We start from the raw sequence: 922,746 nt of genomic DNA on the forward strand, positions 1-922,746 counted from the left end.
TATTGGTTTGCTTGTTTCATTAAACATTCTAATAAGTAAAATTCATTTTTTGTCAGCTCCGTTTGTTGCCCCTGCCACTCAACAATGTGCTGGGACGGAAATAACAACAGTCCATTTACACCTAAACAATCACTCTCAGCAACAGAGGCATACTCACCATAGCCACGGCGGAGTGCACTTTTCACCTTAGCCATTACAATATCTAAATGGAATGGCTTCGTAATGTAATCATCTCCGCCATTCTCGATTGCCATTACTTGATCCATTTCCCCTGTTCTTGCAGAAACAAAAATAATCGGTGCATTCGATACAGTACGAATTTGACGACACCAATAAAAACCATCAAAATATGGTAAATTAATATCCAGTAATACGAGATGAGGATTTATTTTCACGAACTCATCTTTTATATGACGTAAATCACTTGCTCTAAATGATTGATAGCCATATCTTTCTAAATGCTCCTCTAATATTCCCGCTATTTTTTCATCGTCTTCTACAATTAATATTTTATACATGTTCGTTTTCTCCCCATAAAAAATTCTTCCAAAACCACTCCTTGTTCTATTATAAATTGAAAATTTAATTAGTGGGTATTTTTTCCTATATGAATCAGACATTTACAATAAAAAAAAGACTGCCATATTTCGGCAGTCTTAATCGATAAATTCAAATTGATATTCAAGAATTTTTACAATATCTCCGTCTACTGCACCACGTGCACGAAGGGCTTCATCAATACCCATTCCACGCATTTGACGAGCAAATCGGCGTACAGATTCATCACGTGAGAAGTCTGTCATTTTGAATGTTTTCTCAATATCATAACCAGAAATAACAAATGTGCCATCACTTTCGCGTGTAATTTCAAAATTAGATTCAGATTCAAATTTGTACATTACACTTGCTTCAGATTCTTCTACATCATCGTACATTGGGAATTCTGGTGTTGTTTCTAATAAGTTCGCTACTTCAAATAGTAAGTCACGAACACCTTGTTTCGTTACAGCTGAGATTGGGAAAATTTTCACTTCGTCTCCCAATTTTTCTTTAAATGCTTGTAAGTTTTCTTCTGCACCTGGCATATCCATTTTGTTTGCAACAACAACTTGTGGACGCTCAGTTAAACGCATATTGTATTCTTTTAGTTCACTATTGATTGTTACATAATCTTCATATGGCTCACGGCCTTCTAAACCAGACATATCGATAACGTGCACGATTACACGTGTACGCTCAATATGACGTAAGAATTGGTGTCCAAGTCCGACGCCGGCATGTGCGCCTTCAATTAGTCCAGGAAGGTCAGCCATAACGAAGCTGCGGCTATCACCAGTTTCAACAACACCAAGATTTGGAACGATTGTTGTAAAGTGATACTCTGCAATTTTCGGACGCGCTGATGATACAACAGATAATAATGTAGATTTACCTACACTTGGGAATCCAACAAGTCCAACATCTGCTAGCACTTTAAGTTCTAGCGTGACATCACGTTCTTGGCCTGGTTCCCCGTTCTCAGCGATTTCTGGCGCTGGGTTCGTCGGTGTTGCGAAACGTGAGTTACCACGGCCACCGCGGCCACCTTTTGCGATTACAGCTGTTTGTTCATGCGTTACTAAATCGGCAAGAATTTCACCTGTTTTTTCATCTTTTACTATTGTTCCCGGTGGAACCTTTACGATTAAATCTTCAGATTTACGACCGTGCTGACCTTTACTCATTCCATGCTGACCACGATCAGCTTTGAAATGACGTTGGTAGCGGAAGTCCATTAATGTACGTAAGCCTTCCTCAACAACAAAAACAACATCTGCACCTTTACCACCGTCGCCACCTGCTGGGCCACCTTTAGGTACATACTTCTCACGACGATACGCAACCATTCCGTTACCACCGTCGCCGCCTTTTACATATATCTTGACCTGATCTACAAACATTATTTCACCACACTTTTTTCGATTGGTTGTAATATAACTGAGACTTCTTCGTCTCGTACTGTATAAGAAATGGAATACCATTTATTGTTTTGGTTCGCAAGCCAATTCTGTAGTTCTTCTACACTCGTTAGCTTACCACGAAAATCAAAAAAGAAACGAGCATTCTCCGCGTCACATTCAATTGTGATACAAACATAATTTTCAACATATACGTCTAAACTATGCTGAAGCATTGAGAAAAATTGATTCGTCCATGTACATACATTCTCATCTAAGTGAGATAAGTTATGTAATTTCCCTAATACTTCGTACTCCAATAAGCACGGCTGCTGTTTCCAATTATATGTTAAAATCCACTCTGAAAATAAAGGCATTGATAGCCCTATCAGATTGGATTCTTGTCTCGCTTCTTGGACAAAACGATCGATGAGACTATGAATCTCTTCCACTTTTCCAAGGGAAAGGTTTCCTTTCACCATCTGCATACGATTGAGCCAATCATGTCTTGAATGACGCAACGCATCTATAATTGTCCATTTTTCATTCATTTAGATACCCCTTAATATAGAAAAACTCTAACCTGCACTCAGGTTAGAGTTTTCCGTGAGTTCTTATGCTTCTTGAGCAACAGGATATACGCTCACTTGTTTGCGGTCACGGCCAAGACGCTCAAAGCGTACTACGCCGTCAACTTTCGCGTATAAAGTGTCATCGCCACCACGACCAACGTTAACACCTGGATAAATTTTTGTACCGCGTTGACGGTAAAGAATTGAACCACCTGAAACCGTTTGACCATCTGCGCGTTTAGCACCAAGACGTTTTGACTGAGAGTCACGACCGTTCTTTGTACTACCTACACCTTTCTTAGATGCGAAAAACTGAAGATCTAATCTTAACATACGTTACACCTCCTGCACTTTTTCTATTAAACGGATATACTTTCCGTAATCAAGTTCGATCGTCTTAAGCGAAACAACCAATCCTTCTAAAAGTATCTGTGCTTTTTCTGCTGTATGAACGTCTAAATCATTAGGCAATTCATACGTTAAGAATCCACCATCACTTCCGAGTTCAATAGTTGCTTGCACATTACAAAGTTCTTCCACTGCATTTATAGATCCAAACACAACCGCTGTAGTTCCAGCACAGACAAGATCTTGTCCATGTGGCGCATAATTGGCATGTCCAGTCATTTTAAATGATTGGATACTTCCTAATTTCGTGCGACTTATCGTAATTTTAATCATGTTAACCTGAATTAAGCGTTGATAGCTTCAACAACTAGCTTAGTGTAAGGTTGACGATGACCTTGTTTCTTACGATTGTTCTTTTTCGCTTTGTATTTGAAAACGATGATTTTCTTAGCGCGACCTTGTTTTTCAACTTTCGCAGTAACTGTTGCACCTTCTACAACTGGGCTACCAACTTTAACGTTTTCGCCACCAACGAAAAGAACTTTGTCAAAAGTAACAGTTTCACCAGCTTCAACATCTAATTTTTCAATGTAGATTGCTTGACCAGCTTCAACTTTAATTTGTTTTCCACCTGTTTCGATAATTGCGTACATACTTGCACCTCCTCTTAATTACTAAGACTCGCCAAAAACGAGGTAGACATAAATGTCTTTAAGGAACCTGTCTTGTGCGGTTGTAGCATATAGCCGTTTAGGTGCTATAAACTATAACATAAAGATGTTATCATGAATCATAGACGGTTGTCAATAAATGTTCTGCTAACTATTTTTTCCGTTCTACAATTTCTTTTTTACTTCCAAAACGGATAATGGCATACTCTTCGATCATATCATCTTTGAAATAAATTTCAAATGGAATATTTTTTTGTAATTCTTTTTGCAAAAATTGTTTTTGCAGATTTTTAGGTGCAGCGATTAATACTGCCTCATCCTCTATATTGCCATATGTGATTAGCTCTCTCTCTAACTCATACGCAATTGTTTCATATGACATTACATACCCCGTCGCTTTGCAAGATACACACTCTTCTAGTAATACGTCGCGTAAAGAATGTTTCTTACGTTTACGTGTCATCTCCAAAATCCCTAACTCTGTAAAACCGAGCACTCTTGTATATGTGCGATCATTTTGCATAGCAGCCATGAGACATTCTCTTACCTTTTCTTTATCTTCTCTTCTTTTCATATTAATAAAATCAATTAATATCATACCACCGATATCACGCAGCCTTAATTGACGTGCAATCTCTTCAGCTGCCACTTCATTTGTACGAAGGACTGTATCTTGTAAATTCTGTTTTCCAGTAAACTTGCCCGTATTCACATCAATTACAGTCATCGTCTCCATTTGTTCCACAATTAAATACGCACCATTCGGGAGCCACACAATTTTTTGAAGTGCTTTTTCGATCTCACGCTCTATTCCAAAATGGTTAAACATTGAAGATTTTTCATTATAAAAAGATACTTTTTCTTTTCCAATCTTTTCTTCTAATTCTTTTACTATACTTCTTGTATCTACAACTACTTTTTCAATCGTTTCAATCGGATTCTCTTGGAATACACGATCTAAAAAGGTCGCCGGTCGATGAAGTAGTAACGGTGCCTTCCCTTGGCCCTCTTTTCTTTTTAGCTCTTCATATAACTGCTGTAACCTTTGCATTTCAGCTTGTATTTCTTCAATTTCTCCTTTTTCAGAAGCAGAGCGGAAAATATAACCTCCTGTCCCTTCTACCTCAATTTGGAGTAGCTGTTGCCTTCTTTTATTATTTTTTATTTTTCGAGAAACCGCACGCATTTCATCATATGGCATATAAACGACATATTTCCCGGTAAATTCTATGTTTGCTGTCAATTTCGGCCCTTTCGTATCAATTGCCTCTTTCACAACTTGTACGAGTACCGCTTGCCCTTCATGTATACGATAAGAAGATGGTACATCATCGTATGAAAGGTACGCATGTTTTTCTAAACCGATGTTTACAAAAGCTGCGTTCATTCCAGCCATCGTTCTTACGATACGTCCAACATAAATATGCCCAACAATCTCTTGTTCTTCATTTCGTTTCCATAAAAACTCAACAATTTTTTTCTTCTCTTCAATTGCAACGCGTTTTTCCGATCCTGCATAGTTCATATATAACGTTTTCAAAATTCTTTCCTCACTTTATAATCTTCTTTGCTTTTACAATAATAAAAGGTTAGTGCTATCGTCAACACTAACCGATTAATTCTTCAACAGATGAAGTTGTTCGTTTTTCAGTAAAATACGCATAGAGTAATTCATTTTCATCCAATGTGTAATGTTCTTTATATTTTCCATGGACGATAATAGAGTGCTTATACCCTCTACGAAATTTTGTGAATATCTTATATAAATGATCTTCTGATTGCACTTCAATAGGTGCAATCTTTTCAATTCCTCTTTTGTTCCCATAATAACGTTCTAATAAAAAACGCATAAAGGCATACCGCCTTTGTTTCCACTCTTGATATAACGACACCGCTAAAAATAGGAGTAGTACCCACATCATAATATTGTTACTATTCCAAAGTAACTGCCACACTAGTATTACACTAAAAAAAACACATGATAATTTCATCATCTTTTCATGTGCTTGTAAATAAGGAAAACGATATGATAATACGTTAAACAATACTTTTCCACCATCAAGCGGCCAAATAGGTAGTAAATTAAATGCTAAAATAATTATATTATTCCATATAAAGAAATAATATAAATCCGCACCCAACCAACCAGCTTCAAACACTATATAACCTACCACCATCATCCAAATATGTTGTATAGGCCCTGCAATTACAACAACAAGTTCCTCTTTCAATGACTTATTCCCATGTTCCTCAAGCTCAGCCACACCACCAAACGGTAAAAGTTGAATCTTTTTAATACGCCAATTGTAGTGTGCCGCTGCAAAGGCATGCCCAAGTTCATGGATAAGAACGATACAAAATAACAGTAGTAACTCTTTAAAACGTGCCGTAAAAATACCAATGACAATAATACCCCAAAACAACGGATGCACTGAAATCTTCGTTAAAACTTCTCTATATTTAATCAAATGAAATCACCTGAATTGGGTCAATAAATTTTTCATTCTTTTTTATCGCGAAATAAAACTTACCATTTTTATTATTTGCATCATTATTCACCGTTCCAATTTTTTGTTTCTTTGAAACGTAATCATATAATTTCACTGTCATGTCATTTAAATTCGCATACCACGATTCTGTTCCATCTGCATGCTGAATTTGAACCGTATTACCAAGTTCCTCTTTCTTACCTGCAAAAACAACTAGCCCTTCATTCACTGACTCAACAGTTGCATTTGTAGCTGTTTGAACAAATACACCTTGGCCATTTTTTTGAAACCCTTGCATCACCTTTCCAGAAGCAGGGATGGCATAATCTTTTTGCTGAATAGTTCCTTCTTTTTTCTCAGTAGGTGAATAAAATACGAGCGGTTTTCCAAACTGCTTTTCGTACCATTTCGCTACAGTAGCAAACTGAAATTCTTCTTTCATCACTTTTTCTGTAACAGCTTTAGCACCGTCGAAAGAAGAGGGTGCATTCTTATATAAAATAGCGACAGAAAGAACTAATATTGCTGATAACAAAACTTTGAAGAAAAATACTTCTTTTCGAAATAAAGGATGAATTTCCTTTTCTCCTCCTTCAATAAATACTGTTTCACTATCAAAATTACCTCCAGCAAAATACTGCTCTTCCTCCATCCTTTCTTGCTCTGCCTTCCTTTTCGCAATCCGTTTTTTAATTTCTTCTACACGACTATTCTTCATACTGTCTCCTTTCTTTCGTTAAGCTAATTTAAATAGAAACAGTTGTATACAGTTTGTACATATGTATGAGCTAAGAAAGGAAGATATTCGTGTGAAGAAAAAAGAAAGCACTTCGCATATGTGCGAAGTGCTTTTAACGGATTCCAAAGAAGTTTTTCATCTTTGTAAATACCGATACCTTTTCTTGTCCAAATGCTTGCAATGGTACATTCTCACCCAACAAGCGTCTTGCAATATTACGATAAGCTAACGCTGCTTTTCCGCTCGGTTGCAACGCTACAGGTTCACCTGTATTTGTAGCACGAATAACTTCATCATCATCCTCGACAACACCAAGAAGCTCGATTGACAATGTACGTACGATTTCATCAACATCTAACATATCCTGCTCATGAAGCATATGACTACGTACACGATTAATAACAAGTTTTGGTGGTTCAATATCCTCTTTTTCTAAAAGCCCGATAATACGATCCGCATCGCGCATTGAGGATACTTCTGGCGTCGTAACAACGATTGCTTTATCTGCACCAGCTACCGCATTTTTAAATCCCTGCTCAATCCCCGCAGGACAATCAATTAATATGTAATCATAATCTTGACGTAATACTTGTATTAATTCATCCATTTGTTCAGGTGTTACCGCTGATTTATCACTCGTTTGTGCTGCAGGTAATAAATAAAGATCATCAAAACGCTTATCTTTAATAAGCGCCTGAGGTAAACGGCAACGCCCTTCAACGACATCAACAAGATCAAATACAATACGATTTTCCAGCCCCATTACTACGTCTAAATTTCGAAGACCGATATCAGTGTCAATTAAGCACACTTTCTTTCCAGATAACGCCAGGGCCGTACCAATGTTCGCAGACGTTGTAGTTTTACCTACTCCGCCTTTTCCAGATGTAATTACTATTGCCTCTCCCACAGCTATACAATTCCCCTTTCTAACTTTGTTAAATTAGGTCTAAGATGAGTGAGAAGTTGCAGTCGATCGACAACAATGTGATTGTTCTCATTAATATACGCACATTCTGCCGCCTCCGCTCCGTCTTCTTTCTCTTCCGGAGCCCGCATTGCCAAATCACTAATTCGAAGTTGCATCGGGTTCATATCAGATGCAGCGATTACAGCATCCGAATCCCCATAATACCCAGCATGCGCAATTCCTCTTAATGATCCTACGACAAAAATATTCCCCCCAGCGATAACCGTTCCGCCTGGATTAACATCTCCAATTAACAATAAATTTCCTTTTACATGTAAAACTTGTCCAGAGCGAACAATTTTGGAAATAGGGACAATTTCTGTTTCTTCTTTCCAAGCTATTGCTTCTGCTTTAGTTATAACATCACTTTCAATTGAATCCACAACAAGATTCTTTTTATTACGAATTAACGTACGAATCTCTTCTTGTTGGACTTCTGTTAAATAACGATTTCCCACTTTCACATGCACTTCAATTAAAGAGCGCCCATCACCATCATAGTAATGTGTAGAAAGCTTTTCATCCAATTCCTCCAGCAATTCAGAGAATGAACAACAATCATCTAAATGAAGCGTTATTCCGTCTTTTGTCCCTTTTATTGTTACATTTTGTTGCTTTTTTTCTTCCACTAAAGTTCACCCCACCGATTCAATTCGACATAAAATTAGAAAATCCTTTTTTCTTTTTCTTCCATCGCTTTTGAAAGACGCACTAAATATCGTCTCAGTGGGAAACAAACTATCAATAAGAAAATTGCATTTAGCAATAAAGTAGACAGGAGACGATCTGTGAAAAAGACATACGCTGACATATGAGTACGTCCTAACAAAGTTAAAAATCCATACACATAATACTCTAGTGCTACAATGCTAGCTAGTACAATAGAAGCAACAATAAATAAATTCAATTGTAGTATCTTCATCACACTATAAACTAAATAAGCTAAAATCGGATATGCAAAAATATATATACCGACAAGTTCTGTGTATACGGTATCAAATAAGAAACCAAATAAGAGTCCGTAATAAATCCCTTGGACCGGACTATAGTACACAGTAATAAAACATAACGCAATTATAAAGAAATGAGGTGCTGCTATACTGTCTTTCCAAAAAACCTCTGTTGGAACAATAGTAGCAAACATATTTTCAAATAGAAAAACAAAAAGGAGCAAAAGAGGAAGAGCTGCTCTTTTTAAAATCTTCATCATCTCTTCTCCCCCTCCTATTCTAATGGCGCTGAAGGCGTTTCGCGTTTAGCAACCATAATATGCTCTACGTCATTCAAATCAGCGGCAGGTTTTACATAAGCTGTTTTTGTTAAGCCGTATGGATCTGGCTGAACATCAACGATTGTTCCAATTACAAGACCTTTCGGGAAAATATCACCAAGTCCAGATGTTACAACTAATTGATCTTTCGCTACCTGAGCATCAGAGCCAATCTTTGTGAAAAGAAGTAAGTGCTTTTCTTTGTCGTAACCTTCAATCAATCCAAAGATTTTCTCATCACCTTGTACGATAGCAGAAACACGATTTGTTCGGCTCATAGAGCTTAGCAACTCTACTGATGATGTAAACTGAGATACACTTTTCACTCGTCCAACTAAACCTTGTGAAGTTACTACAGCCATATCTTTTTTAATTCCTTGCTGTGCTCCTTTATCAATTCCAATTAAATCGTACCATTTATCTGGATTACGAGAAACAACAGTAGCAGGGATTTCAGTGTAACCACTATTTAACTTTGTTTTACCAGTTAACTCTTGTAACTTCTTTTTATCATCTTCTAATTGTTTTACTTGACTTGATAATTTTCCGTAATTATCTAATTTTGCTTTTAATTCTTTATTCTCTTCATACGTGCGCTTTACATCCTCTACATTTTCGAAGAATCCAGCTACGTATTTCGCTGGCTTTTGGAATACACGTTCTACAACACCGACAGTGTCTTTAACAAACTGCTCTGGCCATGTTAAACTGTTCCGTTCTTTCAATGAGATTCCAATCAATGCCACGAGAAGAATAATACTAACTAACAAAACAATTAATCTTTTGTTTAAGAAAAACTGTGGCACGTTCACACCCTCTTAATTTCATTGATTTTTATTTTGCAATATTATCGAGCAGCAGTTTTGAAAAGATCGATATTGTCTAATGCTTTACCCGTTCCAATTGCTACGCAATCTAATGGATCTTCTGCAACAAGAACTGGCATATTTGTTTCTTCACTAATAACTTTATCTAAGTTACGTAGTAATGCTCCGCCACCTGTTAATACGATACCACGGTCCATAATGTCTGCCGCTAATTCAGGTGGAGTTTTCTCTAACGTATTTTTAACAGATTCTACAATTGCATCTACTGTATCTTTTAATGCATCTGCAATTTCTTCCGGTTGAATTAGTACTGTTTTTGGTAAACCACTTACTAAATCACGACCGCGAATTTCCATAGGCTCGATACCTTCTGGCTCGCCTGCAGAACCGATTTCTAATTTTAATGCTTCAGCTGTTCTTTCACCAATCATTAAGTTATAGCTTTTCTTAATGTACTGAATGATTGAATCGTCCATATCATCACCAGCAACACGAACTGATTGACTTGTTACAATACCACCTAAAGAAATAATTGCAACTTCTGTTGTACCTCCACCGATATCAACAACCATACTACCAGTTGGTTCCCAAACCGGTAAGTTCGCACCAATTGCTGCTGCAAATGGTTCTTCGATTGGATAAGCATCACGAGCACCCGCTTGACGAGTCGCATCGATTACTGCACGTCTTTCTACAGCTGTAATACCAGACGGTACACATACCATTACGTAAGGTTTACGTGAGAAGAATCCATTTGATTTTTGAGCTTGTTGAATGTAATATTTCATCATTGTTGCTGTCGTTTCGTAATCAGCAATTACACCGTCTTTCATCGGGCGAAGTGCCACAACGTTTCCTGGTGTACGACCAATCATTTGTTTTGCATCGCTACCTACAGCAACGATTTGTTTCGTATCAGTTTGTAACGCTACTACTGAAGGTTCACGTAAAACTACACCTTTTCCTTTTACATATACAAGCGTGTTCGCAGTTCCTAAATCTATTCCAAGATCGCGAGTAAAGCCACCAAATCCAAACATATTATTTATCTTCCTTTCTTGTTTTCACGGACTCATTTTTTCTTACTTTATATTATAAAAACAGTACGTTTTTTATATCTTTATCCTTTTTGTAGATAAATTTCTACAAAAAACTCATAAATCACATTATAAAACAAAATAAGTAAAAAGCATAGTCTTAAATATGACCTTTTTCCTTTAAACTCACGAATTTATGGTCGCCTATTATAATATGGTCAAGCACTTCAATTCCGATAATCTTGCCGCATTCTACTAACCGTTTTGTTACTTCAATATCTTCTCGGCTCGGCGTGGGGTCTCCTGAAGGATGGTTATGAAGACATATGATAGAGGCTGCTGCACGACGGAACGCTTCTTTAAAAACTTCCCTTGGATGTACAATTGATGTGTTTAAACTGCCAATGAAAATCGTTTGCCTATGTATAACTTGATTCTTTGTGTTCAAATATAAACATACAAAATGCTCCTGTTGCAGGAAGCGCATTTCTTCCATCATATATCTCGCACAATCTTCTGGGCTTCGAATGCTGTATCTATTTTGATATTCTAAACGTACCATTCTTCTACCAAGTTCAAAAGCAGCTATAAGCTGGGCTGCCTTTGCCATCCCAACACCATGTATACTGACAAGCTCTTCTAACGTTGCATCTTTCAACATACGTAAACCATCAAAGTGATGTAAAATTTTATCTGATAACTTTAAAACTGTTTCTTCTTTAGAACCTGTTCTAAGTAACACAGCAAGAAGCTCCCGATTCGATAAGCTTCCCGCTCCTTCTAACAATAAACGCTCCCGTGGCTGTTCTTCTTTGACAACATCACGAATACCGTTCATTTCTCCACCCCTTTTATTTGTTCTCTCAAAGAAAATCCCATGCAATTTTACGCATGGGTTACATCAATATTAAATTGTTTTAATTCCCGAACAAGGCGTGAAATTGGTAACCCGACTACACTATAGTAGTCCCCTTGAATATGTTGAACAAAAATAGATCCTTTACCTTGAATTCCATAACTTCCTGCTTTATCAAGAGGTTCTTTTGATGCAACATATACGTCAATTTCCTCTTCTGTTAATTCCCAAAACGTAACTTCTGTACGCTCGTAAAAAGTGACTGTTTTGTCTTTTGCCATAATTGCAACACCAGTATACACTTCATGTGTTTTCCCTGATAATAATTGCAACATTTCTTTCGCCTCAGCCTCATTAGAAGGCTTTCCAAGAATACGCGACTCATATGTAACAATTGTGTCTGCACCTAACACAATGTGGTCACTATTCGTTTCTGCTACCGCAGATGCTTTTTGCAGGGAAAGGGACATAACGATATCCGAAGGTGATGAGTACGCACCAATCGTTTCTTCTACTTCACTTACAATGATTTCAAATGGTATATCCGCTAACTCAAGCAATTCCTTCCTGCGAGGTGATCCTGAAGCTAAAATAATTTTTCTCATATTTTCTCCTTCCTTTCTCACATGAAGCAGAACAATTTATATCAATCGTATCAAAGGAATAGTTTGTCCACAAATGAAAGAAATATTATTTTCTTTAAGCAAAATAATATTTCTTTACTAAAATACGATTATAGTCCTGCCATAGAGAAAGCACTTTGCTCTAAATTCAAAAGAAAAGAAAGAAGTACCTATACTTCTTCCTTCGTCATTTCATTATCCTATTATTTCACCTTTTGGGAAACAATTTTTTCATATGAAAGCATACCATCAATAATAACTTGATTTAATTTCGTCAAAGATTCCTTATCACCTTTTCCAGCCTTCACCGTTTGTACAGCTACTGACGTATACATATACAATTTCTTTGCTTCTTCCTGCTTCATACTTTTTCCTTCTTTTTCAATTGCTTTCCACTCTTTTTCAATCGCACCTATATCTTTTGCATTACTTTTTCCACTAGCTTGTACGCTGGAAGCATATTTTGCTAAATGAGTATATAATGGCTGTACTTTTGTTAAAAACGCCCCAACTTCTTTATCATCTTTAAGTAACGCTTTATCTGTTATATCCCAGTTCTTTTTCAATGCGGAGACATTATCATTTTTATACTGTGTCATTAATTGATTTATGCCCTGTTCATCGCTAGCAATACCAACAACTAATGCATACTTATCACCGATCGGTTTTAAAGCTGCAACGCCTCCATTGCCTTTCCACTCTTCAAGAGCGGCCTGTCCCTTTTCTTCGGAAGAATAAATCCCTCCTTGCACAAAAAATAATTTCATTGGATCTAATGACGTTCCTGTCTGTGCTTTTTGTTTTTCCTCTTTTGGTGCCGGTGTTTGTTCTGCCGTTCCACCCACCTTTGATTCTTCATTTCGCATCTGCTTCGAAGCTGTTACTTCGCTTCCCCCTGTCGCACCTTGTCCTTTAAGTAACTGCAGCATTCCCATCCCAAACGCCGTACCAATAACAATCGCAGTTGCAACGATTGCAATTAACGTATTGCTCCACTTCTTTCGTTTTTTTTCCTTAGAAACCAATTTCGCTTTTTGAAACGGAACAACGTTTTTCGGTCTCTCACTTTCTACTACCATCCATTCAAATTCATCTTTCTTCTTCTCCTCATACTTCGCTTCTGTTCCATTCACTTTCACTGAGATCGTTCGTGATTGCTTGTCCATACACTCACACCTCACCTCTTATCGTTGTCCGCATCATATCATATTCATTTCACAAAAAAACGAGATATTTGTCAGAGGAATTCGCCAAATAACCCTAATATATTTATCTTATATGTATGCATTTGACTTCATTTGTAGAACAAAAAAACTAGATAGCAAAGACTATCTAGTTTTTCTCGCGAATATATTTTCGAACTTCCGAAATAAAGTAAAGAGAACCTGTTATGATGAAAACATCATTTTCTCCAATCATTTCAACCTTCGTATCAATTGCCTCTTTCCAATTTTCAAAAACTAATTTTGACTCTTTCTTTGCATACGATGCAAGCTTGTCAGCAGAAATAGCACGATCAAAGGCGAATGTTGTAAAAATAATTTCATCAGCAATGGTTTCTAATTGATCTACCATATTATGCAATTGTTTATCACCTAGGGCAGTAAATAAAACTATTACATTTTTATCTTTGTAATGTGCTTCTACTGTTTTCACAAGACTTTCGATACCTTCTGGGTTATGGGCACCATCTATAATAATATCTGGATTGCTTTGCAGTTTTTCAAATCGCCCAATCCAATACGCTTCCTGTAATCCAGTTCTTATTTCTTCTTCCTCAATTAAAAATGATAAGTATGTTTTGACATACATGACTGCCATAAGTGCAAGTGCTGCGTTTCCTACTTGGTGAATACCTTTCATTGAGATTCGCACATCTTCAAAAGTGGCAAAAGGACAAGTGAAATCGAACTGCTCTCCATCTTCGCTAGACTGTTTATGTAACGCTGTAAAATGCTTGCCCATCTCGTATAAGTTTGCATGATTTTCCTTTGCAACTTTTTGAATGACTTGCAATGCTTCCTCATCTTGTACACCAGTAATAACCGGAACACCGGACTTAATAATCCCCGCCTTTTCATATGCAATTTCTCCTAGTGTGTTCCCTAAAATATGCATATGATCGTGGCCGATATTTGTAATAATCGTAAGAACAGGATGAATAACATTCGTAGAATCAAAGCGCCCTCCAAGCCCTGTTTCAAATAAAACAACATCACAGAAATTAACTTTACCAAAATAACAAATTGCCATAACAGTAATAATTTCAAACTCAGTCGCTTCCCCTAAATCCGTCTCATCTAGTTTTTCAACGACTTGCTTTACCATCTTTACAAGTTCAGTAATCTCTTCATCTGCAATTGGTGTCCCGTTCACACTAATACGTTCGTTAAATGTTTCAATATATGGAGAGGTAAATGTTCCTACCTTATATTTTGCATCTTCTAACATGTAGCGCATATATGTTAACGTTGAACCTTTTCCATTTGTGCCAGCAAGATGAACACATTTTATGTGACGCTCTGGATTTCCGAGCTCTTCTAGCATCCATCTCATTCTTTCTAATCCTGGTTTAATACCAAACTTCAATCGGCTATGAATCCACCCTATCGCTTCTTCGTATGTATGTATCACGTATGCTTTCCCCTTTCAAAAGACAACCTTCATACTCCTATTATACGCAAAGAAAAGAGACTCACCAATATAGTGAGCCTCTAAAAAATATTTTACTTTTCAAGATCTGCTAGACGTTGGCGAACTGCTTCACGTTTTTCTAGGTAGTCTTGCTCTTTCGCACGCTCTCCGTCAATAACTGCTGCAGGAGCTTTCGCTACGAAACCTTGGTTTGAAAGTTTCTTCTGTACACGTTCTACTTCTTTGTCGAACTTCTCAAATTCTTTCTCAAGACGTGCTCTCTCTTCATCAAGATTGATAAGATCAGCTAACGGTAAGAATAACTCTGCACCTGATACGATTGCAGTCATCGCTTTTTCTGGTGCTTGTAAATCCGTTTGAATTATTAATTCGCTTGGGTTACAGAAACGCTCAATGTAAGAGCTGTTTTTTGTAAGTTGAGCAAGTATAGCCTCATCTTTTGCTTTAATTTGCATTTGGACTTTTTTGCTCATTGGCGTATTAACTTCTGCACGGATGTTACGAACAGAGCGAATGATATCAACTAGAAGGTGCATTTCTGCCGCAGCTTCTGTATCTTGTAAATCTTCGCGAACTGTTGGCCATGCTGCTACTGTAATAGATTCGCCTTCATGCGGTAAATGTTGCCAAATTTTCTCTGTTACGAATGGCATGAATGGGTGTAATAGACGCATTGTTTGGTCTAATACGTAAGCTAAAATAGAACGAGTTGTTTTCTTAGCTGCTTCATCTTCACCGTATAGTGGAAGTTTCGCCATTTCAATGTACCAGTCACAGAAATCGTCCCAAATGAAGTTGTATAATGAACGACCAGCTTCACCGAACTCATATTTATCCATGTTACGCGTTACGCTTTCGATTGTTTCGTTTAAGCGAGTTAAAATCCACTTATCCGCAACTGATTTTTCACCAGTTAAATCGATTTCTTCATACTTCATATCATCCATGTTCATTAATACGAAACGTGATGCGTTCCAAATTTTATTAATGAAGTTCCAAGTAGACTCTACTTTTTCCATACTGAAACGTAAATCTTGACCTGGTGCGCTTCCTGTTGATAAGAAATAGCGCATTGCATCTGCACCATACTTCTCGATAACATCCATTGGATCAATACCGTTACCAAGAGATTTACTCATTTTACGTCCTTGCTCATCACGAACTAAACCGTGAATTAATACATCTTTAAATGGACGCTCACCAGTAAACTCTAAACCTTGGAAAATCATACGAGATACCCAGAAGAAGATGATGTCATAACCCGTTACTAATGCATCTGTTGAATAATAACGTTTAAAGTCTGCTGAATCTTCATCCGGCCAGCCAAGTGTTGAGAACGGCCATAACGCTGAACTGAACCATGTATCAAGTACGTCGTTATCTTGATTCCAGTTTTCAATATCTGCTGGTGCATCTGTACCTACGTATACTTCACCAGTTTCTTTATGATACCAAGCTGGAATACGGTGTCCCCACCATAATTGACGAGAAATACACCAGTCGTGAATGTTTTCCATCCAGCGTAAGTATGTGTTTTCAAAACGTTCTGGTACGAACGTTACTTTCTCTTCTTCTTTTTGTTGAAGCTCTACTGCCTTCTCAGCAAGTGGAGCCATTTTTACGAACCATTGTGTTGATAAGTAAGGCTCAACAACTGCACCACTACGCTCACTATGACCTACTGAATGCATATGAGGCTCAATTTCTACTAATACGCCCGCTTCTTGTAAGTCCTTCACTAACGCTTTACGGCATTCGAAACGATCCATACCGTTATACTTACCAGCTTTTTCGTTCATTGATCCATCTTCGTTCATTACTAAGATACGTGGTAAATCATGACGGTTACCTACTTCAAAGTCATTCGGGTCATGAGCTGGTGTAATTTTTACAACGCCTGTTCCGAAATCTTTTTCTACGTACTCATCAGCAATAATCGGAATCTCACGGCCTACGATTGGAAGTGTAACTGTTTTTCCGATTAAATGTTTGTAACGATCGTCTTCTGGATGAACTGCTACTGCTGTATCACCAAGCATCGTTTCTGGACGAGTAGTCGCAAGACGAATATGACCAGAACCATCTGTTAACGGATAGTTCATATGGTAGAATGCACCTTGAACTTCTTTATGAATTACTTCAATATCAGAAAGAGCTGTGCGTGTTGCTGGGTCCCAGTTGATAATATATTCACCGCGGTAAATTAAGCCTTTTTCGTATAATTGAACGAATACTTTATTAACCGCATCAGATAAACCTTCGTCTAATGTGAAACGTTCACGAGAATAGTCTAGTCCTAAACCAACTTTCCCCCATTGTTGACGAATGTGAGACGCGTATTCCTCTTTCCATTCCCAAGCTTTTTCAAGGAATTTCTCACGGCCAAGATCGTAACGTGAAATACCTTCTTCACGAAGTTTTCCTTCTACTTTCGCTTGTGTTGCGATACCCGCATGGTCCATTCCTGGAAGCCATAATACATCGTAACCTTGCATACGCTTCGTACGAGTTAAAATATCTTGAAGAGTTGTATCCCAAGCATGACCTAAGTGTAACTTACCAGTTACGTTCGGAGGTGGAATTACAATTGTGTATGGTTGTTTCTTCTCATCTCCTGTTGCTTCGAAATATTTGCCTTCAAGCCACCATTGATAAAGCCCTTCTTCAACGGACATATGATCATATTTAGTTGGTAAATTCTTTTCCGTGTTTGACATTATTTTCCCTCCTTAAAATAAAAAATGCCCCTCATCCAAAAAGGACGAGGGACATCGCGGTACCACCTTTATTTACAAACAAATTCAGGAATTTGCTTATACTCTTAATTTGATAACGGACAAATCCGTCTTTTCCTAATGAGAACTATTCCGTTCAGAAAAGATGCTCCAGGGCTACCTTCTAACATAACTATCTAGAGAATCTCCCAGCTAATGATTCTCCTCTCTGAAGACGTTTCTTGTTATACTCTTCCCCTTCAAGGCATTTATATGATTGTTAATTATTATATACAATAGTGTAAAAAACGAAACCCTATTCGTCAAGATAAATTTAATACTACGGCTTTTTGGGCAAAAAAAGAAGATAAGTAGCATCCTCTACTTATCTTCTTTATCCCGCTATTTGCGGGCAGTAAGACCCCCTCACTTTATCCGTTCCCTTGCTGGGCAGCTTGTAATTGCGAAAGGAAATATTCTATATTGCTAACGAGCCAATGCGATTGTTGCAAGCTCTTTACTCCGAGAAGTTCATTTTCCTCATTGCGACTCTCTCTTCTTTTCTTATAAGACTTGATTTGCCGAATAAATTGTGATGGATACGTCATATACGCAAACATGAGTAGTTGCTCTTCTTTCGTAAAAGGGAAATTTTTTTGGTACATTTGATACCATTCAAACCGATCACTTCGCGCAATTGGATACGTGTTTAAAGACCGAGAATAAAACCCTACTATATCTTGCACCGGTGTAGCAAACTTCGATTTTTCTAAACTAATAAAATAGCCATTCCGTTCATAATCAAATAAGAAATGATTAAGCGATACGTTACCATGTACAAAAGTAATACGTGTTTTTTCTTTTTCCTTCATCGCATCGTTCCACTCAGTTAATTGCTTCGTTGCAAACTCACGCGCCCTCATTACATGATGATAGTACGTACAATATTGCAATTCAAACGGAGACATATACCACTTCGCTTCAGATTCTACGAGAAACTCTTCTAACATCTCACCATCATTCTCCCAGCGATCGGATATATTTGTATAATGTTTTTCTAAATCTTCTTCTGTATACGTTTCTTCTTTCACCGTTTTTTGATGTAACGTCCCGAGAGTTTGAAACATTTTATGGTATTGATCATTATCCTCGCCGTTGCCTTCCGCACGTTCTAACCAAGGCATTAAATAATAATTATACGTACCATCATTTAAAATATAATTTCCATCCGTCGCATGGTATATAGGTACATAATTTGAAAAACCTTTCTCCTTCAAATATTGAATATGATGCAGAAAGTTATTCCGCTCTAACTTTCTGCCTTCTATTTTCTTGAGCGCATACGGACCTTGATTCGTGTAAATTTTCGTTACACTTCCGTGCTCTTCCATATGCTGCGTATCCAATCTATATTGCCTTACAATGGGTTCATAGCGATTTCGTAATTCCATATCCATACGAATAACCCTTTCTATTCAAAACATAGCCTTTAGAAAAATAAGTGAGTGAAAACACTCACTTATTTCGTTTTTGTTCTTGAAACAGGAATATAAATAATTTGTCCTGCCGTTAAATATATATCTTCTGTTTGATTAATACGGTATAAGTTTTGTACAGACGTTTCATAACGATCTGCAACAGATTCGATTGTATCTCCTTCTTGCACGAAATACATTCTTAACTTTGTAAATTCTTCTTCCGGTTCTTTCGTAAATATTTTCGTTAAATAAAGCGCATTTTCATCTCGCTGTGAGTAGGCTTCTTCTTCTTGCTCTTCTTGCTTTTTCTTTTTCTCTTTCTCTTTCTTGAAATCTTTTCGTCCGAACAATTCAAATTGCGGCGTTGTTTCTTTCTCCTCTTCACGCTCTACAAATTCATGTTCTTCTATTTCCTCTTCCTCTACTTCCTGCTCTTTTCTTTCTTCTAGTTGGAACGGTTCAAATGCGTAATCTTCCCACTCATCTGATTCCTTATAAGCTGGTTCTTCTACGTGCGGCGTTGGTCTAGTTTCATACTCTTGCGCTGAATCATCTTCTAACTCAGCATACGCCGTTTCTTCCTCTTCATCCTCAATTCTTTCTTCATCACATAAACCTGTAATAGATATATCCGCTAATAGTTGTAAGCAACCATTTTCCTTTAATTCATAATCAAATTCCTCGATAGATACATATAGTTCTTCAATTACTTTCACACGGTTTCTCGGAATTGATATTTCAAGCGGAAAGGAATGAACAAGTTCATTAACCCCATCTTCTCTTGTTTCTACATAATCAATTGACTTCGCTGGTGATAGATCTCTTAATGAATAAGCCGAATCATCTTGCCTTGCAACATACTCTCCCGTTAAATCTAATTGCCCTCTCACGATAACTTCATGATCAAGCTCTTCTATCTCAACGTCTGGATCTAACGAAATTGACAAAAGTTCTTCGACTTCCTGTCCTTTTTGGAACCAAACAGATTCTTTTAATGAAAAACGTAATGAATGATCTGTTGCCACTTCTTTTCCCCCTCCCAAACTATATGTCATTACAGATTTATGTATGGAAAGCTGACTTTATGAATAAAAAAAATCGCTCCCCTTATGGAGAGCGATTTTCTTTCAACAATTAAGCTTTTAATTTTGACATTGCAATTTCAGCCGCTGCAATCGTCGCTTCAATATCTGCATCACTATGTGCTGTCGATAAGAATAGACCTTCGAATTGAGATGGTGGCAAGAATACACCTTGTTCTACCATTTCACGATAGTAAGCCGCAAAGAATTCTAAGTTTGAAGATTTTGCTGCATCGTAATTAATAACTTGTTCATCTGTAAAGAAGATACCAATCATAGAACCCGCACGGTTAATATGATGCGGAATGCCATGTTTTTCAGCCGATTTACGTAAGCCAGCTTCTAACATTTCAGCTTTGCGCTCAAATTCTACATATGATTCTGGCGTTAACTGTACTAACGTTTCATAACCTGCTGCCATTGCAAGTGGGTTACCTGATAAAGTACCTGCTTGGTAAATCGGTCCGCTCGGTGCAACTTGGCGCATAATTTCTGCTTTACCACCGTATGCTCCTACTGGTAAGCCACCACCGATTACTTTACCTAAACAAGTTAAATCAGGTGTTACACCGTAATAACCTTGTCCACAATTATAAGCAACTCGGAATCCTGTCATGACTTCATCAAAAATAAGCAATGCACCATTTTGCTCTGTTACTTCACGAAGACCTTCTAAAAATCCTGGTTGCGGAGGAACAACACCCATATTTCCTGCTACTGGTTCTACAATTATACAAGCAATATCATCACCGAATTGTTCGAAAGCGTATTTCACACTATCTAAATCGTTATACGCTACGGTAATCGTATTTTTCGCTACACCTTCTGGCACACCAGGGCTATCTGGTAAACCTAGCGTCGCCACACCAGAACCCGCTTTAATTAATAACGAATCACCATGACCGTGGTAACAACCGATGAATTTCAAAATTTTGTTACGGCCTGTATAACCACGAGCTAAACGTAGCGCACTCATTGTCGCTTCTGTTCCAGAGTTAACCATACGTACAATCTCAATTGATGGTACGCGCTCAATAACAAGTTTCGCTAATTTATTCTCAATTTCCGTTGGGGCACCGAAGCTTGTTCCTCTTTCAGCAACAGACTTTAAAGCTTCAACAACACGATCGTTCGCATGACCATGAATTAAAGGACCCCATGATAATACGTAATCGATGTATTCATTCCCATCGATATCATATACTTTAGAGCCTTTTCCGCGCTCCATAAACAACGGATTCATACCGACAGACTTAAAGGCACGAACAGGGCTATTTACGCCACCAGGCATTAAACCTTGTGCCTCTTCAAACGCCGCAATCGACTTATCAAACTTTTTCATTATTTAGCGCCTCCTTCTTGTAACCAACTTGCTGCATCTTTTGCATGATACGTAATAATTAAATCTGCTCCTGCACGTTTCATGCTAATTAATTTTTCAAGTACAACTTCTTTTTCATTAATCCAACCATTTTGCGCTGCCGCTTTAATCATCGAATATTCACCACTTACGTTATAAGCAACAACTGGTAAATTAAAGTTATTTTTCACATCACGAACAATATCTAAGTAAGAAAGAGCTGGCTTTACAATTAAGAAATCCGCCCCTTCCATTACATCTGATTCTGCTTCACGGAATGCTTCCATACGGTTCGCTGGATCCATTTGATATGTTTTACGATCACCAAATTGCGGGGCACCGTGCGCCGCATCACGGAATGGCCCGTAAAATGCTGATGAATATTTCACAGCGTACGACATTACTGGTACGTGTCCAAAACCATTTTCATCTAATGCATGGCGAATTGCTGTTACGAATCCGTCCATCATGTTTGATGGCGCAATAATGTCCGCTCCTGCTTTCGCTTGGCTTACAGCTGTTTTCGCAAGAACTGCAAGAGACTCGTCATTTAAAATAATACCATCTTCAATTACACCGCAATGACCATGGCTTGTGAATTGACATAAACATGTATCTGCAACTACTACTAGCTCAGGGAATTCACCTTTAATTTGCTTAATTGCACGTTGCACAATTCCATGATCACAATATGCTGATGATCCAACTTCATCTTTTTCAGCAGGTAAACCAAATACAATAACAGAACGAATACCTAAATCAACAACCTCTTGCATTTCAGCTTGCAATAAATCTAAAGACATTTGATATACGCCTGGCATAGAAGGCACTTCATTACGAACATTTTCTCCTTCTAATACAAAAATAGGGTAAATAAAATCTTCCGTATGTAAAAACGTTTCACGCACAAGCGCACGCATATTACCGCTTTGTCTTAAGCGACGATGACGATTAAATTGTAAAGAGTTCATAGATTTCTATCCCCATTCTTTTATTTTATAGATTCACAAATGCATTGTAGTAATGCTTCTACAGTGTACTCTTCCGGCATAATAACATGTGGAAAATAAAGTCTCGCCTCTTTTTCCGTAATAGGCCCTATACAAGCAATTGTACATTTTTTTGTCCATTCTCTCCAGTTTGTACCCTCAAGTAAATGAACAAAACTAGTAACAGTTGAAGGGCTCGTAAATGTAATAATGTCTACTTCCCCTACTTCTAACGCTACTATAAGCTCTTGCCTTTTCTCTACATTCTCTTTCGTACCATATACGATTAGCTCATCTAGAGAAACACCAATTTTGCGAAGTGCAGCTGGAATTACATCTCTTGCTAAATTCCCTTTCGGAAATAAAATGCACTCGTTCCCGCTTAGTCTTTTTACAAATTCTTCTGCAAATACTTCTGCAACAAATGAAGTTGGAACGAAGTCCACTTGATAGCCCCGCTTTTCTAACTCTAACCTTGTTTTCACACCTACTGCAGCAATTTTAGTCTTTGCGGGTAACTTCTTTCTCAAACTATCTAGAAAAAAAGCTACCCCATTTTTACTCGTAAAAATAACCCAGTCATACGAATGCAGCTGCCCTGCTATATGTTGAATTTGCCTATGAGACATACCTTCCATACGCAAAAGCGGAATTTCCAATGGAATTCCGCTCTTTTCTTTCACCGCTACACTCATTTGTTTCGCTTGATGCTGGGCACGTGTAATTAATACCGTTTTGCCAGCGAAAGCGTTCATATTTATTGTTGCCCCTTATTTGCAGCAAGAATGAGTTCTTTGGCGCCTTGTTTAATTAAACGGTCCGCAGCCTCTAATCCTACTTCCTCTGGATTAGTTCCTACTACTGTCTCTTTCAATAAAACCGAACCGTCCATAGAACCGACAAGAGCTGTTAATTCGATTGCATCATTTTCTGTAAGAGTTGCATATCCAGCGATCGGAACTTGGCATCCACCTTCAAGTTTATGAAGAAATACTCGTTCTGCCGCCACTGTTCTTTCTGTTACTGCATCATTCATATGCGCTAACAACTGTAGTAAATCCTTATCATCCTCACGGCATTCAATCGCTAATGCACCTTGTCCTACAGCAGGTACACATAACGTCTCATCTAAATGTTCTGTAATAACTTCATTATCCCAGCCCATTCTTTGTAAGCCAGCTGTCGCTAAAATGATTGCATCGTAATCTTCTTCTTGTAATTTACGTAAACGTGTATCGATATTTCCTCGAATCCACTTCACTTGTAAATCTGGTCTCGCAGCTAATAATTGTGCACTGCGTCTTAAACTACTCGTACCTAAAATAGCGCCTTCTGCTAACTCTTTAAACGATGCTCCGCTTTTTGAGATAAAAGCATCACGAGGGTCAACACGCTTCGGTGTACAACCAATCATTAATCCTTCTGGAAGTACGGCCGGCATATCTTTCATACTATGTACAGCCATATCAATTTCTTTCGTAAGTAACGCATGTTCAATCTCTTTAACAAACAAGCCTTTTCCGCCTACTTTTGAAAGAGTAACATCTAAAATAACATCACCTTTTGTGACGATTTCTTTCACTTCAAATTCATATGGTAAACCTAGTGCTTTTAACTGATCAATAAACCAGTTTGTTTGCGTTAATGCTAATTTACTCTTTCGTGACCCTACAATAATTTTGCGCATAATTCTCTCTCCTCATTATAAATACCAAAAGTGGAAGTTGGATAAACTGCTTAATAGAAAAATATTGATTAGCATTACGAGAAATGCTCCGATGTTCCACTGCACGATTTTCTTCCCTTGCAACACATCTGCCACTCGTAAATATAGGCCAGCACAATATACAAATAGAACGACAAAAGACCCGATCACTTTCGTATCATACCAATGGAAATTGTCCAATTTCGTATATCCCCATATGCATCCTAATAAAATAGCTAGTAAGAAAAATGGAACAGAAAATAAATTTAATCCGTAAGACATCGATTCTAGCTTCGGTAAATTCCCTAACCTTCTTAATCTCGCATTCCATTTTTTCTTTTTTAATAGGCGATATTGCAATAAATACATAATAGAAAAAATGAACGATACAGTGAAAGTTGCATAAGAAATAATAGCCATACCGACATGTACATATACAAGTTCTGAAACTAATTGCTCTGCCAGTACTGGCGACATCTTTCCGAGCGGTGTAAAAATTGAAAAAGCGCTTACGCCAAATGCGACAACATTTGTAAAAAAGACTAGAAAGTCAATTCTCATAAATCGATTAATGACTAACGACATCGTAATCAATAGCCAAACATAAAAATAAATCCCTGATAATAAAGTTAATATAGGGTTCGTTTCTGAATCTGTAGCCCTGAGTAACATAAAGATAGACTGCAGAACCCATACAATCGAAAGTAACCAAAAAGCAAATCGGTTCGCCTTTCGGTTACTTTGGAAATAATCTATAAAATATAAACTAATGCTACAAGCATATAAAATAATTGCAATATGATAAATAATACTGTTATTTAAAAAACTCATCCGATCATCCTTCCAAATTATAAAGATGGAACGGATGGTGTCCATGCTCTTTTATGTTCTACTTCTTCCGCACAACTCTCTACGTCTTCCATTTCTAAGTCGAAAATCTTTGCAAATAACGCTAATTTTTCGTCTGCGCCCTCTTCAGCAGCTATTTCTTTCGCTACTAAAATTGGGTCTTTTAATAATTGATTAATAATACTTTTCGTATGCTTACTAATTACTTTTCTCTCACGATCACTAAGATTCGGTATTTTTCGTTCCAAACTTTCCATCGTTTCACTTTGGATAGCAAGTGCCTTATCACGAAGAGCTGCTATTAACGGAACAACACCAAGTGTACTTAACCACGTTTTAAATAAAACAATTTCCTCTTCAATCATAAATTGAATTTTCTCCGCTTCTTTCAAACGCTCAGCACGATTTGCTTCCACTACTCCTTGCAAATCATCAATGTCATATAAGAAAGAACCTTCTAGCTCATCAATCGCTGGATCAATATCACGCGGCACTGCAATATCCACCATAAATAGTGGACGACCAGAGCGCATTTTCTCTACCTTTGTCATCATCTCTTTCGTAATGACATACTCAGATGCACCAGTTGAACTAATTAGAATATCTGCTTCTAATAATGCACATTGTAATTCACTTAAAGGCTTTGCATGTCCCATATATTTCTCAGCCATTACTTCCGCTTTCGTAAACGTCCTATTCATGACTGTTACTTTTCGAGCACCGCTTCCATATAAGTTTTGCAGTGCCAGTTCACCCATTTTACCAGCACCAAGAATAAGCACATGACAATCTGTTAAATCACCAAATATTTTCTTTCCAAGCTCAACAGCAGCATAGCTAACAGACATCGCACTTTCACCAATCGTCGTTTCTGAGTGCGCACGTTTCGCTAACGTAACCACCTGCTTAAACAACTCATTAAAAATTGTGCCTGTCGCTTTTACTTGTTGCGCTTCTAAAAAGCTATCTTTTATTTGGCCTAAAATCTGTGTTTCTCCAACTACCATAGAATCTAAACCGCACGTCACGCGGAATAAATGATCTATTGCACCGTCTTGTTCAAAAATAGTTAAATATGGTGCGACTTCTTCTATTTCAAGCTGAAACCAATCAGCTAAAAACTTCTTAATATAATACCGTCCCGTGTGTAATTGATCGACAACAGCGTAAATCTCAGTGCGATTACAAGTTGATACAATGACATTCTCTAACACGCTCTTTTGATTTTGTAATGTAGTCATTGCTTGCTCTAGCTCTGCTGCCTGAAATGTGAGTTTCTCACGAAATTCTACAGGGGCTGTTCGATAATTTACACTAACAACAAGAATATGCACGCAGCATGTCCCCCTTCACCCGTTTTATCACTTTATCTACTATCATAATACAACTTTCCTCTTATGAATCTGACAATCGTGTGAACAACCGATTATTTTTTATTTATTCTCCGTATGTAATAAAGGAGATTCAGTAAAACTAATAAAAACTTTCTACTTTATAATGATTATAAATTAATAACTCTATTTGTACGTTACCAAAAAAAGCCCTCATAATCAAGTGATGGAAACTATTCCATATGAATTATAACATCATCTTTCCTATCTTCTTTCATCATGAAGGAAAATATGTATGATTGTTCCAAATTGTAGCACAAACTTTCTCAATACAATGTATTTGACATTGTATTTCTTTTTCGTTATATTGGTTTTACAAAATTAAATTGCGCACAACCTAATTAGAGAGGAGTTATGTATGACAGAGAATTCTTTACATCTAGATAACCAACTTTGTTTTTCTATTTACGCCTGTTCTAAAGAAGTTACCCGCTTTTATCGACCATATTTAGAAGAGATGGGTATTACGTATCCCCAGTACATTACTTTACTCGTACTATGGGAGCAAGATGGACTAACAGTAAAAGAAATTGGAGAACGTCTATTTTTAGATTCCGGTACGTTAACACCTATGTTAAAACGAATGGAATCATTAAAACTTGTAAAACGTGTTCGTTCCAAAGAAGATGAGCGCAAAGTTTGTATTAAATTAACAGAACAAGGTAAAGATTTAAAAGAAAAGGCTTGTTCATTGCCGACAACAATGGCAACAAATTTAGGAATTACAGAACAAGAATATCGTTCTTTATTAATTCAATTAAATAAACTAATTGAAACAATGAAAACAATAAATGATAGAAAAGGGGAATAAACATGGATAAATTATATACTGCTTCAGTAACTGCCACAGGTGGAAGAAACGGAAAAGTAGTTTCAAATGATGGCATATTAAATCTTGATGTAAAAATGCCGAAAGCACTAGGTGGTGCAGGCGGAGAGGCAACAAATCCAGAACAACTATTTGCTGCTGGTTATGCCGCTTGTTTTGATAGTGCATTACAACTTGTCATTCGTACAAAACGTGTGAAAGTAGAAAGCACAGAAGTAACTGCTCACGTTTCTATCGGAAAAGATACAGATGGTGGTTTCGGCCTATCTGCTGTACTTGATGTACATGTTGCTGGCGTCTCTCATGCCGAAGCACAAGAACTTGTAGAAGCCGCTCACGGTGTATGTCCTTATTCAAAAGCAACAAGAGGTAATATTGAGGTTACATTAAACGTAAGATAAAAAATTTAGTAAATAAAAAAACGCGCGACATTCGTCACGCGTTTTTTGTTTTTGTCATTCTATGAATTGCCTTCCACGCTTCTTCTTTTCCAAGTCCTGTTTCAGAAGAGAATAGAACGATTTCATCGCCAATTTCAACAGCAAGCGTTTCTTTTACAACTTTTAAATGCTTTTGCCATTTCCCTTTCGGAATTTTATCGGCTTTCGTCGCAATAATAATTGTTGGGATTTCATAATGCTTTAAGAAATCATACATCATCACGTCATCATTTGTTGGTTGGTGACGTAAATCAACTACTAATACAGCTGCGTCTAATTGCTCACGTGTTGTAAAGTAAGTCTCAATCATCTTGCCCCATGCTGCGCGCTCTGTTTTAGATACTTTCGCATATCCATAACCTGGAACGTCAACAAAATGCATCATCTCATTGATTAAGAAAAAGTTCAACGTTTGCGTTTTCCCTGGTTTAGAAGAAATACGTACTAACTTTTTACGATTTAAAATTTTATTAATAAAGGAAGACTTCCCGACATTTGAACGACCTGCTAATGCAATTTCTGGTAAATCACTGTCTGGATATTGTTCTGGTTTAACAGCACTAATTACAATATCTGCTTTTGTTACTTTCATTGTTTCACTCCTACTAATGCGTGCTCCAATACTTCATCTAAATGAGATGCAAGCACAAACGTAAGGTTTTCTTTTACGCTTTCTGGAATATCATCTAAATCTTTCTCGTTTTCTGCTGGCAAAATAATTTTTGTTAAGCCTGCGCGGTGAGCACTTAATGTTTTTTCTTTTAAACCACCAATTGGTAATACACGACCACGAAGTGTAATTTCACCTGTCATCCCCACTTCTTTACTTACAGGAATACCTGTTAGTGCAGAAATAAGTGCCGTTGCCATCGTAATACCTGCTGATGGTCCATCTTTTGGAACTGCTCCTTCTGGAACATGAATATGAATATCATTTTTCTCATGGAAATTCGGATCAATCTGAAGCTCTTCTGCACGAGAACGAATATAGCTAAACGCTGCTTGTGCGGATTCTTTCATAACATCCCCAAGTTTACCTGTTAAAATTAATTTCCCTTTACCTGGCGCTACAGACACTTCAATCGCAAGTGTATCACCGCCTGCTGCTGTATAGGCTAACCCTGTTGCCATACCAACTTGGTCTGTTTTTTCGGCTTGCCCATAACGGAATATGTGCTTACCAAGTAAATCAACAATGTTTTTCTCTGTTACTACAATACGCTTGCGTTCTGCTGTAACGATAATTTTTGCTGCTTTACGACAAACTTTTGCGATTTGACGCTCTAGTGTTCGAACACCAGCCTCACGTGTATAATAACGAATAATTTCAAGAAGTGCTTCATCACGTACTTGTAAATTACCTTTTCGTAAGCCATGCTCTTTTAATTGTTTCGGTAATAAATGTTCACGGGCAATGTGAACTTTTTCAAGTTCTGTATAGCCAGCAATCGAAATAATTTCCATACGGTCAAGCAGCGGACCTGGAACACTTGAAAGTGTATTCGCAGTTGCTACAAACATAACTTTCGATAGATCATACGGTTCTTCAATGTAATGATCACTGAAGTTATGGTTTTGTTCTGGGTCTAACACTTCAAGTAATGCCGCTGATGGATCTCCACGGAAGTCGTTAGACATTTTATCAATCTCATCTAATAAAAAGACTGGATTAACTGTTTTCGCCTTTTTCATACCTTGAATAATGCGTCCTGGCATCGCTCCAACGTACGTACGACGGTGACCACGGATTTCCGATTCATCACGTACACCACCAAGGGATACACGGACAAAATTACGATTTAATGATGTTGCAATCGAACGCGCTAACGAAGTTTTCCCGACCCCAGGAGGTCCTACTAAGCAAAGGATAGGTCCTTTTAATGAATTCGTTAATTTCTGTACAGCTAAATATTCGAGTACGCGCTCTTTCACTTTCTCAAGACCGTAATGATCTTTGTTCAAAATCTCTTCTGAATGAGCAAGATCAATCATATCTTCTGTCGCTTCAGTCCATGGAAGTGCTAATAACCAATCCATATAATTGCGAATAACACCGCTCTCCGCAGAACTTACTGGTAATTTTTCATAACGGTCTAATTCTTTCAGTGCAGCCTTCATTGTTTCTTCAGGCATTCCCGACTGTTCAATTTTCTCACGAAGTTCTTCAACTTCCCCGCCCTTACCTTCTTTATCACCAAGTTCAGTTTGAATCGCCTTCATTTGCTCACGTAAGAAATACTCTTTTTGCGTGCGCTCCATTGAACGTTTTACTTTTTGTCCAATTTTCTTTTCTAAACTAAGTAACTCTTGTTCATCTTGAATAATTGAAATAAGTGTATGTAATCGTTCCTTCACAGATACAATCTCTAAAATTTCTTGTTTCTGCTTCGTTTTAATCGGCAAGTGAGAAGCAATTAGATCAGCTAATCTTCCTGGCTCTTCTACATCAGCTACCGTTGCAAATGTTTCATTTGAAACTTTTTTCGAAACTTTAATATATTGTTCGAAATGCTCCAGTAATGTACGCATAAGAGCTTTCTCTTCTAGATCATCTTCCACTTCTTCAGTTACCGTTTTGATAGAAACCTGCACTACATTCTCTTCTTCGATAAACTCTACTACTTCAGCTCTATGTAAACCCTCTACAAGGACACGAAGCGTACCGTTCGGCAATTTTAACATTTGCTTCACTTTCGCCACTGTACCTACACTATATATGTCATCTTCTTTCGGATCATCGATATTCATTTCTTTTTGCATCGCTAAAAAGATGATATTTTCATCCATTGCCGCCTGCTCTAGTGCTTGTATCGATTTATCACGTCCTACATCAAGATGCAGAACCATCGTTGGATATACGAGAACGCCTCTTAATGGTAGGAGGGGTACGATTCTTTCATTCGTATTCATACTAGACATAGCACCTCCATAATAAATTAAACTCCTGTTCAACTATTTTATATTACAATACATCTAGATGCAATTGCAGAGATTTTCCACAATTGTAAATCCCTCATTTTTTCTCCCTTTTAAAAAGGAAAAAAGACTCCGCTTAAGCATACAAACTTAAACGAAGTCTGGCAAATTTTATTATCGTTCGTTCTCACATTGATTGTGCATCTGTTTCGTCTACAGTAGTATGTATATCAAGGTCTCGATGCATATTTTCCTGCATAAATGTTAGCTCAAATACCTCTTTTAACTTACGAACAGGAATGATTTCAATTCCTTTTATTGTATACAAAAACGGTTGCATGTTTTCAGCAGGAATGATGACTTTCTTAGCACCTGCTTTTTTCGCGGCTTTTATTTTTGCGTACACACCACCAATAGGTTTCACTTCCCCATGTATACTTATCTCACCGGTCATCGCTACTTCATTACTCACATACGTACGATGCACTGCTGAATATACACCTGTTGCCATAGCAATACCTGCCGAAGGCCCATCAATTGGGATACCACCTGGAAAATTAATATGTATATCGTACCCTTCTGGCAACACATCTAGAGAACGAAGTACTGTTAATACATTATCTACAGAACCTTTCGCCATACTTTTACGGCGAATGGATTTCGTTTGACTACCAATACTTTCCTCTTCTACAATTCCGGTAACATTTACCGATCCTTTATCTTTCGCCTTGATTGCTGTTACTTCAATTTCTAATAACGCGCCTGTATTTGGTCCGTATACAGCAAGTCCATTTACAAGACCGATTCTCGGAATAGGATAAATACGTTTTTCATATTTCGGTGTAAGTTGACTAGAGTGAACAACCCACTCTATATCTTCATCTTTAATGAAAGAACGTTCTTCATTTATTGCCATACCAGCAGAAATTTGTACAAGGTTAATCGCTTCTCGTCCATTTCTTGCATACATCCCGATCATTTCAATACCATTTTTACCCATTTGCATTTCCACTTTATCAGCTGCATTCTTCGCTACTTTTTGAATCTCTTCTGTATCTAACTCACGGAAAAACACTTCTAAACAGCGTGACCGAATAGCAGGAGGAATCTCCTCTGGCGAACGTGTCGTCGCCCCAACTAAGCGAAAATCGGCGGGCAAACCTTTTTGAAAAATATCATGTATATACGTTGGAATCATCGAATTTTCTTCACTATAGTACGCACTTTCCAAAAATACTTTCCGATCTTCTAACACCTTTAACATTTTGTTCATTTGAATTGGATGTAATTCACCAATCTCATCAATGAACAAAATACCACCATGCGCATCTGTTACAGCCCCTTTTTTCGGCTGTGGGATACCCGCTTGCCCCATTGCACCTGCCCCTTGATAAATCGGATCATGGACTGAACCAATTAATGGGTCTGCAATACCACGTTCATCAAATCTTGCTGTCGTCGCATCAAGTTCGATAAATGTTGCATTCGTACGAAATGGAGATTTCGGATTGCGTTTCGCTTCTTCCAATACAAGACGTGCTGCCGCTGTCTTCCCGACACCTGGCGGACCATATATAATTACATGTTGCGGATTCGGACCACAAAGAGCCGCTTTTAACGACCTAATTCCGTCCTCTTGCCCTACAATATCTAAAAAGGATGTAGGGCGTACCTTTTCCGCAAGCGGCTCTGTTAAAGAAATCTCACGCATTTTACGAAGCTGTTCTAATTCTTTTTTCGATTCTCGATCAATTGAAACTTTTTGTGTTCGCTGATTTCGAAGTAAATGCCAAAAATACAATCCGACAATTACACCAAAAACAAGTTGAACAAGTAAAAATATATTTGTCCAGCTCATAATTTATTTCCTCCCGCAATGTTTTATCATTTAGTATTTCCGCGGAGGAACATAGCTAAACATAAAGAAAAACAGCAATTATAAAAATTGCTGTTTCTTCTTCGCACTATGCAGATGTTTTTGTATCAAGTACAGTACCGTCTTGTAACACCAATTTCGGCGGTTCATTATCAGCTACTGTTTCTTTCGTCAGAATACACTTCTCGATATCTTTGCGAGATGGAAGTTCGAACATTACATCAAGCATTAAGCCTTCAATAATAGAACGAAGTCCACGAGCACCTGTTTTACGTTCAATTGCTTTTTTCGCAATCTCAACTAGTGCACCTTCTTCAAACTCTAACTCAACATCGTCAAGCTCCAATAATTTTTGGAATTGCTTAACAAGTGCATTTTTCGGTTTCGTTAAAATATCTACAAGAGCATCTTCATCAAGCGGCTCTAGGTTCGCAATAACTGGAAGACGACCGATAAACTCCGGAATTAAACCGAATCTTAAAAGATCCTCTGGTAAAACGTGAGATAAAACATGCTTCTCATTTACATCAGCATTTTTCTTCTCAGCACCAAATCCAATTACTTTCTCACCAAGGCGACGTTTAATAATTGGCTCAATGCCATCAAACGCTCCACCACAAATGAATAGGATGTTCGTTGTATCAATTTGAATAAACTCTTGATGCGGATGCTTACGACCACCTTGAGGTGGAACGCTCGCTACAGTACCTTCTAAAATTTTCAGAAGTGCCTGCTGTACACCTTCACCAGATACATCACGTGTAATTGATGGATTTTCGGACTTACGTGCCACTTTATCAATCTCATCAATATAAATGATTCCTTTTTCCGCTTTCTCTACATCATAATCAGCTGCTTGGATTAATTTTAGTAAGATGTTTTCTACATCTTCCCCTACATATCCAGCTTCTGTTAAAGATGTTGCGTCCGCGATCGCAAATGGAACATTTAAAATACGCGCTAATGTTTGTGCCAATAATGTTTTACCACTACCAGTTGGCCCAATAAGTGAAATATTACTCTTCGCTAATTCTACATCATCAATTTTACTGTTAGAATTAATGCGTTTGTAATGGTTATATACCGCTACCGCTAGTGCTTTTTTCGCGTTATCTTGTCCGATGACATACTCATCTAAGATTTCACGAATTTCTACCGGTTTCGGTACATCTTTGAATTCTACTTCTTCGTCCTTCGCAAGCTCCTCTTGTACAATTTCAGTACAAAGCTCGATACACTCGTCACAAATGTAAACACCTGGACCTGCAACTAACTTTCGAACTTGCGTTTGTGTTTTACCACAGAAAGAACATTTTAATTGACCTTTTTCATCATTAAATTTAAACATATTTTCACACCCCTTACAAAGTGCTAACCTCTTGCCTTCGTATGTACACGATAAATGTATCGTATGTAAATACATATTATGTCACTACGTGGCGAGAAATACAAATAATATGACTAGTTATGTACAAATAAAAAAATTTTAAAACTTTTGAAATATGTATATTCGACTTGTAAAGGAAGTTTTCCTTCTTCATCGAAAAGTTTTATAAATATATTTCTATATTTATAAAACAAGGCACGATTAAAATCGCGCCTTGTTATTTTATTATGCAGCGTTGTCTACTAAGAAGTCTACAGCTTTACGCACTTTAAGGTCTTCAGATAAAGCGTCTACGCTTCCAAGAGCTTGCTTGATAGCGTCTACTGGCATACCGTACATTTCAGCCATTTTTTCAACTTCTGCAGTTACTTCTTCTTCAGTAACTTCGATGTTTTCAGCTTCAATGATAGCTTCAAGAACAAGGTTGATTCTTACGCGTTTTTGAGCGTCTTCTTTCATTTGCTCTTTTAACTTGTCAGCGTCAGTACCTGTGAATTGGTAGTAAAGCTCAAGGTTCATACCTTGTTGGCTTAAACGTTGCTCGAATTCACGAACCATACGATCTAACTCAGTGTCGATCATAGCTTCTGGAATCTCGATTTCAGCGTTAGCAGCAGCTAATTCTACTACTTCGTCACGTACTTTGTGCTCAGCTTCGTGCTTTTTGCCTTCTTCTAAGTTTGTACGAAGTTTTGTTTTTAATTCATCAAGAGTTGCAACTTCTTCGTCAGCTTCTTTAGCGAACTCGTCGTTTAACTCAGGAAGTTCTTTTGTTTTGATTTCGTGAATTGTTACTTTGAATGTAGCTGGTTTACCAGCTAATTCAGCAGCGTGGTACTCTTCTGGGAATGAAACTTCAACTTCTTTAGAATCACCAGATTTAAGACCAATTACTTGCTCTTCGAAACCAGGGATGAAAGTACCAGAACCGATTGCAAGAGAATAGTTTTCGCCTTTTCCGCCTTCAAATGCTTCGCCATCAACGAAACCTTCGAAGTCGATTACAGCTGTATCACCGTTTTCAACAGTTCCTTCTTCTTTAACAACTAGTTCAGCTTGACGCTCTTGTAAAGATTTTAATTCGTTCTCTACATCTTCGTCAGTTACAGTTGTTTCAACTTTTTCTACTGCTAAACCTTTGTACTCACCTAATTTAACTTCAGGTTTCACTGTAACTTTTGCAGTGAAGATAAGGTTAGCATTTTTTTCGAACTTCTCGATGTTGATTTCAGGATGATCAACTGGGAAGATACCAGCTTCATCAATCGCTTCACCGTATGCTTTTGGTAAGATGATATCTATAGCATCTTGATATAAAGATTCGATACCAAAGCGTTGTTCGAATAACGGACGAGGCATTTTTCCTTTACGGAAACCTGGTACGTTGATTGTTTGTACTACTTTTTTGAACGCAGCGTCGATAGAGTTGTTTACTTCTTTAGCATCAACTTCGATTGTTAAAACGCCTACGTTACCTTCTAATTTTTCCCATTTTGTAGCCATTTATTCTTTCCCTCCAACTATAATAATGTATGCACATACCTCTATAGATTAAAATCTTCATTATCTCTTTTTTGAAATAACAAAAGTACAAATAATCCTCTAGCAAAAGCTTTCAGATATAATGTTCCAATCTACTAATTGTCTAAAAGACAACTACGGTATATTTTGTTCGAGAATAATATGAAACATATTAAGTAAGAGAATTACACTTCTCTTCTCTTACAAACAGGCAGATTTCTGCCTTTTGCAACCCTTACATTATAACATAGAATATGCTCGTTTCAAGAACCGAACGATTCTTTTTCATAATTATACGGGCAAATATCCTTCTCTTTCAACACGTAATAACCATTGATAGGCAATATGAAACTCTTCTAATTCAATATTATACGCTGTCATAAGCTCTTCTTCATCAATAGTCAATCCGAAACGCTTTCTTCCAATTCTCTCTAAAACAGCAGCCCAAATCTCCACTTTATCCATTAATAGAGCGAATGGGAAAACGCTAATTCGCAATTCTTTCCAATATGTAACCATCGCATCAAATATATCGGGATAATTTTGCTCTAATCGGCTTGATAATGTATGTATAATGTTATCGGATTGCTCCTCATTATGACCTGTAAATGCTGGAATCACCTTGATCGTATTTCCAAACTTTTCTACCTCTATCTCTTCTTCTATTTGATTTTCTATCATTTTATATAAAATAGAAGTTTTCAAATAAGGGTGCTGTTTTTCGTCTATTAAAAATTTCTTTAAAATAGGTAATGCAAGATCCAAGTCTTTTAACGAAAGTTGCTGAATCGCTCTTAGCTTTTGTCCAAAGTTTTCTCCAAACATTTCATTAGTAAACTCATCCAATTCAAAATTCGAATCGACTAGTGACGTATCTACTTCACTTAACATACCTTCTGCAAATAAAGCGAGCTGTGCTAATTTTTCCTTTTGCTCAGGCATTACATCTTTCGTTTGCAAAACCTTTTCAACGATTTCAATGACACCTTCATAATCATTTGTTTGAACTAAAATCGTCACATATGTTTCAAGAATATCACCAAATAATACAGCTCCTGTTTCAAGTAACTGTTCACATTTGTCTTTCGCTTCTTCCATATGTTTTAATTCTAACAAACAAATAACAGAAGCGAGTTCCGTTTGTTCCGTTTCTGCATTATACTGACGTAATATTTCAAAGCAGCGCAATGCATCTTCGAATTTCCGCTCTTTCAGTGCTAAAAAACCTTCATCAATATATCGCTCTGATAGTTGCGGAAACAATACGACCGTATTTTCTTTTTTATCCATACGTCCGCCTCTTTTTCTAGATTTTAATTATCTTTAAAGTAAATATATCAAATGAGTAATAAGAACACAACATCCCAAAACCCTTTGTTTGAAATATGGAAATATTTAATTTTTATATTTCAATATAAACAAATCCTTACTAAAAATTAAAAATGCGCAAATAAAAATCCTCAGCAATTAAAGCAGAGGATTCATCATTAATGGAAAGCTTTTATAATAGTGGGGTATATAACAAGGGTAATAATTTGGAGAACAATAATTGCCATAACAATCATGCTACAATAGAAGATTGGTTTACTTCGCTTCATTAAAAACATAATAATAAGCATCGTACAAGCAAACAAACTTAAGAAGAACAAACTCGTTGTCGAACTAAGTATACCACTCGGGACAAAGAACAATAACACTACACTACAAGTACCTATAATTCCAAATAACCATTCCATTCATTCACTCATTCCCTTTCCCTCTCATGGCAGTTTTTTTACTAAGCGATTAAATGTTTTACAACATCAACTACATACGTTAATTTCTCATACGCTACAAATCCAAAAGCAACTGTTAAACCTGTTACGATTAACCCTTTCATCAGTTCTTCCTCCTCGTTTTATCGTTGTTACCTTCATTATAGAGGATTAGCAATTTGTTACCATCGAACTTCCTTACAGTTACCTTACAGAATTGTAAGATTTCAAAATGGATAGAAAAAAACCTCATATTACTTGAGAGGTTTTCACGAAATTTCTCTATAATCACTTGCAAAATTAACTTTTTTCTCTTGATTATTTTTCGGAGGAGCCATTCTTAAATTAATAGATTTACTAAATGTTCGTTACTTTCCCTAACTTACCTTCAAATGTTTTCAATTATAAGAAAACACTTTATTGAAATCGTGTTAATATATTTTTGTACAATCAAGAATTTAAAAGGGGGATTATGTATGTTTAAAAAAATGGCTGCAGATGTATTAGGACTAAGTGATGTAGGGTCTGTCATTACACCGAAAGATTACGATAAAGTTGATGCTGATGATTACGTGATGCATGAAGACGGGGAGAAAATTTATTTTCTAATTAAATCCAAATCAGATGAATATTGTTTCACAAACAAAGGATTACTCCACTTAGATGGTACAAGCGCAACAAGTAAAAAACGTACACTACGCCGCTTTAGCTATAGTAAATATCCAATTAAAAACGTAGCACTTGAAACTGCGGGAACAATTGATTTAGATGTAGAAATTAAGTTTCAAATGGGAGATGAGCATTATTCAATTGATGTTCATAAAAAACATATTGAAGAATTAAAAGATTTATATAAAGCTTTACTTAAAATAGAAGAAATCTCATACGACAACGATATTACATTGCAGTATGCACATAAAAGTCTAGATATGGCATCTAACGCTTTCAGCCGTATTTCAAACGCACAAGTAAATTTAGCAGAACAATTTAAAGAAATGAACGAGATCGCCTTTAACTGGCTCGTTGATACGAAGAAACAATATAACGTGAAAGATTATGGTTTTGTATTTGAGAAGTTTATTAATAATTAATTTAAAACAAACAAAAAACCTTGTTATCAAAAGATAACAAGGTTTTTTTAGCGTCCCAGGAGAGGTTCGAACTCTCGGCCCGCCCATTTCCGCACTATTTTATATATTTTGATCGCAGTCTTAATATATCTTCTCCTTCACGAATGCCTGCCGATCCCTTCCTCACATTTTTTATGACAGTCCAATCTGGGTTAGTTTCATCACCGATGTTCTGTACTGTAAAGTTGCCATCACCATATTTCCGGTGACCTTCTGCCAATTTCTCCGTTAAATCATTCTCATTTGATCTCGCCATCTTTGCGCCATCTCCCTTTTTTATACAACCTTCTTAAACTGTCCAACCGATCACACGTCCAGTCAATTGGAGATTCTCGTTTTCCGCTTCTATTAATTGTAACACACTGTCGGAGATAAGTTCCGATAACGGCTGCTCAATCGTACTAGAATGGTAAAAAGTTTTATAACATTCTAAGTGAACAATTGGGATAATACAGATGTGGATTTAAGTTCCATCATAAGCCTATTGATTCTTTAAATTAAACAAGAGAAATAGGGCACATAAATGGCGCTCTTTTCTTAATGCACTTTAATCTGTTGTATATAATAATTATCATATGTTACTTTATATTTTTTACACTTCTTGCACATACATCAATTTTTAAACAAAAAACCTCGTTATCAAAAGATAACAAGGTTTTTTTAGCGTCCCAGGAGAGATTCGAACTCCCGACCGTACGCTTAGAAGGCGTATGCTCTATCCGGCTGAGCTACTGGGACATGGAGCGGGTGAAGAGAATCGAACTCTCGACCAGAGCTTGGAAGGCTCTTGTTTTACCACTAAACTACACCCGCATATGTTATTTTATTTTTCTTCGTTAGCGCTGTTGCCCTATCGACAATATTTATTATATGTATAACCATACATAAAGTCAACACCTTTTTTAAAAGAGGATAATTTTTCTTATCCTCTTTTAAAAACTGCTTGTTCAACTAGTTGTCCGTCTAATGTTTCAAAACGAACTTCCATTTGGTTTTCATCCATTTCTAATAAAGCAAATGTCTTTTCTACACGCTGACGTGGCAATAAAATACTGCCTGGATTAATAAATAAAACGCCGTCGATTAATTCCGCACCTAATACGTGAGAGTGTCCGAAGCATGCAACTTGCGCCCCTACCTCTTCTGCGTGGTACGCTAATGTTTGTAATGTCATTTTCACGTTATGACGATGTCCGTGCACAACGACGAAACGAATACCATCTACATCAGTTACAATCTCGTCTTGAAAGTTAGCATAATCACAGTTTCCTTTTACAACATGGAAACCTTGCAGCTCTTCGTGAGCAGGCGTTAGCTCTGAATCACCGCAATGAATCATGACATCTACTTTTCCTTCATATTTCTCTTTCAACTGCTGTAATTCCTTCACGGAGCTATGACTATCGCTTACGATTAAAGCTTTCATCAATCTCTCTCCCTTATTCTCCTAAAAACCATTCAGGGATTTTTTCTTCTAACTTACGAAGAGCACGTCCACGGTGGCTAATGGCATTTTTCTCATCTGAACTTAGTTCCGCCATCGCTTTTTTATATTCTTCTACATAAAAAATCGGATCATATCCAAAGCCGTTTTCCCCGCGGCGTTGCTCTAAAATATACCCTTCGCACGTCCCGTTTACAATGACAGGCTTTTTATCACCTTCAGGGAAAGCCACTGCTAATGCACAGTAGAAACGAGCTTTGCGCTTTTCAAACGCTACGTCATTTAATTCTTGTAACACTTTATCAATATTCGCTTGATCATCTTTCGGCTCTCCAGCAAAACGAGCTGAATACACGCCTGGTTTCCCATTTAAAGCATCTACAATAAGACCTGAATCATCCGCAATTACGATCGCATTCAGCTGTCTACTCAAACTATCCGCTTTTAAGATCGCATTTTCTTCAAATGTTTCACCAGTTTCTTCGACTTCTTCAATATGAGGAAAATCGTGTAATGATTTTACTTCTAAATCAAATCGCTCAAATAACTCAGCAAATTCACGTACTTTCCCCATATTTTTTGTCGCTACAACAACTTGTTTCATACTTTCCACCTCTACTCTATATGAGATACGATGTCACCTAACGCTTCTTTTTGCATGTCAATTAGTTGGAAGATACCTTGTTCCGCAGCATCAAGTAATTCATTTAACTGCGCTCTGCTAAACGTTGCCTCTTCTCCAGTTCCTTGCACTTCAACAAACTGACCTTTTCCAGTCATAATTACGTTCATATCAACGTCTGCTTTAGAATCTTCTACGTAGTTTAAATCTAAAACAACACCTTGCTCTTCAACAATTCCTACTGACGTTGCTGCTAAATAATCTTTTACTGGAATTTTAGATACTTTTTCTGCTTGTAATAACTTCTCAAACGCTAATACCATTGCTACATATGCACCTGTAATAGAAGCAGTTCTCGTTCCACCATCCGCTTGAATAACATCACAATCAATCCAAACTGTTCTTTCACCAAGTGCTTCTAGGTCAACTACCGCACGTAAAGCTCGTCCAATTAAGCGCTGGATTTCCATTGTACGTCCTGTTACTTTCCCTTTACTTGATTCCCTTATTGTACGTTGTTCTGTTGCACGTGGAATCATCGCATATTCAGCTGTTACCCAGCCCTTTCCTTCTCCACGCATAAACGGTGGGACACGCTCTTCAATTGTCGCTGAGCAAATTACCTTTGTATCCCCAACCTCAATTAATACTGATCCCTCTGGATTTTTTAAATAATTCGTATGAATATGTATATGGCGTAATTCTGTTTTCTCTCTACCATCTACTCGCATAAAAATAACCTCCTCATAACTACTTGTTAGTATAGCCAAATTTAAATGTATGATATGTATACAATAAAAGAAGAGGAACCCAAAAAGCAATTCCCCTTTCTTACTTAAGTATATCAAATTATTGAAGATTAAAAACTACCTGTATTCACGTTTTCTGGACGATCGACAGGTTTTATTAACTTTCCGCCCTTTTCATCTATAAGATTCGCTTTACCATTTACTTCAATAGAAACACTTTTCACGCCTTTCTTTTCTGTTAAAGATAAAACTAACGACTTCAATACGTAATTTGAAACCATATTTTTATCTGGGTTTATAAATATATTTTCATTAAAGTTTAATGTAAGATTTCCATCTTGTAACTTCGGATTCGTAATCAGCTTAACTCCTGGATTAAAATCATTCAGAAGCGATTGATGAATCGGTCCTTTTACAAGTTCATCTATAATTGCTGCGTAATCATTTTCTTTTCCTTCTACAACGCGGCGTGTTACTGGTACGTAGTATTGCTGCTTATTATTATTTTGTGCCATAAAATAAAGTGTAACCGGTTTTGTATTTGTTACATCCGCTACTTGTTCATCATCGAAGTTGATACCATTATCACGGCTCACCCCTTCACCAAGCGGTGTACCACCAACAGGCATCTTCGCCAATTTCTCACCATTTATTTGGAACTGCACTTGTTTTATTTCTTTAAATTGCGTCAACGTCCACGCTATTGACTCAACCATTTGACGCTCTTCTTCTTTTGCATAGTTTTTCATTTCTTTAGAGAAATCAATGACTGCCGTCCCATCTTTTTTCAAATTTAAGGTCATCGATGTATTCGCTGGAATGACTGCACGGAACCCATTCGGTAATAAATTCGTTACCGGTCCATCTTTCACAAGGTACTCTAACGTTTGCTGAATGACCTCATTCGCTTTCGGAGTAGGTATAGCTAACGTTTGCGGTACAACATAACCATTTTTATCAACAAGGTATAGTTCTCTATTTACCGTTTGTCCTTGCTTATCTTTCTTAGCTACTTCTTTCTTTCCACCCTCTGTATACGTAACTTGTTTTGGCGGATCAATTTGTTCCGTTGCTTTCTCCTGATTTATAAAGCCACACCCTGTTAGTAAAACAGCGCTCACAGTAGCACCAACAACCCATTTAAAAGTGGATTTAGGCATGCCATTCCCCCCTAAAATCTAAGTTTGTACTATTATGTATACGAGCTGTTTCATGTTTTAGAACTAGCTGTACTCCTTATAAAGTAAAACTTTAATCAGTGGAATAAACAAAAAACTCCTGATTTCTCAGGAGTTCACTTATATAGATTCTACTATTATTCTTTTTCTAAATGAATATGTTTCACATTTTCAATCGGTTGACCGAACCATTTTGATGCAATTTCTTTAAATAGGCCTATTTTTCCTGTCGTTAAGAAGAGATGATCACTTTGTTCCTCTCCCTCATTCAACATTTTACTATGGTATAAAATTGTACTTACTTCGCGCGCTGTTTCATCACCTGAACTAATTAGTTGTACTTTATCTCCCATTACTTTTTTAATAACAGGACCTAAAATTGGATAATGTGTACAACCTAAAATAAGTGTATCAATATCAGTATTTTTCAGCGGTTGCAACGTTTCTCGTACAACTTCATACGCCATTTCACTTTCAAAATTTCCACTCTCTACAAGCTCAACGAAAGGCGGACACGCTAAACTTTCTACCATAACACGGTTATTAATAGACTTTAACGCTTCTTCGTATGCACCACTTTTCACCGTTCCAATCGTTCCAATAATCCCAACATGATACGTGTTTGTCACTTTTAAAGCTGTACGTGATCCTGGGTGAATAACTCCTACCACTGGAATTGGTAATTGTTTCTGCATCTCTTCTAATACAACCGCAGTTGCTGTATTACACGCAATAACTAACATTTTGATATTTAAATCTAGTAAATGCTCCGTCATTTCCCACGTAAATTGACGCACTTCTTCTCGAGAACGTGGACCATAAGGGCAACGTGCCGTATCCCCTAAATATATAATACGTTCTTTCGGCAACTGACGAATTAATTCCTTCGCTACTGTTAAACCGCCAACTCCTGAATCGATAACACCGATTGCTCTATTCAACTTCATCACCCATTTTCTCATTCATCATCTTATTTTATCATTATATTTTACACACTTTAAGTTCGCTAACTTAAACTGCTTCTGTATGAAAATTTTCATTTGTACCTGTATAGACTAGGACCTTTTTTATTTTGCTCCTTTTTTTCATAATTTGCAAGATAGAAAAATAACCGACCTTCTATATGAAAGTCGGTTTCTTCTATATAAAATGCGTATTTATTGCTCCATCTTTTTTTGGAAAGAAGACATTCCTATTAATAAGAAGAAATGAGCAGAAATTAACATGACAATTAAAATAAAATTCAAACGATAACTATTTGTAGATTCCATAATTTTGCTCGCTACAGCTGGTCCAAATGCCATACCGAAAAAGTTAATTAAATTATATAGACCAAGACCGACTCCAACTTTAGCTGGATGTAATGTTTTCGGTATAAATGTGTTTACTGATACTTGAATGGCTGAATAACTCATAAATGTTAAAATAATCGCCACTAAAATAACAATTAAGCTCCCATTCGGAATAAGCCCTAAAATTAAAAAGCCAACGATCATAATGACAGACGCTACATAAATCATATTCACATTTCCAAACGAAGGGACAATTTTCCCAGTAATAAAACTAGATACAATCCCAAAGATTGATGCAACAAACAAAACAATTCCGATAACAAATGGAGACAATCCGTGTTCTCTGCCTAACAGCAATGGTAATAATAATAAACTAGCACATAGCGCCACATTCATTATAAATCCGACCGCTATTAAACGAAGAAATGGTTTATTTGTAAACAACTCAATATGAATAAATGGATACTCCGCGTTCTTCATACGAACTGTGAATAAAAATAAGAAAGCTACCGATAACACAAATAGCCAAATATTAATATTTACACCTAATAAAACAGTCGTAATGAACGCAAATAATAACACCGCTCCAATGTAATCAAAATGAAACGCTTCATCCGTATGCTGCGCTTCTTCTGGCATAAATTTTATAAGCAAGAAAATCCCAACTACTGAAATAACCATAAATAAAAATAAATATGGCCACCCTAATGTATTTGTAATAGCCCCGCCAACTAAAGGACCAATACCTATCGCTAATGCAATAGAAGAACTAATCATCGCTAACGCACCAGGCTTCTTATCAGGAACAACTAATTTTGCCACTGCAATCATACTAAGCGCAATAAATGCCGCGCCCCCACTCGCCTGCACTAATCTTGCAAGAATGGTAATCGCATAAGATTGATTCATAAATCCAATAATAGAACCCGCTACAAATATAATAATTGAAATAATTAATAGTTTTTTTACACTATAACGATCCGCCAGCTTCCCATATATCATCGAACCAATACCGACAACTAAGGAATACCCTACTACAACCCAACTTACTTTCGATTGACTAATGGATAAATCATTAGCAATATCTTCTAACGCTACATTAAATAAAACCGCATTCATCGGTCCTAATAAAACGATAAAACATAATGTGAAAACAAACCATTTTGAATGGTTGCTTATATCTTTCCCCATGTGTAACACCTCTCCTGATTGTAGTAACTGTAAATGAAGAATAAAGTTGTTTAGCTCCGCTATCACAACTAAACAACTTCATCAAATGTATAAATTTATCGCGCGACAAACTGAATTCGAAACGAAGCATGTATATTATTCGATATTCATGGAACTATCATAGTTTCAGCATTACAGTTTGTCAACGAAAAATATACAAAGTAAACTAATTTAGTATTTTTGGTTTACTTTGTTCAAAGGTTGTTATACACTAATTTCGAATCCGATATAAGGAGGACTGACATGGTTATTCAAATTTGCAATTTCTAACTTCATAAAATTAAGTAAATAAAGAACTTTTATATAGAAGAAACATTATAGGAGGATTATGATGAAGAAAAAAATGTTAGTTGTATTAACGAGCGTAGAAAAATATCCAAATTTAAATAGAGCGACTGGGCTTTGGCTTGGTGAAGCTGTCCATTTCGTTAAAAAAGTTGAAGAAGCTGGTTACGAAGTAGATTATGTCAGTCCACAAGGTGGTTATACACCGATTGATCCGCATAGTTTAGCAATGGCGGAGAGCATCGATTGGGAATGGTATCAAAAGAAAGAATTTATGAATCGTCTCGGTTCTACAATGAAACCGAGTGAAGTGAATCCAGCAGACTACGCTGCGATTTATTACGCAGGCGGTCACGGTGTAATTTGGGACTTCCCAGAAAATAAAGAACTTCAAATGATTAGCCGCAACATTTATGAAAATGGCGGAATCGTCTCCTCTGTTTGTCACGGAGCTGCTGGTTTATTTCATATCACACTAAATAACGGGGAACGCTTAATTAGTGGTAAAAAAGTAACAGGATTCTCAAATGAAGAAGAAAAACTAGTTGAATTGGATCAATTCGTTCCATTTTTAACAGAAGATGAACTCATTAAAAATGGAGGTCTTTACGAAAAAGCTGTGCATCCTTGGGAAGCTTACGCTGTAGAAGATAATCGTGTTATCACTGGTCAAAACCCAGCTTCAGGTGGTTCAGTAGCTGAATTAGTATTACAACACGCAAAAAAATAACATGTAATAAAAAAGCAGATTTTCCATTACTATAGGAAAATCTGCTTTTTCACGAAATCATTTGCAAAATAGCAATAACTTCTTTTTCAATTTTAGAATCATTAATTGCTTCTATATACTCTGGTTTAAAAAGTTGATACTTCTTCAATTCATAAAAATCCAGTATCGCTTTCTTTAACGTAATATCGTACTGAATACAAAAAGAATGATCTATAATACGTCTTAACATCACATCATCTTGCACCATAAATAATTGTGCGTTCATTTTATTAAAGTAGCCTTGTTCCATACCAGCTTCAAAAAACATTTGCAAATTATGATTACGATTTTGTTGTGCAGCAACTAACCGATCAGATAAGTGCGGATATGCCTCTTTCAAATCTTGTAAAAAGACATCAGAAATATATGTCACACATTTTAAAGAATGGATAAACGTCTTTTGGAAACGCTCTGCAAAAGACATACTTTCATCTTGATTATCCGCATCTCCTTCAAGAAGGTAGTTCATAAAATCTTCTACCACAGCTTCAATAATCTCATCTTTTGAAGAAAAACGTTTATATAAAGTAGCTTTACTAATATCCATATACTTCGCAATTTCATCTATTTTCAATTGGCTAAAACTCGTTTTTCTAATAACGGGCTTTATTTTATTAATATAAGTATTTGCACACGCAACTTTTCTCATTAAAAGAGCCTCCCCTTTTGTCCATACAAAATAGTATAGCAAATTCAAGATTAATTATAAATGAAGTCATTATACTCAATACATCTTTTTAGTTTAAGAGGCATTTATACTATAGAAAAAATGCCCGCTACCTTTATGAGTAACGAGCTCTTTTTCTATAATTTACTTACAGCTCTTCTTATAGCTTTCCCTATTCCCATACTAGACTGTGGATTTTGCCCTGTAATTAAACGCCCATCTACTACGACATGTGGCGTGAATTTTGGAGCAACATAAAACAAAGCCCCTTCTTCTTTCAATTTACTTTCTAATAAAAACGGCACTCGCTTTTCTAAATGTACAGCTTTTTCCTCATCATTCGTATAACCTGTTACACGCTTACCGGCAACAAAAAACGAGCCATCTTTATTTTTCACACCGACTAAAGAGCTTACGCCGTGACAAACAGCTGCTACAATCCTGTTATTGTTGTACATATTCTCAATCAAATTTGCAACATATGGATTACCTGGAAAATCTACAATCGCTCCGTGCCCACCGCCAAATAAAACCGCATCATAATCCGAAAACTGAACCGTTGAGATCGGCTTCGTATTTTGCAATAAAGAAGCAACATGCTTAAATTCACGAGGTATCCCGTTCGGAATAGAAACTCTATCAATAGGTACTCTACCACCCTTTATCGACACAATATCAACATCGAACTTAGCCTTTTTAAATACATTATAAGGAGCTGCGAGCTCTTCCAGCCACAAACCAGTCGGGTGTCCATTCATATCATGAGCGCTTGTTGAAACTAACAATATCCTTTTCAACATATCCCCTCCTTACTACCTATTTATGTATGGAGTGTTCTTATCATTCATATAGCAAGCGAAAAAAAAACGATAACAACAAGCTGACTTTTATACAAAAGGTCAGCTTGTTGCTATCATTTGAATTCTTTCGTACGAAGATGTTCACAACCTATAGCTTTTATCTCCAACGCCACGCAATCGTTGTATCCTCCATATGAATAGCAGGTATATCAATTCCTAAATATCGCTGATCATCCTCATCAAAAATAGACCAATTTTCTTCATATAACAATTCAGGATCTATGCTTTCAAAATCAAATCCACTATCTTCGTCTACCATCTCACGAAAATATTTTTGGAACGGTTTACTATTTTCATATAGACGAATTGTTCCATACATCCATGGCATGTCTCCGAAAACACCTTTAATTTCCCCTATCTCCATATCCTTAAAATACAACTTCATATTTGCACCTTCTTATTCATAAATGACAAAGATACCTAACCTGAATGCCTCATCATGTTCTAAAGTAGTTATTTTTAATGTTTCTTTCTTAAACATATCTTCCTTCTCAAAGTCTGAGATACCTTTTTAAGTTCAAAATATAAACAGAAAAATAGCCGACTCTTCATATAAAAGTCGGCTTTCTTTTTATAGTTCGAGCTCTCCCATGCGAAGAAGCTCAACAACTGCTTGTGAACGTCCTTTAACTCCTAGCTTTTGCATTGCGTTTGAGATGTGGTTGCGTACTGTTTTTTCACTGATAAAAAGTTCACCTGCAATTTCCTTCGTTGTTTTATCTTGAACCAGTAATTCAAATACTTCTCTCTCTCTCTTTGTGAGTAACGGTTTAGATTGATACGCTTTTTCCTTCAACTGGTATAACCCTCCTTGCTTAAGCCAGAGCCGTGTATGTGTAAGTTGGGTGTTTATTTAGTCAAGATATTGTATGAACGAAATGTGCGGGTGGTGAATGAAAATGGGCTTTATTTCACATGTTATTTTAGACTTTTATACAGTGCAGACACTCTTTGTATCCACTCACTTTTCAGTACGCCATATTTGTTCTAGTAATATACTGACAACTGTACCTACGAACAAACCATTTCCGAATATATATTGCATCACAGACGGCAGTGATTGGAGTGCTCCAGACGGTAAAAACATAACACCGCTTCCAAATAATACAGCAACTCCTAAAATCGTTACATTCCTTTCGCTCATTGGCACTTGTTTTATATTATGAAATCCAATTCCAATTAGCTGTACGAACGAAGCCATTAAAACCGCAGATGCGACAGCGGATGGCAACGATGCTAAGTAACGAATAATACTCGGAAACAGCGACATTACGACTAGTAACATACATGCTAGTAAGAACGATCGTATATATTTTTGTTTCGTTAAACGTATAAATCCTGCCGTTGCTGGTAACGGTACGACACCTACAGTTGAAAATACAGAAGAAATGATGTGCGAAATCCCTCCAACCCACGTACCATCCTTCAACTGTTTCTGTTCAATAGTCGCTTTTTGAATGGTAGCTTGATTGATCGCTATAATTGCTGCCACTGTATTAGAAACTAAAATACATACCATAACGAAACTTGATACAGCCATACCTGTATTCCATTTCGGAAGTCCCCAAGCAAATATTTGTGGAAGTTGCACAAAATGAGTTACTTGAGATGGAATCGTCACTTTTCCTGCAATGAGAAAAAGAACCCACCCACTAATTAATCCTATTAAAACTGCGTAACTTTTGACAAAACCTTTTCCAAAATTAGACAGTATAATAACGAACAAAAATATACTAAACGCGATTATCACTGTAAATCCATCAATTTGAGAAACAGTAGCAGTAATTCCTAGCATCCCTTTTAGAAATACACCACTTAATTGTAAACATAACAAAAGTAAAAACGTTCCTGTCACAAGCGGCGTGAATAAAAATAAAATACGTCCGATAAAACCAGTTACTCCTAATCCTATTAAAACAACACCGGAAATTATCATTCCTAATTCTAAAATTTGCAACGTACTATGTAATTGATCTTGCCCGGCCGTTGCATAAGCAAGTACGGTAAATACGCCAACCCAAGATCCAGCTGGCCCATCCGCAATTGGTAGTCTATGTCCAAGCCACCCTTGTAAAAAAGAAGATATACCAACTACAAAAAACGTACGCTGCATTAAATAAAATATTTCTTCCATCGTAAGATGAAATAATCCGCCAACGACAATGGGTAGTGCGATTGAATTCGCTAATAAAAATATAAACCATTGCAAAGTTCCCATAATATGATTTTGATTATGTTGATTGTCCAAATTTTTCATCCTTCCATACATTTCACACAGAAATACACGCTATACTATTACGTAGCTTTTCGAAACAACACTTTTTGTCCCTTCGATTTCTTCCCGTATCCAAATGTTGCAATATAAACTCCACAAACGATAAAAACAGCTCCAATTATTTGAATGGCTGTTACACTTTTATGCAATATAATATAACCTACCACCATCGTAACGAATGGTTCTAAATTTAAAAACACGGCTGCTGTTGATGCTTGCACTTTTCTCAATTGGTTATTCCAAACCAATGTGCAAATTCCATGCATAAGTATTGCCGTCACAATGAGAAGCGACCAACTCTCTATAGAGTATTTCAACGTTATGTGAGAAAAGGTAAGAGCAAGAAACGGTAGCATGATTAAAAAACCAAAAATTGAAGAAAAGAATGTAATAAAAAACATATCATCTCTGTTCCCCAATTTCCGAATTAAAACGATAGATAAAGAAAAAGATAGCATCGTTATAAAAATCCATATTAACCCTTCTGAAAAGAAGAATCTCTGCCCAACACCAATTACAAAAAACACTCCAAAAGTAGCAATCCCTCCTCCTATTACTAACTTAGCTGTTAACGGTTCGTTTAAAATAAATACTGCTAGAATAGAAGTCATAACAGGGGTAAGTGCTAATATTAGCGCAGCTGTTGTTGGATCTGCTGTTTGTAACCCTTCATAAAAAGACCATTGATTAATTGCGACACCTATGATCCCAATTAATAATACACTTTTCATTTCATTCTTTTCTATATATAAGTCTTTCTTACACATAATAGCGTACGCTAAAAAAAACAAATTAATAAATAGTAAGCGAAGTGTCGTTAACAACACCGGATGGAATGTATTTACTAAAATCGCACCAAATATAAAATTACTCCCCCAAACTACTACACATATAAACAGTAATATATATGTACGTGTCACCTATTCCCCTCCTTTTCTCGTAAAAAATAAGGATTCCTATTCTTTCATTAGGAACCCTTGAAAAAATATATATAAATTAGGGAGATACGTAAATTAAATCAATACTCCTTGAACATGTTGCAAGGAACCCGCTACTATTTTCCCATCTTTCATCACGGCTGGTCGCTTTGCTCGTCTAGCAATCGCTTCTGCTGAACAAGTAGCTTGTAAGAAGACGAAATCAGCTTTATCTCCTACTTTAGGCCAAACTTGATTTCCTTCTTGATCCAATGGCGTTTTTCCACCTGTAATATACGCTAAAGAAGAAGATAAAGACTTCTCATCAATCCAGCGATACTTTTCTGCTAAACGCCCTACTCTTTCAAAAATATCAGCATTTCCAAATGGTCCCCATGAATCAAACATACTATCGCAACCTAAAGAAACGGAAACGCCTTTTTCTGTAAGCAATGGTACTGGCGGCATATTTCTGTTAATTGGTACTGTCGTAATAATAGACATTCCTCTCTCAGCTAATAAGTCTGCCATATCTGCTCCTTCTTCTTTAGATACATCGCCTAGACTAAACGCATGACTGACCGCAACACGTCCGTCCCAATTAGCCTCCTCTGTAAGTTGAGCTAATTTTTTAATTGTATAAATACCTAAATGCCCTGCATCATGTAAATGCAAATCAACATCTGCATTTGCCTCTACAGCAATTTCCATCATATCAAAAAGTGATTTTTCAATATTATTATCTACAGTAGCTGGATCTACACCACCTACTAGAGTTGCGCCCATTTTCATGGCTTCTCTCATAAGAGAATGCGCTTCTGTACGAAGTAAACCGTGCTGCGGGAATGCTACGATTTCATATGTAAACGCACCTTTCATATTCTCTAAAGTTTGATGGACAGATTCTAAGTTTTTAAGACCGATATACGGATCAATATTTACATGCGTTCGTATATGAGTCGAACCAGCATTTAAAATGTTTCTTAGTAATAACTCTGCTCTCTCTCCAGTTGTTTGAGCTAAAATTGGTAACTCCTGCTGTTCTAACTCTAATCTCTCAATAATATTTTTTACTGGTGTGCACGCTTCCCATGGGCCACCAAGTTTTGTCTTATCAAGGTGAAAATGATTTTCCACAAACGATGGAAGAACAAGCAATTCTTTCGCATCTTTCGTTTCATATTCTGTTTGAAGCGGTACATCCGCAAGCACAATTTTTTCAATCTTTCCATCCTGTATGAGTAAATGATGCAAAGCTGTTTCTGTACCTGTAACTACTTCATTATTAAACTTGTAACCTGTTTCTAATCGTACATTCGTTAACCAATACACATTTTGCATTTCAATCATCCTCTCAAACAAGATTATTTATAGCCGATTTTTGCAAACTACCAGCAACAACATTTCCTTTATATAAAACAGCACAGCGCTCTGTTTGTCTTGCTACTACCTCGGCTGAACATGACGCTTCTGTAAAGACGATATTTGCTTCATCCCCAATTTTTGGCCATTGACGATTTCCTTGATCATCTAATATAGATTTTCCGCCCGTAATAAACTGAAGTGCTTTCCCTAAAGAGCGCTCGTCAATCCATCGAAATCTCTCCGCTAGACAATTTGCCTTTTGTAACATATCTCCTGTTCCAAATGGAGACCAATGATCAGTTATACTATCGTTTCCTAGTGAAACTTTTACACCTTTACGATTTAATAGCGGAACTGGAATTACATGTCTACTAATCGGAACTGTTGATGTTATATCAATGCCTAATGCCGCAAGTCGTTCAGCCATTTCCTCCGCTTCTTCTACAGATACATCTCCAAGTCCAAGAGCATGACTAATCGTAACTCTTCCTTGCCACCCTGCTTCTTCTGTTAATGCAGCTAATCTCTTCATTGTAAATGTTCCGAGTTGATCCGCGTCATGTAAATGAATATCAATGTCTGAATCAAACTCTACCGCAATATCCATAATTGTATTCAATGATTTTTCAATATTACCATCTACCGTAGCTGGGTCTACTCCACCTACTAAATGAGCTCCCATACGCATAGCATCTTTTACAAGCCCTACGGAATTACTTCTTAACAAACCGTGTTGCGGGAATGCTACGATTTTTGCTGATAACTTATCTTTATATGTTTCCAGTGCCGCAATCGTTGCTTCTAAATTCCCAAGACCAATTACAGGATCAATATTGCAATGTGTGCGAATATTTGTCGCTCCATTTTCAAGAAGTAATTGCAACATTTTCTCCGCTCTACTCTTTGCAGTTTCTAATTGCTTCGGAAGAATAGTTTGCTCCTCATGAATGCGAGTGAATATACTTTTTACTGGTGTACATGCTTTCCACGGTCCACCATAATACGTTTTATCAATATGAATATGCATTTCTTCAAATGCCGGTAATGCCAGTAAACCATTTGCATTTACTACTTCACCATCTTGTTCCGATACAATTCCAGGTAATATCTTCGTAATCTTTCCATCTTCAATAAACAAACTACAAATCTCTGTTTCTGTACTTGTAATTCGCGATTCCTCATATACGTACCCACATTCAAGTTTCACATTCGTTAACCAATATTGTGATTTTACACTCACTTTGTCAATCTCCCTTCGCAATATGATTTTTCTACTTTACAAATGAAACAAAAATAGATAAAAATTTCTATCAGTGTAAAATAATGTTTTGCACTGATAGAATTTCCTATTTTACTGTAGTTCTACACCTTCCAGTCGCAAATACCCAGATGGATCAATCCAAAATCCTTTTATATTTTTCGTAGTTGCGGCAATATGATTAATCCCTCGAATTGGTACTAATAAAGCATCTTTTAATTCAATTTCTTGTAACTGTTTATACAATTCTTTTCTCTTCGTCTCATCTTTTTCTTTTCTAGCCTCTTCTATTAATTTATCTACTGCCGGATTACTATAGAAAAATTGGTTACCAGTTGCTCCATGTGAACTAGAATGGAATAAATTATATTGATTGTAGTCACCATCACCTGTTGCGTTTCCCCAACCTCCAACAAACATCGCATGTTCTGATTTATTCGTTGCAGCTAAAAACGCACCATATTCCATAACTTTAATTTCTACATCAACGCCAATCCCTTTTAATTGAGATTGAATTACTTCCACTAACGCCATTCTAACTTTGCTGTCATTCGTCCAAATTGTTGTTTTAAATCCATTTGGATAACCAGCATCTGCTAATAATTTTTTCGCAGTATTAATGTCATACTTATATCCTTTTACGTCTTTCGTATAACCGAATACTTTAGGAGTCATTACGGAGTTTATTTCAGTCCCAACATTGTTATATACCCCTTTTAAAATCCCTTTCGTTTCAATCGCATGTGCAATCGCTTGACGAACGAGCGGGTTATCAAATGGCTTTTTCTGTACATTAAAGCCAATATATTCTACACCTAAACCTTCATTTTCAATTAACTCCATGGATGGTGAATTTTTCACACGCTCTACTTCAGTTACAGGTAAATTCTCTGCAATGTGAGCTTCACTAGTTTCAATCATTCCAATACGTGTTGCATCTTCTGGTACTACTTTGAATACAACTTCATCAACCTTTGATTTTTCGCCCCAATAATTTTTATTCTTTTCAAGTCGAATTTCTTCACCTGGTTTCCATGACTTAAAAGTATATGGACCTGTCCCAACTGGATGCTGCGCTAAGCCTTTCCCTTTTTCATCAATTGCTTTCGGACTTAAAATACTTCCTTCATTACTTGCGAAAATAGATAAAAGAGGTGAGTACGGGTATTTCAATACGAACTGTACTGTGTATTCATCAATTACTTTTATTTCTTGAATCATGGAATAAACAGTTGCTCGATTTGAACCTACTTTCGGGTCTAATACACGTTCAAAGTTTTTCTTTACTGCCTCAGCATTAAATGGTGCACCATCTTGGAATGTCACTCCTTGTTGCAACTTAAATTCCCAATTTAAATCATCAATTTGTTTCCATTCCTTTGCTAACATCGGCTTAAAGTCCATGTTTTTATCTCGTTGTACAAGATTTTCATACACTTTATGGTACACAACACTTGCGGAAGGGATGTTTGTAATAAAATGCGGATCTAAATTATCAGCATCTGACAGTCTAGCAATTGTTAAAACGCCGCCTTCTTTTGTCCCTTTGCTTCCTGACCCTTCATTTCCTGTCTTCGTGTTAGATGAACATCCCGCTAGAAAAACTGAAAGACATAAAATTGTGATAAAACAAATCACAAGTCCCCTTTTGAATCTCATCGCCCTTCCCCCTCCACTTTCTTTTATCTCTACATCCTAAAGTGAATCCTTAAACCTAGCTTTCTATCCCCCTACTTTCTAATAATAGATCATTCCACCACCCTCTCTTTTTTCAATTTCGTCTATGTATTTGTAATTATAAATAACTTTGCGGAAAAAGTTTTTAAACATCTTTACTTCTATTTGCATTTTCTTTACTAATTGAATTTTCTGAATTTTTTTGAAACATCTTTACTTCTATTTGCATTTTCTTTACTTATTGTTTTAAACTCGTTGACTCGCTTTAATTTTCTGATAATTTAATCATAAAGAAAGGGAGGTATGAAAAATGGAAGTTCGTCTTTCTAAAGAAGAAAATACTTCTTTACAAACGATTCAAACGAAGAACACATCGAAATGGATCATTAGCTATCGAAAACTGAAAAAAAATAAGATGGCATTTATCGGGGGTATTATCGTTCTTTTCTATATTTTAATAGCTATATTTGCCCCATTGTTAGCACCCTATAATCCATTTGATATTCAGTTAGTTAACAAATTACAACCACCATCTATGGAACATTGGATGGGAACAGATGATAAAGGTAGAGATATTTTAAGTCGCCTTTTACATGGGACACGCCTTTCATTACTTGTTGGATTTTCTTCTGTATTTATTGGGGCATTGTTCGGCATTATTCTTGGTATCATTTCTGGTTATTACGGTGGATGGTTTGACACAATTATTATGCGAATCATTGATATTATGCTAGCTTTCCCTGGCATTTTACTTGCTCTTGCCATTGTAGGCGCACTAGGACCAAGTCTTGTGAACGTAATTATCGCTATTGGCTTTTTCTCAATCCCTATGTTCGCTCGTATCGTTAGAGCTTCTACATTAACAGTAAAAAAATTAGAGTATATCGATGCTATAAGAGCACTAGGGGCAAATGATTTTACTATTATTATGAAACACATATTTCCTAACATCTTATCACCTATTATCGTCCAAGCTACTTTGCGCTTAGCTACAGCAATTTTATCTGCAGCTGGATTATCATTTTTAGGACTTGGAGCGCAACCCCCTTCACCTGAATGGGGTGCCATGTTAAGTAATGGGCGCGACTTTTTATTTACCGCACCACATATTGCAATGTTTCCCGGAATCGCAATGTCTACACTCGTAATCGGTTTAAACATGTTTGGTGACGGATTACGTGATGCACTAGATCCGAGACTTAAAAAATAGAAAGGGGCATTATACATGCTAATGTTTATATTTCGTAGAATACTACAATTAATTCCCGTTCTTTTCGGCGTTGTATTCGTTGTTTTCTTAATTATGCAAATGGTACCCGGTGACCCAGCTCTCCTTATCGCTGGTGAAGGAGCATCAAAAGAAACTGTCCAGCAAATACGTCACCAATTAGGATTGGACAAACCTTTTATCATGCAATATTTCTCTTATATCGGAAATATATTACAAGGCGATTTCGGGGTTTCAATTCGTTCTAACCGTCCAGTATTAGACGAAGTATTAATCCGCCTTCCAATCACTATTGAACTCGCCCTGTGTAGTATCGTCATTACAGTTGTAATTGGGATGATTGCTGGCATCATCTCTGCTACAAAGCAATATTCTTGGACAGATGTTTCTATTATGATTATCGCCTTATTAGGTGTCTCATTACCAAGCTTTTGGTTTGGACTTATGCTCATTTTCTACTTCTCTGTCCAAATTCAAATATTCCCCGTTTCTGGTTGGGGAACTTGGATGCACATGGTTTTACCAGCACTTACACTAGGTGCATCTGGCGCAGCAATTGTAGCACGTATGACTCGCTCAAGTATGCTTGATGTTATACGCCAAGATTATATACGAACAGCAAGAGCAAAAGGAGTAAAAGAAAGAGTCGTTATATATAAACATGCTTTGAGGAATGCATTAATTCCCGTTATTACTGTTGTTGGATTACAATTTGGTGCACTTTTAGGTGGTACAGTTTTAGTAGAATCAGTTTTTGCTATAAACGGACTTGGAAGATTGATTGTAGACGCCATCCGAATGAGAGACTTACCAATGTTACAAGGGGGCGTATTAATCGCCTCGGTCATCTTCGTTCTAGTCAATCTTATTGTTGATATTTTATACCGTCATTTCAATAAACGTATTGAGCTTAATTAAGGGGGTGCACAAACATGAATAAAAAGGAAGAGGTATTACAAGTTAAAGATTTAAAAACACATTTCTTTAAAGACGAAGGTGTAAGCAAAGCGGTTGATGGTTTAAATTTCTCTGTTTCTAAAGGAGAAACACTCGGTATCGTAGGTGAATCTGGTTGTGGGAAGAGTATCACTTCTCTATCCATTATGAGATTAATTGACCGAGAAAGTGGCAGTAAAATTGAAGGCAGCATTTTATTTAAAGGAAAAGATTTATTACAACAAAAAGAAGCTGAAATGCGCGCAATTCGTGGAAATCAAATCTCAATGATTTTCCAAGAACCAATGACATCTTTGAATCCAGTATATTCTGTTGGGGAACAGATCGCAGAAGCAATTCGTATCCATCAAAAATTAAATAAAAAGGAAGCTTGGAATAAAGCCGTAGATATGTTGAAACTAGTTGGAATTCCTTCTCCTGAAAAGCGTGCAAAACAAGAGCCACATGAACTAAGCGGAGGAATGCGACAACGCATTATGATTGCAATAGCACTTGCTTGCAATCCAGATTTACTCATTGCAGACGAACCAACAACTGCCCTTGATGTAACAATTCAAGCTCAAATATTATCACTTATGAAATCACTTCAAAAACAACTCGGTATGGGGATTATCATGATCACCCATGACTTAGGAGTCGTGTCCGAAACATGCGATAGAGTCGCCGTTATGTACGCAGGGAAAATCGTCGAATATGCAGATATCGAGCATATATTTACTAGCCCAAAACATCCTTATACAATCGGACTTCTTCAATCTCTTCCAAGACTCGATACAGACCAAGAAGAATTACAAACTATTCCTGGGTCCGTACCGAGTCCATATCATATGCCGAGTGGATGTCGCTTTGCTGATAGATGCACACATGCAAAAGAATTATGTCACAATACTCTTCCAGAACTTCAACTCACGCAAGATGGAAGCGAAGTTCGATGCTGGATGTTTACTGACCTTTGGGATAAATCATCTTCAGAAGAATTGGAGGTATTATAAAATGTCTACTGCTACGCAAGTAAATAAACGAGAGTTATTACAAGTACAAAACTTAAAACAATACTTTCCTATAAAAAAAGGGATTCTAGGACGTTCTATTAGCTATATTAAGGCGGTTGACGATATTAGCTTTACAATTTATGAAAAGGAAACTGTTAGTATTGTTGGTGAATCTGGTTGTGGAAAATCCACTACTGGGCGTGCAATATTGCGCCTTGATGAAGCAACAAGTGGAAAAATTATATTTCAAGATAAGGATTTACTAGAATTAAATAACTCAGCAATGCGAAAGGTTCGAAAAGATTTACAAGTTATTTTTCAAGATCCCTTCGCTTCTTTAAACCCTCGGCAAACTGTCGGGAGCATTTTAGAAGAAGCTATGGCCATTCAAAACGTATGTCCAAAAAGAGAAAGAAAAGCAAAGGTTATTGAGTTACTCGGGAAAGTTGGTCTTCCACCTGATGCAGTGAAGCGCTATCCACATGAATTTAGTGGTGGTCAACGGCAAAGAATCGGAATTGCGCGTGCTTTAGCTGTTAATCCAAAACTCATCATTTGTGACGAAGCTGTCTCCGCTTTAGATGTTTCAGTGCAAGCACAAGTTTTAAATTTATTAAAGCAGTTGCAACAACAGTATGGGTTAACATATTTATTCATCTCTCACGACTTAGCTGTCGTTCGACACATATCAGATCGCATCATTGTAATGTACCTTGGTACCATTGTGGAGATTGCCGATAAACATTCTCTTTTTAACAATCCGCAACACCCTTACACAAAAGCGCTTCTCTCAGCAATTCCTACCATCAGTGCAGGAACGAAAAAAGAGCGGATTGAACTTAAAGGAGACCTGCCCTCTCCTTTAAACCCGCCGACAGGCTGTCGTTTTCATACTCGTTGTCCGTATGCCATTGAAAAATGCGCTACGCAGCAACCAATTTTTCAATCTATAAGTGAAGATCATAAAGTAGCCTGTCATATCATTTGATCCGAGTCTGAATAATAGAAATATTTACAACACTTTAGTATAATAATAAAAAACAAGATTGAGGTATGTATGTTAACTTATGAAGCATTTGCTGTATTAATAACGATCCTTGTCTTAGCTCCAATTTTTGGAGCTATTATTTTATTATGTTTATTTATTTTTGAAAAACGAATCGACTTACTAGAAAGTGAAAAGAAAAAAATAGCACTAGAACGAGAGTTACAACAGTCTTTATATCATCAACTTACTCAACAAATTCAGCCTCATTTTTTATTCAATACATTAAATACAATTTTAAGCTTAGCTCGTCTACAGAGAACAGATGAAGTTGTCAAATCACTCGAGATCTTTTCTCTATTTTTAAAAGGAAAATATAAAACAACTGATTTATTAATTCCTATTTCTGAGGAACTAGCCTATACGAATTATTATATTGAGATTCAAAAAATGCGATTTCGATCGAGACTTTCAGTAAGCATTACTTCTTCTGAAGATTTACACCATGCTTATATTCCACCTTTCGTTATTCAAACGTTAGTTGAGAATTCCTTTAAACACGGGCTAGAAAAAAAAGCTGGTCAAGCAATTTTAAATATTCATCTATACAATACAAATAACCGAATTACCCTTCTAGTATCCGACAACGGTACTCAAAACGAACCATTTACTTCCCATACGGAAGAAAGCGGATATGGACTTGAAAATATAAAACAACGATTTCAGTTATTCTTTCAAGAACAAACTACGTTCTCTTTCCTCTCTACAAAAGAGAACGGCACGAAAGTAGAAATCACATGGCCTTTCATCACAGAAAAAAACACAGAGGAGGTAATACAAAAATGAACGTGCTATTAGTAGATGACGAACCGTTAGAACTGGAGCAATTAGAATTCCTCATCCACCGCCAATTCCCTAATTGGACACTGCATCTAGCTTTAGATGCGGATGAAGCTTTACGTATAAATGAAAAATTCTCGATTCATTTAGCACTTTTAGATATTCACCTTCCAGGTATATCAGGCCTACAACTAGGTGAAAAATTAAAAAGTAATAACTCTAACCTCGACATCATTATCGTAACCGCATATCAAAATTTCGATTATGCAAAACAATCTATTCGTCTAGGAGTTATTGACTACATAACAAAGCCAATTATAGAAAAAGAACTCATCGACATATTACAAAAGTACAAAGGAGATTCCAATACTCCTTCCTACTCACGTATTATTCAAGATACATTAGACATCATCCATGAAACTTTTCATGACAAACTACACTTAGCAGACATCGCAGCTAAAGTACATACAAATCCGACTTATTTAAGCCGACGGTTCCATGAAGAAGTAGGTATTTCATTTTCCGGATATATCATGCAATATCGGATTGAAATGTCACAGAAATATTTAACGGAACACCCACATTGGTGTATCTCTCAAATCTCTGAACGATCTGGTTTTAATAGTCAGCATTATTTCAGTACTGTTTTTCGTAAAATGACCGGAATGACTCCGAAAGAATATAGAGGCGAGGGATAAATTGTGACGAAAAACAACTCAGCTTTCACACCTTTACAATTAGGTATCGGAACTGGTACTGTTCTTTTATTATCTAAATGGGTCGCAAGTATATCGACACTCGCTTTACCTGAATCTATTATCAATTATGGGCTAATCGCTGGTATTCTTTATGCGATGATTGGCCCTTTCACTCTTATTTTATTGGGGATTTTAATAAAAAAAATACGTTCTACATTCCCTGAAGGAGAATCCATTCACGATTACTTATCTTATAAACTTTCTCACAAAGGATATATAATTGTATGCTCTTTCCTTGCTCTATTAAGTATAGAAAGTATGTTCATTCAAACGAAAGTTGCTAGTATTTTACTTAATGTTTTTTTCCATATTCCATATACATTGGGTTCTTTCCTTTTCATTACCCTTTGTACAATATTCGTAATGTTAAGTAACACTAAGCTATTTACTAAAATGGCTATTATGCAAACTGTATTAATGTTTTCTACCATGATTATTATTCCAATTTATTTTTTTGTGCAAGATGGCATTACCCATGTATACGATGGAATCCGCTTATATCACCCGTATTTGCTATTTTATGAAAATATAAACGGAATATATTTTCTTACTGCCGGCATTCTCATCGAAACAGGAAGAGTATTAATAAGTCCTGCATCTTGGGATAAAGCTTTCCGTATTCATCCTAAAAAAATCATTCCAACTTTTTTACTATCAGGATTTATATGGATTACCATCCCTTTGGCATTCGCTTCTCTAATTATGATAGTTATCTTTAGTGGGAGCTTAGATCATTTATACGATCTTCTAGCTCAACTTCCAAAAAAAATAGAATTTACCATTTTATTTTATCTACTCGTTATCGGCTCTTTAAGCGCAATAACTTCTAGTTTTATTTCTTGGATGCATGGATTTACTAAACTCATTCGAGATTTTATACCGATGATACGTACAAAAATAAATTTCAAATTATATACAGCTCATTTTATTTCTATAACTATCGGATTTTTAGCTTTTTTCATTACAATTACTACAAACTATACTATTTTAGAAATTATTTTTTTCTTTGGTATTCTTTATACATCTCTTATCATCACAATATTATTCGTTATTTTCAGCAAACAAAAAATTAGCATCATTATACCGCTCATCTCGATTATTGGTACCCTTATCGGTTATGTAACTTACTTCTTAATCAGTCCTTTAACGAGCATTTGGGTTAGTATAGCGGTTACTCTTTCACTAAGTATTTGTTATATGTTTTCACATTGGATACACCAACAATTCAACTATAAAATGAAACAATAATATGAGGCCCTTTTGGTAGTTTAAATTTTGCTACCTAAGGCCTTTTTATTTTTATCGCAAACTATTGTACTGCGCTATAAATTAGATTTATTGTTTATATGACCTCACATCTAATTTGTAATACACGGTTCATTTTATAAAAAAAATGTCATACAACCTCATAGTCTTCTCATAAATTTCCATATAGAATAGAAGTATATAGCTTGCTATAAAAAGGAGTGGATCGGAAGATGTCAAAAAGATTATGTAAATCCGAAACTGATAAAATGCTATTTGGTATATGCGGTGGTTTAGGGGAATATTTTGATATTAGCTCTACTCTCATTCGCATACTTTGGGTCATTGCTATTTTATGTTTTGGGACGGGGTTTTTAGTTTATTTTATTTGTTTATTACTTATGCCACGCTCTTACTAATAACATTCTTTCATATATTTGAGCATAGCGTATAAAAAATCCCCTATAGATTTTTCTATAGGGGATTTTTTCATGAAGAATATTTCATCGTTAAATGTAATACCGCTACTTCATCTTCTTCATTTCTATAACTATGTTTTTTATTCGCTTCAAATTGAATAGAGTCAAACTCATTTAATTCGTATACATCGCTTTCTACTTGAATCGATACACTCCCTTTCATTACTGTTACAAGCTCAATAGCACCTTCATGATGAGCTTCTGGTTCATATATACTATTCGATCTTAAACAAGCACGGTGCATTTCCATCCCCGTTTCTTTCGTATAACGGAACATCGTTTCTAAATGCCATGCTTGTCCTACATCTACTGCAAATCCTTCTCCGCAGCGCGCCACAGCTACAGGTTCTCCAACAACCATCAATCTGGATAAAGGAATCGATAACCCTTTCGTTATTTTCCAAATGACAGCTAACGTCGGATTCGTTTCGCCTCTTTCAATCTTTCCTAATGTTAATTTACTAACCCCTGTTTTTTGAGCTAATTCTTCTAAACTCAGTTTTTGTTCATTTCGAATTTGTCTTAACAACTGACCTACTTGCTGAATGACTTCTTTCGTTTGCATATCTTCATGTTCTTTCATCTATAAAACCACCTTAAAGTATAAAATAGTTTACTTTTATTGTTTTTAAGTATATCATACTATACATAATCATCAAATTCCGAAAGGAGTGCTATACTTCATGCGCGCAATTTTATTAGGCCTTTTATCATCAGCCTTTTTTTCCGCAACCTTTATTATTAATCGAGCGATGAATGTATCTGGAACGAGCTGGGCCTGGACAGCTTCCTTCCGTTTTTTATTTGCTCTCCCTATTTTATTCCTTATCGTTTTATTTCGCAAAAACTTAAGGGGTTTATGGGAAGAATTAAAGAAACATCCATTAGCGTGGATCGGATGGGGTTCCGTTGCTGGTATTGGTTTCTATTCTTTATTAAGTTTCGCAGCTGTCTTTTCTCCAGCTTGGCTCGTTGCCGGAACTTGGCAAGTTACTATATTAGCAGGTTTACTTTTATCACCATTATTCTTCGTTAAAATAGAAACGAAATCAGGCACAAAACTTGTACGCGGAAAAATTCCACTTCGTAGTTTATATGTCGCATTATTTATTTTACTTGGTGTAATTTGTATGCAAGCGACTGCAGCAGGTCATATAACAATGACTCAGTTCATTTCAGGTTTTTTACCTGTCGTAGTAGCAGCCTTCTTATATCCATTCGGCAACCGAAAAATGATGGAACTTGTTGGCGGACGTCTTGATACGTTCCAACGTGTATTAGGAATGGCAATAGGAAGTCTACCTATAACAATTTTACTTGGTATATACGGATTTTCTACTACTGGTATTCCAACATCCAGCCAAATGTTGCAAGGATTTTTATTAGCATTATGTTCTGGCGTAATTGCAACGATGACATTTTTCTTTGCTACCGACTTAGCCAAAGATAACCTCGCTCTACTTGGAGCTGTTGAAGCAACGCAAGCTGGAACGATGGTCTTTACAGTGCTTGGCGAAATTGTTTTCTTGAATGGTTCATTTCCTGGTGGTCTTTCCCTACTTGGAATGATTATTATTATGTTAGGAATGGTTGCTAATAGCGTGTTAAACCGTTCTGCTCCAGTCGTTAAGCAGAAAAAAACTGCATAAAAAAGAGTATAGTTCTCTAACAAAGAACTATACTCTTTTTTTTATTGTCCCCCTATTTCGCCTTATCAGAATAGTATTTCATTAGCTGTTTATACTAAAACCTATGTTATAATACGTTTCATGCGCAATATTAGGAGGTAAATTATGTTAAAAAAAGCAATCGCTGAATTTATTGGTACATTTGTACTTGTATTATTCGGAACTGGAGTAGCTGTCATTGGCGGCGGAATTGAAGGAATTGGAACATTAGGAATCGCTATGGCTTTCGGTCTATCTATTGTGGCTATGGCATATAGCATCGGAACAATTTCTGGATGTCACATTAACCCAGCAGTATCAGTAGCTATGTTCATCAACAAAAGAATGAACGCTATGGAACTTTGTTATTATGTATTAGCTCAAATTTTAGGTGGTTTATTAGGAACTGCAACGTTAGTAACGATTTTACGCTCTGCTAAAACACCTTTAGATAATTTAGGACAAAATGGTTTTGGAACTCTTGGTTTATCTGGAGCATTTCTAGTTGAATTTATTTTAACTTTCGTATTCATTTTAGTTATCGTTGCTGTAACAGGTAAAAAAGGAAGTTCTTCTCTAGCAGGATTAGTAATTGGTTTCACATTAGTTTTAGTTCACTTATTAGGTATTCCGTTAACTGGAACTTCTGTTAACCCAGCTCGTAGTATCGCACCAGCTTTATTCGCTGGCGGAGAAGCACTTTCTCAACTATGGGTATTCATCGTTGCACCAATTCTTGGTGGTATCGTAGCAGCTATTGTTGGTAAATTCATTTTAAATACTGAAAAATAGAATTTTCAATATTTCTGAATAAAAAAAGGCGAGCCCTCATTATGAGGTTGCTCGCTTTTTTACTCTTTCATTTTAGACTTTAAGTTTGTAACTAATTGATCTACCGTTACATTTGCAAGTACGTTTTCCATCGCTTCTTGCGCTTGCATTAAAATAATTTCTAATACTGATTGAATATTAGCTCCTACTGGACATTCAATGTTGGGATTTTCATGGAAGGAAAATAGTTGTCCTTCTTCTACAACTTCCACTGCTTTATATACATCAAGTAATGTAATTTCTTCTAAATCACGAGCAAGTGTCGTACCACCTTTACCAGCTTGTACATCAACAAGTCCTGCTCTCTTCAACATTCCTGTAATGCGACGAATCACAACTGGATTTGTATTCACACTACCAGCAATCCATTCAGAGGTACAGCGAGAGTTTCGATCTATCGCAAGTAACGTTAACATATGAACACCTACTGTAAAACGACTACTAATCCCCATCTGCACACCCTCCTTTGTATTCATTCTATTAAAAGACGACTCTTATTATTATATACTATTTTTAATTTATACATAAAGGAAAAGCATGATTTCAATAGGAAATCATGCTTTTCTCTCATTATTGACGCTTTATAAATTTCGCTAAATCTTTAAATTTCACTTTATCTGAGTAATTCATTACGCCGTTTACGTAAATGCGGCTTGCAAGCATATTGATGATAACGATAGTCACCAATAAAATTACTAACGTCACACCAATTTCTACAGCCCCAGCTTCACCAGCTACAAGTCTTGAAAATGTAACCATAGGTGTAAAGAATGGAATATATGAACTAACTACAGCTAATGTACTATTAGGATCAAATAGTGATTTAATACTAATGAAAAATGCTGCTATACCTAACATTGTAATTGGGAACGAAAGAGATTGCACATCCTCAATTTTTGATACAACAGCACCAACCGCTGCATATAACATTGCATATAGTAAGTAGCCCGTAACAAAATATACAACGAACATACTAATTACTACAGCATCCAACTTAGAAAAGTCTAGTGCAAGTCCCACTAAAGATGCATTTTCTAGGTCTACCCAACCTAATAAATATGGTACAAGAAAACCGAGGAAAGCAGTAATAAGTAATAGTAAAGCACTAGAAACAATTGCTAAAATTTTAGCATGTAGCATTGTTAATGGTTTTACTTTCGGAAGCATTAACTCCATAACACGAGACGACTTTTCAGATGCTATCGTCGTCCCAATTGTAGTTCCAAACACAATAATAAACATATATAAGGCAAACGAGAAAACATAGCCAATGCCAAAGGAAGATGCATGATCCTTTACTGCCTCTTGTCTTAACGGAATTTCCATCTGTAACTGCTTTGCTACTTCTGCAGATACATTATTCTTTTCAATCATTACCGCTGTATATTGTTCTTTTAAATAACTCGCCATAAGTGTAGCAGTTGATTGACTCGGAAAACCACTATACATATACGTCACTTCCGGAATACCATTCTTTTCTGTAATACGGAATAGACCGTCTAAATCACCATCTTCTACTTGCTTACGTAACTCATTAAACTTATCCTTATTTTCTACAGTTACTTTAGCAGACGGAAGTAACTTTGTTACATCACTTTCTTGCACTTTATAAGTATCGCTTTCCGTTACTACGGCAATTTTATCTTTTCCTTTATCGTTATCAGCAGTAAAATGATTAAATGCGAAAAGTCCAAACACAACTAAAAATAAAATCGCACTTGTAATTAATGATTTTTTAGATAAAAATGCTTCCCTAAAATAAAAAGAAAATACGTGAGAAAATTTACGCATCGTTATTTCGCCCTCTCTACAAAGATTTCGTTTAACGTCGGCTCTAACATTTTGAATTGTCGTAAGGTAACGCCTTGTTCTTGCAACTGTTGTAAAATCTTTAGAGCTTCTGCATCATCTTGTACTTGCACATAAAGAAGGCCTTGTTGTTTTTCATACGATACATGAATAGCTTCTAATCCCTTCGCATTCTCTTCTGTATCTTCAATCGTTAAGTTACGGAAACCGTACTCTTTTTTAATATCACTTAGCTGGCCTTTTACGACTGCTTCGCCTTTTTTCAAAATACATACATGTTGGCAAAAAGCCTCTACTTGTTCCATACGATGACTAGATAAAATAATTGTCTTTCCGTTCTGTACTTGTTCTTCAATAATGCTAGCTAACATCCCAGCATTAACTGGATCAAGTCCGCTAAATGGTTCATCTAAAATGAGAAGTTCAGGATTATGAAGAAGGGCAGCAATTAATTGGATTTTTTGCTGATTTCCTTTTGAAAGCTCTCCTGCCGTTTTAAATTTATATTCCGGTATCGCTAATCGCTCTAACCAGTGATCAATAGCAAGATCTACTTCTTTTTTCGACATTCCTTCTAATCTACCAAAATATCGCAACTGGTCTATTACTCTACTTTTTGTATATAAACCTCTTTCTTCTGGTAAATACCCAATCGTTACCCCACTAGTCCCAAATGATTTTCCATCCCATGTAATAGAGCCTTCATTAGGCGTTAATAACCCGAGAAGCATTTTGATTGTCGTTGTTTTCCCTGCACCATTTCGTCCAAGTAATCCTAGCACTTCACCTTTTGGTAACGAAATTTGCAAACCGTTAACTGCTTTTGATTCCCCAAATTGTTTCGTTAAGTTTTGAATTTGTAAACTCAAAGTATAAAGCCTCCCCTTTAATATCATTCATACTCTCTTTCAAAGACTATGTTTATTCAGGATAAAATATAGCACTACACTTCATCCTCTTAATATGTAACATCTCCTTAATCCATCATTTGTTCTATTTAGTTAAAATTGTAAATAACATCTTTCCATTTGTCAATTATAATTGTCATTCCGACAATAAAAGTTGTCAAAATGATTTCCATCATTTTTCTCATCTTTCTAATATAGGACATACTACTATATATACAAAAGACAATATGCAAATGTTCATAAAAAAATTTTTATATTTTAATATATAATATAAGATGATTTTCTAACATCAAGGAGGATACATATGAAGATGAAGAGGGGTATTACCACTTTATTATCTGTAGCGGTTCTATCTACATCGCTTGTAGCATGTTCAGGAACAACAGAGAAAACTGTGGCGAAAGAAGAGAAAGTAAAATTAACAGAACAGCAATTAATGGCTGATTTATGGTATCAAACAGCTGGTGAAACGAAAGCACTTTACTACCAAGGGTATAATATCGGTCAATTGAAGCTTGATGCAGCTCTTGCAAAAGGGACAGAAAAAAAACCTGCTATCGTACTTGATTTAGATGAAACTGTTTTAGACAACAGTCCTCATCAAGCAATGAGCGTAAAAACAGGAAAAGGCTATCCGTATAAATGGGATGATTGGATTAATAAGGCTGAAGCTGAAGCCCTTCCAGGCGCAATTGATTTCTTAAAATATACAGAGTCTAAAGGTGTAGATATTTACTACATCTCAAATCGTAAAACGAACCAACTAGATGCAACCATTAAAAATCTTGAGCGTGTAGGTGCTCCTCAAGCAACGAAAGAACATATATTACTACAAGATCCGAAAGAAAAAGGAAAAGAAAAGCGCCGTGAACTCGTTTCACAAACACATGATATTGTCTTATTCTTCGGTGATAACTTATCTGATTTCACTGGTTTTGATGGGAAATCTGTAAAAGATCGCAATCAAACAGTTGCAGATTCAAAAGCACAATTTGGTGAGAAATTTATTATTTTCCCTAATCCAATGTACGGTGATTGGGAAGGCGCTTTATATGATTATGATTTCAAAAAGTCAGATGCAGAAAAAGATAAAATCCGTCGCGACAACTTAAAATCATTTGATGCAAAATAAAGAGGATGGCATTCGCCATCCTCTTTATTTTACCTTCTCTGTTAAAGGCAAGATAAACACTTCCACACGCCTATTCTTTGCCTTTCCTTCTTGTGTATCGTTTGGAGCAATTGAACGGTATTCTCCGTAACCAATCGCACTAAATTTTTCTGGTTGTAATTCTTTATTTTGGAGTAATACTTGCATAAAATTAACTGCACGCTGCGTACTTAATTCCCAGTTCGATGCAAACTGCGCATTGGCAATAGGAACATTATCCGTATGACCAGATACTGTAATCTCACGAGGTGACGCTGAAACAAGTAAGCTAGACATCTCTTTTGCAATCCCTAGTGATTCTAACTTCACATCTGCTTTCCCCGAATCAAACAGTATATTCTCTAATATTGTCACCATTAATCCCTTTTCAGTTAATTTAGTTTGAAAAGAAGAGGATAATTGTTTTTCATTAATATATTGATCAATCTTTTTTTGTAATGCTTTCAATTCATCCATCTCTTTTTTTTCTTTCGCTCTAGCTTCTTCTTGTTTTTTTGCTTGTTCTGCCTCAAGGCTGCTTGCTGATAACTCTGTCTCTTCATTCGGCTTCTGATCACTCAAAAATTCTTTATTTCCTGTTCCACCTGCTAGTTCACTTCTAAACGCTACTGCCATCTGTTTGAACTTCGCAGCATCTATACTACTCATTGCGAATAAAACGATAAACAATGCAAATAACAACGTTAACATATCAGAATAAGGGATTAACCAAGTTTCATCGATATGTTCTTCGTGTTTTTTCTTTTTGCCTCTTCGATTTTTTTTACTCCGCATTTTTTTCTGCTCCTTTTTCTAGCTTTTTACGCTCAGTTGCAGAAAGTGCACCTAAAATGCGGTTCTTCATAATAAACGGATATGTACCCTCTTGTAGCATTAATAAACAATCAATAATTAAACGTTTTTTCTCTAATTCAGCTGCAGATTTTTGCTTTAATTTATTTGCAAATGGATGCCATAATACATAGCCTGAAAAAATACCAAAAATCGTTGCAATAAACGCACCCGAAATAGCATGACCTAACTTTTCAATATCAGTTAAATTGCCAAGTGCAGCTACAAGACCAATAACAGCACCTAAAACCCCTAATGTCGGTGCATACGTACCAGCTTGAGAAAAAATTGCTGCTCCTTTTGCATGCCTTTCTTCAATTGCTTCTAATTCAGCTTCTAAAATCTGCTCTAAATCTTCTGCGGATACGCCATCAATCACAAATTTCATACCACGCAAAAGAAATTCATCTTGAATTTTGTCTAATTGTTGCTCTAAAGACAAAATACCATATTTTCTACTCTCTGATGTCCAATGAACAAATAATTCTAGCAACTGTTCATAACTTAAATCCTTTTTATTTGAACCAAAAAGAACTTTAAATAATTTTGGAACCCTTTTTAGTTGATTCATCGGAAATGCTATACATACTGCAGCAAATGTACCGATAAAAATAATTAATGCTGCGGCAGGATTCAATAAGGAATTTACGTCAGCGCCCTTGACGACCATCCCTACTACTACCGCTACAAATCCTAAAATAAGTCCAATAATTGTTGCAAAATCCATTCCCATTCACTCCTAGTCTATACAAGAAGTTCTTTATTCTCGATAATCGCTACATCTTCTTATGTATATATATTACATAAAAAATTCATTTCATGAAAGATAAGAAATGAATTAAATGAAAAAATACTACAATTTCACACATTTTCTGACATTTTCTTTGCATTTCTATTACGTTACGACTCTTATATTTCTTTTTCAGTAAACTAGACTTATAATAAAAAACGATACATATTTTATTAAGAAAGGAATGTGATTACAAGGTATCATGAAAAAGATAATCATTATTTCTGCCACTACTATTGTAATCGGTATCACTTCTTTCGCTTACTTTAGTTCTAAATCACCACTACAAAATGAGGCGAAAGCTGTCGAAAGTCAACAGCATAGTAATCACCAAAAAGAAGAGATTCCTGCTTTTCCAAAAGCTGATCATACTGCAAAGAAGCTAGAGAATGATTTTTCCGTTGTAACAAATCCAGAGTCTAACCTTGTCTTAGTTAATAAACATCGAAAACTACCAGACGGATACATACCTGAAGACTTAACAAGACCAAACGTACCATTTACTAGTCCAAAAGATAAAGAAAAGACATTGCTGCGTAAAGATGCTGCAGATGCGCTTGAAAATATGTTTGAAGCAGCAAAGAAAGAAGGACTGGAACTTACAGCTGTATCTGGTTATCGTTCATACAAACGCCAGAAATCATTACATGATACATACGTTAGACGTCAAGGAAAAGCTGAAGCTGATTCAGTAAGTGCCATTCCTGGTACGAGTGAACATCAAACTGGTTTAGCAATGGATATTAGTTCAAAATCTGCTAAATTCCAATTAGAACCTATTTTTGGAGAGACAGCCGAAGGAAAATGGGTTGCAAAACATGCCCATGAATTTGGCTTTGTCATTCGTTATTTAGAAGATAAAACAGAAACCACAGAATATTCATATGAACCGTGGCATTTGCGCTACGTTGGTAATCCATACGCTACATACATATATAAACATCATTTAACATTAGAAGAAGCAATGAAAGACAAAAAATAAGAGAGCAAATTGCTCTCTTATTTTTATTTCAATCTATCATTATAGTAATTTTTTCTTCCACTCTTCAGGCCATGGTTCGCCTCTTCCCGTTTTTTTCGATGCTTGAACCATCATTCCACGACCGACTAAACAAACTTCTCCTTCTGCATTCTTCACCATGTAATGCAAATCTAAAGAAGAATTCCCAACCGATCCCGCTTTTACATATACCTTCAACTGTTCATCAAAATATATTTGCTTAATAAAATTGCATTGTAAATCTGCAACAACGATCATCGTTTCTGAAGATTCATGCGTCCATTCTTGCATAAATCCAAGTTCTTTAAACAATGCGATACGCGCTTCTTCAAAATAGGTGAAGGCAATGACATTATTTACATGCCCAAACATATCTACTTCACCAAAACGAACTTTTACAGGATTGTAAAATGAAAAACCACTTTCCCATTGCTCAAAATCTTCAATATAAGAAATCCTCTTCATTATTCTCTCTCCTTTTCGCTCTTAAAATAAACAGAATAAACAGAAAAATAAAGTTATAAATATTGCCTCTTCAACATGAAGAGGCAATATTTATTAATAGTTATTGTCGCTACCAAAGAAATCTTTGAACGATTGAATTGTTGTATCACGGTTTAATGCCGCAATTGAAGTTGTTAATGGAATACCCTTTGGACATGATTGCACACAGTTTTGAGAGTTACCACAGTTTGCAAGTCCTCCATCTCCCATAATTGCACGTAAGCGATCTGCTTTATGCATTTCACCCGTCGGATGTGAGTTGAATAAACGAGCTTGTGATAACGGTGCTGGTCCAATAAAGTCAGATTTACTATTTACGTTTGGACATGATTCTAAGCAAACACCACATGTCATACATTTTGAAAGCTCATAAGCCCATTGACGTTTCTTCTCAGGCATTCTTGGTCCTGGTCCTAAGTCATACGTACCATCAATTGGAATCCAAGCCTTAACGCGTTTTAGAGCGTTAAACATGCGACTACGGTCAACTTGTAAGTCACGTACAACCGGGAATGTCTTCATCGGCTTTAAGCGAATTGGTTGTTCTAACTGATCAATAAGAGCTGTACATGATTGACGTGGTTTTCCGTTAATCACCATCGAACATGCGCCACATACTTCCTCTAAACAGTTCATATCCCATGCAATCGGAGTCGTCTGGTTTCCTTTTGAATCAACAGGATTACGACGAATTTCCATCAGTGCCGAAATAATGTTCATATTTGGACGATATGGAATTTCAAACTCTTGGTCAAACTCTTGTGCATCTGGTCCATCTTGTCTCGTAATGATGAGGCGGATTGTTTTCTCAGACATGTTGCTTATCCCCCTTCTCTTCACCCTTAGAAGCTACATCATGTTTTGAGGAATAGTCACGTTTACGTGGTTTAATTAATGAAACATCCACTTCTTCGTAATGGAATGCTGGTGCATTTCCTTCTCCTTCAAATTTCGCCATCGTAGTTTTTAAGAAGTTTGCATCATCACGATTTGGGAATTCAGGTTTGTAATGCGCCCCGCGGCTTTCATTACGGTTATATGCGCCAATTGTAATAACACGTGCTAACTCAAACATATTTGCAAGTTGGCGTGTAAATGAAGCACCTTGGTTACTCCATCTCGCTGTATCGTTAATGTTAATGCGTTTGTAACGCGCCATTAACTCTTCAATTTTCGCATCAGTTTCTAGTAGCTTTTTATTTTCACGAACTACTGTAACGTTATCTGTCATCCATTCTCCAAGCTCTTTATGAAGAACATATGCATTTTCGTTACCATCAAGCGTTAAAATATTGTTAAATTTCTCTGTTTCGATTAATTCATTTTGCTCATATACAGTAGATGAAACAGCATCAGACGATTTAGAAAGACCTTTCATATACTCAATCGCGTTCGGTCCTGCTACCATACCACCGTAAATTGCTGATAATAGTGAGTTCGCACCAAGGCGGTTACCACCGTGCATAGAATAATCACACTCACCGGCTGCAAATAAACCTGGAATACTTGTCATCTGCTTATAATCAACCCATAGTCCGCCCATTGAATAGTGAACTGCTGGGAAGATTTTCATTGGTAGTTTACGAGGATCATCACCTGTAAACTTCTCATAGATTTCAATAATTCCACCAAGTTTAATATCTAGTTCTTTCGGATCTTTATGAGAAAGATCTAAGTACACCATGTTTTCACCGTTAATACCTAATTTTTGCTCTACGCAAACGTCAAAGATTTCACGCGTTGCAATATCACGAGGTACAAGGTTTCCGTAAGCCGGATATTTTTCTTCTAGGAAGTACCATGGTTTACCATCTTTATATGTCCAAACACGGCCACCTTCACCACGTGCAGATTCACTCATAAGACGTAATTTATCGTCTCCAGGAATTGCCGTTGGATGAATTTGAATGAACTCGCCGTTTGCATAATATGCACCTTGTTGATATACAGCAGAAGCTGCTGTACCTGTATTAATAATAGAGTTAGTTGATTTTCCAAAGATGATACCAGGGCCCCCTGTTGCCATAATCACGGCATCAGCTTGGAAACTTTTAATCTCCATTGTTTGTAAGTCTTGTGCAACGATTCCTCGGCACACACCTTCGTCATCAACAACAGCTCGTAAGAAATCCCAACCTTCATATTTCGTTACAAGTCCTGCTACTTCGTGACGACGTACTTGCTCATCTAATGCGTATAGTAATTGCTGTCCAGTTGTTGCACCAGCAAATGCTGTACGGTGATGTTGCGTTCCACCAAAACGACGGAAATCAAGAAGTCCTTCTTCCGTACGGTTGAACATAACACCCATACGGTCCATTAAATGAATGATACCAGGTGCTGCTTCACACATTGCTTTAACTGGCGGTTGGTTCGCTAAGAAGTCCCCACCATAAATTGTATCGTCAAAGTGGATCCATGGAGAATCCCCTTCACCTTTCGTATTTACGGCACCGTTAATTCCACCTTGGGCACATACAGAATGTGAACGTTTTACTGGTACTAAAGAAAATAGTTCAACATTTACTCCTGCTTCTGCCGCTTTAATCGTTGCCATTAAGCCGGCCAAGCCACCGCCGACTACTATAAGTTTCCCTTTCATGCTCTCCCACTCCTTACTGGTTTGCTAGCTGTGGATCGATGAACGCTAATAATGCACTCACACCTACATAAGATAGACCTAAGAAAATAGCTAATGTTACATAAGTAGAGATTCTTTGTGAACGTGGTGATACTGTAATTCCCCAGCTTATGCAGAATGTCCATAGTCCATTTGCAAAGTGGAAAATTGTTGAAACAACACCAACTAAGTAGAATGCAAACATAGCTGGATTGTTTAAAATATCTGCCATCATATCATAGTTTACCTCTTTACCTAACAATGCTTGAATACGAGTTTCCCAGACGTGCCAAGAAATGAAAATCAGTGTAACGATACCTGAAATTCTTTGGAAGACGAACATCCAGTTACGGAAATAACCGTAAGATACCGCATTGTTCTTAGCTGTAAATGCAATATATAAGCCATATATAGCATGGTACAGTATAGGTAAAAAGATGATGAAAATTTCTAGCGCATACCGGAATGGAAGGAGCTCCATAAAGCCTGCAGCTTTGTTAAAAGCCTCTGCTCCTCTTGTTGCAAAGTTGTTTACAATTAGATGTTGCGTCAAAAAGACACCAACCGGGATGACCCCCATTAATGAGTGCCACTTACGAAACGTATACTCGCGGCCTTTCATGTCCCCATTACCCCCTTGAATGTTTGACTGCTGTTTTCAGATTAATTTACAACAATAATGTTTTTTCACTATTGGCATAAGAAAAACTGAAAAAATTATTCGAAATATTTCAGCATAATTTGATAACAAGTTCATTTTACCCCTATTTTTGTCGAAGCGTCAAGAAAACGTATACATAATTTGCATATAATTTGCCAATTCTTTTTCCCTTCTTATATATTCAGATTTCCCCAAAGAAAAATCTGTTTTTATAAACGAGAAATGTTATATAATAATCCCTATAGAAAGAGGGGAATATTGTGAGTAAAAATACAATCGATACAACATCTTTAGAAGATGTTTCATTGAACGCCTTCGCTTATGAATTGCTACGTGAAGAATTACTACCTGATTTAATCGGTAACGATTTAGATGGTATTTTATACTGGTCTGGTAGAAACCTTGCAAGAAAATATCCACTAGAAACAATTGAAGAAGTCATTCAGTTCTTTGAAAAAGCTGGCTGGGGCACTTTAAGCATTATTGAACATAAGCGTCGTGAAATGCAGTTCCAACTTAAAGGCACACTCATCGCTGAACGTCAAAAACAAAACAGACATTCTTCTTATCAATTAGAAGCTGGATTCATCGCTGAACAAATTCAAAAGCAACGAAACGTCGTTGCAGAGTCCTATGAAGAAAAGAAAAAACGTTCCGACTCTATTACATTTCTTGTGAAATGGGATATAAAAGATCTCATTGAAGTGTAGCATTACCTACAGTCAACTAGACATATAAGTTTAGTTGACTTTTTTGTATTTTCATTCAGTTAGATTTATTTTAAATCTTCAGAAATTATACCAAAAAACAGAAGACGTTGTAAACTACAACGTCTTCTTATCTGTTAAATAAGTATAAATTGTTTCCGCGACATTTTTCGGCATACCCGCTTCGACAAATTCAGCTAAAGAAGCTTCTTTCATCTTCTTTAATGAACCAAAATGTTTTAACAATATCTTTTTTCGTTTATCACCGATTCCTGGAATATCATCCAGTGCTGATTGAATGACAGATTTCCCGTGTAATTGACGATGGAATGTAATCGCAAATCGATGCACTTCATCTTGAATGCGCTGCAATAAATAAAATTCTTGGCTATTTCGCTCAAGCATCACAGGTTCAGGTGGATCTCCAATAATTAAATGGGAGGTTTTATGTTTGTCATCTTTTACAAGCCCTGCCATCGGAATATATAAACCGAGTTCGTTTTCTAGAACATCACTTACAGCTGCCAGATGCCCTTTTCCACCATCAATAATGATTAAATCTGGTAAAGGCAAACTCTCTTTCAGTGCCCTTGTATAACGGCGTCTCACAACTTCTCTCATAGACTCATAATCATCTGGTCCTTGAACCGTTTTAATTTTATATTTCCTATATTCTTTCTTAGCTGGTTTCCCATCGATAAAAGCAATCATTGCAGAAACAGGATTTGTCCCTTGAATATTTGAGTTATCAAACGCCTCAATACGATAAGGTGTTTCAATCCCGAGCTGCTTCCCTAAATGATCTACCGCTTTAATCGTTCGCTCTTCATCACGTTCAATTAAGTAGAATTTCTCTTCAAGAGCAATCTTCGCATTTTTACTTGCTAATTCTACAAGATCTTTTTTCTTACCACGTTTCGGCTGTGTCGCTTCAACTTCTAAAAAGCGCTCTACTAACTCTGAGTCTATACTTCCTGGAACGACAATTTCCTTCGGCTTAAAATGACTGCTGTTCTCATAAAATTGACCGATAAACGTTAAAAATCCCTCTTCTGGTTCATCGTAGATTGGAAACATAGAAACATCACGTTCAATTAGCTTTCCTTTTCGAACGAAGAAAACTTGAACACACATCCAACCTTTATCAACTGCATACCCAAACACATCACGATCCACTAAGTCACTCATAATCATCTTTTGTTTTTCCATAATCGCATCGATATGAGCAATTTGATCACGTAACTCTTTTGCACGTTCAAATTCTAGTTTCTCTGAAGCTTCATACATCTTTGTTTCTAATTCTGAACGAACTTCTTTATGCCCACCATTTAAAAACTTAATAATTTCATCTACAATTTCTTTGTTTTGTTCTTCCGTCACTTCTTTCACACAAGGTGCTAAACATTGACCCATATGATAATATAAACAAACTTTATCGGGCATATTTGAGCACTTACGAAGCGGATACATACGATCTAGCAGTTTTTTCGTTTCATGAGCTGATTGTGCATTCGGATAAGGGCCAAAATACTTTCCCTTATCCTTTTTTACATTTCGCGTAATAAGTAATCGCGGCTGTTTCTCAGCTGTAATTTTAATAAAAGGATATGTTTTATCATCTTTTAATTGAATATTATATTTTGGATCATGTTTTTTTATTAAGTTTAACTCTAAAATGAGAGCCTCTAAATTTGAGGAGGTTACAATATATTCAAAATCTACAATTTCTCCTACAAGCCGCAGTGTTTTTCCATCATGCGAACCAGTAAAGTACGAGCGCACACGATTTTTAAGCACTTTTGCCTTTCCGACATATATAACCGTTCCTTGCTTATCTTTCATTAAATAACAACCAGGTTGATCTGGTAAAATAGCCAATTTTTCTTTTAAATGTTCGTGCACTCGTTACCCTCCATTTCTACATGCTTAGCATCTTTATTTTCACATGAAAACATACTATGCCAAAACACCCAACATACGTTCCTTTATTGTAACGGAAAGGTGTAAAAAAGGAAAATAAAAAAGGCTACCAAATGGTAGCCCTTTATTTTAGAAGTGTTTAGAAACTAATTCTACTAACGCTTCTTTCGGTTTGTAACCTAACGCTTGATCAACTACTTTACCGTCTTTTAATACGAAAAGAGCTGGAATGCTCATTACTTCGAATTGACGAGCAGTTTCTTGGTTTTCATCCACGTCTACTTTTACTACTTTTACTTTTTCGCCTAATTCTGCATCAATTTCCTCTAATACAGGAGCGATCATTTTACAAGGTCCACACCAAGGTGCCCAGAAATCTAATAATACAACACCTTCGCTAGTTTCAGCTGCGAAGCTTTGGTCATTTGCATTTACAATTGCCATTTTATTTCCTCCTTCAAGTATATTCTACCAAGAGTATATCATTAACTTATATACGTGGCGAATAATATGTATCGTTATGTATTGTAACAAAAAAGTGTTCCTTTATACTATATAAAAATACGGAGTAAATACTAAAAAGATGAGAGACAGGGGATCTCTCACCTTTTCTATATATAGGGGTACTTCACTTGGAACTCAAGGGTACTCAAATCATGAATGTACTTTTAACTTTTTAAACTCTTCTGTTAAAAGAGGTAAGACTTCAAATAGATCGCCAACAATACCATAGTCAGCTACTTTGAAGATACTTGCTTCTGGGTCTTTATTAATCGCAACGATTATTTTTGAGTTAGACATACCAGCTAAATGCTGAATCGCACCAGAAATACCGCATGCAATGTATAAGTCCGGCGTAACAACTTTACCAGTTTGACCAATTTGTAATGAGTAATCGCAATACTCAGCGTCACAAGCACCACGAGATGCTCCAACAGCGCCGCCTAATACGTCAGCTAACTCTTTTAATGGCTTGAATCCTTCTTCACTCTTCACACCGCGTCCACCAGCGATAATAACTTTCGCTTCAGAAAGGTCAACACCTTCTGCCGTCTTACGGACGACATCTTGAATAATTGTACGTAAATCTTTCACATCTACTGTAATAGAAGACACGTCACCACTGCGAGACTCATCTTTTTCAAGTGTCGCAATGTTATTTGGACGCACTGTCGCAAATAAGATACCGTCTGTTACAATCTTCTTCTCAAACGCTTTACCAGAGTAAATTGGACGAGTAAAGATAACATTTCCACCTTCAACTTCTAAAGCAGTTACGTCAGAAACTAGACCAGCTTCAAGCTTCGCTGCTAATTTTGGTGATAAATCTTTACCAAGTGCTGTATGTCCAAATACAATACCTTCTGGCTTTTCTTCAGCATATACAGCTGAAAATGCTTGTGCATAACCATCAGATGTATATGATTTTAATTTATCATTTTCAACTGTCACAACGCGATCTGCACCGTAATGAATCAATTCATTTGCAAAAGAGGCAACGCTGTCTCCAACTAGAAGACCTACTACTTCACCGCCTTCTGCAATTGTTTTTGCTGCTGCTACCGCTTCAAACGAAACGTTACGTAGCGATCCATCACGAACCTCACCCATTACTAATACTTTACGAGCCATAGATTTTCCCTCCTGCATATATAATTTCGTATTTTATTAGATTACTTTCGCTTCTGTATGGAGCAACGATACAAGTTCTTTTACTTGATCTTGCAGCTCGCCTTGTAACACTTTTCCTGCATCTTTCTTAGGAGGCAAATAGATTTCAATTGTTTTTGTCTTTGCTTCCACATCATCTTCTTCTAAATCTAAATCATCTAATTCTACTTCTTCTAGTGGCTTTTTCTTCGCTTTCATAATACCTGGAAGCGATGGATAACGAGGTTCATTTAAACCTTGTTGTGCTGTTACTAAAACTGGTAATGAAGTTTCAATCACTTCCGTATCACCTTCAACATCACGCTCAATCTTCACGCTTGTACCGTCAATTTCAAGTTTTGTAATTGTCGTTACGTACGGAATATTTAACGCTTCTGCTACGCGTGGACCAACTTGTCCAGATGCACCATCAATTGCAACGTTCCCGCCTAAAATTAAATCTGCATCTTTATCTTTTAAATATTCAGCAAGTACTTTTGCTGTCGTGAACTGGTCACCATTTTCCACATCATCTTCAATATTAATTAATACAGCTTTATCGCAGCCCATCGCTAATGCCGTACGAAGTTCTTTCTCACTATCTTCGCCACCGACTGTTACAACAGTAACTTCGCCACCTTGTGCGTCTCTTACTTGAATTGCTTCTTCAATCGCATATTCGTCGTAAGGGTTGATGATGAATTCCGCTTCGCCATCGTAAATTGCACCGTTTTTAATTACGATTTTTTCTTCTGTATCAAATGTTCGTTTCATGAGTACGTAGATGTTCATTCCATTTACCCCCTTGTTTTTCAGAAAGATTCTATCAATTTTAATTTTCTGTTAATTTATATTAAAAAAATAATTAAACTACCTGCCACTAAATGAAGGCTTACGTTTTTCTAAAAACGCTGCTACACCTTCTCTTCCATCTTCACCCGTAAATACTTCACCAAAGATTTGAGCTTCGCGTTGTACACCTTCATAATAATGAGACGATTTCGTCGTTTGCAATAACTCTAGTACAGCACGAGTCGTCGCTGGGCTTTTTCCAGCAATCTGTTTTGCAACTTTAAGCGTATCATCTAAAAATGTTTCTTCAGCAAAAACTCCGTTAACAAGTCCCCATTTTAATGCTTCTGCACCAGTAATCGGTGTACTTGTTAACATCATTTCACAAGCTTTCGCTTTCCCAACATAACGTGGTAATCGCTGTGTACCTGCAAATCCAGGAATTAATCCAAGTGTTAATTCAGGTAACCCAAGTTTTGCACTTTCAGTTGCAAAGCGCATGTGGCAAGACATAGCAAACTCAAGGCCGCCGCCAAGTGCCGCTCCATGAATTGCCGCGATAACTGGTTTTGAACATTTTTCAACACGCTCAAACGTAACTTGTCCAAGCTGCGCTAATTCTGTCGCTTGCTTCGCTTCAGTAACAGATGTAAATTCTTTAATATCTGCTCCCGCCGAGAAGAAGCGCCCTTCACCGTGAATAACAACAACACGAATGTTATCATCCTTCTCCACTTGATCAATTAATTCAGTAACGTCATGCATAACTTGTGAAGACATCGCGTTTGCCGGCGCATGATTTAACGTCGCCACCGCGATATGATCTTCAACTCTTACAGATAGGAATTTCAACATGATCCCTCCCATTATTGACGATAACCACAAGCTGCAATAAGTAGCCCATGTACCGTTTTTGAAAGTGCGACCAGATCATACTTATGATCGCTCATTACCCAATTGGTCACAACTTCATCTACTGTTCCAAAGATCATTTGTCTTGCCACGCGAACATTTAAATCCGCTTGGAATTCACCTTGCTTTATACCTGTCTCTAAAATCTCATCCATAACTTGTAAGTAGCCTTTTAATACTTCATTTATTTTCAGGCGTAAGTCTTGATTGGACTGTCTTAGCTCTAATTGCGTAACGATAGCAAGAGGATCATTTTGTGATAACAGCAAGAAGTGCGTTTCTACCAACATGAATAACTTCGATACAGCGCTTTCAATTCCTGCTGTTTTTTGACGAATTGTTTCGACAAAATCTCCCATCTTCTCTTGAAATAAGGATATTAATATATCTTCTTTATTTTTAAAATATAAATAAATCGTGCCATCAGCTACCCCAGCTTGCTTTGCTATTTTAGAAACTTGCGCTTGGTGGTACCCATTCTCCGCAATCACAATGACTGCCGCATCAATAATTTGATTGTATTTCGGTCTATTTTTTTTCACTTTACTGTCCCCTTCAAGAAGATGACTGAATGAATAGTCATTCATATTCTTATAATACTGACTATTTAGAAAAGTGTCAATCCTATTTTTTCAAAAAGAAAGGGCCTTAGCCCGTTTGCTCATCCTCATTTTTTCTTTTCTCTTCATCTATTAGGACACGGCGTAAAATTTTTCCAACTGTCGTTTTCGGTAATTCATCTCTAAACTCATATACTTTCGGCACTTTATAAGCCGCTAAATATTTACGCGCAAACTGGTTTAATTCTTCCTCAGAACACTCCGCACCTTCTTTTAACACAACAAATGCTTTAACCGTCTCTCCCCGGTACGGATCGGGAATTCCAATCGTCACTACTTCTTGCACTTTTTCATGCTCATATAATACTTCTTCTACTTCACGAGGATACACATTAAATCCACTCGCAACAATCATATCTTTCTTACGGTCTTTCACATAGAAAAATCCATCTTCATCCATGTAACCAACATCCCCTGTATGAAGCCATCCGTCTTGCAATACAGCTGCTGTTTCTTCTGGCTTATTCCAATACCCTTTCATAATTTGAGGACCCTTTACAACAATTTCACCAATTTCACCCGGAGGTAAAGCCTCTCCAGTTTCAAGTGACATAATGTTTGCCTCTGTATCTGGCCACGGCACACCTATACTTCCTGGCACGCGTTTTTCCCACAAAAAATTCCCATGTGTAACTGGCGACGACTCCGTTAATCCATAACCTTCTACCAATTTTCCACCTGTAACTCTCTCAAACTCTTCCTGTACTTCTACAGGAAGCGGGGCAGATCCACTAATACAAGCTTGAATAGAAGAAATATCATATTCTTTTAAGAGGGGACTATTTAATAGAGCAATATAAATGGTCGGTGCCCCTGGAAATAGTGTGACTTTATGTTTTTTTATCGCTTCAAAAACCATTTTCATATCAAACTTCGGAATCAGCACCATTTTATATCCTTGCATAATACTTAAATTCATTACAGCTGTCATCCCATACACATGAAAGAACGGAAGGACGCCAAGAATTACTTCTTCTCCTTCTTTACAATTATATAGCCAATGAGCTCCCATTAACGTGTTCGAAACAAGGTTTTTATGCGTCAACATAACGCCTTTCGGAAACCCAGTTGTTCCTCCTGTGTACTGTAAAAGAGCTAGATCATTTTCAGGATCACAAGGAACTTCAACATTAGCATTACTTTCTCGTTCTACTGATTTCCATAGATGAATTGTTTCGCTTTCCGACACATTCACAACAAGATTTGCCTGCTTTTTTTGTACAAATGGATAAAGTAAATTTTTAGGGAAGGGTAAAAAGTCCGCAATTCGAGTTACGATAATATGTTCAATTTTTGTAGCAGATTGAACATTCGTTACTCTCGGAAACACTAAATCGAGACAAAGAATTACTTTTGCTCCCGAGTCATGAAGCTGGTATTCTAATTCTCTTTCTGTATATAGTGGATTTGTTTGTACTACGATACCTCCCGCAAGTAATGTACCATAATAACCAATTACAGACTGCGGACAGTTCGGCAACATAATAGCAACTCGATCACCCTTTTCCACACCGAGCTTTTGAAGATAATTTGCAAACCTCTTCACCTTATCGTGGAAGTCTGAAAATGTAATATCCTTCCCTAAAAAGTGAAGCGCTTTCTTTTCTGGGTAACAGGAAGCCACCCGTTCCACATATCCATGAAGCGGCTGAATATCATAAGAAATCGTACTTGGAATTTCTTCTGGATAACTTTTCAACCATGGTTTTTCCACCTTCATTCCCCCTTCAAATACATAAAAATAAATGAATGTTCATTCATGATGGTTGTTTTCATTATATTATAGTCGCCATAACGTTACAATCATAATATTCTGACTTTTATATAACTATGCTTCACTCCATTAACTTCTTATTATATGTATAAACTCTCCTCATCTTAAAAGAATAAGAGAGTTATTATTTAGCTTAACCTTATTATCGTTAACACAGCTCCTGGTGTAGTTGTTGATAACGTTGCAACAGCTAACACACCAAATAGTTGCAAACTAATGGCACTTCCAGCCGCAAGAGTCGTAATAATTGTTGCACTAAATGATGTAGTTGCTAACGCAGGAGAATTGATCGTTCCAGCAAGAGGTGCACCATTAATTGTAATCCGCGAACTGACTAATAATGAAGTCGTTATATTAATCGTATATGAAATATAATAATTCCCAGCATTTGCAGCCGTAAATACTGTATTCCCCCCGGAAACCGTAATACCTGGACCAATATTTTGATTATTCGGAAGCGGGACATTCGTTCCACCAAGAAGTACCGATATCGCTGTTCCCGATGTATTATTTGCAAAAGCGTATGTTGCCGTTATACTTGTGCCAGTTGCCCCCGTGTCTCCTGTTGCTCCTGTTGCTCCTGTTGGACCCGTTATTCCCGTCGCTCCCGTTGGACCTGTTGCCCCTGTTATTCCTGTCGCTCCCGTCGCTCCCGTTGAACCTGTTATTCCCGTCGCTCCCGTCGGGCCTGTTGAACCTGTTATTCCCGTCGCTCCTGTTGCTCCTGTTACTCCCGTCGCTCCTGTTGGACCTGTTACTCCCGTTGGACCTGTTGGGCCTGTTACTCCCGTCGGGCCTGTTGAACCTGTTATTCCCGTCGCTCCTGTTACTCCTGTCGCTCCTGTTGGACCTGTTACTCCCGTTGGACCTGTTGGGCCTGTTACTCCCGTCGCCCCTGTTGGACCTGTTGCTCCCGTTATTCCCGTCGCCCCTGTCGGACCTGTTGCTCCCGTTATTCCCGTCGCCCCTGTTGGACCTGTTGCTCCCGTTATTCCCGTCGCCCCTGTTGGGCCTGTTGCTCCCGTTATTCCTGTTGCTCCCGTTGGACCTGTGTCACCTGTTGGACCCGTTGCTCCCGTCGGACCTGTTGGGCCAAGCTTAGGAACTGTCCCATCACAACTAAAACAGCATGAATCAACATGTACACCATTTTGATTATTACACCCACAATATCCATTTATATTATTGCTCCATGAAGACATGTTGATCACGTCCTTTACATTCAATCTTTTAAGTACAATCACCGAGTTAGAAAGCACCTATCTAAATAACAAAGAAATACTTTACCTAGTGGGGATAAACACAGATTTATTCCATACATTCTAGTAATTATTACATGTGATTCGCTCTCTTTTTGCTTGTACTTTCGCCTTCTTGCTCAAACGAAATTCTTTTTCTCCATTCTGCATATACATATAAATTTCAATCCAATTGGTTTATTCATCGGCGGACTACTTGCAGTTGGAATTGTACTTTTCTTTTCATGAAAATTAGGATTTAGCCCAACACCCCTTACTTTAATAGGAATCGGTATTTCAGCTCTCGGCTCAGCGATTATTCAACTCTTTATTGTTAACGCAAATTTGAACGTTGCTGTACTTGGATCAACTTATTTCTTATGGTTGATGAGGAAGAGTGGGAAGAAAGTTAGTTAAAAAGGAAACTGTCTTTTTTTCACGAATTTAACCTATGAACATAACTAGGAGGGATAAATATGTACCAAACAATTGAAGGCTTCTTGCAATCATGGACATACGAGGCTGAGTCTACTCAGAAAATGCTTGATTCATTAACCGATGCATCTTTATCACAAGAAATTGCACCTGAGCATTGGACGTTAGGCAGAGTTGCTTGGCATATCGTGACGGCAATTCCAGTTATAATATCTGGTACGGGACTTAAATTTGAAGGGGAAACGAAAGATTATCCTGTTCCAACTTCAGCTAAAACAATTGCTGATGAGTATCGTATAGTGAATGCAACTTTTGTTGAAGCACTTCAAAGCGAATGGACTGATAAAGATTTAGCAACTATGAATGACTTCTTTGGTCGTCCTATGCCGAATTCTATATTTTTAATGACACTTATTAATCATCAAAATCACCACCGCGGACAAATGACAGTTTTAATGCGACAAGCTGGCTTAACAGTTCCTGGCGTATATGGTCCTGCAAAAGAAGAATGGGCTGCCGCTGGAATGGAAGCTCCTAAAATGTAACAACAGAAAAAGACAAGGTGTTTACACATCTTGTCTTTTTCTGTAACTTGTTTCATGTGAAACTATTTTACTAACTTCTATTATTGGAGTTATCAGCGTATCTCTTTATTTCACAAGTTATGGTACCCCTTGGAGAAAACAAACAGCAATTACGGAAACAAAAGAATATATTACAAAATACTTTGATCTAGATGCGGAAGTCAAAAATACTTCTTACGATGCTAAAATGAATAGCTATGCAATCTCCTTTGAAACAAGTACCGACGGCGAGTTTACTATCGTAATATAAAAGTCCTAATAACTTTAATATTTCTCCAGGAGTGCAAAAGTATTTAAGCACACACTCTAAATTTACAAAGTAGTAACGAAGCATACATATACAAAAAAGAGTTGGTGTAACGCCAACTCTTTTTACTTATTCCTGTCATACTGTTATATCTTCCTTCTCTATATTTTTAATTCCGTAATATGCAATCGCTACTCCAATTGCCGCCAATGCTAGTTGAAGGGGAAGTAAAGTTGCTGTAGGAAACGCTGGGTTGCTATTCATTGCAATTGAGACAACGATAAGAGATGAAACAATTGTAGTTGGTACTGAACGTTTACGCATTCCGAAATATAATGGGATTAAACTCATTCCCGCAGTTGCAATGGCTAAAGGAACCAGTTTTATTCCTTCTTGCACCAATTGATCTACTGTGAATGAATGAGGAAGAATTGAAAAATAACTATCTATCCCAAAGAAAATTCCTACTACTAAAATGTTAGATACAATAACTGTTATAAATGTTACTATCGCTGTAATAGCCAACTTACTAGCCATCATCTTCTTTCGGTTAATAGGATAAGAAAACATGAGTAGTATTGTTTTATTTTTATATTCGCCAATTATTAACCTTGCAATTAATACACTACCAAAAATAATAAATGTTGCTCTTACTACTGCACTAGCCGTTAACAAAATCATCTGCGGATCTCTTATTTCTGGATCTCCTTCTATTTGTGCAACGAAACTAACAAAGATTAATAATGCCAGTATAATGATATTTGCAATAACTGCTCCCCTCACATACCATCCAAACTTAAACTTCTTCAATTCTAGTTTCATAAGATGTAGCATGATAGTCCTCCTTCCTCCTAAGACTTAATCAATATAAATGACTCCTGTTTCACTTAAAATCTTCGCTTCATTTTTTGCATCACCAATCGTTCCTACTTTTATTTTTTCTGTATTTTTATCTATCTTAAGTCCTTTTACATTCACCATTACGTCAGACGAATTACTTTTAGCCGTAAGTTTCAAAGAAGTCGGAACACCTTTATACCGTACGCCAATATCTCCTGATTTTGTTTCTACAAATAATGATTTTCCTTCTTTCATATCTTTCAGTAATACTTCCCCGGATGTTGAAGTGATGTTCATATTTTCGTTTTTTACATTTTTCACATAATTATCGCCAGCAGTAGAAGTTATATTTACTTCTTGTAATGAACTATCTTTTAACATCAAATCCCCACTTTCGGATATGAACTCACCCTTCTCTACCGATAGTCCTGTAATCATTCCATCTCCAGACTTGCCTTTTGTCACGATACTTTTTACTACTATATCGTTTATTTTCACATCACCCGATTTATTATTTACTACAATTTTGTCTATTTCTTCCCTCGGAATAGCTATACATATACTATTTTTCTTCCTAAACGTAAAACCATTAAAAAATTTGGTCACCTTTTGTTTTTGCTTAATCACAATTTTATTTTCGACATTTTCTATTTTGACGGGATCTATCTCTTTATCTACTTGTTGACCTTGAGCGGAAATTACTATTTTATTAGCGTCTGTACTTTTAAATTCAATATTCCAGTTTTCATTGTCTACTTCTATTTCTTTTATATTATTGATCTCAAAAGACTTTTCTTGCTTAAAATCTTTCACCTGAAATATCTTAAAACCAAAAACCACACTAGCAATTGTCAGAAATAAAATTGCAATTACTATTATTTTTTTCACTGTTCCTACCCCAGTTCGTCGTTGTTTTAAGCTTCCTTCACGCTACATCAATCTTGTCGATTTTACGATACGAAAGATAACTAATGAAAATTCCTAATAAACAGAGCACTATTGGGATAGCTATAAAATCAAACATACTTACTTGACCATTTCCAGGACCAACGTTACCATTAATCAGCATACCAATTATTACTGCTGAAGTAATCGTTGTCGGTGTCGATTTCTTTCTCATTCCAAAAAATAAAGGAATTAAACTTATACCAGATATCATAAATGCACTTATAATAGTAGTTGGAACGGTAGCTATTATTTCCCCCATCGTAACAGGCGTTTCAAGTATTCCTATTATTGGATTCATACAGAATATGAGCAAACTAATAATAAATGTTGCGATTATCGTGCTCACAAAGCAAAAACTAAAAACAATTGCTAATTTCGCTCTCATTAGTATTTTCCTTTGCAGTGGGTACATAAATAGTAGCTGTATTGTTTTGTTCTTGTATTCATCAATCACTAAACGTGATAAAATAACCGATGCAAAAATAATAAATGTAATTCTAATAAAAATATTTGCTAAAGACATGTATTCCATATAGTTAGAGAACATCAACTCATCCTCTACTTTAGATGCCCATGCCATAAGACTTACCGCAGCAAAAATTGCTATAATACCAATCGCTGCTCCTTTAAAATAACTAGATAATTGATGTTTCTTCCACTCGAGCTTCATTAATCTAAACATTCAAACCACGCCTCCATTCTTTATATAACTGTCTCTACACTACTAACATTCTAATTCCAGCAGTAACTACACTTAACATTCCTATCACTAGTAGAATTAACAACCATTTCCGCTCTGGTTTTCTATAATATAAAATCCCACTTATGAACATTACGACCAATCCACTTACTAGATTCACTAACAATCCATTAAGCATGAATGCCCTCTCCATCCATTACATTTAAGAAATATTCCTCTAAGGAACTATGTTTCTTATTAATACTTTCAATTTCCACATCGTTCATAATAAGTGCTTTTGAAATGGCTTGCTGAGACACTGCCGTATCATACACACGAATCATATTTCCGCTCATTATTTTATAATTTTTTATACCAAGTTTATCTTCTAAAATATAAGCTGCACGCTTCACATCAGGAACAGTAATTTCAATGTACTCTGTTTGTTTTCCGTTAATACTCTTCATTGAAACTTCTTTTATTAGCTTTCCATTTTGAATCATACCGATTGTATCTGCCATTAGTTCCATCTCGCCTAAAATATGACTAGAGACTAATAACGTAATACCATATTCTTTGCAGAGCATTTTAAATAAGTCTCGTAACTCTTTAATACCAATTGGATCTAAACCGTTTATGGGTTCGTCTAAAATGAGCAATTCTGGCTTTGTCACGATTGCCCTTGCAATACCAAGTCGTTGTTTCATTCCCAATGAAAAATCTTTTACTTTTTTATTATCTATCCCTTGCAGTTTCACTAAATGTAATGCATGGTCAATTGCGTTTTTATCGTAATAGCCCATATATTCACAATGTAATTCTAAATTTTCTTTCGCCGTTAATTTATCATAAAAGATTGGGTATTCAATAATTGTCCCCATTCTTTTTAATACTTCATAAGATGTGTCTGTTAACTTCTCACCTAAAATTTCAATCTCACCGCTCGTCGGTTTTATTAAATTTGTAATCATTTTCATAATCGTTGTTTTACCAGCACCATTCGGTCCTAAGAAACCGTATATCTCTCCTTTTTTCACATGCATGTTAACGCTAGAAATAACTTCTTTCCCTTTAAACACTTTCGTTAACTGATTCGTTTTTAATATATAGGTCATGTCACTTTCCCCTTTCGCACTACTTTATATTTTTATAATAGACAACGGAAATCTCTTTTTTCTTACCCGTTTCTTACAAATTCCTTACGCTGAAAAAAAAGCTTGTAGAATCTACTTCTCTACAAGCTAAAACTGCATCTTTTTTAATGCAACTGTAAAAATTGTTTTTTCATACGGCTTACTAGAAAGATGAATTTTTCCATCCATCGCTTCCACAAGCCTTTTCGTAATCGTTAACCCTAAACCGCTTCCTTGGTACAATCTATTTCTCGAATCTTCAAGTGTGTACATACGCTCAAACACTTTATCAATATGAGATTCATCAATCCCTTTTCCTTTATCCCATACGTCTATATACACATTCGTTTCATCATCTCTTAACGTCATACCCAGTATCTTTCCATCGTCTCCATATGCAATTGCATTTGATATTAAATTGTTCAATACCCTACCTAATACTTCTACATTTCCAAGTGCATATATATTTCTTTCTGGTATATCAATATGAACATGAAAACCTTTCGACGTCACTAAATCATAAAAAGATAAAATCTTCTCACGACAAACTTCATTCATATTCACTTTTGTCATCTCGATTGCTTTGTCACCAGATTCTAATTTTGCTAAGTCAAAAAACTTATGAATTAGTTCCATTACTTCTAGTGTTTTCACATGCACCTTTTCAAGTAATATTTGTTGTTCTTCTTTATTCATTGTTTTATCCTTATTTAACATTTCTGTATATCCAAGAATAACTGTTAGCGGTGTTTTCAAGTCATGTGAAATATTTGAAAGCATTTTTCTCATCGAAATTTCTACTTTCGCATGATCTGCACTCGTTTTCTGTTTTGCATCTAATAATTGATTAATTGCCACTAATAATTTTTGCAATTCTAGATTATCTGTCATAACGAGTAACTTCTCGCCTGTTTGTCCATTTACAATGCTCTCTAACTTTTCATATGTGTATCGTAAATTTTCACTACTATTTTTCCTCATTTTATATTGTATGTAAATGACGCATAACAATATAAAAATAATACCTAGTAACAAATTGACCATACTACATCACTTCCAACTTATAGCCGATGCCCCATAACGTTTTGATATATTCTGGATTAGATGGATCACTTTCGATTTTCTCACGCAATCTCCTCATATGAACATTAATAACGTTATCATCTCCATAATACTCTTCGTTCCAAACTAACGTATATATTTGCGCTTTTGTAAATACACGATTTTGATTCTTTACGAACAGTTTTAGAATCTCAAATTCTTTTAAAGTAAGTTTGAGAGGCTTCCCGTCTTTTTCCACAGTAAAATTAATGGGATCAATCGTTAAATCACCAATTTGAATCATCTTTTCTGTTGTTTCTGTAGCCGAATATTTCGTAGATCTCCGAATACCGGCTTTTACACGTGCAGCCAATTCAATCATAGAAAATGGCTTACAAATGTAATCATCTGCTCCAAGTCCTAATCCAACAGCTTTATCAACATCTGTATCTTTTGCCGACATCATTAAAATCGGAACAGCACTTTTTTCTCGAATAATTCGCACGACCTCTAAGCCATCTAGCTTTGGCATCATAATGTCGAGGATAACTAAATCAAAGGATGATTTAAAAAATGATTGCACCCCTTCTTCCCCGTCAGACGCGATTGTAACTTGAAAACCTTCCTTTATTAAATACTTTTCCACCATCTCTTGAATTGAAATATCATCTTCAACTAATAAAATATGATGTGACATATGTCTATCCCCTTTTTTACAAACATTAACATTTCAATTGTATCGTAACGAATGAATACTGGAAAGAATTATATGAATTTTCAAACCAACTTCCCTTCCTCCCCTAACAATGATATGATAAAATTCACTACGATTGTTCATAATTAACTTTATATAAAGGAGACTTATCATGTCAGAAAACAAAAAAGTAAGCTTAGCTGATTTAATGCGCGAACAACTTGCAAAGAAAAAGCAAGGAAATGGAAATGGGTCAAATAATACAAATCAAAGCCAAGAAACGAAAAAATTACAAAACCAACAAACGAAGAAAACAAACAACCAACGTAGACGTACAGGTGTATAAATGAACGGACAAAAACGTTCTAATATCGCACCCGGTCTTGAAGTTGATATTGTATTAAAACAAGATCAACGAACAGGCAAATTAACACGTGGAATTGTAAAAGATATTTTAACAAACTCCCCTTCCCATCCTCATGGCATTAAAGTGCGATTGCAGGACGGGCAAGTCGGTAGAGTACAAAATATCGTTCAATAAGAAAAGGAGCTCAAGTCAACTCGAGCTCCTTTTCTTTATTACCCTTTAATTTTCTCGATGAAAACTACTTTTAAATAGTCTCCTTCTTTGAATTGATCAATGGTACGAAAATCTTCTGGTAAAGAATGTTCTTCTAATATTTTATATTTGCCATTCATTTCTTTAAATGCTGTATCGATAAAGCCTTTAAACTTTTTCATATCGAATGCGCTACAATTTGTAGAAGCAACGATAATCCCGTTATTTTCTGTAATGGCAATTGTTTCTTTTAATAAATTTTTATAATCTTTTGCTGCACTAAATGTATATTTTTTTGAGCGTGCAAAGCTTGGAGGATCAAGTACAACCATATCAAATTTCATATTTTTCTTCGCTGCATATTTGAAGTAAAGAAATACATCTTCTACAATAATATCTTGCGCTTCATAATCAACTTCATTTACACTAAATTGCTCAATCGTTTTACTTAAACTACGATTTGCAAGGTCGACACTCGTCGTTTTACTCGCTCCGCCAAGCGCTGCAAATACAGAGAAAGCACCTGTATAAGAGAACATATTTAATACTGTTCTCCCCTTTGCATATGTATCACGTATTTGTTTTCGAACGTTACGCTGATCTAAAAATACACCAACCATCGCTCCGTCATTTAAATAAACAGCAAAGTTCACACCGTTCTCTTTTACGATAAGCGGGAACTCACCGCGCTCTCCTGCTACGAAATCATCGCCTTCAATGTATTTCCCTTTCGTATCAAAACGCTTTTTCTCATAAATACCTTTAAAGTTTGCTACTTTTTGAAGAGCTGCTATAATCTCATCTCTGAAAGTATAAATCCCTTCACTATACCAACTTACTACATAATAGCCGTCATAATAATCGATAATTAAGCCTCCAAGACCATCACCTTCACCATTTAGGGCACGGAATGCTGTCGTATCACTTGATTTGTAAAATTGCTTTCGTTTATGTAAGGCAGATTTTATTTTACTTTCAAAGAAAGATTGATTAATTTGTTCACTCTCTTTTCTCGTTAAAATCCAGCCGTATCCTTTATTTTGTTTTCCATAATAACCTTTTCCAATAAAATGGTTCTTCTCATCCACTACTTTAATGATTGTTCCTTCTTCCTGAACATCATTTAAATTTTGAATCGCATCTTTTAAAATAAGCGGATATCCACTTTTAATTTCTTTTATAAATTTCGGTTTTATTTTTACAGTTATTTCTGATCGCATATAATAACTTCCTTTCCATTTGCATGCTTTCTCTATAGGAAGCATTTAAAAAACGAGCCTGAAAAAACAGCCTCGTTTCACTATACCATATTATTGCTTTGCTAGTACAACTCGCTCATTCTCTCACTTAACCGCCACATATTTACTACATTTTAAAATGGAAATCTTACTGTCCAAAATAATAAAAAAACTTATTTATTTCACATTTACCATTGACAGTGATAATGATTTTCATTATCATTTAATGTATATGAGTTCTCGAAAATAAAGGCTACATTTATAGGAGGAATAAAACATGATTATTGTTACAAATACAGCTAAAATTACAAAGGGAAATGGACATAAATTAATTGAGCGTTTTAATAAAGTAGGTCAAGTCGAAACGATGCCAGGCTTTTTAGGATTAGAAGTTCTTTTAACGCAAAATACAGTTGATTATGATGAGGTAACAATTAGCACACGCTGGAATGCAAAAGAAGATTTCCAAGGTTGGACGAAGAGCTCAGCATTTAAAGACGCTCACTCACATCAAGGCGGGATGCCAGATTATATTCTTGATAATAAAATCACTTACTACAATGTTAAAGTTGTACGTATGCCAATGGCTGCAGCACAGTAAACATAGTTCTTTTTTAAAGTATAGAATAGGAGAAGCGTTACCACTTCTCCTATTCTATACTTTTTTATTTACTGTCTTTTTACTAGCTTCGCATGCACGACTAACCTTCCTGCTTCTGGATCGAGTGCATAGTCGCACGTCGAAAGTGTTACGATTTGATCACTTGCTGTCAATTTTGTATCCGTTTTGTACAGCGATTTTTCTTGAATTTTCTCCAAAAATGATGTGTATTCCGTATCGTTGCTAAAATCCGTTTCAATGTAATAAAAATCAGTTGTTGTTGTATACACCGAGAACACTTCAAGATCATATCCTTCAAATAATGTATCGTAATATAATTTACGATGAGACATGAAGAACTCTTCATCTAACATTTTCTTTAAACTTCCAAACATAGAACCATCTTTCATACGGTGACCATATAAAATAGTATTTCGATTTTGAGATTTCACATCATTACGATAGTCCATAAAAATGCTTCCTGCTCTCATATCTTCACCTTTATAATTACGAAATAAATAGTAATCATTGTCTTTCGCCTGAACGATTGGATAATTAATTTGTGTATCATCCATCGTAATCCATCCAACTATTTCTTGGTTAATTTGCTGCAGAGCTTTGAACTGTTTACGTACTTCCCCGTCTTGTGATTGCTCTTCCATCGGACTCTTTTCATAAATGTTTTGTGCTTCGGCCATTACTTTACGATTTTCATAGTAATCCATGAAAATATCACCTAATTCATATACTGAATAGAAAAAGGTACCTAAAAAAACAACTGTAAGTATTCGTTGAAAAAAAGAATTCTTCTTCCGTTCTTTTTTACTACTCAAATCATCACCTCAAAACGGATTGTTCGCATATTTAAATACCCATTGGGACCATATACAACCCTGTATCTTCATCTTGCTTTACAACGACATCTACACCGTATATCGTCTTTATCATACTTTCTGTCACAACATCATTCGGCTTACCTTTCGTAACAATTTCGCCGTCTTTCATAACGATAATATGATTACTATAGCGAATCGCCTGATTGATATCATGTAATACCATAACGATTGTCAATCCATGTACTTCATTTAACTCTTTTACTAGCTCTAATATTTCAAGTTGATAATAAATATCTAAATATGTTGTCGGTTCATCTAAAAAGAGCATTGGTGTTTTCTGAGCTAACGTCATGGCAATCCAAACACGTTGTCTTTCTCCACCAGATAAAGCGTGAATCTCTTTATCACGTTTACTTAGCAAATTCGTACATGCTAAAGCCCTTTCGATTGCTTCTCTATCTTCATCAGTTTGCGAGGAAAAAATATTTTTATGAGGCATACGACCATAACTTGTTAATTTCTCTACCGTCATGTCTGCCGGTGCTTCATTTTGTTGATGGACAACGGCTAACTTTCTAGCAAACTCTTTTGGTTTATATTGACTAATCGCCTTCCCGTCGAGTATTATCTCTCCGCTACGAGGATCGTGATTTCTTGACATCACGCCAAGTAATGTCGATTTCCCGCAACCGTTTGGACCAATAATTGTTGTAATTTTACCAATTTCTATTTCACTACTAACCGACTTTAATCGATCCGTTACATTATCATACGAAAAGGTTACATTTTTAATTTCCATGAACTTTATCACTCTTTCTAAGCAAGAATATTAAGAATGGGCCACCAATCACTGCCATAATCGTCGCTGCTGGAATTTCGTTAGGTGGCACAATTAACCTTCCAATCGTATCCGCCGTCAAAATTAATAACGCTCCTGCAAGAGCAGAAAATGGAATTAATACTTTATGATCCGAACCGACTAGTTGTCTTGAAATGTGCGGAACGAGTAATCCTACGAAAGCAATAACACCTGCAATCGCTGTTGATACTGCCGCTAAAAGTACTGCAATAGCAGAAATAATAAGACGAACTCTCGTCACGTGCAAACCTAAGTTTTTCGCAGTCTTATCTTGTAGCAATAATAAGTTACACCAAGCTCCTACAAACAGAGCAAGAATAAGACCAATTGTTCCATATGTAACCATTATTTCTACATCGCCCCACGTCTTCATCGTTATGTTAGAAGTCGTCGTTTGCTTAATACTCTTAATGAAGTATCCGCAAATCGTAATGAACGATTCATTTAATCCAGTGAACATTGCATTAATAGCTATACCAACTAAAATAATGCGAAGCGGACTTAACCCTGACTTCCATGAAAATGCATAAACGAGATAACATGCAAACGCACCACCTAAAAAGGCGAATACGGGTGTCCAGAAAAAGAATTGCGGGAATAACGTAATAATAACAAGTGTCATAAAACTTGCTCCAGAAGATATCCCAATTACCCCAGCATCAGCAAGTGGATTTTTCATAACAGCTTGAAAAAGCACACCTGAAACGGCCAGAGCTGCTCCAGTAAATAGTGCAATAATAATACGTGGGAAACGTAAATCTTTAATCACTTCAACATCTTCATTCCCCCCTGTAAATATCCCTTGCACAAGCTCAACAATACCTATTTCTAAACTCCCTTTCATCGCTGACAATGATGTCATAACAATAAGCAATGCAGTAACAATGAGGAAACTCCAAGTTTTTTTATTCATTCCACTCTTCCTTTATATTAAAATGCATCACGGATACATCATTTTTTTCAATTCATCTAACGCTTCAATTGCTGCTAAATTACCTGTCGTTCCAAATAAGCGCTCTTCTAAATCGTAAACACGGTTATTTTTAACTGCAGCGAAATGTTTCCAAATATCATTTGTTTTAAATTCTTTATCAAACATTTTCACAACTTCATCAGGCATACCATGAGCTGCTCGTAAAATAATATCTGGATCAGCTTTTTTTAAATACTCTGTATTAGAAGCTAAATACTCTACTTGTTCACCTTGCACAATATTTTTACCACCTAGTTGTTTCACTAAATCTCCAATATAAGAATGCTCTGTTGCTACTAAATAACTCCCTGGTACACCTAATAAAATAAGCACTGTCGGTTCTTTCTTTCCCTTTACTGCTTTTTTAATCTCTACAACCTTGTTATCTAACTTCGTTACAACTGCTTCAGCCTGCTTTTCACGTCCATATCGCTTACCTAAATCGCTAATGGAATTTTGCATATTTTTCAAGCTTGTTAAATCTAAAAAGTTTGCTTTCATGCCCACACCATCAAAAACTGGCTTTAATTCATATTCAAGTGTTGTCACGGATAAAACTTCTGACGGCTTTAACGATTTTACCTTTTCCATATCAGGACTCATCGGATTCCCGACTTCAGATAAACCTTTATATCTCTTTGGTAAATCTTTCGTACTTGTTGGAACACCAACTAAATCTACTTCTAACGCATCCATAATTTCAGTAACAGCAACTGTCGTTGCAACAATTCTCTCTTTACTCTCACTCTTTACCTGTTTTGCTGCTTCTTTTTTGGGCGCCGAGCATCCAGCTATACTCACTAATAGAATGATAGCCATTAGTACACTAGCAATTTTCTTCACTCTCAATCACCACTCCTTTCCAAACAATATGAAACAAGTCTTGATGCATGCGAACATGCATCAAGACTCCAAAAATTACAATCTTCCTGCTCTATATTTACGAACTAGTAAAGCAAGTGACCCAAGCAATAGCACCATGTATAAACCTAGTTGTGCTGTATCTGCCGTTTTTGAGTTTTTCTCTTTTTTCGAATCATTTTTTTGATCTTCTTTTTTCTTCTTATCATCTGCATTTCGGTTAAAATCAGGATTATCTACTTTTTTCACATTATCTACTTTCGGTGTAATCACCGGATTGTTCGGATCATTTTTCGGATCTTTTTTTGGATCCTCTTTAATCGTTCCTAACGCACCAATATTATTTGTATCAAATTGAATTTGGACATCGTAGAAATGATGGTAGTTCATTTCGTTGATATCAACTTTTACTTTTGCATTTAATTTTGCAAATAAATCACTTACTTCAAATTGCACTACTCTCGTATTTGCATTTTTATCTTCGCTTACTACTTTCGCATCAGCAAAAAGACTGTTATTTTCCGTTTGGAATTTTGTAATCCATGCACTATTTTTCAACGTCATCTCAATGTATTTTTTACCATCTTTAACGATTAATTTTGCTGGGTGTACAGTATAGTCATGCATCTTTGAAAGCTCATTTGTTTTATCTTTTAACACTTTAAATGGAATATCATATTGACCATCCACTAAATTTTTCGGATCAACTATTACTTTTGGTTGATTATTTCCGCCTTGGTTGTCGTTTCCACCTTGGTTGCCGTTTCCGCCTTGGTTGTCGTTTCCACCTTGGTTGCCGTTTCCGCCTTGGTTGCCGTTTCCGCCTTGGTTGTCGTTTCCGCCTTGGTTGTCGTTTCCGCCTTGGCTACCTAAAACTTTAATACTATCTTGATCAAATACAAATTGAACATCGTAGAAATGGTGATAATTCATCGCATCAATATCTACTTTTACTTTTGCGTTTAATTTTTTAGATAAATCATCTACTTCTAACTCTACTACTTTCGTATTTTGCTCTTTATTCTCACTTAACACTTTTGCGTTAACAAAAGAACTATTCTTTTCAAACTCAAACTTTGTAATCCATGCACTATTCGTTAATGTAAACGATACATACTTCTTACCATCCTTCACTTTTAGTACAGCTGGACTCTTTGTATATGTGTTCATCATTGAGATTTCTTCTGTTTTATCTTTTAGAACTTTAAAGCCAATGCTGTATTCACCATCTTTAAGGGCTTTTGGATCAATGGTTGTGTTGTTACCTTGGTTATTGTTTCCTCCTTGATTATCGTTTCCGCCTTGGTTATTGTTTCCTCCTTGGTTATTGTTTCCGCCTTGGTTATTGTTTCCACCTTGGTTATTGTTTCCGCCTTGGTTGTCATTTCCACCTTGGTTATCGTTTCCGCCTTGGTTATCATTTCCACCTTGGTTATCGTTTCCGCCTTGGTTATCTAACGGTTTAACGCTACCTTTATCAAATGCAAATTGAATGTCGTAGAAATGATGATAATTCATTGAATCGATATCTACTTGTACTTTTGCATTTAACTTTTTAGATAAATCGTCTACTTCCACTTCCACTACGCGTGTATCGGCTTTTTTATCTTCACTTAATACACTCGCATTAACAAACGAACCATTTTTCTCAAATTCAAACTTTGTAATCCATGCACTATTCGTTAATGTGAATGATACATATTTTTTACCATCTTTCACTTTTAACACGCCTGGACTCTTCGTATACGTGTTCATCATTGAAATTTCTTCTGTTTGATCTTTTAAAGCTTTGAAACTGATGCTGTATTCGCCGTCTTTCATTGTTTCAACATTCGGCTTCTCTACTTCTGGTTTCTCTACCTCTGGCTTTTTATCACCATCTGGTTGCTTTTCTTCGTTCTTAATTGGCTCAAGTTTATCTTGATTAAATTGAAGTTGTAATTCATGCGTTTGTTTATAATTTTGTGATGCCACTTCAATAAATACTTTTGCATTCAACTTTTTAGATAAACTGTCTACTTCAAATTCTACTACTCTTGTATTTTTCTCTTTATCTTCACTTACTACTTTCGCATCAACAAATGAACCATCTTTTTCTATTTGGAAATTTTTAATTGATGCGTTATCTGTTAATGTTACAGTCGCTTTTTTCTTACCGTTTTCTACTTTTAATACTACTGGACTTATTAGCTTGTCTTTCATTCTAGATTCTTCATCTGTCTTATCTTTTAATACTTTAAATGGAATGCTGTACTCTCCATCTTTAATTGTTTCAACTTCTGGTTTTTCTACTTCCGGCTTTTTATCTCCATCCGGTTGTTTCTCTTCGTTTTTAATTTGTTCAAGCTTATCTTGTCCAAATAAAAGTTGCACATCATGTGTTTGCTTATAGTTTCTTGATGCCATTTCGATAAATACTTTTGCATTTAGTTTTTTAGATAAATCGTTCACTTCAAACTCTACTACTCGTGTATCTTTTTCTTTATCTTCACTCACTACTTTCGCATCAACAAATGCACCATCTTTTTCCGTTTGGAAATTTTTAATTAATGAGCTACTTGTTAGTGTTACAATTGCCTTTTTCTTACCGTTTTCTACTGTTAATACTCCTGGATTTACCATGTAAGTATTCATCTTAGATTCTTCATCTGTCTTATCTTTTAACACTTTAAATGGAATACTATAATTCCCATCGTTAATTGTGTTAGAATTGGGTTGTTGATCTGGGTCAGGCTTTTGGTCGGGCTTCTGACTTGGATCCGGTTTTTCATTTGGATCTGGCTTATTTGCTGGATCCTCTTTTTCATTTGGTTTTTCTACATGAATCGGTGTAACACTATTTTGATCAAATGCAATACGCACATCATAGTCATGATGATAATTTAAAAAGTCTATGTCTACTTTTACTTTCGCATTTAATACTTTCTCTACATCGTCCACTTCAAATTCTACTACTCGTGTATCTTTTTCTTTATCTTCACTAATTACATTTGTCGCAACAAACTGGCCACTTTTTTCTGTTTCAAACTTCGTAATCCATGAACTATGTTCTAACGTAAAGGATACCTTCTTCTTCCCATCCTTCACTTTTAAAGTTCCTGGACTTACAGAGTATTGATTCATCATAGATTCTTCATCTGATGTATCCTTAAGAACTTTGAAACCGATTGAATATTCACCGTCAGCCAACTGGGTAGCTGCTTGAACTGCAAGTGGTTGTAATGTTGATACGAATGTAAATACCATTAAAAACATAGCAACAATAATTTTTACATACCTGTTCAATGGAACGACTCTCCCTTTTGAAAATTTTTTAATTATTTAATACTGTTCCCATCAAATACAAAACGAATATCATATGAAGCATTATAATTAATAATTGGGATATTAATTTTCACCTTGCCATTTAGTTTTTTTGACAAGTCAGCAACTTCAAATTCTACAACTCTAGTATTCTCTTTTGTATTTTCACTTAACACAGTAGCTTCTACGAATTGACCATTTTTTTCTACTTGTAAACTTTTAATAGAAGTACTATCTTTCACTTTGAATGAAACATATTGTTTTCCATCTTTAACTGTTAATGTTGCCGGACTTTCAAAATAACTATTCATTCTAGATGATTCATCTTTATCGCCTTTCCATACAGTAAAAGCAATATTATATTTTCCATCAGCCAATTTTGTAGCAGCCTTTGTATCTTGTAAACCTAGTGTTGCTATAAACGTAAATAAAACAGCAAATACGGCAATAATTATTTTAAATTGTTTAAACATATATTCATCACCCTTCAAAAGATTTATTTACTTAACTTCACTTTACGAATTAAGAAAACACCTGAAATAAGAATTAACACTGCAAATAATCCGATGCGTGCTTCATCGCCTGTTTTTGGGTTATCTGTTTTTTCAGCTTTACCACTTTCATTTGTTCCTTTGTTCGCCTCTTTATTTGTTTCTTTATTCTCTTCTTCTTTTACTTTTGTATCTGTTTTTGTCTGATCATTATTCTTTGTTGCAGCAGTTACCTTATTCTCTCCACCTACCGCTTTTACATTTGCATCAAACGCAAAGCGAATTGTGTAGTTATGGTCATAATTTACGTTAGGTACAACAACATGAATTTTTACAGCTGCTGGTTTAGATAGGTCGTCTATTTTAAACTCTACAGTTCTTTTATCTGCAGATTCATCTTTACTAACAACTTTTGCATCAACAAAGTTCCCGTTCTCTGGTGCTTTAAATTCTGTAATCCAAGCACTATGATTCATAGGAATTTGTACCCTCATCTCACCATTTTTCACAATTAACTTAGCTGGTTTTTCAAAATAATCATTTGCCATTGAAGCTGAATCATTTTCTGCTTTTTGTATGACATAGTTAATATCGTAAGTACCGTCAGCTACATTTGCCGAAGCTTGTCCAAATGGCACTACGAAAAAAGCTAGCATACATACGAATGTCATAATAAAAGCGGGTAATACCGAAAACTTTCTCATTTACCTTACTGCCTCCTTGTTTTCCTTTTTTGAAAATGATAATTATTCTCAATATATAAGAAAAAAATAATCTTTCTATCTCTATTTTATAACGAGTAACAATATGTAGTTAGAAATGTATTGATTATCATTCTCATTGATAGGTAAAAAAATAATCCCACCAATTTTTCCTATAAGAATAAACATAAAACTCTTTCATCATTTTATTGATTATCATTCTCAACGAAGTTCAAAAAAAATAAACCGCCTAATTCTATCGTTCTATCACCTCTTCTTACAAAAATGATATAGTCATAGAAAACCTCTTCCCTTCCAATATTTCCACAACTAAGTCAATCTTAGCCTACTGGTAATTTTTTTGTCAACTATATTACGTATAATTTTTTAAATATCCGAATTCTTCTATATATAATTTTTCTACAAAAAAAGAGGCTTTCTTTTAAAGAAAGCCTCTTCCCCTTATTTTTCTACAGCAATTTCTTGCTTTTGAAATAAAGAAACTACATATCCAATTGCAATTCCGATGATACCCGGAACTAGCCAACCAATCCCTACACTATATAATGGAATTTTATCTAAAATAGGAGCAAGAGCCGCTACTTGAAGATTTGCATTATGCAATCCATCAAAGAAGCTAATTGCAAATGCGCCTACAATACCACCTACATACATAGCTAATGGAAGACGAATATAGTTTTCAACAAGTGATAATACAATCAGTACGATACCAATTGGGTAAATTGCAATTAAAATTGGTAATGCTAATGCATTTAACTGAGTTAATCCAAGATTCGCTACCATAAATGCTAATACACAGAAAATGAAAATGACTTTTTGATAAGAAAGCTTTGGTAATAAGGAAGAAAAATATTCTCCACAAGCTGCAACAATACCTACAGAAGTTGTTAAACATGCCGCTGTAATTGCGATCCCTAATAATAGAGTTCCGTAACTACCAAATAAATGATTTACAACGTTTGTTAAAATAATTCCTCCGTTTGCTCCCATTCCAAGAGACACACTAGAAGCTCCCAGATAAGCAAGTGCTAAATAAACAAGTAGTAAACCGAGCGCTGCAATAAATCCTGCAAAGATTGTTACTTTTGCAATGCTATTCTTATTTGTAACGCCTTTTGCTTTTAAAGCATTAATAACAACATTTCCGAAAACAAGTGCTGCAAGTCCATCTAAAGTTAAATAGCCATCAATAAAACCTTTAAAGAGCGGAGCATTATACGCTTCTGTCGGTGCACCAAATTCTCCAATTGGTGTAATAATTGCTTTACCTACGATAATTGCTATAACAGCTAACAAAATCGGAGTTAATACTTTACCGATGCGGCCCACTAATTTCGATGGGTTTAAAGCTAAATAGAAAGTTACTGCAAAGAAAATGAATGTAAAGATAACAAGTGGATAAGATTGACCAGCTATCTCACTTGGTAAAAATGGTGCAACACTCATTTCATAAGCAACTGTTCCTGTACGCGGAACACTTACGAATACGCCTAAACATAAATAAATTGCAGTGATAAAAACAAGTGCGAATACAGGGTGTACACGTCCCGCTAGCTCATTAATATCTCCCTTTAGAGCTATAACAATTACCCCTAATAAAGGTAATCCAACACCTGTTACGATAAAGCCAAATAACGCGATCCATACATCTGTTCCAGCACCTTGTCCTAAAGCTGGCGGAAAAATCATATTACCTGCACCGAAAAATAGTGCAAACAACATTAAACTTATTGCAAACATCTCAGAAAACTTTAAAGATGATTTCATTTCTACTAACCTCCTAAATAATTTATTAACAAAATATTCTGAATTAAAATCCGTCATATGTCCTCTTTCAAGCATACTTCCCCGTAAAAGAACGCAAAAAACACCCGTCCCTAACAAAGGGACGAGTGTTGAAATCGTGGTTCCACCCTTATTCTAATAAAATGAATTTATAGCAAAATAAGCTCATTTTATAGCTCGTGTAAATTGATAACGGTTTTATCCGCCAAGAATTACAATGCATCATGCAGTTCACTCTTGAAGTTTAGAGGTGGTAAGTTTGTCTTTCCGTATTAGGAAGCTCACAGCCTAGGCTTCCCTCTCTGAGAATCGTCAAAAACAACTCATGTCCTCATCATTACTTTTATAAAATATCTTGTCGAAACTTGTTGTTTTTTATTATATGGGCTATTTTTTAAAAAATCAATAGTTTTATTTTTTCTGACAAAAAAATATAGGGAGAAAATTTTCCCTCCCTATAACTGCCCTATTAATATTTCTAATTCCTCAGATGTAACGCTCCGCCATTTTCCCACTTCTAGATTATCTAGCTCTATATTCATAATACGAGCTCGCTTTAGCTTTGTTACAGTAAACCCGAAAGCACGGCTCATTCTACGAATTTGTCTGTTCATTCCTTGCGTTAAAACGATGCGAAATGTAGATTGATCCACTCTCTTCACTTTACATGGTTTCGTCATTCCATCTTTAATCTTTACACCGCTGGACATTTCATTAATAAACCAATCTGTAAACGGCTTATCGACAGTAACAACATATTCTTTCTCGTGCTCATGATCACCATGTAAAATTTGATGGGCAATGGCGCCATCATTCGTTAATAAAATTAGTCCTTCCGACGCTTTATCTAATCGCCCAACAGGAAAGATACGCTCTGGGTAATTGATATAATCAATAATATTATCTTCAATATGATTGGCTGCTGTACAAGTAATACCGACTGGTTTATGAAAGGCGATATACACCTTTTCCTTCTCTTCTTTTGCAATAACCTGTCCATCAATCGTTACCACATCATCATCGCTCACGAATGCACCGTGCGTACATATTTCGCCGTTAATTGCAGCGCGTCCTGCTTTAATGAGACGGTCTGTTTCGCGTCTTGAGCAAGATTTTGCTTCGCTTATGTATTGGTTGATTTTCATAGCTTATTCCTTTTCCTATATATTAAAAGCGTCAATCTATGGCAATATCTCTCTGCCACGATTGACGCTCGTTTACTTCGCAAAAACAACTAAATAAATAACCCCAATCACCAAAAATATTCCACAACAAGCTAACAATACTTTTGCAAGTTTGTCCATAAACATATAATGGTTCCCCTTTGTTTCGTTGTTTGCTATTTTAATTCGACAACTGTTACGCCTAGGCCTCCCTCGCCCATGTCACCGTAGCGGTAGTTTTTCACGCCGCGATGTTTCTTCAAGTAATCTTGTACACCTTGGCGAAGCGCTCCTGTTCCTTTACCGTGAATAATTGATACGCGCGGATAGCTTGCAAGCTGTGCATCATCTAAATATTTTTCAACGCGCATCATTGCATCTTCATAACGTTCACCGCGAAGATCAAGCTCTAACGAAACGTGATAATCTCTACCCTTCACACTTGCAACTGCTTTTTTCTCAGTTTGCTTCGGTGTATTAATGTATTCCATATTGGATTCTTTCACTTTCATCTTCAGAATACCAATTTGTACGCTCCACTCTGTATCACTTACTTTTTCAAGCAATTGACCTTTTTGACCGAACGTTAACACTTTTACTTCATCACCTGCGCGTAATTGTTGTTTTGGCGCTGTGTTTTTCACGTTTACTTTTTGTTTCTTCACAAGCTCTGGCGCCGCACCTTCTAGACGGCTCTTTGCTTCAATAAGCTCATGGTCTTTCACGTTTATAAGCTGTGCTTTACGCAATTGACGAAGTTCTCGAATAATGCCTTCTGCTTCTTTCTTTGCAGCTTCGACTTTTTCTTCCCCTTCTTTTTGCGCTTTTAATAATTTTTCATCGCGCTCATCATTAAATTCAATAATTTGACGTTGTAATTCGCGATGCAGTTTTTCAGATTGCTTGCGAAGAGCTTCTGCTTCGTTCCAGTCACGCTCTGCATTCTTTTGACTTTCTTCTAACTTCGCAATCATATTTTCAATTTTGTTTGTATCTGTACTAATGTGGTTACGAGCTTGATCAATCACGCGATCAGATAATCCAAGGCGCTTCGAAATTTCAAAGGCATTACTACGTCCTGGTACACCGATTAATAATTTATACGTTGGGCTTAATGTATTCACGTCGAACTCAACGCTCGCATTAATAACTTTCTCACGGTTATATCCGTATGCTTTTAATTCTGGGTAATGCGTCGTAGCAACAACGCGAGCACCACGATTACATACTTCATCTAAAATTGAAATTGCTAATGCAGCCCCTTCTTGCGGGTCTGTTCCAGCACCTAATTCATCGAATAAAACTAAGCTTTCAAAATCAGCTTTTTCTAAAATATCAACAATGTTCACCATATGTGAGGAGAACGTACTTAAACTTTGTTCAATCGATTGCTCATCACCAATATCAGCAAAAATATTTTTGAATACACAAATCTCTGACTCATCCATTACTGGAATATGAAGACCAGACTGCGCCATTAATACACAAATACCAACTGTTTTCAGCGTAACTGTTTTACCACCTGTATTCGGTCCTGTAATAACAATTGTCGTGAAATCTTTCCCTAACATAATGTTATTTGGCACGATAATTTCTGAATCAATAAGTGGATGACGTGCTTGTCTTAAATCCATATAACGCTCGTTATTTACGATTGGTTTCGTTGCTTTTATACGCTTCGCATAAAAAGCTTTCGCAAAAATAAAGTCAAGATTCGCAACTACTTCTACATTAGATAAAACGATATCCGCTTCTACTGCCACTTCTTCTGTTAACATCAATAAGATGCGTTCTACTTCTTGTTTTTCCTTCACGCGTGCTTCTTGAAGTGCGTTATTTAATTCTACAATGACTTGCGGTTCAATAAATAACGTTTGTCCAGAAGCAGATTGATCGTGAACAATACCGCCATATACGCCGCGGTATTCTTGTTTTACCGGAATTACGTAACGTTCGTTACGAATCGTTACAATCGAGTCAGATAACATCTTTTGCGCGTTTGAAGAACGCGTCATGTTTTCTAACTTCTCACGAATACGGCTTTCCGCAGTACGAATTTGAGTACGAATACCACGCAGTTTATCACTTGCGCTATCGACTACTTCACCGCCATCACCGATACAATTTGTAATTTTCTTTTCTAAATCATATAAAGATACAATTTGAGCGACATGAGTTGCTAAAATCGGAAGCTCAACACCATTATCAACCATATCTTCAATGAAACGTTTCATATTTCGACTACCATACATCGTATTAGCGATATCAAGTAGTTCATTTGGGCTTAACATACTCCCAATCTTTGCACGCTTCACATTTGAGCGAATATCTGTAATACCACCTAATGGTGCACTACCTTTTAAACGAATGACTTTCGCCGCTTCATCCGTTGTATCTTGCATTTCTACAATTTCTTCAAAATCAGTGCTTGGCACTAAATGCTTCACTTTGTCACGGCCAAGTGAAGAGGCTGTATGTTCAAGTAATTGTTCTTTTATTTTATTGTATTCTAATACACGCAACGTTCTTTCTAACATGTTGCAGGTCCCCCTTGTGTTACTTATTACGTTTAATATAGTCTAATAAACGTTCAATATCCCACGTGTTAATCACGTTATCTTTTTGAATCCAACCTTTACGTGCTGCTGCTACACCTGTTTCCATATCTTCTAACATTTCAAGCGTATGAGCATCCGTATTAATCGCTACTTTTACACCAGCATCTTGTGCTTGTTTTAATAATTTCGCGCTTAAATCTAGACGGTTTGGATTCGCATTTAATTCTAAAACTGTATTTGTTTCTTTTGCGAGCTCGATTAATAAATCTGTATCCACATCATAGCCCTCGCGGCGTCCAAGAAGACGTCCTGTCGGATGAGCAATCATTGTGACATGCTTATTCTCCAGCGCAGCACGAAGACGTTTCATAATCGTTTCACGGTCTTGTGAGAAGCTAGAGTGAATCGCTCCAATTACATAATCTAATTCTGCTAATACTTCATCATCAAAATCAAGTGTTGCATCCGGTAAAATGTCCATTTCAATTCCGCGTAAAATTGTAATGTCTGGATATTTTTCGTTCATACGTTCAATTTCTTTTGCCTGTTCACGAAGGCGTTCTTTCGTTAAACCATTCGCTACTTTTAAGTATTGTGAATGGTCGGTAATTGCCATAAATTTATAACCACGAGCACGACATGCCTGTACCATTTCCTCAATCGAAAAGGCACCGTCACTCCACGTTGTATGCATATGTAAATCACCTTGTATATCAGAGAACTGAATTAAGTTCGGATACTCTTTAATTAATTCAATTTCTTTTCCATCTTCACGCACTTCTGGTGGGATGAATGGAAGACCGAAATGAGCGAAGAACTCCTCTTCTGTTTCAAATGTTCTCACTTCACCTGTTTCTAAGTTTTCTACACCGTATTCACTAATTTTCTCGCCTCTATCTTTCGCAATTTGGCGCATTTTTACGTTATGGTCTTTTGATCCTGTGAAATGGTGAAGGGTTGTAATAAATTCTTCTGGTTTTACTAAACGGAAATCGATTGAAATATCATATTCATATTGAAGACGAACAGAAACTTTTGTATCTCCACTTGCGATTACTTCAATCATATTATCAAATTGCAGTAAATGCTCACGTACTGCAGCTGGTTCTGTTGTTGCAATGATAAAATCTAAATCTTTCACTGTTTCACGAACACGACGCAAACTACCAGCACGAGAGAAACGAATTACTTCAGCAATATTCGACAATTTCTCCTCTATTTCCCCGGCAATAGGCAATACCATTGCGATTGGTAAACGCTCTGGACGAGATCCTACTTGATCGATTGCTTCTAATATTTTCTCTTCTGTCTTCTTACCGAAACCTGCTAAAGCTTGTACTTTATTTTCCTCGCAAACCGCTTTTAGCGATTCCATATCAACAACACCAAGTTCTTTATATAACTTAGCTACCTTTTTACCACCAAGGCCTGGTAATTTTAATAACGGTAATAAGCTACTTGGCACTTCTTTTTCAAGCTCTTGTAATACTTCAGATGTTCCCGATTCTATATATTCTTGAATAACTGCCGCTGTTCCTTTTCCAATGCCCGGAATCTTCGTAAAATCTTCAATCTCAGAAAGACTACGATCGTCACTTTCTAATGCTGCCGCCGCCTTACGAAATGCAGATATTTTAAATGGATTCGCGCCCTTTAGTTCCATAAAAAGCCCAATTGTCTCTAGTAATTTAATAACTTGTTTTTTATTTACTTTCATCATTATCCCGCCTTTCTTTCATAGAAAAAAACTCCTCTTTCCGAAAAAAGAGAAGTTATACTCTGCTACCTGTCTGCCATAGTTCCTTCACCTTTTCAGAAAGAATCGGTGTATCGTCTACAATTATTTTGCTAATTGATGATTTTTGTAATGGTGTTTGTATTTGTTCAATTGGAAGAATGTTTCCAACGATAATTAAAACAAACAAAATAATATATACTTCTAAAAATCCGAGGATTGCCCCCGCAAACGCATTGACTTGCTTTAAAACCGGTATTTCTGCAAACATATTTAACAAATTACCAAGTAATGAAAGTGCAATTTTTGTAATAATAAACAATATGATAAACGCAAGCGCTTGATAAAATACTGTTTCAATATTATTTGCATCAATCCATTCTGGAACAGATACGTTTTTATCAAATGGATACGGAATAAATTTCGCAAGTGCTGGCGCTAAATCTTTACAGTACCAGTATGCAACAAGGTATGCGATAATAAAGCTTGTTAACTTTACAAGTTGCAGAATAAACCCTCTGCGTAAGCCGAGGAAAAATCCCATAACAAGCAGTAAAATGATAATAATATCAATCATGTTATTCCATTCCTTTTTTTGTCATACTTTCTTTCAATTTCTCATGTTCTTCTTTTAATTTTATGTAATCGTGTATGACGTTTACTGCCGTCAATACCGCTAGTCTACTCGTGTCAAGCGAAGGATTCTTGGCATTGAGTTCGCGCATTTTATCATCCACAATCGCAGCTACCATGCGGATATGACTTGTACTTTCATCGCCAACAACTGAATATTGTTGACCATAGATTTCTACATTAATTCGACTTTTCTTTCCCTTTTGTTGTGACAACTCACCGGCCTCCAATCACGTACAGAATCCTAAAGTTTATCATACCATGAACCATCATATTATGGAAACAGAAAGAACAATCCGATATGATAAAAATAACAATATAAAAAAAGGAGCGACCATCTTGTCAAATTCTATCGTAATACAAACAAGTTCTACAGTAATTGAAGACATGAAACAACAATATAAACAGGCGCTTAGCCCAAAAACCCCACAAGGCGGGATCTTCATGGCAAAGGTGCCATCTTGCACGATTACAGCTTATAAATCTGGAAAAGTAATGTTCCAAGGAGGCCGTGCTGAAGCAGAAGCTTCTCGTTGGCAAACTGTCTCTCAAACACCGAAAACAGCTGTAAAAAAATCTGTCGATTCACACCGTTATGCCCCCCCTGCTTCCGTCGGTACAATGTCTATCGTAGGGTCAGATGAAGTTGGTACTGGTGATTTCTTCGGACCGATGACAGTAGTTGCTGTATATGTGGATGCGAAGCAAATCCCACTGTTAAAAGAACTTGGTGTAAAAGACTCTAAAAACTTAAATGACGATCAAATTTCTGCTATTGCGAAACAACTTCTACACGTTGTTCCTTACAGCTCTCTTGTCCTTCATAACGAAAAATATAACGAGCTATTTGATAAAGGAAACAACCAAGGTAAGTTAAAAGCTTTACTACATAATAAAGCTATTACAAACTTATTAGCTAAAATTGCACCTACAAAACCTGAAGGCGTCTTAATCGATCAATTCACACAACCTGATACATACTACAAATATTTAGCAAAGCAAAAGCAGGTACAGCGTGAAAATGTTTACTTCGCAACGAAAGGTGAAAGTGTCCATTTAGCAGTAGCCGCTGCTTCTATTTTAGCTCGTTACTCATTCGTAAAACAGTTTGATGAACTAAGCAAAAAAGCCGGTATGCCACTTCCAAAAGGTGCTGGTAAACAAGTTGATATTGCAGCTGCTAAATTAATTCAAAAGCTTGGTAAAGAACGCTTACCTGAGTTTGTAAAAATGCATTTCGCTAATAGGGAAAAGGCGCTTCGCTTATTAAAATAGTATCGACAAAAACAGGAGCCTACAAACTCCTGTTTTTTTGTTTCCCCTACTATTATCCTTATAATTTTGTTACAATTAAAATATACAGATTATTCTAACATAGGAGATAATTCCCATTGCTACTTCTACAAATGATTCTAAATATTTTACTAGGCGATCCACACGAAAGACAGTTCGAAATTAGAGAAAACATTCAGCTACTAAGTGAACAACGAGAGTTCAACGATTTAATAGAGCGTTATGACCGGTCTTTCTTATTAAATTTTCGGATTCGAAGATTTATCGGGAAACACGATGCCCGCTTGTTAATACATAATCCAGTAAAACTACAACACTTCTGTGAGGAACTTGAGTTTATGATTAGAGGAAAAAGATTGTTTACATAAGGAGGGAATTCATATGAACGCTTTAAAAGTTAAAAAGTTATTATATGTTTTCGTACACCTCGTGGGCCCGCTTTCTTACCTCACTATTTCTACCATTTAGGGAGCTTTTTTCACTACTAAATCCACATTTGAAAATATATCTGATAATCTTGGTGTGATGGCCATCTACTACGTGCTCATGAGCTTACTATGGTTTTTCTATTTAGACCGATTAGACAAAGATGTAGATAACATTACAAAAGAGATCAATAATAATAAGATATAATACATAAAAAAGGAGAGCCGCCAAGACTCTCCTTTTTTATGTTAGCTTCGTTTCTGCTTCTTATTTGATGAAGATACTTTATAAGAACCTGTTTCATGTGTCGTCGTTCCTTGTCCTTCTACTTCTGGAGAACCAAGGCTTGATCTTGAATGATCTTTTTTTACTTTTTTACTCATTTATATTCACCCCTTCGCGTTACTTTTTGCTACGAGGTAATAAACTATGCAAAATAAAAAGCGAGAGGAAACCCTCTCGCTTTTTCATATTTTAGAACTCAGAAGAACCTGGAGTTCTTGGGAATGGAATTACGTCACGGATGTTAGCCATGCCAGTAATGTACATTAGGAAGCGCTCGAAACCTAGACCGAATCCAGCGTGTTTTGTGCCGCCGTATTTTCTAAGTTCTAAGTACCACCAGTAGTCCTCTTCGTTCATGCCTAGTTCTTTAATTCTATCTACTAAAACGTCCATTCTTTCTTCACGTTGACTTCCGCCGATTAACTCGCCGATGCCAGGAACTAGAAGGTCAGTAGCAGCTACTGTTTTTCCATCTTCATTCATACGCATGTAGAATGCTTTAATGTCTTTCGGATAGTCTGTTACGAATACAGGGCGTTTGAAAATTTCTTCTGATAAGTATCTTTCGTGCTCTGTTTGTAAATCAATACCCCATTCTACTGGGTATTTGAAGTCAGCACCTGATTCTTGAAGTACTTTAATTGCTTCTGTATATGTGATACGACCGAAGTCAGAGTTAATCACATTGTTCATGCGCTCTAGAACTGTTTTATCAACGAAGCTGTTGAAGAATTCCATTTCTTCTGGCGCATGCTCTAGTACGTATTTCATTGCATATTTCAGCATATCTTCTGTAAGATCCATTACATCGCCTAATTCAGCGAATGCAATCTCAGGCTCAACCATCCAGAATTCAGCTGCATGACGAGTTGTGTTAGAGTTTTCTGCACGGAATGTAGGTCCGAATGTGTAAACGTCACGGAATGCTAATGCATAAGCTTCAGCGTTCAGCTGTCCACTTACTGTTAAGTTTGTTTCTTTGCCGAAGAAGTCTTTTGACTCATCAACTTGCCCGTCTTCACCTTTTGGTACGTTGTTTAAATCTTGCGTTGTTACGCGGAACATTTCGCCAGCACCTTCTGTATCACTACCAGTGATGATTGGTGTGTGAACATGTACGAATCCACGCTCTTGGAAGAACTGGTGAATCGCAAATGCTGCGACAGAACGTACACGGAACGTTGCAGAGAATGCATTTGTTCTTGGACGTAAGTGAGCGATTGTACGTAAGTATTCAAACGTGTGACGTTTCTTTTGAAGTGGGTAATCAGAATCTGATAGGCCCTCGATATCAATTTTTTCTGCTTTAATTTCAAATGGTTGCTTCGCTCCAGGCGTCGCGATTACTTTACCTTCTACTTTAACTGAAGAACTAAGTGGAAGTTTTGCAATTTCTTTGAAGTTTTCTAACTCTGTATCGAAAACGATTTGAACGCCTTTGAAGAAGCTACCGTCGTTTAATTCGATGAAACCAAATGCTTTTGAATCACGTAAGTTACGAATCCACCCTGATACTTGTACTGTTTGACCTGCGTATTTATCTGTATCTCTATACAGACTTTTTACTAATGTGTTTTCCATAGTGAAATTCTCCTTTGCACATATATTTAAATACAAAAAAACCTTTCATCCATAAAGGGACGAAAGGTTAAACTTCGCGGTACCACCCAATTTGTCATAAAGACCAACTTTAACTCGTATGTAATACATACTTCCCGGTTTGTAACAGGCCGAATTCCCGTCTAAGCCTACTCTTGAATACAAGATTCAATTTCGGTTAGCAACTCCAAGGTGTTCTTCACATATACCGCCTCATCAGGCTCTCACCGTCCCTGACTCGCTTTGGATTATAGTATATACTACTTTTCCTTATCATCGTCTTTCATTTTGTTAAACTAAAATTAATGTACTACATTCGAGAGAAAGATGCAAGATACCAAAAAATATATCAGCGATTTTTGTTATATATCGATTTTCCGACAATCGTGCCATAAAAAAAATTGCCGGACTTAATCCGGCAATTTCTCATTACTTACGTAACTCCGCACCAAATTTCTCTTCTACCGTTGTTAATACACGGTTATGTGCTTCTGTTACTTCTTCATCTGTTAACGTACGTTCTGCATCGAAGTAAGTCATAGAGAATGCAAGTGATTTCTTGCCTTCTTCCATTTTTTCACCTTCGTATAAGTCGAATAACGTTACGTCTTTCAGTAGTTCTCCGCCAGCTTCAGCAATGACTTGCTTCATTTCGCCAGCTTTTGTTTCTTTCGTTACAACAACAGCCATATCACGTGTCATAGATGGGAAACGTGGAATTGCTGCGTAGTAAGTTTCTTCAGCGTCTGCACCAAATACTTTTACAAGAGATAGTTCGAATACGAATGTATTTTTCACATCTAATTGTTTTTCTGCTTCAGGGTGCAATTGACCGATGAAACCAATTACTTCGCCATCTAATACGATGTCAGCTGTACGACCTGGGTGCATACCTTCACGTTTTGCTTGTGCATATGTGATTTGGTTTGAAACGCCAAGTACGTCAAATAAACCTTCTAGTACACCTTTCACAACAAAGAAGTCTACTACTTTCTTTTCACCTTGCCATGCATGGTGAAGAGCAAGACCTGTCATAACACCTGCAAGATGTTGTTCTTCTTTCGGAAGTTCGCCTGCTTCTGTCGGTAAGAAGATAGAACCTACTTCATATAAAGCAACACTATCGTTTTTACGTGCAACATTGTATGAAACTGCTTCTAACAATTGTGGCACTAAGCTTAAACGAAGTTGGCTACGCTCTTCACTCATTGGAAGTGCAAGATTTACAGGCGCCTTTTCGTTTGGCTCAACCATATATTGCTTCGCTTTATCAGCGCTCGTTAATGAATATGTGATTGCTTCATATAAACCAGCACCTTCTAAGAAGCGACGTACTTTACGACGTTTCGTTTGTGCTGATGTTAATTTACCACGAGTCATCGTTCCAGAAGGTAATGTAACTGGAATGTGGTCATAACCGTATAGGCGACCCACTTCTTCTACTAAGTCTTCTGAAATTGTAATATCAGGACGACGTGCTGGTACATTCACATGGAATGTTCCTTCTACTTCTGTGAATGGGAACTTCAAGTTTGTGAACATTGTACCCATTTCACTTGCAGAAATATTTGTACCTAATACACGGTTTACTTTTTCAGCAGTAACAGATACTGTACGCTCTTGTACTTGTAAGTTATCAGCTTCTACTACACCTTCAAGTGCTTCTCCGCCAGCGTATTTCGCCATTAAAGCAGCTGCGTGTTGAATTGCTTCAAATGTACGTGTTGGATCGATTCCTTTTTCAAAACGTGCACTTGATTCACTACGAAGACCTAAGTCTTTTGATGTACGGCGTACTGTTTGACCTGCAAAGTATGCAGATTCAATTAAAACGTTTACTGTCTCGTTTGTAACTTCAGAATCCGCTCCGCCCATTACACCAGCAACAGCTAAAGCTTTTGTGCCGTTTGTAATTACAAGATGGTGATCTTGTAACGTACGCTCTTGATCATCTAACGTTTCAATTTTTTCGCCTTCTTTTGCAAGACGAACAACGATTTCTTTTGAACCTAATTTATCGTAATCGAATGCATGTAACGGTTGACCGTATTCCATTAAAATGTAGTTTGTAATATCAACTACGTTGCTAATTGGACGAATGCCAGCTGCCATAAGGCGCGTTTGCATCCACATTGGTGATGGACCAATCTTTACGTTCTTTACCATTTTCGCAATATATAACGGATTTTCTTCTTTCGCTTCTACACTTACAGAAATGTAATCAGCAGTTTTTTCTGCTATTTCTTGTAAGTTGATAGCTGGAAGTTTTACTTCACGGCCGTAAATAGCAGCGACTTCATATGCAACACCTAGCATGTTTAAGCAATCTGCACGGTTTGGTGTTAAACCAAGCTCAAGTACTTCATCATGTAAGTTTAAAATTTCAAGTGCGTCTGCACCAACTTCAGCGTCACTCGGGAAGATGAAGATACCGTCTGCATATTCTTTTGAAACTAACTTCCCATCAATGCCAAGCTCTTGAAGCGCACAAACCATACCGTGAGAAGCTTCACCACGTAGTTTTGCCTTTTTAATTTTGAAGTTGCCAGGAAGTACAGCACCAACTTTTGCAACTGGTACTTTTAAACCTTTTGCAATGTTAGCAGCCCCACAAATAATTTGAACTGGCTCTTCTTCACCGATATCGATTAAGCATTTGTTTAATTTATCAGCTTCTGGGTGTTTTTCACATTCTAATACGTGACCAACTACAACACCTTTTACACCTTTATTTAATACTTCAACACCTTCTACTTCAATACCACTTTTCGTGATTTTGTCTGCTAGTTCTTGTGCTGTTACATCTTTAATATCTACATACTCTTGTAACCAACGATATGATACGAACATACTTATCCTCTCCTTCCCTTACGCTCGTTTGAATTGTTGTAAGAAACGTACATCATTTGTATAGAAATGACGAATGTCATCTACGCCGTATTTCAACATTGCGATACGCTCTGCGCCCATACCGAATGCGAAACCTTGATATTCTTTTGAATCATAACCAGCCATTTCAAGTACGTTCGGATGAACCATACCTGCGCCTAAAATTTCGATCCAGCCAGTTCCTTTACAAGTGCCGCAACCTTTGCCGTGACACATCATACAAGAAATATCCATCTCTACAGATGGCTCTGTGAATGGGAAGAAACTTGGACGAAGACGGATTTCACGATCTTCACCGAACATCTTTTTCACGAATACTTGCAGTGTACCTTTTAAGTCACTCATGCGAATGTTTTTATCAATTACAAGACCTTCAATTTGCATGAACTGGTGTGAATGCGTCGCATCATCGTCATCGCGGCGATACACTTTACCAGGACAAATAATTTTAATTGGGCCTTTTTCTTTATTATTTTCCATCGTACGTGCTTGCACAGAAGATGTATGTGTACGTAGTAACGTTTCTTCTGTAATGTAGAATGTATCTTGCATATCACGCGCTGGGTGATCTTTCGGTAAGTTTAATGCTTCGAAGTTGTAGTAGTCTTTTTCTACTTCTGTTCCTTCAGCTACTTCATAACCCATACCGATGAATACATCTTCAATTTGTTCAACAACAGCTGTTAACGGATGGTGACAACCTGTTTCAACAGGACGGCCTGGTAGTGTAACATCAATTGTTTCCGTAGCCAATTTCGCTTCAATTACTGCTTTTTCTAAGTTACCAATTTTGTCTTCTAAACGCGTTTGGATCGCTTCACGCACTTCATTTACTAATGCTCCCATACGTGGACGCTCTTCTGCTGATAATTTTCCCATGCCGCGTAATACTTCTGTAATTGGACCTTTTTTTCCTAAATACGCTACGCGTACGTCGTTTAAGCCCTTTAGCTCTTTCGCTTCTTCAATAAGCTCTAACGCTTTTTGCTTTAGCTCTTTTAAACGTGCTTCCATTTGGAACCCTCCTAATTTTAAAAATAAAAAAACCTCGCTCCCAAAAAGGGACGAGGTAAATTCGCGGTACCACCCTAAATTGACAGACCAGGTCTGCCCACTCATTAGTTATAACGATCAATTCTGACCGGAACGCCTTTACATATATATGGTCCTGGCGTCAACTCCAGAGGTGAATTCACTTCCGTCTACCATAAGAATGCTTTCAGTCTAAGGCATTCTCTCCCTATATGGCGATTTTGTAAGTTACTCTTCTCTATCAACGTTTTTCGTTATTTAACTTTTAATATAATATACTTCAACTTATTATAAGAAGTTTTTTATTTGTTCGCAACTGGGCTTTGCAAATAATACGTTAAAATCCCTGCTGCAACCGCAACATTTAATGATTCTGCCCCGCCGTAAATTGGAATATACAAGTTTTGATCACTTTTTGCAAGAATTTCTTCGCTTACGCCGCTTCCTTCATTTCCTACAATTAATGCAAAACTACCAGCTGGTGTTACTTCACCATACGGAACTCCATTTTCAAGAGCTGTTCCATATACAGGAACGTTTTGTTCTTTTAACTTGTCTACCCACTCTTCTAAGTTCCCTTTTACAACTGGTAAATGGAAAATAGAACCTTGTGTAGAGCGAAGCACTTTACTATTATATGCATCAACGCATCCTTCTCCAAGCACAACAGCATGAATACCAGCTGCATCCGCTGTACGAATAATTGTCCCTAAGTTGCCCGGGTCTTGAAGACCATCTAATAAAAGAAACTTTCCATCTGCAAGAGCTACTTCACTCTCGTGTTTCTCACAAACAGCAAATACCCCTTGCGTCGTTTCTGTTTCACGGAGTACTTTTACGATTGCTTCAGGTACGATATACATTTCCACATCATTAACTGTCCAATCTTTCGGAAGATCTGTCTGATCAGAAACGATAAGTTCTGTTACAACTCCTGCTTTTAAAGCTTCCTCCACTAAGTGGAATCCTTCTACAAAAAATAAACCTTTTTTATCGCGCTCTTTTTTCGTCTGCAGCTTTTTCCACTGCTTCACACGCGGATTTTGCACTGAATCAATGTTTTTCATAATATGTATTTCCCTCTCTTCTTGTCTTATCATTATAGCCTATTTTTCATACATATTTACATAAAAAAGAACAAAAACTAACGTCAGTTTCAATTCTGAAGAAGAGGTGAAGATAATGAGTTTTAATTTACGCGGTGCTGTATTAGCGAATGTATCTGGAAATTCACAAGATCAATTACAAGAAACGATTGTCGATGCAATTCAAAGCGGTGAAGAAAAAATGCTTCCAGGTCTTGGCGTTTTATTCGAAGTCATTTGGAAAAATGCTGATGAAAATGAAAAACACGAAATGTTAGGAACACTGGAGCAAGGTTTAAAAAAATAAACAATAAAAGGTCACCTTAGAAAAAAAAACTAAGGTGACCTTTTATGTCTATAAAATTTTTCTTCTCCTAAACATTTCTACTTTACTAACGCTATCCCGATGGAGTACAATGTTCAAAATACATTTAAACCGATCGATTTTCTTATAGACACCATTAGATATAAAGGAGTGAATGTTTTATGCAACGTATTACGCTTGAACAAGTTTTTAAACATCACATTACACAAAAATATGTAAACCGTTCTGGAATGGTCCACGCGATTGCTGTCGCTTACCATGCGTTTCACTTAGCGAAAAAGCATCATGCCTCAGTCGATGCTGCAACAAAAGCTGGTTTCCTTCATGATATCGGACATCACACATGGTACAGTGAGGGAGAATGGGACTATGACTTGTATAAAAAGAATGATATACATGCGATTAAAGGAGCAGAAAGAGCTCATAAATTGCTTATTAGATTAGGAGAACATCCTAAACTAGCAAAAGAAATTTCCATCGCGATTCTTCTTCATACAGATTCTTTCTTAGTACAGCAAGAAATTGAAAGAACATCTCTTCAAAATATTATTAAATGGGCAGACGAAGCAGATGAAGAACCGGGCGGAGCGCATCATTATAGAACGATTTCTTATGAAAAAGCACTTAAAGCTATTCAGCAGTTAGACCGATTGGTAGAACGTGAATTACAAATAGAGCAATCAAAATTGAATAACAAGGCAGAACATAGTTATCAATGAGAAAGAGGCATCACTATAGGGTGATACCTCTTTTATTATTTTATGGAAAATACACCTTTATATGTAATATTTAAATATTACAACTAAAAGTAAAATGCTTTATAATTAAATATACAAATATAAAGAGGTGATTTTACAAATGCAACCCGCTACACAACTTTCTAATGAACAGAAATACTCTATGTCATGGGGACAATTTATTAGCTCCGTTTTATTCGCTTTTTTCGGAACCGGACTTATTACTGTGTTCCTCGCAATGCCCTTAACAATTTATACAGCCGGTCTTACAGATAAAAAACAAATTGCCCTGTATGAATCTATTGCAAATACTGCAAGTATCGTATTACAACTAGCCGTGTTGTTATTCTTCATTTTTAAATTCGAACCCGCAAAAAAATTACTACTAAAATCTTTTAACTTCAAAGCACTTAAAGAATGGCGTACATACGTATACTTACTTCTTTTCTTCACTATAAACATTATACTCAATTACATCTTGTTAAATTATATGTTCCAAGACGCAACAAAGCAGCAATCTTCCGCTTTAAACCTAGACATTTTTAAGCAGTATCAAATATTATTACTTCTCGGCTTCGCAATACTCACACCAATTTTTGAAGAACTTATTTTCCGTGGCTTTATACTTCGCTTCTTCTCAGAGCGATTTCCATTTTGGATTGCAGCCATCATAACAAGTTTCTTCTTCGGTATCGCTCATACATACTCACTTGGAGTCATGGTAATTACTTTCTTCACGGGATTATTAATGGCTATTTTATGTAAAAAAACAAAATCCATTATTCCAGCTATTTTATTTCATATTATGAATAATATGTTGGCATTTTTGAGTTAAAAAGAGGTATCATCGCGATACCTTTTTCACTCTTTTATCACAACTTCAAACTCTTCCGTTTGCACAGAACATCAATGTAAAATCATTACTGTCTGTAAATATTAGCTTCAAAATATCATTTTTACTACACTGATGACTTTTTTGTATAAATATTCTATAATCTTTATATATAACTATAAAATAAGTAAGGATAGGTGATTCACTATTATACAAGCCACGCAACTAACTTACCCACAAAAACACCCTATGTCACTCTCACAATTTCTATTTTCACTCGTTTTTGCGATTTGGGGAACAGGATTTCTAGCCGATCTCTTTATAGGCCTTCCTACCGTTATTTATACAGAAGGTTTAACCGATCCAAAACAAATTGCTTTAACAAAATCACTTACTACTTTTGGGAGGCATTTATTTGTATTGTGCATTTTATTAATTTTAATTTATGCATATAAGCCATTAAGAAATTTAATTGTCCCAACACTAAACTTTACAGCATTAAAAAAAGTAAGCACATACATCTATATCATTCTTTTTTACGGACTATATATTGTTAATGACATATTTATAATTAGTAATCTTTTCCCTGATGCGGTAAAAGAGCAATCATCCACTTTAAACCTAGAAATGTTAAAACAATACAAACTAGTATTGCTACTAGGTACTGCTATATTTGTACCTATTTTTGAAGAACTTATATTCCGTGGTATTATTCTTCACTTCCTACAACAGCGCTTCCCTTTTTGGATTGCAGCACTTGGGTCTAGCTTTCTCTTCGGAATAGGTCATATGTACTCAACTGGTGTGATGTTTAGCATGTTCATACTAGGTTTATTTATGGCTATTTTATGTAAAAGAACAAATTCCATTATTCCAGCTATTTTATTACACATGCTGAATAATACCATTGCATTGTTATAAAACTTCCATCAGTAGTGGATTCTTTATCCTACACTGATTACTTCTTACTTAAAAATCAAATTTATTAGTGACACCCCAATTCCAGCTATGTTATTTCATATTCTGAATAATATGTTGGCATTTTTGAGCTAAAAAGAGGTATCATCACGATACCCCTCTTTACTCTTTTATCACAACTTCAAACTCTTCTTCCGTTAGCACTTTTCGATAATCCGTTTTCTTTTCTCCTTCTTCACCAGAAGTTAGGACAGGTGTCAGTATAATTTTCGTTACATTATCCTCTAGTTTTTCAAATTGCCAATAAAACATCATCCATACATTCCTCTTGTACATCTTGAAACGAAGCTAAATGCTTCTGAATAATACTTTTTATAAGTCCGTCGTACTGGTCGATAATAAAGTATAGTGCTTTTTCGTTCCTTTTCCGTATTTGCATTGCAACGTTCTCCTCTGTAATTTTCATATGCACCCTCCTCTCTAACGTTCTCTATATCTATTAATTCGTATCATTACTTCTCATTTCTATCAATTTATACATATTCATTAATAATATCCAAAATAAACCTCATGTAGTAAAATATAACTGATTACATAGAAGGAGACTATATATGTTGAGCTTACTTTGGGTTGTTTATATGCCACTCCTTGTGTTATGTGGATTTTTCGGTGGTATTTTCTTAATTATTACTAGTATGAAACATCGTAAATTATTTGTCGGTTTAATGGGGCTACTTAGCTTCTCCTTTGTCACACTACCTTTTGTTTTTTGGGGCATGGGAGTGGATAGCAATACAATCCTCCCTATTTCAACAACTTTATATTGGGTACTGTTTTCTTTAACTGGATTATTAGCAGGGGTAAGTGGAGTCCAAGCCAAAATTAAAAATATACGTAATATGGGACTCATTATTTTTATCGCTGGTATATTAGGGGTTATTTTCTGGTTACTCATGACTGTAGGTGATTCATACTATATATAATATTTTTTAGAAACACATAAATCGGAGGCAATACAAAAGTGTTCGGAATATTAACTTGGATGATTTTCGCTCTTACTTTGATGTTATACGAGCTCGTCGTCGGCATTTTTTTAATTATCACTGGAATTAAATGTCATAAACCACTTGCTATTATGGCTGGTTTGATTAGTATATCGCTTATCTTTGTTCCTATCATTTGTATAGGTTATGGAATAGATTTAGAGGGGGATGGTTCCAATTTGAGGAACTTTATATTAGTGTTTCTTCTCTTTAGCTGGACTATTGGCTATTATAAGCGGAAGACAAATATCAAGTATTCGTGCCTTGGGAATGGTTTTGTTTATAACAGGATTGTGCTCCGTAACTGGTTATCATTTTTTATATCTCACTCTTTAACAAGACAAAAAAGCAGGGAAATTAATTCCCTGCTTTTCTATTTGGTTTATTGCCTGACGGTAAGAAGAACGATAACACCCAAGCAATACCAGCTAATATTGTCGCAATTAAGAAGGCATCGTTAATACCGTTAATTGCAGATAACTTCGAAATTTGTCCAAATAATAGCTGCGTGCTCATCGCATCTCCTGCTTGAGCCGATCCAGCAATCGCTGCTAAACTTTGCCCCATGCCGTGTACTTTATCAACTAAAATTGGGTTTGACGTTGTTAACATATTTCCATAATCTGCTACGTGAGCAGTCGTTTGCTGCGTCATCAGTGTGATTAAAATCGCTGTTCCAATTGAACCAGCTACTTGTCTTGACGTGTTTTGCGTTGCTGTACCGTGAGAAATTAATTTCATCGGCAGTGCGTTCATACCTGCTGTCATAATTGGCATCATAATGAATGACATACCAATCGAACGTATAATATAATCCGTCATAATAACACTATACGGTGTATCCATCGATAACGTTGTGAATTCATATGTCGCAAACGTTGTAATGGCTAAACCGACAATTGCTAACGGACGAATACCATACTTATCAAATAGTTTACCTGCAATAGGTCCCATGATTCCCATAATTAATGATCCTGGAAGTAGTAATAAACCTGATTCTATCGGTGTGAAACCGCGAATGTTTTGCAAGTATACTGGAAGCAATAACATACCTCCGAATAATGCCATCGTAACAATTGCATTAATTACTAAAGTAAAAGTAAATACTGGGTATTTAAACACTTGTAAATCAAGCATTTTATTGTCCGTTGTTAGCTCTCTCCAAATAAATACCGCAATACCTACTACACCAATGATAAGTGAAATAACAACCTCTGCACTAGTCCAACTATTATTTCCCGCTTCACTAAATCCGTACAATAAGCTACCTAGTCCAATACTTGAACTAACAACACCGAATACATCTAACTTCGTTTTAGATACTGGCTGAGCTAGTGTAAAGAATTTTAAAGATAGGAATGTAATAATTAAACCGATAATAAACATCGCATAGAACATTAAGTTCCAGCTATAGTTTTCAATCACCCAGCCCGTTACAGTTGGTCCGATAGCTGGTGCTAAAATCATCGCTACACCTAGTAATCCCATCGCCGCTCCGCGCTTATGAGGCGGGAATAATGTCATGAAAATATTCATACCAACCGGCATTAAAATACCTGCACCCACCGCCTGAATAACGCGGCCCGTCATCATCATTGTAAAGTTTCCTGAAATAGCACAAATGATAGATCCTACCGTGAAGAATAACATTGCCGCTACGAATAATTTACGATACGTAAATCGTGAAACTAAAAAGGCACTAATCGGTACTAAAATACCATTTACAAGCATGAAACCTGTAATTAACCATTGTGCTGTTGAAGTTGATACGTTAAATTCATTCATTAACGGAGGCAATGCAACGTTAATAATTGTTTGGTTTAAAATAGAAACGAACATACCGAGAATTAATACAGCCACAACTGCTTTTACGTTCACATTCTCTGCAGGCGTAAACATTTGTTTTTTCGGCACTTCTTTTTCTTGTTTTACTTCTTCTTGCTTTCCTGTTTCTAACTCAACTACATTAGAAATTTCTGCTTCTTGCTTTCGTTCAATTTCTTTCTCTTCTGTTTCCACTTTACTTACTTCTATTTTATTTACGGCTGGGACTTGTTCTTCTCCCACGTTCGTTTTTTTCTTTCGTAAAAGACGATTTACAAGGAAGAAGACGATTATACAAAATAGTGCATATCCTGCAATTGCAATTGAGGACATCTCATCTCCCCCTTACTTATGAATACGAACTGACACATTCATTCCAGGAACAATATTTACTGATTTACTATGATCTAAAGAAATTTTAACTGGCACTACTTGTGTTACTTTCGTATAGTTCGCTGTTGCGTTGCTTGATGGTAACATAGAGAATGTGTTCGCTGTTGTTAATCCAACTTGCTCTACTTTTCCTGATAACGTTGTATCTGGGTATGCATCTACATACACATCTACATCTTGACCTTTTTGTACATCGTCAACATCTGTTTCTTCAATGTTTGCTGTTACCCATAAATTGTTCATATCAAATGCGTAAGCAATTGGGCTACCTGCTCCAACGAAAGCATTTGTTGTTGCATTTGATTGTACAACTGTTGCATTTTGTGGAATTGTTACATCTACTGTTTGTTCTCCATTTGCTGCCGCTACAGTAACAGCACCTAATTTATCATTTTCATTGTAATTCTTTCCTACTTCAGCTTTCCAGTCAGTTAATTTACCTGCTACTGGTGATGCAATCGGAATTACCTTTCCATCAATTTTTGCATTTTCTGTTTTTAAATAATTTTCCGCTTGATTGTAATAGTAATAACCGCCAATACCGCCGCCAACTAGTACAATTAATGTGATAATGTTGATAATCACCATTCTTCGAAACTGATTCATTGCATTCCTCTCCTTATATCGCATATAATTTTTTTCTAAACTATTTACGTCCTTATTGTTTAGACTGTTTAATTGTTAATTATATTAACTTTTAAACAAAAAAATCACACCATCTGCGGTGTAAATCGAAATTTATCTACCTGCGAGCGGTGCTGATTTCTGAAGGACTATCGTTTATAATTATAAATAATTATTTTGAATCTACAACCGACAATTTACGTATGAAATGTTGCTTAAACAACAATATAATACCTATATGTTGTTTAAGTATAGAAAATTAAACGAGGGGAAGTAAAAATGTCTATTAAAAATACAAATGATCCACGTGTAAAGCGGACGAGACAACTCATACAGGATGCTTTTGTCGCTTTAGTAGGCGAAAAAGGATTTGATGATGTAACTGTTCAACATATCGCAGAACGTGCTCCTGTAAATCGTGCTACGTTTTATAGCCATTACCATGATAAATATGACCTATTAGACAAAAGCATTGAAGAAATGTTAGAGAAGTTAACAGAAGTTATTAAACCAAAAAATAAAAATAAAGAAGAGTTTCAACTTACATTTGATTCACCAAATCCAACCTTTTTAGCTTTGTTCGAACATATCGCAGAAAATGTGAACTTCTATAACGTTATGCTTGGTGATAAAGCCGCTGGAAACTACTCTTATAAAATGATGAAAACAATACAAACACATTTAACATTAAGCTTGTCTATTTCACAGCCAGATGATAAAGATCTTATGGTTCCTCGTGATATTTTAATTAGTTATGTGACAGGAGCTCATATCGGGATGATTATGTCATGGTTAAAAAGAGGGATGATTTATACCCCACATTTTATGGCCATGCAATTAACTCGTTTAATTATTTTAGGAGCTCATACTGCTGCAGGATTAGAACGACCTTTTTAAAACATAAAAAAGCGAAGGAGAACCTCCTTCGCTTTTTCTATTAATTAAATGTAATGTTATGTACAGCCTCTTTATCAAGACGTTTAATAACTTCTACAATTAACATCACTGCATTTTCATAGTCATCACGGTGTAACATTGCCGCATGAGAATGAATGTAGCGCGTTGCAATCGTAATTGCCATAGACGGAATACCATTTACAGCAATATGAATTGCACCTGCATCCGTTCCTCCGCCCGCTACTGAATCATATTGATACGGAATTTCTAATTCGTCAGCAACATCAACTACAAAGTCACGTAAACCAGTATGACCAATAACAGACGCATCATATAAAATAATCTGTGGTCCATCGCCCATTTTACTTTGCGCTTCTTTTGCCGTTACACCTGGCGTATCTCCAGCGATACCAACGTCTACTGCGAACGCAATATCTGGTTTAATATAATTCGCAGATGTTTTCGCGCCACGAAGGCCAACTTCTTCTTGTACAGTCCCTACGCCGTATACAACGTTTGGATGCTTTTCATCTTTTAACTGTTTTAATACGTCAATTGCAATTGCACAACCAATTCGGTTATCCCATGCTTTTGCAAGTAACATTTTTTCATTCTTCATCACTTGGAATTCAAAGTAAGGTACAACTTGATCGCCTGGTCGTACGCCCCACTCCATTGCCTCTTCTTGGCTAGAAGCACCAATATCGATGAACATGTCTTTAATTTCAACTGGCTTTTTACGCGCTTCTGGAGGTAAGATGTGCGGTGGTTTTGAACCAATTACACCTGTTACATCTCCTTTACGCGTTACAATTGTCACGCGCTGCGCAAGCATAACTTGTGACCACCAGCCACCAACTGTTTGGAAACGAAGGAAACCTTTGTCATCAATTTGCGTGATCATAAAGCCAACTTCATCTAAATGACCTGCAACCATAATTTTCGGGCCGTTTTCTTCCCCTACTTTTTTCGCAACTAAGCTTCCTAAATTATCAGTAGAAAGTTCGTCCGCAAACGGCTCAATATATTTCTTCATTACTTCGCGTGGTTCACGCTCGTTACCCGCAATACCACGTGCATCCGTTAATTCTTTTAGCATTGTCAATGTCGCGTCTAATTTTGTCATTGCCAACACCCTCCTTTTTCTTCAGTCACTTCATTATACAAAATGAAATTGAAATATTCAAAAATTAAATTAGTATCCTTGTGTTTGACGCTGATGATTTACTTCATTTTTATCTAAATATGCCTTTTCAATCTCTTCTTGTTCAAACTCTAGCGCTTGTCCAAGTCGAAGGTAGCTTGTAAATAATTCAATATAGTTCGTAATAGATGGTTGATCTGTAAAACGAATTACTTTCGCATATGTGTCTAAGAAAATTTCTACTTGTGTTTTATTCGTTTGTGCACATTTATAGAATAGGAAGTTTTTATCAATACCTAAATCAATTCCGATTGATAAAATAAAATGCAAGCCATCTACGTATTCTTCTAATATTACTTCACGTTCTGATGCTGGTTTGTTGCTCCAATATTTAAAACAACGTGTTTCATTTGCAAGTTCTCCAATTTCTACAAGAAGAGCTAACATTTTTTCTTTTAACAACTTTTTCGGTTGTAAATCATGCTCTTTCACAATACGGTCATCTAATTCTTTTTGTAATTTAAATAGTTGTAGTAAGTCCATTCTATTGTCCTCCTCCAACATCGCATTTTACGCAACAATGTTGTTTCATCTCAAAGTTCATTATTATTTTTCGTTTCTTATTAATAAGTCAGCCATTTATCTCTTTACAAAATAGCTTGTCCTTAATTTACAAATACGTTTCAATCATCACTATTAGATTGTTCACTCCGATTGGTGATAGTTAATCATTATCCGGGGATTGTCCACTGATAAAAAATTTATTTTATCTGATGAAAGTTCCATATCATCTTTCCATTATAGCAGTGTCGTTTCAGGTAGGAAAGATACTCTTCTTTCCAAAGGGGGATAATTGAAAAAAGCCAGGAGAATTCTCCTGGCTTCATATATATATTCTTCTATATCGCTATAGCTTTTATATTGATTTTGTCATATCGATAACGACATACTTTTCTTTGAATACAAATAAAAAAACCTTAGAAGAAAAATCTTCTAAGGTTTCAACTAATTAATTAGTTAATGTTGTTTTTTGCAACTGTTGCTAATTCAGCGAAAGCTTTTTCGTCATGAACAGCTAAGTCAGCAAGCATCTTGCGGTTAACTTCGATGCCAGCATTTTTAAGACCGTGCATTAAACGGCTGTAAGAAAGACCATTCATACGAGCTGCTGCGTTGATACGTGTAATCCATAATTTACGGAAGTCACGTTTCTTTTGACGACGGTCACGGAATGCATACATTAGAGATTTCATAACCTGTTGGTTAGCAACCTTGAATAATGTACTCTTAGAACCGTAGTAACCTTTTGCTAATTTTATAACTTTTTTACGACGTTGACGAGTAACTGTACCACCTTTTACTCTTGGCATAATATTACCTCCTAATTGTTCTATATATCAGCCGAACTTATTTTAAGTTGTCAAGCATTTGACGAATGCGTTTGAAGTCACCAGCGCTTACTACACCAGCTTTACGTAGTTTACGTTTAGCTTTTGTAGATTTGTTAGCGAATAAATGGCTTGTGTAAGCGTGAGAACGTTTCAGTTTACCTGATCCAGTCTTTTTGAAACGCTTTGCAGAGCCGCGATGAGTTTTTTGTTTAGGCATAGGTATTTCCTCCTCTATCTATTACTTATCGTTTTTCGGTGCTAAAACTAAGAACATACTACGTCCTTCCATTTTAGGCTTAGATTCAATTGTACTAACTTCAGCACAAGCTTCTGAGAAGCGATCTAAAACACGTTGACCGATTTCTTTATGAGTAATGGCACGTCCTTTAAAGCGAATTGACGCTTTAACCTTGTCGCCTTTCTCTAAAAACTTGATAGCATTACGAAGTTTTGTGTTAAAGTCGTGTTCATCAATTGTTGGACTTAAACGAACTTCTTTCATGCTAATTACTTTTTGATTTTTGCGCTGTTCTTTTTCTTTCTTCTGTTGCTCAAAGCGGAATTTACCGTAGTCCATAATGCGGCATACTGGCGGTTTCGCATTTGGAGCAACTAATACTAAATCAAGATTAAGATTTGCAGCTAAGTCTAAAGCGTCATTACGAGACTTGATTCCAAGTTGATCGCCATTTGCACCAACTAAACGTACTTCACGTGCACGAATTTGCTCGTTAATCATCATATCCTTGCTAATAGTAAGCCACCTCCAAGGTTTTTTCAGAACATCTTTTGTAGTCATAGAACCCGACAAAAAAAGTGCGGGCATACGACACCCACACTTGTAAATTCTTAAGTAAGAAATACATTTACCTGTAAACTGCGAATGCGTCCATCAGGTGAGAAGCGGGTGCTTCTACTTGTTCCACAAAACAATATTCTATTATCCTTGATGAGTTTATCATAGGACATGACGTCTGTCAAGAAGACGCGATGTGTTTTACTAACAACAAGAAATATTGTAACAAACAACTAACATACTTGCAATACTTTTTTATGATAAGTATAGTTTGGTTATTTTTTCTAGTTTTTCTTTTTTATAATACATACGAAAGCCGCGGTATACCGCGGCTCTGTCTTATCGTTTTCCTTCTACTTTAATCATATCAACAAAAGCATCTAATGCAATTGTTTCTGATTTTTGTTCACCGTATTTACGTACGTTCACGCCGTTTTCAGTTACTTCATTGTCACCTACTACAAGCATGTACGGAATTTTTTGCATTTGTGCTTCACGGATTTTGTAACCAATTTTCTCTTCACGAGTATCTAATTCAACACGGATACCAGCACGACGTAATTCATCTTGTACTTTCTTCGCATAGTCTAAATGTACTTGCGGAGAAACTGGAATTACTTGCGCTTGAACTGGAGCTAACCAAGTTGGGAATGCACCTTTGTATTCTTCAATTAAGAAGGCTACGAAACGTTCCATAGTTGATACAACACCGCGGTGAATTACAACTGGACGATGTTGTTTACCGTCTTCACCAACGTAAGATAATTCAAAGCGTTCTGGAAGTAAGAAGTCTAATTGTACAGTTGAAAGTGTTTCGTCTTTTCCAAGAGCAGTACGAACTTGAACGTCAAGTTTTGGACCGTAGAATGCCGCTTCACCTTCAGCTTCATAGTAATCAAGACCCATTTCATCCATAGCTTCTTTTAACATACCTTGTGCTTTTTCCCACATCTCATCATCAGCATAGTACTTTTTAGTATCAGCTGGGTCACGATAAGATAGACGGAATGAATAGTTCTCTAAACCGAAATCTTTGTACACTTCTAGAGTTAAGTTTACAACACGTTTTAACTCTTCTTTAATTTGATCTGGGCGAACGAAAATGTGCGCATCGTTTAAAGTCATTCCGCGTACACGTTGTAATCCAGATAATGCACCTGACATTTCATAGCGGTGCATTGTTCCAAGTTCCGCAATACGGATTGGTAATTCACGGTAGCTGTGAATATCATTTTTATAAACCATCATGTGGTGAGGGCAGTTCATTGGACGAAGAACTAACTCTTCATTATCCATTTCCATTGATGGGAACATACCATCACGGTAGTGATTCCAGTGACCAGAAGTTTCATAAAGCTCTCTGCTTCCTAGTACTGGAGTGTATACGTGATCATAGCCTAAGCTTGCTTCTTTATCAACGATGTAACGCTCGATAATACGGCGGATTGTTGCACCTTTTGGTAACCAAAGTGGTAAACCTTGTCCTACTTTTTGGCTATTAGTAAATAGTTTTAATTCTTTACCTAATTTACGGTGATCGCGCTCTTTCGCTTCTTCAAGCATACGTAAGTGCTCATCTAATTCTGCTTTCTTAACGAATGCAGTACCGTAAATACGTTGTAGCATTTTATTATTGCTATCGCCGCGCCAGTAAGCACCCGCAACGCTTAATAATTTAAACACTTTAATTTTCCCTGTAGATGGAAGGTGAACACCACGGCAAAGGTCGAAGAATTCGCCTTGCTCATAGATTGAAATAACTGCATCCTCTGGAAGATCGTTAATTAAATCTAATTTTAACTCATCGCCGATTTCTTCAAAGCGACGAAGTGCTTCTGCACGTGGTACTTCATGACGAACGATTTCTAAGTTTTCGTTCACGATTTTTTGCATTTCTTTTTCGATTTTCTTGAAGTCTTCAACTGTAATTGCTTCTTCCATATCAATATCGTAGTAGAAGCCATTTTCAATTACTGGACCAATGCCAAGCTCAAGCTTAGCATCTTTATATAAACGTTTTAACGCTTGTGCTAATAGGTGGGCTGTTGAATGGCGTAAAATGTATAAGCCATCTTCAGAATCTAATGTAATAATAGAAACTGCACCATCTTCTTCGATTGGTGTAACAAGATCGATCATCTCATCGTTTAATTTTCCAGCCACAGCTTTTTTCTTTAAGCCTGGGCTAATAGAAGCTGCGATTTCTTCAGTTGTTACGCCTTTTGGAAACTCCTTCACAGCTCCATCAGGGAAAGTAATTTTAACTACATCTGCCATCACTGGTCACTCCTCTTTTTTTTCAAAATAAAAAACACTCATCCCGTAAAAAGGGACGAGTGTTGAATTCGTGGTTCCACCCTTGTTCCAATTAACATTATTGTTAATTGCTCAAGTTCAACATAACGGTGTTGTCCGTTAGCAATTACTAGAAAAAGCCGTTCACTGCTAAAGTTTAGAGGTGGTAAGTAATAATCCCGTACTAGGAAGCTCACACCCTAAGGCTTCCCTCTCTGAAAATCGTAGAAAACTACTCATGTCCTCATCATGACATTTCAATATATTTCATTTATGTAGGTAATTATATGCTCAAAAACTTAGAAAATCAAGGGCGTTACCTTTATTTTTTAAATTTTTCACATTGCGCTCAAACTCATGTAATCCATGTAATTGGACCCGTTCTTGAAATACATTTCGCAAAGTAATAATCATATTATGGTCTTGTTCTTTCGTATATAAATAAATTTTTTTCGGCGAAATAGAAAGAAGGGGTGCAATTACTTTCGTATCAATATATACATCCTTTTGCTTTAATAATTCCTCATCTATATATTGGACCAATTTCTCCTGTTTTAAACGTCTACCTTTATCATCATAGAAAATAAAGCTTTCATCAAAAATAAGATGCACACAGGACAAACGTGATTTTCGGCTACGCACTTGTTGCCTTAGCGTCTCAATAAACATTTGATATTCTTGTTCCAACTTATACTCATCAATCGACACTTCAGCAAGCTTAGCTACCATTTCCCTATATGTACGAAGGCGAAAACGAACATATGATGAAAACGAGAACGAAAGCGGATCACAAAGCCAGTTATTTAAAGAAGATTTAATATATGATTCAAATGCGTGACGTGTTAATTCTCGAGCAATCTCTTTTCTTCTTCCCTTTAAAATCTCTTGTGCCATATGCAATATTTGATGACACTCTTCCTCTTCTTCATAAAAAAACTTCTCTTTTAAGATTGTATAAATCCACTCATTTTGCTTTACATTCACAATGAAATATACCATTACCGGCAATAAAATCTTTTCAATATAATTCGATTCACATACTGGTATGTGAATCACCACTTTTTGTTCCTGTAAATACACACTCGTTTCCTTATATAACAGTTCCGCTCTTTTCAATAGTTGTCTATATACATGCATAGCATCATTTTTTTCTTCGAAGCAAATTTCAATCACTTTTGTCCCCCCTTTTATCCCTGCTCTAAAGGATTGTATCTATACGTTACAAATCCTATAAGAGTCCGTCCCGTGGAAGTTCACTCTTAGTAGAATTACATTTCCTATCGTTAGAAAATCCACTCGATATGGCTTGCTAATTTTATATATATTAAGGGAGGGAGAAAAAAATGATACAAGCTACAATGAATTTTCCATAAGAACTTTTCGTTTTACAATTCACCTAGTCTGAAAAATGTTCAAAACGAAAAAAGAGCAAGCTTTTCAGCTTACTCTTTACTTATGACGTCGGTTTTTCCCGCCAATCGGAATTGGCTTCGCTAAATATTTAATTCGTTCCATAATACGTGCTGCTTTCATTTGTTCTGCTTCACCACGCTGTGTATACGTTAAATGATGTTCCAATTCCTTGAAATCAAAGTTAGACGTAAAGAACGTCGGTAAGTTTTCTAACATACGGAATTGCAAAATTGCACCAAGCACATCGTCACGCACAAAGCTTGACATCGCTTCTGCTCCGATATCATCTAGCATTAAAACTTGTACGCGTTTCACCGCATCAATCTTTTCCCCAATCGAATTATCTTGAATCGAACTTTTAATTTCACGTAAAAATTCAGGGAAGTATACGAGCATCGAACTTATTTTCTTTTGAGCAAGTTCATTCGCCATTGCTCCTAACAAATATGTTTTCCCTACACCAAATTTACCGTACAAATATAAACCTTGTACTTTTTTACCAGGTTCATATGTACTTAAAAATTCATTAGCTGCACCAATTGCATCAATACGCGCATCTAAATCTGAAGGATCTAAGTTTTCCATCGTTGCCTGTAAAATGTCAGTTGGCATATATACACTTTGAACGAGTTTTTCATATTTCTTTCTCTCGTCATACGCTACTTTTCTAACGCAACGATCGTATTGAATATCAATCATCTTCCCTTGGATAACGAGCTTTGGCTCATATCCTTGCAGCATATTTTTACACGAACCTAGATCCGGACAATCTGCGCAACCTACACTTTGTCCAATATATTCGTATAACTTCACAAGGCTGCGCTCAATCATAGAAGTTGTTACTTCACCTTGATGTTCGTCTATAAATTCTTTCACACGCGGATGTGCCATTACTTCCGCCTTTAATACTTCATATCTATTTTTAAAATTTTTATTTTCCATTAACTTTGCAAATGAATTTTGAATATGCTCCATTTTCTCACCTCAAAGAGCGTTCATTCTCTTCTATTAATCACGCTTATATTTTTTTAACACTTCTTCTAGTCGTTTTCGTTCATCATCTAACGTACTCGCATCTTTTTTCTTACTTACATCTTTCTTCACTGTTTCTTTCTCTTGTTCTTTCGGCTCTTCTTTCAGCCAATCTGGTACCATTTCTTTTCGTATCGTTTTCTTCGACGTACGGCCTTTTTTCTTCGTCTCAGCCCATTCTTGATATTGACGATTTTCTTCTTTCGCTAACGCCATTGCTTCAGCTACTGTACCGACCTTTTTACGTGCCCAATGCCCAGCAATTTTCTCCACATACGTTTTCGCAAGCTTCATATCTGAGCGTAGCATAACGTAATAAATAAGTACATTCACAACACCTGGCGTTAATTTTTGATTGATCATTACATCTTCAACGATCTGCAAGTCAGCCTTTGTCGCCTCTGCACCACCAGAGATTTCTTTCAATAGTTGTTTTGGTGAGATTTCCTCTAACTGTTTGATTAACATCTCTTCTTGCGTAGAAGGCTCTTTCCCTTTCATCATACGTGCAGCGTGAGGCTGTACCCTTTCACTTAATACAGGTAACGCTTGACCGTTTTCGAACTGATACCAATCACGTGCTCCTTTTCTAAGCCTTTCGATATCAATTGTCTGCATCTCTGTCACCGTACCAAGAACGATATTTTGCATCGATAACACATCTACATCGTACACGTAAGCAAGTGTAATGACACATTCCCGCACTTGATCTGTAATCGCCTTTTTAGGGACAAGAGCGGACAAGCCATCTACAAATAAGGAGAAATCAAAGAAATCATTCCAAACTTTCGGAGCGTCTCCCTTCTCGTTACTTGGCATAACTGTCGTTTTTGGAATACGAAGATCTTCTTGCGCATGCTCAAGCTGTCCTGGATTAAACGAACCAAACACATCATTGAAAGAACGCGTAACATTCTCATAAGAAACAAAATCAAATTCTTCTTCTAAGAAATATTGCTTTACTTGATTATATTTTGTCCTACTCAATCGATTGTATAAAAAGATGCTTAACACAATATCATCAAAAAATTGCTTCGGAGATAAAGGTGGTTGCAATTCGTATATAAACATTCGAATATCTTTTTCTTTCTTAATATATACCTTCAAAAGCCCAATTGCCTCTAACTTTACTCGTTCCTCATATATTTCGGGAAGCTGCATTTGCATGGTCACCATAAGGGAATGATGTGTATTCTCTTTTCCAAACACACGATCTTGCTCTAACTCTCCCCATAGCGTCATGTACAAGCTAAAAGCTCTACTACCTACTAACGGCTGATACAACATCGTTAACACTTTTCGGTCGTAATTATGCAGTAACCCTTTCGCACTTACTTTATAACGATCAATTGGCAATAGCTCCATCCATGACTGTTTTTCCATTCTTGCTTTTCCTTTCTCTCATCCAATCTATCCTCTACTTCATTCGTTCTATCTTCATTATATAATTTCTTAGCGAAAAAGAGCTATTAGCTTTCGCTTCTAGCTCTCTTATCTCATTACTTACGGTATGTAAAGAGAATAAAATACAGCTTCTACTCTCTTTCTTTTTGCAGTATATCTTTTAATTCTTCAATAAATACATTTAAATCTTTAAATTGGCGATATACAGAAGCAAAACGCACGTAAGCAACATCATCAATATCACGCAGTTCTTCCATAACAATTTCACCAATCATATCACTTTTCACTTCTGATATACCTAAATTACGAAGTTCACGTTCCACACTTTGAGTTACTTCTTCCAATTGTCTTAAAGATACTGGTCTTTTTTCGCACGCTTTAATTAAGCCGCGCAAAATCTTTTCTTTATTAAACTCTTCTCGTGTGCCTTCTTTTTTTACAACGATAAGAGGTGACTCTTCTACTCTTTCAAATGTCGTAAAGCGACTTAAACAACTTTCACACTCTCTCCTTCTTCGAATAGAGCGCCCCTCGTCTACTGGACGCGAATCTAACACTCTTGTACCATTATGAGAACAGGATGGACAACGCAATATATTCACTCCTTTACACTATACTCTTTATTTTTTCTCTACTTACTTCATCTGACAATATATATACAATATTATATAACTCATTCTAACTCTCTTACCACTTTAAGTTTAAGCACATTATTTTATCATCTCGTTTTCAAAAATAAGATGGTAGATGTGGCGCTAACTTATTCATAAGAGCTCAATTTATTAACTAACGAGTACGTTATATTTTTCCTTTTTTATAAACTAAAAAAGAGGTGCATTATACACCTCTTTACATTTTAAATCAATTATGTTCTTTTTTAAAGAGCTTTTGTTTCTCTCTGCTTAATTTCGAAGCTACCAGTGCCTCGAGGAAGCTCGATGCTCTCACGCGTTTTCGCGTTTAAACCTTCTGCAATATATTCTGCAGCAACATTTGGATCAATACGATCCCCACAAGTATAAACATCAATACTTGCGTAACCGTGCTCCGGAAAGCTATGAATTGTTAAATGTGATTCCGAGATAATTACTACTCCACTTACACCTTGTGGTGCAAATTTATGGAAAGCAACCTCACGCACTTCAGCACCGGCTCTCAGTGCTGCATCCACAAATAATTGTTCAATATACGGCATGTCATTAAGCTTGTCGAAATCACAATCCCAAAGTTCAGCGATTACGTGACGACCCATCGTATCCATAGTATCCATTCTACAGTTCCCCCTTGTAAATTTATTCTAACTGTTCGAATTGAAAACTAATTTGCAATTTGGCTTGCTCCACTACCACGGGGGAAAGTTAGTCCAGAGAGGTCCTAACCCTTTAAGTAGTGACTACGTACCTCAGCTCTTAAGTTTACGAGTGTTAGTATACTTTGTTTATTTTCATTTTGCAACAACAGTTTTTTCGATTTTCTGTCATATTTTCCTCTTTACTTTTCCCTAAAAAAAATAAACGATTCACAAATACAGTAATCACAACGTTTCGTGGTATGTCCACTTTCAAAAATATACTTATATAATTTTTTTCCTTTTCAGAAAAAAATAAAAAAAAGAAGGCAAATATCCACTTGCCCTCTCCCTTATTCACTTAAATATGTTGCACATTTTTTTGTTTCGCTAATTCGTCAACAACTAACGTTACAAGATCTACAACACGACGAGAGTAGCCCCACTCGTTATCATACCAAGCAAGTACTTTCACTTTACGATCACCCATTACCATTGTAGATAAACCATCAATAATAGCTGAGTGTGTATTTGTATTAAAGTCAATAGATACTAAAGGCTCTTCGCTGAATTCTACAATGCCTTTTAACGCACCGTTTGCAACAGTTTTGAATGCTTCATTAATAGCTTCAACTGTCACATCACGCTTTACATCTACTACTAAGTCAACAAGAGACACGTTTGGCGTTGGTACACGAAGTGCCATACCATGAAGTTTTCCGTTTAAGTGCGGAAGAACTTTTGCAAGCGCTTTCGCGGCACCTGTCGTTGTCGGAATGATCGATTGTCCGCAAGCACGTGCTCTTCTTAAATCTTTATGTGGGTTATCAATATTTTTTTGGTCATTTGTATAAGCATGAACAGTTGTCATTAAACCGTTTTCAATTCCAAACTGCTCATCTAACACCTTAACAACAGGCGCTAAACAGTTTGTTGTGCAAGATGCATTTGAAATAACAGTATGTTTTGTAATATCTAATTGGTCTTCGTTCACACCAACTACAATTGTTACATCTTCATTCTTACCAGGCGCTGTTAAAATAACTTTTTTCGCTCCAGCTTCAACATGAAGAATTGCTTTTTCTTTTGAATTAAATTTACCAGTTGCTTCAATTACAACTTCAACACCTAGATCTGTCCAAGGCAATTCCTTTGGATCGCGGTTGTTTAAAAGGCGAATCATTTTCCCATCAACTAATAAGTGATCTTCAAATGCTTCTACTGTTCCGTCAAACTTGCCGTGAACTGTATCATATTTAATTAAATGTGCTAACGTTTCAGATGGATAGCTTGCATTGATTGCTACAATTTCGAATGCGCTTTCTTTTATTGCCTGACGAAATACCATTCTCCCAATACGTCCAAATCCATTAATTGCCACACGAGTCATAATATGTTATCCCCCTTGAATGCGTTATACTATTTATCTCCAATCCCAATAATAGTATAACACAAAAAGGGGATATGTCACTAAGCATTTTCATTAATTTCACAATTTTTTAGTCAATAATGTTCCAATTCTTTAAAATCACCTGCAATTGTGTTTTCGTTCCCATAATTGTGCCATCATTATTGATTACTTCATCTGCATTCTTCACTTTTTCTTCTAACGGCATTTGAGATTGAATACGAGCTGTTGCTTCTTCTTCTGAAAAATTATTTCGTTTCATTAAACGCTCTAATTGTATATGCGGCTTAACTGCTACAACTAAAACACGGTCAACGAGACTTGTTAATTTGCTTTCAAATAAGAGAGGAATATCTAACACAACCGCTTGCATACCTTCCTTTATGTACATTTCCTTTTGTTTATTCATTCCCTCACGCACTGCAGGATGAACAATTTTATTTAACTGCAATCGTTTTTCTTCATTATAGAAAACGACACTTCCTAATTTTGGACGATCCAGTTCTCCATCTTCTTGTAATACTTCCGTTCCAAACACTTCTACTATTTTGTTATATGCTGGTTTCCCTCGCTCTACAACTTCTCGCGCGATAATATCTGCATCAATAACTGGTATACTCAGTTCACGAAACATTTGAGACACTGTACTTTTTCCACTTGCAATGCCTCCCGTTAATCCAATTACTACTGTCATCATAATCCTCCTCACAATATAAAAGGCGCGAAACTAATGTTCCACGCCCATACTTACATTTTCCAAATTCCAATAATAATGAGTAATACCCCAGGCAGGAATGTAAATTTTTGTAACCATTTCATATTCGATAAAACCGTTCCAAGTTTCATTCCAATAAATAAAAACAAAGAACTCATAACCGCAACCAATATTGCCATCATAGCGGGCGCATACCCTAATAAAGATGCACCAATTCCAGCACCGAACGAATCTATAGAAAGAGCGATACCAAGAAGTAACGCTTCTCCTGCAGAAATGGTGCCTGATTTATCAAAATCTGCAACAGTCGGTTTCCGTAAAATTTGAATCACTAGCCCGAGCGAAGCAATTTCTAATTTCCAAACCTTCTCCTCTTGCTTTGGTTCTTCTTTTTTCTCACTTCGAAAAAATTGGTATAATACCCAAATTCCTATTCCAATAAGAACAAGCCCACCGATACGCGTTGCGATAACAGGTGAAAATATTTTCGCGATCATATGTCCAATTCCCATTGAAACAAGCATAACAGCCGCTGAACACATTCCGATAATTATAATTGATCTTAGTGGAATTCTTACGCTTCTTAAACCATATGTTAGCCCTACACTACAGCTATCTAAGCTTAATGTAAAAGCTAATAAAATAAGAGATAAATAAAGGTACATCGGTAAGCTCCTCCCTTATACATAGCCCTGCTGTATGTATATGACAAATGCCTATCCGATGTTATCTCTTTTCTATATTCTCGGCTGACAAATCGGGCAGTAATGCGTTCCTCTTCCGCCAACAACTGTTTTTTCTAATATCGTACCGCAAGTTACACACGGTTCTCCCTTTTTTCCATATACATTTAGAAGTTCTTGGAACGAACCAATTTGCCCTTGCGAGTTGATATACGTTCGAATTGTACTTCCGCCACGCTTCACTGCTTCGCCTAACGTTGTAACAGTCGCCTCATAAATTCGTTCAATTTCTTCTGCTGTTAAAGACGAAGCTTCTCGTTCCGGATGAATTTGAGAACGGAATAAAACTTCATCTACATATATATTTCCAAGCCCTACTAAAAGACGCTGGTCTAATAATACGACTTTTATTTTACGATTGGTCTTTTGCAATCTTTCTTGTAAATACTGCGGTGTCAATTCAGCATCAAACGGCTCCGGACCTAAGTCAGCAAGAGGCATTTGATTCAATTCTTCACCTTTCTTAAAGAGATGCATCGTACCAAACTTTCTCACATCTTTATAATGTAATTCAGTTCCATCTGTAAATAAGAAACGGACGTGCGTATGCTTATCAATTAGTTCACCCTCTTGATGCAGTAAAAACTTACCTTCCATACGTAAGTGTGAAACAATAACATAATTCGTTACATATAAAAGCAAAAACTTTCCTCTTCGCTTTATACTTTCAATCTTCTCGCCTCTTAGCATTTCTTTAAAAATTTCTGCATCATCCGGTCGTTTTACTATTTTCGGATAAGTAACAATGACATCTTCAATTGTTTTTCCTGTCACAAGATTTTCAAGTGTCCGTCTGACGTTTTCAACCTCTGGTAATTCAGGCATTTCATCACTTCCTTATTTTGCGTCGTACCAAGTTGGACCGTAAGAATAATCAACTTTCAGCGGAACTGCGAGTTCAATTGCATGCTCCATTACTTCTGGTACAAGCTTCTCTAATTTTTCAATTTCTTCTTGTGGTGCTTCAAATATCAATTCATCGTGTACTTGCAGAAGAAGACGAGCTTGTAATCCTTCTTCTTCTAAACGATCTGCCATAATAATCATCGCTTTTTTAATAATATCTGCTGCAGTACCTTGAATTGGTGTATTCATAGCTGTACGCTCAGCAAAGCTACGTAAATTGAAATTACGACTCGTAATTTCCGGAATATAACGGCGGCGATTTAATAATGTAGCCACATATCCTTTTTGTTTCGCATCTTTTACGATGTCACTCATGTAATCTTGTACACCAGGGAAGCTTTCTAAATACTTTTCAATAAATTCCGCTGCTGCTTTTCTTGTAATTCCTAAGTTTTGTGAAAGACCATAATCACTAATACCATACACAATTCCGAAGTTAACAGCTTTCGCTTGTCGTCTCATATTTGAAGTTACTTCATCTTTTTCAACGCCAAATACATCCATCGCTGTTTTCGTATGAATATCCATATCATGTTGGAACGCGTCAACTAGCCCTTTATCATTTGCAATATGAGCTAATACGCGAAGTTCAATTTGTGAATAATCTGCCGCGTACATAATCCATCCTTCTTCTGATGGAACAAATGCCTGACGAATCTTTCTTCCTTCTTCTAATCGAATCGGGATATTTTGCAAGTTCGGATCCGTTGAACTTAATCGACCTGTTTGCGTTAATACTTGATTGAAACGAGTATGGATTTTAGATGAATCTTCATGTACAACTTTTAATAAACCTTCAATATAAGTTGAATTTAGTTTCCCTAATTGACGATAATGTAAAATGTTTGGAATGATTTCATGACGATCCATAAGCTTTTCTAGTACATCAGCTGACGTAGAATAACCTGTTTTCGTCTTTTTAATAACTGGTAAGTTTAAGTTCTCAAACAGAATAACACCAAGCTGCTTCGGTGAATTAATATTAAATTCTGTTCCCGCAAGCTTATAAATTTCCTGTTCCATTTCCTTTAATCTACCTGCAAGTTCTTCTCCCATATTACGAAGACGCTCCGTATCAACTTTTACACCTTTTACTTCCATATCAGCTAATACACGCGCAAGTGGTAATTCTAACTCTGTAAACAGTTCATATTGCTCATTCTTTTGTAACTCTTCTACGAATGTTTGCTTTACATCATATAATACGTGCACTTTACGAGCTACATGCTCCGCTACTACTTCTAGCTCTGGAACAGCACGCTTCGCACCTTTTCCATAAACTTCTTCGTCGGATTTCACAGCATGTGTTTCTTTCATTTTTGCTACAGTACGGAAATCTTTATCCGTATCAGCCGGGTCAAGTAAATAAGCAGCGATTAATAGATCAAAGTCAATCCCTTGCATATCTATCCCGTTCCATTTAAGTGCAACGATTGCGCGCTTCGCATCAAATGTATGCTTTCTCATTTCTCCATCTGCAAGCCACTCTTTAAAAGCGTCTGACTTAAGAGCAATGTCTGTTTGAATAAAGTAACAGCCATTTTCATTTTGAATACCAAAACCTTGAATGTCCGCTCTATGATAGTTATCTTCTTGTACTTCAACGATAAGCGCACTATCTTGCTGAAGCATTTCTTCTGTAACTTCCTCCACAATGTCAAATGTAATATCATCTAATTCAGCTGGAGTCGTTTCTTCTGGCGTAACACCTAATTTATTTAAGAGGGATGTAAATCCTAAATTCTCGAACATCGGAATCACATCACTTGCTTCATACCCTTTATACTCCATATCATCCACATGCACTGTAATCGGTGCATCTGTAATAATAGTTGCAAGATCTTTACTCATAAGAGCTTGATCTTTATTTGCTTCTAGCTTTTCTTTTAATTTCTTCCCGCTTACTTGATCTATATTTTCATACACTGCCTCGACCGTTTCAAACTGTGTTAACAATTTAATCGCAGTTTTTTCACCAACTCCTGGTACACCTGGAATATTATCTGACTGGTCTCCCATTAAACCTTTCATATCGATAATTTGCTTTGGTGATAAGCTGTATTTCTCAAATAAAGCTTCTTTCGTATATTCATCCACTTCTGTAATCCCTTTGCGTGGAATACATACGAGTGTATTATCTGAAACAAGTTGCAGTAAGTCTTTATCTCCTGAAATAACTTTTACATGAAACCCTTGTTCACTCGCTTCTTTCGCTAACGTCCCCATAATGTCATCCGCTTCATAATTTTCTAATTCATAACGCGGTACGTTGAATGCATCAAGCATCTCACGAATAAACGGGAATTGCTCTGATAATTCAGGTGGAGTCTTTTGACGTCCTCCTTTATACTCACTATACGTTTTATGACGGAATGTCGTTTTACCCGCATCAAACGCTACTAACATATGCGTTGGTTTTTCTTCCTCTAATATTCTCATTAACATCATTGTAAAACCGTAAATTGCGTTCGTATGTATACCTTTGTCGTTATTTAAAAGCGGTAGTGCAAAGAAAGCACGATACGCGATATTATTACCATCTACTAATACGACCTTTTTTTCCAAACCAGAAACCTCCCCATACAAATTTGAAATGATTTTTTTCACAGAAAAAAACCGTTCCTTTCCTCTCTCTATATTAACATGACTAATAGAGAGAAGAAAAATAACGGCTATTTTCTATCATATATACAAACGTTTACTAACATAAAAGGGAAGTGACGAGAACAGCATAACTATTCTCGTCCAAAATTACTCCTTGGATGAAGGGGTTTTCATGTATTATATTAACAGACCTTTATTAATATTTAATTAAGCCATTGTTAATATATTGTAAACATCCTTCATCCTATTTTTCAGTTGCTGATTTTGGTAAAACAACTGTAAATGTTGTCCCTTCCCCAACTTCACTATCCACTGTAATCGTACCGTGATGTGCCTCAACTAAATGCTTTACAATCGATAATCCAAGGCCTGTACCACCAGTATTTCTACTTCTCGCTTTATCCACTCGGTAAAAGCGTTCAAAAATACGCGGAATTTCATCTTTACTAATACCAATCCCCGTATCTGATACTTTTATATAAGCATTATATTTATCTTCTGCTAATTCTACAGAAACAACGCCTCCAGCCGGCGTATATACGATTGCGTTATTCATTAAATTAATAAAGATTTGCTTTAAACGACTTGGATCTCCAATGACCGAGACTCCTTTTAGCGCATTTACTTGTAAAGAAATTTCTTTTTCTCCTGCTTTGTTATCAAGCACCATATGAATGTCTTCAAGAAGTCCCTTCATATCAACGGTCCCCATACTCAATTTAAATCCTTGTTGCTCAATCTTTGATAAATCTAATAAATCTTCAATTAACCCTTGCATGCGTTCACTTTCTTTTAAAATAATGTGCAAGAAATGTTCGCAGAATTTTTTATTATCCATCGCTCCATCCAAGAGCGTTTCTGAAAAACCTTTAATAGAAGTAATCGGTGTCTTTAGTTCATGAGAAACATTCGCTAAAAAGTCTTTTCTCATTTGTTCTAATTTCTTTAGCTCAGTAATGTCATGGAATACAAGGACAATCCCTTTCCATTCATGGTTCGTCCCGATAATCGGTGCTCCATATACTTCGAAATGCTTTCGCTCAATTCCAAGCGGCAGCAACATTTGTTTACGCACTTTCACTTCTGTCATAAAGATTTCTTCCACGAGCTCTATAATTTCTGTATGATGAAACGACTCATAATATAAACGATCTAAATATTCTTCATCTGTTACGTGGAAAGTCTCCTTATAAGAACGGTTTACAAGGTTTATATAACCGCGGCTATCAATTAAAATCATTCCGCTTCCCATATTTTCAATTAACGTATGCAGACGATCTTGTTGCATTTCTTGCTCAAGTGTCATCTCTTGTAAATTACGGGCTAAAATATTAATCGCTTTACTCAGCATTCCCGTTTCATCCGAATGACTTTCATAAGCGCGTGCTTTATAATTTCCCTTCGCTAATTCGATAGCAACTTTCGTAACGGATTCAATCGGCCTAATATATTGCCCTGTAATTTTCATACCTAAAAATACGACTACGAGACAAGCGATAACAAATCCGATAATTAATAATCCCCACGTTTTTTGATGAACAGATTTCAAAGGCTCAATTGTACTTTTTACCAAAATGTACCCTTGTTTTCCTGCTACATCTTGAACGAACACCGCATGGTAAAATTCATTATTCTGCTCTGTTTCTTTCGTAATGACTTTATTTCTTTGTTTCGTTGTTTCAGAAGTAAGTTCTTTAATTATCCCTTGGCTAAAAGCAGACTGTTCTCCTCCGCTATATTGAACTTTCTTTTTTTCATCTACAAATGCAATAGAAGCCTGTATTTTTTCTTCTAACTTTTCAAATACATATGGATTTTTTAAAACATCATCAAAACCCTGTTCTTCTGCTAATACCGCAACATACTCTGTCTCTTTTACCATTCTCTCTTTGGCATGATCTATATAGTAGTTTTCAAACACGGTTTCCAGTAATAAACCTAGTCCAACTAAAATAAAAACAATAAGAGAAACAAATGTAAAAAGAAGCCTGGAACGAAATTTATTCATCCCCTTTTGGCTCCTCTAATTTATATCCTAAACCACGTATCGTTTTAATGTACGTCGGTTTTTTCGTATTTTGTTCAATTTTATCGCGCAAATGGCTAATATGAACGTCAACAATTCGTGTATCACCAGCAAAATCATAGTTCCATACAGCACTTAATAATTGATCACGTGTCAACACGCGACTTTTATTTTTCGCAAGATAAACAAGTAGTTCAAATTCTTTTGGTGTTAATTCAAGCTTTCTTCCTTGGAAATAAGCCTCATAAAATTCCGGCAAAATTTTAAGTTCAGCAATTGTGATGCTCTCTTCATCTGACGCTTCTTTCACTTGTTCTTCTTGTTGTAATTTCGTGCGGCGCAGAATTGCCTTCACACGCGCAACAACTTCCCTTGGGCTAAATGGCTTCGTCATATAATCATCTGCCCCAAGTTCAAGACCTAGCACCTTATCAAATTCATCATCTTTTGCTGTTAACATTAAAATAGGCGTCATAACGCGCTGCAATCGTAATTCTTTACACACTTCCATACCATCCATTTTCGGAAGCATTAAATCTAATATAATTAAATCTGGGCGTTCTGTTGTCGCTTTTTGAAGCGCCATTTCTCCATCCATCGCTGTTATCACTTCAAACCCAGCTTGTTGTAAATTAAATTCAATTAAAGTTAAGATAAATTCCTCATCATCAACTACTAAAATACGATTGTTCATTCTTTTCCTCCAAGTTATAGACTTGAAACCTTCTTCATCCTAGTATTTTCCCCGTTATTCTCATCATACTAGAAAACAAGGTCCCTCTCAATATAATTGTCTATACATGGAGCTCATTTGTACTAACATTATTCCTAAAAACAATTCCACTCGGCTTAATTAACTTGTTGTTATCCATACTTTATACACTTCTATATCGTTATTAAACTCCACATTTGTATAAATATTAAATTCTCGATTTTGCGCTAACAAAAACGCAAGAGCATACGCTACTTTATAGTCTAGTGTTTCATATCCATCAAATACTCTTCCGTACATTTCATTCGCGACCCCATCTGCCCACACTTCAGCTTCTCTTATCGTTTCAAAAATAATGTCTTCTCTCTTCCACTTCACCTTAAAAACACCCCTTTCATTGACTTCAATTACCAATAAATATATTATTAATTTAAATATATAAATAAATATGATTCAGGAGGCTATTATGCGAGTATTACTACCTATTTTAACTTTAGTAGTAACATGTTTCCTTACTTTTAACGTACCAAGCTGGGATACGATTACAACAGGTTGTTCAGAATTTTCCGAAGGGTTTAAAGAAGGATTTTTCAACTAAAAATAGCGCTAGCCCCCTTATAGAAAGGTATGCTAGCGCTATTCATATTTTCATGTTTTAAAAATTATCTAATGCTTTTTCCATAATAGAAACCGATTTAAAAGGCGGTGTTACTGTTAAGGAACCTTTTACAACCGTTTCTCCTTTTTCATCATGAGCAGATACAAGCATATCAATTGTATGTTCCTCCTCAGAAACAGCCACAACTTCAAAGTGGATTTGTAACGTTTCATAATGGTGAACATGCTTCACGAACGTAAGGTCCTTCCTAGTAATATGACTGCCTGGACCTGGTAAATATTTCGTAACTGCCGTTGTAATCATTCCAGTTAGCATAATGCTTGGTACAATCGGCTTTTCATACGGAGTTTGGGATGCGTAATCATGCTGAATATATAATGGATTGGCATCATTCGTTAACCCTAAGTACAATAACAAATCTTTATCCTCAATTTTTTCAGTGATAGATAATTTCTCTCCTACTGTAATTTCATCCATTCTACGACCAATTTGAACTTTTTTCTTTAACATGTTACAACCCCCTCCGATTTTTTCACCTTATTATCCTACTAATAGCGATACCTTATCCGAAATTTACTATGATGAGGGCAATGTATAGTATATATCTATAGTTTCATTATAGGATACACCAAATGATAGCGTTTTCATATTATTTCAAAAAAACATTTGAATAAATAGTAGAAAAAGATTCGGGACCCCGAATCTTTTTCTACTTATATTTAATTATTAAACAAGAACCTTCATTACATTACGTACAGATTCTACAGAGCGATCTAACGCTTCTCTTTCATCTGTAAGAAGTTCTAACTCAATAATTTTTTCAATTCCGTTACCACCTAAAATTACTGGTACCCCTAAGTAAAGGTCGCTATAACCATATTCACCTTCAAGGTACGCAATAGCTGGTAATACACGGCGTTGATCTTTTAAGATTGCTTCTGTCATTTCAACTAAAGAAGCAGCTGGTGCGTAATATGCACTACCGTTTCCTAATAAGCCTACAATCTCGCCGCCACCTTTACGGGTACGTTCTACGATTGCTTCTAAACGCTCTTTCGGAATTAACGTTTCTAACGGAATGCCACCTGCATAAGAATAACGTACAAGAGGTACCATATCGTCACCGTGTCCACCAAGAACAAATCCTGTAATGTCTTTCACAGAAAGATTTAATTCCTGTGCAATAAATGTACGGAAACGAGCTGTATCTAATACGCCCGATTGACCGATAACACGTTCTTTCGGGAATCCTGCTTCTTTAAATACAGAATATGTCATTGCATCAACTGGATTTGTTAATACAACAATAATCGCATTTGGTGAATGTTTTGCAATGTCGCGCGTAATACTTTTCATAATTTTAGAGTTTGTTGCTACTAAGTCATCACGGCTCATACCAGGCTTACGCGCAATACCTGCTGTAATAACAACAACGTCAGAATCAGCAGTATCTGCGTAATCAGATGTTCCAATAATATTAGCATCAAAACCTTGTACTGGGCTCGCTTCTAACATATCTAACGCTTTCCCTTTTGTTGGATTTTCCAGTTGTGGAATGTCCACTAATACAACATCTGCAAGTTCTTTTTGTGCTAATAAGAATGCTGTTGTTGCTCCTGTAAATCCTGCACCGATGACTGAAACTTTCTTGCGTTTGATTGTCATAATTTACCCCCCGCTTTAATTATGCGTTTTTGATTATCGCTACATCCATGTTTTTAATAAGTTCATTAGCGAACTCAGAACATTTCACTTCTGTTGCACCTTCCATTAAGCGTGCGAAATCATAAGTTACTACTTTTGAAGCAATTGTTTTCTCAACTGAATCAGTTACTAATTTCGCAGCTTCGTTCCATCCTAAGTGCTCTAATAATAATACACCAGAAAGAAGAACTGAAGATGGGTTTACTTTATCTAAACCTGCATATTTTGGAGCTGTACCATGTGTAGCTTCAAAGATAGCATGTCCAGTTACATAGTTAATGTTTGCACCAGGTGCAATACCAATTCCACCTACTTGTGCAGCAAGTGCATCAGAGATGTAGTCTCCGTTTAAGTTCATTGTTGCAACAACATCGAACTCACGTGGACGAGTTAAAATTTGTTGTAAGAAGATGTCTGCAATAGAATCTTTTACGATGATTTTTCCAGCCACTTCAGCGTCTGCCATCGCTTTATTCGCTGCATCTTTACCATCTTTCTCAACGATACGGTCATATTCAGCCCAAGTAAATACTTTATCGCCGAATTCTTGTTCCGCTACTTCGTAACCCCAGTTTTTGAAAGCACCTTCTGTAAATTTCATAATGTTTCCTTTATGAACTAATGTAACAGAAGAACGTTTTTCATTAATTGCATATTGAATTGCAGCACGAACAAGACGCTTTGTCCCTTCTTCTGAGATTGGTTTAATACCAATACCAGAAGTTTCTGGGAAGCGGATTTTATTAACACCCATTGCTTCTTTTAAGAAAGCAAGAACTTTTTCTGCTTCTGGAGATCCTTGTGCATATTCAATTCCAGCATAAATGTCTTCTGTATTCTCACGGAAAATAACCATATCAGTATCTTCCGGACGTTTTACAGGTGAAGGAACACCATCAAAATAACGCACTGGACGTAGACATACATATAAATCTAATTCTTGACGAAGTGCTACGTTTAGAGAACGAATACCACCGCCAACTGGAGTTGTAAGTGGACCTTTAATCGCGATTAAATATTCACGGATTAAATTTAAAGTTTCTTCTGGTAACCACTCGCCTGTTTGGTTGAATGCTTTTTCCCCTGCAAGCACTTCTTTCCAAACGATTTTCTTCTCACCATCATAAGCTTTTTCAACTGCTGCTTCTAGTACACGAGATGCAGCTGCCCAAATATCAGGACCAATTCCATCTCCTTCGATAAATGGAATAATCGGATTGTTTGGTACATTCATAACACCATTAGTTACAGTAATTTTTTCACCTGTCGTCAATGTGATAACCCCCATGTTTGAAATTTCATATGTATGAAACTGAGGGAATAACCCCTCAGTTCAAACCGTTATTTAAATTAAAATATTCTAATCATTACGTCTTCCCTAAAAAATCAGACTTTTGAAAGCGTATTTTCACTATCAAAATAGTGTTTTTCGCTTATCGTTGTGCAATTGGAACGTACACTTGATGTGTTGGTCCATTATAATCAGCACGCGGACGGATTAAACGGTTGTTTTCATATTGTTCTAGAATATGAGCTAACCAGCCTGACATACGGCTAATTGCAAAAATAGGTGTAAATAAGTCATGGTCAATTCCTAAACAATGGTATACAGAAGCTGAATAGAAATCAACATTTGGTGGAAGACCTTTTTCTTTTGTTACAATGTCTTCAATTTTGATAGACATATTATACCATTTGTCTTCTCCTAAAAGCACGCATAATCTCTTAGACATTTCGCGTAAATGTTTTGCACGCGGATCACCCTGCTCATATACACGGTGGCCAAAGCCCATGATTTTCACTTTATTTTGAAGAGCATTATGAATATATGATTCTACATTTTCTTCTTCGCCAATTTCAGTTAGCATCTTCATTACATTTTCATTTGCCCCGCCGTGAAGAGGACCTTTTAACGCACCGATTGCTGCTGTAATACCAGAATATACATCTGAAAGTGTAGCTACACAAACACGTGCAGTAAATGTAGAAGCGTTTAACTCATGATCTGCGTGAAGTACAAGCGCCTTATCAAAAGCTTCAATTTCAACTTCATTTGGCTCGCGATCATTTAACATGTACAAGAAGTTTGCAGCTAATGATAAATCGTTTCTAGGCTCAACAACATCTAAACCTTTACGAATTCTTGCATAAGCAGCAACTAAAGTTCCCACTTGAGCCTGCAATTTAACCGCTTTCAAATAATTGGAGTTTTCATCCATAATTTCAGCGCTCTCATCGTATAATGATAGCATGGAAATTGCAGTTCGTAAAACAGACATCGGATGTGCGATTTTTAAATCTACTTGTTTCAAATATGTTAAAATCTCACCTGGAACTTTATAGTATTCCGATACAGTCTCTTTAAATTTCGCTAGTTCTTGTTCACTAGGAAGCTTGCGATGCCACAATAAGTACACTACTTCTTCAAATGTAGCATTCTCAGCTAAATCATCAATATTATACCCAACATAAGTTAATGTATCATCAATAATAGAGCTCACAGATGATGTTGTTGCTACTACCCCTTCTAAACCTCGAATAACAGTCATGACATTCTCTCCTTTTCCTGAAAATTCTCCCAACCTTGCTCCTTATATCTATTTGCTCCCCTTTTGAATTATGAACGCCCGTTCACTCTTTAGGCAAGCAAAATGCACGATCATGCAAATTTGTTGCGATGTTCCCCTCTTATTGTCCATTGTCTACATGGAAAGCATGAGCGTGAATGTCTCCCCGAATCCTCACGCTCAAAACAACAAGTTAGTGAGGAAAATTAATTCCGAAGAGTTTTATGATAAAAACAACATAAAACAATATCATTATAAAATTGTTTTATGTTGTTTTTATTTTATCTGGTGTAAAGTCTCTGCTGTTATGTAACTTTTCAAAGTTTCTAATCCTATTATAAACAATTATCTGACTTTTGTGAACAGAAAGAATTCAAAAATTTTATATTACTATAAAATTTCTTATTTAAACATCTGTATAATACTCATAACTGCATAGGCAATTCCAGCCCCAATTAATGGACCTACAGCAACTCCGTTAAATAAGGCAACCGCTATAATTGTCCCGAAAACGAGCGCAGTTGTAATATGAGGATCCGTCGTCAATAATTGTACGCCGCCTTTCGCTAACAAAGCAACCGCTACCCCTGAAGCTAAAGCAATCCATGCATAGTACGATTTCGCCGCTTCTCCAAGTTGTTTAAAACCTATTTCCCCCGTTGCAATCGGTACGAGTACTGCTATTGTAATAACCGTTACACCGAGGTTAATCCCTTTCGTTTGTAGATAAGGAAAGACTTTATCTCCTAGGAACGTAAATTTCAATAAAAATAACACACCAATGGCTACAGTAAGCGATTGGTTTTTAGCAACAAGTCCTATAATAAGTAGTATGAATAAAAATAACGTTGACTGACTAATCATGTTTGCACTTCCTTTCTGAAAATAATGAACTCATTTCCAAACAAAAATACCTTTAAACCTATCGTTATACATGCTATATCGATGTATATTCAACAATAACCACTTCATTTTTTATGTATTTTAAAATGACAAACTGAGACTTTCATCATCAAAATTTTAAGCATGTATACAATTTTGAAAACGATTGTCTCTCCTTTCTTTTCTAATGAGAAACAGGTAAAATAAAAAGAAGAGAAAATGAAGTTTTTACCATATAGTAGAAGCATCAACACCAAGCTTTTACAGTCACTCATGTACTGAAAAAGCAGGGAAAATCCATCATTCCACTATAACATAAAGTGAAACTTTAATCAGTGGCGGCACACTCGTTATAAGTTGAACGAATTAGGATAATCCAAATTGGAATGGGAGGTATACATCTTTGAACCGAAACTTACTATATATGATATTGCGACTCATATTTGTCATTGTAGCAACGGTAGCCGGGTTCTATGCATTACTATATATGTCAGGACTTATCTACCCTTTTATTATCGCTTTCGCATTTGCTTATTTGATTAATCCCGTCGTCAATTTCCTTAATCAAAAACTACAATTCCCTCGCGCACTAGCAGTACTCATTAGCTTAATTCTCGTATTCGGAGCTATCGTCGGGCTCGTTACATATCTTGTAACGGAAGCAATATCTGCCACAACATACTTACTACAACTTGTTACAGTAAAGTTTCCGGATATCGTTGCATTCGCACAACAATTTGCACTTAATCATATTATGCCTCTCTATGATGATTTAATTTCTAAATTTAATCATCTTGGGGAACCACAGCGCTATACGATTACACAAAACATTCAAAACTTAGGAACCGAAGCAACGACACAAATGAAAGAACTTTTAACTGCTATTATAAGCGGATTAACAAATTTCATTAGTGCATTACCAACAACTTTAACTGTCCTTGTATTCGTTTTATTAGCCACTTTCTTCATTAGTTACGATTGGCACCGTCTTGCTCAGAAAGTAAGAAAATTTTTGCCGAATCGTGTTCATGGCTATGGAAAAACTATTTTTGTCGATTTAAGAAAAGCTTTATTTGGTTTTGTTAAAGCGCAACTTACACTCGTATCTATGACAACTGTTATTGTACTAATCGGACTGTTAATATTACGCGTACCATACGCCATTACTATCGCGATTATTACAGGGGTTGTAGATTTACTCCCGTACCTAGGAACAGGCGCCGTCTTCGTTCCTTGGGTTATATACGTATTTTTCACTGGCGACACTACTTTCGCCATCGGTCTTCTCATCTTATACATCGTCGTGATTGTCCAAAGACAAATTATGGAGCCTAAAGTACTTTCATCTAATATCGGCCTCGATCCATTAGCAACACTGATCGCTCTATTTGTCGGCTTTAAGCTTTTTGGCTTTTTAGGATTAATCATCGGTCCAGTCATCTTAGTACTACTTAATACATTGCACAAAGCTCGTGTATTCCATGATTTGTGGAAATATATTAAAGGATCACCTTCAAAATAATAGTTTCTAACTCATATACAACAAAAAACTTACATGTAATCAGTGGGAATTTCCCACTGATTATTCCTTATACTTATTTTCACACTCATTACATACAACAAGAGAATCCCCTAGAAAAAGGATAATACTCTTGTTTTTTTTGCATAGAAAACGCATATTCCGAGGTGTTTTTACATATTTATTCTACTATTTTTATAATTATTACTTACATTTATTACTTTTTATGTAAATGAATAAATATACAAAATGGTATAAAATAAGACTTAAACTAACAATTTTCCTGTTCGTATCTAACTTTTCCATACCAATTGATTCTTTTTATATGCAAAAACCAGCTTGAGTTCACATGAATTTCCCTACAACATACTCGGTAAGAACTACCTACATATCCAATCGAAAAATACATAGCAAATATAATAAGGCAAAACTACGATCAGTAAGGATTTTGCCCACCACCGATTATTAACTTTCACCAACCGGACTTATATGAGCAGTCTGATTTCCACGTAACTCCTTCGCATTCACCAAATTGTAAGGCATGATACAACAAAACTTTAATTAACAGAACTTCATCCATCTCCCATCCTTTTGCGGGCAAAAAAAATAGTGCTTAGATTGCTATAATCTAAGCACTATTTCTGCACAATAATAGTAGAACTCTTTCTAAACTTCCATTCCATCCACTTCATAACAAATGGCTTCAACAAAGCCCTCGTCATAGGGATAACGAAGATCAAACCTATTATATCCGTTACGTATCCAGGAAGTACCAAAAGAATACCTCCTACAAAGATAAAAATACCATCCAGTACCGCTCCTCCTGGCATTTCTCCTCTATTCAACTTAGATTGAATCTCTCTAAGTACTTTAAATCCTTGTCTTTTCGCCAAATAGACACCTACAACACCCGTAAATATAATCATGGCGAACGTAGACCATAAACCTATTACATGACTCGATCCAATTAAGACTGTAATCTCAATCGCCGGTATTAAAATAAACAAGAATAGTAACCATTTCATAGTTCCACACTCCTCTCACGCATCACTTTAAACGAACCCAGAGCCCCCATATACACTACACAGAAACTAAACACCTTTCCCTATTGAAGCTCGTAACAAACGGCTTCTAAACGCAATTCCAGGCGTTTCAAGCTGACTCCACCTCGTTTTTGTGTAAAAAAAAGAGAAGGACTCCGATCCTTCTCTTCGTATTACTTATAGCACTTCCGCATGTCCATTATAAACAATTCCGCGTGCTGCATCAACTGTTACTTCTTGGCCATTTTTTAAAGTTGCTGTTACGCCGTTTACACCAACGATAACAGGAATACCGATTGATACACCTACAACAGCCGCGTGGCTTGTTAGACCGCCTTCTTCTACAACTAGAGCAGCAGCTTTTTCGATTGCAGGAATCATATCTTTATCAGTGCTTGTTGTAACAAGGATATCACCTTTGTTTACGTTCGCTACAGCTTCAGCAGCTGTTTTCGCTACAACTACTTTACCTTTTGCAGCTTTACGACCGATTCCTTGTCCTTTCGCAACTTCTTCACCAACAACATGGATTTTCATTAAGTTTGTTGTACCAGTTTCAGCAACTGGAACACCAGCAGTGATTACTACAGTGTCTCCAAGTCCAATTAGACCTGCATCCATACCTGTTTGAATTGCAGTATCTAACATTTCGTCAGTAGACGCTGCACGTTTTCCAGCCATAAATGCTTGTACACCCCAAACAAGTGCAAGACGACGTCCTACTTGCTCGTCAGATGTTACAGCTACGATTGGAGATTTCGGACGGTATTTAGAGATCATTTTCGCAGTATGTCCACTTTCTGTTGGAGCTACGATTGCAGCTACATCAAGAGCAAGCGCTGTATGCGCAACAGATTGGCTAATTGCATCTGTAATTGTTGGAGTGAACTCTTTAATACGTTTTTTGAACATATCTTCATATTGTAATGATTTTTCAACACGTACTGCAATGTTAGCCATCATTGTTACTGATTCTACTGGGTATTGACCAGCAGCTGTTTCACCTGAAAGCATGATTGCATCTGTACCATCGAAGATTGCGTTAGCTACGTCACTTGCTTCCGCACGAGTTGGACGTGGGTTACGTTGCATAGAATCTAACATTTGTGTTGCAGTAATAACTGGTTTACCTAACACGTTACATTTTTTGATTAGACGTTTTTGCACTAATGGTACTTCTTCTGGTGGAATTTCTACACCCATATCACCACGAGCTACCATTAAACCGTCAGAAACTTCTAAGATTGAATCGATGTTATCGATACCCTCTTGGTTTTCGATTTTTGGTACGATTTGGATGTATTGAGCGTTATGCCCTTCTAATAATTCACGGATTTCTAATACGTCAGATGCTTTACGTACGAATGAAGCTGCGATGAAATCAACTTTTTGCTCGATACCGAAAACGATATCTTTTACGTCTTTTTCAGTGATACCAGGAAGCTTAATGCTTACGTTTGGTACGTTAACACCTTTTTTATTTTTTACAGTTCCGCTGTTTAAAACTTTTGTACGGATGTTTCCGTCAGCTTTTTCGATTACTTCTAGTTCAATAAGACCGTCATCGATTAGAATACGAGAACCTGGGTCTACATCGTCATAAAGACCAGCATAAGATACAGAGAACTTCTCTGCAGTACCTAATACTTGCTCAGTAGAAAGAACTACTTCCGCACCTGTTACAAGCTCAGCTTGTCCGTCTACGAAGTCGTGAGTACGGATTTCTGGACCTTTTGTATCAAGTAAAATACCAACTGTTTTACCAGTTTTCTTTGAAGCTTCACGAATGTTTTTAATACGAGCGCCGTGCTCTTCATGGCTACCATGAGAGAAGTTTAAACGAGCAACGTTCATACCCGCTTCGATTAATTGTTCTAATTTCTCAATACTTTCACTAGCAGGACCTATAGTACATACAATTTTAGTTTTACGCATATTGCACCTCCGAAAATTATGAAACCGTTCCCAAATATCCGACATTAAGCCGATTAGATGGATAATTCTTTAGATAATTGATACATATCTTTATCGATTGTATGCTTTTGAGCTAACGCTTCGATAATATCATGATCAACAAGTTTATTATCTTGAATACCTACACAACGTCCACCTCTACCAGCAATTAACAATTCAACTGCTCTTGCGCCAAGACGACTTGCTAATACACGGTCTTGTGCACTTGGTGATCCACCACGTTGTACGTGACCTAATACAGTTACACGAGTATCAAAGTTTGTTGCTTCTTCAATGTGCTTACCGATGTCAATTGCACTTCCAACACCTTCAGCCACAATGATAATACTGTGTTTTTTACCACGTTCACTACCGCGCTTCAGACGAGCAATAACATCTTCCATGTCATACTCTTCTTCTGGAATTAAGATTGTTTCGGCACCATCAGCTAAACCAGCCCATAATGCGATATCTCCAGCATGACGTCCCATTACTTCGATAACATATGTACGTTCATGAGATGTAGCTGTGTCACGAATTTTATCAATTGCATCAATAACAGTATTTAAAGCTGTATCGAAACCAATTGTGAAGTCTGTTCCAGGAATATCATTGTCAATTGTACCTGGTACACCAACACATGGGAATCCTTGTTCAGTTAATTTTTTAGCACCTTGGTAAGAGCCATCTCCACCAATAACAACAAGTCCTTCGATACCGTGTTTCTTTAATTGCTCGATACCTTTTAGTCGTACTTCTGGATCTTTAAACTCAGGACATCTTGCTGTATATAATTTCGTACCACCACGGTGGATAATATCGCCAACAGAACCAAGTTCTAATTTTTCAATATGACCAGAAATTAAACCAGCGTATCCATGGTAAATACCATATACTTCAATATCATGGAAAATCGCTTTACGAACAACTGCACGAATGGCAGCATTCATACCAGGTGAATCTCCACCACTTGTTAATACACCAATACGTTTCATTTGTACTCACCTCATAAAGATTATTTGCCTTATAATAAAATAACACGAAAAAATATAAAAACACAATGGAGAAGATGTGTCTTTTCATAATAAAAACGTGCATTCGCGAAGAGGAACGCACGCTTTTATTATTTTATCCCAATGGAAGCGTTTGAAAACGAAACTTGCCCAATTTTCATATATTTTTCATAACGTTTTTCGATTAATTCATCTTTCGAAATTCCGCTCAATTGTTCAAAAGTTTTCTTAAGCATTAAATCTATATTTTCTGATTGTTTTAAAATATTACGATGCGCTCCACCTTTTGCCTCTGGAATAATTTCGTCAATTACACCTAATTCCTTCAAATCTAATGCTGTAATTTTCATCGCTTCTGCAGCTTCTTTTGCTTTACCAGCGTCTTTCCAAAGAATTGCCGCCGCACCCTCTGGTGTAATAACAGAATACGTGGAATTTTCCAGCATATGAATGTAATCTCCTACTCCAAGACCTAACGCACCACCACTACCACCTTCACCGATAACAATACAAATAACAGGGACAGTTAAACCCGCCATTTCAAATAAATTACGGGCAATCGCCTCACTTTGTCCACGTTCTTCAGCTGCTTTACCAGGATAAGCTCCCTTCGTATCGATGAAACAAATAATAGGACGATTAAACTTTTCCGCTTGTTTCATTAGACGCAGTGCTTTTCGATATCCTTCTGGATGAGGCATCCCAAAATTACGACGAATATTTTCTTTCGTATCTTTTCCGCGTTGGTGCCCAATTACAGTTACAGGCATCCCTTTATATTTCGCAATGCCGCCGACAATCGCTGCATCGTCGCCAAATAGGCGATCTCCATGACATTCAAAAAAATTAGTAAATAAGTGCTCAATATAATCGAGCGTTGTCGGTCGTTCTGCATGACGAGCAATTTGAACACGGTCCCATACTTTCATATTGCCGTATATATCTTCCTCTAATTTTTCTAGCTTGTCTTCCAAAATACGAATCTCCTCACTGAAGTCCATCTGGCTGTTTTTCGTATAGTCTTTCAGTTCACGAATCTTATTTCTTAGCTCAACAACCGGTTTCTCAAATTCTAGCTCTGCCATACAGCCATTTCCCCTCCTTGATGAACTTCTAAAATCTTACGGAGCGATTCTCTCATATCATCACGATGCACAACCGCATCTAATTGACCATGGTCTAGTAAGAATTCTGCCGTTTGGAAATCTTCCGGTAGTTTCTCACGCACAGTTTGTTCAATTACACGTCTACCGGCAAATCCGATAAGCGCACCTGGTTCTGCAAGATTATAATCACCAAGTGAAGCGAAACTCGCTGAAACCCCGCCCGTCGTTGGGTGAGTCATAACAGAAATAAATAACCCTCCTGCATTACTATGCTTTTTCAAAGCTACGCTTGTTTTTGCCATTTGCATTAAACTTAATATCCCTTCTTGCATACGGGCACCACCCGACGCAGTAAAGATAATAAATGGAACTTGTAAGTCGTATGCTTTTTCAACTGCACGGGCAATTTTCTCTCCTACAACAGAGCCCATGCTACCCATTCGAAAACGAGAATCCATTACTGCAACAACAACAAGCATGTCATCAATTGTTCCTTCACCAGTTACAACCGCTTCGTTCAATTCAGTCTTCTTACGATCGCTCTCTAGTTTCTCTTCGTATCCTGGAAACTCGAGTGGATTTAATGAAACCATTTCTTTGTCATACTCACGGAATGACCCTTCATCCAATATACTATCAAGACGTTCCCATGCATTCATAGGATGATGATATCCACAATTCACACATACTTTTAAATTTTTTAGAAGCTCTTTCGTATACATGATTTTTTTACAATTCGGACATTTCGTCATAACGCCATCCGGTACATCTTTTCGTACTTGTTCTGAAGGTATTGCAGCGTACTTTTTCTTTTTCACGAATAAATCTCTTAGCACAATTTGACCCCCTTCATTGAGAGCTAAGGTTAGCGCAAGAAGAAAATTGGGCTAACACCAAAGTTTGATGTTAGCCTTATCTTCTCAATCTGTCTAATAACCTCACTCTTTACGTTTAACTTTAACCGCTACGCGATAGAATGTTTGTCATAACGTGTCATGGTCATTTCGACAAATTTTATACATTACGAGTGAAACTGTATATTCTCTACTAATTCATCGTAAATTTTTAGTGCATCATTTTCTTGTTTTTCTTCCAAAGTAGCATAAAGCTTTCTATACATATCGATAGAATCTCCTGAAACTTCACAAGAAAGAGTTGATACGTAATCATTTACGATCATCCAAATGCGATATAGTAAATAATTATCGACTTGTTCAATGAGTGTTTTAAAGAACGTTTGATGAAGCATCGGAATTGAGTTTTCATTTTCTTCAAGCACTTGATTTAATTTTCTTAGCACTTTAGAAAACGTTTCTTTCGGTAAATTACATACAATTCGAATCATATCTTTCTCAAGCAATCGTTTTGTTTGTAATAAATCACGAATTGTTTTCTCATCTTGCAGCAAGAACGGCGCAATCAATTGTACAAGACCGTTATCGTAAAAGTTTCGAATAAACGTACCTTCACCACGTCTCGTTTCAATCAATCCTACCAGTTCTAAAGCACGCAATGCTTCTCTTACAGAGGAACGCCCTACGTTTAAACGTGAACTTAACTCACGCTCAGACGGCAAACGATCCCCCGCCACCAATCCATCTTCTTCCATAATGGAACGGATTTTTTTTACAATTTCGAGATATACTTTTGTATTTGATGATGTCAATGGAAATTCCTCGCTTATTCTTTACCAATCAGCGCTAATTGTTTTGTTTTCTCAGCAATCTCATTTGGGTCTACTTGACGGCGAGCTACTCCTGTCTCCATTGCAGCTTTCGCAACGTAAGATGCCACTTGAGGCGCTACACGCGCGTCAAACGGTGCCGGAATGATATAATCTGCATTCAACTCATCTTCTGCTACAAGCTCAGCAATAGCCTGTACAGCTGCCATCTTCATTTCTTCGTTAATTTGTGTCGCATGTACGTCAAGTGCACCACGGAAAATACCAGGGAACGCTAGTACATTATTTACTTGGTTCGCGAAGTCAGAACGACCCGTTCCAACAACAGCTGCGCCCGCTGCTTTTGCCAATTCTGGCATAATTTCTGGAACTGGATTCGCCATTGCAAAAATAATTGCATCGTCATTCATTGTACGAACCATCTCTTCTGTTAATGCACCTTCTGCAGATACACCAATGAATACGTCCGCACCTTGTACAACATCAGCTAAAGAACCTTCAATACGATTCTTATTTGTATATTTTGCAACTTCATCCTTCACCGGATTCATACCTGTAGGACGACCATCATAGATTGCGCCTTTACGGTCACACATAATAATGTCGCGTACACCATAGCGATATAAAAGTTTAATAATTGCAATACCTGCTGCACCTGCGCCATTTGCGACAACTTTAATGTCAGACATTTTCTTTCCAACTAATTTTAGCGCGTTCACAAGGCCTGCTACTGTTACGATAGCTGTTCCGTGTTGATCATCATGGAAGATAGGAATATTTGTTTCTTTTTTCAAACGTTCTTCAATAATGAAGCAGTTTGGTGCTGCGATATCCTCTAAGTTAACGCCGCCAAAAGTTGGCTCCATTAATTTTACAGTTTCAACAATTTTATCTACATCGTTTGTATTTAAGGCAATTGGGAATGCATCTACACCAGCAAAGCTCTTGAATAATACAGCTTTACCTTCCATTACTGGAAGAGATGCTTCAGGTCCAATGTTACCAAGACCAAGTACAGCCGTGCCATCTGTCACAACTGCTACCATATTTCCCTTCATCGTATATTCATATACCTTACTTTTATCGTCATAAATTTCTTTACAAGGTTCTGCAACCCCTGGAGAATATGCAAGACTTAAATCTTTTGCATTTTCTACTTTTACTTTTGATACAGTTTCTAATTTTCCTTGATGCACTTTATGCATGTGAAGTGCTTCTTCACGAAGTGTTGACAAACTATCCACTCTCCTCAAATTATTCTAGCTGATATCAATTTCTCCAAGTGGTCTGACCACGAACACTACTACTATAATAATCGAAGTGTAGGGAAATTGTCCATTATATTTTCACAACCACATTTTCTTCCCCGACAATTTCACGAAGTGCTCCTAAACATTCTTCACTTGGATGAATCGATAAACTTCGAGATAATTGTACCATTTTATGTTCCTTTTCATAATAAATTAGTACTTTCGCAAAACCTGAATAGTCAAACAATATTTTAGTAACCTGATTTAAAAGCTTTTTCTCATACTGAGACGGCAATTTCACGTAAACAGATGCGTTTTTCTTTTCTTCATACACATCCATTTCTTCTAACGGATATAGTCCATTTACAATCCATTGTAACTTATGATTTCTTAGCTCAATCATGCCGTCAACTAAAATAATTGCTCCTTCTTGTAACTTATCTGAGAAATGTATATACGTTTCAGGGAAAAGAACTGCTTCCATTTCATCATTTTGATCACAAAATGTAATAAACGCCATCTTTTGTAACTTTTTCGTACGAATCACTCTCACGCTTGTTATATACACGATAGCCCTTTGTACTTTTTTCTTATGTCGCATTGCCTGAGCGAGAGATGGAATTTCTAATTCTTTCGCTAACTTTACATACTGCGCTGTCGGATAGCTTGATAAATAAAAGCCTAATGCTTCCTTTTCTTTATTTAACTGTTCAATAAAAGAGAGCTCTTCTCCTTGTACGTATTTTGATTTCGGAACAGCATCTCCTAAATCACGCGCAAGATTTGCGTACTCTAAAGCTCCTTTAAGGCTTTTCCATAAATTTGTTCTCGAAACACCAAAATCGTCAAAACACCCCGACCAGACGAACGCCTCTAAATTTCGCTCTGTTACAAACTTTGATGGCATGCGAAGACAAAATTCAAATAAATCTTCAAACATTTTTTTCTCTCGTTCTTCAAGTAATGCTGTCACTGTAGCCATTCCGATGTTTCGAATGGAAAGTAAGCTGTAACGTATCGCATTGCCTTCTATTTGGAAATTGTAACCACTTCTCTGAAGAGACGGCGGCAAAACATGAAAACCTTTTCGCTTCGTTTCTCGTATATACTGTACAATCTTATCTTCATTTCCAATTGCACTTGATAATAATGCTGTCATAAATTCCAGCGTATAATTCGCTTTTAAGTAAGCAAGCTGGTACCCAATCATACTGTAAGCTACAGCGTGACTTCGGTTAAAACCGTAATTCGCAAATCTTACAATTAAATCGTAAATTTTCTCTGCAGATGTCTCATCATAACCATTTTGTAAACAACCTTGTACAAAATGCTTACGTTCTTGATCTAAAATATCACGATTTTTTTTACTCACTGCACGGCGTAATAAATCTGCTTCTCCGAGCGAGAATCCTGCTAATTTCGACGCAATTTGCATAATTTGTTCTTGGTATACAATTACACCGTACGTTCTTTCTAAAATTGGCTTTAAGTCCGGATGTAAATATTCAATTTTTCTTTTTCCATGCTTTGATTCAATAAAGGTCGGAATTTGTTCCATTGGTCCTGGTCTATATAACGAGTTAACAGCGACAATATCTTCAAATTCATTCGGTTTTAACCCACGAAGTACATTTCGCATACCACCTGATTCAAGCTGGAATACACCTGTCGTATCCCCTCTACCTAACAATTGGAACGTCTTTTCATCTTGAAGTGGTAAATTTCTTAAATCAATTTGTGTCCCCGTCTTTTTCACGATAAACTTTATAATATTTTCAAGTAACGTTAAATTACGTAATCCTAAAAAGTCCATCTTTAACAAACCAAGTTCTTCTAATGCATCAGCTGGATATTGCGTAACATACACATCGTTATGCCCTTCTTGAATTGCAACACTTCCTGTTAACGGCTCTTGGCTCATAATAACGCCAGCTGCATGAATAGACGTATGACGTGGTAAGCCTTCTACACGTTTTGCAATTTCAAACACACGCTCATGTAACAGATTCCCTTGTATGAACTCACGGAGTGATTGCGATTCCTCATATGCATCCTTTAACGTTATACCGAGCTTTGATGGGATAAGTTTTGAGAATATGTCAATATCTCGCGGCGGAACCCCCATTACACGCGCAATATCTCTAATTGCCGCTTTCGCCGCAAGCGTCCCAAACGTTACAATTTGTGCAACACGAAGCTGACCATATTTATCTTTCGCATATCGAATCATCTCATCACGTCTTATATCTGGAAAATCGATATCAATATCTGGAAGCGTCACACGTTCAGGGTTTAAAAATCTTTCAAATAATAAATCGTATTCAATCGGATCAATATCCGTAATTTCTAATACGTAAGAAACGAGTGAACCAGCTGCCGATCCACGTCCTGGTCCTGTTAAAATATGATTTTCATGCGCATACTTCATAAAATCCCATACGATGAGGAAATAATCACTAAACCCCATACTAGAAATAACGTTTAATTCATGATTCAAACGCTTTATATGTACTTCTTTTGGCGTACCATATCGTTTCTGCAACCCTTCTTCACAAACACGGCGTAAATACATATCATTCGTCTCGTTAGCTGGAACAGGAAATTTCGGTAATTGATTTATATGAAACGGTATTTCTACTCTGCAACGTTCTGCAATTTCTACTGTATTGTAAATCGCCTCTTCTACGTGAGAAAATAGTGCTTCCATTTCATCTGATGATTTTAAATAATATTGATCTGTTTTCAGCCTCGGCCTATCTGGATCCGTCATTTTCGATCCACTTTCAACAGATAATAAGCACTCATGAACAAGTGCGTCACTTTGATTGATGTAGCGTACATCGTTTGTTGCAACAACTGGAACATTTATCCTACTCATAAATGCAGGTAATTTCTCTTGCAGCAACAGCTCATCTTGAATCGCATGATGCTGCAAACTCATATAAAAATTGCCGAACATGCTTTGATACATGCGAGCTACGTCTTCAGCTTCACTCTCTTTGTCTTCTAATAATAATTGTTCAATTTCCCCATCTTTACCTGGTGAAATAGCAATTAATCCTTTCGCATAATGGGCAAGCCACTTTTTCGGAATACCTTCTTTTGACTTCGTCATAATGCTACTAGAAATCTTTAATAAATTTTGATAGCCTATTTCATTTTCAGCAAGTAAAACAAGCGGATAAGATTTTTCGTCTTCTTCACTAAAAATAGAAGCTGTTAAGCCGATAATAGGCTGTATACCATGTTTCTTACATGCTTTATAAAACGGAATAACGCCATACATAACATTTTCATCCGTAATAGCGAGTGATGAAAAACCAAGTTCTTTCGCCCTGACTACAAGCTCATCAATTTTACAAGCACTTTTTAATAAACTAAAAACGGTTTGACATTGTAAATGCACAAACTTCACTGTTGTACCCTCTCTTTACCAATTTGACTACTTTTATTATAGGTGATGAGGAAAGCGGAAATCAAAACATACTTCTTATACTTTGTCCATATATATGAAGAAGAAAGGGGAATGACGATGGATGTAAGAGAACACACTTTTTTCTCTCTGCTTATTATTAGTTATTTTATTGCCTTTGGGGTTATACTCGGTGGTTCATTAATTGGAGGCTTTGGTGCATTTCTTATCGGAAAACCAACTCTAACCTACATTAATCAATTCGCCCAAAATTTAAGAATTTGGGCACTCGTTGCAGCAATTGGCGGAACATTTGATACTTTTTATAGCTTTGAAAGAAGTTTCTTTGGCGGAGATATGAAAGATATTGTAAAACAAATTCTCCTTATTTTTTTCGCAACGGGTGGTATGCAAACAGGTCTTACTATTATTAAATGGCTAACGCAGGAACATGTATGAGAGTACCAAGTGCCAATACAGCAAAAAAATGGTATTTAGTTTTAGCTGGTGCTGCTGTTGGAGGCGTGTTGAGCTGGTTTGTTTTTTTGTACATATACGGTGTTTTTCAAGAAGAACAAGCTAGTAAAATAGCAGAGCAACGAGAAATTATAGAAAAACAAGAAGCAAAGCTCCACGTCCTTCTCGAAGATCAAGAAAAATTGAATACAGAAAATAAAAGACTCTTAACTATTCAAGAGATTAAAATAAAAATAATCAATCGAGAAAAATACGATTTAGACAATCTTACACTCGAAAATATGACCACTTCTATCCATAATGACCTCCAGCATCTTTTAACGAAAAACATACAAAGTATCGCAAAAAATAAAGACCTACTCAAAAAAGCAATCGAAAATAAAACATATAAACATTACGATCGTCTATATCGTTTTAAAGTCGACACCATATCTTTCGATACCGTGCTTGAAATTAGCATTGCTATAGAGAAAGAAAAATAAAGAAGGAGGGCTTTAGCGCCACTCCTTCTTTTCGTTCTAACATATACTCTCTTATTTACAAATCTCACGTAAATCAGCAAACAGACGATCCGCTTCTTCCCAAGAAGATGCTTTTGCACCAGAAGCCATCGGATGCCCTCCGCCATTATATTGCATTGCTAATTTATTTATCACTGGTCCTTTTGAGCGAAGACGAACACGAATCACATCGTCTTCCTCTAAAAATAGAACCCACGACTTTAATCCATCAATATTACCAAGTGCTCCAACAACGCCAGATGCCTCAGAAGGAAGTACATCAAACTTTTCTAATACTTCTTTCGTTAATTTAATGTAAGCTGCTCCTTCTTCTACCATCGTAAAGTTTTGTAAAATATAGCCGTTTAAACGAGCAATCTTTTCTTTCGTCTTATACATTTCATTGTATAAATCTGTGAACTTCACATCCATATCAACAAGCTCACTCACGTAACGAAGTGTTTTCGCTGTTGTATTCGGGAATAAGAAACGACCTGTATCCCCAACAATACCCGCTAAAATAAGACGAGCTGCTTCTTTCGTTATCTGTAATCCTTTATCTTTTCCATAACTGTAAAACTCATAAATCATTTCACTTGTAGAACTTGCTGTCGTATCTACCCACGTAATATCTCCGTACGGATCTTCATTCGGATGATGATCAATTTTAATTAACATCTTCCCTTTTGCATAGCGTTGATCGTCAACACGTTCTTGGTTCGCAGTATCACATACGATAACAAGTGCATTTTCATATACACTATCTTCAATATCATCCATTACTCGTAAATATTCTAGTGACGGTTCATTGTACCCAACCGTATAAATATTTTTCTCTGGAAACGATTCTTGTAGAATTGTACCAAGACCGCCCTGTGAACCTAATGCATCTGGATCTGGACGCACATGACGATGAATAATAATTGTATCAAACTCTTTAATTGCTCCTAAAACTTGCTCATGCATATGTATAATCTCCTTTTTATTCAACTTCCTCACTTTAACGTGCAGCAAAAGCCCAATTGGTGCGGGCTAATCATTAGCGCAGAAACATCCTCACACTAATTAAAGTTTCACTTTATCCTCCATTATAACGGAAAGTATTTCATACATGCGAACAATTGCTTTATAATAAAAATTAGAAAGTTTAGACATTTCTTTTTTCTCCACTATTATTTTTCAAAAAGCGATGGGAGTGTGCATTATGCCAGTATTAGTCTTCTGTATTATCGTCTCATTTATGTTGTACCTCTTCTACAAAACAAAATACTTTCGTACAAACCGCCCAATGGAGAAAGGTTGGCTCTCAGGAAAATCCGCAATGGCACTTGGTTCATTCGTCTTATTCTTTGGGATAAACCAATTCTTTTTAGAACTTTCAACCGCTCGAATTATCGTTGGTGTTTTATTTGTTCTATTTGGTAGTGCAAGTGTATTTAATGGATTTCGCCAATATAAACATTTCTTACCATTAGCAGTTGAAGAAGCTGAATCTGTCTGAAGCAACATAAAAAAGCATCAATATTGTGATGCTTTTTTACGTCCCTTAACTTTTAAAATCATATATGCAACAAAAGCAGAAGGTATATTAAAGGGGTTGCCTTGTACGTGAAAATGTAATTGTTCTTCTTCAAAAGACATTTTTTCATATAGTTCTCGCTGAGATAATCCTGTTCGTTTCTTTTTTTCATGTAAACCTTGTAAGTATAAATATTGAAACGGTATCATCACAAGAAAGTAAAATAGTGCGATCCCACCAAAGAAGAGCACTTCTGATGACATATTGCATACCACCTTCCTGAAATCCATTTTATTACAATTCAATTATAACATAGTATAAACTCTAATTAAATTAATATTCTGTTTTTTAACTGTATAATTACCTCTCCACATATATATCCTGCTACTCCTTTGCTTTCCCCCTAAAACCCTCCCTCATCTTTAGCAACAGCTTCAAAATCCAATAAAACAAAATAAAGTTAAAGAAAAAGCCTAATGGATTAAACCAACATTCCCATCCACCATAATAAACAAACGTTTCAGCTGGTACACCAAAGTAAAGAAAATCCGGCTCATTTTCTCCTGATATGGGAATAAAGGCACCTATACTAGTAAGAGTCAAACTTACAAAATACAACCTCTTTTTAAGACCATTCATTCTTCTATGCGTTAACACATGAATAATGATGAAACATACGACCACTAAAAAGAAAAGTATTCCGCCCATTCGCTTCCTCCTTATCGCTATTCCATTTCCATATCTTCAAATTTTTTAGTATTTTTATTATACATATGAAATGATACGCTATTTATTTTTTGTTTCTATCCTTTTAACAAAAAAAATAGAACAAACCAAAGCGGTCTGCTCCATCTTTTTATTTATCGATCAACTGCACCATAAGTAATGCTTTCCCGACAACATTACCTTCATGATGCACCTCTACATCAACCTTACCAAACTTACGTCCAATTTCTAACACTTTCGGATGAACCGATACAACATTGTCAATTTGAACTGGTTTTACGAAATAAATTGTTAAGTTCTCAACAATTAAATCACTCTTCTTTTGCGCACGAATAACGCGATTCGTTGCTTCCGTCACAATTGTTGTGAATACACCGTAAGATAACGTTCCGATTGAATTCGTCATTTGCGGCGTCACTGAAAATTGATATAAATGTTCATTTTTCGCTTCTTTCGGCGTCATAAATTGATTCGTTACAATATCATCGATTGTTTCGCCGACTTGTGGTTGACGCTGAATCATTTGCAGCGCCTGAAGTACATCTTGACGACTAATAATTCCTTGCAGTTTATTTCCTTCATCAACAACTGGAAGTAACTCAATACCTTCCCACACCATCATACGTGCTGCAGCTGCGACAGACATTTTACCGTTTACCGTAATCGGATGCTTTGTCATCACTTTATCAATTGGTGTTTCTTTCACGACACCAATCATATCTTTTGAAGTTACGATACCTAACACCTTTTTATTTTCATCAATAATTGGATATCTTCCGTGCATCGTCTCTTCGTTATACGCATGCCATTGTTGCACTGTATCACCTGGTTTTAAATATAATGTCTCTTCAATGGGTGTTAAAATATCTTCAACGAGTACAATTTCTTTCTTAATAAGCTGATCGTAAATTGCACGGTTAATTAACGTCGCAACTGTAAATGTATCGTAACTACTTGAAATAATCGGCAATTTTAATTCATCTGCTAATTTCTTCACATAATCTTCCGTATCAAATCCGCCCGTAATTAATACCGCAGCTCCGGCTTCTAACGCTAATTGATGTGCGTTCGTACGGTTACCAATAATAAGTAAGTTTCCAGCTTCTGTATAGCGCATCATCGCTTCTAATTTCATTGCCCCGATTACGAATTTATTTAACGTTTTATGTAGTCCTTCTCTGCCCCCAAGTACTTGACCATCGACAATGTTAACGACTTCTGCATATGTCAGTTTTTCAATATTCTCTTTCTTCTTTTGTTCAATTCGAATTGTTCCGACACGTTCAATCGTACTAACATATCCTTTATTTTCTGCATCTTTAATTGCACGGTAAGCTGTCCCTTCACTTACACTCAAATCTTTCGCAATTTGCCTTACAGAAATTTTATGCCCTACTGGTAGGCCATTAATATGTTCTAAAATTTGGTTATGCTTGGTAGCCAAATGGTTTCACCATACTTTCTTTTCCCTAAATTCTTCATGTGTTGTATTTTCAGTATACTATATTTTCAAAACTGTTACACTCTCTCTTTATATATCTGTACTATTTTTTTTATAACAAAATACACCTTACATTACACCACTTCTTCTATTACAACAATGTAATGGTATTGTCATCCCGTTCGATAGTTTGTCCAGCCGCTTCAATATACAATTAAGACAAGAAATGAAACAAAGGAGCGGATACATGATGAAAAAATTATTAGAAGTTGTAGGTGCTGTATTTTTAGCTTTCGTAGACGGAAAAAAAGTTGCAATGGAATTGAATGAAACACCTGAACAGCCACTTCCAAAAAGAAAAGAATCACCAAAACAAGTACAAACTTTAAAAGCTGTCCTACACACGTAAAAAAACCTTCACTTGTCTTTTCAAATGAAGGGTTTCTTTTCTATAGTGTAATACTTTCTCCAGCTTCTAGTACTTTCCCTGTACAATTTTGTAGCTTTTCTACAAATTGATATGGATCTTGTTCAATTACTGGAAACGTATTGTAATGCATCGGTACAACAGTTTTCGCCTGAGTCCATTTTGCTGCTAAAACAGCATCTTCTGGTCCCATTGTGAAATTATCACCAATTGGTAAAAACGCTATATCAATGTTATTCAGTTCCCCTATTAATTTCATATCAGAGAATAGAGCGGTATCTCCTGCATGGTACACAGTTTTCTCTTCTGCTGTAAATAAAATACCTGCTGGCATACCTGTATATGTAATCGTCTTATTTTCTTCATCAATATAACTAGAACCGTGGAATGCTTGTGTAAACTTCACTTTTCCGAAGTCAAATTCATGCGAACCACCAATATGCATCGGATGTGTATTTACACCTTGCCAACTTAAAAATGTCGCTAGTTCAAATGGTGCCACAACAACTGCGTTATTTTTCTTCGCAAGCTCTACTGTATCTCCAACATGATCACCATGTCCATGTGATAAAAGAATCGCATCTACTTTGACATCTTCGGCCTTTAAATCTGTTGTCGGATTTCCAGTTAAAAATGGGTCAATTAAAATCACTTTTCCATTCGTTTCAATTTTTACAACTGAATGCCCATGATAAGATACTTTCATTATTACATTCCTCCCCTATTCACATTCTCACTTTTTATTCTACATGATTTTTCAATTCCCTGTCTTTTCTAACATCTATTTACTTGTCATAACGCTTTCCTCCGATGTAAAGTTATATTTGTAATTAAATATCTCGGGGGTGCCAATCGATGAATGCTAGATTAGAAAATTTAATGCAATGGCTAAAAGAAAAAAACGTAGAAGCTGCGTTCTTAACTTCTACACCTAACGTCTTCTACATGACAAACTTCCACTGTGAACCACATGAAAGACTTCTTGGTATGTTTGTATTCCAAGAAAAAGAGCCTATTTTAATTTGCCCTAAAATGGAAGAAGGTCAAGCGCGTAACGCTGGCTGGGCACATGAAATTATCGGATTTACTGATACTGACAGACCATGGGATATGATTGCAAAAGCAATTAAAGACCGTGGCATCAATGCAAATGCAGTTGCAATTGAAAAAGAACATTTAAATGTAGAACGTTACGAAGAATTAACAAAATTATTCCCAAATGCAGCGTTCAAATCAGCTGAGGAGAAAGTTCGTGAACTTCGTTTAATTAAAGATGAAAAAGAACTTTCTATTTTACGCGAAGCAGCTAAAATGGCGGACTACGCTGTTGAAGTTGGTGTAAATGCAATTAAAGAAGATCGTAGTGAGCTAGAAGTATTAGCAATTATTGAACACGAATTAAAAACAAAAGGCATACATAAAATGTCATTTGATACGATGGTATTAGCAGGTGCAAACTCTGCTCTTCCACATGGTATTCCAGGTGCAAACAAAATGAAACGCGGCGATTTCGTACTATTTGATTTAGGCGTAATCATTGAAGGTTATTGCTCTGACATTACACGTACAGTAGCATTCGGTGAAATTTCTGAAGAACAAACTCGCATTTATAACACTGTACTTGCTGGACAACTACAAGCAGTTGAAGCTTGTAAACCAGGTGTTACACTTGCTGCAATCGACAACGCTGCTCGTTCTGTTATCGCGGATGCAGGTTACGGCGACTTCTTCCCACACCGCCTTGGTCACGGACTTGGAATTAGCGTACACGAATATCCAGATGTAAAAGAAGGTAACGAGTCTCCATTAAGAGAAGGTATGGTCTTCACAATCGAACCAGGTATTTACGTACCAAACGTAGGTGGCGTTCGTATTGAAGATGATATTTACATCACAAAAGACGGATCAGAAATTTTAACGAAATTCCCGAAAGAATTACAATTTGTAAAATAATAAAAAGGCAGCGTGATTGCTGCCTTTTTCTATTTCTCTATTTTCGCCTTAAAACCATCTTCTCTTCATACTTATCATCCCATTTAATCACAACCTCTATCGGTTCATCTTTAGATAGAGGCGCACAACTTACACAAGAAGACTTTATTTCAATCCTTGCTCCTTTATGAACTTCTGAAGTTTGCGTCATTGTACGAAAGGTTTCATTAATAGCAATCTCTAAATTTTTAAATTCTGTATTTCCATCTCCGCCCTTATACTGAAACGTAAACATTCCATCTTCACTGTCATCCTTAATATATCCTTTATATTGTCCCGTCCAACTTTTACTCTCGCTAGCAAAAGTAACATACGAAATCGAACAGCTTCCTAAAAAGAAAATACTAATAAAAAAGAATAACGCTCTCTTCATAATGCCCCTCCATTCACAAGCACTTATTTATTGTCTATTTCTTCCTCTTATTATACTATTAAAATACAGAATTTTCTAAAACGGGAGGTTTATATGTTACAACAACAGTTAGAAGAAATTCGTAATAATAATTACATACTGGATAACACACTTAACATTGATTCTTTAAGTTCCAATATGCTTGAGCAAATCGGTGTTACTGATAGCTATTTAAGAGACAAACTTATTTACTCTACTTTTTATCATCTCATCAAAAAGGACTACATTTCACACACACAATTACAGAAACTATTATTAGAAAGCATTAGTGAAAAATATTTATTGTATAAAATTCATTCAGATGACGAAAATGCTGTATTTACCCGTGCATTTACGACATTATTACTTGCGCTCATTATTGATGCTGATACAAAATATAATTTCTTATCACAGAATGATATTTTAACTGTAAAAGATCAATTGATTCTATATATGAACAATGAACATGATTTCCGTGGATATGTGCAAGACCACGGCTGGGCACATAGTATCGCTCATGCTTCCGATACATTTGAGGCGCTTGTTCATAGTCCTAAACTGGAAACCTTACATCACGAAGAAATATTACAAACTTTATTAAACAAAGTTTGTGTTCATTCTATTTACTACAAATACGAAGAAGATGAGCGTCTCGTTTATCCTATTGTCGCAATGCTGCAAAATGGTCTAAAGGAAGAAGTACTCATATTAGCCCTTCGTGATTTAGCAGCTCAATTACAAGTTCAAAAATCAACGCTACATATTGAATCATACGAATTTCTATACGGAAATATAAAATCTTTCTTACGTAGCTTATTTTTCAGATTACGTACAATGTCTATATGTAAAGAAACTGAATACGAAATTGAAAAATTACTACAAGGACTTCGCCAATATTACTAAAAAAAGAAGGCCACTTAAAAAGTGCCTTCTTCTATTTCACTAATATTTAATTGAAATTTCACGATCCAAACTGAGAAAAGGTGGACAAGAATCGCAAACGCCATACATGCTCCGCTTAAAAAAGTTAGTATAGGATGCGAATACACGTGCCCTAATCCATAGGATATCGCCACGAAAAACATTGTTATGTAAATATAAATTGCTCCATGTATTTGCCTCATATGAACCTCCTTTTCCCATATTATAACATAAATTTTCTGATTATTCACATTAATCTCTTGTAATCAATATTTCTCAACTGTTACACCTCTAACAGCAGCCTTAATATATGGTGCTCCTTGTAAACTTTGTAAATCCTCTGTTTTACCTGTTACGACTACACCGTATATTGGTAGGTCTTTTGGTTTCGTATTTTTTATTTCTTTATAATATTGTTCAAAATAATCACTTGGTATACCTTCACTATTTTTTGCTAAATACTTCATTTGGTATAGAAACTCTTTTGAGTTTATTGTTACATCATTTTTCACATCTTCTTTTACTTTTGCATAGCTCCCTTCAAACCCAAAAACATTTTTAGCCATTTCTGCATTTAATATTGCGCCATTTTTAGGATCTTTTAGTCCTACATAAGAATTACTTTTCTTTTCATTATATGTATCTACCCAAAACCAAACTGGCTGTACACTTTTGGGAAGCATCTCAGTAATTTGTTCAACTGTATACGATTTATCAAAAGATACGGCTACTTCTGCAACTTTATTTTGCAAATCCCCAATATTTTTCAGGTCATCCACATAATTTTTATAAGTAACGAAAGGTAAATAAAACCTCATTTCTCTTTGCATTGTTTGTACATTATAGTTTGGTATCGCAACAGCCTCTTCACCCCTTTTTTCCTCATCTAAACTAACAAGCTCACCATTGTAGTGCTTCATACTATAATCCCATATGCCAGATTCATATATATCATTTACCCATTTTACTGGTTGGCCAGCTATATTTTTATACGAGTTATATATTACCGTACTCCCTGTAACACCGAGACTTAAATACATACTTCCACTGAAACGAATATTAGGGCCTTGAACCCTATGTAGTGCATTCATTTCTCTTTCCATTTTTCTAAACGTTTGCTGAGAAAAATACGCTGCTCCCAAAAACAAACTTACTATAACAATAATGGACGCACAAATAGAAATAAGCCAATTTCTCCAAAGTTGCTTCCGCTTCGCTCTCTTCATCAAAACTTTCATCTGCTTATCATCCATATTCAAATCAAAGTCCTTCCGACTCATCGTTTCTCCTCCTATATAATTTTTTAAATTGATTTCTTGCACGGTACAAACTTGTTTTCACTGTTTCTTCTTTCATACTTAATAAAATGGCAATTTCCTTATAAGATAGTTCATATTCATATTTCAACAGTAAAATATGACGATAATCCTCCGTCATCGTCTCCAATATTTCTTGTACCTCACATTGTAGTTCACTTGTTAAAAGTACTTCATCTAACGACTTTTGACCAATAAGAACGACAGATTCAATCGCAATGGGATTTAGTCTTTTTTCTTTTCGATGTAAATCTCGGTGCTGATTGATCGCAACTCTAAAGAGCCACGGCGCTAAATGTTCCAACGGTATTTCCTCCATAAGCAATAAAGCTTTATATAACGTATCTTGCACAATATCTTCCGCTTCTTTTCTATCTGCCCCAATCTTAATTAAATATCTAAACACAGCTTTTGACTTCTCTATTAATAATGTTTCAAACGTATCATGGCTCATTCTGCTCTCCTTTCTATATACTCAACGTTTGAGAGCATAAAATGTATACAGCTTTTCTATAATTTTTTTCAAAATAAAAAGCACACCTATTTTGATGCGCTTCTCTCCAACATACTATTCTATTATTTCATCGCTTCCTTCACAACATCTTGAATCATAACGACTTCTGGTTTCATATCAACAGACGGTGCTTCTTCATCAATACATTCATACCAAAACGCTAAGTGCTTTTTATCAATTTCATGATGAGAATTTTCGACAAGAGCCCCGCCTTCTCCTTGCACAGAATACCAATATAAGTACTCTTCTCCATCTCTTATTTCCCGGAAAATTGTCTCAACGTACATCTTCTCGTCGTTTAGTGTCAAAAGTACTTCTCTCATATTGTCATTAAGAAGCTGCATCCATTCATCTACTCGATAACTTTTACCTTGTTTCACTTTAAATCTCGTTAACTCCACATTCATTTTTATTCCCCCGTTTTCTTACGTACAAACAATCTATATTCTATTGGATTATAAAAACTTAATTTACTGGCTAATTTTTGCGAAGGAATATTGTCTACATAACAATCCCAGCACGGTGTTATACCATTTTGCATGCAATGTTCAATGAACCGCGTTGCAACAGCTTGGGCTAAGCCTTTCTCTTGATACGCTTTATGCGTCGCAATATCAATTTCAGCAAATCCATTCCCGTTAAATATCGAAACACATTCAGCTACAATCATCCCATCTTGTTCTATACAAAATCCGAAACCACCGTTCAAAAATCGTTCTTTCGATCCCCAATATTCTTTATAATACTTCTCTGTAAATTCACTGCTTCGTTCTATATCACTTTTATCAATACGCTTTACTCCATATGTATTTTTGTTTGCATCTTGTTTTCTCTCTTCAAAGATTTCTCTTTGGAATTTCATTCGTGGCATATTCCAAAGTACATTACTAAAGTACTCTTCAATCATCATTTCCCACTCTTCACTCGAAGTGAACAGTGTAAATCGTTTCTCTGTTTTTTCAATAGCCATTTTTAAATATGCAAATAAATATTCGTTATAATTGTGATCATCCGTATCACCAAATAAATAATAGATACCGTTAGCCGTACGAATTAATCCTGCTGTTAACTTCTCGTTTACAAAAATCTCACCATCTATCATTTGATCACATACCGCATAAGCAAACGTCGTCGTTCTTGTAAGACTTTCTAAAATCGGAAGGATTTTGCTATACTCATCTACAGATAATTTTTTCATAATTGCTCCACTTTAATCGTATCAGCTTCTATATTTTCAAAACAAAGATTTACTGTTCTCTTTAATGCTCTCGTTCTATGAATCGTGCATGCTGGAATTAAAATCGAATCATTCGGCTTTAAAAGCGCTGTTTCTCCATCTTCAAAATCGATAAGTAATTCTCCTTCTAATACAATGAATAATTCATCGGAATTAGAGTGATAGTGCCAATCGTATTCACCAGTAAATACAGCGATTCGTAGGCAATGACTATTTACATTTGAAACGACGAAATTTTTATGTTGATCTTGAATGCCCTTCGTTAATTCTAATAAATTCACAGTCTCCATATTTCGTCCCACCCTTTCATTAGTCGTTCTTCTGAAAAACTAGCTTAGTCTCCACCACCTCCGCAATCTCCTCCACCATCACTTGAGCTACTACAATCGTTGCTACTGTAGTCACCGAATCCACTTGATGAGCTTGAAGCATATGAAGATCTTTTACTCATTTTTCTTTGCTTATCGTTCTTACTTTCATGACTAGGCCACACTTTATTAAATAATATAAAGAATAAGACTAGCTCTATTGCGACAAGGATATATCCAAAAACATTCTCAATAATATTGGGGGTTATCCCAAAACTGTAAAACACCCTTGCTGAATAAAGACACAAAATTACATACAGGGCCATACAAATATATCGAAATGTTTTTTCTATCATAAGGACTACTTTTTTTGAAAGAGGTATGTTCTGTTCCTGTTTTCTCTTCATATACTTTTATCTCTTAACTTGCTTTTTCTTCCTCTTTTTGCTCCCCATTGAATCTCCTCTTCCGACTTCTTTTTTCATTTAATTCCAAATTATCACAAAAAATAACATTTTAACAAGCTATATTTCACGTAAAGTTTTGTTTACTTTTTGTAAAGTTTCATTTACTTATTGCCTAAAAATGGATATTATAACTGTAACAAATTCACAAAAAGGAGACTTTGTATATTTGATTAAAAATAAGGTGAAACAATTCCGCGTCGTTAGAGACATCACCCAAGAACAATTAGCTTCCTCTGTTCAAATCACTAGACAATCCCTCATCGCTATCGAGAAGAATAAATACAACCCAAGTTTAGAATTAGCATTGAAATTATGTGAGTTTTTCAACTGTAAAGTAGAAGATTTATTTCAATTAGATAAAACTGGGGAGGAAAAAGAATGAAAAATACTTTTAATCAAGAGTTCATTTCGCATCTTACCATTTTATTGTTAGGTTCAACTTTTCTTTATTTCAATAGTAATGATGAAGAGAAGATGAGTTCTGTCCTTCTATTCACTGGCGTATACATACTCTTAGCCTTAATACTATTCGTAGTGAAACGAATATTCTTTAAGAAAAAGAAGCACAATTCCGAGAAATATCCATTACCTGAGATGGATGAAAGAATCGAGAAGAAGAGTTTAAAACTTATGGCTCAAATTTTCGGCCTCTCTCATTTAATCGGTTCTGCGATACTATTTATTTTATATATCACTGACAAAAATTCGATGATACGAGTTGAGTATGCCTTGTATTACTTGTTCGGCATTCTTTTCTTTACAATGATGTTCGGATTGAGAATTGTAAGGAAACTAGACAATTAGCCTAAATAAAAACCCCCTCCTTACAAAAGGAGGGGGTTTACATGTATCTCTATTATGATAAAGCAGGAGCTTTTTCAAGAAGCTCTTTCGCATCAGCGTATTGTAAGCCGTGAGCTTCTGCAACTGCTTCAAATGTTACATAGCCATCTAATGTGTTAATACCTTTTAGTAATGCAGTGTTGCCTAAGCAAGCATCTTTGTAGCCTTTGTTCGCAATTTGTACTGCATATGGTACTGTTACGTTTGTTAATGCAAGAGTTGATGTACGTGGAACTGCTCCTGGCATATTAGCAACTGCATAATGAACAACGCCATGTTTTTCGTAAGTTGGGTTGTCGTGAGTTGTAATACGGTCAGTTGTTTCGAAAATACCACCTTGGTCAATCGCGATATCTACAACGACAGAACCTGGTTCCATTGATTGAATCATTTCTTCTGTTACAAGTTTTGGCGCTTTTGCACCTGGAATTAATACTGCTCCAATAACAAGGTCAGATTCTTTTACAGCTTCTGCAATGTTGTATGGATTAGACATTAACGTTTTTACTTGGTTACCGAAAATGTCATCTAGTTGACGAAGACGTTCTGCGCTTAAGTCGATGATTGTTACATCTGCACCTAAACCTACTGCAATCTTCGCTGCGTTTGTACCAGCTTGACCACCACCGATAATTGTTACTTTTCCGCGTTTTACCCCTGGAACGCCTGCAAGTAAAATACCTTTACCACCTTTGTTTTTCTCAAGGAATTGTGCACCGATTTGTGCAGACATACGACCAGCTACTTCACTCATAGGTGCAAGTAATGGTAAAGAACGATTGTCTAATTGTACTGTTTCGTATGCAATTGATACAACTTTGTTATCAATTAATGCTTTCGTTAATTCTGGTTCTGGAGCTAAGTGTAAGTATGTGAATAAAATTAAACCTTCACGGAAATAGCCGTATTCACTTGCAACTGGCTCTTTTACCTTCATAACCATATCTTGATTCCATGCTTCTTCAGCAGTTTCAACAAGTTTCGCACCAGCTTGTACGTATTCTTCATCTGTAAAGCCTGATCCTATACCTGATCCTTTTTGAACAAAAACTTCATGACCATTTTGTACTAAATGTACAGCTCCCGCTGGCGTCATCGCCACGCGGTTTTCATTGTTTTTAATTTCTGTTGGAATACCGATACGCATTATTAGTTCCCCCTTGAGTTATGAAATGACCCCTGAATCATTTTTTAAAGCGCTTTCTACGCTCTTATATTTTAACATAATATCTCAATATTTGACAAAAAATAATACAAGTTTTCCGATAGATTTAATCTTAAATTAAAGGACAGTATTATCCGCACCTCTCAGCATACAGGATAAACTGTCCAATTATTCGAAACTTCACTTTATTTCACTATCGATGTCTATGAATAACATCTACTGCACCAGTTACTTCAATAATTGTACCGGTAATCATATCGGAATCGTCTTCACATAAAAACGAAATCGTTCTTGCGATATCTTCACCTGTTCCAGATCTACCAATTGGTGTGTTATGTTCTTTCAATTGACGTGCTTCTTGAATTGTCGCTTCTTTCATTTCACCAATAATATCACCAGGACATACCATATTTGCAGTAATACCATATTCTGCTTCTTCGTAAGCAACTGTTTTCGTTAATGAAACAAGTCCTACTTTCGCTGCTGCAAATGCTGAACGATAAATCCATCCCGGTGCGCTATCTGCCCCTTGGAATCCGTAATTAATAATACGGCCAAATTTCTGTTTTCTCATAACCGGAACGACAAGTTTCAACAAACGAAACACCGCTGTTAAATTACCCTGAATCATTTCATTCCATTCGTCTTCTTCATAATCGACTAACTTTTTTCGTTCAAATACATATGGACCAGCATTATTAATTAAAAAGTCAATTTTGCCAAAACGGCTTATCGCTTCTTCTACCATTTTATGTAAATCTTCCTTTTTCGTGACATCCGCTTGCACGAATTGTAGACGCTCTTCCATATTTTTATATGTTTCTTTCATCGTTTCCATAGCCGCCATATCGCTATGGTATGTTACTGTTACTGAATATCCTTTAGCCAATAACTTTTCTGTTACTTGCTTTCCTAAACCTTTCGTACCGGCTGTAATGAGCGCGTGTCTCACAAACATGCCTCCTTTTAAATTGCTATACTTCATATGTAACAAGTTCTCGCCCCAATTACAACTAAAATGAATTAAAGCAAAGTTTTCAAAATTCTGTAACGTTTTCAACAAGCACATTACCAAAATTTGTTTTATAATAAAGTTGTAAACGGTAATAAAAATGATTGGGAGGAATTTACTATGAATAATACATATACAAATATTTTAATCGCGGTGGACGGTTCTAAAGAAGCAGAAAGAGCTTTTAAAAAAGCAATTCAAGTCGCAAAACGCAACAATGCAACATTAACAATTGCTCATATCGTTGATGTAAAAGCATACTCAGCAGTAGAAGCTTATAGCCGGGCAATTGCTGAACGTGCAAATCTATTTGCAGAAGACTTATTAGAAGACTACAAAAAAACTGCGCTTGAAGCTGGCCTTGAAAAAATTGAAACTGTATTAGAATTTGGTAATCCTAAATCTAAAATTTCAAAAGAAATCGCTCCAAACCATAAAGTAGATTTAATTATGTGTGGTGCAACTGGTTTAAATGCTGTTGAGCGTTTCCTAATTGGTAGCGTCTCTGAACATATTATTCGCTATGCGAAATGCGATGTCCTTGTTGTTCGTGGTGATGAAGAGCAAGGTGAGCTTTAATTCATAAATAAAACATCAAGTCCACATGGGCTTGGTGTTTTTTCATTTCACATACTTCACTATAAACACAAAACAAACCACTACAACAATGACGATCGCCAACACATATGGCGGTAAGAACTTCAAAGACCATAATGCTATCATGATCGTCGCAACCGTTAAGTACGTTTGCTTTGCATCTTCTGTCATTTTTTTACGAAGCAAGAACACATACAAATAACCGATTGGCGGCGTAATAAAGCAAAGAACATATATGATTTTAGATTTTAAATACCATTTTTGTTCTCCGAGTTTCTTTATGTCTTCTTCTATTCTCTCATGCTCTCGTTCTCTCGCTTCTTCTACAAGTGGATCTTCCTCTTCTCCTCGCTTTTCTTTCATATAAGGAAGAAAATGCACAAAAAAATAGTATGCAAATACGAACGCTCCAAATTCAATATTTAATCTTTCTAACGGAATATGTTCACTAAAAAAAACAGCAGTAAGTACTAAAGAAAAACAATACGTCGTCATCCAAAAAGAACGTTTTCTCTTTTTTCGTTCCATTTCTTTTTTATCTTGTACATGTTTTCTTTTCGAAAGCCATATCGAAATACAGCAATCTACTACAAATAGAATAAAAATAAATATCCCAACGTGTACTGTTTCTACATCCTCAAATGAAAAGATATTTGGAAATGCAACATGTAATACAATTAGCGTGTACAAAATTATCCCTATAAAATAAATACGTCTCATTTTCCATTCCTTTCTTATTTCCTAACTTTAGGTTAACATACATTTTTTAGAAATAGACGGACAAAATATATATGTTTAAAAAAGGAGGATGCTACATGAATGATTCTGAACGTATTATTTTAGATGTGAATGGGAAAGAACTCGAAATGCTGGATATGATTCGTACTCATTTTAAAGAGAAACATGGCGTGGAACTAAGTAATGGTGCATTGCTGCGAGATTTGATGGATATTGAGTATATTCGAATTACGGAAGATCGACATAAGTATGATTAAAAGAAAACGACTGCAGGCGAATGCCGTCAGTCGTTTTCTTTATTTAAGTTCTTGATGCTTTCCGCCCATACCACCTGGCTCATTGCTATCTTGGTGTACAGTTAGTTTATTTGTTTTAGCATCTTTCAAAACTCTATATGTATATGATTCATTTGGTTCATCTTTAAATTGTACATTCATACCGTATGAACCGATTTTGCTATAAAATGCCGGTTTTATGTATGAAATATCACTTTCTTTATATCCTTTCTCTTGCAAATGCCACATCGTTGCGATAATCGCTTCTTCTCTCTTCTCTTTTTCACCAACAAGCATATATTTGTCCAAAAGAAATACTTTAACATTTGCAATTAAGCTAATTAATAGTAACACGATAAATACTATTTTTTTCATAGATTTCCCCTAAATTGTTATTTTTCACTATATTGTAACTTAAATACTAGTAAAAAATAAAGTACGCCAGACTTTAACAGACTGGCGTACTTTCCAACTCAATTCCTAATAACTTCTTTAATGAACCCCTTCGCCTTCTCCAAAGCCTTTTCAATTTGCTCAAATCCAGTCCCGCCAGCACTGTTACGACGCTTTACAGCTGCATATGGTGAAAGAACTTCATACAAATCTTCTTCAAATAATGAGCTCATTTCTTTATAAGTTGCAAGTGGTACATCTAGTAAATAAATTCCTTTTTGTGTGCAGTGTAGCACTAGCTTCCCAACAATTTCATGAGCTTGACGGAATGGTAGTCCTTTGCTTGCCAAGTAGTCAGCAATTTCTGTTGCGTTTGAGAAATCTTGCGTTACAGCTTGCCCCATCTTTTCTTTGTTGACAGTCATCGTCTCTAGCATGCCTGCCATAATATGAAGGCATCCTTCTACTGTTTTTACTGTATCAAACATTCCTTCTTTATCTTCTTGCAAGTCTTTATTGTAAGCGAGCGGTAATCCTTTCATGACTGTAAGTAAACTAAATAAATTACCGTACACTCTGCCTGTTTTACCGCGGATTAGTTCCGCCATATCTGGATTTTTCTTTTGCGGCATAATGCTGCTTCCCGTTGCGTATTGATCGCTCATTTCAATAAATTGAAACTCTTGGCTACTCCATAAAATAAGTTCTTCGCAGAAGCGTGATAAGTGCATCATGAGCATAGATGAGTTACTTAGGAACTCCAGTATGAAATCACGATCGCTTACTGCATCTAAACTATTTTCATAGATTCCATTAAATCCAAGAAGCTCCGCACTATATTCTCGGTCAATCGGGAATGTTGTCCCAGCTAATGCTCCTGCTCCTAATGGTGAAATGTTAATGCGCTTTAATGAATCTTCATAACGATTCACATCACGCTCTAACATCCAAAAGTAAGCGAGAATATGATGCGCAAATGAAATTGGCTGGGCACGCTGCAAATGCGTATAGCCAGGCATAATGGTTTCAATATTATTTTCTGCTTGATGAACAAGAACCGTTTGCAATTGTTTTGTAGCTTTAATAATATGTTCTACTTTTTCTTTTAAATATAAATGCATATCAGTCGCTACTTGATCATTACGGCTTCGGCCTGTATGAAGTTTCCCTCCTACTTCGCCAATTTGTTCAATTAACATTTTTTCAATGTTTAAGTGAATATCTTCTGCTTCTACTGAGAATTGAAGCTTATTCTCTTTTGCTTCTTTTAATAAATACTGAAGACCTACCTTTATTTTCTCTGCTTCCTCTTTCGTAACGATGCCTTGCTTTGCTAGCATCGTTACGTGTGCAATACTTCCCTTTATATCTTGATTTACTAATTGTTGATCGAAGGAGATGGATGCTCCAAACTCTTCAACCCATGCTTCCGCTTCTTCTGTAAAACGTCCGCCCCAAAGTTTGCTCACGCTTCCACCTTCTTTTGATTCACTTGGCTGTATACTTTCGTCGGTAAACCGAATAATGAAATGAATCCAACTGCTGCATCATGATTAAATTCGTCCTGAGCAGTATATGTTGCTAATTTTTCGTCATATAAAGAGTACTCAGATTTACGTCCTTCTACAATCGCATGGCCTTTAAATAATTTCACACGCACTGTACCTGTTACATTCTTTTGCGTTTCTTGTAAGAAAGCATGAAGCGCTTGTTTTAAAGGAGAGAACCATAAACCGTTATAAATAAGTTCTGTTATTTTCTGCTCAATCACCGGTTTAAAATGTGCTACTTCTTTTACGTGCGTTAAATCTTCCAGCTCTTTATGTGCTGTGATTAACGTCATTGCCGCTGGACATTCGTATACTTCACGCGATTTAATACCAACAAGACGATTTTCTACGTGATCGATACGTCCAACGCCATGTTTTCCAGCAAGTGCATTTAACGTTTTAATTAATTCTGAAAGTGAATATGCAGTGCCATTTAAAGTCGTCGGTACCCCTGCTTCAAATCCGATTTCTACAAAATCTGGTTTATTCGGTGTATCTTCTAATGCCAATGTCATCTCATATGCATCTTCTGGCGGCGCTGCCCATGGATCTTCTAGAATTCCACATTCGTTGCTGCGTCCCCATAAGTTTTGATCGATTGAAAATGGGCTATCTAAATTAATAGGAATTGGAACATCGTTTTCTTTTGCATATGCAATTTCTTCTTCACGTGACCATTTCCATTCACGTACAGGTGCAATCACTTCTAAGTAAGGATTTAATGCTTGAATAGAAACTTCAAAACGAACTTGATCATTCCCTTTCCCTGTACATCCATGTGCAACTGCAGTCGCCCCTTCTTGTTCTGCAATTTCTACTAATTTCTTAGCGATAAGTGGACGAGATAATGCAGAAACAAGAGGGTATTTCCCTTCATATAACGTGTGTGCTTGCATAGCCATCAATGCATATTCATTTGCAAATTCCTCTTGAACATCAATCATATATGATTTAATTGCACCTACTGAAAGTGCCTTTTCTTTTACGAATGCTAAGTCTTTGCCTTCCCCTAAGTCTAAACAAAGCGCGATAATATCATAATTCTTCTCTTGTAACCATTTAATTGCAACGGAAGTATCAAGACCTCCGGAATATGCTAATACCACTTTTTTCTTCTCCATTTTGCATCCCCCTAAAGAATAAATATTCATTTTCTTTTATAATAATACACACTTTAACACCTTTCACAAAATGTATCAAGAGTCATTTTTAAATTTTTTCAAACAATTTCGTCGAACTTCTTTCTGTTTTTTTGTACAATATAAGCAGGAAAACGGGGGTGAACTTATGGAAAAGTATTTCTTATACGATGATCATCTAGGAATTGAAATTCCGCATTTACAAGAAGACTGGGAAGATATCCCCGAAAAAATGCAACATGCGATTTTATTAAAATGGGAACAAATTCGTGGGAGAATCCCTGATCGTATAAAAGAACTGGAACAAGATATAAATGCAAAACAGCATCATTTAAATAACGAAGAAGACTTCGAAATTTCTTGCAGACTGAATTCAGAAATTGCCGATCTCGCTTCCATCATTAATGACCTTTGGCTTTGGTATCGACTCACTCAAAATGTATCTGAGGGAAAAGCACACCAATGAAAAAAGCATGCCCCTCAATTACTTTGGGTCATGCTTTTTTGTCGTAACACGATTTACAATATATTTCTTGTGCTGTTTTCGCCAAACACACATCAAACGGGCCGACTAACATACTTCTTTCTTTCGGCAACTTTACAAAAGCGACAAGTTCTTCTTCATACTGAATCTTTTTCTGACATGAAACGCATGTTAATTCTTTTCTTTTGAACATGTCTTTTAGCATATTTTCACCCTCTCCCTTTCATCTATCTATATTAATATACTCTCATAACAGTTAAGACTTGTAAAAAAATGACACATTCCGAATTGAATCATTCATATACTATGTACAAAAGGAGGTCTAAAGCTTATGCGCGCTTTCATTATTATCGCATTAACTTTTTTAAGTGTGATTAGTTGGGATACGTTTTTTAAAGATAAAAGTGATGAAAAGGATACAACTGAATAAAACCATTTTTTCTTACTTATTGGACAAACCGTTAAAAACTGTCCAATTCTGCAAAATAACTTAGACTTTTCTACAAAAATATTTAAACATAACAATTTTTGTAGATTCCCTCCGTTTATTGTCGGTTTCCATCCGCATACATTTTTTGAAAGTATGATATAATAATATAAATCTTGAAGGAAGGGATTTTGATATCATGATCGCTCGAAGGAGCATGTGGCATCGTATTGACGAATCATACACGTAGCGTATTTTTCAGCTTAGATACTTTAGTCTAGCGAAAAAAATACGAGAGTGGGGAAATTATGATTGCCCGAAGGATAATTTGGCAAAAAAAAGACTCTTCTTACACATAGCGTTTTGTTTAGGACTTAATTGTTACTAGCTAAACAAAACAAAGAAGAGCAGGATTGCTAAATGAAGAATCCTACTCCACGTTTTGTTTAGTCGTTTTAAGACTTAAACTAAAACGAAGGTAGGGAGAATTGATGGACGAGAGGATTATTCGTTATTTCTTCAGCGACATATAGCGTAGTTAGTTTTTTCGTAAACTAACTGAAAGCTACATGTGAGCTCGTAGTTAGTTTACAACACAACAAGGACTACTAACTACGGAAAGAAGGAATAACGATGAGGAACATCCAAAGTCGACAAATTATTAAAGAAGTTTTTATGGTTTTAATCGGTTCATTTATTTTAGCAGCAGCGCTATATCACATTCACTTCCAAAACCACTTAACAGAAGGTGGCTTTGTAGGTATTGCACTATTCATCCAAAATTTTTATGATATTTCACCATCTATTTCAACTGTAATCATGGATATCCCAATTATTTTACTATGTGCTTCATTTTTAGGTAAAAAAATGGTTGGCTATTCATTCCTAGGTTCGATTTCATTCGGAGTATTTTATTCTCTTATGGAAAATTATTCTCCATTTACGGTCGATTTATCAAATAATTTATTTATAGCTGCAGTAGTTGGCGGTGCGTTAGCTGGTATTGGACTCGGTTTTATATTGCGATTTGGCGGTGCAACCGGCGGAGACGATATTTTAACAATTGTATTAAGTAAACGAACTCGTTTTACAATTGGGCAAATTTTCTTCGTCTTTGACGCGATTGTTCTTGCGCTTTCATTATATTATTTAAATTGGACAGAAATTGCTTTTACTATTCTTTCGATTGCCGTACAGGCAAAAACATTGGATTTAATTTATTATCCAAAAGCAGAGAAGAAAGCAGAAAAGCAACCAGTATCTATTCCAATGTCCAAAAAGCATGCAACAAATTAAAAAAAGCGAAAGGCTTCGGCCTCTCGCTTTTTTTACGCTCTTTTTTCCTTCTCGACTATGTGGCGCACTTGATAAAATCTATTTGCAAATTCAGTAACGCTTCTTGTTAAACGATAGTTCACTGTAGACCCGATTGCCATTCCAATGACCGGAATACCTTGGAATAATTTACGACGAAGAGCATAAATCGAAAATGTTTTCAAAATTTGTTTTAACAAAACTTCAGTAGAAGCTGGCTGTAATACCGCTTCATCCCCTTCATAGAAGAATGAATCTTCTTGCTCTAGCTCTTGCAGTAAATTGTACCATGCGTATTGCTGAAGCCTTCCTGGTAGTAATGACGCATGAAACACCTTTAGTGCAAGCATCATTTCATAAGGCTTGTTCACATCATGTCCAAATGATGTGGCAATAAGTTGGACTGCCTTCACATTTAACGCAATCATAACCGGAAAATCAGCTGTTAATAATAATAAACCTCCAGCACCCGTTGCTCCGCCTTGTACGAATGAATATAAGCGATGTCGTGCTGTTTGTTGCTCTGCTATGTATGTTAACTGATCAATAGATAACGCTTTTAAATCTTCTAGTTGTTCAATCGATTCATCAAATAATCTCGACGTTCCTAAAATACGATTACGTGCATCTAACTGTGATTGTGAGCTTTGAATCAATGCATGCAAATGAAAGAGCCATCCATCTGCTTTCGTAAAGAAATCTTTTCGTTTTTTCTCCGGCAATTTCGCAATTGTAGTATGTACCCATTTATCAAACATTTTTTGAAAATCAGTCGCTTCTTGCTCAACTAATTGCGATTCCCATTCTTTTATATTGTCTAAAATGGCTTGTTCTCGCTTCGATCGCATCGTAACAACCACCTCGTTCGATTTTTTTCTATTGTAACATATTTCTGCTTATTCTTTGCAAATATGCTTGTCTATCTTTATTCACATACCATTTTTTAATGACATAAAATATTAGCAAAAAGGATGAGATAAATCACATGAATCTATCCAATATAAAAAAAGAATATAATGCAGTATTCAGCTTAGGACAAAACTGTTGGCCTGCTTGGGCGTTATATCAATTCGAATTATCACCCTTTTTTGGCGTTATCGATTTTATGCTAAGTCCTTCATTAGAAAAAGTGAATGTATTATTACAAAATCGATTTGACCGTTTTCTACAGTTCGAAAACTTATCTTTCATCTCATTTTGGGATGATGGTGCGAAATTAAGACTCCGTGACACCCTATATGAAATCGACTCCTGCCACGACTTTAAAACAGATGTAAACACACCAACTTCTTGGCCTTCTTATACAGAAATTAAGTTAAACTATGAGCATCGAATTAATCGTTTTCTAACTACAATCGAAACGGTAGAATCCACATTGTTTATTCGAACGGGAGGAACATACGAAGAAGCACGTTCCTTGGAACAAATTTTATCTCAAATAGTTAAACATACATTCTCTGTCCTATTACTACTTCCTGCAGATGTACCAACTGTTGTCCAAGAAGATTGGGGATTACAAAATATTTGCGTTATAAAATGTCCTATTATGGATGTATACCAATACAATGAAGCATTTTGGAATGACTTATTTGATGGGATTACGATTAGACCGTAGGCTTAAATACACGATACTTTTTATTACACACTGCCTTATAATCATCCTTATACAAAAGAAATAAGGAGTGATTATATATGCATCCACGTGCAAAAGCTTTTGGCATTGCTATACATCACGATCGCCTTCTCGTACAAGAATATCATACAGGTGATGAAACATATTACCGACCTCTTGGCGGTTCAATTGAACTTGGTGAAAATTCAGCACATACCGTTATTCGTGAATTTCAAGAAGAGCTTCATACAGAAGTAGAAATCACTAATTATTTAGGTTGCTTAGAAAACATCTTTCACCTTGATGGAGAAATTGGTCATGAAATCATTCAGCTATATTCTTTACGCTTATTAGACATGTCACTATATGAAATAGAAATACTGAATATACAAGATGAGCAAACAGCATCATATGCGAAATGGATTCCCATGACAGCATTCATTCAAAAAGAGAAAGCACTATATCCAGATGGAATCTTGAAATATATCCAACAAAAAAAAGACGAAACCCTATAGGATCTCGTCTTTTTTTCATATAGTATATTAACCAATATCTCCAAGACGTAGTACGTCACGAGCGATCATAACTTCTTCGTCAGTTGGAATTACGATAATTTTTACTGGAGAGTGTGGGAAGCTGATGAATGCTTCTTCACCAAATACATTATTACGTTTTACGTCAAAGTATACGCCCATGTACTCAAGGCCTTCTAATACGCGCTCACGAATAATTGCACTGTTTTCACCTACACCAGCTGTGAAGATGATTGCGTCTACACCTTTCATACGAGCAGTGTAAGAACCGATGTATTTGTGGATACGGCTTACGAATACATCAAGTGCTACTTTCGCACGGTGGTCGCCTTCTTCTTCTTTCGCAATGATGTCACGTAGGTCACTAGAGTAACCAGTAAGACCTAACATACCACTCTTCTTGTTTAATACGTTAACTACTTCTTCTACTGTTTGGCCTGTTTTTTCCATGATGTATGGAATTAACGCAGGGTCAAGGTTACCAGAACGTGTACCCATTGTTACACCAGCAAGTGGAGTGAAGCCCATAGAAGTATCGATAGATTTACCGCCTTCTACTGCTGCGATACTTGCACCATTACCTAAGTGACAAGAAAGTAAGCTTAAGCTTTCAAGTGGACGACCTAATAATTCAGCCGCACGCTCAGTTACGTATTTATGAGAAGTTCCGTGGAAACCGTATTTACGGATGCCAAATTTCTCATAGTACTCATATGGTAAGCTGTATAGGAATGCAGATTCCGGCATTGTTTGGTGGAATGCTGTATCGAATACTGCTACTGCTGGTACGTTTGGTAATACTTCTTGGAATGATTTAATACCAACAAGGTTTGCTGGGTTATGAAGTGGTGCTAAATCGCTTAATTCTTCGATATCAGCTAACACTTCATCAGTAATTAAAACAGAATCAGCAAATTTTTCGCCGCCGTGTACAACACGGTGACCGATACCGCCAATCTCATCAAGAGATTTTACGATTCCGTTTTCAGTTAATTTCTTAAGAAGCATGTTAACTGCTACTGCATGATCTGGGATGTTTGTAATTTCTTTTTGTTTTTCGCCATTTACAGTAATTGAGAAGACACTATCTTCTAAACCGATACGTTCTACTAAACCTTTTGTTAATACTGTTTCACTTGGCATTTCAAATAATTGGAACTTTAAGGAAGAGCTTCCTGCGTTAATCGCGATGATTTTTGACATCTAGTCTTTCGCCCCTTTTTCTCTTGGTAGTTGTGTGGATATGTCCACAAACCGCTCGATTTTATCTAATTAAATTCACTCATTATGAAAACGTTTCATCATTAGCAAATTTTATACTCACGATTTTAATTTAAACATCGTCCGACATATATTTCAAGTGAAAAAATTGTAACACCAAGAAAAAATATATATTACAGATTTCAAAAAAATTCAGTTTAATCTAGTATATATTTAAAAATATGACATATCATATAAAACTGTACTACATGAATCACTAACCCTGTTACATATACCTTGCCTTATTTGTGGGTTGCAAACCAAGTATTTAATTGATCCATAATGTTCTCCATCGCCTTCATGTTGGAGAATTTAGGTAACTCCACTAATAACGCCTGTTTTGGCATTGTTACACTAGGACCTTTCTTTTGGAGAACAAATATACTTTTTGCATTTTTCTCGTTTTTAAACATGGAAACAGGTAGCTGTAATAACCCTTGAATAAAACATGTTTCTTTAATAAATGCATGTAATTTTGGTGCTTGATCACTTTCAAAAATGAAGTTTGGTACTAGGAAGAATAAGTACCCGCCTTCTTTCGTATGTTTCACACTTTGTTCAATAAATAGGTGATGGGCATACGACATTCCTTCATCTGCTTTTAACTTATATTCACTTGCACCGATTTCATTTGGATAGTAACCAATCGGTAAGTCTGAAACGACTGCATCAACCGGATCGATATAAAGTGGCGCTAGTCCATCTTGATGGAAGAATTCGATTGCATGCTTTTGTAAATTCGCATTTACTAAAGCAAGTTTAATTAACACTTCATCCACTTCTACACCAAATCCACTCATTGCTAGTCCTTCTTTGGCGCTATTGAACACTGTAGTCATTAAGTTACCTGTTCCAATTGCAGGATCTAACACAGTAATTTCGCTTTGACCTTGCATAAATTTATGGAATAAGTAGCTCATGAACATGCCAACTGCATCAGGCGTCATTTCGTGATTCGCTTGTACGCCTTCTTTCATTCCTTTTAAAATGGCTAACTGAAATGCTTTACGAATTTCTTCACCTTTATATGTTTCTTCATTAAACGTACTATATTCACGATTCAGCCTTTCAATTGCTGATTCGGATAATTCCTCTTGTAAAATCGCTCCTTCAAACAAGTTATCACCTGTTTCTACAAGCGCCTCTAAATATGTTACATCTAATTCTTTACGTAAAACTACCGCAGAAGAATCAAAAATAGAAAATAATGTTTCTACTGTCTGACCCACGTATATTCCTCCTTCTCTCTTTTACACATAACTTATATCATACCACAAAGTGTTTTTTTCCAAAAAGAAAAAGCGACCTCCTGCAAAGAGCTCCCCTTTCAGTTATATATGATATAACGTTTTTCTCATATATTGGTACCATTACGCAGCAATACATGAGAAAAAACGACCTCTTTACAAGAGGTCATTTCTTTCACATTATTTTGCCGCTTTAGCTGCTTCTAATGCTGCTTCATAGTTTGGATGGCTTGTACCTTCGCTTACGTATTCTGCGTAAACTACTTTGTCGTTGCTATCTACTACGAATACTGCACGAGCAAGTAAACGAAGCTCTTTCATTACTAAGCCGTAAGCTTCACCGAATGAAAGGTCACGGTGGTCAGAAAGTGTTACAACATTTTCTAAACCGTTTGCTGCACACCAGCGTTTTTGAGCGAATGGTAAGTCAGCGCTAATTGTTAATACTTTCGCGTTTTCAATACCTGCTGCATCTTGGTTAAAACGACGTGTTTGTGCATCACACACACCTGTGTCGATTGAAGGTACAACACTAATTAATTTTACTTCGCCTTTGTATGTTTCTAAACTTACTGGAGATAAGTCATTTGCTAATACTTGGAATTTTGGCGCTTGATCGCCAACTTTAACTTCTGTTCCAACTAAAGTCATTGGGTTACCTTTAAAAGTTACGTTTGCCACTTGAAAATCCTCCCTTATTTAAACAAAATATGTACAATGTAAATGATAGTTTGTCCCTATCGATAATGCAAATAAAATCGCTTTATTTACAAAAAAATTAAAGAAGCTAATCCATTGATTAGCTTCTTATTTGTTAAATTTGAAATTCAGGATCGTCTTCTTTTCGTTTATCCATCATTTCCTTCACTTTATCAACAGCTTGTGGCGCTAATTCAATTATTTTATCGATGACGTGTGTTTGCTTATCTAAATGCAACACTTTTACACCTTCTCCATTTATAACAAGAAACGCTACAGGATTAATAGAAACTCCTCCACCACTTCCCCCGCCAAATGGATGACGGCCTGAATGTTCTACTTTACCAAATTCACTTCCACCAGCAGCAAATCCGAAACTAACTTTCGAAACAGTAAGAATTACACTTCCATCTGCCGCTTTAATTGGGTCACCAACAATTGTATTTACATCAGTCATTTGTTTTAAATGCTGCATTGCAGTTGTCATTAAACCTTGAATTGGATGGTCCATTCTATATCCCCCCTATGCTTGAACAGATTTTTCTGTCGTACCAGATCTTTGTCTTCTCATAAACACGAGTAATTTCACCGCTGTTTTTATAGTACGGAATATACGAAAAGATGCTGTTAACTCACATCTTGATGCAAATCCTTTCCCTTGAAAAACAGGAGTAATTTCAAACTCTGGTACGTCGATAATATGCATATATTGTCCTACAACTCCAGCAGCCATTCCTTTTGTCCCCCATGCATATCCAGTGACAATTCCAGTACTAGCTGCGTCGCCTGCTCCAATTTGCGTATGCCATTTCCAACCATTGATTTTCACTCGTTTGAGAAAATCTTTAACAATAGTATGAACTTCTTGAAGCTTTTTTATCAGTTCCCCAATGCTATCAAGTTGTGCCATAATTTTATTATCTAGTCCGCCGTCCTCTTCAGCTTTTTCGATTTTTTGTCCTGTTTTCTTCTGCTGTTTTTCAATTCTTTCCAACACATCAAATGTATATCGAATCATCCATATTTTCACTTGAAGCAAACATTGCTTTTCCATTTCTGAATATAAAAATGTCACTTTAAGCTTTATTTTCGACAATAGTATAAACAAAATAAAAAGGAGAAGAATTATTATTCCAATCACGAGCCACTTCATACGTATCATCCTTTCACTCCGTACCCATTATCGACAAGTTTATTCATCATTAAACAGAATTCTTTAAGATTGAATATAAAAATTTTTCTAAAAATAAAAAGGTATTTTGACATTTTATATCGAAATATATTATTTGAACATATCTTCAAGAACATATTTGGATGATATGTAGCACGAAGAACAGAAAATTTAACTGCAGTGGAGGGATACATAATGGCAGATCGTCGCAATTTATTTTTCTTTTATGGTGATGACAAAGCAACGCTCGTTGAAACAATGAAACCAATCTATCGTATTTTAGAAGAGAATGGATTTACCATATTAGATCATCCAAAAAATGCAAACGCTATCGTCAGTGTTGGAGATGATGCAACTTTCTTACAAGCCGTTCGTAAAACTGGTTTTAGAGAAGATTGTTTATACGCAGGGATTTCTACGAAAGATGAAATTTCGTTCTACTGCGATTTCCACCTTGATCACATTGATACAGCCCTTCAAGAAATCACAAAAAATGAAATTGAAGTGCGAAAATATCCAACAATTCAGGTAGATGTAGATCACGGTACATCTTTCTATTGTTTAAATGAGTTCTCATTACGTTCTAGCATTATTAAAACATTCGTAGTAGATGTTCACGTTGATGATCTATATTTCGAAACATTTAGAGGGGACGGTTTAGTTGTTTCTACCCCAACAGGAAGTACAGCTTACAATAAATCATTGCACGGTGCAGTTGTTGATCCGCTCATCCCTTGCTTCCAAGTAAGCGAACTAGCATCTTTAAATAACAACACATACCGTACACTTGGTTCACCGTTCATTTTAAATCACGAACGTACATTAACTTTAAAACTAAGACCAGACGGTAACGATTATCCTGTTATCGGTATGGATAATGAAGCGCTCAGCATTAAACAAGTGGAAAAAGCTGTTGTACGCTTAAGCGATAAACAAATTAAAACAGTTAAACTAAAAAACAATTCTTTCTGGGAAAAAGTACAGAGAACGTTTTTATAACATTAAAATAACCGCCGAATTATGGAATCCCATAATTCGGCGGTTATTTATTTCTCTCGCTACCAGCCCCGGCCACTGTTCTTGTCATTTTTTGTCGGTAAGTCGATATATTTTCACGCGTCTTTCCTATACACAATCTTCCCATCAATTACGGTCATTTCTGCTTGCACTTCTTTTATTTCTTCTGCCTCTATTTCAAATATGTTTCGATCTACTATCGTAAAGTCTGCCTCATATCCTTTTGCAATTTTTCCTCGCTTCGCTTCTTTTCCAATTGCATAGGCACTTCCTGTTGTAAATAAAGAGATAGCTTCATATACCGTTAATCTTTCCTCTGGCATATAACATACGCCGTCAATAAAACTTCTGCGTGTAACAGCGCTATATATACCTAAAAATGGATTCACTTGTTCAATTGGTGCGTCAGATCCACCGTTGCAGTGTAATCCCGCTTCCAGTAACGTCTTCCAAGCGTAAGCATAACGAAGACGTTGCTCGCCTAATTTTTCAATGACTGATGGGAAATCCGATGAAACAAAGACCGGTTGTATATCAATAATGGCTTGCAAGTTTTTCATTCTCTCAATTAACTCTTCACGAGCAAGCTGGCAATGAATAATGCGATCACGCAATCCTTCTGCGGGTGGATATAATTCAAGTGCATCAATGACATACTGGAGCGACAAGTCACCGATTGTATGAATCGCAACTGGCATATGTAAACCCCGTGCTTTTTTCACTAACTCCGCAAGTTCTTCACGTGAGAAGATTGCAACTCCATTTGTTTCCTTCGCATCTTCATACGGTTCACTTAATAAAGCTGTTCTTCCGCCAAAAGAGCCATCAGAAAAAATTTTCATCGCCCCAAATTCAATATAATGCTCATTTTCATATTCTTTTCGTTCATGTGCTACTTCATGGTGAACGAGTAAATGTGCTTTAAATGACATTTCTTTTATAACATGAGAGAACGCATTGTGCGTTTTTCTAAAACCACCGTAATAATTTAAATCTTCCGTATGCCCGCCAACAAGTCCATATTGCCAACAATCTTTAATTGCTGTTTGCAGGGCTCTTTTTAAATAAGCCTCATCAATTTCTGGCTGCACATGTTTAATTAATTCTTGTCCTTGTTCATATAAAAGGCCTGTTAACATATTTGATGAATCCCGGCCGATCTTCCCGCCTTTCGGGTCTTGCGTCATTTCTGTTATGTTCGCTTCTTGCAGTATGTATGAATTCACCCATGTGACGTGGCGACAAACGCGCTTTAATAAAATCGGATGTTCTTTAGAGATTTCATCTAGATCATGTACGTGAACTTGTTTTGTATCTGTAAAATTATTTTCATTCCAGCCTTCTCCAATAATCCAAGAACCTTTTGGCACTTCTTCTACTCGCTTCTGAACGAGAGTAAGCACTTCACTATAAGATGTACAATTTGATAGATCTAATCGAAGTAATCTCTCCCCATGACCAATAAGATGCATATGACTATCAACGAGACCTGGAACCATCGTTTTGCCTTCTAAATCATGCAACTTCTCCGTAGAATATCGATCTTCTAACTCTCGTTTCTCCCCTATATCAATAATCCTGCCATTTTCAACGTAAACAGCGTCCACTTTTTCTTTTTCTTCTCTCATCGTGTAAATGGTGCCGCCATACCAAATTTCTCCCATATACTCATCCCCTTTTTCCTTTAGTCTACGAAATTAGAGCGTATAAAAAAAGCACCATTTCGATTAAAAATGGTGCTTTTCCAAAAATTAATTTTGTTCAGTAGGATTCGTTGTAATTTGCCATTCAATGCTAAATTTATCTTTTAGTTGTCCGTATGCTGGGCTCCAGAACGTTTCTTGAAGTGGCATAATAACTTCTCCACCCTCTTGTAACTTTTCGAATACTTCTTTTGCTTTTTCTGCATTACTAATTTGAATTGCAATTGTTACTTGAGATCCGATTGCATGCCCTTGACCTGGGAATGTATCAGAAATCATAAGGTCCGTATTACCAACTTTTAAAGTAGCATGTAAAACGCGCTCTTTTGCTTCAGCTGGAATCGGATATTCTGGATTTTCAGGCATGTCACCAAAAGTTTGCATGACTTCTACTTTTGCATCTAACGCTTCTTTATAAAACTGTACAGCCTCTTGCCCACTACCATCTAAAACTAAGTACGGATTAATACCTAAAATCATACGGACACCTCTTTTTTAAGTTTATAAAATCGAACTTATGTTCGTTTTTATATTATCATTGTTTGCCATTTCATTCAACTATTTCCTTCACTGTTTTCAAAATTATTTTGACGGAATCTCCATCTCTTGTTTTCTAAGTTCAATACGGCGAATTTTTCCGGAAATTGTTTTTGGTAGTTCATCTACAAATTCAATTTTGCGAGGGTATTTATATGGTGCAGTGAGTTCTTTGACGTGTTGTTGGAGTACTGGGATTAATGTTTCTTCGTTCTTGTCTATATTCTCTCTTAATACGATAAATGCCTTCACGACACTTCCGCGAATTTCATCAGGGCTTGCGACAACCGCACACTCTCTTACATAAGGATGTTTTACGAGCGCATCTTCTACTTCAAACGGCCCAATTGTATAACCAGAGCTAATAATAATATCATCACCGCGCCCTTCAAACCAGAAATAGCCTTCTTCATCTTTCTTCGCTTTATCACCGGTAATATAATAATCACCGCGGAATTGCATCGCTGTGCGCTCATCGTCTTTATAATATTGTTTAAAGAGGGCTGGTGTTTCAAAGTGAACTGCAATATCACCAACTTCTCCTACCTTTACCGGAATACCTTCCTCATCTACAATATCAACGTGGTTGCCTGGCGTTGGTTTTCCCATTGATCCTGGTCTAATATCCATTCCTTTCATTACACCAACAAGTAATGTGTTTTCCGTTTGCCCATAGCCGTCTCTTACTGTAATATTAAAGTGTTTTTGGAACGTTTCAATGACTTCTCTATTTAACGGCTCACCTGCGGATACAGCGCTATGTAACGCTTCTAAATTGTACTCACTTAAGTCTTCTACTTTTGCCATTAATCTATACTCAGTCGGCGTACAACAAAGCACATTCACCCTATTATCACCTAATAAGTTTAAATACGTTTTTGGTTCAAACTTACCGTGGTATACAAATCCTGTTGCACCTGAACCGAGAGTTGCTACAAACGGGCTCCAAATCCACTTTTGCCAACCTGGACTAGCCGTCGCCCATACAACATCATTCTCTTCAATCCCGAGCCAATTTGGAGCGCTCGTACGTAAATGAGCGTATGCCCATGCATGTGTATGAACAACACCTTTTGGATTTCCTGTCGTCCCTGACGTGTAAGATAAAAAGACCATATCTTCTTTATCTGTCTTCGCCATTTCTAACAGGTCACTTTCTGTTTCTAACGCTGTTTTTAAATTAATCCATCCATCTACTGACTGCTCGCTCAGAACGAATTTTTGAAGAGATTCCATCGCTTCTATATCATCAAACTGCCCAATGTACGGCTCATAACTTACGATTGCTTTTACTTCCCCGTGCCCAATGCGATATTCGATATCCTTCTTGCGTAACATTTCCGAACTCGGAATTACGACAAATCCTGCTTTAATCGCAGCGATATACGTCATGTACGCTTCAATTAAACGTGGCATCATAATAAGGAGCTTGTCCCCTTTTTGCAGACCACTCTTTATAAAAGCGTTTCCAATTTTATTCGCGCCTTTCATTAACTCAGCGTATGTAACTTCTCGTCTATTCCCTTTATCATCTTGCCAAATTAAAGCGAGCTTCTCTTTATCACTTGTATATTTCTCTATTTCAGAAACTAAATTATAAGACGCTGGCGCCAACAATTCTTCTCTCTTCATACAATATCCTCCTCCATTTCTATGCCTCCCTTATATAATAAAGAATTTTCAGTCAATTTTGAACCCTCTTCTTTTGACAAATTTTTTATATCTATGTCGAAATGAATGTATAGCGGTGCAAACAACAAAAAGAAAGAGCGGGAGAGCCCGCTCTTTCTAAGCCATCATATATGGGATTATTTTTGGAAACCGCCTAATTGTTGCTCAGCTAGTGAAACTAGACGTTTAGTGATTTCACCACCAACAGAACCGTTAGCGCGAGCTGTTGCATCTGCTCCAAGTTGAACACCAAACTCTTGAGCGATTTCGTATTTCATTTGGTCTAATGCTGATTCAGCACCAGGAACCGCTAATTTATTTGTGCTACGTGACATGTTATATCACCTCCTTGTGAGTATAGAGTGTGATAAATAACATGACTTCATACACGTTTTAGATATGGTAATTTATGGTTTTAGAAAAGTTCTTCGAATTTTTCTTCTTCCGCCACTACTTCTACCGTTTGTAATACCATTGTTTCTTTGTTCGCTACAGCTTCATCGATTAATGGTGTGAAATCGTATTTCGCTTCAAAACGATTCGCTTTTTCACGCTTCGGCTTCGTCGCTGGGCTTGCTGGTGTGAATACTGTACAGCAATCTTCGTACGGACGAATTGAAATCTCATATGTGCCAATTTCTTCAGCAATTTTAATAATTTCTAATTTATCCATCGTAATAAGTGGACGAATAACCGGATAGTTTGTTACTTCGTTAATTGTATGCATACTATCTAACGTTTGGCTTGCTACTTGTCCAAGACTTTCACCAGTCGTGATTGCAAGTGCATTACGCTCCTCTGCGATACGCTCTGTAATACGCATCATCATACGGCGCATAACTGTCATTGAATAGCTAGATGGAATTTCTTTATTAATCGTTTTTTGCACTTCTGTAAATGGAACAAGGTGAAGCGTTACGCGTTTACAGTACTTCGTTAACTCTTGTGCTAAATCGATTACTTTTTGTTTTGCACGCTCGCTTGTGAAAGGTGGGCTATGGAAATGAACTGCTTCCACAGACACGCCGCGTTTCATCGTTAAGTACGTTGCTACTGGGCTATCGATACCACCAGAAAGAAGTACCATTACTTTTCCGCCAACGCCAACTGGTAAACCACCAGCTCCCATATGCTCACCACACATAATATAGCTGTAACCACTGCGAATTTCTATACGTACATTCACATCTGGATTATGAACATCTACTGTGATATCCTCTGTATTTTCTAAAATGTGCCCACCGATTTCTGGAAGTAACTCCATCGTCTTCATTGGGAATCGCTTATCAGAACGGTGCACTGTAATTTTAAATGTTTTCACATCGCCTTTTACTTGTAAGAAAGCTGCTAATGCACCTTTTTTAATATCTTCTAATTCTGATGGTACTTTCATCGCTAAGTTAAACTTATGAATACCGAATACATCTTTCAATCTTTCAGAAATTGCTTCATGGTCTTCGCCATTTAATTGAATGTACATACGGTCATGCGTTGCATCGATTTTAATATTTGGGAACTTTTTCAGTTTAAACTTTACGTTATCTTTTAATGTGCTTACAAATTTAGAGCGGTTCTTACCTTTAGTCGTCATCTCTCCATAACGAACTAAAATATATTCATATGTCATCATATTCCTTTACCTCATCACTTCATGTAATTTTGGCATCGTCTCTTTCACAATACCTTCAAATTGTTTTACTTCTTCCATCGTGTTTTCTGGTGCCAAACTAATGCGAATAGCACTTGCAGCAGCGGCATGGGGTACTCCCATTGACACTAACACTCTGCTCACTTCATTTGCTTTTGAAGAACAAGCAGACTTCGTCGATACATATACACCGTGCTCTTCTAAAGCATGAACGACTACTTCTGGTTTTAAACCAACAAATGATACATTTAAAATGTGCGGTGCTGCATATGCAAGCGACGTATTGATCGTTACATCTTCCATCTCTTTAAAGAAACGGACAAGCTCTGTTTGTAAATTGTGCAAATGAGCTATCTTTTCTTTCACTTGTTCCATTGTCATGCGAAGTGCTTTCACCATCGCTACAATGCCAGGTAAGTTTTCTGTACCAGAGCGATATTTAAACTCTTGTTGACCACCTGATAAAATTGGATCTAACCTTACGCCATCACGTACATAAAGAAGACCCGTCCCTTTTACACTGTGGAATTTATGTCCAGATATTGAGCAAAGATCAATATGAGAAGCATATAAATCAAGCGGTACTTTTCCTATCCCTTGTACATGGTCCACATGGAATCTTATTTTCGGATAGTTCGATAATAACGTTCCAATTTCAGCAACAGGCTGAATTGCTCCAGTCTCGTTGTTCACGTGAATAATTGACACAAGAATCGTATCTTCACGAAGTGCTCGTTTTACATCCTCTACCGATACAACACCATGCTCATTAACCGGTAAATATGTTACATCAAAACCGAGATCTTCTAATTGTTTATATGCTTCAAACACAGACGCGTGTTCAATATTTGTTGTAATGATATGTTTACCGCGCGAACGATTCCTCATCGCTATTCCTTTAATCGCAAGGTTATTCCCTTCCGTTCCACCTGATGTGAAAATAATCTCAGAAGGTTTAACGTGAAGAAGCTGCGCTGCAATCGTTCTTGATTGTGTTAATAGACGCTCTGCCTCTCCCCCAAGCGAATGAATAGAAGAAGGGTTTCCAAAATATTTTCCAGCAACCGTTACGTACGATTGAAGAGCTTCTGGATATGGCTTCGTCGTCGCACTATTATCAAAATAGATCATCGTTCTTCCCCTTTCAGCGCTATCACATCATATAATCATATCACAAATACGTGTAATTACGCTAAGACTACTCAAAGGTTCCATTTTATCCCGATTGTGAAGACCGATAATTAGCGAGGATGACCCTACTGACTACAGTTTCACTATATTTTAAAACGAATAACCTTACTGTATTCCGCTATTCATTATAGCAACATCGTCCCCAAAATTACACAAAAAAACAAACCCTTATGAAAGGGTTTGTTCATTGTCTACATATTCAGCTATTTTTTGAACAACGCCAGGTTCAAGTTGCTCTAGTATAGAAGCCGCTTGTTCTAAAGCTGCATCGTATTGATATTCACGGAATAATTTCTCCGCATAATTTAAGCTCTCTGCAAGGTTCTCATCATGACTGCGGTAACGATTACCGTATTGAATTAATTTTTCAACTAAATACGCTTGTCCAATTAACTCTTCTGTCATTTCAGCTACACCATTAACAGTTGTGTACGCTTCTTCTAAACTGCTATTTACAGCGTTCATATTTAACGGTTTCACTTCTAACTGTTCATATACAGCTTGCATTGCCATTTGTCCTCTTTGTAAATCTTCCATAATGCTTTCTGGAAGACCTGGCAAATTCGATTTTTGCATAAAACGTTTCGTTTCAAAAATAATATTTCGCATTTCTTGTAACTTCTCACGCGCTTCAAATTCCTCTTTACGCATCGTTTGCAGCATTTCTTTATATTCTGCATGAAGTACTTTTAACGTTTCACATTGCTCATAAACCTCTTCTAGTTCCTCACGAATAATAGAAAAGGCAATATCTTGTTCCGCAACGCGTAATTGCAGCATTTCAAAACGTTTCGTTAAAATGTGCATTTGCTTTTCAATTACTTTTTGAGACTCAATGTCCTTATCTTGTAACTGATAACTTTGTTTCACAAGTTGTGTTTCTGCTTTTGTTTCAATCGTTTCAATGCGAATTTCTTCTAAGTCTTCATAAACAGAAAGTGTTTTTTGCTCCACATAATGTCTCGCATGCACTTCTTGTTCCAGTTGATCATAGAAGCCATCTAAACGCGTTTTTAAGTCTTCTACTTTTTCAGCCGCTTCCGTTATATGAAGCTCCTGTATATTCATTAAACATGTGTGTAGTTGTGTCGTCATATCGCGAACTTCTTTAGGGACTTCCAAATACTCTAATACATAACCTTGTCTTACCATATCATTATGTCCGTGTAATAAATCTTCCAACTGAACTGGTAACGTCGCTTGACACTCTACCAGTAAATCTGGAATTTGGTGAATAATGATTTCTAAGTTTGCTAAACCTTCTTCTAAACTAATAACAATTTCTCTCGCTTTTAAATAGTCGCCATTATCTGTTGCCTCTTCAAAGCTTTTAAACTTATTAGATTCAGCGTCTAGCATCTCTTCGATTTTCTGCTCTGCTGCTCCATACATATGCCTATGAGCAAGAACACTCTTCTTCATACTACGATATGTATCACGTAACCCTTCAATTTCCGAGCTATTTTTTTCATGGCTTTCTAACAATTGCTGTAATTCATTTAAAATGTCTGTAATACGATTATCAGCGTCATCTAAACCACTTATGGATTCATTCATCGCATGCTTTGCTTTTCGGAAGGAGAATTGCGAGGCGAATTTTCGCGCTTGCGCTAAATCTTTGTCTGCTTTCGGAAGGGTTGTTGATACAATCTCATCCCATTCTTCACGCCATTTACCAAACAGTTCTTCTGTTTGACCTGTCATATTTAAGTCTTTCACCCGTTTTAGTTCATCTGCCACAGGCTTATCTTTTATCTCTTGTTTCCACTGCTCCAGTGCTTCAATATCTTTATATGAACGATTTCTTATCACAAGCTCTATCATGAGCAGCACTAGAATAGAGCTTACTACAATGATAACGATCGTCAGGATAGAATCCATGCAAAAAAGCCTCCTAGTTATATCTCTTTTTTTGTCCGTTCCGTTTATGAAATGGAAGGCATTATGTATAAAAAGGGAATCCCCCTATATTTAACAACTAACAATGTACTAATCATACCATGTAATGGCTTGTTTTTGACCTAGTTTTTTTTAAAATTTCATGTTTCTTTCAATGCAATTGTAATCTTTCTCAATCTTCTGTTTGGATTATCTCTCATCATCAAATGATTGTAATAACAGGTTCTCTTTCATATGAGATACGAAATAAATTTTTCGCACAAGTGGTGGTTCAATAGAAATCGCATGCACATTTCCTTGCTTTACCGCTTGCTCTACTGCCATTTCTGGAAGTAACGTAATACCCAGTCCAGCTCCGACCATCGCAAGCATCGGTTCTGCATAAGAAGTTTCAAATGCAATGATTGGTTTCGCACCTATCCCTTGAAACATATTCGTAATCATTTTCCTTACATCACAAATTTCTGGATATACGATTAACTTTTCATTTTGCAAATCTTCCATTCGGATTACTATTTTCTCTTTATAAAGATGATCCCTTGAAACTACACAAACAATTTTTTCTTCTCGCATTTCTTTTATACACGTAGCGTCTTCTACTACTGAATCGACGAACATCGCTTCAATCTTCCGTTCTTTAAAAAGTCCCATTAGTACTTTCGTATGCTCAATTTTCCATTCTACTTCGAATCCATCACCTATCACATCTTTATATCTTGATATATAACGTGCTGCCAAACTTGGCAATATGCCTATAGAAATTTTACGCTTCTCTTGAAAATTCTTCATTTCGGCTTTCACTTCATATATGTGTTCCAAAACCGGTAACATCCTTGTTATAAATAACTCTCCAGCCTCTGTTAATTCCACTCCTTGCGCGGAACGCTTGAGTAAAGTAACCTCTAAATCCGCTTCTAACCTTTGAATTTGCTTACTAAGCGCCGGTTGAGAAATATGTAAAAGCTTACTCGCCTTTGATAAACTTCGCGTATTCTTCACTTCAATAAACGATCGTACTGCTTCCAAATCCATCGTACACACCTCTAACAAAAAGTTATAACTGTCATAAAAAATCGATATTTCCTTCTATAAAAAATTACTCTTTATACTTATTTCATCAACTTACTATAACGAAATGAAAAGGGGAAAGATACTCTTGGACAAAAAACAAATGCTACTCGGATCCCTCCTATGCTTACTTGCCGTAACTGCTTGGGGATTTATGTTTCCTGTCATGGCAAATGCCCTGCAGTTTATCGATCCGTTCTTCTTCACAACTATCCGATACGGATCAGCAGCTATTATTTTTCTTATTTTGCTATTCATTACTGAAGGAAAAACTTCACTCCACTTAGAAAAAAGAACACTTTCGCTATTCTTTTACGGAACAGTCGGTTTCGCTGGATATGGTTTTCTCATTTTTTACGGCCAACAACTTGCCGGACCTTCTGGAGCGATCCATGCTGCGATGATTCAGTCTCTTATGCCGCTCATCGCTTTATTATTGCAGTGGATAACAAAAAACAAACGCCCACAAAACTACACATTCCTTTGTATGTTCGTTGCATTGCTCGGTGTTATGCTTGTCATTTCAAAAGGAAATATTCACTTATTATTTGGAGCTGCCAGTCACCTCTCAACAAATATACTTATGCTATGTGGCGTTACTTGCTGGGTCATTTACACGAATGGCGGTGCTCGTTTTCAATCTTGGTCACCACTCAGGTATACGACGTTAACTTGTTTATTCGGCTCAGTTTCACTCATCGTTATCGTCACATTCTTCACTTACACAAACATCGTTACTATGCCGTCAATTCGTACCATTATGAGCGTTCGTTTTGAACTCTTGTATATGTCGATTATTGCAGGTGTTATCGCTGTATTTTGCTGGAACACAGGAAATCGCTATATTTCATCTATTAACGGCATATTATTTATGAATTTAGTTCCTGTACTTGCACTTATCGGTTCCATCTTTCGAGGTTATACAGTCGACAAAATTGAAATTGCCGGAGCCTCATTAACAATTATCGCGCTATTATGCAACAATGTATGGCAAAGGAAAGAAAGCACAAAAATCCCCACCTCAGTTCGTTAGGTGGGGATTTTTCACATATGAACAGCTCTTGGCAATTCATAGTACATATTCGTTATACATAATGTTTGCTCCATCCATTGTTCAATTTCTTTCGTGTACATTTCTATGAAAAATGTCTCAGACGGAAAAGAATGCAGCACTTCTGATATATATTGTGGATATAAAAACGGCATATTCATCATGCCTTTTAATTGCGTCATAAACATTGTAAAAGATACCTTTTTAAACTCTTGCTTCATTTGTCCCTGTCTAATCATTTGCTCTATATAATATCTTTCTTTAGAAAAGTAAATGGTCATCACTTCGCGAATTAATGTCGTATCAAGTGAAAGCTCTCGGTAGAAGAAACGTGTCAGTTCCCTATTTTCAAATTGATATCGTAAAATCCCGCGCACCATGTGCACCATCACATCTTTAGCCGACAAATATTCTCTTTGTTCAAAGGACGTTTCAATCACATGAATATATCCTTCTAAAAAGTCAGTAATAAGCTGTTCTAATAGGCCTTGCTTTCCAGCAAAATAATATGAAATATTCGCTACATTCACATCCGCTCGCTTTGCAATGTCTCGCACCGACGTTCCATCATAACCTTTCGTGTTAAACAACGATATTGCCGCATCAATTACTTTTTGTTTCGTCTGTTTCATGCGCTCACTTCCTCTCACTGAACAGCTATAGTTTAAATTTCTTGACTTTTAAGACAAATTCCTTTAATTTTCTATCGACAAAGTCATGTGAAATACATCGTATTTTGCTAATATTTTACACATCTCGATAAAAAGGGAGTTGTTTCCATGTTTACAAAAGAAAGTTATGCAGGTTCTCGTGAAGAGCAATACGAGACAGTAATTAAACAACTGGATGCATTATTAACTGGCGAACCGAACGTAGTCGCAAACTTATCAAATGCGTCCGCATTATTAAATCAATTTTTAGATCGTGTAAATTGGGTTGGCTTTTATGTAACAGAAGGAAATCAGCTTGTTCTTGGACCTTTCCAAGGAATGCCTGCTTGCGTGCGCATTCCATTTGGACGAGGCGTTTGCGGCGTTGCAGCTGAAACAAAAACAACGCAGCTTGTAGCAGACGTTCACCAATTCCCAGGACATATCGCTTGCGATAGTGCTTCTAATTCAGAAATCGTTGTACCGATTGTGAAAGAAGAAACTGTTATTGGTGTACTTGATATTGATAGCCCTGAAAAAAATCGTTTTGATGAAGTAGATCAGCGCTATTTAGAAAAGTTTGTGGAAACACTCCTAAAACATATTTAAAAAAGAAAAGAGCGAGTTATCGATTGCGTACATCCCGTACGAAACCGATAGCTCACTCTTTTTTATTGGTTACTAACAGTAGATATCTTCTTTAGTGCCTCCTCTAAATCAGAAACGATATCCTCCCATGATTCTAAACCGACAGATAAACGTATTAAATTATCGTAAATGCCCATTTCTTGTCTTAGCTCAGCTGGAATCGCAGCGTGCGTCATCGTTGCCGGATGCTGAATTAACGTTTCTGTATCCCCTAAACTTACCGCAATTGTAATAAAGTGAAGATCATTGATAAACGCTTGCGTCTCTTCTTTTCCGCCTTTTACTGAAAAAGAAATCACACCGCCACCTCGTTTCATTTGGCGAGATGCTAACTCCCCTTCTGGATACCAAACACCTTCTACCGCATCATGATTTTTCAGAAACGATACAATTTTTTCGGCATTATCACAATGGCGGTCCATTCTTACCGCTAATGTCTTTAATCCGCGTAATAATAACCATGCATCAAACGGCGCCATAATACCGCCGATATCTTTTCGCATCGGGCGAATTTTTTCAGCTAACGCTTTCGTTTTACAAATCGTTACACCCGCCACAACATCACCATGACCGCCAATATATTTTGTCGCACTATGAACGACCGCGTCACAACCAAGCTCAAGCGGTCTTTGTAAATAAGGTGAACAAAACGTATTATCAACAACGACAAGTAAGCCATTTCGCTTCGCAACCCGAATAACTTGTTTTAAATCGATTAATTTCATCGTTGGATTAATCGGTGTTTCAACGAAAATAACCTTTGTATTTGGACGGATTTTATTTTCGACATCATCCTCTGTCTCCATATCACAAAACGAATGCGTAATCATAAATTTCTCTTCTAACACTTCTAAAAAACCGTACGTGCACCCGTATAATCCATTTGAACAAATAATATGATCTCCAGCTTTTAGAAAGCCAATTAACGTTGCTGAAATAGCTGCCATTCCTGATCCGAAAGCAAGAGCTTCTTCTCCTCCTTCTAACACCGCCATACGTTCTTCAAATAATTTTACAGTTGGATTTCCAAGTCTTGAGTAAATATAAGACGGATCTACTCCCGCAAAACTCGCCTCTCCTTGCTGCGCAGTCTCAAATGTAAATGTAGACGTTTGAAATAACGGTGGTGTTAAACTTCCTTTATGTTCCTCTGATGTATACCCGTGATGAATTAACGCTGTCTCCATATGCTTCTTTTTCATAAAAACATCCCCTTTATGTTTTTATTGCCGCATATTCACCAGTAAAAACTGATGAACGTTTTTACTACATTTTATGTAAGCGTTTTATTTGTGTTTCTATCTCTTCTTTTATATTGTTTTAAATTCCTTCTTATATTAATTTCCAAAATTTATATGCATAAAACAAAAACGTACTCGCTTGACGAAACTCTGGGTAAAAGATATAATAGCGTTTGTGTAAAATAAAAAGGCAGCCTTGTAATGTGAGTTTATCGTTTGTATTTTGTTCCTCTACGGAGGTGTATCTCGTAACTCCCTGCTGCTGGAGCGAAGGTACATGAAAACAAAATGCCCGTAAATATCGATTACGTCTGTTTTTATTTTACGTAAATAAAAACATTTTTAAAGGAGGAGTCAACTATGGCTCGTTATACAGGTCCAGCTTGGAAACTGTCTCGTCGTCTTGGAATCTCTCTAAGCGGCACAGGAAAAGAATTAGAAAAACGCCCTTACGCACCAGGTCCTCACGGTCCTAACCAACGTAAGAAACTTTCAGAATACGGTTTACAATTACAAGAGAAACAAAAACTTCGTCACATGTACGGCATGACTGAGCGTCAATTCCGTCGCACATTTGACCAAGCAGGTAAAATGCCTGGTAAGCACGGCGAAAACTTCATGATCCTTCTTGAAGCTCGTCTTGACAACTTAGTTTACCGTATGGGCTTAGCTCGCACTCGTCGTGCAGCTCGCCAATTAGTAAACCACGGTCACATCACGGTTGATGGATCTCGCGTAGATATCCCATCTTACCGCGTTAAACCTGGTCAAACTATCAGCGTTCGCGAAAAATCTAACAGCCTTGTTGTTGTTAAAGAAGCGATCGAAGTTAACAACTTCGTACCAGAATACTTAACTTTCGATGCTGATAAATTAGAAGCTACTTACACTCGTCACGCTGAGCGTTCTGAGTTAGCAGCTGAAATCAACGAAGCATTAATCGTAGAGTTCTACTCTCGTTAATCTCGGTACTCTGCAAAGAGTATTATTAAAAGCCTTAGGAACCTTGTTTATCAAGGGGCCTGGGCTTTTTTTATTTTATAAAACACATATAATTAGGCCAAAAATAAAAAAAGCTGGTGTGTGTATAGAAATGGGTAAGTACAAAAAACAGATAAGAAAAGAAGCTACTTGTTTTGAAAGAAAAATTCACCGTGATCCCTCTTCATTTAAAAAACCTCAAAAAAATAAAAATGCTATTAGAAGAATTAGTACAAGATGAAGTAATATTCATGGTAGGACATTATGTCGTTACACGAATTAGAACAGATAAACCCCTTTCACGTTCCCTAACAATGGTTCAGGATCATTTAAAAAAATCGAGAAACAAAATACTGAATCACAAGGATAGAAATTACCTCTCTGAAAAAAAAGCCAATCCTCTGGATTGGCTTTTTTCGTTTATATATAAAATAAAATTATTTATTTTCCTCTTTCTGAACATATACATAAGCATCTTTCTGCTCTTTATGTACATCCACCTTCGAATTCTCTGCAAGCTGACCCGCATTTAGCAAAGAAAAAATAATGAGCGCTTCTAGTGACATTTCGTTTTACCACTCCTTTCTAGTTGTTATACATTTATCATACCGCTTACATGTGATTTCCGTATGAACTCGAAAAGGAGATTACAACAAAATGGTTACAGGAATATGAATGCACGCTATAATAGCCATTAAATAGGAGGTTGTTTCATTTTGACAATAAATCAAATGGTTCAATTGGGTAGTGCATGTATGTTGTTTATTACTTCCGCACTTATTAATTGGTATCAGGGGAGTAATTTGATAGATGATCCCGATGAATGGAAATATAGCGCTAAGTTTACGAATTACTTTAAAGGCACCGTTTCAAATTACCAAGATATTTATCAACTCGATTTCTTTATATATGCAGCAAAATTTTATCCGGCGGCATTTATCGTTATGCTAATTAGCTTACTTTATATGCTCATATTAATTCTTTATATTCTATTTAAAAGAAAAGATCCGGCAATCTAAATTCATACATAAAAACCCCGAATCATAAACTTTTCAGCCTACAATCCGGGGTACTATTTGTTTTATATTCGTTTCTGATTAGTAACGAATTAAGAAATATTTCTTTTTACCGCGGCGAATGATTGTGAATTTACCTTCGATGCGGTCGTTTTCTGTTACAACGTAGTCTAATGCTTGTGTACGTTCACCGTTTACGTAGATTGCGCCGTTCGTTACATCTTCACGTGCTTGACGTTTTGATGGAGAGATTTTGCTTTCTACAAGTAAGTCGATTAATACTGTATCTTCTGCAGTACGTTCTACAGATGGTACGTCTTTGAATCCTTGCTCGATTTCGCTTGCAGTTAGTTCTGCTACAGAACCGCTGAATAATGCAGCTGAAATTTTAATCGCTTGCTCTAATGCTTCTTCACCGTGAACAAGTTTTGTCATTTCAGAACCTAATGCTTTTTGTGCTGCACGTTTTTCTGGTGCTTCAGCTACTTGCTTTTCAAGCTCAAGAATTTCTTCATGAGATAAGAATGTGAAGTATTTTAAGTATTTAACAACGTCGCGGTCATCTGTGTTGATCCAGAATTGGTAGAACTCGTAAGGAGTTGTTTTTTCTGGGTCTAACCAAATTGCGCCGCCTTCTGTTTTACCAAACTTCGTACCGTCAGATTTTGTAACTAGTGGAATTGTTAAACCGAATGCTTTCGCATCTTCTTCTGATTTACGGATTAATTCAAGACCAGCTGTAATGTTACCCCATTGGTCACTACCACCGATTTGCAAGCGACAATTATGGTTTTGGTATAAGTTTAAGAAGTCGTATGATTGTAAAATCATATAACTAAACTCAGTGAATGAAATACCAGTATCTAAACGAGATGCTACTGTATCTTTTGCTAACATATAGTTTAAACCGAAGTTTTTACCGATATCGCGTAAGAATGAAATGACATCTAAGTTACCAAGCCAGTCATAGTTGTTAGCCATTGTTGCTGGGTTGTCCACGTTTTCGAACTCTAAGAAGTTTGAAAGTTGGTTTTTAATGCTTTCTGTGTAGTAAGCAACTGTATCTTTCGTATTTAATGTACGTTCTGCTTTTTTACCACTTGGGTCACCGATCATACCAGTACCACCGCCAACAAGTGCGATTGGTTGGTGACCAGCTAATTGGAAACGACGTAACATTAATACTGGTAACATATGACCGATGTGTAAGCTATCCGCTGTCGGATCGAAACCACAGTATAATTTAACGCTTTCTTTTTCTAATAATTGCTCAAGTCCCTCAGCGTCTGTTTGCTGATTAATTAGACCGCGAAATTCAAGATCTTGTAAAATACCCATATCCTACATACTCTCCTTTAAGTTCATTACTGGCGTGAAGGTTGAAAACATAAAAAAATCGCCCCTTTAAATAAGGGACGATTTTGATTATCGCGTTACCACCCTAGTTGCAGGCAAAAAAAAGCCTACCACCTTATTTACATAACGGCTTAGCACCGTCTTTTCCCTTTTGAATACAATTCAATCGAAAAAAGATGCTCTAGGGGCGTAATTCGCGATCATCTATGTGCTGATTTTCACCGGCCATCAGCTCTCTAAAACAGGGAAATGATCACTACTTCTCCCTTTCCACGCTCAATTATTCATATACTTTTCTTTATACCATCATTTATATAGGCGTGTCAAATAAGGGCCGGATTTCTCTTCTTGCCAATCCTTTACAACGCCATAAAGAGTATCGTAATAAGAGAAAAAATTGGAACTCCAACTAATAACGATACATGAAACACAACAGATAAATCATTCCCAATCGTAGCCTCCACAGGGTCTTTCACTGGAGAACCAAGAAATCCGATTAATCGATCGAAGCGACTTACCGTTTTTGGAAAATCTGGTATTCCTACATGGTCACTATCTAAATGCTGCTGTAATTTATGTTCATTCTTAAAGGGATTTTCGCTCAATTTCATCCACCTCCAGCAATTGTTTTAATTTCTTTATTCCGTTATGAAGTCTCGACTTTACTGTTCCAATCGGAATGTTTAATATCTCTGCAATCTCTTTTTGCTGCATATCATGATAATAAGAAAGGATTAGGACCGCCCTTTGCTCTTCGGGAACTTTCAAAATTGCTTCTCTTACTGTAAGCCGATCTTCGTGAGAAAATTCTTTTTCCTGAATCGGCACTAAAAATGGCAAAAGCGTACGCCACTTTTTTCTTCTATTTAATTTATTAATCATAAGACGATAACCAATTTGAAATAAATACGTTTTTATTTTACCTTTTTCAAGTTCATACATATGTTTCTTACGCTCTAGCGTCAAAAACGTATCTTGCACAAGGTCGATACTCAATTGTTCATCTCGGTTAAATCGATACAAAAATGTGTATAGCGCTGGTTTGATTAAAACATATAGTTTTTCTCCCGCCTGCTTATCTCCATTTTTGTACGCAAGCATGAGCTCTTCCTCAATCCCAATCTGCGCCATGATTTTTGATCTCCTTTATTCCTTTTAACGTTAACGAAATACGGGAAATTAAATAGCAACTAGCAACAATAATCCATACTTGCGATTGATTCGTAAAAAATTGAACATACGGGTTTTGAATTGTCTGCCCGGTTGAAACTAAAATATTTAATACTTGCACACATATGCATGCATACACTGCAAGACAAGCCGAAATCGTATCAAATACATTCCAGCGAAAATACACTTTTGTTTTTGTAAAATCAATTTTATATCCATTTTTCCGTACTATATGTTTTCTATCAAATGGAATAATGATTGAAAACATAACAATCATCATGACCCCAGCTGTAATCATTGATACTTTAAATCCGATTGGCATCGGTAATAGCAACCCACAAGAAAATACGACTATAATTCCAATTAAAGCAAAAGTAAGAAGTAATTTATTAGACATAAAAAAGCCTCCCTCATCTATTCTTTCATAAATGTATACAGACGAGGAAGGCACTTCGTTCAAATATTATTTTATTTTTTTAATAATCTTCGCAGGACTTCCGCCAACTACTACATTGTCCGGTACATCTTTCGTTACAACAGCACCAGATGCGATCACCGCATTATCTCCAATTGTGACACCTGGATTAATAATCGCTCTTCCACCAATCCATACGTTATCGCCAATTGTAACTGGTTTTCCATATTCTGATCCGCTTATGCGCTCTACTGGATCAAGCGGGTGCGTTGCGGTATAAATGTGAACACCTGGAGCTAACATGCAATTCACTCCGATTGTTACCGGGCATACGTCTAAAATCGTACAATCAAAGTTCGCGTAAAAATTTTCGCCAACGTGAATGTTATAGCCGTAATCACATCTAAAAGAAGATTCAAGATGAATGTTATCTCCTGTCGTTCCAAATAGTTCTTTTACGATTTCGCTACGCTCTTTTAATTGTACTTCTGGCGTATCATTTAATTTTCTCGTTAATATACGAGCCTGCTCCCTCTCTTGTACTAAAACTGGATCAGCTGGTATGTACATTTCCCCTTGTATCATCTTTTCTTTTTCTGTTTTCATCATACTACCCCCTTCAACTTATATATATAAGTTTATAATAACATAAAAAAAAGGTCTGAACGTTATTTCGTTCAGACCTTCCTCTCTTAATCTTCCATCGTTGATAAGTCACCTGTTGGTAAGTTTAACTCCCACGCTTTTAATACGCGGCGCATAATTTTACCACTTCTCGTTTTCGGTAATTTATCTCTAAATTCAATTTGTCTTGGCGCTGCATGAGCTGCTAGGCCTTTCTTTACAAATTGACGAATCTCTTCTTTTAATTCATCAGATGGTTCGTATCCTGCTCGAAGCGCGATAAATGCTTTAATAATTTCTCCGCGCACTGGATCAGGAATACCAATTACACCAGCCTCTGCAACAGCAGCATGCTCGATTAATTTGCTTTCTACTTCAAACGGACCAACTCGCTCACCTGACGTCATAATTACATCATCAATACGCCCTTGGAACCAGAAGTACCCATCTTCATCCATATAAGCAGAGTCACCTGATACGTACCAATCTCCCGGCATAAAGTAAGATTCATACTTTTGCTGGTTATTCCAGATTCCACGCATCATCGCTGGCCAACCTTTACCAATTGCTAAGTTACCCATTGTGTATGGAGGAACTTCATTTCCTTCATTATCAACAATCGCTGCTTTCACACCTGGAATTGGTTTACCCATTGAACCTGGACGGATTTCCATACAAGGGTAGTTACAAATAACTTGTCCACCTGTTTCTGTCATCCACCACGTATCATGAATACGAAGTCCAAATGCGTTCATACCCCAGCGAATTACTTCTGGATTTAACGGTTCACCAACGCTTAATACGTGACGAACTTGTGATAAATCATATTTTTTAATTGCATCTTGTCCAGCTCCCATTAACATACGGAACGCTGTTGGCGCACTGTACCAAACTGTTACACCGTAATCTTGCAGTGCTTCATACCAAGCATCTGGACTAAAACGGCCACCTAAAACAACATTTGATGCCCCAACTAACCACGGTGCGAAAATACCGTAAGCTGTTCCAGTTACCCAGCCTGGGTCAGCTGTACACCAATATACATCGTCTTCTTTTAAATCTAATACCCATTTCGCCGTTTGATGGTGCTGCACCATTGCATTTTGCGCATGAAGCACACCTTTTGGCTTACCAGTAGAACCAGACGTGTAATGTAGAATTAAACCGTCTTCACGGCCTAACCATTCAATATGTAATTCTTTTGAAGCTTGTTCAAATAAAGGATTGAACGCTACCGTTTTACCGCCTTCTTCTACATTATCTCCAACAAGGAAGACTGTTTTTAAAGCAGGTAAATCATTTAATGGTACGCGCTCTAACAATTCAGGCGTTGTAATTAACACCTTCGCTCCACTATCTTCTAAACGATCGCGAACTGCGCCTTCCATAAATGCTTCAAATAGTGGACCAACGATTGCCCCTAATTTCACTGCACCAAGAAGGGCAAAATATAATTCTGGAGAACGCGGCATAAAAATAAAAACGCGATCGCCTTTTTCTACATCGCCGTAATTTTTCAGGACATTTCCTGCTTTATTAGAAAAATCCTTCATTTCCTTAAATGTATACTTCTCTTTTCGCGATCCATCTTGATAATAAAGGGCTACTTTATTTTTACGATCGGATTTCGCATGCTTATCAATTGCCTCATACGCCATATTTACTCGGCCTGTTTCATTCCAAGTAAAGTTTTTATTAACCTCTTCCCAGTTAAAATTCGCGTATGCCTCATCATAATTCGGCAAATTATTTTCTCCTTTAATGACAGGAAGCGTTTCTACTTTCATACTTTACATCCCCCTCCTATGTATTCTATTATCTATTATAATGATATTATTTAAAATTTTCAGTATATTTGTTGATTTTTAGACAAATTTTTAATGACAAATTTCGATTCACATCGCATATATTATAAAGTACGATATTAATAGATTCACAAACCCTCAAGGTGGTGAGCAATACTTTGATTCATAAAAAAATATATAATGCTAGAAACTTAAAAACAGCGAAAGGCACTTTAATTATTGAAGGTCCTGTCTCTACACATAACTTAGAAATGTATGAATTTCATCCAGATTTAGTTGCGTTTCGTCCTGCCGAGCAGCAATATAAAGCAATTGTCGAAATTTCTAAATTACCAGAAGCTCGTCTCATTATTGCTAGACATGACCAAACGATTGTTGGATATGTTACATACTTATATCCTGATCCACTCGAACGATGGTCAGAAGGAAAGATAGCAAACTTAATTGAACTAGGGGCGATTGAAGTTGTCCCCGCCTTCCGCGGTTGCGCTGTCGGAAAGAACTTATTAGAAGTTTCCATGATGGACGATCATATGGAAGATTACATTATATTGACGACTGAATATTATTGGCACTGGGATTTAAAACAAACAGGCTTAAATGTTTGGGAGTACCGAAAAGTAATGGAAAAAATGATGAATGCTGGTGGCTTACAATGGATGGCTACAGATGATCCTGAAATTTGTTCGCATCCTGCTAACTGTTTAATGGTCCGCATCGGTAAACGCGTTGATACGGATTCTATTCAAGCATTTGATCGTCTACGTTTTCACAATCGTTTTATGTATTAATAAAGGGGGCAACTGGAATGATTGTAGAAGAAATTATGAATCAAGATGTGGTGACACTACATCCAAACGATACAATCGAAACAGCAATCCGAACGATACGCACGAAAGGCATTCGGCACATTCCAATTGTCGATCAAAATAATCATGTCGTGGGCATTATTTCTGATCGGGATGTAAGAGATGCAAGTCCGTCTATTTTAGATGAACAAGTTTCACTCGATATGCTGAAGCAACCACTTGAACTTATTATGAAACATCCTGTTATGACTTGCCATCCTCTCGATTTCGTTGAGGAAATTGCTACTTTATTTTTTGAAAATAAAATTGGCTGTCTTCCTGTTACAAAGGCAGGAAAGTTAGTTGGAATCATTTCTGAATCTACTGTACTGCACACGTTAGTGAAATTAACAGGAGCACATCAACCGAGTTCACAAATTGAAATTCAAGTAAAAAACGAACCTGGCATTCTTGGAAAAGTCGTTGCCATTTTTAGTGAGTTACAAATCAATATCGTGAGCGTTCTCGTCTACCCAGCAAAAGATGAGAATGATAAAGTACTCGTTTTCCGCATTCAAACGATGAATCCGCTAAAAGTGATTGATGCACTTGAAGCAGAAGGCTACCGCGTATTATGGCCGAATATTATGGGGATGCAAGCATGAGTAGCGCGTTTATTTATTCGGATGACTTTCGGGGCTATTCATTTAGCCCTGATCATCCTTTTAACCAACTGCGCGTCACACTCACGTATGATTTATTACAAAAGGGCGGTTTTATCTCTCCCTCCCAAATCATCTCACCACGAATGGCTACAGATGAAGAGATCGCCTACGTTCATACAGAGGAATACATAAATGCGGTAAAACGTGCTGGAGAAGGTAAGTTAGAAAAATCAATTGCGATGACATATGGACTCGGAACAGAAGATACACCGATGTTTCCAAATATGCACGAAGCAAGCGCATTACTCGTTGGCGGTACGTTAACTGCTGTCGATGCTGTTCTTTCCGGAAAAGTAAAACACGCGCTTAATTTAGGCGGCGGCTTACATCACGGCTTTCGCGGCAAGGCATCTGGATTTTGCATTTATAACGATAGTTCCATCGCAATGAAATATATTCAGAAGAAATATGGTTTACGTGTTTTATATATTGATACAGATGCTCATCACGGTGATGGTGTACAGTGGTCTTTTTACGATGATCCTAACGTATGCACCATTTCATTACATGAAACTGGGCGCTATTTATTCCCTGGAACTGGCGCTGTAAATGAACGCGGACAAGGTAATGGCTATAGTTATTCTTTTAACGTTCCACTCGATGCTTTTACAGAAGACGAATCGTTTTTAAATTCATATCGAACTGTCGTAAAAGAAGTTGCCTCATATTTTAAACCGGATATTATTTTAACGCAAAACGGCGCTGACGCACATTATTACGACCCACTTACACATCTTTGCGCAACGATGAATATTTACCGTGAAATACCGAAGCTCGCTCGCGAAATCGCTAATGAATATTGCGAAGGTCGCTGGATCGCTGTCGGCGGCGGTGGCTATGACCACTGGCGCGTCGTCCCAAGAGCTTGGGCACTCATTTGGCTCGAAATGAACAATATCCAAAACATCTCAGGTTATCTCCCTCCAGAATGGATTGACGCTTGGAAAGGACAAGCCGAAACAGAACTTCCCCTCACATGGGAAGATCCAGACAACATGTATAAACCGATCCCCCGTAAACCAGAAATTGAAGAAAAGAACGCATTAACTGTAACGAAATCCCTTGAAATTATTCGGAATAATATGACAAAATCTTTGTACTAAACGAAAAGGAGGCTCGTTTTTGAATAGCCTCCTTTTATTTATTGTCGACTTTTGTCGGTAAGTCGATATATTTCAGTTACTAATGGACTGGCCCAACTCGTATAAGAAAAGGTCGTGATATTATGTGGACACAACAAATAATCAACACGAAACGTGGCACATTTGAAATCTTTACAAAAGGAAATGGCGAACCGCTTTGCATTACACATCACTATTCACAATTTAATGAAACTGGTGATTACTTTGCGGATGTTTTCACTGCTACGCATCGTGTATTCCTCATTAATTTACGAGACGCTGGTAACTCTGTAAAAGCCCAGTCAGAAAACGAATTAAGTATGATTGAAACAGTTCACGACTTAGAAGCAATACGAGAAGCATTGCACCTTCCAATATGGCATTTCGCCGGTCATTCAACAGGTGGTATGCTTGGACTTTTATATGCGATTACATATCCAACTTCCTTGCAATCATTAGTCGTGGCCGGAGCTGCAGCAAGTAACTATACCGAAACACCATTTTGTATTTATCACCGAGAACATCCACAGTTTCATTATATGCAAAAGCTCATCGAAAACTTAAAAAACCCTTACCTTACTAATGAAGAACGAATGGAACTCTCTACTAAGAGGACAAAATTATCTTTGTATAAACCTGAAAACTACAACTCTTATTTTTGTAAACCAATCAAAAAAACAATGTCTTCTAGCCGTATGAATGCTTTCGCCAATGAATATCCTTCATTTGATTTAAGAGAGCATTTACCTTCCATCCAAACAAAGACCCTCATTATATGCGGAAGACATGATGTACAGTGCCCGATCCAGTATTCTATTGAGATGCATGATGGCATACGTAATGCTATTTTTGTGCCGTTTGAGGACAGTAACCATTATCCTTTTTTAGAACAAGCCAGTCGGTTTATTTCTATTACTCAAGAATTTTTTGGGATTAAAAAGAAAATTAAGGACTCACAAAGGCAATAAGTCTAGGAAGAGAGAACAAGTTTATTAGTGCTGTTTTGCTAAAGGAGGAAAATAGGGTGAAAGAAAAATTATTAAGAGTTGGAACGACTTATATTCCAGTTACCAACGTAGAGCTTTCTTTAAACTGGTATGTAAACAAATTGGGAGCAGAGTTGAACTTTAAAGACGAAGACAAAGCTATTATTAACTTTGCAAATCAAAGCTTTTTTCTAGTTAAATCCCAAGATAATCAAACCTTAAATTTTTTTGATTTTCACGGTGAAGAACGCTTTTCTATAACATTCGAAGTTAACGGATTACATGTACTAGAATCAATTCATAGTGAATTTATTGAAAAGGAAATTCTAGTTGGAGAGATTGAAAACAGAGGGCATGCTGGGAAGAATTTTGTTTTTTATGATTTAGATGGTAATAAATTTGATGTTTGGAGTGAATTAAGTCCTATTTTCAAAGAAAAATACCTAATATAGAGTGATTTTTTACAATCAGACGTAAGTATTAAATAACATAGAAAGATACGAGGCTTATTCCATTAAAGCCTCGTTAATGAATATATTAACCTTCAAAAGAAATATTTCACACTAGAAACAACAAGAAGAACAAAAAAATCATTAAGCCTACATCAATGAATATCGACTTTTTATCTCCTTCTTTTATACTCATCATAAAATTAGAAATTATTTTAATTCCAAAAAAGACCATCATAAATACCCCACCGAAGTGATCATTCGTAGAATCTTCATCATAAAACATTTGTATTGCACCGATAATTAATAAGATAAGTACGATATTCGTTCCAATCTTTAAAGCCTTGTTTAATTTATTATCTTTTGATGTATCTCCCAAAATGTAGCACGCCCTCTCATGCTCTCCTATGTTTTATCTCTCTTTATATTTTAACATGAATTACCTATTTTTTCCTTTTTTGTTCGAATAACATAAAAAAACCTACCAATTACTTGGCAGGTACATTACACGTTAAAGCGATAACCAGCGCCCCACACTGTTTCAATATATTGCGGGTGAGCAGGATCTCTTTCAATTTTTTCACGTAGCTTTCTAATGTGAACAACGACAGTGGCTAAATCGCCAGCAGAGTCTAATCCCCAAATGCGTTCAAATAACTGTTCTTTATTTAATACTTGGTTTGGATGTGTTACAAAGAATGTTAATAAATCAAATTCCTTCGTTGTAAACGCAATTTCTTCATTGTTTATAAAAACTTTTCTCGCCCGTTGATCAATAGAAATTCCGTGAATATATAACGTATCGCGTTGCTTACTTACATTCCCTGATAATCTTTCATAACGAGAAATATGTGCTTTTACTCTTGCTACTAGCTCACTCGGGCTAAACGGTTTCGTTATATAATCATCCGCTCCTAATCCGAGTCCGCGAATTTTATCTATATCTTCCTTCTTTGCTGAAACAAGTAAAACCGGAATATCTTTTATAGCTCGAATTTGCTTACAAATTTCAAATCCATTCATTTTTGGAAGCATAATATCTAAAATAATTAAATCGTAGTCTTCCTGCAAAGCCATTTGTAAACCTGTTTCTCCTGAATGTTCCACATCAACTTGAAAATCATTAATTTCTAAATAATCTCGCTGTAATTCTGCAATGCTTACTTCATCTTCTATTAGTAAAATTCTTTTCAATTTACTCACCACATTTCTCTACTTTTTCCAATGAGAAGAAAATGCTTGTGCCTTTCCCAAGCTCGCTTTCCACCCAAATTTTCCCGCCATGTTCTTCAACAATTTGTTTTGCTATCGCTAAGCCAAGTCCACTTCCACCTGTGCTAGAATTTCGCGATTGCTCTGCACGATAAAAACGTTCAAAAATGTAGGGAAGTGTATCCGATTCGATACCTGATCCGTTGTCCATTACTTTCACAATCACCTTATTGTCATCAATCGATACTGTTACAGTAATTTTCTTCTCTTCTTTATCCATGTATTTCACACTATTATGAATTAAATTTGATATCACTCTATTTATCTTTTCGCAATCAGCCGTTACATATAGTGGTGATGAGTGTAATTGTAAGTTAACTTCTATACCTTCTTTACTTAAATCCATCTGCATCTCTTCTATTAATTCTTGCATAAACATATTTAATTCAACCGTTTCAAACTGAAAGGGAACTCGATTCAAATCGAGCTTTGAGAATAAAAATAATTCATCAATGAGTGTATCCATATGTCTTGCTTTCGTATGAATAGTCGTTAAGTACTTATCCATTTTTTCTGGCGTATTTGCTACTCCGTCTTTTATTCCTTCTACATATCCGATAATAGATGTAATCGGTGTTTTTAAATCGTGAGAGATGTTTGAAATGAGCTCTTTTCGATTTTCTTCATACTGCGTTTGCATCTCTATCGATTCTTTTAATTTCTTTCTCATTTCCTCAAACCCTTGATTCAATTTCCCTATTTCATCGTGCGATGTAACTGGTATTTGAAAATCTAAATTTCCTTCTTTAATTTTCTCCGTCGCATCTTTCAATACGAAGATTGGTTTTATCACACTTCTTGAGACGAGGTAACTTAATAATCCAATAAGTAAGATAGCTAATAGTAAAAGCGATACAAACAAAATCGGAAATAACTTTTGTGTAAGATCTACAAATGAACTTTGCTTCTTTAATACAAATATACTCCCCTCTTCTTCCTGAGGAAAATAAAAATCAAATTTTACATATCGATAAAATGTATCGCCTAGTTCCGTTGTACCACGACTATTAATATTTGCTGATTCAAATTTCGGAAGGGCTTCTTTTAAAGATACATTTTCAAATATTTTTGTAGCATAAGAAATGGTTTCTCCCTTTCTTACAACTATTTTCACACCTTCTTTTTCAAGTGTTGAAACGAACGATTCATCTAATAGTTGAGATTGATTTTTCTTTGCCGCTAATTTCAATTCAATATACGTATTCTCTTCTTCTGGCGTAAGCGGCTTTTGAATATAGGAACTTTTATAGAAATTTTTCACTGATTCCAAGTCTCCTGTTATGGAAAAAACAATTAAAAATCCCGCGACTAATATGAGCGTAATGGAAACGAGAATAACAGCAATATAAGAGAATAAAAATCTTGTTTTAATAGACATATGTTACATCCTCACTTTACCCCGCATTAACGGGCAGTAAGATCCCCACCTCAAAATTCAGAGAAAGCAAAGAAGTTAAGTAGGGGATCAACTGCCCATAAAAGCCCGATTGGTTCAACTAATAATCAGTGGGGGATGAACAAAACCCCCACTGATTAAAGTTTCACTTTATCAAACCTTATTACTCATAAGCATAAAAATATATGTTCAAATACTCAAGCGATTTTATAGTAATTTTAGCGTCAGTTTATAAAAATTTAATGTTCTTATTTTACAGTTGAAATGAGGAGGTTGAAATTCCATGTTCAAAAAAACAGTAAGCATGATCTGTTGCGTAATTTTTTTGCAAGGTTGCTCGCAAGAACAAGAAGTTAAAAAGGAGATGACAAACATGGAGACAGCGCTACTAACAGCTACTGAAAAACAAGAAACGAATACTGTTATATCGTTACTCAAAAAAGGGGCTGACATAAATATAACGGACAGTAAAGGACGTACCCCTCTTATGATTGCTACATACAAAAATGATGTAAAAACCGCCAAAGCGCTTATTGAAGCAGGTGCTGACGTAAATATCCAAGATGATATGAAAAACAATCCCTTTCTATACGCCGGTGCAGAAGGTTACTTGGATATTTTAAAACTAACAATTGATGCCGGCGCAGATCCCTCGCTTACAAATCGTTACGGTGGAACAGCTCTTATCCCCGCCTCAGAACATGGCTATATTGATGTTATTAAAGAACTCCTTACGCGAACAACTATTGATGTTAACCATGTAAATAATCTCGGGTGGACCGCTTTAATGGAAGCCATCGTACTAAGTAATGGAAACGAAACACAACAACAAGTCATTCAGGTTCTTATTGAACACGGTGCAGATGTAAATATTCCAGACAACGATGGTGTTACCCCGTTAGAGCATGCTCGCGCTCATAACTTTGAAGAGATAGAGAAGATTTTGTTAGAGGGACGTAAGTAAAAAGCTATTTTTTGCCTTCCTCTCCCACCCTATGCTACATTTAACCCGTTACATCAATATTAATAGGGTGGGAATAAACATGAGCAAACCTAAAATTGGGATGATTGGACTTGGAAGTATCGCACAAAAAGCCTATCTTCCAACACTTACAAAAGAAACAGATTGGAATTTTGTAGGGGCGTTTACACCTAATGCGGAGAAAAGAAAACAAGTTTGCCAGCAATACCGCATTCAAGACTTTCATTCTATTGAAACGTTAGCTTCGGAATGCGATGCAATCTTCGTCCATAGTTCAACTGCTACACATTATGAAATCGTTTCTGAACTTCTGAAAAAAGGAATCGACGTTTATGTTGATAAGCCGCTAGCAGCTACAGTGGAACAAGCTGAGAAACTAGTCGAGTTGAGCGAAAAGTATAACCGAAAGTTAATGGTCGGATTTAATCGCCGATTCGTTCCTATGTATGTTGCTGCAAAAGAGCAAGCTCATGATATTTCATGGATTCGAATTGAAAAGCACCGCACAAATAAAGTGGGACCATATACGTACGACTTTACTATGTTAGATGATTACTTACATATTGTAGATACTGCTCGTTGGTTAGCTAATGATGGTCTTAACGTCGTTCATAATATGATGCAAATAAATGAAAAGAATGAACTTCTTTACGGATATCATACATATACAACACCAAGTGGACTGTTACTTTCTACCGCAATGCATCGCCATGCCGGTACAAACTTAGAACAAATTGAACTTGTAACGACAGGGAAAATCATTCGTGTAAAAAATATGAACACATTTGAAGTTGAGCAGGAAAATTCAGTTTCTCAAATTGGTTCACCATCATGGGATACGACGTTAAAACAGCGCGGTTTTGAAGATGCTGTTCATCATTTTATTGAATGTGTACACGGAGATACAAAGCCTGTTGTAGATGGATTAGAAGGATTAAAAACGCAGCAACTGCTGCAATCGCTACTGGAGAATGTAAACAAAAATTAAAACGGATACATTTTTCAGAATTTACTTTCATTCCCATTTCCCCTTTATTTCTCTCGTAAATTTCTATAGAATATGTTGATAGGAATTATAAATTTCATAATGAATCGTGGAAAGGATGGGATTAACACATGTGGAACGAGTTTAAAAAATTCGCATTCAAAGGGAATGTAATCGATTTAGCTGTCGGGGTTGTAATCGGGGCTGCATTCGGTAAAATCGTTAGTTCTTTAGTAAAAGATATTATCACACCATTACTTGGTATGGTATTAGGTGGCGTTAACTTTACAGATTTACATTTTGGATATGGTAAATCCGCTGTTATGTATGGTAACTTCATCCAAACTATTTTTGATTTCTTAATTATTGCAGCTTCTATCTTTATGTTCGTTAAAGTGTTCAACAAACTAACATCTAAAAGAGAAGAAGAAAAGACAGAAGAAATTCCAGAACCAACAAAAGAAGAAGAACTTCTTAGCGAAATTCGCGACTTATTAAAACAACAAAATTCTTCTAAAGATAGAGCATAAATGAACGGATAAAAAGGCATGCCCCTCGGGACATGCCTTTTCTATATGCTATAACGTTTCCGAATTCATATGAATAAATAAAATAATACCTGCAACCATAAGTACCATAATACTACCTGCAAATAGTGTAATACCCATAAACATTAAACTTGTACTCATGTCCACTGATACACTTTCAATAAAAATAGAAATTACATACGTGATAAGGGCAATTCCTGCAAGAATACTTCCTGGAACAAATCGCTTTAAGCCATTTTGTTTTAACGTCATATATGCAAAAATAGCAGTCATACAAAGCGTAATTATCCAAAGAACGATCATCTCTTCTCCCCCCTCACAAGCCTTTTCTTTCTATTATACATGACATTGCCCTATAATAGTTAAATTTGCACTTATGTGACATATAACAAGGAATCATACCATTTTGTAGCGAAGTCACCAATAAACCATGTACTCGGGAGGATTTCAATTGGAAGATGATATTGTAGGATACTTTAAACAAGTAGAGCGATATGATTATATTACAATTGACTTAGACAAAATTTTTTTTTACATGGAAGTTGTAAAAATAGAAACAAATGTGACTTTGCTAAAAATATCACTTAACTTAGAAAAAGATAAAACGATTGTAGATGGAAAAGCAAGGCACTATGATTCTTCTAGGTTAGAGCATTTCATACAAAATTTTAAACACACTGCACAAACATGCCTTGAACATAATTTACGAAGTCCTGAAGAACTTTTTGCATTTTGGAAAGGAAATTGACTATCAGAAAAAATGGATATTTTTCATATAAATTAATATAATTACGATATACAAATATTCTTTATAAGGGAGTATTCATAATGATTTGGATTTCACTAATCGTATTAGCCTATTTCATCATTCTCGTCACAATACAGTATAACTATATTAAGATGCTCAAGACAAAACAGAAAAAAATGAACAGGTCACAAACCAAACTATACGACAACATGTCTTATGAAGAATCCCAAATACACTATCATTATCAAAGTAACGTATTTACAATACCTGCTTCGCTTGTCGCAAGTATTATTTATAAGGTGAAACATGCAGCATAATATGTACGCTGTAAAATTATTGTTTGAATCTGTTCATTCTGGTGAGCCTGATCCTACGAAAATTGATGAGCATTATGAAGAGAATCACGATACACTTTTTGAAGAAAGTATTATTCTTGTTAAGGCAAACAGTATAGAGGGAGCTCACGAATTAGGTAAAAAAATCGCTATACAATCTAAAGATACATACAATAATATGTACGATGAGCAAGTGACATGGACGTTTCGAAAAGTGTTGCATGTGTTTGAATTAGACGATACACCATTTGAAACTGGAAAAGAACTATACGCAAGGTTTTTACACGTTAAAAAAAATGAAACGGTAGATACAGTAGTTAAAACATACTATCCTGAATACGAATAAAAGCTCACAGCAATCGCTGTGAGCTTTTTTATACTTACTTCGTTGAATCTCTAAATTGGATGCGGTGAGGTAAGATAACAGTGTGATCTTCCACTTTTTCTTTGTTCATATACTTTGTTAATAGACGCATTGCTACTGCACCGATATCATACATCGGTTGTACAACTGTTGAAAGTTGCGGACGAACCATTAATGCAAGGCGTGTATTATCGAAACCAAGTACTTCTACATCAGTTGGTACGTTTAATCCAGCGTCTTGTGCTGCATGGATTACACCTAGTGCCATTTCGTCAGAAGATACGAAGATTGCTGTTGGCTTTTCATCACTGCTCCAAAGCTTTTCGAATGCTTCGATACCTGAATCATATGTGTAATCTCCATCGATTATAAGATTTTCATCATATGAAATACCTGCTTCTTCTAAAGCTTTTTTATAACCTTGTAACTTCTTCGCGCTTCCCGCTTTATTAATGAAAGGACCAGAGACGAAGCCGATACGCGTATGTCCTTGCTCAATAAAGTGCTTCATTGCGTCGTAAGCTGCTTGTGTATAATCAATATTTACTGATGGCGTTTCATTTTGCTCATCAAATGACGCTGCTAATACGATTGGTACTGGCGACTTTTTGAATTCTTCAATGTGAATGTCTGTAATATCTTCACCCATGAAAACAATTCCGTCCACTTGTTTTCCAAGCATCGTATTTAATAAATGGAACTCTTTCTCTTTGTTTTGGTCAGAGTTACTTAAAATGATGTTATATTTGTACATTGTTGCGATATCTTCAATTCCACGAGCAAGTTCTGCATAAAACGTATTTGAGATATCAGGAATAATAACACCTACTGTAGTTGTCTTCTTACTTGCTAGTCCACGTGCTACCGCATTTGGGCGGTACCCTAAACGATCAATTGCTTCTAATACTTTCTTTCTTGTTGTAGGCTTTACATTTGGATTACCGTTCACAACGCGTGATACGGTAGCCATTGAAACGTTTGCTTCACGCGCTACATCATAAATTGTTACGTTCATCTCATCGCACACTCCTTCTATTTTTGTTATCTATTTTTATGTATCGGTTACTTGAATGAAAAAAAGACATCAACTCTATTTGCAGATGCCACCAATCGTCCCGAGTTCTTCCTTTTACTAATGATACGATAAAAACGCAGGCTCATACAATATTTTCCCGCAAAGTTTCGAAAAAATTCGCTTCTTTTCTCGTATTTTCGTATTTTTTATGAAAAAAAGGGCATTTTTTGTAAAAAAATAGATATCTCATAAGTAGAAACCCTATTTTAAACAGTACGATAGTAAATGAAATTTATATCGGCGATTTTTCGAATATATCGATCGCAACTCGAAATATATGAGCGATTTTCCAAATATATCGACCACAACTCCAATTATATCAGCGATTTTTTAAATATATCGACTTACCGACAGAAAACGACAATGGTAGTCATTTGATGCGCTGGATTTGGAGGTGCACGGCGCCCTGTAGAATACGTTACATCGGCCAAGACAGGTAAATGTGTTGCTTTCTTTAAAATCAGCGCAGCGGATATAGGACGCGTATTACGCGGAGCTCCTTCCCATCGTACCTTTTCACTTACAATAAAAAAAGACAGTGTAAACACTGTCTTTTTTTACAAGAAGGAAACAAACGGTTTTTCGCTGTTTTTCTCTTTTATAATAATTGCCTCGATTTTACTCTCGGACTTGATCTGCAATTGAACTTTCGCATCTTTAGGTAATTTTTCTAGCATACTTTGAGCAGCCATTTGAGTAAGAGCCATTAATTCTGTTTTACCATTGTATTTAATAACGATATTCATATTTAATGTATCCATCTGGTTTTTCTTGTAAGAAACTTTAGCATTGACTGGGATATAATCTGCTGGAGAAAACTTTTTGATTGAATCCGCAAAGTCAGTTATTTTTGTATTATCTTCTCCATGTGCTTTTGTAAATTCATCAGAAGGATATGAAAACGCTTGTTCATCAATCGTGCTCCAATTTCCAAGGTTCGTATCATTCTTTTGAACAGTAGCACTAGCAATATACGTACCATTTTTTAAAGAACTTGTACTTTCTTGCTTAAAGATAGCAAACGTAATTGGAGATTTATTATACTTGTCATTTTTATTAATAACTTCAATAAGTTGCTTGGCAACTTCAGTACCTTTAGACATTGCTTCTTCATTCGATACACTTGAAGACATCGCTAGCCCAATCACCACACCAGATAAACTTAATTCATTTGAATTCTGCTTCCCGAAATAGTCTTGTTCTATAATATTTGTCAAAACGGGTGCTTTTACTTTTGCGACTAGTTCATCAACTAACTTCTCAGGAATATATTGATTTAATTGTAGTACATGATTTTCTGTATCAAATTGCTCTTTTGCAATATTCATTAAACCATTTTCATACTCTGCTAAATCTAATTTAGAATTTGTTGTTATATTAGCTGTATTTATAACCTTTTGTTCTTTTAAAGGAATTACAGTTCTATAATAATCTTTAGAAACAGCAGTTCTCGGAATCATGCTTTTTTCTTTCGTATCCTTCTGTATAACTTCATCCTTCTTACTAATCGTATTATTACTACAAGCTCCCAGTAATAAACTTACGACCGCGAAGGATAATGCCATTTTCTTCATTACTTAAAACCTACTTTCAACAATCTAGTTATTTAATTTGAACTATTAACAGTGTACCATTAAATATATTTCAACAAAAACAAAAAAAAGAAGCAAGCACCTTTCGCTTGCTTCTTTTTACTTAATATTCTCTTCTAAAGCGTCTTTTTTAATGTTCCAATGAGACGTATTCCATACTACCATCCCATCTTTTATGTATAACACTTGCGGAGATTCATGTTTAATGCTGTACTGTTCTGCAACACGATTCGAAACATCTCGCGCATCTTGTACGTATAAGTAATACGCTGGTACTGCTCTTTCTTCATTACAATACGCTTGAAATTCTGTATATGCACCGTGACTGATCGGGCATGTCGTACTATGTTTAAAAAGAACATACGGCTCGTTTTTTTCTACTAATACTTCAAGCTCTTCAATTGCTTCAATTTTTGTCATATTCATCACGATTCACCTCTCATGCGAAGTCTAGAGCGCTTCTCTTTCTTTTCAGCTTTTTTCTCAAGTCTTTCTAATTTACGCTCTTCTTTTTCAACCTTTTTCTCTTGTCTTGTCGAACGATAATGATTGTATACTTCAATTGCTGCGCTACTCCACTGTACAACTTGCGCTACTTTATCTGCATTGTTTTCAATTTCGTCCGTAACAGAATCTGATACATTACGAAGTTTCGTATTTAAAGAATGGATTGTCGTTCCAATTCCATCTACACCCGATACTACTTTATTTAATGATTGTGACTTCTGTTGAATGTCATCAGCTAACGCATTTGTTTTATGTAATAATTGCTCCGTCTCTACGCTAATCCCTTGCATTTGCTTTTCTAAACCTTCTAACGTGCTTGCAACGTTTTCTAACGTCTTTTGAACCGATAACAACGTTCTGCATACATACACTACTAATACAGCGAAAGCAACCGCGATAATAGCCGCACTTACATATAAAAGAACTTGCATTTCATCACTTCCTTTATCTTTTTCATACTTTCCCCTATTATACAATCATTTTCCGTTTCGTTCTAATCCCTATCTTTTCATTAGAATTTTCATACTTATTCGTTAACTTTAACATAAATGATTCAACAAATTCCACTAAGTAGGTTACAATAGGAGAGGATACATAATTAGTAGGGAGGCTTTACATATGAAAGATCCACGCATTGAAAAGTTAGCATACAATTTAATTAACTACTCTATTCGCTTACAAAAAGGCGAAAAAGTATTAATTGAAAACTTTGGCTTACAAAAAGAACTTGTAACTGCACTTGTAAAAGAAGCATATGCAGCTGGTGGTTTCCCATTCGTTTCTTTAAAAGATCATCAAGTAGATCGCTCTTTATTAATGGGTGCTACTGAAGAACATTTTGAACAAATCGCTGCATATGAAGCAAGCGTAATGAAAGATATGGACGCTTATATCGGTCTTCGCTCTGGCGATAATATTAACGAACAAGCTGACGTGCCAAGTGAAAGAATGCAAATTCACGGTCAAACAGTTGGTAAGAAAGTTCATAGAGACATCCGCGTTCCGAAAACGCGCTGGGTTGTTCTTCGCTACCCAAATGCTTCTATGGCGCAGCTTGCTAAAATGAGCACAGAAGCTTTCGAAGACTTCTACTTCGAAGTTTGTAACTTAGACTACGGTAAAATGGATAAGGCGATGGATAGCCTTGTTACATTAATGAATAAAACAGATAAAGTTCGCCTAACTGGTCCTGGAACTGACTTAACATTCTCTATTAAAGACATTCCAGCTATTAAATGCTCTGGTCATTTAAACATTCCAGACGGTGAAGTATACTCTGCACCAGTTCGCGATTCTGTTAACGGTACAGTTTCTTATAACACACCATCTCCTTACAACGGTTATACATTTGAAAATGTACAACTTAAATTTGAGAACGGTCAAATCGTTGAAGCAACTGCAAACGATACAGAGCGCATTAACAAAATCTTCGATACAGACGAAGGCGCACGCTACGTTGGTGAGTTCGCAATTGGCGTAAACCCATACATCTTACATCCAATGGGAGACATCCTATTCGATGAAAAAATCGATGGCAGCTTCCACTTTACACCTGGACAAGCTTACGAAGATGCATGGAACGGCAACAACTCGAACATTCACTGGGATTTAGTATGCATCCAGCGCCCTGAATACGGCGGCGGCGAAATTTACTTCGACGACGTACTAATCCGTAAAGACGGACGCTTCGTTGTATCCGAACTAGAAGCTTTAAACCCAGAGAGCTTAAAATAATGAAAAACGCTCGGAATTTTCTCCGAGCGTCTTTTTATTAATATTGTAATAAATCTTTCGCCACATCTTCTGGCACTTTAAAACTCATTTTCTTATTTTTCATTTCAACTTCGACATAAGGGACATCTTTATATACTGTCATAGTACCAATTTCATGTAACTCTTTTTTATCATTACTCGACTCCGATAATTTTTTTGTATCCTCTTGGTACATTTTAAATGTTTTCCCTTGCGGAGTATCCATAGGAGCCGATTCCATTTCCCACTTATCCATTTTCATGACTTCAAACAGCTTTTCAATTTCTTTCTTATCAGTAATTACTTTTTTATCACTTGAATCCGTAAGTGATTCAATCTCAACCTTTTGTGCCTTTTCTAAGTTCATATCAGCCTTTTCCTTCTTCGCACTACACCCTATTACAAGAAAGGATACTGTTAGCAAAAATATAAACAACATACAGATTTTTTTCATTTCTATATCCCTCCTGTACTATATAGAACTACTTTTCTCGCTTTTTGTTTGCTGAGAATGAAAATAATATAAAAGCGCCACTGCGATAGTACCTATTAATATTGGTACATATAAAGGCAGGTTCCATTTCATATTTACCCTAGTGCAGATAGCAAACACCAGCAAAATTTCCAAGCAAAACAAAGGTTATATATTTCATTTCTTACCTGCCATTTCTATTTTCACATGTGGATTTTCTTTCTCTATAAGCGCCAAGAATTCATCCATATCTTGCGGCATCGCAATTATATGTACTTTATATGCATTCGTCGTAATTTCAAGCGATTTCCCAACTTGACGAATTATTCTTACCTCTTTCAATACAATATCGTCATTTAAAACACCGTACTTTAATACGCCATTTTCTACTTTATGTTTTTTAATAAATACTTCCCAAACGAGTGGTACATTTACAATGAAGCATAAACCCATCCCAATCAACACTGACGTCCAATGCGCTTTATTAGTGAAAAGCATGACAATTGGATATATACACATAAAAGCTAACGTAAGACAAACGAAAATGACTACTGACTTACTTCTTTGAATTGGAAAGTTCATACCTACACCCCCGTAATCCAAATTATACCACTATTTCCATTTTGATTCATAGAAAAAGGTCATTTCTACATGACCTTTTACACAATGTACCTATAAAATTTCTTATCTACCTGTAACACTGGAAAGTTTTTCGGCAACTCGTCTATACTCACACTTTGAAAACCATTCTTTTCATAAAAACGATGTGCCGCTAAAAATTTCACTGTTGTTCCTAAGTAAATATCTTTCAATTTTTTATCCTCAGCCCATGTAATTGCTGTTTGAAGCAACATATGTGATGCGCCCCATTCTTTTCCACGAAACTCTTTTTGTACGAACATTTTTCTTAGCGCTACTTGATGATTCTCAATATCTAATAAAGCTACTGTTCCAACTAATTTACCATCATAAATTGCTACCCAAAAGTTTCCGTGATCCTTTTGATAGAATGTTTCTATTTCAAGTAAATCAGGTTGCTTTTCTTTCGTAATGGGAACGTTATACTCTTTTTGCTGAATATGAACGATAAGATCTACTACTTCCTCTTGAAACGTACTTTCATATGGAACAATACGAATCTTCTCGTTCATCGAATTTCTTTCCACTCTGAAGCTAATAAACTATATACAGCGATATCATGGAAATGATCATATAACCATTCTTCATCTCGTAAAATACCATCTAACTTAAACCCTAAACGCTCTGGAATAGCGCGACTTTTTACATTTTCAACACCGCATCGGATTTCCATTTTATTTAATTTTAAATTCTCAAATGCATATTGAAGCACAGCCTTCACGCTACGCGTCATAACGCCTTTTCCTCCAGCATCTTCTGCAAGGTAATACCCAAGACTCGCAGCTTTCTTCCCCCAGCTCACTGGATGAATACCTACCATCCCAACGAGCTTTCCTTTGTAACGTATACCACTTTCAAAACCGTCTCCCTCTGCAAATTTCTTTAACCACATCGGAAAAATCTCATCATAAGCATCAGCAGATTTCGTCCCATCTACCCAAGGGAGCCATTTTCGTAAATGATTACGGTTTTGATCTAATAATTGATATAATTCCTCTTTATGATGTTTTTCAAATAATTGTAGTTCGATATCGTCGTCTACTCGGAGTGTGAACATGTTTTTTAGTCCCCTTTTAGTTTTCTTATTATTCTAACACTTACGGATGTAAATTGTTAAATATTCACACTTTCTTTTGATTTTCTTTGTATAAAACCAGAAGAATACAATACTCCCGTAATAACTAATATCATTCCTACAGATTGTGCAGGTGTTATATTGACTCCTTCAATAAAAGAAATAAGCATTGTAACAACAGGCACTAGATTAAAAAATAAAGATGTCCTTGCTGCCCCAATTTGAGCAATTCCATTATTCCACCATAAGTAACCAAGCACACTCATTCCAATTGCCATAAAGAGAATCGCTCCCCAAGCTAACAAAGGAATTTCCAAAATTGGTACTATACTTTTTTGTGTAGAAGATATGATAATAAAGGCAAGTGCACCAATAATCATTGTATATGTCGTCGTTTGTATTGGATTACCAGTTTTAATAAACCTTCTGCCTAGTACACCGTATAATGCCCAGCAAATATTCCCTAATAAAATATAAAAATCCCCTTTTGAAAATGATAAATGTTGTAGTATTGTAAACGAACCTTGTGTAAGTACAAAAACAACGCCAATTAGTGCAAGTAACATTCCAATACCTTGGCGCTTCACCATTTTCTCTCGTAAAATGACACTTGCTAACAGCGTCGTAACGAGAGGATTTGTCGCCATAATAAGTGCACCATTAATAGCTTCTGTATATTTCATTCCTAAAAAGAAAAAGAAGTTAAAGCCGAATACACCAACAATACCTAGCAAAAGGTAATAGGTCCTATTCTGCATCCATACTTCCAAATCAAAATCTTTTCGTATTTTTAACAAACATAACATCACAAATGCAGCAATCCCAAAACGCCATGCTGCTATATGAATTGCTTCGAAATACTGCACCACATATTTCGAAGCATTAAATGTCCCACCAGTAAATATCGCAAAACCTAATAACTGCGTATATACTTTATTTTTCATCGCCGGCCTCCAAGACTTTTTCTTCTAGAAAACCGTAATAAATTTCTAACTTCTCCTCCGTTAACTGAACAACTTTTTGCAATTGTTCCTGCTGTTCTTTTAATCGCTCCAAGTGAGTTGTTAAAATGGAAATTCTCTTTTTTACTTTCGCTGGTACTTCCTCTTTCTTCTGCCTAATTTCCTCTATAATGCACCCATCACTTGCAAACTCAGCCATCTCTTCTAATGACATCCCAGTTTGTTTTAATGAATATAAAAATTTTAATAAACGTACATCGCCTTCTGTATATTGACGAATACCGCTATTTCGCGTTGGTGGTGGTAATAAACCTAATTTCTCATAGTAGCGCAAAGTGTGAATGCCCATCCCTGTTAATTCTGCTACTTCACCGATTTTATACATGTTCTCTCCCCCCTTGTTTTTACATCTTCATCTTACAACCTAGAGTTAGCTCTAGGTCAATACGGAAATAAAAATTGAGCACAACAAAAAAGACGCACAGCCACAGCTATGCGTCTTTTTTCTTACTTCTCTGCAACTTGAACTTCTTTTACGTAAGCTGCTTCGAATTTTTGGATGTCGCCTGCGCCCATGAAAATTAGAACGCCGTTTTTATGTTTCTTTAATACATCCGTTGTTGTATCTGTAATTAGTTCTGCACCGTCAATACGCTTTTGCAGATCTTCGATTGTTAATTCACCTTTGTTTTCGCGCGCTGATCCGAAAATATCACATAAGTATACTTGGTCAGCTTTGCTTAAGCTTTCAGCGAACTCATCTAAGAACTTTTCTGTACGTGAGAATGTATGCGGCTGGAATACAGCGACAACTTCACGCTCTGGATGTTTTTGACGAGCTGCTTCAATCGTTGCATTAATTTCTGTCGGATGGTGTGCGTAGTCATCGATAATAACTTGCTCTCCCATTGGCTTTTCATTAAAGCGACGTTTTACGCCTTCAAAAGTTGTTAACTGATGCTTAACTGCTTCTACATCAACGTTTTCATAATGGCAAAGCGCGATTACTGCTAATGCATTTAATACGCTGTGGTTGCCGTATCCTGTAATTTTGAACGTGTCATAGTACGTATTACGAACGAATACATCGAAAATAGTACCATCTGTTCTCTTTTGAATGTTACGTGCTTGGAAATCATTATCTTCTCCAAATCCATAGAAAATAACAGGTACTTTCGCTTGAATTTTTTGAAGTTCTTCATCATCTCCACATGCAATAATGCCTTTTTTCACTTGCAATGCCATCTCTTGGAATGCATTGAATACATCATTGATATCTGAGAAATAATCTGGATGATCAAAATCAATATTTGTCATAATCGCATAGTCTGGATTGTAAGACAAGAAATGACGACGATACTCACAAGCTTCAAATACAAAATACTTACTATTTTCTACCCCATGCCCTGTTCCATCTCCAATAAGGTAAGATGTAGGGTGTGCACCTTGCATTACATGGGCTAACAAACCAGTTGTTGATGTTTTTCCATGTGCACCAGTTACAGCAACACTTGTGTATTGGTTCATAAGGTCACCTAAGAAGTGATGGTAACGATGTACCGGGATGTTTAATTCTTTTGCTGCTACGATTTCTTCATGCGTATCAGGAAATGCATTTCCTGCAATAATCACTTGTCCTTCTTTTACATTATTTTTATCAAAAGGAAGGATCGAGATATTGCGCTTTTCCAACGCTGTTTGTGTAAAGAAACGCTTTTCATAATCAGACCCTTGAACAGTATGCTTCATGTCATGAAGAATTTGAGCTAATGAACTCATTCCTGTTCCTTTAATTCCTACAAAATGGTAAACTGTCATCTTAAAGAACCTCCAACATTTCGAACTAATACAACGGCCTATCTATAAGACAGTATATGAATCTTTTCTTATTTTGGTAATCATCATACATTTTTGATGTAGTGAAGTTATTCTTCCCTTCACCTATCAGGATAAACTCGTACGTACTTCTTTTTTATGTCCATAACAAATTCATTATAGCAAAAAAGAAGCCGCTATACTATGATAACAGAAAAACTGATAGGGTCAATCACCTATCAGTTTTTCTCTCTTTTACATATCTTCTCTTTTTTCTAATTGAACACTCTCTAAACGTGGGTTTGGACGATATTTACGACCAGCTTTCGCTTCTGGTTTTCCATTTAATTCTACGTTATCACCAGTAAAGCCAATATTCATTTTTAATAAGCTACTTCCTACTCCGTATATATCAACAGGTACGTTTTGAGCTTCAAATTCACGAATACGCTTCTCATCAAATCCACCAGTTACAACGATGTCTACATGCTGGAATCCTTCTTCATCAAGTGCTTTACGAAGTGCGAATACAAGCGATGGGTTTACACCACGTGGATCGAATGTTCCAAGTACTTCTGGGTGGCGAATGAAGTATTGATCAATCATCGTGCGCGACGTGTCTACACGTACACCTTTTAATGTTAATCCAAATTCACGCGCTACGCGAAGTGCATCTGTAATAACATCATTGTTGTAATCAATTAATACAACTAATTCATCTTCTGGGAATTTCTTATGATATGCTTTTGCCGCTTCCACAACATCACCATTAAACATTTGAATTAATGCGTGAGGCATTGTCCCCATACCACTTCTGCCCCACCATTCATTCATCGCATGCGTCGCTTGTGCGCTCATACCTCCGATGTATGCTGCATAACCGTCACCAGCTTGTTGCGTATAATGATCGTCACGATCTCCCATGAAAATAACTGGTTTTTCTTTATCTACACTACGTGCAGCTTGGACAACGTTATATACGTTTGTCGCAACTGATGTACGACGAGCTAAAATCCCATCAATGACACCTTCTAAAAATCCGAAATTTTCATAAGGACCATGAATTGTTAACACTGTTTCAAACGGACTAATATTATCGCCATCTTTTAAAGAGTTAATTTCAAGTTCCTCAGGATTTTTGGCGAATGTTTGTAGCAATGCAATCACTTCATCTGTTCCGCAAAGAACTGCATTTTCCTTTTGGAAAAATTGCATCGTCACAACACTTTTCGGGCGAAATTCTTCAATGATTTCTCTAGTCTTTAAAAAGTAAACGGCAGAGAACCAACCTTCTCCAACACGTTCGTCAAATTTAAATGTTCTATTTGTTAGTCTATTTATTTCACCTTTTAATTTTAATTCAATTTCTTTCATGTCGCTTTACTCCCTACTTTACTATCCAACATTTTCTATTAGTATACAGCAAAACCGTTTACTATACATTTGTTTCCTGCATAGCAGCGAATTCATCCTCAGAAATAAGGACATCTCTCGGTTTCGTTCCCCTTCCTTCAGAAATAATCCCTTGCGATTCCATCTCTTCAATGAGACGTGCCGCGCGATTATAACCGATGCGGAATTTTCGCTGTACAGAAGATGTGGACGCTCCCCCTTGTTCTACAACAAATTGACATGCATCAAAGAACAATTCGTCTTCCGACTCAGCTTGTTCTGTTTTCGCTAATAAATCCTCTTGCTTAAATAAGTAATTCGGCTTCATTTGCTTTCTCACATGATCAACTGTTTTCTCAATCTCATCATCCGATACATATACACCTTGTACACGAACTGGTTTAGACGTACCGTTCCCTAAAAATAGCATATCGCCACGGCCAAGTAATTTCTCCGCGCCCCCAATATCAATAATCGTACGCGAATCAACTTGAGATGATACAGTAAACGCAATACGCGTTGGAATATTTGACTTAATTAAACCCGTAATAACATCTACAGACGGACGCTGCGTTGCTACTAATAAATGAATACCACAAGCACGTGCTTTTTGCGCAATACGACAAATCGCTTCCTCAACATCACCAGGTGCTACCATCATTAAGTCGGCTAACTCGTCAATGACAATAACGATATAAGGTAATGTCTCTCCTGGAATTTCTCGCCCACTTACAATCGTATTATAACGAGTTAAATCACGAGCACCAGCATGCGCAAACAATTCATAACGACGCTCCATTTCTTCAACCGCCCACTTTAATGCAGCTGTCGCTGCTTTTACATCCGTAATAACAGGTGCTACAAGATGTGGAACAGAATTGTATGGTGCAAGCTCAACCATCTTCGGATCGATTAACATTAACTTCACTTCATGCGGTTTCGCTTTATATAAAATACTCGTTAAAATTGCGTTAATGCACACACTTTTACCAGAACCCGTTGCACCCGCAATAAGTCCATGTGGCATTTTTCGAATATCCGTTACAATTGGATCGCCTGAAATATCAAGTCCTAGCGCAACTGTAAGCGGTGATTCGCTCTTTGTAAACACAGGACTTCGTAAAATTTCACGAAGGAATACTGGCTTACTTTCTTTATTTGGAACTTCGATTCCAATCGCACTCTTCCCTGGAATCGGTGCTTCAATACGAATATCTTTCGCTGCTAAACTCAGTTTAATATCATCACTTAAGTTTGTAATTTTATTTACTTTCACACCTGGGTCTGGCTGTACTTCAAAACGAGTTACTGCTGGACCTTGCGATACGTTAATAACATGTGCACCAACGTGGAAATTATTAAATGTTGTATTTAATAATTCTTTCTGTTCATCCAACCATTCCGTATTATCTAACGCTGCCTGCTGCGGAATTGACAATAGTGTTAATGGCGGAATTGCATATGTCGGTGGTGTTTGCAATACATTTCGCATATCGTTCTCTCTTTGATTTACAACATATGCTTTCTCTTGTACTTCCGTACTTGAAGTTGGCTTTTGTACTTGCTCTACCACTACTTGCTGCACTGGTTTCTCTTCCACTTGTGGGTCCACTGCCACTTGTTGCATTGGTGTTTCTTCCACTTGTGGTTCTACCACTACTTGCTGCATTGGTCTCTCTTCCACTTGTGGGTCCACCACTACTTGCTGTATTGGTTTCTCTTCTACTCGTGATTCCACCACTACTTGCTGCATTGGTTTCTCTTCCACTTGTGGGTCCACTGCCACTTGTTGTATTGGTGCTTCTTCTACTTGTTGTACAGGCTTATTCTCTACTCGTTCGCTCATAGAAGGTTGCATTGCATTTACTCTAGCCGCATGTCTTTCCATTAATCGCGTTCTGTCTTGTTTCAACATAACAACATTAAATGGTACATGACGCTTCTTCTCACGTTTTGGTTCTTCTTTTTGGACAACTGGTTGCTCTTCTGCGACCGGTGCTTCTTCTACAACTTGTTGTTCTGCAACTGGCGCTTCTTCTACAACTCGTTGTTCTTCTGCAACTGGCGTTTCTTCTACAACTCGTTGCTCTTCTGCAACTGGTGCTTCTTCTACAACTCGTTGCTCTTCTGCAATTAAAACATTTGCAAAGCTTTGAACATCTTTTTTCATTTGTTCATCAGCCTCAGTAACATGTATGAATTCATTCTTTTGTTCAATTTGTTCATTTAACAACATTTCTTGCTGCGTTTCCTCAAGTGCTACAAGTTCCGCTTCTTCTAGCTCTTCTGTTTCCACAATTACTTCCACTTCTTCTCGAGCTTCTGTTTCTGCAATTACTTCCGCTTCCTCTAGCTCTTCTGTTTCCACAATTACTTCCACTTCTTCTAGCTCTTCTGTTTCCGCAATTACTTCCACTTCTTCTAGCTCTTCTGTTTCCCCAACTACTTCCGCTTCTTCTAGCTCTTCTGTTTCCCCAACTACTTCCACTTCTTCTAGCTCTTCTGTTTCTGTAATTACTTCCACTTCTTCTCGAGCTTCTGTTTCTGCAACTACTTCCACTTCTTCTAGCTCTTCTGTTTCCGCAACTACTTCCACTTCTTCTAGCTCTTCTGTTTCCCCAACTACTTCCGCTTCCTCTAGCTCTTCTGTTTCCGCAACTACTTCCACTTCTTCTAGCTCTTCTGTTTCCGCAACTACTTCCACTTCTTCTCGAGCTTCTGTTTCTGCAACTACTTCCACTTCTTCTAGCTCTTCTGTTTCCGCAACTACTTCCACTTCTCGAGCTTCTGTTTCTGCAATTACTTCCACTTCTTCTGACTCTTCTGTTTCCGCAATTACTTCCACTTCTTCTAGCTCTTCTGTTTCCGCAATTACTTCCACTTCTTCTAGCTCTTCTGTTTCCGCAATTACTTCCGCTTCTTCTAGCTCTTCTGTTTCCCCAACTACTTCCACTTCTTCTAGCTCTTCTGTTTCTGTAATTACTTCCACTTCTTCTGGTATATCCACGATGATTGTTTCTTCAAGTTTTTCTTCTGCTTTGACAATCACTGATTCTTCTAAAGCTTGCTTTCCTACTTCAATAGTAGGTTGTTCTATTTCTGTATTACGTTTAGTTTCTTCTGATAATATTGTATCCTCGTGCTCTACTTTAGAATCTACTAATTCTGTTTGTAGAATGTTTTTGGCCACTACATCACTTTCTTGCTTGGAGTCTTCCCTACGCTCAGCAATTGTTTGATGAAGTAATTCAGCCGCTGGAACTGCCTGCTGTGCACTAATTTCTTGAACCACTTCTTTTTCTTCTACTATAGGCTCTTGGCGTTCAATTTCATAACCGTTTTTCTCTAGCCATTGATCGACAACTGACTTTTCTTCCTTTTTATTTTGTTGATCTCGCTGATCAACACCTTCATGACTGGAAGAATTCGTTGCTTGTCCTTCTGAGAAATCAGATAATGTATATCCTTTTTTCTCTAACCATGCATCAACGACTGATTTGCCCTCTACAGATATTTCAAGATCTTCTCTTTCCTTTTTTTCCTCCTGCTTTTCTACCTTTTTCTCTACAGAAGGACGATTATATCCGTAAATTGGCGAGATCATTTCTGTTGGACGAAATGGTCTACGGTTACTTTCTTGCGAAGGTGCAGATGCTTTCTTTACGACAGGCTCTCTCTCCGGTTCATATTTTACTTCCGGCTCTTCATATGTAGAAACTACCTTTTCCACATACTGTCGTCTACTTCTTTCCACTTTGACCCCTCTTTGAGTAGGCTGATTTTCATATGTTACAACTTGAACAGGTTGTTCTTCAAAATGCCCTGTTGCTATAACATCCTCTTCATCGAACCCATTATCCGGTACTAATGGAAAACGGCATTTACCTGCATTCCGACTTGCCATTTGTGCTTCTCTTGCTTCAGTGTAGTGGTTTACACGAGGGATCTTCGGCTGACTTTCGATTTGCTTTGGTACTTCTTTATTTATCGCTGTTTGTTCTTCCTCTTTGTTAAACAGCTTTTTCATCCAATCTAACATGCTTACCACTCTTTCTACTAAATAGTAACATCCTTTATTGTATCAGCATTCGGCAAAAAGTGCAGGTAAAATTAAGCATGTCATATTTATCCATAATATTCTAATTTACGAGTGTTTTCATATGGAAAAACGCAGCCTTACATGTCAGACTGCGTTTAAGCTTTGCTCTTCCGATATTCCTCTACACTATCCGTTACACTTTGCAATAAAGAATTTACATACTGTGGGTCAGATAATTTTTTATCTTCTTCAGGATTTGACATAAACCCGAGTTCTAACAATACGCCAGGAACTTTTGCCCAATTAAATCCAGAAAGATCCTCCCTGAATTTAATTCCATTTACTTTCACTTGCTGATTCTCTCTCATTTTATTTACAATCGTTTGAGAGATTTGAAGACTTTCAGCATAAATCTCTTTCGTGTACGGACTTCCTTCTGCCGGCGTTAATACAGCAAATCCACTTTGATTCGGATTTTCAGAACCATCTGCATGAAGACGTAAAAACAAATTCGCCTTATGGTCATTCGCAAATGTCGCGCGTTCTTTATTACTTATATCCACATTTTGTGACGTTCTCGTCATTAATACTTGTATTCCCTTTGCTTCTAGCTTTTCTTTTAATACGAAAGCCATTTCTAATACGAGAACAGCCTCTCTTTTTTTCGTCACAACACCAGTTGTACCATCTGTCACTTTATATTTTTGCGTCGTTGCTCCTGGCCCAATCGGCTCTAAATTTAAATCTGCTTTTTGTTGATGCCCTGGATCAATAACAACAAGAAACTTTCCTTGTTTTTCATTACTCTCTACTTTTTGTTCATTATTTTTCAGCGGTTGCTCTGTTGGCTGCACTGGCGTAGTTTCCTCTTTCTTTTCCTCGGCCGGCATTTCCTCCTGCTTATGCTCCACTTGCTCATTCGTTTGAACTGCTTGCGGTTCTTCTTTCTTTTCTTGTTCTTCTTGCTGCTTTTCTACCGGTGCGTCTTCCCTGTTATCTTTGTTTGTTTCTTGCATAGAAGATGTTACTTCTTTTTTCGGCTCTTCTTGCGAACAGCCTCCCATATATATTCCAATGAATGCAATCATGCTCATTATTTTTATATACTTCATCTTTTTCTCCCATCACTTTGCACCGGTCTCAAAGTTTTTCTTATAATTGTTTTATAATCTCATCCATATTTCCAATATGAACGGGTTGCCACGTTTCTGTACCACGCTCTGCAGTATAAACTAGATAAGTATCATCAGCCACACTTACGAAAACCGGATCCCCCATATCTGTTTCATATCCGATAGCAATCCATTCCTCTTTCCATTTTCCATGTTCTTCACTTATTAATGAATTTTTATGTTTATCATATCGGTAACCGATTTGTCCTTTTTCTAATTCATTTTCACTAAACAAATAGATTTCATAAGAACCTAATTCGATATCTTGCTGTTTTGAAGTTTCAATTCGTTTCAGAAGTTCTGCGATTTTTAGTTGTTGTTTCATACGTCTATCCCCTTCTATTTTTCTAAATTTTAACTAGATTGTCTATAAAATACAATATAGATTTTATGAAAAAAGGTGACATCCTCATAATATTAACGATTTTTCAAATTTATCTATCGTAACTCTAAATATATTAACGGTTCGACATAGAATATCGATTTACAAAAAATAAAAAGAGAGACCATCCAAAAGGACAACCTCTCTTTTCTTAACATCAATTAAAATTTAAATTCTTGTCCAACTTCAAAGCTATCTTCTAATACAAGAATACCTTTTTCTTGTGGAGCATCTGGAAGCTCTAATTCACGCGCAGAGCAAATCATTCCAGAAGACGGAACACCGCGAAGTTCAGCTGGTTTAATTAGCATACCGCTTGGCATTACAGCGCCAATTTTTGCAACGACAACTTTTTGTCCTGCATCAACGTTCGGTGCACCACATACGATTTGTAATGTTTCTGTACCGATTTCTACTTTACAAATGTTTAACTTATCAGCATTTGGATGTTTCTCTTTTTCAGCTACATAGCCTACAACAAATTTTGGAGAAAGATCTGCTTCTACCGTTTCTTCAAAGCCGTTCTTCGCTAAAATTCCGTTGATTTTTTCTACAAATTCTTTCGTTAATGTTAGGTTACCTGTTTCTTTTACCTCTAAGTAAGAAGACGCATTAAAGATGTTGAATCCTGCTGTTACATTGCTTTCACGATCGTATACGCGTGCAACATCTCCTTTGCGATCAAAAGTACGGTTCTCTAAAGTAATATCTTGTAAGGCAACAATTAGAGTGTCACCAATTCCTTCAAGGTTGTAAAAAACGTTCACTTCGTTCATCCTTTCTCTTTTCCATCTGTCTTCTTCCGATTCTTCGCTAAAATAAAGATTGGTTCAAAGTCCCCATCTTCATATACGAATGAAAGTGATGTAATCGGAACATGCCCTTCGGCAAAAAATTTCATTGTCATTTGTGCAATAATATCATAACCGATTTCGTTGACGATATCAGCAATAATTAATACATCTTGGTGAGGAACAGCAACAACCATGTCACCAGAAATCTTTTCACGCATCGATTGTAGTAACGATTCGTTTAAAATACGCGTCGCATCATACCCATCATTTGTGTTTAAAAAGTAGAATGTATTCCCTGCTACTGTTTCTTGTTTAAATTCATAACCTAATGAGCGAGCGTTGAATAATGCCATTTCACGCACTTGTTGCTCTGTAAGTTCTAATTTCTGTAATAAACGCTCATCAATAAGTCGATACGTTTTATTCGAATCTAATGCGTAGTAAATACGTGTTTCCGCCGTATGATCCGTCATAATAAACGGATTTCCTTCTTCTGCTTGTTTCGGGAAAGAAGTAGAGCGAATAACAGGTAAAATTTTCGCTGCACTATTTTCTTCTTTATGCATCGCAATTAACGCTTCTTGTACGTAATAGGCAACCTCTTCAATTGCTTTTTCTTTATTCACTTCCCATTTTGCCACAACTCCTGGAAGCGATACGTTAATACCCTTTTTCGAGTCTTTTTGTTCTATACGTAGAACTTCTTTCTCGCTATCATACTGAAAGTCCCATTCTGGGCGAGATAATTTCTTCATTAACTCGTCTTTCATCTTTTTACTTGTCATCTTCATCTCTTTTTCCTCCCTTCCAAAAAAATAACCTCCCCCGCGAAGGTAGAGGTTGTTTTACAATTCAATTGGCAAATTGCCTTATTTTAAACCTTCAATAAACTCTTCGATTTGTTCTTGTGTTTTACGATCTTTGTTTACATAGCGACCTGTTTCTTCACCCTTATTGTACGCTACAAAGCTCGGAATGCCAAATACGTCTATTTTTACGCATAGATCAATAAACTCATCACGATCTACATAGTAAAATGAGAAATCACTATATTTTTCTTCTACTTCTGGCATAAATGGATCTACAAAACGGCAGTCTGGGCACCATTCTGCTGAGAACATAAAGACTACATTCTCTTCATTTTTCAATTGTTGGAATTGCTCCATACTTTCTAATGATTTCATCTATATTTCCTCCTCTAACGAGTGCTTTTTTTCATGTTATAATCTTTCTTTTATACTACCATACATCGCGTATGGTGCAAGGTTTATGCTTGCTTTTCATCATACTTATATTGCCCAACAAGTAACTTAACAACGTGTACAAATAATTCCGTGCGGTCGACATAATCATCTGTAAAGATACCGATCGCACCTTCGTGACTACGAATATCTTTTCTCTGTACAAACTCTTCCATCACTTCACTTAACTCCTTGCCCTCTTCAAGAGGTGCTAAAAAATCATCTGGTAACTTAATACGTGCACCGCCTGCAACGAATATTTTACCGGTACTTGTTGCTAGTGCGCCCCAGTTACACATAAATAAACCGTGCTCCGTTTTCATTACGCCGCCTTCTAATCCAATACCAATTTGAGCTTCTCCTTCTTGTAGCGCTCGCTTCGCTCTATTAACCGCTCCTTGCATCGTCTCTTCATCTGTAAACGGCTGGTTTGCTACTCCTGAAGGAACAGAAAGAGATGTAATTGTAGCATCTTTCCAAACCTTCTCCACAGCACCAACTTTCGTTTTATTCTTCGATCCAACTACTACTTCCATTTCTTTCACCTCTATATACATTCATCATCTTACCTTAATCAAATTACTCTTTATACATGGGAGCACGGCCACCACTCATCGATAGGGTATCTCTCCCACCTAAAAAAAGAAAGGCTCTTCAGCCCTTCTTCTCTACGCGTTATTCTTAATTGTCTCTAACGTCGTTTTATCCGTTGCTCTTACAAGCTTCGTAATAAGTTCTTTTGCTGCCGCATAATCATCAACATGTAAAATAGAAGCATGTGTATGAATGTAACGTGCGCAAACACCAATTACTGCTGATGGGATACCTGAGTTACTTGTATGTACACGGCCCGCATCTGTGCCACCTTGTGAAATAAAGTATTGGTAGGGAATGTTGTGTGTTTCTGCTGTATCTAAAATGAATTCGCGCATTCCTCTATGTGTTACCATCGTACGATCATAAATACGAAGAAGAGCACCTTTTCCTAATTGACCGAACTGCGTTTTATCACCAGATGCATCGTTTGCTGGACTTGCATCAAGCGCATAGAAAATGTCTGGTTGAATCATATTTGCAGCAGTTTGTGCACCGCGAAGACCAACTTCTTCTTGTACAGTCGCACCAGAGTATAATGTGTTTGGTAATGTTTCGTCTTTTAATTCTTTTAATAATTCGATTGCAAGACCACATCCGTAACGGTTGTCCCAAGCTTTCGCCATAATTTTCTTTTCGTTTGCCATCGGTGTAAACGGGCAGATCGGCACGATTTGTTGTCCTGGTTTTACACCAATTTCAATCGCATCTTCATAACTATCTGCACCTATATCAATTAACATATTTTTTATATCCATCGGTTTTGCACGTTGCGCGTCACTTAATAAATGAGGAGGAATAGAACCAACAACCCCAATAACAGGACCATTCTTCGTTATAACTTGTACACGTTGCGCTAATAACACTTGACTCCACCAGCCGCCTAACGTTTGAAAACGAAGCATTCCGTTTTTCGTAATTTGCGTAACCATGAAACCTACTTCATCCATATGACCTGCTACAAGAACACGTGGGCCAGTTTCGTCCCCTTTTTTCAGACCAAATACGCTACCTAAACCGTCTTGCACAATTTCATCAGCATATTTGCTTAATTCTTGCTTCATAAAACGGCGTACATCATGTTCAAAACCTGATGCACCTTGTAATTCTGTTAACGTACGAAATAATTGTAATGTCTCTTTATTCACGAAGTCCCCTTCTTTCAAACCTTAGTAGAATACCTCTTTTATTGTAACGAAATTTTCGAAATGTTTCTAGTTTCTTCTTTTTTAACTGTATTTGCTTTATAATTATTATTGGTACACTATTTTTATTTTATAGAATTGAGGTGAATATATGAGCTGGAAAGGTTTAGTAGCAGGTCTTGGCGTTGGGTTCGCAGCTGGTTATCTTGTTGCAAACAAAGTACAAGAACAATCCCATATTTCTTCAGAAAAAGCATTGAAAATGGTGAAACAAGCATTAAGTCATAAAGGTGAAATTACTGGCTCTTGGGTACATATGGTTCCAGAGACATTTGAAAAATATGATGTCGCATACGAAGTTTATCGCGGCGGTCTTACAACGATGTTAGATGATATACAAGAACGATTTGAATTTTTAGTTGATGCTAAAACAGGTACTGTTTTAGAGGTCATAGCAGCATAAAAAGGAGGGTTCCCATTAGGTGAACCTCTTATTTTTTAATTGTGGATAGTAATTGAAATTATATCGACTTACCGACAAAAAACAAAAATAATAAAAAGGCTGCCCCGACTGGTTTCTGGAACAACCTCCTCTTTTTATGCTTCTATACTCGTTTTCCGCTCTATCTTTTCTACAATATGTCCTTCCTCATTCCACTTTACTGCACGGTAATACGCGTCATGATAAAACGTAAACCAAGCATCGTTTTCAGCACCGTACTTCATCCATTTTTGCTTATTTTCAATCGATGTCATCGGATAATCGTCGTAGGCCATCACCCATAGTACATTTTGATGTGCGTGCGTCGGCAATAGGTCTGCTAAATGAAGCATCGTTTCACCTTTGCTTTCTAAAGCAATAACTGCATGTCCATCACTATGACCACCTGTATGCGCCATTTTTATTTCATCCGTAATTTCTATTTCTTGCTGGAATGTAACAACTTGATCTACAATCGGCTCCCAATTTTCCTTCCAATATGTATTGCGCGACCTGATATTTGGGTTCCTCATTTCATTCCATTCTGTTTCGCTTACATACACTTTTGCATTCGGAAACGATGGTACAAGGTGATCACCTTCCCATTTCGTTAAACCAGATGCATGATCAAAATGCAGGTGTGTCATTAAGACGTACTGGATATCTTCAGGTTTTAAATCTAGTTTTTCTAATGATTTATAAACCGCTGACTCTTCTGTTACACCTTGATTTCGCTTCATCTTCTCATTCAATTTACCGTTTCCTATTCCGGAATCAATGAGCATATTACCGTCTTTCGTTTGCAAAAGTAACGGATCTGTTCGTAAATAAATATGATTTGTATCATTATGTTTATATTTACGTGACCAAAGTACTTTCGGTACAACACCAAACATTGCTCCTCCATCTAAATGTGTGTTCCCGCCTTTTAGCCACGTCACTTTTATATCTCCAATTTGTAACTGTTCCATTTTTCATCCCCCTTTCCTTTTAATATTAACATAAAATTCCGATTATTTTAGTTGCAAAAAACCTATGCATTACTGCATAGGCTCTGTGCGATATTTTGCTTCAACTCGGTAAATACGATGACCTTTACTTGAGAATTTCTCTTCGTATTCTGTCATAATGTTTCCTTCATAATCACTATTATGAAGATCTAGGCTCAGGTAAGTTAATAACATACCATACTCAGCCATACTCATTAGAGAGTATTCAAATAAACCTTGGTTATCTGTTTTGAAATGAATTTCTCCGCCTTCTACTAACACTTCTTCATAATTGCGTAAAAATGTTTTATACGTTAAACGACGCTTCGTATGACGATTCTTCGGCCATGGATCTGAGAAATTTAAATAAACGCGGTCAATCTCACCTTTTGCAAAGAATACTGTTAAATCTTCAGCATCTTTATTAATTAACTTTAAGTTCGGTACTTCTTCTTCAATTAATTTATCAAGTGCATCTACAACAACACTTGTGAATTTTTCAATTCCAATATAATTAATATGTGGGTTTGCTTTTGCCATATCATACATAAAGCGGCCACGACCTGTACCTACTTCAATATGAATTGGTTGTTCATTTCCAAATACTTCTTTCCAGTTACCAGCGCGCTCCTCTGGGTTTCCGATTACGATATGTGAATACTCATTAATTCGATCCATTGCATATGGTTTATGTCTTAAACGCATAGATGTTTCCCTCTCTTTACATAGCTATTTTAAAGGAATAATTCCTTCTCTCTGTTTTAATCAATCTCCCAAACAAAAAACCAAGTACGTACGAGCACTCGGTCCGTTTCTTTCAAGTATAAGATGTACCATTTTGATAAAAACTACATACAGCATTAAACATTCCATGACGAAACAGCTTTTTCTCGTACATTTGAAGAGAAAAACAATCGAAAGGATGATCCGTTCATGCCAATTAATCAACAACATCAATTAGAAGTGCTGAAAGATATTTTAGTCAATCACCAAAGTGATTGTTGCGGGACAGTTTCTGAATGCGAGCAATTAGAGCGTCTCATTCAATCGTTACTCGCAAACGATAGTATAAGTAGTGACGCTAAAACAATGCTAAACGATGTATATTCTTATAGTCAATCGGGTAAATCTTCCTCTAATTTGGACAACCACATTTCCAATAATCAAGAACAACTTACTCAGTGGATTGCTGGAATGGACAATTTTTCTTAAGTATTACTCTGAAGCAAGTAGTTGCTGTAAATATTGATGCCAATATTCAGCTTCTGCTTGCTGTTTTTTTGTTGTGTGCCATTGCATAGACAAAATCGTTTGTGCTATTACATACCATCTCATACGCCTAAGCAGCGATTCATCCATTTCAATATCATAATATTCGAGCCACTCGCTCCATTCATGGCGCGGAATGTACCAATATAATAACATACCGAGGTCTAGAGCTGGGTCAGCAATTACGGCTCCATCCCAATCAATTAAAAACAACTCATCTTCATCCGACAATATCCAGTTGTTATGGTTCACATCACAATGGCATACAACGAATTCATTGTATTCAATATCTTTTAATGAATCCATTAAATATTGAAGGCCTTGCTGAATTGTTTCATCATCCCTTATATCTCCTCTTAAAACAAGTTGCAGTTGTTGTAATAACTCTTGTGCGTGAAGCGGCTGCTTCCCAAGTCTTTGAATCATCTGTACAAGTGCTTTAGAGGAGTGTATTTTCTTCAAAAGTTTCGCAACACGTTCTAGTTTCATATCCTCTGGCTCTAGCTTCTGTCCCGGAAGCCATTTTTGAGCAGAAATTACATCACCGTTCGTTACCCTTCTTGTCCAAAGTAATTTTGGAACAATTCCTTCTGCTGACAATACCGCTAAAAAGGGCGATGTATTCCGCTTTAAAAATAACTTCTGTTGTCCGTTTTGCGCAATATACGCATCGCCCGTTACTCCACCAGCCGGTACAAGACTCCACTCTTTTCCTAATAATTGTTCCAACCATTCCATATTCATTACCCGTTAACAAATCCTTATCTTTTATAGTTATGAAAAGAAAAACCGCAACATTTCTACACATGTTGTGGATTCATATATTTTACTGTAAATGAAAAGAAAACTTGGCATAAGCCAAAAATTCTCTATTTTATTTTACAAAACCAGTCATAGAATGACAACTTATCAAAATCGTCACCTTTGTCAATTCTACATTTATTACATTCTCATCGTCAAGTAGCGATTTGTCACATTATCGTCAATATATACGTGCTAATCGGAGCGAGCCTAAGTTCCTTTCCTCTAAATGAAGAAATTGGCTCTATTTTCGCTTGCTTTTCGTTTACTAACACATGCCACGTTTCTTCTTTCGGAAGTTGCACCGTTTTAGCTTCTAAACCGCTATTAAATAAAACTATAATCTCTTTCCACGGTCCAAATGATTCTGCATGCTCTAGGTGATATGCAAGTACTTCTGGAGATGTTTGCAAAAAAGTCATGTGTTTTTTTATAAGGTCTGCGTTTTGTAATCGGAATGCTCTGTGCTCTTTGCGAATCGCAATTAAACCTTTTATATAGTTAACGGTCTCTATCTCTTCCTCTTTTTGATCCCAATCTAATTGATTAATTTCATCATTTGCATTATAACTATTTTCATTTCCTTGCTTCGTACGATAAAACTCTTGCCCAGCATGTAAAAAAGGAATGCCTTGCGAAAGAATCACCATTGCGCTCGCTAGAAGGTGACGTTTTTTCAAAATCTCTTCTGGCTCTTCATTACTCCGCATTAGTTTATCCCACATCGTCATATTGTCATGACATTCTACATAGTTAATGCTTTGCACAGGCTCTAGAAACAGACCTGTTTCTTTCATACTCAAAAGACTTCCCGATGCAATATACTGCAAATGATTACAGTCTACATGCCCACCAAATGCAAAACCACGCTTATTTATATGAAAGGTACTCCCTTTTATCCCATCACGAAATTGATCATTAAATTGCGCAATATGCGGCATTTTCTTTGCATTATTTAACATTGCTTTTTCCTCTAGAGGAAGTGGTGTTTGTAGCTCCCACCCTTCTCCTAATAACAATGCATCTCGCTTTATGTTTCGCACTTCTTTTTCTATTATATTCATTGTATCAACATCTAAAATTCCCATTAAGTCGAATCGGAATCCATCAACATTGTATTCAGTAAGCCAATATAAAATAGACTCTACAATAAATTTCCTCATCATTTTCCGTTCAGATGCTATATCATTTCCGACTCCCGTCCCATTAGAAGGCATACCATCTTCACCATGACGAAAATAATATCCTGGGACAAGCTTTTCAAATGATGATAGCTCTCTTTCATACACATGATTATATACAACATCTATAATTACCCTAATGCCGTGCTCATGAAATGTTTCAATCAACTGTTTACACTCTACTATCCTGTTATACGGATCAGAGAGGTCTGTAGCATAATATCCCGTTGGCGCATTGTAATATAACGGATTGTAACCCCAATTATATGCAGAGGAAGGATTCGCCTCATCTACACCACCGAAACAATATAAAGGCAATAATTCAACATGTGTAACACCCAAATCTTTTATATAGGACAAGCCTGTTAACGTCCCATTTCGCCCTGTTGTTCCTTCTTCCATTAGCCCCTTATATGTTCCTTTTTTACTCACTCCACTGCCCTGATGAATAGTAGCATCACGAATATGCAGTTCATACAGTATGGCATCTGTCATTGCGTGTAATGGTGGTAATTGCCCTCGTTTTGTTACATTTGTCTTTTCCAAATCAATAATAACGCCGTACTTCCCATTTACAGTCACTGACTTTGCGTAAGGATCCACCGCTTCATTCCATATTAAATTAATACAAACAAGAAATGTATACTTTGCTCCGGCTAAATCGCCTTGTAATGTATGAGTCCAAACCCCATTTTCTCCTCTATGCATTTCATGATCGGTATATTCTTTATCACTTTTATAAATCCTTACTTTCGCAAGCCTCGCAGTTGGAGCCCATACTTTAAATGTCGTTGCTTCTTTTTGATACACGGCTCCTAAATCTGTACCTTCGTAATAATACTTTTCATCGAAAATCACTGTTCTTATGACAGCACCTATTTGTAAATCTGTTTCTTCATTCCGTTCATCTCGTACTGTATAATACTTCCCCACATCTAGCGGCTCTTCTATAAAGCACTCATACTTCGTTGCATCCGGAAGCGCAATTGTATGAGAAATCGGTAAATCTTTCACGTTACTTCCTTCTTGCAAACGAAATGTCCGGCTTGTTCCATACGCATGTGGGAGCAAAATTGTAATTTTATTCATTTCATCTAAATAGGCATCAAATGGACGTTTTACTTTCAACATAAAAAAATCACCATCATTCTTAAAGTTAAATGAAACGAGCTGCAAATGATAAGGCTTTTCTTATCAGCAAGGCTCTATACAGTAACACATTATTCTCTATAGTATATTCACCTGTATAAAAAACGTTTTCATACATTCTATTTTTGTAATTTTATTTCAGCAATCGCTTTATACTTCGGTGTCTCCTTTACGTGAGATTCGTATAAAGTAATCGTATCCGCTTGAAATGATATTTCAGGCACTTCCTTTATATGTTCTAAATCAAACTTCTCTTCTCCTACCCATTTGCGAGCAACAGTAATATGCGGATGATACGGGCGCGTTTCTAAAGAAAATCCATTCTCTTCACAAATAGCATGTACTTGTTTTTGTAACTGGAACAAATCGGGATTCTCGCTTACCTTCGACCAAAAAATACGCGGCCTATCTTCCATACCGAACGTAGAAAATCCTTGTAATGTGAACGATAGTTCTTGCGTTTCTGTAAGGGTTTGTAATCCATTCTTTATTCCTTCTAATTGTTCCTCTGTTGCACTACCTAAAAATGAAAGGGTAATATGGTAGTCTTCTTTATGTACCCATGAACGAAATGGTACTTCCTCCTGCATTTCCTCTTTATAGTTAGACAGCACTTCTTTTATATGATTCGGTAACGTAATCGCGACAAAATAATGCAGCTCCATGTACATCTTCTCCTTCTTTCTATTGTTGCTTTTCTTTCTTATCTCATTCAATTAAATAGAATCAAACTATCCTAACAGTCTAACCAAGTTAAGATCGCAATAATAAAGTGAAACTTTAATCAGTGGGGGTTTTCTTCATCCCCCACTGATTATTAGTTGAACCAATCGGACTTTTATGGGCAGTTGATCCCCCACCTAACTTCTTTGCTTTCGCTGAATTTTGAGGTGGGGGTCTTACTGCCCATTAAAGCGGGATAAATGAAATTATATCGACTTAACAACTAAATACGATAAGAAAAGCAACCTATACGTAACAGAAAACCGTCCCAAAATATTTATCGGGACGGCCTCTTCTTATTTATATATCCATTACTTCGCTAATTCATGAATTGCTTGTGCGTAAATTGCTGTTGCTTTTAATAAGTCTTCAATTTCAATGTACTCGTCTTTTTGATGCGCAAGTTCTTCTTTTCCAGGGAACAACGGACCAAACGCAACGCCAGCTTTCAATGAACGAGCGTAAGTACCGCCGCCGATTGCTAATAGCTCTGCTTTTTCACCTGTTTGTTCTTCATATACGCGTTGCAACGTACGAATTAACACGTGGTCTTTATCAACATGATGCGGGCGAGAGTTTGAATAATCCGCCACTTTAAATCCATGATTACCAACGTATTCTTTTAACTTTGCAATCATTTCGTCAAAGTTAGTCGTAACCGGATAACGTACATTTAATCCTAAATTGCCACCATTTTCTTTCGTATAAGAAAGGCGACCAACATTCACAGTTAATGGTCCGCTAATATCGTCTTTATAAGAAATACCAGCTTTCTCTCCTAAAATATCTCCTGTAAATGTTTCTGTTACAAACGATGCAAACGAAGCCCCTTTTCCATCAAGAGCAACTGTAGTTAGGAAGTTTGCCAGTAATAAACCTGCATTCTCACCCTTTTCTGGAGTAGATCCGTGAGCTGAAATCCCTTTAATTTGCAACGTCACCGTATTACCTTCTACAATTGCTTCACCTATTTTTTTAGCAGTTTGTAAATACTCTTCATATGCTACTGTAAGTGCATTTACATCTTCTCCTGTAATAATCGCTTCTGCAAAATCAGGAACCATATTTAAACGGCGACCTGATTCAAACGAAACAAGTTCATATGTACCTTTCTTCTCTTCACTACCACTTTGCACAACTTGTATATCAGAAATTCCTTTTTCTGCATTAATAATTGGAAAATCTGCGTCTGGCGCAAAACCGATTGTTGGCATTTCTTCGTTTTTAAAGTAGTGATCTACACATTTCCAATTGCTTTCCTCATCTGTTCCTAAAATCATGCGAACGCGTTTTGAAAGAGGTAAACCTAATTCTTTCACAATCTTCATCGCATAATAAGCTGCCATCGTTGGGCCTTTATCGTCAATTGCACCACGTGCAAAAATCTTTCCATCGCGAATATCTGCACTATATGCGGGAGTCGTCCAACCATCTCCTTCTGGTACAACATCAACGTGACAAAGAATACCTACTAACTCTTCTCCTTGCCCCATTTCAAGATGACCTGCATACCCTTCTAAATTTTTAGAAGCAAAACCTTCAGTTTCTCCTTTATGTAACATGAAAGATAAAGCTTTTTCTACACCTTCACCGAATGGTGCGCCCTCTTTCGCTGATTCTTCTTCCCATACACTTTTAATTTGTAAAAATTGTTGTGTATCACGAATTAAATCATCTTTTCGTTTTGCAACTTCTTCTGTCCAATTAATCGCTGACATCACGCATCCATCCTTCACTATATTGTTTCTTTCATCATAACAAACCGAAATCTCTTATGCCATATACGAAACTCAAATACCTAACAATTGTAATATTTCAGATATTTCTTATTAGTTTTTCTTTTATTTTTCTAAAAAAATTTGCAGGAATTTGGCGTTTTACGTAGAATTTTATGTGTTAGTTGACTGACCATATATACAATGTCAACTACCAATATTTTTCTATATGAATATTTGTTAAACTTTTGTAAAATTTAAGTAGATTAAAGCATGAATTTTATCATGTAGAGTACAATGGTAGTAACGACCTTCTTTCCTGAATGGGGTCAAAAAAACTAGTAGAGGAGTGGTTTTCTCTTGAAACCTACAACTACTCGTATGCTAACACGCATTAAATCAATTTATATGTACATCAATGAAAACGGAACGGTAACGACGAAAGACCTTGTAGATGAGTTCGGGATCACACCGCGAACGATACAACGTGATCTAAATGTGTTGCAGTTTAATGAACTCGTGTATAGCCCTTGCCGCGGTAAGTGGACAACAACAGGAAAGAAAGTGAGAATGACCTCATAATGAACAAATAATTGTATGTAAATAAATACATACCCCTTTCTAACTCATTAGAAAGGGGTCTTTTCTGCGCCAAAAACAGCACTATTTCTCAGTATCTACTTGATATGTTTTTAACATTTCTACTTCTTCATCTGATAGCTCTCGGTATTGTCCCAGTTCTAGCTCTTCATCTAATACTAATGGTCCCATCTCTGTTCTCTTTAGGTAGACTACTTTTTTCCCTACCGCTTCAAACATACGCTTCACTTGATGGAACTTCCCTTCTGTAATCACAAGCTCGATTTCAGAAATCTCATCGCTTTTTAATATTGTAAGTGCACCTGGCTTTGTTTCATAGCCATCATCTAAAATAACACCTTTAGCAAACTCTTTTACATCCTCTTCTGTTACTACTCCTGCAACGTGTGCATAATATTTTTTCGGCACATGCTTTTTCGGAGATAACAATTGATGTGATAACTTCCCGTCATTTGTTATCAATAAGAAACCTTCCGTATCAATATCAAGTCGTCCAACTGGGAATGGATCAAAGATTGCATCTTCTAACTCTAATAAATCTATTACCGTTTCATGATTATCATCTTCTGTCGCTGAAATAACGCCTTGTGGTTTATGCAACATTAAGTAAACAAACTCTTTATATTCCACAACTTCTCCGTGAATCATAACTTCTTGCTCTTCTACATTTACATGAACCTTCGCATCTTTTACTGGCGTTCCATCAATTTTCACAACGCCGTCTTTCAATAATTTCTTTACTTCTTTTCTACTTCCATATCCCATATTTGCTAATAATTTATCTAATCTCACGTTTTTCACCTTCTTTATTTATCATAGAAAAGGGGACGTAATTACGCCCCTTTTGACTTCAACTTTATTTTGAATCTATTGCCAAGTTTACGTTGGATTTTCTCTAACGCTTCTCCGCCAAATACTCTTTCAAGTACTCCTGTGCGAATTGCTAACAATCCGTACACAAGACCACCAATACCTGCACAAACCACAACTGTAATAAGAGCACCCATTCGGCCATCAGGCGAAATCATGAAGGACAGAATCCATTGTGATAACTTTACAGCAATGACCATTACAAGTGTTAATATTGCAATTTGGAATGTTCTCTTATATACAACACCAAATGAATAGTGTACATGTTTTTTGATTTGTCTATTCGTATACCATACGGAAGCTAAGAAGCCGACTGCAGTAGCTAAAATCGCTCCAACTGTACCGAAATAACGAATAAAGATTACGTTACATACGAATTTCAAAATAACACCCATAATAAGCGCGACAATTGCATGTTTTTGTTGATTGATTCCTTGCAGAATTGCTGCTGTTACTGTAAATAAAGCGAATAACAATGCAACTGGTGCATACCACATTAATACTTGTCCACCTAATGGATCTGAGTCATAGAACGCAGTATAAATTGGATATGCAAGTGTTGAAATACCGACAACTGCTGGCAATGTTAAAAACATATTTGCCTGGAATGTTTGTGTAATTTGTAACTTTAAATAACGGTATTGTTTTTCAGTAAATGATTTTGTAATCGCTGGTACAAGCGTTAAACTAAACGCTGTTGCAAGCGATACAGGAATCATAATTAATTTATGCGTCCACATTGTGAAAATACCAAGCGCTCGTTCTGCGATATCACCTTGGCCAATCGCCTGCATAATTGAGTTAAATGTCAATGTATCAATTTGTTGATATAAGGGAATTGTTAACCCAATTACAACGTAAGGAATCGCATATGCAAATAATTCTTTAAATAATTGAACGGTACTCACTGTCGATTCTGGTACAGTTTGTTCAATTAAATATTGATCCAAATGTTTTTTACGTTTTAACCAGTACCAAATGAGTACACCGAGCGCTCCAACTGCTGAAACGAACGCAGCAAATGTCGCTACCCCAACTGCTGTTGCAACTGTACCGCCAAGTACTTTAATAACGATAAAACTACCCGCTAATAAAAAGACGATACGAATAATTTGTTCAATAATTTGCGAAACAGTAGTCGGTCCCATCGATTGGTGACCTTGGAAATAACCACGAATTAAACTCGCTGCTGGTACAACAATAAGTGCAAAACTTACAAGACGAATAATCGTCGTAACTTCTTCTACATTACTGTGTATACTTTGTTTACCAAGCATTGCTTCTGCAAACAGTGGCGCTGTCATGTATAGAACTAGGAACGAAAGAACTCCTGTTACTATCATCATAACCATTCCCGAGCGGAACATTCTCCGGCTCGTTTTATAATCGCCAAGCGCATTATATTTGGAAACAAATTTGGAAACAGCAAGCGGCACCCCTGCCGTTGCAATACTTAAAAAGATCGTATATGGAATGTATCCATATGTATAGAGCGTTCCGCCTTCTGTACCTACTAATGCATGAAACGGAAAGACGTAAATCATGCCTAAGAACTTTACTAAAAATGTCCCTAACGTAACAATAAGCGTTCCGCGCAAAAATTTCGAATCGGACATACAAAAATCCTCCTACATCTACATAAAGTGAAACTATAATTTGCAGGGAAGGTGTTCACTCCCTACTCTTTATTAGTTGAACTATTCGAGCATTTACGGGCTACCAAATTTCCTTTTTATTTCTCTTACATCTTAAGGTTTTAGTCTTCTTGCCCACAAATAGCAGGATAGTGCTGAACTCTAACTTTTGTATTGTACCACAATTCTATCCTTAAGCAGTACTTCACTCTATTTTTCTTTTAAGGGAAAACATGCTATTCTTTTAGGCAGGAAATGTAGAAAATGAGGTCGATATATTATGCATTATGATGTTATTGTCATCGGCGGCGGGCCTTCTGGGCTAATGGCTGCAATCGGTGCTGCAGAAGAAGGCGCAAGTGTCTTACTTCTTGATAAAGGAAATAAACTAGGGCGTAAACTTGCGATTTCTGGTGGTGGTCGTTGTAACGTAACGAACCGTCTACCACTTGATGAGATCGTTAAACATATACCAGGAAATGGCCGCTTCTTATACAGCGCTTTTTCTATTTTCAATAATGAAGATATTATTACATTCTTCGAAAAGCTTGGCGTGCAACTAAAAGAAGAAGATCATGGTCGCATGTTCCCTGTATCAAATAAAGCACAATCAGTAGTAGACGCACTTTTAACACGATTAAAAGACTTAGGTGTAAAAATCCGTACGAATACACCCGTTGAAACAATTGAATATGAGAACGGTCAAACGAAAGCAGTCGTACTGCAAACTGGTGAAGTGTTAGAAACAAATCACGTCGTTATCGCTGTTGGCGGAAAATCCGTTCCTCAAACTGGCTCTACTGGAGATGGATACGCTTGGGCTGAAAAAGCTGGGCATACAATTACAGAGCTATTCCCAACAGAAGTACCAATCCTTTCAAACGAACCATTTATTCGTGATCGCTCCTTACAAGGTCTTGCTTTACGCGATGTAAACTTAAGCGTATTAAACCCGAAAGGAAAAGCTATCATTTCTCACAAAATGGACATGCTCTTCACTCATTTCGGCCTATCTGGTCCTGCCGCTCTTCGTTGTAGCCAATTCGTCGTGAAAGCACTGAAAAAGTTTAAAACGAATACGATTCAAATGAGTATCGATGCATTGCCAGAAGAAAATAGTGAACAACTATTCCAGCGCATGCTGAAACAAATGAAAGAAGATCCGAAAAAAGGAATTAAAAATGTATTAAAAGGTTATGTTCCTGAACGTTACTTCCTATTCTTATTAGAAAAGAATGAAATTGATGGCAGCGAACAAGCTGGACAAGTTTCTCACGAGAAGATTCGTGCACTTGTGAAAGACTTTAAAGAATTTACTGTGAATGTAAATGGTACGCAGTCAATTGAAAAAGCATTCGTTACTGGCGGCGGTGTATCCGTTAAAGAAATTAATCCGAAAGAAATGTCTTCTAAATTCACGAACGGCGTATATTTCTGCGGAGAAGTTCTTGATATTCACGGTTATACTGGCGGCTATAATATTACATCTGCTCTCGTTACTGGTAGAATTGCCGGAACAACAGCTGGAGAAAACGCGAAAATGCCATATTAAAAAAAGAAACAGGGCTTCCTGTTTCTTTTTTTATAGGTATATGAAATTATATCGGCGATTCCACGACAAATATACGCTCCTCCTGACTTCCCATTGCTTTTTTGTTGCTTTATATACCTTAGTACCTTTATATTTTATATTGTTGAATATTTAAAAAAGGGTAAGGGGAAAAAATATGAGAAAAAAAGTCATGATGTCTTTAATGCTAATGACGTTTCTTTCTGCGGTAGAAGGAACGATTGTTAGTACAGCGATCCCTCGTATAACGAGTGATTTGTCAGGCGTCGAACTTGTTAGTTGGGTATATGCAATTTATATGCTTGCAACAGCTGTTTCGACTCCAATATACGGAAAGCTTGCTGATTTATTCGGCCGTAAAAAAGTTTTGCTCATCGGAGCTACAATCTTCTTAATTGGTTCTGCACTTTGCGGAGTCGTTACGTCAATGGAACAATTAATCTTCTTCCGTGCTCTTCAAGGTATAGGTGCTGGTGCTGTTATGCCGATCACAATGACGATTATTGGCGACTTATATAGTGAAGCGAGAGACCGTGCGAAAGCACAAGGCTGGATGAGTGCCGTTTGGGGTGTATCTGGCGTTATCGGGCCGTTAGTAGGTGGATTTTTAGTTGATTCTCTATCTTGGCGTTATATCTTCTTCTTAAACGTTCCATTTGGAATTATCGCTTGCTTAATGTTTGCCACTTCTTATAAGGAATCTGTTAAGTCTGCCGCCAAGCAGCATATCGACTACCTTGGTGCGACAGTCTTCTCATTAAGTACAATTGCTTTACTATACGCATTATTAACAGGTAGCAGTAAGCAAAACTGGGGAGACATTACAATCATCGGTCTATTAATCTTTGCGGCTGTGTCATTCATTATTTTCTTATACATCGAGAAAAAATCTCCGGAACCATTAATTCCGCTAGCACTTTTCTCTAACCGTACATTATCTACAATAAACATCTTAACTCTTATTGCCGGTGCGATGATTATTAGTATTACAATGTACCTTCCAATTTGGAGCCAAGGTGTATTAGGAAAAAATGCGACAGAAGCTGGACTCATTTTAATGCCAATTCCTGTTATGTGGACGTTCGGTGCTATGTTCTCCGGTAACTTAGTTGGCAAATTACAAACGAAACAAATTATTTTACTTGGAGCTAGCATTTTATCAGTGGCTACGTTCTTATTATTTACATTATCAACAAATTCACCATCGTTCCTTATTTATGTAGCAGTCGGATTATTCGGCTTAGGAATGGGGCTTGTGACACCAATTTATATGGTAACAATTCAAGCAGCCGTACCAGCTCATACGCGCGGAACAGCAGTCGGTTTAAACACATTTATTAATACATTTAGTCAAACGTTAGGTGCTGCAATTTTTGGCACAATCTTTAATACGATGATTCATGCACGTGGTATTCAAAACCTTGATCTTGTATCTGGTGGCGGACACGGAGGAACTACAGCAAACGTAGTAACCGAATCGCAAGAGGCATTAGCATCAAGTGTACACGTCATTTATATGAGTACTTTCGTATTAGCAGTATTTACACTAATTATCGCTTGGATTTTATTAAAACCAGCTACACAAACAAGTGAGCAATAATAAAGAGGATGACCATTTCGGTCATCCTCTTTTTACTCTTCATTCTCCACAATATGTTTCAGCATGGACAATTTATTATCCCAAAAACGTTCATAATACGAGAGCCACTGTTGTAATTCCTCTAATGGTTCTGGATGCAAACGATATATCTTCTCTCTTCCGCTTTTTGTTCCGCTTACTAAATTCGCTTCTGAAAGAATATGAAGGTGCTTTACAACCGCAGTACGACTCATCGGAAAATGATCCGTTATTTTGGAAATCGGTAACTCTTTATCACTTAATAACCGTATTACTTCTCGGCGGGTTGGATCAGCAATTGCTTGAAATACATCATATTTCGCTGCTGATGAGGACACTTAGCCTTCAACAACCTTTTTCAGTTTTTCATTTACAATCGCTACCCAGCCCCCGCTCATTCTATCGCGAATAATAGAGCTCTTCGCATTCGCTTTCGGAAGAATTTCATCAGGATGTTTCCAGCCGCCGTGAATTAACGTAAATTCTGTTTTATTATCTCCTAGGTCTTTCAGATTAAATGAAACAACCCAGCCATCTGTATCCCATGAGAAAGATAGATGGTTTGGTTCATCAATTTCTAACACTTTACATGGTGATGGTCCAAATGGTGATTGCACATGAAATTCATGTCCTACCTCTAATACAAAATCATTTGGCATAAACCATGACGCAATCCCTTCTGCAGTTGATACTACATTCCATACTTTTTGAATAGACGCGTTAAAAACGATCGTTTGTTTAATATCAGTTAATGTATTTTGTTGTTCCATTTTCATTCTCCTTTATTCGGTATTAAAACATAACACCTTTTGGTTACATTTAGATGATATAACACCTTTTGGTTTTATGTCAACGCTAATTCTTTTTTACTGTTGAGAAATTCTCAACATTTTTTCAACAGGACAAACACCCTCTGAGCATTTCCTCATAATATACTCACAAAGGCAACAAAAAATAAATACTTCTCTCAATATGAAACTCCATCATTCATCTTGAAAGAAGAGCCTTACGTGTATCTTGCGTATTTCGTCCCTCCTCCTTCCCTCAGGGACACTACGCGAGATATGAAAAATCAGAAGGAATATGCCCACCATTTGAGTAGGTAGTTATTTCTCTTCTCCTCAACATTTCCTTAGGAGCGAAATGACTACCCCCTCACTTTTTTCAAACAAAAATAAAAAGGGGATGAAAGCTATGTTCTATTGCATTAATTGCTCTGACATTCACCATGAAAAACATCCGAATGATAAAGTATTCAAAAACGGTTTTTATATCGATCCATTTTTAGGTGATCGTTATCACCTTGGTATGTGTACAGATGCCCATAACCATGAAACAGGGGCGCCTCTTTTAGCAACAAAGAAATTAGGCACAACTCAATCTATTATGAACGTATTACCGACACATGTTGTCCCAACATAAAGCATAAAAAAGAGCTGGGGAGCCAGCTCTTTTTTATGCTTTATAAACGATCATTGCTGAAAAACAATAAATTTGGTTCTCATCATCGTTAATGGAAACACCAACTTGGTACTTAATATCTACAAAGTTACTATCATCAATCTTTTTCAAAAACACATTTACAGCGTCTTCTAAGTCTTTTTCGTGACTTTCATCAAACACTTTCACACGAATCATGTTAACACCATCCTAGATCGCAGCCCTCCGCCGCTTGATTATTGCCACGGTGCGTATCTATGATGCGATAAAATTTTCCGTCTTCATATATATATCCGTCTTCTAACACATATTGTTTACCTTCAGTATAGACATAAAACTTACCTATCATAAATTTACTCGTATATAATTCCAAACAATCTGGTCTAAATTTAGCTACAACTTTATTTGTAATATCAATTTTTATTGTGCGCCCCACCTTCTCTCCCTCCTTTGCAAAGAACGGATTTAGGTATATTGTATTAGCGATTTTACATTTTATGCTTAAAAATAAGTGGATATGCCTTCTTTCTTCACCTGTACTATTTTTCTAAAAAAATCATAGATAAGTAAGAGCAAAAAAATATATATATAAAAAAGAGTTTTTACTTATTGACTCGGATATAATTATTATGGTATTATATAAAATTTGACATTTTTATTCACTTATGTTATCATTAAAGATGGTTACCACATATGGAGGTGGATGATTTGTTTCAAATTGGTGATAAAATCGTTTATCCAATGAACGGCGCAGGAGTCATCGAAGCCATTGAAGAGAAAGAAATATTAGGAACAATACGTCAATATTGTGTGATACGTATCATTAGTAAAGATATGCAAGTAATGCTTCCTATGGATCAATTACAAAAATCAGGTATTCGTTATATCGTAGATAAAGGTACGTTAGATGATATACTTCTTGAATTTCAAAACGGGGAATCAGATACATCACTTTCCTGGAAACAAAGATATACAATGAATATGGAAAAAATGAAAAACGGCAATCTGCAAGATAGTGCAGAAGTTGTTCGTGATTTACTTCGCCGCAATAAAGAGAGAGCTTTAAATGCGAGCGAAAAACAAATGCTAGATAATGCCCGAAAAATGATGATTAGCGAAGTTGCACTTGTACAAAATGTTTCTGAACATCAAGCAACAGAATATCTTCAAGATACAATTAATCATTAAATTTAAAATAGCCGACCGCTATTTTTTTTGCAGAAAAAAGGACAAAGAGCTAAAACTCTTTGTCCTTTTCTATTACCCTCGCCCTGCTTGAAACGATGGATATAACGTCATTCCACCATCTGCAAATAACGTAATTCCAGTTACGTAACTGGCCTCTGAAGAAGCGAGCCACGTTGCGACTGCTGCAATTTCTTCCGGTTTTCCGATGTAGCCCATCGGTATCATACTTTCTACGTCAGCACGTTTTTTAGGATCCGCAAACTTCTCTGCATTAATTGGCGTATTTATTGCACCTGGACCAATATTATTTACGCGAATGCCTTTTGGTGCGTATTCTAGCGCTAACGTTTCTGTCATCAGTTTAATGCCGCCCTTACTAGCTGCATAGTGCACAAATAGCGGCCACGGGATTTTCTCGTGAACACTCGACATATTAATGACAGAACCTTTAATATCATGTTCTACAAAATATTTAATCGCTTCTCGGCTTCCTAAAAAAGCACCTGTTAAATTTGTATTGATTACTTTATTCCAATCTTCTAGCGGCATTTCATGCGATGGTATTGCATTTTCTATCCCTGCATTATTAATCATAACGTCAAGCGTACCAAACTCTTTCACAGCAGATTGAATGAGGTTCACAACGTCAGCTTCAACCGTCACATCACCTTTTACAGCAATCGCTTCTCCGCCTACTTTTTTAATTTCTTCTAATACATCATGCGCTTCTGACTCTCGCGAGCGATAGTTAATTACTACTTTTGCGTTCTCCTTAGCAAACCTTACTCCCATCGCTCTTCCAAGACCAGTTGCTGACCCTGTAATAACGACAACTTTTCCAGCTAAATCACTATACATTTCAATACCTCCTTTAACTTTTTGCAACACCTAACATAATTCCCGCCGCGATAATAAAAACGATACCGACGACAATACCCGTTAATTGACGTTTCGTTTTCTTTTCACCTAATATAAGAATCCCGCCAAGCGTTGAAATAATAATTCCCATTTGCGATAGCGAGAAACTAGTTGCCACTCCAACACGCGGCTGCGAAATGAATAAAAACATATTTCCAGCTGCCCAAATTAATCCTGGGATAATATTTCGTAGTGCATATTTATTAAATGGATGGTGTTTGAACGTAAGCAAAATGCCCCCTAACACCATACCGACTGCTTGTGGCAATAAAGCTGACCAACCATCTACGTTAAATAGTCTAATCACTACTACGTAAACTAAATAGCCGACTGTTGAAATCAATAAAATGATAATGCCCCTTTTAAAATTCCCCGCCTGCTCTGCATTCTTTTCTTCTTCACTTTGAAGTGATGTTAAAATAACACCGATAATAATACAAACGAGAGCCAAAACGCCAAGGACGACTGATATTGTCGTGGACCACTCATGAAATACGATGACTCCAAATAAAGTCGTCGCAACTAATTGCAGTCCTGTTGAAATGGGCATCGTTCTCGAAACACCCATTAAATCAATACTTTTTAATTGATTCGCCTGACCAAGTGCCCAAAATAAACCTGACACAATTCCAACTCCGATAATAGTAGGAGTCAATACGGGCTTCATAAAAATATAAACAACAATTGAGAAAATAAGTGCACCAAACGTTGTACCGAGCGTTTGACTATACGGTCCTCCGCCCAGTTTTACGTTAAATAGCACAATACTTCCCCAAAATAGAGCCGGTAAAATCGCTAAAAGTATGTCCATCGCTCATTACCTTTCTTTACTAAATTTCATAGGTGATCACTCGGAATCATTAGAGTGAGCTTTTATCTTTTCTTTTTCCCGTTCACAAACTTTTTCTGCAATAGCACCAGAAACATTCTTTTCTCGCTCCACCTTCTTTATTTTTACGTGATCTAAATGATCTTCCAAAATAAGTGTAACTTTATCATTCGGCGGATTATGTGCACCTTGGAACGTAAGAAATTGTAGCGTAATTTCAAATCTAGGAACGAACTCACCGTTCTTGCCGAGACGCTTTATATTTATAACGGAAGCACATTCATATTGATCTTCTGTCACTTGTCTAATAACTGAATAGTACCTATTCGATAATGCACTCTCTAACAGCTGTTCCCTCGATTCTTTCGCCAAAGAATCACTTGGGGAAGAGAAGAAGACCGAACAAATCATTGTAATAACTACACATATTTTTTTCATAATACCCTCCTTGTTCTATAAATTAGTGTTCGCAAAACTGCCATAAAAAAACGACTTCCCCTATGTAGGAAAGTCGTTTTAATGAATCCAATATTAACCACCGCTCACTGGTGGGATTAGTGCAACAACATCACCATCCCGAATCGTGTCATCTTCATTTGCGTATTCTTCATTAATCGCAACCATAGTTGATGCTGTCACTGGTACATTATATTCTTTAGCAACAACATCTTTTAACTCTGCAACCGTAATATTTTCTTTCTCTATTTGTAATTCACTTGTTCCTGCTTCTTCTTGCAAGTGCGCAAATAACAATACTCGAATCATACTTATAGCTCCTTCCCAGGCTCTCCCGCCGGATATGGTGTTTTTTCTAATTGATCACCAATCCATGAATCTCCATCTTCCCAAAACTCCTTTTTCCAAATCGGAACAATTTGTTTTATGCGTTCCATAATATATTCATTCGCCTCATAGGCCGCTTTACGATGCGGTGTTGAAACAGCAACAACAACCGCGATATCAGAAATTTGCAGTGTACCGATGCGATGTGTAATCGCAACGTGTGTACCTGGCCACTTCTCTTTCACTTCTGAGCCAATTTTCTCTAGCATCTTTTCTGCCATCGTTTTATAAGCGACATATTCTAAGTATAATGTACGACGCCCTTTCGTAAACTCCCTAACCGTTCCAATAAATGTTGTAACAGCACCGCATTCGCGGCGAATAACCTTCTTCGCTACCTCTTCAATCGAGATTTCTGTATCAATTATTTCATAATACGTATTTGTCATTTCGTACTCCTTACCGTTTGTATAAACCAGTCTATATACAACTCTTCTTCTGTTATATGAAATACTTTATATTCTTCTCGTAAGTTTGTGGGAGCATCATGCCACGTAATAACGGCTACTATATTTTCTACTTTATGTAAAAGTTCAACGTCTTCCGCAGAACGAAGTAACACTACTTTCGGATAGCTCTCTTTTTTATAGCCCTCTATTAAAATTGTATCCACTTCAAAAAACTCATATAAGCGAATAATTTCTTGCAAGGACCATTCCTCTCTTAATGACGACAGTGAAAGTAATCCAGCGCCTTCTACACTACTGACAACAGCACCAGCCTTTCGGTGCCTTTCACTATCTTTTTGCGCTACTTCTGGAAAACCTCCGTGCCCGTGATGCTTAATTGTAGCAACTTTCATTTTTCGTTCAGCTAATGCGTACACAATTTTCTCAACAAGCGTTGTTTTTCCGCTATTTTGATACCCTACTATTTGTAAGATTGAAGGGGCTTTGCCCATGGCCACTCACATCCCTCGGCGTGCTCTAACAACAATACAGATACTTTCATCCCTGCTTCAAATCCTCTCGTTCCTCCAGGCAACACAATAAAAGCATTCGCATCTGCAAGTGAAGAGACCGCACTCGATTTATCTAAGCCGACCGGCATCGTTTGTAATGCTCCGTCCACGATTGTCACCTTTGCTCTTACAAAGCGAGTAAACGGATTTGGCTTCGGAAAATCCGTTTGCAAAATAGCATCTGCTCTATATACGTGAGGTTCTTTCGCGTACAAATATGTTTTTATAACCGGATGCACAAATAGCTCAAAGCCTACGTAGCAAGCTGACGGATTTCCTGATAAACCGAAAAGTAACTTTCCCTCAACTTCAGCTACTGTCGTTACACTTCCTGGTCTCATCGCTATTTTATTAAAGAGTACATTCGCCTGTAATCTTTCATAAATAGCTGGCAAGTAGTCATAATCTCCTACCGACACACCGCCTGTCGTAATTAAAATATCAACCTCATCCATCGCCGATTGAACAGCGGCGAAACATGCATCTAACTCGTCGGCAAGTTGACCATAATAACGAACTTTCCCTCCGGCTTTCATAATTTGAGCTGCAATCATATACGAGTTACTATTTCTAATTTTCCCCGGCTGTAACGACTCATGTACTTCTAGCAGTTCACTTCCTGTCGTCACAATACCAACAACAGGCTGTTTTACAACTTTCACAGTACTATATCCAAACGTCGCTAATAAGGCGGCAACACCTGGATTGATTGCAACGCCTTTCTTAACGAGAACTTGATTTCGTTTTATATCTTCGCCTTTAAATGACACATTGTCACCACTATTAAAAGAACGCTTTACCTTCATATATGTTTTTCCGTTCTTCTCAAAACCTTCCGTCAGCTCTAGCATTACGACCGCATTACAACCCTCTGGAATAGCTGCTCCCGTCATAATACGAACCGCTTTAAAAGGCCCTACTTCATCTAAAAAAACAAATCCCGCCCCGATTTCCCCTATTACTTCAAATTCAACTGAATTCTCTTGATTCGCTTCTTTCGTATCTTCTGCTCGAATTGCGAAACCATCGTAAGGAGAACGATCAAAATGAGGAACGTCATGATCAGAGACAACATCCTCCCCAAGAATTCTTCCGTAACTTTCCGTAATAGAAACTTCTTCTACTTCACCATTCTTCGCATATTCCATTACTCTCTCTACTGCCTCAGCAACTTGAATTGGAATTCGTTTTTCTACCATCGTTTCTCACCTCATATTTGCAATTTTTTTTATCTCGATTAAACTTTATATATTAAATAGAAATTACTTCAAGGAGGAATTCCATGTCTTCATTCACACACTTTAATGACCAAGGACGCGCGAAGATGGTTGATATAAGTGACAAAAAAGCAACCGTTCGAACAGCAATTGCGTGCTCTAGCATTGTCGTTACAAAAGAAATTTACGATAAAATCTCTCACAATAAAATTGGGAAAGGTGACGTACTAGCAGTTGCACAAATCGCAGGTATTATGGCTGCGAAACGCACTTCTGATATTATCCCAATGTGCCATCCTTTATTATTAAAAGGTGTTGACGTTTCTTTCGATTGGAAACAATCCGAAGAACAATATCGATTACTTATTGAAGTAAAAGTTAAAACAGAAGGTAGCACCGGTGTTGAAATGGAAGCTTTAACAGCTGCTTCCGCTACAGCTCTTACTGTGTACGATATGTGCAAAGCTGTTGATAAAGGTATGATTATTGGCGAAACATATTTATTTGAAAAAACAGGTGGAAAAAGTGGAGATTATACGAGAAAGTCTTAATCTTCTCTCTGCTGAACCTAAAGGGCTCCCTTTAGGTTCAACCTATATATCTTGCATATAAACGTTTTGCTACATTTATATCATTCGTCCCATGAATAAAGGCCCTGCCATCTGTAAATAAAACAAAACGAAATTCCTCTACCCGAAATGATAATAAATACGGAGTAGCTTTTACATCCACGCTTCTTTGTAAGCGCTTTTTAATTTCTTCTAAATTAAATTCATTCCGCACACCTGGACGGATTTGTACTGTATTTCGGCCACATAACACTTCTGTTTTCGTTTGTGCTTCAAATGTTAAACTCGGATATGTACGTAATCTTCCACAAGATAAACATGTGTCTTTTTTCTGCCTATTCACTTTAAATGCCATCTGTTGATTATTCCAAAGATCAAACGATAACATCGTTTCGCGAAGCGCCCCATAGTCTTCTACTAATATTTTCAGCGCTTCCGTTATTTGATGTGCAACTACTAATTGCACGGCTGGCTGTATAATACCCGCCGTATCACATGTCGCCCCGCTCGCTGGATGTTCCATTAAACAGCGGAAACACGGTGTTTTTCCTGGTAAAATTGTATACGTTACTCCGTAGCTTCCGACACAACCACCATATATCCACGGAATATTATACTTTTGTGAAATATCATTAATAAGAAGACGCGTTTCAAAATTATCTGTCGCATCTAATATTAAATCTACATCATTCACTAGCTCTTCCATTTCTTGCACTGTTACATCAGTCACAACCGGATTTATTTTCACCTCAGAATTAATCGCTTGTAAATGCTCTGCTGCTGCTACCGCTTTTGGTTTATACTGCTTTGCATCTTCTTCTGTATATAATTGTTGTCTTTGTAAATTACTCCATTCTACATAATCACGATCCGCAATTGTTATTTTGCCAACACCTGCTCTAACAATTGCTTCTGCATTCGCTGCACCGAGAGCACCAGCGCCGATAATAAGCACATGCTTCTCTCTAATTTTTCTCTGTCCTTCTTCTCCAACACCAGAAAATAATATTTGTCTTGAATATCGCTCCTGCATACGATAGCCCCCTTTCTTATCCTCCTATATAAGACATTTCAATTTTCGGACGATTCTTTGCACTTTCTTCTGTCCGTTCATCCGAATATCTATCTTTTCTATTCATCCATACACCTTGTATAACGCTTACTAACTCATCATCCGAAAGATTTCCTCTAAGAAGTTCCCTTACATCCAATCCTTCTGTCGCAAATAAGCAAGTATAAAACTTTCCATCTGCCGAAATTCTCGCTCTCGTACAAGAGGAACAAAATGACTCTGAAACAGAAGTAATAAAACCGACTTCGACATTTGTTCCAACGTAACGATATCGCTTCGCAACTTCACCGAAATAATGCGCTTCAGTTGGCTCAAGTGGATACACACTATGAATCATCTCAATTAACTCTCGCTTTGTAACGACTTGATCAAAGTTCCATCCATTTGTACTACCAACATCCATAAACTCAATAAACCTAAGTGTGATTCCTTGCTCTTTAAAATAAACAGCCATCGGAAGTACTTGATGGTCATTCATCCCTTTTTTCACAACCATATTTACCTTTACATCAAGCCCGGCCTCTTTTGCAGCCATAATTCCCTTTATAACAGGTTTCGTATTGATATTCCGACCATTAATGTCCTTAAATACATCGTCATCTATTGCATCTAAACTAACATTTACTCTATGTAATCCAGCTTCTTTTAATGCTTTTGCTTGTTTCGTTAAATGAATTGCATTCGTCGTTAACCCTATATCTACTAACCCTTCAATTTTCACGAGACGTGCAATAAGTTTTGTTAAATCTTTACGCAACAGTGGCTCGCCACCAGTAAGTCTAATTTTTCGTACACCGACGCTAACAAATAGTTTTGCCAAACGCTCAATTTCATCAAACGTCAGTAAAAACTCATCTTTCAAAAAAGCATAATCTGGCCCAAAAACTTCCGCTGGCATACAATATGTACATCTAAAATTGCAACGATCAATGACAGATATGCGCAAATCTTGAAGTGGGCGTCCAAAAAAATCTGTAACCATCTCCTGCATCGCCACCCTCCCTTTCTGCCAAATTTCTCTCTTTTCATTCTATTATAATATATTTTCGAACTGCGATGTTTTTGCTCAAGTGAATAAAGTGAAACTTTCCTAATCAATGAGACTACATACAAATAATGAGATAAAAAACCTTGAAGCATAAAAGCCCCAAGGTTTTCTTCTTATTAACTTAATCTAATAATCGTTAGAGTAGCTCCTGGCGTTGCCGTAGATAATGTAGCTATCGCAACTAATCCAAATAATTGCAAGCTAACAGCGGCTCCAGCAGGTAAGTTAGCAATTATTGGTGCACTAAATGAACCAGTAGCCAATGTCGGAGCGTTTATCGTTCCCGCAAGCGGACTGCCATTTACGGTTATACGAGAACTTACAACTAACCCTGCCGTTAGATTAATTGTATAGGCTATATAATAATTCCCTGCATTCGCAACTGTGAATACAGTATTCGTACCATTAACAGTGATTCCTGGTCCAATATTTTGATTGTTCGGTAACGGTACATTCGTACCACCTAATAAAACGGAAATAGCGGTTCCTGATGTATTATTCGCAAATGCATACGTTGCAGTTGTACTAACTCCGGTCACACCCGTTGCCCCAGTGGCCCCGGTTGCTCCCGCTCCAGTTGGGCCTGTTGGACCTTGAATTCCTTGTGAACCGGTTGGACCAGTGTCCCCTGTTGGGCCTTGTGCTCCGGTTGCTCCCGTGGCTCCGGTTGAACCTTGTGGACCCTGGATTCCCTGCGGACCTTGAATTCCTTGGGGACCTGTCGCTCCAGTCGCTCCCGTTGGACCTTGAATCCCTTGCGAACCTTGTGGACCTTGTGCTCCGGTTGCTCCTGTATCCCCTGTTGGACCTTGTGGACCTTGTAACCCTTGCACTCCTTGCGGACCAGTTGGACCTATTTCGCCTTGCACTCCTTGAATTCCAGTTGGGCCTTGTGGACCGGTCGGACCTTGTATCCCTTGTATCCCTTGTATCCCCTGTGGACCTTGTGCCCCAGTGGCTCCAGTTGCTCCTTGAATTCCTTGCGGACCTTGTTCTCCTTGGATTCCTTGTGGGCCGGTTGGACCTTGGATTCCTTGTGGGCCTTGAATCCCTTGCGGACCTTGTTCTCCTGTTGCCCCTGTTACTCCTTGGATCCCTTGCGGACCTTGAACTCCTTGTGGGCCGGTTGGACCTATGTCACCTTGCACTCCTTGAATTCCTTGTGGGCCTTGTAAACCCGTAACTCCGGTTGCTCCCGTTTCTCCTGTCGCTCCTGTCACTCCAGTTGAGCCTGTCGCCCCGGTATCTCCAGTTGCTCCTGTCACACCGGTTGCTCCTGTCGGTCCAGGTGGTCCACCGGATGGACCTGTCACTCCAGTCGGACCTGATGGCCCCGTTGGACCACTCGGTCCTGCTGGTCCTCCAGAAGGACCAGTTACACCTGTTGGACCGGTTACTCCAGTTGGGCCTGTAGTTCCTTCCCCTGTCGCACCAGTTACGCCCGTATCTCCTGATGCTCCCGTCGGACCTTGAATTCCCTGTATTCCTTGTGGACCTTGCACTCCTTGAGCACCCGTTGCTCCTTGAATTCCTTGTACTCCTTGAACTCCTTGTGGCCCCATCGGACCTGTTGGGCCAATCGCTCCTTGAGCACCTTGAACTCCTTGTGGGCCCTCTGGACCTGTTGCACCTATATTTCCTTGTACACCTTGAATTCCAGTTGCTCCTTGTGCTCCTGTTGCTCCGGTTACACCTTGAGGTCCTATAGCCCCCTGTATACCTTGTTGACCTTCTGGACCGGTTGCTCCTATTGGCCCTTGAATTCCCTGTATACCTTGCGGACCCTCTGGACCGGTTGCTCCAGCTGGTCCTGGCACCCCTTGTATTCCTTGCGGGCCTTGAAGTCCTTCTGGGCCTTCTGGTCCTGTTGGGCCTATATCACCCATCGGTCCTTGAATCCCTTGAACCCCTTGCGGTCCCGTTTCTCCTGTTGGACCTGGTACTCCTTGAATTCCTTGTGGACCTTGATCACCAGTTGCTCCTGTCACACCTTGTGGTCCAATAGCCCCCTGTATACCTTGCGGACCTTGATCACCAGTTGCTCCTGTTATCCCTTGAATTCCCTGAACTCCTTGTATTCCTTGTTCACCAGTTACGCCCGTCGGACCAGGAATACCTTGAATACCTTGCGGACCTTCTGGGCCGGTTGGTCCAATCGGCCCTTGAACCCCTTGTATTCCTTGCAAGCCCTGCGCTCCTGTGCTTCCAGTTGGACCTGTAGTTCCTGCTGCTCCAGTTACCCCTGTACTTCCTGTTGCTCCTGTATTTCCCGTTGCTCCCGTCGCACCTGTACTTCCACTCGGTCCACCACCCGGACCTGTCGCACCAGTTGCCCCCGTCGGACCTGGTGGTCCTCCAGATGGACCCGTTATCCCTGTTGGACCTGTTATTCCAGTTGGGCCTGTAACCCCTTGACCCGTTCCTCCTGTTGGACCAGTACTTCCACTCGGGCCTTGCACTCCTTGTATCCCTTGCGCTCCTTGTATTCCTTGTGGACCAGTTACTCCTGGTACCCCTTGCACACCTTGAATTCCTTGAGGTCCCTCAGGTCCAGTCGCTCCAATCGGACCTTGTAACCCCTGTATCCCCTGTATACCTTGTGCCCCAGTCGCTCCTGTTGGACCAATCGGACCTTGTAACCCTTGCACTCCTTGTGGTCCAGTTGCTCCAGTTTCTCCTTGTGGTCCCCTCAATCCTTGCTGTCCTTGTTGTCCTTCTGGTCCTGTTGCACCCATTTGTCCAGCTAGTCCTTGAATCCCTTGCACTCCTTGAGGTCCTGTCGGGCCCCTCTCTCCCATTGGACCTTGTAATCCTCTTGGTCCTTGTGGGCCTGTTGGACCTTGGGGACCGGTTGGACCAGTAATCCCAATGCCAGTAAATCCCGTTGGAACGGGAGGAAAAGTAGGTCCAATAAGATTTGGTGAAATTCTGAAATTAGAATTTAATGAATTTTGTTTATCGCGCCCTTTCACACTTTCACCACCTACACACCATCTTTTTTACATTAAACAAACCTCTTCTTTTTAATATGTATTTACAAAAACAATCTCAAAGACTATTTTTATTTTAAATAATAAAAACCCCCTTAATTCCTTAAGGGAGTCCAGCTACTGAATCCATATTATCTGTATTAGGGACAGCTTGTGCTATGCTCGATGCATTTACACTTTGCCCCATATTTGCTCCTGTTACAGTACCAGCAGGAGTGCCCCTTGTATATGTTGTCGTCACAGAATCTCCCGGCTGTAAACAAAGCTTTGTCTCCGTCCCTATTACTGTAACAACATCAATCCAAGTACAACCCATTGAACCACTATACGATTTCGTAGCAGTAAATGACGTATCACTCAAATTATCACCAGTAAATATATTCCCAGTGTTATTCACAATAACAAACTCTTTTATATGAGCAGGCATAATCACACTCTACCTTTCCTCTATGAACCTAATGTACGTGTACTCGTTGCTAATGGTGGAAGAAACACTGATGTTCTAATCACCGCTTCTGACTGTCTTTTCCCATTTAAAAAAATAGCCGCACTCGAACCTCCAGCACCTGCGTATATTTTTGCTACAGCTAAAGGTGAGATATCATAACAGTCACCAACATTAACAGCCCCTGTATTATTAATAATTTTCACTTTCCGCAAGTTAATCCCCATTTACCTATCCCCCTTTTGTACACTGTATGCAAAAGAAAAAAACTTGAAACAGACTCGTTTCAAGTTTTTAACTATTAACTATTTCGTTTCACCTTCATATTGAAGCATTCCGCCAACCATATTTACTGTTTTAAATCCTTGTTCATTTAAATAATGGCATACATTTTCACTGCGCATTCCCGAACGACAAATAAAGATATATTCATTCTCTTTATCAAAGAAATCTACTTTATTTGGGATATCACCCATTTTAATATGTACAGCTTCTGGAATTTTTCCTGCTGCTACTTCTTCATCTTCTCTTACGTCTACTAAAAATAACGTTTCTCCATTTTCTAAACGCTCTTGCACTTCTTCTGTAGTAATTGTTTTAACTTCTGTCATATGTCGTTCCTCCTTATATACAATAAAACCTTTAGTCTCTTCCTTAAACAAGCATATCTAGTCAATTTTAGCATGCGAAAGAAAGAACGCAAAGAATGGAAATTTTATTTCTCAATTTTCCCGCAAAACTTATTCTTTACAAACATAACTCGTGCATTGTATCCTCAATATACTTGTTTTATGAAAGGAGCCAATGAAAATGACACTTTTTCTTTTCATTATGGGCATCATTTTCTTAATCATTGCAATTATTGCTCTTAGTATGAAAAATAATAAAAAGATAAAATCACCACAAGAAATGTCATTCTTATTTCTATTGCTTAGTATCGCATTCTTCGGTATAGCAATTGCCACATATATTTTCCGTCTACAAATCATGTGAAAAAAGGTGCCTACTACATACATCGCACCTTTTTCACACCATTTATTTTCTACGCAAAACTAGATACTTTCCGATTTAAAAACTCATGCAATTTCTTTTCAAATAAATGAATATCAAATGCTCCCGCCATATGCCCATTTATACTTTCTATCTCATACACTTCCGCATATTTCCCCTGTTTTTGCAAAATGTCTACCATTTTATAATTATAACGTGACGGCTGAAGCAAATCTTGTTTACACGGAATCATAAGTACATTTGCCTCTATGTTAGAAAGCGCCTCTTCTAAAGACGAAAATCCATGCGCAATATCATGTAATAAAACTGCTTTCGCAGTGTATATCCATGAATTTGCATCTACTAAATCTATACTTCTATATGTCACTTTATTTATTTCTTTCTCAAATGATGTTAATGTAGAAACCTTTTCATAAGGTTCTACTTCTATACTATTACGAGGGAATGTTGTTTCATAAAAATGCTCATCAAATGCGTTCATAAACATCATTCTATTTGCTAAATGAAGTCCCTTCATTGGCTGCTCTTCTCCATATTTCCCGCCCTTCCAACTTGGATCCAGTTGAATAGCCTCAATTGCATTTTGTGCTACATTTACCGACGTAATAATTGGATTTTGCGGATTCGTAATAACACCAATCATCCGCTCTACCATATGAGGATAATGAACAGCCCATTGCTGCGCAATCATCCCGCCAGCTGACGGTCCCATTACAGCATATAACCTTGAGATTCCCATATCTTTTATTAACTCATATTGCATACGAGCTACATCAAGAAATGTAAAAACCGGAAAATCCATCGCATATTCATCTCCAGTTTTCGGATGAATCGATTTCGGTCCCGTTGTAAACACATAAGGGTTCTTCACCTGCACATTACAAAGATTATCAGTGCATATAACAAAATATTTATTTGTATCAATTGCTTTTCCCGGTCCAATTAAACCATCCCACCAACCAGACTCCTCATCATGCGCTGTATATTTTCCTGCCGCATGACTCGTTGCACTAAAATAATGGCATACCAAAATCGCATTTGACCTTTCTCTATTTAAAGTACCATACGTCTCATACCCCATTTGAACAGGAATTCCCCTACCAATTTCAAACGTAAATTCTTTTAAAATAAACTTCTCTTTTTTTACAATTTGCACAGACTCTCCCTCTCCCCGTTATAGTATGAACTGCTTACTACATGTTTTTTTCTACGCAAACCAAACTCCTTCTTCTTTTGATAAATAAATGAATAATATACAAAATTAGCCACAAAATAGCACTATATTACACAATCAAAGAGGGAATACATATGATTTGGAATTGGCTACGTAAGAAAAAAAAATCAAATACAACAGAAACAAACGAAACAGATAACTCGGAGCAACAACCTAACAACCAAGAGAATGATAACAAAGAACAGACTAGAAGTATGAAACATAATAAAGATAGCAATAGCGAGCAAAAAAAAGAGGAACACAAAGAGCCTTCTCAGGATCAGCAGCAACAACAACATTCCAAACAAGACGACTCGGATCAGAATCAACAACAACAACATTCTAAACAAAACGACTCGGATCAGAATCAACAACAACATTCTAAACAAAACGACTCGAATCAGAATCAACAACAACACTCTAAGCAAAATGACTCGGATCAGAATCAACAACAACATTCTAAACAAAACGACTCGGATCAGAATCAACAACACCATTCTAAACAAGACAACTCGGATCAGAATCAACAACAACACTCTAAGCAAAATGACTCGGATCAGAATCAACAACAACATTCTAAACAAAACGACTCGGATCAGAATCAACAACAACATTCTAAACAAGACAACTCGGATCAGAATCAGCAACACTCTAAGAAAGATAACTCGACCCAAGATCAACAGCAAATCTCTAAACAAGATAACTCGGCCCAAGATCAACAGCAAAACTCTGGAAATAATAGTATTTATGATTTTACGAAACCAGAAAAAGACCGTATTCATTCTCTACAAGATTTAATAGGGAAGCTCAAAAAGTCTAGTGATTTTGTTAATTACCATACATCTGACGATGAAACAATGCCTTATTGGATTTCTTACTATCGTCCTTCACTTGATGGTGAGAAATTGCAAAAGTACTTAATGCCTACTCTTTTGGAACGACCTAAGGCTTCACTAGAAGAGCTGAAAGAACATATTCCGATGAGCGGCATTACAATTACGAACGATTTACAAAAAATTGAGGACATGGTTTTAAAGGGGCATGCGATTGTTCAAGTAAATCAACAAGATCAAAAATGTATGCTTGCAAATATTGCAATTGATAATTATCGTGCACCAACTCCACCTTTAAACGAATCGACCGTTATCGGTCCTCAGGAAGGTTTCGTAGAGGATATTGATACAAATATTAATTTAGTTCGAAAACGTCTTCCTGTTTTAGATTTACAAACAAAAGAGATGATTATCGGCGAGTTTTCCAAAACAAAAGTTGTCATGATGTATTTAGACAACCTCGCTGAAAAAGATAATGTAGATTTTCTCGAGGAGTCATTACGTGCTCTTGAATACGATCAAATTAATGATAGTGCTTATATACAAGAATTGATGGGAGAAAAGTCGATTTTCCCTCTCTATATCAATACAGAACGCACTGATAGAGTTACAAAAGCACTAATCGATGGGAAAATCGCTATTTTTGTTGATGGTTCTCCAAGTGTTTTACTAACACCTGTATCCTATTTTGATTTTTTCATTTCACCAGAAGACTACAACGTCTCTTGGCTATACGCTACATTTTCAAGGATTTTACGCCTTATCGCCGTTCTATTCTCGATATGTGCTACACCGTTATACGTTGCAGTTTTAAATTATCATTATGAACTTATTCCGAGTGATTTACTTGAAACTTTGATTTTATCAAGGGCACAAGTACCATTTCCGCCTTTAATTGAAGCACTCTTTTTAGAACTCGCAATCGATTTATTAAGAGAAGCTGGCGCGAGGTTACCGATGAAAGTCGGTCAAACGCTCGGTATTGTAGGCGGTATCGTAATCGGACAAGCATCCGTACAAGCTGGTTTAACGAGTAACATTTTATTAATTATCGTTGCACTATCAGCACTCGCTTCCTTTATTACACCTATTTATAAAATGGGTAATGCAGTTCGATTACTACGCTTTCCCTTTCTTATGTTTGCAGAAATAGGCGGATTGTTCGGGATTTCTCTTGGATTTATCTTTTTATTTACTCATCTATTCAGGCTTACTTCCTTACGCAAGCCGTACGCTTTGTTTTATCCGACGAGACAACAGTCGGTTAAGGACTCTTGGATTCGTTTTCCTTTAACGATGATTGATACAAGGGATGTACAAGCGAGACCACAACATGTAAAGAAAGCAGCGAAAGGAATTTCAACAAAACATAGATCGGATTTTGATGATTAAGAAATGAGGTGCATTGATGAGTAAAGTTCAAGAAAAATATCAAATATCTCCTGTCTTTGTCTTCTTCTTAATTCACGGTGCACAGTTCGGTGCTGGCGTTCTCGGATTCGCTCGAATTATTGCAAAAGCAGCTGGATACGACGGCTGGATAGGAGTTCTAATTACAGGAATCTGTATCCATGTTCTTATATGGATGATGTATTTTTTATTAAGGGAAACAAACGGGAATTTAATTGATTTACATCGACAAACATTTGGGAAGTGGCTAGGAAATGGTATCAGTATCATCTTTATGGCTTATTTTTTAATCGTCAGTATTTCCGTCATTCGAACATATGTTGAAATCATTCAAGTATGGATGTTTCCTACCGCTTCAACTTGGATGTTAACACTCTTTTTATGCCTAGTTAGCTATTACATCATTTCTTCTGGATTTCGTGTCGTTACTGGTATTTGTGTTATATCTGTTGGTGGTACACTTGGGTATTTATTTCTAAGCCTATTCGTTTTGAAATACTCACATTGGGATAATTTACTTCCTATATTCACACATTCTTTTTCAGATATTTTAAAAGCCGCTCAACTGTCAATCTACAGTATGACAGGGTTTGAGATTTACCTCATGATTTATCCGTTTGTGAAAAAACCTATGCAATCTCATAAATACGCTCAATACGGGGCACTATTTTCAAACCTACTATATTTATTTAGTACCCTTTTAGCCTTTGCGTTTTTTAGTGAGAAACAATTGTTAAAAACAATATGGTCACAACTTTCTATGACCCAAGTCATTCAATTACCATTCATAGAAAGACTCGAATATATTGCAATTTCCGCTTATGTACTCGTTATTATTTCAAGTTCTATCCTTCCTTTATGGGCAGCAATGAGAGGCACTCACGAAATATTTCGGGTGAAACAAAGAGGTGTTCTAATCGCTTTTATCCTTATCACTCTCATTGTTTCACAACTTTTAACAAACAGACATGATATTAATAATTTTATTAGTAATGCGTCAAAAGTTAGTTTTTGGCTCATTTATGTATATATCCCAATCCTATTTATTATTGTGTGGGTGAAAAGAAAATGGAAAAAATCAAAAGCACAAGCAAATTAATACTTATTTTTTGTATAACATTCCTCAGTCTAACTGGATGTTTACAAAAAAATATTATCGACGATGTACAACTGATTCAAGGAACCGTATTTGACGTTGCAAAGGATAATAAAGTAAAAGTAACATTCGTTTGTCCCATTCAGAAAAAAGGAAATAAAGTTCAAGTTTTTGAAGGCAGCGCAAATGCTGTAAAACAAGTAAAAGCAGACACATCTTTAGAGTCTTCTCAACCATTTGCTAGCGGACAAATGCGTGTCGCCCTATATACGATAAGACTTGCAAAAAAAGGAATGTCTACTTCATTCGATACATTACTTCGAGATGTGAATATAGGGAACGCTTTATATATTGGTTTATTAGAGGGGAATGGTACTGAACTTTTAAAAGGGAAATATACAACATCATACAACGTTGCAATTTATATAAAAAAGTTGCTAGAACATAATATGGAGACCGGTCCTTTACCAACGGATAATCTGCATGTAGGAGCATTCCGCTATTATCAAGAAGGGCAAGACTACTATATTCCCATTTTAAAGAAACATGGTGATAAAATAAAAATCACCGGAATTGGTCTTTTTAAAAAGGATAAATATATCGGTAAAATTGCGCAAAAAGATATGTTCATCTTTAAAGGGCTGTTAGAAAAACATAAATTAGATTCACACGAATTTAAAACAGATTCTGCGTACGTAATGATTAATAATATTCGTTCTGTTCCAACTTACGATATAAAAATTAAAAACGGGAAGCCTTCTTTTTTCATTCACGTTCATCTCGATGCACGTATCCAAGAACTATCGAAACAAATTAACTTAGAAAATAATAAAAACACAAAAAACATTGAAAAAAATGTACAAAAACAATTGGATGTACAGGCTGCCAAACTCATTAAGCAGTTTAAATCTTTAAATGTCGATCCCCTCGGGCTAGGTGCAAAGTATAAGCAACATTATCGCCCATTCAAAATAGAAGAGTGGAGACAAATGTACAAAGATGTTCCAATTCATATAAAATACACCGTAAATATTACAAATTCTGGTGTAATTGAATGAGAAATGATTGAACTCCTCTCTCCAGCATGATACAACGGAAAGAGGAGTTTTTATTTTAGATAGAGAGAGAAGATATTTATGGGGGAGCTTATGTCTAAAAAATTAGTAAAGCCTATTTTAAATGGTATTTTATTTCTCGGCGTCTTTTTATTTGCTCATACATACTTAAAAAATGTTTCCTTCACACGTTATTTACTTGTCGTTATTCCAATGTTGCTCGTTGGTATGTTTGGCATCGATCTTATTTTATCCATTTTAATAAAAGAAGAAAAATAACGAGCAAGGCCGTCCCAAAAGTATTCCGGGATGGCTTTCTTTTATTAATAGGTTTTGTCGTTAAGTCGATATAATCTTTCACTATCACTAGCTTAACTAAAAGATGAAACTTTTGAACAGTCCCTTTTCATTTCATAATCACCTTATGTTACAATGAGATTCGGCACAAAGCGAGAAAGGATGAAACAACATGACAAACGAAAAAGGTTTAGATAAAGGATACGAACTTGTTGCAAAAATGCATGAAGAGTTCGGACACCCTGTGACAAATACTCCAACGAAATTAACAGAAGAACGTGCAAAAATTCGTGCTAGCTTTATGCAAGAAGAGCTAGAAGAATTTCTAGAAGCAACGACTGTTGAAGATCAATATGATGCACTGATTGACCTTATTTACTTTGCATTCGGAACGTTTGCAGAAATGGGCGTACGTCCAGATAAAGGATTCGAAATTGTAAATAACGCAAACATGGCAAAATTATTCCCTGATGGGAAACCTCGATTCCGCGAAGGCGATGGCAAAATTCTAAAACCAGAAGGCTGGCAGGCACCAGAGCCACAACTTCGTGCTGAAATCGAACGCCAACGCCAAGAAGCTGAAAAAAACTGCTAGGATTTCCTAGCAGTTTTTTATTATGTCTTTTTTTCTGCAATTCATTAATGACCCACGTGTCCCGCGTGTCCCGCTGCTCCACCAATACTAGCCGCTCCTGCTGCTGCTCCTGCTGCTCCTGCTCCAATTCCACCTGTCCAAGGAGAAGATTGTTGCTGTTGTTGATATTGCTGATATTGCTGATATTGTTGGTGCTGTTGGTGCTGTTGGTGCTGTTGGTGACCTTGATGGCCTTGGTGGCCGTGTTGGCCTTGATGACCGTGTTGGCCTTGATGACCGTGTTGACCTTGATGACCGTGTTGGCCTTGATGATGGTGTTGGCCTTGATGACCGTGTTGGCCTTGATGACCGTGTTGGCCTTGATGATGGTGTTGGCCTTGATGATGGTGATGCCCTTGGTGCGTTTGATAAAGAACCGCCTGTGGATGTATATGATGGTGTCCGTGGTGATGTACTTGTTGTTGATGGCCATGTTGGCCTTGATGATGATGACCATGATGACCGTGTTGACCTTGGTGATGATGGTGTCCATGATGACCGTGTTGACCTTGATGGTGGTGATGTACATGATGACCGTGTTGGCCTTGGTGGTGATGGTGTACATGGTGGCCGTGTTGGCCTTGGTGATGGTGATGTACATGGTGACCGTGAACACCTTGCGGATAACCCCCTACTCCACCTGCTACAACACCTACTCCCGGTACCGGAAATCCTGTCTGTACTCCTCCAACGAAAGAAGGAAATGTAGTTGGTACTCCTACTGGAATTCCCGTCTGTACGCCAGCTACTGATGTCGGAAATCCTCCTGTTACTGTAGGCATTCCAGCACCTGATGTCGAAAATCCTCCCATTACTGTAGGCATTCCAGTTTGCATGCCAGCTACCGATGTTGGAAATCCTCCTGCTGCTCCACCCATCCAGCTTGGAATTCCACCGTATCCTTGTTGGCCAGCTCCTCCCATCCAGCTCGGAATTCCACCGTACCCTTGTTGGCCAGCTCCTCCCATTAACATCATTTGTGTATAACTGTCCGATTCGCCTCCGAAGAAGCCATGTGGTGCATTATTGTCCATCCCTTTCATTCCTTTCACCTCTTCTACTCAATTTAGCCTACCTTTTTTATCATATTTCCTATAGAAAAATAGGTGTTTGTCTGTATGGGAATTCCGCTCTTTTATTTGTACGTAGTGGAATAATTGAAAACTTAGACTAAGGTGATCCTGAAATTATTTTCTACACCAAAAAGCTCAGAGCATAAATGCTCTGAGCTTTTCTTTCATTCATTAGTTTGCAACAACGTTAACAAGTTTTCCAGGAACAACAATTACTTTACGAACTGTTTTCCCTTCAATTTGGTCTTGAATTGCTTCAAGTGCAAGTTGTTCCATTTCTTCTTTTGATGCGTCTTTACTCATTGTTAGTTTCGCGCGAACTTTTCCCATAATTTGAACAACGATTTCAACTTCATCTTCTACAAGTTTAGACTCATCAAATGTTGGCCAGCTTGCATATGTGATTGTTTCATTGTATCCAAGTTTGCTCCATAGTTCTTCCCCGATATGAGGTGCAACTGGTGCAATCATTTTTACGAAACCTTCTACATATTCTTTTGGAAGTGTTTCAGCTTTATATGCATCGTTGATGAATACCATCATTTGAGAAATCGCTGTGTTGAAGCGAAGCTCTGCATAGTCTTCTGTTACTTTCTTCACTGTTTGGTGGTAAGCTTTTTCAAGCTCTTTATTTGGTGCATCAGTAATTTTCTCACTTAATTCACCATTATCTTGAATGAATAGACGCCATACGCGGTCTAGGAAACGACGAGCTCCGTCAAGACCATTTTCAGACCAAGCAATCGAAGCATCTAATGGTCCCATGAACATTTCGTATAGACGAAGTGTATCTGCACCATGGCTTGCTACGATATCATCAGGGTTTACAACGTTACCTTTTGATTTACTCATTTTCTCGTTGTTTTCACCTAGAATCATACCTTGGTTGAATAATTGTTGGAACGGTTCTTTCGTTGGAACTACACCGATATCATATAATACTTTATGCCAGAAACGAGCATATAGTAAGTGAAGTACAGCGTGCTCTGCTCCGCCGATATAAATATCAACTGGAAGCCATTGTTTTACTTTTTCAGGATCTACAAGTGCTTCGCTATTGTTTGGATCGATGTAACGTAGGTAATACCAGCAGCTACCAGCCCATTGTGGCATTGTATTTGTTTCACGACGACCTTTTTTACCAGTTTCAGGATCAACAACGTTTACCCACTCTTCAATGTTAGCAAGTGGTGATTCACCTGTACCTGAAGGACGGATGTTTTCTGTTTTAGGAAGAACTAATGGTAATTCTTCTTCTTTCACAGCTGTCATTGTGCCATCTTCCCAATGGATTACTGGAATTGGCTCACCCCAGTAACGTTGACGGCTGAATAACCAGTCACGTAGACGGTACGTTACTTTTTGATTTCCTGCGCTCGTTACTTCAAGCCATTCAATCATTTTTACGATTGCTTCTTCTTTATTTAAACCATCAAGGAATGCTGAATTTACGTGCGCACCATCACCTGTGTATGCTTCTTTCGTAATGTCTCCGCCTTTTACAACTTCCTTCATTGGAAGATTGAACGTTGATGCGAATTCATAGTCACGCTCATCATGAGCTGGAACTGCCATTACAGCACCTGTTCCGTAAGTTGCAAGAACATAGTCAGCGATCCAGATTGGTAATTTCTCGCCATTTACTGGGTTAACTGCGTAAGCACCAGTGAATACACCAGTTTTCTCTTTCGCAAGTTCTGTACGCTCTAAATCGCTCTTCATTTTAACAGAGTTAATGTAAGCTTCTACAGCTTCTTTTTGATCTGCTGTTGTAATGTCAGCAACAAGTGCATGTTCCGGAGCAAGTACACAGTAGCTCGCACCAAATAGTGTATCAGGACGCGTTGTGAAAACTGTGAATTTCTCGTCTGTACCATCGATGTTGAAGTGTACTTCTGCACCTTCAGAACGACCAATCCAGTTACGTTGCATATCTTTTAAGCTTTCTGGCCAATCAAGCTCATCTAGATCTTCTAATAGACGATCTCCGTAAGCTGTAATTTTTAACATCCATTGTCTCATTGGACGACGCTCAACTGGATGGCCACCGCGCTCACTCTTACCGTCAATGATTTCTTCATTTGCAAGTACTGTACCAAGTGCTGGGCACCAGTTTACAGGTACTTCATCAACGTAAGCTAAACCTTTTTCAAATAGTTTTAGGAAGATCCATTGTGTCCACTTATAGTAGTTTGGATCTGTTGTATTTACTTCACGATCCCAATCGTAAGAGAAGCCTAATGCTTTAATTTGATTACGGAACGTATTAATATTAAGCTCTGTAAATTCTGCCGGGCTGTTTCCAGTATCAAGTGCATATTGCTCTGCTGGAAGACCGAACGCATCCCATCCCATTGGATGAAGAACGTTATATCCTTGCATACGCTTCATACGAGATAAAATATCTGTCGCTGTATAACCTTCTGGATGTCCTACGTGTAGACCTGCACCTGATGGATATGGGAACATATCTAGTGCATAAAATTTTGGTTTTTCTGTCTCATCTGGCGTACGGAATGTTTTATTCTCTTCCCAGTACCCTTGCCACTTCTTCTCAATATTTTGATGATTAAAGCTCATGAGATACCCTCCTTGAAATTCTATTTATTTTCACCGCCCAAAATACAAAAAACCTCTCATCCCTAAAAAGGGACGAGAGGTTATAGATTCCCGCGGTACCACCCTAAATTAATGTACATATATACATTCGCTTAGATCCGTAACGTGGATTAACGGCAATTGCTACTATTAGTTTCACAACTGCAACTCAAAGGCGAGTTCATAACGAAACGTGGATTGACTTGCACCGACCGTCAACTCTCTAAACCAGCTTCTATTACTACTACTCCTTCTCACTGTTATTACAAATATAAGTTAATGTGAACTACCCACCACTTCGTATCTCTAAAGAGCTTACTTGAAGCTAGGGCTTCTCGGTTAATCGTTACTCTTACTAACTAACGAATTCGTCTTAGGACAGCCGAGCTATCTCCCTTATTCAAAAAGGTTGTTTTATTTAAATATATTCTAAAACATGTTACATGTTCCGTCAAACTAAACTGCAATTTTTTCTTCTACTGTTTCTTCTACTTTTACTCGTTTATCATACATGCTCGTTGCAATAATCGCTACTACAAGCATTACCATGATTGCTATAAACAATACTTCCATATTGTATAAGTCAACAATTGCTCCGCCAACGACCGGTCCGAACATTTTCCCTACAGTCGCCGCGCTATTTACAACCCCTTGATAAAACCCTAACTTATCTTTTGGTGCAAGTATATTTGCAATGGTCGGAACTGCTGGCCATACAAATAACTCACCAATCGTTAACGTCACCATCGCAACGAGGAACATCGTAAATTGCTGCGCTTGACTTAACACAATAAATGACGCCGCAAAAATGACGATTCCAATCATAATTTGTTGTTTTAAAGAACGCTTCATCCAGCGAATTAACATACTAACAAGAGGCTGCGCACAAACAATCATCGCTCCGTTTATCGTCCATAATAAACTATAATGGCGGAGGCTAATATCTAATTCCCGCATATGAGTCGCAATCGCCCCTTGCCACTGTACATATGTAACCCAACATAAAGCATATGCTACACATACGATAAGAAGTGCTTTGAATCCAGGTGTAAGTGTCCAGCCTTTTTTCGTTTCGACTTCTTTTTGCACTCCTGGCTCTTTCTTGTCTTCCATACCACGGAATCCAATAAAAGCAATTAAGAAGAAAACAAAGTACAAAACAAAATTGGCTAAGAAAATATAATCAAAACGGTAAGATGCAACTAAACCACCGCACGCTGTTCCGATCGCAATACCAACGTTTTGCCCAACATACATCGCATTAAATGCTCGTCTTCCACCCTCTGGCCAAACCGTACCGACCATCGCATACATCGATGGGAAGACCATTCCAGAACCAAAGCCGATTAATGCTAGCCACACAACATATAACGGCCAACCGTGGAAGAACACAAGACCTAAAATCGATACGAGTGTAATAACAATCCCTACTAAAGTTGATTTATAACCGCCCCATTTATCAAATAAAACACCGCCGAGCAAGTTTCCGATTACACCAGTAAGCGAGTTGATCATTAATACCATTCCGGCCACAGATAAAGATTTTCCTAGGTGATCATGCAAATAAATTGTATTAAAAGGCCATAAAAAAGAAGCACCCGTGACATTAATAATCATCCCAGCTACTAATAGCCATACTTTCCTTGGCATAGTCTCCCCTCCTATTCTATTTTTTTCGTTCATCTATAACAGTAAAATTGTAGTCGTTTTTAAATGGGAAGGCAACTGATTAATAGTTGATGAAATTCAGATAATGGTTTTTCGGTAAATGAAATTATATGAATTGTCACTTAAAAATATATCGACTTACCTACAAAAAACAACATCAACAGTATATAAAAAAAGGGAGACTGCATAACTTTCATGCAGTCTCCCTTTTTTTATACTATCCAACTTCTTTTTCTCGCTTCGCACGTTCTTTCGCACTCCATTTAAATATTTTATCTAGCAGAGAGTATATTCTCCCAGACTCTTTCGTTAATAACGGTCCTAACGATGCTAATATTAAAACGTACAGTGCAGAGAATGGTTTAATCGTTGCCATTAAACCACCCGCAATGCCGATATTGGCTACAATAATGGAGAACTCTCCGCGTGATACGAGGGTTAAACCGATATTCGTAGAAGCCTTATGCGATAACCCGGCTTTACGTCCCGCCATCATTCCAGCTGTAAAATTACCGATGAGCGTAATGAAAACTGCTCCTAATGCCAACCACACTGCTCCTCCAAGTGAAAACGGATCTATACTTAAACCGAAACTGAAAAAGAATATAGCTCCAAAGAAATCACGAAACGGAACGACGAGATGCTCAATCCGATCACTATGCTCTGTTTCAGAAAAGACGAGTCCTAACAATAATGCTCCAATTGCCTCAGCAACATGAATCGTTTCTGAAAATCCTGCTACAAAGAATAAAATAGCAAATATTACGATAATAAAAATTTCATTTGACGAAATATCTAATACTTTATTTAGAAACGGCGTAGCTTTTCTAGCGATTACAAAGAATAGTAGCATATACCCTACCGCGATTAACACCGATGTAAGAGCACCTACAAATGATGTTGCACCACCGAGTACTAACCCTGAAACGACTGATAAATATACAGCTAAAAAGATATCATCAAACATAATGATTCCTAATATTAATTCAGTCTCTTTATTACCAGATCTTCTTAAATCAACAATTACTTTTGCAACAATTGCACTCGATGAAATTGTAATGATTCCAGCAATAATTAACGTTTCTAATAAGGGGAAGCCCATAACATATCCATAAAGTAAACCTAATATGAAATTAAGCGATATATGAACACTACCCCCAAAAGCAATCGACTTTCCTGATTTAATTAATTTTTTTATTGAGAATTCTAAACCTAAATAGAATAAGAGGAATATAACGCCAACACGGCCGAGGAAGGAAATAACTTCTCCGCTTTCAATAAACCTTAAATCGATAAGTCCTAAATCTGGGGCATGAGGCCCCACTAACATACCGAGTATAATGAGAAACGGAATAATCGAGAACTTTAACTTCGCAGCGAGGATAGCTGCAAAAGCTACTAATACTAACGCAGTTCCAACTTCAAAGATTAAAGTATCCATCGATTAGGAATCACCTCCTGCTGAAAGCAATTCATTAATAATTCTTTTCACTTCATGTCTTTCACCCGACAATACGAGCATATCGCCAGCTTCAATAATAGAGTCTGGACCTGGATTAAAGAATTTCTTCATGTTCTTTTTCAAAATAGCAATAATCGTTACGTTATATGTTTTTCTGACATGTAAGCTACCAATTGTTTGTTGTACTACTGGTGCATTATTCTCCACCTTAAACCATTCAATTGATAATCCTTCAAAAGCCATCTCAATTGTGTCTAGCGCTTGCGGCCTATATACCATCCCACCTAATATAGCCGCAATTTGTCTCGCTTCAGAATCACGAAGAGAAATGCTTGAAATACTCTCATCGTGATCCGCATCAAAATGATACATTTCTCTTCGGCCATCATCATGAATAACGATAACCATTTTTTCATTACCTTTTGTTATCACTTCAAATTTACATCCAATGCCCGGTAGTTCACTCTCTCTAATATTCATATTTTCCGCCTCCTAAAGTTTTTAGTTACGGCTTTTACAAATCTACATCAATCTCTGTTTTAAACTTCTCATCTTTTGAGATTCCTAAATACTTGAGCGTCTCTGATGGAGTTGCGTGATGAAAATGCTTTTGCAATAGCGCAATCGCTATTCCTCTTTTGTACGCATGAAATCCAAATGTTTTTCGCATTGAATTCGTTCCAATCTTTCCAACAATCCCAACCGCTTCAGCTGCGCTATGGATAACACGATACGCTTGTTGGCGCGAGATTGAATTTGTCGTTTTATTAGATTGAAATACGTAGTTTTCTCTTTGAGCATCAATAGATTGTACGTAATCTAAAAGGGCTTCTTTTACTTTTGTATTTAAATAAATATCTTGTTTAAATTTTTCATCTTTCACAGGAAGAGAATAAAACTCTTTAACAGTCTTATCTTCATTTAATACCTCTTCAAATTTCATACTAAGTAGCTCAGTAATCTTTAATCCAGTGTTAATTCCAATAACAAATAAAAGATAATCTCGCTGCGAGTGCTCTTTTAAATACTTTTTCATAGCCTCAATTTGGCTTATATCTTTTAATGCCTCTACTACTTCCATACATGTATCTCCTCATCTTATGAACGGTAATTTTCTCATTATCCTGTCCATTTTACCTTATCATGCTATGAGATTTCCATGTATTATCCATTATTTTCACAATATACTCTTACGACAATTTTTCATTTGGAAATTTATGATTGTACAAATACGGTGTGGGTAGAAAAAATAGGGGTACAAGTTCAGCCTCTTTCTACAGATCGGATTCCTCCTTTCATTATCCAGCTGCTTCTACTTTAATGTTATGTTACTTATTTACATTATATTATACATTTCAGTAACATTAAAGTGTTTTTTCTGAAAATAATAAAAACCGAGCAGTTTCGCTCGGTTTTTTTATTAGTCTTCCTTAGGAAGAACAATTCCTTTATACAATTGAACTGTAATGAAGTAATAAATCGTGTAAATAACTACGAAAATTACAATTGGTACCCAAATACGGAAGTACGGATCGATTAAAATAAATCCGAAAATATTCATACCAACTAATACGTGAGCAATACCTACAATTGCTGGGAATAAGAATACTAAGAATAATTCTTTATAAATAGATTTCGTTAATAATTCACGGCGCACACCGATTTTACGAAGCATTTGGTAACGCGTAATATCTTTTGATGCACCAGAAAGAATTTTAAACATTAAACAACTTGCCATCATTGCTAAGAATGCAATTCCAAGGAAGAATCCCATAAACACTGTTCCGCTCGCAATGCCGTAGAACATGTCGTAAGCTTGATATTTACTATTTAATCTTTCAGCTGCTACATTTTTATATTTATCTAGTTGCAACTCGTCAAGTTTTTTCCATTCTTTTATGTGTGCTTCAAAATCATCTGTTTTTCCAGTAAATACGATTCCTTCTTTACCGTTTACAGTATCGTACATTTTTTGATCTACAATTTTAATTGCATGATCTTCATGTACGTAGAATGGCTGGATTGTTCTGAAAGCCTCGTCCCATTCTTCTGGAAGTGCTTTAGCATTCGCATCTTTTTCATTCATTTCTCGAGAAACTGCACCTACTGGCAGGTCCTCTGAAACTTTCTTTGTATTCATTAAATCCTTCATCGACTTCATATTTGACATATCTTTTACTAAAGGACGATTTTTCTCTAAATCTTCTTTTACATAGTAAACGTATTTATTATCAACTTTGTAACGATATTCATTTTTCTCTTTAAATGTAATACCATCTAAAACTTTCTTTTCTTCAGCTGTTGGATTATGAACAACTGAATCGTAAATTACTAAACCATCAACCATTTTTATAACGTTATTTTTAAACGCCATACCACCTGAAATTGCACCAGCTCCAAGAGCAACTAACATCGCTACTGTTGCAAGTACTTTCGTTAAACTATTAATACGGAAGTTTAATTGTGCAAATGTAAAAGCGTTAAGTCCTTTTTCACTACGCTTTTTATTACCTTTTAACTTTTTAATAATAACCGGAAGAAGTGATCCAAATAGCATGTAAGTACCAGCTGTCGTTGTAATTAATGCAATAAGGATTCCCATTTCTCTTAGTTTTTCCATGTAAATCATTGATGCATAGCCAATGCCTAATAAAATAACTGCAAGGAATGCAACTACACCTGTCATTTTTCCTTTTACTGCAACACGTTCTGTTTGTGCGTCTGCATGTACAAGTTGCAGTACAGAAATACGTGATAATTTAATACTGTTCATAATTGCTGATAATACAAATAGTGCAAAGAAGAAGATGCAAGTAACAGTCATTGATGGTAAATAAAATGCTTTATAGCCTTTACCAGCAAATTCTAATTGTTTCATTAATAACTGTCCGATACCTTCTGCAAGTCCTACACCAACTATAATACCAATCGCAAGAGACGCAGCGCCTAATACGATTGTTTCGATAAACATAAGTAATGTAACTTTATGCTTTTTTGCTCCTAACATCATATACATACCAAACTCTTTTTGACGAAGAGATAGTAAGAAAGAGTTCGCATACAAAATATAGAAGAACGTTATAATAGCTAGTAAAAATGAACCTGCTTGGAACACAAATCCAATTTGACCAATAGTAGAATTTTCCTTAAGGAAGGCTTCGTTTAACGCTAATGTTTGAAACATATAAAAAATTGAAATGGACATGACAAGACCAACAAGCAAGACGATATAATCTTTCAGCTTACTTTTTAATCCTGACATGGAAAGTTTAAATAACATGCCCTAGACCTCCTTTCTTACGCTTTTTGTGTGCCTAAGTCTGCAAGCACATCTAAAATTTCTTTATAAAACTCTTCACGTGTACCACCACGATGAATTTCTTTATATAGCTCACCATCTTGAATGAATAAAATACGCTGACAGTAACTTGCACTATACGGATCATGTGTAACCATCATAATAGATACGCCTTGATCTTTATTTAAGTTTGTCATCGCATCAAGTAAACTCGCTGCATTTTTAGAATCAAGCGCTCCTGTTGGCTCGTCCCCTAAAATAATTGCTGGCTCATGTACTAAAGCGCGCGCTGCTGCTGAACGCTGCTTTTGTCCACCAGATACTTCAGATGGATACTTTTGAAGAATTTCTGAAATTCCTAACATATCAGCTACCTTTTCTACTTTCGGTCCAATATTACGTGATGAAACACCTTGAAGGGAAAGTGGAAGTGCAATGTTTTCATAAATAGATAAGTTCTCTAATAAGTTAAAGTCTTGGAAAATGAATCCTAATTTTTGTGAACGGAAATCAGAAAGCTCACCTTGCTTCATTTTCGTAATATCCGTACCCGCAATTTCAACAACGCCGCCCGTTGCTTTATCAAGCGTTGAAATTACATTTAATAATGTCGTTTTACCAGAACCAGATGGTCCCATAATTCCAACAAACTCACCCTCTTGAATTGAGAATGAAACACCTTTTAACGCATGTGATTGGTTCTCACCTTTTTTACCGTACACTTTTTGAACGTTTTTCACGTCTACAACTGGTTTCGTCATATATATCCTCCTACGCTTGTTTTTCCATTACCTATTCTGCGCTTTTTGGAGCTGAACTGCTATTTGTTAACATTACAATTACCTTACACTTTTGTAAGATAAAAAAGGAGTGCTTGTAAGCTTAGCTTTTTTCCTTTAAATACAAATTCGTTCACTTTTTGAAATGGTACGTCGGTAAATGAAATTACATCGACTTACCGACAAAAGCTGAAAATAAAAATAGGCTATTCCACAAAAGGAACAGCCTACTTCTCTCTTTATTTCTTTAAAGGTGTTACCGTCCAATACGTAATAACACGCCAAATCCATTCTAGTGGACCCATTTTAAAGATTTTCATCCAAATTACACTAAATACAATTTGAATTGTATAAATTGCGATACACACATATAGTGTCTGCATGTATGTTAAGTTTCCTGCAAAGTTAAATACACTGCCTGCAATTAAAATCATTGCAGTTTGTCCGATATAATTTGTTAATGCCATACGGCCATAATATTTCAGTGGTGCTAACAATGTTTGAACTGGTTTTAATTGAAGTAATAAAATTAAAGCTCCAACATAGAAAGCTGAAATAATCGGTCCTACTGTAACACCAATCTTTAAAAATTGGCCTGCAGCGTCCATTGTTCCGTCCTCATTCATAAGTATCATATTTACAAATGGATCAGCAGGCACTTGTCCATATTGATACCATACAGCTACGACACTTAAAACAAACATAACACCTGTAAAAATAGCGACTTTCTTTATGTTTTTTGAAAGATTTTCAAACACATGATATTGCCCTGCAGCAAGACCTAATAAAATTAAGCCGAGTGGTAATAGTTCTTTAACACCCATTACACTAAAGGCAATTGTTAAAATAAGACCAATAACTAAGTTCACTTGTTTTTTCGCTTTATAAAATGGTAAAACGATTAACCCGCAAATTGCATATAACGTTAATGCTTCTCCAGGTTGAAACATGTAATGAATCAAACCAAAAATAAATAGTGCAACTACGCGGCGTAGAAATAGAACATATCCATTCTTACCTTTCGCGATTGCTCTCGTAATAAAGATATAGAATCCTACTCCAAATAAGAATGAGAAGATTGAGAAGAAACGACCTTCTACAAATAAGTATAGAAACCTTTGATAGCTGGCATCTACTGTATTAGGATCTGGAATTTTAATATGAAGTAGTGCAAGAATATTTACTAAAATAATCCCCAGTAATGCGAAGCCACGAATGTAATCTAACTCATCAATTCGTTTGTTTGTAATGTTGTTCCCCATAAAGCAACTCCTTGTCCAAAATTTACTCCTCCCTTACTCTACTGGAAAAGTAAGCTTACAACTATCTGCAAACCTTACAGAAATCTTACATTATTGTCATATAGTAAAATAAAACTTTAATTGATATGTTAACTGTTCATCTCGCACTACTCATCCATTTGCAGTGCAAAATAAAACCAGGTCATAATGCGACCTGGTTTACTCTGATTGCTTCGATTTTTGAGGTTGTCCTTTTTTACTGTTACGCTGTTTTACTTGAACAATCGGATCAAGTTCATTTGAAAACTCAGCGTTATGTCCATTTTGCGTTTTTTGCTCTGGGTTATTTTGATCTGAACGTTTCGCCATTACATTCACTCCTTATTAGTGCGGTGTAATAATCATTTGATGTTGCAATTGGCGAATTGCCATACGTGCTCTATTTAACTGCTCACGTTGCTCATCATTTGCATGTTGTTGCATCGTTTGTAAATCGTTATACGCTTGTTCTAATTGTAACTGCGCATCTGAATACTCCATCGTATTATAATGCTCTTGTCTCATACCTTGGTCTAATTGTTCTTTCGCATATTCCACTGCTTGTTCCGCTTGTGTAATATAAGATTCAAGTGATTGACGCTCTGCCATAATTGTCCCTCCTTGCTTCAATTCCCCTTTAGTGTGTCCCTTCCATATGAACCTTATGAGTATGTTATAATGGATTTTGTTTCATTTTGACTCGTCTTAGGAGGGAAAGTAATGAAGGTTCAAAACCCTTTTCCATATACAAACGACAATAAACGTTATCATACATGGAATTACCATTTACGAAATGAATTTGGTGAAAAAATCTTTAAAGTTTCATTAGATGCTGGCTTCGATTGCCCGAACCGTGACGGTACAGTCGCTTACGGCGGTTGTACATTTTGTAGTGCTGCCGGATCTGGTGACTTCGCTGGCGATCGCCGCGATGATGTTATCACGCAATATCATGAAATGAAAGAAAAAATGCGTTCAAAGTGGAAAGATGGAAAATGTATCGCTTATTTTCAGGCTTATACAAATACACATGCACCACTTGAAGTGTTAAAAGAAAAATTCGAACCGCTTCTGGCAGAAAAAGACGTTGTCGGTCTTTCTATTGCGACTCGTCCAGATTGTTTACCAGACGATGTCGTTGAATATTTAGCGGACTTAAATAAACGCACGTACCTTTGGGTTGAGCTCGGACTACAAACTGTTCATGAACGAACTGCAAATCTTATTAATCGCGCTCACGATTATCCTTCTTACGTGGAAGGTGTAAATAAATTACGTAAGCATGGCATTAGAGTTTGCTCTCATATTATTAACGGTCTTCCCCTTGAAGATTACGACATGATGATGGAAACAGCTCGTGAAGTAGCGAAGCTTGACGTACAAGGAATTAAAATTCATTTACTTCACTTATTAAAAGGAACGCCAATGGTGAAGCAATATGAAAAAGGACAATTAGAATTCCTTTCTCTTGAAGATTACGTAAATCTCGTTGTTGACCAACTTGAAATGATTCCAGAAGACGTAATTGTGCACCGCATCACAGGTGACGGTCCACCTGACTTAATGATTGGTCCAATGTGGAGCTTAAACAAATGGGAAGTATTAAATTCCATCGATGCAGAATTTGTACGCCGCGGAAGCTGGCAAGGAAAATATGCAAATGAGGAGAAACAAAAATGAAATTAGAACGTGTATTACCGTTTGCTCGCACACTCTTGCAAACGGCTGTTAAAGAAGGCGATTACGCTGTAGATGCAACTTTAGGAAATGGACATGACACTTGCTTCCTAGCTGAAATCGTTGGAGATAACGGAAAAGTATTTGGATTTGATATTCAAAAAGAAGCAATTGAAATCTCTACTATCCGCCTAAAAGAAAAAGAGCTTTTCGAACGTACTGTTTTAGTTCACGATAGTCACGATACGATTTTATCCGTATTACCAGAAGATGCAAAAGGAAAAGTAACAGGCGCTATCTTCAACTTAGGTTACCTTCCTGGCGGTGACAAGCATATCGTTACAAAACCGAACTCAACAATCTCGGCTATCGAACAATTGTTAGACGTAATGGCACCAGAAGGTATCATCGTCCTTGTCATTTACCACGGACACCCAGAAGGACAAGTAGAACGCGACGCTGTTCTTAAATTTGCAGAAGAACTAGATCAAAAACAAGCTCACGTACTGCGATACGGCTTCATTAACCAGCAAAACAACCCGCCATTTATTGTGGCGATTGAGAAGCGATAATATATCAACGATTTTTTCGATATATCGACGATTCGACAAAACATAACAAAAAAAGACGTGCACTCATTGCACGTCTTTTTGTTATTCTCCTATATAATGGATGTATACAATATTTGAAGAAAGAAGGATAGAACTTTGCTAGTAGAACTAAGGGGAATTCAAAAGAAGTATGGCAAATCACTTATACTAGACAACATCGATTTATCCATTCCAGAAGGAGAGGCACTTGCTATTATTGGCGGGAACGGTACTGGAAAAAGTACTCTACTCAAAATAATTTCAGGATTTATTTTACCTACAGTAGGGACACTTCAAAGAAAAGAACATATACAAATCGGCTATGTACCTGAACATTTTCCTGAAGGGATTCGTTTTACATTAGAGGATTATCTATATCATCTCGGTCACATCCACGGTTTATCAACAAAATATTTAAAAGATAAAATTCCGATGCTTCTTGAATCTTTTCACTTACATCATGCAAGGCATTCCGTTGTACGAAACTTCTCAAAAGGTATGAAACAAAAAACTGGCATTATGCAAGCATTGCTTACAGACGTCCATTTATTAATTTTAGATGAACCACTTTCTGGGCTAGATCCTAAATCTCAGCAAGAATTAGAACATATTTTACTCTCATTAAAACAACACGGCATATCTATACTCTTCACATGTCACGAAAAGCAACTACTAGAAAACTTCGCCGATAGAATTGTGACGTTAGCAAATCATACAATCACGGAAGATATCTCTGTGCAAAAATCAGCAGAACAAGTCTATATTGAAGCAATCGTTCACGACACATTTTCAGCGATAGAACTACGGAAACAATTAGGATTTATACACGTTGTACACAATTCAAATCAAAACCTTATTCAATTACAAATCGAAAAAGAATATACAAACGAAATGCTTCAGTTTTTATTACATAAAAAAGCATCTATCACACTGCTACAACCTAACTTTTAAATCGAAAGAAGGTTTATTATGTTCGCGCTTATTCGTTATCATTTTCTCGACTATACAAAATCGTATAAGTACGTCCCTCCTATTGCGATGTACTTTGTGAGCTTACTTTTTGTATATACATATAAACCGACTCCTATTGTACCGACATACTTAGAAACAGCACTCGCCCTTTATTTATTATCTGCTTGGATTACGGTCACAATTTTTCATACTGAAGATCCTATACAAGAACAAATTACTATTTCTCACACAAATAATATTTCTTCACTATATGTTGGTAAATATATTACGGCTCTTCTCATTTGTACTGTGTTATCTTTTATATCCGTAATCTACCCAATTATTTTGCAAATGTTTAATGAAGAAATGACAGTTTCTTTATTTTTAGTCGGATTTCTCGCTCACATGTCTTTCTCTATACTTGGAATTTCAATCGCATCTTTATTTACTAGAAATATTATTCCAAAAGCGAGCACCGCTTGGCTTAGCCTGACATTTATATTACTTATAACGATCGCCTCCATCCGGTTTAAAAAAGAGTTACTATGGTTTTTACCACCTGTCGAAAGCTTTCTAATGCTTGGACAATACAAATTTAATATACTTACTCACACACTATGGCTCACAGCTTGGGCTATCGTATATTCATTTTTATTACTTACTTTATTTCTTTTTATCGTTCGCAAAAAACGTTTTTAATTACATATTAAAGGAGACAAAACAATGATCGGAATACTAGCAGGGATGGGGCCAAAATCAACTGGACCATTTGTCGATACAGTTGTAGCAGGGTGCCAAACAATATACGGAGCAAAGCATGATATGGACTTTCCTCATATGATGATTTATTCTTGTCCAACACCGTTTTATATGGATCGGCCTATTGATCACGAGGCAATGAAAAAAGCAATTATTGAAGGGGCACAAAAACTTGAAAGTACTGGTGTAGAATTTATCGCTATGCCTTGCAATACGGCGCATCTTTATTTTGAAGAATTACAGCGATCTCTTTCTATTCCTATTTTGAATATAGTTGATGAGACGTTAAAAGCAATTCCTGAAAATACAAAAAGAGTTGCTCTTCTCGCAACAGAAGCAACTGTTAAAGCTGGGATTTACCAAGATGGGATTACAAAACGTAATATAGAATACATTCATCATGAAACATGGCAGGAAATGATTAATCAAATTATTACTTGGATTAAATCTGGAGAGAGTGAAGAAGCTCGCGAATTGTGGAATGCGCTCGTTTTACAGTTGGAAGATGAAGTAGATACTGCAATTATCGCATGTACCGATTTGAATGTGGTGGCGAGTGAGGATTTTGTTGATTCCTCTCAATGTCTTGCTGAGGCGGTTGTGAAGATGTATGCAGAAACTATACGGAGGTAACAATGAACATACCTTTTGAAATGGGATACACATTTGATGAAAACCTTAGAGAAAAACCTATATCCCTTGCTGAAATGAAGCAAGGGATTACATTTTTGAAAGAGCATTTACATGAAGATTCGTTATATGGAAAGAGCTGCGGATTAATTGGCGTTTATAAACGAATCGCTGGCAACCTTTCTGAAAGTAACTATTACTTACAGGAGGCAATTGAATATTACATACAAACGGAAAACATCCAAAGGCTTTTTATTAACAAACTTCGTCTTGCACATACATATCATTGGGAAAGAAAATTTTCTGCTGCAAACACTACCAGACTTACCCACCTATGAAGACTTCTTCTACCAACATTACGGAAAAAGGAAATTAGATGAAGGTGACTTCCATACCGCCTTATCTTATTTTCAAAAGGCACTTCAAATCAGGCTACAAAAAGGAAATGAAGAGCTAATTCACTCAACTAAGCTTTGCATTACGTATTATATGTCTCACCAATGAAAATCCTAAAAACTTTTAACTTTCTTCACAATTCTTTCAAAGTAATCACACTTAATCTCGCTATATTAAATAAGTAGTTATTCATATATGGAAGGTTAGGGGAACTGAAAGTATGAAAGTAAATCGTTCGCTTCATTACATTTTTTGGCGTTGGCATTTTTATGCTGGGCTTTTTATTACGCCGCTTCTTATTACTTTGTCACTGAGCGGAATTGGGTATTTATTTCGAGAAGAGATTGAAGATTTCATCTATAAAGATTTGTATTTTGGGAAGAGCGCCCAAACAGAGTCTATTTCGATGGCTGATTCGCTTTTATTAACAGAGAAAAAATATCCACATTATAGTGTGGCGAAAATTAGTGAGTTTAACGGGGATTATAATACGAGGCTTACTATTGCAAATGAATATACTGGGCAACAAAAATATGTGTATTTAGATAGCAATAATCAAATTGTTGGAGATCAAAACGCAAGTGAAACGTTTGCGAATATAATGAGGGAATTACATAGTTCTCTTTTAGTTGGTGGCACTGTCGTCAATTACATTATAGAACTTGCGGCGTGTTGGACAATCTTCTTAATTGTGACTGGGTTGTACATGAGTATACGCCAGTTCAAAAACACACCAGCATCCAATAAGCGAGAAAAAGCAAAACGACGTCATTCTATTATCGGTATTATATTTACAATTCCACTCGTTCTGCTAGTCGCATCTGGATTGCCTTGGTCAGGATTTATGGGTAACCAAATTTATAAAATCGCATCGTCGAATGAATCGATTGGATATCCAAAGTTGTATATGGCACCGCCTGAATCAAAGGTAAAAGAATTGCCGTGGGCAACAAGAAAAGAAGCTCCTCCTGAATCGAATTTAAATGAGCCAAAAGCAATTTCTGTCGATGAATTACAAAAAGGAATTGAAATAAAGAAGCCATATGTTATCTCACTACCAGCTGATCCGAAAGGTGTATTCACCGTTTCGAAATCAAGCGGTTCCGGTATTACGGGTATGCATGTCGCACCAAATGAAGAAATAACAGCTTATTTTGATCAATATAGCGGAGAACTTATTTCCAAAACGGACTATCGTGATTATGGATTATTTGCACAATGGTTTACTTACGGTATCCCGCTTCACGAAGGACATTTATTCGGATGGCCAAATAAAATATTATGCTTACTAACGACGTTATCTTTATTACTTCTTATTTATTACGGAATAAAAATGTGGTTAGCAAGAAAGCCGAAAGGAAAATTAGCCGCACCGCCAAAACAAAGAGATAAAAAAAGCATAATCGTTTTCTTTATCATGATGGTTATACTAGGCGCTGTCATGCCTTTATTCGGACTATCCGTTTTAGTTATTTTCGCAATTGAACTTCTCATATATGTATTTTCAAAAATACGATCATAGTAAAAAAACCACTCTACAAGAGTGGTTTTCTTCATCACTGCGCCATTTTCTTTCGGTACATCTTCCCGTTCCAATAGAAGAATCGTGAAGTAAGCCCTCCGTATTTTACAATGCGCCGTGCCATTTTGTGCATATTCTTTTGTGCTGATACTTTTTGATCTGATAAATAAATACCAAGTAACCCTCGGCTTATGAGACGATGAAACTTTGCATGAGGTAAATCACCAATGCTCTTCTCTGCTTCTTCTACAAAATGTTTCATACGATCTAATATCGCTTGCTCGTTTTCATAATAACTACAGAAATTCAAATCCCCGCCTATACGGTCTTCTTCTTGATCGATGAAATAATCAAGTAAAATGTGAAGTCCTTGTACGTAAGGGAAGTATCCTTGTCTAATTTTCGCAATATCTTCATCATGTAATTCATCATGAAATGCATATGCTACAAGACAGAAGATTCCAAGTGTAGAACCGGCACATGCTGAAAATTCAAACCAACTCATCTCTGGTAAGTTTTCTTTATGTGCTTCAAACCATGTTTTTAAGCGTGGTTCTCTTTCTTCTAACTTCACGTGTTTATGAATTTGCAAATCACAATAATAACAAGCAAGTTCATGAAGAACAGGAGCAATTTTGTCATAGTGCTTCGTTTTCTTTAAAACATCTTGGCATGTTTCAACAAGTTCATCTAAATAACCACCATCGTCTTGATCATCACGATAGCGATAATAATTACCGCCACCTTCTACTTCAGGTGATAATGCCATTAACATAGATTCATGCAGTGCGGCAAAATCATTTGGGTCAAGTGATGTACTGCGGTCACATAAATTATCTAAATAATCGCTGATTGTTTGATACGCTACGATAAAACGAATGCATTCCTCTCGGTGCTCATTTGCTAGCAGTGCTAAAATACCACCGCCTTCGCAATGAAACGTTTTATTCTCAATACTTGCGATTGCCTGACTATGAAGCTCATCATTCGGAATATGGTAGGCACGCTCTTTCCACACCGCTAGCTCATGGTGTACTACCGGAAACACATCACGGTATACTTTCGCCATGAGCGTTATGGGATTACTCGGTACGTTCACTTCTTCCTTCATCTCCTCTATTCAATGTACAAATAATTTACTTATTTGTTTCTATTATGTTATTGATGCGTATTTCAGTAAATGACTGAATATAATTCAAAATTTCATCACGCTCATACTCATTTAATAACTCGTGATAACAATTCGGCCATTCTTTAAAAGCCTTATCACTCATTTTAACATTATCAAACCACATGCGGACACGTGTTTTATCTACAAGTTTATCCTCACACGCCTGCATTAGCAAGAGCGGAACATCTGGAAAATCATCTATTTTTTTATGAGCAATTTCGATAGACTTAATCAATTCACTATACCAACGTACTGATACTTTGCGCAAGAACAATGAATCATTCTCCATCGCGTCCCGAACTTCATGATTACGAGTGGACATTTCCACTGTAAGATTCGTTGCAAATTGCAATTTTGGAGCGATAACATTTAATATTTTTGAGGCAACTTGAAGCGGTGCTGAAGGTCCAGCTACTACGCCTAAACATGGCGAACTTAAAATAATGCCGTCTACATCTTCTCTCTTCGTCTCTTGCATCATACGAATGACAATAAGACCACCCATACTATGACCAAATAAAAAGATAGGCAACCTATACTTTCTTGCCTCTTTCACCCATAATTTAACTTCCTCTATGTATTCATCAAACGAATCAATATGTCCTCTATTTCTTGAAGTCGTTCCATGTGACGGAAGGTCCCCCATCACGACGTGGTAGCCGATATGATTCCACATTTCCGCAACGGCTTCATAACGCCCGTGATACTCCATTGCGCCGTGTACAATAACCATTACAGCTTTTGCTTCCTCTGCTTCATAATTCCACATACGGCTCTCCTCCATTTCACTCTTTCTCATAATTTGATACACTGAAACTAGTCTCTAGGAAAGGAAGGCTTTACATGATATACCCTTATAAAGAAAAAAACCCGAAAATTGCGAGTAGTGCTTTTATCGCTGACTATGTTACCATTACAGGCGATGTTTCCATTGGTGAGGAATCAAGTATTTGGTTTAATACAGTCATACGCGGTGATGTTTCACCAACAATCATTGGAGACCGAGTAAATGTACAAGACCAATGTACACTTCACCAAAGCCCACAGTATCCTCTTATTTTAGAAAACGACGTTACAGTTGGGCATCAAGTTATTTTACATAGCTGTCATATTAAAAAAGATGCTTTAATTGGAATGGGATCTATTATATTAGATGGCGTTGAAATTGGCGAAGGAGCCTTCATCGGTGCTGGAAGCCTCGTTTCACAAGGAAAGAAAATTCCACCAAACACGTTAGCTTTCGGTCGCCCAGCTAAAGTCGTTCGTGAGTTAACAGAGGAAGACCGGAAAGACATGGAGCGCATTCGCACACAATATGTTGAAAAAGGCCAGTATTATAAATCATTACAGAAGTAACTTTTCCAGCTGCCATTAAAGTGGCAGCTTTTTATATAAAAACTAACTTTTTCTTTACAAAACATTATTACTCCCTCAATAAAATCTTATTAAAATAAAAGCTAATATCTCCATATATATGTAAACGAGGGAGGAGAATTTTCATGAAGGTCAGTGGACTGTATAAAATAGAATGTTACATTTTCAAAGGAATCAACCGATACTTTGACCAAAAAACATTAAATATCTTTTTCAGCAATATTACTCATATCGGTGGTGCTACTTTCTCAATTGCACTCACACTTTTCTTTTTAATTTTCGCAAAAGGGACTTTGAATCAAGCTGCAATCGCAACTGCTATTTCTTTAGCAATTAGCCATATTCCTGTACAAATATTAAAAAGATGGTATCCGCGAAAACGTCCTTATTTAACAATTCAGGATGCGAAATATCCAGTCCATCCATTAAAAGACCACTCTTTCCCGTCTGGTCATACAACAGCCGTTTTCTCTGTCTTCATTCCATTTATTTGCTATAATCCAAGCTTATTTGCTTTTCTATTACCGTTAGCATTATGCGTTGGTATTTCTCGTATTTATTTAGGGCTTCACTATCCATCTGATGTATTCGTCGGTATGTGCCTCGGCACTTGCTCTGGCATCATCTCTTTTTATCAATTCATCCCACTTTTCACATAAAGGAGTGATATGATGAGAGTCGCCATTTTTACCGATACTTTTACGCCACAAGTCAACGGGGTTGCGAAAACACTAGAACGATTAACACGTTACTTTCAGAAAGAAAAGATCGCCTATTCTGTTTTCGCCCCGCAGCATACAGCTGAAGATAATTTCGTAGCTAATGTGAACAAGATGAGAAGTATCCCGTTAACAATATTATATCCAGAATGCCGCTTTTCTTTTCCTACTCCGCGCATTAAACGAGAACTTCTTTCCTTTAAACCTGACATTATTCACATTGCCACACCTTTCAACATGGGACTTTGTGGATTATATTATGCAAAAAAGTTAAACATCCCAGTTGTCGGTTCTTATCATACTGATTTCGATGCTTATTTACGCTATTACAAAATTGAATTTCTCTCTAATATGCTTTGGAACTATTTAAAATGGTTTCATAGTCATATGCAAAAAAATTTCGTTCCTTCATTTGAAACGTTACACCAACTAAAAAATAAAGGCTTTCAGGCCCTCTCCATATGGGGACGGGGTGTAGATTGCACGCTCTTTCATCCATCATACAATACAGACCTATTCCGAAAAAAATATAATATTACAGCAAAGTATGTCCTTTCCTATATTGGACGGATTGCCCCTGAAAAAGATATTGATACGTTGCAACACCTTATCGTACAAACAGCGCATACTCGAAACGACATTCATTGGCTCATCGCAGGAGACGGTCCTCTAGCAACAAATTTGCGTGAAGCTGTTCCGAAAACAAATGTCACTTTTACTGGATATTTACAAGGTAAGGATTTAGCTGAAGCATATGCTTGTTCTAACATCATGGTATTCCCATCCGCTACTGAAACGTTCGGAAATGTCGTACTCGAATCACTTGCATGTGGTACACCTGTCATTGGTGCAAATAGTGGCGGAGTTAAAAATATTATTACAGATGGAAAAACGGGAGTTCTTTGTCCGCCCAAAAATGAGGACGCATTTCTATCATCCATCCATTCTTTATTGCAAAATGAAGAGCAACTTATGCAAATGGGCATAGCGGCTTCGTCTTATGCTAAAACACAAAGCTGGGATGAGATCTTTCTTGGCTTACTTGACCAATATGAAGTAGTCCTTCAGAGCACTGCATCAGAATTACTCGCTTAAACAGAAAAACCCTCTTCATAACATGAAGAGGGTTTATTACATAACTGGAAATTTTAGTTTAATAAATGATACATAAGGTGAAGTATCATTTTATTCTTATATTCATTATAACAAAAAGAAACATAACTAAATAGACTTGTAATAAAAACCCATAAAAATTAATATATGGTTATACACTATTTTTACTGTATGATGATTTTAAGAGATTCCCCTTAAAATCAACTTACTCACATACCTTTATACAGTAATTGTTCCCCAATTTCTGTATATCAAAAAAACCTTTCATTCATTTGAAAGGTCTTTTTGAGCCTGTACATATTCTTCTTTCGTATTCACATTTATAAACCAATCCGCATTCGCTTGTACATCTTCACCAGCAATATATTTCACATTACATTGTGATAAAAGCTGACCCATACTTCTTTTTTCTTCCTGAAGCAAAGCATAAATCTTTTCTTTCACACGGTTATGATACGCTGCAAGTAACGGTTGTTTCCTTCCATTAATAATAGGGACAACTGCATCATATTCATTACTCGTTTGCTCTAGTAAAATGGTAAACCATTCTTGCGAAACATTTGGCGCATCGCAAGGCATAATAGCGTACCAATCTGCTTCTATATATTCCATTCCTGATACAATTCCAGCAAGTGGTCCATTGCCTTTATAATGCGGAATATCTTCTATAACAGGAGCTTGTACGAGTTGCTCTACTCTCTCTTTTATATCGGAGTGACTAATGACTACAACTTCTTGCAACGCAGTTATCATCACTTTCACAATATGCTCAACGAAAGGGGTCCCCTTCCAAATTGCTAATGCTTTCGGCTCACCGAATCTACTCGACATACCACCGGCTAATACAATTCCAGCATACTTACTCATTGGCGATGCAGCTCAAATGTAATATGACCTAATTCTGGTAAAATTAATTTATTCATCGCAAGACGAACTGCTCCGCTAGACCCTGGCATAGAAAAGACAACTTTGCGCCCAATTGTACCGCCGATTGCTCTACTTAACATCGCGCTACTGCCGATATCTTCTAAGTAACTAATCATGCGGAACAACTCACCAAACCCGACAATTTCTTTATCTAATAACGCTGACACTGCTTCAATCGTCACATCACGTTTCGTAATACCAGTTCCGCCGTTTGTTAACACGACATCAACATCTTCCCTATGATAACCAGCTAACACTGCTTGCTGAATACTTTCTTTATCATCTTTTACAATTTCATAAGAGGTCACTGTATGCCCTGCTTCTTTTAATAATTCATGTAATAGTTGTCCGCTCTTATCCGTCTCTTCCGTACGTGTATCAGAAATCGTCACGATTTTGCAGCGCACTTCTTTTGGAGCTTGTTTCTTATGTTCAGTTACACTCATTTTTCATCTTCCCTTTCATTTCCTTGTAAAATTATGTATGAAGCAAAGAATTCAACATGATACAATATAAGTATATTTATCCATATAAAGGAGCTTTACATGATTCAAAATATGATACGATACGTACCCATTATACCATTCCTAATTATATTATCCCTTTTTCAATGCATCGCTTACGGGTTTGATATTAACTTTTTAAAATTGTATGTACTGATGCCTGATGGTGGTATTCGTTACTATTTGACTAGCACATTAATTCCTCTCGTACTTGCCTATATAGTAGATTTTATTTTTAAACATTCAATCTCTAAATAAGGAGGTCCACATATTATGGAACTTTATAAAAAATTAACAACAACATTTATCCTCTTATTTGTCGCTTCAATCACTGTCGGCTTTTCCTTAAAAGGCGCAATCCCATACGCTACATTAGTAAGTATTATATTTGCAACACTATTTTTACTAAGCAGTGCCTTTTGCGCGGGTAAAGCACGTCAAATGAAAGGTTGATTACATATGTTCCAGAAGAAACCAATCCTTTGTAAATCATGTAAAAAGGAAATACAAACATATGAAAAAGCATGGATTCATATGCCCTTTCCAGCAAGTGGCATGACAAATGTGAGAAAGTACATTGAGCTAGACGGAGAAGTTTATTGTGGTTCTTGCATCCAAGTAGTAAATAAAACAAAATAAAAAAAGCTTTGCGCTCACCGCGCAAAGCTTTTTTTCATATATTATAGACCAGCTTGCTCTTTTAAAGCTGCAGCTTTGTCTGTACGTTCCCATGTTAGATCTACATCAGTACGTCCGAAGTGGCCGTAAGCTGCTGTTTGTTTATAAATTGGGCGACGTAAGTCTAGCATTTTAATAATACCAGCTGGGCGAAGATCGAAGTTGTTACGAACTAGTTCTACTAGTACGTCTTCAGATACTTTACCAGTGCCGAATGTATCAACTGAAATTGATACTGGTTGTGCTACACCGATTGCGTATGCAAGTTGTACTTCTGCTTTGTCAGCAAGACCAGCTGCTACGATGTTTTTCGCAACATAACGAGCTGCATATGCTGCAGAACGGTCAACTTTCGTTGCATCTTTACCAGAGAATGCACCGCCACCGTGGCGAGCGTATCCACCGTAAGTATCAACGATGATTTTACGTCCTGTTAAACCAGCATCACCTTGTGGTCCACCAATTACGAAGCGGCCAGTTGGATTAATGAAGAATTTCGTTTCTCCATCCATTAATTCTGCTGGAACTACAGCTTTAATTACATGCTCTTTTAAATCGCGATCGATTTCTTCCCATGTAACATCTGGATGATGCTGTGTAGAAATTACGATTGTATCTACACGTACAGGTTTACCATTTTCATCATACTCAACTGTAACTTGCGTTTTTCCATCCGGACGTAAGTATGATAATGTGTCATCTTTACGTACTTCAGTTAAACGGCGAGCTAATTTGTGAGCAAGCGAGATTGGAAGTGGCATTAATTCTTGTGTTTCATTACATGCGAAGCCAAACATTAAACCTTGGTCTCCCGCACCAATTGCCTCAATCTCAGCGTCAGTCATTAGACCTTCGCGTGCTTCTAGCGCTTGGTCAACACCCATAGCGATGTCAGCAGATTGCTCATCGATAGATGTTAAAACTGCACAAGTTTCTGCATCGAATCCGTATTTTGCGCGTGTGTAACCAATGCCTTGAATTGTTTCACGAACGATTTTTGGAATATCTACGTAAGTAGAAGTCGTAATTTCCCCCGCTACCAATACTAAACCAGTTGTTACAGTTGTTTCACAAGCTACACGTGCATTTGCGTCCTTTGATAAGATCGCATCTAAAATTGAATCAGAAATTTGGTCACAAATTTTATCTGGATGTCCTTCAGTTACAGACTCAGATGTGAACAGATGACGTTTTTTTGTCATGTGGTAAACCTCCCTACAGTAATTGTATATATTGTACGGAACTCATCCTTAATTTGCCACAAACTGCGACATACATTTATTCTCCCACACAAGCATACAGAAAAACCTTTCCTACTTTACATAGAGGAAAGGTTTAATTTGCTACTTGCATACTGCTTTTTGCCCTTTGCTCTTATCGTTCGAGACCGTTAGCCTCGCACAGGTTTTAGCACCTATTCACCTGTATTTACCACTACAAATGAGGTTGCTGGGCTTCATCGGGCCTGTCCCTCCGCCAGCTCGGGATAAGAGAGTATCCGTCCCAACTTATACTAAAGAAATGATATTCATTTGTCAATTAATATTCACATTTTCCTGAAAGTTTTTCTCAATACGCCTGGAATGAAATATTAATAAGGAAATAATACATTCACACAAACAAAAAGAAATAAATAGTATACATTATTTATATAATTGTGTTATACTCTTGTTGGGGATTACGAGAAATATTTCATTAAATGAAAAGGATGGTATATAAATATGAGTACTGTGAATGTCCAAATTGGTTTACACGAATTATTGAACGGAAGCAATGCACAGATTCAACTAAGTGTTCCGCAATTAGTGGAAAAAGTATTAATGCGAAATGAAGGGAAATTAACTTCTACTGGTGCCGTTTCTGCTTCAACAGGAAAATATACAGGACGTTCTCCTAAAGATAAATTTATTGTGAAAGAAGCATCGGTTGCTGACAAAATTGCTTGGGGAGCAGTGAATCAGCCGATCTCTGAAGAACATTTTAATAAATTATATACTAAAGTTTTAGAATACTTAAAAGAAAAAGAAGAGTTATTCGTCTTCAATGGATTTGCAGGCGCTGACCGCAATTACCGCCTACCAATTCAAGTTATTAACGAATATGCATGGCACAATTTATTTGTACATCAATTATTTATTCGTCCAACTGAAGAAGAATTAACAACTCATGAATCAGAGTTCACAATTGTTTCTGCACCGAATTTCAAAGCTGATCCAGCTGTTGACGGTACAAACTCTGAAGCATTCATTATGGTTTCATTCGAAAAACGTATCGTACTAATTGGTGGTACAGAATACGCTGGAGAAATGAAAAAATCAATCTTCTCTATTATGAACTTCTTACTACCTGAACAAGATATTCTTTCTATGCATTGCTCTGCAAACGTAGGTGAAGAAGGCGACGTAGCACTATTCTTCGGTTTATCTGGAACAGGTAAAACAACATTATCTGCTGATCCACACCGTAAATTAATCGGTGACGATGAGCATGGTTGGTCTGATAACGGTGTATTCAATATTGAAGGCGGTTGCTACGCAAAATGTGTAAACCTTTCTCACGAGAAAGAACCACAAATTTTCGATGCAATCAAATTTGGATCTGTTTTAGAAAACGTTATCATTAATAACCAAACGCGTATCGCAGACTATAACGATACTACTTTAACAGAAAATACTCGTGCTGCATACCCTATGCATGCGATCGACAATATCGTACTGCCAAGTGTTGCTGGACACCCAAATACAATCATTTTCTTAACTGCTGATGCATCTGGCGTATTGCCTCCAATCAGTAAGTTATCAAAAGAACAAGCTATGTATCATTTCTTAAGTGGTTACACTAGTAAACTAGCAGGAACAGAGCGCGGCGTTACATCTCCGCAAGCAACATTCTCAACTTGCTTCGGTTCACCATTCTTACCACTTGATGCATCTCGCTATGCTGAAATGCTTGGTGAAAAAATCGAGAAACACGATGCGAAAGTATTCTTAGTAAACACTGGCTGGACTGGTGGCGAATACGGCGTTGGTAAACGTATGAACTTAAGTTACACTCGTGCAATGATTCAAGCAGCATTAAGCGGCGAACTTGCGAAAACTGAAACAGCTAAACATGACATCTTCGGTCTTGAAGTTCCACTTCACGTACCAGGTGTACCTGATGAAGTATTAATGCCTGAACAAACTTGGGCTGATAAAGCTGCTTATAAAGAGAAAGCAATCGAACTTGCAAGCGAATTCAAAGAGAACTTCAAAAAGTTCGACAGCGTTTCTGAAGATATTATTAACTTAGGCGGTCCAATCGCTTAAGTACAAACTTTCTGTTGGAATAACCCTTTTACTCATATGAATAAGTGTCGTGTAACCGTAAAGTTTCGCGTACTCACCGACAAAACCCAATGCGGCTTAACGGTTACACACACTTACATAAAAAAGAAGCTTACGTTTTTGACGTAAGCTTCTTTCTATATCTTATATAAAGTACAACTTTAATCTCTTCATCTGTGTGACTTAGCTCATAAAATTGCATACCAACATCCATGAACTTACTGAAAATTCATTTTATAATCATTCATTTTATAGTTTTTTATGATAAAATTTACATATACAGGAAAGGAAGAGGGCTATGAAAAATTTTTCTCGTACAGGAAAAATATTATTCAGTTATGGAGCCATTCAAATGTTTTGGGGACTTGTGATGCTTAACGTTCATTTATTTGAGCATACAAGTGAAACGATAAAATACATTATTCTAATTACCGGAATAGTTTGCTGTATTGTATCTAACTTTTTTAAAGAACCTGAGAGTCATACTACTAAGTGATTTCATGTTAACTTATTGGAAGCGGAAACCTATATTTTATGCAAAGTTACGCTTCCTATTGTACTATCCGTCGCTGGACCCCTTATTCCAAAGTAAGCCAATTTTCACAAAGACAAATCACGGCTTCGAACATATAAATTATATCCCTACTCACTACATCCAGCCGGTTTCACACCGCATGAGGCTAAAAAAAGCTCGGACCGCTTCTATCCCTCGCCGGATCCTCTATTCCATCTAAAAGAGGTTTTTTAGCTTTTTAGCTCTTTGTTAATTCTTCCTCATCTTTCATACTATAGTAACCTAAATTCACAACGATTAAGAAATAGCCACCCAGAATCCCTACTGCAAATGCCCACATAACCATATGATGTTCAATTTCGTACATAATAACAGCACCCAAAATAGCAGCTGCAAAACGATTAAACATACCGAGCGTCGGTGCTTTCGTTTTCTTTACGATACTATCTCCAAGCTTCTCAATTCGTCTCCCTAAAAGCCAAACACAATACATACTTACAACCAGTCCAATTCCAGCACCTAGAAAGTGAGCTGAAAACGGCGTTAACATCCAGCCTAGTAAAAGAAAACCTAGTAAATAATACGATTGAATTTTAAACGATCTTAATGACATACTAATCATGCTGTTCTCCTCTTCAGTAATTTTTATCTATCCAACAAAAAAATTCCAGTTTATACTACTTAAATTCATTTCACTCAAATTAAAAACAACATAAACAGTATGTTTATGTTGTTTGAATGTTTTCAGGAAATAATATTATACAAGATTTTAAACATCATATTCTCATAATTTGTGACGTTTTTCCAAACATTTTTCGTCCATTTATGAAAAAAGTGATATCAATCTATGAACATACGGATATGATGTAATAAGCACACAAATAAAGGGGGCGTCTAATGATTTATTTTTTAATGGCTCTCATTCACCTCATTATCCCTGCACTTATTGGACTTTCATTGTATTGGTACACGAAAAATCATAGTATTTTCTACGCTGTCCTCGGTGTCCTTCTTCCAGGTATTATTCTTATCACACTCTTCCGTATTCCATTTTTAAACTTAATTCCACTTATTACTGCTATCTTATTTCTCGTCTTCTTACCAAAAATAAAAAAATAGGAAAGCAGATCATAGGTGATCTGTTTTCCTATTTTGATATAGGTTCCTCCGCAATAGAATGTACTTTTACTTTCTCCGATTTTACAAACCATAGACCGAAGAAAATGATAACTCCACCGATTATTTGTTGAAACGATACATATTCATTTGCCCATATAGCTGCAAATAAAACAGCTACAAGTGGCGTTATATACATATATACCATCGTATGTGACGCACCAATTTTTTGAATACCAACATACCACATCACTAAACCAAATACTGTTACAAAGAAAATGGAATATAGTAAAGCGAATAGTGTCATTCCGTGTGTAATGTGAAATGGCATTATAAATACATATGGCCCGCTTAACAATAAAAGCGGAATCGCGCCAACTAATGCTGACCATGCGGTAACACGTAGTGCTGAATATTTTTTAATTAATGGACCTGCTAAAACAGGATAAAGCCCCCAGCATATTGATGTAATAAGTCCAATTCCGTTACCATAAAAAGAACTAGCAAGCGAATGCCCTGCTACTAAAACTAATGCAGCACCACCAAAGGCAATTATAGAACCGACGAGCTTTCGAGAAGAAAACTTTTCTTGTTTCAAAAAAATAGCAAATACAGTTGTAAAAATAGGTGAAATAGAAATGAGTAAAGAGGCATTTGTAGCGGATGTATATTTGACAGTTTCCATGAATAATGTTTGATACAGTATAATACCTACAACGCTAACTATGATTAATCTAGGTATATCCTTCCGTTCCATATAAACCGACTTTTCAATAAAAAATGTTAGGAGTAACATAAGCGGTGCCGCTGATATCATCCGAAGTGCAGTAAACTCAATTGCTGTAAATTCTAAAAGTCCATATTTCGCAATCGTAAAATTAATCCCCCAAATAATAACGACACTTAAAATTAATAACTCAATCCCCCATCTCCTCATACGTATCCCCCTCCGCAAATAAGATTATACAGAAAATTCAATTATATGTACATTTCATTATGTGAAAAAGTCTTTGTATTGTATGGAGAGGTTTGCTTTGTTTAGTACATGAAATTATATAAGCGATTTTTTGAATATAGCGACTTATACAATAAAAAAAGGTGGTTCCAAAACACATTTTGGAACCACCTTTTCTTTCTTACACTCGAACGTGTAACTTCATATTTGGATTATAAAATTGGCTCGGGCTCTTCAACTGAAAAGTTCCGCCACCTTCATGCCAGTCAACTGTTAACTTATCATCCATAAATACAAGCTTTGTGCGATCTGCGATAAAGTTCATTGTGCTAGATTCGATATCCACATCACGCTCATCTTTTTCTGCTACAGCGACTAAATCGATGATTCCGCTCATGACACAACCGCAACCTTCATTATCGTAAAATAACTTTATATATTTCGCTTCATTTGGAATCGTATCCATAATCTTTTTATATGCTGATTCTGTTACAGTAACGTACATACGTTAATCTTCATCCTCTCTTCTCGTATCATTCATATATTGTACCACCATTTTTCCTGAAAATTATATACAGAAAATTAAGACTGATATAGAGTGCATGTAATAAAGGAGGTTATCACTCATGTTCAAATTACTGCGATACCCCATCTTCTTAGGTCTACTCGGTAGCTTTTCTATTTCTAGCGGACTGGTATTACAACATACACTTCTCTATGCTCCTTCTATTGGCTGAATTTTAGGCTTTATTTGTTTCCTAACCGCTTCTTATTTTGCTATGAAAAATAAGAAAAACTAACAAGGCAGAAATTTTTTAAGCAGGAGAAGCAAACATGTCACTCATCGTTAGATCTAGCACAATCTAATTCTCCCCTATTTTTGAAATCTAAACATACAATACGAGCGACTACACAAAAATATAGAATTCATAATATATATATAGTGGTTCTATTTTTAAAACTAGATTCTCAAAATAGAGAAAGGAGAACGTACATGTACCCACGTAATTGTTTTAGTTGCGACGGCAGACGTAACAGTGGTTCTAACGGAAACACTGGGCCTACTGGCAGTATCGGGCCCACTGGGAACACCGGCGCTACCGGGAGCACTGGACCTTCCGGTAGTACTGGTTCTACCGGAGCTGGTTTACAAAGTACTACTGCCTTTAGTCTAGCAGCCGCTCCCAACTATAAAACAGGACAAGTTGTCACTTATACGAGCAGCGGCTATGTTGTAAAAAAAGATGCACCTCAAGGGTTTCCGAATATATCTCCAGATTATATCGTATTAGTAGAAAGTGGACCTACTGGTAGCACTGGGCCTACCGGGAACACTGGATCTTCCGGTAGTACTGGATTTACTGGCATTACCGGACCTTCCGGTAGCACTGGACCTTCTGGTAATACAGGACCTTCTGGCATTACCGGACCTTCCGGTAGCACTGGACCTTCTGGTAGTACAGGACCTTCTGGCATTACCGGACCTTCCGGTAGCACTGGACCTTCTGGTAGTACAGGACCTTCTGGCATTACCGGACCTTCCGGTAGCACTGGACCTTCTGGTAGTACAGGACCTTCTGGCATTACCGGACCTTCCGGTAGCACTGGGCCTTCTGGCATCACCGGACCTACTGGAACTGCAGGTAGTGCTTCAGCAAAAAGTATTGTTTTTCAAGGAACAAATGCTGGTTTTCAACGTATAGCGGGTTCTCCTGGAATTGACTCCAATGTTATTCCATATGTCACTGCTGGAGCCGGTAGTATAGTTGGCTTTGCTGCATCTATAAATGTAAATAACTTACCTGCGGCTGTTTATACGATTGATATTTGCAGGAATGTCCCTACAAACCTCACTGCCCCTACTGCTAGTTACATCCTATCTACTATTACTTTAACTACCACTGACAAAATTACAGGAACTATCGTATTTTCAATTAAACCGACGGATACTGGATCAGGACAAATTCAAGTGTTTAATCCCACTCCGGCGGTAGGTCCCGCTACTGTAACCTGGACTAGCATTACAACTGGAAACCCCATTTCGAGAGGAGATGCTATCTCCCTTTATATTAATCCTGGAATTACTGCCAGTGCTGTATATTCTATTTTTCTAATCACTAATATTTAGTTCCTTCTTAACAGTAATGTATTTAACAAAAAAAGGCCCCACTAATTGGGGCCAACAAATAGAAATACAAATGAATTAAAACAAATAACAGACAAGTTCAGTATATACTATTATCGTAAAAAATCCATATATTGGTATTTACATTGTATGCACTATGTTAATATAATTAACTTGCCTACCTTTATCAACACGTCTTACTCCCTTTTAAAAATATTTTTTCATTACATCGGCAATACAATCTTCACAGTCGTTCCAACCCCAACTTCACTTTCAAAACTCATTTTACCATTGTGATCTTTAATAATTTTTTCTGTAACTACTAAACCTAAACCCGTTCCCGTTTCTTTCGTTGTGTAAAAAGCTTCATTTAACTTCGGAATTTTGTCTTTTGGAATACCGCAACCCTCATCCTTAACTTGGACAATGATTGCATCTTCTACAGTCACTTTAATCGTAATCGTTCCGCCAACTGACATTGCTTCAATCGCATTTTTAATTAAATTAAAAAATACTTGCTTTAATCGTTTTTCATCGCATGTAATCGATGGTATGTCTTTACTATAAATCCCTTGTATGTGCACTCCTTGCTTTAAAGCAGGCTTCCCCATAACTCGAATAACATAAGCGATAATTTCTTCTATATTATGAACTTCTGATTCTAGTGATTTAGATTTCTCAAATCCACTAAGTTCTGTAGCGATTGTATGAATTCGTTCTACTTCTTGTTTCATAATATCACTATATATTTTATCCTCAGGATATTTATTCGCTTGTTTATTAACAAATTTATCCAAATTAACTAGAGGTCTTCTAATTTTGTAACCAATAACTGTAGCCATTTTCCCAACAGTTGCTAGCTTTTCTGTTTGTTGTATTTCTTTATCCATCATCTCAAGCGTACGAACGTAAGATTGAAACCTTAAAAACATAATCCAACATATGATAGTAAATACGCTATATAATGTCATTGGAATTAAAACGAGTGATGAGTGAATGATGATTCCTATAAGAGCGTATTTCCCAACAAGTATGCTCGGAACTAACCAAAAATATCTTTTATTCACAAAGAGTGGGGCAAATAAAATAAAAAATCCTTCTACTATATTCCCACCATCAAACTCAGCATCACTACCGTAGTAAATCATAAAATTATGGATAAAATCTAATAGATTATATCCAATTAAAATAATATATTTCACTGCAAATGGATTTTTCCATTTCATAAAGTATATTCCAGTGCAAAATAAGATCACCATTAGAAAATAAAGCCACAAACCTAAACCATCTTCAAATTGTCCTACTCCTTCTTGCTCTCCTCCTATTAAAGGTACAATAAATTCGTAGGCAAGATCGTATACAAAAAATATAATGAAAAATAAACTTAAAAATATTTTCAGTGCCTTCATTTCTTCATTTTTAAATATATCGTCTTTATTCATATCGTAACTCCTAGCTTTTCTCCCTCTTGGATTTCATTATTTCCACGTTGCTTCGGGAGCATGATATCTATTCTAGTTCCAATATCTCTTTCACTTGAAATATGTAATTCACCAAGATGCTGTTCAGTAACAAGCCGATTCGCTACCGTAAGGCCTAGGCCAATTTTATCTTGCTTTGTTGTATAAAAAGCTTCTTTAACACGGGCTAAATTTTCTTTCTTAATACCGTAACCATTATCAATTACACTTAGCATTACATAATCTCGTCCTTTATTTTCTAACCGTAACTCTAATGTGCCACCTTGCTCCATTGCCTCCAGAGCATTTTTTATGACATATAGAAAGACTCCTCTTATTTTCCGCTCATCACATTCAACTTCTATCGTCTTTTCTTCCATATTAGAAATAAACTGGACGCTAGATTCATTCATTTTTTCGCGAACAATTGTTACTGCTTGTAATGCAATTTCACCTATATTATGTTTCTTATAAACAGAAGGTTTACATGTAGCAACTTCCATTAACTCACTTATCATATTATTCATATTTTCTATTTCAAAAATCATCTGTTTGTAAATAGGGTCCTCCCCATGCTTCTCTCGTTGTAATTGCGTAAACCCTTTTAATGAAGCAAGTGGATTTTTAATTTCATGTCCCACTGTCGCTGCCATTTTTCCGATTACTGCTAATTTTTGTGATTCACTAGCAATCTTAATACTTTCCTTTACCGCTGAAAGGTATTGTATAAATCGATTTAAAATGATGTATGCCGCTATTAATACGAGTGTATACATAATGAGGAACATAAATCCTTTTACTTCCTTTAATACAAATAAATAAATCACATATTTCCCTACAATAGTCGAAAGTACAAACACAAAATATTTTTTATTTAAAAATATAGGTACAAAGAAGATGAAAATAATTTCTATTATATTTACTCCATCAAATGCCACTTCATTATAAAGCATATACGAAAGTATATTAACGATTTCTATTCCTACGTATGCAAATACACATGTATATTTAACAAGGTTCGCTTTCTCTTTTTTTATTAAATATACATTCACACCGAGTATTGCAGTTCCGCAAATAACCTGCCATAGTATGCTATGTCCCTTATCCGTTAGCGATTTGTTCTCTAATACGATTGCATAGAAAATTTGGTATGAAACAACAATGACATACAGCACCCATAAAAAAATTTTTGCATTCCTTTCTTCTTCTTTATATGATAGAAAACTTCCTTTCACTTCAACACCCCTTCAAAATAATATCTCGAAGAATACCATTTATTATAATAAATGATTTTCATAGACAAACAAAGATAAATCGAACATTTGAGGGAAATCATTCCAATAGAATAAAGCATCTTCAGACTATATATAAGCATAAAAGCTATAAACAATAATACGTATATTATGGGAGGTGTTTTATATAGACGGCAAAAAAAATAAAAAAACAGAACAACTTCAATCCTTCACCCGTGAAAATGAAGGCAAGAAAATGACGACAAATACAGGTGTTACAATTTCAAATGATGAAAACTCTTTAACCGTTGGTGATCGTGGCCCTACCCTTCTAGAAGATTTCCTAATGCGAGAAAAGCTTGCTCATTTTGACCGTGAACGAATTCCTGAAAGAGTCGTTCACGCACGTGGATACGGCGCACATGGTCTATTCGAGCTATATGAATCTTTAGAAGAGCTAACAATGGCCCACTTTTTACAAGACCCTTCCAAAAAAACACCCCTTTTCGTTCGCTTCTCTGAAGTGGCTGGATCAAAAGGTGCGAACGAAACAAATCGAGATGTACGAGGGTTTGCCGTTAAATTTTATACAGAAGAAGGAAATTTTGATTTAGTAGGAAACAATATTCCTATTTTCTTCATTCAAGATGGCATTAAATTCCCTGATCTTATTCACGCCCTTAAACCTGAGCCGCATAATGAGATTCCCCAGGGGCAAACAGCACATGATACGTTTTGGGACTTCATCGCCAATAACCAAGAATCGGCTGCTATGATGATGTGGATTATGTCTGATCGTGCCATTCCAAGAAGTTTTCGAATGATGCAAGGGTTTGGTGTTCACACATTCCGCTTAGTGAATAAAAATGGAAAATCACGATTCGTAAAATTTCACTGGAAGCCAAAGCTCGGCATCCACTCATTAATTTGGGATGAAGCGCAAAAATTAGGTGGTGCTGATCCAGATTACCATCGCCGTGATTTATGGGAAAATATTAATGCTGGAAACTATCCTGAGTACGAACTTGGCATTCAAATTTTAGAAGAAGAGGATGAATTTAAATACGATTTCGATATATTAGATGCGACGAAAATTTGGCCTGAAGAAGATTTCCCCGTTAAAATCATTGGAAAAATGACATTAAATCGCAACGTCGAGAATGTATTCGCTGAAACAGAACAAGTCGCACTTCATCCTGGAAGTATCGTCCGTGGTATTGATTTCACCAATGACCCGCTCTTACAAGGTAGGCTCTTTTCTTATACAGACACTCAATTGGCACGCGTCGGTACAAATTATCAAGAATTACCAATTAACCGTCCTGTATGCCCATTTCATAACAATCAAAGAGATGGTGCATCTAAATATATAATTGATAAAGGAAAAATCGCTTACCATAATAATTCCTTAGCAAATAACACTCCTTACACTGTCCCTGGTACAAAGGGTGGGTTCGTTACATATCCTTCTACTGTATCAGGGCATAAAACGAGAGAAACAGCCGCCAGTTTCAAAGATCATTTCTCTCAAGCACGTTTATTTTGGAATAGTATGAGTAACGTCGAAAAAGTTCATATTGTGCAAGCCTTCTCCTTTGAATTAGGAAAAGTAAAAAGTAAATCCGTCCGTCAACAAGTCGTAAATATGATTGGACATATTAGTAGTGAACTAGCTACGTTAGTCGCTGAAGCTGTCGGAGCAAAAGTCCCAAATATTCAAGAATCGGGCGTTACGAAATCATCGCCAGCACTCAGTATGGCAAATACGACATTTAGTCCTAATACATTACGAGTAGGTGTCATTGTTGCAAATGGATATGACGGACAAAGCGCACAATATATAATAGATCAATTCAAACAAGTTGGGTTACAGCCAGTGATCGTTTCCGAGCGGTTAGGTATTGTGCAAGGAACGCAAAATGTACGTTGGGACGTGAATGATACTTTTTTAACAGGATCCTCACTTCTTTATGACGGGCTACTTCTTATTGGAGGAAACCTTGATGAACAGTTTCTTAATAAAGCGCGTTCATTTGTCGTAGAATCATATAATCATTTTAAGCCAATTAGTGCCTTCCAAAATGGATCTACTGTTATTCAATCTTTAAATATTGAAGGAAAGCCTGGTGTCTTAATAGAACAAAACCCTACGCTTCTGGCAAATGAATTTATTAAAGCTATGACGAAACAACGCTTTTGGGATAGAGCATATGAATAGGTTAGGGGGATAATTTATGTTTGTTACTGTCGAGAAAGATGTGCATATTTTTGTGCAAGACGTTAATCCCGGACCCGGTAGTAAGACCGTTTTCTTCGTCCATGGCTGGCCTTTAAATCATCAAATGTACCAATATCAACTCAATGTGTTACCACAGCACGGTTTCCGCTGCATCGCTATGGATATACGCGGAAACGGGCAATCTGATAAACCATGGACTGGTTACACATACGATCGTTTAGCAGACGATATCGCCATTGTTCTAGAAGCACTTCAAGTAGAAAATGCTACATTAGTCGGTTTTTCAGTAGGTGGTGCCCTTTCTATTCGGTACATGTCTCGCTACAATGGTCATCGCATTTCTAAACTTGTATTAGTCGATGCTGTTTCCCCCTCTTTCGTTAAAAATCAAGAATCTCCCTATGGTGTCCCAAAAGAACAAGCAGATACCCTCATTAATCAAATGTATGCCAATATGCCAAAATTTTTAAATGATGTATCTTTATCATTTTTTAATAGAAACTTAGGATCTGCTACGTTAGAATGGTTTTCTTATCTCGGTATGCAGTCTGCTTCCTACGCTCTCATCAAAATATTACAAGCAGCTGCAAATGAAGATGTAACGAAAGATTTAAGTAAAATTAACGTCCCAACAAAAATATTCCACGGTGTTCACGATCAACTTATCCCTTACAAAAGCGCTGAACTCACGCAAAAGCGAATTAAAAATTCTCAGTTACATCCTCTTACAAATAGTGGTCACGGCTCTCCAATCGATCAAGCGGATGAATTAAATGAAGAACTTATAAAGTTTTTACATTCATAAAAACCTATGCCCAATCGTTTTGATAGGAACGTCGTTTTTGAAAAGAATAAAATTCACATATTTCTCACAAATCAATTAATAAAACGATTATATTTTCATTTATACTAAATGTACAGGTAATACTCCCTAAACCCAGCTTGTCTGGTTACCCCGTTAAATACTATAAAAAAAGAACTTGTATCGTTATACAAGTTCTTTTTGTTTTTCTATTTAAAAAGTATATCTTTACTATACTGCTTTCCAGCAAGTAAATCATATTGGATCATTTTATATTGCTCTAACATTTCTTTTTGTTCCTTTGTTAAATCTGTTATCTCTTCTCCATCTTTATTAACCTTTAACTCATCTCTAAGAACTGGTATTTCTTTATGCATTTCCGATAAAAATTGATAAAATGGTGATTGATTTAATCCTGCATAATCAAAAACAAGACTAGAAAAATAAATCGGACTTACTAAACCTAAATTGTCATTTGGCAAATCGAAATTTGCGTACATTAACAATGGTGTTTCTGACATAATTAATCTTTCTCTTACCGTCTCTTCATCTTCTATATATCCTGCTTCTGTATAAATAGCTTTATTAGTTCCTAACATAGGTAAATGGTCTCCAAAGAAGACTATTAAAGTAGGTCTATCTAGATCGTCAAGCTGCTCGATTAAATATTGCAGAGCCTCATCCGATAATCTTACCCCTTCTGTATATGCTTCTAATTCCGCCTTCGATTCCTCTTCTGTTAATCCACTAATTTCTATTTTATTTTCTCCAAACATATTTGGCGTATACGGAAAATGATTTTGCATCGTCACCGCATGAATAAATGTAGGTTGTTTTCTCTTATTTAATTCATCTATGATTTCTTTACTCATAGATAAATCACCAATATTGTCTCCCACTACTTCTTTATTTTTCATCGTATCTTCTGCATTAAAATTATCGAATCCCAATGTTTTATATACATCTTCACGTTTATAAAACGATCGATTAAACGCATGAATTGCACTTGCATAATACCCTTGTTTTTTCAACTCACTTGCAATCGATGGAATCTCTTTTTGGCTTGGAACAGCTTGTTGATATGGTATAGAACCTGGCATTAAAAGACTCATCGAGTAACTCGTTAACGCTTCAAATTCTGTATTCGCTGTATTTCCTCCAAATGTAGGAGCTATCGTTTGTCCCCCTGGAAAATTCTCCATATAATGATGTAAATTTGGCACTGGATCTTCGCTAAATGACAGATTTGTTAATTTTGTCGGATCCCAAAAAGCTTCACTCATAATAAATATAATATTCGGCTTCTCTGCTTTTTTTTGTCCTTTTATTTTATCGCCATATTGTTTTTCTATATCCTTTGCAATTTGCTGCATATTTTCTTTTGAATATTCTTTCGGCTCTTTAATGACTGTCGTATCTAAGTTGCTTAAAAAGCCTATAACAAAACCATTCACCTTATAATTTGCGGCTTGATTCCACGCGCGGATGTCTACTCCACTTTTTATAAATATATTATTCATAAAAGTCGTAGGGTAGTTACTATATCCATACAACATAAACGCAGAGCCGCATATTAAAATAATCCTCATAATAATATGGGATTTTATAACTGGAATATACTTTCTTATATACATAACTACAAAGATAAGTAAAACAATACTAACTACCATCAGGAACACATTCCAAAAACTGAAATAATCCATGACCATCGGTATAACCGTATCCATATGACCAATCTGTGTAAAATCAGACGGGTAGAATGGCTCTCCTCTAAAAATGAGTTTAAAATGGTTCACCATCACAAAAATAAGTAAAACTAAGCTAGTTATCGTTGTACTTAAGAAAACTCTTCCAAGCAAATTATACGCAAAAACGTATACCATATAAATAAATAACAGGCTTAATATATACTGTCCATATTGTAAATACACCCATGTATTTACTACTATAAGGTTCATATCCTCTTGCACTATGATATACATCCAATTCATTGTATGAGCGATTAAAAATAATACGACATAAACTCGAATAGCCGGCCTAAGCTTATGAATGATGCCTTTATTTAAATGAATGATATATAGTAGTACACTCCACAAAACAATAATGAGTATACTTAGCTGTATTTTCCCATTAAAAAATTCTTTAGTTCTCTCGAATTCGAAAGATCTTAACATAACAAAAAACAGCGTTTCTAAACAGATTGTCCACATTCCACTAAGAATGATAGAAATTAATAGGTTCTTCCTCGACTCCTGAGGAGAAAAACTAAGATAAAATTCATCTCTTCTTCGTTGTTGTGTTAAAAAATCAAAACGCAATTTATTCCCTCTTTCCTTTACCCCTTCGTCTCGCATCCACAAACATATTGTCCTATACAAAATACCATATTTGTATGTAGCTAGTCTCCCTATGTGCTTGTAATATACACATGTATCCTTAATTTTCCCTTAAAAATACAGTGAAACTTTAATAAGTCCGAACCATTCAGGATTGGACGGGATAAAACTTCTTCGCTCTATATTGTAGCAGCATAAATGAACTATGCTTCACAAAATTGTTACCATAAGAAAAGAACCTACCAACACTGACAGGTTCTCCTTCATTCTAACAGACATGAGCATATGTATTATATAAGAGAATACATCCATACTTTCCATATAATACATACAAGTACGATAACTACAAAATCAAAAAGATCTAATCTTGGGCCCTTCTTCATATTCATCTCTAGCCACATATGAATCCATTTTATTTTTGTATATTTTTGAATGTTTTTCTTTGCAAATCGATAAACGAGTACTTGCATAATAAAAAATCCGACTACGAAAATGAACAAGAAAATGAGAAAATCGACCACAAAATTCCTCCCTATTTTTGCAGCGATTTTTCTACTATTTGATTTCTCAAAACCCACTCTTCAAATTGAGCACTTCCAAATTCCCAACTAAGATCACGAGCATGTACAGAAAAAACGTAATGACCAGCATATTCGTCCATAAATCTACCTGTCTCGATCTCATCTTTCTGAAGACCATATGTTCCAAAATTAAAATACACATCCCACACGTCTTCATTCTTCCGCTTATAAGCAATCGATTCCATATCACATTCTGTTCCGAAATAGTCAAGATGTAAATGTACGCTATCATCATATTCGTAATCCATTTTATCACCCCTTATATTTGTACTTCTTTATCACCAAAAAAATTCCTGCTATCTACACTCACATATGGGCGCTTACCTACATATCATGCTTGTAGAGTGACTTCTAGGAGGTGTCATATAGTGAAAAAATTTATAGCTGTTTTTTGCATCATGTTACTAGCTGTTTTCACATTTGCTGCTTGCAGTAGTAAAAAAGAAGGTACGAAAGAACAAACGCAAAACATTCGCGTCGGTGAAGTTACCCATTCTCTCTTCTACGCCCCGTTATATGTCGGGATTGAAAAAGGATTTTTTAAAGATGAAGGATTAAATATTGACCTCCAAACAACAGCTGGCGGAGATAAAACGATGACCGCCCTATTATCTGGCGGAATTGATATTGCTCTCGTCGGTTCTGAAACGTCTATTTATATTCATCAACAAGGTGCAAAAGACCCTGTCATTAACTTCGCACAACTTACACAAACAGACGGAACATTTTTAGTTTCGCGTAAAAAATTAGACTCTTTTAATTGGAATGACGTAAAAGGTGTTACGTTTTTAGGACAGCGTAAAGGCGGCATGCCGCAAATGGTTGGAGAATATGTTTTAAAGAAAAATGGCATTGATCCTCACAAAGATACAAACTTAATTCAAAACATCGAATTTGCTAACATTGCAAGTGCCTTTGCATCTGGTACTGGGGAGTTTGTACAGCTCTTTGAACCGACTGCAAGTATATTTGAAAAAGAAGGAAAAGGGTTTATCGTCGCTTCGTTCGGAAATGAATCTGGAACTGTTCCGTATACAACGTTCATGGCAAAAGAAAGCTTCTTAAAGAAAAATAAAGATGCTGCTGAAAAATTCACACGTGCGCTCTATAAAGCACAACAATGGGTTGATACACATAGTCCCGAAGAGATTGCTGATACCGTGTCTCCGTTATTTAAAGACACTTCAAAAGACATTACAGTAAAAGTAATTGAACGTTATAAAAAGCAACATTCTTATGCGACAAATCCGCTATTAGATGCTGAAGAATGGAAACAGGTCCAAACGATTATGAAAGAAGCTGGCGAATTACAAAAAGAAGTTCCACATGAAGCGCTCGTCAATACAAAAATTGCCGAAAGCGTTATTAAGAAATAGAGGCGAAGTGTATGAGTTTTTTACAAATACGTAACGTTTCTCACTGCTTTTTCGCAAAAGAGAATGCTAAATTGATTCTCGAAGACATGAGTTTACAAGTGGAAGAAGGCGAATTTATTTCTATACTCGGTCCAAGTGGTTGCGGCAAAACAACACTCCTCTCCATTATTGCCGGACTGCTTGATCCAATTGAAGGCATCGTCTTTTTAGATGGTGAACCCATTACAACGAAAACTTCATCTATGGGGTACATGTTGCAGCAAGATTACTTGTTCCCTTGGAAAACAATTGAAGAGAATATTATGCTTGGACTTCACACCCGAAAAATTTACAATAAACAGACGAAAGAACATACTTTACAACTTTTAAAACAAGTCGGTCTACATGATGTAGAAGAGCAATACCCTCGTGAACTGTCAGGCGGTATGCGTCAACGTGCCGCCCTCGTTCGAACGTTAGCGACCGATCCGAAAATTTTATTGCTAGATGAACCTTTTTCAGCTCTCGATTATCAAACGAAGTTGAAACTAGAAGATCTCGTCTTCACATTATTACGTAACTATAAAAAAACATCACTACTTGTCACACACGATATTGAAGAAGCCATTGCGATGAGTGATCGTATTTATTTACTACAAGCGAACCCTGGAAAAATCGCAAAAACATTTATCGTCCCAGAAAGCATCCGTTCCTTATCACCGTTAGAATCACGCCACCACCATGACTTCCCAAACCTCTTCCAAGATATATGGAAGGAGCTGGAGCGCCTTGGATAATATAAAGCAACTGCATGAACAGTTTCGGAAGAAAGAACGTAGGCGCGCATGGTTAGCACGCTCACTGCAGCTTTTACTACTCATTCTATTCTTTTCACTATGGGAAATAGCTAGCAAAAAAGAGTGGATTGATCCTTTACTCTTTAGCTCTCCTTCAAGCATTTGGGATCTCTTCCTTAGTAAATGGATTGACGGTTCGCTTTTGGTTCACATATGGACGACATTACTTGAAACAGGGGTAGGCTTCATTCTTGGAACAGTGCTCGGCGCTATTATCGCTACTTTTCTTTGGTGGATGCCACTTCTCGCTCGCGTGCTCGACCCCTATCTCGTCGTCCTAAACGCCATGCCAAAAGTGGCACTTGGTCCTATTATCATTGTAATCTTCGGTCCAAATATTTCTTCGTCGATTGCAATGGGGGTAATCATTTCCATCATCATTACCATTCTCGTTATTTACAGCGCATTTCAAGAAGTCGATTCTAACTATATAAAAGTGATGGACACATTTGGCGCGAATAAATGGCAATGTTATAAGCAAGTCGTTCTTCCTGCATCCTTCCCAGCAATTATTTCAACGTTAAAAGTGAACGTTGGTTTATCATGGGTCGGTGTTATATTCGGCGAACTTCTCGTCTCTAAACAAGGTCTTGGCTACTTAATTAGCTACGGATTCCAAGTGTTTAATTTCACGCTCGTCTTACTGAGCGTACTACTCACCTGCGTCCTCGCAACACTTATGTATGTGTTTGTTGAGGCATTTGAAAAACTTCTAATTGGAAAACGAAAAAGAAGCTGACTTAGGACGATAGACTATAGTCAGCTTCTTTCTTTACCTTTTATCACACATCTTTGTTTCATTTGTAACGTTTCCATCTGCAACCGTAACTGTATGGAAACAATCTTTCACACGTACTGTAACGACATTTTCTTTTCGATCTATTACATGATAATCATCATACTTTTTATTTAATGCACTACGAATTTGCTCTCCTTCAAAAATCGGAAAACCGTGAGACATTACCCAAATGAGACCAGCAACCGCAAGAATCGTTTTCATACGTTTCATTACCTCCTTGAGAGTAAACTTATAGTCCCTACAATATGCGCATTATAATTGTGTCTAATTTGTGACTTTTTTATACTAATTCTCTTTTAAAGCTTCAGTTCCTTCTTCTTTTTACAAAAAGACAGAATTTTCAATTTTATCAACATAAAAAACGCAAAGAACTAAAATTCTTTACGTTTTCTTGGCTAAAATATATACCTCTCATTATTGTCCGCTTTGTTGTTCTATCGTTTTCGAAACATCATATAATCCCGACAACACTTCCGCTCTCATTTTTACAAGCTCAGGGAACTGATAGAAGAACGCAATTTTTTTATACTTTAACTCCGATCCTTCTTTCACCGTTTTTGAATTTTGCAAAATAAACGCTGTAAACGTATCTGCGATATCTTCTGCTACATTTGTCGTTCCATACTGTGATACAAACTCCTCATGCTTTTCTTTAAAAAATTCAATTTGAGTTTCTTCACTTTCTTCCACTTTCTTTTCTGTCCACTCCTGCTCAATAGTCTTCCAGAAAGAGTTATAAAATTGATTAATATAAGATTTTTCCTTCGCACATCCCTCTTGTAAGAAAAGAGTTTCACAGTTATTTCGGTACGTTGAAATATCTTTATCTTCTTCAAAATCCTTTACATACTTTTCATCTACTGGTATTTGCTTATGCCCGAGTGTCAACACGTGAGCCGTCTCATGAATTAATGTTTTCATCACTTCATCGATATTTACCGCAGAATCAAGCGTATCTAAGCTAAGAACCCAATCTTCCGGATTCTCCATACTAGGCATAACGTGAGCAACAACACCGTCATAACCGTCCGTTATTAGATCAAACTCTGTTATATTCCCGCGATATTTAGCTGGAATGAGCGTACGATACATATCCCATAAGTCTTCATGATACCCTCTATCTTGACGCTGTTTTAGTACTTCTTCTTTCGTTTCTTTATCTTCAGCGAATACTTTATTTAAACGTTTCCGTTCTATTTTTTCAAAATAAGGATCTACAATTTCATCACCATCAATATAATAAGAAGCTAAAAAGAAATAATTTTCGTCATCCTCTTTTTTCTGCTCTGCCTCTTTCATATCCCCACTTTCATGCTCTTCTATATCATAATCTTCTACTGCTTCAAGCTCAGATAATCCATCTATTTTTTCATATACTTTTTGAAGTTTATTATCTCCTATTTCCACGCATTCTTCTTCTGTTTTACAAACTTCTTTTTCCTTCACACTCTTCATAGAACTATCGCATCCTGCTATTAAACCAATTGCGACGATAACCCCTACTAACTTGCCATACAGTCTCTTCATATAAACCTCCGTCGTTCCATTCTACAAAAATCATAATCAATTTCTAACGAATATGCGATAATTAATTATATATACAGTAAGGAGGTTTCCCATGATTCGAGCAGTCTTATTCGACTTAGATGGAACACTATTAGACCGTCGTCAATCTTTAGAACAATTTATTCATAATCAATATAATTGCTTTGCCTCTCACTTAATGAACATAGAAAAATCCAAGTATTGTTCTCGATTTCTTGAACTTGATAATAATGGCTATACGTGGAAAGATAAAGTCTATGCTACTCTCCTTTCCGAATACAACATTACTACTTTAACGCAAGAACAACTGCTACAAGACTACATTACTAACTTTCAACATCATTGTATTCCTTTCCACAACATGCATGAATTACTTCAGCGTTTAACACAACAAAATATTAAAATTGGCATTATAACAAACGGCTTTACTGATTTTCAAACGAACAATCTTCGCGCACTAAACATACATACGTATACAAATACAATTCTCGTTTCCGAAGCGGAAGGAATTAAAAAACCACATCCTGACATTTTCGAACGAGCTTTGCAAAAGCTAGATGTGAAGGCGGAAGAATGCATGTATGTTGGAGATCATCCAGAAAACGATGTACTTGGTTCTGAACAAGTAGGGATTCTTGGTGTTTGGAAGAGAGATTCGTTTTGGGGTGACTTTGAGCATTCACGTGTAGTGGATGATTTATTGGAGATACTTTCGTTTTTAGAGGTAGAGATGAAAACAAAATAATAGTAAATAAATTATATCAGCGATTTTCACAATATATCCACTTACCGACAATAACAAGAGGAGGTCGCTACTCTAGCGCCTCCTCTTCCTTTATGATTCATACACTGTAAACTGCGGTTTACTCGGATGATCTTTAACTTGCGCATCATCTGGAAACTTTGAAACTTTTTGATATAGGGCAATGTCACCGATACAACCTGCTGTTAGTAAAATCCCTAAAAATGAGATGGATTGCACATTCGTAGCTAACCCGATTACAATTGGCAAAATTCCAGTTGGTAAAAACGGCAGCATTAACACTTTCTTCATTTGCTTTACTGTAATCACCTGTTTAGAATGAGCATATGCAACACCTAATTTCCAATTGACGCCCCATTTTAGTTCACTCCACGGAACACCTCCGATATAGCGAAACCCTATTAAATGTATCGCTTCATGAATACATACGAGAACAAGCATTGCGATAATAAAAAGAAACAGGGTTGGTAACGTAATTTCAATTTGAACTCCGCCTGAAAGAAGTGAATGTAAAAAACTAACTCCAATCGCTAGAGCGAATGCTATACAGCATGAATAGAAATTTAATTTCCCCATCGAAACAGTAACAGTCGTTTCTTTTCTTTTATCCATCTTCCCCCTCCTAAAATGTAAATATATCTTTACAAAATTGTATAATATACCCAAAATAATATAAAGATATATTTACATTTATTCTTACACACAAAAAAAGAAACCGGCCACTTTACTTCGTAAAACAGCCGATTTCTTCTATATGTTTCATCGTGCGCGCCAGTACATCGTCACGCATTATAAAGCTAAATTTTCTATCCGTTTTAATGTTATCAGGAATGTCTGTTATTAAAACAGATCCTTTCGTTTCTTCGTAATGCGTATGTTCTTCTACCGCACTAATTGTTGCAAAATAAATGTTTTTAATGATTATTTTGTCTTTTCCAGATACTTTATATTGTCCTAAGTAAGTTAAATCAGAAACTATGCCGCCAGTTTCTTCATGAACCTCTCGAACTGCCGCTTCTTCCGGTGTTTCCCCTAGTTCTACTTTACCACCTGGAAATTCAAGACCGCGACGTAAATGATGCGTTAATAACCATTGATCCCCATACCGGCATACAACCCAAACATGCTTTGGCTCAGGAGAAAATGGATAACGTTCAAACGATAATTGTACAGTATTGTGGTAATAATCTTTAAATTTGTACATGCCATTACTCCCCTATTGATGGTTACAAGTTTTTCCTACCACAAATTGTAGCATATTCTCGCTTTTCTGCATAATATTATCCAATTACAATCCATTGATTATTCCCATTTGCGCGACTAATTCTTTCGTCTCATGATTTCCTAAATCGTAAATCATTTTATATGCTTTTTGTAGCTGTTCATCATACCGGTCATTATTCGAATCGTGATGATACTCAACAAATGGAACGTGAGAGCGTACAAATGAACCTAAATCCTCTACATATGCTTGATCGAAGTACTCTCTTAACTCCGTAATTTCCTCATCACTTGCGGAAATTTCAAAATTATACGTATCCGCCGTCTTCACTTGTGAAATTTGACCGTTTCCTATTGATATATAATATGTTTTTTTCGTCTCCATGTAACACCCTTCTTTCATCCTTTTAATTTCTATTGTTTTCATCAATTACAAAATTATGTAAAATAAAGAAAAGGAGGGATTCCATGTTTAAAATATTAATTATCGGTATTATAATCGTCCTAGTCATACTAGTACTCTCCGTCATGACGATTAATAAAGGCTACGCTTATAAACATTCTGTTGATAAACCAGAAGATAACCCTTATACAAAAAACAGCAAGAAGAATTCATAATACACTTCATATACTACTTATTTTAGCCCACATCATATGCATTATTAGTTTATTGACAGGTCAACATAACTTTCTACCACTTTCACAATCTCTATTAGGAACTTTACTGTTTCTTATTACCATTGAACAAATAAGGAAAAAGGATTCATTATTTGTATTGTTGCAGGTGCTTTCATTTAGATTGTCCCCATTATTACCTACATAAACTAGAAGGAGGGCTTTTATGTTAAAAGGCGTTCGAATTACTTTTGCACTTATCACTTTATCTATAGCAACCTATAGTTTTATTAGCGGTAACAGAGACATTATGCCTTACATGTTCATTTTCTTAGGGGCTATGGCTTTCACTATAGGTTTAGAGGAAATAAAAAAACAGAAACAATCTAGCAGCATACTTGCTTTTATGGCTGGAGCTGGTGCTTTAATGCTTGGTTTCTCAGAAATATTCCGGTAAATAATCTATTTAAAAGGTGGAGATTTGTATGCTAAAAACATTACGAATTGTATCCGCTCTATCCGGAATGTTGACAAACGCACTTGTTACAATGCCTTATATGCTCATGGCCTTATCAATTATGACTTTCATCATGAGCGCAGAAGAGAAACAAAAGAAAGTACATAGTACACTTTCCTTCTTTTCTGGCGTATTCACTTTAATCGTTGCTATTATCATTTTTGTCTCTCAATAACTATCTTTCTACTAGGAGGTTAAAATGCATATAAGAAAATTACAGCTAACCATCGTATTTATTACTTTGATTTTATGTTTATACAGCACATTTACAATGAACTTTCAAACTTTTTCACCTATCATTTTGTTCCTCTTTAGTTTATATGGCATTTTAGTAGGAATTGAGACGATTCAAAAACAACAAAAATAAATTGGAGCTATTAGCATCGGTTTAAGTCTTTTTACGATTATTTTTGTTATTCCATTTATAATGTTCTTTTAAAGGAGGATTATATGTTAAAAAACATTCGAATTATAATCGCCACTATCGCTCTTATTCTCGCCCTATTTAGCTTCTTCGCAAATATTTCTATGCTTTTACCATACGTTTTTATCCTTTTGAGTATTATGTTTATCCTTTTTGGAATCGATGAAATAAAAGAGCGGCAAAAAGCAAAAGCATTTGTTTATTTTCTTGGTTCTGCCTTTGTTTTATATGTTGGAGTGTCTAGTATACTTTCATAAAAAAGAGGCCGCCCAACACATATGTTAGACGGCCTCTTCTTTATATTTGATTCATACTATTGTCAGTTTTTGTCGGTAAGTCGATATCCAGTGTCGAAACGCCGATATATTCGAAAAATCGTCGATATAATTTCATTTATCATCGTGTTACAAAAAAACTGCCCTTTCACAGGCAGTTTTTCTTTCTATCCAAATACTTTCTCAAGTTCATCTTTATCTTGGCTTAACCAGAAGTTCATTAAGCGTTGTGCTCCTTCTAAATCGTGAAGCTTCGCTTGGCCACATTGCGTTTCATTTGCAGCTGGAATTTCTGTAATTTGAACCGCATCTTTTAATGTTAGTTCTAATAAATCAATGATTTCTCGAACCGTTGGTGTTCCGCTTACTACAAGATAATATCCTGTTTGGCAGCCCATTGGTGAAATATCGATAATATCAAAATGCGGATAACGATCAATATATTTACGTAAATTAAATGCTAATAAATGTTCTAACGTATGAATAACATCTGGTTTCATTGCTTGTTTATTCGGTTGGCAAAAACGAATATCAAATTTATTTACAATACCGTCACTACCTACGTTGTGAACTCCGCAATGTCTTACATAAGGCGCCTTTACAATCGTATGATCTAATTCAAAGCTTTCTACTGATGGCATACAACATCTCTCCCGCTTTTAATTTAATTCCGTTATATCCAATATGATATAACGGAAATCAACATTAGTAAAGTATTATGTACAGTCGTGCTATAATACTTTAAGACTATGCGGAAAAGGAGACCATTATGAAACAGATTTTTATTGGGATTATACGCTTTTATCAAAAATTCATTTCTCCAATGACACCACCAACGTGCCGCTTTCATCCAACTTGCTCTCATTATGGATTAGAAGCATTTCAAAAACATGGTGCCATTAAAGGATTTTGGCTTACATGTAAGCGTATATTAAAATGTCACCCTTTCCACCCAGGAGGATTTGATCCTGTCCCAGATAAAAAGGATGACAAAGTAAATTCTTAATTGTCGTAACCATTCACAACTAAATCTAATTTTCCTGTATCAGGATCTATAACAAGACCGTGAACAGGTACTTCTTCAGGAAGTAATGGATGGTTGCGAAGTATTGATACGCTATGTTCTACACTTTCTTCTACACTAGAGAATCCTTGTAGGAATCTTTCTAAATCGATTCCAGAATAACGAAGTGTATCTAATTTCTCTTCTGTGATACCGCGCTCTTTCATCTTCTCAATTGTACTGCTTGCTTGAATTTTTGCCATACCACAATCGTGGTGACCAACTACACAAACTTCATCAGCACCAAGTTCATATACAGCAACTAAAATACTACGCATAATACTTCCAAACGGATGTGAAATAACAGCACCTGCTACTTTAATAATTTTCACATCACCGTTACGCATGTTCATCGCTTTCGGTAATAATTCAACAAGACGTGTATCCATACAAGAGATAATTACCATTTTTTTGTTTGGAAATTTTCCTGTTTCATACTCTTCGTATTTTTTTTCTTCAACGAATTTTTCATTGTATTGTAAAATCTCTTCTAATGACTTCATAGTTAGTTACCCTCTTTTCTCTCATTTACATTACTTATATAGTGTACCAAAATATGAAAAACACAAAAAGTATATTGCATTATTATAAAAGCAATATATTTTCAGATAACCGACATAATTCTTTCAAAATATACACACAGCTTTGTAACAAGTCTCACATACTATACTCCTATTTTCACTATAAACTAATTGTAGATAATGTAAAAAAGGAGTGAATATTTATTATGTCCGACGTTCTGTTACTGAGTCGTTTTCAATTTGCAATTACTATTTTTTATCACTTTTTATTTGTACCTTTGACAATCGGACTTGTTATTTTAGTGGCTTGTATGGAAACTCAATACGCCCGCACATTGAATCCAACATACCGAAAAATGGCAAATTTCTGGGGTAAATTATTTACAATTAACTTCGTAATGGGGATTATAACCGGGATTACGATGGAGTTCCAATTTGGAACAAACTGGTCTGAGTACTCCAAATATATGGGAGATATTTTCGGATCACCTCTCGCAATCGAAGCACTCGTTGCCTTCTTCTTAGAATCTACTTTCATGGGAATATGGTTATTCGGTAAAGACAAAATTTCACCAAAGTTCCGTGCCTTCTGTATGTGGATGGTTGCACTTGGAACAAATATTTCCGCCCTTTGGATTATTACAGCAAACGGCTTTATGCAAAACCCTGTTGGCTACGTCGTACGTAACGGCCGCGCTGAATTAAATGATTTCTGGGCACTTGTTACAAATCCATATGCTTGGAACATGTTCTTCCATACTGTAATTGGTTGTTATATCGTTGGTGCTTTCTTCGTTATGGCAATTAGTGCCTATCATTTATTACGTAAAAATGAAGTTGAATTCTTCAAAAAATCATTTAAGTTTGGTTTAATGTTAGGTTTATTCGCTGCAACTGTTACACCGTTTATGGGTCATCAGTCTGGTGTATCAGCAGCTAAATACCAACCAGCTAAAGGTGCTGCGATGGAAGCTGTTTGGGAAACTGGAAAAGGACAAGGCTTCTCGATTGTTCAAATTCCTGATGTGAAAAATGAAAAGAACTTTGAATTCCTTACTATTCCGAAACTAGGAAGTTTCTTCTATACAAATTCATTTGATGGAGAAATTGTTGGTTTAAAAGATATCCCGAAAGATGAACGTCCAAATGTTAACCTCGTGTATTATAGCTTCCGCTTAATGGTTGCACTTGGTATGTTCTTTATGGCATTAACTTGGTTCGGTTTCTATTTAAACCGAAAAGGAAAACTAGAAAACTCAAAACGTTATTTAAAAATCACAATGTGGTCTGTCTTACTGCCATATATCGCAATTAACGCTGGGTGGATTGTTGCCGAAGTAGGTCGTCAACCATGGACAGTTTATAAACTGATGCGTACAGCAGAATCTGTATCACCTATATCCGTTCCGCAGATTTGGTTCTCATTAATTAGTTTAATATTATTCTATACTCTACTCTTAATTGCAGACGTATACTTAATGCTGAAGTTCGCGAAAAAAGGACCTGCTGCATTAGAAGAGCCTGCTACTGAAGGAGGTGCGGCTCATGTCTCATGATATGCTCGCAATCATCTGGTTCGGTTTATGGGGCGTAATTTGGACAGTTTACTTCATTCTTGATGGGTATGCACTTGGTAACGGAATGATTTTTCCTTTCGTTGCGAAAGACCGACAAGAACGCAATCAATTACAAGAAGCAATTGGCCCATTCTGGGGTGGTAATGAAGTATGGTTAATTACAGCTGGTGGCGCAACATTTGCTGCCTTTCCAGTCACATATGCAAATATGTTTAGTTATTTATATACACCACTATTTTTAGTATTACTTGCACTGTTCGCTCGTGCTGCCGGACTTGAATTTATGCATAAAGACGATTCACCAATTTGGCAAAAAACTTGCAAATGGGCATTTACAATTGGTAGTTTCCTAATCGCCTTCTTATTCGGAGTTACGTTCGCTAACCTTTATTACGGACTACAAATCGGAAAAAATGGGTACGAAGGAAATTTACTTAGCTTACTAAATCATTACGGTATTTTAGGAGGTCTGTTCTTCACTGCTATATTCGTCGTATCTGGTGCCCTTTGGGTTATGATTAAAACGACTGGTGAAGTATCTGATCGTGCTTATAAAATCGCAAGACCATTTTCAATGGCAGCTGCTATCATTTTAGCTATCTTCTATGTAGCAACTGCAAATCGTACAAACTTATTCCAAAACTTCACTGAGTATCCTGTACTATTCATTCTTCCAGTACTTGCGATGTTAATGAGTGTACTCGCACTTATTATGGTGTACAAACATAAAATCGGTCTTGCCTTCACATTCGTTTGCTTAACAATCGCGATGTTTATGACAACTGGCTTTGCAGGCATGTTCCCAAGAATGTTACCGTCACGTATTAACGATGCATACAGCACAACGCTATACAACGCAGCAGGTAGTCAGTTAAACTTAAAAATTATGTTCTTCGTTGCAATGATTATGGTACCCATTGTTATTGGATATCAACTTTGGAGCTACAGTATCTTTAAAAATAAAATTCATAAAGACTCTGCTAAAGGGTATCACTAAAATAAAAAAAGACACTTCGTTTGAAGTGTCTTTTTTGTACGTATGATTTTCGATAAGATGTTATATTTCTAATCTAACAACTATAATACAGAAGAATCATTAACAGCTCACAGCTAAAGTGTAACATACAACAAACATGTTACTTTATGCAATTTTGCATATGAAAATTATAACGTGGATTGAATGACTTGATCATACACATCGTTATCCCTTACATCCGCTGTACTAATACCACTAAATGTTTGTACTTTTTTTCCTGTATTCGATGATCCCGATCCATTATAAGCTTTCGTTTTTTCAATCGGCTGCACGTTATATTTGTCTCCTAAATTAATCGTTCCGTTACAGTTTTCAATAATAACGCCTTCCACAATTGACGGCATTTTGTCACCTACTTTCATTTCCTTACTTTTATTTTATGAGAATCGCCTAAAAAAATAGCATGTTTCCATAAGAAAAAGCACTCAAACTGAGTGCTTTTTCTTATTTACCTTTTTTCTTTTTCTCACAAGCAATTCCATCGCCATCACGATCTAAATGCTTACCATAATATGGACTATCTCTTGTAATGTCATAATATCCAGCATCGTTTGCTTCTTTACAATTAGCAAAACGTTTCGGATCCGGTTTTACTTCAGGTTTTACGTCAGGCTTCACTTCTGGTTGTGGTTGTTTTGCTCCTGGTCTTTCTTCAAATGGTAACGTTGCATTATATAAGAACTGAACGTATTGCTCACGACTTACATGCATTTTAGGTGCGAATTTACCATCACCAGTTCCAGCCGTAATATAATTTGATTTAATTGCAGTAATCGCAGGATTCGCCCATCCATTTCTATCTACATCCGGGAAATTATGATCGCCTCTTATTTGCAATTGGAATCCCCTTGTCAAAATTTGTGCCATTTCTTCACGAGTTAACGAATCTTTCGGTCTAAATTTCCCTGTGTTATCTCCAACGAATACACCCATCTCTGTTAAAGCAAGAATCTCTTTTTTAAACATAGTTGAACGATCCGTAACATCTTTATACGGATTGTTATACTGTTCTTTTACTGTCGGTTTTAAATGACGGAACATAAGAGCTGCAACTTGCTCACGTGTTACATCATCACCAAATCCAAAAATCCCATTTCCGTATCCAGCAACAACGTTTTTATTTGCTAAATCCATAATTGCTTTATAAGACCAATGATTGTTTGGAACATCTTTAAAATCTGTACTTGCCTGCGCTGTTCCAATTGAAGTAAATGCTGTAGTTGCAACAATTGCACCTGTTAAAATTAATTTTTTAAATCCCATATTTAAGTCTCCTTCTCTTCCCTATAATAACCATTTAACAATATAACAAATTATTTAAATATATTTTGTCGCATTATGTCGAACACAAAAAAGAATCCAGAAGGATTCTTTTTTGCTAAGCATGAATGGCAATTTCGGAGACAGTTGACTTCTTCAAAAATTTATTAGGGGTAATATTTTGAAAAAGAAAGCCTTTCATATGTAGGTTAACATCACTGGAATATATAGTAAATTGATAATATTTATACGGAAGATTGCTAATGTTTAGTATAGATACTTTCCACTATACCAACAGTGAAAAGTATCTACATAAAACAACAAAAAGGCGCCTTCAAAGAAGACACCTCTCATAAACAGACGCTATAAAACAGAATTATTTATTGTTATACGATTGTTAGATACAAAAAGTAGAGGGAAATGTTTGTAAGAAATTCTGCTTTATATAGTCTGCCTACCACTTATATTTTAATCCTCTTCACTTGAAAATAAATATAATATGCATAATTACATGAAAAAAGAAAAGACACTCCATAGAGTGCCTTTTCAACCTTTTTACTTTTAATATATCGCCTTACATACATTTTAACATATGTATCTTTATGTTTTATTGAGAAAATTCTAAATCATCTTTCCTTTCATTTTCAATTATAAAATCATGTAATATAAAGGGTATGTCAAATTATTATACAAATTGAGGTGTACTATATTTATGTCTTTTGGAATCATTCCTCTTATATTGTTTATTATATTTCTGATCTCCTATTTAAAAGATCCACGAAAAATAATAAATGGCTTTTTATTTAATGCCTTTTTCTGCTTTTTCCTTCTTTTTTGTGTGATTATATCTGTGAATTCAAGTAGTGAGGTCCTACGCTATATTATAATTTTACCTATTTTAGCACTACTCATTCTGCTCCCTTTCGGTTTTATTGCCTTAATGTTTGGGCTATTTCTGAATGCTAGAATTTTAATGAAGCGAGAAGGACGACGTTTCACTAACTGTTTAACACTCCTTGCTGCTTTAGGGATGTTACTCTGTATGTTACTCCCTATTATAAATCCAGCAAGTTTGTTCTCATCACATTTACAGCCTATTTTTGCTGGTATTTCTTTTATAAGCGTATATTTCTTCATACACCTATCTAACTTCTTAAGCGCTTATTTTCTATATCAATTCAACAGACCAAGGCGTAATCAAGATTTCATCATCGTTCTTGGTAGTGGCTTAATTAATGACAAAGTGCCCCCTTTACTTGCAAGTCGTATTAATAAAGCAATTGACTTCTATTGGAAACAAGCAGCTGTGAATACACCACCAACAATCATTTTCTCTGGTGGACAAGGTCCAGATGAAGGCCTTCCAGAAGCAGAAGCGATGCAAAAGTACGCTGTTGAAAAAGGAATCCCACTTGAACATACAGTGCAAGAAAATCGCTCTGTAAACACATATCAAAATATGTCGTTCTCTAAAGAAATTATGGATTCTTTAAAGCCTAACGGTAAGTATAGAAGTATTTTTACAACGAATAATTTCCATCTTTTCCGTGCTGGTATATATGCAAAACAAGCGGGTCTTAATAGCCAAGGAATCGGATCAAAAACTGCGTTTTATTACTGGCCTAATGCAATGATTCGTGAGTATGTTGCAATTGTTGTGATGGGACGTAAACGTCATATGAAAGTTTGCGGAGCTATTTTAGGATTCTCTTTATTCCTATCCGTGCTTAGTTTTATCATTTCTTAATAGTCTCCCATCCTTTGAAAGGATGGGATTTCTTATACTCATTTCAAAAATATTTTAAAGATAATATGGTGATAATATTCCCTGCATACATCCATTAAAGGAGAAATTTTTCAAATTAAATGTTAAAATGAAATTTAGGTGTGAATTACGTAACAAATAAGAAACTAGTTTGAAACGAGGAAATTACATGGAGAAAATTATTAAAAACAAGCCCAATAAGCTAAAAATCGCTTCAAAAGCTTTGATGATTATTATTGGGGCATTTATCACAGCATACGGATTAGAAGCGGTATTAATTCCAAATAACGTATCAGACGGTGGTGTGACTGGTTTAAGTATCGTTAGTTCAAGATTATTTGGATTGCCATTAGGAGCTCTAATCGCAGTTATTAACATTCCTTTCGTTTGGTTAGGATATAAACAAATAGGTAAAAGCTTTGCAATTTATTCTATTATTGGGATTGCTTCATTAGCAATAGGTACCGTTGTCATGCACGGAATACCTACTATTATTGAAGGTGATACACTACTCGTTACAGTTGTTGGTGGTATTATTATCGGTTTCGGCATGGGACTAGCATTGCGTAACGGCGGCGCATTAGATGGAATCGATATGCTAGCTGTATTACTTTCTCGTAAGTTACCTTTTGGAACAAGTGACCTTATTTTATTCTTAAACATGTTCGTATTTATTTTCGTATCAACAGTATTCGGTCTGCAAGGAGCTATCCTTTCGGCAATTGCTTACTTTATCGCTTCGAAAGTGATTCATATCGTTGAAGTTGGTTTAAGTGGTTCAAAAACATTTAAAATCATTACGAAAGAACCTGAATTAATGGTAGAAACAATTCGTGATCGTTTAGGCCGAAGCGCAACGTATAACGAAGTATACGGTGGTTATTCAAGGGAGAAATTCAAAGAAATTTCTTGTGTAATTAACCGTTTAGAAGAAAGTAAAATGAAGGATTTGATTAATGAAATCGATCCAAATGCCTTTATTACAGTTTATGACGTAGCAGAAGTAAAAGGCGGTAACTTTAAGAAACGTGATATTCATTAATCATTATGAATAAAGAGGGTGTGCCAACAATTTGGCACACCCTCTTCTTATTATTAAATTGCTATAACTGTCAGTTTTTGTCAGTAAGTCGATATATTTTGAATTGCGATCGATATATTCCGATAGTCGCTGATATATTTTTACTCTCTCCACCTTCCTCCTTTCTTAATCCATGCTACGTATTTTTGAAAGGCGGGCACTTCATGTTGAAAGCGAAGCGGAACATATAGAAAGAGAGTACATGTACATAGTATCCATAGAATACCTACTACAAAGTGAAATTTCATCGTTGTGCTAATAAACAAACTGAGGAATAAGACGAGGAACATAATCAAACTAAACCTTTTATATAGAGTCATACTAATCTCCTCCTTATAACTTAATTGTACCAGCTATAAGGAATTAATTTCCATAATAAAAAGACCGAAAAGCATATTCAACTTTTCGGTCTCTATAACTATCTTCTCTTCATAATCTTTCCTGAACCACCAACCCTCGTTTTCGGGGGAGATGTATTCTTTGGCGGCGTTTTAATAGATGATTTCGGCTTCACATCTGATCCGCTCGAGCCACCTGGTGTTTTTGTAATTTTTCCTTTGCTTCCAGTAGACGGCGGAGGGGTACTACTTCCTTTTTTCGTAATACTTCCTGTATCTCCTACAGAAGATTTCGAATCTACATTATCGCCTCGCTTAATGATAGATCCTTTCCCTTCCTTCGTAATTGGAGGAGGGGTTTTCTTTTCTTCTTTCGTAGGTGGTCTTTCTGGAATAACTGGTTTATGATTTTGTCTGTCATTATATCCTCGGTAATCACCGGATGATGATTTTTTCGAACCGAATATATCGTTTAATATACTTCCCATAATATATCCTTGCAGGAAGGATGGTTGGTAATTTTGACGGACAAATTCTTCATTACTTACTTCAATTAACGTATCAGATGGTTTCTCTTTATCCTTTTGCAAATTATACATTTTATCAGAATAAACGAGGAACATTTGATTTTCGTCTTCTTTAGATGCTTGCTTCGGTTTCCTTTCAGCTATAAGTTCCTTCGCGACTTCAGGAACTGACCGATTGGCGGCCCTATACACGTAAGATTCTTGTTTACCTTCCTTTGCGACAGATTCAAGTGGATAACGGTCTTGAATCGACTTTGTCTGCCCACCTTGACAACCTGATAAGGCATATCCAGCAACAACAAGTAATATAACGATAGCAAGTATAGGGATTACGAACGATTTAATCATGGTAAACAATCGGTTTGACATGATTACGCCCCCTTACGTTGCTCTTATAATTTGTACATCAGCAGGAATAATTGCTTCTCCCTCATACATCATTGTGCGACCATTTTGCCATTCAATACGCAATAATTTTCGGTTATCGGATTGGAATTCCCATACATGCTGTTCCTCTGAAGCAGAGAATGGTGTTTTCCCCATCACAACAACACGTCCGTTATATTGCTCTTCCATATGGTACTCTGTATCATCCATTTCAATTGTCGTCGGAATTTCATCAATCGAATCTAAGCGACCATCAATGGGGGTATATAATTTGTAATACGTATTTTCACGGTCTTCAATTTTTAAATAACGAATATCTTTCCCGTCTTGCAGTGTTAAAACAATTTCTTTACGAGAATGCATACTCGTTTTCCCAGTTAATTCGTACATGACTAATGAAACTTCAATCATATCGCCAGGAGCTAACGTTAACAAACTTTTCTCTGGTTTCGGCGGCTCTGGGCTCTTCATTATATTTTTAATTCGTTTAAATAAACTCATGATTTACCCCTCCTTCTCTCTTTATAAACAAGCACCTAAAATAAGTGCACCAACGATATGTAATGATCCGGCCAACATCGCGTGTGCAACACTGCCTTCTTTCGTACCTTCTTCTAAATCTAAACCAGCCATTTTCTTTAACACAAATTCGATAAACATTTCTACCACTAATAAAATAACGAAAGAAACTGCTGATGCAAGTAGTGCTTGCCATAAGTCGTTTGCTTTCGTTATAGATTGAGATAAAATGTACCCTTGCGCGAATAATTTCATAACGAAACGCGTTGTTACAGCTGTATTCCCATTCTTTATTTCTTTTAAATCATTGTATTTAGTAAAAATTGAATCAACCCACATAATTGCAAATAAAAGTACTGCACTTGCTCCAGTCCATACAAGCATGGCTAACACATTTGTCCATGTCATTGCAAAACCTCCTCTAAAAAGTAATAGAAAACCGACATGAATTTGTTTAGACATGTCGGTTCATTTGTCTCTATTCTATATTATTTCTCATACTGCTTCATAATACGAGCTAATTCATCGTCAACAGCAGAATTTTTGTTTAAGCTTGCGAATTCATCATCTAATGATTTTTCTTTTTTGTACACTTCCCCGCTTGCCTCTGCTTCAGCCTCTAATTGAAGAGCTTTCTCTTCCATACGGCTTAAACCAGCTTTCGCTGAATTCGAATCAAATCCAGACATTGCCTGATTAATATTCTTTTGTGCTTTCGCCGCATTTACACGTGCTACAAGTGTTTCACGTTTATTTTTCAGCTCTGTTAATTGCTTACGCATTTCTTCTAACTTCAGGCGAAGATTATCAGCAGCAGCTTTGTTTTGCTCATAGCTTGCTTTATACTCATTCATCTTTTGCTCTGCATTTTGTTTTTCTTCAAGAGCACGGCGCGCAAGGTCAAGATTGCTTGCTTGAACAGCCATATGAGCTTGCTCTTCACGTTTTTTCACAAGTGCTTCTTGCTCTTCAAATAATATTTTGAATTTCTTTTCAAGTGCAATTTGAGCTGCTACACTTTTCTCTGCTTCTTGTACATCCGCTTGCATATCACGTAAATATTGATCCGTCATCTTAACTGGATCTTCCGCTTTTTCAATCATTGAATACACATTCGACATTGTTAAATCTCTTAATCGTTTAAATACAGACATCCAAATTCCTCCTATGATATACCTCATATTTCAAATTCACTACTTGGAAAACTGAAAAATCTCCCTTTACAGTAAAGAATATTCATTTTTACAGCCTATGTGTTTATTATAACAAAACTAATATGTCCTTACATGTTATTTCCAAAATACATCCAATATAATATGACATTCTAGATACAATATTGTATTTCTAATATATTCTCATTATCTCTCCTTAAAATTAACTTACTTTTGTGCACTTTCACTAAATTACATAAGTGTAATGTTACTGTAAGCTAACTCGATAGTTCCGTTTCCATATTTCTTATACACTAATACCAGAAGCAACAAACAAACTTCTCATTATTTCAAGACTAATACAAAAGTGTATTTACTATAAAACATATAAAAGGAGAAATCATCATGAAAAAATTAATAGGAATCGGATTAGCAGCAGCAATTTCATTCGGAGCATTATCAGGTTGCTCTTTATTAGGGGAAAAAGCGAACGGCTTTGTACTGTACGGATCAGAAGAGCAAGTTCAGCAAATTACAGATAAAAATAAAAAAGAAGTGAAAGAAAAAGACTTCTATAAAATGAAAATGACAACATTAGAAGGTAAAAAAGTTCTTGTCATGGATAAGAAAACTGGTGAAGAACTAGTGAAGAAAGAATTACTTAGCAAAGTGGATGAAAAAGACGACACGAAGCCACTTGATAAATTACCAGCTGTAACAACAGAACAAGGTGTATTATTCGCAAAAGAAAAAGTAGAAAATACTACACTTGATGGTGCCAAATTAAAATACGAAGGCAACACAATTATTGGAAGTGGCCGTGCATATGCCGACATGTTCGCAATTGTTGATGATGCAACTTACGGAAATGTAAAAGGTGAAGAAAAATCTGTAGGGGTATTAAAATTCGATAAGGATCCAAGTAAAGAATTCCCTGGAAAGAATGGTGTAGAATCATCACAACTTGTAAAAATTAAGAAGTAATAAAAAAAGCTTTGCGAAATTCGCAAAGCTTTTTTCTATTTATTATGAGCAATTTGCTCCATATCCGGACTACAAGTTTGCGACTGACATGACTTATTTAAAGAACATGCGGCGCACTTTCCCTTTTTACTTCTCTTTACAAAATTAACTAACGTGTATGCTGCATAACCAAAAATGATAGCTCCAATTATAATATTGACCATCACTCTAATACATCTCCTTCTAGAATCCGAGTAAGGATCCAACTTGGTATATAATGAACGTTAATACATAAGCAACAACGAGTGGATAAACGACAGAAAAAATCGTCCACTTCGCTGATCCTGTTTCACGTTTAATAACAGCTACTGTCGCTAAACACGGAACATATAATAAAATAAAGAACATAAATGCATATGCTGATAACGCAGTATAATGTGCTCCCATTACATTTCCAAGCACATCTTCTTTCACCGCATAAATAATTGCCATTGTAGAAACGACAACTTCTTTCGCTAAAAATCCTGTTAAAAGAGATGCTGCAGCTTGCCATGTTCCAAAGCCGAGCGGTGCAAATAGTGGTGCAATAAATCCACCAATCATCGCTAAGTAACTATCTCCCATATCAACACCCAATCCTGATGGACCTGCATAATTTAATAGCCAAATGACAACAGAACCACCGAAGATGAATGTACCAGCCTTACGAACAAATCCTTTTCCTTTCTCCCATGTGCTTAGCCATAACGTTTTCGCTTGTGGCACACGGTAAGGCGGTAGTTCAATAACGAAAATAGACTTTTCCGCTTTTAAAATTGTAAGAGACATAATTTTTGTAACTAATAACGCAAGAACAATACCTGCAACATATAAAGAAAATACAACAGTTGCCTGACTATGAGGGAAGAATACTCCCGCAAATAATGCATATACAGGTAAACGCGCTGAACAAGACATAAACGGTGTTACAAGAACTGTAAGTAAACGTTCTTTTTCTTGTTCAATCGTTCTCGCTGCCATAATACCTGGAACGTTACATCCAAAACCGATAATCATCGGAATGAACGCTTTTCCGTTTAAACCGAAGAACTCCATAATTCGATCCATAACAACTGCAATTCGCGCCATATATCCTGAGTCTTCTAATAATGAAATGAAAAAGAATAGTGCAAAGATTTGTGGAACGAATACTAATACCGCACCAACACCAGCAATAATACCTTCTGTAACGAGTGCTTGAATAAAATCAGAAGCTCCAACACTTGTGAGCCCAGCCGTTACCCAATCCGTAAGCTGTCCACCAAAAAACTCATCTAACATATCGGATAAAGGTGTACCAATCCACGTAAACGTAACCTGAAAAATAAAAAACATAACTGCTAAAAAGATTGGAAGTCCTAAAATTTTATGTGTAATTAATCTATCAATTTTTTCCGAAAAAGGAATTTTTCCTTCTTTCTCATGCTGCATAACATTTGTTTTTAACTTTTCAATATACGCTTCACGAGTTTTGTAAATATGCTCTTCCAACGTACAATCAAGTTTTCCCTCTAAGCGAGATCGAATGGCTATGAGCTCCTTATAAATTGGTAGTGCTTTCATTTCTTTTTCTACTACTTCGTTATTACTTAAAAATTGAAGGACCAACCATCTTGGATGCTCATACTTCTCTTTCTCGAAAAGAGAAATTGCTTCTCCAATTCCTTCATCTACTTGTACACCATATGAAATAATGAATGGCTTTTTCTCACTTTTGTCATTTTCTTTAAGAGTCGCAAGTAGTTCTTCACAACCTTTTCCGCTTCTTGCAACGACAGGAACGACTGTCACACCTAATAGTTCTGATAATCGTTTAACATCAATTACAATACCTCTTTGCTTCGCCACATCAACCATATTTAAACCAATTGAAACTGGCTTACCAAATTCAAGTAACTGCAACGTTAAATGCATATTTCGTTCAAATTGCGAAGAATCCACAATATTTAACATATGCTGAAATTCTTCTGTTAGTAGAAAGTTTGTTACAACACCTTCATCACGTGAAACTGGATTCAAATCATATACGCCTGGTAAATCTATTAATGTTCCTTGTCTATCTTTTAATTTACCAACCTTTTTTTCTACTGTTACACCGCTCCAGTTTCCTACGTATTCATAAGAACCAGTAAGTGCATTAAATAATGATGTTTTCCCTGTATTCGGATTCCCTAGCAAAGCTACCTTATTCACGCTAATTCCACCTTTATCATTTTCGCGTCACAATGACGAATACTAATTAACTGTCCACGACACTCCAATGTACAAGGACCTTTAAACATCGCTTTCTGTTTCAGGCGAAGTTCGCTTCCTTCAGCAAGACCGAAAGCAGCTAGTCTACGCTTTAATAGCTGATCTAAAGACTGAATACTTTTTACTAACACTTTCTCTCCAATTTTAATATCTACTAAGCTCATAACCTTCCCCCTCAGAAGAGAATGATAATTATTTTCAAAAAAATTATACCACACTCAATTTCTCTTGTACTATACCCTTTTGCTTCATATTTATTAACATTTCGCTACAATTCTATTTCAATTATTGTCATACTGTATTCGTTTGCCATTCTCATCCATTTCGCTTACAATAAACAGTAGCAAATAAAGAATCTCGTTATCACTGGGGGAGCCATGCCGCTGAGAGGGAACACTTCGTTCCGACCCTTCGAACCTGTTAGTTAATGCTAACGCAGGGATTGTGCAAACGTCCGAAATACATACCTCTTTTTTATTTACGTATTTCGTATCCTCCTATGATATCTATTCTTTTTTGTACAACTTGGATTTAGGGGGAGACAACATGCGTAACACCAATTTACAAGCGATGATCGAATCTGCAATTCTTGCAGCCTTCGCTCTGGTCATCGACATTTTACCATTATCAATTAAACTTCCAACAGGCGGTTCCATCTCATTTGCAATGATTCCTATTTTTATTATCGCATACCGCTGGGGCTTCAAAATGGCTTTCTTAGGAGGCTTAATTTGGGGATTATTACAAATTGTCGTAGGCGATGCCATTATCGTCACACCAATTCAAGTACTCATTGAATACTTCGTTGCTTTCGCATTCATTGGATTTGCTGGTTTATTCTATCGTCCTATTCAAAAGGCACTTTTAACAACCAATGAAAATAGTGAAGAACAATCCAATTTAGGTAGCCGTAAAGACAAACCTTCTTCAAAACAAAACGAAGGAAAAAAAGTTATTGGTTACATTATTGTTGCTACATTTATTGGTAGCTTTGCTCGCTATTTCTGTCACTTTATTGCCGGTATTATTTTTTGGGGACAATATGCACCGAAAGGTCAATCAGCTGTCCTATATTCATTAATTGTAAACGGTAGCACAATGATTGGTTCCTACATTCTATGTACCGTTTTACTTATATTTTTATTCCTTACTTCACCACGCTTATTCAAAAGCATTACTGCTTATCAACTAAACTCAAACAAAAAGAGCGCTTCATGAGCGCTCTTTTTTTCATATCGTAATATCAATTAAAAAAACAATAAATGCACAAAAGAAAATAAATACCATTATACTTAACCAATTGCTATGCACGGTTCATCGACTCCTTACATAACCTCATTTTCTAACCAGATTATATCGCTTAAAAATAAAGATTAGGTAAAGATAATATGAAAATAAATTAAAAAAAGCGTAGTATATATCATCTACGCTTTTTTCGATAAGTAGAAATAAAATAATACACCATCTTCTGTATTCTTTACTCCATATTCAACTTCATGCAGTTCTAAAATATTCTTTGAAATAGCAAGCCCAAGACCTGTTCCACCTTGCGAACGCTGACGAGCTGCATCCACACGATAAAAACGATCCCAAATTTTATCTAACTGCTCTTCTTCAATGTGAGTACCTTTATTTTCAATACACACTCTTATACGATCTTTCTCATCTATTGTAGAAATAATAATATCCTCTTTATTTGGTGTATAACGTATGGCATTCGTAATGAAATTCACAATGACTTGTTCAATCCGGCCTTGATTTGCCATCACTTCAAATGGACCTATATTTTTATGAACACGAAGTTCTTTTTTCTCTATTTCTACAGAAAGGTGTTCACATATATCTTCAATTACTGTATCGATATAAAATGAATCTATTTTCATTTTATATGTACCTGACTCAAATTTAGCTAACTCAAGCATATCCAAAATTAACGTATCCATTTTATCTACTTCTCGTTCCATCGCTTGAAAATAGTACTCTTTTTTATGCTCAGCTACCCCGTCTTTTAAAATAGAAATACAGCTTTTCATAATACTCAGCGGTGTTTTTAATTCATGTGAAACACCAGAAATGAATTCTTTTCGCGTTTTTTCTAACTTTCTTTCCTTTTCAATATCTTCTTCTAGCTGTCCAATATGCGAATGGAGTTTATTCGATAGCACATTAATATTTTTCGATAAATCCCCAATTTCATCTTTTGAAGTAATCGGTATTTTTTCTGTAAAATCTAATTGTGCTATTTTCTTCGTCGTATCATTTATTTTTAATAACGGTTTTGCAATTTGTTTTGAATAATAAAACGAAGCTAAAAAAATAAGAACGACTACAAATGCAATGATATAGATGTAGTAATCTTGCACCATTTGTACAGCTTCATCTACGGGCTGTAAAGAAGCCATCGCATAAATATATGTTACTGATCCGTCTTTTTCTTTTATTGGTTTGATTAATAATTTATATTTAATATCATTTTTTTCATAGTCCATTGTTTGTGTTGCATACTGTATGTGCTTGCTCTCTTTTAATAATAAATCTGTTTGAAATTCTTTTATGTTATCTAAGAATATACTATTTTTATAAATTGGATTTACAAGACCTTTTACATCTGGAAACTGTACTTTCGTAACAAACCCACCTATGTAAACATCTGGTTCTTGGGCAGCTTGCTCCTGAACAGCCGGCTTCTTTTCCTTACCTACTTGTTCCTCAGCTGCTTTCTTTTTCTCCTCATCTAATTTACTCATTTTCTCCTTAAATGCTTTTTCTAACGGTTTATTAGATCCGCTTAAAGTCTGCTTAGATAAAGAGAAAGCGAATGGAATAAAACTATCTTCTTTTTTCACTCCAGAAAAAGAAATTCCTTGGCCTAGAAAATGATCTGATAATTTATTATCCATCTCTTCTATATTGACGAGATTGTATAAAGGAATTTTGAATATTTGTTGTCCAAAGCTCTTTTGTTGCCTACGATCTATCGTTACCTCAAAATAAAAATCATCTGCATGCTTTAAATTCCCGTTCTGATCTAATGTCGTAATCCACGTATTATTTTCTCTTAAAAAGTCTTGCTCCAGCTTCTGAATTCCTTCTGCACTTCCTGCATAGTTCAAATAATTCTTTTCGAAGGAATTTAAATTCACTTTAATATCTTCCACTTTTCGATTCGCGTAATATTGTTTAAAAAATATCGTTTGTCCAATAAAAATCGTCGCTAAAATCAACATGCATAACGCTGTTGTGAGAGTAAATAATTTTAGTACAATTCCTTTCCTCATATGTTCCCCTCAAATTTATATCCCGTTCGTACTACAGTTGTAATGTACTTTGCTTTCTCTCCTAATTTATTTCTCAAATTACGAATATGGCTATTAACCGTTCGATCATCACCTGCAAACTCGTATCCCCAAATTCTTGAAATTAATTGCTCTCTTGTTAGGACAATTCCTTGATTTTTCATGAAATACACTAATATTTCAAACTCTGTATGTGTTAATGTAATATTTGCTCCATCAACAGTAACAGTACGTGACGGAAAATGGACATGAATGCCATGAATTGATAACGTATCATCTTCATTCTCTAAAGGTTTCTTTGTTACTTTTCTACTTTCTAACAGCCTTTTCGCTCTTGCTAATAAAATGGGCGGACTATACGGCTTCGTCACATAGTCATCTGCCCCGAGTTCAAATCCAAGTAACGTATCATCTTCATCTACACGCGCCGTCAGCATAATAATAGGAACCTCGGATGTCTTACGGATCCTTCGGCAAACAGACCATCCATCAAGTTCCGGCAACATAATATCTAAAATAACTAAATCAACCTCTTCTTCCTCAAATACAACTAAAGCTTCTTTCCCATCCCTCGCTTCAAACACTACATATTGCTCACTCAAAAAATAATCTTTTAATATTTCACGCAAAATATCTTCATCTTCCACAATTAAAATGTTTTTTGACATAACTGATGTATCCCCCTTCCGCTTTCAGAAACTACAACTTCATTTTGAATAACTAGCCTTTAACTTCGCCTCGATAATATATCTATCTGGTGCATCCCCTATATAATCAAATGGATAGCAAGTCGTTAGTGTTAGTATCGGTTCTTCTTTTTTTATAATAACAGTACGATCATCCGCGTCGGTAATCCATATCTTTTGAATTTCGTATGTGTAAGTTTTATTATCATACTCTAAAACAAGAGTGTCTTTTTCTTTTAACTCTCCTAAATCTGTAAATACAGTATCCCGGTGCCCACTCAGTACCGTATGCCCCCCTCCAGATGGCGTTGTCGTTAAATCACTAACGAACATTCCAACTCCTTTCTTCAACGTTGTCTCATCCGCTCCCCAGTATATAGAAAACTTCTTCTTTATTTTCGGTATATTTAACAGTGCAACCTTTTCTCCTTCTTTATGTTCTGTTTGAGAAGAGGGTACTGGGGAAGTTACAGGTGTTTCGTAAGAAAGTTGATTATGTTGTATATTTTCAAGGCTCTTTAATTCTTCTTTCGTTAATTGTTGAGCAGAGCTTTTTCCTTTATACCATTCCATAGCGTAATATGCTCCCGTGAATAGCCCTATGGCCATCAATATGATACCGATATAATTGAGTAATTTCATGTTCATCCCTCCATGCCAAAAATGGTAGGAATAACCTACCATTTTTAATATATGAAATTATTCCATTCTTTATAGGACAATATTTTATTTACGCCTTAACTTTATTGCGACGATTCAAACCAAATAATGTCCCTATCCCTACAAGACATGCACTTAGTGCCATCATTGCTACATTATTGGATGCTGTGTTTGGTAATTTTTCACCTTGTACAGCTGGCTTCGCTACTTCTTTTTTTACTGCACCATTTTTTTGTTGTACTTGTGCTGCTTCTTTTTTAGCCATATCGTTTTTTAACTGTTCTTGCGCTATTCTCTTTTTCTCTTCTTCACTTTTTTGCTGTTCCTTAATTGCTTCTTCTTTTTTAGCTTTATCTTGTTGCACTTGCGCTTCTTCTTCCTTCGTTACTGTTCCAGTATCCGCACTCGCTACTGAAGAATACCCTACTGTTAAAAGTGCCATTGCACAAATTGATAATAGTCTCTTTTTCATCTTCATTCTCTCCTTATATTTTATTCACATCAACTCGCATCGGATGTATTACTAGAATAAACAAGAGATATAAATATAAGATGCAGATGAAATATATTTCATTTAAAGATTTCATTTTAGAAAAATAAAAAAACATCGCAATATATACGATGTTTTTTCGGGTGTGTGTCTCAATATTTACATGTTACTTTCGCGTGATTTAGAAGTAGAATGGGCCGGAGCGATAACTAATTGTCTCGGCTCAGTTTTCTTTAAGTGATTTTTGACGTTACACTTACGACGTTGAACAACCCACGCTTTAATAGGGTTTGTCAAAATAATCTTTTGCTCTTCGTTAGGGGTCTCTTCTTCAAACCTACAACTCTCGCTCCATTTATTCCATTTCATTGTAAATTTAGAAGAAGAATGATCGTCTTCTCGATCAAACAAGTGCAAAAAATCCATTTCGCCAGCTAGCATTACGGTGTTGCTAGTTGCTAAAAAAGAAAAGGTCGTCCAACGTTTCTCCATGCCCTCCTACTCCTTTTTCACATATAGAGTGCCTAAAACTTAATTTACCTAAAATATGCTTACCTTTTACCTTACACCTATATTTTATCCAAAACACTACTATGCAACTATCGATTTGCCTTACAACTACCTTACATTTTTGTAAGAAACAAAAAACCTTCACTCTCTATACGTGAAGGTTTCTCATTTCTTATCTATATGATCTTTCATATGATCCACTCCAGCTTCTTGTAGCTGTGACATCATACCGTGGGAAATTGCGCCTAATACTAAAGTCATTCCAATTAGTGAAATCCGAATCGCTGGTACATCAATTATGTAAGCCAAACTGCCAAGAACAATTGTTAAAAACAATGCTTTTATAAATGTTGCACTTGTATACTCTTTCTTTCTCATCATAATCACCCTTCTTGGAAGCGTTTTCTTGATATAATCAGTATATCATATCATCTGACTATTTTGTGGGGATTTCTGTAAAAAACTTATATCTTCTTTGACTTTTCCCTTTCTTTCCTTTACAGTCGAAATGTTCACAAGTTTTACACTGTAGGAGGACTCCAATGAATATTGAAATAAAAGACACTTTAATTTCTGAAGAACAATTACAAGAAAAAGTAAAAGAACTAGCACTTCAAATTGAACGTGACTTTGAAGGAGAAGAAATCGTAGTAATCGCTGTATTAAAAGGCTCTTTCGTATTCGCTGCTGATTTAATTCGTAACATTAAAAACGATGTAACGATCGACTTTATTTCTGCATCTAGCTACGGAAATCAAACAGAAACAACTGGAAAAGTAAAACTATTAAAAGATATTGATGTAAACATTACTGGAAAAAACGTAATTGTCGTAGAAGACATTATCGATTCTGGTTTAACACTTCACTTCTTAAAAGATCACTTCTTTATGCATAAACCGAAAGCATTGAAATTCTGTACGTTACTTGATAAACCTGAGCGTCGTAAAGTGGACTTAAAAGCTGAATATGTTGGCTTCCAAATTCCAGACGAATTTATCGTTGGCTACGGTATTGACTGCGCAGAAAAATATCGTAACTTACCATTTATCGCTTCAGTTGTAACGGAATAATATAATAGAATAAACTTCCACCATCAATTACTGGTGGAAGTTTATTTTCTATCACGATTCGTAAAAGACAAAGGGAGAGAATAAAAATGACAAAGACAAAATTTGAAAAAGTACTCCTCATCGTAAATCCAAAAGCTGGACAAGGCGACTTACATACAAATTTAACGAAAATCGTACCACCTCTTGCCGCAGCTTTTCCTGACTTACATATCCTTCATACGAAAAAGCAAGGTGATGCAACAAAATATTGCCAAGAGTTTGCTAGTAAAGTAGATTTAATTATCGTCTTTGGTGGTGACGGCACTGTATTTGAATGCACAAATGGCTTAGCACCTCTTGAAACTAGACCTACACTTGCAATCATTCCAGGCGGAACTTGCAATGACTTCTCTCGCACACTCGGCGTTCCGCAAAACATTGCAGAAGCAGCAAAACTCATTACAAAAGGACATATAAAACCAGTTGACGTCGCAAAAGCAAACGGACAACACTTCTTAAACTTCTGGGGCATTGGACTTGTCTCTGAAGTATCAAACAATATCGATGCAGAAGAGAAAGCAAAGCTTGGGAAAATTGGTTACTATTTAAGCACCATTCGAACTGTCAAAAATGCTGAAACATTTCCAGTAAAAATTACGTACGATGGACAAGTATATGAAGACGAAGCCGTCCTTGTTATGGTTGGAAACGGTGAATATCTTGGCGGTATCCCGTCCTTTATTCCGAACGTAAAGTGCGACGACGGAACACTTGATATTTTCGTCGTAAAATCAACCGGTATTCAAGCGTTTAAAGATTATATCGGAAAGAAACTATTTGAAGACTCAAATGAAAATGACATCTTCCACGTAAAAGCGAAATCCATTCATATTGAAACAGAAGAAGAAAAAGAAGTAGATACAGATGGAGAAAGCTCGCTTCATACACCTTGTCATATTGAATTATTACAAGGACACTTTACGATGATTTATAATCCTGCGGTTGTGTAATACCAAAAGACGAGCTAAAATGTTAGTTCGTCTTTTTTCTTAGAAAGGTTTTAGTCTACTCTTTCATTTTTAATATGAGTTTTCGTAATCAAACTCCGCCCAATTTTTCCAGTGCGTATTAGCATTCTTATTTACAATAACACTTGGATCTTTCTTCTCTATTGCAGCGGCTACTGATTGGAAGAATTCATTTTCACTTACTTTCTCATCTTCAACATGTTGCCATTCTTCCGTTTCATACGCTACTTCCCAATCACCTTCTAAACCGAACTCTTCTAAAATTTCTTCTTTGTCCCACCATACTAATTTTCGAGCTTCGTCATTAGTCGCAAGCATACGCAGGAAATCTCTTGGATAAGACTCTGTCGTTTTTACTACTATTCCATTATTCGCGTAATCCTCTTCAGTAAATTCATATTCAAAATGATGATCATGAATTTTCACACTACCGTTATGAATATCAGGTATAAATTCACCTTCGTTATCAAATAATTCATACTCTCCATCATTTAACTGCAAAATACCATCATCACCAATTGAATGATTCACTCTATCACCATATACTTGAATATCATTACATACACCTAATGAACCCACTCCAACAACTTGAAACACCATTAACCAATCCTTATTAGATTTAAAGAAAAGAGAGAATTTCACTTGCGAAATATCTATATATTCATTATCAAAGGCAGGAAATTCATAATTACTTTGTTTTTTATCTAATATATTTAAAATATCTTTTTTCATATGTATCACCTTTTCCTCAATATAAACAAAATAGTTTTTTCAATTTCACTAGAGTATACCATAGACATACTTGCCTTTCATTTTCTAATAATATTACTAAAAAATAGTAGAATGGCTGGTTTGCATGCCCTAGTAATTTTTAGATACAATGAAGGTAAGAGGCAACCTGACATAAGGGAGAGGGAAAGCTGTGTTCAACCAACAGTTAGTTAATTTACGCATTGATTTTGCATTTAAACAATTGTTTGGTACGAATGGTAGTGAAGATATTCTAATTGCATTTTTAAACGCTATGTTACAAGAGTCTTTAGATTCGCCCATTGCTTCTCTACAACTAGAAGATCCACATTTACATCGGGAATACGAAGAGGATAAGTTATCTATTTTAGATATTTCAGCGACATTAAACACAGGAACAAAAGTAAATGTAGAAATACAGCTCAATAATAATCACGATATGATGAAACGTAGTTTATATTATTGGGGAAAATTATACACATCCCAATTACAAAAAGGCATGCCTTACAGTTCGCTTCATAAAACCATCACCATTAATTTATTGAACTTCATAATGTTTTTAGATCACAAAGAATTTCATACAGCGGGCACATTATGGAATACACAACAACAGAAACTCTTGAGTGATGACATAGAAATTCACATTGTAGAAATTCCAAAGTTAACAAAACAATGGCATGAAGAAAAAGTAAATCCGTGGAAAGATCCATTTGCTCGTTGGCTTTTATTGCTTTCAGCAAATGAGGATAAGCACTTAACTAAAACATTGGAGGATATTGCTATGAACCGAGATCCTATTTTACAAAAAGCAATAAACAAGTGGGAACGTATGAGTCAAGATTCCTCTTTCCGACAAGCCTATGACGCAAGAGAAAAGGTTTTAATGGATGAAGCTGCAAAATTCGCCCATGCAGAAAAAGAAGGTATGAAAAGAGGCTTGGAAAAGGGCTTGGAAAAGGGCTTGGAAGAAGGTATGGAAAAAGGCTTAGAAAAGGGCTTAGAACAAGGTATAGAAAAAGGGCGAAAAGAAGGGGTTCAACAAGGAAAAATTCAAATGATTAAAAGTATGCATGATCTTGGTATACCACTTGAAACAATTGCTAAGGCAAGTAAATTAAGTGTGCATGAGGTTGAACATATTTTAGAAAATAAATAATGATAAAAAGGCGAAAGAGATCATAAATTTCATTATGTTCTCTTTCAGTAACAGAATTCAGTATAGATACATTTTCTTAAAAAGAAATGCAATAATCACAAAAAGCCTGCAGTTGTTACACTGCAGACTTTCAAATGTTTAATAAATTGATTAAGCTAAATATGCTTGTTGTAACGCCTTTAAACCATCTTTATAAATTCCATGGAATAGATTAATTGCCTCTTCATCAGTAACCTCTACAGGAGTGAAGCTACCAGACCATTCAACTAATGATGTATTAGCATCTTTACCTTCTTTAACACGGATTGTAGATAAATAATTCGTCACAGGGAATGGTGCTTGCATAATTGAATACGTGTAGTAGCGCTCTTTCTCATTAAATACTTCTAAACGCTCTACGATCGCATCGCCATCAGGATTAGCTAAATGACGTACACGTCCGCCTTCAGTTACTTTACTGCTAGGGATATATGGTAACCAATCTGGAAGTGCATCAAAACCTCCAATTAATTTCCATACTTGCTTAGGTGAAGCTGGAATTTCAATAGATGTAATAGTATTTGCCATTTTAATTACTCTCCTTTTTATTTAACGTTAATTGGTAGTGGTGCATTAACTGCAACTAATTTTTGTTCACGCATTTCTTCCCAGAACGCTGCTGGAATCACTGTTTTCAATGCAGCTTGGTCTTCTGCAATTCGTTCCGGTTTACTTGCACCAGGAATAACAGCTGCAACCGCTGGGTTAGCCAGTGAAAACTGTAAAGCAGCAGCTTTAATGCTGATTCCATGACGATCTGTAAGGTTTTTAATTTTATTAACTTTTTCAATGATTTCTGGTGACGCTTTTTGGTATTCGAAATGAGTACCTCCCGCAAGAACACCTGAGCTATATGGTCCACCAACAACAATGTCCATATTGTTTTTTACAGCTGCAGGCATTACGCGTTCTAGCGCACGCTCGTGGTCTAATAATGAATAGCGACCAGCTAATAAAGATACATTTGGTTTTGCTTCTTCTAAATCCAACATAAGTTCAATTGATTCTACTTTGTTTACTCCAAGGCCCCAGCCTTTAATTACACCTTCATCACGTAATTGAGTAAGTGCACGGAATGCTCCTGTTCGAGCAATTTCAAATTGTGAAATCCACTCATCTCCATAAAAATCTTGTGCTACATCATGAATATAAACAAAATCTAAACGATCTGTTTTTAAACGTTTTAAACTATCCTCAATAGAACGAAGAGTTGCATCCGCACTGTAGTCGTTGATAATTTTATTTTTACGACCAAATTCGAAAAGTCCGCCTTTTTCACCTAAATCACGTGTAGATGGATCTTCCAATTCATCTGAAATAATTCGACCTACTTTTGTACTTAAGAAGTAATCATCACGATTTCTTTTCGATAATGCTTCACCAAGACGAATTTCTGCTAAACCAGATCCATAAAGTGGAGCTGTATCAAAGTAACGAACACCATTCTCCCAAGCAGCATCCACTGTTGCGATTGCTTCTTCTTCCGGAATATTACGGTACATATTACCTAGTGGTGCCGTACCAAAACCAAGTGTACCTTTTAATAAATCTTTCATTTAAAATCTCCTCCTAAAATCTATTTAAAAATGATGAATGGATATTAATTAATGTGACAAGGGATGACTGATCAAAGCACGATAGTTATTAAAAATAACGTAGATGCTTTTTAGTTCCACACTACTCATTTCCCTCTCACGTATGTAATTATGTCTTATCGGCAACACAATAAAAAGTACGCACTTTAAAGTGTTATAGATACTAATAAGTAACAATTTTATGTGTCAACGTCTGTAGCTTCAAAATAAAATTATTAAAAATGATTTTATTAAAAAAATCCCCTATTCTTGCGGAGGTAACTGTAGAAATTATGAGCGGAACATAGAAAGTTGTTATTATTCATTCAAAAAAGGCCACAACGAACTGAAATATGTTCATTGTGGCCTTTTTATCTTCTTTAAAATATTACATTACATTTCGAACAAAATGGAGCAGCATTCCCTCTTCGGATTTTCTCATTACATTTTGGACAATATACATATCGCTCTTCTATCTTTTCTCGTTCTATCATATGTAAAGATACTACCCTCATACTGCACATAATCCCAATTAATATAAGACTAACAATGAGTAGCATACCTCTCACTCCTCCCCTTTAAATTTTACCATAAAATAACAAACCCGATTCTCTCATCAAGAATCGGGTTTATATTTACAATCCTAACTTTGCCTTCGCACCGTCAGGAATTATTTCTTCTTCTATTTGTACCTTATCGTGCACAGACTTTCCTCTCGTAATTACATGCCAGTATGAACCTTTTTGCAATGTATCCACTCCATCAATTGTTATCTCTTTTTCGTTTCCATCCTTATCATATGTGTTCACTGTGTATGCACGGCCTTTATTTCCATCTAAATCTTTTCCATCGTTATCAATTACCGCGTAACGATATTCTAAATCAAGAAATGGGTTCATTCTATCAACTGCAGGGCTCCCATTTAATAAATATGCCGCTCCTGCCACAATAACAAGTACTGCTCCAAAAATAAATCTTTTCATCTATATTCCGCCTTTCATTATGTTTTCTTTAAGATGTTTCTCAGTATAGGGCGTATTTCTTAATAAAAACTCGTTTGATTTCTTAATATTTTCTTAAACTAAAAGTGAAATATTAATTAGTAAGCTCCAAAAACGAAAAAGTTACTTTTCACACTATCATTGACAAAATTACACTTATAGTGTAATTTTACACCATAAGAAAAAAGGAGCTGCATTATGGATAAACAAGAATTTATTGAACTCGTTAATTCAAAATTAAAACTCATCCGTGTTGAAAATGATTTATCACAAGATAAAATGTCAGAAATTATTGGTTTATCGAAGAAAACATTAGTGGAAATCGAAAAAGGAAGACGCACGCTAACATGGGCAGGCGCAGTTTGTGTCGTAACACTCTTCGAACAGAGCGATACAGTCCAGATGACATTTGGGGATGATGTGAATGAAATTATAAAAACAATCGCTTTTACACATTACAATACGAACTTCCCGAAGACGTTAGGAGGAAAATTGTGGTGGCGACAAATAAAAGAATTAAACGGTTATCAAATTCAACAAAATATTTTATCTCAACATTATCGAATTTTAGATAATGAAGACCGCAGAATATGCCATTCATTCGAATTGGATGAAATTGAACAAAGATTTATGGAAATGGCAAAAACATCTCAATAAAGTGAAACTTTAATCAGTGGGGTTTTACTGTCCACTGTCCGTTAATGCGGGATAAAATAAATTCCGGAGTGTAATTCAAATGCAAAAACAAACAAATATCACTATTTTAAATACGTTAATCATCAGCACGTTAATACTCAATTTATTTATTTTCACATCAAGAATGAGCTTTTTACCTTGGTATATTGAAGATGGATGGGGATATTTAGGATTATTATTTACATCCTTTATTTTCTTGCTTTGCTTCTTTCAATCTTCGAAGCTTCATAAAAATGGAAAGTTAACTATGCTACAAAAGTTCATTCCACTTGCTTCTGCCATACTTTCAATCTTTGTTCTTATCACTCCATCAAGTGATTTTATGACTGTATTAGCTAATCTAATTAATACAACCATATTAACAATTTATATAACTGTATTTCAGACAACACCTAATGTAAGTAATAAGGAGCTATCACATTAAAAAGGAGAGTTATTTTACAAAATAGCTCTCCCTTTTATATGATCTCAATAAACATAAACCTATCTTCTATTTATTTACTTACTCATCACCGTACTTCTTCTTTGCTTGTACAAATATGCACCACCCGCAACAGCAAAAACAATCCCGCCAAAATACACGCCATACTCTATTGCGATCGCTACAATACTTTCAATATGTTGTCCAAATAAAGAACCGAGCACAAAGTAAACGAGTGTCCAAACAAATCCTGTCGTATAGGAATACAAAGCATACATCTTAAATGACATGTTATTCATTCCAACTAAATACGGTACGATATGTCGCACGACTGGTATGAAGTAACTTGTGACTAACGCATAATGACCATACTTCTCTACCATTTGTTGAGATTTCAAAAGATATTTCGCTTTTTTCTTTTTCATTAGCTTATCAAGTATTTTTGTACCAAATATTTTCCCTAATATATAACCTAGCGATAGACCAGATACAACGCCTAAATATGTTAATAAAAATGCTGGAATGACACTTAATATCCCTAGTGAAGAGACAAAACCACCGCTCATTACGATCATTTCATCTGGAATTGGCATACCGATAATCCCTAACCATAAACAGAAAAACAATGCCCAATAACCGTATTGTTCAATATAAGATAATAATTCATGTAATTCCATTATGCATATGTTCTCCTTAGCTCTTTTTTACAGCTAAAGATGTACGCTGGTGGGAAATTAAGCCACACTTTTTCTAGCGTAATTTCAGGAAAGAAATGCTGTATAAATCCTTTTTTCACTAGTGAATATTGAAATGTAATAAATTCACCTTTCTCATGTATCGCCTCCATTACATTGTTTAAAATACGCTTTGAAACTTCTTCTGGTAAAGAAGTAAAAGGTAATCCCGATAAGACGTAATCAACGCATTCTATCTGTAATTCTTCCATATACTTCTTTATATTTTCAGCTGAACCGTGTACAACAATGACGTTCTGCTCATCTTTAAACTTTCTCTTTAACTCTTTGCAAAACACTTCATTAATTTCAATAAGAAGAAATATTGTTCCCTTCTTCTTTCTCTTCATAATTTCTTTCGTAAAAACACCTGTACCAGGCCCTAACTCTACAATGCACTCCGCTCTATTAAAATCAATTACATTTACCATTTTCTTTGCTAATATTTTTGAACTTGGCGCAATTGCACCAGTATGTTTCGGATGTTTAATAAATTCATGTAAGAATGTTATGAGTTGCATGTAAACCTCTCCCCATTCGTTCAATAGTTTTAACTTGTTTCTAAGTATAACTATCGTTTCTTAACAAAAATTGAGGAGATTTCTTAAGATTTTATGAAGAATGAAACATTTCTTATTCCATATATAAATACCTCTTTTATATTTATTAATTTGGTATAATAGATATAAAAAGGGCTTTTATGGAAGGTACCATCGCTACGTCTATTTTCATACAACATCTGCGGAATTTAATTTGTAAATCACCTTTCATTCATCTCCAATATATGTAATTCTTTTCATGTGAGCGAAAAAATTCTAATAATAAGAAATTTATATTTTATAGAAACAAATGTAGATCTAATTAATATTTCGTATTTCAAAACTATTTAAAAGGAGAAGCTAATGAATAATTCCATCAACCTACAGCACTTATGCGATCTTATACATAGAACGTTTCATGTTCCTGTTCAATTTCTATCTACTGATAAAAAAATTGTATATGAATCTACTTCTCATACGATTGGTAGTCCGTTTTATTCTTCTAAAGAAGAACATCTGAATGAAATTTATCAAGAAAACGCCCCTCGTAATTTTCCAATTTTCAAAGGGAATAAGTATCTTGAGAATTTTATTAGCATCCATATAACAGATCATGAACATATAAAAGGAACGATTATAATCGGCCCTACTACTTATCCAAAAGTATCAGATGAGATGGCTATTAAACTTATGAAATATTTCAACTGTCATAATAAAATGCAGCAAGGAGTAGACTACTATCAATTTCTACCCGAGATTAAAAAAAGTACGCTAATTGATATAAGTATTTGGTTACATTACGTAATCTTCAATGAAAAATTAGATCACGATATTGTTTGGGAAAAAAATAAATTGCTCGAAGATGTTTCTTATAAAATCGTAAATCCTGATCTATACATTTCAAAACGTCGCCGGCATGATCCGCAAAATTATGATATATCATTGGAACGTAAATTTTTTTCAGCCATTAAAGAAGGCAATAAAGAAAAAGTCATACAATATGCGTATTCCTTCCCACAAGAAGATGCGGCAATTTCATCCAAAGGAGATCAACTGAGAAACCAAAAAAATAACGGTATTATCGCAATTACACTAGCTGTTCGATATGCGATAGATGGTAATCTTCCATCAGACATTGCTTTTTCACTTGGTACTTTATATATCCAAACGATTGAAAAGCTAGATAACATGTATTCCGTAAATAGATTAATTGAAGATGCATTATGTACTTTTGCAGAACGTGTAAAAGAATATAATAATCAAGCATATTCTAATTCCATTACTACGTGCCTAAATCACATTCACAAACATATTTACGATGAAATATCTCTTAATGACCTTGCTAACCTTTTACATATTTCCCCTACTTATTTATCAAAATTGTTTAAAAAAGAAGTGGGAATTCCTTTAATTGAATACATCCAGAGAGAACGGGTAGAAGAAGCTAAAAAGTTATTAACATTAACGACCTATCCATTATCAGATATTTGTGCTTGGCTTAATTTTAATGACCAAAGTTATTTCACAAGAGTCTTCAAAAAAATTACTAGTATGACTCCTAGACAATATCGGGAAAATCATACTGTTATATAAAGTGAAACTTTAATCAGCCCTCACCAATCGGGCTTTTACGGGCAGCCCGACAAATAGCGGGATAAAAACGCTTTCTTAATAAAAGGTGAGATAGGTTTCTTACTAGCTCACCTTCTTCAACCCGATTTATTCTCCTTCATCCCAACTCACCTTAATAAAGTTTTAATCCTCTTCAAAAAAGTACAAGAATGACAAATAATTACTATAAATAAGTTAATGAATTTGATAATTTTTTAGTACTAAGCAAATTCGGCTTCCAATCATACATAATAAAACGAACATAAGGTACTTATGAATGATCAGTAGTAGCTATTACTGATTAACCTTCCTATATAGAAAATATATTGTTAGGAGAATAGAAAGCATGAGTAGTACAAAAATATCAAAATCGACTGACATGAAAGAATCGCGAAAAGTATCGCCATACGATGATAGAGAAAGAATTGAAGACACTTTATTACGCTCATTCATTTCAGAAAAAGAAATATTGATCACTTATTATAAAGATGGTTATTTTCCTACAAGTTATATGACTGTAATTGAATTAAACCCTTTGAAACGTTCTTTAATATGCATAGATGCCTTTGACCGAAAACATACTTTTAGTTTCATCGATATAATCGATGCGCGTTAATTATTTCTATAAAACAAAAATAGCCATTCACCTCATAAAAATTAGGTAAATGGCTATTTTATTTTCTTATAGCTTCACTTATTATTTCGCACTTACAATCTTATAATAAGAACGAACTGTTAAGAAGTAATATCCAATATAAATGACGCCGTATACTCCAATACTAATTAGAAGCGGAATCATGATTTCATATGGTAATATGTTTGCCAAACCTTTTAGTGCAAACAAACTGTGTAAAATACCGATAATTAACGGAATAGCAAAGATAAAGCTCACTTGTTTTGCAATAGCTCTCTTCATCTCTTGCTTCGTTACACCAATTTTATGAAGAACAACGTAACGATCACGGTCAGCACTTGCTTCTGTAAGCTGCTTGAAGTAAATGATTGAGCCTGTCGCTAGTAGGAAGACTAATCCTAAAAATAGTCCGATGAACATCATTAAGCCTGTCGTTTCAAGCCCCATTTGGAATCCTGTATAGAAATCATTAAATGGTTTTAAAACTTCTGATTCACCAGCTGGCATAACGCTTGCTAATTTCGCTGTTAACTCTTTACTATTTCGCTCACCTTTTACATCAATATTTTTTACAATGCGCGTTTCGTTTACTTGTTTCGCTTGCTCATATGTTTGATCCGGAACGATTACAAATAGTTCATTTAAGTTTGTAACACTTCTACTATTTACACCTTTAATCTTTAACTCTTTTGATTCATTTCCGACAGGGAATACAGCTGTATTTCCTGTGTAAAGAGGACCAAAATCAAGATTTTCAATATATAAGCTATCATATACAAAAGCTTCATTCACACTTAAATTTACAGGTTCTACATCTAAATGTTTCGCAAGTGCATTAAAGTTTGATTGAGAAATAAGCTCGTACTGCTTCGTAATATTATAGTGCGTGTTCAGCACTTGATCCGCTCTTGCACCTTTAAATGTTCCTTTCACAGGAATCATTTCAACTTCTGCTTCATATGTCACTGGATGATTATTCTTCTCTCCAGCAAGTATTTCATTTACTTTTTTATCTAATGCTTCATCTTTCTTCTCATAAGAATAACTATACGGCGCAGCCACCTTTGATTGTGTAAATGTGTTGTAATACATCGTAACTGACGTACCAACCGCTGTTAATGTCACTGCACTTAAAATAGCAATTGTCGCTAGTGATTTCGAGTTTCCTTTAATGCGATATAGTAGTTGCGATGTCGTTACCATATTCATACCGTTATAAAATGCTGACTTATTATTTCTTGCTCGCTTCAATACAAATACTGTGAAGAACATAAACAATAAATAAGTTCCTGCTACTGTCGCTAATAAAATGTATAATGCGACGACCATAAAGTCTGCATACATAACTGCTTTCATGTACATTAACGCTAAGAAATAACCTGAACCGATTAAGAAAACTGAAATTAATGCCATAATGACAGAGCCTTTTGGCATTGCTTCTCCTTCACGTTCTGCGCGGAAAAGTTCAATTAACTTAAAGCGATAAATTAAACGATATCCTTGAAGTGATGTATATAAAATAATCACAAAGAAAATAATTGCTGTATCAATAACGGCAGCCATCGGTACTTCAAAATGAACATTTAGGTTTAATCCCATCATGCTTACTAGCAGTTCAAGGAATAATTTTGAAAGGACACTACCAATCGCAATCCCTATAATTAAAGACATTAATCCCATTAACATATTTTCATAAAAGAGCATTTTACCAATCTGTTTTTTACGAATACCTAATAAGGAATATAGTCCAACTTCTTTTTTACGTTTTCTTGTAAAGAAACCGTTTGAATATATAATGAACACCGCTACGAATATAATTAGCATGACACTAGAAACTTGGAACGCTCCACTAATTTTTTTAGAAGCTTCCGCTGCTTTTTCCATTTGTGAATTATATTGCAGTGCTTTAAATGTAAAGTAAATAACAATACTAAAAATCATAGATGCAAAATATACAAAGTAGTCTTTAAAGTTCCGCTGTATGTTGCGGAGGGCAATGCTAGATAAGGTCATCAGCCATACCTCCGGAAATAGAAGACATTACGTCAACGACTTGTTGGAAGAATTGTTTACGCGTTAATTCACCGCGATGTAATTCTTTATATAACTCACCATCTTTAATGAAAATAACTCGTTTACAGTAACTCGCCGCAAACGCATCGTGCGTTACCATTAAAATTGTAGAGTTATCATATTCATTTAACGACTTCATACTTTCAAGTAAATCTGTCGCTGATTTAGAATCAAGCGCTCCAGTTGGCTCATCCCCGAAAATCATGCTTGGATTTGTAACAATCGCACGCGATGCTGCACAGCGCTGTTTCTGTCCACCAGATACTTGATATGGGAACTGACTTAAAATATGATCAATACCAAATTTCTTTGAGATTTCAAGAACGCGGCGATCAATCTCATTTGCTTTCACTTTTGATAACGCAAGAGGTAACGCAATATTCTCTTTTACCGTTAACGTATCTAATAAGTTATAATCTTGGAAAATGAACCCTAAATGATCGCGGCGGAATAACGCTAACTTATCATCATTCATCTTCACGATATCTTTTCCATCAATTAAAATTTCACCGTTCGTCGCATTGTCAATTGTAGAAAGAACGTTTAGTAAAGTCGTCTTACCCGAACCAGAAGGTCCCATAATTCCAACGAACTCACCTTCTTTTACTTGTAAGTTAATACCTTTTAACGCTGCAAATTTATTACCACCCGTGTCATACACTTTTTCAATATTTTTTGCTTCTAACACTGTTTTCATCTCGACATCCCTCATTTCTTCTATTCTCTATTTTCAACTATATACACTCTCTACTCTTGCCACTATCGATGTTTCTTACACAAACATGACAGTTATGTAAGACGCATAAGTAAAGATATAAAAATTTAACCTACTGAACAAAAGTACTTTGTTACTATAACATTGGGATATCATACCATCCATTCATTCTCCTTACAGGAACATTACAATTTTGTAAGGTTAAAAATGTACCCTACAAAGTTGTGCATGAAATGTCGGATGGAGCTATTTTGTTCCTGCTATTCTATTTAACAAGGAGGTCATCGTATGGATTCACTTAAAAACATGAATGCAGCAATGCAGTATATTGAAAACACCCTAACAGATGAAATTGATTTTAAAGAAGCCGCAAAAATAGCTTACTGCTCTGAATATCATTTCAAAAGAATGTTTTCTTTCCTAGCTGGCATATCACTGTCAGAATATATTCGCTGTAGACGTCTTACTCTTGCTGCTTTTGAACTAAAAAACAGCGATGCAAAAGTCATTGATGTCGCTATAAAATATGGGTACAACTCACCAGATTCTTTTGCACGTGCCTTTCAAAACTTGCACGGCATAACGCCTTCAGAGGCCCGAAATAGTAGTCATTCTTTGAAAGCTTATTCACCAATGACCTTCCAGTTATCGATTCAAGGAGGAAACGAAATGAACTATCGAATTGAAAAAAAAGAACCATTTCGAATTATTGGTATTACAAAACGCGTACCGATTGTATTTAACGGTGTAAATGAAGAAATTGCTTCTATGTGGAAAAGTTTAAATCCAGAGTCCATTCAAACGTTAAAGTCCCTTTCAAACATGGAACCGAATGAAATCATTAGTGCTTCTACTAACTTTTCTGAAGGAAGAATGGAGGAAAACGGAGAACTCGATCACTATATTGGAGTAGCTACAACGAAAGATTGTCCAGAGCAATTCGCACAACTTGAAGTCGCAGCTTCAACATGGGCCGTATTTGAAGCTGTCGGTCCATTTCCTGAAACATTACAAAATGTATGGGGACGCATTTATTCCGAATGGTTTCCTTCCTCAAACTATGAACTAGCGGAAGGACCAGAAATATTGTGGAATGAACAGAAAGATTTAACTTCTCCAAGTTTTAAAAGTGAAATTTGGATACCGGTGTTGAAAAAGAGATAAAAAATAAAAGCAGCTCTTCTAATAAGAATAGCTGCTTTTATTTAAACTTTATTATTTTATTAACAAACGAAGAAATCGAAAAGATTATCAAGCTTATAATAAAGGACATACCTACTATCGTTCCGAATTCATCTAACCAATAACTAATCATGCGTTCACACACCTAGTATGGATTATCATTCGTTCTTTGTAGAGTCCTTTTGGACAGTTTTATGCGCCATATCCACTGGGATTTTCATTGTCCAAGTTCCTTCCGTCCCTCCAACTCTGTTAATATTAATATTTACAAATAAAAGCTCTGGGAATTTTTCACCGTCTAACGTTTCAAAAACTATTACTCCCTCTGGTTTATCATGATCAGCCAACACCGTCTCAAAACTTTCCCCCGCTTGATTCGTTAAATACAATGTACTATTCTCTATTGCATCCGGATTACCAATACGATCTTTTTGATAATTATCCATATGCGTGTTACTAAGAAAATGCAAATATTGGACAGCATTAAATTTCTTATTTTTATAATGCGGGCTCTCTACTTGTTTCCCGTCTTCTTTACCATCGTTTGTAATCTCGAGCCCAGTTGTATTAAATTCATAAGGAACAAGCGATCCATCTTGCTGTTCAAATCGATAGTAAACAAGTATTTTAGCATCTTGAATTAATATCTCTTTTACATGAAGAGTAATGCCATTATCCACTACCTTTTCGTTTAACTGTATAGACTTCCCATCTGCAGCATCCTTTTTAACTTGATCATTAATCATGTCATTTAATTTTACTTCCGGCTTTACAAAATAAGAATTGTTTAATGCCATTGTACTCGTCGGTATAATGACAGCCGCTATTAAACCCGCTATTAATAGTTTCTTTTTCGTTTTCTTTTTGCTATCTTTTTTATACATTTGACTAAAGGATTGATACGCACGCTCTTTAACCTCTTTTGGGACCTCTTGTTTCATGCCTTTTTTACATTCATTTGAAAACGACATTTGAATTAGATTCCTCCTCATCTATTTCTGTACTAGATTGATTCCGAATTTTTTCTAACGCTCTGTGAATTCTAGATCTTACTGTACCTATAGGAATTTGTAATAGTTCTGCAATTTCTTCATACGTGTAATCATGATAGAAGCGATAAACAACCACTACTCTAAACTTAAATGGTAATTCTTGTATCACCGTTAACAACTGTTCTTCTGTTTCTTTTCTTAATAATACTTTTTCTGGAACCTCTACAACTGTCTCATCATTTAATTGTTGTTTTTCAAATAAGCGCATCCTCTTCCATATGTGTTTTCTCCACTGACTAATCTGCTTATAAACAATTCCATTCAACCAAAATAGAAACGGTCTAGATTGATCATATGTTGAAATAGATTTCCAAAGTTGGAAGTAGATTTCATTTACGATTTCATTTGTATCATGTCGATTTTTAACTATAGCAAAGACGGTTTCATAGATTCTCTGACTCGTTAAGTCAAATATAAATTCAAAAGCCTCCTCGTCACCTTTTAGTAAACGCTCTATCCAAATATGTATATCTTCATTACTTACCAAGTAGTGCCCCCTCCTTAACGATGTTCTCACTATATATTGGACAGTAAGCAAAATAAAGTTCCAAATTTCATAAAAAAATATAATACTTTTTACTTTTCTCACTTTTGACCTATACTGTTTACTAGCTTATCTTTCAACATAATGAAAAGACTTGAAACACATGATACACTATAGCTACAATTGTTTTTTTAGGAGGAATATACATATGTATAAAATTTTAATCGTTGAAGACGATCCAAATATTTCATCATTACTACAATCTCACATTCAAAAGTACGGTTACGACGCTGTTGTTACTGAAAACTTCGATGATATTATGGAATCGTTTAATGCAGTGAAACCACATCTTGTTTTACTTGATGTAAACTTACCGAAATTCGATGGATTCTACTGGTGCCGTCAAATTCGTCATGAATCTACTTGTCCAATTATTTTCATTTCAGCGCGTGCAGGTGAGATGGAACAAATTATGGCGATTGAAAGCGGTGCGGATGATTATATTACAAAACCGTTCCACTACGACGTTGTAATGGCGAAAATTAAAGGTCAATTACGCCGTATTTACGGTGATTATGCGCCAAATATTTCTGAACGTATCGTTGAAGTAGAAGGACTAAAATTATTCCCGGAACGCCCAGAAATTCATTTCGGCGCTGAGCAAGTTCTTTTAACGAAAAAAGAAGCTATTTTAGCAGAAATGTTATTATCTAAATTCCCTCGTACAGCGAGCCGTGAAGATTTATTAGCTGCCCTATGGGATGACGAAAGTTTCGTTGAGGAAAATACATTAAACGTAAACATTACGCGTCTTCGTAAGAAATTCAATGAGCTTGGTATTGAAAATGCTATTGAAACAGTACGTGGACTTGGATATCGTTTTAACGCAACTTGGAGTGAATAAGCATGAAGCTATTTTTACGTGATCATTTTGCATTTTTTCTACTATACGTATTAAACTTCGGTATCATTTTCGTTCTTTATGATGCAGTAGATGGATTTCAAAATAATAAATTTTACTTCGTCGTTTTAAGTTTATATTTATTCATTTGTTTCCTCGCTTATCGTTACGTTCGCAATCGTAGAATGTACCATAGATTAAGTGAGCAACCAGAAAAAATGGAAGATGCTTTTATTGAAAGAGCAACTGCTCCGATGCCTCACGGTGTAAATGAACTCGTGCGCACGCAGTATCGTCTATTCCAAAAAGAACTACAATCGTATGAAGTAAAACAGCAAGAACATCAATTATTCATTAACCACTGGGTGCATCAAATGAAGACACCTGTGTCTGTTATGCAGCTTATGGTGCTCGAAATGGAAGATGAACATTTAATTCCGAAATTCAAAAAAGAATTAGAACGATTAAATCAAGGACTCGATATGGCTTTATATATGGCAAGGTTAAATAATTTCCATGAAGATTTCCATGTTGAGACGATTTCATTAAAAGATGCGGTAACAAAAAATATTAACGGATTAAAAGAATTATTCATTCGAAACGGGGTCTTCCCTGTTTTAGAAGTTCATTCCGATTTAAAGGTTGCCTCTGATGCGAAATGGCTAAAGTTCATTATTTATCAGTTAATGACAAATGCCGTTCGTTACTCTGGTGAGCGCGGAAAGAAAGTTTTCTTATCTGCTTACCGAAACGGAAAAGATATTATTTTAGAAGTTCGCGATGAAGGTGTTGGTATTCCGCAAGAAGATATTCGAAGAGTATTTGAACCGTTTTACACTGGGAAAAATGGTCGCGCATTCGGAGAATCTACTGGTATGGGACTGTATATTGTAAGTAAAATTTGTGATTACTTAGGTCACTCTGTGAAACTAGACTCTGAAGTTGGTAAAGGAACGACGGTTAAAATCATCTTCCACAACGCTGCAAATAATCAAGCAGAAACTACGGAGAAGGTGACCGAAGCATGATCGGAACATATGCTAGCAAAATGTATGAGAACGCACTCTCATACATTTTTTGCAATAAAACTACATATTTGCCTTCTAGCGGGAGGTACATATTATGACATTTTGGCAGTTTGCCTTTAAAAATGTAACGCGCAACTCGAGAGCTTATTTTGCTTACTTTGTAAGTAGTTCCTTTTCCATTGCTGTTTTCTTTTCGTTTGCTGTTTATTTGTTTCATCCGAAATTACAAAATCCCACTATGATCTCTGAAATTTCAGGATTAATGATTTTTTCAGAAGTTGTTATTGTTTTGTTCTCGTTCTTTTTTCTACTCTATTCAATCGGATCGTTTTTAAAAGTTCGTAAAAAGCAATTTGGTATTTTAACTATTTTAGGTATATCAAAAAAACAATTACATCGACTCGTTTTCACTGAAAATATGTTAATTGGTATTTTATCTATCTTTTTCGGTATGCAGTTTGGATTTGTATTTTCACAATTTTTCTTATTAGTGACAGCGAAAATTACACATCTACCAGGGATATATTTATATCCCCCTACGAATGCTTTCATTTTAACAACGATTGTATTTCTTGGTCTCTTTATCGCTGTATCTTCATTTACACCCATGCTAATTCGTACGAAAAAGACGGTAAACCTTTTAAAAAATAATGTTGGGAAACAAAAGGAAAGAAAACCATCCATATTCATTTCTCTATTTGGTGCTATCTGTTTATTAGGTGGTTATATTTTAGCTGCAAACCCTAAATATTTCTTCTCAATAAACACGCAAGTAGGCGTTATCTATATGGTTTCAAGTGTTTTTGTGATTCCAGCACTTGTTACAATTGGGACATATTTTTTCTTTTCTCAAATTAGTTTCTTACTTATTTATATTTTAAAGAAAAGAAGAAACTTTTATATGAAACGAATTAATATGCTTTGGATTTCGGATTTAGCAAGTCGTATTCGAACGAATATCAATATGCTTTTTATTGTAGCGATGCTTTCTACAATTGCTTTCACAATGATTACGTTCCTATATGGATTCGGAAAGTTTACAAAGCTAGATGTTGCGAGAACTTCACCTTTTCCATTTTCTTATTTTTCATATGACGCAAATCCTTTTGTTAACGAGCATTTAACTTGGCTTGAAAAGCAGTTACAAAAGGAAGATTTCTCTTATAAAAAACTAAAGGCTGATTTATATGAAACACCACTGAAAGAAGATGAAGGTATAACGACTTACAATGACATCTATGCAATGAAACAAAGTGACTATAACAAACTTGCAGCTTCCCTGCGAATGAAACAACTATTCATGAGCGATAACGAAGCATATGTCTTAACAGGTAGCGCTTATTTCGCCTTATTCAGCCAATTTGAGCCAAGCTACAATAGAAAATCCATTACACTTTCTAGCACAAATACGACATTACAAGTAAAAGGCTATGAACAAGTAGGGGCCATTCCCTCTGACTTTTCATATCAAACTTTAATTTTACCTGACGCTGTTGTAAACAACTTACCAAATACAACAAAGCATATGGCAGCGTACAATTATAACGTACAAAACTGGGAAAAGACGTATGAAATTGCTGATGATTTTATGAAAAGAATACAAAGAGATCGACAGGAATTCCAATACGAAGGACCCCTTATACACTCCTATGAATCAGCAGGCTCATTATATAGAATTACATCAGGAAGTGCCGCATACTTCCTAATCGGGACATTCTTAGGTGTCATTTTCTTTATTGGAGCAGGTAGCGTTCTTTACTTTAGAATGTATACTGATTTAACGAATGAACAAGAAAAATATGTAGCAATTTCAAAAATTGGTGTAACAGATGCAGAGATGAAAAAATCTGCAACCATTCAACTTAGCATTTTATTTTTCGTTCCGTACGTTATGGCGTCCATTCATACAATGTTCGCAACAAAAATGCTCCAAGACGTAATTGATTTATCACTATTCAAAGAAATTTCAGCAGTTCTTATTATTTTTGGAGTCGTTGAAGTCATCTTTTTCTTATTCATTCGTTCCTTTTACATGCAAAAGTTATCAGAGTATACGAATGGTTAAGTTTTATAAATATATTAGTACAGCAAAAGGGTATCTCTTATATCCTTTTCTTCTTCACTCTATTAGGAGGTTTAGGTGAATGACATTTTGGCAGTTTGCATTTAAAAACGTGACTCGGAACGCCAGAGCTTATTTCGCCTATTTTGTAAGCAGTGCGTTTTCCATCGCAATTTTTTTCTCATTTGCAGTTTATTTATTTCATCCTAAATTGCATATGACAGACGTAAATGTTGCTCTGAACATATTAATGACAATATCAGAAGTTGTTATTGTATTCTTTTCGTTTTTCTTTTTACTATATTCAATCGGGACGTTTTTAAAAGTACGAAAAAAACAGTTCGGAATTTTAACAGTACTTGGCATATCTCAAAAACAATTAAAACGACTCATATTTATAGAAAATATGTTAATTGGTGTTCTTTCTATATTTTTTGGCATTCAACTTGGAGTTGTCTTTTCACAGTTCTTTTTATTAGTTACCGCCAAAATTACACACGTACCTGGTTTATATTTATATGTGCCTACAAGTGCTACCGTTTTAACTATCATCATCTTTCTTGGGCTCTTCATTCTCGTATCATCTTTTACACCGATGCTCATTCGTACGAGAAAAGCCGTACGTCTTTTAAAAGAAGGAACAAAACAAAAAGAAAGAAAAGCATCCGTTCTCATCTCTCTATTTGGTGCGATATGTTTAATATCTGGATATGTATTAGCTGCAAATCCTTTATATTTTATGTCGCTAGGCGACACCATTGGGCTTTTATATGCCATCTCTAGTATATTTGTCATTCCATCGCTTATTGCAGCCGGAACATATTTTTTCTTTTCACAAATTAGTTTTTTACTCATTCGTATATTAAAAACGCGCAGAACATTTTATATGAAGCGTACGAATATGCTTTGGATTTCTGATTTAGCAGCGCGCATTCGGACAAACATTAACATGCTCTTTATTGTAGCGATGCTATCAACACTCGCTTTTACTATGATTACGTTCTTATACGGTTTTGGGAAATTTACAAAGTTTGATGCAGTAAGGGAAAACCCTTTTCCTTTTACATATTTATCACATACTGAAAATACGTTAGCGGATGAACATTTGAATTGGTTAGAACAAAAATTTAATGAAGAGCACTTTACTTATAAAAAACTTAAAACGGATATATATGAAGTATCTTCGGCTGAAGAAAACCCAAAGCTCTATTATGCAATTAAACAAAGTGATTACAATATACTTGCTAAGGCGTTAAACTGGGAACATCTCAACGTGAAAAATAATGAATCTTATATCCTTATAAAAGACATAGATGATCAATTCATTGGCACAATTTATGATACAGAAAGGAAAGATATTCTCACACTTACTCAAAACAGCCTACAGCTACAAGTGAAAGAATATAAAAATTATAGCCCTTTCCCAAACAGCTTAATACCACAATTGCTCATACTATCTGATGAAAATGTAGAAGCATTATCCACCGTTTCAAAACAAATGAGTGTATATAGCTTTAAAGTTAATGATTGGGAAAAAGCACATAACATCGGTTCGGAATTTATAACAAAAATTGATAATGACAATGCCGCAATTCAAGCAGAGCACCCGCCTTTCCATGCAAGTGAAGCGAGTGACTCTCTATACACAACTAAACTCAATGTCGCTTCCTTCTTCTTAATTGGTACTTTCTTAGGTGTTATTTTCTTTATCGGTGCTGGCAGTGTTCTTTACTTCCGGATGTATACAGATTTAACAAATGAGCAAGAAAAATATGTAACGATTACGAAAATTGGTTTAACTGCAGCTGAGATGAAACGATCTGCTACAATTCAACTTGCGATTCTTTTCTTTGTCCCTTACATTATGGCATCGATCCATACGATGTTTGCGACAAAGATGCTACAAGAAGTTTTACATCTCTCGTTCTTCGCTGAGATTACAGTCGTACTTATGATTTTTGGAACAGTTGAAATTTTATTTTTCCTTTTAATTCGTTCCTTCTATATGCAAAAATTATCGCAACACATTAAGTTCTAAAGGATAGAAAGGTGATTACTATGGAAGAAGTATTACACATTAAAAACGTCTCAAAAGTATATGAGGGGAAAGTCCCTCACACTGCTTTAAAAAATATAAATTTACATGTAGATAAAGGTGAATTTGTCGCTATCATGGGACCATCTGGTAGTGGTAAATCTACATTTTTAAACGTTATCTCTACAATTGATTCCCCTACTTCTGGTGATGTCGTGATTAACGGAAAAAAACCGCACACATTTCGTAGAGAAAAGTTAGCTATTTTCCGCCGACAAGAATTAGGTTTTGTTTTCCAAAACTTTAACCTACTAGATACACTAACAATCGGTGAAAATATCGTACTACCTTTAACGTTAGATAATGTTCCATTAAAAGAAATGGATGAAAAGCTTGATAACATTTCAAAAAAGCTTGGAATTGATCATATTTTGGACAAACGTATTTTTGAAGTTTCTGGAGGACAAGCACAGCGTACCGCAGTAGCACGTGCTGTTATTCATCACCCTTCCCTTCTACTTGCCGATGAACCAACAGGAAACTTAGATTCAAAAGCGGCAATTGACGTAATGGAGCTATTTACGAAATTAAATAAAGAAGAAGAGGCAACAATTTTAATGGTTACTCACGATCCGTTTGCAGCAAGTTATTGTAATCGCGTCATTTTCATTAAAGATGGCGAACTTTACAATGAACTACACCGCGGATTGTACCGTGAGAAATTTTATCAAGAAATATTAGATGTTCTAGCATTATTAGGAGGAAGACGTGGATGACATTTTGGCAATTCGCATTTAAAAATGTCTCGCGTAATTCGAAAGCATATTTCGCTTATTTTGTAAGTAGTGCGTTTTCTATCATGGTTTTCTTTTCATTTACTGTATACGCGTATCATCCACGCTTACAAATTATGAATAAATTGCAGGAACAAGATCCGCTCATGAACTTGGCTGGCATGGCACAGTTTGTTATCGTTTTGTTCTCGTTCTTCTTTCTCTTATATTCTATCGGGACATTTTTAAATGTACGGAAACAACAATTTGGCGTTTTAACTGTTCTCGGTATTTCACACAAACAATTAAAACGTCTCTTGTTTACTGAAAATATGATCATCGGAATGCTCGCTATCTTTGCTGGTATTCAAGGCGGGCTTGTATTTTCTAATTTTTTCTTACTCGTTACTTCTAAATTAACAAATGCTAAAGGCCTCTATTTATATTGGCCGACAGAAGCAATTATCGTTACAACAATAACGTTTATCATTTTATTTTTCATCGTTTCTACGTTTACACCTATGTTCATTCGTACTCGTAAAACAACACAGCTCATTAAGGGGACAAAAAAAGGAGACAAAGAAAAGAAACCATCTATACTTATTTCTATATTTGCCTTAATTTGCTTAACATTATGTTATTATATCGCCGGTTATCCACAAGGCTATATAACAGAAAAAAATGCACAAAATGGATCTGTATTCTTTATCATGTTATCTATTTTGCCACTCGTAGTAGTCGGAACATATTTATTCTTTTCACAAACATTTCTTCTCTTTATCTTCATTTTAAAAAGACGAAGAAAATTTTATATGAAGCAAATAAATATGTTATGGATTTCAGATTTAACTAGCCGTACTCGTAGTAATATTAATGTGCTCTTTATCGTTTCTATGTTATCAGCACTTGCATTCACAATTATCATTGGGTTATTTGCCGCTAATAACAATACAAAAGCAGCGATAGTAGAACGATACCCTTTCCCCTTCACATACATATCCGAAGGAGAAAGTGCACTAGAGCAAAAGCACATTGCTACAATTGAAACGGAGCTTACAAATGCTAATTTTCAATACAATAAATACAAATCTACAGTATTAAAAGATACAGCTTTAAAAGAAGACGTTGCTCTTATGAAAATGAGTGACTATAACATACTTGCTAAACAATTAAAGAGGCCGAAAATAACTCTTGATTCTACACAAGTTTATATTATTTCTCGTTACTCGCCAAAACTTTTAAATCTTGTATCAAATCCATTTGCTAAACAAAATACGATTACACTTGGCTCTAATAAAAAGGAATTTCATATTAAAGGTTTTATTAATAAAGGAATAGAACCATCCTTTGCATTGCCTCATCTCATTGTTATGCAAGATAATGCAATTGAAAATATGATTCCACATATTGAAACAATCACGATTTATAATTATTTTGTAGAGAGCTGGGAAAACACGATTATTCCGACGAAAAATATGTCGCGTACCATTAGTGATGATGCGCGCAATTTTCAAGAAAAACATAAAGTAGAACCTATCAGGGTCCCTTTTTCCATTTATACAGCTGCTGATGATCTACACTACAGTAAAGGGAATTCAATTGCTACTTTCTTTATCTGGGCATTTCTCGGCTTTATTTTCTTTATCGGTGCGGCTAGTGTTTTATATTTCCGTATGTATAATGACTTAACAACTGAAAAACAAAAATATATTACGATTACAAAGCTCGGCTTAACAGAATCAGAAATGTTTCGTTCTGCAACGATTCAATTAGGAATTTTATTTTTCGTCCCTTACATCGTTGCTGGTGTTCACACGTTATTTGCGGTTAAGTTTTTACAAAGCATGTTTTCTTTTTCATTACTAAAAGAGACATTTATCGTACTCACCTTTTTCGGGATTATCGAGATTATTTTCTTCTTCTTAATCCGTTCTCTGTACATTAATAAATTATCACAGCATATAAAAATATGAATAAAATAGCCTTGTGCATAATGCACAAGGCTATTTTCAATAGTTTTTAATTAGCAGCAATATCCACCATAGCCGCCGCCATAACCACCGTAACCACCATAACCACAACCGCCTCCGCCGAAGCAGCTAGCACCGATGATAATTAATAAAATAAACAATACGATTAGAAGCGCAAAACCGCCTCCGCAACCATGGTGTCTGCGGTTACAATCATCATGTCTGTGTTCACACTTTTCGCTCATTACTCTATTCCTCCTTTAGTATCATTCATAACAAGTTCACCTTGCTCTAAATGAGGGGATTCCATTTATAGTATGTTTTCAGGGCGAATAGGAAGCTTGACCTTATTAAAAACGGGCTTGTTTTTGGAAATGGGCTTCATCAAAAAAAGATACCTGTTAAGGTATCTTCTAAATAAACATATTCAATAAAAGTGCAAAACCAAATGCGATAAATGATAATAATGTCTCCAGTACCGTCCACGTCTTAAATGTTTCCTTCACCGTTAATCCTAAATACTCTTTTACAAGCCAGAACCCTGCATCATTTACGTGAGAAAACATTAATGATCCTGCACCTGTTGCAATAACGAGCAATTCTAAATTCACACCAGACATGTGCTGAATAACTGGTGAAACAATACCTGCTGCTGTCGTTAATGCTACTGTCGCTGAACCTGTTGCAATTCGAATTAATCCAGCTACCATGAAAGCTAATACAATTGGTGATAACGATATATGTTCTGCCATTTGTGCAATCGCCGTTCCAACGCCGCTTTCAATTAATATTTGTTTAAATCCACCGCCTGCACCGATAATTAAAATAATGGAACCGACCGGTAGTAAACTTTCGTCCGTTAATTTTTTAATGACCTTTTTATTAATTCCTTGTCTTATTCCAAGTAAATAAAATGCTGCGAAACACGAAATAAGTAAAGCAATTACTGGACTTCCTATAAACACAAAAAATTCAGTTATTTTTTTCGGTAATGAAATATACGGTGCCACTACTGATAAAATCATCAATACAACTGGTAATAAAATAATAAAAAATGAAACTTTACGACTCGGTAAATCAGTTGATACTGTCGTAACTCGAACAAGCTCTGGTTCATTTTCAGGTATAACCCTTTTATGTACCCATTTTGCAAATATCGGTCCTGCGATAATGGCTGTTGGTAACGCGATAATTAATGAATATAAAAGTACCTTTCCTAAGTTCGCGTTATAAATACCGATTGCTGTCATCGCCCCTGGATGTGGTGGCACTAGCCCATGCACAATAGATAATCCAGCAATGACAGGTAATGCGATTAATAAAATGTTTTGCTTCGTTGTTTTTCGAATCGAGATAACGAGTGGTAATAAAATGACGATTCCAACTTCAAAAAACACGGGAATCCCTATAACAAACCCTGCAAATAACATAGCCCAAGGTAGTTTCTTCACACCGAAAAATCGAATAAAGAAATCTGCCACTTGCATGCCAGCCCCTGAATCGGACATCATTTTCCCTAAAATTGTTCCGAGAGCCAAAATACCAACTAAATGCCCTAGTACACTACCAACACCAGTTTCATAGGCAGTCACTATCTTTGTTAAATTCAATCCAGACATGATAGCTAAAAATAAACTCGCAACTGTTAAACTAATAAATGCATGCCATTTCCACCATGATACCCCTAAAATAACAATCGCGATTGCAAGTAACGTGACGATTAATAAGTATATATCCATCTATCATTCCCCTTACTTTATAAAGTGAAACTTTAATCAGTGGGGGTTTTGTTCATCCCCCACTGATTATTAGTTGAACCAATCGGACGTTTATGGACAGTTGATCTCCCACCTAACTTCTTTGCTCCAACTGAATTTTGAGGTGGGAGTTTTACTGTCCGTTAACGCGGGATAAAAAAAGAGGGAAAATCCCCTCTTTTTTATACGTCATAATTCACTACATAATGCTGCATTTCTGTATTGTAGTAGCCTTCGCTATATTCAATTACTTCGCCAACTTCATCATAAGAATAGCGCATACGTTTTAATAACGCTGTCCCCTCTTTTTCGCCTAACGCTTCTGCAACGAAACTAGGCGCAAGTCCAACAGCGAATTCATCTCTGAAGTTTTCTAAATGTATACCTCGGTCTTCAACTAAATCGTAAAGCGATTGTAGATCAAAGTCCGATAAATCTGTACTCGCCATTCGTGCTGAGAAATAGTGCGTATAATGAATGTACGGTACATCATTTAAAGCGTATAGACGCTCAATACGAAAACTCTCCTTACCGAATAATCGAAATGGCACTGTTCCTTCTTCATTATGAACGATTTCTGCCTTTAGCAATTTCTTCTGTACTTTATATCCTTCTTCCACTAACACTTCTGTAAATTTCTTTCCCTTTGACAACTTTGTCGCAGAAGTATTACGTATGACTTTCGTTCCTTTACCGCTTTTCTTTTCCAAATATCCTTCTTGAGCAAGTTCTTTAATCGCATTACGCACTGTAATTTTACTCACTTTGAACTCTTCTTCTAACTGCGGTTCGGAAGGAATATTCGTATGAATCGCATATACACCATGCAATATTCGATCACGAATAATATTTTTTATTTGTAAATACAATGGTCCTTTTTTCCTCGTCACGTTCACCGTTACACCCACTACCTTTCTACATCACCTACTGATGCCGTCATTGCCCGAAGTATATCCTTCTCTGATGACATTGGCGTATCACCGACGATTGTATGTGCAAGCATTCCAGCTGCTGACGCAAATGAAACAGCTTTCTCTGGTGCAAACTCTTCTATCTCGCCATGAATAATCCCGCTCGTATAAGCATCTCCAGCACCTATTCTATCATATACAGAAAACGTAAGTGTTTTTGCAAAAGTGAACGCACCATCTTTACATATAAACCCGCGAAGTGAGTGTGTATTATCGCTATTAATAGAGCGATGTGTACCAGCAATTGTAGCAATCTGATATGTTTCAGCAACCTTTGGAATAAGATCAACAAGTTGCGCCTCTCGCTCTGTCTCTTCTGTTTTCATTCCAAGAACGAACATTGCATCTTTTTCGTTCATCATAACGATATCAGCAAGGGCCAGCATTTCTTCATAATGCGGTTTCGCCTGCTCATATCCATCTTCTCCCCAAAGTGATGGACGATAATTGCAATCAAAAACGACAGTGCCTCCACTTTCTTTAACTGCTTTCGCTAAAGATTTCATATGATGGCGCACCGTATCATTCATCGCAAGTGTAATTCCGCAAAAATGAACGATATCAATTTCCTTGGCGATTTCTTCAAATTGATACATTTCTTCAGATGCTGTATTGAAGCTACTTTCTAATCGATTTGAATATGTAACGCGGCTTGCACGTGCTCCAAATCCATTTTCTAAAAAGTACATGCCGACATATTTACCGCCTCTTGAAATAAACGTTGCCTGAATTCCTAACTTTTGAATGTGCGATACCGCAGCATCCCCAACAGAGTTTTCCGGTAAAGTTGAAATAAGAAAACCTTCATGCCCTAGATGAGAAAGCGCCGCTGCAACATTCACACCTGTACCAGAAAATGAGTAATTTAATGTGTTAGCTTGTGACAACAATTCATATCCTGGTACTTGCAGGCGCATCATTACTTCGCCGAATGCTGCAATTTTCTTACGCATATTGATCAACTAACTTCTTCACTACCGCTAATAATTCACGAACGTCTTCTGTTTTCGTATTACCAGTTTCTTTATCAATAATAGAAGAGTACACGTGTGGGATAACTTGCTCTACGTTTGCCTCTAGCGCAATACGCACAATTGTTTCAAAGTTTTCTTTATCAATTCCGCCTGTTGGCTCTAATGCAAAGCCTTCTTCCGCACATGCTTTCGCAACTGCGCGATATTCTTCTTCATGCGCTAGACCTTTCATTGGGAAGTATTTCAATGAATTTCCGCCCATATCACGTACAAGTGCGATTGCTGTTTTAATTGGAACGATTGCTTTTTCTTCTCCAGCTGCACTAATTGGACCAGTAGAAATGTTTACGTACCCTACTTCTCCTGTTGGTGATACTAAACTATTAATCCAGCTATCTTTTCCGCCTAGATTTGCACGTGTCGCTCCAACTGAAGGGAACACTTGGTTAATATGGCTACCAGGGTAATGCTTCGCAATTTCAGCTACAACTGCCGCTTGGCGATTATCTCCTGCTCCTAGTCCGATTGATACAGCGTCATCAATTTCTTTTCCGTATGCTTTCATTGCAGTTACTGCTTCTTCTACTGTTGGATAGTCTTTTGATAACACTCCAACAACTACATAACCTTCTGCTGCTTCAAAAATGTCTTTCGCATTTTCGATATTGTTCGCTAATACATTTAATGCTACGCGGCCTTTATAAAAACGTTTTTGAATGTTTGTCATTTTAGTTTCCCCCTACAATTTCTCTCATTTTTTCTTCAATCACATGTATGTCATCACCTTGAAGTGGACGTGGATCGATATCAAAGAATCCTTGTCTTACTCCGTAATCACGTGTGTAAATTGCGATTTCCCCGTCGCGTAATGCTGTTACGACGTCTTTTGCTGTTTTGTTTAACTCGTTCTCGTTAATGTGAATACGCGCTCTAAAGATTGCTCTTCCTGCTTCATCTTGAACGATCGTTACATTTACACCGTTTAATTCTTTTAGCGGCATAAGTACTTGTAATAACTCTTTTTCTTGCTCACTCTTATCTTGTTTTACTCCGTACTCATCAAGTGCTTGAAGTAAGCCGAAAGTTGTTTCTTTCCCAACTTTCATACTTCTTCCGATGCAATGTAATTGCACTTTCAGCCACTCGATATATTTTCGTTTACCGCCGACAATACCAGAAGTTGGTCCTTCAATTGCCTTTGAACCGCTATAAATGGCAAGGTCTGAATACTTCACATACTTTTGAATATCTTCTTCAGCTGCCGCATCGACGATCAGTGGTACGTTATTTCGCTGCGCAACTTCCCATGCTTCTTCAACAGAAATCATATTTTTTTGCACGGCATGATGGGATTTCACATAAAGAATCGCCGCTGTATTTTCACCAATCGCATCTTCAATATGCTCTGCTTTCCCTTCATTTGCGTAACCCACTTCAACAAGCTTACCGCCGCCTAAATAAATCATCGTTTCAACAGGAGCACCGTATTGAACGTTATGACCTTTTAACATAATCACTTCGTTTTTCGCGATGACCTCTTGATGAAGTCTTTCACTTTTACGACGGTTTCCTTCTGTAACGATACCAGCGATAGAAAGCGCAATTCCGCTTGATGCTGAATTTACAACAACTGCTGCCTCTGAATCTAGAATTCTCGCAATATGGTCTCCTGCTTTATCTACTAAATCAGCAATTTCCACATAATTTTGTCCACCATGTTTCATCGCATCCATAACTGTATTTGTCGGAGCGGACACACCTAAAATACTCATTCTACCGCTCGCATTAATCACTCTTTTTAATCCGTACTTAGCATTCAATGAATGACCCATTAATTACAACCCCTTTCGTATCAATTCTTCTTCCAGCAATGCGCTGATCTCCTTCTGAATCAATTAACGTAATCGGTTCATCTTTCACCGTAAATAAAGTTAAGTTTGCAATATCGCCTTCTTGAATACGGCCAAGCTCTGGTTTCTTCAGCCACTCTGCCGCATTTTTCGTCACCGCATTTATTACTTCTTCTAGCGGATACCCTAAGTAAAGGAATTTCGAAAGAACGTGAGCCATACTATACACTGGACCGTGTATACGATTCTTCCGGTAAATGTCTGTACTAATTGTATTAAAGGCAATACCGTGACGCTTCGCCGCTTCTGCTACTTTAAAAGAAAAACTAGCATTACCGTGACCAACATCTAAATGAACACCGCGATTCACTGCATCTAGTAACACAGGTAGCGGTTTACCTTCTTCATCAAATAAATTATTTTCTTTCCCGTTTAAGTAATGTGTAATGACATCATCTTTTTCTAAAAGAGGTACAACTTCCTCAATGCGAGGAGGGGCTGAACCGATATGTACCATAATCGGTAATGATGTTTCACGAGATAAAGAGCGTGCAACATGAAGCGGTTCAATTCCACTATCACAAACGACACTTTTACTCATTCTCGCCTTTAACCCAACGATGACATCTTTATACTTTTCTACTGCTTCTATTACTTTCTCTTTATCTATCCATTCCATATTGGATAATTCATCAATTCGTTTCAAACCGATGCGAGAAATATTTAAAAAGGCAAATAAATTTGTTTTCGCCTGTTCTCTACTTTGTACTAAATCTGCAATGCGATCAGCTCCGCAGCTACCCGCATCAACAATTGTCGTTACCCCTTGCTTAACGCCAATTTCATCCACCTCATCGCCATACGGATTAAACTCTGGAAAAGCATGAACGTGTAAATCAATCCAGCCACTCGATACGTAAGTACCAGCGTAATCAAGAACCTTTCCACCCTCGCCAGCACCAGCTTTCGTCACCTGTGCGATTTTATTATCTTCAATTACAATGTCAATCTCTTCCCCGTTCACACGTTTCACATTACGTAGTACGAATCGTTCTGTCATTGTATTTCCACCCTTTTCTATAAGAAGCCATAAGAATACGCTTACATTAAAATTTCATTTTATATCTCTTTCACACGTTTAGCGTAACACAAAAAAAGGGAGAAGTAAATATAACGTTATAATGTTTAAAAGTAAATAAAAAGATGCTACTCAAAATGCTAATAGTACAGGAAATTATATCAACGATTCGACAAGGAATATCGATTTACCGACAAAAAAATGCCAATCCCTTTCTTATATACGAAAAGGCTGCTCCAAAACGGAACAACCTCTTTATCTATTCCTGAACCGTCACAATAACCCCATCCATATTGTTCCCCGAAATTTCATACTGCTTATTTACCGGAACATTCACTTTCATGTTCCCAGAAACTTTATAATAAGAAACCGTATATTTCGTACCTTCCACATCCGTTGTGATTTCTTTTTTCTCTTTTAAGAAGTCCAAATATTCCTCTAATGTAATTCTCTCCTTTTGCATAATTGCACTATGCGGTAAGCCTACATAACGTATATGCCACGGCTCATATTGAATGCCTGTAATATGACTTTTATTTTTCGGATAACGTAAAACAAAGCCATGCTTCCATACGTTCTCTTCAATCCACTTTCCTTCAGGGGCTCTCTCCATTTTCTTTTGCGTAGATCCAATGTCGAGTGATAATCCTAAATTATGTTCACTATATCCTGCTGGAAGTGCATAGTCAGATCCCATTTCTTTATACAATTTACTTTGCTCTTGAAAATCTCGATACCCACTACTCATTAAGAACTGCTGTACTCCGTCTTTTCCAGCTGCATCGACAACGTTCAAAAACTTTTTTACAACATCCTTTGATAAGCGAAGGTTTCTATCAAATATGACGTAACCTCTTACTAATTCACTATTGTGATTTACATTTATAATGTCAGACCTAATACTATCTTTTTTTACTGGGTAATCTTTATTAACTAATAACAGATTACCTTTATAAATCTCGTCTTTTGTAATCTCTATCTTTTCCATATTTTCAGCCTTTACTGCACTATTTTCCTCGCCGATTTTCACATCAATTTCCTTTTGAAACAACGGTGATATATAAACGCCTACACAGATTGTGCATGCTATAAAAAAAGAAATAAATACCCACTTTTTCATTTCTAGTTCCTCCTTAACGTAACTTACGTATAGAATAGAAAAAACTATTAAAATAAAAAGTGGGGTAAAGTTTAAATTTTTATTAAATTACTTCGCTCTCTTCTTTTGGCAATCTCACTTCAAATATCGTTCTAATCACATTACTTTCCGCAGAAATCATCCCATCATGCTGTTCAACAATATTTTTCGCGATAAATAAACCAAGGCCTGTACTACCTTGTTGCTCTGACCTTGCTTTATCACCTGTATAAAACATATCAAAAAGATACGGTAAATCTTCTTCCGGAATGCTATCTCCGTAATTAATAATTTGTACGACTACCTCTTCACTCTCAATATATCCGTTCACATCGACAAACTTTCCATCATACCCGTAACGAATCGCGTTCGTTAAGAGATTTTCAAATACCCTCGCTAATAATTTCCCATCACCGCTAATAGGTAAATAAGAATCCATGTTCACTCTCGCTTCTAAACCCTTTTTCTCTAATAACGGATACAATTCTTCCTCTAACTGTATAAGCAATTCACTTATATCAATTGGTCGTTTGTCCAGCTGCAACATCCCATAATTCATTCTCGTAATTTCAAATAATTCATCAATTAAACTTTCCAGCCTTTCGGATTTCGTAAAAGCGATTGTGGAAAAATGTTTAATTTGTTCTTTCGTCAAATTCTCATCTTTAAGAATTAAATCTAAATAACCTAAAACAGATGTTAACGGCGTTCTTAAATCGTGAGCTAAATTAACAATGAGCTGGTCTTTACTACTTTCTGCAAAGTCTCCTCGTTCAACCGCTTCCTTTAATTTTTCACTCGCTACATTTATTTCACGTGCGATATATCCAAACTCATCATTAGATGAAACGCGCACTTCATTTGTAAAATCACCGTTTGCCAAATGATGAATTCCATTTGAAATCTCATCAAAATATTTTAAATACGGTCTAGTAAGGAAGAAGAAAAACATAATGGATAGAGGAATGAAAATAATTAAAAAGAAATTAACATCCCCAATTTGTCTTACCATTGAACGGAATTGAGCTAATGGATCTTCAAAACGAACAGCTAATTTGTAATAGATACGTAACCCTTCATAAATGATATACGTTACACCACCAGCAAATATCATACTTAATGCAAATAGCATAACCATCTTCGAGCGAAAGCTTCTCATCTTTTTAGCCATTGAAAGTATACCCTACTCCCCACACTGTTTTTATTAACTTATTCTTTCTTTTATCTTCTCCAATTTTTTTCCGCAACGTACGAATATGTACCATAACTGTATTTCCGCCTTCATAATAACCATCTGCCCATACTTGCTGAAAAATATTTTCCACATTGTACACTTTCTTCGGATGGCTCGCTAATAAATATAAAATATCAAACTCTTTCGGTGTTAATTCAACTTGTTCTCCATACACATTTACTGTTCTTCGCTCAGGATCGATAACGACTCCGCCTACCTCTAAAGCAGATTTATTCTCCGCTACTTTCGGCTGATTTAACGTAAGAAATCGGCGTAATTGTGCATTTACACGTGCGACTAATTCAATCGGTGTAAAAGGTTTCGTCATATAATCATCTGCACCTAACACTAAACCTGTCACCTTATCAAAATCAGACGTTTTCGCACTTAAGAAAATGATTGGCATATGATGCTTCGCGCGAATTTGGCGCGTCACTTCATAACCATCCATTTTTGGCATCATAATATCTAAAACCACTAAGTCGATTGGCTGCGTTTCAATAACATGAACAGCCTCTTCTCCATCTGCTGCTTTCACAACATGATAACCTTCTTTTTCTAAATGTATCTCTATTAAATCAGCAATTTCTGCCTCATCATCTGCTATTAAAATTGAAATGTTCTTCATTTTACTCCCCCTGTTTCTCGTTCCCCTTGTATACGCTCGATTGTAAACTAGTCTATCCAATTTGTACAATACGAAAAGGTTACTCGCGGGAGTAACCTTAATAAATAAAATTATATCAGCGATTATTGAAATATATCGACTTACCGACAATTAACAACAAAATCCTACCGCTATTTGCCGGCATCCTGATTAAAGATTAAATTCACCGCTCCAAAATAATCCGCTGCTTCGTAATTTCTTCTAGTTTTCCGCGGTCTACTTCACACTCAGCTTCAACGCTTTGCGGTACAATCACTTTTCCGCCCTCAAGCATTACTTCCGGTGAAATAATATCCCTCTTCCAATGTCTACTAGAGGCAGATATATCTCCTGGAATCGTAAAGTTCGGCAGTGAAGCAAGCGCGACATTTTGCGCTCGTGAAATCCCCATCTCTACCATACCGCCGCACCAAACGGGTATGTTGTGCTCCATACAATAATTATGGATTTGAATAGATTCTGTTAATCCGCCCACTCGCCCTGGTTTAATATTAACGATTCGGCAACTGCCAAGCGTAATCGCAACGCGCGCGTCTTCTAAACTATGGATGCTTTCGTCTAAACAAATCGGCGTTTCCATTTTCTTTTGCAGTTGTGCATGATCCAGAAAATCGTAATCCGCTAACGGCTGTTCAATCATCATCAATTGAAATTCATCTAATCGTTTCAACTTCTCCGTATCCGCTAATGTATACGCTGAATTTGCATCAGCCATTAACGGGATGTTCGGAAACTCTTTGCGAATTTCTTTCAGTAATTCGTAATCATGTTCTGGCTTTATTTTCACTTTAAAACGCTCATATCCTTCTTCTGCATACTTCTCGATTTGTTTTAACATAACCGGAATTGTATTGATACCAATCACAACGCCTACTTCAATTTCAGACCTATTTCCGCCAAGCAATATCGCTAACGACTGCTTTTGACGCTTCGCATATAAATCCCAAACAGCACCTTCAATTCCGGCCTTTGCCATTCTGTTTCTCTTTATATGCTTGAACAACTCTGGTATTTCATTCGGATGAGAAATTTCAGCTTTCAATAAATCCGGTATTAAAAAATCTTGAAGTACATGTAGCGCTGTCTTTACTGTTTCTTCCGTATACCACGGTTCAGAAAACGCAACGACTTCACCAAATCCAATATACCCGTCCGTATCTTCTAATTCAATGACAATACTCTCACGCTTTTCGTAAGTCCCGTAGCTCGCAGCAAACGGGATAATGAGCGGCATTTCCGTTATATAAAGTGTCGCTTTTTTTATTTCCACCTACATCTCCTCCACTAATTGTCTTAACTCTCGTCTTAACAATTTCTTCGAAGCATTTCGTGGTAATTCCTCTAAGAAACACGCTTTCTTCGGCACTTTATATTTCGCTAATTTCTCCTCGCAAAAATGCAGAATTTCTTCTTCTGTTACCTCTCCACTTTTTACAACAAAAGCAGCGGGTACTTGTCCCCATTTATCGTCAGTCATACCGACAACACCGGCTTCTGCTACCGCAGGATGAGAGAGTAACACTTCTTCAATTTGAGCCGGATATATATTCTCTCCGCCAGAAATAATTAAATCACTGCGGCGATCTAGTACGTATAAAAATCCTTCTTCGTCTAAATAACCAAGGTCACCAGTATGAAGCCATCCGTTTTGAATCGTTTCGCGTGTCGCATCTTCACGGTTAAAATAACCACCTGTTACATTCGGTCCTTTTACTACGATCTCGCCTTCCGCAAACGGCGGCACTACTACGCCATCTTTTTCAATACGAAGTTGGCACTGAAATAGTGGTTTCCCAGCTGATCCTACTTTCGTTAACATGTAGTCTGCGGATAACGTACAAATTTGCGACGACGTTTCTGTCATACCGTACGTTTGATACACAGGAATTCCTTTTTCTACACAAGTTTCTAATAACGGTTTCGGCGCTGGCCCTCCGCCAAGTAACATGCATCGTAAAGAAGATGGATATGTCTCTTCTCCAAGTCTCTCTAATAAATCAGTTAACATTTTAGAAACGACAGAAATGATCGTAACATCTCTCGTTTGAAGTGCTTTATGAATAAAATTAGCATCATATTTCGGAACGAGTAAAATACGCATGCCGTACATAATATTTTTCATTAAAAGAGATAACCCACCAACGTGGAACATTGGCATACAAGCTAACCAGCAATCATCATCACGAAGCCCTAAATTAAGTGAAGAACCGATTGCGCTTGCCCAGTGATTGCCGTACGTTAAAATAACACCTTTCGGTTTCCCTGTCGTCCCTGACGTATAAATAATTGTCATCGCTTCTTCTAAAGAGAATTCTTCTTGTATAGAGGCTTCCGCCTTCGATCCATTCATCACTTCGGCAAATGAATATACAAGAACATCTTCAGCCTCAAAATCTTGATCCGTCACTAAGCATACAACTTCAGCATCATCCATTTGCCAAAGTAGCTCTTCTCTTGAAAGACGCGTATTTAAAAGCACAGCTACTGCACCTACGTAAGATAGGGCGTGAATAACTGTAATCATCTCCATACCATTTTTCATCAGAACAGCCACCTTTTGCCCACGCTTCACTCCTACATGTGTGAGGTGTTCACAAACAGATACTACTTTTTCATGCAGCTGCATAAAAGTAACTTTCTCTTCCTCTATTTCAATTGCATTGCGATCTGGTGTTAAAAATGCACGTTGCATTAACCAATTCGGCATCGTCGTCATCATTCATTCTCCTTTCATGAAAGAAAGAGACTTGATATGACATCAAGTCTCTTAGTTGTTTTGTTTCCGGTTTGATCTCATCTAGCTACGCCTCCTAGCCCCTTCCGTCTAAGAACCTTCCGCACGAGAAAGTAAAAAACACTTTCTGTGCGAAAGAACCTTAGCCTACGAGGCTAAACAGTCGGCTCCGCTTTTAAAACATCTAGCTACAGCGGCTAGAATGTTCGGTGGCTTCACTTCTTCCTACGAGGCAAAAAGCGCCTCTACGTCAGGAGTTCCAACGCCCTCTTGTTCTGAACGAGCCGCTTCCGCTTTTGGTTTGATCACGGGAAACGAGGGAATTGACCGAAGTCCGGACTGCGTTTTTCTTTGAACGCGTCACGACCTTCTTTTGCTTCGTCAGTTGTATAGTACAATAACGTTGCATCTCCAGCTAATTGTTGAATACCAGCTAGACCGTCTGTGTCTGCGTTGAATGCAGCTTTTAGGAAACGAAGTGCCATTGGGCTGTTTGCTAAGATTTCTTGTGCCCATTGTACTGTTTCTGCTTCAAGCTCTTCTAATGGTACTACTGTGTTTACTAAGCCCATATCAAGCGCTTCTTGTGCGCTGTATTGACGGCATAGGTACCAAATTTCGCGAGCTTTCTTGTGGCCTACCATACGAGCTAAGTAACCAGCTCCGTATCCACCGTCAAAGCTTCCTACTTTAGGACCTGTTTGTCCGAATACAGCGTTGTCTGCAGCGATTGTTAAGTCACATACGATATGAAGTACGTGTCCACCACCGATTGCATAACCTGCTACCATTGCGATAACTGGTTTAGGAATTGCGCGAATTAGACGTTGTAAGTCTAATACGTTTAAACGAGGGATTTGGTCGTCACCTACATATCCACCATGACCGCGAACTTTTTGGTCGCCGCCAGAACAGAATGCACGTCCACCTTCACCTGTTAAAATGATAACGCCAACATTTGCATCATCACGAGCGTGTGCAAAAGCGTTGATTAACTCCATTACCGTTTTAGGACGGAATGCGTTATGTACTTCAGGACGGTTAATCGAAATCTTTGCGATACCATTGTATGTTGAATAAATAATATCTTCGTAATTGCCTTCTTTTACCCATTCAATAGCCATTACAACTACCTCCTTGTATATTTCTGATTTCCGCTATAAGTGCAACTTCCTTCTTAGATGAAAAAGCATCACTGCATAGTTTTTAGAAATCCCTTTACTATTGTATCAAACTTTTCCGGTTGTTCCACATGAATTGCATGGCCAGCACCATCAATTTTCACAAATTTCGCGTCAGAGACGCATTTTTCGATGTTTTTTAATATGCGAAAGAACTTTTCATCGTACTCTCCGTTCATTAAAAGAACGGGCATTTTTAAGTTTGGTAGCTCGTCCCACCATGAAGGCTGAGCCCCTGTTCCCATGCCGCGCAAGCTATTTGCAAGTCCTTTTGGATTGTTAGCAAGTCGTTCTTTTCGCACTGCTTCTTGTACGTTTTTTGCTAAACATTTTTGCGTTTCAAATAGCGGAATATTTTCCCACATCGTTACAAAACTATTGATGCCTTCTCGCTCAATTTTATTGGCAAGTCGCTCATCTTTTGCACGACGTTCTTCTCGCTCATCTTCACTTTCAAGCCCAGCTGTACAATTTTCTAATAAAAGAGAATGTACATACTCTGGATATAGGCATGCCATCGTAATCGCCAGTCTACCGCCCATTGAATAGCCAAGTATGTGTGCTTTTTCAATATGAAGATAATCTAGTAGTTCTTTCATTTGTAGCGCCACATTTCGAATATCATAATGAGTTACATCTTCAGGACTTTCCGTTTTTCCGTGCCCCACAATGTCTACTAAAATAACTTGAAACTGCTCGCTCCAAGAAGGAACGAAGGAACGCCACGTTTCCATGCTTCCCGTAAAACCATGAAGAAGTAGAAGTGGTTCCCCGCTTCCGACTACTTCATATTCATACGATACACCTTGCAACGTTACGTTCATTTTGATTTACCTTGCAACGATGTAGTAATTACATCCTGCGTTTTTGCCCATAATGTACGGTGCAATGTTAAGTTTTCATCACGGTTCGTACAAATTTCTACTACGTGTAAACCTTCCGTCGTCGTTCCCTTTTGTACCTCTTCTCGGAATTGCTCCCAACCATTTACACGGCTAAATGAACCGCCGTACATTTTGACAACATGCTCGTAATCAAGTCCAATTGGCGTTCCAAATAATGATTCGAAATGATCCTTTTTCTCATATTGTGGTAAGAATGAGAAAATACCGCCACCATCATTGTTTACAACGACAATCGTTATATTTAATTCATGTAATTTTGCGGCTAATAATCCGTTTAAATCGTGATAAAATGATAAATCACCAATAACTAATACGAGCGGATCGCAAATAATGCTCGCTCCTAAAGCTGTCGAAATGATTCCATCAATCCCGTTTACACCACGGTTTGCCATCACTTGAATATTTTTATCCGATGTGAAGAAGAATGAATCTGTATCACGAATTGGCATACTATTACTCGCAAATAATGTTGCCCCTTCTGGTAGTACGCGGACGATATCCGTAATAACTTTCCCTTCAAATGCCGTTTCATATGTTTCCATTTCACGAAGCGTTTCCTTCGTTTTTTCGTTTATATGTTGCCACATTCCGAACCAATCATTCTTTTTCATAGCTGGTATTCTTTCTATTAGTGCCCTGCAAAATGCAATATCACTTGCCTGTACAACTTCTGTCGCAACGAGAGCTGGATCTCTCCATTGTCCAGATTCCTCAACAACGATATGAACAGCTTTCGTCTGTTTTTTAATGAACTGCGTTAATGCTTTCGAAACAGGCATACCACCAAAGCGAATCATAACTTCTGGCTTCCACGTTTCTTTTAACAGTTCATTTCGTAAAAATGTATCGTAACAGTCGATTACCATCGTTTTATCGTGATGTCCGCTACGAATGTTAGACAGTGGATCCGCTAATATTGGATATCCCGTTTTTTCAGCTAGTTCTGCCGCAAACGCTGCGATTTCTGGATGACTATCATCTCCACAAATAATAAGCCCCTTTTCCATATGTGAAAGGCGCCCTACAAGAGAATCTACATATTCACTCGGCATCATCACGTTCCCTTGCTGAACTACTCCTGTATATTCCCCGCGTCCTTTATCCCATAAACTTTCTAATGAGAAATCTGGGATAAGCGGCTCGCGAACTGGAAAATTAAGATGAACAGGTCCTTGCGGCGCTAGAAGTGCGCTTGCTATCGTGCGCTGCGTCGTCATGCGAGCATAATGATACATCGCTTCACTCGCTTCTGGAAGTGCCATCTCTGTAAATTGCTTCACAAATGTACCGTATAAATTGAATTGATTCATCGCTTGTGGTGCACCAACATCTCTTAATTCATGCGGTCTATCTGCCGTTAAGACGATAAGCGGCACTCGTGAATGAAAAGCTTCACATACAGCTGGATAGTAGTTCGCTGCTGCCGTTCCTGACGTACATAATAATGCAACAGGACGTTTTTTTGCTTTTGCGATACCGAGCGCAAAAAATCCTGCTGATCTTTCATCTACATGTAAATATGTGTTCATTCCTTCATGTTGTTCCATTAGTAGAGCAATCGGTGTTGACCGTGAGCCTGGACTAATGACAACATCACATACATTTAGACGCGTCAGTTCATCCACGAACGCGCCTAAATAATATGATAATGCTTCTATATGATTGTTCATTTCATTAATTCCTCCAAAGCACCAAGCATCGGTCTAAACTTCAAGCTTGTTTCTTCATATTCAAGTTGCGGTACTGAATCAATTACAATCCCGCACCCGGCAAATAAGGATGCTTTCGCGCCATTTAATAATCCGCAGCGAAGTGCAACCGCAAATTCACCATTTCCTTCATCATCTATCCAGCCAATCGGTGCACCATATAAACCTCTGTCTAACAATTCAACATCACGAATCAGTTTCATTGCTTCCAAACGAGGTGTCCCGCCAAGAGCTGGTGTTGGGTGTAATTCTTCTACCATTGTTAAAAGACTCGCATCGCCTTTTGCCTCTACAGGCGTATATAAATGAATTAAGTTTTTCGTTGTTAATAAGCCCGGACTTTCCGGAATATTAACGGATTCGCAGTGTTCATTGAGTACTCCTCGAATCATGTTCACAACATAACCGTGTTCAGCTAAATTCTTTTCATCATGAAGAAGCGCATTACTATTTCGTTCACTTTCTTCTATAGATTGACCATGACCAGTTGAACCAGCAAGACACATCGAAGTAAACTTCTCATCTTCTTTGCGAATTAATCTCTCTGGCGTCGCTCCTAAGAAGCATGCTCCTTTATAATCAAAAGAAAATACGTAACAATCCGGTTGCCCAATGCGAAGCGCTTCTAAAACAAGAGCAGAATCAATATGATGATCCATTTCTACTTTTAGCTCCCTCGCTAATACAACCTTCTGCACGTTCCCCTGCTTCATCTCATCTTGCACTGTCTCAATGGCCTTCATCCAGCCTTTCGGATCTACTTCTACTTTAGAAGTAACTGTTAATTTCGATCCTTCTAGTGCACATTTACTCTCCCCAAAAATTTTCTCTTCTAAAGAAACAATTTCGTTATAAAGAGTTTCTGCACAATCAGTTGCTGAAACGAATGTATTCATTGTTAACCATGCTTTTTCATTTTTTACAGTTAATAAAAATGCTGGTAGTGAAAATGTCGTATCATCAAATTCTTTCCATAAGTCGGTTTTCTCTTTTTCTTGGTCAAATGAAAATCCACCAAATAAAAGAGGACCTGCTCCAAATTCGTATCTTTCTCTTTGTACAAATGCTTTCTCTTTTACTTTATCCCACTCGTCACGAGCCGTTTGAAAGCGTTTGTGAGAAGAAGTTGCTATAGTGAAAACAGAGCCAATTCCAGCAAATATTACATGCTGAGCTGGGTCTGCAAAATAACATCTATTTTCGAATGAGATCCTTTTTCCTGCTGCATAAAACAGAAGCGGATCTATCCAGTCTATTTGTTTTACGAAGCTAACCAATATTTTTTCATCAGTTGCACGCTTAATGGCTGCACTAAGAACATCTTGCAAGCCTATTTGTTTCGTTTGAATCACAATTGTCTCCCCCCTATGGGCGAAAAATAGTCATAATTACGCTTGATTTTAAGATACACCTCAAACGAAAGGCCTGTCAACGTTTAGCATTTCTGAGAAATTCACCTTCTCTTCCTAGAAAATAAACGTTGACACTAAATGATGCTTTTTCTACACTTAGTTGTGTACAATATGTGACCAAAGGAGGATTCAACATGGAAATGAACGTCGAAACGAATTCCTCTCCTACGGCGCCAAAGCCAAGTAAGCAAACCGGCTGGCGCATTTGGTGGAGTTTACTACGTCCCCATACATTAACAGCAGCTTTCGTTCCTGTTTTCATCGGAACAGCCTATGCGATGCAGGTCGGAGGTATAAATCAAATACATCTCCCTCTTTTCCTTATGATGCTTCTCGCTTGTCTTCTCATTCAAGCAGCAACAAACATGTTTAATGAATACTTTGATTATAAAAGAGGACTCGATCACGAAGGGTCAGTTGGTATCGGCGGCGCTATCGTTCGCGATGGCATTCAGCCGAAAACAGTGCTTAACTTAGCATTTGGATTTTTCGGCATCGCAATACTATTAGGTGTTTATATTTGTATGAATTCTAGCTGGTGGCTTGCTGCAATCGGTCTTGTTTGTATGGCCGTTGCCTACCTTTATACAGGTGGCCCACTTCCAATTGCCTATACACCATTTGGAGAGTTAACAGCCGGATTATTTATGGGTGTCATTATTATTGGGATTTCATTCTTTATTCAAACTGGAACTGTAACATCCGAAGTCATTTTATTATCTATTCCAAGCTCCATTTTAATTGGTGCCATTTTACTAGCTAATAACATTCGTGACTTAGATGGCGATAAAGAGAACGGTCGTAAAACGTTAGCAATTCTCGTTGGACGTGAAAGAGCTGTTGGTGTACTTGCTTCTATGTTCATCGTTTCTTATATTTGGACAATCGCTCTAATTATCGTTAACATCGTATCACCATGGATGCTTATCGTATTTTTAAGTGCACCGAAAGCATTGAAAGCGACGAAAGGCTTTATCGGTAAAAGTATTCCAATGGAAATGGTACCTGCGATGATTGCAACAGCAAAAACAAATACAATCTTCGGTCTCCTTATGGGAATCGGATTATTGCTTGGATATTTCCTATAAAGTGAAACTTTAATCATCTGCCCGTTAATGCGGGATAAAAAGGAGCTGCTGACGCGGCTCCTTTTTCATATACCAATTTCAGCTCATAATTCCCACCTCCAACGCTCATACTATGTAAAGAAACTGACTTGTAGGAAGGTGGACGACTATGTTAACTCCACAACAAATAAATCAATTTAAATCTATTTTAGAAAAACAACAGCAAGAAGTTGAACAAACAATACAAACTCATGAGAATACAGATCGTGCTTCTGAACGCGATTCTGTTGGAGAATTATCTAGCTATGACAATCATCCAGGTGATATGGCTACAGAATTGTACGAACGTGAAAAAGATTTCGGGCTCATCGAATTTTGGCATAAGCAGCTAGAAGATACGAAACATGCCCTACAAAAAATAGAAGCAGGTACGTACGGCATTTGCGAAGTGTCTGGCGAAGAAATTCCATTTGAAAGATTAGAAGCAATGCCGACCGCTACAACATGCATCCAGCACACGACAAGTAAGTTAAATATGAATACACGACCAGTTGAAGAAGAAGTGTTGTCTCCTTCTTTCCACAAACATGATGAAGATCATTCTGTTGAATACGATGCGGAAGATGCATGGCAAGATGTTGCCAATTACGGAACGTCTGAAACACCATCTGATTTAGAAAGACAAGATTCAAAAAACTATAATGGCATGTACGTAAATAGCGAGGAAAATGTAGGCTACGTAGAGGATTTCGAAAACTTTATCGGTACAGATATGTATGGGAAAAACCCACAAGTTTTCGCTACGGAAGATCATGAAGAATATGAACAAATGCTCGATGACTTTGAAGAGCGTACTTTCAAAGGCGAACTATCTTCAAATGAGTCAAGTTCCAAAGAATAAAAAAAAGCATTCCGAAATTCGGAATGCTTTTTATCGCTAGCTAATTAGTTTTTTGTAACGTTAGCTGCTTGTGGTCCGCGGTTTCCTTCAACGATTTCGAAAGAAACTTCTTGACCTTCTTCTAAAGTTTTGAAGCCGTCGCCTTGGATAGCTGAGAAATGTACGAATACGTCTTCTCCGCCTTCAACTTCGATGAAGCCAAAACCTTTTTCGCCGTTAAACCATTTAACTTTACCTGTTTGCATGTCATGTACCTCCTAAATAAAAATGAAACTATGAATCCACATGAAAAGGTGGATATAAAGGACATGAATGTATAACAAGCTTACAGCCTTTAATACAACGTGCTTTATTTCCGTACCACATTATGTAGCTCAATAGTTCTTTCACTATATCATGCTATGTCAAAAACGTCAAATGAGAACACTTTCAATCCATCGTTTTTTATAATCCTAGTATAACCTTAAATTTTCATTCTATTTTTATTCAAAAATTAACAAATCTACAGTATTCTAATTCCTTTGATTTCTGTACAATATAATTACTACATATGATGAGGTGAAAAAATGCAAGCACATGAAATCGAGTATAAATTATATGGCGATGATATGCAGTTTGTTGAAATTGAATTAGATCCAGAAGAAAGCGTTATCGCAGAGGCTGGCGCAATGATGATGATGGAAGATCATATCGAAATGGAAACCATTTTCGGTGATGGTTCTGGCCCATCTAGTGGTCTATTCGGTAAATTAATGGGCGCTGGTAAGCGTCTTGTTACAGGTGAAAGTATGTTTATGACTGTCTTTACAAATACAGGTCATGGCAAGCGCCACGTATCATTCGCCGCTCCTTATCCAGGAAAAATCATCCCTGTTGATTTAACACAATATCAAGGAAAAGTCGTTTGTCAAAAAGACGCGTTTCTTTGTGCAGCAAAGGGCGTTTCTATCGGAATTGAGTTTACGAAAAAAATTGGAACTGGTTTCTTCGGTGGTGAAGGTTTCATCATGCAGAAACTTGAAGGTGATGGACTCGCTTTCATGCATGCAGGAGGAACTGTATATAAGCGTGAATTAAAACCTGGCGAAAGACTTCGCATCGATACAGGTTGTCTCGTTGCCATGACAAAAGACGTTAACTACGATATCGAGTTCGTTGGAAAAGTAAAAACAGCTCTATTTGGCGGCGAAGGTTTATTCTTCGCAACGTTAGAAGGTCCTGGAACGGTTTGGATTCAGTCCTTAACACTTAGCCGTTTAGCAGCACGCCTTACAAGCCCAGCAGCTCAAAACAGCGGTGAAGGCAGCGTTTTAGGCGGACTTGGACGTTTATTAGATGGAAAAGAGTAAACAGTGCCCTTATGGGGTGCTGTTTTATTTTGGCATGATTCGTCCATAAGTCGCTATAATTTCATCCACTAATTTAGATACGCGATACAAACTATTTGCCCCCTCCAAAAGAATGAATCAAGTCCCTCACTGCATATATTGAACTATACCTTTTCTTAAGGAGGGCTTCCTTAATGCGTACTCCTTTATCCTTCGATAAAGATACTGCCATATTGTTAGCTTCTTGTTGTGAGTTAACGTATGAACAATATAAACAAAATGGGATTTTCGAAATACCGGATGGTTTTCAATATGTACAAGGCTTTCAAGGAAAAACCATTCAAACGACAGAATGGTTCGGATTCATACTAGAATCTGAGGATACGATTATTGTAGCTTTTCGCGGGACACAAACAGATACAGACTGGATTATCGATTCACTCGTTAACCAAAAACCATACCCATATGCTTTAAACAGCGGGAATGTCCATAACGGCTTTCTTTCCATTTATGAATCTTGCCGAGATTCTATTATGGATATGCTCGTATCACTACCAGCCCATAAAAAACTTCTTGCAACAGGTCATAGCTTAGGCGGCGCGCTCGCCACATTACATATACTCGATGCGCGTATAAACACTGCCTTTGCACAGTACGGTCTTTATACATTTGCCTCTCCAAAAGTCGGAGATATTGCATTTCGCAATTATTATAAACTACAAGTAGCTAGTAGCTTTCGCTTCGTTAATCTATTTGATGTCGTTCCTCTTCTCCCTCCGCGCAATGTCCATTTTAATGACCAAGACTGGGAATATGCACACGTTCATCACAACATGACATTTACAAAAAACACAAAATCTATTACAAATAATCATGCCATGACAACATACAAAACATGTCTGACTTCTCATTTTTAACCAGGTAATGATTGGAAACCCTATATCCTTATACTATAATAATATATGAAGTTATTTTTGGATGAGGGGACCTTGCATGCTAAAATTTATCTTTGCACTTTTTCTCATTGTAATTTTTACGTTTACAGGTTTCTTTACATTTTCATACTTTGCGACGGGAGAATATGGTGGAACAGGTATCATATATACCGCTATCCCATTTCTTTCTTAAGCAAAAAAAGAAAACCGAGCTTAATGAGATTAAGCTCGGTTTTTTAAGTGATTATATTCCTCTTTTATTCATGAATACACTTTGTATTCATGAATAAAAGTCCCTTCAAAAGGGACTTTCACTTAATACTGTGTAACCGTATTACCAATACTCCAAATCTCATTACTATACTGTAAAATCGTTCGATCACTCGCAAAATGACCAGACTGTGCAATATTTAAAATCGACATTTCTAGCCACTTCGTTCGGTTTTCATACGCTCTACCAACAGCTTCTTGCCTTTCCGCATATGGACCAAAATCTCGCAGAACGAAGTATTCATCATTTTGAATTACGAGAGAATCATAAATCGCTTCAAATTCAGCTCCCGAATGTGCAAAGAAACCATTCGTTAACTGATCTACTACCTTTTTAATATGCATATTGTGGTGATAATAATCACTTGCACGATATCCACCATTTTGATAGTAATGAAGAACCTCTTCCGCTGTTAAGCCAAAAATGAAACAGTTATCATCACCGACCCGGTCTTTTATTTCAACATTAGCTCCGTCTAACGTTCCGAGTGTAATCGCACCATTCATCATAAATTTCATATTCCCTGTTCCTGATGCTTCTTTACTCGCAGTTGAAATTTGCTCACTCACATCCGCAGCTGGGAATATATCTTCTGCTAAAGAAACTCGGTAGTTTTCTAGAAAGATAACTTTCATATATTGACTCACATACGGATCATTATTCACTTTCCTTGCGAGCTCATTGATTAATTTAATAATTTTTTTTGCATAGTAATAGCCAGGTGATGCTTTCGCTCCAAAGATAAAAGTACGCGGATAAAATGTAAAACTAGCATCCTCTTTCAAACGGTTATACAAATATAAAATATGAAGAACGTTTAATAGTTGTCGTTTGTAAGCATGTAGTCTTTTTACTTGCACATCAAAAATAGAATTAGGATCAATTGTAATCCCCATTTTATTATGAATACGCTCCGCTAAAATCTCTTTACGCTCTTGCTTTACCTCTGCAAATTTCTCTTGGAAACTCGCATCGTATTGAACTGTTTGCAGCGCTTGAAGCTTAATCGGTTCTTTCTTCCACTCTGTTCCAATCGCCTCTGAAATAAGGTTCGTCAGCTGCGGATTCGCCTTCATTAACCAGCGTCTATGAGCGATTCCATTCGTTTTATTATTAAACTTATCTGGATAAAACTCATAAAACAATCGCATTTCACGTTGCTTTAAAATTTCCGTATGAATTTTTGCTACACCATTTACGCTATGGCTACCGACAATTGCTAAATGAGCCATTTTCACAAGATCATGCGCAATAATCGCCATCTCTTCAATACGATGCCATTCATATGGATAACGTTCCCAAAGTTCATGACAGAAACGTTCATTAATCTCTTCAATAATCATATAAATTCTCGGTAATAACGGTTTAAAAATGTGAATTGGCCACTTCTCAAGCGCTTCTGATAACGTCGTATGATTCGTATAAGAAATCGTTTGCGTCGTTATGTGCCAAGCATCTTCCCATGCTAGTTTTTCTTCATCTAATAAAATACGCATTAGTTCTGGAATCGCCAAAACTGGATGTGTATCATTAATATGAATCGCAATTTTCTCATGTAATTGACGAAGGTCACCATATCTTTCTCTATGCATACGAACGATATTTTGCAAACTTGCTGATACGAGGAAATACTGTTGTTTCAAACGAAGTATTTTCCCCTCATCATGCGTATCATCTGGATATAAAAACTCCGATACCGCCTCTGTTTCACGCTTATATTTCAAAATATCTTTGCAATTTTGCGGGAAAGGAACTGGCTCAGCATTCCAAAGTCTGAGTGTATTTACAGTACTCGTCTCATAACCTACTACTGGAACGTCATATGGTACTGCCATAATCACTTCTGCATTCGTATGCCTGAACTCTAAACGCCCGTCAATGTATAGCGGTTCAACATTGCCGAAATAACTTACTTCTACAGCTTGATCATGCCTTCTTACTTCCCATACGTTTTCATGAAGAAGCCACTGTTCTGGAAACTCAACTTGATAACCATCAACAATTTTTTGATCAAATAAGCCGTGTTTGTAACGAATTCCACAGCCATGACCTGGTAAGTTTAAAGATGCAAGTGAATCAAGGAAACAGGCTGCTAATCGTCCAAGTCCACCATTTCCAAGACCTGCATCTGCTTCCACCTCTTCTAACTGTTGCAAAGAAATCCCAAGCTCAGAAAGTCCTTGCTCACATACATCCCTGATGCCTAAATTTAATATGTTACTTCCAAGCAAACGCCCAAGTAAAAACTCAATGGATAAGTAATACATTTGCTTTTGCTCTCCAGATCGATAACTTTCGTTCGTTGCGATCCATTGACTATTCATATACTCACGCACCATGTACCCAAGCGTATTGTATTGGTCACGAGTTGTAGAATCTTTGAAACTTTTCCCATACATCGTCTCTAACTTTTCTAGAAAAGCTGATTTGAAGCTTTCAACATGAGTAAACATTTCTTCACCACCTACATGTTATTCCATGAGACTTTTATACAATTTCTTATAAGCAAGAGCTGATTTCTCCCAGCTATAATCTTCAGTCATCGCTTGTTTTACAAGCTGCTTCCATACCGGTTTATCATGATAAAATTCAATTGCACGAAGAACCGTGTGCAACATGTCATGTGCATTAAAGTTCGTGAAACTGAAACCATTTCCTTCTCCAGTTTCTTCGTCATAAGATTGTACTGTATCATTTAATCCGCCTGTCTCTCTTACAATCGGAATTGTACCGTACGCTAATGCGATAAGTTGTCCAAGTCCACACGGTTCAAATAGTGATGGCATTAAGAATAAATCACTTCCCGCATACACTTGGTGAGCTAACTCTTCATTAAATCCGATATACACTTTTACCTTCTCAGGATACTCGTATGCCATCCACTCAAAGAATTGTTCATATTCAGAATCACCTGATCCTAAAATAATACATTGCACATCTTCCTCCATTATTTCGCGGAATACAGTACGTACTAAATCAAGACCTTTTTGCTTCGTTAATCTCGTTACCATCGAAATAATTGGTGTATCTTCTTTTTCTGGCAAACCAAAATAACGCTGCAATGCGCGTTTATTTTCATTCTTTTCCTCTAATGACTCTGCATCATACTGAGCAGTAATATACGAATCCGTTTTTGGATTATATACGCTCGTATCAATTCCATTTACGATACCGCTAAGCTTACCATTATTTTTTCGTAACAATCCATCTAACTTCTCACCGAAAAACTCATATTGAATTTCCTCTTTGTATGTCGGGCTAACCGCTGTAATTTGATCAGAAGCGATAATTCCACCCTTCATAAAGTTCACATTTCCATAAAACTCTAGCTGCTCACTATGAAAATATTCATCACCAAGTTCTAACAAGTCGTACATCACTTCAGGAGGAAATACACCTTGGAACTGCAAGTTATGAATCGTATACACCGTTTTAATATGCTCATATAATGGATTATCTTGATACTTTTCACGCAGTAAGAAATTCACCATAGCTGTATGCCAATCGTGGCTATGAAGAACATCCACTTCGAAATCAAGATGCGGAATACACTCTAAAACTGCTTTCGAAAAATAAGAAAAACGCTCTCCGTCATCATAATGACCATATAGAGAATCTCTCTTAAAATAATATTCATTATCTATTAAGTAGTACGTAATCCCGTCTTGCTCACCTTTTAAAATTCCGCAATATTGATTTCTCCACCCAAGCGGGACGTTAATTACTTTATGTAACGTACATCCATCCCTTAATTTTTGCGGAATAAGACTATAATTTGGAAGTATAATACGAACGTCCACACCTAATTTTTTCAGCTCTTTTGGGAGCGCACCTGCTACATCAGCTAATCCTCCCGATTTAACAAATGGTACACATTCTGATACTGCAAATAAAATATTCACTTGTTGTCCCACTGCACGAAAAGCTTATATGACTTCCCTTGCAGCTTCCTCCCTTCGAGTTTTCATTTGAATGAATGCTTTAATCAGTGGAGGAAAAACCCCCACTGATCTTTTTAACGAATTTACCGAAAGAATTCTCCTTCCTCAACCGTGTGAAGGGCAATAGCCCAACGGTAGGTGGGAGATGAATTTCGGTTTGGCATAGCCAAAAACTTTTGATAAACTAACTATATGAAGTTCTTTGATAACTTGATATAGAAGGTTGCAGGAAGAAAATAGAGTGCGAAAACCAAGCCATATTCGGTTCCTGCGTAAAATATCAACCGTACGAAAAGGGCGTCCAAGCGTTGGACATCTAGGGGTGGAACACCCCGAAGTAACGCTCAGGGAGACGAAAGGTTACTTTCGTCGTGGAACTGAGAAGCTCCCACTTCAAGCTTTGCTAAGTGGCGAGTAGTTCACGAATAACTATTAATCGTACTGTTTTGAACGCTTCCTTTTTCGATAACGTATGGCTCATCGGCGTTTCCTTTTAGTACAACACCGTCACCAATTTTCACGTCTTTATCAATAATAACACCGTCTATTATACAGTTATCTCCAATTTTGCTCTTTTGCATAATAATACTATTACGAACAATTGAACCTTTTCCAATTTTAACAGAACGGGAGATAACACTATTTTCTACTTCTCCTTCAATAATACTGCCGTTTGCAATCATTGTATTTTTCACGGCTGCACCCTTCAGGTAACGAGTTGGTGGTTCATCTTTTACTTTCGTAAAGATCGGTGCTTCTTTCTTAAATAATTGCTTCCAAATAGCAGGCTGCAAAATTTCTAAACTATGTTTATAGTAACTTTCAATCGAATCAATAATAGCTACATAACCTGTATGCTCATACGTAGCAATATGCAGTGATTTTCCGCGCTTTTCTCTCACTACATCAAATAAACTGTATTGCTCCACATCTTTATATGTCTCAAATAAATCTAACAATAATTGTTTCTTTAACACGTATGTTTGAAGCGAAACCCCTTCATGGCAAACTTCAGTAATATCAGCTGCCGTATGTATATGTCGCTCTAACACCCCTTGAAAATTTAATGCTGTTACGAGATGGCTATTCGTAATAACAACGTATTCTTCTCTAGCTCTTAAAAAATAATCAATATGTCTTCTAAAATGTGCAAAAGACCCAAATTCATCTTGGTCACATTGGCAATTTGGCGGGAATAAAAACAGTCCGTCTCTTTTTCTATCTAAATCCCACTGTTTTCCTGAACCAACATGGTCCATTAGTGAACGGTTTTTATGACTTGTAAAAACCGCTACACTATGAATATTAGAATTCACCATATTTGAAAGCATGAAATCAATGAGTCGGTAACGGCCCCCAAACGGTAACGCCGCTAATGAACGATGCCCTGTTACTTTCTTTAAGGAAGGAAAACTTCCCGTTGCATTAATAATTCCTAACATTTTTTCTCCCATTCATTTCATCCCCCTTTTCTATTTCCCTTCAGCAATAAGTACTACATCGTCGACATTTTTTTCTGGACGAATAATTGTTCCATCTTCAATAACCATTTCCGATCCAACAATCGCTCTTTCAATCACAACATTTTTACCAATCTTCGCTCCTGGCATAACGACAGAATCAATAACCATACTACCTTCTTCCACCGTCACCCCTTGGAATAATACAGAATGCTTCACATCCCCTTCAATGACGCATCCTTCGTTAATAAGTGATTCTTCTACTTTTGCCTTTTCTGCAATATATTGAGGTGGCTCATTTGGATTCACAGAATAAATACGCCAATTACGATCGTTTAAATTCAGCGATGTTTCATCGCGAAGTAAATCCATATTCGCTTCCCATAAGCTTTTCACCGTTCCAACATCTTTCCAATATCCTTCGAATGGATACGCCATCAGCTTTTTCCCTTCATCTAATAAAAGCGGAAGTACATCTTTTCCGAAATCATTACTAGATTCAGGATTTCTTGCATCCATCTCTAAATACTCTTTCAAAATTGCCCAGTTAAAAATATAAATTCCCATTGATGCAAGATTACTTCTTGGAAATTGCGGTTTCTCTTCAAATTCAACAATCTCCATCTCTTCGTTCGTATTCATAATACCGAAACGACTCGCTTCATCCCACGGCACTTCAATAACAGAAATCGAAACGTCCGCTTCTTTCTCAATATGGTAATCTAGCATTTTACTGTAATCCATTTTATAAATATGGTCGCCTGATAAAATCAGAACATACTCTGGTTCATACTGACTTAAATAGTTTAAGTTTTGATAAATGGCACTGGCCGTACCTGTGTACCACTTCACACCTGAAGACTCCGCATAAGGAGGTAATACTGTGACTCCACCGCTTACTCGGTCTAAATCCCAAGCATTGCCGATTCCGATATAATTATGAAGTTCAAGTGGTTGATATTGCGTTAAAATCCCAACCGTTTCAATACCAGAATTCGCACAGTTGCTTAGCGTAAAATCAATAATGCGATATTTACCACCAAATGGAACAGCTGGCTTGGCTAAATTTTTTGTTAATGCACTTAATCGACTACCTTTTCCCCCTGCTAGTAACATTGCTACGCACTTTTGTTTTTGAGCCATCTTGTTTTTTACTCCCCTTTCTCGTCTTCACTGGTCGTAATATGGATACGCCAAATGGTGGAATTGTAATTTCTACATGCGCCGCTTGATTATGATACGGTTCTTGAATCGTCTTGAGACGTTTCTTATTCACTTGCCCCGATCCGCCATATTGCTCAGCGTCACTGTTTAAAATCTCGTTATAATACTCGAAATCTGGCAAACCTACTTTATAGTTTTCATATGTAGCTTTCGTAAAATTACATACGACAACTAACGCATCTTCTTGTTTATCCCCTTGGCGGATAAACGAGAAAATACTTTGCTCATGATTATTAGCATCTATCCACTGAAATCCTTCAGGTGAATGATCAAGCTGCCAAAGTGGTTTGGAGCGCTTATACAATGCTATGAGCTCTTTAAAGTAATCATGCATATAACGATGCATTTCAAAATCATGTAAATTCCAATCTAAATCTTCAAGGTCTTTCCACTCATCAAACTGCCCGAATTCTCCACCCATAAAGAGTAATTTCTTACCTGGATGAGTAAAGAAATATCCATATAATAAACGAAGTTGAGCAAACTTATCCCAGTAATCTCCTGGCATTTTATTTAATAACGACTTTTTCCCATGAACGACTTCATCATGAGAAAGCGGTAATATGAAATTTTCAGAGTAAGCATATATTAAAGAGAACGTCATTTTCTCATGAATATACTTCCTGTACTCAGGCGCACACTCCATATATTTCAGCACATCATTCATCCAGCCCATATTCCATTTGTAATTGAACCCAAGCCCACCTTCATACGTTGGAGCTGTTACAAGTGGCCAAGCTGTTGAATCTTCTGCTGTCATAAGAAAATCTTCATCTTCTGCAAACACCGCTTCATTTAACTCTCGTAAAAATGAAACAGCGTGCTCATTACTTTGCTCTTGTCCTTCTTTATTCCAGTACAGCATATTCGCAACTGCATCCACCCTGAAACCGTCAATGTGGAAATACTTCATCCAAAATAACGCATTTGAAATTAAGAAATTACGTACTTCCCTCTTCCCTAAATCAAAATTAACAGTTCCCCATACTAGGTTTTCTTGTACATCTATATCTTTATATTCATAAGTCGGTGTCCCATCAAACAAATATAAACCGTGAGCATCTTTACAAAAATGCCCCGGCACCCAATCTAAAATGACACCGATTCCATATTTATGACATTCATCGACAAAATACATCAAATCATGTGGCGTGCCGAATCTACTTGTCGCTGCATAATATCCCGTCCCTTGATATCCCCAAGAGCGATCATATGGATGCTCAACAAGCGGCATAATTTCAATATGTGTAAATTGATGTTCCACCACATACGGAATGAGCTCCTCGGCCATTTCTCTATAAGAATACAGAGCGCCATCTTCTTTCTTTTTCCAAGAACCGAAATGTAATTCATAAACTGTCATCGCTTCTTTATAAATCGATTTTTTCTTTCTCTTACGAATCCAGTTTTTATCATTCCATTCATATCCCTCTATATCAAAAACTACAGATGCCGTATTTGGTCTTACTTCTGCATATACTGCGTAAGGATCTGCTTTTAAAATAACGTCACCATCCATCGTTTCAATCGCATACTTATATATCTCATTCTCTTCAATATGCGGTACAAACAAGGACCAAATCCCCTCTTCTGTCACTTGTAGCATCTTATGTTGCTCATAATCCCATTCATTAAAATCTCCAACAACACTCATTGCTTTCGCATGAGGAGCCCATACTGTGAATCGTACACCTCGCATCCCATCTTCCGTCACAATATGTGCCCCAAAGATGTTATAACTGTCATAGTACTTTTCTGTATGAAACTCATCTCGTTTCACTTCTTCACAATTTATTACATCCAATATGTTCACCTCACTAAGATGACAGAAATTTTTTACTCTTTATCATTTCTGCGAAAAACTGAAATATCCTTGTTATTTTTTAAAAAATATTCGTTTTTTTCTTTAATTTCGCTTAAAATATTCAAATTTACTGTGTAAAATATCGAATTTTGACGAATATTCATTGCAAACGCTTCATTTCCTACTAGTCTTTCATCCTATTATTTATTTCTCAACCTTTATTTCATTAGATTGATCCTATTTTACTCGTTATTTATCACTCAAAATCGTAACAAAATAATCTGTCATAAAAAAATGTTTCTCAACATTTTTTGTCACAATTTTATTGAAATGGAAAATTCATAAGCATATACTTGTTCTCAATAAAGAACATCGGCTTTTCGTAGCTACAATTCATAGCGGACTACTGTGTTTACTTATTTATCCTTGTTACGAACTGTCACCATAAAAATTTAACTAGGAGGCTTTCTTATGTCATTAAAACAAAAAGTTGGAATGGGAGTTGTTACAGCTTCACTTGGCTTATCCCTTACATTTGGCGGTGTATTCGCCTATTTCAGTGATTCTGAAACATCTAGTAACTCATTTCAAGCTGGTACACTAGATCTTTCTATTAACCCCAGCGTAATTGTTAATGTGAAAGATTTAAAACCAGGTGATTTGATTGAAAGAAATTTCAAGCTTGAAAACAAAGGAACATTAGATATTGCAAAAGTAGCACTTGAAACATCCTATGAAGTTACAGATGCAAAGCAAAATAATGATGGTGAAGATTTAGGTGATCACATCACCGTCAAATTTTTAGTGAATGATGGAAAGCCATCTAATCCAAACGATGATCATGAAATTTTGTGGGAAACAAAACTATCAGAATTAAAGACTATGAAACCTGAGGATGTAGCTACTTCTCTAGAACGTCATAACTTAATAGACGGTATTAAGTCTGGTGAAACAGATTATTTACACGTTCTCTTCTCCTTTGAAGATAACGACCAAGATCAAAATAAATTCCAGGGTGATTCCTTACAACTAAATTGGGCATTCCATGCAGAACAAACACCAGGCGTGGAGAAATAATTTTTAAAATATAAATTATCGGAGGCCTATACATGAAAAAGAAAAATCGTTTTGTTACCGGAATTGTGACGGCTGGTGTTCTATTTTCAACTGCCCTTCCGTTCAATGTACTTGCCGAAAACCCTATTAACCAAATGGACTCTTCAAACGCCCAGTCTTTACTATCAAAACTTTCTAAAGAACAGCGCCAAGCATTACAAACGTTAGATGCCAATCCTGGTTTTACTATTTCACCAGATATTAATACGAGTAGTTCTGAACCAGTGAATATCATTGTAGAATTTCAAACTGCACCAGTAAAGATTAATGAATTAAAACAAAAAGAAAAAGGGTTACAAGCTGCTCCTGAAAATATAAAAGCACGTATTGATCAAGAGCATGAGGAATTCCAAAAAGGACTCAAACGCCTTTATCAATTTAGCCCATCAGTAAAATCAGGGAATTTCCAGTCTGTGCAAATTAAACGTTCTTATAAACATGCTATAAACGGTGTTGCGCTGACATTACCTGCAAATACAGTTGAAGAATTGTTACGAATTGGCGTTGTAAAACGTATTTGGAAAAATTACGAAGTGAAATTAAATTTACCAAAACAAGCAGAGCAGAAAGCACCTCGAAAACTAACAGATAGCATTCCGCAAATTGGGGTAGATAAGTTACATAGCGAGGGCATTACCGGAAAAGGAATTAAAGTTGGTGTATTAGATACAGGTATTGATTACAATCACCCTGACTTAAAAGACGTGTATAAAGGCTATCGCGCAAAATCGGGTGAAGATTCTAGTAAGGTAGACCCAAACTCCGTAAAAGGTTGGGACTTTATTAATAACGATGCAGATCCGATGGAAACAACTTATACAGAGTGGCAACAATCTGGCGCTCCTGAATTTGATGATCGTGGTTCTTCCTTCTATACTGCGCATGGTACTCACGTAGCAGGTATCGTTTCTGCTCAAAAGAAAAATAAATCAGATTCCGCAGTAAAAGGTGTTGCACCTGACATTGAACTGTATAACTATCGTGTACTCGGTCCTTATGGAAGCGGCGATAGTTCTGGTATTATTGCTGCAATCGATAAATCTATTTCTGACGGTATGAACGTCATTAACTTATCGTTAGGTGACGATAGCAACAATCCGCTTGACCCAACGTCTATCGCTGTTAATAACGCAATGCTTTCGGGCGTTGTTACAGTCGTTGCTGCTGGGAACTCTGGTCCAAATCCAGCGACACTCGGATCACCTGGTGCTTCTCCATTTGCTATTACAGTTGGAGCAAGTGATAGCTCTATGTCCTTACCGAAACTATCTGGTCATGCTGGGCAATTACAATTCCCTAACCTAATTTTATTCGGCAAAAACTTCACTGATAAAATAGAAGATTTCAAAGGACAATCTCTCCCTATTGAATCTGTAGGGATCGGTACTCCTGACGAGTTTAGTAAAAAGGATGTAAAAGGAAAAATCGCACTCGTTATGCGTGGTACAATCTCATTTGATGAAAAGATCGCAAATGCGAAACAAGCTGGTGCAAAAGCAGTTATTATTTATAACAATGTGGATGGAGAAATCCCTTACTACATTGGCGAAAGTACAAAATACATTCCAGCATTCCGCCTAACGAAAGAAGATGGTGAAAAACTAAAAGTTCAAATTGAACAAGGCAAAACATCCTTAACTTTCGATGAAATCAATTACATTCAAACAGAAGGCGACCATCTTGCAGACTTTAGCTCACGCGGCCCTGTTACATCAAATGATGATATTAAACCTGATATTACAGCGCCTGGTGTTGCGGTACTTTCAACAGTACCTGAATATATTAACGACCCACAAGAAGGTGAAAACTACGATGTTTCCTATGAACGTATGCAAGGAACATCCATGGCATCTCCTCATATCGCTGGCGTTGCTGCTCTTATTTTGCAAGAACATCCAGAATACTCTCCATTCGATGTAAAAGCATCTCTTATGAACACAGCTGATGATTTAAAAGAAAAGTATTCCGTATATGAAGTGGGAGCTGGACGAGTAGATGCTTATAACTCTGTTCACACGGAAACAAGTTTTAAAGTGTTAGATACGACAAAAACAATTGTAAATGATGAAGTGATTGAAGTACCTGAAGAAACTGGATCCATTGCATTCGGTAAGTACTATCAAAAAGACGGAGAATCTCTTGAACAAAAACGAAAAATTAAAATTGAAAACCGCAATAAACAAGAGAAGAAAGAATTTAAAACAGAAATTTCTTATACACCAGCTTCTTCTGCCATTAACGACGCTACCGCAAACGGTGTAAAAATTTCTACTTCTGAAACAATTACGATTGATGCTGGTAAATCAGATGAAATTGAAGCAAAAATTAATATTCCAGCTGGTGCAAAGCAAGGTCGATATGAAGGATATATTCATATTACAAACACGAAAAATAAAGAAGAAACGTATCAAATTCCTTTCTCTATTCGTGTGTCAGAGCCTGGTATTGAAAATGCACTATTATCAAGAAAAACAATCTCAACTGATACATCTACATTCAATCCATACCGTGAATCATATGTTCACGGGGCATTCCAATTAAACAGCGAACTTGAAACGTTAGATCTTATCGTGAAAGACTCAAAAACAAATAAAGCGCTCGGCTTCATCGGAACATTAAACACGAGTGGACTAAAAACGGATGTGTATTACTACTTAGATTCATTCTTTAACGGCAGAGTGTATCCTTTTACAAATGATCCTGCAAAACCAATTGGTGATGAGAAAATCGACTTACCTGAAGGAGATTACACAATTGAATTTGTTGGCTATGATAAAGCCGGGAAGGCACGTGTGAAAGGCGATTACGTCGTAATTGATAATACACCACCAGAAGTGAAATTAACTGGATTACAGCCTGGTATTTATGAATTAAATGAAGAAAACTACACAGTAGAAGACGGTAAAAAAGCGTTATGGATTAAAGGAAATGTGTATGATTCGAACGTTGACTACTTAAAAGGAAAAGGGTTAAATATTACGCAAGAAGCGAATGGCGTTATGTACTATGACTACTCTCCATACTTGCATAAGTTTTTACCTATTAATGCAAATGGTGACTTTAAAGTTGGCATTACTCCTGAATCCTTTAAAGTGGAAGGACCAATGAACACAGGCTTATATATTTTCGATTATGCAACTGCAGGCCCTGACTACCCGAGCGGTGTAAATAACTATTGGTTTATCCCGCAAGGTGCTCAATATGCGAAAGCTAGCTATGATAAAAAAGAATTATATAAAGATGATGAATTCACTGTGACACTAAATGCGAAACATGTAAAACAATTTGTATCTGGAGAATTTAACGTAAAATTCCTAGAGAAGAACTTCAAATTTGCAAATGCGAAATTGAATCCTGCTTTTGAAAAACTCCTTTCTGAAAAAGGGGTAACTGCAAAAGTAAATGAACCGAAACTAGAAGAAGGTTCTGTTACAGTAGGCGGCGCTATCGATGACAAAAACTTCGCTGGATTAGATGGTGATTTCCCGTTCATTGATGTAACTTTCAAAGTAGAAAATGATGAGTTTTATGAAGCAAATGCTCAATTAGATTTACCAGTGTTCGTTTACTGGAAACAAGGTGAATCAGAGCCAAACAGAATGCGTGTACTTCAAGATCAAACATTCTCAGTTATGTCTTTAAACTCAAAAGTAGAAGGAAATATTAAACCTGGTGCATCCTTAAATGAACGTGGATATTTAGATGAGAAATTCGATTATACAAAGCTTGGTGTAAAAGTATATGCAACAGATTCTTACCGTCATAAGTTTGAAGGCTCACTTGATAAATACGGTTACTTCAAATTGAATGGACTTCCTGTTAATAAACGTGATTATAACTTATACGTGGAGGTTCCAGGACATTTAACAAGCCGACTAACTACAAAACTAGGTACTGAAAAAGATGGTAAGCTGCTTGGTCAATATTATTATGCACGACCTGATGAAAATCTTGCCGGTGATGTAAATGGAGATAAAGTAATTGATATAAAAGATGCTGAAATTATCGCTAGCAACTATGGTAAAAAAGGACTATCAGTGAAAGACGGCGACCTTAACAAAGATGGCATTGTCGACGAAAAAGATATTCGTTTCGTTGAAAAGAACTTCTTGAAAAAAGGTCCAGATGCATCTAAATCACAAACGCCTGTTGAAAAATCAAAAAGCGGTACACTTGCAGATATTTTAAAGAAATTAGGATTAACGCCTAAAAAATGATAAAGTGAAACTTTAATCAGCCCTCACCAATCGGGCTTTTACGGGCAGTTGATCCCCCACCTACCTTCTTTGCTTTCGTTGCATTTTGAGGTGGGGGTCTTACTGCCCGGCAAATAGCGGGATAATAAAGAGCACTCTACATAAAAGTAGAGTGCTCTTTTCTATAAACGACCCTTATCCAGCAAAAGGGGTATATTGGGGATATACAAGGGAAACCGGAAAAGGAATTTATATTAAGTTATATAAAAACTCAGAGGTAGGAAGCAGTTTCCCGCCTCTGAATTATTTAGCAATTATTATAGTACTGGTGCCATTGTTTCTTTTAATACTTTTACAGAATGAGCGAATTTCGCTTTTTCTTCTTCATTTAGCTCAAGTTCTACGATTTCACGTACACCTTCGCGGTTAATAACAGCTGGAACACCTACGAAAGCATCTTTCTCACCATATTGACCTTCAAGGTATGCCGATACAGTTAATACGCTGTTCTCGTTGCTTAAGATTGCTTTAGTTACACGAAGTAGTGACATACCGATTCCGTAGTAAGTTGCACCTTTACGTTCGATGATATGATAAGCTGCATCGCGTACATTTTCGAAGATTTTATCTAAGTCCTCTTGATTGTACTGCTCGTTGTTAGCTAAGATTGTTTCTAGTTTTTGTACACCTACAGTAGCATGGCTCCATACTGGAAGTTCAGTGTCACCGTGCTCACCAACGATGTAAGCATGAACGTTACGTGGATCTACATCTAAGTAGTCACCTAACATGTAACGGAAACGAGCAGAGTCTAAAGTAGTACCAGAACCGATTACGCGCTCTTTTGGTAATCCAGATTCTTTCCAAGTTACGTAAGTTAAAATGTCAACTGGGTTTGTTGCGATTAAGAAGATTCCATCGAATCCGCTATCCATAATGCCGCGAACGATTTGTTTAAAGATCTTTGTATTTTTCTCAACTAAGTCTAAACGAGTTTCACCTGGCTTTTGTGGTAATCCAGCAGTGATAACAACTAAATCTGCATCTTTACAATCTGCATAGCTACCGCTCCAAACTTTTGTTGGTGATGGAGAGAATGGTACCGCATGGCTTAAGTCCATTGCTTCCCCTTCTGCTTTTGCTTCATTAACATCTACTAATACGAATTCTTCAGCTACACCTTGGTTGATCATTGAGTAAGCGTAACTACAACCTACAGCTCCTGTTCCTACTAATACTACACGATTGATACCTTTTTTCATGTTAATTTCCCCTCTCTATTGTTCACATATATTTTTTTATGATTGTTTAAGTAATTAATTAAAATACTAATTTAATGTTGTTTAACTTCTTTACATTCATATTGTAGCACGTATCATTGTGAATTACTTCACAAATTATGACCTATTTGTGAACTTTTTCACATAGAGTGTAAAGTTGATGGAATAGGTGTGGAATCCATTTCGATGGAGGCGTTTTCTTTAGATTGTGAAAGGTTTTTTCTTATGTTTTTGTCGATAAGTGAAATTATATCGGCGATTTTTTACATATATCAACGATTTTTAGAATATATCTACCGCAACTCAAAATATATCAACGATTCGACAAGGAATATCGACTTACCGACAAAAACCGACAATAATAGCAGCGTAAAAAAGCTGTCTCCAGTAGATCACCTATTGAAAGACAACTTTTTTCTATTTATTTTCCGCAGTAGCTCCTAATACAGCAATTTCAATATTAAAAAGCTCAATTAAAGCATTCTTTGGTTAAGCGACCCATATTTCAATTTTTATTATTCAACTGTATCTAATAACTCTACAACTAATTCCTTAGGATCTTCCCAGCTATGATATATTTCTAAGTGCCATTTCGTTAATGACCTTGAGTATCTCTTTTTTTCTATCCATTTATGTAAATCATTATAAGCACTCATGATATTAGTATTTGGACCCTTATACTTTAATACGGCATACTTTTGGGGAGGAACCGTTAACATTACCATCCCCTTCGGAATAGCTTCATACCCTTTAACCTGAACACAAACCCAATAACCTTCTTTTTCATTAGAACATTCATTTACAACAAAAGCTCCAACTTGAATAGCTGGATTCATTACCTGTTTAATTTCGTTAATACGTTTATTCAAAAGCATTGATGTTTTAGGTATTTCTTTTATAAATTGGTCTCCTGGACATAATACTCGAAATCCTACTAACTTCATCTCATCCAATTCCTTAACCACCATATTTTGTAGTAATTGTTCAGACATAACAGTAAACCTCCTCATTCTTCTAATTACCTATTACTTTCAGCAAATTTTTTTATTTTCCTTTTTATGTTACATTTCTCTTATCCAACAAAATATCCCCTAAAATAAAAAATACGCTATTCTTTCTGTAAAATCATAGGAAAGGATAGCATTTCTGTATCTAATAAGCATTTCTACTCCCGGATGTATTTTTATCGGTGCATCCAAGTGCAGGAGGCTGTAGCCATACGGCTGAGATAAAAATTCAAATTGAGTATGATTTGTTAAGTGAACATTCCTTCATATTCATACAGGTCAAGGTAAACAGCATGATTATACTTACGGCTCTCTGTATTTCCAACTGTAACAGCGAATACTTCATCTTTCTTTTATTCCATAAAAAAAGCAGACTACCCAAAGTCCACTTTTACACAACAAAAAAGAGATAGCAGATTATGCTATCTCTTTTAGTATGACCCGTACGGGATTCGAACCCGTGTTACCGCCGTGAAAGGGCGGTGTCTTAACCACTTGACCAACGGGCCAATTCTGGCAGAGAAGAAGGGATTCGAACCCTCGCACCGCGTTCGCGATCTACTCCCTTAGCAGGGGAGCCCCTTGAGCCACTTGGGTACTTCTCTATAATATGGCTCCGCAGGTAGGACTCGAACCTACGACCGATCGGTTAACAGCCGATAGCTCTACCACTGAGCTACTGCGGAATAATTATGGTGGGCCTAAATGGACTCGAACCATCGACCTCACGCTTATCAGGCGTGCGCTCTAACCAGCTGAGCTATAGGCCCATAATTGAAAAGCGGGTGAAGAGAATCGAACTCTCGACCAGAGCTTGGAAGGCTCTTGTTTTACCACTAAACTACACCCGCATTAAATTGTAAATGGTGAGCCATGAAGGATTCGAACCTTCGACCCTCTGATTAAAAGTCAGATGCTCTACCAACTGAGCTAATGGCTCATTTTGAAAGTGGTGCCGACTAGAGGACTTGAACCCCCAACCTACTGATTACAAGTCAGTTGCTCTACCAGTTGAGCTAAGTCGGCTTGCGACTTCAAAATGGTGGCTCGGGACGGAATCGAACCGCCGACACGAGGATTTTCAGTCCTCTGCTCTACCGACTGAGCTACCGAGCCTTTATGTAAAAAAAATGGCGGTCCCGACCGGGGTCGAACCGGCGATCTCCTGCGTGACAGGCAGGCATGTTAACCACTACACCACGGGACCATTTGGTTGCGGGGACAGGATTTGAACCTGCGACCTTCGGGTTATGAGCCCGACGAGCTACCGTGCTGCTCCACCCCGCGATGATAAAATATTTAATTTAGAAAAATGGAGGAGGTAGAGGGATTCGAACCCCCGCGCGACTCTCGCCGCCTGTCGGTTTTCAAGACCGATCCCTTCAGCCGAACTTGGGTATACCTCCGAGATATAAAGCTTTAGTGGTGGACCTTGTAGGACTCGAACCTACGACCGGACGGTTATGAGCCGTCTGCTCTAACCAGCTGAGCTAAAGGTCCTTTATGGTAGCGGCGGAGGGGATCGAACCCCCGACCTCACGGGTATGAACCGTACGCTCTAGCCAGCTGAGCTACACCGCCATAAAAGATATTAAAATAAGTGGAGCCTAGCGGGATCGAACCGCTGACCTCCTGCGTGCAAGGCAGGCGCTCTCCCAGCTGAGCTAAGGCCCCATGTTTTTGGAAAATCGGGAAGACAGGATTTGAACCTGCGACCCCCTGGTCCCAAACCAGGTGCTCTACCAAGCTGAGCCACTTCCCGTTAATAAAAGCGCGCCCGAGAGGAGTCGAACCCCTAACCTCTTGATCCGTAGTCAAACGCTCTATCCAATTGAGCTACGGGCGCATATGGTGCCGAGGGCGGGGGTCGAACCCGCACGGTGGTCACCCACCGCAGGATTTTAAGTCCTGTGCGTCTGCCTGTTCCGCCACCCCGGCATGTCATATTGAAAATTGGAGCGGAAGACGGGATTCGAACCCGCGACCCCAACCTTGGCAAGGTTGTATTCTACCACTGAACTACTTCCGCAAGACATGTATGAGTTATTTTATTAAAAGTGCGGGTGAAGGGAGTCGAACCCCCACGCCAAAGGCGCTAGATCCTAAGTCTAGTGCGTCTGCCAGTTCCGCCACACCCGCATATTAATTTTAAAAGAAAAATGGGGCGACTGATGGGAATCGAACCCACGAATGCCGGAGCCACAATCCGGTGCGTTAACCACTTCGCCACAACCGCCATGATTTTCTGGTGCCGACTAGAGGACTTGAACCCCCAACCTACTGATTACAAGTCAGTTGCTCTACCAATTGAGCTAAGTCGGCTAAATGGTGGAGGATGACGGGATCGAACCGCCGACCCCCTGCTTGTAAGGCAGGTGCTCTCCCAGCTGAGCTAATCCTCCATTTGCCTGGCAACGTCCTACTCTCACAGGGACAAGGTCCCAACTACCATCGGCGCTAGAGAGCTTAACTTCCGTGTTCGGTATGGGAACGGGTGTGACCTCTCTGCCATCATTACCAGACTGTATTCATTTAAGACAAGAATCATCATAACTTATTTAACTTTTAAAGTCAACAAGTTTTTTATATTCTTTCAAAACTAGATAACATTGCTTCATATTATATGGTTAAGTCCTCGATCTATTAGTATTCGTCAGCTCCACATGTCACCATGCTTCCACCTCGAACCTATCAACCTGATCATCTTTCAGGGATCTTACTAGCTTACGCTATGGGAAATCTCATCTTGAGGGGGGCTTCATGCTTAGATGCTTTCAGCACTTATCCCTTCCGCACATAGCTACCCAGCTATGCCCTTGGCAGAACAACTGGTACACCAGCGGTGCGTCCATCCCGGTCCTCTCGTACTAAGGACAGCTCCTCTCAAATTTCCTACGCCCACGACGGATAGGGACCGAACTGTCTCACGACGTTCTGAACCCAGCTCGCGTACCGCTTTAATGGGCGAACAGCCCAACCCTTGGGACCGACTACAGCCCCAGGATGCGATGAGCCGACATCGAGGTGCCAAACCTCCCCGTCGATGTGGACTCTTGGGGGAGATAAGCCTGTTATCCCCGGGGTAGCTTTTATCCGTTGAGCGATGGCCCTTCCATGCGGAACCACCGGATCACTAAGCCCGACTTTCGTCCCTGCTCGACTTGTAGGTCTCGCAGTCAAGCTCCCTTATGCCTTTGCACTCTACGAATGATTTCCAACCATTCTGAGGGAACCTTTGGGCGCCTCCGTTACACTTTAGGAGGCGACCGCCCCAGTCAAACTGCCCACCTGACACTGTCTCCCGGGTCGATAAGACCCGTAGGTTAGAATTTCAATACATTCAGGGCGGTATCCCACCAGCGCCTCCACCGAAGCTAGCGCTCCGGTTTCAATGGCTCCCGCCTATCCTGTACAAAATGTACCAAAATTCAATATCAGGCTACAGTAAAGCTCCACGGGGTCTTTCCGTCCTGTCGCGGGTAACCTGCATCTTCACAGGTACTATAATTTCACCGAGTCTCTGGTTGAGACAGTGCCCAAATCGTTACACCTTTCGTGCGGGTCGGAACTTACCCGACAAGGAATTTCGCTACCTTAGGACCGTTATAGTTACGGCCGCCGTTTACTGGGGCTTCAGTTCAGAGCTTCGCTTACGCTAACCCCTCTCCTTAACCTTCCAGCACCGGGCAGGTGTCAGCCCCTATACTTCGCCTTACGGCTTCGCAGAGACCTGTGTTTTTGCTAAACAGTCGCTTGGGCCTATTCACTGCGGCTTTCCGTTAAGAAAGCACCCCTTCTCCCGAAGTTACGGGGTCATTTTGCCGAGTTCCTTAACCAGAGTTCTCTCGCACACCTTAGGATTCTCTCCTCGCCTACCTGTGTCGGTTTGCGGTACAGGCACCTTTTATCTCGCTAGAAGCTTTTCTTGGCAGCGGGGAATCAAAGACTTCGCTCCATAAGGAGCTTCCCCATCACAGCTCAGCCTTCACGATAAGCGGATTTGCCTACTTATCAGCCTAACTGCTTGGACGTGCACAACCAATCGCACGCTTCTTCTATCCTTCTGCGTCCCTCCATTGCTCAAACGATAAAGAGGTGGTACAGGAATATCAACCTGTTGTCCATCGCCTACGCCTGTCGGCCTCGGCTTAGGTCCTGACTAACCCTGAGCGGACGAGCCTTCCTCAGGAAACCTTAGGCATTCGGTGGACGGGATTCTCACCCGTCTTTCGCTACTCATACCGGCATTCTCACTTCTAAGCGCTCCACCAGTCCTTCCGGTCTGACTTCACTGCACTTAGAACGCTCCCCTACCACTGATACCATTGGTATCAATTCGCAGCTTCGGTGGTGTATTTAGCCCCGGTACATTTTCGGCGCAGAGTCACTCGACTAGTGAGCTATTACGCACTCTTTAAATGGTGGCTGCTTCTAAGCCAACATCCTAGTTGTCTAAGCAACTCCACATCCTTTTCCACTTAATACACACTTTGGGACCTTAGCTGGCGATCTGGGCTGTTTCCCTCTTGACTACGGATCTTATCACTCGCAGTCTGACTCCTAAGGATAAGTCATTGGCATTCGGAGTTTGACTGAATTCGGTAATCCGATGAGGACCCCTAGTTCAATCAGTGCTCTACCTCCAAGACTCTTACACTTAAGGCTAGCCCTAAAGCTATTTCGGGGAGAACCAGCTATCTCCAGGTTCGATTGGAATTTCTCCGCTACCCACACCTCATCCCCGCACTTTTCAACGTGCGTGGGTTCGGGCCTCCATTCAGTGTTACCTGAACTTCACCCTGGACATGGGTAGATCACCTGGTTTCGGGTCTACGACCACGTACTAAACGCCCTATTCAGACTCGCTTTCGCTGCGGCTCCGCCTCTTCAGCTTAACCTCGCACGGGATCGTAACTCGCCGGTTCATTCTACAAAAGGCACGCCATCACCCATTAACGGGCTCTGACTATTTGTAGGCACACGGTTTCAGGATCTCTTTCACTCCCCTTCCGGGGTGCTTTTCACCTTTCCCTCACGGTACTGGTTCACTATCGATCACTAGGGAGTATTTAGCCTTGGGAGATGGTCCTCCCAGATTCCGACGGAATTTCACGTGTTCCGCCGTACTCAGGATACATTCAAGAGAGAACGAAGTTTCGACTACGGGGTTGTTACCCTCTACGACGGACCTTTCCAGGTCGCTTCGTCTACCTCGTTCCTTTGTAACTCCGTATAGAATGTCCTACAACCCCAAGAGGCAAGCCTCTTGGTTTGGGCTATGTTCCGTTTCGCTCGCCGCTACTCAGGAAATCGCATTTGCTTTCTCTTCCTCCAGGTACTTAGATGTTTCAGTTCCCTGGGTCTGTCTTCCTTACCCTATGTATTCAGGTAAGGATACCATACCATTACGTATGGTGGGTTTCCCCATTCGGAAATCTTCGGATCAAAGCTTACTTACAGCTCCCCGAAGCATATCGGCGTTAGTCCCGTCCTTCATCGACTCCTAGTGTCAAGGCATCCACCGTGCGCCCTTTCTAACTTAACCAAACTAAAATTAAAAAAATATGAGCTACACTGTTATCTAGTTTTCAAAGAACATACATTTATATATGAGAGATAGTTCTCTCAAAACTGAACAAAACGAAACACGGAAACTTATATTGATGAACAGCGTTCATCAATTCTCCATAGAAAGGAGGTGATCCAGCCGCACCTTCCGATACGGCTACCTTGTTACGACTTCACCCCAATCATCTGTCCCACCTTAGGCGGCTGGCTCCATAAAGGTTACCCCACCGACTTCGGGTGTTACAAACTCTCGTGGTGTGACGGGCGGTGTGTACAAGGCCCGGGAACGTATTCACCGCGGCATGCTGATCCGCGATTACTAGCGATTCCAGCTTCATGTAGGCGAGTTGCAGCCTACAATCCGAACTGAGAACGGTTTTATGAGATTAGCTCCACCTCGCGGTCTTGCAGCTCTTTGTACCGTCCATTGTAGCACGTGTGTAGCCCAGGTCATAAGGGGCATGATGATTTGACGTCATCCCCACCTTCCTCCGGTTTGTCACCGGCAGTCACCTTAGAGTGCCCAACTTAATGATGGCAACTAAGATCAAGGGTTGCGCTCGTTGCGGGACTTAACCCAACATCTCACGACACGAGCTGACGACAACCATGCACCACCTGTCACTCTGCTCCCGAAGGAGAAGCCCTATCTCTAGGGTTTTCAGAGGATGTCAAGACCTGGTAAGGTTCTTCGCGTTGCTTCGAATTAAACCACATGCTCCACCGCTTGTGCGGGCCCCCGTCAATTCCTTTGAGTTTCAGCCTTGCGGCCGTACTCCCCAGGCGGAGTGCTTAATGCGTTAACTTCAGCACTAAAGGGCGGAAACCCTCTAACACTTAGCACTCATCGTTTACGGCGTGGACTACCAGGGTATCTAATCCTGTTTGCTCCCCACGCTTTCGCGCCTCAGTGTCAGTTACAGACCAGAAAGTCGCCTTCGCCACTGGTGTTCCTCCATATCTCTACGCATTTCACCGCTACACATGGAATTCCACTTTCCTCTTCTGCACTCAAGTCTCCCAGTTTCCAATGACCCTCCACGGTTGAGCCGTGGGCTTTCACATCAGACTTAAGAAACCACCTGCGCGCGCTTTACGCCCAATAATTCCGGATAACGCTTGCCACCTACGTATTACCGCGGCTGCTGGCACGTAGTTAGCCGTGGCTTTCTGGTTAGGTACCGTCAAGGTGCCAGCTTATTCAACTAGCACTTGTTCTTCCCTAACAACAGAGTTTTACGACCCGAAAGCCTTCATCACTCACGCGGCGTTGCTCCGTCAGACTTTCGTCCATTGCGGAAGATTCCCTACTGCTGCCTCCCGTAGGAGTCTGGGCCGTGTCTCAGTCCCAGTGTGGCCGATCACCCTCTCAGGTCGGCTACGCATCGTTGCCTTGGTGAGCCGTTACCTCACCAACTAGCTAATGCGACGCGGGTCCATCCATAAGTGACAGCCGAAGCCGCCTTTCAATTTCGAACCATGCAGTTCAAAATATTATCCGGTATTAGCCCCGGTTTCCCGGAGTTATCCCAGTCTTATGGGCAGGTTACCCACGTGTTACTCACCCGTCCGCCGCTAACTTCTTGAGAGCAAGCTCTCAATCCATTCGCTCGACTTGCATGTATTAGGCACGCCGCCAGCGTTCATCCTGAGCCAGGATCAAACTCTCCAATAAAGTTAGTTTGTCTAGCATCTAAAAATAAAAATTGACGTTTCACGTTGTTTGTTTCGTTCAGTTTTCAAAGAACTGCTTGGTCGCTCATTTGCGACTTCCTTATGTTAACATCTTCGTTTTTCGATGTCAACTAAGTTTTTCAATTTCTTTTTTGTCGTTTTCTGCGTTTCCGCATCAGCGACGGTTATTAATATATCATGGTGAAAAATGAAATGCAATACCTTTTATAAACTTTTTTTAAAACCACCCACATTTCTTTTTTTATATCATATACTTAAACGAAATATCTCTTTCATGTATAAATAATTCCTACATATATTCTATATAAAGTAACTCTATCAAAAAGTGTTTCTTTCTATAATAAACGTATTATTCATATACCATATCATACAAGGAGGAATATATATGGACTATGCCGATTTATTAATCAAACTAGGTCTCTCGGCTATTTTAGGGTTCGCTATCGGTTTAGAGCGCGAATTAAAACGGAAACCACTTGGTTTAAAAACTTGTTTAGTTATTTCTATTATTAGTTGCCTCCTGACGATTGTTTCTATTAAAGCAGCTTACAATTTACCACATACCGATCATATGAATATGGATCCACTTCGACTTGCCGCTCAAATTGTATCAGGAATCGGTTTTTTAGGTGCCGGTGTTATTTTACGAAGAGGAAACGATAGCATTGCAGGACTAACGACTGCTGCTATGATTTGGGGTGCTTCTGGTATTGGTATTGCTGTTGGGGCTGGATTCTATATCGAAGCGATTTTCGGAATGTGTTTCCTTATGATTAGCGTCGAACTTATACCATTAACAATGAAATTTGTAGGACCGAGATCATTTCGTCAACGTGATATCGCAGTAAAACTTGTTGTACGAAATATGGACAATATCCCAATTGTAATTGAAGAAATAAAAGAAATGGATATAAAAGTTAAGAATATGAAGCTCAAAACATTGGAGAATGGCTCTCACTATTTACATTTGAAATTATCTATCGATCAAAAAAGGCATACTGCTGATGTTTATTACGCCCTCCAGCATCTTGAAAGTGTCCAACAAACTGAATTAGAAAGTATGTAATGTAAAACAAACTCTCTTTTAAATTAGAGAGTTTTTCTTTTTTCTATAATGGTAACAATGTATGTAGTCCTGCAAAGTAAGGAGGAATAAGAGATTGAAATCCCGTCCAAATTTAGTAGATACATTTCGTGATTCCATTATTTTTCGTTTAGTTTGCTTTATTGTTGTACTTACTGCTTTTTCCGGCTTCCTTATACATAGATTAGAGCCATCTCACTTCACCACATGGTTTGATGGAATTTGGTGGTCAATCGTTACCATTTTCACCGTTGGCTATGGTGACTTTGCCCCGCATACACTAATAGGCAAACTTATCGGTATGGGTATTATTTTATTTGGAACCGGTTTTTGTTCTTATTATATGGTTCTGTTCGCCACTGATATGATTAATAAACAATATATGAAAATTAAAGGAGAAGAAGCTGCAACTTCTAACGGGCATATGATTATTGTAGGTTGGAATGAGCGGGCAAAACATGTTGTAAAACAAATGCACATCTTACAACCGAACCTTGATATCGTTTTAATTGATGAAACACTTTCTTTACTTCCAAAACCATTTCATCATTTAGAATTTATAAAAGGTTGCCCCCACCACGATCAAACTTTATTAAAGGCTAATATTACAACGGCTCACACTATATTAATAACAGCTGATAAAGAAAAAAATGAAAGCTTAGCAGATACACAATCCATTTTAAATATTTTAACTGCAAAAGGTCTCAACTCAAACATTCACTGCATCGCTGAACTTCTTACTTCTGAACAAATACAAAATGCAACGAGAGCTGGTGTATCAGAAATTATAGAAGGAAATAAATTAACGAGCTATGTATTTACCGCTTCTCTTTTATTCCCTTCCATTTCAGGCGTACTATTCTCACTTTACGATGAAATCTCTGATAACAAATTACAACTGATGGAGCTTTATCCTTCCTGCACCGGACAAACTTTTGCAAATTGCAGCTATACTCTTTTAAAGCAAAACATTCTCTTACTCGGTATAAAACGCGACGAACAATATATGATTAATCCAGTCCATTCCTTTGTTCTCATTGAAAGCGACACACTCATTGTTATTCACCATTAAGAAAATGTTTTTCTAGTTCCTGCATGAGTACTTTCCCAATATTGATATATTTTCTTTTCACATCTCCATCTGGATCTTTCGGCTCAGCAAATTGATCCATTCCACTCGTTCCAGCTGTTAAAGTATTTACGTGATCATCTAGTTCGTCTTGATATACGTGCGAAAGAATATAAGGCGTTCCAAGACGGACTATTACACCAGGTACATCTAACTCTCCATCTACTGATGTAAATGGCACTCGTAAAAATTGATAGCCATCTTCTTCATCGATTTTGTAATCAAAGCATCCTTTATCGTAATCCCAATTGCCACCAATGTTATACCCAAGTGGCTTCATTATCTCTTCTAACTTATATAACGCATATGTACGTCCTTCTAAATTGGATTGAATCGGAATCAAGCCCATCCCTCCTAGACTTTTTCTTTAGCATACCCACTCTAGTTTGAATATACCGATGGACTTTTCGATGAAATAATAAAAAGCGACCGGAATCCGGTCGCTTTTTATTATTTTAAACGCTCTTCTAATTCTGCTTTTAACTCTTCAAATCCTGGTTTACCAAGTAAAGCAAACATGTTTTTCTTGTATGCTTCTACTCCTGGTTGGTCAAATGGATTTACGCCTAATAAGTAGCCGCTCATCGCACATGCCTTTTCGAAGAAGTATACAAGGTAACCGAATGTGTACTCATTTAATTCAGGGATATTTACGATTAAGTTTGGTACGCCACCATCGCTATGTGCAAGTAATGTACCTTCGTATGCTTTTGTGTTTACGAAATCTACAGTTTCACCAGCAAGGTAGTTTAATCCATCTAAATCGTTTTCTTCTGATTCGATTGTTAGTTCATGTGTAGATTTACCTACTTTCAGAACTGTTTCGAATAAGTCACGACGACCTTCTTGAACGTATTGACCTAATGAGTGTAAGTCAGTTGAGAAGTTTGCTGAAGATGGGAAAATACCTTTTTGATCTTTTCCTTCACTTTCACCAAATAACTGTTTCCACCACTCAGAGAAGTATTGAAGTGCTGGCTCATAGTTAACAAGCATTTCAATTGTTTTTCCTTTATTGTATAAAGCATTACGAACTGCTGCATATTGGTAAGCTGGGTTTTCTTCTAGTTCTGATGTACCGAAGTCACCATGACCAGCAGCTGCACCTTTCATCATCTCTTCAATATTTAAGCCACTTACTGCGATTGGTAATAAACCAACTGGCGTTAATACAGAGAAACGTCCTCCAACATCATCTGGAATAACGAATGTTTCGTAACCTTCGTTATCAGCTAATGTTTTTAATGCACCACGTGCTTTATCTGTCGTTGCATAAATACGTTTGCGAGCTTCTTCTTTTCCATACTTTTCTTCTAATAACTTACGGAAAATACGGAATGCTAGTGCCGGCTCTGTTGTTGTACCTGATTTGGAAATAACGTTAATAGAGAAGTCTTTACCTTCTAATACGTCCATTAAATCTTTCATGTAAGTGGAGCTAATGTTTTGTCCAACAAATAGCACTTGTGGAGTTTTACGTTGTTCTTTAGATAGCGTGTTGTAGAAAGAATGGTTTAACATTTCGATTGCTGCACGTGCTCCTAGGTAAGAACCACCGATACCTACAACAAGTAAAATGTCAGAGTCATTTTTAATTTTTTCTGCGCATTTTTGAATGCGAGCAAATTCTTCTTTGTCATATTGAAGCGGAAGGTCTACCCACCCAAGGAAATCGTTCCCAGCTCCAGTTTTTTCGTGGATTGCATGATGTGTTACTTTCACTGCATCACGTAAATAAGTGATTTCATGTTCACCGATGAAGGATAACGCTTTAGAATAGTCGAACGTTACATGTGTACTCATCTTTTTCCCTCCAATAATGTATATGTATTTCTGTATTCACTTTAGCGAAACTGAAGTTGTAAATCAAGCGATTCAACAATTGTAAACGTAACCAAAATATATTTTTTAGAAAAAGTTCATTTTTTGCATAAAAATTCGCATTTTTCGGTATAGATGTATATACATCCTTTTTCTTATATTTTTTATGTATAAAAACAACATAACTACGCCATTCTATAAAGGAGTTAATTAACTCATCGCTTGCTCATGCTTCACAATTAAGGGGGGCTTTTTCATGAGTACTCTGCAACGTATCGCATTAGTCTTTACTGTAATTGGCGCTGTGAACTGGGGACTGATCGGGTTCTTTCAGTTTGACTTAGTGGCAGCCATTTTCGGTGGACAAAACTCAGCTCTCGCACGTATTATTTACGGTATCGTCGGTATTTCTGGGCTTATTAATCTTGGTTTACTCTTTAAACCATCAGAAAATCTTGGCACTCACCCAGAAACGAACGAAATTCGCTAGTCAGTATGTCTTTATTTCACCTCCGACATACGAATATGATTGCATGCAATCATATTTGCAAATATATATCATAAGACAAAGTAAAAGAGGAACGCTCATATGCGCTCCTCTTTTACTTTGTTAACTCGGACTCTTCAATCCATTCTGTTAGCTTTTTTCGCAGCGTATTAAATCCGTTCTCAGATGGATTTGGTATAAGAATCCGTCCTTGTTTTCTTTTCGCAGCTTTTAACGATAAACTCATTTTTCTGTGTTCTTCATCAATTGAAAGTACTTTTACTTCTACTGTATCGCCGACTTTTAAAAAGTCATGAATATCCTTTACATATCCATTTGTAATTTCAGATATATGCACAAGCCCTTGTGTTTCTGCATCTAACGCTACAAATGCTCCGTAATCTTGAATCCCAGTCACTTTCCCTGTTACAACCACTCCAGTTGTATATTGTTCTGACATATGAAACACTCCCATACGTTTACCATTTTCTCTACAATTGTAGATAGCAAAGCAGATGATTTATTGTTAAATATCCGATTAGTTAGTACGTACCCTAAGTAAAGCTACTCAGAATACGCATACCTTATATTAGTAAATTATACCACTATGACAGAACTCATTCAAAATTAACGAAAAATTTCCTAGAGTACGTATAATTTTCTAATATTGGGATAGAATACTAACACATGGCTTTCTAGTATTCCCCCCCTTTTATGGACAAAACGTATTATGTTTTGTCCTTTTTTTATTTTCTATAAACCGTTCCATTCTCTTCATTGCTTCCATAAGTTGTTCAAGCGATGTTGCATACGAGCAACGAATAAATCCTTCACCACTTTCGCCAAATACACTTCCAGGTACAACAGCCACCTTTTCTTCTAATAATAGCTGTTCTGCAAATTCTGCCGAAGATAGTCCAGTTGAAGAAATAGAAGGAAATACATAAAATGCTCCGCCTGGCACATGACACGTTAAACCCATTTCATTAAACGATGTCGTCATAAAATTACGGCGTTTCTTATAACTATCTCTCATCCGAATTACTTCATCATTCCCCGCGCGTAACGCTTCAAGTGCTGCGAACTGAGACATTGTCGGTGCACACATCATGGAATATTGATGAATTTTGAGCATTAATTCCGAAAATTGAACAGGAGCTGCAATCATACCGAGGCGCCATCCTGTCATCGCAAACCCTTTTGAAAATCCGGAAATTAAAATTGTATGCTCGCGCATATTTTTAATACTCGCGAAACTTGTATATACTTCGTCGTATACAAGCTCTGCATAAATTTCATCAGATAATACAATTAAATTGTACTTCTCAACAATCACTGCTATTTCTTCAAGCTCAGATTTATTTAACATTGCACCTGTTGGGTTATTTGGTGAACAAAGCAAAATTGCCTTTGTTTTCGCTGTAATAGCTGCTTCAATTTGTTCTGGTTGTACTTTAAACTCGTTTTCTAAAGTCGTTGCCACAGGAACCGGAACTCCTCCAGCTAATGTCACAAGCGGTGCATAAGAAACGAAACTTGGTTCAATAATGAGTACTTCATCATCAGGATTTATAATGGCGCGCATCGCTACATCTAACGCCTGACTCGCTCCAACTGTAACAATGATTTCATCGTTCGGATCATAGGATACTGCAAATTGTTTTTTTAGATACTTTGCTATTTCTTGACGAAGTTCCAATAATCCTGCATTTGCTGTATATGATGTATATCCTTGTTCTAAAGAACGGATGCATGCTTGCCTTACATTCCAAGGTGTAACAAAGTCAGGCTCTCCTACTCCAAGAGAAATAACACCTTTCATATTTGCTGCTAGATCGAAAAACTTTCGAATACCAGATGGTTGTAAAGATTCTGCCGTTCTAGATAGTTCAAATTGCTTCATGGTGTCACCACAATGCGCTTATCATCATCGTTTTTTTCGTAAATAATTCCCTCATGTTTATACTTCTTCAAAATGAAATGCGTTGTTGTAGAAACGACAGATTCAATTGTTGCTAATTTCTCAGAAACAAACATCGCTACTTCTCCCATTGTCTTTCCTTCTAATGTAATAGAAAGATCGTATGTCCCTGACATTAAATAAACAGATTTCACTTCTGAATAACGATAAATTTGTTCAGCAACCGCATCGAACCCAACGCCGCGCTTTGGCGTAACTTTCACATCGATCATCGCCGTTAAACCTGTATGTTCTTTCACCTTCGTCCAATCGATATGTGTTACATAATCCACAATAATCTTTTCCGCTTCTAATTTTTCAACCATCTTCTTTACTTCTTCTACTTCTATATTTAACAACTTCGCTAATGTATCTACAGATAATCGACTACTTTTTTCAAGACAAGCTAATAATTCTAATTCCTTTTCTGTCACCATATAAATCATCCTTCCTTTTCGTTTGTGTCTAAATTATACAAATACCCTTTCCAGTTTGAAAAGAAGATTTTTTTAGTGAATTATGTCAAAATAAAGTGAAACTTTAATCCGCACCAATCGGGATTTTACGGACAGTTGCTCTCCCAACTAACCTCTTTACTTGGGCTACTTTTTGAGGTGGGGGGCTTACTGTCCGTTAATAGCCGGGGAAGCGAAACTTTAATCAGTGAAAAAACGCAGGATAAAGTGAAAGGGGATGGAACCGTGAAACCAAAAGTTTATATTGCTGAACCAGTTCCAACATTTGTAGAAAACTATTTATTAGAACACTGTGATTATGAAAAATGGGAGCAAAACGAGAAGGTACCTCGTGATGTCCTATTGGAGAAAATACAAGATAAAGATGGATTATTAAATTTCGGATCTGCTATTAATGAAGAATTATTAGATGTAGCTCCTAACTTAAAAGTAGTAAGCAACATTTCTGTCGGTTACGATAATTTTGATTTACAAGCGATGGAAAAGCGAAATGTAATCGGAACGAATACACCATATGTATTAGATGATACAGTAGCGGACCTTGTTTTCGCTCTTATGTTATCTGCTGGTCGCCGCGTTTGCGAACTTGACTCCTACGTAAAAAATGGTGAATGGAACGCCGAAATTGGAAAAGAGCACTTCGGGCTGGATGTACACCATAGTACAATCGGTATTATCGGAATGGGGCGAATTGGCGAAGCCGTTGCAAAACGAGCGAAATTCGGATTTGATATGAATGTTCTTTATTATAACCGTCGCCGGAAAGAAGAAGCTGAACAAAAATTCGGTGCTACATATTGTGATTTACAGACGCTACTAAAACAGTCTGACTTTATTGTCCTTCTTACTCCATTAACAGATGAAACGTATCACCTTATCGGAGAAAAAGAATTTTCATTAATGAAAGAAACAGCAATCTTTATTAATGCTTCTCGTGGGAAAACAGTAGATGAAGAAGCGTTAATCCATGCGTTAACCGAAAAGAAAATCTTTGCAGCAGGCATTGATACTTTTACACAAGAGCCGATTCAAAAAGATAATCCGCTCTTATCATTACAAAATGTTGTGACTTTACCACACATCGGATCTGCAACATTAAAAACTAGGCAGCAAATGGCTATGACAGCCGCTGAAAATTTAGTTGCAGGGTTACAAGGAAAAACACCGCCTAATATTGTTCGTAGGTAATAATAAATAAGCGAAAGGCAAGATGACATCGTCATCTTGCCTTTTTTTGTTAACATATTTTTTTCTTCCTTGGAAATGATATGAACAAAAATCAATGGAGTGACAAAAAATGAATCACGAATATACTTGTCCTTATTTCACTTTTTCCACTCGCGGCACTACTATTCATTACGAATTGTATGAACATGACAACAAAACAGAACGTCCTACTTTCGTGCTAATTCACGGCTTTTTATCTTCCTCATTCAGTTACCGCCGTCTTATTCCTTTACTATCGAAAGCAGGAACAGTAATTGCTCTTGATTTACCGCCGTTCGGAAAAAGTGATAAGTCTCAGCTCTTTAAGTATTCTTATCACAATTTAGCAACGGTTATTATCGATTTAATTGAACATTTATCTCTCTCAAATATTGTGTTAGTTGGGCATTCTATGGGTGGACAAATTTCTCTCTACGTAAACCGTATACGCCCTGAATTAATCTCAAAGACGATTTTACTATGCAGCTCTAGCTATTTAGCACGCGCAACCTTACCTTTACTGTACTCTTCTTATTTACCGTTCTTTCATTTATACGTAAAGAACTGGATTATACGGCGCGGGATTGTTCATAACTTAATGAATGTCGTTCATGATCACTCATTAATTGACGATGAAATGAAGGAAGGTTACTCCGCTCCTTTTTATGACAACCGTATATTCCCTGCTTTAACTCGTATGATAAGAGACCGTGAAGGTGACTTATCTTCAACTGAATTACAAAAAATCGAAACACCTACACTACTCATTTGGGGTGAAAAAGATCGCGTCGTCCCTGTACATGTAGGGCATCGGCTACACAAAGATTTACCAAACTCGAAATTTATTTCTTACGAAAACACAGGACATTTACTACCTGAAGAAAAGCCTGAACATGTTTATGAAGAAATCATTGCGTTTTCCGCGCAATAATATATAAAAAAGGCTGTCGGAATTTCCGACAGCCTATAATGAACAGCTTCCGCCTTCTTTTATTACAAGTAATTCCACAGCTAACTTCTCACATTTCCCAAGCGCAGGTACTTCCTCAAAAGACATAAAGTATATATGTTGAATCTTTTTTGCGATGTATTTTGGATCGTCGAACACACTTACGACATTCACAACGTCGCTCGCTTCTGTTTCATAAAACTCCGGTCCCATTTGAAACGGATCCCAATTCTTCACAACCTCTATCATCTTTTCATATGCACCCATTCGCTTCCCGCCTTTTCACTTTTTAATACTTTTCTTTATCCTATCACATCAGCTATTCTATAAGAAGAGAGAGAACTTTCATAACTTAACGGTTTACAGAAGAAGGGGGCAAACTTATGCAACTATTTCATAAAACAGTCAATCGACGTGGTACTCATAGTACAAAATGGGATACGTATAAAAACGAAGAACTTATCCACGCTTGGATAGCTGATATGGACTTTGAAGTACCAAAACCAATTCAAACTGCTTTAAAGAAACGTATCGAGCACCCTATTTTCGGCTACACACTTCCTCCCGAAAATATTGGAGATATTATTTGTAACTGGACAAAAAAACAGTACAACTGGGATATTCAAAAAGAATGGATTGTCTTTAGCGCCGGAATCGTTCCAGCTCTTAGTATGAGCATACAGGCCTTCACAAAGGAAAATGAATCTGTTCTCGTACAACCACCTATTTATCCCCCATTTTTCGAAATGGTCACAACAAACAATAGACAATTATGCGTGAGTCCATTACAGAAACAAAATGATACATATGCGATAGACTTCGATCATTTAGAAAAGCAATTTCAACAAGGCGTCAAACTCATGCTTCTTTGTAGTCCTCACAATCCAATTGGGCGTGTTTGGTCAAAAGAGGAACTCACACAACTTGGCACATTATGTACAAAATATAATGTAATCGTTGTCGCGGATGAAATTCATGCCGATATTATTTACGGGGATCGTACTCATACACCGTTCGCTTCTTTATCTGAAGAATTAGCAGCACGCACGATTACTTGTATGGCTCCGAGTAAAACATTTAATATCGCCGGATTACAAGCATCGATTATTATCATTCCAAACGAAAAACTCCGTCAAACCTTTACATCTATCCAATATAGACAAGGTTTCCACGGATTAAATACATTTGCCTATACAGCGATGCAAAGTGCCTATACAGAATGTAACGATTGGCTAAATGAAATTCGATTATATATAGAAGATAACGCTCAATTCGCTTGTGAATATATTAAAGATCACATACCTGCTCTTTCTGTAACGAAACCAGAAGGTAGCTTTTTATTATGGATTGATTGCTCTCGCCTACAGCTTTCTCAAGACGAACGCACCACATTGCTTGAGGAAAAAGGGAAAATCATCGTTGAACCTGGTGAGAAATATGGATTAGGCGGGGAAGAACATATTCGAATTAACATCGGCTGTCCAAGATCTGTTTTAGAAGAAATCTTAAATAGACTGCGCCATACGTTTTCAGAATAAGAAAGGAGGCAATTCGGGAAAACCTTCTTTATCAATATCTTTTCAAATACGTTTCACAAAAAAAGCTACCATGCACGGTAGCTTTTACTTTTCCTTCATATCCGATGCTTTTTTTACAATGACACCACAAGCAATTCGATCACCTGATTTACCTGTTGGTTGTGTCATACCATCATCAGCGTTTTCTGTAATAATAATAGACGCTCCATCTTTTCTATGAATCGTTGTTTTTCCTTCTTCAAGCGTTATGTGCGGTGCATCGATTTCTGCTTTAATTTTTCCAGAACCGTCTGCAATTACATTCGGTAAATCACCATTTTCTGCACCTTTCGGATTAAGAAGACCATGCTTTTTATTATCAGGATTAAAATGATTCCCAGATGATTCAAAACGTGGTGCTTTACACTCACCAATTTCGTGTACATGTATGCCGTGCGGGCCAGGTGCGAAACCTTCCCCTTTAACCGTAATTTTCACTCCGCTTGTTTGCTGCACTACTTTTGCAGTCCCCACTTCATCGCCTGAAGCATTATGTAATTTCACGTCAATTTCTTTCGGCTTTCCTTGGTCACAACCTGCCATCAGAAATAATAAACAACAACTGAAAAAAAGCCGTTTTTTCATTCTATTCCCTCCAAAATATATTCTGCCCTTAGATTGTCCGAGCATAGAGGGAAACATACAAAAATGAGTTACTGTTTCTTTTCCGCTAAAAGTTTTTCTTCAACTTTCTGTAACCGCTCCGCTTCTCGTTTTGATACACGAATGAACATACGCCACGTAGCAACGGCACCAATGATAAATAGAACGCAAACAATCCCTGGAATAATATATTCTGTTTTATCTTCCGGAAAATATAAAGGCATCATATTGAACACTCCTTATGATTGGATTGAAAAACATCAGAATTTTCTGTTATATATCTTTAAATTATAGTTGAACCGATTCATATTCTCAAGGGGGCGTTCCGAAAGAGAAGGATTTCTTTGACTCCTTCGCACACTTTCCTTACTATAAACTTGAGGTGAAAAATATGAGAGAAACATTTGAAATTGGTGAAATCGTTACTGGTATTTATAAAACTGGCAAATACATCGGCGAAGTTACAAATAGCCGTCCTGGCAGTTACGTCGTAAAAGTGTTATCTGTTTTAAAACATCCGGTGCAAGGTGACTTACATAACGTAAAACAAGCTGACGTACCATTTTTCCATGAAAGACGTGCTTTAGCTTTCCGTGAACAGACGAACATTCCGGAGCAAATGGTGAAGAAATATGAAGGAGAAATTCCAGAGTATACAGAGTCACTCAAATTAGCATTGGGAACTCAAATGAATTCATTTTCTGAAGATGATTCACCTTTTGCGGTTCGTAGTCTAGAAACATTAGAACAGTTAAAAAAAGACTACAAACTTTAAAAAAACAAAACGACCAAATTACATACTGTGCAATTTGGTCGTTACTGTGTACTCACTTTCTTTAACACTTTTGAAAAATCAACGAGTTCTCCTAACGTTGGAGGTGCTGGTTTCACTAAATACTCTTTATCTTTTTCTACTAATTTAAAAATATTATACGTCGTCATCGCATCATCTAGCGCACAATGATGCTTACCCGTCCCTGCTTTTCCATACGCTTCAATTGCTTTCCACAATCCTGTTTGATTTCTCTCCCCAAAAAACTTCTTATACTCAAGTGATAAATCACGACACTGTCCTAAGAACGGAAAGTCTACTCTTGCCATTTCACAATTATGCTTCAACACTTTCATATCCATATTTCCCCACGTAACAATGGTTGGTTTACATCTCCTTTCATATTCTGCAAGTTTTTCAACGAGTTCTGGAAATGAAATTCCTTTATCTACGACTTCTTGTTTAATTCCTAAAAATTTCTTACATCGATCCGTTAAAGAAGGAAAAGTTTTCGGCCTAACATGAGCTGAATACGTGTCTTCTACCTTACAGCCAACAACCGAAACGAGTCCTACCTCAATGATTTCCGGGAAAAATCCTTTTGGTTTTTTTCTGTGCTGGGGCATCGTAAACTCAAAATCCAAAAATAAAAATCGTTGTTCATCCATACGATCCCTTCCTTATCATCTTTGTCATTCCTTTCTAATTGACACTCCTACACGAACAAGCTCGAATGCTAATTCCATTTTAAATATTCAGATTGGATGTATCTTATATATATGTCAAATGCCCACAAATATTTTTAAAAATAAGAAAAAATGACCGATGCAGAAAATATGACAAAATAAGCCCTTTCATTTACATCCTCCTTTTTTCTACTTTATAATGACGTTATGTGTGTTTCATCTAGTTAATTTTTTGACACACTAAGAAAAGTGAATGAAAGGAGATGAGAGTTTTGCACGAAACAACGCAAGAGCTCGCAAACTGGCAGTATTATTTTGCTATCGCAGTCTTTTTAATTACATATGCCATTATTATTTCAGAAAAAATTAATCGCGCTGTCATCGCACTTCTTGGTGCAGCACTCATGGTAATTATGGGGGTCGTTGATTTACACAACGCCTTTACGAAACATATTGAATGGGGGACGATTACGTTACTCATCGGTATGATGATTCTGGTGAACATTACGAGTAAATCGGGTGTCTTCCAATACGTTGCCATTAAAGCAGCAAAAGGAGCACAAGGAAATCCAATTAAAATTTTAATTTCACTTTCCTTGCTTACTGCGCTTGGTTCCGCATTTTTAGATAACGTTACAACTGTACTTCTTGTTGTTCCAGTTACTTTATCTATTACGCGCATACTGCAAGTAAATCCTGTTCCTTATTTACTTTCTGAAATTATTTTTTCAAACATTGGAGGAACAGCAACATTAATTGGTGATCCGCCAAATATTATGATTGGTTCTGCAAATAAGCATTTAGATTTCAATGCTTTCTTATTCAACTTAGCACCTATCGTAATCATTATTATTGCTGTTACAGCGACAATACTTTACTTCATGTACCGTAAACAATTAATTGCTGATCCTGTACAAATTAAAAAGTTAATGAGTTTAGATGAAAAGCAATACATTAAAGATCCAGTTTTAATGAAAAAATCTTTAACAGTACTTGGACTTACAATCGTAGGTTTCATGACTCATTCGATTTTCCATGTTGATGCAGCTATCATCGCTTTAACTGGTGCTACTGTACTTATGCTAATCGGTGTGAAAGAACATGAAATTGAAGAGGTATTCGCAAGTGTAGAGTGGGTAACAATCTTCTTCTTCGCAGGACTATTCGTACTTGTTGGAGGACTTATTGATATCGGCCTTATCAAAATGTTAGCTCAAAAAGTAATTGGAATAACAGGCGGAGATGTTTCTTACGCATCTATCCTTATTTTATGGGTATCTGGTATCGCCTCTGCAACAATTGATAACATTCCGTTCGTTGCAACAATGATCCCACTTATTAACGATATGGCAGTTGGGCTAGGTTTATCACCTTCTGACGCACAAATCGACGTATTATGGTGGGCATTAGCATTAGGTGCTTGTCTAGGTGGAAACGGAACATTAATTGGAGCTTCTGCTAACGTAATCGTTGCAGGTATCGCAAGTCGTGAGGGCCATAAGTTTAGCTACATGGAATTCCTTAAAGTCGGCTTCCCAATTATGATCGTTTCATTAATCATTTCTCATATTTATATTTATTTACGCTACCTTATGTAGCAGAAAAGGGCTGTCCTATGTGACAGCCCTTTTTTCTTGTTCAAGGAAATATCGATTAACCAACAAAGAGCTGTTCCAAAATATCTTCGAAACAGCTCCCCACATATATCTACTCGTTATATCTTACCGGCTCATTCCGAATAATGAACAAGTGAATCGGCAAGAACACCGAAAATGTGATGGTATGAATAATTGTAAATAATATAGAGTTCGTTCCGTACCTGTCTAAAATAGCGTAGATGAGATAAATAGACAGCACAATCGATACAGCTGTTGCTAATAAATATAGAATTGGTACGAAGTTAAAAATGAAACATGCAACATATATGCCGAATATTTTCCATCCTGCTTCTTCTTTCAAGAAATCTGGTAATTTGTCTTTTGCTAAATCGCCCCATATTTTACTATTTATAAAAGGAATAAAAGCAAGAGCACCATCCGTTGCACCATCATTTTTCGCCATCGTATACAGTGCAAAAGCCGTTAACAAATACGCAATAACTGCCCAAATCAATATAACAAGAATAAACGCAAAACTAAGAGCAAAGAAACCCGCTAGTACGCCTTGATCTTCCATCTTATCCTCTCCTCTCTACTCTCAACATATTTCATTACTTTACAAGTTATGTTTTAAAATTTATCCAAACTCTCTGTATAATGGTATAAGAAAGGTAATAAGAAAGGAGAACGCACTTATGCATCCATTTGTACAAGCATTACAAGAGCATTTCATAGCTCATAAAAACCTTGAAAAAGCGGAACCGATGGCACGTTATATGAAAAATCACTTCCCATTTCTCGGTATTCAAACACCTGAAAGAAGACAACTATTGAAAGACGTCATCCAAATACATACTCTCCCAGATCAAAAAGACTTTCAAATTATCATACGTGAGCTTTGGGATTTACCAGAACGTGAATTTCAAGCGGCCGCACTCGATATTATGCAAAAATATAAAAAGCATATAAACGAAACGCATATACCGTTTTTAGAAGAACTCATTGTAACAAAATCTTGGTGGGATTCTGTCGATAGCATCGTTCCTACATTTTTAGGTGGTATCTTTTTAAAACATCCGGAATTAATTTCTGCCTATATTCCAAAATGGATTGCATCCGATAACATATGGTTACAACGCGCCGCTATTTTATTCCAGCTAAAATATAAACAAAAGATGGATGAAGAACTTCTTTTCTGGATTATTGGACAACTACATTCTTCAAAAGAATTTTTCATTCAAAAAGCAATCGGCTGGGTCCTTCGCGAATATGCAAAAACAAAGCCCGATGTCGTTTGGGAATACGTGCAAAATAACGAGCTTGCCTCGCTTAGTAAACGTGAAGCAATTAAGCACATTAAACAAAATTACGGAATAAATAACGAAAAAATAGGCGAGACTCTATCATAGATAGACGCGTTCCTCTATTGAGATTTAAAAAAGAACGTGTTAGAATATGTTCATTATTATTAATATAAGTAGCGATGACGGACTTATAAGTACTTGCACAAAAGCGATTCAGGGATAGTGAAAGCCTGAAACCGCAAGGAAACGGCAGTCTCGAGCAATACGTGATAAAGTGGATGCACCTGTTGTGTATCAACTAGGGTGGAACCGCGGGCAAACGCTCGTCCCTAGGCAATTAAGCCTTGGGATGAGCGTTTTTTTATGTTTTCAAAGCATATACCGCTCGTTTCACTAGTATCTGAGCACGTCATCGCCAATACGTTAACTTTCAAAAGGAGGATTTTATTATGTATTCAATGGAACAAGTTGTAAACTTAGCAAAACATCGCGGTTTTGTTTTCCCTGGTTCTGAAATTTACGGTGGTCTTGCAAACACTTGGGATTACGGTCCACTTGGAATCGAATTAAAAAATAACGTTAAAAAAGCTTGGTGGAAAAAATTCATTCAAGAATCTCCACATAACGTTGGTTTAGACGCAGCTATTTTAATGAACCCAAAAACTTGGATCGCTTCTGGTCACGTTGGTAACTTCAACGATCCAATGATCGACTGTAAAAAATGTAAAGCGCGTCACCGTGCTGATAAATTAATTGAAGATGCATTAGATGCAAAAGGCATCGAAATGGTTGTTGATGGTCTTACTTTCGACCAAATGGCTGATTTAATGAAAGAACATGAAGTAAAATGTCCTGATTGTGGTAGCCAAGAATTCACTGAAATCCGTCAGTTCAACTTAATGTTCAAAACATTCCAAGGTGTTACAGAGTCTAGCACGAACGAAATCTTCCTTCGTCCTGAAACAGCACAAGGTATTTTCGTAAACTTCAAAAACGTACAACGCTCTATGCGTAAAAAGCTTCCATTTGGTATCGGCCAAATCGGTAAGAGCTTCCGTAACGAAATCACGCCTGGTAACTTCACATTCCGTACACGTGAATTCGAACAAATGGAACTTGAATTCTTCTGTAAGCCTGGTGAAGATTTAGAGTGGTTCGCATTCTGGCGTGAAACTTGTAAGAACTGGTTACTTTCACTTGGTATGACTGAAGAAAGCATGCGTCTTCGTGACCACGGTGAAGAGGAATTATCTCACTACAGTAACGCAACAACTGATATTGAATTCCGATTCCCATTCGGTTGGGGCGAACTATGGGGCGTAGCATCTCGTACAGACTTCGATTTAAAACGTCACATGGAACACTCTAATGAAGACTTTAACTATATCGATCCACAAACGAATGAGCGTTACGTACCGTACTGCATCGAGCCATCTTTAGGCGCTGATCGCGTAACATTAGCATTCTTATGTGATGCATATGAAGAAGAGCAATTAGAAAACGATTCTCGTACAGTTCTTCGTTTCCACCCTGCTTTAGCACCATACAAAGCAGCTATCTTACCATTATCTAAAAAGCTATCTGAAGGTGCTACTGAAGTATTCGCAGAACTAGCTAAAGACTTCATGGTAGACTTTGACGAAACTGGTTCTATCGGTAAACGTTACCGTCGTCAAGACGAAATCGGTACACCATTCTGTATCACTTACGACTTCGACTCAGTTGAAGACAAAGCTGTTACAGTACGTGACCGTGACACAATGGAACAAGTTCGTATGCCAATTAGCGAACTAAAAGGTTTCTTAGAGAAGAAAATCCAGTTTTAATTATAAAAAAGAGGCGCTCTATTGAGCCGCCTCTTTTTACTTTTCACGTTTTTCTTTAATTGCTACTGTACATCTTGATATACATAGTAAATCATCATTCTCATCAATAATACGTACATCCCAAACCATCGTTGAATGTCCTCTATGTATCGGTGTTCCAATCGCTGTTACAATTCCATCTTTCTTTGAGCGAATGTGATTTGCATTAATTTCTAGACCGAAACAGATGCATTTCTCTTGATCAATTAAATTGTATGAACCGACACTTGCTACTGTTTCTGCTAATGCAAGAGATGCACCACCGTGTAAAAAACCAAACGGCTGATGCGTACGCTCATCAACAGGCATCGTAGCAACCACCTTATCTTCTGTCATCTCTAACAACTCAATTCCAAGTGAATCCATTAAAGTTTTTCCCATATCGTTTCCTCCTTCTCTTACTTTAATTGAATGTATAATTTTACCTATTTATTTTCAAACTACTTATAACACTTATATAAGGAGGTTTCACCTAAATGAAACAGAAATTTTGTATATTACTGCTTATGTTCTCCTTGCTGACTATTGTACCAAATTGTGCACTAGCAGCCAAAGCATCCAACCTGACAATCGATGTTCAGACTGTAACACAAAAAGGTAAGAAACCTTATATAGAATATCAAATTAACAGACCTTCGTTTCACAATTTTTCCGATTCTAAATTTCAAAATAAGCTCAATTTCTATTACAAAAAATCTACTGACAAATTTAAAACCAAATTAGAAAAAGACGCAAAAAAATATTATAAAGAAACGGAAGGATCTAGCACACCTTTTCATCCGTACGTGGCGAATGTTGATTATAAAGTTTCCTTAAATAAACCACCCTTACTCAGCCTATATTTGAATTACTATCAATATACAGGCGGAGCACACGGTCTTTATACGTGGAAGGCAAACACATTTGATTTAAAAGAAAAAAAGTTACTACACTTAGACGATTTATTTCAACAAGAAGATAAGTATAAAGAAATAATCCGCGCTGAGATCGTAAGGCAAATTAAACAAAATGAAGGCATTTATTTTCCCGATGCAACTGAAAAGGTCATGAGCACGAAAAAGTTCCACTTCTTTTTAGAACCGGACAATCTCGTCATTTATTTCCCTTTATATGAGATTGCTCCTTATTCAAGCGGAATTCCTCAATTTCGTATTCCGTATACGTTGCTAAGAGATTATTTGAAGCCTTCTTATCAAAATATTTTGATTGACAACAAGTAAATATTTTCGCTACGATAATGTTAACCTAAAAACAACAGGAGGTTAACATTATGAGAAGATTTCATGTTTTAGATTTAGCATTAGCTGCCATGTTCGTCGCTCTTATGGCCATTGGTGCAAATATTGTATCTTGGGCACCATTCCTGCAAGTGGCGGGCATCCCATTATCTATGCAACCATTTTTCGCAATTTTAGCAGGGCTTCTTCTTGGAAGTAGACTTGGCGCATTATCAATGACTGTGTATATGCTCGTTGGCTTAGCTGGTGCACCAATCTTCGCTAACTTCAAAGCTGGATTTGGAGCACTTTTAGATCCTACTGGTGGTTTTATTATTGCATTTATTATCGTTGCTTACGTATCCGGAAAACTAGTAGAACAAAAAGAACGACCAACATTCAGTACATTTGCAATTGCCTCTTTCACAGGAATCATTTTAACTTATATTATCGGTACTACTTATATGTACGGGGCAGTCAATTTCTTTATGGGTGGTAATATGAGTTATAAAGCTGCTTGGATGATTATGATGTGGTTTGCAGTAAAAGATATTGCATTTACAATTATCGGTGCTATTATCGCACCTCGCATATACTATGCTGTACGCCGTTCTGCTTATCAGCATTCTCATTCGAAGATTTCATAATAAAAAGAGTTATCTTACTATGTTAAGATAACTCTTTTTTGTTTTTTCGACAATATACGACACATATTAAAAATGATTTTTGTTATGCTAATTCAGCAAATTAGATATTTTGCACATCTAATTAGAACAATGTTTTGGAGGAAAATCAGTGAATCTATCAAAAAATACACTTATTAAAGTAAGTGTCGGAGTACTATCTTTATTTTTCATAGTAGGTATGAGTATCGGCTACAAATTATATGGAAATAGCGAGTTAGGAATGTCATATACCATTGGAAACGGCCTAGCATTTTTCTTTTTCATTCTTACTATAGTTAGTTTATGCGCGGCTTTAATCTTTATTGTTATTGGGTTAATTAAGAAAGTACGAAAATTACCAGCAAAAAAATCGTTAGTAACATCTATAATACTATTTCTTACAACAGTTATATCCGTCATCGTTCTTCTCTTTACGATAACAAAAGTAACAAATATGGAAGAGGAGTATCAAGCTCTTCAAGCCCAAAAGAAAAAAGAAGCTAATTACTTAATTGCAGCAGCATCTTTTTATAATAATATAAATACTTTTAAATATGCAGCATCTTACGTATTATCCGAGTATTCAACTACATGGTCAAGTGCAATAGATAAAAGACATGACTTTAATAATGCACTAAGCTCTAAGAGAACAGAAATTGATGGAATGATTACAACCGTTGATACGTTTTATAGCAATATGGGAAATGATTTAAAGTTAGTCTCTGAAGCTGCAAAAGAACAGCCTAATAAATATAAAGAAACCTATGAAGAATATAAAAAGATATATGGGATTATCACTGCGCTTAACGAACAGGCCCAATCTCCAAGTGGCAGCTTAATTTCATTTAATCAAAACGTTAATGCATTAATTCAGGAATACAAAAAAGCAGCTGGTAATATTAATATCGCTATTACTGATGAAATAAAATCCAAAGCTGATGAGCTAAAGCCTACTGATCAAAAGTAAAGACACTCTCGAGAGAGTGTCTTTTTTTCTCAAAAAAATCCCCTTTAGATTAAGCAGTAAATACGTTCCTTTACCGCTCATCCAACAGGGGATTATATCACTATATTAAGACTGTTGCTTCGTGTGTTCTTCTAAAATTTTCTGCATCATTGGAACCATTTCATCACGTAATTCTGGGTGTTGCAGGGCCATTTCGATTGTCGTCTGAACGAATCCTAACTTCTCACCTACGTCGTAGCGCTTTCCTTCGAAATCGTAAGCGAATACACGTTGAATTTCGTTTAAGTTTTGGATTGCATCTGTTAACTGAATTTCCCCACCAGCACCAACATGTTGCTGTTCTAAGAACATGAAGATTTCAGGTGTTAAAACGTAACGTCCCATAATTGCTAAGTTTGAAGGTGCTGTACCTGCTGCTGGTTTCTCAACGAAATTGCGAACTTGGTAACGACGTCCTTCCTGCTCTAATGGGTCGATAATTCCATAACGGTGTGTTTCATCTTCTGGAACCGTTTGTACACCAATAACAGAAGAAAGCGTTTTATCATATTCTTCAATTAATTGACGTAAACATGGTTTTTCAGCTTGAACGATATCATCACCTAATAAAACAGCGAATGGCTCATCACCGATGAATTTACGCGCACACCAAACTGCATGCCCTAATCCTTTTGGTTCTTTTTGACGGATATAATGAATGTCTACCATTTTTGAAGAAGCCTGTACTTTTTCAAGTAACTCATACTTTTTCTTTTCTAATAAGTTTTGCTCTAACTCAAATGCATTATCAAAATGATCTTCAATAGAGCGCTTCGTTTTACCAGTAACGATAATAATATCTTCGATTCCTGATTTTATTGCTTCTTCTACAATGTATTGAATAGTTGGTTTATCTACTATCGGTAACATTTCTTTTGGCATTGCTTTTGTTGCTGGTAAAAAACGTGTTCCTAATCCAGCTGCTGGGATTATCGCTTTTCTTACTCTTTTCATCACAAAATACCCTCTCTTCTGTCAGAATCAATAACGATCATTTCCTTACATAGAACAAAAGGGAGGTTTCACTCCCTTTTGTTCCCTACTACTTAAAATTACTTTATATTATAAACGATTCATAATATCTTCTTTAATAGTAAGTAACTTTTGCTCACTATTTTGTAAAGAATTATCTTGAACACCGAAGTAGAACTTAATCTTCGGTTCAGTTCCAGATGGGCGTAGGCAGAACCAAGAACCATCTTCTAATTGATATTTTAACACATTTGATTTCGGTAAGTGAATCTCTTCTTTATGTCCATCTTGTAAAGATGTAACGATGCTCGCTTTATAGTCTTCAACAGCTACAACTGTTAAACCCGCTACTTCTTTCGGAGGATTTTCACGGAATGTTGCCATCATTTCTTGAATTTGTTCCGCTCCATCTTTTCCTTTTAACGTTAGCGATACAAGATCTTCACGGAAGAAACCGTACTTCTCAAATACTTCTAATAGACCATCGTATAACGTTTTACCTTGTGATTTGTAGTATGCAGCTACTTCACATGCAAATAAAACAGATTGTACTGCATCTTTATCACGACAGAATGGACGGATTAAATAACCATAGCTTTCCTCATAACCGAATTGGAATTCGTATTGTCCGCTTTCTTCATACTGTTTAATTTTCTCACCGATAAATTTAAATCCAGTTAACGTATCAACTGTATCTAAACCGTATGCTTTCGCGATTGTACGGCCAATTTCAGACGTTACGATTGTTTTTAATACAACACCGTTCTCTGGAAGTGTTCCGTTTTCTTTCTTTTGAGATAATAAGTAATCAAGCATTAATGCACCTGTTTGGTTACCAGTTAATACTTGGAACTCACCATCGTGATTACGAACTGCAACGCCTAGGCGGTCTGCGTCAGGATCCGTTGCGATTAACACATCTGCGCCTACCTTCTCACCGTCACGAATTGCATACTCAAACGCTGCATGCTCTTCTGGGTTCGGTGATTTTACTGTAGAGAAGTTCGGATCTGGTAACTCTTGCTCTTTTACAACTGTTACATCTGTAAATCCAACTTCTTCTAAACCACGGCGTACAGAAATATTTGATGTTCCATGTAATGGTGTAAAGACGATTTTTAAGTCTTTTCCAACATTTTGTACCATTTCTTTATTAATGATGACATTGTTCAATTCTGTTGCATATGCATCATCTACTTCTTGTCCAATAATATGTAATAAACCGTCAGCTTTTAATTGCTCCACATTAGCAACTTCAACTGTTAACTCATCCTCTACTGCATTTACATAGCTAATTAACTCATCAGCTTCTTTTGGAGGCAACTGCCCACCATCTTCACCATATACTTTATAACCGTTATATTCCGGCGGATTATGGCTTGCCGTAAGAACGATTCCACTTACTGTATGTAAATGACGAACTGCGAAAGAAAGCACTGGCGTTGGACGTAAGCTTTCAAACACATATGTTGTGATACCGTGTGCACCAAGTGTAGCAGCTACTTCCATTGCAAATTCAGGTGATTTATGACGAGAATCGTACGCTACAACAACACCGCGCTTCTTCGCTTCTTCACCTAATTTTTCAATAAACTTCGCTAATCCTTGTGTTGCTTTACGAACTGTATATACGTTTAAACGGTTCGTACCAGCACCAAGTTCACCACGCATACCACCTGTGCCGAATTCTAGATTTTTATAAAAGCTGTCCTCAATTTTCTTCTCATCTTGCTTCATGTTTTCTAACTGTTCTTTTAGTTCTGCGTCTAACTCTGCATATGAAAGCCAGCGACTAAATTCTTGTTTCCAGTTCATATCTCTATCTCCTCTCGCTTGTCTTACCTTTATTATATGAAAAAAACAACCTGTATCTCAATATTTTTTACAATCTAACAGGATTTTACTAGGAATATTTGTATACACTATGGTTAAATACTCCACTAAAGGGAATGAGGATTATGCAAGAATGGGGCTTGTCAGAAGAGCTCAAAATACAAACAAAGCAAATGATTGAAATTGCTGAGAAAGAATTATCAATTATGAGACAAGCAATTGATCAAGAAGATGAATGTATTTTGTGCAAAATGGAAGATATTCATCATATGTTAGCAAACGTACAAACATTGGCAGCTACATACTATATTCAAGCGTATTTATCACCTTATACGGAAAGCTCACATTCTATTACAGCAACTGTCCAACATTTAAGCGCCCGAAAACACGGGGCTCTTATTGTTGTGGAAAGAAACGAGCCGCTTGACTCTCTCATTCAAACTGGAACAACATTACATGCTCATTTAACCTCACCGTTACTTGAATCTATTTTCTATCCAGGTAACCCTCTTCATGACGGAGCCGTTCTCGTTAAAAATAATCATATTGTTTCAGCTGCCAATATTCTTCCGTTAACGAAAAGCACAGAAGTTGATCCCGAGCTAGGAACACGTCACAGAGCTGCAATTGGTTTATCAGAAAAAAGCGATGCACTTATTTTAGTTGTCTCTGAAGAAACAGGTCGCACTTCATTTGCCTTAAATGGGACGTTGTATACGATTTCTTTATAAAGTGAAACTTTAATCAGTGGGGGGCTTCATCCCCCACTGATTATTAGTTGAACCAATCGGGCTTTTATGGGCAGTTGATTCCCATCTAACTTCTTCGCTTTCACCGAATTTTGAGGTGGGGTTCTTACTGCCCATTAAAGCGGGATAAAATGAAACTAGTTAATGTGGGATAAGACGACCATATTCCTACCAATAAAAAAGGCTGTTCCAAAGTATTGGAACAGCCTTCTCTTATAATTTTACTCTTCTCCGAAACGTTCAACAAGTGTTGCAAGTGTACGTACCATTGCACCTGTTGCTCCAGCTGGCCCTAAATCATGCGCTCCTGACGTTTCAGATGTTCCAGCGATGTCTAAGTGTACCCACGGTGTATCTTCAGCAAATTCACCTAAGAATGTACCTGCCATAACCGCATGTCCTTCGCGGCCTGGTGAGTTATTTAAATCGGCAAACTTACTGTTTCGAACGCGTTCTTTATCACGATCAAAAATCGGTAATTGCCAAATTGATTCATCTGTTTCCATAGACGCCTCTAGCACTTGCTCAAACAACGCTTCATTGTTTGTCATTGCGCCTGTCGTCTGATTTCCAAGTGCAACAATTACACCACCTGTTAATGTCGCAACATCAATAAGATAGTTTGCACCTAGTTTTTTCGCATACGTAATACCGTCAGCTAACGCTAGGCGACCTTCTGCATCTGTATTTAATACTTCAATTGTTTTTCCGCTCATAGATGTGATTACATCGTCTGGCTTAAATGCTGTACCACTTACAACGTTATCAGTTGATGGAATAACAGCGATCACATTTTGCTCTGGGCGAAGTTCACCGATAATTTCCATCGCACCTAATACAGCAGCAGCACCACCCATATCACCTTTCATGCCGACCATGCCTTCACGTGGTTTTAACGAATAACCACCTGTATCGTATGTAATTCCTTTTCCAACGAATCCAATTACATCTGTCCACTCTTCTTTTCCTTTATAAATAAGAGCGATCATTTTTGGTGGCTCAGTAGATCCTTGGTTTACTGCAAGTAACGCACCCATACCAAGCTCTTCCATCTCTTCTTTCTCAAGAACTTTATAATCCATATCATACTTTTCCGCTAACTCAACAGCATACTCAGCAAGCGTTGTTGCCGTTAATACGTTTGGCGGCATATTTACAAGTGTACGAGCTGAATTTGTTGCACGTCCATGTACGTAGCCAACTGTTAATGCAGCTTCAATTTCTTGCGCATCTTCCGCTGTAATAGCCGTGAACTTCTCTAGCTCCACACGATCCTTTTTATCTGATTTATATGTTTGTAACTCATATGTACCAAGACCTTGTACTTCTGCTGCAATGTGAGCTACATCAATCGCATCTAATTTCTCTGTTACGAAAGAATCAAGTAAGATTGCTGCATCTTGTACTTTTGCTGCTTGTAACGTTTTAAACGCCTTACCAAGAGCAGCACGCAACGTTTCTGTCGTGTAAGACTCTTTCTTACCTAAACCAACGAAATAGTAACGTTTCACATTTGTTTTTCCTAAACTATGTACTTTTGAAATAGCTTTCTTCTTAGTAGAAAGTTCTTTCTCTTCTAATAAAACTTGTAGTTGTCCTTCAAACGCTTTGTCCAGTTCTTCTACAAAACTACTCGTTTTCTCTTCTTCAAATAAGGCAACAATTACCGCTTCATGGCTTGCTAATTCTTTTTGTACTTGAAACATGTTCAGACCCCCTAAATTTCTCTACTCTACCTTTATTATAACTTTATTTTCGATAAAATGCGACAATTCTAACTTCTGTTATATCCTACATAATCCATATTTCTTCTATTTATAAAATAAAAAAGTCTAGCGTAATTCCCACTAGACTATCTTTGTTTTAAATATTGACCACGAAACACTTGCATCGTTTCGTCTTCATTTAACATCGTTAACTCTTCTTCTGTAAACTTACCATTTCCTATTTTCACTACGTATACATTTACCTTTTTCTTACCCCATTGGCTATAAACATCTTTCACCGTATCATAATATAGATCAAGACGGTTTCCTTTTATAGCACCGCCCTTATCAGCAACAACACCATACCCGTAATCTGGCACGAATAGAATCGTTCCGATCGGAAATACACGTAAGTCCGCAGCAATTGTGGAATATAAATCCCTTTTTGCCTTAACACCTGAATATGTAATACCATACTCCGGATGTCCCGGCCTCTTACCAGTTGACTCAATTCCCGACGTATAACCTGTTGCTGTCATTTCAATTGAACGATATTTAGACCAGTCGTTTGCCTGCTCTAAAGCATTTATCACTTCTTTACTCGGAGCAACATTTCTCTTAACTTCTGCTGCATGTACTTCTTTTGCACTCGTTCCCTCATATTTCTTTACAATCTCTAATAAAGAAACTCCTGTGAAAGCATTCCATGTTACGCATAATGCGGATACAAGTAAACAAGTCATCATAATGCGAATACAATATCGTTTTAACATTTTTATATTCCACACTCCTTCATCGTTAATCATTCCCTATACAATGAAGGAATATGCAAAAAAATAATCCCCAAATGAATTGGAGATTAAAACATTTGATATCCGCTTTTCCGAAGTTTCTTAATTATAATTCCGGCTAAGGCAGCACCTACTAATCCAGTAGATAGAATAAACACATCTGCCTGCCCTAAATGCGATACACTTGTCCCAAATGAAGAGAATGTTTCTTTCGGCTTTGAAAAATAATCCCACACACTCGCCTTATTAATAATAAGTATACAAACAATCGGATATACAATAACCATTACCCATGTCGCTCGCAATATCATGTTGAGTAAAAATCCAATTCCAAAAAACAAAATGAAAAATAACATCATTGAAATAAGTAGTACCGGTATACTCACTCTTTCTCCCTCTCCTTCGTCTGTGCCGTAAATACGTGATAGGCTGTATAACCAAATTGCTCTCCTGGATCTAATGTTTTGTTCATCTCAAGATGTAGTTCTGACCTTCCTTCAAACAAATATTTGATAAGTAAAGACGTATTTTGATCGTCTGCAATCGTATCTGGATGTAAAAATGCTACTTCAGACAATTCCTTCTCCTGTACAATAATGTTTTCTCCTTCAGGCTCCAAAAGGAAAATAATCATATTATCACTAATCTCATTGCGAATCACGCCCGATCGAACACCAATGATCCCCTTCACATGAGCGACGATACCTGTCTCTTCTAACACTTCACGTTTCACAGCTTCATCAACCGTCTCACCTTCATTTACAAAACCAGCCGGTAAAGACCATTTCCCCTTTAATCCACTGTATTTTTTCTTAACGAACAGCCACCTGCCGTCTTTTGTAGCAACTAAACCACTAACAGCTAACCACACTTTCCCTCGCTTCTCCATGATGTAATACCCTCCTCTACTATAACGGACAGAATATTCTTTCTTTTTTATATATTATACTATATTTTTAAAATGAAAAAAGCAGAAACAGCTCTTAGCCGTTTCTGCTTTTTCTACTATATATTAAAAGAACTTTAATTTACCTTTTTTAAGAACTAATAAAGGTCCACCTAATAAGAATAGGTAACGGTTATCGATAACTTTCTTCATGAAAGAAGCTTTCCAACCTGTTAACTTTTTGCCCATAACAACGCCCATTGCATCGTCATGACCTAAAGAACATACAGATCCTTTATTATCGAATGCGAATTTTTTCATTTCGCCCTTGCCACGAACTAACACAGTTAAGTTGTGTGCAATGTTGTAACCTTCTTGAATTGCGATTTGTGCTGTTGGTGGGTATGGACGGTTAATTTCTTCGTTAATGATTAACGCTGCGTCACCAACCATGAATACATCTTCGTATCCTGGAGCGTGCATGTACTCATCAACTTTTACACGTCCGCGCATTGCTTCAAAGCCAGACTCTTCTACAATACCGTTACCACGAACACCTGCAGCCCAAACTACTGTTTCAGACTTTAGTAATTCAGTATCATCACCGTTTGCAACGATAATACCTTCTTCAGTTGCTTCTTTAATTGCTGTACCGATGCGGAATTCTACGCCTTTTTTCTCAAGTTGTTTTACAGCGTATTCTACTAATGCTGGATCGAAACCTGGAAGTGCTGTTGGAGCAGCTTCTACACAGATAATACGTGCTTTTTCACGTGGTACATTATACTGTTTGCAAAGTTCAGGAACACGGTTTGCAAGCTCACCTACGTACTCGATACCAGTAAATCCAGCACCACCAACAACGATTGTTACTAATTCATCGCGTTGTTCAGTTGCATATTTAGCGAAACTAGCTTCCATATGCTCACGAATTTGACGAGTTGCATTAATGTTAGCGATTGAGAATGCATACTCTTTTAATCCTGTAATTCCGAATGTTTCTGATTCGAAACCAAGACCGATTACTAAGTAGTCATACTCTAACTCGCCGTCTTTTAAGATAATGCGTTTTTCAGCAGCTTTAATTTCTACTACTGTATCTTGTACAAAGTTCACTTTATTTGTATCAATAACGTCTTGAATATCTAGACAGATTTTTTCATCTTGTAATGTACCAGCTGCGCTCTCGTGTAACCAAGTCGCTTGGTAGTGATAGCTGTTGTTGTTTACTAACGTAATTTCAGCTTCATTTACAGATAATGCTTTTTGCAGACGAACAGTCGTAATCATCCCGCCATAACCTGCACCTAAAACTACGATTTTTGGAGTCTTCACCAAATCACAACCCTTTTCTTTATATAATAGTAATGAAAAATAATACCAAGTACTAAAAACTCTATTTGTCAAGAATGTGGAATTTATCACATTCTATATCATAACAAAACGCAGTCAAAAAATCGTACGAATTTTGTCATAGAAATTTAACATAATACTTCCCTATATTAGTCGGTTTTATTCCAGAATTCAAGCGTCTGGCGAATTATCAATATTTTAAAATAACATAGCGTTTTCAAGGGTTTTTCAACCTTTTTTTCATGTATTTTCCTTTCACCATATTTTATACAATTAAAAAAGCATCTATGCGAAAACTTACACACAATTCAGTCGTTTTCAGAAGTATTATGAACTCAAATATGCTATCATTTATTTGAAAGTGTCATCATTTGCAGGATTTTCGTGTACATATGAACAATATATGAAATCAATATCAAAATTCCATCTATAGGGGGAATGAAAGTGGCAGAAAATCAAAAAGTTTACGACATAACAATTATTGGTGGTGGTCCAACAGGACTGTTCACAGCATTTTATGGCGGCATGAGACAAGCAAGTGTAAAAATCATTGAAAGCTTACCTCAACTTGGAGGACAATTATCCGCACTCTACCCTGAAAAATACATTTATGATGTAGCTGGATTCCCGAAAGTGCGTGCACAAGAATTAGTTGATAACTTAAAAGAGCAAATGAAAAAATTCGACCCAACCGTTTGTTTAGAAGAAGCTGTTGATACACTTGAGAAACAAGCTGACGGTATATTTAAACTTGTTACAAATAAGCAAACTCACTATTCTAAATCAGTTATTATTACTGCTGGCAATGGTGCTTTCCAACCACGCCGCTTAGAATTAGAAGGTACAACAAAGTACGAAAAGAAAAACTTACATTATTTCGTTGATGATATGAATAAATTTGCTGGTAAGCGCGTCGTAGTATTTGGTGGCGGCGACTCAGCTGTTGATTGGACAATGATGTTAGAGCCAATTGCTGACAAAGTTACAATCGTTCATCGCCGTGATAAATTCCGTGCGCATGAACATAGCGTAGAAAGCTTAATGAATTCTCGTGCAGACGTAAGTACACCGTACGTTCCAGTAGAACTCATTGGTGATGACAAGATTGAACAAGTCGTTCTTCAACACGTAAAAACAGAAGAAAAAATTATTATCGATGTGGATGATGTAATCGTAAACTACGGCTTCGTTTCCTCTCTTGGTCCAATTAAAAATTGGGGCTTAGATATACAAAAAAACAGCATTCTCGTGAACTCGAAAATGGAAACAAATATTCCTGGCATATATGCCGCTGGTGACATTTGTACATATGAAGGAAAAGTAAAACTCATTGCTTGCGGCTTCGGTGAAGCACCAACAGCAGTAAACAATGCAAAAGCTTACTTCGATCCAAACGCAAAACTTCAACCGATGCACAGCTCAAGTATGTTTTAATATACAAAAATAAAGCTCCTTCCACGTATGGAAGGAGCTTTTCTTTATATATCAAAAAACGAAAGTACAATGAATCCGATACATGATCGAACTCATTGTGCTTTTAGAATTACTGTTTTCTTCTTCTACCTAATATGAATAATACTCCGCCAACTAAGAATGAAATTCCCGAACCAACTGACATCATCCATGGAGATTCTGCCCCTGTTTTCGGTAATTCTCTTTCTACTTTTACGTGCGGCTCTTTAATTAATTTTTCCAGTCTTACTTCGGGTCCTTCCGGTTTCACTTCTGGTTTCTTCGGGTCTTCCGGTTTCACTTCTGGTTCTTTCGGATCTTCCGGTTTCACTTCTGGTTCTTTCGGATCTTCCGGTTTCACTTCTGGTTTCTTCGGGTCTTCCGGTTTCACCTCTGGTTCTTTCGGATCTTCCGGTTTCACTTCCGGTTCTTTCGGATCTTCCGGCTTCACTTCTGGTTCTTTCGGATCTTCCGGCTTCACTTCTGGTTCTTTCGGGTCTTCCGGTTTCACTTCTGGTTCTTTCGGATCTTCCGGTTTCACTTCTGGTTCTTTCGGATCTTCCGGTTTCACTTCTGGTTCTTTCGGATCTTCCGGTTTCACTTCCGGTTCTTTCGGATCTTCCGGTTTCACTTCCGGTTCTTTCGGATCTTCCGGCTTCACTTCTGGTTCTTTCGGATCTTCCGGCTTCACTTCTGGTTCTTTCGGATCTTCCGGTTTCACTTCTGGTTCTTTCGGATCTTCCGGCTTCACTTCTGGTTCTTTCGGATCTTCCGGTTTCTTCGGCTTAATGGAAACTGTCGGTTCAAGCGGCTGGTTTGTTGTATCTTCCACAATCGCTTTATTCACAATTTCCTCTCCGCTTTTAACAGTTTCTTTTACCTTCGCTTTAAAAATAATACTACGTTCTTTTCTATCCATAATGTCTAAATACGTAGCAGTTACTTTTCCAAACTCCATTTTCAACTCTATTGGATTTGGCTCAGCACCTTCAAATCTAAGACTATCTTGCACGTATTCTAAACCGGCTGGAATTTCATCTTCTACCTTTACCACGGCTAATTTTCCGTTTTCTACCGTATTTTCAAAGCTAATTCGGTATTCAATTTCCTCTCCTAGCTTCGGTTCGGGATTACTTACTGTCTTCGTTGCTTTTAATTTACCATCTTTATATCCTGGCTTTATTGTCGCTGTCGGTTCCATAACGGGGTGGTTCGGATCATCCACATGAATAATCGCTTTATTTGTTATTTCCCCTCCAACTTTTACTGTTTCTTTTACCTTCACTTTAAAAATGATACTTCTTTCTTTCGTATCCATAATATCTGGATACTTCACTATTACTTTTCCATTCTCTACTGTAAGCTCTGTTGGTGCAGGCTTGTCACCTACAGCCTTCAAACTATCTTGCATATATTCTAAACCAGCTGGAATTTCATCTTCAATTTTCACATCAACTAACTTCCCGCCATCTACTGTGCCGTTAAAAGTAATTCGATATTCGATTTCTTCTCCTAGCTTCGGTTCATGATTACTTACTTCTTTCCTTGCCTCTAGTTTCCCATCTTTATATTGCGGTGTAATTGGTATAAGTGACTCAACTGGCGGAGTCGTCGGATTATTATCATCCACAATCGCCTTGTTTATAATCTCTTTTCCTACTTGTACCGTTTCTTGTACTCGCACTTTAAAGATGATGCTTCTTTTTTTCGTATCTGTAATTTCTGGATACTTTGCTGATACTTTTCCATTCTCAACATGAAGTTCTACTGGATTTGGTTCCGGCCCATCGGACTTTATACTATCTTGTACGTATTCTAAACCAGCTGGAATTTCATCTTCTACTTTTACCTCAGTTAGTTTTCCGTTCTCTACCGTATTTTCAAAGCTAATTCGATATTCAATTTCTTCTCCTAACTTCGGTTCATGATTACTTACTGTTTTTTCTGCTTGTAATGCACCATCTTTATATTGAGGCTTAATAGCGATATTCGGTTGCTCTGGTGGATGTATTGTATCTTCCACAACCGCCTTATTCACAATTGCCTCTCCTACTTTAGCTTTTTCTTTCACCTTCACTTTAAAAACGATGCTTCTTTCTTTCGTATCCGTAATTTCTGGATACTCTGCAAGGACAATCCCGTTTTTCACTTTCACATGCAACGGTTTCGGATTCTCTCCCTCAGCTCTTTCACTACCTTCTACAAACTCTAAGCCACTTGGTAATTCATCCTTAATCTTCACCTTCGCTACTTTTCCATGTTCAACTACGTTACGGAAAGTAATTCGATACTCTACTTCTTCTCCTAATTTTGGAGCTTCGTTATTTACCGTTTTCTCAGCTTTTAGTTTTCCGTCTTTATACTCCGGTGTAATAATCGCTTCTGGTTTTTGCGGCGGATTCTTTGGATTATGATCATCCACAATTGCCTTGTTCACGATTGTCTTACCGACCTTTGCTGCTTCCGTTACTTTCACCTTAAAGTTAATACTACGCTCCGCTGTATCAGTGATATTCTCATACTTCGCTGTAATTTTTCCAGCTTCTTCTTTTAACTCTACTGGATTCGGTTCATTACCTTCTGCTTGTAAACTATCTTTCACATACTCTAAACCAGTTGGTAATTGATCCTCAATTTTCACCTCTGCTAGTTTTCCGTTTTCTACCGTATTTTTAAAACTAATTCGGTACTCTACTTCTTCTCCTAGCTTTGGATCCTTTTTACTTACCTTTTTATCAGCTTTAACTTTACCGTCTTTATAATCCGGTGTAATCTCCACTTCCGGTCGTTCTACTGGATTTTGTGAATCATCCACAATCGCTTTATTCACAATTGCCTTGTCCACTTCCACATCATCTTTCACTTTCACTTTAAAGATAATGTTTCTTTCTTTCATATCAGTGATGTTTTCATATCTTGCGATAATTTTACCAGCTTCTTCTTTCAACTCTACTGGAGCTGGCTTATCACCTTCTGCTTTTAGACTATCCTTCACAAATTCTAAACCAGACGGAATTTCATCTTCTATCTTCACCTCAGCCAGCTTTCCATCTTTCACCGTATTACTAAATGAAATGCGGTATTCGATTTCTTCCCCTAGCTTTGGTTTATGATTATTTACTTTTTTATGAGCAGTAATTTTACCGTCTTTATATTGCGGTGTAATTTTCGCTGTCGGTTCAGTTATAGGATGGTTCGGATCATCCACATGAATAATCGCTTTATTTGTAATATCCTTGCCTATTGCAACTGAATCTTTCACCTTCACTTTAAAGACGATACTTCTTTCTTTCGTATCCATAATCTCTGAATACTTTGCCATTACTTTTCCATTTTCTACTTTCAACTCCACTGGTTTTGGTTCTTCACCTTCAGCCTTTTCGCTTCCTTGTACGAATTCTAAACCAGCTGGGATTTCATCCTCTATCTTCACCTCTGCTAGCTTTCCATCCTTCATCGTATTATTAAAAGTAATTCGATATTCGATTTCTTCGCCTAGCTTCGGTTCGTGATTACTTACTTCTTTTCTCGCTTCAATTTTTCCATCTTTATATTGCGGTGTAATCGGTACATAAGGCTCTTCTGGCAGATTCTTTGTATCATCCACAACCGCTTCATTTACGATTTCTTCTCCTGCTTTTACGCTTTCTTTTACCTTCGCTTTAAAGACAATACTTCTTTCCTCTGTATCTGTAATTGTTGGATATTTTGCCATTACCTTGTTATTTTTCACCTGTAGCTCTACTGGTTCCGGTTTAGAACCTTCTGCTTTCACGCTGTTCTCCACATACTCTAACCCAGCTGGTAATGTATCCTTTATGTTTACCTCTGCTAGTTTTCCGTTCTCTACCGTGTTTTTAAAACGAATTCGGTATTCTACTTCTTCTCCTAGTTTTGGTTTATGATTATTCGCCAATTTCTGAGCAGTAATCTTGCCATCTTTATATTGTGGAGTAATTACCACATGAGGCTTTTCCGGCTCATTTGTTGTATCTACTACGATTGCCTTATTGACAATTTCCTTACCTATTTCTGCCTCTTCTTTTACCTTCACTTTAAAGGCAATGCTTCTTTCTTTTGTATCTGTAATTGCTGGATACTTTGCCATTACCTTGCCATTTTCCACTTTCAGTTCTACCGGACCCGGTTTAGAACCTTCCGCCTTCAAACTGTTCTCCACATACTCTAAGCCAGCTGGAATTTCATCTTCTACTTTAACCTCAGTTAGCTTCCCGTTTTCTACCGTATTTTTAAAATGAATTCGGTATTCTACTTCTTCTCCTAACTTCGGCTTCTTATTGTTTACAAACTTCTCAGCTTTCAGCTTACCGTCTTTATATTCTGGCGTGATCGTTACTTCTGAAGTCGTTGGATCTTTCGTATCATCAACAATTGCCTTATTGACGATTTCCCTGCCTACTTCCGCTTCTTCTTTCACCTTTACTTTAAAGACGATACTTCTTTCTTTCGTATCCGTAATATTTGCGTATTCAGCGATAACTTTTCCATCTTTCACATGTAACTTTACTGGAGCTGGTTTATCGCCTTCCGCCTTTTCACTATCTTTTACATACTCTAAACCGCTAGGGATTGTATCCTCTATTTTTACCTTTTCTAGTTTTCCGTTTTCTACCGTATTCTTAAAGCTAATTCGGTATTCCACTTCTTCTCCTAGTTTTGGTGATGAATTATCTACTGTCTTCTTCGAATCAATTATTCCATCTTTATATTGCGGAGTAATTCTTTCCTCCGGCTCAATCGGTGGATTTTTCGTATCATCAACAATTGCTTTATTGATGATTTCTTTACCTATTTTTGCTTCTTCCTTCACCTTTGCTTTAAAGACGATACTTCTTTCTTTCGTATCCGTAATATTGATATACTTAGCTTTAACTACCCCAGCTTCAACCGTTAATTCTACTGGCTCCGGTGCTTCTCCTTCAGCCTTAATACTATTTTCTACATATTCAAGGCCTGTTGGAATTGCATCTTCTACTCGCACCTCTGCTAGTTTTCCGTTCTCTACCGTATTATGAAAGCTAATTCGATATTCGATTTCTTCTCCTGGATTCGGCTTTTCATTATTAACTACCTTTGTAGCCGCAATTTCACCTTTTTTACTTTGCGGTGTAATAACAACCTTTGCATCAGCCGGATCATGTTTCGGATCTTTTGCAACTGCTTTGTTCACAATTGCTTCCCCTACTTTTGCCGTCTCTTTTACTTTCACTTTAAAAACAATACTTCTTTGTTCCATATCCGTAATTTCTGGATATTTTGCAGTTACTTTGCCATTCTCCATTTTTAGTTCTACTGGCTCTGGTTTTATACCTTCTGCTTTCAAACTATCTTTCACATATTCAACACCTTCAGGCAACGTGTCTTCTATCATTACCTTTTCTAGCTTTCCGTTTTCTACCGTATTATGAAATGTAATGCGGTACTCCACTTCTTCTCCTAGTTTTGGTGTTTGATTCGTTACGCTTTTATCCACGTCTACTTTACCGTCTTTATAACCTGGCGTAATTTTTTCTTCTGGATGCTCAGACTGACCATTTGGATCGCTCACAATTGCTTTATTAACAATTGTTTCTCCTGCTTTTGCTTCTGCTTTTACTTTCACTTTAAAAATGATACTTCGCTCTTTTGTATCCGTAATCTCTGGATATTTTGCGATTATCTTACCATTCTCTACTTTTAACTCTACTGGACTTGGTCCAGCACCTTCAGCTCTCTCACTGCCTTGAATAAATTCTAAGTTAGCTGGAATTTCATCTTCTATTGTAACTGCCTCTAGTTTTCCGTTTTCCACCGTATTTTTGAAGCTAATTTGATATTCAAATTCTTCTCCTAGCTTCGGCTTCTTATTTGTTGCTTTTTTCTTTGCATCAATCTTACCGGCCTTATGCTGTGGTGTAATCTTTTCTTCTAGATTCTTTGGTGGATTTGTTTTATCACTAACAATTGCTTTATTAACAATTTCTTCACCAATTTTTGCAGTTTCTTTTACTTTCGTTTTAAAGACGATACTTCTTTCTTCCATATCCGTAATTTCTGGATACTTTGCAATTACTTTGCCATTTTCAAATTTCAGCTCTACTGGCTCTGGTTTTGCACCTTCTGCTTTCAAACTATCTTTCACAAACTCAAGACTACTCGGTAATTCGTCTTCAATCGTCAATACATCTAGACGTCCATCTTTAAGAGTGTTTTTAAAAGTAATGCGATACTCTACCTCATCACCTAAACTCGGTGTTTTGTTAGAAGCTATTTTTGTCGCTTCTATTTCTCCAGGAACTTCTTTTGGAGTCGTAACCGTAATATTTGCATCATCTTCACTCTCATACTTTACATCATCACTATCTTGTCCCTTTACAACAACGGTATTTTTCACTGTTGTATCTGATTGTATAGATTCTTTCACTTTCACCTTAAATGTAATAGTGGCACTTTCACCAGGCTGTAAAACACCACCATCTGTAGCATCTGCCCCTTCACCAATACGGAAATCAATTTGATTATTTACAAACTCTGCTTCATCATCGTTCGCATCATCAGTTTTTTGTCCTTTATTACTACCAGTAACATATTGAATAGATCCCGGAACATACTCTAAGCGATCATCTAATTTATCAAATCCTTTTACATTAGATACCGGTGCTTGATTGTTCTTCGTATCATTCTTCACTTCAATTTGGTACGTAATTTCTTCGCCAACTTTAACTTCCTTAATTTCTTTTCCAGCACTATCTAATGCCTTTTTATCAACTTGTAAATTTGGTGCATTATGTTCTGTAACGAATGTGGTGTTGTTTAATACGTAAATGTCACCGCCACTACCATTTGCTCTAAAGCGCATTTTTCCTTCTTTTAAATCATTTTTCACTTGCTTTGGTCCCTCAAGGTGATACGTATGAATATCTGTACTAAATGAATTTGTCCAATCTGGGTTATATCCCGGATATTTTTTTGTAACAAACTCGTTAGTACCATCTACTTGTACTTCTGTCATAGACGAGTCATTAACATCATTGTCTTTACCGTTAATATTTTTAAACTTTTGATATCCTAATCCAAAGTCATACTCTCCATAATCATAGGCATATCCATCATTTTCAGCAGGATCTCCTTGTGACGAGAAATAACTAAATTTCGCCTTAAAAGCCCCTTCTTTCGGTGTGTTTATTTTATTAACACTAATATCTGTCCAAGCTGTACTTTTTTGAGAAACTAAACCTTCCCAAACCTTTATATCTTTTACGGTTTCTTTATAGTTTTCATACACTAATATAAGATTCCAGTTACCCCAGTAGTAGCCGCCACCTGTTTCATCTTTAATTTGTGGGACATTAGCAACTGTCACTGTTTGAGAAATCCCTTGTTGTGCAATTACACTTGTTACATCCGCATATGCAACATAACCAGCACCACTACCTGAGTAATTAGAAATATACGGCAAATAATCTGCTTTTCGTATACTATCAGCACTTACCTCTGAATATCCTTTATTTCCTATTTTTATTTTGACCGGTTGCCTTACTTGATCCTCGGTAACCTTTCTATCAGCGATATTTCCTGGTAAACCCATAGCCGCTGTCCAAAATAAATACGCCTTTTTCACTTTACTTCCAGCAGGTATTTTTGGAAATGCACCTGTTGATGAGTTAAAGTTGCCATCAACCTTATCGACATTAACAGTATATTTATCCGTCCTATATCCCAGGCTTTGTCTACCATATCGAGTCTTCTCATCAACTAAACCAAGCGTCGTATTACCAGTCTGCACTAAATTACCAGCAGCAATTGTAGAATACAGTGGATCTCCAAACCCTTGCTTATCTCCTGTTTGGATTTGAACCTGTGAAGCATTTTCTGATGCAGCTTGTACTTCTGTATCACTCTGTTTTGCCGCTACAGGTGATTGTTTTTGCTCTTTTTCTAGCTGCTTCTCATCTTTAGCTACCGGTTGTTTTTCCTTCTCTATCTCTGTTTTTAATACACGCTTATTTTTATCTTCCATAGATGCTTTTAGTTTTTCATCAGCTTTGTTAGTTGCATTATCAACTGGTGACCCGACTTCTTTCTTACTACTGTCAGCCTCATCATCGGCATTAGCTTCTACCTTGTCTTCAGATGGAATCCCTTCAACATCTACAGACATGGTCCCTATTTGCACTTGATTTTTTTGCACACTAATCTTTTGTTTGTATTCTTTATTAAAATGCTGTGCACGGCTAGCTTTTATTAGCACAGTCATTTTTTCGTGTGATTTTAAATCTTGAATTTTAAGATTGGAAGAAAGAAGCTTTCCTCCCTTATCTTTTTCCTCTACATAGAAATCAGCTACCTTATTTTCAGATAATTCCTCTCCGTTTACTTTCATAGATTGAGGAAGGAACATAATTTCATTGTCATTATTTTGTTTCATCACCAATTCTTGAATTGGTGTATCTCCCGTATTTTCAATCGTATATTGAAATACGTGCTCCCCCTCAGCTACTTCTCCCCTATATATTTCAGCATTCACTTGCTCTGCCTTAATCTTCACATCATTCCCTTGTAACTCATCCCAGCTCTTTTTATTTATCTCTGTAGCAAAAGCACTAGGTGAAGGCAAGATGATAGATAGAAGAAGCGTAATCATTGTTACGACATTAAAACATTTCAACACTTTTTTCATATTTTCCACCTTTTCTCCTTTCTATATATTTGCTATCCGTCTACTTCATTTCAGTACCCATTTCATTTAGTAGCCAGGAACATAGCAATATATATCCACTCGCAACAATCCGTCCTACGAAGATGCATCATTGAAATCCCTATTCCAACAATACAAATCTCATAGAATATTACTATTTTAATTTATCAAAAATAGCATATATATATCGGATACTTATACAAACCTTTACTATTTTTTAATATAGGAAAAATCCCCTATTGTATAGGTTTATATAACAGTTAAAGGATACATAAAAATCTTAACATACTCGTTAATCTATTTATACAATCAATAGGAAGTTTACCATTTTTTACTTATTTTAGTTCATTAATTAAATTCCTGAAAAATAGTAACCGTTACATGTAAAAATATGTTATATTAAACAAGAACAAACGTTCTAATTAAAGGGAGGAATTTTTAATGATAAACGATCCTATTATCGTAAATAAAGAAGCTTTCCAAGCAATCGGTGTTTCGATTACGACGACAAATGAAATAGAGGCCTCTACTGAAGGAAAAATTCCAGGGCTCTGGAACCAATACTTCCAAGAACAAATGATGCATCACATCCCAAATCTACAAACGAAAGAAACATTCGCTTTCTATTCAAATTACGAATCAGATGAAACTGGTTCATATCAATTTACGATCGGTATGCCCGTTTCTTCATTAGAAGACGCACCTAAAAATATGACAACTTTAACAATACCTGCCGCTACATATGCGGTATTTACAACGAGAAAAGGACCAGTTGCTGAAGTCGTTTGTGAGGCTTGGGAATATATTTGGCAATGGTCAAAAGAAAACAAACGTGCTTTTACAACAGACTTTGAGCTTTATGATGAAAAAGCAACAGATCCAACCAACGTACAATTAGATATTTATATTGCATTAGCCTGAACGACAAAAAAGAAGATACCATTTGGTATCTTCTTTTTTGTCGTTAAATAGCCACTGTGCAAACCCAACATTATTGTCTACAATGAGAAAGTGCAGTATAGAAACATTAGAAACTGTATAAAACGATTGTTAATAGGTTTTTTAGTTTAAATTTGTCACATAGAAAGGAAGCAATATGGAGGAACTACAACAAAATAAATCTGCTTTAAAAGAAAATACGAAACCGTTATTAAAAAATACGAATTTCCTTTTCCTTTGGGCAGCTACTCTTTTTTCAAGTTTTGCTTTAGCCTTTTTTACTTTTTCACAAACGTGGTACATAGCAAAAACATTAAACCTTGAGGCTTCACTCGGTGTTGTTTTCGTAGCTCTTAGTGTTCCAAGGCTTATTTTTATGATTATCGGCGGCGCTGTAGCTGATAAATTCCCGAAAAAAAACATTATGTTTTATTCTAATATTATTCGTGCTATTCTTGTCGCAACCATCCTTACATGGTTCATCGTAGGTGATGTAACACTATATACATTTGCTTTATTCGCTTTATTCTTTGGGCTTGCTGATGCTTTTTTCTGGTCAGCTGATGGATCTATCTTGCCTGAACTTGTAGAAAAAAGCCGTTTAACACAAGCAAACTCACTTACACAAATGTCAAATCAAGCATCGGTCATCTTAGGCCCTGTACTGGGCGGAATTCTTATCAAATTTACGAACTATGAAACGATCTTTTCGATCACGATTTTATTACTAATCGTCGCAGCCATACTCGTTCAAAAAATACAATTTACGATCCCAGAACAGCAAAATACAGACAAAGGCATGTTCACTTCTATTAAAGAAGGAATTTTATATGTAAAGGAATCACCATTCCTTTCAACTTTCCTTCTTTGTAGCGCCTTTTTAAACTTATTTTTAATCGGTCCGATGCAAGTTGGTTTCCCGCTTTTCGTTAAAAATGTTCTGCACGGTGACTCGCTTCAGTTCAGTTACTTAGAAGCATCTGTAGGAGGCGGAATGGCAATAGGCGCTGTCATTGTCGGTTTAAAAAATATTAATCGTAGACGCGGTCTATTTTGCATTATCATGATGCTACTGTCTGGTGTATTCTTCTTATCCATCAACTTTAGTACCGTACTGTGGCAAGCATTATTAGCTGGCATGTTTTACGGTATTACAATCGCAATGGCTATCGTTCCGCTTATGGCGATGATTCAATCGACAGTAAAAGAAGAAATGATGGGACGCGTAATGAGTCTACTTATGCTCTCATCAATGGGCTTTATCCCGCTTTCTTATGCATTCACATCAATCGCACTTGCAATAGGAATTCCAATCGTAACCGTTATGAAAAGCGGTGCAATCGCCGTTATCGTCTTCGTACTCTTTGTAGCGATTCGTGTTCCAGTTGTAAGAAAGTTTGATTAACTACTTGGAGTCATGTGTTATACGCATGGCTCCTTTTTAAACGGATCAAATAACGGTATCCCCTTACTTCTTCTCACGGCTGCTCCCCATTCTAGTCCAACCTCTAAAAATAGGTCCCGCACTGTACTATATAAAAGCGCCTTAACATTTTTACGGATTTCCCCGTATTTATACGCTCTCACAACACTCTTTACTCGCCAAATGAAATTTCCATACACTTCTTCATCAGCTAATATTTGCTCCAGTAAAACACCTTGCTCTAGTAACCCGCTCTTTTTATATGCAAGTTCCACCTTACTCCAAAATATATTAATCTTTTTCGGATTACGCGTCATTGGCACAAGTGCGTATATAAAAGGCTTCGGTATATCGTGACGGCAATACGTCTCATCAAGTTCGTACGTTTCTTTTCTATTCTCTTTTATTTGTGGAATGTTTTTAAAAAGAATTGTTTCCCCTTCACTTTTTTGCTCATTTTTACTACAGCCATCTACACGATCATCACTTTCACATGCGGACAATTTCATACGGTCATCCATGCGGTCAATTGCAGATGGAAGAAATACATATAAGTTTGCACTATATCCGCCGCGCTTATGTCTTTCTTTTGTCGCAACACGCTTTATAATTCCTAGTTCCTCTAGCTTTGCAATGGAGCGGCGTACTGTACGAATACTTTTTCCAATATTCGTCGCGATCGTCTCCATTAACGGACAAGCAACTCCCACTGTTTTCTGTTTCTCATTCACCGCATACTTCCCTAAAAAATGAATGATGTTAGTATCCGTTTTATTTAATTCAAATCGATAGCACTTCAAAATTTGTCTTTGATATGTGTTAAACTCTTCTTTACTTCGAAATTCACTATATGGTTTCATTAAGTTATATAAGCTTCCCATTTTTATCACCTCATTTATAGGTAAGAGTCAGGAAGAAAAATTGGCGGGATATTTTAATTTTTTTTGGAGGTGACAATATGATCGTAATTAGCGCTTGTTTAGGTGGTATCGCTTGTCGGTATGATGGAAATGACAATCTCGTTTCAAAAATAGAGGAGCTACTGCAACAAGAAGATACAGTCCTCATTTGTCCTGAAGTATTAGGAGGATTACCAACGCCTCGTCCCTCAGCTGAAATTATTGGCGGGAATGGCGATGACGTTTTAGATGGAAAAGCAAAAGTGGTGACAAAAGACGGTGAAGATGTCACCGCAGCTTTCGTAAACGGTGCTTATAAAGCATTAGAACAAATCAAAGATTTACGCCCAGAATATATTATTTTAAAAGAACGCAGTCCCTCTTGTGGTAGTTCTACAATTTACACTGGAGAATTTAACGGCAATAAACAAATTGGTTACGGGGTAACAACTGCTTTATTTAAAAGACATGGCTTTAAAGTCATTTCAGAAGAGGATTTTGAGAATATAAAAAGGAATTGACCCTGTTCGTCAATTCCTTTTTATCTGTCTTATTTCACACTTAATTTTTCTTTCACTTTCGCAGGAAGCTCATCTTTCTTTACTTCTTCCCAAGCTGATACACCTTTTTTATCTGAATGATATACACGTAGGAATGCATCTTTACGAAGATTTTTTTGTGCAGTAAATTCTAATTCTTTTTCTTTACCTTCTTTATCAAAACCAGTTAGTTTATATTGGTAATCTTTAAATGTCTCACCACTATCAGCTTTACTATACGTTTCTTTTCCATCTACTGTAATTTGAACGTAATACTCATCCTTACCCATACGGTTAATATCACAACCAACTAAAAGACTTGCGAATACAACTAAAATACTAAACAGTGCAATATATCTTTTCATTTCCTTCACCTCATGTTTTTTTCTTATATTATTATCTTAAAGCCCAGAGCTTAAAGAAGAAATTCAAAAACATGACATGAACATTACACTTTTGTAAGATAATAATTATTTCTTCACTTTAGAAACCTTCATCCCGTCACCAATTGGAATGAGTACGGATTCTAAATTTGGATGAGTTGCTACTACTTTGTGAAACTTCTTCATACACATAAACCAACCTCTAATTATGCAAAAGACAACAATCGTAAGAAAATAGATAAAAAATAATAATTCCTTACTCAACCAACTAGTGATTTCGTTTTCAATATGTGAAAAGGGATTTCTAAATGATGAATTGAATATATATTTATTGTTTTCTAGCTTTCGAGCGAAAGTTTTTTATATGTCCTAATTTAAAGTTTTCGAGAGGTGAAATAATATGAACCCTATTTTATTAGATGTTCCGTTACAAATAGAAACAGACAGACTCATTCTTCGAGCACCACTTCAAGCTGGTGAAGGGAATATAGTACAAGAAGCTATTAAAGATTCCATTAGTGAATTAAAGCAGTGGTTGCTTTTATTTCAGTCAATTCCTACTGTTGAAGAAACGGAAATTCTCCTGAGAAATGCATATATAGATTTTTTGAAAAGAGAAAGCTTTCGCTATCTTATCTACCATAAGGAGACGAATGATTTTATTGGAACTGCTAGCCTTCACAGAATTGATTGGAAGGTTTCTAAATGTGAAATTGGATACTGGATTAACACGCAATTTAGTGGAAATGGATATATGACAGAAGTAGTAAATGCGTTAATAAACCTTGGATTTCAGTTATTCAAATTTAGAAGGATTGAAATACGATGTGAATCTAACAATACGAAAAGTCGTGCGATCCCTGAAAAATTAGGCTTTGAGCTTGAAGGGATATTACGTAATGAAGATCTTTCAGCTGACGGTAAACAACTAATTGATACTTGCATCTATGCAAAGATAAATTAGATTGTAAAATTCGTTGTGCAACAAGGTCGGTTTCTAAATTGGGAAGGCGACGGTTTTGATTTTTTGTGACAAAAGAAAAGACCTTTTTAGCGATTTTCCTCCATCGCTAAAAAGGTCTTTCTCTATTTCGGCTAAAAACTTAGCACTCTTCCGGCTTACCAGCATTCGTCGCTGTACGGAAAGATGATCCACATCCGCATGATGCGATTGCGTTTGGATTATCAATTGTGAATCCACCGCCAAGCATAGATTGTTTATAATCAATTTTTACTCCTTTAACAATTGGAGCACTTTCTGTATCAATAACAAATTCAACACCGAAAAATTCAAGAACTGTGTCGTCTTCTTTTGGTTCTACTTCAAATCCTAAGCCGTAAGAAAGGCCAGTACATCCGCCGCCATGTACAGCAAGGCGCACGTACTTCTCTCCATCTTCAGCATCTTTTAACATATCTTTAATTTGAAAAGCTGCTTGTTCTGTTACTTCAATCATGAAATACACCATCCTTTCTGTTCTCATTCTATTATACATCTTTACGCTTCTATCTTGTACTCATACACTCCGCGGCAAATTACTTCTGCTGGTCCTTTCATTAACACATTGCCTTCTTCTGTCCATGCAATCATTAAATCGCCGCCAGCTAAATGAACTGTAATTTCCTTACCATGTTCCATTTTCCCATTTAAAATAGAGGCTACAACTGCAGCACACGCCCCTGTTCCGCAAGCTTGTGTTACACCAGATCCACGTTCCCAAACGCGGAAGTTCATCTCTGCATCATTCAAAATTTCGACGAATTCAACATTTACTCGCTCTGGGAACATTTCATGTGTCTCCAGAACTGGCCCAAGTGTTGTAAGAGGTGCTTGCTCTACATCATCAACAAAAATAACCGCATGCGGATTCCCCATTGAAACAGCTGTAAATGCATAACGATGATTATTGTATAAGAAGTTTTCACGAATAAATGGTGTTTCACCTTCACCAAGCATCGGTATTTCTGCACGTGTTAAACGCGGTGCTCCCATATCGATTTTCGCTAATGTAACTTTCCCTTCTTCTACCGTTACTTCCGCCGTTACAATACCAGCTAACGTTTCAATTGTGAAAACTGTTTCTTCTACTAGTTTATGCTCATACGCATATTTCGCTACGCAGCGTAAACCGTTTCCACAGCTCTTTCCTTCTGAACCATCATTATTAAACATGCGCATTTTCACCGGAGCTACGTCAGATGGACAAATTAAAATCATTCCATCTGCTCCAATACCAGTATTAATATTTGAAACCTTTTCCGCCACAAGAACTAAATCTTCTTCAGGAATTTGTTCTTCAAACATATTTACATATATATAACTATTGCCAAGACCATGCATTTTTGTAAAAGAAAATTGGCTCATTTGTATTCACTCCAAAAATAGTTTGTTATTTTAAGTATAAAATGCACGCTTTTAGAACACAATATGAATGTCCCCCGTTTCTCATATTTTACAACATTTGGCGATGAGCCATTCTTGCACAAATTGTGTAAGAAAAAAGCCCTTTTACAAGGGCCTTTTTTATTTATATACAATATTATCCTCCCCCGCGAAAGGAAATTTTATCTAATAGAAAAAGAAAAGGGTGCTGCTGATTGCAACACCTTAAAACATTGGATTTTCATCCAAATAATCATATACATTATTGACCAATTCTTCTACTGTAGCACCTTGTACTACTTCACCATTTACGAGTGCAAACGGTCCTTCAAAACAAATGCCACAATATCCTAAACAACCATACTCCATTACATCTAAATTCGGATCTTTTTCTAATTTCTCTAAAGCTGCTTGTGAGCCACTCGCAAGGTTACCTACACAAAATTCAATTAATGGTTTAATCAAAATTCTCCCCCCTGTACTACAAAACAAATTACCTTCTGACTCTATCTATTAAGAAGAAGACTAAGCTGCCTCTTGTTGTTTTCGTTATACATTCTAAACTATTTAGTTACTTCACTATTTCACTTCAAAGTAGATGGTCTTATTTTATATAACATGCTACTCGCAATGAAATAGTAACTAAAAAGGAAAAACAGTTTACTTTACTTTTCTTCTTATTGTACAACAGAGTATTCATTCATGCATTGTTATTTGTTCACAAATTCGATATAATTTGATTGAGTAAAGTCGAAATATTTTATTAATATAAAATTGTATGATTAGGGGATATTTCAACAGAAAAGGGGTAATCCATCATGAAACACCTCGTAATACTAGGTGGCGGCTACGGTGGAATGAGAATTCTGCAGCGGCTACTTCCAAGCAACCAACTTCCAGATGATGTACAAGTGACATTAATCGACAAAGTACCATATCATTGCTTCAAAACTGAATATTATGCATTAGTTGCGGGTACTATTTCAGAAACGCATATTCGTATACCGTTTCCCGAGCACCCACGCCTCAATATTCAATACGGCACAATAACAAATATTGATCTCGAAGAAAAAGCTGTTCATCTCGATGGCGGCGAAGCGATCCCATATGATGATTTAATTATCGGTCTTGGCTGTGAGGATAAATATCATAACGTTCCTGGGGCGAAGGAATATACACATAGCCTACAATCGATTGAACAAACACGTAAGACATATGAACAATTAAATAGTCTAGAACCAAACGCAACAGTAGCTGTCGTTGGCGCTGGATTAAGTGGCGTTGAAGTTGCAAGTGAACTTCGCGAAAGCCGTTCTGATTTAAAAATTCACTTATTTGATCGAAAAGATAGAATTCTATTCCCATATCCAGAGAAATTAAGTAGATACGTAGAAGAATGGTTCGTAAAACATAAAGTTACTATTATACGAAACTCTAACATTACAAAAGTAGAACCAAATATTGTGTACAACCACGATGAACCACTTGAATGTGATGCAATCGTCTGGACAGCTGGTATTCAAGCAAATGAAGTTGTTCGAAATCTTCCAGTTGAACAAGATGGTAGCGGACGGGTTATTTTAACAAAATATCACAATATTCCAAATAACGAGCACGTGTATGTTGTAGGGGATTGCGCAGCACTTCCACACGCTCCATCTGCCCAACTTGCTGAAGGTCAAGGAGAGCAAATTGTCCAAATATTATTAAAACGTTGGAATAATGAACCACTTCCTGACGAACTACCTGTAATTAAATTAAAAGGTGTTCTCGGCTCTCTTGGTAAGAAGCACGGCTTTGGTTTACTTGCAAACCAACCATTAATGGGACGTGTACCGAGATTATTAAAATCCGGTCTTCTTTGGATGTACAAATATCATAAAGGTTAATACTTTACAGACTGTCTACTAAATAGGCAGTCTCTTTTATGAGTTAAAATATAATTATCAGACACATTTTTCTCAATATGGATGATGATTTATTTTTCATTTTTATATTAAAAACTATTGATAAACAGTGTATGCTATTTATAAGTTGTTTTATTATTTCCTTTAAGACCGAAGTCATTCGGTCTTATTTTTTTATGTTGTAAATACTTTTACAGGAGGTATTCCATTTCACTTATGAACTTAACAAAACTAAACGATCGAATAGAAGCGAAGAAGGAAGAATTGATCTATCTCGTTGAAAAGTACGGATTCACTCATGATAAAGTAATTTCTTTCAGCCAAGAATTAGATCGTTTACTTAACTTATTAATAGAACTCAAGACGAAGAAAAAACGTTGCTCTTTATAACCGTTATCTTCTCTTTTTTGATACGATATAAAGTGAAACTTTAATCAGTGGGGGTTTTGTTCATCCCCCACTGATTATTAGTTGAACCAATCGGGCTTTTACGGGCAGTTGATTCCCCACCTAACTTCTTTGCTTTCGCTGAATTTTGAGGTGGGGGGCTTACTGCCCGTTAATGCGGGATAAATAGAATCAGAAAGGAGCCCATTTATGTTTATATTAAAAGACGTTACATATAAAGATATACTACACATTCCTTATTTACAGATTCAAAAAGAAAAAATCACATGTATTATCGGTGAGAGTGGGAGCGGAAAAAGTACATTGCTTCGCATGCTAAATGATTTACAATCCCCAACATCCGGTACAATTGAATACAACGGAAAGCTGATTTCTGATTATCCTCCTATTCAATTACGACGTGACGTAGTCATGCTTGGGCAAACTCCACCTATTTTTGATGGATCGATTAAAGACAATCTATTAATGGGACTTCGTCTTTCTGAAAAACCATTTCCAAATGATGATATTTTGCGAGGCGCACTAACGACTGTTAGCTTAGAAAAAAATTTAGAAGACAACGCTGATTCCTTATCAGGCGGAGAAAAACAACGACTTGCTTTTGCACGTATCGTACTTATGGATCCACCTGTTTATTTATTAGATGAACCCACCTCGGCACTAGATAGCGATACAGAACGCCGCGTTATGAAACAATTTACTATGCTAGCAAGAGAAAAGAAAAAAACAGTTATCTTCATTACACACTCACAACAACTTCCAGAAGAAATTGCAGACGATATTATTGAAATTAGTAAAACAAACGGTGCAACTAGAAAGGAAGTGCTCTCAATTGAAGGGCGTTATTGAACTCCAAATTTGGCAACTTGCCGCTGCATATATTTTCATTCTTATTTTAATCGGGCTTGTAAAATTAAAAGGGATACCTCGTGAAAAACAAATCGCGCTCGCAACATTCCGTATGACCATTCAGCTCGTACTTGTTGCCTATGTCCTTACATACGTATTTGAAAACAGTAATCCATTTTATACAATTGCCCTTATTACTTCTATTACTACCTTTGCAATTTTTAATATTTATAAACGAGTTAACATCCCAATGTCAAAAGACTTAAAACGAGTAGCCGCTCTTTCCATGGTTGCCGGATCAATTGGGCCACTTCTACTATTTATCTTTGTTATTATCGGTCATGATCCTTGGTATGCGCCGCAATATATCGTTCCGATTACGGGAATGTTAGTTGGGAATGCGATGACAGGTGTTTCTCTCGGTGCAAATACGTTCTTAAACAATATGAAATCGCAAAGAGGTCAAATCGAAGGAGCACTTATGCTCGGCGCAACACCGAAAGAAGCCGCTGCACCGCTCATACGCGACGCTTTTGACTCTGCTATTTTACCAACGATCAATTCTATGGTCGGAATGGGGATTATAAGCTTACCAGGCATGATGACTGGTCAAATCTTAGCTGGTGTATCACCATTTACAGCCATTCAATATCAAATCGCCATTATACTTGGTATTTCAGGAAGCACTGCCTTTGCTGTTATTATCTTCTTACAGCTTGGATATAAAACATTCTTTAATAAGCGGTGTCAGTTAAAAGAGGTTGACTATAGTGCGCGATAAATGGTGCACTGTTCATGGTAAATGAAATTATATCGACGATTCGACAAGGAATATCGACTTACCGACAAAAAATGACATAATAAAAAGAGGGGGCCCATTCGCCTCCTCTTTTTACTTACGCCTTCTTAACAAACTGTGATTTTAACTTCATTGCTCCGAAACCGTCGATTTTGCAATCAATATCGTGATCGCCATCAACTAGACGGATACTCTTTACTTTCGTACCGATCTTCACAACTGAAGAAGTTCCTTTTACTTTTAAATCTTTAATAACAGTAACAGCATCGCCGTCTTGAAGAACGTTTCCGTTCGCATCTTTTACAACTTTTGCACCATCATTATTTTCAGCTTCTGCTTCTTGGCCCCACTCATGAGCACATTCTGGACATACGAAAAGAACGCCATCCTCATACGTATATTCTGAATTACATTTTGGACAATTTGGTAAAGTAGCCATAAATTCATTTCCTCCGTTCATTATTTATACGTAAAAATCAAAATTGATTTTTACATCTCGATAAATAAAATTTGTATAGCATTTCTTTATAGTGCCATAGTCTTACGTTATTGACAACCCTACCTCAAATTCTCATTTTTTATTGTATTTTACAAAATTTCAATTCGTATGGTGTTTCCAAGTAAAAAAGAAGAACCCTCACAAGATTCTTCTTTTCAAAATGAACGAGTTCTCACTAGAACCCCCAACCATTTTCTTCAATATAAAATTGATACTCTTCTAACTCTTCTTCACTTAACTTCTTATTATTCTCATATACTTCTTGCCATTCAAAATAGTCTTCACTGAAATAAACAGCAAATTTAATTTTCACGTTTTTCTTCTCCATATAATCATAACCAGTAAATTCTACTACATCATAATCTGCTTCTTTCTTCACAAGCTTCCAAGTTGGATTATCGGTCATAACTTCTAAAGTAAATCCTTCACCACTTGAACGCACAACATTTTTAATATTCGGCTCGGTTGGCAAAAGAGAGAGTCCTAACATAGCTCCACCAAACACGATTCCAACTATAACCTGGAAACCAACCATACCAGCAAAACTAGCGCTACCCTTTGATTGTAAGTAATACGCCTTCTCGTGATCAGGCCTATCTTCTTCTTTATGTAAAACACGAACAGCATGCTTATAATATAAACGGTTTCCTTGCCATCCAGTAAATATCATCATTCCTAATTGAAGAGCTAAACTACATGTTAAATAAATCCCATCTGAAATATCTATAAACGGAGTTACAACGATACTAGGTACCGCCAATAACGTAAGTATAATAAATAACTTATACATTTTACGATAAGCTAACCAAAAGGTTGGGAAGAAAAAGGCTACCCAGTTCCACGTATTCCCTTGCGCTGGATTTTCTACTTTGCCCCACTTAAAGTCATAATAAGCTGTATTCTTTTGAACAACTTTATGTAAATCTTGCGGGGAATTTGTTTCTTGTAAAACAGTGTCCTTCACGTACATCATCCTTTTCTTCTTTCTGCATACATGTATTTTATAGAAAGAAAAAGAAGGAATCTAACAAAAAGTACATATATTTCATAAAATTGAACGGAAATCGAATATATTCCGACAATTACCCGTTTATTATTTCATTTTACTTTTAAATATATTAGAATACTTATAAATGATACGTTTAATACACTAAGTTAAGCATTTTATATATTTGATAATAAAAATGTTTCACATGAAACTATCTATATTTTGTATTACCTTGCCTCTACACAATGTGTGTAAAGCCTTTTCTACCTACTACAAAATACGAAAGACGCCCTTTTTAAAAAGGCGTCTTTTTACAGTTGAAAATTTACTAGTATAAAAAATGCATTATTTAATAAATGAATTCCCCATGGAACGAGTAAATTATTTGTTTTCTTATAAGTGTAGGCTAAACATATACCACCACCAAAAATATATAAAACACCACCTAAAGTAAGTGGATGTCCTAAAGTAAATATAAAAGCACTTATAACAATACTAGTAAGTGTAGAAAAGCGCTGAGATAATTTTGTGAAAAACATCCCCCGAAATAAAAGTTCTTCCCAAATCGGTGCAAAAGTGGTGAGTACCACTACGTATAAAATGATTTCACTTTTAGTAGGCTCTATTACTTATTAGATTCATTCACCCCAAGCCCATGTGGTAAAACTAAATTCAATCCTGCATGATATATAAGCAGTATGATCATTGTCATTACTATCGTTACATAATGCTTAAAATTATTGAACTGTATTGATTTCACTAACTGTAAACAATGATTCCTTGCTGGTGAATATATTGAAATAATAGTAAGAAATGTTAAAGGCGGAATAAGATGATCTAGGAAGAATCATATACAAGGTTCAAAAAACCCACTCCATACATGACCCCCAAAATAATTATTATCATACTAATTACTTCGAGCATACTCATTTGTACATTCTTTTCTTCATATGTAGCTAATTCTGTATTCATCCTATCCCCTCCAGTATAATTAAACCTTTTATTCCATCATATACCAACTTTAACAAAAAAACAGACGATACCATCTACTGTATCGCCTGTTTTTCCCTACCAGTTCTCTCTACATGTTTCAATTAAATGCAGTAAGTACCTCTTCGTCATATCAGCCCTTCTCCACCTTGAGAGCATTCGCTTTTCTTTTGGATTCTGTCGTATTCTCGCTACTTCTTTTAATAAAAGTTCCCATTCTTCCCCTGAACGTTCTAACAAGTATTGCAATCCTCTATCTTTTGAAACGATTGTTTTATGATCTAGTGTATACAAAATACGTCCCATTGTAACGACAGCTGATTCTACCCACTCTTCTATAAAAAATAAATATGGTTGCTTCGCTTTTTCACTCCAGTACTGTTCTACGTTGTATTTCATCGTATTTACTACATCATCCCACCTTATTTGAAACGAAAGATCTTCAGCTTCTTTCCCGGTAACTGTAATACCTTGATTTTTTAACGTCCACCATGTGACCGCATTAATATCCCAATGACCTATATTCGCTTTACCATCTGCACAATACACGTACTCATTCATTTCATCATTGTATTTCCCTAAATCAGCACGCGGAATATACATACCATCCATTCTTTTACCTAACGTACTCTCACTAAGTTTCTTATGAAGTTCTACAAGTTGCTGTTTTTCAGCTTCATTCACAGAATCACTTATTACTGTAACAAAATCGACATCACTCGATTCTGCCTGAAATGCACCAAGTGCGATGGAGCCGTAAATATATACCCCGACTATTTTTTCGTCTAAAAAAATTTCTTTTAATTCTACTGTGTACCGCTCCATTAACTGTCGCACTTCCTTTGGTAACGCATGCTTCACTCCATTTTCCACATCTATCCCTCCATTAAAAAAAGCCTTCGCAAATTCGCAAAGGCTTCCTGTTTTATAAATATTTCTCGATTTCTTCGTAAACATCCTTCAAACGAGGATTTCCTTCTCCAACAACTTCTCCATTTACAAGAACGACTGGATAAAATAGATCTTCCTCCACTACGCGCTCTGCGAATGCTTTTTTATCTTCATCTTCTTGTTTTTCTTGAAAATCAATATACTCGAAATTAAATTTATTTTCTTGTCCTTCATATTTACGCCCAATTGCCGCTTGTAACCATTCAAACGTTTCTGTTGAAGATGGCATTCCAACGCAGCTTGCACAAATTACTTTCGTCCCATACACTTGCACATTAACCATTTCTTCTCCCCCACTTCTTGTTTCAACAGTATATTAAGATGTCTTATTACATAAGCACATCATTTTACAAACTTATTCCCTACCCCTATACTGAAAAAACACGTTATAAACATGATAAAAAATTTCGACATTAAAACAAGAACAGAAAAAATAGATTTTCCCCTCTATCTTGATTATAATAAAACTGATGAAAGGAGTCGATAAAAATGGAAAACCCACATATGGAAGAACAAGTACTAGAAGTATTAGATAAATTACGTCCATTCTTACTTCGCGATGGCGGAGACGTTGAATTAGTAGACATTGAAGAAGGTATCGTAAAATTACGCCTTATGGGTGCTTGCGGAAGCTGCCCAAGTTCTACAATCACACTAAAAGCTGGTATCGAACGCGCATTACTTGAAGAAGTACCAGGCGTTATTGAAGTAGAACAAGTATTTTAATCTAAAAGCGGAAGCGGCTCATTCAGAATCGCTTCCTAGAAAGAGACCCATTTGGGTCTCTTTTTTTATTCAAATAACACTTATCCTTTAACATCATAAAACAAAATTGGAAATCCTTCTCAAAAAATGCGATAATTAATAATATAGAATCGTTCACACATATACAGAAAAAAACATAGGGGGACGACACATGCCAAGAATGGGAAACACTTTTTTAACAATTCAAGAACTAGAAAAGAAAAAAGAGTATTTATTAGATCTTTCATCCGTTATACCAACATGGAATACGAGTTATCAATTTTTATTTAAAGAAATCCAGCAAGAATTATTGAGTAAAGTAAATGAAAAAATCGAAAGACATCAATTCATTTTAAATATATGTGCAGATCAACAGGTAGGGGCATAATGTATTACATACAATTGTGATATATAAAAAAGAGACCTCAATCGGTCTCTTTTTTATATTTTAAGATAGCCAATCTAATTTCCTAATCCCTAACTTATCAACTGGTAAACGAAGTGAACCATAAAAGTGCTTCATAAATTGCTCAGAGCGGTTCACATCGTGTAAAATGGCTTCTAAGCGATCTCTATATATGCTTTTTTGTTCTTCATTTCCTGTTTGGTAATATCGTTCGACTGTTTCAAAGTAGTGAAGTGGGAACAGGAGCCTTGCAAATAATAGGCGCCAACCAAACGAAGATAGCGAATAATTCCGTTCATAATCTGTAACAAATTGAACGATTGTTTGCTCCCAGTCTTTCTTTTTTTCTATCATCATATAGCGAATTAATTCTGCCATATCTCGAGTTGGGTGATCATACACCCAATCGAAAGGAAGTTTGAGGCGCTTCGTTTGATGCCATAATAAAGGTGTGAATCGCTCTTGGCAAATTGTTGCTGCATCAGTCAGTTGCGGCGTATCATCCATCTCTGTATCGACAACATATTGAATTGCATTTTCTGCAACTCCTAAGTAATACGGGAAGGATTCAATAAACAATTGATCGAATACGTCTGTAGGGTGGTTCATCACTTGTGATTGCCAAAACTTTTCTAATTGATCGAGCCTTTTTTCCCATAATGCTTTCCATTCGCCTATGCGGCTTAATTGCTCGATTTCTTCTGGAAAGAATGCACCTCGTTTATGGAATATAGAAAGCTCACTTCCTAATGATGTAGCATGTCGTTCTAACGCACGCATACCTTTTAATAAGCAGTAATTTTGTTCTTCTATCTCACATACATAGTAGCCGTGTATAGTCGGAACGAAAGTCGCTACAGTTATATCCCCTTGCTGGTTCATATAGTCACTGAGCTTTTTCATCTCTACAAGTACTTCTTCCTCCATTTCTCCAATTGGAACAAGTACATAAATTTTGTTGCGAATCCAAAAGCTTTTATAGGGGCCAAGGGGGATTAATTCTTTAACATGCATGTGATAATGCTCATAAATATGATGAATCATCGCAGTCGCCACCTATGGTTTTTCTTTATATATATGAGCTTGTGCTCGCCTTTCATTCCTATGCACATGATAAAGCAACGAAACGTATACAAATACTAAAAAGAAAAAAAGGTGATAAACATGAAAGAATCAAATCAACTACAAGAAAGAGCATTACAACTATTACAAGAACGCGGTGTAACAATTGACGATATTGCTGAGCTTGTTCATTTTCTTCAAAAAAAATATCATCCAAATTTAGAGATGTCAGAATGCCGTTATAACGTTGAGCGTGTATTATCAAAACGTGAAGTACAAAACGCACTGATTACTGGTATCGAACTCGATGTCCTTGCTGAAAAAGGAATGTTAAGTGAGCCGTTACAAGATATCGTAAAACGTGATGAAGGCTTATACGGAATTGATGAAGTGATTGCACTTTCTATCGTTAATGTGTACGGCTCTATCGGTTTCACGAACTTTGGATATATCGATAAATTAAAACCTGGTATTTTAGAATTCTTAAATGATAAATCATCTGGAAAGGTGCATACATTCCTTGATGATATCGTTGGCGGAATCGCTGCCGCTGCTTCAAGCCGCTTAGCACACAGAGCTGAGCATTCGGAATAATAAAATATGAAAGACCGTCAGTTTCATACTGACGGTCTTTCATATTCCATGAGCATAAATTCTCTTCCGCGGCTTAAAAAAATAGGACCTTGTTGAAAACCTAAGTTTTCATATAGCGTAATCGCTCTTATATTAAATGTCGCTACACTAAGTCGAAACGTCTTCGGCTTATATTCTTTCATTGCAAAGGCTAGCCCAGCTTTGAAAAACATTTTTCCCAGCCCGTTCCCTGTTAACGCTGGCTTCATGCCAAGTCCGATATCAATTACATCTTCTCCACCATATAAATGAGCATCTCTTCCACCTGGTACTTGTGCATTTTCCCCAAAACAAAAATAGCCGATAAACTCTCCCTTATCGTCACAACAACCGTAATACGTCCCATCTAATAATTCTTCTATTACTTCTTCCTCTCCTGAAAAACTATACAAATTATAAGGTTCTTCATACGCCCACGTATTTATCTCATTTGCTTCTGCTACCGTTAACTTATGTATATCCATCCTTCTCTCTCCTTATCAAATATTCTATATATACTCATTCATTTTTCGTGCCTCATTTCCCTCTAATTGGAATATGCATAATTACATACGCGCACCTATGAAACAAATGGTACAATTTATTTGAATCGCTGTTGCTACACTTCTTGATCAAAGAAAAGGCGTTAAAACGGATATTAGCGCCTTATCAAACTCAAGCAATTGGTACATTTTGTCATCATGAAAGACACTCGAAAGAGTGTCTTTTTTTTATACCTCACAAGGACTTACTCATTTCAACATATAAACACATAAAATAATGTAATTCTTTATACCCACGAATCTTTTTCTAAAAGTTGTGAAGTAGACTCAAAATAAAAAAGCACTCTTGGCTAGAGTGCTTTTTACTTTCAAATAAGGAGGTTACATAATATGGATAGTACCCTCGTATTTAACTTTGGCATTGGTATTGTCATCATTTTATTTGTTTTCTTTGTTCTTTGTATGAGTGGGGTATAGAAAGACGATTTTAGCCGTCTTTTTATACATACATATGTATGTATCATTTGACTTCTACAACAGAAGTAACCATACTAGTTACACAAATACATAAAAACTATTCACATATCCACAAATAGGAGGAAGAACAATGAAACATGTAATCGTTTATGCACACCCAAATATAGAAAGCTTCAACCATGCGATTTTAGAAACGGTAAAAAATGAATTAGAAGAAAAAGGTCATGAAGTACGCGTTCGAGATCTATATGAATTAAACTTCAATCCAGTATTAGGCGCTTCCGATTTCATCTCATTTTCTCAAGGAAACACACCAGAAGATATTAAAGAAGAGCAAGAGCATATCTCTTGGGCTGATAGCATTACATTCATTTATCCAGTTTGGTGGGCGGGACTTCCTGCTATTTTAAAAGGATACGTTGACCGTGTATTTAGCCATGGCTTCGCTTATGCTTACGGTGAAAATGGTATTGAAAAGTTATTAAGCAGTAAAAAAGGCTTATTATTATCTACAATGGGAAATTCGAAAGAAGCATACACAGCAGGCGGTATGTTTGAAGCAATGAAGAAAACAGCAGATGTTGGTATTTTTGAATTTACAGGCATCGGAACAATTGAGCATACATTCTATACGAGTGTTCCTTCTGTGGATGATACTGTGCGTAAACAATATCTTGAAGAAGTGAAAGATGTTGTGAATCGTGCGTTTTAATAAAAAAACAGGTAACCTCTTCCGGTTACCTGTTTTTCATTACATCTTCTCAATCCACTCCGTCAAGTTATGCACAACTTGCGTTGGTTGTACTTCATATTCTGTTAACTTCTCCACAGTTGTGACTCCAGTGTGGACAAGAAGGGTATGCATGCCAGCATTTACTCCCGCTAAAATGTCTGTATCGTAGTTATCCCCAACCATTAATGCTTCATCTTTTCCTATACCAAGCACTTTTAACGCTTGTTCCATAATGATTGATTCTGGTTTTCCAATAAAGATTGGATCCACGCCTGTTGATACTGTTACAACTGATGTTAATGAACCGTTACCTGGTAATAATCCGCGCTCAGTTGGAATGGCGATATCTCCATTTGTAGAAATAAACGTTGCGCCGTTACGCACAGCAAGACAAGCTTTTGCTAATTTTTCATATGTGATGTCACGATCTAAACCGACAACAACGAAATCAGGATTTTCATCCACAAGTTCAAATCCTTTTTCCACAAGTGCATCATGTAAGCCTTCTTCACCAATCATATATACAGTTGCGTCTTGTTTACGTTCATAAATGAAGTTCGCTGTCGCCATACTCGTTGTGAATACTTGCTCTGCTTCCGCTGGAATATCGAAACGAACAAGTTTTTCTGCCACTTGTTCTGGTTTACGCGTTGAATTATTCGTAACGAATAAATAAGGAATGCCGCGCTCTCCTAATGCTTTTACGAAGTCGCTCGCTTCTTCAATTTGTTCTTCTCCGCGATACATCGTACCGTCTAAGTCAATTAAGTAACCTTTATACATCATTATGTCTCTCCTTCTATGCTAACGTTCTCACCTATCATACCACTCTTATATTACCCGCTTTTTCCAAAGAAAAAAACGCTTTACCTTAAAGCGCCCCACAACGTTCATTTTTTCTCTTTTACTTGGTAAGAACAACTACAATCGCCCTCACACATGTTTGCTAACGTCTTTACATCTGCTCCTGCAAATAAACGATTATACATCTCTTTCTCATCTGCACATACTTGCGGGAATCTCTCTGCAATTTCTTTTAACGGACAGTTTTGTTTTTCAATTACGAAAGAGTTCTCTCCATCTCTCTTTATTTGAACCATATAACCATTTTTCTCTTGCATAGCTGCTATCTCTTGCACTTTATATGCTAAATTCTTTTGATTACTCACTCGCTTTTGCAACTGCTCTTCCATTCGCTTCGTTCTCTCTTTTAAAACGTAACGAAGTATTTTTTCATCGCCCATTCGAGCTAAATCTTCTAGCATATCAATAGCAAATTGCTTATACTCCTTCGGGAATGTATCTTCTCCCTTTTCGCTTAATCCATACAAATAAGTTGGTCTTCCGACATGTTGTCTTACCATCTTAGAATAAATGAAACCATCTTTCTCAAGATTACTTAAATGTCTTCGGATCGCCATTTCTGTAATCTCTAAAACGTCAGCTAGTTCCGCTACCGTGTGCTCTCCCTTTACTTTCAACAATTGTACAATTTCATCTTTCGTCGTACGTGCTTCCCCCATGCTTTACCCTTCTCCCTTTTCCCTTTACTTTCTCACATACAATATAAGATCCCCAAAAGATAGTCCTGGGGATCTTATAAGCATAATTATTCTGGTACAAATGCAGATACAGGTCCTAATTCCTTCTCTAAATAACTGCGAATATTTGCTGGGTATTTCTCTACCACTGCAATATGTTTTTGAATCGTCTTATATAATTCATCATGATTCATTTGAATATAATCTTGCGTAAGCATTTTTCGAAGAAGGATAATTTCTTTCATCCCTTGTCCATCTTCTGCACTTATCACTCGCTCATCCATCAAAATATCGATAATATCTTCATAACTTCCTGGATCGCGCATAATAAATCCATCAATCATCGCATTCCCTACATCTAATACACAATCAATCATTAGATGAGCTATGCGTTCTAATGCGTAAAATTCAAACTCGGTTTCATATATCTTTTTCTCTTGAAATGTACTTGTTGCTCGTTCTAAACATACTAGCATTTGTTCTATTTTCTTTCTGTCTACAAAATACATGAATGTCACCTACCTGGAAATTAAAGCATTTACATTTTAATTGTAACGCTTTCTTCTGAAAAAATCGACAATTTTTCGAATTCACCTTTTCTCCGTTATTTGTTATAGTTATATTTGTATGATTTTTGAAATTGGAGGAATGGAATCTTGGAACGTGAACTCGCACTAGAAATTGTCCGTGTAACAGAAGCAGCAGCATTAGCATCCGCACAGTGGATGGGCCGCGGAAAGAAAAACGAAGCAGATGATGCAGCAACTACAGCAATGCGTGATATGTTTGATTCAGTAAACATGGCAGGTACAGTTGTAATTGGTGAAGGAGAACTTGATGAAGCACCGATGTTATATATTGGTGAAGAACTAGGAACAGGTAACGGTCCAGAAGTAGACATCGCCGTTGATCCATTAGAAGGTACAAACATCGTTGCAAAAGGTCTTGCAAATGCAATGGCAGTTATCGCAATCGCAGATAAAGGAAACCTTCTTCATGCTCCTGATATGTACATGGAAAAAATCGCGGTTGGTCCAAAAGCAGCTGGTAAAATTAGCCTAGATGATCCAATTGAAAAAACAATCGAAATTGTAGCAGAAGCTAACAATAAAAAGATTCGTGATCTAACAGTTATCGTGCAAGAACGTGAACGTCATCAAGATATTATTGACCGTGTTCGTGCAAAAGGTGCACGCGTAAAATTATTTGGTGATGGTGATGTTGGTGCGTCAATCGCAACAGCACTACCTGGAACAGGTATCGACTTATTCGTAGGTACTGGCGGAGCTCCAGAAGGTGTTATTTCTGCAGCAGCATTAAAATGCCTTGAAGGTGAAATGCAAGCTCGCTTAGTTCCAATGAACGAAGAAGAAGAAGCTCGTTGTCGTGAAATGGGATTAGAAGATCCTCGTCAACTTCTTATGTTAGATGACTTAGTATCTGGGGATGATGCAATCTTCTCAGCAACTGGTGTATCTGCTGGTGAGTTATTAGACGGTGTTAAATTCCTTGGTGGAGATTTAGCTGAAACATATTCTATCGTTATGCGTTACAAAACAAGAACGGTACGATTCATTAAAACGCATCACCATTTAGATCATAAACCACACTTAAACTTAGATATTTAATAAAGGAGCCATGTGTATGGAAGAACGTTTCTTTCTGTACGACGATACAGTCGCTACAAGAACTCGTTTCGTTAGCTTTATGGGAGAAAATGAGCGTCATGATTTAGCGCTTTTATACTCCGATCGTCATTACGGTAAAACAATCGTCCTTGATATGCAGCGCAATAGATTTGCAATCATCGGTCCTGACGATTTAAACGAACCAGGCTACTTAGAGCATGCATTTTCTATGACTGAAGAAATTGCAGAAGAACTACGCTCATTTTTATTTGAACTTATATAATTTATCGTAGACACCAGCTATTTTAGCTGGTGTTTTTTCACTGTAAGTATTTTGAATTTTCAAACCTTATGTTATAATTAAGAATAAATCTATTTGGATAGAAAGGACGTTATCTACGTATGCCGACATTTACTTTGTAATGGACCAGCAATTGGATAGCATTACTCTCAAAAAAGCACCGTGCTTTTTCAAGGGAGTAGTCTGCCCATTCCCATTACAAGGAACGTAACGCATCTGTAGTATGATGTTTACGGAGGTTCCTCTTTGGGGAACCTCCTTTTATTTTTGTCTATTTCTCATGTCTTCATACTACAAGACATCCAAATAGCTGTATTACGTTCCTTTACCACTACTATAAGAGGTGAAGGAAAATGCAGAAAGTACAACTTTCTTGGAGTTTATATGAAAATGAACAAGGTACAATTGAAAAGTATTGTAAAAATTGCAGACGCACTACCCTATTTACTGACACGAATATTCGTAGGCATAACGCCAACGGAAAAAATATATATCGTTTTGCCATTTATAAATGTCCGAAAGATCATACGTGGAACCAAAAACTTCGTATTTATAAAGCATTTACTGATCACGTTGAAACAGTCGATATGACCCAGCAAGATCAAACAGAAACAACTACTACCATTTCCATTATGCAACATAAAGAAAACGGCATAGCCGAAATCACGATCGTATTAGATATCGTTTTCGGTTCCCACCGAATGGATAAAGCTTTATCCACATATATTTCCGACTGGAGCCGTACACGCATTGTGGATAAAATTAAAAATGGGGATATTCAATTGAACGGACAACAAATGAAACCAAATGCAATACTTTCTGAAGGCGACTCTATTTCGATTTGTTTGTGAGCAAGTATAAAAAAAATCCTCTTACAATCGTAAGAGGATTTTTTTATTTCTTCACTTTTCGTAATACGAAGTGTGCACAACCGAAGTTACAGTACTCGTATAAATACTCCGTTAACGTACTAATTTTCGTATCATATGTCGAACGTTGATTACTGTCATCAAAGAAACCGCGCAATCTAAGTTGCTCATAACCCCAGTCCCCAACGATATAATCATATTTATTTAAAATTTCTGCATAACGCTCTTTAAATGCTTCTTCACTAAAACCGTCACGAAAGTTTTTAATTACTTCGTACTGCACATTATTAATGCTCACCGTAGCATGCATCTCTTGCTCTTGCTTTTGCTCCATCATTAACTTCCTCTCTAAGCATTCTTCTTTTTATCGTATCACAAAGCATACCAACCAACAATTTCAAATACAAAAAATTGAAAATTAGTGCATGCTATGGAGAAGGAGGTGATACATCGTGAAAAAACAAATTATACTCTCTCTCCTCACTCTTTCCTTATTTGCAGGCTGTCAATCAACGAATAAAGCCGAAATGGAACGTGAAGAAGGAAGTCGTGTTCTTGTTTCCAATAAAAACGACATGTATCATACGGAAAATACAAATACACGGCTTACAAGAGTCGGTTATTCATCTAAACAAAAACATGAAGTATCTAACAAACAAGTAGGAGCCATTAACCGCGAGAAAGTCGCTGAAATGATTACAAGCATGACAGTCAAACTTCCTGACGTTACAAACGCTGCTACGCTCGTTACCGATGATGAAGTATTTGTTGTATACCGTGCAAACACAACGGATCCAAAACTCGTAGCAGATCAAGTATATAAAGCTGCTTTGTCCATCGTCCCTCGCTATTATAAAGCATATGTATCAACAGACCAAAAGTTGATTTCTCAAATTCAAGGGCTTCAATCTGGCGCGTTAAATGATACAGAATATACACAAAGCCTTGATATGCTAAAGCGAGAAATGAGCAAAAATCCTCATTTGAACAATACGGGGGATCAAACTTTGAATGATATGATAAAAAAATAAAGAAGGTGGAGAAAACCTCCATCTTCTTTATTTTTTACTATTTCTTACGATCCGCATAAACTTCCATCGCATCACACATAAACTGTGCTAACCCTTCGCCAAACTTATCAATATTTTTCGTGAAGCGCTCATCAGCGACGTACATTTGACCGAGTCCCTTAAAAGCATCTAATGAATATTCTCCGAAGTTTTGCAAGTAATCGTACCATACTCCAATTGCTTCTTGTGCCTCTTTAGAATTTGGTGCGCCGTGTCTAAGCGCCGCTAAATTTCTATAAATAGTATTAAACTCTTCTTGATTGTCTTTTGACATGCCTTTCGCGTATTCATTCGCTTTATCTACAGCTGCGTCTTCCCATCGTTCACGCGCTTCTTCTTCGTACGGATTATGGCTGAAATCGAAGCCTTCAAATTTCTCTTTATTCGTCATTTCAATCTCTCCTTTTGTATGCTGAATTGTTTTATCAATCGTCGCAATCACCTTATCTAATCTGGCACGCTTTTCAAGAAGCATTTTCTTATGAAGCTGTAGTGCTTCTTCGTGGTCAAATGATGGACTCATGATAATTTCTTTAATTTTCTTTAGAGGGAAGCCTAGTTCTTTAAAAAATAAAATTTGCTGCAATGTCTCTAAATTTTCATTGGAATACAGACGATATCCAGACTCTGTCGTCTCGTCTGGAGTTAATAACCCAATTTCATCGTAATGATGCAGTGTGCGCACACTAATTCCAACTAAATTAGCTACTTCTTTTACCTTCATTGTCATGTGTATCTCCCCCTTAATACATACGATAAAGTATGACGCAACGTTAGAGTCAATAAGTAAATTCATTTTTTGTTAAAAGTTTCATCTCTCCCATATTTCATGCATAATAGATATGTACATATATTAGAAAGCGGTGAAAGTATGGTTTCAAATACTGTAATTGCCAGCATCATATTTCAACTCGTTGTTTCGGTTCTGGTCCCAATTATTGTTCTCGTTTATTTCCGTAAAAAATATAATATTAATTGGAAAGTGGTCGGCGTTGGTGTTCTTATCTTTATTGGATTTACCCAAATTCTCGAAACACCGTTCCACCTATTTATGCGTGGTAATCCAGTAATCGCTCCATTTTTAGAAAATCCGTTTGTCTTTGCAATTTATGGCGGACTAACTGCTGGTATTTTTGAAGAATTAGGACGCTTCGTTGCCTTCTTCTTCCTACTAAAAAAATATCTAGAATATAAAGATGGCTTCGCTTATGGAATTGGTCATGGCGGGATTGAATCCATTTTAGTTGGCGGATTCTCCGCATTGCAGACACTTATATTCGCTAATGCTATTAACAATGGTAGCTTCGCTCAAATGGCAGAAAAACTACCACAATTAAATCTTGTAAAGGATATGTTAATAGAACAACCTGCTTATTTATACTTCCTTGGCAGCTTGGAAAGAATTATGGCTCTTGTATTACAAATTGCCTTTACAATGCTTGTCTTATACGCTGTAAAACAGAAGAAATATCTCTTCCTTGTTTACGCTATATTATTCCACGCATTTGTAGACTTTTTCGCGGCACTTTACCAAACAAAAACAATTAACATCTTCGTTGCAGAAGGAATTACCCTTCTCTTCACAATTGGCGCTGTCATTCTTATTCGTAAAATGAAAGAAAAATTAATGAGTGTGCCGGCGTAAAAATAACCCACCAGTTGGTGGGTTATTTTTTATATGGATTATCATAATGACGATAGCTTTTTCCCGCTTGCAACTCCCTCTTTGTTTCTGCATCTATAACGATGTACTTACGAAATTCGTCTACTTCATTTTGAGAAAAGGAAGCGAAAAAATAAACTTGGCGATCAGGGTGAATAAAAGAATCTTGAAACACCACACTACCCCGACAACCCGCGGCTGTTTTTTGTAGGAAAGAAAATTCTTCATCAGGCACCTCTTTAAATAAAATCTTTTTTCGAACGCTATATGTTGCATTATTGTATTCTTTATAGATTTTCTTATCTAATTGTTCGTAAAACACACGCTCACTCACAAATGACTTATTTCGATTGCTTGGATAATCTAACTTTTGATTGGATTGTGCATATGTTGTGGACAATTGCGTAAGAAAACAAATCATGAATACGATACATATCATTTTTTTCATCATTACACCTCAAATATTCATTTATCCACATTACTTTTCCACATATTTAAATCAATATGCCGTTTCCAATAAAAAGGAATTTTTTCCACATTTGTCGAAGTATATAGCGTCAACTTGAAAGATGGGGATGAATTATGAAGAAATTGATTGTAATACGACATTGTTCAGCAACTGGACAAGAACGTGATGCCGAATTAACGATTGCAGGAAAAAATCAAGCAAACACTCTTGCTACATTCCTCTTAGAAAACCAACCACAAATAGATCATATTATTTCAAGCCCATTTGTGCGAGCTATCGATTCTATTCGGCCCTATGCGCTTCAAGCTAACTTGTCTATCCAAGAAGATGAACGATTAGCTGAACGCATATTAAGCGACGTTCCAATGGATGATTGGTTGCAAAAACTAGAATCTACTTTTACAAATATAGATATTGCCTTTTCAGGCGGAGAGTCAACAAAACAAGCAATGGACCGTGCTATATCACTTATCCAAGACGTTTTAAAGTTAAACCATACTACAACACTACTCGTTACACACGGCAACTTACTCACGCTCATTTTAAAGCACTTTGATCATACGATCGGCTTTATTGAATGGAGAGCTTTAACGAATCCTGATATTTACGAAATTACACTCGATAAACAATGTATCCTAAAACGATTATGGGGAGCACCGTCCAAGTAATATCTCTTTCCAACACATTCAGTTGACGCCACGAGAAGAAACTGTACTAACAATAGAAAGGGGTATCACTCCATATGTACGAAGATGTACTTGCTTTACTACATAAAACAAATGCTTCTTACGAAAAGTTTGAACACGAACCAGTACTCGATTATGAAACAGATCGTATCGTACGTGAAAGGCTTGGTTTACACGGCACTCCAAGTAAAAGCTTATTTTTAAAATCAAAGTCTGGAGATTATTACGTATTTTTCACGTTAGAGGGCACAAGGCTCAACCGAGGAGAGATGAAAGAAATAACAGGAGAAAGCCTCTCTCTCTGTTCTCCTAATGAGCTGAGAGAAGAAATAGGCTGTACTCCAGGATGTGTCGCTCCTTTCGGTTATTCACAACATGTAACGATTATTGTGGATAGTGCTATTTACGCTTACGATAAAATTTTAATTACACCTGGTGTACCTGAATTTACAATTGAATTATCCACAGAGGAATTAAAGAAAATCTTATTAATATGCCCAAATACTGTTTTAGAATATAAACAAAAAGAGAGCTAATGATTAGCTCTCTTTTTTCATTATTTTGCTTCGGCTACTTTTTCTTTTGCAGAACGTACTTGCTCGTCCGCATGGTAAGAAGAACGCACAAGTGGGCCAGCTTCACAGTGACTAAATCCTTTGCTAAGCGCAATTTCTTTAAGCTCTGCAAATTCTGCTGGTGGATAATATTTAAGAACTGGTAAATGCTTCTTAGATGGTTGTAGGTATTGTCCAAGAGTTAAAATATCCACATTGTTTGCACGTAAGTCATCCATTGCTTCAATTAAATCTTCTCTCGTTTCACCTAAGCCCACCATAATGCTCGATTTAGTTGGAATATCAGGCTGCATTTCTTTCGCTCGACGTAAAAACTCTAATGAACGGTCATATTTTGCTCTAGCGCGAACTCGGTTAGATAATCGACGTACTGTTTCAATGTTATGGTTTAAAATATCTGGTTTTGCATCCATTAACATTTTTAAGTTTTCTTCTACTCCACCCATATCAGATGGTAATACTTCGATTGACGTAAATGGATTTTTGCGACGAACAGCGCGTACTGTTTCAGCAAAAACAGCTGCTCCTCCGTCTTTTAAATCATCACGTGCAACCGCTGTTATAACAACGTGCTTTAAGCCCATTTGTACTACAGAATCTGCTACGCGTTCTGGCTCTTGTAAATCAAGCTCAGTTGGTAAGCCTGTTTTAACCGCACAAAAACGACAAGCACGTGTACAAACCGCACCTAAAATCATAAATGTTGCTGTTTTCCTTACAGCCCAGCATTCATGAATATTCGGACATTTCGCTTCTTCACAAACTGTATGAAGATTCTTAGAACGCATCATTTTCTTTAAGCCTGTATAGTTTTCATTCGTGTTTAACTTAATTTTCAACCATTCGGGCTTGCGCTTATACTCTGTTTGTTTTGTCATGGTTATCAACTCCGCACAATATGAAATAGTTTACCGTGTTCGCTTCTTTCAATGTAACATATCTATTCTAACGTATGAAAGCGATTTGCTCAAATGAAGATTCTAAGATTTTTTCCAATCGTTCCCTATAATGAAATACTCCGTATATCCCACACTAAAAAGAGTGATGTTGTGAAAGGAGTCTATTTCATGCTTCGAAAAATTTCTCTTTTGCTTTCGATTTGCTTTCTTCTCCACCAAAACATCGCTTACGGTGAAGATAATCAGCAAAGCATATACGAACAGCGCATGGCACTATATAAAGAAACCGAGCAATCTTCAGGCATTCCGTGGTACTACTTAGCTGCAATGGATCAATATGAAAGAAATATACGGAGCGTAAGAAAAGATATTCCGAAAAAACCAGATGCCATCATTTCCCTTTATTTCAAACCAGAAATATGGGCTGGGCCTGTTAATGGTAACGATACCCTTCCCCATACAATTTCTCTATTTGGCGGGATGGGTTTAGATGGTGACAAAGATGGATTTGCAAATGCAAATAACGACCGTGATCTTCTGCATACAGCAGCAACTATTTTAAAAAAACAAGGAACGTCAGAAGAACGTATTAACATTATGCTTTGGGAATATTATAGACGTGCGAAAACAGTTGATTTAATTACCGAGTACGCCCAAATTTATAAACATTATGGTCGTATTAATTTAGAAGGAAATGCTTTCCCCCTCCCGATTCGCAGTGATCATAGCTACCGTAGTACTTTCGGCGCTGGAAGAAGTTTTGGGGGAAGAAGAGTTCATGAAGGCACCGATATTTTTGCAGGCTATGGCGTACCAGTAAGATCCACTTGCTATGGCATTATTGAAACAAAGGGCTGGAACCGTCTTGGCGGATGGCGCATCGGTATTCGCGACCTTCATAATAATTATCATTATTACGCTCATTTAGGCGGATTCTCAAAAGAAATACAGCTTGGACAAATTGTAGAGCCGGGAAAAGTAATCGGATTTGTCGGTAGCACCGGTTACGGTCCTCCCGGCACAGCTGGAAAATTCCCACCTCACCTACATTTCGGCATCTATAAAGACAATGGTTATACAGAATGGGCTTTCGATCCATACATGCATTTAAGTCTTTGGGAGCGAAAAGAACGCGCGAATACAAAACGATAACCGTAGCATATTGCTACGGTTATTTTTTTAATTCGGCTAACTATCCGTTTTCTTTTTATCGGGTACAACAACACTCCCGCTTCCATAATAAGTAGGTACTTCCCCTTGAACAATGCGCGTTGCAATCGGAACGTCTTGCTTCACTGTTATTTCTTTCGTATGAAATGGAATAATGACTTGCAACGTTACTTCCATCTCCATAACAATTTGAATCGCTGTCGTATTGATCCCGTGCGGTTCAATTTTTTGTTTAATATCCGTGTTCACATGACCAATCGTCGTGAAATCAATCGGAATATCGGGCCCTATATTTCCAAGAAGCGCATTATCTGTTACACGACCAAAAGGAACTGTCATCGTTGCCCCATTTTTTTCAGAAATACCTAGCCCCTTCAAATCACCTTGTTCTACTTGCTGTAAATATTTTTCTATGTATGTGGTCGTTGACGTTACGATTTCATTTACTTGCTTTGTATTTAAATTAATTGTGGATACTTTCCCGTTTTTATCATTTTGTACTTTCATTAATGAATCGACATCGAATCCTTCATTAATTCTATCTTTTATCGCCTTCGTCATAACCGCTGTCGCCATTTTATGCGCCTCTACTTCTCCATATTTAATTAATGTCGGCTGAATACTACTATTCACAATCCATACCCCTTGCACGAGTAATATGACAAAAAGAATAAACGACATAAGCAGTATGTGCCGAAAGGAAATTGGTCCCCTTCGAAACCGCGAATTTTTCGAACGAAATATACTCATAAAAAAACCTCCTTCTTATATCATTTCTATGCAAGAAGGAGGGACGATATATGCTTATCTCATTTTTAATAATGCTTCTTTTCCGATTGTGCCTACCGTAATACCTAATGCTTCGGCTTCAATCGTTACTGATTCTAGCGGTGCTTCAAGAAGCTGTTCAATCGTTCTTACACCAACCGCACGGCCAGCAATAATACCTCGATCACCTAACTTCTCATTTAAAAGACCTACATCTAATGCACCGCACATAATATATCCTTTATCGCTCATTACAGCTAGCAAATTTGTCTTTGGAAGTTTGACGCTAACCGCAATAAACGTATAATTATCGATTATAATTGGCTCCACATTAACCATAGTTCACACTCCTCTCTTTCTTATCTGTATGACAAGAGAAAAATGAGTGTTACAAGTTAACTAGCCTATAGTTTGACAGAAGATGTATGAGTTATCAACACGTCTGTTAACACATCTCTGAGTAACTCTGGCATATAATATTGTTTGTCAGAAAGTGTGGATAGCTCTGGGTATAAGTATCCGAATGTAAACATATCAATCGTTCCTACCGTATATATACGATCTAATTCCAGCGATTCCCCGTTAATCAATACATCTTCCAGTAAAATTTTATTCCCAGGAATCGTATCTGGAATGACCTCTACACCAGCATAAATCATTTTTCCCATCACTTTTCCGCGAAATCCGAATCCTTTTACCTCAAGGTTCTCCATATTCGGGCGACGCGCTTTCAAAATAACTTCTCGTAACGTTTTTCCTGGCACTTTTAATAAACATGGATTAATTGGATGTGGACAAATTCTGTGAATATCTCCGCGCGTCACAACTCCTTCTTCTAATCCTTCAAGAAGTACACCAGCGTTCACCATGCCAATCTCTGCATCGCACCACGTTTTCAGCGCATTTGCTAACATGTGAGAAAATGATGTCTCATGAAACCAATCGATCGGTAATGATTCCTTTAAATGAACGACAGGCTCTGCCATAATATGTTTACTTTCTTCCTGCAGCATTTCAATTGTGGATAACGGTTTGCTATAAGCACCTAAACGTTCTGTCTTAATCGCTCTACCGTCCTTTTTCAATAACTTCTTCGTCTCTTTATCCACAGTGAGCTGAACGTGCCCAACGTAACGTCCCCACTTTTCACAACAACAAAGTAAAGTATTATTCATGAGAACTCCACGCTCAAATAAATGGTGCGTATGTGCACCTAAAATAACATCTATATCATAATGCTCTGCCATATACTCATCCATGCTTTTTCCAAGATGAGAAAGGACAACGGTAATATGAGCCTCATCTCGCACTTCTTCTAAAATAGACTCTAAATGGATAAGCGGATCTTCAATATGCCAATCGAGCCTATGATAAAACTCTGGATACGCTACTGTTAATCCGATAAAAGCAATCGTAATTCCATCTGTCGTTGTATGTAATTTATAAGGCTTTGCCCACGCTGGACGTACACCTTCTTTTTCAAATAAATTCGCAACGAGCACCTCAAATCCAGCATCATCATATAGACGATTCAAATGCTCCTTCGCTAACGTAATTCCTTCATTATTTCCGATTGTTACATAATCATATAACGCCTCATTCAAAAGCTTCGTATTGCCAAGTCCATTCGTCGCTTCCGAAATACTATGAAAACGATCCACATGATCGCCGATATCAACCGTCAAAACGGTCTCTCCCGCTGCCTGTCTTCGCTTTTTCTCCCCTTGTACAAACCGAGAAATTTGCGGCCAATTTTCAAAATGACTATGTATATCGTTTGTATGATAAAGGTGGATGATTGTTTCTTTATTTATATTCAGAGAAAAAACCTCCTCTCAGTTCCTTACTGCCATTTACGCTACACGTACGCAATAATCCTGTAAATACTTTTCGTCTTTTCTTGCTATTTTACATTGTACTCGCATTATAAGAAAAAGCAAAAGATTGTCCTTTTCATATGAGAAACTTTATTTTTTCAAATCTGTGGATTAGTTAGTAGAACTGGAATTTGTCAAAAAGTTTGTTGAGTGGTTTTACGAGTATTTTGGTGGATTTCCTTATGGATTCTCCTATGGGTTTGTCAGTATCTTATCCTTAACTACTTCCATTCGGCCACCTTATGGATATCATCTAAATATTGAGGGGTATATGCCCCGCTCTGCTATGTCGTAATTTGTTGATAAGTCGATATCCCTTGTCGAATCGTCGATATATTCCGAGTTGTGATTGATATATTTGAAAAATCGCTGATATATTTAACTGAACACCCACCTAGGTATCCTCTCCCAAGCCAAAACAAATCCGCAAAACAAAAAAGCGCCCTGCACAGCAGGACGCTTCCACTTTAAATATTAACCAATAGAACCTTCCATCTCAAACTTGATTAGGCGGTTCATTTCAACTGCGTATTCCATTGGAAGTTCGCGAGTGAATGGCTCAATGAAGCCCATTACAATCATTTCTGTAGCTTCTTGCTCAGAAATACCGCGGCTCATTAGGTAGAATAATTGTTCTTCTGATACTTTCGATACTTTCGCTTCGTGCTCAAGTGAAACGTAATCGTTTTTGATTTCGTTATAAGGAATTGTATCAGATGTAGATTGGTTATCCATGATTAACGTGTCACACTCAATGTTAGAACGAGAGTTTTTCGCTTTTGGTCCGAATTGTACGATACCACGGTAAGTTACTTTACCACCATGCTTCGCAATCGATTTAGAAACGATTGTTGAAGACGTGTTTGGTGCTAAGTGAATCATTTTCGCACCAGCATCTTGGTGTTGGCCTTTACCAGCAATCGCGATAGATAATGTTAAACCACGAGCGCCTTCGCCTTTTAAGATAACTGCTGGGTATTTCATCGTTAATTTAGATCCGATGTTACCGTCAATCCATTCCATCGTTGCGTTTTCTTCACAAACCGCACGTTTTGTAACTAGGTTGTATACGTTGTTCGCCCAGTTTTGGATTGTTGTATAACGGCAATATGCATCTTTCTTAATGATGATTTCTACTACCGCACTGTGAAGTGAGTTAGTCGTGTAAACAGGTGCTGTACAACCTTCTACGTAGTGTACGTGTGCGCCTTCGTCTACGATGATAAGCGTACGCTCGAATTGTCCCATATTTTCAGAGTTAATACGGAAATACGCTTGAAGTGGTGTATCCACTTTAATACCTTTTGGAACGTAGATGAATGATCCACCAGACCAAACTGCAGAGTTTAATGCAGAGAATTTGTTATCTGTTGGTGGGATTACTTTTCCGAAATGCTCACGGAAAATATCTTCGTTCTCTTTTAATGCGCTATCTGTATCTTTGAAGACGATTCCTAGAGCTTCTAGGTCTTCTTTCATGTTGTGGTATACAACTTCAGATTCGTACTGTGCAGATACACCAGCTAAATATTTTTGCTCAGCTTCAGGAATACCTAATTTATCAAATGTTGCTTTAATTTCCTCAGGTACTTCATCCCAAGACTTCTCAGATTTCTCAGATGGTTTTACGTAGTACGTAATTTCATCGAAATCTAAGTCGTTTAAGTCGCCGCCCCATTGTGGCATTGGCATTTCATAGAACTTATCCAGTGATTTTAAACGGAAGTCTAACATCCACTGTGGTTCTTCTTTCATACGTGAAATCTCTTCAACGATCTCTTTTGTTAAACCGCGTCCAGCACGGAAAATCGAAACGTCTTTGTCTTTGAAACCATATTTATAATCGCCGATATCTGGCAGTTGCTTCGCCATGTTGGTGTGTCCCTCCTTAGATAACCTCGTTTTTAGGAACCTTTAACATTACTTATCTTCGTTTAAGCCCTTTTCTAACGCTTTCCACGCTAATGTTGCACATTTAATACGTGCAGGGAACTTGCATACGCCTTGTAATGCTTCAATATCTCCTAAATCAATGCTGTCATCGTACTCTTTTCCTAGCATCATGTCAGAGAAAATTTTAGAAAGCTGAAGTGCCTCTTCAATTTTCTTACCTTTTACTGCTTGTGTCATCATCGAAGCTGAAGACATTGAGATAGAACACCCTTCTCCTTCAAACTTCGCCTCTTGCACAATACCTTCTTCTACTTTCATCGTAAGTTGAATACGATCGCCGCAAGTTGGATTGTTCAAGTTAACAGTAACACTATCTTCTAACACGCCATTGTTACGAGGATTCTTATAATGATCCATAATAACTTGACGGTATAACGTATCTAAATTATTAAATGACATTTGTGAAATACTCCTTTGTCTTGATTAGCGATTCAACAAATGTATCAATTTCTTCTTTTGTATTATATAAATAGAAGCTCGCACGTGCTGTAGAAGAAGCTTTCAGCCACTTCATAAGCGGTTGTGCACAGTGGTGTCCTGCGCGAACCGCAATGCCTTCTACATCTAATACAGTTGCTACATCATGAGGATGTACGTCTTCAATATTAAATGTAACAAGACCAGCGCGATGCTTTGGACCATAAATTGTAACGCCATCTACTTCTGATAGTCTTTCTAAAGCATATTGCGCTAATTCATGTTCATGCTTTTCAATATTATGAAGACCGATTTCTTCTAGGAAATCAATTGCCGCACCAAGTCCGATTGCATTACCGATAATCGGTGTACCTGCTTCAAACTTCCACGGAAGCTCTTTCCAAGTAGATTCTTGTAAATCTACGAAATCAATCATTTCACCGCCAAATTCAATTGGCTCCATATTGTTCAGCAATTCTTTTTTACCATATAATACGCCGATACCTGTAGGTCCGCACATCTTATGAGCAGATAATGCGTAGAAATCACAATTTAAATCTTGTACATCCACTTTCATATGAGGTGCACTTTGTGCTCCATCAACGATCATGATTGCACCGTTTTCGTGTGCGATTGCTCCGATTTCTTTTACAGGGTTAATCGTTCCAAGTACATTTGATACTTGCATAATAGAAACGATTTTTGTATTCGGTGTAACTGTTTGACGAACATCTTCTAAAGAAATTGTACCGTCTGGTTGAAGCGGAAGGTATTTTAAAGTTGCACCAGTTTTCTTCGCAACTTGTTGCCACGGAATGATGTTACTATGGTGCTCCATGTAAGAAATAACGATTTCATCGCCTTCTTTTACATTTTCAAGACCATAGCTAGCCGCTACTGTATTTAATGCAGTTGTCGTTCCGCGCGTGAAAATAATCTCTTCCATTGATTTCGCGTTAATAAACTTGCGAACTTTCTCGCGTGCACCTTCATACGCGTCGGTAGCTTTCGTACCGAGCGTATGAACACCGCGATGCACGTTAGAATTATATTCTTTATAGTAACGTTCTAACGTTTCAATGACTTGAATTGGTTTTTGAGAAGTTGCTGCACTATCGAAATATACAAGTTGTTTGCCGTTCACTTTTTGATCAAGAATTGGAAACTGTTTGCGTATTTCATGAATATTCATTAGCGAACTTTCCTTTCAATTACCTCGACAAGCTGTGCCTTTACTCCTTCAATTGGAAGCTCATTTACTACAGGTGCTAAGAATCCATGGATGACTAAACGTTCTGCTTCGCGTTTTGGAATACCACGGCTCATCAAGTAGTATAATTGGTACGGATCTACGCGGCCTACTGAAGCTGCGTGACCTGCCATTACATCATCTTCGTCGATTAAAAGAATTGGGTTTGCATCACCGCGAGCTTTTTCATCTAACATAAGTACGCGAGAAGATTGTTGTGCATTTGATTTAGATGCACCGTGTTCAATCTTACCAATTCCGTTAAAGATAGATGTTGCACTATCTTTTTGTACACCGTGTTTTAAAATCCAACCTTCAGAGTGTTTACCGAAGTGAACAACTTTAGTTGTAAAGTTTTGTGTTTGGTTACCACGACCAATTGTTACTGTTTTTGTATCAGCATATGATCCGTCGCCCATTAAATTCGTAACGTTCTCTGAAATTGTATTTCCGTCATTCATAAGGCCTAGAGCCCAATCAATGCGGCCGTCGCGTCCAATAATTCCGCGGCGGTTAACGTAAGTTGTTACTTCTTTTGCTAATAGATCAACCGCACCAAATTTAACTTGTGCGCCTTGTTCCACGATTACTTCTGCTACGATATTTGCAATACCTTTAGCATTTTCATTTGCAACGTAGTTTTCTACATAAGTTGCAGTACTGTTCGCATCAGCTACGAATAATACGTGGTTATATACGTTAGCTTCTTCGCCGTCTACTAAGAATACAGCTTGAAGTGGAGTTTCAAGAACAACGTTTTTCGGAACATATACAAATGCACCGCCGTTGATTAATGCAGCATGAAGTGCAGTTAAACGATGCTCGTCTACCTTCACGCCGTCTTTCATTAAATACTTTTGTAATAGTTCAGCATGCTCTGTTGCAGCTGTTACGATGTCTGTAAAAATAACACCTTTTTCTTTTGCTTCGTCTGCTAAAGAAACGAATGCAGTTGTACCAGTACGTTGTACTAATACGCTGTTATTTTCATCGATTAAGTTTTTCACTGCTTCTGGAAGCTCTGTTAAAGAACTTACAGGCTCTTGCTTAGCAGCGTCGCCTTTTCCGATAAAGTCCCATTTTTCAATTTTCGTTTTATCAGGCGTTGGCATTGGAAGTTCAGTTGCTTGTGCAAGAGCTTGTAAGCGGAACTCAGTCAACCAAGCAGCTTCGTTTACTTCGCTTGCGCGTTGACGGATTGTTTCTTGATCGAAAGGTAATGTACCAATTGTCATGTTTATGCTCCTCTCTTACGCTTCTTGCTCTGTTGTTTCGTCTTCAATACCTAATTCTTTTTTAATCCAGTCGTAACCTTCAGCTTCTAGACGTTGTGCAAGCTCAGGGCCACCAGATTTAACGATACGACCGTTCATCATAACGTGAACGAAGTCTGGAGTGATGTAGTTTAATAAACGTTGGTAATGCGTAATCATTAGGCAACCGAAATCTTCGCCGCGCATTTGGTTAATACCTTTAGATACAACTTTTAATGCATCGATATCAAGACCTGAGTCGATTTCATCTAAGATTGCGATTTTTGGCTCAATCATCATTAATTGAAGAATTTCGTTACGTTTTTTCTCTCCACCAGAGAAACCTTCGTTTAAGTAACGTTGTGCCATTTCTGGATCCATTTCTAGGAATTCCATGTTTTTATCTAATGTACGGATAAATTTCATAAGAGAAATTTCATCGCCCTCTTCACGACGTGCATTAATTGCAGAACGTAAGAAGTCAGCGTTTGTTACTCCGCTAATTTCACTTGGATATTGCATTGCTAGGAATAGACCTGCTTGTGCGCGCTCGTCTACTTCCATTTCTAATACATCTTCACCGTCGATGATGATGCTACCTTCTGTTACTTCATATTTTGGGTGACCCATAATCGCAGAAGATAAAGTTGATTTACCTGTTCCGTTAGGTCCCATAATTGCGTGGATTTCTCCACCTTTTACTTCAAGGTTTACACCTTTTAAAATTTCTTTGCCATCAATTGATACGTGTAAGTCTTTAACCGTTAATGTAGAACCAGCCATCTCAATACCTCCATTAATCCTATATATACATTTTAAAAATTCCTAAAACGTTCATATTCTCATTTTATTCTCATTCTAATCTTATATCAAATAAAATGATATCGCAAACGACGAAAAAAAGTAACAATTTTTTCACAAATGTATATAAGTATTTCCTTTTCACCTTTCTATGATACACCTTTCTTCTTATTTATATAAAGAAAAAAGGACTGGGAAATTACCAGTCCTTTCCTTCATATTTATTCACTTACTGGCAGTACAGCACCTTTATATTCTTTATTAATAAAATCTTGAATTTCTTTTGAATGCAGTACTTCTACTAGCTCTTTAATTTCTTTTTTCTTCTCGTCACCTTTACGAACTGCAATAATATTTGCGTACGGAGAGTCTGATCCTTCAATCGCAATTGCATCCTTTTTTGGATTTAATTTCGCATCAATTGCATAGTTTGAATTAATGAATAAAGCATCACCTTCATTATTTTCATATAGCTTTGGTGACAATCCAGGCTCTACATCTGTTTTAAACTTTAAGTTTTTCGGATTTTCTACAACATCTTTTACTGTTGCTTTAACAACATCTACACCGTCTTTTAATTTAATAACGCCGCCTTTTTGTAACAATGCGAGCATACGGCCACGCTCCGCTACGTTATTACTCATAATAACTGTTCCGCCATCTGGAAGTTCTTTTAAACTTTTATATTTCTTAGAATAAATGCCCATTGGCTCTAAATGGATTTTTCCTGCGTTTACAATTTTATATCCCTTTTCTTGAATTTCTTTATCTAAGTAAGGAATGTGCTGGAAGTAGTTCGCATCAATTTCCTTATCCGCTAATGCTTTATTAGGCAACACATAATCTTGGAATTTTTTAATCTCTAACTTAATACCTTTTTTCTCTAATATCGGCTGTGCCTTCTCTAAAATAACAGCGTGCGGCACGTTAGAAGCTCCAACGACAAGTTTATTTTCATCTTTCCCTCCGCAAGCAGCTAATGTAAATACAGACAGCGCTGTAACAACTGACAGTAGAATCTTTTTCATATGACGTCCCCTTCTCCCTATAGTTATGTAGTAAAAAAGGACCGGCATACACCAGCCCTTTTTCAGCAATTATTCTTTTACAGGAACAACTGCCCCTTTATATTCTTTAGTAATAAAGTCTTCAATTTCTTTTGAATGTAATACTTCTACAAGAGCTTTAATCTCTTTCTTATCTTTATCACCTTTACGAACAGCTACTACGTTTGCGTACGGTGAATCATTTCCTTCAATGGCAATTGCATCTTTTTCTGGGTTTAACTTCGCATCAATTGCATAGTTCGAGTTAATTAAAACAGCGTCGCCTTCCTTATTGTTATACACCTGTGGTAATAAACCAGGCTCAATATCCGTTTTGAACTTTAAGTTTTTCGGATTATCTGAGATATCTTTCGGAGTTGCTTTAACCGGATCTACTCCGTCTTTAATTTTTAAAATACCTTCTTTTTGTAAAATTGCTAAACCACGTCCATGGTCAGCAACTGAATTACTCATAATAATTGTCGCTCCGTCTGGAAGCTCTTTTAAGCTCTTATATTTTTGAGAGTATACACCAATTGGCTCTAAATGAATTTTTCCTGCTACTTCAAAGTCATACTTTTTATCTTTAATTTCTTTTTCTAAATACGGAATGTGCTGGAAATAGTTAGCGTCTAGCTCCTTATCCGCTAACGCTTTATTTGGCAACACGTAATCTTGGAATTTTTTCACTTCTAATTCAATTCCTTTTTTCTCAAGTAACGGTTTTGCCTTTTCTAAAATCTCAGCGTGCGGTACGTTAGAAGCACCAACAACAAGTTTCTTTTCATCTTTATCTTTCCCGCCACAAGCAGCTAACCCAAAAATTGAAGTTGAAATAAGTGCTGTAAGTAATAATTTTTTCATTTGAAATATCCTCCCATTTTTTATTATCGTTTATCTATTCGAGTCGTTAAACTATCACCAATCCACTGAATGAAAAATACAACTAGTAATACACAAATTGTCGCAACGATTGTTACATCGTTATTTCCTCGCTGGAATCCTTCTAAATAAGCAAGTGTTCCAAGGCCACCAGCACCAACAACTCCCGCCATCGCTGTATAGCCTACTAAAGCAATTGTCGTAACAGTAATACCAGATACTAATGCTGGTAACGATTCTGGAATTAACACTTTCAAAATAATTGTGCTTGTTTTTGCTCCCATTGCTTTTGAAGCTTCAATTACACCTTTATCAATTTCACGAAGCGCAATTTCAACCATTCTCGCGTAAAATGGTGCCGCTCCAATAATTAAAGCTGGAAGTGCTGCACTCGCTCCAAGAATTGTTCCAAGCAGAATCTTTGTGAATGGGATTAATAAAATGATTAAAATGATGAACGGTATCGAGCGGAAAATGTTTACGAACGCTCCAATCCCCGTGTTAACCGCTTTGTTTTCCCATAAATTATCTTTCGCTGTCATAAAGAGTAACAATCCTAAAATTAATCCTAATACAAATGTGGCAAGAGCTGCGATTGCCGTCATATATAACGTTTCACCAGTTGCTTCTAACATTTGATTCCAATCAACATTTGCGATTAACTTATCCATGTGCAATCACCTCCAGCTCTACTTGATCTTGATGTATTCCCTCTATTGCTTGCTGAATCGCTGTTTCCTCACCATTTAAATGAACAACTAAACTACCGTAAGAGCCGTTATTCGTTTGTGCGATATTTCCTTGCAAAATGCTAACTTCTATATCACTGCGTTGCATCAATCTTTGAAGTACTGGTCTTTCTACAGCTTCACCGATAAACTGCAAACGAACTACTTTACCATCTGGATACTTTTCAATTAAACTTTCAATCGTTTCATTTGTATCTTCAGAATCCGTTAACTGCTGTACAAATCGCTTTGTAATGTCTTTCTGTGGATTGCGGAATACATCAAGTACTGGACCTGTTTCTACAATCTTTCCTTTCTCCATTACCGCAACACGATTACAAATCTTTCGAATCACGTGCATCTCGTGTGTAATGAGCACAATTGTTAAGCCGAGACGCTTATTAATATCTAATAATAAATCTAAAATTTGATCTGTCGTTTCTGGATCAAGAGCTGATGTTGCTTCATCACATAAAAGTACTTGTGGGTTGTTAGCTAATGCTCTCGCAATCCCAACACGTTGCTTTTGTCCTCCGCTTAGCTGAGATGGATACGCGTCTCCTCTTCCTTCTAATCCAACAAGATGAATTAACTCATCCACTCGTTTTCTTCTCTTCGCCTTATCAACACCTGCAATTTCAAGTGGGAACTCGATATTCTCGCGTACAGTTCGTGACCAAAGTAAGTTGAAGTGCTGAAAAATCATTCCGATTTCTTGCCTTGCCTTACGAAGTTCACTCCCTGTAATTGCTGAAATCACACGATTTGCAATTGTAATTTGGCCAGAAGTTGGTTTCTCTAACTGATTGAATAATCTGATTAAAGAACTTTTCCCAGCACCACTATATCCGATAACACCAAATATTTCACCTTTGTCTATTTTTAAATTGGCATTATCTACAGCAGTGACATCACCGCTTTTTGCTTTATATATTTTCTTTACATTCTCTAATAAAATCATGGTGTATCACCCCTTTTTTTGTTTAGATCGACTCCGCAATTTTTTATGTTTAATGCGTGTAGTCCACCGTTAACACTACTTTTATTATTTGAATGTCCTCCACATTCAAACAACAAAAAAACCTTTCCGCTTTTAGAGAAGCAGAAAGGTTTATATGCGTATATAACAACATTATCCCTCTCTCTCATCTCTCAAAGCATTTGCTTTGCAGGAATTGGCACCATTTCAACATAAGTTGACGGTTGCCGGGCTTCACAGGGCACAGTCCCTCCACCTCTCTTGATAAGAGAAATCAGATTACATTTTCGTCTGATTTGTAATTTATGAAATTGTCTATATTTTATGAATTGAATTGTATCAATATCCATACGCCATGTCAACAGAAATTTTCGTAAAAAAAGAAACTTCAGACTTTTAAGCACCCACTGACATCGGCTTACATATATGAAACATCGATTCAACTAATAGCATCGTTCGATACGTTCCCGAATATTGTACACGTCCATCGTTCATTAACATTTGCAATCGTACATTGCCGTTCACCAATTGTTTTACATCTTCCTCATCTAAACAAACGATTTGCTCTGTTCCTCGTTCCTCATGTAGCAGCTCTATATAATCTCTTGAAATTTGTAGCGAACAACTTTCATCTCCAAAGCGGAAATTAACAGTTTTTTCTCCTTGTCTTAAAAGCGGCTCTAAATGATATTGACCATTAGCGTAATTTACAAATGATTGCAGCAAAGAATATAATTTCATCCTAAATCACATCCTTCATATCACTTTCTATTACACATACCATTCCCTCTCACTAAAGAGCAATCCTGTTACTTTCGCTCGACAAATACTGTAATCACCCTGCATCTCGACATATTTCCCGAGAAATATGTCGAGGCGGCAAAAACTTTGCCGCCTACTTTAATTCCGTATATAAATATTCAACCGAATGAAATGCATATATCTTCTTCATGAGTGTCCCATTTTCAAAAACAAGTAAACACGGTACACTTTCGATTCCATACTCTTTCGCTAAATGCGGAGCATAATTTAAATCTAACATTCCAATTTTCAAGTCTTCAATTGTCATCTCAACGACTGTTAACATCTTTTTTGCTAATTGGCATGTTCCACACATTGGAGTATATACATATAACACTGTTTTTTCTTCGTTCTCTATTAGGGCTGTAGCTTCGGCTCCTGTCCAATCAATCACTTCTATCATTCCTTACCGTAAATATTCTGTATAAACGTCAATGTCAGCTCCCCATAATACATTTGCTAAGTGTGAAGATGGCGCAGTTGCCACTTCTCGGTACGAGCGATCAATATAAATATGCTCTGCTTGCGGAAATTCTTTTCGAAACTGTTTCCTTAACTTTTCTCCAGCATCATCAGCATCCACTAGCACATACACTTCCTTATCAAAAAACTGATCAATGAGCTCATCCATTTTCGACAAACCAATTGTACCATTTGTACAAACAATTTCCACCGGTTCACGAATAATAGATTCAATCTTTCTTCTATCTGATTTACCTTCTACAATAATGACTTTTTCCACATAAATCATATGTCATCACCCGATCACCATATACTATATAACCTTTAACTTAGTATATAGTATATTCGTTATTTTCATGTTGTTTCCTGTTTATTTTTGCAAAAGAAAAGCGCAAGCGGCTCGTTCAGATTGTAAGGGGGATGGAGCTTCTGACGTAAAGGTGCTTTTGCCTCGCAGGAAGAAGCGAAGCCACCGAACAATTTAGCCGCTGGAGCTGGACAACGAAAAACTTAAATGAAAAATTTTTTCAAAAAACGTTCTCCTACACGATAATTAGTATATGATTCTACATTCATTATTTTACACAAAATAAAAAAGGACAGCACAAAGGCTGTCCTTTAGTCGACTATAATTAGTCTTGGTTTGTCATTTCTGCATATTTTTCTGCAGTTAATAACTTCTCAACTTGGCTTGCATCAGAAAGTTCAACTTTAACCATCCATGCACCCTCATATGGAGATTCGTTAACAAGTTCTGGTTGGTCACTTAATTCTTCGTTTACTGCTACAACTTTACCGCTTACAGGTGCGTATAACTCAGAAACTGTTTTAACAGATTCTACGCTTCCGAATGGCTCGTCAGCTTCGATTGTTGCACCTACTTCAGGAAGTTCAACGAATACGATATCGCCTAGCTCACCTTGTGCAAAGTGAGTAATACCGATAACAACTTCATTACCTTCAGTTTTTACCCATTCGTGTTCTTCAGAGTAACGTAAATTATTTGGAATGCTCATGACTGTACCTCCAGTGAATGTATTAATTATGTAAAAATACCTTATTGGTACTTTTTCCACACACTTTCAAACTGCTCTTCGTTAAAACCAAGTGTTACATTCGTTCCATCTGTTACAATTGGACGCTTAATCAACATGCCATCAGATGCTAAAAGCTCGTACATTTCGTCTTCGCTTGCATCTTTCAACTTATCTTTCAGACCAAGTTCACGGTAACGCATTCCACTTGTATTAAAGAATTTTTTCAATGGTAATTCACTTTTTTCATGTAAATTACGTACATCTTCTTTTGACGGTGGATTTTCAACAATATGAATCATCTCATATGCTACATCGTTTGCCTCAAACCATTTCTTTGCTTTTTGACATGTGCCACACTTTGGATATGAATAAAATGTTACTGTCATAAATTCACCTACTTTTTTACTAACCTTTACCTTTATCATATAGAAAACGTTTTATTATTTCAAACGATTATTCGCTAAACTTTTACTTATTTCGTGATAATTTTTAATAATCCTGCAAATTTTTCTTATTTTTCCGCCATTTGTTAAGAAAAAATAAATATATAAATTTTTTTAGATTCTTCTCTCATTCTGCATCGAACATATATCTTAAACAAACGTTTATTTAATTTCTTATTTTCTATATTATCCTTTGAACTGCATTGGTTTCTTTCTACCGAACATATACCTTAAACAAACGTTTGATTAATTCCCTATTTTTCTCTGTTCACCCTTGAGCTGTACCAATTCTTTCTTACCGAACATACATCTTAAACAAACGTTTGATTAAACATAAAAAGGACCCTTTTACAGGCTCCTTCATCATCGACTTAAATAATCTGCAATTGTTCGAAATACTACGATATACATATTATGAATGCTTTCTTCAGTATTTCCACCATTTGATAAACCAACTGCCCATTGTTGTCCTTCACCACTTCCAATATTTGCAAACCCTTGCGTATACATAGCATTTACATCTTTTCGTGCACTGTTATACTCTATCCCTTTTGTAATAAACGTTGAATATGATTTATCTTGCAAACCGATAAAAAACACTGGTTTCTTTAGCGATGAAAATACATTTTTATACTGCTCTGTTGAGGCTTCTTGAAAGTAATCTTTCATTATTAAGAAACCATCCACTTCCTTAGATTTCTTTTCCAGTTCCTCTAACTTTATTTCCTCAAACTTTATATTCCTAAACGTATCTTTCGGCTTTTCTCCAACAACTCCAATTACGAGTGCTCTTCCGTTATATTCTAATTTCTCTCCTTCTTTATCCTTTGCACACCCAGCACTCACTAGGCATATCAATATAAAAAATAAGAAATACGATAAACGCTTCATTTAGCACCCTCCCCTTCTTTTAAGTCAAGTGACGAAAACGTAAGGTTAATTCAAGAAAATGTAAGTAAAATCGATAGCTCAAATGACGTTTCTATATTATAATCAATTGAATTTACGTACATTACTACACATAGGAGATTATCATGAAGAAATTTAAACTTTCATCTTTTTTTCCGTTAAGTTATATACTTCTACTCGTACTCGTAAGTCCCCTTTACGATGTATTAAATAAATCTACTGTACACGCAGTAGATGTCACAACTGTAGTAGATGATTGGATTCCATTTGTGAAAGCATTTATTATTCCTTATTTACTTTGGTTTCCATACTTATACGGCGCACTTATTTATTATTGCTTTGCTGATCGAAAACAATATTATGTTACTTTAAGTAGTGTAATTCTTGGAAAACTTGCTTGTTTTTCTATTTATTATTTTTGGCAGACAACTGTACCACGTCCAACAGTCGTTGGATCAGACGTATTTTCCGAACTAGTCCGCTATATTTATAGTATCGATCAACCGGTAAACTGTTTCCCTAGCATTCACGTTCTTACTACCTTTGTCATTATGCTAGCTGCCTTTAAACGTAGAGAACAACATGCTTTTGAATATTATATCCTTATGTTCTTCGGTACGCTTATTATTTTATCAACGCTATTTACGAAGCAACACGCATTTGTAGACGCTATTTCTGGAATGACGCTTGCAAGCATACTTTACTTCGGCGTGCAGCTTTTATTAGCAAAAGAAACGGTACGTGTTCCAGTAAAACAAAATCACAAAATGTAAAAAGCAGACTGTGGCTTCCAGTCTGCTTTTCTCTATATAAAAGGAGATGTTCAATTTAAGATTGCGGTACAGTCATATCACCAGAATGAATACGACCTGCTTTTTTAAGAGCAATGTAAAGTATATAAGAAACAGCTACTGGAATGATGATATAAGTGATGACCATCGCTGGGACAACTTCCCATCCTTCGCTAGAAATTAAATTAATTGGTGCGATAAGAGAGCTTAATCCAAGACCTGCAATTTCTTTTCCTGCTTCCAGTTGGAAAATTAATGCGGATACAGGACCAACTATAGCACTGGCGACGACAGTTGGGACGAGAATCATTGGATTTTTAGTAATATTTGGCAACTGTACTTTCGGAGTACAAAGCGCCTGAGCTAATATGCCACCTAAATTATTTTCTTTCGCTGAGATAACAGAGAATCCGATAAACTGAGCAACGCATCCGGCAAGAGCAGCACCACCTGCAACACCGTCTAAGCTAAGTGCGATCGCTAACGCAGCTGATGAAGCTGGAGAGATAAGTAATAGTCCCCAAACGACTGCAATGACGATAGAAGCGATAAATGGGCTACCAGCTGAGCTATCTTTAATGAATGCTCCAACTGTATTTAAAACAGGAGTAATATTATGAGATAACCAAATACCAACTAAACCAGAACCTAATATGGCCGCAAATGGAACGAGCATCATATCTAACGCAGTTTTTCCACTTAAACGTTTACCAATATATACAGCTAAAGTTGCTGTTAATAATGCACCGATTGGCTCACCTGTTTTAATGATTAGACCTGCTTCAGTAATTGAAATGGATCCGGCACCAATCGCTCCAGCTACCATAGCCGAGAAGATTACAAGACCATTTGCACCAAGCATAAAAGCAATTCCAGCACCAATGGCTGGTGCCATAAGTGATTTTGCAACAACTCCGATTGTAATAAGCAATGGAATATCAACAATTCTTCCTATATTTTCGATTAGTAAACCAATTCCAAGGGATACGAAAATACCTTGTGCGATTCCAGCTGATGCTTTAAATACACGAGACATTATATATTCCTTCATTTGTTTCACCTTCTCCTATAAGTTAGTAACCAATTGTTTTCATATAATCACGTAAAATATCGTTTGATTTTGCGAATCGAGATTCTTCATCCTCTGTTAAGTTTAGTTCTACAACTTCTTTCATACCATCTCTAGTAATAATAGCTGGCACTCCTGTACAAATATCATATTCACCGTACTCCCCATCTAAAATGGCTGATACAGCAATCACACGGTGATCATCGTTAAAGATTGAACTCGCAATATTAGCTAGAGAGTTTCCGATTCCGTAATAAGTAGTACCTTTTCGTTTATAAATTTCCCATCCAGATTTTGCAGTCTTCTCAACAATTTCATCTAAATCTATTTCACCAAATTGGTCTTTTTTCTCTTCTAAAATTTGTAGAATTGGCTTTCCACCAACAGTTACGTGAGACCAAGCAACCATTTGAGAATCACCATGTTCTCCTAATGAATACCCATGAATACTACGAGGATCTACATGTAACATTTCAGATAAAATTGTTCTTAAGCGAGAAGAATCTAGTGATGTACCAGTACCGATCACACGATTTCTAGGTAATCCAGATAGCTTCCACACTTGATATGTAATAATGTCAACTGGGTTCGATGCGAGTAAGAAAATGCCATCAAATCCACTTTCCATTACGCCGCCAACAATACTTTCCATAATCTTCGCACTCGCTCCTAAAGTATCTAAGCGACTTTGTCCAGGTTTTGGTGCTGGTCCTGCTGTAATAATAACGATGTCCATATCTTTGCAGTCTTCATAGCTTCCTGCATATACTTTCGTTCTTGTATTTGTAAAGTTAATGCAGTGTGATAAATCCATCGCTTCCCCAACTGCACGTTCATGATTTATATCAATTAATAATAGTTCTTCGCAAATGCCTTGATTTACAATTGAATATGCACAACTTGATCCAACTAATCCAGTACCGATAATTGCAATTTTTCTTGTATTTCTTTTCATAGCAATCTCTCCTAATTGATCATATAATCTATTTCTTTTGTTCTTTACACTCCTAATTATAGAGATTCCCACGATATAAACCATGGATACTTTGTGAAATATTGAGCAAAGTTCTTGTCCTTTTTGTGAATTGTTATATTCCATTTTCGTCATATTTGTTACAACTGGAAAAATATTTATTATATATTTATTGACATATAGGGGTCACCATACATGCCCATCAACTTAAGAACGAAAACAAAATGAACTTTCGTTCAAACAAACTAAAAAACACGTAATGTACTTTTGGTATTGAAAAGTACACACACCAAATAAACTCTAACGAGTTTCATTTTAAAAATTATGCAGCTTTCTTTTGTTTTCCAAACCCATTATACTCATAGACAACACCCATAATATCAAAGATAGTTTTCTTCTCATATCGATGAGATTTCCGTCCATTCTTCTGTAGGAGGTCGAACAAACGGATTAAAATCTTTGTTAGATTTTGGGTGTTTCTCTGTATCGCTTGATATAACAGCGATACATGATCTTGAATCATCCCAATGGCTTTATATTCACTTAATTCTCTTTTGTTCTTTTGCAAAAGAAGTTTACGCATCTTAAACATCGTAGAAGAACAGATAAAGATGGCAATAAGTCTTCCATACACATGACATTCTAATCGCTCTTTTTTGATAGTTTGCCAATGATGAATTTGAAATAAGGATTTCCACGTTTTAAAAATAATTTCTATTTGCCAGCGAAGGGAGTAAAAGTCATGTATTTGTTCCATCGGAACAACTCCTTCAGGCGTATTTGAGACATATATGTTGATACCCGTTAATCGTTTACTCTTTTCTGAAAATGTAATACCCTTTTTACTTTCAGTGTAACTTTGTTTTTTTCTACGTTCCTGTATCTGTTTGTCTGTTAAACGATAGATAATTACACGTGTGAATAGTTTTTGATTCTTTCCAATGTAAGCTTCTTTTATTTCGTATGTTTGACCGGGTTTTAAATTGTTCATAATATGTTCTAAATCAACTTGGATATACTGTGATTGCTTTTTTACGGTTCCGTTTCGAAAGTATTCTGGAAACGGATTTTTTACATACACGGTATGGTTTAATTTTAATCTGGATATATAATAAGCACCTCGTTGATCCATTTGATCTAAGTCTTCTAATGAAAAATAACCTAAATCACGGATACATAAATCGCTTGGACGTAATGTGTCTAAGCATTCTGTTCCAAAGGTCTTATCATTATTTTTTCCTGGACCTATCTGAAAGTTTAGAAACTGTCCGCTATGTAAGTCATATTCTAATTGAATCTTGATACCCGCTGTTTGTGCACAACCACCTGATCCAGGATATACATGGGCTAAATGTTTTGGTACTTGGAAAATCGTCGCATCTAAAATACGAATTCGTTGAAAATACGTGAGCGCCGCGCTTGAAATGGCCGATGTTTCACAGATTTTACTTTTCCATAATGCCGAAAAAATATATTTCAAAAATTCAACCGCTTTTTTATCAAAGCGTTTATTGAGTCCTTCTGGACTCATAAGAGTGCCTGTGGCCGCATGTAATTGACTGCATAGTCGAACAAGCGAGTCACTCGCTGTACGTTGACTTACCCAAATACATATGGTAGCTAATTCATTTCCAGAAAACTTTCGTTTTCTTTTTACAAAACCTAATTCTTTTGCGAGTTCTTCCAAAAGAGAAGGGGTTAAATGACGATACAGTTCTTCAGAAAATAGTTGTAATTCATCTTGAATCGAAAGATTCATAAAAAATGTCACCCTTTCTAGCTAGCTTTTTAGAAAGAATAACGTTTTTTGTCACTTGGGGGTAGTGAAAATTCTTAAGTTGATGGGCATGGGGTCACCATATCAAAAAAAGAAAATTGTACGTTTAGACACATTTTAGACATAAATTAACCGGTACCTTGTATGTTAAGGAACCGGTTAATAATGTTGCAAATCTATTACTGATTTTTTCATAATGAACAGAATTTATTTACAACGGCATCCCAGGTAAAAATTTCGCTATTAATACCAAAATTGCCGCTAAGAATACCGCTTTAATAATGAATAGAACAATAATGGGAATTGATGCTTTCACCTTACTTAATCCAGCTGTAATGTGTAATCCGAGCCAAATTAGAACTAAATTCCATACATAGAATATTTCAATTGTATTACCAATTCCGTATGCAAATGTACCTTCCTTAAATAATAACCCTAAACTAGTATACTGAGTCGTTCCACTATCAAAGATTAGACTTAAAATTGTATTAATAAGGCCACCAATGATAAGGACAATATTTGTATAAACTACAATATTCAATAAAGTTTTGTAAGGCGTATCATTACCAAAGAACATCATAAATATTTTATAAATAGCTGCTATAAATAGTGTTCCAATCATTGCACCTGCAAAGCTGGATCCAATTCCAGAAATAACTTCTGATGTAAGTGAACTTTGTCCAGCGAGTTCACCCAATTCTTTTTTCATTTTAACCATCTCAGGTGATGTATACATAACATACGCACTTAAACCACCCAGGAGTCCTTGTAACAGTGCTACTAAAAAGAATACACCCCAAACCTTCTTACTTGTTTTCATTCTTTCAAACTGTAATCCAGGAGATGTAATCATTCCAAATAGTGATGGCTTTTTCGCACCTACATCTTGTATGTTAATATTTGCTTCCATATATAGCGCCTCCTTCTATATTATATAACTTGTTCTAACGGGCGGTTCACATTTTTTAAAGGCTGCTATCAACCGCCTACTAGAACAATATGTATATGTAGTAGAGAGACATATCTCTACTACACTAGTAAACTATTCGTAACGAAGTGCTTCAATCGGATCTAATTTTGCAGCTTTATTCGCTGGAATTAGTCCGAAAATAATACCGAGTGTCATGGAGAACAATACGCCTCCAACAACAACTTCCCATGAAACAAGCGGTGGCCATTTCGCAAATGTCGAAACGATATATGCCCCGCCATATCCAAGACCAATACCAATTAAACCGCCAAGAAGCGTTAACATAACTGCTTCAATTAAAAACTGTAATAAAATTTTACTACGTGTTGCGCCAAGTGCTTTACGTACCCCAATTTCACGTGTACGCTCTGTTACAGATACGAGCATGATGTTCATAACACCAATACCACCAACGACTAGTGAAATACCCGCGATGCCGCCAATGATCATTGTCATAATACCGGTCATCTTTGAAATACCTTCTTGAAGTTCTTTTAAATTCATAACTTCGTATTTACCAGCTGCATCACTCGGTTTACGACTGTTTAAGACATCTGCAGCTTTTTTACCTGCTTTTTCTAAGTTATCTACATTTTTTGCTTGAACAGAAATATTTTGAATTTCATCTTTTCCATACAGTGTCGGCCATAATGAGATCGGAATGAGTGCCTCTGAGGATCCCATTCCCATAAATTCATTGTCTGATTTATAGACACCAATAATTTGCATCGGTTGGCCTTTCATTTCAATGATTTTACCAACTGGATTCACATCTTTAAACACTTTATCTTCCATTTGTTTACTAATCATGACAACATTATTCCCTTGATCAACATCTGATTCTTGCAGCGAACGTCCTTTAAGTACTTTTACTTTATTTACTGTGAAATACTCATTGTCTAATCCTGTAATATTCACCATTTCTTTTGTATCTTCAATATCAAGAGACTCCATACTTGAATTTGTTGTTACGATATGTGCAATTTCTGGAATCTTCTTGATTTCAAAAATATCTTCTTCAGTTATTTTTGGTGCTTCAGGAATATCCATACCAAAAGGATCGTTTATATCAGGACTATAATGAATGGGAACTGTTTGATTACCTGATCCAACAAATTGTGATTTTAAGGCAGCTTCTCCTCCTTGTCCAATCGCTACAACAGTGATAATTGAACCTACCCCGATAATAATACCAAGCATCGTTAATGCTGAGCGTAATTTATGAGCTAAAATAGAAGAGGCGGCAATCTTTATGCTATCTAATAAACTCATACCGCACACCTTCTATCTTCTGTAACTTTCCCGTCTCGCAGTACAATGCGGCGAGACGAATAAGCCGCTACTTCCTCTTCATGCGTAACCATAACAATTGTCGTACCTTCTGCATTAAGCTTCGTAAAAATATCCATAACTTGCTCACCAGACTTCGTATCTAGCGCACCAGTCGGCTCATCGGCCATAATGAACGTTGGATTATTCGCAATCGCTCTTGCAATCGCTACACGTTGCTTCTGTCCACCTGATAATTCATTCGGTAAATGATGTACGCGGTCCGCTAATCCAACTTTACCTAACGCCTCTAAGGCACGCTTACGACGTTCTGCTTTCTTCACGCCACCGTATACGAGCGGAAGTTCAACATTTTCCACCGCAGAGAGACGCGGCAGTAAATTAAAATGCTGGAATACAAAGCCGATATATTCATTACGAATTAAAGCAAGCTTTGACTCGTCTGCTGTTAAGATATTCACATCATTCAGCATATATTCGCCTTCTGTTGGACGATCTAAACAACCGATAATATTCATAAGCGTTGATTTACCAGAACCAGACGGTCCCATAATCGAAACGAACTCACCGCTTTGAATTGTTAAACTAATATCATGTAAGATCGGCACTGCCAACTTTCCTTGATAATACGTTTTAGCAATATTATTTAACGTAATCATTTCTCTTTCACTTCCATTCCGTCATACACGTCGTCGGAAGGATTTTTAACCACCTTTTGCCCCACTGTTGCGCCTTCAGTAATTTCTGTCCATTCTCCATCAGTAGAACCTTTTTTCACATTTTGTTTACGAAGCTTTCCTTTATCCTCAACATAAACAAATGCATCATCGCCTTTTTCTACAATGCTCTTAGTTGGAACAGCAATCATCGTCTTATTCTCTAAATTTACTTGCAATGAAACATGATAACCTGGAGATAAACCATCTTGACTATCAAGACTTGCTTTATATGTATATTGGGACATATTTTGAGTCGCTTCACCCATACCACCAGCTTGAGCCATCTCTGCACTCGTTGGGAATTCACTTACCTCTGTAATTTTACCTGTCCACTTCTTCTTATTATTTGCTTTCGCAGTTACAGTAAATGTTTGATCTGATTGAATTTGTGACTTTTGAAGCTCAGTTAACGTCCCTTGAATTTGGAATGGTTCTTTAGACGCCACTTGTAAAAATGCTTTCCCTTGACCACCTAACGCTTGAGATGAACTTTGCGCCGCATCTTTATCTAACTTTTGAACGACACCAGTAAAATTACTATAAATCGTAAGCTCTTTCTGCTTTTTACTTAACTCTTCTTTCTGCAACTTCCCTTTTTCTTTCTCAAGATCAGTTGTCTTTTGCGCCATCTCTAACTCACTTACTTGCTCTTCCATCGGATCTGTTACTTCTTTCCCAGCTCCGCCATCTTTCGCCTTCTTAATTTCTTTCTTCAATGAATCAATCTTCTTTTTCCCTTGGTCATAACGCATATCAGCCATCTTCTGATCAAGCTCAGCTTGTTTCACCTGTAAATTAATTTCTTCATTATCATAAGAGAATAATTTAGTTCCCTTTTCTACCTCTTGTCCTTCTTTCACTGCAATATCTTTCACTTTTCCTTTAGTCGGATCCGCATAGAAACTTTCAATATTCCCTGGTTTCACCTGACCAGAAATTAACTTCGTATTATTAAGCTTTCGCTCTGTTACTCTCTCAAAACTTACAGTATCCGTCTTCGCTGTTCCTTTCTTCTTACCTTGCATAACAAAAATATTGACTGCTGCCACAATGACAATTAGTGCAATAACCCCGATAATAATCCATTTCTTCTTCTTGTTTGGAGTACGAACTGTATTTGATAACATAATCTTTCTCCTTTCAAAATTAAATACCACTAAACACATGGCAATAAAATAATATAACATGAAAAATAATCAGAATTAATATGCAATATTACATATAATTAGATTATGAGATTTTAATAAGAATTAATATACATTTAAATGAATGTAAATACAATACAAAGGAACATAAATCCATATTTTATAGGATATTAGATCCTATCACCATATAAATAAATAGATAGAATATTTATACAAATTTGTCATTATCAGAAAATATTATTTAATCTGATTAATTAATTAGAAAATATTATTTAATCTGATTAATTAATTAGAAAATTATTTTAATTTTGGAATATAAATATTACTATTGGGTCATGGAAGGAGGCGATATTATGACATATTCAGTTAAAGGAAGAGCAGTCAGCTTTGGTGCTTTACTTGCAGTAGGTGGTGCGTTATTGGCTTCATATGCATTCTTATTAGGAATTCTACCTGAAATGAATTTAGTGAAGGAATTCAATTTATCTACTGTTGCAGCTGCACAAGTTTTTGCGTGGCTTGACTATATCTCTTGGGGCGTATCTCTTGTTGCTTTAATCGGTTCTCTTGGAACAGGTGGAGCATCTCTTGTTGCTGCAGCTGGAGCACAAGGTATTAGAAAATACCTTACGGATCTAGCTAAAGAAAAAGGTAAGAAAGCTGCAATTGCTTACTAATTTATTTTAAATTAAGAAAGAGACTGGATATTAATATTCAGTCTCTTTCTTAAATTAAATTATAAAGAAATAATGGAGGTAGTTGTGAATATATTAAAACTTCTATCAATAGATTTTAAATTGAAATTTACAACTCAATATTCTGCAATATTAAATAGATTTTCTTTTACCAAACGTATATCTATTAGAAATTTAATTCTTTGTAGTATGTTACTTAAAATATCCATAGGGATTTTTATGTTTTATATTTCAAACGTTTTATTTAATGAGAAGTATATGTGGAATATTTCATATGCAAATGTTGGTTTTCTCATAATTTCTTGCTTTATAAAATCAATTATTTCATATAAAGAAACAGCAATATTAAAGTCTGATATATACATATATAGTCTTTTTCCTATGGAGAAAATCTACAATTTAAATATGCTTTCTTCTTTACTATGGGCTTTGTTTGGAAATATTAGTAGTCTATCTCTATTGTTGATATTGAACATGTATTTAAAAGGATTTGTATATTCAATTCTTTCACTTATAAATTGTATATTACTACTAATATTAATATTTACTTTAGTTAATAAAATTTCGACTTCCTATTTTATTAGTAAAATTCAAAAACCAATAGGGGCAATTCGCTTTTTATTTTATGCTGTATTTTCATGTCTCTTTTTTTTCTTAGGTTATAAATTAGTAGATATTTTAAAACAGCCATTTTATGTAGTACGTGAACGTATTGTTACGTCTAAGATTTTAATGGATGAAGATTATGCAGAAAAAGTTACACAAGAGTTTTTTTATTCTATTATTAATCCCTTAAAAGACAGTATGAATAAAATATTATTCTTATCGAAGTCAATTTGTGATTATATCATTTTCTCACCGTATATTAGTTTGATTTTATTATTATGTATAGTTCTTGTGCTATTTATAAAAAGTAAACCTTTACTAAATAGATTTATAGTTTCACTAAGAAATAAAAAAGATTTACTGTATTATTTCTCAAAATTATATTCATTATTTAATAGAAAAATATTTAAAGATGATATTTTGGAATTTGAAATTAAATTATTGGAAAGAGAAAGGTTTTTAATTTCTCCTAAATTCTTCCAAATGATTTTCTTTACATATGAATCTTTATTTTATATGGGTATTTTTGTTAACTTATTTCAATCGTCACAAGATAGTGCCTTAGAATATTTATTATATATGGCGTTATTATTGTTGATTATGTTTAATCATTGTTTTGAATTAAGAACAGAGTATCCTCAATTATTTTTATTAGGTGCAATAAAAGAAAAAATCATACTGTTTCGTTTTTCTGGAACAGGCATACTCCCATTATATAGAAGTAAAATTTCGCTAATGTATACTTTAATGATTATTCCTACAATATGTTTGTTGATGGTTACTATATATATGATGCTTGTAAATACTACATATACTTTTGGGATAGTTATAATATTTATTACATTTAGATTGGTACCTATAGTTCAGATGTGGGCTACTACATTTCTAATTAAAACAGATTATATTACTTATATGGATGTGGGTTCTACAGAAGAAGAGGAGCTTATTAATAAAATTCAAGCAATACCAAGAAAAATATTAGTTTTACCATTATTATATTTTCTATACTTTTTATTATTTATGCAAATTCCAGTACAAGTGATGTTTTACATTTTTTCTGCATATGTAATCTTTTATATTTCAATCAGTGGAGTATTTATATATGTTTCTAAAAAATATGCTGTCAATAACATTAAAAAATTTGACTCTAAACGGTTAAGGTTGTGAAAAAATGAAAGCCAAACTTATAATTTTTCCTTGGAAGTTATTAATACTGTTACAACTATTATTATTTTTGAGTGGGTTTATTTACGGATGCTTCTCTGTAAATGATCAGATTATTAATTTACAACCAAAAGAGTTAGATACATCTACAGTTTTTAATAATAATATTTTAGTGCTTTTCAGTATTTTAGTTATAGGTACTTTAACAGGGGGGGTTTATTCCCTCTTTGTTGTAGTTTTTAACGGTGTAATAGTTGGTGAGACTTTATATTCTATATTTAAAAGTGCAGGGATGTCCCCAATATTCACTGGCTTTTTACCTCACGCGTTACCCGAATTGCTTTCAATATTTTTAATGTCTTCTATCACCTGTTTACCTATTTACATTCTAATAAAAATAAAAACCGAATCTTTTTCTTGGAAAAAAGTCTATTTAGAAATAGGAAGTGTAATTTTAATCGCATCGGTATGTTGTGGATTAGCATCTTTAATTGAAGGTTACTATAGTTCATTTTAAAAGGAGAATTAATATGAAAGAAAACGAAAATAATTCTAGTTCATTTTTTAATGCTAAAAAAAAGGTTGTTTTATTTAATATTGTTTCTTTATTATTTTTTAACACATTATTATCTACAATTATTTACAATTTCAAGTCCTTTAATGAATTCAAAGATTGGTTAACTATAATGGTGTTAATATCTGCGATTATAACACCATTTATACTCATACTATGTTTTATTTTTACAATGTTTTGGTCATTGATAGGTCTAATGAATAAACCGGATCTATCCATAAAAAGAATGTATAGTGTAATATTATCAGGAACTTCTATCTTTTTAATTACACAAGTATTAAACTTTCTAACAATTTTAAATTTTGGAGGAGATTTACCTCAGTTTATTTTTGTAGTATTCTCATTACTAAGTGTCGGATTAGTTTGTATAGCGATGTATGTTGGATTCACGAAATTAGTAGGGTTTAGTACTAAGTTTTCAAAAACTATTTTATCAATTTTATTTGTTATAGTTATCAGTTTAAACATGATTCAATTGTTTGGAGGTATAGGTATTGGCATATAAGATTCAAGTACCAAGGTTACAATTTGAAAATAAAATAATCTTACAGGAATCCTCTTTAGTCATTGAAGATGGAAAATCATACTGCATCACAGGAGCAAATGGTTCTGGTAAAACTACGTTGTTAAATTATATGATGACAGGAACTGAAACAAAAATTTATAAGAATCAAAAGCAAATTGAGTTGTTAGAGTTCAAAAGAAATACAGCTTTTATTCCTAACAACCCACCAATTTTTGATTTACTTACAGGATGGGAAAATATTCAATACATATACTCTTTATGGAGAATAAAAGATAAAGATAATTACCTAAAAAATGTTAAAAAGTACTGTGATTTATTTGAACTTAGTCAAGAATCTTTAAATGATCAAGTACATACTTATTCTTTGGGAATGAAATATAAACTCTTTCTTATTTCTATGATTAGTCGTAATATTAACCTTCTATTATTAGATGAACCTTTTACAGCACTTGATAAAAATTCTCAACAAGAAATATATAAAGTTCTAATTAAATTTCTTGAAAGAGGTAATAGTTTAATATTTGTTACTCATATTGAAGAGTTTAAAAATCAACTAGGTGATTATATCTATGAGATTCGAGATAAAACTCTTTCAAAATTACAATAAAAGGAGCCAGTCTATGAATAAATATTATATAATTGCTATCTTAAGTATTGTACTTTCTGTTGTATTATTTATATTTAATTTCTATCAGACTAAAATAGGAGGAGTAATATTTGCTTTAAGTATAGGAGCCAGTATTAAATTTCTAGCTGATGGTGTATTGAATGAAAGTAAACATAAAAAACACAATTGATTTTGGAGTAAAACGAAGAGTAATCAAAAGTTAGTTTAATACATATTGAACTCAACAATATGTATTTTTGCATTAGAATCTATTGTTAACTCATGATAAGATTAAAAAACTGCTTATGGTTTTCATATTAGATTAGCAATCAACTTTTTATCTATCTAAAGAAAAGACGCTTTAAAGCGTCTTTTTTTTTATTTTTATTTCTCCTAAAAATAATATTGGGGATAACGTTATATTTTCAATAAAATATACACTCCTCAAATTTGAATTCTATTATTTATAAGTGTTTTTCGTATTCTTTTAATATTTTGTAGAAAGTATTTTTCTTCAGTTCAAGTAACCCCATAAATTGGACACTTGTTATTTCTCTATTTTTCCACTTTGGAAAAGTTTCTTCTATTATATATAATTGTTTTTGGTCTAGAGTTGAAAGGTTAAGAGGGGGCCGTCCTAAATGCTTGCCTTGTGATTTAGCTATTGCAATACCTTCCGCTTGTCGCTGATGAATTTTTTTACGCTCTTGATCTGCAACATAGGAAAGCAAAGATAAGAATTGATCTTCCATTAATCTGCCCATATCACCCATCTCACGAAATTTACGACTATCAAACAGAGTTTCGTTCTCTAAAACAACAATATCAGCTTGTAATTCTCTTGTTATATATTTCCACTCTGAAATTACTTCATCATAGTTGCGGCCCATACGATCTAAAGCATCTATAAAATCTACAATATTATTTGTTTTAGTGCTAGTTATAGCAGATAAATCCCTAAATTATACAGGTGTAAAAACGGTGGTTTATGCGTTAAGTTTAGCAATAATTATCCCATTAGTTAGCTTAGGAATAGATTATATAAAACATCATTTTACCGAAAAACACGTTTAAAAGTTAATTTAACGTGTTTTTTTATGTCTAAAAGCATTAATCAAAGAGAAAAATATATCTTTAAAATAGAACTGGTATATACGGCCACATTTTGTACGTTGCAATTATAAATATAGTTATGATCCCTAGACCAATGATTCCTCTCAATTCAGATGGAATAGTTCTTGGAATGTAACTTGCTGCAATGTAACAAATTATAAGCAGTACGATAAAAATCAGAGCTAATTTTGCTAGTGGATCGGTAAGCTGAGTTGGTAATTGTATTGAACTGAAATCCATATGATGTTCCTTTCTAATATAAATCTGTTAATTATTATAATACATTATTAATTTCATAAAAAAAAGATACCCTATATGAGATTCCGTGAATTTTGTACGCTAAGGAATTATTAAGGTAATTTAAGCATATTTCAGAGTCTAACAACTCATTACACTCCCCCTTGCCTTAAATCTCAAAACAAGGGGAGGAGAAAATAAAAAACAACACATTTAAGTGTTGTTAATTGCTTATATCTCCTGTTTTTATTTTTTGGTTCAATAATATATAGTCTTCTTTTTTAAATTGAACTGTTATGCGGTCTAATCTATTTCCATTTGGGTAGAAATATAATTGTTGAGTATATTTGATTCCTAAAGGTATTACTGTTTGATGAATATAATATAAAATTTTAAAACATTCCATATCTACTCCATCTTCCAAATGATTTTTTATATGAATAAGTACAAGCTCTTCTATATCGCTAAAATATTCAAATCTTGGTTTTCGAGGGTGGATATTATTAATTTTACATGTTCCTTTTAAAAGAATTTTATAATAATCTTTTTCACTTAAAAAATCTTTTTCTTTCAAAAAACCTCACCTCTTATTATCAATATACGTTACCATAATATCATAGATTAATATACAAATTATAGAAATGGAGGGTTTTTTATGAAGAAATTGTTTTTATCAACATTTTTTGCTTTATTTTCTTTTGCGTTAGTTACCCCAGCATTTGCAAGTGAAAGTGATGATCGAAAGTTGGAAATGTTAAATACAACTGGAGAAATTATTTATCAAGATGAAGAAATTACAGTTAGGAGTTTTGGTAATGATACAGAAATTTCTAATGCTATTCTGAATCATCCTGATAGTGTTAGTATGGATGGAAGTAACCCTATAATAGATAAAAATAATCCTATAATGTATTCATCAGTTAATGGTCCTGGGGGGCGTTCAAGTATTGTTGCAAGTAATAGTGGAAGATCTGTTTATTGGTCTGTAAAGCCAGCTACAAAATGGCCATATCAATTTAATGGTAATGTAGCATTAAATTATCATTCTGGTTATAAAAGAAATGCAACTGTAGGTGGCATGGGAGCATTAGGTTCTACACTTAGTGGTAGTGTATCAATGAATAAAAATAATGGTGGTTATGCAACTCTTACAGGAACAGCATATTCAATGGATTGGAAATATTATAAAGTAATGCCAGGAGTAGACACTTCATTTAGACCAAATTAATATTTATTACAGTAAAAAACGCACATCGGTATTAAAGATGCGCGTTTTTTTCATAAAGAAAAGACACCATAAGGTGCCTTTCTCCGACTTGAACCACTTTAATAATATGAGTGTTGGATTTCCATCCAAATATTATTTTATTACTTGCTACACATATTTACTTTTTCTTGGTACTTTACAATGCTTTCTTTTGTGGCGGGATTCTGTTCGGCATTTTTTAATTGTTCAAGAACATTTTTCGCGTCGTCACAACTCATTTTTGCTCGTTCTTTATCCTCAAATGATTGTGCTTTCCTTTTTGCATACTCCAAACTTTCTCGTTCCTGGCGTTCTTCTTTTTCTTTGAGTTCTTTTTCAATCTTTTGCTCATTTTCCCATTCTTTTTGAACGTGTTCACATGTTATTCCAACTTCTGGCGAACCGCAAAGTTCAGGTTCTTCTTTCTTTTGGTGCTTCACTTCACGTTGCTTTTGCGCTGCTACTTGTTGTTTACGGGCTTGTTCCTGCTCTTGACGTTGTTGTTCTTCTCTTTGTGCTTGTTCTTGCTTCGATTTCTCTTCCTCTTCCGCTTGTCTTTGAGCTTCTGCTTCTTGTTTTGCTTTCTCTTCAGCCTGTTTTTGAACTTCCGCTTCTTGACGTTTCTGTTCTTCTTGCTTCGCCTTTTCTTCTGCCTTCTGGGCCTTCTCTGTTTCTTTTTGTGCTTTTTCTTCAGCTTTAGAGTCATTAGAGCTACTTGCTGTTTCGTTAGATGAACATGCTGCTAATCCCATAATTAAAACGAAGCCTATGAGTGCGATTAATAGTTTATTGTGCATAATATGTCTCCCCTGGTGTCTAAAATGTAAGATTTCCTGAACTATCATAACAAATATAATCACAACTATTTTGTCATATCATGTCGAAATTAAATAAAAAAAGCACTCTTTCGAGTGCCTATTTTAAGCAGATACAGCAGCTTTATCTTTACGGAAGATACCCATTAATCCACCGATTAATAATAACACTCCTGGTAATAAGAAGAAGATTGAAATACAAATAAACCCACCAATTGCAGCGGTAGTCATCATGATACCGCCAACTTTCGCTTTATTTCTTACCATAACAGAGCCAACGATTCCTAAGATTGATAGACCTACTGCTCCCCAACCTAATCCGATAATCGTATTTGCGCCTTCAGCTTCAAAAGCAGCTCCCATGCCACCGATTAATAATGCAATAAATGCACAAATAATACCAAAAATACCACCAATAAGTCCTAATACAAATTCAGCTGTTCTTTTCAATTTAATGCTCCTTTAAAGTTTATTCTACTTTTAACTTAATTTCTTTACCCATCATACCGCCGCGAGCTTTTAATACTAAGCCTTGTGCGTCAGCAGGGACGTCAAAGATGATTTTACCCGTTTGAGTTAGTCCAGGGTTAAGTTGTTTTAAGAAGAAATCAGATTTACCACCATTGCCTACATCGTAAGCTGTTTGAGCTTGAGTAGAATATGTAAATTCACGGTCCTGATTATCTATTAATTTAAAGCTATTTGCATCAACAGTGATAGCGTCTTTTTGATTATTTGTAATTGAAATCTCAACTACTTTAAATACACCTTGTGCTTTTTCATTTAAGTATTCGCCACCCACTGAAGCTATCGATTCTACAGATCCTACAGCGATTTTAACTTTAGAGGACTCGCCTTCTTTAGAAAGTTCCTTCTTTGGCTCCTCTTTCTTTGGTTCTTCTTTCTTTTTAGGTTCTTCCTTTTTCACTTCTTCTTTTTTAGGCTCTTCTTTTACCTCTGTAGAAGCTTGTTGAGTTGTTTCTTTAGCTTTAGGTTTCTCTTCTTTATCTTTTGTTGGTATTAATATCATTGCTAACACCAGGCATACAATCGAACTAATAAAAAGTTTCGCCTTAGGTTTCTTTTTGAAAATAGCAATGATAAATAGTACAAAGAGAACAATTGAAGCTAGAAAAATCAGTACCGCTAATGTTTCCATATTTTATCCACCTTTTCTAATAATTTCAGGTCAAAATGTAAGATTTCCGAGATTATCATAACAGAAATGGTTACAACTATATTGTCATATTATGTCGAATGGAAATAAAAAAAGAGAGCCGAAGCCCTCACTGTCAAATATGGTAATATTTTGTAAAATTTTACCTCTTTATTTTGGAAATGATTTCTTTTATGATGAAATCAAATCATAGTATTTCCTTATTCTCATGTAGCATCTTCACATATAACGAAACTTGTTTTGCAAAACGTCCTTTCTGACGTCCATCAAGCTCCTCATAGGGGTCACCATATACAAAAAGAAAACGAGCGAATCCATTTTCGCTCGTTTTTTCATCCTATTATTCTGCACTTAATTGACTTTTTAATTGCTGTACAATCATCGGATTAGCTGGTGCTGCTGGCTTATAATAACTCTTTTGCTTTGCGTACTCATACATATTACGTTGACGCATCTCATCTTGATTACGAATTTGGATTAATGTTTGATGTAACTGTTCATTATCAGACTGAGCAATATAATTTGCATAACTTGTTAAACTTGCATTTAACCCTGCTAAATAATCATTTACCATATCTTTTTCATTCATCTGTCGCTTCCTCCTATCCTAGGAAAGTCATTAATTGCTGTTTCGTATTTCGTGCATCTTGCGCATCTTTTTGTAGCATTTGTTTCAGTTGTGGATCTGTACACGTCTGTGCATACTGCTCCAACTTGTTAATAATTGTTGCGTGTCCACCAATTAAATGACGTAAGTTTTCTACTTCAAGCTCTGTTAAATTTTGCATATAACATACCCGCCTTTCTTTGTTCATTCATCATTAGTATTTGGTTCTTTTTGGATTGTATTCATCAACTTTTCCCATATATAAACAAAATAAAAAATGAATAGCTAGACCATTCAATTTTATAAAGAAACAATCATACTTATACTCACAAGTAGGTTCCATACAATATGTAAAATGATGCTAGGTACAATAGATTGTGTTTTCTTATACAACATAGCAAATACAATCCCCATAATCATTGCCGTAACCGGAAAACCACCATGAAGAATCCCAAAGATAAAGGAAGAAATAATGATACCAACTAGAAAACTATATTTCTTTTCAAAAAATCGATACAAAATACCTCTATATGAAATTTCAAAAAATACTTCCTATCCACCATAATCCTCTCATCATATAAAACTTATTAGTTAAAGGAGCAATGAACATGAAAACACATGACTTCCTTACAGAAATCCAGAAGGGCTCTGAGTCTAGTCCATATCAAGATCCTATTGCATTTATTTTCGTTTGCCTTTCCTTAGCCATATACACATTTTTCAAAACTGCAAAATAATATCATTTAATGAGCAAAAGCCTACCGTTCTTTTGGAATCCTATGCACTAAAAAACCTTAGAATCACTTCTAAGGTTTCATGTTGTCTCGCTTCTTATTCAATCTCTCATTACATGTAATCCTTTAATAAACGTTTCCAATAATACATGTAAACTTGTATCTAAATCTAGCGGCAAACCAAATCCACCCTGCTGTTCAATCGACGCAAACCCATGACAAATACTTCTGAACCCACGTGTCGCATGAAGTGCATTCTCTCCTTCTAAACCGTACTGTTGTAAAACATGAAGACAAAGCTTTACAATCCCGTCACCTGCTTTTCTTACTTCTTCATCTCGTAAAAAAGTTGCTTCATACAGTCCAGGATGTTTACGTACGAAAGCTACATACGCTTCTCCTAAAGCATGAACTGCTTCATCCATACGTTTACCTTCAGCAGCTTCTTCCAGTCTGTTATGCAGCTCTTTTATTCCGTACATACCGAGATTTTTCCGTACATCTTGTAAACCTTTCACATGATTATATAGCGAAGGTGAACGTACCCCTAATGTTTGCGCTAATGAAGCTAACGTTACTTCTTGTATTCCATTTATATCTGCAATTTCTGCTGCTGTTTCTACAATTTTCTGTAATGTAAGTCCGATTCTCGGTGACATAAATTAATCCTCTTTTCTACTTTCTATATTCCGATTAGCTTCCTTAATAGCAAGCTCTATGATAGCGCCTGGATCATTTATCATTTTTCCATGCCCTGCCGCAAGCAAGGACGGCTCATATTCTCTTAACTTCTCTGCACTTTGTAATGCGACTTCTTTACTCCACGTTGCCATTGCAGGAAACGGAAACCAAAATTTCATTTGTCCCGAAACAGCCATACCTCCTCTTGTTTGAAATGCATCCCCAACAATAAGAGCTTTATTTCGTATATCAAGAAACGACATGGATCCTGGTGTATGTCCCGGTGTCATAATCGCAAGAAGCGATCCAACTCGGTCGCCATCTTCTAATAAAACATCAGGTGCCGTTTTCACCTTTTTAGGTACACCGCCTTTTATTGGCTTATTTGGTTCATCCTTTTGTAACGTCGTATCGCCTTCTAACAGCTTTGCGTCCCGCTTAGAAATATAGACTGGAACATTAGGAAGTACTTCCTTTAATGCGTCTAGTGCACCAATATGATCATCATGCGCATGTGTTAATACAATATTCGTAATGGGTTTTCCTATTTTCTCAGCCGCCTGTAAAATACCTTTTGCACTATATGGCAAAGCCGCATCAATTAAAGTTAAACCATCTTCTTCCTCGACAAAGTAACAATTCACAGGAAACACTCTTGGCAAAAATGACAATTGATATACCGTTTTTTCATGTATCACTCTCATATTTCCAGCTCCCTTTTCACGAAAACTAATACTATTAGTTTCATTATACTAATGGCATTAGTTTTTTGTCACTAAAAATTTCATTTTTACAAAAAAAAAGAAAAGTAGCCGTTTATACGACTACTTTTCTTTACAGCTATTAAACTGTGTAACGCTCATCTTCTAAAATTTTCGCAGCAATTTCACGTTTCTTCGGAATTACATTAAGTGGTGTGTGGCGAGTTAATTTACGTAATGATGATAACATCATGCGCAGCATGTCGCCGTTTTCAACTGCGATAAGTGTTTCTTTCGCATCTGCTTCGATTTCGTTGAATGCTTCTTGGCAGAATACTTCAGTGTATAACACTTTTTGTTTATTCTTTTCAAGACCAGTTGTTTTAATTGCTTTCTCTGTACGAAGAACAGCTGACTCCATTGCGTATAGGTTACTTACGATGTCAGCGATATTCACAAGAATTTCTTGCTCTTTATCTAATGCTTTACCGTATTTTTGAGCAGCTAATCCAGCTACCATTAAGCCGATTTTCTTCGCGTTAGTTACTAAATATTTTTGAAGTGCTAATGGCTCATCGCCTACTTCTTCTGGCATCATCATCATTAACTCTTCTTGTAATTTTTGTGCTTTTTGAAGAAGTGGCAATTCACCTTTCATCGCTTTACGTAAGAACGTACCTGGTACGATTAGGCGGTTAATTTCGTTCGTTCCTTCGAAAATACGGTTAATACGAGAATCGCGGTACATTCTTTCAATCTCGTACTCTGCCATAAATCCGTAACCACCATGAATTTGAACACCTTCATCTACTGTATAATCTAGTACTTCAGAACCGAATACTTTATTTAAAGAGCACTCGATTGCATATTCAGCGATAGAAGCTGCTACTGCTTTACCATCCTTTACTTCCTCTTCAGATAATGTGCTCATGCGGCTTTCGAATAAACCTACTGTACGGTATACAGAGCTTTCAGCTGCATATGTTTTCGCTGCCATATTCGCAAGTTTCTCTTGAATTAATGGGAAGCGAGCGATTGGTTGTTTGAACTGTTGACGTTGGTTTGCATATTGTGCTGAAATTTCTACTGCACGTTTCGCAGATCCAACTGTACCAACACCTAATTTATAACGACCGATATTTAAAATGTTGAACGCGATAATATGACCTTTACCGATTTCACCAAGTAAGTTTTCTTTCGGTACTAATGCATCTTCTAAAATTAGCGTACGAGTTGAAGAACATTTAATACCCATTTTCTTTTCTTCTGGGCTTGTAGATACGCCAGCATATTCTTTCTCTACGATAAATGCTGAGAAGTGCTCTCCATCAATTTTTGCGTATACGATAAATACGTCAGCGAATGCAGAGTTTGTAATCCATTGCTTTTCACCATTTAATACGTAATGTGTCCCTTCTGCATTTAAACGTGCCGTTGTTTTTGCACCTAATGCGTCAGATCCTGAACCTGGCTCTGTTAATGCGTATGCAGCTAATTTTTCACCAGTTGCAAGTAATGGTAAATACTTTTTCTTTTGCTCTTCGTTACCGAATAATACGATTGGTAATGATCCGATACCTACGTGAGCACCGTGAGTAATTGCAAAACCACCAGCGCGCGAGAATTTCTCTGCGATTAACGCTGAGCTTACTTTATCAAGACCAATTCCGCCGTACTCTTCTGGTACGTCAGCGCCTAATAAACCAAGTTCCCCAGCTTCTTTTAAAAGACGAACAGAACGATCAAACTCGTGTTGCTCTAAATATTCAAGCTCTGGAAGAACCTCATTTACGATAAAGTCCTCTGTCGTTTTTGCAATCATTTTATGCTCAGATGAAAAATCTTCTGGCGTAAACACTTGATCAATCGTAATCTCATCTACTAAAAAGCTACCGCCTTTAACCGCATTTCCTACTGTTTTTTCCATGAAAATTTCCTCCTTCATATTTTCATGAGCAGCTTCTCTCTTTTGGAAAGAAGCTGGCTCTCCCGTTTATTTTTTATAAACCTTTGTTGCTTCCATTCTTTGCTTTAGCGCCTCTTCGTCAGGGCTTCCAACGCCCTCCTGTTCTGAGCGAGCCACTTCCACTTTTTATAATCTAGTTCCAGCGGCTAGAATGTTCGGTGGCTTTGCTTCTTCCTGCGAGGCAAAGAGCGCCTCTACGTCTGAAGCTCCGTCCCCCTCACATTCTGAGCGAGCCACTTCCACTTTTTTTATAGTAATTCAAACACTCCCGCTGCTCCCATTCCGCCGCCGATACACATTGTTACGATACCGAATTGTTGGTTGCGGCGTTTCATTTCGTGAATAAGAGATAGTGTTAGTTTTGCTCCTGTACAGCCAAGTGGATGTCCAAGTGCAATTGCACCGCCGTTTACGTTTACTTTTTCTTCATCTAAACCAAGCTCACGAATAACTTGGATCGATTGAGAAGCGAATGCTTCATTTAGTTCGAATAAGCCAATATCAGATAGCTCTAAACCAGCTAATTTTAACGCCTTTGGAATTGCAGCGATTGGACCGATTCCCATTACTTCTGGTGGTACACCAGCTACTGCAAATGAACGGAATTTCGCAAGCGGCTTCATGCCATCACTCACTGCTTTTTCACGATCCATTAATAGTACAGATGCTGCACCGTCACTCATTTGTGAAGAGTTACCAGCTGTTACAGAACCGCGAACGTTAAATGCTGGACGTAATTTACCTAAAATGTCTAGCGACGTTTCTGCTCTTACACCTTCGTCTTGCGCGAAAATGATTGTTTCTTCTTGCAGTTTATTGTTTGATCCAACAGTACGTAACGTTACATCTACAGATACTGTTTCATCAGCAAAATTCCCTGCAGCTAATGCTTTCGCAGCACGTTGATGACTTCTTACTGCAAATGCATCTTGTTCTTCACGAGAAATTCCATATTTCACAGCAACTTGCTCTGCTGTATGTCCCATACCCATATAATATTCTGGAGCTGCTTCTACAAGGCGACTATTTGGACGAACAACGTGTCCCATCATCGGAACTAAACTCATTGATTCCGCTCCGCCTGATAATACAGCTTCCGAGTGACCAAGCATAATGCGCTCTGCTCCGTAAGCGATACTTTGTAACCCTGAAGAACAGTAACGGTTAATTGTAATAGCTGGAACATCGTAAGAAAGTCCTGCTAGTCCGCCGATATTACGAGCCATATTTAACCCTTGCTCTGCTTCTGGCATCGCACAACCGAAAATTAAATCGTCGATTGGTCCTTCATAATTCGCACGCTTTAACGTTTCCTTTACTACTAACGCCCCTAGATCGTCAGGACGAACTGTTTTTAATGAACCCCTCTTTGCTTTTCCAATTGGTGTTCTTGCTCCCGCAACAATGACAGCTTCTCTCATGAACGATATCTCCCCTCGTTATTAGTTACGTAATGGCTTTCCTTTTACAAGCATGTGCTGCATTCTTGCTTGTGATTTCATCTCACTTACTAAGCTAATAAATGCTTCACGTTCTACATCTAATAAATACTGCTCATCAACCTCTGTTCCGTACGGCACTTTTCCGCCCGCAATGACATATGCAAGTTTCTTCGCAATGTGAAGATCATGTTCAGAAATGTAACCTGATAAATGCATTGCTTCTGCACCAAGTACAAGAGTTGCATATCCTGTTTCACCAACAACTGGTATCTTTTTACGGATTGGTGCTTTATAGCCAGCTTCATATAAAGCAAGTGCTTTCTGTTTCGCATCATATAGTAAGTGATCACCATTCACACTAATACCGTCTTTATCGCCTAAGAAGTTGTTCGATACAGCTTCTTGCGCTGATGTAGAAACTTTCGCCATCGCTACAGATTCGAATACTTTATTCGCAACTTTTTGCAGATCAAACTCTACACCGTTTGGCATTTTATTTAAGTGTTTAATGTATAGCTCTTTATTACCGCCTCCGCCAGGGATTAAACCAACACCAACTTCTACTAAGCCCATATACGTTTCACTAGAAGCTTGAATGCTAGCAGCTGGTAAGCAAACTTCTGTACCTCCGCCAAGCGTCATGCCGTATGGCGCTGCTACAACTGGTTTAGAAGAGTATTTAATTTTCGTCATTGCATCTTGGAAGTTTTTCACAACCCACTCAATTTCAAAGTAGTTGTCATCTTGTGCTTCCATTAAGATCATTGCTAAGTTCGCACCAACGCAGAAGTTCTTCGATTGGTTACCGATAACAAGACCTTTATAATTCTTTTCTACTTCATCAACAGCGTAGTTAATCATTTGCGTAATATCCATACCGATTGCATTGCTCTTCGAATGGAATTCTAAGCAAAGGATACCGTCGCCTAAATCGATTAAGCTCGCTCCGCTATTTTTCTTTAATACGCCATTTTTCGCTTTTAATTGTTTAAGAGAAATTGCCTTTTTATTACGTTCGATTAGCTTGTATTCGCCATTATCGTAATAGTAGCTATCTCCGTTATCATGTTTGTAGAAAGTAGTGAAACCTTTCTCTACCATTTCTTTCACCCAAGTCGGAACAACTACGCCGTTTTCTTCCATCTTTTGAACGGACTTTTCAACGCCGATTGCATCCCAAACTTCAAATGGTCCTTGCTCCCAGCCGAAGCCCCACTTCATCGCTTGGTCAATTGCAACGATATCGTCAGCAATTTCTTTATGAAGTTTTGCAGAGTATAAAAGAGTCGGTGTAATGATGTTCCATAACAACTCTCCTGCGCGGTCTTTCGCATATACAAGCGCTTTCAATTTATTCGATAAACCTTTTTCTTGTTTACTTAACTCGATAGATGCAGCTTTTAATTTTTTGCGAGCTTCGTATTCCATCGTTTCAGGATTTAGTTCTAAAATTTCTTTTCCTTGTTTTAAGAAGAAGCCTTGACCTGTTTTGCTTCCAAGCCATTTTTTATCAAGCATATCATGCATGAAAGCTGGTACTTTAAATACATCACGCTCTTCTTCTTGTACGTTTTCATATACGTTATTTGCAACGTGTACGAATGTATCTAAACCAACAACATCTAATGTACGGAACGTTGCGCTCTTCGGACGACCAATAAGTGGGCCTGTTACAGAATCAACTTCCCCAATGCTATAGCCGCGTTTTATCATCTCTTGAAGAGTTACTAATAAACCGTACGTACCGATGCGGTTTCCAATAAAGTTTGGTGTGTCTTTTGCGATAACAACGCCTTTTCCAAGAACGTCTTCGCCAAATAGTTTCATGAAGCTTAATACTTGTGGATCTGTTTCTTTCGTCGGTATTACCTCTAGAAGTTTTAAATATCGTGGTGGGTTAAAAAAGTGTGTGCCTAAGAAGTGCTTCTGGAAGTCGTCTGAACGACCTTCTGCCATTTTTTCTACTGAAATGCCTGACGTATTCGAGCTTACGATAGAATCCGTTTTACGAACAGCATCTACTTTTTCAAATAGTTTCTTTTTAATATCTAAGTTTTCAACTACTACTTCGATAATCCAATCTACATCAGCTAGACGCTCAAGATCATCTTCTAAGTTACCTGCTTCAATCAGTGCTAAATTTCCTTTCACTGTCAGAGGAGCTGGTTTTTGCTTTAATAGTTTTTGCACAGCCGTATTACTAAAACGATTTCTCACACTTTTATGTTCTAATGTAAGTCCCTTCGCTTCCTCTTCTTTTGTTAGCGCAGGTGGTACAATATCAAGCAATAATGTCGGAATACCAATATTAGCTAAGTGTGCCGCAATCCCTGAACCCATTACGCCTGAACCTAGAACAGCAGCCTTTTTAATTTGGAACATCCAATTCTCCCCCTATTCTTGAATGAATGCTCATTCAATTTTTCGACATAAGTCGCAATCAATGAGTGAGCCTCTACTAATAAATATATGATACAGTTTGAATTTTCGCAATATATTTATTGATAAAATTTTCTGAAATAAATATTTTTCTTTTATTTGCCCATGCTATATATATGTATTTTCTTCACTCAAATACACTTTTCCTTTTTATAATCTGACGAAACGGGAGGAATATATATGGCAAAACTTAAGAAGAACCCTTCAAAAGCTGGAATTAGCGCAGCAAGCGTAACTGGAAATGCAGGTCCTCATAATCACGGTGTAGAAAAAGGCCGTCAAGGTAATAACCAACAATATAAGAAGCATAATATGGGCGAAAAATAACGGTATATTTTTGGGCAGAAAACGTGGCATAATGGGTAATGGCTGCTTTTTCTGCCCAATTTATTTGTACATATGGAAAACAAAAGAGGGAACGATGATGAAACGAACAATAGTTATGATTGTAATGATTGCCACACTATTTACAGGGATGATTTTCTTCTCTTATGCACAAAGACAACAAGCTGTAAGAGCCGATCAACCTAACATCACTGGGCAATACGCCATTACAATTGATGCAGACACAGGTGAAATTTTGTATGGAAAGCGGGAAGACGAACGCTCTTATCCGGCTAGTATAGGGAAAATGATGACTTCCTTACTCTTACTAGAGAATGTAAAAGAAGATGAAGAAATTACGGTTACAGAGAACGCAATTAAAACGGAAAGTCAAAGTAAGAAGATTAAACTTCGTGCTGGGGAAAAGTTAAAGCGGGATGAGGCATTAAAGCTTATGCTTATCATTAGTGCAGACCCGATAGCTGAATCCATCGCAGAACATATCGCAGGATCAAAAAATGAATTTGTAAAAATGATGAATGCTAGAGCGAAGGAACTTGGTACAAAGCATGCGACTTTCAAAAACGCAAGTGGCGCTGATGCACTCGGAAATAAAGTATCACCATATGACATTGCTATAATTACGAAAGAAGCACTAAAGTACCCAGTTGTTTTAGAATATATGAATTCAACACGTACAACTCTACATACTTCAGAACGCTCTCCAAACATCGCAAACTATGGACGAGAAGAACTATATGACGATCCATATGCAATTGGAAGTAAAAGCGGTCTATCAGCACTCGGAAAATATACGGTCGTAACAGTGGATGAAAAAGACGGTAAACGCGTCATTAATGTTGTATTATCTTCTACTCGCACGCAGCTATATCCTGATACGAAGAAAATGGCACATTACGCATTTCAGCAATTAAAATAACCAAGGAGTATTTTCTCCTTGGTTATTTTTTAACCATACCTTTTAACACGAACGCAACGTTTGCTGGGCGCTCTGCTAGACGACGCATGAAGTAGCCATACCAGTCGTTTCCATAAGGTACATAAACACGCATTTTGTAACCTTCTTTTACTAGCTCAAGTTGACGCTCATTACGAATACCATATAACATCTGGAATTCAAATTGGTCTCTTGGAATATTGTGTTCTTCGGCAAGTTTTTTCGTATATTCAATAATCGCTTCGTCATGTGAAGCAATTGCAGTATAATTTCCATTTAATAAGTGCATTTTAATAATTTTTTTATAGTTATCATCTACATCTTTCTTATCCGGGAACGCTACCTCTTCAGGCTCCTTATAAGCTCCTTTTACAAGACGTAAATTAGGACTATAAGCATTTAATTCTTCCATATCTTTTTCTGTACGATATAAGTAAGCTTGAATAACTGTACCAATATTATCGTATTCAGATTTTAACTGTTTAAAGATCTCAATTGTTTTCCCGCAGCGCGTATAGTCTTCCATATCAATGGTAATAAACACACCATTTTCTTTTCCAGCTTCTAAAATACGGCGCATATTGTTCATTACGATTTCATCAGAGATATCTAATCCCATAGAAGTCATCTTTAAAGAAAGCTGCGAATTAAGACCTTCTCTTCCAATTGCACGAATCGCTTCAATCGATTCGCTAGCCATTTCATTTGCTTCTGCTTCGTTATCAACGAATTCACCTAAATAATCGATCGTTACACAAAGACCTTGCTTATTTAATGCTTTAATTGCAGCTGTCGCTAATTCAATCGTCTCCCCTGCGACGAAGCGACCTGCACCAAAGCGCAAACCATACTTTTTAGCCAGTTTTGTTAGCGCTTTATTTTTAGATAAGAAAAGAAACGAATTTCGCATTAATTGTTCCATGTAATTCACCCCTATGACTTAATTTATCTGTTTTTTACCCCTCTTCGAAATTATATCACTGTTTAAAATTATTGGATACAAATAATTATTTAGATAATTTATAAAATACTATAAAAACATTTAAAATCCTATATTCTCGCTTCTTAATATGAAGGGAATATTTTTCGACATTTAGAAAAAACGGGTTTACTAAGCAAAAAATAGGCATGTCGAAAATATTCGACATGCCTATAGAACCCTTTATATTCCACGTAAATTATATAAGGATATTAATAAAGAAAACTTGAGGTAACATTTACCTCAAGTTTTCTCACTGCTCATTTCTCTTCTCTTCATTCATTTTTTTAATATCCGTAATTAGCTTCACCATCTCTTCTTTCGCATCTGGATATGTCTCATTCCAATGCTTCACTAAAGCTGGCATTGTCTTCGCAATATAAGAATAAAGTGCCCACTTCTGCACCTGTTCTTTTCTCTCTTCATTGCTCTCTCCCAGTAATAGTTCCGTGTATTTCTCTAACAACCCGTCAAATTGTTCATTAAATTTTTCACTCATCTTATTTACCTCCTATATGAAAAAAGCAGCGAAAATCGCTGCTTTTCCTTATAATTTTGATCGAACAGAGTTTAATTTTTTCTCCATTGTGCTTACTTTATCACGACGATCATCGATACGAATTGTTGTTGCAACGCGCTGTGCACCTTTCGTATATGGAACTTCATGCATTTGTTGAATTACTTCTAGAATGACAGGAAGATCTCCTTCAATTACTGTATTCATTGGTGTTAATTGATACTTCACGCGATCTGCATTTTTATCTAGCACCTTTTGTACTTCTGCTACATATTCACTAACACTTGGATTACCCGTTCCTACTGGAATAATCGATACGTCAACAATTGCCATAGTAGTCTGCCTCCTATAATTGCTTCTTATATATCCATTGTCTATTTTACCGAAATACTCATCATTTTACTAATTTGTTATTCCTCTATTTTAAACTGCTCAACCAATCTTTCTAAGTCTCTCATATGCTCCGTCAAGCTTTCCATCGTATGAGCTACCTTCTCTAGATGATTCACTTGTGATTCAGTTGCAGCATTTACTTCTTCCGAAACAGCTGCGCTTTCTTGACTTGTACTAGCAATTGTGTGCATTACCTCTGTAATTTCCCCTTGCTCGTGACCGATATTATGTACCTCTGCTACAATTTGTTCCACTGAAGTACTAATCGTATTTACAACTGACATAATTGTGCGGAATTCCGTTTCTGCCTCTGTCGTAACTTTATTTTGTATATCCGCGATATCTTTTAATTTACTTACAACTTCTACAACTCGTCTTACCTCTACTTGTACATCACCAATCATCGTTGCGATTTCTCCTGTCGCCTCTTTCGATTGTTCCGCTAACTTTCGAACTTCTTCAGCAACAACAGCAAAGCCTTTACCTTGTTCCCCTGCACGTGCCGCCTCAATCGAAGCATTTAAAGCAAGTAAATTCGTTTGATCCGAAATACCTTTTATAAGCTCTACAACATTTTGAATCGATCCAACTCTTTGCTCTAACTTTCCGGATGCTTCCTCTGTATGAACAACAATCGAAGATGATTGGCCCCTTGTACGAACTAAATTACGCATCGTATTTAACCCTTGCTTAGATGCCTCTTCAGCTTTGCCAGCCACACCTTTTATTTCACCAACCGAATGATTCATTTGTTCCACTGACTGCGCCATATTCTCGAGTTGCTCTGAAACTTCATCTACACTATTAGCAAGAGTGGACGCTCCTCCGCTCACATCATCCATTGCACCTGATACCTCTCTACTAGCTGCTACAGTTTCATTCGTTAAATAATGTAGATTATTCGTTGATTGTTGCACTGTTGATACACTATTTTTAATTTTGCTTACCATTTCATTCATTTGCTCAACCATATGATTAAAGTGGTTCGTCAGTTCTCCAACTTCATCCTTACTTGTCACTTTCATTTGCAGCGTTAAATCACCTTCTGCTACTTTTTGAACGTGATTCGTTAATAGTTGCAGCGGTCTTGCTAATCTTCTTGAGAACAAGTATGAAGCTGCGATTCCAACTAATAAGCTAATACAAGCCATTATAATGACTGTATTTCTCGTACTATTTAATAGCCCATCAATCGTTTCTTTCGGATAAACAATCCCCATTTTCCATTTCATCTTATCAAACAGTTGACTATAGGCTACTACATCTTTCCCGCCTAACGTCGTCACCGCAAATTTTGTTTCATCTTTATTTAAACTTTTTACAAGTGATTCTTTTGAAACATCTTTTCCTACTTCCCCTGGATATACAATGGCAATATTTTTATCATTTACGATAAACATTTCTCCGCCATTATTATATTGAATATTATGAAGTAGCTTTTGAATTGTTCCTAATGATACATCCATTGCTACTACCCCTAATACAGAACCATCTTGCCCGACAATAGCTTTTGAAACTCCAATACTTAACTTGCCTGTCGCGATTTCATATTGTGGTTGTCCCCAAATAATCGATTTCGTATCGGCTTCTGATGCTTTATACCATTGACGACTTGTTGGATCATATCCTTCCGGTACTGTTCCTCCGTCAGCGAGATTTGCGCTCAACGTTTTTTTATCTTTCGTTCCAATGTATACATCCAAAATATCAGGATGATTATTTTTAAATCTTAAAAACTCTTTTAAAATAAAACTTTCCTCTTCTGGAGTCACTCCATCTTGTAACATGTTTTGAATATCATCATGGCTTCCATAATGACCCATATCTTCTTCAATTCGCTGCATAAATGCATTTAACTGCTCTGTCACAAGATCCATCGTATTTTGAGAATACTGGTCTAAGGAGCGCACTTCCTTCTCTTTCTGTAATTGATACATTGCTGTACCTAATATTACGAACATCATAGAAATAAGCACCGAAAATACTACCGCAATTTTTAAACGTAAACTTCTCAACATCGTCCCCCAAGCATCCCCTTCTCGTTGTATTATAATCATATTAATCACTATATTAAGTATAATGGATAAAATTAAAAAATTGAAATTAATTCTCATCTCAATTTGAGTATACAACCTACTACCACTTGTGCAAAAACAAATAGTTCATTATCCTTAAACTATATAATCTCATTCGTTCGGAGGGAACTATGTTACAAAAATTCGGTTTCTCACAATATGAAAGCCAAGCTTATGAAGTTGTCGTATCGAGCAACGAACCATTAGATGCTACAACGATTGTGAAGCACTCTGGTGTTCCAAAAGCAAAAATATATGAAGTGCTAGCACGCCTGATCGATAAAGGGATGGTAATGGATTCTGTTTCAGAAAAGAAAAAGCTGTATACAGCATTACCACTCAAGCTAGCAATTGAAAAATTAACGACAGAATTCCAATCAAATATTGAAGAATTGGAAACAAATATATCGAAAAAATCATTTACAGATGACCGTGTGTGGAGCTTAAAAATGCAATCTTCTATTCGAGTTCAAAGTAAAGAACTCATCGAAAGTGCAAAAGAATCGATTCGTATTTCAGCTTGGAATGATACTCTTTTAGAATACCTTCCTTTACTAGAAGAAAAAGAAAAACAAGGCGTCAAACTCGAGTCCCTTATAGTTGGAAAGGTAGAAACAGACTTAGAAAACATGCATTTTCTAATCCCAACAGAAGAACCTAACGCATTAGAGCGCTACTTGCTACTCATCATTGACGACCGCGAAATTTTATTTGCTGGTGTAGAGCAAGAGTCATGGCAAGCGATGAAAACAATGTCACAACCTTTCGTAAAGTTCTTTACAGAATTTTTCTATCACGACGTTGCACTTGCAAAAATTACAGAGAAGCATCTGGATCTCTTCATGCAAGATGAGGAAATTAAGAGTTTGTTGCGGAAGTTGAGGTATTAATTGAATACAAAAAAGGAGTCTAGTTCTTCACCTAGACTCCTTTTTATTTTCCTCTTTTATCTCCGTCAACAGCTCAATAATTTTCTCATTTTGCTCCACTTGTTTCTCTGAATTTTGATAGATGAAACGAATCCATCTAAGTGCAAGAATAATAAGGAACAGCGGAAGCATTGAAATTAGAAAGCCAAGAATCGAAAAATTCGTATACATATACATCACCTCGCTACATACAACTTTCTCCACATATCTACTAAAACATGCAAAATTTTACAAATAAAAAAAGAACCTATCAAACGATAGATTCTTCCTTCGCAAACTGAGCAGAACGTCCTCTCGTAATTGAGAAGATGGCACAAAACAGTGCTAATATTATAAAGCCACCGCCTACCCAAGCGTTATATATAACAGATGATTTCTCAATAACAACTCCGCCTACTGTTGAACCGAGCGCAATTCCTAAGTGAAGCGCAGAGTTATTTAAACTTTGCTGAATACCAGCCGATTCTGGTGCAATTTCAATTAAATAATTTTGTTGTGCTGGTGAAATAGCCCAGCTCAGCATACTCCAAAGTCCCATCATAATAATGAACAGCGGGAATGAGAATGTCATCATTGGCAATATGAAGATCGCACACGCAAATACGATAATAATTGAAATAATACTTTTCTTCGATCCCCATTTATCAGCAAGCAAGCCCCCAAGGCCGCCTCCAAGTACCGCTGCAATTCCGAAAATGAAGTAAAATACACTAATCCAATCCGCTTCAACATGCATCACATCTTTTAAAAATGGTGTTAAATATGCATATAGTGTTAAATGCCCCGTTAAAAATAAAAATGATGTTAACTGTGCGCTTACGATTTTCTTATCTTTTAACGTAGCAATTTGTTCTCTTATTGATAGTACTGATGTCGGTGGTACTTTCGTTAAGAATAATGAAATACAAGCGATTGCTATAACTGTTAATACCGAAATTAATACAAATGGTGCACGCCATCCATATGCATTTCCAAGTACAAGACCAAGTGGTACCCCAAGTACAAGTGATCCACTAATCCCCATGAAAATGATTCCAATTGCACGCGCACGAAAATGCGGTTCTACAACGCTAGAAGCAAGTGTTACTGATAGTGCAATAATAAGCGAACCACTCGCTGCACAAACAACCCTTGAAAACATTAACATCCCGTAATTTACACTAAATGCTGAAATAATATTTCCGATTAAGAAAATTGATAATGCCCCAATGTATAATCTTTTTCTTTCAAACTTTCCAGTTATCGCTAATAAAACCGGACCTGATAAAGCAAATACTACTGAAAATATTGTTATAAGCTGACCAGCTGCACTAATAGATACTCCTAAATCATTGGCAACTAGATCGAGCGTTCCTCCTATAATTAGCTCAACCGTTCCGACTACGAAAGCCGCGATAGCTAAAATATACACACGAAAATTCAAATCTTTCCCCACGCTTTCTATTTTGGTTACTACGACTATAGTAACCAAAATAGAAATTGAACACAAGTACAATTTTTTTACAATAAAAAACAGGCGTATCATACGCCTGCCTTCTAATTATTAAACACTAGTTTTGTTCTTCTTATTTAAATACCAATATACCGGTAGTCCAGTAAAGACAATTCCAATTGATAAGAAACAACTTACTGGATCATTAATAATCGCACTTCCAAGTACAAACAATGATCCTAAAATCGCGACGATTGGTACGATTGGGAATAACGGTACACTGTATGCACGCTCTTTATTCTTGTTACGTTTTCTTAAAATGAAGACACCAATAAACGTCATTACATAGAAAATATAAATAATGAATACGGAAATCTCAGATAGCTTATTCGGATCACTAATAATCATTAAAATAATTCCTAAAATGATTTCAACAGTAATCGCATTTGCTGGTGTTTTAAATCTTGGACTTTCCTTTGCGATAAACTTAGCAAACGGAAGGTGTCCACGCTCTGCCATCGACATCGGAATACGTGGAAACGTTAAAATCTTTCCATTTAAACAACCGAAAATAGAAACGATAATACCAATACTAATAATTTTTCCGCCATATTCTCCAAGTAACATGCCAGCAGCTGTCGCTGTTGCATTTTCTCCAAGGTCTACGATTTTCGCTGCTGGTAACACATTTAATAATGCCAAGTTAATTAGTACGTAAGCAGCCGTTACAATTAAAATCCCAACTGTCATTGCTTTCGGTAATAACTTTGTTGGATTCTTCATTTCTCCGCCAATTGAAGCGAGTAGAATCCAGCCGTCATAAGCAAATAACGTTGCTAAAATTGCCATACCGATACTTTGATTTTCTGATATTGGCACAACTACATTAAAGATATCGCTATTCCCTTTCCAAAAACCTAGCACAACAATTAATACGATCGGAATCATCTTCCCAATTGTCGTAACCGTTTGGACGATACCTCCATATTTTGTTCCCATACTATTTACAACGCCAAGGAACACAACTGTTCCAATAGCAATTGGTAAATTCCATACTTTATCTAAATAGAAAAAATTAATCATTAAAGAACTAAAGTACAATCCTAATGTTCCAATAATAGCTGGTCCATAAACAATTGTTTGCATCCAGCCTGATAAATATCCCCAAAAACTTCCGTAAATCTCCTCTAAATACGTATACAACCCACCATTTTTCGGGATTTGCGCTCCAATTTCAGCTACTGTTAAACCACTTGCTAGCGTCAATAGTCCACCAATTACCCAAGCCAGAATAGCCATATTAGAACTCCCTGAGTAATCTAATACGCTCCCTGGTTTCATAAACACACCAGATCCAATAATCGTTCCTACTACGATAGAAAGTGCTACTGTTAAACCAATTTTGTTCTTCTCATCATGATGCATGCTGCGTATCCTCCTTCCAATTCTAGTGTGATGCAAAAATGAAATAAAAAAACACTCCTCCCTAAAAAAGGGACGAGTGTTGTATTCGTGGTTCCACCCTTGTTTCAATTCGCAAAGTAACACACTTCACCAATTTCTCAAGTCTAAATAACGGTTTTTGCCGGCAAGCAATTACTAGGTATCCGTTCACTGCTGCAGTTCAGAGGTGGTAATCCATTTTTCCGTATTAGGAAGCTCACAGCCAAAGGCTTCCCTCTCTGAGAATCGTAAAAAATTGATCATGTCCTCATCATCACTTCTTGATGTCGAATTTTGTAGTTATTGTTCATTATATTGAATTGTTAGAAAAAATCAATATATTTTTTTATATAACATATGAAATATTTCTCTTCTTATATTATAACAGAAGTTACGATACTTCTCTAATTCCCTAACAATGGTATAGTCTATATAGGAGGTGCACGAATAATGATTGCTGTTTTTTGTATTATCGCTACGTTTCTCTCTGTTCTATTCGCTATCATGTACAGGCACAAGTATCCTGGTTATAGCATTTTAGCGGTAGCTATTATACCAGCTACTTCCTTCTATGTATTAGGTAAATACCAATATACAGAAGTGTTTATCGGTTTTGCAATCTTCTACTGCATCTTTGGATACATACTAACAATGAAAAAAATTTTATTGAATCATTAAAAGAGACCGATTTCTGCTAACAGAAATCGGTCCTCGCACGTACCTTTCGGTTGCCCACACGAAAGATACGACTTCACTCAATTATTTCTCATCTTTTTTCATAAAAAATTTACCCCGCATTAACGGGCAGTAAAACTTCCACCTTAAAACCCAGCGAATACAGGGATGAAGTTGGAATATTAACTGCCCGTAAAAGCCCAATTGGTTCAACTAATAATCAGTGGAAATACACCACTGATTAAAGTTTCACTTTATGGTGCGGAAGATCCACATTCAACGCCTCTAATTGTTTCTTTTCATTCTCTAAAATCGCTTTTGCTTTTTCTTTCGTTGCCTCATCTAATCCCGCAAACATGTCTTTATGCTTCTCTTTCTCTGGAAGTTTCACACCTAGCTTTGTTAATTCTTCTTTTGCTTGCTCATGAGTTAATTTCCCGGATTTTTCTTGTTCAAAAATAGACTTTGCTTTTTCTTTTGTTGCTTCATCTAAGTCAGCAAGCATGTCTTTATGCTTACCTTTCTCAGGGAATTTCACACCTAGCTTTGTTAATTCTTCTTTTGCTTGTTCACGTGTTAGTTTACCGGATTTCTCTTGTTCTAAGATTGATTTCGCTTTTTCTTTTGTTGCTTCATCTAAGTCAGCAAGCATGTCTTTATGCTTACCTTTCTCAGGGAATTTCACACCTAGCTTTGTTAATTCTTCTTTTGCTTGTTCACGTGTTAGTTTGCCGGATTTCTCTTGTTCTAAGATTGATTTCGCTTTTTCTTTTGTTGCTTCATCTAAGTTAGCAAACATATCTCCATGTTTACCCTTTTCCGGGAACTTCACGCCTAGTTTTGTTAATTCTCCTTGCGCTTGTTCACGTGTTAATTTACCGGATTTCTCTTGTTCTAAGATTGATTTCGCTTTTTCTTTTGTTGCTTCATCTAAGTCAGCAAGCATATCTTTACGTTTTTCTTTCTCTGGAAGGTTTACACCTAGCTCCTTCAACTGTTTCTTTGTATCGTCCATAATCGTTTTTACTTTTTGTTTTGTAGCGTCATCCAAATCTTTTTTCGCCGTTTTTGTAGACTGCTCAGCTACTGGAGTATTCGTTGCCGCGAATGCCGGAATACCCACTCCTCCAATGATTCCGAATGATAAAGCACCTGCAATCGCTAAATACCCAACTGTTTTCTTCTTCATAGGAAATTTCCTCCTTCATATTTCTAAAGCATGTACACTTTCGTATACAATGCCTATAGTAATGTTGGTTTCTTAACATTTCCTTAACGACTTAACAAAAAAACGCCGCTCATCACGAGCGGCGTTGTTCTAAGCTTTTTGTAATTGTAATTCTTCACGTTCCATTATTCTTCTTAATACAATTGTTTGTGTCATTGTAAATAAATTACCCGTTATCCAGTACAACACAAGTCCTGATGGAGCCGCAAATCCCATAAATAGAATCATTGCCGGCATCATAATTTGCTGCACTTTCAGCATCTGTACTTGTTCTCCAGGTGTAATATTAGATTGGAAAACTTTCATCTGAATAAATGTCGTTAACGCTGCGATAATCGGTAATATATGATACGGATCTGCATGTCCTAAGTTCACCCATAAAAATGAAGATGTGCGAATCTCTTCTGTTCGGCTAATCGCATAATACAAAGCAGAGAAAATCGGCATTTGTATAAAGATTGGCCAGCAACCAGCTAGTGGATTCCAACCGCCTGATTTCATTAGTTCTGACATTTCTTTTTGATACTGCTTTTGTTTTTCAAGATCTTTACCCACATCACCGTATTTTTGTTTCAGCTTCTGCAGTTCAGGTTGCATTTTCTTCATTTTCGCTTGACTACGATATTGCGAAACAGCTAATGGAATCATTGCTGAACGAATAACGAGCGTCATAATAATGATAGCAATCCCGAAGCTAGCTCCCGGTATATGATGAGCAACAAATTGAATCATATACGAGATTGGATATACGAAATAATGGTTCCAAATTCCCGTACTATGTGCATCGATTGTGCCTGCATTACTGCAGCCAGATAAAACAAAAACAAGTAATACTGATAAACTAATGAGCGCAGCTCGGTATGATTTTAACATGTTCATTCCTCCAATGTTTCGTAATTATTTAGCGAAACATTGGTGTATACGGACCGACCTCGTCATTCTCTTCACTTGATTCTTGTCTGCGTACAGAACGAATCATTCCATATTTATAAAAAATTGAAAATAGCGTTACATTCCCTGCACTATCTTCACATGTATCAACTAATTTGAAAGCTCTCTGTCTACCGCTCGATGCTTGCTGACGTACAAAGCGAGAAACGTTAGCAAGGAAGAAAACTTCTAATAAACAAAGCGCTGTCGTTACAAACGATATATATAGAATTGCATCCTGCAATAAAAATTCCATCGCTTCACATCCTTAATAAGGTCATTTTAGCACATTCAACAAACATTCTCTATTTCCTTTTATCGTCAAAAAAGTATTTTGCATATTTTCTCAATAAAACTATGCTAGAAAACCAATGTATTCGCTTTCTTTAGTATATTCACACGTATCTTTGAATAGGTTTAATTTGTTAGAAATTTATAAAATTTTTGCATTATAATAAAACTATTGCCAGTTTTTGAAAAAACCTTTATTCTCTTCTTGTAATCAAAAATGAATATGGAGATGAAACATACTATGGGTCAACTAGGAGACGCCGATTACGTTCCCGACACCGCCTTTTTATCCTTCCCAGCAGCTAAAACATTTCACTTAGAATTCATCATACAGTTGGTTGTTATTTTCATAGCCTCTATTTTGTATGCAATTTCTATGAATATGTTCTTTATCCCGCATAACATGATTAGCGGTGGATTCGCTGGTGTAGGGATGATTATCGGTTATTTAATGCACTACAATATCGGTGCACTTATCTTTTTACTAAACATTCCTCTTCTTATTTTAAGTCACTTTTACTTAGGCAAGAAGACAACCTTTTTAACAGCGTATTTTGTAGCTGTATCATCGTTAGCGATGAACATTATCCCTGTACACCAAGTTTCAGACGATATTTTACTATCTTCTGTATTCGGTGGTGTAATTTGCGGAGCAGCTTCCGGGATCATATTCCGATTTGCTTCTTCAACAGGTGGCTTTGATGTTGTTGGATTGATTGTAGCGAAACATCGAGATATTTCGATTGGAGCAATCATCTTTGGATTCAACTTAATCTTACTTGTTGCAGCAGGATTTATTTTCGGATGGGATATTACGCTTTATACGTTAATTAGCCGGTTTGTAGTCAGTAAAGTAATTGATGCTGTGCATACGAAACATATTAAATTAACGATAATGACAGTTACAGAAAAAGGCGAGGAAATAAAAAGCGCACTATTACATCACGGCATACGCGGAGTGACAATGGTAGATGCTGTCGGCGGCTATACAAACCATAAGAAAAAAATGATTTACACTGTCGTGACTCGCTATGAGTTAGGCGAAATGAAACGTATTATCCGTCAAGTGGATAACAGAGCATTTATGAACATTACTGAAACAGTTGAAATTGTCGGCCGTTTCAAACGCATATAAAGTGAAACTTTAATCAGTGGGGGTTTTCTTCATCCCCCACTGATTATTAGTTGAACCAATCGGACTTTTATGGGCAGTTGATCCCCCACCTAACTTCTTTGCTTTCGCTGAATTTTGAGGTGGGGGTCTTACTGCCCATTAAAGCGGGATAAAAAAGGTTAATACATTAAAGGGCATAACATATTAGTCATATATAATATGTTATGCCCTTTGTTATTCAACTAACGCACCCTTTAGCATAATAAAATCACGAAGTTTATTACTACAAATCGGAGGATAGCATTCCGTATACAATACTATCTGTCCATTCATTTTTACTCCAAAAATCTTGTATGAAATGGGCTTCCTTTCTCATGCCTATTCGTTCACATAATTTTTGTGAAGCTGTATTACGTGCATCAAGATTAGCTTGTATACGATGTACATGAAATTCATTAAATAATTTAAATACCAAACTACTTACTGCTTCTGTTGCCAAACCTCTCCCAGCTACTTCATTTGAAAAACTATAACCAATCTCAACAGTGTCTTTCATATTTGTGTACCATACGGATAAATCACCAACTACTTTAGTCTTGTATATAACTGCCAAACTTAATATTGATTCTTCAGTAAGCACATTGTTTGCTAGCTTCTTATTAAATCTTTTCTGCTTGTCTTCATAAGTCCACTTATTATGTAATAGGAACTTACATGTATCATCATTATTATAAATAGCAAATACATCCTGTAAATCAGTACTCTTAAAAGGTCTAATTATTAATCTTTCTGTTGTGATCTCCAAGTTAGCTCTCCTCCCTTTCATTCATGCTACAAATCATTTTTTATAGTATGTAAGCCTCCTTCTTAGATCTCACCTTGATTACATATTTCATCATAATAAATTAAAATCCTTCTTCCACTAAACTGCATTGTTAGTGGTATTTCCTTGCGATTTTTATTTTTTACACTTATTACAAAATCAGATAATTCTATTATTGTGACCCTAAATGTGTTATAATGAAAGCAGACTCACAAAAAAAGAGTATATAGACTTGGAAGTTTCTCTTATTTTTACAAGCAAAAAGAAACGAGCAGTCAGGTATATTTCAAACACCATACACGTAACGGTTTAAAAAACCGATCATCTTAGTTATTCTTCCATGATCTTTTTATAAAAAGATACGTACAACTAAAATTCACTTCAATATACTATACCTACCTTTTTGACTTCCAAATCATCTTATTACATAAGGAGATGAACATATGAATCAATATATAAGATATACAATAGCTGTCCTGTTTGCTATTATCGGCGGAACAATCTGCTTCTGGACAAACACTCAGCTTGGAGAGAATATCATTTTTAATGGAATCGAAACGCTTGTAAGCGCTTCGATTTTAGGTGGATACATTTACTTCCTCTTCAATCCAGAAGAAAATGCACAAAAAACAATGTTATTAACAATGATCGGAATCGTTGGCGGATGTATTTCCTACTCAATGACTAACTATACATTACCACTTCAATTAAGCTCAGCTTTCTTCCACGGTCTATGGACTTGGTTCATTGCATTCTGCCTAGCAGACGTATTCAACCTTTTACAAGACAATGAAGAAGAAAACGGTCGCCAAATTGAAAGTAACTCGTAAGCTGGAAGATACTCTTCCAGCTTTTTTGTTTTGTTACTCTTTCCTGTTCATACCCCATCACTAAAATAAAAAGAAGCTACCTTTACGGCAACTTCTTTTCCATATACCCCATCCGGTACTTACCGGAATATATCAACGATTTTTCAAATATATCGATTATTTCTCCACTTATATCAACGATTTTTTCATTATATCGACGATTCGACACAATATATCGGTTTAACGACAACCTTCGACACTCAAAACGTACAATATACCCTATCCCCCAAGCAATTTACTGCCGAACTCTACGATTAAAAAGATAACTAATAGGATCGCGAGTATCTTTAATGCTACATATGCTACTTTAAAAATAGCATAAATGAGCAAGACTATTAAAATAATCGTTAAAATTTCCATCTAGAATTCCTCCAAGCTTTGCTCTTCTTCTCTTATTTTACTCGCCCCAGCCTGTTTATGGAACGGCATAAGACGACATAAAAAAAAGAGGATATCTCACCCATCGTAAGATACCCTCTCTTTCAGCTGCTCAAACCATTCTCTCTCTAATTGTAAATATCCTATTTCACTATTCTCAGCGCTCTTCAATTCTTTATCCGCTTTCCTCATATAAACGTTGGAAGCTTCTATATCGCCCTCTAAATATTTAATAATTCCTTGTGTACGGTAATATCCATTTAGATCAATCTTAGTAATGGCTTTTGCATGTTCCTTCGCTTCATGCAGAGAAAGGCTATCCATCTTATAAAGAGCTTTATATAAAAGATACCAACTATGAAAACTGCTAACGAAATATTTATTTTCTTTCGTTACAGGGAGCTGGGCAACTTGTTCTATATATGGTATCGCTCTTTCCATTCCCTTTTGATCCGACCGGGCAAGGAAGACAAGCATAAGTCCGCTCATGATCTCTCTTATACTTTTATGTTCTTTTATTTTATCTTCGGTAAGTTCTACTAATCTCTTATCCCAATCTTTCGGCCTCTTATAACTAAATAACTCACTCGATACTTGAATGTTATATACATGCTGCTTCGCCTTTTCATCATCTTTAATTAAAATAAGAAATTGCATACCATCGCTCATAAGCGTTCCTTTTATCGGTACGATTGTAACCGCAAAAATTATAAAATGGAAAACAGAAAAATATAACAGATATTGATAGTAACTCACCATGTATATGTAACCAAAAGTAATACCAAATAGTAAACTTGTAATTGGTCCACCTAAAGTCATCCATGCCCATTTTTTCGAAAGGTTCGGTGTTACTATAGAAGGCGGTATTAACATTGCCACGCCTCCGAAGTACGCCCATAATTTATTTTCTCGAATACGTACTTTCCCCTTCTCCTTTTGAACAGTAATAGGCCCTACTGTCATAAATTTAAATGTCAAACCACCTATTATGCCGAATATGACATGTCCTAACTCATGAATGATTACCACTAACAGAAAAATCCCCAATAATGCCCATATATTCAACATTGTTTCTAATTTTCCAGTTCGGATCACTCCGTATAAAATGGACAGAATGAGCGCCACTGTCAGTGAACCAGCTGGTCTTCTTAAAATATCCACCTTTTTCTCCCCTTAATAAATCATTTTCCTCTGCATTTCATACATAAATTTTCCGAGATGCAATATCCAAATAAATGAGATTAAGCCAATTAATACAAAATCGATATCACTAGCCGCTGTATATATAACGGCAGCCCACCATACATATGCCAATACTGTATTCGTAAATTCATATGCTTTATATCCAGCCTCATGCACAATGTGCTTTAATCCTTCATCTGCGTTTTTCGTCCACATTTTCATAGATTCCATATATGTTACACCTTGTTCAGGATATAGCTTGTTATAACGATTTTTTATTATGAGCCCGATAACCACTACAATAGTCAAGCAGACAATAGCTGCTACTAAATTCCACACTGCAAATGAAACATTTGTATCCTGCAACAGTGCACGTCTACATGTAATAACTGCATATACAAACCATGCCTGCGTAACTATATCACCTACACGTAAATATATACTTATAATGCCTAATTTTCTGCCTTGTACGCTCTCTTCTTCATCGCGTGCCTCTGCTAACATACGTGTATTCTTCCAAGTGTAGTACATCATTAAGACTCCAAAAATAGTACATACACCTATAAATGTATTAGATGATAATTTTCTTGGTTCATCCGAGAGTAAATGTAAAGCTATATAAGATGTTAAAAAGCCACCCATCATACTTAATGCTATTTTCCCCACAAAATCAAATTGTTTTTTTCGTTTACTCTTCATCATCCTCTTCCCCCTCCACTAACGTAAATATTTCCTCCACCGGTACGTTGAAAATGTGTGCGATTTTTAACGACAATACAATAGATGGTGCATAATCCCCGCGCTCAATTAAACTAATCGTTTGTCGTGATGATCCAATCGCTTTCCCTAAATCCCCTTGTGATAAACGATGCTTTGCTCGCAATTCCCTCACTCGATTTTGAAGCTTCATGTCTTCCCTCTTTTTCATTTATTTAAATAAAATTGTAAATAATATCCTTATGCTTGTCAATTATAATTGTCATTACGACTATAATAATTGACAAAAATAAAGATGTATTATGATGAAAATAACTTATATAATGAATGTGAAATATTAAACAAAGGAGGTTCCATATGAAAAAAACATCTACCTTTTCTTACATTCTTACTAAGCTTACAGCAGCTTTCTTGTTATTATTACTTATTAGCGCGCTTCTCTTAACAACTAGTCAACCAACGCTATATAGTTTCTTAACTGGATTACGAGAACTACTATATGTTCCCTTCGTTCCTATTCTTGCTGCATATGCAATTTTTTGTTCTATTTGCATCGATAAATTAAAATTAAAAACATATACAAGACTGAAGACATTATTCCTTTATATTTTTTGCGGCTATTTCTTTTTTCTTCCCTTCCTAATATTTAAAGAAGCGGATCTAAGACAGTTCTTGTTCCTTGGATCAATTGGAGCAATATGTTCTCTTTTTTTCTATTTATGTACAGTTATAGCAACAAATTTTAAATGGATACAATATTTCGTGCCAAGCGCTATGGTTATTATATTTATTACAATCAACTTAATCGATCTAGAAAAGGTTGGAACATCAAAAGAACAATGGGTAGAAACAAAAACAGAAAACTCTTTCGAAGCATCTTTTCAACATTTTAGTGGTGAACATAAAGTCCCCATTGAACTAAAACGAGGTGACATATTAGAATTCACCATTGAATCACGAGCTGAAAATCCGGATGGCTACATGGGAGCCGTAAAAATGGCTAGTGAGTTTCAAGAGGAAGAAAATTATTTAGCTTCAAACGGTCCTAATACATACCAATTTGCAGCAGTTAAGACGGGAACGTATTACATTATAGTTAATGGCAATAAGTTAAAAGGAAAGTTGAGAATAGATTGGAATATAAAATAAAAAGGCAGTGCTTTTGCACTGCCTTCCTAAATTTTGACATAGAATGGATTCCATATTAACTTGCGTTTTGTAACAATACTCGTTTTAACTGTTTGCGGAAACGAATGCCTAATGTAACTGCCACAATCACAATCACTCCAAAAATAATTTTACCGATATGACCTTCTAGCACTCCAAAGATGTCATGTAAGTTTCCACCTAACCAATAACCACCGATTAAGAAGAATGATACCCAAAATAGAGCACCTGAGTAAATTGTAATTGCAAAACGACGGAATGGTAAGTTAATAATTCCTGCAAAGTATCCTGTGAAATGACGTACACCAGGAATAAAGAAACCGATAAAAATAAGGAAGTATCCATACTTATCAAACCACATTCTTGTTAAGTCAATTTTTCTTTGTGTTAAAAATACGTATTTCCCATACTTTTGAATAAAGGGCATACCTAATTTATTTCCTAAAAAGTATTGAATTGTCATTCCTACACTTGTCCCAATAAAGGATAGGATAATTAAAATCGGTAAACTTAAATCGCCCTTCTGTGCTAGAAACCCCGCATATGCTAATGTTGGCTCTCCCGGAAACGGAAGTGCAATATATTCTAACAGCAAACCAACAAGTACAACATAGTACCCGTACTGCTGAAATAATTCATGAACCCATTCCATGTCATCTCTCCTTTCAATCACGTACAACTTCTTACTATTATTGTATAAAAAAATTGTCGAAATAACTATCACAATAGCTTACATTTTTATTACATTTTTGTAAGGCTCACACTAAAGTTTTCTGTTCTTTATTTGATGCTATCCATTATCATTTTAAAATGAACTAACAGCTATATATCGTACGAATTAAAGGAATTAATATACATTTTTTATCCAGTTTTTAACACCTGAAAATCACCACATTTTGTTCTCAATAAAAAACCACCACAAACTCATACGAACTTCATATTAGCTTCATATATGTATTGTAAGATTATATCGGAATTTGTTGAAAAATTTAACTAATATATGACTAAGCATTAAATTGAATAAATATAAGTCGTTTTTCGAAATTGAAAAAAGGGTGAATAAGAAATGGAAGCTTATAAAATGCACGATTTTATTAATACAAATATTGAATCTCATCAAAATGAAACCGTTTTTAATTTACACATATGTGAAACAAGTGAATTTGACGTAAGTTTAACAAAATCTACTACACTATCTTTTATCGTTTCAAAAAAGAACATTAAGATTGTCACGAAAAAATGGACTAATTCAAATCAAGAAAGCATGATTGGCAAAAGTTATATCATTCCAACGAAAGCTTTCCACTACTTCTTACCAATTATTTCCGAAACTGAAGATGAGCTAAATATTCAAGTTCAAAGTTTTGGACTACATGGTGAACTTTTACTAAATGAAAGATTACTTATTGATAAAAACAACAAACAAAATCCAAAGATTACTACCTTCTTTGAAACATTAGATGAAAATGTAAATAAAGTATTACGAGGATTGCAAATTCATTGTATGTAAGACTATTACAATAGTAAAAAGGAGAATATAATGAAAAAACTATTATTAAGCGCACTATTATCATTAGGATTTTTAACTATTCCATTTACAAATGCTGAGGCAGCTACAACGAACGATCAACTGATTGTAAACACGCAGTTAAATAAAATGGATTATTATCAAAATGGAAAATTTATAAAGAGTTTTACTGTCGCTACTGGAAAAGCAGCTACTCCTACACCTAAAGGTACTTTTCAAATCGTAAATAAAATTAAAAATCGTCCTTATTATACAGGCAAAATTAAAGGCGGCGATCCACGTAATCCACTTGGTGACCGTTGGCTCGGACTAAACATGGCAGGAACTTACGGAACAACTTATGCGATTCATGGTACGAACAATAATCAGGCAATCGGCAAATGGACAACGCTAGGTTGTATTCGTATGTATAACAATGATATACACTGGTTATTTGAGCGTATTCCTCAGCAGGCTACTGTCACTGTAAAATAACCTAACAACACGATTTACGTGTAGCCAAGAATTTTATGTCTTGGCTTATTTTATTTCTTCATTTACAGTAGCAAAACAACTGTATTTACATATATAATAGGGATAGATTGTATTAAGTAACATCTAAACATTGATAAACATGGATATTAAAATTATACAGTTATAATATTTTATAAATTTTACAATACATACTATAATAGAATTACTGTAATTCTTAAATATTCAGTTTCACTAAACAACTCCCCTTGCTACTTTCATGATTATTTTATGGCGGGGGCTTATTATATGTATAAACAATCTGAGTCATCGGAAAAATGATGAATTCGAATATTGCAGTAAAAAGCGTTATTTAGGAGGTGTTACTATGACGCATATACTGGTGATTGAAGACAACCCAGATATACAAGAACTAATCCGTGAATTTCTAATGGCACAAAACTTTACTGTTGATGTCGTTGGCGCTGGAACAGAAGGTATTCTTCTTTTCCAAAAAAATTCATACGATCTTGTCCTCCTTGATGTGATGTTACCAGATATAGATGGCTATAGTATTTGTAAAATTATGCGAGGACAGTCTGATGTACCGATTATTATGTTAACAGGCTTACATAATGAAGAAAGTGAAATTAAAGGATTTGAATTAGGTATTGATGACTATATTACAAAACCGTTCCATTACACCGTATTTATTAAACGTGTAGAAGCTGTATTAAGAAGGGCAGCAACGAAGGAAGCAGAAACTGCAACTATACTACAATTCCGTGAATTGATGTTAAATTCTACAGCATATGCCGCTTATGTTCATGGTAATCAAATTGAATTAACAACAAAGGAATTTGAAATTATTTATACTTTACTGCAAAATCGGGGAAAAGTATTATCAAGAAGTGATTTGCTGAATAAGGTATGGGGCTATGAACATTATGGTGATGTAAGAGTTATAGATACACATATTAAGAACTTAAGAAAAAAATTAGGGATTCCTTATATTAAAACGGTGAAAGGCATTGGCTACAAAATCGAATCGTAGCACAGACAACATCACCAAAAATATTTTCATCAAAACCTTATTATTTTGTATTCTTTTATCACTTTGTCTTTATCAAATTATTTATTTTCTAGCTTCAAACTACGATAAAGAACGTTTTGCAAAAGAAAATGGAGCGCTGTCTACAGAACAAGCGGATTCAGACAAACAAAACGACCAAAGTAAAACGAATCAAAGTAAGGCTGTTTCAGAGAGTATGATTTCCAATTTCCAACCTTCTATTATAGATTATAAAGCACTCTCTACAGCCATAAATCACCTTTTGCAGCCTAGCCAAACTGCAAAAGCAAAAGAACATACCCAAAGTATTGCGGGGAAAAATAGCACTTCTGCTCCACTTACAGAAACGGAAAAGCAAGTCGCTACTAATGATGCCTTACATAAACAAAATGCAGCAAGTAAAACAAATGATGCACAGGATGATCCTAAATTAACAGATGCACTGCAGCAGTTAGCTCCTCATATTGGCGCGACAATGCTTGCATTATCTTTGCTCGGATCTTTAATTTATGCAAAACTAATTGCTAAACCTTTTCAATATATGAGTGATGCTTTAAAAGATATTATAAATCTTGATTTCTCAGATAAAAAGCTACTTAACAAAAATGCAGATCAAACCGATTTTAATTTACAAGTAGCTGCTTCACAAGTACCAAATATTGTGAAGAATTTACATGCAAGCAATCAAGATTTAAGAAATGAACTCAAAAAGGAACAACAGTTAGAACAATCTCGTAAAGAATTTATGTCTATGGTTTCCCATGAATTAAAAACACCAATCGCAGCCGTTATGGGACAACTAGATGGCATGATTCACGGAATTGGAGCTTATAAAGATAGAGATAAATATTTAAAACGTTCCTATGAAATGATGCAAGACATTAACATATTAACGGAAAAAATGTCGGAATTATCCAAAATACAAAACCCTCAATTTAAACCTGATTTAAAAGTTATCTCATTAACTAATATTATTGAGGATGTTATGAAGAAAGTAGATTACTTTGTATCTGTAAAACAATTAAATGTTCAATCGAACATTAAACAAGATGTACAGGTTTTAGCTGATCCTAAATTTATTCAAACTGCCATTTTTAACATTATTTCAAATGCAATTCATTACACAATTGACCATCAGCATGTCTATATAAAGCTTTATGAAAAACCAAACGGTTACGCATTAGAAGTATTAAATACAGGTTCACAAATAGATGAAGATAAACTTGCCCATTTATTTGAACCATTCTATCGCGCAAACCCTGACAAACATGGCTTAGTACAAGGTAGTGGTCTTGGGTTATACATTGTAAAACAAATACTAGATAAGCACCAGTTTCCTTATGGGATACAAAACACACCCCAAGGTGTAAAATGTTCTATTGTATTCCCGAAAGCAATGTAAAAACCTACTACAATTTCATACCCCAAATTCATACTTCGTATGAGTGGCGGAATTTTGTAGAGTATATTACTCTGTTTCGTTCGCCCGTTATCCTCATTTGGATAGCGGGCGTTTTTTATTATTTAAAAGGAGGATTTTCATGGAGAAATTTAAGTATTCATTACTCGTGTTATTCGGAGCTTGTAGCTACGGCGTACTTTCAACTATTTTCAAACTCGGATTTATTGATGGATTTTCAGCACATCAACTATTAGGAGGACAATATGTCTTCGGATGGATTGGGCTTCTTCTGCTCGTTCTTTTCGTTTCACGTCATACAGTAACAAAAAAACAATTCTTTTCCTTACTAACAGTTGGCACAACAATGAGTATGACTGGTATTTTCTACGCTATTTCTGTAGAAGAACTACCAGCATCTATCGCTGTCGTCCTACTCTTCCAGTTCACATGGATTGGTGTCGTTATAGAAGCAATCGCTAATCGAATATTACCAAGCCGTGAGAAAGTTATATCTATCATTATTTTATTTACTGGAACATTGTTTGCAGGCGGTATCTTTGAAGGTCTCGGACAAAACTTTTCCACGAAAGGTATTATCTTTGGTCTATTAGCCGCTGTCTCTTTTTCATTCTATGTTTTTGCAAGTGGGCGTGTTGCTACAGAAGTTCCGCCTTATACGAAAAGCTTTCTTATGACAACAAGCGCTACTCTTATCGTATGCCTATTCTTCCCGCCAACCTTTTTAACGGATGGTGCCCTGCAAGCCGGTCTTTGGAAATACGCATTCTTCCTCGGATTGTTCGGTGTTGTCGTACCTGTCATTTGTTTTTCAATTGGTGTACCGAAAGTAGGAACAGGACTTAGTACAATACTAGGGGCAGCTGAATTACCAACGGCCATTATCGCTTCTATTACACTTGTACATGAAGTCGTAACCTTCATGCAGTGGATTGGGATACTCTTTATACTACTTGGAATTTTTACTCCTCAGCTGCTTACGGCTAGGAAAGAAAAGAAACATAGTAGCGTGCATAGTGCATGAAAATAGAAACTTTCATATAAATGTAAATACAGTTACAATGTGGTATAATTTCAAATCTATTTGGAGGTATAAATGACTATTTTAAGCGTAGCCTTTTTTGCCATTATGTGTATCTTCTTCCTAATAAAATATATGAAAGAAAAGAAATTTTACGATGTGCTCATCATTCCCATTTGCATATATGCTGGGGCAGTAAAAAACCCTTTAGTAGAGTACTTAAACTTTAATACTACTTTCAAAATAACATATGATATTGCAGCTATTATTCTCGTGATCCTTGCTGTGCTTTTCTTCTTAAAGGATAAGAAAGAGAATCCTACTGCGTAACAAAAGACCTTTCATTGATTTGAAAGGTCTTTTTCTCTATCTCACTTTACCGCTCCATATAGCTTTTCTATTTCATGCTCAATTTGTTTTACATCAATTCGTTCAAATAGTGGCTGCACACTATCAATTCTATTCGGCAACGTATTTTGAGGCTCCCAATTTCGGTTCACAATCGATAATGTATTTCTAACTCTTTCACTTGAGAATGGTAAAAACGGTTCAAGGAGATTTGCAAAATTAGCGATAAGATACACACAGTTATAAATCGTTTCTTCGCATGAAACTGGATCATCTTCCCTTTGTTTCCAAGGCTGCCTCTCATCAAAGTATTTATTTGCAAAACGTACTGCATCAAATATTGTTTCTAGAGCCACTTTAAATTTAGTTTGCTCAATTGCTTCTCCTACATTTATATATAATCCTTCTATCTTCTTTTTCAGCTCTTCATTAATAATTCCATTCGGTACAATGCCATCATAATACTTTTCAATAAACTTTAATGTCCGGTTCACAAAGTTTCCGTATGCACCTAACAATTCACTATTATGACTGTAAATGAATTCACGCCATGAAAAATCCGTATCACGATTTTCTGGTGCATTGACTGTTAAAAAGTAACGAATAGAATCTGGATTGTAGCGTTCTAATATGTCAGGCACCCATACTGCCCAGTTTTTACTTGTAGATAATTTTCTTTTTTCAACTGTTAAATATTCATTCGAAACGATATGACGAGGAATTGCTCCTTCTCCTATTCCAAGCAATACCGCTGGCCAAATGATGGAATGAAACGGAATATTATCCTTTCCGTGCACATAATATGTTTTCGCTTCTCTATCCCAAAACTCTTGATCATCTTTCCCTGTTTCTTCTGCCCAATGTTTACTCGCCGAATAATATCCTGTCACTGCTTCAATCCATACGTAAATTTTCTTATCTTCATACCCTTCTACTGGAATTGGTACCCCGATTGGTAAATCACGTGATATGGCCCTATCTTGTAATCCTTCCTTTACATACCTTTCTGTTAGCTGAATCGCATTGTCACGCCATGTTCCTTCTTGTTTTGCGATTTCTACCGCCTCTTTAATTTGCTCCTGAAATGTATGCAATGCGAAATAAAAATGCTCTGTTTCCTGTATGGATGGCGTACTACCACATAACTTACATTTCTTTTCTAGCAAATCGAGTGGATCTAAAATAGCTGAACATGCATCGCATTGATCTCCTCTTGCTGCTTCATGGCAATGTGGACAAATGCCTTCTACATAACGATCAGGTAAAAACTGCGTACACGCTTCGCAATATGCTTGTTCCACTGTCCTTTTATAAATATAATCTTCTTCTAATAAACGTAAAAAAACTTTTTGAACAGTTTCATGATGGTGCTCGCTATCTGTACGTGTATAGCAATCATACGTAAAACCTAGGCTACGAAAACATCGCTGGAACTCTTCATGATACTTATCAGCAATTTCCTTCGCCGTCACACCTTCTTGTTTTGCCCTAATTGCAATAGGTGTTCCATTACAATCACTCCCCGAAACATACAACACATTCTCACCTTTTGCCCGGTAATAACGTGCTAAAATATCTCCTGGTAACAAACTCGCAATATGCCCAAGATGTAACGAGCCATTTGCATACGGCCAAGCGCCCCCAATAAAAATACTCATCTTACATTCCTCCTTTAAAATATAAAAAGCCCCGCCCTTATCTTAAAAAGATAAGGGCGGGGCTGTATAAACAGTCGCGGTACCACCTTATTTCGCCAATTACTCACATAATTAGCCTTAACAAGTACGGAGCTATATGCTCTTATACTGTGGTTTTGATAACGAGTACCAACTCTCGTCGCCGCCTACTATTATCATTCGATAAGTTCAGGACGAAGCTCAAAGGCCATTGTTCAAATGAATATTCTTGCTTCTTCTCAGCTACCGAAGCTCTCTGGACAGAATGATTTCATTCTACTTTTCCTTTTCAACGCTTTTATATATAACACGTATTTTACGACTTAATTGCAGAAAAATCAAACTTTAATTCAAAAAGAAAAGGAAATCCCCTTCTCCCGCAGAATAACTATACGTTCACAAAAGGAGTGATACGATTGAATCAAAAACAACTAAGCACACGTAATGAAAAAAGCTGGAATGCAGCTGCTTATGAAGCTTGGACGAATCGCCACGGAGCGCCAGCCGATTATGCAAAAAAAATCATAGAAGATCCTATGCGCGAGGTAAATCACTATTTACCTTACATGCAATCTCCAACAGGAAAACGTATTATTAATTTACTCGGGTCAAAAGGTAATAAAGCCGTTGCTCTCGCTCTTTTAGGAGCTGATGTAACAGTTGTTGATATTTCAGCAAGTAATGCAAAATATGCAAATGAACTTGCGGAAGCAGCAGGTGTCTCTATCCAGTATGTCGTTTCTGATGTATTAAATGTGCAGCTCTCCGAATCATTTGATATCGTATTGCTGGAACTTGGTGTACTCCATTACTTTCTAGATTTAAAACCGCTCTTTCAAAAAATTGCTACCTTGCTTAAAGGAGATGGAACGCTTATCCTTCGTGACTATCATCCTGTTTACACGAAATTATTAGGAGTAGACCACCCATCATTTCGGGCCAATGGGAATTATTTCGATGAAGAATTGATTGAAGATGATGTCGCTTATAGCATCCTTCTTACAGAAGCGCAGAAAGAATCATTACCTAAAACAACCATCCGTCGCTGGACGCTAGGAGAAATTATTACAACACTTGCACAAGAACATTTTAAAATTGAAAAACTAGTTGAAGAACACGGGTCTCATCAAAGGTGGGTCTTCCCTTCTACTGCACCGGAAGAAATTGAAGATCGTGTGCCTGGCTTATATACATTAATTGCGACAGCATGCAAAAAAGGATCCCTTCACGGATAGGATCCTTTTTGCATGCTCACGCATATAAGTTGAGGTTGGAGATTACCATAATTCTGTAGAATAGGACACAAGATATTTCAACATTTCGTCTCTGACTTACGTCGTCAAAAAGGGGTATGACCAACATAACGAAGAGTAATGTTACAGTTGATACTGATAATCGTTATCAACTAATTAGAAGTATACATGATGTTATTTCAAATTACAATAGCATTTCTCATTTTTATTTATGAACTTTTTGATATACAAATGTATACATTTTAAGAACATTTACTCATATGAATCTGCCATCTTCCATTATCTGCTATAATTTTCATTGAACAGATTAATAACTTCATAATGATGTTTTATTAATGTCGTTCTTAATATTTATAAATCATAATAAATAGTTTTTAAAGGCAGGGGTAACGATGAAATATGTTAGTATTCGCAAAAAACTACTGTTCACACTCTTAAGCATTTCTTCTTTATTTAGTATTGCTCTTATTGTTATTCTTTCATTCGCTATGAACCAAGCAAGCGAAATTGAAACGTTAAAAAATGATGTATCTAAACGAGCAACAATTTTAAAAGAACGTGGTGATTGGTTCCAAGCACAAGTTGCCGGTTTACAAGAATATTTACTGTCACATGATCAAAAAGGATTGGATAAATTCAACCGAGAAGGAAAAAAACTTGCTGATACTAGAGAGAAAGTAACAAGTGATAAAAAACTCCCAGAAGGAATGAAAGAAGCGATTTTAATGGGAGCAAAATGGCGAAGCGTCATAGATAATGAAGTCCTCCCTCTCGCTCGCGAAGGAAAATGGGACGAAGCATCCAAAATCGCTTTAGCTCAAACCGATTATGTAAACGATCTTTTAAGTCGTTTTACTAAATATGCAAATGAAGAAAATGATAAACGTGACGCATTAATTGCTGACGTAGAGTCTTCTTCATCTCTTATTCAATATATTATTTTCTTCTCACTCATTACATGTACGTTAACATCTATTTTATTAGCATGGTGGTTCTCTGGTAAACTCGTTAAACCGATACGACAAATTGATGAGAAATTAAAAGAATTAGCTTCTCAAGACGGCGATTTAACTGCTAGATTACACGTAACGAGTAAAGATGAAATTGGTGATATCGCCAATTCCTTTAATCAAATGCTCGCTAACTTACAACGTATCATAAAACAAGTGCAACAAACATCAACAAGTGTCAAAGAAGCGTCTGAAAATGTATTTATCGAAACAACTACGTCTATGGAAAATACAGCAAAAACCGAAGAAACGATGAATGCTCTTGAGCATAATATTCGTTCACAAGTTTCCAGTATCGAAGAAAGTTCAACTGCAATGGATGATATGACAACGAGTGTTCAGCGTATTGCTGAATCTGCCTCTTCTGTTACTAGCCTAGCTGTTACAACTGCTGAAAAAGCAGATAGTGGGAATAAAGTCATTGAGAAATCTATTACACAAATGCATACCATTAACGAAGCTGTTAACGCTACATCACAAGTAGTAGAACGACTCATTACACATACGAATCATATTGATACTGCACTTCAATCCATTTCTAATATCGCGGAACAAACGAATTTACTCGCTTTAAATGCTTCAATTGAAGCAGCTCGTGCTGGTGAACATGGAAAAGGATTCGCCGTTGTTGCCGATGAAGTACGAAAACTTGCTGAACAATCTCAGCTAGCAGCAACTGACATTAACCATTTACTTCATCAAATTCAAGCTGACACAAAAATAGCAAATGAAATGATGACGCAAGGTCAGTCAGAGGCTTCAGAAGGAATTACAGTCATTCGTACCGCTGGATCTTCATTCTCGGAAATTGTTAACCACATTAACAAAGTCTCTACACAAATGCAAGAAATGTCTGCAACTGCTGAAGAAATGGCCGCAAGTTCTGAAGAAATGAACGCTTCACTTAATAACATCGCTTCTATTTCAAATGAAGTTGCCGCCGAAACGTCACAAACAGCAACTTCGGCTGGTGACCAAGTAAACAAAATGAGTGTCGTTGCTAAAAAAGCTTCTGAAATGAAAACGACCGTACAAGAACTTGAAGTTCTCGTTTCCCATTTCAAAACAAACGTTTAAAGCGAAATTTTCATTTATACTTCTATGATATCCAAATTATTAAAAAGAGAGATTTACAGTCTCTCTTTTTTCACCTTAAAATATCTCTTTCTATCTCTCATTCCGTCTGCTATAATTCCTAAAGGAAAGAAGAAAGCTTTGTTCCAGATGGAGTAAAGCTTTCTTTCAATTTTTTAAATTTATTAATTCTAATACTAAGATTTCACAAAGGAGGCTTTTTATCATATGAATTTTATTAGCATTCGAAAAAAACTTATGTTCATGATGGGAACGATTTGCGCTTTATTTGGAATCGCCTTAGCTTTTATTTTATTTTTTGCTATTGACCAATCTCATAAAGCTGAAGCTTTACAAAAAGAAATTTCTCCCCTTGCAACAGAATTGAAAGAACGTGGAGACGCTTATCAAGTACAACTTTCTGCTTTAAGAGGTTATTTATTACAACATGATCAAGTCGAATTAGACAAGTTTAATGAGATGAGTAAACGTCTGGAGGATTCAAAAGATAAACTTCTTTCTAATCCAAATATTTCTCAATCCGTGAAAGATACAATGGAATCAGGATCGACTTGGAGAAAATTTATTGAAGAAAGAGTTTTCACTCTTGCAAAAGAACAAAAGTGGGAAGAGGCTCTACAAGTAGCTTATGCAGAAAATGGTGCCGTTTATAAAGTAATTGGTGACTTCACAAATTATAGTAATGAACAAGCCAAGTTACGTGACGAATCTATCAAAAAAATTGATCAATCTTCACTACAAATTGAATATGTTATCTTCTTATCACTTGTTATTTGTATTACCGTAGCTATCATTCTTGCATGGTGGTTCTCTGGTAAACTTGTAAAACCAATTCAACAAATTGATAATAAGCTAAAAGAATTATCATCTCAAGAAGGTGACTTAACAGCTCGCCTACAAGTAAATAGCAATGATGAAATTGGTACAATCGCAACATCCTTTAATAAAATGTTAGAAAACCTACAACATATCATCAATCGTGTGCAAAAAACATCTGTGGAAGTACAAAACGCTTCTGAAAATATGCTAGAAAAGACGAATATATCACGCGAGGCAACAATAAGAGTTCAAAGCTCGATGTCTAGCTTAAATGCAAATATTCAATCGCAAGCCTCTAGTATGGAAGAAAGCTCAACTGCAATGGACGATATGGCGGTAAGCGTTCAGCGTATTGCTGAATCTGCTTCATCTGTAACTGAACTTGCTGTAACTACATCTGAACAAGCTAATGATGGAAGTTCAGTTATTCAAAAATCCGTTTCACAAATGACAACGATACACGACGCGGTAAATGCTACGTCAGAAGTGGTCGAACGTCTAATCACCCACACGAAATATATTGATACAGCTGTACAATCTATTTCTAATATCGCAGAACAAACAAACTTACTTGCTTTAAATGCATCTATTGAAGCAGCTCGTGCTGGCGAACAAGGAAAAGGTTTTGCTGTCGTAGCTGACGAAGTTCGAAAACTTGCTGAACAATCTAAAACAGCGGCAACAGATATTAACCAACTACTACATCAAATTCAACAAGACACCGAAACTGCGAGCTCTATGATGTCCCAAGGCCGTTCGGAAGCATTTGAAGGCATTCATGTCATTCGTGAAGCTGGCAACTCTTTCACAACGATTGTGGAACAAGTAAATAAAGTATCTACTCAAATGCAAGACATCTCAGCAACCGCTGAGGAAATGGCTGCAAGTGCTGAAGAAATGAACGCTTCACTGAATAACATCGCTTCTATTTCGACTGAAGTATCTAGTGAAACAGCGACAACAGCACAATCTGCTGAGAAAAAAGTCATTACGATGAATGAGATGACACAAACTGCTAAACAAATGAAACAAACAGTTGAAGAATTAGATCAACTCGTATCTCATTTCAAAACTGAATAGCTTTCAAAAAATATTCCTCTTTCAAGAGGAATATTTTTTTGAGCTCATTCCCTGCATATTATATATATATCCGTTATAATGAGAATCGATATCATTAATATGTAGGGGGTGCTACACATGTCACAACAAGCATTTGAAGAAAAGTTATATGCAAACTTAGAAGCTGTTATTGACCCTGAACTCGGTGTTGATATTGTTAATCTTGGATTAGTTTATGACGTTACAGCAGATGAAAATAATAATGCTGTCATTACGATGACGATGACTTCTATCGGTTGTCCAATGGCTGGGCAAATTGTATCAGACGTAAAAAAAGTATTATCAACGAACGTACCTGAAGTCAATGAAATAGAAGTAAATGTCGTTTGGAATCCGCCCTGGTCTAAAGAACGCATGTCACGTATGGCGAAAATCGCATTAGGTATTCGCGACTAAATAAAGAAAGACCTGACATCCTAGTCAGGTCTTTTTCTCTTATTATTTTACGCCTACTGCATCATAAGCTTTCGTTACAGCTTGTACAGCTTTAGAGTTTTTACCATATAAATCTTCAGCTGACTGCAGAGCAGCTTGACGCATCATCTTAAAGTCAGAGTTTGCAGTTAAATATTTCGTAAGAGCACGGTAATAAATTTTTTCTGTCGCTTCACGGCCTACTCCAGTTACTTTCACACCGTAATGCTCTCCACCATCAGATACTAAATATGCAGCTTTATTGTTAATACTACTGTTAATATGAACGCCGCCATTATCAGCTGTTCCAGTGTAGCGTTTATTGTAATGATCTGGGTAACCTTCACCTGGTTTTAATGGATTTGGAATAGATGCTGGATCTTTCAGAGAACGAAGTGCATCACCAGGTTTTCCAGGTGTATAAATGTCAGCACCTAAATCCCAGCTCTTCTTCTCAACCATGACACCCATAATATCAGATAACGATTCATTTAACGCACCTGACTCATTTTTATAAACAAGGTTTGCTGTATGTTCAGTTACAGCATGCGTTAATTCATGACCGATAACATCTAGTCCAGCAGATAATGGAATGAATGTTTTCCCATCACCATCACCATACATCATTTGCACACCATTCCAAGCTGCGTTATTCCAACTTTCTCCAACGTGAACAGTAGAAATAAGCTTCGCGCCTTTATCATCGAAAGAGTTACGATTAAATGTCTTTTTGTAGTAATCATATACTTTTCCTGCATTTACATGCGCATCAACCGCTGCTTTATCTTCGAAGAACTTAGATTTACTCTCAACTTCTTCTCCTGTGTATCCAAGCCATTGTGAGAATAAGTTAAACCAGTTCTCGTCCATATTTTCTGCATCAAATGTATGAACACCTTGTCCTCGTTTACCATCAAACAAGTTGAATTGTCCTGTTTTCGTATCTTGAGCAATTTCAAATGATTGTCTAGCACCTAATACTCCGTAACCAAATCCAGTAATGTTATCTACAGCATTATATTTCTCAATAACATTTCCATTTGTTGCATCAACAAAATAATGCCAATATCCTGGAGCTGGCTTTGAAATCGATGCTTTCACTAAATATGCAAGATAGAAATTCCCATCTTTTTCATACACATATAAATCTTTTTTCACACCGTCATAATTTTTTACTTTACCAATTTCTTTCTCAATACCTGCCTTTGCAATCGTTTCTGCTTGTTCCGCACTAATGCTTGCAGACGCAGGAATATTTTTATCCTCTAAATTCGGAATAACTTGTCCGAAGAATGCTTTTACATTATTTTCTTTATCTAGTGTAACAGTTTGATCTGAACCATATACAGGAATGTTATTATGTTTCTCAACTAACTTCACGTGTGTTGTGCCAGATTCAGCATCTTTTTCTTCCCCAACGACATTGAAATGTTTATCAATATTTCCTGCTAATTTAAACATATCTTTCTTACTCTCTAAATACTGAAAGACTGTCTCTTTTTTATCTAGTCCTTCTGGTGCTTTCCATTCTTCACCTATGTATGCAGGCGTTTTAAATTCTTGATGATATTGAATTTTTTGTTCTTCCGCTTTGGTTGTCGTTGCTCCAAATGTTCCAAATCCCCCGGCGATAACAGTTAAGGCTAATGCTGATGAAATGACTTGCTTTTTCACTATAACATTCCCCATTCCCTAAAGATTTTTGACACTTTTATACAATTCTTATTTTCCGGGCTAATACCTTTTTCTAAATATTGAGAAAATTTTTTCTGACAATTCCACTCAAAAAAAGAGGACATCCTATTGGGTGTCCTCTTTTCCATAAACATTCGATTATTTTTTCAATTCGATTGCTAAATAGTGTGATCGTTCTTTCGCTTCAATATGAATATCCTCTTCTATCGCTTCTGCTGCATCACGCATAACAAGACTTTCACCATTTATTACACTACTTCCTTCAATTTGAACAAGATACAATTGACGGCCTTCTCGCACAGGAAAATGAATTTCTTTTCCGGCATCTAACGATAAAGAATATAAATTTGCATCTTGGTGAATACGAATTGGTGCCTCTCCGTCTACTGGAGATACCATATGGAACCATTCATTTTCACGCTTGCTCCAATCAAATGTAAACTCACCATAGTTTGGTTTATGATCCGCACGATCTGGTAAAATCCAAATTTGTAATAAACGTAGTGTTTCATTTCCTAAATTATGCTCGCTATGAAATACACCTGTGCCAGCACTCATATATTGAACATGTCCTCGCTCAATTGTTCCGCGGTTCCCCATGCTATCCTCATGTGTTAAAGCACCATCTACAACGTACGAAATGATTTCCATATCGCGGTGCGGATGCATATCAAAACCAGTTTGCGGTGCTACTAGGTCATCATTAATTACACGCAATGCTCCAAAATTCATGTTATTCGGGTTATAGTAATTCGCAAAGGAAAAATGAAAATGTGTATTTAACCAACCGTGATTTGCTCTTCCCATATTTTTATGATCAACTTTTCTAAACATATCCTTCACCTCATATTATCTCGAATCCAAGATTTATTTTAAAAATTTTTCTCACTGTAATTTTTTTAGTAATTGTAATAATTGATGTTGTTCTTCTACATTTAAATTTTGAAACTGCTCCGCTTGGAACGTTTCTTGAGGCGGGACGATTTCTTCATATAAAGCTTTTCCCTTTTCTGTTAACGAAATATATTTTGTAGTACCTTCTTGTTCACGATGAATCCACTCCAGCTGCTCCATTTTATTTAATAGCTGCGTGATATTTCCCTTCGTAACAAATAGTTTATTTCCGAGCTCTTGCTGCGTTAGACGATTATGTCCTCCAACTTGAGCTAGCACATCAAACTGAGCAGCAGATACATTCCATTCTTTCAAATGCTGATTCGTCTCACGAATACTTTTGTTATAAAAACGTGATAAACGAAACCATAATAGTAATCCGAGTCTATCTTCTGTCTTCATTCTATCACCTCGCTCATTTCATACCATTAGTTTAGAACTAAACTTTATAAAAGTCAATCACTTACTTTTAGTAATCAGTAAAGAAAGCACAGTGCCATTTCTCCACTATGCTTTACATTAACTTTCTATTTTTATATTCATCTAACTTCCTCTCCGCGAACTTTCTCGCATCTTTCTCAATCCATCTATCTTCGTACAATTCGCTTCCAACATACAATACTTCTCTCTTATGCTGCATCGCATGACGAAACTCATGCAGTAGTGTTTTGAGCACTTGCTCATACTCTTCCCACATACAAACAAAAATTAATTGTTTTTCTTTATGGTAAAAACCACCTACTGGGAATAAGAATTCCTCTTCTTCTTCTCCTAATGATAGAAGCACATAATTCGCATCACACGTATCACAAAAAATAACTGGCGTTTTACATACTTCAATCAGTGAAAACAAATCATCTCTAAGCCTTTTGACATCCCAAGGAAGCTCCGAATCCAACACATACCAATTCTCAACTTGTTGATATACATTTTGAAACTGGAGTTCCATTTTTCTATAATCCCCTTCCCAAACTCCCTTTTCCTATATGTATGCCACAATATGTAAAATATTAAACCTACTCTTTCCTCTTTCAAAAAATGACAATAAAAAAAGAATCTATGTCAGCATAGATTCTTTTTACGTAATCACTTTTTTTTCATCACTTTTTTTAATACAAAGTAACCAATTGCACAAACAATAGCTGCAAGTGCAAAGTATTTCACATATGGCCCAGCTACTTTATTAATACTTTCCCACTCTGTTCCTAATTTAAAACCTAAATATACAAATACAATTGACCATGGAATAACAGCTAGTGTAGTTAGCGTAATAAACTTAGCATGTGACATTTTCGCAATACCCGCTGGTATCGAAATAGCATGACGTACAACAGGAATAAAACGTGCTGTAAAAATAACGCCAGTTCCGTAACGATTAAACCAATCTTCAGCATAATCAATATGTTTCTTTTGAATTAAAATATATTTTCCATATCGTTCAAGGACGGGTCTTCCTCCGTACCGACCGATCCAATAAATGAATAGTTGTGCAATTACACCACCAATTGTACCGAACGCGACAGCGCCCCAAAACGTAATGCTTCCTGTTGATACTAAATAACCTGCATAAGACAATACGATTTCACTCGGAATAACCTCTAACATCAATCCAAGCATAATTCCCCAATAACCAAGTCCTTCTAGAAAAACTAAAACGGAATGAATCAACTCTCCTAACATCATGTACCTCTCTTTACTGTTTTCATTGCAAAAAATAAAAGTACAAGCAGTAAATATCTTGTACTTTTATTTTTTTTAAATTAGTTATTCTTCGTATCCCACTTAAAGATTTTATTTAAAAATTTATATACATTCTTTGACTCTTTCGTCAGAAGTGGACCTAAGATGGATAGTATAAGCACGTATAGTGCCGAGAATGGTTTCAAGACTGACATTAAACCACCAGCGATGCCGATATTGGCCATAATGATGGAGAATTCTCCTCTTGAAACAATTGTTAATCCAATATTTGTTGACGCTTTATGAGATAATCCAGCTTGTCGCCCTGCAATCATTCCTGCAACAAAGTTTCCGATGATTGTAAGAAGGACAGCACCTAACGTTAGCCATATCGCTCCGCCCAATGAGAACGGATCAATACTTAATCCAAAACTGAAGAAGAAAATAGCTCCGAAAAAGTCTCTAAATGGAACAACGAGATGTTCAATTCTGTCACTATGCTCTGTCTCAGAGAAAACTAATCCTAAAAATGGAAGCAGATTCCGTGGTGGGCCAGCATATTACATGGAAAAAGGATTAAACAAACGCTGGATGGGTGTTTGGTTTTCACTGCTTATCACAGTTGCGTACGGATTAATTTTCAATTCTGTACAAGCAAATACAGTAACAATAGCGTTTGAAAATGCTTTTGGACTAGAGCGAACGATCGTAGGAGCTCTATTAGCTTTATTAGTTGCAGTTATTATTTTTGGTGGTATCAAGAGCATTTCACGTATTACAGAAATGATTGTCCCTCCAATGGCGATCATTTATATCGGTGTGGCTATTTTTGTCGTAATTAACAACTTCAATATGTTACCAAGCATTTTTACAGAAATATTTAACAGCGCATTCGGTTTAGACCAAGCTATCGCTGGTGGTATTGGAGCAGCAATCAAATTCGGAATTCAGCGCGGTTTATTCGCGACAGAAGCAGGTATGGGTAGCTCTCCTAACGCAGCAGCAACATCAGATGTATCTCACCCTGTAAAACAAGGACTTGTTCAAGCGTTAGGTGTTTTCGTAGATACATTCTTAGTATGTACATCAACAGCGTTTATCGTATTATGTTCTGGACTTTACAAAGGATCGAATTTAGAAGGTATTGAATTAACACAACGAGCATTAAGTTCACAAATTGGACCGTGGGCAAGCACTTTCTTAGCGATTATTATTTTCCTATTCGCTTTCAGTTCTTTACTAGGAAACTACTATTATGGTGAAACAAATATCGCATTCATTAAAGAAAGCAAAACATGGTTACTGATTTATCGTGTTGCAGTTGTCGGAATGGTGTTCTTCGGATCTATTGCTGCCCTTCAAACAGTTTGGAGTTTAGCTGATTTCTTTATGGGACTAATGGTATTCACAAACTTAATTGCTATCTCATTCCTTAGCAAGTTCGCCTACGCAGCATTAGTAGACTATATTAAACAAAAGAAACAAGGAAAAGATCCTGTCTTCGTTGCAAGTTCTATCCCTGGCTTACAGAATACAGAGTGCTGGGATGGACAAGATGTAGAAGAAAAACAGAAGGCTGTATAATAATTAAAAGCGGAGGTGATTTGCTCAGAACTGGAGGGCATTGGAGCTCCTGACGAAGAGGTGCTTTTTGCCTCACAGGAAGGCGCGAAATGACCGACTGTTCTAGTCACCGGAGCTGGATATAATTAAAAGCAAAAGCGGCTCGTTTAGAACAAGAGCTATATATCAAACAAAATCCCTATTACTCCACAGTAATAGGGATTTTTATTTATAACAGTTCATAATTTGTTCAAATTAATTCCAGCAAAAGGGTTGATTTATACAAATTACTAGATTATAATGATTATAAATTAGTAATTGATATAACATAACAACTCAAAAGGAGATTGATCATAATGAACAAACAAGTAATCGAAGTATTAAACAAACAAGTAGCAGACTGGAGCGTTTTATTCACAAAACTACACAACTTCCATTGGTACGTAAAAGGACCTCAATTCTTCACATTACATGAGAAATTCGAAGAACTATACACAGAATCAGCTACTCACATCGATGAAATTGCAGAACGTATTTTAGCAATTGGCGGCAAACCAGTAGCAACAATGAAAGAATACTTAGAACTATCTTCTATTCAAGAAGCAGCATATGGAGAAACTGCAGAAGGAATGGTTGAAGCAATCATGAAAGACTACGAAATGATGCTAGTCGAACTGAAAAAAGGCATGGAAATCGCTCAAAACTCTGATGACGAAATGACATCTGACCTACTACTAGGCATCTACACAGAACTAGAAAAACACGCTTGGATGCTACGCGCGTTCTTGAATCAATAATATATTTAAAAGCGGAAGCGGCTTGCTCAGAATCGCAGGACATTGGAGCTCTCGAACTTGAAGCGCTTTTTGCTTCGAGCGAGAGAGCGAAATGACCGGAGATTCTAGCCGCTAGAGCTGGATATTATTAAATGCGAAGGTGACTTGCTCAGAACAGGAGGGTGTTGGAACTCCTGATTACGAGGCGCTTTTTGCCTCGAATGAAGGAGTGAAACAACCGACTGTTCTAGCCGCTGGAGCTGGATATCATTTAAAAGCGGAAGCGGCTCGTTTAGAGTCGCTTTTTTCTATGGGGTTGTCGCACGTGCTGGTACATGAAATTATACCAACGATTTTTCAAATATATTGACGATAACTCAAAATATATCAACGATTTTTTCATTATATCGACTTACCGACAAAACACGACAATATTAGCACCCCTTTCCCCTACTTTCATCAATATATTACAATCCCTTTTATGTTAAAATATAGGTAACACCCTTTAGTAAAATAGATCCAAAAAAAGCTTTTCCATATTCATCATTTACTACTTAAATGGCGGGAGTGGTTCAGTTGAAAGACTACTTAATTAGAGCATTTTTTGCGTTAATAACAGTTGGGATTCTCTTACTTATAGCTAATATTTTCAATATACGTGTCGAGGTTAAAGACTATGCTTTCCTCGTTGTTGTAGCAATTGGTGGCGGCTGGGGTGGCTGGTACCTGTATAAAAAACAAAGTAAAAATAACAATAAAGGCATTCCGAAATAATATGGAATGCCTTTATTCTATATTACATAATTAAGCTTACACCACTAATAAAAGCAGTTCCCAAAAACATCATAAAAACCCATATTCTATGGTAAATAAAAAGAATTCATTTTGAATATAGAAATAATCCAAAATCTTGCATAACAGAGGTATGACCCATTTGCCGCAACATTGTGGCTATATTCCCACGGTGATATGCTCCGTGGGTGACAACGTGTAGTATTGTTTCAGAAACCGTCGTATCCAGGTGGCCAGCATATGGATTATCAACCTCAAATACTTTTTCATAATCTTGTTGACTACTTAAAAGTTCTTTATATCGTTTAGATAACTCATAAAAACTAGTTTCCATTTCCTCAATATTTTTTGTTTCCAGCTGTTCTTTCAATTGGTCTGTGTATACCATTGCATCACTCATGCTTTTACCAGAAATAATCTCAAACCAGGCTAAATCTGTGAGGTATATGTGAGACATTACTTTTGCCACCGAAGAAAAACCACTCTTAACTTCCTTATGAAAAATGTCTTGCGGTAGTTCTTTTAAGCGATTTAAAATAACTTCATTTGCCCATAAGTGGTAGTTATACATTTTTAATACAGAACAATCCATGCTCATTTCTCCTCCAATTTTCCTTTTAATGATTAGATTATGATACATAGCTGATTAAAAATTCCCAAAGGATTACATCTATAAAATTTATTCTGATTTGGATAAAAAAAAACCTCTATTGACTTCATAAAAACATTCGCTATCTTCCACAATCCGACCCTTTAACGGAATAATTCTATGTCACTCAATAATTCCTTACTCGCCTTTTATTCAGATGTTCTTTTTTTAAGTCATCAAAATATCCCTCCATCGACTTCACATCTCACTATCAATATATTTAACCAAATTAAAAACACATGCCTTTTCAAGATAAAATGACATGTGTTTCCAAAAATCTCTATAAAATTGTATTATGATAGCTGCTTCCACTTCGTTCCTAAAACAGGACGCTCGTAATTTTGGATCTCATGAATTAGTTTATCTGCCGTCTCAGCTGAAACGATCAAATCTTTATTCGATGGGTTCATAAACCCTTCTTGTGCTGCGCGTTCCACCATTTGCAGGATTGGTCCATAAAAATCTTTAATGTTTAATAAACCAACCGGTTTATTATGTATACCAATTTGTGACCAACATACAACTTCAAATAGCTCTTCAAACGTTCCATATCCGCCTGGCAGTGCAATAAAAGCATCCGCAAGCTCTGCCATTTTCGCTTTGCGCTCATGCATCGTTTCTACTTCGATTAGTTCTGTTAACCCTGTATGTACAATTTCTCCTCGGAATAGACCGCGCGGCATAACACCTGTTACACGCCCGCCTAAACGAAGAACTTCATTTGCTACTTCTCCCATTAATCCAACGCATGAACCACCGTATACAAGCTCATAATCGTTCTCAACAAACATTTTCCCTAACGCTATTGCCTGCTCTTTAAATTCTGGTCTCTCCCCTAAGTTAGAACCTGCAAACACACAAATCTTTCTCATTCCTACACCCCGAAACTATATATTGTTATGATACAATGAACATTGTACAACATATTGAAGGGATGAGGAAGAAATGGATATCGTCGCATTTCAAAGATGGGTGGAGGAATTTTACGAAAAGCGAAGCTGGTCACAATATAATGCCTTTATTCGCTTAAATTTCTTAACTGAGGAAGTTGGGGAAGTTTCACGTGTTGTTCGCGCCATTGAAATTGGCCGTGATCGCCCTGATGAGGAAGTGAAAACAGAAGAAGAGCTAAAACAGGAACTAAAAGAAGAACTTGGTGATGTACTATCTAACCTTATTATTCTTTCAAAAAAATATGATTTAGATTTACAAGACATTATGGAGGCTCACGTCACAAAGCTTTCGAAAAGGTTCGAGACATCAAAATGAGAATATTATCAATTATGGTATAATATTCTTGTCACATTACTAAGGGGGATTTTATGTTATCTAAAAAATTGCACGACGCATTAAACGATCAAATGAACTTTGAATTTTACTCTGCCCACGCTTATATGGCAATGGCTGCTTACTGTACATCTGAGAGCTATGATGGATTCGCTAACTTTTTCCTTGTACAAGCTGAAGAAGAACGTTTCCACGCAATGAAGCTTTACAACTACATTAATGACCGCGGTGAGCGCGCTATTATTACTGGATTTGATAATCCGAATAACGTATATGAATCTGTACTGAACGCTTTTGAAGTAGCACTTGAGCACGAGCGCGAAGTAACGAAGCGTATTTACAACTTATCTGATATCGCTTGGGATGAGCGTGAGCACGCAACAATTACCTTCTTAAAATGGTTCGTTGATGAGCAAGTTGAAGAAGAAGCTTCATTCGATAGCATCATCCAAAAATTAAAACGTATTACAAGCGATTCAAACGCACTATTTATGCTAGATGCTGAATTAGAGAAACGTACATTTACACCTCCAGCTGAGTAGTATTCCAATCACCTTAATGAATGTATTAAGGTGATTTTTTATTTTCTCTTTAGCTTAAAATCACCTTAAATTTCCTCGTATTTGACATAGTGCCAACTATAAAATGGTATTATTTTCAATATAAAATAATATAAAAGGAGAGAAAAAATGAATCAACGTGTAGAAGTTGTTGATGCAATGCGTGGTTTTGCTTTATTTGGTATTTTACTTGTTAATATAACATTAATTCAATTCGGGTTCTTCGCTAATGAAAAACCATCCTATATATTTGGCGGACTCGATAAAGGTGCTAATTGGTTTATTCAATTTTTTGGCACACAAAATTTCATTTCTTTATTCTCTTTTTTATTTGGTCTTAGCATTATTTTGTTACAAAAAAGCATTGTCGCAAAAGGGAAAAAGTTTTCCCCTACATATTTACGTCGTATTCTTATTCTTTTACTACTAGGTTTTATTCACGGCGTGCTCATTTGGTCCGGGGATATTTTATTCTCATATGGCCTCATCGGGATTTTCTTAATGATGTTTATAAACAGAAAGCCAAAAACATTATTAATTTGGGCAACTATTCTACTCGCACTCCTTACACTTATGACTTATTCAAATGACCCAAATACAAATGTTACTGATTTTGCTCCTTATATTGAAAAAGAACATAAAGTTCATGAGACTGGAAGCTATATGGATCATGTCAACTTTAGGTTAACTGAAAATCCTTTCGAATATATAGGCATTGACGGTTTCTTCGGATTAACCTTTATAACACTTTTCACACTCATTTTCCTATCTCCACTCTTCTTAATCGGTATGTACGTAGGAAAAAAAGAATGGTTATTTGAGATTGATAAGCATATCTCTGCTGTCAAAAAGGTCTGGCTTCTTACTGGTATTTTCTCTTTTACAATCAAAACTTCAGCTATGTTCGTTAAACATCCTATTTTACTTATGTTACAAGACGGCCTTACACCAGTAACCATGACCTTCTTTTACGGAAGCACAATTATTTTATTATTCCATTACAAAAAAGTAACCCGTCTACTAACATATATGGCCAATATGGGAAAAATGTCGGTTAGTAATTACTTAGCCCAGTCTATTATCACAACAACAATTTTTTACGCATACGGCTTTGGCTTATTCGGTAAAATAGGATATTTCTTCGGTATTCTTTTAACGATTGGAATCTATACAATTCAATTATTTGTTAGCACATATTGGCTGCGAAAATATCGAATAGGTCCTGTTGAGTATATATGGAGGCTTGGAACTTATTTGGAGAAACCACAATTTAAAAGAGACTTAGATAGAGCAAGTTAAATAAAAAAGCAATGAGCCTACGCTCATTGCTTTTCTTAATTTATTAAAGCATAACCCCAACGATAATCGCTGATAATATACTTACTAACGTTGCACCGTATACAAGTTTTAATCCGAATGAAGATACAACGTTTGCTTGTTTGCCATCGATACTCTTCGTTGCACCTGCGATAATTCCGATTGATGAGAAGTTCGCAAATGATACAAGGAAGATAGATAAAATACCTACTGTACGAGTTGATAAATCACCAGCTACTTTTCCAAGATCAAGCATTGCAACGAATTCGTTCGTTACTAATTTCGTTGCCATAATTTGTCCTGCTTGTAGCATCTCTGATGTTGGAATACCCATTACGAATGCTAATGGTGAGAAGACATATCCTAAAATGCTTTGGAATGTGATTCCGAAAATTGAATCGAATACACCGTTAATTGCTGTAATTAATGCTACAAAACCGATTAACATCGCCGCTACTGTTACAGCGATAGAGAAACCAAGCATAATATATTCGCCTAACATTTCAAAGAATGTTTGTTTCTTATCTTCTTGTAATTCTAAAATATCGTCTTCTTCTTTTACTTCATATGGATTAATGATATGAACGATAATGAATCCACTGAATAAGTTTAGTACAAGTGCTGTTACTACATATTTTGGATCAATCATTTTCATATAAGAACCGACGATTGACATCGATACTGTTGACATAGAAGATGCACAAAGTGTGTATAAACGATTTTTCGGTAATTTGCTTAGTTGATCTTTTACTGTAATGAATACTTCCCCTTGACCAACGATTGCAGCTGCTACTGCATTATATGATTCTAGTTTTCCTAAGCCGTTAATTTTACTTAATAGGAAACCAACTGCACGAATGATAATCGGTAATACTTTAATGTGTTGTAAAATCCCAATTAGTACTGCTAAGAAAATAATTGGTAATAATACTGTTAAGAAGAATGGTGCTTGTCCATCATTTGCTAAACCACCAAATACGAAATTAACCCCTGCTTCCGCAAATTTTAAAATAGCGCCAAACCCATCTGCAATCCCTTTTACTAATACAAATCCGACCTTTGTATTTAGTAAGAAATACGCAAGTACCAATTGAATGACAAGCATAAGTGCAATTGGTTTATATTTAATTTTCTTACGATCTGAACTGATAAGGAACCCTAGTACAAATACTACAAGTAAACCGACTAGAAACATTACGATCTTCATATGTGAATCCTCCACTTCTCCCACGAGTTATTGGTCGTATAACGTATAACGAATGACGTCTGACCATTGTTGTTAAAAAAATTTAAAACCCCTAAATACTATTCAACTGTTAACTAAAATCAGTAAGCGTTTACATAAATTGCAATTTATAAAAGGTAGTCTCTTCTCTCCTACCATACTTGAAAGTCTGAAATTGATACCACCTACAAATCAAATTGTAAGCGTTATCTAACCGAAATGCAATATAAATTTTAAAAGATTTTTATATGTTAATATATTCCTAACTAATTGGTTTTTTCATGCAAATTTACCATGAAAAAATAGCCCTAGCTACGAGCTAGGACCACCCTTTTTATAACATAACACCAACGATAATCGCTGATAAAAGACTTACTAATGTCGCACCGTACACAAGGCGTAGACCGAATGATGATACAACATTTGATTGATTTTCATCGATACCTTTCGTTGCACCTGCGATAATTCCGATTGATGAGAAGTTCGCAAATGATACAAGGAATACAGAAAGAATACCAACTGTACGAGCTGATAAATCACCAGCTACTTTTCCAAGATCCAGCATCGCAACAAACTCATTTGATACTAATTTTGTTGCCATAATTTGTCCCGCTGTTACCATCTCTGCTTGCGGGATACCCATTACGAATGCTAATGGTGAGAAAATGTATCCTAAAATAGCTTGGAATGTAATACCGAACATGGAATCAAACAAACTATTGATTGCTGTAATTAACGCTACGAAACCAAGTAACATTGCCGCTACTGTGATTGCAATCGTGAAACCAAGCATAATATATTCACTTAGCATTTCAAAGAATGACTGTTTTTTCTTATTTTCTAATTTCAGTGTATCTTCTTCTTCTGTAATATCGTACGGGTTAATAATATGAATAATAATGAAACCACTAAATAAATTTAATACAAGTGCTGTTACTACATATTTCGGTTCGATCATTTTCATATAAGAACCTACGATTGACATTGATACTGTCGACATGGAAGATGCACATAATGTATATAAACGATGTTTTGGGATTTTACTTAATTGATCTTTTACTGTAATAAATACTTCCGCTTGCCCAACAATGGCAGCTGCTACTGCGTTATATGATTCTAGTTTTCCTAGACCATTTACTTTACTTAGCGCAGTACCAATAGCACGAATAAATATCGGTAAAATTTTAAAGTGTTGCAGAATTCCGATTAAAACGGCAAAGAATACGATTGGTAATAACGCTGTTAAGAAGAATGAAACCTCTCCTTTATTAACAAGACCGCCAAATACGAAAACGATTCCAGCTTCCGCATATCCAAGAAGCGCGCCAAATCCATCTGAAATTCCTTTTACTAAAATATAACCAACTTGCGTGTTTAATAAGAAATAACTTAACGCTAGCTGAATAACAAGCATAATTACGATTGGTTTATACTTAATCTTCTTTCGATCGGCACTTATAAGAAAACCGAGTACAAATACAACGAGCAATCCTACAAGAAACATAACAAACTTCATTAATAAAATCCTCCATTTAACTCTTCATTAACGTTGAACGTCTGACCACTTGAAATAAGAGATAATCCGAACTTTCCATTTCTCTTCTAAAACCTTCAATCGGATAGGAAAGATCATAAAACCTCTTGTTTCAAAGGCATTTTCCATTCTAACATAAATCACAACTCATATCCGCACTTTTCTTAAAAAAATTACATTTTATTATAAAATGTTCATGAATGTTCGTCTTTTACATTATATAGCGAAACTTTAATCAGTATCATCCCCACTGATTATTAGCCCGTATCAATCGAGAGTTTTACTGTTCACAAATAGCAGGATAAAACAAAAAAATGAGCATCAAGTTTCACTTGATGCTCACCTCATTATACTGCTTTTTCTTTATCAACTACTGCTGGCTTATCCCAGCACTCTGTATTGTTCAAACCTGGAATAGACTCCGCATAGAATACTGGATCTTTTCCTTGTTTCTTTTGCTTAACGTAATCTGATAATGCCGCAAAAGCATACTTAGAAAGGAATACGATCGCAACTAAGTTAATAACAGCCATAATCCCCATAAATAAATCTGCTAAATCCCAAACGATTTGAATTGTTGCTACAGATCCTAACATAACCATACCAAGTACAGCAATGCGGTATGCATTTAACAACACTTTACTTCCATTTAAGAATTCAATATTCGTTTCACCATAGTAGTAGTTACCTACTAATGAACTAAATGCAAACAAGAAGATTGCCACTGCTACAAATATAGAAGCCCATGGGCCGATATGTTGGCTTAACGCCTGCTGCGTTAATTGAATACCATTTAAATCAGCTGCATTATGCACATCCGATAAAAGAATAATAAATGCTGTACAACTACAAATTAATAATGTATCTGTAAATACCCCTAAAGTTTGAATGAAACCTTGTTTAACTGGGTGCGTTACGTTTGCAGTCGCAGCTGCGTTCGGCGCACTACCCATACCTGCTTCATTTGAGAATAATCCGCGTTTTACCCCCAGTAAAATCGCAGCTCCTAATCCCCCACCTACTACTTCTTTAATTCCAAATGCATGTAAGAAAATTTCTTTAAATACATATGGAATTGCCGTAATGTTTGTTACAACAACGAATAATGCCACTGCTACATATATAATTGCCATTACTGGAACAATCATTTCAACCGCACGTGCAATACGTTTTACTCCGCCGAAGATAATGATTGCAAGTAAACCAGCCATAAACAGACCTACAAATTTACCGTCTGTGTTAAATGCTCCATCAAAAGCCGCCGCTACTGTATTTGATTGCACGGCGTTGAAAATTAATCCGAAACTAACTGTTATTAGAACAGAGAAGACAACTCCTAGCCAGCGTTTCTTTAATCCCTTTTCCATATAATACGCTGGGCCACCACGGAACGCATTCCCATCTTTTACTTTATAAATTTGCGCTAATGTGCTCTCTACAAATGCAGAAGCACCCCCAATTACCGCGATTAACCACATCCAAAATACTGCTCCTGGTCCACCCGCTGAGATTGCGATAGCTACACCAGCTAAGTTACCAGTACCTACACGAGAGGCTGTACTCATACAAAAAGCTTGGAACGATGATACACCGTTCTTCTCTTTTTGAGCTTTCCTCGTTTTCGAACTTGCCCCATCCCCAAGCAATCGAATCATTTCACCGAAGTAACGAATTTGGACAAATTTCACACGAAACGAAAAGTAAAGTCCTAACCCAATTAACATCGCAATGATTATATATGACCAAAGAACATTATTTATATCCCCAATTATATTAGTTAAAAAATCCATAATTGCATTGCCCCCCTCTTCTTCACAATAAGAAAATTATATTCTAAAAACTTTTAGTAATCAAGAACTTTATGTTAGGTTTTATAACATGAGTACGTTAAACTTCTTAACATATGTGTTTTGTTACATGAAAATATAGCCATTACGTGCATTTATCCAATACTCAATCACTTATCCTATTCGACCAGCTATACTTTTAAAACAGTAGGTTCCCCACAAATAACGAGAGGAACAAACAAAAGAAGTTATATTAATATTTACCTCTCACCCTGTTCATCATTTACTGCAACAAAAAAGACGAGCATCGAATTCACCTCGATGCTCGCCTTTTCATTTACACTGCTTTTTCTTTATCCGTTACCGCTGGCTTGTCCCAACACTCTGTATTTGTTAAACCAGGTATAGAATCTGCACTGAAGACTGGATCTTTCCCTTGTTTCTTTTGCCTTACATAGTCCGCCAAAGCAGCATATGCAAATCGGCCAAGAAGTGTAATCGCAATTAAGTTTGTGATTACCATTAGTCCCATAAATAAATCCGCCATATTCCATACAACTTGAAGCGTCGCAACAGAACCGAATAATACCATTCCCACTACCGCAATACGGTAAATCGTTAACCAAGTTTTACTTTGTTTAATAAATTCAATATTCGTTTCACCATAATAATAGTTTCCTAATAAAGAACTGAAAGCGAATAGGAAAATAATAATCGCCAAGAAGCTACTTGCCCACGAACCAATTTGTGAACTTAACGCAACTTGCGTTAATTCAATACCTTCTAAATTTGTTGCTTTATATGCACCAGAACATAGTACGATAAATGCTGTTGATGTACATACTAAAAATGTATCCACTAACACTCCAATTGTTTGAATAAATCCTTGTTTCGCTGGATGTGTTACATCCGCTGTTGCTGCCGCATTCGGTGCACTACCCATACCTGCTTCATTCGCAAATAATCCACGCTGAATACCATATTTCATCGCAGCACCAATACCGCCACCTACAGCTGAATCTAAACCGAATGCACCTTTAAAGATTTCTGTAAACATGTCCGGTATTAAATAATAATTTTTAATAACAACGAAAACTGCTACTGCAATATAAATAAGCGCCATTGGCGGAACGATCATTTCAGACATACGCGCGATACTTTTCACGCCACCAAAAATAATAACCGCAACTAATACTGCTAATACAATCCCAACAACGTAACGCTCAATACCAAAAGCGTTTTTAAATGCTAATGTCACTGTATTTGCTTGTACGGAGTTGAAAATCAATCCGTAACTAATTGTAATAAGGATAGAGAACCAAATTCCCATCCAACGTTTATTTAAACCTTTTTCCATATAATAAGCAGGACCACCACGGAAGCCACTGCCATCTTTTATTTTATAAATTTGTGCAAGCGTACTTTCCACGAAACTTGAAGATGCTCCGACAATCGCAATAACCCACATCCAAAATACCGCTCCAGGTCCTCCCATAGAAATAGCTAACGCTACACCGGCTAAGTTCCCGATTCCAATACGAGCTGCTGAACTCATACAGAACGCTTGGAAAGAAGATACACTACCTTTTTTACGCGTCTTTCCAGTTAATCCATCACTCATTAGTCGAACCATTTCCCCTAAATGAGTAATTTGTACGAATTTCAATTTAATAGAAAAATAAAGACCTAAACCAATTAACATTGCAATAAGAATATATGACCAAAGAATTGTATTCGTTGATGAAACAAATTGCTCTAAAATATTCATACAATTAACCCCCTCCTTTTCTCCATAAAACGAATTATATTTAAAAAACATTTAAAAATCAACATTTTTCGACAATTTGCAATTTCCAAATATTAGACAAACACGAAGTAACAATAGCTTTATGACTCTCCTCCCTCTAACTGTGCATACTAAAACAAAAAGTAAATCTACAAACTACCCCATTGACAAAAATACCAACCTGTAACTATAATGATTACATCAGGTTGTAACAAACCTTATTACAACAAATTCATTTACTTTCAGATATACACTTTAACAAAACACTTTGGAGGGATTTATTATGAAAATCGGAATCATCGGAGCAACTGGTAAAGCAGGAAGTCGTATTTTAAAAGAAGCATTAGATCGCGGACATGAAGTAACTGCAATCGTAAGAAACGCTGCAAAAATTACAGAAGAAAATGTAAAAGTTTTAGAGAAAGATGTATTCGATCTTACATCTAACGACCTACAGGCATTCGACGTAGTTGTAAATGCATTTGGCGCTCCAGCAGGAGAAGAACATCTTCACGTAGATGCAGGAAACGTACTAATTGAAGCTATGAAAGGTGCACCTAACACAAAATTACTTGTAGTTGGCGGCGCTGGAAGCTTGTTTGTAGACGAAGAGAAAACAACGCGTGTATTTGATACGCCAGGTTTCCCAAATGAATACCTTGCAACAGCTCAAAACCAAGGTAAAAACTTAGAAATTCTGCAACAAACAAACGATATTACTTGGACATTCATCAGCCCTTCTGCACTATTTGCATTAGGAAAACGTACTGGTTCTTATACAGCCGGCAAAGACAACCTTCTTGTTAATGCAAAAGGTGATAGCTACGTAAGTTACGAAGACTTCGCAGTTGCAGCACTTGATGAAATCGAAAATCCAAAACACGTAAACGAACGCTTCACGGTAGTTTCTGAAGCTGAGTAATAAAAAAAGCTCGTAAAACATAATGTTTTACGAGTTTTTTCTTATTATTGTACTTGTTCTAAGCCATTTGGAGTAATCTTAAAGGATATTTCTTCACCCTTCATCTTATCCTCTTTTTTAACTAACTCATTCTTTTTATACCAATTCAAACGACTTGGTTCCGCATGATATACTTTCAACACGTCCCCATACTCAAATACGGTTCCATTTACTTGCTCAGCAAAATTCTTCGACGTTTCTTGCCCTTCTGCCGTTACATGTTTTTTCTCGTTTCCATTTTGATCATATACCGTAAGTCCTATATACTGTTCATTCTCAAAACGATAATGAATTGTATCATCAGTAAATGTTGCATGTAATTTCTTTGCGTCATGATTTAACGTAACGATCGAACGCGTTACATTAGCCACACCTTGGTATACTATACTATCTCCATATGTTACTTCTAATGGAACTTCCGTCACTTTCTTATTTCCAAAGCGATCTTTCGTTTCTACTTTTACCTTTTGTTCACCGATTTTTGTCGTATTCGGTTTTTCTACAAATCCAACTACTTCTCCATCTTTCACTTGAACAAAATCTTTTGCATTTAATTTTTCAACATCTGTTCCAATTACTACTTTTTGTGATACTGCTGTTACTTCTTGCAAAGCCCCTAACTTTTCAAATCCATTTTCAGTAATTTTGAAGACTAGTTCCTTTAGCTCTTTACTTTTCCCTTCTCCTGCATACGCACCTTTTTGATACCAATGTAAGCGAGAAGATTCTGCATGATATACTTTCACCACATCTCCATACTCAAATGCAAGTCCATTTACTTCCCCAGCAAAAGCTTTCGTATTCTCCAAACCTTTTACCGCTATATTTTTCTTCTCTCTTCCATCTTTATCGTACAGTGTAAATTCAAAGTACTTCTCATCTTTAAAGTAATCGTGAATTAAATTCTTTGTATCTGTCGCACTAAATTTTTTCATATCATGATGCAAAGTCACAATCGACTTCAAGTCCCCATCTCTATAGCCCAACCCATATACAAGTAAGCTATCACCATACGTTACTGTTAGAGGAACTTCTGTCACTTTTATATTCCCTAAACGATCTTTCGTTTCTACTTTTACCGCTTGTTCTCCGATTTTCGTTGTAATTGGTTTTTCTACGAACCCAATTACTTCTCCATCTTTCACTTGAACAAATTTTTGTGCTTCTAATTTATCAGCGTTTGTTCCAATTACTACTTTTTGCGGTACCGCTGTTACTTCTTGTTGAGCTTCCACTCTCTCGAAACCTTGCTCTGTCACTTTAAAGATTACTTCATGAACACCATACTGCGCATTCACTAATTCATTCTTTTTATACACTTTAAACCTATCAAACTCTTTTTGATATACCTTTACCATATCCCCATATTCAAAGGCCATTCCGTTGAATTGTTCTGCGAATCCTTTTGTATTTTCAGATCCCTTTACTGATACTTCTTTCTTTTCTTTTCCATCTTTATCGTATACAGTCATTCCCATATATTTTTGGTCTTTAAATGATGTATGCGCCGAACCTTCTGCGCCCATTGTACTAAATTTCTTTTCTTCATGATTTAATGTTACAACTGACTTTATATTACTTCCGCCATAACTTGTACCGAAGAACATAATACTATCTCCGTAAATCACTTCTACTGGTACTTCTGTCACTTTTTTATTTCCAAAGCTATCTTTCGTTTCTACTTTCACTTTTTGTTCACCGATTTTTGTTGTATTCAGCTTTTCTACAAAACCTACTACTTCTCCATCTTTCACTTGAACAAAGTCTTTTGCATTTAATTTTTCAGTATCTGTTCCAATTACTACTTTTTGCGGTACCGCTGTTACTTCTTGTTGGGCTTCCACTCTCTCGAAACCTTGCTCTGTCACTTTAAAGGATACTTCATGAACACCATACTGTTTATCTACTAGTTCGTTCTTTTTATACACTTTAAATCTATCAAACTCTCTTTGGTACACTTTTACTACATCACCGTATTCAAAGGCCATTCCATTGAATTGTTCTGCAAATACTTTCGTATTCTCCGATGCTTTTACTGATAAAGCTTTCTTCTCTTTTCCATCTTTATCATATACAGTCATCGCCATATATTTCTCATCTGCAAATGCAGTATGCATTTTACCTTCTGAATCTGTTGCACTAAATTTCTTTTCTTCATGATTTAATGTTACAACCGATTTAATGTTTGTTCCTCCATAACTTGTACCAAAGAACATAATGCTATCTCCGTAAATTACTTCCAGTGGTACTTCCGTCACTTTCTTATTTCCGAAACGACCTTTCGTTTCTACTTTTACTTTCTGTTCACCGATTTTTGATATATTTGGTTTTTCTACAAATCCGATTACTTCTCCGTCTTTTACTTCAACAAAGTTTTTTACATCTAGCTTTTCTACTTCTGTTCCTACTACTACTTGTTGTGGTTTCGCTATTACTTCCTGCAACATATTCATTCTCTCGAAACCTTTATCCGTCACTTTGAAGAACAGTTCTTTTGACCCTTTTTTCTCACCTTGACCAGTAAGAGTATTATTTTGATACCATTTCAAACGATCTGGTTCTGCATGGAATACTTTCACTACATCTCCATACTCAAACTGCGTACCATTCACTTGTTCTGCAAAGTTTTTTGAAGTTTCTTGTCCTTCTGCTGTTACATGTTTTTTCTCTTTCCCTTCTACATCATATAACGTGATTCCCATGTATAGCTCTTTATTAAAATACTGATGAATTTGTCTATCCATATCAGTCACATGGAATTTCTTCTCTTCATGCTTTAACGTTACAACTGAAGCAATTTCATCGTCGAATCCTACATATGCGATACTATCACCATACGTCACTTCTAACGGTACTTCCGTCACTTTCTTATTTCCAAAACGATCTTTCGTTTCTACTTTTACTTTTTGCTTTCCGATTTTTGATGTGTTTGGTTTTTCTACAAAACCGATTACTTCTCCATCTTTCACTTCAACAAAGTTTTTTGCTTCTAGCTTTTCTACTTCTGTTCCTACTACTACTTGTTGTGGTTTTGCTGTTACTTCTTGCAATGATTTTAATCTTTCAAATCCATTTTCAGTAACTTTGAAGAACAGTTCCTTTACTTCTTTATTTTTTCCTTCTCCCACATATACGTCTTTTTGGTACCAATGTAAGCGAGAAGATTCCGCATGGTATACTTTCACCACATCTCCGTACTCAAATGAAAGTCCATTTACTTCCTTAGCAAAAGCTTTCGTATTCTCCAAGCCTTTTACCGCTATATTTTTCTTCTCTCTTCCTTCTTTATCGTACAGTGTGAACTCAAAATACTTTTCATCTTTAAAGTAATCGTGAATTAAATTTTTTGTATCTGTTGCACTAAATTTTTTCGTACCATGATGTAGAGTTACGGTTGACTTCAAGTCTCCCTCACCGGTATAGTTCAATCCATATACAAGTAGGCTATCTCCATATCCAACATTCACTACAGCTGGAATGAAATTCTTATTTCCTTTTCCATCTACAATTTCTACTTTTACAGTTTTTTCTCCAACTTCAGGCTTATCTTGCATAATCACACCTGTTGTCTTTACACCTTCTCCTAAATTCTGTACAAGTTCTTTTGCTTTTTTCTCATCATACGTAGTACCGATTACTACATTTTGTATTTTTTCATTATTTGGCTCGCCATATGGAACTTCATATAACTCAATTTGTTTTTCACGAATTGGATTGCTGTCTGTAGATAACCATATTTCTTTTTCTAATTTTGGTAAATTTAATTTTTCAATCTTTTCTCTCGTAGCATCATTTGCAAATAATCCCCATTTATCAAAGAAAGGAATTAAATTTTGTCCTGCCACTTTTGACGTCATATAAATAAACATCTGCTTTTTCTCTTCATCAGATTTAGGCAGTTCTGTATCATGTAACAAACGATACATTTGATGTAAATTCGGATAGAATTGATCACCATAAGCTAAATGCAACTGCCAAAACATAACTAATTTCTCAAATACATCCATCTTCTCTTGTGCATCCGGTTTACCTAAATAAGCAAATGCAGCTTCATAGCGCCCCTCTTGCTCTAACCTTGTTTTATGCCCGAATGTAGTTTGAACTGCCAAAGAATAAATATTAACAGTTACTTCTCCAAGTCCATCCCATAACCAAGTGTCCTGTTGATGTTGATGTCCCACTTCATGCCAAGGCCCCCATCCATCATTAGTTAACTCTTCTAGATTTAGTACTGACTCTAAATTCCCTTTACTATAAGCTGTTCGATAATAAGTCGCATACATATAATTGTCCGTATACCAGTCTTCAACAAAATGAATGGAATGTTTACCTTGATTCGCAACACCCGCACCATCTTTTGATAAACCTGATATCTTATGTTCTATATTAATTATTTCATCGTGTTTCTTTAATAACGCAGCTGGATCTTCTTGCTTCAAATGTTCCGCCACAGTTTCAGGATGCATAGTTAATAAACTATTTTCTCCCTTCATTTCTATTGCATATGGATCAGGATTCTCTGCCAACATACGCTTCCAATCTTTTGTCGTATGCTTTCCTAAAATAAATAAAGGATTTGGTGTACCACCTTTTTTCACTTTAGCGACTACTTCTCCTGTGTTGTGATAATTATAAAAGTATAATAGTCCCCCATTTGAAGAAGAAATTTTATTCTCACCAGGATTTAAGTTGAATTGTTTAGGTTCTTCTTTTTCATAAGAATATGTACCAATATAAGCTTTAATCTGTTGAGTCCCTTCTACTTGAATAACTACTTCTTCACCTGGCTTTACATAAATGCCCGTTGGTTCATAAGGAGAAAAACTCATTCGACGCTGATGCAACTCACGCATCCCTTCTACATCACCTTTTGGCAGCAATTGATACACTCGCTCTTCTTGCTGTTTCTCCTTATCTTCAATCGTCATCTCTGCATACACCTTAGGTAATTCAAGTCCATATGGTGTTAATAACGTAGCTAAACAAACACCAGCCACTAATATCCTACTCGTCTTTTTCTTCGACATAATCTGTGTCCCCTGTCCTGTTTTTTGATAAACCATCCTATATATTCATTTAATAAGAAATCCTATTATTTTTATAAAAAAATTCAAATAATAAACGAACACCTCGCACACCTATATCAATTACTACCGCATTCTCCCATGTATTCGCTTTCTTACATTTTAAAATTTTTATGTATTATGTCCTCCTCATTTCTCTCTACTTGTAATGAGTTCTCTTCGTACATAAAAAGGGAGTAATAAAAGATACCTTTTAGTCTTGTCGTCTATACATCTAAAAATAAAATAGCAATAGAATCTTACATTTTCTTCATATATGACCATCTATAGGTAGTTTTTCCAACTGAATTTTACACGCTTTACACTTTGTTTGATAGCCTTTTCAATTAGAATAATGTTACAGTTTTGTGAATTTAATCTATTAATCGTAACGTTTAGATTTTATTATATTTTGTTATTTCTAAATAGTTTTCCTAACATAAAAACAGTGTTTTATCTAGTTAATAATTATCTTGGTATAATTTTAAATTTCATATATAAAAAGCATTGGTTAACACCAATGCTTTCATCCTTACCTTTTATATTGACTCGGTTTATGTGGTTCATTTGGAGTATGTGGTTTATTATTATCATGACCATTTGTTGTTTTCCAACTTACCGATAACTCCGGACTTGTTTTTTCTTCACTACGCTCAAGTAATACAACTGCATTTTGAATAGTCGGTGTCCCTTTATGTGCAATCCCTTGTAACTTTGTTAAATTCCCTAATACTTTAAAGCTAAACCCACCAGCTGGTGTTTGTTTCGGAATTAAGATGCGGAATTTTTCTCCTACATTAAATTCTGTTTTTGCTTCGCCTTTTTCGTTTACAAATTTCGCTCCCGCTGGTGCACCTGTTGCTTGTACTTTATACGTTCCACTTTTTGCATTTGTTTCTACTGTATATAAGCCTGTTTCAAAGAAATCATTTTTCAATACTGCTTGTTGTTCTTCTGATGGTACGACACTCATCGTAATTTCTTGTAATTCTTCACTAGCACTTGCTTTTGCAACGATGTCTTTCGTTACTTTTTCTACATTTTTATTACGGAACTCTAAATCGTTAATATCAATTTGCTTTAACGCATTCCACACCGCAAGCTGCGTTGCGTAATGGGCATCTCTCCAATCAGAAACACCTAATTCTTGTGGACTCTTTTGTGGATATCCGTTTAATAGTACACGGTACACATTAATATCCACTTTCCCCATTTCCGGTAAATCTTGACCGCTTGGAGATTTCAAATCTACATTTAAGCAAAATGCAATTTTTCCATCTGCCGTTTTAATAAGTTCTGTTCGAATTGGTTTCTTCTTTGACTTACTATAACTCCAATTCATTTCATACTTTGTATGGTCCATAACTTCTGCAAATGCTTTTTGAAGTGGGAATAACACAAATAAAACACTTAAAAACATAGCTAAAAGTTTGAACGATTGCTTTATATTCATGTTCACAGCCCCTTAATAACAAACTTAATACTAAGTAGTATTTAATTAGAAAATATTTTTATGCACAAAAAAAGAGTGCATAAGCGCACTCTTTTTTTTTCTTACTTTAATCTTAGAAATCGAAGTTATCAGGATCTGGACCAACGCGGTGATTTTGGTTTAATGCATCGATTTTTTCCATATCTTCTTTCGTTAACTCAAAGTTAAATACATCAGCGTTTGCAATAATACGGTGCTCTTTCGTTGATTTTGGAATTGTAATAACTCCATTTTGTAAGTCCCAACGTAAGATAACTTGCGCTGTTGTTTTACCGTGTTTCTCAGCAATTGCTTGTAATGTTTCGTTATCTAATAATTGACCTTGCATTAATGGTGACCATGCTTCCATTTGAATACCTTGTTCTTTACAGAAAGCTTGTAATTCTTTTTGTGTCAAACGAGGGTGGTATTCTACTTGGTTAATCATTGGCTTGATTTCTGCATCTTTCATTACATCTTGTAAGTGATGGATTTGGAAGTTACTTACACCAATTGCACGTACACGCTCTTCTTTATAAAGTGTTTCTAGCGCTCTCCATGTATCTTTATATTTTCCTTCTGAAGGCCAGTGAACAAGATATAAATCTAAATAATCTAGTCCTAATTTTTTTAGACTCTCTTCGTATGCAGCGATTGTTGTTTCATATCCTTGATCTGCGTTCCATACTTTTGAAGTAATAAATAATTCTTCTCTTGCAATGCCAGTCGCTTCAATACCTGCACGGATTCCTTCACCTACAGCTGTTTCATTTCCATAAATTGCAGCTGTATCGATGCTGCGGTATCCTGCTTTAATTGCTGATTTAATCGCTTCTACAAGTTCTGGACCTTCTTCTACTTTAAATACACCTAAACCGAACCAAGGCATTTCTACACCATTATTTAATACTGCTTTACTTTGTAAGTTTTTCATTTTATTTTCTCTCCTTTTATTTTACTTGATCTCTTTTTTCTAATGTCATACTCCATGCTGTTAAAATAACAGCAGCTACTACCATAATGCCGCCTACCCAAGCAGTATGGATTAACCCTAATGAATTCGTTACAAGGCCACCTATATAAGAACCTAAAGCAATCCCTGCGTTAAATGCGGCAATGTTAATTGCTGAAGCAACATCAACCGCACTCGGAACAAAGCGCTCTGCCAATATAACTACATATACTTGTAGCCCGGGAACATTCATAAATGCGAATAGTCCCATGAAAATAATTGTGATTAATCCAGCTACTTTAAATGGCGCTGTAAATGTTAAAACAAATAATATAATCGCTTGAATCAAGAACATGTAAAATAGTGCTCGAATCGGATTATGATTCGATAATTTTCCACCGACCATATTCCCTATCGCAATGGCGATTCCATACACTAATAAAATGATAGTAACAGTACTTGCTTCAAATCCTGTTACTTCTTGTAATAGTGGTGATAAATACGTAAATGTTACGAATGTACCGCCGTATCCAAGTGCAGTAATAGTGAAAACAAGTAACAGTCTTCCATTTTTAATTAGTTTGAATTGATCACGAAACGATACAGGTACACCATTTTTCAAATTAGATGGGACCAGTATGCTGTTTGCGATAAAAGCAATAATTCCAATTACAACAATCGCCATAAATGACGCTCTCCAGCCAAATTGTTGACCAATAAACGTTCCAATTGGCACACCTGTAATAGTCGCAACTGTTAATCCAGTAAACATAATCGCAATAGCACTAGCACGTTTATTCTCTGGTACAATCGCAGCTGCAATTGTAGATCCTATCGACATAAACACACCATGTGCAAATGCAGCTACAATCCTTGCGATAATTAATACAGTGAAGCTTGTTGCTACTGCCGCAATGCCATTACCAATAATGAAAATAACCATAATCCACATTAATAATGTCTTTCTCGACATACTAGCCGTTAACGCTGTTAAAACAGGAGCTCCTACCGCTGCCCCTAACGCATATAGAGAAACAGTTAAACCTGCTGTTGTAACCGAAACATTTAAATCTTTTGAAATCGATGGTAATAAACCGACACTAATAAACTCAGTTGTCCCAATTCCAAACGCACTAATTGCTAGTGCTAATAAAGCAAACATACTTCTTCGATTCGTCTGAACTTCCGAAGATGGTACTGTATATGAACTCAATTGAATTCCTCCTTATTACAAGAAATCCAATCATAATAGTGCGATAAAAAGGCCCTTTTATCTTCTAAAAAATATATTTAATCTCTACAAATGCTATTATGAATGGTTTCATTCTTTTTTTGAAGAACGCACTTTAAAGTACTATAGGCACCAAAAAGTAACATAGTCACTTTTCAGTACAGTACTACTCATTTGCTTCTCACATGTGCTATTATGAAACATATTTAACATGATAAAAAGTACGTACTTTAAAGTGCTATAGGTACTAAAAAGTAACATTTGTATGATTTAACTTATTTTACTCACACAAGGAGGGTTTCATATGAAGAAATACAATATTCCTGTAGAGGCGACCTTAGAAGTTATCGGCGGCAAATGGAAGGTTGTTATTCTTTGTCACTTAACGAAAGGTACAAAGAGAACGAGTGAACTAAAACGTTCAATGCCTGGTATTACACAAAAAATGTTAACGCAGCAATTACGTGAATTAGAAGACGACGGCGTTATTCAAAGAAAAGTATACAATCAAGTCCCACCAAAAGTAGAGTATTCTCTTACAGACTACGGTTGGTCTTTAGAATCGATTCTTGATTCTCTTTGTACTTGGGGCGAATGCCATCTTGAAAAAGAAGGTAACACTTCCATGCTAATTGCAGAAGGTGAATAATAGAAAAAAGGAAAAAACGAACATGAATTTGTTCATTTTTTCCTTTTTTTCTTTATATATCTGTACATTTCTAACAGAAACAAAATATTTTATACGCTTTCATACCTTGTCAGTACTACGTTATACGCTCAATATCAAATAATTAGGAATCATTTTTATGTTAACATAGGTGTATATAGTATATAATATAGGATATATATTATATACACTTTCCGGTAACGGAGCTTTTCCATTATACGGACAAGCCATATATCGGACAGTTCATAAATAATAGGTAAGACGTTATGGTTTTAGATTTATGTTTGCAGCTTACTTGCTGTCATAAATTTAAAGGCATTTTATTGTGCTTTGTGAAACTTTGTATAAAGTTTCGTAACCGTTTACTATCTTACTTATAAAAAATAAGAGTATTGCTATCGTAAAGGAGAATTGGAGATGCCAGAAACTATGACTCAAACAAAGCCAGAACAAGAAACTGTACAAATTTCTGCTAGCCAAGGACAACTTGATGTACTTGATCAATTGTTAAAACCTGAGGTACAAGAATCATTAACAACACTAGTAGAACAGCTTCCAAAATTAACTGAGCTTGTTAACATTTTAACTAAGTCTTATGACTTCGCTCAAACTGTTGCTACTGATGAAGTATTAAAAAGCGACACTGTTAGTGCAATCACAGAGCTTGTAGAACCTGTAAAAGATACAGTGAAAGGCATGGCTGCAACTGCTATCGAAGCGAAAGATCGTGCTGACGAAAGCAACGAAGTTATCGGCCTGTTCGGTCTATTAAAATTACTAAAAGACCCACAAGCACAAAAAATGTTCCGCTTTGTGAACGCATACCTTCAAATTAGTGCAGAACGTAACAATAAATAATTTAACTTATAACAACAATTAGTAAAGACGGGGGATATCATACTATGTCAAAACAAATTGTCATCTTAGGCGCTGGTTATGGCGGTCTTCTTGCCGCTTTAAACGTACGTAAATATTACAGCAAATCAGAAGCACAAGTTACAGTGATTAACCAATACCCAACACACCAAATCATCACTGAACTACACCGCCTTGCAGCTGGTAACGTTGCTGAGCAAGCAATTGCAATGCCACTTACAAAGCTTTTCAAAGGTAAAGACATCGATCTTAAAATCGCAACAGTTGAGTCATTCTCAGTTGATAGCAAAGAAATTAAACTAGCTGGCGGCACTACTTTATCTTACGATGCACTTGTAGTTGCTTTAGGAAGTAAAACTGCTTACTTCGGTATTCCAGGACTAGAAGAAAACAGCATGGTATTAAAATCAGCTGCTGATGCAAACAAAATCTACAAACACGTTGAAGACCGTATTCGTGAATACGCGAAAACGAAAAACGAAGCTGATGCTACAATCGTAATCGGTGGTGGCGGATTAACTGGCGTTGAGCTAGTTGGTGAGCTTGCTGACATTATGCCTAAACTTGCAAAAAGCCACGGCGTAAATCCAAAAGAAGTTAAACTTCTTCTTGTTGAAGCAGGTCCAAAAATCCTTCCAGTATTACCAGACCACTTAATCGAACGTGCAACTACTAGCCTAGAAGCACGCGGTGTTACATTCTTAACAGGTCTTCCTGTAACAAACGTTGCTGGCAATGAAATTGACTTAAAAGACGGTCAAAAACTTGTTGCTAACACATTCGTTTGGACAGGCGGCGTACAAGGTAACCCATTAATTGGTGAATCAGGTCTTGAAGTAAACCGTGGACGTGCAACTGTTGATGCACACCTACAATCTACTTCTCACAAAGACGTATTCGTTGCTGGAGACAGCGCTGTTGTCTTCTCTCCAGACGGTCGTCCATACCCACCAACTGCACAAATCGCTTGGCAAATGGGTGAGTTAATTGGATACAACTTATACGCAGCACTAGAAGGCAAAGCATTCGAAGAGTTCGCACCTATTAACTCTGGAACACTTGCTAGTCTAGGACGTAAAGATGCTGTTGCTACAATTGGAGCAAGCAATACTCCACTTAAAGGCTTACCAGCATCATTAATGAAAGAAGCAAGTAACGTTCGTTACTTATCACACATTAAAGGTCTATTCAGCTTAGCTTACTAATCTGAATATAAGCCCGAATCATGCCCTGCATGGTTCGGGCTATTTTTATCCGTAATATTCTCTACTTACTTATATTCGGCAAAGAATTACTATAACCCTTTTTAATTATCTAAATATACTGACTTTTTTGTGTCGAAATTGTGTATATGAAAAGAGTGAAAGCATCTTTCTTACTTCCACTCTTCCACAAAAATTATTATCCCAATTTCACTAAGCTATAGTTCTTCTTCCCTTTACGAATAATAATAAATCGTCCATCAAATGAATTTTCTACAGTAACATCTGCACCCACATCTGTTACCTTCTCACCATTCATAGAAATAGCTCCATTATTAATATCTTCACGTGCTTGTCGTCTAGATGGTTCAATCCCTAAATCAACTAGCCATTCTACGATGTTTTTCGTCTCTTTTGAAGACTGGAATGTTGGCATCTCTTTAAAACCTTGCTCAATTTCATCAGCTGTTAACGATTTAATATCTCCGCTAAATAACGCTGCTGTAATCTTCTCAGCTTGCAGGAGTGCCTCTGTTCCATGAACGAATTTCGTCATTTCTTCCGCTAATACTTTTTGCGCTTCACGTCTATGAGGCTCTGTTTCTACCTTCGCTGCCAATTCATCAATGCGCTCCTTCGTTAAGAACGTAAAGTATTTCAAGTATTTCACTACATCACGGTCATCTGTATTCACCCAGAACTGGTAAAATTCAAACGGTGTTGTTTTGTCAGGATCAAGCCAAACCGCGCCACCTGCAGATTTACCAAACTTCGTACCATCGGATTTCAATAATAACGGAATCGTTAGTCCAAACACTTTCGCCTCATGACCTTCTAACTTACGAATTAAATCTAAACCACTCGTAATATTTCCCCATTGGTCACTACCACCAATTTGCAGTTGAACATCTTCTTTCGTGTATAAATGATGGAAGTCCATCGCTTGCAAAATTTGGTACGTAAATTCTGTGAAAGAAATTCCTGTATCTAAACGACTTGCTACAATATCCTTCGCTAACATGCTATTAATGCTAAAGTTCTTCCCGTAATCACGTAAGAACTCAATAATGTTTATTTCATGTGTCCAGTCGTAGTTATTTACCATCTTCACTTCGCTATTTCCGCCAAAATCAAATAGTTTTTTCATTTGTGCTGTTAACGCATCCACATTATGCTGAACTACTTCTAACGTTTGAAGTTGACGTTCTGATTGACGTCCGCTCGGATCACCAATTGTTCCTGTTGCTCCACCAATTAAAATAACTGGATGATGGCCAGCTAACTGGAATCTCTTCATCATCATAAACGGAATCAAATGTCCAATATGCATACTATCACCAGTCGGATCCACTCCGCAGTATAGTGAAATCTTTTTCTCTTCTACTAGCTTACGTAAACCTTCTTCATCAGTCTGTTGATTCACAGCGCCGCGCCATTCTAATTCATCAATAATATTCATCTTTTGTCATCCCCTTTATTTTTTAAAACAAAAAGTCCCTATGTCTATGACATAGGGACGATTATTCACCGTGTTACCACCCAGTTTGTATAAATAGCATAGCTACTCATACCACTCTTAGCAATAATATCGATTGCCAATCCGCTTAGCATTACCTAAGATACTCCAGAGTGTAATTCGCAAGTTTGTTTGTGCTAGGTTCCAGCAACCCCTAGCTCTCTCGTTAACAGTGACAAACTGCTACTGGGCTCTTTCAACGTATATTATTTGTTAAATTATTAGCCATTATATTGAATTGAAAACAAATTGTCAACAATACCCAAATGTTATTTTAAAATAATTCACATTTTCATACGTATTTCGTTACTCTTTATCTTCTCCAATAATCCTTACTTCTCGCTCTAACTTCACGCCAAATTTCTCTTCAACAGTCTTTTGTACAAAGTGAATCAAATCAATGTAATCTTGTGCTGTTCCGTTATCAACATTCACCATAAATCCAGCATGTTTTAAAGAAACTTCCACTCCGCCAATTCGCTTACCTTGTAGTCCTGATTCTTGAATCAATTTACCAGCAAAGTTATTTGGTGGACGCTTAAATACGCTACCACATGAAGGATATTCTAGAGGTTGTTTTGACTCACGTTTAAAAGTTAAATCATCCATTTTTTCTTTAATTTCTTCATGCACACCTTCTTGAAGCTCAAATCTCGCTTCAAGAATAATGTAATGGTTGTTTGCAAATACACTCTTACGATATCCAAATTCAAATGCTTCTTTCGTTAAAGTACGTAGCTCTCCATCACCTGTCATTACGACAGCTTCTGTTAATACAAACGATACTTCACCGCCGTAAGCACCAGCATTCATATATAATGCTCCACCAACTGAACCTGGAATACCACAAGCAAACTCAAGACCCGTTAAATTATGATCTAATGCAATACGTGATACATCAATAATTGCTGCACCACACTGTGCCACAATCGTCGTTCCTGTTACAGTCACACCTGTAATGTGAATCAAACTTACTATAATCCCGCGAATTCCACCATCTTTAATAATGACATTCGATCCATTTCCTAAAAACGTAACTGGAATATTATATTCGTTAGCATATTTAATAACTTCTTGAATTTCATCATAATTTGTCGGCGCAACGAACACATCTGCTTTGCCGCCAACTTTAATATGCGTATGATTCTTTAACATTTCATCTTGTTTCACATGACCTTCAGGCAATACCGTACTTAAATATTTATAAACCTCTTGCATATTCATTTTACGATTCCTCTATTTCTATATTCTTTTTATCCCGTTATACGGGCCCATAATATCCCCACATACATGAACGAACCTAAAGTGGTGGATACAGTGTACCCAAAATCAATTCGAGACACCTATAAACCTCTTAATTTATAAGAGGTGCCACTCATATTAAAATATATATTGCATAATAAAGCAACCCAAATGGGCTACTAAACTTGACATGTCATCAGAAAGACAACAATTTGTAAAATATATTACTTTTTCAGCACACTATCCTTCAGTATCTTACTATACCATACGAAAAGAAAGTGGTATTTTTTCGTAATTTTTACTTTGTTTATGGCATATAAGAAAATCGATTGAAAGCGGGAGATAAGACTCTCATGAAGATACTAAGTGAGATACAGGAATCAAAGGATTTAACGAAGGAATTTTAAGATGAAGTGGCAGTTGCGAAAGAGAAGAAAAAGCCGTGGTAGAAGTTTTGGTAAGGTTTGTATATAAACTACAAAAAGGTAGAAAAGTATACTTTTCTACCTTTTTGATTAGTGGAATAAAGATAAACCAATTTTTAAACAATGTTATTAGTTTTTAACCACTTTTCAAAAATTAATCTAGATTGTTCTTCAGTAGCATCTTTGTCATCTATTGTAAATATTTTCAAACCGCATCCAGTAAAATATTCACCTAATTTATGTTTGCTAGCAAATTCATATAAAAAACCCGCTTCATACTCTTCAATAAATACATCCCAAATAGGTTTGTTTATTTTTTTATATGCAGTGACTTCTAAATCATAACCATCTTCATAATAGCCTATATGCATATGTTGGTGTGTTTCATAGTTACACATAATGTGAAATAACCTCCTCTTTACCAAATAATATGATGATCATTTAAATTTGGTGGAACATGATAATGTAAATATGGTCCTTTATGATATACCGGTCCATAATCTAACCTAAATATAACTTGTTTCGTAGCTTTAGATCTTACTTGAATAATTTTTGTTCCAGATGGTCCTTCAAGGATATATTTACTTGGTGCGTTTAATGCTTTTTGTACATATGGTCTTGCTATCTTCCAACCTTTATCGGCAGCTGTTCTGCCTACTTTTGAAGTTAAAACCCTTAATGCTCCGATAACAAGAGCTGGTAATATTTCTTGTTTAACTATTAATTCACCTGTAAGAGGATTTTTTTCAATAACATATTCAACTCTTGGTTTACTTAATTCTCCTTCTAATTGTAAAAACACAGGATCAGTTACTAAAAAATCATATTCATTCTCAAATTTTTCAAAATCGAAGTTAGAAACATCGACATTAGATAAATCAATGCCACCATCTTCTTCAGGAACATATTCTTCGACAATCGTATCATCATTTAATTCAACAGTTGCATCAACAAATGATGGCAATGCAAAACTAAACATTAACACGAAAGAAAGTATCCCAGCTATAATTCTCATCTACCGTTCTCCTCTCAAATCTTATAATAATGAGAAATAGCTAAAATTTACATTTCCTATTATTTCTCACTATTAAAGAATAAAATAAACAAAATTTTCTAACAAGACTGAAAATAAAAGTCCGAATTTGTTATTATTAATTTGTATAAAATAATAACTTAATAAGATTAAAAATAAATTAACTAAAAATCTCTTCCTCTATACTATAAAGCTAATAAAGCATCTCCCTAAAGATACAATGCTGTATCTTTAGGGAGATGTTAGTGCAAACCATTCTAAGACATACCAATCAATTTTACCAATCCACCTTTACCCCATTGGAGATGGGATATAGTAATTTTTAAATCGTTGTAAGGTTAGATTTAAGCCTTTCACCATATCATTTAGTTGTAAATATAGTGTATTTCTTGGCTCTGTATACTCCTAAATACTCTCCCATTTCTATAAACAGAAAAATTACTTTATCACAGGGCTCAATCGTAGGATTTCTCCACCAGCTGACTGGACACGCCATAAAAAAGAGCACATCCCACAGAATGTGCTCTTTCCAAACTCTTTATATTACTTTTCGTTCTCTTCTTTTTCCTTATCAAACCATAATAGCTCATCGTCATCAACTTCACCATTATAATTGATTAGAATCTCTTCTCCCGCTTTTATATCTTTGTAAGCAAAGAAGTTAAACGTATGATTCTCGAAGACAATATCATACGTTGCATTCGGATTATATGCATGATTAAATAACATGCCGTATCCTAACAGGAATGCCGTATGATTTACCCCATACTCAAATGCGTAGTCAGCAAGTAACGTTTTCTCAATGTGTTCATGCTGTTCATTCGGATAAGAGATAACTGGTGCTGAGTGAATCAACTCACCCTTTTTAATATCACGAGTTGCAAATACCCCTCTATTAAATTCTCCATCACTAAGTTCAGAAGTCTTAACTTCGATCATATGCGTCACCTATATAATTCTTTCTTTGAAGTATTTTATTCCGCTATTTGCGGGGTTCAACTAATAATCAGTAGCGTATAGCCCCACTAACTAAAGTCTCAGTTTATCTCCTTAAGCTTGGCAGAAAACGCGCAGAAAAGCAATTAAATTACTATCAAGTATTCATTTAAATGAAAAAAGAGCACACATGGTGTGCCCTTTTTAGGAGATATTACTTTTCTAAAATATCTTCTAGCAACTTCACTTGCTCGCTAACAGTATGCAACGTCTTCACCGATATATCATTTCGATGTTTTTCTTCTTCCACACTTGCTAACACTTCTTCCGTAGCCGCAGAAGTTTGCTGAATTACATTAGAAGCATGTGTAACATCCTTTACGATATTCGTCGTTTTAACCTGCAAGTTTTCTTGATGACCAACAATCTCTCTCATTACATCATTAATTGCATCAATAAACTTCCCTAAATCCGTTACATTTGTTAAAACACTTGCTAGCATTTCATTACATTCTTCTTGTACTTTTTCTGATTTCTCTACCTGCACTTCCACTTTACTTGCTTGATTACTAAACTCCTTCAAAATACCTTGAATTCTCCCCGCAGAACGATTCGATTCTTCGGCAAGCTTTAACACTTCATTCGCTACAATAGCAAATCCTTTTCCATGCTCTCCTGCTCTTGCAGCTTCTATATTTGCATTTAAAGCTAGCAAACTCGTCTGACTTGAAATATTCGTTATTACATCTACAATTTCGTTAATTTGCTTCGACTGCATCATTAAATCTCTAAATATAATTCCTGATTGTGAAACAACATCATTTAAACTTCTCATATTCGCTTCAAAATTTCGTAAAGTATGTACACTACCCTTTGAAATCTCTAAACTTTCATCAACACGAATCGATGCATTTCTTACTTGAGATATAATTTGTTCAATATTCCCTTCCATATCGTTCAATACTTCTACTGAACGTGACATCATCTCTGATTGTGATTGAGTGCCAACTGCCACCTCTTCAAAAGCAAAATTAATTTCACTCATCGACTCCATCGATGTATTTATATTTTGTCTTAAGTGATTAAAATTACTATCTAGTTTCCCAACCGTTTCTTCAATAAGTCTTTGCGTTTCTTCTAGCTCCTGAGCTTTCCTCATTACTTCTTGCTTCTCATCACTTAAACGAGCTAACAGATTAGAGCCAATCTTCGTTACGCCCCACATTGCAATCGTTACAATCGCTAACAAGCTTGCGAAGTTTGCAGCTTCAGATGCCGCTGTATAAGCAAAAAATTGCTCCGGCCAATAACTACAAAGAATAAATGTGATAACAACCGCCACTCCACCAAGAATGATAACGAGACGTTCACTTAAATAAATAAGTGAAACTGCTAGCGTAAAGTAGACCATTTGAAATACAGCCGGACTTTCATTAAAAGCTTGTACCATAATGAAAGACATAATAAGCAACATAAATGTCATGATATATTTATACATCGCTTCCATGCTTTCTATAAAAGTAAGAATCGTTCCAAATACAACAACTGAAATACCACAAACCCAAAACGCTATTGCTCTCTCTGTAAAAATATATCCGTAATACCCAATCGCGATTATTCCAAGAAAGAAACTACAAATCGTAATAAACAGCAATAAATGATTTTTCTGTGATTCTTTCTCAAGGTTAGAAAAACAAGTTCTCTTTAACCACTCCATATATGAAGCCCCACCTTCTACTTATACATATCAATTACTTCAACTTAAATACCGCACTTACTGGGTTATGATCGCTATTTTCAAACTTTAAATCTTTCCCTTGTACATTTACAATTTCCACATTCGGTGAAACGATAAAACCATCAATAATCGTGACGAAGTTTTCACCCTCCACATATTTCTTCACATCATCTCTCACAGTCATAACAGACGGATCTACAGCCCACTTAAAGCCACCATCAGTAAAGTCCTTTGGTAACTCTACTAACCACTCAGGACGCTCTTTCACAAACTTCGGATCACTTAATTGAACATCAGAAACTAATTGATTCCAATCTCCACCCATTATTACGTAATCACCATTTTTATAATGCTTGTTCATATAGTCTTTTAAATACTCTACTTGCTGTTTTCTAATTTTCCCGCCTTCATCGTACGCAGACAAATGTAAGTTTACAAGTCTAACATGCTTTCCATTATTAACAGGGATTGTATGTTCAACAATCGCTCGATCTAAATCAAATAAACGCTTCGGCCAAGGCTCCATTCCAGGAAGCTGGAATCTCTTCGCTGTTTGAACTGTATATTTAGAAAATGTACTTAATCCAGCCTCCGCATATCCCATTGGACTTGTGATTGGTACAGGGACCCATTTTGTATCATAGTTCTTTCCGAACGACAAAGCATAATCAGGTAATCCCTTTTTCAAAAATTCATGCCCATTTACATCAAAAGATCGCATTGATTTTATATCAACTTCTTGCAATAACGCAAAATCACTATTCTCATTTTGTAAAAACGAAAGCATTTTCTTTAAATTCGTTTCCGTTTGTTCTTTACTACTTGAACCAGACCCTTTTCCCCCATCCATAAAGAAGTCTTGATCCTTATCTAGTCCAGCATATCCAATATTAAACGTTGTAACTTTAAATTCATTTCCCTGCGCAATTACGCGCTCCTTATTGTTTTCCACCTTCAAGCTTATAACATCAGCCGGCTGTTCTTTTGTAAGTGTCATATACGCTAAAAAACCACCTACAACTCCCACCCCTATTAAAATACATATAAGTACTATTTTTAATAATTTTTTCAAACGAACGACTCCTTTTCTAAAACTATCAATTTTACTTTTCTTTATTTTCAGTTAACTGAAGCGAATGACAGACATACGAAACATTTTATCATATTGAAAACCTTATATCACTATATTTAGTTTATAAGCATGAATTCTCTATCTTAAACCATCACATACATACACAACAGCTCCACTTCTTCACTGGAAATTATACGCAATTTTTAGTACACTATATGTAATAATCATAGGCGATGGAGTTCGCCATAACTGCTGCTTAGCTAATGACTCCTACCAGTATAACTACTGGTAGGAGTCTATTTTTTTGAGCAAGCTATTTAAAGAGGTGAAGAAATTGATTTATATTATCGTTGGCATAGCCGGTATATTAGGAGCCCTCTCTCGTTATTATTTAGGTCTTACTATTCATACTTCATGGCATCATTCATTTCCATTAGCTACGTTACTTATTAACTTAGCCGGCTGCTTCTTATTAGCGTGGCTAACTACGTATATCGCTCGGAGAAACATCTTGCCTTCAGAAATTATCACAGGCATTGGGACTGGATTCATCGGTTCCTTTACGACGTTTTCAACATTCAGTGTAGAAACTGTGCAATTAATCCATCATTCTGAATGGGGTACGGCTTTCTTATATGTATCATGCAGTATACTTGGTGGCCTTATTATGTCGGGTCTTGGCTATACACTAGGTGATTTCTTAATTAAGAAACAGCTTACGGAAGGTGATCACTTATGATGGAAGCTTTATTAGTGGCAACTGGAGGTTTCTTCGGTGCTATTACACGATTTGCAATTAGCAATTGGTTTAAAAAAAGGAATAAAACTTCCTTTCCAATTGCTACATTTCTCATTAATATAACAGGCGCGTTTTTACTTGGATATATAATTGGCAACGGCGTCACTACAGGTTGGCAATTATTATTAGGCACTGGATTTATGGGTGCCTTCACGACGTTTTCAACATTTAAGCTAGAGTCCATTCAGCTCTTCAATCGTAAAAACTTTGGCATACTATTTCTATATTTAAGTGCTACTTATATAATCGGTATCCTTTTTGCATTCCTTGGAATGAAGCTAGGCGGAATATAAAAAAAGAAAGCGACTCTTATCAGTCGCTTTCTTTCATAAGAAGTATGTCCCGCCATATGGAATGGAAAATAAACCCGCTGGATGCACATCGTAATGTACAATTTGCATCGGAGGCTGTGAGTACGACATATACTGCCCTTGCATCATTTGTGCAAAATATGCTTGCTGCTGCATTTGCATCGCTTGATTCACAGCATGAATTGTCCCCTGTGCTCCTGCCAAAGTAATAGCCGATCCGATCTGCCTTTCAGGATAACAATAATGATTCACCATGATTCAGCTCACTTTTTATTTTTCTTCCCTATCGTATGTTTCTATTTCATGGCAAGTGTTTTATTACGCTGTCTTTTTTCGAAGCACCGATAAAAGAGCCACACACAAAATTGCAACAATTCCAGTGAAAGTAAATAAATATGCTAACGGAATTAAGTAAAATGGCTCCACTAAAGTTCCGTCTGGTTTTACTTCAGAACCAACTGCATTAAACATAATGATGCATAACACTCCTAAAAATATTGGACTAGAAGCTAATAAGTATTTTTTCATCATAATCTCTCCTTTTTATACTCTAAACTATTACCCGGCTGACACTGTAAGATTGAAAATTTAACCACTTTGATCTATTACTGTTTTTTTAACCTCGAAGTAATAAATCCAAATAATGAAATACCAATACCACTAAAGAACAGTAAATAACTTATTGGTACTAGGAAAAAGTAAGGTTCTATAAGCAAACCAGTTCCATCCATTTTACTAGTTGCACCGTGTATGAATAAACAAGTAGCTCCTAATGATATCAATACAATTGCTAATAAATATTTTCTCATAATATATTCTCCTTTGATTTCACAATTAATTTATCTGCATTCCTTTTTACTATTATAACTACCATCATAATAAGTCCACTAAACATTCTAAGTCAACAATTACTTATTGTTTTACGATAAAATATTATTGTAAAACACAATAAAAAAGCTATAGACAATCATTGTCTATAGCTTTTTTACTCCATTATTTCGTTCTAAAATATTCCTTCTGGAACATGCACATTCTTATCGCATTATGGTAGTTGCCATCAACGAAAAACTCGTCGAGAAGTTCTCCTTCTACCATAAATCCAACCTTTTTATAAACGTGTACAGCTTTTTCATTCTCTTTATCGACAACTAAATATATTTTATGCATATTTAATACAGAAAAAGCGTAATCCATCGCTAAACGCGTCGCCTCTGCTGCATAACCATATCCTTGATAATTTGGATCAATAATAATTTGAAACTCTGTTCTACGGTGAATATAATCGATTTCCACTAACTCGACCAATCCAACCATCTCATTATTTTTCTCAACGATAAATCGGCGTTCACTTTGATCATGTATATGTTTATCGTATAAATCCTGCAACTCCACAAATGCCTCATACGGCTCTTCAAACCAATACGACATAATATGGGCATTATTATTAAGTTCGTGTACAAACTTTAAATCTTCCCGTTCTAAAGGACGTAACTTCAATTCCTGACTCATTGCTATAACCTCCAAGTAAAAGAAACCTCTTCACTTAATTTCTCAATTTTTTTCAATTTTAAACGCCCTATTTACATTGTAAACTTTCAAGCAACTTGAAGGTCAAGACATAAAAAAGTAGTGCAAACTTATGCCTGCACTACTACTCTTTTCTCAAATCTCTCATATTTGATATGTATAAAGCAATGACTAAAACAAGAATTGCTCCTGCGTATAATAACGTCTCCATCGGTTCCTCATGAGATACAATAATTAATCGAATTAAAGCTGTAATTCCGATATAAATAAAATAACGTAACGGGAAATGATAATTCGACTTAAAATACTTAATAATCAATGCGATGAACTCGAAGTATAAGAAATAGACGATGATACTTTCAACCAATTTATACGATGTATATTCCTTTGTTGAAAATATGTATTGAATAAATGTGATAGTCTCGTTAATTAAAAAGATAGATAATACAATGGACAATATAATTAACGCTATATTCAATATCCACTGCAAAATGCTAGCTATGTAATGATCGATATTAAACTTCATTTTCTCTTTTAGCTCCCCTTCGTATAAGTACTTATTTATTATAGCAAAATTATGATTGGAAGTGCGTTAAATCATAGGTTCGTCCTTTGTTGTTGCCGGTGTATGGGATTCTCATCGTTTGGAGGAGTCTATTGACTGTTGCGCTCGATTGAACGTGAAGAAATTCTTTTAACTGCATATTTGTACAAATCCTACTAATAAGAAGTACATAATTTTGTAGGGCACCCTCATGTGCCACTTTAGAGATAGCTTTACAATTCGGACAATACCATCCTTTTTTCACTTTCAACATTGGTATTATAGAGCATACCTCACATTGTACGCCGTTTAACAACTCTCCTTTTTTGATTTTAAATTTTCCAAGGATATTTTGCTGTAATAGAGTGTGATTCGTTACTATTTGACAAATAAGCTTGTCTACATTTTTTATAGTTTTTTTCTTATATTTACTCTCGAACCATTTTATTTTATGAGGCAAATTTGCACTGTGGATAATTTTATTGGGGAGATTATCATCTGAAGCTTTAATAATAGTTCGGGGGGTACTAATTACAACGAGTGATTCAATTGGAAACCGAGAAAACCCATTTAAACTTAACCACTTCCTAAGCTGTTCCTCTTGTCTTTTCACTTGTAAAATCGGATCTGGAAACCCTTCTAAATTACCCTCTGATATTCTAATAAGCTGATTAAACTTTGAATCAAATAGTAACGTACCCGCTATATTTTTTATTTCGAGGAAAAGAAGAAAATATGCTGAAATGATAATCGCGTCAATTTGAAAATGGTGATTTTGATCAAACAACCTTATATCGTGCAAAATACTATATTTTTCTTCCGGCAAAAAACTTAGTGGATAGTTAATAGCCTGTTCACCTTTGTAACCAGCTTTATGCTTCGCTAAACTTTCTGCAATCATATCCCGTTTCGGATGGTGAGCAGGTAATCTTCTGGATAACGCTTCTAATTGCCGTAAATAAATTGGCATTTGTCGTTCTTTCACAATCATCTTTAGCCCTCCTCAAAATATATCGACGATTCGACAGAGAATATCGACTTACCGACAAAAACCGACACAACAAACACTCATAGAACCCTATATACAGTATAGCATCACATCAAAAAGCGTACTGTAATCATAATATTAATCCACCCATTTGATTCCGGCATTTTCAAAATGAGAGATTAGCATTCATCGTATGTAAAAGACCATTTTCTAAGTATGAACAAATTTTAGGAATTAGTTTATCTTTTTTTAATGATTTATTTAGAGGGAGTTTATACTCGGGAATTAACATAATAAACGTAGTAACTATTACTACAATCAACAACCGTACTACTTACATTTATAAAATGAGGAGACGATAAAACATGAACAAAAAAACGAAAGCACTATCATCTATACTGCTCGGATTCACACTAGCACTAACCGGATGTGTTGGTACGAAAGCTGAAGAAAATCATAGTAAGCCGAAACAAGAACAAGCTGCTAAAGAAACGAAAAAGGAAAATAAGTTAACGAAAGGCCAAAAAATGGCTAACATTCTTAGCGAGACAAATTGGCAAGGTACAAGAGTGTATGACAAAGATAAAAATGACTTAACAAAAGAGAATGCAAACTTCATTGGCCTTGCAAAATATGATGCGAAGTCCGGCAGATATGAATTCTTTGATGCTAAGACAGGTGCAAGTCGTGGCGATAAAGGAACTTTCTTTGTCACAAATGATGGGAAGAAGAGAATATTAATTTCCGAATCAATGAAATATCAAGCCGTTGTTGACATGACAAAGCTAAATAAAAATGTATTTACTTATAAAAGAATGGGGAAAGATGCTAACGGTAAAGATGTAGAAGTCTTCGTTGAACATGTTCCATATAAAGAAAAAAAGCTTTCTTTCACTGATCCGGACAAGCAGCTGAACACTACTACAGGAGATATTATTAAAACCGTTGATGGAGATAAAATATTAGGCGGTACCCTTTGGCACGGAACAAAAGCATTAGATGAAGCTGGTAATGATGTAACACAGTTTAATTCTAATTTTATAAGTCTAGCAAAATTTGATGACAAGTCTAATAAATACGAGTTCTTCAATAGCGAAACAGGTCAAAGCCGCGGTGACTACGGTTACTTCGATGTTGTACACGAAAATAAAATAAGAGCTCATGTATCAATTGGAAATAATAAATATGGTGCCGCTCTTGAACTTACTGAACTGAACAATAAGAAATTTACGTATAAAAGAACTGGTAAAGACCAGGCCGGTAAGGACATCACTATATTCGTTGAACATGAACCTTATAAAGGTGATGTTAAACCACAATTTAGCTTTTAATAAAGTTTAATTAAAAATCCTGTACTGAGCTACAGGATTTTTTTAAACAAAATTGTTTATAATTCCCTTAAAAAGCCTTACTACACATAAATTGTAGCAAGGCTCTGACTATTTAAGATAAAAATTAAACGACTTTATAATCTCTATACAAATAAGATTTAGTAAATAATGTTACTTACTATCCCTTCCAAAGAAAAGTGAAGTCGTTTCTTATAGCAAGCCTCATATTAGCAGGAATTTCATTTCAATCCATTTTACGTGAAGAAGTAAATCAACGCCGATTAACTATATTAGGAATTAGATTATTAATCAGTTTTAGAAAGAGTAAAATTTGTGACTAAGTAAAAAAGCGCCCTGATTACAGGGCGCTTTTTTATACCTAATACCTAATGACTAATACTAGCCGTTGGGTATAATGTTGTTCCTCCAATTGAAACTTTTATTTCATTTGTTAATGGAACATTTTGTTCATTGATAATTGTTCTCCACCATTCCCATGCAAGACCAGTACATTCTCTAGCTACGATTTTTATATTTTTTGAATTTGGTGGAAGAGGGATAACTGTAGAGTAATGAGCTGTTTTGTCTCTGCCGCTACCATCCCATGTTTTATGTGTTAGTACCTCTTTCCCATTTTGATCAAATGTGAATTCATCCCAAGATACATCAAATTGAGCAACGTAAGCACCGTAATGATCAAGTGTCATTTTAGCACTTGAATATTCTGTAGTTGTCGTCTCAATATAATCTGTATTGTTATGAACAGCAGCAGTTGCATTATCTTTTAAGAAAGTGCTTGTATATGAAATTGGATATGCTGGATTTTTAAGACTTAATTCAGCATTATCTTTAATGATATTTCGGATTTCATTGAAATCTTTAGTAACAACCTTGTTATGCTCTTTCGCATCTCCGCCTAATACTACAGCAGTAAAGGTACTTTCTTCAAAAATATCTTTATACTGTCCACTCGTTTCGACGCTGTTATTCTTAAGTAAGGCTTTAAAAGCAGCTTGTACATCTTTACTCTTAGATGTTGTTTCTAATTTTACATAAACAGTTCTACCATAAGCTACATTTGAAACCATAACAGGTGGAGCCGAATTACTTACACCTTTACGAGTTAACTCACCAAAAGTAACACTATTATCAAAAAGATCGGACGGGTTGTTAGGTAGTTCAGCACTTACGGTATAAAATATTTGCTTATATGCCGCTACCATCACTTTTTTCTCTCCATTTGCAACCGCATTAAAATCGATGTTTAGACTGTTATCGAGATATTTAGCGTTAACGTTAAGGGCACTTGCGATTTGTGATTTACTATAAACCATAGCTTCTGTATACTGCATTCTTGCAGGTAACGTATGTGTTTTAGAATACTTTTCATTCCAAGTAGATACTAAATCATCTACTGCTCCAGCCACATTACCATATGTCGGATTTTGGACAGTAATTGTATTTTCTTTTCTCATGCCAGGTAAGTCTATACTAATATTCAAAGGCTTTCTCTTAGCCACTAATAAACTCGGTTGATTGTCTGCAAAAGCTTTATTTGCAAGTTGTACCGCTCCTGGATACGTACGATTCACCACAGAATCAATAATCGAAATATCGACTGGTGAAGTTGTAAGTGATTTTTTCTCGCGTTCCACTACTACAAATTTACCATTTGAATTGATACTTTCTTTCGGAACAAAACTCTCTACCTTATCACCATTTACAGCTAAAACCTCTTGATTATTATATTTAAGGCTTGCTATACCAGTATCAATGCCACTAGCATTTTTGGTTACATCAGTTGCATTACCTACTTGTGTTTCTGCGAAGGAAATAGATGAATAATTAATAGTGCATAGACTAACTAATAAACATGTAAGGAACTTTCTTCTTTTAGTGTTTTTCTTAATATTCAGAAAAATCACCCCGTTCTTTTTTTAGTAAGATATGATAATGATTGATAAATGATAGCTAACTAATAAACCTACATAAATGCTTTTAAAAGTTCTTGAATCAACGGGATTACGCCACCTACAAATTTTAAAACTGCCATTGCGATTTCCATATTATTTCCTCCTTTTTTATTGCTACGAAAATATGATTTATCTTTATGCCCTCATTATAGTGACCCCTTACACTTTTATCAATACACTCTTATATGCAATATTACATACAAAAAAAACAAGCTGAATCCTCATAAAAAGTTATACAAAGATAAATTTTTCGTTTGGTAGATACTTAAAAAATTGAAGCATTCCTTTGCATTTTATGAGTAATTTACAAGTATATTGTTGGAATCATCGCAGGACCGGGAGTAATGAAATACTTGTGGGACAGAGCTATCATCGGCAATCGCATAAAAAAAGCTGCTGCCTATAAAATATAGACAGCAGCTTTTTTGCATACTCATTTTGTAACTAATAAACAGCGATTGGCCCATAGGGACCATTGATAATTTCTATTTTTGTTTCAAAAATATCTGTCAAAATTTTTGGGTCCATAACCTCTTCTACTGTTCCAAAAGCAGCAATTTGTCCATCTTTCATAGCACAAATTTTATCAGAGTATTTAGCTGCAAAATTTATGTCATGCATAACAGTCAAAATTGTTCTTCCAAACTCATTAGCTGCACGTCTCAAATGCTCCATCATTTGAACAGAACGAGCAACATCCAGGTTGTTCAGAGGTTCGTCTAAAAGTACATACTCAGTCTCTTGGCACAATACCATCGCTACATATGCCCTTTGTCTTTGACCACCAGAAAGCTCATCTAAATATCTATTCTCTAAACTAGTTAAATCTAAGAAATCGATATATTTAGAAATAATAACCTCATCTTCTTTAGTTAATCTTCCCTTTGAATAAGGAAAGCGCCCAAATCCAACTAATTGTCTAACAGTAAGCCTCGTTACAAAATGATTTTCTTGTCGCAATATAGTCAAAATTTTTGCTAAGTCTTTTGATTTGGATTCAGAAACATCCATATTTGCTACTTGAATTTGACCTTCATCCATATCTAAAAGTCTTCCAATCATCAAAAGTGTCGTGGACTTTCCAGCGCCATTTGGTCCAATTAAAGAAGTAAAGCCTGCTTTTGGTATTTCAATATCCAAAGGTCCTATTTTTACCTTATCAGTATAGAACTTTTTAACATTATCGATTTTTATCATAAAGCCCTCTTCCTTAAAACTATAGTTAAGAATATGATTCCACCAAATAATTCAATAATAACTGAAACTACACCTTGAGCATGGAATACATGATACATTAAAAAGTATGCACTCGTCATTATTAAAAATCCTATAGCAAAAGCCATTGGGAAAATATATCTATGATCATAAGTTGACGCCGCCTGATAACTCAAAGTTGCTACTAAAAAGCCGTAGAACGTAAGTGGCCCAATTAGAGCGGTTGAGATAGACATTAAAATAGCTACTAACACAAGCGTATAAATTACACTAGGTTGATATTTAACCCCAAAAGAAGTAGCAACATCCTTCCCTAATGACAAAACATTCAACTTCTTAGAATGAGCAAAAATTAATAGCGCTACAATTATGATCATAGGAATTACAACAGGAAAATATGCAGGGTCTGCATGATTAACAGAACCAAATAATCTCGCTTGTAAAATATCAAATTCTGAAGGCGCAAGTAGTTTTCTCATAAAAGTTGACACAGAATTTAGCCCGGTACCAATAATAATTCCAACTAAAAGCATAAGTTGTAAATTCCCGTATTTACCGGAAAGTAACCATCCATAAAGTATCAAACTCATGAAGACCATCACAACAACTTGAAATAAAAATGATCCAATTCCATTAAAGTTTATTAATGCACTAGCACCAAAGAAGAATATTGTACTCGTTTGAATTGCTGAATAAAGTGATTCGAAACCTAAAAGCGAAGGAGTAATAATTTTATTGTTCGTAATGGATTGGAAAGCAACTGTCGACAAGCTATGGCAAACTGCCGCAATAATCATCGCAACAATAGCTACTATCCTTCTCTTAACAACTGGGATAAAAGAAGGTGAATCTATCGGAACTGGATTGTTATAAACTAAAAGTCCATATGAAGAAAGGAGACCTAAAGCAATCAATGTTGTCAGTACAATCCAATAACGTCTTGCTTCCTTCTTAGAACGAAAAGCACTAGCTGATCTACTTTCATTATGAAGGCTAGAATCGACTTCGACATTTTCTTTATTTCTATAATCTAATGTGATCATCGCAGCCTCCTTGGTTTTCTTCTTCTCAATAGAATAGTAATAAACACGACCGCTCCCACTGTTGCAAGTATTAAAGAAACAGGGACTTCAAAAGGCTTTATAATTGTTCGAGAAATGATGTCACAGGCAGTTATTGTCCCCATTCCAATCACACAAACCCAAGGTAAATTACTTCTAAGATCATCACCTCTAAACATGGAAACAATATTTGGCACAATTAATCCTAAGAAAGGTAAGTGTCCAATAACAGCTGCAACAATTCCAACTGCAACAGAGATAAGACCAGTCCCAAAAAGAACAATTCTATTGTAATTAACTCCAAGGCTTGTTGCGACATCTTCTCCTAATCCCGCTAAAGTCAATCTATTAGCATACATAAAAATAAGCAAAGTAACGATAACAATTAGCCATAAATATTCATACCTTCCCACCTGAATGTTAGCAAATGAACCTACGAACCAAGTTTCAATACTTTGCGTCATTTGAAAAAGGAGTCCCAAAAAAGTAGACACTGCAGAAATAACTGCTCCAAGCATCAATCCAATAATAGGGACAATTAAAGACGAACGAAGTTTAACTCTTCTTAAAAACAGAAAGAAAATCATAGTTCCTATAAAAGAAAAAATGATTGCACCAGTCATTCTTTGAACTAAAGTCGGGGCAGGAAATAATAAATATACAAAAAGCAGGCCTAAGCCTGACCATTCAATAGTCCCCGTTGTAGTAGGTTCAACAAAACGATTCTGTGTAATTAATTGCATTACGAGCCCTGCCATCGCCATTGCAGCTCCAGTAAGCATTAATGCAACTGTTCTCGGAACACGAGTGATGAAAAACATCTCCATTCCGTCCTCTTGTCCACGTATATCATAAACTCCAGTAAACAGTGATATAATCCCTAAAATTATAACAATCATAATCGCTATTATAAAAGGTTTTGTCCATATTTTATTGTGATTATAAAACTGGGGTTGAGAAATATTCTCAACCCTAGAAATCATATTTTTTGACACTGTTTCGTACCCCTTTACACTACTTAGCTAAAGTTTTTGCGATATTTCCAAATAACTCTACATAAGTCTGAATTGATTCATTTGTGTAAGTATCTGCTGGTGCATAAATAACTTGTTTTTTAGAAACAGCAGTTGTGTTTTGAAGAGCTGGTGATTTAGAAATAACATCCTGAGCAGGAGCTGACTTAGCTGCATCAGATGTTGCAGCATCACGATCTAATACGAAAAGCCAATCAGGATTTGTTTGTGCGATAGCTTCAACAGAAACGTCATCACCTTTATGACCTGCAGTAGAATTCGAAACTTCTAATGCTGGAGTCCAACCGAAAATTTCATACATTGGTCCCCAAACACGACCAGAGTGCGGCGCAGCAAAACCAATATTCCCACCAGTAACGATAACACTCATAACTTTATCTTTTCCGTTATAAGCAGATTTTGCAGTTTCAATAGATTTATCAAAATCAGCCACTAATTTTTTAGCTTCTTTATCTTTATCAAAGATTTTCCCTAAAGTAATTGTAGAATCTTTAAGTCCTTTTACTAAGTTTTTCCCAGGCGTAGTAGATTTCTCAGAAACATCAAAATTAAGATCAATAACAGCTGCTTTTGGCACTAATTTTTTGATCTCTTCGTAATGATCAGCAAACCTTTGACCAACGATTACAAGGTCAGGGTTTGCAGCTGCAATAATTTCAAGATTTGGCTCACGGTGATTCCCAATATTTTGAACTTTTTCATCCTTTTTATATGCTGAATCAGCAGGCATGATATCCTTTGGAGCAGCCGCTAATTTAATTCCCCAATCAGCTAAAGTTTCAAACGTTCTATTGTCTAAAGCAACTACATTCTTTGGATTTACAGGAACAGTAACCTTTCCATGTGCATCAGTGATTTCAACCGTTTTTGGCTTATCACTACCATTATCTTTATTATTAGCCTTCGAAGTTTCTTTACTTGAATCCGAGCAAGCCACTAACATTAAAGTGAAAATTGCTAGAATACTTACTAATTTTAAAAGCATAGTTTTTTTCATACGTATACTCCTTATTATGTAATTTAGTTCGAAAATGATGACGTCCATAGATTGAATTAGATAGTAACTTTCATGTATCTAAATTGCTATTGATAATCATTTTCATTTGAACATCCTGTAAATAAGTATAGTCATTAATTCTGTGAAAATCTTGTGAATGGTGTGAGTTAATAAAATTAAAAATAAATTAGATACGGTCCCCACCAGATCCATCCCCCGCACGTACTAACCGATAGATTAGTACCTTATAAACCGTGATTTCTACTGCAAAAAATGCACATTTCCTTATAGCAATCTTCTTTTAATATTTCACAGAAACTACTTTATTATCTTATTTTTATCAATCAACCATTGAATAGCCTCTGCCATGTATCGTTTGAATATATCTGTCTTTCTTCTCACACTTTAACTTTTTTCTTACATACCCAATATATAAGTCTACTACATTTGGATTTACTACTACGTTATATCCCCAAACCTGATTCAAAAGCATTTCACGACTCAATATTGTATTTTTATTCTTGATTAAAAATACAAGTAAATCGTACTCACGCTTCGTAAGCGAGAGATTTTTACCATCTTTTTTCACAATATTGCTAGATGCATCAACAAAGAGATCTTTAAACTGAAAAAAGTTTATCTCATTTTGCTGATTATAGTCACTTCTTCTTAAAATAGCTTGAACTCTTGCTACTAATTCTTCTTTCACAAATGGTTTTCTAATATAATCATCTGCTCCTGCTTGTAACCCTGCTATGCAATCCTTACTAGAAATATTGTCGGTCACAATAATAATCGGTGTCTTTTTAACAAGTCGTACTTGTCTGCAAATTTCTGGCCCCGATATACTTAATGAATCCCAATCCAATATGATAATATCCCAATCTTGTTCATATACTATATTTAAACCTTGGTTTTCATTGTGAAGTTTTAAAATGAAAGAGCCTTCTTGCGTTAGACCGCTTACGATTTTCTTTGCTAAAGACCTTTCATTCTTAATTACTAACACCTGCCTCACCTATGGTTCACCTCTACTTCAATATAACTTAGTTAGATAAAAAATTATCTCAAAAAAACATTTTAAGATTTATAAATATGAAACCCTTAAAAAAAGCCATTATAACAGCTTATTAGGAGAACTCTATATAATCTTACAATAGATATGAATAGAAACTCAAAGGATATGAAGATTTAAATACATATTATTTAATCATTAAGGGTATCTATAGTATCTACCTGCTTATCAGCAATAACTATTTCTTCATTTTCTGTTTCAGAGGCACCGCCCCACCTCTATCAACTTAAGCATTTTATAAAACTACAAAACAAAATACGTTATTTTTTCTATTGCTTTAAACCTAGAAGACAAATCGCTTCAATATTTTCTGAATATTATGGGAGGATGTAAATACTGTGAACACGGTATATTTAGTGTTTAATTGACCTTATAATAAAAAACAGCGCGCTAAATTGATTTGAAAGGTGCAAAAAAATGATTACAAATCAACAATTAGTCATAAACAATTTGGAAGAAAAATTAAAAGTATTTACTCATGCAGTTAGTGGAGAACTTACAAAAGAAGAAGATTTCATCATAGCAAATACAGACATTCCTACTGATACATTCAATGTAGTATTGCCGAAATCTCCAAATATCAAAAATACAGGTAAGATTAGACATGGAATCGATAATTTTTCATATAAAAAATATCCCTTTAGTATTTGGATTGATGCTCAGTATTTAACCGAGGATTGGACAAAACTTATGCAAGAATATGACCTAGAAGAAGCGGAACGTAATGTGATGATGAAGCTTGAAAATACTCTTAATGTTGGTCAAAGAATTTCCGATCAACTTATGATTACTAATGTAAAAAATAATGAAGAACTTTTAAAATATATAGACGTATTCATGAGCTTATTTGAGGGTACACCAGAAAAAGACGCATTAGAAAGTTATTTTAATAAGTTTTCTCAAGTAAAATTAGGTTCAGAAGTTCAAATGTTTATTGGATGCATAGATGAAATACCTGTAACTACTGGTTTATTAATTGAAAGCAAAGATAGTTATGGTATTTATGATGTGATGACAAAAGAAACATTTAGAGGTAAAGGAATTGGCAGTGAAATGTTTCAATTTCTTCTAAATCAAACAACGGATAAACAAAAACCAGTTGTATTACAAGCTTCAGATGATGGAAAAAATATCTATAAGCGATTTGGATTTATGGATGTCGGGGAAATGGTTGTATTTGAATAAGGGGCTTTCTTATTCAGCTATAGGGCAGGATTCTTGAGCAACATAGATAGGAAATGATCCAAGTTTTTATAAAAGAATAAACTAATTGAAAATATTAAGGGCGTGTTTTGACCAATTTTTTTCAAAACACGCCTTTTTCTTTTTGTTTATCAAGGTTATTTGCTTAATTTGAACAAACTTTATTCTAAAACAACATGAATTATTAATTAAAATTACTTCCAAGGAGCATATCTTTACATAACAAAAAAGGAAGCAGAAACCTGCATTTTATGCAAAGTTACGCTTCCTGTTATAACAAAATAAAAAACCACCAAACAGTTATGTATTGGTGGAGACGGTGGGAGTCGAACCCACGTCCAAAAATATCGGCACTTAAGCTTCTACGAGTGTAGTCGATATATTAGCATTTCGCGAACTCTTCGGCCTATCGACAGGCTTCCAAGTTGCTAGTCTGATTGTTCTCTTCCTTCGCCCTCAGACGGCGAACTCCGGCGTAGTCCACTTAGTTTGAGTCCCTTACCCTACCACATGGACGATGGAGGGAGGAACCTTTAGTGCAATTAAGCAGCTAAAGAAAGATTGTTTTGTTTGCCAATTATAGGCTTTGACGTTTTAACGAGGCCGATCCCCTCGACTCGCAACCTAAGCTCGAACTATCCCTGTCGAATCCGTAACGTCCCCATGATAAAAATGGAGCATACGAAGAAATATCGTGATAACTACTAAGAGCTATTTTTCAATGTGCAACAATCTTACATAAGTTATTATATCATACGCGCGCCGTTTTACAAATGTAAATATCTGTATTACATCTTTTGACGATCACGGAACGCGCGTGCAATTTCACGTTTTGCTTCTTTTTCTTTTAAATCGTTACGCTTATCATATTGCTTTTTACCTTTTGCTAAACCAAGTGCCATTTTCGCGAATCCATTTTTTAAATAAATTCTAACTGGAACTAATGCATAGCCTGTTTCTTTTGAAGCACCCGTTAACTTTTCAATTTCTTTTTTATGAAGAAGTAACTTTCTCGTGCGAAGCGGATCATGGTTGAAACGATTCCCTTGCTCATATGTACTAATATGCATATTATGTACCCATACTTCACCATTATGTACACGTGCAAACGCATCTTTCAAGTTCACGCGTCCAGCGCGAATCGACTTAATTTCCGTTCCTTGAAGGACAAGCCCTGCCTCGTATGTTTCTTCGATGAAATAATCATGAAATGCTTTTTTATTTTGTGCAATAACCTTACCTGTACCCTTTGGCATATAACGTCCCTCCTCTATTTTTACTATTGTAACAAATGTTATAAAAAAGCGAAAGTGGCTCGCTCAGAATCGTTGGACATTGGAACTCCCGACAGAGAAGCGCTTTTTGCTTCGTCCGAGGGAGTGAAATGGCCAATAGATTCTAGCCACTGTAGCTGGATTCCATTAAAAAGCGAAAGTGGCTCGCTCAGAATGTGAGGTGGATGGAGCTTCTGACCTTGAGGCGCTCTTTGCCTCTTGGGAGGAAGCGAAGCCGCCGAACATTCTAGCCACTGTAGCTAGATTCCATAAAAAGCGAAAATGGCTCGCTCTCAAGCCACCAATAAAAAAGAAAAAGCCCCGCTTTTCATCAAAGCGAAGCCTCTCTTCTCTTACTTACGCTTTTTCTTTTTCTTCTTGAATCCTGGTACATTTTCAAAGAATCCTTTTTTCTTCTTGCCATTACTATTACTATTACTATTACTATTACTATTACTATTACTATTACTATCTTTTTTACCCGGCTGACTGGCAGATGTGGATGCTGATGCTTTTCCTTTTCCTTGGCCACCACGATCAAACTTTCTTCCTGTGCCGCGTTCGCCACCGCGCTCATTACTACGCTCGCTACGTCCACCGCGTTTCTTTCTGCCTGTTCTTGGCTGTTCGATAACGACTGGACGATCTTTGAACTTACGACGAGGCGTACCTTTCATGCCAACGATTTCAAAGTCGATTGCACGCTCGTCTTTGTTTACGTTAATAACACGAATTGTAATTTCGTCCCCGATGCGGAATACGTTACCTGTACGTTCTCCGATCATTGCGAAATGTTTCTCGTCATAACGGTAGTAATCATCCGTTAAGTAGCTAACGTGTACAAGACCTTCAATCGTATTTGGAAGCTCTACGAATAAACCGAAGTTTGTTACAGAGCTAATCATACCGTCATACTCTTCGCCAATCTTATCAACCATATACTCTGCTTTTTTCATTTCGTCTGTTTCACGTTCTGCTTCAACAGCACGACGTTCCATATTAGAAGAGTGCTCTGCTATCTCAGGTAAGTTTTCACGCCATTTTGCTTGTGTTTCGTTGTCGACTTTACCGTTAATGATGTATTCACGAATTAATCTATGAACGATTGTATCTGGATAACGACGAATTGGTGATGTGAAATGTGTGTAGAACTCAGTTGATAAACCGAAATGTCCTAAGCTATCCGCATCGTAACGCGCTTGCTTCATTGAACGAAGCATTACTGTTGAAATAACTACTTCTTCCGGCTGTCCTTGAACCATTTCAAGAATTTGTTGTAACGCACGAGGATGTATTTCGTTCGCACGTCCTTTTACAGCGTATCCGAAGTTCGTTACAAACTCGAAGAAACGCTCCAGCTTATCTTCTTTCGGATCTTCATGGACACGGTACATGAATGGTACGTTCATCCAGTGGAAATGCTCTGCTACTGTTTCGTTCGCAACAAGCATAAATTCTTCAATTAACTTCTCTGATACAGAACGATCACGCATGACAACATCTGTCGGTTTACCTTCTTCGTCTACTAATACTTTCGCTTCTTTAAAGTCAAAGTCAATTGCACCACGGCGCATACGTTTTTCACGTAAAATCTGTGCCAATTGACCCATCTCTTTAAACATCGGTACGAGCGGCTCATAGCGTTTGATTAACTCTTCGTCCTCATCTTCTAAAATGCTTCTTACGTCAGCATACGTCATACGCTCTGTCGTTTTAATCACACTTTGGAAAATCTCGTGCTTTACAACGTCACCTAAGTTGTTGATTTCCATTTCACAAGATAACGTCAGACGGTCTACTTTCGGGTTTAACGAACAAATACCGTTAGATAGACGATGCGGAATCATCGGAATTACACGGTCAACAAGATATACACTCGTCGCTCTCTCCGCTGCTTCTACATCAATTGGAGAACCTTCTTGAACGTAATGACTTACATCCGCAATATGAACGCCAAGCTTGTAGTTACCATTCTCGAGCTTCGTTACTGTAACAGCGTCATCTAAATCTTTCGCGTCTGCACCGTCAATCGTTACGATCATTTGGTCACGCAGGTCACGGCGATCTTTTAAATCTGCTTCTGAAATCGTTTCTGGTACACTGTTTGCGTGCTCCATCACTTCTTCAGGAAATGCTAAAGGTAGATGATGTTTATGGATAACTGATAAAATATCTACTCCTGGATCATTTTTATGACCTAGAATTTGAATAACTTCACCTTCTGCACTTAAACGATTCTCTGGATAGCTCGTAATTTTCACAACTACTTTATGGCCTTCTACAGCACCCATTGATGCACTTTTCAAGATAAAGATATCACTCGTCCAGCGCTTATTGTCAGGTACAACAAATCCAAAGTTTTTCGATTCTGTATATGTACCAACTAGTTCTTTCGTGCCGCGCTCTAAAATACGTACAATTGAACCTTCTTGGCGTGATCCACTTGATTGTGCGCTAACACGCGCTAATACTGTATCACCATGAAGTGCACCGTTTAACTCTGTAGGCGGGATGAAAAGATCATCGTCTCCGGTTTTCTTCTCTTCTGGTACAACGAATGCAAAGCCACGTGCATGTCCAATTAATTTACCGCGTACTAAATTCATCTTTTCAGGAAGACCGTAACGGTTACTACGTGTGCGAATAACAAGCCCCTTCTCTTCCATCATTACAAGTGCCTTTACAAAATCTTTAAAGCCCTCAGATCCTTCAATTCCAAATGCCTCTTCTAACTCTTGTATTGTTAACGGTTTATACGCTTCTTCTCTCATAAATAATAACAACTTATCAATATTTTCTTGTATGATTTCTTCCAAGCAGAAATACCTCCTTTAAACCCTTATATTATTTAGTGTATCCGAAAGACTGGGGATGTATAAAGCGAAACTTTAATACTCCCCTAATGATTTTTACAGTTTTCACAAAAAATTCCTTATGAAAAAAAGAGGCAACTAGATCTTACCAATCTAGTTGCTCCAAGAAGTTATATACATCCTCATGTAGCTCGTCACGTTGCTTATCAAGTGTAATGACATGCGTAGAGTCTTCATACCATTTAATGTCTTTTAACGTAGATTCTACACCGTTATAAATAATGTTAGCACTATCTGTATTAATCATTTCATCATGACGTGCTTGTACAACAAATGTCGGTGCATAAATCATATCCACATTGTTACGTACGTCAGCAATTAGCTCTTGTAGTGCTTTTAATGTATTCATCGGTGTCTTTTGGAATTCCAACATTTCTTGTTCAATTTGCTCTGGTGATTTTTGCTCACGTTTTTTATATTCGCGGGCATATGCCAATATACCTTGGTACATCGTTTCTTCACTCTTAATATACATTGGTGCACACATTGGTACTACACCTAAAACCGGTACTGTATAACCTAATTTTAAAGAAAATACGCCGCCAAGTGATAATCCAGCAACAGCAATTTTCTCAAAGCCTTTATCTTTTAAAAGCTGATATGCTTCCATTACGTCTTGCCACCAATCTTCAGGACCTGTATGAACAAGCTCTTCTGGTGGTACACCGTGCCCTTTAAAAATTGGCGCATGACAAGTGTAGCCTTTCTTCTCTAAGAAACGCCCTAACATACGTACATCAGCTGAGTTTCCTGTGAAACCATGTAGTAATAAAACAGCGCGGTCTCCACCCTCAAATGTAAATGGTTTCGGAGATGCTAATTTCATCATGTACTTCTCCTCTTTCTCTTCTGTAATCTAGTCGTATTCTTTCTATATCTAGTGTACCATATTTATATTTCTATAATCTAATTAGAAACATCTTTCAAATAGCAAAATAAAAAAGAAGAACCATTAGTACAACTTACTAACGCTTCTTCTTTCAATTCTATAAATTTAAGTACGTAACAGCAATTGTTAATACGAAGAATAGAACGGCTAAAACAATCGTAATACGGTTTAATACTGCTTCAATTCCACGTGCTTTTTGCTTACCAAATAATTGCTCTGCACCGCCTGAAATTGCACCTGAAAGGCCTGAGCTATTACTAGACTGCATAAGTACCATAACAATCATTAAAATCGATACAATAATAAGTAAAACGGATAATAACGTATGCACTTGGCGTACCTCCTACAAAGATTCAGTTATTTTAACTGTAGCATAAATTCTATAGAAAAGCGAGAGCTATAGAGTCGCTCTCGCTTTTCTTCTATTACATAAACATCATTGCAAATAACGGCCCGAGCAAACATGTCAAAATTGCTGTTAATGTCATTGTTACCGATCCAATAACACCTTCATGTTCATTATTTTTCATCGCTCTCATTACACCCATAATATGAGAAGCACATCCAAATCCGATACCTTTACCAACTGAGTTTGTAACACGGCTCCATTTTAATAAAAGTGGGCCAGTAATCGTTCCCGTAATCCCTGCGATAACAACGAAAGCTGCTGTTAATGACGGTACACCACCAACTTGCTCTGAAACACTCATCGCAACTGGCATTGTCACCGATTTTGGTAAAGAAGATAAAATTAAGCTTTTATCTGTTCCCATAAGTGATGCGATGGCAAAATCACTTGCGATTGCAACTGTTGTCCCTACTAATACGCCACCAGCAATCGGTACAACATATTTTTGCAGAACGTGACGTTGCTTATAAAGAGGAATTGCAAATGCTACAACACCGGGTCCCAGCAGTTTTGCAATCCAGCCACCACCGCTTTCCATATAATGTTGATATGGTATATCAAGCATGATAAATAAGAAAGCCATTAATCCTGTTGCTACAAGCATTGGAATGGTGAATGGTGTTGGAAATAATTTATAGATTTTTTTAGATAATTGGTATAATAGCACCGTAAAAAGAACCCAACCGATTCCGATTAATATTTGGCTCATCGCGACTCTCTTTCCTTTCTATTCGCAAGATATTGTCCTGTATGTCCTGCGACAATAATAATTAAAAATGTACTCGCTACAATTGTAATGAAAAGAGAAATTCCTTTACTCATAAAAAAAGCACCGTAATTCATTAGGCCAAGCGTTGGCGGAATTAATAAAAACGGCATAATAGCAACGAGTGTTTCTGCTCCTAAATCGAACCATTTCACTGGAAGGACTTTTAGGCTAAGTAAAACAAGTAAGAGGAACATTCCAATCAAACTTCCTGGAATCGGAATATTTAACACTTCTTGTACCCAATTTCCAACCATATAAAAAACGTAAAGAGCTGCAATTTGGACAAGAATCTTTGTAAATTTCATGTTCATCATCCCTCATGTTTATACGATCTTCTCTTAATATCTTTATCATAGTATAAATTGTAAAAAGCTGCAATTTATCAACTTGACAGCAAAAACAGCCTATGTTATACGCTTACACCCTTGATATGACTGCATTTCCAATCGATAATTAAGTCAAAAACCTTGACCTAATATAAAAAGTTTTTATTTTCTGAATTTGTAACGTTGTTATTTCAATAAAATAATCTTTTTATCCTTAAGCTTACATATATATAAATAAGATAGGTGGTGAACATATGCCCAAAAAAGTTCTTATTTTTTGTGATCCTGGGATTGATGATACGATGGCTCTCCTCTTAGCATTCTTTATCGATGAAATAGAAATCGTCGGCATTGTTGCTGATTACGGCAATGTTCCAAAAGAAATGGCCGTACAAAACGCTCATTTTCTTAAGAACAAAGCAAAGGATAGAAATATCAAGATATTTGGTGGATCAGAACGCCCACTTACTGGCGCCCCTCCTGCTTTCTTTACGGAAGTACACGGGAAACAAGGGCTCGGGCCAATTATTCCAAAGGGACATGTGTCTAACGGAGAAATGGAGAATTTTTTCGAAGTCATTCCTCTTATTGAACAGTATAAAGATGAATTAATCATTGTTAGTTTAGGCAGACTTACCTCCCTAGCAATTTTATTCATCTTATGTAAACAGCTCATGAAGCAAATTAAATCTTACTACATAATGGGTGGTGCCTTTTTACATCCTGGTAATGTGACCCCTATTTCAGAAGCGAACTTTTATGGCGATCCTACTGCCGCTAATATAGTCCTTCAATCCTCACCTAACATGTACATCTATCCATTAAACGTCACTCAGTATTCCATCATTACACCAGAAATGGCTGAATACATTGAAGTAAAAGGAAAAGCCCCACTCGTCAAACCGTTATTCGATCATTATTACTACGGATATTATAAAGACGCCTTACCGCATTTAAAGGGGAGCCCCTTCCATGACACAATGCCAATACTCGCTTTACTTGATAACTCTATGTTTACGTATCACAATTCACCTATCGTTGTCATGACAGAATCTTATGCACAAGGAGCAAGCATAGGGGAATTTCGTTCTTTAAGAGAATCTAAGCCATTTATTGATTGGCCGAGTCATCAAATCGCAATTGATTTTAATTATAACCGCTTCTTTAAACATTTCATGTCACTTATGACGGGTGAGCAATTTTAAGCATAAAAAAACAGACCGTGATTTCTCACGGTCTGTCGTTATTTTCTACAATTATCGTTTGATGTTGTAGAAAGATTTGATACCATCGTAAACAGCGATTTCGCCTAGTTCGTCTTCGATGCGTAATAATTGGTTGTACTTAGCAATACGGTCAGTACGGCTCATAGAACCAGTTTTGATTTGGCCAGCGTTAGTTGCAACTGCGATGTCAGCGATTGTAGCATCTTCAGTTTCACCAGAACGGTGAGATACAACTGCTGTGTAACCAGCACGTTTAGCCATTTCGATAGCTTCGAAAGTCTCAGTTAAAGTACCGATTTGGTTAACTTTAATTAAGATTGAGTTAGAGATACCTTTTTCGATACCTTCAGCAAGTTTTTGAGTGTTAGTTACGAATAAGTCGTCACCAACTAATTGTACTTTATCACCGATACGCTCAGTTAATAATTTGTGACCATCCCAGTCGTTTTCGTCTAAACCATCTTCGATAGAGATGATTGGGAAGTCTTTGCAAAGCTCTTCGTAGAAATCGACCATTTCTGCAGAAGTTAAGCCAGTACGGCCTTCGCCTGCAAGGTCATATTTACCAGTTTCTTTGTTGTAGAACTCAGAAGAAGCAACGTCCATTCCTAAGAATACGTTCTCGCCAGCTTTGTAACCAGCTTTTTCGATAGCTTCGATGATTACTTCTAATGCTTCACGGTTAGAACCAAGGTTTGGAGCGAATCCACCTTCGTCACCTACTGCAGTGTTAAGACCTTTGTCATGTAATACAGCTTTAAGTGCATGGAATACTTCAGCACCCATACGGATTGATTCTTTGAATGTTGGAGCGCCAACTGGTAAGATCATGAACTCTTGGAAGTCTACGTTGTTATCAGCGTGAGAACCACCGTTGATGATGTTCATCATTGGAGTTGGTAATTGTTTTGCATTGAATCCACCAAGGTAACGGTATAATGGAAGACCTACGAAGTCAGCTGCTGCGTGAGCTACTGCCATAGATACACCAAGGATAGCGTTAGCGCCTAATTTACCTTTGTTTGGAGTGCCATCTAATTCGATCATAGCACGGTCGATACCAGCTTGGTCAGTTACGTCGAAACCAACGATTTCTGGAGCGATTGCTTCGTTAACGTTGTTTACTGCATTTAGAACACCTTTACCAAGGTAACGAGATTTGTCACCGTCACGTAATTCTACTGCTTCGTGCTCACCAGTAGATGCACCACTTGGTACGATAGCGCGTCCGAAAGCGCCGCTTTCTGTGTAAACTTCTACTTCTACAGTTGGGTTACCACGAGAGTCAAGGACTTCGCGAGCATAAACATCAATAATTGTTGACATAATAAATTCTCTCCTTTTTATATAAGCAAATTATTTAATAATTGTTTTACCTGTCATTTCTTTCGGTTGTTCCACATTTAAAAGCGTAAGCATTGTTGGAGCGATATCTCCTAAAATACCACCTTCACGAAGCTCTACATCATTTTTTGTAACGATGAAAGGAACCGGGTTAGTTGTATGAGCTGTCATTGGTCCACCATCAGCAGTTAACTCCTGATCAGCATTACCATGGTCAGCAGTAATAAGTGCTACACCATCTTTTGCAAGAATCGCTTCTACAACTTTTCCTAAACATTCGTCAGTTGCTTCTACTGCTTTAATTGTTGGTTCCATCATCCCAGAATGGCCAACCATATCACAGTTTGCAAAGTTAAGAATGATAACATCATGTTTATCATTTTCGATTTCATTTACTAAAGCGTCCGTTACTTCGTAAATGCTCATTTCAGGTTTCAAGTCATACGTTGCAACCTTCGGTGAGTTAATTAAAATACGCTCTTCTCCTGGGAATTCAGCCTCACGACCACCGCTAAAGAAGAATGTAACGTGCGGATACTTTTCAGTTTCCGCGATGCGAAGTTGCTTTAATCCCGCTTGCGCAACAACTTCACCTAATGTGTTATCAAGGTTCATTGGCTTGAATGCCACGTAACCATCTACAGTTTCACTGAAATGTGTCATACAAACGAATTCAGGAATGTGAGGTACTTTTTCACCACGATCGAACTCACGGAAGTCTTCGTTTGTAAATACACGAGCAATTTGAATTGCACGGTCTGGACGGAAGTTATAGAAGATAACTGCATCATCATCATTGATTGTTGCAACTGGCGTGTTATCTTCGTTAACAATTACAGACGGCAATACGAATTCATCATAGATACCGTTCGCATAAGAGTCTTCTACACACTCTTCTGCTGATTTATAAGTAGGGCCTTCACCATTCACCATAGCACTGTAACATTTTTCAACGCGATCCCAACGCTTGTCACGGTCCATAGAGTAATAACGACCAGAGATAGTCGCGAATTGTCCTACTCCTGTTTCTTTAATTACTGCATTCGTTGCATCGATATAACCTTTTGCTGTTTGTGGTCCAACATCGCGGCCGTCTAAGAATGCATGGATATAAACTTTCTCCACGCCTTCTTTTGCTGCTAAGCGAAGAAGAGCAAACATATGGTTCATGTGACTGTGCACACCACCATCAGAAAGTAAACCGAATAAATGAAGAGCAGTACCTTTTTCTTTTACGCTTTTAATTGCATTTTGGAAAGTTTCGTTCTGATCGAACTCACCTTCACGAATCGCAACGTTTACGCGTGTTAAGCTTTGATATACGATGCGACCAGCACCGATATTTAAGTGACCAACCTCAGAGTTACCCATTTGACCTTCTGGAAGACCTACTTCCTCACCACAAGCTGTAAGCGTTGTGTGAGGGAATTTGTTCCAGTAACCATCAAAATTAGGTTTCTTAGCTTGTGCTACAGCATTCCCATGAGTTTCTTCACGTAGTCCGAAACCATCAAGAATGATTAAAGCTGTTGGCTTTCTCATTTTACCGCCCCCAGAAGACCTAAGAACGAAGCAGGCTCTAAGCTAGCACCGCCAACTAAAGCGCCGTCGATGTCAGATTGTGCCATATACTCTTTAATATTTTCTGGTTTTACGCTACCGCCGTATTGAATACGAACAGCTTCTGCAGCTTCTGGAGAAACAGCTTCTGCAACAACTTTACGGATATGCGCACATACTTCGTTTGCATCTGCAGAAGAAGAAGATTTACCTGTACCGATAGCCCAGATTGGCTCATAAGCGATAACAGTTGCTTTAACTTGCTCTTCTGTTAAACCTGCAAGTGCTTTTGTCACTTGACCTGCTACTAGATCAAATGTTTTTCCGCTTTCGCGCTCTTCTAAAGTCTCACCACAACATACGATTGGTGTTAAACCATGTTCAAATGCTGCAAGAGTCTTTTTGTTTACTGACTCGTCTGTTTCAGCAAACATTTCACGACGCTCAGAGTGGCCAAGTACTACGTAGCCTACTTTTAAGTCGCTAAGTGCTACTGGGCTAATTTCGCCAGTGAATGCACCATTTTTTTCGAAGTGCATGTTTTGTGCACCTACTTGTAAGTCAGTTCCTTCAGTTGCTGCTACAAGGCGCTCTAAGAATAGAGCTGGAGAGCAAACTACTGCATCAACAGCTGAAGCTGCTGGGATTTGACCTTTAACTTCCTCTACGAAGCTAACTGCTTCAGATAGAGTTTTATTCATTTTCCAGTTACCTGCGATAATTGGTTTACGCATGCTTTGCACCGTCCTTTTTCTTTGGCTGCTACTTATTTGTCGTTAAGACAAACTACACCTGGAAGCTCTTTGCCTTCCATGAATTCTAATGACGCACCGCCGCCAGTAGAAATGTGGCTCATTTTATCAGCCATACCGAATTTTTCAACAGCTGCTGCAGAGTCACCACCGCCGATAACAGAGTATGTATCTTCTGCATCTGCTAATGCTTGTCCTACTGCTTTTGTACCTTCTGCGAATGGAGTCATTTCGAATACACCCATTGGTCCATTCCATACAACAAGCTTAGAATTTTTAATTACATCTGCATAAATTTCACGTGTTTTAGGACCGATGTCCACGCCTTCCCATGTAGAAGGGATAGAGTCGATACTTACGATTTGAGTTGTTGCAGTTTCAGAGAATTCCTCTGTGATTACAACATCAACTGGCATGTAGAAGTTTACGCCTTTTTCTTTTGCAAGTTGCATAAATTCTTTAGCTAGTTCAATTTTGTCGTTTTCACATAGAGATAGACCAATTTCATGACCTAAAGCTTTAACGAATGTGTAAGCAAGTCCGCCACCGATGATTAAGTTATCTACTTTGTCTAATAGATGACGAATTACACCGATTTTATCTTTTACTTTCGCACCACCGATGATAGCTGTGAATGGACGTTCTGGGTTAGAAAGTGCTTTTCCAAGTACATCTAACTCTTTTTCCATTAATAAACCAGATACTGCTGGTAGGTAGTCTGCGATTCCTGCTGTAGAAGCGTGAGCACGGTGAGCTGCACCGAATGCATCGTTTACGAAGATATCAGCAAGAGCTGCAAATTCTTTCGCAAGTTCTGCATCGTTCTTTTCTTCGCCCGCATAGAAACGTACGTTTTCAAGAACTAATACGTCACCTTCGTTCATTGCTGCAACCATTTCTTGTGCAACTGGTCCGAATGCTTCGTCTGCTTTTTTAACATCTTTACCAAGAAGCTCGCCTAAACGTGCTGCTACTGGAGTAAGACGTAATTCTTCTACTGCTTGACCTTTTGGACGGCCTAAGTGACTTGCTAAAATAACTTTCGCACCTTGCTCTACTAAATATTGAATTGTAGGAAGAGCTGCACGGATACGAGTTTCATCTGTAATTTTGCCTTCTTTCATAGGTACGTTGAAATCAACGCGGCAAAATACACGCTTACCTTTTAAATCTACGTCACGAATTGATTTTTTGTTCATTGGATTTCCCTCCGACTACTAGTTAGGATTGACAAAACCCACTCAAAAGCTTAACACATTTGCTTTTAAAACGAAAGAAGAGAGAGAGGGAACAAACCCTCTCCCTCGTTTTGTCATTGATTACTTATATAATTAAGAATTAAAGACCTTTAGAAGTCATGTATGCTGCTAGGTCTACTACGCGGTTAGAGTAACCAGTTTCGTTATCGTACCAAGAAAGTACTTTAACCATGTTACCTTCCATTACCATTGTAGATAATGCATCGATTGTAGAAGAAGCTGTACATCCGTTATAGTCGATAGATACTAATGGCTCTTCGCTGTATCCAAGGATACCTTTTAATTCGCCTTCAGCTGCTGCTTTGAATGCTGCGTTTACATCTTCAACTGTTACTTCTTTGTCAAGTTCAACAACTAAGTCAACAAGAGAAACGTTAGCAGTTGGAACACGTACAGCGCCACCGTTTAATTTACCTTTAAGTTCTGGTAATACTAATGCTACAGCTTTAGCTGCACCAGTAGATGTTGGGATCATGTTTTCAGCTGCTGCACGAGCACGACGTAAATCTTTGTGTGGTAAGTCTAAGATTTGTTGGTCGTTAGTGTAAGAGTGAATTGTTGTCATCATTCCGCGTTTTACGCCGAATTTTTCGTTTAATACTTTAGCGAATGGAGCTAGACAGTTTGTAGTACAAGAAGCGTTAGATACTACGTTGTGGTTAGCTGCATCGTATTGTTCGTGGTTAACACCCATAACTACAGTGATATCTTCGTCAGAAGCTGGAGCTGAGATGATAACTTTCTTAACTGATCCACCTAAGTGTTTTTCAGCGTCTGATTTTTTAGTGAAACGGCCAGTAGATTCTACTACTACTTCTACTCCGTAGTCGCTCCATGGTAATTGAGCTGGGTCACGCTCAGCGATAACTTTAATTTCTTTACCGTTAACAACGATGCTGTTTTCGTTAGCAGATACTTCTGCATTTAAAGTTCCGTGAACTGTGTCATATTTTAAAAGGTGAGCTAATGTTTTAGCATCTGTTAAGTCGTTGATTGCTACTACTTCTACCTCAGAGTTGTTAAGAGCTGCGCGGAATACGTTACGTCCGATACGTCCAAATCCATTAATACCAATTTTAGTCATTTGAATTTCCTCCTTGGGGGATTATATTAAAGGGTAATACCCTTTGTTAACTGTTTTGCTGCACCTTCATCTGTAATTAGAATTGAAGTGTGCCCTTGTTTAATTACAGCCTGTATTGCTTTTGCCTTTGAAGAACCTCCAGCGACTGCAACAACATGAGATACATGTTGTAAATCCTCAAGTTGCATACCAACTGTTCTTACTTTATGAACAACATTTCCTTGTTCATTAAAGTAGTAACCGAAAGCTTCTCCTACTGCTTCGCTTGCTTGAATCTTTAACCAATCTGCTTCTGAAGTATTTCTGCGACGTGCCATTGTTAACGCATCACCTATTCCATGAATGACGATATTGGAAGATCGAATCAACTCAAGAACTTCTTTCACGGAAGGCTCTGTCACAATAGACGCATATGCTTCGCTACTAACGTGATCTGGAACATACAATAAGCGATAATTACTCATCGTATTTTGCGCCATCTTGGCACAAATGGTATTGGCTTCTAATTCGACGCCCTCTCCAATTCCACCACGTGCTGGGACAAATAGCATATGTAAATCTTTGCAATCAAGCTGCATCATGTCCGCAGCAGCAGCTAGCGTAGATCCTCCAGCCACAGCAACGATATTATTCGCTGTCAGACGGTCTTTTATACAAGTCACACAAGCACGGCCCATCTCCAGTTTGACCCAAGGTGATTCATCACTATCACCAGGGACAACGAAAACTTCATCCAAGTCTAATGTTTCCTTAAGTTGCTTTTCTAAAACCTTTAACCCGGAAATTTCTTTCATAAAGTCTTCCAAAGCAAGAACTAAAGCTGTTCCTTCTTCTGTCAAAGTCATTCCAGAAGAAGCGACGTGAACTAAGTTTTGTTCTTTCAAAACTTGAACTTCACTTCGCAATACTCGTTCTGTCATACCGAGACTTGCTGACAAGTTTCTTCTTCCAATCGGCTGCATGAGCCTAATGTATTGAAGAATTTGCATTCTCGTTTGCATAACAGGTAGCAGATCAGGTAATAATTTTTTTGTGTTCTGAATCCATGAGCGCATATCTTTTCTCCTCACTACATTGGTTCATTTTTCCTCGTGGTCACTTTACGTCCCGTAGTGACATTTTGTGTCCCACATAGGTTAAAAAAATAATCCCTGCTACGTGTATTATTGTAACAGGAGATAGAAACTTATTCAACTCTTAACTGCATTCTTTATATAGTTTATTATGACACCTTTGTGAATGTTACCATATTCTACCTGTTTCCCGCCTATTTCTACAACCGGAATCATTAAATGATACTTCTCCAAAAGGTCATTATCTTCATATATATCTATTTCCTCGATTTGAAAAGAATATTCACATTGTACTTCCTGTAAAACTTGTTTCGCCTGCACGCAAAGGCCACAATCTTTTTTTGTATACAGTACAACTTTCATATTCTTCACCTATCCGATCGTTTTTCGTAATGATGACGCTGGAATGTGCATTTGTTCTCTATACTTCGCCACTGTTCTTCGAGAAATAATGATTTCATGCTCTTCTTCTAATAATTTCGAAATCTTTTGATCTGAAAGTGGCTTCTTCTTATTCTCTGCCTCCACAAGCGTTTGGATAAATCGTTTCACACGCTTTGTAGAAACTGCTTCATCTTCAGTAGTCGACACAGCATTACTAAAGAACGATTTCATCTCAAATAAACCGTGTGGTGTTTGCACATATTTATTTCGCGTCGCACGACTAATTGTAGATTCATGCACACTTAACTCTTCCGCTACCTCTTTTAAAGCAAGCGGTTTTAAATATTCTGGACCTTCCCAGAAGAAATCACGTTGTTTTTCCATAATAATAGTCATCACTTGCAGAAGCGTTTGTTTTCTCTGTTTTAAACTGCGCATAATCCACTGCACATGCTGATACTTTTCTGATACGTAAGATGCTACTTCACTTTCACTATTATTCAGAAGCGCACTATACTCAGAATGAATTTCAATTCTCGGCATATTTCTCTCGTTCATTTGTAAAACAAGACGATCACCATCTTTTTTCACCGCCATATCAGGCACAATATAAAGTGGTTTATCAGAAGAAAACGCAAGACCTGGTTTCGGCTGTAATGACGTAATACAGTTCACTGCTGATTGCAATTCCTCATTACTACACTTCAACACTTGGACGAGCTTTCGCCAATCTTTCTTCACGAAATAAGCAAATTGATCCTCTATAACCTCTTCCGCTAATCCATTCCGTCTTTGTAAGCGCTTCAATTGCAAAGTTAGGCATTCCTGAATATTACGCGCTCCTACCCCTGCTGGCTCGAGCGATTGGACAAGCTCTACAGAGCGGTCGACTACATGAATTGGTGCGGAAAGGAGATCCGCTAACTCTTCGTTCGTTTCTTGTAAATACCCATTTCCATCCATGTTCATAATAATGAAAGAAGCTACTTTTCGCTCTTCTTCTTCTATTTTATAATACTGTATTTGATTTAATAAATGTTGCTGAATCGTTGTTGAATCCACACTGTAGATTTCCATCTGATTCTCGACTTGTTTGCTGGTACTTTTACTTGTGTTAGAGCTCTTTTTCTTCTCCCTCTCAAAACCACCTAACTCAATAAGGGGATTCTCTAACGATTGCTCATACAAAAACTCCGATAATTCTTGTACATTATACTGGAGCATTGTAATCGCTTGCCTTAACTCTTGTGTCATTGCCAAACGTAAGCTTTGTTCTTGTAAAAGACTTGCCTTCAAACTAATCTCCCCCTTGTTTCTATTGTACAATAAGTTTGGTAAAAGGAGAATGCTATCACAGACACCCATTCCAAAATATTATTAATTTATATGTATTAATGAGATTTACAACTTACAACCGAAATTTGAATAATATTGAAAGAAAATAATAGCGCAATAAAAATTATTACCACATACTAATAGTAAATCTTATTATCAGATATAACAAGCATTAATAAAAAAGGTCTGCACTTATATTTGTAAGTGCAGACCTTTTTATGCAGATAGATTCATTATGCTTCGTTAAATATAACATCCCCTTCTTCAGCAGGCCATTCACCTTCTAATTCCATGTCCTCTAACATCATTTCAGCCGTAAAGACAATCGCTATTAAATCCTTATGGTAGTCTCCGCTAGGCAAATAGTGACTAGGTCCAAAACAATCCCTATCAATTTCTTTATAGTGCACTTCCATATTTAACATGAATTTCAACATTTCATCGCCTGTAATTTCACCAGAATCAGATACAGCAACGGTTCTACGTTCGTTATCCCTTAAAATCCTTAAATATCCACTAATTTTACGCACCTGCATTCCCCTCATACTATAAGTTTTAAAAAATTTTAGTATAAACTCATTACAAAATTAACAGAAGTACCTTGTAGGGCCATAACAAAAACCCCCTATACACGATTATTTCTAATCACATACAAGAGGTTGTTTTAAATTTACTATTTATTTTCAACACGTAACACCAACAATACATAACGCGCCCAGAGGGATTCGAACCCCCGGCAGACGTGGTACCGGAAACCACCGCTCTATCCGACTGAGCTATGGGCGCATGATTATAGAAAACACTTCATTTTCTTTCCATAATAATAGCAATAAAATCCATCTAAATCAATAAAAATATCCCCGTAATCCTTTATGCACCTTAGTTAGTAGTATATTAACAAAGCACTATCCCCTAAATTTCCCAATCATAAATTCACCCCAACTCACAAATTATAATCTTTGAATTGATATTCCAAAGGGGGCTTCAATCAATGACTGTAATTACAAAACTAAAGCAAACTGTTTCTGGATTAAAAAGTGCACAAGCTAGCTTAGAGGGATTCGCTCTTGATACGGATAACCAACAAGCAAAGCAACTTTTCCAAACAGCTGCGCAACAAACGCAAACGATTATCGATTCTTTAAACCCACGCGTTGAAGAAGTCCAACAAGAAGAACCACAATACTCACAGCAATAACAGATTCGTCATGCTGTGAAATAGAAAAAGGATGATATGCAGTCATCCTTTTTCTATCACATTACATATTGCAATAGAAATGGAATGATAATTATGCGAAAACTCGGCCTCATAACCGCGTTATTTGCCCTTCTATGTAGCTCTTTTGCCGGATGTGATAATAGTCCCTTAGATAAAAAAGTGAAAGAAGAAGCAAAACGAACGGAGAAAGAAAAAGGTCCCAAACTAACAAAGACGAGTACGGAATCCTTTAATCAATCTATATCACAAGGAGCCAAGAAAAGGGCTCTCGCTATGGATGAAATTATAAAAAGCACAGCAGTGAATTCAAATTTAGATCTCTACATAGCAGTTACACCTGAGCATCACGAAAGGTTTGGGCTAAAAGCTTTGCGTAAGAAGCTTCAAAAGCAGCTAAGTGATGAGCATCCTACTTTCGATGTTCGTGTAAGTACTGATAAAAAAATCTTTATGTTACTCGAAAAGCTTGAGAGCAAAATTAAGAAAAAAGAAGTATCTAAAGACGAGATCAATAAGCAATTAAAACTTATTGGGAAAAAAATGGAGTCTAACACTTAATGCTTTTTAATAGAAAAGGAAGGATCGCAATGTCTAGTAAAGATAAGAACTTAACCCCTGTGCAACAAGAGTATAAAAAATTCGAGCAAGAACGCGAACCGAAGCGCCCTGTCTTGAAAAATTGTATTAAAGCCTTTTTCGTCGGTGGTTTTATTTGCTTCATCGGACAACTCATTTCTACGTTTTATATCACATATTTTGATTTCACTGAGCGTTCAGCAGGAAATCCAACAGTCGCAACTCTCATTTTCATTTCCATGTTACTAACTGGTTTCGGTATATATGACCGCTTTGGGCAGTTTGCTGGAGCAGGCACAGCTGTACCCGTTACTGGATTTGGTAACTCTGTTATCGCCGCATGTATCGAACACCGAACAGAAGGGTTCGTACTCGGCGTTGGCGGAAATATGTTTAAATTAGCCGGCTCTGTTATTTTGTTTGGTGTATTTTCAGCTTTCGTCATCGCACTTATTAAAACGATTCTTGTTCAATGGGGAGGGCTATAAATGTTACAAGGACACCGAACGTGGGTATTTGAAAACAAACCAGTTATTATTTCGACAGGAGTCGTTGGCGGGCCATTCGAAGCAAAAGGAAACATTCCAGAAGACTTCGATATCCTTCATGAAGATTTATGGCTCGGCCAGGATTCCTATGAAAAAGCACATAAAATTTTGTTCGAAGAAGCTTGTAGCCGCGCTACTGAAAAAGCAGAACTTCGTAAAGACGATATTCAATTCGTACTTGCAGGAGATTTAATTAATCAAATCACTCCAACAAGCTTTGCCTGCCGCACACTCGGCACACCATATCTCGGATTATTTGGTGCTTGTTCTACTTCTATGGAAGGATTAGCACTCGGGGCAAGCATTGTAAATGCAAAAGGCGCAAAATATTTATTAACTGGGGCATCTAGTCATAACGCTGCTGTAGAGAAGCAGTTCCGATATCCAACTGAATACGGCGGTCAAAAACCACCTACCGCACAATGGACAGTAACCGGGGCGGGGGCGGCTATTTTAAGCGACACTGGACATGGTCCTAGAGTAACATCTGCCACAATCGGTCGAGTGATTGATATGGGATTAACAGATCCTTTTAATATGGGTGGTGCGATGGCCCCAGCGGCTGTCGATACGATTGAAGCCCATTTACGCGAACGACAAATTGACGCCTCTTATTACGACTTAATTGTAACAGGTGACCTTGGACATGTCGGTCGCGAAATTGCTTATGACTTACTACATAAACACGGCACGAAAGTAACGAGCGAACAGTTTCAAGATTGCGGCATACTCATTTATAGAGAAGGGCAACCTGTCATAGCTGGTGCTAGCGGACCGGGATGTTCCGCAACAGTCGTGTACGGTCATTTATTAAACCGAATGAAAAGAGGAGAGTTCAAAAAAATACTTGTCGTTGCGACAGGCGCTTTACTATCTCCACTTACATTCCAACAAGAAGAAACGATTCCGTGTATCGCTCACGCCGTTTCGATTGAATTTGGAGGTGCAACGCAATGATTTTTTTCTGGGCCTTCGTCATTGGCGGACTCATATGTGTAATTGGCCAACTTATGTTTGATGTCGGCAAGCTAACACCCGCTCATACAATGGCAACACTCGTTGTTGCCGGTGCTATATTAGACGGATTCAATTTGTATGAACCATTAATCGACTTTGCTGGAGCCGGGGCAACTGTACCGATTACAAGTTTCGGTAACGCCCTCGTTCACGGCGCAATGGAAGAAGCTGCAAAGCACGGCATCGTCGGTGTCATTACGGGAATGTTTAAAGTAACAAGCGCTGGTATTTCTGCTGCTATCATATTCGGATTCATTGGTGCATTACTATTCAAACCGAAAGGATAAGAGGTGTTTGTATGACAGTTATCGCTAGCGTTAAAACCTGCCTTGCTAGTGTAAGGGGCGCTCAAGCAAGTTTAAGCTCCCTTTCACTACATTCACAGGACGCGGAATCAAAACGTGTATTTCATGAATGTATGTTAGAAATGGACAGCATCATCGCTGATTTACAGAATAGAGTTTCATTATTAGAACGTGAAGAACCTCAATATAAAGGGTTTTAAGTAGACTGGAGGAAATGACTATGTCTCACCTGCCGGAATGGACACTTGTCATTCTTCGCTCTGTATTCATATTAATTATTTTATTCGCTATTACGAAATGGTTAGGGAAAAGACAAATTTCTCAGCTCTCCTTTTTTGAATACATAGCCGGAATGACAATCGGTGACATCGCTGCCCAAGTATCTACGGGGCTCGATTCAAAATTTTTCCACGGCGTCTTTGCGATACTCATTTTCGCTGTGGTACCTTTTTTCACAGGAATCCTCTCTTTAAAGAACAAAACAGCTCGAGATTTTTTTGAAGGAAAATCTACCGTATTAATAAAAGACGGAAAGATACTGGAAGACAACTTAAAGAAAGAAAAATATACAAGTGACGAATTACTGGAACTACTCCGTGGAAAAAATGCTTTCAGCGTAGCTGATGTTGAATTTGCCGTACTAGAACCGAGCGGAGAATTAAATGTGTTATTGAAGAAAGATCGCCAACCACTTACAGCAAAAGACGTTGGCTTAAAAGTACCGAATGAAAAAGAACCACAAACTGTTATTATGGATGGCAATGTCTTAGATGAACCTCTATCCTCTAGCGGACATAACCGTGCTTGGTTACATTCTGAACTAGAAAAGCTTGGTGTTGTTATTGAAAATGTCTTTCTCGGTCAAGTGGATTCATACGGACAACTTACTATCGACATTTATAATGACAAACTACAAATGCCTTCTCCTCAAAACAAGCCTTTATTATTAGCATCTTTAAAAAAATGTCATGCTGATCTTGAACTATTTTCCCTAGAAACAAAGTCGAAATCAGCAAGCGAAATGTATAGTAAAAACGCGAAACACATCGAAAAGATTTTAAATAAAGTAACCTATCTTTTAAAAGAATAGATATCGCAAGAACGCTTCAGTAAAAAGGCGTTCTTTTCTTTTTACTACAGATTTCATGACGTTTAAATTTATGTAATTCGGTTATGATGTTGAAGATACATAAGCAGGGAATTTCAAAAATATAGCGAATAATTCATGGTACAACTACATATTTTTTTGATTTAAAGTGGTTTCGTTTGACCTTTATTGACCATAATTGTATTATAAGACTAAGAAAGCTTTAGAAGGAGGAAATAACAGATGAATTTAATTCCTACAGTAATTGAACAAACAAATCGTGGAGAACGCGCTTACGATATTTACTCTCGACTATTAAAAGACCGCATCATTATGCTTGGTAGTGCAATTGATGACAACGTAGCTAACTCAATCGTTTCCCAGCTTTTATTCTTGGAATCTCAAGATCCAGAAAAAGATATTCACATCTACATCAATAGCCCTGGTGGTTCTATCACAGCAGGTATGGCAATTTACGATACAATGCAATTTATTAAACCACAAGTATCAACAATCTGTATCGGTATGGCTGCATCTATGGGTGCATTCTTACTTGCAGCAGGTGAAAAAGGAAAACGTTATGCGCTTCCAAACAGTGAAGTAATGATTCACCAACCACTTGGCGGAGCACAAGGTCAAGCGACTGAAATCGAAATCGCTGCAAAACGTATCCTATTCTTACGTGAAAAACTAAACCAAATTCTTGCTGACCGCACAGGTCAACCACTTGAAGTACTACAACGCGACACAGACCGCGACAACTTCATGACAGCTGAAAGAGCTCTAGAATACGGCTTAATCGATAAGATCTTTACAAATCGTTAATAGATATTTAAAGCGGAAGCGGCTCGTTTAGAATCGCAGGGCGATGGAGCCCCTGATTCCGAGGCGCTTTTTGCCTCGAATGAAGGGGCGAAACGACCGGATATTCTAGCCGCTGAAGCTGGATACATTTAAAGCGGAAGCGTCCTATTACAGGGCGCTTTTTTATGTATTGGCCTCCGCACGAATATACCCCAGCTAGTATTAACCTAAATATATCAGCGATTTTTCAAATATATCGACCGTAACTTCAATTATATCGGCGATTATGTTAATATATCGACGTTTCGACACAACTTATCGACTTACCGACAATCCTCGACAAGCACTCACACCCCACATACCCCCACCAACAAACATCAAAAACAAAAAAGCTATCGCACATGCGCGATAGCTTTTTATTGTACATATGCAGCTAATGCTTCTACAGCTTCTTCTGCATCTGAACCTTCTGTTGTAATTGTTATCATGCTACCAGTTCCAATTGCTAAGCTCATAATCCCCATTATGCTCTTTGCATTCACTGTCTTTCCATCTTTCTCTATGAAGATATCCGCATGAAAGCGATTGGCCTCTTGTACAAACAACGCAGCCGGACGTGCTTGTAAACCGTTTTTTAATGAAACCTTAACTCGTTTTTGAACCACAGCTCCATTTCCCCTTTAACCTCTTATTTTTTTGCTACCGTTTCCCCCGCGCGTAATTTCTCTGCAATCTCATCGATTTTACGCAAACGATGATTAATACCCGATTTACTAATTTTCCCCCCGGATACCATCTCGCCTAACTCTTTCAATGTTACATCTTGATAATCTCTTCGTAATTGTGCAATTTCTCGCAGTTTATCTGGTAATATATCAAGACCAACCGTCTCATCAATATAACGGATATTTTCAATCTGCCTTAGCGCTGCACCAATTGTTTTATTTAAATTGGCTGTTTCGCAGTTCACTAAACGATTTACTGAATTACGCATATCGCGAACGATTCGAATATCTTCAAATCTTAAAAGTGCATTATGAGCGCCTATAATATTTAAAAACTCCGTAATCTTTTCTGCTTCTTTCAAATACGTAATGTACCCTTTTCTTCTTTCCAACGTCTTACTATTTAAATCAAATCCGTTCATCAGTTCACATATAGCATCATTATGTTCCTTATATAACGAAAAGACCTCTAAATGATAAGATGATGTTTCTGGGTTATTTACTGAACCACCTGCTAAAAATGCACCACGTAAATACGATCGTTTACAACATTTCTTCTCAATCAATTCTTGTGATATATTTCGGATAAACGAAAAGTCGTCTCGAACAATATGAAGATCAGCTAATATTTCGCGAGACTTCTCAACAAGCCGCACAATATATACATTATTTTTCTTCAATCGCATTTTTTTACGAACAAGTAATTCTACCGTCACGTCATATCCTTTTTTCAAAAGCGTATAAATCCTTCTTGCAATTGCCGCATTCTCCGTTTGAATATCGATAGATAGACGACGGTTTGAAAAAGAAAGCGATCCGTTCATTCGAAGTAACGCTGATAATTCTGCTTTCTCACAGCATTCCTTCACCTCAAGATTCGTTAGCTCTTTCTTTGTTTCTGATGCAAATGACACAGTCAACACCTCCTTATACGATTACTTTGGAACAAAAATCTTGTCCTATATGAAATGATGAGCGTTACCTCAAACGAGGCAACGCACACCTACAATAGTGAATATAAAATAGAAGCTAGTTTTAATGTATCGTGCCTTACAACACGATCATCATACTTCGCTAATTGATCTTGAATGACATCAATATTACTCTCTGTAAAACGCTCTTCATCTACTACAACTGGTGCCGACAGTTCTTCCTCATATAACTGACGTAATTCACAAGGAATATCACGGTTATTTACAATTGCAGTATCGATAAATGGTTTACCTAAATGATCATGTAACGCCTGCACATGGTCAAACGCAGTATATCCCATCGTTTCACCAGCTTGCGTCATAACATTACACACATATACCTTCTTCGCTTTTGCAGCAAGAACAGCGTCCCCGATTTTGTTAACAACTAAATTCGGTAATATACTCGTATACAAACTTCCTGGACCAAAAACAAGTAAATCAGCTCGTTTAATCTCAGCCAACGTTTCATGTAACGGCTCTACATCTTCTGGAGTTAAAAAGACGCGGTTAATCTTCTTCCCGGAATAAGGAATCTTTGATTCACCTGTTACAATTTCTCCATCTTCTAGTTCCGCATGAAGTACCGCACTTTGGTTAGCTGCCGGTAACACACGTCCTCTGACATTTAACACTTTACTCGTTTCCGTAATCGCATGGAAGAAGTCTCCTGTAATCGAGGTCATACCCGCTAATAATAAATTTCCTAACGCATGACCTTTCAGCCCGTCTCCCGTTGTGAAACGGTGCTGAAATAAAGCTTCCACCAGCGGCTCTACATCTGATAACGCAACAAGTACGTTACGAATGTCACCTGGGGGTGGAATTTCGAGCTCATCACGTAATCTACCTGAACTGCCACCATCATCAGCGATTGTAACAACTGCTGTAATATCAACTGGATATTGTTTTAATCCTCGTAATAAAACAGAGAGTCCAGTACCGCCTCCCATAATAACAATTTTAGGTTTTCTCTCTTTTTTCATCCCTTAATGGCCCTTTCTCTTCTCCACATCACGATGAGATACATGAACGCTATACTCTGGTTTCAAATGTTTCCCAAGGTATTCTGTAAGCGTAACAGAACGATGCTGTCCACCTGTACATCCAATTGCAATTACAAGTTGACTCTTGCCTTCTCTTTTATAATGAGGCAGCATGAAAGTAATAAGATCCGTCAATTTCTCTAAAAACTTATGTGTCTCATTAAATTTCAGCACATACGATGAAACTTCTTCATCTAGTCCTGTTAATGGCTTCATATGTGGAATGTAATATGGATTTGGTAAAAAACGAACATCAAATACTAAATCTGCATCAATTGGAATACCGTACTTAAATCCAAATGACATAACATTTACACGAAATGCTTGCTCAGTTTCAGTTGAAAACAGATGAACAATTTTTTCACGTAATTCTTTCGGTTTTAAATCCGATGTATCCAGCACAATATTCGCTCGTGCCTTCATATCAGTTAATAAGCCACGCTCCATCTCGATTCCCTTTAACGGCAAACCAGTTGGTGCAAGTGGATGCGAACGTCTCGTTTCTTTATAACGAGTTACAAGCGTGCCATCTTTCGCATCTAAGAATAAAATATGAGGAATAATCCATGTACGTTCTGATAAATCATCAAGTGCTCCCCATAAATGTTCGAAAAACTCTCGGCCACGTAAATCAACGCCAAGTGCCACTTTATTCATTTTCCCTTTTGAATCTGCCATAAGCTCAATAAACTTCGGCAATAACATTGGTGGTAAATTATCTACACAGAAATATCCTAAATCTTCAAAACTTTGTAAAGCTACTGTCTTTCCAGCTCCAGACATTCCTGTAATAATTACCATTTTTATATCATTATTCTCTGTCATCGTATCCTCTCCTTGACGGTTTAACTCGGATCTAATCGATATGAAAGCAACTCAAAATCTGGGGTATATACAAATGTACCGTAGATTATGCCATTTCCTTTAATTAAATAATCAATAATGTGATAATCTCCTGGTGCCATTGCTAAATCATCAATTTTGTCAAATGTATGCCAACCAATGATGCCTTCTTCGCTCTCTAGTTTGTTTTCTCCTGCAAAATCTGTCGCTAAAAAGGAGAACATCATCCATTCAGAAACAACTTTATCACCTTCTTGGATGACAAAGGTGAAGACCCCTTTTAACGCTGGGTTCTTTAAATAAATACCTGTTTCTTCACGATACTCGCGAACAACGGAATCTCTTACTGTCTCACCACGCTCCATTTTCCCGCCTGGTGCAACCCACCAATTTCGGCGAGGTTTTTGGAGTAAGAGTACTTCATTATCTCTAATTAACACACAGTTTGTCACTCTTTGCATGTTTCTTCACCTCAGCTACTTGCAGTAAATTTCTCACTGCATACTCATTTCATTATACTATCAAAAACAGTTTGCTACAACGAAGGAGCCAGTCCTCTTTCGCTAAGCACATGCTACTCAACAATTTTAAAAAAGCTTTCTAGAACAAGCAATGTAAATGCCTAGACTTTCAATGAATAGCATGAAAAATCCCCTTAACGATTTTTATCGCCAAGGGGATTAAAGTACTTATTTCTTACCGAAATAAGTAACAATCGCAAATCCTAAAATAAAGGTAATAATTGAACTTATAATTGAAAATCCTCCAGTTGGAATACCCGGGAACACAATTACGATTGAGCCGATAACAAGTCCAATAATTACCGCAAATGTCATACTTTTATAACGATCTAACAAGAAACTAATTCCTTTACTACTTACAACAAACCCTACCATAACACCAGCACCGATAACTACGATTAAAGGTAAGTTGAGTGTAGTTAAAGCATTAATTGCTGTCGGATACACACCAATAATTAATAAAATAAATGATCCGCTAATTCCAGGAAGCAACATAGCCATACTAGCCATCCATCCTGCGAAAAATAAACCAATTGCATTTAAAATTGTTAACGTCGTAATTGGATCTGCTGCCTTATCCGGTTTAAAGAAAGCTGTGATCGCAACAAGAATTGCTGCAACTATTAGTAAAACAATGTGCTTACCTTTAAACGAAGACTTTGCATCAGCTTCTCTCATTAACATCGGTAATATACTAATAATCAAACCGAGGAAGAAAAATTGAGTCGGTTCATAATGATTTGCAAGTAAATATTTAATAACGTGACTTAACGTTAAAAACGCTACTGCCACACCAGCTGCAAGGGGAATTAAAAACCCTAAATGTTTTTTCCATTCACGACTAAAGAATCCACTAATTGCCGCAAGCAATTGTTCATAAATCCCTAACACAACAGCGATTGTACCGCCGCTCACACCAGGAATTAAATCACTAACGCCCATACAAAATCCACGATATATATTACGCCATTCCATACTGAATAAATTCCTCATTTCTTATAGTGATTTTTCCGTAAAGTCCAGTATATCAATAAGAAATCTTATAATCCTAATATTTTTTGACAAAACTTTGACATTTTCATAAAAAAAGAAGAAAGCTCCTATCGGTAGCTTTCTTCTCAAAAGGCATATTATCCCTTATTTTTCTGATACAGTTTTTAGTTCTTCTAATAATTCTTCTATATAATGTTGAGCACTTTGTGCTGCGATACTACCATCACCTGTTGCCGTTACAATTTGACGTAGCATTTTTTCACGAACATCTCCAGCTGCGAAAATACCAGGAACTTTCGTTTCCATACGCTCATTTGTTTCAAGGTAACCATTTTCATTTGTAATACCTAGTTCAACAAATGGTTTTGATAATGGTAACATACCGATGTATATGAACACGCCATCAGTTTTGACTTCTTTCTCTTCTCCACTGTTTACGTCTACAAGTGTTACGCTTCCTACTTTACCATTTGCATCGTTAATTTCTTTTATAGTGTGATTCCAAATGAAATCAACTTTCTCGTTTTGGAAAGCGCGATCTTGTAAAATTTTCTGTGCACGAAGAGTGTCACGACGGTGAACAATTGTTACCTTTGATGCGAATCGTGTTAAGAACACACCCTCTTCAACAGCAGAATCTCCACCACCAATAACTACAAGTTCTTTTCCTTTAAAGAAAGCCCCATCACATACTGCACAATATGATACACCACGGCCGCCAAGTTCTGTTTCGCCTGGCACACCAATTTTTTTATACTCTGCACCGCTTGCAACGATAATTGCACGTGCTTTATATTCTTTTTTACCAGCAATAATTGTTTTGTATTCTTTACCATCGATAACTGCTTTCACATCACCGTATGCATATTCAGCACCAAATTTCTTCGCATGCTCGAACATTTTATTTGATAAGTCTGGTCCTAAAATAGACTCATAACCTGGGTAGTTCTCTACATCCTCTGTGTTTGCCATTTGGCCACCTGGGATACCACGCTCAAGCATTAATGTGCTTAAATTCGCACGAGATGTATATACTGCAGCTGTCATACCAGCTGGTCCTGCACCAATAATAATGACATCATAAATTTTTTCTTCTGACACACTATTCACTCCTATTCATTCCTACACAATTAAGTTACCCTCATTATACTGTTAGCATCATTTTTTTCCCAATGATTTGCTTACCCTATGTGTGCGTACGCTTAACAGCCTGCACATACTTTCGAACAGTCGCTACAGATACATTATATACATCTCCAAGCTCCGACTGTGTCATCTTATTTCCTTGTTCGCCGCGCACAATATATTCAACCGCAGCTGACCAGCCGTATACATTTGTAAAAACTGCCCCAGATGTATATAAACGTATGAACGTACAAAACCAAAATTGTAAACACTCTTCGATTAATTCATCATCTTTTTTCGTATAATTATATAAAGCATCCGCAATTTGCGCGCACTGTTCGAATTGCTGTAAATCAGCTGGAATGCTCTTATGGCTATTAAGTAAAAAGAAATACTTTGCAAGTTGCGATACGATTGGAACACCATTTTTCGCCTGCGTTACATCAAAGAAGAATCCCACCTTCTCTGGCGTTGACAATTCATTCATTAAATATAAAGCTAGCATTTGTTCCTCTAGCGTCGCACTTTGCTGAAATGATTTTCGTAATTCTTCAAATAATACGTTTTGTCCTTCATCTGCTAAATTCAGCGCATTCCACGGTTCTTTTCCCTTTTTATCAGGGTGCAATTCTACAACATGCTGCCACATTTTTTCAGCTACTTGCTGATCTTTCACCATATAAGCAGAATATGCAAACCAATAATAAAAACTAACGTCTCCCTCGTATCCTTGACGCTTTAATACTTTGAACCATTTATATGCAGGCTCAAAATGGCCAATTGTTGCAAGTGTCGTTCCAAGTTTCAAACGATGCTCGAACGAAATCGGATATACTGAAACTAACTGCTCCGCTAACGCTTCTACTTGTTTATGCTCTCCAATTGAATATAGGAAAATAAGCGTATTACAAAGCGCATGTATATTACCAGGATTTTTCTCTAAAATCATTTCCGTTAACTTCAGAGCTTTATCTACATTACCAGATTGAAAATGTGCAATGGCTAAATTATTATGACCCGACCAAAATTCCGGATAATCTTTCGTAACAATTTCTAATGTAGCAATTGCTTCTTCCAATTGTCCGTTACGAATATAACGATTCGCTTCTTCCTGCATAACAATTAGATCATCTTCATCCTCAATCTCTTCCTCACCCATCGCTTCTTCTTCCATAATTTCAAGTAATTCTAATGTATCTTTTACAAATTCCTTCTCTTCTGCAACTTCTAAATAGCGATCCGCATACTTTTTCGCCTGCTGAAATAGCCCCATATATGCATAATTATTTGCAATAAAATAATAGCATTGTTCAAGTTCTGGATTAGATCTAACAAGCTTAAAGAAGATTTGATTCGACTCTTGATATTCACCAGCCTCAGATAATACTGTTGCTAATTGGCATAAAATAAACGGCTCCTTCTCACTTTGTGCCGCTCTTCGAAAGTATTTAATTGCATCTTGCAATTTCTGCCCTTTGTAAGCCCTCATCCCTTTTTTATAAAAGAAGTCCGCTAATTGATTAAAAGAGATAACTTGTCCGTTCTCCTTATATATTCCTTGATTTTTCCCCATATATCCTCCAGTTTTTTGTTTTCTTCGTTCACACATTCTTCTATCTATAAGTATAAACGATTCCGTAAAAAACAAAACAGTATATTATACTCAATTATTTCCTTTTAATTCATTAAAAAAGAAGAGAAATGTTACATTTTTAGTATCAACCTTCTCTAGCATCCATTTCTTCTTTCGTATAAATAACACGCATTGGATTTCCACCCACGAAAGCACCACTTGGGACATCTCTATGAACAAGTGTGCCAGCTGAAACAATCGCGCCATCCCCAATTTTCACACCTGGTAATATAGTGGTATTTGCTCCAATCATCACTTCATTTCCTATGATGATCTCTCCAAGTCGATATTCGCGAATTAAATATTCATGTGCTAAAAGCGTTGTATTATAGCCGATAATTGAATTTTCTCCCACAGTTATTTTTTCTGGGAACATAATGTCCGGCGTTACCATAAGCGCAAATGATGTTTTCTTTCCGACTTTCATCCGTAAAAATGTACGGTACAACCAATTCTTGACGGATAAAAATGGTGTATAACGCGCAATTTGGATAATAATAAAGTTTTTCATTACCTTCCAAAAAGACACTGTTTTATATACATTCCATAATGAATTTTCTCCCGAAACAGGATAGCGCGTTGTCCGTCGCACTTAACTCGCTCCTCTACTAAAAAGTGAAACTATAAGTTAGTAGGGAAATACACCCCTACTAACTTACTTGGACTTTTATAAACGGTTCATATCAGACAAAATCGGTAACAAATCACTCATTTTATCTAGCATAAAGTCCGGCTTGTAAGCCTCTAAGTACTCTCTACCTTTCAATGTCCATGAAACCGCAGCTGTTTTCGTACCCGCATTTTGTCCGCCAACAATATCATGATGATTATCCCCAACCATCAATGCTTCTTCCGGTTTTGCATCCAATAACTCAAGCGCTTTTTGAAGTGGCTCTGGATGTGGTTTCACATGCTCTACATCATCAATTGTCACGACAATATCAAAAAATTCATCAAGCTTTGACAACTTTAATCCCATCTCAACGGTTTGTCTCGCTTTCGTTGTAACAATACCAACTTTATAGCCTTGCTTCTTCAACTCTTGAACTGTTTCATATACAGTTTCATATTCTTCCACTAATTCATCGTGATGATCATGGTTAAATTGACGATAACATGTAATCATCTCTTCAACCTTGTTTTCATCAATCTTGCTGAAAGTATCATGTAAAGAAGGGCCAATAAATGGCAATACATCTTCACGCTTATATTGACTTGGATAATATGTATGTAACGTATGTAAAAAAGAAGAAATAATAAGTTCGTTTGTATTAATTAAAGTTCCATCTAAATCAAATAACACTGTATTTATTCTCATTGCCTTAGTCCCTTCTCTTTCCTGAATATGAAAGAAGCAGCACCTTATAATAAGATGCTACTTTTCTCTAATTTTCCGAATATCTTTTATCAGCTTGCCCCATTTTTCGTCTCACAATAATGAAAATAATAGAAATAACAACAAGTCCAATTGACATTACTTGTGCGATACGAAGTGGTCCTAACATTAAACTATCTGTACGTAAGCCTTCTACGAAGAAGCGCCCTACTGAATACCAAATTAAATATGTGAAGAATAATTCCCCGCGTCGTAAATTCACTTTTCGTAATGCAAGTAATAAAATGACACCTGCAAAATTCCATAATGATTCATATAAAAATGTCGGATGATAGTACACACCCTCAATATACATTTGATTAATAATGAAATCCGGTAAATGAAGCCCTTCTAAAAACTGTCTCGTTACTTCATCACCATGCGCCTCTTGGTTCATAAAGTTTCCCCATCGACCAATTGCTTGTCCTAATAAAATACTTGGCGCAGCAATATCAGCCAACTTCCAGAATGAAACCCCGCGTCGTTTCGCAAAAAGAACCCCTGTAATAACAGCCCCGATTAAACCACCATGAATCGCCAAGCCACCTTGACGAATATTAATAATTTGACTCGGGTTTTGCGCGTAATATTCCCATTCAAAAATAACATAGTACATTCTCGCAAATAGAATAGCGATCGGTACTGCAATTAATACAAGGTCAACAAATGTATCTTTTGGAATACCTAGTCTTTCTCCCTCGCGAGTTGCTAGCCAAAGACCTAATAGCACGCCTGTACCGATAATAATCCCATACCAATATACAGGAAACGGCCCAAGTTGGATCGCTACACGGTCAAGCTGCGGTACAGAACCTAACAGCATATGTATGACCTCCCTCTCCAAAGTTTACTCCTGATTTCCTAACTCAATCGCACTCATTAATCGTTCAGAGAACTGCTGTGCTGCATTGACTCCCATACGTTTTAAACGGAAGTTCATCGCTGCTACTTCAATAATAACAGCCAAGTTTCGACCAGGACGAACTGGAAGTGTAATCTTCGTAAGTTCTGTATCAATAATCTTCATCTTCTCTTCATCAAGACCTAAGCGATCGTAATTTTTCTTTTGATCCCAAATTTCAAGATTAATAACAAGCGTAATACGCTTATAATTTCGCACTGCCCCTGCACCGAATAACGTCATAACGTTAATGATACCTAGACCACGAATTTCTAATAAATGCTCAATTAAATCTGGTGAGCTTCCTACTAATGTGTCTTCATCTTCTTGGCGAATTTCTACACTATCATCCGCAACAAGGCGGTGGCCACGCTTCACAAGTTCAAGAGCTGTCTCACTTTTACCGACACCACTTTGACCTGTAATTAAAACACCAACACCGTAAATATCTACTAATACACCATGAACAGCAGTTGTTGGTGCTAGCTTACCTTCTAAATAATTGGTTAAACGACTTGATAATCTCGTTGTCGTTTGAGAAGAACGTAATAAAGGCATGCCTGATTCACGTGATGCTTGTAATAACTCATCTGGTACATCTTGATTACGAGTTATGATAATACATGGCGTCTCCTCGGTACAAAGCGCTTTCATTCTCTCTTGTTTTTGCTCTGTTGTTAACGTATCAAAGAACGTAAGCTCCGTTTTTCCAAGAAGCTGCACGCGATCAGCTGGATAATATGTAAAGAATCCTGCCATTTCAATTCCAGGTCGTGATAAATCACTTGTATCAATCGGACGATGAATTCCCTCTTCACCACTTATTAACTCCAATTGAAATTGTTCAATTAAATCTTTTGTCCTTACTTTCGGCATATGTATAAACCTCCACTCCGCTGCGGGTTCAGTCTCATTTGATGTAAAATTCCATTCTACCGGATATTGTACCATTTTTTTCTGGAAACAAGAAATACGGTTTCTAATAAATAGAAAAAAACATTTCATATACATCATGAAATGTTTTTCTTTTTGTCATTTTCTCTTTTTTTCATATAAAGGTTCTACAATTACCTTTTCAATAATCATATTAAAAATTGAAATACAAATTGCCGCAACGATTGCTACACCGAACCCTGATATATTAAACGCATCTCCTAATAATGAATCTGCTATTTTTAACGTAATCGCATTAATAACAATTAAGAAGAACCCGAAAGTTACAAGAGTAATTGGTAGCGTAATTAAAATTAAAAACGGTTTTACGAACACATTTAAAACGGCCAAGATAATACTCGCAATAATTGCAGTCTGTATATTCGCTACGTAAAACGCGTCTGGTGCAATCCCTTTTAAAAGTCCCGATACAGCGATTAACACAACGCTATTTACAAGAAGTGATACAATCCATCTCATTTCGTTACACATCCTTTTAAACATATATATTTCATCATACGCTAATAGATAAGAAACGCAAGTATCATACAAACACTTATATCAACTTATTCTACTCTTCATGCTTGTATACCTACCAACATTTCTTTGCGAAATAGGGACCACACCATCTATGTTCATGAGTTTTTACAAAAGTCCAAGTGAACTCTTTATCTACAATATAGATATCGCCTTTATACATATCGTCCCTCTCACACAATATATCCTCCATATGTAACAAACTCGTATCTTTTATTAGCAGTACATCATCACAATGTTGATAGAATATATAGCAATCCTTTTTCACTTCATTATGAAACGCGTTCTCCGCTTCTTCACCCTCTAAACACTTCTTTTTCTCATAACTAAATATGTGCCAAAGATACCCACATGCATACTTATCTCCATACAGGAAAATGTCTTCTTTTGCCTCATCACTTAAATGGTTTGCAAAATGATCCTCCCAGCGCTTGCGAAAATATACACCCCAACTTTGAAACTCTCTTACTTTCATATTTTTCTTTCTTAAAACATCTATAAACTCCATTTTCTCCCCCTATGAACGAAAAACCGAGTGGCATTTCCACTCGGTTTTTCGTAATACACTTATTGAGATAGCTCTACTTCTTTTATTTTCTCTTTCATTCTTGCTTTATCACGAACTAAAATATCTTTTAAATACTTACCTGTATACGAGCGCTCTTCTTTCACTACTTGCTCTGGCGTTCCGGAAGCAACGATTTGTCCACCCTTGTCTCCGCCCTCTGGTCCAAGGTCAACGATATAATCAGCCGTTTTAATTACATCTAAATTATGTTCAATTACAAGTACGGTTTCACCACTCTCAACAAGACGTTGCAGAACTTCTAGAAGACGCGCGATATCATGTGCATGTAAACCAGTCGTTGGCTCATCTAGAATGTATAACGTACGCCCAGTAGAACGACGGTGTAATTCAGAAGCTAGCTTCACGCGCTGTGCTTCTCCTCCAGATAACGTCGTAGCTGGTTGGCCTAATTTCATATAACCAAGTCCAACGTCTACAAGCGTTTGAAGTTTACGCTTAATTTTTGGGATATTAGCAAAGAACTCTACTCCATCTTCAATTGTCATCCCTAACACTTCAGAAATGTTCTTATCTTTATATTTCACTTCTAACGTTTCGCGGTTATAACGTTTACCATGACAAACTTCACACGGAACGTATACGTCTGGTAAGAAGTGCATTTCGATTTTAATAATTCCATCACCACGGCACGCTTCACAACGTCCACCTTTTACATTAAAGCTGAAACGTCCTTTTTGATATCCGCGCACTTTCGCTTCATTCGTTTGTGCAAACACATCACGAATATCATCGAATACACCTGTATACGTCGCTGGATTAGAACGTGGTGTACGCCCGATTGGCGATTGATCAATATCGATTACTTTATCTAAATGCTCAAGACCTTTAATTTCTTTATGAGTACCTGGCTTCGCTTTCGCTTTATATAACTTTTGCGCTAATGATTTATATAGTACTTCATTAATCATCGTACTTTTACCGGAACCAGATACACCCGTTATCGCTACAAACGTACCAAGCGGGAATGACATCTTCGCATTCTTTAAGTTATTCTCTTTTGCACCGATAATTTCCACTTTACGTCCGTCACCTTTACGTCTTTCAAGTGGAACCGGAATAAACTCTTTACCGCTTAAATACTTACCTGTTAGCGAATTATCATCTTGCATCACTTCAGCTGGCGTCCCCGCCGATACAACTTGACCACCGTGAATACCTGCACCAGGTCCGATATCAAGTAAATAATCAGCAGCCATCATCGTATCTTCATCATGTTCAACGACAATTAACGTATTTCCTAAATCACGCATTTCTTGCAACGTACGAATAAGACGATCGTTATCGCGCTGATGTAAACCGATAGAAGGCTCATCAAGAATGTAAAGTACGCCAGTAAGACGAGAACCAATTTGCGTCGCTAAACGAATACGCTGCGCCTCACCACCTGATAAAGTCCCTGCGGCACGACTTAAAGTTAAATAATCTAAACCGACGTTCACTAAGAATCCAACGCGCTCTTGGATTTCTCTTAAAATTAAATGAGCAATTTTTTGTTGTTTCTCCGTTAGCTCGACATTCGAGAAGAATTCCTGTACTTCTTGAACAGAATACTTCGTTACATCAGCAATCGTTTTATCACCAACGAAAACAGCTAAACTCTCAGGCTTTAAGCGTCCACCTTTACACTTCGGACAAGCTTGCTCTGCCATATACTTTTCCATTTGCTCACGAACATAATCAGAACTCGTTTCACGATAACGACGTTCGATATTTGGAATAACACCTTCAAATAAAATCTCATTTTCCTTTACTTGACCAAATTCATTTACATAGCGGAAATAAACTTTCTCTTCACCGCTTCCGTACAACACTTTATCAAATAAATCTTTCGGTATATCTTTCACAGGCATATCCATATCAACGCCGTAATGATTACATACAGATTGTAAAAGCTGTGGGTAATATTGTGAGCTTGTCGGCTCCCAAGGCGCAATCGCATGTTCATTTAATGATAAATCCCAATTCGGAATGACAAGTTCTAAATCCACCTCTAACTTTGAGCCAAGTCCATCACAAGAAGGACATGCCCCAAATGGACTATTGAATGAGAACATGCGCGGCTCTAATTCTCCGATTGAAAAGCCACAATGCGGACAAGCATGATGTTCACTAAATAGAAGTTCCTCTTCTCCCATTACATCAATTAACACTCGGCCCCCGCCAAGCTTTAATGCACTTTCAAGTGAATCCGCAAGACGGCTTGCAATCCCTTCTTTTACAACAATACGGTCAATTACAACTTCAATGGAATGCTTCTTATTTTTATCTAACTCAATATCTTCAGATACATCAAGCATTTCACCATCAACACGTACACGAACATACCCTTGCTTCTTAATGTCTTCAAGCACTTTCACATGTGCACCTTTACGCCCAGACACGATAGGAGCTAACACTTGTAATTTCGTACGTTCAGGATATTCAAGTACACGGTCTACCATCTGCTCTACTGTTTGTGATGTAATTTCAATACCATGATTCGGACAAATTGGCGTACCAATTCGTGCAAATAATAAACGTAAATAATCATAAATCTCTGTGACCGTTCCAACTGTTGAACGCGGATTACGACTTGTCGTTTTTTGATCGATTGAAATCGCTGGAGATAAGCCTTCAATCGTATCCACATCCGGCTTATCCATTTGTCCTAAAAACTGGCGTGCATACGCAGATAACGATTCTACGTATCTGCGTTGCCCTTCTGCATAAATCGTATCAAACGCTAATGATGATTTCCCTGAACCAGACAATCCCGTCACAACAACAAGCTGATTTCTCGGAATGGTTACATCAATATTTTTTAAGTTATGTGCTCTAGCACCTTTTACGACAATAAAATCCTTGCTTATGCTCACTCTGTTCACCCTTCCGCTTTTAATTCTAATAGTAAATCTCTTAATTCAGCTGCACGCTCGAAATCTAACGCTTTTGCTGCTTCTTTCATCTCTGCTTCCATCTTCACAATTGTCTTTTCACGCTCTTTTTTCGTCATCTTCTTAGCTGGTGCCGCTTCATACATTTCCGGTTCTTCAGCAGCTGTCGTTGCACGGATAACGTCACGCACGCCTTTTTGAATCGTTTTCGGCGTAATGCCATGCTCTTTATTGTAAGCTTCTTGTATAGTACGACGACGCTGCGTTTCTTCAATTGCAATTCCCATTGATCTTGTTATACGATCTGCGTACATAATAACGCGGCCATTTTCATTACGTGCCGCACGACCAATTGTTTGAATTAATGAACGCTCTGAACGCAAGAATCCTTCCTTATCAGCATCTAAAATAGCTACAAGTGATACTTCTGGAATATCTAATCCTTCTCGTAATAAGTTAATACCGACAAGTACGTCAAACTTACCAAGGCGAAGGTCACGGATAATTTCAATACGTTCTAACGTTTTAATTTCAGAGTGAAGATAGTTCACTTTAATTCCTACATCTTTTAAGTAATCCGTTAAATCCTCTGACATTTTTTTCGTTAAAGTCGTAATTAATACACGTTCATTTTTCAAAATACGATCTTGAATTTCTCCTAACAAGTCATCAATTTGACCTTCAATTGGTCGTATATCAATCGGTGGATCTAAAAGCCCTGTTGGACGAATAATTTGTTCTATTACTTGTGGTGATTGTTCTAATTCGTATGGTCCTGGCGTTGCCGAAACATAAATAACTTGATTCGTTTTCTCTTCAAACTCATCAAACGTGAGCGGTCTATTATCTAAAGCTGATGGCAGACGGAATCCATGATCCACAAGCACTTGCTTACGCGCTTGGTCTCCGTTATACATCGCCCTTACTTGGGGCACCGATACGTGCGACTCATCCATCACAATTAAGAAATCTTCTGGAAAATAGTCTAACAGTGTATATGGTGTTGAACCTGCCGGACGAAGTGTTAATTGACGGGAATAGTTTTCAATCCCTGAACAAAAGCCCATCTCACGCATCATTTCTAAATCATAGCGTGTACGTTGTTCTATGCGCTGCGCTTCTATCAATTTACCGTTATCATTTAATTCTTTTAAACGTTCTTCTAATTCTTTTTCAATATTTTCAATAGCAACCTTCAGCTTTTCTTCACGTGTAACGAAGTGAGATGCCGGGAAGATTGCTACATGATCACGTTCTGCTAATACTTCACCCGTTAATGCATTTACTTCTCGAATACGATCGATTTCATCACCGAAAAATTCAATCCGAATACAATGCTCGTCAAGCGATGCCGGGAAGATCTCAACTACATCTCCGCGAACACGGAATGTACCACGCTTGAAATCAATATCATTACGTCCATACTGCACATCAACAAGTTCACGAAGCAATTGATTGCGGTCCTTTTCCATACCAACCCGAAGTGAAACAACTAACTCGCGGTATTCTTCCGGTGAACCTAAACCGTATATGCACGACACACTCGCAACGATAATAACATCATCTCGTTCAAATAAAGAAGACGTTGCCGAGTGACGTAATTTATCGATTTCATCATTAATTTGCGCATCTTTTTCAATAAATGTATCCGTATGTGGTACATACGCTTCCGGCTGATAATAATCGTAATAACTAACAAAATATTCAACTGCATTATTCGGGAAAAAATCTTTCAGCTCACTATATAATTGTCCTGCTAACGTTTTATTATGAGCCATCACAAGTGTTGGCTTCTGCACTTCTTTAATGACATTTGAAATCGTAAATGTCTTCCCCGTCCCTGTTGCTCCCAGCAACACTTGCTTTTTCTTTCCACTATTAATTCCCTCTACAAGCTTCTCTATCGCTCCCGGCTGATCACCTTGCGGGGAATATTCTGAGATAATTTCAAATGGATGTTCCAACTAAAAACCGACCTCCTCATAAAAATCTGTATTATTATTTTACCACGAATGCCCATAAAAAACCTAAAAAAACGAACAGATATTCGGTAAAACTTTCGACAATATATACATAGAAAAAGGAAGGAGTCAAAACTTCCTTCCTCTACTAACTCTATTTTTTAGATACATATAATAAATCATATCCATTGCGCCCATTTTCATTCACACAGTCTATTAACCTATAAGCCGTTTATAATTCACGCTGCTCTTTAACAACCCTTTTACAGCTATCTTCATCTATATCTGTATGATTACCAGCAAATCGATCTTGCCTATTATCTAACATATGAATTATATCTGTTCCACTATACTCTAACGTTTGAAAAACCGGATCACCTTCATGTGTATAATGTACAATTCTTATTTTATCAACTTCCCCTTGTTCCACATTCAAAACGAACTTTTTGAATTTATCTAGATTAGAAATTTCTGTTCCCTTTACAACAACATCATTCTTCTTATCAATTGTAATGTTAGGTTGTGAGCATGCTACTAAACTAAAGAGAAATAAGCATATAAAACCTGTTTTTCCTATTGTTATCCTCTCCTATACAAACTATTGGTATACTAGAAAAAGCTACTTTCCTCTACGAAAGTAGCTTCTCTTTTCCTTTCTCCTTCTTCGGGAAAAGAACATATGAAAATGAAATAACTGTATCCACTAAAAGTATAATCGCCCAAACTTGACTAACACGACTAGCTGGTTCATTTAAAACAATCCCCGTCTCTAACCAATTATGCCATTGTTCAAACGGGACAAAACCGTACAGAAAGAAAAAGAAAATATGCACAACAACGAATAAAACAAGATGCAATACCCAATTTTTTATTTCCTGCTTCGCATAGGCCATACCTGTTAATTCTACCTGTTCTTCGATAATAGGCGCTGATTCATTCCGCCATTTCGCAACTAGCTTTTGCGCAAATATATCAAGCTTCTTCAAATCCTTTTTCCCGTAGAAAACTGCATACAATAAAATAATTACAGTAATGATTTGAAAATTAGAGAACTTCCCTGTTTGATAATAGTCCACTACCCCTAAAGTTAAAATAAACACTTCATTTACGAGGAGTACAATCCCCATAATAAAGCTCGCCTTTTTCAAACGGAATCCGTAACGAAGTAAAAAGAAACCGATAGCCGATAACCAAAATACAATCTCTGCCCCAATTAAAAAGTACCAACGATATTCTGCGAGTATACTCATTTATCCCTCTCCTTTTCATCATATATACGAAAAGCCTCATCCATATATAATAAAAGTTCTTCTTCAATTGGATACATGCTCATTTTCTGTGAATCTTCCTTCGATTTTCTAACTTCCCATAACTTATCTAAAAACGCTTCGTCACCATTGGCAATCTCTAAACACTTCTGCATTAATCTCTTCGTTGCCCCTTGTACCTCATCACTCGCAGCTTCTTTGCCGTCTTTCATAAAAGTACGTAATTGCTTTAATAAATCTACCCATTCTAAAACACTCGGATCTTCTTCACTCATATTTGGCAAGTTATGAAGCAATTTTTGTTCTTCCTTTGAAAATACTTCATTTTGAAATATTTCACGTATACGAGACGACTGTTTCGAAAGCTGAATCAGTTCAAACATAACTTTCCAATCAAGTTCTCCCTCCACATCCACCGAATAAACAACAGCTTGTAAAACACGCTCCATTCGATTAAATTTCTTTTGTTCTTCCTGTACAAACCGAAGTTGTTTCTCAAGAGAACCCTTTAAGTTAAGCTCACCTTTTACTAACATATTCGCAGCCTCTTTCAATGAAAAGCCCATTTCCTTTAAAAATAAAATTTGCTGCAGCCGTATTACGTCAGCTTCACTATATAAACGATGTCCACCTTCAGTCTTCTCGCTCGGCTTTAATAAATCTATTTGATCATAATAACGTAATGTCCGTACTGTTATCCCTGTCTCTTTCGTCAATTGTTGTATTGAAATCACTATCATCACCTCTTCCCCTTCATTATAAAAGATGACGTTACGTAACTTTCAAGACTTTTGTAAAAAAAATACAAAAAGCTGTTTATACTTTTTGTATAAACAGCTTTTACGGAAATAATCCCTTTTGCACGGCACGCCCACAAAATAAAATAAGTGCTCCAACAACAACACTCGTTGCTGTTTTATGATAATGAGCTGAAACTAATAAATAATATGATAAACCTACAGTACCGAGCATAATACAAATACTTGGCACTGGATTACGAGAGAAGTTCTGCATTCCCCAAAACAAAGCAAAAATAGCCGTAGCGACACATAATACCGGTAATCCCATCCCAGTTCCCCTTTTTTCTATCTATTTCCTTGTTGCTAACACACTCGTCGATGCCATACTTATTAATAAACCAAAAATAGCAATATATAATAAATCATTTACATGTACTGCTTGCCTATCTAAATACTTATTTACACAAAGATACATAATGAACAGGAAAATGAAGCTTGTAATACAAATCGTAAAATACGACTTCATCTTATTCACAACTCGCTCATCAATCGACGGTACTCCCTCTTCTTTCAAACGCTTCTGTTCTCTATATTCCGCAATACTATATAAAATGACTAGTGCTACATTCGATATAAAAATAGTTCCCCACGAAATACTTAAAATCATTAAACTCACATTTAAAACAAGACCCGCTAAAAACAAACTTCCTATAAACCGTATAACATCTTGCTTACTCATACATGATCAGCCTCTTTCTGATCTCTATATTTCCACTTCGGCCAATAGTTCACGAGAAAATACACCCACTGCCCTAGTACAAATAAAACAAACGGCATACCAGCATTTCCATCAACAATTAAATTATATAAACTCCATACCGCTAAACTAATCGTAAAAAATAACCCTACATATTTAAACGCTTTATCTGACTGAAATCTCTCAAACTCATCTTGCATTTTTCATTCCTCCTATCTCTATGCTCGTTTCCCTATCATGACTCCTATGATGAGACTACCCGCAAATAAGGAACTACATATCATAAATATTTCTTGCACTGGTATAACAGCTCTGCCTATTGCTTTACTCGCAACAATATAAACAATAAGCAATAGAAACGCGAATACAAATGAGACATTTACATATTTTTTTATATTTTCATTTACTCCCTCATCTATATCTGGAAGTTCTTCTTTTTTGTACTTACGCTTTTTGTAATACGAATACACTATCAAAAATACAATCGCTAAAACGTTACTCACTACGAGCGGTAAAATTGGTATAGCCGGATTCATAATATGAACTACAATGTCTCCCAAAAACAATCCAAAAGTCGCACCGATAAATAACCTTTTAGTATCGTTCATTTTTTCTCCCCTTACTCTAGCGTAAATATTTCCTCCACCTTCACCCCAAAATATTTGGCGATTTTTAGGGATAACTCTAGACTCGGGTTATAATGATGGTTTTCAATCGCCACAATCGTCTGCCGCGTCACCTGCATCGCCTTTGCCATTTCAACTTGCGTTATATGATGTTGCTTTCTTAACTCTTTTATTTTATTTTTCACACCCATAGGTTCCACCTTCGAAAGTAAAGATATCTTTACTTTAATTATAAATATTTTCCAGTTATAAGTAAAGATATCTTTACAAATTTTAGTAAAACATTTCAATGAGCACCTTCTCTCACAAAGTACAAGCGTAATTCAATTTATATCAGCGATTTTTTAAATATATCGACATTCGTAGCACTATAATCATAAGAAAAAAGCTGTCCCAAAATATCTTTTGGAACAGCTTCTTCGTCCTATTACATAAATCCTAGCGCATATACAAGAACGTATCCAAGAATAGAAAGGCAAACCGAGCCGATCAGCCCCGCCATGAATGCCTTACTTCCTAACTTACGGAACGTTTTAAACTCTACATTTAAACCAAGCCCCGCCATCGCCATTGCGATAAGCATGTAAGCAACGACAACAATGTAGCCGGCAACAACTTCTGGTATAACCCCGAGCGAATGCACTGCACTCATCGCTAAAAATCCGAAGATGAACCACGGAATTGGAAGGTCTCGCCACGATCTTTTTTCCTCGCTATCTTCACTCTTACCAAACCATAATCCAATTAAAATCGCTACTGGCACAAGCATTGCAACGCGCGTTAATTTCACGATAACTGCGATGTCTACAGCCGTACTTCCTCCTGGTGCCGCAGCTGCAATGACATGGGCGATCTCATGCAGCGTCGCACCTGAGAATACACCGTAACCGTACGGTGAGAAGCCAAGCACTGGGTATAATAGCGTATAAATAAGTGTAAATATTGTACCTAAAATTGCAATGATCGCTGCCCCAACTGCCGTTTCTTCATCCTTCGCTTTCACTTGCGGTGCAATTGCCACGACCGCTGCCGCGCCGCAAATTGCTGTTCCGCACGCTGTTAAAATTCCAAGCTTCTTCTCTACTTTAAATACTTTCGTTAGTCCATATACAACGAAAATCGTAAACGTAATAACAACCGCTGCGATGACCAATACTTTCGGCCCTGCCTTCGCAATATCAACAAGATTTAACCGCATTCCAAGTAAGATGATCCCAAAGCGCAGCAACTTCTTACTCGCAAAGTTCGTCCCGGCAATCGCATCATGAGGAACTCCAATTGCCGCACGCCAAACCATCCCAATTAGAATAGCAATTACTAATTGTCCCATAATATTTAAAAATGGAAGCTCTGCTAAATATTTCGCGGCAATTGCGATTAATAACGTAATCCCAATACCTTGCGAAAATCCAAAGCCCTTCTTCTTTTGTATAACAAGTGTTTGTTCCACTTTGTACCACTCCAATAATCGTATTGGAACATGCATGTTCTTTCTACTTACATTATAAGAGAGTTTCTATAATAAGTTTAATATCAATATTGAATCTCTATCATCAGAAATACTTATGATAAGATGATAGAAAAAGAAAGGAGCCCATTACATGAACGTAGACATTTTAAAAATATTTGTTACTGTCGTTGAACAGAAGCACTTCTCCCGTGCAGCAGAATTATTAAATCTTTCACAGCCTGGCGTAAGTATGCATATACGCAACTTAGAAAACGAATTTGGAACTACACTCATTCAGCGCTCTCCGAAGCACGTTCAAGTGACGGAGGCTGGAAACATATTATATATACATGCAAAGCAAATGCTCTCTCTTTACGAAGAAGCCAAACAAGAAATTAACGAACTACATAACGTTGTAACAGGAACTCTTCGCATCGGTGCTAGTTTCACAATTGGCGAATACTTACTTCCAAAAATACTGGCTAACTATGCGAATGAAAATCCACACGTCGAAGTTCATACCTTTATCTCAAATACAGAAGACGTTTTGCAAAGCCTTCGCTCTAATCAAATTGATATCGGCTTAGTGGAAGGGCAAGTCGTATACGCCGACGTTGACGTTGAAACGTTTATGCAAGATGAAATGAAGCTCGTCGTCCCGCCAAATCATCCACTGCTCCGCACAAATGAAATAAATGAAAGCACACTCCAAGATCAAGTATGGGTATTAAGAGAAAGTGGTTCTGGTACACGCGCTTATAGTGACCGCTTTATTCATCAACACCATTTGAAAATGAAACGATTCTTTACATTTAGTAGTATCCAAAGCGTTAAGGAAGCAGTTAGTGCCGGGCTTGGCATCGCTATCCTTTCTGATTGGACTGTACGGAAAGAGTTACTGGCAAAAGAGCTATTCCACGTCGAAGTTCCAAATGAACAACTCATCCGTCCATTCTCCATCGTGCGCGGTAAATATTTCATCCCGTCTAAAGCTATTCAAGTATTTTTAAATCATGTAGACTCTTTTGCGAAAAAACAGCATTGACCTTCACATTAGTGTGAAGGTTTACAATACATGTAAAAGGAGTGAAACACATTGCGAATTGGAGAGTTATCAAAAGAAACCGGGGTTAGCGAAAGATCACTAAGACATTATGAAGAAAAGGGATTACTCCCCTCTAAACGCCTCGCAAATGGCTACCGTGATTTTGATGAAAGTGCCATCGAAAAAGTGGAGCTTATTCAAATGTACTTACAAATTGGCTTAAATTTAGAAGAGACGGCAAGGATGCTGCGTTGCCTCGAAATAGAGCCGCACCTGTACGAAAATCCTTGCAGCAGTATCCTTACGCTTTATGAAGATAAACTCAATGAAGTAACGAAGCAAATCTCATTACTTTCCAGCATTCAAACGAATTTGCAAAAACACGTTTCACTCCTAAAACAAACAAAAGAAAAGGAATGATTACATGTTTGTTATACATGGCAGTTCAAGACAAAACGGAAATACAGAAACTTTAACACATACGATGATCGATGGAATTGAAACAGAACAAATTTACTTGCGAGACCGTACAGTCCATCCTATTACAGACCAACGTCATGATGCAAAAGGATTCCAGTCTGTAAACGATGACTATCAACATTTAATTGAACGCATGCTAGAGCACGACACAATTATCTTTGCTACACCGCTATACTGGTATGGAATGAGCGGTCATATGAAAAACTTCGTCGATCGCTGGTCACAAAGCTTGCGTGATACATCTCTTCATTTCAAAGAAAAAATGAAAGGTAAAAAAATGTACGTTGTCATCGTTGGCGGAGACAATCCAAAGCTGAAAGCATTACCGCTTATCGCTCAGTTCCAATACATCTTTGATTTTGTTGGTTCATCTTTTGAAGGGTATGTTATTGGGGATGCGAATGGATTGGATGAAATCAAAAATGATGCTGAAGCACTAGCAAAGGCACAACTGTATAATAACGAATTCAAAAATCACAAGCAAAAATAACTTTGACAAACCATTTTGTATGCGCATACAATGAAAGTAATATTATGAAAGGAAGGTACTTTGACCAATGAAGTTCTAATTCTCTTATTTATTTCATCCATCACAAATAGTGAACAAAAAATGATGAAAACTAGCAGAGGATTAGTCTGTCCATTTGTCGATACTTTCTTTCGAAACGATCATGTAAAAAAATCGTTTATTTATGTACGATTTTTTACATGCAAGGGCGACGTTTATCCTCTCTAGTGAAACTAGGGAGGTTTTTTTATGACTATTTTATTCGCACGCAATATTGAAAAGAGCCTTGGTGATCGCACACTATTTACGTTACCGTCACTGGAAATTCAAGCACAGGATCGTATAGGAATCGTCGGAGTCAACGGAGCTGGTAAATCTACGTTATTACAAATATTAAGTAAAGAAATAGAAGCTGACAAAGGCATAGTAACTCATCATAGTTCTATCAGCATCATTCCTCAACTTAGTGAGGAACTACCGGAAACCACTTCTGCTCTCGCAAAAGGAAAATGGAGTATTTCAAACGTTACAGATGCAATGAGCGGTGGTGAACGAATGCGGCTAAAGATTGCTCATGCTCTTGAACAAGATGCAGGCATTTTATTTGCTGATGAACCAACAAGCCACTTAGATATGGTCGGTACAGAGCAATTAGAAAAGGCGCTCTTATCTTATAAAGGGTCACTTGTTTTAATATCGCATGATCGTGAATTTCTAGATAATATATGTACAAAAATTATTGAAATTGAAGACGGGACGATTCAAGAATATAAAGGAAACTATTCCAACTATCGAGAGCAAAAAGAACGTGAACGAATACAAAAACAAGCAGAATATGAGCAATATGTACAAGAAAAAAATCGTTTAGAGCAGTCAATTTCACAAAAAAAGCAACGTGCTTCTAACATGACAAAAATCCCAACACGGTTCAGTTCATCTGAATCTAAACTGTATAAATTAAGTGGGGCTCATGGCCAAGAACAGGTTAGCAAAGCAGCGAAAGCATTAGAAACACGTCTCGAAAAATTAGAAAAGAAAGAAAAACCGAAAGATTTTTCTCAGGCTCAGTTTGACGTACAATACCATACACCCATTCATAGTAAAGTGGCAATACAGTTCAATAAAGCAACAAAGAAAATAGGTGACCGCACACTATTTAAAAATATGAATGGAACTATTGCTCCTGGTGCAAAACTTGCTGTTTTAGGAGCAAACGGAAGCGGCAAAACAACTTTGTTCAATATGCTTCTCGCAAACGAACGTGGCATTCAGCTTTCGAAAAGTTGTAAAATTGGATATTTCGAACAAACACTATCAATTTTAAAAACAGATAAAACCATTTTAGAAAACGTTCTAGAAGAAACTAACTATACAGAAGCATTCGTTCGAACAATACTTGCACGGCTTCTATTCCGCCGTGAAGATGTTCATAAACCTGTGCACGTCTTAAGTGGCGGCGAACGAATGAAGGTTGCGCTCGCAAAAGTATTTTTAGGAAATTATAATATGCTTCTGCTCGATGAACCGACAAACTATTTGGACTTAGCGACGCAAGAAGAATTAGAAAGCATGTTACAAGAATATCCTGGCACTATACTTTTCATTAGCCATGACCGTGCCTTCATTCGTTCTGTTGCAGACCATATTCTACAAGTAGATGAGAGTGAACCAAGAATATTCCACGGTAATTACGAGCAATACACAAAAAGAACAGCCGGGGATTCTGTAAACGTTACTGAACAAGAATTATTACGATTACAGACAAAGTTAACAGAAATCATCGGCCGAATTTCCATACAAAATCATCACGATGACATCACATCTCTCGAACAAGAATATGAAACATTATTAGTTCAAATCCGAAAATGTAAAGAAGCGCTCTAACGTCTTCCCTATATATCGACAAGGCCTTCCGCATTTCCCAAGAAATATTGGAACTTCGACATAGAATAGCATCAATCAAAGTAAAAAAGCCGTGCATCGGCACGGCTTTTTACTTTAAATACGGACAGCAGTCCCGCTCACTGCAACCATTAGCATTCCTTCGCGAACTACTTCGTAATCCACATCGATACCAACAATTGCATTCGCATTTTTTTGTCTTGCGAAAGTTTTCATCTCTTCCATTGCAATGTCGCGTGCTTCTTTTAATTTACTTTCATAAGCACCTGCACGACCGCCGACAACGTCACGAACAGAGGCGAAAAGGTCACGAACGATATTCGCGCCCATAATCGCTTCTCCATTGACGATATCGATATACTCAATAATTTCTTTTCCTTGAATTGTAGACGTTGTTGTTACAATCATGCTTCATAGCCTCCCATATAAGATTTTCACTTACTTATGGTGCACTAATTCAGCAGAAATTATATTTACGAACTGAACTGAGCTTCGTATAAACGGCTATATCCTCCGCCTTGCTCAATTAGTTCCTCATGCGAACCTTGTTCTGCAATACCATCTTTATTTACAACGACGATACGATCTGCATTTTTAATCGTTGCAAGTCTATGAGCGATAACTAATGTTGTACGGCCGACAGATAGTTCAGCAAGTGATTTTTGAATCGCTAGTTCCGTCTCTGTATCTAATGCGGAAGTCGCTTCATCTAATATTAAAATTGGCGGATTTTTCAAGAACATACGAGCAATCGCTAGACGCTGCTTCTGTCCACCAGAAAGTTTCACACCACGCTCACCGATAACGGTATCTAAACCGTCTGGTTGTGAGTAAATTAAGTCTTCTAACTGCGCACGTTTTACTGCCTGCCAAATTTCAGCTTCTGACGCCTTTAAATTTCCGTAAGCGATATTTTCACGAATCGTTCCTGAGAATAAGAACACATCTTGCTGTACAATTCCGATTTGCTTACGAAGTGAAGATAACGTCATATCTTTCGTATCAATACCATCAATTTGAATCAATCCTGACGATTGTTCATAAAAACGTGGTAATAGGCTACATAACGTCGTTTTCCCAGCTCCTGATGGTCCAACGAACGCAACCGTTTCACCTGCATGTATTTTCAAACTAATATCATTTAAAATCGGTTCTTTGTTTTCATATCCGAATGTAACGTTGCTATATTGAATATCACCATGTACATGTTTAACTTCTATCGCGTCTTTAGAGTCTACAATATCTGGCTCTGTTTCAAGAAGCTCTACATACCTCTTAAAACCAGCGATCCCTTTCGGATAACTTTCAATAACCGCATTAATTTTTTCAATTGGGCGGAAGAAAATATTCGTTAATAGAACGAATCCGATAAATCCACCGTACGTTAATTCGCCTTGCAGAACAAACCATGTACCGCATATTAAAACGAAGAGCGTTACGAGACGCATGAGCATATAACTAATTGACGAATTTAACGCCATAATTTTATACGCCATTAATTTCGTTGTACGGAAACGAGCGTTGTTAACAGCAAATTGCTCTTTCTCAAACTTTTCATTTCCGAATGCTTGTACAACGCGGATACCACCAACGTTATTCTCAATACATGCATTAAAATCAGCGACGTCTGAGAATAAACGTCTAAACGTACCTGTCATTTTTTTATTGAAGTAAAGTGCCAACCATAATAGGAATGGAATAACGAAGAACGTTAATAGCGCTAACTTCCAGTTGATCATCATCATAAATGAGAATGCCCCAACTAAAGTCATTACAGCAATAAATAAATCCTCTGGCCCGTGGTGAGCAATTTCCCCAATTTCCATTAAATCGTTCGTAAGACGTGAAATTAAATGACCTGTTTTATTATTGTCAAAAAATCTGAATGATAGCTTTTGAATGTGATCAAATAATTTCTGCCTCATATCCGTTTCAATGTTAACACCAAGCATATGTCCCCAATATGTAACAACATATTGTAAGCCTGCATTTAATATATACACTGCAAGTAAACCGAAACAAGCCCATAAAATAAGCGTCCAGTTTTGTCCTGGCAATAACTTATCAATAAATTGATTTACGATAAGCGGGAAGCCAAGTTCTAGTAACCCTGCGACAACTGCGCAAGAAAAGTCGAGTATAAATAAACCTTTATACGGTTTATAGTAAGAAAAAAATTTACGTAGCATATCTTCCCTCCATTTTCCAAAATTTAAAAGACTCCCTAAATGATAACCATTATCAAATAATTATTCAAGTTATCCGTCTATGAAACTTCAAAATAAGGTTTGCGATAGTTGTCGTTTTTTCCAGAAAGTCGATATATTTGAATAATCACCGATATAAATTTTATTTACTACTAATCCCGCCCCCACAACCAAAAAGGGTATCACCACAAGGTGATACCCTTTCTTCTATTACATCGCTTCCGAATCCCATTCATGCTCCTGCTGAACAAACACAATTCCTAATTCGTGATGTCCTCCGGCGTATAATGCCGTTTGAGCAAGACGAAGCTCTCCTTTTGTATCTAATACTTCTAACTTACAAAATGCTCCTGTCGTCTTCGTTTGAAGCGCATCATAAAATTCCTCAGCACTTCCTGGAATGACTCCATTTACTTTCGTAACTACTTCTCCAGGCAGTAAATTCAGCTCTGCCCCAATTGTATTCGGGATTGTATCTAATACAACAAGTCCATCATTACGTGCAGCGAAGTACGCCGGTCTTGTTTCATCCGCAATTTTTTCTTGCATGGAAATCGTGAAACGTCCAAGCATTGCAACTCCCATCGCAATAATGGCAAGTACGTGCCACCAATAACTTGCGACTCCTAAAACAAGCACAAGTCCTGCTAATCCGTACACACGTCTTCCTGTAAATAATAAAGCTTCCGTTGGCTCATAACTTCTAATCCTTCTCATAAATCCAATTAAAAATGGAACGAGGAATAGAGAATATGTATCCGAACCTATTGAAACGACAGGCCACCATGAAATAAACTGCGTTACTGCATCACCTGGTACAAGAATAAAAATCGGAACGATCCATAAACGCTTTGATTCGTGTAAACCAATCTTTAACCCCCGCTTACCCTTCCTAATCTTCGGCGTCGAATATCCTACTGCATTTTTAGAAATCAATAAACCCTCTACAACGAGCATGACGCCTAGCAAAATAGCAAGAGATACAATCGTACCCTCTTCACCCTCTCCAAGCTGTAAGAAGGAAACTGGTAGCTTAGAAGATAATAGAACGCATACAATTGCGATACTAAATGTATAAGCTGCTGATAAATATCGATACATAGCAGTTAATCCAAATAATAACGTCCAAAGTAAGATGACCCATAAACTCGCTTTGGAAACGACAAGGCCAAGTCCAATTGTAATAATAGATACGATTAATCCGTATCCAACTCCCGCAAATAGAGCTGTTCGCAGTTCAAACCAAATATCATAAACTTTAAAGGAAAAATCCTTTCGTTCTCGTAACATACGTAAGTATCCAACGAAGATACTACTTATTAAAAATACATAGACAGCAGGGTGTAAGAAAAAACGTCCAACTGCCCGCATTATTTCAAAAATCCATGCCTCCACGAACCCATTCACCACCATTTATATCATTCTTTCTTTTTATATTATCATAACTGGACAAACGTTTGTTTAACACAAAAAAATACAGGCAGCAAACTGCCTGTATTTCTTTTTATTTCGCTATTAATTTTAATGCGGACTGTAATTGTAAATCATTTTCTCCAGAACGTATTTTTTCAATAATTTTAGTTTGAATCGCCTCAGCTGTCTTTTTATCCAGCTGTCCTGTCGCTTCCATCTCATTCGCATTTTGGAATGCTTTCAGCGCCGATTCTGTCTCTTTACTAAAGTATCCATCTTCACGTCCTGGTACATACCCTAAACTCTTAAGCATTTCTTGCGCGTGTTTTACTTGCACATCATTTGAATTGTATGAAAGTGTTTTTTCAATTTGAATTGGTGTCGCATGATAATAATCTGGTTGCTTCACTTCTACTGTTGGCGCGATTCCTTTTTTATGAATCCAGTTTCCATCCGGTGTTAACCATTTAAACATCGTTAATTTAATGTTGCTGCCATCTTTAAATGGAACGGCCTGCTGAACAGTACCTTTACCAAACGTTTTTTCACCAATTAAATCGTATCCTTCTCCCTCTTTTAGCGCACCCGCTAAAATCTCTGAAGCAGAAGCACTTCCGTTATCAATTAATACTGAAATTGGATATGGCTTTTTCTCTTTCAGCTCCGTAGAGAATTTCTTTTTCTCACCATTTCGTTGCTCTACTTGTAGCATCGGCTTTTTATCCGTCATAATTTCCCCTAGTATCTCTTCTACACTATTTAAGTAGCCACCAGGATTACCACGCACGTCAATAACTAAGCCTTTTATATTTTTCTTCTCTAACTCTTTTAACTGATCCTTAAATTCTTTCGCCGTATTTTCAGCAAAAGAAGTGATTTGCATATAACCGATATCTTTTCCACTCTCTTGTTTCACAGAACTAAACACTGTGAAGATTGGAATTTTTTCACGCTTAATTTTAAATACAATCGGATCAGCTACTCCTGCACGCTTAATTTCAATCGCGACAGTCGTTCCTTTTTTACCACGAATCTTTAATACTGCTTCTTCACGTGATAAATCTTTCACACTATTTCCATCTACAGATAAAATTTGGTCATTCGGTTTAATTCCAATCTTTTCTGCCGGTGAGCCTTTAATTGGAGATACGATAATAAGCTTACCGTCCGTTTTGTTCACCTCAGCCCCGATCCCCTCTAGCTCAGGATCAAGTGATTCACTAAACTGTTTAGCCGTTTCTTTATCCATATACGTGGAATAAGGGTCCTTCAGCGTAGACAACATGCCTTGTATTGCACCTTCGACTAACTTGTCATCCTTCACGTCTTCCACATAACGTGAATCAATTAGTGCATACGCCTCATTAATTTTTGCCAAATTCCCTTGCGCGGCGCTAGCGTTTCCACTCGAAATTGTTTGCGTTACTTCTGCTGGGTTAACCCCAAATAAAGACATACCTGCAAACATTCCGCCAGCACCAATTAAAAATGCAACAACCATTCCAATAATTGCAACTCTACGTTTCAATGCGGAATTCCCCTTTCCAAAACACACAGGTGGTGTAGCAAAAGGCATCACACAGTGTGTGATGCCTTTACCTATTTCTACTATATGATAAGCTTGTACGAATTATGTTTGCAACTTTTTATACTTTTAAGAAGCGACGAATTGACATTACACTTCCCCACATACCGATTAAAGCCCCGATTAACACTAGTAAACCAGCTAATTGGAATACGAAAGGACTGTATGGTAGAAGTTCGAAAATTGTTCCGCCAAGTTTTTCGTTAAACACACTTTGTAGTGAATTATACGTAACTAGAATTAAGCCAATTGGAATAATTGATCCTAATACTCCTAGGAATAATCCCTCTAATAAGAACGGCCAACGAATAAACCAGTTTGTTGCACCTACCAGTTTCATAATTTCGATTTCTGTACTACGAGCATAAATTGTAATTTTAATTGTATTAGAGATTAAGAACATCGCTGTGAATAAAAGACCTGCAATTAACGCAATCCCGATATTACGTCCTGTTTTTACAGTATCAAATAATTTTTCAACTTGGCCTTTACCGTATTGAACATTACTTACAAACTGCATTTTTTCAATCTTTTTCGCGATTGTCGCTGTATCTGTTGGTTCTTTTGCTTTTACAATGAATACGTTTTTAAGTGGGTTATCTTGTTCAAATAACTCAAACGTTTTTCCGCTATCACCTAAGCTTTTAATTAAGCGTTTTAGCTCTTCTTCTTTAGAAGAATATTTAATAGATTCTACTTTCGCAATCTTACTCATATCATCTTCTAATTTCTTTTGATCAGCTTCTTTTGCTGCTGGATCAATGTGTACACGAATTTCTACATCTTGCTCTACTTTCGTCGCAAAATGGTTCATATTCATTATCGCTGTTAAAAAGACACCTACAAGTAATAATGTAACTGTTACTGCACTAACAGAAGCAAATGTCATCCATCCGTTACGTGATAGATTCTTTACACCTTCTCGCAAATGTCGACTAAGGGTCTTAGCCTTCATATCCGTATCCTCCCTCAATCTCATCTCGAACAATTTTTCCGCCTTCAATCGCGATTACACGATGACGAATTGTATTTACGATATCTGAGTTATGTGTCGCCATAACAATCGTTGTACCACGCTCGTTAATACGCGTAAAAATCTTCATAATATCAAGAGCTGTTTCAATATCTAAGTTACCTGTTGGCTCATCGGCAATTACAACCTTTGGTCTATTAACAATTGCTCTCGCAATTGCAACACGTTGCTGCTCTCCGCCCGAAAGTTCACTTGGTAGTGCGTCTGCACGATCCTCAAGACCTACAAGACCTAAAACTTCTGTTACACGCTCACGAATGGCTTCTTTTTCTTCTTCAATTACTTCTAAGGCAAACGCAACATTCTCATATACCGTTAACTTAGGTAGTAATTTAAAATCTTGGAAAATTACGCCTAATTGACGACGGAAATATGGAACATCTCTTTCTGCTAATGTTTCAATAACAAGTCCATTTACATTAATTGATCCTGTAGATGGCTTCTCTTCACGATACATCATTTTAATAAATGTAGATTTCCCGGCTCCACTCGGTCCAACTACGTATACAAACTCACCTTGTTTAATGTTAACTGTGAGACCAGCAATGGCTTTCATACCATTCGGGTACTCCTTATAAACATTCGTCATTTTTATCATTATTTATCACCCAATACTTAATGATTTTTTTCGAAATACTTTTCTGTACATCTGAAAATAAAAACTTTATTCTCACTTAACCACTCTTGTTGAAGGTAGCTTCCATTCATGCTTTTTATTAGCAGCGCTACTCTATGTAATATATTTCAGCAAAATTCTACAAACCCCATTGTAACATCAAACGGTTTCCAGTTCGGATACATTTTTGTTACAGTTATGTTACACTACAAAAAAAGGAAACGAGTCGTCATAGTTCTTACCCAAAATCATTTTAGGATAAGATTATATAACCAACTCGTCCACTTTACCTTTTTTATTTATGTTCAGCTAACCACTCAGCTACTTTTTTCGCATCCTCACCTTGAATGATTCCTGGTGACATGGAACCGCGACCTTTTTCAATAATCTTTTCAATCTCTGCTGCATCATATTTCTGTCCCACTTTTCGTAAATCCGGTCCAGTTGCTCCCGATAAATCTTTCGCGTGACAGCCTATACAACTTTTTTGGTAAATTTGCTCTGCGCTATCTGTGCTTGCAGATTGTTTCGAAGGCTTACTCTCTTCTTTATTTCCACATGCTCCTAAAGCAAAAACGACTGATGTTCCTAACGCAATAGCCAACAATTTCTTTTTCACTTCTATCGCTCCCCATTGTTGATATTCTTTTCATTCCTAACACACTCATTTTCATTATAAGCATTATCTTTATATAGAAAAACTAAGGTATATTTCATATTTTTCAAAAACCCAGTAAGAACCCTGATAATATAAAGCTTTCATAAGTTGTTTCAATTCTGTGAACAACGTAAAAACTTCTATAAAGAATTCTTGTTGAACAGAAAATCAGAAAATTTCTGTTAAAGTCTTACCCTATTGCCGCTCTGTTTTACTATTCTCTACTTTTTACAAAACAATATACAACATTGTATGCTACATATAATCTCATCAAAAAGAGAAGTTGTCGTTTCCAACTTCTCTTCCTCTTTACTTCATCTATAGAAATAAAATCAAATTCTTTATCTCCTCGACTATCCTCAGCATACGCCGACAACTTTGTTGGCTTTTTTTCGCTTATTAGATGCGAGAACGTAAGTAAGCATCAATAAATGGATCAATTTCTCCATCCATAACCGCTTGTACGTTACCAACCTCTGTATTTGTACGGTGGTCTTTCACAAGAGAATACGGGTGGAATACGTAAGAACGAATTTGGCTACCCCATCCGATTTCTTTTTGTTCACCGCGAATTTCATCTAACTCCGCTTGTTGCTCTTCTAGTTTCTTTTGATACAATTTCGCTTTTAACATTTTCATCGCGTGCTCACGGTTTTTAATTTGTGAACGCTCTGACTGACATGTTACAACTGTGTTTGTTGGTGTATGTGTAATACGAACTGCTGAGTCTGTCGTATTAATATGCTGTCCACCTGCACCACTTGCACGGTACGTATCAACTTTTAAGTCTTCTGAACGTATTTCGATTTCAACTTCATCATTGAACTCAGGTACAACTTCACAAGATACGAACGATGTATGACGACGGCCTGAAGAATCGAATGGCGAAATACGTACAAGACGATGTACACCTTTCTCTGCCTTTAAATAACCGTAAGCGTTATGACCTTTAATTAATAAAGTAACACTCTTAATACCAGCTTCATCACCTGGTAAGTAGTCAACCGTTTCTACTTTAAACCCACGTTTTTCAGCCCAACGTGTGTACATACGTAATAACATAGAACCCCAGTCTTGTGACTCTGTTCCACCAGCACCTGGGTGTAATTCTAAAATAGCGTTATTTTTATCATAAGGATCGCTTAGTAGTAGCTGAAGCTCATACTCATTCATTTCTTGAATTAAGCCTTTCACTTCTGATTCAAGCTCCTCATGTAAATCTTCATCATACTCTTCTTTTAAAAGCTCATGCGTGATTTCTAAATTTTCGAATGTCTCATCTAACTGACGGAACTTTCCAACCATCTCTTTCAGTGCATTAGCTTCGTTAATTACAGCTTGTGCGCCTTGTTGGTCATCCCAAAATCCTGCACCCATCATTGTTTCTTCTAACTCTGCAATTTGTTTCTCCTTAGTAGGAAGGTCAAAGAGACCCCCTAAAAGCCGCTAATCTCTTAGCCATTTTCTCTAACTCTTGTCTAATTTCTACTAATTCCATTTCCTTCACCTCTATGTAATTGCTGTTACTTTCTTATGAAAACAAGGGAAACTCTCTCCACTTATGACGGAGAGAGTTTAATCTTTCTTAATTATACATTTTTGATGTAAAATTTTGCAAAGTAATCTGGGCTACCGCCCTGTATTACTTCCCGATACCACAGCAGTTTTTATATTTTTTACCGCTACCACATTTACATAAATCGTTGCGGCCTACTTGGTCTCCTTTTACAACTGGTTTTTTCTTCGCTTCTTCGCCATCGCTAGATGGATGAACAGCTTCACCTTGAACAACTTCTTGACGCTCTAAGTTTTGTTCAATTTCAGCTTTCATAATGTAACGAGAGATTTCCTCTTCAATAGAAGCAATCATTGACTCGAACATTGCGAATCCTTCCATTTGATACTCACGAAGTGGATCAATTTGACCGTAAGCACGTAAATGAATACCTTCACGAAGGTGGTCCATCGCATCAATATGCTCTGTCCATTTCGTATCTACTACACGGAATACAACAACTTTTTCAAACTCACGCATTTGCTCTTCTGGCAGAAGCTTTTCTTTATCGTTGTAACGCTCTATTAATTTCGCGATAATCGGCTCGCTCATTTCCTCTGGAGCAAGACGACGTAACTCTTCTTCTTTTATATCGCCTTCTTGCAGAAGGTTTGTATTTAAATAGTCAACAAGACCTTTAATGTTCCAATCTTCTTCGATTTCCTCTTGTGTATGAAGCGCAACAGCACGTTCTACTGTAGATTTCATCATACCTTCAATAATACTGCGTAAGTTCTCAGAATCCATTACTTCTTGACGCTGTTTGTAAATAACTTCACGTTGCTGACGAAGTACATCATCGTACTGCAGTAACTGCTTACGTGCATCATAGTTATTTCCTTCTACACGTTTTTGTGCAGATTCTACCGCACGAGAAACCATTTTACTTTCAATCGGCTGTGAATCATCCATACCAAGACGATCCATCATCGCTTTCATATTGTCAGAACCGAAGCGGCGCATTAGTTCATCTTCCATAGACAAGTAGAACTGCGTTACACCAGGGTCCCCTTGACGACCAGCACGACCACGTAACTGATTATCAATACGACGGCTTTCGTGACGCTCTGTACCGATAACTGCTAGACCAACGTTTTTAATATCGTCTCCAAGCTTAATATCCGTACCACGACCAGCCATATTCGTCGCAATCGTTACAGCACCTTTCATACCAGCTTCTGCAATGATATCTGCTTCTCGCGCATGGTTTTTCGCATTTAAAATGTTATGGCGTACACCTTTACGTGTTAACATTTTTGAAATAAGCTCTGACGTTTCAATTGCAACTGTACCAACAAGAATAGGTTGCCCTTGTTTATGACGATTTACAATATCCTCAACAACTGCATTGAATTTGCCTTCCATTGATTTGAAGATTAAATCAGCACGGTCATCACGAATAATATCTTTGTTCGTTGGAATTACGATAACATTCATATTGTAAATACTACGGAATTCTTCTTCTTCCGTTTTCGCTGTACCAGTCATACCAGATAACTTTTCATACATACGGAAATAGTTCTGGAACGTAATTGTTGCGAGTGTCATACTTTCATTTTGAATTTCTACGCCTTCTTTTGCTTCAATAGCTTGGTGTAAACCTTCGCTATAACGACGACCTTTCATAAGACGACCAGTGAATTGGTCTACAATTACGATTTCGCCTTCTTGTACAACATAATCTGTATCAAGGTGCATGACAACGTGTGCACGAAGCGCCTGATTAATATGGTGAAGAAGTGCGACATGTTTTAAATCGAATAAGTTTTCAATATGGAAAGCTTTCTCTGCTTTCGTAATACCATCTTCAGTCAACATTACATTTTTCGTCTTCACATCAAATGAATACTCTTTTTCATTTTCTAACGTACGAACGAATGCATTTGCAAACATGTATAACTCTGCTGATTTTTGAGCTTGTCCCGAAATAATAAGCGGCGTACGTGCTTCATCGACTAAAATAGAATCGACTTCATCGATAATAGCGAAATGAAGTGGACGCTGAACGCACTGTTCTCTATATAAAACCATGTTGTCACGTAAGTAATCGAATCCAAGCTCATTATTTGTGCTATACGTAATATCAGCAGCATAAGCCTCTTGTTTCTCTTCGCGTGACATGCTGTTTAAGTTAATTCCTACTGTTAAGCCTAGGAACTCATGAAGTTGTCCCATTTCGCTCGCATCACGTTGTGCTAAGTATTCATTGACTGTAACAACGTGAACACCTTTTCCTGTTAAAGCATTTAAATATACAGGTAATGTAGATGTTAACGTTTTACCTTCACCCGTTTTCATCTCAGAGATATTTCCTTCATGTAAGGCAATACCACCCATTAACTGCACGCCATACGGACGCATTCCAAGAACACGAGTCGCAGCTTCGCGAACAACTGCAAAAGCTTCAGGAAGTAGATCATCTACTGTCTCACCTTTTGTTAAACGTTCTTTAAATTCAAGCGTCTTTCCTTTTAATTGCTCATCTGTTAGTGGCTTAATAGATGATTCTAATGCATCAATTTGCTCAACTGTCTTCTGCATACGTTTAATTTGGCGTTGATTTACATCAAATACCTTTTTTAAAATACCGATCATAGGAAATACGCTCCTCTTTTTTATTAAAATAAAACTTCCGATTGTTTTTTCTTTTTCTATTACAATCAGTCGTTATAAAAATCAAATGTATGTTATGCCAATTTTTCTCCTAATTAAAAAAACTAAAATGTATATACCTAATGATAATTGTAACACTTGTCTTATAACTATGACAACAATCGGCCGAATGTCAGGCCTTATATTCAGAAAAAGTTTTATTTAATTTGTTACGTTTCTTTTCTCTGTCTCGTTATTTCAAGTTCACGTTACAAATTTCGTATTAAATCTAAGTCATTTTCCTTTCAAAAAAAAATGACTAGAATATACTCCTTAATAAAATCTAAATCAATAATTACAAAAAGCCGAAGATTTCGTCGGTGCAGCATCCATAGATACTTACACCTGCGCAAAACCTCCGACTTTAAAAGAGAATATTATGTTGCAAGATATACTCAACCACGGCACCCCTAAAGCACACTTAAAATATATCTGTATCAATCATGCATTAATTTATCGGTATTTCCAATTCATGATATTTCCCTTTCTTATCCTTCATAAAAGAAATGAATTTCACTTTAGTTGATTCATTTGAAAAGTTTTTATAATTTTTATAAAGGTCATCTCCTATAAAATAATTTGTCCCTATATATCCTCTTACTGTTTTACCAGCAGGTATTACAGGTTCAAACTGATATTTTTCAGGTAATTCCATTGAATAAGGAATCAAATTATAAAACTCGCCTATTTTAGAATAAAACATTGTACTGGAAATAGACTTATTACTAAGTAAATTAATATCCCGATTCGTTGTATTTGTAATATCTAAAGGTAACACATACGTCATTAATTCACGGTCTTCATAAGGATCATAAACTTTTTTAGGATCAAGAGGATTAAGTGCATGAAACGTAACTCCTTGTCCATCTTCAAAAGTTCTATTAGATAAAAACTCATCTTTTACCACTTTATAAGATTCATTATTTAGATTTAATGTTTTAAATCTAAATAAACTAGCAAATATACATAGCAACACACACAACCCAATAATTATTAAGATATGTTTTTTTGTCACTCTTAATCTACCAACTTTCCATTATTAACATGTACAATACGATCTACTATTTCATTATCTAGAACATGCACATCATGACTAGCTACTATAATAGTCGTTCCCTTAGATTTTTCTACTTTCAAAATATCTAAAACATCTTTTATCCCATCAATATCTAAAGCATTAGTTGGCTCGTCTAATAGCAATAATTTTGGTTGTTCCATTAAAGCTTGCGCTATCCCTAAACGTTGTTTCATACCTAAAGAGTATCTTTTATACTTTCTCTTATCTGTTTTATCAAGTCCAACCCTTTGAATAATATTATAAATTTCCTCATCAGAAATTTTATTGTTAATCGATGATAAAAATTTCAAGTTCTGAAAACCAGTATACCCTGGAATAAAACTTGGATATTCAATCAATATTCCCATAGAATCAGGAAATTGCTTTTGTTTTCCAATCATTTCATTATCTACATAAACAACTCCAGAATTCAAACGCATTAACCCTGATATAGCGCGTAAAATCATCGTTTTACCAGAGCCATTATGCCCCTTCAAAACTAAAAATTCGCCTTTTTTTACTGACAAACTAATATTATCTAACACAATATTTCCTTTTAATCTTTTCGTCATACATTCACATTTAATATAATTGTCCATAAATTATTCACCTATCACATCTAGTTTTTTAAAACAAAAACTACCTAATAAAATCATTACAACAACAATTACTACTCCTATTAAAAGTAAATCATTCCATTGAATAGCTTGATTATTACCTAAAGTCAATTGAATTGAACTGTGATCAACAAAATACCAACGATTTGGCATAACAAAAGAACCTAAAAAATAAATACTATGAAAGAAAATAGAAAAAAATAGGTACATCAACATCAGTATAAAAACAATAGTTATTGGTATATAAAGCGTTAAAAACTCAAAAATTAAAGCTAATAAAAAGCTGATAATGATTTGAATTAGCATAGTACCTACTATCTTATAAGAAAATTGACGATATACATTTGAAAAATAATGCTCGCCAAAAGTAAGCAAATAATAAACAGTAAACCAAATCAAATACATAACAATCCAAATACTAATTATGTAAAAAAACAAAGATAGTATTTTCGTTAACCAAAGAAAATGCTTCTTCTTAACACGAGGAAACAAATAAACACCATTCTGTTGAATATCCGAAAAAGCAAACTTCCCTACTAGCAACAAAGGAACAATTTGAAAGAATATCCAATAAAAAGGGATAGAAAATCGCCCCTCCTTATAAAAATAAGATAAATCTACAAAGTCTACTCCATGAAAAAATCGATAAAAGGTAACACCTAACAATGAGGGTTCTTTTCCATTACTAAGAGGCTGATTGTATAAAAAAGTAACTACAATCATAGCGTAAATTAAGAATAAAAAAACCATTATCTTGATGGAATCTCTAAACCTTACATGTAAATCTCTTTTTAACAAATAATATAAAATCATAATGTAAACTAGATCACCTCTGTCTCATCATTCATAGAAATATAACTTTTTTTAGCTAAAATCCATACACTTATAAAAAAGATAAAAAAACATCCAAATAAGCGTATAAGTAAGTCAATAGCATCTTCAAACACATTTATATAAAAAACATTTGTAAATAAAAATCCATGTAATATAAATCTATCTAGTAAAACGGCAGTGATCATACATATTATTACAAGTAAACTAGGTAAAAATAATTGCAATAAAGCACTTATCATACATATAAAAATATTCGCAAATAATTGAATGCAAAATAACAATGCATAATTCACATAAATACTATTTACAGCCATCATATTTGCCATCAAAAATAACTGTAAAATCATACTCCCAGCAAAAAAGCAAACAAAAACGAATAGTTTCAAATAATATATAGAAACTAATTTCAATGCATTATTCACTCGGTAAACTACATAAATACTAAAAAAATTCGACATAGAATATACAGAAAAAACGATAGTTAAAGGAATAAATATAGTCGATAAATTATAAAACGACATGACCTTATACAAAGCTTCCAATTCGTTCATTTTCTCTTTTACAATTCCATGTTCAAAATAATTGAACAAACAACCAATGATACTGACGTTAAGCAAGAAGAGAACACTTAACCAAACATATTTCATCCCTATAGTTTCTTTCATTACATTATAAAAGAACATGCTTCCTACTCCCCCGTAAATAAAGAACTACAGAACAAAACCAAATACATAACAGCACACTAAGAAAAATTTGTAATTCAAAAAAACCGAAGTCTTTAATTAAATAATCTTTAGGATTGAGAATCCCCTTTCCAATACCAAGCCAAAAAATATGTAAAATAAATGGAACTAAATAAATAAAATAAACTCGTCTTATAAAAAACGAAACTGATAAAGCCAAACTTGAAAAAACCGCACCGTATAAACCATTTAAAAATACATACATAAGAAAATATAAAGTAGGATACTCATAATAAACCGTATTAAATTGAGCTGTTGGTGAAACAGTAGCAGCCATATAATTTAATATCGGATGCGGAGCAACTGTTGGATAAGTCATCGCATATAAATAAAAATGAAATAGTAAAGGGACACTTATAATAAAAAAAGATACAATAAAATTAATAAAATAAAGTAACCTAAAATAATGACATGTTCCCATCTTAGAAATAACAGGATAAATAAACCCATAATTTTTATCAATTCCATAAATTCCTGCTACAGCCATTGCAGAAATCATAGGAAATATTAATAGATAAAATTCACTATAAAATGGTAATCTATTAAAATGTAAAATGTTAGATAAATATGGAGATACCTTTATAATCCCAGCATCGTTAAATCCTTTCGTTGTTACAAACATAGCAATATATTGAGCAATGACAATTACTAACATAATAAATAAAGCAACCCAAAACATCCTACCTTTTAAAATCCGTCCTAAAAAGTAACTCATCTACAACTCCTCCATAAACCATTATTGAAATTTAAATCTTTTTTAATATGAAGAATTGATCCGCAACACCATAACATTTATTTTCTTTATTTATCCAAATGTAACGAAAGGAAACATGTGCTTTCTCCCCCTCAAACTTAGGAAATTCAACTTCATACTGATAAACATTATCTGTACCTTTTCTTTTTACACTCTTAACTTCTTGTTTCCACTGAATTACTTTTCCATCAGTTTGTTCAATCCGCCCCAAAAGATACGTTGGTTTTTTCTTATTCGTCACACCCGTTAAAAAAACATAATAATTTTCCGGTATAACTCCCAACTTTAAATTTTCATCTAAAAGCTTATCTTCTATTCCAATATCATTTCTATGTGTTTGACCTTGAAAGAAATCCTCACCATTTTCATTCTCAAAAAATATTTGTTCAAAAATAGTATTTTTCTTAATTTCTTGTAACTGAATACTTTTTAAATTATCTTTTTCCGTTAAAGTATCTTCAATATTTACAATAGGTTCATCCATTTCCTTTTGACAAGAAGCTAAGAAACAAATACTCAATAAAAAAAAGCCTAAAACATATTTGGAAATAACCTTCATTACAGCTCCTCCTATTTTTAAAATTACATAGCAGAAAAAGTCATATAATCCAAATTCGGAACTATACGACTTTTTCTAGCACTACAAAATAAATAATTTCAATTTATAATTTCTAAATCAATATTCAGTGTAAGGTCCACCAGGTCTTACACTATCAGGACTCCAAGCAGTAGGATAGGCATTATTTTCTCTAGAATAACCACCAAATCTCACAGGTACATTTTTTCCATATCTTTCATATGCGTAATTTTGGAAAAGATACGTTTTACCTGGTTGCACCGTTCCTTCATGCTTACCTGAATCACCTGAAACATTTACCCAATCTCTATCACCTTTATTTTTATTTTTATCTGCTTCTGTCCAAACGTTAAAAGAACCACCGCCCTTCTCACTACTCTTCACACGCATATACATAGAAGTAGGTGTCCCTTTAGGACGTGCATTAGTAAAATCATATGCACTCCAAAGTCTAAAGGTAAATTCTACATGATCATCCCTTGTATCAGCCTTAGCAGGTTCGGTTAAAGCAAAAGTACTAGCTAAAATACCTAAAGATAAAATAGCCCCAAACATAAAATGACTTTTTTTCTTAATACTCAATAAAAACACCTCCGATAATTTATAGCATTATATTGATTTTATTTTTTCACTGAAGGAATAAACTAAATCTATATAATGCAATATTATAGTAACAACACCTCGATATACCTTCAATGGATTTTGGAATATTTAATATTATCTTTACACTTACGAACATTTCGTTAAATTTTAAAAAACAACAATATATCCCTAGCAAAGAATTACTTGTAAAGATAACTGCTTACCTACGCCTGTTCCAAATAATAAAGAGTAACTCACCTTTCCAAGTTTTTAATTTCCCCGTACTGTTTTGACGAAACACTGTCCAAAAATCACTTCTTAATGAAATTGGCTACTTATAAATTTTTTCACCTCTCGAAAAGAAAAAGCTAAAACATAAAAAAAGCGCAGCCATTTCGGCTGCGCTTTTGAATTATTATTTAGTTTCGATTAAACCATATTTCCCATCTTTACGGCCGTATACAACATTAGTTTCATTTGTATCAGCATTTGTGAAGACGAAGAAATTATGTCCTAGCATATCCATTTGTAGGATCGCTTCTTCAACGTCCATCGGTTTTAAATCAAATCGTTTTGTACGTACAAGTTCTAATTCATCCTCTTCTACCGCATCCAGAACAGCTACTGCTTCTGGAAGGATAAAGTTCGTTTTCACAGAACCTTTCTCACGTAACTTACGATTTACCTTTGTTTTATGTTTACGAATTTGTCGCTCAAGTTTATCAACTACTAAATCGATAGCAGCGTACATATCGCTATTAGTTTCTTCTGCACGAAGTAATAAATCAGTAAATGGAATTGTTACCTCGACACGTTGCTTGTCAGAGTATACTTTTAAATTAACTTTAATCTCTGGGAATGTATCAAAATAACGCTCTAACTTACTTAGTTTTTTCTCTACATATTCCTTTAATGCTGGAGTTACTTCAATATTTTCACCACGAATGTTGAATTTCATAGATGAATTCCTCCTTTCAAGCCTATGTACTATAATTTCGACATTGGCTTAAAAACTCCTTCTAACTTTTTTAAAAAAATTAGTGGAATTGCTATTTTTTTATCGTTTTTTGTTGAAATGAAAAGATGCATCGTTTCTATCTTTATTTTATCCTATTAACATCGTGAATAACGAATATAACTGTGGACAATTCGTTACAGAAAAGAAACAACTTTTTGACAACTTGATTCATAACAAAAACCCCTTGCAAAAAACAAGAGGTTCTACCATATATATAACGTTGCCACAAAAGCAGCTTTCTCTTCCCAAAAACAATATTCCTACAGTTTTACAACATTAGCTGCTTGTGGTCCACGTGCTCCATCTACAATGTCAAACTCAACTCGTTGCCCTTCTTCTAATGACTTATATCCATCTTGTTGAATAGCAGAAAAATGAACAAACACATCATCACCATCTTCACGCTCAATAAACCCAAATCCCTTTTCTGCATTGAACCATTTCACTCTTCCTTGCATGTTCATTCCATTCCCTTCACTCTAAAAATCAGGGCATTCACCCCATACTTTGACTATAACGAATGACAACTTACGAAGTCAAAGAAGACTTATCGTCTTTTTATTATCCCTTTCGACAGTTACAGATCAACTTCTACAGAGCGTCAAACTAGAAACTTCCCTTGCTCCTCTATCGTATAAAAGACTTCCAATTTGTCTAACTGTAATTCCTGTCGTATATACATCATCAACGAGTAAGATATGTTGATCATGAAACATATCTTCTCCCTGAAAATAAAAAGGATTACTTCCCGAAAGCCTTTCTTTACGTGTCTTCTTACTTTGCTTTTCTGTTTCCCTTCTTCTTAATGAGGGATAAGAAATTTTGACAGGTAAACAAGCTGCTAATAACTCTGCCTGATTAAAACCACGTTCATATTCCCGTTCCCTACTAAGTGGAACAGCAATAACACTTGAAATGCTCGTAAAATGCTTTTGAAACAGCTCCCGAAAGGATCGATAAAAAATATGAACTAACTCCGCATCCCCCCGAAATTTAAACTGTGCTAATATTTCTTTCATCTCATCATCGTACACGTGCAAAGAACGATTTTTAAAAGGACGATACTTCTCCTTGTTTATCCACCTTATGCAATCCACACAAATATCATTTTCTTTATATTCGGAAGGCAAGTCCTCTAAAGGGCGCCCACACTCCATGCAAATCTCTCCTATAATATAGGAAAGTTTCCGCTCACACCTATCACATATATATTTTGTGTGAGACTTTACAAAGAAGGTGTACCAACTAACTGTTTCCAACATATACTCATCGCAAAGTAGACAATGCATTAATCGATTAATCCTTGTTCTTTCGCCTTTTTGTTCATACTTTGAATATGCCTTTTCGCACGTACCATCGCCTCTGTCTTACCGTAATGAAAATAAATAACCTCACCATAAGGTTCTTCAAAACTACGACCTGCTCGGCCTGCAATTTGTACGAGCGCACTTTCTGAAAATATTTCTTCTTCTGCCCCTAACACCGCAACTTGTAAATTCTTCACAGTTACTCCTCTCTCTAAAATTGTCGTTGTAACTAATAACGGAATTTCTCCCTTTCTGAAAGCTGCTACTTTTTCTTTTCTCATCGGATCTTCTGCATGTACACCATCGATTCTATGATCCAACACTTTCAATAACAGGCTCAATTCTTCTATATATCGCACATGAGGAACAAATAAAAAAATAGGATATTTTTTGTTTATGTACATTTCTAACCATTGTAGTAACACTCGAGGGATTTTTTTATGATGGAGGCTTTTCTTCCAATTTCCGCACCAGCAAAATAGAGGAACTGGTAACGGATGACGATGGTATCGTCCAGAGACAATGATGCCCTTTTGTTTCCCGCTTCTGAAATTACGCTTCCACTTTTCATCTGGAGTTGCAGTTAAATAAATACGCGCTGCTTTCTCTTTCATCGCTTGTTGCACCGCATACTGTAACATTTGATCCGCATAATACGGGAAGGCATCTATCTCATCTACAACCATGACATGAAACGCTCTATAGTAACGTAACAGTTGATGTGTAGTTGCAACGACTAACGCTGCATCTTTGTCCCTATCTTCACTTCCTCCGTATAAGGACGCTACATTTACATTTGGAAACACTTTTTGTAATCTCGGCGCTAATTCTAGTACAACGTCTGTTCTTGGTGTTGCGATACAAACCCTTTCTCCTTTTCGCAATGCCTCTTCCATACCGTAAAATAACATTTCTGTCTTTCCAGCCCCGCACACAGCCCAAATAAAAAACGATTCTTTCTGCTTAATAGCTTCTATAACACCTTGCGCCGCCAACTCCTGACCAGTAGACAAAGTCCCGTTCCACTGTAAAGAATTTAAACCTTTTTCTCCTTTTCTTTCAGCGATCCCACGAACAAGTACAGCACATTCACTAACTCTCCCCATCGTTATACACTTCCGGCAATACGTACATACTTTACTGCACCTTTTACATAAAAATGACGCAAATAGTCGCTGCTCTATATTTCCACAGCGCTGACATAAATATTTAGAAGCCTCCTTTATTACACCTTGTACACATACGACCTCCCTCTTCTTTTTCAAATCATGTAATGTATCCCGTAAATCTGAAGAGAGTTCCTCTAATAGTAACTGTTTTCCTGCTAACATCAGCAACCACCTCCAGCACTACTATAAACCTTTCTCATAATCTCGTAAAAACTCAAAAAAGCCGACAACCTACTTATAAAATAGTAAGCTATCGACTTTATACACGTTTTTTTATTGAATTGTAATCCTATAATCTTCCGTAACCTAAGAAATGTTTTTGGTTGTAAGAACTATTTACACTACCGTAAGTAACACCCGTTGATTCATCAGCAGCATGGATCATTTGACCGCCACCAATATAAATACCAACGTGAGATACGCCTGCTCTGTAAGTACCTTGTAAGAAGATAAGATCTCCTGGTTTTGCTTCAGATGGGCTAATCTTTTGTACAGAGTTCCATAAACCTCTAGTATCTTGACGACCTAAACCGTAAACATAAGAGATTAAACCACTGCAGTCAAATCCACCATTTGAAATTGATGCACTACCCCATACATATTTCAGACCTACTAAACCTTTAGCTTTTGAGACAACATCTTGTCTACCGCCACCATTATCAGTTGGTACTTCTGGAGCTGGTGTTGCTTTTTTCTCCTCTTTTTTCTTAGGCTCTTCTTTTTTCTCTTGTCCATCATTGTTTGCTGGAGCTGCTGGTTGAGCTTGTGTTTGTGCTGGAGCCTGTGCTGGTTGTGTTGCAGCCTGCGCTTGTTGTGCAGCTTGCTCCGCTTGTTTTTGAGCAGCAACTTCTTGTGCAGCTTTTTCTTGTGCTTCTTTTTCAGCAATTTGTTGTAACTTTAACGCTTGTTGTTCAAGCTCTTTTAATTGACCTTCCGTACTTGTCATTGAAGTTACAACCGTATCCATTTTACCGCTTAAATCATTTACTGCAGTTGCTTTTTTCGCTTTTTCAGCGTCAAGTTCATTCTTAGCAGTTTCAATTTGAGCTTGTGCTTCTTTTAATTCTTTTTGCTTTGTTTTTACCGTTTCAACATCTTTTTTCACGTTCGCTTGATCTTCTTGTTGTGTTTTCATGATATCTTCGTCAGACTCAAGAATTTTAGAAACAGAATTTAAACGATCAACTAAATCTGCAATGTTTTTAGAGTTTACAAGAACTTCTGTTACAACGTTCGTATTTGGTTGTTCTTGAAGTGCAACTAAACGTTTTCTTAATAACTCTTCACGTTTTGCAATTTTCGTTTGTAGTTCTGCAATATCTTTATTTTTATTTTCGATTAATTGCTCAGTATCAGCAACTTTTTTTGTTGTTTCATCAAGCTTTGAAGCATTCGCTTGAACAGACTTATCCAAACCTTGAATTGTTTTGTTTAAGTCATTCATTTGCTTTTGTAATTCATCACGTTCTTGTTGTTGTTTATGTAAAGTGTCATTTTGTGTATTAATTTGTGATTTCACGTCAGAAATTTTATCTTCTGCAAATACATTTGGTGTTAGTCCTGAAAACATTAACCCTGCAACTAATGCGCAAGATGCCATTTTTAGCTTTTTCATTTTATTTTTTACACCGCTTTCTTTTGTCTTTTTTCCGTATATAACCTATAAAATTTATACCATAATTCGGGATTTTTTTTGCTAATGTTACGCTATTGTAAAACAAATGTAATATTATATGTAACTCTATCGCAAAATATGCATATTTTTGTATATATGTGTAGAATTTAAAAGGCTTTTTATAAGCAAAGAAAAAACGCAAGGTTTCCCTTACGTTTTGTTAAATACACTAATACGAATGAAATCAAAACGTTATTTCATCCATTTCTCAGCCCAATTTTGGACTTCATCCATAACACTTTCTAATGCTTTCCCTTTTTCAGTTAAACCGTACTCGATTCGAACTGGTACTTCTGGATAAACATTACGAACTACAATGCCTTCGCTTTCCAATTCCTTTAAACGCTCTGACAACATACGATCGCTCATATTCGGTATAATATCTGCGATTTCTCTAAAACGTTTTGACTCTTCAAGCAAAGATTTAATAATCAAGCCAGTCCATTTTTTACTAAGTAAAGTAAAAGCTGACTCAAACTTTGGACATAAACAAGAATTATGCTCCATATCTTTCACCTCTCTTCTATTATAATATAGTTTCTTGTAAAAAGTAAGTTATAAAACTTTCCTCGTTATTTTATTTTACGTACATTTTACCATTTCCAAATATTAACTTGTCAACTACACGTAAAATATCCGTAAAAAAACCCTCTTCAAAAAGAGAGCTTTTTATATCTTATTACTTCGTATACCATCCAAGACCTAGTGCCCCTTCACCTAAATGCGTACCAATTACAGCACCGAAATAGCCTGTGCGGATTGTAACATGAGGATATTTTGCTTCTAATTCTGCCTTCCATTCATTCGCTTCCTCTTCACGTTGTGCATGAATGATAACTGCTTCCATAGGTACACCTTGACTTGCTTGCTCATCAAAAATTTCAACAATTCGTTTTAACGCTTTTTTACGTGTACGAATCTTTTCAAATGGAATAATGATTTTATCTCTAAAATATAAAACGGGCTTCACTTGTAACAAACTACCAATGAAGGCTTGTGCACTATTTAATCGTCCTCCACGTTGTAAATGATGTAAATCATCCACTACAAAATAAGCGTCCATCGTTTTCTTCATTTCATCAAAACGGGCAACGATCTCTTTCGGATCCTTTCCTTCGCTTGCTAATTTTGCCCCTTCACGTACATAGAATCCTTGTACTTCACAACTAATTTCAGAGTCGTACGTATATACATCAATACCATCTACCATTTGCCCGGCTGTCGTTGCCGTTTGATATGTACCACTAATCCCACTTGAAAGATGAATGCTAATAACCGCATCATAATCCTTAGATAGTTCTTCAAATAACTCAACAAACTTTCCGATTGCTGGCTGAGAAGTTTTCGGAAGTTCTTCTTGCTCACGTACTTTTACATAGAAATCATCTACTGAAATTTCAGCTTCTTCTTGATAAGATTCCGTTCCAAACACAACGTTTAATGGAATCATATATATATTGAGTTCATCACGAATATGCTTCGGTATATATGCTGTACTATCAGTAACAATAGCTGTTTTCATTTGCGTACCTGCCTTATAAAAAAGTTTTTATTCCCTAAGTTTACACGAAAACTAAAAATGGTGCATCAAAACATGAAAATGCCGATTTGAAATAATACTTACCATCTCGACAAATTACAACAAAAAGGTGAAATACTCACCAAAAATTTCAACTTATTTATAAAAAATGTTTGAATATAAAAACGCTCGCTTTTAAAATGTAAAGTACTAGTCATTTTGGTAGATAGGGGCGTATACAAGTGTTATTACAATATTTAACAATCAAAGACTACGGTGAGCACGAAATTGTCATTCAAAAATCAAGATTTATTTGTTACGTTAGCAGAGCTACAACCGAAGCAGAAGCTCAAGAATTTATACAAAAAATAAAAAAACAAAATTGGAATGCCACACATAATTGTTCTGCGTATTTGATTGGCGAACAAGATCAAATCCAAAAAGCAAATGATGATGGAGAACCTAGCGGTACAGCTGGTGTACCTATGTTAGAGGTACTAAAAAAACGCGGTTTAAAAGATACCGTCGTTGTCGTTACACGCTATTTTGGTGGCATCAAACTTGGCGCAGGTGGATTAATTCGCGCATATGGAAAATGTACAAGCGAAGGCATTAATCATGTCGGTGTTGTTCAGCGGAAACTAATGCGTGTTATGCAGACCGAAATTGATTACACATTACTTGGCAAAATTGAAAATGAATTACGTAATTCGAAATATGCCATTAAAGATATACATTATCTCGAAAATGTCACATTTGATACGTATGTAGAAGAAGACGGAAAACAAGCATTCACAGATTGGATGATTGAATTAACAAATGGGAAATGTACAATTACAGAAGGAGATATGTTGTACTTAGAACAAGATGTTATCTAAGGATAAGTACATCCTCACCTTTAAAGATTAATGTAGTGAATTACTTTCCTACAAATGAACTAAGGAGATTATATATGGAAGAACGTTATTATCATCTCCAAAATAGCAGAATAAAAAAGAAACGAAGAAGAAAGTTTTTCTACTTCCTTATTTTCGTATTTTTATTTGGTGGTGTAGGACTTTATATATTAAATTCCTACTCTTCTCTCATGGGGATGTATAGTGGTTTTACTCGTCAAAAATCGGACTTGAGAACCGAAGATGTAGAAATTACAAAGGAACCTTTTACACTCCTGATTATGGGTATAGAAGATTATGCAACGGACGGTCAAAACGGTCGTACAGATTCATTAATGTTTGCGACCGTCAATCCTAAAACTAAAAAGATTTCGCTTATGAGTATCCCTCGTGATAGTCGCGTTCCAATTGTTGGTAAGAACAAAGAGGATAAAATTAACGCTGCGCACGCTTACGGCGGAGAAGAAATGGCAATCAAAACTGTCGAAGGTTTTCTAAAAGTTCCTGTAGACCATTATATTAAAATTGATTTCCAAGGCTTTAAAGGTATTGTTGATGCTGTTGGCGGTGTTACTGTTGATGTCCCATTCGATTTTTGGGAGCGTTCGGACGTGGATTACTACAAAAAAATCGAATTTAAGCAAGGACAACAAGACTTAAATGGGGAAGAAGCACTCGCATACGTACGTATGCGAAAGCAGGATCCAAACGGCGATTATGGTCGGGCCGCTAGACAAAGACAATTACTAGCCGCTGTTGCTCAAAAACTAAATTCAGCCTCTACCGTATTTAAAATTAAAGATTTAACGGCAGTCGTTGGAAAATATATAAAAACTGACATTCCTATTTCTGACGGACTTGCACTTTACAATAAACTATCTGGGTTTGATCCTTCTACAATACAAACGTTCAAGCTTGAAGGAGAAGACAAAAAAATAGGTGGTATTTATTACTTCCTTCCAGATCCAATCGGTGTAGAGACAGTACGTAATGAAATTAAAAAAGAATTAGGAGAAACAGCAAACACTCAAGAAAATCCAACTACAAAAACCGAATCAAATCCTTCGTCAAATTCTAACTCTGACGAAAAAGCAAAGAAAGAAACGAATCAGAACAAAACACCAACTGAACCACCTCCTTCTACGAATGCTCATGCAGAGTGGATTATGAGAAATCAGCAATAACAAAAAGAGCCAAACCGCATATGATTTGGCTCTTTTTTATTTACTTATTAAAGTGTTGCAAAATTGCTTCTACAATGCGCTCTGATGCACGGCCATCACCGTAAGGATTAGATGCTTTTGACATCTTATCATGAGCTTCTTTATTTGATAACAACTCATCAGCAAGACCAAAGATTGTCTCTTCGTCTGTTCCTGCTAATTTCAATGTACCTGCTTCAATACCTTCTGGGCGCTCTGTTGTATCACGAAGAACAAGAACCGGTACACCAAGTGACGGTGCTTCCTCTTGTACACCACCAGAATCAGTTAACATTAAGTATGAACGAGCTGCAACATTGTGGAAATCAATTACATCTAGCGGCTCAATTAAATGAATGCGGCTATGATCGCCTAAAATATCATTCGCTGTTTCACGAACAACTGGGTTCATATGAACCGGATACACAACTTGTACGTCTTCATGCTTATCAACAAGACGTTTAATTGCACGGAACATATTACGCATTGGCTCTCCTAAGTTTTCACGGCGGTGAGCTGTCATAAGTACAAGACGATCGTTTCCAAGTTTCTCTAATACAGGATGACTATATGTCTCTTTTACAGTCGTTTTTAGTGCGTCAATCGCTGTATTTCCTGTTATGAAAATGCGTGACTCATCTTTATTTTCTTTCTGTAAGTTCGTTGCTGATTTTGTTGTAGGTGAGAAATGAAGATCTGCCATAACGCCTGTTAATTGGCGATTCATCTCTTCTGGGTATGGAGAATATTTATCCCATGTACGAAGTCCTGCTTCAACATGACCTACTGGAATTTGATTGTAGAAAGCAGCTAAACTTGCAATAAATGTTGTCGTTGTATCACCATGTACAAGTACAATATCCGGCTTTGCTTCTTTCATTACTTTATCCAAACCTTCTAAACCACGCGTTGTAATATCAATTAAAGTTTGGCGGTCTTTCATAATATTCAAATCGAAATCTGGCGTAATTCCAAAGATACTTAATACTTGGTCTAACATTTGACGATGTTGTGCTGTTACAGTCACAATCGATTCAATTTTGTCTGGATGCTTTTGCAACTCTAATACAAGAGGTGCCATTTTAATTGCTTCTGGACGTGTCCCGAAAATTGTCATTACTTTTAAACGTTCAGTCATTTCATTGCCTCTTTTCTTTCACTAGTTACAAATTCTATTATGACATATAAGAATATACATGAATACATGCCTTTTTAACGAATAACGGAAAAGTCCCTCTTACAAATACTTTCTCTTCCAACCGAATAATAATCTATCTCTTGCTTCTTGACATCTTCAATAGTATAACAATTTCTTCCATCTAATAAAATAGGCTCTCTCATAAGTTGTGCGTACTTTTCTAACGGATAAGCTCGGATAGCCTCCCATTCTGTCATGATAAAAGCCGCACTCGCTCCTCTAATCGATTCATCTATACATTCGCTATATTGTATAGTCTCTCCAAAGATATTTTTCATATTTGGAATCGCTTTTGGGTCATATAGAACTACATCCGCACCTATATGAATTAATTCTTGTATCATAATAAGAGATGGTGCGTCTCTTATATCATCAGTATTCGGTTTAAATGCCGCTCCCAGCACCGCAATCCGCTTCTTGTTCATATTTAATACTTTCTTCGCTTTCTCAATCAATAACAACTGTTGTTTATTATTCACTTCAATAACTGCTTTTAACAAGCGAAAATCATGCGCCACATTCCCTGCAATTTGCACAAGGGCTTTCGTATCTTTCGGAAAACACGATCCCCCATAACCAATGCCCGCATTTAAAAAAGACGTCCCAATTCTCTTATCCATTCCCATCCCTTGTGCAACGTCTAATACATTGGCTCCTACCTTCTCACATATATTTGAAATTTCATTGATAAAACTAATTTTTGTCGCTAAAAAAGCATTCGATGCATATTTAATCATCTCTGCACTTTTTATATCTGTAACATACGTTTTTAAGCGTAATTCACTATACAAATTCTCCACTTTTCGTGCCGCTTCCTCATTATCTGCTCCAATTACAATACGATCTCCCTGAAAAAAATCGTAAATCCCTGAACCTTCCCGTAAAAATTCCGGATTCGATACGATATGTAATTCATATCTATTTTGTAATTTCTCCTCAATCCATCCCCTCATAACATCATTTGTACCTACAGGAACCGTACTTTTCGTAACGACAATAATGTCATTCGTCGCATATGTTCCAATATCGTCACAAGCACTTCGAATATATGTTAAATCCGCTGTCCCATCTAATAAAGATGGCGTTCCAACTGCAATAAATATAAATTCTGCATCGTAAAATGCTTTTACTCTACTTGTTGTAAAAGTTAAACAATCATTCTCACATGCATCATTTATTAATTCATATAAACCCGCTTCATAAATAGGCAGATCTCCTTGCTTTATCCGTTCAATTTTCTCATCATTTATATCAAAACATGTGACTGAATGGCCTAACATTGCCAATCCTACTCCTGTAATTAATCCAACGTATCCGGTACCTATTATCGTAATTTTCATTTCCTTTTCGCACAGGAATATACAATAGAAAATATACGAATACATAGAATTCTCCCTGTGCTTCCCCCTCTCACATTAAAAATGAGAAAACTCTTTTACTTCTTTATTATATGAATTACTTTTTCCATTCTTTTTTAAGTTTTTGTAAAATTACATGTAAGAATATAAAATGAAACTTTATTCAGTAAGGGGCATCCATCATCGACTAATTATTAGTTAAACCAATCAGGCTTTTACAGGAATTAAGATCCCCACCTAACTTCTTTTCTCCAACTGAATTTTGAGGTGCAAACCTTACTGCCCGTTCATGCGGATAAATTCCCACATTTTAACACGAAACTTACTCATTTCTACGTGTAACACTTATAATACTGAAATAAAAGTATTCACTATCGAAGAAAAAGAGAAAATGTCATATTACAAAGCCCAATACGATTAACCTTCTCAAATGATTCAACATTCTGTATACAATTGTCATATATTCTATCCGCTTCCATTTACCACACAAAGAAAAAAAGATTGAATTCTAATCTTTTTGTGATACCATATGTTATGAGCCTGTAAATAAACATCATAATTTTCAGATAAATATATTAAAAAAAATTACGTTAGACTATAAAAGGGTGGGGTATTAATGGACTCACAAGTGATTTATGCCATCTTGGCATCTTTCATCACTGTACTCGTCGTTACTCCTTTAGTTATTAAGTTAGCTTTTAAAATAGGAGCAACAGATAAGCCAAACGCTCGTAAAGTGCATCAAAAGATTATGCCTCGTCTTGGCGGGTTAGCGATATTTATTGGTGTAGCTGTAGGATTTGTTGTCGGCGGCTTATACGAACAAAGAATGTTATCGATAACGCTAGGTGCGATTATCATTGTAATCATCGGTATTTTAGATGATATGTACGAGTTATCTGCGAAGGTAAAATTCGGTGGACAACTACTAGTTGCCATGATGATTGTAAAAAGTGGATTATTAGTGCAAGTATTATATATCCCAATCCTCGGGGATACTGAACTTGGATGGCTTGCCTATCCAATTACAGTATTTTGGATTGTAGGTATTACAAATGCAATCAACTTAATTGATGGCTTAGATGGGTTATCTGCTGGTATTTCATCTATCGTACTTGCAACGCTAGCATATATGGCCTTCACTAGCCCATGGGGCACTGGAGCCGCTATTATCTTACCACTAGCATTAATTACATTAGCAAGTACAATTGGATTTTTATTCTACAACTTCCATCCAGCAAAAATTTTCATGGGAGATACAGGCGCACTATTTTTAGGATACTGTATTTCTGTTATATCGTTACTTGGATTATACAAAAGTGTAACGTTATTCAGCTTTATCGTTCCAGTTATCATTTTAGGCGTACCTGTATTTGATACGACATTTGCAATTATCCGTCGTATCGTAAATAAAAAACCTATTTCAGCACCAGATAAATCGCATTTACATCACCGTTTACTTGCAATGGGCTTCTCTCATCGTAAAACGGTACTAATTATATACGCATTCGGTATTTTCTTTAGTGTAAATGCAATCATTTTCTCTAGTGCGACATTATGGTTATCCATTATTCTTCTTTTCGTTTTAATCTTCTTTACAGAAATCATTGCTGAAGTAATTGGGCTTGTACATGAACGTTACAAACCACTTATTTCCTTTTATAAAAAAGTGAAAAAACGCGAAGACTAATTGTAGTATAGCCTTTACAATTATGAAATATTCAAATAGCATCCTCTTTCTTATAAGAGGATGCTATTTTTTATTTTTTATTCCTCATTTCATATTTCCAAAATATAGTTTGTTTGAGAGTCCCACTATTGGAGAAAGATATACATAATAAGAAAAGGATTATATTTTCTTTTTTACATCTTGATTGTCAAACTGAGGGTGAATGTTATGATCAAGCGAGTATTTCAATACATTATTTTATTTTTAACGATTACTATGTACGCGTCATCTCATGCAGGAGCAACTACAATGACCCCTGCTGAACATCATCCAAATACTGAAACTACCTCTCCTATCAAAAAAATCGCGTACTTAACATTTGATGACGGACCAAACAAATATACTACGCAAATTTTAAACATCTTAAAAGAAAAGAACGGAAAAGCAACTTTCTTTGTTATTGGTGGAAAAGTGCCCCATTATAAAAAAACAATGCAACGATTAATTAAAGAAGGACATTATATCGGACTTCACAGTATGTCACACGATGTAAAACGCCTTTACACTGGCGATCCATCCGCTTTAATTACAGAGATGGAACAAACACAAAATATTGTTCAGCAAGTTACAAAATTAAATACACATCTCGTTCGTGTCCCGTATGGTAGCATGCCTTACTTAAAAAAGAATTACCGTGATGCACTTGTATCCGCCCAGTATAAAATGTGGGATTGGACAATCGATACATATGACTGGAAAAGCTATGACAATCCTTCTGCCATACTAGAAAGAGTACGTAATCAAAGCGATGAACAAGTCGAAGTGATTTTAATGCATGATTCGAGTGTAACTGTACAAATACTGCCTAAAGTAATTGATTACTTACAGTCACAAGGATACAAACTTCTTCCCTATAATCCATCTTCTCACCTCGAAGTGAACTTTTGGAAAGACACAAGATTGTAACAGCTTTAGTGCCTATTTGCTAAAGCTGTTTTATTTTTCTCTTCCCACCCTTCCCATTTTTGTGTAAAATTTTAAATAGTGATGAAGTTTCGAGGTGAATAGAAATGAAACGAATAGATCTCATTTTTAACGCAATACAAGAAGACCATTATATAGAAGGTGTAACCGCATCAGAACTCGCTACCCTTCTACAACTAGATCGTGCCAATGTAAGTAGCGACTTAAACAAACTTGTAAAAGATAAACGTTTATTAAAAACAAATACGCGTCCTGTTCGTTTTTATATAGAAACGAACGCTTCGTTGGAAACGCATTCAAAGGAAATGACTTCATTAGATACATTTGCAATTGAAAATACAAGCCTTAAAATCGCAATCGAAAAAGCGAAAGCTTCTATTCTCTATCCTCCAAACGGTATGCATACTTTACTGCTAGGAGAAACAGGAGTCGGAAAATCTATGTTCGCTTCTTTAATGCACGAATATGCAATTGAAGTTGAACAGCTTCCTAAAAATGCACCATTTATCGTCTTTAACTGTGCCGATTACGCAAATAATCCACAGCTACTACTGGGGCAGTTATTTGGGATTAAAAAAGGAGCTTATACAGGGGCAAGTGATCAAAAAGGGTTAATTGAAAAAGCACATGAAGGGATTCTTTTCTTAGATGAAGTACATCGCCTTCCTCCAGAGGGACAAGAAATGCTTTTCACCTTTATTGACCGCGGGGTATACCGCCGCCTTGGAGAAACAGAAAACGAGCGTAAAGCACAAGTATTAATCATTACTGCAACAACATAAGAACCAAATTCATTTTTATTAAAAACATTTACAAGACGTATACCAATGACTGTTACGCTGCCACCACTTCGTGAGCGTACACATAAAGAACGATTTGCTTTACTGCAACTATTTTTCACAAATGAAGCAATCCGTCTGCGAAAGGAAATTCACGTTAGTCCGAATGCAATGCGCGCTTTCGTCTTTTACAATTGTCCCAATAACATCGGGCAATTAAAAACGGATGTACAAATTGCCTGTGTGAAAGCCTATTCTGACTTTGTGACAAAGAAACGTGATTCTGTCTATGTTTCAAGTACAGATTTACCTTGGTATATGAAAGAAGGGCTATTCATTGAAAGAAAGAGCCGTCATCTATATCAAATACCAAATGAAACATTTATATTTACAGGTGATGAAGGTTGGAGTAATCATAAAATAGAGAATGAAAAACGGTCTTCTATTTACGATTATATTGATTATAAATACGAAGAACTTCAAGCTCGCGGTATTGAAGAGGACGAATTAGAATTACTAATAGAAAATGATATTCAAAGCTTTTTCGTACAATATTTTAACCAAATATCTAAAAAAACAAGTCATGAAAATGTTTTTAAAATTGTGGATCGTAATATCGTTTCCGTATGTGAAAGAATTGCGGAACTTGCTGAAAAGCATTTATCTAAGACGTTTGATGAAAAAGTATTTCTCGCTTTAAGCTTACATGTACAGACAACTCTACAACGTTTGCAAGCTGGGAAACAAATTCATCACCCACAATTAAATCAAATTCGTACGAAATATAAAGACGCTTTTTCCGTAGCTATGCAATGCATTCAACTACTGGAGGACGAATTACAAATAACAATGCCTATTGATGAAGCAGGCTTTTTAACAATGTTCTTCGTTGTTGATCCAATTCCTGCCTCGCAAACAGAAGTAAAAGTATTAATATTAGCGCACGGCAACGGCATCGCAACAGAAATGGCAAACGTCGCAAACGAACTGCTCGGCATTGAGGAAGTAACCGGTATCGATATGCCGTTACATGAATCGCCGAAAGATTTCTTAGAGCGTGTGAAAGTGTATATGAAAACACTCCAAAATGTAAATGGACTTCTCTTACTCGTCGATATGGGCTCGCTCGCTTATATTGGTGATATATTAGAAACTGAGTTCAAAATTCCGGTACGTGTTCTTTCCATGACAAGCACTCCACATGCACTAGAAGCAGCTCGAAAAGCTCAACTTGGCTACTCGTTAGATGCATTATATGAAACAGTGAAGAACTTAACACCGTTTTACTTAAACGTACAAGAAGAAAAGAAAAAGCCACTATCACCAATGAAGTCTGTTATTTTAACAGCTTGTTTAACTGGGGAAGGCAGTGCTTTAGCTATTCAAAAAATGTTAGAGAACTATTTGCGATTTGACAAAGACTTAATTGAAATTATTCCGATTAGTATCGTCCATGAAAAAGATTTAACGAAAATGATTGAGAACATAAAAAAAGAGCGGAATATCATTTGTATCGTCACAAATTTTGATGTGCAGGTACCATGCTTAACATATCATTTCCAAGACATTGTAAACTACACAGCGATTCAGCCAATTCAAGAATTAATTACGTATGAAGAAACATATGCAAAAATGGCTGATATTCTGGAGCAACAAATGCAGCGGAACGACGGAGCATTACTTATTAAAACAATTCGTTACGCATTAAATACAATTCAAGAATTAATTTCCTTACAGCTAACTCCCGACAGCTTAATGGGTGTGATTCTGCATATGAGCTGTATGGTTGACCGTCTTCAAAAAGGAGAAAGCCTCCTCCCTCATCCAGATAAAGAGAAACGAAGACAAGATGAGTACTGGATGTATATGAAAGTGAAAAAAGCATTACAACCAATTGAAAATACATTTGAAATACAAATACCTGATGATGAAGTGTTTTATATCATGGACTTCTTCATTAAAAATCAGCCTGTAAAAAATTAATCGAAGCAGTTTTTTAAATATATCGATTTACCGACAATAACCACTAAAATTTGTACCTTATAGAAAAAAAGGCTGTTCCAAAATATGGACAGCCTTTTTTCTACTTCTTTACTTTTCTGATTCTCCCCCTGATTTCGCCCTTCTTATTAGACTTTGTATAAACATTTACATATACATTCGCCTGAATGATTTCTTGAAGTAAACTATCAAACGCTCTCCCCTGTAAAGGCCCTTCAAAATCCTCCACATTGACTACACCGGTCACGACTCCTTCATTTACACTAATACCTTGCTTTATTGGACCAAACAAATTTAAAACCACTGGACCTATTTGATCCGCTTTTCCTAAATGAATTTGGCATGATGTAACTTTTTCGATGTTTTTCAATATGATCCGATATTGTAATTTCTTTAAATCATCACTAAATATAAACTCTGTTACACCATAAGCTTCTGTATTTACAGGAGGTATTTCCCTCTTCCCTGTTAACCTCGCAAAGAAATGTGTTGTCATACAGGCATTCTCCTTATATAAATTTCCCAGCACTACTTCTACTACTTTATGGTTTATACATAATCATTTATGACTTTTTCAAGTTTTAATTACGAAGAAAAGATTCACACAATCTTTACATTAGAATCGTTCCTTTTGCTTTACTATCTCTTGTATAATGCACATAGAAAAAACATTATAGGGGGTTCCTTTGAAAAACAACAATTACACTTTTCACACATTATTGGAGATTTTTCTCGTCTCATTTAAATTAGGACTTACTTCATTTGGTGGTCCTGTCGCCCATCTCAGCTATTTCCACCACGAATACATACAAAAAAGAAAATGGATGGATGAACGAAGCTATGGAGATTTAGTAGCACTATGTCAATTCCTTCCTGGTCCCGCTAGCAGTCAAGTCGGTATGGGAGTTGGATTATTAAGAGGCGGGGTATTAGGAGCTATTATTTCATGGATTGGATTCACTCTACCTTCTGTGCTTGTTTTAGTTTTCTTCGCCTCATTCCTTAATCAGCTCGATCTTGGAAGTGCTGGCTGGATTCATGGACTAAAACTTGTAGCCGTCGCTATTGTCGCTCATGCCATCTGGGGAATGGCGCAAAAATTAACGCCAGACCGAAATCGTGCGACGATTGCTATTGTAACTGCCGCAATTGCCTTACTATGGCCAAGTAGCTGGACACAAGTCATTCTCATTATAGTATCTGGCTTTATCGGCTGGTTTTTATATCGTAACCAAGCAATTAGCCAATCTCAAAATATAAAAGTACCTATTTCAAAAACGATAGCAGTTTCTTGTCTCATCTTATTCTTCGGACTATTACTACTGCTACCAATATTAAGACCGTTCTCTTATTACATCGCTTTATTTGATAGTTTCTATCGCTCTGGTGCACTTGTATTTGGAGGCGGACACGTCGTGCTCCCCCTTCTTGAAGGTGAGTTCGTACAAAACGGAATGATGACGAAAGAACAGTTCCTAGCTGGATACGGATTAACACAAGCCGTACCAGGCCCACTATTTACATTCGCTTCTTATATAGGAGCTGTGTTAAACGGGACGCTTGGGGCAATACTCGCAACAATTGCGATCTTTCTTCCTGCTTTCTTGCTCGTTATTGGTGTTTTACCATTTTGGGACAGTGTGAGAAAAATCTCTTACATACAAGGCGCACTACTTGGAATCAATGCAGCCGTTGTCGGTATTTTATTAGCAGCTTTTTATGATCCTATTTGGACGAGCACAATTATGAACGCTGTAGATTTTGTTTTTGCATCTCTTCTATTTTGCTTGCTCGCTTTTTGGAAAACACCACCTTGGGTTATCGTTATACTCGGAGCCTTTGGTGGATATATCCTATCCATTTTGTAAATAAAAAACGACGGCATTATGTAGCCGTCGTTTTTCTATTAAAACTTCACAAGTTCTATTCCTTCCGGCAACTCGCTCCCTGTTAAAATACGCAATTCTTTCACACGATCCATTACGTAAGAAGAACGCTTCACAAGCTCTGGATCAATATAAGCTGGATGAACCATAATTTCTACCGTTTGTTCATCTTGTACTCTTTCTTTTAACTTCACAAAGTAATCTTCCGTCACACCATCCGCATAAAAGTCACTGTAAAACACGTCAGAAAACGGGCGTACTGCTCGCTCTTCCTCACAACGACGAATTGGAACATTATATGTAGCCGCCAATCTCTCAAGAACATCATGCAAAATCGGTAATCCATGCACGTGATGATGACTATCTAAATGCGTTGGCTTCAATCCATAAGCTAAGAATTTCTCAATTTGAGCAGTCCATTCTCTCTCAACTTCTTCTGCATTTAGCTTCCCTTCCCATACGACGCTTTGTTTATGAAACAATCCATCGCTATTTACAAGTGATGGTACGTCTCCAAGAAGAGGTTCCCCTGCCGTTAATACGAGATGTACGCCTATTCCTAGTGTGTTATACTCTTTCGCTAAACGTACCGCATGCTCTGTTCCTGGCATATTCATCATCATCGTCGTTGAATTTACAAGTCCATTTATATGTCCATCAATAATACCGTAATTTGTACCTTCTGTAAGACCAAAATCATCTGCGTTTACAATTAACTTAATCATCGTAATACCTCCTAATAGAATAAAAAAAGCGGGCTAAATAGCGCCGCTTTATTTCTCTACCTTTTTGAAGAACTGCGGAAGATATTCTTTATGTGCTTCCAACATTTCATCTAAAATTTGTTTTGCAACTTTATCTGATGGTACAAGTGGATTAATTGTCATAGCAAGCAGCGCTTTATGATAATCTCCTGTAACAGCAGCTTCAATTGTTGTGCGCTCAAATGATTTAATTTGTTGTACTAAACCGCGAACTGGTACAGGAAGATCTCCGACCGCAATTGGTTTTGGACCTTCTTTCGTAATAATACAGTTCACTTCAACAGCAGAATCATGTGGTAAGCTTGCAATTGTTCCGTTGTTTCGTGTATTAACAGGCTGGATATCACCTTTATTATTGTAAATAGACGTAATTAAGCTACATGCTGCGTCACTATAATAAGCACCGCCACGTTTTTCTAATTGTGGTGGTTTAATATCTAAGTTCGGGTCTTTATATAACTCGAATAAATCATCTTCTAATTGTTTTACTACTTCTGCACGTGTACCTTTTTCAACCGAAGCTTCTTTCTCTTCTTCTAACATCTCACGTGTTTTGTAATAGTAACGATGGTATGGACATGGAATTGCACGAAGACCACGAATAAAGTCTGGCTCCCAGTTAAGTGCTGCAATATTTTCCATCGTAATTTGCTTTTCTGGATCTGTTACAAGCTCTAACACACGATCCATTACACTTACACCATCTAAATATACATCTAGTCCGTATACCATATGGTTTAAACCTGCAAAATCAACATGGACACGACTTGCATCTACTTCAAGTAATCTTGCAAGACCCATGCGAATTCCGATTGGAACGTTACATAGACCAACTACTCTTTGAATATTTGTATAACGAAGAACAGCTTCTGTTACCATACCTGCTGGGTTCGCAAAGTTAATTAACCATGCATTCGGACAAAGCTCCTCCATATCCTTACAAATATCTAAAATAACAGGAATCGTTCTCAGTGCTTTGAATAAACCACCAGGACCATTCGTTTCCTGACCGATTACATCATATTTTAATGGGATTGCTTCATCTTTTGCACGAGCTTCTAATAAACCTACGCGAAGCTGCGTTGTTACGAAGTCAGCATCTTTTAATGCTTCACGGCGATCAATTGTTAAATGTACCTCGATTGGTAAACCAGATTTTTTCACCATACGTTTCGCTAAGTTACCAACGATTTCTAACTTTTCTTTTCCTGCCTCAATATCTACTAACCAAATTTCACGAACAGGAAGCTCATCATAACGTTTAATAAATCCTTCAATTAATTCTGGTGTATAACTAGATCCACCGCCGATTGTAGCAATTTTAATTCCAGTCATGCTTTATTCCCCTTTCGCTTCTAACTTTTTATAAAGGTCAATAAATTCTGCTGCTAATTCTTTTACTGTAATCGCATTCATTAAATGATCTTGTGCGTGAATTAAAAGAACACTAATCTCTGTTTTTTCTCCTCTTGCTTCTGATTGTATGAGCTCTGTTTGGAAATGATGCGCTTCATTAATCGCTTCTTTCGCCTTTACCATCGCTTCATCAGCCTCTACCATTTTCCCCTGTTTGGCAAATTGAAGTGCCTCCATCGCAAAGCTTCGTGCATTACCACTATTTAAAATTAATTGGAATGGAATTTGTTCTGCTGTAGTCATCATAATTACCGCCCTCTCTATTATGGTTCAACCGATTGAAATACCCCTTCAGTTTGAACATGTCTATTAAATTATTATTTTATGAATGATAGTTTGGTGTTCTTGTAGATGGGTCTCATCTTTCTGAACATGATATAAAGGTAATTGTTCTCACAGATTATGTTGTCTGTGAGAACAATTACTATGTTACATAGGTACAGAATTATTATTTCCTTGTGCTGCTGCTTTTTCAGTACGAACAACAGAACGGTCGCATAATACAACGAATGGATAGTAGATTACCATCGCAATTACAAAGTTGAATAACTGTAGAATTGCACCTGAAAGATGTCCACCTGTTACAAGATAACCACTAATAATTGGTGGTGTTGCCCATGGAATCATCACAACTGTTTTTGGTACCCATCCAATAGATATAGCTGTATAGGAAGTAATTACTAATACAATTGGTGTTACGATAAACGGTAAGAATAAAATTGGATTTAAAATAATTGGTGTACCAAAGATTACTGGTTCGTTAATGTTAAATGCACCAGGTCCAATTGATAAGCGAGATACACCACGTAATTGTGCACTTTTTGCTACGAGTAATACCACTACTAAGAATGCTAATGTCGCACCAGAACCACCAAGGTATACGAAAGTATCAAAGAATGGTTTTGTAATAATATTTGGAACATCAAATGCAGATGTACCACCTTTGAATAAATTCATATTTTTCTCTAATGCCGGTAAGTATAATGGCTCAATAATACCACCAACGATATTTGGCCCATGTAAACCGAAGAACCAAAGAAGATGAACAAGGATTACAATGATAATTGCACTTGGTAATGTCCCTGCTAAACTTTGCAGTGGTGATTGAATCGTATTAAAGATAAATTCATGAACACTTGTACCAGCTAATTTCACTGCTAATTGAATACCTGCAACTACTGTTAAGATAACAAATGCTGGAACTATAGCTGCGAAAGATCTTAAAACTGCTGGCGGTACTCCATCCGGCATTTTAAAAGTAATGTTTCTTTGTACAAAGAAACGGAATACCTCAGTAACAAGGAGTGCCACGATAATTGCTACGAATAGCCCTTGTGCCCCTGTCCAAGCTAAGTTCAATCCGCCTTCTTTAGGTGTTGTTGGCGTAAGAATAATTAACGCACCAAATGAAATAATACCTGCTGACAAACCATCAACGCCGTAAGATTTTGCTAAGTTATAACTTGTTGTAAATGCTATGATTAGTGCTAAAATTGCGAAAGAACCAGTCCACATTCCACCGCCAACTTGTTTCCACGTTTCACCAAACAAACCTTTCATGAACTCTTGGAAAGCTTCAGACGGAAAACCATTAATTAGTGATGCCAGTGCACCAACTAAAATAAGTGGCATAACTGCAATAAATCCATCACGGATCGCAGCTAAGTGACGTTGCGATCCGATTTTACCAGCGACAGGAACAATATATTTCTCCATGAATGCAATAAACTTTTGCATTTCGCTTCCCCCCTAATTATTTTTTAAGTGTTAACGCGTGATCTAAAACTGCTTCTCCATTCATCATGCCGTAGTGCATTGGATTGATAACGTCGATTCCAACATTTCTCTCATCAGCAAGCGTTTTCATTGAAGAAAGCATGTAACGAACTTGTGGTCCTAGTAATAATACATCTGCTTGATCGATATTTGTTTTTACTGCATCCCCAGATACAGCCCAAATCTTTCCTTCTAGACCTCGAGCTTTTGCAGCCGCTTCCATTTTTGTAACTAGTAAACTTGTAGACATCCCTGCTGAGCAACATAATAAAATATTCATTTGAAAATCCCCCTTGTGTAGTATAAAAAATTTATGTTTATTTATTTTTCTTTACGCTATTTATTAATGCAATTAGCGTGCCAACTTTTTAAAACCACTAAAATCAGCACTTTTTCGACTGTTTTCTTTGTGTGTTAACGCTTTCAATTAGTGTGTCACCCACAAAACACACAGTGTGTTATAAAACAACACGCTTTTAACACATAACTGTATGAAAATAGATTAGTGTTTAGTTGTCTAGTTGTGTTTAAAACAAAAAAACAGTAAAAAAATTTTTTACGCGTGAAAATCTAGTAAAAATAAACCTCTCTTGAACACACTATTCTATCTATTGTCCAAGCCAACTCTACTAAATTACATAGAATAGAATAAAATAATACAATTCGAAAGGGGATTCCTATGCCAAAACATAGAAAACAAAACAAAATAAAGATTTATAGAATAACAAGCTATAAAAAAGGCAAGCGCTCTGAATTAGACTCTGACAAATTTGAACTAGAACAACAGGAAATTGAAAATAAACAAGACAAGCAGGACAAACAGGACAAACAGGACAAACAGGACAAGCAGGTACAATCGGAAAACGTAGTCATAGTACCCACGAATTCACGCCACTTAGATGTATGGGATGAAATTTCTCTACAAGAAATACAAGCTGGTGAACATACGAGTTTATTGGAAGAAAAAAGTAATTATCAAAATATTAATTTGCTACAAGTAAGCGATATCCGTTTATATTTGGATAAGCAACTACAATTTAGTTCCGTTGATGAGCAAATTTATCATGAAGCCCTTGTACATCCGATTATGTCAAAGGTAATTGATCCAAAACGTGTTCTCATATTAGGCGGTGGCGATGGTCTTGCTTTACGAGAAGTTTTGAAATATGAAACAGTGCTACATGTAGACCTTGTTGATTTAGACGAGGCAATGATTAATATGGCACGTAATGTTCCAGAAGTAGTTTCTTTAAATCAAAGTGCATTTTTTGATAGTCGTGTAAATGTGCACGTATGCGATGCAAAAGAATTTCTAAATTCTCCTTCCTCTCTATACGATGTAATTATTATTGATTTTCCTGATCCAGCAACAGAAGTTTTAAGTACTTTATATACAAGCGAACTTTTTGCTCGTATAGCTACATTCTTAACAGAAGATGGTGCTTTCGTCTGCCAATCCAATTCACCTGCTGATGCACCTCTTGTTTATTGGAGCATCGGTAACACAATTGAACATGCTGGATTAACTGTGAAAAGTTATCATACAATCGTTCCTTCTTTCGGAACTGACTGGGGATTTCATATTGCTGCTAACGCTGCCTATGCAATCGATCAAATTGAACAATTATATATTGTGCCAACTCCTCGAACATTACCTTCTCTTCTTGCTCCTTTGTTTCAATTTAAAGAAGAACATTTAGAACAACGTAATCTCGCTCTTTTAAATTCAGAATCAAACCTTATCCTACATCAATGTTACAAAAAAGAAATGGAGTTTTGACGATATTATAGTGAGGAGTGCTACCTTATGGAATACTCTACTTTCGGTAAGCATATAATAGTAGATTTATGGGGAGTGGACTTTTCTTTATTAGATGATGTTCACTTTTTAGAATATCATTTAGTTACCGCTGCTGATCGCTCTGGTGCCCATGTTTTAAACGTAAGTACAAAAGAATTCGATCCGCATGGCGTTACTGTTTTAGTTTTACTATCCGAAAGCCATCTTTCAATTCACACTTATCCAGAAAAAAACTTTGCAGCCATTGACTGTTATACGTGTGGTACGACCGTTGAACCGCAAATAGCGATTAATTATATCGTAAGTATATTAAAACCAAATGAGATGCATATAAAAAATCTAATCCGTGGTATAGGGGAGATTATTACTACCGATTAAATATCACTCTTACTCATTTGTAAAAAGGAGGATTGTAAATACCATCAGTGGAACGAACACTCCACTGATGGTACAGACACATACATAAAAAAACCTTGCATACGCAAGGTTCATTCAGACATCGACATCTTCCTATATAATTCTACAAATTCACTCGCTAATTCCTTCACCGTAATCGCGTTCATTAAATGATCTTGCGCGTGCACCATTAGAAGAGTAACTTCGGTCTTTTCACCACCAGCTTCTTTCTGTATGAGCTCCGTTTGTACACGGTGCGCCTCTTTTAATTCCTCTAACGCTTCTTGTAATTTCGCTTCTGCTTCTGTAAACTCTCCACGCTTTGCACAATCAATTGCTTCCATTGAACAACTTCTCGCATTTCCCCCATGCAAAATTAAATGAAAAGCTTTCGTCTCTATCGTATCCATTTTAGTTCTTTACTCCCCCTTTTCTTCCGCTACCTTTTGTTTATCCCATATTCTTAAGAACGGTAAATAAATGAAGAATGCAAGCGCAAAGTTAACAAGTTGTAAAACACTGCCTGAAATTTTCCCGCCCGATCCTAAATATCCACTAAATAGAATTGGTGTCGTCCAAGGTACAGCAGCTCCACTCGGGCGAGCAACTAATCCCCATTCCATTGCAAAGTAAGAAACAATTGTTAACACAACTGGAACCAATATAAATGGAATTAATAAAATTGGGTTCATTACAATCGGCATACCAAAAGTTACCATCTCATTAATATTAAATATGCCAGGAGCAATTGACAATCTCCCTAAACTTTTTAATTGCTGACTTCGCGCAAATAGTAACATTCCTACAACTAAAGCAAGTGTTGCACCGGAACCGCCCATATAAATCCATAAATCAAAAAACTGTGCGGTAATCGTATTTGGTACATCTTGCCCTGCTTGAAAAGCAACTCGATTTTGATCCATTAACGATAACCAAACGGGGCTCATTACACCACCAACAATAGTAGCACCATGAATTCCACACGACCAAAGAACATGAACGAGAATAACTGCTATTATTGCGCCCCAGAGACTAGCACCAAGTACACTAAGTGGTTCCTGTAAAATTTGCCCTACAATATTATGGATACTGCCAAAAGAAGTATTTTCTATAATTAAGCGTAAAATCCAAATAACCGTTACAACAATAAATCCTGGAACAAGTGCCGCAAATGAACGCGTCACAGCTGGTGGAACTGTCTCTGGCATCTTTATAATTATCTTTTTTTGTACAATAAACCGGTAAAGTTCAGTAGATATAAGTGCAATAATCATTGCTACAAACAACCCTTGGCTTCCCATTAATGCTGCTGGGATAGCACCTTCTACAAGTACACTCTCTTTTGTACTTGGTATAATATATGCGACTTGAAATGGTGTCGCAAGTAAAAACGTCACAAGCGACAATGCCCCAGATGCTAAAGCATCCACTTTATAATACTCCCCAAGTCTGTAAGCGATTCCAAAAACAGCTATTAAAGCCATTATATTAAAAGTTGCACTAACTGGATACCCCAAGGCTCTCTGCCAATTATCTCCAAACAGGCCTGCCATAAAATCATTATACCCTGGTATTGGTAAAGCACTAATGATAAGGAAAAAGGATCCAATAATTAAGAACGGCATCGTCAAAATAATCCCATCACGAATTGCTTGCAAATGCCTCTGTTCTGCAACCTTCCCCGCTACTGGCATTACATATTTCTCTAAAAACTGTATCATCTATCCCACTCTCCTCATGGTTTCATGGACAAAGCTGCTTGTAAGATAGCCTCTCCATTACAAAGTCCGTAATGGACGGATTGAATGACATCAACAGGTATTCCCTTCTCCTTACATAATTCTTTCATTTTCGGTAATAAATAACGTACTTGCGGTCCAAGCAAAAGTACATCTGCAGTATCAATATGATTTCGCACTTCTGAACCTGATACTGCCCAAATCTTTACCTCTATCCCTCTTGTCTCTGCTGCTTTCTCCATTTTTGTAACAATCAAACTGGAAGACATTCCCGCTGCACAGCAAAGTAAAATATTCATCTCGCTCCCCTCCCCCTTTTTCCAAACCTAAGTTACGGTGCATCCTTGCCACCACTAGGTTACAAATATATATGTCTAGATTTCCTGCTGTATGCCGAGCTTAAAAACAAAAATTTCTCGGTTTTCACGCTATTCCATCTATCGGTATTTTCCTAGTAAAGAGGGCTCTAACTCGCTATAATAATTCAGTATGATTTTTTTAATTGATAGGAGGATATATTTATGAAGGCATATCGCTTTCCGCTTATTTTATTATCTTCTATCCTAATTGGTGGTTTCATTGGTTATTTCATGGGTGCCGATGCCGTTGCTTTAAAGCCGCTTGGTGACATTTTCTTAAACTTAATGTTTACGATTGTTGTACCTTTAGTGTTCTTTAGCATCGCGTCATCTATTGCTAATATGGATGGATTAAAACGTTTCGGTAAAATTATGTCTAGTATGGCTGGGACTTTCTTATTTACAAGTATTTTAGCTGCTATTTTTATGATTATTGTCGTGAAAGTATTCCCGCCAGCACAAGGGGTTGTATTAGAACTAACACAACCTGACAAAGCTGACAAAGCTGTTAGTGTTGCGGATCAAATTGTTGGTATTATGACAGTATCTGATTTCTCGAAGTTACTATCTCGTGAAAATATGTTAGCTCTTATTTTCTTCTCTATTTTAATGGGGGTTGCAACTTCAGCAGTTGGTGAAAAAGGAAAGCCATTCGCTACATTCTTACAAGCCGGTGCAGAAATTTCAATGAAAGTTGTATCTTTCATTATGTACTACGCTCCAATCGGACTTGCTGCTTATTTCGCAGCATTAGTTGGTGAATTCGGACCACAACTTCTTGGAACTTACTTCCGAGCAGCAATGGTATACTATCCAGCGTCTCTAATTTACTTCTTTGTATTCTTCACGTTCTATGCATACCTTGCGGGTCGCAAACAAGGTGTACAAATCTTTTGGAAGAACATGTATCTCCTACAGTTACATCACTAGCAACTTGTAGTAGTGCTGCTAGTATTCCAGCGAACTTGGAAGCAACGAAGAAAATGGGTATCTCTTCTGACGTTCGTGAAACAGTTGTCCTTCTTGGATCTACACTTCATAAAGACGGATCTGTTTTAGGTGGCGTACTAAAAATTGCTTTCTTATTCGGTATTTTCAACATGGAATTCGAAGGACCGAAAACATTAGCAATTGCACTTGTTGTTTCTCTATTAGTAGGAACAGTAATGGGTGCTATTCCAGGCGGCGGTATGATTGGTGAAATGTTAATCGTTTCTCTATACGGCTTCCCGCCAGAAGCATTGCCAATTATCGCAGCAATTAGTACAATCATTGATCCTCCTGCAACGATGTTAAACGTAACAGCAGATAACGCTTGTGCCGTAATGACAGCTCGCCTTGTAGAAGGTAAGAATTGGATCAAAAATAAATTTGCTTAATAGATAGAAAGAGGGTGCTCATTTTGGAGCATCCTCTTTTTGTCGTTATTTGTTGATAAGTCGATATCTCTTGTCGAAACGTCGATATATTAAAAAAATCGTTGATATATTTTAAGTTATGATAGATATATCCGAAAAATCGTTGATATCTCCTCCCGCCACAAATTTGTTAAAACCTTCACAAATATTCCACACCTATTATCCATTCTCCGTACTATAATCATGTATGGAGAAGGAGATGTACCTAATGACACAAAGCGCACCAGAATTTAAAGTTTTGCAAAGCATTGCATTCCTTGCTGTCGTTTTGCAAAGTTCCTTATTATATACAATGAATCAAGGAAATGTTTTACTTGAGCAATCCCTCATTATGGGCATGCTATTCAACCTTGCAAAATTTTCAGCACCTGCATTCATATTTATCGTTGGCTTTCACTTAATTCGGCAATATACAAAGCAACTAGCCTACACAGAATATATTTATGAAAAAGCCGCACATTTACTAATTCCTTATTTCTTCTGGTCTATTCTTTACTTATTAACAACAAACGATATGATTACACTACAAAGCGGAATCAAAAGTTTATTACTCGGAACAGCCGCGCCCCATCTTTGGTACGTTATTATGATGTTCCAAATTCACTTATTGTTCCCTTTGCTGTGCACACTATTTTATTGGTTTCAAAAACGAACAGAAAATAAAAAAGACATATATAAATATATGACCATCTTTGCTTGTCTATATTTCCTCTTAATGTGGTATTCTTCCCACTACATTTTTAATGGAGAGAAATTGACTAGCTCAACCATTTTACATTATACAGATCGTTCCTTCTTCTTCTACTCATTCTATTTCGTCATGGGAGGAATCGCTGCTGTCGCACTAAAAACTTGGCGTTTATTTGTCATGAAACATATCCCGCTTATAACAATGTTATTTTTCATCTTATTTTTATTCATCAATTATGAGTTATTTAGTTTTTACGGAGCAAATTCTATTCATTTAACCGTTTCGACTTATTTAAAACCATCTATGTTTTTATATATCGTATGCGAAATTATTATACTTTACGTGCTATCTATTACAATCGTACAGCGACGAGGTTTCTTGTATAAAGCTTTACGATTTATCGGGAATTACACGTATGGTGCTTATTTAGCTCATTTTTTCTTCTTGCAACTATGTACAAAATTTCTTTCTTTATTTACACTGCAAGAAAACACAATATTATATAGCTTATTATTATTTACAATAACGGCCACAATCTCGATTTCAGCAATGGTCATTTGCAGTACACTACCATTTCATACATGGATTACAGGGCCTTCCCCTACGACAAATATGAAATGGGCTAAGATTGTACTTCGGAAAAATCACGAAAAAGTATTCAAACCATATCTTTGATATAATAGAATTCCATACAAGAAAAGAAAGTAGGACACACCTATGATTAATCAAATTGGACAAATTATGTTATATGTAAATAATCAAGATGAAGCAGTACAATTTTGGACTGAGACAGTAGGATTCCAAATTATTGCGGAAGAAAATAACGGACAAGGCTTTCGCTGGATTGAAATTGCACCAACGAAAGAAGGAGGCACAAGCATCGTCCTGCACGATAAAGCGTTAATTGCGAAGATGCAACCTGAATTAAACTTACATACGCCTTCACTTATGTTCTTCTCTAATAACTTAGATCAACTACATAAAGATCTTTCTGAGAAAAACGTTACAGTTGGACAAGTTGTAGATTTACCTACAGGTAGAGCATTCAACTTTGCTGATAATGAAAACAATTACTTTGCGGTAATGGAGCATAAATAAAAAAGAAGCTATCCTAAAAAACGGATAGCTTCTTTCATTTTAAGAAACTTGTTCTGCATTCGTTTCCCTATGTTGTATATGACTCGTAATCCAAGCAATTCCGCCAGCAACAACAAGATAGCATAACAATATTAAAATTTGCATTTGTAATTGTGACCAATCTCCTAAAGAGATAACATCTTGTAATCCTCTAAGAGAATGGGACATTGGGAGAAACTGTCCAATTTTGCTAAGAACAGCTATATTTAATTCTCCTGGGAAAGTACCCCCGCTCGTCGCTAATTGCAGGACGAGAAGCGTTACTGCTAAGAACTTTCCAACAAGACCAAATACTGTTACTAGCATAAGAATAAATGTCATGAACGTAAAGGAAATAATGATACTAGATAAAACAAAGAGTGGCACACTTGCAACTTCTAATTTCATAACTCCTAACACAGCCACATCCACAAGTAATGCTTGAATAAGTCCAATTACATATACCAATCCTAGTTTATTAATAAAATGTACTGTTCCGCTTACCTTCACATTTTGTCTACGGCCAAGAGGTAAAATATTCGATGCCATAATTCCGCCAACATAAAATGCCAGTGATAAAAAGTATGGTGCAATGCCTGAACCGTAGTTAGGCACATCAGAAACTGTCGACTTCACTAATTGAACTGGCTCTGAGAACATCGTATTACGTGCATCATCATTACGAACATCCGCTATCTTCTTTGCGCCCTCTCCTAATTTCGTAGAAAGTTCTTTCGCACCATCGTCAAGTTTAACAAGTCCGTCCGCTAACTTATCAGCACCATGATTCAGCTCTGTTCCGCCAATCGCAAGGTGATTTACACCTTCTTGTAATGTTGTAAATCCATTTCCCCACTTCGTAAATCCATTAGCTACATTCGCAGCACCATCTGCTATCTTTTTCGTTCCAGCAGTAGCTTCGTTTAACTTAACTCCGAATGTATTCATACCTTCTTCCATCTTATTCTGACCATCAGCAAGCTTCTTCGCACCTTGTGTCAATTGTTGTTGGCTATTATTTAAAGTGTTTGCTGCTTTAGCTAATCCGTTAGAAGTAGCAATGATCTTTTGAAAAGCAGGATCTTGCTGCACTTCTGGATGACTTTTCACGTACGCTTCTAATTGTTGTTTTACACTATTAGCTGCATCATCCGCTTTTACTTGCCCTTCAGCAAGCTTCTCACTTCCATTCACCCATTCATTTGTACCAGCACTTAATTCACTAACTCCTGATTGTAATGTTTTTTCACCTTGAGCTAATAACTCCATACCACTATGAAGTGAGGTTGCCCCTTCACTCAGCTCATTTGCGCCGCCACTTAAGGCAGATTGGCTAGAAGCAAGTTTTTCACTTCCCTCTTTCACTTTTGATGCCCCGTCACTTAAACGATGAATACCATCTGCAAGCTGATTCGCCCCATTTTTTGCATCTGTCGTTCCTTCATGCAGCTTCTCAGCACCATTACTTGCATCACTCAATCCTTGTGCCAAATCTTGAAATTTTGAAAAGACACCTTCTGTATAAGATTTCGTAATACTATTTGAAATTTTTGTTTTCATATTTTCAACAGCTGTCGTTCCAATTTGAGCTGCTACAAAGTTTTTACCTGGGTTTACTTTGTACTGAAGCTGCGCTGGCTCTGGTTTCTCATCCATAAGTGTACTTACCTTTTTAGAGAAATTCTCTGGAATCGTAACGACCATATAATACTTATCTTCTTTTAGCCCTTCATCAGCATTTTTTTCTGATACGAAATGAAAAGCCAATTCCTTATTCTCTTTTAAATTTTTTACAAAATCGTCTCCTGCATGAATTGTTTTTTCATCCATCGTAGCACCCTTATCTAAATTCACAACCGCAACAGGTAATTTATCTAATTTTCCGTACGGATCCCAATATCCAGCTAAAAAGAATCCTGAATAAATTAACGGAACAATTAATAAAAAAATTAAAGCGATACGTCCATGTTTATGATGCCACATCGCTTTCCAATCTTTAAATATAAGTTTAATACCCTTCATGAAACATACTCCTTCTCCTAATTTAACACCATTAGAATGGTTTAACAGATTTACTATACACGTCCATTTCCATACTGTATAATACATCTTTAATTATTAATTCATTCCTTTTGGTCTATAGAAAGGAGAGTCAAAATGGAACTTCTTCAACTAAAATACTTTCAGACAGTCGCACGATTAGAGCATATGACAAAAGCCGCTGAAGAATTGCATATCGCACAACCTTCGCTTAGCAAAACAATTGCTAGATTAGAAAAGGACTTAGGCGTCCCATTATTTGATCGCCAAGGTCGACAGATTACGTTAAACTCTTTTGGGAAAGTATTTTTAAAACGAGTAGAGCGTATTTTTCATGAATTAAGTGAAGGCGAAAGAGAAATTAAAGATTTAGCGGGATTGCAACAAAGCTCTATTACACTGGCCGTTTCTATTCCGAGAATATTACCAGAACTACTCGGTTCTTTTTTACTAGAACATCCTAACGTTCGATTCCAACAATTTCTCGCATCTACTCCTTCTATGAAGCGACAACTAGATAATATAGAAATTGACTTTTGCATTTCTTCTGTGCCAATTGAAGGTGAGGAAATTATGTGGGAACCGCTTATTACAGAAGAAATTTTCTTAGTTGTCCCTTCAGGTCATCGTTTATCAGGACGCGAAAGTATCCATCTGCATGAAGTAAAAGACGAACCATTTATTAGTATGAACACTGGTTACGGATTTCGGCACTTAACGGATAAATTTTGCAAGGAAGCTGGCTTCACTCCACATATCGCTTTTGAAGTAGATGAACCAACCGTGATTAGCGACCTTATTAAGCAAGGCCTCGGAATCGCCTTTGTCCCAAGTTTAACTTTATTAAAAAACTCTACTTTAGCATTAAATAAGTTACGTATTATTGAACCCAATTGCGAGCGAACTATCGGATTAAGTTGGTCGAAGAAACGCTACTTATCAAAAACCGCTCAGCAATTCCGTAAATTCGTAATTGACTACTTCTCCAATATTAGAACGTAAAATTATATCGACCTAGTAAAAAATAGAAGGTGCCACCTCCAGAGGATGGCACCTTCTATTTTTTACTCTTCTCCAATTCCATTTCCGCTAAAAGCGGCAATACGTTATCGAAAATATGCGTATTATTATTTTCGCCTGTTACGTATCCACCGTAATATCTACTAAATATATTGTCATTTCGGAATGTGGCCATATGATCATATAATTCCTTTGCAAACTTTGTATCACCTGTTTGTAGTACGTACAAGATCGTTAGTCCGTATGCGGCTGGCGATTCATAATTCACAGTTTGTTTTCCCGTTTCTAAATTGTAACGACCGTATAGTTTTCCATCCTCCTGGAACTTCTTCTTGATAAATTCCAAATAAGCATCTGATGAAAGGCCACCTAAACTTCGATGATATGCAACGTATGATTGATCAATAAGATTTACTTCTTTATCGTACGTAAATGTACTATCTTCTTTATACTCTTTTGGGAATGCCCAACCATGCCTTGGATAATCCGCTAAAAATTGAACGACTTCCTGATATTGCTGAGCAGAAACTTTGCCGTATTTTTTCATATACGAGAATGCGTGTGGATTTATATATGATGTAGTTGCAAAATTATTTTGTTTACCTGCATCTGCATCATAATAATCAACGTAATAATTATCTTTCTTATTATAACGGATTACAGCGTCACTCAATTGATCTGCCAAGTTTTTATAACGCTCTTCCTTGTACATTTCATAAGCACGATATAATTGTTCTATAATACGAAGATCATCTATAAGTGCATTTGTAGCTGACTGCATTTCTCCCTTTTCAGAGATTTTCCATATAACAATATGATCCTTATGTACAAAGCTATTTTGAATAACCTTAACTTGTTCATCGAATAACGCTTGATCGTCTTTATCCAATGTATATTGTAGCCATAGTCCTGCTGATTCCGATAAAGCTTCGCGGCCTTTCGCTTCACCCGTACCTGCCTTTGTATCCGCTAGACGATATGTGGCAAGTGTCCCATTTTCATTCACCATATGTCTTAAAATAAAATGTTCTGTACGGTTTCCTTGTATAGCTGACCAAAATACAATGCCACCTAAAGCGATTAAGAGAATAACTCCAATCCCTATATATAAACGTTTCCGCAATCTTTTCACCTCCCTAATAAGGCTGGCCTTAATTTTACCAGAACATACGTAAAATTAAAAAAGACAATCTATTAGATTGTCTCTCGTGCCTCTATCCCTCACAAGCCTCTTTAGAAGGTCTATATAGCGATGCCACAAGTCGATCATATTCACGACGCGTAATCTCTTTATTATACAGCTTCAATAATAAATCTCTATGCTCTTTTGAAAATGCCATCTTTTTAATGACTTCAGGATACATAAAAACATCCTCTCCATTTCACATAAACTTCTTCACCCTGAAAAACAGAACTTATGTTCGCATAAAAGATTATAGAATATTCCTTACTAAAAAACAAACAAAATATTATTAAAAATTAACTTCTTTCTATTTAGAATATTCAAACATTATATTACCATATCCACTTTTTAAATACATATATATTTTTGGTAGTTTTTTTGAATAAATCTTCCAATTCAATCAGAAAATAATGGTAAAAAAGAAGAGGAGTTTACATATGGATACGGTAACATTAGCACGAGCGTTTTTTGGTTCTTCATTAGCATTCCACATTATCTTTGCAACACTTGGTGTCGGGCTTTCATTGATGATTTTTATAAGTGAAATACTCTTTCACTGGAAGAAAGATTCCGATTACGCCATTATGGCGAAAAGATGGACGAAGGCGTTTGCCATCCTTCTCGGTGTAGCAATTCCAACTGGAACAATCGTTGGTGTGCAAATCTCACTTCTTTGGCCTGGTTTTGCCAAAATTGTTGGACAGGTTATTTCTGTTCCCTTTCAAATTGAGATTTTTGCCTTCTTTTTAGAGGCGTTGTTCATGTCTATTTATGTATATGCAGCTGACAAACTACCTCCATTCATGAGATTAATCTCGCTATTCTTCGTCATGATTGGTGCCACGGCATCTGCCGTGCTTATTACATCAGCAAATACATGGATGAATACACCCGCAGGCTTTTCAATGGGGCCAGATGGATCAGTTTTTAACGTTGATCCATGGAAAGCTTTCTTTAATCCTAGTTTTGGCACAAGCGCATTTCATGTTGTTATTACTGCCTATGCAACTGGAGCTGCCGTCATTGCCTCTATTGCTGGATTTAAATTATTAAAGAAGAATTTAAGTAAACGCGAAATTGCTTATCATAAAAAGGGACTACTGTTAGGACTCGTCGTGACATTTATTACAGGCGCTACGATGTGGCTTTCGGGACACGAATCGGCAATTGCCTTACATAAGCATTCCCCTGAAAAACTAGCATCTGCTGAAGCTTTATTTGAAACGACATCACATGCACCGTTATCAATTGGCGGAGTTGTAGATCCTAACACACTTGAACTAAACTATGCACTAGAAATTCCGAACATGCTTAGCCTACTAGTGGGACTCGACCCTAGCACCGTCGTAAAAGGACTAAAGGAATTTCCACAAGAAACATGGCCACCATTTTACACACATACACTATTCAACTTAATGGTCGGCACCGCTGCCTTTACTTTTGCAGTTGCAGCAATCGCCCTCTTATATTGGTACTTTGTTTACCGAAAAAAAGGTGCAGAATTACCGAAGTGGCTTCTTTGGGGAGCTGCCGCATGTGGACCAATTATGATGCTCGGTATTGAATTCGGGTGGATTTTTAGCTGTAGTGGTCGTCAACCGTGGACCATTTATGGTATGCAACGGACAGTCGACGCTTCTACACGCGCTGATTTTGTCGGTCCTTTATTTATTCTATTCATCATTTTATATATTGGACTCGGCATTTTAACAGTTTTTGTACTACGGACATTCTTTAAGAAACATCCGCTTACAAATGATTTACATCACGAAGGAGGCGATTCCCGTGCATGAGGAAAGTATTGCAATCATCATCTTATGGGCTCTTATTTTCGTATACAGTATATTAGGGTCCATCGATTTTGGAGCAGGTTTTTGGGGCATGGTATACGCAAAACATCCAACGCTCGCTGCCAAGCTTGCCAATCGATACTTATCACCAACTTGGGAAGTAACAAATACATTTCTCGTCTTTGTCGTTGTCGCTTTTCTCGGTTTCTTTCCGAAAGCTGCTTTCACCCTTGCGACAGTGATGTTCGTGCCAGTTATGTTAATTTTAATACTCATTGCAATTCGCAGTACATTCATGGTATTTGCTTACTCTCTGCCAAAGTATCAATTCCTCCTTCGGGTAATTTCAGGTATTACTGGGCTCTTGATTCCAGCCTTATTAATTACCGTTTTACCCGTTACAGAGGGGGCTTATATTACAATGTCTGAAGGAAAAGAAGTACTCTTGTATGGAAAACTTCTTTCTAGCCCAGTTATCTACTGCTATATGCTCTTTGGACTAACTTCGGAACTATTTCTATCTTCTCTCTTTCTTGCTGATTTTGCGAGAGAGCAAGGTTCAGAAGATTCGTATAGAATTTATAGAAGAAACGCTATCATCCTTGGTCCTGCAACACTCGTTACGGCGATTATCGCCCTCGTTGTAATGGATCCGGAAACACACTGGCTTATGCAAGGACTAATAAAGCAATTCCCATGGTTTACAGTTTCTATCGTTTTATTCGTTATTGGGTACTCTTCTCTTTGGTGGACAAACAAGAAGTATGGCACACTAGGATACCCTCGCATTGCCGTTTTAGCAGTCGTCGCTCAATATGCATTTGCAAGTTACGCTTACGGTGTCGCGCATTTACCATATATTATTTATCCTGATGTAACTGTATTTACAAGCTTTACAACGACAGAAACATTCTATGCATTGCTTATTCTATACGCAATTGGAATCGCAATTTTACTACCAGGATTTATTTTCTTCTGGAATTTATTCTTGAAGGATCGAACTTTTTTGAAGGAAAAATAATATAGTCAGGGGAGTCTGTTCCAAAAGGAATTTTGGAACAGACTCCTTTTGTCATGTTTTGTCGATAAGTCGATATATTTTAAAAATCGCTAATATATTTTGAGTTGCGCTGATATATTTTAAGTTGCGCCGATATATCTCCATAATCGCTAATATATTTTAAGTTGCGCCAATATATCTCCATAATCGCCCATATAAATTTCATTTACTATCTTACTGCCACTCTAATTTATAGACTCCTCTCATAATAGTTATTTCACTATTCGTGACACTTGTCCTTTCGCTTGAAAAACACATATTCACTTCATTCCATTATATGCCTAGTTCTTCTTATTTTTTGCTGAATATACTACCAATACAGACCTTGAGACAAGCTACATTGGTTTAAGGAAAAGTAGAAAGGTAGGTAAAATATGAGCATTGAAATATGGATTACTATTATTGTATTCTTCTTAACGATGATTGTTATCTTTTGGCGACCCCGTGGCTTAAATGAGGCTTGGCCGGCAGCAATTGGCGCTGGCATTATCTTGATTACTGGACTTGTATCAAGACCAGACGTCATAGATATTATTAGTAAAATTGGCGGTGCCTCTATAACAATATTAGCGACCATCGTTATGGCGGTTATATTAGAAAGCTTCGGCTTCTTCCACTGGTCCGCAGCGAAACTTGCAAACTTAGCAAAGGGCTCCGGTCGCCGTTTATACTGGTATATTCAATTATTATGTTTTCTTATGACTCTTTTATTTAATAACGACGGTAGTATTTTAATTACAACTCCAATCCTAATTTTATTACTGAGAAACCTTAAATTAAAACCTCATCAACAAATCCCTTATTTATTAAGTGGTGCTTTAATCGCCACTGCCTCTAGTGCACCCATTGGTGTAAGTAATATCGTAAACTTAATCGCATTAAATATTGTGAATATGACTCTTTATATGCATACTGCTATGATGTTTGTACCTGCAACATTAGGATTATTATTTATGTCATGGCTTATGTACACAGTTTTAAAGAAAAAACTACCAGAGAAATTACCTGTTTCTTCATATGATATCGAAGAAATGTTCTTCACGAAAAACTTCCATCCGTTAAAAGGAAAAAATTCTGTTGATACGAAACAAAAACGTACAAAATTCATGCTAAAAGTATTAGGTTTCGTCTTCCTTATGCGCTGTCTACTTTTCGTTGCATCCTTCTTATCGATTCCAATCGAAATTGTTGCTGTACTCGGTTCACTCGTTCTTCTCATCTGGAGATGGTACTACTTACGAACAAACCCAGTCGATATTTTGAAAAAGACACCGTGGCACATCTTAATTTTCGCATTCTCTATGTATGTAATTATTTACGGGCTTCACAATGCAGGGTTAACAGCGGCGCTTGTAAGTTGGCTCGAACCAGTTGTAAGTCAGCATCTACTCTATGCTAGCTTTGCAATGGGCGGACTTGTATCTATCCTCTCTAACGTCTTTAATAATCACCCTGCACTTATGATTGGTACCATTACATTAACAGAAATGGGCCTAGATCCAGTCACATTAAAAACTATCTATCTTGCAAATATCATTGGTAGTGACATCGGTTCACTATTATTACCAATCGGTACGCTAGCTTCCCTCATTTGGATGTATATCCTAAGACAAAACAAAATTAAAGTGAAATGGAAAGATTATTTAAGCGTATCTCTCATCGTAATCCCACTCACAACAGCCGTCACATTATTCCTCTTATACTACTGGGTACAATTATTCTTCGCCTTATAGAAAATAGAAGCCCCCTTTGCTACCGTCTTAGCAAAGGGGGCTTCTTCTATATTTAAGTTAGGTACTACAGTGTGATCAATCAAGTAAAGAGGTGTAACGTATTATTGGTATAAATGACTACCAGTGTCTTTAAATTCTTTCGCTTTCTCTTTCATCCCTTTTTCAATTGCTTCTGTCGTTTCTAAATCATTGTCTTTCGCATATTCACGAATATCATGTGAAATTCTCATACTACAAAACTTCGGTCCACACATGGAACAGAAATGAGCTGTTTTCGCGCCTTCTGCTGGCAGTGTTTCATCGTGATATTCCATCGCACGTTCAGGGTCTAAAGATAAATTAAATTGATCGCGCCAACGGAATTCAAAGCGAGCTTTTGAAAGTGCATCATCACGCTGATGAGCCGTTTTGTGCCCTTTCGCAAGATCAGCTGCATGTGCAGCGATTTTGTACGTAATAACCCCCGTGCGAACATCATCTTTATTCGGTAAACCTAAATGTTCTTTCGGCGTTACATAACAAAGCATCGCCGTTCCAAACCAGCCAATCATCGCTGCTCCAATTGCCGATGTAATATGGTCATAACCCGGTGCAATATCTGTTGTTAACGGCCCAAGTGTATAGAACGGCGCGCCCTGACAAATATCAAGCTCTTTCTCCATATTCTCTTTAATTAAATGCATCGGTACATGCCCAGGTCCTTCAATCATCACTTGCACATCATGTTTCCAAGCAATCTTCGTTAATTCACCAAGTGTTTCAAGCTCAGAAAACTGTGCTTCGTCATTTGCATCTGCAATCGAACCTGGACGTAATCCATCTCCAAGAGAGAACGAAACATCGTATTGCTTCATAATTTCACAAATCTCTTCAAAGTGAGTATATAGGAAGTTTTCTTTATGATGGAATAAACACCACTGCGCCATAATTGAACCACCGCGTGAAACAATACCTGTCATACGCTTTGCAGTAATTGGAATGTAACGAAGTAATACACCAGCGTGAATCGTGAAGTAATCAACGCCTTGCTCCGCCTGCTCAATTAACGTATCACGATACACTTCCCACGTTAAATCCTCTGCAATTCCGTTTACTTTTTCAAGCGCTTGATAAATTGGCACAGTTCCAACTGGTACCGGAGCATTACGAATAATCCACTCACGTGTTGTATGAATGTTTTTACCTGTAGATAAATCCATAATCGTATCTGCACCCCAGCGAGTCGCCCACGTCATCTTCTCTACTTCTTCTGCAATAGAAGACGATACAGCAGAGTTTCCGATATTTGCATTTACCTTCACGTGAAAATTACGTCCAATTATCATCGGTTCCGCTTCAGGATGGTTAATGTTCGCCGGCAAAATCGCACGACCTTCTGCAATCTCCTTACGAACAAATTCAGGCTCTACCCCTTCACGAATCGCAACATATTCCATCTCAGACGTAATAATGCCATTACGTGCGTAATGCATTTGCGTAACATTTGCACCATGCCTTGCTCTAAGCGGCTGGCGATCCATTTGTGGGAAAACAGGCGTATGTTTCGAATCCACTTTTACACCGTCATCCTCTGGTTTCACTTCGCGCCCTTCGTATGCTTCTACATCTCCGCGCTCCAGGATCCAAGAGTGGCGCGGCGCATGCAACCCCTTTTCCAGTTCCACTTTATGCGCAGGATCTGTATAAGGACCGCTCGTATCATATACACGAATTGGCGGATTCGGAATACCGTTCGTTTCGCTTTGTTCAATCTCGCGCATCGGCACTTTCATACCCGCGCGTGGTCCATCTACATACACTTTCTTACTTCCTGGTAAACTCGATTTCAATTCAATTTGCTCAGCTGAAACAGACTGTTTCATGACCTTTGTTGCCCCCCTGTTCGTGACAAGGACGAGATATGGCCAGCGCATGCCAAAATAAAAAGAGCCAGGTCCATAAAAGAATAAGGACCTGGCTCATAAAGACATAATTATGTAAAGCCGTTAACTTCCCTACGCTGGTACGAGCCAGATCAGGTCCAAAGGGTTAAGAAGTTCACACGCTTCTCTCTCAGCCTACGCATACGTTAGGCACCCCTAGTTTATCACTGATTTAATTTTCAATACTTTCCCATCATACACTATAATCTGAAAAATGAAAAGTTTATTTCTTTTGTTGCTTACGGAATCATCCACGTTAAATAATAAGCCTGCACATATGTCATAATCCCAACAATAGTAACGAAGAATAAACTATGCTTCAATGTAAAGCGGAACAAATCTGACTCTTTCCCAGCAAGTCCAACCGCTGCACAAGCAATCGCAATTGATTGCGGAGAAATCATTTTACCTGTTACACCGCCCGTTGTATTTGCTGCAACAAGAAGCACTTCAGATACACCGACTTGCTGCGCTGTAATTGCTTGTAAATTCGAGAACAGTGCGTTCGCTGACGTATCTGATCCTGTTAAGAATACGCCAATCCATCCTAAGAAAGGTGAGAAGAACGGGAATAATCCGCCAGTTCCTGCAAGTGCTAACGCTAATGTAGAAGATAGACCAGAATAGTTTGCGATAAATGCGAATCCTAATACGAATCCAATAGATAGAATTGGCATTTTTAGTTCATTTAACGTTTCTTTAAATGTTGCTACTGCATCTTTTGCACTCATTTTCAAAATAAAGATAGAAATGATACAAGCAATTAAAATTGCTGTTCCAGTCGCTGATAAAATATCTAATTTCAAGATTGCTTCATAAGGTGTTGGTTTATTTACAATTGGCTCTGCTTTCATTACTAAATTGTGCAAGCTTGGAACTTCAAATTTAAATACGAGACTTTCTAAAGCGCCGCCCGGAGCGAATAATGCTTTAAAGAAACTTTGGCTCCAAATGACTACCATCACAGTTAAAATAATGAACGGAGACCATGCTTTTACTACTTTTCCTACCGTTAGTTTCGGCATAGATGTCGCCGTCGTCGTTGCCGCTACTTCACTATTCGCTTGCTTAGTTTGATAAATTTCTTTCGGCTGCCAAACTTTTAAGAATAGCGATAAACTTACTAAACTTACAAGTGCTGACGTAATATCAGGAAGTTCTGGCCCTAAAAACGTCGCTGTAATAAACTGTGTAATTGCAAATGAACTACCTGCTACAAATAAAGCAGGCCACGTTTGTTTTACTCCTTTAAAGCCATCCATTAAAAATACGATAAAGAACGGAACAAATAATGATAAGAACGGTAATTGATGTCCAGCCATTTGTCCAATTTTATGTGGATCAATACCTGTTACTTGTCCAGCAACTGTAATCGGAATTCCCATCGCTCCGAACGCTACTGGTGCCGTATTTGCGATTAAACACAGACCCGCTGCATATAAAGGATTTAACCCAAGACCTGCAAGAAGTGCTGCCGTAATCGCTACTGGTGCACCAAATCCTGCTGCCCCTTCCAAAAATGCTCCAAATGAAAAACCGATTAAAATAACGAGTAAACGATGGTCATTCGTAATGGATAATACAGATGCACGAATCACATCGAATTGACCTGTTTTCACAGATATTTTATATAAAAATACCGACATAATGATAATCCAAGCAATTGGCCATAGTCCGTATAAGAAACCATACCCCGTCGCTGCCATCGCCATCGTGAACGGCATCTTATAAGCGAATAACGCAACTAAAATTGTAAGTACAACTGTAATAAATCCTGCCACATACCCCTTCATGCGGAAAACTGCTAAAGCTAAGAAAAAAAAGATAATCGGAATAAGTGCGACCACTGCCGAAATCCAAATGTTTCCGAACGGATCATAAACTTGTGTCCATGTGTTCATTGTTCTCTCCCCCTAAAGAATCCCCTTTTAAATAGAATAACCTCATCAATAGACTATCAGGTCATCATACCTTTAAGCCTAAAATAAAAAAACGCCAAAGAAAACGTTTTCATTAATTTTATCACAACAATTTTCATTAAAAAAGATTTTTTTGAAAATTTTATTATTTATCATAGAAATCTTACAAAAACGTCACGTTCTTGTAATGTTCATCGATAGGAAGCTCGCTACATTTCCTGCATAATAAAGGTATAACAACGAATATTATTTATGAGGTGATATATATGAACGGAAACAAAATATTAGCAGCTTTATCATACTTTAGTGTATTATTTGCCCCTATCTTATTCCCTATTATTGTGTGGATTGTGGGCGATTCTGAAACAAAACCACACGCAAAACGAGCTCTATGGACACACATCATTCCGAGCATCGCGTCATTTATTGGATTTATTATTCTAGGAATTATGGGTATTGGATCGAATCAACCAGACGTAACACTTGGCATTGGAGCAATGATTGTCTTATGTATTTGCGGCATTATTAGCTTATACTACTTCATTTGGAACATCGTAAAAGGTATTAAAGTGCTGAAAGCTTAAGTTTAAACAAACGTTTGATTAAAATCGTACGCATCATAATAAATGAAATTTTATCGGCGATACGACAATCTTTTAATAAGAAAAAAACCGTCCCAAAATACCTTTTGGGACGGTTTTTTTATCTTCTGCGTTTCTTCTTTTTTCTCATCATTTTTTTGCGGCGCGTATTCACTTTATCCGCTATAATGTGAAGCGTGCTTGCCACAACAATTCCCATTATGAACGTTACAATTTCAACCTCATGTTTCTTCGCAATTTCTATTAAATTCCCGTCAAACGCGATTATATTTAATAAGAATAAAAACGGAGAAAATACAATTAACATGTATGCAATACGAATCACATCACCAAGTATAATTGTATGTGTAAAGAAGGATCGATGCGGCATGACCTTCTTATACGGATACCAAAATATACGTAGGAACCCCCATTTATTATACGCATTACTATATGTATCTAAATCCGGCGTTAAAAATGAAGTACCTACTAAAAAGCCAATTGCAAAAGTTAATAAAAAATCCAAGTTTGTTAATCCATACGAAAAGAGCATAAACAAAACAACCGGAAGGGATATTAAGTTTATTTTCGTATGCGTTCTTCCTGATGGCATAATGCACTTCCTCGCTTACGTTCGCCCCGTCACCATATGACAGTTCTCACCTATTGATCTAATTTCTGATCGATAAAGGATGTGTCTATATCCGAACCAAACCATTCTGCCAACTTCACTCGTGCCTTATCTTTCACCTCTTCATTGACGTATAACGACGCTTGTAATAGCGCAGCCATTAACGCCCCTAAATCGTCTGTATAACCAACTCCAGCAATGAAATCTGGGATGGCATCAATTGGTGCAATAAAATAAGCAAGTGCTCCAATCACAATAATTTTCACTCGCTTTGGAACATCAGGTCTTTGCAAAACATAAAACAATAATAAGCTTGCATAAATGACCGACTGTCCTGCTTGCTTTGCAACATGTTTTGCTTTCTTCCAAAACGCTTCAACTGAAAATTTTTGTTCCATGTAAAAGCCTCCCTATTTTTTTAAAGAAATAAGCTACAATATGTTATCAGTAAAAGTTCATCAAAATTACACATAATCTATCAATGAACTTTCATTGTAACAAACAAACCAAAAAAGAACAAGTGTTCGTTGATTTTTACATACTTCCCTTCATATAATAGGTTTCTAGATAACCACTCACCCATTTTCATTTCTTATTTCTCAACAAGAAAATTTTCACTTTCACTTAACATTCTGCTCTACCTTTGTTATATTTTCTAGTTGACGGACATATAAACGAATGTTAAAGTTTTCTCTGGTAGTGACAAATCTTATACAAAAAATGTAAAATGTTATAGTGTTTCTCAGAAATGAATTTTGTTGTATAATACAGAAATGACGTTATGCTTATGAGCAGCACAAGAAACCAAAAGGGTATGCATAGTTATAGTCGTATATGGGTGAATATAGAACCTCTAATTATGGCCAAGAAAACTATGTATTTTTTATTTTAGCATTTTTCGCTCCAAAATCGACCAAGCCTGATAGAGAAAGGGTGGAAATAAATGAAAGAAACCTTGAAATCACAATTTCAAAATGTGCGTTTCACTGTATTCGTAGCTTTAGCCTTATGGTTGAAGACATACCTTATTACACGCACAAGCTTTGATTTAAAACTTGAATCTTTCATGCAAGAATTCATTTTATTCCTTAGCCCATTAGCAGCATCATTACTGCTTGTTGGTCTTGCATTATTTGCAAAAGGGAAAAAACGTAACTATATAGCACTTGGAATTAGTTTTGTTTTAACAATCGTTCTTGTTGGTAACGTAATGTTCTACGGATTCTACAATGACTTCGTTACTTTACCAGTACTAGGACAAACATCTAACTTCGGAAGTTTAGGTTCTAGTGTGAAAGAATTGTTTAACTACAAAATTATCCTTGCATTTGCTGATATTATCGTATTCTTCATTTTATTGAAGAAGATGAAGAATTTTGCACCGACAGAACGTGTAGCACGCCCAATGCGTTCCCTATACTTCGTGTCAACAGTTGCTATTTTCTTCGCAAACTTAGGACTTGCAGAAGCTGAGCGTCCCGAACTATTAACACGTTCATTCGACCGCGTTATGCTTGTTAAAAACTTAGGTTTATATGTACACCAAGTGTATGATCTTGGCTTACAAGCAAAATCAAGTTCACAAAAAGCTTTTGCTGACGGTAGTAAATTACAGGAAACAGAGAACTATGTAAAAACAACGCAAAGCAAACCAGATCCAAATATGTTTGGTACTGCAAAAGGGAAAAACGTAATTGTCGTCTCTCTTGAGTCATTACAAACATTCTTAATTGGTGCAACAGTTAACGGACAAGAAGTTACACCATTCTTAAACCAATTTACGAAAGAAAGTTATTACTTTGATAACTTCTTCCATCAAACTGGGCAAGGAAAAACATCTGATGCTGAATTCTTAGTAGATACTTCCATGTATCCACTAGACCGTGGTGCTGTATTCTTCACACACGGTAATAACGAATATACAGCAACTCCAGAAATTTTACGTGAGCAAGGATATCACACATCGGTATTCCACGCGAACAACGCAACGTTCTGGAACCGTAACATTATGTATCCGGCACTTGGTTATGATCGTTACTACAACGAACTTGACTACAAGATTACACCAGAAACAAAATTAAATTGGGGATTAAAAGATATCGAATACTTCGATCAATCTATTGATATGTTAAAAGAAGTGAAGCAACCGTTCTACACTCGCTTCCTTACGTTAACAAACCATTACCCATTCACTTATGATGAAAGCACGAAATTAATCGATGAATACAATTCTGGTGATGGCGTATTTGACCGTTACATGGTAACTGCTCGCTATTTAGACGAAGCAATGAAACACTTTATTGAGCGTCTAAAAGCAGAAGGTATTTACGACAACTCAGTTATCGTATTCTACGGTGATCACTACGGTATTTCTGAAAACCATAACCGTGCAATGGCACAGTTCTTAGGAAAAGAAGAAATTACTGCATTTGACCATATGAACTTACAAAAAACACCGATGTTTATTCACGTTCCAGGTCAAAAAGAAGGTAAAACAATTTCAAAACCAACTGGTGAAATTGATATTAAACCAACAATTCTAAACTTACTTGGTGTAGATTCTACGAATCAGGTTCAATTCGGTCATGATGTATTCTCACCAGAAAATAAAGGATTTGTTGTTCTTCGTGACGGTAGCTTCGTTACAGATAAGTACATGTACACGAACAGTACATTCTACGATCGTAGCACTGGCGAAGTTGTACAATTACCAAAAGAAGAATCTCAACCACTCATTGATCGTGCCCAAAATGAATTGAACATGTCTGACAAAATCATTGAAGGTGACTTACTTCGCTTCTCTGAAAGTAATAAGACCAAAACTGGTGAAGTAAAGACAGCTATTAAAGAAGAAAAGAAGAGCGCTGAGTAATCTCAGCCTCTTTTTTTTATATTTCTCCATACAATCACTTATATTCATTAACTTTAACATTACATAACCTTTACCAAATATTCACATAGGATTAACGAAACATCTCTATAATAAAATATGTAAGCAAGGTTCTATATATTTCTTATCTCTCATCTGTAATAAGATCCCTTAAAGAAATATATGAATCGTTTATTTCTACTTTCTTATAATTGTCTTTCAATATGTTTTGTTTCCATACACAAAACATTCAATAAGACGATGTCCCTATGAAAGATAGCTACCCTCCTTGTGCAGCATTCCATAAGAATGTTGCTTTTTTTTATTCAAAAGCAGGATTCTTATTTCTTATTTTCGAATTTGTATATACAAAATGCTATAAATCACCACTACTTCTCTACCATTTACAAATACATATACGTCATATGTAAAGAGTTACCCACATAAAAATTACTATAGGGATTTTTATGAATTAAAGTTTCACTTTACTTATGCACTTACGAAAGGATGGGACGAAAATTGGCATATGAAAGATTTGTACTTTGGAATGATGCAGTTATTGATACAATGAAACAAAAAACGTACATAGATCTTGAAGAAAGAGGCTTGCAGTTTGGGGATGGTGTCTACGAGGTTATTCGCCTATATAAAGGAAACTTTCACTTATTAGATCCGCATATCACAAGATTATATCGCTCCATGGAAGAAATAGAATTAACACTCTCTTTCTCAAAAGCAGAACTTATTACCCTACTTTATAAACTAATTGAAAATAATAATTTCTACGAAGATGGAACGATTTATTTACAAGTATCTCGCGGTGTACAAGCTCGTACCCACACATTCTCATATGACGTCCCTCCCACAATCTATGCCTATATTACGAAGAAAGAAAGACCAGCGTTATGGATTGAATATGGTGTACGTGCTATATCAGAACCAGATACGCGCTGGCTACGCTGTGATATCAAATCATTAAATTTATTACCCAATGTATTAGCCGCTACGAAAGCTGAACGCAAAGGTTGTAAAGAGGCTCTTTTCGTACGGAATGGTACTGTAACTGAGGGAAGCTGTTCTAATTTCTTTCTCATAAAAAACGGAACTCTCTACACACATCCAGCCAATCACCTTATTTTAAATGGCATCATTCGTCAGTATGTCCTTTCTTTAGCGAAAACCCTTCGCATTCCGGTAAAAGAAGAACTGTTTAGCATTCGCGATGTTTATCAAGCGGATGAATGTTTCTTTACAGGAACGACGATTGAAATTTTGCCGATGACTCACCTTGATGGAACTGCCATCCAAGATGGTCAAGTTGGCCCTATCACAAAAATGCTACAAAGATCATTTTCTCAAAGCTTGTTACAATCCAATATGTCATCTTCTTAAACACGTATAATTTCTATCCTTTCTGCATTCAATATATGTATTTAAATGGAAATCAAGGTATAGATTTATGCCTTGATTTTTTTTTGTAATCTTTTTGTCATATTCAGATTACCGCATAAGTCTTGACAGTAATCGACATGCTCTTTAGAATTTTTAACAGTTGGTAAATATTTCTTCACTACATTACAGACAGAAAGGAATCGACAAATTATGAAAAAATACCTTGCCGGTCTTGCGGCAGTGTCTGTAGCAGGAGGAGCAGCACCTACACTTGATAGTGTTCAAGCTGCCCCTGAACAAAATACACAAAAAGCTGCTACAACTGTCCAAGCTTCCGCATCAAACAGCTCATCTTATACGGTAAACACTAGCGTATTACATGTTCGTGCAGGATCAAATACTTCTCACGACATCATCTCGCGTGTTTATAACGGTCAATCATTAAATGTGATTGGCGAAGAAAATGGTTGGTTCAAAATTAACATTAATGGAAAAACAGGATTTGTTAGTGGCGAATTTGTATCAAAAAATGGAGCAAGCAATTCTAATGTAAGTACAACAGGTGGAAACAATAAAGTTACTGCTGATGTATTACGTGTACGTACAGCTCCAAACACTTCTAGTTCTGTTTCAGGACGTGTATATGAAGGACAAGCTTTAAACGTAATTGGTCAAGAAAATGGTTGGGTGAAAATCAATCATAATGGGCAAGTTGGTTATGTAAGTAGCGAGTTTGTATCTGGCGTTTCTTCTAATGCAGGTTCTTCAAACAACAATACGAATAATAACAACCAAGAATCTGTAAAACCAGCAAGCGGAAACTATACAGTAAATGTATCTTCCCTTCGTGTTCGTACAGGTCCTAGCACTTCTCATACAACTGTAGCTTCTGTTACAAAAGGACAAGTAGTACAAGTTGTTGGCGAAGTTCAAGATTGGTTCAAAATCAATTATGCAGGACAAACAGCTTACGTAAGCAAAGACTACGTAACAAAAGGCGGTTCTAACGACAACGTTACACAAGGAAACAACCAAGATAACAAACAAGAACAAAATAATAATGTAACCGTTCAAACTGGTGGTACTTACGTTGTTAACGCAACATCTCTACGCGTTCGTACAGGTCCTGCTGCTTACCATAGTGTAATTGGTGGCGTGTTAAATGGCACTACATTAAACGTAGTTGGATCTGAAAACGGTTGGTTTAAAGTAAACTATCAAGGAAAAACAGGCTTCGTTAGTAGCGAATTTGTTAAGTTCGTTAAAGGTGGCACTGCTACTCCTGAACAACCGAAGCAACCTGAGCAACCAAAACAACCTGATCAAGGTGCAATTGGTGACTACTATATTAACGCTTCTGCATTAAACGTACGTAGCGGCGAAGGTACAAATTATAGAATCATAGGCGCACTTCCACAAGGACAGAAGGTTCAAGTAATCTCTGAAAACTCTGGATGGAGCAAAATTAACTATAACGGTCAAAATGGTTACATCGGAACACGTTACCTTTCTAAAACACCAGTTGGTGGCGCAGTAGATAATAAGCCTAACGACAACCAAAATAACAATCAAAACAATAACAACAATAATACAGGCAATAATAGTGGTGATAGTTCTTCCATACTTGCATATGCAAAAGGAATGCAAGGCGTACCGTACGTTTGGGGCGGAACTTCTGCTAACGGTGTGGACTGCAGTGGCTACATCTACCACGTATTTAAGAAATTTGGTCATAACATTAGCCGTCAAAGTGTTGCGGGATATTGGGGTAGCCTACCACAAACTTCAAATCCACAACCAGGTGACTTAATTTATTTCAAAGACACTTATAAAGCAGGTCCTTCTCATATGGGTATTTACCTTGGAGGCGGATCATTTATCCAAGCCGGAGATAAAGGTGTAGCAATCGCTTCATTAAGTAACTCTTATTGGAAGAGTCATTTCTTAGGATACACGAAAGCACCTTAATTAATAGTTTCAAAGCCTTCTAGATTACTAGAAGGCTTTTTTTAGTATATGTCACCTATATCCCCGAAAAAATAATGTATCTATTTCCCTATTTCATACACCATATTCCACAAAAACAACCCATAACGTTATCATAATGTATATATTTACATAAAAAACATAACCTATTTCATGTGTATTTATTTTATATGTGTTTTTTCAAAGAATTTTCTTTTTATTTAAACTTTTCGTTAGACGTTTGACCTCCGATGTCCATTATGATAAGTTACTTAAGATGTTATATTCGTAAACGTATAGACAACTGGTTTATACACTTTTTTTACTATGAGGAAGGAGCATACACTGCATGAATCTTTTATGGGGAATTGGCGGCGTGATTGGAGTATTAGCAATTGCTTTTTTACTATCTTCCAACCGCAAAGCTATTAATTGGCGCACAATTTTAATCGCGCTAGCATTACAAATGTCATTTTCATTTATCGTATTAAGATGGGATGCCGGAAAAGCAGGTTTAAAACACGCTGCAGACGGCGTTCAAGGATTAATTAATTTTTCTTACGAGGGAATTAAGTTCGTTGCTGGGGATTTAGTCAACGCAAAAGGCCCTTGGGGATTTGTCTTCTTTATTCAAGCACTACTTCCAATCGTATTTATTAGTTCATTAGTAGCAATCTTATATCATTTCGGTATTATGCAGAGATTTGTGAGTGTCGTTGGTGGCGCATTAAGTAAACTTCTTGGAACTTCTAAAGCAGAAAGTTTAAACTCAGTAACAACTGTATTTTTAGGACAAACTGAAGCTCCAATCTTAATCAAACCTTACTTAGCACGTTTAACAAATAGTGAATTCTTCACTATTATGGTAAGCGGTATGACAGCTGTTGCCGGATCAGTTCTTGTCGGCTATGCAGCAATGGGTATTCCGTTAGAACACTTATTAGCAGCAGCAATTATGGCAGCTCCATCAAGTTTATTAATTGCGAAATTAATTATGCCAGAAACAGAAGAAGTAGATAATAACGTTGAACTTTCTACAGAACGTGAAGATGCAAACGTTATCGATGCAGCTGCACGTGGTGCATCTGAAGGTATGCAACTTGTTATTAACGTAGCAGCAATGTTAATGGCTTTCATCGCATTAATCGCTTTATTAAATGGCTTATTAGGATGGGTTGGTTCTTGGTTCGATATTAAACTGAGCCTTGATTTAATCTTCGGTTACTTACTATCACCATTTGCAATCTTAATTGGGGTTTCTCCAGGTGAAGCGATACAAGCAGCAAGCTTTATCGGTCAAAAACTTGCAATCAACGAATTCGTTGCATACGCAAACTTAGGACCACACATGGCAGAGTTCTCTGACAAAACAAATTTAATTTTAACATTCGCAATCTGTGGATTCGCAAACTTCTCTTCTATCGCAATTCAATTAGGTGTAACAGGAACGCTAGCTCCTACTCGCCGTAAACAAATTGCACAATTAGGGATTAAAGCAGTTATCGCTGGTACATTAGCGAACTTCTTAAATGCAGCAGTTGCAGGTATGATGTTCCTATAAAATGATGTAAAGTCTCCTCTTTCTAAAGAGGGGACTTTTTATTATTATGTTTACTTTTTTGTATATATTAAATACTTTATGCTGAAATATAAGAACATTATGATACAATAATTAGTAAGTCTGTTTATTTTTTCTTACCAAAGAGGGATACTACTTATTGTTGCTCTCTCAAAAAGAATCTAGTCATCCGGTCTATTTCTTAATAATTGCGCATACTACAAGTATCCTTGCATGAATTATCTTTAAGGAGGAAAGTTTTGTGAAAAATAACTTCTATAAAGTCCTCTCTATGTGGGTTTTACAAATTTTATTTTATTTTACAACTGTACATGTAACGCAATATGAGCATGCTCTCATTTTTACAATTATATATGTAATGGTTAATGTACTATTTCTATTTTTGCCTGATAAGACTGCATTTGTTCTCTTCATATTAGGAACCATTGTTTCGGTGTTCTACCTATTCTACCAAGCATGGCTTTACTTATGGAGCACATCAGAACAATGGCAATACATTATTACTCACTTCCTAATGGCAGCAAACTTCTTCATCGTATATATCTCAACTCATTTATTAAAGAAGGTTATTCATGAAAATCAAGAATTAACCGAACGTGTGAGAATATTAGAACAATACATTGGAGAATCAAAATTATTAACAAGACAAGAATTCGAAAGACGACAAGCATTATTAATCACTGCAATGAATCGTCGTAATGAAACAGGTATTATTATTTACTTTGATTTCAATTCCTTTAGTAAATATACAAAGGAAAGTGTTATGAACCGTGTAGCTTCATTATTAGTTGAAACGATAAGAGATGACTTTGATCTTGCTGCTGAATACGATAATAATAAGCTCGTTATTTTATTACAAAACACAAATGAAGCCGGTGCTGACATTGTAATGAATCGTCTAAAGCCAAAAATGGAGCAATGGCTTGCTGCTGAAGCGATCCAAGATATACAAATTTCACGCGAGCAAATTGGGAACAAAGGAAAGACGTTATTATGATGACACTCGTTATACTGCTTTTATTCCTTCTGTTTTGCGTACTCGTTTTTTGGATTAGTATCACATTTTCGATTAAGTATATACTTATATTTACAGCCTTTCTATTCTCTGCCTTACTTGTTTACTATTCTTTCTTAACACTCGCAGGTTTAGTTCACCGAAATAGTAAACGAAAAGATCGTACGCTAGAACATTATCCAAGCGTCGACATTTTAATACCAGCCCACAATGAAGGGGTCGTTATTAAAGATACTTTAGAGGCGATGGCAAAGATTGAATATCCAGGTAAACTAACTGTTTATTTATTAAACGATAACTCTCAAGATGAGACACCTGAAATTGGGGACGATTTTGACAAAGCTTATGCTCATATTCGTCACATTCGTGTTCCGGCGGGTGAACCAAAAGGGAAATCGCGTGTATTAAACTATGGTCTTAGTATTTCAGATGGTGAATACTTCTGTGTGTATGATGCAGATAACCAGCCTGAACCACATGCACTGCGAATGCTTGTAGAACACGCTGAAACAATCGAGGATGCTGTTGGAGCTGTTGGTCACGTTCGTACTGTAAATGAAAACAGAAACTGGCTAACACGAATGATTTCATTAGAATTTCAAATCTTCCAGCTCCTTATGCAATCAGGACGCTGGTTACTATTCCAAACAGGTTCACTAACAGGAACAAACATGCTTCTTCGTCGCTCTGCATTAGAAGAACTTGGCGGCTATGACCCGTATGCAATTGCAGAAGACGCTGAATTAACATTACGAATTACACAAAAAGGCTATCTCTTACCGATCGTTCCAGAATCGATTACATGGGAACAAGAACCTGAGCATTTAAAAATCCTTATTAAGCAGCGTACACGTTGGCTCCAAGGGAACTTGTACATTTTAGAAAAAATGTTTTCTTCCTTAAGTTTCTTTAAAGGAAAACTTCTCGTCCATTCCTTACAACAAGTTTTAGTGTATGTTGTATTTTGGCTATTCTTAATCATTTCGAACGTTTGGTTTGTAATTGGGTTACTCGGGATATTCCAAATTCAATATAGCATTCCGCTACTATTTATGTGGTATGTCGCATATATTACATATGTTTCTCAATTATTTAGTGCCCAGAGTGTGGAACGAACCTTTACACCAACTAATATTTTTATTAGTGTTATCATGTACTTTACGTACGCACAGCTCTTTACGTACTTATTCATTCGCAGCTTAATTTTATACTTACGTGCAAAGAGCAAGAAACAAGTCATTGGCTGGGATAAAACAGTTCGATTCAAAAAAGAAAAGTAAAACTTTAATCAGTGGGAGTTCTCCCACTGATTTTTATTTACAAAATAAAAATCAGCACAGAGCGCCGTATGCTCTGTGCTGATTTATTGCCGTATAAATTATATATATCAGACAATACCCCTTAGCTGAAAGTAATTTCACGTCCATCCCCCAACGAACGATTGACCTTCATTTATATACGAAAAAGTGATTGCTATTTTTGTAGAACCAATTGCTTCTCTTGCTGTTCTTTGCGCGTTTCAGTCTTAGGTTCCGTGCTTTCTTGGACACTACGATGTGCCACACGTTTCAAACAAATATGCTTCCACTTTCTTTCGTAACGTTTCATTATTCTTGATGTCCCCCTTGAATGCGCTTTAAAACTATTTGAAATCGCTTACAGGAAATAATATAGCACATATATATAAACGTGACAACACATTTCCGACAATTTTTTGTCAAAAATATGAATAGAATTTACAAATTATCGTAATTTGTCGAAACGTATCGATTTTTCTTTATATAAAAGGCATACTACTTATATAGTAAAGTATTTTATTTCCCTTACTTGTGTTTAAATTCCTTCTATATAAAAAAGAGCTGATACATAATCAGCCCTTTTTCCTTCTATTATTAATGACGCTTCATACGTCCTTCTTTTTGTAACTCTTTAAATAATGCCGCCATCATAAAGAAAATAACGAAAACGAATGGGAATGCGGCAATGATAGCTGCCGTTTGCAGTGCTTCTAATCCACCAACATATAATAGAGTAGAAGCTATCGCTGCTAAAACGATACCCCAAACCATTTTAATGCGGTTCGGCGGATTTAAACTACCATGTGTCGTTAACATCCCTAAAACAAATGTCGCAGAATCTGCTGATGTAATGAAGAATGTTGCAATAAGTAGAATACCTAATACTGATAAGGCTGATCCAAAGCTTCCCATCTGATCAAACATAGCGAACAATCCTACTTCAGTCCCCATCTCTTTAATTTTTTCAAAGATATGTGCATCGCCGAACAGCTCCATATGAATACCCGTCCCGCCGAAAACAGAGAACCAAAGCGCACCGATTACAGTCGGTACGAGTAACACACCGATAACAAACTCACGAATCGTACGTCCTCGTGAAACACGGGCAATAAACGTACCTACGAATGGTGACCATGCAATCCACCATGCCCAATAGAAAATTGTCCACGACTGAATCCATTGGTTTCCACCTTCATCTAATGGACTTAAGCGGAAGCTCATGCTTGGCAATTCCTGAATATAAGAACCGATTGTTGAAGTGAAGTAATTCATAATAAAGTTTGTTGGACCTGCAAATAATACAATGATCATAAGTGCAAACGCCAAAATAATGTTCGTATTACTTAAATATTTTATTCCTTTATCAAGACCTGTCTGCGCAGATAACATGAAAAGAACTGTTACGATTGCAATAATAACTAACTGTGTTGTTAATGAATTCGGGATAGATGTTAAATAACTAACACCACCGGCAATTTGTTTTGCACCAAGGCCTAATGACGTCGCCACTCCAAACACAGTTGCGAAAACAGCTAACACATCAAATGAATGAGCAATACGTCCATGTTCCCCGCCTTTGAATAACGGACCTACTGTCGCACTAATTGTACTTGCTTTTCCTTTTCTAAAAGTAAAGTAAGCAATACACAGCGCTACAAATGCATATAGTCCCCACGGATGTAATCCCCAATGGAAAAATGAAAAACGTAATGCAAGACGCGCACTTTCCTCAGTTGTACCTTCTCCAAACGGAGGTGCGTACAAATGGTTTAATGGTTCAGCAACGCCCCAGAAAACTAAACCGATACCCATACCAGCGCTAAATAGCATAGCAAACCATGTCATATAACTATAATCAGGTTCATCATCATCTTTACCTAAACGAATAGAACCGTATTTCGAAACAATTAAAAAGATAGACACACCTAAAATAATAGAAACAGAAATAATATAGAACCATCCAAACTTACTAACTAATGCAGTTTGAATTGCGGTTGTTACATTTCCTAGACTACCTTTTCCAATAATAGATTCGGGAATAATCCCCCAAAGTGTAAATGCAATACATAATGTTAATGAAACGATGAATGTTTTTGTCAGTTTCCTCATCAAATCCCCCTTCGTAGGTTTTACTTTTTTAAATAACATAAATTCCGATATGTAAAATCGGATAGAAAACTATGATTTTTGAGGTGATTTTCTTACTTTCACCTTCACCAATTCGAATTCTTATGGACAGCCTTACCTTCCGTATAATCTTTTTACTCTGCAAGAGCTATAAGATCGAAATACTGCTGTCAAATTGTGCGAGAAAAATGCGGATGGGAATGTGTTTTCCCAAAAAAGGATGTGTTACAGATGTAAAAAAGGGCATTTTTCTTCCTTGCAACCCTTTCTGTTTGTAACAATTATGCGGTTTTTTTGCTAGTATATAGCACGTGTTTATAGTTTCACAAACAAAATGTTTATGTTTATATAACTATATTACCCATAAAACGGTAAAATACTCAAGGAATGTAACCGTTTAGTAAACATCATGTAACACTCCTGTAATATTTTTATTTACACCGAAAACAATATGTTGTATTAAATATTTTGAATATAAGTAGAAACCTACTAATCATATAGAATGAAAACCGCTTTCTTATATTTTTTGTTATATTACAGGATGTTAACGACTGATTACGAATGGTTTGTAATTGTGTGTTTTCCCGAAATCCGAAAAAATCTGTTGCTATAATGAGGACACGAAAACAAACGCAATGGAGGCTATCATGAAAAAATTAATTGGAATAGCAACAGCAGCAGTTTTTGGTCTTGGGATTTTCACATCATCTGCTAATGCAGAAACTGTTGTAACAACAGACGTACTAAATGTACGCGAAAACCCTACTATGGAATCAAAAGTTGTCGGTAAATTACTAAACGGGAATAAAATAGATGTTCAAAATACAGAGAACGGATGGTCAAAAATCACTTTAGATGGTAAAGACGCATTCGTAAGTACAGAGTTTACAAAAAGCATCTACTACGTAACAGCTAACGTATTAAACGTACGTGCTGAAGCGAACACAAACTCAGAAATTCTTGGAACGTTGAAGAAAGACGATATGATCGAAACAACGAACCAAGTACAAAATGAGTGGTTACAATTTGAATATAACGGGAAAACAGCTTATGTTCACGTTCCTTTCTTAACAGGTACAGCACCTGTTATCGAGAAACAAGAACAACCTGCTCCTGCTAAAACTGTAGCACCAGCTAAAGCGCAAGCACCTGCAGCACAAGCAAAACCAGCTGCTAAGCCCGCTGTGAAAGCTGCTGAGACTAGCGAACCTTCTAATGGTCGTGAGTTAACAGTTGTAGCTACAGCATATACAGCTCATCCAAGCGAAAACGGTGGCACATACGGCGGCCGTGTATTAACTGCAATGGGTCATGACTTAACAGCGAACCCAAACATGAAAATGATCGCTGTTGACCCGAAAGTAATCCCATTAGGATCTAAAGTATGGGTTGAAGGTTACGGAGAAGCTATCGCTGGAGATACTGGCGGTGCAATTAAAGGTAACCGTATCGACATCCTACTTGGATCAGATAGCGCTGCTCAAAAATGGGGACGCAAAACTGTTAAAGTGAAAATTTTAAAATAACCAATGACTGCTAAAGCCGGTTCTCTTTGTTGAGAGCTGGCTTTTATTTTTTTATAATAGGTATAAGGAGGTTATGTCCATGAATATACAAGCAAAAGTAGACTGGATCGGTACACCAAAACCGTATATATATAAGGATGAAGTAACATACGACGCTACTTCCGTTGACTTTTCACTCACAAATGATGACAATCGATATAAATTAATTGTGCTCAGCTCTGAAGAAAATACACATTACAAAATTGTCCAATATGGAATCAAACCTGGCTCACAAAAGCCATTTCCTATCGATATTCCATTCGAACAAAACATGTTACCAATTATAGAACAAATATTACATGATCCATATGTGCAAGCGATATTAAAGGAAACGCGCTCATAATTGTAAAAAAGGGATATCAATTTACAAGCAAAAATTCACAAAAGAAGTAAACTATAAAAAAGAGGTTGTTCAACAATATTGAACAACCTCTCTCTTTTATTAATGCGTCGGACCAGATACTTCCTCTGATTTCAACGTATTATTGGCACCCAGAGAATGATATAGCACCTTTCCATTTCCATTAACAATAACAATATGGTCATTATTAAAGCTTTTGAACTTTACAGACCCATCACCGTAACGAATATGGTACTCTTCGTATGTCGTTACTTTATATTTCGTAGCACTTTGACGTTCTACATTACGAACATCCATCGTTAATAAGTCTTCTGTAATTCCTTTTTTGTGTAGATACTGTATGTAATCACGGTCTTCCTTGTACGATTTCCCGCTCTTATCATAATCATTTTCAATTAAACTAAAATCATTTAACGAAATCGCACGTACGTTATTATAAATGTGATTTCGTACAAAATCACCAACTGCCGAACTAGAAGCTTCTTTCGGGAATTTTAAGTAATATGTACTTTGGTCTCCCACTTTCATACTTTCAGATTTAATTACACCGTATTCAGCGGTTTTTTCTAAATGTACCTCTACTGTTTCATCTGTCGGTACAGGACCAAGTTTATAACTTCCGCGGCTCAACTTCCCGCGCTTCTTACCATTTACAAATACAGTTGCATCATTTTCATCAGAAGAAATCGTTACATAATTTCCTTCCATTGATAATTTAACATCCACTTTCGCCTCTTTTTCATCTACCAAGTCCACTTCTTTTTCTGATTCTAACTCAGTTAATTCCGTCTTCGCTTTTGCCTTTACAACGTAAGAACCAGGGAAATATGGACCAACTTCTTTTGAATTTTTATCATTTGATAACTCTATCTCTTTCTTATCGTTCACATATATTTCGGCATTTTTCGCAGTTGTGCTTACATTCATATAATAAGATTTCATGTTAAGTTTATACTTCGGATATAAGAACCATTCTTTCCCGTCTTCTATAATTTGACCATCTTTAAATGATGCTTTATCGCTTGCTAGTTTTTGATCCACTGTCTCTCTTTGTAAATAAGATAGCAGTTCTTTATTATAAGAAGGATTTTCTTTTAAATAACGAATGTACCCCTTAATATCTTCAGCTTTAATTTTCAAGCTCGGATCATCTACTTTTACAAACTCATCAATTGCATTCGCATCTTTCTTTTGGAATGCTTCAATCATAACATTGACCTGTTTTTCTTTTGAAAATTTACTTGCACCGAATTTATATGTGCCAAACAATATAGCAAAGATAACAACAAAACCTATAAGTAACACTATATTTTTCTTACTTTTCACTGGCTTTATTTCTCGTTGTACTTCCGAACGAGAAGAAGCTGTTTGATCAGAAATGACTTCTACCTTACTTCCACACTCAGGACAAAAGTTCAAATGATCCGCAACTTGTTTATTACATTTCCCACAAAACTTCAAATGGCTCTCCCCCTTATTTTTTTCCTAACTTCATACCGGCGAATGTTAATGCGTAAGAAAGAAGAAAACTACCTACTATTAAATACATCGTGCTACTTTGAATAGAAAACAATGGTCCGGAAATCCCCGCAAATTCCTTCATAACTTCTTTACTTCCCGAAGCCTCAATATGAATTTTGGCCAACCCATTTACACAAAGCATCATCACAGTATAAACCGCACTAAACACAGCGATAGTTACGTACATATTTTTCATCGGATATTGAGCCAATTTCATTCCAGCTCTAAATAATAAAATACATGGTAATAAAATTAATAATCCCCACCAGTGCATATAGGAATCGAAGTCATCAATTTCTGTTACTCGTTTAAAATTAGCTCCGTTAGCAATTTCCAGATCTTTTAATGACGTACCATTTATTGATATTCCTGACGTATAAGATAAATGCAATGGACCTTTTTCCATTGAATATCTTCTCATTTCTTTATCCATATCTCCCCATTCAATTGCTGTTGGAGCAAAGTGAGCCATATTCCACATGTATGGTGTTGCTTCTAATGAAATTAATGTTTTATATGTTTTCTCAGGAAAATCAATTGGTCCCACTGACTTTGAACTGCTAAATAAAATTGTAATAAGTATAATACCAAATGTAATAAGCAATCCTTTTAATACAGTTACTACACTATAATAAATAGATGCTGCATAAGGAACACTTCGACTAATAGAAGATAATAGACGGTGTGGCCCTGCTTGAATGCACATACCAATAAAGGTAAATAATAAACCAAATATAATGCCATACAATAAACTAACAACATGAGAATAACCAACATCGATTGTCATCGATTGATAGAATTGAGAAATTGTCGTAGAAGAACTTGCGATAAAGCTTACAATACACAAGAAAATCCCATATACAATACCTATGATACTTGATGTTATTACCTTCTCACGCCAAACAGCAGAAGGGTTGCTTCTCTCTACAAAGAATCCAATTCCACCTAATATAAGTGCCGGAATAGTTAATAAGATAAACAATGGGAAATGAAGGATAAATGACATCGTGTATGCCCCGCTCCCACTAACTTCAAGGCCTATTAAATGATACATTAAAATTAATGGTGCTATGCCGATGAAAGATTGATCAACTGTAGCCATATTCAGCATACCGTTCATATTTGTAAGCATCGTTCTCACTAGGTCGTTAATCGCCGCATCGACAATTAAGCTACCAATCAAACCGGCGATAAACATACATACGATTGCAAGCCCACCACCAAGTAAACCTTTTTTTAAACTGCTTCCAGATGAACTTACATGTAATTGCAAATCTTCGTCTGGTAATCTCGTTTTCATTTCTTTTTTCATAATACCTAATAAGGAATCCCCGCATTTCTCACAATACGTAGCAGTTCCTTTACTTTCCACTCCACAAGTTCGGCAATACTTTGAGTCTTTCGGTGCTAACGTAACTTCACTTTCTACACTACCTGTACTTGATCCATCATGCGAACAATAATTCGCCACATCCGACTGTTCTAAACCACAAGTTTTACAATACATGTTCCTCACTCCTTACTTTGCTTCATACCACAAACAGGACAGAATGTAGCCTCTGTTGCAATTTGTTCATCACATGAAGTACATGATCCATTTTCAGCATTTTTTGATTGAAGGAGTAACTCATTTTCTTTCCCGCACTGTCCACAAAATTTATCATTTAATGATAATGGGCCGCCACAGCTACACTGCCCTTTCTGTCCTTGATTCTGTAAATTAGCAATTTGCTTACGCGTGTTATAAATAGCAACATCCAGCTCTTGTACTGGTTCTATAATATTTTTTAACACATCTACTCGAACTTCATCATTACGGAGTTGCATATATGCCGTTTGACCAAGTTCAAGCAAAATTTCAGTTTTCGCTTGTAGTTTCTCTTGCGTAATTTTCTTTAATTGCGCAACCTCCTGAGCTATTTGCAATTTCATCTTTCCTTGCTCGATTCCCTCTTGCAATTTGTTCATACCGTTACCAAACTTCGCTTGTAAATCTGACAAATCATTTCTCCTCCTATACATATATAGTAATATGCAAAATTAACATTATATATATTACCATGATTTTCAATTTATGTAATCCAAATTTCATTTTTTCTGTTTTGAGCATTTTTTGTTTATAATGGTAAAGGAAAGAAATATGTGTACGGAGGAATATTATGCTGCAACACTCAATTACGAAAGATGAAATTATGATGATTGCGAATGAGTTCGTTCAAGGACTAGATCCACAGCAAACAGCTGATCAGGAACATGTCGCTACAGCTCGGCACCTATATCGTAGTGGTGTTGTCTACAACGTTGACTTTGATGGTTATACGCTATCAGGAACTGTAGATGCTGCAGGCAGCGTATATAGCGTCCATATCCCGATTCGTAACGTCGCTGAAAGCTATTGCGATTGCTTTGCACCAACGCAATGTGAGCATATGCTCGCTGTTTTACTATCTGCAGCATCTAGTTTCGGGCAAGTAGGAGATGTATTAACTTTATTTAAAAATAATACGAAACCTTCCCTTCCTCCTATTCGAACTGCAAGACAAGTATTGCAATCATCAGCGTTTGAAGAAACAGATTATAAAAGTTGGCAATCGTATTTTGACAACGAATATGAATCATTTAAAAAAGAACAAGCTCGGCTTACTTATAAACAAATGTATTTCCTTATGAGTATTTTTACAGACTTCTATACGAAACTCGAGCGGAAAGCTCCGCGTATCGTTGCGATACATGAGTTGTTCAGGCTACATGCAGCGCTTTATTGCTTTCAAAAATTATTAGAAGAAATTCAGGATTTCGAAGCAAATAAAACGTATTCTTATCACCAGCCTGTTAACGTCGTTCGCTTATTTGTAGATAAAGTGGAATCCATCGTTCGGGACTTACAATCAGAAGCGATTCCTTCAGAGTCTGAAGCAATTTTGCAAGAAACAGCTCGTCTCGTTCACGAAGTATTCTTCTCCACCGACGCCTATACGCAAGAAAGATTTTTTATTTATCGTCACGTATGGAGTGAACTCTTACACAATAAAGAGAAACTGCAAGAAGAAGAAAAGCGAATTGATACGAAAATCAATCCACTTTCCAAAGCATTAGCATCTTCTCATCTACTCTTTTTAAATGACGAAGACCTATTAGCGATGGACTTACTAAAGAGACAGCCTGCTTCTGTTGTAAGTCTTTACTTCTATTGGTTAGAAGAGCTATTAAATACAATGCAGTGGGATCGTGCGAAAAACTGGCTTTCCTTTACGTATAAACAAGTGAAGAAAACGATACATGAGCACGAAAATACGATTTTCATAAAAGATATCGTTCGCTTATTTGTCATCATGTATGAAACGTATGCAACCCATACAAATGAACAAGCCGGACTCGAAATGATTTTGCAAGAGCTATTACCATATAGTTTCGCAAACTATGAGCAATACGTACTCGCGAAAAAGCAATATCGTACATGGGCAGAACTTCAGCTCTTACATGGGTTTGAAGCAATTGAACTTTTGAAAGAGCCGCTGAAAGATATTGAAAAGGAAGCACCAGAAGCAGCCCTTCCTCTTTATCACCTTGCTGCTACCGAGGCCATTGAAGAGCGAAACCGCAAATCATATAGACGTGCAGTTCGTTACTTAAAAAAATTACGTACATTATATAAACGATTAAAGCGCACTGATGAATGGGATGCTTTCATTATTCACATCGCAAACTTACATTCACGTCTGCGTGCACTACAAGAGGAATTACGGAAAGGAAAATTAATCGATGATCAATCAAACTGAAGTAACAATTAGGCTCCAGCACGTTAGTCAAGGTTGGTTCCTTTGGGGAGAAAATGACAGCGGTACTCCATTATCCGTAACAAGTTGGAAACGAAATGCATTTACGTGGCACTCCACTTCCTTCTACGGCACGTTTCTAAAAGAAGCGACCTTTGAAGGAAAACAAGGTGTTATGCTAACAAACGCACAAGCATTTGAATACATCGCTAATAAACCGATGAACTCCTTTGCCCATATTCAAATGAATGGCCCTATTACAGCACTTACGAAAGATGCGAACGAATTATGGGATGCCTTCACAAGCGGTAGCTTCGTACCTGATATGGAGCGTTGGTCTCAGCAACCATCTTGGAAAGTGCAAAATACCCCAATCGAAGATGACACCTTGGCATCTCTTTTCTCGGCCGCGGTAAATGAAAGCATATTACAAGATAACCGTTCAAACGATGGGTGGGAAGATGCCAAGAGACTTTATGAACATTACGACTTTACGAAAAGACAATTGGATGCAGCACTACATGAAGAAGATTGGCTTCGAAAAATTGGTTACATTGAAGATGACCTTCCCTTTACAATCGGACTACGGCTACAAGAGCCGCAAGAAGAATTTGAAATGTGGAAGCTTGAGACAATTGTTACACCAAAGCGCGGGGCACATCGCATATATGTATATGAAAGCATCGATTCTTTGCCAAAACGATGGCACGATTATGAAGAACGTATTCTTGAAACACAAGAAGGATTCAGTAAGCTCGTACCGTGGTTAAAAGAAGGCGACACATTCCGAAGTGAGCTCTTTGAAACAGAAGCGTGGAACTTCTTAACAGAAGCAAGTAACGAATTACTCGCTGCAGGTATTACGATTTTACTGCCATCCTGGTGGCAAAATTTAAAAGCGACAAAACCAAAATTACGTGTGCAGCTGAAGCAAAATGCCACGCAAACGCAATCTTTCTTCGGTATGAATACACTCGTTAACTTTGACTGGCGCATTTCAACGAACGGCATTGATTTATCCGAAAGCGAATTTTTCGAACTCGTTGAACAAAACAAACGGTTATTTAATATAAATGGTCAATGGATGAGACTGGATCCAGCCTTTATTGAAGAAGTACGAAAGCTTATGAACCGTGCCGATAAATATGGACTAGAAATGAAAGATGTCCTTCAGCAACATTTATCAAACACTGCTGAAGCAGAAATTGTAGAAGAAGATAGTCCGTTTACCGATATTGAAATCGAACTAGATGGATATTATGAAGAGCTATTCCAAAAACTATTGCACATTGGAGATATTCCAAAAGTAGATGTCCCTTCTGCACTAAACGCAACACTCCGTCCGTATCAACAACATGGCATTGAGTGGTTATTATATTTAAGAAAGCTTGGATTCGGAGCATTATTAGCTGACGACATGGGACTTGGAAAAAGCATTCAAACGATCACTTACTTACTATATATAAAAGAGAACAATCTCCAAACCGGACCTGCCTTAATCGTCGCACCGACATCTGTTCTTGGAAATTGGCAAAAAGAATTTGAGCGTTTCGCACCAAATTTACGTGTTCAGTTACATTATGGAAGTAACCGAGCGAAAGGCGAATCATTTAAAGACTTCCTTCAATCAGCAGATGTTGTATTAACATCTTATGCATTAGCTCAGCTTGATGAAGAAGAACTTAGTACGTTATGCTGGGATGCTGTTATTTTGGATGAAGCACAAAATATTAAAAACCCACATACGAAGCAGTCGAAAGCAGTACGAAACTTGCCAGCAAATCACAAAATCGCTTTAACCGGTACACCGATGGAAAACCGACTTGCCGAGCTTTGGTCTATTTTTGACTTCATTAATCACGGATATCTCGGCAGCTTAGGACAATTCCAGCGCCGCTTCGTCTCACCGATTGAAAAGGACCGTGACGAAGGAAAAATCCAACAAGTTCAACGTTTTATCTCGCCGTTTTTACTGCGTCGTACGAAGAAAGATCAAACCGTCGCATTAAACTTGCCTGATAAACAAGAACAGAAAGCTTACTGCCCACTTACTGGTGAACAAGCTTCCTTATATGAACAACTTGTTCAAGATACATTGCAAAATGTAGAAGGATTAAGCGGGATTGAAAGACGCGGATTTATATTACTAATGCTGAACAAGCTCAAACAAATTTGTAATCACCCCGCTCTTTATTTAAAAGAAACAGAACCAAAAGATATCATCGAACGTTCCATGAAAACGAACACGCTAATGGAACTAATTGAAAATATAAAAGATCAAAATGAAAGTTGTTTAATCTTTACACAATACATCGGTATGGGGAACATGCTAAAAAATGTGTTAGAAGAACATTTCGGTCAGCGCGTCCTCTTCTTAAACGGTAGTGTACCGAAGAAAGAACGTGACAAAATGATCGAGCAGTTCCAAAACGGAACGTATGACATTTTCATCTTATCGTTAAAAGCAGGTGGAACGGGCTTAAACTTAACCGCTGCCAACCATGTCATTCACTACGACCGTTGGTGGAATCCAGCTGTAGAAAACCAAGCAACAGACCGCGCATATCGTATTGGTCAAAAACGCTTCGTTCACGTTCATAAACTTATTACAACGGGGACACTCGAAGAGAAAATTGATGAAATGTTAGAAAGAAAACAATCATTAAACAACGCCGTCATTACAACCGATAGTTGGATGACCGAACTATCTACAGATGAACTAAAAGAATTACTTGGTGTATAAACAAAAGGAGCTAATCTCAAAAGATTAGCTCCTTTTTCTATTCCAAAACCAATTGCTTATTATAATTCCTGTTAATCCGCCGCATGTATCCAGTAATGAATCTTGCCACATCGGTGTACGATCTCCCGTAGTCCATTGATGAATTTCATCAAATGTTGCATATCCCGCAACGAATAGAAGAGCGTATAGGAAGCACCTTTTTCTCGAATAACCCGATCGATGAAAAGCATAATACGTCAATGAACCTAGCATAAAGAACACCATAAAATGAGCACCTTTACGAAGGAAAAACTCAATAAATCCGCCTACACCTTTATTTGCAATGCTAACAGGTGTACCACCGCCATAATCAATAGATACCCATGAAAAATGCTCTTTCACAAACTCAACATTTACATATTGTTCAATATCCGAGCGCATATCCTGCTTTTTATATGGTTGTGCCGAGGAATAGAAAATCAACCCCATCCATAGTAAAACAGGAATCCAAAATAACCATCTACGTTTCATTCTTCCGAAGCCCCTCTCTTAATCTTTTAAGAGTACCAAAAAAAAGAATAAATTTCACGCCAAAACATGACATTTGCACCCTATTTATAAAGTGAAAGGGGGTGATAAACATGGCAGTCGAAACAATCGTAATGGACTTAACTTTACGTCTTGTCTTAAACAATGGATTAGATAAAAACGGAAAAATAGTTTTCAAAAACAAACAATTTAAGCGTGTTAAAACAAATGCAAACTTAGAGCAAGTACAAAACGTAGCACGTGCTCTTGCTTCTTTACAAGCATCACCGCTTCACGCTATACAGCTTGTTAGCACATCAGATCTTTCTACCCTATAAGGTTAAAATTTACTCAGTGGGTGGTGTTCATCCCCCGCTAAGTATGAACCAACACCAATCACCTGCCCGCAATATAGCGGGATAAATAAAAAGGAGGAAATAACATATGCAAGTACTAGAATTAATTTTCGTGAAAGAAGATGGAAAAACAGTTGTTTTTTCTATCGAGAAACCGATCACACCCGTCGATGCACAAGTCGTAAATCAAGTAATGGATAACATTCTTGCCTCATCTGTATTTTCATCAATTAATGAAAATACCAGAAAAAAAGGAGCCCGTCTCGTAGAAAAGAATATATCTGAAGTTCCAATTAACTTATAAACAAAAAGACGAATCTGCATCATTTTGCAGATTCGTCTTTTTTCTTCGGCATTTCAATCGGAATAAAGATTTTTGAAAAACCGACGCATACATATTTATAGTGTTCTCCGCCTATATCAAACTCGGTCGTATATGTTGAGAAGAAAATATAATCATTTCGCTTTGTATAATTCTCGATTAATAATCCAACTTGTGGCTCAACATATTTTTTCGCCAACTTCTTACCAGCCGATGCTAAATCGCCAAGGAGACCCTCTTCATTTTCCTTTTGAACTTCGTCTAGCTTCTTACTTACATCATTACGTTTCATAAACTGCTTCGCTGCCCAATCCGTATATTCACCTTTACTCGGATTACTATTTGCTAAATATACTAGAAGCACGACAACTAGAGCCATAATAATATACTTTTTCTTCATACTATCTCACCGCCTACTCTTTTCTATTTTCATATATATGTACAAGCGATGCAAATTAGAAAGACTAACATCTATTGATTGTAAACGAATAGCCAAAATTTACAATATGAAACGGAATATTAACAATTAATTTACTTAATTCGTATATAATTATATTTGGTATTACTATCATTTATAAGGGAGGAATCAAATTTATGAATGAAGAAAATGATATTATTATTTCTAATTCTACAATGATGCTGGAACCTTACAAGCACCCTTATTATCAAACAAAAATTATCGAAAGTAGCGGAAACCATCTTTACTCCTGTCAAACTGCTCTCCAACTCATCAAGCAATCTTGTCTAACCAATGTTCACTCTACTTATCAAGGCAGACGTAATGCTGTCCAAACAAACTTTAAATTTAAACAAAATGTCCCAATTCCGATTAATCATCGAGAATATATTTGTGCTTTCCCGACAGAATCTCCTTCTTCTCCAAACTGCATATGGCTATTTTATAACCATATAGATGACATAGAATTTTTCAAAAAGAGTAAAAAAGCTAACATTCATTTCTCAAATGGCACTACTACAACAATACATATCAGTCCCCATAAGTTAAAACAGCAATTATTAAAAGCTGGATACGTATTATCACGTATGAACATGCAAGATTCACTACAATTTAAAAACCTCTTATTACATTTACTACCTTAACAGAATAAGTAGAATGGAAAGCAATATCCATTGCCTTCCATTCTTATAATCATATTTATTCTCTTAAACTATTTCGCATTTTCTCAAGTGCTTGCCGATACACCCACCTCACTTGATAATAGGTCATTTCCATCTCGTTAGCGATCTCCCCCATCGTCTTCCCTACAAAAAAACGTTCGAAAATAATATACTTCTCCTTCTCATCTAATACACTCATAAAATCCTTTGCTCTCATTTCAATATCTTCAAAATGGAAGATATCCTCATATTCACCTACGTAAACATTCCTTTCTTGCACTGCAAACTCTTTCTTCAACCTTTCTAATATATAACCACGCACAGTTATAACTGCATATGCAGGAAAACTTCCTTTCTCCGCATCATACCTTTCATACGCATGCCAAAGACCAATTAAACCACATTGATAATACTCTTCATGATCTTGATAAATGCCTAACTTCTTTATTTGATTTACAATCATACCTTCATACAACACAACTGCCTCTGTAAAAGTCGCTGGTTTCACACAGTACCTGTTTCTAAAAGGTATACCTCTTTGTTATTCCGCCGGTACCTCCACAATATAAAAATAAAGAAGCGATTTCACTGTGAGTAATTTCAAATACTACCGCCGAAATTTGAAATTACACGAAGTAGAATTTCAAATTCTGCTGGTCGTATTTGAAATAAGGGTAAAAATAAAAAAGATTCCTTCTATACATGAGAAGGAATCTTTTGTTTATAAATTTTCGATTTATACTATTCTGTAGGTATACGTTTGAAGGATCTATCAATTGCATATAAACCTGTAGCTAAAATACAACTTATAACGCCAACAAATATATAAGGATTCTTATTCGGCATATATTCTACAGCTAACAATAATACAACTAACATGAACAAAAAATTTGCTAATAACTTCTTAAACATATGTATCTACTCCTGATAACAAAAATGCAGCAATTACTTTTATAATTGCTGCATTTCTTTCTAGCGGACTTAAAGTACCACTATTATTGGAACATTCCTTGTAAAGCGCCTAATCCAAGAGCTAAGACAAAGAAAACAATAGTAATAATTGTTGCCTGCTTTTTAGTTAAACCAGCTGTAATTTGAAGACCTATCCATGTAACTACGTATCCCCAAATTGTAAACACCTCGAATTTATTTACAATACCTTTTACAACACCACTACTTGAGGCAAAAACTGGTCCTAAGCCGGTATACATTTCCTGACCTGATCCACCTAAAATATATGCCAAAATCGTATTGATTAATAAACCAAGCAACGTAATAATACTTGAATACACGGTAATCGCCAATAATTTTTTATAAGAAGTATCATTGCTCATAAACATCATTAACACTTTATACACCACAGCACCCAATAGGAAACTAATCCCCATACTAAGAGCACCTACACCGAATCCCATACCATATGTCATTCCAGCTGAAACAGTAACACCTAATTCCTTATTAAGCTTAATAGCTTCAGGTGTTAGGGAATATACATAAGCAGTAAATCCACCAATCAATCCGCCTAGTAATACAAGTATCCAAAACGCACCCCAAACTGCATTACTAGTCTTCATTCTCTCAAACTGTTCACCTGGAGATGTAATCATTCCTAATAATGACGGCTTTTTCGAACCTACATCTTGCGTATTAATATTCGTTTCCATTATAACGCCTCCTTATTTATACTGGCATATTCGGTAAGAATGCCGCAATTAACATAACAATCGCTGCTAAGAATAACGCTTTAATGATGAATAAAACGATAATTGGAATAGCTGCTTTCACTTTACTTACTCCCGCTGTAATTTGCAGTCCTAACCAAATTAAAACGATATTCCATAAATAGAATACTTCAATCGAACTCCCTATTCCATAAGCAACTGAACCTTGCTCAAATAGTGGTCCTAAGCTTGTATACGCAGTTGGTGCAACACCTAAAATTAAAGCTATAATACCATTAATAAATCCACCAATAATAACAACAATGTTCGCATATACAATAATCGTTACTAGTTTTTTATAAGAGGTATCATTCCCATAGAACATCATAAATATTTTATAAATAGCTGCAACAATGAATGTTACCAGCATACCACCTATAGTACCCGACACAATGCTGGAAATAACATCAGATGTCAGTGAACTCTGTCCCGCAAATTCACCTAGTTCTTTTTTCATTTTCACCATCTCAGGTGACGTATTCGTAACGTACGTAGTAAAAGCACTTAAAAGCCCTTGTAATAGCGCCATTAAGAAGAACATACCCCAAACTTTCTCGCTCGTCTTCATTCTCTCAAACTGTAAGCCAGGAGAAGTAATCATTCCAAACAATGATGGCTTCTCTCCGCCAGCTTTTTGCGTATTCAAATTCGCTTCCATTATAACGCCTCCTTCTATTTATATAACCCGTTCTAACGGGCGGTTCACTTCCTCATATGAGGCTACGAACCGCCCAATAGAACGGTAATTTGTAGTAGAGAGCCCCCTCTCTACTACACTATTACTTACTCATAACGTAATGCTTCAATTGGATCTAATTTCGCAGCTTTATTCGCTGGAATTAATCCGAAAATAATACCGAGTGTCATCGAGAATAGTACGCCTCCAACGACAACTTCCCATGAAACGAGCGGTGGCCATTTCGCAAATGTGGAAACGATATATGCCCCGCCATATCCAAGACCAATTCCTATTAAACCGCCTAGAAGTGTTAACATAACTGCTTCAATTAAAAACTGTAATAAAATTTTACTACGCGTTGCCCCAAGTGCTTTACGTACTCCAATTTCGCGCGTACGTTCTGTTACAGATACGAGCATAATGTTCATAACACCAATACCACCAACGACTAGTGAAATACCAGCAATGCCACCAATGATCATTGTCATAATACCTGTCATCTTTGAAATACCTTCTTGAAGTTCTTTTAAATTCATAACTTCGTACTTACCAGTTGCATCACTTGGTTTACGACTGTTTAAGACATCTGCAGCTTTTTTACCTGCATTTTCTAAGTTATCTACATTTTTTGCTTGAACAGAAATATTTTGAATTTCATCTTTTCCATACAGTGTCGGCCATAATGAAATTGGAATTAATGCTTCTGATGGTCCCATTCCCATAAACTCGTTATCTGATTTGTAGACACCGATAATTTGCATCGGTTGACCCTTCATTTCAATAATTTTACCGACTGGATTAGCATCCTTAAATACCTTTTCTTCCATTTGTTTACTAATCATGACAACGTTATTACCTTGATCCACATCTGATTCTTGTAAAGAACGTCCCTTTAACAACTTTACTTTATTTACTGAAAAATACTCATTGTCTAATCCAGTAATACTCACCATTTCTATTTTATCTTCAATATCAAGTGGTTCCATACTTGAATTTGTTGTTACAACATGTGAGATTTCTGGAATTTTTTTAATTTCAAAAATATCTTCTTCAGTTATTTTCGGTGCTTCTACCATCCCCATGCCAAAAGGATCATTCATATCAGCACTATAATGAATGGGAACCGTTTGATTACCTGACCCAACAAATTGAGATTTCAGTGCAGCTTCCCCACCTTGCCCAATCGCAACGACGGTAATAATAGAGCCTACACCGATAATAATCCCAAGCATCGTCAAAGCCGAGCGCAGTTTATGAGCTAAAATAGACGATAAGGCAATTTTCATACTATCTAATAAACTCATACCGCACACCTTCTATCTTCTGTAATTTTCCCATCTCGCAGTACGATGCGGCGGGAAGAATACGCTGCTACTTCCTCTTCATGCGTAACCATAACAATCGTTGTACCTTCTGCATTAAGCTTCGTGAAAATATCCATAACTTGCTCACCAGACTTCGTATCAAGCGCACCAGTAGGCTCATCAGCCATAATGAACGTTGGATTATTCGCAATCGATCTTGCAATCGCTACACGCTGCTTCTGTCCACCTGATAATTCATTCGGTAAATGATGAACCCTATCTGACAAACCGACTTTACCAAGCGCTTCTAGAGCCCTTTGACGACGCTCTGCTTTCTTCACACCACCGTATACGAGCGGAAGTTCAACATTTTCTACTGCTGAAAGACGCGGCAGCAAATTAAAGTGCTGGAACACAAAGCCAATATATTCATTACGAATTAAAGCAAGCTTTGACTCGTCTGCTGTTAAGATATTCACATCATTCAGCATATATTCGCCTTCTGTTGGACGATCTAAACAACCGATAATATTCATAAGCGTTGATTTACCAGAACCAGACGGTCCCATAATCGAAACGAACTCACCGCTTTGAATTGTTAAACTAATATCATGTAAGATCGGCACTGCCAACTTTCCTTGATAATACGTTTTAGCAATATTATTTAACGTAATCATTTCTCTTTCACTTCCATTCCGTCATACACGTCGTCGGAAGGATTTTTAACCACCTTTTGCCCCACTGTTGCGCCTTCAGTAATTTCTGTCCATTCTCCATCAGTAGAACCTTTTTTCACATTTTGTTTACGAAGCTTTCCTTTATCCTCAACATAAACAAATGCATCATCGCCTTTTTCTACAATGCTCTTAGTTGGAACAGCAATCATCGTCTTATTCTCTAAATTTACTTGCAATGAAACATGATAACCTGGAGATAAACCATCTTGACTATCAAGACTTGCTTTATATGTATATTGGGACATATTTTGAGTCGCTTCACCCATACCACCAGCTTGAGCCATCTCTGCACTCGTTGGGAATTCACTTACCTCTGTAATTTTACCTGTCCACTTCTTCTTATTATTTGCTTTCGCAGTTACAGTAAATGTTTGATCTGATTGAATTTGTGACTTTTGAAGCTCAGTTAACGTCCCTTGAATTTGGAATGGTTCTTTAGACGCCACTTGTAAAAATGCTTTCCCTTGACCACCTAACGCTTGAGATGAACTTTGCGCCGCATCTTTATCTAACTTTTGAACGACACCAGTAAAATTACTATAAATCGTAAGCTCTTTCTGCTTTTTACTTAACTCTTCTTTCTGCAACTTCCCTTTTTCTTTCTCAAGATCAGTTGTCTTTTGCGCCATCTCTAACTCACTTACTTGCTCTTCCATCGGATCTGTTACTTCTTTCCCAGCTCCGCTATCTTTCGCCTTCTTAATTTCTTTCTTCAACGAATCAATCTTCTTCTTCCCTTGATCATAACGCATATCCGCCATCTTCTGATCAAGCTCAGCTTGCTTCATTTGCAAGTTAATCTCTTCATTATCATAAGAGAATAACTTCGTACCTTTCTCTACCTCTTGTCCTTCTTTCACTGCAATATCTTTCACTTTTCCTTTAGTCGGATCCGCATAGAAACTTTCAATATTCCCTGGTTTCACCTGACCAGAAATTAACTTCGTATTATTAAGCTTTCGCTCCGTTACCTTCTCAAAGCTCACAGCATCAGCAGATGTTGATACCCCCTTCTTCTTGCCTTGCATAATAAAAATATTAACTGCTGCTACAATAACAATTAGTGCAATAACCCCGATAATAATCCATTTCTTCTTCTTGTTTGGAGTACGAACCGTATTTGGTACCATATTCTCTCTCCTTTTATAACTTAATAGTTTAATATAAAAATTGTATAAAACTTTCTGAAAACAAATTACATATTATTACATTCTTTTTACAAAGTTTTACACATCCATTTATATTGTAACAAAAATTCCAATGATTAGAAATATGACATCTTGTCTTTTAAGATAGATTTAAGGAAAGATTATATTAATATAAGAAAAGCTATCCAATATAACAATTGGATAGCTTTTCAAACAAAATATTACGCTACTTTAGTTTTTTTCCCCTCATGCCCACGTTGAACGATGAACAAGAAGATTGTTGATAAAATTGCACCTGTTAATAGTAAGATGAAGCAACCGTCCCAGCCAGAACGATCAACAATAACACCGATTGCTGCGTTTGCTACAAGACTTCCGCCTACATAACCGAACAGACCACACATACCAACTGTCGTACCTACTGCAAATTTCGGTACTAATTCCATCGCACTTAAACCGATTAAGAACTGTGGTACATAAATTAAACAACCGATGATAGAAACTGCAATACTTACAACAAGTATGCTAGTTGCTTGCCAATATACAAACGTACCAATAACAACTCCTACCATACTAATGATACATAATGGCATACGTTTTCCTTTAAATAATTTATCACTTAAAAGACCAACGATTAATGAACTTGGAATTGCCATACCTTCAAAGATTGCGTACGCCGCGTGTGCTTCATTTTTTGAGAAACCTTTAACTGTCGTTAAATAAAGTGGAACCCAGTTAATAACGCCGAAACGAATTAAATACACAAATGCATTTGCAATACATAAGAACCATACAAATTTATTTTTCACTACATACTTCATTAAAATTTCTTTTGGTGACATCTTGTTAGCATTATCTGCTTTTTCAAGATTTTCATAGTCATTACGATACTCATCAATTGGAGGAAGACCTTCTGATTCTGGTGTATCCTTCGCATTAATCCAAACAAGAACTGAAATTACCATTGCGATAATCGCAGGGAAAATAAACACGCCGCCTTGCCAATGATTTTCACCAAAAATAGCTACACCAATTCCGACAAGTGGTGGTACGAGCATTCCGCCAACGTTATGTGAAATATTCCAAATACCTGTTTTCGTACCGCGTTCTTTCTTCGAGAACCATTTCGTCATAACGATACTACAAGGGGGTGCTCCCATACCTTGTACAATACCGTTTAGAACAAGTAGTGTAACAATCATTCCAAATGACGATGCAAAACCGAAACAAATATTTACAAGCCCTGATAAGAATAAACCGACTGCGATAAAACGCTGGGCGAAAGCTTTATCTGACAAATTCCCCATAAAGAACTTACTAAATCCATAAACAATCGCCATGATTGAACCTAGTAGTCCAATTTCAGCTGTACTAAATCCATATTCTTCTACTAAATACGTACTTGATAACGTAAAGTTACTACGAACTAAATAATAAGCAGCATACCCAACTGAAATTCCCATCAATACACGAATACGTAATAATTTATATACTCGATCAATCATATCCGCTGGCAATCTCTCAATTGCAGGTGCTGGCTTAAGCCATTTAAACATATATTTTCGTCTCCTTTTCTCACTTCTGAGAGAGACGCTGTCTATTCCATATCTCGATTATTCCGCTATTTGATATATTTTTGTTTGTTCTTCTAACCGGCTGTCCTTCTATTTCTTGCTCATTCTTCGCAAACATCGTTGGTACGCCAAACGAAACCTTTTCTAAAATGTGACCCGCTTCTTCTGATAAACAATAATCAATAAATAAATCCGAAATAATACCATTCGGTGCACGTTTTAGTTTCGAAATCGCATTAACAGATAATCCTGTTTGCTCAGGTTCGTTACTTAAAATAGGAAAGCCTCGTTTTTGAAGCATTCTCTGATCTCCCATGAAATTGATGCCTATCATATATTCACCGCTTGCAACAAGTTCTGCCGGTATGTAACCATTCACTGTTACTTCTCCAACTTGTCCTGCCAAGTTCTTAACATATTCCTTCGCTTTCCCTTCACCTAAAGTATCAATAAGTGATTGAAAAAACGTATATGCTGTTCCTGAGACATTTGGATCTGGCATTACAATCTTTCCCTTATATACTGGATTTAATAAATCTTGCCACCTTGATGGATAAGGAAGTCCGAGCGGTGCTATTTCTTCATTCCACCGCTCTTTATTGATCGCAATTGCCAGCTTCTCCACTTCATAACCGTACCAATAACCGTCTTTATCTTTAACAGTTTTTGAAATACGGTTCGCATGTTGACTCGTAACAGGAATAGATAGATTTTTTTGCTTCATCATTTGATGCGCGTCTACCGTACCGCCAATAATAATATCCGCTTTCGGATTTCCAGCTTCCTCTTCTACCCTCCGAAGAAGCTCTTCTGTCGAAAGACGAATAAATTCATACGTACAGCCGCGTGGTTTACAAAATGATGACAGCAAAGCTTCACCAACTTCCTCACGAGCTGCTACATACGCAACAAGATGACGATCATCCAAAATAGGGAGACCACTTTTATTATATTTAATAGAGGTTGTATCTCGAGAGCAACTAGACATCGCTCCTCCAATTACTAGCAAAAAGAAGAAAAAGGCTATCTTTCTCATGACACATTCTCCTTTACAAATAAATTTGCGAGGGAGCTTTTCATATACATAACATTCCCGTTATTATCGCCGAGATATTGCACAACAAAGTACGATGGATACACAGAAATAGTAAGAATGTCTTCTCGCTCATTCTTTATACGCTTCCCTGTTTTATAAGCGGTAATATAAGCAATCGGTTCATTCTGTGATTGTAATAATTTCTGTATTTCTCCGTAATCTGTAATTTGCTTTGCGTACTGAATCGAATCGAGTATGTGCGTAAGATTCATCGCACGTTCTACATCACCTTGGCGTACTATGACATCCTGTGCTGACGCAAAAAAATCACTAATACGTTCTGGTGTGTAATACAGGCTTAACAAATACGTTTGAAATGCTGAAATCATTGGGTCCGTACCATTCTTTCCGTACATATCAGCCCCGTACTGGAACAAGTCACCTACTGCAAAAGTACGTTTATGTCCATTCAAGTACGTTACTTCTCCAGTAAATACTTGTTCTTGATTCTTAGCTTCTCTCGGTTCTATTTGAATTCGGTCAAAGAATGAAACAATCGTATGCAAACGAACTTCATCCGTTATAACAATTTCTCCCCACTTTTCATGCCTAACCTTCATTTCAGTAGGCAGGGATTCATTCACCCTTTGTAAAACAGTTTGTTTGTCATTCACTATTGTGATTCGATTGTATATTTGCTTCTCCATCACATAAAACAAAATAAGAGAAACAATTATACAAAGGACAAACATAAGAACTTGAAATGATAGCCTTTTCATTTCTGCCTACCTCCAAGATAAAAAAACGTTGTTTCGAAAATACCGCATAATTGTTTCATAAATGTATCATTTAACCGCTTTCAAGTTTTTTATGTCTTCCATTCGTCTCGGAAGCAAGAATGTAATAAATATTGTAGTGCCTATTTCCTCACTACTCTCAATTCGCATACTTCCGCCCTGCTTATTCATAATCTCCTGACAAATATACAAACCGTAACCATTCCCGTAACTAGAAGGAAGTACCTTCCCTTCTGGCGATTCATTCCACTCTGCAAGCACACCTTCATCTATACCAATGCCATCATCATGAACAAAAACCTTTGCCTCACGTTCATTTACAATTACATTCATACGAATTTGCGTAGCATCGCTATATTTTATCGCATTATCAAGTACGTTTAAGAAGATCTGTTTCGTCTTATCGAAATCCGCAACAACATGTACATCTGTTAACTCATTTATCACTTCAATCTCAAATTTCTGCATGCGAGGTTTCACAATTGAAACTGCTTCTTCTGCCAATTCCTTTATATTCACAACTGTAGGTGACACTTCAAACGTACTCGTCCCGTACTTTGAAGACTTAAGTAATTCCTCTACAAGTGATAATAAACGCTCACTTTCTACAGCCACATAACGCAGGCTTTCCTTTACATCTTCCTTCGCCTTTAACTTCGGAATTAAATCCACATAGCCAATAATCGCCGTTAGCGGTGTTTTTAGCTCATGTGTAATACGGTCTAAGAAATCTTTCTGCTTCTCTTTCTCCTCTTTCAATTGCTTAATATGCAGTTCAATTCCATCGGCCATTGCATTAAAAGATGCTGAAAGCTGAGCAATTTCCACATATTCATTTAGCTCAATCTTGCTTTTATAATCCCCATTCGCAAGCCGCTTTGCCATTTGTCTTAACTGATCAATTGGCTTATGAAGAGACTTTGCCAAACGAATTGCAAAGAAAATACCCGCAGCTACTAGACAAAGAGACGTCATTAAGAACGTCCAGCCAACATTTGTTAAAACTTCCTTCTCACCCGTTAACTCATTTATAAAACGAACACTTCCGATGACATCGTTTCCATAATAAACTGGGCTTGAAAACAAAAGAATTGGAGCTGGGTCTCCCTCTTCAAAAACATAAGACTTCTTCCCCTTCAAAGAGCTCTCAATATCAATGTTCCGATGAAGAAGCGCTCCTTTTTGCGTATCCGCAACAACATCTCCATTCTTCCCAATCATCTGTACACGTACATCCATGCGCTTCGCTAAATACGAAGCAATTAAAAGTGAATTCGGACCGAGCGTCTCTACCTCTGCTTCCTTCTCTAAATAATTCATCGTATAAATTTGTGCTTCTACACTTAATTTCTCTAAAGAATTTGCTGCGTTATGATACATATTCTTTTCTAACGTAATATAAACAACTCCGTACAAAAGAACAAAAATCGGGATTAACAGTCCCACTATTCCAAACACCATATTTCTTTTTAAAGACATACCATCACCACTTAACAATCTAGTTTATAGCCAACGCCATAAATTGTCTTAATATATTCCCCGCTATTCCCTAGCTTCTTCCGCAGTCTTTGCACCATAATATCAACCGCTCTCGTATTTCCGATATACTCAAATCCCCATACTTTCTCAAGTAACTCATCTCTCATAAATACACGCTGCGGATTGGAAACAAACAACTGACATAAATTAAACTCTCGGTACGTTAACTGAATTTCTTGTCCACTAACATGCACTTTTCTTTCCTTAGGACAAATCGTTATCTCTCCCGCTCCGATTACTTCATGACTTACCGTTACCTCTGTCTTCTTCACACGCCTTGTCATATTCTTGATCCGAAGAATAAGCTCAGCGTAATTAAACGGCTTCGTCACGTAATCATCTGCACCAAGCTGCAAGCCAAGCAATTTATCATTCATCTGACTCTTTGCAGTTAACATGAGCACTGGAATATCCCTATTCTTCTCACGGAACAAGCGAAGCAACTCATACCCATCTGTATCTGGAAGCATGACATCCAAAATCAGTACATCCGGCACTTCATTCCATTTCTCTAAAGCTTCTCTTCCATCAGCCGCCGTGAGCACTTCATACCCTTCCATCTCCAACTGCATCCGAATCAAATTACGAATACTCGATTCATCATCAACTACAAGTATTTTCATTATTCTCCTCCTTTCATCCCGTATTATAGTACAGTTTAGTATAGCAAAAATCTTATAAAAAAAGAGAGGGTATTGTCGAACATATGTTGAACGACAATACCCTCTCTTTCACTTATTATATTTTATTTAGCATACCCATTAGGTTGCTTCTGATGCCAATTCCAAGCATGCTCAATGATTGTCTTCACATTTACATACTTAGGATCCCAACCTAACTTCTCTTTCGCTTTCTGAGAAGAAGCAACTAAACGTGCTGGATCTCCCGCACGACGTGGCGCTACTTCAGCTGGAATTTCATGATTTGTAACTTCACGAACTGCATCAACGATTTCTTTCACGCTGAAACCATTACCATTTCCTAAGTTATAGAAATCACTCTCTCCGCCGTTCTGTAGGTCTTTAAGTCCTAAGAAGTGAGCTGCTACTAAATCTTCAACATGAATATAATCACGGATACAAGTACCATCTGGTGTATTATAATCCTCACCAAACATCATAATCTTCTCACGTTGACCTAACGCCACTTGCAGTACAAGAGGAATTAAATGCGTCTCTGGACGATGATCTTCCCCAATAATACCATTTGGAGTTGCACCAGCCACGTTAAAGTATCTGAAAATCTTATAACGTAAATTAGAAGCTTGGCTATACCAATGAAGCATCTTCTCGATTGCTAACTTAGTTTCTCCATACGTATTCGTTGGATTCGTCATCGTCTCCTCAGTAATAAGGTCTACATCTACCTCACCATACGTCGCCGCAGTAGAAGAGAAAATAAACTTATCTACCTTAAACTCATCCATTACCTCTAATAAGCAAAGTGCACCGTACACATTGTTATTATAATATTGAAGAGGTTTCTCCATACTAACTCCAACTAAAGAATCAGCCGCGAAATGCATAACTGCCTCAATATTTTCTTGTTTAAAAACATCTCTTAAAAATGCTTTATCACGAAGGTCGCCATTATAAAACTTCGCCCCTTCCGTAATTGCATCTTCATGACCCGTTTGTAAGTTATCTACTACTACAACAGATAAACCTTCGTCTACTAATTTTTTCACAGCGTGAGAACCGATATAACCAGCTCCGCCGCAGATTAGAATTGAGTTCATTGTCTTCCTCCTACATATATTAGGATTTCTTATTCACTTACTTATTATAAAAGGTATACGATTGCTCGTATACCTTTTGTGTACCTTTATTACTTAGCAACGAAATAATCCGTTACATATTGTGCCCAAACCTCATGCCCTTTAGCACTTGGGAAACCAAACTCTTCTGTTAAATATGGCAGGATAGCCTTCGTTGATGCATCAGGCCATGCTCCCCAATGATCTACATATGTATAACCATTTTGTGTCGCAAGTTGCTTTAATGCCTCAATTGCCTTCGGATAATTCTTCGCACCATACACTGGGTTTGGTGGTTGAATCATAATCGTAGCACCCTTTGCACTAGTAGAAAGTGCTTGTACAAATTTCTGTGTACTCGCAACAGAGTTTCCATTACCAGTTTTACCATTGTCAGTAATAAACGGTGGCTCGAATAAAATCACATCTGGATTTTCTTTCGCAATCTCTTTATCACGCTTATTTGCGATTAACTCGTCTGTGCTTTCACCCTTATATTCTTTTACTGTCACATTCCATAAACCTTTACCGTAAGCCGTTTCTAAATTACCCATTAATTTAGCTGCCCAAGCATCTTTTTCAGATGAAGAAGCTTCATCACCAACAATCACAAGGTTTACTGCCTTTTTATCCTCAGCAGCTTTCTTTAACTTCTCTTTCACTTCATCTGGTAAATTCTTCGCATATGCTTCATTAAAAGATGACTTCGCATCTTGTTTTTTCTCTGTTTTCTTCGCTCCGCTATCTTTCACTTCAGACTTCGTTTTCGTTACTTCACTCGTCTGTCCCGTCGCATTCGCAATCTTCTTATTCCAGTACAATTTACCGCTCACAACCGAAGCGACAAACAATACAAAAATAACTAGGACAAGTACTGCTTTCTTATTCATCGATTCACCTCATCTATTAATCTCACAATATATAATATTAATATAAATCCATGCAAAAATAAACCCAACTCCTACCAAAGGAGTTGGGTTATTACATATTACTTAGTCACTTCAAGATGCGCTCTTAACTTATTCGTAATATCTTGTTTCGCTGCATCTGGAACGTAGTAGTACCAAATACCATCAGCAGCTTTGTGGCCGTCACCTGGAATTTGGATTTCTTCACTATTCTCCATGCAATCTTTATAGTTCTTTTGAATATCAAACATTTGATCTTGCGTTAAACTTGTTTTAACATTTTTCTCAATTGCTTTTAATACATCACCATAACTTGCTAGAGAAGATACACTTGCACCTTTTTTAATTACCGCTTGGATAACTTGACGTTGGCGCATTTGACGGCCAAAGTCACCGCGTGGATCTTCATAACGCATGCGAGTATACTTTAATGCAGTTTCACCGTTTAAATGGATATTACCTTTAGCAAAATGTTGATCCCTCGATGTAAACTCCAAATCGTTATTAACATCAACACCGCCAACAGCATCTACAATATCTTTGAACCCAGCCATGTTTACTTCGATGTAATGATCAACTGGTACATTAAGAAAATTCTCTACTGTTTTTACAGACATGTCAATGCCACCGAAAGCATAAGCGTGGTTGATTTTATCTTTTTTACCTTTACCAACAATTTCTGTATAAGAATCACGTGGAATACTTGTAATTTTCATAGATTTTGTTTTTGGATTTAAAGTAAATAACATAAGTGAATCTGATCTACCTGTTCCATTATCTTCTTGGTCTACACCCATTAATAAAATAGATATAGGTTTATTATCTGCAATCTCTACTTTCTTATCTCGCTTATCGGACTTATCACGATCCAAAGGCTTATGCACTGTATTTAACGCATTAGACACATTAGAATATACAGTATATGCATATACACCACCAGCAATAACAAGAACGCCAATGATACCTAGAATCCAGAATAGAATCTTTTTCTTCATCGTTTTTCCTTCTTTCGGGTAACAATTTCAACATTATAAATTTCATTCCATATAATACTATACGGATATACACATAACTTGTAAATAACTTGTAAACTAAATGCTACTCTAATATTTCATTAATAGAGGGCATACATGTTTATATATCAAGAATTTAAAAACAAATCCTCATAATCATTCACTATTTTCTCCCACGAATATTCATGAATAATTCGATCTTTAGCTTTGTTACTTAACTTATCAATCTCATCTTCAGAATAAGCCTCTACTTCTTGAATTAAATTAGCTAAAGCACCTTCTTCTTTAGAGAAATAAACAGCACCTTCTTCGCCAACCTCTTTATTGAATACTACATCCAAAAGCAGATTCAACTTCGTAGACGCTAACGCCTCTAATAATGATGGGTTTGTCCCACCCACTTCATGTCCATGGAAATAAGCAAATGCATCTTCACGAATTTTTCTTAACAAATCTTGGTCATATACAGTACCAACGAATTTAATACGTGGATCCTTATTAAACTTCGTTTTTGCTAATAATTCTTGATAAAATTGATTTTCTTCAACATTAGAAATAATAACAAAATCCTTTTTAGAATTGGATTTCATAAATTCACGAACCATTAATTCATAGTTATTCTCTGGCACAAAACGACCAACTACTAAATAATATTCACCCGCAGCTACATCATGTTTCTTATACCATTCAATTAATGTGCTGTCATCTTCTTTTAAAGAAGAAGTTGTAACATCCGCACCATAGGCAATAAATGTTGTCTTTGGTTCATGCTTTTTATAATCCTCTTGGATATAAGATTCAATACCCTTAGAATCACATACCAGTAAATCAGCATGCTTTACCATTAGATTTTCAGATATTTTCCAATAAGTTCTAATAGCTGGACTCCATTTACTTCTTTTCCATTCGTGACCATCTGGATTTACAAAAACTTGAACACCCATTTTTTCTAACTTCCTTTTATAGAAAGAGAAAAATGGACCAATACGACATGCGAGTATATATACAATACAGTTTTTAAGATTATTTTTTTTAATATAACTAATACACTCTCTTAAACTCAATATATCATACGCTACAGCTTTCGCACTCCCAATTTCAGGGGTCTTCACATTGAAGCATCTCGCCTTATTATGCTGAAATTCTTCATTGTTATCCGCTAAGCAAGATACATGATACTGAATATCTTCACTTTTCTTACGTTCTGTTAAATACTCTACAAATGTTTCAAATCCCCCATACTTTGCTGGAATTCCTTTCGATCCAATAATAAATACGTGTTTCATCTATTCTTCTCCCGCTCTTACCTCTTGATACAGGTTTATTATTTCTTTAGTATGTTGCTCCATTAAATGAGGAAAATCCAATTTCAATAGGTTTTCATTTATATAATCTAACAATGAAGTGTCGTCAAGAATCATTGATAATTTATCAATAAAATCATGCTTATTTACTTTATATATAAAGCCAGTTTCTCCATCTTGTACTAAGTCCTTGAAACCAACATATTCAGAGACCATAATTGGAACACCATACGATTGTGCTTCTAAACCAATAAATCCAAAAGTTTCTTTCCAAATACTAGGGATGATTAACAAATCAACTTCATTAAAAATATCTTTTAACTGATTGTAATTATAACGACCATAAAAGGTATAGTATTTAGGATTATATGTGTCTGGATCATTTACAAAATCACCATAAACTCCTAAATGCCAATTAGTATATCCCTTTTCCTTTAAAGAATCCAATTGATTTTTTAAAGAATAAAATCCTTTATAGGTATCTATGGGTCCTAAATATCCTAATCTAACTACTTCATTTCCTCTTTGTTTAACTTTACGCTCTTGACGATAATCAGAAATATCTTGATGACTAATAGGGACTATCTTCCCATTCACATCAAGATATTTTTCGAATTGCTCTTTTGCTATAGAACTATTGAAATGGAAGTAATCTATCAATTTGAATATTGTTAAATAATAATCGCGTAATTCTATATAATACGTCGCTAAATCCACATCTATTTCTTCAATCTCTCGTTCTACCCTAGTAGCTACAGTATTATTTTTAGTCTGATTCTTTTTAATTTTTCTAAGTGATTTTACGATACTACTATCTTTTAAATAACGATATGGATACGATTGCATCACATGAACCATCGGAAGACTTAATGCATTCACATTACATTCTATACAGCTTTTCCCATCATCAAAGTCATTACAAATGTTACCTTTTGAGTCCATCAAATTTACTTTTGGACAAAGACCAAAATAATCATGTGTAGTAAATACAATTTTTATATCTAATTTCTTTGCCGTTTCAAAAAATTCTTTGTGTATCCCCATCAAGGTATGTACATGAATTATCTCTGGTTTTAATTCTATTAAAAATTCCTCATATACCTTATGATCTATTTCCTTCATAAAATGTTCAGGCTGATTAATTCCATTTAATAAAGGAATCGGTAAAGGGTTAACTAATTCATATACCGATATACTTCCATATGGTTTATTTTTCTTAATAGCTGTCCTTTTCGAAAAGGTGAATTTTCCCGGATACAAAAGAAATACTTGATGCTCTTGTCCTTGTGAATGCATTAAATCTACTGAGTATTTTGTTAACCCACCTGTGCGATACGGGGGTAATCCCAGTGAAATATGCAATATTTTCAATTTGTTCTCTCCTTAGTTTCGCCATGGGATTATAAATTTTCCATGTTATTATTTACAAAAAAAATGAAGGTAATAAAATCTATCACCTTCACCTCAAAATTATTCTATTGAATGATACTTAATATTAATAGCCTCTATTGCTTATAGATTTGTATATTGTTTCGCAAAATAGCTCTTGTATTCACCCGATACAATTGCTTTCCACCATTCTTCATTATCTAAATACCACTGGATTGTTTGAGCAATTCCCGTTTCAAATGTGTAAGTTGGTTTCCAACCTAATTTCTCTAGTTTTGTTGGGTCAATTGCGTAGCGCTTATCGTGACCTAGTCGATCTTGAACAAACTCGATTAGTTCTTCCGATTTGCCAAGTGTACTAATGATCGTTTTTACTACTTCTAAATTTGTACGCTCATTATGCCCACCAACATTATAAACCTCTCCATTTGCACCCTCATGCATAACTAAATCAATTGCAGCACAATGATCAATAACATGTAACCAGTCGCGAATATTTTTACCGTCCCCATATACAGGAACCTTTTCATCATTTAATACACGTGAAATTGTTAATGGAATTAATTTTTCTGGGAAATGGAATGGTCCATAATTGTTTGAGCAGCGTGTAATGTTAATTGGTAAACCAAATGTCTCATGATACGCTCGAACTAATAGGTCAGAAGAAGCCTTACTTGCACTATATGGGCTATTTGGTTGTAAAGGTGTATCCTCTGTGAAGAATGTAGTTGGATCAAAATCTAATTCACCGTATACTTCGTCTGTTGATACGTGAACAAATTTAGTAATACCATACGCCTTTGCTGCATCTAATAACACTTGTGTCCCTAATACATTTGTGCTAATAAATACTTCAGGTTCAGTAATTGAACGATCAACATGGCTCTCTGCAGCAAAATGAACAACATAATCGAATTTTTCTTGTTCAAATAGTTGGTTTACCGCTTGACGGTCTACGATATCAACCTTAGCAAATGAATAGTTATCTTTACCCTCGATATCTTTATGCTTTGTTAAATCTCCAGCATATGTAAGTACATCTAAATTAATGATATGATATTGAGGATATTTATTTACCATATACTGAACAAAATTACCCCCAATAAAGCCTGCGCCACCTGTAACTAATACTTTCTTTTTTTCCAACTTATTTCACCTCTTGTTGTAATTGTGTAATATAATGTTTTGTTGCTTTCTTCCAATCTTGTAATGGCTCAAATCCATTATCAATTAATTTCTGCTTCGACATACGTGAATTTTTAGGACGTACTGCGCGAGTAGGATACTCTTCTGTTGTAATACTATTTACTTTTACATCTTGTCCTGCAATCTCAAAAATTTCTTGTGCAAATTCAGCCCAACTGCAGAAACCTTCATTTGTAGCATGATATGTACCATATTTCTCTGTTACGACCATATCAACTAATAAACGAGCTAAGTCATATGTGTAAGTTGGTGATCCTATTTGATCTCCCACAACGTTCAGTTCATTACGTGTTTCGCCTAAACGAAGCATTGTTTTAATGAAGTTATTTCCATTAATACCGAATACCCATGAAATACGCACAATAAAGTTGTTATCTATTAGGCTTCTAACTACTTTTTCTCCCTCATGCTTCGTTAAACCATAGTATCCAACCGGATTAGGTGCGTCAGTTTCTACAAATGCATGAGTTCCTTCTCCATCAAATACATAATCCGTACTAATATAAACAAATTTAGCATTTACTTTTTTTGCTGCTGTAGCAAGGTATTTTGTACCTTCTACATTCACGTTCCAACAAAGTTCTTTATCATCTTCAGATTTATCAACAGCCGTATATGCTGCACAATGAATAATTGCATCTGGTTTTACTTTATCTACAAATTCATAAACCGCAGCTTCGTTTGTAATATCTAAATCTTCTATTCCAATACCTTGCATTTCTAGTCCTTGCTTCTCTCCACGTTTTACTACGTCATATCCAAGCTGACCATTATAACCGGTTACTAAAATTTTCATTTTTTTTACTCCCCGTATACAAAGTTAGTTTCTGCTTCTTTTAATGAAGGTGCTTTTTCATCTTTTTCAGATAACACTGGTTGAATTTCCATTGGCCACTCAACACCAATTTCAGCGTCGTTCCAAACAATGCCTCGATCACATTCCGGAGCATATAATTCATCAACTTTATACTGAACCTCAACATCGTCTGTTAATGTCATAAATCCATGTGCAAATCCTTTCGGAACTAATAGCTGTTTTTTATTTTCTGCACTTAGCTCAATACCGAACCATTGACCATATGTAGGACTTCCCTTACGAATGTCGACCGCTACATCAAAGATTGATCCACGTGTACAACGTACAAGCTTAGTTTGTGCTTTAGGATTTAACTGGTAGTGTAAACCACGAAGTGTTCCTTTTGTTGCAGAAAAGGATTGATTGTCTTGTACAAATTGCAGATCAATTCCAGCTTCTTTCATTGCCTTATCGCTATAAGTTTCCATAAACCAACCACGATGATCTCCAAATACTTTTGGCTCAATTACTTTTACACCTAATAGATTTGTATCTAAAACTTTCATTACATTCACTCCAAATTAGTATTTAATGCTACCGTTTGCTACTTTTAATAAATATTGACCATAGCCATTTTTAGAGCACTGATCACCTGATTCAATTAAAGTTTCTTTATTAATCCAACCATTAATAAAGCCAATTTCTTCAAGTGCTGCGATTTTAATTCCTTGATGGTCTTCAACTGTTTTGACAAAGTTTGTTGCATCCACAAGACTTTGATGTGTACCTGTATCTAACCATGTGTAACCACGGCCTAATAATTCAACTTCTAACTCACCATTATTTAAATATGCTTCATTTATAGATGTAATTTCTAATTCTCCACGTGCCGATGGTTTAACATTTTTCGCAATTTCAACTACGCGATTATCATAGAAATATAAACCAGTAATTGCGTAATTTGATTTTGGCTCTTTCGGTTTTTCTTCTACACTCAATACTTTCCCATTCTCATCGAATTCAACTACACCAAAACGCTCTGGATCATGTACATGATACCCAAACACTGTAGCTCCACTTTCTTTCTGAGCTGCACGCTGTAACATTTTGCGCATTCCGCTACCATAATAAATGTTGTCCCCTAGCACCATCGCTACAGAATCATCACCAATAAATTCTTCACCAATAATAAATGCTTGTGCTAATCCATCTGGACTTGGTTGTACTTTATATTGAAGAGAAATACCAAATTGAGATCCATCTCCTAACAAAGCTTCAAAACGTGGTGTATCCTCTGGTGTTGAAATAATTAAAATTTCACGAATTCCCGCTAACATCAGTGTAGATAGTGGGTAATAAATCATTGGTTTATCGTATATAGGTAACAATTGTTTACTTGTTACCATTGTTAATGGATATAATCTCGTTCCACTTCCACCTGCTAAAATAATACCTTTCATTGTTATGCCTCCATATATTCAATTAAATTAGAATCTATTATTAAATTACTCCAAGTGTGCCTTCAGTGTTCTATATAAATCTCTTCACTGTTTAATCCACATTTAGAGTATGCTGAATTACGCGTTCACAATTTTTATCATCAAAAAAGGTAAAAAATTTCTCACGTTGAAAGTTAATAATTTCATCATCATATTCCAACCTATCATTCAATAGCTGCTTTATATTTTGAATTAAATCATCAACTGAAAATACTACCTCACCAAAGAGTTCTTTTTTAAAATCCATATATGCACCTCGTTCATTTAAATATTTTTCTTGATCAAATTGGAAAAAGATAATATTTTTGCGCATATAAAGAAAATCCCAGCTCACGCTTGAATAATCAGTAATTAATAACGAAGAAGTTACAATTTTATCGGAAATATCTTCATTCTCTCCTAAAATTACAATATTCGAATTAATGTTATCTTCTCGAAGTAAGGGTATTTTTTTTTGCATAAACGGATGAAGTAAAACTTCCAACCTAAAACCAGCCTCAATTAATATCTGATTCAATTTTACATCATTAATTACCCTTTGAATTTGACTAACAAACTCTGATTGCATAAATTCTTCTTCTTCCATTTCATATAACCACTCACGCCAAGTTGGTAAGTATAAAATACTTTTTTGAGGAATTATATTTTTTGAACGATATAACCTGTCGTACCTAGGTACCCCAGTGACAATTAGTTTGTTCTCAGCTATACCCCATTCAGTCTGCTTGATTTCCTTTTCATTTTCAGAGCTACATATATAAAAATCTACATCTTCTATTCTTTCAGGGTAAATGTTCCTTTTTAATCCCTCTACTCCATGGCTAAGATGTACCCTAATAGGTTTATTTCTTTCAGGCAAGATTTTATCAATTACTGGCGCAATATCTGTACTTAATGAATGGCTAAAATAACAAACATCACAATTTAAATACGCAAGGTAATTCTTTATCCCACCTATTTTTATTACAGTTCCTTCTATATTCACTACTTCTGGATTTACCTCTTTATTTATCATCCAATAAATTTTAAACTCTGGGTATTTCCTTAGTAAATATTTATGAATTTCAGCTGAATTATCTCCGTATTTTTCTCCACAATGCCCACCTATTAAAATAATCTTTTGCTTTTTTAATTTTAATAACTTTATAAATCCATTTATTAAAAATGCTAAAATTATATATGGAATATATTTTAATTTTAAATATTTGTTTTTAAAAATACTCTCGTTCATTTTTTTACCTCATTAAAAGTCATTTACGTATTTAATTTTTTGTCTTCATTTTTCATAATTACATACGCTAAAATAGCCAGAATAAAGTAAACATAAATAACAGTACTAATCCAACTCGCAAAAGGATATGTTACTAGAAAGATTAATAATCCTTTTAAAAATCTAGAATTATACGCTTTTGCCCTTAGGCCATTTAACCCTTTAAATAATATATACATATATATTATCTGCATTAGCACATAACTAACTAGGCCAATATTAGCATATGTATATAAGAAGTCATTATCTATATATAATTGACGTGAAGGTACTACACCTGATCCAAATAGTATATGAGAAACATCAAATTTAACCTTATTAAAAACTTGCTGATACCCTATTAATCGGCTAAATAATGTTTCTATATTAAACTCAGGTATTACCTGAGCAATAAATCCAAAAAGCTCTTCTGCAAATGATACATATAAAAAATTCCCTATAATCAAAAGAACATACATTATTTTTACAAATAAGATTTTTTTTGAAGAAATCTTATTTAAGAATAATAACAACAACAATAAAAACAGACCTGTCACATAAATGTTTCTTGTAATCGTCATGTATGCACAAATTAATGCAACTAACATTATAAAAATAGCTCTCATTTTTTCTCTTCCATTTGAGGAAGATAGATTATAAAAATAACAACTAAATAAAGCTAGAGAAAACATTCCCAATGTTAATCCACTATCTGTTAAACCAAAAGCCCTTACTTGTGCCCCCATTGAGTATAAAATATCACTTGCAGAACTCATACCATTTAAATAATAGATTGTATTCAATACCGGCTCTCCGTTAAAAGTAGTGAACACAAACGGTTTATTAAAAGTATATTGCATAATACCAAGTATACATTGAATAAAGAAAAATATAGAAAAAGCCCTTTTTACATATTTTTCTTCCATAAAGTTAATATTCATACCCAGTATAATTACAAATAAAGTAACCCAATAATAAGAGAAGAAAACTTCTGTCATCTTCTCAAAACCTTCGGATAGATTTACAAAAGATAGTATAAAACTAGATATTAAAAATACGAATAGAATATAAAAAGCTTTTACTTTTGAGAATGTAATTTGCAAGCTTTTTTTTGAAACTAATATCCCGATAATTATCGTAATTAAATATAACAATAAAACTATACGCTCTTTCGATAAAACTCCAAATTTCCTTTCCCCGGCAAATAAAAACATCTGAGTAATAGTTGTATTACCTGCAATAATTAAAAGTAAAGTAACATATAAATATGTGAAATTTTTTTCAAGTTTTTTCATACTTTTTCGGGAAACAAAGTATTACCAACTCTTCTCTTTCCCCAATACTCCTTTTCTACCTTTATTAATAGCTTTCCATAAGATTATATACCTTTTTAGACCATTAACATTTTTAGGCATATATTTTATCAGCACGAAACACATATATATAAATATATTTATGTAATAAGCCACTATCGAATCTGCTATATAATTTTTTTCAAAGTATACTCTATTACGAATTGAATATAATCCTCTAGTTAACTCATTTGTTCTAAAGATTCCTTGAAACATTGGTACTTTCTCTTTTCTATACCATGAGCTTTCTAAATCAACAATCACACTATCGGTAACACAATATATTGCATAACCCTGATTAGTCATTCTATAAGTAAAATCAATGTCATCACAATATAAGTAATACTCTTTCGTAGGTAAGTCTACTTGCTCCATAATAGTTTTATTCAAAAATAAGCCACCATAAGGAACTGCTTCACATGCTAGTAAATTTGGATAACCTGTATCCTTTTTACTGTATCTTTTTGATTTTTTAAATATTTTTTTCAATATATTGAATTCAAAAAAAGAATTGCGTGTAAAACTTTGTCCTCCTGAATTTAATAATTCTAATCTATCATTACGAAAAGAGCTTAATATAATCTTTTCATCATCTAACTCTACTTGCATTTTTTTTAGTTTTTCTAGTGCATCATCATTTGGCAGATTATCATCATCTAAAAGCCAAATAAAATTTCCTTCTTCTTGAAGCGCCTTATTAATTCCGGCATTAAATCCTGTTGCAGACCCTTCATTATTTTGAAAATGAACTGTTTTAATTTTATTAAATCCCTTCAATTTCACATTCAAATCATAAGGAACCCCATTATCAACTAAAATGATACTATTAATTTCATCAAATCTTTCTAACTTGGCTAAAATCGGTTTTAAAAATCCCCATCTTTCACCATAGGTTACTATCACTACATTCACAGATGAATTTGAGATTAACTCCATTTCTTACTATCTCCTTTATTTTTTCAGTGCTCGTACTAATATCTTCAGCTTTAAATACCAGCCTTTACAAAAGTAAATTAATCTCCCATTTCTTAAAGTCCTAACTGTATGTCTTCGACCAGAATGTATACTAGCTTTAATAAGATTAATTTTATTATCTTGTTCAACCTCTGTAATGTAATTACTTTGACTAATCAAAAAGTTTTTATATCGATCGTATTTAACTGCTCTAAAAGACTCGAATGATAGATCATGTTTAATCTCAACATCCAAACAATAGCAAGAATATTGATTTTTCCATAATTGATGATAAGTATGATGATCTAAATAATCTATAGGAAACTTCTCACTAAATCCACCTATCTTATTTAAAGCATTTACGTTAAAAATTGAGCAACTATTAATAGCAGTATATCGCCCATTCAAAAGACCATTTGGCTCTGCTGCTGGTAAATCAAAACTATCGCCCCAAAATGTTCTATTGACTTTTAAAGGAGAAATCATATGTGATTTCCCAAATATTCTTGGTACATACGCACCAATTGCAGGGTTATCATAAATATTTTCACAAAAAGCATCTAAAAATTCCAATGTAATATCGGTATCCTGATCTGTCACCAAAAACCAATTATTCTTTTTTGAAGATTCCTCGTTAATTTTTTTCAATATAGAATTATAAGCATGAGCTAAACCAACATTTTCATTTTCTGTAACATACTGCATCACTTTCTCATTTTGACTATTTACTAATCTCTTATTCCATTCTCTTACTTCTTTGTTTGTTGAGTTATCAAAGATAAATATATTTTCGAACAAATTCTCTCGAATGGACGTTATTTTTTTCAGTTCATTATATGTTGGTGCATCTGTAATTTTTCTATTGTAAATAACAATAATTGCAAACAAGTTAAATTCACTCAAATTATTTTTCTCCTTCTTTAGAGCTTATGTGTGTTTTTAGAAATTTCAACTCTTTTCCTACAACTACAAGTTCACATAAAAGTATTGCTGCGGCTGTTCCTGGCGCCTCGTATAACCAGGATAATAAAACTCCCAATGATAAATTTACTATTGCTCCGTAGGTTACAGCGATTCTAACAGATGCTTTATCATTTAATGGAATTAAAGTTTGTATCCCTAATAAATGGCCTAGACTAATTAAAAATGGAATAAAACTCATAATTCGAAGTGTTAATATTTGATTATCGGTCACTTTCCCTCCCGTAATTAGAGCCAAAATAAACGGAGCTAATACAAGTAAGATTATTCCACCAATAAAGGTACAAACCGGCCACCATCCAAAATATTTTAAAGACACTTTAAACTGTTCTATTTTATTTTTTTTCTTAGCTATTTCCTTACACACAATTGGATATACCGCTTGTGAAATTGCATTTGTGACACTGTTAACTAAACCAACTACTTTCTCACAAGTTGCATATATCCCAGCTGCATAACTACCACCAAAGAATGCCACCACTATCGTATTCATGGTCGTATATAATACCCCAATGATATTAGAAAGAAATATATCTTTCCCCTCTTCTATTTCTGAAAGTATTCTCTTAATACTAACCCTCTGAATTTTAACCCCTAATTTAATCACCACTATTTGAGCAATTACACATATAATAATGGTTGGCACAGCATATACAATCCCTAGTAAGTAATAATCACTCTCACTTTTAATTAATAACAACATCAATACTAACGTAAATAGTTTTGACATTACTGTTAATATCGATATATACATGAGTTTATTTAAACCCCTAAACAACCAGTTGGGTATTAATGACTGGAAGAAGAAAAAGCCGAAGAATCCAAAGTGAAGTATGATTGTCTTAGTATCCGCAGAAAATACATATATAATTATACTAACTGCTATAAAAACAATTATCCCCATTAAGCATTTAACAATATAAATTGCGCTTGCTAAATCATTATCCACTTTTTCTTTTATTGCTATTTTCTGTGTTGCTGTAAATGCAAATCCATAGTCAGAAATAATCAATAATATTTGTGCCACTGCTATCTCAACAGAAAGTATACCGTAATTTGATATTCCAATTGTCCTTAGTAAATAAGGGACCGTTATTAACGGAAATAGATAATTAACCAATTGAATTACGCCCATTTGAGCAATGTTTTTTACTGCCATACTATTTAACTTCATAATTAGACCTCTTAAATAACATTCAAAACACACTTATCTTTGAACTAATTTTTTTAATATTAATAAGCCCCTTTTGATGTGAAAAGAATAGTTACTGTTTTTAATATAATTTGAATGTCTGTCCCGATACTTTGTTTATTTATATACTCTAAATCCAATTCAACCATTTCTTTAAAATCAAGATCATTTCTCCCACTTACTTGCCACAACCCGGTGCATCCAGGTAGTACAAGCAGTCTTTGCTTATCATGATCTGTATATTGTTTTACTTCACGTGGCAATGGTGGCCTCGGTCCAACGAGGCTCATTTCACCTTTTAGTACATTAATTAACTGAGGAAGTTCATCAATGCTAGTTTTACGAATAAAGTGACCGAAATGTGTTACCCTAGGATCTTTTTTCATTTTAAACATAGCACCTGAAACTTCATTATGTTCCAATAAATCTTTCAATTTATCCTCAGCATCTGTAACCATTGAGCGGAACTTATATATATTGAACTCTTTTCCATCTTTCCCGATACGAACTTGTTTAAAAAACACCGGTCCTTTAGGATCCTCATATTTAATGATTAAGGCTACAATTAAGAAGAGAGGGAATAACAACAACAATCCACATAACGATCCCATAAAATCTATGCAACGTTTAACCACTAAATATCCTTTACGAGCATTTACCGTTTCCACATCTATTTTTCTACTATTTAGCTTCGTTTCATCCCCATCAGATAATTTTAACAAGGTCAAAATTCTTGCACCCCACTTTACAAATATACATTTTCTTTTTTCACAAGTTCATTCATATATTTCATTAATTCACCCTTTAATTCATCATGTTGAAGTGCCATCTCAATTGTCGTTTTAATAAACCCAAACTTCTCTCCAACATCATAACGAATACCTTCGAAGTCATACGCAAATACTCGTTGAATTTCGTTTAAGTGTTGAATTGCATCTGTCAATTGAATTTCTCCACCTGCTCCTGTTTCTTGATTTTCGAGGAACGTAAAAATTTCAGGTGTTAATATGTAACGACCCATAATCGCTAAATTTGATGGTGCTGTACCTTCTGCTGGCTTTTCAACAAACTGGCGCACTTGATAACGACGGTCATTTTGTTCAATTGGATCGATAATACCGTAACGATGTGTTTCGTGTTCTGGCACTGTTTGTACACCGATAACTGACGATTGTGTTTCTTCGTATTGATCCATTAATTGACGTAAACATGGTGTTTCTGCTTGTACAATATCATCACCAAGTAATACCGCGAATGGTTCATTTCCAATAAACTTACGCGCACACCATACTGCGTGTCCAAGTCCTTTTGGCTCTTTTTGTCTTATGTAATGAATATTAATCTTTGACGAAGCTTGTACCTTTTCAAGTATTTCATGCTTTCCTTTTTCTAAAAGGTTTTGTTCTAATTCAAAGGAATGATCAAAATGATCTTCAATCGCACGTTTTCCTTTTCCAGTAACAATAATAATATCTTCAATTCCTGATTCTATCGCTTCTTCTACTATGTATTGAATTGTCGGTTTATCGACGATTGGTAACATTTCTTTCGGCATCGCTTTCGTTGCTGGTAAAAATCTTGTCCCAAGACCAGCTGCTGGAATAATTGCTTTTCTTACTTTTTTCAATTATACTCCCCCTACATCCTTTTATTTATATGTAACAATAACAAAAACCCTACCTATGGAGTCATTGCTATAACTCCATAGGTAGAGTTTCTATTAGAAATAAATGATGGGCATCTAACCCAACCTCACGTCATACTCCCGACGACAAGCGTCTAAGGTAGGTTCGAAATAAAAAAATTTCTACCCACAGCACGACCGAGTGCCTCCGTTGATAACGGTTAGGAGACATCACCAGTTCTTTATTTAAAAAATACCGAACAATTTTTTACGACGAATTTGTTCCGGATCTTCTTTATAAATTGCTTTCCCGCTAATTATTAAATACGGATTTTCTTTTAAGTCGCTCATAACGTTCATTCCGAATTCTTTCTCAACTAATTCATAGCTTTCTGCTAAATGGAATCCTCTTGACGTTGTGTTATGTGCATCTGATGCGATCATATGAGTTAAATTATGTTCCACAAGCTGTAATGAAAACTTTTTAATTTTTTTACCAAACTTACCTAGTAAACTGCCTGCCGTTACTTGTGTTAATGCACCTTTATTTACAAGGTTATATAACTTATCTGGCCTCTCGATTAACTCGGCATTACGTTCGGGATGAACGATAATTGGAATCATTCCTTTTACACGTAGTTCATAAAATAGTTGTTCTGCATAACGAGGTACATGATTAGATGGAAATTCAATGAATATGTATTTGTTTGTTTCATTTAAAGTAACGATTTTACCAGCTTCGTAGTCTTCTAATATGTCACCATATAACCTGACCTCTTGCCCTGGTAAAATGGTAAGTGGAATATTATGTTGTTGCAGTTCATCATTTAGTTGTTTTACTTGATGCAGAATTGAGGTACGTTCATTTATATATTTTCCATTTTGATGGTGTGGTGTTGCGACAATTGTATGAATACCTTCCTTTATTGCCTTTTGTGCCATCGCTAAACTATCTGTTACTGTTTGTGCACCGTCATCGATACCAGGTAAAATGTGACAATGTAAATCTATCATTTGTTTCATCCTCCCTTTCACATATAAATCTTTTTTCCCTTGAATATGAGACATCTCATATTCAAGGGAAAAAAGGAGATATGTTCTTCTCATATCTCACTCTTTCAATTAATTTGCACCGTAGTAATAATATAAGCTTTGTTCACGTTCACGATCATTCAGAACAACGCCTAACAGTTTACCTTTTGCCGATTCTAATAAACCTTTTGCTTTTACTGCTGCTTCTTTTTCTGTCGATTCACTACGAACGACAAGAATAGAAGCATCACATACATTCGCCATAATTTGGGCATCTGTAACAGCTAAAATTGGCGGCAAATCAAAAATAACCAAATCATACAGGCTATATGCTTGTGCAAGAAGCTCTTGCATTGATTTTGATCCTAATAATTCCGCTGGATTTGGCGGAATCGGACCACAAGCTAAAAAGTGTAAATTATCAACTGATGTCGTTTGTACACATTTTTCTAAACGTTCACTATGTGTTAATACGTTCGTTAATCCGAAAATATTATCCACCTGGAACATTTGATGCATTGCCGGTTTACGCATATCTGCATCAATTAATAATACTTTCTTTCCTTGCTGGGCAAACACGACTGACATATTCGCTGTCGTTGTCGTTTTACCTTCACTTGGGTTCGCAGACGTTACCATTAATGAATGTAAATTCGTATCAACAGCTGCAAATTCAATATTCGTTCGAATATTACGATATTGTTCTGAGATTGGTGATTTCGGTTGTTGATGAGCAATTAATTGACGACGTTGACGATGATTCTTTTTCTTTTTAAATAAATTAAGAGCCAATTGTTTGTCCCCTCACTTTTCTTGATGATGGAGCGTGTGATTTCACGTTCATTGTTTCTTCATCCATACGAGCTACAATACCTAACACTGGTAAGCCAAGTAAATTTTCTACATCTTCTTCTTTTTTCACCGTGTTATCTAAGTATTCTAGTAAGAATGCAAGACCAACTGCAGCCATTAAGCCCATAACGAAAGCAATTACTACATTTAACATTGGTCGTGGTTTAATTGGAGATTGATTTTCTGCGACTTCTGCTTTAGATAGTACTGTTACGTTATCAACGTTCATAATTTTTGCAACTTCACCTTTAAATACTTCTGCAGTTGTGTTAGCAATATCACGAGCTAATTTCGGATCTTTATCTTGCGCAGTTACCGCTACAACTTGTGAATCTTTTTCATTAGCCACTTCGATTTTTTTGTTTAATTCTTGTGTTGTTATGTTCAAATCTAATTTTTCTTTCACTTGATCCAAAATAACAGGACTTTTAATTATAACTTTGTATGTATTTGTTAACTGAATGTTTGTTTGTACCTCATTGTATTGAATTGCTGCCCCTTCTTGCTTCTTCTGATTAACAAGAATTTGCGTAGAAGACTGATAGATTGGTGTCATGAAGAAGAAGCTAATGATAGCACTTACAATAGCGGCACCAAAGGCGATTACGAGGATCATTGCTAAACGTTTTTTTAAAATATGAAATAACTCTTTCAAACTAATTGTTTCTTCCATAAGTTCCTCCAACTTTCTAAAATTTGCACATAAGAAAAATTATAACATATAATCTTACATTTTTTATTTTGAATAATTTAGTTCTACATTTTATCGACATCAAGCAAATATAATCTTACAAAATAATCTTAAATATGACAACACATTCCAACGAATTTCCAAAATTTCTATTGTATCATGTTTTTTGTATAATGCAATAAAAAATTTTACAAAAATTCAAAAAAAGCCGATAAAAACATTTATCAGCTTTCTCATTTACTATTCTATACATTATTTTCTAATAATATCCATATTGTTCTTTTTCTTCTCTTTTATCGTTTAAGACGACACCAAGTAATTTACCGGACGCTTTGTCTAATATTTGCTTCGCTTTTACAATTTTATCTTTTTCTGTTTTTTCACTGCGTACGACAAGTACGATTCCATCGCATTTGCTCGCTAATATTTGTGCATCGGTAACCGCAAGAACCGGTGGTGTGTCGATTAGAATAATATCAAACATGTTATATGCTTCTAGTAATGTCTCGTCCATTATCCGGCTACCTAATAGTTCAGCTGGGTTTGGCGGGATTGGACCTGCCGCCATTAAGTATACATTCTCTATATCTGTTTTTTGAATACATTGCATCAGTTTCGCTTGTCCTGATAATAGGTTCGTTAATCCATTTGAATTGTGAATGGCAAATAAGTTTTGAATCGTTGGCTTACGCAAGTCAGCTCCGATTAATAAGACTTTCTTTCCTTGTTGTCCGAAAACAACTGCTAAGTTTGCGATTGTCGTTGTTTTTCCGTCGCCTGGATCTGCCGAGGTAACAATAATAGAACGAACATGACTATCTACAGATGTAAATTCAATGTTTGTACGAATGTTACGATATTGTTCTGCAACACGTGATTTAGGCTCTTTATGCGTAATTAATTGTCGTAATGGTTTTCTTTTCTTTCTCCCGAACATATTAATAGTCTCCTTTTGTGAAATGCGACATTTCTCCTTTTTCTCTCTCTATGCTCGATTTCATACGTCTAATTAATATTTTGTATCACTGATTTCCCTACATCTCATCTTAATCAATATCATTCTACTTTGTCTTATATGAACACCTTTACAATATGACAATGAATTTACTTCTTTTCTGCCTTTATCATTTATCCTAATTTTCGAATAAACAACAAAGTAATTATATGGCAATTATCTTCCATACTCAAGTAATTTTCTGACTAGTTCGCATTTTAATAATTACACCGATGTATAGTAGAAATAAAAAATCTCCTTGCATTTTCACAAGGAGATTTTTTATTTCTGTTATTCCTTTTTATCACCAATCGCAAATGTAATTTCAGCTTCACATGCGACTTCACCATCTACTGTTGCGATTGCTTTTCCTTTTCCGATTGGACCACGTACACGTGTCATTTCTACTTCTAGACGAAGTTGATCACCTGGACGTACTTGTTTTTTGAAACGACAATTGTCGATACCTGCGAAGAAAGCAAGTCTTCCGCGGTTTTCTTCTTTCTTTAATACCGCAACTGCGCCGACTTGTGCTAATGCTTCTACAATAAGTACACCGGGCATAACTGCATAGTCAGGAAAGTGCCCGTTAAAGAATTCTTCGTTTGCGGATACATTTTTAATTCCAACCGCTCTTTTTCCTTCATCTACTTCTAATATTTTATCAACAAGTAAAAATGGATAGCGGTGAGGAATGATTTCTTTAATTTGTTCTATATTTAGCATATAACAATCGCCCCTTTTGTAATATTGGTCTTACCACTTAGATATATTGTTTATTATCCCATTTTGTTTATTGTTTGTCATTATAAAGTGAAACTTTAATCGGTGGGGAGCTTTTTCCATCCCCACTGATTATTAGCCTTCACCAATCGGGCTTTTACGGGCAGTTGATCTCCCACCTAACTCCCTTGCATTCGCTAAATTTTGAGGTGGGAGTCTTACTGCCCGTTAATGCGGGGTAAAGTGAAACTTTAATATCTTTTTAGCCTTATATATAAAAAAATGCACACACCCTATTCCATTAAAATAGCTGCCTATTCCAGCAACTGACACGGAGGTAGAAAAGAGTGTATGCCCAAATTAGGGAAAGGCAATATGTATTGAAACATGATTTGCCTTAATGTCGTATTCGACTCATTATATTATAAACGTTTTCAAATAAGGAAATATTAAATTTAACCATATATATGAATATTTTACCTATTTCCTTCGTTTTTCTTTATTTTTCTTCTATTTTCTCAATAAATTAAAATAAAATAAAAAAATGAAAGAATAAAAAAACAAAAAAAGAACTTCGGTTAACACCTTAGTTCTTCTCATTTTCCCTACTATTTGCGAGCTAATAATAAGTGGGGGATGCCCCCACTTATTAAAGTTTCACTTTATCGTAAAGCACGCTTTGGTAATTTATCGATATTCTCTAGCATAATACCTGTACCAACCGCAACACATTGCATTGGGTTTTCAGCAATTAATACTGGTACTTTTAGTTCTTCTGCTAGAAGCATGTCGATACCGTGTAGTAAAGCTCCTCCGCCTGTTAGAATAACACCGCGGTCGATAATGTCCGCAGATAGTTCTGGTGGTGTGCGCTCTAGTACGCCTTTTGCAGCTTGTACAATGATAGCCGCGTCTTCTTTTAGTGCTTCTGTAATTTCTTCAGAGCATACTGTAATTGTACGTGGTAAGCCCGTTACCATGTCACGTCCGCGAATTTCAAGCTCTTCGCTACGTGCACCTGGGAATACTGTACCAACTTTAATTTTAATATTTTCTGAAGTACGTTCTCCAATTAATAGCTTATACTTACGTTTAACGTAGTTTAAGATCTCCATATCAAACTTATCGCCAGCCATTTTGATAGAGGAAGAGGTAACAATATCACCCATAGATAGTACAGCGATATCTGTTGTACCTCCACCAATATCAACAACCATGTTACCGCTTGGTTGGAAGATTTCCATACCAGCACCAACTGCGGCTACTTTTGGTTCTTCTTCTAAAAATACTGTTTTACCACCTGAACGTTCAGCAGCCTCACGAATTGCTTTTTGTTCTACTGATGTGATATTTGTTGGACAGCAAATTAAAATGCGAGGTTTTGAAAAGAAGCTCTTCACGTCCAATTTGTTAATGAAATACTTTAACATTGCTTCTGTAATTTCGAAATCTGCGATTACACCATCTTTAAGCGGACGAATTGCTACAATATTACCAGGTGTACGTCCCACCATACTTCTTGCTTCTTCACCTACTGCTAATACTTTCCCACTATTACGATCAATTGCCACAACAGATGGCTCATTTAATACAATACCTTTGCCTTTAACATGAATTAATACATTAGCCGTACCTAGGTCAATTCCGATATCTCGCGCAAACATTCCCGTCATTTCCTCCTCGATATTCAAAATCAGGTTACACCCGAATTCTTTTACACCTAATTTCTGATTTTATCATAAATTTAACAGAAACGTAATATTCGCAAAAAGAATTCTTCTGAAAAATATTACCGAATTGAAACGGAATGTTTGCGATCGCATATTTATTGACGGACCGGCTTTTCTACATCTTCTTTTCTATACTTTTGCTTTGTTGCTTCTCCGCCTCTTAAATGACGAATAGACTTATGATAATCAAGAATTTCTTTCACTTCATTTGCGAGCTCTGGATTAATTTCTGGTAGACGTTCCGTTAAATCTTTATGGACTGTACTCTTTGATACCCCAAATTCCTTTGCAATGACACGCACTGTCTTTCTTGTCTCCACGATATACTTACCAATCTTGATAGTTCTCTCTTTGATGTAATCGTGCACACCACTCGCCTCCCTAAATTGGATGTGAGAAGTGTGAAATGAGCCTCGCTGCATACGACTAAGAAGTAAGTGTGAGTGCTGTTTGTAAGCGTTAAACATTCTTGGATTTATAATGAAATGATTCACGATTTCTCACCTCAAACACTCTCTTTGCTTTGGTTTATACCATTGTATTGCCCGCACTACTGATATATGCTACATGTTCACTATTTTTGCGGACTAAGTTAAGAAAAATTACGTTTTTTTGTGAGAAATACGTTAACAATGACTATTTTGGCGAAAAAAATGACACCTTGTATATAAGGTGTCATTCTTCTCGTTCCAACTCTTCTTCTAACAATTGATGGTGGGGAACCTCTTTCTTACCGGCAATATAATAATATAAAGTGAATAAAACAAACAATAAAATAATAGCAGTCGACAGAACAAATAAAAATGACACAGTATCCCCTCCTTTTTGTAATATATATTCGAGAATCTCGTCATATTTCCTTGTTATTGCAACTTTTTTCTCGAAATTGAGTATTTTTATATAAAGTGAAACTTTAATCAGTGGGGGACACCCCACTGATTATTAGTTGAACCAATCGGGCCTTTACGGGCAGTTGCCCCTAACCTAACTTCTTAGCTTTCACTGAATTTTGAAATAGGGGTCTTACTACCCGTTAATGCGGGGTAAAAGTAAAAAAATCAGCTCTCCTAGTGAGAACTGATTTTTTCACTTTCTTATTCTTGTAAAGAAGAACTGTTAGATGATTCTGTAGAACCATTTGTTGATTTTTCTTCTTTCTTCGGCTCTTCTTTTTTGTCACTAGTCGAACCGCTTGTCGATTTCTCTTCTTTTTGAGACTTGTCTTCTGTTTTACTTTCTGGTTTCGTGCTCGTCGACTTCTCTTCTTTTTGAGATTTGTCTTCAGCTTTTTTACCAGAAGCGTTCGTTGCCTTTGCAGCACCTGCATCAGCTTTAATTTCTGATACTGACTTATTTAAGTAGCGCTCAGGGTTCACAGCCACGTTGTCTTTACGTACTTCAAAGTGAACGTGAGAACCTGCTTCTTTATTCATTGAACTTAGACCGGATTTTCCTAATACTTCACCTTGTGCAACTCGTGCACCTTTTTCTACTTTCACACTGCCTAAGCTTTGATAAGAAGCTGCTACACCATTTCCGCTATCAACTGTTACAACATAACCAAGAAGTGAATCTTTTTCAGCTTTCGTTACTGTACCGCTTAAAGCAGCAGCTACATTGAATTCTTTTCCATTCTTCGCAGCAATGTCGATTCCTTTATTTGGGGAATATGTGTTGTTATAAAAGACAAGTGCTTTTTCTTGTTCCGCCTCAGTTGCTGCATCTTCATAGAATTTCTTCTGTACGACTACTTCCACACTCGCGGCTGCTGGCATTTTCACTACTTCTGAAGATTTCGTTACTGGTACTGCTGGATCTTCCGATTGTGTATAAGGTGTCGCTTGATCTTGGTTCGGAGTCTTCTTCGGATTAGCTCCTTGGAACCATAGCGCAACCATTAAAATTACCGCTGCACAAGCAATGTACAGTGCTGGAAACACCCATCTTTTTTGAAATAAATGTACTACCTTTTGCGACTTTTTATTATTTCTTCCTCGCATTCCATCATCACCTCAGCAATCATTTTGAACAATATTCACGTATCCTATACAACGTATAACTAATTACTTTTCGACAAAATCTGTAAAAATATGTATAGGAATTGTAAAATTTCCGAGGAAATGATAGAAAAAAGAAAAAACTGAGCACTTTCGGCTCAGTTTTTAGTCCAATTGTTTCTTTTTATATACGATTAAACATGCAATAAGTGAAATAACGAGCCACACTCCAACATTTAGCATATGCCCACTAATACTACTAAACCCAGCACCCTCCACTAAGATTTTAATCGCTTTTTCAAGATGAGATGTTGGAAGATAACTAATCATCGTCTTAATTACTTTATTTTCAACCATTGGCTCAAATTGTACAGCTAAATACATCGTCATTAATATTGGCATTCCAATTAGTGATGTTTGCGGGACAGACTCAGCTAATAATCCAATCACTGTTCCAATTAAAATGAATAGAATTGTTCCACATAAGAAAATAAATGCTAGCAATAAGAGATTGCCACTTAATTGATCTAAGATGAATAAGTTTACAATGGAAATACCCAACGTTAAACATGCTGTTAATATACTTTTCCCAAGAAGAACTTCAACAGAAGAAGCTGGTGATAGCATTAACACACGTAACGTATGTTTTTCTTTCTCTTCTGCAATTACCATTGATTGAACAAACCCTGCTACAAATAGAAAGGACATTAAAGTAATAATGCCGACTCCTGCCTGTCCTTCTCCAAATCGGCTAAATATAAATGCAAATATAATTGGTAAAGATGCCATTAACAAAACTTGTGAATTTGTCTTAAAATCCTGTACTTCTTTTCTAAAAATAGCTGATACACGTCTCATTGAAAATGTCATTATAGTCCCCTCCCAGTAACTTCAATAAAGATATCGCCTAGCGTTGGTTCGTGTGAATGAATGGATAGTAATTCACCTTTTTTCATCCATTCTGAAATACGTTTTGCACCTAATTCGTCTTTTTGCACGACTTCTTTTTGCTTATCTTTTAATACGACTTGTATTTGATCTTTCGCGTATTGTAAGCGAAGGTTTTCTGGTGTATCAAGCGCTACAATTTCTCCGCCGCATAGAAAGGCGATGCGGTTACACAGTGTTTCTGCTTCGTCCATATTATGAGTCGTTAAGAAAATCGTCGTTCCTTCTTTATTTAAGTCTTTTAAGATTTTATGAATGTTTTGTACGTTAACTGGATCGAGTGCAGATGTTGGTTCGTCTAAGAAGAGGATATCTGGTTTATGAAGGATTGCTCTAGCTAGTGTAACGCGCTGCCTCATTCCTTTTGATAGTTTCTTTACTGGTGTTTTTTTATCATCTAATAGATTCACTTGCGCTAGCACTTCATCAATTCGTTCTTTTTTACAATCGTATAAGTCACAAAATAATAGTAAGTTATCATAAATGCTAAGTCTTTCATATAAACCGCTGTTGTCTGTTAAAATACCAATTCGTTTATAATCGATGCTGCTTGGGCCTGTAATATCTTTTCCTAATACCCTTACCGTTCCAACACTATGGAGTAATTGAGAAGTTAAAATCTTTACTGTTGTCGTTTTTCCAGATCCACTTGGTCCGAGGAATCCGAAAATTTCTCCTTGCTTCACCTCAATATTTACATTTCGAAGTGCCGTCTTTTCATTGAAGCTTTTCATTACATCTTTCATTTCAATTGCCAATGTCATTTCGCCATCCCCTTTGTTTTTCTTTTTATAGATGAAAGTCGCTTTAGCGCTTTTCGTTTGTTTGTTTCGCTTTTCTTGACTCAATCATATGAAAAACAAAGAGGTTACGCAGTAAAATACCCGTAAAAGGAGTATTTTTACCGGTGAATGAATCGTATTTTGAGCTTATTGGAGCAATTTTTATAGCCCAATCACACCTTTTAATTCATCCATTCGTCCTTTTGAAAGCGGGATTGAACTTTTTCTTTCGTCATCCAAAATTAAACTAAAGCTATTACGAGTCCACGTAATGACTTCTCGTACTCTTTGTAAATTCACAAGGTACGAGCGATGACATCTAAAGAACCCGAATCCCGTTAATCTCGCTTCTAGTTCACTTAATGTTAATGCACATACGAAATCACCTTCACGCACATGAATATGTGTCACTCCGTTTTGCGTTTCAATGAAATGAATTTCCATCGGATCAAGTAAAATGATTTTATCGTTTACTTTCGCTGGAATTCTTTCAAGTTTCATTTGTGGAATCATTTGAACGACCTTCTCTTCATCCACCTCTTCAACTTCTTCTTGTTCGATTTCTATTTTTTTTACACCATCATTGTTTAATATGTATACATCTTCTGTTAATGAAAGGGCGTCCGATAGAAAGGATGACGTAATAAAAATCGCTTTTCCTTGCTCTTTCATTTTCATAATTGATTTTCGAATAATAATCGTGCTCTCTGTATCTACATTTTGCTCCGGCTCTTCCAAAATAACTAAGTCTGGATTATGAATCATAACACGCCCAATATGAAGGCGACGTTTCTCTGAAAATGATAACTTTTCTATTTTAACGTTTAATTTATCTAAGAGGCCGACATATTGTACTACTTCTTCCGTGCTCATATTTGATTCATAAAGTCCTATTAAAAACTTGAAGTATTCCTTTACCTTCAAACGGTCGTATGCTTCATCTTTTAAAAAACAAAAGCCAATGCGAGAATAATTTTTCTTTCCAATCGCTTCTCCCTCAAATAGCACGTTGCCAGTTGAAGCTTCTTCCTCACCAATAATAATGCGGTGCAACACTTTAGCTGTATGGTTATTACATTGCAAAACAACACATTGCCCCTTCTCAACCTTCAGTTCAACTACCGGTAGCTGGTTCGTCTTTCCTAATTGTTTCAACTCCAATAACGCCATTCTGTCTCCCCCAAATGTTTTTATCCTATTATACCAAACAATTAATGGAAAATTATGATATTTTATACAACATTTTAAGGTATTATATAACTATGAAAACATAAAGGGGGAATTCGTAATGATTCGTGATGCAATTATTGAAGGAAACCACCGTTACAGTTTGACGAGAGGGTGGGATATTACAAACGAGAACCGTACTCTATTTATTATGCTAAACCCAAGTACAGCAGATGAACAACACGATGACATGACTACAAAGCGTTGTATTAACTTCGCAAAGCGATGAGAATGTGGCAGTTTAGAAATTTGTAACCTGTTTAGTTATCGTACAACTTATCCTAAAAACTTACATGAACTCCCACACTCTGAAGTCATAGGAGAAAAAAATCGCTATTACTTAGAAAAAGCCTTTAAAGAAGCAACTATTATTGTTGTCGCTTGGGGGAAACACGGGAAACTACATAAACAATCCACTCACATACACTATCTCCTCAAACAATGGTCACACGAGCAAAAAAAAACTATCTATTGCCTTGGATTTTTAAGAAACAAAGAGCCACGCCATCCACTTTACGCACCTGCTGAGACTGAAAAAATTGATTTTTTCACAAACCCACCATTTGACGGAGGGAAACTACCATGCAAAATTGGCAAACAATAATTAAAGTAGCTGGCGAAGGAGGCTCTATCTCACTATTCGGCTTACAACAAGCCGATAAAAGATGGATTTTTTCTCGGCATATAAATGAAATGGATTATGGTGTTGACGATATAGGTGCTATTTCGCATTCCTCCCATGTTGTACACACTTGGGAAGAAGGATTAGATTTACTAAGACGTTTCCCCTGGACGCATCTTCGCCCCATTACTGTTCATCCGGATTTCGAACAGCGTATATGGGAAGAAGTTCAAAACCACACAATAAAGCGTCGTTCACGCCTGAAAGATTGGAAAGAAATTTGTCATATTGACTAAAAAAGAAGGCTATCCAAATGAAAGGATAGCCTTCTTCTCTAGCTTTGCTCTACCATATACGTCTTGAGCTGATCACGCAGCGCTCTCTTTAAGAATTTCCCTACAGATGTTTTCGGAATTTCGTTTACAAATAAAATAGCTTCTGGCATCCACCATTTCGGAAATTCCGCTTCTAGTAAAACGTACAGCTCTTCCCTTTCTACTGCTTGTCCCTCTTTTAATACAACGCAAGCAACGGGACGTTCTTCCCATTTTTCATGCGGCACCGCCACAACAGATGCTTCTAACACTTTATCGTGCGACATTAAGGCATTTTCTAAATCTACGGAAGAAATCCATCCGCCTCCACTTTTAATTCAGTCTTTCGTACGATCAGCAATTTTAATAAAGCCTTCCGAATCAACCGTGACAATGTCTCCTGTATAGAGCCAACCGTCTTTCATTGATTCTTCTGTACGTTCATCCTTGTAATAGCTTCCAGCGATCCATGGGCCCCTTAAACAGAGTTCTGTCATCGCTGAACATTGACGATTTTTTTAATATATCAACGATTCGACAAGGAACCTATCTACTAACAAAAGAAAACCGTCCCAACATAGCTCTTGGAACGGTCTCTTTCCCCCCTACTTCTTCACCATTAACTTTCCTTCATAATCATTCATCGACTTTATTTCGACACCCTTATAATAATGAGCAACGATATCTGTATATTTCTTACCTTCCGCCGCCATGCCATTTGCTCCGTATTGGCTCATGCCAACGCCGTGACCGAATCCCTTCGTTGTAACGACGATTTTATCCCCCTCTTGTTTCCACGTGAAGTCAGAAGAGCGTAAATCTAACTTTTCACGAACTTGCTTTCCTGTTAATGTTTTCCCTTGAAATGCTACATCTTTTACTCGCTTTCCTTCCGTAAGATCTTTAATATTTCCAACCTTTCCGTCTGCCAACACCTTCACACCAAGACGTTTTTGAAAGTCAGCTACTGTAAAAGTTTGCTCGCTCGTAAATTTTGGAGAGGCTTGATCCCACGGACTATCTACGCTCTTTAAGTACGGATAATCATTTCCCCAATAATCAGCCGCATTTTCTGTCCGGCCATTACTCGTTGAGAAGAAGGATGCTGAGATTGGTTTTCCATCGTATGTTAAAACTTGTCCTGCAGTTTTCGAAACGGCTTCTTCGATTTTCTTCAAATTATTTTCATAGTTATTACCCCATTGTTTCTTCAATTCTTCTTTGCTTTTGTACACTTGATCTTTCACCGTATCGGTCACGTCCGCATTGTTTTTCTTTCCTCCGCTTAGCATACGCTGCACCACAAATGTTCTCGCTGCTAATGCCTGCGCCTTTAGCGCCTCTATTTCAAAACTGGCATTCATCTCAGAAGCTACTACACCGGTCACATACTCCTCCATAGGTAATGTTTCTACCTTCTTTTGCTGATCACGATATACAGCAACTTGAACCGCTGTATCCACTTTCCCTGGAGCTGGTATACTTTCTATTGCTGGAGGAGTTTTAGAAGCTGCTTCTTCCCCCACTTTTGCTTTCGCAAACGGAATAACAAGAGCAGCAGGTACAATGATAACGAGCGCTATTAGAAGCGCTACTGTGATGAAAAGTGGCTTTGAAAATTTCATCTTATTTCCCCCAATATCCAAAAGCTTTACTCCATTCATTCTTATGGAACAACTCTTTCTTTTAGAACATACTGAAGGGGTATCATATAAAGTGAAACTTTAATCAGCCGCACCAATCGAATGTTTACGGGCAGTTAACGCAGGATAAAACAAAAATTTTCTAAATATTTTTACTGGTACGTGCATAAGTATAGAATTTATTGACTATAACAGTAATAACCCAAAAAAAATAGCCCCTACGTCAAAAGACGTAGAGACTATTTCAATTAAGCGTGAAGATCAGAAACTTCTTGTTCTTTCACTTCTTCTACTTTTTCGTTTACACGTTCAATAGTTGCACCTAATGCAGCTAATTTCTTATGGAAATCTACATAACCACGGTCAAGATGCTTTAACTCAGTTACACGAGTGTAACCTTCCGATACTAAACCAGCCAAGATTAATGCAGCAGCAGCACGTAAGTCAGTTGCGCCTACTTCAGCACCTTGTAAGCTGTTTGGACCGTTCATAATAACAGAACGACCTTCGATTTTAATATCAGCATTCATACGACGGAATTCTTCAACGTGCATAAAGCGGTTTTCGAATACCGTTTCTGTAATCATACTTGTTCCATCAGCTTGTAGTAATAATGCCATCATTTGTGATTGCATGTCTGTTGGGAAACCTGGGTGAGGCATAGTTTTAATATCAACCGCTTTTAACTTATCTGGGCCGATAACACGTACACCTTCATTTTCCTCAATAACTTTAACACCCATTTCTTCCATTTTCGCTGTAATTGAGCGTAAATGTTCAGGTACAGCATTTTCAATTAAGATGTCTCCACCAGTAATTGCCGCTGCAACCATGAATGTTCCCGCTTCAATACGGTCAGGAATAATAGAATGGTTTCCACCATATAATTTATCAACGCCTTCGATACGAATCGTTCCAGTTCCAGCTCCGCGTACTTTCGCTCCCATCGCATTTAAGAAGTTAGCTAAGTCAACGATTTCTGGTTCTTTCGCTGCGTTTTCAAGGATTGTTGTCCCTTTTGCTAATGTAGCTGCAGACATAATGTTTTCTGTCGCGCCCACGCTTGGGAAGTCTAAATAAATTTTAGCTCCTTTTAGTTCTCCCTCAACGTATGCCTCAACAAAACCATTACCAACCTGTACTTTTGCTCCCATTGCTTCGAAGCCTTTTAAATGTTGGTCAATTGGACGTGAACCAATTGCACATCCACCAGGAAGTGCAATACGAGCACGACCGTTACGTGCAAGTAATGGTCCCATTACTTGAACAGATGCACGCATTTTACGTACATATTCAAATGGTGCTTCAATGTTTAGTTCTTTAGAAGCATCGATTGTTACTTGGTTATTTTCAAATACGACTTCAGCATTTAAATGACGTAATACCTCATTAATTGTGTATACATCAGACAAAATTGGTACTTCAGATAGTACATTCTTTCCATCACTCGCTAATAGGGCTGCAGCGATTATAGGTAATACAGCATTTTTTGCGCCCTCAACACGCACTGTGCCGTTTAACCGCTTTCCGCCACGGACGATGATCTTTTCCAAATTATTCCCCTCCGTGTCCTTTTTTCAGTATCTATTCACTCAATACTCAGAAGTTATGATCGGTGTGCCAACCACAATTGTATCTTTGTTGTCTGTAGAACGTATTGCTATTTGCACATTTATTTTCTCTCTATTTGTTGAAAGAGCGTCATCCCACTTTTTATTATATGCGGAGACTGACACAAATGCTCTTTCTTCTATCTGTTCGATCGCTCTTGCTGAAAGATCTTTCAAAACCTGATTGGTTTTATTTTGCAAAACACCTTCAATCTTATCATTCAGTACACCTTGAACACAAGTGTAAATTATAGGTTTTTCACTAAAAATTTTATTTGTTTTCTGAATGTACTTCGGGTCCCATTTCGCCCCGCTTACTTCAAAAATAATGAAAGTGTTTTCTTTAGTATTTTCCTTACTCCATGTTACTACTACTCGTTCTTCATAAGAAGAAAACTTTTTATAGGATGTAGCTTTATATCCATCTGGAGATTGCTCTAATTCCCACTTTTGAATATTCGCCTTGTCCTTCACATCGTTTAACAACTTTTGAAACGTATGTATATTAGAAATTGTTTTTGTTTCTCGCGCTAACCATGACCACTTCTCTACTTTAGCATCATTTTTCTCTAAAGTTGCAATCATGCTCTCCATTTTCTGTTCATCGCTGATCGGTTTCATTTCTCTATATCCAACCAAAAATAAAACAACACTTATCACAACAATAAGAATGGCTTTAAGCTTCAATTTCATCCCCTCCTATCCCCATTGTTAACGGAGATATGAGGTTCTATACACTTACTTTACTAAATACGTTAAACTCTTTGAATAGCCTAAATAATCAAGAAAAAAGTTACTTACAGATGTCCCAATTGCAATTGTAATTAAGATGAGTAACACTCGCGTCTGCATCACCTTTCCAGACTTCATTAAACGCTCAATGTGAATACCTTGTAAGGCCCACCACGTAATGGTAATAAACAATAAATGCGAAACAATGGCAATCAGTGCTTGTTGCCCTAAAAGATGTGCCAAAAAATCGACCCCTTTTTACCCAGCTACTACTTACGAAATACTATAAAAAACGATACCATAATAAGTAGGAACCACACTTTTTCAAATACAAATAAGCATCTTACATCTCACATCGTAATTTGCTCTCAAAAAACATATACCTACATGCATTTTCAATTGTAATTCACACAAAATAAAAAGCGCAGAGTAACAACTCCACACCTTTTATTTTCACTATTGTACCACGTTCCCTAAGAAGAAGAAATCCTTCATTAATGGAAAATATTCATAAAAGAAATTGTATCCAATCATCGGCGTAATCCCTAGTATTACAATCGAGATTGCACAAAGGCTCATAACAACCTTTATATTCAATGGCAAACGAATTTTCCCTTCCACTTCTCCCGTCCTGAAAAACATTTGCTGTAGAATACGGAAATAATATACGAATGAGATGACTGTCGTCCCCATCATAATGGAAGCTAGTACGTAATGAGCTGGCTCTACATGCAGTGCACCTAAAAAGATATTAATTTTCCCGATGAAACCAGCTGTTCCTGGTATCCCGGCCAACGATAAAATAAAAATTGTCATCACTATCGCTGTAAATGGCGACCGCTTATATAATCCGGTGAAAATGGTAATGTTTTCTTTGTCGCTTTGTAAGATTAAGCCGTGAATAATCGCAAACGCGCCTATATTCATAAGCATATACGCAAGCATGTAAAACCACATGCTATCCATCGTAAATGGTGATAACGCTACAAGCGGAACGAGTAAATATCCCGCATGTGCGATTCCCGAATAGGCAAATAGGCGTTTTACGTTATATTGCTTTAACGCTACTACGTTTCCAATAATCATCGTAATGCTCGCTAGTACTGCAATGTATATGCTCATACGTCCGTATAAAGATTGCATGTCTCCTTGCACCGATACACTTGCAAAAACCATGAGAAACAGACGAGTAATTAATAAGAACCCTGCAATTTTAGAAATCGTCCCGAGAAAAGCAGTAACAGGCGTAGCCGCTCCCTCGTACACATCTGGTGCCCACATATGAAATGGTACTGTCGCAATTTTAAAAGAGAGTCCAACGAGCAATAGTAGAAATGCGAGAGCTAACAATAACTGAATACCACTAGCCAGTTCCCCGGCAAATACTTTTTGCATATCCACGATATTGGTCGACCCCGTAATGCCGTATAAATAACTCATTCCAAAGAGTGTGATTGCCGTTCCAATTCCTCCATTAATGACATATTTCATGGCCGCCTCGTTTGATGCACGATTCTTTTTTCGTATTCCTACTAAAATATATGAAGAAAGTGAAAGCAACTCTAAACCGACGAAAAGTGTAATGAAGTCGACACTAGAAGCCATAAACATCGCCCCAAGAAGTGCCATTAAAAATAAGTAATAATATTCTCCCTTATCTTCAATTGGCTCCTTCTTATCATCGCTCATTGCGGTGCATAAGATGAGGGCCGCTCCGCCTAACAACAACGTTTTGAACCCTTTTGAAAACCCATCTAACACAAACGATCCGTTTAAAATATCTCCCACTGGTTCACCATATAGCGTAATTAATGACACGATTGCTAATATGACGGCTGCGATTGCACTAAGCGCTACATATCTATGGTTCAACTTAAAAAACAAATCACATATGGAAAGAAGGATGGCAGCTCCGAGAATAATGAATTCTGGCACCATGAGATGCCATGATAAGCTAAGTAACGTATTCATATCCATCCTACTTCACCCCCAATGTTTTCAATGTATTTTGAAGCGGATCCCCTAGTATTTCTGGCATTACTCCAATTGCAATAATGCAGAAGATAAGTAGCAATATAGGGACGTACTCCCATCCGTGTATATCAGCTTTCGCTTCCCACTCTTTCTTACCAAATGTCACTTGAAGTGTTGCCCTTAATACGTATACAGCGGTTAAAATGATGCCAAGTACACCGACTGCAGCAATGATTGGCTCCCCTTGGAATAAACCGAGAAAGGCAAGAAACTCGCTAACAAATCCAGACATTCCTGGTAATCCAAGTGATGCCATTCCTCCTGCTAAGAAGAAACCGCTAAGTACCGGAACACTTTTTGCGAGTCCGCCAAGCGCTGTAATGTCCGAAGTTCCAAAGCGCTGTTCTATAACGCCAAGTAAGAAAAAGAGTAAGGCTGCAATTAAACCGTGAGAGACAACTTGGAATAGTGCCCCTTGTGTACCTGGTGCATTTAACGCCGCAAGGCCCATTAATACGATGCCCATATGCGAAATACTAGAGTAAGCAAGCACCTTCCGAAAGTCCGTTTGGATGAGCGCTAAGAAGGCTCCGTACAATAAATTGATGACTCCTAAAACCGCGATGAGCGTTGCAAACTCGCGAAAGTATTCCGGGAATAACCCCTTTCCAAAGCGAATCATACCGTATGCTCCAATCTTCAGTAAAACGCCTGCATGAAGCATAACTACAGCCGGATGCGCTTCAACATGCACATTGACCATCCAGCGATGTAACGGGAACACCGGTAGTTTAATCGCAAAGGCAATCATTATGGCAAGAAACAAACCGAACTGTACGCTACTTGAGACAGTCATTCCTCCCACAGCACCTACACTCGTTAATATTTCTTTAAGCTCTGTAATATTTGTTGTACCTGTTTTTGCAAATAAAACTGAGAAAACGATGAGTAAAATAGCGGAACCAATACCGTTATATATTAAATAACTATAAGCAGCCTTTTCACTCGACAATTTCCCCCACTTCCCAATTAATAAAAACATTGGCGGCAACGTAATTTCAAAGAAGATAAAGAACAACATTAAATTTTGAGCAGCGAAGACGCCGAGCATCCCTATTTCTAACATGAGTAGCAGCATATAAAAGGCTTTCAAGTTCCTTTTAATAGTAAATGCCGCAATTGCTGCAAGCATCGCTAGAAGGGCCGTCAGCACCATCATAATGAGCGATAAACCATCAATACCAAGCTCATAATAAATGGAAAACCATCTTTTATCCACCGCTGCTAAATCCCCAAATTTAATCCATTTCACTTTTTCATCGAATAGCGACAAACTCTTTCCAGAAGCGTATGTACAAGCGAGGACGATAGCGATTCCAAATGGAAGCGCCGTCCCAAATAAACCAAGCGCTCGCACAGTACGCGATTCTTTTTTCGGTGTTAATACAAGTAAGAGAATTCCTAAAAGCGGGGAAAAAATGAAGAACGTTAATAACAAATCATTCATCGTAAATCCCCTCCCGTATAGAGCAAAATAATGACGAGTACTGCAAGCGAAACAGCTGTTACAGTGCCGTACACTTGTACATTTCCGTTTTGGAGTCTAGAACCGAGTCCACTTATCCCTTTAACTAGACTCCCTATTAAAACGGCAATTCCTTCGACTACATACACCTCAAATAAGCGAAGCACATGGGCGATTCCCTTCGTAATAGGGAGCACCGTCATATTGTATAGTTCATCCACATAATATTTTTCTTTCAAAAAGTTATAAAGAGGTGTTCCCTCACCCCCAGCCCAATCTCTAGAAATAGATTTCTTGCCATATATGAAATATGCAAGAGCAATCCCAGCAAATGAAACGAGCGTCGCAACAATCATAATCCAAACTGGTCCGTGTGCCTCTCGCGCTTTAAATGCTACATCTTTCGTAAGCCAATCCCCGAGAAACGTCCCAAACCACGGTGTATTTATATAACCTGCCACTACTGCAAGGACCCCAAGAACGATCATCGGATACGTCATAATGCGGGGCGATTCATGCACATCTTCCTTCGGCTTTGCTTCCCCAGTAAAGACAAGGAAGTATAGCCGGAACATGTAGAATGCTGTTAAGAACGCTGCAATTACTGCTAATATGAATAAAACGTAATTGCCATTCATCCAAGTCACCGCTAAAATTTCATCTTTACTAAAGAAACCGGAAAAGAGCGGAACCCCACTAATTGCAAGTGTACCGATTAAAAATAGTGCACCCGTTACTTTCATCTTCTTCTGTAAACCGCCCATTTTATTAATGTCTTGCGTATGCACTGCATGAATGACACTTCCTGCCGCCAAAAATAGTAGCGCTTTAAAAAAGGCGTGTGTCGTTAAATGGAAAACACCAGCTACATAACCAGCAGATCCTAATGCGAGCATCATATAACCTAGCTGGCTAACCGTAGAATAAGCGAGTACTCTCTTTATATCCGTTTGTACAAGACCGATAGAAGCCGCAAAGATTGCGGTGAAAGCTCCAACGATTGCCACCGTCTGCATCGCCACCGTACTTGCTGAAAATAGCGGGAACATCGTCGCCACTAAATACACGCCAGCTGCGACCATCGTCGCCGCATGAATAAGTGCCGAAACAGGCGTCGGCCCTTCCATCGCATCTGGTAACCACGTATGAAGCGGGAACTGACCTGACTTCCCCATCGCACCGATAAAAATTAGTATCGCTGTTATTGTAATCATCGTAGGGGTAAGATCTCCCGTATGAATCGCCCTAAATATTGCGTCATATTCAAAACTACCTGCATGCCAGAAAATTAAGATCATCCCAATAAATAAACCGACATCTCCAATACGAGTCATAATAAAAGCCTTTTTCGCAGCAGCCTTCGCTTCTTCTTTAAAAAAATAAAAACCGATGAGTAAAAATGAACCGAGGCCGACTAACTCCCAAAATATATAAAGCTGTAATAAATTCGGTGAAATAACGAGCCCGAGCATCGCAAATGTGAAGAGCCCTAAATAGGCATAAAAGGTTGGTAATCTTTCATCACCTTTCATATAACCTTTCGAATACACATGTACAAGTAAACTCACAAGTGTAACGATAAACAGCATTAAAGCCCCTAATGCAGTCACTTCAAAGCCAAATGATATATCAATATCTCCCGTTCTAAGCCATACCCACTTATGCTTCAATCCTACTTTCGAAAACCGTTCTATTAATACAAGTACCGCAAATATAAAGGAGAGAAAGACGAGAAAAATACTAAGTACACTGCTTCCTTCTCTAATTTTATTCCCGAATATAAGTAATAAAAAAAACGAAACAAGCGGGAAAAGCGGTATGAGCCATGCATAATCGATCATTGTTTCCTTCCCCCTTTTCGGTCACAATGTTATCCTTTGAGCGTATCCATTTCATCTACATGAACCGTCGTACGATTACGATACAAAGCAATTAAAATGGCGAGTCCTACCGCCGCCTCCGCTGCTGCTACAGCCATCGTAAATAGAGAGAAAATTTGCCCTGTTAAATTTGGAAACAAACCTAATTTACTAAACGCGACTAAATTTAAATTGGCCGCGTTAAGCATTAATTCAATACAAACTAATACAATCACTGTATTTCGCTTCGTTAAAGCTCCAAACAAACCGATGCAAAACAAAATAATCGCAAGCGTTAAATATGCAGAAGCTGGAACGCTACTCATTGGAATCCTCCTCTTTCTCATCCTTCTTCGCAAGTATAATCGCGCCAACAAGTGCTACAAGTAAAATAACTGAGGTTAACTCAAATGGAATAATATATTTCGAATAGAGAAGTGTACCGATTTGAAGTGTGTTTTTTTCATGGAGAGGTAAACTTCCTTGTGTGCTTTCATTTGCAAAATCAATATTGTTAACAGCGAAATACATAACTGCCCCAAATGCTACAACTGCAAAGAAGATAATCCATTTTCGAAGAGTAAGACGTGATTCATTTTCTGCGTTATGTTGTGTTAACATAATGCCAAAAATCATAATAATTGTGATCGCACCAGAGTAAAGTAAAATTTGTGCAACCCCTATAAATTCGGCCGATAAAAGAAAGTACAAACCTGCGATACTAAGAAATGTCAGAACGAGAGCTAGCATCATATGCATGACTTTCGTTAAGTTCAACATAAGAACACCGCCGATAATTGCAGACAAGGATAGTATGAAGAATGCTACAAACTCGCCATTCATGCTTTATTCTCCTTCCTGACGTTTTCGTCGTTTTCGTCAAGCCACTGCAAATTTTTAAATAAATCATCACGTGAATATTCCGCGAGCTCAAAGTTATTTGTCATAACAATCGCCTCTGTCGGACAAACTTCTGTACATAAATCACACAGAATACAAATTTCAAAATTAATATCGTACGTGTCGATAATTTTTCCTTTTTTCGTAGGATCCGGATGTTTTTTCCCCGTTAACTGAATACAGTCTGTCGGACAAATGTTGGAGCACTGGTTACAAACAATACACTTTTCCGGATAAAACTTTTGAATACCTCGAAAGCGGTCTGGCAATGGCAACGGTTGATTCGGATAATCGTAAGTCACCTTCTTCTTACTCAAATTGCTTAATGTATATTTTAATCCTTTAAATAGTCCTTTCATCTCTTACTGGCACCCCCCTCATAGATTAGAAGAATAACTCCTTAATCAATGCCGTTAAGAAAATATTCGCAAGTGCAATTGGCAATAATACTTTCCAGCCAAACTCCATTAACTGGTCACCTCTTATACGCGGAAACGTAACGCGGAACCAAATTAATAGAAAGACTACACTGCTAAATTTCAAAGCAAACCATACAGCTCCTGGAATAAATCCAAGGAACATAACTGGATTCCATCCGCCTAAAAAGAGCACTGTAATTAAAGATGCCATTCCGAAGAAATATACGTACTCTGAAAGCATGAAAAACGCCCATCGAAACCCTGAGTATTCCGTATGATATCCAGAAACAAGTTCCGACTCTGCTTCTGGTAAATCAAACGGCGTCCTATTTAACTCTGCTACCGCCGCAATCAAGAAAACGACGAAACCGATTGGCTGCACGAAAATGTACCAAACATTCTCCTGCGCCGCTACAATTTCATTTAAATTCAGGCTACCAGCTAACAAAACGATGCCAATTACACTCATTACGAGCGGAATTTCATAAGAAATCATTTGCGCCGCCGCACGCATCCCTCCTAAAAGGGAATATTTATTATTTGATGCCCATCCTCCGGTTACGACACCAATCGTCGTAATGCCAGAAACAGCAATGTAATACAGTAAGCCTACGCCAATATCCGCGAACTGAAATTTATCAGTAAACGGGATGACTGCAAGCACCATAAATGCCGGTGCGAATGCAATGACAGGCGCTAATATAAACAACGGTTTATCTGCCGCTTTCGGAATACTATCTTCTTTCAGTAATAGTTTTAAAACATCAGCTACCGTTTGCAGTAAACCGAACCGGCCCCCAACTTGGTTTGGGCCAATCCGCCCTTGCATAAAACCCATCACTTTCCGTTCTGCCAAAATACCATATGTAACGAAGCCCAGGACTGCAAATAATAGAAGCACCGCTAATCCGAAAAAAATGAAGAAATTCGTCCAGCTTGAAGGTGATTGTAAGAGCGTTTCAATCATCAGCCATCAACCTCCCCAAGTACAATATCAACTCCACCTAAAATCGTAATTAAATTGGCGATGTTTTCACCTTTCAATAACTTCGGTAAAATTTGTAAATTGTAAAAAGACGGCCTGCGAAACTTCAAGCGGTACGGCTCTTTCTTTCCATCACTAGCAATATAGCAACCAATCTCTCCTCGCGGCGATTCTATACGGACGAACGCTTCCCCTTTAGGCGCCTTAATGATTTTCGGCACTTTCGCTAGCACAGCTCCGTCTTTCGGGAACTGCTGGACAGCTTGCTCAACAATTTTTAATGACTCCTCAATCTCTTGCATGCGGCAAACGTAACGATCCCAAGCATCTCCCACACTCCCAACAGGAATATCGAAATCAAAACGATCATAAATGGAGTACGGTTCATCCTTGCGAAGATCCCAGTTTACTCCGGTACACCGCAAATTCGCTCCGCTTAAAGAATACGAAATCGCTTCTTCCGCGCTATATATACCAACGCCTTTTACGCGATTTAAGAAAATCTCATTACCGCTAACGAGATCATGATAACCTGCCAATTGCTCTCGCATATACGGAACAAACTCTTCCACTTTTTCAATCCAACCGTCCGGCGCATCCCACTTTACACCCCCGACTCTCATATAGTTAAAAGTAAGCCGGGCACCGCATAATTCGTTTAATAAATTTATAATCATCTCTCGTTCACGAAACGCGTATAAAAACGGGCTGACCGCTCCTATATCAAGAAGATTTGTTCCCCACCAAACGAGGTGGCTCGCAATCCTTCCAAGCTCCATTGCAAGTACTCGCAAGTATTCAGCCCGCTCCGGGATTTCAAGCCCCATCATCGTCTCTACAGCATGACAAATGACGTAATTATTCGTCATGGCCGATAAATAGTCCATTCGATCTGTATAAGGGATAATTTGTGTATACTGTAAGCTCTCGGCAATCTTTTCGGTCCCGCGATGCAAATATCCAATAACCGGTGTAGCTTCTTTAATAATTTCCCCGTCAATCTTAATAACAAGCCTGAACACACCATGCGTACTCGGATGCTGAGGACCTACATTCAAAAGCATTTCTTCCGTACGGATCATAAGCTACACCTCCACATCATGCGGTTCATAATCTTTCCTAAGCGGATACCCTATCCAATCATCAGGCATTAAAATACGTGATAAATTCGGATGTCCCTTAAATACAATGCCGAGCAAATCATACGCTTCTCGTTCTGGCCAGTCCGCGCCTTTCCAAAACGCTGTTACCGATTCTACTTGCGGCTCTTCCCTATCCAGCTTCACCTTCACCGCTACTGACTGTTTCTTTCCATATGAAAATAAATGAACATACACTTCCATATGTGTCACAAAATCCGTCGCATGTAACTCTGACATATAATCAAAAGCAAGTCCCTCATGGAATCGCAGTAACTCCATTACTTCATAATATTTTGAGGGCCCCACCACAAGAGTTGGCACGTCTTTTGAATGTTTATTAATGTAGGAATCTACTAATGTATCCTCTCCAATTTTCCCCTTAATAACTTCAACATACTGATTTAAATACGGCTGATTCACGGATGGCTCTTCCTGCTTCGGCTCCTCTTCCGCTTTACCCTCAGCGCCCTTTGTCTTCGCCCTTGCTGCCGCAGCCGCTTTTGCCTTCGCTGCTGCAATTGCCTTCGCCTTTTCATCTCCCGAATCCCCATCACCTTGAGAGGCCTTCTGCTTCGCTAACGCCGCTGCTTTTGCCTTTGCGGCCGCCACGGCCTTTGCTTTCGCTTTCGCCTTTGCCTTTTCTTCTTCCGTTACCTCTTCTGTTCCTTCTCTTTTTTGCTTCGCTAATGCTGCCGCTTTTGCTTTTGCGGCTGCTGCTGCCTTCGCCTTCGCTTTCGCCCTTTCTTCTTCCGTTACCTCTTCTGTTCCTTCTCTTTTTTGCTTCGCTAATGCTGCCGCTTTTGCTTTTGCGGCTGCGGCTGCTGCTGCCTTCGCTTTCGCCCTTTCTTCTTCCGTTACCTCTTCTATTCCTTCTCTTTTTTGCTTCGCTAATGCTGCCGCTTTTGCTTTTGCCGCCGCTGCTGCACGCCGTTTTGCTTCTTCCACAGTCATACCATCATTTTTTGGTAGCGCTTTCTCTTTTTCACGATCTTCTTCCTCAAGTTTCCTTATTTCCGCATCATGTTTCGCAACGAGACGCTTTCTCGCCTCTTCTTTCGCACGCCTAGCCGCTTCTCTTTTCAAATCCTCTAAGTCTTTATTTGGATCACTCATTTATTCGTCACCTGCTTTCCCGTCTTTGCCTCGTAACGAATTTTTTCTTTCAATTTATTAATTCCATAAATTAAAGCTGCGGGATTCGGTGGGCAGCCAGGAATATACACGTCAACTGGTACAATTTGATCCACACCTTTCACAACAGCGTATGAATTTACATATGGACCACCTGCTGTCGCACAAGATCCCATTGCAATCACCCATTTTGGTTCAGGCATTTGATCATATAAACGCCGAACAATAGGAGCCATCTTCTTCGTTACCGTTCCCGACACAATCATAACGTCCGATTGCCTTGGTGAAGTCCGAAAGAATGACCCAAATCGATCTAAATCGTAATGTGACGAACCTACTCCCATCATTTCAATTGCACAGCATGCTAGTCCGAATGTCATCGGCCATAAAGAATTGCTGCGTGCCCACCCTTTCAACTGCTCCAATGTAGAAAAAAAGATATTTCGTTCTAATTCCGCTCGTTCATTTGGATGTAATTCCTCAAAATTTATAACCATTGTAACACCTTCTTTTTCCAAGCATACGCTAATCCAACTAGCAACATTACAACAAAGATGAGCATTTCAATCAGTGCAAATAAACCGAGCTTGTCATATGCAACAGCCCATGGATATAAAAATAAAGTTTCTACATCAAAGATGACAAACAATAAAGCAAAAATATAATAACGAGCATGAAACCGAATGTTTGCATCATGAAAGGGCTCAATCCCACTCTCATACGTCGTCGCTTTCGCTGCACTTGGTTTGTTTGGACGCAGCATCCTTCCTAATGTAAGAGCCACTACCGGCAGCAATATACCTAATAGCAAGAAAATCAAAACGATCATATAACTATTTTCATATACACTTGCCATTGTGAAACCCTCCCCCCTGAATTAAGAACAAGTTCACTTAGTAAACAATATGTCCTAGTTGCAGTAATTATTATTTTTAAATTTTTCTAAATAATGCAACTATTTTAATCATTATAACAAACTTCAAATTCCTATGTCGATATGTTGGGGTCAGAAACGAGAATTATTAAAATCTATTTTTATAACTCGCTATACCTGTGCAAAATAAGTATAGAAATTATATATGTTTTTCAATAAAAAATAAAAAGAGGAATTTATATGTATATACCGTGGGTGAGATAAATGAAAAAACAAACACATGTAAGTATTCTTATAAGCATTATATTATTGTCTATAGCGATTCATTACGTGGCAATGCCTTTTCTATATGAATACTCATTTCCTTTTCAAATATTAATTGGAATGAGTACCTTATTCATTGATATTATCGCTTGTAGTTATATACTTTATTTTTCAAATAGAAAAGAAGGGTTACCTCGTTTATTTTGGACCATATTATCTGTTGGAACCCTCTCTTATTTCATTGGTGATTTAGTCGTTGCCTATCAACGTTTAATTTTAAAGGATTACTATACATTCGTTGATCCGTCTGACTTTTTTTACCTACTTTTTTTAATTAGCTTTGCATTTGCCTTTCTATATGAAATCATCTATAACCGAGATTTATTAGAAAAGCTTTTTATGATATGTGATATTTGTATTATTGTTACAGCCCAATTCACTTTAAGTTACTACTTACTTATCGAACGAACCATTCACGTTTCTTCAACATCCTATATCGACATATTTGTTCAACTTACCTATCCAATGGCCGATTTACTCTTTTTTCTCATAGGAATCAATCTTTTATTCAAACCTTTATCCTTATTATCAAAAAAAGTTGGTGCGCTTCTTGGAGGTGCTTTAATTTTGTATGCCACTACAGACGCGATTTATGCTTATATCAAATACTTCACACCAGAGTATTCTATGTTTACAGTTACTCCTCTCTATCAAGTAACTTTAGTACTAGTAGCAATGGCCTGTATTCTGCATACAAAAGAACCTGAAAAACAAGAGCAAGTACTATTAACCCCTAAACTTGGGGAATCGATCAGATTATCATTACCTTATATTTCTGTAGTAATGCTTATCGTTTTTATATTAGTTGAATATGTTTTTGCACCTATTGTAGTAATCGGGCTTATGATAACTTTCTCCTTCGTTCTCATACGACATAGTTTAGTTCGAAGACAAAATAAAATATTATTACTAGCCCAAATGCAATTCAACTCGGAGCTCGAAAAACAAATTGAACTACGTACAGAAGATTTAGTAGAACAAAAAAATGAACTATATCATAACCAACAGATGTTTAAATCTTTATACGAGCATCATCCAGATCCAATCTTCACCTTAGATTTGTACGGTAATTTTCTCAAAGTGAATAACGCTGGTACTACTTTGCTCGGTTATCAAACGAATGAATTATTAAATCAGCCTTACTATTCACTTATATATGAAGAAGATTTGGAAGAAATCATTACTGCCTTTCATCGCGTAAAAAAGGGGAAATCTATTTCTTTAGAAATACGGGCATATCATAAAAATAGAGATATTTACTACTTGCATGTTACAGCTGTTCCTATCTTTTTAAAGAATCATATTTCTGGCGTTTATTTAATGATTAAAGATATTACGGAAAGCAAACAACAACAAGAACAAATTAATTTTCTGGCATACCATGATACTTTAACAGAGCTTGCAAATCGCCGTGCATTTCATCAATATGTAGAACAAGCAATTGCTCGATCCGAAATATCAAAAAGGTCTTTTGCTGTTATGTTTCTCGACCTAGACCGCTTTAAGGTTATTAATGATACCCTCGGTCATAGGGTAGGAGACCTTCTATTAATTGCAGTAGCAAAAAGACTCGAAAGACTATCGACACCAAATATGAAGCTTGCCCGACTAGCTGGAGATGAGTTCACAATCCTTATCGAAAATTATAAAAAAAGACCAGATGTAAAAAAAATAGCTGATACGATTGTAGCAGCCATGAACGAACCATTCGAAATCGAAAATCAACATTTACAAATCTCACCGAGCATCGGGATTGCAATATATCCTGAAGCAGGTGAAGATCCATTGTCTATTTTACAGCATGCCGATATGGCCATGTACGAAGCAAAGAATAAAGGAAAAAATGGTAGCTCTCTGTACACGAAAGAATTGTATAAAAAAATGGAACGAAAAGCCCGAATTGAAAAAGATTTACCACTCGCTTTAGTAAACGAAGAATTTTATCTCGTCTATCAACCACAAGTTGATATTACGACGAAAAAGATTATTGGTGCCGAAGCATTAATACGCTGGAAACACCCACTCCTAGGTGACATTCCGCCATGTGAGTTCATTCCAATTGTAGAAGAGACGCCACAAGTCGTTCCGCTCGGTCATTGGGTATTAAAAGAATCTTGTCGCCAGTTAAAAATATGGCATACTTTCGGCTACACAGATTTAAAAATAAGTGTGAACTTATCAGCAAAAGAGTTCCAGCAAGAGAATTTAATCAAGAACATTTCACAAATACTAACAGACATTAAAGCCGATCCAAATCATGTAACACTTGAGCTAACAGAACGGATTGCGATGATCAACGAAAAAGAAACATTATCCAGGCTAAAGCAATTAAAGGAATATGGTATTCAAACGTCCATTGATGACTTCGGTACCGGCTATTCTTCTCTCGCTTATTTATCAATTTTCCCTATCGATACATTAAAAGTACCGAGAGAATTTACACAACTAGCCGATCATCGGCCTGAGGAAAGAGCCATCGTTTCCACTATCCTTTCCCTTGCGAATACTTTAAACCTTTCTGTCGTTGCTGAAGGAATTGAAACGGAAAAACAACTTAAGTTTCTACAAAATAACAACTGTAAATATATGCAAGGTTACTATTTCAGTAAACCACTTACTAGTCATCAATTTATAAAATTTCTACAAAAAACACCCAGTATGAACCAATAGCTCATACTGGGTGTTTTTATAATGTCGGAATTTTTTTCTCGTAATATTCCTCTGCAATTTCTTCATAAAAAGCTGCTGACGTCGTATAAAAATATGGAATGAGCCATAAGAATCCAATCCCGAGTGTAATACAACTTAATATAAACCAACCAATAAAACTTAAACATAAAATGAAATACTCCATCTTATGTCCATCCATCATACGACGGCTTTCTGTAATAGCTTGATTTATAGAATACTCAGGATGATCATTTATTATAAAGTACGTCATCGCATAAGAAAATGATTTAATAATGCCTGGAATAATAAATAGTAAAAACCATAAGAAAATATAAATGTTCACTACTATATATAATAAAAATGACTTTATAAACTTACTTCCTTCTGTAAACCATCTGAATATATGCCCAATACGTGCTTCTTTTTCGCGAATGATATGCAGTGCTAAATAATAACCACCTAGCGTTAATGGACCTACCATCAATATTGAAATAACGTCTACTGAAAGTGAGCTATTTGCTTCTTTCCAATCCCAAACCTGAGAGAAAATGAAATTGATACTAAAACTAAAAGCTGAAATAAGAATCGAAATCAATAATGTTGCACCGACAGCTAATCCCCATTTCCCTTCTAATGAATCAAGCGCTTCTCCTTTTAAGTCACTAATCATAATGTTCCTCCTATACGTAATAACTCTATTAGTATAGCATGTCCCTACTACAATTCATCTTTTGAAAGATAGCGATAAAAATGCGCTGTCGTTGTACTCATATACGGGCTAAGCCAAAGAAAACCTATTCCAAGTGTTAAAATCGCTAAAATACCCCATCCTATAAAACTAAGCCATAAAAGAAACAAATCTAACTTATGTCCCTTCATAAGATGCTTACTTTCTTTCATTGCTCGTGACACACTATACTCTGGGTTTTCAATCATTACATAGTACGTCATCGTATAAGAAAAATACATCACAATCATAACAACGATTGAAATAGCTAATAGTACAAAGAAAGCGATAGTAAACGACGTATTTCCTTCTTCACCGAAAAATGCGAATAAGGCTACTAGCAACATTGGAATCCATGTACCTGTATATAACAAAATCGCAAGCATTGCCCACATCGTTTTCATCATTCTTTTAAAGCCACGAAATCCTTCGAATAAGTGATCTACTTTAGCACCTTCTCGTTTACTAATCTGTAAAAATACATTTGTATAACCGTATGATGTAATTCCATACGATGCGTTACTCAAAATTATTATGATGCAATAAAAAATACCAAATGTAATACCTGCTCCAATTGATATCGTCTCCTCTTCAACTGATCCAGTTAAGCTAATAACTAAGAAAAATATAATAATTCCTGGAATTAACAGTATAAGCATTGCAGCCATTGAAACAACATAACTTAAAATAAAATATAAAATCGTTGATCCAACACCTAGTCCCCATTTTCCCTTTAAAGAGTGCAACGCTTCTCGTTTCATTTCACCGATCATTTATTCATCCCCTTTATAAATTGTTGTACATTCTCTACTTATACGAGCATCAATATAATTATACCATTTTTGTAAAATTATCCATGAACTACACAAAAAAATCCGTAAAGGCAAAGCCTTTACGGATTTTTTATTTCATATCGGAAACGTTTAAACGGTTCACAGCACGTTGTAATGCCATTTCTGCACGTCTAAAGTCAACATGTGCTTGTTTATCTTGCATACGTTGTTCAGCGCGACGCTTCGCTTCATTTGCACGATGGATATCGATATGGTTTGCTTCTTCAGCAGATGATGATAATACAGTTACTTTATCTGGACGAACTTCGATAAAGCCACCGCTTACTGCTACATAATCAGTGTGTCCACCATGTTTCAGACGAACTGCACTAATTTTTAATGGTGCAACAGTTGGAATGTGACCCGGTAAGATCCCCATTTCCCCACTCTCTGCTTTTACGCTTACCATTTCTACTTCTTTTTCGTAAACCGGTCCATCAGGAGTTACAATACTGACTGGAAATGTCTTCATAATTCGTCCCTCCTAAGGCCTTACGCCATCATTTTCTTCGCGTTTTCAATAACTTCTTCAATACCACCTACAAGACGGAATGCATCTTCTGGAAGGTCATCATATTTTCCTTCTAGAATTTCTTTAAATCCGCTAACTGTATTTTTTACAGGTACGTAAGAACCTTTTTGACCTGTAAACTGCTCAGCTACGTGGAAGTTTTGAGATAAGAAGAATTGAATACGACGAGCACGATGTACAACTAACTTATCTTCTTCAGATAACTCATCCATACCTAAGATAGCGATGATATCTTGAAGCTCTTTATAACGCTGTAAAGTTTGCTGTACTTGACGAGCTACTTCATAATGCTCTTCTCCTACGATTTCTGGAGAAAGTGCACGAGATGTAGATGCTAATGGATCTACGGCTGGGTAAATACCCATTTGTGTTAAACGACGCTCTAAGTTTGTTGTTGCATCTAAGTGAGCGAACGTTGTAGCTGGTGCTGGATCCGTATAGTCATCGGCTGGTACATATACCGCTTGGATAGACGTGATAGACCCTTTATTTGTAGATGTAATACGCTCTTGTAATTGACCCATTTCTGTTGCAAGTGTCGGTTGGTAACCTACCGCAGATGGCATACGACCAAGAAGGGCAGATACTTCAGAACCTGCTTGCGTGAAACGGAAGATATTATCGATGAACAATAGTACGTCTTGTCCTTGCTCATCACGGAAATGCTCAGCCATTGTTAAACCTGTTAATGCAACACGTTGACGTGCTCCAGGTGGCTCGTTCATTTGTCCGAATACCATCGCAGTTTTCTTAATTACGCCAGAATCGCTCATTTCGTGGTATAAATCGTTACCCTCACGAGTACGCTCACCTACACCAGCGAATACAGAGATACCACCGTGTTCTTGTGCGATGTTATTAATTAATTCCTGAATTAATACCGTTTTACCTACACCGGCACCACCGAATAGACCGATCTTACCACCCTTAATGTAAGGAGCAAGTAAGTCTACTACTTTAATACCAGTTTCAAGAATTTCTACTTTAGTAGATAATTCTTCGAATGCAGGTGCTTGACGGTGAATTGGATCACGACGTACATCGGCAGGAACCTCACCATCTAAGTCAATTGCATCACCTAATACGTTAAATACGCGACCAAGTGTTACATCACCAACTGGTACAGAGATTGCTTTACCAGTATCTTCTACTTCTGTGCCACGAACAAGTCCGTCTGTGGAAGACATTGCAACTGTACGAACTGTATCATCACCTAAATGAAGTGCAACTTCAAATGTTAAGTTAATGCTTGCTCCGTTTTCGTTGCTTTGTTTTACCGTAAGGGCGTTGTAGATTTCTGGTAGCTTTCCGCCATCAAACTTAACGTCTACAACCGGACCCATGATTTGCGTAACGCGCCCTTTATTCATCGGGTTCCCTCCTAGCTTTCTTTTAATTAGCCAACTTTCTACGAGCAGTTAGCTTTTAATTTTTTATTAGTGTAGCTTTCGCAGTTCTCCTGAAAGAACCGCTTCCGCTTTTTAATACTATTCTAACGCTGCTGCTCCACCAACGATTTCCGTAATCTCTTGCGTAATCGCTGCTTGACGCGCACGGTTGAATGAAAGTGTAAGTGAATCGATAACTTCCATTGCGTTGTCTGTAGCACTCTTCATTGCTGTCATACGCGCTGCGTGTTCACTTGCTTTACCGTCTAGTAATGCACCGTACACTAAGCTTTCTGCGTATTGTGGCAATAATACTTTTAAAATTTCTTCTTCAGAAGGTTCGAATTCATAAGCTGTCGTCGGTTTGTCAGACGCCACATCAGTAAGCGGTAAAATTTTATTTTCCGTTACTTCTTGTGAAATTTTACTTACGTAATGGTTGTAGTAAATATACAGCTCATCATAAGCACCATCTGCGAACATCGCAATTGCTCGAGAAGCAAGGTCTTTAATATCAGTAAATGATGGGTGGTCAGATAATCCAACTACTTCATCAATGATGTTAAAGCCGCGACGTTTTAAATAATCACGTCCTAGTCGGCCAAGCACAATAATTGAATATTGGTTTGAATCCATATTATGACGTTCACGAATTACGTTACTTACTGTACGTAATACGTTACTGTTATAACCACCTGCTAGTCCGCGATCAGATGTAATAACGATGTATCCTGTACGCTTTACAGGGCGCGAATTTAGCATTGGGTGATTAATCCCTTTACTTCCTTGCGCAATGCTCGCTACTACTTCTTGAATCTTTTCCATATACGGAACGAAAGATTTAGCATTTTGCTCTGCACGGTTTAACTTAGATGCAGATACCATCTCCATCGCTTTCGTAATTTGGCTCGTTTTCTTTGTCGAGGTAATCTTCGCTTTTATATCGCGTAAAGATGCCACAGGTTTTCACCACCTTTTTTCCAGAAGTTGGCACGATTAGTAAGAATCCTCTTCCTAATCTACGTTGCAAGATATTCTTGCTCATGATTGAAGGAAAAGAATAGGTGCACCTACTCTTTTCCTTTACATAACCGTCAGCAATCTCAAATCTTGAGATGCCTTTTATATGATCTAGCTAAGCCACAATCGGCTTCACTTTTATTTATTATTCAGAAGCTACGAATACTTTTTTAAATCCGTTAATTGCTGCTGCAAATTTGTCGTCATCCGCAAGTTTCTTAGTTGTGCGGATTTCTTCTAATAAGTCAGTCGCATTAGAATCTAACCAAGCATGGAATTCTTCTTCGAAACGAGTGATATCTACTACTGGGATATCATCTAGGAATCCACGTGTTAAAGCGTAAAGAATGATAACTTGTTTCTCTACACGTAATGGTTTGTGTAATCCTTGTTTTAATACCTCAACAGTACGAGCACCACGGTTTAGTTTCGCTTGAGTTGCTTTATCAAGGTCAGAACCGAACTGAGCGAACGCTTCTAACTCACGGTAAGATGCAAGGTCAAGACGAAGTGTACCTGATACTTTACTCATTGCTTTAATCTGAGCAGATCCACCTACACGAGATACAGAAGTACCCGCATCGATCGCTGGACGTACGCCAGAGAAGAATAGGTCAGATTGTAAGAAGATTTGTCCATCCGTAATAGAAATTACGTTTGTTGGGATGTAAGCTGATACGTCCCCTGCTTGTGTTTCGATGAAAGGTAGTGCAGTTAAAGAACCGCCGCCTCTTGCATCACTTAATTTTGCTGCACGCTCTAATAAGCGAGAATGTAAGTAGAACACATCCCCTGGATATGCTTCACGACCTGGAGGACGACGTAATAGTAATGAAAGCTCACGGTAAGCCGCTGCTTGTTTTGATAAGTCATCATATACTACTAATACGTGTTTACCATTGTACATGAACTCTTCACCCATTGTTACACCAGCATAAGCAGCTAAGTATAATAATGGAGCTGGTTGAGAAGCTGATGCAGTTACAACGATTGTGTAATCTAATGCACCGTGCTTACGTAGTGTTTCTACTACGTTACGTACAGTTGATTCTTTTTGTCCGATAGCTACATAGATACAAATCATATCTTCATCTTTTTGGTTAATGATTGTATCAAGTGCAACTGCTGTTTTACCTGTTTGACGGTCACCAATGATTAACTCACGTTGACCACGGCCAATTGGTACAAGAGCATCGATCGCTTTAATACCTGTTTGAAGTGGCTCATGAACAGATTTACGATCCATTACACCTGGTGCTGGACTTTCGATTGGACGAGTGTTTGTTGTATTGATTGGGCCTAAACCATCAACTGGTTGACCTAATGGGTTTACAACACGACCGATTAGTTCTTTTCCTACTGGTACTTGCATGATGCGACCAGTACGACGAACTTCGTCACCTTCACGAATTTCTGTGTAAGGTCCTAAAATAATGATACCTACGTTGTTTTCCTCTAAGTTTTGTGCTAGTCCCATAACGCCGTTAGAGAACTCTACAAGTTCACCAGCCATAACGTTATCAAGACCATGAGCACGCGCAATACCGTCACCAACTTGGATAACTGTACCAACATCACTAACTTCGATTTCAGACTGATAGTTCTCGATTTGTTGCTTTATCAGTGCGCTAATTTCCTCAGCTCTGATGCTCATGTGCTTCACCCCTATCTATTCTTCATTAATTCACGCTGAATACGTGCTAATTTTCCTTGTAAGCTTCCGTCGTAAATGCGATTTCCAATACGTACTTTAATGCCGCCTAGTAAATCTTCATCTACAACATTTTTTACGCGAATTGCATCTTTTCCCGTTCTCTTTGCAAATGCTTCTGCAATGTTAAGCTTCTCTTCTTCTGATAGAAGACGAGTAGAATATACAGTTGCGTCGGCTACGTTACGTTCTTCATTAGCAAGAACAACATATTCATCTGCAATTTCAGGTAAGATATCAATACGTTTGTTATCAATTAAAATATATAACGTATTTAAAATAGATTCAGAAACAGATCCGAATACGTTTGCAAGAAACGTTTTCTTCTGCTCTTTTGAAATGTTCGGTTGCGTTAAAAAGCTATGTAGTTCTCCGTTCTTTACATAAACGTTTTGTACAAGGCGTAATTCCTCTTCAAACATTTCTAATACGTGTTTTTCTTTTGCAATTTTAAAAAGAGCGACAGCATAACGTTTTGCTACAATCCCATTGCTCATCGCGCTTCTCCTACTTCTTTAATATAATCGCGAATTAACTTAACTTGATCTTCTTCTTTTAACTCTTTTTCAATTACTTTAGAAGCAATTTGAACAGATAAAGAAGCGACTTGTTCTTGTAAAGCAGCAATCGCTTGCTCTTTTTCGCGTTGAATTTCTTGTACAGCAGATGTTTTAATTGATTCTGCTTCTTCTTTCGCAGCAGCAACAATAACATCCTTTTGATCTACAGCTTGTTTCTTCGCTCTTTCGATTAACTCTTGTGCTTCAACACGCGATTGTTTTAACATTTCACGTTGTTCTTCTACTAATTTCTTCGCTTCAGCATTACTTCTTTCTGCAGCGTCGATTTCATTAGTAACATGCTCTTCACGTTCTTTCATAATTCCCATTAAAGGACCCCACGCGAATTTGCGTAGCATTACTAATAGAAGTAAGAAAATGAACAATGTATAAGCAATCGTTCCAAATGGAATGGAAGCCCCTAATAATAAAGTTGGCACAAGGATTCACTCCCTTCAAAATATCTAAATTGATCATATGAAAAAAAAAGACATACGTTTCGTTCATAAAGCAATGGCGAAGAAAGTTCGGAAAAACACTCTTCGCCATCTATGTAAGGGGAGTCTCCCTTATTTGTTCATTACGATGAATGCAATAACTACACCGATGATTGGAAGTGCCTCAACTAAAGCAACCCCGATGAACATAATTGTTTGAAGCGCGCCTTTTAATTCTGGTTGACGAGCAACACCTTCGATTGTACGTGATACGATAAGACCGTTACCAATACCTGCACCTAATGCTGATAAACCAATTGCAATTGCAGCTGCGATTACACCTAAACTCATTTAATTTGTCCTCCTTTGTATTATAAAAAAATAAATTTTTTCTTACTTAAATTATATTAATGGTCATGGCTTACTTTATGAGCCATATAAACCATCGTTAACATAACGAAAATAAATGACTGGATTGATCCAACGAATACACTGAATCCCATCCATGCTAACATTGGTACAAGCGCACCTAATGCTCCAAGGAATGATGCCCCGCCTAACTTAGCAAGTAATCCTAATAAGATCTCACCTGCATAAATGTTACCGAATAAACGAAGACCTAACGTTAATGTGTTAGCAAACTCCTCAATAACCTTTAATGGGAATAAGAATTTCATAGGTTGGAAATAACCTTTTACGTATTCTTTCGTACCCTTCATCTTAATTCCATAATAATGGGTGAGGGTAACTACCATCACGGCTAATGTTAATGCAACTGCTGGATCAGACGTTGGTGATCTCCACCATGCAATATGTTCGCCAGCCTCAACTGTTGAATACATGAATGGTAAACCAAGGAAGTTCGATACGATGATAAACATGATAAGCGTAACGCCAAGCGTTAAGAAACGTCCACCTGTTTTCCAGTCCATCGTACTATTGATAATCCCTTTCACGAAGTCAAACACCCATTCCATGAAGTTTTGCATCCCGGTTGGGCGAAGGGCTAAACTGCGAGTTCCGATAACAGCGATTAAGAAAACAATAACTGCTGCTACAGTAACCATCATAACTGATGACAAATCGAACGTTAAACCTAGAAATTCAACTAATTTACCGTGTTCCACTAGTAATTCACCTCTCTTCCCTGCTCTTATACTCTAAATAAAGAAAATCTATGATCATGACAAGGTATCCTGTCAGCAATCCTACACCTAGGCCCCACATCGCAATTAACTCTTGATATTTGGCTGCAAATAAAATTAATAACCCAATCGTGGCGAATCTTGAATATGTACTTACCGCTGTCGCCTTAAACTTCACGTTTTCTCCATTTGTTACGCGATCCAACAGCTTGTCTGTTCTACGTGCAATGATGCGCAAACTAAGAAAACTGAAAATCGTTCCGATAATCAGCCCAAGAAATACATCCTTGTAAGAGGTGAATCCCCATCCTAGCACTAGAAGCGCAAGCAAGTAGTACATATATTTCTTTTGTCTTTGGACAAGTCCATGTACGTCTATCATCATTGCTCTCCCGAATAGTAATGTCGAATGAGTCGAATCATTGCGTATATCCCTGTTCCTAATCCGAGTAATAACCCTATAATAAGAAACAATGGAAACGTTCCAACCTTACTATCAATCCACTGCCCACCAAAGATTCCAATAAGAATAGAACCGACTAACTGAGCAAGAATACCTGACATTAAAGCATAAGCTTTTATATGGCTGCGATCGTTTTTTTGCAAGGATTCATCCCTCCAATATGTAACCCTCATTCACGATGTGTTAATAATAACTCATTTTTTTGCATAAATCCTATACAAAACAAAAAGTTTACATTTTCGTCACGGAATAGATGTATTTTTGTCACTGAAAGCCCTACCATCTATCCCCGTTGTTAGCATACAATAGGGTATTAACAGTGTCAACGAGAAATCGTAAAAAATCAAAAAATTTGAGTATCAGGTATTTCCTCCCAAAAATGAAAACGTTACCCTTCTAAATACTGGTTATAGATATGCAATTTCTAACAGTTTTCTATTTATAATAGAAGAGAATGTTCACAAGTTTGTCACTATTATGTTTTTAAAATATAACGCTTCCCTTCCATATATAGTGTTTGCTAGACGTAAGACTTCTATATTATATGTGATGTGTATACAACTTATGTTGTATATAGCCTGTATATTTATCTCCCTCCCCTGCTTGCTCAGGACACAAAAAAAACGAGAGGGGAATCCCCTCTCGTCAGTTGTCTTACTTCGTTCCGAATAAACGGTCACCAGCATCACCAAGACCTGGTACTACATATCCGTGGTCATTTAATTTCTCATCTAATGCTGCTACATAAATATCAACATCAGGATGTTCTTCTTGTACTACTTTTACTCCTTCTGGAGCTGCAACGATACACATTAATTTAATTTGTTTTGCACCGCGCTTTTTCAGAGAGTTAATTGCTTCAGCTGCAGAACCACCTGTTGCTAGCATCGGATCTAGTACGATAAAGTCACGCTCTTCTACATCCGTTGGAAGTTTCACATAGTATTCTACCGGTTGCAATGTTTTAGGGTCACGGTATAAACCAACGTGTCCTACCTTTGCTGCTGGAATTAATTTCAGAATTCCATCAACCATTCCTAAACCTGCACGTAAAATCGGAATTAAACCAAGCTTTTTACCAGCGATCACTTTTGTTGTCGCTTTGCTTACAGGTGTTTCAATTTCAATGTCTTTAAGTGGAAGATCGCGAGTAATTTCGAAAGCCATTAAACTTGCTACTTCGTCCACTAATTCACGAAAATCTTTCGTACCTGTATTCTTATCGCGAATATATGTAATCTTATGTTGAATTAACGGGTGATCAAATACATACAGTTTTCCCATGTGAATCTCTCCTTTAGATGATATTCATGCGTTCGCACGCTTTTTTACACTATTTACGATTGTAAAGAAAACGCTACTAATATTCAAGGGCAAATTTGGCAAAATCATGATTTTACGATGAATCTATCTAGTATCTTTACCAATTATGGGAGCTGTATCCTTCATTATATCGCCAAAATTTATTCATCATTTGTATACATACTTAAAGAACAATATATGTCCAAAAAAAAACTGCCAAAACAATTACGTCTCAGCAGTCTTCTTTAATTCTATTATAGGTCTGTGTACATTGGGAATTTGCTCGTTAACGCTTCTACACGCTTACCTGCTTCTTCTAATGCAGCTTCATTTTCATGATTTTTTAATGTGTAAGCAATAAGTGACGCAATTTCATCCATTTCTTCTAAACCGAAACCACGAGATGTTACAGCTGCCGTACCGATACGTACACCGCTTGTTACAAACGGGCTTGCTGTTTCAAATGGAATTGTATTTTTGTTCACTGTAATACCAACTTCATCTAATACGTGCTCTGCTACTTTACCTGTGATTTCTAAGTTACGAACATCAATCAGGATTAAATGATTGTCTGTTCCACCAGAAACAAGTGTAAGTCCTTCTTTTTGAAGACCTTCAGCTAAGCGGTTCGCATTATTAATGATATTTTGTGCATATGTTTTAAAATCATCTTGTAGCGTCTCACCAAATGCAACAGCTTTTGCAGCAATTACGTGCATAAGTGGACCACCTTGAATACCAGGGAAGATTGATTTATCAATTTGTTTTGCAAATTGCTCTTCACATAAAATCATACCACCACGTGGACCACGTAATGTTTTATGTGTTGTCGTTGTAACGAAATGTGCATGTGGTACTGGGTTTGGATGTAAACCAGCAGCTACTAAACCAGCGATATGTGCCATATCAACCATAAAGTATGCACCCACTTCATCTGCAATCTCACGGAATCGTTTGAAATCGATAACACGAGGATATGCACTTGCACCTGCAACGATTAATTTTGGTTTATGTTCTTTCGCTTTTGCTAATACATCATCGTAATTAATACGGTGAGATTCAGCATCCACGCCATATTCTACGAAATTATATTGTACTCCACTGAAGTTAACAGGGCTTCCGTGTGTTAAGTGACCACCATGAGATAAATTCATACCAAGTACTGTATCGCCTTGCTCTAAAATCGTGAAGTATACTGCCATGTTCGCTTGTGCACCAGAATGCGGTTGAACATTTACATGCTCTGCGCCAAAAATTTCTTTCGCGCGATCACGTGCGATATCTTCCACTACGTCTACGTGCTCACAGCCACCATAGTAACGTTTTCCAGGATATCCCTCAGCATACTTATTCGTTAAAACAGAACCTTGCGCCTCCATTACTGCTTCACTTACGAAGTTTTCCGAAGCAATTAACTCAATCTTTGAACGCTGTCTTCCTAGTTCTGCCTCAATTGCAGCAAATACCTTTTCATCTTGACGTTTTAAATGATCCACCAAAATCCCCCTTTTCTGAACGAATTACATCGATTCCCAATAGTTTTTTCTCATTTATTCAGAAAAAACGAAAATTCAGGTTGTAATTCTTTCGAACCTTCATGTTTTCAACTACATTCTAACATGACTTTCTATATCATAAAAGAAAAAAAAGACCGAAAATCGGTCTTTTCTTTCTTCTATTATAAAGTCAGACTACATACCTTTTATCTTTCGATATAAAGCTATTATGCGACTTTATAATTTTTCATGTCTAACGGCAAGAGATAGTCTCTTCCTTCGCCGCATAAACAGCACGTGCTCCACCAATTAGTTTTCCACGTGTCGTTGCCATCGTTACATGCGCACTTCCAATTTCCTTCACACTTGTACGAACCGGAACAGCTACATGCTTTAAATGCATACCGATAAATGTATCACCAATATCCATTCCTGCATCTGCTTTAATAAATTCAATTACTACCGGATCTTTCAAATTGTGATACGCATATGTTGCTAATGCACCACCTGCTGATCTAACAGGCGTAACTGTTACAATTTCAAATTGATATTTCATCGCTAACTCTCTCTCAACTACTAAAGCACGGTTTAAATGCTCACAACATTGAAACGCCAACTCAATACCTGTTTGCTCTTGAAATTGTTTTAACTCAGAAAAAATCGCCTCTGCTACTTCCATCGTTCCTGATGTTCCAATTCTTTCTCCTAGCACTTCGCTCGTGCTACACCCCACTACAAAAATTTGACCACTTTGTAATGAAGCTTGTTCTTGGAAATCAGAAAGCGACATTTGTAACTGTTCTCTTACCTTTACGATTTCTGTCATTACGCCTCTTCCTTTCACAGGTTGGTTCACCAGATTATATTTCATACTACTTCTAGTTAGAATCTATTACTTTGTTTCGTATGTTTTAATTTTTCCTACGCGGTTTTCGTGACGACCACCTTCATAGTCAGTTGTTAACCAAATTTTTGCGATATCACGTGCTAGACCTGCCCCAATTACACGCTCACCCATTGCTAACATGTTCGTATCATTATGCTCTCTCGTTGCTTTCGCACTGAAAGTGTCATGAACTAGTGCACAACGAATACCATTTACTTTGTTTGCTGCAATTGACATACCGATGCCTGTCCCACAAACTAAAATACCACGATCTACTTCGCCATTCGCTACCATTTCCGCTGCTGGAAACGCAAAATCAGGGTAATCAACAGAACCAGCTTCACATTCACAACCTAAATCAATATATTCAATATTTAACTCTTCTAATAAACTTACAAGTTCTTTACGGATATTCATGCCGCCGTGATCAGATGCTACTACTACTTTCATTTTTACCCCTCCAAAGTTTCAATCAATTATCTTCATTTCTCACTCGCTACCATAATGGAACGAAGTGATCTCCAATATCGTATTATACACGAAACATCAACCTTCTGAATGTTTTTTCAGTAAAGTTTGTACAAGTTTTTCCATCTCTTCTAACGTTTCTTTATAAATAGAAAGTGATCCGCCAAATGGATCTAAAATATCCTTACTTATCCCCTCAGTTACTCCATATAATGTATCTACTTTCTTTTCAACACTCGGGTAATGCCCAAGTACAATTTGCTTATGATTTTCCGTCATCGTTACTACAATATCTGCCCAATCAATCAAAGTTTCATTTACCTGCTGCGAAGCATGATCGATTGCAATTCCCTTTTCAACTAAAGCTTCCTTTGCATATATCGACGCATCACTTCCTGGATAGGCGAAAACACCGGCAGATTGCACTTCAAACTTACCTTCTCCATAGTGACGAAGTAACGCCTCGGCCATCGGGCTACGGCATGTATTTCCAGTGCAAATAAATAACACTCGTTTCATCCAAACCCACCCCTTTTCTTCTTTTTCCTACTTTTTATCATAACGTACATAAGAATAGAACAAAAGAAATGTGAATATACGAAAGGCGCATTTCTCTTATATCTTTTCTAAGAAAAATGCGCCTTATCCACATATATGTGAAACCCTATTTCCAAGTGCCAAAATATTTTACCATACATAAGGAACAGACTACAAAACAAAATAAGGAATCCATTTCATACGAAACGGATTCCTCTTATACAATAATTATTTCATTGTAACTTTCATTACTTCTGTTGAACCTTTTGTAGCTGTTACACCTACAGTTGTTTTAATAGACTCAGCTGCATCTGTGTTTGTAATAACGATTGGAGTAATTGTACTTTTCGCTTTTTCACGGATTAATTCTAAGTCGAATGAGATTAATTTATCTCCCGCTTTTACAGCTTGGCCTTCAGAAACGTGAGCTTCGAAACCTTCGCCTTCCATTTTTACAGTTTCTAATCCAACGTGGATTAAAATTTCTGTACCGTTTTTCGCTTTAATTCCTACAGCATGTTTTGTGTGGAATAACTGTACAATTTCACCATCAACTGGAGATACAACTACACCTTCAGTAGGATCGATTGCAACACCTTCACCCATCATACGACCAGCGAATACTGGATCTGGTACTTCTTCAATATTTTTCACTGCTCCAGTTAATGGAGCTACGATTGTTTCTTCATTTGTTTTTGAACCAAAACCGAATAATTTTTTAAACATAGGATAGTCCTCCTCATAATTTACCTAAAAGTTTATAGGGCAATCCCTAGTAAAACTCGGGATACATGTAAGACTTCATACTTCGAATATTATACTGTAAAAACGCTTTCGAAATAAATTACGTCATTACTAATAGACTCTTATTGTAGCTCTTTGCAAAATTCCAGTCAATTCTGATTGTCTGAATAACAATAAGAAGTTAACTTCTACTTATATTTTCTCTTTTTTTACCCAACTTGTCTAGAGGTCTTTACTACATTTTGTTTTTTGTCGCTAATTTGTAAAATTAATTTCAAACTTTTTTTGAAATTCACTTGACTAAAGTAAGTAACTATTTTATTATTACTTACATAAGATAAGTTAATAACTTTTAGGAGGTTTTTGAAATGATGGATATCGGTCTTCTTATTATTCGTCTTATTATAGGTATTACATTCATGGGTCATGGTGCTCAAAAATTATTTGGGTGGTTCGGCGGTTACGGTTTAAAGGGAACTGGCGGCTGGATGGAGTCAATCGGTTTACGTCCTGGTGTATTCATGGCATTTATGGCTGGCGCAACTGAATTATTAGGTGGCTTCTTATTCGCATCAGGTATTTTCACTGCAATTGGTTCACTATTTATCGTCGGAACAATGTTAATGGCAATCTTCACTGTTCACGGAAAAAATGGTTACTGGGTAACACAAAACGGATATGAATACAATTTAATGTTAATCGCTGTTGCGATTGGTGTAGCTTTAATCGGACCTGGCGCATACGTTTTATTATAATTTTTATCTTGAATTCGAGATTATTTAGACAGAACTTACTTCATTGTGATTGAAGTAAGTTCTTTTCATGTAATAAAAATATTATTTTCAGCAGGAGTTTTCCACTAACATCTTGTAAACAAACAATAAGTCGTCATATTTAGAAAGGGGATCTTTAGCATGTTATCCATTAATCCAAATGAACAAACGGAAAAAGAGAATTACAAATTATTAACGGGAAGTATCATTCCACGCCCCGTCGCATTCGTTACTTCTGTAACAAAAGACGGCGTATTAAACGGAGCACCATATAGTTATTTCAATATTGTCGCTGCTAACCCACCACTTATCTCAGTTTCTGTACAACGAAAAGCAGGAACACCGAAAGACACTTCTCGAAACGCAATTGAAAAGGGTGAGTTTGTCGTACATATTTCTGATGAATCTTACGTAGAAGCAATTAACGAAACAGCAGCTAACCTCCCGCCAAATGAGAGTGAAATTGAACTAGCAAAACTAACACCAATTGAAAGTGATGTCATCTCCGTTCCAGGTGTAAAAGAAGCAAATATTCGAATGGAGTGCGTACTAGAACGCGCAATCCCTCTTGGCGGAACAGAAGACTCACCAGCTTGCGATCTACTAATCGGGCGCGTCGTTCGTTTCCACGTCGCAGAACACCTATACGAAAACGGCCGCATTCATGCAGAAGGACTAAAACCAGTAAGTCGCCTAGCAGGACACAACTACGCTAAACTAGGCGAACAATTCGAGTTGGTAAGACCAGTTTAAAAGCGGAGGCGACTCGCTCAGAATCGCAGGGCACTTTAAGCTCTCGACCTTGAAGCGTTCTTTGCTTCGAGCGAGAGAGCGAAATGACCGGAGATTCTAGCCGCTGGAGCCGGATATATTTTAAAGCGAATATAACTCAATTACGTCCATTACCCAAACATAAAATCCCCTGCTAAATAGCAGGGGATTTTATCATTGTAATTCTTCCTTCTTTTCTTCTAAAGTAGGTACTTTCTCTTTTTTCGGTTTCCCAAGCTTAATTACTAAGAAATATAGGGAAAGCAATGTAATAAGAAAAACGATTATAAACGGATACGGAGAATAAAAGGCACGCGCCGCCTCCGTTTTTCCCGCAACAAACTTCAATGACTCAATATCTAAAAACTCAGCAAACATTTGTACACCGAGCATACTAAACCAAAAAACAAAAAAACTAATAATAATACCAAAAACTTGTTTCAATCTCGTCATTCATCTCATCCTTTCTATATGTTTAATTTTTTAGCGCAATCAGTATAGTATAAATAAAACTATGCACAGAAAGGAGCTATCTTACCATTCGCAAATTAACTTCATCCAATCTAAAATTGAAATTTGCAAAATAATACCCGAAATAACAAGCAGTCGCAACCATCTAGGAAAGAAAGTGACAAATCGAATATACCATTCCAATAGCTTGTTCATAACGCCCTCCTCCTTAAAATTATATAGGAAAAAGGAGATATAATCCAAATCCAACCAAAATGATACCGCCTACTATCTCACCATATGTGCCGAGCATATCTTTCGCATGCCTACCAATTAATAAACCAAGCCACGCTAATAACATACTAACAAACCCAAAAAGTAATATCGTAATAAGTGTCTGTGCCCCGTAAATACCAAGACTAAGACCTACTGAAAAACTATCTATACTAACACCAAATGCAAATACGAATAAACTAATTCCAATAGGGGCCGTTCTAGTCTCTTCATTCTCCAAAATAGATGAATATACAATATAAAATCCTAGTCCAATTAATAAAATAGCACCTGCAAAATGTGCAATGTCTCCATACCGCTCTGATAAAAAGCGACCTAATACCATCCCTATAAATGGCATGATAATATGAAATATCCCTATCGTCATACCGATATACAGGATTTGTCTTCCCTTTAAGGTCATCATTCCCATACCAAGACTCACCGAGAACGCATCCATCCCTAGGGCGAATGCCATAATTGTTAAAGGTATTAGCTGTTCAAACGTCATTCATGTCCCTCCTCGGACGTGCTACTTCAAAATATGCTTATCCGAGGAGAAATATTCGGTTTGCTAATCGTACCTTATGATTCAGTAATAACCTGATGTCCTGCCGCTTTCGTTAAGCGATTCATAATGGCATTCCCTATTCCTTCATTCGGGAATGATTCACTAAAAATAACATCCACTTCACTTGCATCAAACGTTCTAAGCACATCATATAATTTAGTCGCAACGCTAGCTAAATCACTTCGAACACCACAAGATAATACAACATCCGCACTATATACATGCTGATATTCTTCTGTCGTTAATATACCTACTTTGAACCCTTCTTCTTTCTTCTCATCCACAAGGCGTTGAATAAATTCACGCGAACCTTCCACAATACTCAGTGGCGCTTTCGGTGCATAATGTGTATATTTCATTCCAGGTGATTTCGGTTTTTCCTTCTCGTCCTTTAAAGCTGGATCTAAAGAAACAGTACCGATTACCGCTTCTAATTGTTCTTTCGTAATCCCACCTGGGCGTAATATCGTTGGAACCTCGCTCGTACAATCAATTACAGTCGATTCAACACCTACTCCCGTCGCACCACCATCTACAATACCTGCAATTTTCTCATTTAAATCTTCATATACGTGAGACGCTAGCGTCGGACTTGGGCGCCCAGAACGATTCGCACTCGGTGCTGCAACAGGTACATTTGCCTCTTCAATAAGAGCAAGCGCTACTGGATGATCAGGCATTCTTACTCCAACCGTATTAAGTCCTGCCGTCACCTTCTCTGAAATCCCTTCTTTTCTAGGTAAAATAATTGTTAACGGGCCTGGCCAAAAATGCTCCATTAACTTCTCTGCAACTGGCGGAATTTCTTTCACAATCCCATCTAACTGTGACTTTGTACCGATGTGGACAATAAGTGGATTATCACTCGGTCTTCCTTTCGCTTCAAAAATTTTCGCGATTGCTTCATCATTCATCGCGTTTGCGCCTAGTCCATATACCGTTTCTGTAGGGAAGGCAATCGCCTCGTTTTCCCTTAATAATTTTGCTGCTTCTTGTAACTGTGGATAATATTTTTTTCTTTCCACAACATTATCCACAACCCACATATTTGTATGCATTTTTTCCCACGTCCTTTTCTACCCTGAAATACTTGTCTATTTTTAGTTTACTATGAGATTTATCCAAAAGACAAACAAGGTTTATCCACAAAATGTGGATAAACCTAATTAATCCGTGGATAACTTTGTGAATAGCTGACAATTTAGTATTATTGCATTTGGCTCTTTTATATTTTTACAAAAGTGTTCTAACTGTCGAATTCCCTCTGGTACGTTTTCTTTCTCTATAGTAACAAAGTCAAAAAACTGAAAGATTGTTATAGATTGTGGATGATTTGTTAGTAAGTACAATTGTCGAATATTTTTTTCGTTCATATACTGCAAAAACATTTCAAAAAAATATAAGAAAGTCTGTTTATCCACATTAGGTGTGAATAAACAAGAACGAATCAGTGCGTGTTCTTCACTTTGTTCATATCCGATGACAGCCCGTATTTCTTCCGCCTCTTCCAAAATCATAAATTGCGCGTACAGCTCATTTATTTTATCATCTTTTTTATTAGCTTGTCCGAAAAAAGAATGCAATCTTTCTACATCTGCTTTCGTAGCAAAATATACTTTCTTCATAGTAAATCCCTCCTCTTTTTTATATATGAGAAGGGACCTACTAATAGTACTATTTAGAGAATAAAGATGTAAAAGCTTCTACAATAAATAACTTAACTTCTGGCTTTTCTTCTTCCTCCTCTACTTTTACATACTCATTTTGTTTTTCTTGCTTTTGTTCCACAGGCTTCTCCACTTTGTCCACAGTTTTTGTTTCTTCTTTTCTTACAGGTTGTTCTTCTACTTTTGTTTCATTTTTTACTACTTTCTTTTCAGGAGCTGTTACTTTTTTTGCAACTTCTTGCTTTACAACTTTCGTTTGTTTCACTTTATCCTCTTTCTTCTCTGGTACATCCACTACTTCCTCATCTTGCTCCTGAACTTCCCCCTCTTCAGGAGATTCAGCCTTCACAACATGTTCTTCCTTTCTTACAGCCGTACCACTTGAAAAATCTAAGAAACACATCGGTGGAAATAATACACACCACCAGTTTGCCCCTTCACCTTCCCCAATTGTAATCAATACCGCCTCATATTCCCCTGCTGGATAAATAAAATTCCCATATACCTTTGTAGGAAACTTTACATTCTTACTAAATTTCACTTGAAATGAATCTTTACTTCCTTCTTGTTTCAACGTATTTGCCACTGTTTTTTCGATTTCTGGAATATGACTTTGAATGACTTTACGCGCCTCTTCAAATGAAGTTAAATCTGCTACCCATCCATCAATTTGTGCTTTTACTTCATCACGCACTTTTCGCTTTAACGCCTGGTCTTTATCTGAATCACTATTTGCTAAAATCCGTAATCGAACGGCCTCTTTCGGAATAACTGAAGGCCCTTTCGCATCAGCTTTCATATATCCAAACTGCACAAGCAACTGTGCACCAATTAATAATAGAAGAAGATAAGCAATAACTTGTTTTTTCATTTCCTCCACCGTCCCTTCTACAAACAGTGTGGACAGACTTTCATCTTTCTAAACTATTAAATTCAAAATCTATATAAATTTTTAAACAAAAAAATAGAGTAAGGCCTGAACCTTACTCTATCTCTGCAAATACCATACGATCTTTTCCATTAATATCAAAAACAACCTCAACATGAGCATGTGGAAAAGCTTGTTGTAACAACCCTTTTACATCCTCGCCTTGCCCTACTCCAATTTCAAATGCCACAATTGCTTTCTTCTGCAACACATTCGGCAACTCTTCCATAAAACGGCGATAGAAATCTAATCCGTCTTCGCCACCAACAAGTGCTCTCTTTGGCTCATGCTCTTTCACCACAGGAGAAAGGCCACGCCAATCCTCTTCCGGTATATATGGGGGGTTTGAAACAACAACATCTAACTTTTGACCTGTTTTATAAAATGGTGACAATAAATCACCATGATAGAACGTTACTTCTGCGCCCAAAGTTTTTGCATTTTCTTTTGCAACTTCAATCGACTCTTGTGCAATATCTACCGTGTACACATGAAGATTTTTACTTTCTAAAGCAAGCGTAATAGAAATCGCTCCACTACCTGTACCGATATCCGCCACATGCAATTTCTCATCACCAAAATGACGCTCGATTCTTTCTAACACTCCTACTATAAGCTCTTCAGTTTCCGGTCTTGGTATTAATACTTCTTCATTCACAAAGAACGACCGTCCATAAAACATTTCATAACCAATCATATATTGAATAGGAATACCTTCTACATGCTTGTGAATAAACTCCGTAAAACTTGTTTCTTGTTCCAAAGTTATTTCTTCACGCATATTCATGAGCATTCCGGTTCTGTTCGTCTTTAATACATGACAAAGGACAATTTCTCCCGCATTTTCATCTCGTCCATTTTCCTGTAAAAAAGAAGAAGCCCATTTCAGGGCTTCATAGACACGCATTACTCAGCTGCCTCCATCTTTTGAGCCTGATCTTCCATCACTAAGGCATTGATGAAATCATCTAACTTACCTTGTAAGATTTGATCTAGCTTTTGAATCGTTAAACCGATTCGATGGTCTGTAACACGGTTTTGCGGGAAATTATACGTACGAATACGCTCTGAACGATCACCCGTACCAACAGCTTGTTTACGGTTTTGATCATACTCAGCTTGCGCTTCTTGTCTAAACTTATCATAAACACGTGCGCGTAATACTTTCATCGCTTTTTCTTTATTCTTGATTTGTGATTTCTCATCCTGACACGATACAACTACACCAGTCGGTAAATGCGTTAAACGTACCGCTGACATCGTTGTATTAACACTTTGTCCACCAGGACCACTAGAAGCAAACGTATCAACACGAACATCTTTTTCATGAATACTAATTTCTACTTCTTCTGCCTCTGGTAATACAGCTACAGTTGCTGTAGATGTATGAATACGTCCACCAGATTCCGTTTCAGGAACACGTTGTACACGGTGAGCACCATTCTCGAATTTCAGCTTCGCGAACGCACCTTTACCGTTAATCATAAAGATAATCTCTTTGTATCCACCTAACTCTGTATAGCTCGCTTCGATAATTTCAGTTTTCCAACCTTGTACCTCAGCATAACGGCTATACATACGATATAAATCACCAGCAAATAAAGCCGCCTCGTCACCACCAGCAGCACCACGAACCTCAACGATAACGTTTTTATCATCATTAGGGTCTTTTGGAACAAGTAAAATTTTCAGACGCTCTGACAATTCTTTATCTTGTCCTTCTAATTCAGAAACCTCTTCTTTTACCATGTCACGCATATCAGCGTCTAACTTATCTTCTAACATTGCTTTTGCATCTCTTAATTGCTCACGAACATCTTTATACTCACGGTACACCTCTACCGTTTCCTGCATATCAGATTGTTCCTTTGAATACTCACGAAGCTTATTCGTATCGCTAATAACCTCTGGATCACTTAACAATTCATTTAACTTCTCATAACGATCTTCTACAGCTTGCAAACGATCTAACACACCATTCACCTCTACATCCTAGTATCTAATACAAATAGTATATGGTACTTAATCAAAAAAACGCAAATTATATTTAAAAGCGCAAGCGGCTCGCTCAGCTCTGACTGGCTAAAGTTCTTAGCTGTACGAAGAGCTGGCCACCAATCTTCATCTATTTTCGAAAAAAACCCGCTCTACATAGCGAGTTTCATTTATCTTTGTTTTGTAGGTACTGCATGACAATGACGACAACGTGGTTCATACGATTCTGAAGCCCCAACTAAAATAATTGGATCATCAAATGCCGCTGGTTCTCCATCAATTAAACGTTGCGTACGACTTGCAGGAGATCCGCATGCAGAACAAACTGCCTGCAACTTAGTTACATGTTCAGCAATCGCCATCAGCTGAGGAACTTGTCCAAATGGTAGACCACGGAAATCTTGGTCTAATCCAGCTACAATGACACGATAGCCACGATTTGCCAATACTTGCACCACTTCCACAATGTCCCCATCAAAAAATTGTACCTCATCGATTGCAATAACATCCATTTCTTCTGTTACATGGTTAAATATATCTTTTGAGGCTGAAACAGGAACTGCTTTAACCTTTAATCCATTATGTGATACAACATCTTCTTCACTATAACGATTATCAATACATGGTTTAAATACAATCGCATGTTGTTTCGCAAATTGCGTACGTCGTATACGGCGGATGAGCTCTTCTGATTTTCCAGAAAACATACTCCCGCAAATCACTTCAATCCAACCATTTTGATTCATTAAGTACATTGAGCTCTCCTTTCATCTACTTTCCTAATCCAAAGTAGGGTAAAGGTTTAATATTTTTGCAAAAAAAACAGACAAGCGAATACATACACTTGCCTGTTTTATGTTCTTTATTACTTGATACCGTATTTCTTATTGAAGCGGTCAACACGTCCGTCTGCAGTAGCAAACTTCTGACGTCCAGTGTAGAATGGGTGAGAATCAGAACTGATCTCAATTTTTAGTAATGGATAAGTGTTACCATCTTCCCACTCAACAGTTTCGCTAGAGCCTTTAGTAGACCCGCTTAAGAATTTGAAGCCTGTGTTCGTGTCCATAAATACAACTTTATTGTAATTTGGATGGATTCCTGCTTTCATTCTTTTCATCTCCTTCCGCCCTGAATCATTTTCGAAACAGAGTTTTTCATCTTCAGCTGCTTACACAACTATATTGATGAAACACATATGATGAAATTATAACAAGGCTAACTCCATTTTGCAACTACCTGTTTTTGTCTTTTTAAAAATTAAAAGCACAAGCGGCTCGTTCAGAATCGCAGGACATTGGAGCTCTCGACCAAGAAGCGCTTTTTACTTCGACCGAGAGAGCGAAATGGCCGGAGATTCTAGCCGCTGGAGCTGGATAGCACCTAAAAGCGCAAGCGGCTCACTCAGAATCCAGGACACTTCAAACTCTCGACCCAAATATGATTTTCATCTCAAAAAACAAAATTTTTCCCATATATTACTCTCTCTAATATTCCCTTAAAAACATAAAAAACTCGCTTACTACGAAATAAGCGAGTCCCGATCTTTTCCCTTTACTTAGTTGTTACATATCTTTTTGAGTCTGCAACAATGTTTTGTAAAAATTCTTCATTTGTCTTTGTTTGACGAAGTTTACGTAAGAAACCTTCGACAAAGTCTGGTGTATCACGCATTGTTTTACGAATACCCCATAGCTTGTCTAAATGTTCTTTCGGAATTAATAGATCTTCTTTACGTGTACCAGAACGGCGAATATCAATTGCCGGGAAGATACGACGCTCAGCTAATGAACGATCTAAGTGAAGTTCCATATTTCCAGTTCCTTTAAATTCTTCGTAAATTACATCGTCCATACGAGATCCTGTATCAACAAGCGCTGTTGCTAAAATCGTTAAGCTACCGCCTTCTTCAATATTACGTGCGGCTCCAAAGAAACGCTTCGGTCTATGGAAGGCAGCTGGGTCGATACCACCCGATAATGTTCTACCACTTGGCGGAATAACAAGGTTGTAAGCTCGCGCTAAACGGGTAATACTATCCATTAAAATGATAACATCTTTTTTGTGCTCTACAAGACGCATTGCACGTTCTAACACAAGTTCCGCTACTTTAATATGATTTTCTGGCACTTCATCAAAAGTAGAGCTTACAACATCTCCTTTAACAGAACGTTCAATGTCTGTTACTTCCTCTGGACGCTCATCAATTAAAAGTACAATTAATTCAGCTTCCGGGTGATTTGTTGTAACACTGTGTGCGATTTCTTTTAATAGACTTGTTTTACCAGCCTTTGGAGGCGCGACAATTAAACCACGTTGTCCAAATCCAACTGGTGCGATTAAATCCATGATGCGTGTCGGTAACTTTTTCGGTTCCGTTTCCAATTTCATTTGGCGATCTGGGTATAATGGTGTTAATGCAGGGAAATGCACACGCTCTTTTGCTGACTCTGGATCATCTCCGTTTACAGCTTCAACTTGTAATAATCCAAAATAGCGTTCATTTTCTTTCGGAGGTCGTACTTTACCAGAAACCTTGTCTCCATTACGTAAATCGAAACGACGAATTTGCGAAGCTGAGATATAAATATCTTCTGAGCTTGGAGAATAGTTGATAGGACGTAGGAATCCAAATCCTTCTGATTGAATAATTTCTAATACGCCTTCCATGAAGAAGAAACCTTCTTTTTCTGCTCGAGCTTTTAGGATAGCGAAGATTAACTCTTTTTTCGTTAATTTGCTATAATACGAAATCTTAAATTCTTTCGCAAGCTCGTATAACTCTTTTAATTTCATGTTTTCTAATGCTGCAATTGACAAATTCATTCAGACACCACACTTTAACGTTATTCTCTTTTCACATGGGTAAAGGGAAAAATACGGAAGGCAAATAATTAATAATGAAAGGCAATAAGTTCAAGTAGGGTAATATTCACTATTGTAACCCTTTTATCTAGTTTTAATCAATACGTTGAAACACAAATACAAGAAGCGAAGACAAGAAAATTTGTCTTCGCTTTTATTTAACCTAGTTCCAGTAGCTAGAATGGTCAGGAGCTACAATGCCTTCCCATTCTGAACGAGCTGCTTACGCTTTTTACTTAATAACCAAGTTTGGTTTTTTATTCAAGCTATGACGTCCGTCTACGAAGCGTACTGTGCCTGATTTTGCACGCATAACAAGGGATTGTGTTGTTCCTACGCTACCTTTAAATTGAACGCCGCGTAATAGTTCTCCGTCTGTTACGCCTGTTGCCGCAAAGATTGCATCGTCACCTTTTACTAAGTCTTCCATGCGAAGGATACGATTTATATCTTCAATACCCATTTTTTTACAACGAGCTAATTCAGCTTCATTTTGAGGCAGAAGCTTTCCGTGGATTTCTCCACCTAAACATTTTAATGCAACTGCTGCTAATACACCCTCAGGTGCTCCACCAGAGCCGAATAAAATATCTACACCTGTGCGATCAAATGCAGTGTTAATTGCTCCAGCCACATCTCCATCGTTAATTAATTTAATACGAGCACCAGCTTTACGAATTTCTTCGATAATCGCTTGATGACGTGGACGGTTTAAAACTGTCGCTACAACATCTTCAATATCTTTATTTTTCGCTTTCGCAACCGCACGTAAGTTATCGATAATAGGCGCATCAATATCGACCGCCCCAACCGCTTCTGGGCCAACCGCGATTTTATCCATGTACATGTCAGGAGCATGTAACAAATTACCATGATCTGCAATTGCAATAACAGCAAGAGCATTCCATCCACCAGCTGCTACGATGTTTGTCCCTTCTAAAGGATCAACTGCAACGTCTACACGTGGTCCATATCCTGTACCTAATTTCTCTCCGATATACAGCATTGGTGCTTCGTCCATCTCACCTTCACCAATTACAACTGTACCTTTCATCGGGATTGTATCAAATACATCACGCATAGCTGATGTTGCTGCACCGTCTGCCTCATCCTTTTTCCCGCGCCCCATCCAACGCGCTGATGATAATGCTGCAGCCTCTGTTACACGTACTAACTCCATAGATAAACTTCTTTCCACGATAATCCCTCTCCTTTAAGTCTTTATATTTCTGCCGTATTTTGTGAACCGTGTTTCTCTACAAAGTATACTTCCGCAAGTAGTGATGCTTCGCTTCCCCCTTGCGGAAGTATCACTTATGCGTTCTTCATCTCTTCAATTTCTTGGCTTGTCATTTGTTCTCGCCAAATGTTTGCGCCAAGCCCTTTAAGCTTGTCTACTATATTTTCATAACCTCGATCAATATGCTCAAGTCCGGTTACTTCTGTAATTCCATCCGCCATTAACCCTGCAATAACAAGAGCCGCTCCAGCTCGCAAATCACTTGCCTTCACTTTTGCACCTTGCAATAAAACAGGACCAGTTACAATTGCCGAACGACCTTCCACTTTAATTTGTGCATTCATACGACGTAATTCATCAATGTGTTTAAAGCGTGCGCCGTAAATCGTATCGGTTACAACACCCGTTCCGTGTGCCTTTGTTAAAAGCGTCGTAAATGGTTGTTGTAAATCTGTTGGGAATCCTGGATATACAAGCGTTTTTATATCAACTACTTTTAACCTTCTATTACCGTTCACTGTAATTTGGTCATCGTTCGTTTCAACTTGGACACCAGCTTCTCTTAACTTCGCTGTAACTGACTCTAAATGCTGAGGAATCACATTATCAACGGTTACTTCTCCTCCTGATGCAGCTCCTAAAATCATATACGTACCCGCTTCAATACGATCTGGAATGATCGTATGGTGACAACCGTGAAGTGAATCCACACCATCAATTCGGATTACATCTGTGCCAGCACCTTTAATGCGTGCACCCATGCTTGTTAACAATGTAGCTACATCAATAATCTCTGGTTCTTTCGCTGCGTTTTCAATAACAGTTCTACCTTTCGCTCGCACAGCTGCTAGCATAATATTAATTGTAGCTCCTACACTAACAACATCTAAATAAATACGTGCCCCGCGCAATTCATCTGCTCTTAAATAAATCGCACCCTGTTCATTCGTAACATGTGCACCTAACGCTTCAAACCCTTTAATATGCTGATCAATCGGCCTCGGTCCTAAATGGCATCCACCCGGAAGCCCAATAACAGCTTTTTTAAAACGGCCAAGCATCGCACCCATTAAATAATAAGAAGCACGCAATTTTTTCACTTTTCCATTCGGTAAAGGCATTGCAACCATGTTAGAAGGATCGACTACCATCTCTTCCTCCTGTCCATAAGTTACTCTTCCTCCAATTTCCTCTAGCAAGTCTCCTAACATTTTCACGTCCGAAATATTAGGGACACCACCAATAGTTACTGGAGTATCTGCTAAAATTGTCGCTGGAATTAGTGCAACGGCGCTATTTTTTGCACCACTCACTCGAATTGTTCCATTTAAAGCTCTTCCGCCTTCAATTAGCAATTTTTCCATATTGAGCTCCCTTCTTGTGAATGTATTTACTTTCTATATCTATAGAAAGCTCCCCTTAAGAATCTCAATCACTCTTTCCACCCTAAAACTCAATAAATAGGAAACCATTATCTTCATTTCTCCCGTAGTACGAATAGATAAAGATTAACTATTCATCGAATTTACTTTATCAATTTAGATACATTATCACATTTATTAATAGGACTATGCACATTATTTTCTATTTCAAAAACAAAATGATAAAAATCTTTAGACTTGTTCACGCTTTCATTATACAACGAAAGGAAACCGTCTAAAAGACTAGACGGTTTCCAAAACGGAATTTTATTCTTACGCTTTACCGTTAGAACCGAATTCACGCATTTTACCAGCAACAGTTGCTTTAATCGCGTCGCGGCCAGGTCCAATATATTTACGAGGATCGTAAACTTCTTGGTCTTTGCTTAATGCTTCACGAACAGCTTTTGTAAACTCAATTTGGTTCTCAGTGTTTACGTTAATTTTTGAAGTACCTAAAGAAATAGCTTTTACGATATCAGCAGTTGGGATACCAGTACCACCGTGTAATACTAAAGGTACGCCAGTGAAGTCACGAACTTGTTCCATTTCAGCGAATCCTAAGTTAGGCTCACCTTTGTAAGGACCGTGTACAGAACCTAAAGCTGGAGCTAGGCAATCGATACCTGTTGCTTCAACAAGGTGCTTACACTCTGCTGGATCAGCGTAAATTACGCCTTCAGCGATGATGTCGTCTTCTTGTCCGCCAACTGTTCCAAGCTCAGCTTCAACAGATACGTTACGAGCGTGTGCGTATTCTACTACTTTTTTAGTAGTTTCAACGTTTTCTTCGAATGGGTGGTGAGAAGCGTCGATCATTACAGATGTGAAACCTGCATCGATTGCTTCTTTACATTTTTCGAAGCTTGAACCATGGTCAAGGTGAATCGCTACAGGAACAGTGATGTTCATTTCTTCGATTAAAGCTTTAACCATAGCTACAACTGTTTTGAAACCAGTCATATGACGAGCTGCACCCTCAGATACACCTAGGATTACAGGAGATTTTTCTTCTTCCGCAGCAGCTAAGATAGCTTGAGTCCACTCTAAGTTGTTCATGTTGAATTGACCAACTGCGTATTTTCCTTCTAGTGCTGTGTTTAGCATTTCTTTCATAGAAACTAAAGGCATGGTGAATCCTCCTAAAAAACGTTTTTTGTATCCGATAAGTTCTTATCGCTGGTAGTATGACCAGAATAAGGTAAAATATGTATATTTACATACCGGACTTTTTTCTACACTCAATAGGATAACAACTTGTACTCAAAAACTCAACCGTATTCACCTGCTCAATAGTCCATGTAAACGCTTTTTTCCATATTTTTTATAAAAAATTCATTTTTTACGCCTCTACAGCAAGCTGTTCTCTCACCGCTTGACGAATCTCATCAATATCAAACGGTTTAGCAAAGTGCATTAAAGCTCCTAAATCTTTCGCTTCTTGGATCATATCAAGCTCTCCATAAGCAGTCATTAAAATTACTTTAATACTCTCATCAATTTCCTTTACATGTTTTAAAATCTCTATACCATCCATACCTGGAATTTTCATATCTAACACTACTAAATCTGGATTATCTTTTTTCACGATATCTAAAGCTTGAAATCCATTCGCTGCTTGGAATGTCTGATAACCTTCTTTTTGGAACACTTCATGTAATAACACACGAATGCCATATTGATCATCAACGATTAAAATTTTACCTTCCATAACTCCCAACCTTTCTGTGTAAATACAAGATTTAAAGCTTCTTATATCTTAACGATTAATTTTCGCTATTCTTTGGCAAATTCCTTCCTATTCTTTCTTATTTTACCGTTTCCTATTTTGTTATGCTACCCTTCGATTTCACCTTTTTAAAAAAATAAACTATAATGAAAGCCGGTAAACACGTACGAAAGGGAGTAACATTATGTTAAAAATTTTTTCAACTCAATTAAGTGGTTATTTCTCCAGAGTTTCTCAAAAAGAAGAAATGAATATAGAAGATAGCGCCCGTCTACTTGCTCAAGCATTAGTTGGCAACGGTTTCATTTATTTGCATGGTACAAATGAAATGGAGGGCGTTGTTGCTGAAGCATTATTCGGTGCTGAGCCAATGAAGCAAGCAAAACGATTATTTGAAAATGGTAAAGAAGTAGAAGTAACTTCTGCAGACCGTGTACTTCTTATTAGCCGTTTTTCAACAGATGAAGAAGTTGTAGCAATGGCAAAAAAACTTCAAGCTGATGGACACTCTATTGTCGGCATCTCCGCTATTCAAGAAGGTACTGAATCACTAGAACAATATACAGATGTACATATTGATACTAAGCTGTTAAAAGGCCTTATTCCAGACGATGAAGGCAATCGCTACGGATTCCCAAGTTTAATGATAGCTTTATTTGCATATCATGGGATCAAATTTACAATCGATGAAATGTTAAATGAATATTAAAAAAAGCGCCCTATTTCAGGCGCTTTTTTTTTTACTTGCTCTCTTTATTCGTAATAGAAGCACTTACGAAGTCATGGAACAATGGTTGTGGACGATTTGGACGAGATACAAGTTCTGGATGGAACTGTGCTGCCACGAACCAAGGGTGGTCTTTTAATTCAATGATTTCAACTAGACGACCGTCTGGGCTTGTACCAGAGAATACAAATCCTGCTTTTTCCATATCCGGACGGAATTGATTGTTGAACTCATAACGATGACGATGACGCTCATATACAACCGGCTCGTTGTAAGCATTGTAAGCATTTGTTTCTTCAGCAAGCTTACATGGGTATAGACCAAGACGAAGTGTGCCACCTAAGTCTTCTACATCTTTTTGTTCTGGTAATAAGTCAATGATTGCATAAGGTGTGTCAGGATTAATTTCAGAAGAGTTAGCTCCTTCTAATCCTAATACGTTACGTGCGAATTCGATTGATGCAAGTTGCATACCTAGGCAAATTCCTAAGAATGGAACTTTGTTTTCACGAGCATATTGAATTGCAACGATTTTACCTTCTACACCACGATCGCCGAATCCACCAGGTACAAGGATACCATCTGTGTCACCAACTAATTCTTGTACGTTCTCTGGTGTTACGTGCTCAGCGTTTACCCATTTCACTTCTACATCTGTGTCGAATGAATAACCCGCATGACGAAGTGCTTCTACAACAGAAATGTATGCATCTTGAAGCTCTACGTATTTACCAACAAGAGCAATTTTTGTTTTCTTAGAAAGGTTACGTACTTTATTAACTAGCGCAGTCCACTCTGTCATATCTGCAGCTGGATTGTCTAATTTTAAGTGATCGCAAACGATTTGGTCCATATTTTGCTCTTGAAGAGATAATGGAACCGCATATAAAGTATCTGCATCGCGTGCTTCGATAACTGCTTTTGTATCAATGTCACAGAATAATGCAAGCTTGTCTTTCATATCTTGAGAAACAGGCAATTCTGTACGAACAACGATAATATTTGGTTGAATACCTAAGCTGCGAAGCTCTTTAACGCTATGTTGCGTTGGTTTTGTTTTCATTTCACCCGCTGCTTTTAAGTACGGGATTAACGTACAGTGAATGTACATTACATTGTCACGACCGATGTCGCTCTTAATTTGACGGATTGCTTCTAAGAATGGTAGAGACTCGATGTCACCAACAGTTCCACCAATTTCTGTAATAACAACGTCCGCGTTTGTTTCGCGACCAGAACGATATACACGCTCTTTAATTTCGTTAGTAATGTGAGGAATAACTTGAACTGTTCCTCCTAGGTATTCACCACGACGCTCTTTTTGAAGAACTGAAGAGTAAATTTTACCTGTTGTTACGTTGCTGTATTTGTTTAAGTTGATGTCGATGAAACGCTCATAGTGACCAAGGTCTAAATCAGTTTCTGCACCATCATCTGTTACGAATACCTCACCGTGTTGGTATGGGCTCATAGTCCCTGGGTCTACGTTAATGTATGGATCAAACTTTTGAATAGTTACGTTTAAACCACGATTTTTTAAAAGTCTTCCAAGAGATGCTGCTGTAATACCTTTTCCTAAAGACGATACTACACCGCCTGTTACAAAAATATACTTAGTCATGAAAAAGCTCCCTCCTATTTTGCTGTTATATAATCACCGTTGCAAAGCGCAACGTATGTAGATAACACTGTATCCATCTTATTGTTAGACTCTTTTTATTTTCTAAACAAAAAACAAAAAAGAAAATTGCTCCCCTCATCACATAAAGTAATAAGTAGGGAGCAATTTTCTTTTATATTTACACTTTAAAAGTATTATCGTCCTTTTTTAAAGAGCCCAAAAATGATTCTACATGGACGATAATGAAAAGTCAAGAACTACAGTTCTTCCTCTTCTTCTTCTTCAGTTTCATCGTACTCAAGTTCTTCTTCGGCGAAGTCATCGTCATCATCTTCATCTAAATCATCAAGATCATCGTCATCTCCGTCTTCTTCTTCAAGAACCTTGTCCAAATCTTCTACCTCTTCTTCGTCTGCATTTCCTTCTGCATCGCTGAATTCGTCATCATCTTCTTCGATGTAGTCGTCAAAACCGTCCTCTTCAACTTTACGTTTCTTCTTCGGTTTTGGCTGAGGTAAGATTTCTTCATCAATTTGCTCATATGGGTACCAGCTGCGTAGCCCCCAACGATTTTCTCCTAAATTAATGAAACGTCCATCGATGTTTAAATCTGTATAAAATTGTGCGAGTTTCGCATTAACTTGCTCTTGAGATAGTCCCAGCACTTGAGCGATTTCTCGAACCAACTCATTGAATGTCGTTGCTTGTCTTTTATCCCCTAAAACGCTATGTACAACTTCAATCATTGAACATTCTTTTAGCTCTTCTGGTGAATATTGCTTAAAATTCACTTATGCGGCACTTCCTTTCTTCAAATATAACCTTATATATAACGGTCTGCTTAAAAAAATCCATACTATTCATTATAAACAAAAGTCGCACAAATATGCTACAAAAAAAACGGGAAACTTTAATATGTTAATAAAATTATAATTTGTCTATTCCTTATTTCGGAAACATATGCGCTCCTTGCAGTACATACCTAATTTGCATTTCAGTATATTCTTCCAGCGTATACAGTTTTTGCAGGGCCCAACGTCTAAATCCCCACATTTGTCCTTGTATGAAAATGTTATGTGCAAGAAGCTGTATCTCTTTTTTATTTAATGTAAATGTCCCATTTTCCGTACACTGTTCTAAAATATTCTCAAACATCCCGACCATTTGAAACTCTTTTTCTAATACATATGGGAGTGATTCTTTCGGTAAAAAACGTACCTCTTGATACATAATTAATACTTCTTCTTGCAATTCATCCATCACTTTAAAATAATTCGTTATCGCTATCTTTAAGCTTTCTATACTTCCCTTCTCTGTACACACTACTTCCTCTAATCTTTCTTTTACATGTTCATAAATACTATCACAAACTAAATATAAAACATCATCTTTTGTACGAATGTACTCATAAAGTGTTCCAATACTAAACCCAGCCGCCTTCGCAATCTCTCTCGTTGTTGTACGTGGGAACCCTTTTTGCTTAAACAATTGCACCGCACCTTTAATCATTTGTTCACGTCTTAACGCAACTAATTTTTCATCTTTCACGGACGCATGTACATTATGTTTAACCATCCCCTTCACCTCTCTCTATTATTTTTTGGAAGGAAAAAGCGTAGGAAAATACCTACGCCTTTGCTCCTACTTCGTTAACATACGCGAAATTACAAGCCTTTGAATCTCTTGTGTTCCTTCATAAATCTGTGTAATCTTTGCATCTCGCATATAACGCTCTACTGGATAATCTTTCGTATAACCGTAACCACCAAATACTTGTACCGCTTCAGTCGTCACCTTCATCGCTGTATCACCTGCAAATACTTTTGACATCGCTGACTCTTTCCCATACGGAAGCCCTTCCGATTCAAGCCAAGCCGCTTGGTATGTTAGAAGGCGCGCCGCCTCCACATCCGTTGCCATATCTGCAAGTTTAAAGCCAATTCCTTGCTGCGCCGCAATAGGTTTCCCAAACTGATGGCGCTCTCTTGCATATTCTACCGAAGCATCTAAAGCCCCTTGCGCAATACCGACTGCTTGCGCGGCAATACCATTACGGCCGCCATCTAATGTTTGCATCGCAACTTTAAATCCTTGCCCCTCTTCGCCGAGTAGGTTCTCTACAGGAATACGGCAATCTTCGAACATAATTTCAGTTGTTGGTGAAGAGCGAATCCCTAACTTACTTTCCTTCTTCCCAACTGAAAATCCTGGTGTATCACTTTCCACAATAAACGCGCTCGTACCACGCTGCTTCGATTCGGGATCAGTTAACGCAAAAACAACATAAATATCAGCAATACCGCCATTTGTAATAAAGATTTTTGATCCATTTAAAATGTAATGGTCTCCATCTCGTTTCGCAGTTGTCCTCATTCCGCCAGCATCTGAACCAGAACTTGGCTCCGTTAAACCGTATGCGCCAATTTTCGTTCCTTCTGCCATCGGTCGTAAAAACTTTTGCTTTTGTTCTTCCGTTCCAAATTTAAAAATTGGCCAACCAGCAAGTGAAGTGTGTGCAGACAGCGTTACACCTGTTGAAGCACAAACACGAGATAATTCTTCGATAGCAATTACATACGCTAAGTAATCGCTTCCAATTCCGCCGTATTCTTCAGGCCACGGAATGCCGGTTAAACCAAGCTCTGCCATTTGATCAAATAGTGCACGATCAAATCTCTCTTCTTCATCACGCTCAGCTGCCGTCGGTGCTACTTCGTTCTTAGCAAAATCCCGAACCATTTTTCTTATCATTTCATGTTCTTCTGATAGTTTAAAATGCATTCCCGTCTCCCCCTTGTCCTTTTATAAAGCTCGACTAATAACAAGTTTCTGTATCTCACTCGTTCCTTCGTATATTTGCGTGATTTTCGCGTCACGGAAAAATCGTTCTACTGGATAGTCTTTCGTATAACCGTAACCGCCAAATACTTGCACCGCTTCAATCGCAACTTCAACAGCCGTCTTAGAAGCAAATAATTTCGCAATAGAAGCTTCTTTACCGCATGGTAATCCTTGCGCTCTTAGCGATGCCGCTCTGTATACAAGTAATCGCGCTGCTTCTACGCTAGTCGCCATATCTGCAAGTTTGAATCCGATTCCTTGCTGCGCCGCAATTGGCTTGCCGAATTGCTCACGCTCTTTCGCATAATCAATTGCACATGCAAGCGCCGCTTCCGCGATTCCTAATGCCTGAGCTCCGATTCCAATTCGTCCAACATCTAAATTCGCCATTGCCACCTTAAATCCTTGTCCTTCTTCACCAAGTAAATTCTCGGCCGGCACTTTCATATCTTCAAACGTAAGTTGTACCGTGCGAGAACCAAGAAGTCCCATTTTATGCTCATCTTTGCCGATAATTAAGCCTGGCGTATCTTTCTCTACTATAAATGCAGAAATCCCACTTTTTCCTGCCTCTGGATTTGTAGAAGCGAATACAATGTACGTACTTGCTTCACCGCCATTTGTAATAAATACTTTCGATCCATTAATAATGTAGTGATCGCCTTTCTTTACAGCTCTTGATTTCAAACTCCCTGCATCTGATCCTGCATTTGGTTCTGTTAATGCAAATGCCCCTAAATATTCACCAGTCGCAAGTTTAGAAACATATTTCTGCTTCTGTTCTTCTGTTCCAAAATATAAAATCGGGTTCATTCCAACTGACGTATGTACAGCTAAAATTACACCAACTGTTGCACTCACCTTTGAGATTTCTTCAATCGCTAAAATGTAAGAAATAAAATCCATTTCTGCACCGCCGTATTTTGCAGGCGCTGGAATACCCATTAGTCCAAGCTCACCCATCTTCTGCAAAATCTCTTTTGGGAACACCCCTTGTTCCATACTAGGAACAAGGGGAGCTATTTCCTTCTGCGCAAAATCTCGAACCATTTTCCTCATCATTTGTTGCTCTTCAGTAAAATGAAAATTCATGTACTTCGCCTCCGTTTGCTATATATCTTTTTAACAATTTGGTAAGACCACTATTTTAATAAAGGGAGGACTTTATTCGTAAACGTAGAAACCACGACCCGTTTTACGTCCTAACCATCCTGCGTTCACATACTTGCGTAATAATGGACATGGGCGATATTTACTATCTCCTAATCCTTCATGCAACACTTCCATAATGTATAAACATGTATCTAAACCGATAAAATCAGCTAATGTAAGTGGTCCCATCGGATGATTCATACCTAGTTTCATCACTTCATCAATCGCTTCTTTCGTCGCTACACCTTCATATAACGTATAGATCGCTTCGTTAATCATAGGTAATAAAATACGGTTCGATACAAATCCTGGGAAATCATTTACTTCAACTGGCACTTTCCCGATTTTTTTCGTAATATCTTCAATTGTTTCGTACACCTCATCATCTGTAGCTAAACCACGAATAATTTCAACAAGCTTCATAACCGGAACGGGATTCATAAAGTGCATACCGATTACTTTCTCCGGACGTTTCGTTACCGCTGCAATTTCTGTAATTGGTAGAGATGACGTATTCGTCGCTAAAATTGCGTGATCTGGAGCAATTTCATCTAGATTCGCAAAGATTTTCTTTTTTATATCCATTTTCTCAACAGCCGCTTCAATAACAAGATCCGCTTCCTTCACACAATCTAAATCAAGCGTTACTGTAAGGCGATTTAACGTCGCTTCCTTCTCTTCTTCCTTCATGCGTCCTTTTTCTACTTGGCGCGCTAAGTTTTTCGTAATAATAGCCAATCCTCTGTCTAATTGCTCTTGTTTTAAATCTTGTATCCTCACATCATATCCTGCCATTGCACATACTTGTGCGATTCCCGAACCCATTTGTCCTGCACCAATTACAACTATTTTTTGTACACCCATTCTTTCTTCCCCCTTAATATAAATTGTTAATAAATCAAAAATCGCCTACACGTAAATTAACGAACTTCAATCATAATTGCGTCACCTTGACCACCACCGCTACAAATAGAAGCAATTCCAATTCCGCCGCCGCGCTGCTTCAGTGCGTGGATAAGTGTAACGATAATACGCGCGCCACTTGCTCCAATCGGATGTCCCATTGCCACTGCACCGCCATTTACATTCAATTTGTCTGGGTCAATTCCTGCAATCTCTGTACTTGCAATTGCTACCGCTGCAAATGCTTCATTAATCTCGAATAAATCGATATCTTCAATTGTCTTCCCTGTTTTTTTCAACAATTCGTTAATTGCATAACCTGGCGTTCTTGGGAAATCTTTAGACTCCACTGCAATTGCTGTATGTGCCAAAATTGTCGCTAATGGCTTTCTTCCTTCTTGTTTCGCTCTGTCTTCGCTCATTAATACGAGCGCAGCACCGCCATCATTTAGTCCAGGAGCATTACCCGCTGTCACTGCCGACGTCTTATCAAATACAGGTTTTAATTTCGCTAATTTTTCAACCGTTGTATCTTCACGTGGCGCCTCATCTTTTGCAACGACAATAGGATCACCTTTTCTTTGCGGAATCGTTACTGGCACGATTTCCTCTTCAAAACGTCCTTCTTTATGCGCCGAAACCGCACGTTGATGGCTACGATATGCCCATTCATCTTGCGCTTCGCGAGAGATTCCATCTTCCTTCGCAACTTCTCCGCCATAAACACCCATGTGTATACCTGAAAATGCGCATGTTAAACCGTCAGCAACGTTTAAATCAATCACTTCGTTGTTGCCCATTCTGTATCCCCATCTTGCTCCGCGTAAAATGTAAGGACTGTTACTCATCGACTCCATACCGCCAGCTACAATAAGTGATTGATCGCCAGTACGAATAATTTGATCCGCTAACGTAACCGCACGAAGCCCTGATGCACAAACTTTATTCACTGTTTCCGTCTGCACTTCCCAAGGGATTCCAGCAGCCCTCGCAGCTTGGCGTGATGGAATTTGTCCCTGTCCACCTTGAATAACTGTTCCAAATATAACTTCTTCAACATCATTAGCAGAAACATTCGCTCTTTCAAGCGCTGCTTTAATTGCAATTCCCCCAAGTTCTGTTGCTTTCACGTCTTTTAAAGATCCTCCAAATTTCCCAACCGGTGTTCTTGCAGCACTTAAAATAACTGTTTTACTCATATCTATTTCCCCCATCTCTTTTTTTAGCACCGAGCGCTCGCTCGGTGTTCTTACGTTGAGAAGAGGTGCAATGATTGCACCTCTCTCTAAAGTTGTATTCATTCCTACAAATTACATCGCTTCTTTCTTCTGTCCGATAACAGAGCGTTCTAAAATCTCTGTTACATCAAGAGTTTGAACCTTCTCTTCTACTTCTTTCGCTTTCGTCCCATCGCTAATCATCGTTAAGCAATATGGACAACCTGTACCGATAATGGATGGTTCTACAGCTAGTGCTTGTTCTGTACGAGCAACGTTAATACGTGAACCTGCTGTCTCTTCCATCCACATTAAGCCACCACCTGCGCCACAGCACATTCCGGTTTCACGGTTACGTGCCATTTCTACAAGATTCACACCAGGAATTGCTTTCAAAATATCGCGTGGTGCTTCGTATACTTCGTTGTATCTTCCTAAGTAACAGGAATCATGATACGTAACTGTTTCCTCAATAGAGTGAACAGGTTTTAAGCGTCCTTCTTTCACCCACTGAGCTAACAATTCTGTATGATGATAGACTTCTGCTTGCAAACCAAAGTCTGGATACTCATTTTTAAATGTGTTATAAGCGTGAGGATCAATCGTAACGATTTTCTTCACTCCTGCTTTTTCAAATTCCTCGATATTCTTTGTCGCCATCTCTTGGAAGACAAATTCATTTCCAAGACGTCGCGGTGTATCTCCAGAATTCTTTTCTTTATTACCAAGTATCGCGAATGAAATGCCCGCTTCGTTCATTAACTTCGCGAACGATATCGCAATCTTCTGACTACGATTATCATATGATCCCATTGAACCAACCCAGAATAAATATTCGAACTCCTCGCCAGCTTTCGATTTTTCTTTTACAGTTGGAACCGTTACTTCATCATCACCTTGGCGCCAAGTTTCACGCTCTTTACGGTTAAGTCCCCATGGATTCCCTTGACGCTCGATGTTTGTCATCGCACGCTGCGCTTCCGCGTCCATCTTTCCTTCTGTTAAAACGAGATAGCGGCGTAAATCAATAATTTTGTCAACATGCTCATTCATAACCGGACACTGATCTTCACAGTTACGGCACGTTGTACAAGCCCAAATCTCTTCCTCTGTAATAACATCTCCGATTAAACTCGGATCGTAAGCGAGCGTTGTAGCTGCTGATTCTTGTTGCCCTTTCCCAGCTGCCATCATCGCTAACTGATTTCCTTGTGTATTATTAAAGGCAACTACTGGAACCCACGGTGCTTTTGATGTCACTGCTGCTCCTTTATCAGTTAAATGATCGCGAAGTTTTAAAATTAAATCCATCGGCGATAACATTTTCCCTGTTCCTGTTGCCGGACACATATTTGTACAACGACCACACTCTACGCAAGCGTATAAATCAATAAGCTGATTCTGTCTAAAGTCTTCGATTTTACCAACACCAAATGTTTCTTGCGTTTCATCTTCAAAGTCAATCTTTTCAAGTTTCCCTGGATTTGAAAGACGACCGAAGAAAACGTTAACTGGTCCCGCAATTAAATGCGCATGTTTTGATTGTGGAACATACACTAAAAACGTTAACAAAATTAGTAGATGCACCCACCAAGAGAAATAGAACACAGAAATGGCTGCGGTTTCATTTATTCCCGAGAAAACGTAAGCGATCGCAGAAGCGATCGGTTCACTCCATGAAAGCTCCTCGCCGTGCCATATGATTCCCATCCCATTACCGAGTAGCACAGAAATCATTAAGCCACCAATAAAGATAAGAACAAGGCCTGATTTGAAATTACGTTTTAAACGAACTAGCTTCTCAACATAACGTCTATGAAAAGCCCAAAAGACTGCAATTAAAATAACAAGTGTGACAATTTCCTGGAAGAATGTAAATGCAGGGTATAGTGGTCCAAGTGGAAGATGTGATCCTGGTGCGAGTCCTTTCCAAACGAAGTCAATTGCTCCAAATTGGACAAGAATAAATCCGTAAAAGAACATAACGTGAATAATGCCGCTCTTCTTATCTTTCAGCAGCTTTTTCTGACCGAAAACATTGACCTTAAGGAGATCCCAACGCTCTTTAAAACGACGGTCAAATTCAATCTTTTTTCCTAACTGTATGTAGGCCATCCTCGTCCGTATAAGATACACAAACAAATATCCCGCATAAGCAATAACAGCAATGGCAGCCAGCCAATTAATGATCAGTAAGCTATTCATTTTTATGCTACCCCTCTCTTTGTAAGCTCTCTTTCTTTTTTAGAATCTTCAAAAACATATAATTTTCTGAATTTTTTCCCCTATCTTCATTATATAATGAGTGAGCATTCAGTCAACAGTTTTTTGTTATACAACAACATATTTTTTAATAAAGCTGTTTATTTCGGTGAAACTATAAAGTGAAACTTTAATCCATAGGGGGTTGTTTCCTCTCGCCTGATTCCTTTAAGTAAGCCTAATTTTTAAGTAGGAGGCTTACCGCCCCTTAATATGGGATAAGGTGAAGCCAATCGGGCTTTTCCGGGTAACCAGCAAAATGAAGGTGAAAAGAATGCAAAGGAGGGAATTTACTTATGTTCTTCTTATCTCTCTTGTTAATATGCGTTACTCTTTGGATCACAATTGACCTTTTATATGGGAGGATTCTTCATTTAAAGCGTGTGAGCTCTCGTACTTTCCCTTTACGTCAAAGTAATTTTCACCTTTATACATACGGGCAAGATTTATATGATGCTTTATTTACTGATATACAACAAGCAAGGCACCATGTGCACGTTTTGTTCTTCATTGTAAAAAACGATAAAATCAGTCGCGAATTTTTAAAGTTACTTATCGATAAGGCACAGGAAGGAATTGAAGTAAGACTTTTACTCGATCGATTGGGAAGCCATCATTTATCAAACGAGGCAATTCGTTCCCTACAAAAACACGGCGTCTCTTTTTCATTTTGTCATAAAGTGAAATTTCCTTTTCCGTTCTTTTCTGCAAATCAAAGAAACCATAGAAAAATTACAGTTATTGACGGAAAAATTGGTTATATTGGTGGATTTAATATTGGAGAAGAATATTTAGGACATAATCAAAAATTAGGATTATGGCGCGATTATCATTTGCGTCTTACTGGGGAAGGAATACAGGATTTACAAAAGCAATTTTTACATGATTGGCTCGACGATACGAACCAAAATTTATTAGATTCATCTCTTTATTTTCCTAAGCAACAACCAGGAACCATTCTACATCAATTTATCCCTACTGATGGTGCCTATTTGCAACATACTTTTTTATATTTAATCGAAAGCGCGAAACAAGAACTCTTTATCGGTACACCATATTTCATTCCTGGAAAAAAAATCATGCAAGCATTATTAAAAGCACGAAAACGTGGGGTTCAAATAACGATTCTCGTTCCAGAAAAAGCTGATCACGCCCTTGTTCGAGAAGCAAAATTTCCATATTGCCGAAAGTTAATACAAGCCGGATGTAATATTTATGCATTTCAACAAGGTTTTTTTCACGCTAAAGTTATTATAGTGGACGATTATATTTGTGATATCGGAACTGCAAACTTTGATATGAGAAGTTTATATATTAATCATGAAATCAACTGCCTTTTATATGATAAACATTTTATACAAACAGTAAAAAACAGATTCCATAAAGATTTAGAAAACGCGTCCTTACTTTCCTTTAAAGATGTTAGCCCCCTTTCTCTTATTGATAGAGGGAAAGAATGGATAGGAACGATACTTTCTTTCTTCTTATAGGAAAGATAATGAGTAAAAAGAGGTGTATCACATATGATTATGCGGTTCGGATATGTTTCACATGCAATGGCACTCTGGGACTGTTCTCCTGCCAAAACGATGACATTTACAAGCTTTCAAAAGCTCAGTAAACAAGAACGAGAAGATAAATTGTACGATGTTACAAGGCAAAATCTTGAGCATACAATACGTATTCTTCATTACAATATAGCGCATGAAATTCCGTTATATCGTTTATCCTCTTCCATCGTCCCACTTGCAACACATCCCGAAGTCGAGTTTGATTATATCGGGGCATTTACACCGCTTTGGCGTAAAATTGGGGCATTAATTAAAGAACACAATTTACGAGTAAGTTTTCATCCAAATCAATTTACGCTATTTACAAGCGACAAGCCACATATTACAACTAACGCTATTACAGATATGGCCTATCATTATAAAGTATTAGATGCCATAGGAATTGCAGATTCTTCTTATATTAACATCCATGTAGGTGGTGCCTATGGAAATAAAGAACAAGCGGTTGGACGTTTCCATGAAAACATAAAAAAACTTCCTGCACATATAAAAGAGCAAATGACGCTTGAAAATGATGATAAAACATATACAACTGCTGAAACTTTATCGATTTGCCAAAAAGAAAAGATTCCATTCGTATTTGATTATCATCATCACATGGCAAACCTTTGCGAAGAGCCGCTAGAAGTATTACTCCCTGCAATTTTTGAAACTTGGTCACATACAAATGTCCCTCCTAAAGTTCATATTTCCTCCCCTAAATCAAAAAAAGAATTTAGGGCTCACTCTGAATATATTGATTTAGGGTTTATTAAGCCTTTCTTACACATTGCAAAAAAAATCAACCATAATTTCGATATTATGATTGAAAGTAAACAAAAAGATTTAGCAATGCTGCAATTAATACATGAATTATCCTCTATAAGGGGGATAAAAAGAATAAATAGCTCAACATTACAATGGTAAATTGTAATGTTGAGCTATTTTTTTCAAAAAAAGTAATTTTTATAGTAAAAAACACCCTATTGTATATGCTATGATTGGAATTAGCATTTTCCACCTGCGATTCAACTTTATTGAAACGGAGTCATAATATGATTAATCAAAAAAAATATGTACACTTTGTCACGATGTATATAATTATATTTTCCCTTTGGATATTTCTTATCCCTAAGGACTTGAATATAAAAGAAATTGGAATTCTCTTCTTATTTTGTTTTGCTGCACTCTTTTCTTGCTATTGTTTATATAAAGCTATTAAGAAAATGAAGCATAGTGATAAATTATTTTGGGTTTTATTACTCTGCACTTGCATATGCGGACTAACTATGGAAATAACTTTATTCCTTCATTCACTTTCTATATATGATCAAGTCATATTCTCATATAAGGCACTACCTTTTTTCATCATACAATATATTTTGCTCTTTTCTGGGTTTGCTATCAAATTCATAAAACATTACTCTATTAGAGGCCTTGCTCAATTTTCATTCGATAGCATCTTTATTGTTATTATGAATATTTATTTTACCTTAACTTTTATTTTGGACCTCTCAAGCTTTCGTATGTTAACAGCAGATCACTGGGTTTTAATTGGATACTTTATTGCACAGGCATTAGTAATTTACGCCGTTATTAGCCTATATAGACGAGAACAATATTCTTCTAGCAGAATTTCATTAATTATTGGCTTTACTATCATACTTGTGTACGGATATATACATCTGTTCCAACTAAACACGGGGATGGAAACTTCTTCTGAAGTCTCTTACTTAATACATACTGCTTCGATTTTATTAATTGGTTTGTCGTCCATACTTTACATTTTGGATAAACCAATGCAGCATGAAACGAAAACAAAATATTATCGATTTGACTATGTGCGCTTTATATTACCCTATTTCAGTATAATCATTACTTTTTCCTTTATTCTTATTCAACCTTGGGATGATAAGTTCATGCTAATCGGTCTAGTATTATCACTCATCTTATTATTCCTACGACAACTTTACATGTGGAAAGATAATCAAGCACTAATCGATACATATGAACAGTTGACTACACAACTAGAAGGCAAAGTAGAAGAGGGTGCATCTGCGTTATCAAAGAGTGAACAACGCTATAAATCTTTATTCGAAGATCATCCTGATGCCGTTTTCTCTTTAAATATGAATGGTATTTTCCAACAATCTAATACAGCTTGTGAAAGCCTATTTACCGCCTACTATTGTGAAGTAGAAAGCTATTCTCTTCTACACTTTATTGACTCAAAAGACCATGATCTACTAAAGAAATCTTTACAACTAACAACAGAAGGTAGACCACAAACTTTAGAAGTTCGCACAAAAGAAAAAGAAGGCTACTACTATTATCTTCACATTACACTCATCCCTACTTTCATAAACAAAGAAGTTGTTGGGATGTTCGGCATAGCACGTGATATTACAACTTTATATGAAAAACAAAAACAAGTAGAACATTTAGCCTTTCATGATGCACTTACTGGATTACCAAATCGTCGAAAGTTTGAAAAAGATTTAAAAAACATTTTAAATACAGCTCAAACTAGCGCAAATGATGTTGCCGTCATGTTCCTTGATTTAGATCGATTCAAAAAAATTAACGATAGACTTGGACACGACGTCGGAGATTTATTATTAATTGAAGTGGCAAAAAGATTACGCGGTTGCTTACGTTCAAAAGATGTCGTTGCTCGTCAAGGTGGAGATGAGTTTACAATTCTATTACCAGATATGTACTCAGAAAAAAGTGCGGCTTTTATAGCTGAACAAATTTTAACCATTTTAAACAAACCATTCTTCATTAAAGATGAAGAACTATCCATTACACCGAGTATCGGAATTGCCATGTATCCTGATTATGGAACCGATGTTACTGAATTAATGAAAAATGCTGATATGGCTATGTATCGCGCGAAAGCAAATGGAAAAAATAGATTTGTTTTCTTCTCAAAAGAAATGAGTATCGCCCAAAATGAGATCCAATTCTTAGAAGGCGAGCTTGCAAAAGCATTACAACAAAATGAATTTTTCCTTGAATACCAGCCGCAAGTAAGCACCGTAACAAAACAAATTATCGGTTTTGAAGCATTGATTCGTTGGAAGCACCCAAAACTCGGCATCGTGTCTCCTGCCCAATTCATTCCTCTAGCGGAGGAAACTGGATTTATTATTGAACTTGGAAATTGGATTTTACGTACCGCTTGCTTAGAGGCAAAAAGATGGCATAATCAAGGTTTTTCTCACTTGAAAGTTGGTGTAAATTTATCTGTTGTTCAATTTAACCATGCAGATTTAATCCCTACTATTTCAAAAGTGTTAGAAGAAACTGAACTAAAATCAGAAGCACTAGATATTGAAATTACGGAAAGTATCGCCATTAATCAAAATCAATCTGTAGTTGCAAAACTAGAACAGCTTCAAAATCTCGGTATTCAAATTTCAATCGATGACTTCGGAACTGGTTATAGTTCTTTAGCTTATTTAACAAAATATCCAATCAACACATTAAAAATTGCTCGAGAGTTTATTTGCGGAATTACAAATAGTCCTTTAGAGGAAGCGATTATCTCCTCCATCATTACACTATCTAAAGAACTAAATTTAGAAGTTATTGCAGAAGGTGTAGAGACGGAAGAACAATGGAAGTTTTTATATGAACAAAACTGTGATCACATTCAAGGATTCTTTATTAGCAAGCCTGTTTCTAGTAAAGACGTTTGGATGTTACTACACAAAAAAACAACCGTCTAAGTAAGACGGTTGTTTTTTAATATTCAAAAGGTAGATCTCCAGCTAATTGTACCTCTTGATCATTATGAGAAATTACTTGGCTTTTCTCTAATGCTGTATTACCTAATGAAATACCCCATGCCATTGCTAACGTTAATAAGCTACCAATAAGTAGTTTCTTCATATTCCATCACCCACATTTTTTATTTTAATATATCATGAAAATTTATCCATATCCTATGCAATTATGCATATCCATTTTTTAGGTTATTTATCTACTGATTTTATCTGCGAGCGCTTCTTTATATGCATGCATCTCTAATATATCAAAAAAGAAACTTGCCTTTTTATATGCATCTTCAATCTCTGCCTCATCATACCCCAATTTTCCTAGACATTCGCCCCTTTGATAATATAACTGTCCAATTAATGCCATACTATTAATTCGGCATGATATTTCAATTGCCTTATTTACTTGATAAAGTGACCCTTCATATTGCTCGTCTAAGTATAATGCTTTTGCATGATTATATCTTACCTTCACGTCGAATTCTTCATTATCATGCAATGTCTCTAATTGTTTTAATATATCTTCAAATAACTCAATACTTTTCTTAAAATAATTATTTTCAGCATAAATATTTGCAATTGCATTCTCTATATAGAGATTTTGGTATACGTCTATTCCAGCTAATTGTTGGTTTAACAATTTTTTTAATTCTAAAATACAATATTCGTAATCGATTTTCTTCAATATGTAAGCTGCTACATGATATTGCCATTGAAGAAACTGTTGGAATTCAGGATGATATTCTTCCTTTTTTAGCTCATTCCATACTCTATTATAAATCTCTTTATATTTTTTTTGCTTACACAGCATAATGACTTGATCTTTAAACTGTTTTTTTCTCTCAATATTCGAATAAATGAGTACCTCATAAAAATGAATAATGGGAACTTGTAACTTTGCTGCAATACCTTGCAATATATCCATACTTGGGTATACTGCGCCTGATTCAATTCGACTCACTTCCGATTGATGACATATGTTATCGGATAACTGTTTTTGTGTTAATCCCCTCATTACCCTAATCTTCTTAATTTCACTTCCTAATTTTTCTGCGTGCATACTTACTCACCATCCCATTATAACAATCTAATTTGTTAAGTTGTCATACCACTACCATAATGTGAATTCGACAATTTTTGATATGAAATAATGCATAATATATATAAAATTCGGCAAATTCTTCATACAATCCATCTCACATACAATAATAGATTAGTAGTTTTATAGATAAATTATAGAAAATTCGCCCGCGCCTTCGTTACATTCGGTCTTCTTTATCCTTTATCAGCAGAAGCTATTCACACCCAAGAACTAGATAAAAATGAAGTAAAAATTGAAATTGCTTAGCCTAGTTTAACGCTTAAAAAATTACACAACCTCAAAATGATACGAAAAAATATGGCGAAAAAGTATTTAAGGGGTAAGATAAACGAGGCTAAAGCTCAACAAGGGTGAATGACAACTGAAATGAATGTAGATTCCCAACCTACAAATAAAGAAACAAAAGAAAATTAAACCGAAGTTCGCCTTGCACAAACTTACAAAAACTATAAAATATATAGTCAAGATTTCATTGTAAAAGTAGATAAAAATGGAGTAATTACAACTGTTAGTGGCAAGGTTGTCCAAAATTCAGACCAATACCCTAATCTAACTATAACAAATTTTTTGTCGAAAAATGAAGTAAAATCTATATTACGTACTACACTTCAAATTCCAAGCGTTTCAACTGAGATGGAATTTGAAGTGTGAAACCGTTGTTTATAAGAAAAAAGAAGTTTACCACTCATAGGTAAACTTCTTTTCATATCCATCCCTTTTCTTCCGCAATTGTAATTGCCTCAATTCTATTTTTCGCATCTAGCTTCGTTAATACTTCAGAAATATAATTACGCACTGTACCAGGCGAAAGATAAAGTGCCTTCGCAATTTCATTTGCCGTCTTTCCTTCTTTCGCAAGTAGCAATACTTCTTTTTCACGATCTGATAACGGATTTTGCTCCTGCCATAAGCCGAACATTAAATCTTGAGAAATCTCTCGTTTGCCTTTCATTACATTACGAATCGCTGCAGCTAAATCTTCACTCGGGCTATCTTTTAATAAGTATCCGTGCACGCCAGCTTTCATTGCTCGTTCAAAATATCCAGGGCGCGCAAATGTTGTTAAAATCATTACCTTACATGCTGATTTTTCTTTCTTTAACGTTTCCGCAACATCTAATCCGCTTTGAATTGGCATTTCAATATCCATAATACTTACATCAGGTTGTAGCGATCCAATTAGTTTTAGCGCTTCTTCCCCGTTCGCAGCTTGCCCAATTACTTCAATATCATCTTCTAGATCAAGTAGGGCCCCCAATGCACCACGAAGCATCCGCTGATCTTCTGCAATAATAATTCGAATCATGCCCTCACCTCATCTTTTCCTGTTCGAATAACAACGGGAACTTTTACTGTTAATAGTGTCCCTGGATTGATCGTACCTAGTTCAACAAACCCATCAATAAGAGCGATGCGCTCCTTCATACCACGAATGCCATTTCCATCGTGGTTTTGATCTGCTAAACCAATTCCATTATCTTCTACTGTCAAAATTAATTCACCTTGTGATTCCAGTACAGAAACTGTACAACGCGTTGCCTTACTATGCTTTACAACATTCGTAACAGCCTCACGTAAACACATCCCAACAATGTTTTGCTCAATTGGTGATAACGAACTTGCAATCGTTTCTTGTTTTATTTCTAATTCAATAGTAGCAGCTTGTAAGATTGCTTTTATTTGCTCAAGCTCTTCTTCCACTGTAATCATACGCATATCAGAAATTAATTCCCTTAGCTGCTTTAAAGCGGTACGAGATGTTTGTGTAATTTCCCTCGCTTCCGTACTTGCACGCTCAGGATTTTTTACAATTAACTTCTCCACGAGCTGACTTTTTAACGTAATGAGTGATAACGTGTGACCTAACGTATCATGAAGATCCCTTGCAATTCGCTGACGTTCTTCACGTTTTACTAAGTCTTTAATTTGCTCGTTTGCTTCGTTCAACTGATTCTTTAACATCTTTTTTTGATTAAAATTACGCATTCCAAATGGTGTAAGAAGCATTAAAATAAACATTGGAACGATATTCACTAAACTCGGGATTGTTAGTTGATTCATATTTACAAATATAAAAGCTCCGAGCATTACAACTAATAAACATAACAACACACGAAACGCTTTTTTACTTGGCGCAAATCCCATCGCACTCGCCGTAAAATATCCAAACAATATCATGAAGGGATTATAAAATAAGGCAAATGAGAAGGTGAGCGCCATTTGAATACACGCCCATAAAATGAACGTCTTCTTAACAAAATAAAGCTGTCGGTATGTGACAATAAAAGCTAGCAACATACCAATACCTATTACAAGCTTCCATCCAGATACTTGTGTTAAATTATAAATCGGAAATAACAGATAAACGAACCACATATACGGGAAGAAACCCATATGTTTCGGAAAAATCTCAATCCTCTTCTTCTCTATCATTTATACCGCTTCCTGTCTTTTTCTTATATATATTGATACTACAACAAATATAAGGAAATAACCTCCTAATACCGCGATATTTTCCCAACCAACTGATTTTCCAGCTACAATATCCCATGCACCGCTTCCGAAGTGATATGTTGGTGTCCATTCACCAATCGTTCTTAATATTTTTGGGAATACTTCAATTGGCATCCATAGCCCGCCGATTACAGCTAGACTCATATTTAAAATATTCGCTAAACCCGCTGCTGCATCTGCCTTTTTAATAGAACCTATTACTGTTCCTAACGCTAAAAATGGTGTTACACCTAACAATAACCATAATCCAGCGCCAATCCATTGCCCTACTGTTAACTCGACATGATTAATTAATATTCCTGCGATAAAGATAACTAAGATTGAAAAAGCATTCACTACAGTTTGAGCGATGATTTTGGCTGTTATATATGCACCCTCTGGAAGTGGTGTAATTTTCAGCAAATGTGTCCACCCTTGCCCCTTTTCCTGAGAAATCCTTACACCGAAACTAAAAAGTGCCGTCCCTACAATACTGAACGTCGCCATTGAGATTAAATAATGCGCTTTCCAAGCATCTCCGTTTTGTGGCACTTGAATAACATTTGTGAAAATATAGTAAAACATAACTGGCATTAGTAATGAGAAAAAGATAAACAATTTATTGCGAAACGTACGTAAAATTTCTATTTTGCATTGCATCCATAAAGCTCTCATGCGATTCCCTCCTCCTGATTTGCGACAAACTGTTCAAATGCTTCATCAAGACTTCCACGTTCAACTGAAACATCCGTTACAGGTAAGTTCTTTTGATAAATCGCTTTTAAAGTTGCATCTGTATCTTCAGTTGTTAAAGTGAAGTGCCCTTCGTTTGACTGTACTTCTGTTACGTTTGGCAATTCTTTTAGTAATTTTGCAGGAATACTTTCCTTCGAATAAAACTTGATTGTTTTTCGCGAAATCGTCGCCTTCATCTCATCTGGTGTACCGTCTGCGATAATCTTTCCATTTGCAAATAATAAAATACGATTCGCCAATGCATCCGCTTCTTCTAAATAGTGCGTCGTTAAAATAATTGTTTTCCCTTCACTTGCTAACTTTCGAATTGTTTCCCAAAACGTTCTTCGAGACGTAATATCCATCCCAACTGTCGGCTCATCTAAAAATAACAAATCAGGATTTCCTGCAAGTGCGAGCGCAAAGTTTAATCTTCTTTTTTGCCCACCTGATAATTTCTCACATCTTTGCTTTCGCTCCGATTCTAAATTTGATAAATGTAGCAACGTTTCTTTCGCTACCGGATTCGTATAATAACTACGGAATAACTCAATTGCCTCTTCCACCGTAATGCTATCAATGACACTTACTTCTTGTAACATCGCACCGAAGCTATTACGAACATCTCTATGCTTGGGACTCTTTCCAAATATAGAAACAGTTCCTTCCGTCGGATCCTTTAATCCAAGCAGCATCGACATCGTCGTCGTTTTCCCTGCACCATTCGGTCCAAGTAGTGCTACAATTTCTCCTTTATTCACATGAAATGAGACGTTATTTACTGCCTTTTTATATTTAAATGTTTTAGAAACACCATTTACTTCTATAATCTTTTCCATCTCTCCACCCCCGCTGTTTCTTATATTTACATTGTATGTGTTGGAAAACTCAGGAAACAGTATGATGCGTCATGACATCGATATGACAATTGTCATGTATTCCTTATGAGAGGAATCAACCTACATACCGCAAGCGAGTAGCAGGACGAAAATAAACATGATACAATCGGGTAAGATATACATTCGAGGAAGGACAGTGGTTTTCATGATTATTCGTAATGAACAAGACTTAGAAGGCTTACGAAAAATCGGCCGCATCGTTGCACTTGCACGTGAAGAAATGAAAAAAGAAGCGAAGCCAGGTATGACAACGAAAGAGCTTGATTTGATCGGTAAAAAAGTATTAGATGAGCATGGTGCTATTTCTGCACCTGAAAAAGAATATGATTTCCCAGGCGTAACTTGTATTAGTGTAAACGAAGAAGTTGCTCACGGTATTCCAGGAGATCGCGTATTAAAAGAAGGTGACTTAGTAAATGTCGACGTATCTGCTGCACTTGATGGTTATTATGCAGATACAGGTATTTCATTTGTACTTGGAGAAGATGAAGCAAAAGAAAAGCTTTGCCAAGCAGCTGTTGATGCATTTTGGGCAGCAATGAAAAAGGTGAAAGCTGGTTCAAAACAAAACCAAATTGGTCGTGCTGTTTCAAACTTTGCACATAAAAATGGATATAATGTGATTCAAAACTTAACTGGTCACGGTATTGGTCTTAGCTTACACGAAGCACCAAACCACATTTTAAGCTACTTTGACCCAATGGATAATGCGCTTCTAAAAGACGGTCTTGTTATCGCTGTAGAGCCATTCATTTCTATGAAAGCTGATCATATTATCGAGCGCGGCGATGATGGTTGGACATTCGTTACACCTGACAAGAGCCTTGTTGCACAATGTGAACATACAGTTGTCGTAACACGCGGCGAACCGATAATCTTAACAGAAATCTAATACCAAAAACGGCTGTTTTGTAGATTTATTCCACATAAAACAGCCGTTTTTATTTTTGGGAAAATATGTGAACTATTGTTGAACTCTTTATCATTTAAGTATATAATCTTTAGCGGAGGTTACTTCAGCTTATCTTTACTAAAAAGATATTGTAACTAAAGAGGAAAACACCTTCTTTCTTATTGTTTAAACAGTCTCAAAAATGACCGTAGTAACGTGTTAGTCGAATATTCTGTAATCCTTATATTTCTCTAACAATGTAAGAAACTATCAGCTTTCAACTTCGGTCCACTAATCGCACAACTCTCTTTAGACAAAATAAATGACTAATTTCAAAGTACATATTGTCTTCATCCTGACCAAAACCAACCCTATCTAGATTTTTATTTCCACATAACTTTAAGGCAAAAATAAGCCTTCACAAAGGGATACACTACCTTGGTTAGTATGTATCGTAAAACTTACCTTTATAACCATTCTTTTTTACTAGATATACATGAAAACTATCTCACATATAAAGGTCTGATATCATTCTTTATATCAGTATTTTTTTCGACATTTTTTGTCGAATTGTGTATATTCCCACAGAACTGTGTAAATATACATTTTGTTTTACGTTAAATAATATTACTTTGAACATAATCCTGTTTGTCTGAGAACGCGTATAGAAACGGAGGGATAACCAAAAATAAATAGCTTATAACAAATACTTTTAATATTCCATTTGTTCATGTGGAATAAGTCCCCAATGGACAAATGAATGTTCAGAGGAGGAAAAATGAAAAAACTTTTCAATGTATGTTTAATTGTATTCGTACTATTTTCGCAACTTGCTAGTTTTCCATACAATCAAGTAAGAGCGGAAACCTTAACAGGAGATTCCTTATTTGACACTGTTGAAATGAAAGATGCAACGAATCATATTATTGACGAAGCAAAAAATCCTAACAACTTAGTAAAGATAGGATCAACCATTCAAGTAGAATACGCTTGGTCAATAAAGGATCAACAAGTTGCACACGCAAATGATACAGCAGTAGTTCAAATACCACTTGCATTAAAAGTATCTAAAGATTTGCAAGGGGATTTAGTAACAGATCAAAAAAATATTGGTCAATATTTTATAACAGCTAAAGATAATAAATTAAAATTAATATTTAATGATCAAGTAGAAAATTTGAAAGACGCTAAAGGAAAAATTAAAGTTGATACCGTGTTTAACTCAACTTTAAAAACTGGGGAAAAATCAGTTCAAATCGCTTTTCCTTTAGGAACAATGGTTCAGCCTATATCAGTTCCTGTTCAGGTAGAAGACTCTAAAGAAGCTGGCACCAAACAGGATACTAATAAACCAGTGCAAGATCCAGTAGCTAAACCTGTTACTGACAATCCGGAGCAAGATCCAGCAACTAAACCTGTTACTGATAATCCGGAACAAAACCCAGCAACTAAACCTGTTACTGATAATCCGGAACAAAACCCAGCAACTAAACCTGTTACTGATAATCCGGAACAAAACCCAGCAACTAAACCTGTTACTGATAATCCGGAACAAAACCCAGCAACTAAACCTGTTACCGATAATCCGGAACAAAACCCAGCAGCTAAAATTGCTACTGACAATCCAGAACGAAAGCTAGCAAGCGACCCTGCTGAGAATACAAATTCAGGTCCAAAGCAAATAACAACAAACATTTTAACCGGTGTAAAGCTGACGGATAAAGACGGAAAACCATTTACAGAGGATAACCGTCCAAGTACAGATTCCCCTGCCAATATTGAGTTTACATGGGAACTTTTAAAATCAATGAATGTGAAAAGTGGAGATTACTATATCTTTGATCTTCCTAAACATTTTAAGATTTACAATACAATTAACAGTCCTTTATATGATAGTGAAAACAATCAAATTGGTAATTTTACTGTTACAAAAGATGGAAAAGTCACGATGACATTCAACGATTATGTTGAAGAGCATCCAGATGTTGCTGGTAACCTACAATTAAAGACAGAATTTAATAAAGCTGAAATTAAAGGTACAACAACACAAGAAATTCCTTTCCCGATTAAAGATAAGGATGTTTCTATTACAGTTGACTTTAAGCCTAATGTACAAACAGCTACGAATAAAAAAGGGTTACCTGATAGACCAATTAATACAAATGAAATTAATTGGAAAGTAGAAATGAACAAAACGAAAGACACCCTTAAAAACGCTGTTTTTAAAGATAACATTCCACAAGGTACAAGCTTAAATAAAGATTCTATTAAAGTTTATTATTTAGAAGTTGATGTTAATGGGAATGTAACGCGTGGTGCAGAAGCTGAACCAACAGATTACAATATTATTTCATCAGATGGCTCAAAATTGGAGATTGCTTTCAAAGATTCTATCAATAAAGCATATCAAATCGAATATGCCACAAAAATTACTGATGAAAATATTAAAAGTTTCCGAAATAACGTTACGATAACGAGTGATAATCAAAAGCAACAAAACGCAAGCTCTACTGTAACGGTTTCTCGTGGTACACACTTAAATAAAACAAGTAAATATGATCCAAAGACGCAAACAATTGAGTGGACAATTACTTACAATGGTGATCAAAGAGAGATCAAAAAAGCTGATGCGATTTTAAAAGATATTTTTGACGATACACACGAACTAGATGCAAATTCTATTGTTGTGAAAAACGCTTCATATAATGAAAAAGGAACGCTTGTAACAGGAGACGCTGTTAATAATTACACTGTAAGTAACAAGAAGAATGGATTCGATTTACAGTTTAATGATGATATTAATAGTGCTTATGTGATTACCTATAAAACCAAGCCAACTAATAAAGTTATAGAAGATGGAAAAGTAAAAAATAAAGTTACAGCTGATAATGATTCAAGTAAAGAAAATGAAGCTAGCTTCAAGCAGCAAAATATTATTAAATCTAATAATAAAGCTGAAACAAATTATAAAGACAAAACAACAACTTGGACAATTATAGTAAATAATAACAACTATCCATTAAACAACGCGATCATTACGGACACCTTTGATCATGGTGGATTACAATTAAAGGATAAGAAACTAGAAATTAACGACGGAAATTATACCCTTCAAGCTGGGACTGACTATGTTTTAGATGCAACAGATAAAGGCTTCAAAATTACTCTTATAGGTACGTATCAGTCTAATATGACAAAGACATTAGTCGTAAAATATACGACAGACTTTGATTATACAAAGCTAGAAAGTGGTAAAACTTCATTTAAAAACACAGGTAACCTATCTTGGATAGATACGGATTCTAATCCACAATCAAATAAAGTTGAAGCTAATTTCGATCCTGATACTTTCACAAAGGCAAATGGTTATAAATACGGTTCTTATAACGCCCAAACGAAGGAAATTACTTGGATAATAGGCTTTAACTATAATAATGTTGAGATTAAAGATCCTTATGTTATAGACGTAATACAAGATAAACAAAAGTTAGTGCCTGGATCCATTGAAGTGCGCGATATGATTTTAAATGGAAATCCTGATAATGCACAACCTGGTAATGCTGTACCAACTGAGAAATATGAACTTGAAGAACCTACAGAGAAAAATAAAAACACCCTAAAGGTTCATTTCAAACAATCAATTAATTCACCTTACTATATTATCTTTAAAACAAGCCTTGATGGTGAACTTATCCAAGGCACCTACAAAAACGAGGCAGATTTAAAAGATGGCTCTAAAATTGTTAACACCCTTACAGGTGACACTCAAGTAAATAAAGGTGGCAGCTTCGTTACTAAAAAAGCTGTGCAAGACGACAACTATATTAATTGGAGTATCGCAATTAACGAAAGCCAATCAACCATTGCAGATGCGGTTGTAACAGATGATCCCACCGAAAATCAGGTAATTGTGGAAGATTCATTCCACTTATATCCTACAACTGTTGATCCATATGGAAATTTAACAAAAGATACAGTAAACGAATTAAAAGAAGGAACAGACTATAAACTCAAAATAACAACAGACAATACTACCGGAAAGCAACATTTCGAAATTGCCTTCTTGAAAAAAATTGATCGAGCTTATATTTTAGAATATCGCTCACTTATTAATGCAGACGATAAAGAAAAAGTAAGTAATAAAGCGAAAATCACAGGCAATAAGTTGACAGTTAAAAACACAGAAACTACTGAAACGATTGAAGTGAGAATGTCTTCCGGTTCAGGCGGAGGATCTGCTACTAAAGGTCGTGGAAACCTTGAAATTATAAAGGTAGATAACGACAATAAGAACGTACTATTAGCTGGGGCAGAATTTACTTTATACGATCGTACAGGTAAAACTGTTATCCGTAAAATTACAACAGACAAAGACGGTATCGCTAAATTTAATAATTTAAAACGCGATAAATATTTATTAAAAGAAACAAATGCTCCTGAAGGCTATGTTATTAGCTGGGATTTAAAACAAGGGAAGATTGTTGAACTTGGTACACAAGAGACTACAACATATAAACTTGCAAATAAGAAGTTTGTCGGGAAAGTAGTTTTAACAAAATCTGATGACCTGAACAAAAACGCAACACTACAAGGCGCCGTTTTCACACTGCTTGATAAAGACAAAAAAATAATTTCAGAACACGAAAAATTAACAACAAATGATAAAGGACAAATTACTGTAGATAATTTAAAACCAGGAACGTACTACTTACAAGAAACGAAGGCTCCTGAGCATTATCAATTAGATAGCAAACTTATTCCGTTTACTATCTCTAAAGATCAAACAACAGTAGTAAACCAAACTGCGACAAATAGTTTAACTAAAGGATCTGCTCTTTTAACAAAAGTGGATAATTATAATAAAACTTTAGCAGGAGCAGAGTTTACTGTTCAGGATCGCAACGGAAAAAATATTCCTGGATATGAGAAATTAACAACAAATGAACATGGACAAATAGAGGCAAAAGATTTACGTCCGGGTAAATACCAGTTTGTCGAAACAAAAGCTCCTGAGCATTATGAATTAGACAAAACGCCTATTCTATTTGAAATAGAAAAAAGCCAAACTACAGCCGCTTCTATTACAGCAAAAAACGCTTTAATTAAAGGTGGCGTTACGTTAACAAAAGTGGATGATATTGATGACACTACCCTTGAAGGTGCCGTATTCAAAATTGTTAACGACAAAAATGAAGATGTCCGTACAAACTTAAAAACAGAAAAAGATGGAACTTTGACCGTTAAAGATTTAGATCCTGGTGATTATCAATTTATTGAAACAACACCACCTAAATACTATGACTTAAATAAAGAACCAATTCCGTTTACAATCGAGAAAAGTCAAACAAGCATTATCTCAATTACTGCAAAAAACAGTTTAACAACAGGTGCTGTTGAGCTATTAAAAGTCGACGAATTTGATAAAAAGACTCCTCTTGCTGGAGCTATGTTCAAAATCGTGAATGATAAGAACGAAGACATTCGTACAGAATTAACTACCGATACAAACGGAACTGTTAAAGCTTCTGACTTACGTCCAGGCAAATACAAATTTATTGAAACGAAAGCTCCTGAACATTATGAACTGCGATCAACACCAATTGAATTTACAATTGAGAAAGGTCAAAAAACACCGATTGTTATTACAGCTGAAAATGGTCTACTACCAGGCGATGTTGAACTAACAAAACTCGATGATACTGATGGCACTGTACTTACAGGCGCCGTATTCAAAATTGTTAATAATAAAAATGAAGATGTCCGTACAGAATTAGTTACGAATCAGGAAGGTAAAATTATTGCTACTGGTTTACGTCCAGGTAACTATAAATTTATCGAAATGAAAGCTCCTGAGCATTATACCTTAAATAAAACACCGATTGAATTTACAATTAAGGAGAGCCAAGCGACTGCTATTAACGTTACAGCTACTAATAGCTTAATAAAAGGCGGTATTGAATTAACAAAAGTTGATTCTGTAAATGCTAAGGAAACCCTTGAAGGTGCAGTATTTAAAATTGTTAATGACAAAGGTGAGGATGTTCGTACGGAACTTACTACTGATAAAGACGGTAAATTAGTAGTACAAGACTTACGTCCGGGTAATTATAAGCTAATCGAGACGAAGGCTCCTACTTATTACGATGTAAATGAAGAACCAATCGAATTTACGATTGAAAAGAGCCAACAAAAGCTCATCCCTATTACTTTCAAAAATAGTTTGACGAGAGGAAAGGTCAAATTAATTAAAGAAGATGACATGGAGAGCGCGAAAGCTCTTGCCGGCGCTGTATTCACATTACAAGACGCAACTGGCAAAGAAATTGCGAAAGATTTAAAAACAGATGATTATGGAGTAATAGTTATTCCTGATTTAGCACCAGGGGAGTATCAATTTATTGAAACAGCTGCTCCTGAACATTATAAATTAGATCAAACACCGATTAAGTTCACGATTAAAAAAGGTAGCAAGGATGATATTCCAGTCCCTGTCACTGTAAAAAATAGTTTACTTACAGGTGGAGTTACTTTAACTAAAGTTGATGATGTTGATGGCATTACACTTGAAGGTGCTGAATTTATCATTGTTGATGCTCATGATACGAAAAAGGTAGTTCGTAAAGGGTTAACTACTGATGAACAGGGTAAAGTTTCTGCTTCTGATTTACGCCCGGGTGACTATCAATTTATTGAAGTAAAAGCTCCAAAAGACTATGACTTAAGCAAAGAACCTATTCCGTTCACTATCGGAAAAAGTCAAAAAGAAAACATTACCGTTACTGCTACTAACAGCTTAACGAAAGGCGCTATCACTTTAACTAAAATTGATGACATCGATCGTACAATGCTGAAAGATGCAGTATTTAAAATTGTTGACATGGATGGTAAAGAAGTTCGCACAAACCTTGTTACAGACGACAAAGGCAAAATTTCGGTTTCTGACTTACGCCCGGGTGACTATCAATTTATTGAAACTCAGGCTCCTGAACATTATGTGTTAGACGAAACAGCGATTCCATTTACAATTAAAAAGAGTCAAACAGAAACTATTACTGTTACAGGTAAAAACACGTTAATAAAAGGTAGCGTGGAATTAACAAAGATTGACGATATTGATACTGATACAAAGCTCGCTAATGCTGTATTTAATTTATTAGATGCAGACGGAGAGATAGTTGAAGAAGGCTTAAAAACAAATGATGAAGGAAAAATTGTTGTTGAAAACCTACGTCCTGGTACGTATAAATTTATTGAAACAGCTGCTCCTGAACATTACGATTTAAATAAAACACCGATCGAATTTACAATTAAGAAAAGCCAAACTGAAACTCTTCATGTTACGGCTAAAAACGCCCTAACAAAAGGTGCAGTGGAACTTTCTAAAGTAGATGACATCGATGGCACTACCCTTGAAGGTGCAGTATTTAAAATTGTTGATATGAATGGTACTGTAATTCATAAAGACCTTGTTACAAATGGTAAAGGGAAGATCGAAATTAACGACCTACGTCCTGGTGATTACCAATTCATCGAAACAGAAGCTCCTAAGCATTACGTTTTAGATGAAACACCAATCAATTTCACTATTGAAAAAGGACAGAAAAAAACTATTTCTTTAACTGCTAAAAATAGTTTAAAACAAGGTAGTATCGAATTAATTAAAGTTGATGATTTAAACGATCAAACAAAACTTGCCGATGCTATGTTTAATTTACTAGATCAAAACGGCAAAGTACTTAAAACGGATTTAAAAACGAACAGTGAAGGAAAAATCATTGTTGAAAACTTACGTCCTGGTACGTATCAATTTGTCGAAACAACGGCTCCTAAACATTATGACTTAGACAAAAAGCCAATTGTAGTTACAGTTGAGAAAACCCAGAAAGATATTGCTACTGTTACTATGAAAAATAGTTTAACAAAAGGCGGCGTTGAACTTAATAAAGTGGACGACGTCGATGGTACTACTCTTGAAGGCGCAGTATTTAACATTGTTGATATGAATGGTACTGTAATTCGTGAGAATCTTACTACAAATTCACAAGGTAAAATTAGCGTTTCTGACTTACGCCCGGGTGATTATCAATTCGTCGAGACGAAAGCTCCGAAACACTACGATTTAAATAAAGAACCGATTCCTTTCACTATTGAAAAAGGACAAGCTGAACCAATTTCTGTTACTGCTAAAAATAGTTTAACAAAAGGTGCGGTAGAACTTTCTAAAGTGGATGATATCGACGGTACAGCTCTTGAAGGTGCAGTATTTAAAATTGTTGATGACAAAAACAATGATGTTCGTACTGACTTAACTACTGTTAAAGATGGAAAAATCTCTGTTCCTGATTTACGTCCAGGGGACTATCAGTTTATTGAAATAAAAGCTCCTGAACATTATAAATTAGATAGTACACCGCTTAAATTTACAATTAAGAAAAGCCAAGCAGAGAAGCTACAAGTCACTGCTACTAACAGCTTAATTGAAGGTGCTGTTGAATTAATTAAAGTGGATGATATAAATCCAGATACAAAACTTTCTGATGCAGTATTTAACATCATTGATGCGAAAGGTAAAGTTGTTCGCACGAATTTAACTACTGATAAAGACGGGAAAGTTTCTGCTTCTAATTTACGACCAGGAGATTATCAATTCGTTGAAACGAAAGCTCCTAAAGATTATGATTTAAATAAAACACCGATTCCTTTCATTATCGAGAAAAGCCAACCAGCTCACGTTTCTGTTACTGCTAAAAATGGCTTAACTAAAGGTGGCGTGGAATTAACGAAAGTTGACTCTCTAGATGCGAAAGAGACGCTGGAAGGTGCGGTATTTAAAATTACTGATATGAACGGTAACGATATTCGTACGAATTTAGTTACCAATAAAGGTGGAAAAATCATCGCTAAAGACTTACAACCTGGGGACTATCAATTTATTGAAACGAAAGCTCCGAAACATTATGACTTAAATGAAGAGCCGATTAAGTTCACAATTGAAAGAAGTCAAACAAAACATGTATTCGTTACAGCTACGAACAGCTTAACGAAAGGTAGTGTGGAGTTAATTAAAGTTGACGATGTTGAAGAAAACACAACACTTGAAGGTGCGGTATTTAAAATTGTTAATAAGGATGGACACGATGTCCGTACTGATTTAACTACTGATAAAAACGGCCGTTTAGTTGTGGATGAATTGCCACCAGGAGACTATGAGTTTATCGAAACAAAAGCTCCTAATCACTATGACTTAAACGAAACACCTATTAAGTTCACAGTTAAAAAAGGACAAGAAAAAATCGCTTCCGTTACTGCTACGAATAGCTTAACGAAAGGCGCTGTTGAACTTTCTAAAGTGGATGACGTTGACGGTTCTGTCCTTAAAGATGCAGTATTTAAAATCATTGATATAAACGGGCACGACGTTCGTTCTAATTTAACTACTGATAAAGATGGGAAAATTTCTGTTTCTGATTTACGTCCAGGAGACTATCAGTTCGTTGAAACGAAAGCTCCTACTCATTACGACTTAAATCAAAATCCTATCAAGTTTACTGTTGAAAAAAATCAAACAACTAAAGCTTCTGTTACTGCTATTAACAGCTTAACGAAAGGTTCAGTTGAATTAACTAAAGTCGACGACATCGACGGCTCTACTCTTGAGGGGGCTATCTTTAAAATTGTTGATATGAACGGCAATGACGTTCGTTCTGATTTAACTACTGATAAAGATGGAAAAATTTCTGTTTCTGATTTACGTCCGGGAGACTACCAGTTTATTGAAACGAAAGCTCCTACTGGATACGATTTAAGTGCTAAGCCAATTCCTTTCACAATTACGAAAGGACAATCTCAAGTTACTTCTGTTACAGCTTTAAATAGTTTAACAACAGGCTCAATAGAGTTAACTAAAATTGATATTGATCACCATGGAACACTTGAAGGTGCCATTTTCAATATTTTAGATCACGACGGAAAAGTAGTACGAGAAGGTTTACAAACAGACGGGCATGGTAAATTAATCGTAAATGATTTGAAACCTGGTAATTATCAATTAGTGGAAACAAAGGCTCCTAAAGGCTATCAATTAGATGCATCACCAATAAACTTTACAATTGAAAAAGCTCAAGCTGCACCACTACAAATTACAGTTTCAAATAAAAAAATCGATTCTTCATCCGGTGGAGATGATAAACCAATTACTCCTCCTAATAAAGAAGAGGAAACAGGGAAAGAAACTTCTGAAGAACTAGAAAAAGGAAATCCTAACACACATGGTAAAGGAACTTCCGAAGAACTAGAAAAAGGAAATCCTGACACACATGGTAAAGGAACTTCTGAAGAACTAGAAAAAGAAAACCCTGAAACACAAATAAACAAACAGCAAGATGACCGAAATAAGGGTAAAGAACTTCCAAATACAGGTCACAAAAATGATCCTACTCAAACAGTAGGCATCGTACTTCTACTAGCTGGTTTGTTAAGTATTTTAGCTACAAAACGAAAAAAATATTATTAATAGTTTTTCACACCTAATCAAGTGAACATTTGATTAGGTGTTTTTTTATGCAAAAAAAGGACGATACATAGAGTATCGTCCTTCTAACGGGGTGAGGCTGCCCAAAAGTACGGAAAACCTTTGAACAGCCTCGTATTTTCATATGGATGCCTTACATATATCACTGATAATAAGTATGAAATGCGGAAACATATTTATCATCACATGATTCAAACACGAGAAAAGAAACCCTATAGGATTCTTTTCTCTACATAATCTAAAGTTTGGGTACACTAGATTCATGCAATGTAGGAGCTTTCCAAGCAGAAAGCGAACCTTCATTTAAAATGATAGCATACATATCTCCATCAAAAATATGCAAATATGCATATAGCGTTTTTTATTTATAAATGTCAGAATATTGAAAAATAATGAGGATGACGGTAAAATGAAGTCGTTATCCGTCTTCTTTTGTCAGTCAGAGAGAATAGAAGAATAGGAGAGGAAAAAATGAAAAAATCTTTGAAACAAAAAATAGTAAGCTCTTTGCTTGCTGTATCACTCGCTGTTAGCTTAGCTCCAATTGGACAAGCCAAAGCTGATTCCACGTCAGAAATCACACAGACTTCACTTATCACAAAACAAGTTGATGCAAGCCGCTCCATCGAACACATCCGTTTCTTATCCGAAACAATTGGTCCTCGCCCTGGTGGGACGAAATCAGAAGAATGGGCTTCTCGCTACGTTGGTATGCAGCTTAAATCAATGGGCTATGAAGTAGAATATCAACCATTTCAAGTGCCGGATCAATACGTTGGATTTATTGAATCACCATTATCCACAAAACGTAATTGGCAAGCCGGCGCTGCCCCTAACGCACTAATTTCTACAGAAGCTGTTACAGCTCCTCTTATCTTTGTTCAAGGTGGAACAAAATTAGAGGATATCCCAAATGAAGTAAATGGAAAAATTGTTCTATTTGAAAGAGGAACAACAGTTGCAGACTATAATAAACAAGTTGAAAATGCTGTTAGCAAAGGAGCAAAAGGTGTCCTTTTATACAGTTTAATTGGCGGACGCGGAAATTATGGACAAACCTTCAATCCCCGCCTAACGAAAAAGCAGTCTATCCCTGTCTTTGGTCTTGCTTATGCGCAAGGAAATGCATTTAAAGAGGAAATCGCTAAAAAAGGGACCACTCTTCTTTCTCTAAAAGCGAGACATGAATCTAACTTAACATCACTTAATGTTATCGCTAAAAAGAAACCAAAAAATAGTACAGGTAATGAAAAAGCTGTCGTTGTAAGTTCGCACTATGATAGTGTCGTTGGAGCACCTGGAGCAAATGATAATGCTTCTGGTACAGGATTAGTATTAGAGTTAGCTCGTGCTTTTCAAAATGTAGAAACTGATAAAGAAATTCGTTTTATCGCTTTTGGTTCTGAAGAGACTGGCTTACTTGGCTCCGATTATTACGTTAATAGTCTATCCCAAAAAGAACGCGATCGAATTTTAGGTGTCTTTAACGCAGACATGGTTGCAACAAATTATGATAAAGCAAAGAATTTATATGCTATGACGCCTAACGGTTCTCCAAACCTTGTAACAGACGCAGCCTTACAAGCAGGTAAACAATTAAATAATGACCTCGTACTGCAAGGGAAATTTGGCTCTAGTGATCACGTGCCATTTGCTGAAGTTGGTATTCCTGCCGCTCTATTTATTTGGATGGGTGTCGATAGTTGGAATCCATTAATCTATCATATCGAGAAGGTATACCATACACCTCAAGATAATGTGTTAGAAAACATTTCGCCTGAACGTATGAAAATGGCATTAGAAGTTATCGGGACAGGAGTTTATAATACACTTCAAAAACCTGTTACTCAAACAAATCAAAAAGCTGCTTAATCATTTAAAAGACCACTGATTTTTATCGGTGGTCTTTTATTGAGAAAATAAATATATGCATAAAAGCATATTTCCTCCTGCTCATTATCCTATACAATATTAAGTGTAACAAAAATGATTACAACTACTAAGGAGGCTTTTTCTACTATGAAAAAAATGATTTTAGCCAGTGCTTTAACTTTAGCAGGAATTACTGGCGCTACCGCTTTTATTCCTGAAACAAACGTTGCTGCTGCCACTCAAGAACAAAGCTTTACAAAATTTTATTCTTTGCAAACTGGAAGTAGTTCTGAAAAAGAACCTATTTTCCTTCAAAAAGGACAGGAACTAACAATTCAACCTAACAGTAAAACTCCTAGTTACAGTGTTTATGACTCAAATCATAATCTTATTGGGCGCTATTCTGATGGTTACGGCCGAATTTTCACTGCAAAAACAGATGGGAATATGTATGTTCAATTTCATGCACCTTTCGTTTACTATAGTCCTGTTAGCTTTTCCGTTACGTATACAATCCAATAAAATAAAGGGCCTTTCTCAAGGCCCTTTATTTTATTTCCCAATTCACTTTTACAAAACCATCTTTCACCATTACACCACTTATATTAAATACATACTTTTCATTTGCTTTTAATGTAGCTTTGAAAGTACCTTTTTTCGATTCACAGATCTCCTTTAACTCTCTTATACCTTCTCCTTTCCTTTCATACAAGCTAAAACATAAATTCCCACGTTTTGCATCTGTCTCATAAGAAAATGTTACTTCTATATCTTTTGCATACTCAAGTTCAATATCTTTCCCAGCAATATCCCATGATGAGAATTTTGCCTCGTAACTGGTCTCCCCTTGCTTCTCATTTTCTAAATATATATCACCAGCCCCCCACATATCATCTAACGTTTGAACGAAAGCAAAGCCACTCAGTAATACGAACATCGCACTTGCAAATATGACAACTAATGTTATCTTTTGTTTTTTCATAGCCTTCATCGTATGTTCTCCTTCTATTTTCTTGTTACTTCTTCGTATCATATATAACAAAACTCCAATAAAAAATGGTAATACAATCGCTATAACACTCCACCACTTACTTATTCCACGCGTTTTCGCATCTGTATACACCCATGATGCTACACATACTAAAAGTGCTATAAAAGTCAAAAGCATTGTAATCCCAGCTATCTCAAATACTACAAATGGATTAGCGAACTCTATCATGTAATTTATACTCCTTCTTTAAAAATGACTGTATGACAACATATATAGGAACGTATAGATGCATCATAATCACACTTGCTATCAACATAGGGACTTTATGATTCAAATGAGTGACAAACTGCTCCATAACAACGGTTAATAAAATAATCCAAATAGCATGAATACAAATAACCCATCTCTTCTCTAATTTTCGAGCATTTCGTACACTCTGTTTCGTATTATTTATCAGCTCTTCGCTTGGAATCGTGTCTCCAGCTAAGCTGCTCCTTATCTTCTGATCAAACTTATCTTCCGTCATAAACGAACCCCTCCAAATGTTCCCGCATTTGCTTCTTCGCATAATTAAGGCGGTATTTCACCGTACCAATCGGTATATTTAATATTTCGCTCATTTCTTTATAAGAGTATTGTTCATAATAGTAGAGTACGAGCACGGTTTTATATTTTTCATTCAATAGCTGTATAACTTCCCATATCATTTCCGCTTCCACTTTTTGAATAAATTCTTCTGATATATTCACTTCATCTGCGAAATTGATTTCTCCACCATCCTCTTTATGAAACAAATCCAATACTCGATCTTTCCACCTTTTCTTTTTACGATAAAAGTCATAAAACGTACGAACACAAATTGTAGTAATCCATTTTTTATAATTTTCCACGCAAGAAAGCTGGTGCCGAGAGGAAAAAACTTTTATCCAAGTCTCTTGAAAAATATCTTCTGCATCTTCTTTCGTTTTCGCTAATTTATAGCATAAGGAATATATTTGCTGCTTATATATATCAATTAATTCTTCTACCTTTTCTTCCATCTTAAACCTCCTGTCATTTATATAAGACGACGCAAATTCTCCCTTTGTTTGATAAAATTTTATTTTTTTATTATCTCCATACAAAAAGGCAATCACAACATCGTGTGATTGCCTTTTACTGAAAACGAAAAATCTACTAGAATACTCAGTGGCTTCGCGCCTTCCTCCTATTCTGAACGAGCCGCTTCCACTTTTCTTTATTACATTTTTTCTGGTGCAGATACTCCTACGATTGCTAATGCGTTTTGAAGTGTAGTGCGTACTGCTTTCATTAACTCATAGCGAGCTTTACTTAACTCTAAGTTATCTTGGTTTAATACTTTTTCTGCATTGTAGAAGCTGTGTAATGCTGCTGCTAATTCAAATGCATAGCTTGTAATGCGGTGTGGCAGACGTTTTTGCGCTGCATCCGCAACTACAGCTGGGAATTCACCAAGTTTTTTCAGTAACTCTACTTCTTTCTCAGAAGTAACAAGTTTGTAGTTCACGTCTCCGCCTGTAGCTAATCCTAACTCTTCACCTTGACGAAGGATACTGCATACGCGAGCATGAGCATACTGTGCATAGTATACTGGGTTTTCATTAGATTTTGATACAGCTAAGTCCATATCAAAGTCTAAATGAGAATCACCGCTACGCATTGCGAAGAAGTAACGCATTGCGTCCACGCCTACTTCTTCCATAAGTTCACGAAGTGTAACTGCTTTACCTGTACGCTTACTCATCTTCATTTTTTCACCATTTTGGTACAGTTGTACCATTTGAATGATTTCTACTTCAAGTGTTTCTTTATCGTAACCAAGTGCTTGAATAGCAGCTTTCATACGAGGAATGTAACCGTGGTGGTCAGCACCCCAAATGTTGATTAACTTATCGAAACCACGCTCTAATTTATCACGGTGGTAAGCGATATCTGGCGTTAAGTATGTGTAAGAACCGTCGTTTTTAATTAATACACGGTTTTTGTCGTCACCGTAAGTCATAGAACGGAACCAAGTTGCACCGCCTTCTTCAAAGATCTCATCACGCTCTTTTAATACTGCAAGTGCAGCATCGATTTTTCCGTTTTTGTATAATGATGTTTCTGAGAACCATACATCAAATTTAACACGGAAGCTTTCTAAGTCTTTTTGAAGTTTTGCTAACTCATATTTTAAACCGTATGAACGATAGAACTCATAGCTTTCTTCTGCATCCGCTTTTGCATAACGATCACCAAATTCTTCAGCTAAAAGCTTACCGATTCCAATGATATCCGCACCATGGTATCCGTCTTCTGGCATTTCTTTCTCTAGGCCTAAAGCTTGCATGTAACGAGCTTCAACAGAAAGAGCTAAGTTATGAATTTGGTTACCAGCGTCATTAATGTAGTACTCACGAGATACATCGTACCCTGCTTTTGCTAATACGTTACATAAAGTGTCACCCACTGCCGCACCACGTGCATGTCCTAAGTGAAGGTCACCTGTTGGGTTCGCAGATACGAACTCAATTTGTACTTTTTCACCTTTGCCAGTATTCGTTTCACCGTAAGCTTCGCCAGCGTTAACGATTGTTGGGATTAAGTCTGTTAAGTAGCTATTATCCATGTAGAAGTTAATGAAACCAGGACCTGCGATTTCAATTTTTTCAATAGAAGCTTTTGCTTTATCGAAGTTTGCAACTAATTCTTCTGCAATCATACGAGGTGCTTTTTTCGCAACGCGTGCAAGTTGCATTGCCATATTTGTAGAGAAGTCACCATTTGTTTTATCTTTTGGAGATTCTAATACAACGTTTGGAATCTGTTCTTCTGTCGCTAATTCTGCCTTTAATACAGCAGCTTGAATTTCTTCTTTAATTAATCCTTTTACTTGTTCTAAAGAATTCATTATTTTGCCTCCTTCAAATTAAGTGTAATTGTATATCTGCCAGCTTCTTGTTCACTTAGAAGCAATGCGTACGTTAAGAAAAGTTGTCCTTTTTTCTTTTCATCCGACCATTTAAAAAGAACGTTATCAGTTTTCGTTTGCAATGCAAACGTACCAAGTTCACTCGTATACGTACCAGTTGTCCATTCACCTTTCACATGCGTTTGACGCATTGAAACAGCACCTGAACGCATAATGAGAACTTGTTCATCTTGAATTTTAATAATTGTTTTCACTTCGCCCTGTTCGTTCGGCTCTTGGAATGTTACATATGTACCTTGACCTTTTACATAGTATTGACCATTTGCTTCAAAAGCAACGGTTTCCTTCCTCGCCCCTTCACGGATTTCTGTTACGAAATGAACGTGTACCGGCAAGCCTGCAAGTTGTTTCTCCACGTCTTGCACACCCTTCACATGTTATAGATATTAAATAATGTATATAATAAATCACTTTTCCTATCATATCAAAAAAAACCTCTGTCTGTCTGCTGAAAAATCAGGAAAACTCCTTTTCAAAAAATAATTCACCTTCACCTTATTTCATATGATAAAATATTTTTTAAATCTAAATATTCTTTCATTTGAAGGGGTGAATTATGTGCTACCAACAAAATTGAAAAAAGGTGATGAAATTAGAGTTATTTCACCATCTTGTAGTTTAAGTATTGTCTCAAATACGAACCAAGAGCTTGCAATAAAAAGATTAACTGACATGGGCTTTCAAGTTACATTCTCAACATATGCTGATGAGATAGATCGATTTGCTTCCTCTTCTATTTCTTCACGTGTTCAAGATCTTCATGAAGCATTTAGAGACCCTAATGTAAAAGCCGTTTTAACAACACTTGGCGGATACAACTCTAATGGTTTATTGAAATATCTCGATTATGATTTAATTGGAGAAAACCCTAAATTTTTCTGTGGCTATTCTGATATCACTGCGTTAAATAATGCCATCTACGCAAAAACAGGACTCGTTACATATTCAGGACCCCATTTCTCTTCATTTGGAATGGAGAAAGGGCTCGAGTATACGAACGATTACTTTTTAAAATGCTTAACTTCTTCTAATGAGCCTATTGAAGTCCTGCCATCTGAAACATGGAGCGATGATTCTTGGTACATTGATCAAGAAAATCGAGAGTTCATTAAAAATGAGGGATACGTTTCAATTCACGAAGGTGAAGCAACTGGAGAGATTATCGGTGGTAATATGAGCACATTGAATTTACTACAAGGTACACCGTATATGCCAAATTTACAGGATAAAATTTTATTTCTTGAAGAGGATAGTTTAACTGGAACAGCTACCCTTAAAACTTTTGATCGTTATTTACATTCCCTTATGCAGCAGCCAGATTTTGAGTGCGTAAAGGGCATCGTTATAGGAAAGATGCAAAAAGGAGCAGAGTGTACGATAGAAGACATTCAAGAAATGATCGCTTCAAAGCCTGAACTTACACATATCCCTATCATTGCAAACGCAAGTTTCGGGCATACAACCCCGATTTTCACTTTCCCAATTGGTGGACGTGCAAAAATCATTTCCAACAAAGAAAAGACATCTATCACCATTTTAACGCACTAAAAAAGGAGCGAATGAGTCGCTCCTTTTATGGTTTTTCTATTTTTTCCAACGCTTTTTGCGGAATTGATTCTTTTGAGATTTCAGCCCATCCTTTTCCTTGCATACCTTTTGCATAAATTTTTATAAATGCTCCCGTGTGCAATTCACGGTTCATCATTCTTTTCACAACTTGTAACTTTCCGTCTTCTGTATACCCTTTAAATGTATACAAGTATTCACCGTCTTTTTTCTCACCTTTATCTATCACCGCATAATAATCTTGTATTTCTTTATTTGAAAAGAAGTTGTCTACAAAAGCATGTACACCTTCTGTTTTCGTGTTCAAATAGTACGCTGTTCCACCTAGAATGATGGCGAATACAACTAAAACTTTAATTACCAATTTCATACATGCGCCTCCTGTTTGCACTTCTTTCTCACTAATCTTATGTCTATACCTGTATTATACGGAAAAAGGCATACTATACTCTATTGAAAAGTCTTACACTTTCCTTACATTATTGTAAGGGTTTTTCAACTTATAGCAATTTCCCAATAAAAAATTTTTCCGTTTCATGAACTTTTATATTATTATTGAATGATACAAATTTTTATTACAAAAATCAAAGGAGACAGTTTTCAAATGGCTATCTTGCAAGGTTTAGCACTATTACTTGTTGTACTTTGTCTATTTACACTTTTTAGTTACCGTGCTCCTTACGGAATGAAAGCAATGGGTGCTTTAGCTAATGCAGCAATCGCAAGTTTTCTTATTGAAGCATTTCACCGTTATATCGGTGGAGAAATGTTTCATAATGACTTTTTACAATCAGTAGGAGAAGCTTCTGGTAGTATGAGCGGTGTCGCAGCGGCAATTTTAGTCGCACTAGCAATCGGTGTTTCACCCGTATATGCTGTTTTAATCGGTATCGCTACTAGCGGATTCGGTATTTTACCAGGATTTTTCGCTGGATACGTTTGTGCTTTCGTCGTGAAATTTCTCGAAAAGAAATTGCCGGCTGGTGTAGAGTTTTTAGCAATTTTATTTATTGCTGCACCAATCTCACGCGGAATGGCCATGCTTATGGATCCGCTCGTGAACGCAACACTCGGCAAAATCGGTTCTATGATTTCAGTTGCAACTACAGAGAGTCCTATCATTATGGGTATTATGCTTGGTGGATTAATAACAGTTATTTCTACCTCTCCATTAAGTTCTATGGCACTAACTGCAATGCTTGGATTAACAGGTTTACCAATGGCAATTGGTAGTCTTGCCGTAGCAGCCTCAGCCCCAATGAACTTTATTTTCTTTAAACGACTAAAAATTTGTTCAAAGAAAGACACAATCGCTGTAGCAATCGAGCCTTTAACACAAGCCGATGTTGTTTCAGCAAATCCAATTCCAATTTATGCGACAAACTTCGTTGGCGGTGCACTTGCTGGTATTATTACATCTCTGTTCCAGCTCGTTAATAATGCACCAGGAACAGCATCACCAATCCCAGGACTTCTTGTCTTATTCGGATTTAATGACGTTGTAAAAGTAACAATTGCTGCTGTATTATGTGGAATCGTTACCACTATTGTTGGATACGTCGGATCAATCGTGTTCCGTAAATATCCAATTCGTTCTGCTGATGAAATTCGCGGCATTACTTCTGAAGAGAAGGTTGCATAAGAAAAAGAGCTATTCTCATCGTTTGAGAATAGCTCTTTTTTATCCAGCTACGACAGCTAGACCCTTGCATCTAAGAACCTTAGTCACCGGGTCTAAACAGTCGGCTTCACTTTTATTTTACCCAACCGAGCAGCATTTCCCGCACGAATTTGCTTGCTGCGACTGGTGTTTGATCACTATGGTCGTAGACAGGAGCTACTTCTACTAAGTCTGCTCCAACTACATTTATGTTTGAATTTGCAATTGCCACGATGGAATCTAATAATTCTTTAGATGTGATACCTCCAGCTTCTAACGTTCCTGTTCCTGGAGCGTGAGCTGGGTCTAATACGTCAATGTCGATTGTGACATAAACTGGGCGTCCTGCAAGTTTCGGTAATACTTCTTTTAACGGTTCTAATACGTCAAATTTATATAAGTTCATACCTACTTCTTTTGCCCATTCGAATTCTTCCTTCATTCCAGAACGAATACCGAAAGAATATACGTTTTCCGGACCAATTAAATCGCACACTTTACGAATAGGTGTAGAGTGGGATAAAGGCTCCCCTTCATACGATTCACGTAAATCAGTATGAGCATCCATATGGATGATTGCTAAATCCGGATATTTTTTTGCCATTGCCTTAAAAATTGGCCAAGACACTAAGTGCTCACCGCCGAGACCTAGTGGAAACTTATCGGCATCTAAAAGTTTTGATACATACTCTTCAATCATGTCTATGCTGCGCTGTGGATTTCCAAATGGTAATGGAATATCACCCGCATCAAAGTACTTTACTTCTTCTAGTTCACGATCTAGATATGGACTGTATTCCTCTAGTCCAATCGATACTTCACGAATACGTGCAGGGCCAAAACGAGAACCTGGACGGTAGCTTACTGTCCAATCCATTGGCATCCCGTAAATAACTGCCTCTGACTCTTCAAAACTTGGATGACTTTTAATAAATACTTTACCTGAATAAGCTTCATCAAAACGCATACTCTTTTCCTCCTTGTGTGGAACTTAAGGTATCCCAACCTTTCATTATTTCTCAAATTTGGAGCCTATAACTCCTCTTTCTCGATTTACCTGTGCCTTCTTTTTCTTACAAGAAGACTACTTCATTTGTAGCAGTGTAAGTAACTAGCATGTTCAAGCCTTCTAGACAAACACCTTAAATGAGTCACTTACACTTTATTTATTTCAATTTAACGGTCTTACTTAATTAAATCGCCAACAAATTTCGGTAATGCGAATGCTGCATTGTGTAATTCTTTTGTGTAGTATTTCGTTTCGATTTCGTGGAAACGCTCTTCACTTACTTCTAATGGATCATGTTTTTTAGATCCAATTGTGAACGTCCAAAGACCACTTGGGTAAGTTGGAATGTTCGCTGTGTATAAACGAGTAATTGGGAAAATCTCTTTTACGTCTTTAAACACAGTCGTAATTAGTTCTGGTGTGAACCAAGGGTTGTCCGTTTGTGCAACGAAAATACCATCTTCTTTTAACGCTTTAGAGATTCCAGCGTAGAAGCCTTTTGTAAATAGGTTTACTGCTGGTCCTACTGGCTCAGTAGAATCTACCATAATTACATCATATTCATTTTCGCTTTCTGCAATGTGTAGGAAACCGTCTCCTACTTTTACTTCTACACGCTCATTGTCTAATGCGCCTGCAATTGATGGTAAGTATTGTTTAGAGTACTCAATTACTTTTCCATCGATTTCAACAAGAGTTGCTTTCTTTACGCTTGGGTGTTTTAACACTTCACGGATAACACCGCCATCGCCACCACCTACAACTAATACGTTTTCAGGGTTTGGATGTGTAAATAAAGGTACGTGCGCTACCATTTCATGATAAACGAACTCATCTTTTTCTGTTGTCATAACCATGCCATCTAAAATAAGCATGTTTCCGAACTCTTCCGTTTCAACCATATCAAGTTTTTGGAATTCTGTTTGCTCCGTATGTAATGTGCGGTTAATACGCGCCGTAATCCCAAAATGTTTTGTTTGTTTTTCAGTGAACCATAGTTCCATCGTACAATCACGCCTTTCAATGCAAATTTATAATAGGGACATCATTAATGTCCCCTAACAAAAATAAAACAAAACATCCAAAAAGTATAGTTAAAAGTACAAAAATACCGAAAATATATTTTAGTCAGAGGGTTCTAACATATGTACGAAAAGGGATTGCCCTGTAATAGGAAAGAAAACCCTTTCTTAAGAAAGGGCTTTTGTCTCAACTTCTATCGGCTTTCGAACAGGAATTAAAATCATTACACAACCGACTAACACAACAATTCCACCGACTAAAAACGGACTTTGCGGTGAAACAGTGTGGCCGATGATTCCTGATAAGATTGGAGCAATTGCGCCACCTAACCAACGAACGAAGTTATAAACACCTGATGTAACAGATCTTTCATAAGGTGAAATATCCATTACATAACTTGTAAATAATGCATTATTTAATCCAGATGCTAATCCTGATAGAACAATTAATACAATTTGTAACCACATAACTTTCACGAAGAATAGTGCAATTAAGAAAAGCGCAAATATGAGTAAACTACCCTTCAACAATGCTTTCGGCTCGTATTTCCCTTCTAGCTTATGAGCCAAAATTGCAGAACCGTAAGCTAATGCTAATCCCCATCCGCAAAATACAAACCCTAATTGAATAGCAGATAAATGCATAATAAGTGGTGAATATGCTAACACAACGAAAAATCCGTAGTAGTATAACATTCCTGAAATCGCACCTTGCATAAACGGTTTATATTTCACTAGGTTAAGTAATTCTCCTACGCCTGCCGCTTTACGTTTCACTTTTCGCTCCGGTTCTTTTACAAAAAAGAAAACTAAAATAAATGCTAAGAAAATTAAAATACTCGTCGCAAAAAATGGGTAACGCCAAGAATGTCCACCTAATATCCCGCCTAATAACGGTCCGCCTGCCATCCCTAAACCGATAGCTGCTTCATATAATCCTACTGCTTCATGAACTTCTTTACTTAATGCAATCAATAATGTCATCGCTGTTGCGAAGAACATAGCATTCCCTAATCCCCATCCAGCGCGGAAAAGAGATAATTGAGCAATCGTTTGCGATATACCGCATATAAACGCAAATACAGTCACGATCGCAAGACCAATCGTCATCATTCGTTTATCACCAAATCTCGATGCGAATATTCCAGCTGGTAACATCATAATTGCCATCGTTAAAATATATGCTGTAAATAACATCTCTACTTGCCAATGCGATGCACCAATTTGCTCAGCAATACTTGGTAAGATTGGGTCGACTACCCCTATACCCGAAAAGGCAAGGAAGGTAGCCACCACTGTAATCAATCTCCCTAATTTTTGTTTGCTCTCCATTTTGATCATTCTCCTTTTGTACTCTCTAAAAATGTCGCTGCACGATGCAGGCTATCTTCAAGTTCCGCCTTTACACGCTGCATTTGCTCCATTTTCTCGTCTAGCGTTTGCACTTGTTTTTCAAGCATCTCTTTAATTTCTTGAATCACTTCGCGGTCACGAGGATTCTCACTATTTCTTCTTTGCTCCATTCTTTCTTTTAACGATAAAAAATGTTGCATTTCTTGAAGCGTAATCCCTAATACTTCTTTCGCTTCTACAATCCTTTTAATTCTCGCGATGTCCTCGTCCGTATACAGGCGAATGTTCCCCTCACTACGTTCAGGGGGATGAATTAAACCAATTTCCTCATAATAACGAAGTGTACGTTTTGTTAAACCAACTTGCTTTGTGACTTCATCAATTTTATACATGTTTATTCCTCCCTTCACTCGATTATTACATTTTACGTTAACGTTAACTTTTGTGCAACTGTTAGACTTTTGTAAATGTTTATCCCATTCAATTGTATTTTTCCAAAAGCAGTTTCATAATGAAGGAAAAGAAACGATAAGGAGATTTCCGTATGAATAAACCACTTATTTTCGCCCACCGAGGGGTAAAAGGAACACATCCTGAAAATACGATGATTGCTTTCCAAGAAGCAGAACGTATTGGTGCCCATGGAATTGAGCTTGATATCCACCTATCAAAAGATGGTGAACTTGTCGTGATTCACGATGAAACAGTAGATCGCACAACAAATGGCATAGGTCTTGTTTCTGAAAAAACGGTAGCGGAATTACAAGCTTTAGATGCTGGTAGCCATAAAGACCCTTCTTTCCATGAAGCAAAAATTCCAACGTTACGTGAAGTATTCATTTGGTTATCTACGACAAATTTACAGCTCAATATTGAGTTAAAAACAGATGTTATCCACTATCCAACTATTGAAGAAAAAGCTGTTGCTCTCGTTCGTGAATACCATCTATCTAATCAAATTGTATTCTCATCATTTAACCATGACTCTGTTTCATTATTAGCAGAAATAGCTCCTGAAATCCCAAGAGCAATTTTATATGACACACCACTTGCTGATCCTATCGCTGAAGCAAAAAATAGAGAAGCAACTGGTTTACATCCAAACTTTCAATTACTAACAAAGGAATTTATTCAATTTGCACAAGATCAAGGGTACGTTTTCCGCCCTTATACGATTAACGAATACAAAGATTTACAAACTATGATTGACTATGGCGTAGATGTCATTATTACCGATTGGCCCGCACGTGCCCTTGAGCTCCTTTCTTAATTGAAGGAGCTTTTTGTTTTCGAAATTTCATTGTTTAAAATAACCGAAAACCCTCAATACTAATACAATAATGTTTGTATTAGTATTGAGGGGCTGAAAAAGATGGATCAAACTATGAATCCGAAACTTAAAAAATATAAACGTCTTTTCTTCACCGTAATGTTTTCTTCTGTTCTTTTTTTCGTTTTTTCCTTTTTTGTTATTATTATAGTTGCAAAAATTATAGGACCTCCTCCTGTTGCTGTCCCACAAACAAGTGTCTTTTACGCTAATGATGACACTGTTATCGGACAAAGTAATGAAATGCAAAAACGTTACAATGTATCTCTCAATGAAATCTCTCCTTATGTAAAAGAGGCGACACTATCTATCGAAGATCAACGATTCTACAAACATCATGGCTTTGATATGAAACGTATTGCTGGTGCTATTGTTGCCGATTTAAAAGCGATGGCAAAAGTCCAAGGTGCTAGTACGATTACACAACAGTATGCTCGTAACCTATACTTAGATCATGATAAAACATGGAAACGTAAACTATTAGAAGCGATGTACACAATTCGCCTTGAAGTGAACTATAATAAAAATCATATTTTAGAAGGATATTTAAATACAATTTATTACGGGCATGGTGCTTACGGAATCGAAGCTGCGTCTCGTCTCTATTTCGATAAAACAGCAAAAGAATTAACATTAGCAGAAGCTAGTATGCTCGCAGGTATTCCGAAAGGACCTAGTGTCTACTCTCCCTTTTTAAAAGAGGATCGTGCGAAAGGAAGACAATCTCTCATATTAGACGAAATGGTAGAACAAGGTTATATTACGAAGAAACAAGCAACGTCAGCGAAGAAAGAGCCATTAACCTTCGCCTCATTAGATACGAAGAAAGTGGCAGAGGTCGCGCCTTATTTCCAAGATGCTGTACAAGCTTCTCTTCTTCGTGATATCGGATTAGATGAACAAGCCTTACAAAAAGGTGGTTTGCGTATTTATACAACGCTAGACCCTAAATTACAATCGGTTGCAGAGCAAGCTGTAAAAGATCACATACCTGACACAACAAACATACAAACTGCGCTCGTCTCTATGAATCCAAAAACAGGTGAAGTAGCTGCCCTTGTTGGTGGAACTGATTATAATACAAGTCAATTTAACAGGGCTACGCAAGCAGCTCGCCAGCCTGGCTCTACGTTTAAGCCATTCCTATATTATGCGGCATTAGAACGAGGATTCACCCCTGCTACGCGCTTAAAAAGCGAATACACTGTGTTCACTTTAGGTGACGGTGTTTCAAAGTATAAACCGAAAAACTATAAAGACTATTATGCAGACGATTTTGTAACAATGGCGCAAGCTCTTGCGGTCTCTGATAACGTATATGCCGTGAAGACCAATTTATTTTTAGGCGAAGACATTCTTACAAAAACAGCGAAGCAATTCGGTATTACTACCGCATTAAAAGATGTTCCGTCTCTCGCTCTCGGTACATCTCCTGTAAAACCAATTGAAATGGTTAACGCTTATAGCATGTTCGCAAACGGTGGAAAAGAAGTAAAACCGATGTTTATTCGCCGCATTATGGATCATGAAGGAAATATGCTATACGATGCTCATTTGGAGAGTAAACAAGTTCTCGATAAAAGCAAAGCGTTTGTAATGGAAGAAATGATGACAGGTATGTTTAATAAAAACCTAAGTAGTTATGCCGCTGTAACCGGCCAATCAATGTTATCAAAGCTATCAAGAACATATGCCGGAAAGTCTGGTTCTACAGAAACAGATAGTTGGATGATAGGGTTTACCCCGCAACTTGTAACTGGTGTGTGGATTGGATACGATCAACCTAAATCGATTTCAAACGTAGCAGAACAAGGATATGCAAAAAAAATATGGACCGATACGATGGAAAAAGGATTAGATGGACAGCCTAAAAAAGATTTCAAACAACCAAGTGATGTCGTAGCGGTGAATATTAACCCTGAAAACGGTAAGATTGCTACAAAAAATTGTCCAATTTCAGTTAAAATGTATTTCGCAAAAGGTACAGAACCGACTGAATATTGTATGGATCATGTTGATGATATAGAGGAATTTGAAAAGACAACTGCAGAAAAGAAAAAAGCAAGTTGGTGGAAAAAATATCTTCCTTGGTAAAAAAATAGCTGACGGGCATCCGTCAGCTATTTTTTATTCACTTAATAATGCACGGCGCAATTCTTCACTAGATTCGTTCCAAATCGCTTCATTATGTTCTTTCAAGAACGTACCAAGTACTTTTTTAGATGTTTCATCCATATGGTCAACCATAATGTGACGCTTCATTGATTTATCCATTTTGTTTACGTGCTCTGGAAGTGATTTATATCCGCGGCGAATTTCGCGGTCAACTGTCATTTCACAAGCTGTTACACCTGCATAATAAGCTCCTGTCGCAGTTCTTTCAACCGTTACCCACACAAGCCAAAATGGTTTTCCGTTTGGAACTTCATCTTTATTTGTTAAAAACTTAATACCTTTTTCGACTGTACTACGCGCATGCATCGCACCAATATCAACAAATGCTGTTTTCTCTAGTACATCGACAAATACAGGCGAAATATTTTCTAGACTTAATGCCCCAACACCAAAACCACCATGTCCATCTGTTGAATCATTTTTCACGATATTAAAACCAATTTTTTTCTTTTTCTCCGTCATATATAAATTCCTCCTCACTTAATAATTATAAAAGACCAAAGATAGGCGCAATGATACTATCTAAAAATACAAATACATATGGAATGACAACATTAAAAATAGGTTGAATTGTATAATTGCTAAGCGGTGTAATAACAAGAATTAATAACGCTATTGCTCCATACTTTTCATACTGTGTCATTTTTGCACGAATATTTGCTGGTGCTAAATCTTCCACAACTCGATACCCATCAAGTGGCGGAATTGGCAATAAGTTAAATACAAGTAAGACAATATTAAGCCCAATGAAAATCTGGAAGAATTGACTTAACGTCTTTCCTACTGCGGGTGGAATTGCATCTAGCACACCAAATGTTATTAAGCTATACCAAATAATTAAACCAATTGCACTTAAAATTAAGTTACTAATTGGGCCTGCAATTGAAACTAATATACCTGCAAGACGCGGCCTTTTAAAGTTATATGGGTTAACAGGAACAGGTCTTGCCCAACCGAAACCAAGAATTAATACAGCGATCATCCCAATAGGATCTAAGTGCGCCATCGGTGATAATGTTAAACGGCCTTGCTTCTTTGCCGTATCGTCTCCAAATTTATATGCAACATATGCATGCGCAAATTCATGCACTGATAATGCAATAACAATCGCCATTGCTACTAACGGGATTTCCTGCAATGGATATCTAAATAACTGATCCATACTCCAACTCCTCTTCAATATGTCAAAAAAGAAAATATTTGTTTTTTCGATTGTTCTTCCCCATAATCCGCTATAATAAGAGTGTAACTTACATAAAAGGAGCGATTATATATGCCATACGTAACAGTGAAAATGCTAGAAGGACGCACAGAGGAACAAAAGAAAGCTCTTGCTGAGAAAGTAACAGCAGCAGTAAGCGAAACAACTGGTGCTCCTGAAGAAAACATCGTTGTTTTCATCGAAGAAATGTCTAAAAACCATTATGCAGTTGGCGGAAAACGCTTAAGCGACAAATAATTTCAAGTTCTTTCATAAGAAGCAGCTAAGAGCTGCTTCTTATTTTTTTCCTTCTAGTAACTCGATGATTCTCTCTTTATATTTTCCTTTTCTTCCATCTTCATAGATTAAATCATGTGGATAGAATAGTTTTTGATCCCTTCTCTTCTTACCAGTAATTGCCTCAACAATATCCGATTCACGCGAAAGCTCTCTAAGCTCTCCATTTGGCATAAGAAGTAAGATTGGCAGACGTTCTTCTTCTTCACCAGCACGGTAAAAGTCATACGGTAAGTCTGATGTTGAATCAACTACTAAATAGTATTCTGGATCAAGTCCAATCTTTTTAAATAAGCTACTTAATTCCATCCAATTATCTAAACCGTGCTTATCTGTAAACTCTACATATTTAAATAGGTTTCGATTCATAAAACGACGGCATAAATCACTTAAAATTGGATCTTCTTCGTCTTGCCATACTTGGAAGTAATAATACATAACGTTCTCGTCTAACTTTAAATAATCCTCTACTGTTACTTCTTCTTCAAATAAAGAATAGAAATGAACCGGATGATTTTTAAATGTATAATACTTCTCATGCAATGATTTTGCACGGTGTAAAATCTTCGTTAAAATAACTTCAGCACTGCGCGTTACCGGATGGAAATATACTTGCCAATACATTTGATAACGACTCATAATATAATGCTCAACAGCATGCATACCACTATTTTTAATAACTACTTGATTCCCATACGGACGCATTACACGCAGTATACGTTCCATATCAAAGTTTCCATACTTTACGCCTGTGAAATACGCATCTCTTAATAAGTAGTCCATACGATCTGCATCAATTTGACTGGAAATCATACTAATCGCTAATTTATTCGTAGATGTTTTTGCGATTACATCAGCTACCTTTTGCGGAAAATCCTTATCCACACGGCTTAATATACGATTAATTTCCGTATCTCCAACGATAATTTTTTGCGTAAATTTCTCATGATCTAATGAAAATACTTTTTCAAACGAGTGAGAAAATGGGCCGTGACCGACATCATGAAGTAATGACGCACATAAACATAACAATCTATCTTCAGCATTCCAGTTCGGTCTGCCATCAAACACATCATCAATCATACGACGAATAATTTCATATACACCTAACGAATGAGTAAAGCGACTATGCTCTGCACCGTGAAATGTAAAAAATGTCGTTCCAAGCTGCTTAATACGGCGCAAGCGTTGAAATTCTTTCGTTCCGATTAAATCCCAAATAACACGATCGCGTACGTGCACATATTTATGTACCGGGTCTTTAAACACTTTTGTTTCGCTGAGTTTGTCGTTTAAATATACCACCTTCCGACATCCCCCTTTCTTTACTGCATTCTTACTATATATTATAAACGAAATAGGAAACAGAAAGAAATGAAAGACTATATTAATTGCCCTTATATAAAGAAAAAATCACTTTTACTGAAGTAAAAGTGATTTTTTCTTTATACATTATTTACCTAAAACGAACTCAGCAACTTCATCTAAGATCATTTCTTTACCTAGTGGGAAGTAACCTTTGTTTAAGTCTTCGTTTTTAATTGTAAATACGTGGTTGTTTTTAACAGCATTCATATTTTTCCAAATTGATTCTTCTTGGAATTCTTTTAGACGCTGAGAACCGTCACCAGTTGTAAATACGAATAAGTAATCTGGGTTGTAATCGATTAAAGCTTCTTTTTGTACTTGTACTAACGGTTTATCCGTTGGTGTACCTTTAACTGCTGGTAATTTCAAGTCATTAAAGATTACGCTACCGTAACCGTAGTCACCGTATACGCGGAAAGCATTCGGATATGCAGCCATTTTCATAAATTTAGCATCGCCAGTTTTCGCAACGATTTTATCATGTAATTTGCTTGCTTTTTCATCATACTTTTTGAACCATTCTTTTGTTTCTTTTTCTTTACCGAAGATTTGACCTACTTCTTCGAATTTTGGACGCCATTGATCTAATGGAGTTTTTAACATAACTGTTGGTGCAATTTTAGATAATTGATCATAAATCTTTTCTTGACGATTGTTTACAAGAATTAAGTCTGGTTTTGCAGCAGCTACTGCTTCGATGTTAATTTTATCGCCCCAAGCAGAACCAACTGGTTTTACGTCTTTTAATTTCTTTTCAATATGTGCATCAATTTTTTCTTGAGATGTATTAGCAGTAATAATTGGTTTCATACCAAAAATTAATAATTCTTCTGTTGAACCACTAAGGTCAGCAATTTTCTTTGGATTTGCAGGGATTTTAATTTCCCCTTTTGCATGTTGTACAGTGCGCTCTTCAGTCTTCGCATCCTTCGCATCTGCTTTCTTCTCTTCTTCTTTGTTAGAACAAGCTGCAAATAGTACAGAAGTAACGACTAGTACCATTGCTAATAACGCCATTTTAAAATTCTTCATGTTCCCACTCCTTCTAGCTGTATTTCTCTTATAAGTTACAGTGAACTATAAGAAACAAGATTAATAATTAATCAATATATATTTATTAATTGTTGTTTATGCCCCGTTCTAACGGGTGTTCAACTTCCTATTTACTAATAAGAAGCTCAACGTCCATTAGAAGCCCCCCTCTTTACGAGGGGGATTCTACTTATGCTTTTTTACGCAATTGATTACTAATCATCGCTAAATCATATGTTAAACAAATTGGCTTACAGTTTACTGGACATGGAACGATTTGAGCTTCAATCTCAAATACACTGCGAAGTGTTTCACTTGTCATTACTTCATCTGGCGTTCCTTGTTTCATTAACTTACCTGCTTTTAATGCAATCATATGATCTGAGAAACGAGAAGCATGGTTTAAGTCATGGATAACCATAACAATCGTTCTACCTTCTTCTTCATTTAACTTTTTCAATAAATTTAATACTTCTAATTGATGAGCCATATCTAAGTACGTTGTCGGTTCATCTAATACGAGTAATTCTGTCCCTTGTGCAAGGGCCATCGCAATCCATACGCGTTGACGTTGCCCGCCTGATAACGCCTCTGCTGAACGATTTGCGAATTCTGTCATTCCCGTCACTTCAAGTGCCCAATGAATGTAACGATAATCCTCTTCTTTCAACGTTCCAAATCCTTTTTGATGAGGAAAACGTCCATATGAAACAAGTTCAAACACAGTAAGGCCAGTTGGCACTTCTGCAGTCTGTGGTAAAATCGCCATTTTCTTTGCGATTTCTTTCGTTGGTTGTTTCTCGATTGCTTTTCCGTCAAGATAAACAGTACCTTTTTTTGCCTTCAAAATACGAGAAGCCGTTTTTAATAATGTGGACTTCCCACAACCATTTGGTCCAATAATTGTTGTAATTTTCCCTTCCGGAATTTCAACTGTTAATCCATCAATAATTAACCCTTCATTATAGCCAACAGATACCGCATCAACTGCTAAAGTTGCCATACAAAAAGCCTCCCTTTATTTTGTCCTCATAAGTAAGTATATGAAATATGGTGCACCAATTACAGAAATAACAAGACCGACCGGTATTTCTGAAGTTGTTAACACACTTCTTGAAATTACGTCTGCGAATAAGAGTAAAAACGTCCCTATTAGTGCAGCCGTAGGCAGCATAATTTGATGTTTACCACCAACAAGGCGCCTCGCTAAATGCGGAGCCATTAAACCGATAAAACCAATTCCTCCGGCAACAGCGACAGATGCACCAGCTAAGCAAACTGCAATAAATAATAATTTACGTCTTTCTTTTTCTACATTTAAACCAAGACCAACAGCTGTGGAGTCGCCTAGATTCATTACATTTAATATGTGCGCCTTACTAATAGCTAGTGGCAAGAAAATAACCATCCATGGAAGTACACTTAGCACGAACTTCCAATCTGTGCCCCATAGACTTCCTGCTAACCAAATCGTAGCAAAGCGGAAATCGTTAGATGTCATCTTCATAGAAAAAATTAAACTAACAGCACCAAACCCGGCTGCAACAGCGATACCAACTAGTATTAATCTCGTTGATGAAACGCCGTCTTTCCATGCTAGTAAATAAATAATAACCGCCGCTAATATTGCACCCACTAACGCGAAGAATGGAAGGATAAATACAGATAAAAATGTACCAGTCCCAACTTTTCCGAAGAAAAAGTAGACGAAGATAACAACTGTTAATCCCGCTCCAGCATTAATACCGATAATACCTGGATCAGCAAGTGGATTTCGTGATAATCCTTGCAAAATCGCACCTGACATCGCTAAAGCGGATCCGACTAATATAGCAATAACCATACGCGGCATACGGAATTCAAATAAAATAACAGACTGATCTTCAGCCCCAAGTCCAACCAATGACTTTAATACGTCCATTGGCGGGATTTTGAATGTCCCTGTATTTAAACTTACTAAAAATACAGTAACGATTAATCCTACTAAGATTGTTAAAACAGAAACGTTCTTTTTTGTTAAGACACTTGTCCTCACATTTTCCCTCTCCCTTCGTTACGTGCTAAGTAGAGGAAGAATGGAACCCCAATTAGCGCTGTAATTGCTCCAATTGGCGTTTCAAACGGCGGATTAATAACGCGAGATAACATATCTGCACATTCAATTAACAGCCCACCTAAGACCGCAGAACATGGAATAACCCATCTATAGTCTGACCCTACAAGAAAACGAGTCATATGCGGGATTACAAGACCAACAAATCCAACCGATCCTGCCATAGAAACCGCAGAACCTGTTAACACAAGAACAAGTACTGTTCCGATAAATTTAATTAATGTCGTATTTTGACCAAGTCCAATCGCAATTTCTTCACCGAAGCTTAAAATTGTAATATACCTCGACATCATAATTGCAATAAAGAGACAAACAAGGCCAATCGGTACTAACATATTAATACTTTCCCATTTCACTCCCGCAACTCCGCCTGCATTCCACATACTCACCTCTTGGGCAAGGTTGAAATATAGCGCAATTCCAGATGAAATGGCCCCTAATAAAGCACTAATTGCTGCACCCGCTAAAGCTAACTTCACAGGTGTTAATCCACCTGGTGAAGAAGACCCAATTCCATATACAATGCTCGCTCCAAACGCAGCACCAATAAAAGATGCGATAACGAACATTAAATAAGGTGAATTAGGGAAGAATGCATACATAATTGCAATTCCAAATACAGCCCCATCTGTAATCCCCATTAACGATGGAGAAGCAAGTGGATTTCGCGTCATACCTTGCATAATTGCCCCTGATACCGCTAAAAAGGCACCTGCAACTACGCCCCCTATTGCTCTAGGCATGCGAAGTTCTTGAATTACGTTATGATGCGTAATAGAACCGTCAAACTGAAACACAGCTTGCCATACAGTCTTTAAACTAATATCTGCAGCACCAAACGAAATAGAAACTGCCATGCTTAAAGCTAACAAAACTGTACCTGCTACTAAAATAATAGAAGCAACGAGCGGTCTGCTCTTAATCTCTTTAACATTCACATCTTGCTGTTCTATACTCCTTGCGCTCGCTTCCATACCTCAACCATCCTAACCAACAACATATATTTAATGAAATGAAATTTATTCTCAAATAGTAATAAAAAAATTAGGTTAATTGACCTTTTCCTGATAATGATTATCAGAATCAGACACTATCTATTCTACCTATCGCTTCAAAAGACTGTCAACCATTATTTTGAAATATAAATTTATATAAATTGAAATTTGAATGAACAGATGATGCCCCTCCTTCATTGAATGTTAATCTACTCAATTGTATTTTCGTAGAATAACTCATTCCTCTTATGGGCATAAAAAAAGAAGAGTAATCTGTTCACTCTTCTTTTTCTTACTTATTTAACTTTGCTTCAATTTTTACAATTAATTCATCTTCTGTTGGAGCCGCAACTGGACGATTATTTACAAATGCGAATGATTTTTTACGACCAGGGCCACAGTAAGACTGACATGCAACTTCAATCGTTGCACATGAATCTACTTTTTTTAACTTTGGAATCAACGTTTTAACGTTCGTTGCCTGACAATCATCACACACACGAAATTCGTTCCCCATTATATAACACTTCCTCTATTTTAAACTTTTCTCAAGTACATTTAAAAATAAACACTAAATGGTATTTTACCGCTCTTTGAAGCTCGTTGCAAGTTTCCTTGCGACGCTCTTTCTTCATATAATGCTACATATTTATATACTCTCCTACAGAAGCTCTCATCATTCATAGCAAAATTTTCACCTTTCATCGAAATCTACCATATTTTTAAAAGCTTTGTATAAAAGCTCATTTTTTTGCCCATTATAAAAATAGGAAGTTCATAAAAAGAAAGGGAGTTGAATCTATGAAAGTAAGACAAGATGCTTGGACGGATGAGGATGATTTATTACTTGCTGAAACTGTACTTCGTCACGTTCGAGAAGGAAGTACTCAATTAAATGCATTTGAAGAAGTAGGAGATCAATTAAATCGTACATCGGCTGCCTGCGGTTTCCGTTGGAATGCTGTTGTTCGCTACAGCTATGAACAAGCTCTTCAACTAGCAAAAAAACATCGTAAAGATAAAATGCGTGCTGCAAGCGGTGAACAAGCGAAAAAACGTTTACTTTATACACCACCAGCTTCGGATTCGATAACTAATTATGAAGAATTCGTACAAGAAGAAGAAAGTGTACAATATAAAGAAGCTATTCCATATAAAGAATCTACTGTTCCTGCTGCAAAAAGCTCTATGACCATGCAAGATGTTATTTATTTTTTACAAACAGTCGGATCTTCAAATATAAAAGTGACAACTCTTGAAAACGAGAATACGAGATTGAAACAAGAAATTAGAGTACAAATCCTTCGAAATGAAGAACTAGAAAAGAAACTAGAAAAATTAGAAAAACAATCTCATACTGTACAAGAAGATTACGAAACACTTATGAACATTATGAACCGAGCTCGTAAGTTGGCAGTCATGGATGACGAAGAACGTTCTCAAACATCTTTCCGAATGGATCGAAACGGTAATTTAGAAAAAATTGCAGAATAAAAAGGATGCATTACATGCATCCTTTTTTAGTCTTTCATCTTTAAACTTTCCCTTTATATGCGAGAAAACCCCATTCTTCATTTTTTGCTATAATAGAGATTGTCATTTTAAAGATAAGGGGTTAATTATATGAGCAATTCCCGTTCTATTTTATCTCAGCCAGAGTGGCGTATTGTAGATCAGTCTAGTTTGGGACCAACATTCCATGCATTGCAGTCATTTGCAATGGATGACACACTGTGCACAAGCATTGGAAATGGTCAATCAGCTGCAACAATGCGTTCTTGGGTTCATCACAATACAATTGTTCTTGGCATTCAAGATTCACGCCTACCACATTTGGAAGAAGGTATTTCCTTTTTACAAGAAAACAACTTCAATGTTATCGTTCGTAATTCTGGTGGACTTGCTGTCGTACTTGATGAAGGTGTTTTAAACGTATCACTTTTATTCCAAGAGACAGAAAAAGGTATCGATATTGATCTTGGATACGATACAATGTGGCATTTAATTAAGGAAATATTAAACGATTACGATGTTACAATCGAGGCAAAAGAAATTGTTGGTTCTTACTGTCCTGGTAGCTATGACTTAAGTATTCGCAATCAAAAATTTGCTGGCATTTCACAGCGCCGTATTCGCGGTGGTGTCGCTGTCCAAATTTATCTCTGCGCTACCGGAAGTGGCTCTGAGCGTGCCGCACTCGTTCGTGATTTCTACAACCTAGCCATTCAAGGAGAAGAAACACGCTTTACATATCCTGAAATTGTACCGAGTACGATGGCTTCACTTTCAGAATTACTTGGCGAAACCATTACAGTACAAGATTTAATGATGCGCCTTTTAAAAACACTGCAGCAATTCGCTCCAAAGTTAACGCCATCTCAATTAACAATAGATGAAATACCTTTATATGAGACGAATTTACAACGTATTATTGATCGTAACAATAAAGCACTTGGCTTAGAAAAATAAAGACCGTCGCTATAATAGCGACGGTCTTTATTTCGATTCATTATAGAATTAAAGTGCTTGAGCTGCTGTAATTAAAGCTAACTTGTACACTTCTTCTTCGTTACATCCGCGAGATAGATCATTTACAGGCATATTTAAACCTTGTAAAATTGGTCCTACTGCTTCGAAGTTACCTAAACGTTGAGCGATTTTGTAGCCAATATTACCAGCTTCTAAGCTTGGGAATACGAATACGTTAGCATCACCTTTAATTGTAGAACCTGGAGCTTTTTTCTCAGCTACAGATGGTACGAATGCAGCATCGAATTGGAATTCTCCATCTAAAGTTAATTCAGGAGCCATTTCTTTTGCAATACGAGTTGCTTCTACAACTTTTTCTGTTTCTGGAGATTTCGCAGAACCTTTTGTAGAGAAGCTTAACATAGCAACGCGTGGATCAATACCGAATAGTTCAGCAGTTTTCGCACTCTCGATACCAATTTCAGCTAAATCTTGGCTGTTTGGTGCAATGTTAATTGCACAATCAGCGAATACATATTTCTCTTCTTCACGTACCATGATGAATACGCCAGAAGTTTTTGTAACGCCTGGTTTTGTTTTAATGATTTGAAGTGCTGGACGAACTGTATCAGCTGTAGAGTGAGCTGCACCACTTACTAAACCGTGTGCTTTACCCATGTATACAAGCATTGTACCGAAGTAGTTTTCGTCTTTAAGGATTTTGCGAGCGTCTTCTTCAGTTGCTTTACCTTTACGGCGTTCAACGAAAGATGCTACCATTGCATCCATTTCTTCGTATGTAGCTGGGTCATAAATATCAACGCCTGCTAATGTTAAATTCATGCTAGCAGCTTTTGCGCTAATTTCTTCTTTATTACCAACTAAAATTGGTTGTACTAACTCTTCTTTTGCTAAACGCTCTGCAGCGCCTAAAATTCTTTCATCAGTTCCTTCAGGAAGTACGATAGAAATGCCTTTTCCTTGAACTTTTTCTTTTACTGTTGTAAATAAGTTGCTCACGAATAAACCCTCCTACATATGTTAAAAAACTCTATCTTTAAGAATACTGCTTTTCCTCTATATTTTAAACTTATAGCTCCCAAAAAATAGATAAAATGAAAATGATTATATTTTCATAAAATTCAGCCTAGAAATAAATCCCCTTTAAGCCTTATCTTCTCCTATTTTCAAGTAAATTTAAATGTGACAATTTTATGCGCTAAGGCTTTATATAGATGATTTTAAAACTATATATGCTATAGTTAACGTGTAAAACTATCATTAACTGAGGTGAATAGAATGAGTGAAGCAACAACAACGTTAGATGGCTGGTATTGTTTACATGATTTACGTTCTATTGATTGGGCTGCATGGAAAACATTATCTAGCGACGAACGCGGACAAGCTGTGTCTGAATTTTTAAATGTCGTTGAAAAATGGAACGAAGTATCTACCGCGAAAAAAGGTAGTCATGCAATGTATACTGTTGTTGGCCAAAAAGCTGATATTATGCTTATGATTTTACGTCCAACAATGGAAGAGTTAAATGAAATTGAGACAGAATTGAATAAAACAACATTAGCTGAATATATGGTTCCTGCATACTCTTACGTATCTGTTGTTGAACTAAGCAACTACCTTCCAGCTGATGAAGATCCATATCAAAATCCACAAATCTTAGCTCGCTTATATCCAGAACTACCAAAAGCAAATCACATTTGCTTCTATCCAATGGACAAGCGTCGCCAAGGTGATGACAACTGGTACATGCTTCCTATGGAAGAACGTAAAAAAATGATGTACAGTCATAGTAAAATCGGTCGCCAGTACGCAGGTAAAGTACGCCAAGTTATTTCAGGATCAGTTGGATTCGACGATTTTGAGTGGGGCGTAACATTATTCGCTGACGATGTTCTTCAATTTAAAAAACTTATATATGAAATGCGCTTCGATGAAGTAAGTGCTCGTTATGGTGAATTCGGAACATTTTTCGTTGGAAACATTTTGCCAGACGAAAAAGTAGAGCAATTTTTACACATATAAATCGTAAAAAAGGAACGAATTTCGTTCCTTTTTTATTATCCTCTATATTTCTCTTCAAAAAACTTCTTTTCTCTGCAAATTTGAACAAAAATCGACAAATTCCTTTCAAATTCCTTACAAAATTGTAACCTTTCTATATCCAAATTTATGCTAAAATGGTACGAGCTACATGCTAATAACGATGCGAAGGTGATAAACTATATGAAGAAAATCTTGTCTATTTTACTAGCGCTTTTATTGTCAATTTCTTCCTTAGGAGTAACAACATCCCATGCGGAAGAAAAAATACATATAGAGGCTGCTGCTGCACTTCTGTTTGATGCAGATACAGGAAAAATACTGCATGAACAAAATCCAGATGAATTACTAGCTATCGCTAGTATGTCAAAGTTAATTGTTGTTTATGCTGTATTAGAAGCAATTAAAGAAGGAAAAATTACTTGGGATACAAAGGTAAACATTTCTGATTATGCTTATGAAGTTTCACATAATAATGAATTCTCTAACGTTCCGTTTGAAAAGGGACGTCAATATACTGTAAGAGAATTATATCATTCTATCGTTATCTTCTCTGCAAACGGATCTAGTATTGCCTTAGCAGAACTTCTTGCAGGAAGTGAGAAGAACTTCTTGAATCTTGCAAATGAACATGCAAAAAAACTAGGGTTAAAGAAATATAAATTTGTAAACGCTACCGGGTTAAATAATGCTGACTTAAAGGGAAAACACCCTGAGGGAACGGATCCGAATGGAGAAAATTCCATGTCAGCTCGCGATATGGGTATGCTTTCAAAAGCAATGATTACAAAGTATCCAGAAATGCTAGAGGATACAAAACAAAGATTTAGAAACTTCCCAGATAATCATCCGAAACCAATTCGTATGGAAAACTGGAACTGGATGTTACCAGGTGCCGCTTTCTCTTATGAAGGAACAGATGGTTTAAAAACTGGTAGTTCTGATACCGCTGGATACGGATTCACTATTACAGCAAAACGTGGTGACTTACGCCTTATTTCAGTAATTATTAAAACAAAATCAATGGACGAGCGTTTCACTGAATCTCGTGCATTAATTGAGTATGGATTTAATAACTTTGAAAAACAAAAATTAAAAGTTGATAAACACAACACAATCTCTGTAGTAAAAGGTAAAGAAGATCAAGTAACTGTTGCACCTGAAAAAGAAATAATAGTCATTGCGAAGAAGGGGGACAAATCACCTTACAAAATTTCTACTGAAGCGGATAAGTCACTCGCTGAAGGTGGACATTTAGTCGCTCCTGTTAAGAAGAATGCAAAGGTAGGCTCCATCGTTCTAGAATCAACTGATAAATACGGATTTTTAGATGGAAATAAAAACATGAAAGTTACTGCAAAAACGACAGAAGAAGTTGAAAAGGCAAATTGGTTCGTATTAACAATGCGCTCTATCGGAGATTTCTTCTCAAACTTATGGTCTAAAGTATTTTAATGATGGAAAGCTAGCTCACGCTAGCTTTTTTTATTTTCCTCTCTCCATGTAAAACTTCGTTTGGTTGTCATATCTGAGTCCTTTTTCTCATACGTATGAACTAGTAATCGTTACACACTTCATCTAGAAATAAACCTCTTTCCACAAGGTATTCCAAAAAGAGAGGTGACACATAATGGGTGTTATTGCTTATAACGAAGAAGATGTAAAGTTATTAGCTAGACTGATGCGTGCTGAAGCCGAAGGAGAAGGACAACAAGGAATGTTAATGGTCGGAAACGTAGGGGTAAATCGTGTTCGCGGAAATTGTTTAGATTTTAAAAAAATACGTAATTTACGTCAAATGGTTTATCAAAATCCTGGCGGTTTTGAGGCAACGCAAAAAGGGTATTTTTATCAGCGTGCAAGAGAACAAGATATCGCATTAGCAAGGCGAACGATTCAAGGACAACGTTTTTGGCCTGCAAATTTTGCCTTATGGTTTTTTAGACCTGAAGGTCCTTGCCCGCCAACTTGGTATGACCAACAAAACTCTGGACGTTTTAAAAAGCACTGCTTCTTCCAACCATCTGCCGGGGATTGCCCTAGCGTATATTAAGGAATGAAAACGAGGAGGGATTTTTGAATGGCACAGCAACAAAACCCGTATTACGGAACAGGTTTTTATCAACCATCTGGAACTTATGCACAACAGCAACAAATGACCCCACAGCAACAGCAACAACAGCAAGCGATGCAACAACAAGCTGCGCAAGCTCAATATGCCGTTTCTCAAGGCATGTTACCGTTAGAACAGTCGTATATTGAAAATATCCTTCGCTTGAACAAGGGCAAGCAAGCTACGGTTGTAATGACTTATGAGCGTGGTAGCTCACTCGGTACACAATCGTATACAGGTATTATTGAGGCAGCTGGACGTGATCACATCGTTATTAGTGAACCACAATCGGGGAAACGTTTTTTACTACTAATGATTTACTTAGATTATGTAGAATTCCCAGAAGAAATTACGTATTTACCTAGTCAACAAGCAACTTATGCTCCAAGACCATAAAAAAAAGCTGGCGTATGCCAGCTTTTGTTTTTATAACCCTTTTACAACTGCAGTTCCGACTAAGATCCATGCCACGATAAACGCTACACCACCAAGAGGTGTAATTGGACCAAAGAACTTAATACCTGTCGTACTTAATGCATACAAACTACCTGAAAACATAATAATCCCAGCTACCATAAGCCAGCCAGCAGTAGTTAAAAGTGATGATTGAATTTTATCCATTAATAAAGCAACTACAAATAGTCCACCTGCATGAAACATTTGATATGTAACGCCTGTTTTCCACACTTCTAACATTTTTGCAGAAACTTTATTTTCTAAACCATGCGCTCCAAAAGCCCCTAGCGCAACAGATAGCCCTGCCGCAATACAACCTAGTAAAAAGAAAATTTTCATCTTAATTCCCCTTTTTTTACCTTTATCATAAGCAATTTTTTCATATAAGCCAAACGATTTATCTTCTAAAAATCAAATAAAGAATTACCGTTTGCGCCTTCTTCTTTTATATAAACAGGTTCTCCAGAAACCGGCATAACTGGTTGAACTGTCGTCATAGGCTGAGATCCAATTACTTGTGTTGGAATCTCAGGTTCTCTATACATAGAAGGCTCAGCTTGTTCATCTAATAATAAATCACATAACGCTCGCACAACTAATAAATGCGCTTTTGATTGTTGCCCTTCACTGCTTTTTGCCTTTGCAATTTCATTCGCCATTTTATTTAAAATCTTATCGCTCGATATTTGCATTCCTTGTCACCTCTTACTTTGTAGTTCTTTCTCAAATTGTCCTAGCTTCTCTACTGAACCAAACACTATTATCATATCATGTTCTTGTAGTTTTTCCTGCCCCGTTGGATTATGTATAACATTCCCATTTCTCAAAATCGCTAAAATTGTTACATCAAATTGATTTCTCACATCACTCTCTAGTAACGATTTACTAGCTAAAATAGAACCCTTGCCGACTGCAATTTCTTCAATTACAAATGACTGATCCACGCCATATAGTACTGTATCAATATAATGAACTGTTAGCGGATTCGCAATACCTTTTGCAATATGAATTCCTGCCATGCTAGATGGATTAATCACCTTATTTGCCCCAGCCCGCTTTAGCTTGTCCTCAGTTTCTGGTTTTTCTGCTCTTGCCACAATTTTAATTGCATCGTTTAATCCTCTTGCTGTCAATGTAATAAATACATTTTCAGCATCATTTGCTACGATAGCAACTAAACCAGCTGCCTTTGAAATTCCAGCATGATGTAATACTTGATCTTCCGTTGCATCTCCGTGTACAAATAAAAGCTTTTCCTGTTCCAATATACTCTCATCTTTATCAACAACGACAAATGGGATTTTCTTTTCTTGCAATTCATGTACAACTTGAAGCCCCACTCTACCGCAACCACATACGATAATATGATTTTTCAACTGCGCTATTTGTTTATCCATCTTCTTCCTCCGTACTGCATGAAATAAATTCCCTTCAATAATCATAGCTGCCACTACCCCAATTGCATACGTAACAATACCGACGCCAACCGGTATGATAAGAAGCGCAAAAACTTTTCCTGCCTGTGTTACAGGAACGGCATCTCCGTACCCAACAGTTAATACAGTAATCATCGTCATCCAAAATGCTTGAAACAAACTAATCTCTTCAATCATCATAAATCCTAACGTTCCTAGAATTACAACAAAAGTCATACATATAACTGCTATCCATAATTGCTTACGTGCATTCATATCGTGTTTCAACTCTTTTCTCTATCTACAATCTTTGCCAGTGGAAATGAAATACATATATACTAGATACGGAATCTATGAAAGAGGTTGATATAATGAAAACATTTCTTTCCGCCTTACAATGGGCGCTATTTATTTTAGCTGGGAGCCTTATTGTACCAATAAGCGTCGCAACTAGTTACGGCCTCGATGGCGCTGAAGCTATTGCATTCGTACAAAGAACATTATTTGTTCTTGGCTTTGCTGGCCTACTGCAAGCTATATTTGGGCATAAACTTCCTATTCAAGAAGGTCCTGCTGGACTTTGGTGGGGGATTTTCTCCCTTTATGCAAGTTTAGGTGTCGTATTATTTGGATCCAGCAATGAAACGCTTAAAGTCCTTCAGTACGCTTTCCTATTAAGTGGTTTCATTTGTATTATCCTTAGCGTTTTTGGACTCATCGATAAACTAGTTCGCTATTTTACACCGACAGTCATTGGAACATATTTATTTCTTCTTGTCACGCAACTTAGCGGGTCCTTCTTAAAGGGAATGTTCGGTCTTGACGGACAACATACAGAGGTACAAGCTGACGTATTTATTCTTTCACTCATTGTTATTTTACTATCCTTTTTCATCATGAAGCTACCTATTATTGGACAATATTCCGTTCTTTTCAGTATCGTCTGCGGCTGGATATTATTCGCATGCTTCGGATTATCAAATCCAGTAACGCCTGTGACAGATGTAATCCGTTTTCCGTCTCTATTTGTTTTCGGAATGCCTCGTATTGAATGGAACATGGCAATTACGGTAGTTTTCGTTACACTATTACTTCTAACAAATATGTTAGCAAGTATTCGCGTTGTGCAAAGGATTGTTTCTAAGTATGAAAAGAATGCAGCACCAGATCGTTTCAAACAAGCCGGCATTATAACAGGAATAAATCAATTGCTAGGAGGCCTTTTTTCAGCTATTGGACCTGTCGCAATTTCTGGATCAGCAGGATTTATTGCAACGACTAATATTTATAAACGACTCCCATTTATGTTAGGGTCAAGCTTTATTATTTTCGTTAGTATATTCCCAAAGATTACTTCATTCTTTGCGGCGATACCTGTCGCAGTCGGATATGCTGCCATTTACCCTGTATTTGCAAGCATGATTGGTCTTGCCTTTCGCGAATACGAAACAGTACAGGATAAAGAGCGATTATTTAAAGTAGCGGGTCTTTCGATCTTTACAGGAGTCGGTGTTATGTTTGTTCCAGCAGGAGCATTTTCTACACTCCCGCCGTTTCTAGCATCGTTTTTAAGTAACGGCCTTGTTCTTGGATCTGTAATGGCAATTTTGCTCGAAATACTATTTTCTCGTTCTACAGAAAAACAACCATCGTAAATTGGAAAACTTCCATTATTGCACTCTATCTTTAGAGTTGTTACGATAATGATAAAGTGAAACTTTAATCAATGAGAGCTATTCATCTTTACTAATGATTAGCTCTCACCGATCGGGCATTAGCAGTATAAATTATCATGGGCAACGTGCTCGTGATAATTTATACTAAAAATACAGAACTTCTTCTAGCTTCACATAAAGTGAAACTTTAATCAGTGGGGGTTTTGTTCATCCCCCACTGATTATTAGTTGAACCAATCGGACTTTTACGGGCAGTTGATCCCCCACCTAACTTCTTTGCTTTCGCTGAATTTTGAGTTGGGGGTCTTACTGCCCGTTAATGTGGGATAAAGAAGTTCGATGTCTTACTATATATTCCCCAATATCTTCATAAAACTTTATTTCTATTTCAACAAAGAGAGGAATTTTCAATATGACTTATAAAATGATTGTTTTAGATTTAGATGATACTTTATTACGTGATGACCATACTATTTCACCTCGCACAAAAGAGGCTTTAATGACTGCACAAGAGCAAGGTGTAAAAGTTGTACTTGCTTCTGGACGTCCAACTTTCGGTATGCGCAATGTAGCGAAAGAACTCCGTTTAGAAGAATACGGTAGCTTCATTCTGTCCTTTAACGGTGCAAAAATTATTAACTGTAAAACAAACGAAGAAATCTTTAGTAGTACGCTATCTCCTGAAATCGTTCACAACCTATTTGAAATTAGTAAAACTGAAGATGTATGGATTCATACTTATATTGGCGATGATATCGTAACAGAAGAAAATAATCCTTATACTGAAATTGAGGGCGATATTACTGGTATGCCAATTGTTGTAGTAGATGACTTTAAAAATGCTGTTAAAGAGCCTGTAGTAAAAGTATTAATGAATAAAGAAGCTGAACGACTTGTTGTAGTAGAAAAGAAACTACAACAACAACTAGAAGGCCAATTAAGTGTTATGCGTTCTAAACCATTCTTCTTAGAATTTACTGAAGCCGGTGTTACAAAAGGAACAAGCTTAAACAAACTGATTCAAAAACTTGGCATTAAGCGTGAAGAAGTCATCGCAATGGGCGATAGCTATAATGACCAAGCGATGATTGAATTTGCTGGTCTTGGTGTTGCAATGGGGAATGCACCAGATGATATTAAAGAAATTGCCAACTACGTAACAGATACAAATATGAACGATGGCGTTGCAAAAGTCGTAGAGAAGTTCGTACTAAAAAACGAAGTACTTGTTTAATATTTTCATTCATAAAACCTATTTGAAGTCAAATACTTCAAATAGGTTTTTATTTAAATTAATATGCTTTTGTGACTATATTTTGAACTTTGCACTATTCTCGTAGTGTAAACTTTCTTTTTGTATATAATGGAACAAAATAGACTATTTTATTTTGAAAAAGAATACAAATTTACTATATACAAGCATACATTAAAGGAGGCTACTTCATGTTATCTACACCAATCGGACGATTAAGAGCAATCGGCTTAATTGAGGGGATTTCTTTCCTATTACTATTATTTGTAGCAATGCCATTAAAATATTTTGCAGGATTTGCAACAGCCGTTAAAATTACAGGTATGGCTCATGGTGTATTATTTATTCTATTTATCTTTGCGGTAATTCAAGTAACAATCGTACACCGCAAATCAATTGCATGGGCACTTGGGGCATTTGTTTCATCAATTATCCCATTCGGTACGTTTGTACTAGATGCAAAATTAAAGAACGAACAACAATAATAACAAAAAGGTAGTTAACGACTGTTAACTACCTTTTTTATTTACAAATTTGGAATTTCCCAATCAATTTCTCTTTCGCCCATATTAGCTAATATCGTATTTACTTTAGAGTATGGCTTACTCCCAAAGAAACCACGTCTTGCCGATAATGGGCTTGGATGTACAGACTCGATAATATGATGCTTCGTATTCGTAATTAATTTTTTCTTCGCCTGTGCATGACGTCCCCACAATATGAAAATAATTGGTTTTTCACGTTCATTTAATAGCTCAATGACACGATCTGTGAAATGCTCCCATCCTTTTCCTTTGTGAGAATTTGCTTCACCTTGTCGAACCGTTAATACCGTATTTAATAATAAAACGCCTTGCTCTGCCCACTTTACTAAATAACCGTTATTCGGGATTTCATAGCCATATTCATCTCGAAGTTCTTTATACATATTTAGCAATGACGGTGGTGTTTTAATGCCTGGTTGTACTGAAAAGCTTAAACCATGCGCTTGATTCGGTCCATGATATGGATCTTGCCCTAAAATAACGACCTTTGTATTTTCATAACTTGTATACTCTAGGGCGCTAAAAATATCTTCTACCTTTGGATAAACAACATGTGTACTGTACTCTTCTTTCAAAAAATCAGCCAGCTTGCAATAATATTCTTTCTCAAATTCTGGTGCCAATAATAGCCCCCAATCATTTTTCAAAACATTTTTCACGCTTTCACTTCCCGTCCAATTAATTCACCATATCCTGCTTTGTAAATACTACAAACGAAATAATAAGGGACACAACTGCCCAAACAGTTAAATTCATTAAAGAGAACCCCATCGATAAACCTTGTAATGCAGGTAATTTTCCTGATAGATAATCTGTTAATGATAAATTCACACTAAAAATATATTTCGCGCCTTCCCAAGATGTTGCGAACGAGCTTAAAATGCCACCTGCGATTAATGCGGCTAACATAACGCCCATACCGGCTGGTGTATTTCGAATTAAAACAGAAACCATAAATGATATAGTTCCGACAACGATAGCAACAAACCAAGCTAACCCATACGCCATCAAGACGTATTGCCACTGCGGAATAAGATGTACAAAATTCGTATTTAACGTTTCCTTATCAATAACAAACCCAGTTAAAACGGGCAAATTCCATCCCGAGTATCCAAATACAAGCCCAGATAATATGTAAGCAAACAAACCGACAAGAAGCAGTATGAGTGAAATGAAAAATAACATCGTCACGTACTTACTAAGGAGTATTTTCCATCGCCGAATCGGCCGTGTAAGTAGCATCTTCATCGTTCCATCACTTCGCTCTCCTGAAACAATATCAATAGCGACAATCATTACGAGAAGCGGAATAAATAATGTAATTCCTTGCTCAATAAACGCCCTTACAAAAGTTGGTGCACCCGGTGCCATCGGGTTAATATCATGATCTAAATAATATTGTTGTTGCTCCACTCTTACCTTTAGCCAATCACGCCATTCTTCTGGTAATCTAGAGTTGTTCAAGCGGTTTTGAGAATCAACAATTTGTTGTTGCAATGACACTTTCCAATCAGCCGTACCGAGCCTTTTTTTCGTTGTTTCTATTTCACGATACTGCGCATACACGAAAAGTGGGATCAAGATTGCTAAAATAAGCATGACAACAACAATCCGTTTCTTACGATAAATCTTTTCTGATTCGTTTAAAACTAGATTCGCAAATTCACGCATGTTGCTCACCCCTTGTGAGTTCAATAAATAAATCTTCTAGCGTAAATACGAGCTCCTTAACGCTATGCACATCTATCCCATTTTGAACAAAATGTTTATTCCAACTGCTTATAGATGCAATATCCATGCGGCATAGTAATCGATCACCTTCTATACTCACTTCTCTTACTTCCTCAGCATCTTCTAGCATATCTTTCGCTTTAAAAATCGGTGTAACAATCCATTCTACACGATCACTTGCTGTTTTAATTAACTCTTCAACCTTGGCAACTGTTATCATTTTTCCTTTATGAATAATCGCAACACGATCACATATCATTTGTACTTCGCTTAGCAAGTGACTTGAAATAAACACACTCATATTTTCTTCTTTCACAAGCTTATGTATAAATTCCCTAAGTTCTCTAATTCCAGCTGGGTCTAAACCATTTGTTGGCTCATCTAATATGAGCAATTTTGGATTTCCAAGAAGCGCTTGCGCAATGCCAAGGCGCTGTTTCATACCGAGTGAGTACGTTTTCACCTTATCGTGAATTCTTTCATCTAAATGAACCATTTGAGCAATTTCAATAATACGTTCATCTGATATACCACCTAGCATACGGGCAAATTGTTTTAAATTTTCCCATCCCGTTAAATATGTATACAGTTCTGGGTTTTCAACGATACTCCCAATTTGACGCATCGCTTCTCTGAAATTTTCCTTAATAGAATAACCACCGATAGAAATCGTACCTTCTGTTTCTTTAATCAATCCAACTAACATTCGAATAGTAGTTGTTTTTCCGGCACCATTCGGCCCTAGGAAGCCAAACACTTCTCCTTGTTTTACATCGAAAGAAATATTCTCTACAATTGTCTTCTTTCCAATTACCTTTTTCACGTCTCGTACGGAAAGTATCGTCGTCATTTTACCCCTCCTTGTTCTAGTTTTAATTTACTCGCAACATTTTGAACTAATCGGTCTGCCATATATGTATACCCTACTTCATTCGGATGAAAATGATCGGAGTATAATAATTCTTTTCCACGATTTTGGAATAAATCAAATGTTGGTGTAATATATACATTTTTATCATTTAGCGCTAATTTTTCTAAAGATGCATTCCAGTCTACAACGATGTTTGAAGAACCTTTTAAATCTTCTACATCTTCAAAAGGATTGTATAAACCAAGCCAAAAAATAGGGCTATCTGTATTTAACTTACGAATTTCTTCTATTATTTTCTTCGCTTCATTTTGGAACGTCGCTGTATCAGGACGGTATGTTTCTAAATCTATCTTTCCAAGCGATTCCCAACCTGGAAATAAATCATTTCCTCCAATTGTTAAAACGATTACATCTGCTTGCTTAATTGAATATTGAGCGCCACTACTCTCAATTTGTTTTAATAGGTCGGGCATTTTTGCACCACTAACAGCTAAGTTTGTTAATGCAACCTTTTGCTTATAATCTTTTTGTAAATCCTCTTTCATACGCCCAATATAGCCAATTCCTTCTTTATCACCAACACCACGTGTTAATGAATCACCTAAACTAACGATTTGTAACGTTCCCGTTTTCTTTTTCTCTTTTGCCACTACATCGGTCTTTTTAATTAAATTTGAAGCTTTCGGATTTAACACATCATTTACACCTGAAACAAAACCATATGCAAATAAACAGAAAGATGCAATTGTAATGAGTAGAATTACTTTTACTACTTTTGATCTCATATCAAAACCCCTTTTAGCCCTCATAGATTGTCCATAATTATACCAAACGCAATTTTGAAAAGCGATTTTCACACCTTATCTATTATGTTGTTTCCCTATGTACTAGTTCTGGCAATAACTCTACGTGCTTTACATCTATTTTCTCATCATTAATCTTTTCATATAATAATTCAAATGCCTTCACGCCAACATTTTTACTACAATACGAAATCGTCGTAATACCTAAAATGTCTGCCACATCTTGATCATCACAACCGATAATCGTAATATCTTCCGGAATACGAATTCCTTGTTTTTTCGCTTCCGTTACCATTCCCGCCGCAATATGGTTGCAAGATACAAGAAACGCAGTTGGTTTCACTGACATATGGGCCCATTCCCTGATTACATTACGTCCATCTTCCACTGTAAAACAGCCCTTAAACTTCCAGGCCTCTATCGGTGTTACAGCAATCTGTTGAAGCGAATCTTCATATGCTTGTTTTCTTCTCTGACTATTAATGCTATTACTTCTTCCAATGCAATACCCAATACTTGTATGGCCGGCATCTATTAAGCTCTTCATGCCGCGCGAAAAGACTTTATAGTAATCAATATGCACACTCGAAATGAAATTCGAGTCTATTTCTTCACACATAACAATTGGACCAAATTTCATATATTCTTCAAGCTTTTCCTTACTATTTGCTCGGGAACATATAATAACCCCATCAAGCTTTTTCATTTTTAACATATTCAAAATTTCTAATTCTCTTTCCTCACTATAATTCGTCTGACAAAGCATCATATTATAGTTATTCTTTGCTGTTTCCTTTGATATTCCCTCGATAATAGCGCTATAATATTGATCATTTACGTGCGGTAATAAAACACCAATGACATTCGTTTTTCCTTTCACTAAATGAATTGCATTCACATTTTGCGTATAATTTAATTCTTCTATAATTGTTAAAATTTCTTTTCGTTTCTGTTCATTCACATATGGATGATTATTCAATACACGTGAAACAGTTGAAACAGATACTCCAGCAATTTCAGCAATCTTCCTTATATTCGTCATCTTATTTTCCCCTTCTCGAAAAAATTCTCCCTTGACCTGGTAAGCTTTCCACAATATATCCTTTCCTAGCAAATACATTTTGAAAGGATATACAACTATGCCTCGATTCAAATTAGAATATATATTTTTCATTGGCGGTCTACTCATTCTCGCCATCGGTATTAATATGATGACGACAATTACTTCTTTTGGACTTAGCCCTTATGATTCCTTCTTTATTGCACTATATCAAAATTTCGGGATAAGTATCGGTTTTTGGATTTTCATGATTAATTTTGCTTTTACCCTTATCGTTCTCTTTTGGAATAAAAAACAAATAACAATTGGTACAATCGTAACGATGGTTCTTATTTCTCTTTTTGTTGATTGGATTGGTTCCATTACAACTATTATGGACACTATCCGTTCTCTTCCAAAATATATAACACTTATTTGCGGAAATCTATTCGTTGGAGCTGGGATTGGTCTTTACGTCTCTACAAACCTTTGCGCAGCACCTCAAGAAGCTTTCGTTTTAACCGTTGCCGAGAAAAAGAAGTGGACATTTAGAAGAACAGAAATTTCATTAGCGTTTTTATTTTTAACATTAAGCTTCCTATTAGATGGACCTATCTATTTTGGAACAATCATCTTATCCTTTACAACAGGCTGGATTATCCAAGCATTTATTCAAATTGGTACGCAGATTTTAAATAGAAAAGAGCCTGTTAAGCAAGCTGCTTAACAGGCTCTTTCTGTTTTATGATAAGGGATACTATTTAGCATCCCCTTCAATTCGATAGTTTGCTTTCAAACAATCTATTTCTTCATACCCTTGCAACGTATGTAGAATATAATCATAATCAGCAAGAGACGCACGATGCGTCACGATTACAATTTCAGCCTTCCCTTTCTCTTCAAGCGGCATTTGAATAATCTTTTCAAAGCTAACGCCACGCTCAGAGAATAATGAAGTAATTTTTGCAAATACACCAATTTCATCTTTTACATGAAGTCTTAAAAATTTCTTCACAACAATTTCGTCTGGCTCTTTTAATACCTTTTTATACTGCGGGGATACCGCACTATTTCCGTTTACACCTAATCGAATATTTTGCATTACAGCTACTAAATCCGAAACAACAGCTGTTGCTGTTGGTAAGCTTCCTGCACCTGGTCCATAAAACATCGTTTCTCCGACCGCTTCACCATACACATATACAGCGTTATATTCGTTTTGCACGGCCGCAAGAGGATGTGTATTTGGAAGTAGTGTCGGTTCAACTGTCACCTCTAATTTTTCACCATCTCGCTTCGCAAGACCGATTAATTTAATCGTGTATCCTAAACTCTTACTATATTCAATATCTTCTTCTGTAATAGAAGTAATCCCTTTTACCTTCACATCTCCAAGCTCTACATTTGTAGAAAAACCAAGGGTAGCCAAAATCGTCATTTTTCTCGCTGCATCTAAACCTTCCACATCTGATGTTGGATCTGCTTCTGCAAATCCAAGTTGTTGGGCTTCTTTTAACACGTCGTTATATGCTCTCCCTTCATCTGACATTTTCGTCAAAATAAAATTTGTCGTTCCATTTACAATTCCCATTACTTTCGTAATAAGATCTGAAGAAAGTCCTTCTACGATACTTCGTAAAATCGGAATCCCTCCGGCTACACTTGCTTCATAAAACAAATCTGTTTTATTATCTTTTGCTACCGCTAAGAGTTCCGCCCCATGTAACGCCATTAAATCTTTATTGGCAGTCACAACATGCTTCCCGCTCTGTAAGGCTTGCAAAATATATGCTTTTGCATCATCAATGCCACCCATCACTTCGATGACAACGTCAATATTTGGATTATCTAAAATTTCATTTGCATCTTGTGTCAATAGAGTAGAAGGTACCTCTACTTCTCTCTCTTTTTCAATATTTTGTACTAGTACTTTCGTTACTTTTACAGGACAACCTACTTGGTGGATAAGTCGCTCTTGATGATCTGTAATGATACGAACTACACCGCTACCAACTGTCCCAAGACCTAATAAACCAACTTGAATTTCTTTCATAATACTGTCCACCCCTCAAAAATTGTGTTTAGATGAAATTATATGAGTAAAAAATCTGAAAAACAATGTTTTTCGAACATTCGGAAAAATATAAGTTAATCTTTACAAAGAAAACGTTACCACGTGTTACACAATCTTTTTTTATAATACATAAGGGGTTTCTTGATACACGTAATAATTCAGCCAATTCGAGAATAATAGATTCCCATGGCTTCTCCACCTTACAAGCGGTTTCTCATTTGGATTATTATGTTTAAAATAATTTTTCGGCACATCAATATTTAACCCTTTCTGGCGGTCACGTTCGTATTCTTGCTTTAACGTATCACAACTATATTCACTATGCCCGAGCGCAAACACTTGCCTTCCTTCTTGCCCAATGACAAGGTGAACACCCGCTTCCTCAGAATTTGCTAATAATGTTAAGTCTGTCACCTCTCTAATATCACTCTCTCGTACTTCTGTATGACGAGAATGCGGGGCAAAAAACAATTCATCAAACCCTTGTAACAATTTCACATGTTGCTCACGGACTTCATGTTCAAATACACCGAACATTTTTTCCTTAAGAGGATACTTTGGAACACCATAATGATGATACAAGCCAGCCTGTGCCCCCCAGCAAATATGAAGCGTAGATGTTACATTCTTTTTTGAATACTCCATAATACGTTTAAGCTCTTCCCAATAATCTACCTCTTCAAAAGAAAGAGTTTCAACTGGTGCTCCTGTAATAATAAGTCCATCAAATTTCTCATTCTCAATATCACGGAATGTTTTATAGAAACTCGTTAAATGGTCCTTCGCTACATTGCGAGACAAATGTGATTCCATATGAAGTAAGTGAACATCTAATTGCAACGGTGTGTTACCAATTAAACGAAGTAATTGCGCTTCTGTTTCTTGCTTTGTAGGCATTAAATTTAAGATAGCAATTTTCAATGCCCGGATATCTTGTGTTTCTGCTCGCTCCTTCGTCATTACAAAAATATTTTCCTTCTGCAACACTTTGCGAGCTGGTAAATCTTTATCAATTATGATCGGCATGTTCTTTGCCTCCGACTAGCGCTGCTTCTAAATCTGCAATAATATCAGAAACATCTTCTATACCAACCGATAAACGAATTAAATCTGATGTAACGCCAGCTAGACGCTGATCTTCAGCACTTAATTGTCTATGCGTTGTGCTAGCAGGATGTATAACGCAAGTTCGTGCATCCGCTACATGCGTTACGAGAGTGGCTAGTTTTACATTTGCGATGAATTCTTTCGCTGCTTCTAATCCGCCCTTAATGCCGAATGTTAACACACCACTAGCACCTTTTTTCAAATACGTTTGTGCTAACGAGTAATTTTCATTGCTATCTAATCCCGGATAATTCACCCATTCAATACGTTCATGGTTAGCAAGCCACTTAGCAACTGCGAGAGCATTTTCACTATGACGCTCCATTCTTAAATGCAGCGTTTCTAAGCCGATATTGCTAATATACGCATTGAATGGGCTCATACAGTTTCCGTAGTCTCTTAATAATTGAACACGCGCCTTCACAATATAAGCTGCTGCACCAAAATTTTGAACGTAACTTACGCCGTGATAACTTGGATCCGGTTCAACAAGTTCAGGATATTTCCCATTTGTCCAATCGAAGTTCCCTCCGTCAATGACAATGCCGCCTAAAGAGCTTGCATGACCATCGATATATTTCGTCGTAGAATGAACGATAATATTTGCTCCGTGCTCAAATGCCTGGCATAAATAAGGAGTTGCTAATGTATTATCCACGATAAAAGGTACTTCTAACTCTTTCGCTGCATCTGAAAATTCTTTGAAATTTAAAACGTTCATCGCTGGATTTCCTAACGACTCTGCATAAACAAGTTTCGTCTTATCATTAGCAAGGGCCACAATTTCATCAGCACTTAAATTCGGATTAAAGAACGTAACGTCAATACCAAGCTTACGCAAACTTACTCCAAATAAATTAAACGTTCCGCCATAAACTGTGGAAGAACAAAGCAAGTGGTCTCCGCTACTACAAATATTTAAAACAGCAAGCATAATAGCAGCCTGCCCAGAAGCCGTTGCAACCGCTCCTACACCACCCTCTAAATCCGCTAACTTTTGCTCAAATGCAGCTAAAGTAGGATTTCCAATACGCGTATATATATATCCTTCTGCCTCTAAATTAAATAGCGCTGCTAAATCATCTGAAGTATCGTATTTATACGTTGTACTTTGATAAAGTGGCAAAACACGCGGTTCACCATTCTTCGGTGTATAGCCACCTTGCACACAAATTGTTCCTTTTCCCCATGACTCTCCCATCTCTCATTCTCCTTTCTTTTATACAAAATAAAAAAACTGCTCCTTTCCTGAAAACAAGAAAGGAGCAGTTTGAAAACACGCTCTAAAGGCTCTTTCTTATCTTTCAGGATTATTACCTGCAGGATTTGGCACAATTCCGTTATACGGCTGTTGCCAAGGTTTCATCGGGCCTGTCCCTCCACCTTTTCTTGATAAGACTATGCAATTACCGTTGATTTTATAGCAATAATTTCCTAATGTCAATCAGTTTTTCTGAATGTTCTAAATTAAATACAAAGAATTTGACATGCATAACAAAAGAAATATATTCCATATTCATTTGAAAAAGACCTTTTAAAATCCACGATTACTATATAAAATTAAGTAAGTAGTTTAACTGTATACATTTCAAATTCTCACGAGACCTCAATATATTGAATAAGCCAACCTCTCAAAAAGATACTATACATATTCCTTTCCTTTCACAGTAGCATATTTAATCCTTTCGATATTAAAACTTACATAACGGAGGTATAACATGACAAACACAAAGGACATGCACTATATACTCGTCCTATACGGCATTCTTTTAGGCTCTATAGTAGGAGCAACAGTCTGGCTATTTTTAGTTACAATAAATATCGGCATTCACTTTATTTGGGGATACTTACCTACTATTTTCTCTTCTCCCCCGTATTACACTATTTGTGTAACAACTATCGGTGGTATTCTCGTTGGTTTAACTCAAAAATACTTCGGCACATATCCACGTCTTATGCCTGAAGTGATGGGTGAATATAAAAAAACAGGTAGAATTGAATACCGTTTTGTACATAAAGCTACTTTAACTGCGATTATCGTTTTAATCTTTGGAGCTAGCTTAGGTCCCGAAGCAGCGCTTGTTGGAATTATTGGTGGACTTTGTACATGGGTAGGGGATCGCTTTACATTCGCCTTAAAGGGAATGAATGAACTAACAGAGATTGGAATTGGTGCTACTTTAAGTGTAATTTTTAACGCGCCGCTATTCGGTTATTTAGCTCCAAATGAAAATGAGGGTGACCAAATTAACGAATTTTCTAAAGGAAAAAAAGCAATTGTATATTTAGCTACTACTTTCGCTGGTTTTTCCGTTTATTTATTACTTAGTAAATTCGATAATCGCGGATCCTTTATCGTTGATTTCGGAGAAGGTTCTCTTTCTCTTAATGAATGGATTGCCTTTCTACCACTTGCTAGTATTGGTGCTATAGTTGGATTCTTTTATTTCAAATTAGAGTTCACATTAGAGAAATTAATTCATCCCTTAAAAGAATACAAACTATCACTTGGTATTATCGGTGGTATTTTATTAGGAATTACAGGAACTTTTCTCCCGTACACATTATTCTCAGGAGAACATCAATTAAAAGATTTAGTTGTGGAATGGAGCCATTTATCCTTCTGGGTACTACTTCTTTCAGGGATTTTAAAATTATGTATTACTGCCGTTTGTTTAAATACAGGTTGGCGCGGCGGACATATTTTCCCAATCATATTTGCTGGATCTAGTATCGGATATGCTATAGCTTCCATTATCCCGATAGATCCAATCGCTTCGGTAGCCATCGTCACGACAGCAATTTCAAGCTATGCATTAAGAAAACCAATTGCTATAACATTACTATTACTCATGTTTTTCCCGCTCAATTTACTATTACCGATGCTTGGAGCGGCAGCGATTGGTAATGCATTTCCACTTCCTAAAAACAACGAAGCTATAAACGAATAAAAATAGGCAGTAGGGACAAAAGTTCCACTGCCTATTTTTATTACACACATTGCTTCAATAACGCGTATAACCCTTCAAAATTTTGTACTTCATATGTTGGCACAATCTCGCTATTATTTGATTTCTTTTCTGGATTAAACCAACAAGTATCAATTCCCGCTACATATCCACCTTTAATATCAGCACTTAACGAATCCCCAATAATGAGCCCTTCTTCAGGGGAAAAATTAGGAATTCGTTCAAAAACATAATCAAAATACTCTTTCATCGGCTTTTGATAACCTGTATCTTCAGAAACAAAAATATCTTTAAACATTGAATGTAATCCTGCATTACGCAAACGTTTATCTTGCGTCTTAGAAACACCGTTTGTCACTATATATAAATCATACTCCCCTTGAATTTGATTTATAAATTCAAACGCACCTTGTATGAGTTGATTCCCTTCTTCTAAGTAGCTGCGATAATTATTTTCGAATAATATCCCATCCACTTCTTGTCCATATTCTTTAAATAAAACCGAAAATCTTGTATTTACTACTTCATTACGATTTATTTTACCTTCTTCATAATCATTCCAAAGACCTTTATTAACTTTTTTATACTGTGCTTCAACCTCTCTAGTTAGATGGATCCCTTTCTCTTCAAAAAGCATACGTAACGCCATTTTCTCCGCCTTCTGAAAATCTAACAATGTATCATCTACATCAAATAAAAGTGTTTTATATTTTTTCATAAGCCCTCACACTCTCTTTTCTACAAAAAATTCATATAAATCGTATCATTCTTTCTTGTAAACATAATAGGAGATATCTCATACTAAAAATGAGGTGAAAATATGAAAGTCAGCAAAAATAGCGAAGAAATCTCTCATCACATGCAAACTTCCAACTTCCATACTCTTTTTTCTTTTAATGTCTTACCGTATGCTGAACTACATTCCTTTCAAAAGAAAGAAAGGATATGTACTGAAGGAGTTGATGTTACTTATCTTTATTACTTAATTTCCGGGCAGGCGAAAATATATATGAGTCATAAAAATGGAAGGGTCTCCTTAATTAACTTTATTCAAGCACCTTCGTTCATTGGGGAATTAGGGTTAATCGGCGTAGAATCCGTTACGAAAACGGTGGAAGTGATTGAAGATTGTATGTGCTTAGCGCTTCCTCTTAAAGATTGTCGGCATCTTTTGTTGCAAGATGCTACCTTTCTACAGAAACTATGTAAATTTATCGGCGAAAAAACAATTAGCCGAACAGAAAGTTATGCCAAAAACAATAGTTATCCGTTCGAAAATCGATTAGCGGCGTTTATTCTATTAACAGAACAAAATAACAGTTATACAGAAAAACATACCGAGGCTTCGGAATACTTAAATGTCAGCTATCGCCATCTTTTATACGTATTAAACCAGTTTTGCCAGCAAAATTACTTAAAAAAAGACGGAAGAACCTATTACATACAAGATCGAATTCAATTAGAAAAACTGGCTGATGAACTTAAAATATAAAAAAAGTAGCATTAACGTTTACCTGTTAATGCTACTTTTTTCGAGTGACGATTCTATTTTCAATTAAAACTTGCTTGCTACTTTAGCTGCTTCTTCAAGACCAGCTGTAATGATCTCTTCTGCTTTATCTGGGAATTGGTTATGTCCTTCAATAACTACTGTTTCCATATTTGTTGCACCGAAGAAGCCCATCATGCTTGCTACATATTTAACAGCCATTTCTACTTCAGCTGCTGGACCTTCAGAATATACGCCGCCGCGCGCGTTTAATAATGCAATCTTCTTATCTCCAATTAGACCAACTGGACCTTCTGGCGTATATTTAAACGTTTTGCCAGCTCGGTTTAAATAATCAATATATGTGTGTAGCACTGCTGGAATCGTTAAGTTCCATAATGGGAAACCGAAAACGACTTTATCAGCTTCTAAAAATTGATTTAAATACTTATCAGCAACTGCTACTGCTGTTGCTTCCTCTTCAGTTAAATCAAATCCTTTACCTGCTTTGAATGTACCATTAATCATATCTACGCCTACATATGGTAATTCTTCTTTATATAAATCAAGTTCTACTACTGTATCATTTGGATGTGCTTCTTTATAGTTTGCTAAAAATGCCTCGTATAATTTCACACTAACTGCTTGTTCCGCTGGGCGGTTGTTTGCTTTTACAAATAAAACTGTTGCCATTGTTTTTCCTCCTAGTACTCACTCTTCTGTTGTTATATGCTTTCAAAAAAGGTATCCCTTGTAATTGTTGTTTTGTTGCTTACAAACATATTTTATCTTTATATCAAGACAATTTCGTCCTCACATAGACGTATTTTTCCATAAAAAAAGTCCACCTTCTAAAGGCGAACTAGGTCTTACGACTTTTGTCTTATACAATTCCATTTTTCACTGCATATAATGCTGCTTGCGTGCGATCAGATAAATTTAACTTACTCAAAATACTACTTACATGAGCTTTTACCGTTTTTTCTGTAATAACTAAAACAGAAGCAATCTCTTTATTACTCATCCCTTTCGCTAATAGCTGCAACACTTCATTTTCTCTCGCCGTTAGCACATCCACTTGAATAGAAGGTTCTTCTTCCTTTTCTTCCACAGGTAATGTTTGAGAGAGAAGAGTATTTGCTATATCTGGATGTAACTGTATATTCCCTTTATAAGCACTACGAATTGCCTCAACAAGTTGATCTGGTTCTACATCTTTTAAAATATACCCGCTTGCTCCCGCCCTTAACGCTGGTAAAACATGCGCCTGATCAGAAAAGCTTGTTAATACAATTACTTTCACATCAGGATATTCTTTTTTGATACACGCTGTCGCCTCAACGCCATCCATCTCGGGCATATATAAATCCATTAGTACAACATCAGGATTTGTTTCTCCTACTTTCACTAACGCTTCTTTCCCATTATTTGCTTCTCCAACTAACGCTAAATCTTCCTGTGTACTTAAGAAAAATGCTAATCCTTTTAAAACAACTGTATGATCATCAACTAACAATACTTTTATTTTCACAAACTTCCCTCATTTTCACATCATAATGGTACGTTTACTTTTACACTTGTTCTTTTCTTATCACTTACAATTTTAATTGTTCCACCGACTAATTCTACTCTTTCGCGCATCGTAGTCATACCCAGTGATTTCTTCTCTTTTATATCCTTTTCTACAAAGCCGTTTCCTTGATCGACTATTTCTAATGATACATTCTTCTCCGTCACTTTGAAATAAATCGCCGCTTCTCTGACATTCGCATGTTTACTTACGTTATTTAAAGCTTCTTGTCCAATTCTCCATAGCGCTTCCTCTACTACGCGTGGCAAATCACGAACACCTGTAACTTGTTCCCTAATTTTCAGTCCCAAGCTTTCACCGTACTGCTTTAAAGCTGGTAATAGGCCTTTTTCTAATCCCGCCGGACGAAGCTGCCAAATTAATGTTCTCATTTCCTTTAAAGCTCCTTGCGCTAGTTCACGCATCTCATGCAAAGATTGATCTACCTTTTCATTTTGACTTTTTAAAACTGCCTCAGCGCCTTTTGTCATAAAGGTTAACGAAAATAGCTTTTGTGAAACGGAGTCATGTAAATCCCTTGCTAACCGATTTCTTTCTTCCATTCGTACAAGTTCACGTCGTTGCTCATTTAACCTTAAATTTTCTATCACGAAAGAAATATGGTTTGTTATTGCTTGAAGTACATCTATCGTATTCACATCAAATTCACCATTATTTGAACTAACACATACAACACCAAATATATGACTTTGAATCTGTATTGGTGTAGCGATAACTGTCCTATTAGAGGCTATCTTATGACTGATTTGATGGTTTAATAAAATAGGTTCACCTTTTTCTAACGCTTCTTTCGCTGCTTCTTTCATATCCTCTGGCAATTCTTCCTCGCAATAAGATGCCCGCAAGGATAATTCTTTCTCTTCCCTAATAAAGAATGAGACTTGATTCCAGTGAAACACTTCACCTAATTGATTTACAACTTTTTCAGGCAATACATTAAATTGATGAATCGTCCTTAAAACTTGAATGAACCGTTCTAATTTCACATAATAATGCGCTCTTCGCTTTTCATTTTCATATAACTTTGCTCGTTTTAAAGCCGTTCCAATTTGGAAAGCCACTGATTGAAGCAATACTAATTCTTCTTCTGAAAAATGTGTTTTACCTGGGCTTGCCACATTTAACAAACCAAATTTTTCTCCTCCAGCTTTTAAAGGAACCGTAGCATGATGAAGAATCCCTTCCGTATCCCCCCAATTATATTCAATTGCATTATTAATTCTTTTACATTCAATAATATTAACAGCTCGCTCTAATTTTCCATCCACAAAACCACGTAAACACCAACATTCACCTTCACACATCGGGCGTTTGTTTTCATATGTAAGTGCCTCTGGTAACTGGTAATCGATTAATTTTGTATATCTCCCATTTTCATCCGCAAGAAAAATCCATCCTGTCGTTAAACCTGTTACACTAAGTAATTTTTCTAACACTGCTTGCAATACATGATATGTATCATTTGATGTATTTAGCGTTTCTGCAATTTCTTTTAATATAACTAATTCATTTGTACGATTATCTCGAAACATACCTAATCTCCTACATACAAGATTTTAAATCGCCCCTAAAGTAAATCATCTACTTTTCACTTTGTACTTATTCGTAACATTGATATAATGGTGAAAACATAGTTTTCATTATATCACTTGAGGGGGATTTCATAATGACATTAAATAAAGCACTTACTATCGCTGGTTCTGACACAAGTGGCGGTGCTGGTATACAAGCAGATTTAAAAACATTCCAAGAACTTGGTGTATACGGAATGACATCTCTTACGACAATCGTAACGATGGATCCACATAACGGTTGGGCACATAACGTATTTCCAATCCCAGCTTCTACATTAAAACCACAATTAGAAACAACAATTGACGGTGTTGGAGTAGATGCTTTAAAAACAGGTATGCTTGGATCAGTAGAAATTATTGAAATGGTTGCTGAAACAATCGAAAAACATAATTTCAAAAATGTAGTAGTTGACCCTGTTATGGTATGTAAAGGTGCTGATGAAGCATTACATCCTGAAACGAACGATTGCTTACGTGACGTTCTTGTTCCAAAGGCATTAGTTGTAACACCAAACTTATTTGAAGCTTACCAATTAAGTGGGGTAAAGATTAATTCTCTTGAAGACATGAAAGAAGCAGCAAAAAAAATCCACGCTTTAGGTGCGAAATACGTCCTAATTAAAGGCGGTAGCAAGCTTGGTACGGAAACTGCAATCGACGTCCTATATGATGGAGAAACATTCGATCTTCTAGAATCAGAAAAAATTGATACGACAAATACACACGGCGCAGGTTGCACATATTCTGCTGCAATTACAGCAGAACTTGCAAAAGGAAAAACTGTGAAAGAAGCAGTAAAAACTGCTAAAGAATTTATCACAGCTGCTATCCGTTATTCATTCAAGATTAACGAATACGTAGGCCCAACACATCACGGTGCATATCGTAAATTCGTTGCATCAAAAGAACTTGTCTAACATATAAATAAAAACACCCACAGAGTTTATATATTTCCTCTCTGTGGGTGTTTTTTTATAAGCTCTTCTGGTCATCCTATCTTTAAGATGCAGAACTAACCTGGTTTCTACCATTTCTTTTGGAGTAATATAATGCATCATCAGCAGCTTGAATAAATAGCTCTGGTGATTCTTCATACACTGAAATTCCCACTGAAACTGTAATTTTTATTTTTGTTCCATTTAGCAATTGAAATGGATGTTTTTCAACAACTGTGCGAACTTGTTCCCCTGTACGCATTCCATAAGCTAATCCCTTCTTTGGTATCAAAAGTGCAAACTCCTCTCCACCCTTTCGAAAGGCCAAATCTGGAAACGGTGAAATTTCTCTTAAAATACATCCAATTTGTTTTAACACTTCGTCTCCTGCAGGATGCCCATACGTATCATTTACACACTTAAAGTGATCAATATCTATAAGTAGTAAACAAATTGAATCATTTTCCATACGCTTACTCCCAATATGACGATTCATCTCTAAATCAAACTGTCTTACGTTTCCTAAACCTGTCAATGCATCTATCGTTGCATATTGCTTCATCGTTTGAAATAGCTCATTGGATTGCAATACGTAATTTGCACTAAAAAACGTGATATATCCTGTAACAATACTAGAAAATAAATATAATCCCACTATGTGGATGTCTTTAATTAACCATATATATAGCGCTGGGATTAGAATAGATAAAATATATGTATGTAACCATGCCCACTTTTCTGCTAAAGAAAGCTTCATACGCGAAATAAAGATACTACCTATCCCTATCGCAATGATTGTATAAAAAGCTACTTGAGAAGCTAATGAATAATCCATAAATAATAATCTAGTTACTAAAATTATACCAACTGTTATAGTACTCGCTATTGGTCCTCCAATTATAACGGCTAGAATGACGGCTAAGTAGCGTAAATCCAATAGGATAGTACCAACATGAACACCGAAATACATTAGTAATATACCTAATATTCCAGTAAAAACACCTACTACACATTTCTGCCAAAAAGAGAACCCTTCTTTTAATGGCTTGTCTCTTAAAAGCTGACCTCCAATAAAAATAAAGGAAAGAATAATTGTTGTGTTTACAAATAGATCCCTTAACATAAAATAATCTCCCTACTTTTCCATCTATCCCTTTCCTTATTTTATTGTATACGAAATCCCTATAATTCCCAAAGCTTTTATTTATTTTTTGCTGTTCCACGTGAAACAGCAAAAATAAAAAAAGGACGAAAATTCGCCCTTTTTATTAACAACAGCGTGATATCTTTCCGCCCTTTGCATTAAATCTAGCCTCTTGCGCTTCTGCAAAAAATTGTTTTTGACATACAACCTCTTCTTCTGGATGATGCTTTTTCATATGCTCTACATATGTTTCATAACTTGGTACCCCAACGAGTAAACTAATAAAGTGTTTTCTTTGTCCCCATACTTTCCGTAGTCGTTTAAGCATAATAGTTCCTCGACTCACTTTCATCTCTAGAAATATATGGCGCCTCTTTTAGCGGCATCGGCTTATTTCTTAATACTTGAATCCAAATTCGAATTGCAGAAATTAATACAGCTATTACAACTATCATAAAAATCCCGCAAAGCGCTGCATCAATATAATCATTGAAAATAATTTGCTTCATTTGAGCAACAGTTTTAGCTGGTGCTAGCACTTTCCCCTCATCTAATGCTCCCTGGAACACCTTTGCATGAGATAGAAATCCTATTTTAGGATTTTCATGAAATAGCTTTTGATAACCCGCCGTCATCGTTACAATAAGCAATCCAACAGTTGGAATAAGTGTCACCCAAACATATGCCTTTTTCCCCATTTTGAACAAAATTGTCGTTCCAAGTAATAATGCAATACCTGCTAACATTTGATTTGCAATACCGAAAAGTGGCCATAATGTATTAATTCCACCAAGCGGATCTACTACCCCTTGGTACAAAAAATAACCCCATCCTAATACACATAACGTTGTAGCTATCACATTCGCTAATGTAGAATCCGTTTTCCCAAATGGCTTATATACATGCCCTAAAATATCTTGAATCATAAATCGGCCTACACGCGTTCCAGCATCAATCGTTGTTAAAATAAATAGCGCTTCAAAAAGAATCGCAAAATGATACCAAAAGGCCATCATGGCCGTTCCACCTATTACTTGTGAGAAAATATATGCCATACCTATCGCTAACGTTGGTGCACCACCTGTGCGTGATAAAATCGTTTGCTCTCCAACGTTTACAGCAAGATCTTTTAGTTCATTTGGTGTAATAGCAAATCCCCATGAAGAAATAACTTGAGCTGCCTGCGAGACATCCGTACCGATAAGTGCTGCGGG

The 922,746-nt window shown here is 36.6% G+C and carries 928 protein-coding genes, 25 tRNA genes, 3 rRNA genes, 1 other RNA gene, 24 pseudogenes, 6 riboswitches and 12 other annotated features (2 of these 999 running past the window's edge); of the genes and pseudogenes, 288 read left to right on the forward strand and 693 right to left on the reverse strand.

Annotated features, from left to right (window positions below):
• The 27 genes from J0835_RS21760 to hemA all read right to left on the reverse strand — a co-directional run.
• A protein-coding gene (locus J0835_RS21760; protein ID WP_000276710.1) for a response regulator transcription factor crosses the window boundary here: on the reverse strand, nt 1–518 show its 5' portion. The gene continues 190 nt to the left of window position 1, outside the view; the window shows 518 of its 708 coding nt (coding positions 1–518); it begins with the start codon at nt 516–518; the stop codon falls past the left edge of the window.
• Nucleotides 519–656: 138 nt separating this feature from the next.
• On the reverse strand, nt 657–1,940 hold the full coding sequence (gene obgE / locus J0835_RS21765; protein WP_046958810.1) for a GTPase ObgE: 1,284 nt from the start codon (nt 1,938–1,940) through the stop codon (nt 657–659).
• Nucleotides 1,940–2,488, reverse strand: coding sequence for a sporulation initiation phosphotransferase B (locus J0835_RS21770; protein WP_087982151.1), 549 nt, complete (start codon nt 2,486–2,488; stop codon nt 1,940–1,942). The genes obgE and J0835_RS21770 overlap by 1 nt, the downstream gene beginning before the upstream one ends.
• Before the next feature lie 63 nt (nt 2,489–2,551).
• On the reverse strand, nt 2,552–2,842 hold the full coding sequence (rpmA, locus tag J0835_RS21775; protein ID WP_000944957.1) for a 50S ribosomal protein L27: 291 nt from the start codon (nt 2,840–2,842) through the stop codon (nt 2,552–2,554).
• A gap of 3 nt (nt 2,843–2,845) precedes the next feature.
• Entirely contained in the window at nt 2,846–3,190 is a 345-nt protein-coding gene (locus J0835_RS21780; protein WP_002008596.1) for a ribosomal-processing cysteine protease Prp, read from the reverse strand.
• Between the two features lie 11 nt (nt 3,191–3,201).
• Nucleotides 3,202–3,510, reverse strand: a complete 309-nt coding sequence (gene rplU, locus J0835_RS21785; RefSeq protein WP_000270907.1) for a 50S ribosomal protein L21 — start codon at nt 3,508–3,510, stop codon at nt 3,202–3,204.
• 14 nt (nt 3,511–3,524) lie between these two features.
• Nucleotides 3,525–3,602, reverse strand: a sequence feature (ribosomal protein L21 leader region).
• A gap of 77 nt (nt 3,603–3,679) precedes the next feature.
• On the reverse strand, nt 3,680–5,068 hold the full coding sequence (locus J0835_RS21790; protein ID WP_087982153.1) for an Rne/Rng family ribonuclease: 1,389 nt from the start codon (nt 5,066–5,068) through the stop codon (nt 3,680–3,682).
• Nucleotides 5,069–5,135: 67 nt separating this feature from the next.
• Entirely contained in the window at nt 5,136–5,996 is an 861-nt protein-coding gene (spoIVFB, locus tag J0835_RS21795; RefSeq protein ID WP_087982156.1) for a stage IV sporulation intramembrane metalloprotease SpoIVFB, read from the reverse strand.
• A complete protein-coding gene (gene spoIVFA, locus J0835_RS21800; RefSeq protein WP_087982158.1) occupies nt 5,989–6,735 on the reverse strand; it encodes a stage IV sporulation protein SpoIVFA in 747 nt (248 codons plus the stop codon). The genes spoIVFB and spoIVFA overlap by 8 nt, the downstream gene beginning before the upstream one ends.
• Before the next feature lie 133 nt (nt 6,736–6,868).
• On the reverse strand, nt 6,869–7,666 hold the full coding sequence (gene minD, locus J0835_RS21805) for a septum site-determining protein MinD (RefSeq protein ID WP_000503312.1): 798 nt from the start codon (nt 7,664–7,666) through the stop codon (nt 6,869–6,871).
• A 2-nt stretch (nt 7,667–7,668) separates the two neighbouring features.
• Complete coding sequence (minC, locus tag J0835_RS21810) at nt 7,669–8,355, reverse strand: septum site-determining protein MinC (protein ID WP_087982160.1); 687 nt, start codon at nt 8,353–8,355, stop codon at nt 7,669–7,671.
• A gap of 35 nt (nt 8,356–8,390) precedes the next feature.
• Nucleotides 8,391–8,936 carry a rod shape-determining protein MreD gene (gene mreD / locus J0835_RS21815; protein ID WP_000975756.1) on the reverse strand — a complete coding sequence of 182 codons (546 nt, stop codon included), beginning with the start codon at nt 8,934–8,936 and terminating at the stop codon, nt 8,391–8,393.
• A gap of 14 nt (nt 8,937–8,950) precedes the next feature.
• Entirely contained in the window at nt 8,951–9,802 is an 852-nt protein-coding gene (gene mreC, locus J0835_RS21820) for a rod shape-determining protein MreC (protein ID WP_087982162.1), read from the reverse strand.
• Nucleotides 9,803–9,843: 41 nt separating this feature from the next.
• Entirely contained in the window at nt 9,844–10,863 is a 1,020-nt protein-coding gene (mreB, locus tag J0835_RS21825) for a cell shape-determining protein MreB (protein ID WP_000466737.1), read from the reverse strand.
• Between the two features lie 157 nt (nt 10,864–11,020).
• Nucleotides 11,021–11,698: a DNA repair protein RadC gene (gene radC / locus J0835_RS21830; RefSeq protein WP_087982165.1), complete on the reverse strand. Its 678-nt coding sequence runs from the start codon at nt 11,696–11,698 to the stop codon at nt 11,021–11,023.
• A gap of 47 nt (nt 11,699–11,745) precedes the next feature.
• Nucleotides 11,746–12,321 (reverse strand): Maf family protein, encoded by a 576-nt coding sequence (locus J0835_RS21835; RefSeq protein WP_087982167.1) that lies wholly within the window; start codon nt 12,319–12,321, stop codon nt 11,746–11,748.
• 221 nt (nt 12,322–12,542) lie between these two features.
• Nucleotides 12,543–13,505 (reverse strand): stage II sporulation protein B, encoded by a 963-nt coding sequence (locus tag J0835_RS21840; RefSeq protein ID WP_087982169.1) that lies wholly within the window; start codon nt 13,503–13,505, stop codon nt 12,543–12,545.
• A 166-nt stretch (nt 13,506–13,671) separates the two neighbouring features.
• Nucleotides 13,672–14,973 (reverse strand): bifunctional folylpolyglutamate synthase/dihydrofolate synthase, encoded by a 1,302-nt coding sequence (locus J0835_RS21845; protein ID WP_087982171.1) that lies wholly within the window; start codon nt 14,971–14,973, stop codon nt 13,672–13,674.
• Between the two features lie 92 nt (nt 14,974–15,065).
• Nucleotides 15,066–17,711 (reverse strand): valine--tRNA ligase, encoded by a 2,646-nt coding sequence (locus tag J0835_RS21850; RefSeq protein ID WP_087982173.1) that lies wholly within the window; start codon nt 17,709–17,711, stop codon nt 15,066–15,068.
• A 37-nt stretch (nt 17,712–17,748) separates the two neighbouring features.
• Nucleotides 17,749–17,981: a binding site (T-box leader), on the reverse strand.
• A gap of 158 nt (nt 17,982–18,139) precedes the next feature.
• Nucleotides 18,140–19,165 carry a spore coat protein YsxE gene (ysxE, locus tag J0835_RS21855; protein ID WP_087982175.1) on the reverse strand — a complete coding sequence of 342 codons (1,026 nt, stop codon included), beginning with the start codon at nt 19,163–19,165 and terminating at the stop codon, nt 18,140–18,142.
• A gap of 62 nt (nt 19,166–19,227) precedes the next feature.
• Nucleotides 19,228–20,241, reverse strand: a complete 1,014-nt coding sequence (gene spoVID, locus J0835_RS21860; RefSeq protein WP_140386891.1) for a stage VI sporulation protein D — start codon at nt 20,239–20,241, stop codon at nt 19,228–19,230.
• A 79-nt stretch (nt 20,242–20,320) separates the two neighbouring features.
• Nucleotides 20,321–21,610, reverse strand: a complete 1,290-nt coding sequence (gene hemL / locus J0835_RS21865) for a glutamate-1-semialdehyde 2,1-aminomutase (RefSeq protein WP_087982179.1) — start codon at nt 21,608–21,610, stop codon at nt 20,321–20,323.
• Complete coding sequence (gene hemB, locus J0835_RS21870; RefSeq protein WP_087982181.1) at nt 21,610–22,599, reverse strand: porphobilinogen synthase; 990 nt, start codon at nt 22,597–22,599, stop codon at nt 21,610–21,612. The genes hemL and hemB overlap by 1 nt, the downstream gene beginning before the upstream one ends.
• Nucleotides 22,600–22,619: 20 nt before the next feature.
• Nucleotides 22,620–23,372 (reverse strand): uroporphyrinogen-III synthase, encoded by a 753-nt coding sequence (gene hemD, locus J0835_RS21875; RefSeq protein WP_087982183.1) that lies wholly within the window; start codon nt 23,370–23,372, stop codon nt 22,620–22,622.
• Nucleotides 23,373–23,374: 2 nt separating this feature from the next.
• A complete protein-coding gene (gene hemC / locus J0835_RS21880; RefSeq protein ID WP_064474682.1) occupies nt 23,375–24,304 on the reverse strand; it encodes a hydroxymethylbilane synthase in 930 nt (309 codons plus the stop codon).
• A gap of 15 nt (nt 24,305–24,319) precedes the next feature.
• Nucleotides 24,320–25,153 carry a cytochrome c biogenesis protein gene (locus tag J0835_RS21885; protein ID WP_000008998.1) on the reverse strand — a complete coding sequence of 278 codons (834 nt, stop codon included), beginning with the start codon at nt 25,151–25,153 and terminating at the stop codon, nt 24,320–24,322.
• Nucleotides 25,154–25,170: 17 nt separating this feature from the next.
• Nucleotides 25,171–26,505, reverse strand: coding sequence for a glutamyl-tRNA reductase (gene hemA / locus J0835_RS21890; RefSeq protein WP_087982185.1), 1,335 nt, complete (start codon nt 26,503–26,505; stop codon nt 25,171–25,173).
• A gap of 415 nt (nt 26,506–26,920) precedes the next feature.
• Between hemA and J0835_RS21895 the strand changes: the two genes are divergently transcribed.
• Together J0835_RS21895 and J0835_RS21900 are read left to right on the forward strand one after the other, a co-directional pair.
• Nucleotides 26,921–27,373 (forward strand): MarR family winged helix-turn-helix transcriptional regulator, encoded by a 453-nt coding sequence (locus tag J0835_RS21895; protein ID WP_000138543.1) that lies wholly within the window; start codon nt 26,921–26,923, stop codon nt 27,371–27,373.
• Between the two features lie 2 nt (nt 27,374–27,375).
• Nucleotides 27,376–27,792 carry an organic hydroperoxide resistance protein gene (locus J0835_RS21900; protein WP_000359786.1) on the forward strand — a complete coding sequence of 139 codons (417 nt, stop codon included), beginning with the start codon at nt 27,376–27,378 and terminating at the stop codon, nt 27,790–27,792.
• A gap of 34 nt (nt 27,793–27,826) precedes the next feature.
• Here the strand turns inward: J0835_RS21900 and ysxC are convergent, their stop codons facing one another.
• The 7 genes from ysxC to J0835_RS21935 all read right to left on the reverse strand — a co-directional run bounded on the left by ysxC (nt 27,827) and on the right by J0835_RS21935 (nt 37,267).
• Entirely contained in the window at nt 27,827–28,423 is a 597-nt protein-coding gene (gene ysxC / locus J0835_RS21905; RefSeq protein WP_000869124.1) for a ribosome biogenesis GTP-binding protein YsxC, read from the reverse strand.
• Nucleotides 28,420–30,750: an endopeptidase La gene (lon, locus tag J0835_RS21910; RefSeq protein WP_087982187.1), complete on the reverse strand. Its 2,331-nt coding sequence runs from the start codon at nt 30,748–30,750 to the stop codon at nt 28,420–28,422. The genes ysxC and lon overlap by 4 nt, the downstream gene beginning before the upstream one ends.
• Nucleotides 30,751–30,934: 184 nt before the next feature.
• Nucleotides 30,935–32,605, reverse strand: a complete 1,671-nt coding sequence (gene lonB, locus J0835_RS21915; RefSeq protein WP_140386892.1) for an ATP-dependent protease LonB — start codon at nt 32,603–32,605, stop codon at nt 30,935–30,937.
• Nucleotides 32,606–32,711: 106 nt separating this feature from the next.
• Entirely contained in the window at nt 32,712–33,971 is a 1,260-nt protein-coding gene (gene clpX, locus J0835_RS21920; protein WP_000472285.1) for an ATP-dependent protease ATP-binding subunit ClpX, read from the reverse strand.
• 264 nt (nt 33,972–34,235) lie between these two features.
• A complete protein-coding gene (gene tig, locus J0835_RS21925) occupies nt 34,236–35,513 on the reverse strand; it encodes a trigger factor (RefSeq protein ID WP_064474678.1) in 1,278 nt (425 codons plus the stop codon).
• A gap of 309 nt (nt 35,514–35,822) precedes the next feature.
• Nucleotides 35,823–36,821, reverse strand: coding sequence for a hypothetical protein (locus J0835_RS21930; RefSeq protein WP_000358261.1), 999 nt, complete (start codon nt 36,819–36,821; stop codon nt 35,823–35,825).
• Nucleotides 36,822–37,018: 197 nt separating this feature from the next.
• Nucleotides 37,019–37,267 (reverse strand): hypothetical protein, encoded by a 249-nt coding sequence (locus J0835_RS21935; RefSeq protein WP_001973787.1) that lies wholly within the window; start codon nt 37,265–37,267, stop codon nt 37,019–37,021.
• 494 nt (nt 37,268–37,761) lie between these two features.
• Here J0835_RS21935 and J0835_RS21940 point away from each other — a divergent pair, with 494 nt between their 5' ends.
• Nucleotides 37,762–38,376 carry a PH domain-containing protein gene (locus tag J0835_RS21940; protein WP_087982190.1) on the forward strand — a complete coding sequence of 205 codons (615 nt, stop codon included), beginning with the start codon at nt 37,762–37,764 and terminating at the stop codon, nt 38,374–38,376.
• A gap of 94 nt (nt 38,377–38,470) precedes the next feature.
• Here the strand turns inward: J0835_RS21940 and J0835_RS21945 are convergent, their stop codons facing one another.
• The 9 genes from J0835_RS21945 to J0835_RS21985 all read right to left on the reverse strand — a co-directional run bounded on the left by J0835_RS21945 (nt 38,471) and on the right by J0835_RS21985 (nt 44,891).
• Nucleotides 38,471–38,671 carry a hypothetical protein gene (locus J0835_RS21945; RefSeq protein ID WP_000124457.1) on the reverse strand — a complete coding sequence of 67 codons (201 nt, stop codon included), beginning with the start codon at nt 38,669–38,671 and terminating at the stop codon, nt 38,471–38,473.
• A 408-nt stretch (nt 38,672–39,079) separates the two neighbouring features.
• A tRNA-Arg gene (locus tag J0835_RS21950) sits at nt 39,080–39,153 on the reverse strand.
• Between the two features lies 1 nt (nt 39,154).
• Nucleotides 39,155–39,228: transfer RNA gene (locus J0835_RS21955), tRNA-Gly, on the reverse strand.
• 109 nt (nt 39,229–39,337) lie between these two features.
• Nucleotides 39,338–39,841, reverse strand: coding sequence for a metallophosphoesterase (locus J0835_RS21960; RefSeq protein WP_000645515.1), 504 nt, complete (start codon nt 39,839–39,841; stop codon nt 39,338–39,340).
• A gap of 13 nt (nt 39,842–39,854) precedes the next feature.
• Nucleotides 39,855–40,463, reverse strand: coding sequence for an XTP/dITP diphosphatase (locus J0835_RS21965; protein WP_076540494.1), 609 nt, complete (start codon nt 40,461–40,463; stop codon nt 39,855–39,857).
• Between the two features lie 11 nt (nt 40,464–40,474).
• Nucleotides 40,475–41,212 (reverse strand): ribonuclease PH, encoded by a 738-nt coding sequence (rph, locus tag J0835_RS21970; protein ID WP_001261774.1) that lies wholly within the window; start codon nt 41,210–41,212, stop codon nt 40,475–40,477.
• Between the two features lie 128 nt (nt 41,213–41,340).
• A complete protein-coding gene (gene gerM / locus J0835_RS21975) occupies nt 41,341–42,390 on the reverse strand; it encodes a spore germination protein GerM (protein ID WP_087982192.1) in 1,050 nt (349 codons plus the stop codon).
• Between the two features lie 155 nt (nt 42,391–42,545).
• Nucleotides 42,546–43,355 carry a glutamate racemase gene (gene racE / locus J0835_RS21980; protein WP_000774000.1) on the reverse strand — a complete coding sequence of 270 codons (810 nt, stop codon included), beginning with the start codon at nt 43,353–43,355 and terminating at the stop codon, nt 42,546–42,548.
• Nucleotides 43,356–43,565: 210 nt separating this feature from the next.
• Nucleotides 43,566–44,891: an MFS transporter gene (locus tag J0835_RS21985; protein WP_087982193.1), complete on the reverse strand. Its 1,326-nt coding sequence runs from the start codon at nt 44,889–44,891 to the stop codon at nt 43,566–43,568.
• A gap of 370 nt (nt 44,892–45,261) precedes the next feature.
• Here J0835_RS21985 and J0835_RS21990 point away from each other — a divergent pair, with 370 nt between their 5' ends.
• Nucleotides 45,262–45,945, forward strand: a complete 684-nt coding sequence (locus J0835_RS21990) for a type 1 glutamine amidotransferase domain-containing protein (RefSeq protein WP_087982195.1) — start codon at nt 45,262–45,264, stop codon at nt 45,943–45,945.
• Nucleotides 45,946–45,994: 49 nt separating this feature from the next.
• Here J0835_RS21990 and J0835_RS21995 read toward each other — a convergent pair whose 3' ends face one another.
• The 9 genes from J0835_RS21995 to J0835_RS22035 form a co-directional block, all read right to left on the reverse strand.
• Nucleotides 45,995–46,633 carry a TetR/AcrR family transcriptional regulator gene (locus J0835_RS21995; RefSeq protein ID WP_087982197.1) on the reverse strand — a complete coding sequence of 213 codons (639 nt, stop codon included), beginning with the start codon at nt 46,631–46,633 and terminating at the stop codon, nt 45,995–45,997.
• Between the two features lie 155 nt (nt 46,634–46,788).
• A complete protein-coding gene (locus J0835_RS22000; RefSeq protein ID WP_087982198.1) occupies nt 46,789–47,451 on the reverse strand; it encodes a type 1 glutamine amidotransferase domain-containing protein in 663 nt (220 codons plus the stop codon).
• A 157-nt stretch (nt 47,452–47,608) separates the two neighbouring features.
• Complete coding sequence (locus tag J0835_RS22005; protein WP_087982200.1) at nt 47,609–47,896, reverse strand: hypothetical protein; 288 nt, start codon at nt 47,894–47,896, stop codon at nt 47,609–47,611.
• Between the two features lie 186 nt (nt 47,897–48,082).
• A complete protein-coding gene (gene gerE / locus J0835_RS22010; RefSeq protein ID WP_000659484.1) occupies nt 48,083–48,307 on the reverse strand; it encodes a spore germination transcription factor GerE in 225 nt (74 codons plus the stop codon).
• A gap of 165 nt (nt 48,308–48,472) precedes the next feature.
• Nucleotides 48,473–49,768, reverse strand: coding sequence for a purine/pyrimidine permease (locus tag J0835_RS22015; RefSeq protein ID WP_087982201.1), 1,296 nt, complete (start codon nt 49,766–49,768; stop codon nt 48,473–48,475).
• A gap of 38 nt (nt 49,769–49,806) precedes the next feature.
• A complete protein-coding gene (locus J0835_RS22020) occupies nt 49,807–50,706 on the reverse strand; it encodes a DMT family transporter (RefSeq protein ID WP_087982203.1) in 900 nt (299 codons plus the stop codon).
• Nucleotides 50,707–50,799: 93 nt separating this feature from the next.
• A complete protein-coding gene (locus tag J0835_RS22025) occupies nt 50,800–52,044 on the reverse strand; it encodes an amidohydrolase family protein (RefSeq protein ID WP_140386893.1) in 1,245 nt (414 codons plus the stop codon).
• Between the two features lie 13 nt (nt 52,045–52,057).
• Nucleotides 52,058–53,308 carry an amidohydrolase family protein gene (locus J0835_RS22030; RefSeq protein ID WP_087982207.1) on the reverse strand — a complete coding sequence of 417 codons (1,251 nt, stop codon included), beginning with the start codon at nt 53,306–53,308 and terminating at the stop codon, nt 52,058–52,060.
• Between the two features lie 111 nt (nt 53,309–53,419).
• Nucleotides 53,420–54,985 (reverse strand): glutathione ABC transporter substrate-binding protein, encoded by a 1,566-nt coding sequence (locus J0835_RS22035; RefSeq protein ID WP_087982209.1) that lies wholly within the window; start codon nt 54,983–54,985, stop codon nt 53,420–53,422.
• A 328-nt stretch (nt 54,986–55,313) separates the two neighbouring features.
• Here J0835_RS22035 and nikC point away from each other — a divergent pair, with 328 nt between their 5' ends.
• The 8 genes from nikC (at nt 55,314) to J0835_RS22075 (ending at nt 62,427) form a co-directional block, all read left to right on the forward strand.
• Nucleotides 55,314–56,213, forward strand: coding sequence for a nickel transporter permease (gene nikC / locus J0835_RS22040; RefSeq protein WP_000453816.1), 900 nt, complete (start codon nt 55,314–55,316; stop codon nt 56,211–56,213).
• A 15-nt stretch (nt 56,214–56,228) separates the two neighbouring features.
• Nucleotides 56,229–57,149: a nickel ABC transporter permease gene (gene nikB, locus J0835_RS22045; RefSeq protein ID WP_000928489.1), complete on the forward strand. Its 921-nt coding sequence runs from the start codon at nt 56,229–56,231 to the stop codon at nt 57,147–57,149.
• Nucleotides 57,150–57,163: 14 nt separating this feature from the next.
• Nucleotides 57,164–58,180: an ABC transporter ATP-binding protein gene (locus tag J0835_RS22050; RefSeq protein ID WP_087982211.1), complete on the forward strand. Its 1,017-nt coding sequence runs from the start codon at nt 57,164–57,166 to the stop codon at nt 58,178–58,180.
• A 1-nt stretch (nt 58,181) separates the two neighbouring features.
• Nucleotides 58,182–59,168: an ABC transporter ATP-binding protein gene (locus J0835_RS22055; RefSeq protein ID WP_087982213.1), complete on the forward strand. Its 987-nt coding sequence runs from the start codon at nt 58,182–58,184 to the stop codon at nt 59,166–59,168.
• Nucleotides 59,169–59,237: 69 nt separating this feature from the next.
• On the forward strand, nt 59,238–60,011 hold the full coding sequence (locus J0835_RS22060) for a sensor histidine kinase (protein WP_087982215.1): 774 nt from the start codon (nt 59,238–59,240) through the stop codon (nt 60,009–60,011).
• Nucleotides 60,008–60,703, forward strand: coding sequence for a response regulator transcription factor (locus J0835_RS22065; protein WP_087982217.1), 696 nt, complete (start codon nt 60,008–60,010; stop codon nt 60,701–60,703). Before J0835_RS22060 ends, J0835_RS22065 begins: the two co-directional genes overlap by 4 nt.
• Nucleotides 60,704–60,706: 3 nt before the next feature.
• Complete coding sequence (locus J0835_RS22070) at nt 60,707–62,011, forward strand: sodium:solute symporter (protein WP_087982219.1); 1,305 nt, start codon at nt 60,707–60,709, stop codon at nt 62,009–62,011.
• A 230-nt stretch (nt 62,012–62,241) separates the two neighbouring features.
• On the forward strand, nt 62,242–62,427 hold the full coding sequence (locus tag J0835_RS22075) for a PspC domain-containing protein (protein WP_000044335.1): 186 nt from the start codon (nt 62,242–62,244) through the stop codon (nt 62,425–62,427).
• Between the two features lie 70 nt (nt 62,428–62,497).
• Here the strand turns inward: J0835_RS22075 and J0835_RS22080 are convergent, their stop codons facing one another.
• On the reverse strand, nt 62,498–63,070 hold the full coding sequence (locus J0835_RS22080) for a helix-turn-helix domain-containing protein (protein WP_087982221.1): 573 nt from the start codon (nt 63,068–63,070) through the stop codon (nt 62,498–62,500).
• 100 nt (nt 63,071–63,170) lie between these two features.
• Here J0835_RS22080 and J0835_RS22085 point away from each other — a divergent pair, with 100 nt between their 5' ends.
• Together J0835_RS22085 and J0835_RS22090 are read left to right on the forward strand one after the other, a co-directional pair.
• Complete coding sequence (locus tag J0835_RS22085) at nt 63,171–64,136, forward strand: DMT family transporter (RefSeq protein ID WP_087982224.1); 966 nt, start codon at nt 63,171–63,173, stop codon at nt 64,134–64,136.
• A gap of 144 nt (nt 64,137–64,280) precedes the next feature.
• Nucleotides 64,281–64,946 (forward strand): MIP/aquaporin family protein, encoded by a 666-nt coding sequence (locus J0835_RS22090; RefSeq protein ID WP_000913204.1) that lies wholly within the window; start codon nt 64,281–64,283, stop codon nt 64,944–64,946.
• Between the two features lie 59 nt (nt 64,947–65,005).
• On the opposite strand, the gene J0835_RS22095 is transcribed toward J0835_RS22090, so the two are convergent.
• The 3 genes from J0835_RS22095 to J0835_RS22105 all read right to left on the reverse strand — a co-directional run bounded on the left by J0835_RS22095 (nt 65,006) and on the right by J0835_RS22105 (nt 67,663).
• Complete coding sequence (locus tag J0835_RS22095; RefSeq protein ID WP_000512998.1) at nt 65,006–65,437, reverse strand: Rrf2 family transcriptional regulator; 432 nt, start codon at nt 65,435–65,437, stop codon at nt 65,006–65,008.
• 118 nt (nt 65,438–65,555) lie between these two features.
• Nucleotides 65,556–66,776 carry an ABC transporter permease gene (locus J0835_RS22100; RefSeq protein ID WP_087982226.1) on the reverse strand — a complete coding sequence of 407 codons (1,221 nt, stop codon included), beginning with the start codon at nt 66,774–66,776 and terminating at the stop codon, nt 65,556–65,558.
• Nucleotides 66,777–66,778: 2 nt separating this feature from the next.
• Nucleotides 66,779–67,663 (reverse strand): ABC transporter ATP-binding protein, encoded by an 885-nt coding sequence (locus tag J0835_RS22105; RefSeq protein ID WP_140386894.1) that lies wholly within the window; start codon nt 67,661–67,663, stop codon nt 66,779–66,781.
• Between the two features lie 343 nt (nt 67,664–68,006).
• On the opposite strand from J0835_RS22105, the gene J0835_RS22110 reads away from it, so the two are divergent.
• Entirely contained in the window at nt 68,007–68,834 is an 828-nt protein-coding gene (locus tag J0835_RS22110; protein WP_087982230.1) for a 5'-nucleotidase, lipoprotein e(P4) family, read from the forward strand.
• Between the two features lie 24 nt (nt 68,835–68,858).
• Here the strand turns inward: J0835_RS22110 and motB are convergent, their stop codons facing one another.
• Together motB and motA are read right to left on the reverse strand one after the other, a co-directional pair.
• The gene (motB, locus tag J0835_RS22115; protein WP_087982232.1) at nt 68,859–69,647 is read right to left on the reverse strand and encodes a flagellar motor protein MotB; all 789 of its coding nucleotides are present in this window, start codon (nt 69,645–69,647) and stop codon (nt 68,859–68,861) included.
• Nucleotides 69,637–70,431 carry a flagellar motor stator protein MotA gene (motA, locus tag J0835_RS22120; protein ID WP_000344855.1) on the reverse strand — a complete coding sequence of 265 codons (795 nt, stop codon included), beginning with the start codon at nt 70,429–70,431 and terminating at the stop codon, nt 69,637–69,639. The genes motB and motA overlap by 11 nt, the downstream gene beginning before the upstream one ends.
• Before the next feature lie 265 nt (nt 70,432–70,696).
• Between motA and J0835_RS22125 the strand changes: the two genes are divergently transcribed.
• Complete coding sequence (locus tag J0835_RS22125; protein WP_048541274.1) at nt 70,697–71,476, forward strand: M15 family metallopeptidase; 780 nt, start codon at nt 70,697–70,699, stop codon at nt 71,474–71,476.
• A gap of 39 nt (nt 71,477–71,515) precedes the next feature.
• On the opposite strand, the gene J0835_RS22130 is transcribed toward J0835_RS22125, so the two are convergent.
• From J0835_RS22130 to sdhC, 4 genes are all read right to left on the reverse strand, one after another.
• The gene (locus J0835_RS22130) at nt 71,516–71,959 is read right to left on the reverse strand and encodes an acyl-CoA thioesterase (RefSeq protein ID WP_087982234.1); all 444 of its coding nucleotides are present in this window, start codon (nt 71,957–71,959) and stop codon (nt 71,516–71,518) included.
• A 93-nt stretch (nt 71,960–72,052) separates the two neighbouring features.
• Nucleotides 72,053–72,814 (reverse strand): succinate dehydrogenase iron-sulfur subunit, encoded by a 762-nt coding sequence (gene sdhB, locus J0835_RS22135; RefSeq protein ID WP_001291830.1) that lies wholly within the window; start codon nt 72,812–72,814, stop codon nt 72,053–72,055.
• Nucleotides 72,807–74,600, reverse strand: a complete 1,794-nt coding sequence (sdhA, locus tag J0835_RS22140; RefSeq protein WP_087982236.1) for a succinate dehydrogenase flavoprotein subunit — start codon at nt 74,598–74,600, stop codon at nt 72,807–72,809. The genes sdhB and sdhA overlap by 8 nt, the downstream gene beginning before the upstream one ends.
• A gap of 13 nt (nt 74,601–74,613) precedes the next feature.
• Nucleotides 74,614–75,240, reverse strand: a complete 627-nt coding sequence (sdhC, locus tag J0835_RS22145) for a succinate dehydrogenase cytochrome B558 (RefSeq protein WP_000678353.1) — start codon at nt 75,238–75,240, stop codon at nt 74,614–74,616.
• A 299-nt stretch (nt 75,241–75,539) separates the two neighbouring features.
• Here sdhC and J0835_RS22150 point away from each other — a divergent pair, with 299 nt between their 5' ends.
• Nucleotides 75,540–75,989: a YslB family protein gene (locus J0835_RS22150; protein ID WP_000042225.1), complete on the forward strand. Its 450-nt coding sequence runs from the start codon at nt 75,540–75,542 to the stop codon at nt 75,987–75,989.
• A 114-nt stretch (nt 75,990–76,103) separates the two neighbouring features.
• Here J0835_RS22150 and uvrC read toward each other — a convergent pair whose 3' ends face one another.
• The 8 genes from uvrC to J0835_RS22190 form a co-directional block, all read right to left on the reverse strand.
• Nucleotides 76,104–77,888 carry an excinuclease ABC subunit C gene (gene uvrC / locus J0835_RS22155; protein ID WP_087982238.1) on the reverse strand — a complete coding sequence of 595 codons (1,785 nt, stop codon included), beginning with the start codon at nt 77,886–77,888 and terminating at the stop codon, nt 76,104–76,106.
• Nucleotides 77,889–78,035: 147 nt separating this feature from the next.
• Nucleotides 78,036–78,350: a thioredoxin gene (gene trxA / locus J0835_RS22160; RefSeq protein WP_001018943.1), complete on the reverse strand. Its 315-nt coding sequence runs from the start codon at nt 78,348–78,350 to the stop codon at nt 78,036–78,038.
• 210 nt (nt 78,351–78,560) lie between these two features.
• The gene (etfA, locus tag J0835_RS22165) at nt 78,561–79,538 is read right to left on the reverse strand and encodes an electron transfer flavoprotein subunit alpha (protein WP_000101968.1); all 978 of its coding nucleotides are present in this window, start codon (nt 79,536–79,538) and stop codon (nt 78,561–78,563) included.
• A gap of 36 nt (nt 79,539–79,574) precedes the next feature.
• Nucleotides 79,575–80,348: an electron transfer flavoprotein subunit beta gene (etfB, locus tag J0835_RS22170; protein ID WP_087982240.1), complete on the reverse strand. Its 774-nt coding sequence runs from the start codon at nt 80,346–80,348 to the stop codon at nt 79,575–79,577.
• Nucleotides 80,349–80,426: 78 nt separating this feature from the next.
• On the reverse strand, nt 80,427–81,203 hold the full coding sequence (locus tag J0835_RS22175; RefSeq protein WP_000911294.1) for an enoyl-CoA hydratase: 777 nt from the start codon (nt 81,201–81,203) through the stop codon (nt 80,427–80,429).
• A gap of 11 nt (nt 81,204–81,214) precedes the next feature.
• Nucleotides 81,215–81,802 (reverse strand): TetR/AcrR family transcriptional regulator, encoded by a 588-nt coding sequence (locus J0835_RS22180; protein ID WP_000742213.1) that lies wholly within the window; start codon nt 81,800–81,802, stop codon nt 81,215–81,217.
• Between the two features lie 106 nt (nt 81,803–81,908).
• Nucleotides 81,909–83,594 (reverse strand): long-chain-fatty-acid--CoA ligase, encoded by a 1,686-nt coding sequence (locus J0835_RS22185; RefSeq protein WP_140386895.1) that lies wholly within the window; start codon nt 83,592–83,594, stop codon nt 81,909–81,911.
• Nucleotides 83,595–83,782: 188 nt separating this feature from the next.
• A complete protein-coding gene (locus tag J0835_RS22190) occupies nt 83,783–84,856 on the reverse strand; it encodes a BclA C-terminal domain-containing protein (protein ID WP_140386896.1) in 1,074 nt (357 codons plus the stop codon).
• Nucleotides 84,857–85,075: 219 nt separating this feature from the next.
• Between J0835_RS22190 and J0835_RS22195 the strand changes: the two are divergent.
• The 3 genes and pseudogenes from J0835_RS22195 to J0835_RS22205 form a co-directional block, all read left to right on the forward strand.
• Nucleotides 85,076–85,267, forward strand: a pseudogene (locus J0835_RS22195) (iron chelate uptake ABC transporter family permease subunit); the annotation flags it as partial.
• A gap of 101 nt (nt 85,268–85,368) precedes the next feature.
• Complete coding sequence (locus J0835_RS22200; protein WP_087982244.1) at nt 85,369–85,872, forward strand: DinB family protein; 504 nt, start codon at nt 85,369–85,371, stop codon at nt 85,870–85,872.
• A 64-nt stretch (nt 85,873–85,936) separates the two neighbouring features.
• A pseudogene (locus J0835_RS22205) lies at nt 85,937–86,234 on the forward strand (YfjL-like protein).
• 62 nt (nt 86,235–86,296) lie between these two features.
• Here J0835_RS22205 and J0835_RS22210 read toward each other — a convergent pair.
• From J0835_RS22210 to J0835_RS22240, 7 genes are all read right to left on the reverse strand, one after another.
• Nucleotides 86,297–86,992, reverse strand: coding sequence for an ABC transporter permease (locus J0835_RS22210; protein WP_087982246.1), 696 nt, complete (start codon nt 86,990–86,992; stop codon nt 86,297–86,299).
• A gap of 24 nt (nt 86,993–87,016) precedes the next feature.
• The gene (locus J0835_RS22215) at nt 87,017–87,886 is read right to left on the reverse strand and encodes a DUF4097 family beta strand repeat-containing protein (protein ID WP_333728164.1); all 870 of its coding nucleotides are present in this window, start codon (nt 87,884–87,886) and stop codon (nt 87,017–87,019) included.
• A 37-nt stretch (nt 87,887–87,923) separates the two neighbouring features.
• The gene (locus J0835_RS22220; protein WP_087982250.1) at nt 87,924–88,628 is read right to left on the reverse strand and encodes an ABC transporter permease; all 705 of its coding nucleotides are present in this window, start codon (nt 88,626–88,628) and stop codon (nt 87,924–87,926) included.
• Nucleotides 88,629–88,662: 34 nt separating this feature from the next.
• A complete protein-coding gene (locus J0835_RS22225) occupies nt 88,663–88,824 on the reverse strand; it encodes a hypothetical protein (RefSeq protein ID WP_000931777.1) in 162 nt (53 codons plus the stop codon).
• Nucleotides 88,817–89,740, reverse strand: a complete 924-nt coding sequence (locus J0835_RS22230) for an ABC transporter ATP-binding protein (RefSeq protein ID WP_087982252.1) — start codon at nt 89,738–89,740, stop codon at nt 88,817–88,819. The genes J0835_RS22225 and J0835_RS22230 overlap by 8 nt, the downstream gene beginning before the upstream one ends.
• 126 nt (nt 89,741–89,866) lie before the next feature.
• On the reverse strand, nt 89,867–90,802 hold the full coding sequence (locus J0835_RS22235; RefSeq protein WP_087982254.1) for a HAMP domain-containing histidine kinase: 936 nt from the start codon (nt 90,800–90,802) through the stop codon (nt 89,867–89,869).
• 1 nt (nt 90,803) lies between these two features.
• Nucleotides 90,804–91,496 (reverse strand): response regulator transcription factor, encoded by a 693-nt coding sequence (locus tag J0835_RS22240; RefSeq protein ID WP_087982256.1) that lies wholly within the window; start codon nt 91,494–91,496, stop codon nt 90,804–90,806.
• A gap of 169 nt (nt 91,497–91,665) precedes the next feature.
• Here J0835_RS22240 and J0835_RS22245 point away from each other — a divergent pair, with 169 nt between their 5' ends.
• Both J0835_RS22245 and J0835_RS22250 read left to right on the forward strand, forming a co-directional pair.
• The gene (locus tag J0835_RS22245; protein ID WP_001293585.1) at nt 91,666–91,839 is read left to right on the forward strand and encodes a hypothetical protein; all 174 of its coding nucleotides are present in this window, start codon (nt 91,666–91,668) and stop codon (nt 91,837–91,839) included.
• Entirely contained in the window at nt 91,840–92,034 is a 195-nt protein-coding gene (locus J0835_RS22250) for a YwbE family protein (protein ID WP_001014310.1), read from the forward strand.
• Nucleotides 92,035–92,072: 38 nt separating this feature from the next.
• Here the strand turns inward: J0835_RS22250 and J0835_RS22255 are convergent, their stop codons facing one another.
• Nucleotides 92,073–93,272: a class I SAM-dependent rRNA methyltransferase gene (locus J0835_RS22255; protein ID WP_001255862.1), complete on the reverse strand. Its 1,200-nt coding sequence runs from the start codon at nt 93,270–93,272 to the stop codon at nt 92,073–92,075.
• A 295-nt stretch (nt 93,273–93,567) separates the two neighbouring features.
• Between J0835_RS22255 and isdG the strand changes: the two genes are divergently transcribed.
• Entirely contained in the window at nt 93,568–93,891 is a 324-nt protein-coding gene (isdG, locus tag J0835_RS22260; protein ID WP_087982258.1) for a heme oxygenase, read from the forward strand.
• Between the two features lie 68 nt (nt 93,892–93,959).
• Here isdG and srtB read toward each other — a convergent pair whose 3' ends face one another.
• The 13 genes from srtB to zapA all read right to left on the reverse strand — a co-directional run bounded on the left by srtB (nt 93,960) and on the right by zapA (nt 110,025).
• Nucleotides 93,960–94,724, reverse strand: coding sequence for a class B sortase (srtB, locus tag J0835_RS22265; protein ID WP_087982261.1), 765 nt, complete (start codon nt 94,722–94,724; stop codon nt 93,960–93,962).
• Between the two features lie 31 nt (nt 94,725–94,755).
• Complete coding sequence (locus J0835_RS22270) at nt 94,756–95,526, reverse strand: ABC transporter ATP-binding protein (RefSeq protein WP_087982263.1); 771 nt, start codon at nt 95,524–95,526, stop codon at nt 94,756–94,758.
• The gene (locus J0835_RS22275) at nt 95,516–96,499 is read right to left on the reverse strand and encodes a FecCD family ABC transporter permease (RefSeq protein ID WP_087982265.1); all 984 of its coding nucleotides are present in this window, start codon (nt 96,497–96,499) and stop codon (nt 95,516–95,518) included. Before J0835_RS22275 ends, J0835_RS22270 begins: the two co-directional genes overlap by 11 nt.
• Nucleotides 96,500–96,526: 27 nt before the next feature.
• Nucleotides 96,527–97,408 (reverse strand): heme ABC transporter substrate-binding protein IsdE, encoded by an 882-nt coding sequence (gene isdE / locus J0835_RS22280; protein WP_140386897.1) that lies wholly within the window; start codon nt 97,406–97,408, stop codon nt 96,527–96,529.
• Between the two features lie 69 nt (nt 97,409–97,477).
• On the reverse strand, nt 97,478–100,705 hold the full coding sequence (locus J0835_RS22285) for an NEAT domain-containing protein (protein ID WP_087982268.1): 3,228 nt from the start codon (nt 100,703–100,705) through the stop codon (nt 97,478–97,480).
• 32 nt (nt 100,706–100,737) lie between these two features.
• Entirely contained in the window at nt 100,738–101,196 is a 459-nt protein-coding gene (locus J0835_RS22290; protein ID WP_087982270.1) for an NEAT domain-containing protein, read from the reverse strand.
• 23 nt (nt 101,197–101,219) lie between these two features.
• The gene (isdC, locus tag J0835_RS22295; protein WP_087982272.1) at nt 101,220–101,918 is read right to left on the reverse strand and encodes a heme uptake protein IsdC; all 699 of its coding nucleotides are present in this window, start codon (nt 101,916–101,918) and stop codon (nt 101,220–101,222) included.
• Between the two features lie 459 nt (nt 101,919–102,377).
• Nucleotides 102,378–103,703 (reverse strand): branched-chain amino acid transport system II carrier protein BrnQ6, encoded by a 1,326-nt coding sequence (gene brnQ6 / locus J0835_RS22300; protein ID WP_087982274.1) that lies wholly within the window; start codon nt 103,701–103,703, stop codon nt 102,378–102,380.
• A 114-nt stretch (nt 103,704–103,817) separates the two neighbouring features.
• Nucleotides 103,818–104,068: a binding site (T-box leader), on the reverse strand.
• Between the two features lie 108 nt (nt 104,069–104,176).
• A complete protein-coding gene (locus tag J0835_RS22305; RefSeq protein WP_087982276.1) occupies nt 104,177–104,866 on the reverse strand; it encodes a 23S rRNA pseudouridine(2604) synthase RluF in 690 nt (229 codons plus the stop codon).
• 194 nt (nt 104,867–105,060) lie between these two features.
• Nucleotides 105,061–107,421, reverse strand: a complete 2,361-nt coding sequence (locus J0835_RS22310; RefSeq protein WP_087982278.1) for an endonuclease MutS2 — start codon at nt 107,419–107,421, stop codon at nt 105,061–105,063.
• Between the two features lie 19 nt (nt 107,422–107,440).
• Complete coding sequence (polX, locus tag J0835_RS22315) at nt 107,441–109,159, reverse strand: DNA polymerase/3'-5' exonuclease PolX (protein ID WP_087982280.1); 1,719 nt, start codon at nt 109,157–109,159, stop codon at nt 107,441–107,443.
• Between the two features lie 55 nt (nt 109,160–109,214).
• Nucleotides 109,215–109,754, reverse strand: a complete 540-nt coding sequence (locus J0835_RS22320) for a CvpA family protein (RefSeq protein ID WP_000565411.1) — start codon at nt 109,752–109,754, stop codon at nt 109,215–109,217.
• A gap of 1 nt (nt 109,755) precedes the next feature.
• Nucleotides 109,756–110,025: a cell division protein ZapA gene (gene zapA / locus J0835_RS22325; protein ID WP_000082701.1), complete on the reverse strand. Its 270-nt coding sequence runs from the start codon at nt 110,023–110,025 to the stop codon at nt 109,756–109,758.
• A 124-nt stretch (nt 110,026–110,149) separates the two neighbouring features.
• Between zapA and rnhC the strand changes: the two genes are divergently transcribed.
• From rnhC to J0835_RS22340, 3 genes and pseudogenes are all read left to right on the forward strand, one after another.
• The gene (gene rnhC, locus J0835_RS22330; protein WP_087982282.1) at nt 110,150–111,085 is read left to right on the forward strand and encodes a ribonuclease HIII; all 936 of its coding nucleotides are present in this window, start codon (nt 110,150–110,152) and stop codon (nt 111,083–111,085) included.
• Nucleotides 111,086–111,201: 116 nt separating this feature from the next.
• On the forward strand, nt 111,202–111,471 hold the full coding sequence (locus J0835_RS22335; protein ID WP_333728165.1) for a hypothetical protein: 270 nt from the start codon (nt 111,202–111,204) through the stop codon (nt 111,469–111,471).
• Nucleotides 111,472–111,484: 13 nt separating this feature from the next.
• Nucleotides 111,485–111,736: pseudogene (locus J0835_RS22340) on the forward strand (hypothetical protein).
• Between the two features lie 41 nt (nt 111,737–111,777).
• Here the strand turns inward: J0835_RS22340 and J0835_RS22345 are convergent.
• The 5 genes from J0835_RS22345 to J0835_RS22365 all read right to left on the reverse strand — a co-directional run bounded on the left by J0835_RS22345 (nt 111,778) and on the right by J0835_RS22365 (nt 118,434).
• A complete protein-coding gene (locus tag J0835_RS22345; RefSeq protein ID WP_046958756.1) occupies nt 111,778–111,912 on the reverse strand; it encodes a YuzL family protein in 135 nt (44 codons plus the stop codon).
• A gap of 91 nt (nt 111,913–112,003) precedes the next feature.
• On the reverse strand, nt 112,004–113,395 hold the full coding sequence (gene asnS / locus J0835_RS22350) for an asparagine--tRNA ligase (RefSeq protein ID WP_087982285.1): 1,392 nt from the start codon (nt 113,393–113,395) through the stop codon (nt 112,004–112,006).
• Nucleotides 113,396–113,447: 52 nt separating this feature from the next.
• Nucleotides 113,448–113,699: a binding site (T-box leader), on the reverse strand.
• 143 nt (nt 113,700–113,842) lie between these two features.
• Nucleotides 113,843–116,263, reverse strand: a complete 2,421-nt coding sequence (gene pheT, locus J0835_RS22355; protein WP_087982287.1) for a phenylalanine--tRNA ligase subunit beta — start codon at nt 116,261–116,263, stop codon at nt 113,843–113,845.
• A gap of 18 nt (nt 116,264–116,281) precedes the next feature.
• Complete coding sequence (gene pheS, locus J0835_RS22360) at nt 116,282–117,316, reverse strand: phenylalanine--tRNA ligase subunit alpha (RefSeq protein ID WP_000388220.1); 1,035 nt, start codon at nt 117,314–117,316, stop codon at nt 116,282–116,284.
• A 43-nt stretch (nt 117,317–117,359) separates the two neighbouring features.
• Nucleotides 117,360–117,588, reverse strand: a binding site (T-box leader).
• Between the two features lie 48 nt (nt 117,589–117,636).
• Nucleotides 117,637–118,434 carry a TrmH family RNA methyltransferase gene (locus J0835_RS22365; protein WP_140386898.1) on the reverse strand — a complete coding sequence of 266 codons (798 nt, stop codon included), beginning with the start codon at nt 118,432–118,434 and terminating at the stop codon, nt 117,637–117,639.
• An 82-nt stretch (nt 118,435–118,516) separates the two neighbouring features.
• Between J0835_RS22365 and sspI the strand changes: the two genes are divergently transcribed.
• The 4 genes from sspI (at nt 118,517) to J0835_RS22385 (ending at nt 121,234) form a co-directional block, all read left to right on the forward strand.
• On the forward strand, nt 118,517–118,726 hold the full coding sequence (sspI, locus tag J0835_RS22370; protein ID WP_000009511.1) for a small acid-soluble spore protein SspI: 210 nt from the start codon (nt 118,517–118,519) through the stop codon (nt 118,724–118,726).
• A gap of 179 nt (nt 118,727–118,905) precedes the next feature.
• Entirely contained in the window at nt 118,906–119,463 is a 558-nt protein-coding gene (locus J0835_RS22375) for an HD domain-containing protein (protein ID WP_063262663.1), read from the forward strand.
• A gap of 139 nt (nt 119,464–119,602) precedes the next feature.
• A complete protein-coding gene (locus J0835_RS22380) occupies nt 119,603–120,316 on the forward strand; it encodes a CPBP family intramembrane glutamic endopeptidase (RefSeq protein ID WP_087982291.1) in 714 nt (237 codons plus the stop codon).
• 246 nt (nt 120,317–120,562) lie between these two features.
• Nucleotides 120,563–121,234, forward strand: a complete 672-nt coding sequence (locus J0835_RS22385; protein WP_087982293.1) for a CPBP family intramembrane glutamic endopeptidase — start codon at nt 120,563–120,565, stop codon at nt 121,232–121,234.
• Between the two features lie 159 nt (nt 121,235–121,393).
• Here J0835_RS22385 and J0835_RS22390 read toward each other — a convergent pair.
• Both J0835_RS22390 and J0835_RS22395 read right to left on the reverse strand, forming a co-directional pair.
• A pseudogene (locus J0835_RS22390) lies at nt 121,394–121,537 on the reverse strand (DUF4179 domain-containing protein); the annotation flags it as partial.
• Nucleotides 121,527–121,697, reverse strand: a pseudogene (locus J0835_RS22395) (sigma-70 family RNA polymerase sigma factor); the annotation flags it as partial. The pseudogenes J0835_RS22390 and J0835_RS22395, both read right to left, overlap by 11 nt.
• A 145-nt stretch (nt 121,698–121,842) precedes the next feature.
• Here J0835_RS22395 and J0835_RS22400 point away from each other — a divergent pair.
• Nucleotides 121,843–122,214 (forward strand): DNA-binding protein, encoded by a 372-nt coding sequence (locus J0835_RS22400; protein WP_087982307.1) that lies wholly within the window; start codon nt 121,843–121,845, stop codon nt 122,212–122,214.
• A 38-nt stretch (nt 122,215–122,252) separates the two neighbouring features.
• A pseudogene (locus tag J0835_RS22405) lies at nt 122,253–122,610 on the forward strand (ammonia permease).
• 21 nt (nt 122,611–122,631) lie between these two features.
• Here the strand turns inward: J0835_RS22405 and J0835_RS22410 are convergent.
• Entirely contained in the window at nt 122,632–124,431 is a 1,800-nt protein-coding gene (locus J0835_RS22410) for a DHA2 family efflux MFS transporter permease subunit (RefSeq protein ID WP_048562148.1), read from the reverse strand.
• A 12-nt stretch (nt 124,432–124,443) separates the two neighbouring features.
• Nucleotides 124,444–125,097: an HlyD family secretion protein gene (locus J0835_RS22415; protein WP_001071413.1), complete on the reverse strand. Its 654-nt coding sequence runs from the start codon at nt 125,095–125,097 to the stop codon at nt 124,444–124,446.
• A gap of 297 nt (nt 125,098–125,394) precedes the next feature.
• Between J0835_RS22415 and J0835_RS22420 the strand changes: the two genes are divergently transcribed.
• On the forward strand, nt 125,395–126,012 hold the full coding sequence (locus J0835_RS22420; protein ID WP_087982309.1) for a TetR/AcrR family transcriptional regulator: 618 nt from the start codon (nt 125,395–125,397) through the stop codon (nt 126,010–126,012).
• Nucleotides 126,013–126,052: 40 nt separating this feature from the next.
• Here the strand turns inward: J0835_RS22420 and J0835_RS22425 are convergent, their stop codons facing one another.
• The 19 genes from J0835_RS22425 to J0835_RS22515 form a co-directional block, all read right to left on the reverse strand.
• On the reverse strand, nt 126,053–127,138 hold the full coding sequence (locus tag J0835_RS22425; protein WP_333728166.1) for a M42 family metallopeptidase: 1,086 nt from the start codon (nt 127,136–127,138) through the stop codon (nt 126,053–126,055).
• Between the two features lie 69 nt (nt 127,139–127,207).
• Nucleotides 127,208–127,699, reverse strand: a complete 492-nt coding sequence (locus J0835_RS22430; RefSeq protein ID WP_000365057.1) for a dUTP diphosphatase — start codon at nt 127,697–127,699, stop codon at nt 127,208–127,210.
• A gap of 470 nt (nt 127,700–128,169) precedes the next feature.
• Nucleotides 128,170–128,526, reverse strand: coding sequence for a 50S ribosomal protein L20 (gene rplT / locus J0835_RS22435; RefSeq protein WP_001138364.1), 357 nt, complete (start codon nt 128,524–128,526; stop codon nt 128,170–128,172).
• A gap of 37 nt (nt 128,527–128,563) precedes the next feature.
• On the reverse strand, nt 128,564–128,764 hold the full coding sequence (gene rpmI, locus J0835_RS22440; RefSeq protein WP_001125946.1) for a 50S ribosomal protein L35: 201 nt from the start codon (nt 128,762–128,764) through the stop codon (nt 128,564–128,566).
• Nucleotides 128,765–128,785: 21 nt separating this feature from the next.
• Nucleotides 128,786–129,289 (reverse strand): translation initiation factor IF-3, encoded by a 504-nt coding sequence (infC, locus tag J0835_RS22445; protein ID WP_000973214.1) that lies wholly within the window; start codon nt 129,287–129,289, stop codon nt 128,786–128,788.
• A 62-nt stretch (nt 129,290–129,351) separates the two neighbouring features.
• Nucleotides 129,352–129,472: a sequence feature (ribosomal protein L20 leader region), on the reverse strand.
• 210 nt (nt 129,473–129,682) lie between these two features.
• Nucleotides 129,683–131,620 (reverse strand): threonine--tRNA ligase, encoded by a 1,938-nt coding sequence (gene thrS / locus J0835_RS22450; RefSeq protein WP_000786074.1) that lies wholly within the window; start codon nt 131,618–131,620, stop codon nt 129,683–129,685.
• A gap of 48 nt (nt 131,621–131,668) precedes the next feature.
• Nucleotides 131,669–131,898: a binding site (T-box leader), on the reverse strand.
• 31 nt (nt 131,899–131,929) lie between these two features.
• The gene (ytxC, locus tag J0835_RS22455; protein WP_087982311.1) at nt 131,930–132,811 is read right to left on the reverse strand and encodes a putative sporulation protein YtxC; all 882 of its coding nucleotides are present in this window, start codon (nt 132,809–132,811) and stop codon (nt 131,930–131,932) included.
• A gap of 276 nt (nt 132,812–133,087) precedes the next feature.
• The gene (gene dnaI / locus J0835_RS22460) at nt 133,088–134,026 is read right to left on the reverse strand and encodes a primosomal protein DnaI (protein WP_000400114.1); all 939 of its coding nucleotides are present in this window, start codon (nt 134,024–134,026) and stop codon (nt 133,088–133,090) included.
• 33 nt (nt 134,027–134,059) lie between these two features.
• A complete protein-coding gene (locus J0835_RS22465; RefSeq protein ID WP_087982313.1) occupies nt 134,060–135,466 on the reverse strand; it encodes a replication initiation and membrane attachment family protein in 1,407 nt (468 codons plus the stop codon).
• Nucleotides 135,467–135,618: 152 nt separating this feature from the next.
• The gene (nrdR, locus tag J0835_RS22470; protein WP_001203687.1) at nt 135,619–136,080 is read right to left on the reverse strand and encodes a transcriptional regulator NrdR; all 462 of its coding nucleotides are present in this window, start codon (nt 136,078–136,080) and stop codon (nt 135,619–135,621) included.
• A 284-nt stretch (nt 136,081–136,364) separates the two neighbouring features.
• On the reverse strand, nt 136,365–136,748 hold the full coding sequence (speD, locus tag J0835_RS22475; protein WP_002003660.1) for an adenosylmethionine decarboxylase: 384 nt from the start codon (nt 136,746–136,748) through the stop codon (nt 136,365–136,367).
• A gap of 388 nt (nt 136,749–137,136) precedes the next feature.
• Nucleotides 137,137–138,165 carry a glyceraldehyde-3-phosphate dehydrogenase gene (locus J0835_RS22480; protein ID WP_000198978.1) on the reverse strand — a complete coding sequence of 343 codons (1,029 nt, stop codon included), beginning with the start codon at nt 138,163–138,165 and terminating at the stop codon, nt 137,137–137,139.
• 109 nt (nt 138,166–138,274) lie between these two features.
• The gene (gene coaE / locus J0835_RS22485) at nt 138,275–138,877 is read right to left on the reverse strand and encodes a dephospho-CoA kinase (RefSeq protein ID WP_087982315.1); all 603 of its coding nucleotides are present in this window, start codon (nt 138,875–138,877) and stop codon (nt 138,275–138,277) included.
• Nucleotides 138,878–138,930: 53 nt separating this feature from the next.
• Nucleotides 138,931–139,563, reverse strand: a complete 633-nt coding sequence (ytaF, locus tag J0835_RS22490) for a sporulation membrane protein YtaF (protein ID WP_000281739.1) — start codon at nt 139,561–139,563, stop codon at nt 138,931–138,933.
• A gap of 72 nt (nt 139,564–139,635) precedes the next feature.
• Nucleotides 139,636–140,466 (reverse strand): DNA-formamidopyrimidine glycosylase, encoded by an 831-nt coding sequence (gene mutM, locus J0835_RS22495; RefSeq protein ID WP_087982317.1) that lies wholly within the window; start codon nt 140,464–140,466, stop codon nt 139,636–139,638.
• 12 nt (nt 140,467–140,478) lie between these two features.
• Complete coding sequence (polA, locus tag J0835_RS22500) at nt 140,479–143,112, reverse strand: DNA polymerase I (protein WP_140386899.1); 2,634 nt, start codon at nt 143,110–143,112, stop codon at nt 140,479–140,481.
• 283 nt (nt 143,113–143,395) lie between these two features.
• Nucleotides 143,396–145,159: a sensory box histidine kinase PhoR gene (phoR, locus tag J0835_RS22505; RefSeq protein WP_001032126.1), complete on the reverse strand. Its 1,764-nt coding sequence runs from the start codon at nt 145,157–145,159 to the stop codon at nt 143,396–143,398.
• Complete coding sequence (gene phoP / locus J0835_RS22510; RefSeq protein WP_001065222.1) at nt 145,152–145,871, reverse strand: two-component system response regulator PhoP; 720 nt, start codon at nt 145,869–145,871, stop codon at nt 145,152–145,154. Before phoP ends, phoR begins: the two co-directional genes overlap by 8 nt.
• A gap of 159 nt (nt 145,872–146,030) precedes the next feature.
• A complete protein-coding gene (locus J0835_RS22515) occupies nt 146,031–146,267 on the reverse strand; it encodes a hypothetical protein (protein ID WP_087982321.1) in 237 nt (78 codons plus the stop codon).
• A gap of 88 nt (nt 146,268–146,355) precedes the next feature.
• On the opposite strand from J0835_RS22515, the gene J0835_RS22520 reads away from it, so the two are divergent.
• Nucleotides 146,356–146,487: a hypothetical protein gene (locus J0835_RS22520; protein WP_087982323.1), complete on the forward strand. Its 132-nt coding sequence runs from the start codon at nt 146,356–146,358 to the stop codon at nt 146,485–146,487.
• Nucleotides 146,488–146,544: 57 nt separating this feature from the next.
• On the opposite strand, the gene J0835_RS22525 is transcribed toward J0835_RS22520, so the two are convergent.
• The 5 genes from J0835_RS22525 to J0835_RS22545 all read right to left on the reverse strand — a co-directional run bounded on the left by J0835_RS22525 (nt 146,545) and on the right by J0835_RS22545 (nt 151,643).
• Entirely contained in the window at nt 146,545–147,018 is a 474-nt protein-coding gene (locus J0835_RS22525) for a MaoC family dehydratase (protein WP_000914190.1), read from the reverse strand.
• Between the two features lie 216 nt (nt 147,019–147,234).
• Complete coding sequence (mdh, locus tag J0835_RS22530; protein ID WP_000153236.1) at nt 147,235–148,173, reverse strand: malate dehydrogenase; 939 nt, start codon at nt 148,171–148,173, stop codon at nt 147,235–147,237.
• Nucleotides 148,174–148,192: 19 nt separating this feature from the next.
• The gene (icd, locus tag J0835_RS22535; RefSeq protein ID WP_000206896.1) at nt 148,193–149,485 is read right to left on the reverse strand and encodes an NADP-dependent isocitrate dehydrogenase; all 1,293 of its coding nucleotides are present in this window, start codon (nt 149,483–149,485) and stop codon (nt 148,193–148,195) included.
• Between the two features lie 160 nt (nt 149,486–149,645).
• Nucleotides 149,646–150,794 (reverse strand): citrate synthase, encoded by a 1,149-nt coding sequence (gene citZ / locus J0835_RS22540; RefSeq protein WP_002203699.1) that lies wholly within the window; start codon nt 150,792–150,794, stop codon nt 149,646–149,648.
• Nucleotides 150,795–151,181: 387 nt separating this feature from the next.
• The gene (locus J0835_RS22545; protein WP_000625511.1) at nt 151,182–151,643 is read right to left on the reverse strand and encodes a DUF441 domain-containing protein; all 462 of its coding nucleotides are present in this window, start codon (nt 151,641–151,643) and stop codon (nt 151,182–151,184) included.
• A 421-nt stretch (nt 151,644–152,064) separates the two neighbouring features.
• On the opposite strand from J0835_RS22545, the gene ytvI reads away from it, so the two are divergent.
• On the forward strand, nt 152,065–153,183 hold the full coding sequence (gene ytvI, locus J0835_RS22550) for a sporulation integral membrane protein YtvI (RefSeq protein WP_087982327.1): 1,119 nt from the start codon (nt 152,065–152,067) through the stop codon (nt 153,181–153,183).
• A 632-nt stretch (nt 153,184–153,815) separates the two neighbouring features.
• On the opposite strand, the gene J0835_RS22555 is transcribed toward ytvI, so the two are convergent.
• From J0835_RS22555 to dnaE, 8 genes are all read right to left on the reverse strand, one after another.
• A complete protein-coding gene (locus tag J0835_RS22555; RefSeq protein ID WP_087982329.1) occupies nt 153,816–154,205 on the reverse strand; it encodes an FxsA family protein in 390 nt (129 codons plus the stop codon).
• A 195-nt stretch (nt 154,206–154,400) separates the two neighbouring features.
• Nucleotides 154,401–156,158, reverse strand: coding sequence for a pyruvate kinase (gene pyk, locus J0835_RS22560; RefSeq protein ID WP_087982331.1), 1,758 nt, complete (start codon nt 156,156–156,158; stop codon nt 154,401–154,403).
• A gap of 53 nt (nt 156,159–156,211) precedes the next feature.
• On the reverse strand, nt 156,212–157,171 hold the full coding sequence (gene pfkA / locus J0835_RS22565) for a 6-phosphofructokinase (RefSeq protein WP_000821162.1): 960 nt from the start codon (nt 157,169–157,171) through the stop codon (nt 156,212–156,214).
• 128 nt (nt 157,172–157,299) lie between these two features.
• A complete protein-coding gene (gene accA / locus J0835_RS22570) occupies nt 157,300–158,274 on the reverse strand; it encodes an acetyl-CoA carboxylase carboxyl transferase subunit alpha (protein ID WP_000818786.1) in 975 nt (324 codons plus the stop codon).
• On the reverse strand, nt 158,262–159,131 hold the full coding sequence (accD, locus tag J0835_RS22575) for an acetyl-CoA carboxylase, carboxyltransferase subunit beta (RefSeq protein WP_087982333.1): 870 nt from the start codon (nt 159,129–159,131) through the stop codon (nt 158,262–158,264). The genes accA and accD overlap by 13 nt, the downstream gene beginning before the upstream one ends.
• A gap of 185 nt (nt 159,132–159,316) precedes the next feature.
• The gene (locus J0835_RS22580; RefSeq protein ID WP_000204434.1) at nt 159,317–159,961 is read right to left on the reverse strand and encodes a FadR/GntR family transcriptional regulator; all 645 of its coding nucleotides are present in this window, start codon (nt 159,959–159,961) and stop codon (nt 159,317–159,319) included.
• A 14-nt stretch (nt 159,962–159,975) separates the two neighbouring features.
• Nucleotides 159,976–161,184 carry an NAD(P)-dependent malic enzyme gene (locus tag J0835_RS22585; protein WP_170957615.1) on the reverse strand — a complete coding sequence of 403 codons (1,209 nt, stop codon included), beginning with the start codon at nt 161,182–161,184 and terminating at the stop codon, nt 159,976–159,978.
• Nucleotides 161,185–161,317: 133 nt separating this feature from the next.
• Nucleotides 161,318–164,644, reverse strand: a complete 3,327-nt coding sequence (gene dnaE, locus J0835_RS22590; protein WP_333728167.1) for a DNA polymerase III subunit alpha — start codon at nt 164,642–164,644, stop codon at nt 161,318–161,320.
• Between the two features lie 42 nt (nt 164,645–164,686).
• On the opposite strand from dnaE, the gene J0835_RS22595 reads away from it, so the two are divergent.
• Together J0835_RS22595 and ytrI are read left to right on the forward strand one after the other, a co-directional pair.
• A complete protein-coding gene (locus tag J0835_RS22595) occupies nt 164,687–165,100 on the forward strand; it encodes a YtrH family sporulation protein (protein WP_073516695.1) in 414 nt (137 codons plus the stop codon).
• On the forward strand, nt 165,097–165,600 hold the full coding sequence (gene ytrI / locus J0835_RS22600) for a sporulation membrane protein YtrI (protein ID WP_001265727.1): 504 nt from the start codon (nt 165,097–165,099) through the stop codon (nt 165,598–165,600). Before J0835_RS22595 ends, ytrI begins: the two co-directional genes overlap by 4 nt.
• Before the next feature lie 51 nt (nt 165,601–165,651).
• Here ytrI and J0835_RS22605 read toward each other — a convergent pair whose 3' ends face one another.
• Nucleotides 165,652–166,584: a DHH family phosphoesterase gene (locus J0835_RS22605; RefSeq protein ID WP_087982339.1), complete on the reverse strand. Its 933-nt coding sequence runs from the start codon at nt 166,582–166,584 to the stop codon at nt 165,652–165,654.
• A 238-nt stretch (nt 166,585–166,822) separates the two neighbouring features.
• Between J0835_RS22605 and J0835_RS22610 the strand changes: the two genes are divergently transcribed.
• Nucleotides 166,823–167,119 (forward strand): YtpI family protein, encoded by a 297-nt coding sequence (locus tag J0835_RS22610; RefSeq protein WP_001144772.1) that lies wholly within the window; start codon nt 166,823–166,825, stop codon nt 167,117–167,119.
• A gap of 17 nt (nt 167,120–167,136) precedes the next feature.
• Here the strand turns inward: J0835_RS22610 and J0835_RS22615 are convergent, their stop codons facing one another.
• From J0835_RS22615 to J0835_RS22625, 3 genes are all read right to left on the reverse strand, one after another.
• Nucleotides 167,137–167,400 (reverse strand): DUF3949 domain-containing protein, encoded by a 264-nt coding sequence (locus J0835_RS22615; protein ID WP_048544372.1) that lies wholly within the window; start codon nt 167,398–167,400, stop codon nt 167,137–167,139.
• Between the two features lie 121 nt (nt 167,401–167,521).
• Nucleotides 167,522–167,845, reverse strand: coding sequence for a hypothetical protein (locus tag J0835_RS22620; RefSeq protein WP_087982345.1), 324 nt, complete (start codon nt 167,843–167,845; stop codon nt 167,522–167,524).
• A gap of 148 nt (nt 167,846–167,993) precedes the next feature.
• Nucleotides 167,994–169,307: a CBS domain-containing protein gene (locus J0835_RS22625; RefSeq protein WP_087982347.1), complete on the reverse strand. Its 1,314-nt coding sequence runs from the start codon at nt 169,305–169,307 to the stop codon at nt 167,994–167,996.
• Nucleotides 169,308–169,551: 244 nt separating this feature from the next.
• Between J0835_RS22625 and J0835_RS22630 the strand changes: the two genes are divergently transcribed.
• The gene (locus J0835_RS22630) at nt 169,552–169,713 is read left to right on the forward strand and encodes a hypothetical protein (protein WP_000976299.1); all 162 of its coding nucleotides are present in this window, start codon (nt 169,552–169,554) and stop codon (nt 169,711–169,713) included.
• Between the two features lie 40 nt (nt 169,714–169,753).
• Here J0835_RS22630 and J0835_RS22635 read toward each other — a convergent pair whose 3' ends face one another.
• Nucleotides 169,754–170,437, reverse strand: coding sequence for a metal-dependent hydrolase (locus J0835_RS22635; protein WP_087982349.1), 684 nt, complete (start codon nt 170,435–170,437; stop codon nt 169,754–169,756).
• 149 nt (nt 170,438–170,586) lie between these two features.
• On the opposite strand from J0835_RS22635, the gene pepQ reads away from it, so the two are divergent.
• Nucleotides 170,587–171,684, forward strand: a complete 1,098-nt coding sequence (pepQ, locus tag J0835_RS22640) for a Xaa-Pro dipeptidase (RefSeq protein ID WP_087982351.1) — start codon at nt 170,587–170,589, stop codon at nt 171,682–171,684.
• Nucleotides 171,685–171,721: 37 nt separating this feature from the next.
• Here pepQ and J0835_RS22645 read toward each other — a convergent pair whose 3' ends face one another.
• Nucleotides 171,722–172,096, reverse strand: coding sequence for a hypothetical protein (locus J0835_RS22645; protein WP_140386901.1), 375 nt, complete (start codon nt 172,094–172,096; stop codon nt 171,722–171,724).
• Nucleotides 172,097–172,189: 93 nt separating this feature from the next.
• On the opposite strand from J0835_RS22645, the gene J0835_RS22650 reads away from it, so the two are divergent.
• Complete coding sequence (locus tag J0835_RS22650) at nt 172,190–173,017, forward strand: DUF2785 domain-containing protein (RefSeq protein WP_087982367.1); 828 nt, start codon at nt 172,190–172,192, stop codon at nt 173,015–173,017.
• 14 nt (nt 173,018–173,031) lie between these two features.
• On the opposite strand, the gene J0835_RS22655 is transcribed toward J0835_RS22650, so the two are convergent.
• The 7 genes from J0835_RS22655 to J0835_RS22685 all read right to left on the reverse strand — a co-directional run bounded on the left by J0835_RS22655 (nt 173,032) and on the right by J0835_RS22685 (nt 176,817).
• Nucleotides 173,032–173,238 carry a hypothetical protein gene (locus J0835_RS22655; protein WP_001248904.1) on the reverse strand — a complete coding sequence of 69 codons (207 nt, stop codon included), beginning with the start codon at nt 173,236–173,238 and terminating at the stop codon, nt 173,032–173,034.
• 63 nt (nt 173,239–173,301) lie between these two features.
• On the reverse strand, nt 173,302–174,315 hold the full coding sequence (locus tag J0835_RS22660; protein WP_087982370.1) for an anti sigma factor C-terminal domain-containing protein: 1,014 nt from the start codon (nt 174,313–174,315) through the stop codon (nt 173,302–173,304).
• Nucleotides 174,296–174,805, reverse strand: a complete 510-nt coding sequence (locus J0835_RS22665; protein WP_046958737.1) for an RNA polymerase sigma factor — start codon at nt 174,803–174,805, stop codon at nt 174,296–174,298. Before J0835_RS22665 ends, J0835_RS22660 begins: the two co-directional genes overlap by 20 nt.
• 122 nt (nt 174,806–174,927) lie before the next feature.
• Nucleotides 174,928–175,272, reverse strand: coding sequence for a DUF6176 family protein (locus J0835_RS22670; RefSeq protein WP_087982371.1), 345 nt, complete (start codon nt 175,270–175,272; stop codon nt 174,928–174,930).
• Nucleotides 175,273–175,274: 2 nt separating this feature from the next.
• Nucleotides 175,275–176,063 carry a GNAT family N-acetyltransferase gene (locus tag J0835_RS22675; RefSeq protein ID WP_087982372.1) on the reverse strand — a complete coding sequence of 263 codons (789 nt, stop codon included), beginning with the start codon at nt 176,061–176,063 and terminating at the stop codon, nt 175,275–175,277.
• Complete coding sequence (locus tag J0835_RS22680) at nt 176,060–176,392, reverse strand: cupin domain-containing protein (RefSeq protein WP_087982373.1); 333 nt, start codon at nt 176,390–176,392, stop codon at nt 176,060–176,062. The genes J0835_RS22675 and J0835_RS22680 overlap by 4 nt, the downstream gene beginning before the upstream one ends.
• Nucleotides 176,393–176,436: 44 nt before the next feature.
• A complete protein-coding gene (locus J0835_RS22685) occupies nt 176,437–176,817 on the reverse strand; it encodes a hypothetical protein (protein WP_242250064.1) in 381 nt (126 codons plus the stop codon).
• 178 nt (nt 176,818–176,995) lie between these two features.
• On the opposite strand from J0835_RS22685, the gene J0835_RS22690 reads away from it, so the two are divergent.
• Nucleotides 176,996–177,259 (forward strand): helix-turn-helix transcriptional regulator, encoded by a 264-nt coding sequence (locus J0835_RS22690; RefSeq protein ID WP_140386902.1) that lies wholly within the window; start codon nt 176,996–176,998, stop codon nt 177,257–177,259.
• Nucleotides 177,256–177,681, forward strand: a complete 426-nt coding sequence (locus J0835_RS22695) for a hypothetical protein (protein WP_087982377.1) — start codon at nt 177,256–177,258, stop codon at nt 177,679–177,681. The genes J0835_RS22690 and J0835_RS22695 overlap by 4 nt, the downstream gene beginning before the upstream one ends.
• 52 nt (nt 177,682–177,733) lie before the next feature.
• Here J0835_RS22695 and ald read toward each other — a convergent pair whose 3' ends face one another.
• Complete coding sequence (ald, locus tag J0835_RS22700; protein WP_046956217.1) at nt 177,734–178,867, reverse strand: alanine dehydrogenase; 1,134 nt, start codon at nt 178,865–178,867, stop codon at nt 177,734–177,736.
• 211 nt (nt 178,868–179,078) lie between these two features.
• Nucleotides 179,079–179,870, reverse strand: coding sequence for an SDR family oxidoreductase (locus J0835_RS22705; protein ID WP_087982740.1), 792 nt, complete (start codon nt 179,868–179,870; stop codon nt 179,079–179,081).
• A gap of 147 nt (nt 179,871–180,017) precedes the next feature.
• Between J0835_RS22705 and J0835_RS22710 the strand changes: the two genes are divergently transcribed.
• A complete protein-coding gene (locus tag J0835_RS22710) occupies nt 180,018–180,476 on the forward strand; it encodes a universal stress protein (protein WP_001066681.1) in 459 nt (152 codons plus the stop codon).
• A gap of 42 nt (nt 180,477–180,518) precedes the next feature.
• Here the strand turns inward: J0835_RS22710 and J0835_RS22715 are convergent, their stop codons facing one another.
• On the reverse strand, nt 180,519–181,214 hold the full coding sequence (locus J0835_RS22715) for a hypothetical protein (RefSeq protein WP_087982379.1): 696 nt from the start codon (nt 181,212–181,214) through the stop codon (nt 180,519–180,521).
• A 95-nt stretch (nt 181,215–181,309) separates the two neighbouring features.
• Between J0835_RS22715 and J0835_RS22720 the strand changes: the two genes are divergently transcribed.
• Nucleotides 181,310–181,489, forward strand: coding sequence for a ProA domain protein (locus tag J0835_RS22720; protein WP_088097985.1), 180 nt, complete (start codon nt 181,310–181,312; stop codon nt 181,487–181,489).
• Between the two features lie 39 nt (nt 181,490–181,528).
• On the opposite strand, the gene J0835_RS22725 is transcribed toward J0835_RS22720, so the two are convergent.
• The 3 genes from J0835_RS22725 to J0835_RS22735 form a co-directional block, all read right to left on the reverse strand.
• A complete protein-coding gene (locus J0835_RS22725; protein WP_087982382.1) occupies nt 181,529–181,882 on the reverse strand; it encodes a DUF3139 domain-containing protein in 354 nt (117 codons plus the stop codon).
• Nucleotides 181,883–181,980: 98 nt separating this feature from the next.
• Nucleotides 181,981–183,369: an argininosuccinate lyase gene (gene argH / locus J0835_RS22730; protein ID WP_087982384.1), complete on the reverse strand. Its 1,389-nt coding sequence runs from the start codon at nt 183,367–183,369 to the stop codon at nt 181,981–181,983.
• Nucleotides 183,366–184,571 carry an argininosuccinate synthase gene (locus J0835_RS22735; protein WP_087982386.1) on the reverse strand — a complete coding sequence of 402 codons (1,206 nt, stop codon included), beginning with the start codon at nt 184,569–184,571 and terminating at the stop codon, nt 183,366–183,368. Before J0835_RS22735 ends, argH begins: the two co-directional genes overlap by 4 nt.
• A 166-nt stretch (nt 184,572–184,737) precedes the next feature.
• Here J0835_RS22735 and J0835_RS22740 point away from each other — a divergent pair, with 166 nt between their 5' ends.
• Nucleotides 184,738–185,055, forward strand: a complete 318-nt coding sequence (locus J0835_RS22740; RefSeq protein WP_087982388.1) for a radical SAM protein — start codon at nt 184,738–184,740, stop codon at nt 185,053–185,055.
• Nucleotides 185,056–185,083: 28 nt separating this feature from the next.
• On the opposite strand, the gene J0835_RS22745 is transcribed toward J0835_RS22740, so the two are convergent.
• Nucleotides 185,084–185,278, reverse strand: a complete 195-nt coding sequence (locus J0835_RS22745) for a hypothetical protein (RefSeq protein WP_140386903.1) — start codon at nt 185,276–185,278, stop codon at nt 185,084–185,086.
• Between the two features lie 855 nt (nt 185,279–186,133).
• Between J0835_RS22745 and J0835_RS22750 the strand changes: the two genes are divergently transcribed.
• Nucleotides 186,134–186,796, forward strand: coding sequence for a YitT family protein (locus J0835_RS22750; protein WP_087982392.1), 663 nt, complete (start codon nt 186,134–186,136; stop codon nt 186,794–186,796).
• A gap of 32 nt (nt 186,797–186,828) precedes the next feature.
• Here the strand turns inward: J0835_RS22750 and J0835_RS22755 are convergent, their stop codons facing one another.
• Nucleotides 186,829–187,662: an EcsC family protein gene (locus tag J0835_RS22755; RefSeq protein ID WP_087982394.1), complete on the reverse strand. Its 834-nt coding sequence runs from the start codon at nt 187,660–187,662 to the stop codon at nt 186,829–186,831.
• A 137-nt stretch (nt 187,663–187,799) separates the two neighbouring features.
• On the opposite strand from J0835_RS22755, the gene J0835_RS22760 reads away from it, so the two are divergent.
• Both J0835_RS22760 and J0835_RS22765 read left to right on the forward strand, forming a co-directional pair.
• Nucleotides 187,800–188,429 carry a DUF1796 family putative cysteine peptidase gene (locus tag J0835_RS22760; RefSeq protein WP_087982396.1) on the forward strand — a complete coding sequence of 210 codons (630 nt, stop codon included), beginning with the start codon at nt 187,800–187,802 and terminating at the stop codon, nt 188,427–188,429.
• A 77-nt stretch (nt 188,430–188,506) separates the two neighbouring features.
• A complete protein-coding gene (locus J0835_RS22765; protein ID WP_333728168.1) occupies nt 188,507–188,941 on the forward strand; it encodes an NUDIX hydrolase in 435 nt (144 codons plus the stop codon).
• Between the two features lie 27 nt (nt 188,942–188,968).
• On the opposite strand, the gene ackA is transcribed toward J0835_RS22765, so the two are convergent.
• The 5 genes from ackA to J0835_RS22790 form a co-directional block, all read right to left on the reverse strand.
• Nucleotides 188,969–190,162 (reverse strand): acetate kinase, encoded by a 1,194-nt coding sequence (ackA, locus tag J0835_RS22770; RefSeq protein ID WP_087982400.1) that lies wholly within the window; start codon nt 190,160–190,162, stop codon nt 188,969–188,971.
• Nucleotides 190,163–190,461: 299 nt separating this feature from the next.
• Nucleotides 190,462–191,448: a class I SAM-dependent methyltransferase gene (locus tag J0835_RS22775; protein ID WP_140386904.1), complete on the reverse strand. Its 987-nt coding sequence runs from the start codon at nt 191,446–191,448 to the stop codon at nt 190,462–190,464.
• 198 nt (nt 191,449–191,646) lie between these two features.
• Entirely contained in the window at nt 191,647–192,147 is a 501-nt protein-coding gene (gene tpx, locus J0835_RS22780; RefSeq protein ID WP_000024522.1) for a thiol peroxidase, read from the reverse strand.
• 133 nt (nt 192,148–192,280) lie between these two features.
• Nucleotides 192,281–192,676, reverse strand: coding sequence for a GerW family sporulation protein (gene ytfJ, locus J0835_RS22785; protein WP_000350005.1), 396 nt, complete (start codon nt 192,674–192,676; stop codon nt 192,281–192,283).
• Between the two features lie 12 nt (nt 192,677–192,688).
• Nucleotides 192,689–193,327 (reverse strand): DUF2953 domain-containing protein, encoded by a 639-nt coding sequence (locus J0835_RS22790; protein ID WP_087982404.1) that lies wholly within the window; start codon nt 193,325–193,327, stop codon nt 192,689–192,691.
• Nucleotides 193,328–193,531: 204 nt separating this feature from the next.
• Between J0835_RS22790 and J0835_RS22795 the strand changes: the two genes are divergently transcribed.
• Nucleotides 193,532–194,335, forward strand: a complete 804-nt coding sequence (locus J0835_RS22795; protein ID WP_087982406.1) for an NAD kinase — start codon at nt 193,532–193,534, stop codon at nt 194,333–194,335.
• Nucleotides 194,336–194,448: 113 nt separating this feature from the next.
• On the opposite strand, the gene J0835_RS22800 is transcribed toward J0835_RS22795, so the two are convergent.
• The 8 genes from J0835_RS22800 to J0835_RS22835 all read right to left on the reverse strand — a co-directional run bounded on the left by J0835_RS22800 (nt 194,449) and on the right by J0835_RS22835 (nt 204,034).
• Nucleotides 194,449–196,017, reverse strand: a complete 1,569-nt coding sequence (locus J0835_RS22800) for an amidohydrolase (protein ID WP_087982408.1) — start codon at nt 196,015–196,017, stop codon at nt 194,449–194,451.
• 87 nt (nt 196,018–196,104) lie between these two features.
• Entirely contained in the window at nt 196,105–196,536 is a 432-nt protein-coding gene (locus J0835_RS22805; RefSeq protein ID WP_000600353.1) for a VOC family protein, read from the reverse strand.
• 102 nt (nt 196,537–196,638) lie between these two features.
• Nucleotides 196,639–198,225, reverse strand: coding sequence for an acyl-CoA synthetase MbcS (gene mbcS / locus J0835_RS22810; RefSeq protein WP_087982410.1), 1,587 nt, complete (start codon nt 198,223–198,225; stop codon nt 196,639–196,641).
• A 176-nt stretch (nt 198,226–198,401) separates the two neighbouring features.
• Complete coding sequence (locus J0835_RS22815; RefSeq protein ID WP_000091639.1) at nt 198,402–198,599, reverse strand: alpha/beta-type small acid-soluble spore protein; 198 nt, start codon at nt 198,597–198,599, stop codon at nt 198,402–198,404.
• Between the two features lie 80 nt (nt 198,600–198,679).
• Nucleotides 198,680–199,894, reverse strand: a complete 1,215-nt coding sequence (gene thiI, locus J0835_RS22820; RefSeq protein WP_087982412.1) for a tRNA uracil 4-sulfurtransferase ThiI — start codon at nt 199,892–199,894, stop codon at nt 198,680–198,682.
• A gap of 6 nt (nt 199,895–199,900) precedes the next feature.
• Complete coding sequence (locus J0835_RS22825) at nt 199,901–201,043, reverse strand: cysteine desulfurase family protein (protein WP_087982414.1); 1,143 nt, start codon at nt 201,041–201,043, stop codon at nt 199,901–199,903.
• A 228-nt stretch (nt 201,044–201,271) separates the two neighbouring features.
• Nucleotides 201,272–202,984, reverse strand: coding sequence for a septation ring formation regulator EzrA (gene ezrA, locus J0835_RS22830; RefSeq protein ID WP_087982416.1), 1,713 nt, complete (start codon nt 202,982–202,984; stop codon nt 201,272–201,274).
• 207 nt (nt 202,985–203,191) lie between these two features.
• Nucleotides 203,192–204,034, reverse strand: a complete 843-nt coding sequence (locus tag J0835_RS22835) for a LysR family transcriptional regulator (protein WP_087982418.1) — start codon at nt 204,032–204,034, stop codon at nt 203,192–203,194.
• 124 nt (nt 204,035–204,158) lie between these two features.
• Between J0835_RS22835 and J0835_RS22840 the strand changes: the two genes are divergently transcribed.
• The gene (locus J0835_RS22840; RefSeq protein WP_087982420.1) at nt 204,159–205,103 is read left to right on the forward strand and encodes a DMT family transporter; all 945 of its coding nucleotides are present in this window, start codon (nt 204,159–204,161) and stop codon (nt 205,101–205,103) included.
• 11 nt (nt 205,104–205,114) lie between these two features.
• Here the strand turns inward: J0835_RS22840 and refZ are convergent, their stop codons facing one another.
• A complete protein-coding gene (refZ, locus tag J0835_RS22845) occupies nt 205,115–205,753 on the reverse strand; it encodes a forespore capture DNA-binding protein RefZ (RefSeq protein ID WP_087982422.1) in 639 nt (212 codons plus the stop codon).
• A 147-nt stretch (nt 205,754–205,900) separates the two neighbouring features.
• Between refZ and J0835_RS22850 the strand changes: the two genes are divergently transcribed.
• Nucleotides 205,901–206,380, forward strand: coding sequence for a GAF domain-containing protein (locus J0835_RS22850; protein ID WP_087982424.1), 480 nt, complete (start codon nt 205,901–205,903; stop codon nt 206,378–206,380).
• A gap of 62 nt (nt 206,381–206,442) precedes the next feature.
• Here the strand turns inward: J0835_RS22850 and megL are convergent, their stop codons facing one another.
• Nucleotides 206,443–207,621: a methionine gamma-lyase gene (gene megL, locus J0835_RS22855; RefSeq protein ID WP_087982426.1), complete on the reverse strand. Its 1,179-nt coding sequence runs from the start codon at nt 207,619–207,621 to the stop codon at nt 206,443–206,445.
• Between the two features lie 399 nt (nt 207,622–208,020).
• On the opposite strand from megL, the gene rpsD reads away from it, so the two are divergent.
• Entirely contained in the window at nt 208,021–208,623 is a 603-nt protein-coding gene (gene rpsD / locus J0835_RS22860; protein WP_000135322.1) for a 30S ribosomal protein S4, read from the forward strand.
• Between the two features lie 455 nt (nt 208,624–209,078).
• On the opposite strand, the gene J0835_RS22870 is transcribed toward rpsD, so the two are convergent.
• A complete protein-coding gene (locus tag J0835_RS22870) occupies nt 209,079–209,207 on the reverse strand; it encodes a hypothetical protein (protein ID WP_000050944.1) in 129 nt (42 codons plus the stop codon).
• Between the two features lie 150 nt (nt 209,208–209,357).
• Here J0835_RS22870 and J0835_RS22875 point away from each other — a divergent pair, with 150 nt between their 5' ends.
• Entirely contained in the window at nt 209,358–209,660 is a 303-nt protein-coding gene (locus J0835_RS22875) for a YjdJ family protein (protein ID WP_087982427.1), read from the forward strand.
• A 78-nt stretch (nt 209,661–209,738) separates the two neighbouring features.
• Here J0835_RS22875 and tyrS (J0835_RS22880) read toward each other — a convergent pair whose 3' ends face one another.
• The 6 genes from tyrS (J0835_RS22880) to acsA form a co-directional block, all read right to left on the reverse strand.
• Complete coding sequence (gene tyrS, locus J0835_RS22880; protein WP_000512075.1) at nt 209,739–210,995, reverse strand: tyrosine--tRNA ligase; 1,257 nt, start codon at nt 210,993–210,995, stop codon at nt 209,739–209,741.
• A gap of 70 nt (nt 210,996–211,065) precedes the next feature.
• Nucleotides 211,066–211,295 (reverse strand) — a binding site (T-box leader).
• A gap of 77 nt (nt 211,296–211,372) precedes the next feature.
• Nucleotides 211,373–211,618 carry a hypothetical protein gene (locus J0835_RS22885; RefSeq protein WP_087982430.1) on the reverse strand — a complete coding sequence of 82 codons (246 nt, stop codon included), beginning with the start codon at nt 211,616–211,618 and terminating at the stop codon, nt 211,373–211,375.
• Nucleotides 211,599–212,144: an RNA polymerase sigma factor gene (locus tag J0835_RS22890; protein ID WP_087982432.1), complete on the reverse strand. Its 546-nt coding sequence runs from the start codon at nt 212,142–212,144 to the stop codon at nt 211,599–211,601. The genes J0835_RS22885 and J0835_RS22890 overlap by 20 nt, the downstream gene beginning before the upstream one ends.
• Nucleotides 212,125–212,580, reverse strand: coding sequence for a hypothetical protein (locus J0835_RS22895; RefSeq protein ID WP_087982434.1), 456 nt, complete (start codon nt 212,578–212,580; stop codon nt 212,125–212,127). The genes J0835_RS22890 and J0835_RS22895 overlap by 20 nt, the downstream gene beginning before the upstream one ends.
• Nucleotides 212,581–212,646: 66 nt before the next feature.
• Entirely contained in the window at nt 212,647–213,207 is a 561-nt protein-coding gene (locus J0835_RS22900) for a maltose acetyltransferase domain-containing protein (protein ID WP_087982436.1), read from the reverse strand.
• A gap of 83 nt (nt 213,208–213,290) precedes the next feature.
• Nucleotides 213,291–215,009 (reverse strand): acetate--CoA ligase, encoded by a 1,719-nt coding sequence (acsA, locus tag J0835_RS22905; RefSeq protein ID WP_073516737.1) that lies wholly within the window; start codon nt 215,007–215,009, stop codon nt 213,291–213,293.
• A 176-nt stretch (nt 215,010–215,185) separates the two neighbouring features.
• Here acsA and acuA point away from each other — a divergent pair, with 176 nt between their 5' ends.
• From acuA to J0835_RS22930, 5 genes are all read left to right on the forward strand, one after another.
• The gene (acuA, locus tag J0835_RS22910) at nt 215,186–215,818 is read left to right on the forward strand and encodes an acetoin utilization protein acetyltransferase AcuA (protein WP_087982438.1); all 633 of its coding nucleotides are present in this window, start codon (nt 215,186–215,188) and stop codon (nt 215,816–215,818) included.
• A 17-nt stretch (nt 215,819–215,835) separates the two neighbouring features.
• Complete coding sequence (locus tag J0835_RS22915) at nt 215,836–216,480, forward strand: acetoin utilization AcuB family protein (RefSeq protein WP_000634568.1); 645 nt, start codon at nt 215,836–215,838, stop codon at nt 216,478–216,480.
• Nucleotides 216,477–217,643, forward strand: coding sequence for an acetoin utilization protein AcuC (gene acuC, locus J0835_RS22920; RefSeq protein WP_076540770.1), 1,167 nt, complete (start codon nt 216,477–216,479; stop codon nt 217,641–217,643). The genes J0835_RS22915 and acuC overlap by 4 nt, the downstream gene beginning before the upstream one ends.
• A 122-nt stretch (nt 217,644–217,765) precedes the next feature.
• Nucleotides 217,766–218,629, forward strand: coding sequence for an alpha/beta fold hydrolase (locus J0835_RS22925; RefSeq protein ID WP_087982439.1), 864 nt, complete (start codon nt 217,766–217,768; stop codon nt 218,627–218,629).
• 56 nt (nt 218,630–218,685) lie between these two features.
• Nucleotides 218,686–219,099 (forward strand): VOC family protein, encoded by a 414-nt coding sequence (locus tag J0835_RS22930; RefSeq protein ID WP_000660174.1) that lies wholly within the window; start codon nt 218,686–218,688, stop codon nt 219,097–219,099.
• Between the two features lie 106 nt (nt 219,100–219,205).
• Here the strand turns inward: J0835_RS22930 and J0835_RS22935 are convergent, their stop codons facing one another.
• The 3 genes from J0835_RS22935 to J0835_RS22945 form a co-directional block, all read right to left on the reverse strand.
• Complete coding sequence (locus J0835_RS22935) at nt 219,206–219,475, reverse strand: hypothetical protein (protein WP_087982441.1); 270 nt, start codon at nt 219,473–219,475, stop codon at nt 219,206–219,208.
• A 125-nt stretch (nt 219,476–219,600) separates the two neighbouring features.
• On the reverse strand, nt 219,601–220,290 hold the full coding sequence (locus J0835_RS22940) for a response regulator transcription factor (protein ID WP_087982443.1): 690 nt from the start codon (nt 220,288–220,290) through the stop codon (nt 219,601–219,603).
• Between the two features lies 1 nt (nt 220,291).
• The gene (locus tag J0835_RS22945; protein WP_087982445.1) at nt 220,292–221,746 is read right to left on the reverse strand and encodes a sensor histidine kinase; all 1,455 of its coding nucleotides are present in this window, start codon (nt 221,744–221,746) and stop codon (nt 220,292–220,294) included.
• Between the two features lie 301 nt (nt 221,747–222,047).
• On the opposite strand from J0835_RS22945, the gene J0835_RS22950 reads away from it, so the two are divergent.
• The 3 genes from J0835_RS22950 (at nt 222,048) to mscL (ending at nt 224,261) form a co-directional block, all read left to right on the forward strand.
• On the forward strand, nt 222,048–222,728 hold the full coding sequence (locus J0835_RS22950) for an ankyrin repeat domain-containing protein (protein WP_087982447.1): 681 nt from the start codon (nt 222,048–222,050) through the stop codon (nt 222,726–222,728).
• A 79-nt stretch (nt 222,729–222,807) separates the two neighbouring features.
• Complete coding sequence (locus J0835_RS22955; protein WP_087982449.1) at nt 222,808–223,734, forward strand: Gfo/Idh/MocA family protein; 927 nt, start codon at nt 222,808–222,810, stop codon at nt 223,732–223,734.
• Nucleotides 223,735–223,862: 128 nt separating this feature from the next.
• Nucleotides 223,863–224,261 (forward strand): large conductance mechanosensitive channel protein MscL, encoded by a 399-nt coding sequence (mscL, locus tag J0835_RS22960; RefSeq protein WP_087982451.1) that lies wholly within the window; start codon nt 223,863–223,865, stop codon nt 224,259–224,261.
• Between the two features lie 48 nt (nt 224,262–224,309).
• Here mscL and J0835_RS22965 read toward each other — a convergent pair whose 3' ends face one another.
• Nucleotides 224,310–224,582, reverse strand: coding sequence for a DUF3917 domain-containing protein (locus J0835_RS22965; protein ID WP_000636592.1), 273 nt, complete (start codon nt 224,580–224,582; stop codon nt 224,310–224,312).
• 148 nt (nt 224,583–224,730) lie between these two features.
• Here J0835_RS22965 and dhp61 point away from each other — a divergent pair, with 148 nt between their 5' ends.
• The 3 genes from dhp61 (at nt 224,731) to J0835_RS22980 (ending at nt 225,708) form a co-directional block, all read left to right on the forward strand.
• Entirely contained in the window at nt 224,731–225,027 is a 297-nt protein-coding gene (dhp61, locus tag J0835_RS22970) for a protein Dhp61 (protein WP_140386905.1), read from the forward strand.
• Between the two features lie 80 nt (nt 225,028–225,107).
• Nucleotides 225,108–225,344: a DUF3949 domain-containing protein gene (locus J0835_RS22975; RefSeq protein ID WP_087982455.1), complete on the forward strand. Its 237-nt coding sequence runs from the start codon at nt 225,108–225,110 to the stop codon at nt 225,342–225,344.
• A 1-nt stretch (nt 225,345) separates the two neighbouring features.
• Nucleotides 225,346–225,708 carry a DUF4288 domain-containing protein gene (locus J0835_RS22980; RefSeq protein WP_140386923.1) on the forward strand — a complete coding sequence of 121 codons (363 nt, stop codon included), beginning with the start codon at nt 225,346–225,348 and terminating at the stop codon, nt 225,706–225,708.
• Between the two features lie 34 nt (nt 225,709–225,742).
• Here J0835_RS22980 and ccpA read toward each other — a convergent pair whose 3' ends face one another.
• The 4 genes from ccpA to J0835_RS23005 form a co-directional block, all read right to left on the reverse strand.
• Complete coding sequence (gene ccpA, locus J0835_RS22985; protein WP_001103309.1) at nt 225,743–226,741, reverse strand: catabolite control protein A; 999 nt, start codon at nt 226,739–226,741, stop codon at nt 225,743–225,745.
• A gap of 617 nt (nt 226,742–227,358) precedes the next feature.
• On the reverse strand, nt 227,359–228,375 hold the full coding sequence (locus J0835_RS22995) for a CamS family sex pheromone protein (RefSeq protein WP_087982459.1): 1,017 nt from the start codon (nt 228,373–228,375) through the stop codon (nt 227,359–227,361).
• A gap of 117 nt (nt 228,376–228,492) precedes the next feature.
• Nucleotides 228,493–228,819 (reverse strand): bacillithiol system redox-active protein YtxJ, encoded by a 327-nt coding sequence (ytxJ, locus tag J0835_RS23000; protein ID WP_140386906.1) that lies wholly within the window; start codon nt 228,817–228,819, stop codon nt 228,493–228,495.
• Nucleotides 228,819–229,331 carry a DUF948 domain-containing protein gene (locus J0835_RS23005; protein WP_080349846.1) on the reverse strand — a complete coding sequence of 171 codons (513 nt, stop codon included), beginning with the start codon at nt 229,329–229,331 and terminating at the stop codon, nt 228,819–228,821. The genes ytxJ and J0835_RS23005 overlap by 1 nt, the downstream gene beginning before the upstream one ends.
• Nucleotides 229,332–229,518: 187 nt before the next feature.
• Here J0835_RS23005 and J0835_RS23010 point away from each other — a divergent pair, with 187 nt between their 5' ends.
• The gene (locus J0835_RS23010) at nt 229,519–230,634 is read left to right on the forward strand and encodes an aminopeptidase (protein WP_087982462.1); all 1,116 of its coding nucleotides are present in this window, start codon (nt 229,519–229,521) and stop codon (nt 230,632–230,634) included.
• 37 nt (nt 230,635–230,671) lie between these two features.
• Here the strand turns inward: J0835_RS23010 and J0835_RS23015 are convergent, their stop codons facing one another.
• The 17 genes and pseudogenes from J0835_RS23015 to J0835_RS23090 all read right to left on the reverse strand — a co-directional run bounded on the left by J0835_RS23015 (nt 230,672) and on the right by J0835_RS23090 (nt 246,377).
• Nucleotides 230,672–231,106 carry a hypothetical protein gene (locus J0835_RS23015; RefSeq protein ID WP_087982464.1) on the reverse strand — a complete coding sequence of 145 codons (435 nt, stop codon included), beginning with the start codon at nt 231,104–231,106 and terminating at the stop codon, nt 230,672–230,674.
• 18 nt (nt 231,107–231,124) lie between these two features.
• A pseudogene (locus J0835_RS29260) lies at nt 231,125–231,305 on the reverse strand (hypothetical protein).
• Nucleotides 231,302–231,706, reverse strand: a complete 405-nt coding sequence (locus J0835_RS23020) for a PH domain-containing protein (protein WP_087982468.1) — start codon at nt 231,704–231,706, stop codon at nt 231,302–231,304. The pseudogene J0835_RS29260 and the gene J0835_RS23020 overlap by 4 nt, the downstream one beginning before the upstream one ends.
• A gap of 77 nt (nt 231,707–231,783) precedes the next feature.
• Nucleotides 231,784–232,275: a GNAT family N-acetyltransferase gene (locus tag J0835_RS23025; protein ID WP_087982470.1), complete on the reverse strand. Its 492-nt coding sequence runs from the start codon at nt 232,273–232,275 to the stop codon at nt 231,784–231,786.
• Nucleotides 232,272–232,820 carry a GNAT family N-acetyltransferase gene (locus J0835_RS23030; RefSeq protein ID WP_087982472.1) on the reverse strand — a complete coding sequence of 183 codons (549 nt, stop codon included), beginning with the start codon at nt 232,818–232,820 and terminating at the stop codon, nt 232,272–232,274. Before J0835_RS23030 ends, J0835_RS23025 begins: the two co-directional genes overlap by 4 nt.
• 56 nt (nt 232,821–232,876) lie before the next feature.
• Complete coding sequence (locus J0835_RS23035; RefSeq protein ID WP_087982474.1) at nt 232,877–233,782, reverse strand: DMT family transporter; 906 nt, start codon at nt 233,780–233,782, stop codon at nt 232,877–232,879.
• Complete coding sequence (locus J0835_RS23040; RefSeq protein WP_087982477.1) at nt 233,772–234,185, reverse strand: MerR family transcriptional regulator; 414 nt, start codon at nt 234,183–234,185, stop codon at nt 233,772–233,774. The genes J0835_RS23035 and J0835_RS23040 overlap by 11 nt, the downstream gene beginning before the upstream one ends.
• A gap of 122 nt (nt 234,186–234,307) precedes the next feature.
• On the reverse strand, nt 234,308–235,618 hold the full coding sequence (murC, locus tag J0835_RS23045; protein ID WP_000219461.1) for a UDP-N-acetylmuramate--L-alanine ligase: 1,311 nt from the start codon (nt 235,616–235,618) through the stop codon (nt 234,308–234,310).
• A gap of 252 nt (nt 235,619–235,870) precedes the next feature.
• On the reverse strand, nt 235,871–236,989 hold the full coding sequence (locus tag J0835_RS23050) for a nicotinate phosphoribosyltransferase (protein ID WP_064474549.1): 1,119 nt from the start codon (nt 236,987–236,989) through the stop codon (nt 235,871–235,873).
• Nucleotides 236,990–237,050: 61 nt separating this feature from the next.
• Entirely contained in the window at nt 237,051–241,046 is a 3,996-nt protein-coding gene (locus tag J0835_RS23055; RefSeq protein WP_087982479.1) for a DNA translocase FtsK, read from the reverse strand.
• A 155-nt stretch (nt 241,047–241,201) separates the two neighbouring features.
• A complete protein-coding gene (locus J0835_RS23060; RefSeq protein WP_140386908.1) occupies nt 241,202–242,158 on the reverse strand; it encodes an N-acetylmuramoyl-L-alanine amidase in 957 nt (318 codons plus the stop codon).
• Between the two features lie 40 nt (nt 242,159–242,198).
• Nucleotides 242,199–242,543 carry a thiamine transporter gene (locus J0835_RS23065; protein ID WP_087982481.1) on the reverse strand — a complete coding sequence of 115 codons (345 nt, stop codon included), beginning with the start codon at nt 242,541–242,543 and terminating at the stop codon, nt 242,199–242,201.
• Nucleotides 242,544–242,761: 218 nt separating this feature from the next.
• Complete coding sequence (gene ytpR, locus J0835_RS23070) at nt 242,762–243,376, reverse strand: YtpR family tRNA-binding protein (protein WP_001006767.1); 615 nt, start codon at nt 243,374–243,376, stop codon at nt 242,762–242,764.
• Nucleotides 243,373–244,185: a DUF1444 domain-containing protein gene (locus J0835_RS23075; protein ID WP_000784602.1), complete on the reverse strand. Its 813-nt coding sequence runs from the start codon at nt 244,183–244,185 to the stop codon at nt 243,373–243,375. Before J0835_RS23075 ends, ytpR begins: the two co-directional genes overlap by 4 nt.
• A 78-nt stretch (nt 244,186–244,263) precedes the next feature.
• The gene (locus tag J0835_RS23080; protein WP_087982483.1) at nt 244,264–244,578 is read right to left on the reverse strand and encodes a thioredoxin family protein; all 315 of its coding nucleotides are present in this window, start codon (nt 244,576–244,578) and stop codon (nt 244,264–244,266) included.
• A gap of 83 nt (nt 244,579–244,661) precedes the next feature.
• On the reverse strand, nt 244,662–245,171 hold the full coding sequence (locus J0835_RS23085; RefSeq protein WP_087982485.1) for a DUF84 family protein: 510 nt from the start codon (nt 245,169–245,171) through the stop codon (nt 244,662–244,664).
• A gap of 132 nt (nt 245,172–245,303) precedes the next feature.
• Nucleotides 245,304–246,377, reverse strand: coding sequence for a M42 family metallopeptidase (locus tag J0835_RS23090; protein ID WP_087982744.1), 1,074 nt, complete (start codon nt 246,375–246,377; stop codon nt 245,304–245,306).
• A gap of 148 nt (nt 246,378–246,525) precedes the next feature.
• On the opposite strand from J0835_RS23090, the gene J0835_RS23095 reads away from it, so the two are divergent.
• Nucleotides 246,526–246,837 carry a PepSY domain-containing protein gene (locus tag J0835_RS23095; protein WP_000118541.1) on the forward strand — a complete coding sequence of 104 codons (312 nt, stop codon included), beginning with the start codon at nt 246,526–246,528 and terminating at the stop codon, nt 246,835–246,837.
• Between the two features lie 134 nt (nt 246,838–246,971).
• Here the strand turns inward: J0835_RS23095 and J0835_RS23100 are convergent, their stop codons facing one another.
• Both J0835_RS23100 and trmB read right to left on the reverse strand, forming a co-directional pair.
• The gene (locus J0835_RS23100; protein WP_000436842.1) at nt 246,972–247,826 is read right to left on the reverse strand and encodes a YtnP family quorum-quenching lactonase; all 855 of its coding nucleotides are present in this window, start codon (nt 247,824–247,826) and stop codon (nt 246,972–246,974) included.
• Nucleotides 247,827–247,895: 69 nt separating this feature from the next.
• Nucleotides 247,896–248,549, reverse strand: coding sequence for a tRNA (guanosine(46)-N7)-methyltransferase TrmB (gene trmB, locus J0835_RS23105; RefSeq protein WP_001239384.1), 654 nt, complete (start codon nt 248,547–248,549; stop codon nt 247,896–247,898).
• A gap of 228 nt (nt 248,550–248,777) precedes the next feature.
• On the opposite strand from trmB, the gene J0835_RS23110 reads away from it, so the two are divergent.
• Entirely contained in the window at nt 248,778–249,056 is a 279-nt protein-coding gene (locus tag J0835_RS23110; RefSeq protein ID WP_001122237.1) for a YtzH-like family protein, read from the forward strand.
• A 3-nt stretch (nt 249,057–249,059) separates the two neighbouring features.
• Here J0835_RS23110 and J0835_RS23115 read toward each other — a convergent pair whose 3' ends face one another.
• From J0835_RS23115 to pepV, 4 genes are all read right to left on the reverse strand, one after another.
• Nucleotides 249,060–249,857, reverse strand: a complete 798-nt coding sequence (locus J0835_RS23115; RefSeq protein WP_002008769.1) for a phosphotransferase family protein — start codon at nt 249,855–249,857, stop codon at nt 249,060–249,062.
• Nucleotides 249,858–250,084: 227 nt separating this feature from the next.
• A complete protein-coding gene (gene pulA, locus J0835_RS23120; protein WP_087982487.1) occupies nt 250,085–252,226 on the reverse strand; it encodes a type I pullulanase in 2,142 nt (713 codons plus the stop codon).
• A 137-nt stretch (nt 252,227–252,363) separates the two neighbouring features.
• Nucleotides 252,364–252,909 carry an RNA 2',3'-cyclic phosphodiesterase gene (gene thpR / locus J0835_RS23125; RefSeq protein ID WP_087982489.1) on the reverse strand — a complete coding sequence of 182 codons (546 nt, stop codon included), beginning with the start codon at nt 252,907–252,909 and terminating at the stop codon, nt 252,364–252,366.
• A gap of 369 nt (nt 252,910–253,278) precedes the next feature.
• The gene (gene pepV, locus J0835_RS23130; protein ID WP_087982491.1) at nt 253,279–254,685 is read right to left on the reverse strand and encodes a dipeptidase PepV; all 1,407 of its coding nucleotides are present in this window, start codon (nt 254,683–254,685) and stop codon (nt 253,279–253,281) included.
• A 357-nt stretch (nt 254,686–255,042) separates the two neighbouring features.
• On the opposite strand from pepV, the gene J0835_RS23135 reads away from it, so the two are divergent.
• Nucleotides 255,043–255,264: a DeoR family transcriptional regulator gene (locus J0835_RS23135; protein ID WP_000805512.1), complete on the forward strand. Its 222-nt coding sequence runs from the start codon at nt 255,043–255,045 to the stop codon at nt 255,262–255,264.
• An 81-nt stretch (nt 255,265–255,345) separates the two neighbouring features.
• Here the strand turns inward: J0835_RS23135 and J0835_RS23140 are convergent, their stop codons facing one another.
• Nucleotides 255,346–256,074, reverse strand: coding sequence for a pseudouridine synthase (locus J0835_RS23140; RefSeq protein ID WP_001234944.1), 729 nt, complete (start codon nt 256,072–256,074; stop codon nt 255,346–255,348).
• A gap of 41 nt (nt 256,075–256,115) precedes the next feature.
• Entirely contained in the window at nt 256,116–257,768 is a 1,653-nt protein-coding gene (locus J0835_RS23145; RefSeq protein ID WP_048562073.1) for a putative polysaccharide biosynthesis protein, read from the reverse strand.
• Nucleotides 257,769–258,066: 298 nt separating this feature from the next.
• Between J0835_RS23145 and J0835_RS23150 the strand changes: the two genes are divergently transcribed.
• Both J0835_RS23150 and J0835_RS23155 read left to right on the forward strand, forming a co-directional pair.
• Entirely contained in the window at nt 258,067–259,338 is a 1,272-nt protein-coding gene (locus tag J0835_RS23150) for an NAD(P)/FAD-dependent oxidoreductase (RefSeq protein WP_087982493.1), read from the forward strand.
• A 175-nt stretch (nt 259,339–259,513) separates the two neighbouring features.
• Nucleotides 259,514–260,956 (forward strand): MDR family MFS transporter, encoded by a 1,443-nt coding sequence (locus J0835_RS23155; RefSeq protein WP_087982495.1) that lies wholly within the window; start codon nt 259,514–259,516, stop codon nt 260,954–260,956.
• A gap of 32 nt (nt 260,957–260,988) precedes the next feature.
• On the opposite strand, the gene J0835_RS23160 is transcribed toward J0835_RS23155, so the two are convergent.
• Both J0835_RS23160 and J0835_RS23165 read right to left on the reverse strand, forming a co-directional pair.
• Complete coding sequence (locus J0835_RS23160) at nt 260,989–261,312, reverse strand: ArsR/SmtB family transcription factor (protein ID WP_087982497.1); 324 nt, start codon at nt 261,310–261,312, stop codon at nt 260,989–260,991.
• Nucleotides 261,313–261,744, reverse strand: coding sequence for an SRPBCC family protein (locus tag J0835_RS23165; protein WP_000437776.1), 432 nt, complete (start codon nt 261,742–261,744; stop codon nt 261,313–261,315).
• A gap of 424 nt (nt 261,745–262,168) precedes the next feature.
• Between J0835_RS23165 and J0835_RS23170 the strand changes: the two genes are divergently transcribed.
• Nucleotides 262,169–262,396, forward strand: coding sequence for a DUF3973 domain-containing protein (locus tag J0835_RS23170; protein ID WP_140386909.1), 228 nt, complete (start codon nt 262,169–262,171; stop codon nt 262,394–262,396).
• Between the two features lie 33 nt (nt 262,397–262,429).
• On the opposite strand, the gene J0835_RS23175 is transcribed toward J0835_RS23170, so the two are convergent.
• Nucleotides 262,430–262,612: a sporulation protein Cse60 gene (locus J0835_RS23175; protein ID WP_000621751.1), complete on the reverse strand. Its 183-nt coding sequence runs from the start codon at nt 262,610–262,612 to the stop codon at nt 262,430–262,432.
• 1 nt (nt 262,613) lies between these two features.
• Nucleotides 262,614–262,850 carry a DUF2553 family protein gene (locus J0835_RS23180; protein ID WP_000533797.1) on the reverse strand — a complete coding sequence of 79 codons (237 nt, stop codon included), beginning with the start codon at nt 262,848–262,850 and terminating at the stop codon, nt 262,614–262,616.
• A gap of 257 nt (nt 262,851–263,107) precedes the next feature.
• Here J0835_RS23180 and J0835_RS23185 point away from each other — a divergent pair, with 257 nt between their 5' ends.
• On the forward strand, nt 263,108–263,602 hold the full coding sequence (locus J0835_RS23185) for a CarD family transcriptional regulator (RefSeq protein WP_001998466.1): 495 nt from the start codon (nt 263,108–263,110) through the stop codon (nt 263,600–263,602).
• 72 nt (nt 263,603–263,674) lie between these two features.
• Here the strand turns inward: J0835_RS23185 and J0835_RS23190 are convergent, their stop codons facing one another.
• The 7 genes from J0835_RS23190 to J0835_RS23220 form a co-directional block, all read right to left on the reverse strand.
• Nucleotides 263,675–264,460: a glucose 1-dehydrogenase gene (locus tag J0835_RS23190; protein WP_087982501.1), complete on the reverse strand. Its 786-nt coding sequence runs from the start codon at nt 264,458–264,460 to the stop codon at nt 263,675–263,677.
• Between the two features lie 13 nt (nt 264,461–264,473).
• Entirely contained in the window at nt 264,474–265,331 is an 858-nt protein-coding gene (gene glcU / locus J0835_RS23195; protein WP_087982502.1) for a glucose uptake protein GlcU, read from the reverse strand.
• A gap of 36 nt (nt 265,332–265,367) precedes the next feature.
• A complete protein-coding gene (locus J0835_RS23200) occupies nt 265,368–265,787 on the reverse strand; it encodes a DUF3888 domain-containing protein (RefSeq protein WP_087982504.1) in 420 nt (139 codons plus the stop codon).
• 93 nt (nt 265,788–265,880) lie between these two features.
• Nucleotides 265,881–266,114 carry a molybdopterin converting factor subunit 1 gene (gene moaD, locus J0835_RS23205; RefSeq protein WP_000621775.1) on the reverse strand — a complete coding sequence of 78 codons (234 nt, stop codon included), beginning with the start codon at nt 266,112–266,114 and terminating at the stop codon, nt 265,881–265,883.
• A 2-nt stretch (nt 266,115–266,116) separates the two neighbouring features.
• A complete protein-coding gene (gene moaE / locus J0835_RS23210; RefSeq protein ID WP_087982506.1) occupies nt 266,117–266,581 on the reverse strand; it encodes a molybdopterin synthase catalytic subunit MoaE in 465 nt (154 codons plus the stop codon).
• Nucleotides 266,578–267,093 (reverse strand): molybdopterin-guanine dinucleotide biosynthesis protein B, encoded by a 516-nt coding sequence (gene mobB, locus J0835_RS23215; protein WP_087982508.1) that lies wholly within the window; start codon nt 267,091–267,093, stop codon nt 266,578–266,580. Before mobB ends, moaE begins: the two co-directional genes overlap by 4 nt.
• Entirely contained in the window at nt 267,063–268,352 is a 1,290-nt protein-coding gene (locus tag J0835_RS23220; RefSeq protein WP_087982510.1) for a molybdopterin molybdotransferase MoeA, read from the reverse strand. Before J0835_RS23220 ends, mobB begins: the two co-directional genes overlap by 31 nt.
• 83 nt (nt 268,353–268,435) lie before the next feature.
• Between J0835_RS23220 and moaC the strand changes: the two genes are divergently transcribed.
• Complete coding sequence (gene moaC, locus J0835_RS23225; RefSeq protein ID WP_048562060.1) at nt 268,436–268,921, forward strand: cyclic pyranopterin monophosphate synthase MoaC; 486 nt, start codon at nt 268,436–268,438, stop codon at nt 268,919–268,921.
• Nucleotides 268,922–268,958: 37 nt separating this feature from the next.
• Here moaC and J0835_RS23230 read toward each other — a convergent pair whose 3' ends face one another.
• The 6 genes from J0835_RS23230 to J0835_RS23255 form a co-directional block, all read right to left on the reverse strand.
• Nucleotides 268,959–269,972 (reverse strand): molybdopterin-synthase adenylyltransferase MoeB, encoded by a 1,014-nt coding sequence (locus tag J0835_RS23230; RefSeq protein ID WP_087982511.1) that lies wholly within the window; start codon nt 269,970–269,972, stop codon nt 268,959–268,961.
• A gap of 16 nt (nt 269,973–269,988) precedes the next feature.
• Nucleotides 269,989–271,002 (reverse strand): GTP 3',8-cyclase MoaA, encoded by a 1,014-nt coding sequence (gene moaA / locus J0835_RS23235; protein WP_087982513.1) that lies wholly within the window; start codon nt 271,000–271,002, stop codon nt 269,989–269,991.
• 173 nt (nt 271,003–271,175) lie between these two features.
• A complete protein-coding gene (locus J0835_RS23240) occupies nt 271,176–274,031 on the reverse strand; it encodes a BclA-related collagen-like exosporium protein (RefSeq protein ID WP_087982515.1) in 2,856 nt (951 codons plus the stop codon).
• A 121-nt stretch (nt 274,032–274,152) separates the two neighbouring features.
• On the reverse strand, nt 274,153–274,476 hold the full coding sequence (locus J0835_RS23245; protein WP_087982517.1) for a hypothetical protein: 324 nt from the start codon (nt 274,474–274,476) through the stop codon (nt 274,153–274,155).
• A gap of 20 nt (nt 274,477–274,496) precedes the next feature.
• Nucleotides 274,497–274,721, reverse strand: coding sequence for a spore germination protein (locus J0835_RS23250; protein WP_064474525.1), 225 nt, complete (start codon nt 274,719–274,721; stop codon nt 274,497–274,499).
• A 78-nt stretch (nt 274,722–274,799) separates the two neighbouring features.
• Nucleotides 274,800–275,105, reverse strand: coding sequence for a rhodanese-like domain-containing protein (locus tag J0835_RS23255; protein ID WP_000141212.1), 306 nt, complete (start codon nt 275,103–275,105; stop codon nt 274,800–274,802).
• 199 nt (nt 275,106–275,304) lie between these two features.
• On the opposite strand from J0835_RS23255, the gene J0835_RS23260 reads away from it, so the two are divergent.
• The gene (locus J0835_RS23260; RefSeq protein WP_063222421.1) at nt 275,305–275,487 is read left to right on the forward strand and encodes a hypothetical protein; all 183 of its coding nucleotides are present in this window, start codon (nt 275,305–275,307) and stop codon (nt 275,485–275,487) included.
• Nucleotides 275,488–275,536: 49 nt separating this feature from the next.
• Here J0835_RS23260 and J0835_RS23265 read toward each other — a convergent pair whose 3' ends face one another.
• Nucleotides 275,537–276,661, reverse strand: coding sequence for an alpha/beta fold hydrolase (locus tag J0835_RS23265; RefSeq protein WP_087982519.1), 1,125 nt, complete (start codon nt 276,659–276,661; stop codon nt 275,537–275,539).
• A 152-nt stretch (nt 276,662–276,813) separates the two neighbouring features.
• Here J0835_RS23265 and J0835_RS23270 point away from each other — a divergent pair, with 152 nt between their 5' ends.
• The 5 genes from J0835_RS23270 (at nt 276,814) to J0835_RS23290 (ending at nt 282,004) form a co-directional block, all read left to right on the forward strand.
• Nucleotides 276,814–278,943 (forward strand): spore germination protein, encoded by a 2,130-nt coding sequence (locus J0835_RS23270; RefSeq protein WP_333728171.1) that lies wholly within the window; start codon nt 276,814–276,816, stop codon nt 278,941–278,943.
• 16 nt (nt 278,944–278,959) lie between these two features.
• Nucleotides 278,960–280,060 (forward strand): spore germination protein, encoded by a 1,101-nt coding sequence (locus J0835_RS23275; protein ID WP_087982521.1) that lies wholly within the window; start codon nt 278,960–278,962, stop codon nt 280,058–280,060.
• The gene (locus J0835_RS23280) at nt 280,030–281,115 is read left to right on the forward strand and encodes a Ger(x)C family spore germination protein (protein ID WP_087982522.1); all 1,086 of its coding nucleotides are present in this window, start codon (nt 280,030–280,032) and stop codon (nt 281,113–281,115) included. Before J0835_RS23275 ends, J0835_RS23280 begins: the two co-directional genes overlap by 31 nt.
• A 90-nt stretch (nt 281,116–281,205) precedes the next feature.
• Nucleotides 281,206–281,391: a hypothetical protein gene (locus J0835_RS23285; protein WP_000038782.1), complete on the forward strand. Its 186-nt coding sequence runs from the start codon at nt 281,206–281,208 to the stop codon at nt 281,389–281,391.
• 190 nt (nt 281,392–281,581) lie between these two features.
• Entirely contained in the window at nt 281,582–282,004 is a 423-nt protein-coding gene (locus tag J0835_RS23290; RefSeq protein WP_000180547.1) for a hypothetical protein, read from the forward strand.
• A gap of 44 nt (nt 282,005–282,048) precedes the next feature.
• Here the strand turns inward: J0835_RS23290 and J0835_RS23295 are convergent, their stop codons facing one another.
• The 11 genes from J0835_RS23295 to J0835_RS23345 all read right to left on the reverse strand — a co-directional run bounded on the left by J0835_RS23295 (nt 282,049) and on the right by J0835_RS23345 (nt 294,810).
• Nucleotides 282,049–283,086: a hypothetical protein gene (locus tag J0835_RS23295; RefSeq protein ID WP_087982524.1), complete on the reverse strand. Its 1,038-nt coding sequence runs from the start codon at nt 283,084–283,086 to the stop codon at nt 282,049–282,051.
• 201 nt (nt 283,087–283,287) lie between these two features.
• Nucleotides 283,288–285,696 carry a leucine--tRNA ligase gene (leuS, locus tag J0835_RS23300; RefSeq protein WP_087982526.1) on the reverse strand — a complete coding sequence of 803 codons (2,409 nt, stop codon included), beginning with the start codon at nt 285,694–285,696 and terminating at the stop codon, nt 283,288–283,290.
• Between the two features lie 65 nt (nt 285,697–285,761).
• Nucleotides 285,762–285,981: a binding site (T-box leader), on the reverse strand.
• Nucleotides 285,982–286,170: 189 nt separating this feature from the next.
• Nucleotides 286,171–287,364: an MDR family MFS transporter gene (locus J0835_RS23305; RefSeq protein ID WP_001137571.1), complete on the reverse strand. Its 1,194-nt coding sequence runs from the start codon at nt 287,362–287,364 to the stop codon at nt 286,171–286,173.
• A 235-nt stretch (nt 287,365–287,599) separates the two neighbouring features.
• On the reverse strand, nt 287,600–288,823 hold the full coding sequence (locus J0835_RS23310; protein WP_000380164.1) for a cation:proton antiporter: 1,224 nt from the start codon (nt 288,821–288,823) through the stop codon (nt 287,600–287,602).
• A gap of 3 nt (nt 288,824–288,826) precedes the next feature.
• Nucleotides 288,827–289,324: a cation:proton antiporter regulatory subunit gene (locus J0835_RS23315; protein WP_001026048.1), complete on the reverse strand. Its 498-nt coding sequence runs from the start codon at nt 289,322–289,324 to the stop codon at nt 288,827–288,829.
• Nucleotides 289,325–289,358: 34 nt separating this feature from the next.
• On the reverse strand, nt 289,359–289,925 hold the full coding sequence (locus J0835_RS23320; RefSeq protein ID WP_002143468.1) for a tyrosine-type recombinase/integrase: 567 nt from the start codon (nt 289,923–289,925) through the stop codon (nt 289,359–289,361).
• A 339-nt stretch (nt 289,926–290,264) separates the two neighbouring features.
• Nucleotides 290,265–292,124: an FtsX-like permease family protein gene (locus J0835_RS23325; protein WP_087982528.1), complete on the reverse strand. Its 1,860-nt coding sequence runs from the start codon at nt 292,122–292,124 to the stop codon at nt 290,265–290,267.
• 17 nt (nt 292,125–292,141) lie between these two features.
• Nucleotides 292,142–292,903 (reverse strand): ABC transporter ATP-binding protein, encoded by a 762-nt coding sequence (locus J0835_RS23330; protein WP_087982530.1) that lies wholly within the window; start codon nt 292,901–292,903, stop codon nt 292,142–292,144.
• 257 nt (nt 292,904–293,160) lie between these two features.
• Complete coding sequence (locus J0835_RS23335) at nt 293,161–294,183, reverse strand: DUF418 domain-containing protein (RefSeq protein ID WP_087982532.1); 1,023 nt, start codon at nt 294,181–294,183, stop codon at nt 293,161–293,163.
• 198 nt (nt 294,184–294,381) lie between these two features.
• On the reverse strand, nt 294,382–294,531 hold the full coding sequence (locus J0835_RS23340) for a hypothetical protein (protein ID WP_001129340.1): 150 nt from the start codon (nt 294,529–294,531) through the stop codon (nt 294,382–294,384).
• A gap of 15 nt (nt 294,532–294,546) precedes the next feature.
• Complete coding sequence (locus J0835_RS23345) at nt 294,547–294,810, reverse strand: YtzC family protein (protein WP_000840869.1); 264 nt, start codon at nt 294,808–294,810, stop codon at nt 294,547–294,549.
• A gap of 111 nt (nt 294,811–294,921) precedes the next feature.
• Here J0835_RS23345 and J0835_RS23350 point away from each other — a divergent pair, with 111 nt between their 5' ends.
• The 7 genes and pseudogenes from J0835_RS23350 (at nt 294,922) to J0835_RS23380 (ending at nt 300,726) form a co-directional block, all read left to right on the forward strand.
• Nucleotides 294,922–295,881 (forward strand): TIGR01212 family radical SAM protein, encoded by a 960-nt coding sequence (locus tag J0835_RS23350; protein ID WP_087982534.1) that lies wholly within the window; start codon nt 294,922–294,924, stop codon nt 295,879–295,881.
• The gene (locus J0835_RS23355; protein ID WP_087982536.1) at nt 295,878–296,450 is read left to right on the forward strand and encodes a class I SAM-dependent methyltransferase; all 573 of its coding nucleotides are present in this window, start codon (nt 295,878–295,880) and stop codon (nt 296,448–296,450) included. The genes J0835_RS23350 and J0835_RS23355 overlap by 4 nt, the downstream gene beginning before the upstream one ends.
• A 135-nt stretch (nt 296,451–296,585) precedes the next feature.
• Nucleotides 296,586–297,419, forward strand: a complete 834-nt coding sequence (locus J0835_RS23360; RefSeq protein WP_087982538.1) for an ABC transporter ATP-binding protein — start codon at nt 296,586–296,588, stop codon at nt 297,417–297,419.
• 18 nt (nt 297,420–297,437) lie between these two features.
• On the forward strand, nt 297,438–298,118 hold the full coding sequence (locus J0835_RS23365) for an ABC transporter permease (RefSeq protein ID WP_087982540.1): 681 nt from the start codon (nt 297,438–297,440) through the stop codon (nt 298,116–298,118).
• Nucleotides 298,119–298,142: 24 nt separating this feature from the next.
• Nucleotides 298,143–298,811, forward strand: a complete 669-nt coding sequence (locus J0835_RS23370; RefSeq protein WP_087982542.1) for an aspartate/glutamate racemase family protein — start codon at nt 298,143–298,145, stop codon at nt 298,809–298,811.
• A gap of 2 nt (nt 298,812–298,813) precedes the next feature.
• Nucleotides 298,814–299,312, forward strand: a pseudogene (locus J0835_RS23375) (hypothetical protein).
• Between the two features lie 112 nt (nt 299,313–299,424).
• Nucleotides 299,425–300,726 carry a PepSY-associated TM helix domain-containing protein gene (locus J0835_RS23380; protein ID WP_087982544.1) on the forward strand — a complete coding sequence of 434 codons (1,302 nt, stop codon included), beginning with the start codon at nt 299,425–299,427 and terminating at the stop codon, nt 300,724–300,726.
• A 34-nt stretch (nt 300,727–300,760) separates the two neighbouring features.
• On the opposite strand, the gene J0835_RS23385 is transcribed toward J0835_RS23380, so the two are convergent.
• The gene (locus tag J0835_RS23385) at nt 300,761–301,825 is read right to left on the reverse strand and encodes a tetraprenyl-beta-curcumene synthase family protein (protein ID WP_001102481.1); all 1,065 of its coding nucleotides are present in this window, start codon (nt 301,823–301,825) and stop codon (nt 300,761–300,763) included.
• 37 nt (nt 301,826–301,862) lie between these two features.
• Nucleotides 301,863–302,666, reverse strand: a complete 804-nt coding sequence (locus J0835_RS23390; protein ID WP_087982546.1) for an alpha/beta hydrolase — start codon at nt 302,664–302,666, stop codon at nt 301,863–301,865.
• A gap of 74 nt (nt 302,667–302,740) precedes the next feature.
• On the opposite strand from J0835_RS23390, the gene J0835_RS23395 reads away from it, so the two are divergent.
• The 3 genes from J0835_RS23395 to J0835_RS23405 all read left to right on the forward strand — a co-directional run bounded on the left by J0835_RS23395 (nt 302,741) and on the right by J0835_RS23405 (nt 305,085).
• Nucleotides 302,741–303,253: a gamma carbonic anhydrase gene (locus J0835_RS23395; protein ID WP_087982548.1), complete on the forward strand. Its 513-nt coding sequence runs from the start codon at nt 302,741–302,743 to the stop codon at nt 303,251–303,253.
• A 143-nt stretch (nt 303,254–303,396) separates the two neighbouring features.
• Nucleotides 303,397–303,930 carry a phosphatase PAP2 family protein gene (locus tag J0835_RS23400; protein WP_087982550.1) on the forward strand — a complete coding sequence of 178 codons (534 nt, stop codon included), beginning with the start codon at nt 303,397–303,399 and terminating at the stop codon, nt 303,928–303,930.
• Nucleotides 303,931–303,942: 12 nt separating this feature from the next.
• Nucleotides 303,943–305,085 (forward strand): glycosyltransferase family 4 protein, encoded by a 1,143-nt coding sequence (locus J0835_RS23405; protein WP_087982552.1) that lies wholly within the window; start codon nt 303,943–303,945, stop codon nt 305,083–305,085.
• Between the two features lie 282 nt (nt 305,086–305,367).
• On the opposite strand, the gene J0835_RS23410 is transcribed toward J0835_RS23405, so the two are convergent.
• Nucleotides 305,368–305,970, reverse strand: a complete 603-nt coding sequence (locus J0835_RS23410; protein WP_087982554.1) for a molybdenum cofactor guanylyltransferase — start codon at nt 305,968–305,970, stop codon at nt 305,368–305,370.
• Nucleotides 305,967–306,476, reverse strand: a complete 510-nt coding sequence (locus tag J0835_RS23415; RefSeq protein WP_000117133.1) for a MogA/MoaB family molybdenum cofactor biosynthesis protein — start codon at nt 306,474–306,476, stop codon at nt 305,967–305,969. The genes J0835_RS23410 and J0835_RS23415 overlap by 4 nt, the downstream gene beginning before the upstream one ends.
• Before the next feature lie 99 nt (nt 306,477–306,575).
• Here J0835_RS23415 and J0835_RS23420 point away from each other — a divergent pair, with 99 nt between their 5' ends.
• The 3 genes from J0835_RS23420 to J0835_RS23430 are packed head-to-tail and all read left to right on the forward strand — an operon-like array spanning nt 306,576 to nt 307,172.
• Nucleotides 306,576–306,791 carry a hypothetical protein gene (locus tag J0835_RS23420; protein WP_087982556.1) on the forward strand — a complete coding sequence of 72 codons (216 nt, stop codon included), beginning with the start codon at nt 306,576–306,578 and terminating at the stop codon, nt 306,789–306,791.
• Nucleotides 306,792–306,806: 15 nt separating this feature from the next.
• Entirely contained in the window at nt 306,807–306,986 is a 180-nt protein-coding gene (locus J0835_RS23425) for a hypothetical protein (RefSeq protein ID WP_000424805.1), read from the forward strand.
• A 6-nt stretch (nt 306,987–306,992) separates the two neighbouring features.
• Nucleotides 306,993–307,172 (forward strand): hypothetical protein, encoded by a 180-nt coding sequence (locus J0835_RS23430; RefSeq protein ID WP_087982558.1) that lies wholly within the window; start codon nt 306,993–306,995, stop codon nt 307,170–307,172.
• A 41-nt stretch (nt 307,173–307,213) separates the two neighbouring features.
• Here J0835_RS23430 and metK read toward each other — a convergent pair whose 3' ends face one another.
• Nucleotides 307,214–308,413, reverse strand: coding sequence for a methionine adenosyltransferase (gene metK, locus J0835_RS23435; RefSeq protein WP_000163113.1), 1,200 nt, complete (start codon nt 308,411–308,413; stop codon nt 307,214–307,216).
• A 169-nt stretch (nt 308,414–308,582) separates the two neighbouring features.
• Nucleotides 308,583–308,704: riboswitch (SAM riboswitch) on the reverse strand.
• A 228-nt stretch (nt 308,705–308,932) separates the two neighbouring features.
• On the opposite strand from metK, the gene pckA reads away from it, so the two are divergent.
• Together pckA and J0835_RS23445 are read left to right on the forward strand one after the other, a co-directional pair.
• Nucleotides 308,933–310,519 (forward strand): phosphoenolpyruvate carboxykinase (ATP), encoded by a 1,587-nt coding sequence (gene pckA, locus J0835_RS23440; protein WP_087982560.1) that lies wholly within the window; start codon nt 308,933–308,935, stop codon nt 310,517–310,519.
• Between the two features lie 316 nt (nt 310,520–310,835).
• Complete coding sequence (locus J0835_RS23445; protein ID WP_087982562.1) at nt 310,836–311,033, forward strand: hypothetical protein; 198 nt, start codon at nt 310,836–310,838, stop codon at nt 311,031–311,033.
• A gap of 256 nt (nt 311,034–311,289) precedes the next feature.
• On the opposite strand, the gene J0835_RS23450 is transcribed toward J0835_RS23445, so the two are convergent.
• A complete protein-coding gene (locus J0835_RS23450) occupies nt 311,290–311,673 on the reverse strand; it encodes an ATP synthase subunit I (RefSeq protein WP_087982564.1) in 384 nt (127 codons plus the stop codon).
• Between the two features lie 275 nt (nt 311,674–311,948).
• Here J0835_RS23450 and J0835_RS23455 point away from each other — a divergent pair, with 275 nt between their 5' ends.
• Nucleotides 311,949–312,170: a hypothetical protein gene (locus J0835_RS23455; protein WP_000639043.1), complete on the forward strand. Its 222-nt coding sequence runs from the start codon at nt 311,949–311,951 to the stop codon at nt 312,168–312,170.
• 28 nt (nt 312,171–312,198) lie between these two features.
• Here the strand turns inward: J0835_RS23455 and J0835_RS23460 are convergent, their stop codons facing one another.
• Nucleotides 312,199–313,104, reverse strand: coding sequence for a DMT family transporter (locus tag J0835_RS23460; protein ID WP_087982566.1), 906 nt, complete (start codon nt 313,102–313,104; stop codon nt 312,199–312,201).
• A 199-nt stretch (nt 313,105–313,303) separates the two neighbouring features.
• Nucleotides 313,304–313,627 (reverse strand): iron-sulfur cluster biosynthesis family protein, encoded by a 324-nt coding sequence (locus J0835_RS23465; protein WP_087982568.1) that lies wholly within the window; start codon nt 313,625–313,627, stop codon nt 313,304–313,306.
• 489 nt (nt 313,628–314,116) lie between these two features.
• On the opposite strand from J0835_RS23465, the gene J0835_RS23470 reads away from it, so the two are divergent.
• Complete coding sequence (locus tag J0835_RS23470; protein ID WP_333728173.1) at nt 314,117–315,250, forward strand: collagen-like protein; 1,134 nt, start codon at nt 314,117–314,119, stop codon at nt 315,248–315,250.
• A 221-nt stretch (nt 315,251–315,471) separates the two neighbouring features.
• Here the strand turns inward: J0835_RS23470 and J0835_RS23475 are convergent, their stop codons facing one another.
• Together J0835_RS23475 and J0835_RS23480 are read right to left on the reverse strand one after the other, a co-directional pair.
• Nucleotides 315,472–316,689 carry an ATP-binding protein gene (locus J0835_RS23475; RefSeq protein ID WP_087982572.1) on the reverse strand — a complete coding sequence of 406 codons (1,218 nt, stop codon included), beginning with the start codon at nt 316,687–316,689 and terminating at the stop codon, nt 315,472–315,474.
• Entirely contained in the window at nt 316,686–317,942 is a 1,257-nt protein-coding gene (locus tag J0835_RS23480) for an ATP-binding protein (protein WP_087982574.1), read from the reverse strand. Before J0835_RS23480 ends, J0835_RS23475 begins: the two co-directional genes overlap by 4 nt.
• 184 nt (nt 317,943–318,126) lie before the next feature.
• On the opposite strand from J0835_RS23480, the gene J0835_RS23485 reads away from it, so the two are divergent.
• A complete protein-coding gene (locus J0835_RS23485) occupies nt 318,127–320,157 on the forward strand; it encodes a catalase (protein ID WP_087982746.1) in 2,031 nt (676 codons plus the stop codon).
• A gap of 16 nt (nt 320,158–320,173) precedes the next feature.
• Nucleotides 320,174–320,983, forward strand: coding sequence for an alpha/beta fold hydrolase (locus J0835_RS23490; protein WP_048562023.1), 810 nt, complete (start codon nt 320,174–320,176; stop codon nt 320,981–320,983).
• Between the two features lie 206 nt (nt 320,984–321,189).
• On the opposite strand, the gene J0835_RS23495 is transcribed toward J0835_RS23490, so the two are convergent.
• From J0835_RS23495 to J0835_RS23505, 3 genes are all read right to left on the reverse strand, one after another.
• Nucleotides 321,190–323,334: an LTA synthase family protein gene (locus J0835_RS23495; RefSeq protein ID WP_140386924.1), complete on the reverse strand. Its 2,145-nt coding sequence runs from the start codon at nt 323,332–323,334 to the stop codon at nt 321,190–321,192.
• 272 nt (nt 323,335–323,606) lie between these two features.
• Complete coding sequence (locus J0835_RS23500; protein WP_087982578.1) at nt 323,607–323,837, reverse strand: hypothetical protein; 231 nt, start codon at nt 323,835–323,837, stop codon at nt 323,607–323,609.
• 11 nt (nt 323,838–323,848) lie between these two features.
• Complete coding sequence (locus J0835_RS23505; protein ID WP_064474493.1) at nt 323,849–324,145, reverse strand: DUF3986 family protein; 297 nt, start codon at nt 324,143–324,145, stop codon at nt 323,849–323,851.
• A gap of 120 nt (nt 324,146–324,265) precedes the next feature.
• Here J0835_RS23505 and J0835_RS23510 point away from each other — a divergent pair, with 120 nt between their 5' ends.
• The 3 genes from J0835_RS23510 to J0835_RS23520 are packed head-to-tail and all read left to right on the forward strand — an operon-like array spanning nt 324,266 to nt 326,848.
• On the forward strand, nt 324,266–325,273 hold the full coding sequence (locus J0835_RS23510) for an ABC transporter substrate-binding protein (RefSeq protein WP_140386910.1): 1,008 nt from the start codon (nt 324,266–324,268) through the stop codon (nt 325,271–325,273).
• Nucleotides 325,274–325,284: 11 nt separating this feature from the next.
• Complete coding sequence (locus J0835_RS23515; protein ID WP_087982579.1) at nt 325,285–326,049, forward strand: ABC transporter ATP-binding protein; 765 nt, start codon at nt 325,285–325,287, stop codon at nt 326,047–326,049.
• On the forward strand, nt 326,042–326,848 hold the full coding sequence (locus J0835_RS23520) for an ABC transporter permease (RefSeq protein ID WP_087982581.1): 807 nt from the start codon (nt 326,042–326,044) through the stop codon (nt 326,846–326,848). The genes J0835_RS23515 and J0835_RS23520 overlap by 8 nt, the downstream gene beginning before the upstream one ends.
• 33 nt (nt 326,849–326,881) lie before the next feature.
• On the opposite strand, the gene J0835_RS23525 is transcribed toward J0835_RS23520, so the two are convergent.
• Together J0835_RS23525 and J0835_RS23530 are read right to left on the reverse strand one after the other, a co-directional pair.
• Nucleotides 326,882–327,109, reverse strand: a complete 228-nt coding sequence (locus J0835_RS23525) for a hypothetical protein (RefSeq protein WP_000849118.1) — start codon at nt 327,107–327,109, stop codon at nt 326,882–326,884.
• Nucleotides 327,110–327,322: 213 nt separating this feature from the next.
• Complete coding sequence (locus J0835_RS23530) at nt 327,323–328,435, reverse strand: hypothetical protein (RefSeq protein WP_087982583.1); 1,113 nt, start codon at nt 328,433–328,435, stop codon at nt 327,323–327,325.
• Between the two features lie 91 nt (nt 328,436–328,526).
• On the opposite strand from J0835_RS23530, the gene J0835_RS23535 reads away from it, so the two are divergent.
• Entirely contained in the window at nt 328,527–329,198 is a 672-nt protein-coding gene (locus tag J0835_RS23535; protein ID WP_087982585.1) for an HAD family hydrolase, read from the forward strand.
• A gap of 90 nt (nt 329,199–329,288) precedes the next feature.
• Here J0835_RS23535 and J0835_RS23540 read toward each other — a convergent pair whose 3' ends face one another.
• The 3 genes from J0835_RS23540 to J0835_RS23550 all read right to left on the reverse strand — a co-directional run bounded on the left by J0835_RS23540 (nt 329,289) and on the right by J0835_RS23550 (nt 330,822).
• Complete coding sequence (locus J0835_RS23540) at nt 329,289–329,828, reverse strand: DUF3267 domain-containing protein (protein ID WP_087982587.1); 540 nt, start codon at nt 329,826–329,828, stop codon at nt 329,289–329,291.
• 112 nt (nt 329,829–329,940) lie between these two features.
• Nucleotides 329,941–330,420 carry an antimutator 8-oxo-(dGTP/GTP)ase gene (mutTA, locus tag J0835_RS23545; RefSeq protein WP_087982589.1) on the reverse strand — a complete coding sequence of 160 codons (480 nt, stop codon included), beginning with the start codon at nt 330,418–330,420 and terminating at the stop codon, nt 329,941–329,943.
• A gap of 84 nt (nt 330,421–330,504) precedes the next feature.
• Nucleotides 330,505–330,822 (reverse strand): hypothetical protein, encoded by a 318-nt coding sequence (locus J0835_RS23550; RefSeq protein ID WP_000448410.1) that lies wholly within the window; start codon nt 330,820–330,822, stop codon nt 330,505–330,507.
• A gap of 83 nt (nt 330,823–330,905) precedes the next feature.
• Between J0835_RS23550 and ytzI the strand changes: the two genes are divergently transcribed.
• The 6 genes and pseudogenes from ytzI (at nt 330,906) to J0835_RS23580 (ending at nt 332,250) form a co-directional block, all read left to right on the forward strand.
• The gene (gene ytzI / locus J0835_RS23555; protein WP_000472802.1) at nt 330,906–331,055 is read left to right on the forward strand and encodes a YtzI protein; all 150 of its coding nucleotides are present in this window, start codon (nt 330,906–330,908) and stop codon (nt 331,053–331,055) included.
• Nucleotides 331,048–331,235, forward strand: a pseudogene (locus J0835_RS23560) (hypothetical protein). Before ytzI ends, J0835_RS23560 begins: the two are co-directional and overlap by 8 nt.
• Before the next feature lie 43 nt (nt 331,236–331,278).
• Nucleotides 331,279–331,509: a YczI family protein gene (locus J0835_RS23565; protein WP_087982591.1), complete on the forward strand. Its 231-nt coding sequence runs from the start codon at nt 331,279–331,281 to the stop codon at nt 331,507–331,509.
• Between the two features lie 28 nt (nt 331,510–331,537).
• Nucleotides 331,538–331,744: a hypothetical protein gene (locus J0835_RS23570; protein ID WP_087982593.1), complete on the forward strand. Its 207-nt coding sequence runs from the start codon at nt 331,538–331,540 to the stop codon at nt 331,742–331,744.
• Nucleotides 331,745–331,768: 24 nt separating this feature from the next.
• Nucleotides 331,769–332,008: pseudogene (locus J0835_RS23575) on the forward strand (hypothetical protein).
• Nucleotides 332,009–332,019: 11 nt separating this feature from the next.
• Nucleotides 332,020–332,250, forward strand: coding sequence for a YczI family protein (locus J0835_RS23580; RefSeq protein ID WP_087982594.1), 231 nt, complete (start codon nt 332,020–332,022; stop codon nt 332,248–332,250).
• A gap of 185 nt (nt 332,251–332,435) precedes the next feature.
• Here J0835_RS23580 and luxS read toward each other — a convergent pair whose 3' ends face one another.
• Entirely contained in the window at nt 332,436–332,909 is a 474-nt protein-coding gene (gene luxS / locus J0835_RS23585) for an S-ribosylhomocysteine lyase LuxS (protein WP_001141371.1), read from the reverse strand.
• Between the two features lie 128 nt (nt 332,910–333,037).
• Between luxS and yidD the strand changes: the two genes are divergently transcribed.
• Nucleotides 333,038–333,274, forward strand: a complete 237-nt coding sequence (gene yidD / locus J0835_RS23590; RefSeq protein WP_087982596.1) for a membrane protein insertion efficiency factor YidD — start codon at nt 333,038–333,040, stop codon at nt 333,272–333,274.
• Here yidD and J0835_RS23595 read toward each other — a convergent pair.
• Nucleotides 333,271–333,834 carry a beta-class carbonic anhydrase gene (locus J0835_RS23595; RefSeq protein ID WP_000838167.1) on the reverse strand — a complete coding sequence of 188 codons (564 nt, stop codon included), beginning with the start codon at nt 333,832–333,834 and terminating at the stop codon, nt 333,271–333,273. The two genes, yidD and J0835_RS23595, sit on opposite strands and share 4 nt — an antisense overlap.
• A 224-nt stretch (nt 333,835–334,058) precedes the next feature.
• On the opposite strand from J0835_RS23595, the gene cydA (J0835_RS23600) reads away from it, so the two are divergent.
• Both cydA (J0835_RS23600) and cydB read left to right on the forward strand, forming a co-directional pair.
• Nucleotides 334,059–335,408 carry a cytochrome ubiquinol oxidase subunit I gene (gene cydA, locus J0835_RS23600; protein WP_087982598.1) on the forward strand — a complete coding sequence of 450 codons (1,350 nt, stop codon included), beginning with the start codon at nt 334,059–334,061 and terminating at the stop codon, nt 335,406–335,408.
• Nucleotides 335,398–336,426 (forward strand): cytochrome d ubiquinol oxidase subunit II, encoded by a 1,029-nt coding sequence (cydB, locus tag J0835_RS23605; RefSeq protein ID WP_087982600.1) that lies wholly within the window; start codon nt 335,398–335,400, stop codon nt 336,424–336,426. The genes cydA (J0835_RS23600) and cydB overlap by 11 nt, the downstream gene beginning before the upstream one ends.
• A gap of 167 nt (nt 336,427–336,593) precedes the next feature.
• Here the strand turns inward: cydB and J0835_RS23610 are convergent, their stop codons facing one another.
• On the reverse strand, nt 336,594–336,827 hold the full coding sequence (locus J0835_RS23610) for a spore germination protein (protein ID WP_140386911.1): 234 nt from the start codon (nt 336,825–336,827) through the stop codon (nt 336,594–336,596).
• An 82-nt stretch (nt 336,828–336,909) separates the two neighbouring features.
• Complete coding sequence (locus J0835_RS23615) at nt 336,910–337,728, reverse strand: S-layer homology domain-containing protein (RefSeq protein ID WP_087982602.1); 819 nt, start codon at nt 337,726–337,728, stop codon at nt 336,910–336,912.
• Nucleotides 337,729–338,437: 709 nt separating this feature from the next.
• On the opposite strand from J0835_RS23615, the gene J0835_RS23620 reads away from it, so the two are divergent.
• Both J0835_RS23620 and J0835_RS23625 read left to right on the forward strand, forming a co-directional pair.
• Nucleotides 338,438–339,472 carry a YdcF family protein gene (locus J0835_RS23620; protein WP_087982604.1) on the forward strand — a complete coding sequence of 345 codons (1,035 nt, stop codon included), beginning with the start codon at nt 338,438–338,440 and terminating at the stop codon, nt 339,470–339,472.
• A 187-nt stretch (nt 339,473–339,659) separates the two neighbouring features.
• Nucleotides 339,660–340,532 (forward strand): YitT family protein, encoded by an 873-nt coding sequence (locus J0835_RS23625; RefSeq protein ID WP_000411242.1) that lies wholly within the window; start codon nt 339,660–339,662, stop codon nt 340,530–340,532.
• A 140-nt stretch (nt 340,533–340,672) separates the two neighbouring features.
• Here the strand turns inward: J0835_RS23625 and J0835_RS23630 are convergent, their stop codons facing one another.
• The 5 genes from J0835_RS23630 to J0835_RS23650 all read right to left on the reverse strand — a co-directional run bounded on the left by J0835_RS23630 (nt 340,673) and on the right by J0835_RS23650 (nt 343,496).
• Nucleotides 340,673–340,891: a hypothetical protein gene (locus J0835_RS23630; RefSeq protein ID WP_087982607.1), complete on the reverse strand. Its 219-nt coding sequence runs from the start codon at nt 340,889–340,891 to the stop codon at nt 340,673–340,675.
• Nucleotides 340,892–340,989: 98 nt separating this feature from the next.
• A complete protein-coding gene (locus J0835_RS23635; RefSeq protein WP_087982609.1) occupies nt 340,990–341,805 on the reverse strand; it encodes a DUF4247 domain-containing protein in 816 nt (271 codons plus the stop codon).
• 12 nt (nt 341,806–341,817) lie between these two features.
• Nucleotides 341,818–342,324, reverse strand: coding sequence for a DUF4178 domain-containing protein (locus tag J0835_RS23640; RefSeq protein ID WP_000051749.1), 507 nt, complete (start codon nt 342,322–342,324; stop codon nt 341,818–341,820).
• 21 nt (nt 342,325–342,345) lie between these two features.
• Nucleotides 342,346–342,750, reverse strand: a complete 405-nt coding sequence (locus J0835_RS23645; protein ID WP_000220322.1) for a DUF350 domain-containing protein — start codon at nt 342,748–342,750, stop codon at nt 342,346–342,348.
• Between the two features lie 80 nt (nt 342,751–342,830).
• Nucleotides 342,831–343,496, reverse strand: a complete 666-nt coding sequence (locus tag J0835_RS23650; protein WP_000110298.1) for a PspA/IM30 family protein — start codon at nt 343,494–343,496, stop codon at nt 342,831–342,833.
• Between the two features lie 402 nt (nt 343,497–343,898).
• Here J0835_RS23650 and J0835_RS23655 point away from each other — a divergent pair, with 402 nt between their 5' ends.
• A complete protein-coding gene (locus tag J0835_RS23655; RefSeq protein WP_087982611.1) occupies nt 343,899–344,477 on the forward strand; it encodes a lipoprotein BA_5634 family protein in 579 nt (192 codons plus the stop codon).
• A 35-nt stretch (nt 344,478–344,512) separates the two neighbouring features.
• On the opposite strand, the gene J0835_RS23660 is transcribed toward J0835_RS23655, so the two are convergent.
• Genes J0835_RS23660 through J0835_RS23670 form a run of 3 tightly spaced genes read right to left on the reverse strand, consistent with a single transcriptional unit; the run spans nt 344,513 to nt 346,912 of the window.
• A complete protein-coding gene (locus J0835_RS23660; protein ID WP_000989598.1) occupies nt 344,513–344,683 on the reverse strand; it encodes a FeoB-associated Cys-rich membrane protein in 171 nt (56 codons plus the stop codon).
• A gap of 16 nt (nt 344,684–344,699) precedes the next feature.
• Nucleotides 344,700–346,688 carry a ferrous iron transport protein B gene (gene feoB, locus J0835_RS23665; RefSeq protein WP_087982613.1) on the reverse strand — a complete coding sequence of 663 codons (1,989 nt, stop codon included), beginning with the start codon at nt 346,686–346,688 and terminating at the stop codon, nt 344,700–344,702.
• Complete coding sequence (locus tag J0835_RS23670; protein ID WP_000060512.1) at nt 346,685–346,912, reverse strand: FeoA family protein; 228 nt, start codon at nt 346,910–346,912, stop codon at nt 346,685–346,687. Before J0835_RS23670 ends, feoB begins: the two co-directional genes overlap by 4 nt.
• A gap of 194 nt (nt 346,913–347,106) precedes the next feature.
• Nucleotides 347,107–347,208: riboswitch (TPP riboswitch) on the forward strand.
• 86 nt (nt 347,209–347,294) lie between these two features.
• On the opposite strand from J0835_RS23670, the gene thiT reads away from it, so the two are divergent.
• Nucleotides 347,295–347,966 (forward strand): energy-coupled thiamine transporter ThiT, encoded by a 672-nt coding sequence (gene thiT / locus J0835_RS23675; RefSeq protein ID WP_087982615.1) that lies wholly within the window; start codon nt 347,295–347,297, stop codon nt 347,964–347,966.
• A 206-nt stretch (nt 347,967–348,172) separates the two neighbouring features.
• On the opposite strand, the gene J0835_RS23680 is transcribed toward thiT, so the two are convergent.
• From J0835_RS23680 to J0835_RS23705, 6 genes are all read right to left on the reverse strand, one after another.
• Nucleotides 348,173–350,026, reverse strand: coding sequence for a sensor histidine kinase (locus tag J0835_RS23680; protein WP_087982617.1), 1,854 nt, complete (start codon nt 350,024–350,026; stop codon nt 348,173–348,175).
• Nucleotides 350,023–350,712, reverse strand: coding sequence for a response regulator transcription factor (locus J0835_RS23685; RefSeq protein WP_087982619.1), 690 nt, complete (start codon nt 350,710–350,712; stop codon nt 350,023–350,025). Before J0835_RS23685 ends, J0835_RS23680 begins: the two co-directional genes overlap by 4 nt.
• Nucleotides 350,713–350,751: 39 nt before the next feature.
• Nucleotides 350,752–351,372 (reverse strand): class D sortase, encoded by a 621-nt coding sequence (locus tag J0835_RS23690; protein ID WP_087982621.1) that lies wholly within the window; start codon nt 351,370–351,372, stop codon nt 350,752–350,754.
• Between the two features lie 88 nt (nt 351,373–351,460).
• The gene (locus J0835_RS23695; RefSeq protein ID WP_087982622.1) at nt 351,461–351,862 is read right to left on the reverse strand and encodes an LPXTG cell wall anchor domain-containing protein; all 402 of its coding nucleotides are present in this window, start codon (nt 351,860–351,862) and stop codon (nt 351,461–351,463) included.
• Between the two features lie 177 nt (nt 351,863–352,039).
• Entirely contained in the window at nt 352,040–352,372 is a 333-nt protein-coding gene (locus J0835_RS23700) for a hypothetical protein (protein ID WP_063224330.1), read from the reverse strand.
• A 183-nt stretch (nt 352,373–352,555) separates the two neighbouring features.
• Complete coding sequence (locus tag J0835_RS23705) at nt 352,556–352,771, reverse strand: hypothetical protein (protein WP_140386912.1); 216 nt, start codon at nt 352,769–352,771, stop codon at nt 352,556–352,558.
• Between the two features lie 161 nt (nt 352,772–352,932).
• Here J0835_RS23705 and hpt point away from each other — a divergent pair, with 161 nt between their 5' ends.
• Entirely contained in the window at nt 352,933–353,460 is a 528-nt protein-coding gene (hpt, locus tag J0835_RS23710) for a hypoxanthine phosphoribosyltransferase (RefSeq protein ID WP_076541017.1), read from the forward strand.
• Nucleotides 353,461–353,546: 86 nt separating this feature from the next.
• On the forward strand, nt 353,547–354,449 hold the full coding sequence (locus J0835_RS23715) for a diacylglycerol/lipid kinase family protein (RefSeq protein WP_087982624.1): 903 nt from the start codon (nt 353,547–353,549) through the stop codon (nt 354,447–354,449).
• A 69-nt stretch (nt 354,450–354,518) separates the two neighbouring features.
• Here the strand turns inward: J0835_RS23715 and J0835_RS23720 are convergent, their stop codons facing one another.
• Nucleotides 354,519–355,199, reverse strand: a complete 681-nt coding sequence (locus tag J0835_RS23720; protein WP_087982626.1) for a DUF7003 family protein — start codon at nt 355,197–355,199, stop codon at nt 354,519–354,521.
• 190 nt (nt 355,200–355,389) lie between these two features.
• Here J0835_RS23720 and J0835_RS23725 point away from each other — a divergent pair, with 190 nt between their 5' ends.
• Nucleotides 355,390–356,373: an Rpn family recombination-promoting nuclease/putative transposase gene (locus J0835_RS23725; protein ID WP_087982628.1), complete on the forward strand. Its 984-nt coding sequence runs from the start codon at nt 355,390–355,392 to the stop codon at nt 356,371–356,373.
• A 150-nt stretch (nt 356,374–356,523) separates the two neighbouring features.
• Here J0835_RS23725 and J0835_RS23730 read toward each other — a convergent pair whose 3' ends face one another.
• From J0835_RS23730 to J0835_RS23745, 4 genes are all read right to left on the reverse strand, one after another.
• Nucleotides 356,524–356,940 carry an SRPBCC family protein gene (locus J0835_RS23730; protein ID WP_087982630.1) on the reverse strand — a complete coding sequence of 139 codons (417 nt, stop codon included), beginning with the start codon at nt 356,938–356,940 and terminating at the stop codon, nt 356,524–356,526.
• Nucleotides 356,941–356,957: 17 nt separating this feature from the next.
• Nucleotides 356,958–357,968: an aldo/keto reductase gene (locus tag J0835_RS23735; RefSeq protein ID WP_087982632.1), complete on the reverse strand. Its 1,011-nt coding sequence runs from the start codon at nt 357,966–357,968 to the stop codon at nt 356,958–356,960.
• 398 nt (nt 357,969–358,366) lie between these two features.
• The gene (locus tag J0835_RS23740; protein ID WP_087982634.1) at nt 358,367–358,546 is read right to left on the reverse strand and encodes a hypothetical protein; all 180 of its coding nucleotides are present in this window, start codon (nt 358,544–358,546) and stop codon (nt 358,367–358,369) included.
• Nucleotides 358,547–358,621: 75 nt separating this feature from the next.
• Complete coding sequence (locus J0835_RS23745) at nt 358,622–358,969, reverse strand: YxeA family protein (protein WP_087982636.1); 348 nt, start codon at nt 358,967–358,969, stop codon at nt 358,622–358,624.
• Between the two features lie 216 nt (nt 358,970–359,185).
• On the opposite strand from J0835_RS23745, the gene J0835_RS23750 reads away from it, so the two are divergent.
• Both J0835_RS23750 and J0835_RS23755 read left to right on the forward strand, forming a co-directional pair.
• Nucleotides 359,186–359,644 (forward strand): helix-turn-helix transcriptional regulator, encoded by a 459-nt coding sequence (locus J0835_RS23750; protein ID WP_087982637.1) that lies wholly within the window; start codon nt 359,186–359,188, stop codon nt 359,642–359,644.
• Between the two features lie 79 nt (nt 359,645–359,723).
• Nucleotides 359,724–360,107 (forward strand): hypothetical protein, encoded by a 384-nt coding sequence (locus tag J0835_RS23755; RefSeq protein WP_087982639.1) that lies wholly within the window; start codon nt 359,724–359,726, stop codon nt 360,105–360,107.
• Between the two features lie 74 nt (nt 360,108–360,181).
• On the opposite strand, the gene J0835_RS23760 is transcribed toward J0835_RS23755, so the two are convergent.
• Entirely contained in the window at nt 360,182–360,781 is a 600-nt protein-coding gene (locus J0835_RS23760; protein WP_087982641.1) for a DedA family protein, read from the reverse strand.
• On the reverse strand, nt 360,781–361,359 hold the full coding sequence (locus J0835_RS23765) for a class I SAM-dependent methyltransferase (protein WP_087982643.1): 579 nt from the start codon (nt 361,357–361,359) through the stop codon (nt 360,781–360,783). Before J0835_RS23765 ends, J0835_RS23760 begins: the two co-directional genes overlap by 1 nt.
• A gap of 381 nt (nt 361,360–361,740) precedes the next feature.
• Between J0835_RS23765 and J0835_RS23770 the strand changes: the two genes are divergently transcribed.
• Both J0835_RS23770 and J0835_RS23775 read left to right on the forward strand, forming a co-directional pair.
• Nucleotides 361,741–362,970, forward strand: coding sequence for a helix-turn-helix domain-containing protein (locus tag J0835_RS23770; RefSeq protein WP_087982645.1), 1,230 nt, complete (start codon nt 361,741–361,743; stop codon nt 362,968–362,970).
• Between the two features lie 364 nt (nt 362,971–363,334).
• Nucleotides 363,335–363,604 (forward strand): YolD-like family protein, encoded by a 270-nt coding sequence (locus J0835_RS23775; RefSeq protein ID WP_087982647.1) that lies wholly within the window; start codon nt 363,335–363,337, stop codon nt 363,602–363,604.
• 81 nt (nt 363,605–363,685) lie between these two features.
• Here the strand turns inward: J0835_RS23775 and J0835_RS23780 are convergent, their stop codons facing one another.
• Together J0835_RS23780 and J0835_RS23785 are read right to left on the reverse strand one after the other, a co-directional pair.
• Complete coding sequence (locus tag J0835_RS23780) at nt 363,686–365,635, reverse strand: ABC transporter permease (protein WP_087982649.1); 1,950 nt, start codon at nt 365,633–365,635, stop codon at nt 363,686–363,688.
• Nucleotides 365,622–366,392, reverse strand: coding sequence for an ABC transporter ATP-binding protein (locus tag J0835_RS23785; protein WP_000859653.1), 771 nt, complete (start codon nt 366,390–366,392; stop codon nt 365,622–365,624). The genes J0835_RS23780 and J0835_RS23785 overlap by 14 nt, the downstream gene beginning before the upstream one ends.
• A gap of 306 nt (nt 366,393–366,698) precedes the next feature.
• On the opposite strand from J0835_RS23785, the gene J0835_RS23790 reads away from it, so the two are divergent.
• On the forward strand, nt 366,699–367,574 hold the full coding sequence (locus J0835_RS23790; protein ID WP_087982651.1) for an AraC family transcriptional regulator: 876 nt from the start codon (nt 366,699–366,701) through the stop codon (nt 367,572–367,574).
• A gap of 176 nt (nt 367,575–367,750) precedes the next feature.
• Here the strand turns inward: J0835_RS23790 and J0835_RS23795 are convergent, their stop codons facing one another.
• Nucleotides 367,751–368,563 carry a DUF4179 domain-containing protein gene (locus J0835_RS23795; protein ID WP_087982655.1) on the reverse strand — a complete coding sequence of 271 codons (813 nt, stop codon included), beginning with the start codon at nt 368,561–368,563 and terminating at the stop codon, nt 367,751–367,753.
• On the reverse strand, nt 368,547–369,131 hold the full coding sequence (locus J0835_RS23800) for a sigma-70 family RNA polymerase sigma factor (protein ID WP_087982657.1): 585 nt from the start codon (nt 369,129–369,131) through the stop codon (nt 368,547–368,549). The genes J0835_RS23795 and J0835_RS23800 overlap by 17 nt, the downstream gene beginning before the upstream one ends.
• 205 nt (nt 369,132–369,336) lie before the next feature.
• On the opposite strand from J0835_RS23800, the gene J0835_RS23805 reads away from it, so the two are divergent.
• The 6 genes from J0835_RS23805 to J0835_RS23830 all read left to right on the forward strand — a co-directional run bounded on the left by J0835_RS23805 (nt 369,337) and on the right by J0835_RS23830 (nt 377,900).
• A complete protein-coding gene (locus J0835_RS23805; protein ID WP_000276731.1) occupies nt 369,337–370,032 on the forward strand; it encodes a response regulator transcription factor in 696 nt (231 codons plus the stop codon).
• 2 nt (nt 370,033–370,034) lie between these two features.
• Nucleotides 370,035–371,057: a sensor histidine kinase gene (locus J0835_RS23810; RefSeq protein WP_087982659.1), complete on the forward strand. Its 1,023-nt coding sequence runs from the start codon at nt 370,035–370,037 to the stop codon at nt 371,055–371,057.
• Between the two features lie 94 nt (nt 371,058–371,151).
• A complete protein-coding gene (locus J0835_RS23815; protein WP_087982661.1) occupies nt 371,152–373,122 on the forward strand; it encodes an FtsX-like permease family protein in 1,971 nt (656 codons plus the stop codon).
• A 79-nt stretch (nt 373,123–373,201) separates the two neighbouring features.
• Nucleotides 373,202–375,157, forward strand: a complete 1,956-nt coding sequence (locus tag J0835_RS23820) for an ABC transporter permease (protein ID WP_087982663.1) — start codon at nt 373,202–373,204, stop codon at nt 375,155–375,157.
• A 20-nt stretch (nt 375,158–375,177) separates the two neighbouring features.
• The gene (locus tag J0835_RS23825; protein WP_087982665.1) at nt 375,178–375,930 is read left to right on the forward strand and encodes an ABC transporter ATP-binding protein; all 753 of its coding nucleotides are present in this window, start codon (nt 375,178–375,180) and stop codon (nt 375,928–375,930) included.
• On the forward strand, nt 375,927–377,900 hold the full coding sequence (locus tag J0835_RS23830; RefSeq protein ID WP_087982667.1) for an FtsX-like permease family protein: 1,974 nt from the start codon (nt 375,927–375,929) through the stop codon (nt 377,898–377,900). Before J0835_RS23825 ends, J0835_RS23830 begins: the two co-directional genes overlap by 4 nt.
• A 50-nt stretch (nt 377,901–377,950) precedes the next feature.
• On the opposite strand, the gene J0835_RS23835 is transcribed toward J0835_RS23830, so the two are convergent.
• The 16 genes from J0835_RS23835 to J0835_RS23910 form a co-directional block, all read right to left on the reverse strand.
• A complete protein-coding gene (locus J0835_RS23835) occupies nt 377,951–378,142 on the reverse strand; it encodes a YjcZ family sporulation protein (RefSeq protein WP_087982669.1) in 192 nt (63 codons plus the stop codon).
• A 168-nt stretch (nt 378,143–378,310) separates the two neighbouring features.
• On the reverse strand, nt 378,311–379,636 hold the full coding sequence (gene gntP / locus J0835_RS23840) for a gluconate permease GntP (protein WP_087982671.1): 1,326 nt from the start codon (nt 379,634–379,636) through the stop codon (nt 378,311–378,313).
• A 200-nt stretch (nt 379,637–379,836) separates the two neighbouring features.
• Entirely contained in the window at nt 379,837–380,562 is a 726-nt protein-coding gene (locus tag J0835_RS23845) for a GntR family transcriptional regulator (RefSeq protein ID WP_087982673.1), read from the reverse strand.
• Nucleotides 380,562–381,578: a sugar kinase gene (locus J0835_RS23850; RefSeq protein ID WP_087982675.1), complete on the reverse strand. Its 1,017-nt coding sequence runs from the start codon at nt 381,576–381,578 to the stop codon at nt 380,562–380,564. The genes J0835_RS23845 and J0835_RS23850 overlap by 1 nt, the downstream gene beginning before the upstream one ends.
• Nucleotides 381,571–382,326, reverse strand: a complete 756-nt coding sequence (dagF, locus tag J0835_RS23855; protein WP_087982677.1) for a 2-dehydro-3-deoxy-phosphogluconate aldolase — start codon at nt 382,324–382,326, stop codon at nt 381,571–381,573. Before dagF ends, J0835_RS23850 begins: the two co-directional genes overlap by 8 nt.
• A gap of 1 nt (nt 382,327) precedes the next feature.
• Nucleotides 382,328–383,431, reverse strand: a complete 1,104-nt coding sequence (locus J0835_RS23860; protein WP_087982678.1) for a DgaE family pyridoxal phosphate-dependent ammonia lyase — start codon at nt 383,429–383,431, stop codon at nt 382,328–382,330.
• A complete protein-coding gene (locus tag J0835_RS23865) occupies nt 383,409–384,509 on the reverse strand; it encodes an amidohydrolase/deacetylase family metallohydrolase (RefSeq protein ID WP_087982681.1) in 1,101 nt (366 codons plus the stop codon). Before J0835_RS23865 ends, J0835_RS23860 begins: the two co-directional genes overlap by 23 nt.
• 277 nt (nt 384,510–384,786) lie before the next feature.
• On the reverse strand, nt 384,787–385,647 hold the full coding sequence (locus J0835_RS23870; protein ID WP_087982683.1) for a M15 family metallopeptidase: 861 nt from the start codon (nt 385,645–385,647) through the stop codon (nt 384,787–384,789).
• 82 nt (nt 385,648–385,729) lie between these two features.
• Nucleotides 385,730–386,836, reverse strand: coding sequence for a HAMP domain-containing sensor histidine kinase (locus tag J0835_RS23875; RefSeq protein WP_087982684.1), 1,107 nt, complete (start codon nt 386,834–386,836; stop codon nt 385,730–385,732).
• Entirely contained in the window at nt 386,829–387,527 is a 699-nt protein-coding gene (locus tag J0835_RS23880) for a response regulator transcription factor (protein WP_087982686.1), read from the reverse strand. Before J0835_RS23880 ends, J0835_RS23875 begins: the two co-directional genes overlap by 8 nt.
• A gap of 202 nt (nt 387,528–387,729) precedes the next feature.
• Nucleotides 387,730–388,836 (reverse strand): o-succinylbenzoate synthase, encoded by a 1,107-nt coding sequence (gene menC / locus J0835_RS23885; RefSeq protein WP_087982688.1) that lies wholly within the window; start codon nt 388,834–388,836, stop codon nt 387,730–387,732.
• Nucleotides 388,837–390,282, reverse strand: coding sequence for an o-succinylbenzoate--CoA ligase (locus tag J0835_RS23890; protein ID WP_140386913.1), 1,446 nt, complete (start codon nt 390,280–390,282; stop codon nt 388,837–388,839).
• Nucleotides 390,283–390,605: 323 nt separating this feature from the next.
• Nucleotides 390,606–391,424: a 1,4-dihydroxy-2-naphthoyl-CoA synthase gene (menB, locus tag J0835_RS23895; RefSeq protein ID WP_000963888.1), complete on the reverse strand. Its 819-nt coding sequence runs from the start codon at nt 391,422–391,424 to the stop codon at nt 390,606–390,608.
• A gap of 68 nt (nt 391,425–391,492) precedes the next feature.
• Complete coding sequence (gene menH / locus J0835_RS23900) at nt 391,493–392,305, reverse strand: 2-succinyl-6-hydroxy-2,4-cyclohexadiene-1-carboxylate synthase (RefSeq protein ID WP_087982692.1); 813 nt, start codon at nt 392,303–392,305, stop codon at nt 391,493–391,495.
• Nucleotides 392,302–394,056 carry a 2-succinyl-5-enolpyruvyl-6-hydroxy-3-cyclohexene-1-carboxylic-acid synthase gene (menD, locus tag J0835_RS23905; RefSeq protein ID WP_144536338.1) on the reverse strand — a complete coding sequence of 585 codons (1,755 nt, stop codon included), beginning with the start codon at nt 394,054–394,056 and terminating at the stop codon, nt 392,302–392,304. The genes menH and menD overlap by 4 nt, the downstream gene beginning before the upstream one ends.
• A complete protein-coding gene (locus J0835_RS23910; RefSeq protein ID WP_087982694.1) occupies nt 394,053–395,447 on the reverse strand; it encodes an isochorismate synthase in 1,395 nt (464 codons plus the stop codon). Before J0835_RS23910 ends, menD begins: the two co-directional genes overlap by 4 nt.
• 194 nt (nt 395,448–395,641) lie before the next feature.
• Between J0835_RS23910 and J0835_RS23915 the strand changes: the two genes are divergently transcribed.
• Nucleotides 395,642–396,595: a 1,4-dihydroxy-2-naphthoate polyprenyltransferase gene (locus J0835_RS23915; RefSeq protein ID WP_000425755.1), complete on the forward strand. Its 954-nt coding sequence runs from the start codon at nt 395,642–395,644 to the stop codon at nt 396,593–396,595.
• A 148-nt stretch (nt 396,596–396,743) separates the two neighbouring features.
• Nucleotides 396,744–397,475 carry a yteA family sporulation protein gene (locus J0835_RS23920; protein WP_087982696.1) on the forward strand — a complete coding sequence of 244 codons (732 nt, stop codon included), beginning with the start codon at nt 396,744–396,746 and terminating at the stop codon, nt 397,473–397,475.
• Nucleotides 397,476–397,519: 44 nt separating this feature from the next.
• On the opposite strand, the gene cspD is transcribed toward J0835_RS23920, so the two are convergent.
• Nucleotides 397,520–397,720: a cold-shock protein CspD gene (gene cspD, locus J0835_RS23925; RefSeq protein WP_001193052.1), complete on the reverse strand. Its 201-nt coding sequence runs from the start codon at nt 397,718–397,720 to the stop codon at nt 397,520–397,522.
• Between the two features lie 321 nt (nt 397,721–398,041).
• Here cspD and J0835_RS23930 point away from each other — a divergent pair, with 321 nt between their 5' ends.
• From J0835_RS23930 to J0835_RS23940, 3 genes are all read left to right on the forward strand, one after another.
• The gene (locus tag J0835_RS23930) at nt 398,042–398,824 is read left to right on the forward strand and encodes a TIGR00266 family protein (RefSeq protein WP_001147830.1); all 783 of its coding nucleotides are present in this window, start codon (nt 398,042–398,044) and stop codon (nt 398,822–398,824) included.
• A 173-nt stretch (nt 398,825–398,997) separates the two neighbouring features.
• Complete coding sequence (locus J0835_RS23935) at nt 398,998–399,720, forward strand: lipase family protein (protein ID WP_001260119.1); 723 nt, start codon at nt 398,998–399,000, stop codon at nt 399,718–399,720.
• Between the two features lie 76 nt (nt 399,721–399,796).
• On the forward strand, nt 399,797–399,931 hold the full coding sequence (locus J0835_RS23940) for a hypothetical protein (protein ID WP_000911073.1): 135 nt from the start codon (nt 399,797–399,799) through the stop codon (nt 399,929–399,931).
• A 122-nt stretch (nt 399,932–400,053) separates the two neighbouring features.
• On the opposite strand, the gene glgP is transcribed toward J0835_RS23940, so the two are convergent.
• The 5 genes from glgP to glgB all read right to left on the reverse strand — a co-directional run bounded on the left by glgP (nt 400,054) and on the right by glgB (nt 408,438).
• Nucleotides 400,054–402,462, reverse strand: coding sequence for a glycogen phosphorylase (gene glgP, locus J0835_RS23945; RefSeq protein ID WP_087982698.1), 2,409 nt, complete (start codon nt 402,460–402,462; stop codon nt 400,054–400,056).
• A gap of 18 nt (nt 402,463–402,480) precedes the next feature.
• A complete protein-coding gene (gene glgA, locus J0835_RS23950) occupies nt 402,481–403,911 on the reverse strand; it encodes a glycogen synthase GlgA (protein WP_087982754.1) in 1,431 nt (476 codons plus the stop codon).
• 458 nt (nt 403,912–404,369) lie between these two features.
• Nucleotides 404,370–405,404: a glucose-1-phosphate adenylyltransferase subunit GlgD gene (gene glgD / locus J0835_RS23955; protein WP_087982700.1), complete on the reverse strand. Its 1,035-nt coding sequence runs from the start codon at nt 405,402–405,404 to the stop codon at nt 404,370–404,372.
• An 18-nt stretch (nt 405,405–405,422) separates the two neighbouring features.
• The gene (gene glgC / locus J0835_RS23960) at nt 405,423–406,553 is read right to left on the reverse strand and encodes a glucose-1-phosphate adenylyltransferase (protein WP_000057613.1); all 1,131 of its coding nucleotides are present in this window, start codon (nt 406,551–406,553) and stop codon (nt 405,423–405,425) included.
• Nucleotides 406,501–408,438: a 1,4-alpha-glucan branching protein GlgB gene (gene glgB / locus J0835_RS23965; RefSeq protein WP_087982702.1), complete on the reverse strand. Its 1,938-nt coding sequence runs from the start codon at nt 408,436–408,438 to the stop codon at nt 406,501–406,503. The genes glgC and glgB overlap by 53 nt, the downstream gene beginning before the upstream one ends.
• Nucleotides 408,439–408,909: 471 nt before the next feature.
• On the opposite strand from glgB, the gene J0835_RS23970 reads away from it, so the two are divergent.
• Together J0835_RS23970 and J0835_RS23975 are read left to right on the forward strand one after the other, a co-directional pair.
• On the forward strand, nt 408,910–409,515 hold the full coding sequence (locus J0835_RS23970) for a CalY family protein (protein WP_087982704.1): 606 nt from the start codon (nt 408,910–408,912) through the stop codon (nt 409,513–409,515).
• A gap of 32 nt (nt 409,516–409,547) precedes the next feature.
• Nucleotides 409,548–413,771 carry a S8 family serine peptidase gene (locus tag J0835_RS23975; protein ID WP_087982705.1) on the forward strand — a complete coding sequence of 1,408 codons (4,224 nt, stop codon included), beginning with the start codon at nt 409,548–409,550 and terminating at the stop codon, nt 413,769–413,771.
• Nucleotides 413,772–414,067: 296 nt separating this feature from the next.
• Here the strand turns inward: J0835_RS23975 and J0835_RS23980 are convergent, their stop codons facing one another.
• Complete coding sequence (locus J0835_RS23980; RefSeq protein WP_000715348.1) at nt 414,068–415,012, reverse strand: L-lactate dehydrogenase; 945 nt, start codon at nt 415,010–415,012, stop codon at nt 414,068–414,070.
• Between the two features lie 533 nt (nt 415,013–415,545).
• A complete protein-coding gene (locus J0835_RS23985) occupies nt 415,546–416,022 on the reverse strand; it encodes a GyrI-like domain-containing protein (RefSeq protein ID WP_087982709.1) in 477 nt (158 codons plus the stop codon).
• 167 nt (nt 416,023–416,189) lie between these two features.
• Here J0835_RS23985 and J0835_RS23990 point away from each other — a divergent pair.
• Nucleotides 416,190–416,376: pseudogene (locus J0835_RS23990) on the forward strand (IS4 family transposase); the annotation flags it as partial.
• 98 nt (nt 416,377–416,474) lie between these two features.
• On the opposite strand, the gene J0835_RS23995 reads toward J0835_RS23990, so the two are convergent.
• From J0835_RS23995 to J0835_RS24115, 25 genes are all read right to left on the reverse strand, one after another.
• Nucleotides 416,475–416,546: transfer RNA gene (locus J0835_RS23995), tRNA-Glu, on the reverse strand.
• A gap of 5 nt (nt 416,547–416,551) precedes the next feature.
• Nucleotides 416,552–416,642, reverse strand: a tRNA-Ser gene (locus tag J0835_RS24000).
• A gap of 6 nt (nt 416,643–416,648) precedes the next feature.
• Nucleotides 416,649–416,723, reverse strand: a tRNA-Asn gene (locus J0835_RS24005).
• Between the two features lie 7 nt (nt 416,724–416,730).
• Nucleotides 416,731–416,807 (reverse strand) — tRNA-Ile (locus J0835_RS24010).
• A gap of 10 nt (nt 416,808–416,817) precedes the next feature.
• A tRNA-Gly gene (locus tag J0835_RS24015) sits at nt 416,818–416,888 on the reverse strand.
• 13 nt (nt 416,889–416,901) lie between these two features.
• Nucleotides 416,902–416,977, reverse strand: a tRNA-Lys gene (locus J0835_RS24020).
• A 10-nt stretch (nt 416,978–416,987) separates the two neighbouring features.
• Nucleotides 416,988–417,063 (reverse strand) — tRNA-Thr (locus J0835_RS24025).
• A gap of 14 nt (nt 417,064–417,077) precedes the next feature.
• A tRNA-Phe gene (locus J0835_RS24030) sits at nt 417,078–417,153 on the reverse strand.
• A 15-nt stretch (nt 417,154–417,168) separates the two neighbouring features.
• A tRNA-Asp gene (locus J0835_RS24035) sits at nt 417,169–417,244 on the reverse strand.
• 3 nt (nt 417,245–417,247) lie between these two features.
• A tRNA-Met gene (locus J0835_RS24040) sits at nt 417,248–417,324 on the reverse strand.
• 26 nt (nt 417,325–417,350) lie between these two features.
• Nucleotides 417,351–417,443 (reverse strand) — tRNA-Ser (locus J0835_RS24045).
• 17 nt (nt 417,444–417,460) lie between these two features.
• Nucleotides 417,461–417,537, reverse strand: a tRNA-Ile gene (locus J0835_RS24050).
• A 4-nt stretch (nt 417,538–417,541) separates the two neighbouring features.
• Nucleotides 417,542–417,618 (reverse strand) — tRNA-Met (locus J0835_RS24055).
• A gap of 20 nt (nt 417,619–417,638) precedes the next feature.
• Nucleotides 417,639–417,711, reverse strand: a tRNA-Ala gene (locus J0835_RS24060).
• A 14-nt stretch (nt 417,712–417,725) separates the two neighbouring features.
• Nucleotides 417,726–417,799: transfer RNA gene (locus tag J0835_RS24065), tRNA-Pro, on the reverse strand.
• A 10-nt stretch (nt 417,800–417,809) separates the two neighbouring features.
• Nucleotides 417,810–417,883: transfer RNA gene (locus J0835_RS24070), tRNA-Arg, on the reverse strand.
• 3 nt (nt 417,884–417,886) lie between these two features.
• Nucleotides 417,887–417,975, reverse strand: a tRNA-Leu gene (locus J0835_RS24075).
• A gap of 16 nt (nt 417,976–417,991) precedes the next feature.
• Nucleotides 417,992–418,066 (reverse strand) — tRNA-Gly (locus J0835_RS24080).
• 29 nt (nt 418,067–418,095) lie between these two features.
• Nucleotides 418,096–418,176, reverse strand: a tRNA-Leu gene (locus J0835_RS24085).
• 21 nt (nt 418,177–418,197) lie between these two features.
• Nucleotides 418,198–418,273 (reverse strand) — tRNA-His (locus tag J0835_RS24090).
• A 10-nt stretch (nt 418,274–418,283) separates the two neighbouring features.
• Nucleotides 418,284–418,359, reverse strand: a tRNA-Thr gene (locus tag J0835_RS24095).
• Nucleotides 418,360–418,363: 4 nt separating this feature from the next.
• A tRNA-Val gene (locus J0835_RS24100) sits at nt 418,364–418,439 on the reverse strand.
• Between the two features lie 4 nt (nt 418,440–418,443).
• Nucleotides 418,444–418,559 (reverse strand): 5S ribosomal RNA (rrf, locus tag J0835_RS24105).
• Between the two features lie 101 nt (nt 418,560–418,660).
• A 23S ribosomal RNA gene (locus J0835_RS24110) occupies nt 418,661–421,582 on the reverse strand.
• Between the two features lie 146 nt (nt 421,583–421,728).
• Nucleotides 421,729–423,280, reverse strand: a 16S ribosomal RNA gene (locus J0835_RS24115).
• Together the 16S, 23S and 5S rRNA genes with 22 tRNA genes alongside form the textbook arrangement of a ribosomal RNA operon.
• Before the next feature lie 405 nt (nt 423,281–423,685).
• On the opposite strand from J0835_RS24115, the gene J0835_RS24120 reads away from it, so the two are divergent.
• On the forward strand, nt 423,686–424,366 hold the full coding sequence (locus J0835_RS24120) for an MgtC/SapB family protein (protein ID WP_000384161.1): 681 nt from the start codon (nt 423,686–423,688) through the stop codon (nt 424,364–424,366).
• 94 nt (nt 424,367–424,460) lie between these two features.
• The gene (locus J0835_RS24125; RefSeq protein WP_087982760.1) at nt 424,461–425,456 is read left to right on the forward strand and encodes a potassium channel family protein; all 996 of its coding nucleotides are present in this window, start codon (nt 424,461–424,463) and stop codon (nt 425,454–425,456) included.
• Here the strand turns inward: J0835_RS24125 and J0835_RS24130 are convergent.
• Both J0835_RS24130 and J0835_RS24135 read right to left on the reverse strand, forming a co-directional pair.
• Nucleotides 425,443–425,856, reverse strand: a complete 414-nt coding sequence (locus tag J0835_RS24130) for a YugN-like family protein (RefSeq protein WP_140386925.1) — start codon at nt 425,854–425,856, stop codon at nt 425,443–425,445. The two genes, J0835_RS24125 and J0835_RS24130, sit on opposite strands and share 14 nt — an antisense overlap.
• Nucleotides 425,857–425,963: 107 nt before the next feature.
• Nucleotides 425,964–427,316 (reverse strand): glucose-6-phosphate isomerase, encoded by a 1,353-nt coding sequence (locus tag J0835_RS24135; RefSeq protein WP_000103655.1) that lies wholly within the window; start codon nt 427,314–427,316, stop codon nt 425,964–425,966.
• A 274-nt stretch (nt 427,317–427,590) separates the two neighbouring features.
• Between J0835_RS24135 and J0835_RS24140 the strand changes: the two genes are divergently transcribed.
• Nucleotides 427,591–427,824, forward strand: coding sequence for a DUF378 domain-containing protein (locus tag J0835_RS24140; RefSeq protein ID WP_000105788.1), 234 nt, complete (start codon nt 427,591–427,593; stop codon nt 427,822–427,824).
• A gap of 112 nt (nt 427,825–427,936) precedes the next feature.
• Here the strand turns inward: J0835_RS24140 and yugI are convergent, their stop codons facing one another.
• The 3 genes from yugI to J0835_RS24155 all read right to left on the reverse strand — a co-directional run bounded on the left by yugI (nt 427,937) and on the right by J0835_RS24155 (nt 430,218).
• Entirely contained in the window at nt 427,937–428,281 is a 345-nt protein-coding gene (yugI, locus tag J0835_RS24145; RefSeq protein ID WP_048561623.1) for a S1 domain-containing post-transcriptional regulator GSP13, read from the reverse strand.
• A 252-nt stretch (nt 428,282–428,533) separates the two neighbouring features.
• Entirely contained in the window at nt 428,534–429,724 is a 1,191-nt protein-coding gene (locus tag J0835_RS24150; RefSeq protein ID WP_087982765.1) for an aminotransferase, read from the reverse strand.
• Nucleotides 429,721–430,218: an Lrp/AsnC family transcriptional regulator gene (locus tag J0835_RS24155; protein WP_000255701.1), complete on the reverse strand. Its 498-nt coding sequence runs from the start codon at nt 430,216–430,218 to the stop codon at nt 429,721–429,723. Before J0835_RS24155 ends, J0835_RS24150 begins: the two co-directional genes overlap by 4 nt.
• Nucleotides 430,219–430,464: 246 nt before the next feature.
• Between J0835_RS24155 and J0835_RS24160 the strand changes: the two genes are divergently transcribed.
• Complete coding sequence (locus tag J0835_RS24160; protein ID WP_140386926.1) at nt 430,465–431,445, forward strand: 2-hydroxyacid dehydrogenase; 981 nt, start codon at nt 430,465–430,467, stop codon at nt 431,443–431,445.
• A 109-nt stretch (nt 431,446–431,554) separates the two neighbouring features.
• A complete protein-coding gene (locus tag J0835_RS24165) occupies nt 431,555–432,394 on the forward strand; it encodes an alpha/beta fold hydrolase (protein ID WP_087982769.1) in 840 nt (279 codons plus the stop codon).
• 33 nt (nt 432,395–432,427) lie between these two features.
• Here J0835_RS24165 and J0835_RS24170 read toward each other — a convergent pair whose 3' ends face one another.
• The gene (locus tag J0835_RS24170) at nt 432,428–432,679 is read right to left on the reverse strand and encodes a YugE family protein (protein ID WP_087982771.1); all 252 of its coding nucleotides are present in this window, start codon (nt 432,677–432,679) and stop codon (nt 432,428–432,430) included.
• Between the two features lie 116 nt (nt 432,680–432,795).
• Between J0835_RS24170 and J0835_RS24175 the strand changes: the two genes are divergently transcribed.
• The gene (locus J0835_RS24175; RefSeq protein WP_087982773.1) at nt 432,796–433,950 is read left to right on the forward strand and encodes a MalY/PatB family protein; all 1,155 of its coding nucleotides are present in this window, start codon (nt 432,796–432,798) and stop codon (nt 433,948–433,950) included.
• Between the two features lie 84 nt (nt 433,951–434,034).
• On the opposite strand, the gene sodC is transcribed toward J0835_RS24175, so the two are convergent.
• Together sodC and J0835_RS24185 are read right to left on the reverse strand one after the other, a co-directional pair.
• The gene (gene sodC, locus J0835_RS24180; RefSeq protein WP_087982775.1) at nt 434,035–434,574 is read right to left on the reverse strand and encodes a superoxide dismutase [Cu-Zn]; all 540 of its coding nucleotides are present in this window, start codon (nt 434,572–434,574) and stop codon (nt 434,035–434,037) included.
• Nucleotides 434,575–434,642: 68 nt separating this feature from the next.
• Nucleotides 434,643–434,819: a hypothetical protein gene (locus J0835_RS24185; RefSeq protein ID WP_000982763.1), complete on the reverse strand. Its 177-nt coding sequence runs from the start codon at nt 434,817–434,819 to the stop codon at nt 434,643–434,645.
• Nucleotides 434,820–434,983: 164 nt separating this feature from the next.
• On the opposite strand from J0835_RS24185, the gene J0835_RS24190 reads away from it, so the two are divergent.
• The gene (locus tag J0835_RS24190) at nt 434,984–435,367 is read left to right on the forward strand and encodes a kinase-associated lipoprotein B (RefSeq protein ID WP_087982777.1); all 384 of its coding nucleotides are present in this window, start codon (nt 434,984–434,986) and stop codon (nt 435,365–435,367) included.
• Nucleotides 435,368–435,408: 41 nt separating this feature from the next.
• Here the strand turns inward: J0835_RS24190 and kapD are convergent, their stop codons facing one another.
• On the reverse strand, nt 435,409–436,032 hold the full coding sequence (gene kapD / locus J0835_RS24195) for a 3'-5' exonuclease KapD (protein ID WP_000344365.1): 624 nt from the start codon (nt 436,030–436,032) through the stop codon (nt 435,409–435,411).
• Nucleotides 436,033–436,322: 290 nt separating this feature from the next.
• On the opposite strand from kapD, the gene J0835_RS24200 reads away from it, so the two are divergent.
• Nucleotides 436,323–437,648: an ArsB/NhaD family transporter gene (locus tag J0835_RS24200; RefSeq protein WP_000545212.1), complete on the forward strand. Its 1,326-nt coding sequence runs from the start codon at nt 436,323–436,325 to the stop codon at nt 437,646–437,648.
• 109 nt (nt 437,649–437,757) lie between these two features.
• Here the strand turns inward: J0835_RS24200 and J0835_RS24205 are convergent, their stop codons facing one another.
• Complete coding sequence (locus J0835_RS24205) at nt 437,758–438,225, reverse strand: hypothetical protein (RefSeq protein WP_087982779.1); 468 nt, start codon at nt 438,223–438,225, stop codon at nt 437,758–437,760.
• Nucleotides 438,226–438,343: 118 nt separating this feature from the next.
• Here J0835_RS24205 and J0835_RS24210 point away from each other — a divergent pair, with 118 nt between their 5' ends.
• On the forward strand, nt 438,344–439,057 hold the full coding sequence (locus J0835_RS24210) for a DNA alkylation repair protein (protein ID WP_087982781.1): 714 nt from the start codon (nt 438,344–438,346) through the stop codon (nt 439,055–439,057).
• Nucleotides 439,058–439,401: 344 nt separating this feature from the next.
• Nucleotides 439,402–440,778 carry a glycine--tRNA ligase gene (locus tag J0835_RS24215; protein WP_060488162.1) on the forward strand — a complete coding sequence of 459 codons (1,377 nt, stop codon included), beginning with the start codon at nt 439,402–439,404 and terminating at the stop codon, nt 440,776–440,778.
• Nucleotides 440,779–440,814: 36 nt separating this feature from the next.
• On the opposite strand, the gene J0835_RS24220 is transcribed toward J0835_RS24215, so the two are convergent.
• Entirely contained in the window at nt 440,815–441,198 is a 384-nt protein-coding gene (locus J0835_RS24220; protein ID WP_000520763.1) for a hotdog fold thioesterase, read from the reverse strand.
• Nucleotides 441,199–441,293: 95 nt separating this feature from the next.
• Here J0835_RS24220 and J0835_RS24225 point away from each other — a divergent pair, with 95 nt between their 5' ends.
• The 3 genes from J0835_RS24225 to J0835_RS24235 all read left to right on the forward strand — a co-directional run bounded on the left by J0835_RS24225 (nt 441,294) and on the right by J0835_RS24235 (nt 443,666).
• Nucleotides 441,294–442,037, forward strand: coding sequence for a DUF3298 and DUF4163 domain-containing protein (locus J0835_RS24225; protein WP_087982783.1), 744 nt, complete (start codon nt 441,294–441,296; stop codon nt 442,035–442,037).
• 50 nt (nt 442,038–442,087) lie between these two features.
• Nucleotides 442,088–442,681, forward strand: coding sequence for a biotin transporter BioY (locus tag J0835_RS24230; RefSeq protein ID WP_087982785.1), 594 nt, complete (start codon nt 442,088–442,090; stop codon nt 442,679–442,681).
• 148 nt (nt 442,682–442,829) lie between these two features.
• Nucleotides 442,830–443,666 (forward strand): hypothetical protein, encoded by an 837-nt coding sequence (locus tag J0835_RS24235; protein ID WP_087982787.1) that lies wholly within the window; start codon nt 442,830–442,832, stop codon nt 443,664–443,666.
• A gap of 105 nt (nt 443,667–443,771) precedes the next feature.
• On the opposite strand, the gene galU (J0835_RS24240) is transcribed toward J0835_RS24235, so the two are convergent.
• Both galU (J0835_RS24240) and J0835_RS24245 read right to left on the reverse strand, forming a co-directional pair.
• Nucleotides 443,772–444,659 carry a UTP--glucose-1-phosphate uridylyltransferase GalU gene (gene galU, locus J0835_RS24240; RefSeq protein WP_000832650.1) on the reverse strand — a complete coding sequence of 296 codons (888 nt, stop codon included), beginning with the start codon at nt 444,657–444,659 and terminating at the stop codon, nt 443,772–443,774.
• 108 nt (nt 444,660–444,767) lie between these two features.
• Nucleotides 444,768–446,492 carry a phospho-sugar mutase gene (locus J0835_RS24245; RefSeq protein WP_087982789.1) on the reverse strand — a complete coding sequence of 575 codons (1,725 nt, stop codon included), beginning with the start codon at nt 446,490–446,492 and terminating at the stop codon, nt 444,768–444,770.
• 143 nt (nt 446,493–446,635) lie between these two features.
• On the opposite strand from J0835_RS24245, the gene cdaS reads away from it, so the two are divergent.
• Nucleotides 446,636–447,241, forward strand: a complete 606-nt coding sequence (gene cdaS, locus J0835_RS24250; protein ID WP_087982791.1) for a sporulation-specific diadenylate cyclase CdaS — start codon at nt 446,636–446,638, stop codon at nt 447,239–447,241.
• 239 nt (nt 447,242–447,480) lie between these two features.
• On the opposite strand, the gene pepA is transcribed toward cdaS, so the two are convergent.
• From pepA to J0835_RS24275, 5 genes are all read right to left on the reverse strand, one after another.
• Nucleotides 447,481–448,965 (reverse strand): cytosol aminopeptidase, encoded by a 1,485-nt coding sequence (gene pepA, locus J0835_RS24255; RefSeq protein ID WP_087982793.1) that lies wholly within the window; start codon nt 448,963–448,965, stop codon nt 447,481–447,483.
• A gap of 146 nt (nt 448,966–449,111) precedes the next feature.
• Nucleotides 449,112–449,738: a 3D domain-containing protein gene (locus J0835_RS24260; RefSeq protein ID WP_140386927.1), complete on the reverse strand. Its 627-nt coding sequence runs from the start codon at nt 449,736–449,738 to the stop codon at nt 449,112–449,114.
• An 86-nt stretch (nt 449,739–449,824) separates the two neighbouring features.
• Nucleotides 449,825–450,142, reverse strand: a complete 318-nt coding sequence (locus J0835_RS24265) for a YuiB family protein (protein ID WP_087982796.1) — start codon at nt 450,140–450,142, stop codon at nt 449,825–449,827.
• Nucleotides 450,139–450,645: an NUDIX hydrolase gene (locus J0835_RS24270; protein WP_048561638.1), complete on the reverse strand. Its 507-nt coding sequence runs from the start codon at nt 450,643–450,645 to the stop codon at nt 450,139–450,141. The genes J0835_RS24265 and J0835_RS24270 overlap by 4 nt, the downstream gene beginning before the upstream one ends.
• Nucleotides 450,646–450,768: 123 nt before the next feature.
• A complete protein-coding gene (locus J0835_RS24275; protein ID WP_000856620.1) occupies nt 450,769–451,977 on the reverse strand; it encodes an NAD(P)/FAD-dependent oxidoreductase in 1,209 nt (402 codons plus the stop codon).
• Between the two features lie 462 nt (nt 451,978–452,439).
• On the opposite strand from J0835_RS24275, the gene J0835_RS24280 reads away from it, so the two are divergent.
• Nucleotides 452,440–453,429 (forward strand): NAD(P)/FAD-dependent oxidoreductase, encoded by a 990-nt coding sequence (locus J0835_RS24280; RefSeq protein ID WP_140386928.1) that lies wholly within the window; start codon nt 452,440–452,442, stop codon nt 453,427–453,429.
• Between the two features lie 109 nt (nt 453,430–453,538).
• Here the strand turns inward: J0835_RS24280 and J0835_RS24285 are convergent, their stop codons facing one another.
• On the reverse strand, nt 453,539–462,127 hold the full coding sequence (locus tag J0835_RS24285) for an isopeptide-forming domain-containing fimbrial protein (RefSeq protein WP_087982800.1): 8,589 nt from the start codon (nt 462,125–462,127) through the stop codon (nt 453,539–453,541).
• A gap of 459 nt (nt 462,128–462,586) precedes the next feature.
• Between J0835_RS24285 and J0835_RS24290 the strand changes: the two genes are divergently transcribed.
• Nucleotides 462,587–463,066 (forward strand): GyrI-like domain-containing protein, encoded by a 480-nt coding sequence (locus J0835_RS24290; protein ID WP_087982801.1) that lies wholly within the window; start codon nt 462,587–462,589, stop codon nt 463,064–463,066.
• A 175-nt stretch (nt 463,067–463,241) separates the two neighbouring features.
• Complete coding sequence (locus J0835_RS24295; RefSeq protein WP_087982803.1) at nt 463,242–464,489, forward strand: MFS transporter; 1,248 nt, start codon at nt 463,242–463,244, stop codon at nt 464,487–464,489.
• Nucleotides 464,490–464,506: 17 nt separating this feature from the next.
• Here J0835_RS24295 and J0835_RS24300 read toward each other — a convergent pair whose 3' ends face one another.
• A complete protein-coding gene (locus J0835_RS24300) occupies nt 464,507–465,388 on the reverse strand; it encodes a helix-turn-helix domain-containing protein (protein ID WP_087982805.1) in 882 nt (293 codons plus the stop codon).
• Between the two features lie 77 nt (nt 465,389–465,465).
• On the opposite strand from J0835_RS24300, the gene J0835_RS24305 reads away from it, so the two are divergent.
• Nucleotides 465,466–465,927 (forward strand): DUF523 domain-containing protein, encoded by a 462-nt coding sequence (locus tag J0835_RS24305; protein ID WP_087982807.1) that lies wholly within the window; start codon nt 465,466–465,468, stop codon nt 465,925–465,927.
• Nucleotides 465,928–465,956: 29 nt separating this feature from the next.
• Here J0835_RS24305 and J0835_RS24310 read toward each other — a convergent pair whose 3' ends face one another.
• Nucleotides 465,957–466,310, reverse strand: a complete 354-nt coding sequence (locus tag J0835_RS24310; RefSeq protein ID WP_087982809.1) for a YxeA family protein — start codon at nt 466,308–466,310, stop codon at nt 465,957–465,959.
• Nucleotides 466,311–466,415: 105 nt separating this feature from the next.
• Nucleotides 466,416–466,520: a methyltransferase gene (locus tag J0835_RS24315; protein WP_087982811.1), complete on the reverse strand. Its 105-nt coding sequence runs from the start codon at nt 466,518–466,520 to the stop codon at nt 466,416–466,418.
• 208 nt (nt 466,521–466,728) lie between these two features.
• Between J0835_RS24315 and J0835_RS24320 the strand changes: the two genes are divergently transcribed.
• Nucleotides 466,729–467,292, forward strand: a complete 564-nt coding sequence (locus J0835_RS24320; protein ID WP_087982813.1) for a GNAT family N-acetyltransferase — start codon at nt 466,729–466,731, stop codon at nt 467,290–467,292.
• A 139-nt stretch (nt 467,293–467,431) separates the two neighbouring features.
• Here J0835_RS24320 and J0835_RS24325 read toward each other — a convergent pair whose 3' ends face one another.
• The 3 genes from J0835_RS24325 to J0835_RS24335 form a co-directional block, all read right to left on the reverse strand.
• Nucleotides 467,432–467,785, reverse strand: a complete 354-nt coding sequence (locus J0835_RS24325; RefSeq protein ID WP_000573830.1) for a HesB/IscA family protein — start codon at nt 467,783–467,785, stop codon at nt 467,432–467,434.
• A 41-nt stretch (nt 467,786–467,826) separates the two neighbouring features.
• Nucleotides 467,827–468,693, reverse strand: coding sequence for a diaminopimelate epimerase (dapF, locus tag J0835_RS24330; protein ID WP_087982815.1), 867 nt, complete (start codon nt 468,691–468,693; stop codon nt 467,827–467,829).
• Nucleotides 468,694–468,936: 243 nt separating this feature from the next.
• Entirely contained in the window at nt 468,937–469,176 is a 240-nt protein-coding gene (locus tag J0835_RS24335; protein ID WP_000595025.1) for a YuzB family protein, read from the reverse strand.
• 353 nt (nt 469,177–469,529) lie between these two features.
• Between J0835_RS24335 and J0835_RS24340 the strand changes: the two genes are divergently transcribed.
• The 4 genes from J0835_RS24340 (at nt 469,530) to J0835_RS24355 (ending at nt 472,656) form a co-directional block, all read left to right on the forward strand.
• On the forward strand, nt 469,530–470,600 hold the full coding sequence (locus J0835_RS24340) for an NAD(P)/FAD-dependent oxidoreductase (protein WP_087982817.1): 1,071 nt from the start codon (nt 469,530–469,532) through the stop codon (nt 470,598–470,600).
• A gap of 234 nt (nt 470,601–470,834) precedes the next feature.
• Nucleotides 470,835–471,008 carry an aspartyl-phosphate phosphatase Spo0E family protein gene (locus tag J0835_RS24345; protein ID WP_087982818.1) on the forward strand — a complete coding sequence of 58 codons (174 nt, stop codon included), beginning with the start codon at nt 470,835–470,837 and terminating at the stop codon, nt 471,006–471,008.
• 207 nt (nt 471,009–471,215) lie between these two features.
• Nucleotides 471,216–471,875 carry an ABC transporter ATP-binding protein gene (locus J0835_RS24350; protein WP_087982820.1) on the forward strand — a complete coding sequence of 220 codons (660 nt, stop codon included), beginning with the start codon at nt 471,216–471,218 and terminating at the stop codon, nt 471,873–471,875.
• Nucleotides 471,859–472,656 carry an ABC transporter permease gene (locus J0835_RS24355; protein ID WP_087982822.1) on the forward strand — a complete coding sequence of 266 codons (798 nt, stop codon included), beginning with the start codon at nt 471,859–471,861 and terminating at the stop codon, nt 472,654–472,656. The genes J0835_RS24350 and J0835_RS24355 overlap by 17 nt, the downstream gene beginning before the upstream one ends.
• Nucleotides 472,657–472,771: 115 nt before the next feature.
• Here the strand turns inward: J0835_RS24355 and phnA are convergent, their stop codons facing one another.
• The 5 genes and pseudogenes from phnA to J0835_RS24380 all read right to left on the reverse strand — a co-directional run bounded on the left by phnA (nt 472,772) and on the right by J0835_RS24380 (nt 476,385).
• Nucleotides 472,772–473,113 (reverse strand): alkylphosphonate utilization operon protein PhnA, encoded by a 342-nt coding sequence (gene phnA, locus J0835_RS24360; protein ID WP_000212737.1) that lies wholly within the window; start codon nt 473,111–473,113, stop codon nt 472,772–472,774.
• 235 nt (nt 473,114–473,348) lie between these two features.
• Nucleotides 473,349–474,143: a DUF2628 domain-containing protein gene (locus J0835_RS24365; RefSeq protein ID WP_087982870.1), complete on the reverse strand. Its 795-nt coding sequence runs from the start codon at nt 474,141–474,143 to the stop codon at nt 473,349–473,351.
• A 329-nt stretch (nt 474,144–474,472) separates the two neighbouring features.
• Nucleotides 474,473–475,133 (reverse strand): annotated as a pseudogene (locus J0835_RS24370) (lysostaphin resistance A-like protein).
• Between the two features lie 96 nt (nt 475,134–475,229).
• The gene (locus J0835_RS24375) at nt 475,230–476,108 is read right to left on the reverse strand and encodes a nucleotidyltransferase domain-containing protein (RefSeq protein ID WP_087982824.1); all 879 of its coding nucleotides are present in this window, start codon (nt 476,106–476,108) and stop codon (nt 475,230–475,232) included.
• The gene (locus J0835_RS24380) at nt 476,077–476,385 is read right to left on the reverse strand and encodes a YuzD family protein (protein WP_048561653.1); all 309 of its coding nucleotides are present in this window, start codon (nt 476,383–476,385) and stop codon (nt 476,077–476,079) included. Before J0835_RS24380 ends, J0835_RS24375 begins: the two co-directional genes overlap by 32 nt.
• Nucleotides 476,386–476,591: 206 nt before the next feature.
• Between J0835_RS24380 and J0835_RS24385 the strand changes: the two genes are divergently transcribed.
• Together J0835_RS24385 and J0835_RS24390 are read left to right on the forward strand one after the other, a co-directional pair.
• A complete protein-coding gene (locus tag J0835_RS24385) occupies nt 476,592–476,828 on the forward strand; it encodes a NifU family protein (protein WP_000431158.1) in 237 nt (78 codons plus the stop codon).
• Between the two features lie 190 nt (nt 476,829–477,018).
• On the forward strand, nt 477,019–477,234 hold the full coding sequence (locus J0835_RS24390; RefSeq protein ID WP_016096616.1) for a hypothetical protein: 216 nt from the start codon (nt 477,019–477,021) through the stop codon (nt 477,232–477,234).
• Between the two features lie 60 nt (nt 477,235–477,294).
• Here the strand turns inward: J0835_RS24390 and yutH are convergent, their stop codons facing one another.
• On the reverse strand, nt 477,295–478,296 hold the full coding sequence (yutH, locus tag J0835_RS24395) for a spore coat putative kinase YutH (protein WP_087982826.1): 1,002 nt from the start codon (nt 478,294–478,296) through the stop codon (nt 477,295–477,297).
• A 120-nt stretch (nt 478,297–478,416) separates the two neighbouring features.
• On the opposite strand from yutH, the gene J0835_RS24400 reads away from it, so the two are divergent.
• Nucleotides 478,417–478,908, forward strand: coding sequence for a phosphatidylglycerophosphatase A family protein (locus J0835_RS24400; RefSeq protein ID WP_000665100.1), 492 nt, complete (start codon nt 478,417–478,419; stop codon nt 478,906–478,908).
• Between the two features lie 23 nt (nt 478,909–478,931).
• Here J0835_RS24400 and J0835_RS24405 read toward each other — a convergent pair whose 3' ends face one another.
• Nucleotides 478,932–479,411 carry a GNAT family N-acetyltransferase gene (locus tag J0835_RS24405; RefSeq protein ID WP_087982827.1) on the reverse strand — a complete coding sequence of 160 codons (480 nt, stop codon included), beginning with the start codon at nt 479,409–479,411 and terminating at the stop codon, nt 478,932–478,934.
• 625 nt (nt 479,412–480,036) lie between these two features.
• Between J0835_RS24405 and J0835_RS24410 the strand changes: the two genes are divergently transcribed.
• Nucleotides 480,037–480,618: an NAD(P)H-dependent oxidoreductase gene (locus tag J0835_RS24410; protein ID WP_087982829.1), complete on the forward strand. Its 582-nt coding sequence runs from the start codon at nt 480,037–480,039 to the stop codon at nt 480,616–480,618.
• A 39-nt stretch (nt 480,619–480,657) separates the two neighbouring features.
• Here the strand turns inward: J0835_RS24410 and J0835_RS24415 are convergent, their stop codons facing one another.
• The 3 genes from J0835_RS24415 to J0835_RS24425 form a co-directional block, all read right to left on the reverse strand.
• Nucleotides 480,658–481,422: a TIGR01457 family HAD-type hydrolase gene (locus J0835_RS24415; RefSeq protein ID WP_002096233.1), complete on the reverse strand. Its 765-nt coding sequence runs from the start codon at nt 481,420–481,422 to the stop codon at nt 480,658–480,660.
• Nucleotides 481,423–481,529: 107 nt separating this feature from the next.
• Nucleotides 481,530–482,162 carry a helix-turn-helix transcriptional regulator gene (locus tag J0835_RS24420; RefSeq protein WP_087982831.1) on the reverse strand — a complete coding sequence of 211 codons (633 nt, stop codon included), beginning with the start codon at nt 482,160–482,162 and terminating at the stop codon, nt 481,530–481,532.
• 86 nt (nt 482,163–482,248) lie between these two features.
• Nucleotides 482,249–482,689: a DUF86 domain-containing protein gene (locus tag J0835_RS24425; RefSeq protein WP_001990845.1), complete on the reverse strand. Its 441-nt coding sequence runs from the start codon at nt 482,687–482,689 to the stop codon at nt 482,249–482,251.
• Between the two features lie 147 nt (nt 482,690–482,836).
• On the opposite strand from J0835_RS24425, the gene glpX (J0835_RS24430) reads away from it, so the two are divergent.
• The 3 genes from glpX (J0835_RS24430) to J0835_RS24440 all read left to right on the forward strand — a co-directional run bounded on the left by glpX (J0835_RS24430) (nt 482,837) and on the right by J0835_RS24440 (nt 484,960).
• Entirely contained in the window at nt 482,837–483,808 is a 972-nt protein-coding gene (glpX, locus tag J0835_RS24430) for a class II fructose-bisphosphatase (RefSeq protein WP_000439095.1), read from the forward strand.
• Between the two features lie 16 nt (nt 483,809–483,824).
• Complete coding sequence (locus J0835_RS24435) at nt 483,825–484,091, forward strand: DUF3055 domain-containing protein (RefSeq protein WP_000392616.1); 267 nt, start codon at nt 483,825–483,827, stop codon at nt 484,089–484,091.
• A gap of 371 nt (nt 484,092–484,462) precedes the next feature.
• On the forward strand, nt 484,463–484,960 hold the full coding sequence (locus tag J0835_RS24440; protein WP_087982833.1) for a cytoplasmic protein: 498 nt from the start codon (nt 484,463–484,465) through the stop codon (nt 484,958–484,960).
• Between the two features lie 43 nt (nt 484,961–485,003).
• Here J0835_RS24440 and J0835_RS24445 read toward each other — a convergent pair whose 3' ends face one another.
• Nucleotides 485,004–485,315: a YutD family protein gene (locus J0835_RS24445; protein WP_002008894.1), complete on the reverse strand. Its 312-nt coding sequence runs from the start codon at nt 485,313–485,315 to the stop codon at nt 485,004–485,006.
• 115 nt (nt 485,316–485,430) lie between these two features.
• On the opposite strand from J0835_RS24445, the gene J0835_RS24450 reads away from it, so the two are divergent.
• On the forward strand, nt 485,431–486,009 hold the full coding sequence (locus tag J0835_RS24450; RefSeq protein ID WP_002191082.1) for a YhcN/YlaJ family sporulation lipoprotein: 579 nt from the start codon (nt 485,431–485,433) through the stop codon (nt 486,007–486,009).
• Nucleotides 486,010–486,046: 37 nt separating this feature from the next.
• On the opposite strand, the gene J0835_RS24455 is transcribed toward J0835_RS24450, so the two are convergent.
• Nucleotides 486,047–486,778: a MerR family transcriptional regulator gene (locus tag J0835_RS24455; protein ID WP_087982834.1), complete on the reverse strand. Its 732-nt coding sequence runs from the start codon at nt 486,776–486,778 to the stop codon at nt 486,047–486,049.
• A 99-nt stretch (nt 486,779–486,877) separates the two neighbouring features.
• Between J0835_RS24455 and J0835_RS24460 the strand changes: the two genes are divergently transcribed.
• Nucleotides 486,878–487,693, forward strand: coding sequence for a YhfC family intramembrane metalloprotease (locus tag J0835_RS24460; protein WP_140386932.1), 816 nt, complete (start codon nt 486,878–486,880; stop codon nt 487,691–487,693).
• Between the two features lie 22 nt (nt 487,694–487,715).
• Here J0835_RS24460 and J0835_RS24465 read toward each other — a convergent pair whose 3' ends face one another.
• A complete protein-coding gene (locus tag J0835_RS24465) occupies nt 487,716–488,159 on the reverse strand; it encodes a hypothetical protein (protein WP_140386929.1) in 444 nt (147 codons plus the stop codon).
• A gap of 134 nt (nt 488,160–488,293) precedes the next feature.
• Here J0835_RS24465 and J0835_RS24470 point away from each other — a divergent pair, with 134 nt between their 5' ends.
• Both J0835_RS24470 and J0835_RS24475 read left to right on the forward strand, forming a co-directional pair.
• Nucleotides 488,294–488,848, forward strand: coding sequence for a histidine phosphatase family protein (locus J0835_RS24470; RefSeq protein WP_087982838.1), 555 nt, complete (start codon nt 488,294–488,296; stop codon nt 488,846–488,848).
• A 74-nt stretch (nt 488,849–488,922) separates the two neighbouring features.
• Entirely contained in the window at nt 488,923–489,402 is a 480-nt protein-coding gene (locus J0835_RS24475; RefSeq protein WP_087982840.1) for a YbaK/EbsC family protein, read from the forward strand.
• A 20-nt stretch (nt 489,403–489,422) separates the two neighbouring features.
• Here J0835_RS24475 and lipA read toward each other — a convergent pair whose 3' ends face one another.
• Complete coding sequence (lipA, locus tag J0835_RS24480) at nt 489,423–490,319, reverse strand: lipoyl synthase (RefSeq protein ID WP_000166376.1); 897 nt, start codon at nt 490,317–490,319, stop codon at nt 489,423–489,425.
• A 189-nt stretch (nt 490,320–490,508) separates the two neighbouring features.
• On the opposite strand from lipA, the gene J0835_RS24485 reads away from it, so the two are divergent.
• Nucleotides 490,509–491,492: a M23 family metallopeptidase gene (locus J0835_RS24485; RefSeq protein WP_087982842.1), complete on the forward strand. Its 984-nt coding sequence runs from the start codon at nt 490,509–490,511 to the stop codon at nt 491,490–491,492.
• Between the two features lie 36 nt (nt 491,493–491,528).
• Here J0835_RS24485 and yunB read toward each other — a convergent pair whose 3' ends face one another.
• The 18 genes from yunB to J0835_RS24575 form a co-directional block, all read right to left on the reverse strand.
• Nucleotides 491,529–492,260 carry a sporulation protein YunB gene (gene yunB, locus J0835_RS24490; RefSeq protein WP_087982844.1) on the reverse strand — a complete coding sequence of 244 codons (732 nt, stop codon included), beginning with the start codon at nt 492,258–492,260 and terminating at the stop codon, nt 491,529–491,531.
• A 54-nt stretch (nt 492,261–492,314) separates the two neighbouring features.
• Complete coding sequence (locus J0835_RS24495; protein ID WP_046954392.1) at nt 492,315–492,617, reverse strand: YunC family protein; 303 nt, start codon at nt 492,615–492,617, stop codon at nt 492,315–492,317.
• Nucleotides 492,618–492,682: 65 nt separating this feature from the next.
• Nucleotides 492,683–494,098 (reverse strand): bifunctional metallophosphatase/5'-nucleotidase, encoded by a 1,416-nt coding sequence (locus tag J0835_RS24500; protein ID WP_277928758.1) that lies wholly within the window; start codon nt 494,096–494,098, stop codon nt 492,683–492,685.
• A 531-nt stretch (nt 494,099–494,629) separates the two neighbouring features.
• Nucleotides 494,630–496,027 (reverse strand): Fe-S cluster assembly protein SufB, encoded by a 1,398-nt coding sequence (sufB, locus tag J0835_RS24505; protein ID WP_001118829.1) that lies wholly within the window; start codon nt 496,025–496,027, stop codon nt 494,630–494,632.
• 48 nt (nt 496,028–496,075) lie between these two features.
• Nucleotides 496,076–496,507 (reverse strand): Fe-S cluster assembly sulfur transfer protein SufU, encoded by a 432-nt coding sequence (gene sufU / locus J0835_RS24510; RefSeq protein WP_000009525.1) that lies wholly within the window; start codon nt 496,505–496,507, stop codon nt 496,076–496,078.
• A complete protein-coding gene (gene sufS / locus J0835_RS24515; RefSeq protein ID WP_001020765.1) occupies nt 496,497–497,717 on the reverse strand; it encodes a cysteine desulfurase SufS in 1,221 nt (406 codons plus the stop codon). Before sufS ends, sufU begins: the two co-directional genes overlap by 11 nt.
• Nucleotides 497,717–499,009, reverse strand: coding sequence for a Fe-S cluster assembly protein SufD (sufD, locus tag J0835_RS24520; protein ID WP_087982848.1), 1,293 nt, complete (start codon nt 499,007–499,009; stop codon nt 497,717–497,719). Before sufD ends, sufS begins: the two co-directional genes overlap by 1 nt.
• Before the next feature lie 15 nt (nt 499,010–499,024).
• On the reverse strand, nt 499,025–499,810 hold the full coding sequence (gene sufC, locus J0835_RS24525; RefSeq protein WP_087982850.1) for a Fe-S cluster assembly ATPase SufC: 786 nt from the start codon (nt 499,808–499,810) through the stop codon (nt 499,025–499,027).
• A 239-nt stretch (nt 499,811–500,049) separates the two neighbouring features.
• Nucleotides 500,050–500,856 carry a methionine ABC transporter substrate-binding lipoprotein MetQ gene (gene metQ, locus J0835_RS24530; protein WP_087982852.1) on the reverse strand — a complete coding sequence of 269 codons (807 nt, stop codon included), beginning with the start codon at nt 500,854–500,856 and terminating at the stop codon, nt 500,050–500,052.
• Nucleotides 500,857–500,925: 69 nt separating this feature from the next.
• Nucleotides 500,926–501,738, reverse strand: a complete 813-nt coding sequence (gene metQ / locus J0835_RS24535) for a methionine ABC transporter substrate-binding lipoprotein MetQ (protein ID WP_087982854.1) — start codon at nt 501,736–501,738, stop codon at nt 500,926–500,928.
• Nucleotides 501,739–501,761: 23 nt separating this feature from the next.
• Complete coding sequence (locus J0835_RS24540; protein WP_000359328.1) at nt 501,762–502,427, reverse strand: methionine ABC transporter permease; 666 nt, start codon at nt 502,425–502,427, stop codon at nt 501,762–501,764.
• Nucleotides 502,420–503,445: a methionine ABC transporter ATP-binding protein gene (locus J0835_RS24545; RefSeq protein ID WP_000601756.1), complete on the reverse strand. Its 1,026-nt coding sequence runs from the start codon at nt 503,443–503,445 to the stop codon at nt 502,420–502,422. Before J0835_RS24545 ends, J0835_RS24540 begins: the two co-directional genes overlap by 8 nt.
• A 181-nt stretch (nt 503,446–503,626) precedes the next feature.
• A riboswitch (SAM riboswitch) is annotated at nt 503,627–503,734 on the reverse strand.
• A 125-nt stretch (nt 503,735–503,859) separates the two neighbouring features.
• On the reverse strand, nt 503,860–504,204 hold the full coding sequence (locus J0835_RS24550; RefSeq protein WP_000781215.1) for a hypothetical protein: 345 nt from the start codon (nt 504,202–504,204) through the stop codon (nt 503,860–503,862).
• 154 nt (nt 504,205–504,358) lie between these two features.
• Nucleotides 504,359–504,667 carry a thioredoxin family protein gene (locus J0835_RS24555; protein ID WP_002008881.1) on the reverse strand — a complete coding sequence of 103 codons (309 nt, stop codon included), beginning with the start codon at nt 504,665–504,667 and terminating at the stop codon, nt 504,359–504,361.
• 3 nt (nt 504,668–504,670) lie between these two features.
• Nucleotides 504,671–505,015 (reverse strand): toprim domain-containing protein, encoded by a 345-nt coding sequence (locus J0835_RS24560; RefSeq protein ID WP_000640866.1) that lies wholly within the window; start codon nt 505,013–505,015, stop codon nt 504,671–504,673.
• A gap of 343 nt (nt 505,016–505,358) precedes the next feature.
• Nucleotides 505,359–505,742, reverse strand: a complete 384-nt coding sequence (gene gcvH / locus J0835_RS24565; RefSeq protein WP_000026896.1) for a glycine cleavage system protein GcvH — start codon at nt 505,740–505,742, stop codon at nt 505,359–505,361.
• A gap of 41 nt (nt 505,743–505,783) precedes the next feature.
• Nucleotides 505,784–506,149, reverse strand: coding sequence for an arsenate reductase family protein (locus tag J0835_RS24570; protein WP_087982858.1), 366 nt, complete (start codon nt 506,147–506,149; stop codon nt 505,784–505,786).
• Between the two features lie 420 nt (nt 506,150–506,569).
• Complete coding sequence (locus tag J0835_RS24575) at nt 506,570–507,097, reverse strand: hypothetical protein (protein WP_087982860.1); 528 nt, start codon at nt 507,095–507,097, stop codon at nt 506,570–506,572.
• 143 nt (nt 507,098–507,240) lie between these two features.
• Here J0835_RS24575 and J0835_RS24580 point away from each other — a divergent pair, with 143 nt between their 5' ends.
• On the forward strand, nt 507,241–507,888 hold the full coding sequence (locus tag J0835_RS24580) for a phosphatase PAP2 family protein (RefSeq protein ID WP_087982862.1): 648 nt from the start codon (nt 507,241–507,243) through the stop codon (nt 507,886–507,888).
• 55 nt (nt 507,889–507,943) lie between these two features.
• Here the strand turns inward: J0835_RS24580 and J0835_RS24585 are convergent, their stop codons facing one another.
• The 7 genes from J0835_RS24585 to J0835_RS24615 all read right to left on the reverse strand — a co-directional run bounded on the left by J0835_RS24585 (nt 507,944) and on the right by J0835_RS24615 (nt 515,831).
• On the reverse strand, nt 507,944–508,957 hold the full coding sequence (locus J0835_RS24585; RefSeq protein WP_000666176.1) for a PTS transporter subunit IIC: 1,014 nt from the start codon (nt 508,955–508,957) through the stop codon (nt 507,944–507,946).
• Nucleotides 508,958–508,979: 22 nt separating this feature from the next.
• Complete coding sequence (locus J0835_RS24590; protein WP_442893512.1) at nt 508,980–509,930, reverse strand: L-lactate dehydrogenase; 951 nt, start codon at nt 509,928–509,930, stop codon at nt 508,980–508,982.
• A 340-nt stretch (nt 509,931–510,270) separates the two neighbouring features.
• Nucleotides 510,271–511,707: an IS4 family transposase gene (locus J0835_RS24595; protein WP_001053964.1), complete on the reverse strand. Its 1,437-nt coding sequence runs from the start codon at nt 511,705–511,707 to the stop codon at nt 510,271–510,273.
• Between the two features lie 229 nt (nt 511,708–511,936).
• Nucleotides 511,937–512,635: a Yip1 family protein gene (locus J0835_RS24600; protein WP_087982866.1), complete on the reverse strand. Its 699-nt coding sequence runs from the start codon at nt 512,633–512,635 to the stop codon at nt 511,937–511,939.
• A 132-nt stretch (nt 512,636–512,767) separates the two neighbouring features.
• The gene (locus J0835_RS24605; protein WP_144537848.1) at nt 512,768–513,967 is read right to left on the reverse strand and encodes an ABC transporter permease; all 1,200 of its coding nucleotides are present in this window, start codon (nt 513,965–513,967) and stop codon (nt 512,768–512,770) included.
• Entirely contained in the window at nt 513,964–514,644 is a 681-nt protein-coding gene (locus tag J0835_RS24610; RefSeq protein WP_086408090.1) for an ABC transporter ATP-binding protein, read from the reverse strand. The genes J0835_RS24605 and J0835_RS24610 overlap by 4 nt, the downstream gene beginning before the upstream one ends.
• Nucleotides 514,641–515,831 carry an efflux RND transporter periplasmic adaptor subunit gene (locus tag J0835_RS24615; RefSeq protein ID WP_333728176.1) on the reverse strand — a complete coding sequence of 397 codons (1,191 nt, stop codon included), beginning with the start codon at nt 515,829–515,831 and terminating at the stop codon, nt 514,641–514,643. Before J0835_RS24615 ends, J0835_RS24610 begins: the two co-directional genes overlap by 4 nt.
• A gap of 371 nt (nt 515,832–516,202) precedes the next feature.
• Here J0835_RS24615 and J0835_RS24620 point away from each other — a divergent pair, with 371 nt between their 5' ends.
• The 6 genes from J0835_RS24620 (at nt 516,203) to J0835_RS24645 (ending at nt 520,211) form a co-directional block, all read left to right on the forward strand.
• A complete protein-coding gene (locus tag J0835_RS24620; RefSeq protein ID WP_016106960.1) occupies nt 516,203–516,526 on the forward strand; it encodes a circular bacteriocin, circularin A/uberolysin family in 324 nt (107 codons plus the stop codon).
• Between the two features lie 84 nt (nt 516,527–516,610).
• The gene (locus tag J0835_RS24625; RefSeq protein WP_087982872.1) at nt 516,611–518,317 is read left to right on the forward strand and encodes a hypothetical protein; all 1,707 of its coding nucleotides are present in this window, start codon (nt 516,611–516,613) and stop codon (nt 518,315–518,317) included.
• Between the two features lie 4 nt (nt 518,318–518,321).
• On the forward strand, nt 518,322–518,831 hold the full coding sequence (locus J0835_RS24630; protein ID WP_087982874.1) for a stage II sporulation protein M: 510 nt from the start codon (nt 518,322–518,324) through the stop codon (nt 518,829–518,831).
• 13 nt (nt 518,832–518,844) lie between these two features.
• A complete protein-coding gene (locus tag J0835_RS24635; RefSeq protein ID WP_087982876.1) occupies nt 518,845–519,393 on the forward strand; it encodes a hypothetical protein in 549 nt (182 codons plus the stop codon).
• Nucleotides 519,383–520,021: an ATP-binding cassette domain-containing protein gene (locus J0835_RS24640; protein ID WP_087982878.1), complete on the forward strand. Its 639-nt coding sequence runs from the start codon at nt 519,383–519,385 to the stop codon at nt 520,019–520,021. The genes J0835_RS24635 and J0835_RS24640 overlap by 11 nt, the downstream gene beginning before the upstream one ends.
• 13 nt (nt 520,022–520,034) lie before the next feature.
• Nucleotides 520,035–520,211, forward strand: a complete 177-nt coding sequence (locus J0835_RS24645; RefSeq protein ID WP_176373388.1) for a hypothetical protein — start codon at nt 520,035–520,037, stop codon at nt 520,209–520,211.
• A gap of 274 nt (nt 520,212–520,485) precedes the next feature.
• Here J0835_RS24645 and J0835_RS24650 read toward each other — a convergent pair.
• A pseudogene (locus J0835_RS24650) lies at nt 520,486–520,950 on the reverse strand (recombinase family protein); the annotation flags it as partial.
• Between the two features lie 644 nt (nt 520,951–521,594).
• On the reverse strand, nt 521,595–521,945 hold the full coding sequence (locus J0835_RS24655) for a hypothetical protein (protein WP_087982881.1): 351 nt from the start codon (nt 521,943–521,945) through the stop codon (nt 521,595–521,597).
• An 81-nt stretch (nt 521,946–522,026) separates the two neighbouring features.
• Between J0835_RS24655 and J0835_RS24660 the strand changes: the two genes are divergently transcribed.
• Nucleotides 522,027–522,599, forward strand: coding sequence for a hypothetical protein (locus J0835_RS24660; RefSeq protein ID WP_087982883.1), 573 nt, complete (start codon nt 522,027–522,029; stop codon nt 522,597–522,599).
• Nucleotides 522,600–522,739: 140 nt separating this feature from the next.
• On the opposite strand, the gene J0835_RS24665 is transcribed toward J0835_RS24660, so the two are convergent.
• From J0835_RS24665 to J0835_RS24720, 12 genes and pseudogenes are all read right to left on the reverse strand, one after another.
• On the reverse strand, nt 522,740–523,414 hold the full coding sequence (locus J0835_RS24665; RefSeq protein WP_087982885.1) for a hypothetical protein: 675 nt from the start codon (nt 523,412–523,414) through the stop codon (nt 522,740–522,742).
• Nucleotides 523,415–523,537: 123 nt separating this feature from the next.
• Nucleotides 523,538–523,882: a DUF4064 domain-containing protein gene (locus J0835_RS24670; RefSeq protein WP_087982887.1), complete on the reverse strand. Its 345-nt coding sequence runs from the start codon at nt 523,880–523,882 to the stop codon at nt 523,538–523,540.
• 19 nt (nt 523,883–523,901) lie between these two features.
• On the reverse strand, nt 523,902–524,591 hold the full coding sequence (locus tag J0835_RS24675; protein WP_087982889.1) for a DUF4352 domain-containing protein: 690 nt from the start codon (nt 524,589–524,591) through the stop codon (nt 523,902–523,904).
• 205 nt (nt 524,592–524,796) lie between these two features.
• Nucleotides 524,797–524,889 (reverse strand): annotated as a pseudogene (locus J0835_RS24680) (XRE family transcriptional regulator); the annotation flags it as partial.
• A gap of 60 nt (nt 524,890–524,949) precedes the next feature.
• Nucleotides 524,950–525,198: a spore coat protein gene (locus J0835_RS24685; RefSeq protein ID WP_001002987.1), complete on the reverse strand. Its 249-nt coding sequence runs from the start codon at nt 525,196–525,198 to the stop codon at nt 524,950–524,952.
• A 13-nt stretch (nt 525,199–525,211) separates the two neighbouring features.
• Nucleotides 525,212–525,397, reverse strand: a complete 186-nt coding sequence (locus tag J0835_RS24690; RefSeq protein ID WP_001180555.1) for a hypothetical protein — start codon at nt 525,395–525,397, stop codon at nt 525,212–525,214.
• Between the two features lie 119 nt (nt 525,398–525,516).
• Nucleotides 525,517–525,756 (reverse strand): annotated as a pseudogene (locus tag J0835_RS24695) (lysostaphin resistance A-like protein); the annotation flags it as partial.
• A 295-nt stretch (nt 525,757–526,051) separates the two neighbouring features.
• Nucleotides 526,052–526,609, reverse strand: a complete 558-nt coding sequence (locus J0835_RS24700) for a TetR/AcrR family transcriptional regulator (RefSeq protein ID WP_087982891.1) — start codon at nt 526,607–526,609, stop codon at nt 526,052–526,054.
• A gap of 3 nt (nt 526,610–526,612) precedes the next feature.
• Complete coding sequence (locus tag J0835_RS24705) at nt 526,613–527,335, reverse strand: MBL fold metallo-hydrolase (RefSeq protein WP_087982893.1); 723 nt, start codon at nt 527,333–527,335, stop codon at nt 526,613–526,615.
• A 139-nt stretch (nt 527,336–527,474) separates the two neighbouring features.
• Nucleotides 527,475–529,259, reverse strand: coding sequence for an acyl-CoA dehydrogenase family protein (locus J0835_RS24710; protein WP_000416287.1), 1,785 nt, complete (start codon nt 529,257–529,259; stop codon nt 527,475–527,477).
• A 287-nt stretch (nt 529,260–529,546) separates the two neighbouring features.
• Entirely contained in the window at nt 529,547–530,719 is a 1,173-nt protein-coding gene (locus tag J0835_RS24715; protein ID WP_001206340.1) for an acetyl-CoA C-acetyltransferase, read from the reverse strand.
• A gap of 21 nt (nt 530,720–530,740) precedes the next feature.
• Nucleotides 530,741–533,122 carry a 3-hydroxyacyl-CoA dehydrogenase/enoyl-CoA hydratase family protein gene (locus tag J0835_RS24720; RefSeq protein ID WP_087982897.1) on the reverse strand — a complete coding sequence of 794 codons (2,382 nt, stop codon included), beginning with the start codon at nt 533,120–533,122 and terminating at the stop codon, nt 530,741–530,743.
• Nucleotides 533,123–533,359: 237 nt separating this feature from the next.
• Here J0835_RS24720 and J0835_RS24725 point away from each other — a divergent pair, with 237 nt between their 5' ends.
• Nucleotides 533,360–533,506, forward strand: a complete 147-nt coding sequence (locus J0835_RS24725; RefSeq protein ID WP_001096344.1) for a YuzL family protein — start codon at nt 533,360–533,362, stop codon at nt 533,504–533,506.
• 97 nt (nt 533,507–533,603) lie between these two features.
• The gene (locus tag J0835_RS24730; RefSeq protein ID WP_087982899.1) at nt 533,604–534,443 is read left to right on the forward strand and encodes a D-alanyl-D-alanine carboxypeptidase family protein; all 840 of its coding nucleotides are present in this window, start codon (nt 533,604–533,606) and stop codon (nt 534,441–534,443) included.
• Between the two features lie 22 nt (nt 534,444–534,465).
• Here J0835_RS24730 and J0835_RS24735 read toward each other — a convergent pair whose 3' ends face one another.
• The 4 genes from J0835_RS24735 to J0835_RS24750 all read right to left on the reverse strand — a co-directional run bounded on the left by J0835_RS24735 (nt 534,466) and on the right by J0835_RS24750 (nt 538,368).
• Nucleotides 534,466–535,383, reverse strand: coding sequence for a proline dehydrogenase family protein (locus tag J0835_RS24735; RefSeq protein ID WP_000436767.1), 918 nt, complete (start codon nt 535,381–535,383; stop codon nt 534,466–534,468).
• Between the two features lie 310 nt (nt 535,384–535,693).
• Nucleotides 535,694–535,939, reverse strand: coding sequence for a YusU family protein (locus tag J0835_RS24740; RefSeq protein ID WP_063222157.1), 246 nt, complete (start codon nt 535,937–535,939; stop codon nt 535,694–535,696).
• Nucleotides 535,940–535,987: 48 nt separating this feature from the next.
• Nucleotides 535,988–536,290 carry an MTH1187 family thiamine-binding protein gene (locus J0835_RS24745; protein WP_087982901.1) on the reverse strand — a complete coding sequence of 101 codons (303 nt, stop codon included), beginning with the start codon at nt 536,288–536,290 and terminating at the stop codon, nt 535,988–535,990.
• A 77-nt stretch (nt 536,291–536,367) separates the two neighbouring features.
• Nucleotides 536,368–538,368: a methyl-accepting chemotaxis protein gene (locus J0835_RS24750; protein WP_087982914.1), complete on the reverse strand. Its 2,001-nt coding sequence runs from the start codon at nt 538,366–538,368 to the stop codon at nt 536,368–536,370.
• Between the two features lie 188 nt (nt 538,369–538,556).
• Here J0835_RS24750 and J0835_RS24755 point away from each other — a divergent pair, with 188 nt between their 5' ends.
• Nucleotides 538,557–539,315, forward strand: a complete 759-nt coding sequence (locus tag J0835_RS24755) for a TrmB family transcriptional regulator (protein WP_087982902.1) — start codon at nt 538,557–538,559, stop codon at nt 539,313–539,315.
• Between the two features lie 27 nt (nt 539,316–539,342).
• Here the strand turns inward: J0835_RS24755 and J0835_RS24760 are convergent, their stop codons facing one another.
• The 3 genes from J0835_RS24760 to J0835_RS24770 all read right to left on the reverse strand — a co-directional run bounded on the left by J0835_RS24760 (nt 539,343) and on the right by J0835_RS24770 (nt 542,211).
• Nucleotides 539,343–539,525, reverse strand: coding sequence for a hypothetical protein (locus J0835_RS24760; protein WP_087982904.1), 183 nt, complete (start codon nt 539,523–539,525; stop codon nt 539,343–539,345).
• 79 nt (nt 539,526–539,604) lie between these two features.
• The gene (locus tag J0835_RS24765) at nt 539,605–540,789 is read right to left on the reverse strand and encodes an MFS transporter (RefSeq protein WP_140386933.1); all 1,185 of its coding nucleotides are present in this window, start codon (nt 540,787–540,789) and stop codon (nt 539,605–539,607) included.
• Nucleotides 540,790–540,897: 108 nt separating this feature from the next.
• Entirely contained in the window at nt 540,898–542,211 is a 1,314-nt protein-coding gene (locus tag J0835_RS24770; RefSeq protein WP_087982908.1) for an APC family permease, read from the reverse strand.
• Between the two features lie 65 nt (nt 542,212–542,276).
• Nucleotides 542,277–542,513 (reverse strand) — a binding site (T-box leader).
• Between the two features lie 166 nt (nt 542,514–542,679).
• Here J0835_RS24770 and J0835_RS24775 point away from each other — a divergent pair.
• Nucleotides 542,680–542,907, forward strand: a complete 228-nt coding sequence (locus J0835_RS24775; protein WP_087982910.1) for a hypothetical protein — start codon at nt 542,680–542,682, stop codon at nt 542,905–542,907.
• A 238-nt stretch (nt 542,908–543,145) separates the two neighbouring features.
• Here the strand turns inward: J0835_RS24775 and J0835_RS24780 are convergent, their stop codons facing one another.
• The 3 genes from J0835_RS24780 to J0835_RS24790 form a co-directional block, all read right to left on the reverse strand.
• Nucleotides 543,146–544,093 carry a hypothetical protein gene (locus J0835_RS24780; RefSeq protein ID WP_144537840.1) on the reverse strand — a complete coding sequence of 316 codons (948 nt, stop codon included), beginning with the start codon at nt 544,091–544,093 and terminating at the stop codon, nt 543,146–543,148.
• Between the two features lie 129 nt (nt 544,094–544,222).
• A complete protein-coding gene (locus tag J0835_RS24785; protein WP_087982918.1) occupies nt 544,223–545,005 on the reverse strand; it encodes a membrane protein insertase YidC in 783 nt (260 codons plus the stop codon).
• Nucleotides 545,006–545,033: 28 nt separating this feature from the next.
• A complete protein-coding gene (locus tag J0835_RS24790) occupies nt 545,034–545,318 on the reverse strand; it encodes a hypothetical protein (protein ID WP_087982921.1) in 285 nt (94 codons plus the stop codon).
• A 276-nt stretch (nt 545,319–545,594) separates the two neighbouring features.
• Between J0835_RS24790 and J0835_RS24795 the strand changes: the two genes are divergently transcribed.
• Nucleotides 545,595–546,488 (forward strand): YitT family protein, encoded by an 894-nt coding sequence (locus J0835_RS24795; RefSeq protein WP_076541754.1) that lies wholly within the window; start codon nt 545,595–545,597, stop codon nt 546,486–546,488.
• Nucleotides 546,489–546,750: 262 nt separating this feature from the next.
• On the opposite strand, the gene J0835_RS24800 is transcribed toward J0835_RS24795, so the two are convergent.
• The gene (locus J0835_RS24800) at nt 546,751–547,272 is read right to left on the reverse strand and encodes a GNAT family N-acetyltransferase (RefSeq protein ID WP_087983224.1); all 522 of its coding nucleotides are present in this window, start codon (nt 547,270–547,272) and stop codon (nt 546,751–546,753) included.
• A 461-nt stretch (nt 547,273–547,733) separates the two neighbouring features.
• Between J0835_RS24800 and J0835_RS24805 the strand changes: the two genes are divergently transcribed.
• Nucleotides 547,734–548,120, forward strand: a complete 387-nt coding sequence (locus J0835_RS24805) for a DUF3938 domain-containing protein (RefSeq protein WP_001077775.1) — start codon at nt 547,734–547,736, stop codon at nt 548,118–548,120.
• A 258-nt stretch (nt 548,121–548,378) separates the two neighbouring features.
• On the opposite strand, the gene J0835_RS24810 is transcribed toward J0835_RS24805, so the two are convergent.
• The 4 genes from J0835_RS24810 to J0835_RS24825 form a co-directional block, all read right to left on the reverse strand.
• Nucleotides 548,379–548,519 carry a DUF3985 family protein gene (locus J0835_RS24810; RefSeq protein ID WP_087982923.1) on the reverse strand — a complete coding sequence of 47 codons (141 nt, stop codon included), beginning with the start codon at nt 548,517–548,519 and terminating at the stop codon, nt 548,379–548,381.
• 96 nt (nt 548,520–548,615) lie between these two features.
• A complete protein-coding gene (locus tag J0835_RS24815; protein WP_087982926.1) occupies nt 548,616–549,698 on the reverse strand; it encodes a site-2 protease family protein in 1,083 nt (360 codons plus the stop codon).
• A gap of 12 nt (nt 549,699–549,710) precedes the next feature.
• Nucleotides 549,711–550,418, reverse strand: a complete 708-nt coding sequence (locus J0835_RS24820) for a DUF3169 family protein (protein WP_140386934.1) — start codon at nt 550,416–550,418, stop codon at nt 549,711–549,713.
• Entirely contained in the window at nt 550,408–550,629 is a 222-nt protein-coding gene (locus J0835_RS24825) for a helix-turn-helix transcriptional regulator (RefSeq protein ID WP_000776157.1), read from the reverse strand. Before J0835_RS24825 ends, J0835_RS24820 begins: the two co-directional genes overlap by 11 nt.
• Nucleotides 550,630–550,793: 164 nt before the next feature.
• Between J0835_RS24825 and J0835_RS24830 the strand changes: the two genes are divergently transcribed.
• A complete protein-coding gene (locus tag J0835_RS24830) occupies nt 550,794–551,585 on the forward strand; it encodes a hypothetical protein (RefSeq protein ID WP_087982929.1) in 792 nt (263 codons plus the stop codon).
• 55 nt (nt 551,586–551,640) lie between these two features.
• On the opposite strand, the gene J0835_RS24835 is transcribed toward J0835_RS24830, so the two are convergent.
• Nucleotides 551,641–552,255 carry a DedA family protein gene (locus tag J0835_RS24835; RefSeq protein ID WP_046955638.1) on the reverse strand — a complete coding sequence of 205 codons (615 nt, stop codon included), beginning with the start codon at nt 552,253–552,255 and terminating at the stop codon, nt 551,641–551,643.
• A 414-nt stretch (nt 552,256–552,669) separates the two neighbouring features.
• Between J0835_RS24835 and J0835_RS24840 the strand changes: the two genes are divergently transcribed.
• The 6 genes from J0835_RS24840 (at nt 552,670) to J0835_RS24865 (ending at nt 557,424) form a co-directional block, all read left to right on the forward strand.
• The gene (locus J0835_RS24840; protein ID WP_087982931.1) at nt 552,670–553,113 is read left to right on the forward strand and encodes a DUF3978 family protein; all 444 of its coding nucleotides are present in this window, start codon (nt 552,670–552,672) and stop codon (nt 553,111–553,113) included.
• Nucleotides 553,114–553,143: 30 nt separating this feature from the next.
• Nucleotides 553,144–553,605: a L,D-transpeptidase gene (locus J0835_RS24845; protein WP_000735052.1), complete on the forward strand. Its 462-nt coding sequence runs from the start codon at nt 553,144–553,146 to the stop codon at nt 553,603–553,605.
• A 364-nt stretch (nt 553,606–553,969) separates the two neighbouring features.
• Nucleotides 553,970–554,635 carry a response regulator transcription factor gene (locus J0835_RS24850; RefSeq protein ID WP_000148838.1) on the forward strand — a complete coding sequence of 222 codons (666 nt, stop codon included), beginning with the start codon at nt 553,970–553,972 and terminating at the stop codon, nt 554,633–554,635.
• Nucleotides 554,613–556,055 (forward strand): sensor histidine kinase, encoded by a 1,443-nt coding sequence (locus J0835_RS24855; RefSeq protein ID WP_087982933.1) that lies wholly within the window; start codon nt 554,613–554,615, stop codon nt 556,053–556,055. The genes J0835_RS24850 and J0835_RS24855 overlap by 23 nt, the downstream gene beginning before the upstream one ends.
• 139 nt (nt 556,056–556,194) lie before the next feature.
• Nucleotides 556,195–557,097 carry an EamA family transporter gene (locus J0835_RS24860; RefSeq protein WP_087982935.1) on the forward strand — a complete coding sequence of 301 codons (903 nt, stop codon included), beginning with the start codon at nt 556,195–556,197 and terminating at the stop codon, nt 557,095–557,097.
• 72 nt (nt 557,098–557,169) lie between these two features.
• Complete coding sequence (locus J0835_RS24865; protein WP_087982937.1) at nt 557,170–557,424, forward strand: hypothetical protein; 255 nt, start codon at nt 557,170–557,172, stop codon at nt 557,422–557,424.
• 41 nt (nt 557,425–557,465) lie between these two features.
• Here J0835_RS24865 and metG read toward each other — a convergent pair whose 3' ends face one another.
• The gene (gene metG, locus J0835_RS24870; protein WP_087982939.1) at nt 557,466–559,100 is read right to left on the reverse strand and encodes a methionine--tRNA ligase; all 1,635 of its coding nucleotides are present in this window, start codon (nt 559,098–559,100) and stop codon (nt 557,466–557,468) included.
• A 49-nt stretch (nt 559,101–559,149) separates the two neighbouring features.
• Nucleotides 559,150–559,420: a binding site (T-box leader), on the reverse strand.
• A gap of 114 nt (nt 559,421–559,534) precedes the next feature.
• On the opposite strand from metG, the gene J0835_RS24875 reads away from it, so the two are divergent.
• The 4 genes from J0835_RS24875 to J0835_RS24890 all read left to right on the forward strand — a co-directional run bounded on the left by J0835_RS24875 (nt 559,535) and on the right by J0835_RS24890 (nt 564,810).
• Complete coding sequence (locus J0835_RS24875; RefSeq protein ID WP_087982941.1) at nt 559,535–560,353, forward strand: class I SAM-dependent methyltransferase; 819 nt, start codon at nt 559,535–559,537, stop codon at nt 560,351–560,353.
• A gap of 410 nt (nt 560,354–560,763) precedes the next feature.
• Nucleotides 560,764–562,458, forward strand: a complete 1,695-nt coding sequence (locus tag J0835_RS24880; RefSeq protein WP_087982943.1) for a methyl-accepting chemotaxis protein — start codon at nt 560,764–560,766, stop codon at nt 562,456–562,458.
• A gap of 225 nt (nt 562,459–562,683) precedes the next feature.
• On the forward strand, nt 562,684–564,375 hold the full coding sequence (locus J0835_RS24885) for a methyl-accepting chemotaxis protein (protein WP_087982945.1): 1,692 nt from the start codon (nt 562,684–562,686) through the stop codon (nt 564,373–564,375).
• A 117-nt stretch (nt 564,376–564,492) separates the two neighbouring features.
• Nucleotides 564,493–564,810, forward strand: coding sequence for a metal-sulfur cluster assembly factor (locus J0835_RS24890; protein WP_000082523.1), 318 nt, complete (start codon nt 564,493–564,495; stop codon nt 564,808–564,810).
• Between the two features lie 42 nt (nt 564,811–564,852).
• Here the strand turns inward: J0835_RS24890 and nprB are convergent, their stop codons facing one another.
• The 6 genes and pseudogenes from nprB to J0835_RS24920 all read right to left on the reverse strand — a co-directional run.
• Complete coding sequence (gene nprB / locus J0835_RS24895) at nt 564,853–566,502, reverse strand: neutral protease NprB (RefSeq protein ID WP_140386935.1); 1,650 nt, start codon at nt 566,500–566,502, stop codon at nt 564,853–564,855.
• Between the two features lie 159 nt (nt 566,503–566,661).
• Entirely contained in the window at nt 566,662–567,357 is a 696-nt protein-coding gene (locus J0835_RS24900) for a pirin family protein (RefSeq protein WP_087982961.1), read from the reverse strand.
• A 51-nt stretch (nt 567,358–567,408) separates the two neighbouring features.
• Nucleotides 567,409–567,819: a MarR family winged helix-turn-helix transcriptional regulator gene (locus J0835_RS24905; protein ID WP_000845460.1), complete on the reverse strand. Its 411-nt coding sequence runs from the start codon at nt 567,817–567,819 to the stop codon at nt 567,409–567,411.
• Nucleotides 567,820–567,931: 112 nt separating this feature from the next.
• The gene (locus tag J0835_RS24910; RefSeq protein WP_087982963.1) at nt 567,932–568,366 is read right to left on the reverse strand and encodes a DUF3920 family protein; all 435 of its coding nucleotides are present in this window, start codon (nt 568,364–568,366) and stop codon (nt 567,932–567,934) included.
• Between the two features lie 137 nt (nt 568,367–568,503).
• Nucleotides 568,504–569,097 carry a DedA family protein gene (locus J0835_RS24915; RefSeq protein ID WP_000900216.1) on the reverse strand — a complete coding sequence of 198 codons (594 nt, stop codon included), beginning with the start codon at nt 569,095–569,097 and terminating at the stop codon, nt 568,504–568,506.
• Nucleotides 569,098–569,177: 80 nt separating this feature from the next.
• A pseudogene (locus J0835_RS24920) lies at nt 569,178–569,624 on the reverse strand (cation:proton antiporter); the annotation flags it as partial.
• Between J0835_RS24920 and J0835_RS24925 the strand changes: the two are divergent.
• From J0835_RS24925 to J0835_RS24935, 3 genes and pseudogenes are all read left to right on the forward strand, one after another.
• Nucleotides 569,623–570,681 (forward strand): annotated as a pseudogene (locus J0835_RS24925) (alanine/glycine:cation symporter family protein); the annotation flags it as partial. The pseudogenes J0835_RS24920 and J0835_RS24925 overlap by 2 nt on opposite strands.
• Before the next feature lie 335 nt (nt 570,682–571,016).
• Nucleotides 571,017–571,457, forward strand: coding sequence for a Dps family protein (locus J0835_RS24930; protein ID WP_001041897.1), 441 nt, complete (start codon nt 571,017–571,019; stop codon nt 571,455–571,457).
• Between the two features lie 555 nt (nt 571,458–572,012).
• A complete protein-coding gene (locus J0835_RS24935; RefSeq protein ID WP_087982969.1) occupies nt 572,013–572,210 on the forward strand; it encodes a hypothetical protein in 198 nt (65 codons plus the stop codon).
• Between the two features lie 106 nt (nt 572,211–572,316).
• Here J0835_RS24935 and J0835_RS24940 read toward each other — a convergent pair whose 3' ends face one another.
• Together J0835_RS24940 and J0835_RS24945 are read right to left on the reverse strand one after the other, a co-directional pair.
• Nucleotides 572,317–572,820, reverse strand: coding sequence for a DinB family protein (locus tag J0835_RS24940; RefSeq protein ID WP_087982971.1), 504 nt, complete (start codon nt 572,818–572,820; stop codon nt 572,317–572,319).
• A 350-nt stretch (nt 572,821–573,170) separates the two neighbouring features.
• Nucleotides 573,171–573,734, reverse strand: coding sequence for a TIGR00730 family Rossman fold protein (locus J0835_RS24945; protein WP_176373390.1), 564 nt, complete (start codon nt 573,732–573,734; stop codon nt 573,171–573,173).
• An 88-nt stretch (nt 573,735–573,822) separates the two neighbouring features.
• Here J0835_RS24945 and J0835_RS24950 point away from each other — a divergent pair, with 88 nt between their 5' ends.
• The 3 genes from J0835_RS24950 (at nt 573,823) to J0835_RS24960 (ending at nt 576,023) form a co-directional block, all read left to right on the forward strand.
• On the forward strand, nt 573,823–574,146 hold the full coding sequence (locus J0835_RS24950) for a MazG nucleotide pyrophosphohydrolase domain-containing protein (protein WP_087982975.1): 324 nt from the start codon (nt 573,823–573,825) through the stop codon (nt 574,144–574,146).
• A gap of 53 nt (nt 574,147–574,199) precedes the next feature.
• Nucleotides 574,200–574,706, forward strand: a complete 507-nt coding sequence (locus J0835_RS24955; protein ID WP_087982977.1) for a ferritin — start codon at nt 574,200–574,202, stop codon at nt 574,704–574,706.
• Nucleotides 574,707–574,853: 147 nt separating this feature from the next.
• A complete protein-coding gene (locus tag J0835_RS24960) occupies nt 574,854–576,023 on the forward strand; it encodes a DUF418 domain-containing protein (protein WP_087982979.1) in 1,170 nt (389 codons plus the stop codon).
• 43 nt (nt 576,024–576,066) lie between these two features.
• Here J0835_RS24960 and J0835_RS24965 read toward each other — a convergent pair whose 3' ends face one another.
• The 4 genes from J0835_RS24965 to J0835_RS24980 all read right to left on the reverse strand — a co-directional run bounded on the left by J0835_RS24965 (nt 576,067) and on the right by J0835_RS24980 (nt 582,355).
• Nucleotides 576,067–577,248, reverse strand: a complete 1,182-nt coding sequence (locus tag J0835_RS24965; protein ID WP_061678975.1) for a NupC/NupG family nucleoside CNT transporter — start codon at nt 577,246–577,248, stop codon at nt 576,067–576,069.
• Nucleotides 577,249–577,600: 352 nt separating this feature from the next.
• Nucleotides 577,601–578,782: a NupC/NupG family nucleoside CNT transporter gene (locus tag J0835_RS24970; protein ID WP_087982981.1), complete on the reverse strand. Its 1,182-nt coding sequence runs from the start codon at nt 578,780–578,782 to the stop codon at nt 577,601–577,603.
• A gap of 365 nt (nt 578,783–579,147) precedes the next feature.
• Nucleotides 579,148–580,590 carry an alanine/glycine:cation symporter family protein gene (locus J0835_RS24975; RefSeq protein ID WP_087982983.1) on the reverse strand — a complete coding sequence of 481 codons (1,443 nt, stop codon included), beginning with the start codon at nt 580,588–580,590 and terminating at the stop codon, nt 579,148–579,150.
• Nucleotides 580,591–580,924: 334 nt separating this feature from the next.
• Entirely contained in the window at nt 580,925–582,355 is a 1,431-nt protein-coding gene (locus J0835_RS24980; RefSeq protein ID WP_087982985.1) for an alanine/glycine:cation symporter family protein, read from the reverse strand.
• 301 nt (nt 582,356–582,656) lie between these two features.
• On the opposite strand from J0835_RS24980, the gene J0835_RS24985 reads away from it, so the two are divergent.
• Nucleotides 582,657–583,295: an NAD(P)-dependent oxidoreductase gene (locus tag J0835_RS24985; RefSeq protein ID WP_087982987.1), complete on the forward strand. Its 639-nt coding sequence runs from the start codon at nt 582,657–582,659 to the stop codon at nt 583,293–583,295.
• Between the two features lie 44 nt (nt 583,296–583,339).
• Here the strand turns inward: J0835_RS24985 and J0835_RS24990 are convergent, their stop codons facing one another.
• The 4 genes from J0835_RS24990 to J0835_RS25005 form a co-directional block, all read right to left on the reverse strand.
• Entirely contained in the window at nt 583,340–588,361 is a 5,022-nt protein-coding gene (locus J0835_RS24990; RefSeq protein ID WP_140386936.1) for a putative mucin/carbohydrate-binding domain-containing protein, read from the reverse strand.
• Between the two features lie 568 nt (nt 588,362–588,929).
• The gene (locus J0835_RS24995; RefSeq protein WP_087982991.1) at nt 588,930–589,850 is read right to left on the reverse strand and encodes a thioester domain-containing protein; all 921 of its coding nucleotides are present in this window, start codon (nt 589,848–589,850) and stop codon (nt 588,930–588,932) included.
• A gap of 112 nt (nt 589,851–589,962) precedes the next feature.
• On the reverse strand, nt 589,963–590,802 hold the full coding sequence (locus tag J0835_RS25000) for an aldo/keto reductase (RefSeq protein WP_087982993.1): 840 nt from the start codon (nt 590,800–590,802) through the stop codon (nt 589,963–589,965).
• 16 nt (nt 590,803–590,818) lie between these two features.
• On the reverse strand, nt 590,819–591,982 hold the full coding sequence (locus tag J0835_RS25005; protein WP_176373392.1) for an MFS transporter: 1,164 nt from the start codon (nt 591,980–591,982) through the stop codon (nt 590,819–590,821).
• A 373-nt stretch (nt 591,983–592,355) separates the two neighbouring features.
• On the opposite strand from J0835_RS25005, the gene J0835_RS25010 reads away from it, so the two are divergent.
• From J0835_RS25010 to J0835_RS25020, 3 genes are all read left to right on the forward strand, one after another.
• On the forward strand, nt 592,356–592,700 hold the full coding sequence (locus tag J0835_RS25010; protein WP_087982997.1) for a winged helix-turn-helix transcriptional regulator: 345 nt from the start codon (nt 592,356–592,358) through the stop codon (nt 592,698–592,700).
• 435 nt (nt 592,701–593,135) lie between these two features.
• Nucleotides 593,136–593,576 (forward strand): DUF1641 domain-containing protein, encoded by a 441-nt coding sequence (locus J0835_RS25015; RefSeq protein ID WP_001115312.1) that lies wholly within the window; start codon nt 593,136–593,138, stop codon nt 593,574–593,576.
• Between the two features lie 44 nt (nt 593,577–593,620).
• A complete protein-coding gene (locus J0835_RS25020; RefSeq protein WP_076541689.1) occupies nt 593,621–594,799 on the forward strand; it encodes an NAD(P)/FAD-dependent oxidoreductase in 1,179 nt (392 codons plus the stop codon).
• Nucleotides 594,800–594,995: 196 nt separating this feature from the next.
• Here J0835_RS25020 and tyrS (J0835_RS25025) read toward each other — a convergent pair whose 3' ends face one another.
• Both tyrS (J0835_RS25025) and murB read right to left on the reverse strand, forming a co-directional pair.
• Nucleotides 594,996–596,255: a tyrosine--tRNA ligase gene (gene tyrS, locus J0835_RS25025; RefSeq protein WP_087982999.1), complete on the reverse strand. Its 1,260-nt coding sequence runs from the start codon at nt 596,253–596,255 to the stop codon at nt 594,996–594,998.
• A 50-nt stretch (nt 596,256–596,305) separates the two neighbouring features.
• Nucleotides 596,306–596,521: a binding site (T-box leader), on the reverse strand.
• Nucleotides 596,522–596,618: 97 nt separating this feature from the next.
• On the reverse strand, nt 596,619–597,536 hold the full coding sequence (murB, locus tag J0835_RS25030) for a UDP-N-acetylmuramate dehydrogenase (protein WP_087983001.1): 918 nt from the start codon (nt 597,534–597,536) through the stop codon (nt 596,619–596,621).
• A gap of 347 nt (nt 597,537–597,883) precedes the next feature.
• Here murB and J0835_RS25035 point away from each other — a divergent pair, with 347 nt between their 5' ends.
• Nucleotides 597,884–597,961, forward strand: coding sequence for a DUF3967 domain-containing protein (locus J0835_RS25035; RefSeq protein ID WP_113712207.1), 78 nt, complete (start codon nt 597,884–597,886; stop codon nt 597,959–597,961).
• Nucleotides 597,962–598,095: 134 nt separating this feature from the next.
• Here the strand turns inward: J0835_RS25035 and J0835_RS25040 are convergent, their stop codons facing one another.
• From J0835_RS25040 to J0835_RS25060, 5 genes are all read right to left on the reverse strand, one after another.
• Nucleotides 598,096–598,377 carry a DUF3986 family protein gene (locus J0835_RS25040; RefSeq protein WP_000336245.1) on the reverse strand — a complete coding sequence of 94 codons (282 nt, stop codon included), beginning with the start codon at nt 598,375–598,377 and terminating at the stop codon, nt 598,096–598,098.
• A gap of 20 nt (nt 598,378–598,397) precedes the next feature.
• The gene (locus J0835_RS25045; protein WP_001219915.1) at nt 598,398–598,994 is read right to left on the reverse strand and encodes a hypothetical protein; all 597 of its coding nucleotides are present in this window, start codon (nt 598,992–598,994) and stop codon (nt 598,398–598,400) included.
• Between the two features lie 561 nt (nt 598,995–599,555).
• Nucleotides 599,556–599,951 carry an SET domain-containing protein gene (locus J0835_RS25050; protein WP_000573650.1) on the reverse strand — a complete coding sequence of 132 codons (396 nt, stop codon included), beginning with the start codon at nt 599,949–599,951 and terminating at the stop codon, nt 599,556–599,558.
• A 211-nt stretch (nt 599,952–600,162) separates the two neighbouring features.
• Nucleotides 600,163–601,665, reverse strand: coding sequence for a DUF4077 domain-containing protein (locus J0835_RS25055; protein WP_087983003.1), 1,503 nt, complete (start codon nt 601,663–601,665; stop codon nt 600,163–600,165).
• 34 nt (nt 601,666–601,699) lie between these two features.
• Nucleotides 601,700–602,758 (reverse strand): endonuclease/exonuclease/phosphatase family protein, encoded by a 1,059-nt coding sequence (locus J0835_RS25060; protein ID WP_087983005.1) that lies wholly within the window; start codon nt 602,756–602,758, stop codon nt 601,700–601,702.
• 220 nt (nt 602,759–602,978) lie between these two features.
• Nucleotides 602,979–603,038: riboswitch (Fluoride riboswitch) on the forward strand.
• Between the two features lie 54 nt (nt 603,039–603,092).
• On the opposite strand from J0835_RS25060, the gene crcB (J0835_RS25065) reads away from it, so the two are divergent.
• Together crcB (J0835_RS25065) and crcB (J0835_RS25070) are read left to right on the forward strand one after the other, a co-directional pair.
• On the forward strand, nt 603,093–603,497 hold the full coding sequence (crcB, locus tag J0835_RS25065; protein WP_176373395.1) for a fluoride efflux transporter CrcB: 405 nt from the start codon (nt 603,093–603,095) through the stop codon (nt 603,495–603,497).
• Complete coding sequence (gene crcB, locus J0835_RS25070; RefSeq protein WP_087983007.1) at nt 603,494–603,850, forward strand: fluoride efflux transporter CrcB; 357 nt, start codon at nt 603,494–603,496, stop codon at nt 603,848–603,850. Before crcB (J0835_RS25065) ends, crcB (J0835_RS25070) begins: the two co-directional genes overlap by 4 nt.
• A gap of 33 nt (nt 603,851–603,883) precedes the next feature.
• Here crcB (J0835_RS25070) and J0835_RS25075 read toward each other — a convergent pair whose 3' ends face one another.
• From J0835_RS25075 to J0835_RS25100, 6 genes are all read right to left on the reverse strand, one after another.
• Nucleotides 603,884–604,123 carry a DUF3947 family protein gene (locus J0835_RS25075; protein ID WP_087983021.1) on the reverse strand — a complete coding sequence of 80 codons (240 nt, stop codon included), beginning with the start codon at nt 604,121–604,123 and terminating at the stop codon, nt 603,884–603,886.
• A 63-nt stretch (nt 604,124–604,186) separates the two neighbouring features.
• Nucleotides 604,187–604,399 (reverse strand): DUF3955 domain-containing protein, encoded by a 213-nt coding sequence (locus tag J0835_RS25080; protein ID WP_087983023.1) that lies wholly within the window; start codon nt 604,397–604,399, stop codon nt 604,187–604,189.
• A 74-nt stretch (nt 604,400–604,473) separates the two neighbouring features.
• Nucleotides 604,474–604,680, reverse strand: a complete 207-nt coding sequence (locus J0835_RS25085; RefSeq protein WP_087983025.1) for a DUF3955 domain-containing protein — start codon at nt 604,678–604,680, stop codon at nt 604,474–604,476.
• 181 nt (nt 604,681–604,861) lie between these two features.
• Nucleotides 604,862–605,377 carry a spermidine N1-acetyltransferase gene (gene speG / locus J0835_RS25090; RefSeq protein WP_087983027.1) on the reverse strand — a complete coding sequence of 172 codons (516 nt, stop codon included), beginning with the start codon at nt 605,375–605,377 and terminating at the stop codon, nt 604,862–604,864.
• 142 nt (nt 605,378–605,519) lie between these two features.
• On the reverse strand, nt 605,520–605,921 hold the full coding sequence (gene psiE, locus J0835_RS25095; RefSeq protein ID WP_087983029.1) for a phosphate-starvation-inducible protein PsiE: 402 nt from the start codon (nt 605,919–605,921) through the stop codon (nt 605,520–605,522).
• 49 nt (nt 605,922–605,970) lie between these two features.
• Complete coding sequence (locus J0835_RS25100) at nt 605,971–606,930, reverse strand: nuclease-related domain-containing protein (protein WP_087983031.1); 960 nt, start codon at nt 606,928–606,930, stop codon at nt 605,971–605,973.
• 362 nt (nt 606,931–607,292) lie between these two features.
• Here J0835_RS25100 and J0835_RS25105 point away from each other — a divergent pair, with 362 nt between their 5' ends.
• Together J0835_RS25105 and J0835_RS25110 are read left to right on the forward strand one after the other, a co-directional pair.
• Nucleotides 607,293–608,258 carry a DUF4822 domain-containing protein gene (locus tag J0835_RS25105; protein ID WP_087983033.1) on the forward strand — a complete coding sequence of 322 codons (966 nt, stop codon included), beginning with the start codon at nt 607,293–607,295 and terminating at the stop codon, nt 608,256–608,258.
• Nucleotides 608,259–608,446: 188 nt separating this feature from the next.
• Nucleotides 608,447–608,572 (forward strand): annotated as a pseudogene (locus J0835_RS25110) (purine/pyrimidine permease); the annotation flags it as partial.
• Between the two features lie 72 nt (nt 608,573–608,644).
• Here the strand turns inward: J0835_RS25110 and alo are convergent.
• The 6 genes from alo to J0835_RS25140 form a co-directional block, all read right to left on the reverse strand.
• Complete coding sequence (gene alo / locus J0835_RS25115; protein WP_087983035.1) at nt 608,645–610,183, reverse strand: anthrolysin O/cereolysin O family cholesterol-dependent cytolysin Alo; 1,539 nt, start codon at nt 610,181–610,183, stop codon at nt 608,645–608,647.
• Nucleotides 610,184–610,675: 492 nt separating this feature from the next.
• Nucleotides 610,676–611,428 carry an iron ABC transporter ATP-binding protein gene (locus J0835_RS25120; protein WP_087983037.1) on the reverse strand — a complete coding sequence of 251 codons (753 nt, stop codon included), beginning with the start codon at nt 611,426–611,428 and terminating at the stop codon, nt 610,676–610,678.
• On the reverse strand, nt 611,425–612,489 hold the full coding sequence (locus tag J0835_RS25125; protein WP_000631136.1) for an iron chelate uptake ABC transporter family permease subunit: 1,065 nt from the start codon (nt 612,487–612,489) through the stop codon (nt 611,425–611,427). The genes J0835_RS25120 and J0835_RS25125 overlap by 4 nt, the downstream gene beginning before the upstream one ends.
• Nucleotides 612,486–613,502 carry an ABC transporter permease gene (locus J0835_RS25130; protein ID WP_087983039.1) on the reverse strand — a complete coding sequence of 339 codons (1,017 nt, stop codon included), beginning with the start codon at nt 613,500–613,502 and terminating at the stop codon, nt 612,486–612,488. Before J0835_RS25130 ends, J0835_RS25125 begins: the two co-directional genes overlap by 4 nt.
• A 19-nt stretch (nt 613,503–613,521) precedes the next feature.
• Nucleotides 613,522–614,538 carry a siderophore ABC transporter substrate-binding protein gene (locus tag J0835_RS25135; protein ID WP_087983041.1) on the reverse strand — a complete coding sequence of 339 codons (1,017 nt, stop codon included), beginning with the start codon at nt 614,536–614,538 and terminating at the stop codon, nt 613,522–613,524.
• Nucleotides 614,539–614,878: 340 nt separating this feature from the next.
• Entirely contained in the window at nt 614,879–615,556 is a 678-nt protein-coding gene (locus tag J0835_RS25140; protein WP_087983043.1) for a response regulator transcription factor, read from the reverse strand.
• Between the two features lie 474 nt (nt 615,557–616,030).
• Between J0835_RS25140 and J0835_RS25145 the strand changes: the two genes are divergently transcribed.
• On the forward strand, nt 616,031–616,798 hold the full coding sequence (locus J0835_RS25145) for a GNAT family N-acetyltransferase (protein WP_087983045.1): 768 nt from the start codon (nt 616,031–616,033) through the stop codon (nt 616,796–616,798).
• Between the two features lie 326 nt (nt 616,799–617,124).
• Here the strand turns inward: J0835_RS25145 and ssrA are convergent.
• The 7 genes from ssrA to J0835_RS25180 form a co-directional block, all read right to left on the reverse strand.
• Nucleotides 617,125–617,479: a transfer-messenger RNA gene (gene ssrA / locus J0835_RS25150) on the reverse strand.
• Nucleotides 617,480–617,604: 125 nt separating this feature from the next.
• Nucleotides 617,605–618,072, reverse strand: coding sequence for an SsrA-binding protein (smpB, locus tag J0835_RS25155; protein ID WP_001123922.1), 468 nt, complete (start codon nt 618,070–618,072; stop codon nt 617,605–617,607).
• A gap of 371 nt (nt 618,073–618,443) precedes the next feature.
• A complete protein-coding gene (gene rnr / locus J0835_RS25160) occupies nt 618,444–620,906 on the reverse strand; it encodes a ribonuclease R (RefSeq protein WP_087983047.1) in 2,463 nt (820 codons plus the stop codon).
• 142 nt (nt 620,907–621,048) lie between these two features.
• Entirely contained in the window at nt 621,049–621,789 is a 741-nt protein-coding gene (estA, locus tag J0835_RS25165; RefSeq protein ID WP_000761971.1) for a carboxylesterase, read from the reverse strand.
• A gap of 160 nt (nt 621,790–621,949) precedes the next feature.
• On the reverse strand, nt 621,950–622,183 hold the full coding sequence (gene secG / locus J0835_RS25170) for a preprotein translocase subunit SecG (protein WP_000557263.1): 234 nt from the start codon (nt 622,181–622,183) through the stop codon (nt 621,950–621,952).
• Between the two features lie 94 nt (nt 622,184–622,277).
• The gene (locus tag J0835_RS25175) at nt 622,278–622,970 is read right to left on the reverse strand and encodes an LrgB family protein (RefSeq protein ID WP_000078299.1); all 693 of its coding nucleotides are present in this window, start codon (nt 622,968–622,970) and stop codon (nt 622,278–622,280) included.
• Nucleotides 622,967–623,335: a CidA/LrgA family holin-like protein gene (locus J0835_RS25180; protein ID WP_000673212.1), complete on the reverse strand. Its 369-nt coding sequence runs from the start codon at nt 623,333–623,335 to the stop codon at nt 622,967–622,969. The genes J0835_RS25175 and J0835_RS25180 overlap by 4 nt, the downstream gene beginning before the upstream one ends.
• A 275-nt stretch (nt 623,336–623,610) precedes the next feature.
• Here J0835_RS25180 and J0835_RS25185 point away from each other — a divergent pair, with 275 nt between their 5' ends.
• A complete protein-coding gene (locus J0835_RS25185; RefSeq protein ID WP_087983049.1) occupies nt 623,611–624,561 on the forward strand; it encodes a nucleoside hydrolase in 951 nt (316 codons plus the stop codon).
• Between the two features lie 51 nt (nt 624,562–624,612).
• Here J0835_RS25185 and eno read toward each other — a convergent pair whose 3' ends face one another.
• The 10 genes from eno to J0835_RS25235 all read right to left on the reverse strand — a co-directional run bounded on the left by eno (nt 624,613) and on the right by J0835_RS25235 (nt 634,159).
• A complete protein-coding gene (gene eno, locus J0835_RS25190; RefSeq protein WP_000103948.1) occupies nt 624,613–625,908 on the reverse strand; it encodes a phosphopyruvate hydratase in 1,296 nt (431 codons plus the stop codon).
• A gap of 30 nt (nt 625,909–625,938) precedes the next feature.
• Nucleotides 625,939–627,468 carry a 2,3-bisphosphoglycerate-independent phosphoglycerate mutase gene (gpmI, locus tag J0835_RS25195; RefSeq protein ID WP_087983051.1) on the reverse strand — a complete coding sequence of 510 codons (1,530 nt, stop codon included), beginning with the start codon at nt 627,466–627,468 and terminating at the stop codon, nt 625,939–625,941.
• Nucleotides 627,465–628,220: a triose-phosphate isomerase gene (gene tpiA, locus J0835_RS25200; protein ID WP_001231042.1), complete on the reverse strand. Its 756-nt coding sequence runs from the start codon at nt 628,218–628,220 to the stop codon at nt 627,465–627,467. The genes gpmI and tpiA overlap by 4 nt, the downstream gene beginning before the upstream one ends.
• A gap of 32 nt (nt 628,221–628,252) precedes the next feature.
• A complete protein-coding gene (locus J0835_RS25205) occupies nt 628,253–629,437 on the reverse strand; it encodes a phosphoglycerate kinase (protein WP_087983053.1) in 1,185 nt (394 codons plus the stop codon).
• Nucleotides 629,438–629,576: 139 nt separating this feature from the next.
• Nucleotides 629,577–630,581: a type I glyceraldehyde-3-phosphate dehydrogenase gene (gene gap, locus J0835_RS25210; protein ID WP_000161234.1), complete on the reverse strand. Its 1,005-nt coding sequence runs from the start codon at nt 630,579–630,581 to the stop codon at nt 629,577–629,579.
• 26 nt (nt 630,582–630,607) lie between these two features.
• The gene (gene cggR, locus J0835_RS25215) at nt 630,608–631,636 is read right to left on the reverse strand and encodes a gapA transcriptional regulator CggR (protein WP_087983055.1); all 1,029 of its coding nucleotides are present in this window, start codon (nt 631,634–631,636) and stop codon (nt 630,608–630,610) included.
• 135 nt (nt 631,637–631,771) lie between these two features.
• Complete coding sequence (locus J0835_RS25220; protein ID WP_087983057.1) at nt 631,772–632,017, reverse strand: glutaredoxin family protein; 246 nt, start codon at nt 632,015–632,017, stop codon at nt 631,772–631,774.
• A gap of 9 nt (nt 632,018–632,026) precedes the next feature.
• Complete coding sequence (rpoN, locus tag J0835_RS25225; protein WP_087983059.1) at nt 632,027–633,334, reverse strand: RNA polymerase factor sigma-54; 1,308 nt, start codon at nt 633,332–633,334, stop codon at nt 632,027–632,029.
• 272 nt (nt 633,335–633,606) lie between these two features.
• A complete protein-coding gene (locus tag J0835_RS25230) occupies nt 633,607–633,903 on the reverse strand; it encodes a hypothetical protein (RefSeq protein ID WP_087983061.1) in 297 nt (98 codons plus the stop codon).
• A gap of 180 nt (nt 633,904–634,083) precedes the next feature.
• A tRNA-Arg gene (locus J0835_RS25235) sits at nt 634,084–634,159 on the reverse strand.
• A 205-nt stretch (nt 634,160–634,364) separates the two neighbouring features.
• On the opposite strand from J0835_RS25235, the gene J0835_RS25240 reads away from it, so the two are divergent.
• The 8 genes from J0835_RS25240 to clpP all read left to right on the forward strand — a co-directional run bounded on the left by J0835_RS25240 (nt 634,365) and on the right by clpP (nt 638,950).
• A complete protein-coding gene (locus J0835_RS25240; RefSeq protein WP_000216166.1) occupies nt 634,365–634,571 on the forward strand; it encodes a DUF1657 domain-containing protein in 207 nt (68 codons plus the stop codon).
• A 93-nt stretch (nt 634,572–634,664) separates the two neighbouring features.
• Nucleotides 634,665–635,150 carry a YhcN/YlaJ family sporulation lipoprotein gene (locus J0835_RS25245; protein WP_048563460.1) on the forward strand — a complete coding sequence of 162 codons (486 nt, stop codon included), beginning with the start codon at nt 634,665–634,667 and terminating at the stop codon, nt 635,148–635,150.
• 29 nt (nt 635,151–635,179) lie between these two features.
• A complete protein-coding gene (spoVAC, locus tag J0835_RS25250) occupies nt 635,180–635,656 on the forward strand; it encodes a stage V sporulation protein AC (protein ID WP_000095399.1) in 477 nt (158 codons plus the stop codon).
• Nucleotides 635,657–636,673, forward strand: a complete 1,017-nt coding sequence (gene spoVAD / locus J0835_RS25255) for a stage V sporulation protein AD (RefSeq protein ID WP_087983063.1) — start codon at nt 635,657–635,659, stop codon at nt 636,671–636,673.
• Nucleotides 636,670–637,020, forward strand: coding sequence for a stage V sporulation protein AE (spoVAE, locus tag J0835_RS25260; RefSeq protein ID WP_000575918.1), 351 nt, complete (start codon nt 636,670–636,672; stop codon nt 637,018–637,020). The genes spoVAD and spoVAE overlap by 4 nt, the downstream gene beginning before the upstream one ends.
• A gap of 11 nt (nt 637,021–637,031) precedes the next feature.
• Nucleotides 637,032–637,238, forward strand: coding sequence for a DUF1657 domain-containing protein (locus J0835_RS25265; RefSeq protein ID WP_000215899.1), 207 nt, complete (start codon nt 637,032–637,034; stop codon nt 637,236–637,238).
• Between the two features lie 20 nt (nt 637,239–637,258).
• Complete coding sequence (locus J0835_RS25270) at nt 637,259–638,128, forward strand: DUF421 domain-containing protein (protein WP_046955590.1); 870 nt, start codon at nt 637,259–637,261, stop codon at nt 638,126–638,128.
• A gap of 240 nt (nt 638,129–638,368) precedes the next feature.
• Nucleotides 638,369–638,950, forward strand: coding sequence for an ATP-dependent Clp endopeptidase proteolytic subunit ClpP (gene clpP / locus J0835_RS25275; protein ID WP_001049163.1), 582 nt, complete (start codon nt 638,369–638,371; stop codon nt 638,948–638,950).
• Nucleotides 638,951–639,345: 395 nt separating this feature from the next.
• On the opposite strand, the gene J0835_RS25280 is transcribed toward clpP, so the two are convergent.
• From J0835_RS25280 to J0835_RS25400, 25 genes and pseudogenes are all read right to left on the reverse strand, one after another.
• A complete protein-coding gene (locus tag J0835_RS25280; RefSeq protein ID WP_087983065.1) occupies nt 639,346–639,594 on the reverse strand; it encodes an HPr family phosphocarrier protein in 249 nt (82 codons plus the stop codon).
• Between the two features lie 23 nt (nt 639,595–639,617).
• Entirely contained in the window at nt 639,618–640,568 is a 951-nt protein-coding gene (gene whiA / locus J0835_RS25285; protein ID WP_000006568.1) for a DNA-binding protein WhiA, read from the reverse strand.
• Nucleotides 640,569–640,657: 89 nt separating this feature from the next.
• Complete coding sequence (locus J0835_RS25290) at nt 640,658–641,611, reverse strand: gluconeogenesis factor YvcK family protein (protein ID WP_000712181.1); 954 nt, start codon at nt 641,609–641,611, stop codon at nt 640,658–640,660.
• 3 nt (nt 641,612–641,614) lie between these two features.
• Nucleotides 641,615–642,496: an RNase adapter RapZ gene (gene rapZ, locus J0835_RS25295; protein WP_000138461.1), complete on the reverse strand. Its 882-nt coding sequence runs from the start codon at nt 642,494–642,496 to the stop codon at nt 641,615–641,617.
• Between the two features lie 20 nt (nt 642,497–642,516).
• Nucleotides 642,517–642,975, reverse strand: coding sequence for an NUDIX hydrolase (locus tag J0835_RS25300; RefSeq protein WP_001190080.1), 459 nt, complete (start codon nt 642,973–642,975; stop codon nt 642,517–642,519).
• A gap of 228 nt (nt 642,976–643,203) precedes the next feature.
• Nucleotides 643,204–644,010, reverse strand: a complete 807-nt coding sequence (locus J0835_RS25305) for a DUF368 domain-containing protein (protein ID WP_087983067.1) — start codon at nt 644,008–644,010, stop codon at nt 643,204–643,206.
• Nucleotides 644,011–644,172: 162 nt separating this feature from the next.
• Nucleotides 644,173–645,129, reverse strand: a complete 957-nt coding sequence (trxB, locus tag J0835_RS25310) for a thioredoxin-disulfide reductase (protein ID WP_140386939.1) — start codon at nt 645,127–645,129, stop codon at nt 644,173–644,175.
• A gap of 85 nt (nt 645,130–645,214) precedes the next feature.
• The gene (locus J0835_RS25315) at nt 645,215–646,726 is read right to left on the reverse strand and encodes a tetratricopeptide repeat protein (protein ID WP_087983071.1); all 1,512 of its coding nucleotides are present in this window, start codon (nt 646,724–646,726) and stop codon (nt 645,215–645,217) included.
• Between the two features lie 145 nt (nt 646,727–646,871).
• Nucleotides 646,872–647,378, reverse strand: coding sequence for an acyltransferase (locus J0835_RS25320; protein WP_087983073.1), 507 nt, complete (start codon nt 647,376–647,378; stop codon nt 646,872–646,874).
• Between the two features lie 75 nt (nt 647,379–647,453).
• Complete coding sequence (gene ppaX, locus J0835_RS25325) at nt 647,454–648,104, reverse strand: pyrophosphatase PpaX (RefSeq protein WP_087983075.1); 651 nt, start codon at nt 648,102–648,104, stop codon at nt 647,454–647,456.
• Between the two features lie 67 nt (nt 648,105–648,171).
• The gene (lgt, locus tag J0835_RS25330) at nt 648,172–648,984 is read right to left on the reverse strand and encodes a prolipoprotein diacylglyceryl transferase (protein ID WP_087983077.1); all 813 of its coding nucleotides are present in this window, start codon (nt 648,982–648,984) and stop codon (nt 648,172–648,174) included.
• 24 nt (nt 648,985–649,008) lie between these two features.
• Nucleotides 649,009–649,938, reverse strand: a complete 930-nt coding sequence (gene hprK, locus J0835_RS25335) for an HPr(Ser) kinase/phosphatase (RefSeq protein ID WP_001127251.1) — start codon at nt 649,936–649,938, stop codon at nt 649,009–649,011.
• A gap of 156 nt (nt 649,939–650,094) precedes the next feature.
• The gene (locus J0835_RS25340) at nt 650,095–650,475 is read right to left on the reverse strand and encodes a phage holin family protein (RefSeq protein WP_087983079.1); all 381 of its coding nucleotides are present in this window, start codon (nt 650,473–650,475) and stop codon (nt 650,095–650,097) included.
• Between the two features lie 112 nt (nt 650,476–650,587).
• Complete coding sequence (locus tag J0835_RS25345; protein WP_087983081.1) at nt 650,588–651,040, reverse strand: DUF4275 family protein; 453 nt, start codon at nt 651,038–651,040, stop codon at nt 650,588–650,590.
• Between the two features lie 59 nt (nt 651,041–651,099).
• The gene (uvrA, locus tag J0835_RS25350) at nt 651,100–653,970 is read right to left on the reverse strand and encodes an excinuclease ABC subunit UvrA (RefSeq protein WP_140386949.1); all 2,871 of its coding nucleotides are present in this window, start codon (nt 653,968–653,970) and stop codon (nt 651,100–651,102) included.
• Between the two features lie 11 nt (nt 653,971–653,981).
• Nucleotides 653,982–655,958 (reverse strand): excinuclease ABC subunit B, encoded by a 1,977-nt coding sequence (gene uvrB / locus J0835_RS25355; protein ID WP_333728177.1) that lies wholly within the window; start codon nt 655,956–655,958, stop codon nt 653,982–653,984.
• Nucleotides 655,959–656,109: 151 nt separating this feature from the next.
• Nucleotides 656,110–656,538 (reverse strand): annotated as a pseudogene (locus J0835_RS25360) (DUF4362 domain-containing protein).
• A 46-nt stretch (nt 656,539–656,584) separates the two neighbouring features.
• A complete protein-coding gene (locus J0835_RS25365) occupies nt 656,585–657,205 on the reverse strand; it encodes a hypothetical protein (protein WP_087983087.1) in 621 nt (206 codons plus the stop codon).
• Nucleotides 657,202–657,963, reverse strand: coding sequence for a MerR family transcriptional regulator (locus J0835_RS25370; RefSeq protein WP_140386940.1), 762 nt, complete (start codon nt 657,961–657,963; stop codon nt 657,202–657,204). Before J0835_RS25370 ends, J0835_RS25365 begins: the two co-directional genes overlap by 4 nt.
• 100 nt (nt 657,964–658,063) lie before the next feature.
• Nucleotides 658,064–658,291 (reverse strand): hypothetical protein, encoded by a 228-nt coding sequence (locus tag J0835_RS25375; RefSeq protein ID WP_000524124.1) that lies wholly within the window; start codon nt 658,289–658,291, stop codon nt 658,064–658,066.
• Nucleotides 658,292–658,312: 21 nt separating this feature from the next.
• Complete coding sequence (locus tag J0835_RS25380; protein ID WP_087983091.1) at nt 658,313–658,702, reverse strand: ATPase; 390 nt, start codon at nt 658,700–658,702, stop codon at nt 658,313–658,315.
• Nucleotides 658,699–658,920 (reverse strand): hypothetical protein, encoded by a 222-nt coding sequence (locus tag J0835_RS25385; RefSeq protein ID WP_087983093.1) that lies wholly within the window; start codon nt 658,918–658,920, stop codon nt 658,699–658,701. Before J0835_RS25385 ends, J0835_RS25380 begins: the two co-directional genes overlap by 4 nt.
• 18 nt (nt 658,921–658,938) lie before the next feature.
• A complete protein-coding gene (locus J0835_RS25390; protein WP_087983095.1) occupies nt 658,939–659,328 on the reverse strand; it encodes a hypothetical protein in 390 nt (129 codons plus the stop codon).
• A gap of 11 nt (nt 659,329–659,339) precedes the next feature.
• Entirely contained in the window at nt 659,340–659,537 is a 198-nt protein-coding gene (locus J0835_RS25395; protein ID WP_000538359.1) for a helix-turn-helix transcriptional regulator, read from the reverse strand.
• A 236-nt stretch (nt 659,538–659,773) separates the two neighbouring features.
• Nucleotides 659,774–660,796 carry a YeiH family protein gene (locus J0835_RS25400; protein ID WP_140386941.1) on the reverse strand — a complete coding sequence of 341 codons (1,023 nt, stop codon included), beginning with the start codon at nt 660,794–660,796 and terminating at the stop codon, nt 659,774–659,776.
• 151 nt (nt 660,797–660,947) lie between these two features.
• Here J0835_RS25400 and J0835_RS25405 point away from each other — a divergent pair, with 151 nt between their 5' ends.
• From J0835_RS25405 to abc-f, 4 genes are all read left to right on the forward strand, one after another.
• Nucleotides 660,948–661,841 (forward strand): LysR family transcriptional regulator, encoded by an 894-nt coding sequence (locus tag J0835_RS25405; protein WP_001100016.1) that lies wholly within the window; start codon nt 660,948–660,950, stop codon nt 661,839–661,841.
• A 51-nt stretch (nt 661,842–661,892) separates the two neighbouring features.
• On the forward strand, nt 661,893–662,261 hold the full coding sequence (locus tag J0835_RS25410) for a MerR family transcriptional regulator (protein ID WP_087983099.1): 369 nt from the start codon (nt 661,893–661,895) through the stop codon (nt 662,259–662,261).
• Between the two features lie 4 nt (nt 662,262–662,265).
• On the forward strand, nt 662,266–662,811 hold the full coding sequence (locus tag J0835_RS25415) for a flavodoxin family protein (RefSeq protein ID WP_087983101.1): 546 nt from the start codon (nt 662,266–662,268) through the stop codon (nt 662,809–662,811).
• Between the two features lie 267 nt (nt 662,812–663,078).
• Nucleotides 663,079–664,713, forward strand: coding sequence for a ribosomal protection-like ABC-F family protein (gene abc-f, locus J0835_RS25420; protein ID WP_087983103.1), 1,635 nt, complete (start codon nt 663,079–663,081; stop codon nt 664,711–664,713).
• Between the two features lie 114 nt (nt 664,714–664,827).
• Here the strand turns inward: abc-f and J0835_RS25425 are convergent, their stop codons facing one another.
• From J0835_RS25425 to J0835_RS25535, 23 genes are all read right to left on the reverse strand, one after another.
• Complete coding sequence (locus J0835_RS25425) at nt 664,828–665,139, reverse strand: heavy metal-binding domain-containing protein (protein ID WP_000637523.1); 312 nt, start codon at nt 665,137–665,139, stop codon at nt 664,828–664,830.
• Nucleotides 665,140–665,204: 65 nt separating this feature from the next.
• Nucleotides 665,205–666,920 (reverse strand): ABC transporter ATP-binding protein, encoded by a 1,716-nt coding sequence (locus tag J0835_RS25430; RefSeq protein WP_087983104.1) that lies wholly within the window; start codon nt 666,918–666,920, stop codon nt 665,205–665,207.
• A 228-nt stretch (nt 666,921–667,148) separates the two neighbouring features.
• Nucleotides 667,149–668,333 carry a PDZ domain-containing protein gene (locus J0835_RS25435; protein WP_140386942.1) on the reverse strand — a complete coding sequence of 395 codons (1,185 nt, stop codon included), beginning with the start codon at nt 668,331–668,333 and terminating at the stop codon, nt 667,149–667,151.
• 109 nt (nt 668,334–668,442) lie between these two features.
• Nucleotides 668,443–669,879 carry a S41 family peptidase gene (locus tag J0835_RS25440; protein ID WP_087983108.1) on the reverse strand — a complete coding sequence of 479 codons (1,437 nt, stop codon included), beginning with the start codon at nt 669,877–669,879 and terminating at the stop codon, nt 668,443–668,445.
• A gap of 118 nt (nt 669,880–669,997) precedes the next feature.
• Nucleotides 669,998–670,891 carry a permease-like cell division protein FtsX gene (gene ftsX / locus J0835_RS25445; RefSeq protein ID WP_000645020.1) on the reverse strand — a complete coding sequence of 298 codons (894 nt, stop codon included), beginning with the start codon at nt 670,889–670,891 and terminating at the stop codon, nt 669,998–670,000.
• Nucleotides 670,881–671,567: a cell division ATP-binding protein FtsE gene (ftsE, locus tag J0835_RS25450; RefSeq protein WP_000594325.1), complete on the reverse strand. Its 687-nt coding sequence runs from the start codon at nt 671,565–671,567 to the stop codon at nt 670,881–670,883. Before ftsE ends, ftsX begins: the two co-directional genes overlap by 11 nt.
• Before the next feature lie 313 nt (nt 671,568–671,880).
• Nucleotides 671,881–672,204 carry a cytochrome c551 gene (gene cccB / locus J0835_RS25455; RefSeq protein ID WP_000727965.1) on the reverse strand — a complete coding sequence of 108 codons (324 nt, stop codon included), beginning with the start codon at nt 672,202–672,204 and terminating at the stop codon, nt 671,881–671,883.
• 438 nt (nt 672,205–672,642) lie between these two features.
• A protein-coding gene (prfB, locus tag J0835_RS25460; RefSeq protein ID WP_096001656.1) for a peptide chain release factor 2 occupies nt 672,643–673,741 on the reverse strand; the annotation gives its coding sequence in 2 pieces (ribosomal slippage) (nt 672,643–673,668 and nt 673,670–673,741; 1,098 coding nt in all).
• A gap of 144 nt (nt 673,742–673,885) precedes the next feature.
• Nucleotides 673,886–676,393, reverse strand: coding sequence for a preprotein translocase subunit SecA (secA, locus tag J0835_RS25465; protein WP_087983114.1), 2,508 nt, complete (start codon nt 676,391–676,393; stop codon nt 673,886–673,888).
• 505 nt (nt 676,394–676,898) lie between these two features.
• Nucleotides 676,899–677,426 (reverse strand): hypothetical protein, encoded by a 528-nt coding sequence (locus J0835_RS25470; protein ID WP_087983229.1) that lies wholly within the window; start codon nt 677,424–677,426, stop codon nt 676,899–676,901.
• 41 nt (nt 677,427–677,467) lie between these two features.
• Nucleotides 677,468–678,106, reverse strand: coding sequence for an ATP-binding cassette domain-containing protein (locus J0835_RS25475; protein WP_087983116.1), 639 nt, complete (start codon nt 678,104–678,106; stop codon nt 677,468–677,470).
• Nucleotides 678,107–678,109: 3 nt separating this feature from the next.
• On the reverse strand, nt 678,110–678,874 hold the full coding sequence (locus J0835_RS25480) for a hypothetical protein (RefSeq protein ID WP_087983231.1): 765 nt from the start codon (nt 678,872–678,874) through the stop codon (nt 678,110–678,112).
• Nucleotides 678,875–678,945: 71 nt separating this feature from the next.
• On the reverse strand, nt 678,946–679,641 hold the full coding sequence (locus J0835_RS25485; protein WP_087983117.1) for a hypothetical protein: 696 nt from the start codon (nt 679,639–679,641) through the stop codon (nt 678,946–678,948).
• A complete protein-coding gene (locus J0835_RS25490; protein WP_087983119.1) occupies nt 679,628–680,416 on the reverse strand; it encodes a hypothetical protein in 789 nt (262 codons plus the stop codon). The genes J0835_RS25485 and J0835_RS25490 overlap by 14 nt, the downstream gene beginning before the upstream one ends.
• 31 nt (nt 680,417–680,447) lie before the next feature.
• Nucleotides 680,448–681,014: a hypothetical protein gene (locus J0835_RS25495; RefSeq protein WP_087983121.1), complete on the reverse strand. Its 567-nt coding sequence runs from the start codon at nt 681,012–681,014 to the stop codon at nt 680,448–680,450.
• A 117-nt stretch (nt 681,015–681,131) separates the two neighbouring features.
• Nucleotides 681,132–681,614, reverse strand: a complete 483-nt coding sequence (locus tag J0835_RS25500) for a hypothetical protein (RefSeq protein WP_087983123.1) — start codon at nt 681,612–681,614, stop codon at nt 681,132–681,134.
• A gap of 415 nt (nt 681,615–682,029) precedes the next feature.
• A complete protein-coding gene (hpf, locus tag J0835_RS25505; RefSeq protein WP_000671193.1) occupies nt 682,030–682,572 on the reverse strand; it encodes a ribosome hibernation-promoting factor, HPF/YfiA family in 543 nt (180 codons plus the stop codon).
• Between the two features lie 320 nt (nt 682,573–682,892).
• Nucleotides 682,893–683,090: a cold shock protein CspC gene (gene cspC, locus J0835_RS25510; protein ID WP_087983233.1), complete on the reverse strand. Its 198-nt coding sequence runs from the start codon at nt 683,088–683,090 to the stop codon at nt 682,893–682,895.
• Between the two features lie 126 nt (nt 683,091–683,216).
• Nucleotides 683,217–683,921 (reverse strand): ComF family protein, encoded by a 705-nt coding sequence (locus J0835_RS25515; protein WP_087983125.1) that lies wholly within the window; start codon nt 683,919–683,921, stop codon nt 683,217–683,219.
• Nucleotides 683,921–685,270 carry an ATP-dependent helicase ComFA gene (gene comFA, locus J0835_RS25520; RefSeq protein ID WP_087983127.1) on the reverse strand — a complete coding sequence of 450 codons (1,350 nt, stop codon included), beginning with the start codon at nt 685,268–685,270 and terminating at the stop codon, nt 683,921–683,923. The genes J0835_RS25515 and comFA overlap by 1 nt, the downstream gene beginning before the upstream one ends.
• 127 nt (nt 685,271–685,397) lie before the next feature.
• The gene (locus J0835_RS25525; RefSeq protein WP_087983129.1) at nt 685,398–686,723 is read right to left on the reverse strand and encodes a C40 family peptidase; all 1,326 of its coding nucleotides are present in this window, start codon (nt 686,721–686,723) and stop codon (nt 685,398–685,400) included.
• A 252-nt stretch (nt 686,724–686,975) separates the two neighbouring features.
• A complete protein-coding gene (locus tag J0835_RS25530) occupies nt 686,976–687,290 on the reverse strand; it encodes a winged helix-turn-helix transcriptional regulator (RefSeq protein ID WP_000400858.1) in 315 nt (104 codons plus the stop codon).
• A gap of 172 nt (nt 687,291–687,462) precedes the next feature.
• Entirely contained in the window at nt 687,463–688,305 is an 843-nt protein-coding gene (locus tag J0835_RS25535) for a DegV family protein (protein ID WP_087983131.1), read from the reverse strand.
• Between the two features lie 239 nt (nt 688,306–688,544).
• On the opposite strand from J0835_RS25535, the gene J0835_RS25540 reads away from it, so the two are divergent.
• Both J0835_RS25540 and J0835_RS25545 read left to right on the forward strand, forming a co-directional pair.
• Nucleotides 688,545–689,180 (forward strand): YigZ family protein, encoded by a 636-nt coding sequence (locus tag J0835_RS25540; RefSeq protein ID WP_000926678.1) that lies wholly within the window; start codon nt 688,545–688,547, stop codon nt 689,178–689,180.
• 74 nt (nt 689,181–689,254) lie between these two features.
• Complete coding sequence (locus tag J0835_RS25545; RefSeq protein ID WP_087983133.1) at nt 689,255–690,382, forward strand: LCP family protein; 1,128 nt, start codon at nt 689,255–689,257, stop codon at nt 690,380–690,382.
• A 40-nt stretch (nt 690,383–690,422) separates the two neighbouring features.
• Here the strand turns inward: J0835_RS25545 and wecB are convergent, their stop codons facing one another.
• Nucleotides 690,423–691,538 (reverse strand): non-hydrolyzing UDP-N-acetylglucosamine 2-epimerase, encoded by a 1,116-nt coding sequence (wecB, locus tag J0835_RS25550; protein ID WP_087983135.1) that lies wholly within the window; start codon nt 691,536–691,538, stop codon nt 690,423–690,425.
• 74 nt (nt 691,539–691,612) lie between these two features.
• Nucleotides 691,613–692,983 carry a UDP-glucose dehydrogenase family protein gene (locus J0835_RS25555; protein ID WP_140386943.1) on the reverse strand — a complete coding sequence of 457 codons (1,371 nt, stop codon included), beginning with the start codon at nt 692,981–692,983 and terminating at the stop codon, nt 691,613–691,615.
• A gap of 589 nt (nt 692,984–693,572) precedes the next feature.
• Between J0835_RS25555 and J0835_RS25560 the strand changes: the two genes are divergently transcribed.
• From J0835_RS25560 to J0835_RS25570, 3 genes and pseudogenes are all read left to right on the forward strand, one after another.
• A complete protein-coding gene (locus J0835_RS25560) occupies nt 693,573–694,646 on the forward strand; it encodes a glycosyltransferase family 4 protein (RefSeq protein WP_000378314.1) in 1,074 nt (357 codons plus the stop codon).
• Between the two features lie 207 nt (nt 694,647–694,853).
• A complete protein-coding gene (locus J0835_RS25565) occupies nt 694,854–695,591 on the forward strand; it encodes a polysaccharide deacetylase family protein (RefSeq protein ID WP_087983137.1) in 738 nt (245 codons plus the stop codon).
• Nucleotides 695,592–695,695: 104 nt separating this feature from the next.
• Nucleotides 695,696–698,371, forward strand: a pseudogene (locus J0835_RS25570) (PRD domain-containing protein).
• A 100-nt stretch (nt 698,372–698,471) separates the two neighbouring features.
• On the opposite strand, the gene exsM reads toward J0835_RS25570, so the two are convergent.
• Nucleotides 698,472–698,885 (reverse strand): exosporium regulatory protein ExsM, encoded by a 414-nt coding sequence (gene exsM / locus J0835_RS25575; RefSeq protein ID WP_000207035.1) that lies wholly within the window; start codon nt 698,883–698,885, stop codon nt 698,472–698,474.
• Between the two features lie 190 nt (nt 698,886–699,075).
• On the opposite strand from exsM, the gene J0835_RS25580 reads away from it, so the two are divergent.
• Entirely contained in the window at nt 699,076–700,257 is a 1,182-nt protein-coding gene (locus tag J0835_RS25580; RefSeq protein ID WP_087983141.1) for a chromate transporter, read from the forward strand.
• A gap of 38 nt (nt 700,258–700,295) precedes the next feature.
• Here the strand turns inward: J0835_RS25580 and chbG are convergent, their stop codons facing one another.
• The 5 genes from chbG to J0835_RS25605 all read right to left on the reverse strand — a co-directional run bounded on the left by chbG (nt 700,296) and on the right by J0835_RS25605 (nt 704,511).
• A complete protein-coding gene (chbG, locus tag J0835_RS25585; RefSeq protein ID WP_087983143.1) occupies nt 700,296–701,000 on the reverse strand; it encodes a chitin disaccharide deacetylase in 705 nt (234 codons plus the stop codon).
• Nucleotides 701,001–701,048: 48 nt separating this feature from the next.
• Entirely contained in the window at nt 701,049–702,374 is a 1,326-nt protein-coding gene (gene celF / locus J0835_RS25590; RefSeq protein WP_087983144.1) for a 6-phospho-beta-glucosidase, read from the reverse strand.
• Nucleotides 702,375–702,377: 3 nt separating this feature from the next.
• Nucleotides 702,378–702,701: a PTS lactose/cellobiose transporter subunit IIA gene (locus J0835_RS25595; RefSeq protein ID WP_000989057.1), complete on the reverse strand. Its 324-nt coding sequence runs from the start codon at nt 702,699–702,701 to the stop codon at nt 702,378–702,380.
• A 183-nt stretch (nt 702,702–702,884) separates the two neighbouring features.
• Nucleotides 702,885–704,192 (reverse strand): PTS cellobiose transporter subunit IIC, encoded by a 1,308-nt coding sequence (celB, locus tag J0835_RS25600; RefSeq protein ID WP_087983146.1) that lies wholly within the window; start codon nt 704,190–704,192, stop codon nt 702,885–702,887.
• Between the two features lie 16 nt (nt 704,193–704,208).
• Nucleotides 704,209–704,511: a PTS sugar transporter subunit IIB gene (locus tag J0835_RS25605; RefSeq protein WP_001023569.1), complete on the reverse strand. Its 303-nt coding sequence runs from the start codon at nt 704,509–704,511 to the stop codon at nt 704,209–704,211.
• 399 nt (nt 704,512–704,910) lie between these two features.
• On the opposite strand from J0835_RS25605, the gene J0835_RS25610 reads away from it, so the two are divergent.
• The gene (locus J0835_RS25610) at nt 704,911–706,011 is read left to right on the forward strand and encodes a polyamine aminopropyltransferase (protein WP_087983148.1); all 1,101 of its coding nucleotides are present in this window, start codon (nt 704,911–704,913) and stop codon (nt 706,009–706,011) included.
• A 27-nt stretch (nt 706,012–706,038) separates the two neighbouring features.
• Nucleotides 706,039–706,410 (forward strand): adenosylmethionine decarboxylase, encoded by a 372-nt coding sequence (gene speD / locus J0835_RS25615; RefSeq protein WP_087983150.1) that lies wholly within the window; start codon nt 706,039–706,041, stop codon nt 706,408–706,410.
• 110 nt (nt 706,411–706,520) lie between these two features.
• Here the strand turns inward: speD (J0835_RS25615) and J0835_RS25620 are convergent, their stop codons facing one another.
• From J0835_RS25620 to J0835_RS25630, 3 genes are read right to left on the reverse strand one after another with little or no spacing between them, the layout of a single operon-like run.
• The gene (locus J0835_RS25620; RefSeq protein WP_087983153.1) at nt 706,521–706,838 is read right to left on the reverse strand and encodes a PTS lactose/cellobiose transporter subunit IIA; all 318 of its coding nucleotides are present in this window, start codon (nt 706,836–706,838) and stop codon (nt 706,521–706,523) included.
• 9 nt (nt 706,839–706,847) lie between these two features.
• On the reverse strand, nt 706,848–708,149 hold the full coding sequence (gene celB, locus J0835_RS25625; protein ID WP_333728178.1) for a PTS cellobiose transporter subunit IIC: 1,302 nt from the start codon (nt 708,147–708,149) through the stop codon (nt 706,848–706,850).
• 14 nt (nt 708,150–708,163) lie between these two features.
• Nucleotides 708,164–708,466: a PTS sugar transporter subunit IIB gene (locus tag J0835_RS25630; RefSeq protein ID WP_087983157.1), complete on the reverse strand. Its 303-nt coding sequence runs from the start codon at nt 708,464–708,466 to the stop codon at nt 708,164–708,166.
• 291 nt (nt 708,467–708,757) lie between these two features.
• Between J0835_RS25630 and J0835_RS25635 the strand changes: the two are divergent.
• From J0835_RS25635 to J0835_RS25645, 3 genes and pseudogenes are all read left to right on the forward strand, one after another.
• Nucleotides 708,758–709,905 (forward strand): annotated as a pseudogene (locus J0835_RS25635) (dicarboxylate/amino acid:cation symporter).
• Nucleotides 709,906–710,152: 247 nt separating this feature from the next.
• Complete coding sequence (locus J0835_RS25640) at nt 710,153–711,310, forward strand: acyltransferase (protein WP_087983161.1); 1,158 nt, start codon at nt 710,153–710,155, stop codon at nt 711,308–711,310.
• 42 nt (nt 711,311–711,352) lie between these two features.
• Nucleotides 711,353–711,733 (forward strand): VOC family protein, encoded by a 381-nt coding sequence (locus J0835_RS25645; RefSeq protein WP_087983162.1) that lies wholly within the window; start codon nt 711,353–711,355, stop codon nt 711,731–711,733.
• A gap of 39 nt (nt 711,734–711,772) precedes the next feature.
• On the opposite strand, the gene J0835_RS25650 is transcribed toward J0835_RS25645, so the two are convergent.
• Entirely contained in the window at nt 711,773–713,773 is a 2,001-nt protein-coding gene (locus J0835_RS25650; RefSeq protein ID WP_087983164.1) for a YhgE/Pip domain-containing protein, read from the reverse strand.
• A gap of 135 nt (nt 713,774–713,908) precedes the next feature.
• Here J0835_RS25650 and J0835_RS25655 point away from each other — a divergent pair, with 135 nt between their 5' ends.
• Entirely contained in the window at nt 713,909–714,793 is an 885-nt protein-coding gene (locus tag J0835_RS25655; RefSeq protein ID WP_087983166.1) for a LysR family transcriptional regulator, read from the forward strand.
• Between the two features lie 55 nt (nt 714,794–714,848).
• Here the strand turns inward: J0835_RS25655 and J0835_RS25660 are convergent, their stop codons facing one another.
• Nucleotides 714,849–715,934, reverse strand: a complete 1,086-nt coding sequence (locus J0835_RS25660; protein ID WP_140386944.1) for a transcriptional regulator — start codon at nt 715,932–715,934, stop codon at nt 714,849–714,851.
• 91 nt (nt 715,935–716,025) lie between these two features.
• Nucleotides 716,026–716,175, reverse strand: coding sequence for a hypothetical protein (locus tag J0835_RS25665; RefSeq protein ID WP_000283173.1), 150 nt, complete (start codon nt 716,173–716,175; stop codon nt 716,026–716,028).
• A 256-nt stretch (nt 716,176–716,431) separates the two neighbouring features.
• On the opposite strand from J0835_RS25665, the gene cydA (J0835_RS25670) reads away from it, so the two are divergent.
• The 3 genes from cydA (J0835_RS25670) (at nt 716,432) to J0835_RS25680 (ending at nt 720,577) form a co-directional block, all read left to right on the forward strand.
• Entirely contained in the window at nt 716,432–717,787 is a 1,356-nt protein-coding gene (gene cydA, locus J0835_RS25670; protein ID WP_087983170.1) for a cytochrome ubiquinol oxidase subunit I, read from the forward strand.
• Nucleotides 717,780–718,805, forward strand: coding sequence for a cytochrome d ubiquinol oxidase subunit II (locus J0835_RS25675; protein WP_000544166.1), 1,026 nt, complete (start codon nt 717,780–717,782; stop codon nt 718,803–718,805). The genes cydA (J0835_RS25670) and J0835_RS25675 overlap by 8 nt, the downstream gene beginning before the upstream one ends.
• Nucleotides 718,806–719,218: 413 nt before the next feature.
• Complete coding sequence (locus J0835_RS25680; RefSeq protein ID WP_087983172.1) at nt 719,219–720,577, forward strand: arsenic transporter; 1,359 nt, start codon at nt 719,219–719,221, stop codon at nt 720,575–720,577.
• Nucleotides 720,578–720,678: 101 nt separating this feature from the next.
• On the opposite strand, the gene thiC is transcribed toward J0835_RS25680, so the two are convergent.
• Nucleotides 720,679–722,439 carry a phosphomethylpyrimidine synthase ThiC gene (gene thiC / locus J0835_RS25685; RefSeq protein WP_087983174.1) on the reverse strand — a complete coding sequence of 587 codons (1,761 nt, stop codon included), beginning with the start codon at nt 722,437–722,439 and terminating at the stop codon, nt 720,679–720,681.
• A gap of 112 nt (nt 722,440–722,551) precedes the next feature.
• Nucleotides 722,552–722,667: riboswitch (TPP riboswitch) on the reverse strand.
• Between the two features lie 71 nt (nt 722,668–722,738).
• Nucleotides 722,739–724,400, reverse strand: coding sequence for an L-lactate permease (gene lldP, locus J0835_RS25690; RefSeq protein WP_087983176.1), 1,662 nt, complete (start codon nt 724,398–724,400; stop codon nt 722,739–722,741).
• 284 nt (nt 724,401–724,684) lie between these two features.
• On the opposite strand from lldP, the gene J0835_RS25695 reads away from it, so the two are divergent.
• A complete protein-coding gene (locus J0835_RS25695; protein ID WP_087983179.1) occupies nt 724,685–725,002 on the forward strand; it encodes a DUF4870 domain-containing protein in 318 nt (105 codons plus the stop codon).
• A gap of 118 nt (nt 725,003–725,120) precedes the next feature.
• On the opposite strand, the gene J0835_RS25700 is transcribed toward J0835_RS25695, so the two are convergent.
• Both J0835_RS25700 and J0835_RS25705 read right to left on the reverse strand, forming a co-directional pair.
• Entirely contained in the window at nt 725,121–725,612 is a 492-nt protein-coding gene (locus J0835_RS25700) for a metal-binding protein (RefSeq protein ID WP_087983181.1), read from the reverse strand.
• 50 nt (nt 725,613–725,662) lie between these two features.
• Complete coding sequence (locus tag J0835_RS25705; RefSeq protein WP_000435500.1) at nt 725,663–726,028, reverse strand: YkvA family protein; 366 nt, start codon at nt 726,026–726,028, stop codon at nt 725,663–725,665.
• Between the two features lie 545 nt (nt 726,029–726,573).
• Between J0835_RS25705 and J0835_RS25710 the strand changes: the two genes are divergently transcribed.
• From J0835_RS25710 to J0835_RS25735, 6 genes are all read left to right on the forward strand, one after another.
• Nucleotides 726,574–728,502 carry an LTA synthase family protein gene (locus J0835_RS25710; RefSeq protein ID WP_087983185.1) on the forward strand — a complete coding sequence of 643 codons (1,929 nt, stop codon included), beginning with the start codon at nt 726,574–726,576 and terminating at the stop codon, nt 728,500–728,502.
• A 504-nt stretch (nt 728,503–729,006) separates the two neighbouring features.
• On the forward strand, nt 729,007–729,891 hold the full coding sequence (locus tag J0835_RS25715) for a D-amino-acid transaminase (RefSeq protein ID WP_087983187.1): 885 nt from the start codon (nt 729,007–729,009) through the stop codon (nt 729,889–729,891).
• A 210-nt stretch (nt 729,892–730,101) separates the two neighbouring features.
• The gene (locus J0835_RS25720) at nt 730,102–731,859 is read left to right on the forward strand and encodes a C40 family peptidase (protein ID WP_087983189.1); all 1,758 of its coding nucleotides are present in this window, start codon (nt 730,102–730,104) and stop codon (nt 731,857–731,859) included.
• 346 nt (nt 731,860–732,205) lie between these two features.
• On the forward strand, nt 732,206–733,417 hold the full coding sequence (locus J0835_RS25725) for a NupC/NupG family nucleoside CNT transporter (protein WP_087983191.1): 1,212 nt from the start codon (nt 732,206–732,208) through the stop codon (nt 733,415–733,417).
• Nucleotides 733,418–733,676: 259 nt separating this feature from the next.
• Nucleotides 733,677–734,432 carry a diguanylate cyclase domain-containing protein gene (locus J0835_RS25730; RefSeq protein ID WP_087983194.1) on the forward strand — a complete coding sequence of 252 codons (756 nt, stop codon included), beginning with the start codon at nt 733,677–733,679 and terminating at the stop codon, nt 734,430–734,432.
• The gene (locus J0835_RS25735) at nt 734,429–735,730 is read left to right on the forward strand and encodes a glycosyltransferase family 2 protein (RefSeq protein ID WP_087983196.1); all 1,302 of its coding nucleotides are present in this window, start codon (nt 734,429–734,431) and stop codon (nt 735,728–735,730) included. Before J0835_RS25730 ends, J0835_RS25735 begins: the two co-directional genes overlap by 4 nt.
• Before the next feature lie 612 nt (nt 735,731–736,342).
• On the opposite strand, the gene opuD is transcribed toward J0835_RS25735, so the two are convergent.
• The gene (opuD, locus tag J0835_RS25740; RefSeq protein WP_087983198.1) at nt 736,343–737,857 is read right to left on the reverse strand and encodes a glycine betaine transporter OpuD; all 1,515 of its coding nucleotides are present in this window, start codon (nt 737,855–737,857) and stop codon (nt 736,343–736,345) included.
• A gap of 665 nt (nt 737,858–738,522) precedes the next feature.
• Between opuD and J0835_RS25745 the strand changes: the two genes are divergently transcribed.
• Both J0835_RS25745 and J0835_RS25750 read left to right on the forward strand, forming a co-directional pair.
• Nucleotides 738,523–739,401 (forward strand): cell wall-binding protein EntA, encoded by an 879-nt coding sequence (locus J0835_RS25745; protein ID WP_087983200.1) that lies wholly within the window; start codon nt 738,523–738,525, stop codon nt 739,399–739,401.
• A 79-nt stretch (nt 739,402–739,480) separates the two neighbouring features.
• Nucleotides 739,481–739,783: a DUF3910 family protein gene (locus J0835_RS25750; protein WP_087983202.1), complete on the forward strand. Its 303-nt coding sequence runs from the start codon at nt 739,481–739,483 to the stop codon at nt 739,781–739,783.
• 99 nt (nt 739,784–739,882) lie between these two features.
• On the opposite strand, the gene J0835_RS25755 is transcribed toward J0835_RS25750, so the two are convergent.
• The 3 genes from J0835_RS25755 to J0835_RS25765 are packed head-to-tail and all read right to left on the reverse strand — an operon-like array spanning nt 739,883 to nt 743,323.
• On the reverse strand, nt 739,883–741,262 hold the full coding sequence (locus tag J0835_RS25755; RefSeq protein ID WP_087983204.1) for a zinc ribbon domain-containing protein: 1,380 nt from the start codon (nt 741,260–741,262) through the stop codon (nt 739,883–739,885).
• A 13-nt stretch (nt 741,263–741,275) separates the two neighbouring features.
• Nucleotides 741,276–742,829 (reverse strand): hypothetical protein, encoded by a 1,554-nt coding sequence (locus J0835_RS25760; protein ID WP_087983206.1) that lies wholly within the window; start codon nt 742,827–742,829, stop codon nt 741,276–741,278.
• A 5-nt stretch (nt 742,830–742,834) separates the two neighbouring features.
• On the reverse strand, nt 742,835–743,323 hold the full coding sequence (locus tag J0835_RS25765) for a zinc ribbon domain-containing protein (protein WP_087983208.1): 489 nt from the start codon (nt 743,321–743,323) through the stop codon (nt 742,835–742,837).
• A gap of 158 nt (nt 743,324–743,481) precedes the next feature.
• On the opposite strand from J0835_RS25765, the gene J0835_RS25770 reads away from it, so the two are divergent.
• Together J0835_RS25770 and J0835_RS25775 are read left to right on the forward strand one after the other, a co-directional pair.
• Nucleotides 743,482–745,101: an SWIM zinc finger family protein gene (locus J0835_RS25770; RefSeq protein ID WP_087983209.1), complete on the forward strand. Its 1,620-nt coding sequence runs from the start codon at nt 743,482–743,484 to the stop codon at nt 745,099–745,101.
• Nucleotides 745,085–747,841: a DEAD/DEAH box helicase gene (locus J0835_RS25775; RefSeq protein ID WP_087983211.1), complete on the forward strand. Its 2,757-nt coding sequence runs from the start codon at nt 745,085–745,087 to the stop codon at nt 747,839–747,841. Before J0835_RS25770 ends, J0835_RS25775 begins: the two co-directional genes overlap by 17 nt.
• 24 nt (nt 747,842–747,865) lie before the next feature.
• Here J0835_RS25775 and J0835_RS25780 read toward each other — a convergent pair whose 3' ends face one another.
• Nucleotides 747,866–748,351 carry a VanZ family protein gene (locus tag J0835_RS25780; protein ID WP_087983213.1) on the reverse strand — a complete coding sequence of 162 codons (486 nt, stop codon included), beginning with the start codon at nt 748,349–748,351 and terminating at the stop codon, nt 747,866–747,868.
• 110 nt (nt 748,352–748,461) lie between these two features.
• Between J0835_RS25780 and J0835_RS25785 the strand changes: the two genes are divergently transcribed.
• Together J0835_RS25785 and J0835_RS25790 are read left to right on the forward strand one after the other, a co-directional pair.
• Entirely contained in the window at nt 748,462–748,686 is a 225-nt protein-coding gene (locus tag J0835_RS25785; RefSeq protein ID WP_087983215.1) for a DUF1659 domain-containing protein, read from the forward strand.
• A gap of 106 nt (nt 748,687–748,792) precedes the next feature.
• A complete protein-coding gene (locus J0835_RS25790; protein WP_087983217.1) occupies nt 748,793–749,008 on the forward strand; it encodes a DUF2922 domain-containing protein in 216 nt (71 codons plus the stop codon).
• A gap of 19 nt (nt 749,009–749,027) precedes the next feature.
• On the opposite strand, the gene J0835_RS25795 is transcribed toward J0835_RS25790, so the two are convergent.
• The gene (locus J0835_RS25795) at nt 749,028–749,426 is read right to left on the reverse strand and encodes a DUF4359 domain-containing protein (RefSeq protein ID WP_000731403.1); all 399 of its coding nucleotides are present in this window, start codon (nt 749,424–749,426) and stop codon (nt 749,028–749,030) included.
• Between the two features lie 194 nt (nt 749,427–749,620).
• Here J0835_RS25795 and J0835_RS25800 point away from each other — a divergent pair, with 194 nt between their 5' ends.
• A complete protein-coding gene (locus J0835_RS25800; RefSeq protein ID WP_001001399.1) occupies nt 749,621–750,127 on the forward strand; it encodes a competence protein ComK in 507 nt (168 codons plus the stop codon).
• A gap of 55 nt (nt 750,128–750,182) precedes the next feature.
• Here the strand turns inward: J0835_RS25800 and J0835_RS25805 are convergent, their stop codons facing one another.
• The 40 genes from J0835_RS25805 to J0835_RS26000 form a co-directional block, all read right to left on the reverse strand.
• Entirely contained in the window at nt 750,183–750,653 is a 471-nt protein-coding gene (locus J0835_RS25805) for a sigma-70 family RNA polymerase sigma factor (RefSeq protein ID WP_087983219.1), read from the reverse strand.
• A gap of 233 nt (nt 750,654–750,886) precedes the next feature.
• Nucleotides 750,887–751,057, reverse strand: coding sequence for a hypothetical protein (locus J0835_RS25810; RefSeq protein ID WP_170957618.1), 171 nt, complete (start codon nt 751,055–751,057; stop codon nt 750,887–750,889).
• A gap of 83 nt (nt 751,058–751,140) precedes the next feature.
• Entirely contained in the window at nt 751,141–751,809 is a 669-nt protein-coding gene (locus J0835_RS25815; RefSeq protein WP_087983220.1) for a Yip1 family protein, read from the reverse strand.
• 16 nt (nt 751,810–751,825) lie between these two features.
• Nucleotides 751,826–752,524, reverse strand: a complete 699-nt coding sequence (locus J0835_RS25820) for a Yip1 family protein (RefSeq protein WP_087983222.1) — start codon at nt 752,522–752,524, stop codon at nt 751,826–751,828.
• A gap of 125 nt (nt 752,525–752,649) precedes the next feature.
• Nucleotides 752,650–753,849: an ABC transporter permease gene (locus J0835_RS25825; RefSeq protein ID WP_098273168.1), complete on the reverse strand. Its 1,200-nt coding sequence runs from the start codon at nt 753,847–753,849 to the stop codon at nt 752,650–752,652.
• Entirely contained in the window at nt 753,846–754,526 is a 681-nt protein-coding gene (locus J0835_RS25830; RefSeq protein ID WP_061673557.1) for an ABC transporter ATP-binding protein, read from the reverse strand. The genes J0835_RS25825 and J0835_RS25830 overlap by 4 nt, the downstream gene beginning before the upstream one ends.
• The gene (locus J0835_RS25835; RefSeq protein ID WP_333728179.1) at nt 754,523–755,716 is read right to left on the reverse strand and encodes an efflux RND transporter periplasmic adaptor subunit; all 1,194 of its coding nucleotides are present in this window, start codon (nt 755,714–755,716) and stop codon (nt 754,523–754,525) included. The genes J0835_RS25830 and J0835_RS25835 overlap by 4 nt, the downstream gene beginning before the upstream one ends.
• 239 nt (nt 755,717–755,955) lie before the next feature.
• Nucleotides 755,956–757,290: an MFS transporter gene (locus tag J0835_RS25840; protein ID WP_087983244.1), complete on the reverse strand. Its 1,335-nt coding sequence runs from the start codon at nt 757,288–757,290 to the stop codon at nt 755,956–755,958.
• 19 nt (nt 757,291–757,309) lie between these two features.
• On the reverse strand, nt 757,310–758,344 hold the full coding sequence (locus tag J0835_RS25845; protein ID WP_087983246.1) for an ABC transporter substrate-binding protein: 1,035 nt from the start codon (nt 758,342–758,344) through the stop codon (nt 757,310–757,312).
• Entirely contained in the window at nt 758,341–759,123 is a 783-nt protein-coding gene (locus J0835_RS25850) for a DUF3919 family protein (RefSeq protein ID WP_087983248.1), read from the reverse strand. The genes J0835_RS25845 and J0835_RS25850 overlap by 4 nt, the downstream gene beginning before the upstream one ends.
• 66 nt (nt 759,124–759,189) lie before the next feature.
• Nucleotides 759,190–760,620, reverse strand: coding sequence for a HAMP domain-containing sensor histidine kinase (locus tag J0835_RS25855; protein ID WP_087983250.1), 1,431 nt, complete (start codon nt 760,618–760,620; stop codon nt 759,190–759,192).
• Nucleotides 760,621–760,631: 11 nt separating this feature from the next.
• Nucleotides 760,632–761,303: a response regulator transcription factor gene (locus tag J0835_RS25860; RefSeq protein WP_087983251.1), complete on the reverse strand. Its 672-nt coding sequence runs from the start codon at nt 761,301–761,303 to the stop codon at nt 760,632–760,634.
• Between the two features lie 122 nt (nt 761,304–761,425).
• Nucleotides 761,426–762,418: a UDP-glucose 4-epimerase GalE gene (gene galE / locus J0835_RS25865; protein WP_001084638.1), complete on the reverse strand. Its 993-nt coding sequence runs from the start codon at nt 762,416–762,418 to the stop codon at nt 761,426–761,428.
• A gap of 89 nt (nt 762,419–762,507) precedes the next feature.
• Nucleotides 762,508–763,326: an SGNH/GDSL hydrolase family protein gene (locus tag J0835_RS25870; protein ID WP_087983252.1), complete on the reverse strand. Its 819-nt coding sequence runs from the start codon at nt 763,324–763,326 to the stop codon at nt 762,508–762,510.
• A 98-nt stretch (nt 763,327–763,424) separates the two neighbouring features.
• Entirely contained in the window at nt 763,425–764,339 is a 915-nt protein-coding gene (gene tagU / locus J0835_RS25875; RefSeq protein ID WP_087983253.1) for a polyisoprenyl-teichoic acid--peptidoglycan teichoic acid transferase TagU, read from the reverse strand.
• Between the two features lie 146 nt (nt 764,340–764,485).
• Nucleotides 764,486–765,643, reverse strand: a complete 1,158-nt coding sequence (gene cps2T, locus J0835_RS25880; protein WP_087983254.1) for a beta 1-4 rhamnosyltransferase Cps2T — start codon at nt 765,641–765,643, stop codon at nt 764,486–764,488.
• The gene (locus J0835_RS25885; RefSeq protein WP_087983255.1) at nt 765,644–767,032 is read right to left on the reverse strand and encodes a glycosyltransferase; all 1,389 of its coding nucleotides are present in this window, start codon (nt 767,030–767,032) and stop codon (nt 765,644–765,646) included. It lies immediately after the preceding gene.
• 141 nt (nt 767,033–767,173) lie between these two features.
• Nucleotides 767,174–768,196 carry a dTDP-glucose 4,6-dehydratase gene (gene rfbB, locus J0835_RS25890; RefSeq protein WP_087983256.1) on the reverse strand — a complete coding sequence of 341 codons (1,023 nt, stop codon included), beginning with the start codon at nt 768,194–768,196 and terminating at the stop codon, nt 767,174–767,176.
• Between the two features lies 1 nt (nt 768,197).
• The gene (gene rfbD, locus J0835_RS25895; protein ID WP_087983258.1) at nt 768,198–769,052 is read right to left on the reverse strand and encodes a dTDP-4-dehydrorhamnose reductase; all 855 of its coding nucleotides are present in this window, start codon (nt 769,050–769,052) and stop codon (nt 768,198–768,200) included.
• A 5-nt stretch (nt 769,053–769,057) separates the two neighbouring features.
• Complete coding sequence (rfbC, locus tag J0835_RS25900; RefSeq protein WP_030029423.1) at nt 769,058–769,618, reverse strand: dTDP-4-dehydrorhamnose 3,5-epimerase; 561 nt, start codon at nt 769,616–769,618, stop codon at nt 769,058–769,060.
• A gap of 15 nt (nt 769,619–769,633) precedes the next feature.
• Nucleotides 769,634–770,512, reverse strand: a complete 879-nt coding sequence (gene rfbA, locus J0835_RS25905; RefSeq protein ID WP_087983260.1) for a glucose-1-phosphate thymidylyltransferase RfbA — start codon at nt 770,510–770,512, stop codon at nt 769,634–769,636.
• 91 nt (nt 770,513–770,603) lie between these two features.
• Entirely contained in the window at nt 770,604–771,782 is a 1,179-nt protein-coding gene (locus tag J0835_RS25910) for a CDP-glycerol glycerophosphotransferase family protein (RefSeq protein ID WP_087983262.1), read from the reverse strand.
• A 23-nt stretch (nt 771,783–771,805) separates the two neighbouring features.
• Nucleotides 771,806–773,095: a hypothetical protein gene (locus J0835_RS25915; protein WP_087983264.1), complete on the reverse strand. Its 1,290-nt coding sequence runs from the start codon at nt 773,093–773,095 to the stop codon at nt 771,806–771,808.
• Nucleotides 773,096–773,116: 21 nt separating this feature from the next.
• On the reverse strand, nt 773,117–774,088 hold the full coding sequence (locus J0835_RS25920) for a glycosyltransferase (protein WP_087983266.1): 972 nt from the start codon (nt 774,086–774,088) through the stop codon (nt 773,117–773,119).
• A 15-nt stretch (nt 774,089–774,103) separates the two neighbouring features.
• Entirely contained in the window at nt 774,104–775,009 is a 906-nt protein-coding gene (locus tag J0835_RS25925; RefSeq protein WP_087983268.1) for a glycosyltransferase, read from the reverse strand.
• A gap of 1 nt (nt 775,010) precedes the next feature.
• Nucleotides 775,011–776,261: an oligosaccharide flippase family protein gene (locus tag J0835_RS25930; protein ID WP_087983269.1), complete on the reverse strand. Its 1,251-nt coding sequence runs from the start codon at nt 776,259–776,261 to the stop codon at nt 775,011–775,013.
• Between the two features lie 59 nt (nt 776,262–776,320).
• The gene (locus J0835_RS25935) at nt 776,321–777,007 is read right to left on the reverse strand and encodes a sugar transferase (RefSeq protein ID WP_087983271.1); all 687 of its coding nucleotides are present in this window, start codon (nt 777,005–777,007) and stop codon (nt 776,321–776,323) included.
• 17 nt (nt 777,008–777,024) lie between these two features.
• Complete coding sequence (gene galU, locus J0835_RS25940; protein ID WP_087983273.1) at nt 777,025–777,906, reverse strand: UTP--glucose-1-phosphate uridylyltransferase GalU; 882 nt, start codon at nt 777,904–777,906, stop codon at nt 777,025–777,027.
• Between the two features lie 243 nt (nt 777,907–778,149).
• Complete coding sequence (locus J0835_RS25945) at nt 778,150–778,917, reverse strand: tyrosine-protein phosphatase (protein WP_087983300.1); 768 nt, start codon at nt 778,915–778,917, stop codon at nt 778,150–778,152.
• 108 nt (nt 778,918–779,025) lie between these two features.
• Nucleotides 779,026–779,727 carry a CpsD/CapB family tyrosine-protein kinase gene (locus J0835_RS25950; protein ID WP_087983275.1) on the reverse strand — a complete coding sequence of 234 codons (702 nt, stop codon included), beginning with the start codon at nt 779,725–779,727 and terminating at the stop codon, nt 779,026–779,028.
• On the reverse strand, nt 779,717–780,460 hold the full coding sequence (locus J0835_RS25955; RefSeq protein WP_087983277.1) for a YveK family protein: 744 nt from the start codon (nt 780,458–780,460) through the stop codon (nt 779,717–779,719). Before J0835_RS25955 ends, J0835_RS25950 begins: the two co-directional genes overlap by 11 nt.
• 277 nt (nt 780,461–780,737) lie before the next feature.
• Nucleotides 780,738–781,415 (reverse strand): CpsD/CapB family tyrosine-protein kinase, encoded by a 678-nt coding sequence (locus tag J0835_RS25960; RefSeq protein WP_333728180.1) that lies wholly within the window; start codon nt 781,413–781,415, stop codon nt 780,738–780,740.
• Between the two features lie 348 nt (nt 781,416–781,763).
• Nucleotides 781,764–782,198, reverse strand: a complete 435-nt coding sequence (gene fabZ, locus J0835_RS25965) for a 3-hydroxyacyl-ACP dehydratase FabZ (protein WP_000931959.1) — start codon at nt 782,196–782,198, stop codon at nt 781,764–781,766.
• Between the two features lie 659 nt (nt 782,199–782,857).
• A complete protein-coding gene (locus J0835_RS25970; RefSeq protein WP_076541461.1) occupies nt 782,858–783,859 on the reverse strand; it encodes a rod shape-determining protein in 1,002 nt (333 codons plus the stop codon).
• A 161-nt stretch (nt 783,860–784,020) separates the two neighbouring features.
• A complete protein-coding gene (gene spoIIID / locus J0835_RS25975) occupies nt 784,021–784,293 on the reverse strand; it encodes a sporulation transcriptional regulator SpoIIID (RefSeq protein WP_000544012.1) in 273 nt (90 codons plus the stop codon).
• Between the two features lie 307 nt (nt 784,294–784,600).
• Entirely contained in the window at nt 784,601–784,735 is a 135-nt protein-coding gene (locus tag J0835_RS25980) for a hypothetical protein (RefSeq protein ID WP_000008903.1), read from the reverse strand.
• Nucleotides 784,736–785,019: 284 nt separating this feature from the next.
• Entirely contained in the window at nt 785,020–785,925 is a 906-nt protein-coding gene (locus J0835_RS25985; RefSeq protein WP_087983280.1) for a M23 family metallopeptidase, read from the reverse strand.
• A 162-nt stretch (nt 785,926–786,087) separates the two neighbouring features.
• Entirely contained in the window at nt 786,088–786,792 is a 705-nt protein-coding gene (locus J0835_RS25990; RefSeq protein WP_000144454.1) for an ABC transporter permease, read from the reverse strand.
• Nucleotides 786,792–787,634, reverse strand: a complete 843-nt coding sequence (locus J0835_RS25995) for an ABC transporter ATP-binding protein (RefSeq protein ID WP_087983282.1) — start codon at nt 787,632–787,634, stop codon at nt 786,792–786,794. The genes J0835_RS25990 and J0835_RS25995 overlap by 1 nt, the downstream gene beginning before the upstream one ends.
• A gap of 180 nt (nt 787,635–787,814) precedes the next feature.
• A complete protein-coding gene (locus J0835_RS26000) occupies nt 787,815–788,822 on the reverse strand; it encodes a LytTR family transcriptional regulator DNA-binding domain-containing protein (protein ID WP_087983284.1) in 1,008 nt (335 codons plus the stop codon).
• A gap of 118 nt (nt 788,823–788,940) precedes the next feature.
• Between J0835_RS26000 and J0835_RS26005 the strand changes: the two are divergent.
• Both J0835_RS26005 and J0835_RS26010 read left to right on the forward strand, forming a co-directional pair.
• Nucleotides 788,941–789,483, forward strand: a pseudogene (locus tag J0835_RS26005) (DUF1643 domain-containing protein).
• On the forward strand, nt 789,462–789,797 hold the full coding sequence (locus J0835_RS26010; RefSeq protein ID WP_087983286.1) for a hypothetical protein: 336 nt from the start codon (nt 789,462–789,464) through the stop codon (nt 789,795–789,797). The pseudogene J0835_RS26005 and the gene J0835_RS26010 overlap by 22 nt, the downstream one beginning before the upstream one ends.
• Before the next feature lie 38 nt (nt 789,798–789,835).
• Here J0835_RS26010 and J0835_RS26015 read toward each other — a convergent pair.
• From J0835_RS26015 to nuoA, 16 genes and pseudogenes are all read right to left on the reverse strand, one after another.
• Nucleotides 789,836–790,312: pseudogene (locus J0835_RS26015) on the reverse strand (AMP-binding enzyme); the annotation flags it as partial.
• 108 nt (nt 790,313–790,420) lie between these two features.
• Nucleotides 790,421–791,440, reverse strand: coding sequence for a stage II sporulation protein D (gene spoIID, locus J0835_RS26020; RefSeq protein ID WP_087983291.1), 1,020 nt, complete (start codon nt 791,438–791,440; stop codon nt 790,421–790,423).
• 266 nt (nt 791,441–791,706) lie between these two features.
• Entirely contained in the window at nt 791,707–793,011 is a 1,305-nt protein-coding gene (murA, locus tag J0835_RS26025; RefSeq protein ID WP_333728181.1) for a UDP-N-acetylglucosamine 1-carboxyvinyltransferase, read from the reverse strand.
• A 39-nt stretch (nt 793,012–793,050) separates the two neighbouring features.
• On the reverse strand, nt 793,051–793,755 hold the full coding sequence (locus J0835_RS26030; RefSeq protein WP_371399484.1) for a YwmB family TATA-box binding protein: 705 nt from the start codon (nt 793,753–793,755) through the stop codon (nt 793,051–793,053).
• A 51-nt stretch (nt 793,756–793,806) separates the two neighbouring features.
• On the reverse strand, nt 793,807–794,043 hold the full coding sequence (locus J0835_RS26035) for a DUF1146 family protein (RefSeq protein WP_002016201.1): 237 nt from the start codon (nt 794,041–794,043) through the stop codon (nt 793,807–793,809).
• 213 nt (nt 794,044–794,256) lie between these two features.
• Nucleotides 794,257–795,771 carry an NADH-quinone oxidoreductase subunit NuoN gene (gene nuoN / locus J0835_RS26040; RefSeq protein ID WP_333728188.1) on the reverse strand — a complete coding sequence of 505 codons (1,515 nt, stop codon included), beginning with the start codon at nt 795,769–795,771 and terminating at the stop codon, nt 794,257–794,259.
• A gap of 7 nt (nt 795,772–795,778) precedes the next feature.
• Nucleotides 795,779–797,281: an NADH-quinone oxidoreductase subunit M gene (locus J0835_RS26045; RefSeq protein WP_087983294.1), complete on the reverse strand. Its 1,503-nt coding sequence runs from the start codon at nt 797,279–797,281 to the stop codon at nt 795,779–795,781.
• On the reverse strand, nt 797,278–799,140 hold the full coding sequence (gene nuoL, locus J0835_RS26050; protein ID WP_087983296.1) for an NADH-quinone oxidoreductase subunit L: 1,863 nt from the start codon (nt 799,138–799,140) through the stop codon (nt 797,278–797,280). The genes J0835_RS26045 and nuoL overlap by 4 nt, the downstream gene beginning before the upstream one ends.
• A gap of 29 nt (nt 799,141–799,169) precedes the next feature.
• Nucleotides 799,170–799,484, reverse strand: coding sequence for an NADH-quinone oxidoreductase subunit NuoK (gene nuoK / locus J0835_RS26055; RefSeq protein WP_000100078.1), 315 nt, complete (start codon nt 799,482–799,484; stop codon nt 799,170–799,172).
• Nucleotides 799,477–800,001: an NADH-quinone oxidoreductase subunit J gene (locus J0835_RS26060; RefSeq protein ID WP_001012824.1), complete on the reverse strand. Its 525-nt coding sequence runs from the start codon at nt 799,999–800,001 to the stop codon at nt 799,477–799,479. The genes nuoK and J0835_RS26060 overlap by 8 nt, the downstream gene beginning before the upstream one ends.
• A complete protein-coding gene (gene nuoI / locus J0835_RS26065) occupies nt 799,998–800,417 on the reverse strand; it encodes an NADH-quinone oxidoreductase subunit NuoI (protein WP_000677191.1) in 420 nt (139 codons plus the stop codon). Before nuoI ends, J0835_RS26060 begins: the two co-directional genes overlap by 4 nt.
• Nucleotides 800,418–800,442: 25 nt before the next feature.
• On the reverse strand, nt 800,443–801,444 hold the full coding sequence (gene nuoH, locus J0835_RS26070; protein WP_000573430.1) for an NADH-quinone oxidoreductase subunit NuoH: 1,002 nt from the start codon (nt 801,442–801,444) through the stop codon (nt 800,443–800,445).
• Entirely contained in the window at nt 801,444–802,544 is a 1,101-nt protein-coding gene (gene nuoD, locus J0835_RS26075) for an NADH-quinone oxidoreductase subunit NuoD (protein ID WP_000621434.1), read from the reverse strand. Before nuoD ends, nuoH begins: the two co-directional genes overlap by 1 nt.
• A 3-nt stretch (nt 802,545–802,547) precedes the next feature.
• Nucleotides 802,548–803,717, reverse strand: coding sequence for an NADH-quinone oxidoreductase subunit C (locus J0835_RS26080; RefSeq protein ID WP_333728182.1), 1,170 nt, complete (start codon nt 803,715–803,717; stop codon nt 802,548–802,550).
• A complete protein-coding gene (nuoB, locus tag J0835_RS26085; protein WP_000236331.1) occupies nt 803,714–804,232 on the reverse strand; it encodes an NADH-quinone oxidoreductase subunit NuoB in 519 nt (172 codons plus the stop codon). Before nuoB ends, J0835_RS26080 begins: the two co-directional genes overlap by 4 nt.
• Nucleotides 804,223–804,591, reverse strand: coding sequence for an NADH-quinone oxidoreductase subunit NuoA (nuoA, locus tag J0835_RS26090; RefSeq protein ID WP_000179273.1), 369 nt, complete (start codon nt 804,589–804,591; stop codon nt 804,223–804,225). Before nuoA ends, nuoB begins: the two co-directional genes overlap by 10 nt.
• Before the next feature lie 282 nt (nt 804,592–804,873).
• Between nuoA and J0835_RS26095 the strand changes: the two genes are divergently transcribed.
• Entirely contained in the window at nt 804,874–807,603 is a 2,730-nt protein-coding gene (locus tag J0835_RS26095; RefSeq protein ID WP_087983302.1) for a putative bifunctional diguanylate cyclase/phosphodiesterase, read from the forward strand.
• 16 nt (nt 807,604–807,619) lie between these two features.
• On the opposite strand, the gene J0835_RS26100 is transcribed toward J0835_RS26095, so the two are convergent.
• The 19 genes from J0835_RS26100 to J0835_RS26190 form a co-directional block, all read right to left on the reverse strand.
• Nucleotides 807,620–808,273: a DUF975 family protein gene (locus J0835_RS26100; RefSeq protein WP_087983304.1), complete on the reverse strand. Its 654-nt coding sequence runs from the start codon at nt 808,271–808,273 to the stop codon at nt 807,620–807,622.
• A gap of 47 nt (nt 808,274–808,320) precedes the next feature.
• Entirely contained in the window at nt 808,321–809,103 is a 783-nt protein-coding gene (locus J0835_RS26105; RefSeq protein ID WP_087983306.1) for a DUF975 family protein, read from the reverse strand.
• A 130-nt stretch (nt 809,104–809,233) separates the two neighbouring features.
• Nucleotides 809,234–809,635, reverse strand: a complete 402-nt coding sequence (gene atpC / locus J0835_RS26110; protein WP_000847206.1) for a F0F1 ATP synthase subunit epsilon — start codon at nt 809,633–809,635, stop codon at nt 809,234–809,236.
• 20 nt (nt 809,636–809,655) lie between these two features.
• Entirely contained in the window at nt 809,656–811,065 is a 1,410-nt protein-coding gene (atpD, locus tag J0835_RS26115; protein ID WP_048542681.1) for a F0F1 ATP synthase subunit beta, read from the reverse strand.
• Nucleotides 811,066–811,182: 117 nt separating this feature from the next.
• Nucleotides 811,183–812,043, reverse strand: a complete 861-nt coding sequence (atpG, locus tag J0835_RS26120; RefSeq protein ID WP_000157704.1) for a F0F1 ATP synthase subunit gamma — start codon at nt 812,041–812,043, stop codon at nt 811,183–811,185.
• Nucleotides 812,044–812,248: 205 nt separating this feature from the next.
• On the reverse strand, nt 812,249–813,757 hold the full coding sequence (gene atpA, locus J0835_RS26125) for a F0F1 ATP synthase subunit alpha (RefSeq protein ID WP_000027511.1): 1,509 nt from the start codon (nt 813,755–813,757) through the stop codon (nt 812,249–812,251).
• Between the two features lie 11 nt (nt 813,758–813,768).
• The gene (atpH, locus tag J0835_RS26130) at nt 813,769–814,311 is read right to left on the reverse strand and encodes a F0F1 ATP synthase subunit delta (RefSeq protein WP_000064683.1); all 543 of its coding nucleotides are present in this window, start codon (nt 814,309–814,311) and stop codon (nt 813,769–813,771) included.
• A complete protein-coding gene (gene atpF, locus J0835_RS26135) occupies nt 814,308–814,814 on the reverse strand; it encodes a F0F1 ATP synthase subunit B (RefSeq protein WP_076541432.1) in 507 nt (168 codons plus the stop codon). Before atpF ends, atpH begins: the two co-directional genes overlap by 4 nt.
• 129 nt (nt 814,815–814,943) lie before the next feature.
• Nucleotides 814,944–815,162 carry a F0F1 ATP synthase subunit C gene (gene atpE, locus J0835_RS26140; protein WP_000052064.1) on the reverse strand — a complete coding sequence of 73 codons (219 nt, stop codon included), beginning with the start codon at nt 815,160–815,162 and terminating at the stop codon, nt 814,944–814,946.
• A gap of 56 nt (nt 815,163–815,218) precedes the next feature.
• Nucleotides 815,219–815,938: a F0F1 ATP synthase subunit A gene (atpB, locus tag J0835_RS26145; RefSeq protein WP_000399874.1), complete on the reverse strand. Its 720-nt coding sequence runs from the start codon at nt 815,936–815,938 to the stop codon at nt 815,219–815,221.
• Between the two features lie 7 nt (nt 815,939–815,945).
• Nucleotides 815,946–816,338: an ATP synthase subunit I gene (locus J0835_RS26150; RefSeq protein ID WP_000567600.1), complete on the reverse strand. Its 393-nt coding sequence runs from the start codon at nt 816,336–816,338 to the stop codon at nt 815,946–815,948.
• Nucleotides 816,338–816,562, reverse strand: coding sequence for an AtpZ/AtpI family protein (locus J0835_RS26155; protein WP_001171220.1), 225 nt, complete (start codon nt 816,560–816,562; stop codon nt 816,338–816,340). Before J0835_RS26155 ends, J0835_RS26150 begins: the two co-directional genes overlap by 1 nt.
• Before the next feature lie 26 nt (nt 816,563–816,588).
• Nucleotides 816,589–816,702: a DUF4024 domain-containing protein gene (locus J0835_RS26160; RefSeq protein WP_000232961.1), complete on the reverse strand. Its 114-nt coding sequence runs from the start codon at nt 816,700–816,702 to the stop codon at nt 816,589–816,591.
• 371 nt (nt 816,703–817,073) lie between these two features.
• Nucleotides 817,074–817,703 carry a uracil phosphoribosyltransferase gene (upp, locus tag J0835_RS26165; protein ID WP_000517539.1) on the reverse strand — a complete coding sequence of 210 codons (630 nt, stop codon included), beginning with the start codon at nt 817,701–817,703 and terminating at the stop codon, nt 817,074–817,076.
• Between the two features lie 272 nt (nt 817,704–817,975).
• The gene (gene glyA, locus J0835_RS26170) at nt 817,976–819,217 is read right to left on the reverse strand and encodes a serine hydroxymethyltransferase (RefSeq protein WP_140386953.1); all 1,242 of its coding nucleotides are present in this window, start codon (nt 819,215–819,217) and stop codon (nt 817,976–817,978) included.
• A gap of 253 nt (nt 819,218–819,470) precedes the next feature.
• A complete protein-coding gene (locus J0835_RS26175) occupies nt 819,471–820,088 on the reverse strand; it encodes a TIGR01440 family protein (RefSeq protein ID WP_140386954.1) in 618 nt (205 codons plus the stop codon).
• 21 nt (nt 820,089–820,109) lie between these two features.
• On the reverse strand, nt 820,110–820,553 hold the full coding sequence (gene rpiB, locus J0835_RS26180) for a ribose 5-phosphate isomerase B (protein WP_000869917.1): 444 nt from the start codon (nt 820,551–820,553) through the stop codon (nt 820,110–820,112).
• A 96-nt stretch (nt 820,554–820,649) separates the two neighbouring features.
• A complete protein-coding gene (locus tag J0835_RS26185; protein ID WP_087983312.1) occupies nt 820,650–821,090 on the reverse strand; it encodes a low molecular weight protein arginine phosphatase in 441 nt (146 codons plus the stop codon).
• 246 nt (nt 821,091–821,336) lie between these two features.
• The gene (locus tag J0835_RS26190) at nt 821,337–821,834 is read right to left on the reverse strand and encodes a PTS sugar transporter subunit IIA (protein WP_000473649.1); all 498 of its coding nucleotides are present in this window, start codon (nt 821,832–821,834) and stop codon (nt 821,337–821,339) included.
• A 386-nt stretch (nt 821,835–822,220) separates the two neighbouring features.
• Here J0835_RS26190 and J0835_RS26195 point away from each other — a divergent pair, with 386 nt between their 5' ends.
• Nucleotides 822,221–822,607, forward strand: coding sequence for a DoxX family protein (locus J0835_RS26195; RefSeq protein WP_000968694.1), 387 nt, complete (start codon nt 822,221–822,223; stop codon nt 822,605–822,607).
• 159 nt (nt 822,608–822,766) lie between these two features.
• Entirely contained in the window at nt 822,767–823,378 is a 612-nt protein-coding gene (locus tag J0835_RS26200) for a flavin reductase family protein (RefSeq protein ID WP_000949076.1), read from the forward strand.
• A gap of 192 nt (nt 823,379–823,570) precedes the next feature.
• Here the strand turns inward: J0835_RS26200 and J0835_RS26205 are convergent, their stop codons facing one another.
• The 15 genes from J0835_RS26205 to spo0F all read right to left on the reverse strand — a co-directional run bounded on the left by J0835_RS26205 (nt 823,571) and on the right by spo0F (nt 836,517).
• The gene (locus J0835_RS26205) at nt 823,571–823,849 is read right to left on the reverse strand and encodes a DUF3935 domain-containing protein (protein WP_000197467.1); all 279 of its coding nucleotides are present in this window, start codon (nt 823,847–823,849) and stop codon (nt 823,571–823,573) included.
• 81 nt (nt 823,850–823,930) lie between these two features.
• The gene (locus J0835_RS26210) at nt 823,931–824,062 is read right to left on the reverse strand and encodes a hypothetical protein (protein WP_254913134.1); all 132 of its coding nucleotides are present in this window, start codon (nt 824,060–824,062) and stop codon (nt 823,931–823,933) included.
• 19 nt (nt 824,063–824,081) lie between these two features.
• Nucleotides 824,082–824,630, reverse strand: coding sequence for a manganese efflux pump MntP (locus J0835_RS26215; RefSeq protein WP_087983314.1), 549 nt, complete (start codon nt 824,628–824,630; stop codon nt 824,082–824,084).
• Nucleotides 824,631–824,704: 74 nt separating this feature from the next.
• The gene (locus tag J0835_RS26220; RefSeq protein ID WP_087983316.1) at nt 824,705–825,748 is read right to left on the reverse strand and encodes an L-threonylcarbamoyladenylate synthase; all 1,044 of its coding nucleotides are present in this window, start codon (nt 825,746–825,748) and stop codon (nt 824,705–824,707) included.
• Between the two features lie 108 nt (nt 825,749–825,856).
• Nucleotides 825,857–826,315, reverse strand: coding sequence for a hypothetical protein (locus J0835_RS26225; protein ID WP_000758432.1), 459 nt, complete (start codon nt 826,313–826,315; stop codon nt 825,857–825,859).
• A gap of 49 nt (nt 826,316–826,364) precedes the next feature.
• On the reverse strand, nt 826,365–827,228 hold the full coding sequence (gene spoIIR / locus J0835_RS26230) for a stage II sporulation protein R (RefSeq protein WP_087983340.1): 864 nt from the start codon (nt 827,226–827,228) through the stop codon (nt 826,365–826,367).
• A gap of 112 nt (nt 827,229–827,340) precedes the next feature.
• The gene (gene prmC / locus J0835_RS26235) at nt 827,341–828,192 is read right to left on the reverse strand and encodes a peptide chain release factor N(5)-glutamine methyltransferase (protein WP_087983318.1); all 852 of its coding nucleotides are present in this window, start codon (nt 828,190–828,192) and stop codon (nt 827,341–827,343) included.
• The gene (gene prfA / locus J0835_RS26240; protein ID WP_002096180.1) at nt 828,192–829,259 is read right to left on the reverse strand and encodes a peptide chain release factor 1; all 1,068 of its coding nucleotides are present in this window, start codon (nt 829,257–829,259) and stop codon (nt 828,192–828,194) included. The genes prmC and prfA overlap by 1 nt, the downstream gene beginning before the upstream one ends.
• A 191-nt stretch (nt 829,260–829,450) precedes the next feature.
• A complete protein-coding gene (locus J0835_RS26245; RefSeq protein WP_000281086.1) occupies nt 829,451–830,035 on the reverse strand; it encodes a thymidine kinase in 585 nt (194 codons plus the stop codon).
• Nucleotides 830,036–830,145: 110 nt separating this feature from the next.
• Nucleotides 830,146–830,391: a type B 50S ribosomal protein L31 gene (locus J0835_RS26250; protein ID WP_000643447.1), complete on the reverse strand. Its 246-nt coding sequence runs from the start codon at nt 830,389–830,391 to the stop codon at nt 830,146–830,148.
• A 443-nt stretch (nt 830,392–830,834) separates the two neighbouring features.
• A complete protein-coding gene (gene rho, locus J0835_RS26255) occupies nt 830,835–832,106 on the reverse strand; it encodes a transcription termination factor Rho (RefSeq protein WP_001053898.1) in 1,272 nt (423 codons plus the stop codon).
• Nucleotides 832,107–832,377: 271 nt separating this feature from the next.
• Nucleotides 832,378–833,343 carry a class II fructose-bisphosphatase gene (gene glpX, locus J0835_RS26260; protein ID WP_000442336.1) on the reverse strand — a complete coding sequence of 322 codons (966 nt, stop codon included), beginning with the start codon at nt 833,341–833,343 and terminating at the stop codon, nt 832,378–832,380.
• A gap of 116 nt (nt 833,344–833,459) precedes the next feature.
• The gene (gene murA, locus J0835_RS26265; protein ID WP_000413265.1) at nt 833,460–834,749 is read right to left on the reverse strand and encodes a UDP-N-acetylglucosamine 1-carboxyvinyltransferase; all 1,290 of its coding nucleotides are present in this window, start codon (nt 834,747–834,749) and stop codon (nt 833,460–833,462) included.
• A 330-nt stretch (nt 834,750–835,079) separates the two neighbouring features.
• A complete protein-coding gene (locus J0835_RS26270; RefSeq protein WP_001131858.1) occupies nt 835,080–835,937 on the reverse strand; it encodes a class II fructose-bisphosphate aldolase in 858 nt (285 codons plus the stop codon).
• Between the two features lie 211 nt (nt 835,938–836,148).
• The gene (gene spo0F / locus J0835_RS26275) at nt 836,149–836,517 is read right to left on the reverse strand and encodes a sporulation initiation phosphotransferase Spo0F (RefSeq protein ID WP_000398593.1); all 369 of its coding nucleotides are present in this window, start codon (nt 836,515–836,517) and stop codon (nt 836,149–836,151) included.
• A 202-nt stretch (nt 836,518–836,719) separates the two neighbouring features.
• Between spo0F and J0835_RS26280 the strand changes: the two genes are divergently transcribed.
• The gene (locus J0835_RS26280; protein ID WP_087983320.1) at nt 836,720–837,244 is read left to right on the forward strand and encodes a DUF2529 domain-containing protein; all 525 of its coding nucleotides are present in this window, start codon (nt 836,720–836,722) and stop codon (nt 837,242–837,244) included.
• Between the two features lie 31 nt (nt 837,245–837,275).
• On the opposite strand, the gene pyrG is transcribed toward J0835_RS26280, so the two are convergent.
• The 8 genes from pyrG to J0835_RS26320 form a co-directional block, all read right to left on the reverse strand.
• Complete coding sequence (gene pyrG, locus J0835_RS26285) at nt 837,276–838,883, reverse strand: CTP synthase (protein WP_000170450.1); 1,608 nt, start codon at nt 838,881–838,883, stop codon at nt 837,276–837,278.
• Nucleotides 838,884–839,140: 257 nt separating this feature from the next.
• Nucleotides 839,141–839,674 (reverse strand): DNA-directed RNA polymerase subunit delta, encoded by a 534-nt coding sequence (rpoE, locus tag J0835_RS26290; RefSeq protein ID WP_087983322.1) that lies wholly within the window; start codon nt 839,672–839,674, stop codon nt 839,141–839,143.
• Nucleotides 839,675–839,828: 154 nt separating this feature from the next.
• A complete protein-coding gene (locus J0835_RS26295) occupies nt 839,829–840,458 on the reverse strand; it encodes a TetR/AcrR family transcriptional regulator (RefSeq protein ID WP_000238598.1) in 630 nt (209 codons plus the stop codon).
• Nucleotides 840,459–840,524: 66 nt separating this feature from the next.
• On the reverse strand, nt 840,525–841,664 hold the full coding sequence (gene acdA / locus J0835_RS26300) for an acyl-CoA dehydrogenase AcdA (RefSeq protein WP_000545531.1): 1,140 nt from the start codon (nt 841,662–841,664) through the stop codon (nt 840,525–840,527).
• Between the two features lie 21 nt (nt 841,665–841,685).
• Nucleotides 841,686–842,816: an acyl-CoA dehydrogenase gene (locus tag J0835_RS26305; RefSeq protein ID WP_087983323.1), complete on the reverse strand. Its 1,131-nt coding sequence runs from the start codon at nt 842,814–842,816 to the stop codon at nt 841,686–841,688.
• 72 nt (nt 842,817–842,888) lie between these two features.
• Nucleotides 842,889–843,740, reverse strand: coding sequence for a 3-hydroxybutyryl-CoA dehydrogenase (locus tag J0835_RS26310; protein ID WP_087983325.1), 852 nt, complete (start codon nt 843,738–843,740; stop codon nt 842,889–842,891).
• 56 nt (nt 843,741–843,796) lie between these two features.
• Entirely contained in the window at nt 843,797–845,080 is a 1,284-nt protein-coding gene (locus tag J0835_RS26315) for an acetyl-CoA C-acetyltransferase (protein ID WP_140386955.1), read from the reverse strand.
• Nucleotides 845,081–845,089: 9 nt separating this feature from the next.
• Nucleotides 845,090–847,201, reverse strand: coding sequence for a heterodisulfide reductase-related iron-sulfur binding cluster (locus tag J0835_RS26320; protein WP_087983329.1), 2,112 nt, complete (start codon nt 847,199–847,201; stop codon nt 845,090–845,092).
• A gap of 353 nt (nt 847,202–847,554) precedes the next feature.
• Between J0835_RS26320 and cls the strand changes: the two genes are divergently transcribed.
• From cls to J0835_RS26335, 3 genes are all read left to right on the forward strand, one after another.
• Nucleotides 847,555–848,748, forward strand: coding sequence for a cardiolipin synthase (gene cls / locus J0835_RS26325; protein ID WP_087983331.1), 1,194 nt, complete (start codon nt 847,555–847,557; stop codon nt 848,746–848,748).
• Between the two features lie 33 nt (nt 848,749–848,781).
• On the forward strand, nt 848,782–849,735 hold the full coding sequence (gene uvsE, locus J0835_RS26330; protein ID WP_087983332.1) for a UV DNA damage repair endonuclease UvsE: 954 nt from the start codon (nt 848,782–848,784) through the stop codon (nt 849,733–849,735).
• Nucleotides 849,736–849,863: 128 nt separating this feature from the next.
• A complete protein-coding gene (locus J0835_RS26335; RefSeq protein ID WP_087983334.1) occupies nt 849,864–852,542 on the forward strand; it encodes a DUF4084 domain-containing protein in 2,679 nt (892 codons plus the stop codon).
• A gap of 16 nt (nt 852,543–852,558) precedes the next feature.
• On the opposite strand, the gene J0835_RS26340 is transcribed toward J0835_RS26335, so the two are convergent.
• Together J0835_RS26340 and plcR are read right to left on the reverse strand one after the other, a co-directional pair.
• A complete protein-coding gene (locus J0835_RS26340) occupies nt 852,559–852,705 on the reverse strand; it encodes a quorum-sensing peptide PapR (protein WP_000734737.1) in 147 nt (48 codons plus the stop codon).
• Between the two features lie 87 nt (nt 852,706–852,792).
• Nucleotides 852,793–853,650, reverse strand: coding sequence for a transcriptional regulator PlcR (gene plcR, locus J0835_RS26345; RefSeq protein ID WP_000542917.1), 858 nt, complete (start codon nt 853,648–853,650; stop codon nt 852,793–852,795).
• 168 nt (nt 853,651–853,818) lie between these two features.
• Here plcR and J0835_RS26350 point away from each other — a divergent pair.
• Nucleotides 853,819–854,380: pseudogene (locus J0835_RS26350) on the forward strand (M4 family metallopeptidase); the annotation flags it as partial.
• A 15-nt stretch (nt 854,381–854,395) separates the two neighbouring features.
• On the opposite strand, the gene J0835_RS26355 reads toward J0835_RS26350, so the two are convergent.
• From J0835_RS26355 to J0835_RS26370, 4 genes are read right to left on the reverse strand one after another with little or no spacing between them, the layout of a single operon-like run.
• The gene (locus tag J0835_RS26355) at nt 854,396–854,998 is read right to left on the reverse strand and encodes a response regulator transcription factor (RefSeq protein WP_087983336.1); all 603 of its coding nucleotides are present in this window, start codon (nt 854,996–854,998) and stop codon (nt 854,396–854,398) included.
• Entirely contained in the window at nt 854,995–856,125 is a 1,131-nt protein-coding gene (locus J0835_RS26360; RefSeq protein ID WP_087983338.1) for a sensor histidine kinase, read from the reverse strand. The genes J0835_RS26355 and J0835_RS26360 overlap by 4 nt, the downstream gene beginning before the upstream one ends.
• Nucleotides 856,126–856,860 carry an ABC transporter permease gene (locus J0835_RS26365; protein WP_001202423.1) on the reverse strand — a complete coding sequence of 245 codons (735 nt, stop codon included), beginning with the start codon at nt 856,858–856,860 and terminating at the stop codon, nt 856,126–856,128.
• Complete coding sequence (locus J0835_RS26370; protein WP_087983339.1) at nt 856,857–857,759, reverse strand: ABC transporter ATP-binding protein; 903 nt, start codon at nt 857,757–857,759, stop codon at nt 856,857–856,859. The genes J0835_RS26365 and J0835_RS26370 overlap by 4 nt, the downstream gene beginning before the upstream one ends.
• A gap of 157 nt (nt 857,760–857,916) precedes the next feature.
• Here J0835_RS26370 and map point away from each other — a divergent pair, with 157 nt between their 5' ends.
• The 4 genes from map to J0835_RS26390 all read left to right on the forward strand — a co-directional run bounded on the left by map (nt 857,917) and on the right by J0835_RS26390 (nt 871,636).
• The gene (gene map / locus J0835_RS26375) at nt 857,917–858,711 is read left to right on the forward strand and encodes a type I methionyl aminopeptidase (RefSeq protein ID WP_002096176.1); all 795 of its coding nucleotides are present in this window, start codon (nt 857,917–857,919) and stop codon (nt 858,709–858,711) included.
• Between the two features lie 778 nt (nt 858,712–859,489).
• Nucleotides 859,490–869,224, forward strand: coding sequence for a SpaA isopeptide-forming pilin-related protein (locus J0835_RS26380; RefSeq protein WP_333728183.1), 9,735 nt, complete (start codon nt 859,490–859,492; stop codon nt 869,222–869,224).
• A 489-nt stretch (nt 869,225–869,713) separates the two neighbouring features.
• Nucleotides 869,714–871,114, forward strand: a complete 1,401-nt coding sequence (locus tag J0835_RS26385; protein WP_087983345.1) for a M28 family metallopeptidase — start codon at nt 869,714–869,716, stop codon at nt 871,112–871,114.
• Between the two features lie 147 nt (nt 871,115–871,261).
• The gene (locus tag J0835_RS26390) at nt 871,262–871,636 is read left to right on the forward strand and encodes a hypothetical protein (RefSeq protein WP_087983347.1); all 375 of its coding nucleotides are present in this window, start codon (nt 871,262–871,264) and stop codon (nt 871,634–871,636) included.
• A 25-nt stretch (nt 871,637–871,661) separates the two neighbouring features.
• On the opposite strand, the gene J0835_RS26395 is transcribed toward J0835_RS26390, so the two are convergent.
• From J0835_RS26395 to J0835_RS26415, 5 genes are all read right to left on the reverse strand, one after another.
• Complete coding sequence (locus J0835_RS26395) at nt 871,662–872,333, reverse strand: anti-sigma factor (RefSeq protein ID WP_087983349.1); 672 nt, start codon at nt 872,331–872,333, stop codon at nt 871,662–871,664.
• Nucleotides 872,317–872,631: an anti-sigma factor gene (locus tag J0835_RS26400; protein ID WP_076541365.1), complete on the reverse strand. Its 315-nt coding sequence runs from the start codon at nt 872,629–872,631 to the stop codon at nt 872,317–872,319. The genes J0835_RS26395 and J0835_RS26400 overlap by 17 nt, the downstream gene beginning before the upstream one ends.
• On the reverse strand, nt 872,618–873,145 hold the full coding sequence (locus J0835_RS26405) for an RNA polymerase sigma factor (protein ID WP_087983351.1): 528 nt from the start codon (nt 873,143–873,145) through the stop codon (nt 872,618–872,620). The genes J0835_RS26400 and J0835_RS26405 overlap by 14 nt, the downstream gene beginning before the upstream one ends.
• A gap of 200 nt (nt 873,146–873,345) precedes the next feature.
• On the reverse strand, nt 873,346–875,016 hold the full coding sequence (gene argS, locus J0835_RS26410) for an arginine--tRNA ligase (RefSeq protein WP_001086441.1): 1,671 nt from the start codon (nt 875,014–875,016) through the stop codon (nt 873,346–873,348).
• Nucleotides 875,016–875,453 (reverse strand): DUF1934 domain-containing protein, encoded by a 438-nt coding sequence (locus tag J0835_RS26415; RefSeq protein ID WP_000414868.1) that lies wholly within the window; start codon nt 875,451–875,453, stop codon nt 875,016–875,018. The genes argS and J0835_RS26415 overlap by 1 nt, the downstream gene beginning before the upstream one ends.
• Before the next feature lie 202 nt (nt 875,454–875,655).
• Between J0835_RS26415 and J0835_RS26420 the strand changes: the two genes are divergently transcribed.
• Nucleotides 875,656–876,645, forward strand: coding sequence for a S66 family peptidase (locus J0835_RS26420; RefSeq protein ID WP_087983353.1), 990 nt, complete (start codon nt 875,656–875,658; stop codon nt 876,643–876,645).
• A 25-nt stretch (nt 876,646–876,670) separates the two neighbouring features.
• Here J0835_RS26420 and J0835_RS26425 read toward each other — a convergent pair whose 3' ends face one another.
• Nucleotides 876,671–877,033 carry a YxeA family protein gene (locus tag J0835_RS26425; protein ID WP_000779940.1) on the reverse strand — a complete coding sequence of 121 codons (363 nt, stop codon included), beginning with the start codon at nt 877,031–877,033 and terminating at the stop codon, nt 876,671–876,673.
• Nucleotides 877,034–877,267: 234 nt separating this feature from the next.
• Between J0835_RS26425 and J0835_RS26430 the strand changes: the two genes are divergently transcribed.
• Nucleotides 877,268–878,305 (forward strand): PTS sugar transporter subunit IIC, encoded by a 1,038-nt coding sequence (locus J0835_RS26430; RefSeq protein ID WP_087983355.1) that lies wholly within the window; start codon nt 877,268–877,270, stop codon nt 878,303–878,305.
• 112 nt (nt 878,306–878,417) lie between these two features.
• On the opposite strand, the gene speB is transcribed toward J0835_RS26430, so the two are convergent.
• The 4 genes from speB to J0835_RS26450 all read right to left on the reverse strand — a co-directional run bounded on the left by speB (nt 878,418) and on the right by J0835_RS26450 (nt 882,099).
• Nucleotides 878,418–879,290, reverse strand: a complete 873-nt coding sequence (gene speB / locus J0835_RS26435; protein ID WP_001209823.1) for an agmatinase — start codon at nt 879,288–879,290, stop codon at nt 878,418–878,420.
• Nucleotides 879,291–879,508: 218 nt separating this feature from the next.
• A complete protein-coding gene (speE, locus tag J0835_RS26440; protein ID WP_000424696.1) occupies nt 879,509–880,336 on the reverse strand; it encodes a polyamine aminopropyltransferase in 828 nt (275 codons plus the stop codon).
• Nucleotides 880,337–880,522: 186 nt separating this feature from the next.
• Nucleotides 880,523–881,686, reverse strand: coding sequence for an MFS transporter (locus J0835_RS26445; RefSeq protein ID WP_087983357.1), 1,164 nt, complete (start codon nt 881,684–881,686; stop codon nt 880,523–880,525).
• Nucleotides 881,687–881,691: 5 nt separating this feature from the next.
• Nucleotides 881,692–882,099 (reverse strand): MerR family transcriptional regulator, encoded by a 408-nt coding sequence (locus tag J0835_RS26450; protein WP_000276564.1) that lies wholly within the window; start codon nt 882,097–882,099, stop codon nt 881,692–881,694.
• Between the two features lie 152 nt (nt 882,100–882,251).
• Here J0835_RS26450 and J0835_RS26455 point away from each other — a divergent pair, with 152 nt between their 5' ends.
• A complete protein-coding gene (locus J0835_RS26455) occupies nt 882,252–882,977 on the forward strand; it encodes a glycerophosphodiester phosphodiesterase (RefSeq protein WP_087983359.1) in 726 nt (241 codons plus the stop codon).
• Between the two features lie 102 nt (nt 882,978–883,079).
• Nucleotides 883,080–885,131: a transglycosylase domain-containing protein gene (locus tag J0835_RS26460; RefSeq protein WP_087983361.1), complete on the forward strand. Its 2,052-nt coding sequence runs from the start codon at nt 883,080–883,082 to the stop codon at nt 885,129–885,131.
• A 33-nt stretch (nt 885,132–885,164) separates the two neighbouring features.
• Here the strand turns inward: J0835_RS26460 and J0835_RS26465 are convergent, their stop codons facing one another.
• Complete coding sequence (locus tag J0835_RS26465; protein ID WP_087983363.1) at nt 885,165–885,674, reverse strand: YwhD family protein; 510 nt, start codon at nt 885,672–885,674, stop codon at nt 885,165–885,167.
• 25 nt (nt 885,675–885,699) lie between these two features.
• Nucleotides 885,700–886,374, reverse strand: a complete 675-nt coding sequence (locus tag J0835_RS26470) for a site-2 protease family protein (RefSeq protein WP_087983365.1) — start codon at nt 886,372–886,374, stop codon at nt 885,700–885,702.
• Nucleotides 886,375–886,485: 111 nt separating this feature from the next.
• On the opposite strand from J0835_RS26470, the gene J0835_RS26475 reads away from it, so the two are divergent.
• Complete coding sequence (locus J0835_RS26475; protein ID WP_001147171.1) at nt 886,486–886,671, forward strand: 2-hydroxymuconate tautomerase; 186 nt, start codon at nt 886,486–886,488, stop codon at nt 886,669–886,671.
• A 39-nt stretch (nt 886,672–886,710) separates the two neighbouring features.
• On the opposite strand, the gene J0835_RS26480 is transcribed toward J0835_RS26475, so the two are convergent.
• The 6 genes from J0835_RS26480 to J0835_RS26505 all read right to left on the reverse strand — a co-directional run bounded on the left by J0835_RS26480 (nt 886,711) and on the right by J0835_RS26505 (nt 892,735).
• Nucleotides 886,711–888,015: an HD domain-containing protein gene (locus tag J0835_RS26480; RefSeq protein WP_000262747.1), complete on the reverse strand. Its 1,305-nt coding sequence runs from the start codon at nt 888,013–888,015 to the stop codon at nt 886,711–886,713.
• Between the two features lie 147 nt (nt 888,016–888,162).
• A complete protein-coding gene (locus J0835_RS26485; protein ID WP_087983367.1) occupies nt 888,163–889,110 on the reverse strand; it encodes an ABC transporter substrate-binding protein in 948 nt (315 codons plus the stop codon).
• Nucleotides 889,111–889,300: 190 nt separating this feature from the next.
• Nucleotides 889,301–890,113 carry an ABC transporter ATP-binding protein gene (locus J0835_RS26490; RefSeq protein WP_000212066.1) on the reverse strand — a complete coding sequence of 271 codons (813 nt, stop codon included), beginning with the start codon at nt 890,111–890,113 and terminating at the stop codon, nt 889,301–889,303.
• 15 nt (nt 890,114–890,128) lie between these two features.
• Nucleotides 890,129–891,145, reverse strand: coding sequence for a FecCD family ABC transporter permease (locus tag J0835_RS26495; RefSeq protein ID WP_001260774.1), 1,017 nt, complete (start codon nt 891,143–891,145; stop codon nt 890,129–890,131).
• A complete protein-coding gene (locus tag J0835_RS26500; RefSeq protein WP_000388283.1) occupies nt 891,142–892,197 on the reverse strand; it encodes a FecCD family ABC transporter permease in 1,056 nt (351 codons plus the stop codon). Before J0835_RS26500 ends, J0835_RS26495 begins: the two co-directional genes overlap by 4 nt.
• A gap of 313 nt (nt 892,198–892,510) precedes the next feature.
• Nucleotides 892,511–892,735, reverse strand: coding sequence for a DUF1450 domain-containing protein (locus tag J0835_RS26505; RefSeq protein WP_000526075.1), 225 nt, complete (start codon nt 892,733–892,735; stop codon nt 892,511–892,513).
• Between the two features lie 284 nt (nt 892,736–893,019).
• On the opposite strand from J0835_RS26505, the gene J0835_RS26510 reads away from it, so the two are divergent.
• Together J0835_RS26510 and J0835_RS26515 are read left to right on the forward strand one after the other, a co-directional pair.
• Complete coding sequence (locus J0835_RS26510; protein ID WP_087983369.1) at nt 893,020–893,712, forward strand: RsfA family transcriptional regulator; 693 nt, start codon at nt 893,020–893,022, stop codon at nt 893,710–893,712.
• A gap of 129 nt (nt 893,713–893,841) precedes the next feature.
• Nucleotides 893,842–894,687 carry a lipoate--protein ligase family protein gene (locus J0835_RS26515; protein WP_087983371.1) on the forward strand — a complete coding sequence of 282 codons (846 nt, stop codon included), beginning with the start codon at nt 893,842–893,844 and terminating at the stop codon, nt 894,685–894,687.
• Between the two features lie 48 nt (nt 894,688–894,735).
• Here J0835_RS26515 and pta read toward each other — a convergent pair whose 3' ends face one another.
• Nucleotides 894,736–895,707, reverse strand: a complete 972-nt coding sequence (gene pta, locus J0835_RS26520; RefSeq protein WP_000067226.1) for a phosphate acetyltransferase — start codon at nt 895,705–895,707, stop codon at nt 894,736–894,738.
• A 279-nt stretch (nt 895,708–895,986) separates the two neighbouring features.
• Here pta and hemQ point away from each other — a divergent pair, with 279 nt between their 5' ends.
• The 4 genes from hemQ to gerQ all read left to right on the forward strand — a co-directional run bounded on the left by hemQ (nt 895,987) and on the right by gerQ (nt 899,257).
• Entirely contained in the window at nt 895,987–896,730 is a 744-nt protein-coding gene (gene hemQ / locus J0835_RS26525) for a hydrogen peroxide-dependent heme synthase (RefSeq protein WP_087983373.1), read from the forward strand.
• 201 nt (nt 896,731–896,931) lie between these two features.
• The gene (locus J0835_RS26530; RefSeq protein WP_087983375.1) at nt 896,932–898,203 is read left to right on the forward strand and encodes a serine hydrolase; all 1,272 of its coding nucleotides are present in this window, start codon (nt 896,932–896,934) and stop codon (nt 898,201–898,203) included.
• 175 nt (nt 898,204–898,378) lie between these two features.
• Nucleotides 898,379–898,801: a cell wall hydrolase CwlJ gene (gene cwlJ, locus J0835_RS26535; protein ID WP_000538157.1), complete on the forward strand. Its 423-nt coding sequence runs from the start codon at nt 898,379–898,381 to the stop codon at nt 898,799–898,801.
• A gap of 27 nt (nt 898,802–898,828) precedes the next feature.
• Complete coding sequence (gene gerQ / locus J0835_RS26540; RefSeq protein WP_087983377.1) at nt 898,829–899,257, forward strand: spore coat protein GerQ; 429 nt, start codon at nt 898,829–898,831, stop codon at nt 899,255–899,257.
• Nucleotides 899,258–899,287: 30 nt separating this feature from the next.
• On the opposite strand, the gene J0835_RS26545 is transcribed toward gerQ, so the two are convergent.
• The 3 genes from J0835_RS26545 to J0835_RS26555 form a co-directional block, all read right to left on the reverse strand.
• On the reverse strand, nt 899,288–899,656 hold the full coding sequence (locus tag J0835_RS26545) for a DUF423 domain-containing protein (RefSeq protein WP_000688322.1): 369 nt from the start codon (nt 899,654–899,656) through the stop codon (nt 899,288–899,290).
• Nucleotides 899,657–899,721: 65 nt separating this feature from the next.
• The gene (locus tag J0835_RS26550) at nt 899,722–900,009 is read right to left on the reverse strand and encodes a YwdI family protein (protein WP_087983379.1); all 288 of its coding nucleotides are present in this window, start codon (nt 900,007–900,009) and stop codon (nt 899,722–899,724) included.
• 6 nt (nt 900,010–900,015) lie between these two features.
• Nucleotides 900,016–901,008, reverse strand: coding sequence for a potassium channel family protein (locus tag J0835_RS26555; RefSeq protein ID WP_140386960.1), 993 nt, complete (start codon nt 901,006–901,008; stop codon nt 900,016–900,018).
• 95 nt (nt 901,009–901,103) lie between these two features.
• Between J0835_RS26555 and J0835_RS26560 the strand changes: the two genes are divergently transcribed.
• The 3 genes from J0835_RS26560 to J0835_RS26570 all read left to right on the forward strand — a co-directional run bounded on the left by J0835_RS26560 (nt 901,104) and on the right by J0835_RS26570 (nt 904,145).
• Nucleotides 901,104–902,387, forward strand: a complete 1,284-nt coding sequence (locus J0835_RS26560) for a purine/pyrimidine permease (protein WP_140386957.1) — start codon at nt 901,104–901,106, stop codon at nt 902,385–902,387.
• Between the two features lie 433 nt (nt 902,388–902,820).
• Nucleotides 902,821–903,642, forward strand: a complete 822-nt coding sequence (locus J0835_RS26565; protein WP_087983385.1) for a Cof-type HAD-IIB family hydrolase — start codon at nt 902,821–902,823, stop codon at nt 903,640–903,642.
• Nucleotides 903,643–903,851: 209 nt separating this feature from the next.
• A complete protein-coding gene (locus J0835_RS26570) occupies nt 903,852–904,145 on the forward strand; it encodes a DUF3817 domain-containing protein (protein ID WP_061680068.1) in 294 nt (97 codons plus the stop codon).
• A gap of 41 nt (nt 904,146–904,186) precedes the next feature.
• Here J0835_RS26570 and J0835_RS26575 read toward each other — a convergent pair whose 3' ends face one another.
• Genes J0835_RS26575 through J0835_RS26595 form a run of 5 tightly spaced genes read right to left on the reverse strand, consistent with a single transcriptional unit; the run spans nt 904,187 to nt 908,652 of the window.
• Complete coding sequence (locus tag J0835_RS26575) at nt 904,187–904,864, reverse strand: uracil-DNA glycosylase (RefSeq protein WP_087983387.1); 678 nt, start codon at nt 904,862–904,864, stop codon at nt 904,187–904,189.
• A gap of 19 nt (nt 904,865–904,883) precedes the next feature.
• A complete protein-coding gene (locus J0835_RS26580; protein WP_087983389.1) occupies nt 904,884–905,876 on the reverse strand; it encodes an ABC transporter permease in 993 nt (330 codons plus the stop codon).
• Nucleotides 905,869–906,786, reverse strand: a complete 918-nt coding sequence (locus J0835_RS26585; protein WP_087983391.1) for an ABC transporter ATP-binding protein — start codon at nt 906,784–906,786, stop codon at nt 905,869–905,871. Before J0835_RS26585 ends, J0835_RS26580 begins: the two co-directional genes overlap by 8 nt.
• Complete coding sequence (locus J0835_RS26590) at nt 906,783–907,664, reverse strand: SGNH/GDSL hydrolase family protein (protein WP_140386958.1); 882 nt, start codon at nt 907,662–907,664, stop codon at nt 906,783–906,785. Before J0835_RS26590 ends, J0835_RS26585 begins: the two co-directional genes overlap by 4 nt.
• A 10-nt stretch (nt 907,665–907,674) precedes the next feature.
• Nucleotides 907,675–908,652, reverse strand: coding sequence for a LacI family DNA-binding transcriptional regulator (locus J0835_RS26595; RefSeq protein ID WP_087983395.1), 978 nt, complete (start codon nt 908,650–908,652; stop codon nt 907,675–907,677).
• A 97-nt stretch (nt 908,653–908,749) separates the two neighbouring features.
• Here J0835_RS26595 and J0835_RS26600 point away from each other — a divergent pair, with 97 nt between their 5' ends.
• Nucleotides 908,750–909,376, forward strand: a complete 627-nt coding sequence (locus tag J0835_RS26600) for a YczE/YyaS/YitT family protein (RefSeq protein WP_087983397.1) — start codon at nt 908,750–908,752, stop codon at nt 909,374–909,376.
• Nucleotides 909,377–909,406: 30 nt separating this feature from the next.
• Here the strand turns inward: J0835_RS26600 and J0835_RS26605 are convergent, their stop codons facing one another.
• From J0835_RS26605 to J0835_RS26615, 3 genes are all read right to left on the reverse strand, one after another.
• The gene (locus J0835_RS26605; RefSeq protein WP_087983399.1) at nt 909,407–910,702 is read right to left on the reverse strand and encodes a homoserine dehydrogenase; all 1,296 of its coding nucleotides are present in this window, start codon (nt 910,700–910,702) and stop codon (nt 909,407–909,409) included.
• A 141-nt stretch (nt 910,703–910,843) separates the two neighbouring features.
• The gene (gene metA / locus J0835_RS26610) at nt 910,844–911,749 is read right to left on the reverse strand and encodes a homoserine O-acetyltransferase MetA (protein WP_087983401.1); all 906 of its coding nucleotides are present in this window, start codon (nt 911,747–911,749) and stop codon (nt 910,844–910,846) included.
• Nucleotides 911,733–913,031, reverse strand: coding sequence for a bifunctional O-acetylhomoserine aminocarboxypropyltransferase/cysteine synthase (locus tag J0835_RS26615; RefSeq protein ID WP_000504750.1), 1,299 nt, complete (start codon nt 913,029–913,031; stop codon nt 911,733–911,735). Before J0835_RS26615 ends, metA begins: the two co-directional genes overlap by 17 nt.
• A gap of 93 nt (nt 913,032–913,124) precedes the next feature.
• Nucleotides 913,125–913,229, reverse strand: a riboswitch (SAM riboswitch).
• Between the two features lie 319 nt (nt 913,230–913,548).
• On the opposite strand from J0835_RS26615, the gene J0835_RS26620 reads away from it, so the two are divergent.
• Nucleotides 913,549–914,781 carry a chloride channel protein gene (locus J0835_RS26620; protein ID WP_087983403.1) on the forward strand — a complete coding sequence of 411 codons (1,233 nt, stop codon included), beginning with the start codon at nt 913,549–913,551 and terminating at the stop codon, nt 914,779–914,781.
• A 40-nt stretch (nt 914,782–914,821) separates the two neighbouring features.
• Here J0835_RS26620 and J0835_RS26625 read toward each other — a convergent pair whose 3' ends face one another.
• A complete protein-coding gene (locus J0835_RS26625) occupies nt 914,822–915,517 on the reverse strand; it encodes a YjjG family noncanonical pyrimidine nucleotidase (RefSeq protein ID WP_087983405.1) in 696 nt (231 codons plus the stop codon).
• A gap of 102 nt (nt 915,518–915,619) precedes the next feature.
• On the opposite strand from J0835_RS26625, the gene J0835_RS26630 reads away from it, so the two are divergent.
• Entirely contained in the window at nt 915,620–916,291 is a 672-nt protein-coding gene (locus J0835_RS26630; protein ID WP_087983407.1) for a transcriptional regulator YeiL, read from the forward strand.
• A gap of 63 nt (nt 916,292–916,354) precedes the next feature.
• Here J0835_RS26630 and J0835_RS26635 read toward each other — a convergent pair whose 3' ends face one another.
• The 3 genes from J0835_RS26635 to J0835_RS26645 all read right to left on the reverse strand — a co-directional run bounded on the left by J0835_RS26635 (nt 916,355) and on the right by J0835_RS26645 (nt 919,411).
• Complete coding sequence (locus J0835_RS26635) at nt 916,355–916,981, reverse strand: FMN-dependent NADH-azoreductase (protein WP_087983408.1); 627 nt, start codon at nt 916,979–916,981, stop codon at nt 916,355–916,357.
• Nucleotides 916,982–917,171: 190 nt separating this feature from the next.
• A complete protein-coding gene (locus J0835_RS26640; RefSeq protein WP_087983411.1) occupies nt 917,172–917,819 on the reverse strand; it encodes a response regulator in 648 nt (215 codons plus the stop codon).
• Between the two features lie 20 nt (nt 917,820–917,839).
• Nucleotides 917,840–919,411 (reverse strand): GAF domain-containing sensor histidine kinase, encoded by a 1,572-nt coding sequence (locus J0835_RS26645; protein ID WP_087983412.1) that lies wholly within the window; start codon nt 919,409–919,411, stop codon nt 917,840–917,842.
• A 134-nt stretch (nt 919,412–919,545) separates the two neighbouring features.
• Between J0835_RS26645 and pdxK the strand changes: the two genes are divergently transcribed.
• Entirely contained in the window at nt 919,546–920,370 is an 825-nt protein-coding gene (gene pdxK / locus J0835_RS26650; RefSeq protein ID WP_048560462.1) for a pyridoxine/pyridoxal/pyridoxamine kinase, read from the forward strand.
• 82 nt (nt 920,371–920,452) lie between these two features.
• Here pdxK and J0835_RS26655 read toward each other — a convergent pair whose 3' ends face one another.
• The 3 genes from J0835_RS26655 to cstA all read right to left on the reverse strand — a co-directional run.
• Complete coding sequence (locus tag J0835_RS26655) at nt 920,453–921,511, reverse strand: GGDEF domain-containing protein (protein ID WP_087983413.1); 1,059 nt, start codon at nt 921,509–921,511, stop codon at nt 920,453–920,455.
• A 145-nt stretch (nt 921,512–921,656) separates the two neighbouring features.
• The gene (locus J0835_RS26660) at nt 921,657–921,860 is read right to left on the reverse strand and encodes a YbdD/YjiX family protein (protein ID WP_048560464.1); all 204 of its coding nucleotides are present in this window, start codon (nt 921,858–921,860) and stop codon (nt 921,657–921,659) included.
• Nucleotides 921,853–922,746 carry the final stretch of a carbon starvation protein CstA gene (gene cstA, locus J0835_RS26665; RefSeq protein ID WP_087983414.1) on the reverse strand. It continues 1,185 nt past the right edge of the window, so the window shows 894 of its 2,079 coding nt (coding positions 1,186–2,079); its start codon lies beyond the right edge, outside the window; its stop codon occupies nt 921,853–921,855. The genes J0835_RS26660 and cstA overlap by 8 nt, the downstream gene beginning before the upstream one ends.

Source organism: Bacillus cereus group sp. Sample62, from assembly GCF_036851315.1.
GTDB lineage: Bacteria > Bacillota > Bacilli > Bacillales > Bacillaceae_G > Bacillus_A > Bacillus_A wiedmannii.

Excerpts from the sequence above, each read along its gene's own strand:
- obgE (WP_046958810.1), bottom strand. The coding sequence starts at position 1,940 with ATGTTTGTAGATCAGGTCAAGATATATGTAAAAGGCGGCGACGGTGGT.
- J0835_RS21770 (WP_087982151.1), bottom strand. The coding sequence starts at position 2,488 with ATGAATGAAAAATGGACAATTATAGATGCGTTGCGTCATTCAAGACAT.
- rpmA (WP_000944957.1), bottom strand. The coding sequence starts at position 2,842 with ATGTTAAGATTAGATCTTCAGTTTTTCGCATCTAAGAAAGGTGTAGGT.
- J0835_RS21780 (WP_002008596.1), bottom strand. The coding sequence starts at position 3,190 with ATGATTAAAATTACGATAAGTCGCACGAAATTAGGAAGTATCCAATCA.
- rplU (WP_000270907.1), bottom strand. The coding sequence starts at position 3,510 with ATGTACGCAATTATCGAAACAGGTGGAAAACAAATTAAAGTTGAAGCT.
- spoIVFA (WP_087982158.1), bottom strand. The coding sequence starts at position 6,735 with ATGAAGAATAGTCGTGTAGAAGAAATTAAAAAACGGATTGCGAAAAGG.
- mreD (WP_000975756.1), bottom strand. The coding sequence starts at position 8,936 with ATGATGAAGATTTTAAAAAGAGCAGCTCTTCCTCTTTTGCTCCTTTTT.
- mreB (WP_000466737.1), bottom strand. The coding sequence starts at position 10,863 with ATGTTTGGATTTGGTGGCTTTACTCGCGATCTTGGAATAGATTTAGGA.
- radC (WP_087982165.1), bottom strand. The coding sequence starts at position 11,698 with ATGAACGGTATTCGTGATGTTGTCAAAGAAGAACAGCCACGGGAGCGT.
- J0835_RS21835 (WP_087982167.1), bottom strand. The coding sequence starts at position 12,321 with ATGAGAAAAATTATTTTAGCTTCAGGATCACCTCGCAGGAAGGAATTG.
- J0835_RS21840 (WP_087982169.1), bottom strand. The coding sequence starts at position 13,505 with ATGGACAAGCAATCACGAACGATCTCAGTGAAAGTGAATGGAACAGAA.
- J0835_RS21850 (WP_087982173.1), bottom strand. The coding sequence starts at position 17,711 with ATGTCAAACACGGAAAAGAATTTACCAACTAAATATGATCATATGTCC.
- ysxE (WP_087982175.1), bottom strand. The coding sequence starts at position 19,165 with ATGGATATGGAATTACGAAATCGCTATGAACCCATTGTAAGGCAATAT.
- spoVID (WP_140386891.1), bottom strand. The coding sequence starts at position 20,241 with ATGACATATAGTTTGGGAGGGGGAAAAGAAGTGGCAACAGATCATTCA.
- hemL (WP_087982179.1), bottom strand. The coding sequence starts at position 21,610 with ATGAAAAAGTTTGATAAGTCGATTGCGGCGTTTGAAGAGGCACAAGGT.
- hemB (WP_087982181.1), bottom strand. The coding sequence starts at position 22,599 with ATGAACTCTTTACAATTTAATCGTCATCGTCGCTTAAGACAAAGCGGT.
- hemD (WP_087982183.1), bottom strand. The coding sequence starts at position 23,372 with ATGAACGCTTTCGCTGGCAAAACGGTATTAATTACACGTGCCCAGCAT.
- hemC (WP_064474682.1), bottom strand. The coding sequence starts at position 24,304 with ATGCGCAAAATTATTGTAGGGTCACGAAAGAGTAAATTAGCATTAACG.
- J0835_RS21885 (WP_000008998.1), bottom strand. The coding sequence starts at position 25,153 with ATGAGTTTTTTAAATAACAGTATTATTTATCATATTGCAATTATTTTA.
- J0835_RS21895 (WP_000138543.1), top strand. The coding sequence starts at position 26,921 with ATGACAGAGAATTCTTTACATCTAGATAACCAACTTTGTTTTTCTATT.
- J0835_RS21900 (WP_000359786.1), top strand. The coding sequence starts at position 27,376 with ATGGATAAATTATATACTGCTTCAGTAACTGCCACAGGTGGAAGAAAC.
- ysxC (WP_000869124.1), bottom strand. The coding sequence starts at position 28,423 with ATGAAAGTAACAAAAGCAGATATTGTAATTAGTGCTGTTAAACCAGAA.
- lon (WP_087982187.1), bottom strand. The coding sequence starts at position 30,750 with ATGTCTAGTATGAATACGAATGAAAGAATCGTACCCCTCCTACCATTA.
- lonB (WP_140386892.1), bottom strand. The coding sequence starts at position 32,605 with ATGAGCTGGACAAATATATTTTTACTTGTTCAACTTGTTTTTGGTGTA.
- clpX (WP_000472285.1), bottom strand. The coding sequence starts at position 33,971 with ATGTTTAAATTTAATGATGAAAAAGGTCAATTAAAATGTTCTTTCTGT.
- tig (WP_064474678.1), bottom strand. The coding sequence starts at position 35,513 with ATGGCTACAAAATGGGAAAAATTAGAAGGTAACGTAGGCGTTTTAACA.
- J0835_RS21930 (WP_000358261.1), bottom strand. The coding sequence starts at position 36,821 with ATGGATAAAAAAGAAAATACGGTCGTATTGTTTCCGCAACTATCAGAG.
- J0835_RS21935 (WP_001973787.1), bottom strand. The coding sequence starts at position 37,267 with ATGGAATGGTTATTTGGAATTATAGGTACTTGTAGTGTAGTGTTATTG.
- J0835_RS21940 (WP_087982190.1), top strand. The coding sequence starts at position 37,762 with ATGTTTAAAAAAATGGCTGCAGATGTATTAGGACTAAGTGATGTAGGG.
- J0835_RS21945 (WP_000124457.1), bottom strand. The coding sequence starts at position 38,671 with ATGGCGAGATCAAATGAGAATGATTTAACGGAGAAATTGGCAGAAGGT.
- J0835_RS21960 (WP_000645515.1), bottom strand. The coding sequence starts at position 39,841 with ATGAAAGCTTTAATCGTAAGCGATAGTCATAGCTCCGTGAAGGAATTA.
- J0835_RS21965 (WP_076540494.1), bottom strand. The coding sequence starts at position 40,463 with ATGAAACAAGTTGTTGTAGCGACAAAAAATATGGGGAAAGTACGTGAA.
- rph (WP_001261774.1), bottom strand. The coding sequence starts at position 41,212 with ATGCGAGTAGATGGTAGAGAGAAAACAGAATTACGCCATATACATATT.
- gerM (WP_087982192.1), bottom strand. The coding sequence starts at position 42,390 with ATGCCTAAATCCACTTTTAAATGGGTTGTTGGTGCTACTGTGAGCGCT.
- racE (WP_000774000.1), bottom strand. The coding sequence starts at position 43,355 with ATGAAGTTGAATAGAGCAATCGGTGTTATCGATTCAGGAGTTGGCGGT.
- J0835_RS21985 (WP_087982193.1), bottom strand. The coding sequence starts at position 44,891 with ATGGGGAAAGATATAAGCAACCATTCAAAATGGTTTGTTTTCACATTA.
- J0835_RS21990 (WP_087982195.1), top strand. The coding sequence starts at position 45,262 with ATGAAGAAAAAAATGTTAGTTGTATTAACGAGCGTAGAAAAATATCCA.
- J0835_RS21995 (WP_087982197.1), bottom strand. The coding sequence starts at position 46,633 with ATGAGAAAAGTTGCGTGTGCAAATACTTATATTAATAAAATAAAGCCC.
- J0835_RS22000 (WP_087982198.1), bottom strand. The coding sequence starts at position 47,451 with ATGTTGAAAAGGATATTGTTAGTTTCAACAAGCGCTCATGATATGAAT.
- J0835_RS22005 (WP_087982200.1), bottom strand. The coding sequence starts at position 47,896 with ATGAAGTTGTATTTTAAGGATATGGAGATAGGGGAAATTAAAGGTGTT.
- J0835_RS22015 (WP_087982201.1), bottom strand. The coding sequence starts at position 49,768 with ATGAAAAATTTGGACAATCAACATAATCAAAATCATATTATGGGAACT.
- J0835_RS22025 (WP_140386893.1), bottom strand. The coding sequence starts at position 52,044 with ATGCAAAATGTGTATTGGTTAACGAATGTACGATTAGAAACAGGTTAC.
- J0835_RS22035 (WP_087982209.1), bottom strand. The coding sequence starts at position 54,985 with ATGAGATTCAAAAGGGGACTTGTGATTTGTTTTATCACAATTTTATGT.
- nikC (WP_000453816.1), top strand. The coding sequence starts at position 55,314 with ATGGAAGTTCGTCTTTCTAAAGAAGAAAATACTTCTTTACAAACGATT.
- nikB (WP_000928489.1), top strand. The coding sequence starts at position 56,229 with ATGCTAATGTTTATATTTCGTAGAATACTACAATTAATTCCCGTTCTT.
- J0835_RS22050 (WP_087982211.1), top strand. The coding sequence starts at position 57,164 with ATGAATAAAAAGGAAGAGGTATTACAAGTTAAAGATTTAAAAACACAT.
- J0835_RS22055 (WP_087982213.1), top strand. The coding sequence starts at position 58,182 with ATGTCTACTGCTACGCAAGTAAATAAACGAGAGTTATTACAAGTACAA.
- J0835_RS22060 (WP_087982215.1), top strand. The coding sequence starts at position 59,238 with ATGTTAACTTATGAAGCATTTGCTGTATTAATAACGATCCTTGTCTTA.
- J0835_RS22065 (WP_087982217.1), top strand. The coding sequence starts at position 60,008 with ATGAACGTGCTATTAGTAGATGACGAACCGTTAGAACTGGAGCAATTA.
- J0835_RS22075 (WP_000044335.1), top strand. The coding sequence starts at position 62,242 with ATGTCAAAAAGATTATGTAAATCCGAAACTGATAAAATGCTATTTGGT.
- J0835_RS22080 (WP_087982221.1), bottom strand. The coding sequence starts at position 63,070 with ATGAAAGAACATGAAGATATGCAAACGAAAGAAGTCATTCAGCAAGTA.
- J0835_RS22085 (WP_087982224.1), top strand. The coding sequence starts at position 63,171 with ATGCGCGCAATTTTATTAGGCCTTTTATCATCAGCCTTTTTTTCCGCA.
- J0835_RS22090 (WP_000913204.1), top strand. The coding sequence starts at position 64,281 with ATGTTAAAAAAAGCAATCGCTGAATTTATTGGTACATTTGTACTTGTA.
- J0835_RS22095 (WP_000512998.1), bottom strand. The coding sequence starts at position 65,437 with ATGGGGATTAGTAGTCGTTTTACAGTAGGTGTTCATATGTTAACGTTA.
- J0835_RS22100 (WP_087982226.1), bottom strand. The coding sequence starts at position 66,776 with ATGCGTAAATTTTCTCACGTATTTTCTTTTTATTTTAGGGAAGCATTT.
- J0835_RS22110 (WP_087982230.1), top strand. The coding sequence starts at position 68,007 with ATGAAGATGAAGAGGGGTATTACCACTTTATTATCTGTAGCGGTTCTA.
- motB (WP_087982232.1), bottom strand. The coding sequence starts at position 69,647 with ATGCGGAGTAAAAAAAATCGAAGAGGCAAAAAGAAAAAACACGAAGAA.
- motA (WP_000344855.1), bottom strand. The coding sequence starts at position 70,431 with ATGGATTTTGCAACAATTATTGGACTTATTTTAGGATTTGTAGCGGTA.
- J0835_RS22125 (WP_048541274.1), top strand. The coding sequence starts at position 70,697 with ATGAAAAAGATAATCATTATTTCTGCCACTACTATTGTAATCGGTATC.
- J0835_RS22130 (WP_087982234.1), bottom strand. The coding sequence starts at position 71,959 with ATGAAGAGGATTTCTTATATTGAAGATTTTGAGCAATGGGAAAGTGGT.
- sdhB (WP_001291830.1), bottom strand. The coding sequence starts at position 72,814 with ATGTCTGAGAAAACAATCCGCCTCATCATTACGAGACAAGATGGACCA.
- sdhA (WP_087982236.1), bottom strand. The coding sequence starts at position 74,600 with ATGAAAGGGAAACTTATAGTAGTCGGCGGTGGCTTGGCCGGCTTAATG.
- sdhC (WP_000678353.1), bottom strand. The coding sequence starts at position 75,240 with ATGAAAGGCCGCGAGTATACGTTTCGTAAGTGGCACTCATTAATGGGG.
- trxA (WP_001018943.1), bottom strand. The coding sequence starts at position 78,350 with ATGGCAATTGTAAATGCAAATGACCAAAGCTTCGCAGCTGAAACTAGC.
- etfA (WP_000101968.1), bottom strand. The coding sequence starts at position 79,538 with ATGGCTCGTAAAGTATTAGTAATGGGTGAGGTTCGTGATGGATCGCTA.
- etfB (WP_087982240.1), bottom strand. The coding sequence starts at position 80,348 with ATGAACATCTACGTACTCATGAAACGAACATTTGATACAGAAGAAAAA.
- J0835_RS22175 (WP_000911294.1), bottom strand. The coding sequence starts at position 81,203 with ATGTTGAAATTCCTATCTGTAAGAGTTGAAGATCATATCGCGGTGGCG.
- J0835_RS22190 (WP_140386896.1), bottom strand. The coding sequence starts at position 84,856 with ATGTCTTCATGGAGCAATAATATAAATGGATATTGTGGGTGTAATAAT.
- J0835_RS22200 (WP_087982244.1), top strand. The coding sequence starts at position 85,369 with ATGTACCAAACAATTGAAGGCTTCTTGCAATCATGGACATACGAGGCT.
- J0835_RS22210 (WP_087982246.1), bottom strand. The coding sequence starts at position 86,992 with ATGCTACATCTTATGAAACTAGAATTGAAGAAGTTTAAGTTTGGATGG.
- J0835_RS22220 (WP_087982250.1), bottom strand. The coding sequence starts at position 88,628 with ATGTTTAGATTAATGAAGCTCGAGTGGAAGAAACATCAATTATCTAGT.
- J0835_RS22225 (WP_000931777.1), bottom strand. The coding sequence starts at position 88,824 with ATGCTTAATGGATTGTTAGTGAATCTAGTAAGTGGATTGGTCGTAATG.
- J0835_RS22230 (WP_087982252.1), bottom strand. The coding sequence starts at position 89,740 with ATGACCTATATATTAAAAACGAATCAGTTAACGAAAGTGTTTAAAGGG.
- J0835_RS22235 (WP_087982254.1), bottom strand. The coding sequence starts at position 90,802 with ATGGTCAATTTGTTACTAGGTATTATTTTTATATTGTTATGCGTCATT.
- J0835_RS22240 (WP_087982256.1), bottom strand. The coding sequence starts at position 91,496 with ATGTCACATCATATTTTATTAGTTGAAGATGATATTTCAATTCAAGAG.
- J0835_RS22245 (WP_001293585.1), top strand. The coding sequence starts at position 91,666 with ATGTCAGAAAACAAAAAAGTAAGCTTAGCTGATTTAATGCGCGAACAA.
- J0835_RS22250 (WP_001014310.1), top strand. The coding sequence starts at position 91,840 with ATGAACGGACAAAAACGTTCTAATATCGCACCCGGTCTTGAAGTTGAT.
- J0835_RS22255 (WP_001255862.1), bottom strand. The coding sequence starts at position 93,272 with ATGCGATCAGAAATAACTGTAAAAATAAAACCGAAATTTATAAAAGAA.
- isdG (WP_087982258.1), top strand. The coding sequence starts at position 93,568 with ATGATTATTGTTACAAATACAGCTAAAATTACAAAGGGAAATGGACAT.
- J0835_RS22270 (WP_087982263.1), bottom strand. The coding sequence starts at position 95,526 with ATGGAAATTAAAAATGTAACCTTTTCGTATGATAATGTAACGGATCGA.
- J0835_RS22275 (WP_087982265.1), bottom strand. The coding sequence starts at position 96,499 with ATGAATAAAAAAACTTGGAGTTTCCTCATTGTTACTGCATTGCTTATT.
- J0835_RS22290 (WP_087982270.1), bottom strand. The coding sequence starts at position 101,196 with ATGTTTAAACAATTTAAAATAATTATTGCCGTATTTGCTGTTTTATTT.
- isdC (WP_087982272.1), bottom strand. The coding sequence starts at position 101,918 with ATGAGAAAGTTTTCGGTATTACCCGCTTTTATTATGACATTCGTATGT.
- brnQ6 (WP_087982274.1), bottom strand. The coding sequence starts at position 103,703 with ATGAAATCATCTTTAAAGTTTTCTGAGATGTTTGCAATAAGTTTAATG.
- J0835_RS22305 (WP_087982276.1), bottom strand. The coding sequence starts at position 104,866 with ATGAAAATCAACCAATACATAAGCGAAGCAAAATCTTGCTCAAGACGC.
- J0835_RS22310 (WP_087982278.1), bottom strand. The coding sequence starts at position 107,421 with ATGTTAGAAAGAACGTTGCGTGTATTAGAATACAATAAAATAAAAGAA.
- polX (WP_087982280.1), bottom strand. The coding sequence starts at position 109,159 with ATGAAAGTAAATAAAAAACAAGTTATTAAATTACTAGAGACAATTGGG.
- J0835_RS22320 (WP_000565411.1), bottom strand. The coding sequence starts at position 109,754 with ATGATTGATATTATTATCATTTTACTGCTTGTTATGGGATTTTTCCTC.
- J0835_RS22345 (WP_046958756.1), bottom strand. The coding sequence starts at position 111,912 with ATGAGTAAAAAAGTAAAAAAAGATCATTCAAGATCAAGCCTTGGTTCT.
- asnS (WP_087982285.1), bottom strand. The coding sequence starts at position 113,395 with ATGGAAAACACATTAGTAAAAAGTCTGTATAGAGATACAGATAAATAC.
- pheT (WP_087982287.1), bottom strand. The coding sequence starts at position 116,263 with ATGTTCGTATCATATCGTTGGTTACAAGAGTATGTAGATATTAAAGAT.
- pheS (WP_000388220.1), bottom strand. The coding sequence starts at position 117,316 with ATGGAAGCACGTTTAAAAGAGCTAAAGCAAAAAGCGTTAGAGCTTATT.
- J0835_RS22365 (WP_140386898.1), bottom strand. The coding sequence starts at position 118,434 with ATGATAAGACAAGAAGAGAGGGAAATACATATTATGAAAAACATTGAT.
- sspI (WP_000009511.1), top strand. The coding sequence starts at position 118,517 with ATGAGTTTTAATTTACGCGGTGCTGTATTAGCGAATGTATCTGGAAAT.
- J0835_RS22375 (WP_063262663.1), top strand. The coding sequence starts at position 118,906 with ATGCAACGTATTACGCTTGAACAAGTTTTTAAACATCACATTACACAA.
- J0835_RS22380 (WP_087982291.1), top strand. The coding sequence starts at position 119,603 with ATGCAACCCGCTACACAACTTTCTAATGAACAGAAATACTCTATGTCA.
- J0835_RS22385 (WP_087982293.1), top strand. The coding sequence starts at position 120,563 with ATGTCACTCTCACAATTTCTATTTTCACTCGTTTTTGCGATTTGGGGA.
- J0835_RS22400 (WP_087982307.1), top strand. The coding sequence starts at position 121,843 with ATGTTGAGCTTACTTTGGGTTGTTTATATGCCACTCCTTGTGTTATGT.
- J0835_RS22410 (WP_048562148.1), bottom strand. The coding sequence starts at position 124,431 with ATGTCCTCAATTGCAATTGCAGGATATGCACTATTTTGTATAATCGTC.
- J0835_RS22415 (WP_001071413.1), bottom strand. The coding sequence starts at position 125,097 with ATGAATCAGTTTCGAAGAATGGTGATTATCAACATTATCACATTAATT.
- J0835_RS22420 (WP_087982309.1), top strand. The coding sequence starts at position 125,395 with ATGTCTATTAAAAATACAAATGATCCACGTGTAAAGCGGACGAGACAA.
- J0835_RS22425 (WP_333728166.1), bottom strand. The coding sequence starts at position 127,138 with ATGACAAAATTAGACGCGACATTGACAATGCTAAAAGAATTAACGGAT.
- J0835_RS22430 (WP_000365057.1), bottom strand. The coding sequence starts at position 127,699 with ATGGACTTACTACAACTATTTAAATTACAAAAAGAATTAGATGACCGT.
- rplT (WP_001138364.1), bottom strand. The coding sequence starts at position 128,526 with ATGCCAAGAGTAAAAGGTGGTACAGTTACTCGTCAACGTCGTAAAAAA.
- rpmI (WP_001125946.1), bottom strand. The coding sequence starts at position 128,764 with ATGCCTAAACAAAAAACTCATCGCGGCTCTGCAAAGCGTTTCAAAAAG.
- infC (WP_000973214.1), bottom strand. The coding sequence starts at position 129,289 with ATGATGATTAACGAGCAAATTCGTGCACGTGAAGTACGTTTAGTTGGT.
- thrS (WP_000786074.1), bottom strand. The coding sequence starts at position 131,620 with ATGGCAGATGTAGTTAAAATTACTTTCCCTGATGGAGCTGTGAAGGAG.
- dnaI (WP_000400114.1), bottom strand. The coding sequence starts at position 134,026 with ATGGAGCATATTCAAAATTCATTTGCAAAGTTAATGGAAAATAAAAAT.
- J0835_RS22465 (WP_087982313.1), bottom strand. The coding sequence starts at position 135,466 with ATGGAAAAACAGTCATGGATGGAGCTATTGCCAATTGATCGTTATAAA.
- speD (WP_002003660.1), bottom strand. The coding sequence starts at position 136,748 with ATGGATACGATGGGTCGTCACGTAATCGCTGAACTTTGGGATTGTGAT.
- J0835_RS22480 (WP_000198978.1), bottom strand. The coding sequence starts at position 138,165 with ATGACTCGTGTGGCAATTAATGGATTTGGACGTATTGGGAGAATGGTA.
- coaE (WP_087982315.1), bottom strand. The coding sequence starts at position 138,877 with ATGACAGTAGTAATTGGATTAACGGGAGGCATTGCAAGTGGAAAAAGT.
- ytaF (WP_000281739.1), bottom strand. The coding sequence starts at position 139,563 with ATGTACCTTTATTTATCTCTTATTTTATTAGCTTTTACATTAAGCTTA.
- mutM (WP_087982317.1), bottom strand. The coding sequence starts at position 140,466 with ATGCCTGAATTACCAGAGGTTGAAAACGTCAGACGGACACTTGAAAAT.
- phoR (WP_001032126.1), bottom strand. The coding sequence starts at position 145,159 with ATGAATAAATTTCGTTCCAGGCTTCTTTTTACATTTGTTTCTCTTATT.
- phoP (WP_001065222.1), bottom strand. The coding sequence starts at position 145,871 with ATGAACAATCGTATTTTAGTAGTTGATGATGAGGAATTTATCTTAACT.
- J0835_RS22520 (WP_087982323.1), top strand. The coding sequence starts at position 146,356 with ATGCGAGTATTACTACCTATTTTAACTTTAGTAGTAACATGTTTCCTT.
- J0835_RS22525 (WP_000914190.1), bottom strand. The coding sequence starts at position 147,018 with ATGTTAAAGAAAAAAGTTCAAATTGGTCGTAGAATGGATGAAATTACA.
- mdh (WP_000153236.1), bottom strand. The coding sequence starts at position 148,173 with ATGACAATCAAACGCAAGAAAGTTTCAGTCATCGGTGCAGGATTTACA.
- J0835_RS22545 (WP_000625511.1), bottom strand. The coding sequence starts at position 151,643 with ATGATTAGTCAGTCAACGTTATTTTTATTCATACTACTTATTATAGGA.
- J0835_RS22555 (WP_087982329.1), bottom strand. The coding sequence starts at position 154,205 with ATGAAATGGTTACTATTCTTGTTTATTTTAATACCGGCGATTGAGATT.
- pyk (WP_087982331.1), bottom strand. The coding sequence starts at position 156,158 with ATGCGTAAAACTAAAATTGTATGTACTATAGGTCCTGCTAGTGAAAGT.
- pfkA (WP_000821162.1), bottom strand. The coding sequence starts at position 157,171 with ATGAAACGTATTGGTGTATTAACAAGTGGTGGAGATTCACCTGGTATG.
- accA (WP_000818786.1), bottom strand. The coding sequence starts at position 158,274 with ATGGCAGAGCTAGAATTTGAGAAACCGGTTGTTGAGCTAAGAAATAAG.
- J0835_RS22585 (WP_170957615.1), bottom strand. The coding sequence starts at position 161,184 with ATGCATAAAGTGCATCAAGGAAAATTAGAAACTGTATCAAAAGTAAAA.
- ytrI (WP_001265727.1), top strand. The coding sequence starts at position 165,097 with ATGAGAGTACCAAGTGCCAATACAGCAAAAAAATGGTATTTAGTTTTA.
- J0835_RS22605 (WP_087982339.1), bottom strand. The coding sequence starts at position 166,584 with ATGCATGAGCAAGTTTTAGGAGCAATTAAAGAGTTTGATACAATTATT.
- J0835_RS22610 (WP_001144772.1), top strand. The coding sequence starts at position 166,823 with ATGCCAGTATTAGTCTTCTGTATTATCGTCTCATTTATGTTGTACCTC.
- J0835_RS22615 (WP_048544372.1), bottom strand. The coding sequence starts at position 167,400 with ATGTCATCAGAAGTGCTCTTCTTTGGTGGGATCGCACTATTTTACTTT.
- J0835_RS22620 (WP_087982345.1), bottom strand. The coding sequence starts at position 167,845 with ATGGGCGGAATACTTTTCTTTTTAGTGGTCGTATGTTTCATCATTATT.
- J0835_RS22630 (WP_000976299.1), top strand. The coding sequence starts at position 169,552 with ATGATGAAAAAATTATTAGAAGTTGTAGGTGCTGTATTTTTAGCTTTC.
- J0835_RS22635 (WP_087982349.1), bottom strand. The coding sequence starts at position 170,437 with ATGAAAGTATCTTATCATGGGCATTCAGTTGTAAAAATTGAAACGAAT.
- pepQ (WP_087982351.1), top strand. The coding sequence starts at position 170,587 with ATGAATGCTAGATTAGAAAATTTAATGCAATGGCTAAAAGAAAAAAAC.
- J0835_RS22645 (WP_140386901.1), bottom strand. The coding sequence starts at position 172,096 with ATGAAGAGAGCGTTATTCTTTTTTATTAGTATTTTCTTTTTAGGAAGC.
- J0835_RS22650 (WP_087982367.1), top strand. The coding sequence starts at position 172,190 with ATGTTACAACAACAGTTAGAAGAAATTCGTAATAATAATTACATACTG.
- J0835_RS22655 (WP_001248904.1), bottom strand. The coding sequence starts at position 173,238 with ATGAGGCAAATACATGGAGCAATTTATATTTACATAACAATGTTTTTC.
- J0835_RS22660 (WP_087982370.1), bottom strand. The coding sequence starts at position 174,315 with ATGAGTCGGAAGGACTTTGATTTGAATATGGATGATAAGCAGATGAAA.
- J0835_RS22665 (WP_046958737.1), bottom strand. The coding sequence starts at position 174,805 with ATGAGCCATGATACGTTTGAAACATTATTAATAGAGAAGTCAAAAGCT.
- J0835_RS22670 (WP_087982371.1), bottom strand. The coding sequence starts at position 175,272 with ATGAATGTGGAGTTAACGAGATTTAAAGTGAAACAAGGTAAAAGTTAT.
- J0835_RS22675 (WP_087982372.1), bottom strand. The coding sequence starts at position 176,063 with ATGAAAAAATTATCTGTAGATGAGTATAGCAAAATCCTTCCGATTTTA.
- J0835_RS22680 (WP_087982373.1), bottom strand. The coding sequence starts at position 176,392 with ATGGAGACTGTGAATTTATTAGAATTAACGAAGGGCATTCAAGATCAA.
- J0835_RS22685 (WP_242250064.1), bottom strand. The coding sequence starts at position 176,817 with ATGAAGAGAAAACAGGAACAGAACATACCTCTTTCAAAAAAAGTAGTC.
- J0835_RS22690 (WP_140386902.1), top strand. The coding sequence starts at position 176,996 with ATGGATATTATAACTGTAACAAATTCACAAAAAGGAGACTTTGTATAT.
- J0835_RS22695 (WP_087982377.1), top strand. The coding sequence starts at position 177,256 with ATGAAAAATACTTTTAATCAAGAGTTCATTTCGCATCTTACCATTTTA.
- ald (WP_046956217.1), bottom strand. The coding sequence starts at position 178,867 with ATGCGTATCGGTATTCCAACAGAAATTAAAAACAATGAAAACCGCGTG.
- J0835_RS22705 (WP_087982740.1), bottom strand. The coding sequence starts at position 179,870 with ATGAAGTATAGCAATTTAAAAGGAGGCATGTTTGTGAGACACGCGCTC.
- J0835_RS22710 (WP_001066681.1), top strand. The coding sequence starts at position 180,018 with ATGAATAATACATATACAAATATTTTAATCGCGGTGGACGGTTCTAAA.
- J0835_RS22715 (WP_087982379.1), bottom strand. The coding sequence starts at position 181,214 with ATGAGACGTATTTATTTTATAGGGATAATTTTGTACACGCTAATTGTA.
- J0835_RS22720 (WP_088097985.1), top strand. The coding sequence starts at position 181,310 with ATGAATGATTCTGAACGTATTATTTTAGATGTGAATGGGAAAGAACTC.
- J0835_RS22725 (WP_087982382.1), bottom strand. The coding sequence starts at position 181,882 with ATGAAAAAAATAGTATTTATCGTGTTACTATTAATTAGCTTAATTGCA.
- J0835_RS22735 (WP_087982386.1), bottom strand. The coding sequence starts at position 184,571 with ATGGAGAAGAAAAAAGTGGTATTAGCATATTCCGGAGGTCTTGATACT.
- J0835_RS22740 (WP_087982388.1), top strand. The coding sequence starts at position 184,738 with ATGGAAAAGTATTTCTTATACGATGATCATCTAGGAATTGAAATTCCG.
- J0835_RS22745 (WP_140386903.1), bottom strand. The coding sequence starts at position 185,278 with ATGCTAAAAGACATGTTCAAAAGAAAAGAATTAACATGCGTTTCATGT.
- J0835_RS22750 (WP_087982392.1), top strand. The coding sequence starts at position 186,134 with ATGAGGAACATCCAAAGTCGACAAATTATTAAAGAAGTTTTTATGGTT.
- J0835_RS22755 (WP_087982394.1), bottom strand. The coding sequence starts at position 187,662 with ATGCGATCGAAGCGAGAACAAGCCATTTTAGACAATATAAAAGAATGG.
- J0835_RS22760 (WP_087982396.1), top strand. The coding sequence starts at position 187,800 with ATGAATCTATCCAATATAAAAAAAGAATATAATGCAGTATTCAGCTTA.
- J0835_RS22765 (WP_333728168.1), top strand. The coding sequence starts at position 188,507 with ATGCATCCACGTGCAAAAGCTTTTGGCATTGCTATACATCACGATCGC.
- ackA (WP_087982400.1), bottom strand. The coding sequence starts at position 190,162 with ATGTCAAAAATCATCGCGATTAACGCAGGAAGCTCTTCCTTAAAGTTC.
- ytfJ (WP_000350005.1), bottom strand. The coding sequence starts at position 192,676 with ATGGACCATCCAATTCAAGGTTTAATGACAACTGCAATGCAGCATTTA.
- J0835_RS22790 (WP_087982404.1), bottom strand. The coding sequence starts at position 193,327 with ATGATACGTATGAAGTGGCTCGTGATTGGAATAATAATTCTTCTCCTT.
- J0835_RS22795 (WP_087982406.1), top strand. The coding sequence starts at position 193,532 with ATGGCAGATCGTCGCAATTTATTTTTCTTTTATGGTGATGACAAAGCA.
- J0835_RS22800 (WP_087982408.1), bottom strand. The coding sequence starts at position 196,017 with ATGGGAGAAATTTGGTATGGCGGCACCATTTACACGATGAGAGAAGAA.
- J0835_RS22805 (WP_000600353.1), bottom strand. The coding sequence starts at position 196,536 with ATGATTTTAGGTATTAATCCGTACTTAGTTTTAGATGGTAGTGGGCAA.
- mbcS (WP_087982410.1), bottom strand. The coding sequence starts at position 198,225 with ATGAAGAGAGAAGAATTGTTGGCGCCAGCGTCTTATAATTTAGTTTCT.
- J0835_RS22815 (WP_000091639.1), bottom strand. The coding sequence starts at position 198,599 with ATGTCACGTAGCACAAATAAATTAGCGGTTCCTGGTGCTGAATCAGCA.
- thiI (WP_087982412.1), bottom strand. The coding sequence starts at position 199,894 with ATGATGACATATGAATATATTTTAGTTCGTTATGGAGAGATGACGACT.
- J0835_RS22825 (WP_087982414.1), bottom strand. The coding sequence starts at position 201,043 with ATGATCTATTTTGATAATAGTGCGACGACGAAGCCATATCCAGAAGCT.
- ezrA (WP_087982416.1), bottom strand. The coding sequence starts at position 202,984 with ATGGATTCTATCCTGACGATCGTTATCATTGTAGTAAGCTCTATTCTA.
- J0835_RS22835 (WP_087982418.1), bottom strand. The coding sequence starts at position 204,034 with ATGGATTTGGAAGCAGTACGATCGTTTATTGAAGTGAAGAATACGCGA.
- refZ (WP_087982422.1), bottom strand. The coding sequence starts at position 205,753 with ATGAAACAGACGAAACAAAAAGTAATTGATGCGGCAATATCGTTGTTT.
- J0835_RS22850 (WP_087982424.1), top strand. The coding sequence starts at position 205,901 with ATGTTTACAAAAGAAAGTTATGCAGGTTCTCGTGAAGAGCAATACGAG.
- megL (WP_087982426.1), bottom strand. The coding sequence starts at position 207,621 with ATGAAAAAGAAGCATATGGAGACAGCGTTAATTCATCACGGGTATACA.
- rpsD (WP_000135322.1), top strand. The coding sequence starts at position 208,021 with ATGGCTCGTTATACAGGTCCAGCTTGGAAACTGTCTCGTCGTCTTGGA.
- J0835_RS22870 (WP_000050944.1), bottom strand. The coding sequence starts at position 209,207 with ATGTCACTAGAAGCGCTCATTATTTTTTCTTTGCTAAATGCGGGTCAG.
- tyrS (WP_000512075.1), bottom strand. The coding sequence starts at position 210,995 with ATGGGTATTTTACAAGATCTTGAATTTCGCGGTCTAATTAATCAGCAA.
- J0835_RS22890 (WP_087982432.1), bottom strand. The coding sequence starts at position 212,144 with ATGGCGCAGATTGGGATTGAGGAAGAGCTCATGCTTGCGTACAAAAAT.
- J0835_RS22895 (WP_087982434.1), bottom strand. The coding sequence starts at position 212,580 with ATGTCTAATAAATTACTTCTTACTTTTGCTTTAATTGGAATTATAGTC.
- J0835_RS22900 (WP_087982436.1), bottom strand. The coding sequence starts at position 213,207 with ATGATGAAAACAGAAAAAGAAAAGATGATACAAGGGGAAATGTACATA.
- acsA (WP_073516737.1), bottom strand. The coding sequence starts at position 215,009 with ATGAAAGTAGAAACGCTTCCTGTCATTAAAGGAGAAAATAATTTGCCG.
- J0835_RS22915 (WP_000634568.1), top strand. The coding sequence starts at position 215,836 with ATGATTGTAGAAGAAATTATGAATCAAGATGTGGTGACACTACATCCA.
- acuC (WP_076540770.1), top strand. The coding sequence starts at position 216,477 with ATGAGTAGCGCGTTTATTTATTCGGATGACTTTCGGGGCTATTCATTT.
- J0835_RS22925 (WP_087982439.1), top strand. The coding sequence starts at position 217,766 with ATGTGGACACAACAAATAATCAACACGAAACGTGGCACATTTGAAATC.
- J0835_RS22945 (WP_087982445.1), bottom strand. The coding sequence starts at position 221,746 with ATGTCTATTAAAACAAGATTTTTATTCTCTTATATTGCTGTTATTCTC.
- J0835_RS22950 (WP_087982447.1), top strand. The coding sequence starts at position 222,048 with ATGTTCAAAAAAACAGTAAGCATGATCTGTTGCGTAATTTTTTTGCAA.
- J0835_RS22955 (WP_087982449.1), top strand. The coding sequence starts at position 222,808 with ATGAGCAAACCTAAAATTGGGATGATTGGACTTGGAAGTATCGCACAA.
- mscL (WP_087982451.1), top strand. The coding sequence starts at position 223,863 with ATGTGGAACGAGTTTAAAAAATTCGCATTCAAAGGGAATGTAATCGAT.
- J0835_RS22965 (WP_000636592.1), bottom strand. The coding sequence starts at position 224,582 with ATGATCGTTCTTTGGATAATTACGCTTTGTATGACTGCTATTTTTGCA.
- J0835_RS22975 (WP_087982455.1), top strand. The coding sequence starts at position 225,108 with ATGATTTGGATTTCACTAATCGTATTAGCCTATTTCATCATTCTCGTC.
- J0835_RS22980 (WP_140386923.1), top strand. The coding sequence starts at position 225,346 with ATGTACGCTGTAAAATTATTGTTTGAATCTGTTCATTCTGGTGAGCCT.
- ccpA (WP_001103309.1), bottom strand. The coding sequence starts at position 226,741 with ATGAACGTAACAATTTATGATGTAGCGCGTGAAGCAAACGTTTCAATG.
- J0835_RS22995 (WP_087982459.1), bottom strand. The coding sequence starts at position 228,375 with ATGAAGAAAATGGCATTATCCTTCGCGGTCGTAAGTTTATTACTGGGA.
- ytxJ (WP_140386906.1), bottom strand. The coding sequence starts at position 228,819 with ATGAATATGACAAAAATTGAAGCAATTGAAGAGCTTGAAGTATTAGTA.
- J0835_RS23005 (WP_080349846.1), bottom strand. The coding sequence starts at position 229,331 with ATGCAAGTTCTTTTATATGTAAGTGCGGCTATTATCGCGGTTGCTTTC.
- J0835_RS23010 (WP_087982462.1), top strand. The coding sequence starts at position 229,519 with ATGAAAGATCCACGCATTGAAAAGTTAGCATACAATTTAATTAACTAC.
- J0835_RS23015 (WP_087982464.1), bottom strand. The coding sequence starts at position 231,106 with ATGAAAAAAATCTGTATGTTGTTTATATTTTTGCTAACAGTATCCTTT.
- J0835_RS23020 (WP_087982468.1), bottom strand. The coding sequence starts at position 231,706 with ATGAACTTTCCAATTCAAAGAAGTAAGTCAGTAGTCATTTTCGTTTGT.
- J0835_RS23025 (WP_087982470.1), bottom strand. The coding sequence starts at position 232,275 with ATGAACGAGAAGATTCGTATTGTTCCATATGAAAGTACGTTTCAAGAG.
- J0835_RS23030 (WP_087982472.1), bottom strand. The coding sequence starts at position 232,820 with ATGTTCACACTCCGAGTAGACGACGATATCGAACTACAATTATTTGAA.
- J0835_RS23035 (WP_087982474.1), bottom strand. The coding sequence starts at position 233,782 with ATGAAAAATAAAGTATATACGCAGTTATTAGGTTTTGCGATATTTACT.
- J0835_RS23040 (WP_087982477.1), bottom strand. The coding sequence starts at position 234,185 with ATGTATAAAATCGGTGAAGTAGCAGAATTAACAGGGATGGGCATTCAC.
- murC (WP_000219461.1), bottom strand. The coding sequence starts at position 235,618 with ATGACAGTTTACCATTTTGTAGGAATTAAAGGAACAGGAATGAGTTCA.
- J0835_RS23050 (WP_064474549.1), bottom strand. The coding sequence starts at position 236,989 with ATGAAAGAAATTGAATTAAAATTAAAAGGTGAAATAAATAGACTAACA.
- J0835_RS23055 (WP_087982479.1), bottom strand. The coding sequence starts at position 241,046 with ATGTTAGATTGGATGAAAAAGCTGTTTAACAAAGAGGAAGAACAAACA.
- J0835_RS23060 (WP_140386908.1), bottom strand. The coding sequence starts at position 242,158 with ATGAAGTATATAAAAATAATGAGCATGATTGCATTCATTGGAATATAT.
- J0835_RS23065 (WP_087982481.1), bottom strand. The coding sequence starts at position 242,543 with ATGAAACAACAACTAAAAATCGCAGAACTTCTGAAACGAATTGAAACT.
- ytpR (WP_001006767.1), bottom strand. The coding sequence starts at position 243,376 with ATGAACGAAGTGAACGTTTTTTACAACCTTGAAGGAATTGGTGACACT.
- J0835_RS23075 (WP_000784602.1), bottom strand. The coding sequence starts at position 244,185 with ATGAAGATGACAAGTAAAAAGATGAAAGACGAGTTAATGAAGAAATTA.
- J0835_RS23080 (WP_087982483.1), bottom strand. The coding sequence starts at position 244,578 with ATGAAATCATTAGAAAGTATGGAGCAATTCCAACAATTGAAAAATGAA.
- J0835_RS23085 (WP_087982485.1), bottom strand. The coding sequence starts at position 245,171 with ATGGAAGTAGTAGTTGGATCGAAGAATAAAACGAAAGTTGGTGCTGTG.
- J0835_RS23095 (WP_000118541.1), top strand. The coding sequence starts at position 246,526 with ATGAGCTGGAAAGGTTTAGTAGCAGGTCTTGGCGTTGGGTTCGCAGCT.
- J0835_RS23100 (WP_000436842.1), bottom strand. The coding sequence starts at position 247,826 with ATGGAACAGTTACAAATTGGAGATATAAAAGTGACGTGGCTAAAAGGC.
- trmB (WP_001239384.1), bottom strand. The coding sequence starts at position 248,549 with ATGCGTTTAAGACATAAACCATATGCAATGGATCGAATTAATGAGTAT.
- J0835_RS23110 (WP_001122237.1), top strand. The coding sequence starts at position 248,778 with ATGCCAATTAATCAACAACATCAATTAGAAGTGCTGAAAGATATTTTA.
- J0835_RS23115 (WP_002008769.1), bottom strand. The coding sequence starts at position 249,857 with ATGAATATGGAATGGTTGGAACAATTATTAGGAAAAGAGTGGAGTCTT.
- pulA (WP_087982487.1), bottom strand. The coding sequence starts at position 252,226 with ATGTTGAAAGTAAAACGTCCATTTGATGCCTATTTAGATGAAATGAAT.
- thpR (WP_087982489.1), bottom strand. The coding sequence starts at position 252,909 with ATGGAGCTGCATTATTTTGTCGCGATTACGTTACCGAATCATATAAAA.
- pepV (WP_087982491.1), bottom strand. The coding sequence starts at position 254,685 with ATGTCAGCGATTAATTGGACAGAAGAAGTTGCAAAACGAAAAGATGAT.
- J0835_RS23145 (WP_048562073.1), bottom strand. The coding sequence starts at position 257,768 with ATGTCCGATTCGAAATTTTTGCGCGGAACGCTTATTGTTACGTTAGGG.
- J0835_RS23150 (WP_087982493.1), top strand. The coding sequence starts at position 258,067 with ATGCATTATGATGTTATTGTCATCGGCGGCGGGCCTTCTGGGCTAATG.
- J0835_RS23155 (WP_087982495.1), top strand. The coding sequence starts at position 259,514 with ATGAGAAAAAAAGTCATGATGTCTTTAATGCTAATGACGTTTCTTTCT.
- J0835_RS23165 (WP_000437776.1), bottom strand. The coding sequence starts at position 261,744 with ATGGAACAACAAAATACATTAACTGATATTAAACAAACGATCGTTTTT.
- J0835_RS23170 (WP_140386909.1), top strand. The coding sequence starts at position 262,169 with ATGTTCTATTGCATTAATTGCTCTGACATTCACCATGAAAAACATCCG.
- J0835_RS23175 (WP_000621751.1), bottom strand. The coding sequence starts at position 262,612 with ATGATTCGTGTGAAAGTGTTTGATGAAAGTCACGAAAAAGACTTAGAA.
- J0835_RS23185 (WP_001998466.1), top strand. The coding sequence starts at position 263,108 with ATGGAGGTGGATGATTTGTTTCAAATTGGTGATAAAATCGTTTATCCA.
- J0835_RS23190 (WP_087982501.1), bottom strand. The coding sequence starts at position 264,460 with ATGTATAGTGATTTAGCTGGAAAAGTTGTCGTTATTACAGGGTCAGCA.
- glcU (WP_087982502.1), bottom strand. The coding sequence starts at position 265,331 with ATGGACATACTTTTAGCGATTTTACCGGCTCTATTTTGGGGAAGTATT.
- J0835_RS23200 (WP_087982504.1), bottom strand. The coding sequence starts at position 265,787 with ATGAAAAAAATATGTGTAGTTATTACAATGATTTGTTCGGTCTTCTTC.
- moaD (WP_000621775.1), bottom strand. The coding sequence starts at position 266,114 with ATGATTCGAGTATTGTTATTTGCGCACTTGCAAGAAGAAGCAGGAACA.
- moaE (WP_087982506.1), bottom strand. The coding sequence starts at position 266,581 with ATGACAAATACGTATTATGAAATAATTGATACAGAAATCTCGATTGAA.
- mobB (WP_087982508.1), bottom strand. The coding sequence starts at position 267,093 with ATGGGCAAAGCCCCTTCAATCTTACAAATAGTAGGGTATCAAAATAGC.
- J0835_RS23220 (WP_087982510.1), bottom strand. The coding sequence starts at position 268,352 with ATGGTAGAAAAACGAATTCCAATTCAAGTTGCTGAGGCAGTAGAGAGA.
- moaC (WP_048562060.1), top strand. The coding sequence starts at position 268,436 with ATGTCTTCATTCACACACTTTAATGACCAAGGACGCGCGAAGATGGTT.
- J0835_RS23230 (WP_087982511.1), bottom strand. The coding sequence starts at position 269,972 with ATGCAGGAGCGATATTCAAGACAAATATTATTTTCTGGTGTTGGAGAA.
- moaA (WP_087982513.1), bottom strand. The coding sequence starts at position 271,002 with ATGCAGGAGATGGTTACAGATTTTTTTGGACGCCCACTTCAAGATTTG.
- J0835_RS23245 (WP_087982517.1), bottom strand. The coding sequence starts at position 274,476 with ATGCCTGCTCATATAAAAGAGTTTGTTATTGTGAATAACACTGGGAAT.
- J0835_RS23250 (WP_064474525.1), bottom strand. The coding sequence starts at position 274,721 with ATGGGGATTAACTTGCGGAAAGTGAAAATTATTAATAATACAGGGGCT.
- J0835_RS23255 (WP_000141212.1), bottom strand. The coding sequence starts at position 275,105 with ATGACAGAAGTTAAAACAATTACTACAGAAGAAGTGCAAGAGCGTTTA.
- J0835_RS23260 (WP_063222421.1), top strand. The coding sequence starts at position 275,305 with ATGACACTTTTTCTTTTCATTATGGGCATCATTTTCTTAATCATTGCA.
- J0835_RS23270 (WP_333728171.1), top strand. The coding sequence starts at position 276,814 with ATGATTTGGAATTGGCTACGTAAGAAAAAAAAATCAAATACAACAGAA.
- J0835_RS23275 (WP_087982521.1), top strand. The coding sequence starts at position 278,960 with ATGAGTAAAGTTCAAGAAAAATATCAAATATCTCCTGTCTTTGTCTTC.
- J0835_RS23280 (WP_087982522.1), top strand. The coding sequence starts at position 280,030 with ATGGAAAAAATCAAAAGCACAAGCAAATTAATACTTATTTTTTGTATA.
- J0835_RS23285 (WP_000038782.1), top strand. The coding sequence starts at position 281,206 with ATGTCTAAAAAATTAGTAAAGCCTATTTTAAATGGTATTTTATTTCTC.
- J0835_RS23290 (WP_000180547.1), top strand. The coding sequence starts at position 281,582 with ATGACAAACGAAAAAGGTTTAGATAAAGGATACGAACTTGTTGCAAAA.
- J0835_RS23295 (WP_087982524.1), bottom strand. The coding sequence starts at position 283,086 with ATGAAAGGGATGGACAATAATGCACCACATGGCTTCTTCGGAGGCGAA.
- leuS (WP_087982526.1), bottom strand. The coding sequence starts at position 285,696 with ATGAGCTTTAATCATCAAAATATTGAGAAGAAGTGGCAAGGGTACTGG.
- J0835_RS23305 (WP_001137571.1), bottom strand. The coding sequence starts at position 287,364 with ATGCCAAGGAAAGTATGGCTATTAGTAGCTGGGATGATTATTAATGTC.
- J0835_RS23310 (WP_000380164.1), bottom strand. The coding sequence starts at position 288,823 with ATGGATACTTTAATCTTTGAAGTTGGAACTGCGTTAGTATTAGTAGCT.
- J0835_RS23315 (WP_001026048.1), bottom strand. The coding sequence starts at position 289,324 with ATGAATATTAGAGAGAGTGAACTACCGGGCATTGGATGTAAATTTGAA.
- J0835_RS23320 (WP_002143468.1), bottom strand. The coding sequence starts at position 289,925 with ATGGAAGTAGTAGAGGCATTAAAAGATATAAGCCAAATTGAGGCTATG.
- J0835_RS23325 (WP_087982528.1), bottom strand. The coding sequence starts at position 292,124 with ATGTTATTTAAACTTTCCATGTCAGGATTAAAAAGTAAGCTGAAAGAT.
- J0835_RS23330 (WP_087982530.1), bottom strand. The coding sequence starts at position 292,903 with ATGACGAAACCAGTTGTAGACGTGAAAAACGTTCAAAAAGTGTACGGT.
- J0835_RS23335 (WP_087982532.1), bottom strand. The coding sequence starts at position 294,183 with ATGGGGAACAACATTACAAACAAACGAATTGATGAGTTAGATTACATT.
- J0835_RS23340 (WP_001129340.1), bottom strand. The coding sequence starts at position 294,531 with ATGGCGAAACGTTCAGATCAAAATAACCCAGAGCAAAAAACGCAAAAT.
- J0835_RS23345 (WP_000840869.1), bottom strand. The coding sequence starts at position 294,810 with ATGGCAGAGCGTCAATCACTTGAATCTTATATTACACAAGCGGAACAA.
- J0835_RS23350 (WP_087982534.1), top strand. The coding sequence starts at position 294,922 with ATGAAGGTTCAAAACCCTTTTCCATATACAAACGACAATAAACGTTAT.
- J0835_RS23355 (WP_087982536.1), top strand. The coding sequence starts at position 295,878 with ATGAAATTAGAACGTGTATTACCGTTTGCTCGCACACTCTTGCAAACG.
- J0835_RS23365 (WP_087982540.1), top strand. The coding sequence starts at position 297,438 with ATGTTCGCGCTTATTCGTTATCATTTTCTCGACTATACAAAATCGTAT.
- J0835_RS23370 (WP_087982542.1), top strand. The coding sequence starts at position 298,143 with ATGATCGGAATACTAGCAGGGATGGGGCCAAAATCAACTGGACCATTT.
- J0835_RS23380 (WP_087982544.1), top strand. The coding sequence starts at position 299,425 with ATGAAAGTAAATCGTTCGCTTCATTACATTTTTTGGCGTTGGCATTTT.
- J0835_RS23390 (WP_087982546.1), bottom strand. The coding sequence starts at position 302,666 with ATGTGGAATTATGAAGCAGAGGAAGCAAAAGCTGTAATGGTTATTGTA.
- J0835_RS23395 (WP_087982548.1), top strand. The coding sequence starts at position 302,741 with ATGATATACCCTTATAAAGAAAAAAACCCGAAAATTGCGAGTAGTGCT.
- J0835_RS23400 (WP_087982550.1), top strand. The coding sequence starts at position 303,397 with ATGAAGGTCAGTGGACTGTATAAAATAGAATGTTACATTTTCAAAGGA.
- J0835_RS23405 (WP_087982552.1), top strand. The coding sequence starts at position 303,943 with ATGAGAGTCGCCATTTTTACCGATACTTTTACGCCACAAGTCAACGGG.
- J0835_RS23410 (WP_087982554.1), bottom strand. The coding sequence starts at position 305,970 with ATGAGTAAGTATGCTGGAATTGTATTAGCCGGTGGTATGTCGAGTAGA.
- J0835_RS23415 (WP_000117133.1), bottom strand. The coding sequence starts at position 306,476 with ATGAGTGTAACTGAACATAAGAAACAAGCTCCAAAAGAAGTGCGCTGC.
- J0835_RS23420 (WP_087982556.1), top strand. The coding sequence starts at position 306,576 with ATGATTCAAAATATGATACGATACGTACCCATTATACCATTCCTAATT.
- J0835_RS23425 (WP_000424805.1), top strand. The coding sequence starts at position 306,807 with ATGGAACTTTATAAAAAATTAACAACAACATTTATCCTCTTATTTGTC.
- J0835_RS23430 (WP_087982558.1), top strand. The coding sequence starts at position 306,993 with ATGTTCCAGAAGAAACCAATCCTTTGTAAATCATGTAAAAAGGAAATA.
- metK (WP_000163113.1), bottom strand. The coding sequence starts at position 308,413 with ATGACAAAAAAACGTCATCTGTTCACATCTGAGTCTGTAACTGAAGGA.
- pckA (WP_087982560.1), top strand. The coding sequence starts at position 308,933 with ATGAGTACTGTGAATGTCCAAATTGGTTTACACGAATTATTGAACGGA.
- J0835_RS23445 (WP_087982562.1), top strand. The coding sequence starts at position 310,836 with ATGAAAAATTTTTCTCGTACAGGAAAAATATTATTCAGTTATGGAGCC.
- J0835_RS23450 (WP_087982564.1), bottom strand. The coding sequence starts at position 311,673 with ATGATTAGTATGTCATTAAGATCGTTTAAAATTCAATCGTATTATTTA.
- J0835_RS23455 (WP_000639043.1), top strand. The coding sequence starts at position 311,949 with ATGATTTATTTTTTAATGGCTCTCATTCACCTCATTATCCCTGCACTT.
- J0835_RS23460 (WP_087982566.1), bottom strand. The coding sequence starts at position 313,104 with ATGAGGAGATGGGGGATTGAGTTATTAATTTTAAGTGTCGTTATTATT.
- J0835_RS23465 (WP_087982568.1), bottom strand. The coding sequence starts at position 313,627 with ATGTACGTTACTGTAACAGAATCAGCATATAAAAAGATTATGGATACG.
- J0835_RS23470 (WP_333728173.1), top strand. The coding sequence starts at position 314,117 with ATGTACCCACGTAATTGTTTTAGTTGCGACGGCAGACGTAACAGTGGT.
- J0835_RS23475 (WP_087982572.1), bottom strand. The coding sequence starts at position 316,689 with ATGAATAAAGACGATATATTTAAAAATGAAGAAATGAAGGCACTGAAA.
- J0835_RS23490 (WP_048562023.1), top strand. The coding sequence starts at position 320,174 with ATGTTTGTTACTGTCGAGAAAGATGTGCATATTTTTGTGCAAGACGTT.
- J0835_RS23495 (WP_140386924.1), bottom strand. The coding sequence starts at position 323,334 with ATGCGAGACGAAGGGGTAAAGGAAAGAGGGAATAAATTGCGTTTTGAT.
- J0835_RS23505 (WP_064474493.1), bottom strand. The coding sequence starts at position 324,145 with ATGGATTACGAATATGATGATAGCGTACATTTACATCTTGACTATTTC.
- J0835_RS23515 (WP_087982579.1), top strand. The coding sequence starts at position 325,285 with ATGAGTTTTTTACAAATACGTAACGTTTCTCACTGCTTTTTCGCAAAA.
- J0835_RS23525 (WP_000849118.1), bottom strand. The coding sequence starts at position 327,109 with ATGAAAACGATTCTTGCGGTTGCTGGTCTCATTTGGGTAATGTCTCAC.
- J0835_RS23530 (WP_087982583.1), bottom strand. The coding sequence starts at position 328,435 with ATGAAGAGACTGTATGGCAAGTTAGTAGGGGTTATCGTCGCAATTGGT.
- J0835_RS23535 (WP_087982585.1), top strand. The coding sequence starts at position 328,527 with ATGATTCGAGCAGTCTTATTCGACTTAGATGGAACACTATTAGACCGT.
- J0835_RS23540 (WP_087982587.1), bottom strand. The coding sequence starts at position 329,828 with ATGGATAAAAGAAAAGAAACGACTGTTACTGTTTCGATGGGGAAATTA.
- mutTA (WP_087982589.1), bottom strand. The coding sequence starts at position 330,420 with ATGTACAAATTTAAAGATTATTACCACAATACTGTACAATTATCGTTT.
- J0835_RS23550 (WP_000448410.1), bottom strand. The coding sequence starts at position 330,822 with ATGGAGACGAAAAAAACATATTATATATCAATAGGAAACGGTCAAATT.
- ytzI (WP_000472802.1), top strand. The coding sequence starts at position 330,906 with ATGTTTAAAATATTAATTATCGGTATTATAATCGTCCTAGTCATACTA.
- J0835_RS23565 (WP_087982591.1), top strand. The coding sequence starts at position 331,279 with ATGTTAAAAGGCGTTCGAATTACTTTTGCACTTATCACTTTATCTATA.
- J0835_RS23570 (WP_087982593.1), top strand. The coding sequence starts at position 331,538 with ATGCTAAAAACATTACGAATTGTATCCGCTCTATCCGGAATGTTGACA.
- J0835_RS23580 (WP_087982594.1), top strand. The coding sequence starts at position 332,020 with ATGTTAAAAAACATTCGAATTATAATCGCCACTATCGCTCTTATTCTC.
- luxS (WP_001141371.1), bottom strand. The coding sequence starts at position 332,909 with ATGCCATCAGTAGAAAGCTTTGAATTAGATCATACGATTGTAAAGGCG.
- yidD (WP_087982596.1), top strand. The coding sequence starts at position 333,038 with ATGAAACAGATTTTTATTGGGATTATACGCTTTTATCAAAAATTCATT.
- J0835_RS23595 (WP_000838167.1), bottom strand. The coding sequence starts at position 333,834 with ATGAAGTCATTAGAAGAGATTTTACAATACAATGAAAAATTCGTTGAA.
- cydA (WP_087982598.1), top strand. The coding sequence starts at position 334,059 with ATGTCCGACGTTCTGTTACTGAGTCGTTTTCAATTTGCAATTACTATT.
- cydB (WP_087982600.1), top strand. The coding sequence starts at position 335,398 with ATGTCTCATGATATGCTCGCAATCATCTGGTTCGGTTTATGGGGCGTA.
- J0835_RS23610 (WP_140386911.1), bottom strand. The coding sequence starts at position 336,827 with ATGAAAGTAGGTGACAAAATGCCGTCAATTGTGGAAGGCGTTATTATT.
- J0835_RS23615 (WP_087982602.1), bottom strand. The coding sequence starts at position 337,728 with ATGGGATTTAAAAAATTAATTTTAACAGGTGCAATTGTTGCAACTACA.
- J0835_RS23620 (WP_087982604.1), top strand. The coding sequence starts at position 338,438 with ATGTCTTTTGGAATCATTCCTCTTATATTGTTTATTATATTTCTGATC.
- J0835_RS23625 (WP_000411242.1), top strand. The coding sequence starts at position 339,660 with ATGGAGAAAATTATTAAAAACAAGCCCAATAAGCTAAAAATCGCTTCA.
- J0835_RS23630 (WP_087982607.1), bottom strand. The coding sequence starts at position 340,891 with ATGACTCTATATAAAAGGTTTAGTTTGATTATGTTCCTCGTCTTATTC.
- J0835_RS23635 (WP_087982609.1), bottom strand. The coding sequence starts at position 341,805 with ATGTCAAACCGATTGTTTACCATGATTAAATCGTTCGTAATCCCTATA.
- J0835_RS23640 (WP_000051749.1), bottom strand. The coding sequence starts at position 342,324 with ATGAGTTTATTTAAACGAATTAAAAATATAATGAAGAGCCCAGAGCCG.
- J0835_RS23645 (WP_000220322.1), bottom strand. The coding sequence starts at position 342,750 with ATGACATGGACAAATGTGTTAGCCATGCTTGTATGGACTGGAGCAAGT.
- J0835_RS23650 (WP_000110298.1), bottom strand. The coding sequence starts at position 343,496 with ATGTCTGTATTTAAACGATTAAGAGATTTAACAATGTCGAATGTGTAT.
- J0835_RS23655 (WP_087982611.1), top strand. The coding sequence starts at position 343,899 with ATGAAAAAATTAATAGGAATCGGATTAGCAGCAGCAATTTCATTCGGA.
- J0835_RS23670 (WP_000060512.1), bottom strand. The coding sequence starts at position 346,912 with ATGAGCTTAGTAGATATTAAAATTGGAGAGAAAGTGTTAGTAAAAAGT.
- thiT (WP_087982615.1), top strand. The coding sequence starts at position 347,295 with ATGCGTAACACCAATTTACAAGCGATGATCGAATCTGCAATTCTTGCA.
- J0835_RS23680 (WP_087982617.1), bottom strand. The coding sequence starts at position 350,026 with ATGAGGAAAGGAATTGTACTAAAATTATTTACTCTCACAACAGCGTTA.
- J0835_RS23685 (WP_087982619.1), bottom strand. The coding sequence starts at position 350,712 with ATGTCAAAAAACATTTTAATTGTGGAAGATGAAGATATTTTGCGTGAA.
- J0835_RS23690 (WP_087982621.1), bottom strand. The coding sequence starts at position 351,372 with ATGAAATTACTCAATTATATCGGTATCATATTGATGGCCATAGGGCTA.
- J0835_RS23695 (WP_087982622.1), bottom strand. The coding sequence starts at position 351,862 with ATGAAAAAGAGACTATTATCAATTTGTGCAATGGCACTTTTAACAGTA.
- J0835_RS23700 (WP_063224330.1), bottom strand. The coding sequence starts at position 352,372 with ATGGAGAAACGTTGGACGACCTTTTCTTTTTTAGCAACTAGCAACACC.
- J0835_RS23705 (WP_140386912.1), bottom strand. The coding sequence starts at position 352,771 with ATGATGAGAAAGAAAGAGTATACAAGTGCAACATTTATAAAAGCATTG.
- hpt (WP_076541017.1), top strand. The coding sequence starts at position 352,933 with ATGAATATTGAAATAAAAGACACTTTAATTTCTGAAGAACAATTACAA.
- J0835_RS23715 (WP_087982624.1), top strand. The coding sequence starts at position 353,547 with ATGACAAAGACAAAATTTGAAAAAGTACTCCTCATCGTAAATCCAAAA.
- J0835_RS23720 (WP_087982626.1), bottom strand. The coding sequence starts at position 355,199 with ATGAAAAAAGATATTTTAAATATATTAGATAAAAAACAAAGTAATTAT.
- J0835_RS23730 (WP_087982630.1), bottom strand. The coding sequence starts at position 356,940 with ATGGCAAATACTATTACATCTATTGAAATTCCAGCTTCACCTAAGCAA.
- J0835_RS23735 (WP_087982632.1), bottom strand. The coding sequence starts at position 357,968 with ATGAAAGATTTATTAAAAGGTACACTTGGTTTTGGTACGGCACCACTA.
- J0835_RS23740 (WP_087982634.1), bottom strand. The coding sequence starts at position 358,546 with ATGCTACTCATTGTTAGTCTTATATTAATTGGGATTATGTGCAGTATG.
- J0835_RS23745 (WP_087982636.1), bottom strand. The coding sequence starts at position 358,969 with ATGAAAAGATTTATTTTTGGAGCAGTACTTGTTATTGTGGCAGGAGCG.
- J0835_RS23750 (WP_087982637.1), top strand. The coding sequence starts at position 359,186 with ATGGATAAACAAGAATTTATTGAACTCGTTAATTCAAAATTAAAACTC.
- J0835_RS23755 (WP_087982639.1), top strand. The coding sequence starts at position 359,724 with ATGCAAAAACAAACAAATATCACTATTTTAAATACGTTAATCATCAGC.
- J0835_RS23760 (WP_087982641.1), bottom strand. The coding sequence starts at position 360,781 with ATGGAATTACATGAATTATTATCTTATATTGAACAATACGGTTATTGG.
- J0835_RS23765 (WP_087982643.1), bottom strand. The coding sequence starts at position 361,359 with ATGCAACTCATAACATTCTTACATGAATTTATTAAACATCCGAAACAT.
- J0835_RS23770 (WP_087982645.1), top strand. The coding sequence starts at position 361,741 with ATGAATAATTCCATCAACCTACAGCACTTATGCGATCTTATACATAGA.
- J0835_RS23775 (WP_087982647.1), top strand. The coding sequence starts at position 363,335 with ATGAGTAGTACAAAAATATCAAAATCGACTGACATGAAAGAATCGCGA.
- J0835_RS23780 (WP_087982649.1), bottom strand. The coding sequence starts at position 365,635 with ATGACCTTATCTAGCATTGCCCTCCGCAACATACAGCGGAACTTTAAA.
- J0835_RS23785 (WP_000859653.1), bottom strand. The coding sequence starts at position 366,392 with ATGAAAACAGTGTTAGAAGCAAAAAATATTGAAAAAGTGTATGACACG.
- J0835_RS23790 (WP_087982651.1), top strand. The coding sequence starts at position 366,699 with ATGGATTCACTTAAAAACATGAATGCAGCAATGCAGTATATTGAAAAC.
- J0835_RS23795 (WP_087982655.1), bottom strand. The coding sequence starts at position 368,563 with ATGTCGTTTTCAAATGAATGTAAAAAAGGCATGAAACAAGAGGTCCCA.
- J0835_RS23805 (WP_000276731.1), top strand. The coding sequence starts at position 369,337 with ATGTATAAAATTTTAATCGTTGAAGACGATCCAAATATTTCATCATTA.
- J0835_RS23810 (WP_087982659.1), top strand. The coding sequence starts at position 370,035 with ATGAAGCTATTTTTACGTGATCATTTTGCATTTTTTCTACTATACGTA.
- J0835_RS23815 (WP_087982661.1), top strand. The coding sequence starts at position 371,152 with ATGACATTTTGGCAGTTTGCCTTTAAAAATGTAACGCGCAACTCGAGA.
- J0835_RS23820 (WP_087982663.1), top strand. The coding sequence starts at position 373,202 with ATGACATTTTGGCAGTTTGCATTTAAAAACGTGACTCGGAACGCCAGA.
- J0835_RS23825 (WP_087982665.1), top strand. The coding sequence starts at position 375,178 with ATGGAAGAAGTATTACACATTAAAAACGTCTCAAAAGTATATGAGGGG.
- J0835_RS23830 (WP_087982667.1), top strand. The coding sequence starts at position 375,927 with ATGACATTTTGGCAATTCGCATTTAAAAATGTCTCGCGTAATTCGAAA.
- J0835_RS23835 (WP_087982669.1), bottom strand. The coding sequence starts at position 378,142 with ATGAGCGAAAAGTGTGAACACAGACATGATGATTGTAACCGCAGACAC.
- gntP (WP_087982671.1), bottom strand. The coding sequence starts at position 379,636 with ATGGATATATACTTATTAATCGTCACGTTACTTGCAATCGCGATTGTT.
- J0835_RS23850 (WP_087982675.1), bottom strand. The coding sequence starts at position 381,578 with ATGCGTAAGAAAATTGCAGCATTCGGCGAAGTAATGATGCGCCTGCAA.
- dagF (WP_087982677.1), bottom strand. The coding sequence starts at position 382,326 with ATGACAAACATTCAAAAACGTTTTTATAAAGGCCGCGTAGCATTAAAT.
- J0835_RS23860 (WP_087982678.1), bottom strand. The coding sequence starts at position 383,431 with ATGGGTCATTCATTGAATGCTAAGTACGGATTAAAAAGAGTGATTAAT.
- J0835_RS23865 (WP_087982681.1), bottom strand. The coding sequence starts at position 384,509 with ATGACAGAACGATTCGTACTACGTAATGTGAAACGTGTGAACGGGGAA.
- J0835_RS23870 (WP_087982683.1), bottom strand. The coding sequence starts at position 385,647 with ATGAAAAAGTGGGTATTTATTTCTTTTTTTATAGCATGCACAATCTGT.
- J0835_RS23875 (WP_087982684.1), bottom strand. The coding sequence starts at position 386,836 with ATGGCTAAAAAGATGAGAAGCTTTCGCTCGAAGATGGTTATGCTATTT.
- J0835_RS23880 (WP_087982686.1), bottom strand. The coding sequence starts at position 387,527 with ATGAAGAACATTTCAATTTTAATAGCAGATGATGAGGCAGAAATTGCT.
- J0835_RS23890 (WP_140386913.1), bottom strand. The coding sequence starts at position 390,282 with ATGACGACGATGCCGAATTGGTTAATGCAACGTGCATTTTTAACACCA.
- menB (WP_000963888.1), bottom strand. The coding sequence starts at position 391,424 with ATGGCTATTGAATGGGTAAAAGAAGGCAATTACGAAGATATTATTTAT.
- menH (WP_087982692.1), bottom strand. The coding sequence starts at position 392,305 with ATGAACGTAACGTTGCAAGGTGTATCGTATGAATATGAAGTAGTCGGA.
- menD (WP_144536338.1), bottom strand. The coding sequence starts at position 394,056 with ATGAACAATCATATAGAAGCATTATCATATTATTTAGGCGCGTTCGTG.
- J0835_RS23915 (WP_000425755.1), top strand. The coding sequence starts at position 395,642 with ATGGAAATGAACGTCGAAACGAATTCCTCTCCTACGGCGCCAAAGCCA.
- J0835_RS23920 (WP_087982696.1), top strand. The coding sequence starts at position 396,744 with ATGTTAACTCCACAACAAATAAATCAATTTAAATCTATTTTAGAAAAA.
- cspD (WP_001193052.1), bottom strand. The coding sequence starts at position 397,720 with ATGCAAACAGGTAAAGTTAAATGGTTTAACGGCGAAAAAGGTTTTGGC.
- J0835_RS23930 (WP_001147830.1), top strand. The coding sequence starts at position 398,042 with ATGCAAGCACATGAAATCGAGTATAAATTATATGGCGATGATATGCAG.
- J0835_RS23935 (WP_001260119.1), top strand. The coding sequence starts at position 398,998 with ATGCGTACTCCTTTATCCTTCGATAAAGATACTGCCATATTGTTAGCT.
- J0835_RS23940 (WP_000911073.1), top strand. The coding sequence starts at position 399,797 with ATGCTAAAATTTATCTTTGCACTTTTTCTCATTGTAATTTTTACGTTT.
- glgP (WP_087982698.1), bottom strand. The coding sequence starts at position 402,462 with ATGTTTACTCATGTTGAAAGCTTCAAATCAGCTTTTCTAGAAAAGTTA.
- glgD (WP_087982700.1), bottom strand. The coding sequence starts at position 405,404 with ATGGGAGAAAAAATGTTAGGAATTATTAATGCAACGGGAAGTTTTCCT.
- glgC (WP_000057613.1), bottom strand. The coding sequence starts at position 406,553 with ATGGCTCAAAAACAAAAGTGCGTAGCAATGTTACTAGCAGGGGGAAAA.
- J0835_RS23970 (WP_087982704.1), top strand. The coding sequence starts at position 408,910 with ATGTCATTAAAACAAAAAGTTGGAATGGGAGTTGTTACAGCTTCACTT.
- J0835_RS23975 (WP_087982705.1), top strand. The coding sequence starts at position 409,548 with ATGAAAAAGAAAAATCGTTTTGTTACCGGAATTGTGACGGCTGGTGTT.
- J0835_RS23980 (WP_000715348.1), bottom strand. The coding sequence starts at position 415,012 with ATGAAAAAAGGTATCAATCGTGTAGTATTAGTAGGAACAGGAGCTGTA.
- J0835_RS23985 (WP_087982709.1), bottom strand. The coding sequence starts at position 416,022 with ATGTCTGAACAATTACTACAAAATATGGTGGTTAAGGAATTGGATGAG.
- J0835_RS24120 (WP_000384161.1), top strand. The coding sequence starts at position 423,686 with ATGGACTATGCCGATTTATTAATCAAACTAGGTCTCTCGGCTATTTTA.
- J0835_RS24135 (WP_000103655.1), bottom strand. The coding sequence starts at position 427,316 with ATGAGTACACATGTAACGTTCGACTATTCTAAAGCGTTATCCTTCATC.
- J0835_RS24140 (WP_000105788.1), top strand. The coding sequence starts at position 427,591 with ATGAGTACTCTGCAACGTATCGCATTAGTCTTTACTGTAATTGGCGCT.
- yugI (WP_048561623.1), bottom strand. The coding sequence starts at position 428,281 with ATGTCAGAACAATATACAACTGGAGTGGTTGTAACAGGGAAAGTGACT.
- J0835_RS24150 (WP_087982765.1), bottom strand. The coding sequence starts at position 429,724 with ATGAAGCAATTTGAACTATCTAGAACGGCAGAATCTTTACAACCATCT.
- J0835_RS24155 (WP_000255701.1), bottom strand. The coding sequence starts at position 430,218 with ATGGTGACAGAAAAGGAATTAGAATTATTAGCTTGTCTTGAAAAAAGT.
- J0835_RS24165 (WP_087982769.1), top strand. The coding sequence starts at position 431,555 with ATGAATCACGAATATACTTGTCCTTATTTCACTTTTTCCACTCGCGGC.
- J0835_RS24170 (WP_087982771.1), bottom strand. The coding sequence starts at position 432,679 with ATGGGTGCATATGAAAAGATGATAGAGGTTGTGAAGAATTGGGATCCG.
- J0835_RS24175 (WP_087982773.1), top strand. The coding sequence starts at position 432,796 with ATGCAACTATTTCATAAAACAGTCAATCGACGTGGTACTCATAGTACA.
- sodC (WP_087982775.1), bottom strand. The coding sequence starts at position 434,574 with ATGAAAAAACGGCTTTTTTTCAGTTGTTGTTTATTATTTCTGATGGCA.
- J0835_RS24185 (WP_000982763.1), bottom strand. The coding sequence starts at position 434,819 with ATGATGCCTTTATATTTTCCGGAAGATAAAACAGAATATATTATTCCA.
- J0835_RS24190 (WP_087982777.1), top strand. The coding sequence starts at position 434,984 with ATGAGAGAAACATTTGAAATTGGTGAAATCGTTACTGGTATTTATAAA.
- kapD (WP_000344365.1), bottom strand. The coding sequence starts at position 436,032 with ATGGATGAACAACGATTTTTATTTTTGGATTTTGAGTTTACGATGCCC.
- J0835_RS24205 (WP_087982779.1), bottom strand. The coding sequence starts at position 438,225 with ATGGAAGATCAAGGCGTACTAGCGGGTTTCTTTGCTCTTAGTTTTGCG.
- J0835_RS24210 (WP_087982781.1), top strand. The coding sequence starts at position 438,344 with ATGCATCCATTTGTACAAGCATTACAAGAGCATTTCATAGCTCATAAA.
- J0835_RS24215 (WP_060488162.1), top strand. The coding sequence starts at position 439,402 with ATGTATTCAATGGAACAAGTTGTAAACTTAGCAAAACATCGCGGTTTT.
- J0835_RS24220 (WP_000520763.1), bottom strand. The coding sequence starts at position 441,198 with ATGGGAAAAACTTTAATGGATTCACTTGGAATTGAGTTGTTAGAGATG.
- J0835_RS24225 (WP_087982783.1), top strand. The coding sequence starts at position 441,294 with ATGAAACAGAAATTTTGTATATTACTGCTTATGTTCTCCTTGCTGACT.
- J0835_RS24230 (WP_087982785.1), top strand. The coding sequence starts at position 442,088 with ATGAGAAGATTTCATGTTTTAGATTTAGCATTAGCTGCCATGTTCGTC.
- galU (WP_000832650.1), bottom strand. The coding sequence starts at position 444,659 with ATGAAAAGAGTAAGAAAAGCGATAATCCCAGCAGCTGGATTAGGAACA.
- J0835_RS24245 (WP_087982789.1), bottom strand. The coding sequence starts at position 446,492 with ATGAACTGGAAACAAGAATTTAGTCGCTGGCTTTCATATGCAGAGTTA.
- cdaS (WP_087982791.1), top strand. The coding sequence starts at position 446,636 with ATGCAAGAATGGGGCTTGTCAGAAGAGCTCAAAATACAAACAAAGCAA.
- pepA (WP_087982793.1), bottom strand. The coding sequence starts at position 448,965 with ATGTTTCAAGTACAAAAAGAATTAGCAAGCCATGAAGCGGTAATTGTT.
- J0835_RS24260 (WP_140386927.1), bottom strand. The coding sequence starts at position 449,738 with ATGTTAAAACGATATTGTATTCGCATTATGATGACTTGTTTACTTGTA.
- J0835_RS24270 (WP_048561638.1), bottom strand. The coding sequence starts at position 450,645 with ATGGAGAAGCGAGGGAAAGTGTGGTTAGCTGTTAGTGGTTTAGTTGCT.
- J0835_RS24285 (WP_087982800.1), bottom strand. The coding sequence starts at position 462,127 with ATGAAAAAAGTGTTGAAATGTTTTAATGTCGTAACAATGATTACGCTT.
- J0835_RS24290 (WP_087982801.1), top strand. The coding sequence starts at position 462,587 with ATGATAAACGATCCTATTATCGTAAATAAAGAAGCTTTCCAAGCAATC.
- J0835_RS24295 (WP_087982803.1), top strand. The coding sequence starts at position 463,242 with ATGGAGGAACTACAACAAAATAAATCTGCTTTAAAAGAAAATACGAAA.
- J0835_RS24300 (WP_087982805.1), bottom strand. The coding sequence starts at position 465,388 with ATGGGAAGCTTATATAACTTAATGAAACCATATAGTGAATTTCGAAGT.
- J0835_RS24305 (WP_087982807.1), top strand. The coding sequence starts at position 465,466 with ATGATCGTAATTAGCGCTTGTTTAGGTGGTATCGCTTGTCGGTATGAT.
- J0835_RS24310 (WP_087982809.1), bottom strand. The coding sequence starts at position 466,310 with ATGAAAAGATATATTGCACTGTTTAGTATTTTAGTTGTATTCGCAAGT.
- J0835_RS24315 (WP_087982811.1), bottom strand. The coding sequence starts at position 466,520 with ATGTGTATGAAGAAGTTTCACAAAGTAGTAGCAACTCATCCAAATTTA.
- J0835_RS24320 (WP_087982813.1), top strand. The coding sequence starts at position 466,729 with ATGAACCCTATTTTATTAGATGTTCCGTTACAAATAGAAACAGACAGA.
- J0835_RS24325 (WP_000573830.1), bottom strand. The coding sequence starts at position 467,785 with ATGATTGAAGTAACAGAACAAGCAGCTTTTCAAATTAAAGATATGTTA.
- dapF (WP_087982815.1), bottom strand. The coding sequence starts at position 468,693 with ATGAGCCAATTTTCTTTTACAAAAATGCATGGTCTTGGCAATAGTTAT.
- J0835_RS24340 (WP_087982817.1), top strand. The coding sequence starts at position 469,530 with ATGAAACACCTCGTAATACTAGGTGGCGGCTACGGTGGAATGAGAATT.
- J0835_RS24345 (WP_087982818.1), top strand. The coding sequence starts at position 470,835 with ATGAACTTAACAAAACTAAACGATCGAATAGAAGCGAAGAAGGAAGAA.
- J0835_RS24350 (WP_087982820.1), top strand. The coding sequence starts at position 471,216 with ATGTTTATATTAAAAGACGTTACATATAAAGATATACTACACATTCCT.
- phnA (WP_000212737.1), bottom strand. The coding sequence starts at position 473,113 with ATGGCTACTTTACCAAATTGTCCAAAATGTAATTCAGAATATACGTAT.
- J0835_RS24365 (WP_087982870.1), bottom strand. The coding sequence starts at position 474,143 with ATGTACGTGAAGGACACTGTTTTACAAGAAACAAATTCCCCGCAAGAT.
- J0835_RS24375 (WP_087982824.1), bottom strand. The coding sequence starts at position 476,108 with ATGTTTACGAAGAAATCGAGAAATATTTATAAAACAGGAAGCCTTTGC.
- J0835_RS24380 (WP_048561653.1), bottom strand. The coding sequence starts at position 476,385 with ATGGTTAATGTGCAAGTGTATGGGACGAAAGTAATTTGTGCAAGCTGC.
- J0835_RS24385 (WP_000431158.1), top strand. The coding sequence starts at position 476,592 with ATGGAAAACCCACATATGGAAGAACAAGTACTAGAAGTATTAGATAAA.
- J0835_RS24390 (WP_016096616.1), top strand. The coding sequence starts at position 477,019 with ATGCCAAGAATGGGAAACACTTTTTTAACAATTCAAGAACTAGAAAAG.
- yutH (WP_087982826.1), bottom strand. The coding sequence starts at position 478,296 with ATGATTCATCATATTTATGAGCATTATCACATGCATGTTAAAGAATTA.
- J0835_RS24400 (WP_000665100.1), top strand. The coding sequence starts at position 478,417 with ATGAAAGAATCAAATCAACTACAAGAAAGAGCATTACAACTATTACAA.
- J0835_RS24405 (WP_087982827.1), bottom strand. The coding sequence starts at position 479,411 with ATGGATATACATAAGTTAACGGTAGCAGAAGCAAATGAGATAAATACG.
- J0835_RS24410 (WP_087982829.1), top strand. The coding sequence starts at position 480,037 with ATGAAACATGTAATCGTTTATGCACACCCAAATATAGAAAGCTTCAAC.
- J0835_RS24415 (WP_002096233.1), bottom strand. The coding sequence starts at position 481,422 with ATGTATAAAGGTTACTTAATTGACTTAGACGGTACGATGTATCGCGGA.
- J0835_RS24420 (WP_087982831.1), bottom strand. The coding sequence starts at position 482,162 with ATGGGGGAAGCACGTACGACGAAAGATGAAATTGTACAATTGTTGAAA.
- J0835_RS24425 (WP_001990845.1), bottom strand. The coding sequence starts at position 482,689 with ATGTATTTTGTAGACAGAAAGAAAATAGAACAAATGCTAGTATGTTTA.
- J0835_RS24435 (WP_000392616.1), top strand. The coding sequence starts at position 483,825 with ATGGAAGAACGTTTCTTTCTGTACGACGATACAGTCGCTACAAGAACT.
- J0835_RS24440 (WP_087982833.1), top strand. The coding sequence starts at position 484,463 with ATGCAGAAAGTACAACTTTCTTGGAGTTTATATGAAAATGAACAAGGT.
- J0835_RS24445 (WP_002008894.1), bottom strand. The coding sequence starts at position 485,315 with ATGATGGAGCAAAAGCAAGAGCAAGAGATGCATGCTACGGTGAGCATT.
- J0835_RS24455 (WP_087982834.1), bottom strand. The coding sequence starts at position 486,778 with ATGACAATGAAGGTAAAAGAAGTAGCTAATTTAGTTGGAATTAGTGTG.
- J0835_RS24460 (WP_140386932.1), top strand. The coding sequence starts at position 486,878 with ATGCATAATAGATATGTACATATATTAGAAAGCGGTGAAAGTATGGTT.
- J0835_RS24465 (WP_140386929.1), bottom strand. The coding sequence starts at position 488,159 with ATGAAAAAAATGATATGTATCGTATTCATGATTTGTTTTCTTACGCAA.
- J0835_RS24470 (WP_087982838.1), top strand. The coding sequence starts at position 488,294 with ATGAAGAAATTGATTGTAATACGACATTGTTCAGCAACTGGACAAGAA.
- J0835_RS24475 (WP_087982840.1), top strand. The coding sequence starts at position 488,923 with ATGTACGAAGATGTACTTGCTTTACTACATAAAACAAATGCTTCTTAC.
- lipA (WP_000166376.1), bottom strand. The coding sequence starts at position 490,319 with ATGACAAAACAAACAGAGTATAAGCGCAAGCCCGAATGGTTGAAAATT.
- J0835_RS24485 (WP_087982842.1), top strand. The coding sequence starts at position 490,509 with ATGCTTCGAAAAATTTCTCTTTTGCTTTCGATTTGCTTTCTTCTCCAC.
- yunB (WP_087982844.1), bottom strand. The coding sequence starts at position 492,260 with ATGAGTATATTTCGTTCGAAAAATTCGCGGTTTCGAAGGGGACCAATT.
- J0835_RS24495 (WP_046954392.1), bottom strand. The coding sequence starts at position 492,617 with ATGGTTAATGTGGAGCCAATTATAATCGATAATTATACGTTTATTGCG.
- sufB (WP_001118829.1), bottom strand. The coding sequence starts at position 496,027 with ATGGCGAAGCAACTGCCAGATATCGGCGATTATAAATATGGTTTCAAA.
- sufU (WP_000009525.1), bottom strand. The coding sequence starts at position 496,507 with ATGTCATTTAATAATTTAGATACGTTATACCGTCAAGTTATTATGGAT.
- sufS (WP_001020765.1), bottom strand. The coding sequence starts at position 497,717 with ATGAATATTCATGAAATACGCAAACAGTTTCCAATTCTTGATCAAAAA.
- sufD (WP_087982848.1), bottom strand. The coding sequence starts at position 499,009 with ATGACAATTGGTACATTACCTTTCGATCAAGAAACAATCCGTCAACGC.
- sufC (WP_087982850.1), bottom strand. The coding sequence starts at position 499,810 with ATGGCTGGTTCTACATTAACGGTTAAAGACTTACACGTATCAATTGAT.
- metQ (WP_087982852.1), bottom strand. The coding sequence starts at position 500,856 with ATGAAAAAGATTCTACTGTCAGTTGTTACAGCGCTGTCTGTATTTACA.
- metQ (WP_087982854.1), bottom strand. The coding sequence starts at position 501,738 with ATGAAAAAATTATTACTTACAGCACTTATTTCAACTTCAATTTTTGGG.
- J0835_RS24540 (WP_000359328.1), bottom strand. The coding sequence starts at position 502,427 with ATGGATAAGTTAATCGCAAATGTTGATTGGAATCAAATGTTAGAAGCA.
- J0835_RS24545 (WP_000601756.1), bottom strand. The coding sequence starts at position 503,445 with ATGATTTTATTAGAGAATGTAAAGAAAATATATAAAGCAAAAAGCGGT.
- J0835_RS24550 (WP_000781215.1), bottom strand. The coding sequence starts at position 504,204 with ATGAAATTATATTCTTTGCTGCAATCATTTGTAAATTACGCTAATGGT.
- J0835_RS24555 (WP_002008881.1), bottom strand. The coding sequence starts at position 504,667 with ATGATAGAAGTGATTGATTGGACAGGAGCCGAAGCTACAGCCCTAATA.
- J0835_RS24560 (WP_000640866.1), bottom strand. The coding sequence starts at position 505,015 with ATGATTTATGTGGAAAAAGTCATTATTGTAGAAGGTAAATCAGATAGA.
- gcvH (WP_000026896.1), bottom strand. The coding sequence starts at position 505,742 with ATGAGCATTCCAAATAATTTACGTTACTCTGAAGAACACGAATGGGTA.
- J0835_RS24570 (WP_087982858.1), bottom strand. The coding sequence starts at position 506,149 with ATGACAGTAACATTTTATTCATATCCAAAGTGTGGCACATGTCAAAAA.
- J0835_RS24575 (WP_087982860.1), bottom strand. The coding sequence starts at position 507,097 with ATGAAGCGTTTATCGTATTTCTTATTTTTTATATTGATATGCCTAGTG.
- J0835_RS24580 (WP_087982862.1), top strand. The coding sequence starts at position 507,241 with ATGAAGAAATTTAAACTTTCATCTTTTTTTCCGTTAAGTTATATACTT.
- J0835_RS24585 (WP_000666176.1), bottom strand. The coding sequence starts at position 508,957 with ATGAAGGAATATATAATGTCTCGTGTATTTAAAGCATCAGCTGGAATC.
- J0835_RS24590 (WP_442893512.1), bottom strand. The coding sequence starts at position 509,930 with ATGAAAAGAAATACAAGAAAAATTGCAATTATCGGTACTGGATTAGTT.
- J0835_RS24595 (WP_001053964.1), bottom strand. The coding sequence starts at position 511,707 with ATGAATCTTTCGATTCAAGATGAATTACAACTATTTTCTGAAGAACTG.
- J0835_RS24600 (WP_087982866.1), bottom strand. The coding sequence starts at position 512,635 with ATGGAAGCAAATATTAACATACAAGATGTAGGTGCGAAAAAGCCATCA.
- J0835_RS24605 (WP_144537848.1), bottom strand. The coding sequence starts at position 513,967 with ATGAGTTTATTAGATAGCATAAAGATTGCCGCCTCTTCTATTTTAGCT.
- J0835_RS24610 (WP_086408090.1), bottom strand. The coding sequence starts at position 514,644 with ATGATTACGTTAAATAATATTGCTAAAACGTATTATCAAGGAAAGTTG.
- J0835_RS24615 (WP_333728176.1), bottom strand. The coding sequence starts at position 515,831 with ATGTTATCAAATACAGTTCGTACTCCAAACAAGAAGAAGAAATGGATT.
- J0835_RS24620 (WP_016106960.1), top strand. The coding sequence starts at position 516,203 with ATGACATATTCAGTTAAAGGAAGAGCAGTCAGCTTTGGTGCTTTACTT.
- J0835_RS24630 (WP_087982874.1), top strand. The coding sequence starts at position 518,322 with ATGAAAGCCAAACTTATAATTTTTCCTTGGAAGTTATTAATACTGTTA.
- J0835_RS24635 (WP_087982876.1), top strand. The coding sequence starts at position 518,845 with ATGAAAGAAAACGAAAATAATTCTAGTTCATTTTTTAATGCTAAAAAA.
- J0835_RS24645 (WP_176373388.1), top strand. The coding sequence starts at position 520,035 with ATGAATAAATATTATATAATTGCTATCTTAAGTATTGTACTTTCTGTT.
- J0835_RS24660 (WP_087982883.1), top strand. The coding sequence starts at position 522,027 with ATGAAGAAATTGTTTTTATCAACATTTTTTGCTTTATTTTCTTTTGCG.
- J0835_RS24665 (WP_087982885.1), bottom strand. The coding sequence starts at position 523,414 with ATGCACAATAAACTATTAATCGCACTCATAGGCTTCGTTTTAATTATG.
- J0835_RS24675 (WP_087982889.1), bottom strand. The coding sequence starts at position 524,591 with ATGGAAACATTAGCGGTACTGATTTTTCTAGCTTCAATTGTTCTCTTT.
- J0835_RS24685 (WP_001002987.1), bottom strand. The coding sequence starts at position 525,198 with ATGAATGAAAAAGATATGGTAAATGATTATTTAGCAGGGTTAAATGCA.
- J0835_RS24690 (WP_001180555.1), bottom strand. The coding sequence starts at position 525,397 with ATGCAAAATTTAACAGAGCTTGAAGTAGAAAACTTACGTCATTTAATT.
- J0835_RS24700 (WP_087982891.1), bottom strand. The coding sequence starts at position 526,609 with ATGTCACCGAGAATCGGACTTACATTACAGAAAATTGTAGAAACAGCA.
- J0835_RS24705 (WP_087982893.1), bottom strand. The coding sequence starts at position 527,335 with ATGAGAGTGATACATGAAAAAACGGTATATCAATTGTCATTTTTGCCA.
- J0835_RS24710 (WP_000416287.1), bottom strand. The coding sequence starts at position 529,259 with ATGGAAAAAACAGTAGGAAATGCGGTTAAAGGCGGTAGCTTTTTAGTA.
- J0835_RS24715 (WP_001206340.1), bottom strand. The coding sequence starts at position 530,719 with ATGAGAGAAGCTGTCATTGTTGCGGGAGCAAGAACACCAATTGGAAAA.
- J0835_RS24720 (WP_087982897.1), bottom strand. The coding sequence starts at position 533,122 with ATGTTCCAAATTAAAAAGGCTGCTGTTCTAGGTTCAGGCGTAATGGGT.
- J0835_RS24725 (WP_001096344.1), top strand. The coding sequence starts at position 533,360 with ATGGCAAAACTTAAGAAGAACCCTTCAAAAGCTGGAATTAGCGCAGCA.
- J0835_RS24730 (WP_087982899.1), top strand. The coding sequence starts at position 533,604 with ATGAAACGAACAATAGTTATGATTGTAATGATTGCCACACTATTTACA.
- J0835_RS24735 (WP_000436767.1), bottom strand. The coding sequence starts at position 535,383 with ATGGAACAATTAATGCGAAATTCGTTTCTTTTCTTATCTAAAAATAAA.
- J0835_RS24740 (WP_063222157.1), bottom strand. The coding sequence starts at position 535,939 with ATGAGTGAAAAATTTAATGAACAATTTGACGGGTTGTTAGAGAAATAC.
- J0835_RS24745 (WP_087982901.1), bottom strand. The coding sequence starts at position 536,290 with ATGGCAATTGTTGACGTATCGATTATTCCAGTAGGAACGGGTAATCCA.
- J0835_RS24750 (WP_087982914.1), bottom strand. The coding sequence starts at position 538,368 with ATGTTGAGAAGTTTACGTTTAAAAATTGCGGTAGTATTTTCGGTGCTT.
- J0835_RS24755 (WP_087982902.1), top strand. The coding sequence starts at position 538,557 with ATGTTACAAAAATTCGGTTTCTCACAATATGAAAGCCAAGCTTATGAA.
- J0835_RS24760 (WP_087982904.1), bottom strand. The coding sequence starts at position 539,525 with ATGTATACGAATTTTTCGATTCTTGGCTTTCTAATTTCAATGCTTCCG.
- J0835_RS24770 (WP_087982908.1), bottom strand. The coding sequence starts at position 542,211 with ATGCATCATGATGAGAAGAACAAAATTGGTTTAACAGTAGCACTTTCT.
- J0835_RS24775 (WP_087982910.1), top strand. The coding sequence starts at position 542,680 with ATGATTGCTGTTTTTTGTATTATCGCTACGTTTCTCTCTGTTCTATTC.
- J0835_RS24780 (WP_144537840.1), bottom strand. The coding sequence starts at position 544,093 with ATGAAGAAGAAAACAGTTGGGTATTTAGCGATTGCAGGTGCTTTATCA.
- J0835_RS24785 (WP_087982918.1), bottom strand. The coding sequence starts at position 545,005 with ATGTTAAAATCATACCGAGCTGCGCTCATTAGTTTATCAGTATTACTT.
- J0835_RS24790 (WP_087982921.1), bottom strand. The coding sequence starts at position 545,318 with ATGGAATTTTTATTGCAGGATGCAATTCTATATATATCGTTTGTAACG.
- J0835_RS24795 (WP_076541754.1), top strand. The coding sequence starts at position 545,595 with ATGGGTCAACTAGGAGACGCCGATTACGTTCCCGACACCGCCTTTTTA.
- J0835_RS24805 (WP_001077775.1), top strand. The coding sequence starts at position 547,734 with ATGAATCAATATATAAGATATACAATAGCTGTCCTGTTTGCTATTATC.
- J0835_RS24810 (WP_087982923.1), bottom strand. The coding sequence starts at position 548,519 with ATGGAAATTTTAACGATTATTTTAATAGTCTTGCTCATTTATGCTATT.
- J0835_RS24820 (WP_140386934.1), bottom strand. The coding sequence starts at position 550,418 with ATGAAGAGTAAACGAAAAAAACAATTTGATTTTGTGGGGAAAATAGCA.
- J0835_RS24825 (WP_000776157.1), bottom strand. The coding sequence starts at position 550,629 with ATGAAGCTTCAAAATCGAGTGAGGGAATTGCGAGCAAAGCATCGTTTA.
- J0835_RS24830 (WP_087982929.1), top strand. The coding sequence starts at position 550,794 with ATGAAAAAAACATCTACCTTTTCTTACATTCTTACTAAGCTTACAGCA.
- J0835_RS24835 (WP_046955638.1), bottom strand. The coding sequence starts at position 552,255 with ATGGAATGGGTTCATGAATTATTTCAGCAGTACGGGTACTATGTTGTA.
- J0835_RS24840 (WP_087982931.1), top strand. The coding sequence starts at position 552,670 with ATGGAAGCTTATAAAATGCACGATTTTATTAATACAAATATTGAATCT.
- J0835_RS24845 (WP_000735052.1), top strand. The coding sequence starts at position 553,144 with ATGAAAAAACTATTATTAAGCGCACTATTATCATTAGGATTTTTAACT.
- J0835_RS24850 (WP_000148838.1), top strand. The coding sequence starts at position 553,970 with ATGACGCATATACTGGTGATTGAAGACAACCCAGATATACAAGAACTA.
- J0835_RS24860 (WP_087982935.1), top strand. The coding sequence starts at position 556,195 with ATGGAGAAATTTAAGTATTCATTACTCGTGTTATTCGGAGCTTGTAGC.
- J0835_RS24865 (WP_087982937.1), top strand. The coding sequence starts at position 557,170 with ATGACTATTTTAAGCGTAGCCTTTTTTGCCATTATGTGTATCTTCTTC.
- metG (WP_087982939.1), bottom strand. The coding sequence starts at position 559,100 with ATGAGTATTTTTATTGGGGGCGCTTGGCCGTATGCAAATGGCTCGTTA.
- J0835_RS24880 (WP_087982943.1), top strand. The coding sequence starts at position 560,764 with ATGAAATATGTTAGTATTCGCAAAAAACTACTGTTCACACTCTTAAGC.
- J0835_RS24885 (WP_087982945.1), top strand. The coding sequence starts at position 562,684 with ATGAATTTTATTAGCATTCGAAAAAAACTTATGTTCATGATGGGAACG.
- J0835_RS24890 (WP_000082523.1), top strand. The coding sequence starts at position 564,493 with ATGTCACAACAAGCATTTGAAGAAAAGTTATATGCAAACTTAGAAGCT.
- J0835_RS24900 (WP_087982961.1), bottom strand. The coding sequence starts at position 567,357 with ATGTTTAGAAAAGTTGATCATAAAAATATGGGAAGAGCAAATCACGGT.
- J0835_RS24905 (WP_000845460.1), bottom strand. The coding sequence starts at position 567,819 with ATGAAGACAGAAGATAGACTCGGATTACTATTATGGTTTCGTTTATCA.
- J0835_RS24910 (WP_087982963.1), bottom strand. The coding sequence starts at position 568,366 with ATGGAACTCCAGTTTCAAAATGTATATCAACAAGTTGAGAATTGGTAT.
- J0835_RS24915 (WP_000900216.1), bottom strand. The coding sequence starts at position 569,097 with ATGTTAGGAGAGTTGATTCATTCCGTTTTAGTTTTTCTAGAAGGACTT.
- J0835_RS24930 (WP_001041897.1), top strand. The coding sequence starts at position 571,017 with ATGAACAAACAAGTAATCGAAGTATTAAACAAACAAGTAGCAGACTGG.
- J0835_RS24940 (WP_087982971.1), bottom strand. The coding sequence starts at position 572,820 with ATGGATTGTTCTGTATTAAAAATGTATAACTACCACTTATGGGCAAAT.
- J0835_RS24950 (WP_087982975.1), top strand. The coding sequence starts at position 573,823 with ATGGATATCGTCGCATTTCAAAGATGGGTGGAGGAATTTTACGAAAAG.
- J0835_RS24955 (WP_087982977.1), top strand. The coding sequence starts at position 574,200 with ATGTTATCTAAAAAATTGCACGACGCATTAAACGATCAAATGAACTTT.
- J0835_RS24960 (WP_087982979.1), top strand. The coding sequence starts at position 574,854 with ATGAATCAACGTGTAGAAGTTGTTGATGCAATGCGTGGTTTTGCTTTA.
- J0835_RS24965 (WP_061678975.1), bottom strand. The coding sequence starts at position 577,248 with ATGAAGATCGTAATGTTTCTAGTCGGTTTACTTGTAGTATTTGTACTA.
- J0835_RS24970 (WP_087982981.1), bottom strand. The coding sequence starts at position 578,782 with ATGAAGTTTGTTATGTTTCTTGTAGGATTGCTCGTTGTATTTGTACTC.
- J0835_RS24975 (WP_087982983.1), bottom strand. The coding sequence starts at position 580,590 with ATGGATTTTTTAACTAATATAATTGGGGATATAAATAATGTTCTTTGG.
- J0835_RS24980 (WP_087982985.1), bottom strand. The coding sequence starts at position 582,355 with ATGAATATTTTAGAGCAATTTGTTTCATCAACGAATACAATTCTTTGG.
- J0835_RS24985 (WP_087982987.1), top strand. The coding sequence starts at position 582,657 with ATGAAAATCGGAATCATCGGAGCAACTGGTAAAGCAGGAAGTCGTATT.
- J0835_RS24990 (WP_140386936.1), bottom strand. The coding sequence starts at position 588,361 with ATGTCGAAGAAAAAGACGAGTAGGATATTAGTGGCTGGTGTTTGTTTA.
- J0835_RS24995 (WP_087982991.1), bottom strand. The coding sequence starts at position 589,850 with ATGAATATAAAGCAATCGTTCAAACTTTTAGCTATGTTTTTAAGTGTT.
- J0835_RS25000 (WP_087982993.1), bottom strand. The coding sequence starts at position 590,802 with ATGAAAAACTTACAAAGTAAAGCAGTATTAAATAATGGTGTAGAAATG.
- J0835_RS25005 (WP_176373392.1), bottom strand. The coding sequence starts at position 591,982 with ATGTTTGCTTTATTAGCACTAGCAATTAGTGCGTTTGGAATTGGGACA.
- J0835_RS25010 (WP_087982997.1), top strand. The coding sequence starts at position 592,356 with ATGAAGAAATACAATATTCCTGTAGAGGCGACCTTAGAAGTTATCGGC.
- J0835_RS25015 (WP_001115312.1), top strand. The coding sequence starts at position 593,136 with ATGCCAGAAACTATGACTCAAACAAAGCCAGAACAAGAAACTGTACAA.
- J0835_RS25020 (WP_076541689.1), top strand. The coding sequence starts at position 593,621 with ATGTCAAAACAAATTGTCATCTTAGGCGCTGGTTATGGCGGTCTTCTT.
- tyrS (WP_087982999.1), bottom strand. The coding sequence starts at position 596,255 with ATGAATATTATTGATGAATTAGAATGGCGCGGCGCTGTGAATCAACAG.
- murB (WP_087983001.1), bottom strand. The coding sequence starts at position 597,536 with ATGAATATGCAAGAGGTTTATAAATATTTAAGTACGGTATTGCCTGAA.
- J0835_RS25040 (WP_000336245.1), bottom strand. The coding sequence starts at position 598,377 with ATGTGTAACTATGAAACACACCAACATATGCATATAGGCTATTATGAA.
- J0835_RS25045 (WP_001219915.1), bottom strand. The coding sequence starts at position 598,994 with ATGAGAATTATAGCTGGGATACTTTCTTTCGTGTTAATGTTTAGTTTT.
- J0835_RS25050 (WP_000573650.1), bottom strand. The coding sequence starts at position 599,951 with ATGATCGAAGTTAAGACTTCTGAACTTAGTGATGGAGAATTTAATAGA.
- J0835_RS25055 (WP_087983003.1), bottom strand. The coding sequence starts at position 601,665 with ATGGAGTGGTTAAAGAGAACTTGTTTTTCTAACCTTGAGAAAGAATCA.
- crcB (WP_087983007.1), top strand. The coding sequence starts at position 603,494 with ATGATGGAAGCTTTATTAGTGGCAACTGGAGGTTTCTTCGGTGCTATT.
- J0835_RS25075 (WP_087983021.1), bottom strand. The coding sequence starts at position 604,123 with ATGGTGAATCATTATTGTTATCCTGAAAGGCAGATCGGATCGGCTATT.
- J0835_RS25080 (WP_087983023.1), bottom strand. The coding sequence starts at position 604,399 with ATGATGAAAAAATACTTATTAGCTTCTAGTCCAATATTTTTAGGAGTG.
- speG (WP_087983027.1), bottom strand. The coding sequence starts at position 605,377 with ATGAGTCAGGAATTGAAGTTACGTCCTTTAGAACGGGAAGATTTAAAG.
- psiE (WP_087983029.1), bottom strand. The coding sequence starts at position 605,921 with ATGAAGTTTAATATCGATCATTACATAGCTAGCATTTTGCAGTGGATA.
- J0835_RS25100 (WP_087983031.1), bottom strand. The coding sequence starts at position 606,930 with ATGATTGTGAAAGAACGACAAATGCCAATTTATTTACGGCAATTAGAA.
- J0835_RS25105 (WP_087983033.1), top strand. The coding sequence starts at position 607,293 with ATGAACAAAAAAACGAAAGCACTATCATCTATACTGCTCGGATTCACA.
- J0835_RS25120 (WP_087983037.1), bottom strand. The coding sequence starts at position 611,428 with ATGATAAAAATCGATAATGTTAAAAAGTTCTATACTGATAAGGTAAAA.
- J0835_RS25125 (WP_000631136.1), bottom strand. The coding sequence starts at position 612,489 with ATGATCACATTAGATTATAGAAATAAAGAAAATGTCGAAGTCGATTCT.
- J0835_RS25135 (WP_087983041.1), bottom strand. The coding sequence starts at position 614,538 with ATGAAAAAAACTATGCTTTTAAAATTAGTAAGTATTCTAGCAATTTTC.
- J0835_RS25145 (WP_087983045.1), top strand. The coding sequence starts at position 616,031 with ATGATTACAAATCAACAATTAGTCATAAACAATTTGGAAGAAAAATTA.
- smpB (WP_001123922.1), bottom strand. The coding sequence starts at position 618,072 with ATGCCAAAGGGTACAGGTAAGGTTATTGCACAAAATAAAAAAGCATTT.
- estA (WP_000761971.1), bottom strand. The coding sequence starts at position 621,789 with ATGAAATTAGCATCTCCGAAACCATTTACATTTGAGGGTGGAGACCGC.
- J0835_RS25175 (WP_000078299.1), bottom strand. The coding sequence starts at position 622,970 with ATGAGCCAAATATTAATCGGAATCGGTTGGGTTCTTTTTACGGTGCTA.
- J0835_RS25180 (WP_000673212.1), bottom strand. The coding sequence starts at position 623,335 with ATGAAATTTACAAAGATTCTTGTCCAAATTGCAGCTCTTTACGTTTTT.
- J0835_RS25185 (WP_087983049.1), top strand. The coding sequence starts at position 623,611 with ATGCCCAAAAAAGTTCTTATTTTTTGTGATCCTGGGATTGATGATACG.
- eno (WP_000103948.1), bottom strand. The coding sequence starts at position 625,908 with ATGTCAACAATTATTGATGTTTATGCTCGCGAAGTCCTTGACTCTCGT.
- gpmI (WP_087983051.1), bottom strand. The coding sequence starts at position 627,468 with ATGAGAAAGCCAACAGCTTTAATCATTCTTGATGGTTTCGGACTACGT.
- tpiA (WP_001231042.1), bottom strand. The coding sequence starts at position 628,220 with ATGCGTAAACCAATTATCGCAGGTAACTGGAAAATGAATAAAACTCTA.
- J0835_RS25205 (WP_087983053.1), bottom strand. The coding sequence starts at position 629,437 with ATGAACAAAAAATCAATTCGTGACGTAGATTTAAAAGGTAAGCGTGTA.
- gap (WP_000161234.1), bottom strand. The coding sequence starts at position 630,581 with ATGACTAAAATTGGTATTAATGGATTTGGACGTATCGGACGTAACGTA.
- cggR (WP_087983055.1), bottom strand. The coding sequence starts at position 631,636 with ATGCGCTCATGGATTCAGAACACAAAAAAATTATTACCTGATCTGCTA.
- J0835_RS25220 (WP_087983057.1), bottom strand. The coding sequence starts at position 632,017 with ATGAAAGTTGTACTGTATACAAAAAAAGATTGTGGCCTTTGCGTGCAG.
- J0835_RS25240 (WP_000216166.1), top strand. The coding sequence starts at position 634,365 with ATGACTGTAATTACAAAACTAAAGCAAACTGTTTCTGGATTAAAAAGT.
- J0835_RS25245 (WP_048563460.1), top strand. The coding sequence starts at position 634,665 with ATGCGAAAACTCGGCCTCATAACCGCGTTATTTGCCCTTCTATGTAGC.
- spoVAC (WP_000095399.1), top strand. The coding sequence starts at position 635,180 with ATGTCTAGTAAAGATAAGAACTTAACCCCTGTGCAACAAGAGTATAAA.
- spoVAD (WP_087983063.1), top strand. The coding sequence starts at position 635,657 with ATGTTACAAGGACACCGAACGTGGGTATTTGAAAACAAACCAGTTATT.
- spoVAE (WP_000575918.1), top strand. The coding sequence starts at position 636,670 with ATGATTTTTTTCTGGGCCTTCGTCATTGGCGGACTCATATGTGTAATT.
- J0835_RS25265 (WP_000215899.1), top strand. The coding sequence starts at position 637,032 with ATGACAGTTATCGCTAGCGTTAAAACCTGCCTTGCTAGTGTAAGGGGC.
- J0835_RS25270 (WP_046955590.1), top strand. The coding sequence starts at position 637,259 with ATGTCTCACCTGCCGGAATGGACACTTGTCATTCTTCGCTCTGTATTC.
- clpP (WP_001049163.1), top strand. The coding sequence starts at position 638,369 with ATGAATTTAATTCCTACAGTAATTGAACAAACAAATCGTGGAGAACGC.
- J0835_RS25290 (WP_000712181.1), bottom strand. The coding sequence starts at position 641,611 with ATGAAAAAAGAGAGAAAACCTAAAATTGTTATTATGGGAGGCGGTACT.
- rapZ (WP_000138461.1), bottom strand. The coding sequence starts at position 642,496 with ATGACAGAGAATAATGATATAAAAATGGTAATTATTACAGGAATGTCT.
- J0835_RS25300 (WP_001190080.1), bottom strand. The coding sequence starts at position 642,975 with ATGCAAAGAGTGACAAACTGTGTGTTAATTAGAGATAATGAAGTACTC.
- J0835_RS25305 (WP_087983067.1), bottom strand. The coding sequence starts at position 644,010 with ATGGAATGGCGTAATATATATCGTGGATTTTGTATGGGCGTTAGTGAT.
- J0835_RS25315 (WP_087983071.1), bottom strand. The coding sequence starts at position 646,726 with ATGGGGAAAAATCAAGGAATATATAAGGAGAACGGACAAGTTATCTCT.
- ppaX (WP_087983075.1), bottom strand. The coding sequence starts at position 648,104 with ATGAGAATAAATACAGTGTTATTTGATTTAGATGGAACTTTAATTAAT.
- lgt (WP_087983077.1), bottom strand. The coding sequence starts at position 648,984 with ATGCTGTTAGGTTCTGTACCGCAGCTTGACCGTGTAGCGATCCAACTT.
- hprK (WP_001127251.1), bottom strand. The coding sequence starts at position 649,938 with ATGCCGAAAGTAAGGACAAAAGATTTAATTGAACAATTTCAATTGGAG.
- J0835_RS25340 (WP_087983079.1), bottom strand. The coding sequence starts at position 650,475 with ATGAGATGGATTGTATCACTTCTTGTAAATAGCGTTGTGTTAATCGCT.
- J0835_RS25345 (WP_087983081.1), bottom strand. The coding sequence starts at position 651,040 with ATGGAGTTTATAGATGTTTTAAGAAAGAAAAATATGAAAGTAAGAGAG.
- J0835_RS25365 (WP_087983087.1), bottom strand. The coding sequence starts at position 657,205 with ATGAGTATACTCGCAGAATATCGTTGGTACTTTTTAATTGGGGCAGAG.
- J0835_RS25370 (WP_140386940.1), bottom strand. The coding sequence starts at position 657,963 with ATGATAGTGATTTCAATACAACAATTGACGAAAGAGACAGGGATAACA.
- J0835_RS25375 (WP_000524124.1), bottom strand. The coding sequence starts at position 658,291 with ATGGGATTACCGGTATTATGTGTCGCTACGGCTATTTTTGCTTTGTTT.
- J0835_RS25380 (WP_087983091.1), bottom strand. The coding sequence starts at position 658,702 with ATGAGTAAGCAAGATGTTATACGGTTTATAGGAAGTTTGTTTTTAGCG.
- J0835_RS25385 (WP_087983093.1), bottom strand. The coding sequence starts at position 658,920 with ATGCAAGATGAGTTTGAGAGATTTCAGTCAGATAAAGCGTTTAAATAT.
- J0835_RS25390 (WP_087983095.1), bottom strand. The coding sequence starts at position 659,328 with ATGAACGATACTAAAAGGTTATTTATCGGTGCGACTTTTGGATTGTTT.
- J0835_RS25395 (WP_000538359.1), bottom strand. The coding sequence starts at position 659,537 with ATGGGTGTGAAAAATAAAATAAAAGAGTTAAGAAAGCAACATCATATA.
- J0835_RS25405 (WP_001100016.1), top strand. The coding sequence starts at position 660,948 with ATGAACGTAGACATTTTAAAAATATTTGTTACTGTCGTTGAACAGAAG.
- J0835_RS25415 (WP_087983101.1), top strand. The coding sequence starts at position 662,266 with ATGTTTGTTATACATGGCAGTTCAAGACAAAACGGAAATACAGAAACT.
- abc-f (WP_087983103.1), top strand. The coding sequence starts at position 663,079 with ATGACTATTTTATTCGCACGCAATATTGAAAAGAGCCTTGGTGATCGC.
- J0835_RS25425 (WP_000637523.1), bottom strand. The coding sequence starts at position 665,139 with ATGATTGTAACAACAACGTCTACAATTCAAGGAAAAGAAATTATTGAG.
- J0835_RS25430 (WP_087983104.1), bottom strand. The coding sequence starts at position 666,920 with ATGCTACGTAAATTTTTTTCTTACTATAAACCGTATAAAGGTTTATTT.
- ftsX (WP_000645020.1), bottom strand. The coding sequence starts at position 670,891 with ATGAAGGCTAAGACCCTTAGTCGACATTTGCGAGAAGGTGTAAAGAAT.
- ftsE (WP_000594325.1), bottom strand. The coding sequence starts at position 671,567 with ATGATAAAAATGACGAATGTTTATAAGGAGTACCCGAATGGTATGAAA.
- secA (WP_087983114.1), bottom strand. The coding sequence starts at position 676,393 with ATGATCGGTATTTTAAAAAAGGTATTTGATGTAAATCAACGCCAAATT.
- J0835_RS25475 (WP_087983116.1), bottom strand. The coding sequence starts at position 678,106 with ATGGACAATTATATTAAATGTGAATGTATGACGAAAAGATTAAAAGGA.
- J0835_RS25480 (WP_087983231.1), bottom strand. The coding sequence starts at position 678,874 with ATGGTTTTTTTATTCTTAATTTACGCTATGATTGTAGTTACTTTTTTA.
- J0835_RS25485 (WP_087983117.1), bottom strand. The coding sequence starts at position 679,641 with ATGTTCTTTTATAATGTAATGAAAGAAACTATAGGGATGAAATATGTT.
- J0835_RS25490 (WP_087983119.1), bottom strand. The coding sequence starts at position 680,416 with ATGAGTTACTTTTTAGGACGGATTTTAAAAGGTAGGATGTTTTGGGTT.
- J0835_RS25495 (WP_087983121.1), bottom strand. The coding sequence starts at position 681,014 with ATGAAGGTTATTTCCAAATATGTTTTAGGCTTTTTTTTATTGAGTATT.
- hpf (WP_000671193.1), bottom strand. The coding sequence starts at position 682,572 with ATGAAATTCAACATTCGTGGTGAAAATATTGAAGTAACTCCAGCATTA.
- cspC (WP_087983233.1), bottom strand. The coding sequence starts at position 683,090 with ATGCAAGGAAGAGTGAAATGGTTCAATGCAGAAAAGGGATTTGGGTTT.
- J0835_RS25515 (WP_087983125.1), bottom strand. The coding sequence starts at position 683,921 with ATGCATTGTCTACTTTGCGATGAGTATATGTTGGAAACAGTTAGTTGG.
- comFA (WP_087983127.1), bottom strand. The coding sequence starts at position 685,270 with ATGTTAGCAGGAAAACAGTTACTATTAGAGGAACTCTCTTCAGATTTA.
- J0835_RS25525 (WP_087983129.1), bottom strand. The coding sequence starts at position 686,723 with ATGAAAAAGCTAAAAATGGCATCTTGCGCATTAGTTGCAGGGTTAATG.
- J0835_RS25530 (WP_000400858.1), bottom strand. The coding sequence starts at position 687,290 with ATGGAGCATAATTCTTGTTTATGTCCAAAGTTTGAGTCAGCTTTTACT.
- J0835_RS25535 (WP_087983131.1), bottom strand. The coding sequence starts at position 688,305 with ATGAAAACAGCTATTGTTACTGATAGTACAGCATATATACCGAAGCAT.
- J0835_RS25545 (WP_087983133.1), top strand. The coding sequence starts at position 689,255 with ATGGAAGAACGTTATTATCATCTCCAAAATAGCAGAATAAAAAAGAAA.
- wecB (WP_087983135.1), bottom strand. The coding sequence starts at position 691,538 with ATGACTGAACGTTTAAAAGTAATGACAATTTTCGGGACACGTCCAGAA.
- J0835_RS25555 (WP_140386943.1), bottom strand. The coding sequence starts at position 692,983 with ATGTATTCGTATATTTTCTATTGTATATTCCTGTGCGAAAAGGAAATG.
- J0835_RS25560 (WP_000378314.1), top strand. The coding sequence starts at position 693,573 with ATGGACTCACAAGTGATTTATGCCATCTTGGCATCTTTCATCACTGTA.
- J0835_RS25565 (WP_087983137.1), top strand. The coding sequence starts at position 694,854 with ATGATCAAGCGAGTATTTCAATACATTATTTTATTTTTAACGATTACT.
- exsM (WP_000207035.1), bottom strand. The coding sequence starts at position 698,885 with ATGACAACACATTTCTTTGCGAGGTTAACAGGGAAGAGGGAAATACCT.
- chbG (WP_087983143.1), bottom strand. The coding sequence starts at position 701,000 with ATGATTAAGTTAATTGTAAACGCAGATGATTTTGGTCTTACAGAAGGT.
- celF (WP_087983144.1), bottom strand. The coding sequence starts at position 702,374 with ATGACTGGAATTAAAATTGCTACAATCGGCGGTGGATCTAGTTATACA.
- J0835_RS25595 (WP_000989057.1), bottom strand. The coding sequence starts at position 702,701 with ATGATGACTACAGCAGAACAAATTCCATTCCAATTAATTTTAAATAGT.
- celB (WP_087983146.1), bottom strand. The coding sequence starts at position 704,192 with ATGCAAAAGTTTATTGCATTCATGGAGAAATATATTGTTCCTGTCGCT.
- J0835_RS25605 (WP_001023569.1), bottom strand. The coding sequence starts at position 704,511 with ATGAATATTTTATTATGTTGCTCAGCAGGGATGTCTACAAGTTTACTA.
- J0835_RS25610 (WP_087983148.1), top strand. The coding sequence starts at position 704,911 with ATGCCAAAACATAGAAAACAAAACAAAATAAAGATTTATAGAATAACA.
- speD (WP_087983150.1), top strand. The coding sequence starts at position 706,039 with ATGGAATACTCTACTTTCGGTAAGCATATAATAGTAGATTTATGGGGA.
- J0835_RS25620 (WP_087983153.1), bottom strand. The coding sequence starts at position 706,838 with ATGGATACGATAGAGACGAAAGCTTTTCATTTAATTTTGCATGGGGGA.
- celB (WP_333728178.1), bottom strand. The coding sequence starts at position 708,149 with ATGATACAGTTTTTAGAGAAATATGTAATGCCAGTAGCGGGGAAGGTT.
- J0835_RS25630 (WP_087983157.1), bottom strand. The coding sequence starts at position 708,466 with ATGAATATTTTACTTTGCTGTGCAGCGGGAATGTCTTCCAGTTTGATT.
- J0835_RS25640 (WP_087983161.1), top strand. The coding sequence starts at position 710,153 with ATGACACAAAGCGCACCAGAATTTAAAGTTTTGCAAAGCATTGCATTC.
- J0835_RS25645 (WP_087983162.1), top strand. The coding sequence starts at position 711,353 with ATGATTAATCAAATTGGACAAATTATGTTATATGTAAATAATCAAGAT.
- J0835_RS25650 (WP_087983164.1), bottom strand. The coding sequence starts at position 713,773 with ATGAAGGGTATTAAACTTATATTTAAAGATTGGAAAGCGATGTGGCAT.
- J0835_RS25655 (WP_087983166.1), top strand. The coding sequence starts at position 713,909 with ATGGAACTTCTTCAACTAAAATACTTTCAGACAGTCGCACGATTAGAG.
- J0835_RS25665 (WP_000283173.1), bottom strand. The coding sequence starts at position 716,175 with ATGTATCCTGAAGTCATTAAAAAGATGGCATTTTCAAAAGAGCATAGA.
- cydA (WP_087983170.1), top strand. The coding sequence starts at position 716,432 with ATGGATACGGTAACATTAGCACGAGCGTTTTTTGGTTCTTCATTAGCA.
- J0835_RS25680 (WP_087983172.1), top strand. The coding sequence starts at position 719,219 with ATGAGCATTGAAATATGGATTACTATTATTGTATTCTTCTTAACGATG.
- thiC (WP_087983174.1), bottom strand. The coding sequence starts at position 722,439 with ATGAAACAGTCTGTTTCAGCTGAGCAAATTGAATTGAAATCGAGTTTA.
- lldP (WP_087983176.1), bottom strand. The coding sequence starts at position 724,400 with ATGAACACATGGACACAAGTTTATGATCCGTTCGGAAACATTTGGATT.
- J0835_RS25695 (WP_087983179.1), top strand. The coding sequence starts at position 724,685 with ATGAACGGAAACAAAATATTAGCAGCTTTATCATACTTTAGTGTATTA.
- J0835_RS25700 (WP_087983181.1), bottom strand. The coding sequence starts at position 725,612 with ATGCCATCAGGAAGAACGCATACGAAAATAAACTTAATATCCCTTCCG.
- J0835_RS25705 (WP_000435500.1), bottom strand. The coding sequence starts at position 726,028 with ATGGAACAAAAATTTTCAGTTGAAGCGTTTTGGAAGAAAGCAAAACAT.
- J0835_RS25710 (WP_087983185.1), top strand. The coding sequence starts at position 726,574 with ATGAAAGAAACCTTGAAATCACAATTTCAAAATGTGCGTTTCACTGTA.
- J0835_RS25715 (WP_087983187.1), top strand. The coding sequence starts at position 729,007 with ATGGGACGAAAATTGGCATATGAAAGATTTGTACTTTGGAATGATGCA.
- J0835_RS25720 (WP_087983189.1), top strand. The coding sequence starts at position 730,102 with ATGAAAAAATACCTTGCCGGTCTTGCGGCAGTGTCTGTAGCAGGAGGA.
- J0835_RS25725 (WP_087983191.1), top strand. The coding sequence starts at position 732,206 with ATGAATCTTTTATGGGGAATTGGCGGCGTGATTGGAGTATTAGCAATT.
- J0835_RS25735 (WP_087983196.1), top strand. The coding sequence starts at position 734,429 with ATGATGACACTCGTTATACTGCTTTTATTCCTTCTGTTTTGCGTACTC.
- opuD (WP_087983198.1), bottom strand. The coding sequence starts at position 737,857 with ATGAGGAAACTGACAAAAACATTCATCGTTTCATTAACATTATGTATT.
- J0835_RS25745 (WP_087983200.1), top strand. The coding sequence starts at position 738,523 with ATGAAAAAATTAATTGGAATAGCAACAGCAGCAGTTTTTGGTCTTGGG.
- J0835_RS25750 (WP_087983202.1), top strand. The coding sequence starts at position 739,481 with ATGAATATACAAGCAAAAGTAGACTGGATCGGTACACCAAAACCGTAT.
- J0835_RS25760 (WP_087983206.1), bottom strand. The coding sequence starts at position 742,829 with ATGTATTGTAAAACTTGTGGTTTAGAACAGTCGGATGTGGCGAATTAT.
- J0835_RS25770 (WP_087983209.1), top strand. The coding sequence starts at position 743,482 with ATGCTGCAACACTCAATTACGAAAGATGAAATTATGATGATTGCGAAT.
- J0835_RS25775 (WP_087983211.1), top strand. The coding sequence starts at position 745,085 with ATGATCAATCAAACTGAAGTAACAATTAGGCTCCAGCACGTTAGTCAA.
- J0835_RS25780 (WP_087983213.1), bottom strand. The coding sequence starts at position 748,351 with ATGAAACGTAGATGGTTATTTTGGATTCCTGTTTTACTATGGATGGGG.
- J0835_RS25785 (WP_087983215.1), top strand. The coding sequence starts at position 748,462 with ATGGCAGTCGAAACAATCGTAATGGACTTAACTTTACGTCTTGTCTTA.
- J0835_RS25790 (WP_087983217.1), top strand. The coding sequence starts at position 748,793 with ATGCAAGTACTAGAATTAATTTTCGTGAAAGAAGATGGAAAAACAGTT.
- J0835_RS25795 (WP_000731403.1), bottom strand. The coding sequence starts at position 749,426 with ATGAAGAAAAAGTATATTATTATGGCTCTAGTTGTCGTGCTTCTAGTA.
- J0835_RS25800 (WP_001001399.1), top strand. The coding sequence starts at position 749,621 with ATGAATGAAGAAAATGATATTATTATTTCTAATTCTACAATGATGCTG.
- J0835_RS25810 (WP_170957618.1), bottom strand. The coding sequence starts at position 751,057 with ATGTTTAAGAAGTTATTAGCAAATTTTTTGTTCATGTTAGTTGTATTA.
- J0835_RS25815 (WP_087983220.1), bottom strand. The coding sequence starts at position 751,809 with ATGGAAACGAATATTAATACGCAAGATGTAGGTTCGAAAAAGCCGTCA.
- J0835_RS25820 (WP_087983222.1), bottom strand. The coding sequence starts at position 752,524 with ATGGAAGCGAATTTGAATACGCAAAAAGCTGGCGGAGAGAAGCCATCA.
- J0835_RS25825 (WP_098273168.1), bottom strand. The coding sequence starts at position 753,849 with ATGAGTTTATTAGATAGTATGAAAATTGCCTTATCGTCTATTTTAGCT.
- J0835_RS25830 (WP_061673557.1), bottom strand. The coding sequence starts at position 754,526 with ATGATTACGTTAAATAATATTGCTAAAACGTATTATCAAGGAAAGTTG.
- J0835_RS25835 (WP_333728179.1), bottom strand. The coding sequence starts at position 755,716 with ATGGTACCAAATACGGTTCGTACTCCAAACAAGAAGAAGAAATGGATT.
- J0835_RS25840 (WP_087983244.1), bottom strand. The coding sequence starts at position 757,290 with ATGTTTAAATGGCTTAAGCCAGCACCTGCAATTGAGAGATTGCCAGCG.
- J0835_RS25845 (WP_087983246.1), bottom strand. The coding sequence starts at position 758,344 with ATGAGAAAGATAGCCTTTTTCTTCTTTTTGCTAGTAATTGGAGGAGCG.
- J0835_RS25850 (WP_087983248.1), bottom strand. The coding sequence starts at position 759,123 with ATGAAAAGGCTATCATTTCAAGTTCTTATGTTTGTCCTTTGTATAATT.
- J0835_RS25855 (WP_087983250.1), bottom strand. The coding sequence starts at position 760,620 with ATGTCTTTAAAAAGAAATATGGTGTTTGGAATAGTGGGACTGTTAATC.
- J0835_RS25860 (WP_087983251.1), bottom strand. The coding sequence starts at position 761,303 with ATGAAAATACTTGTAGTTGATGATGAATCGAGTATTCGTAATTTGATT.
- galE (WP_001084638.1), bottom strand. The coding sequence starts at position 762,418 with ATGAACTCAATTCTAATCTGCGGCGGAGCTGGTTATATCGGTTCTCAC.
- J0835_RS25870 (WP_087983252.1), bottom strand. The coding sequence starts at position 763,326 with ATGAATAAGAAAGCAGTACTTGTCCTAGTTATTTTTGTATTGTTTGTC.
- tagU (WP_087983253.1), bottom strand. The coding sequence starts at position 764,339 with ATGAAGAAAAAGATTCTATTCTGGATTCTAGGTATCATTGGCGTTCTT.
- cps2T (WP_087983254.1), bottom strand. The coding sequence starts at position 765,643 with ATGAAACACGTATTTATTATTGGATCGAAAGGAATTCCAGCAAAGTAT.
- rfbD (WP_087983258.1), bottom strand. The coding sequence starts at position 769,052 with ATGAAAATTTTAGTAACCGGTTATAATGGTCAGCTTGGATATGACGTA.
- rfbC (WP_030029423.1), bottom strand. The coding sequence starts at position 769,618 with ATGAAAGTTTTAGATACAAATCTATTAGGTGTAAAAGTAATTGAGCCA.
- rfbA (WP_087983260.1), bottom strand. The coding sequence starts at position 770,512 with ATGAAAGGTATTATTTTAGCAGGTGGAAGTGGAACGAGATTATATCCA.
- J0835_RS25910 (WP_087983262.1), bottom strand. The coding sequence starts at position 771,782 with ATGAACGAGAGTATTTTTAAAAACAAATATTTAAAATTAAAATATATT.
- J0835_RS25915 (WP_087983264.1), bottom strand. The coding sequence starts at position 773,095 with ATGAAAAAACTTGAAAAAAATTTCACATATTTATATGTTACTTTACTT.
- J0835_RS25920 (WP_087983266.1), bottom strand. The coding sequence starts at position 774,088 with ATGGAGTTAATCTCAAATTCATCTGTGAATGTAGTGATAGTAACCTAT.
- J0835_RS25930 (WP_087983269.1), bottom strand. The coding sequence starts at position 776,261 with ATGAAGTTAAATAGTATGGCAGTAAAAAACATTGCTCAAATGGGCGTA.
- J0835_RS25945 (WP_087983300.1), bottom strand. The coding sequence starts at position 778,917 with ATGATAGATTTACATTGTCACATTTTACCTGGTATCGATGACGGTGCA.
- J0835_RS25955 (WP_087983277.1), bottom strand. The coding sequence starts at position 780,460 with ATGGAAGAAACAATTAGTTTGAAAGAGTTATTTCATATTTTAAAAAAA.
- J0835_RS25960 (WP_333728180.1), bottom strand. The coding sequence starts at position 781,415 with ATGTTCGGGAGAAAGAAAAGAAAACCATTACGACAATTAATTACGCAT.
- fabZ (WP_000931959.1), bottom strand. The coding sequence starts at position 782,198 with ATGCTAAATATAGAACAAATTAAAGAAATCATTCCTCACCGCTATCCA.
- J0835_RS25970 (WP_076541461.1), bottom strand. The coding sequence starts at position 783,859 with ATGTTTGCGCGAGATATCGGAATTGACCTAGGTACGGCTAATGTATTA.
- J0835_RS25985 (WP_087983280.1), bottom strand. The coding sequence starts at position 785,925 with ATGCGAGGAAGAAATAATAAAAAGTCGCAAAAGGTAGTACATTTATTT.
- J0835_RS25990 (WP_000144454.1), bottom strand. The coding sequence starts at position 786,792 with ATGACATTTTCAATGAGACGTGTATCAGCTATTTTTAGAAAAGAAGTA.
- J0835_RS25995 (WP_087983282.1), bottom strand. The coding sequence starts at position 787,634 with ATGACATTGGCAATTGAAATGAAAGATGTAATGAAAAGCTTCAATGAA.
- J0835_RS26000 (WP_087983284.1), bottom strand. The coding sequence starts at position 788,822 with ATGGCGTTATTGGAGTTGAAACAATTAGGAAAGACGAACCAGCTACCG.
- J0835_RS26010 (WP_087983286.1), top strand. The coding sequence starts at position 789,462 with ATGCAAAATTGGCAAACAATAATTAAAGTAGCTGGCGAAGGAGGCTCT.
- spoIID (WP_087983291.1), bottom strand. The coding sequence starts at position 791,440 with ATGAAATTTTCAAAGCCACTTTTCATCACAGTAGCGCTTCTAATAGCG.
- nuoN (WP_333728188.1), bottom strand. The coding sequence starts at position 795,771 with ATGAATACGTTACTTAGCTTATCATGGCATCTCATGGTGCCAGAATTC.
- J0835_RS26045 (WP_087983294.1), bottom strand. The coding sequence starts at position 797,281 with ATGAATGATTTGTTATTAACGTTCTTCATTTTTTCCCCGCTTTTAGGA.
- nuoL (WP_087983296.1), bottom strand. The coding sequence starts at position 799,140 with ATGATCGATTATGCATGGCTCATACCGCTTTTCCCGCTTGTTTCGTTT.
- nuoK (WP_000100078.1), bottom strand. The coding sequence starts at position 799,484 with ATGAGTAGCGTTCCAGCTTCTGCATATTTAACGCTTGCGATTATTTTG.
- J0835_RS26060 (WP_001012824.1), bottom strand. The coding sequence starts at position 800,001 with ATGAATGGCGAGTTTGTAGCATTCTTCATACTATCCTTGTCTGCAATT.
- nuoI (WP_000677191.1), bottom strand. The coding sequence starts at position 800,417 with ATGAAAGGACTATTTAAAGGATTAAAATATACATTAAGCAATTTGAGT.
- nuoH (WP_000573430.1), bottom strand. The coding sequence starts at position 801,444 with ATGATTGAAACGCTCTTACAATCACCTTCAAGCTGGACGAATTTCTTC.
- nuoD (WP_000621434.1), bottom strand. The coding sequence starts at position 802,544 with ATGATCCGTACGGAAGAAATGCTTTTGAATGTAGGTCCTCAGCATCCG.
- J0835_RS26080 (WP_333728182.1), bottom strand. The coding sequence starts at position 803,717 with ATGAGTGATCCAAATAAAGACTTAGAGGATTTGAAAAGAGAAGCGGCT.
- nuoB (WP_000236331.1), bottom strand. The coding sequence starts at position 804,232 with ATGGTTATAAATTTTGAGGAATTACATCCAAATGAACGAGCGGAATTA.
- nuoA (WP_000179273.1), bottom strand. The coding sequence starts at position 804,591 with ATGGCAAGTGTATATGAAAATAGTTATATGATCGTTTTGATTTTCTTG.
- J0835_RS26095 (WP_087983302.1), top strand. The coding sequence starts at position 804,874 with ATGAAAAAACAAACACATGTAAGTATTCTTATAAGCATTATATTATTG.
- J0835_RS26100 (WP_087983304.1), bottom strand. The coding sequence starts at position 808,273 with ATGATTAGTGACTTAAAAGGAGAAGCGCTTGATTCATTAGAAGGGAAA.
- J0835_RS26105 (WP_087983306.1), bottom strand. The coding sequence starts at position 809,103 with ATGATCGGTGAAATGAAACGAGAAGCGTTGCACTCTTTAAAGGGAAAA.
- atpC (WP_000847206.1), bottom strand. The coding sequence starts at position 809,635 with ATGAAGACATTTCCAGTCAGTATTGTAACTCCTGATGGACCGGTTTAC.
- atpD (WP_048542681.1), bottom strand. The coding sequence starts at position 811,065 with ATGAATAAAGGGCGCGTTACGCAAATCATGGGTCCGGTTGTAGACGTT.
- atpA (WP_000027511.1), bottom strand. The coding sequence starts at position 813,757 with ATGAGCATCAGAGCTGAGGAAATTAGCGCACTGATAAAGCAACAAATC.
- atpH (WP_000064683.1), bottom strand. The coding sequence starts at position 814,311 with ATGAGCAATGGGATTGTAGCAAAACGTTATGCTGTCGCTCTTTTTAAA.
- atpE (WP_000052064.1), bottom strand. The coding sequence starts at position 815,162 with ATGAGTTTAGGTGTAATCGCAGCTGCAATTGCAATTGGTTTATCAGCA.
- J0835_RS26150 (WP_000567600.1), bottom strand. The coding sequence starts at position 816,338 with ATGATAGACGTACATGGACTTGTCCAAAGACAAAAGAAATATATGTAC.
- J0835_RS26160 (WP_000232961.1), bottom strand. The coding sequence starts at position 816,702 with ATGGTAGGGCTTTCAGTGACAAAAATACATCTATTCCGTGACGAAAAT.
- upp (WP_000517539.1), bottom strand. The coding sequence starts at position 817,703 with ATGGGAAAACTGTATGTATTTGATCACCCGTTAATTCAACATAAGATT.
- J0835_RS26175 (WP_140386954.1), bottom strand. The coding sequence starts at position 820,088 with ATGAAATATAATCTGGTGAACCAACCTGTGAAAGGAAGAGGCGTAATG.
- rpiB (WP_000869917.1), bottom strand. The coding sequence starts at position 820,553 with ATGAAAGTAGTAGTAGCATCTGATCACGGCGGCATGAATATCCGTAAA.
- J0835_RS26185 (WP_087983312.1), bottom strand. The coding sequence starts at position 821,090 with ATGAAACGAGTGTTATTTATTTGCACTGGAAATACATGCCGTAGCCCG.
- J0835_RS26190 (WP_000473649.1), bottom strand. The coding sequence starts at position 821,834 with ATGTTTAAAAAATTATTCGGTTTTGGTTCAAAAACAAATGAAGAAACA.
- J0835_RS26195 (WP_000968694.1), top strand. The coding sequence starts at position 822,221 with ATGATGGATATCGGTCTTCTTATTATTCGTCTTATTATAGGTATTACA.
- J0835_RS26200 (WP_000949076.1), top strand. The coding sequence starts at position 822,767 with ATGTTATCCATTAATCCAAATGAACAAACGGAAAAAGAGAATTACAAA.
- J0835_RS26205 (WP_000197467.1), bottom strand. The coding sequence starts at position 823,849 with ATGACGAGATTGAAACAAGTTTTTGGTATTATTATTAGTTTTTTTGTT.
- J0835_RS26210 (WP_254913134.1), bottom strand. The coding sequence starts at position 824,062 with ATGAACAAGCTATTGGAATGGTATATTCGATTTGTCACTTTCTTTCCT.
- J0835_RS26215 (WP_087983314.1), bottom strand. The coding sequence starts at position 824,630 with ATGACGTTTGAACAGCTAATACCTTTAACAATTATGGCATTCGCCCTA.
- J0835_RS26220 (WP_087983316.1), bottom strand. The coding sequence starts at position 825,748 with ATGCATACAAATATGTGGGTTGTGGATAATGTTGTGGAAAGAAAAAAA.
- J0835_RS26225 (WP_000758432.1), bottom strand. The coding sequence starts at position 826,315 with ATGAAGAAAGTATATTTTGCTACGAAAGCAGATGTAGAAAGATTGCAT.
- spoIIR (WP_087983340.1), bottom strand. The coding sequence starts at position 827,228 with ATGAAAAAACAAGTTATTGCTTATCTTCTTCTATTATTAATTGGTGCA.
- prmC (WP_087983318.1), bottom strand. The coding sequence starts at position 828,192 with ATGCGTGTCTATGAAGCCCTGAAATGGGCTTCTTCTTTTTTACAGGAA.
- J0835_RS26245 (WP_000281086.1), bottom strand. The coding sequence starts at position 830,035 with ATGTACTTAATGAATCAAAATGGTTGGATTGAAGTGATTTGCGGGAGT.
- J0835_RS26250 (WP_000643447.1), bottom strand. The coding sequence starts at position 830,391 with ATGAAAGCAGGAATCCATCCAAATTACAATAAAGTTGTATTTATGGAC.
- rho (WP_001053898.1), bottom strand. The coding sequence starts at position 832,106 with ATGAATTTGTCAATTGCAGCATTAGAAAACATGAAATTAAAAGAGTTA.
- murA (WP_000413265.1), bottom strand. The coding sequence starts at position 834,749 with ATGGAAAAATTGCTAATTGAAGGCGGAAGAGCTTTAAATGGAACAATT.
- J0835_RS26270 (WP_001131858.1), bottom strand. The coding sequence starts at position 835,937 with ATGCCTTTAGTTTCTATGAAAGAAATGCTAAACACAGCACTAGAAGGA.
- spo0F (WP_000398593.1), bottom strand. The coding sequence starts at position 836,517 with ATGGAAGGTAAAATTTTAATCGTTGATGATCAATATGGCATTCGTGTG.
- J0835_RS26280 (WP_087983320.1), top strand. The coding sequence starts at position 836,720 with ATGTTAAAAATTTTTTCAACTCAATTAAGTGGTTATTTCTCCAGAGTT.
- pyrG (WP_000170450.1), bottom strand. The coding sequence starts at position 838,883 with ATGACTAAGTATATTTTTGTAACAGGCGGTGTAGTATCGTCTTTAGGA.
- J0835_RS26295 (WP_000238598.1), bottom strand. The coding sequence starts at position 840,458 with ATGGTTAAACATAATGTACATGCGTCCGTGAAAGATGAAAAATTAGTT.
- acdA (WP_000545531.1), bottom strand. The coding sequence starts at position 841,664 with ATGCATTTTAAACTATCAGAAGAACATGAAATGATAAGAAAAATGGTT.
- J0835_RS26305 (WP_087983323.1), bottom strand. The coding sequence starts at position 842,816 with ATGAATTTTCATTTTACTGAAGAGCAACAAATGATGAGGAAAATGGTT.
- J0835_RS26310 (WP_087983325.1), bottom strand. The coding sequence starts at position 843,740 with ATGGGTGTACAAAAAATAGTTGTAATTGGTGCAGGACAAATGGGTTCG.
- J0835_RS26315 (WP_140386955.1), bottom strand. The coding sequence starts at position 845,080 with ATGAATACAACTTTAGAGAGAGGTGCAATCATTGCACCTCTTCTCAAC.
- J0835_RS26320 (WP_087983329.1), bottom strand. The coding sequence starts at position 847,201 with ATGAATAGCTTACTGATCATTAATTGGCTGGCTGCCATTGCTGTTATT.
- cls (WP_087983331.1), top strand. The coding sequence starts at position 847,555 with ATGTTCTTCTTATCTCTCTTGTTAATATGCGTTACTCTTTGGATCACA.
- uvsE (WP_087983332.1), top strand. The coding sequence starts at position 848,782 with ATGATTATGCGGTTCGGATATGTTTCACATGCAATGGCACTCTGGGAC.
- J0835_RS26335 (WP_087983334.1), top strand. The coding sequence starts at position 849,864 with ATGATTAATCAAAAAAAATATGTACACTTTGTCACGATGTATATAATT.
- J0835_RS26340 (WP_000734737.1), bottom strand. The coding sequence starts at position 852,705 with ATGAAGAAACTACTTATTGGTAGCTTATTAACGTTAGCAATGGCATGG.
- plcR (WP_000542917.1), bottom strand. The coding sequence starts at position 853,650 with ATGCACGCAGAAAAATTAGGAAGTGAAATTAAGAAGATTAGGGTAATG.
- J0835_RS26355 (WP_087983336.1), bottom strand. The coding sequence starts at position 854,998 with ATGATTCGAATTATTATTGCAGAAGATCAGCGGATGCTTCGTGGTGCA.
- J0835_RS26360 (WP_087983338.1), bottom strand. The coding sequence starts at position 856,125 with ATGATAGAGAAGAAGAGGATTGAGATTTTTCCGAAACATATGGGTTTC.
- J0835_RS26365 (WP_001202423.1), bottom strand. The coding sequence starts at position 856,860 with ATGAGAGCTTTATGGATGCAATGCAAAATAGAAATTTTACGTACGTTT.
- J0835_RS26370 (WP_087983339.1), bottom strand. The coding sequence starts at position 857,759 with ATGGAAAAGATTATAGAAGTAAATGGTGTTTCTAAAACATTTAAATAT.
- map (WP_002096176.1), top strand. The coding sequence starts at position 857,917 with ATGATACAATCGGGTAAGATATACATTCGAGGAAGGACAGTGGTTTTC.
- J0835_RS26380 (WP_333728183.1), top strand. The coding sequence starts at position 859,490 with ATGAAAAAACTTTTCAATGTATGTTTAATTGTATTCGTACTATTTTCG.
- J0835_RS26385 (WP_087983345.1), top strand. The coding sequence starts at position 869,714 with ATGAAAAAATCTTTGAAACAAAAAATAGTAAGCTCTTTGCTTGCTGTA.
- J0835_RS26390 (WP_087983347.1), top strand. The coding sequence starts at position 871,262 with ATGAAAAAAATGATTTTAGCCAGTGCTTTAACTTTAGCAGGAATTACT.
- J0835_RS26395 (WP_087983349.1), bottom strand. The coding sequence starts at position 872,333 with ATGATAGAGTTCGCTAATCCATTTGTAGTATTTGAGATAGCTGGGATT.
- J0835_RS26400 (WP_076541365.1), bottom strand. The coding sequence starts at position 872,631 with ATGACGGAAGATAAGTTTGATCAGAAGATAAGGAGCAGCTTAGCTGGA.
- J0835_RS26405 (WP_087983351.1), bottom strand. The coding sequence starts at position 873,145 with ATGGAAGAAAAGGTAGAAGAATTAATTGATATATATAAGCAGCAAATA.
- argS (WP_001086441.1), bottom strand. The coding sequence starts at position 875,016 with ATGAATTCTTTAGAACAAGTAAAAGGATTAATTAAAGAAGAAATTCAA.
- J0835_RS26425 (WP_000779940.1), bottom strand. The coding sequence starts at position 877,033 with ATGAAATTGGTAATTAAAGTTTTAGTTGTATTCGCCATCATTCTAGGT.
- J0835_RS26430 (WP_087983355.1), top strand. The coding sequence starts at position 877,268 with ATGGCTATCTTGCAAGGTTTAGCACTATTACTTGTTGTACTTTGTCTA.
- speB (WP_001209823.1), bottom strand. The coding sequence starts at position 879,290 with ATGCGTTTTGATGAAGCTTATTCAGGTAAAGTATTTATTAAAAGTCAT.
- speE (WP_000424696.1), bottom strand. The coding sequence starts at position 880,336 with ATGGAACTATGGTTCACTGAAAAACAAACAAAACATTTTGGGATTACG.
- J0835_RS26445 (WP_087983357.1), bottom strand. The coding sequence starts at position 881,686 with ATGGAGAGCAAACAAAAATTAGGGAGATTGATTACAGTGGTGGCTACC.
- J0835_RS26450 (WP_000276564.1), bottom strand. The coding sequence starts at position 882,099 with ATGTATAAAATTGATGAAGTCACAAAGCAAGTTGGTTTAACAAAACGT.
- J0835_RS26455 (WP_087983359.1), top strand. The coding sequence starts at position 882,252 with ATGAATAAACCACTTATTTTCGCCCACCGAGGGGTAAAAGGAACACAT.
- J0835_RS26460 (WP_087983361.1), top strand. The coding sequence starts at position 883,080 with ATGGATCAAACTATGAATCCGAAACTTAAAAAATATAAACGTCTTTTC.
- J0835_RS26465 (WP_087983363.1), bottom strand. The coding sequence starts at position 885,674 with ATGACGGAGAAAAAGAAAAAAATTGGTTTTAATATCGTGAAAAATGAT.
- J0835_RS26470 (WP_087983365.1), bottom strand. The coding sequence starts at position 886,374 with ATGGATCAGTTATTTAGATATCCATTGCAGGAAATCCCGTTAGTAGCA.
- J0835_RS26475 (WP_001147171.1), top strand. The coding sequence starts at position 886,486 with ATGCCATACGTAACAGTGAAAATGCTAGAAGGACGCACAGAGGAACAA.
- J0835_RS26485 (WP_087983367.1), bottom strand. The coding sequence starts at position 889,110 with ATGAAGAATTTTAAAATGGCGTTATTAGCAATGGTACTAGTCGTTACT.
- J0835_RS26490 (WP_000212066.1), bottom strand. The coding sequence starts at position 890,113 with ATGGCAACTTTAGCAGTTGATGCGGTATCTGTTGGCTATAATGAAGGG.
- J0835_RS26500 (WP_000388283.1), bottom strand. The coding sequence starts at position 892,197 with ATGGAAGCGAGCGCAAGGAGTATAGAACAGCAAGATGTGAATGTTAAA.
- J0835_RS26505 (WP_000526075.1), bottom strand. The coding sequence starts at position 892,735 with ATGGGGAACGAATTTCGTGTGTGTGATGATTGTCAGGCAACGAACGTT.
- J0835_RS26510 (WP_087983369.1), top strand. The coding sequence starts at position 893,020 with ATGAAAGTAAGACAAGATGCTTGGACGGATGAGGATGATTTATTACTT.
- J0835_RS26515 (WP_087983371.1), top strand. The coding sequence starts at position 893,842 with ATGAGCAATTCCCGTTCTATTTTATCTCAGCCAGAGTGGCGTATTGTA.
- hemQ (WP_087983373.1), top strand. The coding sequence starts at position 895,987 with ATGAGTGAAGCAACAACAACGTTAGATGGCTGGTATTGTTTACATGAT.
- J0835_RS26530 (WP_087983375.1), top strand. The coding sequence starts at position 896,932 with ATGAAGAAAATCTTGTCTATTTTACTAGCGCTTTTATTGTCAATTTCT.
- cwlJ (WP_000538157.1), top strand. The coding sequence starts at position 898,379 with ATGGGTGTTATTGCTTATAACGAAGAAGATGTAAAGTTATTAGCTAGA.
- gerQ (WP_087983377.1), top strand. The coding sequence starts at position 898,829 with ATGGCACAGCAACAAAACCCGTATTACGGAACAGGTTTTTATCAACCA.
- J0835_RS26545 (WP_000688322.1), bottom strand. The coding sequence starts at position 899,656 with ATGAAAATTTTCTTTTTACTAGGTTGTATTGCGGCAGGGCTATCTGTT.
- J0835_RS26550 (WP_087983379.1), bottom strand. The coding sequence starts at position 900,009 with ATGCAAATATCGAGCGATAAGATTTTAAATAAAATGGCGAATGAAATT.
- J0835_RS26555 (WP_140386960.1), bottom strand. The coding sequence starts at position 901,008 with ATGAATGCACGTAAGCAATTATGGATAGCAGTTATATGTATGACTTTT.
- J0835_RS26560 (WP_140386957.1), top strand. The coding sequence starts at position 901,104 with ATGAAAACATTTCTTTCCGCCTTACAATGGGCGCTATTTATTTTAGCT.
- J0835_RS26565 (WP_087983385.1), top strand. The coding sequence starts at position 902,821 with ATGACTTATAAAATGATTGTTTTAGATTTAGATGATACTTTATTACGT.
- J0835_RS26570 (WP_061680068.1), top strand. The coding sequence starts at position 903,852 with ATGTTATCTACACCAATCGGACGATTAAGAGCAATCGGCTTAATTGAG.
- J0835_RS26580 (WP_087983389.1), bottom strand. The coding sequence starts at position 905,876 with ATGCGTGAATTTGCGAATCTAGTTTTAAACGAATCAGAAAAGATTTAT.
- J0835_RS26585 (WP_087983391.1), bottom strand. The coding sequence starts at position 906,786 with ATGACGACGATACTTTCCGTACGAGACGTGAAAAAGGTAATTGGAAAG.
- J0835_RS26595 (WP_087983395.1), bottom strand. The coding sequence starts at position 908,652 with ATGACGAATATAAGGAAGATTGCTGAAATTGCTGGAGTATCTGTTTCA.
- J0835_RS26600 (WP_087983397.1), top strand. The coding sequence starts at position 908,750 with ATGCCTCGATTCAAATTAGAATATATATTTTTCATTGGCGGTCTACTC.
- J0835_RS26605 (WP_087983399.1), bottom strand. The coding sequence starts at position 910,702 with ATGAAAGAAATTCAAGTTGGTTTATTAGGTCTTGGGACAGTTGGTAGC.
- metA (WP_087983401.1), bottom strand. The coding sequence starts at position 911,749 with ATGCCGATCATAATTGATAAAGATTTACCAGCTCGCAAAGTGTTGCAG.
- J0835_RS26615 (WP_000504750.1), bottom strand. The coding sequence starts at position 913,031 with ATGGGAGAGTCATGGGGAAAAGGAACAATTTGTGTGCAAGGTGGCTAT.
- J0835_RS26620 (WP_087983403.1), top strand. The coding sequence starts at position 913,549 with ATGACAAACACAAAGGACATGCACTATATACTCGTCCTATACGGCATT.
- J0835_RS26625 (WP_087983405.1), bottom strand. The coding sequence starts at position 915,517 with ATGAAAAAATATAAAACACTTTTATTTGATGTAGATGATACATTGTTA.
- J0835_RS26630 (WP_087983407.1), top strand. The coding sequence starts at position 915,620 with ATGAAAGTCAGCAAAAATAGCGAAGAAATCTCTCATCACATGCAAACT.
- J0835_RS26635 (WP_087983408.1), bottom strand. The coding sequence starts at position 916,981 with ATGGCAACAGTTTTATTTGTAAAAGCAAACAACCGCCCAGCGGAACAA.
- J0835_RS26645 (WP_087983412.1), bottom strand. The coding sequence starts at position 919,411 with ATGTTTCGAGATAATCGTACAAATGAATTAGTTATATTAAAAGAAATT.
- pdxK (WP_048560462.1), top strand. The coding sequence starts at position 919,546 with ATGACATTAAATAAAGCACTTACTATCGCTGGTTCTGACACAAGTGGC.
- J0835_RS26655 (WP_087983413.1), bottom strand. The coding sequence starts at position 921,511 with ATGTTAAGGGATCTATTTGTAAACACAACAATTATTCTTTCCTTTATT.
- J0835_RS26660 (WP_048560464.1), bottom strand. The coding sequence starts at position 921,860 with ATGCTTAAACGACTACGGAAAGTATGGGGACAAAGAAAACACTTTATT.